We start from the raw sequence: 918,560 nt of genomic DNA, 5'->3' as shown, positions 1-918,560 counted from the left end.
CACGATCGTCACGAAGGTCAACATGCTTTAAGCTCTTCTTTCCGGTCCTGGATGAAAGGCCGCGCAGCCTAACCGAACGGGCCGGGCGGTGACAATCTTCCTGCGATCACACCCCGCCCTTCGCGATCGCCGCGAAGTCGCCCGCCTTCAGGCTCGCCCCGCCCACCAGCGCCCCGTCCACGTCCGGCTGGCCCAGCAGTTCCGCCGCGTTGTCCGGCTTCACGCTCCCACCGTACTGGATGAGCACCCGCTCCGCCGTCCCCCGGTCGTACAGCCGCCCGAGCTGCTCGCGGATGGCCCGGTGGACCTCCTGGGCCTGGGCGCTGGTGGCCGTCCGGCCGGTCCCAATCGCCCACACCGGCTCATAGGCCAGGACGAAGCCCGCCACCTCGGCCGCCTGGAAGCCCTTCAGCGCCCCCGCAACCTGCCGCTCCACCACCTCCAGGGTGCGGTTGGCCTCGCGCTCGGCGAGCGTCTCACCCACGCAGATGATGGGCGTCATCCCCGCCCCCACCACCGCCCGGGTGCGCTTGTTCACCGTCTCATCCGTCTCGCCGAAGTACTGCCGGCGCTCGGAGTGACCCACGATGACGTAGGCGCACCCCAGGTCCTTCAGCATCGGCGCGGACACCTCGCCGGTGTATGCCCCGCTGGCCTCCCAGTGGCAGTTCTGGGCGGCCAGCTTCACGAAGGAGCCCTCGAGCTCCTTCGCCACGGCCTGCAGCGACAGGAACGGCGGTGCCACGGCGAGCTCCACCCGCTCTCCCGGAAGGGAGGCCACCAGCCCCTTCAGCTCCCGCACCAGGGCGAGCCCCTCGGGGATGGTCTTGTTCATCTTCCAGTTGCCGGCGATGAGCTTGCGTCGCACCTGTGCCGCCATGAGGACTGCCTCCGTGGTGTTGGGTACGGCCGACTACTTCGTCTCCAGCGCCTTCACGCCCGGCAGCTCACGGCCCTCGAGGAACTCCAGCGAGGCGCCGCCACCGGTGGACACGTGGCTGAGCTTGTTGGCCAGCCCCATCTGGGTCACGGCAGCCGCGCTGTCGCCACCGCCCACCACCGTGATGGCGTCCTTGTTGAGGGCCATGGACTCGGCCACTGTGCGCGTGCCCGCGGCGTACTTCCCAATCTCGAACATGCCCATGGGGCCGTTCCACACCACCGTCTTCGCGCTCTTGATGTGCTCGGAGTACATGGCCCGCGTCTTCGGGCCGATGTCCAGGCCCATCAGGTCAGCGGGGATGGCGCGGTCCACGACCTCGCGCACAGGGCCCTTGTCCGTGGGCTCGGTGCTGCAGACATGGTCGACGGGCAGCACCAGCGAGGTCTTCAGCCGCTGCGCCGCCTCGAGCATGCGCGTGGCCAGTGACAGCTTGTCCTCCTCCACGCGGCTCTTGCCCACCTCAATGCCCTGCGCCTTGAGGAAGGTGTACGCCATGGCGCCGCCGATGAGCAGCGCGTCCACCTTGGGCAGCAGGCTCTCGATGACCTTGATCTTGTCGCTCACCTTGGAGCCGCCCAGGATGGCCACGAAGGGCTTGGCCGGGTTCTTCATCACCCCGCCCAGGTACTCCAGCTCCTTGCGCATGAGGAGGCCGGCGCCCTTCTCCTTCACGTGGGGCACCATGCCCGCGGTGGAGGCATGGGCGCGGTGCGCGGTACCGAAGGCGTCGTTGATGTAGACGTCGGCGAAGGAGGCCAGCTCACGCGAGAAGGCGTCGTCGTTGGCCTCCTCCTCCTTGTGGAAGCGCAGGTTCTCGAGCATGAGCACCTGCCCCTCCTTCAGGTCCTTCACCAGCTTGCGCACGCCGTCACCCACGCAGTCGTCGGCGAGGATGACTTCGTGCTTGGGCCCGAGCAGCTCGATGAGCCGGTTGGCCACCGGCTCCAGCGAGAGCTTCGGGTCCGGGCCCTTGGGGCGCCCGAGGTGAGAGGCCAGAATCACCTTCCCGCCCATCTCCAGGGCGCGCCGGATGGTCGGCAGCGCCTCGCGGATGCGGGTGTCGTCGGTGATGCGTCTGCCCTCCAGGGGAACGTTGAAGTCCACCCGGATGAAGACGCGCTTGCCGGTGAGCTGCATGTCGTCGATGTAGCGGATCATCTCGGTCCTCCCACTCGGAACGCCCGTTGAAATGGCTGACTACAGCCCCTTGGAGGCGAGGAACTTCGCCGTGTCCACCATGCGGTTGGAGAAGCCCCACTCGTTGTCGTACCAGGCCATCACCTTGAGCAGGTTGTCGCCCATGACCATGGTGTTGGTGGAGTCGAAGATGGAGGAGTGCGGGTTGCCGTTGTAGTCGACGGAGACGGTCAGCTCCTCGCTGTACTGGAGGATGCCCTTGAGCGGGCCCTCGGCGGCGGCCTTGAAGGCAGCGTTGACGGCGTCGACGGTGACGGACTTGCTCGTCACCACGCTCAGGTCCACCAGGGACACGTTCGGGGTGGGCACGCGCACCGCCTGGCCGTTCATCTTGCCCTTGAGCGCTGGGAGCACCTCACCGATGGCCTTCGCGGCGCCAGTGGAGGCGGGAATCATCGACAGCGCGGCGGCGCGAGCGCGGCGCAGATCCTTGTGCGTGAGATCCAGGATGCGCTGGTCGTTGGTGTAGCTGTGGATGGTGGTCATCACGCCCTTCTCGATGCCGAAGTTCTCCAGCAGCACCTTGCCCAGCGGCGCCAGGCAGTTGGTGGTGCACGAGGCGTTGGAGAGGATGTGGTGCTTCTTCGGATCGTACTGGTCGTGGTTGATGCCGTAGGCGAGGGTGAGGTCCGGGCCCTTGGCCGGGGCGGAGATGATGACCTTCTTGGCGCCCGCGCCCAGGTGCTTCTCGGCGCCCTCGCGCTCGGTGAAGCGGCCGGTGCACTCGAGCACGATGTCCGCGCCCAAGGACTTCCAGGGCAGCGCGGTCGGGTCCTTCTGGGCGGTGACGGCGATCTCCTTGCCGTCGATGATGATGGACTTGTCCGTGGCCTTCACGGTGCCCTGCCAGGTGCCGTGCACGGAGTCGTACTTGAAGAGGTGGGCCAGCGTGGCCGGCTCGTCGAGGTCGTTGATGGCGACGAAGTCGAGGTTCTCCTTGCGGCTCAGCGCGGCGCGAAGCACGCAGCGACCAATGCGACCGAACCCGTTGATGGCAATCTTGGTGGCCATGTCTCAGTCTCCTAGAGAGGTTGGAAAGCTCACAGGCACACGACGGGCCGCACACCCTCCCGCCGTGGGAAAAGGCGGCCGACCGTAGGCATGTGGCGCACGCGAGTCAACGCTCTGTGACGGGAGAACGACGACGCGTACGCCTTAGCTGAACAGTCGACAGGAGCAATAGCCACGCAATAGACACGGTTCCCCCGCCCGCTCGACAGCCACAGCCCGTCTCCGCGTTTTCGTAGGACTCGGGAATGCGGTCCACCACGTAGGGGGGCGGAGGAGGAGGCGGCGGCGGTGGGGGATCGGCCTTCGTCTCGGACTCCCACTGGTTCAGCGGGCCCGGCGCGGGAGGTGGAGGATCCCCGGCGGGTGGCTCGGGAGCCGTGGCCAGCACGCCTGTCCGCGAGAGGAAGGACCCCATCAGCCAGGCTCGCCGCGAGGGACTGACGAGGCCCTCGAAGGGCATGCCCAGGAAGAGCACCTGGCCCCCCGGCGCCGAGGCCACACCCGCAGCCTGGCTCGTCCCCGTGTAGCCCAATACCGGCGTGCCGCCCGTCAGCGGGGTCAGCACATCCGTCGTTCCCACCGGGAAAGCGCCAAGCGTCCCATCGTCGAGCACCGCGCCGGAGAGTTCCTTCAGCCAACCATCCGGAAGGCCCTCCACCGAGAGAGCGGAGGCCGCGCCGCCCAGCGAGACCTGGAGAATCTCCGAGAGGAAGGCTTGCTCCACGGTACCTCCCACCGAAAGCGCGGAGGCCACGTGGCTACCCGACAGCAGCAGGTGGCCGCCACCCGTAACGAAGGTGCGCATCAGGTCCAGCTCGGCGGCGCCCGGTCCCACTCCCCCTGCCCCACCGCGTCCGGTGAACCAGTCCAGCACCCGGTAGCCCACCGGCGTGAAGAGTCCCTCGGAGAGCGCCTGGCTGGTGGCTCCATCGAAGGCCACTCCATGCTGCGCCACCGCGTCTCCGTGACGGCGCAGGCCCGAGCCGTCGTTCATGGACTCCAGCAGATGGCGCCAGGGCGAGGCCAGCGCGTACGCCGAGAGGTCGTCCCTGCGTGCGAGCTCCTCGTCCATGCGGAGGAAGGCGTTGAGCACCAGCACCTCCGGCACGCGACCCGCCTCCGGCACGCGCACGCCCACCACTTCCGAGGGGAAGGACTCACCTCCGGCATTGAGGGAAGCCACGCGGAAGTAGCGCGTGGTGCCCGGCGCCAGGGTGACGGAGAAGGAGGTCGAGTCCCGCTCGGTCCCGTCGTCCCAGGCCAGCCCATCCGCGCTCTGGTAGACGCGGTAGCCGGTGGCCTCATGCCCGCCCAGATCGAGCGTGTCCGTAGACGGCTTCGCCCACTTCACCTCCACCTGGCCGCTGCCGGCGTTGCGTGCCACCAACGCAGAGGGAGGCTCGGGCGGCAGGTCCACCGTCTTGCTGTCCCGCGTGGCGAAGAACTTGATGAGGCCCTGGAGCATGGCGCGCGCGGCCACCCGGCGGAACTCTGGACGCTTCAGGTGTACGGCGTCCGCAGGATGGTCGTGGTAGGCCACCTCCAGGAGGACTGACGGCATCTCCGGGTTGTGGGCCGGGTTCACTTCACCCAGGTTGGCCGAGCGCAGCGAGCGCACCCGCCAGGTCGGCTCAATCGCATTGCGGATGTCCTGCGTCATCTCCTCCAGCAGCTTGCGCGCGAGCACGTCGCTACCGGGCACCCCAGTGAAATTCAGTGTGCCATCCACGGGATTGGGCCCGTAGACGTAGGCCTCGGTGCCGCGGAACCGGTCGTCGGGGGTCGAGAGTCCGGAGGCATTCGTGTGCCAGGCGACGTAGACGGCGTCCTCTCCGTCCTCGTGCAGCCAGGCGGCGAAGCGCGGGCGCGAGGACACGTCATCGTTGCGCTCGTTGGAGAGCGCGTTGACGCCCGAGGGCGCGAACACCGAGGGCGGTGCTCCGCTGAACTGGGTGTGGTAGCGCGCGCACTCCTCGAAGCGCGGGCGGGACAGGGGCGCGAACGATCCGTCACCGATGATGCCGCTGCCACCGCCAAAGCGCACCGCATCCAGCGACACGTTGCCCGACGTCGTCGAGTCGTTGAGCGCCACCACCGAGGCTGACTCGGGGTGCAGGCCCGCCCGGAAGTAGAAGCGGCCCAGCAGGACCCACGTCCCACCGTGGCGGCGCTGGTTCACCCGGAAGTGGCTCTCGCCGCCCGCGTGCCGCACCACGTAGTGCGCATCCGGCACCCGGGCCGAGTGCGCGGTATAGGAGACGTAAACGTGATAGGCGCCATCAGCCGGAATCGTGGGCGCCCAGGTGGCGTGCGCGGTGGCCGAGGGCGCGGCCGTCATCAGCCGGTTGCCTCCGAGCTCGAAGGGCCGCACCGCGTTCCCCATCGGCACCGGGGGCGGACCCCAGCCCGCCAGCGTGGAGGTAGAGAAGAGCTCCGCGGCCCCCTCCTCCGAGTAACCCGCCCCTCCATTGTTGAGGATGACCATGCGCGGGTTGAGGTCCGACTCGCGCACGGGAATCACCGTGGCGCCCGCCCCCGTCAGCATCGGCAGCAGGTACTGGTTGAGCGTCTCGATGGAGATCAGGTCCTCGACGACGTCGTTCGTGTTGCCACGCTGCGTGGCCCACCGGCCCAGGGGAGAGCTGCGGAAGAAGCCGTGTCCCGGGCTCAGGTAGATCGTCTTTCCTGACAGCGCCCCGGTGCGGATGCGCGTCTGCGGCACTCCCGAGAGCGCCGAGACGGAGCCTCCACGAGCCTCTCGGCGCACCAGGGGCGGCTCGGAGGGCAGCCAACGCGTTTCATGGGGCCTCGGGCCAGGGAGCGGCACATAGACGGCATCCGGCGGCTCCAGGCCACAATCTTGGGGGAAGGCGCCATCCTCCTGGGCCTGGCTCGTGCCCGGCAGGCAGAGCAGCGAGACCAGCATCCAGGCGATGGTACGAATGTGAGCAGGAAGGACCATGGGGGGGCGGACGTTAGGCCCCGGCGCGAGGGCACGCCAATCAAACCGTGAGTGCCTGCCTGCTCTCCCGCTAACCTGCTGACGCGATGAGCTCTCCTGCCCTATCACCCCCGCTTCCACCCTCACCCGAGAAGAAGCCGCCGACTCCGCATCCGCCTCGAGGCGGCTCCGGCATGCTCGCCTCCTTCTTCCATGCGTGGAACGGGCTCATCCACACCGTCGTCCACCAGCGCAACATGCGCGTCCACCTCGTCTCCGCCCTCCTGGTGGGCCTGGTGGGCAGCGGCATCGAGCTGGGGCTCGCGGAGAAGGTGACGCTCATCTTCTGCGTCCTCCTCATCTTCTTCGCGGAGATCCTCAACAGCGCGCTCGAGCACCTGGTGGACCTCGCCACCCGCCACTTCGACGAGAAGGCGCGCCTCACCAAGGACGCCGCCGCCGCGGGCGTGCTGGTGCTCGCCACCGGCACCGTTGTCATCTTCGCCGCCATCCTCGTGCACAATTGGCAGACGGTAGCCAGCAGCGGGCCGCAGATCGCCCGTCAGGTCGCCCTCGGCCTGCCCCTCGCCTTGTGCGTGATGGTGCTGGTCCTTCCGCAGCCGCGCTCCGTCTGGGTGGACCGACTCGCCTTCCTGGGCGGCGCCCTCCTGCTCGGAGCGCTCGCTCCCCGTACCGCCAGCTCCGTCTTCACCGCCATGAACGCCGGGCTGCTCTTCGTCGCCGGGGCCGCCGCTCGTCAGCGGCGCCGCGAGCGCGCGGGCCACCGGTAGAGGCTCGCCACTCAGCGCTCACCGGCGAGGTGCGGGCATAAAAAAACCGGCGCGGGGCCGGTCTTTCACTCGCCGCCTGGGGGAGGCTCGAGCCCCGGGACCTGCCCGGAGCCCGGCTACCCGCCAGGGACAGCGCCAGTCTAGGGCATCAGGCTTCCTTCCGAAACTCAGGCCGGGCCTCGGACGTCGGCTGGGCAACGTTCTCGCCCTTGATGTCCTCCGTCACCAGGTCCAGCAGCTCCGTGGCGATGCCGATGATCTGCATGGGGGTATAGCCGCTCGCGCGCAGCTGATTGAAGAAAGTACGGGCAAGAATCCGAGTGCCCTGCTTGTCAGTACTCAAGGACGTGTCCTCCGAGATGCGGTGGGACCGCGTAATCACTGGCGGTATCGTCTTCAACCCGCGTGCCAGCAGCCACCTTCCTTACGAATTCTCCATGCACATCGGGCGGTTGAGAGAATCCAGGGGCTGGCGGGGTTGTCCGGAGATGCGAAGGAACCTTCGCACCCTGTTCGCGGTCCAGGGGGAGGGCATGCGAGGGGTGCATCGTCAAGTTCGCACCCGCTCGCTCCTCAGGTGTTCAACAGCTTGCATTCGGGGGCTTGGGTGACGCACAACCGCCCCCTTTCCCCGGCTTCACTTCAGGAGAAGAGCAGCGCATGGCGTATCGAGTGAACAACATCGGGCTGTGGTTGGACGAGCCGGAAGAGCTGCTCGGCCAGCGAGCAGCCGAGAAGCTCGGAGTGACTCGCGCGGACCTGGCGTCCGTGCGCGTCGTGCGCGCGGTGCTGGATGCTCGTAAAAAAGGCAGCCCCCGCTACATCTATACGCTGGAGGTGGAACTGGCTCCGGGCCGTGCACCCAAGCAGCTACCGCCGGACGTTGGAGAGACACCGCCTCCTCCCGAGCCTCCGCAGCGCGTGAAGGAGCCGGAGCGCATGCCGCTCATCATCGGCACCGGACCCGCGGGCCTCTTCGCCGCCCTGGGCCTACTGGAACGCGGCGTTCGCACCATCCTCATCGAGCGCGGCCGCGAGGTGGTGGCACGGCGGAAAGATGTGGCGAAGCTGATGCGGGACGGCTCGTTGGACCCGGAGAGCAACATGAACTTCGGGGAGGGTGGGGCTGGCGCTTATACCGACGGCAAGCTGTCCACGCGCATCAACCACCCCATGGTGCGCAAGGTGATTGAGACGTTCGCCCGCTGCGGCGCGCCGGACCACATCCTCATCGAGGGCAAGCCGCACATCGGCTCGGACCTGTTGCCGGGCGCGGTGGCGAAGCTGCGCGACGACCTGATCGCCGGGGGCTGTCAGGTGCTCTTCGAGACCAAGGTGGAGGAGGTGCTCTACCGCGATGGCCGGGTGTCGGGCGTGAAGCTGGCCGACGGGCGCACGCTGGAGAGCGATCGGGTGGTGCTCGCTCCGGGCAACTCGGCGCGCGAGCTGTATGAGCGCTTCGCCGCGGATGGACGCGTGGTCATCGAGCCCAAGCCCTTCGCGCTCGGCTTCCGGGCCGAGCACCCGCAGGGGCTCATCAACTCCATCCAGTACGGGAGCGCGGCGAAGAACCCGCGGCTGCCCCCCGCTGACTACAAGCTAGCGGAGAACCTGGAGGTGGATGGGGAAGTGCGCGGCATCTACTCATTCTGCATGTGCCCCGGCGGCATCGTGGTGCCCACGCCCACCCAGGACGGGCTGCAGTGCACCAACGGTATGAGCAACTCGCGCCGCAATGCGAAGTACGCCAACGCGGGCATTGTCGTCACCGTGTCCGTGCAGGACTTCGAGCGCGAGGGCTTCAGCGGCCCGCTCGCGGGCCTGGAGTTCCAGCGCCACTGGGAGGCCAAGGCGTATGAGCTGGGCGGTGGGAAGTTCTTCGCTCCCGCGCAGACCATCCCCGACTACCTGGCCGGGCGCGTGAAGAAGGACCCGGGCGGCACCAGCTACCGGCCGGGACTGGCTCATACGGATTTGAACAAGCTCTTCCCGGCGCGCCTCACGCAGTCGCTGAAGCAGGCGCTCAAGGCGTTCGACCGGAAGATGCGCGGCTTCATCAGCGACGAGGGCAAGCTCATCGGCATTGAGAGCCGCACCAGCTCGCCAGTGCGGATTACGCGCGGCGAGGACATGCAGTCCGTGTCCATGCGCGGGCTCTACCCCGCCGGAGAGGGCTGCGGTTACGCTGGCGGTATCGTTTCCTCGGCCATTGATGGGCTGCGCGTGGCTGAGCAGATTGCGAGCGAGCTCGCCTGAGCCACGGGAGAGTGTCATGGGCTACCGCGTACGCACACCGGATGGAGAGCTGGCCTACCCCACGCTGAGGGATGTGGAGGTGGCGTACACCCAGGGGCTGGTCGATCCCGAGGATGAAGTGCTCGAGGATGGACACTCCACCTGGCGCAAAGCCGCGAGCATCCCGGCGCTCGCCCGAGCTCGTCCCGAGTCGAAGGGACTCGCGGGGCGTACCCATATGCTGAGTGTCATCGCCGCGGTGGCGCTGGGCGCGGGGGCCCTGGTCCTCATCATGAGCGACTCCTGGCCTCGGCGGGGACTGGGCATTGTCCTGGCGCTGGCGATGAGCGTGCTGCTCACCCGAGTGACCTCCGGAGCCTTCAAGCGCCCGGCCCCACCGAGGGACTGAGCAGCACAGCCCAGGGCACAGGTTGAAGACCCTCACCCCGACCCTCTCCCAGAGGGAGAGGGACTCACCTGAGGTGTCACCGTGCATGTCCCCTCTCCCTTTGGGAGAGGGCTAGGAGCCTGTCGGAATACCTCGGCTACCCACTACATGAGGGGTAGTGCGACTCAAACACACCGCTATGGTTGGTATGTAGGAGTCGTTTTTCGGCGATTCTCCGACAAGCTCCTAGGGTGAGGGTTGTCCCTCGCTCGCTCCCCTGCCCCCCAAGTGGGCACTCCCGCCCTCCCCGCACCCGGTCCCCACCTGCCGCATGTTTCCTCCCACTGAGGGCACATAGCGCGCGGCCAGCACGGGGCCCGCACAGAGGGGAGGACGGCCTTGTTCAACACCTACCTGTCCCGAGAGGCGGCGCGAAGGCTCAAGCATGGAGCCCCCTGGGTGCGCCGCGAGGACATCGTCTCCATGGAAGGCACCCCCTCCGCCGGCGAGGCCGTGCAGCTCCGGGATGAGGACGGGCACGTGCTGGGGCTCGCCGACGTGGACCTCGAGTCCGCCTATGCCGTGCGCCGGCTGGGGCTCCCCGACGAATCCGCCGAGGGCCTCATCCCCCGCCACGTCCGCCACGCCTTCGAGCGCCGCGCTCGCATGGTGGATGACCCGCGCTTCTGCCGCGCCATCAACGACGACGGCGACGCCCTCCCCGGCCTCATCGTGGACCGCTATGACACGCACCTCGTCGTCCAGACGCTCACGCGCGCCATGGACGCCCGGCTGCAGGAGATCACCCGCGCCCTCATCGAAGTATCCGGCGCCGAGTCCGTGCTGCTGCGCAACGACACCGCCCGGCGCCGGCAGCTCGGCCTGCCCGTGCAGCGGCCCCACGCCCTCTACGGCAACCCTCCCCGCTGGAGCCGCGTGCTGGAGCTGGGGGCCCGCTTCACGGTGGACCTCACCTACGGCCCGGGCGTGGGCTACCCGTACGACCAGCGCGAGCTGCGCCGCTTCCTCGCCCGCCTCGCCCAGGGCGCGCGGGTGCTCGACCCGAGCTGCCACGTGGGAGGCCTCTTCGTCCACGCCGGACGCCACGGCGCCCGCGCCATCCTCGCCTTCGACAGCGACGCGGACACCGCGGACCTCGCCCGCGAGAATGGCGAGGCCAACGGGCTGCTGGGGCGCCTCCAGGTGGAGCCTGGAGACTCCCTCGCCGTGCTGCGAGGCCTCCACGACACCTTCGACCTGGTGCTCCTGGACACCCCGGAGGCCTCCTCCCCGGAGACCTTCGTCGAGCAGGTGCGCCTGGGTCTGCGCGTCACCCGCCACGGCGGTACCCTGCTCATCATCGGCTACCACCCGCCCCTGCCCATCGGGGGCTTCGACGAGCTGGTGGCCGAGGCCTGCGAGCAGGAGGGCCGCACGGGCTTCCGCTTCGCCCGGCTCGGCCTGCCCCCGGACCACCCCACCCTCGTGGGCTTCCCCGGCACCGACTACCTGTCGGGCATCGTCATCGAGGCGAGCTGACGCCTACTTCTTCGCGGCGGTGGAGTGCTTGCGCACCGCTCGGAGCACGTCCGGCACCGACGTCTTGTTCGCCCGGTCGGCAATCCACTTCGGCACCGAGCCGCCCGGGTCCGTGTAGAGGTAGTAGGTGACGAACGTCTTCTTCCCCTCCTCGCGCGGCTCCAGCAGCCAGTAGCCCGTGTTGAGTTTCACACGCACCACCCCCGCCTTCTCGGGGGGAGCTCCCTCCGTGGCCGCCGTCCAGGCCGTCTTCAGGAAGCCCTTCCCCTCCTTCCAGTCCGACTCGTCCCGGATGCGGATGATGAAGTCGCGCTTGTCCACCAGCGGGGCATTCACCAGGCAATAGAACAGGGTGATCTTCCCCTCCTGCTCCGAGGCCAGCACGCGGCTCTCCTCGGTATAGGGCATGGTCTTCGTGTAGTTCGTGTAGTCACGGATGACCCGCCACACGTCGTGGGGAGGGGCGTCCACGAGGGCGGTGGCCTTCACCTCGGAGACGGAGCCCCCCTCGGGGGTCCGGGCCAGCACGGAGATACCATCGTCACGGGCCACCTGCTGCCAGGCCGGTTCAGCGGCCCCAGTCAACAGGACGAGCAAAGAGAGTGTGGGAAGTAGGGACATGAACCCATCCTAACCGCCTGGGTGGTGGTAGTGTCGGCGCCCGCGTATGACCACCGATAACCCCTCCGACAATTCCCCCACTTCATCCCCCACCGACGCCTCCGTGGAGACGGTGCGCAAGGTGTACGCGAAGGACCTGCGCGAGAAGGATTCCGTCAACACTGTCTTCCGCGTCACCAAGAAGGAGCGCGTCACCGCCCGCAGCGGCAAGGTGTTCCTCTCCGTGGTGCTCGTCGACAAGAGCGGAGAGATCGACGCTCGCGTCTTCGACAAGGTCGAGCCCCTCGAGTCCACCTTCTCCACCGGCGATTTCGTGCTCGTGCGCGGCAACGTCATCGCCTTCCACGGCAAGTCCCAGGTGGTCATCGAGGCCCTCGAGAAGCTGGACCCCGAGCCGTTGGATCCCAAGGAGTTCGAGCCCCCAGCGGCCCCGCCTGCCCGCGAGGAGCAGCCCGCCCCCAAGGCCGCCGCCCCCGCCCCCACCCCCGCCCGCGAGGCTCGGGAAGAGCGCCGGGAGGAGCAGGCCGCGCCCAAGCCTGGCGGCGAGGGCCACGGTGGAGCCCGCGCCGTGGGGCAGATTCGCGAGCTCATTACCGAGCGCGTGAACGACCCGAACGTGAAGGCGCTGCTGCTGGCCTTCCTGGATGACGCGCAGATCGCCGCGGGCCTGCCGCACGCGCCGGCCGCCAAGGGCGTCCACCACGCCTACCGCGGCGGACTGGCCGACCATCTGCTGTCGGTGATGCGGCTCACCCTCCGGGTGGCGGACCACTACCCCATGGCGGACCGCGACCTGCTGCTCGCTGGCGCCTTCCTCCACGACGTGATGAAGGTCGCGGAGATCTCCGCGGACAAGGGCTTCGAGTACACCGACGAGGGCAAGCTGGTGGGCCACCTCGTCATGACGGCGCAGAAGATCCGCGAGAAGACGCTCGCCATCCCGAACTTCCCGCCGCTGCTGGAGCAGCACCTCACCCACCTCGTCCTCGCGCACCACGGGCGGCTGGAGTACGGCTCGCCCAAGCTGCCGATGACGATCGAGGCACACATCGTCCACGCGCTGGACTCGCTGGACTCGCGCATCGCCTCCTGGGTGGAGGCCATGCAGCGCGACCCCAATGAGCGCTGGACGGAGAACCTCAAGCTCTACGACCGCCAGCTCTGGAAGGGCCCTGTGCCCACGTCCCGGGGCCGGGCGCCGGTGGAGGGCGGCCGCAGGAAGGGCAAGGACAAGAAGCCCAAGGAGCAGCGGCCGGAGCGGGCGGCGGGTGCCCCCGCAGGCGAGGGGCAGCAGGCCCCGCGTTCCGAGAAGCCCGAGCGGCAGGAGAAGCAGCGCGAGCCCCGGCCGCCGCGGGAGCCGCGGGAGCCGCGGGAGAGACGGGAGCCGCGGGAGGGGCAGGAGCCTCGTGAGGCCCGCGAGCCTCGTGAGCCCAAGCCGCCGCGCGAGCGGGTGGATGTGCCCAAGGAGCTGACGTTCAAGCCCTTCAGCGTGCTGACGTCGGCGAAGACGGAGCCCGCCGGCAAGCCCGGTGGGGAGGGCTCGGACACGGAAGGCTGAGACATGGCGAAGAAACTGGGTGAGCGCCTCGTCGAGGCGGGGCTCGTCACCAGCGATTCCATCCAGAAGGCGCTGGAGCACCAGAAGATCACCGGCCACCGGCTGGGGGACTGTCTGGTGGAGATCGGCCTGCTCCAGGAGGCGGCGTTGCTGCGCTTCCTGGCGGCCGAGTTCCAGACGCGCTTCGTCTCCGCGGAGAAGCTGGCCAAGGCCCGCATTCCCACGGAGGTGCTGGACAAGGTACCGGTGCGGCTGGCGGAGGCGCAGAACGTGCTTCCGCTGGCGATCGACCCGGAGCGCCAGCTGCTGTCGGTGGTGGCGGCCGAGCCGCAGAACAAGAAGCTGCTGGACGAGATCGCCCTGGTGACGGGCATGACGGAGGTCTACGCGTACGTAGGCCTGCGCAGCACCATCGCCGCCGCCATCCGCAAGCACTACTACGGCGACACCACGGCCTTCGCCTCGCTGGAGGTGGTGACGGCGCAGATCCGCGCGGACGTGTCCAGCATGGCCAGCGCCTACGAGAGCACCGCGGGGGCGGCCCCCAAGCCCAGCCTCCATCTGCGCCTTGAGACGGACACCCGGCTGCGGCTGCAGCGCCCGGGCACGCAAGGGCGGAACAAGACGTCCAGCGGCGACACCTTCCCCGGCTCGCGCGGGACGGTGAGCGACAAGGACTACATCGAGACGCTGAACATCCTGGTGACGATGCAGGAGCGGGACCGCAAGCACCACCGGGGGCACTCGGCGCAGCTCGCGCGCCAGGCCACGGTCGTGGCGCGGCGCCTGGGAATGCTGCCCAGGGACGTGGCGGCGGTGGCCATCGCGGGCTACCTGCACGACCTGGGCAAACCGGCCGAGCGCCACTTCTGCCTGGCGAGCAACGCGGCGAACCCGGAGTGGATGGCCGAAGCCAAACGCTACTGCCGTGTGCCGACGAAGCTCTTCGAGTCGGTGAACCTGCCAGTGCAGGTGAACACCATGCTCGCGCAGCTCTACGAAGCCTATGACGGCTCGGGGACGCCGCAGGGAGCCAAGGGGGATGACATCACCCTGGGCGCGCGCATCCTTGCGACGGTGGACAGCTACCTGGAGCTGACGAAGAACCCAGCCAACGCGTACGGGAAGCTGCTGACCAAGGACCAGGCGCTGGAGCACCTGAGGGAGAACTCGGGCAAGCTGTACGATCCGCTGGTGGCAGACATCGTCATGCAGGTGCAGACCGGCGAGTTGCTGCGCCAGCGCATCGTCAACGACGGGCGGCAGATCCTCATCGTGGAGCCGGAAGAGGGCACGCGGACGGACCTGCTGGAGACCTCCCAGAAGCAGGGGCTGGTGGTGCACGCCCTTTCCTCGCTGGATGGGGCGTATGACGCGCTGGGGTATCAGGACTGCGACGTGCTCGTGGTGGGGCTGAAGTTCGGGCTGGAGGAACTGCTGGGGCTGCTGCAGGCGGTGCGCTCGTCGCCGGAGCACGCGGGCCTGCCGGTGGTGGTGCTCGGAGACCCCGACGCGGGCACGCGCGAGCGGCTGATGATGGGTGGAGCCACAGCGGTACTGCCCCCCGCACAGCCGGACGAGGCGGCGAAGACGATCCGCTCCCTGTACGACGACCGCATCCAGCACAACGGCCCGGCCCGGCCGGTACGCGGAAGCCTGGACGAGCTACCGGCGGCCCAGCTGCTCAAGCTGCTGGGAGCGGGCAAGAAGTCGGGGCGGCTCTACCTGAAGCAGAACGCGCACGAGGGCTACCTGCACCTGGAGCAGGGGAAGCTCGTCTACGCCACCGTGGCAACCCAGAACGGCGAGCAGGCCCTGCAGACGCTGATGGGCTTCCAGCAGGCGGACTTCCGCTACGACCCGGACTCGCTGCTGCTGGATATGCCGCAGATGGACAAGGACCTGGAGGTGCTCGCCCAGCAGGTCGCGACGCGCAGACCGACCACGTCCATGCCCACCGTGTAGAGCCCCCTCTCCCGCCTGGGAGCTAAGAGCGCCTAACAGAAGTAAGGGCTGGGCCCTTTTCCTGAGGAGAGGACTCCCTCAGACCGGACTTCTGCTAGGCGTTCCAAGCTGATGATTGGTTTTATATCGAAGATATTCATCGTGCCAGAAGAGAAAGGACTTCACCGTATGACCAAGAAAACAGACCTTGAGCAACTTACAGCTCACTTTGGGATGCGTATTATCTCCCGAAGAGGGAAACATCGTTCGCCAGGTGGTGACTATGTCTATGGCGCAAGTGGTGCTTTGCACCGCCTTGACGATGAATCTCTCATCCAAAGCGCACATTGTTATGGCGATGATGCACAGGAGGCCGACGATAACGTACGAGCTCAATTACTGGCTTTTGCGGAAGCCGAAGAACTCAAACTTAGAGCACCTGACAAAAATAAGGACTGAGCACTCCTCCCGGAGGCAGCTTGGATGAGCACCCACTGCTTGCTTGTCGGGCAGGTCCGCTTGCGAAATAGGCCCATACCTACGGCAGGATATTGAGTCCATTCGGGAAACCGTTGTAAGACCGCCTAACAAAAGTAAGGACTGGAGTGATCTCCCGAGGGGACGGCTCCCTCAAACCTTACTTTTGTTAGGCGCTCTAAGTTCGAGTTTCGTAGTTTCTGGCGATGCAGCGAGTCCAACAAGCTCCAGCGCGCCGCGGCGAATAGCTGGTATTAGGCTGAATGGTGCTTGGGGCCACCAGCCCCTACCGCCACCAGCACCCCGGTGAGGGTGGCCGTCTGGCGAACAGCCACCCCTTCGCCACCGTCGCCAACAAGTTGAGCGTCGGCGCCGTCATGCCGACGCCCAGTTGCAGGACGAGTTGCAAGAACAAGTCTTGAAGCATCATGGCGAGCCTCCCGTCAGGCGGAAGTAGTGTCTGAACCCGTCAGCCCACCACCTCTCCCATCAGCTTCTCCTGCAGGACATCTAATGTCCTGCCGGTGCTTGCTCCAGCTTCGCTCCCCTGCGCCGTCTTCAGGCGAGTTGGAAGGCACCAAAGGGAGCGCGGGCTACTCAGTCCACCAAGTCATCTGCCGTTCGCTCTTCCAGAGGTCACCCGAAAGTGCGAAACTCGAACTGAGGTATGGATGTCATTTTCGCCTATTATCTGGAGAGACAAGAACCGCAGATATAACAGGCGTTGCTTTTCCCTTGCCTGGCTTATCGGGGCGAATTTCGAGCTTTGCGCCTGGAGAAAGTGCTTTCCAACTGTTGTCATCTCCAGAGTAGTCGTCCCTTCTAATAAAGTAATCAACCCCATTCGGCCCTTTAGCAAACAGATAGCTCGATGCCAATCTAGGTGACTGCGGATCAATTTTTGGCTTCGAGGAAATGACCACGGTCACCTTCGGCGAGGACACACCCTTCGGCGAGGACACACTCTTCGGCGAGGACGCACCCTTCGGCGAGGACGCCCCCTTCGGCGAGGACACACCCTTCGACGCGGGCGCTGCCGTCGGCGAGGACACACCCTTCGACGCGGGCGCTACCGTCGGCGAGGACGCACCCTTCGACGCGGGCGCTGCCGTCGGCGAGGACACCCCCGTCGGCGCGGGCGCTACCGTCGGCGCGGGCGCTACCGTCGGCGCGGGCGCTACCGTCGGCGCGGGCGCTACCGTCGGCGCGGGCGCTACCGTCGGCGCGGGCAAGGGCGAGGATGTAGCCAGGATGGATGGTGAAGCCTTGGCGGGCTGGAGATTCTGGTCATTAGTCCAGACCTGGATTGCATTGAACCAGTCCTGCACTTCTTTGCTCTCGATTGAGAACTGGTCATGAATCTGGCATATTTCAGGAAGCCTTTGATTAACAAACCCTGAAAAGAGCTTTCGACTTTGCTCTGACGGACGGAAGTTCTTTGCACGAGCTGCGTATGCCAATTGCTCTATAAGCTTTACAGCCTCTCGCGCCGTTGGACCAGTCAGACCAAATTTCTGGAAAATCAGCTCAAATGTCTTTACGGACTCCGTCAGGCCTGCTTCAATTTCGTGACTGACCCCATACTTATGCTCAACAGATCTGCGCTTTGCTTGGGCATAGGCAAGGCCAGCCACAAGCGACAGAGCACCCATAGATTGCCAGCCGACGGTCTCTTGGGCGACCTTTTCTGTGTCTCCACTCCAGATTCTGTGTATCCAGTTGTTTTTTCGGACAAGCGCTGCGGAATCAGCGCCTACTTTATTCTCGTCGGCCCAGCCATTCCCTATCAACTCTTGGCTGAGCTTGATAGCCTCCCCAAGCTCATTGTCGAAAGCGAGCTCATAAGCAAGAGCAATGCGAGAGGCTGGATCATACGGGGCCGCATTTACAGCCTTTCGAAGCCAATCGATTCCACGGGGGCGATCTCCCAGCTTCAACAAAAAAAGACCAAGAAATCGGTAGAAACAGCTATGTTCGACTCCCGAGTCGATTTTCTGGCGCAACTCATCAACCAGATTCACTGTCTCAGTACGATCCGGAGTTTTCATCCGGAGGTGCCTTGAGGATCTGAATGCAAGAAGGCTATGTATAGAAGGGATGTCCGTTGGCACGTAGAACGGGCTAAGTGGGCTGATTCCTCGTTCGGTTTGAATACGCTGGTATTCCATCCCGAGAGTTGTTGCGCGACGACGGCGCTCCCCCACCCCCATTCTGAAATCCAAATCAAGTGGATCGAGCAGCATCAACTCACGTATTCCTGCGCTCAACTCATACTTTTCTTCCTCCTCCACGGGTACGCGAACAACCAAACTGGTGCGAAGCAGCTTCGCCAAGGCATTAGCAATATCGTCGACGGGCCTGTCTAGAGTCGCGGCCAAGTCATTGCGACTAAGTGCTCCCTCGCTAGCAAAAAGCGCTTCTAAAAGATAGCGATGGCTTTGCTCAAGCGAACTGGTTAGCACCTTATACGAAAACTGAACCAGATCTCTGCGTGTTCTACTTAGAACCTCATCCAGGGAGCCGCCAGCACAATATCCATCAATAGACAATTTTATAGCCAGTGGATTATACTCACAGCGTTCCACTAGCCGATTAATATCAGGCGGAACATCGACACTCTTCCACTTCAGGTATGCAAAGGCGAGCTGCTGAGCCCCCTCGCGACTGAGATGATTGAGCGTTAGCGTTGTAGCAGAGTCTACTGTTACTCTTGATGTCACAACGACTCGCCAAGCCGCAGGAAGGCTCTGGTAGAACTCTGCAAAACTTTCTGGGGAATCACGAAGTAGCGTTTCCAGATTGTCCAGCGCTATCAATATGCGCCGCGACTCAAATTGCTTAATTGCATCCTTCAATTCTGCACTGTCGTCTCCAAGAAGCTCCTGGGCTACTATTTTTGTGGCATCATGGATCGCGAAGTCATCAGCGATCTGCTTTTCTCCTTCAGAAGTAAGCACGTGTGTTTTTGCCGAAACCCACACAACCTGCTCGACCCAGTTAATGTCTGCTGGAGTTTCACAGATTTCACGCAGACAGTCGAGCAGAAGCGCAGTTTTTCCGACACCACCCGGCGCAACTATGGCGAGGAGATTGAGCTTTTGATTGCGGAGTATTTTGAGAAGATTCTCCCTGTCCTTCTTCCTTCCCACAAGTCCAGTAACCTCGTGTTCAAAAAGAGCAGGGATGTTGTTTGGCAGACGCCAAAGAATTGCTTTGAGCCATTCCTCTGGAGGCTCCTGAAACTGTCCTTTCATTGCAGAGACAAGGGCTGAATATGCAGAGGATAGCCGAAGACGTTGTATTACAGGATCAGCAACAATCGCCTTCAGCCGATACCAATAGTGAGGAGCAAAAGGCCTGTTGGGGTGAGCAATGGCATTGCGAATATCGTAGACTTCCAGTAGGTCGAACATTCTTTGAAGCCGAGCTACGGCATCATACTCACTTTCCCCCTTTGTGCATTCAAGTGCGATGTCGATTAGCTCTCCAAGGTAACTAGCTGGTATTGCTTGATCGATGCTTATTCCACCAGGGCTGCCTGCGCGTGCTCCCAGGTTCTTCAAGGTTTTTGTTGGTGCCGTTCCGCGAGTCTGAACCCATTCGCGGATAAACAATCCAAGCGACTGCTCAAGTGCGAATAGAACCATTGCGGCTTGCATTCGCATAATTCTTTGATCTGGAAATTCGCCAGGCTCAATCCAGCTTTTTTTGTCAGGGCTCATGTCTCTTTAGGCAGGAAATGTTTAAAACATTGACGACATGCTTGGTTCCGCAGAATTCACTATACTGAATTACTTCTGTTTGAGGCAGGGGTACAAGAGGGCCCTGCAGTGACAGAATTACCCATGTCACCACTCAGTACTTCCTTCGCTAGCAATGGTCCCGAGCGGGACTCCACTACACGAACGCCCCAGCCCAAATAGAAGCACCAAGTCTCGTCTGCGGGGCGTCGCCCTCGGAGTTCCGTCCCCGCCCAGCGGACCCAGATGTAGACGCACATAGCGCATCGCCTTTTCCTCACTTTTGGTTCGCATGCGTCCTTCCTCGATCGTCATGCTCGCTCCAAGGCATCATGTGCAAAGTGAGCGAGTGGGCGGCAGAGCTTCACTCTCGAAAGGATGAGCCAAGTCACATACTCTGGCACCACGGAGACGATGAATCACACCGTGAAGCCGAACAGCGCCGCCGCGTTGGCCGTGGTCACCTCAGCCACGCGCTCGAGCGACACACCCTTCAGCTCGGCGACCTTCTTCGCCGTCTCGACGACGTACGAGGGCTCGTTCTTCTTGCCGCGGTAGGGGATGGGCGCCAGGTACGGGCTGTCCGTCTCCACCATCAGCCGATCCAACGGCGCGAAGCGCACCGCGTCCTGGAGCGCCTCGGTCTTCTTGTAGGTGACGACCCCCGAGAGCGACAGCATGAACCCCAGGTCCAGGTAGCGCCGGGCCGCCTCGGTGTCACCGGTAAAGCAGTGGATGACGCCCCGGCTCATACCCTCCTCCTTCAGGATGGCCTCGCACTCGGGATGCGCATCCCCACCCTTCGTCGACTCGCGCACGTGCACCACGAGCGGCTTGCCCAGGCGCTTCGCCAGCGCGCACTGCCTCCGGAACACCTGCCGCTGCACGTCCCGGGCGGAGTGCTCGTAGTAGTAGTCGAGCCCGGCCTCACCCACGGCGTGGATCTCCGGACGGGCACACGTCCGCTCCAGGTGCTCGAGGTCCGCCTCGGTGGCTCGGGCCGCCTCGTGCGGATGGATGCCGAGCGTCGCCGTGAGGAACTGCGGGTGAGCGGCGGCGACCTCCAGCGCAATGCCCCAATCACCGGGGCCCTGGAACTGGCCGACGATGACGGCATGCACCAGCCCGGCGGCACGGGCGCGCTCCAGCGCGGCATTCACGTACGCGGAGTCGGCACGGTCGAAGTGACAGTGGGAATCTACGAGCCTCATGGCATCTCCTGGATGAGCTCGGAGAGCTCGGCACGGGCCTCCGCCGAGAACGCGGGCAACACCGCACGCACCCGGTCACGGCCCTCGGGAACGCCGAGCAGCCACAAGCCCTCGGCGGCATCGAGCCGGTAGTCCTCGTGGACTCCGGGCTCATCAAGCAGGGCGAGCAGCCACGGCAGGGCCTTCGGGTCCGCCAGGCGGCCCAGTCCCCGCGCCGCCGCTCCCCGGCAGTCGTCCTTCGGATCGGTGATGACCGCGTGCAGCCGCTCGAGCGCGCCCGGGGCCTTCACCTCGCCACACAGCTCCACGGCAAGGGCCCGATCCTGAGCCCAGCTCCACCGCCGCCGCTGCGTCCGCTTGAGGAGCCAGGCGGCCCCCTCGGCATCTCCCAGCTTCGCGAGCACTCCGGCTGCCTGGGTCCGATCGAAAGCCGGCAATATCCAGCGGTGGAACAGGCGCTGCACGGCGGGCAGTGCACGCGCATCCCCCAGCTCGGCAAGCGCCCCGAGCGCACGAAAGCGGAGCAGATCCTCCTCGAGCGCATCCACGAGGACCTCCAGTCCAGCGGGGTGCTTGAGGGCGGCCATGCCCCGGGCGGCCTCGAAGCGGACCTCGAAGACAGGGTCCTCGAGCGCCTGGGCCAGCAGCCCACGGCAGTCGGGCCGAGCGAGGTCAGCCAGGCGTCCGGCGGCCTCCAGGCGCACGAGGCTCTCCTCATCGGCGAGCTGCGTGGCGAGGAAGCCAGGAAGCTCCTCGGAGGAGAGCACCGCGGTGGCCATGCCCACGCCAGTGCGGCGCACGGCCACCTGCTTGTCGGCGAGCAGCCGCTGGAGCGCCGCGGAGAGCTCGGACGCACGCGAAGCATCCTCGGCGGCGAGGTGGAAGAGCAGCTCTGCCGCCTCCATTCGCAACCCGGGATGCTTCTCGCTCTCGAGGGCGAGAAGCGCCCGGTCCCGTTCGGCCCGCCAGTCCGTCACGCTCACTTCACCTCGGAGCCGGGAGGCATGTCACCCGGATCCAACAGGGACAGGTTCTTGCCGCCAGGACCAGCGGTGAGAATCATCCCGCGCGACTCAATGCCCCGCAGCATGCGCGGCTTGAGGTTGGCCACCACCACCACGTTGCGGCCCTGCACCTGCTCGGGCTGGAAGGCCTCGGCGATGCCGGAGCAGATGGTGCGCGGCTGCCCCTCTCCCAGGTCCACGGTGAGCTTCAGCAGCTTGTCCGCCTTGGGCACGCGCTCGGCGGCGAGCACCTTGCCCACCTTGAGCACCACCTTGCCGAAGTCGCCAATCTCGATCTCCCCCGGCGCGGCCTCGACCGCGGGCGCGGCGGGCTTGGCCTCGGCGGGCTTGGACTCGGCAGCCTTCTTCTCGGCCTTCTCACCCTTACCCTTCTTCTCCTCCTTGGCCGGCTCGACAGCAGCGGGCTGGCCGAGGATGGCGTTGACGCGCTCCTCCTCCAGACGCGGCAGGAGCGGCTCGGGGGTGCCCACGGGCCGGCTGCGGTCGAGCAGCGGGTAGCGCGCGGTGGCGAGCGCCTCGAAGGTGAGCGGCGGCGCGTTGAGCTGCACGAAGAGCTTCTCCGTCACGAGCGGAATCACCGGCGTGAGCAGCGCGCCCAGCAGGTAGGCCACCTCGGCGGCGTCGCTCAAGTCAGCGCGAGCGGCCTCGGGGTCGGTCTTCACCTTGGCCCAGGGCGCCGCGTTCTGGAGGAAGCCGTTAGCCGACTGGGAGATCTCCGTGATGATGCGGATGGCGTTGCGGTACTCGAGCTTCTCGAACGCCTCGCGCACCTCGGGGACCCGGGCGAGCGCGGCCTCCACCAGCGCCTTGCCGGGACCTTCCTTCGTGGCGGGAGCCAGCCGCTTCTCCAGCGCACCACCCGCCAGCATGGACAGGCTGCGGTTGGCCAGGTTGCCGATGTTGTTCACCAGCTCCCCGTTCACCCGGAGGCGGAAGTCCTTGAGGCTCAGGTCGAGGTCCTCGACCCCGGCGCCGAGCGTGGCCGCGTAGAAGTAGCGCAGGTAGCTCGGGTCCAGGTGGTCCAGGTAGGAGCGCACGGGGATGAGCGTGCCGCGGCTCTTGCTCATCTTCTCGCCGTTGACGGTGAGGTGGCCGTGCACCTTCACGCTCTCGGGCCGCTTGAGGCCGGCCTCCTTGAGGACGGCGGGCCAGAAGAGCGCGTGGAAGTAGACGATGTCCTTGCCGATGAAGTGGATGATGCGGGCGTCGCTGCCCTCGGCCCAGTAGTCCAGGGCGCTCTTCGCCTTGCCCGTCGTCTTCGCCCACTTCTCCGTGGTGGCGATGTACCCGATGGGGGCGTCCAGCCAGACGTAGAAGTACTTGTCCGTCTCGCCCGGAATAGAGAAGCCAAAGTAGGGACCGTCGCGGCTGATGTCCCAGTCCGCCAGGCCCTGCTCGAAGAAGCCCTGGAGCTGGGTGGCGAGGCCAGGGTGGATGAACCCGGGCTTGCGCAGCGTCTCCTGCAGGAAGTCCGCGTGAAGCGACAGCTTGAAGAACAGGTGCGAGGACTTGCGGCGCACTGGCGGCGTGCCGCACAGGGCGCACCGGGGCTCGATCAGGTCCGTAGGACTGTAGGCCTTGCCGCACTTCTCGCAGGCGTCGCCGTACTGGTCCGCGGCCTTGCAGTTGGGACAGGTGCCCTTGATGAAGCGGTCCGGCAGGAAGCGCTTGTCCACCTCGCAGTAGGCCTGCTCGATGTCGCGCTTCTCGATGTCGCCGCGATCCTTCAGCTGGCCGTAGATGTACTCGGCGTAGTGTTTGTTCTCGGGCGAGTTGGTCGAGTGGAAGTAGTCGACGCTGACGCCGAGGTCGCGGAAGTCCGCCTGGTGCGAGTCGTACCAGCGGGCGACGAACTCCTCGGGCTTGAGCCCCTGCTTCGAGGCGTTGATCTCGATGGGAGTGCCGTGAGTGTCGTCGGCGCAGAAGTAGACGACGTCCTTGCCGCAGGAGCGCAGAAAGCGAACGTAGATGTCGGTCTGGACGTACTCGACGGCATGGCCGATGTGGATGGGGCCGTTGGCATACGGCAGCGCGCTGGTGACGAGGATTCTCTCCGCCATGGGTTCTCCTGAGGGGGGGCGGACATTAGCCGCTCGAAGGGCTCCGGTCATGGGGAAGTAACGAAAGAACGCACCTGATGCACCGGGGCCCCGGAGCTGTTATCGACCCCACACGATGTGCACCATCGTCATCCTCCGCCACATCCACCCCGAGTGGCCGCTCGTACTGGCCGCGAACCGCGACGAGCTGTACGCCCGCCCGGCCGCTGGTCCTCAGGTCCTGTCCTCCTCTCCCCGGGTCGTCGGAGGGCGCGACCTGGAGCGGCAAGGGACGTGGATGGGAGTGACGGACGGCGGCTTTTTCGTAGGACTGACGAACCAACGGGGCGCCGCGAACCTGACGAGGGCCCCTCGCTCGCGGGGCGAGGTGGTCCTGCGTGCCCTGCAAACCGGGAGCGTGGAGGGAGTCGACCGCTACCTCACGGGGCTGGACGCCCGGGAGTACAACCCCTTCAACCTCCTCTATGGGGACGCCGGGGTGCTCCGGGTGGCGTACGCCCGCCCGGACTCCGAGCGGATACACGTGGAGGACGTCCCACCGGGCGTCCACGTACTTCCCAACGACGTGCTCAACACCCCGGCCATGCCCAAGGTGGCGAGGGCCCGGAAGCTGGCCGAGAAGGCCGCCCGGATGCCGTGGCCGGAGACCGTGCAGGCCCTCCAGCTGGCACTGGCGGACCACCTGCTGCCAGAGCACGCGCCGGAGCTGCTCCTCGAGGAGTTCAAGGAGGCCCTGCCGGAGTTGCGCGAGCGCCTCCGCCAGTACCAGGCACTGTGCATCCACACGCCGGGGTATGGGACGCGCTCGTCAGCCATCGTCGCGCTGGCCCCCGGCCGGGTGGCCCACTATCTCTCCTCAGACGCAGCCCCGTGCCAGGGGCCGTACCAGGACGTCACCCCGCTGATCTACCCGGAGTGACTGCCAGGGTCAGGCGCGGAACCTGACCAACGAGGTCTAGACAGCCCACGGGAAAAGTACCATCCTCGCCTCGACCTGAGAGGTAAGCCGATGGACTTGACGGTGATACAGGATCTGAAGCACGCAGGCCTTGAGCTGGACTGGCCGGAGCGGCTTCAGGTGCCCATCCAGTTCGGCGCGCATGGAAAGGCGCTCCCGCTGGGTGAGGAGGTGCCGGTGGCGGACGACTCGTGGACGACGGTGCAGGTGAAGCTCAAGCCCATCTCGCAGCTCTGGTCGGTCGCGGACAAGACGCCGTTCCTGCTGAGGGCCCCTCCGCACCACGAGGCCTTCCTGCACCTGCTGCAGTCGACGGCGGTCATCTACTGCACGGCCATGGACAAGCCCGAGACGGATGCCGAGTTCGAACGGCTCTACCGCATGCTGCGCCAGCGTCCGGATGGCCTGGACTGCCACCCGCTCTTCTCGTACCTGCAAGGGGCGGCGCGTCTGTACATGTCGCTGCGCAGCGTGAGCCGGGCCGAGTACGAGGCCCTGCTGCAACGGCTCGGCAAGCTGGCCCAGAGCTTCCGCTCACATGAGGACAGCATCAACTACCACGACAAGGTGCTCTACCCCGGCTTCGGCTCTTGAGTTCCGGCCATGCGAACCCCATCCCTCATCCGATGCGTACCCTTCCTGGTCCTCCTGGCGCCCGTGGCGCAGGCTCTGGAGCCCGATGCCAGAACCGAGATCAGGACCCTGTTCGTCTCGGACCACCCCGCCCAGGAGGCGAACAACATCTATGTCTCCGGTCAGGTGTCCACCGTCCTGCGCTTCGAGCAGGAGTGCGATCCAGCCAGGACGAAGCTCCTGGGATGGGAGGGCCGGTTCGAGCGCCCGCTCGTAGGAAGCAAGAAGGTGGTGCTGGAGCCCCTGCGTGACCTCGACGAGGACGAGCGGATTCCCCTGCTGGTGACGCTCGCGGACGGGACCGAGCTCGCCTTCCTCTTGAGGCCGCCGCGCCGTGAGACCTGGAGCTGGACGGACCATCAGGTGAACGTGTTCAAGGACCACGAGAGCTACAAAGCGGTGCTCTCGGCCCTCAACGATTCACGCAAGCGCGAGCTCAAGCTGAGCCAGGAGAACGAGCGCCTCAAGCAGGAAGAGAACTCGGTGGACCATGCTTTCGCCACGCTGCTCGTCAATGGGCAGGTGGAGAAGACGCCCTTTCGGAGAGAGCGGGTCGCGGTCCTGAAAGACGGAGAGACGGACATCACGATCGAGCTCTTCTCGGGGCCAGGGAAGGCAGCGACCGTGGTTCACCTGACCAACACGTACGACGCGCCATGGAGATTCAGGAATGCTCGGCTGACCGCCGACTTGACTTCTCACACCGCTCGCCCCTTCGCGCTCCGCATGGAGCGGCCCGAGCTCGTCCCGGGTCAGTCAGGAAGAATCGCGGTGGTGGCAGACGAGAGCGCGTTCATGACGAAGGAGGGCCTCGTCAATCTGGCCCTGGAGATCTTCCGCGAGGACGGGCTGATGGAGGTGCTTGTGAACCTGGATCACGCGCTGATTCGGAAGTAGAGGAGCCATTCATGTCCATGGCCCAAGCAATCTTGCCCGGCTTCGTCGTCTTGCTCTGTACGCTCTCCGGCTGCACGACGACCAGTGGCGGGGTGGCACTGCGCCCGGACGGAACTCCTGGCCCTCAGGAATGCTCGGAGGAGGCCAAGAAGGCGATGCGATATATGAGGCTGCGCGTCGGGGACGGCGCGTTGGTGGAGCTCGACGCGAACCAGATCAAGTCAAAGCCCATCACTCTTTACGATGGGCCGCTCGAGAGCATGCTGAAGAACGATCTTGGCATCCTCGAAACCACCACCCGTTTGTACGGGCAGGTCTGGACGGGCGGCCCACAGGTCGTCATCCGGTACTACGAGGCCCACCCACCGGACAGCGAGAAGGTGCCCATCTGCGCGGTGGCCCGTCTGAGCGAGAATCAGCTCCGGAAACGGCCCGACTCGCTGCCTGGGACCGCCATCCTCGACTTCTCCGTCGCGGGGGTCGACATCGTCGATGCGTTCCGCTAGGGCGCTCATCCGGCCCCGCGCCACCAGTGCCTCTAAGAAGGTGTGAGTTGGAGCGAACGCCCGGTCGAGCGGCCGGAACAGCACGCAGCTTCCGGTAGAGCACTACCCCTTTTCACTCGTAGTCGACTACGAGCAATGTATGCAAAGACATACACCGCTCGTAGTCGACTACGACCGATGTGCGGCCCCTTCCCTTGTTCGTAGTTGCCTGGGCATGCCGCGTCCGTTGTCAGGATTTTCCGCGGCATTTCGTCCTTGTTGGTAGCTGCCCGGCCGGAGATGCCGAACACGCACTGGTAAGTCGCCTGTAAAGCGATCGCGGTTCAAATCCGCCCATGACCTGGATTGGTCAGCCAACCAAAACGGCATCTCCACTCGGGCAGCGATTCTTCCCTCTTCCCACCGGCCGTCCGCATGACGCCGTGGGACGCGGGGCACTGCCCAGCTCACAGCCTACCCGCTGCATCCTCCCAGCCTCGGCCTACCCGATGGCTTGACGGGCACACCTGGGGTTCCGTGTGATTCCGGAACGACGGCTTCCCGTCTCGTCACTTCCGGAGGTGTGAATTCTCCGCGCAGGCCATGACGGCACTGCTCGCCGGTCTCTCCCTCTATCTCGTGGCGCTCATGGCACCGGAGCCCATTTCCAAGAGTCTCGCCCTGGCGATGACCCTCTTCCTCTGGGGCTACCTGGGCCATGAGCTCTGGGGATTGATCTCCGCCACGAAGCAGCTCTGGGACGAGGTGGAGGCAGTCAGCACGTTCCACGAGCTACTCGGCTCGAGCGAGCGGTACGCCCAGGTGCTCGGGCCCAACACGCTGCGCGTTCTCATCCTCCTGGCGACCTGGAAGGCGGGCGCCAAGGGCAAGGAGGCCATGACGGGGAGCGGACTGCCGGGTTTCCCCCAGGCGGTGCAGAACGCCGCCACCGCCGGAGGCTTCCGCCTGCCAGCAGCCGCGTCGGAAGCGACGTCGGTGTCCGTGGTCGAGGGCAGACTCGTTCTCACACTTCCTTCCGGCTCGGGTGCCCTCCTCGCCATGCAGAATCAGGGGGAGGTCGAGAAGGCCCCCATCCACCACATCGCTACCGTGGAGAATGAGAAGTCCACCCTTCGTGGCGGGCCTTGGACCCAAAGACTCAAGGAATTCTTCGACAAGGCCGGCATGTCGATGGAAGACCCGGCCAACAAGGTCCGCATTCCGGGCCACAAGGGGCCCCACCCGAGGGCGTACCATGAGCGAATCTATCAGCGGCTCGCGGAGGCGACGGAGGAATGCCAAACCACGGCCCAGTGCCGGGAGGCACTCACGCGGGAATTGGGGAAGCTGGCGGGGGAAAGGCTCCGGACTCAACAAGCTGGTAACCGGGGCTCCGTGAAGCGAGGAAAACGGCATGGCGCAGAGATACTTCGAGCTGATTGATGACATGAGCAGCCCGGAGCGCTGGTTGCTGAGAGACCCTCTTGATGAGCAGGGGAAGGAAGTGCGCACGCGGCAGTTCATGAGCGGTGAGCCCACTCGCTATGACAGCCGCCTTCGAGTCCCTGTCTACCACCCCGGCACTTCGCTCGATTTCACGCGCGTCGACACGGGGGCCATTCCCGTGGTCACCGAAAAGGTGGTGCGCGTCCTGACCGAACTGGCACCGGGCGACGTCCAGCTCTTCCCCGTGGAGGTGGAGTCGCGGCCAGAGCCCTACTTCCTGGTCAATGTCACCCGCCTCATAAAGTGCATTGACGACGCGGCGTGTGAGGAAGTGCTGTACTGGCAACCGGAGGATGGGCGACCCGACAAGGTCGGGCAGTATCGGGATGTGTACGGCATGCGCATCGACCCCTCCAAAGTCGCTGATGCCAGGGTTTTCCGTCCCTGGGGATGGAGAGTGGCCCTCATTGTCGCCAACGACGTGAAGGAGGCTCTTGAGCGCACCGGCGCCACGGGACTCGACTTCAGAGAAGTCACAGGCCCCAGACGCCAGACGGCTGACCAGCAACCGCAAGTTGCATCACACGAAGACTGGCTGAGACAGGTGGACACCGCGCGCGAAGCGGTCTGGCGGAGCCTTGGCCAGTTGGAGGAAGACGCCATCGTGCCGATTGTCCCCGGGGGTCCGGAATGGCCGGGCCAGCGGCAGGCATGGCGCGTCATTCACCGGACGGAGCGACGACTCCTGCTGGTAACGGACGGCCTCTCCGATCCCCCCCCTGGACATGAGGTGCCTTCCGTCGGCATCGGCCTGGAGCTCGCCATCGAGACGGACGAGCCCGTCAAGGACGTCCAGGGAAGCTGGGCCCTTCTGGTTCTCCACCGTGTAGCGAACGAGGTCGTGGAACATGAGCGAGTGAGGAAGGCCGCTCTGACGGGCCTCTTGAGCATGGAGGTGTCGGGAAAGGGAATGCCCAGGTCCCTCGTCACCAAGGAGGGCCGGGTGGGCGTGCTCCTGGGGCTGGAATCAAACACCCTGCCGCAGCATCTCGACCTCCCGGCAGGACGGGTACGGCTCGTCACGGTCAAGACGCTGCTGCCCACCGAACTGGCCTACCTCGTACAGCATGGCAAGCAGGGCCGGGACGAGCTGGTGCGGCGCTTCGTGGAGGGTGGCGAGGAGCACCTATCTCGCGCCAAACGGCGCGCGGTGGTGTAGCCCCACGCCGATGGTTGGGACCCCACGGAACGTAGGCATGGCATCCGGGCTCGCGACGCGGTAGAGCGCGCGCCGCGACCATGCTGCGCGAACGAATCCAGACCGTCCTGAAGCAGATTGCCGCCGACCCCACGCTCGAGGCTCGCTGGCTGAACACGCTGTCCCTGCTGGAGTTTGTCGGGGCGCGGAAGATCAGCCGCACGGTGGCCGATCGTCATCCGACGCTGGAGGTGCTCGGACACCTCGCGGACGAGACACGCCACGCCCTGGCCTTCAAGCGGCTGGCGTGTGAGGTGGCCGGAGGCGAAGTCTCCGTGTACCTCTGTCCCCAGGAAGCCGCGACGTACTTCCAGACGCTCGACCGCGAGCTGGCCTCCTGGGCCACGCAGGCCCTGGGCCACGAGGACGTCAAGCTCAACTACCTGCTGACCACCACGCTCATCGAGCAGCGGGCCATGATCATGTACCCGCTCTACAAGGCCGCGACCCGCGTGGCGTCGGTGCGCCTGGAGCTCGGCAAGGTCGTCACCGAGGAGCAGTCGCACCGGATCGACATCGAGGAGACGTGCAAGCTGCGGCTGGCGCAGGCCGGCGTGTCGGACCTGTCCGCGCCGAAGGCCCTCGAGGAGCGGCTCTTCGGCGCGTTCCTGTCAGCCCTGGAGCGCGAGGTCTCGACGAACCACGCTGCAGCCCTCCCCCACCCCATGCCCGAGCGGCTGCACCGCGTCTAGGGCGCGCTGCAGGTCCGCCCAGAGGTCCTCGGGGTTCTCCAGGCCCACGCTGACCCGGAGCATCCCCGCGGAGATGCCGCTGGCCTCGCGGTGCTTCTCGTCCACCACGCGGTGCGTGAGACTCGCCGGGTGCTGGATGAGCGAGTCCACCGAGCCGAGGCTCACCGCCGGGGTGAGCAGTTCCACTCGCTCCATCACCTGGGCCGCCGCCTTCGCGCCGCCCGCCACCTCGAAGGACAAGAGGCACCCGGGCCCGCGCATCTGCCGCCCGATAAGACCCTCGGGGTCACACCCGGCAAGCCCCGGGTACCACGTGCGGGACACGGCGGGATGCGAGGCCAGCCGCTGGGCGAGGAACATGGCGCCGCGCTGCGACTCGCGGACGCGGACGGGCAACGTCGCAAGGCCCCGGTGCAGCATGTAGCCCGCCTCGGGGTGGAGCACGCCGCCGGTGGCGATGCGCACCTGGCGCAGCCGCGCCGCCCAGGCCGCGCTCGTGGCCACCACGCCGCCCATCACATCACCGTGCCCACCGAGGAACTTGGTCGCGCTGTGCAGCACCAGCGAGGCCCCGTGCGCGAGCGGGTTCTGCAGCACGGGCGTGGCGAAGGTGGAGTCCACCAGCACCGGCACCTCGCCGGCCTGGGCCACCACCTGGGCAATGTCGATGAGCGCCAGCGTGGGGTTGGCCGGGGTCTCGACGACAACGAGCACCGTGTCCGGACGCAGGGCCTTGCGCACATGATGCGGATGCGTCCAGGTGACCTCCAGCCCCAGCAGGCCGCTGTCCAGCAGGTGATCCGTGCCGCCGTAGACGGGACGGCAGGCCACCACGTGCTTGCCACCCTGGCGCGCCGCGAGCAGCACCGCCGTCAGCGCGGCCATGCCCGAGGCGAAGGCCACCGACTCCTCGGCCCCCTCCAGCGCGGCCAGCGCCTTCTCGAAGCGCACCACGGTGGGGTTGTGCAGCCGGGCGTAGATGGGGTTGTCGCGCAGAGGACCGCCCTGGGCGAGCGCGTCGAAGCACTCGCCAATGCCCCCCATACTGCCCACGGGATAGGTGGTGGAGAGATCAATCGGCGGCGCATGGACGCCGAGGTTGGCCAGATCCTCCCGGCCCGAGTGGACCGCACGCGTTTCGAAACCGAGCTTGCTCATCCGAATTTCCTCCCGTGAGAAAGGCAGATGAGAGAATAGGGTTCCGCAGGGCGGAGAGACATCGAATTGGCTGCGGAGCTCGCCGGCAAAACTGGGGTGGGACCGAATTGGCTTCGGCCAGTTCCCCTCACTGCCGCAATGGCAGCGGCATGCCGAACGAAATACGTTCGCATCCATGGATGAGACCTCGAACCTGGACTCCATCGACTTCGCCATCCTGGAGGCCCTGCAGAAGAATGCGCGGCTCTCGAACAAGGAGCTGGCCGCCGAGGTGGGGCTCGCGCAGTCGAGCTGCCTGGCACGGGTGACGCGGCTGCGCGAGACCGGCGTGCTCAAGTCCTTCCACGCCGAGGTGGATGCGCGAGCGGTGGGCATCGGGCTGCAGGCGATGATTGCCGTGCGACTGAGGCAGCACTCGCGGGAGATGGTGGAGGAGTTTCGCCGCCACGCGCTCTCGCTGCCGCAGGTGCTGGCCGTCTACCACGTGGCCGGAGCCAACGACTTCCTGGTGCACGTGGCGGTGCGGGACGCGGACCACCTGCGAGACCTCGGCATGGACGCCTTCACCACCCGGCCCGAGGTGGCCCACCTGGAGACGTCGCTCATCTTCGAGTACGTCCGCAGCCCCGGGCTCCCGCTCTACGGGCCCATGGGGGCCATCCAGCGCCCGGCCCCCAGCGCCGAGCCCGTCAAGCGCTCCCGCAAACGGTCCAGAGCAGCCGCTCGATGACGAGCTTGCTGCTCGCGGAGGACTTGAGCGCCAGATCCGCGTCGGCACAGGCCACCAGAGCATCGAGCAGCTCACGCCGCTTGTAGCGCGCCGCCCCCTGCATCGCGAGGAACGCCGCGTACGGGTGCGGGGCCTTGCCCTTCGCCGCCTTGGCCTCCTCCTCGACCCTTGGAAACACCCGCGACTTGAAGTCCGGATACGAGCGCGGCAGCGAACCTCCCGCGTACTTCTCCAGCCGCTCGTGGTTCTCCAGCATGCCGCGCGTGATGGAGGCCACCGCGCCCAGGAGCTGCAGCCCATGCACGCCCTGCCCCATCGCGTCCATCGTGTAGTCCAGCGCCGCCTTGAAGTTGCGGTTCTGCAGCGCCTCGGACAGCTCGAAGAACTCCTCCTCGCGCGTGTGCGCCACCAGCAGCGCCACGTCCGAGGCCTCGATCGTCGGTCCCTGCGCGTACACCGCCAGCTTCTCCAGCTCCGACTGCAAGAGCCGCACGTTGCCGCCGATGCGCTCCTTGAGCTGCTCCGCCGCTCCCTTCCCCAGCTTCTTCTTGAAGGGCCGCAGGAACTCCTCGGCGAGCGGCTCCAGCTCGAAGTCCTTGTGGCGCGCCGCCACCTTGCGCTCGACCACCCGCCCCTTGTCCGCCGCCAGCTTCACCAGCGGATTCTTCGCATCCACCTCCGAGGCCGCCATCACCAGCGCGTGTCCCGGGGGTACGCCCTTCTGGAACAGCTCCACCAGCGCGCTCGCGTCACCCTCGGGCGCGGTGATGCGCTCCTCGCGGCAGAACGTGGCCACCTCCTTGAGGAAGGTCAGGTCCGCCTCGGCGAGGTCGACGTTCAGCTCGTCCTTCCACTGCTCCACCGACGGCGCACCCGAGGCCCCTGGGTCGAGCTGCTCCACGCCCCACCCCGCCCGAGCCGCCAGCGCCAGCAGCCGCCGCGCGCCCTCCTTGCGCTTGCCCGCCTTCCACGCCTCGCGAGCCTTGCCCAGCGCGTCCCCACGGCCCTTCTTCGGCGCGAGGAACTCCGGGTCGCGCACCAGCACCACCTTGCGCCCCGGGAAGAGCGGCATCGTGGCCAGTTCCTGCGCCACCTCGCGCGGCGAGCCCGCGTCCAGCACCGCGAAGTTCAGCCCCGCCGACGCGTCCGGCAGCAGCACCTTCACCAGGTCATCCGCGCCCCGGCGTACCAGGTACTCCTCGCCCCATAGCAGGTAGAGCGGAGCCACCTTGCCGGCCTTCGCCTCGTCCAGCACGTCTTCGATGTCCGCCGCGCTCATCGCCCCTCCAGCAGCTCGATGAGCATCCGCTCGAGCTGCAACCTCGGCGCCGCATTGCGCTCCACGATGGTCGTCTTCGTCTTCTCCAGCAGCGCGTGCCGGCGGTGCAGCACCGCCTCATGCGTGCGCGCCGCCACCTCCTGCGCGAGCTGAATCAGGTCCTGGTTGGCCAGGCGCTCCATGCCTGCCTTCGCCAGCGACACGTCCCGCGTCCACATGGAGAGGATGGAGAGCGCCTGCTCGGCCAGCTCGCGCGAGGCGCCGAACGTCTCGGCCCAGCGCAGCATGGCGCCCACCTCGCCAGGCTTCAGGGCCTCGAAGCCGCTGATGATGTCCTTGCGCGCCGCGAGCGCGTCCAGGTCCAGCGCCAGGGCCCGCCCCAGACTGCCACCCGCCATCACCGCCGCGAGCTCCGCCGTCTGCGGATCCAACTTGCGCTCCTTCTGGAGGCGCTCGGCGACGAAACCCACGGGCAGCGGGCCGAAATACACCTTGCTGCAGCGGCTACGGATGGTGGGCAACATCTTGTCCGGGGCCGAGGCCAACAGGATGAGCGTGGTGTCCGCGGGCGGCTCCTCGAGCGTCTTGAGGAAGGCGTTCTGCGCCTGCGGGTTCATCATGTGCGCATCCACCACGATGGCCACCTTGCGCTTGGACTCGAGCCCGCGCAGGGTGATGCGCTCCAGCAGCCCGCGGATCTGCTCCACGCGGATTTCGCGGCTGGGCGTACCCTGGATGTCCGAGCGTCCCGCGAGCCCACGCTCCACGCGCTGGGCATCGGGCATGAGCCAGGAGACATCCGGGTGGGAGCCCTTCGCGAGGCGGGTGCAGCTCGAACAGGAGCCACACCCTTCATTGGGCTTCTCCGGACACGTGAGGGCCTGAGCGAGCCCCACGGCGGCGAGTTCCTTGCCGACCCCCTCGGGGCCGGCGAAGAGATAGGCGTGATGAACGGAGCCGCCGCGCAGAGCCGCGAGGAGCGCGTCGATGGCGCGAGGCTGTCCGACGACCGAGGCCAACGTCATGGCGCGTGTATCCCCGCTCGGAGCGCCCTCGTCAACCACTCATGGGGTAGCCTTCCCCTCTCCCGCCGGGAGAAGGTCGGGGTGAGGGTATCGAACCCCATGGGTTGACCCCGTGTATGCCCCCTCCCCCCTGGGAGAGGGCTGGGGTGAGGGTCATCATCTGGCTCGGCTCTGTGCCTTCACCGTCTTCTGACCCACGGAGCACGCGGGGAGCAGCTTGCACTGGGCGCAGTTCTCCGGAATGGGCTTCGTGGGGCACACGCCGCTCATGCCGTAATGACACAGCGCGAAGTCGAAGCGCACGGGGTCCGCGGCATCGAGTGCACGCAGGGAGGCCGTCACCTCCTCGGCGGTGCGCCAGCTCAGATCGTTGCGGCGAGTGAGCCCCAGATGCTTCGAGATACGCCCGATGTGCGTATCCAGGGGAATGAGCAACGCCGAGGGACTGACGCGCTTCCAGATACCGAGATCCACCCCATCCGGCCCGCGCACCATCCACCGGAGGAACAGGTTGAGCCGCTTGGCCGCGCCGGCCCCGAGGGGCGAGGGCAACAGGTGTTGCAGCCCGCGCTCGGGCCCGAGCGCCTTCCGAAGCGGCGCCATGGGCACATCCCGCAGAGCCGAGGTGAAGGCATCCAGCGCGCCGTGCCAGGAACCCCGGGCCTCCAACCCCTGGACAAAGAGCGCCTCCAGACTCCCGTGCTCACGCAGGGCTCGGCCCATGCCCAGCAGCAGCACCGCCACGTCCGTGCCCACGTTGAAGCGGTAGACAAACCCCGTGAGCAGCTCACGAGCCCCGGCCACGTCCAGCGCACGCACGAAGGCGGCCGGAGACGGGCCCATGCGCTTGAGCAACGCATCCACCTTGGGGCGGAACAGGTCCGCGCGCCCGTACGCCAGCGCCGCGGCCAGCAGTGCGCTCACCTCCATGTCTCTGGGGTCGCGGTAGCGGTGGGGGAACTCCAGCGGATCGAACGCGATGCGCGCCCGGCTGTCCGTCGACGCCAGGAAGGCATCCAGACAGGGGCGCAGGCGCTCGGCGTCTCGCGGGCTCAGTCCTGTAGGTCCTCGAGCTCTCGGGGGCATGGTTCAGACACTCCGTAGCCTGGAGCAACGCACTCCGCCACGGAGTTCATCCAACCCCCATCACGCTGACGCGCCAGTGAGCTCCGTCCGCTCAGCCCGGGAAGCGGACGTCGCGGTCACTGCACTCGTCCTCCTCCGGCGGTTCCCACATGTCGCTGGCGAGCTCGAAGAAATGAGGGGGTACCTCCATCGAGAACGTCGCCCCCTTCTCTTCGTTGCGCCGTTGCACCCGCGCCCTGCGCACCTCGCGGGGCGCATCGAGCACGTACACGGTGAGCCCCATACGGGCCTCGTCCACACGAGCGTAGAACGCCTCGCGCTCCTGCCGTTGGATGAGGCCGATCTCGAGCACGACATTGGTGCCAATGCCGATCAGCTCCTTCGTCAGCTTCCAGATCTGTTCGAGGCATCGGTCCCTGCGCTCGATGTACCACTCGAGGCGGCCAATCGCGGGGCGCTCATCCGGGCCGAAGAGCCCTGCCATCCAGTCGTCGAGCGTCATGCGGATTGCTTGATGTTCCCGACACAGCTGAAGGGCGAAGGTCGATTTTCCCGCACCGACCGGACCAATGATGAGATGCAGATGGGCCATGGCGATCCTCCCATCGTAGACGAGGTCGAGCACCAAGGTGTCGCCCCCTGTGTCCTTCCGGTCCTGATGTCCAAACGGCTTCCCCCTGATTGATGTGATCTCCCCGCCTACTCTGGACCAGGGCACCGGCGGAGCTTGCCCGCGAATCTAGATGCGGTGCGGGCGGCGCTGCCTATAGTGCCCCGCGTCAACACGTCGTCTCAGGAGAACGCATGAAGAAGTGGGTTGCCTGTATGGCCATTGCTGTTTGTGGATGTGGCGGTAACAACCTCGTCGGTACGTGGAAGGGCAGCGTGACCGGCTGGGATGTCACCGTGAACGTGAAGGAGCAGGTCTCGAGCTCCGTTGTCGTCATGACCGGGGTGCTCAGCACCAACAAGGCCACCTGCTTCAACAATGCGACCCTCAGTGGATCGCTGGCTGAGACGAGCGTGAAGTTCGGAGCGGTCGGGTCGGGCTCGCAGAGCTCGGACACGGTCATCCAGATCGACGGTGAGTACGACGGCGACGAGATCAAGGGTTACTTCGAGGCGGTCAGCATCACCAATGCGTGCAATCAGGCACGGACCCCCATCACGCTGACGCGCCAGTAAGCGTCGTCCCCTGCCCCTCTCCTTCCGGGAGAGGGACGGGGTGAGGGTGCCGAGTGCCCCAGGTTGTTTCTGGGGCCTCAGTTCTCTGTCGGAGCGCCCTCAGCGTGCGGCGGAGAATCCGCCGTGGAACGTGACGGGAATGGGGTGGTCGAAGTGAACGGTCGCCACGGGACCGTCCTCCAGGTGCTGCCCGTCCAGGACCGCGACGTAGGAGTGGTCGCTCGTCCCATCGTAGACGAGGTCGAGCACGAAGGCGTCGTCCTCCGCCTCCCCACGCGGCACGAGCACGGGCTCGCTCGGCACATGTCCTGCGGGCACGGCCCACTCCGCGCTGCTCCCGCGATCGAGCTCGATGCGCGTAATCCCCGAGTACTTCCGGTCCGCGCCGCGGCGTTCGGTCTGCGCGAAGAGGGTGCCGTGACGCGCCCCCTGTAGCCGTGGGTGCAACTGCGGGAACTCACACGGGATGTCGAAGAGCTTCGTCTCGCGCGTCCTTCCGGTCTTCAGGTCGAGGTGCAGGCGCGTCAGCAGCGGGGGCGGTCCGCTATCCTCGAGCTCGCCAATGTCGCTGAGCGAGAACTCGGGGTAGCGGCACAGGTCAATGCACGGACCGCCGTCCTCCTCGAAGGCATTCGCGAAGTGCCAGGTCCAGAAGGCATCGAGCTCGAAGGTACGTGGCGAGTCGATGGCATCCAGCGGGACGACGATGAGCCGGGCCCCGAGCTCGGGCTTCCACTGAAAGAGCTTGGTGAAGTCCGCGAGGCCGAGCATGGCGCGCAGGAGATTGAGCTTCACCGGCCCCACGAAGAGGATGAGGTGCCGCTCGGTCGCGATGAAGTCGTGCATCATGCCCTGCCAGGGTGATTCGACCGTGCCGAGCTTCGAGGCGGAGCCCTCATCGGACAGCGCGTAGAGATCGATGAGCATCTTCGGGCCATAGCGCACGCCGAAGTTGAAGGTCGTCCGAAGCGAGGCAACGCGGTGCGGGTGTGCGGAGAAGGCAGTGGAGACCACGCCCAGGTCGGTGGCCTCGAGCGTGTCCAACGTTCCCGGATCCATCTCCTGCAACAGTCCGCCCTCCATCAGCGCGAAGAGCCGGTCCTGCCACAAGAAGGTCGAGGTATTCCCCGTGGTCTTCGCAATGCCCTTGCGCGCGGCACGCATGCGATCCAACCAGGGGGCCGCCGAGTTGAAGAGAAACCGCCCCGCTGCCTCCTCCTGGCGGTAGCCAGCGCTCTCGACGATGCGGCAGGCCCCCTGTGCACCGCTTCCATCGAAGCGCACCGCCGAGATTGCTCCGTCCGCCTCGAACGCGTGCGAGAGACTCGCGCCAAAGCGCTCGAAGAGGCCCGGCCCAGCCCGGAAGAGCGTACCCCGCAGCGACTCGGGGAGCCGTCCCTCGACGCGCAGAGGCTCGAAGCCGTGGGGTCTCGAGAGGGACCGCAACAGGGGACTCACGGCATTCCGCTGGCTCATCAACTGCTCCTCGAAAGGGTGGACCTATGCCCGGAATAAAAGTAAGTGAGTCTTACTTACTTTGCAACGGACTTCGTTTCCGCTTCAATCCGGAGACAGCGATGACCCGAAAGACGCGAACGCGCCCCTACCACCACGGGGACCTCAAGCAGGCCCTGCTGGAGGCGAGCATCGAGCTCATCCGCGAGGAAGGCGTGGACGCGCTCACCGTGGCCGAGGTCGGCCGCCGAGTCGGTGTGTCCTCCGCCGCCCCCTACAAACATTTCGCGGACCGCCAGGCCCTGTTACGTGCGCTCGCCATGGAGGGGAACCGGCAGCTCGGTGAGGTGCTCGTCGCAGCGACGGAGGGGATCTCCGACCCGCGCGAGGCGTTCCGTCGCTCGGGCGTGGCCTATATCTGCTGGGCGGCGGAGAACCCGGCCCTCCACCGCATCGCGACCGATCCCGCGAACATCGACTACGCAGCGACATCGACGGAGATTCACGCACCGGAGGCACTCAAGGGCTCGCTGGAGACGTTCTGGCCAGAGCTGGCGGCACTGATCCGCTCCGGAGCCGCCATCCCCGCTTCACATCCTTTGATGGAGCAGCTGCGAGGTCGGGCCCTGGCGCAGGGCGTGGCCACCCTCTTCGTCAGCGGTACCTTCGCCTCGCTGGGCATCACCACCGCGGACGCGGAGCGGATCGCACGGGCGGTGACGGGGGAGGACGTCCCGGCCACGTCGCGCCGGAGCAAATCCCCACCCGCGCGCTGAACCGGCCCGGATTCGGCTCCGCCCCCCCGGCTCAGACGCTCTGCACGCCCGGCGCCGTCAGGACCTTGAACACCAGGTGCAGGCGCGTATGCCCGTTGGCGGGCAGCTCGACCTTCCACGTGCAGAAGCCGTTCACGTCGAGCACCGGAGCGCCGCTGGTCTTCTCGCTGTCCAGCTCGACCTTCACGTGCTCGATCTCAGATACGGGCAGGCGCTCGGTGACCGCCACGGTGCGCGGAGTGCCCGAGAGGTTGGAGAGATAGAGGGTGAGCCGTGTGGTGGCCTCGTTCCACTTGCTCACCGGGTTGAGCTCGCTCTCCTTCTTCTCCTCGCGCTGGATGCGGACGGACTCCTCCGGGCCGAAGCTCAGCTCGAACTTCTCCTGGGGCGCCACGAACAGCGTCTGGGTCCAGCCCACGAAGCCGTTCTCCTGCAGCAGCTCCACCGGTCCCGCCAGCACCGGATTGGGCGAGACGTTGCGAGCCACTGCCCGCAGGAACACCTGGGTCTCCAGCTCCGGGAAGGTCACCAGCGACGACTCCGCCTCGGCCTCGAAGGTGAAGAGCGGAATGATGTTGGGCCGCCCATCCGAGGGGATGGTGTTCTTGCCCTGTGCCCGCAGGTTGCGCGTCTCCCCGCCATCATCCACGCCGGGAAGATCCACACCCGACGGAGCCGTGGGAGCTGCAGCACCAGAGGCCGGTGCACTGCCCATCCCTGCCTTCTGTACTTGGACCTGCCGGGCCTGAACCACCACCGTCTCGCTCTTCTTCTTCACGGTGAGCAGGTCCGCCCGCAGCAAGGGTGGCTCTATGCCCAGCGAGGAGCGCGCGGTGGAGAAGCGCAGCTCCGCATCCTTCCAGTCCTCGCCAGTGTCCTGCCAGACCGCGGCAGAAGAGGCGACGTGGACCCGATTTCCGCCCAGCAGGCGCGCCGAGTGCAGCGGCCGCCACAGCGCGTTGGGCACCACATAGTGGATGCGAACGTCCACCTCTCCCTCGGAGTCCGCGAGCACGTCCACCTCCAGCCAGCCCACCACCTGCTGGTCCACGCGATCCATCGCCTGACGCTGGCGCATCACGGCGGCGATCTCCTCCGCCAGCCGCTCCGCGGTGAAGGTGGCCCGCAGCGCCGACTCGCGGAACTGGCGAGCCTTGCGGAACAGGGCGTCGAACGTGTCCTGCCACTGGGCCGCGGCGCCCATCCCCCAACCGGCGTCCTCGGGGATCTCCGAGGCGCCAAGCACCAACATCCGATGGACGCGCTCAAAGCGAGCACGGGAGCGGGCCTGGTCCTCCAGCACCTGCTCGCGCTCGCGCTGCAACGCCTCGATGCGCTCCTCGAGCACCCGCGCAGCCTCGGGCTTGTCCGCGGTCCGGATGCGCAGGCTGCGACGGACGCGGACGTCCGCCACACGCGCCTGGCCGGAGAGGACCTCGGCGCGCAGGGACACGTCCTGCAGCACCGGCGCCGCGCCCGGGACAACGACGCGGTTCTGCCCGGCGCGCACGCGCACGGTGCCCTGGCGGGTGACCTGGGCCCGATCCTCCAGCAGCGTCACGCTGCGCACTGGCGCGTCCAGGACCGGAGCCGCCTCGGGAAGGGCGGGCTCGTAGCGCTCTACACCCGTAAGTTGGATGGCCGTGCTCATGTCACGCCTCCCGGCGGTTGCCACCGCTGAGCTCGTTGTTGGCATACAGCTTCACCACGTACTGAGCAGACAGCTTGCTCGTCCCATTGGCGGGCACGGTGAGGCGCCAGCGGCGTCCTCCCTCGAGCACACTGCCGCGCTCCTCCTGCACATAGGGCTCCCACGCGGGAGTGACGTCGCCCTCTTCGACCACCACCTCCGCGTTCGGCGCGGGCTGGGGGATGCGCTCGCGAACCTCGCAGACGATCTCACGGTCCAGGTTGTTGACGAGATCGATGAGGAGGTCGTGCCAGAGCTCCGTCGTCGCGACGATCTTCTCGCCGCTGCGGGCCTCGCGGAAGCGGGTGTTTCGCGCACAGCGAATGGCCTGCTCCACCCCAAGGCCCAGCTTGAACTCACCGCGAGGGGGCACCGAGGGCAGCGTGGTGGAGAGAACGTATTCGCCCCCGACGTAGACCTCGGCCGGGCCCGGCAGCATGGGAGCGGACAACGGATTCTTCACCTGCGCCTGCCGGTAGACGTTGCTGTCCTCGCGCGGAACGGTGACGTAGAGGACGCTGGCCTCGCCGGTGCGCGTGCCCAGGGCCACGGAGTGGAAGGTGTTGTCGGACGGGACATCCACCGTGGCATCGGCCGTGTAGCTGAAGTCGAAATGACCGCTGGCCGCCCGGACATCGGCCGTGCCTCCCGGCAGGTCCTGGTTGGCCACGGAGCGAGCGCGCAGCTCCGCCTCCGCCACCACGGCCATGACATCGAACCGCACCTCCACCTGGAAGCGCGCGAGCGACTCCAGGTAGAAGCGCCGCGCGTCAACGGGCTGGAGCCGGTTGCGCATGCCGTCGGTCGCTGGAGAGAGCCGCAGGTGGGTGAACACCACCGCTTCCAGGCTGGCCTGCGAGGGAGCCACGCCACCGCCTCCAGGGCCTCCACGAGACACGGACCTGGAACGCGCGGCGGGAGCACCGGGAGCGGCCATCGCCGGGCGGGCCAGCATGGGCGCGGGGGGCGGAGGGGGAGCCATGCTCGGCGACGGGGCGGCGACGGCGATGGGGTAGGACGTCTCCATCTCCGCGTCCATCGCCTCATCCGCGGCGACCTCGCTGTACACAGCCGACTCCTCGGCCCTGAAGTCGTCGCTGCCCAGGCTGTCGAGCATCGAGCGCTCGCTCTTCTGGAGCCGCTTCTTCTCCTTGCGGCGCTCGAGGGCGTCACTCACCCCGCCGAAGGTGACTCCCTCCTCCAGGTCCACGGGAGCAGCCAGCGCGGGGAGCGCGTATGCCGACGGTGCAGACAACCCGCGCAGCAACGATCTGCGGTCACGGTCGAAGTCGGAGAAGAGTGCGATAGCGCCTTTCGGGGGCGGACGGAAACCGGCGCGAGCAGGCGATGGTGGCTGCGCGCGGCCGATGCGGATGGAGGACAGCTCCGGCAGCTCCGTCCAGCTCATGGGCGCGGCGGTGGAGAGCACCAGCTTCACGCCGCGCCAGTCCTCTCCGGAGTACTGGCAGACAAGGGCACGCGTCACCAGCTCCACCTGCCGGCAGTCCCGCGACAGGCGGCACTGGTAGCTGGGAGCCCAACGCGCGCCCGGGATGAAGTACTCGACGGAGAGCTCCGCACGCCGAAGCTCGCCTCCCCCGTGGCGCAGCTGCACGTGGACGGACTTGTAGAGGTCCGCCGCGGTCACTTCGCGCGCGGTAGAGGCCCTCGCCATCTTGTCCTCGAGAACGGCCACCTCTTCCTTCAGCTTGCGGAGCTGCTCCCGCTGGGAGCGAGCCTCCACCAGTCGGGACTGCACCCCCTCCTGGGAGAACTGCTCCAGGGCGAGGCGCGCGCCCATGGGAGCGGGCGGCGGTGGCTTCCCCTCCTCCGGCTCCGGACGCTCCGGCACGGGGATGTCGGCGAGGATGGACATCTCCCAGTCGAGCTGCTGGAGCTGGCTCTCCACGGTCCGCACCTGCTGGCGCAGCGCGCGCAGCGCCGCCTCGTCCACCGTGTCCAGGGGCGCGTTCCTCGGAGGAATCCACAAGCCCACGCGCACGTGGGTGGCGGAGAGATCCGCCTGGGGATTGTCCGTGGACAGCACGCGCACGCGCACGGTGGCGTCGAACAGCGAAAGCGGCAGCCGGGGGATCTCCAGCTCCGAGGGCGGCTTGCCCTCGGGGCAGTCCAGCGAGAGCAACCGGGTTACCCGAGCCCCCTGATGGTAGAGGGTCACGGTGTCGAGGCGGGACTCCACAATGGGCATGCACCCTCCCGAAAATGCGTTGCGCGGCACGCTAGAACGCGGCTTTGCAACCGGGCAAGGCTTCATGGCGTTCCCCTGCCCGTCCACCCCCCCTCACGCCGCCTGGGCCCGAGGTAGACTCGCCGGCACATGCGACGTTTCCTTGCTTTCCTCCGCGACCATGAGCCCGGAATGGTCATGGCATGGGTGCTCTCCACCCTCGGGCTCGGGGTCGTGGGGCTCCGCGACTATCTCGAAGACCCCCGCTTCGGTCTCTCGGACCTGCTCTACCAGTCGGTGCAACTCTTCGTGCTGCAGCTCCAGGTGCTGCCGGACAAGACGTCCTGGACGCTCGACGTCGCCCGCTGGTCCGCCGCGACCGTGTCCTTCTACGCGGTGCTGCGCGCCGGCTCCGTGATCTTCGCGGGCGAGCTCGAGCGGCTGAGGCTGCGCCGGCTCTCCGGGCATGTGGTGGTGTGCGGCCTCGGACGCAAGGGGCACCAGCTCGCCCAGGACTTCCTCGCCCGGGGCGAGTGTGTCGTCATCATCGAGAAGGACGAGGAGAACGACTCCCTGCTCGCGGCCCGTGAGGCGGGTGCGCTCGTGATGCTGAACGCCGCGGCCGATGAGGCCATCCTCCGGCAGGCCCGGGTGGACCAGGCCGCGCTCCTCCTCGCCGTCACGGGTGATGATGGAGCCAACATCGAGACGGCCCTGGCCGCGCGCCGGCTCGTGCGCGAGCGGGCTCCGGGACGCACCACGCCCCTGCGCGTCCTCTCTCATGTGGGAGACCTCCAGCTGTGCGGGCTCATCCGCGCCTCGAAGGTGCTGACGGGGACGGAGCCAGTGGAGGCCACGCCCTTCAACATCCACGAGGCGGCAGCCCGTGTGCTGCTGCGGGACAACCCGCTGGACCGGGAGCGGCTCAGCCCCGGGGACCCGCGCTTCGTGCACCTGTGCGTGGTGGGGTTCGGGCAGATGGGAGAGAGCGTGGCCCTGCAAGCCGCCCGGCTGGCGCACCTGGCCAACGGCTCCCGCCTGCGGGTGACGATCGTCGACCGGAAGGCGGAGGAGCGGCGGCAGCGATTCCTCGGCAGGTGCCCGGGCTTCACCGAGGTAGCGGACCTGGACGTGCTCGAGGGGGATGTGGAGTATGCCGAGGTGCTCACGCGCCTCGAGGAGTGGGGACAGGATCCCCACCGGCTCCTCGACATCGTGGTGTGCTTTGACGATGACCGCCGAGGGCTCGCCTGTGGACTGACGCTGGTCGAGCGGCTGCGCGGACGCCGAGTCCCAGTGCGGGTCCGAATGTCGCACGAGGAAGGGATGTCGGCGCTGGTGCACGGCTCGGGAGAGGGCCGATGGAACGGGCGGATCAGCGTCTTCGGGATGATCGACCGGCTGTGCACCCGCGAGAGCATCCTGGGCGAGACGTTGGATCTGCTCGCGCGCACGGCGCACACGGCCTATCTGCAGCGCAAGCTCGCGGAGGGAGAGGTTCCGGGAGCACGTCCCTCACTGAAGGAGTGGCGGGAGCTCGACGAGTTCTTCCGCGAGTCGAACCGCCAGCAAGCGGACCACATCCCCGTCAAGCTGCGCGCCATCGGGTGCCAGACCGAGCCGGCCTCACCGGGAACAGGCACAGGAGGGTTCGCCTTCACCTCCGAGGAGGTGGAGTTGCTGGCGCGCATGGAGCACGACCGCTGGTGCGCGCGGCACCTGCTCGATGGGTGGCGAAAGGGCGCTCGCGATGACGTGGCGAGGACCCACCCCTGCCTCGTCCCTTGGACCGAGCTGGAGGAGAAGTACCGGGAAAACGACCGTGCCGCGGTCCGGCAGATTCCCGAGCTGCTCGCACTCGTTGGCCAGCAACTCGTCCGGGAGAGCCAGAAGGACGAGGAGGCGGCGAGGCAGCGGCGCGCGGGATGACGAAGAGAGCCGGCCAGACCTCGCGTGGCGATGGAAGCCCGCGAGGCCCGGCCGGAGATTCACAGCTCAGCGGGTCAGCTCACGCACCGCATGACCCAGCTCGGGCAGGATGAGCTTCTGCAGCGCGAGTCGCACCGCCTTCGGCGAGCCTGGGAGCGAGAAGAGGATCATCCCCTGGTACGTCCCCGCGGTGGCTCGCGACATCATCGCCGCGCTGCCGATCTCCTTGAACGACAGCATTCGGAACAACTCACCGAAGCCGGGCAGCGTCTTCTCGAACAGCCCCTGCAGCGTCTCCACGGTGCTGTCGCGCCGGCCGATCCCCGTCCCGCCGTTGAAGATCACCGCCCGCGCGCCCACCGACTGCGCCTCCTTCAGCATCTCGCGGATGGCCTCGGGCTCGTCCTTGATGACCCGGTAGCCGCTCACCGAGTGCCCCTCGGCCTCCAGCAGCTCGCGCAGCACCCGCCCGCTCTCGTCCTTGGACTCATCCCGGCTGTCCGAGCAGGTCACCACGAACGCACTCACGTGCACCGGCGCGTGCGCCTTGTGCTCCGCCACCGTCGCAGAGCCTTGCTCGTGCCCGTGGTGGTGGTCATGGTCATGACCATGCCCGTGGTCATGATCGTGCCCGTGGTGGTCATGGCCATGGTCGTGCCCGTGGTGGTGATGGTGGTGCCCGTGACCATGCCCGTGGTCATGGTCGTGATCGTGTCCGTCGTGTCCCATCGTGAGCCTCCTACACGTCCTGGTCGGGCAGCTCGACGACGAGCTCCCCTTCGGCGACCTCGACCTTCACCGTCGGCTGGTCATCGCACACGCCCGGTGAGGTCTCGTTCTTCCCCGTGTCCATGTCGAAGCCGACCTCATGGCAGGGGCAGACGATCATGTTCCCCTCCAGACGGCCACCGGACAGCAGGCACCCAGCGTGGTTGCACCAGTCATCGAGCCCCTTGTAACGCCCGTTGATCCTGGCAACGCACAGGCTGCGCTTGCCCACCTCGTAGCCCCGCATCTCCTTTTCGGCGAAGTCCGCCGGTCCGAGCTTGATCTTCATCGGCTCCGTCTCTCGTGACTCTCTGAAATGAACAACCCGAGCCCTTGTATCCCGGCGAGGCCCGGCGCGGGGAGGTCTTGTAGGTGAACCTCGCGTTTCCGCTCGCCTGCACCCCCCTTCTGGGGGCATTACCTTCCTCCCGTGACGCCTCCCGATAAAGCCGCCGTGGTCCAGGTCCTCCGGGACATCTCGCTCCTCCTCCAGATGAAGGGGGAGAACCCGTTCCGCAGTCGGGCATACGACACCGCCGCCGACCGCATCGCCGGGCTCTCCGAGGACCTGGGTACCCTGGTCCGCGAAGGCCGCCTGAAAGAGCTGCCGGGGATCGGCCAGGCGATCGCCGACAAGGTCTCCGAGCTGCTCACCACCGGCAAGCTCGCCTACTACGACACGCTGCGCGCCGAGTTCCCCCCGGGGGTCCTGGAGCTCGTCCAGGTGCCCGACCTGGGCCCGAAGAAGGCCCTGGCCATCGCAAGCAAACTGGGAGTGGACGGCGTGGACGCGCTGGAGAAGGCCTGCCGCGAGGGCCGTGTGCGCAAGCTCCCGGGATTCGGGGAGAAGAGCGAGGCGAAGATCCTCGCGGGCGTGGAGCTGTACCTGCGCACCCGGACGCCCCGGCGCCTGCTCGGGGACGTGATGCCCGTGGCCGAGCGGCTGCTCGAGTCCATCAAGGCCGTGCCCGGAGTCATCCGCGCGAGCGTTGGAGGCAGCCTGCGCCGGCGCGCGGAGACGGTCGGGGACGTGGACCTGATCGCCTCGGCGCCCGATGCCAATGCGGTGTTCGAGGCCTTCTCCCGCGCACCCGAGGTGGCCCATGTCATCGGCCGGGGCGAGAGCAAGTGCTCGGTGCGCCTGCACGAGAATGACCTCCAGGTGGACCTGCGCGTCCTGCCGGACGAGGACTTCGCCACCGCCCTGCACCACTTCACCGGCTCCAAGGCCCACCACGTGCGGCTGCGGGGGATTGCCCATGACAAGGGGCTGAAGATCTCCGAGTGGGGCGTCCACCGCGCCGATGGCACCAAGCTGCACGTGTCCGACGAGGCCGGGCTCTACCAGTTGCTCGGCATGCAGTACGTCCCGCCCGAGCTACGCGAGGACTCGGGGGAGATCGAGGCCGCGCTCGAGGGCCGGCTGCCCGAGAACCTGGTCACGCTCGAGGACGTCCAGGGCGCCGTGCACGCGCACAGCACCTGGTCCGACGGGAGGAACTCGCTGGAGGAGATGGCGCGAGCGGCCCAGGAGCTGGGGCTGAAGTTCCTCACCGTCACCGAGCACAGCCAGGCGGCCATCTACGCTGGCGGCCTCAAGGAGGAGGACCTCCGCCGCCAGTGGGACGAGATCGACCGCGTCAACGACACCGTCAAAGGCGTCCGGCTCCTCAAGGGCATCGAGGTGGACATCCTGGAGAGTGGCGCCCTCGACTACTCGGACAGCGTGCTCGAGCAGCTGGAGGTGGTCATCGGCTCCATCCATGTGCGGCACAGCATGGACGAGGAGCAGATGACGCGCCGGCTGCTGGCGGCCTTCGACAACCCGCACCTGCACATCCTCGGGCATCCCACCGGGCGGCTCATCCATAGCCGGGAGCCCTATCCCGTGCGCATGGAGGCGGTGCTCGACAAGGCCGCCGAGCGCGGGGTGGTGGTGGAGATCAACGGCAAGCCGGAGCGGTTGGACTTGAAGACGGAGCACGTGAGAATGGCGCTCCAGCGCGGGGTGAAGCTGGTGGTGAGCTGCGACGCGCACAGGGCCTCGGACCTGGGCAACCTGGCCTTCGCGGTGGCCACCGCACGCCGGGGCTGGGCGCGGAAGGAGGACATCCTCAACACCCTCCCCGCCGAGCAGTTCGTCTCCACCCTCCGCAAATTGCGAGCAACCTGACGCGGGCCGTCACTGGTGCTAGGCTCGCGGCGCTTTGACGCGCCGACTGCTCCCGCTCGTCCTCCTCCTGCTCGCCACCCGCGTCTCCGCCTCGGAGCCGGAGCGACCCTCGCGTGCCGATCTCCAGCGGGCGCTCGCCCAGTACGAACAATCCGTGGTGCGGGTGCGAGGGCCCCGCGAGGCTGGCCTGGGCATCATCGTGGGCACCGAAGGCCAGGTGCTCACCTCCGTGCGTCACGTCAGCCTGGACGCCGCGCAAGTCGAGTACGGCGGGCAGGCGCTGCCGGCCACGGTCGTGCTCGCCAACGCGTACCTGAAGGTGGCCGTCGTCGCCGCCCCCGCGGGCACCTACCCCGCCGCGGCCGTGAAGCCGAACACCGGGAACCTCGCCGGGCAGTGGCTCATCGGCATCGTCCCCGGGAAGGGTAAGCGCAAGGACACGCCGGCGTCAGCCCTGGCGCGCAAGGGACCCGCTCCCTTCTTCGACATCAACCTGGCACTGCCTCCGGGCAGCCCCCTCTACGATGAGACGGGCCGACTGGTGGCGGTATCGGTCCAGCGCAAGGGTCGCGGCTGCCGGGCCCTGTCGCTGGATGTCGTCCGGCAGCAGCTCGCTACGAAGGTGGCCACGCCGTGAGCGCCTCCACAGCCACGCCCTGGCGCCCCAACGCCGTGCAGGAGGTGGTGGGCCTGTGGGGCATCGGCTTCCTGGGCATCATCATCGCCTTCCTCCTCTTCGGAGGCTCCGGCGTTCCCAAGCTGGTGGCCACGGTGGGCTTCCTCTACCTGCCGCTCATCGCCATGCGCTGGCGCGGCGAGGACTATCGCGACTACGGGCTCTCCCTGCGCAACTGGCGCCAGGACGTGCGCCTCTTCCTCATCATGAGCGCGGTGGTGTTCCCCCTCTTCTTCGGGGCCTTCGCTCTCTGGGCTGAGGTGTTGCAGCACCTGCCCCCGGAGCTGGCACGCCTGGTGGCACCCTTCCGGGGCTCGGCGCACTTCACCCCGCGGCTGCCGCCCCGCTTCGGCGAGTGGGTGGTGGATCAGCTCTTCGTGGTGGCCCTGCCGGAGGAGTTCTTCTACCGGGGCTACATGCAGGCCCGCCTGCGCGATGCCTGGCCCCACGGGCGGCGCTTCCTCGGCGTCCGGCTGGGCCCCGCCTTCTGGCTGACGGCGCTGCTCTTCGCGCTGGGCCACCTCGCCATCTTCCAGGTGTGGCGCCTGGCCGTCTTCTTCCCCGCCCTGCTCTTCGGCTGGATGCGGGAGCGCACCGGCAGCGTGGTGGGCGCGGCCCTCTTCCATGCCGCCGCCAACCTCTTCGTCCGCTTCCTCGAGATGTCCTTCTTCGGCGGGTGACTAGGGCCCCAGGTGGCGCACCTGCAGGTCCGCCTCCACCGTCAGCGTGGTGCCCTCGGCCAGCTCCACCCAGCCCGCCGGGCGCTTGAGGTGCGTGGCCACCACCACCGAGCGCCGCCGCCGGTGCGCCACCACGCCTGGCTGCGTGTCAGGCATGTCGGGGGTGAGCCCGCACACCTCGCAGCGGTCCGTGCCCTCCAGGCGCGTGTAGTACAGCGACTGGCCGCCCAGGCGCGTGGCCACCAGGATGTAGCCATTGGTGGCGAGCAGGTTCACCGTGGAGGTGCGCACGGCACCTGCCTCGGCCGAGGCCTTCGAGAGGGCCCTCGCGGTGTCCGCCAACAGCCGGCCCGCCACCTCCGCTGGGAGCCGCGGATCGTCCGCATGTCCCGTCTCCCAGAGCCGCTTCAGGAAGAGCGCGAAGGCCACCTCGCTGTCCGTCTCCCCGCGAATCTGCCGCTTGAGGAAGTCCGGCACCTCGTCCAGCAGCCGGCCTCGGAGGCTGGTGAAGTCCTCGAGGCCGCCCTGGTGCGCGAACAGCCAGCGTCGCGAGCGGAACGGCTGGGTGTTCTCCTCCAGTGACAGCCCCACCGGCAGCCGCCGTCCGTGGAACAGGAGCGCCTCCGTCTCGTGCGGCGGAGCGAGCGATTCCAGCGTCAAGTCCGCATCCCGAGGGAAACGACGGAGCAGCACGTCATCCTGGGCATAGGCCCCGATGCCCACTGCGTTGGAGCGCCCCTCCTCCCCCTGGAGAGCCACCTGCCCTTCCAGACGATGCAGCTCGCACCGCATCGAGTTCGGGTCGGACGTCAGGACGGCCAGCGCGACGGACATGCGAGAAACCTCCTTGTTCCATCAATAGATAATGACGCCTCCCTGCCCCCTCAACCCGGCCTCCGCCTTGCTGGAAGCTCAGCCAACCCCTTGAAACGACTGGGGTTTACCCATACGGAACGTTTGACAGCCCGAGTGCGAGATGCCTAACATCCCCGCGCCTTCTCGAGGGTGAGAGATCCAACGACCCTCCATGGCTACACCGGAGACGTAATGTCGGACGACATCGCGATCGGCATCGACCTGGGCACCTCCACCTCGTGCGTGTCCGTGGTGCAGGACGGTCAGCCGTTCGTCATCCCCAACGAGTGGGGTGAGACGACCCATGCCTCGTGCGTGTCCTTCCTCGAGGATGGCTCGGTGCTGGTGGGCAACGCGGCCAAGCGAAACATCATCACCAACCCCGAGTGCACGGTGTACTCGGCCAAGCGCCTCATCGGGCGCTACTTCTTCTCCGACGAGGTGAAGAAGGCCCAGGCGGTGATGCCGTACGAGATCGTCGAGGGCGAGAACAACTCGGTGCGCATCGCCGTGCGGGGTCACGACTACTCGCTGCCGGAGATTTCGGCGCTGGTGCTCAAGGAGATGAAGGCCATCGCGGAGGGGTACCTGGGCCGCGAGATAACGAAGGCGGCCATCACCGTGCCCGCCTACTTCAACGACAACCAGCGCCAGGCCACCAAGGACGCGGGCCGCATCGCCGGGCTGGAGGTGCTGCGCATCCTCAACGAGCCCACCGCGGCGGCGCTCGCCTACGGCTTCGGCCGAGACGTCAGCCAGCGCGTGGTGGTGTACGACCTGGGCGGCGGCACCTTCGACGTCTCCATCCTGGAGATCGGCAAGGACGTCTTCGAGGTGCTGTCCACCGCCGGTGACACGTACCTGGGCGGTGACGACTTCGACGACCGCATCATGACGTGGCTGGCGGACGACTTCCTCAAGCGCACGCGGCTGGACTTGCGGCAGAACAAGTACTGCCTGCAGATGCTCAAGGACGCGGCCGAGCGGGCAAAGATCGACGTGGGCAGCACGGGCCTGGCGGAAGTGAACTGCCAGGGCATCTGCCAGGACGCCGGCGGCAACGTGTTGGACCTGACGGGCCGGCTCACCCAGGACCAGTTCAACCGGATGGTGATGGACCTGGTGCAGCGCACCTTCAAGGTGTGCGACGAGGCCCTGCAGTCCGCGCGCATGACGGCGGCGGACATCGACGCGGTCATCCTGGTGGGAGGCCCCACGCGCCTGCCCATCATCCGCAACTCGGTGCGCCACTACTTCCAGAAGGAGCCCAAGGAAGGCATCAATCCGGACCAGGTGGTGGCCATGGGCGCGGCGCTCCAGGCCAACGCGCTGCTGGACTCGGCCACCGAGACCTTCCTGGTGGACGTGACGCCCCTGTCGCTGCGGATCGGCACGGTGGGCGGCTATACCGAGAAGGTGATCGACAAGAACACCCCGGTTCCCATCGACCGCTCGAAGACGTTCACCACCAGCCGTGACGGCCAGGAGAAGGTGAAGATCCGCGTCTACCAGGGTGAGTCCAACCGCGCCGACGAGTGCGAGATGCTGGGCGAGTTCGAGTTCTCGGGCTTCCGCATCGGCTACCGTGGCGAGGTGAAGATCGACGTGACGTTCGAGATCAACACGGACGGCCTGGTGAACGTGTCGGCGACGGACCAGGAGACGGGGCAGAAGACGTCCACCACGCTGACCATGTCCTCGGGCATGTCGGAAGCGGACATCCAGGCGTCCATCCAGGCCAACAAGCAGATTCAACTCGCGGGGCATGGGGCGGATCTGCCCGCCGTGGCCACTCGAGGGAGATAGACGAGCGCGATGTCCCAGCCTCCCCAGAACGGCGCCGGCAAACCCCCCGGCCCTCCGCCCCCGCCCCAGCCCGCGACGCCGGGCTCGAGGACGGGTCCGGCGGCGGCCACCGCGCCGGCCATGTCCCCCGCCCGTCCGCCCCCGCCCCCGGGCACTCCGCCCGCCACGGCCGCTGTGCGGCCTCCCGTGAGCGGTGTGTCGCCAGCCCAGCCTCCCGCGCGTCCGACCGCGACGGTTCCCGCCGTGCCCTCCGCTGCCCGCCCGGCCGCACCCGGTGCGCCCGCGACACCTGCGGCCCCCGCGAGTGCCCGACCGCCCTCGTCCCCAGGTGCCCCGGCCGTTCCTCCGGCGGCGCGGCCTCCCTCCTCACCGGGAGCACCCGCTGTCCCCTCGGGAGCCCGTCCGGCGGTGCCTCCCAGCGCGCCCGCCGTCCCGGGTGTGCCTCCAGCGACGCCGCCGCGCCCGCCCGGCCCGGCCTCGGGGACACGCCCCAGCGTCTCCGGAGTTCCGAGCGTGGCATCCGCACGGCCGCCGCCCCCGCCCGGTACGCCCCCGGCAGCGCCCAACGTTCCGCCTCCTCCACCGGCAGCGGCCTCGCAGTCCCGCGCGCAGCCGCCCACGCTGGCGCCAGGCTCCGTGCCGACGCCCCCAAGTCCCGCGCCCGGCTCGGGGCCACGTCCCGCCATCCGGCCCACCACCTCACTCCCGGCCGTGGCGCCCGCTGGCACCTCGCCCGCGCGGCCTCCCTCCGGAGTCGGTCCGGTGCGTCCCCCGCCTCCGCCTCCGGCCGCGCTCCAGCCGCCGCCTCCTCCGCCCATCGCTCCGTCCATCGCGCCGCTGGTGCCCCCAGTGGCTCCGGCCGTGCCGCCCCCGCCGCCTGCCGCCGCGATCCAGCCGCCTCCCCCGCCGCCCGCTGCAGCCGGGAAGAGCATGGACCTGGACCCGAGCCAGATGACCGAGCTCTGGGAGCGCTGTGCCCGGCTCGACCAGATGGACTACTTCGAGGTCCTCATGGTGGAGCGGTCCGTGGTGCCCGCGGACATCAAGAAGGCCTTCTATCGGGAGAGCCGCACCTACCACCCGGACCGCTTCTTCCATCTGGACAACAAGGAGCTGAAGGACCGGGTGCACGAGCTCTACAAGCGCGTCACCGAGGCCTACTACGTGCTCCGGGATGACGCGAAGCGCCGGCAGTACACGGCGAACATCTCGGGGCCAGAGCGGGCCCAGAAGCTGCGCTTCACCGAGTCCTCCGAGGCCGAGACGCGCGCCGCGTCCAAGCGCCAGGTGGAGGAGCAGATCGGCGTGCACCCCAAGGGGCGACAGTTCTACCAGACAGGCGCAGCGGACGCCGATGCGGGCCGCTGGGCCTCGGCCGAGCGCAACCTGAAGATGGCGCTCACCTATGAGCCAGCCAACACCCGCTACAAGGAGAAGCTCGCCGAGGTGCAGAAGGTGTTACTGGAAGAGTCACGCAAGCAGGGCGACGCCTTCAAGATTCGCTGACGCCTGACTGGCGAAACGGGGGACCGCGTGACGATCGATCTGATCATCCTGGGGCTGGTGCTGCTCTTCGCGGTGGTGGGTGCCATCTCCGGAGGGGCGAAGCAGATCGCCAACATGGTGGCGCTCGCGGTGGCCTGGTACGTCTCGCGCAAGCTGGGCACGTACGTAGGACCCAAGATGGCGGCGGCCCTGGGTGGCGCGCCGCTGCTGATCGGCACGGTCGCCGGCTCGATGCTGGTGTTCATCACCGTCCTGGTGGCGGTCCGCTACGCCCTCACCTACTTCCTGCAGCGGCTCTTCGGTGGCCCGGACCCGGAGAAGCGGGGCGTGGACAACGCCATCGGCTTCGTACTCGGCGGGGCAAGGGTGGTGATCATCGCCTACGTGGTGCTCAGCGCGCTCGTCTTCGCCGAGCAGTACATCATCGTCGCGGGCAAGCGCATGGGCGTGTCCCCCAAGGACTCGGTGTCCTTCGGGCTGGCGCGCCGCTACAACCTCTTCGAGATGACGCAGTTCGCCGCGGTGAAGGACATGGTCGCGGTGACAAAGGTGGCGGGCAACCCGGAGCAGGCCCGGCGCATGGCGGACAACCCGGCCTTCAAGTCGCTGAAGCAGGACCCGCGCTTCCAGCGGGCCCTGTCGGACAAGCAGCTCCGCGAAGCGCTGGAGCGAGGCGATACACAGGCGGCGCTGCGCAGCAACCTCGTCCTCCAGCTCCTGCAGGATCCGCAGTTCGTGGCCCGGCTGGGCGCCGCGGCCCGGGCCTCCGAGCGCAGCGAGTAACCAGCCGGAGGCTCAGGCGCCGAGCCCCGCGCTCGCCTCCAGTCCAGCCAGGCGGGAGCGAACGAAGTCCTGGTCCACGGTGACCTGGTGGCGGCGGTGCTCGGGGGCCTCGAACATCACGTCCGACATCACGTGCTCGAGGATGGAGCGCAGGCCGCGCGCGCCCAGGCCCTTGTCGATGGAGAAGCGCACCACCTCGCGCAGGGCGTCCTCGGTGAGCTCCAGCTCGATGCCGTCCAGCCCCAGCAGCTCGCGGTACTCGCGAATGATGGAGTCCGGGGGCTCGGTGAGCACACGGAGCAGCTCCGGCTCTCCGAGCAGCTCCAACTGCACCACCACCGGCAGGCGCCCGAGGAACTCGGCGAGCATGCCGAAGTCCACGAGCTGCTTGGTGGTGACGCGCCGGTGCACCTTCTGGACGTCCTGGGCCCCGAAGCCCAGGGGCCGGGAGTCGACGTTGCCGCCGTACTCGTGCAGGTCCGAGAAGGTGCCCGCGCAGATGAACAGGATGTCCCGGGTGTCGATGGGCACGAAGTCCCCCCGGTTGAACGTCTGCGTGACATTCATGGGGACGAAGACCTCACGGCCCTCCAGCAGCTTGAGCAGGGCCTGCTGCACGCCCTCGCCGCCGATGTCCCGGCTGCCCGCCCCGTTGCGCGCTCCCTGCGAGCGCCGGGCAATCTTGTCCACCTCGTCGATGAAGATGATGCCCCGCTGGGTGTCCTCCACCGAGTGGTTGGCCTTGAAGAGCAGGTCCGCCACCATCACCTCCACGTCCTTCCCGTAGTAGCCGGCTTCCGTGTACTCGGTGGCGTCCACGGTGGTGAACGGGACGGAGAGGATCTCCGCGAGATTCCGGGCAATGTGCGTCTTTCCGCTTCCGGTGGGCCCGATAAGCAGGATGTTGCTCTTCTTGAGCAGCGAGGTGCGCCGCAGCCGGCGCGCCTGGATGCGCTTCAGGTGGTTGTGCGCTGCGATGGCCACGGCCCGCTTGGCCGCCTCCTGGCCGATGACGAACCTGTCCAACCGCTCGTAGATTTCCCTCGGGGTCATCAACGGCGAGTCCCTGCGTGCGGACGACTCCATGTACCCTCCCCTTGGCTCCATGCGGGCTCCCGGACCTCCTCACGGGGAAGGGTAGGAATCCGCTGGAGGACAGCCCACCCATTGAGCTGGGAAGGGGGGGCTCCACCCCTGTCTGGCTGGCCGCCCCTCAAGCAGGAGTTGAACGGCGAGGGGTTTCTCGATACTTCCCGCGCTGTCCATTGTTGGACACGTCCACCCCTAGACCGGGAGAGCAGGAACGCCGATGCCACCCATCACTCCTCAGCACCGTTGGACCCTCGCCGATGCCTTGGACACCTATGGCATCCGTAACTGGGGCGCGCCCTACTTCGGGGTCAACGACAAGGGCCATGTGTGCGTCCATCCGGATGGCCCCACGGCCGCGAGTATGGACCTGAAGGAGCTGGTGGACGAGGTCCGCCGCCGAGGCATCGGTCTACCGTTGCTGATTCGCTTCACGGACGTGCTGCGCCACCGGGTGGTGCACCTGAACCAGGCGTTCCGCAAGGCCATCTCCGAGCACAACTACAAGGGCGTTTACCAGGGGGTGTACCCCATCAAGGTGAACCAGCACCGGTACGTGGCGGAGACCATCGTCGAGACGGGCAAGCAGTTCGACTACGGCCTGGAGGCCGGTAGCAAGCCGGAGCTGCTCGCGGTGATGGCGCTGCTGGACCAGGAGGACGCGCTCGTCATCTGCAACGGCTACAAGGACGAGGAGTACGTCGAGACGGCGCTGCGCTTCAGCCGCCTGGGCCGCAAGGTGATTCTGGTGGTGGAGAAGCCCTCGGAGCTGCCGCTCATCGCCGAGGTGGCGCGCAAGACGGGCATTGCTCCGCGCATCGGCATGAGGGTGAAGCTGTCCTCGCGAGGCGCGGGCAAGTGGGAGGCCTCGGGCGGAGACCGCTCCAAGTTCGGCCTGTCCTCCTCGGAGCTGATGAGCGCCATCGGCTTCCTCAAGGAGACGGGGCTGCTGCCCTCCTTCGAGCTGCTGCACTTCCACCTGGGCAGCCAGATCTCCAACATCCGCAACGTGAAGAACGCGCTGCGCGAGGTGGGCCGCTTCTTCGTGGAGGTGGCGCGCCAGGGAGCTCCGCTGAAGTACCTGGACGTGGGCGGCGGCCTGGGCGTGGACTACGACGGCTCGCAGACGAACTTCACGTCGTCCATGAACTACACGACGGAGGAGTACGCCAACGACGTGGTGTTCGCGGTAATGGAGGCGTGCGACTCGGCGGGCGTGCAGCACCCCATCCTGGTGTCCGAGTCCGGCCGCGCCGTGGTGGCGCACCACGCGGTGCTGGTGGTGGACGTGCTGGGCACCAGCGAGTTCGATCCGGTGAGCGTGCCGGAGAAGGCGGACGACAAGGCGCCCTCGGTGGTGCGCAACCTGCTGTCCACCTTCAAGGAAGTGACGAACAAGAACCTGCTGGAGGCCTACCACGACGCCCAGGACTACAAGGAGGAGACGCTGACGCTCTTCTCCCTGGGACACCTGTCGCTGGAGCAGCGGGTGATGGCCGAGAACATCTTCTGGGCCATCTGCCACAAGATCATGCGGATTGCCGGCGAGTCGGGAGAGATTCCCGAGGAGCTCGAGGCACTTGAGAAGCAGCTCTCGGACACCTACTTCTGTAACTTCTCGGTGTTCCAGTCGCTGCCGGACTCGTGGGCCATTGATCAGCTCTTCCCGATCATGCCCATCCACCGGCTGAACGAGCGGCCGTCGCGGCGCGCGGTGCTGGCGGACATCACGTGCGACTCGGACGGGAAGATCGATCACTTCATCGACAAGCGCGAGGTGAAGGACGCGCTCGAGCTGCACCCGCTCAACAACGACGACTACTACCTGGGCATCTTCCTGGTGGGCGCGTACCAGGAGATTCTGGGAGACCTGCACAACCTCTTCGGTGACACGCACGCGGTGCAGGTGTCGCTGGCGCCGAACGGCGGTTACCTGATCGACCACGTGGTGGAGGGCGACACGGTGACCGAGGTGCTCAACTACGTGAGCTACAACAAGGACGACCTCGTGGCGAAGCTGCGCAAGTCCACCGAGGTGGCGCTGCGCAACGGCCGCCTGACGCTGGACGAGTCGCGCCAGCTGCTGCGCATGTACGAGGAAGGCCTGTCCGGCTACACGTACCTGGAGCGCGAGGTGGATGCCTCCTTCGTCGCCGGACACGGGCAGCTGCGCCTGGTAGCCCAGGACGGCGGCTCGGCCTCCGGTAAGGCCCCGGTGCCGCCCACTGGCACGGGCAGCTGAGCCACAGTAGAGCCTGGGATGTGACGAAGCCCCGCGAGCACTTTCTGGTGCCGCGGGGTCTTCTTTTTCCGCGACCTGCTCGTCGTGTCTGCCTGCAAGGCCTTCATGCGCCTCTGCGACGGCTCCCGCGCTCCGCCGCCTCACCCCTGCGCTCTGGCTCTCTACCTGAGGTGATGGCTCAGCAGGATCCACGGAGTCCCACCCAAGGAGGAGATGACATGAAGAAGGAAACGATTGTCAGAGCCTGGAAGGACCCGGCGTACCGCGCATCCCTGACCGCCGAGCAGCGAACCGCGCTCCCCGAGAGCCCCTCCGGCAAGCCCATGACCGAGTTGAATGAGTCCGACTTGGGCCATGCCATCGGCGGCGTCGAGGGCATTCTCCCCACGGGGTGCGTCGTGGGCCCCAAGGGATGCATCCCCATCCCAAGGTAGGCGCCGCTACGCGCCGGATTCCTTGACTCGCCGCCCGCCCGCAGCACAGTGCGCCGCGTGTCACGGCGAGGGTTGAGGGTTGGAGTCAGTGTCGCAGCCGCCTTGTTTCTGGCGGCCTGCGTCACCGTGCGGGGACGGCCTGCGGAAGGCCCGCTCGATGCGGTCCAGGCCTACCTGCAGGCGTGGGCTGGAGGCGACCTGGCCACCATGGAGCGCATGGTGGCCGAGCCGCCCCCCCACTTCGCAGCACAACACCAGCGCTTCCGCGACGACCTGCGCATCGTCACTTCCCGCTTCGAGCTCGGCCGCGTCGAGCACGAGGCGGAGAGCGCCGTGGTCACCTTCCGAGCCCTCCACGTGCTGCGCGGACTGGGCGAGTGGGAGATGAACGGTGCGTTGCACCTCGTGCGCCGCGAGGGACGCTGGTGGGTGCGCTGGACTCCGGCAGTGCTGCACCCCGAGGCGCGAGAGGGAGACCGCTTCTCCCGCACGAGGACGCGCCTGGAGCGAGCCGCCATCCTCGATGGAGACGGCGTGCCCCTCACCCGTCAGGGCGAGGTCATCACCATCGGCGTCGAGCCCCGGCGCATCCAGAACCGCGCCGCCGTGGCCTCGGCGCTCCAGGCGCAGCTCGGCGTCGACCCGGCGCGGCTGGAGAAGGTGCTGAACGCGCCAAGCGTATCGCCCGAGCACTTCGTCCCCATCATCGACGTGCGGCTCGAGCGCTACCAGCAGGTGCGGCCGGCACTGGCGCCCGTTCCAGGCATCTTCTTCCGCCGCAAGAGCGCCCGACTCACCCCGGCGGGGGGCTTCGCCGCGCACACCCTGGGCCGGGTGGGCGACGTGACGGCCGAGCTGCTCACGCAGTTGGGTCCGCTCTATCAGCCAGGGGACATCGTGGGCCTGTCCGGGCTGGAGCTGGCGTATGAGCCGCAGCTCGCGGGAAGCCCTTCTGGCGAGGTGCGCCTCACCCGCCCATCCGGCGAGGTGCGCGTCCTTGGCCGCTTCGAGGGAACACCCGGCACGCCGCTACACACCACGCTGCGCCCGGAAGTGCAGTCGGCAGCAGAAGCCGCAATCGAAGGCGTGACCCAGCCGGCGGCGCTGGTCGCGGTGGACACCGGCACGGGCGCCATCCTGGCCGTCGCCAGCCGGCCGCTCGAGCAACCCTTGAATCGAGCCCTCACCGGCAGATACCCGCCCGGCTCGACATTCAAGGTCATCACGGCGGAAGCCCTGCTCACCGGAGGAATGCGCCCGGACTCTCCGGCGTCGTGCCCTGCCGTGGCGACCGTGGGCGGCAAATCGTTTCGCAACTTCGAGGGCGAAGAGTTCGGGAACACGCGCCTGCGCGTGGCCTTTGCCCACTCGTGCAACACCGCCTTCGTGCTGCTGGCCGCAGGGCTCGCTCCGGATGCACTCGGGGCCGCAGCCCGCCGCTTCGGCTTCGACGTGGAGTACTACCCGGGACTGCCTTCTCCTGGAGCCTCGTTTCCGGCGCCTCGGGACGAGACCGAGAAGGCGGCGGCGGCCATCGGGCAGGGACGCGTGCTGGCGACGCCGTTGCACATGGCCTCGGTGGCCGCGGCGGCCGAGTCGGGCAGGTGGCGCGCCCCCTACCTCCTGGCGGAGCTCGAGGACGGTCCACGTGCCTCGCTCGCGGCCGGTACCCGTACGCCCCTGCTTGCGCTGATGCGCGCCGTCGTGACGGAGGGCTCGGGCAAGGCGGCAGCGGGCGTAGCAGGCCTTGCTGGCAAGACGGGCACCGCCGAATTCGGAAGCGGTACTCCCCTGCCCACGCACGCGTGGTTCATCGGCTTCCGCAACGGCATCGGCTTCGCAGTCCTGGTCGAGGGCGGTGGCGTGGGTGGTCGCGTAGCCGTGCCCATCGCCGCGAAGTTCGCCGCGGCCTTGTGATGGTTGCCGAGGGGGTGGTCCTCCGCCCTATCACTCCGGAGAGACCGAGGCCTCACCTCATGACCATTGGCCAGGGAAAGGGGAAACAGGGCCCGGTGCTTGATGTTGGGGAAATAGGCCGCCAGGTAAATCTCCTCACCCACCCTCACCCACGCCCGTCTGGCTGGCTCGGACTGAGCCCTCCACCATGCCTCCGCCTCCTCACAGGTCCCAAAAGAGGCAATGGGAACGGGCTGCTCTTTCTCCACGAGCTCTTCGAGATACCACTTGAGTGCACGATTGTATGGCAAACGGCGGATGTTCGTCTCGCGATCATAAAAAACATCATGGTACGCATTCGCGATGAGCACGTTGGCAGGGTCCGGTGGACGGGGATGGCTCGCAAGCCAGGCTTCCGCATCCACCCGGGTGTCAAACGATGCCACGACGAAGGGAGGATCGTTGGCCTCGACGTGCTCCTGAAAGACCGCGAACTCATCCTGCTGGCCTGTTGATTCAATATATTGAATCGCATCGAGGATGGCCTGACTCTGAGCTATTTCCTCATCAGATTCCGGCTCGTCGCGAACCTTCTCGAAGAAGCGCTTCGTCCTGTCCATGAGCGCGCTCAGCCCGACATTGACACCTCGAGGAGGTGGGCGGCGAGAGCCAGGCTCCTTGAAAAAGTCTTCAAAGCCATACCGTTGGCCGGTGGCGAAGATGAAGTCCAGAGCATCTCTTGCCATGCCGAGAAGACGGGCCTGCTCTTCAGATTGGTCCTGACTCCAACGTCTCCCAATCACAGGGTGCGCATTCGCAAGATCAGAAAGACGCGTCATGGTTCCACCCGCGCGATAGAGTTCGAGGAAACACTGGATGAGGCCAGCAAGACGGCTGGCGCAAGCAGCAGGATTCCTCCCGCACTGCTGACAACGACGAAGACGACCCCCGCGATGACGACAACGGACCCCACCAGAAGCTCGCGGTTGTGCTGCTTCAGCCAGTCGATTGCGCTACCAACGACAGCGAAGCCAACTCGAAGTTTGCCGGCCTCAGCCATCTCCCTGAGCCTGCAACAATCCTGATATGCTGGCATGCACCTCTCTCGGCACATGGCATCTTTGGAGCCAGCGCTTGCGTGCGTCCAATGACGGCCCTTCAGGCTGGCTTTGCACATTTCTTCGCATCTATCGCGCTCGGCCTCGCAGTCGCGATTGAAGGAGGCACGAATGATAGGTGCTTCGAGACGGCCATGGCTCGTGAGGTACGGATATTTGGACAAGTCAAAGCCGCTGATGGGCTGCCATGAGTGGGACACCTGACCATCCGGAACCTCCTGGATGATGAGCACATAGCGGGACAAATCCGCGGAGCCTGATGGACCAGGCGGCACGTACCCCGTGGCACTACAAGATAGAAGGAGCAGGCTGAGGCTCGATGCCGCGAGCCATTGGGCGGCCGGGGTGTTCATCGTGGCTCTTTTGCATGAGCGTTCCACCGGGTCAACGCCCATCCGAAGAGCTACCCAGGCCCCCCCTCCTCCTCAGCCGTGCTTCAACGCGCCCTCGGTGCGGGGCGCACCCGGTACCGTGAGCCGTTCCTCCAGCCGGCCGCGGATGTAGCCCACGTGCAAGCGCAGATCATAGAACTCGTCCATGTAGCTCAGCGGCACCTTCAAGCCGCCAATCTCATGCTCGAGCTGATCGAGGAGCAGCAGATCCTTCCGCACCTGCTCGACGTCCAGCTCGCCGCGCAGCCGCTCGTCAATGACTCGCAGCCGCGCATACCAGCGATAGATGCGCGAACGAACGCTCCAGCGGTACACCGGCGGCGTGAGCCGCAGCAGCGGCACCAGCACCACGAACAGTGGAATGAGCAAGACAACGAACCGGTGAATGAGCGCCGCGAGCCAGAAAGGCAGCATGCGCCGCAGAAAGTCCGGTCCATGCGTCAGGTAATACCTCGCCTGCTCGTTGACGGGCAGTTCGGTGAGCGTGTCATTCGGAAACCTCCCAGGATCGCTGAGCAGATCGCCACCCCGGTGCGTCCGAACCGCCGCCTCGGTCAGCAACGCGACCACGGCAGGGTGCACGTCCTTGCGCGCCACCAGCACTGCCGCGGGCGCCACCAGTTGCACCTCCCGCTCTGGCAGATCGCGCACCAGATCCAGTGAGCCCCGGTGCAGCGTGACCGGTGACAGGTACCTGAAACGGCGGGCATAGGCATGGGCCTGCTCGAAGCTCATCAGCCGCACTCCGGGCGTGTGCATCAGCTCGGAGATCAACGGCGCGGTGGGCCCCATGACGAAGAGGGCCGCGTCAACCGAGCCCTCCCGCAGCGCCGCCACGGCCTTATCCCCGCCGAGGTCGACGAGCATGGTGCCGGATTGCCCGCCCACCACTCCGCCCGCGGCCAGCATCTCCAGGGACAGAGCCCGCACGCCGCTGCCCTCTGCCCCCACCGCGATGCGTCTGCCCGCCAACTGGCCAATCCGTTCGAGCTGGGCCTCACCCCGGTAGAACACCCATACCGGCTCCAGGTACAGGCTCGCCAGCGCGACCAGTTCCTTGCGCTTCTCCTTGTCGGAGGGAGCCGTGCCGCCCTGGACAATGGCGACGTCGACGCCGGAGCCCGGAGTGTTCAGCAGCGCGTAGTTCTCAATCGAACCGGCTGTCTCTCGGACGACGAGCTCGAGCCCCGACACTTCGAAGTGCTCGGCGTAATGCCGGGCTGCTGCGTGGTACGCCCCGCTCGCGGAGCCAGTGGCGATGACAACCGTGCGCGGCGGAGCTGGCTCGACGAACTGCCACGCCACCGCCACCAACGCCGCCAACACCACAGCCACCACCGCGGCCGCACGCATCATCTCCAGACGCGACAGTGTCCGAGGATTCACGTTCTGCGATCCCTGCACGCCAAGCCTCCTTCGGCTCCGGCCATCCTAACGCGCGGAAATTCCTCCGCTCGCCCCGGATAACCGGACTGCTTCGAAGGCAACGTCCCGATGACGAGCGTCCCGGATTCGCTACGGTAGGCGACGCTCCGCGGGCAGCAACCCAAGCCTGTGTTCGATGACACGCCCCGGCTCTCCTCGGAGCACGAAGCGCAGCTTCAACGCGGGCACCTCGAATTTGGAGCCGCCGAGCCAGTCGAGGAGCCCGTCCCCCTGGGCACGAATGCAGCGGAGCTCGCTCCAGGGGATGCAGGGAACGCCTCGGACAAATGGAGAACGGAAGAGCCAGTTCGGAGCCAGGTGAAGCCCTCCGGTTCCAACTCCCACATAAAGGGCGTTGCGGAAGTCCACCCAACGCACGGACCCCGAGGCGAACCGGAACACCCTCTCTAGTGGCTCATCCATCTGCGGGTAGCGCTCCAGGAGCGCCTTGAACCCTGCCATCCACGCCAACAGGGTGCAGGTGAGCAACCACATCCCCACGAAGAAGAAGGGAAAGGCGACCAGAAGCCAGGTGGGGGGCGGCGAGCCGGAGCGCGCGGCCGCCAGGAGCATCTCTAGACCGAGCAGGTTCATCTCGAGAGCAGCCTACGCGCTACTCGAGCTTCCAGTCGTCCAGGTACACGTCCATGAAGTCGGTGCGCATGCCGGCCGTGCCCCAGGTCAGACTGGTGTCACGAGCCGTGAGCTGGAGCACTCCGTTGACGAAGAACTGCAACGTATCGCCGCTCACCGAGAACTTGACGGTGTGCCAGGTCCCGGTGGCTGGAGTGCTGAGATCCTTCTGCGCGAGCGTGGTGTAGACACCGCCCAGCTTCTTCTTGATCGTGATCAACCCGTCCTTCCGGTAGGACGCCACGTACAAATCGTCCTCGGTCTGGTAGCGGGCGAAGACATGCAGCCCTGCCCACTCGGGCGCGCCCGCGTGCCAGTTGTCGATGAGAGCGCGGTAGCTCGGAGCCGCGGTCTTCCAGCCGACCTTCTTGCCGTCGACGTACTTCCGCGAGAGCGCCCGGAAGTGGTGCGTGGTCGTCCACCCGCGATGGGAGGTGCCCGCCTGGTTCGCGGAGAGGCACCCGGACGTCACCTCGAAATGGGCCCGCTGGGACGAGTCGCTCGCGCACCCGACGAGCGAACCCTCTGCATAGGCCTCGAAGTTCTCACCGGCCCAGGGGCAGCTGCTCGCGGAGGTGCAGATGATGTAGTGAGAGTCGGGATAGAAGTCATAGCCACTCTCCGCCGTGGCCGCGGACTCCAGCGCATCGCGCTCTTCCAGCGTGTCCGGCCCGCAGGCTCCGGCCAGCACCATCAGCCAGGCGACCGAACCCAGAACGAGTGCACGACCCTTCATGGTTGAGTCTCCGTCTCATTCTGGAGGAGGGCTCGAACCCCCCGCCATCCCAGAAGAATGATTTATGAGGCAGAAACCCCATTCCCGCAACTTCTTGAACGAAGTAGCCCTTGGGATACGAGACGGCCGTCCTAGCCCGGCGAGGGCTGGGCCTGTGGAGTGCGCGGCATGACGGCCTGGAGCACGAGCCCCAGGACCATCACCAGCACACAGCCAATCACGTTGAACCAGAGGTAGCCGATCGCACTGAACAGGAAGAGGGCAATCACCGTCGTCTGCGAGATGACCGCGGCGAAGAAGACGGCATGGCCTCGGACGTGCTTGAAGAAGAAGGCCACCAGGAAGATGCCCAGCACGGTCCCGTAGAAGACGGACCCGAGGATGTTGACCGCCTGGATGAGGTTGTCGAGCAGCGATGCGAAGCTCGCGAAGGCCACCGCGACCAGCCCCCAGAAGACGGTGAACAGCTTCGAGGCCACGAGGACGTGGCTATCGGACGCGTCGCGGCGAACGAGCCGCCGGTAGAAGTCGACCGTGGTCGTCGCGCCCAGGGCGTTGAGCTCGCTGGCGATGGAGCTCATGGCCGCTGCCAGGATGACGGTGATGAGCAGCCCCACGAGGCCGCTGGGCATCCAGTCCTTCACGAACGAGATGAAGATGTAGTCCGAGTCCTTGGTCTCGATGCCCGGAAGCGCGCGAGCGACCACGGCCTTGGCCTCCTTCCGGACCGAGTCGGCCGTCCGTGCGGCGGCCTGGAGGCGCTCGCGAGCGCTCGCTTCCGCGGAGCTGTCACCCGTCTCGCGTGCGGCCAGGTAGCGCTCGGTCTCGGCGCGCTTGTCGGCCTGCACCTGAAGCCACTTCTCCTCGATGGAGGCAAACTCCCCAGCCTGAGCGGTCGCCTGGACCTTGGCGCGCAGGGGCTGGTTGAAGAGCAGCGGCGGCGCGTTGAACTGGTAGAACACGAAGACCAGGAGCCCGACGAAGAGGATGAGGAACTGCATCGGGATCTTCAGGACGCCGTTGAACAGCAGCCCGAGGCGGCTCTCGGAGATGGAGCGGCCCGTCAGGTAGCGGCCCACCTGGGACTGGTCCGTGCCGAAGTACGACAGCGCCAGGAAGAACCCGCCGGTGAGACCGGACCAGATGTTGTAACGGTCCTGGAAACTGAGATCGAAGCTGACCGGGTTCATGCGGCCGAGCGCTCCGGCGACATCCACGGCCCGCCCGAACGTCACGTTCTCGGGCAGCTTCCAGACGATGACGATGGCGGCCACGACCATGCCTCCGAGCATCACCACCATCTGCTGCTTCTGGGTCTGGCTGACGGCCTTGGAGCCGCCCGTCACCGTATAGAGGATGGTGAGTCCCCCCATCACGATGATGGTCGGCTCGAGCGGCCAGCCGAAGATGGCCGAGAGGATGATGGAAGGGGCGTAGATGGTGATGCCGGAAGCCAGCCCGCGTTGGATGAGGAAGAGGGACGCGCCGAGGAGGCGGGTCTTCAGATCGAAGCGAGACTCCAGATACTCGTAGGCGGTGAGGACATTCAGCCGATAGTAGATGGGGATGAAGACGGCACTGATGACCACCATCGCGATCGGCATGCCGAAGTAGAACTGCACGAAGCGCATCCCGTCCTCGTAGGCCTGGCCCGGGACGGAGAGGAAGGTGATGGCGCTGGCCTGCGTGGCCATGACCGACAGGCCGATGGTGGGCCAGCGCAGATCCTGGCTACCGCGCAGGAAGCCTTCGGCGGTGCTGCTCTCGCCGCGCGTGCGCCAGAGCCCCCACCCCACGATGAATGCCGTCGTCCCGATGAGGACCAGCCAGTCGAGCAGTGTCACGAATAGGCCCGGGTGAGCGCCCAGAACAGGGCGATGGTCAAGGCAAGGTTGCCCAGCACGAGGAGGTAGATGTTGCGCCAGGACCCGAGCAGGGGTGGCGCGTCGTCGAGCTCAGGCCGCGACGCGGGGGCCGAGGCCGGTTCAGGAGATTTGGAGGCGGTCATTGGGCGAGGAGGTTCGCGAGCAGGCGGTAGGCACCGGGCACGCCCGCGGGAAGCTGACGGAAGAACGCGATGCCGGTGTAGACGAAGGTTCCCTTGCCGTGACGGGCGACGAGGAGTCCACCCCGGAGCGGCTCCTCACCGGGGTCGTTCATGGCGAACACGGGCTTGTAGCGCTCGTCCCACTTCGAGGCGAAGTAGAGGCCCCGCTCCTGGACCCAGCCCTCGAAGTCGGCGGCCACCAGACGGTTGGGGCCCTTCAAGAGCGGGAGATTGGGGTCCACGGGCGTCATCGCCGCGGTCTCGTCCGTCACGCGATCGCGTCCGATCTCCAGGGGATAGGGCCCCATGAAGGCATTGAGCGGACCGACGCGGCTGTTGGTGTTGTACTGCACGATGAGCCGCCCGCCCTGCTCGACGTAGCGCATGAGCCGCTCGTGATGGATGGCGAGCCGCGCGTTGGCGTTGAAGGCGCGCACTCCGACCAGGATGGCCTCGAAGCGCTCGAGATTCTCGGAGGCCAGGCGCTCCTCGGGCAGCAACGTCACCTCGTACCCGACGGCCGCGAGGCTCTCCGCCACCCGATCGCCCGGGCCAGGGATGTAACCGATCCGCCGCACCTTCGTGGCGAGGGTAAAGGGCACCAGGGCCGCCTCAGAGGGCTGGCGCACGGTCTGCGGTGGGATGTGCTCATGGTTCACCGTGCGGACCCGCCACGACTCCGAGCGGCCGCCGCTGTCGACGACAACGCGCAGCCGGCCCCGCTCGCTCGCCCCCTTGGGCGGAGTCACCTGGAAGCGGACCGTGCGCTCATCGCCGCGCGTGGCGATCTTGAATGGCACCTCGGCGGGTTCAACACGCCAGCCCGTTGGGACCTCGAGCCGGACCTTGCCTTCCGCATCCGCCCGGCCCGCGGCCAGCTCCACCGACACGGACTGGGCCGCACCGTTGGGGAACATCAGCACGTCTCGGTCAAGCGTCGCCGTGACAGCCGGAGCGATCTCGAACGCGCGGTAGAGCTCGCCTCGCACCGGATCCGTCCACGCGTAGACCACTGGCCGGACCATGGAGAAGCGCTTGCCGCCCACCTCGTAAAGGAAGATGACCGACATGGAGGGCTCACCCTCGGGTCTGCCCACGAGCGCGCGGTCCTGCTCGTCCAGACTGTAGAGGCCACCCGCCACGGGCTTGCGCAGCCAGTAGGGCGTGGAGATCCGAGCCCGCTCTGGGATCGTCACCGTCCGGGAGAGCTTGAAGGGCTTGTTGTCGGCCAGCTCGGCACCAGCCGTTACGGACTCGCCACCCGGAAGGGTCACTCCCACCAGCCGAAACGCAGCGGGCGAGCGGTTCAGCGCCACCAGGCTCAACGCCACCTGGCCGCCTGGGACAGCCATCGCCTCCGTCGCACGCGCTTCGAGGAACAGGCCCGCGCACGCGGCCACGAGCGCCTCGGTCTCACGTAGCTTGATGGCCTTCCACGGGTTGCTGTCTGGCAGGGCAGAGATCGCCTCGTGGACGCGCAGGAGCGCCGGAACACTCTTATGAGGTGCGCGCGCATCGAACCCACTCACCGCCTCGTCGATGGCTCGGACGACCTGCTCCGTGCCACTCCACCGCCGCCACGTGAACTCGAGCCCCTCGAAGACGTCGGACTTCGGCTGCGTCCCGGTGAGGGGCTTGAAGTACTCCAGTTGCGTCCCTCGCTCGGCCGGCACTCCGAAGCCCTGGCTCTTGTGCTGGCTGCGGCTCTCCGCAGAGATCTCCCCCCAAGAGCGTCCCAGGAGCGGGTCATAGCCGCCCACGTCGAGCTTGAGGTAGGCGGACATGTCCGCATCCGGCTTCAGGTTCCAGGTCGAGACGTTGTTCAGCAGCCGGTCTGCCTTCCACGGCTTCAGCTCCCCGAGCTGCTCGGTGTAACGCGACGCGTCGGCCGCCGCGGTGAAGGCCTCCTCCGCCAGGAGGGCCGAGGCGGTGTGCTGGCCGTGATTCGGTGGCAGGGTGGTGAAGCGCGTGATGATCACATCCGGCTGGAAGCGGCGGATGGCGAGCACGACATCGGCCAGCACCTCGTCGCGCCCCCAGATGCGCAGCGTCTCGTCGGCACTCTTCGAGTAGCCGAAGTCCCTCGCCCGCGTGAAGAGCTGCTCGGCGCCATCGACGCGCCGCGCCGCGAGCAGCTCTTGCGTGCGAATGAGCCCGAGCAGCTCATCCTGCTCGGTCCCGATGAGGTTCTGACCACCATCCCCGCGGGTCAGCGAGAGATAACCCGCGCGGAGACCACGCTCTCCGGCCAAGTACGCCAGCAGCCGCGTGTTCTCGTCGTCAGGGTGAGCGGCCACATACAGCACACTCCCTACGACACCGAGGCGGCGAAGCTCCGCCGCAAGCTCGCCCGCATGGGGCTGTCGAGGAGTTTGTGCAACTGCCGTCGACCAGACTCCGAGGCTCATGGCCAGTGCCGTTCCGAGAATGAGCAGGTTCCGCATTCGGGCGGACCCTAACAAGGAACGAGATCCCTCGGTGCGAGGAATCCTTATGGTGACCAGGACGTCACCGCTCCCCTTCCCCGTCGCCCTGATGCCTCGGAGTTGTTATCACGCGGCCCGTGGCTTCCTCCTTCTCTGCCTCCTGGCTGCGCGGCGATCCGCGAGCCCTCGAATTTCTCTCCGACCGCTACTGTCGTCGGGCCGCGCGCGCCGAGGCAGTGGCGACCGCGGCCTCTCGTCCAATTGCTCCGGCGCTCCATGAGGTGCTGGTGGCTCGCAACGCGCGCCTCGCGCCGAGCCCCGCACGCGAACGGAACCTGGAGCTGCTCGCCCGCCCCGGCACGACCGCCGTGGTGACAGGTCAGCAGGTCGGGCTCTTCCTGGGGCCACTCTTCACGGTCTACAAGGCTGCCTCCGCCATCGCTGCGGCCCGCGCCCTCGCCGAGGAGACCGGTCGGCCCTGTGTCCCCGTCTTCTGGTTGCAGACCGAGGACCACGACCTCCCCGAGATCGATCATTGCTTCGTTCCGCGCTCCGCTGGCGGACCCCTGCGCGTGGCCCTGGCGCTGCCCGACGCAGCCACTTCGCGCGTTCCGGTGGCCCACCACCACCTGGGCCCGAGCGTCACGGGTGCACTCGCCGCGCTGCGCGCCGAGCTGAGCAGCAATCCCCACGTGGATGAGCACCTGGCGCTGCTGGAGCGTGCTTACCGCCCCGAGGCGACGCTGGCGGACGCCTTCGCCGAAGTGCTCTCCACGCTCTTCGCGGACGAGGGGCTCGTGTTCCTCGACCCGCGCGACCCGCGCCTCGCTCCTCTCGCTGCGCCCATCCACCGCCGCGCCATCGAGGAGGCCGCGGCCATCTCCAGCAAGCTCGCCGAGCGGGGCCATGCTCTCGCCAAGGCGGGATTCTCCGAGCAGGTCCACATCCGCCCGGGCTCACCGCTGAACTTCTTCTCACCCGACGGCGCCGCGGGTGCGCGCTATCGCCTCGACCCCTCCTCCTCTCCCGGCACCTGGAACCTCGTGGGCCACCCCGAGGGTGCCTCGGTGACGACGGCCGAGCTCGTCTCCTGGCTCGACCGGGAGCCGCTCCGCTTCACGACCTCGGCCCTGTTGCGCCCCATCCTCCAGGACACCTGGCTCCCCACGGCGGCCTATGTCGGCGGACCGGGAGAGATCGCCTACTTCGCACAGCTCGCGCCCCTGTACGCGCACGTCGGGCTGCCGATGCCTCTCATCGTGCCGCGCGCCCGGTTCCGTATCATCGACGACCGCGTACGCCGCCTGCTCGACGTTCTCGGTCTCTCTCCGGATGACGCGAACGCCCCACGTGACGAGCTGGTGGCCCGCCTCGCCGCCCGCGAAGCCGGTGAAAGCTTCGAGTCGCCCGAGGCTATCGAGGCCCGCTTGTTGAGTACCTTCGCCTCCGAGCTCGCCCGCCTCGGCGAGCGCATGGCCGCCGTCGATACGACCTTCGCCCAGGCCATCTCCCGCACCGACAAGACCGTCCGCCGAGGCGTCTCCCGCCTCGTGGCTCGGTACAGCCGCTCCATCACCCTGCGAGATCAGGTGACCCTCGAGCGCGTGGAGCGTCTGCGGGCCTACCTCGCCCCGGAGGGCGCGCCACAAGAGCGCATCTACGGGCTGCCGCATTACGCGAGCCGCCTCGGCTCCCACGCCTTCATGCGCCGCGTCATCGAGGCGTGTGAGCCCTTCTCGGGCAACCTGAAGGACCTGAAGCCGTGACGCAGGCAGCCGGGAATACCTTCACCCGGCTGCTGTTCCACGTCTCATCCCGATGAGCGCTCGTCTCAACCTGGCCATCACCTGCTTTCCCACCTTTGGAGGCAGCGGCATGGTCGCGACCGAGATCGGTCTGGCCATGGCGGAGCGTGGCCACCGCGTCCACTTCATCGCGCGCGACCTTCCGGTGCGGCTCCATGGCATGACGCGGAAGGTGATCTTCCACGAGGTGACGGAGAGCGACTACCCGGCGCTCTCCCACTCGGGGACGTATCCGCTGGCACTCGCCTCGAAGATGATCGAGGTCTCGAGCTACGAGAAGCTGGACATCCTGCACGTCCACTACGCGGTGCCCCATGCCACGGCGGCTTGGATGGCTCGGGAGGTGCTGGGTGACAAGTCGCCGCGCATCGTGACGACACTCCACGGCACTGACACCACGCTCGTCGGCACGGACCCCACCTACCTGCCCATCACGCGCTTCTCCATCCTGCGCAGCGACGCGGTGACGACGCCCTCGGAATTCCTGCGGCGCGCCACCTGGGATGGCTTCGGGATTCCGGACACGTTCCCCATCGACGTCATCCCCAACTTCGTCGACACGGAGCGCTACCGGCCGGTCCGCAACCGGGCCCACCTGCGCCAGCTCTTTCCCGGCCTGGCGGAGAACGAGCCCGTGCTCATCCACGTCTCGAACTTCCGACCGGTCAAGCGCATCGGCGACGTGGTGTCCGTCTTCGAGGCGGTCCAGCGCAAGCGCCCGTGCCGGCTGGTGATGATTGGGGACGGCCCCGAGCGCTCTCCCGCCGAGCGGAGAATCCGGGAGTGCGGGCTCGAGCACCGCGCGGCCTTCCTGGGCAAGCAGGAGAGCTTCGCGGAGATCCTCGCCGCGGCCGATGTCTTCCTCCTCCCGAGCGAGCAGGAGAGCTTCGGCCTCGCGGCGCTCGAGGCGCTGAGCTGCGGCATCCCGGTGGTTGCGAGCAACATCGGCGGCATCCCGGAGCAGGTCCAGCACGGGACGACGGGCTACCTCGCACCGGTGGGCGACGTGGAGGCCATGGCCAACCACGTGCTCGAGCTCGTCCGCGACCTGGACCGCTGGCGGATCTTCTCACGCCGAGCCCGGGAGCACGTCCTGGAGCACTTTCAGCTCGCGCCGGCCATCGACCGCTACGAGGCACTCTACCGCCGGCTCCTGGAAGGAGCCTCCCGCCGCTGAAGGCCGGGAGGCCCGTACGTCAGGTGTGACTACTTCTTGCCCTTCCAGTCCTGGAGGGCCTTGGCAACCTGCTCCTTGTAGAAGAAGCCCTGATCCTTCTGGCCCAGGTCCCAGGCCGTCTGCGCGAACTTGCGAGCCTCGGCGTACTTGCCCGAGCGCGCGAGGATGTCGGCCTTGATCCAGTTGTTGAACCAGTGCGACTGGATGGCCAGCGAGTCGTCCGCGTAGCCCAGCGCGGTGTTGTAGTCCTTCGACGTGTCGGCCACGTAGCGGGCCGCGTTGGCCAGCGAGCGCCACGCACCGTTCACCGCGGACTGGATGTTGGCCTGCGCGTAGGCGGCCGTATCGGTCTTGACCGGCACCGAGACGCGCAGCGTCCCCCACTCGAAGTCGAGCGAGGTCTGGTCATCGGTGGTGTTGGAGAAGAGGAACGTCAGGCGCTCACGGCTGGGAATCTCGGCGGGCGTGGCAGAGACGCGAACGACGTCGTCCTTCTGATCGTAGGCCTTGCCACCGCCGAACAGACCCAGCTCCTTGTTCAGCACCACCGTCCACTCCTTCTGCATCGGAATGGTGACGAGGGAGTAGGTGCCCGCGGGGACGGGCTTGCCGCCGAAGGTCACATCCCGGCTGAAGGTGATCTTCGTGGCCATGTTGGCGCCGGTGCGCCACACTTGGTCCATGGGGACCAGCTCGCCCCAGATCTTACGCCCCTTGACCGCAGGGCTGGAATAGTCGACCGAGATCTCGGTCAGCCCCACGTCCTGCGACACCTTCGCCGACGGGCTCGCGGCGGGCAGCTCGAGCTGCGCCGAAGCGGGCAGCGTGGTGAGGGCCACGACAACAGCGACAACACACCCAAGAAGCTTCTTCATCGTCCTCACTTGGTCCTTTCGCTCTGGGAAGGCGGAATGAGCGGCCGGAATCTATAGATCGGCCATCCACCGCACCAAGCCTTTCGGCCCGCCCTCGTCCTGACGCGAAGCGCAAACGCCTCACGCTGTCAGCACGAGCTTGACGAGCTCCGGCGGGCTGCCCACGCGCATGGGCGGGCCCCAGAAGCCACAACCGCGGCTCACGTAGAGATGCGAGCCACCATGCTGATAGAGCCCCGCGGAATGGTCCCAGGCCAGGCCGATGAAGAAGGTCATGGGGACGAGCTGCCCGCCATGGGTGTGGCCGGAGATCTGGACGTCCACGCCCTTCTCCGCCGCGACCTTGAAGTTGGCGGGCTGGTGCGCGAGCAGCACGGAGGCCCGATCCGGCTCCCTCCCCGCGAGCGCCAGATCGAGGTCGTAGCCCTTCTTGCCGCGCCGCCGCCCGCCGCTCCAGTCATCCACGCCCACCAGGTCTAGCGAGCCGCCCGCGTCACCGATGCGCACGTGGCGATTGCGCAACACCTGGATGCCGAGCGTCCCGAGGAACTGCGACCAGGCCTCGTCACCCGAGGAGTAGTCGTGATTGCCGGTGACGAAGAAGGAGCCGAAGCGCGACTTCAGGTTCGCGAGCGCCGCCACGTGCCCACCGAGCGTGGGCACATCCCCGTCCACGAGGTCCCCTGTAATAGCAAAGAGATCCGGCTTGAGTGCGTTGGCCTGACGGACCAGCTCGTCCATGAACCTGCGCTGAATGAAGGGCCCCACGTGGATGTCCGTGAGCTGGACGATGCTGAGACCCTCCAGGGCCTTGGGCAGCTTCGGGACCTTCAGCACCACCTCGGTCACCATCGGTGGAGCGAAGGCCCTCCAGCTCCCGTACGCAGCCATGCCACCGCCCGTGACAGCGGCACCGCCAGCCACCACCTGAGAGAGGAAACGCCGACGCTCCTCATCTACTGGAGGCGAGGGGGGCGCGCGAAGCCGTTGCCCCAACGCCAGGACCCCTCGGCCGAGGTCCAGGACGAGCAGCGAGACCACCAGCAGGAGCGCCACGCCCATCCAGGTGTAGGACGCCACCGAGAGTGCATCCGAGAACTCCACAGGGAGTGCATCCCGCAGCGAGCGCCGGAGCATCAGCACGAGCGTCATCAGGAGGAACACGGCGAGTGCCAGGAACCGGAGCGCGCGGCTGCGGACCGTGTCCCGCACCAGCCGCCGGTACAGATAGAAGTGCCCCAACAGGGCGCCGGTCGCGATGAGTATCGAGAAGGAGAAGAACCGGGGCAGCATGGGGGTGGAGCATAGGACGATTGTCCGGACCGGGTGGGGATGAACCGGGCTCGGCTGGGACGTAGGATTCATTCCCATGCCCCGCCTCCTGGCGTTTGCCCTGAGCCTCCTGCTCGCCCTGCCGCTCTCCGTCCAAGCCGAGGAGACCCCGAAGACCGGTAACTTCAAACCAGTCATCGCGGTCCTCTACTTCGACAACAACACCGGGAAGCCCGCGCTCGACGTCCTGCGGAAGGGCTTCGCGGACATGATGGTGACGGACCTGTCCACTGTGCAGCAGCTCCAGGTCGTCGAGCGCGAGAAGCTGCAGAAGCTGCTCGATGAATTGAAGATGCAGCAGAGCAGCTACTTCGATCCGAAGACGATCCAGCGGCTCGGCCAGGGGATGGGCGCGCAGTTCGCGGTGACGGGCTCCCTCCTGGCCGTTGATCCGACTCTGCGCATCGACGTCCGGCTCGTGGAGATCGCCACCAGCAAGGTCCTCCTCGCCGAGAAGGTAACGGGCAGGAAGAACCAGCTCTTCGACTTGCAGCAGCAGCTCGTCAGCAGGTTCGTGAAGGCGCTCCTGCCCAAAATCGAGCAGCTCCCGAAGCCCCGGAGCCGCGCGCCCGACGTGGACACGCTGCTGAACTACTCTCAGGGCATCGACCTGGCGGACCAGGGGAAGCTCCAGGAAGCCAGCGTGCAGCTCGCCTCGGTGGTGAGCAAGGCCCCCATGTTCGTCCTCGCGCGTGAGCGCCACGAGCAGATCCTCGCTCGGTTGAAGAAATCCCAGGAGCGGCGGACCGAGACCCTCTCCGACGTCAGCGAGCTGCTCAACCAGCAAGCGGAGCGCTTCCTCCAGGAGAAAAACCTGGCCTCACTCAACGCGGAGGAAGGCTCCACGTACCTCGCCTGGCGGCTCATCCGGATGCAGTACCTGGCACGTCAGCTGCGAAAGCACCTCGCTCCGAACCATCCCCGCGTCATGCTCCCAGGCCACGAGCCCCAGGCCGTGGAGCTGATGACGCGATGGAACGAGCAGGCCCGCGCCTTCGTCCAGGAGAGCACCACGTACTTCCAGCGCTTCTCCCAGCAGACGGGGGAGTTCCGTACCCTGCCGAGCACCACCCTGCAGTTCCCGCGTGAGGACGAAGAGCGCGTGCGCCAGGCAAAGTACGGCCCGCTGAACTTCGACGACGACGTTCACCTCACCGTCGCCAAGGCCCTGCTGCAGGGCAGGTACGAGGAGGGCCAGGATGAGGACTTCCAGGCGGGGCCCTCGCTCTCGGACCTGGATCCCTCCGTCGAGCAGGAGGGCTTCCGGCTGCTCGAGAAAGCCGTCGAGGAAGCCGCGACCCTCCCGCCCCGGCTGCGAGAGCTCCGCACGTACCGCGCCATCGACCTCCACGGCGAAGTGCTCATGCGCAAGGGCCGTACGGAGGAAGCCATCGCCCGCTGGCAGCGGTTCCTCGACCTGTTCCCGGCTGCGAGCCAGTTCAACTCCGTCAGCGAAAAGATCAAGACCGCGCTGGGAGTGGGCTCCAACAGCCACGCGAACGCGGGCGCCACCTTCTCGCAGTCTCTGGAGGAGTGCGACAAGAGCGGCATCCTCGCGGGCTACAGCCAGGAGCTCTATCGGCGGCTGATGACGCGGGGCTACAAGGCGGCGCGCGAGCTGTTCGTCGAGTTGGACACCCGGTGCGGGGAGAGCAAGGAGCTGAGGCCGTACCTGCGCTCCCTGCTCACCTCCTCGGCCCTCTCCGCCGCGCAGGCGCGCGACTGCGCCACCTTCCATGAGCTGATGACGACCCGCTTCCTCGCCCTCAACGGCAGCACGAGCGACACGGCCGGGTACCTCAAGAACTACGTGCCGCACTGCCAGAAGGCGGAGCCCGCGACACCCTGAGCCGCGAGCCCCTCCTTCAGCGCCTGCGCCAGCTCATCACCCGGGCGAGGAACACGGTGCCGAAGACGAGCACCGTGAAGGCCGCCGTGTAGCCGAGGAAGATGAGCCAGCCGGTGGTGGTGCCGGGAATGCCCACCGAGGGGCTCATGTCCTGGAACTGCGCTCCGGAGAAGAAGCCACACGCGAGGCTCACCGGCAGGAAGACGAACACCAGGATGCCCACCATCCGGTCGAACTGGTCCCGCTTGTACTGGTCCAGCTCCGCGGCCTGGTCCTTCATGGCCTCCACCGTCTCCTGCAGTCCGTGCAGCGAGTGCCACGCGAGGTAGCGCGCGTTGACGTCGGGGTCTTCGCTCACGCGCGTGTGCCACAGGGAGTTGGTGAAGAGCATCACGTCGGAGCGGACACTGCGCGCGGGCCGCAGGCTCTGCCAGCGCGAAGTACGGTAGCGCTGCTCCACTTCCGCCATGCGCCGGCTGGTCTCGAAGGCCGAGTAGCGCTGGCCAATGGTGAGCAGAAAGAGGAGGAAGTCCCGGTCACACGCGAGCGGTCCGCGCTCCTCTTCTTCGATGAGGAACTCGAGCCGGGCGCCGCCCGTCGAGGTCAGCCAGTGCTCCGTCTCACCGGCGGCATCCCGGAGCACCCGCCGGCTCTCCGATGCGGCCTCCGACGGCAGCTTCTCCAGGATGGGCTCCGTCCCCGTGGCGAGCGCGTAGAAGAGCCCCTGCATGGAGCGCGAGTCGTCGAGCATCGACGAGCGGCCTCGGGAGATGCGGTAGCCGCCGTAGACGAGCCAGCGCTCCGGGCCCAGCGGCGCCAACCAGGGAGGCAGGCCCCTCAGGGGCTCGAGCTCCCACAGCTCTTTCCCCTCCACGAGCGCCGCCTGCTCGAGGGCTAGCTCATACAGCGAGGTCGCCGTCTTCCGGGGCCGTTCGATCCACACGACCACGAGCCGGTTCGGGTAGACGGAGACACGAACGGTGTGGCCCTCGGTGAGCTTCTCGTAGTGCAGCACGTCCGCTTCCGGCGTGGCGCCCAGGAAGGAGTGAACCACCGCGGGGTGGAAGGCCGTGCCCTGGTTGGAGAGGTCGCACCGGCGAAATCCCCGGGACACAAGCTCCACGTCCGGCGCCGGTCCCCGCCAGAGGAAGGGCCGGGCGAAGACGGTATGCGCCTTGAGGACATGGACGTTGCGGCCGACGTTGAAGCGGCTCCAGATGGCCTCCCACAACTCGCGGCGCGACAGCCGGGTGCCCGAGTAGGGGCCCGCCACCATCGTCGAGCGGCCAATGGGGCTGGCATAGCCGTCCGAGTACCACGGGTCCGAGTAGTCATTGGGCTGGCGCTCGAAGCGCCGGGCTCCCCGGGCGCGCGGACTCCCATCCGGCAGCCGCTCTCCCTCGAGCTCGTCCAGGTAGCCCGCGAGGTTCGAGAGCGTCCCCGCGCGCTCGGGGGTGAGCGAGAACGCGTGCCAGGGCTTGGACTGGTCCGGCCTCGCGATGTGGATGGCCATGAAGTCGAAGCCCTGGCCGTAGTGGGTGTTCTCGGTGTCGGTGCGCGCGAGGAGCCGGAGGACGGTGACGTCCTGAAAGGACGACAGGAACAGCGCATCCACGCGTCGCACGGATCCCTCCTGCTCGTCATCGAGCGGGATGTCGAGCTGCACACGCTGGGCCCGCGACAGCTCGGCGCGGTAGAGACGCTCGTCCGCCTTGAGCCGACGGGAGATGGTCGGGGGAACGAGCCCTTCGGGCAGCTTCATCAGCTCCAGGGAGAGGCGGCAGCGCTCCAGCACGGACGCCAGGAGCTCCAGCAGCTCACGGGAGGGGCGATCCGTCTCCGAGGGCCAGAGGTTCAGGGCGGCGTAGAACGCCGTGCCCAAGGCGCGCTCGTAGTCGCCTACCGTCTCGGTGTGGCCCTGCTCCCACTCGCCCACGTACTCGACGAGGGCCTCGACGCCCTCGGGCCAGGAGGCATGGAGCAGCCGGTACATGAGCAGCAGCGTGGCGCAGAGCACATCGAGCGTAGGCTCGTGAACGCGCAGGGTCAGCGGGCCGAGCGATCCCTCGGGCTGCCCCTGCCTCAACTCCTGGGAGAGGGCGTCGAGCTCTGCGGCGGACAGGAAGACAGCGCCCGTGGTGGAGCGCACGGAGCGCCGCATCCACTGGGGCAGCTTCCACGCCAGCATGCGGGGATGGGGCGGCAGGGACTGGCTGCGTGAGCCCACGCTGATGAAGAGCTCGCGCGGCCCCGGTTCCAATCCGGGAGCAGGCTTCTCGGAAATCCACTCCACCTGTCCCTCGCCCAGCAGGGCCTCCACCACCTGTCGCAACTTCGCATCCATGGGGGGCACCTTATAGGCAGGCGCCTCCCGTGCCAGAATCCCGCTTCGTGAAGGCACTCCGATTCCTGTTCCCACGTCTCCTCGGCCTGCTGCTCGGGCTGCTCGCCCTCCCCGTCCTGGCCTCCGACAAGCCCACGGTGGCGGTGCTCTACTTCGACTACGAGGGCCCTACTGCCGAGATGCAGCTCCTCAAGAAGGGCCTGGCCCAGATGCTCATCTCGGACCTGTCGTCGGCCCACGAGCCCGTGCAGCTCGTGGAGCGGGACCGGCTCCAGCAGGTCATGGACGAGCTGGAGTTGAACCAATCCAACAAGTTCGATCAGGCCACCGCCAACAAGGTCGGCAAGCTGCTCGGAGCCCGTTACCTGGTGATGGGCGGGTACTTCGACGTGATGAACACCTTGCGCGTGGATGCCCGAGTCGTCGAGACCGAGACGGGCCGCATCATCCGCGCCGTCGGAGCGCAGAGCACCCCGGAGAAGTTCCTCGCGATCGAGCAGGAGCTCGTGCTGGAGCTCCGCGCCGTCTTCGAGGAGCTCACCGCCTCGGAGGCCGGGTCCGGGAAGGCGCCCGTGAAGCCCAAGCCCGTGAGCAAGCCGCGCAAGCTCACCCGAGACACGGCCCTGCGCTACGCCCGGGCGCTGGATGCGAAGGACCGCAAGGACCTGGCGGAGGCGAAGAAGGAGCTGACCGCCGTGGTGAAGGCCCAGCCGGACTTCCAGCTCGCGTCCAAGGAGCTGGCCCTGCTGATGAAGTGAGGCTCAGGGGGTGGTGCAGAGGGCGGCGGCGTCTGGATGGCCCAGGTCCTTCGCGCGGCAGAAGGCAGCCCGGGCGAGCTCTTGGTCCGCGGCAGCATCCTGACCCTGGCCGGAGGTCTCGGCGGCTCGCGCTTTGTAAGCCTCCCCCAACCTGAAGTGGATCTCCGCGATCTGCGGAGCACTCTCCGCCGCGCGTTGCAGCCACAGCACGGCCTTGTCCACGCGAGGGAGCTGCAAGTAGATCAACCCCAGGTTGTAGCGAGGCTTCCAGAACCGTGCGTCCAGCTCCGCGGCACGTGTGAGGCGCACCACGGCCTCCTGCAGGTTCTGGGTGGCCACCCCCACCCGTCCCGCGAGGTTCTCCGCCGCCGCGAAGTTCGTGCACAGGAGCGCCTTGTTCATGGCCTCCGCATCGGGGTTGCCGGCCAGCAGGCTCGCCCTGGCCACGTAGAACCAACCTTCCGGGCCCCAGTGCGGACCCCGAGCCCGCAGCGCCGGGAGCGCCGCGTTGGCCTCGCGGGCCCGATCCTTTTCCGGGACGCGGTCCGAGAGCTTCGAGCCCAGCTCGAGGAGCATGACGAGCCCCTGAGGGTCCGTCTCCTGGCAATCGGCCGGAGGTGGTGGCTCCGCGTTCGTCGCATAGAGCGCATCCACCCTGTCCCGGAGGCTGGGGGCCGAGGAGGTCGGGCCAGTATCGGAACGGTATGCGAGCACGCCCAGGCCCGAGGCCAATGCCACGAGGGCGGCGCCTCCCACCAGCGCCATCCGCCTGCCCCCTGGAGGCCGGACCACGGGAACTGTTGTCACGGGAGCTTCCGTCACCGGGGCGAGCGCGGACTCCTGGACGTACCGCTCCTTGTACCAGGTGAGGATGGCCACCAGGGAGTTGAGGCTCGTCACCGCCTCCTGCAGGTCCACCTTCACACCCGCGTCGTGGAGGTCCCCCGCGTGGTCGTGCGAGCTCAGGTTTCCCCAGGCCTGCACCGTCCCCATGTGCGCGAGGATATGGGTGGGGACGAGTCCTGCGTGGGCCTGCTGTCGGAAGCGGGCGATCAGCTCGTCGAGCATCGCCTTGCCCGGCGTCTGCTTCAGCTCGGTGGTGACCAGCGAGCGCAGGAGCATCTCGAGCACGAGCCGCGCGTTCTGCAGCACGCCCTTGTAGTCCCGGTTACGTCCCCGGGTGGCCAGGGCCAGCAGGTCGTCCTGGGCCCTGCCAAAGTACGGCGTGAGCTGCTCGATGCGATTGAGCAGCGGCTCCAGCTCCGTCATGTCGCTTCCTCTCGGGGAAACCCTACCACCTTCGGGATTACCCGAGAGCGATCAGACCCTCACCCCTGCCCTCTCCCAGAGGGAGAGGGAGCATGCTCACCCCGCCCCTCTCCTGGAGGGCGAGTGAGTGAGACGCAGGACCGAGCCCTCTCCTGGCTCGAAGAACGCCTCATCCGAGGATTGCTGCCGCAGCCGCTCCAGAATGCGCCGCTGCTGCTCGGTCCGGGTGATGAGCGCCGCGAAATCGAAGCGGCCCAGGCGATCGTCCTTGCGCACCAGCCGCTGCAGCGTCCGCCACATCGACAACCGCCCCTCGGACCCCAGGCACAAACTCTCCAGCTCCACCACGCGGCTCAGCGGCGAGTAGCCCGTCAACTGTCCGTTGAGCTTCAGGCGTCCCAGTTTCTCACCCACCCAGGCCACGCCCTGCTTCACCACATCGCGCTTCAGCCCGAGCATCCACATCACGCTTAGGAGCATCATGCGCTCCTCTCGCAGCTCGCTCACGAAGGTGTCCAGGTACTCGCCCACCGCATTGCCCGCGTTCTCGGTCTTCGCGCGACGCGCCAGTTCCAAGCCCACCGTCGAGCCCGCGAGATGGTCATTCAGGTAGATCTTCAGCAGTGCCACGTTCACGCCACCCTCCTCGTGCTCGCGCCCACCCCAACGGAGGGTCGGCATGCCCGGGCGATGGCGCAGCGTGCCATCGCCCGAGCGGTTGGAGAGCAGGCGGCGGAACGGGCCGTCTTCCGCCTACCGGGCGTCGTCTGGGTAACGGAAGGACAGGGGGATCTTCACGTCCGGGTGCAGGCTGCGAGTGACAGGGCAGCCGTGCGCCACCTCCTCCAGCCGGGCGCGGTGCGCGGCGGAGAGGCCCGCGGGCATGTCGATCTCCAACACCAGCTCGCCGATGCGGCGCGGCGGAGGCGTCATCCGCTTCTCCACCCGGGCGCGCGCATCACCGAAGGCAATCCCCTCGCGCGAGGCGGCCAGGGCCATGGTGGTGAGGGCGCAGGAGGCGAGCGCCGCGCCCACGAGGTCCGTAGGCGAGAAGGACATGCCCGTGCCCCCATTGTCCTTGGGGGCCTCGGTGGTGATCTTCGTGCCGGACGGGCCGTGCTCCAGCTTGCAGTGGAAGCCCGACGCGCTCGCGGCGGTCATCACGACGCCGGTGGCGGGGGTAGGTTGGCTCATGGTGGTGGCTCCTCTTCTGACGCCGCGTTAGCGGACGTACGTGTTGTGCTCCGTCGGGTCCGGCTTCGCCTCGTCGGGGCTCCAGTCGATCGTCTTCAGCAGCGACTTGCGGCGCTTCTGCACGTCCTTGTCGAGGAACGTCACCGCCTCCTGCATCACGTCCATCAGCCGGCGCGGCTTGCGCTTCATCTTCGAGTCGCTCAGCAGCGCGTGAGTGAGCCACGGGAAGACGGCCGTGACATCGGTGTGCACGTACATGGAGCCGGCTTCCACGGCCTCCATGGACACCTTGCCCCAGGTATGGCCCTCACCGGCCGGGCAGCTGGAGAGCGCGCCGTTGTCCACCGGGTCCACGCAGAACTGCACGTCGATGTCGAAGCCATCGGTGGGCACGCCGAGGATCTGATCCAGCAGCGGCTCGCCCTGCAGCGTGTAGTTCTTGGGCACGCCGCCGCCGAGGATCCAGATGGCCATCTTGTTGGAGAAGTGGTGGCGACAGTAGTGCTGGATCGCCGCCATCCAGTAGACGTCGTCGTTGATGTCGATCTCGAACTTGAACTCGTCGCCCATCAGCCGCTTGAGCTTCACGGCGTTGAGGAAGATGGAGCCGTCCTGCACCGCGCCCACGAAGATGGGCACGCCGTGCTTGTAGCAGGTGGACAGCAGCGAGGGCTGCTTGACGCCGAGCTTCTTCTCGATGGCGTGGATGTTCTTGCCGAGCAGGTAGTGGAACTCGGGCGTGGTCATCTTGCGCTGGAACTCGGGGCGGCGCAGGAGGGCGGAGAAGAGCCGGTCGGTGTCCAGCAGGGCCTCCTCCCAGAAGCCCAGGTCGTAGATGCGGATGATGCGGGCCAGGCGGTACTGGAGATCACCCGCGTTGGGGTTCACCTCGCGGATGGCGTGGCCGATGATGCGGTGAGCATCGTGGTAGAGGTTGGCACCGGTGGTGGTGAGCGTCGAGATGATGCCCTTCTCGATGAGCGGGATGATGCAGCTCTGGTGCAGGCCCGCCGGCGTCATGGCGCCCGAGAGCGTCAGAAAGATGGAGGCATCCACCTCCATGGAGCGGCGCATGAGCTCGAACGCGGTGCGCTCCTGGCGGCCCACGTAGGCCGAGAAGGCATGCTCGAGCAGCTCGGTGGGCGACTCCTTGCCGGTGATGGGACGCGGATCCGCCTTGCGTGCTCCCGAGTAGTGGGCGCGCAGGTTCTTTCGGTTGTTCGACGCTGATTTGGCCATGGCGCGCGATCTACCATCGCCCGCGCGCCGAGGGGAGCACGGGATTACTTGCGCTTCTTGCCCTTGCTGCCCTTGTCATCCAAGTCAACATCCGGCGGGAGCGCCGGCTCGGGATTGCCCAGCACGCGCTCACGCACCTCCTCGGCCGACAGGTTGCCGGTGTCCGACACGACACACGAGACGTACGCCAGCTCCGCCAGGGCCCGTCTCGCCCGGGCGCGCACCGCCGCGTCCTCCGAGGACAGCAGCTCCGAGGCAGCGGAGATGTAGCTGCTCGCCAGCGATTCGAAGAGGTACACGCGGTTCTCGATGGTGTCGTCCTTGGCCATGACGCTCCTCCTACCTGCTGGGGGACACACGGGCTGGCGAATCCGAGAGGTATCCCACATCCTATGGATGGTAGGCGGAGCCTTCAACCCGAGTCCCCTGGAGTAAGCCGTGATCGATCTGCATTCCCACACCACGGCGAGTGATGGCCAACACTCGCCCACCGAGCTGCTGTCCCTGGCGGCAAGCGCGGGAGTGACGGCGCTGGCGGTGACGGATCACGACACGGTGGCGGGGCTGGCGGAGGCAGCGGAGGCGGCGAAGGCACACGGGGTGGAGCTGGTACCGGGCATCGAGGTGTCGGCGTTCGTGCTGAAGAAGGAGGTGCACATCCTGGGGCACTTCGTGCGGCCGGACTTCCCGGAGCTGGCCAGCTTCGCGGAGCGGCTGCGGGTGGACCGCGAGCAGCGGATGGAGCGGATGGTGGAGCAGATGAGGAAGCTGGGCTTCCCGGTGAGGATGGAGGAGGTGCGAGCCCTCGCAGGGAGTGCGCAGCTCGGGAGGCCGCACCTGGCGCGGCTGCTGGTGGAGCGGGGCTGGTGCCTGAACGTGAAGGAGGCCTTCGACCGGTTCCTGGGCGCGGGCAAGCCGGCATGGACGGACCGATTCAAGCTGGAGGGAAGGGCCGCCATCCGGCTCATCCACCGCGCGGGAGGCACGGCCACGCTGGCGCACCCGGGCAGCTCGAAGCTGGAGCGCTACGACATCCTGCAACTGGCACGCGAGGGCCTGGATGGACTGGAGGCGCTGCACTCGGACCACAACCCGAGCGTGCAGGAGAAGTACCTGAAGTTCGCGAAGGAGTTCGATCTGGTGCCCACCGGGGGCAGCGACTTCCACGGCGAGCAGGTGACGCCGGGCAAGCGCCCCGGTGACTCGACAACGCCGCCGGAGAACTTCGCGAAGCTGCGCGCCCGGGCCACGTCAGCGCGGGCATAGTTGGCGGACGGCATCCTCCGGGGCGTGGTGTGGACTAGTGGTAAGGACAATCCCAGACACCGGGTCAGCGGGTTGTGCCGGGCTCATGCGGCTTGTATTCACGGCTCCATGCAAGCCCTGAAGAACCTGATCTTCCGCTCGTCTCAGCCGCCGGCCCTCCGGGAAGGAATTCCAGTCCTCCCGGGCGCCATTCCCGTGCTGGGCCACACCCCCTACACCATGGCCAACGCCCTCACCTTCCTGAGGGACGCGGAGGACAGGGTCGGCCCGCTGTTCTGGACGAAGAACATCAGCCAATACACGCTGGTGTGCATGGGCGAGCCCGGTTTCGAGCTGCTCAAGAACAAGGTGACCAGCAGCGAGTTCATCCGCGAGAAGTCGCCGGACTTCATCGGTGACTCCCTGATGTCGCGGGATGGAGCGTCCCACCGGAACCTGCGCTCGGCCATGAGCGCGGCCTTCACGCCCCGAGGCCTGACCGCCAGCGGAGCCTCCGCCATCGCGGCCGAGGTCGTCGAGTCCTACGTGGCCCGCATTCCCGAGAGCCCCTTCTCCCCGCTCGATGTGACCCAGCGGCTCACGCTCGACGTCATCTTCCGCATCATCGGCATCGACGACCGCGAGCTGGCGGGCTGGAACCAGAACTACCGCGAGTTCGTGCTGGGCGCGCTCCCCATCAAGGCGGACTTCCCCTACTCGCCCGCACGGCGCGCCAGGCAGGGGAAGCAGTGGCTCGACTCGCGCCTCTCCAGCCTGATTGGCATGGCGCGGGGCAAGCCGGAGATGCCGGGCATGCTCTCGGCACTGCTGAAGGCGCGCGATGAGGACGGGAAGGAGCTCACCGAGGACGAGCTCGTCCAGAACCTGCGCCTGCTGGCGCTCGCGGGACACGAGACGTCCGCGTCGGTGATGGCGTGGTTGACCCTCGTGCTCGCCCAGCAGCCCGACCTCTGGGAGAAGCTGCGCGACGAGGCCGTGGCGGCGCCGGCCATGCCCCGCTCGCCCGAGGAGCTCAAGCGCCATCCCTTCGCCGAGGCGCTCTTCCGCGAGGTGCTGCGGCTGTACCCGCCCGTGTCGTGGACCGGGCGCGAGGCCATCGAGGAGCTGGACGTGCACGGCAAGCGGATCCCCAAGGGCACGGCGATCCTCGTTCCCGTCGGGACCTACGGCTACGACCCGAGGCTCTACCCCAACCCGGAGCGGTGCGATCCCTCGCGCTGGATGGGCAAGCGGTCGCCGCCGTCGGCCATCGAGACGGCTCCATTCGGCGGCGGCCCTCACTTCTGCCTGGGCTACCACCTGGCCTGGGTGGAGATCGTGCAGTTCGCCACGGCCTTCGCGCGCGAGGTGGCTCGCCGGGGATTGAGGCCGCAGCTCGCTCCGGGAACTCCACCTCCCAAGCTGCGCTACATCCCCTTCGGTGCGCCTCCGAAGAAGGCGCGCATCGAGCTCGTGCGGGCCTGAGCGACTGGCGTTACTCGTGGTCGGCTGCGAGTAACGAGGCCTGGGGTGCGGATACCCTCACCCCGACCCTCTCCCAGAGGGAGAGGGAGTGTTGGCAGAGGGAGCTCAGCGGTCTCGCGCTACCTTGAACTTGCTGGTGAGCACCGTGAGGCTGTCCGCCACGTTCTGCAGATCCTGGGCAATCCGCGTGGTGCGGCCCGTGGCGTCCACTCCCTGCTTCACCAGCTCGGCCACGTTGCGCGCGCCCTGCACGGCCTGCTCGCTGGACTGACGCTGCTGCCGCGTCGCGATGGTGATCTGCCGCGCCGCCTCGCTCGTGCCGCGCGCCAGCTCCACAATCCGCTGGAACACCGCCGAGGCCTGCTCCGCCACCTCCACGCCGCGGTCGCTCGTCGCCATGCCCACGCGCGCCTTCGTGGCCGCCTCGTTGCCCGAGTCCTGCACCTTCTCCACGATACGGGCGATGTCGCGCGCCGACGCGGACACGTTCTCCGCCAGCTTGCGCATCTCCGCCGCCACCAGCGAGAAGCCCCGGCCCACCTCGCCCGCCTTCGTTCCCTCCAGCGCCGCGTTCAGCGCCAGCAGGTCCGAGCGCTCCGCCACCTGGTTGATGACCTGGGCGATCTTCGACACCTGCTGCAGATCCTGGTTCAGGCCCACAATGGCGTCCGCAACTCCCTTGGACTCCATGCGGATGTCGTTGATGCCCGCCACCACCTGCGCCACCACCGCCATCGCCTCGGCCACCGCCTCGTGCGTGCGCCGCGCGCTGGACTCCACCACCTCGGTGGAGCTCGAAATCTGTTCCGCCGTGCGGCTCAGCTCCTCGAAGGTCGCGGCGATCTGCTGGGCGTACGCCGCCTGCTGGCTGATGACGTGCTCCTGGTCCGCCGATGCGCCCGTCAGTCCGCGCGAGGCGCTGGAGAGCTGCTCCAGCCGTGCCAGCAGCTCCGACACCGTGCCGCGCAGCGTGCCGAGCATCTCATTGAAGGAGTGCGCCATCATGCGCACCTCGCCCGCGGAGGCCACGTCCATCTCGCTGAGCGACAGGTCTCCCTGAGATACCTCGCGCGCCGCCTGCGTCATGCGCGTCACCGGCTCGGCGATGGCCCGCCCGATGAAGAAGGTGATGAACAGGCCCACCACCATGGCGCCGAAGTACACGAAGAGGGTGGGCCAGCGCTGGGCCTCCGTCTCCGCCTTCACCGCGGCGGTGTCCATGCCCACCACGTACGTGTGGCCCTCGGGCAGTCCGCAAAACGCCACCGGGTTGCCATGCAGACTCACCACCGAGCAGGCCTCGCCCTCGTTCGGCCCGCCCTTCAACCCCTTGGGCACGATGCCGCGCTCGGACAGCACCTTGCCCTCCTCGGGCGCGAGCACCACCTGGAAGGACACGGAGCCCACCTGCTCCACCCGCTCGAAGATGTGAGAGAGCTGCTTCACCACCCGCAGCCCGCCCTCCTGCGAGACCACTGGCTGGGGGCCTGAGTGATCCGGCGACACCACCCCCGCCTGATTCAACAGGGTCGTGATCTCATCCGACGCGAGCAGCCCCACAATGCGCGTGCGATCCTCGAGCCGCCGCAGCCCTTGCCGCTGCTGCTCCCTGGGAAAGTAAACACCGCTGAACAGGGCGACGGCGAGGCTGGGGACCAGCACCGCGAACGCCACCTGCCAGCGCAAACTGAGCCGACCCCACATGCCTGGGCTCTCTCCTATCTGATCGGAAGACGCGCTAGCCCGAGACCCTAGGCGCCCGGTGCGCAGAGCGTCAAACTCCCTACCCCGGCCTCGTGGACTGGCGGGCGGGCGGCCAGGCTCCGCTGCTGGCTTTCCGCTGTCATGTCCGGGGGTTGGCTGCCGGGGTTTCCCCATTGACACCGCTGCCCGGTGTCCCTAGGGTCCGCGGCCGAATGAACCCCACGCTCGACCCCAACCCCCTGGCGCCCTACCTGCCGCTGGCGATCGCGCTGCTGCTGGCGGGCGTGCTCTCGCTCATCATCGTCCAGCTCGCCGCCATGCTGGGCCCCAAGCGTCCGAGCTCCATCAAGTCCGCCCCCTTCGAGGCCGGATCCGAGAGCAGCGGCCCGGCGCGCCAGCGCTTCGCGGTGAAGTTCTACGTGGTGGCCCTCCTCTTCATCGTGTTCGACGTCGAAGCGGTCTTCCTGTACCCCTGGGCGGTGAACTTCCAGGCGCTCGGCTGGTTCGGCTACATGGAGATGGTGGTTTTCGCGGCGACCCTCGTGGTGGGCCTTATCTACATCTGGAAGAAGGGCGCCCTGGAGTGGGAGCACTGAGGGCACTGAGGAACCATGGCTGAATCTGATATCGCACCCGTACTGACCACCCGCCGCGACGAGGCCATGGGCTTCTTCGAGCGGATGGTGTCCAAGGGTCTGGGTTGGGCGCGCAAGTACTCGCTCTTCACCTACCCGTTCGCCACTGCGTGCTGCGGCATGGAGTTCATGTCCGTGGCGGCGGCCCGTCACGACATCGCCCGCTTCGGCGCCGAGTTCCCCCGGTTCTCGCCCCGTCAGGCGGACATGCTGATGGTGATCGGCACCATCAACCTGAAGCAGGCCCCCATCCTCAAGCGCGTGTACGAGCAGATGGCCGAGCCCAAGTGGGTCGTCGCCTTCGGCGTGTGCGCCTCGTCCGGTGGCTTCTACGACAACTACGCGGTGCTGCAGGGCATCGACCGCATCATCCCGGTGGACGTCTACATCCCCGGCTGCCCGCCGCGCCCCGAGCAGGTGCTCGACGGTCTCAAGCTGCTGCAGGACAAGATTGGCAACCAAGTGCACCGCGTCGGTCACCGGGGCTCGGCTCCGCACGATCTGCTGGCCAGCCAGTACAACCTCAGCAAGTAGACACTCGCGCACCACCCGGTGCCGCGGCCACAGGGCCCCGCGAGCCTCTTCGGAGGCGGCGGGGCCCTCGCCTTTTCACACCACCGGTGCCGCCGCCGCTACTCCTTGGGCCGCATGGCGGGCAGGCGGGCTCGTGGAATGTGCGGACCTCCAAGGTACGTGCGAGAATGCAACATCCCCCCTCCGAATCACCGCCGAGGTCGCGTGGACGAATCCGGGCAGACAGCACCCCCTCTCGTCGACTTCCTCCGGGAGCCGGTGGGCAGGGCCCTCGAGGAGGAGCGCCGGCACAACACCGTGCGTCTGGCGCTGCTGCGCTTCCTCGGCGTGTCCGCCATCCTGGCCGTCACGGTGTACCTGGCCCTGGTGCAGGAGCTGGCGGACTGGGCCGTCTACCTCCCGCCATTCACCGCCTACTGGGTGTGCACGGGGATGACCCTGGGCGTTGTATTGCGCTGGCCCCGAGGGGCGAGTTGGGCCGGGTTGTCGCTCGCGGTGGTGGACGTGCCCGCCATCTACTGGCTGCAGCACCTCGCCATCCCCGTCTCTCCTTCACCCGGAGGCGTGGCGGGCTTCACCCTGGGACTCTACGCCTGCCTCATCGTCCTCTCGGCGCTGTCGCTGCGCCGCCCGGTGATCCTCGCCGTGACGGCGGCCTCCGCCGTGGCCGAGGTGTCCCTACAGGCCGAAGCCTCCATTGGCGTGGGCGCGCGCGTGGTGGCGGTGGTGGTGCTGGTGCTGACGGGCGCTGCCGCGCGCTACCTCTTCCACCGCATCCGCGTGCTCATCTCCGCCGTCACGAGCGAAGAGCTCAAGCGCGCCCAGCTCGGCCGCTACTTCTCCCCCGCGGTGGCGGATCGCCTTCAGGACCTGGCCTCGCCCGTGTCCAGCCCCGAGGTGCGCGAGGTGACCATCCTCTTCGCGGACCTGCGGGACTTCACCGCGCTCAGCGAGCGGCTGCCCCCCGAGGCCGTGGTGGCCGTCCTCAACGAGTACTACGGGCGCATGGTGGAGGTGGTGTTCCGCCACGGCGGCACGCTCGACAAGTTCATTGGGGACGCACTCATGGTGTACTTCGGCGCTCCCCTGCCCGAGCCGGAGCACCCCCGGCGAGCCGTGGAGTGCGCCCTGGAGATGGTGCGCGAGCTGGAGGCGTTGAACGCCGATCGGACCGCCCGGGGTGAGCCCGGCCTGCGCATGGGGGTGGGCCTGCACACCGGCCGCGTGGTGCTCGGCAACATCGGCTCCACCGCCCGCCGCCTGGAGTACACCGCCATTGGCGACACGGTGAACCTGGCCAGCCGCATCGAGCACCTCACCAAGCAGCACCGCACTCCGGTGCTCGTCTCCCGCGCTACCCGGGAGCGGGCCGGTGAGGGCTTCCTCTGGCAGGAGCTCCCCCCCACGCCCGTGGCCGGCAAACGAGAGCCGGTGTCCACCTTCATTCCCGGGCTGCTTCCCGCCCGGGAGGGCACCGAGGGGTCGGCCCGGAAGTCCCGTTCCGGCGAACGCCGGCTTCTGCCTCGCGTAAGTAGTGAGGATGCCTGAGGGATTACGTTGACGCCTGCCGGGCCGCATCCTTATAACGCGCCGGATTCTATAGCCAGCATTGGGGCCCCCTTTGAGCACTTTCGCACTGGACAGGGTCACCGCCCAGTTTCCGGAGGCGGTGGCAGAGCGCTACCTCGACCGCACTGGCGGCGCCTGGGCCGTCATCCACGCCGAGCACCTGCCCAAGGTTGCCGCGTTCCTGAAGAACGAGCTGGACTTCAAGCTCTTCACCTCCATCGACGCGGTGGATCGTCTGCACCTCGCGGAGAATGATCCGCGCTTCGAGGTCGTCTACTTCATCTACTCGCTGTCGCGTCACGAGCATGTACGGCTCAAGGTGCGCGTGAGCGAGGCCCGTGCGGAGCTCCCCTCCATCGTGTCCGTGTTCCGCGGCGCTGACTGGTGGGAGCGCTTCGTCTGGGACTTCTACGGCATCCGCTTCTCGGGCCACCCGGATCTGCGCCGCGTGCTGCTGTACGAGGAGTTCCAGGGCCACCCGCTCCGCAAGGACTACGCCCTGCGCGACCGTCAGCCGCTCATCCCCGAGCGCCCCATCAAGGACATCTTCCGCGGCCCCGGCACCAGCGGCGTCTCCTGATCGCCCGCCCCCACCGGCAGCCCCCAGAGGACAGACATCATGGCGGACACCCACAAGCCCGTGTCACCCCCCAGCCCCGAAGCGCCCAACCCGGACACCGACGCCTACGCCCACGAGGCGGAGCTGGAGGCCCACCTCCAGACCAAGCGGATGTACGTGAACATGGGCCCCTCGCACCCCGCCACGCACGGCACGGTGCGCCTCAAGGTCGAGCTCGAGGGCGAGAACATCGCCTCCATCGACTGTGAGATCGGCTTCCTGCACCGCGGCTTCCAGAAGAGCTGCGAGAACGTCACCTGGACCCAGTGCCTGCCGTACACGGACCGGTTGAACTACGTGTCCGCGATGATGAACAACTTCGGCTTCCTCAACGCCGTGGAGAAGCTCATCGGCCTGGAGATCCCGGAGCGCGCCCAGTACATCCGCGTCATCGGCTCGGAGCTGCACCGCATCCATGATCACCTGACGTGCGTGGCCGCGACGGGCATGGAGCTGGGAGGCTTCGCGCCCTTCCTCTTCGGCGTCGAGGCGCGCGAGCTCATCATGGATCGCGTCGCCGAGCTGACGGGCGCCCGGCTGACCACCAACTTCGGGCGCATTGGTGGCATGAACCGCGACCTGCCCGAGGGCTGGAGCGAGAAGGTCCTCAAGTCGCTCGACAAGGTCATGGAGCTGGTCGGCGAGATGGACGGGCTGCTCACGCGCAACCGCATCTTCGTGGACCGCACCAAGGACACGGGCGTCATCACCGCCGAGGACGCCATCGACTACGGCTGGACCGGCCCGTGCCTGCGCGCCTGCGGCGTCAACTACGACGTGCGCAAGGCCAAGCCCTACTGGGTCTACGACCGGCTCGACTTCGACGTGCCGGTGGGCGAGAAGGGCGACAACTACGACCGCTACCTGATGCGCATCGAGGAGATGAAGCAGTCCGATCGCATCATCCGCCAGGCGCTCAAGCAGATCCCCGCCGGCCCCATCATCGTGGACGACTGGCGCATCGCGCTGCCGCCCAAGCCCGAGGTGTACGGCACCATCGAAGGCGTCATCTCCCACTTCAAGCTGGTGATGGAGGGCGTGCAGGTGCCGGCCGGTGAGGTCTACGACGCCACCGAGGCAGCCAACGGCGAGCTGGGTTGGTACATGGTGAGCGACGGCAGCGGCCGTCCGTACAAGGTCCACGTGCGCGCGCCGGGCTATCCCATCCTGTCCGCCGTGCCCCAGATCATCAAGGGCAAGCTGCTGGCGGACCTCATTCCCACCTTTGACACGATCAACATGATCGGCGGCGAGGTCGAGCAGTGAGCGACAACGACACCAAGAAGCCCACCGGAGACGCCCAGCCGCCCCCGAAGGGCAGCTCCCAGCCCTCCAACCCGCCTGCGGGCGCGAAGCTGGACACGCCTCCGGCCGCGCACAGCGCCCCCACGGCGCCGCCTCCCGCGCCCAAGCCGGCTGGCCCGCCCCCGCCGAAGAACCCGGGGTTCATCACCTGCACCATCGACGGCAAGGAAGTCGTGGTGAAGCCGGGGACGAACATGATCGAGGCGGCCAGGATGGTCGGCTCGGACATCCCCTACTTCTGCTACCACCCGCGCCTGTCCATCGCGGCCAACTGCCGCATGTGCATGGTGGAGGCCTCCAACGCCCCCAAGCTGGTGCCCGGCTGCCAGACTCCGCTCGTCGAGGGCCAGGTCATCAAGACCACCACGCCCAAGGTGAAGGAGCAGCAGCGCGCGGTGATGGAGTTCCTGCTCCTCAACCACCCGGTCGACTGCTCCATCTGCGACCAGGCCGGTGAGTGCAAGCTGCAGGACTACTACATGCGCTACGACTACCGCCCCTCGCGTCTGGAGGGCGGCAAGGTCATGAAGAACAAGCGCAAGGTCCTGGGGCCCCGCGTGGTGCTGGACCAGGAGCGCTGCATCATCTGCAGCCGCTGCGTGCGCTTCATGAGCGAGATTCCGAAGGAGCCGCAGCTCGGCATCTTCGGCCGTGGCAGCCACGAGGTCATCGACACGTTCCCGGGCAGCGAGCTCAACAGCAACTACTCGCTCAACACCGTGGACATCTGCCCCGTGGGCGCGCTGCTCAGCCGCGACTTCCGCTTCCGCGCTCGCGCCTGGTTCCTGTCCGCCGCTCCGTCCGTGTGCACCGGCTGCTCGCGCGGCTGCAACACGTACACGGACTTCATGGCCCAGGACACCTACCGCTACCGCCCGCGTGAGAACGAGGCCATCAACAAGAGCTGGATGTGCGACCACGGTCGCTCGACCTACAAGGACCTCAACCTCGGTCGCGTGCTGAGCGCCGTGGTGGGCCGCCAGCAGGGCGGCACGGCCCGTCCGGAAGTGGCGCGCAAGGAGGCCATCCAGGCCGCCGGCAAGGCGCTCGCCGGAGTGAAGGGCCAGGTGGCGGTGCTCGCCTCCCCCGTGGCCTCCAACGAGGACCTGCTCGCCACGCTCACCTTCGCCAAGGCCACGCTGGGCGCGAAGGAGATCTACGTGGGCGGCCGTCCTCAGGGACAGGCGGACCACTTCCTCCTGACGGCGGACCGGAACCCCAACCGCAAGGGCCTGGAGCTGATCGCCCAGGGCCTGGGGCTGACGCTCAAGCCGTTCGAGGACCTGGTGAAGGCCATCGACGGTGGCAAGGTGAAGGCGCTCTACGCCGTGGGCACCGAGGTGCCGGGCAACGTGGAGACCTTTGCCCAGGCGGCCGCGAAGCTGGACGTGTTCGTGGCGCAGGCGACGAACGAGTCGGCGCTGACGGCGCAGGCCACCGTGCTGCTGCCGGCCTCCGCGCACGTGGAGTTCGACGGCTCCTTCGTGCAGGTGGACGGAATCGTCCAGCGCTTCCGCAAGGCGTACCCCTCCAAGGGCGATGCCCTGGCGCACTGGGCGCTGGCGGCGGAGCTCACCCGGGAGATGGGTGGCACCGCGGCCTGGACGAGCTCGCGCGAGGTGTTCCGCGAGCTGGGCAAGGCCGTGGCCGAGTTCGCCCAGTTCGACTGGGACAAGGCCGCTCCGCCCGACCGGGAGAAGCCGGGCATCAACCCGCTGCCGACCGCCGCCGACGGCCGGCCTCCGGGGTATCGTGAGTTCGGCGCTCCCAGGGTCCGGGGTATCTGACAATGAAGCGCACACTCACCATGCTGTTCTGGTTCGGCGTCATGTTTGCCCACTTCGTGGGCATCATGGCCGCCGCCTACGCCCTGGGCGGTCTCGTGGAGGGCGTCCTCCCGGGCGGCAGCCGCCTGACGAACCTGGCCATCCTGATGGTGGCCGTCGTGATGGGCATCGCGTCCCTGCTCACGGTGGCCGAGCGCAAGTGGAGCTCGCTGATGCAGAACCGCATCGGCCCCAACCGCGCTCGCATCAACCTGCCGATCATCAAGGACAGCCCCCTGGTGGGCATCCCCCACTTCCTGGCCGACGGCATGAAGATGCTGTTCAAGGAGGACTTCCTCCCGGCCACGGCCAACAAGCTGCTCTACAACCTGGGGCCCATGCTGGCCTTCGCCCCGGTGTTCGCCCTGTTCGCGGTGGTGCCCGCCGGCCCCTCGGTGTCGGTGTTCGGCAAGCACGTGGACATGGTGGTGGCCACCCCGGACTTCGGCATCCTCTACGTGTTCGCCATCGCCTCGCTGGCGGTGTACGGCACGTCGCTCGCCGGCTGGGCCTCCAACAACAAGTTCGCCCTGCTCGGTGGCGTTCGCGCCGCCTCGCAGATGATCTCCTACGAGGTCGCCCTGGGCTTGTCGCTGGTGGGCCTGATGATGGCCTTCTCCACGGTGCAGCTCCCCGCCTTCGTGGGCAACGTGGCCAACGAGCTGGGCCTGGGCAATGCCGCCAGCGGCCAGGCGCGCTACCTGTGGGAAGCGCGCGTGGGCAGCTTCGACATCGGCATCCCCGCCTGGGGCTTCCTGCTGCAGCCGCTGGGCTTCTTCCTGTTCTTCGCCGCGGCCTTCGCGGAGACCAAGCGCGCCCCCTTCGACACCCCCGAGGGTGAGTCGGAGATCATCGGCTACTTCGTCGAGTACTCGGGCATGAAGTTCGGCCTCTTCATGATCTCCGAGTTCGTGGAGATCGTGGTCCTGTCGGGCCTCATCGTGGTGCTCTTCTTCGGTGGCTACCACCTGCCCTTCGGCGGCGAGTGGCTGTCCAACCTGGCGGTGATGAAGGAGCACGGCTGGCTCTACGGCACCATCCTCGGCACCGTGTTCTGGGCGAAGGTGATGTTCTTCGTCTGGCTGCAGCTCGCCATCCGCTGGACGTTCCCGCGCTTCCGCTACGATCAGATCCAGACGCTGGGCTGGAAGATCCTCCTGCCCATTGGCCTCTTCAACGTGTTCGCCACGGGCGCGCTGGTGCTGTGGGATCCGTCCCTGCAGGCGCTGGCCATCTTCGGCCTGCTGCAGATCGGCGTCCTGCTGGCCCTGACGATGTCCTCCGCGCTCAAGTCGGAGGAGGGCCATGGACACGGGCACGGCCACGATGCCCACGGGCACGGTCACGACGCGCATGGTCATGCGGCCCACGCGGACACTCATTCCGGTGCGCACTCCGGTGCCGCCGCGGCCTCGCACTAGGCTGAGAGAAAGACACCATGGCTTACAAGGCGACTCAGGATCCCCGCACCGACATCCGCGAGCGGTCCTACCTGCCGGAGCTGATCAAGGGACTGGCCATCACCACGCGGCACTTCCTGCGCAACCTCTTCGGGACCCGCGAGGTCGGCGTCCCGTTCGAGGACCGCAAGGGCACCAGCCTGGTGACAACCGTGCAGTACCCCGAGGAGAAGGTTGCCTATCCTCCCGGGTACCGCGGTCTGCACCGGTTGGTTCCGCGCGAGGACGGCAAGCCGCGCTGCGTGGCTTGCTACATGTGCGCCACCATCTGCCCGGCCCAGTGCATCTACATCGAGGCTGGGGAGTACGAGACGAGCGCGGCCGAGGGTGAGTCGCGCGTCATCGAGAAGTTCCCCACCCAGTTCGTCATCGACGAGCTACGCTGCATCGTGTGCGGCCTGTGCGTGGACGCGTGCCCCAAGGACGCCATCCGCATGGACACGTACACGCACACTCCGCCGGAGTACAACCGGCAGGGCTTCGTCTACGACATCCCCAAGCTGCTGAAGGGGCCCGCCGTGGCCCACCCGTCCGATCCGTGGAACAAGCGCCCGGGCTCGGAGCAGCCGGCCCACGTGCACAAGGAGGCCCACACCCGCATCGGAGAGGGCCACGAGGGCGCGCACCACGGCCATGCGCTCACCGCGGGCCACGGCCATGGGGAGCACGTCACCCCGCCCTCGCGCACCGTCGTCTCCAACGAGGGCCCAGTGCCCGTGACGAAGTTCCTCAAGTAGGACGTCCGGCGGCTCGCCCGCTGGCGCCCGGCCCGCCCTCCCCGCTTCGTGCGGTGGACGGCGGGCCGGTGTCATTTCAAGGGGTGTGCAGGTGCAGCCGCATTGCAGCCCTACAACCCCGTTCCCTGCGTCCGAGGGGGCTGGCCCTCAGTGGCCGCGCAACCCTTTCCAGCCACTCGCAAACTCCGTAGGGTGGATGGCGCATGAAGCGCTACCGCCTCTCCGTGTGCAAGGGCTCGAGCTGCAAGGCCGGCGGCTCTGACGCAGTGGCCGCGGCCGCTCGCGACGAGCTGTCCGCACGCAAGCTCCAGGCGCGCTGCGAGCTGTACCGCGGGGGCTGCTACGGCTTCTGCCACATGGGTCCCAACGTCGTCATCCGCGAGGAGACGGGGCGAAAGAGGGATCCGCTCTCCCCCGAGGATTTCCAGCTCATGGGCTGGGAGGGCGAGGCGTACTACTCGCACATGACGCCAGAGAAGATGAAGCGCGTGGTGGCCGAGCACATCGAGCAGGACAAGCCCGTCGTCGAGCTCTTCGGCCACCCGGACGAGGCGGACGACTAAGCGGTCCGCCATAGATGTTGTACACATCTGCGATGCTGCGTGCAGATGTGAGCCCAGAGGATAGGGAGCGGCTCCGAGAGCGGGGCCGCTCGTCCTGGGCCACTCCGTGGGAGCGCGACCGCGTGGAGATGATTCTTCTGTCCGCCTCGGGCTGGTCGCCCCCACGGATTGCGGAGTACCTGGGAGTGCATGCGGCTACTGTGCGCCGTGTGCTCAAGGCCTGGAGCCACGAGGGCCTGGATGCGTTGGAGCACAAGCTACCGGGGCCAGTGCCGGATGTTGAGCGACACGCCATGGTAGTGGGCATGCTCGAGAAGTTCCTCTCGGAGCCACGTACCTGGACATCATCCCAGTTGGCTGAGGCATTGGCTGGGGTGGGCATTCAAATGAGTGCCCGGCAGACGGAGCGCTACCTGGCGGAACTGGGCGCTGGCTGGCGCCGCACCAAGTCGAGCCTGGAGCATCTACAGCAGCCCGAGGCGGTGGAGCGGGCGCGCCGCAAGCTCACCACGCTCAAAAAAAGCCCGCGCCCGGAGGCTAGACCTCTTCTTCCTCGATGAGTGCGGCTTCGCACCCACGCAGCCGACGGGCTACAGCTGGACGCTCCGAGGCAGTCGCAAGCTCATTGCCTATGAGGCCACCAAGGGCAGGCGCGCCAACGCCCTGGCCGCCTACGGCATTCGCGACGGCCAGCGAGCCCTACGTTTCACCGTGAAGGGCCGCTCCCTCACCAGTGCGGATGTCTTCGACTTCCTGCTGTTGCTACCCACGGGGAAGCGGCCATGCACCGTTGTCCTGGACAACGTCAACATCCACACCAGCCGCTTCATCCGCCAACGCCGTAGGCAACTGCGCAAGCGCGGCGTGCGCCTCTTCTTTCTCCCGGTGTACTCGCCGGAACTCAACGAGGTGGAGCCCGTCTTCGGCGTGGTGAAGTCCTACGAAATGCCCCGTCGGAGCTACCCCACGCTCGCTGAACTGCTCGCCGCTGTCCGCAGCGGCTTCATGAGCTACCGAAACCGCCTGCGGAAAAAGTGAACAACATCTATGGCGGACCGCTTAGCCGTGTTGCGCATACTCCCTCTCCCTCTGGGAGAGGGCGGGGGGTGAGGGTCTTCACCCGTACTCCGCGCCCCAACTCGCATCGCGGAGCATTCGTGCCCCATTGCTGCCCTCTGCCTTGAGCTCCCTCGTGATGACGCGGTCCAAGGGAAGACCCTCACCCTAGCCCTCTCCCAGAGGGAGAGGGGACCTCCACGGGCTCTCGGACCGTGTCCAAGAACTTCGTGGACACTCCACGAGCCCGCCCCGCGCTCTTCTCTCTTACTGGCCCTCGAGCGAGAACACGCCGTCCCAGTCCTCCGGAGGCGCCGCCGAGGCGAACTTGCGGCAGCGCTCGGCGTACACCCCAGCCACCGGATCCTCGAAGGTCTCCACGCCCTGCGTGAACAGCGCCAGCGCCTCGTCGAAGCGCCGCTCGTGGTACGCGGTGAGCGCCTGCGCGTAGAGAGCGAGCTGCTCCTGCACCTTCGAGGAGATCTCCCCCTTCCGCCCCATCAACTCATGCAGGCGCGTGGGCTCGGCCCGGCCCTTGAGCCGTATCCGATCCACCTCGCGGAAGACGTAGGCGTCCTGCGCCAGTCGGGCAGCGCTGTCCCCTACCAGCACGGAGGTGCCATAGCCGCGGTTGAGGCTCTCCAGGAACATGGAGAGCTTCACGGACTCGCCCATGACGGAGTACTTGGACTCGAAGTCGCTGCCCATGCCGCCCACCAACACCTCGCCGCTGTCGATGCCGATGCGGCACTGCAGGTGGTGGCCATACGTCTTGTCCCAGTACGCCTGGCGCTCCAGCAGCACCGAGCGCACCTTCAGCGCGGCCTCACATGCGTAATGCGCGTGGCGCTCCGTGCGCACCGGCGCGCCCCAGAAGGCCATCACCGCGTCGCCGATGTACTTGTCCACCTGGCCGCGCGTGGAGCGCACCACGTCCGTCATCTCCGTCAGGTAGTCGTTGAGCAGCTGGATGAGCCGCTCGGGAGACAGCTCTCCGGACAGCTTCGAGAAGCCGTCCAGGTCACAGAAGAAGACCGTCACCTCGCGGCGCTCGGGCCGCGTCAGCAGGCGCAGGTCTCGCGTGACGAGCCGCGCCACCTCGGGGCTGACATAGCGGCCGAGCACGTCGGTGATGAAGTGGCGCAGCTGCCGCTCGGAGCGCGAGGCCTGGACGATGGTGAAGATGAAGGTGAGGCCCATGGCCAGCAGCGGGCCCATCATCGCCACCCAGAGCCGCTCGTTGACGAAGACGTACCAGGCCGCCCAGGCGTAGAGGACACCCACCGCCACCATGGCGCTCAGGTACATCCACACGTCACCGAAGGAGCGCAGGCCACGGTTGAAGGTGAGCGCCACGAAGGCGCCGATGAAGGCCAGCCCCAGCGTCAGGAAGAGATCCATCCGCGGCGAGGCGCGGGTGATGCCCTCGGACTGCAGCAGGTTCACCAGCGACTGCGCGAGCACAGCGCCCGCGGGCGTGTACTCGCCGATGGGCGTGTGCTGGGAGTGCATCGCCTGGCGCGAGGTGTTGGTGAAGACGATGAGGCGACCCTCGATGTCATGCACCGACCGAGGTGGCACGCCCTCGCGCACTGCGAAGAGATTGAGCAGCACGTTCCACGCGGGAATGGCCCGGGACACCGAGCCGCGTGAGCCTCGCCCCACTTCTGCCGCGTCCCAGCGCACCAGGCTGTAGCCGGACTCGTCCATGGGGATGGAGAACCGATCCCCCACGTACAGCCGGCCGTCCGCGTAACGGAGCTGGCGCGTGTTCGCCAGGCGCATCGCCGCCATCAACGGCATGGAGGGCAGCACGTGCCGGGCTCCCTCTCGCGAGCGGTAGCTCACCAGGTGCGGAACGGCCCGCACCACCCCGTCCGGATCCGGCACCACGGTGATGGACCCGTACAGGCTCGCCGAGCCCAGCAGCGGCGCCACCGGGTGCTCCAACTGCCGCACCTCCTCCAGCTGCGCTACGTCCAGCCCCTCCACCTGCACCTCGGCCAGCGACACGAAGAGCTCCAGCGGGCCCACGCGGTACGTGTCGTCCGTGACGCGGCGCTCCTGCACCTTCGGCGGCTCGCGCACGCCTTGCTCCAGCACTACCCGCTGGCCCTCCTGCTCGCTGGCTACGCCCGCCCACACCTCCAATGCGTTGCCCGCGGGGATGAGGAACGCGGGACGCTGATCCGCCAACACCGACTGCACCCGGCTCCGAGCATCGGCCTCGCTCGGGTAGGTGCCCAGCCGCACCCGGTACGGCCACAGCCGACTGCCCGCGGGGATGCCTCGGTCCAGGGTCCACGAGAAGGCCAGCAGCGAGCGCTCCGGGTGGCGATCCAACAGCTTGCGGAAGGCCCGATCGTCGTCCAGCCCCTCCAGGCTGGGCGTGCCCTGCGCGAGGCAGGCGCGAGGGCTCAGCTCGGTGAAGGGGAAGTCGAGCAGCACCAGCTCCGCGCCCTCGTCGATGAGCCGGTTGGACAGACCGCCGAGAATCTCCCGCGGCCATGGATTGGAGGCGATGCCAGGGTGCTCGTCCTGACGGGCCTCGGCGAGCGTCTCGTCATCGAGCGCCACCACCACCACGCGATCCGAGCGCGAGGAGCGACCGCCCAGCGAGCGAGCACGCCAGTCATAGGTGCCGCGCTCCCAGGACTGCAGCCACGCCGAGGGGCGGGCCAGCAACGCGATGGGCGTGGCGTCCTCGGAGAGCTGCGCGCGCGGGACGCGGTAGTAGACGAGCAGCCCCAGGATGGCGCCAAAGAGCGTGGCCTGCAGGAGCGAGTAGCCGAGCCGCTGCAGGAAGCGGAGACCGGCCGAGTAGATGGGAAGGCTTCGCACGGGAGCAGCCACCATACCGCGTTCGGCCCTCGTCCCCAGCCCTCCCGTCACCCTGATATGCTCGGTCGCCGGGCTGTCCTTCCGGAAAGACCGCACATGAAACGCATCCTGCTGTCCGCTGCCGTTACCGCTCTCCTGCTCACCCCCCTGGCTTGCAACTTCGACCAGCTCCTGGCCGAGAAGGTCATGGTTGGCACCCTCCTCTCTACGCCGGACGTGGACGTGTCGCTCAACGCCATGGCCGGGCTCGACGCCGGCACGCTGCCCGACGGCGGCGTTCCCGAGGACGAGCGGCTCACCATTCCGGGCCAGACGGCCGCCTTCGTCTTCTTCGCCACGCGCAACGGGGAGGAGGGCGCCCCGGCGCCGATCGCCAACGCCACCGTCCGCATCGAGGCCGTGAACGGGACCCCGATCGTCCTCGATAACAAGGGCGCGGGGACCTACAGCCTGACGACCGACTTCAGCGATGACAGCGCCGTGAAGTACCAGAACGGCGCCACCTACAAGTTCGTCGCCGAGCACGGCGGCAACTCGCACGTGGGCCAGGTGAAGGACGCGCCGGCCCTGGAGCGAATCGAGACGCTCCACCCGGCCGGAGGCTACGTCAAGCACAGGGCCAACCAGGGCCTCACGCTGAAGCGGCCCGCGCTGGCCAGCGCCGACCAGGTGCGCACGCTGGGCTTCGTCACCGTCGTCCCGCTCGGCACGGATGGCGAGAAGGGTGAGCCCACCTACACCAACATGCCGAAGGAGCCGCTGGAGTTCCTCGAGATCGTGGCCCTGCCCACCAAGTGGCAGGCGGCGAGCCTCGACATCCCGGGCACCGCCTTCCCCGCTCCGGACAGCAACTACCTCGTCGTCTTCCAGACGGTGCAGATGGGCGGGCCCGAGACCAACAACCTGTTCACCGGCAGCGCGATGCTGGTGGGCACCGCCGACGTCGGCATGGTGCACACCGAGTAGCCCTACCCCGCCTCCACCTCGAGCTCGAGCTTGCCCTCGAGCTTGAGGCGCAGCAGGTGCCCCGCGAAGCGCTCGGACTCCTCCCGCGTGAGCACACCGCGGAAGCCCGGGCCCTCAGCCACCTCCACCTCCATCACCGGCCCGCGCTGCAACAGCCGGAAGAAGTCCTCCCCACCCTCGGGGCGAGGCACGAAGACGGGCAGAAAACCCTTCACGGGCAGCACCTCACCCGGCGCGAGCACCCGAGCCACCAGGGCCGGGGCCTCCGGACGCACCTCGCCCGGCACCACGCCTTCCTCGGGATAGAACGGTGCTGGCGACAACGACACGTCCTCGGTGGAGTCATCGAAGAGGAAGCCGTGGCGCGAGGGAATCCGTCCAGCAAAGAGGTACAGCAGCAGCACGGGAGCATCCCCGCTCACCCGCTCCAGGTGGAGGATGGCACGCGTAGCGCCCACCTTGCGCAGCAGCAACCGCAGGCGCGGAGGTGAGCCGGCCAGGTAGCGCCGCACCCGGTCCCGCAGCGTGGAGCGGATCTCCTCGAAGGCCGCCTGGTAGCGGGCCTCGCTCTCGGCCTCGTCCTTCGCGAGCGTCTCGCGCGCCCGCGTCAGCTTCTCCTCGGCCTGGCGCAGGAAGTCCCGCATGGGCGCGTCCACAGGGGCAAGTGCCGGCTCTGCCGCCGGTGCCGGTTCCGCCGAGGCCGCCCGCTCCTGGCTCGCCGCCCGCACCGCCCCCACCAGAAAGGAGCCCTGCTGCTCCAGCCGCTCACGCTCCTCCTGGAAGCGCGCGTGCGAGGCGGCGTACGCCCTCCGCAACTCGAGCCACGCGTCATAGGCGGGCTCCAGCGTCTCCAGGCCACGCACCCGGGCCAGAGCTCCGCGCGTCGCTGCCTCCGCGGACGCCCCGGGCCCTTCTGGTGCGGGTCCTGTGCGAGCCTCTGCCGTCTCTCCCACGCCGCCCACCGCAGGCAGGTCCCGCGGCGTATCCCGGCGCGGCGCGGGCACTCGCCAGGCTGGAGTGCCGGTGGGCGCCTCGCGCGTCACCTCCTGGCCCTGCCGCCGGGTCCGCACGGGCGCCGGGAGCGGACTGCCGTCCTCCCATGACCCATCAACGGCGGGCATCTCCCTCGGAGTGACCCGCCGCAACGGCGAGTCCTCTCGCCTGGGCACGTCAGCTCCCCGAGCGGGGGCATCCGCCTTCGGTTCCACCTCCGAGGCACGCTTCCCTGCCCGGCCCTTACCGCCGGCCGGCTTGCGCTCTTTCCTCGACGTCACGCCGTGAGCTCCCGCATGGCCCTGGAGTCTACCGCCTGGAAAGACGAAGGGGCGACCCGACATGAGCGGATCGCCCCTCGACGGCCGCCCGGGTCGCGGGCGGGGAATGGACCACGGGAATCAGGCTCCGCGGGACACGGACTCGGGGCGCTGCTGGCCGGTGCCATTGGCCAGAGGCTCCCCGCCCTGCAGCCGGTTGCGCAGGTCGTCGCGCAGCTCGGCACCAGGCTTCTGCGCCATCAGCAGGCCGAGCCCCGCGCCCACCAGCAGGCCCACGGAGAAGGCGCCCAGCGCGGGCAACAGCCACTCCGAGGGGCCCTTCCTGGTCTCGAGGCCGATCAGCTCGAGCACATCGTCCTTGTCCAACTTCTTCAGATCCTTGGCGCTGAACATCGCTGGCGCTCCATATGCGACGGGTGGGAGAGGAAGTGAATCACACCTACGAGCCCTGGGGGCGATCCGGTCCACCGGCGTTGCCAGTCCCGGACATGCCACCCATACGGCCGGCACCCACCTCGACGCCCTTCAGCGCCATCTCGGCCATGCCGATGAGCTCATCCTTGACCATGGGCAGCGCCGCCAGTCGCATGCCCAGCCGCAGCAACCGGCCCGTGGTGCGGGTGAAGAGGCCACCGCCAAGCACGTAACCCACGCCGACGGCCGCGGCCATCATCAGGTACGGGTTGCGCTGCACGCGGCCCTTGAGGTCCAACGTGTCCTGCAGATCCGTCACCGCGCCGCGTGCGTCGTCCCACAGCTGCTGCGCGTCCGAGCCGATCTGGTCCACCCGCTGGCCGAAGCCGTCCTGACCCTGATTGCCCTGCGACTGGCCGCCGCTGGAAGACGGGCCGCCACCGCCCGGGTTGCTCTGGAAGGTCGTCATGTAGGAACTCCGATGCTTGGAGAAAACGGTGACGCGCTCAGCGGCGCGAGGCGATCCGCCCGATGATGAAGCCCACGGCCACGGCGCCCAACAGGCAGGTGCCCGGGTTGGCGCGGATGAAGCTCACCACGCGGGTGTTCATGTCCTCCAGGTTGCGCCGCGCCTCCTCGATCTGCGGCAGCATGTTCTCCTGGAGCTGGCGGGCCTTGTCCTGCAGATGCTGGGGATTGACGTCCATGGGAACCGTCTCCTCTCGGGGTTGAAGGGTGAAAGCGAAGATGGGGCGTCTCAGCGCCTTTGGCTATTGCCGATGAGGAAGCCGATGAAAAAAGCCGCCCCCACGCATGTGTAGGGCCGCTCGCGCACCCACTGCCGCCAGTCCGTGCGCCGCGCCACCTCATGGCGCAGCTCACCAACGGAGACGGCCAGCTCGGCGCGGGTGCGCTCAATCTCCGCGCGAAGCTGCGCGGACGTCTGGGGGGTGACACGCGCCTTGCCGTCAGCGGCCATGGCCGGCCTCCCGGGGAAGCGTCGCGGGCTGGACAGCCGGAACCGGGGCCTGGGCGAGCACCGACACACTGCGGTTGAGCTCCCGAGTGGTCTCGTCCATGACCTGGAAGGACTTGAGCCGGTTGGCGGCCCGCGCGATGCCCAGGCCTCCGACCACGAGGTTGACGGCGCCCACCAATGCGAGTGAACCGTCCCAGCCGATCCACCGCGCCAGGAAGGCGGACAACGCCGCACAGAGGAAGGCGTAGCCCACCAGCACGAAGGGCACGAAGGCGGCGATGCGCGCCACGTCCGAGCCCATGACACGCGCGTCCTCCATCAACTCCACGCGCGCCAGCGTGAGGTGCTGCGTCACCAGTTTGCTGAAACCATCCGTCAAGCGGCCGACGAGCACGGTCAGTCCGCGCTCCGTCTGTTCGGTGCCCAAGCCCATCTGCTCCCCAGCCGTCGCTCTCATTCGGAGGTCCCAACGTAGGATCCTCCCGTTCTCCGCGACAACCCTGTCACGAAGCGATCTGTCCGGCGTTCGTCAGCGTCGGCCATCCGACGTGCCGGTGCCCCCAGGCTACCCGATGAGCTCCACCGGTGCCGAGAGGGGGGGACGGACCTCCTCCAGGGGCGCCTCGAAGCGCATCACCAGCGGGAGGTGGTCCGAGGCCACCGCCGAGAGCGGCGTACGGTGGGCCTGCAAGGTCAGCGGCTTGACGCCCGAGTCCACGTAGATGCGATCCAACCGCAGCATCGGGAGGCGGGAGTGGTAGGTACGCACCCGGCTGCCCAGCTCCAGGGCCACGTCGTGGATGGCCTGGCGCACCAGCCCGGGCACCGCACCGGGGCCCCAATAGTTGAAGTCTCCACACACGACCACCGGATCATTACGAACGGCGTCGCGGAGGATGTCGGCGGACAGCAGCAGCGCCTCCTGGCGCCGGCGCTCGCTCATGCTCAGGCCCAGGTGCAGGCAGAAGACGTGGAGCTGCCGGCCCTGGCCCAGGTCCAGGTCACAGCGCAGAGCGCCCCGGGGCTCGCGGCGAGCCACGCTCAGATCGTAGTTCTTCGACTTGAGGATGGGCAGCCGCGACAGGATGGCGTTGCCATAGCGGCGGCCGTTGCGCACCACGTTGGGCCCGAAGGCCATGTGCAGCCCGAGCAGGTCCGCCAGGTGCTCGGGCTGGTCCTCGCGAGACGTCACGCCCCGGTAGTCCCCCACCTCCTGGAGGGCGATGACATCCGCGTTGATCTCCCGAAGCACGTCCCCCACGCGGTGCAGGTCGAAGAGACCATCTGTCCCGATACCGCTGTGGATGTTGTAGGAGACGAGCGTCAGCTCCACGTGTGAACCACCTCGGGCTAGCTCTGCACGAGACGCATGCGCTGCGCGGCCAGCCGGGCCGCCTCCATGGGCAGCGACAGCAGCCGGCCCGTGGCCTTGGTGACATCCTGAATGCCCGACTGGAGCGCGCGGAACTGGCGCAGCGCCTCCTCGTACACGTCCCGCAGCGCCCCGCGCGTCAGCAGCGACGGCTCCTCGGGGACCGGTAGCGCGCCGATGGGCTGGCCCCGGTTGGTCGCGGTGGGCTTCATCGGCGCGTTGGCCGACAGCCCCGCCAGCGCCTCGAGCTGCGCGTTCATGGCACGGACGTGGAACAGCTCCTCCGTCTCCGCGTGGCTCCGACCGTAGTGGAGCTCCTTGTCGGAGCGACGCTCCATCGCACGTCGCTCGGACAGGATCTGCTTGTCCCGGCGGCGCAGGCCCCGACTCGGAGTCGAGGTCTTGGGTGCGGTGAAGTGGTCGAAGCGATAGGTGCGCGGCATCCGATTATCTCCCCCTCAGAAACAGAAACAGATGACGCGGAAGCTAGGGAGCTCTGCAAGCAGAAGGAACGCTGAGGCTCAACGGGGGCCCGCCCGTCCGCCTGCTCCTCGAAGGACGGAGCATGCGCCCTTCCTCCTTCCAGCAGGTGGCGCTGACAGCCACGCGGCTGACACTCGGGGGGTTGCCGATGTCGGCATTCGTTGACGCCTCCCCTTCCCGCACGCATATCTCGCGGCCGTGCATATCTCCTCCCTCCGACGGCTTCCGTTCCTCCTGCTGGCCCTTGGCCTGTCCGCTCTCGCCGCCGAGGAGCGACCCCTTCTCTCCCTCCAGCCCACCATGGCGCGGCCGGGCGATCCGGTGCTCGTCACCGTGCGCGGCCTCACCGAGGTCCCCACTGGCACCCTCGGAGAGCGTCCCCTGCGCTTCTACCCGACGCGCGAGGGCTTCCAGGCCCTGACCGGCCTCCCGGTGGAGCTGACGCCAGGGCAGGTGCCGGTGAAGGTGGTGGTGCCGGCCCCGGGCAGCGCCACGCCCATGGAGCTCACGGGCACACTGGACGTGGTGGCCGCGGGCTGGCCTTCGCGCACGCTGAAGGTGGCCAACAAGTTCACCGTGAAGAAGCCCGCCCCAGAGGTGCAGGCGCGCATGGAGGCGGACAAGGCCGCCTTCGCCGCCGCGTTCGCCCAGTCCTTCATCGCGCCCGCCTTCAAGGAGAACTTCACCTGGCCGCGCGAGGACAGCATCACCGCGCCCTACGGGGACCTGCGCACCTACAACGGCAAGAAGCAGAGCCAGCACTACGGCACCGACATCCGCGGCGCCACGGGCACCCCGGTGTTCGCGGCCAACGCGGGGACGGTGGTGATGTCGCGCGATGCCTACGCCTCGGGCAACACGGTGCTGGTGCACCACGGGGCGGGCCTCTACACGGCGTACTTCCACCTGTCGGCCATGGACGTGAAGGATGGCGAGCGCATCGAGCGCGGCCAGATCCTCGGGAAGATAGGCGCCACCGGCCGCGTCACCGGCCCCCACCTCCACTGGGGCGTGAAGGTGGATGACATGTGGGTGGACGGCGAGACGCTGCTGAAGCTCGACTTCTCTGGCGCCCCCGCCATCACCCAGCGCGATAAAGAATAAAGCCCAACGAGTAAGGCTCAGCGCGAGGGCTCAGCCCCACGCCTTGCCAATGCCGAGCGCGACCCGGGCCTCGTCCGGGGTCATCGGCTCGCGGCCGATGTCCCGCGCGAGCCGCACCGCCTTCTCCACCAGCGGCCCGTTGCCCTTGGCCATCTCCTTGCCGGCCGGGTCCAGGTAGAAGTTGTCCTCGAGCCCCACGCGGATGTTGCCGCCCAGCACGAGCGCCGCGGCCACCAGCTTCCACTGCACCTTGGAGATGCCAATCACCTCCCAGGTGTCCTCGGAACGCACCTGCCGCGACATGGCCAGCAGGTTCTCCGCGGTGGGCGCCACGCCCCCCAGCACGCCGAGGATGAAGCTGTACTGCTGCGGGCCCTTGAGCGCCCCCATGGTCAGCAGCGGCTCCGCGTTGTGGATGTGGCCCAGGTCGAAGCACTCCAGCTCGGGCTTCACCCCACCCTCGCGCATGGCGTCGGTGGCCAGCAGGATGTCCGAGAAGGGGTTGGGGAACACGAAGTCGAAGACGAAGCCCTTCCGCTTCTCCGAATACTTCGCGTAGTTCATCGAGCCCATGTTGAGCGCGGCCATCTCCGGCTTCGTCTTCCACACGTAGGCCAGGCGCTCCTTCTTCGCCTCCTCCGAGTCGACGCCCATGTTGAAGCCGCCGGTGGAGAAGTTGACGATGATGGGGCTGCGCTTGCTCACCTCTTCCTTGATCTGCCCGTAGATGTCCGCGCTCCACGACTGATCGCCCGTGTCGGGCTCGCGGCCGTGGATGTGCACCACCGCGGCACCGGCCTCGTAGGCCCGGCGAGCCTCCTCGCCAATCTCCACCGGCGAGTACGGCAGGTACGGGCACTGGTCTCGCTTGGCCAGCACGCCCGTCAATGCACAGGTGACGATGACCTTGTCCTTGGACAGCGGCATGGGGCTCCTCTCAAGGGTTGTGGAAAGGGGATTGGGGAAAGGGTTCAGGAAATCAGCGGTCGTTCCACTTCGGGGGACGCTTCTCGATGAAGGCGGTGACGCCCTCGGCGGCGTCCTCGGCGAGCACGTTGAGGGACAGCTGCGAGGAGAGGTATTCCATCGCGGCTGGCAGGGGCATGTCCTCGGCGGTGAAGAAGGCCCGGCGCCCGAGCGCCAGCACCGCCTGGCTCTTGCCCGCCAGCTTCCCGGCGAGCCCCGCCACCGCCGTGTCCAGCTCCGCCGCGGACACCACCCGGTTGAGCAGCCCCAGCGCGAGCGCCTCGCGCGCCGGCATCCGCTCCCCCGTCAGCACCATCTCCAGCGCCCGCTTGCGGCCCACGTGCCGCTGCAGCAGCGCCATCATCATCATGGGGAAGAGCCCCACGTCGATCTCCGGCGTGCCCAGCTCGGCGTGCTCGACGGCCACTGCCAGGTCACACGCGAGCACCAGCCCCAACCCACCCGCGAGCGCATGTCCGTTGACGCGCACCACGGTGGGCTTGCGCAGGTCCTGCAGCCGCAGCAGCAACCGGCCATAGGCGCGGCGCCCCTCGTGCGTGGCGAGGAAACCACCGTCCCCGCCCATCTGCCCGAGGTCTCCCCCGGCGCAGAACACCTTCTCACCCGCGCCGGTGAGCACCACCACGCGCACGGAGGCGTCCGCCTCGGCGCGTTCCAACGCGGCCTGCAACCCCTGCAACACCTCGGGCGAGAGCGCATTGCGCGCCTTCGGCCGATCGATGGTCAGGAGCGCTTGCCCACCTTCTGCTTGGTACCGGACGACACCTTCTCCTGCTTCCATGACGCCTCCGGGGGAGCCGCGGCGCCAGGGAGGACGCCGCGAAGGAAGGATTCGGCGATTTGCAGCTTGGCTCGGTCCAGCGCCTCGGGGCTGCGGTCCTCCATCAGCCCGGACACGAAGGCGGTGAGCCCCAGCTCGATGGCGCCAAAGAGGAGCGAGGCGCAGAGCATCGGATCCAGATCCGCGCGCAGCTCGCCCGTGGTCTGGGAGCGCGCGAACATGGTCGCGGCCATGCGGATGGTGTCGAGGAAGGCCTGCTGGCGGCTCACCACCTGGGTACCCGCGGGGCTGCGAGCCACCTCGAGGATGAGCACCTTCACCGCGCGAGGGTCCACCCGGTAGGCCTCGAAGGCCACGTCCGCGATGCCACGCACCTTCTCCTCGAGCGAGGTGCTCTCGTCCTCGGCCACCGCGCGCATACGCGAGACGAAGCCACTCCACCCCGTCTCGACGACGGTCTCCAGCAGCTCGTCCTTGTTCTTGAAGTAGTGGTAGACGAGCCCGTAGGCCACGCCCGCCTCGCGCGCCACGTCCGCGACACGGCACCCGTGGTAGCCCTTGCGGGCGAACACGTCGATCGCCGCGCGAAGGATGGTACGGCGGCGCTCGCTCTCCCGGTTCCCTGCCGCCTCCGACTTGCTCTGCCGCTGGCTCACCCGGTGTCTCTCCCCGGCTGCTTGATTCTTCAATCAGCCGGGGAGGACGCTACGGATGCAGGAGCCCGGGGTCAATGCCCTTGCCGGGCGTTCCTCACGGGAAGATGTCGCCGTAAACCCGGGGCGCATCCACGACGGACTTGTGCCCATCCGCCGTCGAGGCGGTGAAGACGCAGCCGGCCGACACCTCCCAGTCGATGGCCACGGGATAATTGGGAACGTCGGGGCTGGTCGGGTCGCGTACGTCCTGGATGGCGTAGCGCATGAGGAGGGCGGCCGGATAGGTGAAGGCCCTGCCCTTGGTCAGCTTGGCCACCTCCACGGGACCGACCGAGGCCGACTCACACCCGTCGTTGTCGTCGTTGCGGGCCGGGCTGTTGAACCAGGGGTCGGCGACCAGGAACTCCGCCAGCAGCGCGTCGAACTTGGTCAGGTGCTGCATGCCCGGGGGCGGGTTGAGCGAGCGGATGATGGACTTGTGGCCCTGCACCTCGGAGGGGACACGCACGTCCTCCGGATGCGGGACGCCCGTCCAGAGGATGCGCTCCTGGACCCAGATGAGCGTGGTGGCGTCGAACTTGCCGTTCTTCCCATCCCACTTGCCGTTGCCGTTGGCGTCGACGTAGCGCTCCTTGGAGTCCCACGTGCCGTTGTCGTTGCTGTCGACGAAGGGCTCGGTGAGATCCTCGAACGGCTCGGCAGGGCTCTCGTCGTGCACGCCGTTGTTGTTGAGGTCGTCGAACGCCTCCTCGCCCGTGGTGATGGCAATGATGCTCACCAGGTTGTCGCGAGGATTGTTCTCCTTCCCAGGGCGGATGGGATCCGGCCGGCGAGGCTCCAACTGGTTGGGCCGGTCGCCGTACTTGGCGATGGGGTCATCCGTCCACATGAAGGGGTGCATCCACAGCGGGGCGATGTACTCGCCCGTGTAGTTGGCGTCCTTGCGCGGGTTCCAGGTGAACTCGCCCGGAGGCACGTCCTCGGGGAACGGCAGCGAGGTCTTGTAGAGGACCTTGGCGTTGCCCACCACGTCCGTGACGCTGGTGGAGCTGGGACCGATGGTGCCGGCCTCCGTGAGGAAGGACACCTGCGCCCCGGCGATACCATCACCGTTGCGATCCGCCACGTGGGCGATGCAGTCCATCTTCACGCCGGCGATGAGGTGACGCGTGGAATCGTAGGCGCCGATGGCGTGCACACCGCCGGAGCCGTCGCCCGAGAGCTCACCGCACTGGAAGGTGAACTGGCGCGAGGTGGAGGCAGAGCCCGCGAAGGTCACCGCGGGACCCACCGCAATCTTGTCCCCCACCCGGGCCGTCACCACCACCGAGGACACACGGCCACCGTTGGCCACCACCTGGGTGGAGGCGATGCCGGTGCCCACGTCCGTGGTGGCCTCGGGGGGATTGAGCACGATACCGGGGACGGGAGCCTGCAGCTCGAAGGTGATACGCACCCCTGGCTGTGGCTCACCCCGCGTATCGATGGCACGAAAACGCAAAGTGGTGATCTCCCCCAGCCGGGGCTGGAGAGGAGACTGGTCCACAAACTCCAGTGTGGCCGGGACGGGGGGCTGGCATGCGGCGAGCACCCCGCTCACGATCGCCACACACACGGCGAGACCCAGACGCATCTGAGATGACTCCTTAGAAGAGGATTTCCATCTTCCCGGTCTCAGATGCGTCCCGTCAAGGACGGCAGCCCTTTCGGGGCTGCCGGGGTCAGGCCGCGGAGCCGCTGAACATGGCCCGAGCCACGCCCAGCAGGCGATCGACGTCCCGGGCGGTCAGGCCCCGCGCACGAGCGAAGTCCGACAACGGCCGCAGCAGGTCCTCTGTCTGCGCCGGTGTCTCCTCCGTTCCTGCGAAGAGTTCGCCCAGGCTTACGCCCAGGGCGTTAGCCAGGGCGGCAAGGGTTTCCACATGCGCAACCCGCTCCCCCCGCTCAATCATCGAGAGGAAGGAGACGCTGATTTGCGCTCGCTCCGCGAGCTCCTCCTGCGTCCAGCGCTCCGGGCGCTGGGTGCGAAGTTCACGAATACGCTGTCCGATACGTTTGCCGAGTTCCGACACGAAAGACCTCGTCCTCCTCAGGGGGATTCAAGTCAGGGAGTGAAGAACCACGTACACGCGACCAGGATTCCTAACCCCTAGTCCCGAACGTTCCCGACCCCGTAACCGCAAGGTTCACTCCAAAGGCCGGGCACGCTCGCCCCCTTACGAGTCTTGCTACGCCCTCGACTCTCCTGACTGAGGGTGACTCGTTGCGAGCTTGTGGCTGTACAGCCGCCTCGTATCGTATCCCGAGTCCAAAGCCGAGTGTCACGTGCGCCCCCCCGCCGTGAGGCGCCATGGCCGCTGAGGACTCGTGCGAGCAAGCCCTACAAGGGCGCTCTGAGCCCACGCCCAGCAGGTACAGGCACGTGGCCGAACCCCTGACCCAGGGTCAGCCGGATGAGCTCGCGGCGGGCCTCCCGCTGTCGGGAGTGGGGCGTCTCGTGGACTTCCACTACGGGATTCCCTCACTCTCAGCGGCGAGGACGCTGGAACTCGATGGAGACTTCGTTGCCATCCTGGCGCGTCTGGTAGGTCACCTTCTCCTTCAGCTTGATGGCGACCCGAACCGTGCGCGAGGGACCCGCGTTGGCGTCCACCGAGACGACCGCGGTGTCGAAGAAGGAGGTGTTCATCGACCGGGTGTTGTTCTCCTCGCCGATGCGGGTGTTCTCCAGCTCCAGCACCACTTCCTTGTTGCCCTCGGTGACGGTGTAGCGGACGGGCTCGTTGGTGCGCACGAAGACGCGCGAGGTGTTGGGCTCCTGCTTGAAGCCCACCTGCGTCATGGTCTTGCGGCGCGAGGACACATCGCCGCTGTCCCCCTGCTCCGGCTCACGGCGGGGTGTCTCGGCCTGGGCGATGCGCGTCTGGCGCGCCTCGGCCTGCTGGCGCCTGCGCTCCTCGGCGGCGGCCTTGCGCTCCTCGGCGGCGGCCTGGGCCTCCTCGAGCCTCGCCTGGCGATCCTCGGCGGCCTGGCGCTTCTTCTCCTCGGTGGCAGCGCGGGCCTCGTCCTGCTGGCGCTTCTTCGCCTCGGCCGAGGCCTGGGCGTCCGCCTCGCGGCGAGCCTTCTCATCGGCCTGCTGGCGCTGCTTCTGCTCCGCTGCGGCGCGGGCCTCGTCCTGCTGACGCTGCTTCTCGGCAGCCGCGGCCGACTCCTTCGCCGCACGCTCCTCCTGGAGGCGCCGCTGCTCGGCCTGCTGAGCCGACACCCGTGCGGACTCCTCCTGGGCCTTGCGCTCGGCCTCCGCCCGAGCCTGGGCCTGCCGCTGCGCCTCGGCATCCGCCTGGGCCGCCGTAGCCGCCTGAGCCGCCGCCTTCTCCTGCTGCTGACGGTCTGCCTGGGCCACCGCAGCCGCCTGAGCCGCCGCCTTCTCCTGCTGCTGACGGTCTGCCTGCGCCGCAGCCGCCGCCTGGTCCGCGGAGACCCCGGGCTGGGTGGCAGTCGCTGCCGGAGCCGTACCCGCCGCCGCCGGAGCCGTGCCCGGTGCGGTGGTGGGACGCGCCGCCACGGCCGCGCCCCCGCTGCCTGCCACGCTCACCACCAATGAGTTCCCGGTGGCCTGGATGTCCGTCTCCACCTCCCGCTCATAGCCGATGAGCACACGGGCGATCGCCGACTCGTCTGAGCCGTAGCTAGCCGTCCGAATGCCGGTGATGGTGCCGTTGCCGACGGTCACCTCCTCCTTCACGCCGGAGAAGACGGCCTCGGAGATGTCGATGACCAGACGGGGAGGGTCCGTCATCGTGAAGGTGGTGAAGTTGGGCTTCTTCGTCCCAACGATCTCCACCCTGCCGCCCGTCACGTTCACACCCGTGATGGTGTTGAGATTGCCTTGGGCCTGCCCCTCCTGCGCCAGGGCCACGGTGGGCACCAGGACGCAGGCAAGCAACGCAACCATGATGGCCTTCATCGGCGACTTCCCTCTAAACGGACGCATTGCGTCTCGAAGCTAGCACGCGCTGCTCAGGCTCCAACTTTCCAGCAATCCCGTCGCGAGCGCGTTGTTCCTGCTCTGAAAATGGCCATCGGGCCTTGCACTTCCAGCCTTCAACGACCGCGTCGCGGGAATCGGTTCACCGGCGCCTGGCAGTGGCACTGGTAGACGTCTACCAGCAATGTAGGTGGATGTACGCCATCACTGGTAGACGTCTACCAGTGGAGCCCTCGGGCGATAGCCCCCTCCCGCAGGCGGCACTGCGCTCACCGCAACCGAGGCAGGGCCGGCTTGCGGGTGCGGTGAGTGCGCGCGTACTCGATGAGGTTCTTGATGTCGTAGCAGATCTGCCGGATGTCGTGCCCCATCGTCAGCTCGATGTGGCTGTTGCCCTTCACCGGACGCCACAGCAGGTACTCGCTCTGGGCCGCGTGGTACACGCTCCGGGTGGACTCCACCGACGCCAGCGGATCCATGTCCCCAAAGATGATGGCCATGGGGATGTGGATCTTCGAGAAGCCCCGCTTGAAGTCGAACCCCGTGCGGTAGCAGACCATCTCCCCGCGGCGGATCCACCGGGCGAACTGCTCCCCCACCTTGCGCGGCTCGCGCTCGCCGCCCTCGCGCAGCAGCCAGCGCACGTCCTTGGAGCTGACGCGAGCGGGGTTGCTCAACCGGTTGATGCGGGTGGTGAGGCTGTTGACGACGGGGTGGTCCTCGGCGCGAGCGAGCTGCTTCTCGGCGAACTTCAGCCAGTCATCCACCGGAATGTAGTGGAAGCGGCGCTGCTGAGGCCCGTCCTTGGGCGCCAACCACCGGGCCAGCTTCTCATTGACGGCGGAGGCTCCCCGCGCGAGCAGCACCCGTCCGGTGTGCCCTACCCGATCCTCCAGGTTGAGGCCGGCGATCCCCAGATCGATGGCCGCGCCCAGCACCGGGGTGCCCAGGGCCAGCAGCCGCAGCGCCGCGATGCCCCGGCCCAGGTCCGCTGGAGAGCCGATGGTGATGAGGCCATCGAAGTCGTCGTGGATGCCGGCGTAACCGTAGCCGAGCATCCCGCCCATGGAGTGGCCACAATAGAAGATGCGCTCACGACGGGTGATGCGCTTGACCCCCGACACCGCCGCCGGCAGGTCATAGAGGAAGTAGCTGTCGATGTCCCAGCCGTAGTCCAGGTCCTGCGGCAGCGGGCGGCGGAAGCGCGCGGCGCGCTCCTTCTGGAACTCGAGGGAGCTCTTGCCGTGCCCGCGCAGCTCCAGGATGTGGATGTCCACCCCGAAGAACAGCAGGTTCTTGACGAACTGGCCGCTCGTCCAGGCGTGCCGGTTCTGGGAGAAGCCGTGCACCAGCAGCAGCGGCTCGCCAAACAGGGGTTGGGCAAAGGGCTGCTTGACGGGGCGGTACCGGGTGATGACCAGCGACCAGCCATCGGCCGTCTCCACCACGTACTTCGTCTTCTGGTACAGCGAGCGGAAGTCGAGCTCATCGACCGAGGGTGTATGGGGACCCGTTGGAGTCGCCGCTCTCCAATCCGGCAAACGCATGCCATGAATCTACGGACTGTGATGCAATGCGCCAAGGTTTCCACCGAGCCTGGCGCGTGCGGAACCCACCAGAAACAGTGAACCCGTGCACAGGATGACGTCTCCCGGCGCGGCACGAGCCCGGGCCGCCGCCAGGGCCGCATCCAGTGAAGGCCAGGCGCACACGTCCGCACACAGCGCACGGACCTCATCAAGGTAGTGCTCAGGGGCCAGCGAGCGAGGGGTATCGAGCGGGGTGAGGTGTACCGAGGTACAGCTTGGCAGGAGTGCACGCAGCATCGGTCCACGGTCCTTGTCGGCCACCACCCCGAAGACACAGTGCACCTTGCGACCCGGGTACAGCGCCCGCAGGCCAGCAAGCAGCACTTGCACTCCAGCGGGGTTGTGCGCGCCATCCAGCAGCACGGGGGGCGGGCCGCCCAGCTCTTCCAGGCGTCCGGGCCAACGAGCCCCGGCGAGTCCCGCCCGCAGGGCCTCCGGGGAGACGGAGACTCCTCGCGCCGAAAGCTGCTCCAGGCAGGCGAGCGCCACCGCCGCATTCTGCTGCTGGTGCTCACCACGCAGGCCCAGGGTGAGGCCCTCCAGCGAGAGGCCCGGTCCGTCGTAGGCGAGGCTGCCGTCCGGGCGCGCCACCAGGGAGAAATCCCGTCCCTCCAGGAGCAGAGGCACACCCAACTCCCCTGCCCTGCGCTCAATGGCGGCGAGGGCCTCGGGCTCCTGGCGGCTCACCAAGACCGGCACACCCGGCTTGAGGATGCCGGCCTTCTCCCCGGCGATGGCTCCCAGGGTGTGGCCCAGGTACTCCATATGATCGAAGGACACCGGAGTGATGGCGGTGACGAGCGGCTGGCAGGCGCTCGTGGCATCCAACCGCCCGCCCAGGCCTACCTCCACCACGGCCACGTCCACGGCCTCGCGCGCGAAGTGCCAGAAGGCCACCACGGTGCCGAACTCGAAGTACGTCAGCGAGGTGGCCGCGGCCGGGTGCCGCTCGAGCACCTCGAGGATCCGCTGGCCAAAGAGCTCGTCCTCAATCTCCACCCCGCCCACGCGGATGCGCTCGTTGACGCGCACCAGGTGCGGCGAGGTGTAGAGCCCCACCCGGTGGCCCGCGGCGTGGAGGGCAGCGGAGGAGAAGGCACAGGTGCTGCCCTTGCCATTGGTGCCCGCCACGTGGAGCACGGGGTAGCGGCGCTCGGGGTGGCCGAGCGCTTCCAACGTCTCCTGCACCCGCTCGAGGCCGAGCTTGATGCTGGAGGGACTGAGCCGGGAGAAGAACTCCAGGGCCTCCGCCGGCGTCCGGGGCAGCATCATCGCTCGCGGGGACTAGCCGAGCAGGTTGATGAGCTGGCCCAGCGCCCCGCGCATCTCCTTGCGCGGCACGATGGCGTCGATCATTCCGTGCTCGACGAGGAACTCGGAGCGCTGGAAGCCCTCGGGGAGCTTCTGGCGGATGGTCTGCTCGATGACGCGCGGGCCAGCGAAGCCGATGAGGGCCTTGGGCTCGGCGAGGATGATGTCACCCAGCCACGAGAAGGAGGCCGCCACGCCACCGGTGGTGGGATGCAGCAGCACCGAGATGTAGGGCTTGCCCACGTTGCGGAAGCGGGCGATGGCCGCGCTCGTCTTGGCCATCTGCATGAGGGAGAAGATGCCCTCCTGCATGCGCGCGCCGCCCGAGGCCGAGAACACGATGGCCGGGCACTTCAGCTCATGGGCGCGCTCGAAGACGCGGGTGACCTTCTCGCCCACCACCGAGCCCATGGAGCCGCCCATGAACTCGAAGACGAAGCAGCCGACTGACACCGGCTTGCCCTCGATGCGGCCCACGCCGGAGATGAACGCGTCGTTCTCGCCGAGCGCCTTGCGGGTGGACTTGAGCCGGTCCTTGTACTTCTTCGAGTCCGAGAAGCTCAGCGGATCCTGCGGCTCCAGCTCCTTGTCGAACTCCTCGAAGCTGTCGGGGTCCAACAGGGTCGCCAGGCGAGTGCGCGCCGCCCACGGCAGGTGGTGCTCACAGTGCGGGCAGACGTTGAGGTTCTTCTCCAACTCCTGCCGGTAGATGATCTCATCGCAGCTCTCGCACTTGGCCCAGAGCCCCTGCATGCGGCTGGGGGCTTCGATGGGCTCGGGAGCGGTGGCGATACGGGGCTTCTTGGAGAACCAGGCCATGGAGGGGCGGATAATCCCACTGTGCGCGGCCCGTCAACTCCCATGCGCATCCCCGCCTCCAGAGAGGACCCGGGAGGTCGCCCGCCCGGAGGGGTGCCCGCCTCGGAACTCGGGTCAGAACTCGAAGGTGTCGCCCAGCTCGAGGATCTCCACCGGCATGGCCCCCAGCTCCTTCTTCAACTGAGGAAGGAAGGCGGGCTTGAGGTGGTAGACGAACACGTTGCAGCCGTTGCGCTGGAACTTGGTCAGCTCGCTCTCGAGCGTCTGCGGCGTGAGGTGACCGGAAACGTCGGCCAGTTGATGCAGTGCGTTGGGGAAGCTCGTCTCCACCAGGAGCGCCTTGAGGGTGGGCGTCTGGTTGAGCACCTTCCACAGCTTGTCGGTGGGCCCGGTGTCCCCGCTCATGGCCATGGAGGTGCGGCCGCGCGTAATCACGAAGCCGCAGGACTCCACCGGGTGGTGCACGGGGATGGACTGCACCGTGTAAGGGCCCACCTGGAACGTGCTGCCAGCCCGGAAGGGCTTGATGCGCAGCACCGGCTCCTTGCGCGTGGGAATGCGCGTGAAGTCCGGCCAGAGGGCGTTGTTGAACATGTTCTCGCGCAGCGCACGGGCGCACTCACGCGAGGCATGGATGGTCACCGGCTTGTCCCGCCGGCCGATGATCAGATCCGCCATCAGCGGCAGATCCTTCACATGATCGAAGTGGCTGTGACCAACGAGGATGTCGTCGACCTTGCACAGCTGCTCCAGCGACAACGTGCTGGTGAGCGCGCCCGCGTCCAGCGCGAGCACGTCATCCACCAGGAAGCACGTGGTGCGGCAGGAGGGAAGCTCACCGCCATGGCAGCCGAGAACCTGGAGCTTCACGCTAGAGCTCTCCGAACTTCCACTTCATCTCCAGGTATTGGAGGAAGTCGTGGACGCGAGCCGTGTCATAGACGGTGAGTCTGTCACCGGCACGCTCCACCAGACCGGCCCGCTCCAGGCGGTCCAGCATGTTGCGGATGGCCGGCTCGCCCACGCCAATCTGCCGGGGCAGCTCCCGCACCGGCAGCTCGATCTCCACTCCCTCCTCCATGGCCCGCCCGCGCGTCTGGCACACCTGGAGGATGTGGTGCACCACCCGGCTGGCCGGGTCCGCGTGCAGCAGGTTTTCAATCTGCGCGTCCGCCTCGGACAGCCGCTCGGCCAGCTTCTTGATCATCCGCACGGCGATCTCCGCGTTGCCGCGGATCATCCCTTCGAACGTCTTGGGATCGATGACCAGGAGCTTGGCGTCCTCGCTGACCGAGGCCGTGGCGTTGCGAGGCTTGTTGGAGATGATGGCCATCTCCCCGAAGAACTCGCCCGGGCCGAGCACGGCCAAGACCTTCTCCACGTCCCGCACGCGCTTGGAGATGGCGATTCGTCCCGATTGGATGACGAACATCTCCTTGCCAGGCTCGCCCTCACGGAAGAGGACAGTGCCCTTCGGGAATTCCTTGCCGAATCGCTGAAATAGGGTTTCCTCGGCGCCCATTGCAGGGCGAGTTAAGCCGCCCCCATCGATAGGGTCAAATTCCGGCCGGAAATTGATGTCCGCCAGGCTGCTGGTGTCGTCCAGACGCCCACCCCCGGGGGCTGAGCTGTCCAGGACGACGCGAATGTGACACCCGGGGTGCTTCCAGCCGAGACAAGCGGAGGGGGAAGCCGATAGAAGGCCCGCCCGTGGGAACGACCTACAAGCAGGCAGGAGTGGACATCGAGGCGGGCGATGCGTTCGTCGAGCGCATCAAGCCCTATGCGGCGCGGACGGTGAGACCGGAGGTGGTCGCCGGGGTGGGCGGCTTCGGGGGACTGTTCGCCCTGCCGCCCGGGAAGTACCGGGAGCCGGTGCTGGTGGCAGGCACGGACGGGGTGGGCACCAAGCTGAAGGTGGCCTTCCAGGCGGGCCGGCATGGGACGGTGGGGATCGATCTGGTGGCCATGTCGGTGAACGACATCCTCACCTGCGGGGCGGAGCCGCTCTTCTTCCTGGACTACTTCGCCACGGGGCGGCTGGAGGTGGACGCCGCGGCCGAGGTGGTGAAGGGCATTGCTCAGGGGTGTGAGCAGGCGGGGTGCACGCTGCTGGGCGGGGAGACGGCGGAGATGCCGGGCTTCTACGCGCGGGGCGAGTACGACCTGGCCGGCTTCTGCGTGGGCGTGGTGGAGCGCTCGGAGATCATCGACGGCAAGAGCGTGGCGCCGGGCGATGCGCTCATCGGACTGCCCTCCTCCGGCCTGCACTCCAACGGCTACTCGCTGGCGCGCAAGGTGCTGCTGGAGGATGCGAAGCTGAAGCTGGACGCGGTGCCCGAGGGCCTGGACCGGCCGCTGGCCGACGCGCTGCTGGAGCCGACGCGCATCTACGTGAAGGACGCGCTGGCGCTGATGAAGGCGGTGAAGGTGAAGGGCTTCGCGCACATCACCGGCAGCGGGATTCCGGGCAACCTGCCGCGGTGCCTGCCGGACGGGACGCGGGCGGTGCTGGACGAGAAGACGTGGAAGCGTCCGGCCATCCTCGAGCTCATCCAGAAGCTGGGCGGAGTCGAGCGCAAGGAGATGTACGACACCTTCAACATGGGCCTGGGGCTCATCGCGGTGGTGGCGAAGACGGACGTGCCGGCGGCGCTGGCGCTGCTGAAGTCGCGAGGGGTGGAGGCGTCGGAGGTGGGCCGCGTGGAGGCGGGCCAGGGCGAGGCGACGGCGGTCATCGAGGCATGAGCGGCCGGACGAAGCTGGGCGTGCTGGTGTCGGGCAGCGGCAGCAACCTGCAGGCGCTGCTCGACGCGTGCGCGCAGCCGGGCTTCCCGGCCGAGGTGGCGGTGGTGGTGTCCAACATCCCCACCGCCTTCGCGCTGGAGCGGGCGAAGAAGGCCGGAGTCCGGGCGGAGGTGCTGGAGCACAAGGCCTTCGGCTCGCGGGCGGACTTCGAGAAGGCACTGGTGGAGAAGCTGGTGTCCGCGGGCGTGGAGTGGGTGTGCCTGGCGGGCTTCATGCGGCTGCTGGGTACGGACTTCCTGGGACGCTTCGCGGGGAAGGTGCTGAACATCCACCCCTCGCTGCTGCCGGCCTTCCCGGGACTGCATGCGCAGCGGCAGGCGCTGGAGCGCGGGGTGAAGGTGGCCGGGTGCACGGTGCACTTCGTGGACCCGGGCATGGACACGGGCCCCATCATCGCGCAGGCGGCGGTGCCGGTGCTGCCCGGGGACGACGAGGCGGCGCTGACGGCGCGCATCCTGAAGGAGGAGCACCGGCTGTACCCGCTGGTGGTGAAGCTGGTGACCACGGGGGCGGTGCGGCAGGAGGGCGGGCGCGTGGTGTCAGAGGCGGGGCCGGCCGTGGGAGAGCTGAGCCTGCGCAACCCCGGGGAGCCGGGATGACGCGCGAGGAGCGGGTCGCGGCGCTGCGCGAGGCGCCCGTGGTGCTGGTGAGTGCGTGCCTGCTGGGCGAGGCGTGCCGGTACGACGGCATGTCGAAGGGCTCGAGCAAGGTGCTTCAGGCACTGGAGGGCAAGGAGGTCGTGCCCATGTGCCCGGAGACGGGTGCAGGCCTGGGCATCCCCCGGCCTGCCGTGGAGCTGAAGGGCGGCGCGGGCGCGGAGGTGCTGGCGGGCAAGGCCCGGGCGGCGGAGGTGGAGTCGGGGAAGGACCGGACGGAGGCCTTCCGCCACGGCGCGGAGCTGGCGCTGGCGGCGGCGCGGCGCTTCGGAGTGAGGGTGGCGCTACTCAAGGAGCGCAGCCCCTCGTGCGGCACCCAGGGCACACACGTAGATGGTGCGGTGGTACGAGGCCAGGGCGTCACGGCCGCCCTGCTCTCTCAGGCCGGCCTCATCGTGGTGAGCGACGAGGAGTTGTGAGCCTGGAGCGCCGCTGACGCAGTGCGCCGGTGACGTGGACGCAACACCCGTACGGTTCCTCTCGATAATCAGGAAACGTATTCGTGGTGGAGGCTCCCATGTCCCTGAAGTCGATTGGCAACTCGCGTCCCTCCCAGGTCCGCACGGAGCCTTCGCAGACGCAGACCACTCGTTCGCGCGCCAGCGAGCCCGCGGCCCCCACCAACCGGGTGCTGGAGAGCCGCTTCGACAAGCCGGCCGCTGCCCAGGGAAAGCGCCTGACCCCGGGAACGGACGGGACGAGCCCCGTGCGCTCCTTCACGCAGCGCGCCGTGGAGGCCCGCGCCGCCACCAGCCCGCTGGGGGAAGCCGGGAAGGCGGTGAAGGACTTCCTCTCCCGCCTCAACCCGGGTGACGACACCATCGCCATCTTCGACTCCTTCGGCTCGGGCGTCACTCACGGCGACGACGTGGGGCACGTCGTGGACGAGAACAGCGAGTACTCGGCCGATGAGATCCGCACGGTAGGAGTGGGCTCCACCTCGGCGCCTCCGGGAGCCTCGCTGGACGAGCGCATCGAGCACCGCACCGCCAGCTTCCTCGACAGCACCTCGGACGCCATGCAGGGGCTCCTGGACAACCCGGGCGACATCACCGTCATCAACCAGTCCCAGAGCATCAGCCCGGTGCGCATCGCCGATGAGATGTGGCGGGACGTGCGCAACGACCCGGAGGCCAAGGCGGCGCTCGCCAAGGAACTGGGGCTGGAGGAAGGCGCCTCCGACACGGAGGTGCTCCAGGCGCTCGTGGACCGCGTGGACGGCGTCTTCGAGAACAGCAAGGACATCGCCAAGGCCAAGGCGCGGTACGACGACATGTCCGGGAAGTTGGAGGACGCGGGCATCCTTCACGTGGTGACGGCCGGCAACACCGGTGACTTCCTCGACACCCTGGACGACATGGGCGTCAAGTACGACGGGGACTTCGCCGACTCGGTGCTCTTCAACGAGCACACCCTCGTGGTGGCCGCCTCCACCGGTGGCCTCAAGGACCGCATCGCGGACTTCTCCACGCCGAGCGACTTCGTCACCGTGGCCATCGACGGCACGGACATCGAGGTCGAGGGTGGCAGGACGGCCGATGGGACGTCCTTTGCTGCCCCCCAGGTGACGGCGCTCATCGCCGAGATGCGCCGCATCAACCCCGACCTCACCAACGACCAGGTCCGCGACATCCTCGCCCAGGCCGCCACGGACACCCGGGCCACCGAGCAGGAGGAGGGCCACGGCATCCTGGATGCGGACAAGGCGCTCGCGCTGGCGAGGGCCTCGCTCCTGAAGGACCTGCCGGTGATGCGCGCGGTGTAATCCCGCCTGCCTGCTCTCCAGCCTTCGGCTCGGCCCGGACCTTCTCGCTTGACGGAAGGGCCGCCATCGCCCAGGAACGCATGGGAAGCCATGGCCAACATCCTGGGACATAGCGTCGAACCACCCAGCCCCTGCAGCTACCTGCCGGACCAGCTCGCCTCACTGGAGCAGCTGGTGATGCAGGACGTGACGGCTGAAGAGTACGAACGGATGCTCGTGCGCGGGTGGCGCCGGTTCGGCCCGCTGTACTTCCGACCCGCATGCCAGGCGTGCAACCGGTGCATCTCGCTGCGCATCCCTACGGACACCTTCCAGCCCAACCGCAGCCAGCGCCGCGCTCGGGCCGCGTGCGCCCACTTCCGCGTGGAGGTGGGCCGGCCCCGCGTGGACGAGGATCGGCTGGCGCTCTATCGCGCCTGGCACGCCGAGCGGGAGCAATCTCGCGAGTGGGACGCCGCGCCGATCGGCATGCGCGAGTACTTCCTCCAGTTCGCCTTCCCCCACCCGTCCGCGCGCGAGGTGGCGTACTACGACGACACCGCCGAGGGTGGGACGAAGCTGGTGGGCCTGGGCATCTGTGACGAGACGCCCCACGCCTGGAGCGCGGTGTACTTCTTCTTCGATCCCACGTACGCGCGCTGCTCGCCGGGCTCCGCCAATGTGGTGTTCCAGGTGGAGCTGGCCCGAGCACGGGGAATCCCCCACGTGTACCTCGGCTACCGCGTCCAGGAGTGCGCGTCCCTTCGCTACAAGGGCACGTTCCGCCCCCACGAGCTGCTCGAAGGCCGCCCCGCGCCAGAGGAGCCCCCGCGCTGGCTTCCGGCGGAGCCCTCTGAAGAGCCACAGCCGTAGGTCCACCGGCCTCCCCGGCCCTTTTTGGGCTCCTAGAGAGGGAAAGCGCTGCCGGGCCCACGGCAACGTGTGTAGTGTGCGCCCCGCAATGCCGACGCCAGTCGCCAAATCCAAGCCGCTCCCCTCCGCCACGGCGCCCTCCCGGCACGTCTATGACGTGATCGTCCTGGGCAGCCAGCTCGGCGGAGCGCTCGCCGCGGCACTGCTCGCCAAGCGGGGATACAGCGTGCTCCTGGTGGAGCACGACGGGACCGGGCCGGGCTACGAGCACGATGGCTTCGTGCTGCCCTACGCGCCCTTCATCGCCCCGGCCCTCAAGACGATGCCCGCGGTGGAGGAGGCCTTCACCGAGCTGTCGCTCAACACGGCGCTCCAGCGCAACCAGCAGCCCCACGTGCCCGAGCTGCAGCTCGTGATGCCGCGCCACCGCGTGGACCTGCACGCCGACGCGGTCCGCCGCCGCGCCGAGCTCCTGCGCGAGTTCGACGCCAACGGCGAGCGCATCCTCGCGGACGTCACCGCCACCGCCCTCCAGCACGAGCCCTCCGACACCTTCTTCAAGGAAGGTCCGCCGCTGCCGCCGGACGGCATCCTGGAGTCCTGGAACCTCAAGAAGCGCGTGGGCCAGCACCCGGGGCTCCAGACGGAGCCGCGCCTGGCGGGAGAGGACGAGCCCTCGAAGCTGCTGCGCGGCCTGCTGCCCTTCCTCGTCCACCTGGATCAGCCCAACACGCCCCTGGCGCGCACGCGCGCCCTGTCCCAGGCGCTGCAGACGCCCTGGCGCTACCCGGGTGGGCGTGATGGCCTGCGCCAGCTCCTCTTCGAGCGGCTCGTGGAGCTGGGAGGAGACCTGCTCAGCCCCGAGAACACCGACACCTACGTGGTGGAGGAGCTGCACTTCGAGGGGAGCCGCTTCTCCGCGGTGAAGCTGCTGCGCTCGGACACGCTCTACCGGGCCTCGTGCCTGGTGTCTGCCACTGACGCGGGGGCGCTGCGCCGGCTCATCACGGACCGCAAGAAGCACCGCGGCCTGAGCGAGCACCTGGACCTGTCCACCCTCAAGTCCTTCCTCTTCGCGGTGAACTGGGTGCTGCCCGAGGCGGTGGTGCCGCGCGGAATGGGAGAGCTGCTGCTGGTGGACACCCAGGACGCCGAGCTGGGCCCCCTGCTCCTCCAGCAGCACCCCGCCCGGACGCCCGACGGCAAGGAAGACCCCTCGCTGCGCGTCGTCTGCGCCGGAGGCTTCGTCCCCGCCAGCGTGCGAGACCTGGGCGAGGGCTACCTCCAGTCGCTGGCCATGCGCATCGACGCCCACCTCGACGCGCTGATGCCCTTCTCGAAGGACAAGCGCCTGCTGCGCTCGGCCCCTTACCTGGATGCCGGCGCGGTGCGGGGCAGCCGCCTCATGCCCCACCCGCACTACGTCTTCGACACGGAAGCGGTGCTGGGCGTCTCGGGGTTGAAGCAGCACACTCCCACGAAGAACCTGCTGCTGGCCGGACGCGAGGTCCTCCCGGGCCTGGGGCTCGAGGGGGAGTTCCTGGCGGGTGCCCGGGCGGTCCGCCTCGTCCAGGAGATGCTCAAGAAGAAGGCGGTCCTCAAGCGCTGAGGCCCGATCAGACTGGATTTTCGGGTGGTTTGTAGATAGGTTCCGCCGCTCTCTTAGGGCGGGCTTTCAATTCGTCCCTGATTTCAAGGAGTTGGCAGTCATGGCCTGGAAGTGTGACATCTGCGGGAAGCGGCCGCTCGTGGGCAACAACGTCAGCCACGCGAACAACAAGACGAAGAAGCGGACCCTCCCGAATCTGCAGAAGATCCGGGCGTCCGTTGAGGGCCGCACGGAGCGCGTGCTGGCCTGCACCCGCTGCATCAAGGCGGGCAAGGTGACCAAGGCAGCCTGAGGTCGCCCGTGAGCTCGCGGGTGGGAAGATCGCGCTCGAAGAAGACCGCGCTCCCGCCCAGCGAGCGGCAGCACCCCCGGTCGGAGGACCTGGACCTCGTCTCTACGGAGGAGGTCGTCCGCCGGTTGCATCAAGAAGATGAAGTCGCCGTCCGTGCGGTCCGTCCCGCGCTCGCCGAAGTGGCGCGAGTGGCTCGGACCGTGGCGGATGCGTTGCGGGCGGGTGGCCGTCTGCTCTACGTGGGAGCGGGAACCAGCGGGCGCCTTGGGGTGCTCGACGCGAGTGAGTGTCCCCCCACCTTCGGAGCCTCCCCCAGCCAGGTTCAAGCGGTGATCGCCGGTGGACGCCGGGCGATGACTCGCGCGGTCGAAGGCGCGGAGGATGACGCCGAGGCCGGCGCCACATCCATGAACCGGCTGCGCGTGAGCCCCCGGGACGTGGTGTGCGGCATCTCCGCGAGTGCCCGGACGCCCTTCGTATTAGGCGCGCTGGACGAGGCCCGGCGGAGGGGAGCGCGCACGGTGCTGGTGTGCTGCAACCGGCCAGGCCCGAAGGCGAAGGCGGACCACGTGCTGCTGGCCGAAACGGGGCCGGAGCTGGTGGCGGGCAGCACGCGGCTGAAGGCGGGCACGGCGACGAAGCTGATCCTCAACGCGCTCACCACGGCGGCCTTCGTGTCGCTGGGCAAGGTGTACCGGGGACGAATGGTGGACGTGCGGCCCACGAACGAGAAGCTGCGCGAGCGGGCGGCACGAATGGTGGCGGAGCTGACGGACCTGACACCGGCGGCGGCCAAACGGCTGCTGGAGCAGGCGGGCAATGAGGTGAAGGTCGCACTAGCGATGCACTTCACGGGGCTGCCCGCGAAGGAAGCAAAGCGCCGCCTGAAACAAACCCCGTTGAGAGACCTGGCCTGACAACCCCTCTCCCTCCGGGAGAGGGACGGGGTGAGGGTGCCGGAAACAGTCAGGTTCAACCCCGTGGCGCTACCCGCGCAACCACTCCACCGCGCGCTCGAACACGGCCGTGAAGCCGCGCTCGACCTCTGCCTCGTCGACCCCCTGGAGGGGAAACGGGTTCGCGTGATCATAGTCGTACGCCATATCGAGGATCTCCACCCGAGCGCCGGAGCCCGAGAGCGTCCCGGCCACGGCCTCGGCCGGCATCACGGTGTCCTTGCGAAGCGGGATCGCCCGAACCCGCGAGCCGATCCGATGGAGAGCGGCCTCGCGCTCGGCATGGTGCCGATCATCACGCACCATGAGCTCGAAGGCACGGCCCACGGCGTCCTCTGAGAGGAGCCTGCCCAGCGCGGGCCGGTGCTGCTTGTGCGAATCGAGCTGCTCCAGGAACACGTGCAGCGCACGAGCGGCCGCGCTGTCGAGAATCTCCCGGGCCAGCGGCGACGTCTGCGACAGAAGACAGCCGCCGCAGAAGGTCACGAGCCGCGAGTCGGCGAACCGTCCGCCGTCATCGGCCATGAAGAGAAGCTCCGCCAGGAAGGCGCCGATGGAGTACGCGAAGACGTCGAGCCGGGCACCGGGCGCGAGGAGCGGCTCGTCTCCCCGGTAGACGCTCTCGGAGAGGCGAGAGAGATCCCTCAGGGTGCGCACGCCCGACCAGATGAAGCGGTCCGGACGGGCGTGGATGCGGGTGCTCAGGGCGGCGTTCGCGAAGCTGGAGGCCTCGAGCTCCGGCATGCGGCGCATGCGCTCGCGGCTGAGCTGCCGCATGGACCGCGGATCGGCCCAGATGGCCGGGGACCTGTCCATGTGGAAGGCGGTGGGAAAGAGGATGACGGGCACGCCCAGCCCCTCGACGAGGGTCTTCGCCCAGGGCAGGTACTTCTCCCAGCGGCGCTCGTTGAGGCCATGGAGGAGAACCACCCCTCGGGAGCTCCGCTCGCACCCGGGCGGCGCGACGACCCGGTACGGAAACTCGAGGTTCTCCTCGACGCCGTCATCCCGGTCGAGCAGCCCCTTGAGGGACTCGGGTTCGAGAGCGCCTTCCGGCACCGGGAGCGGCTGCGGTCCCCCATCAGCAGGCTCTTCCGCGGAGCGGAATCGGCGCTGGTGCAGCACGAGCCCGGTGTCCATGGATCCGGCGCCTCGCCCGTCTTCAAAGGCCTCGGCGAGTCTGCGGAACGTGCCGACGTAGCTCATGCAACCCCTCCCAGGGACAGACCGCCATCCCGTCCCCCATGGTGTCACGGAATCGGCCAGGCGCGTGTCGCGGAGGAGATGACAAAGGCCAGGACAGGGCCCCACAGCGCCCTCCCCTGGCCTGAGCTCATCCCACGAGCGTGGGCACTACGGCGCGGAGCAGCTGTTCACGCGGCTCTGCGAGACGGCGAACAAGAGGGCATCTCGCATCGTGCCCGGCTGATCCGCCCGGAAGAAGCTCCCCTTGCCCGCCAGGGAGATGCTCTGGAGCATGGGGCTGCTATCGCCGTAGCCGACGACGAACGTGCGCACCGTCTGGCTCCCCGGCATGTCGCCGCGCAGGTCCATGTGCGACAGGAAGAAGGCCACGTCATCCATGAAGTTCTTGTTGCCCACGCCCAGGCCGGTGGGCCAGTTGTAGGCCTCCATGCCGTAGTCACACGTTGCCTTGGTGGCGCCGAACAGGTGGCAGTAGTTCACGCCCCCCACGTTGGGGTTTGTCTCGGGGTTGGACGGGTCGAACGTGAGCAGCGAGCCATCGGGGTGCCTGGCTCCATGGGATTCGAGGATGTCCATCATCTTGGTGATGGGCACACTGTTGTCGTAACGAGGCGTTCCGCTGGTCACCACGATGACGGCGTTGTTCTGCGAGTCATTGCAGACGGCTCGGTCATACCCGGTCCCCTCCCAGGGCTGACCCGGCAGATAGATGCCCAAAGCCGTCTTGGGAGGCTTGAGCCATTCGTCAGACGCCATGCCCCAGAAGACGCCTTCCTGGCCCGTGTGCGTGTTGTTGTAGGTGCCGCCGTTGCAGCAACCCGGCCAGCCGAAGTACCCGGGGCTCACGGGCTGCTGGAACCAGTTCGACCACTTGCCATCCACCACCTGCGAGGAGAAGTAGCCACCCAGACCAAACAGGGCCTCGCCGAGGGAGCGCTCGATGTTGCGAAACACCACCTGGTTGACGGCCTGCCTCAGCCTGGGCCGGTTCAGCGCCGCCTCGTTGATGGTCGGAGAGGACTGGTCGCACGTCGGACGAATCTTCTCGAGCATCTCCGGCGGGTCGTACCAGCCGTGATCCCTTCCGAAGGTGGCCACGCCCATGCGCGTGTTGGACACCGTGCTGATGACGTCCTTGAGCGCCTTGCGCGCAATCACGAACCTGGGCGGACGCACGTTGAGCACGCGGCCGCTCAGCACCCACTTGCGGTACGCCTCGGGCGGGGGCGGCGCCTCTCCTGTTATCGACTCCTTCCGAGCGGGCGGGAAATCGTCGTCGTTGAAGGAATCACCCGTGTTCGCGGTGATGAGCGGACCACGCCACCACCCCTTGGTGGCCAGACACTGCTCGCACTCCTGCATCACTTCCGAGTTGTACCAGCCATCACTCGTCTTCCAGTTGGTGATCTCGTAGCACGCATACAGGGCAGTCGTCTGCCCGCTCAGGGACGAGGTGGAGGAGCTGAGCGACCACGGGTAGTCCTCCGTCTCCCAGGCCACGCGCCGGCCGCGCGCATGGTAGAACTTGCCTGGCTCGAAGAAGGGCGTCGTACCGAAGTCCGCGTCGTTGTCGTAGATGACAGAGCCGTTCTTGGCCGCATCCGGACTGTACTTGTCGAACCAGCTCATCGCGGCGACCAGTGCCGGGTCCGTGCAGCCCGTGTTGATGAAGTGCCCGAACTCACTGTCCTGGCCACGCTGGCCGTTCCCCGGGTTGGGAACGGGGGGGTTCCAGCCGGGAGTGAAGACCTCGGGCAGGTACTGCGGGAAGTCCTGCATGGACTCGCTGTTGTCCACCAGGAAGACGACCCCCGACGGGACCTCCTGCGCCCGGACCGGGAGGGGCAGCAGCCCTGACACCCCGACCGCCACCAGCCCCACGGTCAATCCCAGCCGTTGGCCGGACGACCGCCTCGAAAAACCTACACGTCTACCCAAATCACTGCGCATGTCACGGGCTCCTGGGGTGGATGCTCAACGGCTCACATGGCCACGACCGGCCTCGAGGCGGCGTCCTTGATACCTCAATGAGCAAGCACCTGCATATAGCGAAAGCAAACCCTGACATCGAATGAGCGCCTCATGCGCCCTGACAACAAAGCTGCCGTAAGAGCGTAAGACTCATCACGAAAGCCCTGCAAGGTTTGCGGTATGAAAGGTTTGCGGTATGAAAGGTTTGCGCAGTCCTTCTGGAGCACCCGCGAGCCTCGTACGTGTTTCTCTGTATGCCCGTCACCAGAAATGACGAAGGCCAGGACAGGGCCTCATGGCATCCTCCCCTGGCCTCGACTCACCCCGTCAAAAGGTCCACCTTCACGAACTGGTCGCAGTAGTTCACACCGCCCACGGCGGTGTCCGTCTCGGGATTGGCCGGGTCGAAGGTGAGCAGCAAGCCATCCGGGCGCCTGGCCCCGTTGGCCTTGAGGATGTCCATCATCCGGGTGATGGGCAGGCATTCAACGTATCGTTATAGGAATTCAGATTGTTGAAGGAGGAATCGAACGAGAACGGGTATTCCTTCACCTGCCAGGCCAGGCGCCGGCCGCGAGACATGTAGAACCTGTTCGGATCGAAGAACGGAGAGGCGAACTGGGGGTCGCTGTCGTAGGCGATGGAGCCGAAAAAACTCCACGTGTACTTGATTCACTTTGCATTTCGCGGTCTCCAGAGTCCAAACCACACACAGCCCCGACCGGCCTCGAGGTCCTCTCCCCTGTCTGGGGATGAGCGCTCGTCTGACGTGGATACAGTTTGGCCCTGACACCGACGGCTTGGAGTATGGGAAGTACGTAGGGCTCCAACCATGACCGTGAAACGGCCTCGCACGGACGGTCCGCGGCCGGCACAGCGCGTCTTCCCACTGAGACTCCCAGTGCGAGTGGATTTGGTGGCGCTGGCGCAGGAAGACGTGCAAATTGCCCGGCCGCCTACACCAAGGCGAACTTCCAGGAGTCCTCACAGATGAAGCTCTATTACGCCCCGGGTGCCTGTTCGCTGTCGCCGCACATCGTCCTGCGCGAGGCGGGCCTGTCCTTCGAGGTTGAGAAGGTCGACCTGCGCAGCAAGAAGACGGAGTCCGACAAGGACTTCAACACCATCAACCCCAAGGGCCAGGTCCCCACCCTTCAGCTCGAGGACGGCAGCACCCTCACCGAGGGCCCCGCCATCGTTCAGTACCTCGCCGACAAGGCACCCCAGTCCAAGCTCGCTCCGGCCAACGGCACCCTGGAGCGCTACCGCCTCCAGGAGCTGCTCAACTTCATCACCACCGAGCTGCACAAGGGCTTCAGCCCCCTCTTCAACCCCACGTACCCCGAGGACGCGAAGAAGATCGTCCGCGACAACCTCGCCAAGCGCTTCGACTACCTGAACGCCTATCTGGAGAAGGGTCCCTACGTCACGGGCGAGCAGTTCACCGTCGCTGACGCCTACCTCTTCACCGTCCTCAGCTGGACGGCGTTCGTGAAGATCGACCTGGGCCAGTGGCCGGTGCTGAAGGCCTACCACGAGCGCGTGGCCAGCCGTCCCCACGTGCAGGCGGCTCTCAAGGCCGAGGGCCTGCTGAAGTAATCCCCTGAAATCCCGGTGCCCGGGCCTCATCACGGCCCGAGCACCCCGTGCGCGGAGGAATGGGCAGCGCTGGCGCGGCCGTGCTGTAGTCGGCGCCCCTGTTCCGGACCGGAGACCGCACGGTGAAAGCCCTTTCCCTCCTCGCCCTCGTCCTCGCCGCGATTGTCTGGCCCGCCGGCCCCGCACTCGCCGCGAAGGCTCCCTCCCCCGCCCTCGAGGGACTCGACGCGCTCTACCCCGAGCTCGACGCCCTCTACAGGGAGCTGCACCAGAACCCGGAGCTCTCCCTCCAGGAGGAGAAGACCGCGGCGAAGCTCGCCGAGCGCCTGCGCAAGCTGGGGTTCGAGGTGACGCAGAAGGTCGGCGGCCATGGCGTGGTGGCGGTCCTGCGCAACGGAAAGGGCCCCACGGTGCTGCTGCGCACCGACCTGGATGCGCTCCCGGTGGAGGAGAAGACGGGACTCCCCTATGCCAGCAAGGTGATGGCTCAGGATGACTCCGGCCAGAGCGTGCCCGTGATGCACGCCTGCGGGCATGACGTCCACATGACGGTCTGGACGGGCACCGCCACCCTGCTGGCGCGCGCGAAGGACCGGTGGCGCGGCACCCTCGTCATGGTGGGCCAGCCTGCCGAGGAGCGGGGCAGCGGAGCGCGGCGGATGCTCGAGGATGGCCTCTACAAGCGCTTCCCCAAGCCGGACTTCGCCGTCGCCGTCCACAACAGCGCCTCCGCCGTGGCGGGCTCCGTCGAGTACGTGTCCGGCTATGCCCTGGCCAACGTGGACTCGGTGGACATCACCCTCTACGGCAAGGGCGGGCACGGCGCCTACCCGCACACCACCGTGGACCCCATCGTGCTCGCGGCCCGCACCATCCTCTCGCTGCAGACGCTCGTGAGCCGGGAGAAGTCCCCCCTCGAGCCCGCCGTGGTGACGGTGGGCTCTGTCCACGGCGGCACCAAGCACAACATCATCCCGGACGAGGTGAAGCTCCAGCTCACCGTGCGCTCCTACAAGCCCGAGGTCCGCAAGCAGCTCCTCGCCGGCATCGAGCGCGTGGTGAATGCCGAGGCCACCGCGGCCGGCGCGCCCCGCAAGCCCGAGGTGGCCGTCACGGAGGGGACGCCCGCCACCTACAACGATCCGGAGCTGACGAAGCGGCTGATCGGCGCCGTCACCCGGGTGCTCGGCAAGGAGAACATCCGTGAGGCCCAGCCCGTCATGGGCGGCGAGGACTTCTCCGAGTACAGCCTCGCGGGAGTCCCCGCGGTGATGCTCTGGCTGGGCACCGTCGAGCCGAAGCGGCACGCGGAGGCCAAGGCAGCGGGCGAGACGCTGCCCTCCTTGCACTCGCCCCTCTTCGCCCCGGACCGGGAGCGCACCCTCCGCACCGGCGTCACCACCCTGACCACTTCCGCCCTGGAGCTGCTGGGCAAGCCCTAGCGAAGTGTCCACGAAGCTTTCGGACACAGTCGTGTTGCGCATGCCCCCTCTCCCTCTGGGAGAGGGCGGGGGGTGAGGGTCTACACCCGTGCTCCGCGCCCCTGCTCACATCACGGAGCATCCGTCCCCCATTGCGACCCTCTGCCTTGAGTTCCCTCGCGATGACGCAGTCCGAGGGAAGACCCTCACCCTAGCCCTCTCCCAGAGGGAGAGGGGACCTCTACGGGCTCTCGGACTATGTCCAAGAACTTCGTGGACACTCCTCTCGTGGAGATGACGAGGGGCCACAGGGAGTCGTCGAGATGGATGCCAGAGACGGGGGGCATAGATTCATCTCCAAAAACCGACCGGCGCGGCCGCCAGGAGTGGCAACCGCGCCGGCCGAAGACTTCCGTGAGGCTCGGAACTACTGGCCGGAGCTCACCTTGTAGGTGACGCCCGAGAAAGCCGTGTAGGCCTTGATCAGGACGTAGTAGGTGCCCTGCTTCGCCCCGTTGATGGTGCAGCTCTCCGTGGCGGTCGCACCCGCCGAGCGGCAGTCGTAGCTGGTGGTGGTGGGCGCGCTGCCGAACTTCACGTACAGGTCGGCGTCACCCGTGCCGCCAATCGTCTCGAACTTCATCGCCGTCGCGCCGGCCGGCGTGACGTAGGTGTAGTTCGTGTTGCTGCTCTTGGCACCCGACAGGTTGCTCACCGTGGTGAGCACCGTCCAGGTCGGGGGAGCGGCCACGCCCACCGCGGCCCAGGCCTCGTTCACCGAGGTGGCAGCAGCCGAGCCGTAGAGATCGGTGGCGGCCTGCGCCGTGGCACCACGCGCCTCGGAGAAGGTGCTGCCCGGCGTGAGGTACACCGTGTTGGCGCGGTAGAAGATGGCCGCACCCTTCATGATGCTGGCGTACGCGTCCGCATCGAGCGCGGGCACCACGTTGCTCGTCTTGCCGCGCGGGTGCGTGCCACCGGTGACCATCAGCTTGAAGGCCAGGTTGGCGATACCCGAGTTCCAGTGCACGCCGCCGTTGTCGGAGGTGCCCGTGTAGCGCGTCGGGTAGTAGTCGTAGTCACCCGCGATGGCCGGGTCGTTCATGTAGCGAAGCGCGTCACCCGCGGTGGCCGGGGTCCAGCACTCCTCGCCGATCTTCCAGGTGTTGGCGCTGACCGCACCATCCCGGAAGGCCTCGATGGAGGAGCCGAAGATGTCGGACATGGCCTCGTTGAGGGCGCCCGACTCGTTCGCGTACACGAGGTCCGACGAGGTGTCGGTGACGGCGTGGGTGAGCTCGTGGGCCACCACGTCGAGCACGGTGAGCGGGCCGGACTGCGTGCCGTCGCCATCGCCGTACACCATCTGCGTGCCGTCCCAGTACGCGTTCACGTAGTTGCGGCTGTAGTGAACGGACGAGGTGAGGGTGGTGCCGGCGCCGTCGTAGCTGTCACGGCCGAACTTGCTGAAGTAGAAGTCGTAGGTGAAGCCCGCGTTGTCGTGGGCCGCGTTCGCCACGGCGTCGGAGACCGGAGCCTGGCCCTCGGAGCGCAGCAGCGAGCCGGGCAGCGTGGTGCGGTTGCTGGCCGTGTAGGTCTTGCGGTTGCGGGTGGTCTTCAGGTTGTCGAACTGCTTCACGACCTCGCCCGTGTGCGCGTCGATGAAGAGGTTCGGCTGCGAGGGCGAGCCATCGGCCTTGACGCTCTCGAGCTGCACGCGCCAGGTCAGGTGGGCCCCGCCATTCTCGGGGAGGATCTGCAGGTCCGCCTTCGGAGTGCCCGTCAGGGTGCTCGCGCCGCCCACCTGGGCGATGGCGAGCTGGGTGGCCTCCTCGGCCCGGAGCTTGGGAGTCGTGTCGACCTTGAGGTCACGCGTGAGACGGTCGGTGATGGAGGCGACGGAGCCGTCCGCGTTGAGGTGGAGGATGGCCTGGGCGCCGAACACGGGCACGCCCCGGAGGCTCTGCGACACGCGCTCGTGAGACAGGCCGCGCTCGTCGCGCAGCGCGCGCTTCAGCGACACGTCACCCGCGCCACGGAAGAAGTCCGGACGCTGGGCCTTGAGCTGCTGCAGACCACGGCTCTCGGACATCACCGAGATGTCACCGGCGGGCTGAGCGTCAGCGTCCACGGTCTCAACACCGCAGGCGCTGCCCAGAACCATCAGGGGGACGAGGGAAACAAATCGACGAAGACGCATCGGGACTTCCTCCGGTTCCTCGGGTTCAGCGGAAAGCCGAACTCTCCTCTCAAATTCCAAGAAAAGGAGACTTTCGTCAAGTCGTAATTTTCCAGGATTAATTAGATGACCTGGCTCACTCCTGAACGGTCACAAGAACCGGAGAGCCCGTGATGACGCGGTGCTATCACTCCGGCGCCATGTCCCAGCCTTCCGCCCCCCTGTTCGCCACGGTCCCCAACGAGATCGACTTCCCGGCTGACGAGCGCCGCACCCTCGCCTTTTGGAAGGAGCACCGAATTTTCGAGCAGACGCTCGAGGGCCGGGGGGACGCGCCCACCTTCGTCTTCTACGAGGGCCCGCCCACCGCCAACGGCCTGCCCCACAACGGCCACGTCCTCACCCGCGTCATCAAGGACCTCTTCCCCCGCTACAAGACGATGCGCGGCTACCGCGTCCCCCGGAAGGCCGGCTGGGACACCCACGGCCTGCCCGTCGAGGTCGAGGTGGAGAAGGAGCTGCGCATCCACGGCAAGGCGGAGATCGAGCGCTACGGTGTAGAGCCCTTCACGGAGCGTTGCATCGAGTCCGTCTTCCGCTACACCAACGAGTGGGAGCGGCTCACCGAGCGCATCGGCTTCTGGGTGGACCTGCCCGAGGCCTACGTCACCTACCACCGCAGCTACGTGGAGAGCGTCTGGTGGGCGCTCGCCGAGCTGTACCGCAAGGGCCTGCTCTACCGCGGCCACAAGATCGTCTGGTGGTGGCCCCAGGGCGGCACCGCGCTCAGCTCGGGCGAGGTGGGCATGGGCTACCGCACCGTGGATGACCCCAGCGCCTACGTCGCCTTCCCGCTGCGAGACTCGCCCGGCACCGCGCTCCTCATCTGGACCACCACGCCCTGGACGCTCCCGTCCAACATGTACGCCGCCGTCAACCCCTCGGTGGACTACGTCACCGTGGACGCCGGCGAGCGCAAGCTCATCATCGCCGCCGCCCTCCGCGAGGAGCTGAGCAAGAAGCTCAAGAAGGAGCTGCCCATCCTCGAGACGTTCAAGGGCAGCACGCTCGTGGGCCGGCGCTATTCGCCCCCCTATGACGTGTACGCCCAGCGCGTGGGCAACACGGAGCTGCCGCTCGTTGACGGGGGCACGGACTCGCCCGCCTGGCGCGTCATCGGCGCGGACTTCGTCACCCTCACCAGCGGCACGGGCATCGTCCACATCGCCCCGGCCTTTGGCGAGGACGACTACGAGGCCTTCCGCCGCGAGCGCACCCGCTTCTCCAAGCCCGAGGCCCTGGAGATGTTCTGCGCCATCCGCCCCGACGGCACCTTCTCCGAGGACTTCCCCCACCTCACCGGCCGCTTCGTGAAGGACGCGGACAAGGACATCCAGCGCGAACTCAAGGAGCGCGGACTGCTCCAGCTCGTCGAGCAGTACCGCCACGAGTACCCCTTCTGCTGGCGCGCCGATGATGATCCGCTCATCCAGTTCGCCCGGCCCGCCTGGTACATCCGCACCACCTCCGTGAAGGACCGGGCCATCGCCAACAACCGCGCGGTGAACTGGGTCCCCGAGCACATCAAGGAGGGCCGCTTCGGCGACTTCCTCGCCAACAACGTGGACTGGGCCCTCTCGCGCGAGCGCTACTGGGGCACTCCCCTGCCCCTCTGGGTCCACTCGGAGACGGGTGAGGTGGAGGCCGTGCCCTCTCTGCTGGCCCTGCGCGAGAAGCCCGGCAGCAACCTCGCCGCCGTGGAGGCCGAGCTCAAGGCCTTCCTCGCCACCCGCCCCACCGCCGCCACCAGCGCCGAGCACCTCATCGTCCACAAGCCGTGGATCGACAAGGTCACCTACGAGAAGCCCGGCACCCCCGGCCGCTTCGTGCGCGTGCCCGAGGTGGTGGACGTGTGGTTCGACTCGGGGTGCATGCCGTTTGCCCAGTGGGGCTACCCGCACGCGGCTGGCTCGCGCGACAAGTTCGCCCAGGCCTTCCCCGCCGACTTCATCTCCGAGGCCATCGACCAGACGCGCGGCTGGTTCTACTCACTCCTGATGATCAGCACGCTCGTGTTCGACGAGGACACGCAGAAGCGCGAGGGCCTGGCTCCCGCGCGCGGCTGGCCCATGCCCTACAAGAGCTGCATCGTGCTCGGCCACGTCTCCGACAAGGAGGGCAAGAAGGAGTCCAAGTCCAAGGGCAACTACACCCCGCCGGAGATCATCCTCGATGAAGTGCGGATGGACTTCGCCGTGCTCGATGACAAGGCGGCCGGTGCCCCCGGCGTGGCTGGCGAGGCGCTCATCGCCCGCGAGGACCTCGAGGGGCTGGACATCCAGGAGGGCGCCAAGGTGCGCGTCTTCCGGCCGGACGCGCCGGAGAAGGCCGTCACCCTCACGGTGAAGGCGCACAAGAAGCTCAAGCGGCGCGTGGTGCTGCTCTCGAAGAAGGAGCTGGAGGCGCTGGGCGTGGCGCCCTCGGCGCGCGGCGCGGACGTGATGCCGGTGGAGGTGCCCCGGTTGGCGCCCACCGCACGCGTGGTGCTCCAGGATCCGGCCAGCCGCTCGCCGGGCGCGGATGCGTTCCGCTGGTTCTTCTACGCGGCCAGCCCCACCTGGTCCAACACGCGCCACTCGCTGAGCAACGTGCGGCTCCTGCAGAAGGACTTCCAGGTCAAGCTGCGCAACGTCTACTCGTTCTTCACCATCTACGCGAACATCGACGGCTTCTCGCCGGCGCGGGGCAACGCGGACGCCACCGAGGTGCCGTGGCTCGCCATCCGCCGGAGCATCGGCTGGCGTGAGCCGAAGCAGCGCACGGTGCTGGACCGGTGGATCCTGTCCGAGGTGCAGCTCGTGGTGCGCGACGTGGCCCGGGCGCTCGATGCCTACCAGGTGTACGAGGCGGCCCAGCGGCAGGTGGCGCTGGTGGACGCGCTCTCCAACTGGTACCTGCGCCGCAGCCGCGAGCGCTTCTGGGGACCGGGCCTGGAGCAGGACAAGCTGGACGCGTACTTCACCCTGTACGAGGCGCTCACCACCATCGCCGCGCTGTCGGCCCCCTTCGTCCCCTTCTTCGCCGAGGAGATGTGGGGCAACCTGGTGGGCCGGCCGTGGCCCAAGTCCCAGCCCAGGAGCGTCCACCTGGGCCGCTTCCCGGAGCCGGACATGAGCCTCGTGGACGAGGCGCTCTCCACGGAGATGGGCGCGGTGCGCGAGCTGGTGTCCCTGGGCCTCAAGGTGCGCACGGACAACAAGCTCAAGGTGCGCCAGCCGCTGTCGCACGCGGACATCATCCTCGCGCGCCGCGAGCTGCGCGAGCGCGTGGCCGTCTACCAGGACCTCATCGCGGACGAGCTGAACGTGCACGAGGTGCGCTTCCTGGAAGAGGGCCGGGAGGCGGACGTGGTGCGCTACAAGGTGCGACCCAACCTGCGTGCGATGGGCAGCCGGCTCGGACCCAAGCTGGCCCCGGTGCGCAAGGCCTTCGACGCCGCCGACAGTCGGCTGCTGCAGCGAGAGCTGTCGCGTGAGGGCAAGGTGGCTCTCACCGTCGAGGGCGAGCCCATGGTGTTCCCCGCCGAGGAGCTGGAGGTGCTGGTAGAGGCCAACCCCGGCTACGCCGCCGCGGGCGCGGGCGTGGGTGTGGTGGTGCTGCACACGGAGCTGACGGAGGCGCTCGTAGATGAGGGCCTGGTGCGCGAGCTGCTCGCGCGGGTGCAGGCGGCGCGTAAGGACATGGCGCTCGGCTACACGGACCGCATCCGCCTCTGGGTGGATGGGGATGAGCGGGTGCGCAAGGTGGCTCAGGAGGCGCGGGAGTCCATCTCGCGCGAGACACTCGCCGCGGAGCTGAAGGTGGGCCCCGAGGGTCTCACCGGCCAGGAGGAGGAGCTCAGCCTCAACGGCCTGCCCGCCCGCATCCGCGTGGAGCGCGCCTGACCAAAACCCCGGCGGCGGGACCCCCAAGTCCCGCCGCTGGAGTGACTGCTCACGACCGGGAGGGCTGAGATGCCAGCCCTCGACCCGGCAGCGTGGAACTACAGGGACCCGGGGTTCCGGGGATCGAGCGGGCTGGGATCAAGCGGGCCGGGGCCAGGATCGATCAGGCTATTGCACGCCCACTTCCTGTTGCCGAGGCAATGGCAGACTCCCGCGTTGGCCGAACCGACGCAGCAGCTGCGCGTGGAGCCAATGGTCGAGCACGTCGTTCCATTGAGATTCGTGCACGAGTTTCTCGAAGAACAGAGCGGAGTGGGATCAATGACGAGCCCACAGGACTGGGTGACGCCATCACAGGTGACACTCTGGCCATTCGTGGAGGAACAGGTGTTCCCCTGACAGGAGAGGGGGGTTCCGTTCGGGCAGGTCGTCGAACAGGTGGAGAGCGCACTCTCACTCTGTCCCAGGGCGCCCTCGTCGTACTCCATCTCGGTGCCACCACAACCAGACACGACAGTAACGACAAACGTTGCAAGGACGAGCAGGGTTTTCTTCATGTCTGACTCCTGTCAGCGGGTCTGGTGTTCACCGTACAAATCTCACGGAAACACGTCAATCCCTTGCACTCACAACGACATCACTTCCTCATTCCCCTCTCAATTCGTTGCTCCCGAAGCAACAAGCCCGGACCAAAGGCTGTCATAACTCCTCATCACTCGCCGCTCCTGTTGCTCGTGTGGCAACAAGCTGTGATGAGGTCCACCGCTCCCCTGGCGGGAGCGCCAAATTGTCAGATTTCAAGAAGGACAACCACCGTGCTCTGCCGGGAGCAGCCTGCTCGAGGCCGCTCACCGGACTGACGGCTGGAGGTGATGACGAAAGGCTCACCCGCCCCGGGCGGGACTACATCCCCTTGAAGCGGGCGCAATCGACCCGGTAGATGTTCTCCCGATCGTCGACCACAGCCTGTCCGAACACACCGGCGGACATGTGCTGCTGCGAGGCCTCCATGGGCTCCGCGTAGCAGGCCTTCTTGTCCTTGCTCCGGGCGAGCAGCCACACGTCCATGACACGGCCCACCACCTCACCGGTGGTGCCCGAGGTCGAGCGCGCCCAGTCCTCTGAATTGAGGATGGCCTTGAAATAGGTCTTCTTCTCCGTGGGGCCCCACTTCAGGTTGGCGGCCTGGAGGATCTCCTTCTCCAGTGCAGCATCCACCTTCTGGGGGTTGGGAATGACCACCTTGGAGCCCACCGCCAGCTGCATCGCGTCGTAGCTGCCCTTGCCGGTGTTGAGCAAGAAGTGGTCATACGCGTCGTACCGCTTCTCGTTTCCCGCTGGCCAGGAGTAGCGGACCAGCACGGTGAACTTGGAGCGGTTCGCGGAGCCAGAGGCCAGCTTGTTCAAGAGCCACAGCCGGTGATCGTCCTCCGCGCCGATCTCCGGGACCAGGAACGGCTGAACGAAGCTCTTCTGGGCGGCCTGGGCCTCGGAAAGCTTGAAATTGTGGCGCCAGATGCCGCCACCGCCGGATTCGAGCTCTTTCCAGTCCGGCTTGTAGGCGGCGTCCTGGACCTGGACGTACTCCTGGAGCTTCTGGGGATCGGCCAGCGAGGGATTGGCCGTCCAGAACATGGAAACGTAGACATTCTTGCTGGAAATGTCGCGAAGGGTCTCATTGACCGTGAACCATCCGTGGATGGGCTGTCCCGCCTCGAACTCGACCTGCTTCGGGGGCGCGGTCTCACCGGCCGGCGCGGTGCTGCTCCAACCGCTTTGCGTCACTGTGACGGCCTTGGTCCTCGGAGTTCCTCCCAGTTCCGAGGAGACCTGCTTGATGAGACTCGCACAACCCGTCTGGAGCAGACACGAGGCGGCGAGGAGCGGAAGAGAGCGCAACGAGCGTGACATGATTCAACCCCCAAGAATCGTATTCAGGCCGATGATGGCCCGGTACGAACTCTAGTCCGACCCTCGGGGTGAAGGAGAAGCGCGCGAGGCCGCGCGGGCTCGTCACACGTCCGTGAAACGCCCAGGGGCCGAGCGCTCCCTAGGCCGCTGCCATCATCGCGTCCCAGAACATCTTCTCGTAGGCCTGGAAGAAGCGGGCCGAACGAAGGAGCAACCGGGGCTCTACGCCCTGATCCAGCCCTTCCTGGATGATGGGGAGTACGGCGTCTTCGAATGGTGGCAGGTTCGCGAAGCCATCCAGGAACACGGTCTCTTGTTCCGTGTGTTGATGGTCACCAGGAAGCGCAGGTTCCTGGTCATGGGTCGCCGGGAGTTGCCTGACTTCAAGACCACTCCCTGAGATGGGTGTGGCCGAGAAGTTGAGGGGGGGAGAGTGCGCCGGTGGAGTCCACGGTCGCGCGCGTCCTGAAAAGACGGAAGGCCCACCAGTAGCGGCTGGAGGGCCCTCCTTGGAGGCGCGCCCTGGTGTGCGAGAGGGGCGAGCCGGTGAGGAAGAGGTAGCGCACTCCGGGGCGCGGCGCCAGAAGCCGGCGCGCGCAGGAGTGTCGTGGAGGCGCTGCGCTTCGTGGTGTGCGGCCGGCCCGAGTGTCGGCAGGTGTTCTTCCTCTGCTCTGCGTGCGACCGTGGCCAGCGCTACTGCGGGCCGCCGTGCAGTCGAAGGGCGCGGGCGGAGTCAATGCGCGCGGCTGGTGCGCGCTACCAGCGCACCCGGGACGGACGGCACGCACATGCCGCGCGGCAGGCGGCCTGGCGGGAGCGGCGGCGAGAGAAAGTGACGCATCAGTCTCCCGCTGCCGTGGCGCGGACAGCCAGTGTGCCCGTCGCGCCGGCCCCGGCCGCCACGCAGGTGGCCGCGGAGCCGAGCGCAGCGAGGCCACTGCCGCATGCACCGCCGCCCTCCATCCCCGCCTGCACCTCGTGCGGGCGTCAGAGTCCCTTCCTGCGCCACACCACGCTTGCGCGCACCCACGTGGGCCGGCGCTTCAGGGCTGCCCGTCCGCCGTGAGGTGGGCCCATGATTTCCCCCGAACTCGCCGCCCGCATCCGCCGACTGCACTTCGCCGAGCACTGGAAGGTGGGCACCATCTGCTCCGAGCTGAGCGTGCACCACGACACCGTCCGGCGCGCCCTGACGCTCGAGCGCGTCAGCGGCACGGGGGTGAAGTCCGTCAGGCCCACGCTGCTGGATGCCTACAAGGGCTTCATCCAAGCCACCCTGGAGGCCCACCCACGCCTCACCGCCATGCGCCTCTTCCACATGGTGAAGGCGCGCGGCTACGTGGGTGGCCCGCTCCAGGTGCGCCGCTACGTGCGCACGGTGCGTCCCACCTCTCGCGCCGAGGCCTTCCTGCGCCGCAGCACGCTTGCGGGCGAGGAGGCCCAGGTGGATTGGGGACACTTCGGCACGCTGTCCGTGGGCAACACGCGCCGCCCTCTGTGCTGCTTCGTCATGGTGCTGGGCCACAGCCGCGCCCTCTACGCGCGCTTCTTCCTCGACATGACGCTGGAGAGCTTCCTCAGGGGCCACGTGCTGGCCTTCCAGGCGCTGGGGGGCGTGCCGCGCGCGCTGCTGTACGACAACTTGAAGTCCGTGGTGCTCGAGCGCGCCGGCGACGCCATCCGCTTCCACCCGCGCCTGCTGGAATTGGCCGGCCACTACCACTTCGCACCCAAGCCCTGCGCCCCCTACCGCGGCAACGAGAAGGGCAAGGTGGAGCGCACCATCCGCTACCTGCGCGACTCCTTCTTCGCCGCGCGCACCTTTAGCGGCGTGGATGACCTCAACTCTCAAGCGGCGCGGTGGGCGGCCGAGGTGGCCCACGCGCGCCAATTGCCCGGCGACGTCACCGGGCGCACCGTCGCCACGGCCCTCGAGGAGGAACGCCCGCGGCTGCTGCCCCTGCCCGCACACCCGTTTCCCACGGACGTGGTGCGCCCCGTCGCCTCCGGCAAGACGCCCTACGTGCGCTTCGACTCCAACGACTACTCCATTCCACACACCCTGGTGAAGAAGCCCCTCACCCTGGTGGCCTCCGAGACACGCGTACGCGTACTGGACGGCTCCGAGGAGGTGGCCTCCCACCCGCGCTGCTTCGAGAAGGGCCGCACCCTGGAGCAGCCCGGCCACCTCGCCGCCCTCGCCGACGCCAAGGCCCGCGCGCACGAGCTGCGCGGCCGAGACTTGCTGCGCGCCTCCTGCCAGCAGGCGGAGGGCTTCCTCGCGGCCCTCGCCCAGCGCGACCTCTCGCTGTCACACCACACTGCTCAATTGCTGAAGTTACTTACGCTCCACGGCGCACGCGCCCTGGATGAGGCCCTCGCCGAGGCCCTGCGCAAGGGGGCGGTGAGCGCCCCCGCCGTGGCCCACCTCCTGGACCAGCGCGCTCGCCGCCAGCGTCAGCCTCCACCACTCACCGTGGTGCTGCCGGATGACCCGCGCATCGCCGCCTCCCGCACCCGCCCCCACTCCCTCGCCGACTACGACCGCCTCCTCGACAAGGACTCCGCCGATGACGACTCCACTCGCTGACCGCCTGGCCTCCCTCGGACTGCACGCCACCTCCCAGGGCCTCGCGGACCTCATCGCCCGCGCCACGAAGGCCAGATGGGGCGCTACCGAGTTGCTGGAGCACCTGGCCGACGAGGAGCAGAAGGAACGCGGCCGCAGAAGTCTCGAGCGGCGCCTGTCTCGCAGCCGCCTTGGCCGCTTCAAGCCCATGGCGGACTACGACTGGGGATGGCCCAAGAAGATTGACCGCGAGGCCGTCGAGTCCGCCTTGCGCCTGGATTTCCTGGAGCGCGCGCGCAACGTCGTCATTGTCGCCCCTCAGGGACTGGGCAAGACGATGATCGCGCAGAACATCGCCCACCAGGCCGTCCTCAAGGGGCACTCCGCTCTCTTCGTCACCGCCTCCCAGTTGCTGCTCGACCTGGGCGCCCAGGACACCAGCCGCGCACTGGACCGCCGCCTGCGCCACTACACCAGCCGCACCAGCCTGCTCGTCATCGACGAGATGGGCTACCTCGCCTACGACGCGCGCAACGCGGACCTCCTCTTTCAAGTCGTGGCGCGCAGGTATGAACAACGCTCATTGGTGATGACCACGAATCTGGCGTTTTCGGACTGGCCGACCATTTTTCCCAACGCCGCGTGCGCCACCGCGCTGATTGACCGCGTCATCCACCACGCGGACGTCCTCGCTATCGAAGGCGAGAGCTACCGCCGCCGCGAGGCCGAGGAGGCCGCGACGACCAGGAGGGCGAAGTCCAAGCGCTGAGCCTCACCTCGGACCGGGATGCCGGACCCCCGGCACACCTCCAGCGTCCCAGTCCAAATTTCCGCGTTTCCTCGTGAACGCCAACATTCCGTGAAGCCGTAGCGCGCTCGCAGCGCCCGGCTCATCCGGCCACAGGTGAACCCCCACATGGGGAAGTTGACCAGGATGCCCACCACGAACTCCGCCGCTGACACGTTGGCCGCCATCCAGGCCATGTTCGTGGCGTAGGCGAAGCCCTCGGGTGTGACTTCGTATCGCTCCAGCTCTTCCTGCGTCATCCCCAACCGGCGAGCCAGCACCCGCAGGCCATCCAGCGCGGCGAACTCGCCCTGCAAGAGCCCGTTGAGAAAGCCGCGCGCGGACGTGTGGCCGAACCGCTGCACCATCATCGCCATCGAGCGGAGATCACTCGTGGCGACGTGGTACTGGGTTCCGGGAAAGGCCCGGAGCGCCTTCACGGATACCTCGCCCCGCTCCAGCGCAGCGGGATAGGGATGGTGGCGGAGTTGCTCGTCCACATCCCGGAGTGCCTCGCCAATCTCCTTCACCACCTGGGCTGCGTTCTTCATGAGGAACCCTCACTGGAAGTGCAATCGTGATACTCTTGCACCCCCTCGAACGCCGCGCAGCTCCCATGTGGCAACCGAGAGGCCAGCAGGGCGCCTGCGTGAACCGGGCCTGCACCTACTGACTCGAGCGCATGAGACAGAAGGTGTAGCGAAGGCCCAGGCGCAACTGCTGGGACGCCTGGGCCTCCAGGAGCCGTTTGAGAAGCGACTCAGCGGTGGATCTGCCCCATCCTCCCGCTCTGGTAGTCCTCGAAGGCCTGGATGATCTCCGCCTGGGTGTTCATCACGAACGGCCCGTAGCGCACCATCGGCTCCTTCAAGGGCACTCCCGAGAGCAGCAGGAGCTGGAGGGGCTCATCCCCCGTGTTCTCCATCACCACCGAGTCCGCGTCGTTGGCGAACAGCACCGCCTGCCCGTCCACCGCTCGAGTTCCCTCCGGGCCGAACTGACCCTCGCCCCCAAACACGTAGGCGAAGGCGTTGTGATCCCGGGGCACCGGCTGCTCGAACCGGCCCCCCGGCGCGAGCGTGAAGTGCAGGTATTGGATGGGCGTACGCGTATCAATGACCGCGCGTGCGCCGAGCGACTCGCCGGCAATCACCTTCACCTGCACCCGGCCATCCAGCGTCGAGGCCACCGGGATGCGCGCGGAGGGGACCTCCTGGTAGCGCGGCGGCATCATCTTGTCGCGCCGGGGCAGGTTGACCCACACCTGGAACCCGTGCATCCGCCCGCCCGTGCGAACGAAGTCGCGCGCCGGCATCTCCGAGTGCACCACCCCCGCCCCCGCCGTCATCCACTGCACGTCCCCGGGACCCAGCTCGCCTGCATTCCCCGCCGAGTCCTGGTGCTCGTGCCGGCCCTCCAGGATGTAGCTGACCGTCTCGAAGCCCCGGTGGGGGTGATCCGGCGCACCCTTCGCCTCGCCCGGCGGCAGCGCCACCGGCCCCAGCTCGTCCAGCAGGAGGAACGGATCGAACTGCATGAACCCCTGGATGGGGAAAGGCCGGCGCACCAGGAAGCCCTCGCCCTCGAGAGTACGGATGGCCTGCACCACCCTCAGAACGGACCGCGTGCTCGTGCTCGCCTTGCTCATGACTTCCTCCCTTTACTTCGAACCTTAATGGTTCGTACTGGAACTAAATGCGCGAGCGAAAACTTCGTTGCGGGACAGGGCGCCAGCTCGCCTACTCCCCGGACAGGGAGAGGCCCAGCTTCTTGCAGAGCGCGCCGAGCGTCTCCTGCTCGTCGACGGTCAGGGCCGCCATTAGCGCCGTGACATGGGCGGCATGGGCGGGAAACACCCGCTCGATGACGCGCCGGCCCTCGGGGGTGAGGCTCACCACCACCACCCGGCGGTCCTCCGGGCTGCGCTCGCGCTGGATCCACTTGTTGCGCTCGAGGTTGTCCAGCAGCGCCGTCATGTTGGGGTTGCTGCGCAGCAGCTTGCGGCCCAGCTCGCTCTGGCTCATCGGCCCCACATGCAGCAGGGCCTCGAGCACCGCGAGCTGAGGCGGGGTGATCTCCAAGCTGGCCAGGTGACGCTGGAGCTGTGCGTTGAGCGTCTCCGTCGCCCGGGTCAGCTTGACGAACGTGTCGAGCGCCCGCACTTCCCGTGCGCTGCCTTTATAGCGAGTCGGCATCGTTCAAGCCCGAAAGGTTCGCACCGTGAAGGCTGCGGACGAAAAGGTTCGTATTGGAACTAATCCAGCTCCGGGCCGTTCGCAAGTGCGTGCCCCCATCCCATCCGATTTCGCGGTCTGGCGCCAGCCCGCCCGGCCGCACTCCGGACGGTCCTCCACGACTCGACCGAGAGCGCACTAGCATCGGCTCCGTGATGCGCGCCGTACTGCTTGCCTTGCTTCTGATGCCTGCCCTGGCGTTCGCCACGGACGTGCAGGGAACGATCTCCTCCTCCACCGTCTGGACGAGGAGTGGAAGCCCCTATGTGCTCAAGGGCGATGTCACCGTGGCCTGGGGCACGAAACTCACCCTCGAGCCCGGCGTTCAAGTCATCGCCGCGCCTGGTGACGCGCTGAAGTCCGGAGTGGATTCGCAGCGGGTGGAGCTGATTGTCGACGGGACGCTGGTGGTGCGCGGCACCTCGGCGAGCCCGGTCGAGCTCACCTCCCACGGCGGCAGTGGCGCCTGGTACGGCATCCGGGTCCGCGGGGGCCGAGGCACGGAGATCAACGGCGCCGTCATCACCCAGGCGCACCAGGGCATCTCGCTGGGCATGAGCGCGACGGTGAAGAACACCTCCGTGAGCGCCGCCACGAAGGACTGCATCCACGTGAGCTGGGGCACCGCCACGCTGGCGGACAACGAGCTGAGCGGGTGCGGACAAGGTCAGCCGGAGACCCCGCGGATGGCGGCCCCCCAGTCCCCTCCTCCAAGCGAGCCCAGCATCCGCGACCGCCGCGTCCTCACGGAGGCCAGTCCCCGGCTCCGCGACGAGAACCTCTCCATCCCCACCCCGCTGGCGGAGCGCATGCCGGTCACGGCGCCTGCCGTCCCCGTCAGCTCGACAGGTGAGGCCAGCGCGCGCGTCACCACCGTCCAGCCGGCGGCGGAGACCATCGACTCCTTCAGGCAAAGACCCTCTAGGCTGCCCGTCCCACCGAACAGGGCCCCTGAAACACCACCTCCGGATGAAACACTCCGTGCGATGCGCGCTCCGGACCGTGCGGCCCCCCCTCGCCCGCCTCCAAAGACCGGGGGCTCGGCGGCGGATCCTCCCGCACGGGAGGAGTGCGCCCGCGTGCCACAGGTGGACGAATCCCCAGAGTGCCCTGGCGTCCGGCGCTGGAGACAGGAGCAGGAACGCCTCGAGAAAGCCCTCTCGGGTGTCTCCAGTCTGCCACCAGGGCCACGGCCACGGCACCTGGAGCGGTGGATCCTCACGGCACCTGGCTGACGAGGCGCCCTGTCCGTCAACAACAGCTCCTCCCCTGGGTATGACACGGCTCGCGCTCGCCACCCGCGATGTGCATCCGTGAACGGCACACGTCCGTCCTGAGCGCGGAGTCAGCACTGCGCTGGCCGGGCGGGGAAGCAGGCCCTCCCTCCGTCCTGGCGGAGTCACAACCCTGCACGGGCACCTCTTCCTCCTGGAGGAGGTCACCCCATGGGAGCCACCCAGCAGCATCTCCGCGGAGGCAGACGCTGGGCAAAGGTGCGAAGTCTGGAGTCCACCCTGAGCTTCCTGGACGAGCAACGGGCACAGGGTCCGAACGACCTTCAGGCCCGGGCCGTCAGCAACAACCTGCGCGAACGCCTGGACCAGGCCAGGAGATGGCTCGAGGCACGGCGCTGGAGGCCGCGCCTCCCGCTGGACAACTGCCAGTTCTGGGAGCTCGTCCATGGGGTCGACGCGGATCTGCTGCTCATCCTGCCTCTCGACATGCTCGCCACCGAAGCCCTGATGGTGGAGGAGAACTTCCGGCGCAACATCCACGAGCCCATCGCGCGCTCCACCTGGCTGGGCGCCGATGAGAAGTCGGGGCCGCTGTGCGTCGCCGTCCGGTGCATCACGGGGCTCGCCTATCGGGTGGAGAGCCTGAAGCCCGAGGAGGAAGCGAAGCTGCGCCACGCCCGGCAGGTCCTGCGCAGCGCGCTGCGTCAGGTGCTCCGACACTCGGACAAGTACTTCCTGCAGCTCGACCTCACCATGATGATTCGCAGCTTCAGCGGCTCGCTGCTGGTGCTGTTGCTCGTCCTGACCCTGGTGGGCCACCTGCCCGCGCAGTTCGCCGGGCTCATCCTCAAGAACCCCATCGAACTGCCCTGGAAGGGACCTGCGATGAGCACCCTGTCGCTCATCCTGCTCGGGGCGGGCGGTGCCATCACAGCCAACATGCTCTCGGACAGGCCGGTCCTCGTCGTGCGAGGCCCCTTCTGGCGGCAGTTCGTCTACTACCTGTTCGTCAAGCCCTCCATCGGCGCCGTCGCGGCGTTCCTCTTCTACCTGCTGGCCATCTCCCAGCTCTTCTTCAGCATCGAGACCGCCACCCCCATGCTGGGCCCGCTCAATCCGTTGCAGGGCGCGGGACAGCTCCAGCCCGCCCTGCGCATCGTCCTGGGCAACAACGACGCCCTGGTGTGCACCTACGCCATCCTCATCATCGCCGTGGGCTTCTCCGCCGAGCGCTTCCTCAGTCCCATCATGGACCGGGTGGTGAACAAGCTGTTCGTCATGGCGGAGAAGAGCGAACCGTCACCAGGGACACCGACCCAGGGTCCATCGGCCACGGGTACACCCACCGAGGGCAAGCCGGGTGCGTCTCCACGGCCCCCGATCATCTCCGGAGAGTCGGCCCAGAGCACGTAGGAAGGTTCCCAAGCCTCCAGGCTGACACTCCAGCCAGGCCCGGGGCGGCATCCGTCGGCCCCGGGCTTTACACTTGCGGGCATGAGCTCGCGACCGACTCCTCCCAACTCGCGTCTGTGCGTCGGCCTGCTGTCTGGCACCAGCGTGGACGCCGTGGAGGCCGTGCTGTGCCGCGTCGAAGGTACCGGCCCCGAGGTCCGCATCACCCTGCTGGCCCATATCTCCCGGCCCTTCACCCCCGACTTCACCCGGCGCGTCCTCGCCGCCAATGACGCCCGCTCCCTCTGCGAGCTCAACTTCGCCCTGGGAGAGCACTTCGCCGAGGCCGCGCTGGAGGTCATCTCCCATGCGGGCCTGCGCCCCCAGGACGTGGATGTCATCGGCTCTCACGGCCAGACGGTGGCCCACCTCCCGGCGAGCCTGTCCGAGACGCCCTCCACGCTCCAGCTGGGCGAGCCCTCCGTCATCGCCGAGCGCACCGGCCTGCCCGTGGTGAGTGATTTCCGTACCCGGGACGTGGCCGCCGGGGGCCAGGGGGCGCCGCTGGTGCCCTACCTGGACTGGGCCCTGTTCCGGAAGCCGGGGGTGGCGCGGGCGCTGCAGAACCTCGGCGGCATCGGCAACGTGAGCGTGGTGAGCGACCGGATTGAGGACACCATCGCCTTCGACACCGGGCCGGGCAACATGGTGATGGACGGGCTGGCCCGACGGGTCTCCGGCGGCCGGCTCCAGTGTGACCTGGACGGGAGCCTCTCCAGCCAGGGCCGGGTCATCCCAGAGCTGCTGGAGGAGCTGCTCGCGCACCCCTTCCTGTCCCTCCCCCCACCCCGTAGCGCCGGCCGCGAGGGCTTCGGCGACGCGCTGGTGGAGAGGCTGTGGGAGCGCCACGGCGCCTCGCGCCCCTACGACCTGGTGGCTACGGCGGTGGCTTTCACGGTGGAGGCCACGGCCCGGGCCTACGAGCGGTGGCTGCTGCCGCGCTTCGCCCTGGAGGCGGTGTACGTCTCTGGCGGCGGCACCCGCAACCCGGTGCTGATGGAGCGCCTGACGGCGAGGCTCGCCCCCCTGCCCGTCCGCCCCCTGGACGTGCTGGGCCTGCCCGAGGGCGCCAAGGAGGCCGTGTGCTTTGCCCTCCTAGCGAACGAGCACCTCTCGAGGACCCCCGCGAATGTGCCGTCGGCAACTGGCGCAAAGAGGCGAGTCGTTCTAGGTAAGCTGACACCGTGAGCAGCGTGAACCTGGTGGCCCGCGAAGTGGCCGTAAAAATCGTCTTCTACGGACCGGGCCTGTCCGGAAAGACGACGAGCCTGCGGAAGATCTACGAGACGGTGCGGCCCGCGCACCGCGGCGAGATGATGTCCATCGCCACCGAGGGAGACCGGACGCTCTTCTTCGACTTCCTGCCGGTGAAGGTCGAGCGGGTGAATGACTGCACGGTGCGGCTCGCGCTGTACACGGTGCCAGGCCAGGTCTTCTACAACGCCACCCGCAAGCTGGTGCTCCAGGGCGCCGATGGCGTGGTGTTCGTGGCGGACTCGCAGCCGGAGATGATGGACGCCAACCGCGAGTCGCTGGCCAACCTGGAGGAGAACCTGCTCGAGCAGGGCGTCCGGCTGGAGCGCTTCCCGCTGGTGTTCCAGTGGAACAAGCGCGACATCCCCAAGGCCCTGCCCGTGGCGGACCTGCGTGCCGCGCTCAACCCGCGCAACGTCCCCGACTTCGAGACCGAGGCCCTCAGCGGCCGCGGCGTGCTCGACGCGCTCAAGGCCATCACCCGGCTCGTCATCCAGGACCTGCGCATCAAGCGCATCGTCCCCCCGCCCCGCCCCTCCACCCCGGCGATTTCCTCCATCGGAGCGCCCAAGGCCAGCGGAGGAGGGCTCGAGGCCCAGCTCAGCCAGCACCTGGCGAGCCGCTCTCCCGCGGTCACCGCCCCGGCCGCCGCGACGGCCCCCGCGCCCGCCGCCGTGGCGCGGCCCTCGCGCAGCATGCCGGCCATCGTTCCCCAGGTGCAGGTGGTGGCCCCAGCCGTGGCGCCCCCTGCCCTCACCGGACAGCGGCCCCTCGGGCCAGCGAGTGCACTCGCCCCCTCGGACCTGTTCGACCACGCGCGCGCCGCCGAGGGCTCGTTCTCCTCCGGGGACTATGCGGCGTGCATCCAGGCCTGCCTCGATGCGGCCCGGCGCGGGCTCGCGTTCGCCGGCGAGGGTCCCCTGGGTGCCCAGGCCCATCTGCTCCAGGTGAACGGGGGGGATCTGCTCAAGCTGCAGACCCTGGCGGCCCGCTCCAGCAACCGCGTGGATGACGCGGCGTTCGCGCTCTATGTGCTGATGCAGATCTTCTCCCGCCTCCACGCGGCGGGACTGCCTGCTCCAGCGACGGAGTAGCGGCGCCCGGACCTACAGCCCGAGCTTCTTGCGCAGCTCCGTGTGGAGCTTGCCAAAGGGAGAGAAGCTCAGCTTCTCGTCGAGCGTCATCTCGCCGAACGTTCGCTTCTCCCCCTTGGGGATGAAGATCGGGTCCCAGTGGAAGCCACCCGACCCGCGCGCCTGGAGGGCAATCTCTCCCTCGGTCTCCGCGAGGAGGACGTGTCGCTCGCGGCCGTCGCAGTAGCAGAGCGCGCTGCGGGCTTTGGCCGCCCGATGACCGGCAGGGACCACCTCACAGAGCCGGGTGTCCAGGGAGTTCCAGAACGGCTTGACGAGCGCGCCAGGCAGCCCGTTGAGGGCCTCGATGCAGAGCGCACCATGCTCGACGATGACGGGCACGCGGACAGCTCTGTAGGCCGCGATTGCCTTGGCCCTGATGACCATCTCGAGATCCATGTCGAGGATCTCCGTGACCTTCTCTCGCAGGTAGCCAAGCTGCGGCGAGCTTCCGAGGAGATGCTGAAACTCGCGCCGCTTCTCGTCGTTGGTGGTGTTGTAGAACCAGGTAGGCGCCATGGTGGGCAGTCTCCGCGCTCAGGCGATGCTCTTCAGCAGCTCCGCGACGCTGGCCGACTTGTCGGTCGGGTCGAGCTGGATGACGTCGATGTTCCACCGCTCGAGGATTTCCGGCTGCACGAGGCCGGCTCCATGGGTGGCGAAGAAGCACCTCCGGGCCTGGGCGTGCTTCGTGTCCAGCTGGCTCTGCACGCGGAGCTGATTCATCCGGTGCCAGATGTAGCGGATGTTGGTGTCGCTGAAGCTGTAGCCGATGAACAGGAAGCTGTTGCCGAGCAGATCCGCGCGGAGCCGCTGGTCTGGAGGGGCCTCCAGCGCCATCCGCTTGAAGTAGGAGCTCTCGGTGAGGACGATGGTGTCCGGCTGGGCCAGCGTGCCGTGGAACTTGATGACCTCACAGGCCTCCCGTTCGCGCCGACGCTGGAAGTCCGCGAAGGAGGCCAGCACCGCCGCACGCTTGCCCGCGTCCCGGAGCGCGCCCTCGACGTGCGTGTCGTAGTTGGTGGTGTAGATGGACCGCCAATCGAGCGCCGCCAGGGCCTGGTGCATGGGGGACTTCTTGCGGAGCTGCTCGGCCTCGGGGGAGTCGAAGCTCCGCGTCATGTCGTAGACGAGCTGCTGGAAGCGGTTCGGCTCGGAGATCGCGAAGAACTCGGCGAGCTGTTCGAAGCGGCCGTGCATGTCGAACAGCTCGGGCTCGAAGCCGAGGGCCTTCGCCAGGGAGGCGATGAGCTGGCTTCCATCCGGCAGCTTCAGCGGCTTGGAGAAACCGGCACCGAGGAAGGGAATGAGCCGCCCGTCCTGGTACTCCTTTTTCAACAGGGGGGCCGCCTGGGAGAGGGTCAGGATGGTCATCGTCGCGCTCGCTCCGCGCAGCCTACCCGCTGGCGGAGCCAGGCCAACAGCCTCTTCAGCGAAACTGCAGCAGCCCCATCCGCATCAGCTTGGCCAGCGTCTTGAGCGTCTCCAGCTCACGCGCGGGACTGGCCAGCACCAGGGTGGACACGTCCCAGGAGCCGTTGACGAGCCCCGCCACCTGCCGCTCCTCCTGCTTGAGCAGCGTCTGCTGCTCCGGATCCGGCCGCAGCACCGGCACCGACAAGGGCGGCATCTTCCCGTAGAGCGACGCCACGTGCTCGCTCTGCACCATCCGGGCGAACTCGCGCACCCGGCGGTCCGTCGGGTCGCTCGTCAGCAGCGACGCGCACACCAGCTCCGCCGCGTCGTACTGGCCCTCGCGGATGAGCACCGCGCCCTTCTCCAGCATGTCCGTCACCGGATCCACCACCACCTCCGGTGCTCCCTCCACCTCCACCTGCTTGGCCCGCAGCAGCTCGAACACCCGGCGCGTGGTGGACGAGCGAGACAGGCCCAGCGACAGCCTCAGCCGCCCCAGGTTCTGCCCGCCCGCGCACATCGTCAGCAGGATGCGGTGCATCAACGGCTGGCGCGGGCTCGGCTGCACGCGCGAGCGCACCGTCAGCGCGTCGCCCGGCAGCACCCGGTCCACATCCGTCTGCTCATCCACCCAGCGCAGGGACTCGAAGAGCAGCTCCCGGAGGCTCATCTCGCAGGGCGCCCACTCCTCGCCCGTGCGGTCCAGGTCCTCCGTCCAGTGGAAGGCGCCATGGCCTCCCCGCGTCTGGTCCGCCATGGAGCCGAGCATCTCCTCACGCACCAGGTCGCGGACCACCTTCAGCTCCACATTGTGCTTGCGGAAGAACGGCTCCACGTCCTCCGTGCCCGGCGGTATCGAGCTGAAGGCCGCCAGTACCGCCGCACCATCCGCCAGCTTTGCCAGCGAGAGCACCCGGGCTACACGCCCCCAGAGCCCCTCATTGGAGATGGCGAGCACCTGCCCAGAGAGCAGGAAGAGCTTGCGCTCGCCGCCCTCCCAGGTGAGGAGTTGGAGCGTGCCCGTCTTGCGGGAGCTATCCAACCACTGGAGCAGTTCAGGAAGGGGGAAGCTGGAGAAGTCGCCGTGGAGGGCCATGGGTGTCTTGCAGGCAGGATACAGTTGAGCGCAATGCGCGTCGCGGTCCTGTTCATCGATGGTGTTGGCATCGGACGAAACGAGCCGGAGGTGAATCCGCTCGCCAGCGGCGACTATCTCCTCTCCCACTTCCAGGATGAAGCCCCCCGCGCGCTTCCAGAGGGGGGGCTGTGTTTCCCGGTGGACCCCACCTTCGGCGTCGCCGGGCGGCCACAGTCCGCCTCCAATCAGACGGCCATCCTCACCGGCCAGCCCGCCCCCGTCCTCATCGGCCGGCACGTGCTGGGCTACCCGGACGCCCCCCTGCGCGAGCTGCTGGCGCGGCACTCCATCGTCAAGCGCCTGGTGGCCGCGGGCCGCAGCGCCACCTTCGCCAACAGCTACCCCGTGGCCTACCTGGACGCGCTCAAGCTCACCCGGCGCCCCTCCCCCAGCGCCCCCGAGTTCACCCTCCCCCCGGCCGCCCTGCGGCGCCTGAAGGCCTCCGCCAGCACGCTGGCCTTCGCCGCCGCGGACGTCCCCCTGCGCACCCTGGACGATGCCCGGGCCGGCCGGGGCCTCACCCATGACATCTCCGGCGAGCGGGCACGCACCCGGAGCCTGTCCGCCCCCCAGCGCACCCCAGCCGAGGCCGCTGAGGTCTTCTGGCAGGTGGCCGGGGAGGCGGACTTCACCTTCTTCGAGCACTACCTGGCGGACGAGGCCGGTCACGCCCAGGACTTCGCCGCCGCCCGCGAGGCCCTGGACACCTTCGATGCCTTTGCCCGGGCCGTCATCGCTACCCGCCCGCCCGACGCCCGGGTGCTGGTGTGCAGCGACCACGGCAACGTGGAAGATCTGACTACACGTTCACACACCCGCAATCCCGTCCCCGTGCTCTACTTCGGCCCGCCAGCTCCTGGACTGGAGACCCTGGCCACCGTGGCGGACGTGGGCCGCACGGTGCTGCGACTGCTGGACGTGGAGTGAGGATGGCGATGCGCAACGGGAGTGGGCGAGGCGGCGCGGGATTGGTGGCGATGGGGGTGCTGGTGCTGCTGTCTGGCTGCGCTTCCGCCCGGTTCTCCGCCCCCGAGGCAGCGCTCGAGGCGTCGCTGTCGATGGAGAGCCCCGCCGGCCAGTTCCGCATCGAATTCGCCCCCGGCAACGAGCAGGACGCCACCCGCATCCAGCAGGCCGTGACCGAGGCCCTGCCCAAACTGGAGCGCTGGGGCGCGCTGCACGAGCCCGTCACCATCAAGGTGATGCCCGACCATGCGGCGCTGGAGGCCGCCGTCCGCCAGCACGGCTATGTCTGGCTGCGCGCCTGGAGCCGCTACGACGAGGTGTTCGTCCAGGCACCCTCCACCTGGAGCCTGACCGGGGCCACCCAGCCCCAAGTCAACGAGCTGCTCCTGCACGAACTCACCCACAGCGTGATGTACCAGCAGTCAGCGGACCGGCTCGGCTGGTCGCGCAAGCAGATTCCCCTGTGGTTCCGCGAGGGCATGGCCTCGTACACGGCGGAGCAGGCGTACCGGTGGGTGTCGCTGGAGGAGATTGCCCGCTACTTCGAGCGCTCCCCCGAGAGCGATCCGGTGGGCAGGCCGGGAGATTTGTACCGGGACGATTCAAACCTCATCTACGGGGTGGCGCACCACGCCTTTGCCTTCCTCGTGCGGCGTTATGGCGAGGACTCGGTGCGCGGCCTGCTGCGCGAGATGAAGGGCGGGAAGGAGTTCCCCCGGGCCTTCGAGAGCGCCATCGGATTGTCTCCAGACGCCTTCGTGCGCGACTTCACCCGCTATGTGCGCTGGCGCGGCTTCCGCGGCGGACGGATACAGCCCCGGGCCAGCACGCCCCCGACGTGAGGCCCGTTTCGTCATTCAGAAACATCCGAATGTCATCTGGTTCCCACCGAATGACATTCACCCTGGAGCGAATCCCATTCGAATCCAATCGAATGCTATGGGATTCGCACTGAATACAATCCAGGAGGAGCTGGACGATGAGCACGAGCCGTCCCTCGGCCGGGCGCCCCTCCGCGGGCGGGCGCACCCTGCCCCAGGTGATGGAGTCCCTGGGCACATTCTTTCACCAGCTCGGCATGCCTCCCATCGCCGGCCGAATGTTGGCGTGGCTGGCGCTGTCGGAGTCTGGCTGTGACTCGCTGGACGCGATGGCCGGGGCCTTGAAGGCCAGCAAGGCCTCGGTGAGCAGCATGGCCCGGTTGCTCGCGGAGCGCGGCTTCGTGGAGCGGGTGCCCGTCCTGGAGCGACGGGATTGTTATCGGCTCCGGGCGGACGCCTGGGAGAATGTCCTGCGCGCCCGCCTGGCCGCCATCGCCAGCGCGAAGGGGCTGGCCGAGGAGGGGCTCTGGCTCATCGGTGAGGGCGAGCACCCCGCCCGCCCGCGCCTCGAGTCCCTGCGGGAGTTCAGCGAGGTGTGCGCCGCCCTCGAGCGGGACCTGCCTTCGCTCCTCGCGCGGCTGCGCAAAGCCACCGCCCGTCCCCGCCGCGCACCGGCTTCTCGGAGCGTATTCCCCACGTAGGCCCAGCCGTCCCCTCTACGCGAGACCAGGGGAGCCCGGGACTCCACGCTCGGGCCCTGCGCTCCCCGGCTCCCCCTCCTGAACGGTGAGGCATAGCCTTCCCGAGGGGTCCTTGGAATGTCATCGAGAGGCGCATCCAGGCTTCGCGAGTTGTCGCGGACAACGGGATTGCGGGCCACCGTGCTTGCGCTCTGCGTCAGCCTCCTGGGGGCCGCGGGCTCCCTCTTTGTATTCCCTCCCGAGTCCAATTCCGTCCTCTGGCTGCCCGGGGGGGTGAGCCTCGCGGTGCTGGTGCGCGCCCACCACCGCCGCTGGCCGGCCTACCTGGTGGCCACCTTCCTGGCCCACGTCGCCCTCGAAATCATCCGCGGCACGCCGCCCGGGGTGAACTTCGTCTGGGCCCTGGGCAACACCACGAGCGCCCTGCTCGGAGCGCACCTGATGCGCCGCTGGCAGGGGGACTCCACCTTGTCATTCACCCGGACCCGCGACGTCGCGGTGCTCGTGCTCGCCGGGGGACTGATCAGCCCCCTGCCCAGTGCCACGCTCGGCGCCGCAGGAATTGCCTCCTGGCGCGCCGGGGCCGTCTCCTTCGGGCAGGAATGGCTGTACTGGTACCTGGCTGACGTGCTCGGGGCGCTGCTCGTCACCCCGCTGTTGCTGACCTGGTCCGCGAAGGAGGGTCACTTCTCCGCCCTGCACCGCCCCCTGGAGCTGGCGGTGACCTGTGGACTGCTGGCCATCTCCGCTCACTTCATCTTCGGCCCTGGAGTGCCCGGCCTCCTGCGGCTCTCCCAGCCCTACGCCTGCTTCCCCTTCCTCCTGTGGGCCGCGCTCCGGCTGGGGCCCCGCGGCGCGACGACGGCCTCGCTGGTCGTGGCCGCCCTGGCCATGTGGCACACCACCGCGGGGAGTGGACCGTTCGCCTCCGACCCCGCCCCCATCCACGTGAGGATGTTCTCGGTCCAGTCCTTCCTGGTGGTGGTGGAGCTGTCCGCGCTCACCCTGGCCTCGCTGGTGTGTGAGCGCCGGCACGCCGAGCACACCCAGCGCCTGTTGGCCCAAGTGGGAACGGTACTCGCCGAGTCCCTGGACTATCGCGTCACCCTGCCGCGCATCGCCCACCTGATCGTCCCCGATGTCGCCAGCGTTTTCGCCCTCTGGTTGGAGGGCGAGGACGGGCACTGGGAGCTGGCAGCCCAGGCGGGCCTCGCTCCAGAGCAGGAAGCACAGCTGGCCACGCAGCTACGTCAGCAGTCCGCCCCCCTCCTCTGCCAGAGAGACATGCGGACGCGCGTCGCTGTGCTCGTACGGCTGCTGCACCGGGAGCGCGTCCAGGGAGGGCTCGTGCTGATGCGCCCCGGGCGCCGCCTGCCGGATGCTCGCGAGCTGGCCTTCGTCGAGGACCTCGCCCACCGCTGTGCCCTCGCGCTGGAGAACGCGCGCCTCTTCCAGGAAGCAAACGAGGCCGTCCACGTTCGCGACGAGTTCCTCGCCGTCGCGGCCCACGAGCTGCGCACCCCGCTCACCTCCCTCAAGCTGCACCTGCAGAGCCTGCTCCGATTGCTGGCCCGGCTCGCCAATGCCACGGACGCCCTCGCCCGGCTGCACCTGGTGGCCCGGCAGGTCAACCGCCTGTCGGAGCTGGTGGAGCGGCTGCTCGACGTAGGCCGCATCAACACCGGGCGGCTCCGGCTGGAGCGGGAGGCGGTGGATCTCTCCGAGTTGATCCTCCGGAAGACGGAGGGACTCTCGGAGGAGTTCTCGCGCTCCCGCTGCGAGCTGTCGGTGCGGCTCCACTCGCGCATCACTGGCTGGTGGGATCGGAACAGGCTGGAGCAGGCCCTCTCCATCCTGCTGGCCAACGCCATGAAGTTCGGCACCGGCCACCCTATCGAGCTCGAGGTCACCGATGCGGGCGAACGGGCCCTCATCACCGTGACGGACCACGGCATCGGCATGACGCCGGAGGCGTTGGAGCGCATCTTCGGCCGCTTCGAGCGGGCGGTGTCCTCACGGGAGTACGGCGGCCTGGGGCTGGGGCTGTTCATCGCCCGGGAGATTGCCGAGGCCCATGGTGGGAGCCTCCGGGTCGCGAGCACGCCCGGAAACGGGGCCTCCTTCACCCTGGAGATTCCGTCCTCCCACATCCCGGAGATGCTCCACGAGACGCCCCTCCCCGCCCCACATTGAACCCGCTGAAAGCCCCCTTCGAGCCCCAGCCCGCCTCCTCGCAAGGCTACCTGCCACCTCCTGAGGGTGTTCCCCCTCCCCATTGGCCCACCAGCCTGCTTTTCTGTTACGACAGGCGCGAACCTTCCCCACCCTGGTTCGCGTCCCCCCGCGTACCGGGAGTGTGAGGAGACTGCACGATGACGCTGCGTACGCTGGGCCTGACGGTTCTCGGTGCCGTGGGACTCTCCGGTCTGACGGCCTGCAAGAAGGACGAGCCCGCCCCCGCCCCCGCCGCTGCCCAGGCACCCGCCGCGCCCACCATCAAGGCCGCGCCCCTGCCCGCCGACACGCCCCTGCCCCAGGAGCCCCAGGAAGAGGCCGCCGAAGCGCCCAAGGGTGGTGGCACCGTCCGCGGACTCGTCACCTTCAAGGGCACGCCCCCCGCCCCCAACCCCATCATCCCGGGCACGGATCCCAACTGCGACGGCATGGAGCTGGTGGATCAGCCCGTGCTCGTAACGAACGGCAAGCTGGCCAACGTGCTGGTGCGCGTGCAGGGCAATGTGCCCGGCCAGCCCACGACCCCGCCGAGCTCCATGGTGGTGGTGGACCAGAACCGCTGCATGTACAAGCCGCGCGTGCAGGGCGCCGTCATCAACCAGCCGCTGGTGCTGATGAACAGCGACAGCACGCTGCACAACGTGCGGGGCGTGTCCGGGGGCAAGCAGCTCTTCAACGTCACTCAGCCGCCCTTGAAGACGAAGGAGGCCCAGCCTCCGAAGGAGGCGGACGTCATCCGCCTCAAGTGCGACATCCACCCGTGGATGACCGCGTTCGTGGTGATGAGCCCGCACCCGTACTTCGCCACCTCCGGCGAGGACGGCGCCTTCTCCATCCAGGGCCTGCCGCCGGGGACGTACACCCTCGAGGCCTGGCACGAGACGCTCGGCACGAAGACGGCCCAGGTGACGGTGCAGGAGGGCCAGGAGACCACGGCCTCCTTCGAGTTCATCGCCGCGAAGTAGTGCTCGCGGCTCGCACGAGCCCCGGGCGCGGACAGCACCCGGAGCCCGCGGCGGGGACTACTTCTTCTTGATGGTCAGCTTCGCCTCGGTGGCCTTGCTGCCACCCTCGGCCTTGATGGTGACCGCGCCAGCCTTCACGGCCGTCACGTTACCGGCCGCGTCCACCGTGGCGATCTTCTCGTTGCTGGTGGTGAAGGTGAAGGACACGCCCTTGATGGCGGCGCCGTCGGCACCCTTGGCCACCACCGCGAGCGGCGCGCTCTCGCCCACCTTCAGCGTGGCCGGCACCGTCTCGAAGGCCACCGCGTCCACCTCGGGCAGCTTCACGGTGACCTCGAACTCCTGCGTCAGCTTGCCGGACGTCGCCGTCACCTTCGCGGTGCCCACGGCCTTGGCCACCAGCCGGTTGCCCTCCACCTGCACCACGTTGGCGTCGGCGGCGGAGAACTCCAGCTTCGCATCCTTCACCGGACGGCCGGCGTCATCCTGAACCTCGGCCTCGACCGTCGCGTCCGAGTCCAGGCCCGTCAGCGTGAAGGGCGCGCCCTTGATGAGGATCGCCGAGGGGATGATCACCTCCACCGGGGCCGAGGCGCTCACCTCACCCGAGGTGACGGAGATGTTGGCCGAGCCGCTCTTCACCGCCGTCACCTTGCCGGTGGCGTCTACGGTGGCGACCTTGTCGTTGGTGGAGGCAAATGCGATCTCCGCCTTCTCCACCGGCTTGCCGTCCGCGGTGAGCGCCTGCGCCGAGAGCGACACAGCCTGGCCCGCCTCGGACAGCTCCACCTTCGCCGGCTTCACCTCGATCCGCTCCACCTTCGCGCACGCGGACGCCAGCAGGACAACGGACGCGGCCATCAGCGGATTGAACAGACTCTTCATGATGAATGTGCCTCCCACTCGCCCTGGGCGAGCGATTGATGTTGGATTCAGCTGAGGAACTTGGTGTTCCAAGGACCCGGGTGGTAAAACCCGTTTCGCCACAGCAATCCGTGTTCCATTTCAGACACCCTCTGGAAGGCACGAGGAGCTGTGGAGAAAAGGGACAACTCACTCCGCGCGTTGCCCTTTTTCTCCACAGGTGCCCGGAACGGCCGGAATCCGGATACGGTGGGCCGCGCCAGCATCGAGCACCATGGACCGCGACATCCGAGCCGCCGAGACACACACCAGGTACGAGCCCCCGAGGGACACACGGTGAAGGGGATGTGGCTTCCGTTCCTCCTGGTAGGCCTCACAGCGTGGGCGATTCCTCCGGGTGTGCCCCTGTGCGAGCGGCCCCATTCCGTGGCACCGGTGCAGGAGCAGCCCTTCCCCGAGGAGGTGCAGCAGGCCCTGGACGCGCTGGTGCGCGCGGAGCTCGCTCGGGAGCCGCACGCAGGCCTCGCGGTGGGCGTGCTGCAAGGAGGACAACGCTGGGTGGGTGCCTACGGGCTGAGGGACGTGGAGCGAGGCCTGCCGACAACGCCACGCACCACCTGGCGCATGGCCTCCATCACCAAGTCCTTCACCGCGGTGGCCGTGCTGCAGCTCGTGGAGCAGGGCCGCATCGATCTCGACGCCGACATCCACACCCTGGTGCCCGCCTGGCCGGAGAAGCGCTGGCCGGTGACGGTGCGGCAACTGCTCGGACACCTGGGAGGCGTGACGAACTACGGCCGCTTCGGACCGAGCCACGACAGCGGACTGGTCGACACCGCGGGCGCGCTCGCCCTCGTCTCGGGCTACGAGCTGGAAGCCGAGCCCGGCACTCGCTTCATCTACAGCACCTGGGCCTACAACCTGCTTGGTGCCGCCATCGAGGCCGTGTCGGGACAGAGCTACGGCAAGTACCTCCATGAGCACGTCTTCGGCCCCGCTGGCATGGTGCACGCGGCGTTGGACGATCGCCGCACGCGCGACGAGCACCACGCAGCGGGCTACCGGATTCGAGACGGACAGCGAGTGGCCTCCAAGGTCATCGACGTGTCCGGCCGCTTCGCCGGAGGTGGCACCCGCGCGTCCATCGAGGATCTGCTGGGCTTCGGCGAGGCGCTGCTCGACTACCGGCTGGTGTCGCGAACCAGCACGGGGTGGATGCAGACGCCGATGAGCACCCGAGACGGACGGCTCACGGACTACGGCATGGGCTTCGCGACCTGGCCGCTCCGAGGCCATTACCTGGTGGCCCACTCGGGAGCGCAGCCAGAGACGTCGACGCTGCTTCTGCTGCTGCCCGGAGAGGACGTGGCCATCGCCCTGGCGAGCAACGTGGAGGGGCAGGCCGCCTCTCTGAAGCGCATCGCCTACGGCATCATCGAACTGCTGCTCGAGGGAGAGGAGCCCCGGCTGCTCGCGCGCCGCCAGGGGCCGGTGGACGCGTTGGTGTACGAGGGAATCAACCGGGTCTTCGGCTACGGGCTCGCCTACCACCAGTGGGCCACGCACGGGCCGGGGAAACTGCCCGGGACGAGCGAGCTTCCGGAATCCTTCGAACAGGTGGCGCGGCTGCTCGACCGGAGCACCATCGAGCGAGCCCCGGATGCGGCACGCGAGCGCATCCTCGCCGCCCACGAGCCGCGGGCGGATTGGCTGCTCGTCCGGGTGGGGGCGCACATGGCGCGGACACTGGAGGAAGCGCTGGGAAGCGAGCGGCTGCGGAGCTATCCCGCGCGAGGCCCGCTCGCCTTCTTCAACGACTACCTGGCCGTCTGCGCGTCGAAGAGCTGCCCCGACCCGTTCCGCTTCAACGAGGCGCTGCGCACGGACCTGCGCCGGCTCACGGGGGAGAACATCGAGCCCTCGCGGCACTGAGAGGGTTTGAACTGGAGCGGGCGCCCGGTCAACAAGAACTCTTCGTTAGCGAGGGTCCAAGGAGACCGGCAAAATGACGACCAGGCAGTACCAAGGAGGCGTATCATCTGGACCGAGGCGCCCTGGTCAATCCCCTCGCATCAAGTTCGCCCCACCACGACGTGCATTGGTTCTCGAGGCCGAAAATGAAAGCCCACGAACTACTCGCTGCACTTGGAACAAAATTTGGAACCGACTCCCATCTTGAGCTGGCAAATAAACTCGGCATCACTGCCAATACGCTGAACAACTGGAAGAAAACGCGCAAGCGCCTGACGCCTGTCCAATTGGCTCGCCTCCTCATCAAGGCACAGGGGGCAGCGGTCCAGCACGCCCAGCACCACACCATCAAGCCCATCGTCGAGCACTTCAAACTCCAGTGCGCCGCCTCAGCGAGGAACTCCCGATACGAAATCTTTCGTGCTGGAGATTCGACCTACTTGAAAGGGCTCCGGAAGGAGTTGGACTCAACCTATGGGATATACATCTTCTACGACTCGGGCGGGCGCGCGCTCTATGCAGGGAAAGCCAGAAGGCAGACCCTATGGAAGGAGATAAACAACGCCTTCAATCGCGAGCGCGGAACACAGATGTTCTTCCGGGTCAAACATCCCAGTCGAAATCAGACCTTCAAGCCCCAACATAAGCAACATCGACAACCATGCCAGCAGCACCTCTACCTGCACGAACTGGCCGTATACTTCAGCGCATATGGCATTGATGACGGTATGATCGGAGACTTGGAAGCCCTCCTCGTGCGTGGCTTCGCCAATGACTTGCTGAACAGCCGAATGGAAACATTCGCCCATACGCGCTACTAGGAGCTTGTCGGAGAATCGCCGAAAAACGACTCCTACATACCAACCATAGCGGTGTGTTTGAGTCGCACTACCCCTCATGTAGTGGGTAGCCGAGGTATTCCGACAGGCTCCTAGGAGCGTGTCGGCGAATCGGCCAGAGGTACGGTAGCGCGTAGCGGGAGCGATATGGCGCCCCAGGTGCGGATGCCGTGGAGCCGCGACCGCCGTGCGGCGACCTGCTCCGCTACGCCGCCTGCGCGGCCAGGCTGGGCAGTTCCCACCCCAGCTTCCACAACTTCTTCAGGTTGTGGACGGCACACGCCAGCGAGAATTCCCCTTGCACCTTGGTGAGGCCCCTCAGCGAGAAGCGTGGCAGGACTGTGTTCTTCACCTGCCCGATGACAGGCTCGGCTGTCACCTTGCGCCGCGCGTACGCCTTGCGTCCCCGCTTCGTCAAAATCTTGCGCTTCATTCGCTCCTTGAAGCTCAGTCCCGCCGGCGGGCGTCCTCGAGGAGCTGGCGGCGCTTCCTCTCCGTGCTTGCCGCGCCCGGTGGCCACAAAGCACTCCACCCCCTTGTCCTCCACCTTCTCAATGTCCTCCTGGCTCAGGTAGCCCGTGTCCGCACTCAGCTCCTTGGGCACCAGTCCCGTGTTGGCTTCCACCTGCTCCACCATGGGGGCCAGCTGGCGTGCATCACTGGTGCTCTGCCCCACTTCCTGGGCCACTATCAGTTGCGTGTCCGCGTCCGCTGCCACCTGTGCGTTGTAGGACTGCTGGAAGGCGCCTGCCCGCGGCATTATTCTCGATTCCGGGTCGGTGAAATTGCGCTGCGCCTTCTCGGAGGGCTTCGCCTCCTCCGGGTTTTCACCCCTGGCCCCAGCCTTCTCCCTGGCCTCCTTCTCCAAGTCCTCCTTGGCCTCGCGAATCTTCTCCCGGCGCTTCTCCTTCTCCACCGCCAGCTCGAGCTTCTTCTCCGCCTCCAGCTCACGCGCGGCCTGCCGCAGCCGCTCGGCGCGCTTCTCTGGATTCTTCAGCTCCTCGGGCAGCTCATCCCCGCGTCGCCCCTTGCCGTAGCGCCTGTCCTCCTCCGCATCCAGCGCCGCGGCCTCCGCAAGCAGCCTGTCTATCTGCTCGTCCAGCTTCTTCATGGACTCCTCCATTCGTCCGTAGCTCATCGCCTTGTGCTTGCTGGCGTTGGCCTTCCATTTCGAGCCATCCACCGCCAGGTGCCCCAGCTTCTTGAGCCCCGAGCCGCGCGCCAGCCTCAGCGTGTCCACGAAGAGCGCTCGGAAGGCTTCCAGGTGCCTCACCCTGAAGGTGCACACCGTGTCGTGGTCCGGCCTCTCTCCTCCCGTCAGGTAGCGGAAGGCGATGTCCGTCTCGCACCTCCTCTCAATCTCCCGGCTGCTCGTAATGCCTCGCGCGTACGCGTACATGAGCAGCAACGTCATCATCACCGGGTGGTAGGGCGGCTGACCGCACTCCTGGGTGTACGCCTTCAGAATGGCGCTGAAGTCGAGCGTCTTGCGCAGCTCGACGAAGAAGCACGCCAGGTGCCCCTCTCCCAGCACTTCCCTCGCGTACTGCGGTAGCAACTGGCCCTGCTCCGGCTGCCACTCCCGGAACGGTCTCGGCGAGGCGTAGCGGGCGGAGCTCTTCGTCTCCTCCCGCTCCGGCTTCTCGCTGGTTGCTACTTCCAACAGGGCGGCCTGCTCCGGCTTCTTCCTCGAGGTGGTGCTCACCCTCCACCTTCAACCAGAACTCGCCTCCCCTCTGAAGGACCACCTGGGGCGTCACTCCTCTTCCCCACCCTCCAAGGTGGGGTTTTCCGACACGCTCCTAGCATCACCCGGTCACTTCCCCAGGGCATTGCGCAACTCCGAGGGACAATCCTTCTCGGAGGACGCCTGAAGCTTGCTCGCTCCCTCGCCCCCCAAGTCCCCTACCCCAGCCACCAGAAGATCCGCCGATTCCGCACGAGAATCTGCTCTGACGCCGGGATGAGCCCGCTCGTATTCGTTCTTCATGCGAGGACGGACATGAGAACGGATTCGGAGCGGAAGGACGTGGTGATCATCGGGGGCGGCCCGGCGGGCTTGAGCGCGGCGCTGATGCTCGGGCGCGCCCGCAAGAAGGTGCTCCTCTGCGACGGGGGCTCTCCCCGGAATAGCGCGGCGGAGGGCATCCACGGCTTCGTCACCCGCGACGGGATCCCACCGAAGGAGTTCCGGCGGATCGCCCATGAAGAGCTTCAACCCTACGGTGTTGAGATCCTCACCGACACGCGTGTCACCGCTGTGGAGCGCCTCGACACAGGCTTCCAGGTCGTGCTCGCGGGCGGGCGCACGGTAGAGAGCCGCCGCGTACTGCTCGCCACGGGCATGGTCGATGAACCGCCAGACCTGCCCGGCTACCGAGACCTGTGGGGCACGAGTATCTTCCAGTGCCCGTATTGCCATGGCTGGGAGGTACGAGACCGGCCCTTCGGGCTGCTCGTGACGAACGAGCATCTCCTCGACTTCGCCGCGTTCCTCACCGGCTGGAGCCGGGACGTGGTGGCCTTCACCCATGGCGCCGTCAATGTGTCCGCCGAGCAGCGCCAGCGTCTCGAGCGCGCCGGGGTACGCCTCGAGACCCAGAAGATCCGCCGGCTCATTCCCGGCGCCAAGAACGGGGACCATCGAGCCCACCTCGAGGCCGTGGAGTTGGAGGACGGAACGCGGGTGGCGCGCGACGTGCTCTTCGCCCATCCACCGCAGCGCCAGACGGAGCTGGTGCAGCGGCTCGGCGTCGCGCTCGACGAGCAGGGCTTCGTTCGCATCAATGAGCACCTGGAGACTTCCATTCCAGGAGTCCACGCGGCGGGCGATCTCACCACCCGCATCCAGGGCGCGAGCATGGCCGCCGCGGCGGGGACGATGGCCGCGGCCATGATGAACCATGCCCTCAACATGGAGAACGCGGGCGCTGGAGTGCATCCAAGAGGTTGAGCCCGGACCATGTCTGCCGCTACGAAGGGGATGATGACGAGGACGAAGACCCCGCACGAAACGACGCGGCATTCATGGCCTCACGAGGAGTTCGTACGGCACCGCATCCCGGTCTGGGCGGGGCGCTACGGCCGCCACGGTCCCGGCCATGAGAAAACCATCGTCCATTCATATGCCGTCATCATCCTCGTGACGCGTGGCCAGTCGAGGGTGCGGCACACCGGCGAGCTGGTGCTGCGCGCGGGAGACGTCCACCTCATTCCTCCGGGGGACCCGCACGGAGGGGTGCACTTCGATGACATGGAGGGATGGGCGCTCGCGATCCACCCGGAGGCCTTTCCCCCCGAAGACCCGAGCTGGGGCAGTCACGAGGGACTCCGGCTGGGTCCCTTGCTGCGAATCCGCAGCGGGTGCCACCCGGTCCTCCACGCGAATGCCGTCCAACAGCAGCGCCTGGAACAGTGGATGCAGCTGCTCGAGTCCGAGCTCACCAGCAACGAGCGGTCCCGCGACGAGGCCGTGGCCGCCCTGCTCCGGCTGGTGCTGATCGAGCTGGAGCGGATGGTCAGTCCCGAGACCACGCCGGACTCTCCAGGCCTGGGCCTGGCGCGGCGGGCGCTCACCTACATCGAGACGAAAGCCCTCGAGCCAGTGTCCCTGACGGAGGTGGCGCAAGCCGTCGGGCGGTCCGCAACCCACGTGGCCAGCGTGGTCCGCAAGGAGACAGGCCGCACGGTGGGTCAGTGGATTCTCGAGTACCGCATGGCCGAGGCCCGGCGGAGGCTCCGAGGGACGGACGAGCGGGTGGACATCATCGCCGAGCGCGTGGGCTACGCGGACGTGACGCACTTCATCCGGCTCTTCCGGCGTGCCCACGGCCTCACGCCCGCCGCATGGAGACGCAAGCTCAGTACGGAACACCCGCCTGCCGTGCGGTCTTCAAAGCCTGCGCGTACCACTCCAGCTCCGAAGCGAACCGATTGAACCGCTTGAGGTACGCCGCATCCGCTGGCACGCCTGCGTCGTCAAACGCGGCCTGCACCTTGGGGATGGGGAAGCTGCTGGGGATGCTCGCCATCCCGAGCTCGGCCAGCGTGTCGCGAAGATGCGAGGCCGCGCGAACGCCGCCAAAGCTGCCGCCGGAGTAGGAGACGATCGCCGAGGGGCGGAAGAAATACTCCTCCAGAAAATGGTCGAGCAGGTTCACCAGGGCGGGCGGAGGGGTGTGGTTGTACTCGGCGGTGACGATGACGAAGCCATCGGCCGCCCGGTACAGGGTCGCCAGGCGCTCGAGTTGCTCCGGTGCCGTCCCCTTGGCGTACTCCTTGTACATGCGATCGAGCAGCGGGAGCTTGTACTCCAGCGGATCCACCAGCGTGACGTTGTGGCCCCGCTCCGTGAGTTGCCGCTGCACGAACCTCGCGGCCTTGATGCCCTGTCGGTCGGAACGAACCGAACCGAAGAGGATGACGAGGTTCAAAGCCATAAGAGCGCTCCTGATCCACTTCAGGCCCTGATCGGCCCTGCCTACAACCTGCGCACCCTCATGCGAAGTGAGAGCAGGTATCACGGCCAGGGGCAGCCGGGCCTGGGAGCGCTCGCACCAGACCCTGCTGTGCACCCCGCCTCGGACGGCTTACGGCTTGTGAGCGGCCTTCGCGAAGGAGTCGAAGGCGGAGATGACCTCGGGCGGAGCCTGCACCAGCTCGATGAGCACGCCTTCGCCCCCGAGCGGGAACTGCTCGTTGCCCTTGGGGTGGATGAACGTCACATCGAAGCCGGCCGCGCCCTTGCGGATGCCACCCGGAGCGAAGCGCACGCCCTGGCCCTCGAGCCAGGTCACCGCCGCGCGCAGGTCATCCACCCAGAGGCCCAGGTGGTTGAGCGCGGGGTCATGCACGCGCGGCTTCCCGTTCGGGTCCACCGGCTGCATCAGGTCCACCTCCACGCGGAACGGCCCGGCTCCGGCCACGACGATGTCCTCGTCGACGTTCTCGCGCTCGCTGCGGTAGGTGCCATGAGGCTCGAGGCCCAGCACGTCCACCCAGAGCTTGCGCAGGGGCGCCTTGTCCGGTCCGCCGATGGCCACCTGCTGCAGGCCCAGGATGCGAAAGGGTCGTGTCGTCATGGCCACGCACCGTTGCAGAGGGCGAGGCCGCGGACAAGGGCCCGCCGCCGCAGCCTCAGAAGCCCGGCGGCACCCGGCCATGTAGACACGTGATGGTGTTGGGTACGCGAGGCCCCGACCACAGCGCGTGCCGCATCCCCGAGCGTTCCTTCGGCGGCACGCCCTCCTCCACCGGCCACTGCGGCTCCTCGCCAGGACCCAGCGAGTGCAGCCCGCTCTGCCAGGGACCGATGACGTAGGTGTGCCCCGCGGCGCGGCAACCGAAGAAGCGCGTCCAGGCCTTCGCGAAGGCATGACCCCGAGCCGTCCCGAACGTCTCGCAGGTACGGAACCACCAGAGCGCACTACCCCCGGACACGAGGCGCTCGCGCAGCTCCACCAGACGTGCGTGCCAGGGATGGCCCGGCGCAAGCGCCCGTACATCCATCGGCACCCGGTCGATGAGCACACACCCCCAGTTGCCGTGGCCCCAGAACTGGATCTCCGCGACGGGCTGCTCTCTCGAGCGGGCAAGCAACCAATCGAGCGCCTCGGGCCAGCTCGCCACGCCCTTCCAGTCATCAAGCCGGCCGAGCGCTCGGTACAGCACGCCGCCCACCCGCCACGAGGCGGTGAGGCCCGGAAGGCCCCAGCGCCCGCCGCAGGTGCGGTCATACACCATCAATCTCAGACCCGCGGTTCGCTCGGCCATGACGCATCCTCTCCGTACTAGGAGCCTGTCGGAATACCTCGGCTACCCACTACATGAGGGGTAGTGCGACTCAAACACACCGCTATGGTTGGTATGTAGGAGTCGTTTTTCGGCGATTCTCCGACAAGCTCCTAGAATGCCACGCTGCGGCATCCACGGCCCAGCAGCCCCTCGGAGGAGTGAGCGCATGCACCAGAACCAGAGTCTCTACGAGCAGCTCGGCGGCGAAGAGATGGTCTCGAAGACGGTCACCATCTTCTACCAGAAGGTGCTGGCGGACTCCCTCCTGAGGCCTTTCTTCGAGAACATGAACATGTCCCGCCTGGAGTCCATGCAGAGGGCCTTCCTGGTCACCGCCTTTGGTGGCCCCAACGCGTACAGCGGCCGGGACATGCGCCGCGCCCATACGCGACTGGTGGCGCGGGGAATGAGCGATGCCCACTTCGACGCCGTGCTCACCCACCTGGACGACACCCTGACAGAGCTCAATGTGGCCAAGCCGCTCAGGGACTGGGCCCGGGCCCTCACGGACAGTCTGCGCAAAGACATCCTCGGCCGCTGAGCCGGTGGGGCCTGCGCCAAGGGCTGTCAGTGGGCCTTGTTAGGGTCCCGGCCACCATGACCACCCCCACGCTTCCACGCCCCGCGGCCTTGGCCGCCCTGCTCTGCTGTGCCCTCTTCGCCGGTGCCGCCGGCGCCCAGGGTGCCCCCACCGGTGCCGCCCCAAAGGACAAGCCCCCCAAGGCGAAGGCCGCGCCCCAGATGGATTTCGAGAAGCACTACCTCGTCATCCTGCGCCGCGGCCCCTCGTGGACGCCCGAGGTGACGCCCGAGGCGGAGCGCATCCAGTCGGAGCACATCGCGCACCTCACTCGCATGGCGGAGACCGGCAAGCTGGTCATCGCCGGGCCCTTCGGAGAGCAGCAGGATCCAACGTTCCGGGGCATGTGCCTCTACAAGACCGGGACGCTGGAGGAGGCCCGGAAGCTCGCCGAGGAGGATCCCGCCGTGAAGACCGGGCGCCTCAAGGTGGAGGTCATGGCCTGGTACACGGAGAAGGGCTACATGGCCTTCCCCAAGGCAAAGCCCGTGAAGTAGGGCCCCTCTGATGAATATCTCCGGGGATGGAACGTCCTGCTCATCCCCGGACCAGCTCCCGAAGGAGGCCTCCCGCATGCGCGCCCTGCTGATGACCCTGACCCTCTCGTGCTGCCTGCTCCCGTCTCCCGGTGAAGCGGCCACGCTGCGCTGCGGCAGCGCACTCGCCTCGGACGGCGCCTCCAAGTCCGATGTCCTCACGAAGTGCGGCGAGCCCATGAGCAAGGACACTCGCACCGAGACCGTGTCGGAGAAGACGAAACAGAAGGGCCAGGAGACCGACACCACTCAGGAGCGGATCGTCTCCAAGACGATCGAGGAGTGGACGTACAACTTCGGTCCCCGCCACTTCATGCAGGTGGTGGTGTTCGAGAATGGCCGGCTCGTGGACGTGAGGAGCGCCGGCTACGGGCGGTAGTCTCAGCCCGACAGGGCCACCGTCCGGAAGAGGAACTGGTTCCCCCCCACCGCCGAGGCCAGGAAGCGCCCCACGTCGCTTCGGGGGATGGTGTTGTGGTGGATCTCCCCCGTGGTCGAGGCCAGGACGTCTCCACCATGGGGCCGCCCATAGGTGAGCCCCACGGGCTGGACGATGATCCAATCGAGGCCGCTGTTGCGCACCAGCTGCTCCTGACGCTCCTTGTCGGCGATCTGCTCCTTGAGCAGCAGCCGATAGGCCAGCTTGAAGGGCCAGGGCAGGACGGCACGCGTCTCCCCCACCCCGTAGGCAGACACCACCACGAGCCTGCGCACTCCCAATCGGTGCATGGCCTGGATGATGTTGCGGGTGCCCTCGGAGCAGATGTTGGTGGGAGTGCGCGAGCGGTGGAGCAACCGCACCTTCAGCGGGTTGTCATTCACCCCGAGCGCCACCACCACTGCGTCCTGTCCGGACATCGCGCGCTCGACCTCCTCGGGGTTCAGCGCATCCCCCGCAACCCGGTGCAGCCGCTCCGAGCGGATGCCGAGCTGATCTGCATGCCGTGAGAACGCTGTCACCTCGTGCGCACCGTCCAGCAGCTCCCGCACCGTGGCCTGACCCGTTCCACCTGTCGCACCGAAGACGATGACCTTCATGGCCCACCTCGTGCCGTACCCGTAGGGATGGCGGGCGCCCCGAGCAACCCGGGACGCCCGCTGGGACCGACTTCGAGGAGGCGAGCGACCGTCAGCCGGAGCTAGCCGCCCAGCGCGCCGTTGATGAGCGGCGCGAGGATGTCCATGCCCGGATCCTCATCGTTGAAGCCGTTGGGCGGCTCGTAGATGCGGATGCGCTGGTTGTCGTTGATGAAGCGGCTGAGGAAGACGTCCATCGGCACGAACTCGCTGTTGCACTTCCAGCTCTGCCACGGCTCGGAGACGTACTCGTACCACTTCTTCTTCTCCATCCGCTCGCACGCGTGCGAGCCGACGAAGGTGATGATGGTGCTGCAGTGGCTGACGTTGAGCGGCCGGCTGTGCGGGATGAAGTAGCTGAAGTTGTTGTAGAGCTTCAGCTCGTTGACGAGCCGGTCCTGGTCCTGCTTCCAGTAGCTGAGGATCGACTCCTGATCGTTGGGCGTGTGGAAGCGCTCGTAGGAGAAGCGCGAGTAGTTGTAGTCCCGCGTATAGGCCGTGTAGGCGAGCTGATCATTGGGGAACTCCGTGGCCACCATGCGGTTGATGGTGCCCATGTTGTTCCGGTCGAAGGAGGCCGGGAGCAGGCCGAGCACCGAGTCGAGGTTCCACGACTGGCGGATCTTGGTGTGCAGGGCGCGCGAGCGGTCATTGACGTTGGCCGCCAGGTAGATGGGGCCGGAGTCATTCAGGTAATAGCCACGCGCCGGGTTGATGGCGCGGCGGATGAAGTAGTAGCCGGCCGCGGTGGCGGTGCCGCCCGCGCTGAAGCCGGTGACGAGTAGCTTGTTGACGCTCGGGAACTGCGTCTTCGCGTAGTTGGCCGCGGCGAGCGTGTTGGTATATCCCGAGTGGTGCCAGGAGAGCGGCGGCTGCTGCCCCGTCGCATCCGTGTAGGTGACGACGTTGTTGCCCACGTGCACGTCACCCGTGCAGTACGGCAGGTAGACGATGTTCCAGTCCTTGGTGACCAGGTCCTTGCGGCTGCGGAACGGCAGGCCCGGATCCGCCCCGTTCACGATCGGCGAGACGTACTTCGCCGTGAACTGCTGCATGTAGTCGTCCGTGAGGCCGTTCGGGTTGGCCGCACCCAGCACGCCCGCACGTCCGCTACAGGTGTCGTAGTCCCAGCACGCACCGCCACCTTCGAGCATGAACAGCACGTTCTTCGAGCCCGTGTCGCTGCGGTGGACGAAGAACTTGTACTGAGAGCCGTTGCCACACTTCGTCCCCGGCAGCTCCACCTTCTGCCAGCTGTAGGTGTTCCCTCCGTCCACGAGGACATCGACAATTCCGGAGACAAGGACCTCAGCCTGAGCGGTGGCTGGCGGAACGGCGGCGACGGCGAGAAGACCCAACAAGAGATGGTTTCTCATCTCAACTCCTCCCATGATTGGTTTGTGATGGGACGCACAGTACTAGCACAATCCGTGAAATCGTTGTATCTCCGGACGAAGCCGTAAACTCCTACTTTACAAGATTGTGACAAACACGCAGGCCGGGGTATCTCGACAGATATGGGTGTGAATCCTCGAGCGAAGATTCTGCCGTGGCTGGCCGCGGTCGTACTGGTGGCCGCGGTGCTTGTTGTCGTCGTCCTCCTCCGCGGCAGTCCGTCCACGGATGACGCATCAGGACAAAAACCGCAGGCCGCGACGCCCCAACGGAGCACACCCGCTCCAGCGCCCGAGCCTCGAACGGCCTCCGCTCCGCCGGCCCTCGCCGCCGAACCGCTGCCCGAGCCCATCGCCGAGGCCGCACCCAGCGAGGCACCCACCAAGCATCCGGTGGATTTGGAGAAGCTGCGCGAGCTCCTGCCCAACAACCTCTACTGGGAGATGGGCGTGCCGACGAAGGATCCAGAGGTCCTGCGCAAGCGCGAGGAGGAAGGGCGGCGCTGGAACGAGCTCTACGGCAAGGTGCAGTCGAACACGGCCACCGAGCAGGAGATTCACCAGTACTACGAGCACCGGCGCAAGGTGTCGGAGGACTCCATCGCGTTCGCGACGATGGTGCTCGAGCAGTACGGCACTCAGCTTCCGGAGCAGGAGCAGGGCCTGTACGCGCTGAGCATCCGGATGCACCGCACCCGCCTTGAGGAGATGCCCCGGCAGCTCGAAGACGCCCTCGCGCGCAAGAACACGCAGGATCAGCGCCGCGAGCAGTGGCGCGGGAGCGGGGGCGGCAACTGAGCAGCGGGCCCGCCCGTTCTGTCGCTCTGCGTGCAACCAGCCCCCGAGGACCCCTTCCCGCCAGCCACACGCGCCCTCACCCTGTAGGGCAACCATGGATCTCTCCGCTCTGTCTGATTCCGACAAGCGGCGCTGGCTCGTGCTCGCGGGCCTGGTCGCCGTCCCCGTCTATGTCCTCCCCGTTGGCCTCTTTGGCCTGCGAGCGCTCTGGCCGAGGACGCTGCGCGACGCCGCCTCGGGGGCCATCGCGCTGGGCATGGTGTCCCTGCTCGGCCTGAGCCTGCGAGGGCTCGTCCGGGTGAAGGCCAGCCCGCCAGGCGAGCGCTGGAAGCTGCCCTTCCGCGTGCCCATCATGCCCGAGGAGTTCGCCGCCTCGGCGGCCTCGGGCCACTGAGTCGTTGGATCTCCAGTCATCACGCCCTGCGTCATCGAGGAACAAATGTCCTCGGTGATGCACTCCGTCAGACGCACGCCGTCACGGCCGAGTGAATGCTCCTCGCACAAGAGGCCTGCGCGGCAAGTGGCACCCGCTTGGGGTATAGGTTCGCGTGCCCTTGGGCGGGAGGCGGTTCGTGTCACTCAGTGTCTTCGATATGTTCACCATCGGCATCGGGCCCTCGAGCTCGCATACGGTGGGGCCGATGCGTGCGGCGCGGCAGTTCGTGGAGAGTCTCGCGAAGGCAGCGGGAGGGTTCGACACCGTCGAGTCCGTCAAGGCCGAGCTGTTCGGCTCACTCGGCCACACCGGCAAGGGCCACGGCAGCGACATCGCGGTCCTGCTTGGGCTGGAGGGCGAGCGCCCCGAGGAGGTCGACTGTGATGCCGTGCCAGGGCGCATCTCGGGCATCACCGAGACGGGGAAGCTGAAGCTGCTCGGCCAGCACAGCGTGAAGTTCCGTCCCTCCGAGGACATCGTCTTCCACAAGCGGCAGTCGCTGCCGCGCCATCCCAACGGCATGCGCTTCACGGCGGTGCTCGCCGGGCAGAGCGAGCCCTTCAGCCGCACCTACTACTCGGTGGGCGGCGGCTTCGTCGTCAACGACGACGGCAGCCCGGCGCACGGCGTGAGCGCGAAGGACACGCGCATCCCCTACCCCTTCAAGACGGGCGCGGAGCTGCTCGCGCTCTGCCATCAGCACGGGCTGAGCATCAGCACGCTGATGCTGGAGAACGAGAAGGCGCTGCGGACGGAGACGCAGGTGCGCACGGGGCTGCTGCGCATCTGGGATGTGATGCAGGCGTGCGTGAAGCGCGGCTGCGAGCGCGAGGGCATCCTCCCGGGCGGGCTGAAGGTGAAGCGGCGCGCGGCGGCCATCTACCGCAAGCTCAAGGGAGACATGCGCGGCAACGCGGACCCGCTGCTGGCGATGGACTGGGTGAACCTCTACGCGCTCGCGGTGAACGAGGAGAACGCGGCCCAGGGGCGCGTGGTGACGGCGCCCACCAACGGCGCGGCCGGCATCATCCCCGCGGTGCTGCACTACTACCGGCGCTTCGTGCCGGGCGCGGATGACGAGGGCGCCATCCGCTTCCTGCTCACCGCCGGGGCCATTGGCATGCTCTACAAGCTCAACGCCTCCATCTCCGGCGCGGAAGTGGGCTGCCAGGGTGAGGTGGGCGTGGCCTGCTCCATGGCGGCCGCGGCCCTCACCGAGGTGATGGGCGGCACGCCGGAGCAGGTGGAGAACGCGGCGGAGATCGGCATGGAGCACAACCTGGGCCTCACGTGTGATCCGATCGGCGGGCTCGTGCAGGTGCCGTGCATCGAGCGCAACGCCATGGGCTCCATCAAGGCCATCAACGCCGCGCGGCTCGCGCTGCAGGGCGACGGCAAGCACAAGGTGTCACTCGACAAGGTCATCGCGACGATGCGCCAGACGGGCGCGGACATGATGACCAAGTACAAGGAGACCGCGCGCGGCGGCCTCGCGGTGAACATCATCGAGTGCTGAAGCGACTCTGAGGCGCCTTGTGCGGATGAGCCGGCTGGAAACGTGGATGCGGGTCAACCCCGTGCGCGAGGCAGTGCAGCGCTGGTACGCGGGCCCGCTGTTGCGGCGACTCGGCGGCACGGTGGAGGGCAGCCGGGTGCTGGAGATCGGCTGCGGCCATGGCGTGGGCGTGGACATCATCCTCGGGCAGTTCGGCGCGGCGAGCGTGGATGCGTTCGACCTGGACCCGGACATGGTGGCCCGGGCGCAGCAGCGGCTGGCGCGGCACGGAGAGCGGGTGCGCGTCTGGGAGGGCCGCGTCACGGAGATTCCCGAGCCGGACGGTGCCTACGAGGCCGTGTTCGTCTTTGGCGTGCTGCACCACCTGCCGGGCTGGAGGGCGGGGCTGACCGAGGTGCGGCGCGTGCTGAAGCCCGGCGGGCGCCTCTTCGCCGAGGAGTCCTACGCCCCCTTCATCACCCACCCCGTCTGGCGGCGGCTGCTGCACCACTCGCAGGAGGACCGCTTCGACCATGAGGCGCTGCTCAACGAGCTGCGGACCCAGCACTTCCGCCTGAGGGACCAGCGCCGCATGGGTGGCGGCCTGGGCTGGCTCGTGGCGGACAAGGCCTAATCCAGGGCCGCCCGAGCCATGGGTGGCCTGCCGTAGAGCTGGAAGAGCACCGGCACCACCAGCATGTTGAGGAAGGTGGAGGAGAGCAGACCGCCCAGGATGACCACTCCCATGGGAGCCTGAATCTCATTGCCCGCCTCGCCCCCGGCGATGACGAGCGGCACCAGCGCGAGCCCCGCGCACAACGCCGTCATGAGGATGGGCGCCAGACGCTCCATCGAGCCCTGCACCACCGCTTCAGGGAGGCTCTTCCCCTCCTCCGTCATCAGGTGCTCGAAGTGGCTCACCATGAGGATGCCGTTGCGCGTGGCGATGCCGAACAGCGTGATGAACCCCACCAGCGAGGCCACGCTCACCACCCCGGAAGTGAGCGCCACCGCCACCACTCCGCCGATGAGCGCCAGCGGCAGGTTGATGAGCGTGAGGAGCGCGTTGCGCACCGAGGCAAAGGCCACCACCAGCAGCAGGAAGATGCCCACCACCACCCCCACGCTGAGCAGGGCGATGCTGCGGGCCGCTTCCTCGGCGCTCTCGAACTGGCCGCCATAGACAACGTAGTACCCCTCGGGAAACGGCACCTCGCGGGAGACGCGGGCCTTCAGGTCGTCTACGACGGCGGACAGGTCCCGCCCCGCCACGTTGGCCTGCACCACCATCTTGCGCTGCACTCCCTCGCGGCTGATGGTGTTGGGGCCAGACTCGCGCGTGAGGGTCGCCAGCATCTTCAGCGGGATGCGAGGCCCCGCGGGGGTGTCGATGAGCGTGGAGGCAATGGCATCCAGGTCTGCCCGAGAGGCGTCGTCCAGGCGCACCACCAGGTCCACCGCGCGCTGGCCTTCCAACACCGAGCTCACCGTCTGCCCGGCAAAGGCCCGCTCCACCGCCTCGGCCACTTCGCCCGTGGTGAGTCCATAGCGCGCCACGGCGTCCCGGTCGGTGCGAATCTCCAGCTCGGGGATGTCCACCTGCTGCTCGATGGAGACGTCCACCGCCCCCGGGGTGCCCTCGGCCACCTTCTTCACCCGTTCGGCCAGCTCGCGCAGCTTGTCCAGGTCATCCCCGAAGAGCTTCAGCGCGATGGCGGACCGGGAGCCCGAGAGCATGTGGTCGATGCGGTGGGAGAGCGGCTGGCCGATGGTGATGACGGCCCCCGGCACCTGGGCGAGCGACTTGCGCATCGCTTCCAGCAGCTCCTCCTTGCCGCGGTGGCTCTTGGAGAAGTCCAGGCTCACGTCGAGCTCCGCCGCGTTGACGTCCTGGGCGTGCTCGTCCAGCTCCGCGCGGCCCGTGCGTCGGGAGGTAGAGACCACCTCGGGGATGGCCAGCAGCGCCTGCTCCACCCGCCGGCCGAGCTTGTCCGACTCCTCCAGCGAAGTGCCCGGCAAGGTGACGACGTTGAGGGTGAGCGTGCCCTCGTTGAACTCGGGCAGGAAGGAGCGCCCGAGGAACGGGACGATGGCGAGCGTGGCCAGGAAGGCCAGGCCGGCTCCCGCCAGGATGGCCTTCGGCCGAGCCAACGCCCACGCGAGGAGCGGCTGGTAGCGCGCCTTCAGCCAGCGCAGCACCAGCCCTTCCTCGTGGCCCAACGAGCGAGCCCTGGGCAGCAGGTACGCGCACAGCGCGGGGGTGACTGTCACCGCTACAACCAGTGACGCGGTGATGGCCACGATGTACGCCAACCCCAGCGGCGCCAGCATCCGCCCCTCCAGCCCCGAGAGGAAGAAGAGCGGCACGAAGACGAGGACGATGATGAGGGTGGCGAAGACGATGGAGCTGCGCACCTCCACCGAGGCCCGGTAGATGACCTCGAAGGCGGACCGGCGCTGCCCCTCGGGCAGGTGCGCATTCTCCCGCAGGCGCCGGAAGACGTTCTCCACATCGATGATGGCGTCGTCCACCAGTGCCCCAATGGCAATGGTCAGCCCGCCGATGGTCATGGTGTTGAGCGTGACGCCAAAGGCCTTCAGCGCCAGCACCGCCACCACCAGCGACAACGGAATGGCCATGAGCGAGATGAACGTCGCCCGCAGGTTCATCAAAAACACGAGCAGGATGACGGCCACGAGGATGGCGCCGTCGCGGAGCGCCACGGACACGTTGTGCACCGCCACCGAGATGAAGTCCGACTGCCGGAAGATGTCGCGGTTGATGACCAGGCCCTGGGGAAGGGTACGCTGGATGTCGTCCAGCACCGCGTCCAGGCGCCGGGTGAGCTCCAGCGTGTTGGCGTCCGGCTGCTTCATCACCGCGAGGATGACGGCGGGCTCCGCGTTGGCACTCCCCTCGCCACGCTTGGGCTTGGGCCCCACCCTCACGTCCGCCACCTGCCCCACGGTGATGGGCTGGCCCGCGCGCACGGTAACGACTGTGTTGGCGACGTCCTGCACGCCCTGCGCCCGCCCCACGGCCCGCAACAAGTACTCCTGCCCGCCCTCCACGTAGAAGCCGCCAGAGGAGTTCTGGTTCGTCGTCCGCAGCGCATGCGCCACCTGCTCGAAGCTGACCTGGAGCGCCTGGAGCGACTCGGGCCGCAGCAGCACCTGGTACTGCTTCACCGACCCGCCAATGGGCACCACCTGGGAGACGCCCGCCACCGACAGCAGGCGCTTGCGCAGCACCCAGTCCGCCGCGCTCCTCGCCTCCATCATCTGCGCCTCACGCCCGGCCGCATCCCGCGCCAGCGCGTCCTTGTTCCAGGAAACAGACAGGAAGAGGATTTCCCCCATCACCGAGGAGATGGGTGCCAGGGTGGGGGGCGGCACGTCCGCTGGCAGCTGCGAGGCGACGAGTTGCAGCTTCTCGTTCACCACCTGCCGGGCGGTGTAGATGTCGGTGCCCCAGTCGAACTCCACCCAGACGATGGAGATGCCTACTGCGGACGCCGAGCGCACCCGACGCACGCCCGTGGAACCATTCACCGACGTCTCGATGGGGAAGGTGACGAGCGTCTCCACTTCCTCGGGCGCCAGGCCATGCGCCTCGGTGATGACCGTGACGGTGGGCGCGGTGAGGTCCGGGAAGACGTCCACTGGCATCTTCCGGGTGGTCTCCACCCCAAGGACGAGCAGCAGCACGGAGGCCGCTACCACCAGCAAGCGGTTGTCGATGGACCAGCGGATGAGACGATTCATCGTCGTAGGACTCCGGCTCAGTGCTGGTGGCCGTGCTCGGGGATGGCCCCTGTGGCGGTGGACAGCTTGATTTCGTAGGCGCCGCGGGAGACGACCCGCTCACCCTCCTTCACGCCCTCGAGCACCTGGACGTAGCCGCCGGAGCGGACGCCAGGCCGGATGGCGCGCTTGAAGAAGGACTCGCCCCCTTCCATGACGTAGACGGTGGGCCTGCCGTTGTCGTCCACCAGGGCCGACTCGGGGATGGCCACCCCGCGCACCGTCTGCCCGGTGTAGAGCGTGACCTTGGCGAACATGCCCGGCTTGAGGACACCGTCGGGGTTGGGCAGCTCGAAGATGACCGGCACCGTGCGCGTCGCCTTGTCCACCACCGCACCCACCGCGACCCGGCGCCCCGTCTTCTCGTCCACGGTGAACTCGTGCTCGAAGCCCGCCACGGAGAAGGAAGCCCCGGACGAGCGCTCCACCTTGGGCGCGTCCGCCTCGAACACGCGGGCCTCCAGCCACAGCCGCTCGGGGTTGATCACCGACACGAGGAGCCTTCCCGCCTCCACCACCGCCCCGGGGATGACCTCCGCGAAGGACACCACCCCGTCCACCGGAGAGCGCAGCTCGAAGGCCGCACCGCCAGGGCCCGCTGCCAACCCGCTCTGGGTACTGCGATAGAGCGCGAGCTGGCGCTCGGTGGCCGCTACCCGCGCCGCCGCCACCTCCTGCGCCACCCGGGCCGCATCGAGCTGCTTCTCGGGAATGGCCTTGCCCGCGAACATCTCCTCGGCGCGCTTCACCTCCCGCTCCGCCAGGCCCAGCTCCGCCCGGGCCCGCGCCGCCTCCATCTCCAAGGAGGCCAGGTCCGTACCGCTCGCCGAGCTGGTGGGCAGCAGCCGCACGAGCACCTCGCCCTTGCGGACGCGCTGCCCCAGGTGCACCACCTTGTCCCCCACGGAGATGCGCCCGGCCACCGGAGCGGACAGCTCCGCGAACTGGCCCGCCACGGGCTTCAGCTCACCATTGGCGCGCACTCCACCCTGGAGGACACGCGGCTCGGCAGGCGCCGTCGCGTATTGCGTCTTCCACTGCTGCTCCTTGAGGAAGCCCACGGTGGCCTCACCCACCGCCTCGGGAGGCGCGGCGGCCACGGCCCCGGCGACGGTGGGGTGCACCACCACCTTGCCCACGTCCACGGTGCCCGACACCTGCTCGCCCTCGAGCCGCAGGGTAAGCATGCCCTCCCCCGCCTTCGTGGGCCGCACCTCCGGCTTGAAGATGCCGTCGCGCAGGAGCTTCTCGGCGACGAAGCGCTCCTCCGAGCCATCCGCGTAGCGCAAGGTGGCCGTCACGCGCCCCTTGGTCACCACGTGGAAACCGTTGGGGTCACGCGCATCCGTGAAGTGAGCCACCAGGGGCGAGGGCTGGCCCACCACGAACGCTGGGTACTCCATGAAGAGCTCCAGGCCGTCCTGGTAGACGGTGACGGATTCATCCGGGCGCTCCGGCTCGGCGGCGGCGCCGTGCTCGTGGCCATGCTCATGTCCTTGTCCGGCGCCGTGCTCATGACCTTGTCCAGCGCCGTGCTCATGGTCGCGCTTGCAGGCGAGCATGCACGCCAGGGAGAGGACGAGAAGGAGGGAGCGGCTCATCGGGTGGCACTCCGAGATGTGGCGCCGTCATAGGCACCCGCGAGAAGAAGAAGGGCTGTCTCTGCCTCGACCAGGGACACCGCCAGCTCGACAGCGGTCAGCCGTGCCTCACGGGCGGCGCGCTCGGCATCGACCAGGACGAGGAGCTCGGCACTTCCACCCCGGTAGGCAGTCGCGGCGATCTGGCGCAGCTCCTGAGCACGCCCGAGCACCTCGGTCCGGTGCCGCGCCTGTCTCTCCCGCCAGCCGGACACAGCCTCGAGAACAACCGCGAGCCGGGTCCGTGCTTCGTGGACGAGTGCCGCACGGCGTGCCTCGGCGAGCCCCCGGCGCGCTTCCGCCCTGGCCGCCTCGCCCTGCCGCCGGTCGAAGAGAGGCAGCGGCAGTCCCACGCCAACCACGTACCCCACTCCGGCCCCCGGCAGTCCCACGTCGAGGAATTGCGCGCCCGCGCGGACGGTAGGCTCCGGAATCCAACCCCGGCCCGCCGCACGCCGGGAGGCCTCCGCGCCACTGGCTTCGAGCGCGAGGGCGCGCAGGTCGCCACGCCGTTCCCCGAGCTCCGCCAGCAGAGAGGCCCCGTCCGGCAGGGGCCGTTCCACCAGAAGCGAGCCCTCGAACGGGGGAAGCACCGCCACCCCAGGCCCGAGGAGCCGCAGCGCCTGGGCTTCAGCCTGGTGCTCGTCCAATACGGCGCCGCGCAGGGCATCCTGCACTGTCGCCGCCTCCAGCTCGATGCGCAGCCGGTCATAGCCCGCTGCCTCTCCGGCCCTCTCGCGGGTGGCGACGGCCTCGGTCAGGCGCCGCAACTCGGCGAGGGACTGCTCCAGAATGCTCCGGCGCTCCCGAGCCGCCAGCACCGCGGAGAAGGCCCGCGTCGCCTCATGTCGCAAACCGGCCCGGGCCCACTCGTGCCGCGCCTCGGCAGCCCTCGTGTTCCGGTCCGCTGCCTCGACCTCCAACCCCAGCCGTCCGGAGAGCACCAAGGGGATGGAGGCCACCAGCACATCCTGGCTCTCCCCATCCCGTGTTCCGGAGGTCGTCTTCTGGCGCTCCCACCCCAGCTCAGGGTTGGGCCACAAGCCGACGCCCACGGCTTCGGCACGGCCGAGCGCGGCTTCGAGCTCGGCGACGCGGGCCTCCAGGCTCCCGGTGAGAACCCGCTCCACGTATTGCGATTCGTCGAGCGCGGGCTGGGCCACGGCCGTGGCGGCCAGCAGCAGGAGGGCCATACTACCTGGGATAGTAGCTGAAGCCGGACTCCGAGGATGCGAGCGCATGCACATGGCCTGGGGCTCTCAAAAGAGGAGATGGAGGGCCGTCTCCACCGCATGGTGGAGGAAGGCGGTGTGAGCGAATGCGAACAACCCGGCCGCGAGGGCCACGGCTCCGGCGACTCGAAGGGCGTGCGCCGTGGAGGCTCGCGCCTCTTCATCGAGCAGGAGCCGGACACGGCGCTCCAGAGCGAGCGCCCCAAAGGCAGGTGCCTCCCCTGCTACGTGGGACACCCGCCGCTGGAGAGCCGCCACCTTGACGAGCGCGCCCGCCACCAGCCCGCCATCGCCCATCGCCGCTGCCGCTTCGGCATCGCACGCCTCCTCCGCGGCCGTCTGGTAGACGGCGGCGCAGGCCCGGGCGAAGAGCGGCGCGGCGAAGAGCCCCGCCACACCGAGGAGCAGCCCAAGCAACGGATCTCGACGGCGCAGGTGAGCCTCCTCGTGCGCCAGTGCCGAACGCAGCTCCGTCGGGGTGAGCGACTCCTCCAGACTGGCTGAAAGCAGGATGCGCCCGCGCACGAATCCGGCCGCATGGCAGAGCTGCGGAGCCCCGGGGACGGCGACGATGGGGAAGCGCCCCGGGCGCGGGGTGCCGAGCGACTCGAGGGCAGACAGCCGCTCCCGCATCCGCAGCACCCGAAGGACAACCCCACCGGCACGGAAGAGGAACACGGCGAGCGCGAAGGCCCCCACCGCCGCGAGCAGGGGCCTCACATGCGTCGAGTGGAGGAAGCAGAGGTGTACATGATGCCCATGCCCCAGGCAGTGGTCAGCCGCGAGACCCACTGCCGCGGCGAGCGGAGGCGCAACCGCGGCGGCCACCATCGCCATCGAGACCAGGGCGGGGAGCGTGCCGAGCACGAAGGCCAGATCCGCCCGGAGCGCCGGAACACGCCGCAACCCCCGGCCTCGGAGGGCCAGGAGCGCCGGCCATACCAGCAGCGAAACAGCCATCCCGATGAGGGCCGCCGTCGCCGCACACTCCAGGAGGAAGGCCAAGGCAGCCATTACCTACGCCCCTTGCGCCGCTGTGCGATGATTTGCGCCAACCGGTCGAGTAGCCCCTCATCGACCTCGGCCGTTGCATCGACAAAGGCCGAGAGCGCGACCTCGCCGTGGGCATGGAGGATCTCCGCCGCCAGGCCGTCCGCGAGCGCCTTCTCGAATTCGGCCTTGCCGAGCGCGGGCGCGTACCGCCAGGCCAGACCGTCCTTCTCACGGACGAGCAGCCCCTTACGGTGGAGCCGGTCCATGGTCGTCATGATGGTCGTATAGGCCCGTTCCTCGGCCCCCGTCATCCGGTCGCACACCTCGCGAGCGGTGACCGGGGCACGGGCCCAGACGACCTCCATCACGGCTGCTTCCAGGTGGCCCAGCGGTTCCCAGGTGCGCTTCTTCACGATGCCTTCATCTAAGCCCTGGCCTGCTACTACCATCAATAGTACCGGGGCCACATCGCTCTCACGCCCAAGGAGGGTCCGCACGATGTCCATATCCCCGGAGGTGAAGGGGGCCTTGATGGGTCTCGGGGCGGCGGCCCTTTTCGGCCTGAGCGCGCCGCTGTTCAAGCTGCTCCTGCCCACGAGCGGCCCCCTCCCGGTCATGCCATCTGGAGCAAGAGGCCCGCCACCGCCGCCCCGACGATGACCAGAGGCACGAGGAACTTCGAGTGCCACCGGAAGAGCACCCCAAGGGCCACGGCGAAGAGGGCCACGGTGGCGAGGCTGGTGAGGCCGGCACGCAGCAGCCCCAGCGTGGTCGCGGCGATGAGCCCCACCACCCCCGCTGTCACCCCGTCGAGGAAGGACCGGAAGCGGGGGTGATGCAGCACCCGCTCGAAGAAGTCATGACCGAGGAGCGTGAAGGCGAAGGCTGGTGAGAAGATGCCCACCGTCATCACCACCGCCCCGAGCAGTCCGCCGCCAAGGTAGCCCACGAAGGTGGAGAAGATGATGAGCGGCGCGGGGATGAGCCCGGAGAGCGCGAGCCCATCGAGGAATTGCGCGTTGGTCATCCACGCCCCCGCCACCACCGCGTCGCGCTGGAGGAAGGGGATGACGGTATACGCGCCTCCGAAGGTCAGCATCCCGCTGCGCAGGCCCGACCACAGCAGCTCCAGTTGCGAGGGCTGCCCCCGGACAACGCCTTGTCCCACGTCCGCTCCGCCAGCGCCCATGGGCGCGAAACCGTGGAGCACGAGGAACACGGCCACCGCCACTCCGCAGGCCCCAGCGAGCACCAGGGCCGGCAGCCGGAGCCCCCTCCTCGCTAGCATGACGATGAGGCCCGCGGCCACGAGCGAGAAAGCGAAGTGCACCCCCGCCCCCTGCGCGAGCGCGGCGAGCACGGCCACGCCCCACAGCCAGCGGTCCGTGAGGGCATGCTGCCCGATGCGTGCCACCGCCCGGACGATGAGCGCCGCCACGGCGGCCTGCACGGCACCGAACACGGTCCCCACCCATGCTGATTCCAGCCCGTAGCGAAGGTAGAGCCACGTGAGGCCGAGCATCAGCACGAAGCCCGGCAGCATGAAACCCAGCCCCGCGAGCAGTCCGCCCACCCGGCCGCGCGAGCGCATCCCAAAGTAGACGCACAGCTCATGCGCCTCGGGGCCCGGCAACACCTGGTACACCGCCAGCACCCGGTTGAAGTGCTCGCGGGTGACCCACTTCTCCTTCTCCACCAGGTCGTGGCGGATCATCGCGATCTGCGCCACCGGCCCGCCCCAGGCGAGCAGCCCGAAGTGCAGGAAGCGCAGGAAGAGCCGACCCAACGGTTCCCCAGGGACGGCCACCGCAGCACCGCCCACCACACGCTCCGCTGCTCCTGGCACGCTACCGTCCCCGGTCTCCATGATGCCCCCCTCAGGCCTTCAACGCTGCATGGACCTTCTGCGCGCGCTCGAAGCGGCGGTTGACCTCATCCCACTGGAGGTTCTGGAAGAAGGCGTCGATGTATTTCGCCGCCGCGGCCCCGTAGTCGATGGCATAGGCGTGCTCGTACATGTCCATCACGAGGAGTGGCATCCCGAACGCGACGGCCTGGGTGTGGTTGCCGGACCAGTAGGTCCTCAGCTCGCCGGTGTGGAGGTTGAAGTCGAGGATGGCCCAGCCGCTGCCTCCGGCGAGGCTCGTGCCCGTCGCCCGGAAGAGCTCCTCCCAACGGCCGAAGCTCCCATGCTCCCGCGCGAGGGCCTTCTCGATGGCCCCGCTGGCCTTCCCGTCGCCGCCCAGGTTCCCGAAGTAATACTCGTGGAGAATCATCGAGTTGGTGAAGGTGAGCTCCCGCTCCTTCAATCCGCCCACGAGAAAGCCCGGCGTGTCCTTGCCCACCCGGGCGAGCTCCTCCTCCACCTTGTTGAGGTTCTTCACCGCGCCACCGTAGTTGTTCTCGTGGTGCGAGCGCAGCAGCCGCTCCGACAGGCCCTTGAGCTTCGCGGGATTGAAGGGGAGCGGTGCAATGGAGTGGCCTCCTGGCTTCGGTGGCTCGACCGGGGTAGCAGGACCCGGCCCTCCGGCTGCGCTCGTGACCGCGGGCACCAGGACGGCGAGGGTGGTGAGTGCTTCGCGTCGATTCATGACGGTCCTCGGAAACGCACGTGGAGAGGTCGTCGAAAATAGCCAAGACCCGCGCGAGCCGTGCCTCGTCGTCCGGGTGACCCAAGACGATGTCAACCATGAGGCAATGTGCTTCTTCTGTTCGTCCTTCAGGACGCACCATAGACGGGAACCTCGCACGCCTGCTCGGCCGGACCTACGGAGCGGGTAGCCCAGACACTCCGTGCCGAGGCTCTGGATATTTGCCGTCCGGTCTCTGGGAGACATACGGTGCACCCCCTTCGAAGGAGACGAAATTGCTCAAGAAGATTTCCCTCGCGCTCGCCGTCGCCCTCATTGGCTTGGGCGCCGTGGTGGCGTCCCGGCCCTCCACCTTCCGCGTCGAGCGGTCCATCACCATCGCCGCCCCCGTCGATCTCCCCTTCGGGGCCGTGAACGACTTTCACAAGTGGCAGTACTGGTCGCCCTGGGCGGGAAAGGACCCGAAGATGCAGACGACCTTCGACGGGGCCTACGCGGGGCCCGGCGCCATCTACACCTGGTCCGGCAATGATCAGGTCGGCAAGGGCAAGATGACCATCCTGGACTCCAAGCCCTACGAGTCCATTCAGATCCAGCTCGAGTTCCTCGTGCCCTGGCCGGCCACCAACACCACCCTCTTCACGTTCCAGCCCACGCCCGATGGCAGCGTCACGATGCGCTGGGCCATGGAGGGGCAGAACACCTTCCTGGGCAAGGCCATGTCCCTGGTCATGGATATGGACGCGATGATCGGCAAGGACTTCGAGCAGGGCCTGACCACCCTCAAGTCGCTGACCGAGACCGAGGCGAAGAACCGTCGTGAGCGGGAGGCACTGCTCAAGGCCAACGCTGAAGCCGAGGCCGCCAAGGCCGCGCAGGAGGCCCAGCCCGCGCCCACCGCGCCGGCCCAGGCGGGCACCACCACGCCGTAACGCCGCACCGGGGGCGAGCGGTCACGCCCGCCCTCGCGCCGTACACCTGAATGCCACCGGGCGTGCCTTCAGCGGCCGCCCAGGTTGGCGCAGGCCCGTTTGTCACCGCCATCGCACGCGCGCTGGATGAGCCTGGTGGCCTCGGCGTCGTTCTTCTCAGCACACGTGCCCGTCCGGTGGCAGATGCCCGCGCTGAAACAGCCCGAGGCGTCGCCGCCGTCACACGCGCGCATGTAGAGCGAATAGGCGCGCGCCGGGTCCGCAGTCACGCCCCGTCCCTGCCAGACGAAGGTGCCCAGCACGTTGCACACCCGGGCCACGCCCGCGTCACACACGCGCGTGTACATCTCGACCGCGCGCGGAGACTCGCCCTTGCGCTCGGCCTCGGTGGCCGCATCCAGACACCCCTTCACCGTGCCACCGGGGCACTTCTCGTCCTTGTTTGCCAGGGCCGCCGCCTCCTTCTCCTGCGCGGTCTGCCCGGCCCCACTCCCCTGCTTCTCAGAACACGCCGCCAGAGACAGCAGCGCGCACACCCAGAACCCCTTCATGTGAGCTCCTAGTAAAAATGAAAATCCCCGAAAAAAGTGACAAGAACCGTTAGCACCACTAATCGTCCGGCGCTTCCCCCAACCCCCGAGGAGCCCCCGTGAACCGATTAAAACCGTTGCTGCTGCCCGCCGTGGCGGCGCTGCTGCTGGCCGGACCGGCGCAAGCGCAGATCGCCGCCTCGCACGTGTACCACAACCACATGCCCAACTTTTGGGCGTACTACGACGTCAGCAAGTACGCGTCGACGCCGGTGGGCGGAGCCATCCGCTACACGTATGACGGCCAGGTCATCAACCTGAAGCAGAACCCGCCGTCGAACTACACCTATTACCTGCCGTCGGGCGCGCCGATGCCGCACGACGATCTGGTCACCTACTACTCGCACCACGCGAAGACGGGCGCCTACATGTACTGGCCCCCGAACGTCGCGGCGGACATGAACACCAACGCCTCCACCGGGCAGATCCACGTGACCATGTCTGGGTCGGTGGTGAACAACGTCCAGGACCTCAACACGCTGCAGAACGTCAGCGGGTACAACAACACGAACTGGGGCTCGCCCTGGCGCGACCGGTACAACACCCTGCGCACCCCGGCGGGCAACCGGACGCTGGATCTCATCCACTTCACCGGCCACCACAGCATGGGGCCGCTGGTGGGACAGGAGTACTTCCTCAAGGATCTCATCTACCAGAGCGCCACCCTCGCGCAGCCCTACTTCCTGGGGAGCAACTTCCAGGCCTCCAAGGGCTTCTTCCCCACGGAGCTGGGCTTCTCCGAGCGCCTCATCCCCACGCTCGCGAAGCTGGGAATCCAGTGGTCCGTCATCGGTGACAACCACTTCTCGCGCACGCTCAAGGACTATCCCTTCCTGAATGATCCGGGCTCGGACACGCTCGTGTCGCCGCCCAACCGCGCGGACCTGCAGAACACCAGCAACGTGGGCAGCTGGGTGAGCCTGCAGATGGCGCACGAGCAGCAGACCATCCGCAACAAGTACCCGTTCGCCTCCACGCCGCACTGGGTGCGCTACGTGGACCCGGCCACGGGCGCCGAGTCGCGCGTGGTGGGCATCCCTGTCAACCAGAACGGCTCCTGGCTCGAGGGCTGGGAGGGCGAGGCCACCGTCGACGTCGTCAACCTCCGGAGCTTCGAGGGGCTCGTCTCGCAGAAGCAGTTCTTCGTCATCGCGCATGACGGAGACAACTCGGGTGGACGCGCGGGCTCGGAGAGCACCTGGTACAACGGCCGCAGCGTCACCTGCACGGCGGGCGTGCAGTGCATGGGCATCAGCGAGTACCTCGTCAACAACACCCCCGCCTCCACCGACGTGGTGCACGTGCAGGACGGCTCGTGGGTGGACACGCGCGACTCCTCGTCCGACCCGCAGTGGCACCACTGGAAGCTGCCCTTTGGCATCTGGAAGGGCCAGTTCCCCGCGTTCAACTCTGCCACCGGCCTCAACCTCGCGCCCAAGACGAACCTCAGCGGCGTGCAGGAGGGCATGACGGTCTCCCTGGAGCACGGCTGGCACTACCTGGAGCGCAACTTCGCCCTGCTCCAGGCCGCGCTCAACTACGCGAAGACGGCCGAGCAGATCTGGCTCGACACCCACCCCAACCACTGGAAGCCCACCACGACCCAGGACAACCAGGTGACGCACGCGGGCAACCAGCTCAACCCGTGGATGATGTCCTTCCCGGTGAAGGGTGACGCGAGCAACGACTGGGCGGGCGGCGCCAACCCCGCGGAGCTGGCCTGGTACTTCCTGCTGCCGGCCATGGACTCGGGCTTCGGCTACTACGACGAGAACCAGGACGACAACGTCAAGCCCACGCTCTCCTTCAACCAGTCGCTCTACTTCTCCAAGCCCTACGTGCAGGATCGCCTCACCGAGGACCGCACGGGCCCGTCCGTCTGGTGGCCGCAGCGCTGGCCCTACAACCCGGGCAGCGCCAACACGGACAAGTCCGAGGGCTGGACACTCCACCACTTCAACAACACCTTCGCCCTCTACACCTACGCGTACGACCTGAGTGGCATCACCAGCATCAAGGCCCGCGTCCGCGTGCACACCAACAAGAGCATCGACCCGCTCGACAACACTCACAAGGTGTACGACCCCGCCGCGCGCAAGGCCGCGGGTGTGCCCAACATCGACACCACGCGCGTGGGAGCCTGGGTGGACTACCCGTTGACCCGGAGGGACCTGAAGCCTGTCATCAATGGCGTTGCATGGCAGCCCGCCTACCTGCCCGTCATGGCGAAGGTGCCCGCGCAGGAGATTGGCGACCTCTACTACGTCTATCTGGGCAACTACCGCGACCAGTTGCTCGACTACTACATCGAGGCCACTGACAGCCGGGGCAACATCACCCGGAGCGAGCTCCAGTCCGTCTACGTTGGCGCGGGCCGGTACAACCTGGTCGGCGGCAAGTACATCGAGGACATCAACGGCACGGTGCAGGGCACGCACCCGTTCCTGGTGGTGGACACCACGGCGCCCTCCACTCCCACGGGCCTGGCGGCCTCCACGAAGTCGGATCGCTCGGTGACGCTCGCCTGGAGCGCGGCCTCGGACAACGTGGCGGTGACAGGCTACGACGTGTTCCGCAATGGCACGCAGGTGGGCTCGAGCCCCAGCACCAGCTACACCGACAGCGGGCTCACCGCGAGCACCGCGTACAGCTACACCGTGAAGGCGAAGGACGCGGCGGGCAACCTCTCGGCGGCGAGCACGGCGCTCTCCGTCACCACGCTGGCACCGGACACCACCGCGCCCTCGGCGCCCACGGGGCTGACGGCCTCGGGCACGACGAGCTCCTCGGTGGCCCTGCTCTGGACGGCCTCCACCGACAACTACGGCGTGGCCGGGTATGACGTCTTCCGCAATGGCACCCAGGTGGCCTCCGTCACGGGCACCAGCTACACGGACACGGGCCTGTCGCCGAGCACCGCGTACAGCTACACCGTGAGGGCGAAGGACGCGGCGGGCAACGTCTCCGCGCAGAGCACGGCCATCTCCGCCACCACCGGCGCGGGCAACACCACCACCGTCTATTACAAGAAGGGCTTCACCACCCCGTACATCCACTTCCGTCCCGCGGGCGGCACGTGGACGGTGGCGCCGGGCTACGCCATGCCCGACTCCGAGGTGAGCGGCTACGCGAAGTACACCGTCAACCTGGGCTCGGCCACGCAGCTCGAGGCCGTCTTCAACAACGGCAGCGGCACCTGGGACAACAACAACGGCACCAACTACTTCTTCCCCACCGGCGTCTCCACCTTTAACGCGGGCACCATCACCGCGGGAGCCCCGGTGGTCGACACCACCGCGCCGAGCGTGCCCGGTGGACTCACCTCGCCCTCGAAGACTTCCTCGGCCGTGACCCTCTCGTGGACGGCGTCGACGGACAACGTCGGCGTGACGGGCTATCTCGTCTTCCGCAATGGCACGCAGGTGGGCGCTCCCACGGGCACCACCTATACGGACAGCGGGCTCGCGGCGAGCACCGCGTACAGCTACACCGTGAAAGCTCGGGACGCGGCGGGCAACACCTCGGCGGCCAGCACGGCGCTCTCCGTCACCACCAGCGCGGGCAACTCCGTCACCGTCTATTACAAGAAGGGCTTCACCACGCCCTACATCCACTACCGCCCCGCGGGTGGCACGTGGACGATCGCACCGGGCGCAGCCATGCCCAACGCGGAGGTAGCGGGTTACGCCAAGTACACTGTCGACCTGGGCTCGGCCACGCAGCTCGAGGCCGTCTTCAACAACGGCAGCGGCACCTGGGACAACAACGGCGGGCTCAACTACTTCATCCCCGCGGGCGTTCAGACGTTCAACGCCGGCACCATCACCGCGGGCGCCCCGTCCTCCGACACCACCGCGCCAAGCGTGCCCTCGGGACTCACGGCACCGTCCAAGACGTCCACCTCCGTTACGCTCTCGTGGACGGCCTCCACGGACACTGGTGGCATCGCCGGGTATGACGTGTACCGCAACGGCTCGCTGGTCGGCTCACCTACCTCGGCCAGCTACACCGACACCGGCCTGACGGTAGGCACCACGTACAGCTACACGGTGCGCGCCCGGGACACCGCGGGCAACGTCTCCGCCCAGAGCACGGCCCTGAGTGTCACCACGAGCACCACCGGCGCCACCGTCACCTTCAATGAGACGGCCAGCACCGTGGTCGGACAGAACATCTACGTCGTGGGCAGCATCGCCGCGCTCGGGAGTTGGAACACTGGCGCCGCCATTCAGCTCTCGCCGGCCAACTACCCGACGTGGAGCGTGACGCTGAGCCTGCCCGGCTCGACGGCCTTCGAATACAAGTACATCAAGAAGGACAGCAGCGGGAATGTCACCTGGGAGAGCGGCACCAACCGCACCTCCACGACGCCCGCGACCGGCTCCGTGACGCTCAACGACACCTGGAAGTAATCCGAAGCGGGAAGTGCCCCGGCGCGAGGTCCACGCGCCTCGCGCCGGGAGTCCCTGCGTTGCTCTACGTGCCGCTGGCCAGGGTGTGGCTGCCGCTCCAGGGCCGGTTGAGGGTGAGCCACAGCAGCCCGGTGCTGGCATCGAAGGAAGCGAAGTAATCCACGTCCGCACTCAGCAGCACGCCATCCAGGTAGAGGCGAGCCGGCACGCCCGCCGAGGTGTGGACGAGGAAGAGCGGATTCTGGATCTCCCCACCGGCGGCATTCAGGGTCGCGTTGAAGTGGCCGGTCATGTCCGCCAGGAGCTCGTAGGCCGCGTAGTTGCTGTTGTAGCCGGGCACCGGGTAGGTGAGGGAATCAGAGCGGGCGACGCCGAGGGGACCCTGCGTCACCACCTGGCCCTGGACCACCCCGAGCTGCGCCTTGAGCATGCGCTCCACCTGGGTCGCCTGGGCCAGGACGTCTCCGGCGCTCTGCTGACCCATGACCATGAAGAGGGAGTAGCTCTGGTAGGGATGGCCCGAGAGCGTCGATCCATAGCCATACGCATAGTAAGAAGGCTTGCCCACGGCGCCGTACATCAATCCCCAGGCGAGACGCTTGCTCCGGGTCGGACTGGTGTCGTTCATCTCGTACTGGCACATCTGGTAGGGCCAGTTCCAGTTGGGCGGCATCATCCAGGAGCCGAAATTGCCAGGGTTCGCGCGATTCTCGGAGGTCAGACCCCAGTTGTCGTTGAACCAGGTGCCTCCCGTGTTGTGCTGGACCCAATCGAGAGTCTGCACCATACCCATCTCGGCGTCTGCGCTGCGGGAATACGTCATGGTGTAGGGGACGGTGTTGGTCTGGCTGTAATCCCAGCGGCTCTGGGCCGTGAGCGGCTCGTCACGGGAGAAGAACCTGTGCTTGTCGCCCCACTTCACGCCGTCCACATACGAGTTGGTGCCATCACCATCCCAGGCGATGTCGCCATACGGTGTGCGGGAGTCGGCCTCTGTGGAGAGTCCGCTGGAACCCGCGACGCTGGTGTCGAAGGTGACGGCGTAGACGGGATGATCACGTCCCGTGGAGAAGAACCAGTGCACCGTGACTTTGACGGGGGTGCCGCCAATGGGCATGTTCCAGGAGAACTCGTGGATGGCATGGTGCCGGCCAACGAAGACCCGGCGGTAGGTGCCCGCGAGATTCCCGGAGTGGCTCACCCCATTGCCGCTGAAGTGACTCACCACATAGCCCCAGCCGTTCCAGAGGTAGCCGGTGCCGCTGCTGGCGCCGGTGCCCGTGGCGACGCGCTCCGACATGCCAGTGTAGAAGCGGAACTGGCGAAGCATGCCGCCGTAGCTCCCGCCTGGATCACGGGCGGTGTTGCGCGTAAGAGCCGCCGTCCGCTGCTGCTTGCCTGAATCCAGCCAACGATAGACATCCGAGTTGTAGTTACCTGGCAGCTCGTTGGCCCAACTGAGAGATGTCCAAGCCTCCGGGGATGACACTGTCACCGTGGTGGTCGCGGTGACGCTTCCCACCGCATTCGTGGCCGTCAACGTGTAGGTCGTCGTCGTGGTCGGGCTCACCGACACGTTCACCCCCGTCACCGTGCCCACGCCCGGCGAGATGCTCAGGCTCGTGGCTCCCGTGGTCGCCCAGCTCAGTGTCGCGTTCTGGCCTGCATTGATTGTCGAAGGCGTCGCCGTGAACGAGGAGATGGTCGGCGGCTGATTCACTGTCACCGTGGTGGTCGCGGTGACGCTTCCCACCGCATTCGTGGCCGTCAGCGTGTAGGTCGTCGTCGTGGCTGGACTTACCGTCACGCTCGTGCCCGTCACTGTCCCCACGCCCGGCGAGATGCTCAGGCTCGTGGCTCCCGTGGTCGCCCAGCTCAGCGTCGTGCTCTGGCCCGCGTTGATCATCGAAGGCGTCGCCGTGAACGAGGAGATGGTGGGCGGCTGATTCACCGTCACTGTCACCGTCGCCGTGACGCTCCCCGCCGCGTTCGTCGCCGTCAGCGTGTAGGTTGTCGTTACAGCCGGGCTCACAGACACACTCGTCCCCGTCACCGCCCCCACTCCCGGCGAAATACTCAGGCTCGTGGCCCCCGTAGTCGCCCAGCGCAGCGTTGTGCTCTGGCCTGCGTTGATTGTTGCGGGCGTCGCCGTAAACGAGGAGATGGTGGGCGGCTGATTCACCGTCACTGTCACCGTCGCCGTGAAGCTGCCCACCTCATTCGTGGCCGTCAGTGTGTAGGTCGTCGTTGCAGCCGGGCGCACAGACACACTCGTCCCCGTCACCGCCCCCACTCCCGGCGAAATACTCAGGCTCGTAGCCCTCGTGGCCGCCCAGCTCAGTGTCGTGCTCTGACCTGCATTGATTGTCGAAGACGCCGCCGTGAACGAGGAGATGGTGGGCGGCTGATTCACCGTCACCGTCACCATCGCTGTGACGCTTCCCACCTCGTTCGTCGCCGTCAGCGTGTAGGTCGTCGTTGCGGCCGGGCTCACAGACACACTCGTCCCCGTCACCGTCCCCACGCCTGGCGAAATGCGCAGGCTCGTAGCCCCCGTCGCGTCCCAGCTCAGCATCGTGCTCTGGCCCGCGTTGATTGTCGAAGACGACGCCGTGAACGAAGAGATAGTCGGCGGCTGATTCACCGTCACCGTCACCGTCGCTGTGACGCTTCCCACCTCATTCATGGCTGTCAGTGTGTAGATCGTCGTTACAGCCGGGCTCACCGTCGCGTTCGTCCCCGTCACTGTCCCCACGCCCGGCGAAATACTCAGGCTCGTAGCCCCCGTAGTCGCCCAGCTCAGCGTCGTGCTCTGACCCGCGTTGATTGTCGAAGACGATGCCGTGAACGAGGAGATGGTCGGCGGCTGATTCACTGTCACCGTCACCGTCGCCGTAACGCTTCCCACCTCATTCGTCGCCGTCAGCGTGTAGGTCGTCGTTACGGCCGGGCTCACAGACACGCTCGTCCCCGTCACCGTCCCCACTCCCGGCTCGATGCTCAGGCTCGTAGCACCCGTCGCTTCCCAGCTCAGCGTCGTGCTCTGGCCCGCGTTGATCGTCGCAGGCGTCGCCGTAAACGAGGAGATTGCTGGCGGCTGATTCACCGTCACCGTCGCGGTCGCCGTGACACTCCCCGCCTCATTCGTGGCCGTCAGCGTATACGTCGTCGTCGCGGACGGGCTCACCGGCATCCCCGCGCCTCCTGACACTGCACCCACGCCCTGATCGATGCTCAGACTCGCGCCCCCCGCCACCTCCCAGTTCAGCGTCGTGCTCTGGCCCGCGTTGATCGTCGAGGGCGTCGCCGCGAAATACGTGATCGCCGGAGGCTGCCGCACCGTCACCATCGCGGTCGCCGTGACACTCCCCGCCTCATTCGTGGCCGTCAGTGTATAGGTCGTCGTCGCGGACGGGCTCACGCTCACACTCGTTCCCGTCACCGCGCCCACGCCCGGCTCGATGCTCAGGCTCGTAGCGCCCGTCGCTTCCCAGCTCAGCGTCGTGCCCTCTCCTGGGTTGATCGTCGATGGCACCGCGGAGAAGAGAGTGATCATCGGCGGCGGAAGCACCGGCGACTCGGTCACCGTCACCGAGGACTCCGCGTACTTGTTTGTATTCGCCACACTCGTGGCCCGAACCGAATACGTCCCCGCCGTCCCCGGCGCCGTGTACACGCCATCGGGGGTGATCTCTCCGCCCGTCGCGGTCCAGCTCACCGATGCGTTGCTCGCGCCCGTCACCGTGGCCGTGAAGCGTTGCGTGCCTCCCGTGGTCAGCGCCACCGTTGCCGGTTCGAGGCTCACCGTCACTCCGGGGGGGTTCACGATCACCGGGGGATCACCCCCTCCGTCACAACCCAGTAAGAGCAGGGGAAGTGTCAGCACCAGGGAGCTCAGGATCCGGCACATCGTGGGCCTCCAACCAGAAGGGGATGCACGCGAGGGGGGGCGTGCGGGTGACACTTTCGTATGTCATCCCGCTCCCACGAAGCTCATCCGTTGGGGGTCGAAATAGACAACACCCCGGCACGAGCCCCGTAAGCCTCGCGCGGGGACACACCCCTATTCCCATACATAGTGAAGAACCCGTACGACTCGGATGCCCTTACGGCGTGGGCTCCAGCGCGATCGCCACGCCCTGGGGCTGCTCGATGACCTCGAAGCCGTTGGCCCGAGCGCGCCGCAGCGTGAGCTCGTAGAGAGCAACGGACGCCGGATCTTTCTCGGCCTTGTACCGGAGCAGCTCGAGCCGCTCCTTCCACCACTCCAGCGTATGGCCGGATCGCAGCGTGGGCCCCTCCGTCGCGCCCGGTGCCGGCAGCGACGCCGCCGCCGTCAGGACGGCCGCCACACCCGCCGTGTCACCACTCGTCGAGAGCCCGGCACTCCACTGCTTGACCACCTTCCCCTCCTTGTTCCGCTTCACCCACCACCCCGAGGGCCGACCCTGCTCGAACGCGCCCTCCTCCTCCACCAGCCCCGAGTCGAACCAGGTCGAGTGACGGCCGTGCGCCAACCCCTTCTGGTAGTGCTTGAGGAGCCGCTTGTTGCCCACGGAGTGATAGAGCGTGCTCGGGCCCTCGAGCACACCGTCCGCATACGCCTCGTCCAGCAAGCGCTGCCCACCGGCCTGATACAGCGTCCACGTTCCATGCGGCTTGCCCTCCGCATAAGACCGCTCCTCCAACAGCACGCCCTTCTCGCTCCACGAGCGGAAGGTCCCGTGCCGCTGCCCCGCGACGTACTCGCCATGCGCGAGCAGCCGCCCGTCCAGGCCTCGCACCCACTCCGGCCCCTGCCTGCTCCCGTCTGGCAGCACACATGCAAACACCCGCTGCCCTCCGGCGTCTCCAAGGTGGCGCAAGACGGTCCCCGACTCGCAGGCCCGCCCTTCGCTCCGGAAGAACCACACGCCCGCGATGGCTACACCGGTGGCCGCGAGCATCGCCGCCCAGCCGAGAGCCGGACGGCTGGAGCCTCCCACGTGCGCGGCCATTCCCTTCTTTCCCACCGGCTTCGCGACGAAGCGCACCAGCACGCCGAGGGCCCTCCCTACCCCGGACAACACCGCCGCGAAGGCCGCCACCGAGACAATCCGAGCCGCCAGCGCCACCATGAGCTGGGACTCTCCGGGCTCTCGGACCGCGGAGAGCTCGAGCGCCACCGCTCCGGCGTGGAGCAGCACTGCCACCAGGGCCCGCGTACCCAACCACAACCGGAGCCCCGCCTTCCGGGACTCGGCGGCCGCCCCCAGCATCTTCAGCACATACGGCCCGCCCACCAGGTGGAGCCCCGGCACGAGCACGAACGCCACCAGCTCCAGCCCCTCCAGGTCGCTCAGCGCACCGGCGCGCCGGGCCAGCCGGTACCCCACGCCCAGTCCCAGCGCGAGCAGCAACCAGGGTAAAAGCGCCAGTCCCCACGTGGTGGCAGGGAAGAAGTCCGACGGTGCCCCAATGGGCGCCAGCATCCGCACCGCCATCTGCAGCAGCGAGGGGAACCGCTCGGGCAGGGCCGCCTGGACGAGCAACACTCCGCCCGAGCCCGCCAGGGCCAGCAATCCAAGCGCGAGCATCCCCCGGGCTCGTGCGTCCGGTGAGCACTCCTCCACCGCGACCACGTCAGCGGGTGGAAGCGCCCGAGCCGCCGCAGCGGGCACGCCGGAGAGCGTCGTGGCCTTCTTCGCCGGAGGAGCCTCCGGAGTCACCGCGGCCGCCGAAGCCGCGACGGGGGGCGGCTCCGTCCAGTCCAGTGCCACCTCGCCCTCGGAGAGCGGCACAACCGCATCCCCCATGGGCGAGGACATCGTCTCCTTCCGCCGGGCCGCGAGGGCGGGAGATGCGTCCCAGTCCAGCTCCAGGCCAGGGTCCCCTGCCACGGGGGCCATCGGCTCCGGGGCGGCATTCTCCACGAAGGCAAACGGATCCGGCGCAGGGGCCTCCGGGAGGGCGAATGGATCCGGCGCGGCGTCCTCCAGGAACGCGAACGGATCCGCGGCGGCCTCGGGGACGCAATGCGTACAGACCGCATCACTCTCGGTGAGAGGACGATGACAGAGAGAACAGGAAGACGGAGACGCGGCGCTCATGGCATTGTGCGCCCGGGCGGAGTCCGCGCGCCCCGTGAGCCTGCCGCTCCCGTGTATCCATTTCCAGTCACCCCGGTTTCATGCGCCTCATACGCTCCGCGTTCTTCTTCTGCGCCGCATGGCTGCTCCTGCTGGCGCCCGAGGCGCGCTCTACGCCTTTCGAGGTGGAGACGTTCCGCCCCTCCCCACAGCACCCGCTGCTGCTGCTCGCCCCCCGCGAGTCGAGCCGCTCCACGCTCACCGTCGTCTTCGACGTGGGAGCCCTGGACGACAACTTCGAGAACGGGCTGACCCGGGTATCCCAGCACGCCCTGCTGCACGCCAACGCGCGCATCACCTACGAGAAGCTGTCCCTCGCTCTCTACAAGTCCGCCGCCACGCTGGAGATGAGCACCGGGCTGCATGAGAGCCGCTTCACCCTCACGGCCGCCCCGGACGAGTTCGATGCGCTCGCCCGCACGCTGCTCACCTCCCTGCTCTCGCCCAAGCTCGACCCGCGGCGATTCAAGGCCACGGTGGAGCGGACCCTGAGAGATCTGCAGCCCCTCGAGAACAACAACTGGGTGGAGTCGCTGTTGACGAGCGCACTGCTCGAGGACGCACGCTACCGGGATCCCAACCTGGGCTCGGTGGAGAAGATCGGCGATCTGGAGCCGCAGCGGGTGCACCAATACCTCTCCAACTGGCTGGCGCCGCGCAACGCCACCATCATCGTCACCGGGCGCTTCGACGCGCAGGCGCTGCGCAAGCAGGTGGAGGGCTTCCAAGGTGGAATCCCCCGGAAGGTGGAGAAGCCCAGACTCAAGCTGCCCTTCACACGCGACGTGCCCGCCGCGCGCGAGGTGCAGGTGTTCGCCTGGCCGCTGAACATCGAGACGGCACGCCACGCGGCGGCGGCACGCGTCATGGCCTCGCTGCTGGAGGAGCGGCTCTACAACCGCTTCCGCAGCGCAGGCGTGGGTTATGGCTTCGCCTCCGAGCCCGTGTTGACACCCGCGCTCGACGTGTTCGCGCTGATCCTCCCCGCCTCGGAGAGCTCGAAGCTCGACCTGGGCCGCTACCTGCGCGAGGAGGTGCGGGCCGTGAGTGAGGGCAAGCTCGAGCCCGGCTCTTTCGAGCGCAATCAGCAGGCCACGCTCCACCGGCTGCGGCTGGCGGACACGGACCCTCGCCTGGTGGCCGAGGAGCTCCGACTCACGCGACACCGCCCTGCCTGGTACGGGACGGAGATGTCGGCCGCGCTCGAGTCGCTCACCCCCGAGGCCCTGAGCGAAGTGGCGTCGAGCTGGTTCCGCGACGAGTCCGTCATCCGCATTCATTTCGTCGTTCCTCCCCCGCCCCCCAGGCTCAAGAAGATCATCAATGGCAGGCGTGTGTACGAGGGCGACGAGGAGGATACCGAAGAATGAGTGCCCTTCTCCTGCATTCCGCGCGCAAGGCATTCCTGGCCCTGGTGCTCGTCTCCAGCGTCGCCCTGGCCGAGGGCGCGGCGGAGCTCCTCTCCCCCACCGTCGAGGGGATGCTCGATGGCAGCGAGCTGGTGCTTGCCCTGCGTCCCGGGGCCCCCTCGGCCTCGCTGCACTACGTCGTGCGCACTGGCGCGGCGAAGGACCCGCTCGGCAAGGAGGGCATGGCACACCTGCTCGAGCACCTCATCTTCTCCGGTAGCTATGACGTGCGAGGCGCGGACTTTCGCCGGGCGGTGAAGGCCGCGGGCGGCGACTTCAACGGCTTCACCACCACCCAGTCCACCACCTACGTCCTGCGGGCCCCGTCGGCCGCCTTCCTGCCCCTGGCGGAGCAGCTGCTGCGCATCGTCACCAGCCCCACGCTCGACTCGCGGATGATGCAGCGCGAGGTGGAGATCATCCGCACCGAGAGCACCTACTTCAGCAAGAACCCGGGCTTCCGCGAGCACCTGGAGGACTCGCTCTTCGATGGGCCGAGCACGCGCTCCATCCTCGGCAACCTGAAGACGCTCAACTCCATCTCTCGCAAGGACGTGGTGAGCTTCTACACACAGCACTACGTGCCGGCCAACACCAGCCTCGTCTTCACCGGAGGCGTGGGGCGCGAGGAAGTGCTCGGGTTGCTGGAGCGCGCGGTGAGGCTGCCGCCCTCCTTACCCGGCGAGTACAAGCCCGCCGAGGTGGTGCCGCCGCTGCTGCCCATCGAGCAGAACACGCGCGCCCCGATGAGCCTCATCGCCTACGGCTATGCCGTGGATCCGAAGGACCGAGGGCCATGCCTCCGCGTCGCCGCATTGCTGGAGATGCGGCTGCGGCGCGAGCTGCACGTCAAGGAGCCCATCACCACGGGCCTCGAGGTGCAGTGTATGTCGCTGCGCGGCAACACCTTTCTGATGGTGCTGGCCTTCAGCGCGTCGCTGGACGCGAGCAACCTGCCAGACCTGCTGCAGGAGTCCTTCGAGCTGCTGGCGCGCAAGCCCATGACGGCCGCGGAGGAGAAGCTGCTGGAGCAACACCTCCAGCGGTTGCGCCAGCAGCAGGTGGATGACGACGCCTGGCGCGGAACGGAGCTGGCGCGCCAGGTCGCCCAGCCGCGCTCGGAAGTCCTGACGCCGGTGGAGCTGCTGGCCCCGCCCGCGCCGCTGCCCCGCAAGGCCGTGCAGGACTTCGCGCGCCGCACCTTCGTGCCCGACCGGCAGGTGGTGGTGAACTTCTCCCCCTTCGCCGGCTAGTAGTGTTGCGCATGCACCCTCTCCCCCTGGGAGAGGGCGGGGGGTGAGGGTCTCTACCCGTTCTCCGCGCCCCGGCTCGCATCGCGGAGCATCCGTGCCCCATTGCCGCTCTCTGCCTCGAGTTCCCTCGCGATGACGCAGCCCAAGGGAAGACCCTCACCCTAGCCCTCTCCCAGAGGGAGAGGGGACATCCACAGGCTCTCGGGCCAGGTCCAAGAACTTCGTGGCCACTCCACTAGCCTCGGCCTACTTGGCTACGCCGCTCGCGTCGTAGGACTTGGGCATGAAGTCGGCAGTCCCTGGCTCCGAGGCGGCGCTCAGAGGCCGCAGCCCCAGGCCCGTGGGCAACCACTCCTCCTGGAAAGACGACGTACCGAGCGCCGAGGCACGCACAACCAGCGCAGTGGACACATCCACCACCAGGTGATCCCCCACCTTCAGGGACTCGGCCCGAGCCCGGGCGGCCTGCTGCCCGCCGAGCACCTCGTCCGCCTTCGCATCATCCAGCACGTAGACGAAGGTGCGGAAAGGGCTCGGGTGCGCGCTCGTCCCAGAGCCCACCCTCGCCCCCTTGGCCTCCAGCCGACCCGAGGGCATGGCGCCCCCTGGACACCCCAGCCGTACCTTCACCGGCGCCTGGCCATAGCGAGCCTTCTCCCAGTCCGGGTGCCCATCCTCCAGTGCCGCCAGGTCGCCCCTCAAGGCACCCAGCAACGCCTCGCCCTGCCCCTGGAGTGTCGGCGCCACCTCCACGCACACCTCAAGGGCCCCGCGCTCGGCCACCAGCAACCCTCCCTCGAGCGTGAGGTGGGCGTGCTCGGACTCCTCCCCTTCCGGCTCTCCCGCGCACCGGACTCCCACGACCAGCACGCTCAGCATCGCAGCCACATGGGCCAGTTCCCGCACAGTCAGCATTCTCATGGCCTCAATCCCTCTCAATTGGTGCGGTCCTGGATCTTCTTCACCGAGGTGAAGTCGCTGGTGGTCGGATACCAGACGGGGTCCGTGCAACCCATGCTCGAGTACAGGTCGTTGTGCATGACGCTGTTCATGCAGTCGCCATAATAGCCAGGATCCTTCAAGCCCAGGATGTGGCCAGTCTCGTGGTTGATGAACTTGCGCGCGCGGGTGTCGTAACCCGAGACGTGCTGGGCCTTGAGATAGGAATACATCCACTTGAAATGGGTATGCCCATTCACCGGATCCACCACCGGGTTGTCCTGCACCACGCAGCTGTAGATGTCGCCGCCGCACTGGGACGCCCACGAGTCGGCGATGTGGTACTCGATGCCGATGGTGGCGCGTGTGGCCGAGTCGTACTGGTTGCACAGCTTCGCCGCGCGCCACAGATCGACTCGCCAATTGCCAGTCCCATCCCAGACCAAGCTGAAGTCCAGCTTCGCGAGCGTCTCCTCGATGAAGCCTGCCATCCGGGTGCCGTCGACGGACGAGGTCAATGACAGGATGCAATACTGCTCATCCAAGGAGCCCGGCATGGTGCTCGTCCCGTTGTTGTCATGAATCGTGGACAGGTGGACCTGGTACGAGCCGTTGTGCGAGTGCGACGCGTGCGCCAACGGGATGTGCCGCCACGCCACCACCGACAGCACCGCCACCCAGGCCACTGCGCTCCAGCGGGGAGTCCTGCGGTGCTCCGGGGGCGCTTCGTCTCTTGAGGGGGAGTTCATGGCGCAGCTCCTTCTCGGGGGCTTTCCATCATCCTCCAAGAAAGCAGGAACATCAAGCTAAGCCTGTTTTCCGGATATCTAGACACACATGTATGCCCTGAACCCAGACAGGGCAGGCCCAGGACCCTCGCCTGGCCAGCAGAGGGTCATCACAAACGGAATCCCCCACCGGCAACGGAATCCGCTTCGGCACGTAAAATCCCAGCCCCAGCGAAACACGATAAGCCGCGCCCGCCGACGTATATGATTCGAAATTGCCGTACGGGGGGGCGGTATCTCAGACACCTCAGTACCACTGTGAGGAAGGCCCCATGAATCCACGACAACTGATCAGCGCCGCGTTGCTCGCCATGAGCTTGCTGGCGGCACCCGCGTGCACGGATCCGAACCCCGGACCCGGTCCGGATCCCACCGACCCCGGCCCCACGCCGCTACCCACCGATCCCAACGATCCGAACAACGCCGCCAAGGACACCGACTGCGATGGCCTGAGCGACAAGATCGAGTTCGAGGCGGTCTACGACGGCTCGAAGACGAATCCCGGCCTGGCGGACACCGACCAGGACGGGCTCCCGGACGGGCTCGAGGTAGGCGTCCTCAAGCCGGTAACCGGCACCTCCTGTACCATCACGCCGGACGCGGACGTCTCGATGCAGACCAGCCCCGTCAGGGCGGACACGGACGGGGACGGCCTGCCGGATGGCGTGGAGGACAAGAACCACAACGGCAAGGTGGACGACGACGAGCCCCACCCCCTGCTCCTGGACACGGACTGCGACGGCCTGCGCGACGGCCCGAGCACCTCGAGCGTGAAGGGCGAGGACCAGAACGCCAACGGCACCCGCGAGGCCAACGAGACCGACCCGCGCCTCTTCGACACCGACGGTGATGGCATCTCCGATGGCGTGGAGTCGGGCGCCACCACCAACCTGGACGAGGCCAACTGCAAGGACATCTTCCGCGCGGACGTCAACCCCAGCACCACCACGGACCCGACCAACCCGGACTCCGACGGCGATGGCGTGAGCGATGGCGCCGAGGACACCAACCAGAACGGCGGCTTGGACCAGGGAGAGCTGGATCCCCGCACCAGTGACGCGTCGGGCCCCGCCGGCCAGGTGTGCACCGCCAACAACCTGCGCCTGGTGAGCTTCCAGTCCGAGGAGGGTCCGGACATCAAGCTGGCGCTGCCGCCCACCTTCACCGAGGTCACGCAGATCAAGTCGGGCACCGACGTGAAGGGCCTGGTGGGCTACGACAGCACCTCGAAGATCGCCTTCCTGGCCTTCCGCGCCACCCCGCCCGCGAACTCCACGACCGCGCTCGGTGACGAGGAGGAGCTGCAGCCCGCCATCGCCTCCAAGGGCACGCTGACCAACCGCACCCACCAGGTGTTCAAAACGTGGGAGGGTTTCGAGGCCGTACAGGTCTTCTATGACCATGCGGGCTCGACCACGGACCTCAAGCGCCGTACGGACGAACTGGTGGACGCGCTGGTGCCGGGCAGCACGGGCCGCCTCAGCAGCGCCGCGGCGGGTGTCACAGGCAACTTCCGCCTCCAGACGCTCTTCGTGCACCGCTCGAACCAGAGCCTCGTGGTGGTCATCGCCATAGCGCCCCTGGCGGGCGTGACGGGCGGCAACCGCAACACCCCCGCTGCCTTCTCCGTGAAGGATCTCTCGGATGGCTCCGCGCTCGCCCAGTTCGGCGAGCCCACGGCAGTGCAGTGCGAGCGCTTCCAGCTCCCCATCTCCAAGGTGGACTTCCTCTTCGTCGTGGACGACAGCGGCTCGATGAAGACCTCGCAGCTCTCCCTGGCCACCGCCGCCCAGTCCGCGGCGGACTCGCTCAACGCCTCGTCACTGGACTGGCGCATGGCGATGGTCACCTCGGCCTACCACCTGGGCACCGCGGGGAACGGGGGCAAGCTGCGGCGCTTCACCCGCAACGTGAGCAAGGTGAAGTCCTGGCTCATGGAGAACAGCACGTGCTCGGGCACTTCGAATGGGACGTGCAGCCTCCCCACGGCGCCCGAGTCCGCCCCCTGCCCCGGCGACACCTCCGAGGGTGTCAACGGCGGCTGCTGGGTGGGCCTGGGTGGCAACGGCAGCGAGGGCGTGCTCGGCGCGGCCCGCAAGGCCATCGACGACATGACTCCCGGCACCGAGCCCACCGCCTCCGAGTCCGCCACCCTCACGCGCAAGGACGCCACCATCGTGGTCGTGCTGCTCGGAGACGCGGATGACCAGAGCACCGGCTACACCACGGTCTCCGCCAACTGCGGGGCCGGGGGCTCCAAGGACAAGGCGGGCAGCGACTGCGTGAGCATCCAGACGTTCGCGGAGTTCTTCGGCACCCGCTCGGAAGTGGTGGCGCCCAAGAACAAGACGGGCAGGCAGATCCCCGTGCACGGCATCGTGTGCCCGGCCGGCCAAGCCTGCGGCTGCGACGCGGGGAAGACCTGCAACCTAAGCGAGACCTCCCGTGAGTTCAACCCGCTGCCCGCCAACGGTGGGCAGCGCCACGCGGCGGTGGTCAACGCCACGGGCGGCGTGCTCGGCTCCATCCTCGACACCGCCTCCATCGGCGCCTCGGTGGATGCGATCATCGCCGATGCCATCGGCAACGCGGGTTACAAGACCCTCAAGCCGCCCATCGGCGCGTCCATCAAGGTGGCCATGGAGAACGTGCGCGACGCGGCGGTCTGCACGGCGAGCGGCAACATCCCGCGCAGCACCGTCAACGGCTTCGACTTCGACGGCAGCGCGCGCACCCTCTCCTTCTTCGGCGCCTGCCGCCCGGCGAGCGAGTCCACCCAGGTGGCGGTCTCGTACCAGTACTGGGTGGACGCGGTGAAGGATCCCAACGGCGGCATCGCCTGTGAGGATGACCCGAACTACAACCCGACCGAGCCGGACCACTGCACCGGCCCGCTGCTCGGCTGCAATGAGTCGGGCACTCAGTGCGTCTGCAAGCCCAACTGCGGCGATAGCTGCGGCTCGGGCGCGCGGTGCGACATGACCAGCTGCAGCTGCAAGCCGATCCTCAACTAGCACCCGTGGTGCTCCGGGCCTGGAGGTGAACGGGCCCGGAGCCTGCCCGCCGTGGGAGGGGACAAGCCCCTCCCCGGCTACCGGCCGGAGCCCAGGGTGAACAGCAGCAGGGCCGCCTGCTCCGCGGAACCGCGCGCGAGGAGCTCGGGCGGCACGAAGACGCGCACCGGAGGCAGCAGCTTGCTGGTGCAGCTCCGCGGGCCTTCGTACCAGCCCTCGTTCTCGGTGGCCTTCAGGTCATAGGTGCACTGGTTGACGTAGACGTGGAGGTTCTTCGGGCTGAACCGCAGCGTCACGGGCCCATCGAAGAAGCCCCCCTCGGCGAACAAGGTGTCGCCCTGCTTGCGGAGCTTGAGGTTCACGGGCCTGCCGCCGATGACCCCGGTGGCCTTGTCCGGCTTCAGCTCGAGCTTCACCGTCCCACCGAGCGCACTCCCACGCAGCTCCGTGTCGGACCGATGCAGCTGCATCTCGCGCGACACGATGTCATCTCCACGAAGTTCCACGTTGAAGTTGTCATATGGCAGGTCCACGGAGATGACCGGGGTGGAATTGCCAAGGGCCACTCCCCCTACAAGGAGTCCGAAACCCAGAACACTTCTTGACCAGGAGCGAAGACGGGGCATGCGGTCAGTGTAGCCACACGCGTGCACTCTCGCACTACTCGAGCCACTTCTGCATCGGGTCCTCATCCCTCACGAGTGTGTACCCTCCATCATCCGGCGCTCGCCCGCCTGGCAGCCTGGAGTATGTGGCCATGAAGGGGATGGTGTAGCCATCCGGCTTCATCCGGAGAGTGCGGCGTGGTGCGCGTAAGGGCATCCCCGTTCCCATCCAGGTCAGCGCGCCCCCTGCTTCCTCCCTTTCGGCCCGGTATGCGGCTTGCTCCGGCACTCCGCGGCAAGGCGAGGGGGCGAGGGTGATCCGGAAACTGCTGGGGGCGTGTGGGGCGGTGGTCGTGGCCGTGGCATGGGCGTGCAATGACTCGCCCGAACCGGCACGCCCGGAGCAGGAGGTGGACCTGGAGCATCCCGACGCGGGTCCTCTGCCCCCGGACGATGCTGGCACGCCACCTCCCGACGCGGGCCAGACTCCCGAGGATGGAGGCACCCAGGACCCGCCAGACGCCGGCATTGAGCCGGATGGTGGCACTGGGACAGATGGTGGCACTGGGACAGATGGTGGCACTGAACCGGATGGCGGCACCGATGGTGGTCCCGGCCCGCAGACGGATCCCTGGCCGAAGGAGGCGTCGGTCAACTACACGCAGCGCTTCGGCGTAGGCAGTCCTCAATCAGTGGCCGTGGATGACGCCTTCAACATCTGGCTGCTCGCCGGCAACCGCATCGGCGTACTGCGCCCCGGGGACGCCCAACCGCTCTGGGCGAGCAGCCTTGGCCAGGCCAGCAGAGGCTTCTCCTCCACCGTCATCTGCGGCGGTAGCGCCGGCCGCGCCTACGTGGGCTACTACGCGCAGGAGCTCGACAACCCCCTGCGCAGCTCCTACCAGGACTCGGCCTTCCTGGAGGGCGACCTGGACGCGGTGAAGCTCACCCCGGAAGGCACGCTCGTCCTGGAAGAGCACATCACCCGCTCGTTCCGGCGCAACAGGGACCAGGGCGACGGCAGCCTCACCTGGAACCCGCCGAACAACACCGGCATCCGCAACTCCAATGACTGGAGGTTCGACGAGGATCGCGCGGTGCTCAGCTGCGTGAAGGTGATGCGCGGCCGAGACAAGGGCGAGGTGTATATCGGCACCAACCACGGCGTCACCCGCATCCGCGGGCTGGACTACAACAGCCACCGCCACCCGGTGTGGTTCGAGGACGGCACCCAGCGCGCCGGCTTCACCTATGCGGTGGGCATCGCCCAGGACGGTGACGTGCTCATGGCCAACGACTGGACCTTCGGCATCGTCACCCCCAACGAGGATCTCGGACTGTGGGATGCAATGAATCCGAAGGTGCTCAATCCCATGAAGGTGGAGTCCTCGTACCTCCCTGAGGTCAACCCGCTCCCCGAGTTCGACTTCTGGCGTGGCTTCCAACAGACGAAGGACGGCCGCTACTACCTGGCCAGCAAGGACTACGGCCTCTGGGAGATGAGCATCCTCTCGCGCAGCAATCCCTGGCAGAAGGGCACGCGGGTTCAGGGCCTTCCCACCCAAGGGCTCACGGCGCTGGCGGCCACGGATGATGGCTCGCTCTTCATCGGCACCGCTGGCTCGGGCCTGTGGCGGATGGACGCGAACAAGAACCTCTCGCGGGTGGCGAATGTCCCGGGCCGGACGGTGAAGCAGCTCATCTACGACCCCAACGGCACCCCGGCGATGCTCTACGTCCTCACGGACTCAGGGCTGACGGTGCTCCGCGGCTACTGAGTCACGCCACCATCCACCAGCCGCCGAGCAACACCGAGCCGAACGACGCCACCGCCGGCACGTGGCGGAGGAGCGCCTCGGGCTTGGGCACGGCGCTCGAGCTGGCGGACAAGGCCGCGGTGAGCGCCGACATGGCCAGCGTGCTCCCCAGGACGAAACCGCCCAGGTACAGCGCCTGCCACACAGGCGAGGCAGCCACCGCCGCGGGGAGCAGCAGCAACACCGCGGCAGCGCCCGTCAGGCCATGGATGAAGCCAATGGAGAGCACGCTCCAGGAGCTCGCCGCCCCACTCGAGGAGGCGGCTGCTCCCTTGCCTGGCGTGCGATGGGCCAACCAACGGCGCAGTCCCACCACTCCCGTCATCAGCAGCGCGCCACCCGCGATGCGCTCCCCCCACGTCTGCAACACGTTGAGGTTCAGCGCCGCAGCCACCCACGCCACGGCCGCCACGCACAGCAGGGTGCCCAGCCCATGACCCAGCCCCCACAGCAGCCCCACGCGCCAGGCTCGCCGGCCGATGCCGAGGGAGAGAGGCGCCAGGCTCAGCAGATGGTCCGGGCCGGAGACCGCGTGAAGCGCGCCTGACCCCAATCCCGCGATGGCTGCAACCATGGACGTCCTCCCAGTGCGCCGACGCAGCAACACGTCGGCTTTGTCGTAACCAGGAGGATGCGTCCCGAAGCCTCATAAGGCCAAGACAACGTTCTCATCTGCCTGATAGCCCTGGGCTATCACTGGTTCTCGGCCCCGCACAGCGCCGCCCACTCAGGCCGCTGCGCGGTCGTCCCCAGCACCCATGCCCCAGGCCTTGCTCTGCGTGGGAGCAGTCGCGCCCGGCAGCTCGGCCTTGCCGGTCTTCACCAGCGCGTATCCGGCACCGACGACCAGCGAGCCGGCGGCGATCGACAGCAGGTAGAGCAGCACGTGGTTGACCGCGTTGGGGATCAGCAGCACGAACAGTCCTCCATGAGGGGCCATCAGCTGCACGCCGAAGAACATCGACAGCGCACCCGTCAGGGCTCCACCGAGTATGGAGACCGGAATCACGCGCAGGGGATCCTTGGCCATGAAGGGAATCGCGCCTTCGGAGATGAAGCACAGGCCCAGCACCAGCGACGCCTTGCCGGCTTCACGCTCCGGCTTGGAGAACTTGTTCCTGGCCAAGAGACTCGCCAGGCCCATGCCGATCGGCGGCACCATGCCGGCCGCCATGATCGCAGCCATCGGCCCGTACGAGCCGGCACCCGCCGACAACAGCCCGACGCCGAAGGTGTACGCCGCCTTGTTGATCGGACCTCCGAGATCGAAGCACATCATCGCGCCGAGCAGCATGCCGAGCAGGATCGCGTTGCCGGAGTTCATGTTCGCCAGGAAGCCCGTCACCGCCGACATGATCGCGGCCATGGGCGCTCCGATGACGTAGATCATCACCAGTCCGGTGACCAGGCTCGCCACGAGCGGGATGATGAGGATCGGCTTCAACGACTCCACGCTTGCCGGCAGCTTGACGTAGCGGCTCAGCGCTCGCGCCGTGTAACCAGCGATGAAGCCCGCGGCGATGCCACCGAGGAACCCCGCCCCAAGCTCGCTCGCCAGATAGCCGCCAATCATCCCAGGAGCGATTCCGGGCCGATCCGCGATGGAGTTCGCGATGTAGCCAGCGAGAAGCGGCACCATCAGCTTGAAGGCCGCACCACCGCCGATGCGCATCAGCGCCGCCGCCAGCGAGCCCTCTTCCTTGAAGGCCTCGATACCAAATACAAACGACAGGGCGATCAGCAGGCCACCCGCGACAACCATCGGCAGCATGAACGACACGCCGGTCAGCAGATGCTTGTAGGGTCCGCCTTCCCGCTCGCCCGCGGCCTTGGCGCCGCCACCCGCGGCCACCGGATGGCCCGTCGCTCCGCTCATGACCTGCGCCTTCTCCAGCGCATCGCGAATCGTCTGCTCGGATTTCTTCAGCGCGGACCCCGTCGACGTCCGCCAGACGCGCTTACCCGCGAACCGAGAGGAATCGACCTCGATATCACAGGCCAGGATCACCACCTCGGCGTCCCGGATCTCCTCGGCGGTCAGCGGGTCCTGCGCGCCCACCGACCCTCGCGTCTCGACACGGATGGGATGGCCGAGCCCGCGCCCGGCCCGGGCCAGCGCCTCGGCCGCCATGAAGGTATGGGCAACCCCGGTGGGACAAGCGGTGACCGCCACGATCTTCTTCCCACCTCCAGCGGGAGACGAAGCCGCGGGCATCAGCGGCACCACGGGCGCCGCCTCGAGGGGAGCAACGGCAGCCGCGGTCAGTGCCGTGGCGCCAGACTCGGCGCGCGTCAGGAACGCATCCGGGTCAGGCAACGCTTCCGCGATGGGCGCCTGATAGACGCGCTTGCCAATAAACCGCGCGAGCTCGACTGGCGCACTCGCCGCGACAACCACCAGGTCGGCGGCCTCGAGCGCCGCGCGGCCAATCGGGACGACCGGCTCGAGCTGGCTATGCATCTCCACGGTCGCGTTCCAGCCGCGCCTCTTCGCGGCACGCTCGAGACCCCGAGAGGCCAGGAAGGTCGTGGCTACGCCGCTCGGGCAGGCAGTGATGATGAGCACGTTCATCGACGCGTCTCCCCGGTGAGTGGTTGTGCGGTCAGGCTCCGGATGAGGGTCTGTTGCTGCAGCGCTTCGAAGTCTTCGGCCTTCGGATCGCCGACGCCGATATGGCGCACGGACTCAGCGGCAAGCGCCGTGGCAAAGCGCAAGCTGCGCTCGCGCGGCCAACCGGACAGGACTCCGTGTAACACGCCGGCCAGCAGCGTATCGCCCGCGCCGACGGTGCTGACGACCGAAACCCGCGGCGACTCGGCCATCAGTGCGTCGCCGCGCTGGGCCCAGATCACCCCCTCGGCGCCGGCCGAGACCAACACGTCCTCGATGCCCTCGGCGTTGAGCCGCAGCGCCGCCACGAGACGCGCTTCAGGGGTGTTGAGCGAATAGCCCACCCAATCGGCCAGCTCGGTCTCGTTGGGTTTGACGCCGGTGGGCCGTGCGGCCAGACCGGACACCAACGCCGGACCACTGGTGTCGAGCCACACCGGCACATGGTGTTCGCGGATCCGGGTGAGCAGGCTGGCGAGCTGCGCTGGCATCACATTGGGCGGCAGGCTGCCGGAGATCACAACCGCATCGACCGCGGGCAGCACCGGCGCCAGGCGCACGGACAACGTGTCCAGCGCATGTGCCGGAACGAGCGGGCCAGGGCCGTTCAGGTCGGTGACGCGCCCGTCCGGCTCGGAGAGCTTCGCGTTGATGCGCGACTCGCCCGGAACTCGGACGAACGCGTCGTGCATCCCGTGCCGGGCGAAGGCCCGCACGAAGGCCGCCTCGTTGTCGGCACCGAGCAGACCCGACACGGTGACGTCATGGCCCAGTCTCCGGAGGACGAGCGCCACGTTGATGCCCTTGCCGGCGGCGTCGAGCCGGGTGCTCTCGGTCCGGTTGACCTCGCCAAGCCGGATGGGTCCGAGCCGGATCGCGAGATCCAACGCGGGATTCAGTGTCAGCGTCAGGATCCTCGCCATCAGACGACCTCCAAGGCTTCGCGCACCGCGGCGGCAGTCGGCTGCCTCAAGGCGAGCTCGGCCAGTTCACGAGCCCGCGGCAGCGTCAGCTCGCGGACGGCGGCCTTTACCAGCGGCACGCGGCGGCTGCTGACAGACAGCTCATCGACGCCCAGGCCGACCAGCACCGGGATGGCGTGCGGATCAGAGCCGAGCTCGCCGCAGACCCCCACCCAGCGGCCTTCGGCATGGGCGGCGTCAACGGTCAGTTGAATCAACCGCAGCACGGACGGGTGCAGCGCATCGGACTGCGCGGACAGCTGCGGATGGCCGCGGTCGATCGCGAGCGTGTACTGCGTGAGGTCGTTGGTGCCAATCGAGAAGAAGTCGGCTTCCTTCGCGAGCGTGGGAGCGAGCAGCGCGCAGGACGGCACTTCGATCATCACCCCGAGCTGGACGTCGGCCGCCTTCACCTCGGCCTGCACGCGGTCGAAGATGGCCTTGCCCGCGCGGAACTCTTCGATGTCCTTGACCATCGGGAACATGATGCGCACCGGGCGGGTACCGGCCGCGGTCAGCAGGGCGCGGAGCTGCGTCTCGAGCACCTCCGGCCGCATCAGCGTCAGACGGATGCCGCGCACGCCGAGGAAGGGGTTGTCCTCCTGCGGCATCGGCCAGTACGCCAGTGGCTTGTCGCCGCCGACATCGAGTGTGCGCGCAACCAACGGGCGGCCGGCCAGCGCGTCGAAGGCCTCACCGTACTCGGAGATCTGCGTCGCCAGATCCGGCGCCTCTGGATGCGCCATGAACACGAACTCGGTGCGCAGCAAGCCAACGCCCTCGGCCCCGCGCTCGACGGCATCCGCGGCATGCGCGGTGTTGCCGAGGTTCGCGCAGATCTCCACCCGGTGGCCATCACGCGTGCGCGCCTCCTCGTGCCTTCGGGCATGGGCCGCCCGCCGCAGCACCTCTTGCTCGTCGATGCGCTTCTCCGTGCGCTGGCGACGCGCCGGGCTTGGAGCCGCGACGACACGTCCGCTCTCGCCATCGACGATCAGCTCAACACCGGTGGTCAAGGCCAACACCCGCTCACCCGCCCCGACGACGGCCGCGATGCCAAGGGCCCGCGCGAGAATCGCGCTGTGCGAGGTGGCCCCACCACGCGCAGTGACGAGCCCACGCACCTTCGCCGTATCCAGCCGCGCGACATCGGATGGCCCGAGGTCATCGGCCACCAGGATGTAAGGCTGCTCCGGCGGCATCGGCATCTCGACGCCGCACAGCAGACCGAGCACACGGCGGCCGACATCGCGCAGGTCCGCGGCGCGCTCGGCCAGCAGCCGGTCGGCGAGCGCTTCCTGCGTGCGCGCCGCGGCGTCAATCGCACGCCACCAGCCAGCCTCGGCCGACGCACCTTCGCCGATGGCCTCGAAGGCCGCATCACGCAGCTCCGGATCTCCGAGCATCTCCGTGTGGATGGAGAGAATCTGCGCAACCTCGCCGCCCACCGTCCGCTGCACCAGCGTTTCGAGCTGCTGACGAGCGCCGTCGAGCGCACGCTGGAGTCGCTCGCGCTCCTTCGCGGAGTCGTCCGCCCGCTCGGCGTAATGGAGCTCCGGCAGTCGCAGCACGTAGGCAGGCGCGATGGAGAGGCCCGGAGCGGCCGGCACGGCCGTCAACGGCTCGTCGGCCACTGGGGCGGCGACAGGCTCCGCCGGGACAACCCGGGCGACCCGGGCGGCGCTCTCCTCGCGCGTCTCCTGAAGCGGCGTCACAGGCTCACCAAGGCCGCCTCGCACCGCCTCGGCCAGCGCTGAGACAGCCTGCGCGGCCCCCTCCCCTTCCGCGGAGAACACCAGCGTCTGGCCGCGCCGCGCACCCAGCCCGAGCACCTTGGTCAGACTGGCCGCGGAGACAGCCTCTCCATTGCCCTCGAGCAAGCGGACGCGGACCTGCACGGCCTGCGCTCGTGCCACCTGCACCAGCTCCTTGGCCGGCCGAGCATGAAGACCGTGAGCGTTGAGCAGGCGGACGCGGGCGGTCTCGGCCTGCGCGGACTCGCCGGACAGCCGCGCCAGAATCTGCTCGGCAGGCAGCTCGGCGAGCCGATCCCCATCGCCGCGCGCGAGCAGCCCATCGAGCCGCATGAGCAGCGCACGGTGCGCATCGCCCTGGGCGGCCAGACAGAAGACGCCGGAGACCTCGCCCACGTCATCGCGGAAACGCTGTTCCGGGGTTGCCAGCGCCAGGGCAGGTGCCTGAACACCTGAGGTGCCGTACACAAGCCAGAGCCCCAAGCCCAGGGGCAGCGGCAGCTGCCCGACGACCGACGCGACAAAGCTTGAGTCCACGCAGCCGGCCTGGCGCAGACGCGCCGCGGCGGCCAGGGCCAGCTCCAGACGGTCTCGGGCTGGCACGCCCAGGCAGAGCGTTCCGGCATCGCATCTCGCGGACACCGGCGCGCGGGACAGCGCCGCGATCACCTCGTCGGCGCTCGTCGCACCAGCCAGCGTCTCGCCCACTCCGTCACGCTCCAGCACGTGAGTGAGCTGACGCAGGATGTCGAGATGCTCGTCGGACTGCGCGGCAATCGTCACCAGCAGGTTCACCCGCGAGCCGTCATGCCACGCGATACCTTCCGGGAATTGAAGCACGCGCACACCCGTGGAGCGCACGTGGCGCCGGCTCTCCGGCGTACCGTGGGGAATCGCGATGCCGTGGCCCAGATAGGTGGAGGACTGCGCCTCACGGGCGAGCAGCCCCTCCCGGTATTCGGCCGACACGCGGCCTGCTTCGACCAGCGCCGCGGCGGCCTGCTCCAGCGCCGCACGCCAGTCAGCGGCACGGCACCCGAGCCGGACATCCTCCCGAGTCAGCGTCAGCATCCGTTGCATCCTCCCCGTCCTGAAGCTTATAGGTGATTTTGCTGAATCGTGTCACCTACACGGATGGAATGCAGGGTGCCCAACGGAAATTCCGGGCAACAGGAGGCAGCGATGACACTGGCGGACATCGCCCGGCTGGCAGGCGTCTCGCGGACCACGGCCAGCTACGTGCTGAACGGCCAGGCCGAGGCGCGCCGCATCAGCCCCAAGACGGTGGCACGGGTGATGGCCGTGGTGGAACGCCATAACTTCCGCATCGACGCCCAGGCCGCGGCGCTGCGACGCGGGGCGAGCCACACGCTGGGCTTCATCGTGCCGGACCTCGAGAACGCCAGCTATGCCCGGCTCGCGAAGCTGCTCGAGCACGGTGCCCGCCGCGAGGGGTACCAGCTGCTGATCGTCGGCTCCGATGACGACCCGCGGACCGAGCAGGAGCTCGCCTTGACGCTGCGCGCGCGCCGCTGCGATGCGCTCATCGTGGCGAGTGCGCTGCCAGCGGGAAATCCGTTCTACACCGGGCTGATGGAGGCCGGCACACCGGTGATCGCGGTGGACCGGGCGTTGGATCCGCGGCGCTTCGTCTGCGTGATCAGCGACAACGTGTCGGCCGCTGAGGCGTTGACTCGCTCGGTCATGGATGAGCGTACCCGCAGCATCGCCTGGCTCGACGCGGTCCCCTCGCTCTCCATCAGCACCGAGCGGCGCAAGGGCTTCCGGCGCGCCGTCAAGGGACGCCTCGAGCACGTCCACGAGATGACTGGGGCCCGTTACGACCGCGAGAACGGCGCCCGGCTGATGCGCGAGCTGCTCGCCGAGCACGGCCTGCCGGACGCCCTGGTCACCAGCTCCTATACGTTGCTGCAGGGTGTGCTCGACGTCCTGCTCGAGTCACCCGCTGGCTTGCCACGAACGCTCCGGCTGGCGACCTTCGGAGACGATCGTCTGCTCGACTTCCTTCCGTTGCGCGTCAACTCCCTGCCCCAACGGCATGAGCGAATCGCCGAGCTGACGCTGGCTCGAGCGATAGAGGCAGTCCGGGGCCGCTATGTGCCCGGCTGTGAGGTCGTCGCCCGCGAGCTCAAGCGCCGTGGCTGAGCGGCCCATATGCCCTCCATCTACAGCCCAGGAATCCAGGACTCGCGGGAGATACAGGGCACGATTCCCTCTAGGGCGAGGGGGGCGTTGGGTAGCCCACGACGTCTCGCGAAGTCCCAGCCCCAAAGGGCGAGTACACCCTGCGTGAGGTGCCTCATACAAGGTGTCCGACATGCACCCTGGCGCATGCTCCCTCCACCTTTCGGCCTCCAGGGCACCACAGGGGGTATGTTTGGCTCACGCATTCTGGTTAGGCTTGAGGTTGAAGTTCCGGGGGCCGTTCGCAGAATGAAGTACGAGGCACCGCAGGGACCGTGACGCAGAGGACACCTTCAACTCGAGGTGGAAGCGCGCATGTCAGAAGAGCCGGTCACCGATAAGTCCCCGCCGCTGGGCTCCGAGGAGGAGTTGCAGTGGCGCCTGTCCTACACGAAGCCGGAGGACAAGACGGTAGGCGTCTTCTTCCTCAACGTCATGGAGTCCGTACGGCACCTGGGGAACGAGGAGGCGGTGAAGCGCTGCATGGAGGTGAGCGGGGAATCGAAGTTCCTGGAGTACTTCAGCTACCCCCTCAGCACGCTCCTCAAGATGACGTACACCGCTGCCCGGCTGCTGAGTGACAAGTACGGGGGCTTCGACAAGGCGCTGTGGATGATGGGCTACCAGGCGGCCTCGGGCTTCTATAAGTCCACGTCTGGGCGGCTCATGATGATGCTCAACCAGGGGATGCCGAGGCAGGTGCTGGAGAACATGCCGGTCACCGCCAAGACGACCTGGAAGGACATCGATGTCTCGGCGAAGATGACGGGTCCGCACAGCGGCATCGTCATCTTCAAGCACGACATCATCCCCCGGGCCTACAACGAGGGAGCGTTCCAGGCCACGTTCGAAGCCGCGCAGGCCAAGGGAGTCAAGGTGCGCGCACGAGCGCTGGGACCGCTCGACACCGAGTACGAAATTACCTGGGACTGACGCGGAAGGAGCGGGCCCGCAGAACGCGGGAGCCTGGCGTCAGTCGCAGCTGTAGGTTGAGGCGCTCATGAGCCCATTCAACCTCCGTCCGTTCCGCGCGCTCGCCCTGCTCGCGTTGAGCGCCGCCTGTGCATCTACCCCCTCCACGGCAGCCCGACCACAAGCCGTCACCGAGCGCTTCGCCTCCGAGTCCACCGAGGCCGTGCTGGCCGACGACGTGCGCGTGCGGCGCATTGCCCCCGGCAATTGCTGACCCACACCCAGGCGCTGCTTCGTGAAGCGGCCACCACGAGCCCCGAATCAACCGGGCCGGGCGGCCGCTGAACCAATGCTTTGCTGGTTGAGTCCCGCCCCGCCGGACGGGCCGTGCACCTCCATCGGCCAGGCCCACGGGACGAGCACCACGAGCGCCGCGAGCATCAGCGCCGTGAGGGGGCCCCCGAGCCTGAAGAAGTCGCTGAACCGGTAGCGCCCGGGGCCAAACACCAGCATGCAGCTCGGCTCGAGTGGAGTGACGAACGAGCAAGAGGCGGCGAGTGCAATCCCCATGGCGAACGTGCGGGGGTTCACGTCGAGGCCCGCGGCGGCGCTCAGTCCGACAGGCAGCATCACGAGCGCCGCGGCCTGATTGCTCATCGGAATGGAGAGGAGGATGGTCAGCAGCATGAGGCAGAGCAGCACCAGGCGAGGGCCACCAACGCCCGCGACCTCGACAGCGAGGCCCCCGAGGAATTGACCTGCCCCGCTCTTCTCCATGGCGAGGCCGAGCGCCATCATCGAGCCGATCAACAGCACCACCCGCCAGTCGATCCGGAATGCGAGCTTCGGATCCAGACAGCCGGTGAGGACCATGAGGAGGACTCCCGCCACGCCGGCGACGGACAGGGGCACGAGCCCCACCGAGCCGATGACGAGCACGGTGACGAAAATGGCGATGGCGAGGAACGCCTTCGAGCGGCGCGGAGCCGCCTGGTCCTCGACGTCCGGCGACACCAGGAGCGAGCGGTCGCTCGCAAGCTCCCGCGGATGCTCGCGCGGCCCGACCCGCGGCCCTTCTCCCGGATGCAGCTTCACCCCACGCAGCGCCCGCCCGTCCTCCTCGCCGGTGCCCGTCCGGGTGGGTAGAACCACCGGCGTCAGCACGAGGATGATGGCGATGCCCAGAAGCGCCAGAGGCAGACCGGCCGGAGTGAGCTCGACGAGGCCGATAGGGCGCTGCCCGAGGTCATCGAGCCGCGCCGAGACCACCAGGTTCGTCGAGGTCCCATACAAGAAGCTCATCCCCCCCAGGATGGAGGCGAAGGCGAGTGGCATGAGCACCTTGCTCCTCCTCATGCCGGAGGCCTTCGCTCCCCGGAGCGCCGCGGGAAGGAAGGCCGCCGTGGTGACCGTGTTGGGGACAAAGGCCGAGAACACCACCACGAGCAGCATCAGCCCCAAGAGGAACCCCCGAGGCCCGAGCCGGCCGAAGTGGGCCAGCCAGCCGCCAGCCCTGTGCATCACCCCAGTGGCCGACAGCCCTCCCGTCATCGCCAGGAGCGCGAAGATGAAGATGACTGTCTCGTTGGAGAACCCGGCGAACGCCTCCGCGGGAGTCAGCACCCCCGTCAGCGCCAGCAGGCAGACGATGGCGAGCGCCGTCACCTCGAGGGGAATCCTGTCGAGGGAGAAGAGGACGATGCCGATGAGTACGATGGCCAGAACGAGGACAATCCCAGTCATTTCGAAACGCTCCTGAAACCTCGAGAGGTGGGTCCAGCTGGCCGCGGACCCACCTCGGCTCAGGCGGGAAGCGCGTACCGATGGGTGATGGCGCCGAGAACCCGCCGGCGGCTGTCGTCCGCGGGAAGCTCGTAGCGGCACTCGATGGCGGAGACCTCGCGAGCGAGCTCGTCGTCACGGAGGACGTGCCGTATCCAGCGTGAGAAGTCCCCATTCCAGAGGTGGAAGAGCCACGCCTGCTCGTCCACGCCCTCCGCGAGCTGGCAGAACGCGCTCAGATTGCCGGCCCGCAGGTTGAGCCTCCTCTCCGGCCCATGAAAGATGAAGCTCCCGGAGCCCAGGTCCCCCTCCACATGCCCGGGGAGGCGGCGCAGGCGCTCGGAGCGACCCGGTGAAATCCTCAGCCGCATGGGCCAGTGCCCCTCCGTGACGAACCAGGCGAGCACTTCATCCTCCTGGCCAGCGCTGAGCGGGAGGTGAGGAGGTGCCTCATCGAGTGCCTTGGCCAACTGCACGAGGGTCCGCGCAGGCGCTGGCCCGACAGCCACGGCGACATCGGCCTGACGGAGGATGGGAGGCGCCACATCCCCCGGGTTCTCCGCCAGCAGCAGGGTCTCACCCAGTGCCGAAGGGATCCCCGCGGCGGTGTGCCCTCCGGCTGGCCACAGGTGCTGGGCTCCCGCGACGACAATCCAATGGGGCCTCCCCGTCCGTTTCCTCATCCCCTTCAGCGCAGTGAACAGCTCGGAGCAGAAGCCCGGCTGCTCGTAGGGAGGCAGTCCCGCGAGGTTGACCACGAGCTTCACCGACGGATCCGCCAGGGCGGCGATGACCTCGGACGCACGGGGCGCGCGCAGCCGGCTCCCCAGCCGCACCATGTCCTCGCGTGGCTCGAACTCCCCCGTGGGATCGATGACGCAGGGCTGGTACTTCTTCTGGATGAGCCGCTCGAGGAAACCGAAGACGTAGCTCGACCGCCCGCCACCACGCGGCCCCGCGATGAGGATGTTGTCGCCATAGGAGGGAACACACACCGCCTCTCCAGCTCCGTCGAAACCGAGCACCAGCGAGTCGTGGGGGATCCACGCCTTTGCCGCCTGGAGATCATCTCGGACCAGCTCTTCGATGAGCTCGACCACCCCGGTGCCTGCCCCTCCTCTCGTCACGAAGAAGGCCCGCTCATTGATCGCGGGCAGGGCATCCGCCATGGCCACCGCGCACTCGCTCACGCCCAGCAGCGAATGGTCATTGGCTTCGCTCCCGATGCTGACGGCCTCGTGCGGAGACAACCCGAGCGATAGGAGCGCCTCCTGGAGGCCCGCCCCCTTGTTGATGCCCGGAGGCACGGCCAGAGCCGACTCGCCGCAGAAGCTGATCTGAAGCTCGAGGCCGAGCTCGCGAACCGCTTCGACGAGCGCGCACGCATTCGACGCATGGGTATAGACGGCGACCTGACCCCGCTCGATGGGGGAGAGGACTCGCCGGCTCAGGGTCTTCACGAAGGACTCCGGAACAGCCCGCAGAGGGACAGACTCTCGCGGCGCGCCGGCCAGTGCAGGACGGCGCCGTTCTCCGCGATGACGCAGTCGAAGCGCTCCAGGCGGGGGCAGACCGCGGTCAGCTCTCCGAGCCGCCGCGCGGTCACCAGGAGCGCGCGCCGCCCCGAGCGCCGCAGTGATTCGAGTGCCGCATCGATACGGCCAGCGTCCGCCAGGTTCCCATCCAAGCTCATGGCGAGGGCCAGGTAGCGCATTGAGACCTCCATTTCGGGTGAGGGATGAGAGAAAACGGCCACTTCGAGCAGACCCGTTCCAGGCGGGTCCGCTCGAGCGCCAATCGATGAGGAACGCGTCACCCGGCCGAGGTGCCCGTCCAGGAAGGGGCATCACTGGCGGGGAAGGACTCCTCGGAGGCCCGTCCGACAGCATCGGGCCTCGCCAACTCCCTGGGAGAGACCACTCCCACCGCGCGCAACGCCCCGTCGATGACGATCGCACGCCGCGCCCCTGTGTGAACCATTCGCCGCGCCAGTTCCTCCACCGCCTCGTCCTCGTGGGTGAAGACGAAGTCGAGGCTCGCGAGGTCCCCCACTCCACCGACGGAGTATCCCTGCACCTGTGCCTCGGCGCCGAAGACCAACTCTCGCGTCGTCACGACACCGTAGATGCCTCGCTCGTCACCCACGACGAGGAGCTGGCCTTGAGACTTCCACATGTGCTCCGCCGCTGCACGGAGGGCGGTCTCCGGCCCGACAACGGCCACATCTCGCAGCATCACGTCTCGAACCCACATTACAGCCTCCTTTCCGCTGTCGAACTCCGGCCCGGCGCATCCGGTGGCGCCCGGCCTCATGACCTCCTCGTGCGCGCCACGCGGATGCCAGCCAGGACAGGCCTGGACTCCAGCCTGCTGGGGGCGTTCGGGAACGTGCGTGAGGGAGTGCACAGGTCCCAAGAGGGGACCAGCATCGAGGGCGAGCCAGACGAAGGCTCTTCCTCCTTCAGCGACCGCTAGCGCCTCTGGGAGCGAGGAGCCGCGGTGCGGGCGAGGAGCCAGGCAGAGGCCCTGTGCAGCACGCACGAGCGCCGGCACAGCCCTGCCCAGGAGGTCTCACTCCTGTCGGGGGCTGGCAGCGGCAACATGCGCATCTCGGCTCTCCTGGGTCCGCGACGATGCTCAGACCACATCGTCTCTTGGGCCAACCCCTGTTCCTCCGGGTTTGTTCCTCCCTCCCGGGGCTGCAACAGGGCGGGCAGACCTCCGCGACCCCTGGAGACGGGGATTGCTGGAAAACCACCCGCCGTTGCATGAAGAAAACGAGCAGTTATACTGGTCCTCTGTATGCGCACGAGGCTGTGCGCACACCTCTGGTGACTGAATTCATGACGCCCCTCCTCTCAGCTCCGATGAAGTCCGGTACGCGCTGGGGAGTGGTGCGTCGGGTTCCGCTCGCCCACGGTCGGGCAACTGCCTGGCTCAAATCCCACGCCGCCCGCCCTCAGCTCTAGACCCCGGCGCGCGGCGTCCTGTTTCCGCCGAGGGCTGAGCAGACACGCTCCTGCGTGAAGCCTGTGCTGCTCGCCCATGCGAGCAGCCATGAAAACGGCTCCACCCGAGCGTCAGCCCCCGCGCCGGAACGCATCACCGATCTCAACCCACCCGGCCGCGGCGCGGCCACTTCCCAGGAGAAGCACTGTCATGACCCAGGAGCGACGCATCATCGTCACGAAGACCGACCTCGAGCGCATTCAGCGCGTCATCGATCTGCACAGCGGCGGACGCAACGCCGTGCTGTCCGACATGCTGGATCAGGAGCTGGCCCGCGCGGAGGTGACGACTTCTGAGGACGTCCCTCCCGATGTGGTGACGATGAACAGCACCGTCGTCTTCGAGGACGAGATGGGCACGCGCCGGGCCGTCACGCTCTGCTACCCGCAGGATGCACGCAGCGACGAGGGCCGCATCTCCGTGCTCGCCCCCATCGGGAGCGCCCTCCTCGGACTTTCGGTGGGCCAGTCCATCGATTGGCCATTCCCGGGCGGACGCATCAGGACGCTCCGCATCGTCTCCGTGCCGTATCAGCCGGAGGCGTCGGGGCACTTCAACCTCTGACAGAGGACGGAAATACGAACGGGCCGGAGCCCCACAAGGACTCCGGCCCGTCGCCTGGTGATTCCAGAACCTTCCCGCGGCCCTACTTCACTTCATCGCTGGCGGTGGTGCCCTCCGTCGGGCTCAGCAGGATGGGGGGACGGTCCTTACCCTCCACCGTGCGCTGCAGCTCGATCTCCTGCAGCAGCACCGGCGGCGCCACCGTGGACACCGGCACGTTCCCGCTCTCCGCTCCGCAGTAGCCGTTGAAGATGCCCTGCTTGCGGCCCGTGGCCACGATCCGGTTCATCGACGACAGCGGAGTACCGACAATCTCCACTCCGCGCACCAGCGTCTCCTGCCCCGTCTTCACGTCCACCCGGTACACCATCCGCGGCATACCCTTGAACGCCTGGTAGCCGTAGCTCGACGTGTTCGTGTTGCCGCCCGTGATGTCCCGGATGATCAGGCCGTACGGCTTGCCCTGCCGCTTCGCCTCGGCGATGAGCTGCTTCTTCAGCTCCGCGTCATCCACCTGCTTCGTCGACTCGACAATGAGGTTGGCCATGCGCGCCACCGGCTTGCGCGTGCCCTGGCTGCGCCCGTGCCCGTTGGACAGCGGGAAGCCATCCAGCGGCCGCCTCGACAGCAGGTAGCCCTTCAACACGCCCTTGTCCACCAGCACCGTCCGCTGCCCCTTCACGCCCTCCTCGTCGTACTCGTAGTAGCCGTTGAGCGGCTCATCCCGCAGCGAGCGCACCGTCGGGTCATCCACGAGGCTGATGAACGTGGGCAGCAGCTGCTTGCCCACCTGGCCCCGGAACGTCTTCCCCTCCCCTTCCCCATCCTGCCGATCTCCCTCCAGCCGGTGGCCCATCGTCTCGTGGAAGAGCACTCCCGCCGCCTCCGCCGCGAGGATGGCCGGTCCCGTGTACGGGTCGATGGCCGGCGCCTTGCGCAGCGCCAGCAGCTCGTCGATGACCTTGGTGGTGGCCTCGGCCAGCTTCTTGTCGTCCGGCAACCCCGCCTCGGTCGGCGCGTAGTAGTTGCGCGAGTTGTCCAACAGCTGCCCGTCCTCCGCCCGCGTCACCGCCGTCACGTGCAGCCCGTACATCGTCTCTTCCGTCACGATGCGGCCGCCCTCGCTGGACACGAACAGGCGCCTCACCTTGTCCGCCGTCACCCGCACCTCCGAGTCGAAGATCTCCGGGTGCGCCTTGAAGCGCGCGGACACCTCGCGGGCCACCCGGGCCCAGCGGTCGTGATCGAACGGGAAGGCCACCGGCTGCTGCACGTACGTCGCCGGCTTCTCCTTGGAGAAGGACGGCGCCTGCTTCGGATCCTCCACCGCGTAGACGTTCTCCGCCTTCTTCTTGAGGAACTGCGAGAGCGCGGCCTTGTACTTCTCGTCCGTCACCAGCCACAGCGAGGTGCGCAGCGCCAGGGGCGAGTCGTCGATGGGGGCGTCCTTGTTGGCCGAGTAGCTGGAGCCCCGGCCGCCGCCAAAGAAGTCGTATTCCTCGGGGCCCGAGTTGTCGAACTCGTACGAGCCCACCCGCACGTCCACGTACAGCTTTCGCTCGCGGTACGAGTCATCCAAGAAGATGGCCCCGTACCGGGCGACGATGCCGTGCTGCTCCCCCTCCTTGAGCTGGTAGCTCATGAAGTACGGAGGCTCGTGGTTCTGCAGCTTGAGCTGTTTCTGGTTGCGCTGGAGCTCGTCCGCCATGGCGTTCAGCAGCGTCACGCGCGCGTCCGGGGCGGGCGCGGCGGCGGTGAGCAGAACGGAGGCGGCGAGCAGTGGAAGGACGGGCCAGTTTCGGGTTCGCACGCCCCGACTCTAGCCGAGCCAGCTCCCGCCAGCATGCTCCACCTCACGTGAACGGTGGGAGAAGGACCCTCCAGGAACCGCTCGCCTGGACGGTGTGCGTCCGATAGACAGCGCCGCGAACAGCGGAACCCGAGGAGACGTTCATGGACAACAAAGTGGTGGTGATCACCGGGGCGAGCGCGGGCATCGGGGCCGCCCTGGCGGAGCTGGCGGGCAAGATGGGCTGGAAGGTGGTGCTCGCCGCACGGCGCGAGCCCGAGCTGCGCCAGGTGGCGGCTCGTGTAGGGTCCGAGGCGCTCCCGGTCGTCACCGACGTCTCTCAGCGCGCGGACATGCAGCGGCTCCTGGAGACTGCGCTCGCCCGCTTCGGGCACGTGGATGTCTGGGTGAACAACGCGGGGCGCGGCATCAGCAAGCTCGTCTCCGAGCTCACCGACGAGGACTTCGACGAGATGATGCGCGTCAACGTCAAGTCGGCCCTCTATGGCATGCAGACGGTGCTGCCGCACTTCCAGTCGCGCGGGCGCGGGCACCTCATCAACGTCTCGTCCATGTTGGGGCGGGTGCCGTACGTTCCGGAGCGCTCGGCCTACAACGCGGCCAAGCACGCGCTCAACGCACTGACGGCCAACCTGCGCCAGGAGCTGCGCGAGCGCTACCCGGGCATCCACGTCACCACGTTCCTACCGGGAGTGGTGGCCACCGAGTTCGGCGTGAACGCGCTCGGCGGCGGCGTGGACTCGCGCAAGATTCCCGGCGCCCAGTCCGTCGAGGAGGTCGCCGCCGTCCTCGTGGAGACCATCGAGCAGCCTCGCCCCGAGGTGTACTCGCGGCCGGCATACCGGCAGCAGGTCATCGAGTACTACTCGTCCGAGGACCTGGCCATTCCCGAGCCCGGCGCGCCCGGTAACAAGCGTCCGTAGAAAAGGGAGACCCCGCCCGGCGCCTCCCCTCATGGCGCCGCAGCGGGGCCTCCAGCGTTCTGGCGGGACGGCAACCGGGCCGGCCCACCTCACGCCTGTCAGGCCTTGGTCACCTTCTCACGCCCGGGGCCCACGTTCTTGCAGGCGTTGCGGGTATCGACGACGCACTGCGACTGCTTCACCACCATGTTGTAGTCGATGCACGAGTGGTCCGTGAGGATGACGACCGCGTCGTACTGGCCGATCGTCTCCGGGTGCAGCGGCACCGACTGCATCGAGTAGTGGAAGCCGTGGCCCTCCTCGAGGCGGGGCACGTAGGGGTCGTGGAAGGCGACCTCGGCGCCCTTCTCCTTGAGCAGCGAGATGACCCGGAGGCTCGGGCTCTCGCGCATGTCGTCGATGTCCTTCTTGTACGCCGCACCGAGGCAGAGCACCTTCGCGCCGTTGAGCGTCTTCTTGTTCTTGTTGAGCGCCTCCATGGTCCGCGTGACCACGTAGTACGGCATCTGCGTGTTCACCTCGCCGGCCAGCTCGATGAACTTGGTGTGGAACTCGTACTCGCGCGCCTTCCACGTCAGGTAGAAGGGATCGATCGGGATGCAGTGACCGCCGAGGCCCGGGCCCGGGTAGAAGGCCTGGAAGCCGAAGGGCTTCGTCGCCGCCGCGTTGATGACCTCCCACACGTCGATGTTCATCCGGTCGCAGAGCATCTTCATCTCGTTGACCATGGCGATGTTGACGCAGCGGTAGATGTTCTCCAACAGCTTGGCCAGCTCGGCCACGCGGGTGGAGGACACGGGCACCGTCTCCTTCAGCGCGCTGGCATAGAGGGCCTGCGCCACCTCGAGGCACGCCGGCGTGTGGCCACCGACGATCTTCGGAATCGTCTTGGTGTTGAAGCTCTTGTTGCCCGGATCCTCGCGCTCGGGGCTGAAGGCCAGGTGGAAGTCCACGCCCGCCTTCAGGCCGCTCCGCTCCAGCAGCGGCTTGAGGACCTCGTCCGTGGTGCCCGGGTACGTGGTGGACTCCAGGATGAAGAGCTGCCCGGGACGGACGTGCGGCGACAGCGCCTCGCCCGTCTTGACGATGTAGCTCATGTCGGGCTCACGCGAGGCCGTCAGGGGCGTGGGCACGCAGATGATGATGCAGTCCATCTCGCGGGCCTTCGCGAAGTCCGTCGTTGCCCTCAGCTTGCCCTTGCTCGTCAGCTCCGCCAGCGGAGCGCTGGGAATGTGCTTGATGTAGCTCACCCCTTTGCCGATGTTGTCCACCTTCCGCTTGTCCACTTCGAGTCCAGTCACGGGGAAGCCGGCCTCCGCGAACGCCATCCCCAGCGGCAGACCGACGTAGCCCATCCCCACCACGCCCACCCTCGCCTCGCGCCGACGAATCTTCTCCAGCAGCGGGCTCACCATGACGCGCATCTGACTCACCTCTCCTGAAGGCATGCGGGTCCCCCCCGTCACGCCCCGTCCCGTGTCTTCAGTTGAAGACGACCACCCACCTCAGCCACACCGGGGGCGACACCCGCCCCCCGAACACCACCACCTGCGACGGCACCACGAGGCCGTATCCCGGCGAGTACCGAGACGGCTCCAACCGCGGCTCCAGGCCCTCCGCGAAGAGCACCAGTGCCTCCGGTGCCTCCGCCGGCCCCAACTCCACACCCAGGGATTCGAAGCTCCGCGGCGCCTCCGGTACACGCAGCGCCCGCGCCAGCTGCTCGGGCGTTGGCGCCCTCATTCGCGCCTCGCGGTCCGGAAGGTGGAGCCTCCCCTTCACATCGTGAAGCCCCACCCCCACCAGCGCGTCCGTCACTCCGAGCGCGCGCTCGCGCTTGTCGAGCACGAAGGTGCGCTCCACTCCCACGGGAGAGGGCAGCACGCGGTAGCCATCGTGGCGCACGGCGAGGCGATCCAGCTCCGCCCCCGGTTGGAACACCTGCACGCGAGCGCGCGCCGCCTCGGGCAGCGCGAACAGTCGGCCCGGCTCCAGCGGCGTCTGCTCCGTGCCGTCCACCTCGAGCGTGTTGTGCGCGGCCGTGGAGCGGAACGCGTTGCGCACCACCGGCTCCCGCGTGTACGTGCCCGTGCCCGGGTCCACGATGACGGGCCGTCCGCGCAGGTGCAGCTCGAAGGAGAGCTTGTCGTTGTGGCTGTGCCCGCCCACCCCGTGCTGTCCCTGGGTGCCGGCACTCACCGTCACCACCGCCCCCGCCCCGCGCAGCACGTGGAAGCCCCCTTCGGGGAAGCTCACCGAGCCCGCGGGCCGTGCAGCGGGCAGCCCTCGGAAGCATTCGAGACCGGACAGTCCCAGCAGCCAGGCGGCCTCATCCGGGAAGGGCCCCTCCGCCAGCTTCGCATCACCGAAGAGGGCCGCCCCCAGCGGTGCGAGGTAACCCTGCTCGCGCGAGTCCCGCTCCTGGAAGGGGAAGACACGGCCCGAGTCGTTGTCGCCCACCTGCGGCGCCAGCCCCTGCTCGGAGCACCAGGCGCGAGAGGCCTCGTACATGCGATGCAGCCGCGTGGCGTACTTCGTCCCCAGGTCTACGCCCTGGCCACGCGCCACCACCAGGGCCAGGGTGAAGAGCTCCACCGACAGGCGGTGGTACGGCACGGAGCCCTCGAAGGAGGTGCCCTCCGGGTGCACCTGCGCGGCCATCTGCGTCCGCAGCCCTGCTACCGCACGAGCCACCTGCCTCGGGGCGTCCGGCAGCTCCAGGAAGAGCAGGCCCGCTACCAACAGGCCCACGTAGTTGGAGATGAGGTGGTTGTTGGGCACCGCACCCTGATCCTCCAGGTGCGCCTCCACCCAGGCGGTGTGCTCGGCCAGCGACTCCAGCACCGGCACGAGGAACTCCGGCCTGCGCGCCTCGGGTGCGTCCGCGAACATCACCAGCGCCTGCGCCAGGTTGGCTGCACGCAGCGCCACTTCCATGGCGCATGTCCAGTGAACCCCCTGCCCCACCGGATTGGCATGAAGAAAATCCAGGGTCCGCGCCACGAAGGCCCGCGCGAAGTCTCCGCGCGCCTTCTCGCCGCGCTCCACCCAGTACCCCTGGCCGAGCGCTACCAGACAATCCAACCGGCCGAGCACCCAGGGGTACTTTGGATCCACTCCCGGCTGCGCCATCCGCAGCTGCTCCACCGGAAGGACCGGGTAGCGGTAGCCGCTCACTGGATCCCTGCTCCAGTCCACTGGCTGTCCCTCGCCGAAGCACACCCGGGTCCCGAAGACATCGAACTCGCCGCGAAGTGCGGCCCGGGCCCGCTTCAGGGCTCGCTCTCGAGCACGGGGCAGCTCCGCGAGCGCCTCCAGGACGGAGGCCCGCCGCGCCACCTCGCACCACGCCTGGCCAGGACGCCCCGACAGCGCCCGCCCGGCCAGCTCATCCACGGTGGAGGCACCGAAGGCCTCCAGCAGCCTCAGCTCGTCGAGGCGTTCACGCCTCCGATAGAGGGCCTGCCGCGCCACTCCCTGGACTCGCCGGGCCATCCCCTTGGCGAGTCCTCCCGGCGCGAGCCGTGCGATCGTCGAGTAGTATCCCAGCGTCCCCATCGCGCTCCGTCCCATCCCGGACGTCAGCGATAGCAAGTGGTCGGCCAGCGCTCGCCCAGGGAAATGCGGGGTTTGGGAACGAGGAATCCCTGTAGGCCAGTAAAAAGGTTGGCTGGTCGGGTGAATGAGTAGGAAAGGGTTTTCCGTCCGTCACCCTCCGGGTTCCCACGTAGGGCCGCGTTGCGCCGTCAGCGCACCGTGGCCATTCCTCCTGTGTGCAGGCGGGTGCTTGGAGCGGGTGGCGCGTGGGACGGAGTGTCAGCGCCTCCGAGGTGGAGCGAACCCTCTCGGCGGTAGCCGAGCGGGCGCTGCACCACGGGGCGAGGGCAGGACTCGATGCGCTCGTGGAGTCGGTAGTGCGTCTCACGGAGGCGCCGGGTGCCGCGCTGTATGCGGGCGCCCAGCGCGTGGCGCTCGCGGGCGTGGCGCCACCGGTTCCGGCGCGGGCCCATCCCCTTCAGATGATGAAGGACGGGCGCACGGCGCTGGTGCTGGGCCTGCCGTGTGTGGATGCCGCGGATCGGCAGCACCTTGCCCGTCTGACGGCACTGGGCAGCGCGCTGCTGGCGTGCCGGGAGCGCGAGGACGCGGCCCAGGCCGAGCACAAACGGCTTCGCCTGGAGCGGCTACGACTAAGGGAATTGCTCTCGTACCGGGAGCGGGCCTGGTCTCGCGCGGCGCATGATCTGCGCACGCCGCTGCTCGTCATGCATGGCTATATCGACATGATGACCAAGGGCATGGCGGGCGCGCTCACTCCCTCCATGCAGCGCTACCTGGAGCGCATGGGCCGGGCGGCGGGAGAGATGAACGTGCGCCTCCAGCAGCGACCCTCGGGCGGAGACGCCCCCGCGGAGGATCTGCGCGCGTCGTTGAGCGCCACCTTCGGCCCCGGGCGACATGGGTGCGCACGGTTGGAGCTGCCCTCGGGGCCAGTGCTGCTCCGGATGCCGCGAACGGGCTCGGCCCTGCTGGTGCGGACGCTGGAGCGGCTGTTGTCCGGGGCCAGGCCCTCGGAAGTGGTGCTGCGGGTGGATGCGCCGGACGGGGTGGATGCGTGGCGGCTGCTCGTGCAGGCCCGTACGGAGCGCCCATTGCCGGAGCGCGCACTCGAGGGCCTGGAGCGGCTCGCGCGGAGATGGCAGGCCCGGATCTCCGTGCAGGAGGCTCCCGGGTTCGAGCTGTCCGTGCTGCTGCCGCGGCTCCCGGGTTGAGTGCACCCTCCGCGAGAGCCAGACGGGCCGGGAGCGGATGCGCTATAGCTCCGCTCCGATGACCCTCGCTCCGACGTTGTACGACTTCCAGATCGCCCTGAGTCACGTGGATCGCGCGATCGACCAGCCGCAGCTGAGCCTCAAGGTTGCGCGCCACCCGTCCGAGACCATGCAGCGCGTCTGGCTGCGGGTGATTGCATTCTGCTGGCTGTGGGAGGAGCGGCTGACTTTCGGCAAGGGCCTGGGCGAGCCCGAGGAGCCGGACCTCGAGTGCCGCGACTACACCGGCCTGGTCACGAGCTGGGTGCGCGTTGGCAAGGCGGACCCGCTGAAGCTCCAGCGCGCGGTCGACCAGAACCCGCACGCGAAGGTGTCGGTGCTATTCGAGTCTCCCCAGCGACTCGAGGCGTTCCTCACCGAGGCACGCGAGGTGAAGGCCACGCGCGTGGCGAAGGCCGAGCTCGCCGCAATCGACGCCGACCTGCTGCGTGCACTCTCTGGCTTCGACTCCCGGCGGATCAAGCTGTCGCTGACCCTGGTCGGAGACCACGCCTATATCGAGTGCGAGGGGCAGAGCTTCGACGGTCCACTGACCCGCGCGTCCCTGTGAAGCTCGAGCGCCACGTCGGAGGGCTCTCGCTCGCCCGCAAGGCCAACTACCTGCGCGCGCGGGGCTGGAGCGAAGAAGAAGGCGGCTGGTCGAGCGAGATCTTCGGCCTGCTGCCCATGGCCAAGGCCGTTCACCACCAGCTCACCGACGACCTCAGCCAGGCACTCGTCAAGCGGGGATGGCAGGTGGTCGGGTTCTCCGAGCGAGGCTATGTGAAGATGCGCGATGGCGAGCACGGCAAGCCCTGCTCGCTGCCCAAGGCCCTGCGCACCCAGGCCCGCCGTGAGAAACGGCCGGTCGCCGAGCTGACCTACGAGCTGTTCCTCGCGGCGCTGCTCGAGGTGGAAGGCGCGTAGACGTTCGCTCACGATGTTCGAAGGTGAGCGCTCGCGCCCCGGCCGCTACTCGTTCTCGAGGCAGTAGGACAGACTCCGGGGAAGGCCCTGGCCCATACCGGGGCCGGGAGCTGACACGATGAAGCACAAGGAAGCGACGACGGTGACCGTGCCCGGACCCGCGGGGCGGCTGATGGTGACAACAGAAGGCGACGGCGGCGTCCCCGTCCTCTTCGTGCACGACTTCGCCGCCGACCGGACGCACTGGGCCGAGACGCAGCACGGTCTCGCGACCCGTAGCGTCTCGTTCGACCAGCGAGGGATGGGCGAGAGCGGCGGTCCCCACGGCCCCTTCGGCGTGGAGGCCTGCGTGGAGGATGTCGCCGCCGTGGCCGACGCGCTGCTGCCCGAGAAGTTCGTCCTGGTGGGCCATGGCTTTGGGGCCGCGGTCGCCGGTGCCTTCGCCTCGTACTATCCCGAGCGGCTCGCCGGGATCCTCTACGTCGAGCCGGTGGGAGACCTGCGCCGCATGCCGAAGGCAGACAGGGACGGCTGGCTCGAGAACTTCAGCGCGGCGAAGTATGGCGGCTTCCACGAGCACTGGTTCACGCCCCTGCTCCTCGAGGCGAAGGAGAAGACACGCGCGCTGGTCATGAAGACGATGCGGACCTCGCGACGGGAGGCCATCTCCGGAAACATGGAGTCGCTCTTCGGCTACAACCCGGACGAGGCCTTCGAGCGCTTCACCGGGCCCACCCACGCGCTGGTAACGGCCACCGGCCCGGAGACACTGGTGGCCCAGCGTCCCGAGCTGTCCCGCTCCGTGCTGCCGCACGCGAGTCACTGGCCGATGCTGGACGCGCCGCAGTGGTTCCACTCGGAGCTCGTCCGCTTCCTCGGCCGCTGCAAGTCCGGGCACTGAGCCGCTCAGCGGACGAGTGGCTCACCCTTCCGGGAACCGCTTCTCGTACTCGTCTTTGTTCCGCTCGTAGGACGTCCAGAAGTTGGGCGCCACGCGGCCGTTGAGGTGGTCGATCAGGATGGAGTGGCGACCGAGGAGGAGGCGCGCGGCACCTTCACCCTGAAGCTGTGGAGCCCGGAGGCGGATGACGGGGGCAAGCTCTTCGACGGCGTGACGTTCCCGTAGCTCGGCCGGGCGCCCGCACCAGGTCGGCCCCCTCTCGGTGGCACTGGGGGGCCGTATGCACGGCCCAGGAATGGACCGCGTCCGGGTCAGCTCGCGAGGGTGATGGCGCACCACACCAGCAGCACCAGGTTGATCTGGATGGTCAGTGCCATGCCGGGTGCGCGCAGCAAGGCCTGACGCAGATAGCCGATCCAGAACGCCATGCGCGCCACCACGAACAGCACGGCCAGGGCCGGGATGGCGCCGAGCTTCTCGAGCGGCAGGAGCGCGATCAGCGTCATGCCCGCGAGCACGAAGATGAACGTCTGCTCGGTCGTGTTGGAGAGCACGCGATTGGTCACCACCACGAAGTGCGGATCCTTGCCCTGCAGCGGATCGATGCCTTCACTGAGGAATCGCGCCTGGCCCACCGCCATCACGAGCACGAAGATCACTACGGCCGGCGCGAGCGCGAGCCACGCCACGGCTTCGCGCACGGTCCCCGGCTCGGGCAGGATCGCACGCAAGCCAAAGAACAGGCTCCAGCCGAAGACGACTGCGCTCCAGATGCCGAGACGGACTTTCTTCTGCGATGAATTGAGCCTGAACATCACGGATGCCGAGATTTGCATGTGGCCGGGCCGTCAGGAATCCAAGAAGACCCAGGCTGGCAGGGCCTGAATCAAAGGGGACCTCCACGGATGAAGCTCAGGGCTCGCCCTCGGGAGCCTGCACGACCCGCGTGGTGCGCACCGCCACCCGCCGCCGCACCCAACGCACACTGAGCACGCCCAGGGCCACCACCACCGCAGCGAGGAGCAGCCACCGCAGGCCGCCCTGCACGTCCGTGAGCACCTGGGGGCCGAACCGGAAGCCCAGCCACGTCATCCCCAGGGCAGGAACCCAGGCCGCGGTGGCATCGGCCAAGACGAACCGGCGGTAGGGCAGCCCGGTGGCACCCGCCAGCAGGAACGCCGGGGCCCGCAGTCCCGGCAGGAAGCGCGCGAGGAACACCGCCACCGCCCCCCGCCGCGCAAACATCTTCTGGAGCAGCTCGATGCGCGCCGGAGTCAGCATCCTTGCCATCTTGGGATGTGAGAACACCCTGGGCCCCAGCGAGCGTCCGATCCGATACAGCGCGCTGTCGCCAACAACAATCCCCAGATAGGCGGCGAGCACCATGGTCATGAGGCTCGCGCCACTATGCGCGACCACCAACCCACCGGTGATCATGACCAGCTCCTCGCTCAGCGGCACGCCCACCCCGCACAAGACGAGCAGCAGGAACACCGCCGGATACGAGAACGCCGCGATCCATAGTGCGACCTGCGCTTCCACGCCGCCTCCTGGTGCGGGCAACATGGACACGCCTCGGGGCGGGGAGAAGGGGACGCTCCCGGGAAGGCCCCGTCTCCTCGCCTGCTCAGGCGCTCGAGGGCAGTAGCTGACGCACCAGATCCAACAGTTTGCCGCGCTCCACCTCGCGCTTGACGAGGTAACCGTCCGCACCCGCCTCCAGGCCGGCGGCCCGCTCCTGCGGACTGTCCAGCGACGTACAGAGGATGACCGGAATGTGCGACAGCTTGGGGTGAGCGCGAATGCGGCGGGTGAGCCCGATGCCGTCCAACCGCGGCATCTGCCAGTCACTCACCACGAGCTGACACGGCGTGCGCTCGAGGATGCCCAGCGCCTCCTCGCCATCCCCGGCCGTCACCACCGAGTAGCCGGCGATCTCCAGCAGCGACTTGATGGCGAAGCGGGTGGTGAGCGCGTCGTCGCACACGAGGATATGCGAGCGGCGTACCTCGGTGGCGGCACGCAGCACCACCGGAGCGGCGGCGACGCGCAGCAGCTCGGGCGCATTGAGCACCGGCACCACGCTGCCGTCATCCAGCACGGCGGCCCCAGCCAGGTGCGACACGGTCTGCAGGTGCCGCCCCAGTGAGCGAACAACGATCTCCTGCTGTCCCACCACCGCGTCCATGGCAAACACCGCGCGCACGCCGCCGAGCGCCAGCACCATGGCCGTCTGGTGCTTGCCCGACTCGATGGCCAGCGGCAGCCGGGGCTGCCCGATGGACGTGGAGAGGGGGTGGAAGGGCAGCTGCTCGTCCTCCACGCGCGCCACCACGTGCCCGGCCACCGTGCCCACGTCCCCGGGCGACAGCCGCAGCACGCGCTCCACCGCGTCCGAGGGAATGGCCACCACCGCCGTGCCGGTCCGCACCAGCAGACCCAGCGCGCCCGCGAGGATCAGCGGCAGATCGATGGTGAAGCGCGTGCCCTGGCCCTTCTCGTAGGAGAGGTCCACCGCGCCCTGCAGCCGCGTGGCGGTGCTCTGCACCACGTCCAGGCCCACGCCGCGCCCGGACGTCTCCGTCACCTGATCCCTCGTGGAGAAGCCCGGCTCGAAGACGAGCCGCGCGGCCTGCAGCTCCGTGAGCTTGGCGGCCTCCGCCTCGGTGAGCAGCCCGCGGCGCACGGCCGTGGCCCGCACGTTCTCCGGTGACAGGCCCGCGCCGTCATCCTCCACCACCACCGCCAGACGCGTGCCCCGGGGCTCCACCCGCACCGTGAGCTGCCCACGCTGCGGCTTGCCCGCGGTCACGCGCTGGGCCGTCGTCTCGATGCCATGGTCCAGCGCGTTGCGCACCAGGTGCAGCAGCGGATCCTTCAGCACGTCGACGATGCGCCGGTCGATGCGCACGTCTCCACCCGCGAGCACCAGCTCCACGTCCTTGCCCAGCCGCGCCGCCAGCTCGCGCACCGTGCGCTTGAGCGGCTCGAGCATCTGCGAGGCCGGCACCATCCGGAGATCGCGCAGGTCGTCGCGCACCACCTGGGCCACCAGCGCGAGCTGCTCGCCCTCGCGGTGCACGTCCTTGGACAGCTGCACCAGCCGCTTCTGCACGCCACGCACCTGCCCCACTCCGGCACGCAGCGCCTCCAGCGCCCCGCCGCCACCGGAGAGCGCCAGCTGCTGGGCCGCGCGCTCCAGCTGCAACAGGGCCTGGTTCGTCTGCTCCAGCAGCTCCCGATGGGCCTCGGCGCGGCGCAACTGCTGGGCCCGGCCGGCCGCGAGCTGCTCCACCTGCAGCGCCAGCGAGTCGAGCGTGCGCACCGACACGCGCACCGCCCGGTCCATGTCCTGCTGGCGCCGGCCGCCCGCCGAGCGCGCCATCACCTCTGGCTCCGCGGGGGCCGCCGCGGGCTCGGCCGGAGTCTCCTCGGCGAGCGACTCCAGGGCACCGCGCAGTTGCACCAATGCACCCGCGATGTCCGAGGCCGCCACACTGGCCCCAACGCCCGCCTCCTCCATGCGCGCGAAGCCGGCGCGGACGGAGCTCGCCAGCGACTCCACGGCGGAGATGCCCGCGGTGTTGGCCGCGGCCTTCAGCAGCTCGGCCAGGCCCACCGCCTCCCAGACGGCGCCCGGCCGATCTTCCAGGCCCGGAGAGCACAGCCGGCCCAGCGACGCCTCCAGCTTCTCCAGCGTCTGCAGGCCGTCGCGCCGAAACTGCGCCGGCACCTTGGCCTTCACCTCGGTGGCCTGCTCGAAACCGCCGCGCCCGAGCGCGGACAGCAACGAGGCCAGACCGTCGATGGCCGGCATCTCACCGGAGTCACCCTGGTTGAGCGCGGCCTCCATGGCCGACAGGCTCCGTAGGGTCGCCTCCACCAGTCCTGGCGGCGGCACATGGCCAGGAGCGCAACGCGCCAGCGCGTCCTCCATGGCGTGCACCAACTGCTCAATATCCGCCAGGCCCAGACTGGCCGCGGACCCCTTGAGGCTGTGCACCTCCCGCTTGAGCGCGGTGAGCTGCTCGGCCGCCTGCTCGGCGGTGCCCTGCTCCAGCCCGAGCACCGCAGTGCCAATGGTCTGCAGCTGCTCGCGCGTCTCCGCGGCGAAGATGGGCCAAAGGCTCCGCAGAACCCGAGGATCCATGCGTCCCTATCCCCGCCCCACCACCGCGGGATCGCTGAGCTGGACCAAGTCCAGCACCATCAGCCGCTCCCGGGTGAGAAACGTGAAAGGTCCAGGCGGAGGCTGCGACAGGTCCGCACGAGGCAGCTCCTGCCGTCCATCCACCTCCTCGGCCGCCAGTCCGTAGAACTCCTCGGACACCTCGACCACCACCACGCGCGTCAGGTCGGACATGCCGCCCCCCTCCAGGCCCAGCACCTGGCGCAGGTCCAGCACCGGCACCACGCGCGAGCGCGACACCAGCGCGCCCAACACGTACCGCGGTGCTCCCGGAAGCGGGCACAGGCCCCTGGACTCCAGCACGTGGTCCACCGCGTCGATGGGGACGGCGTAGCGCTCGCCACCCACGCGGAAGGCGAGCACCGACATCGTCTCGCGCCGCTCCTCGTGGCGCGACTCGGCCAATGCGCGTGCACGCTCGGCGAGCACCTCGCGGCGGCGCTCGGGGCTGAGCACTTGCGCGCCCTCGAGCACCGCCTGAGCCTCGTCCAGCTTGCGGCGCAGTGCCGTGTAGTCGATCTTCCCGCGCGACTGGTCGCCGGCCATGACCCCTCGTTAGTACTTGCTGGCGGGGAGCTTCAGGATGCTGCGCACCTTCTCGCGCAGGTCATCCACCGCCACTGGCTTGTTGAGGAAGGCACTCGCACCCACCAGCCGTCCGCGCTGCCGGCTCGCGTCATCCTTGAGCGACGTCAACATCACGAAGGGCGTGGAGAAAAGGATGGGGTCGGCGCGCACCGCCGCGCATAGGGCGAACCCATCCATCTCCGGCATCTGCACGTCCGAGATGATCAGATCCGGCTTGACCTCCCGGGCCCGCGCGAGGCCCTGCACTCCGTTGCTCGCCTCGAAGAACTCCAGTCCCCACCCCATCAGGTACACCTGGATGAGGTTGGTGATGGTCTTCGTATCCTCGACGATCAAAACCTTCATACGTCCCTTGCCTCCACGAACACGCCCCCGGTCACAGCTGGTACTTCCCGACGAGGTCGGAGAAGCGTTTGGAAAGATTGGAGAGATTACCCGCCACCTGCTCGATGCGTTTGGTTCCCTCCACGTTGTCCTGCATCGCAATGGTCAGCTCGTTCATCGCCGCGGCGATCTGCTCCACGCCGATGGTCTGCTGACGGGTGTTGCCGGCGATCTGCCGGGCCGCGCCCGAGGAGTCACGGATGACGTCGGACAGGCCCTTGATGGCAGCACCCGCGCTCTGGGCCAGCTCCATGGCGGCCAGGGCTCGACGGCTGCCCTCCTCGGTGGCCGTCACGGCGGCGCGAGTCCCCTTCTGCACCTCGCCCAGCAGGGCGCGCACCTGGTTGGCGGCCATCTTCGACTGCTCGGCCAGGGTGCGCATCTCCATGGCCACCACCGCGAAGCCGCGGCCTTGGTCTCCGGCCTTGGCCGCTTCGATGGAGGCGTTGAGCGCCAGCAGGTTGGACTGCTCGGCCACGTCCTTCACCGTGGTGATGATGTCGCCAATCTGGAGCGTCTGCTCGTTGAGGTCGGTGATGGCCAGGGCGATGGCCTTCACCTGCTCGCTGAGCTTCTCCATGGCGGCCACGCTCTCGTCGACGACCTTCTGGCCATCGGCACCCAGGGAGTCCGAGCGGCTGGTGCCGCTGATCACCGAGTCCGCGAAGGAGGTGGCCTGCTTGGACGTCTGCGCAATTTCCGCCACCGTGGCGCCCGTCTCGTGGATGGCGGAGGCCTGCTCGTTGGCCATGGCGGACTGCTGCGAGGAGGTGGCCAGCACGTTGGTGGCCTCGCGCTCCATGTCCGCCGCGGCGCCGCGCAGATCCTTGAGCAGGTTGGTGAGCATCTCCGCCATGGTGGCGATGCTGCGCGCCAGGTCCCCCACCTCGTCGCTGCCGCCGGTGTCGATCTGCTGCCGCAGGTCTCCCGAGGCCATGCCGCCCGCGGCACGCGCCAGGCGCTCCAGGGGGACGATGAGCACGCGGCACAGCGCGGCCACCACCACCAGACAGCCGGCGAGCGCCAGCAGGCCCATGCCCAGGCCGCGCAGGGCCATGCGCTGCACGGCCTGCTCCAGCACCTGCAGCTCCAGGCCCACCTGCACCGTGCCCACGAGCGACTCCGGCTGCGGAGTCTTGTCAGGCGGGTGACCGCGCGGCGCAAAGTAGATGGGCGCGGACGTCTCCAGCACCGGCCGCTTGCCCACGGACAGCTCGCGCTGGGCCGGAGCCTGCTGCGTGGGCTGGGCTGGCAACATCGCCGGGTTCACCAGGCGCTGCACCTCGGCGTGGCCGAGAATCTCTCCCTGCCGGTCGCGCACCACCACGTACGCCATGTCCGGGTTGCTGCGCAGGGTGATGGCCGTGGCCAGCTTCAGGCCCTCCTCGTCGCGAGACCAGGTGGAGGTGCGCAGATGGTGCGCCAGTTCCTGGCTCGCCGCCGTGGCGCGCTTGGCGAACTCCACCTTCAGCGACTCGCGCGTCTGCAACGAAAAGGCGGCAACGAGGATGCCTGTCACCAGCGCGCCCGACACGCCGGTGATGGCCAGAATCTTGGTCCTCAGGCTGAGCCGACGCATGTCCAGCCTTTGGATCACGGGCGGCTTCATGCCATTGACTTCCACAGCTCCTCCCAGCTCCAAAGGGCGCCGATCATCGCGCACCCGACTTTCCCATCCTCACACCTGGAACGAGCGCGCGGCGCAGCCCACCCGCCGTCATTGCCTCCACTCCGCGCAGCACGTGCTCGTCATCCAGTCCTTCCAGCGCTCGAAGCGCGTTGCGGCGGGCCCGCTCCGATTCCTCGGGTTGGCCCAGCCGTCCATACAACGCCACGAGCATGGCATGACCGATGGCCAGTTGAGGCTCCAGATAGAGCGCCTTACGGACCGCGGCCACGGCCCCCTGCACGTCCTCCCGCCCTTCAGCCACCATGGCCAGCAGCAGGTAGGCCTCGGGGGACAGCTCGCGCGCGGCCACGCGGGCAAGCTCCTCGGCCAGGTCGAACTGCCCAGCGCGCGCCGCGGCCACGGCCCTCTCCAAGGTGTCTGGCAGGGAGGGCCCGGCGGAAGGCGGTGGAGTAGGCGGGGGAGTGAGGGCCTTGCCTGCCCGGACAGCCGGTGCCGGGGGAGGAGCCTCGGGAGCCGGGGCCGAGGAGGCTGGGGCCGCCCGGGAAGGCGTCTGCACCCGCCGCAGCGGACTGGTGGGGGTGCGAGCGAGGACCCGGAGGGGCGTGGAGCGGCTGGCTCGCGTGGAGGCCTTCTCTCCGGGGACGGGCTTGCGCAACACGGGCATCCCATCCACCTCCCGCTCCTCCAGACCGAGGCCCTTGGCGAAGGGCAGCTCGGCGGGGGCGACGAAAAGCCAACCCCCCGGGGCGAGCGCCCGAACGAGCCGCTCCATCACCGAGGGGATGACCTCCGGGGGGAAGTAGATGAGGACGTTGCGACAGAAGACGGCCTGCGCGCCGGACACGGGCGGTGGATCCGTCACCAGGTTGTGGCGGCGGAACTCCACCCGGGCGCGCAGCTCGGGAGGCACGCTGACGGACTCCGGGGTGATGGAGAGGAAGCGCTTCTCCAGCTCGGGCTCCATGCGGCGCACGGACCAGGGGGAGTAGGTGGCCTGACGGGCACGCAGCAGGGCCCGGCCGGACACGTCCGTGCCCACCACGCGGATGGACTCGGGGGGCAGACCGGCCGCCAGCAGCGTCATCGCGATGCTGTAGGGCTCCTCCCCACTGGCACACCCGGCGCTCCACACGAGGAAGGAACCGGGGTGGGAGGGGGCCACGCGGGCCAGCTCGCGCAGCTGCTCCGGGTGGCGGAAGAAGTACGTCTCGCCGATGACGGCGTAGCCAATGAAGGCCTCCACAGCCGTCGTGTCTCGCGCCAGCACCCGCTGGAGGAAGTCGGCGGTGGGCATGCCCTGGGACTCGGCGGCGCGCGTGAGGGCGGTCCCCAACGAGGGGCGCACACTGGGGGCCAGCACCATGCCGCACGCAACGCGCAGCACGGACTCCAGCCCGCCCAGGGTCGCCTCGTCGAGGCGCTCCACGCGCACCGGATCCTTCACGCCCCCTCCGGAACGGCCAGGATGGCCGAGGCCCGCAGCAAGGGACGGATGCCCTCGGGCGTGCGGCACAGGCCCGCCATCAACCCCGTCCCGTCCCAGGGGTTGGTGGCCTCGCCGGAGACAGCCCCCTCCACCAGTACCGGGGACTCGACCAGGTCTCTCACCCGGTCCACGAGGAGCGCCACGGTGCGCGAGCCCCCGCAGATGACGAGGTGGGCATCCAGATCCGGCTCCCGGCGCACCCCGAGCAGCGCCGCCAGGTCCACCACCACCGCGGGGGTGCCCCGGTAGAGCATGGTGCCGCGCACATGGGGGAGCGCCGCCGGCAGCGGCTCGATGGCCACCAGCCGGACCACCTCCATCACCGCCTCCACGGGCAGTAAGGCGGTGCTGCCGGCCACCTCCACCGTGAGGTAGAGACCCGGCAGACGCTGATCCACGCCGAGCGTGGCCAGCTCGCGCCGGAGCCGGACGATCTCCTCTTCCACCAGCGCCAGGCGCTTCTGCACCGACGCACGCCTCGCCTGAGCTTCAGCCGCTGTCATCGGAGGGGAATCGACCATCGCGAGCCCGCTTGGGTACACATGCGGGAAGAGGATTGGACGGTAGTCCGACATTGCGGGACCCGTCAATGCGGGCGACACATCCGGCTGCTCGCCCAGCACACAGTGGAGTTGGGGGGCTGGGAGCCAGGCAGGCACCCCCCTCAACAGGTCGCGTGTTTCCGGGAGATGTGGTTTCATGGGAAGCCGTGCGGAACGTTCCGACCCAGGCCCAGACCGGGGGAGCATAAAGAAAATGGTGACCGGCGACTCGCAGGGCGACTCGCAGGGACCGAGCGATAAAGGCTCGGATCCTCTCATCGGGCGGACGCTCAACGGCCGCTTCAGCATCCTCGAGCCGATCGGCGTGGGAGGAATGGGCCGGGTCTACCGGGCCCAGCAGACGCCTCTGGATCGCGTGGTGGCGCTCAAGGTGCTCAACCCCAACTTCCCCACCAGCAAGGATCCGGGCTTCCAGAAGCGCTTCCTGCGCGAGGCCTCGCTGTCGTCCAAGCTCCGCCACCCCAACACGGTGACGGTGATCGACTACGGGCAGACGGACGACGGCATCTACTACATCGCCATGGAGTACCTGGAGGGGCGGACCCTCGGACAGCTCCTGGCGGAGACGGGCCCACTGTCCTGGGCGCGTGCGTTGAGCATCGCCCAGCAGATCTGCCGCTCGCTGCGTGAGGCCCACAACCTGGGCGTGGTGCACCGGGATTTGAAGCCGGCCAACATCATGGTGCTCAACGAGTCCGATCAGGATCTCGTGAAGGTGCTGGACTTCGGGCTGGTGAAGTCGATCTCCGCCACGGACAACACGCCCAACCCGGAGATCACCCAGAGCGGCACCTTCCTGGGCTCTCCGGCGTACATGGCCCCGGAGCAGGCGCGCAACGAGGCGGACATCCGCAGCGACGTGTACTCGCTGGGCGTGATGCTCTACCAGATGCTGGTGGGGCGGCCGCCGTTCATCTCGAAGGATCACATCGAGCTCATCTTCGCCCACCACAAGGAGCTGCCGCCCGCGTTCAGCTCGGTGAGGCCGGACGTGCAGGTGCCGCCGGAGCTCGAGTCGCTGGTGCGCAAGTGCCTGGAGAAGGAGCCGGGGCGGCGCTTCCAGACGATGGACGAGCTGCTGGAGGCGATGCGCGGGGCCAGCATGGCCGCGGGAGGCCACAGCGGCATCTTCAAGCGTCCGGGCGGGCAGAACACCACGGGACCGCACAAGACGCCGCTCTTCGCGGGCATCACCGGGGACGCGTCGGGGGAGAACAACACGCTCGCGGTGGACATCAGCGTGGTGGTGCCGCCGGACATGCAGAAGACGCGGCGGCGCACGCTGCTGACGGGAGGGCTGGTAGGCGGAGGCATCGCCGTGGTCCTCGCTGGCGGCCTGCTGCTCTCGGGGATCTTCTCGCGCTCGGAGCCCAAGCAGGAGCCGGCTGCTGCGGCCGCGCAGGTGCCAGCGCCCGCCGAGAAGGCCACGGCGGATCAGGTGGTGCGCTTCCGGCTGATGAGCCAGCCCACGGGCGCGCGCGTCGTCTACAAGGGCGAGGAGCGCGGCACGACGCCGCTGATGCTGGAGGTTCCCAAGGAGAAGGGCCAGGACACGGTCACGGCCGAGTTCACCTTCTCGCTCGAGGGCTACCAGACGGAGACGGTCATCACGGGCGGCTCGGGTGAGGTGGTGTTCGCGCAGAAGATGCAGCGTGCACGCGGAGGCTCCAGCCGGAACGCGGGGACGTCGTCCTCGAGGAACCAGGTGGAGCACGCCTCGGGCAGCGCGGGAGATCACTCCACGGCCGCGGCCATGGGCTCCATGTCGGCGCCGGTGATGCTGGAGTCGGAGCCGCCTCCAGCGCCCCTGCCCTCGTCTGCGCCGAAGCAGGCGGAGAAGGGGTCGGCGGGGTCCGGAACGAGTGGCCTGGCGGTGCCGGTGCTGGCGCTGTCCAAGGGCGCGGCCCCCACGGGCGATGGACCGGTGCCCTTCCAGGAGGGCATGCCGCGTCCGGTGGAGGTGAAGGGCAAGGACATCGTCTACACGCGCGAGGCGCTGGCGGCCCGGGTGTCGGGGACGATGGTGGTGAAGTGCACCATCACCAAGAAGGGCCTGGTGGAGAACTGCCGCGTCATCAAGGGCCTGCCGCACATGAACGAGGCGGTGGTGCAATCGCTGCTGGCGCGCGTGTTCAAGCCCATGCTGCTGAACGGCAAGGCGGTGGCGGTGGACTACGTCTTCAACATCCGGCTGGTGGCGCCGCGCCGCGGCTAGGTCCCAGCCGTCCCCTCCCCTTCCACTCCTCCCTCTCCCTCTGGGAGAGGGTCGGGGTGAGGGTATGAGCCCCTGAGTTCCACCACTCGTTGACGTCAACGAGTGAGGCCTCACTGCGAGGGAAAGCCGAGGGCCATGCCCGCCCCACCCGGCGAGCCCCAATCCACCACGGGCCAGCCGCGCCGCAGGGCCTCGCGGCGCAGGCGGCGATCCGGGTGAACGGCCACGGGGCGGCCCACCACCTCCATCACCGGCAGGTCCGAGTACGAGTCCGTATAGAAGGCGCACGCGGACAGGGGGACATCGGCCTCTGAGGCATAAGCCTGGGCATAGGAGCGCTTGCCCTCGCCGAAGCACACCTCGCCCAGGGGCCGGCCGGTGTAGATGCCGGCGGCATCCACCTCGAAGCGGTTGCAGAGGGTGGCATCCAGGCCCAGGTCCCGAGCCACCAGCTCGGACATGTAGCCCGAGGACGAGGTGAGCAGGACGAGTCTATGGCCGGCCGAGCGGTGCTCCTCGAGGGCGCGCAGGGCGCCAGGCCGGTACTGCGAGCGGACCAGCTCCTCGTAGAAGCGAACCGTGCGCTCGCGGACGGGCTGCTCGCCGGTGCCCTGGAGGTGGGCGATGGCCTGCACCAGCGCGTCCTGCATGGAGACGAAGCCCAGGTGGTAACGGACGAGCCAGTAGCTGGCCCGCAGCGCTTGCCACCGGGTGATGTGACCCAGGGCGAGCTCGCGGCGGATCCACAGGGAACCCGAGTTCACCGCGAGCAACGTCTTGTCCAGGTCGAAGAAGGCAATGGCCATGGGCCCTCCTTCTTTAAGCACTCCGGGAGCGAGAAGCCGCTGCGCCACGTCCGCCTGGCCGCTCCCGCCGCCGCCCGAGTGCCAGGAGTCCCAGCAGCGCCGCCGCGGGGAAGAGGGCCTGGGGAGCCGCGGCGCACCCGATACCCGGGCCTTGCGAAACCGCCTGGAAGTGGCGACCGAGGTCGGGGCGCTCACCGCACTGGGTGGGCGGCAACCCCCGGGGGTAGGCATCGCAGAAGCCCGCGGCGCTGCCCGCGTCAATGATGCGCTTGTGCGTCTCTCCCGGGGGCGCGGTGGGCTCCATGGTGGAGCCGAGCACGTCCACGTGGTCCAACCCCACCACGTGACCGAACTCGTGGGTCGCCGTGTTCTGGACGTCCGTGACGACACAGTCGGAGGACTGCGCCCCGTCGCACATGGGCGAGTCAACGGTGGTGAAGAGGAAGCCCCTGCCGTTGTCGCTCGCGTTGAACTCGACGTCGGCGTCGAGGATGTAGGCGGTGCGGAAGCTGAACGTGGTGGTGGTCAGCCCGATGACGGCGGAGCCATGGTCCCAGCAGGAGTAGGCGTTGGCGCAGGTGTCGGACTCGATGCACGGATCTTCCGGAGGGACGACGTCGTTGCAGTCCGCCTCGCGGAAGGTGATGACGTTCTCGTTCTTCTCCGGGGTGTCCTTCAGGTACCCCACCTGGGGATTCTGGATGTCCGGGCCGCGGGTGAAGGTGAAGTCGCTGCAGGTCTCGGACACCGCTCGCCACGAGGAGAACGCGGCCTCGAGGGCGGCGAACTCGGAGTCGCCCGGCGTGCGGCGGCTGCCGGCCGCATCCAGCCGGTACACGTAGTCACGGCCGGGCCAGAGGACACAGAAGGGCCGGCCGGGCACCAGGGTACGCCGGTACGTTTGGGCCTCCGCCGCGGGAGCGGACAGAGCGAGCGCCGCAAGGGCGAGCCAAGAAAGAGAGCGCCTCATGGGCGAGCGTTCCCCCTGCGACGGCGCCACGCGAGCAGGACCCAGCCCGCCATCGCGGCAAACCCTGCCCCAGCACCCGAGCTCGAACAGCCGAAGGCCTGCTGGCCGAGCACGGCGACATTGCCACTGCGCTCCAGCGCGGGGGTGACACAGCTCTGGCTGGCCTGGCCCTTCGGGTACGACACGCAGACGAAGTCAGCAGAGCCCTGGTCGATGGTGCGCTTGGACACCTCGCCCTGAGGGGCACTCGGGTTCATGACGGAGCCGGCCGCACGGGTGTGGTCCAGGCCGATCAAGTGGCCTATCTCATGCGTCATGGTGTTCTGCACGTCGGTGGCCACGCAGTTGACGGGGTTGGTGGGGGTGGGCCGGGGGCAGACGGGATAGGTCGGGCTGTCCACCGTGGTGAAGACGAAGCCACTCGCGTTCAGCTGGATGTCCGAGTCGTAGATGATGCCGGACTTCTCGTCGTAGGTGGTGAGCGTGAGGGCAATGGTCTGCGGGTCACCATCCCAGCAGTCGAAGTCGTTGCCGCAGGTGTCCTCGTCCCAGCACGCATGGTCGGCGGAGATCCCCCGCTCGATGCAGCTCTGGGAGCGGAAGAGGACGAGGTTGCGGTTCTCGCCATCCACCTCGTAGCCCACCTTGCGATCATCCACGAGGGGGCCCTCCATGAAGCGGAGGTTGCCGCACGAGGTGAAGATCTGCTGCCAGCTCTGGAAGGAGCGGCGGATGGCCTCGAACTCGCGCTGCTTCTGGTCCTCCGTGCTGGTGTTCGGGTTGCCCACGCTGCGGAGCTGCCAGTTGATGGTGGGCACGGTCCAGAAGAGGCACTGGGCGTCCGGATCGCCCGCCTCCACGCGGCTGCGGACAAAGGGGTCACTCTGCCCGAGGGCGAGCGCGACCAGGAGCGAAGCGACAATCACGGGCGCTTCTCCTGGGCGCGAACGGGAGGCTGCTTCTGCTCGAGCGCGGTGCGGATGGCCGCCTTGAGCTCCGGCAGCGACAGGGAGCGCTGCGAGGAGGCGGTGGGCTGCCGCGTGTCGGGGTCCAGCAGGAGCACATCACCGGTGGGCTCGGGAACAGCCATGACGCTCTTGCCGCCCTCGGAGCGCTGCACCTGGTACTTGCCCTGGACCATGCCGGAGACGCGGAAGGCCCGCGTCCCCTTGCGCTCCAGGAAGACCACGACCTCCTCCCCGGGGGTGAAGGCGGCCAGCCCACTCACCTTCTGTCCAATATCCCCCACCCGCCCACCAGGCTGGGTGACGAGCACCGTGCTGCCCGTCTGCCCCTTGAGGGCCTCGGTGACTTGAATTTCCACATCCGTGACGATTCGGCGTCCATCCCCGCTCCACCGGCTTTCCACTCGGCGAACCGTACCGTGGACAATGGTATCGGACGTCTGGGCGAGCTCCGGCAGGTCCGCTCGCAACATCGTGGTAGCGCTCGCCTCCAGGGAGAGCAAAAGGACGAACGACAGGAGCGCGCGGAGCGCGGTCGGAAGTTTCATGCAAGAGCCCTCGATGGGCGGCAGTCTAATGCATTGACCGGGCCGCGGGCAGGGAAGTCGGGCAGTCCCGGCCGCTCGTTGACCACCCAAGCCCGCTCCTGCTATCCGCGCCCCTTCGATATGGCTCCTGTTCCTCGCGTCCGCTTCGCACCGTCTCCGACTGGCTATCTCCACATCGGCGGTGCCCGTACTGCCCTCTTCAACTACCTCTACGCCAAGCGCCATGGCGGAGTGTTCATCCTGCGCATCGAGGACACGGACCAGGAGCGCTCCACCCCTGAGTCCGTGAAGGCCATCCTCGACGGCCTGACCTGGCTGGGCATCGACTGGGACGAGGGGCCGGGCAAGGAGGGCCCCGTGGCGCCCTACTTCCAGACGCAGCGGTTGGATCTCTACAAGAAGTACGCGGACCAGCTCATCGCCGAGGGCAAGGCGTACCGCTGCTACTGCACGCGCGAGGAGATCGACGCGCGCCGCTCCGCGGTGGAGAAGGCCACGGGCAAGCCGGGCACCTACAAGTACGAAGGCACCTGCCGCGACCGCAAGGACATCCCCGAGGGCCGCACCTCCGTCATCCGCTTCCGCATGCCGGATGGCGAGGGGCAGGCGACGTTCAACGACAGGGTGCTCGGGCCCATCACCAAGCAGTACTCGGACCTGGATGACTGGGTGATGCTGCGCGCGGACGGCATCCCCCTCTACAACTACGGCTGCGTCATCGACGACCACACCATGGACATCAACCTGGTGGGACGCGGGCAGGAGCACGTCAACTCCACCTTCCCGCAGCTGATGCTGTACCAGGCCTTCGGGTGGAAGCCGCCCGAGTTCGCCCACTTCCCGCTCATCCTCGGGCCGGACCGCGAGAAGCTCTCCAAGCGCAAGCACCCCGAGGCGGACGTGATGCTGCACAAGCGCAACGGCGTGCTGGCCGAGGCGCTGCTCAACTACGTCATCCGCCTGGGCTGGAGCCACGGCAACGACGAGGTCATCAGCCGCGAGCAGATGGTGGAGTGGTTCGACTTCGACAACGTGGGCACTACCTCCGGCGTGTGGAGCCCGGACAAGCTGATGTGGCTCAGCCAGCAGTGGCTCAAGATGCTGCCCCCAGCGGTGGTGGCCGAGCAGCTGGTGGGCTTCCTCGCCGCTCGGGACGTGCAGGTGAAGGCGGGAGACCCGCGGCTGGAGCGCGTGGTGATGGCCTTCCGCGAGCGCGCCAAGACGCTGCAGGAGATGGCCGACATGGCCCTCAAGTACTTCCAGCACGGCGTGACGCTGGACGAGAAGGCCGCGGCCAAGCACCTCACCGCCGAGTCCAAGCCGCTGCTCACCCAGGTGCGCGAGCAGGTGGCCGCGCTGCCCCAGTGGAGCGCCGCCGCGCTGGACGAGGTGGTGAAGAAGGTGAGCGAGCAGGCCGCGGTGGGCATGGGCAAGGTGGCCCAGCCGGTGCGCGTGGCGGTGACGGGCGGCACGGTGAGCCCGGGCATCGGCGAGACGCTCGAGTTGCTGGGACGCGAGGAGACGCTCCACCGCCTGGACGCCGCGCTGGCGCGGCCGTAGTCCCGCGCCGGACTCGTTTCACGAGGCCCACAGGTTGGGGTGGACACCTCCGCCCGTGGGCCCTATCCTTCCGCCCCGATGACACGAGCGCTTGACAGCCTGAAGGGCCTTTTCTATAAGGCGCGCCCGCTCGGGGCGGCGGTAGCGGCGCTCTGGGTTTCGGTGGCGGCGGCGGAGGTGGTGAGCGGGGCTCAGCTTCCCGATGGCTCGCAGAAGGTGGGCGAGAACAGGTATCGGGCACCGCACGACTTCGAGAAGACGCTGGAGTATTACAAGTCGGTCTATCCAGCGGGCACGTTCCCTCGAAGGTCGGTGGTCAACCAGCCGGGCGTGAAGGCCGTCCACATCGTCAATCCTTCGGGGAAGAATTTCGAAGGCTTGAACATTTACGAGGCGAACGACGAGGTCCGTATCTACGTCGTTCCGCTGCAGGCAGCGCCGGCTTCGGCGAAGCCCGCGAAGAAGTCGGAACCGAAGTCCGGGAAGAAGTCGCGGTAGCCGGTCGGTTCGAAAAAGGAAGTTGCAGCGGTAGAGCGGTTGCGGTAGTCAGAGGGCAATTCGGCAGCAAGCAGTCCTTGGGGAATCGTCTAACGGCAGGACAGCAGACTCTGACTCTGCTTATCTAGGTTCGAATCCTAGTTCCCCAGCTGGTAGTACCCGGTAGTAGCAGACCGGCCCTGTCGTCTAGCGGTTAGGACGGTGCCCTCTCACGGCACAAACTCGGGTTCGAATCCCGGCAGGGTCACACGCAGTACAGTAAGGGTTGGGTTGTACGGCCCTGTCGTCTAGCGGTTAGGACGGTGCCCTCTCACGGCACAAACTCGGGTTCGAATCCCGGCAGGGTCACTGAGGCGCCCGCTTCTCTCTGAGAGGCGGGCGCTTCGCTTTTGCGGGCTCGCGCGGGCCGGAGCGCACCGGCCCGCCCCGCTCGAGGCTACCCGCGCAGGCTCGCGCGGAAGGTGGCCAGGGCCGAGGCCAGGCCCGCCTGGGCCCGCTGAAGGCTGCGGCGCATCAGCAGCATGCGCACCCGCTCGGGCAGCGACAGCGGCGACGCCGTGCCGAAGCCCACCAACTCCAGGCGCAGGGTGATGGCGTCCAGCAGGTCCGCCAGGTCCGCGTGGGGGCCGGCCAGCAGCACCACGTCCGGCGAGGCCGACTGGAGGCGCTCGGCAATCTCCCACCAGTTCGACGAGCCCGTCTCCAACACCACCACGGCCGCGCCCATCAGCGCCGGCGAGTCCGGAGGCAGCGCCACCGCTTCCAGCCCCTCGTCCAGCAGGGTCCGGAGCGCATCTGGACTGCCCACCACGGCGATCTGTCCGCCGGGAGCCACCCGGCTCGCCTGTTCGTAGGCGCGCAGCTGCGTCTCCAGCTGCTCCCGGGCCTCGGGCGAGGCCTGGCCACCCGCCAGCAGCAGCTCGGCCGCCTCCCGCGCCACGCGCCGCGCCAGCTCGCGTCCCTTCACCCGCTCCGAGCGGCGCTCCAGCGCGGCGCGCACCTTGGCCCGCACCAGCCGCAGGTCCTCGAAGGGCTTGAGAATGTAGTCGCTCGCGCCCGCCGCGAAGGCGGCAATCACCGACTCGGAGCTGGAGTAGCCGGTGATCATCACCGCCTCCAGCGCCGGCTGCAGGGCGCGAGCCTCGGAGATGAGCTCCACGCCGCCCATGCCCGGCAGGTTCTTGTCGGTGATGAGCACGTCGAAGCGCTGGGCGCGCAGCAACTCCAGCGCCTCCTCAGCGTCCTCGGCCAGGCTCACCACCAGGTCCGGCTCACGCGACAGCAAACGGGCGCACACGTCGCGCACCACGGGCTCGTCGTCTACCACCAGCACGGTCGAGGCGAGGGTCCCTCCACCCTCCTCACCCCCGCCGCCCTCGTCCGTCTCAAAGGGGAGGTCCATACGCTTCAGAATCTCACAGCTCGCGCCAGACTTCGAGCAACGCCATGTGAGGCTATGCTGAGAGCCGTGGCGAGCTTCTCGGAAGCGCTGGAGGAGAACCCCGCCCCGCGGCGGTTGGGAGACGTACGCCTGAGGTATGAGCCCGGCCGATTGATGGGGGAGTCCCTGCCGCCCTCCTTCTGGCGACGGCAGCTCCCGGGCGCATGCCTGGTGCTGGCGGCCCTATGCACGGCGGGCGCGGTGGTGGGGGTGCTCCTCGGGGGCGGCGAGGGGCTGGGCTCCGTGCCGCTGTCGCTGGCCATGGTGGCGGTGGCCCTGGTGGGCTTCGCGCTCCAACTCGAAGGACAGCTCGGCCGGCGCCGCTTCGTGCTGCACTTCCCCACCGAGCGGCTGCGGCTGGAGCGGCTGCGGTGGGCACCCGGGGCCACCCGCGTCGAGTGGGTGCCCTTCGACGAGGTGAGCTCGGTGGATGTGGTGGAGCGTGCGCCCGGACGCTACGCCCTGGTGGTGGCGTGGCGCCCCGGGGGCAAGGACGGGAAGGAGACGCGGCGCGAGGTGCTGGTGGAGCACATCGGCGCCCACGAGCAGGAAGCGCTCCTGCGCGTGTGGCGCCTGCTACACAACGCCTTCGGGCTCAGGGGAGCTGGACTCGCTGGAGAGTGAGCTCCACCTCGGTGCCCTCGCCCTGCTTCGACGACAGCCGCACCCCGCCGCCGGCCTGCGTCACCAGCTCCTTGCAGATGGACAGGCCCAGGCCCGTGCCAATACCCACCGGCTTGGTGGTGAAGAGCGGCTGGAAGACCTTCTCCTGCAGCTCCGAGGAGATGCCGCAGCCGTTGTCCGCCACGGTGAGCACCACGTTCTGCTCACGCTGCGTCCACCGCACCTCGATGCGGCCCGGCCGGCCCGTGCCCTCCATGGCCTGCGCCGCGTTGACGATGAGGTTGAGCAGCACCTGGCACAGCTTCACCGGGCCGAACGTCACCTTCACCGGCTCGCCCATGGTGGTGATGCGGGCCCTATCGCGCACCTCGGCGCGCGCCAGCTTCACCGCGAAGGACACCACCTCGGCCACATCCGCCGAGGCCTCCATGTCCTCGCCGCGCGCCTGCGCCCTCAGGCCCAGCGCCACCCCACGCAGGTGGTCCGCGCCCGTGGCCAGGTCTTGCAGCAGCGACGGCAAATCCTCCAGCACGCTCGCCACCTCGGGCGAGGCATCTGCCGCCAGGTGCTTCGAGGCGTACTGCACCACGCACTCCAGATCTCGCCGCAGCGAGGCCACGTTCTGCGACAGGTAGCCCACCGGGCCCATCAGCTCGTGCGCGATGCCGGCCGTCACCTGGCCCAACGTGGCCAGACGCTCGGCCTTCATCATCCGCCCTTCCACCTCGCGGATGCGCAGCTCCAGCCGGGCAATCTTCAGGCCGTCCTCGAGCGCGGCCAGCACCTCGGCGCGGTCCCACGGCTTGACGAAGTAGCGGCTCACCTGGCCGCGGTTCACCGCGTCGATGACGGCCTGCATGTCCGAGTACGCGGTGACGAGCATGCGCTTGGCGTCCGGCGCCAGCGTGCGCGCGCGCTCCAGCAGTTCCACGCCCGTCATCTGCGGCATGCGCTGGTCCGAAAGGATGACGCCAATCTCGTTGCGCTTCTGCTCCAACAGCGTCAGCGCCTCGGCCGGTGTCGAGCAGCGGAAGATGCGGAACTTCGAGCCGAAGTTCGCCTCGAACACCCTCAGGTTGAGCGCGTCGTCGTCAACATAGAGGACGGCGGGGAGGTCAGACGGATTCATGGAATTCCTCTCCGGGCCAGGCCCACCACCCCACTCCCACCCTGCCAACCCACTGCGCCCACGCCCCAAGAGATACCACGTCACGCGCAAAACCCGATGGGCCGTGTTTGAGCAGATGAGAGACCCGTACGCACCGGCAACCTCGGCACGCTCGGCGTCAAGCGCTCCCCTACCCGCTCCCAGAGGAACTCACCTGGAATACTCGGCAAAAGCTCAGCGCGAAGACATGGGTGCGAGCGGGGCTTCGGTGGCCTCTTCACCCGCGCCGGCAAGCGACTCCACCGCCTGCTGGACTGCTTCCAGGGAGTCGTAGCGCCGCCTCGGCAGGTTGCTCAGCAGGGAGAGGACGACGGAGGGCGCCTCGTTCTCCCGGGCCAGCAGCAGGAGCTGCTCCGCGGAGAGCGGGAACACGGCCCCGAACAAAGCCTGGTGGAGGGGCTGGGCCAGCGGCGCGGGTCCCCCCATGCGCGTCTCCAACTCCTTCATCCCCTCTTCCAGACGGGTGCGTCTCGTGTCGTCGTCATTCATCGGTGATGAGAAGTTAAGCAGCTCACGAAAAAGTTGCGTGCCCTTTTCGACGCACACCCAGCAACCAGGGGAGCAGGCCCCGCGGTATCGGGCCCCTTGTGGCCGTCTCCCACCTCAACCCCCACCGTATGCCAAGACTCCCACAACCTGAGGAGGCACGAGATGGCGGAGAAAAAGGACCCCCACTACGCCGAGCACATTGAGCACGTTCAGGCGACCCACCCGGACCCGTGGCCCGGCATCAAGGGCCGCTCCGAGGAGCACGACGACGACCTGCCCACGGGCACCCGGCGCGGCGAGCAGGCCAGCGTCACCGAGGCTCAGCGCAAGCTGGAGCACGAGATGCATGAAAAGAAAGAGCCGGTCCGCGAGTGACGGACCGGCGGTAATGAAGCAGCGCAGACTCCCTCTCCCGCTGGGGAGAGGGAGAGGGGATATCCCTAGAACAGCAGCCGCATGGGGTGCTCGAGCAGCGCCTTGAGCTCCCGCAGGTACTCGGCGCCGATGGCCCCGTCGATGACGCGGTGGTCGCCCGAGAGCGTCACCGTCATCAGCTTGCGCACCACCATCTGCCCGTCGCGGACCACCACCTTGTCCGAGACCGAGCCCACCGCGAGGATGGCCGCCTGGGGCGGGTTGATGACGGCGATGAACGAGTCGATGCCGTACATGCCCAGGTTGGACACCGTCAGCGAGCCGCCCGTGTACTCGTGCGGCTTGAGGCCCCGCTTGCGGGCCCGCTCGGCCAGGTCACGCGCCTCGGCGGAGATGGCCGACAGCCCCTTCTTGTCCGCGTCGCGGATGATGGGGGTGATGAGGCCGTCCTCGATGGCCACCGCGATGCCGACGTCCACCGTCTCGAAGTGCAGGATGGTGTCACCGTGCAGCGACACGTTCATCTTCGGGTAGCGGCGCAGCGCCATCGCCGATGCCTTCACGATGATGTCGTTGACGGAGACCTTGGACTCGAGTGCCTTGGCCTCCTCGCGGATCTTCAGCGCGGCGTCCATCTCCACGTCCACCGAGAGGTAGAAGTGCGGAACGCCGGGCTTCACCTCGGCCATGCGCTGGCCGATGACCTTGCGCATGGTGGTGACGGGCACCGCCTTCGGCTCGGGACGCTCGCCCGGAGCAGCAGCCGCGGCGGCCGGAGCCTTGCGAGCAGCGGCCGGAGCCTGGAGCGCCTTCTCGATGTCGCTCTTCACGATGCGGCCGAGCGGACCGGAGCCCTGGACCTGGGACAGATCCAGCCCCCGCTCGCGGGCCATCCGCTTCGCCAGCGGGCTGGCGCGCAGACGACCTCCCGGGGTGGCCACCGGCGCAGCGGCCTTCGGTGCGGGAGCCGGAGCAGCGGCCTTGGGAGCCTCGGCCTTCGGAGCGGCGGGCGCCGGAGCCTGAGCGGGAGCGGCGGCCTTGGCGCCACCCTTCCCGGCCAGGAACGCGATGGGCGCGCCCACCTTGGCCATCTGGCCCTCCTGCACCACGATGCGGGCCAGCACGCCGTCGTCGTAGGCCTCCACCTCGAGGTTGGACTTGTCCGTCTCCACCTCGGCGATGGCCTGGCCGGAGGAGACCTTGTCCCCCTCCTTCTTCAACCACTTGATGAGCTTGCCCTCCGTCATCGTCGGAGAGAGCGCAGGCATCACCACGGGGATGCCCTCGCCCCCACCCGAGGCGGCAGCGGGCTGCGCGGCAGGCGCCGGAGCAGCGGGAGCAGGCGCGGCGGCCTTCGGAGCGGCGGGCGCGGCGGCCTTGGCCCCTCCTCCGGCGTCGACCTTCTCACCCTTCGCACCGAGGAAGGCGATGGGCGCACCGACGGTGGCCATCTCCCCCTCTGGGACAACGATCTTCAAGAGATACCCGTCGTCATAGGCCTCAATCTCGAGGTTCGACTTGTCGGTCTCGCACTCGGCAATCGCCTCGCCGGAGGAGACCTTGTCGCCCTCCTTCTTGAGCCACTTGACGATCTTGCCCTCCTTCATCGTCGGAGACAGGGAGGGCATCTGGATGGGCGTGGCCATACGGTTCTCAGGCTCCCTCGCGGTAGAGGACCTTCTTCACGGCGGCAATGATCTTGGGCGCGTCCGGCTGGATCGCGTTCTCCAGGTTCGCCGCGTAGGACATGTTCACGTCGAGGCCGGTCACGCGCACGACGGGCGCGTCCAGCTCGTCGAAGGCCTTGGACTGAATGATGTCCACCACCTGCGCACCGATGCCGGCCAGGGGCCAGCCCTCTTCCACGACGACGGCGCGGTTCGTCTTGCGCACGGTGGCGAGGATGGCCTCCTCGTCCAGGGGCCGCAGCGTGCGCAGGTCGAGGATCTCCACGGAGATGCCCTCGGCCTCCAGCTGCTTCGCGGCCTCCTCGCAGAAGTAGTACATGCGCGACCAGGTGATGATGCTGACGTCCTTGCCCTCGCGCTTCACGTCCGCCTTGCCGATGGGGACGATGTGCTCGCCCTCGGGCACCTCACCCTTGAGGGCGTAGAGGCGCTCGCCCTCGATCATGATGACGGGGTTCTCATCCCGGATGGCGGACTTGAGCAGACCCTTGGCATCCGCCGGCGTGGCCGGGGCAATCACCTTCAGGCCCGGGAAGTGGGCGTAGTTGGCCTCGAGCGCCTGGCTGTGCTGACTGGAGAGCCGGCCGCCCGCGCCACCGGGGCCGCGGAACACGATGGGGCAGCGCAGCTGGCCACCGGACATGTGCCGCAGCTTCGCCGCGTTGTTGACGATCTGGTCCATCGCCAGGATGGCGAAGTTCCAGGTCATCATCTCCACCACCGGACGCAGGCCCACCATCGCCGCACCAACACCCAGGCCGGTGAAGCCCAGCTCGGAGATGGGCGCGTCGATGATGCGCGCGCTCCCGAACTTGTCCAGCAGCCCCTGCGACACCTTGAAGGCGCCCTGATAGCGACCCACTTCCTCACCAATGAGGAACACGTTGGCGTCGCGCTCCATCTCCTCGGCGAGTGCCTGGTTCAGCGCCTCGCGGTACATCAACTCGGCCATCGTTGGCTCCGAATGCGAAATCCGTAATCAGTGGTCAGTGGAAGAAGCACTAGCGCTTGAGGCCCGCGGCCTTGTCCGCCTTCTCGGCCTGCTCGCGCGGCTCGAGATCCCAGGTCACCTTCAGCTCCTGGCCCGACGGGTACTTCGGCCACTTCGTCACCTTCTGGCCCAGCACGCGCTCGCGGGGGCGCACGTCCTCCTCGCCCTCCTCCACGATGGTGTCCTTCCACAGCTCGGACAGATCCGGCTCGGGCGACTCGTCGGCGAACTTCACCGCCGCATCCACCTGCTGCTTCACCTCTTCCTCGATGGCGTCGAACTCCTCCTCCTTCGCCAGCTTCTGCTTGATGGCGTAGTCCTTGAGGCGAGGAATGGGGTCGTTCTTGCGCTCGTCCTCCACCTCCTGCTTGGTGCGGTAGGTGGAAGGGTCGGCCATGGAGTGGCCGCGGAAGCGGTAGGTATTGGCCTCCATCAGCACCGGGCCGTTGCCCGCGCGGATGTACGCGGCCGCGTCCTTCACCGCCTCGTACATCTTGAGCACGTCCATGCCGTCCACGGCCTCGCCGCGGATGCCGTAGGCACACGCACGCTTGTGGATCTCCGGCACCGCCGCGACGCGCGCGATGGCCGTGCCCATGCCGTAGCGGTTGTTCTCGCAGATGTAGAGCACGGGCAGCTTCCACTTGGCCGCCATGTTGAGCGTCTCGTGGAAGACGCCCTGGTTGGCCGCGGCGTCACCGAAGTAGCACACGGTGATGCGGTCCTCGTTGCGGTAGCGGCTGGCGAAGGCCATGCCCGCCGCCAGGCCAATCTGCGCGCCGACGATGCCGTAGCCGCCGTAGTAGTGGTTCTCGATGTCGAAGATGTGCATCGAGCCGCCCTTGCCCTTGCTGTAGCCGCCGGTGCGGCCGAAGAGCTCCGCCATGACCATGCCCGCATCCGAGCCACGCGCCAGCGGCTGGGCGTGGTCGCGATAGCCCGACAGCATGTAGTCATCCGGACGGATGGCTTCCTCGACACCGGCCGCCACCGCCTCCTGGCCGATGTAGAGGTGGCAGAAACCGGCGATCTTCCCGAGGCCATACTGCTGGCCCGCCCGCTCCTCGAAGCGGCGCATCAGGTACATCTTCCGGTACATCGTCAACAGCAGGTCCTTCGAGTACTTGCTGGCCACCGCCAAGCCTCCGAACATTGAGGCCGTCCCGAAAGAGAGGACGGCAGACGCCGTGCGCCTCATAGCGCGCGGACATGGGACTGCCAAAGCGCTTTCGTGCTCCCACCAGGTGGGCCGTCCTACGCCCCACCCTTTAGGCGCATTGCGTCACGGCTCGTGAGAGAAGTGCGGCACCGAGACGATTTCGTCGAGGAGCACCACCGGACGGCCTGAATGGTCGGTCGCCAGGTGGACGACCTTGGCCTCCGGGAAGCGGCGCAGGTAGTCGTTGGCGTGGGTGGGCTCGTTGTCGAAGGCGGCGATCAGCGTCCCCAGGTCCCCCAGGCGGGCATGGGCGGTGCGCTTGAAAGCGTCGTCGTTGTCGTGCTCGGAGGGTTTCATCAGCAGGTGCACCCGCCCCTCGCTGGGCAGGGCCAGGCCGTTGCGGCGCATGCAGTCCACCGTGCCCGCCCGCATGCCCTCGTGACGGCCGGTGACGTAGGCCAGGTGCGCCCCGGTGGCCACCACCGCGTGGGTAAAGGCCGCGGCACCCTGGATGGCCACGTCGTCCACGCAGTACTCATTGGTGAAGAAGCGCTGCTGCCAGAAGCTCCGCGCCGCCTCGAAGTGGGCCTCTATCTCCGCGGCGGACAGGCCGCAGTTGCGCATGGCGCCCCGCATGTCGAAGCCGCTCTCCCAGTGGTGCGGCTCACAGGCCCTCAGCTTCTCCAACGCCCGGGACTGGCCGAATTCCCGGAGGATGCGCACCTGTCGCGGGCGATTGTCGAAGAGGGTGGAGTCCAGGTCGAAGGCGAGCACCGCCCGGGAGCCGAGCGAGCGCGCCTGCTCCAGGATGCTGCGCAGCGTGTCCTGCCAGCCATCCCGGACGCGGGTCTTGAGATCAGAAGCCATGGCCCTTTCTATAGGGCACCCGGCGCCCGGACGGCGCGGAATTCAGCCACTCAGGCGGCCGAGCGCATGGGCTGCTCGGGCCGGGGGGGCTGCTCCGGGAACAGCCGCAGCATCCTCTTGATGCCGTTGCGGTCCATCACCAGCCGCACCAGCTGCAGCGACACCCGCTCCTGCCCCGCCTCCTGGACGAAGAAACGGAAGGCCAGGTCCACCTGGTAGCTCTTGGCCCCGCGCACCCGCCCCACCGAGTAGTCCTCCAGGTCCACGTACTCCAGCGCGTACTCGGGCTCGTCCATGTCGCGCAGGTAGCGCTCCACGTTGAGCCGGATGATGTCCGTGATTCCACTCACGCCCCGCTCGGCGCGCGGCAGCAGGTCCACGTCCAGCACCACCTGCTTCTGGTAGCGCAGGACCGTCTCGGACAGCTCGCCCTGGGACGCGGTGATGAAGTCGTCACGGAAGCGCAGCGCCATCACCTCCTCGGGCACCCGCACCGCGCGGCCGTAGTCCACCTTCTCCTCGCAGGTGCCCAGGTTCCGCTCCGTCACCGGGTCCACGATGTGGGCCGTTCGATCGAAGAGGTGCCTCGCCGCCACCTGGCTGAAGATGCGGCGCATCCCCTCCTTGATGCGGTCCTTCATCATGTAGCCCACCACCATGATGAGGAAGAAGTTGAGGCTCGCCTGCGTGTAGCGGACCTGCGCCCAGAAGGCCACCGCCGTGGCAAAGCTCATCGCCACGCCCGCCGCGAGCGCGAACAGCACCTCCTCCCAACCCTGGCGCCGCTGCGCCCGCCGCGCCGATAGGAAGAGGATGTTCATGCAGAACTTCTTCAGGAAGCCGAACCGGTGCATGTACTCCTCGTTGTCACCGGTGGGGCTGATCACCGAGCGCAGCTGGTGATCCTTGCGGTACTGCTCCTCGCGCAGCACCTCGTCCATCAAGTCCTTGCGCAGCTCGATGTACACGCCCGAGCGTGGCAGCGCGTCCATGTCCGCCACGGCCTTGCGGAAGAACTGCTCCACCGTGAGGCTCATGTACTCGTCCACCAGGCGGATGGAAGCGCGCGTCTTCTCCTGCAGCCGGTAGCGGTTGGCCGAGCGCGCCCACGTGCGGAAGCGCTCCAGCACTCGCCGCGCCCCATCTGTCACCGCCCCCGCATCGCTCTCCAGCCGCGCGCACGCTCCCTCCGACGGGACACGCGCCATCCCCTCGCACTGCTCGTCCACGCCGTTGGCGAAGCGCCGCAGCGCCCCGCGGAAGATGCAGGACAACAGCTTCGACTGGTAGACGAGCACCGACTCGCTGACGAGCCCCGTGAGCAGTCCCGCCTCCAACTTCGCCAGCGGCGCCGCATCCGAGGACAGCAGCTCCTCGAGCGCCATCACCGGCGTCTTGAAGCGGATGTAGTTGTGAATGTCCGCGTAGAAGCTCGCTCGCGGGTACGTCTCCGCGTCGATGTTCAAGCTCGCCGGCAGGAAGACGTACGTCTCCACGAGATAGCGCGTCTCGTCGTCCGCCCCGGAGGGCTGGTACTCGAGCTTGATCTCGAACTGCTTCCGGTCGTGGACATCAAGCCGGATCTGCAACAGCGGTGCGGGGTCCTGGGACACACCCGCACTCTAGGTTACGAGGCCGTCACACGACAGTAGCCCCCAGGTCACATCAGGTTCGATGGCGAACGCTCGCGGGCCTCGGGGAAACTGGTTGGAGGTCCACGGACGCGCGCCCGCCATGTGCTGGCGCTGCTGCCCGAGGCGCCCTCCTGCGCTGAAGGCTCCGCCCCGGCCTGGTGCTCTCGCCGCGTCGCGCGAGCCCTCCCGCTCCTGGATGTCGGATGACGGCGTACCTCCCCACATTGACGCTTCGCATTCCGCGCTGCTAAGTGCTCACTTATCACGCAAATCCAGGAGGACGGATGCACGCACTTTCCCACAACGCCCTCACCCTATTGATCGTGCAATTCCTCGTTATTATTGGGGTTTCCCGGCTCATAGGGCGTGGGGCGCAGTGGCTGGGCCAACCGCTGGTCATCGCCGAGGTGCTCGCGGGCATCCTGCTGGGCCCCTCGCTTCTGGGCTGGCTGGCCCCGGGGGCGATGGACTGGCTGTTCCCGGCCAGCTCCATGCCGGTGCTGAAGATGCTGAGCCAGGTGGGACTCATCCTCTTCATGTTCCTCATCGGGCTCGAGCTGGACCCCAAGCTGCTCAAAGGCCGGGGACATGCCTCGGTGGTCATCAGCCACACCAGCATCATCGTCCCCTTCGCACTGGGGGCGGGGGCGGCGCTGTGGCTCTACCCGCGGCTGTCCGATCCGTCGGTGCCGTTCTCCTCCTTCGTGCTCTTCATGGGCGTGGCGATGAGCATCACCGCCTTCCCGGTGCTGGCGCGCATCCTCACCGAGCGGCGGCTGCTGAGCTCCCGGGTGGGGGCCATGACCATCACCTGCGCGGCGGTGGATGACGTGACGGCGTGGTGCCTGCTGGCCTTCGTCGTCGCGCTCGTGCGCGCCTCGGATCTGATGCACGCGGGGCTCACCACGGTGCTCGCGATGCTCTACATCGCCTTCATGCTGTTGGTGGTGCGTCCCTTCCTGGCGCGGCTGGGCGCGCGCGTGGCGAGCAAGGAGGGGCTCAACCAGAACGGCGTCGCCCTGACGTTGATGATGTTGCTGGCCTCGGCGTGGGCCACGGAGCTGATCGGCATCCACGCCCTCTTCGGCGCCTTCCTGATGGGGTCGGTCATCCCCAAGGAAGGTGGGCTGGCGCAGGCGCTGGCCGAGAAGCTGGAGGACGTGGCGGTGGTGTTGCTGCTGCCCCTCTTCTTCGCCTTCAGCGGTCTGCGCACGCAGGTTGGCCTGCTCTCCACCAGCGACCACTGGGTGATGTGCGGCATCATCATCTTCCTGGCCTGCGCGGGTAAGTTCGGCGGCAGCGCGGTGGCGGCGCGACTCACCGGCATGCGCTGGCGTGAGGCCGGGGCCCTCGGCATCCTGATGAACACCCGCGGGTTGGTGGAGCTCATCGTGCTCAACATCGGCCTGGACCTGGGCGTCATCTCTCCCACCCTCTTCACCATGCTGGTGGTGATGGCGTTGGTGACGACGTTCATGACGACACCGCTGCTGCGGTGGATCTACCCCCCCGAGGAGATGGCCCGCGACCAGGTGTCCGTCACCCCGGTGGTGGAGAAAGTGGAAGAGCAACCCTTCACGATGCTCATGTGCGTGTCCCACGGCCACAGCGGAGCCGGCATGGTGACGCTGGGGCGAGCCCTCACCGGTGCTCCCCAGGAGCCCTCCCAGCTCTACGCCCTGCACCTCATCCGCCCCACCGAGCGGGCCTCCTTCCACCTGCGGCACGACCCCGAGAAGGCCAGCGGCGACAGCCTGACCCCGCTGCTCGGGCGCGCCAACGGACTGGGCATGCAGGTGCGCCCAATCTCCTTCGTCTCCGCCGAGCCCGCCCTGGACATCTGCCGCACCGCCGAGGCCAAGCAGGCGAACCTCGTGCTGCTCGGCTGGCACAAGCCCCTCTTCAGCCGCACCATGCTGGGTGGCACCGTGCACGAGGTGATGCAGGAGGCGAACACGAGCGTGGCCGTGCTGGTGGACCGAGGCCTGGAGCACGTGCGCCGGGTGTTGGTGCCCTTCATCGGCAGCGCGCATGACCGGGCGGCCCTCGGGCTCGCCCGGCGGCTGCTGCAACACGCCTCCGCGGAGATCACGATCCTCCACGTCACCCAGTCCGAGGGACAGCACGGGCACTCGGGGGCACGCCCCCTGGTCGAGAAGCTCTTCCCGCAGGGCTCCGGGACGGTGCACTTCAAGGTGGTGGCACACGACTCGCCCGAGGAGGCGGCGCTGGAGGAGTCTCGGCGCGGGTATGACCTGGTGGTGGTGGGCGTGGGGGCCGAGTGGGGACTGGAGGATGGCCTCTTCGGCCTGCACCGCGAGCGTCTCATCGGGGATGCACCCACCTCGCTGCTGGTCGTGAGGCACCCTGCCCCGGCGCCCGCCGCCGAAGCCACCCCGGAGACAGAGTCCTCCGGGGAGCTCACCGCGAGCAACGTCGCGTCCTGAACCCGTTGCGGTAACCCCCTGGCCGGGTGCATCCCGGCCGGGGCCCGTCTCTCAGGAGTAGAACGGGCGCTCGTTCATCGCAGCGCTTCCAGCTCCGTGAGCCGGGCAAGCAGTTGCTGAGGCTGGTCCTCGTCGGCGAGTCGCTCCGCCAGACCGTGACTGGCCAACCGGGCCACGTGGGCCAGCCGCGTCAGGTGCGCACGCCCACGCTCCCCCCCCACGAGCACCACCACCAGCCTCAGGGGCAGACGATCCGGCGTCTCGGCCGGGAGGGGTTTGCCCAGGGTCACCAGGGCGGCCAGCGGCGCGGCGTGCTCGATGAAGGCATGGGGCACCACCACCCCATTGCCCACCATGCTGGAGGCCTCCGCCTCGCGCCGCTTCAGCTCCGCCACCAGCCGCAGCGCAGTCACGCCGGGACAGGCCGCCGCAAGCCGCCCCGCCGCCACATCCAGCGCGTCCTCCAGCGCGGTGCAGGTGAGTCGCAGCACCATCCGCTCCGGGGCCAGGAGCGAAGCCAGCGCCGGGACAGGAGGCTCCTGCCCGGCGGCACGCACGGGAAACTCCGCGTCGAGGAACTCGCGCACGCGAGCGAGCTGCTGACCCGAGAGATTGCGGCGCGCCAGCTCCAGGAAGAGCATGCTGGCCCCCGGCACCTGCTCCAGGTAGTGGGCCACGAAGGGGCTCACCCGGTGCGTCACGTCCATCAACAAGGCGGGGGGCACATCCAGCTCGCGAGCGATGGCGGCCAGCCGCTCCGGGGTGGGCACCGCGTCCAGGCCATTCTCCACGCGACTGAGATAGGCGCTGGACACGCCAATACGACGAGCGAGGTCGCGCAGGCTCAGCCCCGCGTCCACTCGCAACAGTCGGATGGTCGCTCCCAGGTGCATGGCGTCGTCGTCTCGTTTCCGGCTCGTACGGGTTGCTGGCGTGAATCAGGAAGTGGAGGGAAGCACCGTGGCCGCACCGTGCATGTCACCGGCCGGCTGGGTGGTGGTCCGAAGCGAGTGGCGTACCACCAGCAGTGAGGTAGGCGCATCCCCGATGAGGCGCTCGCGATGCAGGCCGAAGAAGCTGTCCTCCAGCCCCCACTCGCCCCCCACGCCCACCACCACCAGGTCATACCCGCGCCGTGCCTCCTCCAGCGCCGCCTCCTCGGGCGAGTCGTGCGCCACCACCTTGAAGTGCACCCGCCCGGACTCCTCCGAGAAGAGCTCGTGCACCACCGCCCGGGACCGCCCCAGAGCCTGCTCAGGCCCTGGCGCGCGCACCTCCAGCACCGTCACCTCCGCTCCCGAGGAGCGCATCAGGCGCCGGGCCAGGACGAGCGCCGCCCGATCATCCGGGCTGCCAATGAAGGGCACCAGCACCCGGTGCACATTCTCCAAGCCCCGGTCCACCAGCACGGCCACGCCCGGGTCCGCGGCCTGCATCACCTCGTGCACGGTGCCGCCCAGCATGGTGCGGCTGAAGAGGGGCTTGTGCCAGCCAAGCAGGATGAGGTCCGCCTGCTTGGCCTCGGCGGTGCGGCAGATGTCCAGGGCGGGCTCAGCGGACACGAAGGAGAGCGGGCGCACCTGCAGGCCCAGCCCACTGGCACGCTCCACCAGCGGAGCCAGGGCATCACCCCCTCCGCCCTCCTGCTCGCGCCGGAGGTGGTCCGAGGCGCGCTCGGCGGGTGGAACAAGGTGCAGGGCATGGAATTGGAAGGACTCGCCAGGGGCGCCGGTGAGCGCACGCCCCAACGTCGCCATGCCGGCCCCGGTCTGGCCGTGGGACACGCACATCAACACGGTGAAGGTGGCCTGGGCCGCTGGGGGGCTGAAGGGAACGAGCGGCACCCGATCCCGAGCCACTTCCTCGGGCGGGTACATCCAGCGCAGCAGCGGCGAGGTCATGAAGGCGGTCACCAGCGCCATGATCACCAACATGGTGAAGAGCTTGGAGGAGATGACCCCCAGGTCCAGGCCGATGTTGAGCACGATGAGCTCTATCAGCCCGCGGGTGTTCATCAGGACCCCCAGGGCTCCGGCCTCACGCCAGCGCATGCCGGTGAGCCGCGCCGCCAGCGTGGTGCCACCGAACTTGCCCACGCAGGCCACCAGGAGGATGAGCCAGCACATGGCCCAGTCCGAGGCCCCTTCCAACAGTCCCACCTGGGTACGCAGGCCGCTGGAGGCGAAGAAGACGGGCAGCAGCAGCACCACCACCACATCTTCCAGCTTCTCCGCCAACGCCTCGGCCAGCCCACCCTCCTTCGGGATGATGAGCCCGAAGAGGAAGGCGCCGAAGATGGCATGAATACCAATGCGCTCCGTGGCCCATGCGGAGGCCAGCAACATCATCAGGGTGAGGGCCACCACGTTCTGCGTGAGGCCCTCCTTGTTCGCCACGCGAGCTCCCAGCCGCTCGAGGAAGGGCCGCACCAACCCCAGCATGAAGCCGACATAGAGCAGGGCGAAGAGCGTGGTGTACCCCGCGTGCAGCAGATCCGAGGCGCGCACCAGTGAGACGACGAAGGCCAGCAGGCACCACGCCGTCACGTCATCCACCGCGGCACAGGTAAGGGCGAGCATCCCCACCTTCGAGCGCAACAGCCCGTGCTCGGAAAGGATGCGCGCCAGCACTGCGAAGGCGGTGACGCTCATCGCCGCGCCCATGAAGAGCACGAAGGAGAAGAAGGGCACCGACGGCTCGGACAGGCGCGGATGGAGCACCAGGGCCGCCAGCGCCCCGAGCGCGAAGGGCACGAGGATGCTGGTGTGACTGATGAACAGCGAGATCCGCCCCTGTCCCCGGAGCACTCGCGGATCCAACTCCAGCCCGATGAGGAACATGAAGAGGATGGGCCCCACCTGGCTCAGCATCCTCAGCACCGGCATGGAGTCGGCTGGGAACAGCGCGCCCATCACCCCCGGGGCGAGCCACCCCAGCATGGAGGGGCCCAGCAGGATGCCCGCGAGCACCTCGGCGATGACCTGCGGCTGGCCCAGCCACCGTGCCCCCCGGCCGATCAACCGGGACAGCCCGATGATCACCACGAGCTGCACGATGAGCAGACTGAGCGGGTTGTGCGCGATGGCTTGCATCGGTCTGCCTCCGTGAAGCACTGCGCTTCACACCCTCTGGAACCCCGACCGTTCGTCGGGGAGGGGGACTGATGTCACCCCTCGGTGCCAGTCCGGGAGGACGGCGAGCCAGCGGGGGCCGCCGCGAGGGCCGGGGCCACCGGGGCCGCCTTGGGCTGAGGCTTGGCGTTCCACACCCGGGTGGCCAGCAGCAGGCCGAGGAAGGACAGCGGCAGCAGGGCGATGGGCCAGTTGCTCCAGTTGGCTACGTCCTTCGCCGCGTCGCCCGAGGGGAGGATCTTCCCGAGCAGCAGCGACTGGAGGGCGGTGCCCGCGTACACGGCACCATCGATGATGCCCACCGCCAGGCCCGCGTTCTTCTTGCCACCGAAGTCCATGCTGGCGGTGCCCGACAGCATGCCGTGCACACCAATCACGCACAGGGACATGAAGATGACGGTCCAGCCCAGCATCCAGCTCTCGAGCACGAAGAGCGAGACGACGGCGCCCAGGGACATGCCGGCGTAGAGCACCGCGGAGACGGGCCCGCGCCGCGAGTCGAACACCCGGTCCGAGATGAGGCCGGCGAACATGCCTCCGGTGATGCCCGCCACGCACAGCAGCATGCCCCAGTTGGACGCCACGAACGTCTCGGCAATGCCCGTCGCCTTCGCGAACTTGGGGTACCACTGCATGATGGCGTTGCGCATGAAGCCGCTGCAGAACTCGACGGCCAGGATGGTGAGGATGATCGGATTGCTGATCATCTGCTTGAACACCTCCTTGGGCGCGAGCTGAGGCCCGGCGTCCCCGGAGGAGGCATCGGCGGTGTCGAAGTCCGGGTGGCCCGTGTGGCCAGGCGTGTCGCGGATGATGAAGAAGTCCAGCACCACGAAGACCGCGAGGATGGCCGCCGGGACGAAGAAGACCCACCAGGTGGGCGCCGCCTTGGCGATGAAGCGGCTCCAGTCATAGGCGAAGTACACGCCCAGCGAGATGAGGATGCCGAACACTCCGCCGAGTTGCCCGCGCTCCTTCACGTGGAACCAGGACGCGTTCACCTTGACGATGGAGACCGCGCCGAAGCTCTGGAAGTACATGTTCAGCGCGTAGAGGAAGGACAGCGTGGCCACCAGGCCGCCCGGAGGCTGCCACCCGTTCTGGAGCACGCCGTACACCACCGTCCCCATCAGCACGTTGCACACCGACGAGCCGGCCGCGGAGATGAGGATCGTCTTGCGGCCGCCCAGCTTGTCCGTCAGCGGGCCGTTGAGCAGGAAGGCGAAGCCGTACGTCAGCGTGCCCCAGAAGAAGATGGTGCCGAAGTCCGCGTTGCTGGTGTGCCCCTTCAGCGCGCTGGTGGCCTCGTTGAGGTTGTAGCGCCCCATGTAGAGGAACGCGTACGTCATGCCCAACGGGAACCAGTTGAAGAAGCGCCGGCGCTTGAAGGCCTCGGTGTGCCCAAGCTCCACCTTGGGCAGGCGGGCGATCACCAGGGAGATTGCTGCCAGCAGGATGAGAATCGGCAGGAGCTGCTGCAGCCAGGGGGGCAACGACGACATCAGATGACCTCGTTGGGGAGAGACGAGACGGGGGCACCCTACCCCGTCCCACGCTCCCCGGCCACCTTCACCCTCTGTACCTCACGCCTGCTCGGCGAGCAGCCTCAGGATGGCGAGCTCCGTCTTCGCGTCCGGCACCTCCCCGCGCCGGCACATCGCCAGCAGCTCGCGGATGGGCCGCCACTGCAGGTGCGTGCCCTCCTCCAACGGCGAGCCGTCTCCCTTCGGCGTCCCCTGCTCCTTGCCCGTCACGTCCACCGCCGCCGGGAAGATCTTCTCCGAGAGAATCCCCGGCGCCACGAAGAAGCCCGCCCCCAGGAGCTGAATCTCCTCCGGCTTCACCTCGAAGCCGGCCTCCTCCAGCACCTCCTCCGCGGCCCGGTGCCGCAGGCCCTGCTCGCCCTTGTCCTCCGGCTCCAGCAGCCCCGCGACGATCTCCTCCACCCGCAGGTACGTGGCCCCATCCGGCACCGTCATCTCCTTGCCCCGCCGGAAGTACGCCGCCGGCCGCAGGTTCATCCGCGTCAGCACCTCCAGCCCCGACGCACCGCGTCGGTACACCAGCACCGCCACCGCATCCAGCCTCGGCCGATCCACCACGTCCACCCGGTACACCTTGGACGCCGTGCCATCCGCTCGCCGGTTCTGGCACCTCAGCCGCCGCACTCGCAGGAAGCCCTCGTCACACTTCGCGGTCGACGAGAAATCCTCGATTACCTCGATATCCGTCACAACAGAATGACTGCTTGAACGCATGTACGCTCCCTTACCTGAAGAGCCTGACGCAGGGGCATTGCTTGCCCACTCACCGTTTGTCTCGTACCTTGCGCCGTCGTCTAGCGGTCAAATTCTTCAAGCCCCCCGGATTCGTCCCCGAATGCGAAGCCTTCTGTCCGGACTCCTTTGTGTCCTGCTGTGCGCCTCGTGCATGCCCGTGATGTCGGGCGAGCAGGACCTCGATCTCAGTGGACAGGAGGTGCGGCTCACCCTCCTTCACACCTCGGACATCCACTCACGGCTCGTCCCGTATGACTTCGCGCCGCTGAAGACGGATACGGACCTGGGCATCGTCCCCGAGGCGGGTCCCTTCGGTGGGGCCACGCGCATGGGCGCCATCCTCAAGCGCGAGCGCAAGAAGGCCGAGCGCGTGCTGCACCTGGACTCGGGCGACTGCTTCCAGGGCGCGCCCATCTTCAACCTCAACAACGGTCAGGCGGAGATGAGCTTCCTGTCCAGGATGCGCCTGGACGCCGCGGTGATCGGCAACCACGAGTTCGACGCCGGCCTGCTCAACTTCGTGGAGAAGACGCGCGACTACGCCACCTTCCCGCTGATGGCGGCCAACTACCACTGGGACAGCCCTAACGATCCCGGCAACGCGCAGGCCCTGCTCAACACCGTCCCCTACGTCATCCGCAACGTGCAGGGCCTGAAGGTGGGCATCATCGGCATGGCCAACATCTCCTCGCTCAACTCGCTGGTGGAGGGCGGCAACTCGCTGCAGGCCACCCCGCTGGAGCAGAACGAGGCGGCGCGCGCCTATGTGGAGATGCTGCGCCCGGTGGTGGACCTGGTCGTGGCGGTCAGCCACCTGGGCCTCACCGAGGACCAGGATCTCATCCGCGGCTACGAGGCCTATTACGAGTACGAGCGCGCCAAGCCGTTCCTGGAGCGCGACCATGATCGGTGGCAGCTCATGGAGTGGTCGGACCCCAGCCTGGAGGGCAACCCCAAGGCGGTGGTGAGGGTGTTCATCCCGGGCGTGTCCGGCCTGGACGCGGTGCTGGGCGGCCACCTGCACGTGGTGCTCAACCCGCCGCAGCAGCTCAGCGACCCGAGCGGCCGCAAGGTGGTGCTGGTGCACTCGGGCGCCTTCGCCAAGTACGTGGGCCGGGCGGACCTGGTGGTGAAGGTGCCCAAGGCCGAGGATCGCACGCTGGATGGCGCGGAGATCGTCAGCCATACCTACAAGGCCTTCCCGGTGGACGGGCTGTGGTGCAACGACGCCATGCGCGCTCACTACCAGGACAACTTCTGGAACGCCGGCCAGTTCATCAACGCCCCGGGCGTGCGCGAGGCCATCGCCCAGTGCCAGCAGCAGGAGGACCGAGAGACAACGGACCTGCTCCAGCCCTTCCTGCTGGGCATGGACTTCAACATGCAGCTGACGTCCATCTTCTCCTACGCGCCGCGCGACGTGGCCCGCCGCAACACCTCCACGGGTGGTGACTCGCCGCTGGGCAACGTCGCCGCGGACTCCATGCGCAAGCGCCGCGCCGTCGAGGCGGAGATGGCCCTCACCAACTCGCTGGGCATCCGCGACAACCTCTACGCGGGCGTGGTCTCCCAGGAGTCCATGTTCAACGTGTTCCCCTTCGAGAACACCATCAACCTCATGTACCTCTCGGGCATCGAGATTCAGGAGATGCTCGACTTCGTCGCCGAGCGCTCCGCCGAACGCGGCTGCGTGAGCCAGGCGCAGATCTCCGGTGCGCGCTTCACCATGGACTGCGCCCAGGTGCAGCTCAATGATCTGCGCATCCCCTGCGAGCCGGCGAACGAAGGCAAGGACTGCCCGCAGCAGGACCGTGAGGACCACGCGCCCTGGCAGTGCCTCCAGGACCAGGACGGCTCCCGCTGCTACGCGCGCCCCGCCACGGACGTGGTCATCAACGGCAGCCCCATCAACCCCAACGGCATGTACCGCGTGGCCGTCAACGACTACATCGCCAAGGGCGGCTCGGGCTTCAGCGTCCTCAAGCGAAACACCACCCGCCAGGAGACGGGTATCTCCCTGCGTGACTCGCTCATCGGCTACATGCAGGGCTTCTGCACCTGCGACGACATCAACGCGGGCCGGGAGGTCTCCAAGGCCGGCGAGCGCTGCGGCACGCTGGTGGAGGGCAAGTGGGTGGTGGACGATCAGATCATCAACTTCTGCAAGCAGGCGCAGGCGTTCGAGGACGCGCTGGCCCAGAAGCTGGGCGACTGCACCTGCGGCGATCTGCTGTCGCTGCCCGAGGATGCCTCCAGCCGCTGCGGCGTGGAGGGCCTCACGCCGGACATCATCCGCACCACGTGCAACGTGCCCCAGGGCCCATACACCGGCCGCTGCTACTGCCGCGACGCGCTGACGGGCGCCCAGGAGTGCGGCTCGGTCACCCGGCAGCTCGAAACCTTCTGCGAGAACCCCACTGAGATGCCCATCGCCAACGCCACCGAGGACAACCGCATCGGCCGGAGGGTGAAGTAATGAAGAAGCAATGGCTCCTCCTGGCCGCGACCGCGGCCTCCCTCTCCGGCTGCTTTAGCGTGGACTCGGGCACCACCCAGGGCGTGGGCTCGTTCCGCGTGCTGGTGCAGAGCATCTCCGCCGTGAGCGCCAGCGGCAGCCTCCAGCCGCTCGAAGTCGTCCCCTCCTGCATCAAGCTCTACGGCACCCGGACGGATCAGGTGCCGGCCAACCTGCGCGGCACCGCGGACTGCCGCTACGTCGTGCCCAATGGCCAGGTGGAGCTGCTGTTGGACGTCACCGCCCTGGACAAGACCGGCAAGGCGTTCGACTTCAACGGACCGGTGACCTTCAAGGTGGTGCCGGGCGACCTGTCCGACGACTACGCCTACACCTGGATGACGCTCGCCCGCGGCCGCGGCAACGGCAAGGTGCGGGCCGAGCACGTCTACGGCGAAGTGCGCGTCTGGGCCGTGGATGAGCCCGTCGAGCTCCACTACACCGATGCAGGCGTGGCGGGCACTCCCCCGCCCGAGCCCGACGGTGGCCGCTCCTACGCCGCCGGCTCCTCCGAGCCATTGTTCTTCCAGGATCCGACGCTCTCCGCCGTCCAGTCGCCGCAGGGCTACGACAACCGCTCCTCGCCCTTCGTGGGACAGTTCGTCACCATCGGCCGCGCCCCCGAGTCCGGCTCGGTGCTGTACCAGAACTGCCCGGACCTGGATCTGAACGGCGACGGCCAGCCGGATCCCCAGCCGGCCAAGCCCGTCACGCTGCTGGTGACGGGGACGGATCCCTCGGGCTTCTTCGTCACCGACATCACCGCCTGCCCCGTGCGCGAGGACACCAGCTCCGCCGCGCAGGTGCGCGCCCCCGAGCCCAGCGGCTTCCTGCCCGGCTCGTTCGGCTCCATGTTCGTCTACAACTACAGCTTCCCCGAGGGCCTGGACCCGGGAGATCTGCTGTGGACGCTCTCCGGCTCCATCCAGGAGTTCACCTCCACCACGCAGCTCACCTTCCCCTCGTGGACGGTGCGTGAGCGCGTGCGCGAGCTGCCGCCGGAGCAGTGGAACAAGTACCTGGATCTCAACCCGCCGGTGGAGATCAGCCTGCGCCACTGCGGCCTGGACAACACGATGGCGCCCTTCGTCACCGACACCACGTGCGGTCATAACCGGCGCAACATGAAGATGGAGAGCCTGGAGTCGGGCCTGGTGAAGCTGCGCCGCGTGCGCTTCCCGCAGACCTTCAAGAACTGCGACTTCAACGGCGACGGCTCGGTGCCCTTCTTCTGCGAGACGACGGTCAACGGCGAGTGGGTGTGGGCTGGCTGCGCCTTCCCTGCCCCCGCGGTGGATCCAGACCTCGAGGAGCGCACCTGCAACATCCAGTGCACCAACGGCGCCGGCCCGTACCTGAACACCGTCTGCACGGAGAAGGCCCAGTTCACCAACTTCGGCCAGTTCGTGGTGGAGCTGCCTGGACCCGGTCCGCGCGAGGCCGGCCTGGATGACACGCTGATCAACCGCCGGCAGGAAGTGCTCCTGTCCGACACCAGCTCGAAGAAGCTCTCCTCGGGCTACGAGGCGGGTGTCGCGGCGAGCATCTGGTGCGACGTGGACACCTACCTGCGCGTGGGCGATGCCAACGTCACCGCCGACAACACGGCCGAGCTGCTGCCGGCCAAGACGCGCAAGGACGTCATCTTCAACGCGGGCGAGGGCATGGTGGCCTTCCTGGCCGCGCAGTCGGTGGCGGTGACCCCGGCGCCGCGCTGCACCGTGGCGCGCAACACCCATACGCGCGTGCTCCTCATGACGAAGGACGCCGTGCCGGAGCTGAAGGTGGACTGCGACGAGAGCAGCACCGACGCGGAAGCGGCCAGGCAGTGCCGCTACCTGCGCGGAGCCACCTATGACGTGGTGGGCCACCTGCGCCACGTGCAGGCCGCTCGGCCTCGCTGGATGGTGCTGCCGCGCGACCAGGACGATCTCTGCTGCTACCCGGGCCCTGGCCTGGAGTGCCCGAAGCCGATCCAGCCTTGTAAGTGAAGTCGTTGTCTTGAACGAAGTGAGCGCCCCATTCCCAGGGGCGCTGGGAGGAGCGGCGATCCCCCGCCGCGCCTGGAGGGAATTTGAGAACGCTGCGCACGCTGGCCCTTACCGGGCTGATGACCCTTTCCGCGCCCGCTTGGGCCGGAGACTTCGTCGATACCCGCCTGTCGTTTGCCTTCGCGGATGACAACGTCTTTGCCGATGCGGGAGAGACGACGCCCAACAGCCCCTCGGCCCGGTTCGGCGGCGGAATCCAGAACACCCAGTTCTACGACAACTTCAACACCCGCTTCTCCGGCTTCGAGACGCTGTCCAACATCGTCCTCTACAAGCGGATGCCGGCCTTCTTCGAGGGCCTCACCACCGAGGCGGCCCTCACGGTGCTGATGCTGGAGCGGCCCTCGGGTGGTATCGACCTGCGGGACAACTCCAGCTACATCCGCCTGCACTACCGCCCCCAGGGCTGGGGTGAGAACGAGGGGCTGTCGCTCACTGGCTTCCCGGTGTCTGCGGACCGCTTCCGGTTGGGCTACGCCTACCGCATCTCCTGGGGCGGCAGCAGCGTCTTCACCACCCGCGCCGCCGCGGCGGGCGTGCCGGGCGCCCGGCTGCAGCTCACGCGCGACCGTTGGTACGCGTACGCGGGCGCCAAGACGGCGCTGGTGCTCAATGATCTGATCAAGGAGCAGGAGTCGCTCTACGGCTTCATGGCGGGCGCCGGCTGGGACATCCTCGAGACGCTGCGCGTCGAGGCCGGCGGCGGCTACTTCCAGAAGGGCATCGTCCCGGGTCTGGCCGCGCTGGGCGTGGAGGCGCCGGTGAACTCGGCGGGTGTGTCCGCGCAGGCCGTCTACCACGTGGGCGCGCCGGTGGGCACGAGCATCGACTTCCGGCTGTACCGGAACGATCCGGAGGTCTACCAGCGCTTCTTCGCCCCGGAGCAGTACCCGGGCGGCCTGTCCTATACGGTGTCGCTTGAGGGCAGCTACCTGGTGCAGACGCTGTCGGATCCGGACGTGTTCGGCCGCACGGTGCCGCAGGAGGCCCGGGCGGTGGCGCTGCAGGCGCGCGCCAAGTGGAACTACTGGCGCTTCCACGTGCTGGGCCTGTTCCGCGACCTGTCCTTCATCCAGTTCGACGTGCCCGGCCTGCCGCCCTTCAACGACTTCCCGGACGGCACCGTGGTGAAGCCGGAGATGTTCGTCGCCGCGGGCGCCGACTACCACATCCCCGCGCTGCACTTCACCCCGGGCTTCATCATCGGCGTGCAGCAGCCGGCGTCGTTCCGCAGCCCGGATCCGCTCTTCGGTGGCAACAACCCTCCGCCGGGGCTCACGGGCACGCGCACCGTGGTGGTGCGTGACGTCAACGTGCTGAGCATCCTCCCCACCACGTGCGGCAGCAACAACGCCGTCTGCCTCGCGGAGCCCATCATCTCCGCCAAGGGCACCTTCCGGTGGGATCTCTCCGAGATCGTCTCCGCCGTGGGCGAGATCTATTACACCTACGATCGCAACCGGACGACGTTCCGGGATGACGTCTTCGGTGTCGCGCAGCCCAGCTTCGAGGACCCGCACGCCCTGGGGTTCAACATGCTGCTGCAGGCGCGCTTCTAGTCCTCGCTCAAAGCCGCTCGCAGTCGCGGCGTCATGAAGTCGAGGAAGGCCCGAACGCGCCGTGGTGCGCGTTCGCGGCCGAGGTAGAGCGCGTGGACCTCTTCACTGTCCACGATGGCATCATCCAACACGGTGACGAGTCGGCCGGCCTTCAGGTCCTCGCGCACGTGGAACTCTCCGAGTCGCGCGAGCCCCAGGCCCAGCACCGCCAGGTGGCGCACCGTCTCACCGTTATTGGCGACGATCGAGCCGTGCACTTCCCGATCGATCAACCGGCCGCCGCTGCGCAGAGGCCAGACGGCCGCCGCGCGCCGGAAGTTGAAGCCCAGGCAGTTGTGGTGCTCCAGGTCCGCCACACGCCGGGGAGTGCCCCGCTCGGCGAGGTACGCCGGTGAGGCGACGATTCGGCGCCGCACTTCGCCCAGACGGATCGCCAGGAGACCGGAGTCCGCCAGCTTGCCGATTCGAAAGGCGACGTCGGCCTGGGCCGCATAGAGGTCCACGACCTCGTCGGTCACGGTCAGATCCAGGCGAATGCCCGGATAGGCACGAGTGAAGGCCGGGAGCTGCTGCACCAGGCAGTGCCGCCCGAAGGGCACCGAGACATTCACCCGGATCAGCCCGGTCAGCGCGTGGGCGCCACCCACGACCTCGGCCTCGAGCGCATCGAGGTCACCGAGAATGGACTCGGCACGCTCGCGGTAGAGCTCGCCTTCGGCGGTGAGCCGCAGCCGCCGGGTCGAGCGCTCGATCAGCCGCACGCCGAGCCGGCTTTCGATGCGGCTGATCAGCTTGGCGGTCGAAGACGGCGTCATGCCCACCGCACGGCCGGCACCGCTGAAGCTGCCCGCCTTCGCCACCTTCAGGAAGACCTGCATCTCCCAGGCTCGCTGATCGCTCATGAGGCCCACCCTGTCATTCCAGGACAAGGTGATATGGCCTCGAAGCCTGTTCCGCCAGGAGAGAGGAGCGTTTACCCAAGGGAGGTCTCGCAGCCCTGAATTCACAAGGAGAAGCTCGATGGATCTGCAGCTGAATGGAAAGAAGGCCCTCGTCACCGGCTCGACCGCCGGCATTGGCCTGGAGATTGCCCGGCGCCTGGCCACCGAAGGCGCGGACGTCATCATCTGCGGCCGCAGCCAGGCCAAACTGGACGAGGCGGTCGCTCAGCTGCGCGCCTCGGGCGGCGGAAAGGTCCGTGGCGTACTGGCCGATCCGGCCACCGCCGAGGGTGCGAAAACCCTCCTGGAGGTGGCGCCCGACCTCGACATCCTGGTCAACAACCTCGGCATCTACGAGGCCAAGGACTTCGTCGATATCTCCGACGAGGCCTGGCGGAAGCTCTTCGAGGTGAACGTCCTCAGCGGCGCACGCCTGGCGCGCCAGTACTTTCCGGGCATGCTCGAGCGCAACTGGGGGCGAATCATCTTCATCGCCAGTGAGGCTGGCATCAGGGTGCCCTCGGACATGATCCACTACGCCGTGACCAAGACCGCCCAGTTGACGATCTCGCGAGGTCTGGCCGAGTTGACCAAGGGCACGCGGGTCACGGTCAACTCCGTCCTGCCCGGCCCGACCCGCTCGGAGGGCATCGTCGACTTCCTCAAGAGCGTTGCCAGCGCTCCCCATGCGCCAGCGGCGGAGATCGAAGCGGAGTTCTTCCGCAAAGACCGCGCCACCTCGCTGCTCCAGCGGATGATCGAGCCGGAGGAGATCGCCAACCTCGTGGCCTATGTGGCGAGCCCCCTCTCGGCAGCCACGAACGGCGCGGCCCTGCGCGTCGAGGGTGGACTCATCTCGACCATCACCTGAGCCCTGGCCCCAGGTGGGTCCGCCCTCCGCCCGGAAGGGTTTCCTCTCCGCCTCCATCTTTTCTCAACGTTTCGTCCATACGGTGGCCGCGCTGGGAGACGTCATCTCCCGAGGAGCCCTCCATGCGCCCCACCGTATGCCCCCCTACGGCCCCCCCTCCCCGCCGCGCCACCTCCTGGCTCTCCGGGATGCTGTGTGCCCTCGCGCTCTCCGCCTGCACAGAGGAAAAGCCACGTGAGCCCTCACCTGCCCTTCCGAACGTGTGCGCGGAGACCAGCGCCCAACGGGAGGTGACCTGGTTCCGAGACGTGAAGCCGGTGATCGACACGAAGTGCGCTGGGTGCCACCAGGACGGAGGCATCGCTCCGTTCCCGCTGACGACCACCGAGCAGGTCCAGGGCATGAAGAACGCCATCCTCCACTCGGTCTGCGAGCGCAGCATGCCCCCCTGGCCGGCCCACCGGGATTGCAACCAGTACAACCATGACCGCTCGCTCTCGGATGAGCAGATCGCGCTCATCCGCGACTGGGTGCGTGCGGGCGCTCCCCTGGGCAACGAGAGCGACGCCCCCGCGGAGACGCCCCCAGCCAGCGCCCAGCTCTCGCGAGTGGACCTCGAGCTGGCCATGAGCGAGCCCTACACGCCCCAGGTCCATCCGGACGAGTACCGCTGCTTCATGCTCGACTGGCCCGAGACCGAGGAGAAGTTCATCACCGGAATCGGCGTGCGCCCGGGCAAGACGGACATCGTGCACCATGTGCTCCTCGCCGCCGTGCCCCCGGAGAACCTGAGCGCCTACCTCCAGGCGGACGAGGCCGATCCGGGTCCTGGCTTCTCATGCCCCGGAGGCCCCAACCCCCCGAATGGCCCGCTGGACAGCCGTGGCGTGATGATCGGCGGCTGGGTCCCCGGTGGCGAGGGACGGGACCTGCCCGCCGGCACGGGCATCCGCATTCAGCCGGGCTCCAAGCTGGTGATGCAGCTTCACTACAACACCTCGTCCGCCCCACCCGCGCCGGACCTGTCGAGGCTGCTGCTGAAGCTGGATGGCTCCGTCGAGCACGAGGCCTTCTTCTTCCCCTTCACCAATCCGGAGTGGGTCCGGGACAGAAAGATGCCCATTCCCAAGGGTGAGAGCGACGCCTTCCATATCTGGAGATACAACGCGCTCGATTTCGCCTCGCGCGTGAGCAAGAAGCAGATCCGCGACACCGCGCCCATCAGCGTCTACGGGGCGCAGCTGCACATGCACCAGCGAGGGACGCGGACGGCGCTCACCGTCGAGAAGGGGGACAAGGAGAAGGCGTGCCTGCTGGAGATTCCCGAGTGGAACTTCCACTGGCAGGGGGTGAACTTCCTCCAGCAGCCGGTGCGCATCTCGCCCGGAGATGACCTGCGCATCGAGTGCCACTGGAACAACGCGGGCTTCACGCCCCACCATGGTGCACCGCTGCCGGCCGTGTCCGACCTGAACTGGGGCGAGGGCACCAACGACGAGATGTGCGTCGCGTTCCTGTACGTCACCCAAGAGTGACCGGGTCTGGCGGGCCACCCCACCTTCCGTTCGGAGGGAGGGGGGGCAGGCGGACGGGCCTCTAGATCGTGCGCCGTAACAAGCCGGTGCCTGCCCCTCCACCATGATGTGATGGGGGAATAGATGGCACGTACGGGATTGGACGATACGCCGCTGATGAACCTTCCTCCTCCGGTGATCGAAGTCCAGCGACGCCCACCGGAGGCGATTCCCGTGACGGGTGTCCTCCAAGCAGGTTCAGCCCGAGTGGACCTGACGCCCGGCTTCCTGTCCTCCCTGGCAGGCTGGGGCCCTACCCTGGCGACGTCGAGACGCACACGCGCCGCCTGGGGCCGGCTCTTCGCACGGGTGCTCGTGCTGGATGATGGCCAGGGCGAGCGGGTGGCACTCATCGCGGCGGACCTCCACGCCGCCACGCGCTACGTCACCGAGCGGCTGGCGGAGCACACCGCGGCGCTGGGCCTGCACGTCGGCCGCCTCTTCCTCGCGGGTACGCACACCCATAGCGGACCGGGGAACTTCTACGCCAACACGTACTACGACACGTTCGCGCAGACCGAACCGCTCCTGAAGGAGCAGGGCCTGGACCCGGTCATGGTGGACTACCTGGTGGAGCGGCTCGGGCTGGGCGTACGCGAGGCCTGCGCGCGCTTGCGCCCGGCACGTGTCGGTCACGGAGTGGCCCGCCTCTGGAGGTACTCGCGCAACCGGAGCCTCGGCGCCCTGCGCGAGAACTTCCCGGGCCTGGACGACTCAGCCCTCCGCCAACGAGTGTCCGCGCTGGGCTTCCCCTCGGGCACGCTCGCCGTCTCCCCCCCGGACCTGCCGCTCGATCAGGTCTGCGTGGATCCGCGCATCCAGGTCCTCTGGGCCGAGGAGGCTGACGCGCCCCACCGGCCCATCGGGGCCTTCGGCACCTTCGGAGCCCATGCGTCACTGCTCGCCAAGGAGCACCCCATGTGCTCACCGGATTTCTTCGGGGTGGCCACGCGTCACGCGGAGCACCTGCTGCGCGGCGCGGCGGGAGAACCCGGACCGGTGGTGGCGCTCGCCGCTGGTGCCATCGGAGACTCCGACGCAGCGCGGCCCGGCATGACGCTCGAGGCGCTGAAGAAGGCGCGCGAGGACCGGACGCAGAACCTGTCGTTGATGGAGGAGGTGGGCCGAGCCGTGGGCGCCCAGCTCGCCAAGGCCTGCGAGGACGCGCGCACCCAGGTGAAAGCCTCGCTGCGCATCACCGCCCTCTTCGACGAGCCCACGATTCGCGATGCGACGTTGAAGGATGGCAGGCGCCTGCCCACCGCGGCCCTGGTTGGCGCGCCGACGCTCCGGGGCTCGGAGATGGGCGGGGGCGTGACCTTCTTCAAGGAGGGAGAGCGGCTGGAGGGCCTGCCGGACACGGATCCGCAGTGGCCGAAAGCGCCTCCGCGCGCACTGGAGCGGCTGATCCGCGAGTCCCTCAAGTACCAACCGCACACCCTGCCCCTGCGGCTGTTGAAGGTGGGGGACCTGTGGCTGATGGGGTGCCCCGGAGAACCCACCTCCTGGCTGGCACATGAGCTGACCCAGACGATGCTCGCGCGGGGCGCTCGGGAGGTCATGGTCGCGGGCGTATGCGGAGACTATGCCGGCTACCTCACCACCGAGCGCGAGTACAAGGCGCAGCACTACGAGGGCTCGAGCACCCTCTGGGGGCGGAACACGGAGCCCTGGCTCCTCGAGCGCTTCGACGCACTCGCGCTGAGCGCCACCACCGCCATCCCATCGGGCGCGGCCCGCTTCACGATAAAACCCGGTAAGCACCAGGCCCTCACGCAGCCGCAGCCCCCCACTTCCGAGTTCACTCCGTCCTGGCCTCGGCCGCCGGAGCTCGCAGCCCCCCGGATCAGCAATGGGCGGCTGGTGCTCGCGGGCCGGTGGTTCGCCTGGGCTCCGCAGGAACGGGGCGAGCTGGGATGGGGCGCGTGGCTCCGGCTCGAAGACGCGGACAGCGGCGAGCAGTTGCACAGCGCGAACCGTCCCCTCGATGACCAGCACCACACCTTCCTGCTGGAGTTCATCGAGTCGGCCGGCGTCTTGGAGTGGCGGTGGATGGTCGTCCTCGACGACTGGGAGCATCTGCGGGGCCGGAAGATCCGCTTCCGGACCCAGGGGCCCAGGGGAGTGAGCGTACGGCCACCTCCCGGCGCGCGGTGGCCCGAAGCGAACCTCCTCTTGAACATGGCCGCCTGAGTCCGCGGGGTGGCGTTCACGTCCGTGAGCAGTCGATGCGGCCACGTGTTACAGACGACGCGTATGGATAGCGATCAGCTGTTGTCGTCCTTCGTGAAGGTGCTCGTGTCGGATCCCGAGCGCTCGGCCAGGTTCTACGAGGCGCTCGGATTCAAGCGGACGCAGGCGGCTCCGCCCTTCATCCACCTGCGGTGGGACAGCCAGGCAGAGGTGTACCTGGTCTCTCAGCCCCCCGTGGTGAAGCTGGAGGGCCAACGAGGGCTGGGCGTGCTGCTGGGCTTCCGCGTGGGCGCCATCGGACTGGAGGAGCTGGCCTCGAAGGCACGGGAGCAAGGGGCGCACGTCGAGGGGCCCACCCGTCAGCCGTGGTTCACGCGGGAGATCATCATCACGGATCCCGACGGCTACCGGCTCAACTTCATCGAGCCCGCGTAGCACCTGGACGCACTCCGCTCCCCAGCCAGGACCGGGGAGCGGAAGCCATCCTCACCACGAACTACACGCCCGCGAACTGCACGCCCTCGAAGACGAGGGTGGGCGTGCGCATCGAGCTGTTCACGTAGGGATCGTTCCCCACGGCGACGAGCTGCTTCCACAGGTCCATCTGGTTGCCGGAGATGTTCATCTCGCCAATGGGCTCGGCGAGCTTCCCACCGCGCACGCGGAAGCCCTGGACACCGAGGGAGAAGTCCCCTGTGACTCCGTTCGAGTTGCCGCCGAGGAAACTCGTGACGAGGATGCCTTCCTTGAGGTCCGCCAGGAGGCCCTCCTGCCCCTTGCTCCCGAGCTTCCAGGAGAGGTTCGAGGTACTGCCCGTCGTCGGGCGCGCCTTGAGCTTGCGGCCGTAGTAGGTGTCGATGAAGTAGGAGCGAAGCACGCCCGCCTCGAACAGCGGCAGCGGCCGGGCGGTGATGCCCTCGCCGTCGAAGAGGCGCGAGCCAAGGCCCCGCTTCACGTGCGGCTCATCGGTGAGCACGAGCAGGCCGCTCCCCACCTTCTGGCCGAGCTTCCCGTCGAGGAAGGAGCGCTTCTGCTGGATGGCTCCGCCCGACATGGGCCCGAGGAGCATCGACACGAGCCGGCCCGCGGCCCGGTTGTCCACGGCCATGGTGATCACCGCGGACGCCCCCTTCGTCGAGCCGATGCGTCCCAGGGATCGCTCCGCGGCACGGCGACCCAGAGCGGCCGCTTCGGGCAGGTTTTCGAAGAAGCGCGCCAGGGCGTAGTCGCCCTCCTCCGGCCTACGCCCATCCGGATCCTGCGCGCTCACCTCCGCGGAGGCGACGAACTGCGTCCCTCGCAGCCCGCCCTCGAAGCCGTTCGAGCTGACCCGGAACGTCTCCCGGAGCGTATCCCCGAAGGCGGTGGTGACGGACAGGATGGCGCTCTTGGTATCCGCCGCCCGCGCTCCTGCCTCGAGCTCCCGGACGAAGCGCTGACGCTCATCGGCGGTGAGCGTCGCCTGGCGCGGGTCCTCGATGGACAGGTCCACCAGGGTCCGGCCCTGGTACAGCTCGGGCTCTGGCAGCCGGCGGTGCTCGTCACGCGCCAGGACTCGGGTCATCGCCACCGAGTCAGTGATGAAGCGCTCCAGGGCCTCCGGACGCAGGTCGCTGGTGGAGACCGCGGAGTAGCGCCCGTCGACGTAGAGCTGCAGCGAGAGGCCGCGCGTCGTGGCCTCGGAGACCTTGTCCAGCCGACCATCGCGCCACTGCGTCTCCACATCGCGCGTACGGATCGCCGTGGCCGCTGCCTCGGAGGCCCCCTTCTGACGCGCCAGGTCGACCGCCTGCCGCGCGACCTCTGCCAGATTCGTGGTGTTCGTCGTGCTCATGCTGGCCTCCCCTACGCGTTGCGTCCGCCCACCGTGATGGATGCGACCCGGACCGTGGGAATGCCCTGGGACACCGGCACCCCCTGACCATCCTTGCCGCACGTCCAGCCGCCCTCGTCGATGACGAGATCGTCTGCCACCATGTCCACCTTCTCGAGCACCTTGGGCCCGTTGCCGATGATGTTCACGTCCTTGATGGGCCGAGTGAGCTTGCCGTCCTCGATGAGGTAGCCGTTCTTCACGTAGAAGGTGAAGTCGCCCGCGCCGATGTTCACCTGCCCATTGCTGAAGTTGGAGCAGTAGATGCCCTTCTTCACCGAGGCGATGATCTCATCGTGCTTGTGCGGGCCCGGGAGCATGTACGTCGAGCGCATGCGCGGCAGCGGCGCGAACCGGTAGCTCTCGCGCCGGCCATTGCCCGTGGGCTTCACCTTGTAGTGCTTCGCGGAGATGGAGTCGTGCAGGTACGTGGTGAGGACGCCGTTCTCCACGAGCATCGTCTTGCCGGGCTCATTGCCCTCGTCATCCACGTTGATGGCGCCGCGCGCGTACTCGTTCGTGCCGTCGTCGACGATGTTCACGAAGGGGTGGGCAATCGGCTTGTTGAGCTTGTCCGCGTAGATGGACGTGCCCTTGCGGTTGAAGTCGGCCTCCATGCCGTGGCCAATCGCCTCGTGCAGGAGGATGCCGGACGAGCCCGCCGCGAGCACCACTGGCATCTCGCCCGCGGGCGGCTGCACGGCCTCGAAGAGGATGGTGGTGCGGCTCACCGCCTCGCGCACCACGCGCTCCAGCCGGTCGGGCGAGTAGAAGTCCAGCCCCGCGCGGCCGGCGACACCGTAGGTGTTCTGCTCGCGCTTGCCGTTCTGCTCGGCCACGCACGACATGTAAAGGGTCGTCATCGGCTGAATGTCCTCGACGAGCCGCCCGTTGCTGTCGGCCACGAGGACAGCGCCGTGCTCATCAGAGAACGAGAGCGACACCTTGGAGATGCGCGGGTCCGCCTTGAAGGCGTTCGCGTTCAGCCCCTCGAGGATGGGGAGCTTCTGCTCGGGGCGGACGGCATCCCAGCCCAGCTTGAGCACGTAGCGCTGCGGAATCTCCTTGTAGATGTGGAGGCGCTGGGGGCCGGGCCGAGAAGGACCATCGGCAATGGCGGCGGCGGTGCGAGCGGCGCTGCGCATCGCGTCCAGCGTGAGCTCCTCGGTATAGGCATAGCCCGTCTGGTCGCCCTTGACGACGCGCACGCCGACGCCGAGCTCCACGGTGGTGAACGCCTTGTTCACCGCGCCGTCCTCGAGCGCCATGGAGGTGGACACCCGGTGCTGGAAGAAGAGGTCGCTGTAGTCCCCGCCCCGCGACAGGGCGGCGGCCAGCGTCTCGCGGATGAGGGTCTCGTCTACGCCGAAGCGGGCGAAGTACCCGATGGACTGGGACGGTCCATCCGAGCCACCTCCGGGCCCACCCTGGCCCGCCCTCTGCGTCGTCGCACAGCCAGACAACAGCTCGCCCGCTCCCGCCATCGCCAGTGCTGTCGTGCCGTAGCCAACGAAGTCACGTCGCGTCATTCCGGTCTTGCCTCCCGCCATGGCTCTCCCTCCTTCAGTGAAGGTCACCGCGCATCCAGAGCGTAACCCCACGGCCATGCCAGTATTCCGGAAATCCCCCGTCCCCCGCCTTCCGTGGGCTACAAAACAAAGAACGGGCCGGGCAACGGGTTGTCGCGCCGGCCCTTCCGGGGCCGCTCAGGCCACGGACGTCATGCGCACCACCTCGTCGAAAGAGGTGAGGCCCATGGCCAGTTTGCGCACCGCCGCCTCGCGCAGGGTGCGCGTTCCACCCCGGCGCGCCGCCTCCACCAGCTGCTGATGGTTGCCGCCGCGGGAGATCTGCTCGCGCAGTTCGTTGTTCATGTTGACAATCTCGAACGCGCCCGTACGGCCCCAGTAGCCGGTGCCGCGGCAGCGCGGGCACCCGACGCCCTTGACGATGTTCACCCCGCCCGGCAGCAACGGAATGGGCGCGCCCAGCAGGGTCAGCTCGTCCGGAGTGAGAGTCGTGGGCTGCGGGCAATGCGGGCATACGCGCCGCAACAGACGCTGGGCCATCATGCCGATGAGGCTCTGCGCCAGCAGGAAGGGCGGCACACCCAGGTCCTTCAAGCGCGCGACTGCGCCGATGGCGTCGTTGGTGTGCAGCGTGGAGAGCACCAGGTGGCCCGTGAGCGCGGCCTGGACGGCGTTCTCCGCCGTCTCCGCGTCACGGATTTCGCCCACCATGATGACGTCCGGGTCCTGGCGCAAGATGCTGCGCAGCGCATTGGCGAAGTCCAGCCCCACCTTGGGCTGCACCTGCACCTGGTTGAAGCCGTCCCACACCATTTCGATGGGGTCTTCAATGGTGGTGACGTTCACGTCCTGGCCGGCCACCGCCTTGAGCGCCGAGTAGAGCGTGGTCGTCTTGCCGCTGCCCGTCGGGCCCGTCACGAGGATGATGCCGTGGGGCTGGTCGATCCACGACTCGAAGACGCGCTTCTCCTCCGGATCGAAACCGAGCTGGGCGATGTCCTGCACCAGCGTCTCCGGATCGAACACACGGATGACCACCTTCTCGCCGAAGGCGGTGGGCAGCGTGGAGACGCGGAGCTCCACCTCGCGGCCATCGCGCTCGGTCTTGATGCGGCCGTCCTGGGGCTTGCGCTTCTCGGAGATGTCGATGCGCGCGAGCGTCTTCACGCGCGAGACGATGGGCGGGTGCACGCCCGCGGGCAGCGTGTAGACGGGGTGCAGCACGCCGTCGATGCGCAGGCGCACCAGCGAGGTGGTGCGCTTGGGCTCGATGTGGATATCCGAGGCGCGGTTGTCGAAGGCGTAGCGCAGCATGTAGTCCACGGCCTGGACCACGGGCTGATCCGCCGCGTCCAGCTCCTGACGACCGCTGAGCTTGACGAGCTGCTCGAAGTTGCTGATCTGCGGCGAGTTCTGCGGGCTGGAGCTGAAGTCATCCGCGGCGCGCACCAGCGTGTTCTTGAAGCCGTAGATGTCCGCGATGGCCTTGAGGATGTCCGCCTTCGAGGCGAACACCGGCTCGACGGGCATGCCGGTGATCACATGGATGCTCTCGAAGAGTTCCTTGTCGAAGGGATTGGCCACCGCGACCAGCAGCCGGCCATCCGCGGCCTTCTCCAGCGGCAGCAGCACGTGCTTATGCGCGAAGGGACGGGAGATGGCGCGGGTGGCCATCGCCATGTCCAGCTTGAGCGGATCGATCTTCTTGTAGGCCAGGCCCGCGGCCCGGGCGACGATCTCCGTGACCCGGTCCTCGTCGAGCGAGCCGCGGCCATCCGCCAGGGGCACCTGGAAGGCGGCGACGATCTCCACCGGGGAGACGTCATAGCGAGCGGCGTCCGTGCCGACGATGCCCTTGTTCTTGAGGACCCGGGCGCGAGCGGCGGCCTCGCGGGTGGCGATGTTCTGCGCCTGGTCGGCGGTGAGCACCCGCTGCGAGACGAGCGCCTGGAGAACGAAGGAGAGGCTGAAGTCGGTCTTGCTGCGGGAGGGAGGAGCAGCAGGCGGGGTCACGGGCGCTGACAACGGCGTCTCCTTGCGGCCACGGGGTACGAAATGGGGACGCCGGGACATCCCAGCGCGTTCAGGGCAGAAGCCGGCCCCCCGGCGACAGTCTACCCGCGAATGGCCCGGATGGTGGCCTCGACGAGCGCCTCGGGGGTAGGCCGCTCGGCTACCGAGGCCACCGGCAGACCCAGGTGCGTCAGTGCCGACGCAGTGGTGGGACCAATGGCCACCAGTCGGGCCGTGCCCAGCCGCTCACGCCCCACCGCCTCCAGGAACGCCTCCGCGGTGCGCGGCGAGGCGAACAGGGCCACGTCCGGCGGGGAGGACTCGAGCAGCGCCTGGGCCTCGGGCGGCAGCGACGCGGGCCGAGAGCGGTACGCCGTCACCCGCGTCACCCGGGCGCCATGCTCGCTCAGGGAATCCTCCAGCTCGCGCCTCCCCTCCTCCGCGGCGGGCAGCAACACCTCGTCCTCCGGCTCCAGCCCGGGGCGCATCACCTCGTAGAGCGCGGCGCCCGTTCCCTCGGGGGACTCGACGGCCACGGTCAGTCCGTAGCCGTCCACGGTGCGCGCGGTGCGCGGCCCCACCACGGCGAGGCGCACCCGAGACAGCAGCTCCACCGTGCCCGCCTCGCGCAGCGCCTCCATCAGCGCATCCACCGCCGAGGGGCTCGCGAACACCACCCACTTGTAGCGCTGGATGGACTCCGCGGCCGCCACCAGCGGGCGTGGATCCTCCGGAGGTAGTAGCTCCAGCAGCGGCACATGCAGCACTTCGGCGCCCTCGTCCTCCAGGAGGAAGCACAGCTCCTCCGAGCGTTCACGGGGGCGCGTCACCAGGACACGGATGCCTTCGAGTCGCTTTTGCACGGGCGCGCACTCTAGGGCAATTGGGCCCGCATCACAGGTCCTCTTCGCGTCCCGTTTTGGAGACGGGTCCGCGCCTGCTCACAAGTAGCTCAGCCAGGGGCTACGGGTCCGGGCTTTGAGACGCATGAACCAGCGGCAGGCGAACCACAGCGGAAGCGAAACGAGCGCGGCCAAGGCCCAGAGCCAGGGAACGCTCGGCACACTGAAGAGCGCTCCCTGATTGGGTCCGAACAAGGCGAGCGCCACGCTGTTGAGTCCGTGCAGTAGATAGAGATGGAGCAGATAGAAGAACAAGGGGGCCGCACCAAAGGTGGAGAGGAGCGCCAGGAGCCTCGACGGCACATGGTCCAGCGCCGCGAGCAGCAGCGCCCCTCCCCCCATCGTCAGCAGGAGGAAATCCAGCGACGGGGGGTACTTGGTCAGGTTCAGGAAGGAGAGCAGGGAGAGGAGTGGCGTCGCACCGCTCGTCCATGGGACAGGCTCGCCATACCCATTGGCCAGCCGCAGCAGGATGAACAGCGCCAGCGCCGCGAGCCCCAGTGCGTACAGCCTGAGCCGGCGAACCGTCGGGTTCACCTGTCCGGCGAACCAGGGGCCAATGCCATAGCCGAGCGCGATCACGCCGATCCACGGCAGCAGAGGATAGGACGTGCGTGCGCGGGCTCCCCAGGGCAGCGCGATGAAGTCGCGCTTGTGGAGGATCGCCCAGAGGGTGGCTCCGGGCGTCCCGGGCTCGAAACGGACGGAATCGAGCAGGTTGTGTCCGAAGACGATGGCCAGGCCCAGCACCACCAGCGCCGGCCTCGGCAGCCATAAGAGCCCGGCCAGCGCGATCATCGACAGTCCGATGGCCCAGATGACCTGGAGGAAATAGGTGGACGGGACGAGCGCGAACGTCCAGGCGAAGTTGACCAGCGTCAGCTCCAGCAGGACGAGGAACAACCCGCGCTTGAGCAGAAACTCGGCGGTGGCGCGCCTTCCACCCCGGCGCTGACCATGCAGCCAGGCCGAGAGCCCGGTCAGCGCGACGAACACGGGCGCGCACAGGTGCGCGAGGAGCCGGGTGAAGAAGAGGCCAGGCGGCGTGGTCGCCACGTCGACCGGATCGCTGACCTGCGCGTGCATGTAGAAGAACTCGCGCGCGTGATCGACGAGCATGAGCAGCATGACGAAGCCCCGCAGGGCGTCGATGGTGGCGATCCGTCCCACGGCCACGCGCATTCCCGGCAACTCGCCGCTGCCTGGCACCGTCTCCACCTGCCGCTTCGCTGTCGCTCCCGTTGGCACTCCTCGTCCCTTCGGCATGAGTTACAGCAGCCCTACACTTGCAACGTAGTTGCGTCAATCGACGACGCTCTCACACCTGCCCTCCAGGCGAGCCAGCCGTTCCGTGGGAATTCCAGCCCCCCAAAGCGCCTTGACAAATAAAGTTGTCAAGGATGGGATAGGGCCATGCTCGACGTGGAAGTCATCGAGGATCCAGTGACGGCGGCGGTGGCGCTCGAGCCCGTCAAGAGCCTGCTGCTCGCGGAACTGGCAACGCCCGCCTCCGCCGCGACGCTCGCCGCACGGATCGGAATGGCCCGGCAGAAGGTGAACTACCACCTGCGTGCGCTCGAGGAGCACAAGCTGGTCCGCCAGGCCGAAGCGCGGCAGTGGGGTGGTCTGACGGAGCGGCTGCTCGTGGCGACCGCCACGTCCTACGTCGTCTCCCCGAGCGCGCTAGGCCCTGTCTCCACGGATCCGGGCCGCACCGCGGACCGGCTGTCCGCGAGCTACCTCATCGCACTGGGTGCACGCATCGTGCGCGAGGTCGGCGAGCTCTGGCGCCGTGCAAGGGAGGCCGACAAGGCCCTGGCCACCTTGGCGGTCGATACCGAGATCCGGTTCCGCTCTCCCACGGAGCGCGCGGCCTTCACTCGCGAGCTGTCTCACGCCATCACGGCGCTGGCCGCGAAGTACCACGATGGCTCGGCGCCTGGTGGGCGCGCCCATCGCCTGGTGCTCGTCTCCCACCCCCTCCCCCAGCAGTCCCCAGGAAAGGATCCCTCATGCCCGTGAAGAAGGACACAGCGTCTCCTCGGAGCCCAAGGCCAAGGCGTGGGATGCCCTCACCCGCCCACTCGGCCTCGCGGGCAGCGCCGTTGGCGACCGGGTGAGCACCCCCGCCGACGCGCCGCCCCTGACCGGCCGCGTGGAGTGGGCCGGTCAGGCCAAATGGCCCGAGGAGCTGCTCGTCCTGCTCGACGGGCCGGCCCCTGGTTTCGTCCACCTGGGCGCCCATCCCATGGGCGGCCAGGTCTTCCTGAGCCTCCGCTTCTTCTTGTTCGGCGACCAGGCCCCCGCAGCTGTCGCGCGCGCGGAGGCTTCATGGCGAGCGTGGCTGACGCGGCATTTCCCCACCGCGTCCGCATAGTTCACGCCAGTGCCCGCGGCGCGCCGCTCCGACACGCTCGCGCTCAGACGAGCCGCTTCCCGTTGACCAGTTCCAGGCCCAACGGGTTGCCGCGATAGTGGATGGGATCCAGGAGCACCTTGCGAATCTTCCATCCGTCCGGGGTCTTCTCCACCTCGTGCGTATAGCGGGCGATGATGGTCCACTCCTGCTGGATGCCGCCCAGGGTGAAGTAGTGGGCGACTTCCGCGTAGGCCATCACCTCGGCCAACGTGCTGCTCTTGAAGCGGATTCTCACGCTCGTGGCGGTGGCGTGCTGAACCTTGCTGAAGGGCACCAGGGACGCCCTGCCAAACTCCGCCAGCTCTTCCCGCGTGAGGTAGGAGGGATCTCCGCCGCCCCTGAAGCGGGTGTAATCCGCGGTGACGTGGGGCGTGAAGACGTTGGCCCAGCGGCTCCAGTCTCCCGTATCCCGGCCGAAGTCGATGGCCTGGCCGTACTCCGCCACCAACTCCTGGATCGCGATCCAATCCAGAACGTACTGAAGGTCTTTGTCTTTCAGGTTCATGTGCCTTGGCCTCAGTTGCAGTAGTACTGGGGGGCGAGCTCGAGGACGCGCTGCTCGGCCAGGGGAGAGAGGGCGCGCAGGCGGGAGAGGAAGAGTGGAGCCTTCATCCCCATCCCGATGAAGGACCAGATGTAAGAGCGCTCCTGGGCCGTGAAGAGCTCATTCCGCTCGGCTTCCGTGAACGTGCGTCCCGCGGCCTTCTCCAGGGTCTGGAGATCCAACTGGAGCTGTGCGTTCAAGGTGCCCCGGAGAGCCTGGAGCAGCTCGGCGTACTCGGCCATGGCCGCAGCCACCGTCTCGGGCTCCTTGGCGATGATCTTCTGGGCCTCCAGGAAGTCGAGACGGGTGTGCTGCGCCTCTTCGAGCCAGTGGTGCTTGAGCAGGTTGCAGAACAGCGGGTCGAGCTTCTCGCGCTCATTGTCGCGGATGGTCTCCACGTAGTGCTGCTGCGTCATCAGCTCCATGTGGAGGTTGAAGATCAGCACGCCGAGGTTCGACTTCGTCATGATGGCCCTGGCCACCTGGACCTGGTTGTCGAGGAGGGCCGGGGCAACCTTGAACCCGCGAGCGAACGTGCTGGTGAACCGGGAGAAGAGCTGCTGGTGCTTGATCTCCTCCTCGGTGAAGCGCAGGAGGGCGCGCATGTGGGTCGGGTTCTCGTGGAGCTCGAGGCCAGCACGGTGCGCAGCCAGGGCCACGGCATACTCCTCCAAGAACAAGAACATATGGGCGTAGCTGTTGGAGCGAATCTGATTGAGCATCAGCTTCTCCTCCGCGCTCAAGCAGCCGATCGCCTCGGTTCCCGTGATGGCGTCCGAGAGGATGCGCCGGCTGAAGTCGATGACAGTGTCCTTGGGCAACACGTCGTCGAGCCGCCACGACACACGCTCGGAATTCTGAATGCAGGATTGATACTCAGAGTCGTGATTGGTCATGACCCAAGGTGACAATCACTCAACCGTTCGTGTCAATGTAGGCACCTGGAGAGCACGGGCCCGCCCCGGGCTCGTTCAATCCCGGTCCAAGAATCCATCCTGCCGCGCAGTCTCAACCCAATGACCGACCAGGCCAGGCGCGTCCAGCGCACCTATCTGCTGCTGACCTTGCTGTCGACGCTGGCGGCCTCCTTCATCTGGGGCATCAACACCCTGTTCCTTCTCGATGCCGGCCTCAGCAACACCGAGGCCTTCGCCGCCAATGCGTTCTTCACCGCGGGACAGGTGCTCTTCGAGGTCCCCACCGGAGTGGTGGCGGATAGCTGGGGCAGGCGCACCTCGTATCTGCTCGGCACGGCCACCTTGTTGGTCTCGACGCTGCTCTACCTCGCCATGTGGCAGGCCCGTGCGCCGATGTGGGGCTGGGCCATCGCGTCGATCCTCCTCGGTCTCGGCTTCACGTTCTTCTCCGGTGCCACCGAGGCCTGGCTGGTCGATGCGCTCACCTTCAGCGGAGCCAAGGACACCCTCGAAGCGGTGCTCGCCAGGGGGCAGATCGTGGCGGGTGCGGCCATGTTGGCAGGTTCGGTTGCGGGCGGCGTCGTCGCCCAGCTGACCGACCTGGGCATGCCCTATGTCCTCCGATCGGTGCTGCTCGGTGTCACGCTGGTCGTGGCCTTCCTCTCGATGAAGGATCTCGGCTTCACGCCCGAGCGTGGCAACGGTCCGTTGGAAAGAATGCGGGTGGTGGTGCGAGGCTCACTCGAGCACGGCTTGCAGAACCCGCCGGCGCGCTGGCTGATGCTGGCGGCCCCCTTCACCATGGGGGTGGCTATGTTCGCCTTCTACGCTTTCCAGCCCTATCTGCTTCAGCTCTATGGCGACGAGCGCGCGTTCTGGATCGCCGGTCTGGCGGCGGCCATCATCGCCGGGTGCGAGATGGTCGCGGGGTTGATTGCACCCTATGTGCGAAGGCTGTTCAGCCGGCGCACGCACGCGCAGCTCGTCGCCACGGCCATCGGCATCGGCAGCCTGGCCCTCTCGGGATGGACAACGAGCTTCTGGGTGGCGATCGCGGCGCTGGTCGTCTGGGCACTGTCCCAAGCAGCGAGCAGGCCCATGAGGCAGGCGTATCTGAACGGCGTCATCCCCTCGGGACAACGCGCGACCGTGCTCTCTTTCGACAACCTGATGGGCTCCGCTGGGGGAGTTGTGGTGCAACCCGCCCTGGGACGTGTGGCCGACGTCGGTGGCTACGCCTCGGCCTACGTCGTCGGCGCGGCCATCCAGGCCGCGTCGTTGCCCTTCCTGGTGTTTGCCCGGCGGGAGAACGCACCCGCGGATCACATCAAGAACTGATGGCCCGTCAGGACTCCGGCACGGGCGAGGCGCGGCCAAAGTCCCGGAGGATCTCCGCCGCACCGCGCGAGAGCAGCTCCTCGGCGAGCGCCTCGCCCACCGCGAGCGCCGTCTCCACCGGGCCGCTGCGCTCTCCCTCCACCACCTTCGTCCCGTCCGGCCGCCCCACCAGCCCCCGCAGGAGGACGGTGCCGCCCTCCACGGTGGCGTGTCCCGCCAATGGCACGGTGCACCCACCCTCCAACCGGGCCATGAAGGCGCGCTCGGCCGTCACCGCCACACGCGTGATGTCGTCCTCCAGCGGCGCCAGCAGACCGCGCACCTCGGCGTCCTCGGTGCGGCACTGGATGGCGAGCACCCCCTGCCCCACCGCGGGCAGGCTCACGCTGGTGGGCAGCACCTCCGTGATCTCCGTCTCCAGCCCCAGGCGCTTGAGGCCCGCGTAGGCGAGCACCGCACCGTGCAGGCCCAGCTCGCGCACTCGCGCCAGCCGCGTCTGCACGTTGCCCCGCAGGCTGATGATCTCCAGGTCCGGCCGCCGGGAGCGTAGGATGCAGCTGCGCCGCAGCGAGGAGGTACCCACGCGAGCTCCCTTGGGCAGCATGTCCAGCGAGAGCCCCGCCGGGCTGCAGAAGGCGTCGCGCGGATCCTCGCGCTTGGGAACGGCCGCCAGCAGCAGGCCCGCGGGCAGCACGGACGTCATGTCCTTGAGGCTGTGCACGGCCAGGTCCGCGCGGCCATCGAGCATCGACTGCTCGATCTCCTTCACGAACAGTCCCTTGCCCCCGACGGTGGACAGGGGCGCGGAGAGGAAGCGATCCCCCGCGGTGGTCATCTCCACCAGGGTGCACACCAGTCCGGGGTGCTGCTGGGTGAGCAGCGAGGCCACGTGCCGGGCCTGCCAGAGCGCCAGCGGGCTCTGCCGCGTGGCAATGCGTACGGCCTTCATCCCTTGCCTCCGTTGGCCACCACATTGGGGCCAGCCGTCTCTGTGGACGGGGGCGCTTCCTCGAGACCAAAGAGCTCAGCGGCGGCACCGGCCAGCCGGTTGCCCTCGTGCTCGGGCCCTACCGCGCGCAGCCGGGCCGTGGGCTCGTGAAGCAGCTTGTTGACGATGGCACGCGCCATCGCCTCGACACTCTTGCGTTGCTTGTCGGTGAGGCCATCACCAATGGCGGCGAGCGTGCGATCCACCTCCGCTCGGGCAATGGCCTCACCGCGCTGGCGCAACTGGGCGAGCACGGGCACGCCATTGCGCACGGCCCGGTCGCGCACGAAGCGCGCCACTTCCTGGGCCACCAGCACTCCCGCCTTCTGCGCCTCCTCGGCGCGGGCAGCGGCGTTGTCCGCCACGAACTTCTGGATGTCGTCCACGTCGTAGGCGTGCACCCAGTCCAGCTCCCCCACCTCGGGGGCGATGTCGCGCGGCACGGCCAGGTCCACCATGAAGAGCGTGCGGTGCTTGCGCGCCTTCGCCACCGCGCCCACGTTCTCCTTGGTGAAGATGGGCACCGGCGAGGCCGTGCTGCACACCACCACGTCCGCCGCGGTGAGCAGTGTGAACAGCTCGTCGAAGGAACGCGCGGTAGCCCCCACCTCGGCCGCGAGCGCCTCGGCGCGCGCCAGCGTGCGATTGGCCACCAGCAGCTTCGTGGCGCCGGCCTGCTTCAGGTGACGCGCGGCCAGCTCCGCCATCTCGCCCGCGCCCACCAGCAGCACCGTCTTGTCCTTGAGCCCGTCGAACACCTTGCTCGCCAGCGCCACGGCCGCGCTGGCCATGGAGGTAGCGGCCCGGCCAATGGCCGTCTCCGTGCGCACCCGCTTGGCGCAGCCGAACGCCGCGGCGCACACGCGCGTCAGCTCGCCGCGCACCGCACCCGAGCCCTGGCCCCGCTCGAAAGCGTCCTTCACCTGGCCGAGAATCTGCGCCTCGCCCAGCACCATGGAGTCCAGGCTGGAGGCCACTCGGAAGAGGTGCACCAGCGCGTCCTCGCCGCGGTGCTCGTAGAGGTGCTCCAGCGTCTCCGGGCCTCCCAGCGTGTGCAGCTCGTTGCGGGCGCTCTCTCGCACCCGATTCATGTCCGGCGCGGCCAGGTACAGCTCCACCCGATTGCAGGTGGACACAAGGAAGGCCTCGTTGGGTGACTGGGCCAACCGCTGGAGCAGATCCACCTGTCGGGCGTCCGGCAGCGCGAGCCGCTCACGCACCCCGAGGGGCGCCGTCCGGTGCGACAGGCCGATGCACAGGAACTCCATGGCTAGCGCAACCCCCCACCCACGCGGATGAAGTCATACGACGAGAGGAAGCACACCAGCAGCAAGCCAAACCCCGTCATGGTCAACAGCGCGACACGCCGGCCCCGCCACCCGCCGAAGGAGCGAGCGCCCACGAGCGCGGCGAAAACAGACCAGGCCACCAGCGTGGCGATCTGCTTGGACGTCCAGGTCCAGAAGAAGCCCGGCGCCGCGCTGGAGAAGAAGGCCCCGGTGACGAGCGTCACCGACAGGGCAATGAAGCCCACCACCACCAGCTGGCGGTTGAGGGTGTCGAGGAACTCCAGCGAGGGCAGGCGCGAGAAGAGCAGACCGAAGCGCTTGCCCTTCACCTGCCGCTCCATCAGCAGGTACATGAGCGCCACCCCCGCGGCCAGCGCCGAGGCCGCCACGCCCAGCAGGGCGATGGTGATGTGCACCGGCAACAGGGGCCGCTGCGCCTCCGGGCTCAGCACCTGCCCCTTGTCCAGCAACAGGCCCGGCAGCAGCACCGCCACCACCAGCGGGGTGATGAAGGCGCCAATCACCGGCCGGCGGTAGCGCACGTCCACCACCAGGAAGATGGCCACCAGGAGGAAGGCGAAGGTGGAGAAGCCCTGGGCCACCCCCACCGGACGGCCACCCTGGGCTCCGAAGAGTCCGAAGAGGGCCACTCCATGCAGGGCCAGTCCCGTGCCCACCAGGACCCGGCCGGCTGTGGCGAGCGCGTCCAACTGCCGGACGAGGTAGACGAGGTAGACCAACGCCGCGACGACATAGGCGTGGCAGGCGAGGGAGACCAGCGCGTGGTTCATGGCGGATACAACCCACTAGACTGAGTGCGTCAGCCCATTTTGTTCAGAAGGAAGGCAGCGAGGAGATCCGCCTCGGAGCCCGGCTTGCCGTCCGCCGAGGCGCCCTCCGAGGAAGGGACGGGTACCTCGGCTACATAACCGGGAACAACCTCGTATGCCGTCTCTCCGAGCAGGACCGAGTCGGCCATCTGCTCGGCCCCCAGGGACTGGAGCTGGGCCTCGGTCTTCACCCTGGCGACCAGATCGTTGGCATCCTCACCAGTGACGAGCTGCACGATGTGCACTGCGGGTGTCACCGGGTACACACCTTCCTCACCGGTCACCACCAGCACCCCGTCCTTCACATCCGCTTTGTCCTCCAGTGCCCACTCCTCGAGCTGGGTCTGGGGAAGGAAGAGCCTCATCACCACGCTAGCTTACACCTCCGCGCTCCGAGCCGAAGCGTCATCTTCCAGAACCGAGAACCGGTTGCGACACTCCCGCCCCTGCCGCATCTAAGCAGGCAAAGGACCCGGAAACCGGTCCTTGCAGGCCCGGCGGGCGCGTACTAGAGCACGCGCCCCTCTGCTTACCTGCACGCCCAAGGAGACACCATGGCAGGCGCTGACGTGATGAACATCGGGGACGCGGATTTCAACAAGGAAGTGCTCAAGTCCGACCAGCCCGTGCTGGTGGATTTCTGGGCCACGTGGTGCGCCCCGTGCCGGGCCATCGCGCCCATCGTGGATGACGTGGCCACCCAGTACAAGGGCAAGGTCAAGGTGGCCAAGGTCAACATCGACGACAACCAGGACACGCCGCAGCAGTACGGCATCCGCTCCATCCCCACCCTTCTGCTCTTCAAGGACGGCAAGGTGGTGGAGCAGATCGTCGGCGGCAGCGGGCTCAAGCCCAAGCTCGAGGCGGCGATCAAGAAGGTCATCTGACCTCGCCGGCCCGCGCGGAGTGCCCCCCTCTCGGGACTCCGCGCGAACGGCTCACTCGCCGCGCCAGGTATCCGTGGGGTTGTTGGCCTTGAGGAGCTCCCACGCGGCGAGCGCGTCCACCACCCGCTCCAGCTCGTTGGGCAGGCCGCGGGCGCGGTTGGAGCGCAGGTAGTCCTCGGCGAAGGTGCGCAGCCGCATGTCCAAGAAGAGGCGTGCCAGCGACACCTCCGTCTGTCCGTAAAACTCCTCGAAGCGGATGCCGAAGCCGGTGGGCTCGTCCTCGCGGCGCGGACGCTGCTCGCGCACGATGAGGGCACGCGCCTCCACGGGCGCCGCACCCGGCTCCAGCGAGAAGCGCACCCTCAGCTCGGTGTCCATGGGCAGGAAGAAGGTGCTCTCCAGGAAGGCCCCGCCCACGCTCACGTTCGCCGAGCGCAGGGTGGCCGTGAAGCGCCGATCTCCCTCCTCGTCAATCCACAGCTCGAAGTTGGTGGCGAGCCGCGCGCGCGGGAAGTGCCGGTGCTCCACCTCCTCCTCGGCCCCCACCTCGATGATGGGAGAGAAGAAGCTCCGGGGGGCGGCTGGCGCCGCGGGTGACGCCGGGGAACGGGCGGGCAGTCCGGGCCGGGCGGGCGGCGCTGGGGGAGAAGCGGGACGGCGGAGCGGATCCACGCGCGGAGCGGGGGGAGGCGCCGCACGGGCCGGCTCGGGACGCGGGTCCGGCGCACGGGGGGCCGCTGGAGCGACAGTCTCCACGCGCTCGGTCTCTTCCGCCTGGCCAGCTGTCTTCTTCCGGGAGCCCTTCCTGTCCATCTTCTCCTCCGGGGGAACGGACACAGATTTCCATACCCCAACCGGCGCGTTTCATACACCATGCGCGCGCCTGTCCGCGCGCGGAGATTGTTGATGCTGGGAAACCTCCTGAAGCCCGAGTTCGACGCGCTCATCGCCGCCAAGGACTGGGACGCACTGCGTGAGGCCTTCTCGGAGATGGATCCGGCGGACGTGGCCGAGGTCATCGAGGACCTGCCCGCGGACGAGAGCGGCATCATCTTCCGGCTGCTGCCGCGTGACACGGCGGCGCTCGTCTTCGAGTACCTGCCGCCGCATCAGCAGACGGAGATCGTCGGGACGCTGGGGCGGGAGCAGCTGAAGAACCTGCTGGACGAGATGGCGCCGGATGATCGCACGCGCCTGCTGGAGGAGCTGCCGGCCGAGGTGACGAAGCGGCTGCTCACCTCGCTGTCGCCGGAGGAGCTGAAGGTCGCCCGCAACCTGCTGGGCTATCCGGAGAAGAGTGCCGGCCGCTACATGACGCCGGAGTACCTCACCATCCCGGGAAACCTGACGGCGGGCGAGGCGCTCGCGTACGTGCGCTCCCACGGCCAAGGCCGTGAGACGATCCACGTGCTCTACATCGTGGACGAGAAGGGGCGGCTGCTGGACGACGTGCGGCTGGCGTCGCTGGTGCTGGCGGACCCGAACACGAAGGCGACGGACATCCACGACAGGCAGTTGGTGAGCATCCCGGCCACGGCGGACCGCGAGGAGTTCATCAGCATGTTCGAGAAGTACGACCGGGTGGCGCTGCCGGTGACGGACTCGCAGGGCGTGCTGGTGGGCATCATCACCGTGGACGACGTGCTCGACGCGGCCGAGGAAGAGGCCACCGAGGACATCCAGCGCATCGGCGGTATGGAGGCCCTCGAGGCACCCTACCTGGACATCGGCATCGCCGGCATGCTGCGCAAGCGCGTGGGCTGGCTCACGGTGCTCTTCGTGGGGCAGATGTTCACCGCCACGGCCATGGCCTACTACCAGGACGCCATTGCCCAAGCGGTGTTCCTCAGCGCGTTCGTGCCGCTGATCATCTCCTCGGGAGGCAACTCGGGCTCCCAGGCCACCTCGCTCATCATCCGCGCGCTGGCGGTGCGCGACGTGGAGCTCAAGGACTGGTGGAAGGTGGCGGCGCGGGAGATCGCCAGCGGCATCGCCCTGGGCCTCTTCCTGGGGCTGCTGGGCTTCCTGCGCATCCTGATGTGGCCCCAGCGCGAGATCATCTATGGCCCCCACTACATGTGGGTGGGCCTGGCGGTGGGCCTGAGCGTGGTGGGCGTGGTGATGTTCGGCACGCTGTGCGGCTCGATGCTGCCCTTCCTGCTGCGGCGGCTGGGCCTGGATCCGGCCACGGCCTCGGCTCCCTTCGTGGCCACGCTGGTGGACGTAACCGGAGTGGTCATCTACTTCACCGTCGTCACCCTCATCCTCACCGGCCGCGCGCTCTGACTTCGGGGCCCGCTCAGAACATGTGGCGGCGCATGCTGATGTTCACCAGCAGCCCGATGCTGAGCATCACGCTCACCAATGAGGAGCCGCCGTAGCTCAGCAGCGGCAGCGTGATGCCCGTCACCGGCAGCAGGCCGATGACCATGCCGATGTTCTCGAACACCTGCCAGAAGAGCATGGCCACCACCCCCACTGCGGTGAAGGCACCGAATCTGTCTCGGGCGTTGAAGCCCACCCCCAGCCCGAAGGTGAAGATCAACCCGTAGAGCACCAGCAGGAGCACGCACAGGATGAAGCCCTGCTCCTCGGCCCACACGGAGAAGATGAAGTCCGTGTGCTGCTCGGGGAGGAAGGACAGACCCGTCTGCGTCCCCTCCTTCCAGCCCTTGCCGGACATGCCTCCGGAGCCCACGGCGATCTTCGACTGGGCGGCGTGGTAGCCGCTGCCGCGCAGGTCCGACTCCGGATCCAACCACCCGGAGATGCGCTTGCTCTGGTGCGGCTTGAGCAGGTGCCGGACGATGGTGGTACGCGGCTCGGGCGCGTCCCGCACGTAGTCGTTCCAGATGACGATGGCCCCGGCGAGGATGCCCGCCACCATCACCGCCACCAGGTACCAGCGCACCTTGCCGAACAGGATGACCGTCAGCGAGGACAGGAAGATCATCAGCGCGGTGCCCAGGTCCGGCTGCACCAGCACGAGCGTGAACGGCACCATGACGATCAGCACCGGCTTCACCAGGCGCTTGAGGCCGTAGGAGCCGTCACCGGGCTTGAAGTCGTCGTGGTACACCTTGGCCAGCATCAGCAGCACGCCGATCTTCATGAACTCGGCGGGCTGGATGCGGATGGGGCCCAGCACGAACCAGCTCTCGGCGCCCTTGGCCTTGTGGCCGATGAAGCGCAGCGCGATGAGCGCCAGGATGTTGGCGATGTAGATGGGCAGCGCCATCCGATGGAGGACGCGGTAGTCCACCAGGCACACCACCGCGCCAATGGCGAGGCTGACGCCCAGGTAGAGGGCCTGGCTCGTCCACACCGGCGAGGCCTGCGCGCGCGACGCCGAGGCCAGGTTGTAGATGCCCAGCCCCGCCACCGCGAGCACGCTCAGCAGCAGCCCCCACGGAATGTGGGGCACCATCCGCCGCTCAATCCGCAGCTGCATCATCGCCTCCAGCCACAGCGGTGCTGCGGGTGAGCACGTCCGCCACGCTCGGCGCATCCGGCAGCGTCGAGACGTAGGGCGTGTTCTGACGCGGCGGAGGGTTGGCGGCGTCCTCCTTCTTCAGGTCGAAGTACTTCTTCATGACCGCCATCGCGGTAGGCGCGGCGTCCGCGCCACCGTGGCCACCATGCTCGTTGATGACGACCACGGCGATCTCGGGATCCTCCGCGGGCGCGAACCCGGCGAACCACGCGTGGTCGCGCTGGAAGAAGTCCATCTGGTGCGTCTTGAGGCGCACCGCGCCCAGCGAGGCCACCTGCGCAGTGCCCGTCTTCCCCGCCACCGTGACGCCCTTCAGCCCCGACTGCACCATCGCCCTGTAGGCGGTACCGCCCGGCACCATCGCCGTGGCGACCAGCCCCTCCACCACCGCCTTGCGGTGCGCCTCCGGAATCTCCACCTTGTTCACCACCTGCGGGTCGAACTGCTGGAGGACCTCGCCATCCAGGCCCTCGACGCGCTCGACGAGCTGCGGCTTGTACAGCGTGCCCCCGTTGCCAATGGCCGCATACACCATGGCCATCTGCAGCGGCGTCACGTTGTCGTCGCCCTGGCCGATGGCGCTGTTGAGCGCCATGCCCTTGGTGTACCCGCCCGGCGAGGCCTTGTTGTGGTACTCGCTGCTGGGCATGATGCCCGGCACCTCGGCGAGCACGCCGATGCCCGTGGGAGCCCCCAGGCCGAGCGCCTTGCCCATCTCGGCGATCGGATCCAACCCGATGGTATCCGCCACCTTGTAGTACCAGGTGTCACACGAGTACTGCAGCGCCGTCCTGCCGTTCACCGGACCATGGCCGCTGTCCTTGTGGCAGCGCCAGGTCCGCGAACCGAGCCGGTAACCGCCCGGGCAGGTCACCACGGTCTCCGGCCGGAAGAGGCCCGACTTGTAGGCCGCCAGCGCGGTGATCACCTTGAAGGTGGAGCCCGGACTGAAGTGGTCCGCGGAGATGCGGTTGATCATCGGCTGGAGCGGATCCTTGGCCAGCGAGGCCATCTGCGCCGGGGTGATACGGCCGGTCAGCAGGTTGGGATCGAACCCCGGGCGCGACACCACCGCACGGATGAGCCCCGTCTTCACGTCCACCGCCACCACCGAACCGGCCGCGCCTGGGAAGGCCCGCTCGGCCTCCTCCTGCAAGCGCATGTCGATGGACAGCACCAGGTTGTTGCCCGGCCGCGAGGACACCACCGCGTCCTTGCCCAGCTTGTCGCTGAACTCCTCGATGACCTTTCCGCGCGCGTTGACGACTTCCTTGCGCACACCGTCCGTGCCCCGCACCGTGGACTCGAAGTAGCGCTCCAGGCCTCGCCGCCCAATGTAGTCGCCCAGCGCGTAGTGGCCGCCCTCGGAGTTGAGCTTCTCCAGCTCCTCCGTGGTGATCTCATTCATGTACCCGAGCACGTGCGACAGCACGCTCGAGGTGCGGTAGTTGCGGTGCGGCACGGGCACCACGTCCACGCCGTCCAGCATGTCGCGCCGGGCGTTGATGCGGTCGTACTCGTCACGCGTGAGATCGATGCGCACCGGCAACGGCTGGAAGGGCGCCGTGCGGCGCGCCGACTTCACCTGATCCTCCACCTTCTTGCGCATGGGCTCGTCCCAGCCGAGCAGCTCGCCCAGGCGCGGCAGCACATCCTGCGCGCAGTTGGTGCAGAACGCCGGGGTGACGAAGGCGTCGAAAGACGGACGGCTGTCCACCAGGATGGTGCCGCGCCGGTCCTTGATGAGGCCCCGGTCCGCGCGCAGGCGCACCTCCTTCACGAAGTTCGCCACGCTCTTGGCGGCGTACTCCTCGCCCTGGGTGATCTGCAGGCGGTAGAGCTGGACGGCGAGCGCCACCACCCCAGCGACCATCGCCAGGCCCACCCAAACGAAGCGGCGCTTGAGATCGCGCCCAGGAGTCGTCTCGGACAGCGTCGGAGGCGTCAACGCAGCAACCCCGCGGAAGAGGTACGATCCTGCGACGCCTCGAAGCGCCGCAACAAAGGATAGAGGAACGCTGCCGCCACGCCCGTGAGCGTCACCTGCAGCGGCAGGCCTGGCAGCAGCGCCGAGGCCGAGCCCACTTCCTTCGTGGTGAGCCAGGTGAAGAAGCTGGCGAGCACCCCATGGCCCACGTCCGCGCCCATGGCGAAGAGGACGAAGGCCACGCGACCGCGCACTTCCACCAGGCTCACCACCAGCTTGCCCACCAGGAAGGTCAAGACGGCCAGGAAGGTGAAGAGGCCCGTGGGCTGACCGCTCATCAAATCCAGCAGGTAGCCCACCGAGAAGGAGGAGATGGCCCCCTCCAGCGTCGTGGCGCGCATGGCCAGGAAGGCCACGAGCACCACCGTCACATCAATGCGGCTGATGGCCAGGCCGAGCTGCTGCACCACCACCGACTCCAGGGTGAGCAGCAGCAACGCCAGTCCGATGGTGACCAGGAACTTCATCTAACGCTCACCTCCGGAACCACCCGCCGAACCCTGCACCAGCGCTCCGAAGGGGTTGCCCATCACGAGCACCTCCTCCAGCCGCGTGGTGTCCACCGCGGGCACCACATCGCCACCCAGGAACATGCCGTGCTCCGTCTTCTCCAGGCGCGTCACCTTCCCCACCACCAGCCCCGGCGGGTATACGCCGTCCGTGCCGGAGGTGATGATGAGATCTCCCTCCTGGACATCCTCGGTGCGCAGCATGTTCTCCAGCCGCAGCGGACCCTTGCCCGCCCCGGCCGCCGTGCCCCGCGCTCGCGAGCGCTGCACCCGCACACCTACCCGGCTCTGGAGATCCGTCACCAGCGCCACGTCCGCCCACCCGCCCGTGGTACGCACCACCTGGCCGATGATGCCGTCCGGCGTCACCACGGACATGCCGCGGAACACCCCGTCCGACTCGCCCCGGTTGATACGCACCGACAGCAGCTTGGCCACCGGGTTCACCCCGATGACCCGCGCGGGAATCTCCGGCCCAGGCGCCGCCTCCGCGTAGCCGAGCAGGCCTCTCAGCCGCTCGTTCTCCGCCCGCGTCTCGCCCAGCGCTTGCACGGTCGCCCGCAGCTGGAGGTTCTCCGCGCGCAGCTCCTCGTTGGCCTGCCGCACCTCGCGCAGATCGATGTAGCCGTACACCACGGCCTTGGCCCCATCGATGAGGCCAATCAGTCCGCGCTGCAGGGGGGCGGACAAGCCAATGACCGCCCGGTCCACGAAATTGGGATCGCGCCCGCGCCGACCCGTCGTCAGGAAAGCCCCGAACGGGTAGAGCAGCAGCACGCCCACGATGAGAAGCGTTCGGTAGCGCTTGAGAAGCGACAGCACTTCGTGAAGGTCCGTGTAGGAGAGAGGGAGCGGCAGCTACGACAGGGGGGCTCGCTAACTACTCTGAATCGCTTGCATTTTCCGGGGTGTTGCTCTAGGCAGTCAAGGTCTTCACGGAGGGTGGCGTTCCATCGTCCACCATCCGACCGGGCACCCAACACATGCGCGCCGAGAATCCTTCCACAGGGGGAGTCACCCGGCGCGTCTCAAGGCAAAAGGCATCATGAAGGACGCTCTCGAGCCGCGGAAGGTCGTCATCTACCTCTTCATCATCGCGATCGCGGTGGTGTTCACCCTCCAGTTCGGACCAGGCAGCTCGGGGTTCGGCGCCGCCCCGAGCGGGGCTGCTGCTGCCCCGTCGGCCCCCGCGGTGGTCAACGGCAAGGAAATCCCGTTGATGGAGTTCCGTCGGGAGTACGTGAACCAGCTGCAGTACCTGCGCTCGCAGGGCCAGCCGGTGTCCGAGGCGATCGCCCGCCAGTTCGGTCTCCCCCAGTCGGTGCTGGAGCGGATGGTCAACACGGAGCTCCTGGCCCAGGCGGCCGAGCGTCACGGGGTGAAGGCCTCGGATGAGGAGGTGCTGAAGATCCTCCAGCGCGACCCCTCCTTCCACAAGGACGGCCAGTTCGACTACGGCACGTACCAGCAGGTGCTGCGCGACTACTACCGCCAGACGCCCGCGGACTACGAGGAGGACATCCGGCGGCGGCTGGCGGCCCAGAAGATGCTGGGCATCGTCCAGGGCGGCACGGTGGTGTCCGAGGACGAGGTCCGCACCCGCTTCGAGAAGGAGGGCAACCAGGCGCGCATCGTGTTCGCCCGCTTCCTGCCCAGCATGTACGCCGCCAAGGTGCCGGCCCCCAGCGCCGCGGACCTGACCGCCTACAAGCAGGCCCATGAGAAGGAGCTCAAGGAGTACTACGAGGCCAACCGCTTCGTGTACCAGCAGCCCGAGCGCATCCGCGCGCGGCAGATCCTCGTGAAGCTGGCCCCGGACGCCACGCCGGAGGCGAAGGCCAAGGCGATGGAGCGCGCCCAGGCGCTGCTCAAGGAGATCGAGGGCGGCAAGGACTTCGGCGAGGTGGCCAAGGCCAGCAGCGAGGATCCGGGCACCAAGCCGAGCGGCGGGGACCTGGGCTGGGTGGAGCGCAACAACTGGGATCCGGCGCTGGCCAACGCGGCCTTCGCGCTCGAGCCGGGCAAGGTGACGCAGCCCATCGAGACGAAGTTCGGCGTGCACCTGGTGAAGGTGGAGGAGAAGAAGCCGGCCCAGGACAAGAAGCTGGAGGAGGTGCAGGACGAGATCGCCACCAACCTCTACAAGAAGGACAAGGCCAAGGAGCTGGCGCGCGTCGAGGCCGACAAGGCGCTGGCCCAGGTGAAGGCCGGCAAGACGATCACCGAGCTGTTCCCGCCGGAGAAGGAGCAGCCCGCGCTGCTGCGCTTCGAGACGGAGACGCGTCCGGAGGCGGTGCAGACGGACACCTTCAACGCCGCCAGCCTCAACGTGCCCCACCTGGGCCCGGCGCCGGAGCTGCTCGGCGCGGTGTTCACCAGCAAGGGCCCGCAGGCGCTCGACCAGGCGTTCCCCGTGGGCGAGGGCTTCATCATCGCCCAGGTGACGGAGCGCCAGCTCGCGGATGACGCCAACTTCGCCCAGAAGAAGGAGGAGCTGCGCAAGCAGGCCGAGCAGGCCAAGCAGTACGAGGTGGCCGACTCCTTCCTCAAGTCCCTGCGCAAGAGCGGCACGGTGGTGACCAACAGCACCGTCCTCGACCAGGTGACCGGCGGGTAGTCGTCACGAGGGGCTTCGGCCTCTCGTCCAGGGGGCGTCTCCCTTCGGGGGGGCGCCCCTCTGTATTTTCCGCCTACTTCTTGCGGGGCATCATGGGCATGTCCGCGTGGGGCACCGCGAGGCACACGTCGTCCCGGCCCCGCGCCTTGGCCGCGTACATGGCGAAGTCCGCCGCCCGCACCAGGTCCACCGACGACAGCGCGTGCTCCGGGTAGGTGGCCACCCCGAGGCTCGCCGTCACCTGGAGATCCAACCCCGCCGCCTCCTGGAAGCGCCGGTTGCGGAAGGTGTCGCGAATGCGCGTGGCGCTCGTCATCGCCCCGTCCGTCCCCGTCTCCACCAGCAGCAGGGCGAACTCGTCCCCGCCGTAGCGGAAGACGTAGTCCAGCTGCCGGCAGCAGGAGACGAGCAGCTCGCCCACCTCCTTGAGCACCGCGCTGCCCACCAGGTGGCCGTGCTGGTCGTTGATGGACTTGAAGCGGTCCAGGTCCAGGAAGATGAGCGACACCGGGTGGTGGAAGCGCTGCGAGCGCCGCACCTCATGCTCCAGCTGCGCGCGCAGGTGCCGGGCGTTGTAGACGCCCGTGTGCTCATCCGTGATGGTCAGCTCCTGCACCCGCCGGAAGTTGCGCGCGTTCTCGATGGCGATGGCCGCGAAGTCCGAGATGGCCGTCAGCGCCATCAGGTCATCCTGCGTGAAGGGCCGATCCGTGGCCCCGTTCACCAGCTCGATGACGCCCAGCACCCTCCCCCGGGCAATCAGCGGCACCGCCACGATGGAGCGGGTGCGGAAGGCCGAGGCATTGTCGAAGCGGGAGGCGAACGTCGGGTCGCGCGTCACGTCCTCCACCAACCGGGCCGTCCCCGTGGAGAAGACCGTGCCGGCGATGCCCTCGCCCGGGGCAAGCTGGAGGCCCTTGAGCACCTCGGCCCCCTCCCCCACGGCGATCTCGAAGTAGAGCTTGCCCGTGCGCTCGTCCTGGAGCAGCAGCGACCAGTTGCGGGGTCGGAGCAGGCTGCGCACCTTCTCCATCATCAGGTTCAGCACCTCCCGCAGCTCGAGCGTCGAGGTCAGAGCCTTCGCGATGTCGTTGTAGGCGGCCAACTGCTCCACCGTGCGCGTCATGGCCGCGAGCAGGTCCGCGGGATTCATCCAGGGTCCACTCCAGGGCGCAGTTCTGCTAGAGGCGAGCCGTAACATGCACACCTCAGTGGGTCAAACCCGGCTCGTTCTCGCGTCCGCTTCGCCGCGGCGGCGCGAGCTCCTCGGCCAGCTCGGACTGGCTTTCGACGTGTCCGCGGCGGACATCGATGAAACCCCCCACCAGGGCGAGGCCGCCCCAGCCTACGTGCTGAGGCTGGCCCGGGAAAAGGCCCGAACGGTGGCAGCCCGCAATCCCGGGGCCTGGGTGCTGGCCGCCGACACCACCGTCGTCCTCGGGGAGGAGCTGCTCGGCAAGCCCCACGACGAGGCCGAGGTCCGGGCAATGATGGGCCGGCTGTCGGGTAGGACACATGAAGTCCAGACTGGCGTCGCGCTCGCCGGCCCCACGGGCGAGCAGTCCATGGTGGTCCGTACCCGGGTCACCTTCCGCCCCCTGAGCGCGGGGGAGATTGCCTGGTACGCCAGCACCGGCGAGTCCCTGGACAAGGCGGGCGGCTACGCCATCCAGGGAAAGGGCGGCTTCCTCGTGGCGACCATCGAGGGCAGCCCCACCAACGTCATCGGCCTGCCCCTGGGAGAGACCTTGGAGCTGCTCGCCCGGGCCGGCGTCCCCCTTCCCTGGAGCAAGCCATGAGCAGCGTCGCCCAGCGACTGGCGGAGATACGGGCCCGGGTGGCCGCGGCCTGCGCGCGTGCGGGCCGGGAGCCCGGTTCCGTCACCCTGGTGGCCGTCTCCAAGCTGAAGCCGGCGGCCCTCATCCGCGAGGCGTACGCGGCGGGGCAGCGGGACTTCGGGGAGAACTACGCCCAGGAGTTGCGGGACAAGGCCGCGGAGCTGGCGGACCTGGAGGGCCTGCGCTGGCACGCCATCGGGCCGCTGCAGACGAACAAGGTGAAGTACGTGGCCAAGGCCGCGCAGTCCTTCCATGCGCTGGACAGGCTGGAGGTGGCCCAGGAGCTGTCGCGTCGTCGGCAGGACTCGCCCATTCCCTGCTTCGTGGAGGTGAACGTGGGCGGCGAGGCCAGCAAGAGCGGGCTGGCCCCCGAGGCGCTCGGACCCTTCCTGGAGTCCGTGCGCGCGCTGCCAGGGCTGCGCGTGGAGGGCCTCATGTCGCTGCCCCCGCCCACCGAGGACGAGCAGGTGGCGCGGGGCTACTTCCGCACCCTGCGAGAGCTGGCCCGCCAGCACGGACTGCCGGGCCTGTCCATGGGCACCACCCACGACTTCGAGCTGGCCATCGAGGAAGGGGCCACCCTGGTGCGGGTGGGCACCGCCATCTTCGGCGAGCGGACCTGAGCACAGGGCCCCTGCCCGGGGCTCACAGCTCCTTGAACTTGAAGCGGCCGTTGTCCGAGCCCTTCACCGCGAACTCGAGGCCGCAGTAATTGCAGAGCACCTCCTGGCCGTCCGCGAGCGCCTCCTCGAGCGGGTTGTTGGCGTTGCACTCGGGGCAGTCGAAGTCCTTACGGCCGTTTTTCGAGCCCGAGTCCTTCTCGTCCTCGTCCTCGTAGAAATCCAGCGGCATCGCGTCCCTCCTGGGCCAGGCACCGGCTCCACGCCGGCCGGGCTGGGCCCAGGCTAGCAGCCTCGCGGGGCGAAGGGCTCCCCCACTCCATGTGGCCGCTACCGGACAGAGTCTCGGCCCTGGCCGCATACTGGCCAACCGGGCACCGCCCGCCTCCCACTCGGGCGCGCACGAATGGGGGAATTCTGGGGTTGAATGGGCCCCACGGCCATCCGTCCACCAGGACGCAGCCGGGGAATCGCGGGCTGGCGGTGGAGTTGGCACCCCAGGATGCGGCTGCCTACCTTGCCAGGAGCCATCGATGCGCATGCAGTTCCAGGGAATGTTCACGGGGTTGCTGTTGAGCCTCCTGTTGTCTGGGGCGGCCCTGGCCCAGGGTGGGCGTCCATCCGCATTTGGGCCCGGTGAGCAGGCGCGCTATCGCATCCAGTACCTCGGGATAACGGCGGGCTCGGCGCAGGTGACGGTGGGCGCCCCCATGAAGCAGTGGGGCAAGGAAGTGTGGCCCATCGTGTCGCTGGCGAAGTCGGAGTCGATGGCGGGCGTGTGGCCCGTGAAGGACAAGTACGTCTCCTATTGGGACTTTGGCGCGCAGCGGGTGCTGGGCTCGGACATGCACGAGGACCAGAACAACAAGCGCCGCCGCGTGCGCGTGAAGCTGGCCGAGGACGGCAAGTCCGCCCTGGTGGTGAAGCAGAAGGAGGGCGAGGCGCCCCGCGAGTACTCCCATGAGCTGGCCGAGGGCACCCTCGACGTGGCCGGGGCGACCTTCGCGCTGCGCAACCGCATGCTGGAGGTGGGCCAGGAATACTCCTACCCCGTCTTCACTGGCTCGAAGACCTTCCTGATGAAGGCGAAGGTGGAGGCCCGGGAGACGATGGACACGAAGCTGGGCAAGCAGGAGGTGTTCCGGCTGCGCGTGTACACCGAGTTCTCCGGCAAGCTGGCCTCCAAGCGCGACATGGTGGCCTGGTTCACGGCGGACGCACGCCGCCTGCCGGTGCGCATCGAAGCGGAGCTCGCCCTGGGTTCCATCGTCGCGGAGTTGACGGAGTACCAGCAGGGCAAGGTCATCGCGCAGGCCACGGCGACGGCCCAGAACGAAACCTAGAGCGGCCCGGGGCCGCACACGGGGGGCAACATGGGGGCGGGTTGGGCGATGGGGTGGTTGCTCGCGGAGTTGCTGGCCGCGGCACCTGGGCCTCGGGTGGTATCCGCGCTGGAGAAGGTGCGGCCGGGAGTCGAGCTGAAGGGTGAGAAGGAGGCCCGGTTGAGCCTCGCGCGGGGTGAGTGCGAGGCCGCCCAGGTGGTGCTTCCCCAGGGCAGCACGCGCGTGCAGGTGAAGCCGCTGGCGCTGCGCGGGCCGAAGGGCGGAACGCTGAAGGCCTCCGTGTGGCGAGAGGCCTTCCTGGACGTGAAGACACCCTCCAACTCCCAGGGTGGCACGGGGCTGTGGCCGGACCCGCTGGTGCCGGTGGAGTCCGCGCCGGAGCCCGAGGGAGCGCCCCACGTCCTCTACGTGGAGCTGTGTGCGCCGGAGTCCCAGGAGCCGGGCACGTACCAGGGCGCGCTGCATGTGGAGGCGGGAGGCAAGCCACTGGCGCCCGTCCCCTTCACCGCGGAGGTGCAGCCCTTCGTCCTGCCTGCCACCTCCTCGCTGCCCAACAGCTTCGGCATCTCGCTCTACAGCATCTCCCGCGCGCACGGGTTGAAGCCCGAGTCCCCGGAGGCCCGCGAGTTGCTGCACGACTACGTGGGCGCGCTGCTGGCCCACCGCATCAGCGCCCATGGCATGAGCATGAACCCACCGCCAGTGCGCTTCGAAGGCGGCAAGGCGGTGGTGGACTTCAGCGCCTACGACGCGGAGATGGGCCCCTTCCTGGAGGGCTCGGCCCTGTCCTCGGGGGCCCGCTTCACCACCGCGGATGTGCGCGACAGCAAGGTGGCCCGCACCGACGCGGAGAAGTCCGCGTACTACCGCGCCTTCGCCGAGCACTTCCGCCAGAAGGGCTGGAAGGCACGGCTCTTCTTCTACGCCAAGGACGAGCCCAAGCCCGAGGACGTGGCGCTCGTGCGCACCCAGGCGCTGCGGGTCCGTGCGGCCAAACAGGACGTGCCCGTCCTCGTCACCGCCCCGCTGGATGACGCACTGCGTGGCTCGGCGGACATCCTCGCCCCCACGCTCAACTGCTTCTTCCCCCGCCCCGGGCCCCAGACGTGCCGCAACGTCGTCCCGCTGCAGACGCTGCGCCGCAAGCTGGACCCCCATGTGAAGGTCTGGTGGTACCAGAGCTGCAACTCGCACGGCTGCAACGGCGGCCCCACCGAGGATGCCGCCGAGGAGAAGGTCTACAGCGGCTGGGCCTCTTACATGGTGGACCACCCCACCCCGCTCAACCGGGCCATGGGCCCGCTGGCCTTCCTCTCCGGGGTGGACGGCGAGCTCTATTTCGACACCGTCTTCGCCTACAACACGAAGGACCCCTGGAAGGACGTCTTCGAGTTCGGCGGCAATGGGGACGGCACCCTCTTCTACCCGGGCACTCCGGCGCGGCCGGGCTTCTCGCGCCACCAGCCCGTGGTGTCCTTGCGCCTCAAGCACATCCGCGATGGACTCGAGGACTACGAGTACCTGCGGCTGTTGGAATCGCTTGGAGAGCAGACATTCGCTCGAGAGGCCGCGCGCCGGCTCACCCGCTCGGGCTATGAAGTGGAGACGGACACCCGGCAGTGGGAGCAGGTGCGCCGGGAGATGACCGCCCGCCTGAGGAAGCGCTGGGAAGCGTCCGAATATGCAAAGCGTTCGGGCGTCCGTCCCAAGTGAATCGGAGACCCCTCACCTGGAATCAAGGATGACCGCCATGCGCACCGCCCTCGCAGCCCTCCTGTTCAGCATCTCCTCCGCTGCCTGGGCGCAGCTGCCCGACGCGGATGGGCCCGAGGAGAACAAGCCCGCCCCTCCTGCCCAGGGTCAGGCCAAGGCCACCGTGCCCGCCTGCTCCCAACGCCTGCCCGCCCTGCGCAACCCCCTCGCCTTCGCTCCGGGTGAGGAGCTCGAGTTCGACCTCGATGCCATGGGCGCCACCGCCGGCAAGATGACCATGTCGGTGCAGAAGAAGCAGGACGGCTCGCTCCCGATTCAGATCAAGGTGCAGACCAACTCCTTCTTCTCCAAGGTGCGCCGGGTGAACGCCACCGCGATGAGCTACATGCACCCGAAGACGCTGCGCCCCTCGCGCTACACCGAGGAAGCCACGGAGAACGAGCAGCACCGCACGGTGGACGTGGCCTTCAACTCCAAGGACCGCAGCGTCCGCGTGGACTATGTGCAGCGCGGCAAGCCGGGCCGCAGCAACTACAACTACGAGCACGAGGGCATGGACGTGGCCGGTGCCGTCTACATGATGCGCCAGCTCCCTCTAAAGGAGGGCCTGCCCATCTGCTTCGACGTCTACGGCGTGCGCCGCATGTGGCGCATGACGGCCAGCGTGGTGAAGCGCGAGCATGTGTCGCTGCCGCTCGGTGAGTTCGACGCCTGGCACCTGGCCGGCACCGCGGTGCGCCTGGACAAGCCCTCGATGTCGCGCGAGGTGCACGTGTGGATCACGGACGATGAGCGCCGGCTGCCGCTCGCCGCGGTGGGCACCATCGACCTGGGTGCGGTGCGCGCCACCCTCACCTCGTTCTCCCGCCCGGGCGAGAAGGCCCGCCAGGCCCAGGGCAAGGAACAGCTCAAGTGGTAGTCGTCTGACGCATCAACCCCGCCGCCTGCGACAGCCGGCGGCGCACCCGCGTCACCACGTCCATCAGCAGCTCCAGCCGCTCGAGCACCCGCTGCTCGTCCCCCGCCTGGAGCATCCCCAGCGGAGAGAGGGCGTCCGGCTGGAGCGCCTCGAGCACATCGGCGAAGTGCGCCTCGACATCTCCGAGCGCGTCCAGCCCCTCGCGCAGGTCGTCCTCCAGGAAGTCCAGGAGCACAGCGGAATCGGCACGCACCGGCAGCACGTGGCCGAGGTGCTCCATCGTCTGGCGGAGCGGATCGGCCCCCGAGCGGCGCAGCGTCGCGGGAGCAGCAACGAGGGCGGCGGCGGGTGTTGTCATGTGCGACAAGCTACAGGCCAGTAGCAGAGGGTCAATTTTCCTCACCGCACACCGATTGCGGCATTTCGCCACGCTGGGACGCGCGCTTTGCCAGTCCGGGAGGAATTGACGCACCATCCCATACAGGGAAGGGGGGAGCGGCACAGGCCTTGCTCACGGGGGCGGAGCGACTGGCGCCGTGCAACACCCCTGAGGAATACCCAGATGACCTCCCTACTCCCCCAATCGGCCACGAGCGTCCCATGGCTCCCCTGAAGGAGACGAACGCGGCCGGCACCCCCTCCGCCGCGAATGAGGCCGAGGAGCCGCTGGACGAGGTGATGGAGTTCCTGCGCCTGTTATGGGCCGTGGACCAGGGGCTGAGGTCCATCTCGAAGGAGATGGAGACCACGCTGGGACTGACGGGCCCCCAGCGGCTGGTGGTGCGGCTCGTGGGGCAATACCCCGGCATCACCGCGGGCGGGCTGGCGGAGATCCTCCATGTCCACCCCAGCACGCTCACCGGCGTCATGAAGCGCCTGCAGAAGCGTGGCCTCGTCGAGCGCAAGTCGGATCCGCTCGATGCTCGCAAGGCGCTCCTCTACCTCACCGCGGCGGGCCGTGAGCTGAACGTCCCCTCCGAGGGCACGGTGGAAGCCGCCGTGCAGCGGGCGCTCTCCCGCGTGCCGAAAGCGGGGCTGGAGGGCGCCCAGAGCGTGCTCACCGTGCTCGCCGAGGAGCTGGGCGTCGGCAACGCCCCGCTCCAGTTCGACGGTTACGGCGAGGGCGCGGCGCCCCCGGGTGTCGACACCGCCGGAGTCGTCGCGGCGGGACTCCCGCCCGCGTTGGGGTTGGCAGGGACCAGGCCCGGCACCGAGCCCGCGCCCTGAGTCGTCGCCGGGGCCGAGGCTCCAGGCGGCGTGGCGGAGACGGGCTGCGAGTTGAGCGGCGGCGGCGTGGCGATGAGTGGCACCGGGGGCTGCCCGTTGAGCGGCGGCGGTGTGGCGACGAGCGGCACCGGCTGCTGCGCGGTGAGGGGCTGAGGTGTGGCGACGAACGGCACCGCGGGCGTCTGTACCTGCGCCGGGCTCGGCGTGCGCACCACCCCGGACGCCACCCGGGTCCCACCGAAGGTGAATTCCGGCCCGGCCACCCCGGGCACCAGGGGCACCACGGAGAAGGAGCCCTGGGTGGACAGGAAGGTGGAGGACTGCGGCGCTGGGGTCAGCGGCACGAAACCGCCCACCGTGGTCGGGGGCAGCTCATCGCCAATGGTCACGCGCGCGGGGTTGTTCTGGAAGGCCTGCGGGACGATGGGTGTCGTCTGGCCGGGAAACTGCGCGTCGAGCTGGCCAGGCGCCCCGGGTTCATTCGCGTTGATCGCGACCCGCCCCGGGAGCTCCGGGGTCAGGAAGGCGTCCGGGACGATGGGGGTGGTCGTGGAACCGACGGTACCGGGCGTCTCCACACCCGGCTGGGTGGGATCCTGATTGAGGGGTGTCACCCGCCCCGGGTTCAGGAAGGGATCGATCACCCCGCCCTGCAGGCTCGCGGGCCCCGGCAGGGTGGTGTCGGCCACCGGCGCCAACTGCTGCGTCCTCACCGGATCCGACAGGCCATCCACCGCATCGGTCCCGGTCTGCCCCGTCACCACGACACCGGAGCCCCCCACCCCCTGCTGCTGTGACAGCGCGCTATTGGGAACGGCTCCCAGCGAGGTACCACCCGGCACCGGCGAGGTCGGCGGCGCCACCCCCGCGACAGTCCCCGCCGTGGGCACCACCGCGACCGCCGGCACATCGGTGCCATTCACGGTGATGGCCACGTCGTCGAAGTCGAACTGGATGAAGCCGCGAGGCTCGGCCTCACGCGGCAGGTTCCACACCAGCACGGTCAGCTCGGTGTCTCCCGGGCGTGCCACCGGCAGGGTGCGGAACGTCCCATCGTCCGCGTGGGCTCCCTGCGCCAGCGCGGAGGCATGGATGACGGCCGCGTCCGTGAGCAGCTCCCCGTTGCGCCAGACACGTCCCACGCCCCATACGGCCGCCGCCGCGTGCACCCGCGACGTGTTGTAGGAGCCGAGCATCGCGCCGCCGTGCATGTCCTGGTCGAGCACCACTCCGCCCGCGATGGGCTGGGCCGGAGCTCCAGGCAATGGCCCCATCTCGGGCAGCCCATTCCGAGCCTGAGCCGGCGGGAAGCCCGCCTGGTCCAGCTCCACCCGGTACGAGTCCCCCCCGAGGTCGAAGGTGGCCACCAGACTCCCGGCATCCCCATAGGTGGCCCGGGGGTCCGCGATACGGTCCCTCACGGACAGCTCGACCGAGCCGGTTCCCCGCTCGAAGAGGTCCGTGAAGGGCACCGCACCCTGTGTGAAGAAGCCGACGTTCCCGGTCGTCCTCGCGGAGACTTCGGGACCATCGAAGGAGAAAGCCCCCGGGCCGGCTGCGAGCAGCCCGGTGAGCACAAAGCTGGAGAGGAATCCCGCCATCGACGCTGCCTCCTCCTGGAGAGGGTAGGCAGCGGAGGCGAAGGTTGGCGTCCCCGAGCGGACGGGCGGACGAGCGCCCGCCCTGCCCGCTAGATGAGACCCCGAGCGCGGCGGATCTGCTCCACCGTCTTGTTGTACTCGATGTCGAAAGCGCTGGTGCCCTCCTGCAGGTGCTTCAGGCGGGAACGCGCCTCCTTGTCGATCTCGTCGTCCACGTCCAGGTGCTTCTTCATCACCACGTGGATCTTCTGCCGCAGCACGTTATCGGCGGCATAGACCTCCTCGACGTTGCGGCTGATGAGGAGGAACTCGATCATCTGGTTGATGACGTATTCGATGCCTTCGTCGCCCATCTTGAAGCCGCGAACGTCGGCCATCTCACGCTTCACCTGGTTGAACTTGGAGTAGTCGTAACCCCGGCGCTCCAGCGCCTCGCGCGTGGCCTGATTCACGCGCTCCTCGTTCGCCAGGTACTCCCGCATGATGGCGGACAGGTCCATCTCGGCATCAGCCACGCGCATCGGCTCTACTTCGATATCCCCGTCCTGCATCAGCCTCTGGACGACCTCCCGGGAGATGATCGGAATCACCTTCGGATAGAGCCTCATATCGGTCCCTCGCCCCTTGAAGACGTCTCGACTGGACGTGTCCGCTATAAATCAGCGCCAAGCCCAGCCGCAATGAAAAACCCCAGGAACATCGCGGATTCAGCGGCTTTTGCCGAACCCGCTTTCGACCGGAAATTAATCACGGCGAGCCGGGTGGCGACCCTTCTTCTGACTTTTCGTCCACCAGGGCACCCGCATCGGCCAGGGAGGCTTCCCGGATGGGATCCTCGGAGTCCTCCTCGGGGTGGCCATGGAGCGCTGCGTGCACCCGCTCGGCCACCGTGGGCCCGAGCACCTCGGCCAGCTCCTCGATGGTGGCCTCGCGCACCCGCTTGAGCGAGCCGAAGTGGCGCAGCATGAGCTTCTTGCGCGTCTCCCCCACCCCCGGGATGTCCTCCAGGACGGAGTGGAAGTTCCCCTTGCGCATGGACTTCTGTTGGAAGGTGATCGCGAAGCGGTGGGCCTCGTCCCGCAGGCGGGCGAGCAGGTAGAGCTCCGCCGAGTTCTGCCGCAGGACAATGGGGTCCTTGCGGTGGGGGATGAAGACGCGCTCGGGGCTGCGGTTGCTCTCCTCGTCGCGGTCGTGGACCTCGAGGTCCCGGCTCTTGGCCAGGGAGATGATGTCCACCCCCTCCACGCCCAGGTCCTTGGCGGCGGCGAGCGCGCTGGCGAGCTGTCCCTTGCCACCATCGATGACGAGCAGATCCGGTAGGTCCCCCTCCTCCTGGCCGCGCTTGAGCCGGCGGGAGATGACCTCGTGCATGCTGGCGAAGTCGTCCTGCTTCTCCAGCGTCTTGATGCGGTAGCGGCGGTAGCGCGACTTGTCGATCTCCCCGTCGGTGGCGGCCACCTGGGAGGCGACGATGCTGGAGCCCTGGAAGTGCGAGATGTCGAAGCACTCCATGCGGCGCGGCAGGTTGCGCAGGTGGAGCCGCTCCTGGAGGCGGCGCAGCACCACCTCGGTCTCGTCCTTGGTGCGGCGGCGCTCGATGACGGCCTGTTCGGCGTTCTTCTGCGCCATGTCCACCAGATCACGCTTCTCGCCGCGCTTGGGCACCATCACGCGGACCCGCTCGCCCTTGCGCTCGGAGAGCAGCGCCTCCAGACCCTCGCGCTCCTCGACGTCCAGCGGAAGGAGCACCTCCTCGGGGACGAAGTTGCCCTGGTCGTAATAGAGGTTGACGAAGGAGGGCAGCAGCTCCTCGTCGGGGAACTCCTGGCTTCCGAGCGGGAAGGCCTGACCGCCGTTGAGCCGGCCCTGGCGCACATAAAGGACGTAGACGAGCAGCCGATCCCCCTCGCGATGGGAGGCGAAGACGTCCTGGTCCTTGAAGTCGGTGGTGGCCACCTTCTGGCGCTCGAGGCTGCGCTCGATGGCGAGCAGCTGATCTCGAATGCGCGCGGCCTCCTCGAACTTGAGCTCGCTGGAGGCCTGCTTCATGCGCGCGCGCAGCCCGTCCACCAGCTCTCCCGCCTTGCCCTCGAGGAAGAGGACCACCTCGTCCACGCTCTTGCGGTACTCCTGCTCGGGGACGGGGTAGACGCAGGGAGCGGGGCAGCGGCCAATCTGATGCAGCAGACAGGGCCGCTTGCGGTTGGCGAGCACATGGTCCGTGCAGGTGCGCAGGTGGAAGTAGCGGTTGATGATGCGCAGCGTCTCGCGGATGGCGCTCGCACTGGAGTACGGGCCGAAGTAGCGCGCGCCGTCCTTCTCGTACCGGCGCACCACCTCCAGCCGGGGATAGGACTGGGTCCGGTCGAGCCGCAGGGAGATGTACTGCTTGTCGTCCTTGAGGAGGACGTTGAAGCGCGGCTTGTGCTTCTTGATGAGCTCGTTCTCGAGGAGGAGCGCTTCCTTCTCGTTGTGGACGAGCACCGTCTCGATGTCACCGAGGAACTGGTCGAGCAGCGAGACGAAGGCGCGCGTGTCCCCGGTGCGGGTGAAGTAGGAGCGCACCCGGTTGCGCAGGTTGACCGCCTTGCCCACGTAGATGATCTCGCCGCGGCGGTCCTTCATCAGGTACACGCCGGGCTCGGTGGGCAGCGACTCCAGCTTGGCTTCGAGCTTCGCGTCCATACGGTGTGCTAGCGGCTCTTCCTGGGACCGATGCCCGTCTTGCCGTGAGGCGGGCCGCCACCGCCCTTGCCTCCACGCTTGCCACGAGGGCCGGGCGTGCCGGGCTTCTTCTCGTCCGCGGGCTTGAGCGGGGCTTTGAGCAGCGAGCGGCTGGGCGGCTTGAGTCCCAGCTCCATGTCCTTGAGCAGCAGGATGCGATCGCGGAACTCCGCGGCCTTCTCGAACTGCATCTCGTCGGCGTAGTGCTGCATGTCCTTGGTGAACTCGCCGATGAGGCGCTTGAGCTCCTTGGGCTCCAGCACGTCGTTGGCCGAGTCGGCGGCCATGGGCAGCGCGGACGGATCCGCGTCGTAGAGGTGCTCGGACAGGTCGAGGATGTGGCTCTTGACCGCCTTGGGGGTAATGCCGTGCTGCTCGTTGTAGGCGCGCTGCACCTCGCGGCGGCGGTTGGTCTCCTCGAGGGCGAGCTTCATCGAGTCCGTCACTGACTCGGCGTACATGATGACCCGGCCGTTGAGGTTACGAGCGGCGCGGCCAATGGTCTGGATGAGGGACACGTGGCTGCGGAGGAAGCCCTCCTTGTCCGCATCGAAGATGGCCACCAGGGACACCTCGGGGATGTCGAGGCCCTCGCGCAGCAGGTTGATGCCCACCAGCACGTCGAACTCACCCTTGCGCAGGTCGCGGATGATGGCGGTGCGCTCGATGGCGCCGATGTCCGAGTGCAGGTAGCGCACCTTGACACCCACCTCGGTGAGGTACTCGGTGAGGTCCTCCGCCATGCGCTTGGTGAGGGTGGTGACGAGGACGCGCTCGTGCTTCACCACGCGCTTGCGCACCTCCTCCAGCACATCGTCCACCTGGTTGCGCGCCGGGCGGACCTCGACCTCCGGGTCCGTCAGACCCGTGGGGCGGATGATCTGCTCCACCACCACGCCCTTGGACTTCTGCAGCTCGTACTCGGCGGGCGTGGCGGAGACGAAGACGGCCTGCTGCACCATGTCCTCGAACTCGTTGAACTTGAGCGGGCGGTTGTCCAGAGCGCTGGGCAGGCGGAAACCGTGCCCCACCAGCGTCTCCTTGCGCGAGCGGTCTCCCCGGTACATGGCGCCGATCTGCGGCACCGTCTGGTGGCTCTCGTCGATGAGCACCAGCATGTTGCGCGGGAAGTAGTCCAGCAGGCACGGCGGCGGCTCGTTGGGGGGCCGGCCCGAGAAGTGCCGCGAGTAGTTCTCGATGCCGTTGCAGTACCCCACCTGCTCGATCATCTCGAGGTCGTACATCGTGCGCTGCTCCAGCCGCTGGGCCTCGAGCAGCTTGCCCTCGCGCTTGAACTCCTGGAGGCGCTCGGACAGCTCGTCGCGGATGGTCTGGATAGCGTGCCTGCGGGTGTCCACCTCGGTGACGTAGTGGCTCGCGGGGAAGATGACGACCTTGTCCAGCTCGCCCAACGTCTCGCCGCGCAGCGGGTCGAACTCGGTGATCTTCTCCACCTCGTCGCCGAAGAAGCTGACGCGTACGGCGCGCTCCTCTTCGTAGGCGGGGAACACTTCCACGGTATCGCCGCGGGCGCGGAAGGTCCCGCGGTGGAAGTCGAGGTCATTCCGGTCGTACTGGCTCTCCACCAGCTTGCGGATGAAGCTGTCACGGCCCAGCTCGGCGCCCACGTTCACCGTGACGGCCATGTCCACGTACGAGCGCGCCGTACCGAGGCCGTAGATGCAGGACACGCTGGCCACGATGAGCACGTCATCCCGCGTGCGCAGCGAGTGCGTGGCCGAGTGGCGCATGCGCTCGATCTCATCGTTCACCGAGGAGTCCTTCTCGATGAAGGTGTCGGTGGTGGGGATGTACGCCTCGGGCTGGTAGTAGTCGAAGTACGAGACGAAGTACTCGATGGCGTTGTTCGGGAAGAGGGTCTTGAACTCACCGTAGAGCTGGGCGGCGAGCGTCTTGTTGTGCGCGATGAGCAGGGTCGGCCGCTTCACGTTGGCGATGACGTTCGCCATGGTGAACGTCTTGCCCGAACCCGTGACGCCCAGCAGCGTCTGGTAGCGATCTCCGCGCAGCACGGCCTCGGTGAGCTCACCGATGGCGCGCGGTTGGTCGCCCTGGGGCTTGTAGTCGCTGACGAGTTGGAACTCAGGCATGGCTCAGTGGTTTAACACCCGGAGTCCGGGGATGCCGGGCCCAAATCGCCCATCCGCCAACAGAAAGACGGAGCGGGTGCTACCTCGGCCCCTCGGAACGCAGGGCCTCGAGCGCCTGGAGGCGGGGCGCCTCGAACTCGTCCCCCTTGTTCCAGCGAGGCAGCTCGCGCGTCCGGGCCACATGGGCACCCAGGAGAAAGAAGAGCCGCACGTCCTCCACCGCGCCGGAGAAGTCCCAGTCTGGGCCCAGCTCGTCCGAAGGCTGGTGGTAGTTGCGAGCCTCCCATTTCTCCCGGCGCTCCTTGCCCCAACCCGGCGGCCGGCCAATGAAGTCCATGCCGCTGCTGAAATAGGAGGCAGGGATGCCCAGCCTGGCGAAGCTGAACTGGTCCGAGCGGTAGAAGAAACCCCGGTCCGGCAACTGGTCCGCTTTGACAATGCGGCCCTGCGCCCGAGCCAGCGCCGTCAGGGGCGCGTCCAGCGAGGACTTGCCCAATCCGATGACCGTGATGTCCCGCGTACGCCCGTGGATGTTGAGCCCGTCGATGTTGATGTTGGCCGCCACGCGCCCCGGGTGCACCGGCAGGTGCTCGGCGAGATACTGCGAGCCCAACAGCCCCTGCTCCTCGGCCGCCACCGCGGCAAAGAGGATGGAGCGCGGCGGCGCCTTGGGCAGCGCGGTGAAGGCCTCGGCTACTTCGAGCATCGCCGCCACGCCGGACGCATTGTCCACCGCCCCGTTGTAGATGGCGTCCTCGCCCGGCTTCGCGTTGTCCTTGATGCCCAGGTGATCGTGGTGCGCCGTGTAGAGCACCACCTCCTTGGACAACTTCGGATCGCTCCCGGGCAGCAGGCCCAGCACGTTCGCCGTGGGACGGCGGCGCACCCGGTTGGCAAAGCGCGTGGACACCTTCACCCCCAGCGGTACGGGATGGAAGTCCCGCTTCTGGGCCGCCGTGCGCAGCGTGTCGAGGTCCTTGTCCGATAGCCGCAGCACCCGGCGCGTGGCCTCGTCCGTGCTCCAGGCTTTTACCTGGAGGCGCGGCTTCTCCTCCGAGGCTGGCAGCTCGAACTGTTCGCCCGACCAGGACGTCTGCACCACCTGCCACGCATATCCCGCGCTCGGAGTGGTGTGGAGGATGATGGCCCCCGCCGCCCCCATCTTCGCGGCCTGCTCGTACTTGTAGTCCCACCGGCCGTACCACAGCCGCGCCTTGCCCCCGAAGAGCTTCGGGTCGTCCTCGGGGTCGCTGTTCAGGATGAGGAGCGTCTTGCCCCTCAGGTCCATCCCCTTGAAGTCGTCCCACTCGTACTCGGGCGCCTGGATGCCGTAGCCCACGAACACCAGCTCCGAGTCCTCGAGCACCGCCTCCGCCGTCTGCACCCCCGAGCTGGCGATGAAGTCGTCGTGGAACCGCAGCTCCGTGCGGCCCGAGGCGCTGGTGAAGGTCATCGTCTCCGGATGGCCCGTCATCCCCACCAGCTCGAAGGGCTGCAGGTAGTTGCCCTCCGGGCCCGCGGGTTTGAGGCCCAGGAGCTGGAATTGAGTCGCGATGTAGTGTTGGGCCAGCGCGTCGCCCCGGGTCCCCGGGCCCCGGCCCTCGAGCAGATCCGAGGCCAGAAAGCCGACATGGGCCTGGAGGTCCCCAGCCTCGATTGTCTGGGAGGCGGACTTCTCTGCCGCTGTCGTGAGCTGCGCCCGTGCGGCGAGCGGCAGGAGGAGCAGGGCGGCGAGGAGCACCAGCGTTCGCTTCATGGCCCGTGTGCCCCTACCATGACCTGACCCGCTTCACGGGAGGGTTCTTCGCCTGGATGGTTGAACGGTAGACCCTCACCCCAGCCCTCTCCCAGAGGGAGAGGGGGCATCCACGGGTTCAACCTGGGGAACGGGCACCCTCACCCCGTCCCTCTCCCGGAGGGCGAGGGGTTGTTGACGCGGTGGGGGTTTTGACGCGGTGAGGGTCGTTGGCTTCCTCTCGCGTTACGCTGGCGGGGCCACCTTCCACACGGTCCCCGCCGCCGTATCCAGGATCTCCACCCCCAGGGCCTTGAGCTCCTCGCGCAGCCGATCTCCCTCGGCGAAGTTCTTCGCCTTGCGGGCCTCGCCGCGCGCCTGGATGAGCGACTCCACCTTCGCCACGTCGATGCCCCGCTCCTTCACCGCCCGCTCGCGCCGGCGCAGCAGCCACTGAGCCGGATCGTCCTCGAACAGGCCCAGCACCCCAGACACCTTGCGCACGTCCTCGCGCAGCGCCTGCAGCGTCCGCCCCACCTGCGCCTTGTCCTTCACCGGCGGCTTGTCCGTCAGCTCGTTCATCTGCGCGAACAGGCCCGACAGCGCGCCCAGGGCCCCCGCCGTGTTGAAGTCGTCGTCCATCTGCGACTCGAACTCGGTGAGGAACCTGGCGGGCTCGCCGTACAGCGGGCCCTTGCCGAAGTCCTTCCCGCCCACGCGCTCGTCCACCTTGCGCAGCGTCTCGTAGAAGTACTCCATGCGGTGCTCCGCGTCTGCCAGCCCCTTGTCCGCGAAGTTCAGCGGGTGCCGGTAGTGCGTCGACACGAAGAAGAAGCGCAGCGCCTCCGGGTCCACCTTCGTGAGCGCGTCCCTCAGCCGCACCACGTTGCCCAGCGACTTGGACATCTTCGCTCCCTCGAGATCGAGGAAGCCGCAGTGCATCCAGTAGCGCGAGAACGTCTTCCCGCTCGCCCCCTCGCTCTGGGCAATCTCGTTCTCGTGGTGCGGGAAGATCAGATCCAACCCGCCCCCGTGGATGTCGAAGGTCTCCCCGAGGTACTTCGCGCTCATCGCCGAGCACTCGATGTGCCAGCCCGGCCGGCCCTTGCCCCAGGGGCTGTCCCACGCGGGCTCGCCCGGCTTCGCCGCCTTCCACAGCGCGAAGTCCAGCGGCTCGTGCTTCTGCTCGCCCGGCTGCACCCGCTCGCCCGCGCACAAGTCATCCAGGTTGCGCTTGGACAGCTTCGCGTACTCCGGGTAGCGCCTCACCGAGAAGTACACGTCCCCCTGCGACTCGTACGCCAGCCCCCGGGCCACCAGCTTCTCGATGATGCCGATGATCTCCGCCAGGTGCTCGGACACCTTCGGCGAGACGTCCGGCTCCAGCAGGTGCAGCGCCCGAGCGTCCTCCCGGAAGGCCTCCACGAAGCGCGCCGACAGGGCCACCGGCGCCTCACCCGTCTCATGGGCGGCCTTGATGATCTTGTCGTCCACGTCCGTGTAGTTGCGCACGTACTTCACCTCGAAGCCGCAGTAGCGCAGGTAGCGCACCACCACGTCGAACGAGGTGAACGTCCGCGCGTTGCCGATGTGGACGTAGCTGTAGACCGTCGGGCCGCAGACGTAGACCCCCAGCTTGCCCGGCACCGCCGGCTCCAGGGTCTCCTTCTGCATCGTCATCGTGTTGAAAAGGCGAATCGATGCTGCGGCCACGTGCTCGAACCTCCCGTGAGCGGGTCCAGGTAGGAAAGCCGGACTCTAGGACTTCCCCACGTCCCGGACCACAAATGCCTGACAATGTGTGACAACTCTGCTGCCCTGTGGGCACTCCAGGCCGCCGAAAAAGGACTATCCTTCCCCTCCCCTGCCCGACCCCATCTCCGCCAGCCGTCGAATCTGGGAGAATGAACCCCCATGAGTCCTCCCAATCCCAAGCGCCCGCCCCGCCCGTCTCGCCCCCCGGGTGACACGGCGTCGCGCCCGGAGCCGGAGGTAGAGCTCCCCTTCGACGATGACGAGGTGGCCCCGCTCCAGGCGGACGACCCCCGCCCCCAGCGCGTCCCCCAGTTCCCCGCCGGCCCCCGCCGCCGCCCCCGCCGCACCTCCGGTGGTGCCTCGAGCGAGGGCCGCGACCGCGAGCTGCCCGCCCGCTTCAACTCCGGCGAGTACGAGGACCCCGGCCATACTCCCGCCTTCCTCTACGTCGAGCGCGGCCCCGGCGTCGGCCAGCTGCTCCCCGTCAAGCAGGGCGTGCTCGTGCTCGGCCGCGCCTCCACCTCCGACCTGCGCCTGCAGCACCCCTCCATCAGCCGCCGCCACGCCCAGCTCACCCGCCGCGGCGATCGCCTCACCCTGAAGGACCTCGGCAGCCAGAACGGCACCTACGTCAACCGAGCCCGCCTCACCTCCGAGGTGGAGCTGCGCTCCGGGGATGAGCTCGCCCTCGGCAATGCCATCCTCCAGCTCCGTGGGCCCGGACCCGCCCCCGAGCGTCCCCGGACCTCCTCCGGTCGGCCCGCCTCGTCGCTCCGGGTCGGCCTGAGCTCCCGCCGCATCATCCTGCTCGCCGTCGCCACGGGCTCCCTCGTGGCCGTGTTCCTCACGCTCGCCGCAGTGCGTTTGATGCGCCTGCGCAATGAGCCCGCCGGCTCCAGCGAAGTGGAGGCCGAGCAGCTCGCCGGGCAGCCGGCGGCCGTTGCCCCCCAGGAGGGTCTCGAAGCTGCGCCGGCCGCGGCGAGCGAGGCCGAGCCCGCCGTCGAGGAAGTCGCCGCCGAGCCCGTTGCCCCTGCCCCAGCCCCCGCGGCTCCGGCCGGGAAGGTTCGGGGAGCCACCCGAAAGCAGCCCCCCAGCGCCCAGGCCATCGCCGCGTCTGGAGAGAAGGGCGACACAGGCAAGGCGTCCGTTTCGAAGCAGCGGGACACCAGTGCGAGGGTGAAGGGCGGCAGTGGGAAGGCGGCTGTGAAGCCTGCTTCCGCCGCGGCACCTCTCGCTGGCTCCGCCTCCAACGAGGAGGCCGAAGCCGAGGCCCTCGCTCGCTACGAGGCCGGCAATGTCGAGTCCGCCCTGGCTCTTGCCCGGCGTGCGCACCTGGAGACCATGGCCGCAACGCTCGCCCGCTTCCAGGATGAGTGGCGCGCCGGCAATGCCGCCCTCGCCAGCCGCGACTCCTCCACCGCCATCCAGCACCTCTCCGCAGCCCTCGAGCTCGATCAGCAGCTCTCGAAGGGCTGGGGCTCGTTTGCGCCGAGGATCCGCAAGGCCCTCTCGCAGGCGCACCTGCAGGCAGGGAGCAAGCAGGGAAGCGAGCAGTAGACCCTCACCCCGTCCCTCTCCCAGAGGGAGAGGGGAAATCGGGACTACGTGGGTTTTCTCTTGAGGCCCCGGTACAGCAGCGCGGCGTTGCCCAGCATGAACGTCACCAACAGCAACGCCACCAACACCACCCCTTTGTCCCCGCCTGGCCGCTCTCCCTCCACCACCAGCCACAGCCTGCCGTCCTTCGGCTGCACCTCCCTCATCTCCCTCAGCAGCTTGAAGCCCTCCCGGTAGCGCTCCGCGTCCTCCTCCGCCAAGAGCCGGCCCCTCACCCCAAAAGGCCGGGGATCTGGCCTCGGCGGCACCCCTCCCGGAGTCCACTCCTCTCCGGGCAGCGCTCTCCGACGCACCAGGAACGGGGACTCCCGCAGCCCCACCACCACGTAGACGTCCTCGCCCTCTCGCCCGTAGGCGCCCCGCAGCGTGGGCACCCCATGCAGCTGCACGTAACGGTTGGACTCCAGGACGTCGTACCGGTACTCGCCCTCCGTCCCCAGCGTCAGCGGCGTGCGCGGAGAGAAGAAGTACGCCAGGTCCTTCCACAACAGCCCCAGCAGCACCCCGCCCACCACCAGGGCCAGCACCGCCACCGGCGCCTTCACCCCCACCCCTCGCCGCTGGATGCGCTTCTCCAGCTCCGCGATGCGCTCGTCCCGCTCCTGCTGAAGCTCCGACTCCATGGACATGAAAAAACCCCGGTCCCCACCTTCGGGGAACCGGGGCTTTCTACCTCCGCTCGAAGCGGATCAGGCCAGGTTGAAGATCTTCTTCAGGTCCGACTCGATCTCTTCCTCGGTGCAGTCCTTCGCTAGCGACAGCTCCTTGATGAGCAGCGAGCGCGCCGTATCCAGCATCTTGCGCTCACCGAAAGACAGATCCTTGTCTCCCTTCAGCAGATAGAGGTCGCGCAGAACTTCGGCGATCTCGAACACGGAGCCAGTCTTGATCTTCTCCATGTACTCCCGGTAGCGACGGTTCCACGTCGTGGAGTCGACCGAGATGTCCTTCTCCTTCAGGATGGAGTAGACCTGCTTGACGTCCTCTTCGCTGATGATCTCCCGGAGGCCGACCGAGCCGACCTTGTTGATTGGGATCATGATCCGCATCCCATTCTCCAGGATGCGCAGCACATAGAAGGATTGCCGCTGCCCGGCGACCTCGGTGTGCTCAATCCCCATCACCTCGCCCACGCCCTGCCCAGGGTACACAGCCTTGTCGCCGGTCTTGAAGCTCGTCTGCACTCGTTACCGCCTCCTCTAGGATGGCTTGGCTCGACTCGACACCCGGCCCGGAAAGCCACTCACGAATACCACGATTCACCCCTTACAGCAACATTGCAGTCTTGACCCGCCCTGGAATTCCTGACTAGCCTGCGCGCCTTTACGCGTGTCCAGTCGCCCAGTAGGGCGCTGCAGCATGACGGGATGGATGGGGTAGGGGGTGGGGCGTGGGCCGTTATTCGTGGCGCGATCTAACCGGGCGTCCTCTGTTCTTCCCTGCTGTGAGCTTGATGCTCGGCGCGGGGTTGGGACTTGGAACGGACGTCTCAAGCGGATTATTTCAGCTTATGGCCGCGGCGCTTCTGGGAGCAGCCTCCCTGGCGCTCGCTCGCCTGCCTGGTGCCCATCTGGGCGTGCTCCTCTGTCTGGGACTCACCGGAGCGGGCCTGGCCAGTCTGGAGGCCGGGGCCGATGTGCCGCGCGCTCTGGCGGAGGGCGGCTCCGCGGTGCTGGAGGGCGAGGTGGAGCGAGTGGACCGCTTCGAGGACTCCACCCGCGTGCTGCTCGCCGTGGCCCGCGTGGGACAGGGCGCCGGAACCCCCGCGCGCTTCCACGCGAGCCTCTACGCCCATGGGCAGCCCCCTTCGCTACTGCCCGGGCAGCGCGTGCGCGTGGAGGCCCGGCTCAAGACGCTCGAGCCCGCCTCGAATCCCGGAGAAAAGGACTTCTCCGCAACCCGGCGGCGGCAGGGGCTCGCCTTCACCGGCAGCTTCCAGAGCGCGGGGATGCTGGTGCTCTCCCCTCCCCCGCGCTGGCGCCAGCAGTTGGTACGCACGCAGGAGGGCCTCACCGCGGCAGTCCACGCTGTAGCGCCCTCGACCGAGGCCGCGGCCCTCTTCCTCACCCTGGCCGCCGGACAGCGCGCCGCGCTCGATGATGGACTGGAGGAGGACTTCTCTCGGAGTGGATTGGCGCACGTACTCAGCGTGAGTGGCCTGCATGTAGCGGCGCTCGCGCTCATGACGCTGGCCCTGCTGCGCCAGCTGCTCGTCCGGGCCGGAGCACGCATGCAGAGCCTGCGGCGCGTGGATGCCCGCCGCCTGGCCGCCCCCGCCTCCGTGCCCTTCGTCTGGGCCTACGTCGTCTTCACCGGCAACCAGCCGCCCGCGGTGCGCTCGGCCGTCATGGCCACCGTGGTGCTGCTGGGGCTCGCGCTCTGGCGGCGGGCCGATGGGCTCAACAGCCTCGCCACCGCCGCCGCGCTGCTCGTCGCCTGGACGCCCTCCAGCGTCGCGGACCTGTCGCTGCAGCTCTCCTTCCTCGCTGTCTTCAGCTTGTTGCTGCTCACCCCTGCCCTACGCGAGGCCTTTCCTGTTCCTCCGCCGGATCCCCAGGAGACCCACCGGCTCAAGCGTCTGCTCGCGAACACCCGGGAGACAGTGCTGGAAACGTTCTGCGCGAGCGCCGCGGTGACAGTGGCCAGCCTGCCGTTGGTGGCGGGGACCTTCGGGCGCGCGAGCCTCGCGGGGCTCGTCTCCAACATCGTCTGCATGCCCCTGTGCGGCCTGCTCACTGGCTTCGCCGCGGGCGGCGCGGCCCTCTACGTGGTGGCGCCTGTTCTGGCCACCCCGCTGCTGTGGGGCGGAGCGTGGGCCTCGCAGGTCCTCCTGTGGCTCACCCGCTTCTTCGCGCACGTGCCGCTGGCCACGATGGACCTGCCGACGTTCGGCCTCGCGGCCTCCCTGCTCTACGCCGCGGGGCTCGCGTGCTGGGCCCTGGGTGAGCGGCGCTCGCGTCTGGGCGGGCTCCTCGTCCCCGTGGCGCTGGCCCTCGTCTTCCTCGTGCCGCGCCTCCTCCCCGAGCCCGGCCTGCGCATCACCTTCCTCGCCGTGGGCCAGGGAGATGGAATCGTGCTCAGCTCCCGGGGACACCATGCGCTCATCGACGCAGGCGGCGTGCCCGGTGGCGCGGATCCGGGGCTCCGGGTCGTCGTCCCCTACCTGCGCGCCTCCCGCATCGAGCGGCTCGACCTGACCGTCCTCTCCCATCCCCACCCGGACCATGCACTCGGGCTCATCTCCACGCTGGGGCAGGTGCCCACCGAGCGCCTCTGGCTCTCGGCGGACAGCACCGGCGGGCACCTGTCGAAACAGCTCATCGCCGCGGCCACCGGCGCACAGGTGGAGGAGGTGCAGCTCGGCCACCCGTCCTTTCAGTTGGGGGAGGCGACCCTGGAGGTGCTCGGCCCGCCCGAGGACCGCGAGTTGATGGAGGGCGTGAACGACAAGAGCGTGGTGCTGCTCGTGCGCCACGGCGATGTCACCGTGCTGCTGCCCGGCGACGTGGAGGAAGAGGGCGAGGCCGCGCTGCTCGCCAGTGGAAAGCTCGGGCCGGTGACGGTGCTGAAGGCGGCGCACCACGGCTCGCGCACCTCGTCCACGGAGGACTTCCTCGCCCGGCTCCGTCCCCGCTTCGCCATCTTCTGCGTGGGCCGCCGCAACCGCTTCGGCTTCCCCCATCCAGAGGTGGAAGCGCGCTATCGCTCCTTGGGCACCGAGTGCCTGCGCACCGACGTACACGGCGCCATCACATTGGAGAGTGATGGACATGACGTCCGCCTGAGCACCTTCCTGCCCGCCGAGCCCCTGCCTCCAGCCCCGGTGGCCTCCTCTTCCGAGCCCTGAGAGCCTGTCCGCTCGTGGACCCTCTTTCCTCTCCAGGCCCTGGCTTCCACAGCCCCGGTTGCTCCCACGGGCTCTCGTTACCAGCCTTGGGGTGATGATTTCCGACGACCTGGATCTGCGTCAGCTCACCGCCGACCTGAAGCACATGCTCGCCCCGGGTGAGCCCGTGGGCTATCTGCGAGGCAAGTCGCTCATGCGCAACCTGCTCGTGGAGACGAAGGGCTTCTCGGAGTTGGAGGCCGAGGAGCTCATCGACACCCTCGAGCTCCGCGGCTTCCTTCGCTTCCTGGGAGATCCCACCGAGCGTTCCATCGCGGACGCGCACTGGGAGATCTCCCCCCACTCGTAGCGTCTACTCGAAGACGAGCCAGCCGAAGCGCGGCAGCGCGTGGAAGTCCCCCACGAAGAGTGGCGAGAAGGACTGGCCTTCCACCTGCCGCCGCTCTACGTGCTCCAGGCGGTAGAGGTTGAAGCGCCAGCGCTCCCCCTTCTTCGGCGGGAGGTTCGGCACCTCGGCGAGCCGGGCGAAGGGAATCCGCATCTCCACCCGCCAGCCCTCGTCGCGATCCTCGGGATTGTCCAGCGTGCCGCGCACCTTCACCGCCGTCTTCATCCCCGAGTCCCAGCTCAGGTCCATCCCTTGCCGGCGCGCGGGGAAGTACGCGTCGAAGTTGACGTTGTGCGGGGACACCTGCATCTCGTTGTAGGTGCGTCCGTCCGCGTTCGCGTCGAGGAAGATCTCCACCACCTCCTGCTCGTAGATGGGCGCGTCGCGCTCGCGCAGGGTGCCCCAGACGTCCGGGTCCTCCACATCGAAGGCCACGTAGAGGTGCTGGTCGTCATAGGCCAGGCGAGCCTCGGTGCGCAGCGAGGGCTGGCGACCATCGAAGCTGCCACGCAGAAACACCGGGGCCGCGTCCTTCCACACCGCGTCGTCGAGCTCCCCGTCGATGACAGGAGCCTTGGCCGCGCGACGGACGGTGTACTCGGGCAGCGGCGGAGGACCACCGCCAAGCTGCGGGCCCAGCATCCGGTTGTCACCCGCGTGCGCGTTCGGGTCGTCCACGGCGAGGCGCTCGTCCCCCTGCCAGAAGCCGAGCACCACCCGGCTGGGCGCCGGGGGCATCGACACCGTGTGGACGTCCTCCACCACCTTGCCCACGGGCCACGTGCCCAACGGGGCCGCGCCCCCCGCGAAGTCGTGGTCCGCGTTGACCATCATCTGCCCGCTGGCCGGGTCCACCACGTGCACGAAGAACTTCCAGCCCCGGGGCACGGCGCGCACGGCCTCGAAGTAGTGCTCGAGCTTCACCGCCTGCCCGGGCGCCGCCACCTGCGGGGAGACACGCGTCCCCAGGTAGCGCACCGCGCCACCAGCAAACGTGGCCCCGCTGCGATACGTGAGATCCCCCGGCGCGGCATCCAGCACACGAGCCTGGGCGGGCGGAGGCAGAGCCTTGGTGCGGGGCTTCGGGCCGGCCTGCTCGTCGCGGCAGGCGGTGGCGAGCAACGTGAGCGTCAGCAGCGTCAGGAGGCGGAAGGCGAGGCGCATCGGGGCCGCGAATCCTAGGACCCCCTTCCTCCGATGTCTCGAAGAAGGGACCCGAGCCCGTCCAGAGGGATGGACGGCGGACCGGAGACGGGACGGCCCCGCGGCGGCAACCCCCCGCGATTCCGCCTGCCTGTCCCGGCACCGGGTTTGCCACGGCAGGGGCCATGCACTTCGAATTCGAGCACATGGGCACCTCCACCCCCTTCGAGCTGCCCGAGGGCGTCCACCTGCTGGGTGGCGCCGCCGAGGACCAGGTACGGCTCGAGGGGCTCCCTCCAGGCCTGCTGACGCTGCGCATCGAGAACCACCGGCTGATGGTGGAGGCCACCCGCACCTTCACGGTGGAGGGGGTGATGGTCCCTCCGGGAGTCCCTCGCCTCGTGCTGCCGGGAGAGGTGGTGGGGCTGTCCGAGGAGATGCGGCTGAAGGTCAGGGAGCCAGACGGAGAGGCGGAGCGACAAGTGGGCACCGTGGCCGTGCTCAAGCACCTCCTCACGGACCTGGAGGAACCCCCTCCCTCACGAGCTGCCACCCTGCAGTGCCTCATCGGAGCGGACGTGGGCCGCACCTTCGCCCTCGCCGAGGCAACCACCGACCTCGGCCGCGGCAAGGACGTGTCCGTACGCCTGCGGGACATCGCCGTGTCGCGCCGCCACGCGCGCATCCGGCACCAGGAAGGCACCTTCCTGCTGGAGGACCTGAACAGCCCCAACGGGCTCTATCTCAACGGAAAGCGGCTGGACGCCCCCGCCCCCCTCCACGAGGGCGATGTCATCGAGCTGGGCCGAACGCTGCTGCGCTTCCAGGCCCCCATGGGCACGCCCGAAACGGAGCCGCAGCCGGAGCCAACCCCGACTCCAGCCGAAACACCCACCTCGACCGAGCCACCCGTCTCGAACGACCCACCCACAAGCCCCTCGCGCGAAGACACGCCGGAGCGTCCCCGGATGCGCTGGGAGGGGTGGCTCATCGGCCTCGGGGCGGCGCTGGCGTTGGTGGGACTGTTGGCCACCTACGCTCTGACGCCCTGAGACTCAGGCGCGCAGCGGCGTGAGACCGGAGCGCTCGATGAGGATCTTCGCCAGGTTCCGGTGGTGCGCGAAGAGGCTGGTGAAGTGCACCAGGCCTCGGCTGCCGCGCACGGCGTACACCGTCACCGGCCCAGGCAGCACGTCCACCTTGCGGATGTCCGCGAAGGAGAAGCGCCGCGTGCGCACCAGTCCCCGGTACGTGATGCCTCCCGCGTCCACGATGATCCGGGTGCGGCCGTAGTACGTCACCGACACGCCGAAGAAGAGGACGAAGAAGACCGCGGAGAGGAACGTCTGGACCGGAACTCCGTCGAAGCGCAGGAGGTACACCAGAACGCCCAGCCAGAGCAGGGTCGCGGCACCCATGATGGCCGCGAGCACTGCGTGTGGGCGGAACACCTGCTTGCCAGCCGTCGGATCGCCCGCGTTCATACCGAAAAGCTAAGTCGCGGGCCTGACATCCGCCAGCCGCTCCCTCGCTTTCCTGGCGGGGGGAGTCTGGGGGCCGACTTCCTGGGAACTCCGAGTGTCCGGAGTTCCGCAGCTCTGGAGGCTCAGCTCCGGAAGGGGTTCTGCAGCAGCACCGTCTCGCCGCGGTCGGCGCCCACGGAGATGCACACCACGGGCACGCCGGAGATCTCCTCCACGCGGCGCACGTAGCGCTTGGCGGCCTCCGGCAGCTCATCAAAGGTGCGCACCCCGGAGAGCTTGTCGTCCCAGCCCGGCAGCGTCTCGTAGAGGGGCTTGACGCGCGCCAGGTCCTCATAGTCTCCGGGCAGCTCGGTGATGCGCTTGCCGTCCAGCTCGTAGGCGTTGCAGATCTGCAGCGTCTTGAGGCCGGAGAGCACATCCAGCTTGGTGAGCGCCATGCCCCACAGGCCATTGACGCGCACCGCGTAGCGCAGCACCACGCCGTCCAGCCAGCCGCAGCGGCGCGGACGGCCCGTGGTGGCGCCGAACTCGTCACCCACCTTGCGCAGCCGGTCGCCCGTCTCGTCCGTCAGCTCCGTGGGGAAAGGACCGCCGCCCACGCGCGTGGTGTAGGCCTTGCTGATGCCCATCACCTTGTCGATGGTGGTGGGACCCAGGCCCGAACCCACCGCCGCGTTGCCCGCCACGCAGTTGGAGCTGGTGACGAACGGATAGGTGCCATGGTCCACGTCCAGCAGCGTGCCCTGGGCGCCCTCGAAGAGGATGCGCGCCCCGCGCTGCACCTGGCCCGCCAGGTAGAGCGACACGTCCGTCACGTGGGGCCGCAGCCGGTCACCCAGCGCGGCGAACTCCTGCTGGTACTTCTCCGCGTCCAGCTCGGGGGACGCCTCGTTGGCGGCGCGGCACAGCTCGCGCAGCTCGTCACGCACGCCCGGAAGCCGCTCGTCGATGCGCTTGCGCAGCCGCTCGGGGTTGAGCAGATCACGCACGCGGATGCCGCGGCGAGCCACCTTGTCCTCGTAGGCCGGGCCGATGCCACGTCCCGTGGTGCCGATGGCGCTCACGCCACGGGCCTTCTCCCGGTACGTGTCCAGCAGCTTGTGCCACGGGAAGATGACGTGCGCGTTGTCCGAGATGAGGAAGTGCGAGTCGTCCTTGAGGAAGCCGCGCTCCTTGAGGGCGTCGAGCTCCTTCACCAGCACCGCGGGATCCAACACCACCCCGTTGCCGATGACACAGGTCTTCCCTTGATGGAGGATGCCCGAGGGGATCAGATGCAACACCGTCTTCTGGCCGCCCACCACCAGGGTATGGCCCGCGTTGTTGCCCCCCTGGAAGCGCACGACCACCTGGGCGTGCTCGGTGAGCAGGTCCACGACCTTGCCCTTACCCTCATCTCCCCACTGCGCTCCGATGACGACGACGTTCGGCATAGTTGCGGCCCGCTTAGCATGCTTCGCTACGGGTCGTCACCGGGCTGAAGCGGGAAGTGCAGCCATTCCCGCACCGCCAATAGACGACGTTCCTCGGCATCGAATTCCTTGTGGTAGTTGTGCGTATGGGGCGCCGGAATCGAGAACTCCTCCCGCGTCATCCCACGAGCCCGAACCACCCGCTCGAAGCCCTCGCGGTCACCGTACGCATAGACGAGGGCATGGTTGTCGTGGACGAGCAGCGAGTCGTCCTCGCCTACGGATTTGATCCACAGGTGGTGCCGGCCATCCTGCTAGAGGGACATGTCACTGCCTCCCGTGTCTCGAGGGCGCCCGCCTTTCAGGCCCGAGCGCCGGAACGACAGTGGCCGACGTAACCACAGGCCAGCGTCTGACAGACCGACGGCTCCCGGCCTGGCCAACGGCCTTGGACATCTGCTTCCACCAGGCCCCGAGCCGCTGCCCTGAGCCGCTCGGTGATGGTCTGCATGTCCACAGCGGGCGCGGGGAACTCCGGCTCCGGCACGTCCTCGCCCAGGAAGGCCACCCCCACCTCCACGGCAACGCCCTCACGCACCATCCTCCGCGCAGCCAGCAGCACAGCCGCCAACGACTCGGCATGCGCCTCCACTCCCCGAGGCGAACGTTTGCCCGGCTTGAAGACAACCACCCGCGCCTCGTCCGGTGCCGTCTGCCAGAGGAGATCCACCTCCCCTTCGAGTGCCGCGGGTGCATCCCCTGGCAGCGTCAGCACGAAGGGCAACGCGCGATGCATGCTCGAAGCGGGAGCGGCGGCCAGAGTGCGGGCGAACGCAGTCCCCAGGAAGCGCTCCACCATGGCCAGCGCCTCCTCGACTCCGTCCTCTCCCTGGTCCCAGCCCACCTCGCGCACCAGCGCCTCCAGACGGGCCCGCCGCTCGGGGGCCGGAGTTCCGGCGAGTCGGAAGTCCACCACGCGCAGCAGCGCCAACACCCGGTCCACGGCACTCAGCGCCGGTGCGCCCCAGGCCTCCCGCTCGATGTACAGCGGAGACACACGCGGCGGCGTCTCCCAGGGCGCCCCCTCCGCACGCAGTCCGAGCTGGTGCACGTAGCGGTAGCGGCGCGGACACGTCACGAAGTCCTGCACGGCCTCGGTCCCCACCGCCGCCACCTCGGGCGTGGCCAGCACCGGAGCCTCGCGCACCCGCTGCAAGGCCGCCTCGACGCGGGCCTCCTGCTCCAATGGGTCCACGTCCTCCGACTCGGACATCTCCGGGGGTACGGGCAGCGTCTCCACGTCCAGGTCCTCGACGAGCCCTTGCAGTCGCGTGTCCTCCTGCAACCGCTCATCGAGCAGGCACCACCACGAGTCAGCCGCGCCGCGCTCCTCGCCTCCAGAGAGGATGAGTCGGTCCCGGGCCCGGGTGAGTGCGACGTACAGCACGCGCCGGTACTCGGCCGTCTCGCGCCGCTTCAGCTCGTCCTTCACCTGGTCGTAGCGGGGAGAGCGGTACTTATCGAGGCCGTCCGAGTCCGGCAACCACGGCCGCAGGCAGAGGCCATGGGTGCGCTCGAAGAGGGCCCGTCCGCTGGTGAAACGCCGCAGGCCGCCGAGCGCCGGCACTACCACCACCGGCCACTCCAGGCCCTTGGCCCGGTGGATGGTGAGCAGTTGCACCGCGCGAGGGTCTCCCGCTTCCAGCAGATCCGCCTGGGCTTCCGTGGGCTCCTCGTTGGCCAGCCGCTGCAGCTCGCGAGAGAAGGTGACGCAGCCCCCCGTGCCGCGCTCGTCACGCCGTCCCGCCAGTGCGAGCAGCTTCTCCACGTTGGCACTCGCCTGCTCTGCGTAGGGCGTACCCGCCAGGGACTCGCGGTAGCCCGTCACCTCCATCGCGGCCAGCAGCAGCGCACGCACGCCGAGCCGATCCCTCTCGCGCCGCAGCGCCGGCAGCGCCGTGAGGAACCGCTCCAGCCGCGCCTGCTCTCCCTCGGGCAGCCCCTCCAGCGAGGAGGAGCCTCCGCGCTCCACGGCGGGCAACGACAGGCCCTCGGGCCCGGCAAGCCGGAAGAGCGAGGCGTCCGATAGCCCCACCAGCGGCGAGCGCAGCACCGCCGCGAAAGCGAGCGCGTCGTCGGGATCCGCCAGCAGCGACAACAGCGAGGCCAGGTCCAGCACCTCCTGCGCGCCGTAGAACCCCCGGCCGCGCAGCACCCGGTGCGGAATGCCGTGGCGGATGAGCGCCTGCCGGTACACCTCCAGGTGCGTGAAGGTCCGGAAGAGCATGGCCACGTCCCCGCCACGCACCGGGCGCAGTTCCTCGTTTTCCTTATTCGTGGCCACGAGGACCTGCTGTGGCCCGGGAGCCAGCATCACCTTCAGCCGCTTCGCCACCGACTCCGCGTCCGCCGCGCGCAGCTCGCCCGTGGAGAGCTCCTCGTCGTCCAACACGAGCCGCTCCACCGCCGGGGCCTGAAGCGGGGACTCGCGTACCGGAGTGAAGTCATCCTGCTCGGGTGCGTACACCACCTCATAGGGGCGCGCACCTCCCTCGCCTTCCTTCAGCACGCCCGGGAAGGCCTGGTTGAAGAAGTCGAGCAGCGGCGACACCGAGCGCCGGTTGCCCTGGATGAAGTCGAGCACTCCACCCTCGGCGACGATCTTGTCCGACAGCACCTTGAAGACGGACACATCCGCGCCGCGGAACTCGTAGATGGATTGCTTGCGGTCACCCACCGCGCACAGGAAGGCGGGTTCCAACGGGAGCGCGTCCACCAGGCTCTCATCCGGACGCAGCGGGCGCGGGCCTCCGTCGCGCTTCTCGGCCAGCAGCAGCACCAGCTCGAGCTGCAGGCGGTTGGTGTCCTGGAACTCGTCCACCATCAGCGCGCCCAGGCGCTCCTGTACCTGGCGGCGGTAGTCCGGGAAGTCACGCAACAGGTCGCGCGTCTTCACCAGCAGCGCGGTGAAGTCCAGCGCGTTACGCCGGACAAACTCCTCCTCGTGACGCGCCGCCACCTGCGAGAGCAACGAGCGGAACGCGGCCTCGAAGGGCGCCGTGCGCCACCCGGCGTACGCGTCCTCTAGCCGCATCACCGAGCCGTCGCTCTTCCCGAAGAAGCTCCAGTACAGCTCCTTCATCGAGTTGCCCGGCTCCTTCTTCAGCCGGCGCACATCTCGACCGTCCTCGAGGAAGGCCGCCTTGAGCGAGGGCAACCGCTCGACCTCGAAGCAGTTCTCCGGCGTGAGGCCATCCAGCGCCGTCTCCAGCTTCTCGCGCAGGACACGCCACTCCCCCTTGGCGTCCAGCTCGCTCACGGTGGCGCACAGGCCGCGGCATCGCTCGACGAGCACCTCGAAGCCGGCACGCATCTCGTCCGCGCTGGAGATACGGACCTCGGCCGCGCGCAGGCCCTCCTCGCGCAGCTTGCCGTAGGTGGCGGACAGCGAGGACACCAGGCCCTCGGTAAAATCCGAGCCAGAGAACGTCAGCTCCTGGCACAGCTCGCGCACTCCCGAGTCACCGGCCTCCAGTGCGTCCAGCACCACGCGCTCGCACACGTCCAGCACGAGCGTGCGGGCCTCCAGCTCGTCGAGCACCTCGAAGGACGCATCCACCCCCGAGCCCGGGGGCGCACGGCGCAGCAACTGTCCGCACAACGAGTGGAACGTGCCCACCGAGGCCGCTCCCAGCTCCTCGCGCAGGGCGCGCCAGGTGTCCCTCGTGGGGAAGGGCTGGCCCAGCCGCTCGAGCGAGGCCCGCAGCTCCGGCTCCAGCACGGCCTTTGCCTCGGCCTGCACCAATGCATCCAGGCGAGCCCGGACACGCGCGCGCATCTCCGCGGCGGCCTTGTCGGTGAACGTCACCATGCACAGCCGCGCGGGACGCAAGGGCTTCGCCCCCTCGCGCGCACCGGCCAGCAGGTGCAGCGTCATCGTCACCAGGCTGTACGTCTTGCCCGCGCCGGCACCCGCCATCAGGGCGAGGTTCTTCTCCAGCGCCAGGTGAAAGGGCCTACTCATGAGTGCCCTCCTCGTCCACGAGCCGCCGCTCGGTAATGCGGCACACAGGGCGGTAGCCGCAGCTCCCGCAGTCCTTCGGTCTCACGGCGAACTGCCCCGCCCTCACGGTGCGCACCAGGGACTCCACCGCATTGGCCAGGTTGGGCTTCTCCTCTGCCGCCAGTCGCGCCCGCACCTGCGGCTCGGTGGACAGCAGCTCCTCCAGCTCGATCGCGTCCTTCTCCAGCACCTGGGACAGGTAGATGACCTCTCCCGTGCGCAGCGAGAACCACGCAGCTTGACTCGTGTTCTGGTGGCCGCTCGCCCGCGCCGCGTACAGGTACAGCGGCAGCTGGAAGTCCGAGTCGAGCAGCTTCTTCTTCAGCTCCGACTTCGACAGCTTGCCGGACTTGTAGTCGATGACGCCCACCTCGCCGCCCGCCATGTCCAGCCGGTCGATGGTGCCCTCGAAGTGGATGACCTCCTCGCCCACCTGCAGCGTCACCTCGTTCCACCCCTCCGCCGGGTTGCGAGGCCCGAAGCGCAGCTCGAAGCCCGCGGGCTCGAAGCGCTCGAAGGGCAGTCCCCGACGCTCGTCCATCAGGATGCGACGCACCATGTTCTTCGCCCGCTCGCGCGCCAGCCGCCACAGCGCTGGATGGCCCACGTAGTGGCGCTGCTCGAAGTCCGCCCGCACCTCGTCCAGCACTGAGTCCAGCAGCGCCTCCGGTATCGCATCGAGGCCCAGGCCCAGCAGCTTGCGCTCCTTGAGCCGCTTGAAGAACTCCTCCAGCACCCGGTGCCAGAAGACGCCCTGCCCTCGGCGATCAAACTCCTCGCCCGGCTGCTCTGGCTCGGGCACCTTGAGCCCGTAGGACAGGAACCCCTGGAAGCCGCAGTTGCCAAAGCGGGCCAGCGCCGAGGCAGACAGCGGCCGGTCCGCGCCGAAACGGAACGCCTCCCGAATCGCCTCGCCCAGGGCCGGGTCCTCCACCGCGCCGGTGTAGCGGCCTGCGCTCTTGCGCGTGTCACCGAAGAAATGCAGGCGCTCGATCTCCACCTGCACCATCTCCTTCGCCGAGACGAACCACGGTGCACTCTCGAAGCGCTGCTGGAGCACATTCCGGGCGGGGTCCGGCACGGAGACGCGCAGCCGCGCGAGCGCGAGCGACTCCAGCACCACACGCTGGCGCAGCTCCGCCTCGGTGAGCACCTCGTCGAGCGGCACGATGGCCGGCAACGAGCGCGCCTCCCACGTGGCCCCCGTCAACCGCCGCACCTCCTCCAGGAAGGAGGAGGGCGCCTGCTCCTGGCCCCCCTGCCCCTCCACCGCGAAGGACAGGCTCACCGTGTCCTCGGCTGCGGCCAGCACGCTGGCGAACAGGAGCCGGTCCTCGGTGAGGCGCCACGGCGCTCGGTCCTCGAACTCGCCGCCCGTGAGGCGGAAGATGTCCCGGCCCAGGTGCTTGTTGAGCGCAATGCGCTCGGTGTCGCCCAGCAGCGGGTTGGGCTCCTCACGGCCCGGGAAGCGGCCCTCGGCCAGTCCTCCGATGAAGACATGGGCGAAGGTGCGCCCCTCCAGCTCCCGAACGTCCAGCACCTCCACGGCGCCCGTCGCGGGCCCTCGTGCGGGCAGGTGCACGTCTCGCATCACATCCTGCAACCAGCGGCCGAAGGTGCGCCGCTTCAGCCGGGGCCCACCTCCTACCGCCGCGAGCGTCCGCTCCAGCTCCCGCACCCGCTGCGCAAGCGCTGCCCGCGCGGCATCGTCCCGAGCGCGGGCATCCAGCGCGAGCGCGTCCATGCCCTCGTCCGAGGCCGCCTCCAGCACCCCCTCCGAGTCCATCAGCCCCAGCCGCCGCACCGCCTGCCACCACGCGGCGAGCAGCTCCGAGGCCCGCCCCTGCTCCGGAATGCGGCGGCAAGACTCCAGCAAGAAGAGGCACCGCTCGCGCAGCACTCGGGCCCCATGGGCACGCCGGTGCTCCTTCGGGCGAACCTGGTTCGGCAACGGCTCCAGCCGCTTCGCCAGGGCCTCCAGGCGCAGGTCATACGCGCCCTTCCCTCGCATCGCGCCCAGCCGGTCGTCCCGGACGGCCGCGAGCGTGAGGAGCGTCGCCGGAGCCTCGGGCGCACCCCGGGAGAGCATGGGCGCATAGCGGCTGGAGACCAGCTCGGCCACGCGCTCGGCCGGGAAGCCGTCCTCCACCAGCAGCGGCAGATCCAACGCCAGCCGCACCGGGCCCGCCAGCGCGAGCGGCTCGCCCCAGGGCAGGCGCACGGGGACGCCCAGCTCGCCGAGCGCATCCGCCACCCAGCGGGCCTCGGGCCCCAGGTCTCGCCACGCCACGGCGATGTTCCCCGGAGGCACTCCGTCCGATACCTTGCGGCGCACGTCCCGAGCGATGAGCCGGGCCTCGTCTCGCACCGAGCCCGCGCTCCACATCCGCAGGCCGTCCACCGCGTCCTGGAGCACGTCCTTCGCCGCCTGAGGCGAGAAGAGGTGGCGACCGAGCTCCAGCATGGGGCGGCCCTCGAAGGTGACGTCCGCCTTGAAGAGGTCCACGTGGGGCAGCACCTCGCCGCGGTTCTCGAAGGCCCGGAAGAGAGAGGCCAGCGCCGCGTCCGCCACCGGCGAGCCACCCACCGGCGTCTCCACCCGCATGCCCACGCGGCGAGCGTCACAGGCGGCTGCCAAGGCCATCAGCAGCTCCAGCACCGAGGGCCGCACATCGTAGATGCCGTGCAGCACGAGGCCGCCCACGTCCTCCCAGGCCGCGGGCCACGCCTGGCGCTCCAGTGCCTCTCGCGCCCCGCGCACCACGTCCTCACGGTCCGCCAGGGCCAACTCGGCCATCTTCTGCTCGTAGCCGTGGTGCAGCAGGGCGAGCGCCCGGGCCCGGTTCCGCCGTTCGGGAGGCAACACTTCCAGCGCATCCTGCAGCTCGCGCGGGGAGAGGCGGCCCGCCTTGAGGTCCAACAGCACCTCCAGCGCGGCGCGGGCGAAGGCGGGCTCGTGCACGAAGTCGCCGAAGGGCGTGTCCCCCAGTCCCTGGGCGAGCGAGGCCACCACGGTCCGAGCCACGAGCGGCGAGCACGGACGGCGGCCCAGCTCGCGCGCACCTCCGAGCGCCTCGAGGAAGCCCTCCCAGGTGAGGTAGGAATCTCCGCGCACGACTCCCGCATGACCGCGGGCCGCGCGCAGGGCGGCCTGACGGCGACCATTGTCGGGGAAGACCTGGAGGGTACGGCGAGAATCGGTCATACGGGGCGGCGGAGTGTAGAACGAGGCGCGGGGCGTATTTATGCTCGCCGATATGCCAACCGCCCTTTGTTTTCTAGCGCTTGCTTCCCTGGCCGCCTCTTCCCCCGTCCCCACCGAGGCCCTTCCCTCGGCGGCCCGGCAGGCCTCCGACGCTCCCACGGTCCACGCGCTCGACTTCAACTGGACGCGTGACGGCATCATCACCGGCACCGCCGGGCTGCTGTGGATCGCCAGCGAGACCGTCCTCAAGGACGAGCTCGCCCCGAAAACTTGCCGCTGGTGCGACCGCTCGGCGGACGGCACGGACACCCTCAACTCGCTGGACCGGTGGGGCCGGGGTGTGGCGGCGGATACGGCCGAGGGCCGCGACCAGTGGAACATGTGGAGCAACATCGTGGGCTTCGGCGTGCTGCCGGCGGGCGTGCTCGGAGGGCAGTACCTGCTGTCCTCGGGGAGCGGCGCCCCGCCGAAGTACTACGCACAGGACGCCACCATCATCATCGAGTCGGTGGTGGTGTCCTCGCTGGTGAACCAGGTGGTGAAGTTCTCGGTGGGCCGGGAGCGCCCCTTCGTCCACGTGCTGCCCGAGGACCAGAAGCCCCTCACCGAGCACCCCAACGACAACAACCTGTCCTTCTACAGCGGGCACACCAACATGGCCTTCGCGCTCGTCACGGCGGCGGGCACGGTGTCCGAGCTGCGCGGCTACAAGAACAGCTGGCTCATCTGGGCGGTGGGACTGCCGGCGGCGGCCTCGGTGGGCCTGATGCGCATGGGCGCGGACAAGCACTACCTCACGGACGTGCTGGTGGGCGCGGCGGCGGGCACCCTCTTCGGCGTGGGAATGCCCCTGCTGCTCCACGGGCGCCAGAACGAGTCCCAGTCCCAGTCCCGAACCGCCCGCATGTCCATGAACGTGTCCGGCGGCCTCGGCGGCGTGATGTTCTCCGGGCGGTTTTGAGAGGGTGTTTCACTGGAGCGGGCGCCCGGTCGAGCTACGAAAACGTCACGCCGTCGAAGAACTCGCCGGTGCCACTCTTCCTGGCCCCATAGCTTCAGGGAGAAGGTGCCGCGCGCCACCTCTTCCGTCATCTCCACCTCCACCCCGACGAGTTGCGACTTCCCGGGGGGCAATGGGCTCCCGTGTCCACATGCCAAGCGCCTTCCACTCCACGCCCTTGGGCCCCACCAGCACCGCCCCCCGCTGGCGTCCAGGGCGTGCTCCCATGGTTCCTCAACTCCATCTGTACGGCCAGACGCACCACCTTCTGTCCGCCCTCCATGTGCCCGGTGTCCGAGCGATAGCTGCGCGCCATGGTGGATTGGAGCGTGTTGCCCGAGCGCGAGGTGACGCTCAGGGTGATGTTCTTATCGGCGATGCCGCCCTCTCTTAGCAGCCCTTGGTCGAGCAGGCCCAGGAGACCCATCCGCCCGGCACATTCCGCCTCCAGGCGCGCCTTCTCCTCCCGGCATTGCAGCGCTTCCGCCCGCGCCTGCTGCTCGCCCTCCCGGTAGGAGACCAGCGTGCGCGGCTTCCGCGTCACCTCCACCTGCCGCTCGGCTTCGGAGGGGTGCACCACCAGGGTCAAGTGCGAGCCGTGATGACCCAGATACCAGAAAAAAACCGGCCCGCAAACCCCTCCCTGACTGCTCTTCGCGGATGCCCTCCAGGGCCTCTGGCTGGCCCGCTGGGCTTCGATCCGCTCTCCCTGCTGACCCCTCGCCTACTAAGCCCCCGGACATCAATTCTGTACACCTGCGGCGTAGCGCGGCTGCAATTCGCCCTGCGCCGCATCCGCCAAGGGCTGCGGCGTAGGTGGTCAACATCTATGTCCGGGGGCTTAGAGCCCCTGGAGCCGCCTAGCAACGGGCTGGGGGAGGGGAGGAGGGCCTAGGAGCTTGTCGGAGAATCGCCGAAAAACGACTCCTACATACCAACCATAGCGGTGTGTTTGAGTCGCACTACCCCTCATGTAGTGGGTAGCCGAGGTATTCCGACAGGCTCCTAGGTGCCAGGAAAACTCGAAGGGCACGAGGGAACCTTCGATCCCGAGGGAGTACGTTAGGCCCCGAGAAAATCCCATCGAAATTCCGAGCGCTCTCGGATGCGCTACCTAACTGCCCAGGCGGAACACGCAGAAGCCGAGCGAGATGCCATGGGGGTGCTACTCTCGGACACAGGAAGTAGAGCCGACTGACCGACCAACTCCGAGCCCCATGATGGACTTCATCGACAAGTTGGTTCCGTTCGTCTGCGTGACCCTCGCACTCCTCTTCACCGCTGTTCTTTACCTCTCGTTCATCTTGGAGGTTGTGAAGATTGTCCGGGAGCCTGTTCGGGAGTTCTTCCAGAAACTCACCATTAAGCGCGTGATTAGCGGCGTGCTGGGGCTGCTACCAGTTGCACTGGTGATGGGGGGATTGGCGTGGGCGCTGTTGCGTCCCTGGATTGCCCCGGATGGAACCCCGCTGGAGCGGTGCCTAAAGGGCCAGACTCCCCGTGAGTTCCTGGAGGAGGACCGCAAGAAACTGGAGCTTCTATGGTCCTTCTATCACCACCACAACGACGAGGACTTCCGTTCCATTCAGAAACAGTCCTTAGCATCCATCGTCTTGCCGGTCGAAGGGCAGATTACGCAGGAACAGGCTTTCGCTCTCAATAAGGCCCGTCTTGATGCCCTCTTTGAGGAGCGAGACCGGGTTGTGAAGTACCGGCGCCAAATACTTGAGACGGCCTGCAAAGAAGCCGCTTCCCGAATAGAGAGCACGGCTCCCGTTGCTGCTCCTGCCGAGCCCTAGCGAAGCCCTCTAGGGCCTCCAGGCGCCCCGCTGGGCCTCTTTCGGGGCCCCGTGGGGTAAGTGGGTCGGCCCATCCAGGGCTCCTGTGGGCCTTGCTCGGAATGGGACGGTGGGGGCGATACCCGCGTGAGTAAGCCCCCGTACCATCCACATAGCTGCCCGCGCTCTAATTGCTCTTGCCGACCTGAAGTTCGAAACGCGTTCCGGCCTGCTCGAAACGGACGGCGATTCCACCCGCGAGCACCGCGAGAATCACCAGGACTACGGGCCGCAGGTTCCTGCTGGGGGTCTTCTTCTTGGGGGTCTTCTTCACGTGTCGCCTCCTTGGAAAAAGGCGACTCTCTAAAGTTCACGCCAAAGACTTTACGTCAACAAGTCGGCGGACAGGGCCGGTGGTCCCTGGTGAATGCGACGGTAGCGAGTCGGCCCTTCCGGGGCTTTTAGGGGCATTCCCGTGCGTCCCTTCCGGTGCCCCGTGCGCGATCTCTAGGGGGTGCCCTTCAAGGCTCCCCCTGGGGAACAAAAACCGGCCTCACCATGCCCACCCCACAAAGGGGGGAAGGGAGGGGGTAGGCCGGTCAGGGACTCGGGATGATGCCCTATGAACTCACTAGGGGCTCTGGAGGGGAACTAGAAGGAATGCTCCAGCATCCCTCTGCTACTATAAATAGCGTTTCTTTCCCCTTCTCCTACGGGAGGCACTAACTCCTTCCCCTGCTTTGTGGGTCATCAACCGTGCCCATCTGCTGGGATGCCCTCCATCGACCAAGGAGCAGCAGAACGGGTCAGAGCGTGCTCGGCTGGTCGCCTTCGACCCGTTCTGATAAGTTGTGCCGCGCTATGTGGAATATCCTACTTCGCCGGTCTACCCTGCTTCTCGTCCTCGTGGCATCTGTGGCTGGGGCCAAGGAACGCGAGCCTAATGAACGGAACATCTACCTCTCGGACCATACGAGCCGAGAGGCGCCTGACGTGTACGTCGTCGGCGGTATCGTGACCGTCCTCCGCTTGGAGCAGCCCTGCGATTCAGCGCGGACCAAGATGCTGGCCTGGGAAGGTCGCTTCGAGCCAGTGGAGTGTGTCGGGAAACGGGTGCTTATTGAACCCCTCCGTGATCTTGAGCCCGAAGACCGGCTCATGCTGCTGGTAACGCTCGCGGATGGAACGGAACTGCCCTTCACCGTGACATCACGGCAGAAGACCACCGACGACCGGACGGGAGATCAACAGGTCAATGTGTTCCGTGACCACGAGGCCCCGAAAGCGGTGCTTGCATCCCTGTACGATTCGCTGCGGATGGAGGATCAGCTCAGAGAGGAAGTCGAGCGTTACCGCAAAGAGGACTCAGTCAATCACGCTCTTGCCAGGCTCCTGGCGAAGGGGGCCGCGAAACAGACGCCGTTTCGGGAGCGGTACGCGGCGCTATTCAAGAGCCCCACGGGGGTGGAATTCCGCGTCTCCGTGTTGGCCAGCAGGAACCGGGACAAAGCGGCGGTGGTCTTCAAGGTGAAGAACAACAGCCCGACCGAGCCTTGGAGTCTGATGGAGGCCCGCTTGATCACGGATGACGGGCGAGAGGAACGACCGTTTGCGCTGCGTGCTTCCCAGGAGTATTGGGGGCCAGGTGGGCAGAGTGGGCAGATCGCCGTCGTCCTGGACGCGAGCGCCTTTGACTCGAAGACTGGCCCCGACCGGCTGGTTCTAGAACTCTTCCGACAAGGAGACGGTCTGCGGCAGGCATGGGTTCATCTGGATCAACAGCTACTGCGTTAGTAGATCCCGCCCCTCATGGCTCCCGTGCGCTTACTGCTTCCTGCCTCTGTACTGCTATTTTTCGTGTCCTCCAGTTGCACGACGATTGGGGGCCTCTCCCTTCGCCCGGACGGCAGCCCCGGACCGGAAACGTGCCCGGAAAAGGCGCTCGAAGCCATGCGGCGTCTTGGCTTGAGCGTCGGGGACTCTTCGGATGTCGAACTGGATGTGAACCAGACCGACACCAGCCCCATCACGCTGTACGACGGTCCCGTGGAGAGCATGTTGAACAGCCCCCTCGGGACTCTTCCGGCAGTAACCCGTCTCTATGGACGGGTCTGGACAGGTGGCCCCCAGGTCGTCATCCGGTATAACGAGGCGCATCCACCGGACGAAGAGCCGATTCCGATTTGCGCTGTGGCTCGGCTCGCACGCGGTCAGCTCAAGAAGAAGCCCGAGTCTAAGCCGGGAACGGCCATTCTCGAATTCTCCAGCGCGGGGCTCTACATCGTGAACTCGTTCCGGTGAACCACCGCACGCGCTGAGCCGACCCAGAAACGAAGGTGGACCGATAGAGCGCGGGGATGCTCTATCGGTCTCTCCTCCAGAGAGGCCCTGGAAGGCCCTGGGAGCGGGGAGCCTTCCTCCAAGCGCACGAGGCGAAGCTCGCCGGGCTCATTGAGTCCACCTTCGGTTTCACCCGCCTGTCCAACGACACCCTCTTCACCTCCGTGCCGGACCTCGTTCCGCGCTCGGCCAATTATGGACTCGGCAAGGCACAGTTCATGGAGCCGCCCCATACCGCCCGAGGGAAACCCAACCTTGCCGATGGGATTTCAGCACTCCACCAGACCCGACGGCTTGACCTCGCTGTCAGCCACTCTCTGTAATCTTCGGGTTTGGGCTTCCAGTTTGGGCGACTCGCCCGGAAAGGTGCGGCAATGTCTAAGCATTCCGCCAATTCGCGCCCCATGGACACACGGCGGCCCTTGCGCGTGGGGGCGCTGGCCCTTGCGGGGTTGATGCTGGTTACTGCGTGCGCCACGGGGACCCCTATGGGCGGGGGCCCAGCGTACCGCTACCGCCCACCCGAGCCGGACGACTCACCCGAAACGTGGGCACTGGAAGCGGAAGCTGACGACAAAGACACGAGCGGGGGCGAGGCCGTCTTTGCGAACCTGCCCACGGACTTTCAGCCGGTGCAGGTCAGTGACTTCGAACTTACGGCCGCCCTAACAACGTTTTGGCTCCAAGTCCCGCTGCGGGTGTCCACCTCATGCCCCCCGTTGTATATTGGCCGGAAGCTGGCGCTAGCGTCAGCGCCTTTGAGTGGCGAAGCGTGGCAATCAGATCTGGCGCAATCCTACGGTCGGTTTTGCGAGCGGCGCGGCACCCTGGGCGATTGCCTGACACTTTTTGATGACGGACCCGACCTGCAAGCCAATGACAAACGCAGCATTGCCCTTGCCCTGGCGGTTGGGCCTGCCCTGGAAGGCGTGGATGCGGAAGTGCGGGCCATGCTCAACCCTACGCGGGTGTTGACTACTCTCAGCTTCACCATTACGGCCTACATGGCGCTCTTGCTTGCGCCCGAGCCCGTCACGAAAGGCGCCGCGCTCGCGTTTTCCGTGCTCATGTGGGGCTATCTCGGATGGGAGTTTTTCACCTTGCTGCGGGCCTATGCGCAGCTTTACGAAGACGCGCAGCGAGCCTCTACCTTTGCGGAGCTGCGGGAGGTGGGCGAGAGGTTCGGAAGAGTCATCGGCCCCAATAGCGTGCGAATTCTCGTCATGGTGGCGACGGCGGCGATAGGTGAAACGGCGGCGCTCATGTCGAAAGGGCCGAAGCTACCGGGCTTCGGACAAGCCTCGCGCACGGTCGAGGCAAACACCGGGCTTCGCCTGATGGATGCGGCAACCGGGGCCGAGCGGGTCATTGTTTCCGTTAATGAAGGCACAATCCGCATTGTCCTGCCAGTCAACGCTGTGTCCATGACTGCGCGGAACGGAGGCGGCGAGCGCTCCGCGCTCAAGGCTAGTGAGGCTCCAAAGGGCGGCAGACTTCTCCCCAATGGTCATCGTGCCTTTAAGTCGTTCAGGGCCTTCAAGCGTTACATGGGGAAGGCAGGCGAAGGAAAAGATTGGCACCACATAGTCGAGAAGCGAAATGCAAAGAGGTTCGGGCCCGAGGCGATCAACAACACCGAGAATGTCGTTGCGCTCGACAAGGACTTGCACGACCGCATCAGCGCTTTCTATTCATCAATCCGTGATGGCATTACCAGGTCGTCGAGCCTAACCGTGAGACAGTGGCTCAGCACCCAGTCATACGAGGCCCAACGTGAGTTTGGGCTACGGGCCATAGAGAACATCAGGGATGGAGTGTGGGGATGAATCTAGAGGAGTTGGCAGAAGAGTTTGCCCAAAACGTGTCGGCGCAGACTGATGCGATCTGGAATGGGGATGCAAGGACGGGGAATAAGCACGCCAAGCGTTACGTTGCTGCCTACAAGAATTTGCGCAATCACGGCGACGCCGGGCGGGATGCGCTGATGATCCTTCTCAAGCATCCGCGTATGGATGTACGCGTAAAGGCAGCGATCTATTTGCTTTCAGAACGGCCGACACAGGCATTGCCTGTTTTGGAGGAAGCAGCGAAGAGCAAGGGCATGATTCCCTTCGAGGCATCCCAGGTGTTGAAGTATTGGAGCGAGGGTACTTGGAGTTTAGACGTTGATTAGGACTCATGAAGCCGGAACCGTTCACCGAGGCGCTCGTCAAGCTCGTCCACCGCTACTACCCGGCCGGCCTCCGCAACGACGATCCTCGATACGATGCGTCAGAAGAAGGCCAACACCTCACCACGCTCATCCACGCCAACGTGCAGCCTTCACTAGCCTGGAAGGGCTTCACCCAACGGCTCCTCAAGGAGTTCCCCGACTGCCATATCTGGGACACGACCATCCCCTACCATGACCCCTGTTACAGCGTCCGCGTCTCTCTCCCGGGATTCGTAACAGGAGCCCCCCGCTACGACGGCATCGTGTGCCTGCTGAGCCAGCTCGCCCCAGTGTATGCCCTCTACGCCTCTCACACGGACAAGAGCCTGCCCGGAGCGGACTACTGGCTGCGGTTTCCCCCGTTCCCCCCCGAGTTCCAAGCGCACGAGGCGAAGCTCGCCGGGCTCATCGAGTCCACCTTCGGCTTCACCCGCCTGCCCAACGACACCCTCTTCACCCCCGTGCCGGACCTCGTTCCGCGCTCAGCCAATCACGGGCTCGGCCAGGCCCAGCTCATCGACTGCCTCTTCACCTGGCACCGCTGGTAACCAGGCGCCTCGGTAGATTCGAGGCGGCGTGCATCCCCGCAGCTACCGCGGGCCGTCGTCCGCCACTGGCGCGGCGTCCTCTAATAGGGGCTCCGTGAGGAGCACCAGCAGCAGCACCCGCCGGCCGGTACGTCGGCCGGAGAGCACCTCGGAGATGCGCACCAGCCGCTCGGCGGTCAGCGCCTCTCCCATGGGCAGGTAGATCGGCACCGACCGATCCCCTACGTCCTCGGGGTCGAAGTCTGGCTGGGGCTGGGAGAGGTCCACCGTCAGCGGCTCCTCGCTGGAGCCGGGGCGCGGCGTCAGCGTCAGCACGTTGGCGTCCAGGCGCGCGTCCCAACCTCCCTCCATGGGTTCGCCCTGGGGCAGCGCGGACAGGAGCGCAATGGGCTCCGTGGCCAGCATCTCGCGGGTGAAGAGCCCCATCAGCGGCTCACTCTCCAGAAGGGCGCTATTCGGAGAGGACGGCGTCTGCCCCACGAGGATGATCGAGCGCACCCCGGCCGGCAGCGCCGCCTCCACCAGCCCGCGCAGCTTCGCGCCGTCGAGCCGGCCGTCCACCGCGAGCGACAGTGTGGGATGGAGGATCAGCCTCTTCCGCTCAATCGCGTCCTCCACCTCCGCGACTTCGAGCTGCCACTCGTTCAGCGACGCCCTCAGGGCCGGTGCCAGCGCCCCCTCCAGAGGGACGTCCTGGCGCGGCGCCCCCTCAGGGGGCTTCAGGTGCGTGAGCGTGACGAGGGCATCCGGCGCCTGGCGGGAGGAGAGGAGGTTCGACACGGACACGGGCTGGAAGTCCCCAGCCGACGCCCACGGCGTCGCCGCCGCCACCCGGGCCATGTGCTCCATGTTCTGGAATGTGAGCGCATGGAGCGCGAAGGCGGGCACGACGCACAACCCCGCCGCCACGGCCCGCCCCAACCCCATGCCCGGGCGCCGCCGGGCCCACAGCGCAGTCCCCACCGCCAGCACGAGCGAGACCCCGAGCGCCACCCGAGAGAACTGCCGCGCCGCGCCCAGCGAGGTCACGGTCTGGATGAGCAGCGGCTCCCGATCCAGCAGCCTGGCGTTGGCGAGGACGTTGAAGCCGTTGCGAAGGAAGAACACGGACGGGAGGAGGGCGCCCACGGCCAGCGCGGCCGCGAGGCTGAGCAGGGCCGCCGAGGCCGGTCCCCCTGGCTCGATGGAAGGCTCCTCCGAGGCTCGCCGACCGGAAGCGACGACGAGCGCCGCGGTGCCCAGCCCCGCCGCGAGGCCCAGCAGCAGCGCCACCGAGAGGCCGCCCCCGAAGAGGTACGAGGCGAGGGCCTCGCTGAAGCCGTTGCCGAGGATGGTGATCCTATCCGTGAAGTTGACGTTCGCGATGGCCTCGAAGCACGAGCGCACGCCCCAGCGCGCGCCGAGCGTGCCCACCAGCCACGGCGCGAGGCCGAGTGCGAGGAACACCGCCGCCGGCAGCCGGGACTTCCACCCGCGCAGCACCAGGGCGCCCAGGCTGGCCATCAGCGATACGCCCGTGACCAGCACTACCACGGGCGCCCACCACCCCATCTCCTGCCAGGTGCGCAGTGCCTCCCCACCGAACAGCCAGAGGATCCACAGAACGCTCCCCAGCCCGAAGAGAGCGAGTGTCACCAGCATGGAGGAGAGAGCCGCCGTCATGGGGAGTCTGTCGCCGCGCTTCTGCATGCCGGCAGCCTACCCGCCTTGATCCCGCGACACAGGAGATTTCCCTTTTCCGAGACGACCCACCCGGGAGCTCACCCGCCGGAGGAGGCTCAGGCTGACCGTGGTCCTGCTGGACGCAATTGTCTTCGTCGGACTGTTACACGGGGGAACTCACGAGTTCGGACACCAGGTCTGGTCAAAAGGTCACACCGCCCTTCCCTGGAGCTGATGGAGAGGGGCGCGAGGCATCATGCTGTTCCTCCTGGAGGACAGCCATGAGGGCAGCGGATCAGGCGAGCCCACGCGGAAACGTGATGCTTCCGGTGCGCATCCTGGGCACGGCCAGCGTGCTCCCGGAGCGAGCGGTCACCACGGCGGAGTTGGCGCGGGAAGTGGGGCGAGATCCCCAAACGCTGGAGCAGAAGACGGGGATCCGCACTCGCCACTGGGCCCCACCCGGCATGTGCATGGCCGACCTCGGAGCCCAGGCCCTCCGCCTCGCCCTGGAGCAGGCCGGGCTGGCCGCGACCGAGCTCCGCCGCATCCTCTTCGTCTCCTCTACTGGCGGAGACACCCTCGTGCCCGCCACCGCGAACCGGGTGGCCGCCGCGCTTGGATTGTCCGGCTCGTGTGACGCGTTCGACCTCAACAACGCCTGCATGGGCTTCCTGTCCGCCTTCGATGTCGCCGCGCGCTCGGTGGCGACCGGGCTGGGGCCCGTCGGCATCGTCACGGTGGAGTACAACTCGAGGGCCATCTCCCCCACCGAGCCGCGCCCCTATCTCATCTTCGGAGACGTAGCTTCGGCCACGGTGTTGGGGCCTGGACCACGGCCTGGTGAGGGAGTCCTCGCGGCGGCGTTCGGGAACGATGGCAGCCAGCCTCCCGACACGGTGCTCGAACATCCCCTGCGCACCGGGCGCGTGGAGGGCGTCCGGTTCCACACCATCCCCAGCGACATGCTCCGCGTGGTCTTCGAAGCCCTGGACCGCGCCACCTCCCAGGTGTTGGAGCGCTCTGGCGTCCAGCTCGGCGACATCGAGTGGGTGCTGCCGCACCAGCCCAACGGAGCCATGCTCCTCGGCATCATCGAGCGGTACGACATCGAGCCGGCCAGGATCGTGCCAGTGGTGGAACAGATTGGCAGCGTGGCGGCGGCCTCCATCCCCTTCAGCCTCGATCGCCTCCTGCGCACCCGCCCCGTTCGCTCGGGTGACCGGCTCCTCATGCTCGGAGTGGGGGCAGGCGTCTCCTACGGGGCCATCCTCTACCAGGTAGGTCAGGTGACCGGAGCCTCCGGCGGCATCCGGAAAGAGAGACAGAAGTAGAAGCGGCTGAGCTGCTCCTCGACGATGTCCACCGCCGCCGGAGGTAGCAGCTCCCGCGGGCAGTGGGGCTCCCGCGTGTAGAAGGTGAGCATCCGGAAGGCCACCCTGTCCCGGAGGGAGCGCGCCTCCGCGTCGAGCTGCTCGTCCACCACCACCAGCGGAGTGCCAGGACGGGCCACCCGAGCCATCTCCGCGAGCGCACGCTCCGGATTCCGGTAGCCGTTGATTCCACCGATCTCGAACACCCGGTCGAAGCTGTGGTCCGCGAACGGCAGGGAATGAGCATCCGCCAGGAGCAGGCGCACCCCCTGGTGGCCCTCCCGAGCCAGGCGCTCGCGGCAACACCCGAGCATGCCTGTACTGAGATCCACCCCCCACACCTCCACCTCGAGCCCGGGAGGCAAGGCCCGGGCGAGGAGCGGAAGATTGGCGCCAGCCCCTATCCCCACCTCCAGGATGCGCAAGGGTCGCCCCTGGGAGCACGGCACCAAGGCGTCCAGCTCGAACCGGGACACATAACGCTCGCGGAGCTCCGCCTCCGAGCGGCCTTGCAGCAGGGGCGTCAGGAGGGTGGTGAGCGGATCATGCAGCGAGGGAAGCCCGTCATAGATGGCGCGCAGGAGGCGATCCTTTCCACGAACCTCCTGCTCCCGAAGTAGCCGGGGCATGCCCTCCACCACCTGCCAGCAGGAGCCGCACTCCGAGCAGAACAGCCAGCCCTCCTCCAGCAGCCCTCCACTCGCCCTCCCCTCCCACGCGAGCCTCCCCAAGCAGGCGGGACAGGCCAGCACCTCGACGTCACCCACTGGCACCGTGCAGGTCATCGGGCCAGCTCGGCCTCGACCCGTGCCAGGTCATCGGCGGCCTCGAGCTCAGCGAAGAGCTCTCGTGCACGCAGCAGTTGGCCGCGCCGGGTCGGAGCCTCGCGGGGAAGGTGGCGCCCCAGCTCGAAGCGACCACGACCTTCCTCGTAGGGCATTCTCAGTGCCACGGCGCGCTGGACGCAGCGCCCCCAAGCCCGGATCGCAGCCTCGGGACGGCCAGAGAGCCAGGCCTCGAGCCCGTTGCACAACAGTGCGAACGGCTGTCCGATGGCAAAGGTGCGGGCGAACTTCCTCATGGCCTTGCAGGCCTCACGCGCCGCACGCCCCTGTTCCTTCTGGCCCTGCGGAGTCCCGCCACCTCGTTGCTCCCACACCGTCAGGTAGACTTCGGCCACTTGACTCACGCCGGAGTACATCCAGTACGCCACCGGCCGCATGCCCCGCAGCAGCTCCAGGCCCCGCTTCGCCTCTTCGAGTGCTTGTGCTTCCTGGCCTCGCCGCAACCGCGCCAGGGCCAGCACCCCCTGCATCACCACCTTCTCCGAGACACCGGCGTGGGCTTCCATCCAGGGCAGCTCCACATCCAGCTCCTGGAGCGGCGCCGCAGAGCGGCCCAAGCGGACCAGGGCAACCGCCCCGACCAGCACGCCCCAGAGCCGCGTCTGCATGGCGCCCCTCCGCCGCGCGGAGGTCTCAATCTCATCCGCAAGCTGGACGCAGCGCCGGAAACGCCCCTGGTACTGCGCCGCCATCGACATCACCGCGCGGCTCTCCTCCGACTGCCGGAAGTCCCGAGCCTCATCCGAGAGCCGCCGGGCCCGTTCCCCGCACACCTCTACTTCTCTCCACCGGGCCAGTCCCATCCCGCAGACGGCGCTACGCACCAGCGTGAAGGCGAGGTCGGCGGGAGTCCCCACACGCTCGGCCATCTGCACGGCGCGCGTGCACCAGGAATCGACCACCGGACGCAGCACCGGCAGGATGCACAACACCACCGCCATGGTGCTGTAACCCCGAGCCAGGCACGGCGACGGGCCATTGGGCTCCAGGATGTTGAGCACCCGAAAGCCCGACCAGAGGAGAGGGTCAGACTCCTGGCGGTAGAAGAACATCTCGCATATCCGCACCATCAGGTGCCCCGCCTCGCGGCGCTTCAGACGCTCCTCGCGCGACTTCACCGTGAAGGCCCAAGGGGCGGCGGACTGGAGAACCCGTTCAACCACCTGGAGGGGGAAGCCCAGCCGCCAGCCCCTCTGGCTCCGAGGGAGCGACCAGCCCAGATGCCGCAAGGCACGCTCTGCATGGACGCGGCATTGCTGCAGGTCTCCAACGAGGTACCAGGTCTCCGCCAACCTCCCCTCGAGCTGACCGAGCCGCAGGGCCCCCTCCCCCCTGGACTCGGCGAAGGCGAGGGCTCGCTGGAAGTACGGGATGGCCACCGCGCAGGCATACACAGACATGGCCTGCTCGCCCGCCAGCTCGGAGTAGTGTGCCTCGCGGGCCTCGTCACCCGCCTGCCCCCAATGGTGGGCAAGTGCGGCCACCCACTCCGCCGAGTCTCGGTGCACCGCGCTGATCACCTCCGCGGCCTTACGGTGCAACGCGCGCGTGAGCTCCGGGGAGAGGCTGTCCACCAGACCTTCCCGCAGCTTGTCGTGCGCGAAGCGCCAGCGGTTTCCGGTCACCTCGAGCACCGCGGCGTCGGCACACTCACCCAGCCATGCGGGCAGCTCCACCGAGGGGTCGGCCGCACGCAGCAGGTCCTCGTGAATGTCCCGCCCGATGATGGCTGCCAATTGGAGCAGCTCACGCGCTCCGGGCGGGACCTTTCCGAGCCGCCGCTGGACGATGGAGCGCATCCCGCCAACGAAGGCCCTGTCAGGCAGGGGCTCGCGGCCGATGCGGTTCAACATCCCGCTTTGCTCCGCCAGGGCGCGGATCACCTCAACGAGGAAGAAGGGATTGCCCTCCGTCTCCCGCTCGAGCAGGGAGAGCACCCGAGGTGACTGCCCGCCCGGCCCCACCATGGACTTACTCAGCGCCGCAATCTCCGCGGACGTGAGCCGCGGCAGCTTCAGCACCTGGAGGGCGGGCAACTCCCGGGGCAGCGTGGGCCGCTCGTCATCCCGGTAGCTGGCCAGCAGGAGCAGCTTCGTTTTCGAGACCGAGCTGGCGAGCTGGGACAGCAAGGACAGGGTGGCGCTGTCCGCCCACTGCAGGTCCTCCAAGATGACCACCGTGGGATAGGGCAGCCGGCTGAAGACCTCCTCCACCGTGGCGAACAGGCGAAGGTGGGCCATTTCCGCACCGAGGGGCTCGGGATCCGGAATCTCGCGCTGGAGCAGCGCGCCGATGTCCGGCACGAGCTGCTTGAAGATGCTGGCCTCCCGTCCCTCCAGGACAGAGAGGAGGGCGAGTTGCCGCAACACCTCCCGCCAGGGCTGATAGGGATTGCCTCCTCGGTTGATGGCCTGCCCGCGCAGGACGGGTACACCGCGGACCAGCGCCAGGATGCGGAACTCGGCCAACAAGCGGGACTTGCCCACGCCGCTCTCTCCAGCCACCAACCACGCACTCCCCCGGTGCTCCCCCTCCGCTGCGTCGAGCGCCTGCCCCAACTGCGACAGCTCGTGCTGCCGTCCGATGAAGCGAGCCGCTTGCAGGAAACTCTCCCGGGTGGCGACCGTCTCCACGGGGAGGGCCTGCCCCACGGATTCACAGAGCGCGGCAATCGCCGCCTCGGCGCTCTGGAATCGCTCCTGCGGTGCGAACGCCAGCAGCTTGCGGAGGAACCTCGCCAACTCCGGCTCGAGCGCATTCACGACGTCCGAATCCTGGTGAAGAGTCATCTCGATCGCCTCCTCGAATTCCTGCGTGGGGGAGTGAGCGACGAACCAGGCGAGGTCCGCCTCTAGACTCTCATCGTCTACTCCGCGGGAGAGCCCTCGCTGCTCGTCCGGATGCCTTCCCAAGAAGAGCTCATGGGCAATCACCCCGACGGCATAGAGATCCGATAGCACGGAGGGAGGCTCCCCTCGGAGGAGCTCTGGAGCGAGGTAGCCACGTGTTCCCGAGCGCAACGAGCGAGCCCGCTGCTCCGGGCCAATCGCCAACCCGAAGTCGAGCAGCTTGACCAGCCCATCGACCACCAGGACATTCCCGGGCTTGAGGTCGCGGTGGATGATGCCGCGCCGGTGCAGGTAGAGGAGCGCCTGGAGCATCTGGTTCAGCAGCTCCGCCTGTACCGTCCTCGGCTGCTCCCAGGCTGCTTCGGTGATGGTCTGGGCGCCCTCGAGGAACTCCAAAACCAGATAGGGCCGCCGCTGCCCGTCGAAGCCATAGTCCAGCACGCTGATGATGTTTGGATGCCTCAACGAGGCGAGGAGCTCGAACTCGCGCGCCAGTTGAAGGGCTCGTCTGTACGGACCTGGATGGAGCTGCTTGAGGGCTACCAAACCGTCGAGCCGATCCCTCGCCAGATAGACGGACCCAAATCCACCGTGTCCCAGCTCCATGAGCAGCCGGTACCGGTTGCACACCTCACGGAGCTGAGGAATGGACGAAGGGCCCCCTCTCTCATTCCCCGCGGAAGGCGAATTCAACGGCACGGCAGGTCCAGCCATCTCAGTCTTCCCTCCAACCCAACCCCCTCTCAGTGAATTGACGGAGAACGGACTCGATTCCTGCCGAGTCCTCCGGGCTGAAGGGTGCCATCCCCTGCGTCCAGTGCTCTGACTGCATACGAGGAGGCGGCGTCACTCACAAAAAACGATCTCGTGTCCCTCCGTATGTAGAGAGGAGACCTGATGAACCTGACGCGATTCACCCGAGCACGCCGTCCGTCCCGAGAGAGGCTCCACACGACGAATGTGAGCGAGTTGCTGCTGGCCCATTCGAAGTCACTGGCCGCGCTGAATCACTCGGATCTATCAGGTCTTGGCCCCTCGTTGTTGTTGCAACTGCTGCGCTCGAGCCAGACCCGGCCATGCCAGCCAGGAGAACGGCTCTGTGAGGAAGGAGAGAAGCTCTCCGGTTTCTGGGTGGTGCTGGATGGGCTGCTGGAGCTGCGGTCTCGCTCCGGAACCGTGATTGCCACCCTGGGAAGAAGCTCCGTCTTCGGCGTGGAGGAGAGCCTGGAAGAGGCCACCGCGCCCCTGTCCCTGTATGGCGGCTCGCCAGATGGGGCGCAGGTGCTCTTCGTCCGGTGTGAGGACGTCCATCACCTGGTCGCGCAAGCCATCCCCCGATGCGCCGTCCTGGGCGAGCGTCTCCAGGTCGCCCTCGCCGAGCATCCCGAGCAGTTCGACGTGCTCCATCTGACCGGCCCAAGGGGGTTGAACCTGCCGGCGCTGACAGAGCTCCTGGCAAGAACCATCGCCGCCGATTTCGGGGACAGGGTTCTGCTGGTGAGAAAGGGCGACCACCGGGGTGTCGTACCCCGGGGGAACTCGCGCCCAGGTCTGCTCCAGGTCTGGATGGTGGATGAGCGACTGCCCTTCGATCCCAGCCACTTCGACTACATCTTCGCCGACGAGGACTCCGCCCGGCTCCTCGCGCGCCACCCATCGGCCCACTCGCTCACCATCCAACTCACTCGCGAGCTGCCGTCACAGCCCGAGCAGGACAATGGGCAGGACACTCTCGTCACCGTGCTCATGCCCATGTCCCAGAAACCCTTACGGGCGGGACTGGAGGGCGCGTACAGCCCGGAGGAGCTGCTGCTGCATCAGCGCGGCTGCTGGCTACATCTTCCGCACGAGGTCCTCCAGGGGAGCGACACCGAGCCGGACGAGCTCGAGGGTCAGGCACGGGAAGAGCTCTCCCGGTGGGCCCGGGCGGTCACCCACCGCCGGGTGGGCCTCGGCCTGAGTGGAGGAGGAGCCTGGGGTTTCTACCACTACGTCCTCCTCGAGGAGCTGACGCGCAGGAAGGTACCCATCGACGTCATCACCGGCAGCAGCATCGGCTCGGTGATGGGGGCGTACTACAGCGTGCGCGGAGCAGCCGGACTGCAGCTCTTCCGGGAGCGGTGCACGGAAGGGCAGGTCAGCCTGATCGTGCTCCTCAACATCCTCACCACCCTGCCCATCGAGCACCTCCTCGAGAAGGACCTGGGCTCGGTCCAGTTGGATCAACTGCCGGTACGCCTGCACCCGGTGGCCACGGACATCACCTCCGGCAAGGCCATGGCCTTCACACGGGGGCCGGTGTCCTTGGCGGTCCGCGCCAGCAGCTCCGCACCCGGCCTGTGGGGACCCACCCTCCTGCCGCCGCGACACTTCGTGGACGGAGGCACCGCGGACAATCTCCCTGCCCTGTGGCTCCCCTACTTCGGAGCGGACCTGACCTTCTCCTGCAATTGCTACCCGGCCCAGATCCGCCGCTACCGTCAGCTCATTCCCGGCCCCATCGGGCGCTTCATCAAAGGAATCAATCCCATGGGCCGATGGCAGGATCTGCTCTCCAGCGGGAGCCAGATGCTCCATGCGAACGGAGGGCTCGGGGCCAGGATGAGCACCTGTGCCTATCAAATCTCGCCGCACGAATCCTCCCCGCTCCGGGCCACCGAGTTCCTCAGACCGGATGAGTTCATCCAGCAGGCCCAGAGGGATGAAGCACTCCTCGCGAAGGTCGAGGAGTTCGCGGCGCACTGGGAGGCACTTCGCAGCAGCCACAGTCAGGTCCGCAGGGCTGAGGCCCGGCCCGCGGTTTCTTGAGAAGAACGAGATGAAACCAGACAGCTCCTGCTCGCTGGTATGTATGGAGTCTAGAAGGGGGCGGGTGTCTGGGAGGAGAACAGCTCCGCCTCCCGAGCCAGCTCGCGGAGGTGCTCCTTGATGCGCTGGAACTGCTGGCGTAGGACGGCGGCCCTGCGGTTGAGCTCCCCAGGTGACAGCGCCTCGTCCGGAGAGGCCAGGTTCCGCGCCACGTCGTGCCAGGACATCCGGCGATCCAACCGAAGCATCAGAATGGTCTGCTCATGCGGGGTGAGCTGCTCACGGAGGGCTCGGAAACGAGCCTTGACCGTGGTCTGCAGCCAGGGGCTCGTCTGACTCCGCTCGGGCTGCACCTCCCCTTGGAGGGCGCCATGGCTCACCGGCTCCTCTCGGGCCGCCGACGAGGCGGCCATGCGATAGCCAATATGCCTCGCCACCTGGTAGGCCCAGGTCCTGAAGGAGCACTCCCAGCGGAAGTCTGGGAGGTCGAGCAGCAGGCGCTCACTGAAGGCACCGTAAGCATCCCTTGCCAGCTCCCGGTCGTGCAGGATGGAGCCGAGCAGCCGCAGGAACTCTGGCCCATAGCCTTCCAGAGCCATCTTGACGGCCTGCTCGATGTCTCCGCGCTGGCAGCACTCACGGATTCGCTGCTCCAAGACCTGACGTGCGCTCGAGTCCATGCCTCCCCTCCAGGCAAGGTAGGGATGTCCTACCAGGGAGATTTAGACATCTCCGTGCGAATTGACGAGTGCCGCACGGCTTCTCGTTCACATCGGCGATCTCGCGGACCGATCCATTTGTAAGACGGGCAGCCTCCTGGCTGCTCATTCGAAGCGAGGGCGCATGAAGAGCATCCTTTTGGTCGACGATGACCCGGACCTGATTGAGATCTACACCGAGCTCCTGGAGCAGCTGGGCTTCTCCATCACCAGCGCACCGGATGGACAGGAAGCACTGGCACTCGCTCCGCGGCTTCAGCCGGATCTCATCATCACGGACGTGTCGATGCCTCGAATGAACGGGCTCGAGCTCTGCCAGAGACTGCGCGCTCACGAGCAGCTCCGAAACATTCCCCTCATCATCCACAGCAGTGAGGTGAATCTCCTGGTTCCGCACGGTGAGGTGTTCCTGCCCAAGCCCTGTGAGCTTTCGGCCCTGCTCACCCGGATCGATCAGATGCTCGCGAGCCCCCAAGATGACCCGGTACTGGCCTCGGTGGCGTAAGCCGCGGACTCGCTCCGGGCTTGGCCGCCGTCAGTACCCCGTCCCCAGGGGCGCAGACTCCGAGGGCGTTGGCAGCACACCCAGGCCCCACTGCTGCCCGGCCCGCCACGACACCTGGCCAGAGATGCCCCACCCGGCGCACACCACCTCGCGGCCCTGGAACTCCATCCAGAACACCGACTCCTCGGGCCTCGCCGCCTGATCCAGGCACGCCACGCGCGTCAGGGGCCTCGCACTGCCACCCCCCAACGACACCGCGAAGACCCGGTGCGAGTGCCCGCACAACACCCACTTCGGGTGCAACGTCTCCACCAGCCGCCGGGTGATGGGGTTGCCAATCCAGTATGACGGCAGCGTCCGGCCTGGCGGCGGCACCTCACGCTCCTGTACCCGCTGCGGCAGGCCCCTCGGCCACTCGTGTACCAGCAGCAGATCCACGTCCCGAAGCGTGGAGACCTTCTCCACCTCGGGCGCGCGGAAGTACCCGGCCTGTTTCGCCGTGTCGAGCGAGCGGGGCCGCTTCAACGGCTGCTCGTAGAAGCGCGGCGCGTGGATACCCGACAGGTAGCCCACCCGCAGCCCGTGCAGCTCCTTCAGGCCCGCCCGCCCCAGGTAGTGCACGTTCGGCGCAAGCTGGAACCCCTCCGGCGCGTCGTGCAGGGCCTCGAAGTCCTCGTTGTTGCCGGCGATGAAGTACAGCGGCCGCTTCATCTCCCGGACGCCATCCGCGTATTCGGCGAACTCCGCGGGCATGGCCCGCTTGGCCGCCTTGCGCCGGTGGTCGTCCGCGTGCCGGAAGGCCTCTACATCCCCCACGGCCAACACCAGGTCCACCGACCTGCCCCGCGCCTCCGCCAGCGCGTCGAGCCAGGTCTCTACACGGCGGAAGCGGCCATGGATGTCTCCCACACCGACAACCAGGAGGGATTCTGGAGGCATCGTGCCTACCACCCTGCCCCGCCCCTCGCGTCCTGTCGAGTGGGATTACCTCGCACTGTGTCAAAAAGGAAAAGGGGCGCCCCTGTTGGGAGCGCCCCCACGAGCCCCTCACACTCCCCGTCCTAGCAGCCCACGGGGTAGGTAATCTCCACGGTGGCCCCGGGCGGCGGGGCCTTGTCCGCATCGAAGATGACGGCATTGGTCTGCGGGTCGTACACCCACCCGCCCGTCACCACGCCATCCACGCGCACCACGATGCGCGAGGTGTCCGAGGGCGTCTCGCTGAGCGGGAAGGAGCGGTTGGGGCCGAAGGCGCTCTCCGAGATGCGCTCCAGCGAGGCGGCCCAGTTGGGCGTGCAGATGCTCTCCACCACGCCGCTGGTGGCCTGGGCGAGCTGGATGTAGCGGCTGCCGGAGCTGCTGGCGCTGCGGCAGGTGGTGAGGTCTACCGGCCCGGCGATGGCGGAGAAGATGACCTTGGAGCGGTCCCCTCCCTTCAGACCCAGCAGGAACGTCTCGTAGAAGGACACCGGCTGCGACGAGAAGTCCTCCTCGTCGGTGACGGCGATGATGGCCAGCTTGGCCTCCTCGCGCAGGAAACCGGAGTTGCCGTCCATCGGCTGGGGCGTGCGAGTGTCATCCACGTTGTACACGAGGGGATCCGACAGGGCGCGGTACATGGCCTCCAGGCCCTGCTCGTTCCAGTGGCACACGCCCACCTGGGTGTTGCGCGCGAAGACCGATTCCGCCGCCGGCGTGCTGGGCGAGATGACGCGGGGGGACGAGTTGTCCACGGGGAACAGGCGCCCGTTCTCACCGCCCTCGGCACCACCCGGGCAGACCGCCCAGCCGCCCGAGGAGCGCTCGAGACCGGTGGTGGTGACCGCGACGTGGTAGTCCACGCCCGCGGCGGCCGCGTGGGAGAGGAAGGAGGAGAAGTTCGAGCCCAGGTTCTGCTGCTCGTCCATCATCGAGCCCGAGTTGTCCACCACGAACAGCACGTCCACCTTCGCATCCGACTGCTGGACGATCACGTCCGTCTGCTCGTTCTTCAGCACCGCATTGCCCACCAGGCCCACCGTGTAGGGCGTGCCCGTGCCCAGATCGAACCGGAGCGCGGCGGCGTCATCCCCGTCGCCCTGCGGCTCGTACGTCACCTTCATGCGGTGCTCACTGTTTCCGGCGAGCACCACCGGGAACTGGAAGCCGTGCGTCACCGTGAAGTCGGTGGCGTCGCCCTCGGTGCGCAGGCCCACGAGCGTGGTGGGTCCGGGGCACTTGTTGTAGACGACGAGCTCGCGCTCACGCGGGCCACAGGAGAGCCGCGTGGTGCCAAAGTCCACGGTGGTGGGTTGCACCGAGAAGCAGCCCACCACTCCCCGGCCGTGCAGCGGCACCAGCAGGTGGCCGGCGCTCGGGTTGTTCACCCACCCCTCGGCCATGCCGGAGAACTCGTCTTCGGCGCCCGGCTTGAAGCGCACCAGCAGCCGGGCGCGCTGCCCGGGCTGCAGCACCTGGTTGCCCAGCACGTCCGCCGAGAAGGCTGGATCCGAGCCCTGCGCCACCTGCATTCCCGTCAGGAAGCACTCGGTGGTGCCGATGTTGCGCACCGCCGCGCCGAGCGTCACCTCGGAGCCCACCGGCACATTGCCGAACTCCACCACCGGAGGCTCCAGCTGGTACTTGCAGGGCGTGAACACCTTGCCCGAGCCCACCACCTGCACCACCTCGGTGGAGGCGCTGGTGCCGTTGAGAATCTTCACGGAGAGCTCCGCCTCACCCGCGCCCACGCCGGAGCGAGGCATGAAGGTGATGGGCACCAAGGCGGACTGGCCCGCGGCGAGAGGCTGGCTGGAGGGCGCCGTGGCCAGCAGGAAGTAGCCGCCCTTCTTCGTGGTGAGCTTCAGCTCGCTCAACAGCACGTCGTTGCGGCAGCGGTTGATGACCTGCACGTTCCGATTGACGCTCATGCCCTCGGACACCACCCCGAAGTCGAGCGGATTCGGCTGCAGCACCACGCACGAGCTGCCGCCCTCACCCCGGAGCGACACCTTGGGACCCGGCTTCGTGGTGCCCATGGGCCGCACGTCCACCTCCAGCCGCGCCTCGCGCACCGCGCCCAGGGTGGTGGGCGTGAAGGCCACGCGGATCTCCCCCACCGCGCCCGCGGCGAGCACCCCGCCGGATACCTGAGGCGTGCTCACCAGGCGGAAGGCATTGCTCCCATTGTCCAGCAGCTTCACCCCGCCGTAGGCCATGGGCTCGGAGCCCAGGTTGCGCACGATGACGCGCTCCTCGGCGGTGGCCCCCAGCGCCACGCGGCCAAAGTCCACTCGCAGCGGCGTCACCTCCAGCAGCGTGGCAATGCCGGTGCCCGACAGCGTCACGACGCTGGGCTCGCACGTGGGGCACTCCACCCGCACGCGCAGCTGCGCCTGGGCCGAGCCCAACCGTTGCGGATTGAAGGACAGCGGCAGCCGGCGCTCCTCGCCGGGCTGCAACACGAAGGTCCCCCCCACCTCACTGGAGCCGAACTGATCCGCGTCCACGCCGTCGAAGTCCAGGCGCACCGGGCTCGCCACCTGCGTGGGGTTGCGCACGATGACCTCGCGCAGCTCCACGTGGCCCAGCTCCACGTTGCCGAAATCGACGGCGCGCAACGGCACCTCCAACCACGCCTTCACGCCCTGGCCGTCCAGGCCCACCTGCGCCACGCCCTCCTTGCCTACGTTGTCGGCGTCGGTGAGCACCTCCAGCACGCCGGACACCGCGCCCTCCACGTCCGCCGTGAAGCGAACCTCCACCTCGCGCTCACCGCCCGCCTTCAGCTCGAAGGCCTCGAAGGGCACCACCTCCATATTGGGCAGAGTGGCCCGCGCCCCATGCACCTGGAACGGAGCACGGCCCCGATTGGACAGCCGCACCTTCATCGTCTTGGACACGCCCACCGCCGAGAGGCCGAAGTCCAGCTTCTCAGGGGACGCCCCCAGTCCCGACGGAGCCCGATGCGACGACGGCCGATCGCAGCCCGCCCACACCAGGGCCATCAGGCACGCAGCCGCGCACACCCAGCGCAATCCCATCATGGCAGCCTCCCAATCCACACCTTGCGTACGGGCTCTTGCAACCCTGAGGCCCGTCCAACGCGTTACTCACGGATGTGGCAAGCCCAGGGACTACGGGGAAAAGGATTGGCCTCCAGTGGGCACCCACCTGCCCACCGGTGCTCCCGCACTGAAAAGATTTCCGGAGTGCTCGACAGGCAACGGGTAAAAACCGGAAGACGCGGGCCCAAGCAAGGGAAACCCGAGTTCCCCCAGACTTCCCGTTAGGGCGAGGGTTTGGGAGTGGGGACGAACAAGCGAGGAACCAGGCCCGTGCCCCACAGCACGCCCCCCATGCACACCAGGGAGCCCACCATCGCAAGCGGTTGAAGGGGCTCACCCAACAGCAGCGCGCCGAGCAGCCAGGAGAAGGCAGGGGTGAGCTGCGTGGTGATGCCGCCGGCCGCGGCCGTCACGTAGCCCATGGCGTAGGTGAAGATCATCTGCGCGACGACAGAGGACAGGCCCACGCCGAGCAGCGGCAGCACCATGTCCGCTGACAGGGGCCGCCAGTCCTGCACGGCGAAGGGCACGCCGACGAGCAGCCCGAAGAAGCAGAAGGAGAGGAAGATGGAGGCGGCGTCGGTGTCCCCGCGAAGCGCGCGCAGGGCGATCACCGCCGCGCCACTGAGGAGCGCGGAGAGCGCCCCGGCCCACGCTCCCACGCCCGAGGTGAGGGCCAGGCCGCCCTGCACCGTGCTCCAGATGACGAGCCCCGCTCCAAAGGTGGTGGCCACGAGCCCGGTGGCGAGGTAGCCGTTCACTCGCTCGCCCAGGATGAAGATGCCGAGGATGGCAGCGCAGATGGGCCAGCAGGAGTTGAGCAGCGTGGCGGGCCCTACCGCGAGCCGGTCGATGGCCACGAAATAGAAGTAGACGGAGCCACCTCCGAAAAGGCCTCGTAGTGTCCACAACACGGGCTTGCCCATGCGCGGCCGGGTGCCGGTGAGTGGGAAGTAGAAGACGAGGAAGACGAGGCCGATGGCGAAGCGGGCGCACACCACCTGCCCCACCGACAGCCGACCCGCCACCGTGCGCGCGCACAGGGCCATGACGGCGAACATGAGACTGGCGACGACGAGCAGCGGAGTACCGCGCAGACGCTCGGGGACGGAGGGCATGGGCGCGGCCCCCTATAGCGCGGAACCGCCCGCCTCCCCAGTCCCCCTTGCCCGCCTGCTCCCCGTCCGGGCGACGAGGGGATTCGCCTTGAAAATCCAGCGGTTCAGCAACACTCAACCCCCGCGCGCCCAAAATCCCCTACCTGCGCGCCCTTTCAGTGGTAGATCGCGCCCCCATGTCCGAGCCCGACGTCATCTCCATCCGCGGAGCCAAGGAACACAACCTCAAGAACATCTCCCTGGAGATTCCGAAGAAGAAGCTGGTGGTGTTCACCGGCGTCTCCGGCTCGGGGAAGAGCTCGCTGGCGTTCGACACCCTCTACGCCGAGGGTCAGCGCCGCTACGTGGAGAGCCTCTCTGCCTATGCCCGGCAGTTCCTCGGGCAGATGGAGAAGCCCAAGTACGACACCATCCGGGGCCTGTCCCCCACCATCTCCATCGAGCAGAAGGCGGCCAGCAACAACCCGCGCTCGACGGTGGGCACGGTGACGGAGGTGCACGACTACCTGCGCGTGCTCTTCGCCTCCGTGGGTGTGCAGCACTGCCCCAACTGCGGCAAGCGCGTGGGCAAGCAGAGCGCCCAGCAGATCGTGGACACGATGATGGAGTCGCCCACGGGCACCAAGGTGATGGTGCTGGCGCCCGTGGTCACCAACCGCAAGGGCGAGCACAAGGACATCCTCACCGATGCGCAGAAGCGCGGCTTCTCCCGCGCGCGTGTGGACGGCAAGGTGAAGAGCCTGGAGGAGCGCATCGAGCTGGACAAGAAGTCCAAGCACGACATCGCGCTCGTCATCGACCGGTTGGTGCTCAAGCCGGAGATCCGCACGCGGCTCACCGACGCGGTGGAGACGGCGCTGCGCGAGGGCAAGGGCATGCTCATCATCACCGATGAGACGGGCAGCACGGCGAGCGACCGCATCATGAGCGAGCTCAACGCCTGCCACGCGTGCGGCCTGTCCTTCGGCGAGCTGAGCCCCTCCTCGTTCTCCTTCAACAACCCGCTGGGCATGTGCACGGACTGCAACGGCCTGGGTACCAAGCCGGAGATGGACCCCGAGCGCATCGTCCCGGACGCCTCGCGCAGCCTGCGCGAGGGCGCGGTGGAGCCTTGGGCCAGCGGGATGAACAAGGGCGAGGGCTGGACGGCGGACTTCGTGGAGAGCCTGGCCGGGGCCTTCGACATCGACCTGGACACGCCCTTCGGCAAGCTGCCGGCGAAGGCGAAGAAGGTGCTGATGTACGGCGCCGAGGGCAAGCGCTTCACCGTGAAGTGGGGCGATGGCGGCCGCTACGAGATGGAGTGGGAGGGCCTGGTCAACAAGCTGATGCGCAGCTTCAAGACGACCACGTCCGAGGCGATGCGCACCTACTACCAGAAGTTCTTCAGCGACAAGCCGTGCCCCACATGCGACGGGGCGCGCCTGAAGCCGGAGAGCCGGGCGGTGAAGGTGCACGGGCGCTCCATCGTGGAGCTGAGCGGGCAGACCATTGGCGACGCGCTGCGCTGGCTCAAAGGCATGCAGCTCACCGAGACGGAGCGGAAGATCGCCACCGAGCTGCTCAAGGAGATCCGCAGCCGCCTGGGCTTCCTGGAGGACGTGGGCCTGGCGTACCTGACGCTGGATCGCACCGCGTCCACGCTGTCCGGCGGCGAGAGCCAGCGCATCCGGCTGGCGTCGCAGATGGGCAGCGAGCTCACGGGCGTCATCTACATCCTCGACGAGCCGTCCATCGGCCTGCACCAGCGCGACAACGGCAAGCTGCTGGCCACGCTCAAGCGGTTGCGTGACCTGGGCAACTCCGTCGTCGTGGTGGAGCACGACGAGGAGACGATGGAGGAGGCGGACTGGCTGGTGGACTTCGGGCCGGGTGCGGGCGAGCTGGGCGGACAGGTGGTGGCCGAGGGCACTCCGGCGCAGGTGATGGCGAACGAGAAGAGCGCCACCGGTGCCTACCTCTCCGGCCGCAAGGAGATTGAAATCCCCGAGCAGCGGCGCGCTCCCGGCAAGACGAAGGTGGTCATCCAGGGGGCGAAGGAGAACAACCTCAAGGACGTCACGGCGGAGATTCCCCTGGGGGTGTTCGTGGCCGTCACGGGGGTGTCCGGGGCGGGCAAGTCCACGCTCATCAATGAGATCCTCTACCCCGCCGCGGCGCGCGCGCTGTACGAGAGCCGCGAGATGCCGGGCAAGCACAAGGCGATCACGGGGCTGGAGCACCTGGACAAGGTCATCGACATCGACCAGCGGCCCATCGGGCGGACGCCGCGCAGCAACCCGGCCACGTACACCAAGCTCTTCGACTCCATCCGCGACGTGTTCGCGATGACGCCGGAGGCGCGGGCGTTCGGGTACACGCCGGGGCGCTTCTCCTTCAACATCAAGGGCGGGCGCTGCGAGGCGTGCGAGGGCGATGGCATGAAGCTGGTGGAGATGCACTTCCTGGCGGACGTGTACGTGCCGTGCGAGGTGTGCACCGGCAAGCGCTTCAACGAGGCCACGCTGCGGGTGCGCTACAAGGGGAAGAACATCGCCGAGGTGCTCGAGATGAGCGTGCGCGAGGCGATGCTGCACTTCAGCGCGCACAAGGACATCATGCGCGTGCTCCAGACGCTGGATGACGTGGGCCTGGGCTACATCCGGCTGGGCCAGAGCTCGCCCACGCTGTCCGGTGGCGAGGCCCAGCGCATCAAGCTGGCGCGCGAGCTGGCGCGCGTGGCCACGGGCCGCACCCTCTACATCCTCGACGAGCCCACCACGGGCCTGCACTTCGAGGACATCCGCAAGCTGCTGCACGTGCTCAACCGGCTGGTGGAGGCGGGTAACACGGTGCTCGTCATCGAGCACTGCCTGGACGTCATCAAGAGCGCGGACTGGGTGCTGGACATGGGGCCCGAGGGCGGCGCGGGCGGCGGCCAGTTGCTGGCCACCGGCACGCCCGAGCAGGTGGCGGAGGTGAAGGAGAGCCACACCGGGCGCTACCTCAAGCACGTGCTGACGAAGGCGCGGAAGCTCCGCGTGGGCCGCAAGCCTCCCGAGACGGCGGCTCCCGCGGCCTGAGTCGAGGAGTGTTCATTACCGCACTCTCCGACTTGCGCCCCCTCCCCTCCTGCGTTGGCATCAGGCCTCACCACACTCGCAGGGGGGAGCACCCGTGTCCGATTCACCTCTCGCCGCACCGCAGCTCGTCATCAACAGCCGCATGCTGTACTCGAGCTGGATTCCCGCGGACCCGAAGGCCGCCGCCGTGCTGCTGCCCCAGGGTCTCCAGCCCGCCACCAACCGCGCCATCTACATGAATCAGTACGTCGTCGACTCGGAGGAGCAGGCCTCCAGCTTCGGCGCCTACTCGCTCACGTACCTGGGACTGGATCTGGCGGGCCGTACCGCGCCGGATGGCGTGACGCCCTCGCGCTTCTTCACCCACTACTTCAACTCCTCGGAGCGCGTGCGCGGCTACGTCCACGAGCGCGGAGTGCCCGCCTCCCAGGGAACCACGACGCTGGAGCTCCACGGCGTCGAGCTGGTGGCCACCACGCGCGTCGAGGGCATCCCCATCATCCGCACGGTGGCCCGCGTGGGGCAGAAGATCTCCTCGGTGGCGCGCGGGCACCTCACCTACGTGACGCAGGTGAAGGGCAAGCTCGTGGCCGGCAACTACCCGTACGTCGGCGAGCTGGCCGAGTCCTTCGAGCTGGTGTCGCTCGAGTTCCTCGCGAAGGACCACCCCGTCTACGCGCTGCGGCCCTCGAGCCCGCTGCAGAAGGTGGAGGGCTGGTGCTGGTACGCGCCGCGCGACTCCTTCGTCTACCCGGGCGGAGAGTACGAGTACAAGCAGTAGGCCCCGCACCGGCGGTCGCCCGAGGATGCCATGATGAAACCATGAGCCAGCTGGCCCTCGGACTCGTGGCATCCTCGCCCCTATGAGGGGGAACTCCAGCATGTACCTGTGGTGGATGCGCCAGATGGCGGGCGTGGTCGTGGTCGCGTGTCTGTCGTTCTCTGCGGCGGCCCAGGCGGACACCGCCATCATCGGGACGGTGAGCAACGCCGAAACGAAGGAGCCAGTCCCGGACGTGGTCGTGAGCGCGACCTCCCCCAGTCTGCAGGGAGAGCGGGTCGTGGTGGCGGACGCCCAGGGCCAGTTCCGCATCCCCGACGTCCCACCAAGCGTCTACACCCTGCGCTTCGACAAGGAGTCGTTCAAGCCGTTCTCGCGGACGGACATCCCGGTGCGCCCGGATCGAACGGTCCGCGTGACCGTGGCGCTGGAGCCCATGCCCATGGAGGACGAATACCCGGGCTGCGGGTCGCCTGTCGTCGATGTGGGCTCCACGACCACGGGGATGAACATCTACCAGGACTTCACCCAGCACTTCGCGCTGAACCGGCCGATGGACAAGCGGGGCGCGGCCCGATCCTTCGAGAGTCTCGCCGAGCTGGCCCCGGGCGCGCGGAGCGACGCGTACGGTGCGTCCATCCACGGGGCTTCCCCCTTCGAGAACGCGTACTGGGTGGACGGCCTCTCCACCAATGAGCCGGTGCTCGGCGTCAATGCCCTGCCGCTGAGCACCGAGTTCCTCCAGGACCTGTCCATCGTCACCGGTGGCTACATGCCGGAGCACGGCCGCGCCACGGGAGGCGTCTTCCGCGCCGTGACGCGCACGGGCAGCAACGAATTCCACGGCTCGGTGTTCGGCAACTGGGTTCCCGGTTTCCTGGGGGGAACTCCCGAGCCCGCCTCCGGGCCCACCTGGACCATCACCGGGCAGAACAGGCTCAGCCTCCAGGGGGATGTCGGGGCCACCCTGGGAGGTCCGATCCTGAAGGACCGGCTGTGGTTCTTCGCCGGCGTGGCACCGGCATTCACCCGCGTGGAGCACACGCGCACCCTCACCGCCCGCCGGCTCGGCCCGGACGGAGCCAACGTCAGCACGCCGATTCCTGGCACCTCGCACTCCTTCCACGCCGAGGAGCGCAGCCTCCAGGCGATGGGCAAACTGACCTGGTTTCTCACCGACCATCGGCAGAACCTGTCGCTGTCGGTCATCACCACGCCCGCCCGCTCGGGTGGGGACGGCATGCTCACCGTGGACCCGCTGACCGGCGGCGTCCGGGAGTTCATCAACGGGAGCCCCACCGCCGTGCCCTATCGGGAGCTCGACGGCAACTTCACGACGGCCGCCCTCACCTACAGCGGCACGTTCCTGGACCACCGGCTGTACGTCGACACCAACCTCGCCTGGTCCCGCCAGACGGCCTCCAGCACGCCTTACGTCACGGGTCTCTCCCCCGCGAGGTTCACGGCCAGGAGGCCCGTGACGTACTACGAGCGCTCCGTGCCGGACATGGCGCTCTACTGCGGCGCCGATGAGGCAGAGCAGCTCTCGAGATGCCCCGTCCTGTACTACGACGTGGGCGGCGAGGACGTCCTGTCGCTCGACTCGGTGGACCGCTACCAGGCCAACGCCCGGGCCACCGGGTTGCTGGACTTCCTCGGGAACCACGTGGTGAAGGCCGGCGTGGACGCGGAGCGCCTCTCCTACGAGCACGGACAGGTGCTCAACACGAACCGGTACGACAGCACCACCCTCGGGGGCTTCGCGCAGGACAGTTGGAATCCCATCCGCTGGCTCATCATCAACGCCGGGGTCCGCTACGATGCGCAGTGGCTGCACACGTCCACGGACCCCCGGACCTTCACGGTGGGCCAGCAGCTCTCGCCGCGCGTGGGGCTGGTCGTGGATCCCATGGCCAATGGCCGGATGAAGCTCTTCGCCCACTACGCGAAGTACCGGGGCCAGATGCCGCTCGGCCTGCTGGATGGGGTCTCCCCTTCCTTCAGTGGCCAGGAGCCCGTGGACCCCGACCTCGTTCCCCCGTCTTCGAGCGAGCTCGTCGCGGGCGCCGAATGGGAAGTGCTCGTGAACATCCGGCTGCTCGCCACCTATACCCATCGCGGCCTGGATTCGGTCATCGAGAACCTGAACCGCGGCGACGGCGTCAGCCCCACCTTCCTGGGCAACCCGGGCATGGGACTCGCCAGGGACTTCCCGAAGGCGGAGCGCACCTATGACGCGGTGACGGTGGCGGTGGACCGGGTCATCACCTGGGATTGGCTGCTCCAGGCGAGCTACACTTGGTCGCGCCTGCACGGAAACTACGCGGGCCCCTTCCGGCCCGGCCTCGACTGGGGCGAGCCGGTGCTCCGCTCCGACTTCACCTTCCCCAGCCAACTGGCGAACCGCTCGGGCCCGCTGCCGAATGATCGCACGCACACCGTCAGGGTCTTCGGCGCCAAGGAGTTCGACCTCACCCGGGCGCTGACCGCCAGCCTCGGCCTGTCCTACCGGGGCCAGTCGGGCACTCCCATCAACTACCTGGGCGGCCACCCGGAAGCGGGAATGGGCGAGACCTTCGTGCTGCCGCGCGGCTCCGCCGGGGAGCGCACGCCGTGGATCCACACCATCGACGCCCGGCTCGGGGTGAACTACCAGCTCGCCCGGGGCAAGGTGGTGTCCATCTCCCTGGAGGCGTTCAACCTGTTCAACTTCCAGGAGGTGACGCGCGTGAATGAGATCTACACCTACGAGCCCGTGCTGCCGGTCGAGACGGGGGTGGACGCTGGAGAGCTCACCCCGAACATGGTCCGCACCGTCAACGGCCAGCCCCTCACCGCGGCCAATCCGGAGTTCCTCAAGCCCACCCAGTACCAGGTGCCACGGCAGGTGCGCATCGGCCTGCGCTACACGTTCTGAGCCACGCGGGAGGCACGTGGGCACGCCCATCATCCGCACCGTGGCCCGAGTGGGGCAGTAGGCCCCGCGTGAAGGCCGCATGAGGATGCCATGATGAAACCGTGAGCCAACGGGGCTTCGGCCTCATGGCATCTTCTCCCCCATGGTGGGGAACTCCAGCAGGCACCCGAGGTGGATGCGCCGGATGGTGGGAGTGATCGTGGCCGCAGGCATGTCGTTCGCGGCGGCGGCCCGGGCGGAGAGCGTCCTCTTCGGTACGGTCTTCAGCGCCGTGACGAAGAAGCCCCTCGCGGAGGTGATCGTAACCGCGACCTCTCCCAGCCTGCAGGGCGAACAGGTCGTGGTCACGGACGCCCAGGGCCAGTACCGGATTCCCGCGCTTCCGCCGGGCGTCTACACCCTGCGCTTCGACAGCGAGTCGTTCCGCCCGTACTCCCGCGCGGAGCTCACGCTGAATCCGGAGCGGCTCATCTGCGTCAACGTGGAGCTGTTGCCCGACGAGCTCATCGTCTGTTCCTCCTATCCACCAGACATCGACGTGGCCTCCACGACCACGGGGGTGAAAATCGAGGAGGCGCTCGTCCAACGCCTCGCGGTGAACAGGCCGATGGACAGGGGCGGCGCGTCCCGCACCTTCGAGAGCCTCGCCGAGTTGGCCCCGGGTGTGCTGAGCGACACGTACGGCGTGTCCATCAACGGGGCCTCCTCATTCGAGAACGTGTACCTGGTGGACGGACTCTCCACCAATGACCCGATGCGCGGCGTCAATGCCCTGCCGCTGAACGCCGGGTTCATCGAGGAGACCGAAGTCCTCACCGGGGGCTACATGCCCGAGTACGGCCGCGCCAGCGGAGGCATCCTCCGGGCCCGGACCCGCTCGGGCTCCAACTATTTCCAGGGCTCCGTGTCCGGCTACTGGGTACCGGGAGTCCTGGGAGGAACGCCCACGCCCGTCTCCGGCCCCACCTGGACCATCACCGGGCAGAACACGCTCCACCAGCAGGGGGCCCTCGGGGCCACGCTGGAGGGCCCGATCCTGAAGGACAGGCTGTGGTTCTTCGCCGGTGTGGCGCCCGCGCTCACCCGCCTGGAGCACACGCGCACCCTCAACGCCCGCGAGCCCGGCGCCGACGTCAGCACGCCCATCCCCGGCACCTCGCGCTACTTCTACGCCGAGCAGCGCTCCCTCCAGGCCATGGGCAAGCTGACGTACCTCTTCGGCCGGGAGCGGGAGCACCAGGTGTCCCTGTCGGTCATCACCACTCCGACGCGCTCGGGTGGCGATGGCAGGCTCACCGTGGACCCGCGGACCGGAGGCGTCCGGGAGCTCATCAATGGAGCCCCGGGGTCCCTCGTCTACCGAGAGCTCGACGGCGACTTCACGGCCACCGCCCTCCATTACTCCGGCGCGTTCCTGGACAAGAAGCTGCTGCTCGAGGCCCATGCCGGCTGGTCCCACCAGAGGATTTCCAGCCAGCCCATCGGGCTCAATGGCCGCGCCCCCTGGGTGTTCGGGACGACGCGGCCCATCACGTATTACGAGCCGTCGGCGGATGCGGAGCTCTACTGCGGCACCACCTACTCCGAGCAGCTCTCCCGATGCCCCGTCACGGACTACGAGACCGGCGGCGATCCCGTCACCGCCCTCGACACGGCGGACCGCTACCAGGCCCACGCCCAGGCCTCGTGGTTTCTGAACCTCCTCGGCCCCCACGTTGTGAAGGCCGGCCTGAACGTGGAGCACCTCGCCTTCTCGCAACTCCGGACCCTGGAAGGCGGCGTCATCCTGGAGGAGGGCGCCGGCCAGCAACCCGTCCCCACCTACGAGTCCAGGACCACCAGCAGCATCCTCGGCGGCTTCGTGCAGGATGGCTGGTCCTTGTCCAACCGGCTCACGGTGAACGCGGGCGTCCGCTACGACACGCAGTTGCTGTACACACCCGAGGGCGTCCAGTCCTTCATGCTCGGCAACCAGTTCTCCCCACGCGTGGGACTGGTCGTGGGCCCGCTGGCCCATGGCAGGATGAAGATCTTCGCGCACTACGCGAAGTACGGCGGCCAGTTGCCACTCGGCCTGATGAGCCGGGCCCTCCCCACCACCAGGACCACCAGCGGCCAGGGCAGGCAGGTCTCCGGCGTCGAGGAGCCGGTCGACCCCGGCATCATCCCCATGTCCTCCAGCGAGCTCGTCGCGGGCGCCGAGTACGAGGTGCTGGCGAGAACCCGGCTGATCGCCACCTATACCCACCGGAACCTCGACACCGTCATCGAGGACATGAGTCTCGACGATGGCAACACCTACTTCCTGGGCAACCCGGGCGCGGGGCCCGCCAGCGTCTTCCCGAAGGCGGAGCGCACCTACGATGCGGTGACGGTGGCGCTCAGCCGCGTCTTCTCCGCGGGCTGGCTGGCCCAGGTGAGCTACACGTGGTCGCGCCTGAACGGGAACTACGACGGCCCCTTCCGGCTCGGCACCGGCTGGGGCGCACCAGGGCTCCAGTCCGACTTCGACCTCGTCTCCCAGATGAAGAACCGGTCGGGGCTATTGCCGAACGACCGCACGCACTCCATCAAGGTCTTCGCGGCCAGGGAGTTCTTCTTCACCCACGACCTGTCCGCCAGCATCGGCCTGTCCTACCAGGGCCGATCGGGCACTCCCATCAACTACCTGGGTGGCCATCCAGCCATTGGCACGGGCGAGACCTTCGTGCTGCCGCGCGGCTCCTCCGGAGAGCGCACCCCGTGGGTCCATGCCATCGACCCCAGTCTCAGGGTGAACTACCGGCTCGGCAGCGACCATCTGGTGTCCCTCACCCTGGAGGCGTTCAACGTGTTCGACTTCCAGGCGGTGACCCGCGTGAACGAGAACTACACCTACCTCGCCGTGCTGCCGCTCGAGACAAAGGTGGAGGCCGGACAGCTCACCCCGGACATGGTCCAACGCACCAATGGCGAGCCACTCACCGCCAGCGGCATCAACCAGGACTTCAAGAAGCCGCTCCAGTACCAGGCGCCGCGGCAGGTGCGCCTCGGCCTGCGCTACACGTTCTGAGCCGCGCACTCAGGCGGCGCTGGCCTCGGGCGTCCTCGTGGCCATCTCCGCCACGTTCTGGGGCTCGTCCGACCAGAAGCGCAGCCACTCCGCGTGCAGCGCGCGGGCGTCCTGCCGGCCCAGATCGATGAGGATGTCCGCAAAGCCTCCATCGAAGAGCAGATAGGAGGCCAGGTCCGCCTCGTGCGCGGCATCCCGGTCCACCAGCCGGAGGATCGCCTTGTGCGCCAGGCCATTGCTGCGGCGGCGGAACTCGGGCGTGCGGACGTATTCGGCGGCCAACGCGCCAATGTCCTTCGAGGGCCGCACCAGCAGCTCCCGCACGTAGCGCAGGGGCTGGCTGCGGTGGTGTCCCAGCACCCCGCCGAGCGTCCGCGCGAAGTCCGGCCCGTAGGCCACCGTTCCCGCCTCGAGGATGGCGTTGAGCCGCCGCAGCCGGCCGAGGTCCTGGTCGGTGCGGTCCATCATCAACGTGTTGAGCATCTTGCCCGCGAGGAAGGGCGCGGTCGCCAAGGCCTGCTCTCGCTCCTGCTCAGTGCTTTCCTCCGTGCCCGGGGCCTTCTGGGCGCGCAGGGCCTCGTGCCGCAGCGAGATGACAATCACCCGCTGCGCCCCCAGCCGCAGCGCCGGACTCATGGGGACGTTGAGCCGCAGCCCTCCATCCACGTGCAGCCCGCCGCGCAGGCGCACCGCCGGGAAGACGACCGGGATGGCCGCCGAGGCCAGGGCGTGGTGCGGGGTGATGCGCGTGGCCTCGGCCTGGTACGAGGGATCATTGCCCCACGCGGGGATTCCGCCCTCGCGCCGCTGGACGAACACCGAGGCCCGTCCGCTGCCCACGTGCGTGGCGCTCACCGCGAGCGCGTCGATATGGCCCCTGCGCATGTTCCGGGCGATCCCCAGCCAGGGAATGCCGCGGCTCACGATGGCCCGCAGGCCACGGGGATCCACCAGCCCGCCATACTGGAGATCTCGCGGATGGGGCGCCGGCTTACCGAGGGCCTCGCGCAGCACCCGCCAGACGTCTCCCACGCCGACCCGGAGCACCTCCTCCACCTTCATCCCCGTCCAGTGCGCCCGCATTCCCCGGCCCTGCAGGGCCGGCTGGTCGCTCGTCGCGGCGAGATAACAAGCGTGGATGGCGCCCACCGAGGTGCCCGCCAGGATGTCCAGCTTCAGCACCCGGCCGAGCTCCGGCTCCAGCTCTTCGCGCAGATAGGAGAGCACTCCCGCCTCATAGGCCCCTCGCGCGGCACCACCACCCAGCACCAAACCCGTCTTTAGCCCGGACATCATGGCCATCATCCCTCTCATGGAGAGTCTACGGCGGATGGCGATGTGACAGCGAGGGGACCCCTGCCTACAACAGCCCACAATCCTGGCTTCGCGGCCGGGGACGCCCCGTGCGTCCGGGCGGGGCATTGAGCGTCAGACACACACCGACCTATCGTGGCGCCCTCTTTCGAGTTCGGCATCCCGGGGGAAGACACGGTGAGCAACGCACCCATCCAGCGCGAGCAGTTCCAATCCGAGACAACGCCCCTCTCGGAGGGCGCCGGGCCGCGCGGCTCGGTCACCCGGGTGGCCTCGCTCGCCAAGGCCGGTGCCGCCGCCGCGGCCACCGTGGCCGCACGGGCGTTTGGGCTCGGAGCTGTCGGCTTCGTCCTCGGAATCGTGGCCTTCTTCGTCGAGAAGGGCACCGGGCTGCTCGCGCACCCATCGGAGCGTTGGGGCGCGCTCGTCTACCTCCTGCTCCTGGCCTACATGGCCGCGGGTGCCATCGGGCTCGGGGCCGCGGGGATGTGGCGCGGAATCGGCCGCGTGGCAATGAACCTCGTGCAGGAGCACAAGCTCTGCCAGCGCATCGTCGAGCGCGTCTTCGAGCGGGCGGCGATCCTCGCCGAGGGCGCGTACACCCCGGAGATCCTCCGCAAGCCCCTGCCCATCCAGAAGCTGAGGGATGTGCTGAGCCGGGCCATCACCGCGTACGCCACGAGCGATGACGACGAGAGTGGCCTCGGGGGCTTCTCCCGCTCCATCCTCCGGCGCCTCAAGCTCCGGGTGTGCCTCCACGTCGAGACGAAGCTCATCGAGCTCATCGGCGAGGAGACTCGCAACCAGAGCACCGTGGAGCTGACGCTCGATAGGCTCCATGCGCTCGCCGAGGAGGAGCTCGATGGCCGGGTAATGGACGCACTGGATGGCGCCCGCAACCAGCAGGCGCTCCTGTGGGGAGGCCTGTTCGTCGCCGTGCTGGCGCTCCCCCCCATCGTGCTCGCACTACTGCGCTAGCCGCCGGAGCGCCTCCCGGCCGCGCTTTCCGCCAACTGGTCCGACCATCGGACCAGTTGCTCGACGCCGGGTCCAACGGGTCCCGCCTGCATTCGCGAAGCTCCGGGAGTATCTTGTCCGGACGCGTGTTGTGCCCCGCGCGAGGGCAACCGGAGTCCCTCTTCTCATCGCCGGTTGCACGGGAGATAGGACCATGACGAAACAAGGGTTCATCGTGCTGGCCGTGCTCGTGATGGGACTCGGCTCTGGAAGTGCCGAGGCGCGCTTCGGCAAGCGCCCGCCCTCCTCGCCGTCGTCTCCCTCGTCCCCCTCGTCCCCGCGCCCCTCAACACCAGGGGGTGGCAACGGCGGCTGGAACTGGTCTCACTACAACCCGTACTACGGGTATGGGTACTACGGCTTCGCAAACCCCTGGGTCCGCTACTACTACGATCCCTCCTGGGCCTGGCCGTACATGGGACCAGGCCGCCCTCTCTACGGCAGGTACTACGACCTGGCCTGGCGACGCCCGCAGGCGCCACGCCCGAGCGCGCAGGTGCCCACCGAACCCACGAAGCCCACCCGAGTGGACCTCACCGCGGACGCGGGCTTCGTCTCGCAGGGCTTCGCGATGGGGGTGGGGCTGCAGGTGGATGGCGATCAGCTCACCCTCGGCACGCGCCTGAACGTGTTCAACCTGGCCACGGATGATGGCACCCCGGGCCGGGACACCATCTCCCTGCTGTCGCTCAAGCCAGGCGTCATGCTGGTCTCGCGTGACGATCTGCGCGTGCGCCTGCTGGCCGGCGTAGACGTGGCCTTCGCACCAGACGCCACCTTCGTGGGACCGGGACTGGGCGCGAGCACGCTGATGCGCGTGGCGGGTCCGCTCAAGCTGGAGGCGAGTGCCCACTGGACGCCCCTGCCCTTCACGCAGCTCAGCGGGGAGGCCGGACTGGCGCTGGAGCTCGGCCAGGTGCGCCTGCGGGGCGGTTACCGCGCCACCTATCTGGACGATCAGGGCCGCCTGGACCCCTATGACCAACCCACCCGGGACTTCTTCACGGGCCCCTACGTCGGCGTGGCGGTGGTGCCCTGAGCAGCAGGCGGGCCGGAGCGCCCGCCCATGGGTTGTGCTCGGGGCCACCAGTGAGGTAGGCAAGCCGGTTGGAACCCCAACCGACGAGGATGTCCCCGTCCATGGCCAGCACGCTCACCGCCTCCACGCGCGAACGGTACCCGCCGCAAATCAAATACATCATCGGCAACGAGGCCTGTGAGCGCTTCAGCTTCTACGGGATGAGGAACATCCTCACGGTGTTCCTCATCCAGTACCTGCTGGTGAATCAGGTCCCGGACGAGGCGGCGCGGCAGACGGCGGCCAAGGCCGCGTTCCATGACTTCGTCTCGCTCGTCTACCTCTTCCCGCTGCTGGGCGGAATCATCGCGGACCGCTTCTTCGGCAAGTACCGCACCATCCTCTGGCTCTCGCTGCTGTACTGCGTGGGCCACCTGCTGCTGGCCCTCTACGACGACAACCGTCAGGGCTTCTACACGGGCCTCTTCCTCATTGCCCTGGGCTCCGGCGGCATCAAGCCGTGCGTCTCCGCCTTCGTCGGCGACCAGTTCACCGAGGAGAACAAGGGCCTGGTCAAGGGCGTGTTCGCGCTCTTCTACTGGATCATCAACTTCGGCTCGTTCTTCGCCTCGCTGTTCATCCCGCTCACCCTGCGCAGCTTCGGGCCGGCGGTGGCCTTTGGCATCCCGGGCATCCTGATGTTCATCGCCACCGTCATCTTCTGGGCGGGCCGGCACCACTACACGAACGTGCCGCCCACCCGGTGTGACCGCGAGGGCCTCTTCGGCAAGCTGCTCTGGGCGGTGTTCGGCCCCCGCAACGGCTTCATCTGGGTGGTGAGCGCCGCGCTCTTCCCCAAGAAGAAGGTGCCCGGCGCGAAGTCCTGGCTGGACCAAGCCGCCTCCGCCGGCCACCCGCCCGAGGCCATCGAGAGCGCCCGGGCCGTGTTCCGCGTCATGGGCATCTTCGCGATGATCCCCGTCTTCTGGGCCCTCTTCGATCAGAAGGCCTCCACCTGGGTCATCCAGGCCACGAAGATGGACCTGATGGTGGGCAGCTTCGAGCTGGCGCCCTCGCAGCTCCAGGCGCTCAATCCGATCATGGTGATGCTGCTCATCCCGCTCAACAACTTCGTCCTGTTCCCCTGGCTCGAGCGCAAGGGCATCCAGATCACCCCGCTGCGCCGCATGGCCACGGGCATGTTCATCACCGGCTTCTCCTACGTGCTGGTGGCGCTCATCCAGCTGAGCCTGGACGGTGGCAACAAGCCGTCCGTCCTCTGGCAGGCGGGCCCCTATCTGGTCCTCACCCTGGGCGAGGTGCTCGTGTCCGCCACCGGCCTCGAGTTCGCCTACAGCCAGGCCCCCCGCCAGGCCAAGGGCACCATCATGAGCCTGTGGAACTTCACCGTGACGGTGGGCAATCAGCTCGTCTCGCTGGTGGCCCGGCTCAACGTCTTCGAGGGCATGGCCGCCACGCTCTTCTTCTACGCGAGCCTCGTCTTCGCCGCGGCCATCGTCTTCGCGCTCATCGCCTCTCGCTACCAGGTGCGCGACTACTACATGCCCGCCACCCCCGCCCCCGCCGGCGCCGGAGAGCACGCCATTCCTCCCGTCGCCGCGCTGGGCGAGAAGAAGGCGCTGTAGGGTCCACGGAGGAAACCAGGGGCCTCGATACCCTCACCCCGTCCCTCTCCCGAAGGGAGAGGGGTGGAACGGCGAGGGGTGGAACGGCGAGGGGTGACACAGCGGGTGGTGGCACGGATGGTGGGAAAAGCAAAGGGCCCCGGGCGGACATGCTCGGGGCCCTTTTCTTTGTCTCTCCCAGTGGGAGAGGGAGGCGCTCAGGCCACCTGGGTCTTCGGCTCGGACTGCACGGCCGTCTGCGCGTCCGACGCCGGCTTCGTCTCGTCCGCCCCGTGCATCATCCGCTTGAGCATCGGCGCCAGGCCCAGCAGCACCGCGCCCGCCGCCGCGGTCGCAACGGTGATGGCCATGAAGAGGTTGAACTCGCCCAGCTTCTCCGCATAGCCGCCAATCAGGCCCGCCAGGTAGTTGGCCACCGCGTTGGCGATGAACCACACGCCCATCAGCAGCGAGGCGTACCGCGTCGGCGCCAGCTTCGTCACCATGGAGAGACCCACCGGCGACAGGCACAGCTCGCCCGCGGTGTGGAAGAAGTAGGCCGCCACCACCCACATCAGCGCCGCCTTCCCCGCCGTCTCGCTCTGCTTGGAAGCACCCAGCATGAAGATGAAACCGAACGACACCAGCAGCAGGCCCATGGCCATCTTCGCCGGGATGGATGGGTCCTTGCTCCGCCGCCCCAGCCCCGTCCACAGCTCCGCGAAGATGGGGCCCAGCAGCATGATGAAGATCGGGTTGACGGCCTGGAACCAGGTGGTGGGCACCTCCCAACCGAACACGCCTCGGTCCACCTTGGCGTCCGTGTAGAGGTTCATCAGGCCGCCGGCCTGCTCGAAGGCCGCCCAGAAGAAGACGACGAAAAGCGCCAGCACGAGGATGACGATGACGCGATCCCTCTCCTCGCGGGTGAGGGCCACGGCCGGAGCCGCGGACGCGTTCGCCTTCCGCTCCACCGGCTTCGGCGCCAGGCCCACGTCGCCCAGCAGGCGCTTGCTGAAGGCCAGGAAGACGAGCACGCCCAACCCCATGCCCACGCCCGCGGAGCCGAAGCCATACATCCAGCCGAACTTCTCGCCGAGCGTGCCGCACACCGCCGAGGCCAGGAACGCGCCCACGTTGATGCCGATGTAGAAGATGGTGAAGGCGCCATCCCGGCGTGCATCACCGGGCGCGTACAGCCCACCCACCATGGTGGAGATGTTCGGCTTGAAGAAGCCGTTGCCCACCACCAGCAGCCCCAGGCCCGCGTAGAAGAGCGGCTCCGCGTTCCCAGGCATCGCCAGGACGAACTGGCCCAGCATCATCAGGATGCCGCCGAGCGTGACGGAGAGCCGCTGCCCCAGGTACCGGTCCGCGAGGAACCCGCCGATCACCGGCGTGGCGTACACCAGGCCCGTGTAGATGCCGAAGATCTGCAGCGCCTTGGCCTGGCTCCAGCCAAACCCTCCCTTGTCGGTGGCCCCCACCATGTAGAGCACCAGCAGGGCGCGCATGCCGTAATAGCTCATGCGCTCCCACATCTCGGTGGTGAACAGCAGGTAGAGACCCTTGGGATGACCCCGGGTCGGGGCCGCGGCGGCCGTACTCTGTGCCATGCGAAGGTTTCCTCGCGAGTGGGGAGAAAAGGGGAAAAGGCTCCTGGTTGTATCAGAAGCCCGGCCCTACCCGTAAGGACGGTGACGCCCGGCAGGCGAGGCTACGTGCGCCAGTGCGGCTGGACGGGGCGTCCGTCGGAGAGCGGCGGGAGGATGCGATCCGGATTCGCATCCAGCGGCAGCCGCACCTCCACGCGCGTGCCCTTGCCGTACTCGCTGAAGATGCGGATGCGCCCGCCCTGCCTCAGGACGATGCGCTGGCAGAGCGCCAGGCCCAGGCCCGTCCCCTCGCCCGCGTCGCGCGTGGAGAAGAAGGGCTGGAAGAGCCGATCCATGTGATCGGGCTTGATGCCCACGCCGTTGTCGATGATGGACACCACCGCGTCCTCGCCATCGCGCGACGTGGATACCTTGACGATTCCGTCCGGCCCGATGGCGCGCACCGCGTTGTCCAACAGGTTCACCCACACCTGGTTGAGCGAGCCCGGATCGCCCCACACCGGCTCGGAGAGCTGGTATTCGCGCTCCACCTTGAGGCCGCTCGGCAGCCGCCACGCGAGCGCCTGCACGCTGGCATCCAGCGAGGCACCCAGGTCCACCGCCACCGCCTTGCTGCCAATGCGCACGAAGGACAGCAGGCCCTCGGCCAGGCCGCGGATGCGCTGCCCGCACTCCTCGATGAGATCCAACATGGCCACGGCCATGGCGGTGTCCGGCGTGCCGCTGGTGAGGCTCTCGCGCAGGGGCAGCAGCGCGTTCATCAGGCCGTTGAGGGGGTTGCGCACCTCGTGGGCAAAACCCGAGGTGAGCAGGCCCGTGGCCGCCAGCCGCTCGTTCTCCGCCGCGCGCACGGCCGCGTCCCGCAGGCGGAGCTGCGCCTCGATGCGCGCCAGCATCTCTCGCGGCGAGAAGGGCTTGCCCAGGTAGTCGTTGGCCCCCATGGACAGGCCCTCCACCTTCGCCTCCACCTCCTGGCGAGCGGTGAGCATGATGATGGGGACATCCACCGTCTCTGGCGAGCTGCGCAGGGCCGCCAGCATCTGGATGCCCGACATCACCGGCATCATCACGTCCGAGACGATGAGATCCGGCCGCTCCTTCTGCGCCGTCTTCAGGCCCTCCTCACCGTTGGTGGCCTCCAGCAGCCGGTAGTAGGGCTTGAGCACGTTGCGCAGGAAGGCGCGGATCTCCGGCTCGTCCTCCACCACCAGCACGCGAGGCGCATCCGGGCCCGCCTCGGCATCCGCCGGCGGGCTGGGCAGGGCCTCCACCGCGGTGATGGCCAGGGGGCCGTCCTGCAGCTCCGCCACTTCCGTCAGGCGGCGCGCGGTCCGTACCACCTGCTCTGCGGGGCGCTCCTGGGGGAGCTCGTCACGGACATAGGGGGCGCCCTTGCGCAGCCGCACGTGGAAGTTGGAGCCCTTGCTCAGCTCGCTCGACACCTCGATGCCGCCCGCGTGCAGCTCCAGCGTCTCCTTCACCAGCGCCAGGCCAATGCCCGTGCCGCCAAAGCGCCGCGTGCCGCTCGAGTCCGCCTGAGCGAAGCGGTCGAAGATGACCGACAGATCCTGCGAGGCGATGCCCACGCCGGTGTCGATCACCTCCACATGCACCCAGGTGTCGTCCTCATGCAGACGCACCGTCACCTTGCCCTGGGTGGTGAACTTGAGGGCGTTGGAGATGAGGTTCTGGAAGACGCTCTCGATGCGCGCCACGTCCACCTGGACCGGCGTCGTCACAGAGCCCTCCAGCTCGAGATCCACGCCCTTCTTGTCCGCCAGCACCTCGAAGGGCACCAGCAGCGAGGAGAGGAAGCCCTGGATCTCCAACGGCTCGTGGCGCAGCTTCGTCTTGCCCGCCTCCAGCTTCGTCAGATCCAGCAGGTTGTTGATGAGCCGCAGCAGGCGCGAGGCGCTGCGGTTCATCGTCTCCAGGTGCTGGCGCACGGGAGGCGCGAACTCCTCCGGGCCGCGCTGGATGAGCGAGTCCAGCGTGAGGAGGATGAGCGTGAGCGGGGTGCGCAGCTCGTGGCTCACGTTGTCGAAGAACTCGCTCTTGAGCCGGTCCAGCTCCTTCTGCTTGGCGAGCGCCACCTCCAGCCGCACGTTGGCCTCGGTCAGCTCGCGCGTGCGCGCGGCCACCCGGTCCTCCAGTGCGACGTTGATGCGGAACATCTCGTCGTAGCGCTGCTGGAGCTCCTCGAGCGAGCCCATCATGCCCTCGGCCTGCTCGTTGAGCGCCTCGTCCTTGCGGCGCATCTCGCGGCGCAGGTCGATCCAGCTCCCCAACGACACACCGGCCAACGACATGGACGTCACGGTAAAGGCGGGATGGCCCATGCCCAGCATGCTGGCCCCCACCCCGCTCAGCGCCCCCGTCACCAGACCGATGTAGCGGCCCCACACCGGCAGCGGGTCCATCCACGTCAGGTGGTAGCGGCAGCAATCGGCGCCCTGCACCTGGCACTGGCTCTCGCTCACGTCGGCGGGCGGCAGTCCCCAGATGGTGGGGAACGACGCGAACTGGCCCATGCGCAGCTCGCAGATGTGCCGGCTCCGCTCGGGCACGGTGCTGCGGTAGGCCAGCACCAGGCGCTCGCGCTCGAGCTTCTCGATGTCGAAGCTGCCCACGCGGTTGTAGCTGGAGCTGAGCTCCACCGTCTTGCGGAAGCAGATCTCCAGCGAGCCGAAGGCGCGGATCATGTAGTACGCGAATCCGAGTGCCTCCGGGCCGGCCATGGACAGCCCGGCCTTGCGCATGAACTGGCTGTCGCCCGACTCGGCCACCAGCACGTCGGCCAGCTTCTCGAGGAAGGGCAGCGAGATGAAGTTGGTGGCCGTGCGCAGGTAGTCCAACGAGAGACTGAAGGAGTGGCGGCGGAAGATGTCCGCGAGCCGGGAGGCCCCGTAACGCCGCTCGAAGTAGAGCAGCAGCGTGGACGTCGTCCGAACGCTCACCTCCGGAGCGTTGTCCGGATAGGGCTTCTCCTCGCTCTGCACCGCCAGTTCGCTCAAGGACGCGTTCCCTCGGTTACCAGGAGGATCGAGTACTTCAATGCCGTGGGATCCGCCAGTAACTCCAGGTACTTCTGACACATGGCCCGGTAGTCTTCCAGACCGCCGAGCAAGGGAGCCACGGCCGGTTCCAGCGCGGAAAACCGTGTTTCCCAGTCCAGATGGACAGCCGCGTCCGCGGTGCCCGCGATGACGTACTGCGGCAACAGGTGCACGCGCACTTGTTTCAACCCCAACTGGTGCATGGCGTTGAACACCTTGCGGCCCACATGGACGTCCAGGCCCACGGTGCGCAGCAGCGCGTCGGTGAAGCGCAGACACCAGTCGCGCACGGGCTCGGGACAGGGCCAGTTGCCCAACCCGAAGCCGTCGAACTCGGAGATGACCACCTTGCCGCCCGGCCGAGTCACGCGAGCAAGCTCAGCAAGCGCCTCCCAGCGCTCCGGCAGGTACTGGAGGACGAACTGACACCAGGTGTAGTCGAACGCGGCGTCCGGCAGCCCCGTGCGGCGCAGATCTCCCGGGAGGAAACGCACGTGGGGGTGGTGCTGGTTGACCTGCCGCGCCCGCGCCAACCGCTCCTCACTGACGTCCATGCCGGTGACCTGGCCGGAGGGCCCTACCAGCTCGGCGATCTGCTCCGTGATGCCACCCGGACCACACCCGGCGTCGAGCACCCGATCTCCCCGTTGGAGCCCGGCAAGCAGCAGCGCCTCGCGCGCATTGCCCGAGCGCTCCTGGACGAGGAGCCGGCGCGCCTCGTCGTGGGACTCCATGGCGTATCTCACTCCAGACCCTCCTCAGTGGACCAATCGGGAGCCGGGGAGCCCCCCAACCGCTCGAAGACGGAGCGCCACAGCTCACACACCCGGCGGAGCATGGAGCGGTGGAAGATCCACTCGGAGAAGCGGCCCAGGTCTTGAAAGCCGGCCTCCTCCAGCACCGCGACATCCTCATCCTCCACCAGGGCGATGGCCGAGGGCCGACCGCGCTCGCGGGCATGCTCCACACAGCGCTGGACGAGCGCCTGCGTGGCCGCGCGCGCCTGGGGATGGGAGCGGTTGGGCACCAGGAGCCAGAAGGCGTTCGTCTTCTCCAGGAGGTTGAGGCCCGGGGTGCCCTCCTCACACAGGGCCACGGCCAGGGGCGTGTACTCCCCATCCACCACGAAGACGCGGCGGCGGCGGTGAAGCCCGTGCGCCCGAAAGCGCTCGCTCAACGCGCTCAGGTCCACCTCGTCCGTGAGCAGATCCTCACTCAGCACCCGGACGAGCTCCCCGCGGTCGCGCAGGTACAGCTCAATCCAGACGTAATCGGTACGCACTCCGTCGCGCACGCGCGGCAAGTCCCGGACGGGCGGAGGGGGCGACTCGGCCGAGAGCGGCAGGCGCAGGTAGGAGAAGTGACGCAGGAAGCTCAGCCCTGGCGTCTCCAGGGCCCGCGCGAGCCAGCCGATGCGGCGGCTGGGCCAGCGGTTGTCCTTGCGCCAGGAATAGCGGATGAACTCGATGTCCTGCTGCACCTCGCCCAGCTCGACGGCGAGGTTGCTCAATTCGTACGACACCTGCTCGCCGCGGCGTACGCCGGGCCGCACCGCGAGGTGTTGCACCAGCCAGGTGCGCGAGTGGATGCGCAGGCCGGCGATCTGCCCCTGCAGGCCCTTGTCGCTGTTGTAGACGAGGCAGCGCCCCAGGTCGCCCGTGGAGTACACCTTGCGGTGGGTGTCCTGGAGGAGGGCCACCGCCGAGTCGTCCCCGAAGGGGTAGTCCGGATGAAAGCGGTAGCGAGCCTCCTCCATCAGGTGCCAGATGCTCTCGAAGGACACCTCGTCCCCCTCGGAGATGGCCCGGCAACGCGAGGTCATGAAGGCCCGCAGGATGACGCCCCGGGCGTGCTGGGAGAGCCCCGAGAAGCGGGCCCCGGCGCGGTAGGGCCTCAAGCCCCCATCGGGCCGACCATCCGAGGGCAGCCCGTGGATGGAGCGCACCTCGAGCTGGCAGTGGGCGGAGGTCCCATCCGGCAGCAGCAGCGTGGCGTCCAGCCGCGAGCCCGCGGGGATGATCTCGCTCGAGGCATCGAAGGGGAAGGAGAGCCCCCCGACGCTCAGGTCGAGCGCGGCCCGGGTGATGTGGTGACCGGTGATGGGGGCCAGAAAGGAGACGAGGAAACGGCCGTCCGGCTCTGGCTTGAAGCGCGGCAGGCTGCGCCAGTTGCGCATGACGAGCGTGCGCGGCATCTGGACGACGATCTTCCCGTCCGGGCCGTTGACGAGCAGGCCGCAGACGCCCGAGTAGCTCTGCCCGCCCATCTCGAAGAACAGGTCCACCTCGTCGCCCGCCGAGCCCTCCAGGGTGCCGGTGGCCAGGCAGCGCAGGACGGTCTTCTCCTCCACCGTCTCCACGACGGGGTCCTCCAGGCGGATCTGCACGGAGGAGTCATTCACCGCCTGGAGCCAGAGGGTGGCCCCGCGCCGCAGTGCCTTGCGCAGGGTGGCCACCACCTCGGACGGCTCCTCCATCGTCACGCCGGGCACCGGGGGCGGCGGGTACATGGCCGTTGCCCAGGAGATGCCCAGGCACAGGTGCGCCCCCTGCTCGTCGTGCACCACCAGCGAGCGCTGCACCTGCGCCCACGGCGTCTTGAACAGGACCTGCCCTTCGCGCTCGATGCGCAGCGTCTCGAGCACGGCGCCCGGCGAGAAAGCGTCGAGGGGGAGGTGGCCCGGCAGCAGCAGCGTGGCCCCGAAGTTGCCAATCTCCGAGCACTGGGCCTCATGGGCGTGCTCATTCAGCGTGAAGTGCACCGCATACGCCGCGGGAGACACCGCGATGCTGGCCGAGCCCCGGTGCTGCAACAGGTGAGAGAGAGTGCGCCCCAGCTCCGGCCCCGAGAGCGCCTCGTCCAAGACGCTGAAGACGTGGCCCTCCGCGGCGCTCTGTAACAGCTCCGCCAGGCCCACGGAGTCGGACTTGGAGCAGATGAAGACGCGCAGGGCATCCGGAGCCGCATGGGCCACCTGACGCAGGAAGAGCCGGGCATCATCCGGAGGGGCAATGATGAGGGCCGGGGCAGCGTCCGCCATCTTGAAAGCCGCTTCCGTCTTCGACTCCACCGCCACCACGCGGTACGAGGGAAGGGCCGAGGCCAGCGCAGCCCGCCTGCCTGCGTTGGGATGTACTACCAGGACGTCTCGAATCGGGACACTCATGGACCCCTCCTCAGCAGGCAGGCCGCTCAACCGTACCCGGCGCATGTCGATCGCTCTTCCGGGTGCGGCCCACGTGCCCGTGCCGCCCCTCCCCCTACCGCTCGTGCCACGAGAAAGCCTCTTCCGACGTCCAGCATCCAGGGCACCAGGTGATCGGGCTTCATCCGCAGCCAATGCGGTCCCGGGAATATCTTAGCGGGTCCTGGGATGGTTGGCGTCAAGTGTCCGGGGGCAGATCTTCCCAGGTGCTGCTGGCCTGTGGACCAGGAGGGCGCCCCCCTGGTTGGACGTCACAGGAGCCACCCCCCGGCAATCATCCTTGGCCCACATCCGGACGGCCGGTTAAATGAACCGGAAGGAGACGCGATGGGCGCCGAAGTCGACTACGAGCGGGAAATCCAGGAACTGAAGCGGAAACTCAACGCCGTCATCCTCGCGCACTACTACCAGGAGAGCGAGATCCAGGATGTTGCGGATTTCGTCGGGGACAGCCTGGCGCTCGCCCAAGCGGCGGCGAAGACGAAGGCGGACGTCATCGTCTTCTGCGGCGTCCACTTCATGGCGGAGACGGCGAAGATCCTCAATCCGGGCAAGCTGGTGCTGCTGCCGGACCTGAAGGCCGGCTGCTCGCTGTCCGACCGCTGCCCCCCGGCGGCCTTCCGGGCCTTCAAGGAGAAGCACCCGGACCACTTCGTGGTGAGCTACGTCAACAGCTCCGCCGCCGTGAAGGCCATGAGCGACGTCATCTGTACGTCCTCCAACGCGGTGAAGATCGTCAACCAGGTGCCCAAGGACCGGCGCATCCTCTTCGCCCCGGATCAACACCTGGGCCGCTATGTGATGAAGCAGACCGGCCGGGACATGGTGCTGTGGCCGGGCAGCTGCATCGTCCATGAGATCTTCAGCGAAAAGCGCCTGGTGCAGCTCAAGGTCCAACACCCAGAGGCCGAGGTGGTCGCGCACCCCGAGTGCGAGGAGCCCGTGCTGCGGCACGCTGACTACATCGGCTCGACCAAGGGGCTGCTGGACTACGTGCTCAAGAGCCCCAAGCGGGAGTTCATCGTGGTGACGGAGGCCGGCATCCTCCACCAGATGAAGCGCGGGGCGCCGGAGAAGACCTTCATCCCCGCGCCTCCGGACAATGGCTGTTCCTGCAATGAATGTCCCTACATGCGGCTGAACACGATGGAGAAGCTCTACCGGTGCATGAAGGACCGGACGCCGGAGCTGACCCTGCCGGCGGAGCTGCAGTCCGCGGCCCTGGCACCGCTGCAGCGGATGCTCGAATGGTCACAGTGAGGCAGTAACGCACCGCGCCGTCTGTCGCGAGCGTGGCAATTCCATCAACGCACCGTATTCGCGCCTTGCACCCGAGGCGGCACGGTGCGATCTGGAGCACCGTGGGTTTCCGATTCGTCGCCATCCCTGGCCACCGCATGGTGGCGCATCCCCAGTCGCTGCCCTCGGACGAGCGGCTCGAGCCTGAGCTGCCCCCGCTGCATGAGGCGGTGGAGCGCGCCTTCGCGGGCGCCGAGTTCCGTGACGTGAAGGCCAAGGACCGCCTGCGCGCCCTGCTCAAGGGCGACAAGCCTCCCAACCTGGGCAGCCCCGGGTCGGGGTTCGGTCCGTCCGCCCTCTTCGCCCAGCCCCCGCAGGATCTGCCCGCGCTGCTGCGGCTGGCGGATGAGCTGGAGTCGCTGGCCCGGCGAGATGCCGGCGAGCGCGCCCTCGTCTGGAAGTGCAGCGAGTGCAGCGCCCGCTACGCCGTGCCCGTGGCGCTGGCGCGCTCCGTCTCCATCCGCTGCGAGCGCTGCGGCCACCCGGTGGAGCTCAACCCGGGGCGCAGCCTGGGTGAAGAGTCCCTCATCGACCCGTTCCTCGGCGCGGTGAACAGCGCCCGGCACGAGCTGGCCGGCTTCTTCCGCGAGGCCATGGCCCGCGGCTGGCCCGTGCTCGTGTCCACCGAGGAAATCGGCAGCTAACCTGGGCCCGCTCCGCGCGCTTCGCGGGGCAGCGGAACGGGGACGGGTACCCGCCCCCCGACCCTCTCCCGGTGGGCGAGGGAGTTTCCGTGCTCCTCGTGGGGCGCTAGCCTGAGACGTTCATGCATCGCGCCATCTTCCAGCTGCTGCGCTGCCCCAGGTGTCGGCGCGGTCGGCTGACGCCGGACCAGGACACCCCTCAGCTCGTCTTCGGGCCCCTCCACTGTGCCGAGTGCCATGCGAGCTTTCCGGTAACGGAGGGCGTGGCCGACCTGGCGCTGGAGCCGGCCTCCTCCGCCCTGGCCCAGCGCGGAATGGAGCAGCGGCTCATCGCCCGCTCCTACGAGCGCTACGTGCGCCCCGCCCTGCAGCGTGCCGTCGCGGCCCCTCCCCTGGACCGAGACAGCGAGTACCTGCTGTACCGCTCCCTGCTCGGTCACCCCGAGGCGCCCGTGCTCGACCTGGGCACCGGCACCGGACTCTTCGCCCGCCGTCTGGCGCGTGAGCCAGAGCTGCCCGCCGTGGTGGGGATGGACCTGTCCCGGGCGATGCTCGAGGAGTCCGTGGCCCAGGCCCGCGAGGCCGGCATCCGCGTGGACTTCCTCCGGGCCGAGGCGCCCTACCTCCCCTTCCAGGATGACTCGCTGGGAGGAGTGCTGCTGGCCCACTCGCTGCACTTCATCGCCGACGTGGGCCGGTTGCTGCTGGAGGTGGCGCGTGTGCTGCGCCCGGGCGGCCGCTTCGTGGCCAGCACCTGGTTGCCACCGGGTAGGGCTTCCGCCTTCGTCCAGCGCCGCGCCGGACTCCACCCTCGCGAGGAGGAGGAGCTCCGCGACGCCCTGTCCGCCGTGGGACTGGTGGGCTTCGCCCGGCTGCGCCTGCCTCCCCTGCTGGTGGTGAAGGCCGAGAAGCCGACTAAATGAGGACGCCCGCCGACCGCACGGGGAGCGCGGCCTCCTTCAGCGGCGCCGCCACGTCCTGACGGGGCTTCTTGCACTTGGCGCACTCGCACGAGCCCTTCTTGCACGTGCAGTCCGCCGCGCTCGAGCACCGGCACTTCGCGGAATGCAGCTCGTCCGCCTTGTCCTGCTTCGGGGCGGTCTCCGCCTGCGCGGCCTTCTCCTGCTTGCCGGGCTCCACAGGAGCGGGCACAGCCTCGGCCTTGGCGCGGTGACCCTCGCACGCCCCTGCCTGCCCCGCCGTGAGCAGCACGCTGCCCACCACCACCGCCGCCAGCGTCATCCCGATGTGCTTCATCTTCACGGTCCTCCCGGGTGACAGACCCGAATCCTTCCAGGCTATACCCCAGCGGTTTCTCACTGTCCAAGCCAGCGGCCCCCGCTGCACGCCCCTCCAGGTGGGCCGCCCTACGGGCAGGCCGCTCGGACCCATCGATGCGCTCGGGCTGCTCGGAGCGCTCGCGACACACGGAGGCGCCACGTACAGTCCGCGCCACCCGTGTCCGCGCGAACCGATCGCCTCGTCTACGCCGCCGCCCTCGTGTTGGGCGCCCTGCCCTTGTGGGTGTCCTCGCACCTGCCCATGGTGGACCTGCCGCAGCACCTCCACCTCATCTCCGTCCTCCACCGGCTGGAGGACCCGACCACCCTCTACCCCCAGCTCTTCGCCGCGCGGCACGAGCTGACGCCCTACCTCGGCTACTACTACGCCGTCAGCCTCCTCAACTGGCTGCTCCCGCTGGACCTGGCCAACCGCCTCTTCCTCTCCGCCTACGTGGTGGGCCTGCCCCTGTCGCTCGCCTTCCTGCTGCGCGCCTTCGGACGCCCCACGTGGCCCTCGCTGCTCGCCCTGCCGCTGGCCTACGGCGACAACTTCGCGTGGGGCTTCATCAACTACCTCGCCGCGCTACCCCTCGCCCTCCTCTGCTGCGGCTTCTTCGTCCGCGCACTCACCGACACGGGCCGACGCCGCGTCTGGGCCACCGGGCTCGCCGCGTGCCTCGTCGCCGTCCTCCTCTTCCACGTACAGGCCTTCGCCTTCCTTGGGCTCGCCCTGCCCTGGCTGCTCCTCACCACCCCCGTCCCCGAGGACGCCAATGCCCGCGGCCTCCAGGCCCGGTTGAAACCTCGGCTGCCCGCGCTCCTGGGCGTGACGCCCGGCGTCATCCTCTTCCTCTCGTGGGTGGTGCTGCGCCTGGGCCAGCCCTCCGAGGTGGAGACCGGCGCCCCCTGGAAGGCCTGGGGTCCCATGCTGTCGCCGCAGAACCTCGCCTGGAAGAGCTTCGCGCAGAACCGCGCGGAGCTCCTCGAGGTGCTCGCCAACCTCCTCCGCGACGGCTCGGACCGCTGGCCCCTGTATGCCGTGGGCGCCGTGGCCGTGGGCGCCTTCGTCCTGGGCGTGGTGCGCCGTCACTCCAGCGCAGAGGGCCCCGTGGCGCGATGGCGCCTCCCGGGACTCCTCCTCCTCGCGCTCGGCTTCTACTTCCTGCTCCCCTTCGACATCCGCGGCTACATCTACTACCTGAACACCCGTTACGCGCAGCTCGCCGCCGTGCTCGCCGTGGCGAGTCTCCCCCTGACGCAGCCCGCACTCCGCCGCCCGCTGCTGTGGGCCAGCGCCGCCTGCGCCCTGCTGCTCGCGCTCGTGCTGGGCCGCGGCTTCCGCGCCTTCTCCCACGAGGCCTCTGAGTGGGACGCCCTCGCGGAGGCCACCGCGTCCAAGCCCCGGGTGATGGGGCTCATCTTCGACGCCGGCTCGCGCGTGGTGCGCCACCCCGTTTTCCTCCACGGCGCCGCCGAGCTGGCCCGCGCTCGCGGCGGCAGCACCAACTTCAGCTTCGCCCTCACCCCCCACTCCCCGCTGCGCTACCGCGGCACGCCCCCTCCCACCTTCCCCTCCGAGTGGCGGCCCCAGGACTTCGACTACGCCTCCCAGGGCCCCGCGTATGACCACTTCCTCGTGCGCGGCGTCCACCCCTCGCGCATCTTCGGCGAGCGGCTCCAGCGAGAGCTCGCAGTGGCCGCCGAGTCGGGAAATAGCTGGCTGGTGCGCCGCCGCTGAACGCTCGGGCCGGGCAAAGTGTGGGCCAGTGGTCGCCGTCCGGCGCTCCGGGCCCCCACCCGCCTCACCCCGACACGGCAGGTGCATTACCTGTCAGCCCATGTCCACCAAGAGCCCCCTGGCTGATCCACGTTCGCTGCTGGACGCTCTGCGCACCGGCACGCCCCTGCCCGGCCTCCCCTCTGACGCGGTGAAGCGCGCCCGCTCGCTCGCGGCCGAGCCCACCTCCGCCCCGCCTGCCGACGTCGAGGCCCTCCCCGAACCGCTCGCACTCGCCCTGCTCGAGGGCTCGGTGCTCGCCGGTAAACCCGCCCTCGCCGAGGCGCTCGCAGGCGCTGGGAACAAGGGGCTCGCCAAGGCCGCCAAGAAGGCCCTCTACCGGCTGCGCTCCCGAGGCATCGAGATCGCCGAGCCGGCCCGTCCCGCTGCCTCCGAGCCCCCGCGCCCCATGGTGTCGGGCCCTGAGCCGCTGCCCGCCCTGCTCACCAGCGTCGACGGCACCGGCGAGCGCGTGCTGGAGATCGCCCGCCCCCTGCGCGGCGGCGGCGTCGAGGCCATCCAGTTCCTCTACTCGGACGAGCAGGGCGTGCTGCGCCTCCAGGCGGTGGAGCTCAGCCGCGGCGAGTACCGGCGCGTGGTGAAGCAGGCCACCCGCCCTAGCGCCGATGCCGCCGTGGAGATTCCCCACACCGAGGCCCTGGAGCGACTGGCCGCCGCCGCGGGGCTGAACCTGCGCACACACATCGCCTTCCCCCCGGGCCTCGACACGGCGCTGCGGCACCTGGGCGTGCAGGCTCGGGACGTGCCCCTGGAGATTCCCCCGCCGGAGCCGGAGGACGAGCGGCTCGCCCACGACGCCCACAAGCTCCACGAGGAGCTGGAGATGCGCGGCTGGCTGCCCCCGATGGACGAGCTGGAGCGGCTGGCCCACAAGGTGGACGAGCTGGAGGCCAGCCCGCTCGCGCTCACCATGGCCCAGCGCAATGAGGAGCTCATCCAGGCGGCCCATGCCCAGGCCCATGCCTTCTTCGAGTCCCCGGCCATGCGCCAGCTCTACGCCGGCCGCCTGTGGGAGATGGCGCACCACTTCGAGCGCCTGGGCAAGGAGCAACCGGCCCGGGTGGCTCGCGCCGAGGCCCGCCGGCTCGCGCATGGCGTCACCGAGCCGCCCTCCCGCTACGCCGAGCGCCTCTACGAGAAGGCCCTGCTCGTCACCCTGGCGGAGCGCCAGGCCCCTTCCTCCCGAGGGAGGTCCGAGGCCCGAGAGGACACCCGCGCCGCCGAGCAGCGGCGGGCCCAGACAGCCGAGGCGGAGCGGCGCAGCCCCGGCGGCATCATCCTCCCCTGAGGCCAGGGGAGGCCCTGCTCAGGCCGACACCCGCGCCCGCAGCAACAGGTCCAGGTTCTCCATCTCCCAGGCCTGGGCGCGCGAGTAGTCGTGGAAGCGCTTCTCGTGCTCGAGGAACTCGGGCGGGTGGATGCAGCGCCGCCCGTCCTCGCCCCGGCGCGTCCGGTACACGTTGTGCAGCATCTCGTGGAAGACGATCCACTCCACGAAGTAGCGCGGCACCACCGGCTGATCCAACGCCGGGTGGATGCGGATGACGCGCGAGTCCGCCGAGTAGGAGCCCATCTTGATGCTCTTGCGCGGCCGGGTGACGCGCGGCGCCGGCCCGAAGGTGATGGCCGCGTCGATGCGGCCCCGGAAGTAGCGCTCGTTGAGCCGCTCGAAGATGCGGCCCAGGTCATGGTGCTGCCCCACCGGCTCCATGCGCAGGCGCTTGCGCATCTGCGCTGGCGACACGCGGCGGATGTAGATCTTGTTGCGCTCGATGAACTTGTCGAGCTGCGCGCTGGCCTCCGCATCCCCGTTGCGCACGTAGTCCGCCAGCGCGTGGATGACCTCGTCCGGCGCCGCCAGGAACATGTGGTGCAGCCGCAGCCGCCACAACGCCCGGTGACGTTGGAACGTGAGCATGGTGTGTGTGTTGTCGTGGACCTCCACTGCCACCGGGGCCCGCAGCCGTGTGCGCAGCCGTCGCTCGAGCACTCGGCGCCATACCTTCAGCAGCCGATTGGGCTCGGGTGCGATGGGCTGCTCACGGGCGATCCGCCCCGCCGGCGAGCTCCGCTTCTTCGCCAGGTTCTTCTTCTTCGCGCGCGCCATAGACGGGCCGGATTCTAAAGACCCGTCTGACACGTGTAAACGAGATGAGGGGAGCAAATCCCCTGGAATTCCAACGGCTTATATCCACTCCCGCGTACCCTCGCCCACTTGTCCGCTGGAGGGGGAGCCCACCGCATATGTCCCCCCCGGGAACCCTTACCGACGGGTCTTCTGGGGGGCACAATCCCGCTTGCTCAGGGTGAAGACGACCTGCTCATCCAAATCCAGGGGAACCTCGAATTCCTTGGCGCGCCAACGTCCCCGGCCACCGCACTGGAAGCTGACTTCGACAGTACCGGGAGTTAGCGGAAGGAAGCCGTTGGGCCGCACAGTGCGGTCCGCCACCTTCATCACTGTCCGTGCGGGTGCCTTGAACTGCACGCGAACCTCGGCGGGGGGCGCTGGGGGCGGAGTCTCCACCGGTTTCTCGGTAGCGGTTTCTCCCGCCGCCAGCGAGGAGCCCGCCGACGCCTCGCCACCCTGTTCAGCGGTGGGTGTAGTTGAACCTACCCCTGTGGAGGCCCCAGTCGTACCTGGGTCGCCTGCGGGAGTCCCCGTTCCCGACTCGGAGGTGGCGGAGGCAGTGCCGGTGGTTCCCGTGCCCGACTCGGGGGCAGCCGAGCCAGCGGTGGCCGAAGTGGTGCCAGTCCCGGTTCCCGTTCCGGTGGCGGGGCGGGTCTCCGAGGGGTCGCCATCGCCACCGCTAGGAGGCTCATCCCGAGTGGAGGTGACGGGCACGCGCGGAGCAGGCGCGGGCTCGGGCTTGGGCCCCATCAGGAACAGCCACGCGATTCCCGCGGCGCTCACGACCAGCAACGTCACGAGGGCAACCACCACCAGGCGCAGGCCACGCGACTTGCCGGTGGGCGCGGTGTTGGAGGACTGGGACTCGGTGACGAAGCTGTGGTCGTAACCCGCCGTGGACTCGTCGTCCTCCTGCTCCTCCTCCACGACGCGACGTGCAGAGTGGCGCGGCAGATCATGCGTCTGCGAGAGCTCGCCGGTGGCGTCGACCTGGGAGTCCTCATCCTCATACGCGGGTGCACCGCGCCCAGCCGCCCGCTCGTTTACCGTGGAGGACGTGACGGACACGGACCGCGCGCCCTCGTCCTCGTCAGCCACTGGCGGAGCCCGGCGGCGATCCAACGCGGCCACGGAGCCCGAGACGACAGGCTTGCGCACGGGCGTGGGGCGCCGAGCCGCGGAGGCAGGAGTGCGCGCCGGCCGGTCCTGCAAGGTGGACTCGCCGGTGGCGGCGCGTGGGGTCGGCGCCGCGGGGGCAGCGCGCCCAGGGATGGTGCCCAGGGCGGTGGGCTCGTCGTCCTCATCGCCCAGGGCCGCGGCGGCGATCATGTCCTCGGGGCGAGCCATCTCCGTAGCCGGATCGGCTTCGTCAGGGTCCACCGCCGAGGGCAGGTTCTGCGCGCTGGGCCGGCGCTGGGGACGCGCGGTGAGGCCCGCGGGATGCTGCGTAGAGGACTCCTTGCGCCCAGCGGGCTTGGGAATGGGGACGTGGAGCATGGTGCGCTCCTCCTCCTCACCCAGCAGCCGCGCGACGTAGGCCGCTACGTCATCGCTCTGCCGCATCATGCCCGAGGACAGCAGCCCCTCCAGGTCCGCCTGCACCTGCGCCGCCCGCTGGTAGCGAAGGTTGCGGTCCTTCACTAGGCACTTCATCACGATGCGCGACAGCCCCTGCGGGTAGTCGTCACGGATGAGGTGGGGCGGAGACGGCTCCTCGAAGCGGATGGCGTAGAGGATGCCCTCCGTCGTCTGCCGCGCGAAGGGCGAGCGCCCGGTGGTGATCTCATAGAGCATCACCCCCAGCGCGAAGATGTCCGAGCGGTGATCCAACCGCTCCTGCATCACCTGCTCGGGCGACAGATAGAGGAACTTGCCCTTGATGACGCCCGGCTTGCTGCGCTCGGCGATGGCCTCGGCCTTGGCGATGCCGAAGTCCACCAGCTTCACCGAGCCGTTGTACGTCACCATCACGTTCTGCGGGCTCACATCCCGGTGGATGAGCCCCAACGGACGGCCGTCCACGCCCTTGGAGTTGTGGGCGTACTCGAGGCCCGCGGCCACCTGGGCGCAGATGCGCGAGGCCACCGCGTAGGGCACCGACGAGGTGAACTTCGACTCCTCCGCCAGGATGCGCCGGAGGTCCACGCCCTCCAGGTACTCCATGGCGATGAAGATGCTCTCGTTGATCTTCCCCAGCTCGAAGACCTGGACGATGTTGGGGTGATGGAGCTGCGCGGCAATGCGCGCCTCGTCCAAGAACATCTGGACGAACTCCGGCTCCTCCGAGAGGTACGGGAGGATGCGTTTGATCACCAACAATTCCGGACTGGGGGGCTTTTGCGAAAGGAAGAGCTCCGCCATTCCCCCCATCGCGAGCCGCTTGATGAGGAGGTACTTGCCGAAGGGGGTGGCGTTCTGAGGCGCGTTTTCGGAAATGGGGGCCCCCGGGGAGTCGGTCGACGTGAGACGTGAGCTGGTTTCCGAGCTTACCCGCAAATCCCCACTTGGGTGGTGGGGCGGAAACCGGATGTGGGATACCAGACCTGACGCCCGTTCGGCTACTTGCCCGAACCCATACTCCCAGCGTCCCACCCACTCCCGAAGTCCCGGTCGCAATTCCGGGGATGGAGAACATGGGTGTAGCGATTGCCGAGCCCGCCATCCGGCGACTCCGTCCCAGGCACCCTGCCGCCGTTTGGATTCGCGGGGCACCCCTCGCCGGTCCCCCCATCCTGGCAGGGCACGAAGGTGTAGGTATCCCACACACCCCGGATCCCCAAGGGGAAGACGCCCAGGCCCCCATCGCCGACCATGAGGGCCAGTCCGTCGCAGCCCGCCACCCCGCCGTCCGAGGAGCCCGGTTCCGAGAGATACCGGGTACTTACCAGGATGCCGCCGGAGAGCTCGAAGCCGGAAGAGGCGGGCCCCGACGCATCGGCCGGCACGCGGCGGAACGCCAGGGGCGAGGGGTCGGTGATGAAGAGCGGCCCGGGCACATACACCCGCGTGCCGAGCAGCTCCGGGTTGGGACGGGCCTGGCCTCCATCGGCGTCGCCGAAGCCCGGGAGCACGAAGTTGTCGGCGGGCACCGCGAGGGTTCCGAGGAGCCGGAGCTCCACCTGGGCGAGGCGCGTCCGGTAGCCGTTGAACTGTTCGAAAGCGGACTCGGGCTGCATCTGCCCCGTGAGATCCAGGCGATGCCCCACCTGGGGCACGAAGCCCACGGGCAAGTCGGTCCAGTCCTTATGGACCCAGAGGCCCTGGGTGGGACGCGCGGGATCCACCACCCAGAACCAGGCTCGGACCTGCTCCTGGCCGTCCTGGGTGCGGCGCTCCACGCGCTCCAGCGTGTGGATGACGACGCGCTCGAGCAGGACCCGCATCCCGCTGTCGACGGGGAGCTCGCGGGCCTCGGAGAGGGTCATCACCACGGGAGTGGGCCACGTACCCGCGTCGGCCTGGGAGCCTCCATCCACCGAGGTGCCCGCATCCGACGATAGGCCGCCATCCTCGCTGCACACCCCGGTGCAGCCCGCCGAACCGCCCGCATCTCGCCTGTCCAGGCCGTCCCGCTCACTGCAACCGGGGGCCAACAGAGCCGCGGCCACAACCAGGGCCACCGCGCTGGGTGTCTTGCGCAGAAGAATCACGGTGGCGTCTCCTGTGGATTTTCCGGCGCGGGACTCCTAGAAAATCCGCGCCTCCGACTTCGTCTGTCGGGCCTTATACCGGCGGGCCGCGAACCCCGGCAAGGAAGGGGCCCGCCCGGAGAATACGCCCATGCCGCACCCCAGGCATCCCTACTTCCGCGACCTCACCCCCACCCTGCATATCTCTCACCGGGGAGGCTCGCTGCTCGCGCCCGAGAACACCCTGCCCGCCTTCCGCATGGCGGTGGAGCGCTACCACACGCAGGTGCTGGAGACGGACATCCACCTCACCCGCGACGGCGAGCTGGTGGTGTTCCACGACAGCACCCTCGAGCGGTGCACCAACGGAGAGGGCGCCCTCGCGGACCACACCCTGGCCGAGCTGCAACGCCTGGATGCCGGCTACCGCTTCACCCCGGACGGCGGCAAGACCTTCCCCTTCCGCGGCCAGGGTGTGCGCCTGTCCACCCTGCGCGAGCTGCTGCGGGCCTTCCCGGGCGTGCGCTTCAACATCGAAGTGAAGCCGGACGTGCCGGGCATCGAGGACGCCTTCTTCCAGGTGCTGAGCGAGGAGGGCGCGCTGGAGCACGCCTGCATCGGCAGCGAGCTGGACACGGTGGGTGAACGCCTGGCGCGAGCCATGCCGGACGCCTGCCACTTCTATCCGCGCGATGCCCTGGCCGCCTTCGTCCTCTCGGTGCGGGCGGGCGAGCAACCACCGGAGGACCCGCGCTACACCGTGCTGGACATGCCCCTGTACTTCGGGGACGTACGCTTGGTGGACGAGGCCCTGCTGCGCACGGTGGACGCCCAAGGCCGGTGGATCAATGTGTGGACGGTGGACGACCCCGAGGAGATGCGCCGGCTCGTGGCCGAGGGCGTAGGAGGTATCATGACGGACAGGCCGGACCTGCTGCGCCAGGTCTTGGACGAGTAGCAAAAGCCGAGCTAAGCCCATGGCCCGTATGCCCCGCTCCCCCACGCGCAAGCGCGCTCCGAAGGCCGCGACAGCACCCAACACCGCCCTGCCCCTCGCCGAGCCCGAGGCCCCGGCGCCCACTCCCCCGCCCGAGCCCGAGGCCCCGGCGCGCAACACGGTGCGCCGTCACCGCGCGCCTCGCGCCAAGCGCTTCGTCGCCCTGGCCGGCAACATCGGCGCGGGCAAGACGACGGCCGCGAAGATCCTCAGCCAGACCTTCGGCTTCGAGCTCTTCGACGAGCCCGTCATCGATAACCGCTTCCTCAAAGACTACTACGCCAACATGGGGCGATGGTCCTTCACCCTCCAGCTCGAGTTCCTCATCCGGCGCGTCGAGCACCACGAGCTCATCCACTCGGTGAAGAAGAGCTGCGTGCAGGACCGCACGCTCTATGAGGACCCGGAGATCTTCGCCAAGTACCTGCACGGCCTGGGGCACATGACGAACGCGGAGCTGGACCTGTACTTCGAGTACTTCCAGCGGCTCACGCGCACCATCGTGCACCCGGACAAGGTCATCTACTTCGACGTGCCCACGGTGGACGTGCTGCTGGGACGCATCCGCCAGCGCGGCCGCGAGGAGGAGAAGGGCATCGAAAAGGGCTTCCTGCGCGGGCTCAACGGCTACTACGCCACCTTCCCCATGGTGCTGCAGAACAAGTACGGCGTGGACTGCCTGGTGATGGACGTGACGAACCAGGACATCCGCACTGGCCGGGGACGCGAGGAGTTCCTCGACCGGGTCTCCACCTTCCTCGCCTGAGGTTTCCGCCGTGTCCGAGCAGTCCGAGCTCCCCGCCAAGAGCGCCCGCGAGTCCGAAGTGGTGATGACGCAGATGATCCTCCCCTCGGACGCCAACGCGGTGAACACCGCGTTCGGTGGCAAGGTGATGGAGTGGATCGACATCTGCTGCGCCGTGGCCGCCCAGCGTCACTGCCGCCAGGTGGTGGTCACCGCCTCCATGGACGACCTCCACTTCCACGCCCCCATCAAGGTGGGCTGGACGGTGACGCTGCACTCGCGCGTCATCGCCACGTTCCGCACCTCGATGGAGGTGGGCGTGACGGTGACGGCGGAGAACCCGCTCACCGGCGAGAAGCACATGGCCACGAGCGCCCTGCTCACCTTCGTGGCCGTCTCGGCCAACGGCCAGCGGATTCCGGTGCCCCCGCTCAAGCTGGAGACGGACGCGGAGCGCGAGGCCTTCCGCGAGGCCGAGCAGCGCCGCAAGGAGCGGCTCGCGCGCAAGCAGACGAGCCTCGCCTGGCAGAAGGTCATCCGGCCCGGCGCAGCGGGCTGAGACGAGATAGGGCGAAAACAGCGCCCGCGAGCCCCGTGCCTCTCCCAAAGCACGGGGCCCGCGAGCCCGTCGACGACCGTTACGCTCCGCAGCCGCGGAGGGGCAAACAATCCACGAGCGCCGGTGGTCCGCCGAACACCGCGACCCGAGGTGCGCCTGTCAACCGACGGTCCCTCCGGTATACCCGCTGGGGCTGACATGCCTGCTGGCCCCAGGGTGTACGCCCCAAAGCACCGAGGTACCCGGGAGCTGTTCACTACCACTCCAAAGCCTACGACTCCGGTGCGATTGCCTTGCCGGTCTGGTACGCACTGTGACGTGATGGCGGGGCGCGTGTCACAGTCGGTGAAGCACGGCAGGCGGTGGGGCAGCTCCCTCCTGGCGGTCCATGGTTTCGCCGTCCTGGTGACAACCGTGGCCCTGCTGGTTCAGCTCGTGCTGTATCCCTACGTCCGGGCCACGCCGTTCCTCCTCTTCTTCGGCGCGGTGATGCTCTCGGCGTGGAACGGGGGCTGGGGGCCCGGCCTCTTGAGCACCGGCCTCTCCGCCCTGATGGCCGACTACTTCTTCCTGACCCCGCGGCACTCGTTCGCCCTGGGTCCCCAGGATGTCCTGTCGGTCGTCCTCTTCATCGCCATCGCCACCCTCATCACCTGGCTCAACGTGCGCGAGCGGGCCGCCCGCGTCGAGGCCGAGACCCAGCGCGAACGGCTCTACACCCTCTTCATGAAGGTCCCGGCCATCATCGCCATCCACCGGGGGCCCGAGCACGTCTTCGAGTTCAGCAACCCCATCTACGCGCAGCTCCTCGGTGGCCGGGAGTTGCTGGGCAGGCCCATCCGGCAGGCACAGCCCGAGCTGGAGGGCCAGGGCTTCTTCGAGCAGCTGGACCGGGTGTACCAGACGGGCGAGCCCTATTCCGGCAAGGAAGCCTTCGCCCACGTCGGGGACCCCCACAATCCACGTACGGGCTACTTCAACTTCGTCTACCAGCCCATGCCCGGACCGGACGCGAAGCCGGACGGGGTGATGGTCTTCGGCTTCGAGGTGACCGAGCAGGTGCTGGCACGACGGAACCTCGAGAAGGCCGAGCGGCACCTCGCCACCGTCACCCACAACGCCACCCTGGGACTCTTCATGATGGACGCCCGTCAGCACTGCGTCTTCATGAACCCCGCGGCGGAGAAGCTCACCGGCTTCACCCTGGCCGAGCTGCAGGGCAAGCCGCTGCATGAAATCATCCACCACACCCGGCCCGATGGAACGCCCTACCCCATGGCGGAGTGCCCCCTCTACCGGGCGCTGCCCACCCGTGCCCAGGCGCAGGGAGAAGACGTGTTCGTCCACAAGGACGGCGGCTTCTACCCGGTCGCCTTCACCGCCAGCCCCATCCTCGAGAATGGAGACGTCACGGGCACCATCCTCGAGCTGAGGAACACCACGGAGGACCAGCGCAAGCAGGCCGAGCGCGAGCGCCTCATGGTGGAGTTGCAAGAGGCGGTGCGCCTCCGGGACGAGTTCCTCTCCATCGCCAGCCACGAGCTGAAGACGCCGCTGACCCCGCTGAGCATCCGACTCCAGGGGCTCGAGCGCAGCCTCCAGGCCGAGCCGGACGCCCCCATGTCCAGGCGCCTCGGCAAGGAGGTGGAGGTGATGCGCCGGCAGGTGAAGCGCCTGTCGGACCTGGTGAACGAGCTGCTGGATGTGTCGCGGATCAGCACCGGGCGCATGAAGCTGATGCTCGAGGACGTGAACCTCTCGGAGGTGGCGCGCGAGGTGGTGTCGCGCTTCAGCCCCGAGGCACAACGCGCCGGGTGCGCGCTCGTGCTCCACGCGGAGGGGCCCGTGGTCGGCCTCTGGGATCAGCTCCGGCTGGAGCAGGTCCTGACGAACCTGCTGTCCAACGCCATCAAGTATGGGGCGGGCAAGCCCATCCACATCCACGTCGAGCAGCGGGACGGCCTGGCCCGGCTCGTGGTCCGGGATGAAGGCATCGGCATCCAGCCCGAGGCCCTGGGGCGCATCTTCAACCGCTTCGAGCGCGCCGTGTCGGAGCGGCACTACGGCGGGCTCGGCCTGGGGCTGTACGTCACGCAGCAGATCATCGCCGCGATGAACGGGACGGTGTCCGCCGAGAGCACGCCAGGTCAGGGCGCCACCTTCACCGTGGAGCTGCCACCCCAGCCTCCCTCGCAACAGGGGGCCGCCGAGAAACCCGGCTCTCCGCCCCCGTGAGACTCGCCGGGGCTACTTCGCCCCTTCCTGAAGCTCCAGCCAATAACCCTGCTTGTGGACGGCGCTCTCCATACCCCGGACTCCATGTAGACCCCCTCTCCCTCTGGGAGAGGGCTGGGGTGAGGGTCTACGCCACGTCTCAGGTCGAGAACGACGTCCCGCAGCCGCAGGACGACTTCGCGTTCGGGTTGTTGAACTTGAACCCAGCGCCCGTCACGCTCGACACGAAGTCGATCTCCGTGCCCGACAGGTACTTGTTGCTCAGCGCATCCGTCGCGATCTTCACCCCGTCCTGATCCCAGGTGAGATCTCCCGCCTTGAGCTCGCGCACCAGGTTCAGGTCGTAGCCCAGCCCGCTGCAGCCGGCCGGCACCACGCGGATGGAGAAGAAGTAGTCCTGGAAGCCCTGATCCTGGATGACCTTCTTCACCTGGGCCACGGCGGCCTCGGTGAGCCGCACCGGGCTCGACGGCGTGCCCTGGGGAACGGCGGTGGTGTTGGGAGCGGGGGTCGTGGTGGTGTCCATGTAGGTCGGTCTCCTTACAGGCGCCTTATAACGCCGGGCGCCAGAAATGCCATGTGGGTGAACAGACTCTCAGGCTGCCGGACCCGTCTCCAGGGTGCGGCCTCCATCCACCGGCAGAATCTGTCCCGTAATGAAGGTGGGGCCAGTGAGGAAGAAGAGCACCGTCTCCACGATGTCCATGGGCGAACCGAAGCGCTTCTGGGGAATCCGCTCGCGCAGCACCTCCAGGTAGTCCGATCCGAGGTCCTCCGGGGGGAGAACCGTCCCAGGAGCCACCCCATTGACCCGGATGGCGGGCGCCAGCTCGAGCGCCAGGCTCTTCGTCAGGGCGGCGAGCGCTGCCTTGGTCATCCCGTACGCGGAGTAGTTCCTCCATGGAGCGAAGGCGCCCCCTACGTCGACAATGTTGATGATGTCCCCTCCCCCCCGGGCCACCATCCCCCGCGCCACCTCCCGGCTGAGCAGGTAGGGAGCCCGCGCGTTGAGGGCCCAGTTGGCGTCGAGAATCTCGTCCGGCGTCTCCAGGAAGGGCACCCGGTCGAAGCGGGCCGCGCTGTTGACCAGGATGGACACGGGGCCGAGCGCCCGCTCCACGTCCTCCACCAGCGGCCGGACGCTGTCCGCGCGGGAGAGGTCCGCCTGAAACACCTCCGCCCGGGCCCCCGAGGCACGAATGGCCGCCACCGCCGCATCCGCCCCCTCGCGCGAGGCATGGTAGTGCACCGCCACCGAGGCCCCCTCCCGCCCCAGTCCCTCGGCGAGCGCACGCCCCAGGCGCACCCCGCCCCCCGTCACCAGCGCTACCCTGCCATCGAGCCTCCGCTGCATGCGTGCGTCTCCTTCTGGAAGGAAAACTCCTCCGGGCCCGGGTTATACGTGAGCCCCATGTCCGCCACCTTCCGCGAGTTGCTGTCCGCCACGAAGAAGGAGATCCGCGAGGTCTCCGCCGAGGACGTCAAGCGCCTGCTGGACGCGCGCACCCCCGTGAAGCTCATCGACGTGCGCGAGGGTGACGAGTACGCGGGCGGGCGGCTGCCGGGCGCGGTGCACATCCCTCGCGGCTACCTCGAGCTGCGCATCGAGGAGAAGGCGGCCCGGGACGAGGAGCTCGTCCTCTACTGTGCCGGAGGCACCCGCTCGGCGCTGGCGGCCCGCACACTCCAGCACATGGGCTACACGCGCGTGGCCTCGCTGGCCGGTGGCTACAACCGCTGGAGCGATGCGCACTACCCGGTGGAGAAGCCGGTAGTGCTCACCCCCGCCCAGAAGGAGCGCTACCGCCGCCACCTCATCCTCCCCGAGGTCGGCGAGGAGGGTCAGGCGAAGCTCCTCAAGTCCAAGGTGCTGCTGCTGGGGGCGGGGGGACTGGGCTCGCCGGCCGCGCTCTACCTCGCCGCGGCGGGCGTGGGCACGCTGGGCATCGTCGACGCGGACGTGGTGGACCTGAGCAACCTCCAGCGACAGGTGCTCCACACCCACGAGCGCGCCGGCCAGCCCAAGGTGGAGAGCGCACGTGCCACCATCGAGGCCCTCAACCCCGACGTGAAGGTGGTGCCCTTCCGCGAGCGCCTCACCTCGGACAACGTGCTGCGCATCCTCGAGGGCTTCGACCTGGTCATCGACGGCGGGGACAACTTCCCCACCCGCTACCTGCTCAACGACGCGTGCCTCATGCAGGGCAAGCCCAACCTCCACGGCTCCATCTTCCGCTTCGAGGGCCAGGTGACGACCTTCGTCCCCGGCCAGGGCCCCTGCTACCGCTGCCTCTACCCCGCCCCACCTCCTCCCGAGCTCGCGCCCTCGTGCGCCGAGGCCGGCGTGCTCGGTGTGCTCCCCGGCATCATCGGCCTCTTCCAGGCCAACGAGGCCCTCAAGCTCCTGCTCGGCGTGGGCGAGCCGCTCGTGGGCCGCCTCGTCACCTTCGATGCGCTCGGCACCCGCTTCCAGGAGCTCAAGCTGCGGAGAGACCCGAAGTGCCCCGTGTGCGCGCCCGGCGCCCGCGTGGAGCTCATCGATTACGAGCAGTTCTGCGCCTCGTCCGCCTGAACGGAGTCCCGCGTGCCCATCCCGGAGATCGATCCCTCCACCTTCGCCCAGCAGCTCTCCGGCCCGCCTGAGTCGCGGCCCGTGCTGCTCGACGTGCGCTTCCCAGAAGAGAACGCCTACGTGGCCCTCCCGGGCTCGGTGCTCATCCCCCTGCCTGAGTTGGATGAGCGCGCAGAGGAGCTGGAGGCCTTCCGCGGCAAGCGCGTCGTCGTCTACTGCCACCACGGCGTGCGCAGCTTGGACGGCGCGGCGTACCTGCGCTCGCGCGGCCTGGAGGCGGTGTCCCTGCGCGGGGGCATTGATCTCTACTCCCGCGCGGTGGACCCGAGCCTGCCGCGCTACTGACGCGCGCTACCGGATGGAGGACGACAGGTCCACCGTCTTGTCGGTGATGTCGCGGGCCTTCACCTCGACATCCACCTGCACCGGCTCCTTGAGCGTCGGCCCTTGCAGCACCAGGTGGTGCAGCCCCTCCACCAGCTCCAGCTTCAGCCCAGGCTGGTAGAGGCCGAGCTTCTGGCCATCCCGGTAGATCTCAATGCCCGAGACGCCGCGCGGCAGCAGCTTGGGCCGGAAGTAGCCCATCTGGAAGGTGCGCTCGATGGACTTCGTCTCCTGGGGCTCGCCGAAGGGCACCTCGATCTCCTCGTAGATGCCCTGCTCCTTGTTCTCCAGGATGAGCGTGTCCTGCACGTGCGCACCACCCATGCGGGAGAGCGGCGTGAAGCCGAGCACCGTGATGGGCTCGGAGCTGCGGCACCGGATGCCATGCCGCACCGACACCTGCACACGCTGGTTGGACTCGATGTTGAGGAAGATGCCCTGCCCGTCCATGGCGGAGCTGCCGAGCATGTCCAGAATGGGCCCGCGGAAGATGACGACCAGGCCCACCACGGACAGCGCCACGAGCACCCCGAGCAGGTTCTTCAGAGGAGGCAGAGACCGGGCCCGCGCGGCGGCGGGCTTGGCCCTGGGCTTGGCGCCAGGGGTGCTGACCTCGTCTTCCTGCTCCTCCGTTATCTCCTCGACGGAGGTCCGCCTGCGGGGCGCCACGGGTGCCTCGGGCAGCTCCGTGCGGCTGCTGGTGCGGCGCGGCTTCTGAGCCGACTCGGACTGGGCGGACTGACCCACCCCCGTGCGCCGCCGCACAGGCTCCGGCTGCCGTACGGGCTCCGGCTCCGGAGGCGGCGGCAACATCGTGCGCTCGGGATCCTCGTCGTCCTCGTAGGGCCGGGCACGCGGGTTGACGGCCACGGAGCCCCGCGACATTCGAGGCGACATGTCCGCATCCGCCGGCGGCTCGCCCGTCCGGGGAGTCCCGGTGCGCCGCACAACGGACTCGGTGCCCCGCCTCGGAGCGGGAGTCTCGATGCTGGCCCGAGTCACATCCTGCCGGCTGGGCATGCGCGCCACGGACGTGGAGCCCACGTTGGTGCGGCGCGGAGCCTCGTTGCTCGTGCGGCGGCGGGGAACCTCCGTGGCCGGAGGCGCCTCCCACTCCTGCACTTCCGGCACGTCACCCATCGGCAACGTGGCCGACTCGGTGCGCTTGTTCACCACGCCCGCGCGCGTCCCCGTTCGCCGCTGCTGGGGCATCTCCCCCGGCGGCGCCTCCCAGTTCATGTCGCCGGAGACGTTCGTCTGCGTGCCGGAGCGCGGCTCCATCCGCGAGTTGCTCCGGGGCGGCGCCTCCTCCTCGGGCGGAGGATCCGGCAGCACCGGCATCGCCGACATCGACTCTTCGCTGCGGGGCTCTGGATTGCCGCTGTGCTTCTCCTCGTCCAGCCGGTCCGCGAAGAGCGTCTCCATCAGCTCGGAGACCTGCACCGAGGTGGCCACCCACCGCTGACCGACGAGGAACTCCTCCAGCGCCAACTGCATCTGGCGCGCGTCCCGGTAGCGGTCATCCGCGGCCTTGGCCAGCGCGCGCATCACCACCTCGTCCAGCTCCGGCGGCACATCGGCCACCTGAGAGGGCGGGAGGATGTTGCACTCCATCGCGGCCTGCAGCGTGCCCAGCTCCGACTCCCGCTTGAGCGGGCGCGTGCCGGTGAGCAGCTCGTAGAGCACCAGGCCGATGGCGAAGATGTCCGCGCGGTGATCCAACGGCTTGCCCGCGGCCTGCTCCGGCGCCATGTAGGCGAACTTGCCCTTGATGGCGCCCGACTTCGTCGCCGAGGCCTGGTCCGCCGCCTTGGCGATACCGAAGTCCACCAGCTTCACCGAGCCGTCGAAGCTGATGAGGATGTTCTGCGGCGAGATGTCGCGGTGCACCACCTTGAGCGGCCGGCCCGAGTCATCCGAGCGCGTGTGGGCGTAGTAGAGGCCCTCGCACGCCGAGGCCACGATGCGGATGGCCAACGGCCGGGCGATCCACCCTCCGGCGTTGTACGCCTTGCGCATCACCCGGCCGAGGTCCTCGCCATGGATGAACTCCATGGCGATGAAGTACGTGCCGTTGGCCTCGCCGAACTCGTACACCTGGGCGATGTTCGGGTGGTTGAAGCGCGCGGCGATGCGCGCCTCGTTGCCGAACATGTCCACGAACTCCCGATCCTCCGCCAGGTGGGGGAGGATGCGTTTCACCACGACGTTCTTGGCGAAACCCTCGATGCCCTTCTGGCGCGCAAGCCACACCTCGGCCATGCCGCCGGTGGCGAGCTTCTTGAGGAGCTGATATTTCCCAAAAAGTTGAGGATTCATCCCGGGTTGCTCGCCGGGGGGAGCAAGCGCGAAGTGGAATACATCAGGGCGGCTCATCCTAGGCCAGGGGCTGGCGCGAGGCAAAGACGGCCGGTGAGAAACCGCTGGTTTCCTCTGATGGCCGGCCTGTGGCTGGCCTCCGCGGCCATGGCCGCCCCCCCTCCCCTGCCCCGGGAACCCACCGATCAGATCGAGGTCGAGCTGCATGACGACATGCTCGCCCTGACCTGGTCGGACACGGAGGAGCGACTCCAGGGGAGCATCCATCCGGCCGTCCCCCGGGCGGGCACCCCCCTCCAGCTCAACCTCCAGGTGGGCAGCTTCGAGGGAGAACCCTTCGAGGGCCCCCTCATTCTCACCCTGCGAGAAGTGGGAGCCTCCCACGGGCAGAGCCTCACCGTGAAGAAGGGCGCGCAGCACTGGCAGGCCACCTTCACCCCCGAGAGCGATGGCCTCCACCTGCTCGACGTGAGCTTCCGGACCACCCGGCACAAGGCACTCCATGCCACCCTCCAGGTGCAGCCCTCTCGAGTGCCCTTGATGATCGGCTGGGCCGTTTTCGGCCTCGGGGGCCTGGCGCTGCTCGGGTACACGGTGCGTGGCCTCCTGAAGGGAGAGCGCGCAGAGGAGCGTCCGCTCCCTTCATCCGACGCGGAGCCAGTACCTCCCGTGGACACGCCCTCGGCCCCGGCCACCAGCACTCCGGAGACGACACAGTCCGCTACCCCTGGGGCCGATGCGCCGCCTACCAGCGAACCTCCGGCCATGCCCGCTCCTCCATCCCCCGCGATGGAGACCGCCGCTTCCCACGAGGCCACCGCCACGCCGGCTGATTCATCGCCCTCCGCTCCAGAGGCTGAAAACAAGCCGGCCTCGGATCTGTAACTTCGACAGGCCGTCCACCACCCTCGGGTGGAATTTTCCTTCCCTGTGACGGCCACGTGACGCCCTTGTGCCGGTGGCTTTCGGACGCCAAGGCGAAGGAGTTGTCGGCACTCGGACATCCGCTGCTCAGGCACCCTGGTTGCAATCCTCCCCCGAGGTCCGGACGAGGAGGAGTGCATGGGCGGGCGGCGGGCGGGCGAGAAGGGAAGGCGGGGGATTCTCGCCACGGTCCTCCTTTTGGGCATGCCGGTGTTGGCCGCGGAGCCAGCACCAGAGACGGAGACGTCACAGCCGGAAGTGGATGCGTCACAGCCAGAAGTGGATGCGTCACAGCCGGAGGTAGACGCAGCTCAACCAGAGATAGCCGCGCTGACGCCGGAGGTGACACCCGAGGAGGCTCCGCCCAAGCCGACAGCGGTGGAGGCGCCCAACTCAGCGAAGCCGAAGGAGCCGAAGCCGAAGCTGGAGGAGCCACTCTCGGAGGGGGGAGAGGGCACGTCGGCCTCCGCGGAAGGGAAACGGGGTCTGCGGGTCGTTCCCTTCGGACGCGTCTTCGCCCGGGTGAGCGCGGATGAGCGCGAGCAGTATGCACGCTCGCTGTCCATTCCCTCCGCGCGCGTGGGCCTGGCCGCGTCGCTGCCCCATGTGGAAGCGGAGGTGGCCGCGGACCTGTCGTCCAAGTCGCTGCTCAAGGACGCCTTCGTGCGCGTTGCCGATGGGAAGAAGCGGCTGCGCCTCTACGGTGGCCAGTTCAAAGCGCCCTTCCTGGCGCGCGAGCTCGCGTCCTCCTGGCAGCTGCCGGTGATCCGGCGCGGGCTGGTGGCGGACTACCTGGAGGACACGCACAACCTGGGCGGCCGGCGACTGGGAGTGATGGGCGAAGTGAGCCTCAAGGAGGCCTGGAAGCTGAAGGTGTCCGGCGGCGTCTTCCAGGGCACCAAGGACGAGGACACGGGCATCCGCGCGAGCGAGGACGCCGCGTTGCGGGCGAGCGTGCGTCCCTTCAAGGTCCTCACCCTTGGGGCGAGCTCCTACTTCGCGCAGGCCTTCGAGGGGGCGCGCACCTACGCACTGGCCGCGGACGCGGTGCTGCGGCTGGGTGGACTGGAGGTGATGGGCGAGTACGTCAACGGGCACCTCCCCACGGGGCCCTTCTCCGCACAGTTGGGGCTGGCCAGCTACACGCTGCCGCTGGGTCTGGTCGAGGGTCTGGCGGTGCAGCCCGTGGCTGGCGCCGAGATGATGCAGTTGCTCGGTCCGCTGAAGGCCCGCGGCTATGCCTTCGTGGGGGGCTTCAACGTCCTCTATTCGGAGCACTTCAAGGCCCAGCTCCAGGCGGAGCACGCGTTGCGTCCCGGCGACGAAACCTCGGGCTTCGAGTACTCGCTGCAGCTCGCCACCCGCTTCTAGGAACGGAGATCGACCTTGCTCCAGTTCGCGGAAGGAGAAGTCACCAAGCTGCGCCGGGAGTTCAAGCTGGTGCTGGAGAGGGACGAGGCGGCGGCGCTGTGCGCGAGGCTGTCCACGTCGCTGGGCGGCTATCTGTCCCCGCCCACGAGCATCACCTCCGTCTACTTCGACAAGCCGGGCTACCCGCTGGCGCTGCGCTCGCTGGGTACTCCGAATGACTGCCTCAAGGTGCGCACCAAGGAGTACTCGCCGGACGTGGGCGCCGGGGGCGTGCAGCGCGTGGTGCTCGAGGTGAAGCGCGAGCGCAATGGCCTCACCCAGAAGCGCCGGGTGTGGGTGCCACGCGCGCAGCTGAGGAATGTGCTGCGGGGCGGCGTGCGGCTGCTGCCCCTCATCGCCGGAGGAAGCCTCATTCCGGTGCTGGCGGTGACATACCGGCGGCACGTGTACCAGTGCTCGCAGGCCTGGCGAGTGACGGTGGACCGGGACATTGGCTTCCATCGGATTACGCCGGAGCTGGCGCTCTGCGAGACGACGCTGAGCGCGGAGAGGCTGGGCAAACCGCTGGCGGTGGATGAGCGGGTGGTGGTGGAAGTGAAGCACCTGGGGGAGGAGCTGCCCGAGTGGCTGACGGCGCTCAACCCCGAGAGGAAGCCGGCGTACAGCAAGTTCGCCGAGGGGATGGCGAGGGTCCACGACTTTGTCGCGGACGGGATTGTGGGGGGCTGAGCAACCGTGTTCATCGACTTCGAAGGCATCGACGGCAGCGGAAAGACAACCCTGTCCAACCTCCTGGCGGAGCGGCTGAGGAGGCTGGGCTACAGGGTGGCGCACGCGCGCGAGGGCGGAGAGCTGCGCTCCCCCATCGCCCGGAGGATCCGCGAGCTCACCCGGGACTCGAAGCTGTTGGAGATGTCGCCGCGCACCGAGTTCTTCCTCAACCTCGCTCGCGATGCGCAACAGCTCGAGGAGGTCATCGCCCCTGCGCTGGCTCGAGGCGAGGTGTGCATCAGCGACCGCTACCTGTACTCACAACTGGCCCTGAGCGGCGGCGGGCGCGGAATGCCCGAGACGGCACTCGAGCCGGCGTGCGAGCTGGCCTCGCAGGGGCTCTGGCCGGACCTGGTCATCCTGGTGGACGTGGAGCCAGAGCTGGCCCGGCTGCGCAAGCGGCTGGGGAAGAGCAAGGGCGAGCGAGCACCAGACTCGGACAGTCGCAAGGGACTGGCCGGAGCGGGCCTTGCCGTGCGGATGAGGGAGTCCTTCCTCGCACTGGCGCAGCAGGATCCCTCGCGCTGGCTGATCATCGAGAACAATGATCTGCCGCTGCACGTACTGGAGCAGCGGCTGGTAGAGGCGGTGGTGGCGCGACTGGAGGGCCGGGAGCTGCCAGCGCAGCGGATGACGCCCCCGAGCGCCACGCCAGTGCAGGTGCCCACCACGGTGGACGAGGTGGAGGAGCACTTCTTCCGCATACTGGACGGGCTGGAGGTGCGCGAGCCCCAGCTCGCGGTGTGGCTGCTGGGCGGCATCCCCGGCTTCGCCGCGCACCAGCGACGGCTGGGCTTCTTGGAGCGCTTCCCGGGACTGACGGTGCGCAGCCTCATCGGCCTGGATGACGAGCCGGCCCGAGCCCTGCGCGAGCTGCTGGCGGAGGTGGTGCCCCAGGACGTAGCCATGAGCCTCGGCACCAACCCGTCACCGCAAGCCATGTCCCTGCGCGAGCGCCTCTACGCACACGCGCCGGCGGACGTGCTCTCCAGCCTCAAGCGCAACGACTCGCCCGAGGCGTGGGCCCTGCGCGAGCACGCGCTGCGCGAGGGGCGCCTGGGCGAGGTGCTCTGCGGACTGGCCGGGGTGGACGATGGGCCAGCCTGGGCGGCGCGAGAGCTGGGCGTGCGGAGCGGGCTGTACGCGGACGCGGCGCGCAGCCTCACCGGCCTGGGCTCAGCCCGAGCAGACGCTCTGCGCGAAACCCTGCTCGCGCATGATCGGCTGGCGGTGCTGCGCAGCGTCCAGGGCCTGGACACGCCCTTTGCCTGGCAACTGCGCGCAGCGCTGGAGGACAAGGCCCTGAAGCTGGTGCTGCGCTCGCTGACCGGGCTCTCCACCGACGAGGCCTTCGCCCTGCGCGAGCGCGGCGCTCCGCTGACGAAGGAAGCCCTCGACTCGCTGGACGGGCTAGACGACCCACGTGCCTGGCGGCTGCGCGAGGCCTTCGTGTCGCGCTGGCCGGCCACGGGGGTGTCCTCGCTGGAGGGGCTGCCAATGACGGAGCAGGCCGAGGCCCTCGTGCTGCGCGCGCTGGAGCTGACCGCCGCCCGGCTGCCGGTGCTGCGCAACGCCTACCGCCTTGTCGCCGCCTCGCACATGGCCGCGCTTCCCTCGGAGCGCACTCCGCAACGGATGGCCGGGGATGGCGCCCAGCGGCCGGTGCTCTGAATCGAAAGGACGAGTCATGGACGGGTTGTTCTCGGGGCTCTTCAAGGACGTGGCGTCCGGCACCCCGCCCGGAGCAGGAGTCATGTTGCCCCGCTTGATGGCGGCGGTGCTCATCGGCGCGGTGCTCGCGCTGCGACCGTGGCGCCTGCTCACGCGCAAGCCAATGCCCAAGTCAGAGATGATGCAAGCCCAGGTGCTGCTGTGCACCGCGGCGGCGGTCATCACCGCCGTCATTGGCGACAGCACCGCCAAGGCCTTCGGACTGGTGGGCCTGGGGAGCTTCGTGCGCTTCCGCTCGGGGCTGAAGGACCCGCGCGACGCGGCCATCCTCTTCCTGATGATCGGCCTGGGCATGGCGTGCGGGCACGGCAGCCTGGGGCTGGCCGGGGTGGGCACGGCCTTCGTCGCCGTGCTGTTGCTGGTGCTGGACTTCTTCGAGAAGCAGGAGCCCGCGGCCTCGAAGCAGCGGATATTGGTGTCGGCCCAGTCGGATGACCTGGCGGGCGCGGAGGCGTGGCTGAGGAAGCAGCTCGGCGAGCGCAACGTGCTGGTGCGCAGCTGCGCGATGGACTTCGACGGACGGAGGCTGGAGCTCGAGGTGGAGGAGAAGGAACCGGGGACGCTCGCGTCGGCGCTGAGCCGCTCGGCGAGTGGGCCGATCCGGGGACTGAGGTGGTCGGAGATGCCGTCGAACAAGGGGAGTTGGGAGGACCGAGGATGAGGCGTTGGGGCTGGGCCGCAATGGTGGCAGCGATGTGTTGGGCGGGGTGCGGCGAGGGTGGAAGCCTCCCCACGGGGGACCAGGGACAAACACCCACGACGAACCAGGACGGAACGGTGGACCTGCCGGACATTCCTCCGGACACAGGGGAAGAGACGAACCCGCCGGACCCGGAGCAACCGGCTCCCTTCACGAGCCTCTGGCCGCTCACGCCAGGCTCCACGTGGACGTACCGCATCACGGATCCAGTGCGAGGCACCTTCGAGAAGCGAGTGGAGGTACTGGGGGAGCAGGCGGTACCGGAGACGTCGATGCGGGCCATCGCGGTGCGCAGCACGCAGCCGCACCTGGAGGAGCTGTCCTGGCAGCTCGACGTGAATGGGGTGGTGGTGCGCCTGCGCGAGGAGGACCGGAAGGGAGACGTCCTGGCGCGAGTGACGACCTGGAATCCCGCGACGGTGAAGTCCATCGCGACGGAGCGGCCCGTGGGGTGGCGCTACGACTCGGACATCCGTGAGCTGACGCGCCTGGGTGACGGAACGACGGAGGACAAGGACAAGACCTATATCTGGCGCGTGGAGGCGGTGAACGAGACCGTCGTCACGCCGGCGGGCACCTTCACCAACGTCATCCGCATCAAGCGCGAGCGCGGGGACAAGGAAAACCAGGAGCGCACGTACTGGCTGGCGCCCGGTATCGGCAAGGTGAAGGAGGATGGCGAGCGGCTGGAGGAGCTCGTCTCCTACGATGTGAAGAAGCCCTGAACGATGGGGGCGATTCGTGGGCGGGGGCGAGGCGGGTGTGTCCCCTTCGACAGCCTCCGCCCACCGCAGCACCCGATGGATTGACGCAACCGACAGCACCGCCGTGAACTCCAGGGGCAACAGTCTTCGGCCCATGCGGCTCATTGGGGGTGTGGCATGTCCATCCAGCGTATTGGCCCGCCTCTGGCGGGCATTTGGCGGTCGCTCTGTCCGCGCGTGGCGTGGATGGTGCTCGTGCTCCAGGCCGCTTGCATCACTCCCGTGGGAGTGCAAAGGGGCGACGGCTACAGCTACGACAACTCCGTCTCGGCCGCCTGCCGGCAGAACCCCGCCAATTGCCCAGCCCTGGCAGGGAAGGAAGCCGCCTTCGAACCTGTCCGGCAGGCGGGTACGGCTGGGCTCTCCGTGGCTGTCGTCCTGGCGGCGCTCAATGACGAGGCAAGATCCTCCATTGAGCAGGCGCTCACACATTGCGTTGAGCTCGCCCGCTCGGAGATTCTCCTGCGATATCAGACGGCATTCAAAGGTCCCTCTCCCGATGCCAACGAGTGCAACCAATGGACGGTGGATGCGCAGGGCAGGAGGGTGACGTGGGCCATGCGGCTCGGAACGGAGATGCACGAGGTCGCTCGGCAATGTGCTGAAGAGGCATTGAACAAGCTGCGGCCCGGTGGCTTCAGCCTGGAACAGCGATACCGATATGACAGGCAGACAGGGCAAAAGAAACCAATCAGCACCGAAGAGGAGCGGGCCTTGGTGGAGTCTGGAAATCAAGGCGAGTTGAAGGGGACGCTGAAACCCGATGTGGTCATCCACTCGGGCTCCCTCCTCGACGTCCAGGCGATCTACGACTTCAAGTTTCCCTGCGTAAATACAGATGTGGCTCCGCACTGGACTAAATACCCCGAGGGACATCCCTATTCTGGTTACGACCAAGGAGCAATGTACGAGATGGCTTTCGGCTCGAATGTCGCACGTATCATACCCAGATTGGGGGTAGTTCGATGAGCGAGCATTACCCAAGAATCCGAATCCATGCGGAGAACGGTGCCCTACTGATACGCGACAGCCTGAGCATCACCTTCTACATGTGCCGCCCTCACGAGGAGGTGGCATCGGCAGTCATGCGTTCCTTGGACACGTACCTGCGGGCAGTCGGAGCGAACGCCCTGGGACTGTACGCGGACCAAGAGGGCTTCTGGCAAGAACTCGATGATGCGAGCTGGGTGCTCATTCGAAATGAGCTGCTGAATCCTGTCTGGGCCAGTGTCTATCTGACGGATGCTTGCGGTAGAGAGAACCGCTACCAATTCGCATACCGAGGCAAGCCGCCCCCAAGCCCGTCCTTCGCTGGCGAGCCAGGAGCGGTGTCAGTGGTGAGCTTCTGGCTGCCGACCGAGTTCCTGGAGAAGCACGGCCCGGGGAGGGTGCGCGAGTTGGCGCTGGAATTGGCAACGCCCCTGCCCTTCTGTTCGGGCCATGCAGGCCTCTCCTTCAACTGCGACACCAGCCTGTTGGGCGTGAAGCAGGAGGTTCGTAAGCATTGCTTCCGCTACCCTGGCATGGACATTCCCGACCCAAACCTGTCCGTATGGAAAGTCGGCACAAAAGTCCGGGAGATCTCCTGGCTGAACTTCCTGGGCCAACCGGTATTGGGTGAACTGGGTGGTGCGACGGGGCTGCGCTCGCGGCTGACCTCACCCGGCACCACCGTGCAGGAAATGGAGGGAGAGCGAGCCGTCGTCACCCTGGGCCGTTGGCCCGAAGCGGGTGACACCGAACGAGGTGACACGCTGCCCGCCTACCGGGAGCTCGCACGCGTACTGGAGCCCTGGCTCTACCAGGAGCAGCCCTGGCAGGGTCGCCCTGTGGATGAGGTCGTCCGTCGCTGGGAGCGCCGCTTCCTCGACTGATCCTCATCCATCAGGCGAGCCCTCGCCCACTCGCCGCCGAGTAGACGAGCGAGCGCGGGAAGAGGGATGGATGTCACACGGTGGACGGTTGCACTCCCGGTCCGAATGGCTCGGACAGGAGACACCATGCACCGACTGTATTCCCTGGCGTTCGGCGCGGTGGCCGCAGCGCTCACCTTCACCGCGAGCAGCGCCAGCGCCGCGAGCCTCACCCGCCAGCCCTATCTCCAACGGGTGGGCCCGGACACCGCCACCATCGCCCTCCGGCTCGATGGAAGCTGTGTCCCCTCAGTGCGTTACGGCACTCAGGGCTCCACCGACCAGTCCGCCCAGTCCGCGGACTCCGGCCGCAACCACGCCATCGTCCTCACCGGCCTGCAGCCCGGCACCGAGTACACCTACCTCGTGGAGGCCTGCGGCGCGCGCACCAACCCCGTGCGCTTCTCCACCGCCCCCGTGCCCGGCACTCGCAACGTCCACTTCACCGCCGTGGGCGACTTCGGCATGAACAACGCCGACCAGCGGGCCGTGGCCAACGCCATGCTCGGCCGCAAGCCGGAGCTCTTCCTGATGCTCGGCGACAACGCCTACTCCTCGGGCACCGAGGCCGAGTTCCAGAGCAACCTCTTCGTCCCCATGGCGCCCCTGCTCGCGCAGGTGCCCTCCTTCGCCGCCCCCGGCAACCACGAGTACGTCACCCAACAGGCCCAGCCGTACTTCGACAACCTCTACCTGCCCACCAGCCCGAGCGGCGGAGAGCACTACTACTCCTTCGACTGGGGCCACGTGCACTTCGTCTCGCTGGACTCCAGCTGCGCCCTGGGCCTGGCCCCGGCGGCTCGCTGCTCGCTGGCCGCGCAGAAGAAGTGGCTGGAGCAGGACCTCGCCTCCAGCGACGCGCCCTGGAAGGTTGTCTTCCACCACTACCCGCCCTGGAGCAGCGGCGAGCACGGCTCACAGCCCCTGATGCGCCGCGAGTTCACCCCCCTCTTCGAGAAGTACGGGGTGGATCTCGTGCTCACCGGCCACGACCACCACTACGAGCGCAGCCAACCGATGAAGGGCAACGCCGTGGGACCCTCCGGCGAGCGCAACCCCACCTACCTCGTGGTGGGCGGCGGCGGCGCGTCCCTGCGCCCCTTCGAGACCAGCAAGCCCTCGTGGACGGTGGTGCGCAACGACCGGGACCACGGCTACCTCGATGTAAAGGTGCAGGAGGGCACCCTCACCGCTCAGGCCCTGACGCCCTCGGGTCAGGTCATCGACAGCTTCACCCTCACCAAGGAGCTCCCTCCAGCCCCGGAGGAGGAGCCAGCCCCGGAGGAGGAGCCGGTGGTGACCGACCCCTCGTCGCCCCCCACCATCGAGCAGCCAGGTCCCACGCAGCCCCCGACCCCTGCTCCGGGCCCCATCACCGGGAGCCCTGGGCTGCCTGGCAGTCCGGAGGACCCGGAGGACCTGGGTCCAAACGCCCCGGGCTGCTCGACCGGCCCGGCGATAGCGCTGCTCCCCGCGGGCCTGCTGGTGCTCGCCGGGGCCCTGCGCCGCCGCCGTCGCTAGCCGGCTGGCCGGGGGAGGGGGCGGAGGCGCCCTGGAAACGAAATGAGGCGCCTCCACCCTTGTCATTGAGCGCCCGGGATGCGATTCGCCTGACTGCCGATAGAGCAGGCCCGCCTCCCGGGCCCCCGGAGCTTTTCATGAAGAAGAACCCCCGCCCGCCCGCCCGGGCGTCCCAGTCCCGACGTGAGCCGCCCTCTCCCGAGGCCGAGGCATCGCGTGCGGCCCGCCCGCTGCGCGAGGATCTCGTCCTCCAGGCCAGCCTCGAGGCCTATGGCTTCATCCGCCACGAGGGCCGTCTGGCCGACCGGGCCCTGGACTTCACCCTGCGCCACAAGCGCAACCTCTACTCCAACGAGCGCCGTGCCGTGGCCGAGCGCGTGTACGCCCTGCTGCGCCGCCAGCTCACGGTGGACTTCCTCCTCGAGCGCGCCCACCGCGGCTTCTCCCGCCTGGACAAGACGCGCCAGGACGTGCTGCGCCTGGCCACCTCGCGCATCCTCCATGGCGAGCCCATGGACGTGGTGGCCCGCACCTCGGCGCTGACGGGCCCGAATGCCGACGCGCTCGCCGCCCTCCCCGAGGCCGCCCGGGCGCTGGAGGCCCTCCCCCGGGACAAGCGCTTCCCCATCGCCGCCTCGCTGCCGGACTTCCTCGCCAGGTACTTCCGCGAGGTGTTCGGCGAGGACGCCGAGCGCGCCGCCGAGGCGATGAATGAGCGCGCTCCCCTCACCGCCCGCACCAACGGCTTCAAGGGCGACCGGGAGAAGCTGCGCGCGCTGCTGGAGCAGGAGGGCGTGCAGTCCTCCCCTACCTCGCTGTCGCCGCTCGGGCTCATCCTGGACACGCGCACCAACGCCTTCTCGCTGGAGGCCTTCCGCGAGGGCTGGTTCGAGCTGCAGGACGAGGGCAGCCAGCTCCTCGGCATGCTGGTGGACGCACCGCCCACGAGGGTGGTGGACGCATGCGCGGGCGCGGGCGGCAAGACGCTGCAGCTCGCCGTGCAGATGAAGAACCGGGGCGACCTGCACGCGCTGGACATCGAAGAGTGGCGCATCGAGGAGTTGCGCAAGCGCGCACGCCGGGCCGGGGTGCACAACGTGCGCACCCAGGTCATCCCCCCCGAGGGCCCCGAGGCCGACGAGGCCATTGCCCCCCTCAAGGGCAAGGCGGACCGGGTGCTGGTGGATGCCCCATGCAGCGGCACGGGCACCTTCCGCCGCAAGCCGGACGCGCGCTACCGCCTCACGCCCGAGATGCTCGCGGACCACGTGGCCCGGCAGAAGCGGCTGCTGGAGCGCTTCTCGCAGCTGGTGAAGCCGGGAGGCCGGCTCATCTACGGCACGTGCAGCATCCTGCGCCAGGAGAACGAGGAAGTGGTGCAGGACTTCCTCTCGAAGCACCCGGACTACTCGGTGCGTCCGGTGGCCGAGGAGCTCGGGCCCGAGCTGGGCGCGAAGGTGGGCCCGGGCCCCTTCCTGCGACTCGCCCCGCACCTGCATGGCACGGATGGATTCTTCGGAGCCATCCTCGTGCGAGCGAAGTAGCCTGTTCCCCGGGGGGACGGCCTGAACCGTCCCCTGGCCATGCTGTCCCCCCCTCTCGCCCCCTGGAGGGCCCGGAATGCCGGAAGCGGTCCACTATCGCGTCTCGATGCTCCGCCCGCACTCGCACCTCTTCGAGGTAGAGGCCACCTTCCCCGCGGGCCCGGACGTGCTCGATGCCATGCTGCCGGTGTGGACTCCCGGCAGCTACCTCGTGCGCGAGTTCGCCCGGCAGGTGCAGGACATGAGCGCCATGGGCCCGGGAGGCGAGCCCCTCGCGGTGCAGCGCGTGGACAAGCGCACCTGGCGCGTCCAGGCCCGGGGGCACACGGTGACGCTGCGCTACCGCGTCTACGCCAACGAGCTCACCGTACGCACCAGCCACCTGGATGGCAGTCACGGCTACTTCAACGGCGCCACCCTCTTCCTCTACACCGAGGCCACGCGCGGCCTGGAGCACCTCGTCACCGTGGATGCCCCCGCGGGTTGGAGGGCATTCGCCGCACTGGAGCGCCGGGGCGAGGCCTTCGCCGCGAAGGATTACGACGAGTTGGTGGACAGCCCCTTCGAGGTGGGGCCCCACACGCCGCACACCTTCACCGCCGCGGGCGTGCTGCATGAGGTGGTGGTCTGGGGAGACACGGTGCCGGATACGACCCGGCTGTGCTCGGACCTGCAGCGCATCGTCGAGGCACAGGCGCGGATGTACGGCGGCCTGCCGATGCGGCGCTACCTCTTCCTCGTCTACCTCACGGACAAGAGCCGCGGAGGGCTGGAGCACAAGGCCTCCACGTCGCTCCTCTTCCCGCGCGCGGGGCTGCAGAACGCTCGGGGCTGGGAGGACTTCCTCACCCTGGCCTCCCACGAGTACTTCCACCTGTGGAACATCAAGCGGGTAAAGCCGCGGGCGCTCGTCCCCTTCGACTATTCGCAGGAGAACTACACCTCGCTGCTCTGGGCCTTCGAGGGGGGCACGTCCTACTACGACAACCTCTTCGTGCTGCGCGCGGGGCTGATGAGCGACAACCGCTACCTCACGCGCCTGGGCGAGACGCTCTCCACGCTGCACGCCACGCCGGGCCGCAAGACGCAGACGCTGGCCGAGGCCTCACTGGTGAGCTGGGTGAAGCACTACCGCCCCGACGAGCACTCGCCCAACAGCGCCATCTCCTACTACCTCAAGGGCGAGGTGGTGGCCGCGCTGCTCGACCTGGAGCTCCGCCGCGCCACGGACAACGCGCGCGGCCTGGATGATTTGATGCGCCTGCTCTGGCACCGCTACGGCGACGAGTCCGGAGTGCCCGAGGACGGCGTGGAGGCGGCGGCCTCGGAGGTGGCGGGGAAGGAGCTGAGCGCCTTCTTCGACCGGGCGGTGCGCAGCACGGAGGAGCTGGACTACTCCGTCTTCTCGCACGTGGGCCTGGAGGTGCGCTTCCGGCCGCGCGAGTCCTCGAGCGACAAGGGCGGCACGCCCCCTCCGCGAGTCAAGGGAGAGGTCAGGCCCAGGGGCTGGCTGGGCGTCACCACCAAGGGAAGCGCCACCATCGCCACGGTGCTGGAGGGCTCGCCCGCGCAGGAGGCGGGGCTGTACGTGGATGACGAGCTCGTGGCGCTCGATGGCTGGAAGGTGGATGCCGCGGGGCTGCTGTCACGCAGCGAGGACAAGTCCCCGGGCGACACGGTGCGCCTCACGGTGTTCCGCCGGGACAGGCTGGTGGAGGTAACGGTGACGCTCGGCCAGAAGCCCTCGGACGCGGTGTGGCTGGCGCGGGTGGAAAAGCCCACCGACGCGCAGAAGGCGGCCTATCAGGCGTGGCTGGGTGCACCCTGGGAAGAGCCAGGGTAGCCCTACCCCATCAGCGCGCCCAACAGCACCATCAGGACGATCCCCACGGGGACCGAGAGCACCAGCGCCGCTCCGTGCACGCCGAGGATGTCGATCAGGCTCCTCCTACGCCTGATCCCCAGGCTGGAGCTCACCGCGTACACCGCGTAGCTGACCCAGATCAGCACGAAGAGCAGGCCATTCAGGCTGATGGTGGCCCCCGGCGAGGAGCGGGACATGGGCACCGAGGCGGCCCCCGCCAAGATGGCGACCAGGCCCAACAGCCCCACGTGAATCACGATATGGCGCCTCGGGTCCTGCTCCTCGGAGTCGGAGTCGAAGACGGAGTCTTTGACCTGTTCTGGCTTCAGGCCTTTTGAAATGTTCTTGAACATCGCGAGGTGGAGTCTACGCGAGCGGGGGCGAGTCCCCAACCGGTACACCCCTGCCAGCCGACCGGATAGGCTCCCGTCCTGAGGAGCACCATGCCGCCGAAACGCCTCGCCCGTTGCAAACGCCACCCCTCCGCTCCCGCCGGCTGGCGCTGTGATGGCTGCGAGGCCTTGCTCTGCCCCGAGTGCGTGGAGGCCCGGCGCATGCAGACGGTGGACTTGCTCTTCTGCCGCGAGTGCGGTGGCCAGGCCGAGACACTGATCGTCCACCGCTCGGAGCTGGCCACCTTCGCCGACCGGCTGACCCAGGTGTGGCGCTACCCCTTCAGCAAGCAAGGGCTGATGGTGGCGGCGGGGCTCGGAGCCGTCATGGCCTTCGTCGGCTTCATGACTCAGGTCACGCTCATCGTGGCGCGTCTGGCCCCCGCGGCGATTGGCGCTGGCCTCTTCTGGGGTGCCTTCTTCTCCATCATGCGCGCCAGCGCCCGCGGCGAGAACGAGGTCCCCATCCCGGAGTACAGCGACGTCTTCAGCGACTGGCTCCTCCCGGCCCTCAGGGGCGTGTTCGCCACCAGCGTGGTGTGGCTCACCCTCCTGCTCTACCTCGTGTTCGCCGGCGGCTGGGACGTCTTCCAATACCTGGATCGCCTCCTCAGCGACCCGATGTTCTACATGACCGGCCGGTTCCACTCGATTCCAGGCGAGCGACTCCTGGGAGATCCCTTCGCATGGGTACTGGGACTCGCCAGCCTCGCCTACCTGCCGATGGCCCTGGTGATGGCGGTGACAGGCAATGGCCTGCTGGACACGCTCAACCCGGTGAGGGCCGTGCACGGCATCCTCCGCCTCAGGCGGGACTACCTGGTGGCCCTGGGCTCCCTGTTCACCCTGGGCCTCGTCTACCTCGTCGTCCGCATCGTCAGCTCCGCCCTGCGCGAGGTCCCCTTCGAGCTCGTCATCACCCGCTGGCTCGCCCAGGTGCTCGAGTGCCTCGTGGTCTTCATGATGGCGCGCGTGCTCGGACTGCTCATCTACACACGGGGAGATGCCCTCGGATATGGCGCTCCGAGCGACTACATCACCCCCGTGCTCGCGGGCGCCGCGCCGAGCACCTCGCTGCGCGTGGACCCCGCCCCACTGCCGGCCGAGACCCCCACCCCGGCGGAGGCGGCCGCTCCCTCCCCGGAGGCCCGGTTGCAGGAGCTCGCCGCGGCGGTACAGGCCCGCGACGTTCCCCAGGCGCTCACGCTCTACACCGCGCTGAGCTTCCTGCCGAAGGCACGCATTCCTCCCGCGGTGCACCTCTTCGTCGGACAGGCCTCGGCCTCCAAGGGAGACAACGACCTGGCGGTGCGCGCCCTGGAGTCCGCGGCGGACTCGGCCCCGGACGATCCTCTGGCCCCGCGCGCCCTCGTCCTGCTGGCCCGGGTCCTCGCCGAGCGCATGAAGGAACAGACCCGCGCCGAGGACGTCTACCGTTACATCGTTGACCGGTACCCGGATACGGAGGCCGCGCGCTTCGCCCAGGGCCGCCTTCCGCCCACCAGCTGACATCCGGCGTTGCCCCCCGAGGGAGCCGTGCGCAATCCCTCCGCATGCTCCGGGCACGCCAGCTGCTGCTCCTTCTGGGTCTCGCGCCCCTCGTCTCCTGTGACGGGGGCATACGGGTGAACCGGCAGGGAGACCCCTGCATCGAGAAACTCATCACCCTCCGGGTGGAGGTGACGGACTCACAGGGAACCCCGGTCCGGGACGCCATCGTCACCGCCACCCACGTGGTCACGGGACGCACCATCACCGGCACCACCGGGGACCGAGGCATCACCACGGCGGTGAACGAGGACATCGGCGAGGGCCTGGTGCGACTGACGGCTACGGCCGGCTCCAAGGTGAGCGCTCCGGCCGAGGTGGCCTGGACGTGTGACGAGTGCCACTGCCACCCCGAGCCCAGCAGCGTGCAGCTTCAGCTCCACCCGTAAGGCCCCTCCGGGCGGCCGTCTCCTCACTCGGCGTTTGTCGTGCGCGTCCCGACTCGCTAGGTTGAGGACGCCATGTCGAGTGTGGAAGACCTCCTGCAGTGCTCCTTGACGGAGCTGACCGAGCGCTTCGTCACCCAGTCCCGCGCCGTCCCCTCGGGGCTGCTGGAGGCACTGGAAGCGGATCCGCGCCAGGGAGCGAAGGTGCTCGCCCGTCGCATCCGAGGCCGGCAGGGGAAGAACCGCGCCGAGGGTCAGCGCTTGCGCCACCTGCTGCGCTTCGAGAGCGAGCTGTGGGAGCAGGGCCACACGCACATCGCTGGAGTCGACGAGGCAGGCAGGGGCCCGCTCGCCGGCCCGGTGGTCGCGGCGGCCGCCATCCTCGCCAAGGGGTGGAAGCTGGAGGGGTTGGACGACTCGAAGAAGATCGCCGACGAGTCGCGCCGCGACGAGCTCGCCGAGGCCATCAAGCTCGGCGCGGTGGCCTGGGCGGTGGGACAGGCAGACGCGGAGGAGATCGATCGGCTCAACATCCGCCGGGCGAGTCTGCTGGCCATGCATCGCGCGGTGCAGGGGCTCGGCATCCAACCGGACTACGTGCTGCTGGACGCCTTCACGATTCCCGAGTGCACCCTGCCCCAGCGCGGCATCATCAAGGGGGATTCGCTCTCGCTGAGCATCGCCGCGGCATCGGTGCTAGCGAAGACGACGAGGGACAGGCTGATGCGGGAGTTGGACGCACAATACCCGGGCTACGGACTCGCCGAGCACAAGGGCTACCCGACGGCGGAGCACGTACAGAGCATCCGGGAGAAGGGGGTGCTGCCCATCCACCGCCGCAGCTTCGCACCGGTGCGGGAGGCACTCGGGCTCAGCGAGCCCGCCCAGGCCCCCGGGCCTATCCAGGGTGAGCTCTTCACAGGGAACGGGCAGCGGTGAGCGCAGACAGGGACATCGACGGGTGGCTGGGCGAGCGGGGCATCACGGCAGCGGACTCGCGAGCCCGGGCTCGGGCCGCGCTGGAGGAGGTGGGGCTCACCAGCGCTCGCAAGGTGCGCATCAGCGAGCCCAAGCTGCCAAAGGCCGAGCAGGTGTTGGCCGAGCGCTTCTACCGGGTCTGTGCCGCGGCGGCGTGCCAGCAGATGGCGAGGGCGAGTGGGAGGGAGCCGCTGCAGGTGGAGCCGCGCAGCCATTGTGAGCATTGCGGTGGCTCGAACAACCGGCGCGCGGAGACGTCCTTCCTGGAGGTGTGTGAGCGCCACGGGGTGCGCCGGGTGGTGGTGGTGGGCGGCTCGCCGGCGGTGCGCGAGGAGTTGGAGGACAAGCTCGGCGGACGCATCGAGCTGCGCATGGTGGACGGCACCGAGCGGCGCACGGCGGGCAAGGCACAGAGCGACCTGGAGTGGGGAGACCTGGTGCTCGTCTGGGGCGCCACGGAGCTGCACCACAAGGTGAGCACTCATTACACGCAGCCGGGCACGCCCCATCGCCACAAGGTGGTGCACGTGGCCCGGCGAGGCGTGGCCGCGCTGCTCGAGGCCGGCATCACGCACCTGGAGCGGTGAGTCGCAAAGATACTCCTCGTCCGACCGACCTGTCCGGTAACGTGCCACTGCCTCGTCTATAAGAAAGCCATGCCCTCTCCCTCGCCACTCACGCGGCGCCCCCGAGCGACCGCCTTCAGCATCGAGGATCTGCTGGACCACGTTCGGCAGGGGAGCATCCGCATTCCTAAGTTCCAGCGGCCGCTCAAATGGACTGCCAGGGACATCAATGAGTTGCTGGACAGTGTCTATCGAGGCTATCCGATCGGAACCCTTCTGTTCTGGCAGCGCGAGGCGCCCGCCTCCCACATCGAGATCGGTCCGGTGAGGTTGGACGCTCCCCAAACCGCTCAAGCCCTGTGGGTCGTGGATGGCCAACAGCGCATCACCGCACTCACTGGGGTGCTCCTCCACCCAGACTTCAATGGTGAAGGCGGCAACGACAACTACAGACTCTACTTCGACCTGGAGAAGGAGGACTTCGTTCGGCCTACCCGCCGAGAGCAACTGCCCGCGCACTGGCTCCCCATGAACGTGGTTGTGGACAGTGAGCTATTGCTCAACTGGTTGGACCGCTATTCCGGCCGAGCCGAGCACCCCGAACACACCAGGACGGCCATCAAACTCGGCAAGATGCTCAGGGAGTACCAAATACCGGCATATATCGTCGAAGCCGATGCGGAAGAAACCCTCCGCATCATTTTCGAGCGACTGAACTCCACGGGCAAGGCACTCTCCAAAGCCGACGTTTTCCACTCGCTCCATGGAGGCCTGAGCCGAGAGCAGCCTTCAGATCTTCGCTCTCTGTCGCGAAGCCTGGAGGAGATGGAATTTGGCACCATCGAAGAGGAATGGCTACTCAAGGCCGTTCTCTCCATCGAAGGTCTCGACATTACCCGGGACTTCCGGTCGCAGTTCAAGGGGGACCATGATTTGAAAAGCGCACTCCGTCAAACGGAACGCGCATTGCGCGACACCATCGTCTTCCTCAAGCGGGACGCCGGAATTCCTCGCATCGAACTCCTGCCGTACAAACTCCCCCTCGTCATCCTGGCACGATTCTTCCACCTGCATCCCGAGCCTTCCGCACGCTCACGCGAGCTGCTCTCGCGATGGCTTTGGCGTGGTGCCATCACCACCTTTCACAGGGGTGAGAGCATTCCCACCGTTCGTAAGAGCCTGGCTGCCATTGGCCGGACTGAAGACGAGTCCATACAAGCGTTGCTCTCCGAGCTTCCCAAGGCTCCCGCCAGGGAACTGAACCTGCTCGATTACAATTTTCGTACTGCGGAAACCAAGCTGCAGGTAAATGCCCTGCTCGCACTGCACCCGCGAGATCTCCGCTCCGGCGAGTTCCTAGATGTTCCCTCTATCGTCGGCACGCAAGGAGCTACTGCCCTGCGTCCCATCATCACATCCCCCCCGCGACTTCGCCCCGATGATGTGGGTGCACCCCTGCTCAAGAGGCTGATGCAGGGGCTCGCCAACCGGCTCTTTCATCCTGCAATGGAGAAGCATTCATTGCTCACCGCCCTTGAGCAACCCGTTCATCCAGAGGTGCTCAGCAGTCATGGTATTCCCTCAGAAGCGTTCACCGTACTCCAGCAAGGAAACAAACTAGGGCTCCTGGCTCTCCGGCAGAGATTCCTCGAACATCACATCAAGGCGTTCCTCGACTTGAAAGCACGTTGGCTGGAATCGGATCGCAAGTCACTCCAGTCCTTGCTCATCACCGACGAGGAGGCTTGAAGTGCAGCTCCTAAGCAGAGAGATTGGCGTCCTTGATGTCCGGCTAGGCGATGTCCACGTCGGGACGCTGAACCTGCTGGAAGACGAATATACGGAGTTCATCATCTCCGAGGAGTACCGTCAGCGGTACCCACGGCCCGTTCTCGGACAGTCATTTGAAGATGACCTCACGCGGAGGCGGTCGAGCCGAATGCGCTTGTTACCATTCTTCTCGAACCTTCTCCCAGAGGGACCCCTTCGAGAGCTCATCGCGGGGAAGATGGGCGTGCACCCACAAAGGGAGTTCTTCCTCATCGCGCGGCTTGGTGAGGATCTGCCCGGTGCGGTCCTCATCACCCCAGCGGGTGTGTTGAGAGGAGACGCCTCCGAACCTATGGTAGGACTCGAGGAAAACCCCGCGCCCCCTGAGGAACAACTCCGCTTCTCTCTGGCTGGCGTGCAACTCAAGTTCTCCATGTTGCGCCAGGATCGCGGCATGACGCTCCCCACGAGTGGCCGCGGTGGCGACTGGATTGTCAAGCTGCCCGACAATCGCTACGCCCTCGTACCAGAAAACGAATTCTCGATGATGAGTTGGGCACGCGCCACTGGCATCGATGTGCCCGAGTTCCATCTGGAAAGGGTCGCCGACCTTGAGGGCCTTCCCGAGGGCGTCGTGTTACGCGAGGGAATGGCGTTCGCCATCCGCCGCTTTGACCGCCCAGAGCCCGGCCGGCGTGTCCACATGGAAGACATGGCGCAGGTCCTTGGGCTCTACTCGGACGAGAAGTACAAGAAATACAACTACGAGACCACTGCGAACATATTGCTCAACGTGGCCGGACTGGACGCGCTCCACGAGTTCCTACGCCGGCTTGTCTTCATCATCGCCATTGGCAATGGGGATGCCCACCACAAGAACTGGTCCCTGCTGTACCCAGATGGCATCCACGCAAGACTCTCGCCAGCGTACGACCTCGTCTCAACCATCCAATACATGCCCAATGAGACCCTGGCGCTGAATCTCGCCCGCTCCAAGCGATTCGAGGAGATATCACTTGAATCATTCGAACGGCTTGCGCGCAAACTCGGGCTTGGCGGCGATGACGTACTCCCGATCGTGAAAACAGCTGTGGAAGCCACGCTTGATTCCTGGAGGAGTCTACGTGGCGAGCTCCCCGTACCAGAGAGCTACAAGCAACGCATCGAGGAACACTGGAAGAAGGTACCACTGCTCGGGGGACGGTAGATTCCGTTATCCCCAAGCGCATCTTCGGCAGGCCCTCGGCGAAGCGACTCTCACCTGCTCCGCCTCAAGGAGCGATGGTGCAGGAGCGCCCCCCCTGGACGGCCTGATAGCGCATCCACACCTCGCAGGCGCACTGGGGCTGCTGGACGCGCGGCTCGTAGCGCATGCGCATCACGCCATCGAACTGCGTGGCGCACTGGGTCGTGGCCTCCAGGTGCACCGTCGCCTGCTCCACGGTGCATTGAGTCCCGTCGCCCGTGGTGAACGAGGCATTGGCCACGCTGCCGTCGAGCATGAAGCCGTCGTCATCCATCGAGCCCCCCTCGAGAAAGGCCCCGATGAGCTGCATGTCCATCAGCTCGTAGTTCATGCGGACGACCTCACCGGTGATGATGAGCTCTCCCGTGTCCCAGCTCTCCTTGACCGAGGAGGACCGGGTCGCGTCGAGCAGGAAGCAGTCGTCGCGGATCACCTCCACGGCCGTGATCTCGTAGGGGCCCTCGTTCTGGAGGTAGGCGTTGGTGCAGCCCACGCCGAGCGAGAGAGCCAGAGCGGACAGCAGGAGCGAGCGGAACAGTCGGTTGGCGGCCACGGGGTGCAGGCTAGCGCAGCCAGCGCGCACATGCAGGATGCAATGGCGGGACCAGCGGCTAGACTGGTCGCTCCATGGCTCCGTACAAGAATCCCATCCCCACGGTGGACTGCATCATCGAGCTGCCAGGGGAGCGTCTCGTGCTGATCCGCCGCAAGAACCCGCCCCTGGGCTGGGCACTGCCCGGCGGCTTCGTGGACGAGGGCGAGCGGCTGGACCTCGCCGCGGCGCGAGAGGCCAAGGAGGAGACCGGCCTGGACGTCGAAGTGGTGGAGCAGTTCTTCACCTACTCGGACCCGGCGAGGGACCCGCGTAAGCACACCGTCTCCACCGTCTACATCTGCCGGGCGAAGGGCGAGCCGGCAGGCGCGGACGATGCGGCCGAGGCCCTGGCCTTCCCGGTGGATGGCATGCCAACGGAGCTGTGTTTCGACCACGGCACCATCCTCGCCGACTACCTGGCCTACAAGCGGACAGGCCAGCGGCGGAAGCTCTGAGACACGGCACACCCGGATGCACTACCTCCCCCTCCTCTTCGCCCTCGGCCTGCTCGTGGCATTGCATGAGCTGGGGCACCTCGTGGCCGCCCGGCTGCTCGGCGTCCGGGTGGACCGGTACACGCTCGGCTTCGGCCCGGCCGTCTTCACCCTGCGGCTCCGGGGGACGGACTACGTCTTCGGCGCCGTCCCGCTGGGTGGCTCCACGCGCATCCGCGGGATGAACCCCCACGAGCCGGGAGTGGATGCAGCAGACCCCACGAACTTCTCGTCGCAGAAACCGTGGAGGCGGATGCTGGTGCTGGTGGCGGGGCCGCTGGCCAACTGGCTGTTCGCGCTGGGCATCCTCTTCGCGCTCTACACCTCGGGCACGCACGTGGTGGTGCCACTCACGGTGGGCACCATCAACCCCGGCTCGGAGGCCGCGCGCGCCCAGCTGCTGCCAGGAGACCGCCTCGTCAGCGTGGACGGCCAGCCGCTGGAGAGCTGGACCGGCTTCGTGGAGCTCATCGCCCAGAACCCCGGCCGCGAGCTGAAGCTGGGCGTGCAGCGCGAGGGTGAGCCTCGCGAGGTGACGGTGCGCCCGCGTCCGGACGAGCGGGGCGAGGGCCGTATCGGCGTGAGCCAGCAGTACGTGTACCGCACCCATGGCCCGGGCCAGGCGCTGCTGCAGTCCGTGGCGCACACGGGCACTGTGGTAGCCGAGGGCACGCGGATGCTCGTCGGTCTGCTCCAGGGGCGGCGGAGCATGGCAGACGCCAACCCGGTGGGGCTGGTGAAGCAGTCCTCGGGCGCGGCGGGCAGTGGCCTGGGCTCCTTCATGCGCGTGGTGGTGACCCTCTCGCTGGCACTCGCCCTCTTCCACCTGCTGCCCCTGCCCTCGCTGGATGGGGGGCGGATGCTCTTCGTCCTCGTCGAGGCGGTGAGCCGCCGCAAGGTGCCGCCCCGAGTGGAGACGGTGGTGCATGCGGTGGGCTTCCTCGTGCTGCTGGGCGTGGTGTTGACGGTGGCGCTCGCGGACCTGCGCCAGCACCTGCGGCGCACCCGCACCACCGCCGTGGTGGCCCCGCCCGACGCGGGCGCAGTGAGCCCCGCGGCAGCCACCCTCCCTGCACCAGCGGCTTCCGACGGCGGCCTTCCCCAGCGGGCGGACGGGCTCGGAAACTGAGGGCCCGCGCCCGGCCAGCCGCTGTGCACCCGGCCGGAAGTGCCCCCCGGACAACGCTCCCTCACCTGAAGGAGGCGCCAAGGCCCCGGGAAGGCCCTATGCTCCCCTCCCATGAGCACCACGGTGAAGCACGACGGCCTGTTCTGCGAGCTCTTCTGGGGCACCACCCGCAACGAGGTGTGGAGCTTCGGTCCCGAGCAGGAGCGCGTACTCGCCGCACAAGACGAGAAGACGGCCCTGCCGCTCTACGGCTTCACCCTGCCGGAGGAGCCCTTCCTGCTCGCCGAGCGTACCGAGCAGGGCTACCGCGTCTTCGTCCCTCCCGCCGCGCGCGTCGAGCGCAGCCGGCGTGGCGATGCCTTCCGCCCGGTGCCGGACGCGGAGCTACAGCGGACCGGGGAGCGCACCTGGGTGGAGCTCACCCGGGACGATCTGCTGCGCCTGCGCGAGGGCGAGCTCGCCCTGCACATCACCTACTCCGTGGCGGGCAAGCGCGAGGCGGCGGTGCGGTTGCGCGACCTGGGCTGGGTGGCGATGGGGGCGGCCCTCTTCCTCAGCCTGCCGGTGGGCTTCCTCTTCGCGGGGCCCTCGCCCGAGAAGATGGCCGAGTCCAACGCCCGTGCCCTCCAGGCGGCGCGCGAGCGCGAGCAGGCCGAGCGCAAGCGGCTCGGAGTGGACACGCCGGCGCGGCCCATCTCCCCGGATGCGCAGCAGCCCGACGCAGGGGTGAAGACGCTGCCCGCAAACCTCGGCGTCCACTAATTCAGGTAGATGCACACCCGCGAAGGAGTGCCCCTGGGAACCAGTGCGGACCACCGCGGCCATATCCCCTCTCCCCTCGGGAGAGGGGATATAAATCTCAGGGCCCCAGGCCCACCCACACCTCGCCGTCCTCGAAGAACTCCTTCTTCCAGATGGGGACGTCCTGCTTGAGCCGCTCGATGGCGTGCTCGCACCCGAGGAACGCCTCCTTGCGGTGGGGCGCGGCGGCGGCGATGACCACGGCCAGCTCGCCCGGCTTCAGCGTCCCCACCCGGTGCACGATCGCCAGCCGAGTCCCGTTGAAGCGCTCGGCCACCTCGGCACCGATCTCCGCCAACTTCTTCTCGGCCATGGGCGGATAGGCCTCGTACTCCAGCCTCAGCACGCGCCGGCCGCGCGTCTGGTTGCGCACCGAGCCGGAGAAGGTCACGAGCCCTCCATACGCCTCGCCAGACACCGCCTCCACCACCTCCTCCAGCCGCAGCGGCCGGTCCACCACGCGGAACAGGCCACCACTGCCCCCGGCCACGGGAGGGATGAGGGCCAGCTCGGCGCCGGCGGGCACCACGACCTCCGCGTCGGAGAACTCCTGGTTCACCGCCACCCGCAGGTGGGGCAGCAGGGGCGCCAGCGTGGGGTGACGCGTGGCCAGCAGGCGCAGCACGTCCGTCACCCGCGTGCCCGGAGGCACCTCCAGCGACTCACGGGACAGCCCCACGCGCTCGCGCGCCGCAGCGAAATACAGGACGGTGATGGTCTCGGGCACGGCTCCCTACCTGGTACGCGGCCGGAGCACGGTGCGAGCCCGGAAACGGCCGCCGCCCTCCTCGGGCGCGAAGTCGATGAAGATACTCTCTACAGGCGGCAGCTGATCCATCATCGTGCCCACCAGCGAGCGGGCCACGGGCAACTGCTGCGGAGACACCCCAGGCACCTCCTGGGGCGCATCCAGCTCGGCGCGCAGCCGGCCCACGTCCACCATGGCCGACAGGTGGCCGGGCTCGAAGGACTGGGCGCCGAAGCGCTCGCGCAGGGCTCCCCCCAGGTCCCCCGGAGTACGGGCTCCCAGCGACTCGCCGCCCGTCACCATCAGCCGGTCCGCCGTGATGGTGATCTCCACCGGCTGCTCCATCACCCGCGTGCGCAGGCGCGTGGCGTCCTGGCCCTTCACCACCTCGAAGGGCTGCCCGCGCGACTTGAGTCGTCCGGTGAGCCACTCCACCACCGGCTCGGAGCGAACGAGCCCCGCCTGGAAGAGCAGCGTGCCGCGCGGCTCCGGCCGCCGGTTACCCAGGAAGAAGTTGCGGTAGAAGGCCACCGCGTCGAAGTAGGCCAGCATCGTCAGGTCTCCGCGCAGCGCGCTCACCAGACTGTCCGCGCCGGCTGCGTCGAAGCCCTGATCCTTCAGCCGCAGCATCGTCCGCTCGCGGCGCTCCGAGCCGGGCGCACCAAAGACGAGCTTGGACAGCTCCTCCGGCGGCATGGACACCATCAACGCGCCGATGGGCCCCGCGGGCGCCTTGCCCAACAGCTCCGAGCCGGGCCCGCTCTTGCCCGCGAACAGCGACTTGTCCAACGCCACCCAGCCCTCCAGGTCCGCGCTGTCCTCCTCCACCTTCAGCGCCGCCCAGAGGCCCCGGATGCCCTCAGAGGTGTCCCCCTCCGCGGCCCGCGCGAAGAGGTGCACGTTGCCCGCCCCCACCTTCGGCCTCAGCTCCGTGAGCAGCGGCAGCTCGGACAGCCCCGGTCCGCTCATCCCCACGATCCGCGCGCGAATCGCCTCCTCGTCCGCGGCCTCCGTCCCGCCCTCCTGGGCCAACACCTTCTCGATGCGCCCACTCGCCTGCTCCTCCTCTGGCCCCTCCGGCTCCTCCTCCTCCGGCGAGTCCGGCACCACCAGGTAGAGGTAGCCCCGGTCCGGGAAGAGCAGCATCGACGTGCCACTCTCCCGCTGGAAGCGCACGGTGCCCTCGGGCCCGCGCCCCACGACGCGCGCGCCCCCGGACTCCAGCTCCTGCACCACCGCCTCCAGCGCGCCCTGGGTGTCCGTCACGCCCAGCAACGCCACGGTGCCCTCGAAGCCGGGCAGCGAGAAGAAGCCCACGCCCTCCTCCGGATCCACCAGCCGGGGCTCGCCGCGCAGCTCACGCAGCACCAGCGACAGCAGCGGAGCTTCCTCCAGCGCCTGACGCGCCTGGGCCTGCCCCAGCATCCGCGAGAAGAACCCCACCAGCGGCTCCACATTGCCGCGCAGCTGGGGGAAGAAGATGGCCACCTCCGCATCGGCGGGAATGGCGCGCAGCACCGGCCGGAACACCACCGTCACCGTGGCGCTGGCCAGCACCTCGCCCTTCTCCGTCGCGCGCACCGGGTAGCTGCCCGCGCGCTCGAAGGCGTGGAACACCCGCGCGCCCTGCTGCGGCGGCGAGCCGTCCCCGAAGTCCCACGTCACCTCCGGCGCGTCCTTGGCCTCGGAGCCGAAGCCCACCGGAACGCCGGCCTCCACCGTGCGATCTCCCCCCGCCTCGGGTTTCACCGCCCTCCGGCAGCCGGGACCCACCAGGGCCACGGCCACCATCAAGAGGATTGTCAGGGCTCGAGGGGAGACGCGCACATGGGCTCTCATGTACGGGCTAGTAATCCAGCGCCAGACCGAACATCCAGTACGAGTCGGAGAGATCGAAGCCCTTGCTGCCGAAGTTGTTCACTTTCGAGTAGGTGTACTCGGCGAAGAGATAACTGTGGTTCACGCCCAGGTCCGAGTCGAAGTCGCGCGCCAGCCGCGGCTCCAGCACGTCCAGCATGAAGGCGATACCACCGACCACTTCCCAGCCGAACCGCATACCGCGGCCCTGGCCTCCCACGGCTGGCGCCTCAATCTTGCCGCCCTTGGTGACCCACCACGGGGAGAAGACGAGACCGGGCTTCACGTAGGGCACCAGCGGAATGCCCCAGTAGAACGCCGGGTAGTCGAACCGGTAGACGCCGCGCACGCGCAGGGGCACCACGTGGATGCCGGTGCGCTCCGCGGAGGGATCATTCGCCTGCGTCAGGGCGTCGCCATACTTCTCCGCGTACCCCGCCGACACGCTCACGCCCGCCGTGCCGATCCCCTGATAGAAGAAGCGCTGCATCTCCAGTTCGAAGAGCAGCATGTTGGAGGTGCCAAAGATGTCCTTGAACGGCGTTGCGCCGTTGAGCGCCGCCTCCGAGTCGAGCGCCGGCCGGTACCCCCCGAGCCGGAACTCCACGGACCCGCTGCGGGGCGACTGGTTGGGCACATCGGACGTCTCCTGCGCCATGCCTGGGAGCGCGGTGAGCACTACCGCGACGCCGAGGGCCACTGCTCGAGTCATGAACGATTTCTCCTTGAGAACAGCCAGAACCCCAGGGCAGCCAGTATCGCACCGCCCGCGAAACCTCCGCCCGTGGCACCGCACCCCATCTCCTCGCCGCCCGCCTCCCGGTACTTCTCATAGAAGCCCAACGTCCTGTTGGGCGTGCCCTCCGCCGTGGCGAACGCCAGGCTCACGTTGCCCGCCCCGTCAATGGAGTAGGCCTCGAGCTGGTAGGTCTTGTCGTTCACCAGGTTCTCCACCGTGACGGCGTCGCGGTCCACGCCCTCCGTCTTGGAGGTGACCTGGGCGCCCTCCAGCATCGCCACCACCTTCACCTGGACGGCGTCATCCGGAGCATCCACCGTGACCTTCAGCGCCTTGTCCAGCGCCGCCACACTCTCGATAGTGGGCGCACCGGGCCGCTTCGTGTCGTAGGAGATCTCCAGCGGCGCCGTCGCCTTCACCACGGTGGAGCTGCACTGCCCGTAGAAATCATACGACTTCGTCGAGGCACACAGCCGCATCGTGGACTCGATCTCCACGTCGGCACTGCACGTCACCGCTGTCCCACCGTCCGAGCCAGAGGAGGTGAAGATGGGCAGCCTGGACACCTCGAAGGTCTTCGTCCCGCTGCTGCCCGACGTTCTGATGTCGTTCAGCGAGATGGAGGGCAGGGAGTAGAACGACCCCGCCGTCTGCGCGGAGGCTGAGTCCCGGCAGTCCGAGTCGGTGGTGATCCACATGGCGATCTCGGCACAGGGAGAGCCGACCACCTGCCAGTTGAAGGCGCTCGTCTGTCCACAGGAGTTCGGGCCAACGCTCATGGCGTCCGTGTTGGCCACGGATTGAACCGTGATTTGGAGCGACCCGGTCTGTCCGAACGCCGCGGACGACAGGAGGACCGTTGCGGTAAGGAGGAGGTTACGCATAGGCGGGAAGGAGGTTAGCAAGCCGGGGGCCAGCAGAAACCCGGCCCTCCTCCCTGGGTCCCCAGAGGGAGAGGAGCCCCGCCCCCGGCCAAATGGGCAGGGACGGCCCGGCGGGCTTGCCAAATTGTCAGGCGGTGCGCTCTGCGAGCCGCAAACCGGCCTCCACCAGGTTGAGGGCGGCGCCCCGGCCGGCGTTGTCCACGGTGGCGAAGAGGGTGAGCCACTCGGGGGACTGGGGGAAGGAGCGCAGGCGGCCCACATGGATGGTGGGGTCCGCGGTGACCAGGCTGGGCATGGGGTAGACCTTCTCCGCGGGTGAATCCAGCACCTTGAGTGCGGGCGAGCCCTTGAGGGCCTCGCGTGCCTGGTCCACCGGGGCGGGCTTCTTCAGCCGCACGCTCAGGCTCAGTCCATGGCCAAAGAAGGTGGGCACCTGCACGGCGGTGCCAGCCACCACGGGCACCTCGCCCTTGCCGGCGAAGAGGCGCGCGCACTCCAGCGTCCAACCGGCCTCCTCTTCCGTCCAGGGGGAGTTGGCCATCAGGGCGCCCACCTGGGGCACCAGGTTGAAGCCCACGCGGTGGGGGAAGACGTGCGCCTCGGGCTCGCGGCCGGACAGAAGCGCCGCCGTCTGCTGCTCCAGCTCCTTGAGGCCCCGCTGGCCCGAGGAGGACACGCCCATCAGGGCCGTCACCTGCACCTGGGTCACGCCAAAGGCCTGACGCAGCGGCTCCACGATGTTGGCCACCGCCGTCGTCACCGCCGAGGGCAACGAGACGATGCGGCCCTTGAAGGAGGCGCCCAGCAGCTCGGAGTTGAAGCCAGGGAGCACCAGCGGGACGTTGCCCTCGGCGCGGAAGGCGGAGCTCACGTCCACGACCCAGGCACCCGCGGCCTGGGCCATGGGGGCGAGGGTGCGCGAGGCGTCCGCCGGCGTCGCCAGCAGCACCAGCCCCACGCCCCGGAACGTCTCGGCGGAAACCGGCTCCACCTCCAGCGTCTCCTCCCCGTACTCCAGCTCCTCGCCCTCGGAGCGCTCCGAGGCCAGCACGGTGAGTTGCTCGGCGGGGAAGTCCCGCTGCAACAGGGTGGAGAGCACCTCGGTGCCCACCACGCCCGTGGCACCCACCACGGCGATTCGCAGGTTCTCGTTCATGGCGGTCCCTTTACCCCAGCCCCTCGCCTCGCGCACGGACCGCGCTCGCCACCTGTGGACGAGGGTGGCGCCCGTCCAGGGCCCTCACTCTGAGTCGACTCCGAGTGATGTAAGCATTCATGCGACACCAGTCATGGGCGACTACGGAGTGAAGCGCGCCCAACACTGCCTCGGGACGAGAGGCGTACGCCCGCCAGGTGGCCGGCCTTCCGTGTCCGCATGGAGGGGGAGCAGGAGCCAGGGCCCCGGACGGAGCCGTGCCCCCACCGGGTAGACTGGGTGCCACATGTCGATGTGGACACTCGTCTCGTGGTTGCTGCTGGCGCACGTGCCGCCGGATGGCGCGGCGCAGTTGAAGAAGGTGGACGGGCTGATGCCCGAGCTGCGGCGCATGGCCGCGGACCCGGCGGTGGTGCGGGAGGTGAAGCGGCAGAACGCGCGGCGCGTGCCCCTGGACACCGTGCAGAAACGAGATGAGGAGTGGCGCGCGAGCCTGGCCCTCACCCCCTTCAAGCGCCAACTGCTGGGCAGCCCGTGCGCGCGCTTGCTGGCGCGCCATCAGGATCGGCTGGGCCGGGCGGTCGCCGAGGCCTTCGTCATGGACAACCAGGGCGCGCTGGTGGGCGCCACGCGCCGCACGTCCGACTACTGGCAGGGTGATGAGCCGAAGTGGCTCGAGTCCTTCAACGGTGGCCGGGGCGGGGAGCTGCGCGAGAAGCCCTTCTTCGACGAGTCCACCCAGTCCTATGTCCTCCAGGTGTCCCTGCCGGTGAAGGACGGCGCCCGCGTCATCGGCGCCCTCACCGTGTCCCTCTCTCTGCTCGAGCTCTGAAACCATGAACCTCCCCCTCCTGGGTGGCCTCAAGCTGCGCGGCCGCATCACCCTGTCCGTGGCGCTGCTGTCGGCCCTCTCCATCCTGTCCATCACGGGCCTGGGCCTGTCCTTCACGCGGAGCACGCTGTCCAAGCAGATCCACGCCACGCTGAAGGCGGAGGTCGAGGGCCTCAAGGATCTGGTGGAGCGGACGCTGGCCGAGCGCGAAGCGAGCGTGCGGAGCTGGTCCGAGGACGCCATCCTGCGCGGCGCGCTGCTCTTCGACACCTTTGACAAGAGCGATGCGGTGCTCGCGGGGCTGGCGAAGAACCATGCCTCCATCAGCGGCTTCGTCCTCTTCAACGAGAAGGGCCGGGCCGTGTCGGCCAGCTCGGAGGCGCTGCTCAAGGCCTTCCAGGGGCGGGAGCGCGAGGTGCTCGAGACGGCGTGGTACCGGGCGGCGCTCGAGGGGCGCTTCACTGCCAATGGACTCACCCGGGAGAAGGATCCGGTCTTCGGCAAGCGGGTGCTGCCGCTGGCCGCACCGGTGATGAGCCCGCTCAGTGGCGCCCGCCTGGGCGTGCTGCTCGCCGCGTACGACTGGAGCCAGGTGAGGGACGTGGTGAAGGCCTCGGTGCAGCGGGCGCAGGATCGCGCCCAGGGCAGCTTCTCCCTGGAGGTGCGGCGAGCGGATGGCACGGTCCTCTTCGACTCGCGTCCCGCCGACGCCGCGCCCCTGGTGCGGCCTGTGTCCGAGGAGACCACGAACGGCTCGGACGTGCGGGACGTGGGGGACGGCTGGCTCTTCGTGGCTCGATTGGACGCCTCGGAGGCCTATGCCCCCCTGGCGCAGGCAGCCTCGGCGGCGCTCGGCATGCTGGGGTTCTTCCTGGCGCTGGCCGTCGCGGGCGCGTGGTGGCTGGCGCGCGGCATCGCCCGCCCCATCTCCGCGCTGAACCAGGCGGTGACACACGTCCTGGAGGATGGAGACCTCTCGCACCGCGTGGAGGTGCACACCCGGGACGAGGTGGGTGAGCTGGCCACCGCCTTCTCGCGGATGATGGAGCAGTTGCTGCAGACGACAGTGGGCCTCCAGCAGGGCACGCGCACGCTCACCGGCGCCGTGACTGAGCTGAGCAAGGCGACCGAGAATCAGGAGCGCAACCTCGCGCGCCAGGCGGCTGCCATCCAGGAGACGCAAGTCACCGCGCAGGAGATTCGAGAGACCTCGAAGATGGCGGAGGAGCGCTCGCGGGCCGTGCTGGAGGTGACGACACGGGCCGAGGAAGTGGGCAGCGTGGGCGAGACGACCCTGGGCGCCAGCCTCGCGGGGCTGCAGGATCTGCACGAGAAGGTGGGGAAGCTGGCCGGCACCATCCTCTTGCTGGGCAACCGCACCCAGCAGATTGGAGAGATTGCCCAGACGGTGAAGGACCTGGCGGATCAGTCCAACATGCTGGCGCTCAACGCGGCCATCGAGGCAGTGCGCTCGGGCGAGCACGGCAAGGGCTTCGGCGTGGTGGCGCGGGAGATTCGTGCCCTGGCCGACCAGTCCATCGAGTCCACGGACCGGGTGCGCGAGCTGCTGGAGGACATCGGCAGGTCCATCGAAGCGACGGTGAAGATGACGGAGAAGGGGCAGCACCAGATGCAGGACGGGCTGGCGCAGATCAAGGCCAGCGGCGAGAGCCTGCGAGAGCTGACCTCCATCGTGCGGGACAACGCGGGGGCGGCCCGGCAGATCGCCGTCGCGGTGAGCCAGCAGAACGCGGGCATCGCACAGATCTTCACCGCGGTGACGGACTTGTCCTCGCTGATGGACGAGACCATGCAGGGCGTGCAGGCCACCACGCGGGCCACGAACTCGCTGCGCGAGGCCGCCGAGCGCATGGAGACGGTGGCACGCACCTACCGGGCGTAGCGCATCCCGAGGAGTTTGGGATGAAACCAAGCTTGAAAGGTTACGGCCTCGGCAGCGCCAGCCCCCAACGCTGCCGCTCGCCGTCAGGAAAGTAGTGCTCCAACACGTCGTACGTGAGCGCCGCATAGTAGGCGGTCCGCTGGAGCACTCGTGGAACCCAGCGATTCCAGGCGTCACGCACGGCCTGCTCATTGCCAATCCGCATCAATTCACGAAGATGCTCGACTTCGGGCATCACGTACTGACTCACGTGGCGCTGGAAGAGTTCTAGCAGCGCCTGCCGGTCTAGCGACAACACACGGATCGTCTCCGCGCCTCTAACACTCGCGCCGCGAGGTCGAGGCAGCCAGCGACCCGATGCCGCGTCCAGCACAAACTGGATCGCGTCGAGCGGGTCCTCCGCGGCTGGGTCGACAAGTTGTGGCTGCTCGCTCCGAGGCGCATCTTCCTCTGGCCGGAGCCGGGCTGTCTCGTCGACCAGCGGGAACTCGTCGTTCTTCGCCCACCGATTGCAGTTCGGACAGGCTAACAGAAGGTTCTCCCACGTCCAAGCAAGCCACCAGTAGAGTGACGCTGGCCGGTAATGCTCAAGATCGTTGCCGGCCACTTCGCAAAGCTTCTCGCAATAGCAACACTTGAACCGCTGACTACGCCAGAGGATCTCCTTCACTTCTGTGTAGCGCGTCCCGAGCGCATCCCGGTCAAATCCCCTCGACGCGAAGACAACCCGAAAGCGGTCACGCTCATTTCGCCGGATTTCTGGCAACTCGTGGGGCTCCGCACCTCTATCTACGCGGATCACGCTTGCCTCCTGGGGACTGGCTCGTACGCAACGGGCACGCCCTCATCCTGGAGCCACGCCCTGAGCTTGACCATCTCTCCATCGTCGTCGTCACTTCGGTATTCGTCAGATGCGAGCCGGAGGTACCGGTGCAGCTTCTGTGCGTGCTCGTCTGGATAGACGGAGCGGATGTCGAAGAAGCGCTCGTAAATCTCTCCGCCGGTCAACAGGCGGGGCTGCTGCGTCGACTGATTCCACCGCACGCTGCCGTCGTCCTCCTGCTCTAGGATGAAGATCTCGTGTGATTCCAGTCCGGGTAGCACCATCGGCGAGTGGGTCGTCGCAACGAACTGGACGCGTGGAAGCGCGTGTCGAAGCGAGCGAATGAGGCCGCGCTGCCAAGTCGGATGGAGATGGAGATCGATCTCATCGATGAGGACAAGGCCCTCGATCTCATCCAATGGAATTGGACCTCCGGCTTCACTCCAAACCTGTCCGACGAGGTCCGCGATCCACGCGATGGTGGACTGATAGCCATGAGACATCCAAAGCGCGGGAATTCGCAACTCCTCCCCTGAGGGCAGCTTCATCGTGAAGCGGTTCGCGGCGACCAGAGTCTTTGGGTCACTGATTCCACCCCTGCCCATCAACAGGAGGTCTTTGACGTCGGGGAGCAGTTCGTGCTCGACGAAGGCCCGCCGGAGCTCGGCACCGAACGTGCGGGCGGTTTCGGGCTCGAATCGGCTCACGAAGTCCGTGGCAATGAGCGGCGGCCCATCGAACAGCGACTGCAACCGGTCAAGCTCCGCGACGTAGACACGTCCCGAGGTGCTTAGCGGCTGTGGAATATTGCGGCTCACTCCGTAGCCGGCAACAAACCACATGTGCAACCCGGTGGCCCGTGCTTCCTGGAGCGGGTCGATTAAAGCCAATGCTGGGCTCGACAACTGAGCCCCCGAATCATCCAGGTAGTGGGAGCTGCCGCGCAGAACGCCAACTCGTGCGGAGGTGGTGAGTCGGCTTGAGAGGCGTGGGGGACGCGCCGGCTTCAGTCCTTCCAGGCCCGGATACGTACGCTGTCCATGGAGTGACTCGCTGAAGCCAAAGGTCGCCTCGATGGTGACGAGCGCATCGTCTTGCCGTTTATCGGGCATGGTGGCGATGAATGCCGCTCCAAGCTGATTGCCTCGCTCGGGCCCGGTCGCGGCGAGCGCGATCGCCCTCAGCAGCGAGGTCTTGCAGAGGCCGTTTTCTCCGACGAAGACCGTCCAGGGACGGGGTTTCCCCTCATGGAGGAACGGGATGGTCATGTCGCGGATCAACTTGAGGTTCGCGACCTTTAGCTCGTGCAGGTACATACGGCGGCGCACGCTAGCAGAACCCACTCGATGGATTGGTCCCCGTTCGGTGCGCTCCGGGCCGCCTCGCCCACCAGGTGGTGACAGCAGTCACCAGGGGAAACTGGAGTCACCAGGGGCCGGACATCACTCCGCCCCTGAAAACACCCTGCTCGCGAGCGTCTCCCGAGGGAAACCGGCCTCTTACACGCTCCTGTCGGGCCGCGTAGGCGTTGGCACACCGCCTGCTCTGGATTGCGCACATCAAACGCAGCCCCCCGCGCAATCCTTCAGGAGCCTCCCGTGACCACGCCCGTCGCCGCCAACCGTCCTTCGCTGCAACGCTCGAACTCCGCTCCCGTTTCATCCCCCATTGAGAGGCCGGCGCTGACGCGCATGAACTCGGCGCCCCAGCTCACCTCCACCCCGCAGCTCAACAATCAGGACATCCTGGAGCCCGCCGGCAAGGCGTCGAGCGCCGCGTCCAAGGCGAGCCTGCTCGGCAACTACGTGCAGAACGCGACCGACGTCGCTCACGCCAATGGCGCCGCTGGCGCGTTCGGCAAGCTGAAGACGGGCGGAGGGCTGGCCGCTGGTGTCGTCGGCATCGGCGCCAATGCCGCGGGCCTCGCCAACGCCATCAAGAACGGTGAGGGCGGCCAGGCCATCTCCGACAGCGCCCTCCTGCTGGGCAAGAGCGTGCTGAACACCGTCAAGGGCGGGCTCGACGTGGCCGCCATGATTCAGTCGGGCAAGGAGTTCAAGAACCTGAAGGGCGCGGCCGAGGCGGCCCTCGGCGCCAGCGGTCAGGTGGGCAAGAACATCGCCAGCAAGGTCGCCGAGTCCGTGCTCTCCGGCAAGCCGCTGCGCGACGTCGACGTCCTGGGCTCGCTCGCCGGTTCGAAGGGCGCTGGGGCTAGCATCGGCACTACCCTGAAGCAGGGCGCGGCCGACGCGCTCCGCCCCCTCGGTGGCGAGAAGCTGGCCGGGAAGCTCGAGGGCGGCATCGCCAAGGCGGGCCAGCAGGTCGCGGCGGGCGGAGCCGCGGGCTTCAAGACGGCGGATGCCGCCATCGACGCCGCCAAGGGTGCCGAGGCCGTGGCCAAGCTGGGCGCCAAGGGCGCGAGCACCGCGGCGAAGGCGGCCGGCCGGTTCGCCCCGGGCGTCAACATCGGCATCGCCGCCCTCGACACCGCCATGGCCGCCAAGACGATCGCCGATCCCAAGGCGAGCGTGGCCTCCAAGGTGACGTCCGGCATCACCGCCGCCGGCTCCATCGTCGCCGCCACCAACATCCCCATCGTCTCGCAGGTGGGCGCCGCCGTCTCCACCGCCTCCTCCGTGGCCGGCGCCGTCGTCGAGAACTTCGGGGCCATCAAGGAGGGCGCTAAGAAGGTCGGCGAGGGCATCAAGAACTTCTTCAGCGGCTGGTAGTCCCGGCGGTCCCACCTCCACTTCCGAGAGCAACCACCATGAGCTCCCACAACGCCAGTTCCCTGTCCTTCGGGCTTCCGCAGTACTTCTCCCAGTCCTCGCTGGACGAGCAGAGTCTCCTGGTGGTGCTACCGGAAGTGGAGGCTCCCTCCCTGGAGGGGCTGTCCGTCACCCTCCCCACCCCCCAGGGCTTCACCGCCGAGCAGGTCCAGGAGCGCTTCCTGGAGCTGGCGCGCCCCCTCGCCGCGGAGCTCTACCGCTACCCCACCGAGCAGATCGCCTGGGGAGACGAGGTCCTGCTCAACATCGCGGGCTACTCCCAGGGGCGCCTCATCCCCTTCAGCCTGCGCACGGAGGTCTGGCTCCCGGTGCAGCCCGATCCGCTGCTGCCCGGCCTGTATGAAGCGCTCGTGGGCCGCCTGCCCAACGAGGGGCTGACGGTGGACCTCCTGCTGCCCGCGACGTACCCCGTCGAGTCGCTGCGCGGCACGACCGCCCGCTTCGTGGTCCAGCTCCAGGCCGCGCGCCAGGTGACGTACCCCGACCTGGAGAGCCCGAAGTTCCTCGAGGCCTTCGGCCGCGGCAAGACGCTGGCGGAGGCCATGCGCAACGTGGTGCGGCAGATGGAGGATGAGGCCGCGCAGTTGCTGCTGCTCCAGGCCCAGCAGCAGGTGCTCAACCAGGTGGCCGCGCGCACTCGGGTGGTGCTGCCTTCGGAGCTGGTGGACGAGGAGATCCGCCGCCGCTGGAGCGCCACCGAGGGCCGCTCCGTCAGCGAGCTGCAGTTCAACGGCCGGGAGCAGGAGGAGTCGCTCGCCACGTGGCTGAATGACGCGGACACCCGCGCCGAGGTGGAGCAGCGGCTGAGGATCAGCCTCGCCCTGGGCGCCATCTGCAAGCGCGACGGCCTCACACTCACGCCGCAGGCGGTGGAGAAGGTGCTCCGGGACGAGGCCCACGCCGCCGGGCTGACGATCGGCGAGGTGGCGGACGCCCTGCGCGCCGAGCCCCAGCACCTGGCCCGGATCGATCAGGTGGCTTGGCACCTCATGGCGGTGGACCACGTCATGAGCCGGGCACGGATCCACATCGCGGGCGCCTGAGCCCGAAGCACCTCGCAGCACCGTTCAATCGCGTGGCGTCGTCTAAGACCGGGGCAGTCTACCCCAGCCCCTCAGTCCTCCTTGAGGCGGGCGGTGGGCGGAGGCCCGGGCAGCGGAGGGAACTTGGGATTGCGCTCGGGCTCGGAGGCCCGAACGTAATGCGGCTCCAGGGCGAAGAGCGCCTCCAGCGACTGCGCCTCGGGGAAGCGCACCAGCCGGGACAGCTCCACCGCCGAGGGGAAGGCAGGCGCGCTCAGCAGCCGCGAGGGAGCCACCCCCTGGGCCTTCAGCGCCGCGCGGTACTCGGGCAGTGCGGGTCCCAGGGCGAGCGCCTCCGGCTCTGCGGCCATGCGTGCGGCCACCTGCTCCGGGCTCATCGCCTCCTCAGGCCCCAGAGCCTCCACCCGCTGGCCCACGCGCCGGTAGGGCCCCAGGTAGAGGTCATCCTTGCGAGCCACCGCGAGCGCAAAGAGAGGCGGCCCCTCGGGGCCCTCCAGGGCCACGGCCGCGAGCGAGGAAGCCCCGGCCACCTTGAGGCCCGCCGCATACGCCAGCCCCTTCACGCAGGACAGGCCGATGCGCAGGCCGGTGAAGGAACCCGGGCCCAGACCAATGGCCATGCCCTCCAGGGACTTCAGCGCCACCCCGTGCCGCGCGAGCAGCTCGCCGACGATGCCGGGCAGCACCTCGCTCTGCTTCTTCGGAGGGCCCACCACCACGTGCTCGAGGACGCGCACGCCCTCCCCTTCCCGCTCCACGAGGGCCAGGGACAACGTGAGGGTGGAGGTGTCGAGCGCAAGGAACATGCGGAGGCTTCTACCCGGTCTTGTCCGCGCAGCGGTAGAGGCGAACCCGGGCCAGCCCCTTGTCCAGCATGTCGAGCTGCTTCGCCGCGGCGAGCGACACGTCCACCACGCGCCCCTTGACGAAGGGCCCCCGGTCGTTGACGCGCACCTCCACCGAGCGCCCGTTCTCCATGTTCACCACGCGGAGGCACGAGCCGAAGGGCATCTTCTTATGGGCGGCGGTGAGCTTCTGGGGGTTGAACTTCTCGCCGCTGGCGGTGGGCCGGCCCGCCAGGCCCGGGCCGTAGTACGAGGCGAGCCCTTCCTCCAACCAGGCCCGCGCCGGGGGCGGCTTCTGCGGCCGAACCACCTCTGGCTCCGGCTTCTCCGCCTCGGGCGTGGGCCGGGTGGCACGCGGCGCACAGCCCGCCAGCACTCCCAGTCCCACGGTCAACCCCACGAGCAGTCGCCGCATCTCACCTCTCTAGCGGGTGATGTCGTTGAAGAGCGCCATTCCCATCAGCGCCATCAGCATGACGAAACCGACGACGGTGGCCACCTCGCGCACCCGCACCGGAATGGGGCGGCGGCGGATGGCCTCCCAGAAGGCGGACAACAGGTGGAAGCCATCGAGGATGGGGATGGGCAGCAGGTTCATCACCCCCAGGTTGATGGAGATGATGGCCATCAACCGCAGGAAGTAGTCCATCCCCAGCTCCGCGCTCTTGGCGGCGAGCTGGTACATCATCACCGGCCCGCCCAGCGTCTTGTGCGACACCTGGAAGGTGAGCAGGCCGCCGATGACCTTCACCATCTGCCCGACGATCTCCGGCACGATGAGGACGGCCTTCAGCAGCGCCTCGCCCGCCCCGAGCGTCACCGTCACCTTGTCCGTGGACGTCAGCTCCGCCGCGGAGGGGACCCAGCCTCTCACCCCCAAATCGAGCGGGGAGCTCTCATTGCCCATCTCGTCCTTGTAGGTCCAGGGAGCCTGGGCGAGCGTCTTCGTGTACTCCTGCCCGTCCGCCCCCGAGCGCCAGGAGAGCTGGAAGGGCGTCTTGTCCAGGTTGCTGAGCTTGATGGACAGGACATGGAAGGAGCGCAGCGGCTCGCCGTTGAGGGCAACGAGCCGGTCCCCCGACCGGAGCCCGGCCTGCTCCGCCGAGCTTCCAGGGAGGACGATCGCCACGTACGAGTCCGCCGCCTCCGCGCCCAGGGCCGCCAAGCCCACGGCGTCCGGTTGCTTCTGCATCTTCACCGTCACCACGGAGGGCACGTGCCCCTTCGCCGCGCCGATCTCCACCGGCGTCAGGCGCTGGAGGGTGAGCTCCAGCGGCCCCTCCATCTTCTGCAGCTGCTCGTTGAGGGCGGCCTCGTCCGGGATGGACACCCCGTTGATGGACAAGATGCGATCGAAGCTCTTCAGCCCGGCCTGCGCGGCCAGCGAACCCGGCGACACGCCCACCACCGCGGGCCTGTTGTTGGGCGACACGCCAATCTGCCCCCGCTCCACGGAGTCCACGGGAGACGAGTCGACAAACCGGCTGGGGGTCACATTGATGATCTGCTGCTGGCCATCCCGCTCGACGGTGATGGGGATGGGGCGGCCAAAGCGGCCGACGAAGGTGCCGACCATCTCCTCGAAGGTCCGCACTTTGTCGCCATCCACCGCGACGATGCGGTCTCCGGGCCGGATGCCGGCGGCCGCCGCGGGCATGGCGGGATCCACGTACCCCACCCGGGTGGAGGTGGCCTCGTGCGGCCCGAAGAAGACGACGAAGTAGATGAGGACGGGGAAGACCAGGTTGAAGACCGGCCCGGCCACGACGATGAGGGCGCGCTTCCAGGGAGCGGCGTTGAGGAAGCCCCGCTTCGCGTCCTCGGGACTCAGCTCCTCGTGGGGCGAGTCCCCCGCCATCTTCACGTAGCCACCCAGGGGCAGCAGGGCCACCTGATACTCCGTCTCCCCCTTGGTGAAGCCGAACAGCTTCGGCCCGAACCCGATGGAGAAGCGGATGACCTTCACCCCGCAGGCCTTGGCCACGAGGAAGTGGCCGAGCTCATGCACCGTGATGAGCACGCCGAGCAGGATGATGAACAGACCGGGACCTTGAAGCATGGTGCCAACACTAACCGTGGGGACCATGCCCGACAATGCGCATCACGGCTCGCAGTCCTGCCAACCGGACAATCGGCGGTTGCTACGGAAGCAACCCGCGCACAAAGGTCACGTAGACGAACACCAGGGGCGCGTTGAAGAGCAGCGCGTCGATGCGGTCCAGGATGCCGCCGTGCCCAGGAATGGCGACACCGGAATCCTTCACCCCGTAGGCCCGCTTGAGCATGGACTCGCACAGGTCCCCGATAGGACCGAGGATTCCGCCGCATATTCCCAGCACCAGACAGTCCGTCACCGTGAGCATGGGGAAGAAGAAGCCCCGGGTGATGAACATGCCCACCACCGAGCCCACCATTCCGCCGAAGAAGCCCTCCCAGGTCTTGTTGGGGCTCACGGCGGGGTAGAGCTTGTGGCGGCCCAGGAAGCGACCGGCGAAGTAGGCGGACGTGTCGTTGGCCCAGGTAATGACGAGCGCGGAGATGACCCACGCCAGCCCGTCCGGCATCAGCCGCAGGGCGGCCACGGCGGTGAGCCCCACCGAGCCGTACAGCATCCCCGTCACCAGGTGGGCCACCCGCGTAGGCGCGTCCTGCAGCGGGCCCCGGATGAGGTGATAGGTGAAGGCGAAGAAGAGGTAGAAGGCCAATATCCAGAAGGCCCCTGCCCCCGTGCGCGCCGGATCCCTCAACGTCAGGACGGGCAACAAGCCCGCGAGCACAATCCCCACCCAGGCCGCCGGTGAGAGCGTCTTCTGGGTGATGAGGTAGTACTCGCTGGCACAAATGGCGGCGGCCACGCTGAGCAGAGCCGCGCTGTACAGGCCTCCCTTGAACAACAGGAAGATGACCAGCGGCAGCAGGGTCAGCGCGGAAACCGTCCGGATGACGAGGTTCTTGTTCTTCTCGTTCACGCCTTGGCCCGGTGGGAGTCCTCCCGCTTGACTTGCGCGGAGGTGAGTCCGAAGCGCCGCTCGCGTTGCTGGTATTGAGCCAGGCAGCGCAGGAAGGCCTCGGTCCGGAAGTCCGGCCAGAGGACGTCGCTGAAGCAGAGCTCCGCGTACGCCAGCTGCCAGAGGAGAAAATTGGAGATGCGATGCTCGCCGCTGGTGCGCACCACCAGGTCCAGCGGCGGCAGGCCGTTCGTCCAGAGGTAGGACTCGAAGGCCTGGGTGTCCAGGTGCGACGGCGTCAGCTCGCCCTTGCTGGCGGCCTCGGCCACCCGGCGCGCCGCCTGGACCAGCTCCTCGCGCCCGCCATAGGACAGCGCCAGCGTCAGCACCATCCCCGTGTTGTGCGCCGAGTCCGCCCGCAGCCGGTCCAGCGGCTCCTTCACGAAGCGCGGCAGCTTCTCCACCTCGCCAATGGCGTTGAGCCGGATGCCGTTCTCCAGGATTTCCGTGCGCTCGCTCTCGAGGTACTCGCGCAGCAAGTCCATCAGGGCGGCCACCTCCTCGGCGGGGCGGGCCCAGTTCTGCGAGGAGAAGGCATAGAGGGTGATGGCCTCCACCCCCACGCGCCGAGCGCAGCGCGTCACCTCGCGCACACTGGCGGAGCCCTCGCGGTGGCCCTCCACCCGGGGCAGGCCACGCATCTCCGCCCAGCGTCCGTTGCCATCCATGATGATACCCACGTGGCGCGGCAGGGGCCGTTCCTGGACGAGTCGCTCGAGGGCAGCAAGAGAGGGAGGTGACACAGGGCGTTCCATGAGGCTGCGCAATGTAGAGGCCCCACCCCTCCGCGTCCACGGGCGTGTGCAGGAGTGGTCGCGCCGCCACCCCGAGCGGTCGCGCCCGGGGGTGGAACGGCCCTCCCCCCATTCGCCTGCCCTCCCCCTGCAACCCCCCGGAGTCAGTGAATTCTGGACCTACCCCATCCTGGCTACCCGGCCCCATGAGGAGATGGAATGCTCCGGTGACCGACATCCAACACCCTTCTCCTCCAGGCGTGCGTTTGACCCCGACGCAACAGGGTATCTAGGATCTCCGACTTGATGCGTCCCAAGCACATCGGTCCCTATCGCGTCCTCGACACGCTCGGAAGTGGTGGAATCGGGACCGTCTACCGGGCCCTGGATGACAGAACGAACGAGGCGGTGGCCCTGAAGCTGCTGTCGGGCGGCCCGGCGATGGACTCGCGGGCGGCGAAGCGGCTGGTGCGCGAATTCGAGGCCCTGGAGGACCTCGCCCACCCCAACGTGGTGAAGGTGTACGACACCGGGGTGTACCAGAGCTCGCCCTTCCTGGTGATGGAGCTCATCGAGGGGCTGACGCTGCGCGACTACCTGTCGCTGCGAGGCGAACAGTTGCTGTCCAACGCAAGCTCGAGCTCGGGCTCGTTCCGGCGCTCCCCCGCCGCGGACTCGGCGAGCCGGGAGCTGGACTCGGAGGACGACGGCCTCGCCCCGTTCGATCTCTCGGCCTTCGCCGAGGAGGCGCCGAGCGAGGAGATGGGCTCGGGAGGGATGCGCTTTGGAACCACCGGCTCGGCGGCGCGGCTGCCCGTGCCGATGGACCCCTGGCTGGGCTCGGACTCGGACGAGGTGGATCCGCTAGAGTTCGAGCTGCCCTACGACGTGACGGCCTCGGAGACGGAGCCGGTGAAGCGGGAGACGGCGGCGCGGCTGGAGGAGCTGAACCGGCCGGAGCGGGTGGGCCGCCTCAAGGACGCGATGCTGCAGGTGTGCGAGGCGCTGGCGTACATCCATGCGCACGGGCTGGTGCACCGGGACCTGAAGCCCTCCAACATCATGGTGGACGAGGACCGGCAGGTGCGGCTGATGGACTTCGGCCTGGCGAAGTTCCTGGCGGACGACGCGGGGATGACGCTGGACGGAAGGATGGTGGGGACGTTCCGCTACATGCCGCCGGAGCAGATATTGGGCGAGCCCCTGGATGCGCGGGCGGACCTCTACAGCCTGGGAGTGGTCCTCTACGAGCTGATGACGGGTCGGCCACCTTTTGATGCGAAGTCGCCGGTCGACTTGTGGCACAAGGTGCTGGAAACCGAGCCCCCGCCAGTGCTGGCCATCAACCAGAGGGGAGATCCCCAGCTGGCCCGGGTGGCCCATCGCCTCATCCGAAAGGAACCGGACGACCGGTTCCAGACGGCGGAGGAAGTGTACGAGGCACTCTCCGAGTGAACGAGACCGGGACGACGCACACGCTGGTGGTGGACGAAGGCAAGGCGGGGCAGCGGGTGGACCTCTTCATTGGAGAGGCGCTGGGGCTGTCGCGAGCGAAGCTGAAGCGGCTCTTCGATGCAGGCGCGGTGAAGGTGGGCGGCCGGGCGGCGAAGAAGGGGCTGCTGGTCGCCGTGGGGCAGCGAATCACGGTGGTGGTGCCGGAGGAGCGGCGCGAGGTGCTGCCGGAGCCCGAGGCGCCGCTGGCGGTGCTGCACGAGGACGAGGCGCTCGTTTTCGTGGACAAGCCCGCGGGCAAGCCCTCGCACCCGCTGCAGCCTGGAGAGAAGGGCACGGTGGCCAACGCGCTGGTGGCGCGCCATCCCGAGTGCGCGGAGGCGTCCGAGGACGAGCGCGAGGGAGGGCTGTGCCACCGGCTGGACATCGAGACGTCCGGGGTGATGGTGGCGGCGCGCTCGCGCGAGGCGTGGAGCGCGGTGCGGGAGGCGTTCGGTGGGCGCGAGGTGGACAAGCGCTACTGGGCGCTGGTGACGGGGCCGTTGGCGGACGAGGGGGAGATTGACCTGCCGCTGCGGCACCACCCGAGACACCCGGACCGGGTGGAACCAGCGCTGGACGGGGGCGAGGGCGCGCGGGAAGCGAGCTCGGAGTTCCGGGTGCTGGAGCGCGCGGGGGAGTACAGCCTCGTAGAGGTGCGAATCCACACAGGGGTGCTGCACCAGGTGCGAGCACACCTGGCGGCGGTGGGAGCGCCCATCGTGGGGGACACGCTGTACGGAGGGCGGGAGGAGCCGGGGCTGAGCCGTTTCTTCCTGCACGCCAAGACCCTGGGCCTCACGCACCCGGTGACGAAGCAACAGGTGCGCGTAGAAAGCCCCCTCCCCGAAGAACTGCGCACAGTCCTCGAGCACCACCACCTCCCGCTCCCCACGAGCCCTACTCGCCCATCACCTTGATGACGAGCCGTTTCCTGCGCTGACCGTCGAACTCGGCGTAGAACACCTGTTGCCAGGGCCCGAGGTCCAGCTTCCCGGCGGTGACGGGGAGAATGACCTGGTGGTGGATGAGCAGGGACTTCAGGTGGGCATCACCGTTGTCCTCGCCGGTGCGGTGGTGGCGGTAATCGGGTCCCTGGGGAGCGAGCGTCTGCAACCACTCCCAGATGTCCTCGTGGAGACCGGACTCGTCATCGTTGACGAAGACACCGGCGGTGATGTGCATGGCGGAGACGAGCACCATGCCTTCCTGGATGCCGCTCTTGCGAACGAGCTCGGAGACGGAGTCGGTGATGCGGACGAGCTCCCGGCGTTCGCGGGTGTGGAAGGTGAGGTAGTCGGTGAGAGTCTTCATGGGGAATGAGCGTCAGAGGGGTCCGCTAAAGTGAATCCGATGAGGGCCATCATCCACGTGGACATGGACGCCTTCTATGCGTCGGTGGAGCAGCGGGACAACCCGGAGCTGCGGGGCAAGCCGCTGATTGTCGGCGGAGACGCGAAGCGTGGGGTGGTGGTGGCGGCCTCGTACGAGGTGCGCAAGTTCGGCGTGCGCAGCGCAATGCCCATGGCGAGGGCAATCAAGATGGCGCCGCACGCGGTGGTGGTGAAGCCGCGCTTCACCGCGTACAGCGATGCGAGCGAGCAGGTGTTCTCCATCTTCGAGCGCTACACGCCGCTCATCGAGCCGCTGTCGCTGGACGAGGCCTTTCTGGACGTGACGGCGTCGGTGGGGCTGTTCGGGGCGCCGGCGGACATGGCGAGGCGGATCCGCAAGGAGATTGCCGCGGAAACAGGCCTGCCGTCCTCTGCGGGGATCGCCGCGGTGAAGTTCGTGGCGAAGATCGCCTCGGACGTGGCGAAACCGAACGGCCAGCGCGAGGTGCGGGCGGAGGAGACGGTGGCGTTCCTCGCGGGGCTGCCGGTGGGACGGCTGTGGGGAGTGGGGCCCAAGACGGAGGAGGCGCTGAAGCGCTCGGGGCTGGAGACGATCGGCGACGTGGCGAGGCGGGACGTGGCGTGGATGGAGGCGAAGTGGGGCGCGAGCGGACGTCACCTCTGGGAGCTGGCGCACGGCATCGATCCCCGAGAGGTGGTGCCGGACCGCGAGGCGAAGAGCGTCGGGGCGGAGGACACGTTCGACGAGGACCTGACGGGGATGGAGGCACTGAGCCCGCATGTGCACTCGCAAGCGCTGCGGGTGGCTCGCCGGCTGCGGCGCGCGGGCGTGAAGGGCCGGGTGGTACAGCTCAAGCTGAAGTTCGGGGACTTCACGCTCATCACCCGGAGGACCACCCTGCCCTCTCCAACGGATGACGGGCAGACGCTCTACCGGGTGGCGAAGGAGCTGCTGGAGAAGGCGCACGAGGACAAGCCGGTGCGGCTGACCGGCGTCTCGATGCAGGAGCTGGGGACGGGCGGAGGCGAAGTGAGACAGCTCGGGCTTTTCACGGAGCCAGAGAAGCCGCGGAAGAGCGACAAGCTGAATGCGGCGCTGGACCGGATCGCCGAGCGCTTCGGAGCGAAGGCGGTGACGACAGCGGACATCGCGGACAACGACGAAGTCGAGCCGGATCCAACGCGCCCTCAGAAGCCGAAGCGCCCCCACTGAACGACGGCCTTCGGGAGGAAGCCTCGGCTCAGAACGAGCCCGTGCCGACCAGACCGAAGGAGCGCGCCGTGTTGTCTTGGATGCCGACAAAGAGCCCAGACAGCACCGGACCCGTGCGCAGCGTGGCCGTGGCCAGGGAGCGGAAGCGCGCGGTCTCCCACTGGCGGCTGAACACGGCGCGCACGCTGAAGTGCTCGCGCTGCAAGACCGTCTCGAGGTTCGTCCAGAGGGCGGGCTCGGCATGGGTGGAGTAGACGCCCACGCACAGCTCGAGCCAGGACAACCGGCCCCGCAGATTCGCCCACCGCGTGTCGAGCAGCAGCCCCTCGGGGGTATGCGCAGCCGCCCCGCCCACCTCGAGCTGCTCGAGGCGCAAGGCACGCAGCACCGGCAGCTCTGGCAACCGGAAGCGCGCCGACATGTCCGCGCGTGCGTTGCGGAACCGAGGCTCGGAGTGGAGCTGGACGGAGGCGTTCAGGCGCCCCCAGAGCGTGGTGCCGCTCACCGAGGTCGGCAGTCCGAGGCTGGTCGCCTGTGCGGTGCCAAATTGGTGGACGAGCCCGAGCACCGCCACGCCCGCCGAGAGTGTTGCCACCGGCTTGGAAACGTGGAGGAAGTCGAGCGCCGAATTCAGACCCCGCTGAAGCGGGCTGTCGGGCCCGCGCAACCACGGGCCGAGGTCACGTACCCGGATCTGCCCACCATCGGGGCCGAGGTTCAGCAGGGACACGAGGTGACGTCCTGCGGGGAGCTCGGACAAGGTCACGTCCTGGGCTGGCTGCGAGAGCGTGTCCAGGGCATCGCGCTGCTCGTACCTCACGGAAGGCATGAAGGCCCAGGCCCGCGAGCGCACGGCAAGTGAGAGGGAGGGAACAGTGAAACCACCCTCCAGGGCACGGTCTGGATCCGCGAAGGAGAACAGGAGCTCCTCGAACGCGGGGCGGTCCGGCATGCTTGGAGGGGGAGCGAGCGGGCGATAGAGCTCGAGGATCTCCGCGCTGGACGGGAGTGCCCAGAGTGCCACGGCGACCATTGCCGCCCATGCTGAGGCGCATCGGCCCATTAGGGGCAAAGGTGGTCAGACCTCCGCACACCCGCAAGCAAGGCCCGAAGGGCTCGGCTGGCCGACCGTTAGGAGGTACACGCCCCTGTGCACCTCCCGGGGGAGGGTCAACCCTCGTCAGACTCAGAGTCGATGTCGGAGTCCGCGCCGGACTCGGAGTCGTCGCCCGAATCGGCATCCCCCCCGGAGTCGTCGTCGGAGTCACCCGAGTCCGAGGCTTCACCGCCCGAGGACTCGGCCCCAGCGGCCGCGGAGGCGGAAGCACCCTCCCCTGCCCCGGTCTTGTTGCGCCCACCCCGACGCCGACGCCGACGCCGCTTGCGCGGGGCCTCGCCGCCCTCGGTGGAGGTGCCCTCGGCGGGCTTGACGGGCGGCAGCTCGCCCCGCTTCCACGCCTCGAGGGCCTCGCGGTACTGACCGGTGGCCTCAACCGCAATCTCGAAGACGATGAGCGCGTCGTTGAAGAGCGGGTGGCGGCGGAAGGCGCCCGTGCGGCGGCGGCGCTCGCCGGTGAGGGTGCGCTGGGCGATGAGGAGCAGCCGGCACCGCTCGGCGATGCGGCGCGGCAGGCGCGCGCTCTGGACGAACTCGGCCAGCAGGTCCTCGATAGCCTGGGCCACGGAGGGACGGACCGAGGGATCCTGGCTCTCGACGACCGGGGCCGTCTGCGCGATGGGCACGAGCAGCGCGGCGAGCAGGATGGCGTCATCCAACGGCTCGCCGGAGGAGACGCGCCGGTCGAGCGCCTCGGCGTAGGCGTAGAAGGTATCCTGGCTGCGGCGCCCCTGCTCCTTGAAGTACGCGGCCACGGGCGGCAGCAGCACCTTGAGCGCATCCAGCGCGGCGAGCAGCCGCAGCGTCGGAGCAGCCACACCGCCGCGGATGAGGCGGAAGGTCTCCTCCAGCAGACGCGCGGGGGCGCAGCGGGGGAGGTCCTCGACGGCGCCTTCCATGGCGGCGTAGGTGCGCGACTCGATGTCCAGGCCCAGCTTGGCGGCGAAGCGCACGGCGCGCAGGATGCGCACCGGGTCCTCGCGCATGCGGATTTCCGGGTCGCCGATGGTGCGGATGTAGCGCTCGTCGATGTCGCGCCGGCCCCGCACGTAGTCAATCACCTGGCCCTCGGCGACCTCGTAGAACAGGCCGTTCATGGTGAAGTCGCGACGGCGGGCGTCCTGCTCGGCGGTCCCGAAGACGTTGTCGTGGGTGATGAGGAGATCCTGGGACTCCTCGGCCTCGGAGCCCTCCTCCTCGCCGTTCTCGGCCGGGGCCTCGCCGTTGGAGGCGTCGAGCTCGGTGGGGTTGGCGCGGAAGGTGGAGACCTCGATAATCTTCCCACCTTTGAAGTAGATGTGGGCGAGCCGGAAGCGCCGGCCGATGAGGCGGCAGTTGCGGAAGATGGCGCGCACCTCGCCCGGGTGGGCGCTGGTGGCGATATCGAAGTCCTTGGGGGTGCGGCCCAGCATCAGGTCTCGAACGCAGCCACCCACGAGGTAGGCCTGGTGGCCATGGGAGTGGAGGCGGTGGATGACCTTGAGGGCATCCGGGTCGAGCTTGTCGGGGTCAATCTCCGCGCGCCTACCGGAGGGGGTGGGCTCGGGGAGGAACTCGGTCTCGGGGAGGGTGTCCTCGGAAAGTATCTCCGTGAAAGCGGACATGGCTATGGGGTTCTCCTCCGCGGCATAGGGGACCGGCAGCACCTCGAGGGGGTCCAGGGACCCGTCCTCGGAGGCAGCAACCTCGCGCGCGTCATCGGGCGCAGGCTGGAGCGTCGGTCCGCCAGCTGGCGGTGTTTCAGTGGAGTCTCGCGTCATCTCGCGGTTGACGCCCCTTGGGGGGCGCATCTAAGGGGCGACCTATACCGCATCCTCCCCGGAAGGGAGTAGCGCATGAAGACATTGTTGACGGGAGCGACGGGGCTGGTGGGGGCAAATCTCGCCCACCTGCTGTGCGAGCAGGGGGAGCGCCCTCGCCTGCTCGTCCGGGAGAGGAGCGACCGCCGGGGGTTGCGCGGGCTGCGCTACGAGGAGGTACTCGGCGACGTGCTGGACGCAGATTCGCTCCGGGAGGCGATGAAAGGGGTCGGTCGGGTCTATCACGTCGCGGGCATCGTCCGGTTTGATCCCTTCACACGGGAGGACGTCTCCCGCATCAACGCCCAGGGGACGAGGAACGTTCTGGAGGCCGCACGGGCGGCCGCTGTGCGGCGGGTGGTGGTGGTGTCAAGCGTGGCAGCGGTCGGCCATGGAACGCTGGCCGAGCCAGCGACCGAGGACAGCGGGTACAACTACGCGGGGGACAACCCCTATCACGAGTCCAAGCGGGAGGCGGAGCGGCTGGCGCTGGCGGCCTCGGGACCGGGGCTGGAGGTGCTGGCGGGCAACCCGAGCTTCGTGCTGGGCCCCTACGACGTGAAGCCCTCCACGGGGGAGCTGCTGCTCCTCGTGGCGAAGGGGATTGTAGCGGCGTACCCGAGCGGCGGCATCAACGTAGTGAACGCGCAGGACGTGGCACGAGGGCTGAAGCTCATCATGGAGAAGGGCCGCCCGGGAGAGCGCTACATCCTGGGGGGAGAGAACCTCACCTTCCGCGAGCTCCTGACCCTCTGCGCGGAGGAGGTGGGGGTGACGCCGCCGAGGCTTCCGTTGCCGGACGAGGTGGTGAAGGTGGTGGGGAAGGTGGGAGACGTGGTGGGCAGGCTGTCGCCGGACCTCTTCAAGCACGTGAACACGACGTTCACGCAGGCGCTGCCGTTGCCGGCGTACCAGTCCTCGGCGAAGGCGATGAGGGAGCTGGGCTATCAGCCGAGGCCGGTGCGGCTCGGTATCCGCGAGGCGCTGCGCTGGTTCCAGGAGGAAGGAATGCTCCCGAGGGACCGTCCGCTCACACCCCGAGGCGTCGTGGGTTGAACCCCCGTTCCCAGGTCCATCCCCTCCCCCCTGCCATCCCCCATTCCCATCCCTGCCCACTCCTCCCTCGCCCTCCGGGAGAGGGTCGGGGTGAGGGTACCCGTCCCCGTCTTCCCCCCATGGAGAACCGAATCCCATGTCCTTCACCATTGCCATAGGCTCGACGAACCCGGCCAAGACGTCGGCTGTGCGAGCCGTCTGTGAGCGAGCCTTTCCTGGCTGCACGGTGGCCGCGGTCAACGTCCCCAGCGGAGTGCCCGAGCAGCCCATTGGCCCAGCCCAGACCTCAACAGGGGCGCAAAACCGTGCTCGAGCGGCGCTCGCGGCGGTACCTGGGGCGCGGATGGGGATGGGGCTCGAAGGGGGAGTGGACCCGGACGGGAGCCTCATCAACTGCGTGGCCGTGGTGGAGGCCGGGGGCCGGGAGAACCTCACCTGGGGGGTACGCTTCCCCCTGCCCCCGTCGGTGGTGGCCCGGGTGCTGCGAGGCGAGGAGCTGGGCCCGGTGATGGACGAGGTCACCGGCCGCAACGAGAGCAAGAAGCAGCTCGGGGCGGTGGGAATCCTGACCAACGGCATCTTCACCCGGGCCGAGATGTGGCAGGGCCCGCTGGCGTGCGCGCTGATGCCCTTCCTGCACCCGGAGCTCTACCCCGCTCCGGTGACGCCCCCGCCTGAAGCGTGATCAGAAACCCAGCGATATACAGGCACCTTCACTTCCCCTCGGGCTGACCGTAGGTGCGGTGCGCGTGGAGCACTCCCGCAACGAGTTCTGGCTCGGTCACGCGCTCGTAGGTCATCCGTGGCTCGGGAGTCACCTGATAGCGATAGACCGTGTACGGCCCTTCTTCGTCCCGCGCATGCTCCGGCACGAAAAGAGCGAAGTTCTCGTCTCCCACCCGCAGCATGTCGATGTTCCGTAGCCGCCCGGGCGCTCCCTCCGCATCCGGCAGCGTGTAGACACCACCCGGCTCGAAGAACGGCTCTCCCTCGACTTCGTCCTCGACCGCCAGCTCCCGCCGGAGGATTTCCACGAGCTTCGTCAGGAACGCCCTGGCGGCTTCGGGCGTGGGCGGCACCTTGAGCTGGTTGGCATCCTGGCGGACGAGCGACACGAGCGTCGCGGGCTCCAGCGAGTCATCGCTCAGCACGGCCTCGAGCCCTTCCAGTCCCGTCCAGACCGGGATGGAATTGAAGCCCAGACTGAACCGGATCTGCTCCTCGATCTCAGGAAGACCCGAGGTGGCGGCACAGAAGTCCCTCAGGAAGGTGCGGGCCTTCTCCAGAGGGGGCGCGTTCTTGAGGGCTTCGATGCGCGCCCGCAGCCGCTCGGAAGACTCGCGAAACTTCTCGTCGTCACTCATGCCGCTCGCACCTCAGGGGCCGGGGAACGAAGTCAGTATCATGATGCGCGGCGGATTGCCGTCAATGAGCCGGATTCGGATGTTGTACGTCGTCCCCTCTGTCGGGATGGCCGTGAAGTCGCCGCTCGGGAGTTGCGTGCCCTCCACGAAGCCTTCGCCCACGGCCTCTCCCGCCGGCACGCCCGTGTCGTCGCTGAAGCCGCGCAGCGCGAGGTCGTCTCGGATACGCACCCAGTTCGCCCGGATGTGCTCGTTGATCTTCCGATTCATCAACTCGAGGCTCTTCCACCGGAACGATTTGGGTTGTCGCGCTGTGGCTCCTCCCCAACCATCGCCATTGACGACACGGCTCTCGATTGTCTTTGCCCCGGCTGGGGCCTCGGAAATCTCGAGCGGAACCGCCGGCCCGTGACGATCGAGCGTGTGCGCTCCTTGAGCGTGGAATGCCGCATCATTGGCGGCCATGTCGATGGTGGGCCCGTTGGGGAATACCTCTTGGATCTGCTGCTCGCGGATGACGCCACGCCGCAGCATTTCGTTCTCGGCGATTGCCGCCCGCTGGCGGGCATACTCGGGGGTTTCGCCTGGGAGCGGCCTGGGATTGACGTCGCGGTTGAGCTCGGTCTGGGTGCGCGCTCGCGGATCGTAGGTGCGCTCGGCGTAGGCTCTCCAACCTGCAAGGCGTCGAGCCTGGAATTGAGCAGCACTCTCCGTTGGGAGACGAGGCCCCGTCGCTGCGACTTCAACCGGTGTCATGGGAGCCGGTGGGGCCTTGGTCACCGCGGTCTGCGTGTGGACGGGCTGGCCGACGCCCGCCCAGTCCGGAACGGGTAGAGGAGGCCGTGGCGCGGGCGGCGTCTCGGGCACCTCGGGGGCAGGCGGCACCTCGGGCGCGGGCGGCACCTCGGGGGCAGGCGGCACCTCGGGCGCTGGTGGTGTCTCGGGCACATGGGGCGCGGGCGGCGTCACAGGTGGCGTCTCGGGGGTAGGCGGCACCTCGGGCGCGGGCGGCACCTCGGGGGCAGGCGGCACATCGGGGGCAGGCGGCACCTCGGGCGCGGGCGGCGTCACAGGTGGCGTCTCGGGCACCTCTGGCGCGGGCGGCGTCGCGGGCGTCCTGGGCACGGATGGAGTCGCGGGTGTCTCTCCCGCGGGGACGGGTGGAGGGGCCTGCTGCTCAGGGGGCGGTGCTCCCCGCGCCGGAGAGGGGGGGCGACCTATGAACCGCGTGAAGAGCTTGCCCACGAATGCCAGGAGGCCCCCCAGGAAGACGTTGGCCAACAGGCCCTTGTCCCAGCGAGCTCCCGTCAGCCAGTTGCTGATCACCGTGATCACGCCGCCCAGCACCATCCCGCCGACGACCAACGCGGCGAGCGACTCGACGGCCACCAGGGCCACCGCGCCGATGGCCCCGAACCCCACCCCCATCAACACGTTCTGGATCAGATTCGTGCCCAGCGGACGGTGGTGCTGGGCATTGCTCAACACCGTGCCCACCAGCGCCGCCACGCCACCAATGATCGCGCCGATGCCCAGGACCGCCAGCAGCCCCAGCTCGGCCGGTGCGAGGGCGATCACCAACGCTCCCAGCACCAACCCTGTCAGCAGCCCGCCCCAGAAGCCCCAGTCCCCCGCCATCTCCTTGAAGTCGTCCCACTGCCGCTCCAGCCAGGAGCGCTCGACGTGCGCGGCCGCGGTCGTCTGCGCCTCGCCAATGCGCGACGGCAGGGTGCCCACCGCGTCCGTGGCCTGCGTCACCGCGGGCGCCACCTGCTCGCGCAGGCCAGCCTCCACCTCGCCCAGGCGCTGTCCGTACTCGGCATCGAGCGACTGCGACTGCGTCTGGATGCCCCCGTCGAGCGAGTCGATGGAGGCATCCATCGCGCCCGTCATGTTCGTGATACCCGTGTCCATCTGCGAGGTGAGGCGCTCGGTCTGTCCCACGAGCGTCGTGTCCACCTGGTCCGTGCTCTCGTCGACGCGCGAGGCCAGCTGGGCCCCGGCCTGCTCGAACGAGGCCAGCGCCTCCCCCGAATCACTGCGGACGGGCGCCTGGCGATCCGAGAGGGCCGTGTACACCTGCTCGCCCGCCTCGCCGTAGGCGCGCTCCACTTCGCCCCCGAGCGCCTCGCCCACCGCGTCGGCCTCCTCCTCCGGAATGGGCAGGAGCGCCACCTGCTCGGCCACCCGTGCCAGCGCCTCATCCCCGGAGGCCAGGGTGTCCGCCGCGGACTGCTCGGCGGACGAGGCCATCTGCTCGCTGGCGTCCGCCCACCCGCGGCTCAGCCCCTCCGTCCGCTCCCACAGCGACGAGACGGCCCCCGACTCCTGCTGCTCGAGCGAGGCGCACAGCTCCGCCCCGGTCTGCTCGAGGGAGGCCGCGCCCTGCTCCCGGGCCGCGGAGAGTCCCTCTCCGGTCTGCGCCCCCAGGCCATCGAGGTGCGAGGTGAGCACCTCCTGCTGTTGTCCCAGCTGCTCGGCGAAATCCTCGGCCTGCTCGCGGAAGGAGGTGGCGACGTCCTCGCCCATGTCCTCCCCCGTCTCGAGCCCTCCCTCCAGATCGCCGCGCAGGTGCTCCGCCGTGTCCCGCGCCACCATATGGGACGCCTGGGCTCGGGCCTGGGCCTGCTCGGGGGTACCGCCCTGACCGGTGGCCAACCTCTCGCCGGTTTCCTCCGCCTGCTGCGCGCGCTGCTCCACCTGCTGGCGGGCCTCGCCGACGATGCGCGGCCCGGCCGTCTCCGCCTGTTCCGCGTGGCTGTTGCCCTCCTCCCTCGCGGACCGCTGTGCGTCGGAGATGAGCGTCGAGCCCCGCTCGACCGCGCCCTCCGTCCAGGACGCGACCTCTTCCCGCCGGGCCTGCGAGGCCACGTCCAACGCCTCATGCTGAGCCGCCACCGAGGACCGCACGTCCCCTCGCGCCTCCGAGAAGTGGGCCTGGGCGTCCTCCACCGTGCGCTGGCCCGTGTCCTCCACGTCCGCCCGGGCCTGGGCGAGCTCGGCGAGCAGCGCGTCCGCTCCATCGGCGGTACGCCGCGTGAAGGACTCCCGCCCGGCGACCGCCGCGTCGCGCATCCGCGCCAGCACCCGCCCTCCGCCCGCAGTGCTGACCGTCTCCGGTATCGGAGGCTCGCCCGGCGTTACCGCGGAGGGCTCGAAGGTGGCATCGGAGGGAGCCTGGCTCGGCGGGGGTGCCGGAACGGACACCTCGGGCGCCGTGGTAGCGGGGGCTACACGCACCTCGGGCCGGACAGGAGCCTCGGCCTGGGGCGGAGCGGTGACGGACTGCGCCTGGGCCGCACGAGCCCGCGCGACCTCGCCCGACAAATAGAGGGGCAGCGCTCCGGCGCCAGGAGCGCTCGGGGCCGGACCACTGCCTCCGAGGTAGCGCGGTACTCCGTTCCCCGCGGGTTCCGTCTTCGTCGCGTTGCTGCTCCGCGCCGACGACCCACCCGTTGCGGGTGTCGAGCGACTCTCCCCCTGGGAGACAGGCTTGAACATACCAGTCATCCAAGCACAGGCTTCACTCTGCGTAAGAGGACCGGAGACGTAGTGGTTGCCAGCTTTGGACCTCCTGCCCGCGCGCCCTATTGGTGGAGCGCCATATGTCCCCAACTCCTAGAGGAAATACGACCAATCCTTGATGAGTTTTTCACTCGGAGTGGATTTGTGTATGTGAATAGGCAGGCATTGGGCCGATATCTGACCTCGTGGGCAAGCGCCATCCAGGAAGCCGAGGCCAGCACCTTCGGGCACTACCTCGGGCGCCACAAGACCATGGAAGAGCACCGCAAGAACTCGCAGCAGGCGGCGTGAGCCCTCCGGGGCGACTCAGTCGCCCCGCTCTCCCACCAACAGCCAGGTCCTCACAGGCCCGATGCTCTTGATGTCCACCTCGCCCCGAGCCTCGAAGATGAAGCGCTCGCGCAGGGCCAGCCAGGTGGACTCGCTCACCTGGATGCGGCCAGGGAGCCCGTGCGACTCCAGGCGGCTGGCCATGTTCACCGTGTCCCCCCACAGATCATAGGCGAACTTGCGCGTGCCGATGATGCCCGCCACCACCGGCCCGCTGTGCATGCCCACCCGCACGTCCAGCGTCATCCCCGCCGCCTTCATCCGCTCCACGGCATCCAGGATCTCCAGCGCCATCCGCGCCATCACCTCGCGATGGTCCTTGCGCGGCGTGGGCACTCCCGCCACCACCATGTAGGCATCACCAATCGTCTTGATCTTCTCCAGGCCGCGGCGCTCGGTGAGGGCATCGAAGGCAGTGAAGACATGGCCGAGGACCTCCACCACCTCCTCGGGCGCAATGGGGGCCGCCCACCGGGAGAAGCCCACCAAGTCCGCGAACAACACCGTCACGTCTTCGAAGCGCTCGGCGATGGTCTGCTCGCCCCGCTTGAGCCGCTCGGCGATGGGCGGGGGCAGTACGTTGAGCAGCAGCCGCTCCGACTGCTCATTGGCCAGGCTCAGCTCCCGGGTGCGCTCGCCAATACGGGCCTCCAGACCCTGGTTGAGCTCCTCGATCTGCCGCTGGGCGCGCAGCCGCTCGGAGATGTCGCGGAGGATGAGGGTGGTGAGCACCTCGCGGCGGCCGGGAACGTGGGAGACGGACGCCTCCACGGGAAAGCATGTGCCCCCAGCGCGGATGCCCGTCAGATCGAGCAGCCCCGAGGGCGACTGGGAGACGTCGTATCCGGGCAGGAAAACGGAGAGAGGCTGGAGCAGCGCGGCCGGGGCCTCGCACTGGAAGATGGCCTGGGCCGCCCGGTTGAAACCGATGATGCGGCCCCGCCCATCCACGGTGACAATCGCATCCAGGGTCGACTCGATGATGGACTCCGTCATCCGCCGCACGTCCTGGAGTTGCTCGTCCAGGAGCGCACGGCTGATGCGTGAAGCCGTCATGGACGCAATGCTGGTCAGCAGGTGGAGGTGCTCCTCGGTGAAGAAGCCCTCGCGGGAGTGCTCCGAGTCGAGCACCCCGATGACCTCGTCGCGGAAGAAGAGCGGAACGGCCAGCTCGGACAGCCGCATCTGGTCGTCGCGGATGTAGCGGGGGTCCTTCCGCGTGTCGGTGATGAGCTCGGGCCTGCCGGTGGCCGCCACTGTCCCCACAATGCCCTGCCCTACCGGGATGCGGATGGGGTCGAGAATCTTCCGCGCCTCGGGGTTCTTGGGGCCGTAGGCCGCACGCTGGATCAACTGCTGGCGCTCCTCGTCCAGCAGGTAGATGACGCAGTCTTCCAGGCCGAGGTGGGCCACGGTGCCGTTGGCCACGTCCCAAAGGATGTCGTCAATATCCGTTTGGAGGTGCAATAGTGAGGAGGCGAGGCGGCTGAGAGCGTCGAGGCTCCGAGCCTTGGCCTCCAGCTCCTGGCAGCGCTGCGTCAGCTCACGGCAGCGCTGCTCCAAGGCAGACGGCTCCGAGGGGGCTGGCTCGGTGGAGGATGGAGGGCGCACACGACCATCTTGCGCTCGCCTGCTAGCGGTTTCGCAAGCTGTCTTCCGCACCGAGCAGGCAAGCCGTGGCCCTCTGCTCCGCCTGCCCTTCCGCCTTCGATCCCGACGGAAGCCCTATTCCTCCTGGAAGCCACAAGCTAAAATGGTGAATGCCCGGCACGGCCCGCCTTCGCGGACCCGGGCTGCTTGGATGCCAGCCCATCGCGAGCACATGGATCGAGTGGGCGGAGCCAGCACGGTCGCGCCTTGGTTTTGCCCTCGGCTGCGCACCAGGAACCGCCCGCGGCGCTCACCATGAAACTGCTCCTCGTCAGTCCACAAGTCGAGTGCTCCGTGGGCCAGCTCCTGTCGGGCTGGGGACACGAGGTGCGCCATGCACCGGGAGTCGAACAGGTGGGCGCACTGCTCCAGGGCGTGGAGGGGGTGCTGGTGGTGGGCACCAGCAATTCGGTGGCCGAGGACATGGCCCGACTCAGCACCGCGGAGGTGCGGCCCCGGCCCTTCTTGCTCGCGGTCGTCCCCGCCTCGGCGGAGCAGGTGCCCCTGGATGCGCTGCTGGCCGCGGCGGTGGATGACTTCCTGCTCATGCCCTTCGAGCCGGCCCAGCTCCAGAACCGGATCGAGTGGCTCGCCCGGCGCAGGAAGGTCGGGATGCAGGCGCCCGTGGAGGACCCCCGCTCGCGGGACGTGCACGATCGGCTGTCGGCGATCATCCAGACGCAGAGCGAGATCGCGAACGCCGGGCTCGAGCTGGGGAAGGTGATGTCGCTCATCGCCGAGCGCGCCATGCGGTTGTGCGGTGCGTCCGGAACGGCGGTGGCGCTGGCCGAAGGCGACGAGCTCGTCTACGAGGTGACGCACGGCAACTCGATGCCCCACCGGGGCTTCCGGCTGAAGCTCTCCCACAGCCTCACGGGCATGAGCATCCTGCGCGGCGAGGTGCTCCACACCCGTGACACCGAGGATGACCCGCGGGTGAACGTGGCCGCCACGCGCGCCACCGGCATCCGCTCGATGATCATCGTCCCGTTGCGCCGCATCGGGAGCACCGTGGGGGCAATCAACGTCAGCTACCCGGAGCCCAACGCCTACGATGATCTCGACGTCCGGACGCTCGAGATGATGGGCCGGTTGCTGGGCGCGGCGATGAGCAACGCCGCCGAGTTCGAGGCCAAGCAGACGCTGGTGGACGAGCTGGCCACCACGCTCGCGGCGCTCCAACAGAGCCAGGAGCTCTTCCAGTCGTTCATGAACCACAGCCCGGTGCTGGCCTTCATGAAGGACTCAGAGGGCCGGCGGGTGTGGGTGAACGAATCCTGTGCCCGGTTCTTCCAATGCGACATGGAGTCGCTGCGAGGGCGCACGGACGCCGAGCTGCTGCCAGCGATGACGGCCGCGCGGTTGCGGCGGGAGGACAAGGCCGTGCTCTCCACCGGGCAGCCCCTCCAGTCCGAGCAGGTCGTGCCCGCGCCGGACGGAACGCCACATTACTGGCTCAACCACAAGTTCCTCCTGCGCGATACGAACGGCCGCCAACTGCTCGGAGGCGTGTCGATCGACATCACCGCGCGCAAGCAGGCCGAGAAGGCGCTGCGCCGCTCCGAGGAGAGCTTCCGCGCGCTCATCGAGGGACTGCCCGAGGCCATCTTCGCGCACCGGGGGGGCCGCCTGCTCTACATCAACCCGGCGGGGCTCGCCTTCTTGGATCAGCGCTCGGTGGAGGACGTCGCCGGAATGTCGCTGCTGGAGCTGATCCACCTGGATGACCGGGCCGAGGCCGCCACGGTGCTCGAGGGCTCACTGGAGAAAGGCCCCGCCACCACGCGCGAGGTGCGCTTCCTCCGAACGCGCGGACCGATGATGTCAGCGGAGCTCAGCGCGATGCGGCTGCTCTTCGACGGCGAGCCGGCAACAGTGGTGAGCGCGCGCAACATCACCGAGCGCAAGCAGATGCAGGCCCGCCTGCTGCTCGCTGATCGGCTGGCGAGCGTGGGGACGCTGGCGTCCGGCGTGGCGCATGAAATCAACAACCCGCTCGCCTTCGTCCTCTCCAACCTCGGCTTCCTCGAGGAGGAGTGCCAGCTGCTCCGGAGTGAGCTGCCGAGGGATCGGCTGAGCGAGATGGAGGATGTGCTGCGCGAGACGAAGCAGGGGGCGGAGCGGGTGCGGCACATCGTGCGCGACCTGCGGACGCTCTCGCGCGACGAAGGCGAGCAGCTCTCCGACGTGGACGTGCGCGGGGTCATCGAGTCGAGCTTGGGCCTGGTGCGCCACGAGCTGCGCCACCGCGCGCGCCTGGTGAAGGAGCTGGAGCCGGTGCCTGTGGTGCGGGCGAGCGAGGGACGGCTGGGACAGGTCCTGCTCAACCTGCTCATCAACGCCGCCCATGCCATTCCCGACGGACGGCCCGGAGACAACGAGGTGCGCGTACGGCTGCGCGCCATCGCCGGGCACGTTGTCATCGAGGTGCTGGACACGGGAAGCGGCATCCCCCCCGAGGTCCGTGACCGGATCTTCGATCCCTTCTTCACCACCAAGCCGGTGGGGATGGGAACGGGCCTGGGGCTCTCCATCTGCCACGGCATCGTGACGGGCATGGGGGGCGACATCACGGTGGAGAGCGAAGTGGGACGGGGCAGCACCTTCCGCATCACCCTGCCCATCCCCCAGGCGGCACCAGAGGACCTCGACTCAGAGGACGCGGTGTCGGCCTGAAGGGCCACGGACCTCAGCGCAGGCCCGGCAGCCGGGCCTTGAGCGAGGGCAGCACCACCCGGTCGTCCATCATCCGCTGGTCGAACACGAAGTGCTCGGTGGGCTCCACCTGCCACCGGCCGCCATACCGCTCGTTCAGCGCGAGGACGATCTCGTAGTGCGTCCACTGCTCGTTCGCGTCGAGCAGGTAGAGCCCTGGCTCCGCCCACGCGAGCGCCTGCAGGGCCCTCACGGTGTCATCCAGGAAGGAGCAGGCGGGAAACCACCGCGTGCTCGCCTCCACCCTGCCCCGCTCGCGCATCTGCGCCTCCAGCGAGGCCACCATGTTGTTGCCCGAGGGCTGATCGTCGATCTGCCACCCCAGCCGCACCACGCGAGCCTCGGGGTTCTGCTCGAAGGCCCGCGCCTCCGCGCGCCGCTTCTCGTACCCGTAGCCCTCGGGGGCCTCCGGCTCCGAGTCCACCGTGAAGGGCCCCCGCGCGTGGTTCGAGAACACCATCGCCGTGCTGGAGAACACGAAGCGCACGCCCTGCTGACGGGTGATCCACGCCAGCTCGCTCGTCCACTCGTAGTTGATGAGCCAGGACTCGTTGGACCGCCCCGTGGGCTGTGACGCCGTAGCCAGGTGGAACAACACGTCCGGCGCCACCGAGCGCACGAAACGATCCATGGCCCAGTAATCATCCACGGGGACGCTGCCGCGGTCCCAGCAGACCACCTCGACGCCATGACGCCGCAGGTCCTCGCACAGCCGTGAGCCGACGGTGCCGTTGGCACCCGTGACAATGGCCCTCATTCCCGTGTCTCCCGCTCGCGAGGCCCCACCCTACTGCGTCTTGCGCGCCTTATGCGTGCGCGGGAGCGCGTGGTGGATGAGCTCCAGGTAGTCCACCGCCTGCACCGGCGGCGGCGGCGGCGGCGTACCCAGTGCGGCCAGCCGCTTGGTGAACGCCGAGATGATGTCCGGCATCGGCCGCAGCGCCTGCATGAGCGCGTTAGGCCCCTCCAGGGCCTGCACCAGCGCCGCCGCCGCCTGTTGCAGCGGCAGACCCCGGCGCAGCAGATCCTGGAACGAGTTGGACAGCGTGACGATGTTGTGCCCCGCCGACTGCACCATCTCCACCGCGATCTTGATGACCTGCGGGGCCGTCAGGTGTCCATCGGCCAGCAGCACCAACGCGGCCTGGAAGTAGTTGAAGACGGGCACCACGCGCGGGCCGTAGTTGGCGAAGTGCGCTGGAGGCGTCAGCCGGTCCAGGTGGATGAAGATGCGCCGCACGGGGTCGGCCACTGGCGTCTTCTTCCACGCGGCGCGCACCCGCTCGGCCTCGTCCGGGTACACCGCGGCCGCATCCAGAATCTGCTTCAGCACCCGCTCGTCCACGCGCCCGGCGATCATGTCCGCATAGAGCGAGTAGATGAAGGCATCCGCCTCGGCGTCATCGCCGAAGAGCACCTCCTCGGCCTCCACGGGTGCGTTGGCGCGGCTCTCCAGGATGGCGGGCAGCTTGTAGCCCACCTGCCCGCGCAGGGCCCGGAAGCGCCCACGCATCAGGTTGCCCACGTTGTCCTTGAGGACGAACTCGTCCCACACCACCCCGTCCAGCTTGAGCTTCTCCTCCAGCACCGAGCGAAGCTGCTTGGGGCTTCCAGAGACGATGCACAGCCGCGAGTCCCCGTTGGAGGCCAGCTCGCGGATGAGCGCGGAGGCGCCCGGCACGGCCTGCTTCTCGTGGGCCTTCTGGAAAGCCGTGCGCAACAGATCCCGGAGCGAATCGAACTCCGTCTGCAGGTACGTCTTGTCCAGGTCCCAGCGGTAGATGCGCCGCGGGGGCCTGGGATCGATACGGTCCGGAAGACTCACCGTGCCAGACCCTGCTGGATGGCCTTGCCCAAGTCATTGGCCGCTGCCTTGGCGGCCACCTTGCCGGCGTTGGCGATGGCCCGTGCCTTCGAGCGTCCATGGGCCTTGATGAAGATGCGATCGAACCCGAGCACCGGTGCTCCCCCGTACTGCTCCCAGTCGGTGATGTCCTTGATGCGCTGGATGCCGCCGGACAGCATCGCCAGGCCGGCCCGCCAGCGCAGGCTCTCCTTATAGGCGTACTGGGCCAGGTCCATCACCGTGTCGTGCACGCCCTCGAGCATCTTCAGGCACACATTGCCCACGAAGCCGTCGGTGACAACCACGTCCGCGGTGCCCTTGGGGATGTCCACGCCCTCCACGTTCCCGATGAACTGGAGCCCGCTCATGGCCGAGAGCGCCGCATGCGCCTCCACCACCTGGCGCGGCCCCTTGTTGGGCTCGGTGCCGTTGGACAGCAGCGCCACCTTGGGGTTCTCGTTGCGCGAGATGATGCGCGCGTACGCGGCCCCCATCACCGCGAACGTCACCAGGTCCTCCGCGGTGGCCTCCACCGTGGCGCCCACGTCGAGGATGAGCGAGAACGGATCCGCCTTCTGTCCGTGCCTGTCCCGGGTGGGGTACACCGCCGCCAGCGCCGCGCGCCGCACTCCCGGGAGCAGCTTGAAGTGGCGGGCGCACGAGAGCACGCAGGCCCCCGTGTTGCCGGCGGACACGAGCGCATCCGCCTCGCCCTCCGCCACCAGCCGCGCCGCCACCGACACGGACGCGTCCGGCTTGCGCGCCAGCGCCTCCCCGGGCTTCTCGTCCATGCCCACGTACTCGGAGGCATGTTGCACCGAGATGCGCTCGCCACTGTGCTTGGTCTCGGCGAGCGCGTCATCAATGAGGGCTCTATCCCCCACCAACAACGTGTGGATGTGTGGTGACTCCAACGAGAGCTGCGCGGCGCCCCTGACAATCTCCGCGGGGCCGTGGTCGCTCCCCATCACGTCGAACGCAATGGTGATGAGCTTGGTGGCCATGACGTCGCTATCTTACACGTTCGTGGCAAACGAAAAGGGGCTGGATCCACTCGGATCCAGCCCCTGGTGAAGAACGGTGCCAGCAGGCTCCCACCCGAGGGGGGGAGCCCTGGCGGTCCAGGCTCAGTTGCTCTCGCTGGCCTGGATGGTCCGGTTGGCGGTGTCGCGCTGGATGCAGCCCTTCGTCATCGTGTACTGGTAGGTGCCCAGCTCGTCGCGCCAGTACTCGCCCTCGTACGGCCAGTAGAGCTGGTCGTCCGCTACGGCCACCGAGAACCTGTACTTCTTGACGACGGAGACCTGGCCGCCGGCCTTGAGCTGCTCCTCCAGGAACTCCTTCTCCTTGGTGACGGTCTCGAACTTGATGCGCAGACCGTTGGCGAGCAGCTGCTTGAGCGACACCAGCTCCGCCTCCAGCTTGCCCTTGGCCATGATGCCGGCCTTCTCGATGAGGGCGGTGCGCTGCACCTTCAGGCCCTCGAGCAGCTGCTTGGACAGCTCGGAGTAGCGGAACGTGTCCCCCTTCTCCGAGAAGGTGTCCATCTCCGTCTCCAGCTCGAGGATGGACTCGTTCGTCTTCTTCAGGTCCTGGTCCGTGAGGGCCAGCCGGAGGATGCGCTCGAGGATGACGTCCGTCTCGCCCTTCTCCAGCCCCTCCTTGTTCTTCTTCTGCACGTCGGAGAGCACGCCGTAGTACTCGCTCGCCTCCAGCTGCTTCTTGGTGATGAGCTCGAGCTGGTCATGCACCGGCAGGTAGGTGCGCTCGAAGTCCTGGAGGATGAGGCTGGATTCCCGGTAGCGGCAGTTCTCGTAATAGATGACCGCCTTGAGGATCATCGCCTCGGGGAAGTACTCCTCGCGGAAGAAGGGCGAGGACAGCGTGATCAGGTTGCCGAGCGCCTGCTCGTACTGGCCCACGCGGTAGTTGGCCCAGCTGGCCTCGAACATGGACTCCAGCCACTGCGACGTGCCGCGCTCCACCTTGTTGAAATAGAAGAGGGCGTAGCGGTTCTGCTGCATGCCGTAGTGGGTACGGGCCAGCTGCATGAAGGCCAGCTCGCGCAGCTTCTGGTTGGCCACGGCCTGCTCCGCGTCCAGACCCGCGCCAGAGCGGGTGACGCGGATGATCTCCTTCATGGCCTCGATGGCACCCAGGGTGTTGAGGTCCGTGCGCCTGGCGGCGGCGTTGGTGGCGCGGTTGCCGAAGCGGAAGAAGGACAGGCCCTCGAGGTACTTGGCCCGCGGGTAGAAGACGTCCGTCTTGGGGATGAGCAGCGTGAGCCGCTTCACCTCGTTGAAGCTCTTGTCCGCGTCCTCCGCACGGCCCACCTGGTCCAGCGCCTTGCCACGCACGAAGTGGTAACGGGCCAGCAGGTAGTGGAACTCGCTGCGGAAGCGCTCGGGGAACTCCTGGTTCGCGTAGCGCGCAATCTCATCCAGGATGACGTTCTCGTTCTTCGTCTTGCGGCTGATGAAGAAGAGCCACTCCAGGCTGGTGCGGAAGAACTTCGTCTCGGGACCCACGGCGAGGATCTTCGAGAACTCGCCCAGCGACGAGTGGTAGAGGCCCATGCGGTAGAGGGCCTTGGCCATCACGTAGCGCGCCTCCAGGTGGAGGCCGGCGAGCTTGGCGTCCTGGAGCATCTCGAAGGAGCTCATCGCCGCCTTCTCGTACTCCTCGTTCTTGAAGAGCGCGATGGCCACGTCCAGACGCTGGCGATCACCGCTCTTGCCGGACACGTCCACCGCGTCGAAGGACATGGTGGGCGCGGCCTTGGGCTGGGTGGGAGTGTCCGCCGTCAGATCCAACCCCATGCCCGGGTTGGCCGACGGATCCTGCGCCGCGGGAGCCGCGGGAGTGGACACCGCCGTGCCCGTGTCGGCCGGGGTGGTGGTCGTGGTGGCTGAGGTGTCACCCGAGTCCGACTCGTCGGACTCGTCCTCGGCGGGCTGGGCAGCCGTGGGCTTCTTGCCACGCGGCGGCTTGCGGGTGGGCTTCTTCTTCTTCTTCTTGGACGGCTGGGAGAGGTCCAAGCCCTCGAAGCTCTGAGCGGGCGAGGGCGTCGCCCACGCCAGCGAAAGCCCGAGGGTTGCGAGACAGAGGGGCCGGAGCAGACGTTTCATGACTCGGGATGGGCGGAGGGGAAGAAGAAGGACACACCCAGCTCGAAGAGCAGCTGGTTGCGCAGCGTGGTGGACGGGTTGAGGGCCTTCTCGACGTAGATGAGGTCGCGGAACTCGGTGCGCACCGTCACCCAGCGGTTGAGGAAGAAGCGCATGCCGACGCCGACGTTGCCGCCCGCGGTGAGCTCCGCCGCCTTGGAGGGCCCGCGGTACTGCACCGCCGTGGCACCCACGACACCGTACAGGTCGAAGTGCAGGAACTGCTCGGCCATCAGGGAGATCTTCCCGTAGATGGGGGCCCACTGGGCGTCGATTCCGCCCATCAGGGTCAGCTGCCCGGGAGCCTCGCCATCCAGCTCCGCATAGGTGGGCCTGCGGCAGCCGCGGGTGGTGCCGCCATCCGCGCCGCTGGAGAAGGTGCAGATCTGCGCCGCGCTGGCCACCGTGTTGAGGGAGTAGCCGGCGCGCAGGCTCACCCCCAGCGTCTCCGTGGGGTGGTAGGTGAGCGTGCCGCCCAGGATGTACTTCGAGAAGAAGGCATCCTTGATGGAGAGCGTGGCCGACGGGCTGAACTCGAAGCGCCCCTGCTTGAGGAAGAGGTGGCCGGAGACAGGACGGACGCGCTCGCGCAGAGGGCCGAGGCGATCCTTGTCCACCTCCGACACGTCGCCGGCCTCCTGCTCGGAGGAACCGGACGTGGTGGCGGAGGCTGGCTTCGCGGGCGCGGGCTTCGCGGGCGCAGGAGCAGCAGGCGCGGGCGCCGCGTCCTGGGCCAGGGCGGGCACGGGCGCCAGACAGAGCGCGATCAGCAGACGGGTGGCGGTCTTCATTCGGACTCCCGACCGGTCGACTTCATCGGGAAGAAGAAGGAGATGCCGGCATTGAGGGTCATGAGGTTCTGGGTGGCGCCCTTGCTGGTGTTGAGGGGCTGGTCCACGTAGGACGTGTTGATGAGCGCCACGTTCACCGCGAGGTAGTCACGGGCGACGAAGCGCAGGCCCAGGCCGAGGTCCGCGGCGAAGCTGGGGCCGCGGCTCACTCCGGGGGACACCTCCACGCTGGACGTCCGGGTGTTCACCACGCCGAGGCCGCCCAGGAGGTAGGCATCGAAGTGGAGGATGTCGTTGAGGAAGGCCACCTTGCCGTAGAGCGGGCTCCACTCCACGTTGCCCATGGCCGACCACTGGGGCACCGAGAAGAAGATGCGGCTGTCGAAGGTGCGCTTGGCGATGCGCACGTCGTCCTCGGGCAGCACCTGCATCACGGAGAAGCGCCCGCCGATGGCCAGCGTGTCCGCCAGGTAGAAGGCGCCGCGCACCGCGCCGCCCAGCTTCGTGTAGTACGGGTCGTTCACCGACAGGGTGACCAGAGGTGTCACCTCGAAGCGACCCTTCTTGAGGTACACCTTGCGCTGCACGCTCTTGACGCGGTCGTCGAGCGTGACGTCGCGCTCGGCCGGCGAGAGCGGCTCGGCCGGGGGTGGCTCCGCCTCCGTGGAGGGCAGCGGGGGCAGCTCCTCCGTGGGCGGCTCCGCGGCGTTCTCGGTCTCTTCTTGGGGCTTTTGATCACTGCTCAGATCGAGTCCGAGCCCCGTATCTTGGTTCTGGGCAAATGCCGATGCTGGCGCGATGCACAGCGCGAGCACGATGGCCTGGAGGCGATTCACTTCCGGGAGCTCCGTGTCATGGGGGCGTCCGCCCACCGATACCTTCGAAGAAATCGGAGGCTGATGCGCGGCCCATCCTACCCGTCACTCTCACAACCCATCAACCGAACTCCGCTCGCCTGCTCCCTCTGTATGCACGCGGCGGATGTGCGCAAGGGCTCCTTGTGTATCCACTCGGTATAGTTGCAGGGGGAGTGTCCGGCACTCTCGCAGAGTGAGCATCCATGCGACCACGGTACCGGTTGGCCTGGGGAGGCACTGTGTTACGGTGGCCGCCCACATGTGTCTCATGAGGTGCACGTCGATGTCTTCGCGTCTGGCCCTGCTGGTGAGCGCCGTGCTGCTGTTCGGCGGGTGCAAGGTCAATTCCGATATCGGGAAGCGGTGCCTGCTGGTGAAGAAGGCCCCCGAGGGCTCCGGTAGAGAGTCGGACCCCGTCTTGGCCACTGATGTGTCGGAGGGCCAGGACTTCATCTCCTTCGGCTCGCTGGACTGTGAGGACCTGGTCTGCGTGAAGGACGCGGACATGCCCCTCGAGATGGCCGATAACGGGCAGGTCGTTGGCTACTGCAGCACTGCGTGCGTGCAGGGCGAGCTGGTGGATCCCTGCACCATCACCGACCCGGATGCGCACCCGGCGGTGAAGGACCGCATGAGCTGCCGCGCCCTGCTGCTGGATCAGAAGGCGCTGGATGACCTGCGCCAGAACGACCCAGCGACGTACCAGGCAACGTTCGGCGACAACAATTCGCCCTACTTCTGCGCGGGTAACCCCCTCGAAGAGGGAACCTGACACTTCCGGCGCGGCGGAAAAGAACTTTTTCGCGCGCCGTACGTCGACAGTAGGGCCCTCGCCGCAAGGAGCCCTCTGTCATGAACAAGACGGTCGCTTTCGTCTCCCTGGCCGCCGGCCTCGCCCTCACCGCCCTGGTGCTGGGCCTGCCGCACCTGGCGCCGCCCCACCCCGCCACGCCGGTCACCCCGCCCAAGCCCGCCACCGCGTCCAACGGCTCGTTGACCATGACGAGCCGGCTGTCGCACCCCTACATCACCCCGGGGACCTCGGATCTCTTCGTGACGGTGGACATCACCGGCGTGGAGGTCCCGGGCTCCAAGCGCACCCCGGTGAACCTGGCGGTGGTCATCGACCGCTCGGGCTCCATGAGCGGCTACAAGCTGCAACAGGCCAAGCAGGCCGCGCGGCACCTCGTGGGGCTGCTGGGCCCGGAGGACCGGCTGGCCATCGTGCACTACGGCTCGGACGTGAAGAGCCTGCCGAGCCTGCCGGCCTCGCCCGCCAACCGTGAGCGGATGCTGCAGTATATCGAGGGCATCTGGGACGACGGCGGCACCAACATCGGCGCGGGGCTGCACGCGGGCCGCTCGCACGTGACGGCCGGCCGGGGCGACTACTCGGTCAACCGCATCATCCTGCTGAGCGATGGTCAGGCCACCGAGGGCATCACCGACGACGCGAGCCTGACGGAGCTGGTGAAGAACATCCGCGCCGAGGGAGTGACGGTGAGCTCCATCGGAGTGGGGACGGACTTCAACGAGGACCTGATGCAGGGCTTCGCCGAGTACGGGGCGGGCGCGTACGGCTTCCTGGAGGACGCCGGGCAGCTGGCCTCGCTGTTCCAGAAGGACCTGCAGCAGGCGTCCACGAGCGTGGCGCGCAACGTGGAGCTGACCTTCCAGCTGCCCGAGGGAGTGACGCTGGGTGAGGTGCTGGGCTACCGCGCGTCGCAGGCGGGACGCACGGTGCGGGTGCCGCTGCCGGACTTCTCCTCGGGCCAGGTGGAGCGCGTGGTGGCGAGGCTGACGGTGGTGGGCACGAGCGCGGGGAGCGCGGTGGACGTCACGGGGCTGAAGCTGGCGTACGCGGACCTGCTGAAGGAGGCGGGGGTGGAGAGCACGGCGAGCCTGTCGGCGATGGTGACGGAGCGGCGCGAGGAGGTGCTCGCGCGGCAGGACAAGGACGCCACGGTGTACGCGACGCGGGCGATGAGCGCGAAGAACCTGAAGATGGCGGCCCAGGCGCTGCGGGACGGACGCAAGGAGGAGGCGAAGGGCTACGTGATGCAGAACCAGGCCCTCTTCGAGCAGGCGGGCGCGGTGGCGAGCCCGGCGGCGGTGGCGGCGGACCTGGAGGAGCAGAAGGCCGTGCTGCAGGAGTACGAGCAGGCGTCCGACGACGAGTCCGTGGGGGCGGCGGTGAAGCGCACGAAGAGCAAGGCCATGAAGAGCTTCGGCAAGCTCGGCTCCACCTACTGAGGAGTCCCTACTCCCCAAACACCGGCCCCCGAGTGTCCTCCCCTCGAGCCCCCTCCCCTCTCCCCTCGGGAGAGGATCCCCCCGTCGTTCAAAGGGGGGCAAGCCCCCCGGGGTGAGGGTATCGACGCTCCCGGGTTGCCAGTCCGGGGGCCAGGAGAGGACCCCAGCCCCTGGATTTCACCTGGCCGCCGTACGCTTCCGGTTGACCTGTGGAATCGCCCCACCCTATCTCCGCGTTCGTCGCACCTCCTGGAGCCACCAGGAGGGCGCACCGGAGGCGAGAGCTTGAGCGCGGACACACCGTGGGTGGGCGTCATCATGGGGGGCAAGAGCGATCTGGAGCACCTGCGCCCCGGCATCGACGTGTTGAAGGAGCTGGGCATCCCGCATGAGGTGCGGGTGGTGTCGGCCCATCGCACGCCGGACTGGATGATCCAATACGCGGAGACGGCGGAGCCACGAGGGCTGTCCGTCATCATCGCGGCGGCGGGGGGCGCGGCCCACCTGCCGGGCATGGTGGCGAGCAAGACGCTGCTGCCGGTGCTCGGCGTGCCCATCCCCGCGACGGTGCTCAACGGCTTCGACGCGTTGATGTCCATCGTGCAGATGCCCAAGGGCGTGCCGGTGGGGACCATGGCCATTGGCAAGCCGGGGGCCATCAACGCCGCGCTGTACGCCGCCTCCATCCTGTCGCTCAAGTACCCGGAGCTCCGCGCGCGACTCGCCGCCTGGCGGCAGGCCCGCACCGACGAGGTGCTCCGGGACCGGGAGATCGCATGAACAAGCGGACCATCCTGCCGGGCGGCACGCTCGGCATCCTCGGAGGGGGGCAGCTGGGCCGGATGATGGCGCTGTCCGCGCGCACGCTCGGCTATCAGGTGCAGGCGTTGGATCCAGACCCGGCGTGCTCGGCGCGCTTCGTGGTGGACCAGTGCTACACGGCCGACTTCAGCAACGCGGAGGACGCCACCCGGCTGGCACGCGCGTGCGACGTGGTGACACTGGAGATCGAGAAGATTCCCATGGCCACCCTGCGCGCCGTGGCCCAGCACGCGCCCCTGAGGCCGGGCCCCGGGGTGCTCGAGGTGGTGCAGAACCGCGGGCGGCAGCGAGCCTGGCTGGCCAAGCACGGCTTCCCCCAGGGGCCGTGGAAACAGGCGGACCTGGAGGAGTCCCTGGCCACGGCGGCCACGGAGCTGGGCGGTCGCTGTTTCGTGAAGTCCTGCGAGGGCGGCTACGACGGCCGGGGCCAGTACCAGGTGAAGTCCGCTAGCGAGGCCCCGGAGGCCTGGCGCGAGCTGGGTCAGCGTCCCGTGGTGGTAGAGGCCGCGTTGGAGCTGGAGGCCGAGCTGTCCGTGCTGGTGGCGCGCTCGCCCAATGGCGAGGTGGCGGTGTACCCGCCGGCCTACAACCACCACGAGGAGCGGATTCTCGACTGGTCCCTGCTGCCGGGCCAGGTGCCGCCCCAGGTGAGCACCCAGGCGACGGAGCTCGCCCGGGCCATGGCCACGGCGCTCGAGGTCGAGGGCCTGCTGGTGGTGGAGCTGTTCCTCCTGAAGGACGGCCGGCTGCTGGTGAACGAGCTGGCACCGCGCCCGCACAACAGCTTCCACGCCACGGAGGTGGCGTGCCTCACCAGCCAGTTCGAGCAGGCGGTGCGCGCGGTGTGCAACCTGCCGCTGGGCTCGGTGGAGGTGGTGCGGCACGCGGCCATCGTCAACCTGCTGGGCGACCTGTGGCTGCGCGAAGGCGGGCCGAAGTTCGAGGCCGTGCTGGCCATGCCCGGCGTGCGGCTACACCTGTATGGCAAGCGCGAGGCGCGCAAGGGCCGGAAGATGGGGCACCTGTCCGCCGTGGGCACCACACCCGAGGAAGCCCTGGCCCGCATCAAGGCCGCCCGCCAGGCACTGGGAGCGTAAGCACGTGAAGACGAACGCGGCACGGCTGCTGGACTCGCTCGGCATCCGCTACGAGCTGCGCGAGTACGACGTGGACCCCGAGGACCTCTCCGCCGAGACCGTGGCCGCCAAGGTGGGCATGCCCGCGGAGCAGGTCTTCAAGACGCTCGTGGCACGCGGGGACCGGACCGGCGTGCTCATGGCCGTGGTGCCAGGCAACGGCGAGCTGGATCTCAAGGCGCTCGCGCGCCTGAGTGGCGACCGGAAGGTGGACACCGTGCCGCTCAAGGAGCTGCAGCCGCTCACGGGCTATATCCGCGGCGGCGTCACGGCCATCGGTGGCAAGAAGGAGTACCCCGTGTACGTGGACGAGACGCTCGAGCTCTTCGATGTCGTCGCCGTGTCCGCGGGTGTGCGGGGCACGCAGCTCGTGCTCTCGCCTGCGGACTACCTGAGCGTCACCAAGGGCAAGGTGGGGCCCATCTCCCGCGAGAAGCCTCAGGGGTAGACCCTCACCCCGCCCCTCTCCCAGAGGGAGAGGGCGAGGAGTGGCTCAGCGGCAGCAGTGCGCCCCAAGGGGATGCTCGGCCCCGACACCGGCGCCGCGCACGGCCTTACGGGCCCCAGCCACCACCTCCTCCCCTCCCCGCCTCCCCGCCGTGGGCCCCATTCCGCCAATACTTCCCGGCCCCGACGCCGCAATCAGTTTCATCACGTGTGGATTTCTCCGCCGTGACACAAGTTGCTTGATTGGATGGGAATGCCCATGAGGTGGATTCTTGTCGCGTCGGAATATATCACCAATGCCTGACACATATACGAGATGAGGGCTCTGGATTAAGGGCAGAAGGCTGGTGAAGAAAGAGCCTTCTGACGGCACACGTCTGCCCAGCTCATTCTCTCAATTCTTGAGATGCTCTCGCTCGCGAGCATGCACATGGGAATGTTCTTGAGGTAGCCAAATGGACGAGGCGGTCCTCCGTGGCCACCTTGAAACCATTGCTGTCTCCGAATCACATCCAGGCAGGACGTCGGACACCTCGTATCAGGGACACCTCGTATCAGGGACACCTCGTATCAGGGACACCTCGTATCAGGGACACCTCGTATCAGCAGTCAGCAGCAGTAGGACGCCTGATGAATGGCAACACATGTTTCGTATGTCATTGATATTGTGATTGCGAAACGCGCAATGTAAAAGCACCGGCTGTCATCAAGCCTCAACCAAGGAGAAGCAGTGAAAGCATCGATTGCCGCACGAACGCCCATGTTCTTGGCTGCCATGCTGGTGGGATCAGCCGCAGTCGCGCAGGATGACAAGCCCACGGCTCAAACCACGCCGCCGAGCAACGTCGTCGTGGTCCCGCACGAGCCCAGCCCCACAGGCCAGGGCATGCCTTCTGGGTATGCATCCGCGGAGCAGCTCATGAAGGCCCAGCTGCCCCTGACGGATGCCGCCAAGCAGTTGGATGCGGTCATCAGGCAGACCCCCGACACTGGCTTTGGCGAAATCGTCCTGGACGTCCCCAAGGGCCTGGTCAAGCTCTGGTGGAAGGAAGGACAGGAGATTCCCGCCGGGGTGGTGGCGCTCGTCGACAGGCTCAGCGCCCAAAACGATGTGGATGTCGTGGTGGAGACGGTCCCCTATTCGAAGGATGAGCTACGAGCGGAGGCCAAGCGCCTCTTCCTCCAGGCCTCTGAGACTCCTGGGCTCACCATTGCACGGATCGAGCCGCTGGCGGACTATCAAGGGCTGAAGGTCGAAGTAGAAAACTCGGCTGAAGAAGTCGCGCAGATGTCGCTTTTCAAGAGCGCACCGGTCCACATCAAGGTGAACTCAGGCAAGCGACCCGCGCAACTGTCCCGCTGGGACGATAGCTCCCCGTGGTATGGCGGCGCCGCCGCCAGGAGTGCGTTCGGCAATGGCTGCTCTACAGGCTTTGGGGTCTGGTACGACGGCTGGTTCTCGGATGACTACTACATGCTGACGGCCGCGCACTGCTCCTACTACCAGAATGGGATCTCCTTCACGGATGGCAATAACGATGCCATGGGTACAATTCCAGGCAGCGGCACCAACGGCCCCGAGACGCGGATCAGCGAATACGACACGATTGCCATCAAGGTGACGAACGCAGGGTCGCGTATCTTTGATGGTGGAGTGTACGTTGGCGAGTTCACCAAGCCCGTTCACGGCGCCACCGATCCCTGGGTCGGAGAGTATCTGTGCACCTCCGGCGCTTACAGTGGTGTGTCGTGCGGAATCGTCACGAGGACGAAGGACTTCTTCTATTACTCGTATGACACGCGCCTGCATGGGCCGCTTGTCATGGCGGAGCAGGTGGATTACCTGGCTGCGGCCGGAGAAGGGGACAGTGGCGGCCCCGTGTTCTCCCTGAGCCCCAACGAGGGAGTGATTGCCAAGGGAACCATCTCCGCGGGTGACACCGCCAACAAGCTAGCTTCGTGCACTGGAATCATCTCGACCAACGGCCAGAATCGGCTGTGCTCCTGGGAGGTCGTCTTCACGCCCATCTGGACGTCGTTGATCGTCCACGATCTGGAGATCCGGTCGCAGTAGCATCTCAAGGGTAGACCCTCACCCCTTCCCTCTCCCAATGGGAGAGGGAGCTGTCTCAGCCTGGGACGAGCAGCACCTTCCCGGACGTCATCTCCTCCGCCGCCAGCTTCACCGCCTCCCGCGCCTTCGTCAGCTCCAGGCGCGCCCGCACCGGCGTCTCCATCTCTCGCCCGACGAGCGCCGGCACATTCATCAGCGCCCGAAGTTGCTTGGGGCCAAAGCCGCTCAGGAAGAAGTCCGACAGCCAGAAGCCCTCCACCCGCTTGCGCTCGAAGATGAACGCCCCTGGGGGAATACGGCTCTCCTCCTCCGACAACGCGCCGTACACCGTCACGCACCCGCCCGGCGGCATCGCCGCCAACAAGTGCCCCGTCATCGGCCCCGCCACCGCGTCGAACGCCAGCGTCACTCCGAGCCGGTGGAACAGCTCGCGCAGCCGCTCTTCGAAGCCGGGCTCGCTGCTGTCCACCACGTGCTCGGCCCCAAGCCCACGCAGCAGCTCCGCGTTCTCCTTGCGGCGCACCACGTTCACCAGGGGGATGCGCTCGCGCGCGGCCAGCTTGAGCAACATCCGCCCTAGCGCGCTCGCTGCCGCCGTCTGCGCCACCGCCCGGTGCTTCCCCTGCCGCGCCAGGTCCATCAGCGCCCACGCCGTGAACGGGTTGACGAAGAGCGTGGCCCCCTGCTCGTCACTGAGGTGTGCGCGCAACGGCAGGCATTGTCCCAATGGCACCCGGATGTACTCGGCCCATGTCCCATCCCCCTGCATCGAGGCGCCACACGCCACCCGCCGGCCCACCAGCAGCTTCCCGGCTACGCCTCCCGCGGCCACCACCGTGCCACTTCCCTCGAAGCCCGGCACCGCGGGCAGTGGCTTCTTCACGCCGTACGTGCCTCGAAGGAACATCAGGTCCGAGGGGTTGATGGGCGCCGCCGCCAGCCGCACCAGCACCTCGCCCGGCCCGGGCCTCGGCACCGGGCGCTCCTCCACCTTCAAGGACTCCGGCCGCCCGTCGTAGGCCGAGAGGACGACCGCTCGCATCGTGTCGGGGATGCTCATGCGCCGACCTTAACGCCTCGCTCGCGCGGTCCTCGAAAATCTCTCGGTGCCAGTGCCGGCGGCTCCAACCTCGCCCCAACTCCAGGCGTCAAGGGCTCGGACTGAGTACCCGGGCCCGCCCTCCAGGGCATCCACGCGCTGCGGGTTCACTCTCTGTCGAGAAAGCCAGCCTCAGCGCCTACTCCACTCGCTGGATGCGGCGAGAATCGACGCCGCCACTGGAAACTTCCCATGAGAACGACCCCGACCTGCCGGGCAGTTACCCCTCCCCCCTGGTTCTGCTTCGTGAACCGCTCTGGCAGCATGCCATCCTCGCGCGTTGCTCTTCATCCCACCTCATCGATGGAGCGACTCATGGGTACTCTCGCCAGGAACAACGTCAAGGTGTGGGGCACGGACGGGCAGCCCATGCTCTTCTCGCACGGCTTCGGCTGTGATCAGAACATGTGGCGCTTCGTCGCGCCCGCCTTCGAGGGTGGCTACCGCACCGTCCTGTTCGATCACGTGGGGGCCGGCGGCTCGGAGCTTTCCGCGTATGACCGCACCAGGTATGGGACGCTGCAGGGTTACGCCGATGACGTCCTGGAGATCTGCCACGAGCTTCGCCTCGAGCAGGTGGTCTTCGTCGGTCACTCCGTGAGCGCGATGATCGGAGTGCTGGCGGCGCTCAAGGAGCCGGAGCGTTTCGACAAGCTCGTGCTCATCGGACCCTCGCCCTGCTACCTCAATGAGGGTGAGTATGCGGGTGGCTTCTCACTCACGGACATCGAGCAGATGCTGGAGTCGCTCGACGAGAACTACCTTGGCTGGTCCAGCACGATGGCGCCCGTGATCATGGGCAATCCAGATCGTCCCGAGCTCGGGGAAGAGCTCACCAACAGCTTCTGCCGCACGCACCCCGAGATCGCGAAGCACTTCGCACGCGTCACCTTCCTCTCCGACAACCGGGCCGACCTGCCGAAGGTCAGGACACGCTCCCTGGTGCTCCAGTGTTCGAACGACCCCATCGCGGCGCAGGTGGTGGGAGAATACGTGCACCGCCACCTCGCGGGCAGCGAGCTGGTGCTCATGAAGGCGACCGGGCACTGCCCGAACCTCAGCGCTCCGGCGGAGACCATCGCCGCAATGGAGACATTCCTGGGCATCCGAGCGAACCGTGTCGCGAGTTGACGAAGAGCACACCGCTCCCGATGACGGACACCTCGAGGAGTCAGCGGAGGAGCTCTACGAGCATGCTCCGTGTGGCTACATCTCGACCCGTCCCGACGGGCTGATCGTCAAGGTCAACCAGACCTTCCTCTCCTGGACCGGCTATCAGCGCGAGGAGCTGGTCGGCCGCAAGCGGTTCTACGAGCTGCTCACGATGGCCGGCCGCATCTTCCATGAGACGCACTACGCGCCGCTCCTGCAGATGCAGGGCTTCGTCCGGGAGATCGCGCTCGACCTGGTGTGTGCCAACGGCCGTACGATCCCCACCCTGCTCAATTCCGTGCAGAAGAAGGATGCCGCGGGCAGGCCCCTCCATCACCGGACGACCCTCTTCAACGCAACGGAGCGCAAGCTCTATGAACGCGAGCTGTTGATGGCGCGCCGGAAGGCCGAGCAGCTGGCCCAGAGCAAGGCCACCCTCCTGTCGACGCTCAGCCATGAGATCCGCAACCCACTCAACGCAATCACCGCCGCCACCCGGCTGCTGGGGATGACAGGGCTCTCCGAGAAGCAGGAGGAGTACCTTCGAATCCTCGCGATGTCCTCGGGCAACCTGCTCGAGCTGGTCAACAACATCCTCGATTGGAGCAAGCTCGAAGCAGGCAAGCTCTCGCTGGAGCAGCGGCCGTTCGATCTGCGCGAGCTGCTCAGCGGCACCGTGAACGGCCTGGCTGCCCGAGCCGAGGAGAAGAAGCTCCTGCTCCACGCGGATGTCGATGAACGGCTGCCGGCCCGTCTTCTGGGCGACCCGGTCAAGCTCGGTCAGATCCTCACGAACCTCACGAGCAACGCGATCAAATTCACGGAGAAGGGCTCGGTCACCCTCACCGTGACCGTCCGCTCACTGGACGGTGACGAGTGCGGCGTGGGCTTCCGGGTGACCGACACCGGGATCGGAATCTCTCCGGATCGGATGGCCGCCATCTTCGAGGAGTACACCCAGGCAAACTACGACGTTGGGATGAAGTACGGAGGGACAGGCCTTGGCCTCTCCATCAGCCGCACGCTGCTCGAGCTGCATGGCAGCAGGATGTCCGTCGAGAGCGTGGTGGGAAAGGGCTCCAGCTTCTCTTTCGACCTGAGCTTGAAGGTTGGCGAGGACGTCCCCACCCAGGCGCCCTGGAGCGCCCCCCCCGAGCAGGCGCTGCAAGGGCTGCGTGTGCTCATCGCCGAGGATAGAGAGGTCAACACCTATGTCCTCACCCGATGGCTCGAGCGTTGGGGTATTGCGTTCGAAGCGGTCCAGAACGGGCGGCTGGCCGTCGAGCAGGTTCTCGAGGGCGGCTACGACCTCGTGCTCATGGATGTGCATATGCCGGAGCTCGACGGATACGATGCGGTACGGACCATCCGGCAACTGCCAGACGAGCGGCTCCGGCAGATCCCGATCATCGCCGTCTCGGCATCCACCCGGCTCTGGCAGCAGAGCAGAGTCAAGGCCTCCGGCTTCACCGACTTCATCGGCAAACCCTTCGACCCGGACGTCCTGTTTCGCATGATGGCGCGGCTGACGTCGCGCGAGCTGCCGAATCCGCCAGCGCCCCCGGAGCAGGAGCCAGCCCGCCAGCCCCCTGAGCCGCTCAGGAGCTCCACCGCCCCGACGCCCGACTTCAGCCTCGCCAGGATGGAGCAACGAGCGGCTGGCGACCCGCACGCACGCGCGGCGCTGGCCCGACTCACGCTCCATGAGCTCGAGCAGGCCAGACCAGCGCTGCGGTCCGCGCTCAAGGCGGGCGCTCCCGGCAAGTTCGAACACCTCTGCCAGGAACTCGCGGGGACGATCCGACTGCTCGACGCCGAGGCGCTCGCGGCAGCCCTACGCCGCGCGAAAGGATTGCTCGCCAGCGACAAGCAGGCCCACGCGCGTGTGCAGGCGGTCATGTTATCCGTCGATTGGGAGATGGAGACGCTCATCGAAGCCCTGGCCGGCATCGCGAACCAGGACTGCTGACGTTCATCGCCTCGAAGCACGCGTGGGGGCCTGGCGCTCTCGAAGCGCCTCGATGAGCCGCTCCACGCCGGGGTGGGGAGCAGCGCCCGCCCGCAACATCCCGTAGATGGCATTGGTCACCCGGCGTGACGTGGGTCTCAGCACCTTCACGCGGCCCTGCTGCACCGCGTGTGCCGCCACGTGGTCCGGTACCACGGACACACCACGACCGAGCGCGACGGTACCCAGCACCTCCTCCAACTCCTCGAAGTGGAACACGCTGCGCATCGTGGCGGGTTGCTTCCCGAACAGCACGTCGAACCACTGCCCGAAGACGTACTCGCACTCGTCATAGGTAATGAAGGGCAAGGACTCGTAGGCCTTCACCGACTGCAGCGCGCGCGCCGAGACGTCAAACCCAGGTGGAGCAATGAGCACCAGTTCCTCCCGCCGCAGGGGCTCCACGCGCAGCAGCCGCGAGACGCGGGGAACGTAGACCACGCCCAGGTCGCACGTGCCCTCCTCCAGGGCCTCGAATACCTCCTCGGCCGTCGGGAAACGCAGGGAGTAGCGCAACTCCGAGAACCGCGGCTCGCTCAGGAGCGGGAACAGGACATAGCGGCCGAAACCACTCACGGCCGCGATCTGCAGGGGCTCCTCGTATGTGGGGATGCCCTCCGAGAATGACGCGGCCAGCCGGCCGAACTCCCCGAAGAAGCGCTCGCAGAACTCGCGCAGCCTCTTCCCATCGGGCGTCAGCAGGAGCTCGCGCCGACCGCGCTCGACGAGCTGCGTCCCCAATTGCTGCTCCAGCATCCGAATCTGGTAGCTGATGGCAGGCTGCGTCCGGTGCATCGCCGCCGCGGCACGGCCGAAGCCGCCCTCCCGGCAGACGGTGAAGAAGACCTCTAGGTAGCGTGGATCCAGGTCCATCAATGGATTTTTGCCACCCCCGGAAAACGTTCAATTGGTTTTTGTGAGGCACATCGGCGAAAAGAACGCGCCATGTCCCGCTCGCTCTGGCTCCTGGCCCTCCTCACCCTCTCCTGTCGTTCGCTCCCGGCCGCCGCGCCCGAGGCCCGCTCAGCCACCCCGAAGAACATCGTCCTCGTGGTGGGCGACGGCATGGGCCCCTCTCACTTCGCGGCGGCCAGACTCCTCCGGGGCGAGGACTTCCAGGCAGGCCGCTTTCCTGTGACGGGGCTGGTGGCGACCCGCTCCGCCAGCTCGCGGGTCACCGATTCGGCGGCTGCGGCGACGGCGATGGCCACCGGCGTGAAGACGAACAACCGGATGCTGGGCGTGGACTCCGAGGGACAGCCGCGCACAACGCTCCTCGAGCTCGCGGAGGGCGAGGGAAGATCGACTGGACTGGTGACGACGGCCGTCTTCTGGGACGCGACGCCCGCGGCCTTCGCGGTCCACACGGCCAGCCGGGAGAACGTGGCGGCCATCATCGGCCAGCTCCTCGGAAGCAGCGTGGACGTCCTCGCGGGTAGCGGCGCGGAGTTGTTCGGGAAGAATGGGCTGCCCGCCCTGCCCACTGCCGCAGCCCAGCACGGCTGGTCTCTCATCACCGAGCCCGCCGCGCTCGCTTCGGCCCCCTCGACAAAGGTGCTCGCCGCCTTCCCGTCACAGCGGAACGACGTGGACGTCCCAGAGGCCCGGCTCCCCGAGCTGGCTCGCTGGGCATTGGAGCGCCTGTCGAAGGACCCGGATGGCTTCTTCCTCGTCGTGGAGCACGAGGGCACGGACCGGGCGAGTCATACGAACACGGCGGCCGACCTGATGACCAGCCTGCGCTCCTTCGACGAGACGGTGGGCGTCGTCGCGGAGTTCGCGCGCGAGCGCGGTGACACGCTCGTGCTCGTCGCCGGAGACCATGAGACGGGGGGATTGCGTGTCGTGGAGGACGCCAGCGGAGCGCTGGCGCTGGAGTTCGGGACGAGCCTGCACACGGGCTCGCTCGTTCCGATCTTCGCCCTGGGGCCGGGGGCGGAGCACTTCGGTGGGCTCTACGAGAACGCGGAGATCGCCCGGAAGGTACGGGCCCTCTCTTCTGGAAGAGCGAAGTAGAACACACGAGGCTCTCGCGCCATCGTCCGCCAGGGCCGAGCAACCCGGTTCGCCCCCGCCGCGCCCCCACCGGGCAAGCGAGCCCGAGACGCCCGGTGGAACACTGGTGCCGTCCGCCACCCCGCGCTCGTGCCCCACCTGAGGGACGTTGTTCCCTCGCCCCGCGCGACGAAGCTTGTCTCCGATGTCCACAAGGGGGGGAACCTGATGAATCCCGAGGCGAGGGCCCGACGGTGGGTCTCGAGGTGGTTGTGGTTGGGAGCGCTCACGATCGCCGCGTGCGGTGTCGCGCCGGAGACTCCAGAGGAAGAGGCGAGGGAGAGCACCGTCTCCGCGATGCATGGCGGCAGTAGCAAACCGAGCCCCGTGCCCACGTGGTCCATGCCTTCCTTCGCCAGCGGGGCCGCGCTGGCCACGGATGGGAATCAGTTCCTCGTCGTCTGGCGCGACGTGGGCCGGCCCGGCGAGCTCTATGCCGCGCGCGTGTCGAAGAATGGCAGGTTGCTCGACCCCGAGGCGATCCGGCTCAATCCCGAGCCTCCCGTCCAGGCAGGAGGTCCCGCTGTCGCCTTCGATGGCAAGCAGTTCCTCGTCGTCTGGCCGGGAGAGTTCACGCTGAACCTGGTCCGCGTGAATCGCGATGGCACGGTGGACGGCCCGCCCCTGGCGCTCGCGGAGATCCGGGGAGACCCGTCCTCGTCGCCAGGCATCGCCTGCGCCTGGCGCAAGTGCCTGGTGGCCTGGGCCGACTTTGGCTTCTTGGACCCCCCGAGCATCCGCGCCGCCATCGTGACGACCGACGACGGGGGCCTCAGCACCCGGGAGATCGTCATCTCGTCTCCCGCCTCGCACATCTCGTCGTTCGGTGTCCCGGTGGCCTGGTCCGACAACCGCTTCCTCGTCGCCTGGAGCGATGCGCGCTTCGGCGCCACGAAGATCCTCGCCTCCCGCGTGAAGTCCGATGGGACCGTGCTCGACCCGGGCGGTTTCCTCCTCTCGGACACGCCTGGCAGCCAGACCTTCGTGGACATGGTCGCGACGAAGCAGGGCTTCTTCGTCGCCTGGACCGACTCGCGCAACGGCACCCAGGACATCTTCGGGACGCTCGTGAAGTCCAACGGCTGCGTGCCAGACCCCGATGGCTTTCCCATCTCCACCGGTCCGGACGAAGACACCCTTCCCGCCCTCGCCTACGACGGACAACGGGTGCTCGCCACCTGGAGCCGGCTAGGGCCGGACCGCTTCTCCGTCCGGGGCAACCTCGTGAAGCCCGATGGGAGACGAGTCTATCCGCGCAGCTTCCTGCTCTCGGATGACCTGTTCGTCCGCGAGGTCGACCAGGACGTGGTCTTCGGGGACGGGAAGTACTTCATGGCCTACGGCGCCGCGCCCGCCATCGACGAGCCCCCCTTCCAGGTCATCCTCGGCACCCGCGTGAAGAGGGACGGCACGCGCGTCGACGACCCGGCCATCCGTATCTCGCACTCGCCTTCCGTCGAGGGAATGCCCGTGGTTCCTGTCTCAAGGTGAGGACCGCCATGTAGACGCCCGGTCGAAGCTACGGGAATGTCACGCCGTCGAAGAACTCGCTGGAGCCAGCGTCCTGGCTCCACAGCTTCAGGGTGCGCCTTCCACTCTGTGTGCCGCGGTCCCATCAGCACCGCACCCGCGGGCGTCCAGGGCCTCGTTCCCAGGTTCAGCACCTGCTGCTCCACGGCCAGCCGCGCAGCAGGGGTGCAATGAGGGCCACTACGCTGAATACCTCGCGCCGTTTGCTCACCCGGCGCACAACTCTGGGATGACCAACGGGTGCCCATGTCCACCGAGCTGTCCTTCCAGGAGGCGCTGGGCTGCCTGCGGGGCCAGGTGCTTCACACGGAGGTGACGGGCGTCTACCCGCCCCCGTCCTTCCTGCGCATCTACGTGCAGGTGGACGCCCAGGCCGGGATGTACCTCCCCTGCAAGAAGTGGCCACTCATGACAGAATCCTGCGCATGCGCACCCGACAACGCGCCATCCAGGACATCATGGAGGTGCTCGACTCCGACTTCCTTCGAGCGCTCACCGAGCGTGCCCGCCTCGAAATCCTGCGGGTGCTCCTGCTCCACGGCGCCAGCGACGTGACGTCCATCGCCTCGCACCTGCCCCAGGAGCGCTCGGTCATCTCCCGGCACCTCAAGGTGCTCGAGGACGCGGGCATCGTCCGCGTCACCCCCCAGGGGCGCCAGCGCATCTACTCGCTCGACCCCATGAAGTTCCTCGCCACCCTCGAGGCCATCACGGCGCGCGTCCGCGCCGCCGTCCCCGACTGCTGTCCGCTCCCGCCCGAGCCTCCCCCCACCCCTCGCGTGGAGAGCCGCAACAAGCCCCGTCCCCGCTGAGGCCTCCCGAGCAACCAGCGCTCGCCTGATTGACGGGAGGACTTTCCTTCATTATGTGTACGCGTGCACACAGATACACAAATCGAGGATGCGATGCTCCACCGACCCGACGCTCCCATCCACTCTGCTGCCGCCTGGGAGGGGGCGTCACTCCGAAACAGCACGCAGTGGATCCACGTGTTGACGCCGGGCGAGCGTGAGGAGCTGCGCCGGACCCTTCACCGCCTGCGCGGGCTCGAGCGCGAAGAAATCACGCGCGGCACGCACGCCCTGCCCGAGCTGAGGCCCACGCTGAGCCGGCTCCGGGAAGAGATTCACCGGGGCCGTGGCTTCGTCCTCGTCCGCGGGGTTCCGATCGAGGGCCACACCGTCGACGAGGTCGCGAAGCTCTATTGGCTGCTCGGACTGCATTTTGGCGCTCCGGTCCCCCAGAATGGCCAGGGCGAGACGCTGTGTCACATCCGGGATACGGGCGCGGATCCGAAGAAGCCCACCACCCGCCTCTACACGACCCGGGCGGAACAGGACTTCCATACCGACGGCGCAGACATCATCGGGTTGCTCTGCCTGAAACCCGCGCGGCAGGGGGGAGTGAGCCAGCTGGTCAGCTCGGTCCGGGTGTTCAACGAGCTGCTCCGCAAGCGACCCGACCTGATGCACCTGCTCTTCGAGGACTGGTACTGGCACCTGCATGGCTCGGAGCCCGAGGGCACGCCGCCCTTCTTCCAGTACCCCATCTGCCGCTACGACGGCGTGCACCTCTCCACCTTCTTCATCAGCTGGTGGATCCGCCGAGCCCAGGAGCTGCCGGGAGTGCCCCCGCCCACGCCTGAGCAGGTCGAGGTCCTCAAGCTCTACGAGGAGACGGCCAACGACCCGGCGCTGGTCCTGGGCATGGACTTCCAACCCGGAGACATCCAGTTCCTGAAGAACTCGGTCATCCTGCACAAGCGTACCGAGTACCAGGACTGGGAGGAGCCCGAGCGAAAGCGGCACCTGCTCCGGCTGTGGCTCTCGGCTCAAGACTTCGAGGACGGCGACGACTTCCTTCGCAAGGGGTTCGAGGACGACCCGAGGTCCGTGCGGGCAGCCCGCGAGCGGAGTGAGCAATGAGCCCCCGGACGCTGGACGCGCTCGTGATCGGTGCGGGCCAGGCCGGAGGAGCCACACAAACCGCGGGAGAGCCACGAAATCGGGGCAGGCTCATGGGGTGAAGCGAACTCGTCAGCAGCGAGCCAGACAACGCGGAGGTGTGGCCAACGCGGGTGGCCCCCTCCAGGTCCTACCCGAGCCAGCCCTCGCGGGCCAGGAAAGCCGACACGCGCGAGCGCACCTCGTCACGAATCTGCCGCACCCGCTCCACCGGCTTGCCCTTGGGATCCTCCAGCGGCCAGTCGTCGCGCTTCAGCCCGGGTACGTGCGGGCAAGCCTCGCCGCAGCCCATGGTGATGAGCCAGTGCGCGCCCTGGGCCAGCTCGTCCGTGAGGCGCTGGGGCTTCGCGCCCGACAGGTCGATGCCAATCTCCGACATGGCGGCCTGGACCTCCGGGTGCACGCGCTCCCCGGGCTGCGTCCCCGCGGAGACCCCCCGGGCCTTCCGGGGATCGGCCAGCGCGTTGAAGAAGGCCGCCGCCATCTGCGAGCGGCCAGCGTTGTGAACACAGGCGAAGATGACCGTCTTCATGCTCTCTCCTGGGTGGGGGCCTGCTTCGAGTCACTGAAGCGGCGGGGCAGCAAGGTGGATTCCGCCTCCGGGAAGAGACGGCGCCGCAGCCACAGCGACAGATAGACGAGCGCGATGAGCGCGGGTACCTCGATGAGCGGCCCCACCACGCCCGCCAGCGCCTCGCCCGAGGCCATGCCGAACACGCCCACCGCCACTGCGATGGCCAGCTCGAAGTTGTTGCCTGCCGCCGTGAAGGACAACGAGGCCGTCTCCTCGTAGCTGAAGCCCAGCTTCCGCGAGAGGAAGAAGGCGGAGGCGAACATGAGGATGAAGTAGAGCAGCAGCGGCAGGGAGATGCGCACCACGTCCAGCGGCAGGCGGGTGATCTTCTCCCCCTGCATCGCGAACATCAGCACGATGGTGTAGAGCAGCCCGAGCAGCGCGGTGGGTGCCAGGCGCGGGAGGAACTTCGTCTCGTACCACGCCTCGCCCTTGAGCCGGGTGAGCCCGATGCGGGTCAGCGCCCCCGCCACCAGCGGCACTCCGAGGAAGATGAGCACGCTCTTCGCGATGCTCCACATGGAGACATCGAAGGCAGTCCCCTCGGCTCCGAGCCAGCCGGGGACAACGGTGATGAAGAACCAGCCGAGCACCGAATAGAAGAGGATCTGGAAGACGGAGTTGAGCGCCACCAGGACGGCGGCCAGCTCGTTGCTGCCGCAGGCGAGCATGTTCCACACCAGCACCATGGCGATGCACCGCGCCAGGCCGATGAGGATGAGGCCCGTGCGGTAGTGCGGCAGATCCGGCAGCAGCATCCACGCCAGCGCGAACATCAGCAGCGGCCCCACCACCCAATTGAGCAGGAGCGAGACGCCAAAAAGCCGGCCTCGCGAGCGCAGCCGCCCCAGCTCGCCGTAGCGCACCTTCGCCAGCACCGGGTACATCATCCACAGCAGCCCGAGCGCGATGGGCAGCGACACCGTGTCCAGCTTCACCGTGTCCAGCCTCGCGCCGAGGTCCGGGAAGGCCCGCCCCAGCCCGATGCCGAGCGCCATGGCGGCGAAGATCCACACCGGCAGGAGCCGGTCGATGAACGAGAGTTTCCCGACGACACTGTCGGAGGTTGCGGCCGCGGTGGTCATGGGTGAGGGTGCTCCAGGAGAGTGGGGGCGGCGAGGCGGCCTCACCGGCATGAATCGGGGCCTCGCGCCGCCAGGAGGCGCTCCACGTCCTGCTTCAGCACCTCGCGCCGGCCGAACGCGGAGACCAGCGTTTTGAGCTGCTGCTTGCAGAACTCGTCCAGTTGCGGAGCCAGCCGGTAGTAGACCCAGCTTCCCTCCCGGCGCGACTCGACGATGCCGGCCGAGCGCAGCACGCCAAGCTGCCGCGACGCGTTGGGCTGGGACAGGCCCAGCGCCGACTCGAAGTGACAGACACACAGCTCCCCATGCGAGAGCAGCGCGACGATGCGCAGGCGCGTCTCGTCCCCGAGCGCCTTGAAGAACCGAGAGGCCTGACGAACATCCAGCGAGGAGACGGCGGCGGACATAACGATATAACAATATTCGAATATCCTGCTGCCGCAAGGGCGGACTCCGTCACATCCCGGTGACGAGAGGTCGCCTGCTTGAGGTGCTCCGGACTGTCAGGGAATGACCTGAATGGCCTCCAGGCCCTGGAATCGCACGGTGCTGCCGCGCGCAACGCCGTGAGCCCGAGACCAACCACCGGGCACCTCCAGCACGTAGCGCCCGGGCACTCCCACCGAGCGCGACGTGAGCGTGCGCGGCTGGGCGTTCTCGATGATGCCCACGAGCTTCCCCGCCGAGTTGATGAAGAGCATGTCCAGCGGGATGAGCGTGTTGCGCATCCAGAAGCTCTGCACCTCGTCCGCGGGGAAGATGAACAGCATCCCCTGCCCGGCGGGCAGCTCCGGGCGCCACATCAGCCCACGCGTGCGCGCCTCCGGCGTGGCGGCCACCTCCACGTCCACCCGGAGCACTCCGCCCGAGGTGTCCTCGAGCAGCACCCGCGCCCTCGGCAGCGTGGGTCCTACGTAGTCCTTCGCATCCACGTCCATCACCTTCCGACCCCTACCCACGGGCGGGGATGGCCTGTCCCTGGCCTCGGGCGCCTGCCAGGCCGTCAGCAGCAGCACGGCCCACAGCCCGCGCGGCCAGCGCCGGCTCACCCCGGGTGGAGCTGCTTGTTGAGCAGCTTCTCCGTGAGCTGCGTCCCGAGACTGTCCGCCATCAGCCGCTCCACCACACCCTCGAAATCGCCGCGCTGGCGGTCGTCGTTGTAGATGAAGCGGATGCCCATGCCGGGCTCCTCGACGTCCCCCTTGGACCAGACCACCTCGCCGAGCAGCTCGAAGGGGGCCTCGCGCTGGGGCACGGTGAGCTTGAAGAGGAAGCGCGTCCCGATGGGCAGCGGCTTCTTCGTCTTGATGAAGGTGCCACCCTTCGAGATGTTCTTCGTGTAGTCCGCGAAGAACGAGTTGAGCTTCTTGTAGTCCACCTTCAGCTCGATGGGCGCTCGAGCATGTTGGCGGATTTCAGCGCTTGTCTTCTGTTCGGCCATGCTGGGGGGAGTATAGGAGAAGGCCATGCGGCAAGTCCTCTTCCGTGCCACGAACCTCCTCCGGCGCCCCCCGGTCCTGGTTCTCGCCGGGGCCCTGGCGGTGGGCGGCTCGGCCCTCGTCTTCCTCCCCCTCTTCGGGGTGCCCGGCTTCGAGCTGAGCCTCACCCTCTCCATCGCCGTAGGCCTGCTCGGTGGCGGGGTAGGCATCGCCGCGGTGCACCAAGAGCGCCGCCTGCTCGCCGGACAGCCCCCCGAGCAGGCGCCGGAACCCCGCCCAAGCCACCCGGCCCCCATGGTCTGGAGGGCCCTCGCCCCCGCCCTGCTCATCAACCTGGCCGTCCTGGTGCCGCCCTTCTTCGCCGCCACCCTGTACGCCCTGCTCGGCACCCGGTGCGACCCCTTCGCCCTGGTGGGCTTCTACCCCCTGCTCACCCTCCCCTCCGCGGTGCTGTCCGCCGTCGCGGGCGTCTTCTGCGGCTTCGCCACCCGCCGCTGGGGCCGCGCCGTCCTCCTCTACGTGGGGCTCATCCTCCTCTCGGCGGTACCCACCGCCTGGCCCATCGTCTTCGGGCCCCAGGTCTACGCCTTCAACCACTTCCTCGGGCACATGCCGGGCCCCCTCTATGACGAGGCGCTCGCCATCTCCTCCGCCCTCCTCTGGTTCCGGCTGGAGACGCTGCTGCTCGCCCTCGCCGTCCTCGCCCTCACCGTCCTCTCACTGGACGTCGCCGAGGCCCGCCTGCGCCGCCCCCGCCTGCGCGCCGGAGCGCTCGTGCTGCTCGGCCTGGTGCTCGCCCCCGTCATCCTCATCGAGGCGCATGGCACGGAGCTGGGCCTGCGGATGACGGACGAGGCCCTGCTGGCACGGCTCGGCGGGGTGCGCGACACGAAGCACTTCCAGTTCATCTACCCCCGCGGCCTGCCTCGCGAGAAGGTGGAGCGGATGGCGAGAGACATCGAGTTCCGCCACGCCCAGCTCGCGCGCTTCCTGGGCGCCGCCCCCGAGGGCCGCATCCGCGTCTGGCTGTACCGCTCGGACGAGGAGAAGCAGGCCCTGGTGGGCGCCGGCCGCACCCAGTTCGCCAAGCCCTGGCGCCTGGAGCTTCACATCAACGGGCGCGACTTCCCCCACTCCGTCCTCAAGCACGAGCTGGCGCACGTGATGGCGGCCCCCGCGGGCAGCGCGCCCTTCCGCGTCACCACCCGGCTGGGCGTCTGGCCGCTGATGGGCGTCATCGAGGGCCTGGCGGTGGGCGCGGACAACCCCGTCCAGGGAGACCTCACCCTGCACCAGTGGGCCGCGGGCATGCGCCGGCAGAAGCTGGCCCCGGACATTCGCAAGCTGGTGGGCCCCGAGGGCTTCTACCAATCCGCCCCCGCACGCGCGTACACCCTGGTGGGCTCATTCCTGCGCCACCTGGCCGATACCTACGGCCCGGACAAGCTGCGCGCCCTCTACGCTCACGCCGACTTCCAGGCCGCCTACGGCCGCCCCCTGGACGCGCTCGCCACCGAGTGGGAGACGTACCTGGACTCGCTGCCCCTGGACGAGGCCACGGTGAGCCGCGCCTTCCAGCGCTTCCGCACCGGCAGCCTCTTCTCCCGCGCCTGCGCCCGCGAGGTGGCCCTCCTCCAGGAGGAGGCCCGGGACTACCTCGCGAGCGATCCCCAGCAGGCCCTCGAGCTCTACCAACGCGCCGCCCGCCTCCAGCCCCAGGAGCCTTCCTTCCAGCTCGGCCAGGCCGCCGCGCTCGACAGGATGGACCGACCGGACGAGGCCACCCAGGCGCTGGGCGCGCTCGCCGAGCAGGTGAAGGGCCAGCCCTCCCTGGAGGCGGAGGTGGCCCTGGCCCAGGCGGACACGGCGTCCAAGCGGGGCAGCAAGGAGCAGGCCCGGACCTTCCTGGAGCGGGTGCTCGCGCTCGCTCCCAGCCCGGAGGTGACACGCACCGCCCAGGTGAAGCTCGCCGCGCTCGAGTCCGAGACCCGCGCCGGCCCCATCCAGGCCTACTTCCGGGAGACCCAGGAGGAGCTGCGCCTGTTGAAGCTCGCCAGCGCCCTGGAGAGCACCCCCAAGGACCCCTACCTCCACTACCTGCTCGGCCGACGCCTGCTCCAGGTGGACGCCCCCACCGAGGCGCTGCCCCACCTCACCCGGGCCCTGGAGGGCGAGCTGCCCGAGGCCCTCCGCCGCGAGGCCCTCCGCCTGAAGGTGCAGGCCGCCTACCTGGCCGGGGACTGCGGCACGGTGCGGCACGAGGTGGGTGCCCTGCCCGACTACGGCCCCGCCTTCCGCGCTGTCACCTCCGAGTGGGCCGAGCGGTGTGACTTCGAGGACCGACACTTCGGGGGCCCCCTGGTGCCCCGCGACGCTTTCCGATAGACGCGCCAGCCACCCGCTGAATCCCTCGCTCCCGGCACGGGGAATGCATTTCCCCGTGCGCGGTTGCCCCTCACGGAGACTCCACGACCATGAACGTCCGTCCGTTGCTTGTCTGTGCCCTCCTGGTGCTCGCGGCCTGCGGCCCCCGCAACATTCCGGGCACGCAGATTCCCGACACCAATGACTCCCGCGCCATCCTCAACGTGATGGAGCGCTACCGCGCGGCGCTCGAGGCGCGCGACGCGAAGGCCCTCCAGGGGCTCGTCTCCAAGTCCTTCCGGGACAACGCCGGCACCGAGGACCCTTCGGACGATTTCACCTATGACAACCTGTCTGAGACGCTCCCCGCCCTCTTCTCTCGGATTGAATCCGCCAAGGTGGAGATGGACATCCGCAAGGTGGAGGTGAGGACCAACGGCGTGGCCACCGTCATCTACTACTGGAACGCCACCTGGCGGGCGCCGTCGCTGCTGGACAAGCCCCAGCGCGACTCCGAGCTGGAGCAGATGGTCCTCCAGAAGGAAGAGGGGCAGTGGCGCATCGTCTCCGGCTTCTGAGCCGGTAGGCCCGAGCGCTCACACCCCGGTGAGCGCTCGCAGGCCCTCGGGCCCCATGTGCGCGAGGGCCCGAGAGCGGGCCAGGTAGGTGCGGAAGTCCTTGGGTGCCAATTTGTCAGGCGGCAGCCCGGACAGGTGGAAGTCGCGGATGCGGCTGGCGGTGTAACGCACCGCACCGAAGAGCGCGTGGCCGAAGAGGCTCTCGCGCTCCACCGGCACCAGCGAGCGCTCCACCTGGTAGCCGCGCAGCAGCGCCCGGCACAGCTCCGGCCGGTAGGCGCCGTTGTCGAAGCACCACGCGTTGAGGGTGATGGCCACGTCCAGCGCGTAGAAGTCCCGGCACGCCATCTCGAAGTCGAAGAAGGCGCTCACCCGGTCCCCCAGCCACTTCACGTTGTCCATGAAGAGGTCCGCGTGGATGATGCCGCGCGGCTCCAGGCCTCCGCGCGCTGACTCGGCCCGCGCCAGGTAGCCCTGCAGCTCTCCGGCGATGGAGGACAGCTCCGCGTCCGGGTGCCGCCCCAGCTCCTCCAGCCAGCCGCCCACCACCTCCGGGCCGTAGGGGTTGGGGCGCGAGCCGCTGAAGGACAGCGTGACACGGTGCAGCTTGCCCAGCTCCAGGCCCAGTGACTCCAGGTGCTCGGGGGTGAGCTGCGCGCGGGTGAGCTCCTCGCCTGCCAGCCACGCGAAGACACTCACCCGTCCCCCCTCCAGCTCCAGGAAGGGCGCGCCCTCGCGCGTGGAGACGAGCCGAGGCGCGGGGCAGTGGGACTCGTTGAGCAGCGAGAGCAGCTCCGCCTCGAAGCGCAGCACCTCCGCCGAGCGCACGGTGGTGTGCCGGACGAAGAAGCGGCCCGAGGCCGTCACCAGCCGGTAGTTGGAGTTGATGGAGCCCTGGGGGATGCCGATGAACTCGCGGACCGGCCCCAGGCCGTAGGCCTCCGCCAACAGGTTGAACGCCGCCGCGTCCAGCAGGGTGTAGAGCGCCATGGATGATGTCCTCTCCGCGGCACACGCGCCGCCCCGGGTGGCCCCCCGCGTTGACGCTCCGGGGTGCCGTGCCTATCTACGGCCGACCCCATCGTCTCATTCATAAACGTCTGAAACCATTCAAATTTCAGTTCCGGAGGCAGCCTCCATGGCCGCGACGAATGGAAGCAACGGCGGACCGAGGGACGGGCGGAGGAGGGAGAGCCTGCCCAGCGCGCTGGTGCAGATAGGCGCGGTGGCGGTGCTGCTGGCGGGCGCGGTGACGTACGTGGTGCACCGGGGACAGGTGCGCCAGCAGGTGGACGCGCGGATGAAGGCGGCGCGGCTCCAGGCCCAGCGCGACAACCCGGCGGACCTGCGCAAGGCACTGACAGAGCTGGACGCCCTCTTCCAGTTGGATGCGGACGCGAGGGATGCCCGGGCGCTGGCGGCGGACGTCAACATGCGGCTGTGGCTGGAACACCGCCAACCGGAGGCCGAGGCGAAGGCCCGCGAGCACCTGGCACGCGCCGAGGCGTTGGACTCGCGCTCGGGCGAGCGCTACGGCACCCGGGCGATGGTGCTGCTGGCCGAGGGCAAGGCCGCGGAGGCGGAGAAGTACCTGGAGGACTTGAAGACACAGGGCGCCAAGAGCCCCAAGCTGGCGCTGGCCGAAGCCCAGGCGCTGCTGGCGCGCGGAAGGCTGTCGGATGCGCGGCAAGCCTTCGCCCGGGCCAGCGAGGCGGCCTGGCGCGAGCCGCGCTACACGGTGGCCCATGGAGAGGCCCTGCTCGACGAGGGCATGTACGGCCAGGCCGCCGAGGCGCTGAAGAAGGCCACGGCCGCCAACGCGGACCACCTGCGCGCGCGCCTCTCGCTGGCGCTCGCCCGGCTGTACCAGGGGACGGGGCGGGAGGAGGCCACCAAGACGGTGTCAGACGTGCTGGCGCGCGAGGCCGAGCTCACCCCAGCGCTCAAGGCCCGTGCCCACGCGGTGCGAGCCGCGCTGGCGCTGACGGAAGGCACTGCGGACGAGGCCCTGAAGGAGGCCGGAGAGGCGCTCGCCGCGTCCCCGGAGGAGCACCATGCCCTCTTCATCCGCGCACGGGCGCTGGCGCAGAAGAAGGACGCGAGCGCACGCACGGCCTTCCAAGAGGCGGTGACGAAGCGGCGCACGGCCACCCTGCTCTACCTGGATGGCGCGCGGGCGCTGCAGCAGGCGGGGGATGGCGAGGGTGCCCTGGCGCTGCTGGATGCCTACGAGGCCGTCTTCCGCGACGTGCAGGTGCCGGCCCCCGAGGGAAAGACGGTGGGCGCCCTGGAGCGGGACGACCGGTACTGGCTGGCACGGGGCCAGGTGATGGAGGCGCTGGCGCGCTCGGAGGACGCGATGGCGGCGTACGACCGAGCCCTCGCGGTAAAGGGCGTAGGCATGGCGCGCGCGCAGTACGCCAAGGCGGCGCTGTTGCTGGTCCGCAAGGACTATGACGCCGCCCAGCCGCTGCTCACGGAGGTGGCCCCAGAGAACGGCATGGGCGCCATGCCCGAGGCCTATAAGGCCATGGGGGAGCTGCTCTTCGCCAAGGGCGAGTTCGCCAAGGGCTGCCAGTACTACTTCTTCGGGCTGAGCCGCGCCCAGCTGAATGGGACGCCCGTCGACATGCTCAAGGTCAAGGCCACCGACGTGGAGAAGCGCCTGGTGACCGAGGGCCAGCCCGCCATGGCCAAGGCCTGGAAGACCGAGGCGGAGGCGCTGCTGCAACAGTAGGAGGACCTGGCTCATCCGCGCAATCCCTCACCCCAGCCCTCTCCCAGAGGGAGAGGGAGCTGACACGGGCTCAACCTGGGGTTCGTGGCACCCTCACCCCGACCCTCTCCCGGAGGGCGAGGGAGAGGGGGACGGTCAGAAGAGCTCGGTGGGGCTCAGGGAGCGGTGTTTCGCCTGCACGATGCGCCACTCACCGTCGTCCTGCTTCTCGAACGTGCCTTCAATTAGGTACGCGCTCAGCACGCTGTCCTGCGCCAGCGTCTCGAGCTCATCCGTCTGCGAGCGGCCGAAGATGAGCTTCATCTGCACGTCACCCCGGCTGGGGTTCACCTCGGTGACGTTCAGGTCCTTCACGAAGATGCGGACCCAGTTGCCCCGGAGCACCTGGCCCAGCAGCACGCCCTTCACCTGACGCTTGTCCCACCCCTCGCCCGTCTGGAAGTTCTCGGCCACGCCCTCCATCAGCTCGGCCATGTCCTTGCGCTCGGCGGCGTCCGTCATCTGCACCACCTTGCGCGTGATGGCCTCCTTCACCCCGGGCTCCTCCCGAGGCCAGAAGACCAGCACCGCGCCCGCGGCCAGCAGCGCCAGTGCCGCCCCCACCACCTGGCCTCTCGACAAGGTCATCATTCGCCGCGCTCCCGAGCCCTCAGGCCGCTCCCGTTCCGTCGCTCTCCGTCAGCAGCTCGTCCGCGTCGATGATCTCCGCGGGCCGCAGCGCCTCGCCAATCTGCTTCAGCCGGCGATCCGAGAGCTGCTCCAGGTACTTCTTGATGTGCGGATACGTCTTCACCAGCTCGTGGAAGGCCGCGCGCTCCAGGAAGGACGTCGCCGTCTTGCGCCCCGCCACCACCGTGGCCGTCGCGCGCAGGCCCGTGAGCAGGGAGATCTCCCCCGCCACCTCGCCCTCGCGCAGCATGCCCAGGCGCACGGTGCCACCGGCCGGGTCCTCCTTCTGCACCACCAGCTCGCCCGCCAGCACCAGGAAGAGGCCCGGCGAGTGCTCGCCCTCCACCAGCACCTTCTCCCCCGGCTGCAGGGCGCGGAAGGTGAAGCGCTGCAGGAGCGCGGCGCGCTCGGACTCGGACATGGGCTGGAACAGCGGCGAGGTCGCCATCAGGTTCCGCTCCATGCGCTTCTGCGCGAAGGTGGCCAGCACCTGCGGCATGGAAGGGAAGCTCTTGGCCACCGCGTTCAGGTGCTCGCGGCGAATCTCGAACACCTCGATGTCCGACACCGCGGTCACGGTGGCCGTGGTCGGCGCGCCCGTGAGCAACGACAGCTCTCCGAAGATGGAGCCACCTCCAAGGAAGCCCAGCGTCCGCTCCTCGCCCTCCGACTTCCGCGTCACCTCGGCCTTGCCGGCGACGATGACGTGCAGCCGGTCCGTGGCCGCGCCCTCGGTGCTCACCACCTCCTCGGGACGGATGGAGCGGTAGCCCATGCGGCTCACCAGGTCGATGAACGCGTCACGCTCCAGGTCCGCGAAGAGCGGCAGGGGCGGCCGGTCGTTCGGGTTGGCCGTGCCGCCAGGATCCGGCGCGGCGAGCACCTCGATGGCCCGGTCGCTCAGCTCCTCGCCGGACAACCCCATCAGGTCCGTGTCCACCTTGCCGTCATAGAGCGTCTCCGGCGGCAGCGGCGGGGGCACCGAGGCACGTCCGGCCACGTTGCGCGCCGCGCGCGCGTGCAGCCGCACCAGCGTGTCCCTCAGCCGCCGCTCCTGGGGTGCCAGCTCCAAGCCCAGCTTGCACGCGGCCATCGCGGACAGCAGGTAGTCGCGCCGCAGCAGCCCCTCGGCACAAGCGTGGTAGGCGGTGACTGCCCGCTCACGCTCTCCCAGCTCCGACAGACACCGCGCCGCCAGCATCCGCGAGCGATGATCCGCCGGTAGCCGGCGCACCGCCTCCGCAAAAACCGCGAGCGCCCGCTCGAACTGGCGGTCCTCCAGCAGGTCCATCCCCAGTTCACGCAATGACGACTCGTTCATCCCTGTCCTCCACAAACCATGAGTGCCGACCCTACCCCACTCATGGCTGTTCAAGTGCCAGGAGTTGTGCCTCTGCCTTCGTCTTCAGCTCGGAGCCCTCTGCCGCGAGCTGGAAGACCAGCCGGAACCTCTCCGCGGCCTCCTCGGGCTCCCGGTCCCGCATGATGTAGGCCTGCTTGTACAGGTCATTCAGCCGGCCCTGGATGGCCTCCAGACCCTCCTGGGCTCTGGTGTCATCCGGGCGCAGGCGCAGGGCGTCGTTGAAGAAGCCGTTGGCAGCGGCCAGGTCCTTGCGAGCCAGGGCCGCCTTGCCTGCGACAACAGCGGAGGCCGCGAGCTGGCCGTTGAGCGTCTCCCCAACGGGCCCATTGAAGCCAATCTGCCGGTACAGCTCCGCCGCCGAGCGCAGCGGGCGCGCCGCGGACTCCAGCGCGTTGGCCTGCACCTTGCGCTGCGCATCCTGGTAGACGCGCGCGAACTGGGGCAGGAGCTTCTTGAGCTGCTTCGCCCGATCGCGGATCTCCTTGTCATCCGAGTTCGCGTCAATGACCCGGTCGCACTCAAGCGCCGCGCGCGAGTAGTCCCCCGCGTTGAAGCGCGTCTCCACCGCGGAGAAGGCCGTAGCGATGAACGCCGCGCGCTGCTCCTTGGCACGGCGGGCCGCGGCAGCCCTCGCGGCTCGATCCTGGGAGGCCGCGTCCGCATCCTCCTGTTCGAGCTGCGCCTTCAGCTCATCCACCTGACTCTGGTAGAGCGGCTGGCGCTCGAGGGGGAGCTGGCGGATGAGCGTGCGGGCCCCTTCCACGTCGCGGGCTTCCAGCGCCATCTCCACCTGCTTCACCAGCCAGGCGACCTCCGCCGAGGCCAGCTCGGTGTCGAGCTTCTCCCGCATCTCCTCCGTCTTCACGACGCCGTGCGGCGTCTTGGCGAGCAGCTCGCGCGCCTCCTCGAGCTTGCTCTCGGCGGCCAGCAGGCGCACCTGCTCGAAAGCCTGCACGATGGATAGCTCCTTGCGCGCCGTCTCCAGGAAGCCGTCGGTGGGCAGCTCCGGGAAGAGGGACTCGGCCTCCTCGGCCAGCTTCACCGCCTCCGCATAGTCGCCGTTCTTGAAGGAGGTGCGCGCCCCGTCCATCGTTTTCCGGGCCAGCGCCTCCTTCGGGTTGGAAGGTGGAGGGGGCGGCGGGCCCCGCTTGATGAAGAGCACGCCGCCGCCGATGAGGGCGATCAGCAACACCAGCGCGGCCGCCGCCAGGAGCCCCACGTTGGTGCGAGGAGGTGGGGCGCGGCGCGGCGGGATGTCCTTGATGGCGCGCACCTGCGTCTTCCTGTCCGCCTCGGGGTCGGGCCCACCCTCGCTACCGCCAGCCTTGTCCTCGGTGTCCGCGGCAGCGGCCTCGGCGGCCTTTTTCTTGGCGGCCTCCCCCTTCTCCTTGGCCTTGCGCTCGGCCTCCTCCTTCTCCTTGCGCTCCGCCTCCTCGGTCGCGAGGCGCATCTGCTTGATGCGCTCCTGCTCGTCGACGAAGCGCAGCCTCGTGCGGCCGATGGCGATGACGTCGTCGTGCTTGAGCTTGCACTCGTCCACGCGCTCGTCGTTCACCCGGGTGCCGTTGCCGCTGACCAGGTCGCGCAGCATCACCCCGCTCTCGCCGCCGTACACCAGCTCCACGTGGCGGCGCGACACGGACTGGTCCAGGAGCATCAGGTCGCAGTCCTGGCCCCGTCCGATGACCATGCGGACACTCTTGAAGCGCTTCTTCCGGCCCTGGTCCGGGCCCTCGATGATCTCCAGCGTCAGAGGAGGACCGGCGCGCGTGGCGTCCGGGTTCTCGTCATCATCCTCCATGCCGCCGGGCGTCGGCGTGCCCTCGTCGTCGTACCCCTGGTCGCCGGTGTCATCGTTGGGCGGGTAGGCCTCATCCTCGGCGGCCCCAAACTCCTCCTCTCGAGGAGCATTGCGGCGCACCGCGCTGGCGGACTTGATGCGGGTACTGTCCTCCGGAGCCGGCATTGGCTCTGAGGACGAGGGCTGGCGGGAGGAACGGCGATTGGGGGGGGCCATGCGGTCCGGCATCTTAGAGCGCCCGTCCAGCGCGCCCAACCCCGCTTGAACACAAGACCTTTTCCGGGCGCGAAGCAGACCGCTTCCAGCCGGGGCGGCTCACTTGTCATCATGACAAGTGTAGACATTTGAATATGTAGGATAAAATCAACTACACTTGTCATGATGACAAGTGAGGGGGGTGAAGACCCTCCCATCACCGGGCCCCGCGGCAGGCCCCTGCGACCCGTTCCCTCAACCTTCGAGGGGCTCGGTCACGACCTCGATGGTGCTCGAGGTCATGAGCTTGTGAATGGGGCATTGAGCGACAGCGTTGTAGAGCCGCTGCTTGTCCTCCTGAGACAGCTCGCCGTGGAACGCGAGCTTCACCCGGAGCGCGTAGGTGCCCTGCCGCTCCCGCGAGTCGTCGCGCTCGACATGGGTCTCCACGCGCTCCAGGGCAATCCCGTGCCGCTTCGCATACCAGGTAGCCGTCAGCGCCTTGCAGGCGGCCAACGAGGCGTCGAAGTAGTCGTGGGGCCCCGGAGCGGAGTCCTGGCCACCCTGGGCGGTGGAGACGTCGGCGTGGAAGGTATGGGCGCCAGCGCGAACGACCTGACGGAACGCACCGCGCTGCTCGGTCTGAGAATCGATGCTCATGAGGCCTCCTGGGATGGGGTCCGTACGGCCCCGTGAAGACAGGGGGGCGCCCTCGTCAGCGCCCCCGGTCTCTACTTGATGCTCAGGCCGCCTTCTCGGTGCTCTGGGCCTTGACCGCCTGGACCTCGAGGGCGATCTCCACCTTCTCGCCGACGAGGACGCCACCCGCCTCGAGCGCCTGGTTCCACTGCAGACCAAAGTCCCGGCGGTCGATGGTGGTCTTCGCCTCGAAGGCCGCCTTGATGTTGCCCCAGGGGTCCTTGCCGATACCGAGCTGCTCGGCCTCGAGCACGACCTCGCGGGTGACGTCACGGATGGTCAGGTTCCCGGTGACCCGGAGGCCGCCGCCCGAGGACTTCTCCACCTTCGTGCTCTGGAAGGAGAGGGCGGGGAACTTCGCCACATCGAAGAAGTCCGGCGAGCGGAGATGGTCGTCGCGCTGCTGAACGCCAGTGTCGATGCTCGCCGTGTCGATCTGCACGGAGACAGACGAGCCGGTGGGGTCCTGCTCGTCCAGCGACACGGCGCCGCTGAACTTCCGGAAGCTGCCACGCACCTTGGAGATCACCATGTGGCGGACGGTGAAGTGGATGCCAGAGTGGGTCAGGTCGATGTTCCAGGTTCCGCGAGCCATGTTCGTCTTCCTTGTCGGTGAGGTGTTGTTGACGAGGAGGAAGGTAGCGGTGGACAGCGACCCTGATTAGATGGGGCGGATTGGAAGAACTGTTCCACCCCTGGAACAAACGCAGGACTGAGAATCGACATGGACCTCAACGAGCTCCTCGTCTTCGCCAAGGTAGTGCAGGCCGGCAGCTTCACGGCGGCGGCGCGCGGGCTACAGATGCCCAAGTCCACCGTCAGCCGGAAGGTGTCCGAACTCGAGGAGCGAGTAGGCGCGCAGCTCCTGCAGCGCACGACACGCAAGCTGCGCCTCACGGAAGTGGGGCAGGCCTACTACGAGCACTGCGCTCGCATCGTGGCGGAGGCAGAGGAGGCCGAGCTGGCCGTCACGCGCATGCAGGCCGCGCCTCACGGCTTGCTCCGCGTGACGGCACCGCTCACCTTCAGCTTCCTCGGGCCCATCGTCGCGGAGTTCCTCAAGCGCTACCCCGAGGTGCAGCTCGAGCTGGTGTGTACGGACCGCTCGGTGGACCTGATGGAGGAGGGCTTCGACCTAGCCGTGCGCGCCGGACGGCTGGTCGACTCCTCGCTCATCGCCCGGCGGCTCGGGAACATCGAGCGCATCGTCGTGGCGGCCCCGAGCTGCCTCCAGGAGCGGGGGGTACCCAAGACCCCGAAGGACCTCGAGAAGCACGACTGCCTGGTCTTTGGTGCGGGGCTGAAGGCGAACGTCTGGACCCTGCACTCCGGGAACAAGTCGGTCGACGTCTCAGTCCGCGCACGCGTCGTGGTGAACGAGCCCGACATGTTGCACGCGCTGACGCTGGCGGGGTCCGGGGTCGCGCTCCTGCCCACCCTCCACTATTCCGAGGACCTCACGACCGGACGCCTGCGCCGCATCCTGCCGGACTGGAACTCGTCTGGCGCCCCGGTTCACGCGGTCTACCCGAGCACCCGGCACCACTCACCCAAGGTGATGGCCTTCGTGGACTTCCTGCGTGAGCACTGGCCCGACAACCCCTCGGGGAAGCCTTCCCCGTAGGTCCATTCTCCCACCCATGGAACGGTCTTTCCCATCATTGGCGGCTAACGTGGGACAGAGCACGGCCCCATGATTCCCACTACGCTGGCATCGAGCCCGACAACATGAGGCGGAGCGGCCCCGCCGGAAGGAGCACCACATGAGCTGGGATGAAACGAGGGAGACGCTGCAGCACCCCGCGCTGGAGACGCTCATCGTCACCCGCACGAGGGATCTCGGCGACGGGTTCGAGGTGCGGCGGGCGCTGCCCTCGGCCCGGCGGCGGATGGTGGGGCCCTTCATCTTCCTCGATCAGATGGGGCCCGCGGTGTTCCGCTCGGGTCATGGGCTGGACGTGCGGCCGCATCCGCACATCGGCCTGTCCACCGTCACGTACCTCTTCGACGGGGAAGTCCTCCACCGCGACAGCCTCGGGACGGTGCAGACCATCCGGCCCGGCCAGGTGAACTGGATGACGGCAGGACGCGGCATCGTGCACTCCGAGCGCACGGGCCCCGAGGTTCGGGCGGCAGGCAGCCGGCTCTTCGGCATGCAGGCCTGGGTGGCGCTCCCGAAGCAGCACGAGGAGACCGGGCCCGCCTTCATCCACCATGCCTCCGACACCATGCCCTTCATCGAGGGCGAGGGCGTGCGGCTGCACCTCATCGCGGGAGCACTGTACGGGAAGCGCTCGCCCGTCCAGACGCACTCGGACATGTTCTACGCGGACGCGGCGCTGGAGGATGGCGCGGGTCTCGTGCTCCCGGCCGAGCACGAGGAGCGCGGGCTCTACCTCGCTGAAGGCTCGGTGGAGATCGACGGCGTTGAGTTTGGCGCGGGCGAGCTCCTCGTCTTCCGTCCGGGAAGCGAGATCGACCTCCGGGCCACCACGCCGGCGCGAATGATGCTCCTCGGTGGCGAGCCGATGGACGGTCCGCGTTACATCTTCTGGAACTTCGTCTCGAGCTCGAAGGAGCGGCTGGAGCAGGCGAAGGCGGACTGGAAGGCCGGCCGCTTCGCCCCGGTACCGCAGGAGACGGAGTTCATCCCGCTGCCCGAGGAGCCTGCGCCCGTGCGCAACCCGTAGGCGGGTGCGCGCACTCGGGACGCAATCGTCACCACATCCTCAAGTGGACGCCACATGGCCCCCCCACCATGTGCGCCGCCCCGTATCGCGGGCACTTCCACCTCCAAGAGGATGTTCCAAATGGCACGTCGAATTCTGGGCCTCGCCACCAGTGCCCTGCTCGTGAGCGGCGCACTGGCCGGTTGTGAGAGCCCGCAGCAGGGCCCCAAGGGTGACACCGGACAGCCAGGTGCACAGGGCCCGCAGGGTCCCAAGGGAGACACCGGCGCTCCGGGTGCGGATGGCGCTCCCGGCGCGGAGGGTGCTCCGGGGGCCCCGGGTGAGGAGGGTGCTCCGGGCGAGAGCTTCCGCTGGCTGTCCTTCGCGGACGTTGGCTTCCCCGTCACCAACGCCGACAAGCACGCGGTGCGCGCGGCCGGCAAGGTGAACCTCAATGGCCAGGAGCGGAACCTCGGCTTCACCACGCTCCTGCGCAGCGGGCAGGAGCGCACGGGTCACAGCTGCGATTTGAGCAGCGACACGAACGCCGCCACCTGCTTTGGCACCATCCCGACAGCCAACGGGACGCCGATGAAGGACGACAGTGGCGTCATCGAGGTCGCCAGCTCGCAGGACTTCGCGTCCCTGCTCCCGGTGGGCGGCAACGTCTTCATGGTGAGCCAGTTCGAGTCGCCCGTCTCGTCGCTGTTCGTCACCCGCATCACCCAGGAGGCGGGCAATGGCGTGGTGTCCGCCGCGTCGACGCGCGCCGTTGACCTGTCCCCCGTGGATGGCCTGTGGACCACGTGCGCTGGCTCGACCACGCCGTGGAACACCTACCTGTCCTCCGAGGAGTATCCGGCCGATGCCCGCGCCTTCTTCTCGCTGACGGACTGGCCGGCCTCGAGCAGCGGCGACTACCGCAACTTCAAGGCCTTCGCGAAGTACTGGGGCATCAACGCCGCGGACGGCCTGGACAGCGCCGAGTGGACGACCTTCACCCAGAAGTTCACGCCGTACTTCCACGGCTTCGCCACCGAGGTCACCCTCGACGCGAGCGGCAACCCCACCCTGGCCAAGCACTACGCCATGGGCCGGCACTCCATGGAGCTGGCGTACGTGCTGCCCGACCGCAAGACCGTGCTGCTCACCAGCGACGGCAGCGGCGAGCCGCTCTCCATGTTCGTCTCGGACACCGCGGGTGACCTGAGCGCGGGCACCCTGTACGCGATGCGCGTCTACCAGACGAGCCCCCGTGGTACCCAGCTCATCTCGGGCGACCTCGAGTGGATCAACCTCGGCCACGCCACCAACGCGGAGGTCCGCGCCCTGCTGCACCCAGCGGCTGGCACGGCCCGCATCGCCTTTGCCGATCTCTTCGATGTCGCCGACAAGGACGCCACCACCGGCAACTGCCCGACCGGCTTCACCCTCACGCTGGGTGAGTGCCTCCAAGTGAAGACGGGCATGGAGAAGGCCGCCTCCCGTCTGGAGACCCGCCGCTACGCCGCGTACCTGGGCGCCTCGGTGGAGATGAACAAGGAGGAAGGCATCACGTTCGATCCGGACACGAACCGCATCTACCTGGCCATCAGCGACGTGACGGGCCCGATGACCAACACGGGCGCCGATGATGGCACCCACCTGCAGGGCTCGGTGAACCGCTGCGGCGCGGTGTTCGCGATGGACGTGGGCCCGTGGACCACCGCGAGTGGTGCCACCGTTACCCAGTACGCGCCGCTGAACATCTACCCGCTGGTGCACGGCGTGACGACCAGCTACCCGGCCGGCAGCCCGTTCGCGGGCAACACGTGCAGCGTCAACGGACTGGCCAGCCCGGACAACGTCACCTACCTGCCGAAGTACAACACGCTGATCATCGGCGAGGACACCTCCTCGCATCAGAACGACGCCATCTGGGCGTTCAACACCCTTACCGGCAAGCTCACCCGTATCCTGACCACTCCATATGGCGCGGAGACCACCTCTCCGTACTGGGTGCCGGACGTGAACGGATTCGGCTACCTGATGGCCGCCGTGCAACACCCCTATGGTGAGTCCGACACGGGCAAGGTCAACGAGACCGGCGCGACCGGCACCGCGAGCTACATCGGCGTCTTCGGGCCCTTCCCGTCTCTGAAGAAGTAGGCCAGCCCGAGTCTCGAAGAAGTCACCTGGGAGTAACACCCCTGGCGCCGTGAGCGGGTATGGGAGGCCACCCCTTCACGGCGTCGTTCTTTCTTGGAGTCCCCGGACATGGTGTCGCGCATCTGTGCCCTGCTGCTCTCGGGTGTCCTGTTGACCGCGTGCTCGTGCCAGAAGTCCGAGCCTGGAACTCGGCGTGAGGAGCAGCCCCGAGTCACGGCCACCGCGCAGCGAGACGCGCTGTCCCATCCAACGCCCTACATTCCGCCTCAGTGCTACACGAAGACGACGGCGGAGGGCGGCCGGGTGCATAACCCCTGCTTCGCCTGCCACCAGCGCTCCGTCACGCCCAACTACCTCGAGGACGCGGACGTGCAGCAGACGTACGCGTTCCCCGGCCCCGCGATGCGCAACCCCTGGACGAACCTCTTCGTGGATCGCCGGCAGGCGGTGGCGGCGATGCCAGACGAAGAGCTCCTCGCCTACGTGCGCCAGAGCAACTACTTCGCCGAGGACGGCTCACTGAAGCTGGCCAAGGCGCTCGAGAAGGTGCCGGCGCAGTGGGATGCCAATGGCAACGGGACGTGGGACGGGTGGACACCGGACATCCAGTTCCGGTTCGACGAGCACGGCTTCGATCGTCTCGCGGACGGGGGCTACACGGGCTGGCGAGCCTTCGGGTACTACCCCTTCCCTGGCACCTTCTGGCCCACCAACGGCTCCTTCGGGGACGTGCTCATCCGTCTGCCCGAGGCCTTCCGCCAGGACGCCGCGGGCCGGTTCGACCTGGCCACCTATGAGCTCAACCTCGCCATCACGGAGGCGATGATCGCGCGGCGCGACGTGGAGATTGCTCCTACGGACGAAAAGAAGCTGGGCGTGGACCTGGATGGAGACGGAAGGCTGGGGAAGGCCCGCCAGGTGAAATACGTGTGGATTCCCGGCAAGGGGACGATGCTGAGCTGGGTAGGCGCGGCCCAGACGCTCCAGCGGGCTGGACAGGTGCACCTCGCGGCTGGGCTCTTCCCGGAGGGGACGGAGTTCGCCCACGGCGTGTACTACCTGGACGTGGTGGACGGAAAACCCACGCTGGCCCGGCGCATGAAGGAGCTGCGTTACATGCTCAAGCGTGGCTGGATGACCTATGGCGACCACGAGCGCGCCGCGGCGGAGGAAGCGCTGGAAGCAATCAAGAAGCCCGACGACACGCGGGCCGCCAAGGGCAACATCGAGCTGGGGGTGGGCAACCGCGCCGGGTGGACGCTGCAGGGCTTCATCGAGGATGCGCGTGGCGAGCTGCGTCCGCAGACACACGAGGAGAACACCTTCTGCATGGGGTGCCACTCGGGAGTGGGGGCCACCGATGACAGCGTCTTCTCCTTTGGCCGCAAGCTGCCCGGCTCCGAATTCCAGGCGGGCTGGTTCCACTGGTCCCAGCGAGACCTGAAGGGCCTGCGCGAGCCGCGCCGCGCGGACGGACGCTACGAGTACACGTACTACCTGGAGCAGAACGGCGCGGGCGACGAGTTGCGCGCGAACACGGAGGTGCTCTCGCGCTTCTTCACCGCGGACGGCAAGCCGCGGCCCGAGGCACTCGAGGCGCTGCACTCGGACATTTCCATGCTGCTACTGCCGAGCCCCGAGCGCGCGCTACGAATGAACAAGGCCTACCGGCTCATCGTCCGCGAGCAGAGCTTCATCCGCGGGCGGGATGCCACGGTGGAGCCGGCGATGAACGTGCACCGAGACCTATCCGCGTCAGACGTAGAGCTCGCCACGGGCATCACCGAGCCCGCGACCGGACCGCGCACGGGCAACGTCACCGTCTACCCTGGGCTTCCCGAGAAGAACGCCGGGCTCGAGCGCAAAGCGGCCGAGGCAAAACTCACGGACAGCCAGGTCACCGCCAGGCAGCACTGACGACCAGAGGGCGCAGCCTTGCTCCTCTCTCGGACCTTGAGAAGGTGAACATCTCCGAGAACCCACCTCGGAGCGATATGCGCGTGAGCGCGGGACGTTCGCCTGGAAGCCAACGGGCCATCCCCGATGCGACACAATGCCGCACGAGTGAGCGGATCCACCCCTGCTATGGCTGGCCTCACCTGCTCCGCTGGCCGCGCCCAGCACATTCCGAGGTGGAAGATGAAGGTCCTGAAGAGGCCGCTCCCGGCTCTGCTCCTGCTGTCCGTGCTCCCCCTGCTCCAGGCCTGTGGCGGAGACGGTTCCTCCGAGAAGAAGTTCTCCGTGCGGTTCAGCCCGCAGGTGGGCGACCAGTCCGTACGCTGCAACGCCAGCTACCCCAACATCGGCAAGTCGGGCACCACCATCGAGTTGCTCGAGTTCAAGATGTACGTGCGGGACGTCACGCTCGTGCGCGCCAATGGCGAGAAGCACGCGCTCAAGCTGGACCAGGATGGTACGTGGCAGCGGGATTCCATCGCGCTGCTCGACTTCGAGGACGGCACCGGCACCTGCGACACCGGCAGCCCCGAGACGCGCCCGGAGGTGGTGGGCCGGGCACCGGACTTCAATGACTACACGGGCCTCGAGTTCAAGGTGGGGCTCCCCGAGGAGATGAACCACCTGGACGGCGCCACCGCTCCGGCGCCGCTCAACGCCCCGGGCATGTGGTGGAGCTGGAAGGGCGGCTACAAGTTCGTGCGCCTGGAGGTGCGCAGCACGAAGAACCCCACCTGGTTCTTCCACCTGGGCGCGTCCGGCTGCACCGGCAGCACGGCGGAGGGCTACACCTGCGCCTCCACCAACCAGTCGGCAGTGGCTCTGAGCGACTTCAACCCCGAGGACAACCAGGTGGTGCTCGACCTGGCGGCCCTCTACTCCGGCTCGGACCTCGACCACGTCGTGGACTACAAGACGGACAACATCGCTGGCTGCATGTCGAGCCTCTCCGACCCCGAGTGCGCCGCGCTCTTCTCCCAGGTGGGACTGGCGGCGGACGGCTCGCCGCAGGCCGTGCCCGCCTCGTTCATCCGCGTCCGCTGAGTCACGACGAGACACGCCCATGCACTCCCGACTCCGCACCCTCGCCAGGGCTCTGCCCCTCGTCTCGCTCGTGGCCCTGGCTCCCGCCTGTGACCCTGGAGATGAGCCGCCTCCCACGCCGCCCGCGCCCGTGGATCGCCCGGCGTCTCTCGATGTCCCGATGAAGAGCCAGCGGGGCGGCACCAGCCACCGGGCCGGCGAGAACTGCATGGCGTGCCACGGGCCCAACGGCCTGGGGCCGGGTCGCTTCACCGTGGCGGGCACCGCCGTCACGGCCGACCGCCGGCCCAACCCCAACACCACCCTCCTGATGTCCACGGAGCGCAATGGTGGGGGCACCGTCATCCTCACGCTCGAGGCCGACGCGAACGGCAACTTCTACACCACGGAGCCGGTGCCGCTGCCGGACACGCCCCTCTTCCCCAAGGTGATGAACGCCACCTCCGGCGCCTATAACTTCATGCCGTTCCCCACGGCCTCGGGCGCCTGCAACGTGTGTCACGTGGGCCGTCTCCCCGTGTTCCTCGAGTAAAAGGAGTCCTCCAGGATGTCGTCACGAACCCTGTCGTCGTGGAGCACCGCGGTGCTGTCACTGCTGCTCCTCACCGCGTGTGGTGAGGAGAAGAAGCCCTACGCGTGGCAGCTACCGCCCGGCTTCCCGGAGCCCTTCGTGCCCGCGGACAACCCCATGTCCGAGGAGAAGGTGGTGCTGGGCCGCCACCTCTTCTACGACGAGCGGCTGTCCGGCAACGGCACCATGGCCTGCGCCAGCTGTCACGAGCAGCAGCGGGCCTTCAGTGACGCCAAGGTGACGCCCAGCGGCTCCACGGGGCACGTCGTCCCGCGCAACTCGCCCGGGCTGGCCAACGTGGCCTACCTCGCCACGTACACCTGGGCCAACCCCGTGCTCGACACCTTGGAGAAGCAGGCGCTGGTGCCGCTCTTCGCAGAGACGCCGCTGGAGCTCGGCATGGGCACCCGCCTGGAGGAGGTGCTGCAACGGCTGAGGGAGGACGCGAGCTACCCTGCCCTCTTCCGCGCGGCCTTCCCGGACGAGAAGGAGCCCATCCACGAGGAGAACGTCGTGAAGGCGCTCGCGTCCTTCCAGCGCACGCTGCTGTCGGGCAACTCGCCCTACGACCGTTACCTCCAGGGAGACGCCAGCGCGCTGTCACCGGCCGCCAAGCGAGGCCTGGAGCTGTTCTTCGGCGAGCGCGCCGAGTGCTACCACTGCCACAGCGGGCCGCACCTGACGAACTCGTTCCGCTCGAAGGACACGAAGCTGTCCGAGCGGGACTTCCAGAACACAGGCCTCTACAACGTGGATGGCCAGGGCGCCTACCCGCTGGACAACACCGGCCTCTACGAGTTCACCAACGACCCCAAGGACATGGGGCGCTTCCGCGTGCCGCCCTTGCGCAACGTGGCCCTGACGGCGCCCTACATGCACGACGGCAGCATCGCCACCCTGGAGGAGGTGCTGGACTTCTACATCGCCGGTGGGCGCAACGTCACGAGCGGGCCCCACGTGGGGGATGGCCGGGCGAGCCCGCTGAAGAACCCGCTGGTGCGGCCCTTCGAACTGAGCGCCCAGGAGCGCGCCGACCTCATCGCCTTCCTGGAGAGCTTCACCGACCTGGACTTCGTGAACGATCCCAGGTTCAGCAACCCCTTCCAGGAGTAGGGAGCGACGGAGCAGGCCGATAGATCGTCCTGAGCGGCTTCGGCCCGCCGCCGGATCCGAAGAGCCAGATGCCCGCCGGAGGGAAACCTGATCATGCTCGGCACGCCGTAGCGCCGTCCGAGGCTCAACGGGTCAGCGGCGCACGGTGACCGCCCAGGGTATGCTGGCCGCCACATCAAGAGGACGGTTCATGCTGCAAGCAGTCCGGCGACTCGCCCTGGGTCTCATCGCCACACTCCCCCTCACCGCAGGGGCAACCAAGAAGAACACCGCCACGACCACGCTCCATGCGCTGATGGAGCGCGAGTGGCAATACCAGCTCGAGCACAGCCCCACCTTTGCGTCGGTGATGGGCGACCGCCGCTGGAACAGCCGCTGGGATGACCTGAGTCTCGCCGCCATCGAGGCGGACCACCAACACAACCTCCAGGTCCTCGCGCAGCTCCAGAAGTTGGATCGCAAGCAGCTCCCGGCCGAGGACCAGCTCAATTACGACCTGTTCCGCCGTGACTACGCCCTCTGGGTCGAGGAGAACCGGTTCAAGTGGCACCTGCTGCCCACGAACCAGGTGGGCGGAATCCCGGAGGGCGTCAAACAGCCTCCGGGCATCCAGACGGCCTACCAGCTCGCCGACACGCTGCGCTTCTCCACGACGAAGGACTACGAGGAGTGGATTGCCCGGCTCGACAGTTTCGGCACCTACGTAGACCAGGTCATGGCGCTCATGCGCGAGGGCATGAGTGAGCGCCTCATCCACCCCAACGTCATCCTGCAGCGCATTCCGTCACAGCTCGAGAAGCAGCTCGTGGATGACGCCACGAAGAGCGGGTTCTACAGCCCCTTCACGCGCTTTCCCTCCAGCATCGCTCCGGCCGAACAGCAGCGGCTGTCAGCCGCGGGCCGCGCTGCGATCTCGCGCGGGGTGTTGCCAGCGCTCAAGCGCTTCCACCAATTCATGACGGACGAGTACCTCCCCGCCGCGCCCGAGCAGGTGGGCATCTGGCAGTTGCCGGAGGGGCAGGAGATGTACGGCTTCTTCACCCGCAGGTACACGACGACGAACCTGTCCCCGGAGCAGATCCACGAGCTCGGGTTGGTTGAGGTCAAACGCATCCGCGCCGAAATGGAAGCGGTGAAGGCGAAGACGGGCTTTCAGGGCTCGCTCCACGAGTTCTTCCATTACCTGCGCACGGATTCCCGCTTCTATTACAAGAAGGGCGAGGACCTGCTGCTGCACTATCGGGCGCTCTCCAAGCAGATCGACCCGCGCCTGGTGAGGCTGTTCAAGACCCTGCCGCGGCAGCCCTATGGCGTCGAGCCGACCCCAGAAGCCATGGCCCCGGATGTCACCACCGGCTTCTACTACCCGGCCGCGTCCGACGGCTCCCGCCCCGGCACGTACCTGGTGAATCTCTATCGTCCCGAGACACGGCCCATCTGGGAGATGGTTCCCCTCACCCTGCACGAGGCCGTGCCCGGACATCACCTCCAGACGTCGCTCGCCGCCGAGCAGAGCCACCTCCCCGACTTCCGGCGCTACGGCTACTACGTGGCCTACGGTGAGGGCTGGGCCCTGTATTGCGAGACCCTGGGCGATGAGCTCGGCCTGTACGACGACCCGTACGACAAGTTCGGCCAGCTCGCCTTCGACATATGGCGCGCCGTCCGGCTGGTGGTGGACACCGGCATGCATGCCAGGCGCTGGAGCCGGCAGCAAGCCATCGACTACTTCCTGGAGAACTCGCCGCGCCAGCAACTGGATATCGTCAACGAGGTCGACCGCTACATCGCCTGGCCGGGTCAGGCCCTGGCCTACAAGGTGGGGCAGCTGAAGATCCGGGAGCTGCGCACGCGGGCCGAGCGCGAGCTGGGAGAGCGCTTCGACGTCCGCGAGTTCCACGACCTGGTGTTGCTCGACGGCTCCCTCCCGCTGGACATCCTCGAGCAGCGTGTCGAGGCCTGGCTCACCAGGACACGCCGTGGCGGAGGCGCGCGGTGAGCGTCGTCACCCTCGAAGAGGGTCCGTTGCTGGGTCCGAGCTTCTTCCTCTCCCGTACGGCGCTCCGCGCGCTCGCGCTGGCCCATCGTGACACCTACGGCGCCGCGCGGCCCTACCCTCACGTCGTCATCGACGGCTTCCTGGGAGAGCGGCTCGCGTCCGAGCTGGCAGGGGTGTTCCCCGGTGCATCCGAGGCGAGCTGGAAGCGGCGAGATCATCAGGAACAGGCGGCGCGCCTGGGACAGCTTCAGCGCAAGGCGTTCGAAGGTGTGCACGGAGCGCTCCGTCACCTGCTCTCGGAGTTCTCGAGCATGTCGTTCCTCGATTTCCTGGAGACCCTCACCGGAGTGCAGGGGCTCATCGCGGATCCGCATTTCCGGGGCGCCGGGCTACACCTCACACTTCGCGGGGGCCATCTGGCGCTTCACGCGGACTTCAACCGAGATCGCTTCCGTGCGCTCTCGCGGCGGCTCACCGTTCTCTACTACCTGAACCCAGGCTGGGAGCCCGCCTGGGGCGGTGACCTCGATCTGTGGAATGCCGACCTCTCCAAGTGCGAGACCCGAATCGCTCCGCTCCTCGATCGGCTGGTCGTGATGGCGCATGGCGATAACTACTGGCATGGCCACCCCTCCCCTCTGGAGTGTCCCGAGAACCGCGGTCGAGCCGCGGTCGCGGCCTACTTCTACACGGCGGAAACGTCCTCGGACGCGCCGGAGGCCCACGGCGCCATCTGGGCGACACCGCGGTCCTAGCAGGTGGAGGTTGTCGAGCCTCAGCGCCCGACGACTTCGATGCCGGGCAGGTTCTGCAAGCCAATGTCGAAGAGCGAGGGGACGGGCACCACGCCTCCCCCGAAATTCGTCGACATCGTGCCCTCGCTGCCCATCAACTCCTCCGGGTTGGTGCTGCCGGCCAGGCCCTGGGTGAAGACGGGCAGGTACGGCTCGCCGGGCTGCCAGTTGAGGATCGTCGCAGTCATCGGCGGCATGGTGGGCATGCCGCCATTTCTCACGTCCTGCTCGTTGAACGCGTTGAGGAAGCCCTCGTAGGAGAAGTTCGGATCCGAGGGAGGCACCGCCAACGTCGAGAGCGGCTCCCCCCGGCTCTGCATCCAGGCGATCGTCTCCTCGCGCGTCATCCCCTGCCCCTGCGCGAGCGTCTCGATGACGGCGTGCTGCAGTTGCTCGGCGGCGGCCTGCCGCAGCGATTGGAAGCCCTCCTCGCCGTTCACCGTGAGGGTAAGGGGATTGGGGCTGTTCGGATTGAGGGTGAACGAGATGGAGTCGAGCTGGTGGTTGCCATCCGGCGAGGGGACGAACGAGCCGCTGATGGAGGTGCCATTGGCCAGCGAGTCCTGGGTGGTGAGGCTCTCCACCCCATCCTCCATGCGGCGGGTGATGACGGCGCTCTCGCTCCACAGCTCGCCGCCGATGGAGAGGGGGCCCAGCTCCAGGCCGGCCTCCAGCGCTCCCTCGTAGGTGTACGTCTGCTCGTGGAACAGCCCACTGACGCCCGGGCCCTCGGCGGTGGGCAGCGCGCCGGTGCGCAGGAAGGTCTCGTAGGCCGCCTGTCCCTGGGCGGTTCCGAGGTCGAACTCCACCGACACCAGGTTCTCGTTGGTGGTGGTGCGGTTGCGCGTCATCGTCAGGCTGGCGTCGTCACCGAACGACAGCCCGAAGCCGAAGTTGTTCTCCAGGGTGTCCTTGGGGCCCACGGTGATGCGCACAGTGGAGTCGCCGGTGCGCTCGGCGGCCACCGAATAGCCGTTCGTCCGCGTCGACTCGGAGCTGAGGGTGAGCCCGCCGTAGGAGATGCTGCCGGACTGGGTATGGAAGGCGCCCGCCTCGAGTGTCATCGCGCCGCCCTCGGGCAGCGACAGCGGGTCGGCGATGGACGGCAGCGGATAGGTGCCCTGCGCTGCCTGCTCCATCTGGGCCTGCGTGAGGAACAGCGTGTACTCCGCCGAGCTGCTGGCTCCGGCCGCCACTCCGCCACTCAGGCCGTAGGGACCATAGGTCGCCCCCCCGTTGAGCTGCGCACCCGCCTCGGCGCCGTACGTCACGGTGACGGCGTAGGTGCCATTCGCGGTGGGGCTGTTCGGATTCCACTCCAGCGACACCTCGGTGTTGGCGTAGGGGCCCGCCTGGAGGGTGGCGCCCAACTGGCCGCGCTCGAACTCGAACTCCGTGGGATTCAGCGACGTCTGCTCGGTGTAGGTGATCTTTCCGTCGGCACCGAAGGAGATGCCCTGCTGCTGCTCCAGCCCGCCGCCCGAGGCCGTCACCTCCGTCTCAGGGTCAGCCACCCGCACCGAGGCCTCGTCCAGCAAGCCCAGTCGCGACAGCACCGCGTCCCGCTGGGCTCCCGGGGGTACCGCCAGCGCCTGGCGCACGTCCCCGGCTCCGGCGGTGACGGGGTTACCGTACCGGGGGTTGAGCGCCTGCCACTGGCCCAGCGTCTCGTAGCGCACCTGCGGATAGTTGGGATCCAGCACCGAGCCATCCTGCCGCTGCACCAGGGCGTGACCCACGCCATCCGTGCCATCGTGCATGAGGACAATGGAGTCACCGGGCCCGGCCAGGCGTACGGCCTTCTCGAGGCAGTTGGCGCGGCCATCGCCCAGGACCTCGGTGCGCAGCGTGCTGGCCTCGTTGGCGCCGGTGGTGCTCAGCGCCTTCTGCCGCTGGGCCGTCGCCTGAGTGGAGTCGAACCGCGAGGAGGAAGCCGGCTCGCGCGCAGGGCGAGGAGGCGGCGGTGGAGGAGCCGCCGGGCGCGTGGGTTGAGAGAAAACCTCCGGCATCTTCGGACCGATCTTGAAGGACATGTGCTGCTCCCCATTCGGTGCGGCCTCTCACGAGAGGCCAGCCTGTTGCGGAGGGGCGCAACGGCTCCCCAGACCCTCAGTGTATCACTCTCCGTGAAGCGCACGGAGCCACCACGGAATCGTGACGGAATCGAGGGCCGCAGCCCACGCATCCGCCAAGCGGCGGCGAGTGTTAGGGTGCCGCCCGCAATGCGCCACGCACTCCCCTTGTGGATGTCCCTGAGCCTGCTCCCCTTCCTCGCTTGCAGCGGAAAGGCCTGTAAGGGTTCGGCGGCCGAGAGCCAGGAGGCTCGACCTGCATCGCCTCCCGCGGACCGCTGGCGTTACGCGCAGCTGGACGTACGGGACAGCGAAGCCCCCGCCCGTTTCCGGGCGCCCCTGCCGGACCTCACCCGACGCGAAGAGGACACCTGGAGACCGGAGCACCCACCCCGTGCGCACGTGGTGGACGCGCTGTGCGCGGGAGACCCCGACATGGTCGAGCGGCTGGTCGAGTCGGTGAACCGCGCGGTGGCCTCGGGCGCTGAAACCTCGAAGGTCGTGCAGTCCTACGCGAACCTCGTCTCTCACTGCGGCATGGGAAGCTGCGACTGGGCACGCAGCGTGGTGCTCGATGCGAAGCGCTCCGCCACCGCGCGTGAGCTGGCTTGGTTCGGGCTCACCCGGTGCAACGACCCGGAGACGGCGGCCCTCTTCGAAAAGCAGGAGGCCCCCGCCTTCGCCTACATCTCCTACCTGGACAACCAACGCTGGCAGAGCCCCACTGTCCCCACCCTCGTGCCGTTCTCGCCGAAGCTGGAGCGTGCGGCGTCCGAAGCAATACGCCGGGAAGCGGACAGCCCGTCATCCCTTCTGCCCCGAACGGCCGCCATGCTGCTCGGTGAGACGGATTCTCCACGCGCGGCGGAAGCGCTCCTGAGGCTCCATGCAGCGGCAACCACGGCCTCGCTCCGTGACACCCTCGCGGCGGCGATGTACCGGCAGAGCCACCCCAAGGCGCGCACTCTCTTCCAGGCTCTGTGCGCCCGCGACTCCGAGCCCCTGTGCAAACCAGACGAGTCCTCGCGTTCAGAGGCTGCCGCCGACCCGCGCGAGCAGTTGCACAAGGAAACGATCTCCCCAGCCAACTTCGCGCAACGGGAAGATGTTCCGCGCGCCGAGCGCATTGAGTACCTCACTCGCTGTGCCAGCCAGCGCTCCGAGAACGAATGGCACACGGCCAGCTGCCTCGGAGCCCTCGCGGCGCTGTCGCGCGAGAAGGCAGCAGCGGTAGCGAAGGCGTGGAGCCGAGGGCCGGTGCCAGCCGAAATGCAGGATGCGGTACACGTGCTCACGCGCTTCCCTGCCTCCGGGGCACTCGAGGCGCACTTGGATGGGCTCGGCCTGACGGCCCTCCCGCGCAAGGCCGCGCCTCAGGAGTTCGCTCTCACCGTGGAGGAGGTGCTCCTCGCGAGAGGACGGGCTCATGTCTTCGACGTGGAGACGGGCATGTTCCCCAACGCGCACGACTCCCTGCTGCGGGAGCTGGCCGCGCTCGCCCCCGAAGCGCTGCCAGGCTTCCTCTTCGAGGAGGTACCTCCCACGCTCGAGGAGGACGAGGCGGGAACGGGCTCCTACCGGCTCATCGCCTGGGGCGGAGGCAAGCGCTACGAGACGAAGGCCCAGGCGCTCGGCGACTGGTACGACCTGGACGCGGTGCTCACCTTCCTCAATGCCGTGGCACGGGCGCGGGGCAGCGACGTGCGCTGGCTCTCCTTGAGCACGGGAGACCAGATCGCGCATGTCGTGGCCGGGCCCTCCCAGACACTCACCCGCCTGCTGGACTCGGGACTGATGCAGTCTGGCGACTCCGACGAGGCCCGGAGTGTGGGGCGCGAGTTCGAGGAAGAGGTACGCCGCCTACTCCAGCAGGAGGGCGCCACGCTCGCGGAGTAGCCGAAGCTCGACCCGGGGCCCGAGACCCCTTCGATGGGTCGTTTCCCCCTGCCCCGCGCCGCGGCGATCGCCTAGCGTCCCCCTTCCGCGACAAGGGGGATGTCCATGGCAGCGAAGTCACCGCGCAAGAAGGCGGCCACCACTACCACCGCGACCCGCCGGCCCCGCCGCAAGAAGGCCGAGCCCGCCTCCAAGGGTCTCAGCGCCGCCGAGGTGGCGAGCGAGGCCGCCACGCCCCCCGTCGAGCTGGTGCAGGGCATCCAGGAGGACGGCGGCCAGGTGCTGAGCGTCTACCGCGACCCGCTCGGCGCTCACACCGTGGTGTTCGCCGCCCTGCCCATCGACAAGGTCGAGCCCACCCCCTACCAGCGCGACGTGTCCGAGCCCCATGTGAAGCGGCTCGCCAGCGCCATGGAGCGGCTGGACCGCTTCCTGGACCCCATCATCGCCATCCGCAAGGAGGGCAGATACTGGACGCCCAACGGCAACCACCGGCTCCAGGCCTCCAAGCTCCTGGGCGGCAAGTCCATCATGGCCCTGGTGCTGCCCGAGGAGGACGTGGCCTATCAGATCCTCGCCCTCAACACGGAGAAGGCGCACAACCTGAAGGAGCGCTCGCTCGAGGTCATCCGCATGCACCGGGGCCTCACCGGAGCACGCGCCGGGCGCGAGTCCGAGTTCGCCCACCTCTTCGAGGAGCCCGCCTTCCTCACCCTGGGCGCGGCCTACGAGAAGCGGCCCCGCTTCTCCGGGGGCGCCTACCACCCCTTCATCAAGCGCGCGGAGTCCTTCCTGGACCAGCCCCTGGCCGAGGCCCTCCGGGTGCGCGAGGCCCGCGCCGACAAGCTGCTGGAGCTGGACGACGCCGTGGCCACCGTGGTGGACGCCCTCAAGACCCGTGGCCTGCAGAGCCCCTACCTCAAGAACTTCGTCGTGGCCCGCATCAACTTCCTCCGCTTCAAGAAGGACGGCCCCGTCGAGTTCGACCCCACCGTGGCCCGGATGATCTCCAGCGCCCGGAAGTTCAATCTGGATAAGGTGAACCGCGAGGACCTCGGCCGCATGAGCGGACCCCTCCTGGCCGAGGACTCGGAATAAGGATTGCAAGGCAGCCAGCACCATGACGACACCGCCCACCACCGTTCTGGTCGTCGATGACGATCGGGCCAACCTCGACTCGGTCTCGCGCATCTTCCAGCGCGAAGGCCTGGAGACCCTCACCGCCAGCAATGGCACCGAGGCGCTGGAGCTGCTGCGCCGGCCCGAGGTGAGCGTGATGGTGACGGATCTGATGATGCCCGGCATGGACGGGCAGGAGCTGCTCAAGGCCTCGCGCACCATCCGCCCGGACGTGGAGGTGGTGCTGATGACGGCCTACGGCACGGTGGAGACGGCCGTGGCCGCCATGAAGGACGGCGCCTACGACTTCATCACCAAGCCCCTCAAGCGCCACTCGCTGGTGAAGTCCGTCCAGAAGGCGCTGGAGCGGCACGAGCTGGCCGCGGAGAACCGCGTCCTCAAGGCGAAGCTGGCGGAGATGGGGAGCACCGGTGGGCGCTCCATGGTCGGCCAGTCCCCCGCCTTCCGGGCCATGATGGACACGATCCGCCAGGCCGCTCCCTCCACGGCCACGGTGCTGCTGCTCGGTGAGTCGGGCACCGGCAAGGAGCTGGCCGCCCGCGCCCTGCACGAACAGTCCAACCGGGCCAAGGGGCCCTTCGTCGCCATCAACTGCGGCGCCCTCCCGGAGAGCATCCTCGAGGCAGAGCTCTTCGGCGTGGAGCGCGGCGCCTTCACTGGCGCGGTGGCCCGCCGCGAGGGCCGCTTCGAGCGCGCCAGTGGTGGCACCCTCTTCCTGGACGAGGTGGGCGAGATGCCCCTGTCCGCCCAGGTGAAGCTCCTGCGCGTCCTCCAGGAGGGCGAGCTCGAGCGCCTGGGTGGCACCCAGACGGTCAAGGTGGACGTCCGCATCGTCGCCGCCACCAACAAGGATCTGCAGCGCGAGGTGGCCGAGGGCCGCTTCCGCGAGGACCTCTATTACCGCCTCAACGTGGTGGAGGTGCGCATCCCCGCGCTCGCCTCGCGCCGCGAGGACATCCCCCTGCTGGCCGACGCCTTCCTGCGCCGCTTCGCCTCCAAGAATGGCAAGGTCCTGCGCGGCTTCTCCCCCGAGGCCCTCAGCACCCTGGAGAACTACGCTTGGCCGGGCAACGTGCGCGAGCTGGAGCACGCCGTGGAGCGCGCGGTGGTGCTCGCCAAGACGGACGTGCTGGAGGTGGGTGACCTGCCCGAGACGGTGCGCAAGGGCCCCCTGGGCTCGGCCGGACAACTCGTCATCCCCATTGGCACCCCCATGGAGGAGGTCGAGCGCCGGGTGATCCACGAGACCCTGCGCCACACCAAGGGAGACAAGACGCTGGCCGCCCGCCTGCTGGGCATCGCGGCGCGCACCATCTACCGCAAGCTGGAGCGCGAGGCCTCCGAGATTCCCGGCGCTGGCGAGGGACCCGGCTCGCCCCCTGCCGAGTGACAGCCCGTCAGGCTCTCTGCCCGGCTGCTGACATTTTGTCCCACGCGGCCACGACGCCCGCTTCTGCTACCAGCGGACTGGCTTATTCCGGAATGAATTCAAGTACTTGGCTGTAAGGCTCGGGTTGCCCGCCCCCCCCTGCGGGTGGCACCCCGCTTGCTCAATCCCGAGTAGGCCCTCTCTGGACGCGTGATGGAACTCTTCTTCCGCAAGTACTTCTGGACCGTGAATCTGGTCTTCATCCTGTTGGTCGCCCTGCTGGCGGCACGCACGGTGAACCTGTTCGTCGAGTCCGCCCTCACCCCCTTGCCGTCGGGCGAGGTGTCGGGACGGCAGAAGGCGAAGCCCACGGTGACGTTGGCCTCGCTGGATCTCAAGCGCCTGTCGGAGCTGACCGGCGTGGCCGTGCCCGAGCCCGAGCCCGTGGTGGCCGAGCCTTCCGGCCAGCCCGACGTGGACCCCAACGCCGCCCCCGTGAAGAGCAGCCTGCGGGTGAAGCTGCTGGGCACCCTGGTGGCCAGCGACAAGCTGTGGTCCGTGTCCTCGGTGCAGGACATGAACACCCAGCGCTCCACCACGTACATGGTGGGCGACCGCATCCAGGGCGCCGAGGTCATCGACATCGAGCGCGAGCGCGTCATCATCATCAACGCCGGCCGCAAGGAGTTCATCGACGGCCAGCCGGGTGACGGCGCCGCCGTGGCCGCCTACACCCCGCCGCCGGTGCCCAGCGGCCCGCCCGTGCAGGCCCCCAACGCCAGCGGCATCCGCGCCATGAGCGAGAACGACTACGAGGTGCCGCGCGCGGAGATCGATCGCACGCTGTCCAACCTCAACGACGTGGCCATGCAGGCGCGCATCGTGCCGGCCTTCAAGGACGGCCAGGCCCAGGGCTTCAAGCTCTTCTCCATCCGCCCGGACTCCATCTACTCGAAGATTGGCGTCCAGAACGGCGATGTCATCAAGCGCATCAACGGCTTCGAGCTCAACAGCCCCGAGAAGGCCCTCGAGGTCTACGCGAAGCTGAAGGAAGCCTCGCGGATCGAGATCGAGCTGGAGCGCAACGGTTCGAGCGTCCGCAAGAACTACACCATCCGCTAACCCCGCATTACCCCGCCCTTCCATGAAGACGCTTCCGTCCTGGTTGCTCCTGCTGTGCCTGGCGATCGCCGCGCCCGCCCTGGCGCAGCGCCGCCCCGGTCCACCTCAGCCCGCGGGCACTCCCGCCGAGCGCGAGATCTCCCCTCAGACGTCCCCCGAAGGCGGGAGCGCCAGCGTGCGGCAGATGCCCACGTGCGAGGAGGTCCGCCGCCGCGCCCGCTACGGCATCTACTTCGACAAGGTGGACATCGAGAAGCTGGTGCAGACCGTGTCGGACGCGACCTGCCGCACGTTCATCCTCCCGGAGAACGTGCGCGGGAAGATCTCCATCATCGGCCCGGAGAACGGGCGCGTGGAGGTGGACGCGGACCAGTTCTACGCCGCCTTCCTGGCGGCGCTCGATGCCAACGGCCTGTCCGTCTACCAGCACGGGCGCTTCCTGAAGATCGTGGACAAGCGCGCCGCCAAGCAGAACCCCATCCCCACGCTGGTGGACCCGGACGCGACCTACACCACCAACGAGCAGATGATCACCAAGCTGTTCCGCATCAAGAACGTCGAGGTGGAGCCTCTGCGTGGGGTGCTGCAGCAGCTCGTGTCCAAGGACGGTGACACCATCCCGTACCCGCCGGACACCATCATCGTCAACGACGTGGGCTCCAACGTGCACCGCCTCGAGCGCATCGTCAATCAGCTCGACACGCGCGCGGCCAGTGACGAGGTGCGCATCATCCAGGTGCAGTACGCCACCGCCCAGGACGTGGCCGCCACGGTGCAGAAGCTCTTCGAGCAAAAGGGTGGCGCCGGCCGTCCCGGCGCCAGCCGTCCCGGTGCCCCCTCGGTGATGCCCCCCGGCGGCCCTGACGCGGTGCCCATGCCCGGCCCCGAGGGCAGCAGCGGTGCCGGTGGCCCGGTGACCTTCTCGCAGATCATCCCCGACGAGCGCACCAACAAGCTCATCGTCGTGGCCAGCCCCGCCGCCTTCGAGCGCATCCAGAGCATGGTGCGCGAGCTGGACATCCCCACCGCCGGCACCGAGCGCATCAACGTCTACCCGCTGGAGAACGCCAACGCGGAGGAGATCGCCAGCACGCTGCAGACGCTGTCGCAGGGCACCACCGGCCGGCCGCGCGCGCCCATCCCCACCCAAGCTCCGGGCATGCCCCGCCCTGGCAGCACGGGGGGCGGTTCCGCCGAGCTGTTCGCCGGTGAGGTGAAGATCTCCGCCGACAAGGGCACCAACTCGCTCGTCATCATCGCCAGCCAGAGCGACTACCGCAGCCTGGTGCGCGTCATCCGCGAGCTGGACAAGGCGCGGCGCCAGGTGTTCGTCGAGGCCGTCATCATGGAGGTCAACCTGGACCGCAACAACGAGTTCGGGCTGAGCCTGCACAGCGGCTACCAGGTGGGCACCCCGCTGGGGACCGGCTCGGGCATCATTGGCACCAAGTACACCACCCAGGGCCTGCCTCCCTCCTTCTCGCTGGCCAACCTGGCCAGCTTCGGCGGCTTCCTCGCCGGCCTCCAGGGCCCCGTCATCCCCGAGCTGAAGAACCTGGGCATCGACATCCCCGCCTTCGGCGTGGTGCTGCACGCCTTCCAGCAGAGCTCGGACGTCAACGTGCTCTCCACCCCGCACATCCTCACCAGCGACAACGAGGAGGCGGAGATCACCGTCGGCCAGAACGTGCCCTTCCAGTCCGGCTTCTCGCCCTCCTCGCTGGGCACCGGCCTGGGCTCCACCGGCGGCGCCACCGGCGGCCTCACCCCGTCACTGCTCGGCAGCCTGGGCGGCCTGGGCAGCCTCTACGCCCCCATCACCCGCCAGAACGTGGAGCTCAAGCTCACCGTCAAGCCGCAGATCAACGAGAGCGACTTCATCCGGATGACCATCACCGAGCAGACCGAGGAGATCGCCTCGACGGATCCGGTGCTCGGCCCCACCACCTCCAAGCGCAGCGCCAAGACGACGGTGGTGGCCAAGGATCAGGAGACGGTGGTCATCGGCGGCATCATGCAGGAGCGCACCATCGAGTCCGTCGCCAAGGTGCCCATCCTGGGTGACGTGCCCCTGCTGGGCCACCTCTTCCGGCAGACGAACCGGCGCAAGACGAAGACGAACCTGCTGCTCTTCCTGACGCCCCACATCATCCGGGACCAGTCGGACTTCCGGCGCATCTTCGAGCGCAAGATGGCCGAGCGGCAGCAGTTCGTGGAGCAGTTCTACGGCCAGGTGGCCGGCTATGACGTGCCGGTGGACTTCAGCCGCAAGAACGGGCCGCTGGGCCGCATGCGCCGGGTGGTGCACACCGAGTCGCAGAAGTTGGAGAACGGCGGTCCCGGCCAGCCCGGGGAGCGCGTCCTGCGGCCAGCCGACCCGGCGGCCGGCTCCTCGCAGCCTTCGCCGCGCGCCGGGGAAGTCTCGCCGGGAGCGGGGGGTTCCTTGACTCCGTCGGAGGAGCCGGTCCCCGTGCAGCCTCCGCCCGCGCCCGAAGATCAGGAGCGCCTGCGCATCCAGCCGAACACTGGGGACGAGAGATAGAACATGAGCCTGCTCGCTGACGCCCCACCCGCCAAGCCCGCCGACGCCGCCACCCAGGTCGTCTCCAATGGTCCCGCCTTCCTATGCGGCCGGCCGTTGGGGGAGATCCTCCGCCACACCCGTGGTCTCACGGAGGAGAAGCTCCAGGAAGCGCTCCAGCTCCAGGCCGAGAAGGGTGGCCGGCTGGGCGAGGTCCTGGTGGGCATGAAGGTCATCAGCGAGGAGGACGTGGCCAAGGCGCTCGGCCTCCAGCTCGATCTTCCCTACCTGGCGCGCATCTTCCTCGAGGAGGTGGACGCCGAGCTGATCAGGCGGATGCCCATCAACTTCGCCAAGCAGGCGCGCATCCTCCCCCTGTCCGTGGAGGGGGATGCCGCGGTCCTGGCGGTGGCGGATCCGCTGGACACCACCGTGCTGGACCACGCGCGCATGCTGCTGGGCCGGGACATCCAGCCGCGCATCGCGCTCACCTCCACCATCGTGGACGCCATCAACAGCGTCTATGACCGCGCCACCAACGAGGCCGAGCAGCTCGTGGACGAGCTGGAGGCGACGGACCTGGACGCGCTCAGCCAGGAGATCGAGGAGGTCAAGGACCTGCTCGCGGACGAGGGTGACGAGGCGCCCATCATCCGCCTCATCAACTCCGTGCTCTTCCGCGCCGCCAAGGAGCGCGCCAGCGATATCCACATCGAGCCCATGGAGCGCGAGCTGCTGGTGCGCTTCCGCATCGACGGCGTGCTGCAGGAGATCATCAAGCCGCCCAAGCGCTACCAGAACGCGATCATCGGCCGCGTGAAGGTCATGGGCCAGCTCAACATCGCGGAGAAGCGCCTGCCCCAGGACGGCCGCATCCGCATCAAGCTGGCCGGCCGCGACATCGACATCCGTCTGTCCACCATCCCCACCACCTACGGGGAGCGCATCGTCATGCGCTTGCTGGACAAGAACACCACGCTGCTGGATCTGACCGAGCTGGGCATGGCCTCGCAGATGCTCGAGCAGATGGAGCACGTCATCCGCCGCCCGCACGGCATCGTCCTGGTGACGGGCCCCACCGGTAGCGGCAAGACGACCACGCTCTACGGCGCGCTCTCGCGCATCAACACCCCGGACCTCAACATCCTCACCGTCGAGGACCCGGTCGAGTACCAGCTCAAGGGCATTGGCCAGATGGCCATCAGCCCGAAGATTGGCCTCACCTTCGCCCAAGGCCTGCGCTCCTTCCTCCGCCAGGATCCGGACGTCATCATGGTGGGCGAAATCCGCGACAAGGAGACGGCGGAGATCGCCATCCAGGCCTCGCTGACGGGCCACCTGGTGTTCTCCACGGTGCACACCAACGACGCGGCCAGCGCCATCACCCGTCTGGTGGACATGGGCGTGGAGCCCTTCCTCGTGGCCTCCTCGCTCACGGGCGTGCTCGCCCAGCGTCTGGTGCGCCGCGTGTGCCCGGACTGCCGGGTGCAGTACACGCCCACGGACGAGGAGCTCAAGGAGCTCACCCTCACCCGGGCGTTGCTCAAGGAGCGCTACGGGGTGGAGAAGATCTACAAGGCCACCGGCTGCCCCTCCTGCAACCAGAACGGCTACCGGGGCCGCACCGGTATCTACGAGCTGCTGCTGGTGGATGACACCGTGCGCCAGCTGGCCCTCAAGAACGTGGACGCCTCCACCATCAAGAAGGCGGCCGTGGGCCACGGCATGCGCACCCTGCTGGATGACGGCGCCCGGAAGATCGCCCTGGGCGAGACCACCATCGCCGAAGTGCTCAGCATCACCCAGGAAGACCTCTAACGGACTCGCGCCCCACCTCTCCCGGAAGGGAGAGGCTCGGGGCGCGGTTTTACTCCGCGACCTACCATGCCAGTCTTCGAGTACAAGGCCCTTGATCAGGCCGGAAAACCCATCCGTGGAATGCTGGAGGCGGACTCGCCCAAAACCCTGCGCTCGCAGCTGCGCAAGGACGGCAAGTTCCTCACGGAGGTCCTCGGTCAGGCCGAGGGCGGCCGTGCCGCCGTGCGCAAGGGAGCCAACGCCGCCCAGTCGGACCGCGAGGTCAACTTCGGCAAGATGGCCCGCGGCCGCATCACCACCGACGACATCGCCATCACCACGCGCCAGCTCGCCACCCTGCTGGGCGCCGGCGTGACGCTGGTGGAGTCGCTCTCCGCCCTGGTGGACCAGGTCGAGAAGGAGCGGCTCAAGATCATCCTCTCGGACGTGAAGGGCCGGGTGAACGAGGGTGCCGCCCTGGCGGACGCGCTCGCGGTGCACCAGAAGGTCTTCGGCTCGCTCTACGTGAACATGATTCGCGCCGGCGAGCACTCGGGCGCGCTGGATGCCGTGCTGCTGCGCCTGGCCGATTTCACCGAGAGCCAGTCCAAGCTGCAGCAGAAGATCATCGGCACGATGACCTACCCCGCCATCATGATGGTGGTGGGCGTGGGCATCCTCACCATGCTGATGGTGGTGGTCATCCCGAAGGTCACGAAGATCTTCACCACGATGAAGGCCACCCTGCCCATCACCACCCGCATCCTCATCTGGGGCAGCAACTTCCTGCGGGACTGGTGGTTCATCATCTTCCCGCTCATCGCGATCATCGCCTTCTCGGCGACCACCTACTTCCGCAGCCCGAAGGGCAAGCCCGTGTGGGACCGCTTCGCCCTCAAGGCGCCCATCTTCGGCAGCCTCCTGCGCCTGCTGGCCATCTCGCGCTTCGCCCGGACGCTCGCCACCCTCCTCAAGAGCGGCGTGCCGTTGCTCACCGCCATGGACATCACCCGGGCGGTCATCACCAACTCCATCCTGGCCGACGTAGTGGAGAAGGCCCGGGACGCCATCCGCGAGGGCGAGAGCATCGCCACGCCCATCAAGCGCTCAGGCGAGTTCCCCCCGCTCGTCTACCACATGATCGCAATTGGAGAGCGCTCCGGACAGTTGGAGGACATGCTGCTCTCGGTGGCGGACAGCTACGAGAACCAGGTGAACGTGCGTATCGGCGCCCTCACCTCCATGCTCGAGCCCATCCTCACCGTGTTCATGGGCGTAATCATTGCATTCGTCGCCTTCTCGGTCCTGATGCCGATTCTGCAGGTGAACTCGGCCATCCGGTAACGGAGGCTTCGCGATGAACAACACGCTCGACCGGTGGATCCAGCGAGTCACCCTCGCGGCGCTGCTCGCCCTGACGGCGGCGCTGCTCACCGTGGGGCTGGCGCTTTACGCCTCCGACTCCAAGGCGGGCACGGCAGGCACCCCGCCTGCGGCCCAGGACATTTTGACAGAGACGACCCGATAACGGCCCGGTGGCTTGCCGAAAAGTCACGAGAGGAATGACCATGAGCGACAAGAAGACGAAGCAGCAGCGCCGCCGCCGCGGCATGACCCTCATCGAGATCATGGTGGTGATCACCATCCTGGGTCTCATCATGGCCGCGGTGGGCGTGGCGGTGATTCCCAAGCTGGACGAGGCCAAGCAGGACACGGCCCGGCTGGACATCGCCAACATCCACAACGCCCTGAAGCTCTACTACACGAAGAAGGGCAAGTACCCCGACACCGGCACCGGCCTGAAGTCGCTGGTGGACACGCAGAACCTGGAGAAGGTCCCCACGGATCCCTGGGGCAACGAGTACGTGTACATGAACGAGGGTGGCAAGCCCGTCCTCATGTCCTACGGTGCCGACGGCACGCAGGGCGGCGAGGGTCCCGACGCGGACATCTCCTCGCGCGACACGGCAAAGAAATAGCAAGGAAACGGAACCATGACTCTCGAGCACGCTCCCACGCAACAGCAGTCCGAAGAGGCGGCGCGTCCGTCCCGCGTGGGGCGGCTCCTCGTCGGCGCCGTCATCCTCCTGGCCACGGCGGGTGCCTTCGCCATCGCCAGCCTCACCTTCGACAGGTCGCTCAGCCCCCTGCAGCGGCAGGCGCGCGCGGAGATCCGCGGGCTGGAGGGCTACTTCAAGTCCTACCACCGCATCACCGGGCGCTTCCCCTCCCAGGCGGAGAACTTCTATCCGCTCCTCCAGGTGGGGCTCATCAAAGAGGTCCCCAATGATCCCTGGGGACGCACCTACCAGTACCGGATGTCGGACCAGGGCAAGGGCTACATCATGTCCTATGGCTCGGACGGGCTGCCTGGCGGCACCGGCGACGCCTCGGACCTCATCAGCGGCGGAGTGCTGAACAACGCCATTCTCGGGACGCCCCAGCAGCAGGAGGCGGCGCAGGGGGGAGCTCAATGACCGGGCACAGCCGAGGGAGCATCGCGCGGCGCAGGACCCAGGAGCGCGGGCTGACGCTCATCGAGGTGTCCATCGCGCTGGGCATCGCCGCGGTGCTGTTCGCCGCCGTCACCATCTCCCTCGGCGCCATCACCGGTGCCAAGGCCAGGGCGTCCGCCGCCGAGCTGGCCGGCGTCATCCGCTCCCTCTACGACACCGCCGCGCTCAGCGGGAAGACGTGCCGCATCGTCTTCGATCTGCCCGACCCGAAGAACGAGGAAGGCACCACGCGCTACCGCGCCGAGTGCGCCGCGGGCAACGTCACCACCTCGCGCGACCGCGAGGACATGCTGAAAGAGGAGAGCCGGGCCCGCGAGGACGCGAAGCGCGGCCAGACGCGGAGCGATACACGCCGCAACTTCACCCGGGGCAGCGATGATCTGCCCGGCCTGGATGAGATCCTCGCCCAGGAGGAGGGCCGCGTGGAGAACGCCGCGCGCTTCTCCGAGTACACCGCCGAGGAGGTCCGTCCCCGCGAGCTGCCCGCGGGTGTCACCGTCTCGGTATGGACGCGCCATCAGCGAGAGCCAGCCGAGAAGGGCGTGGCCTACCTCTACTTCTTCCCCCAGGGCTTCACCGAGAAGGCCCAGGTCTACGTGCGCCAGGGTGACAATGTCTGGACGCTCGTCGTGTCGCCGCTGACGGGTAAGGTGGAGATCGCTGGCGAGGCGCTGGAGGTGCCCAAGTCATGAGACGCACCCGTGGCTTCACCCTGTTGGAGACGGTGGTGGCGCTCGCCATTCTGGCGCTCGCGCTCATGGCCATCTTCGACATCAACTCCGGCGCGGTGTCCAACCACGCGTACGCCAAGAAGCTCACCGTGGCCACGCTCCTGGCCCGCTCGAAGATGACGGACCTTGAGCAGAAGCTCTACGACGAGGGCTTCTCCAACGACGACGACGAGGAGACCGGCGACTTCTCCCAGGAGGGCTGGGACAACTTCAAGTGGCGGGCGAAGATCATCGCTCCGAAGACGGACGGCGTGTCTCCCGAGCAGCTCATCGGCGCCATCTTCAACCTGCCCATCGGCGAGGGTGGAGACATGAGCGGCCTGGCCTCCATGTTCGGCGCCGGAGCAGGTGGCGACGGCAAGGACGGCAAGGGCGGTCCCTCGCAGACCACCAGCAATCCCATGGCGGGTGCGGCGATGGGCATGGCCCAGCCCATGTTCACGCAGATGGTGCAGCAGATCACCCAGACGGTCCGCGAGGTGCACCTCACCGTCTACTGGAAGGATGGCTCGCAGGTGGAGAGCCTGGACCTGGTCACCCATGTGGTGTCCCTGGGCCCTGGCTCGGACCGCAACGGCGGCAGCTCCTTCACGCCCAACCAGGGCAACAACGATCAGATGAACAGCCAGTGGGTGGACCCCGCCACCGGCTTCGTCGTGCAGGGCGTGCCCGGTCCCAACGGGCAGATGATGCACCCGCAGACCGGACAGCCGCTGATGCGGCGCTCGGACTGGATACAGCAGCGCGGAGGTGGCTCCGGCGGCGTGGTGCCAGGTCGCAATCCGCTCGGCAACCTCCTCGGGGGGAAGCGATGAAGCGCTCCGTGCGTCGTGGCTTCACGTTGATGGAGATCATGATCGCCGTGGCCATCACCGCGCTCATGGGCGCAATGGTGGGCATGGCCTTTCAGACGGGCTTCCACGCCAAGGAAGTGGTGGAGGAGGAAGCCGACCACTACCGCATGCTGCGCGCGGCCATGAACCGCATGGCGCGGGAGATCGGCTCCGCCTACGTGAGCGACCGCTACGACGCGCAGCGCTACCGCGACCAGAACGACCGGCCCACCAACTTCATCGGCGAAGAGGATCAGCTGACGATCACCACCTTCGCGCACCAGCGTCTGTACACGGACGCCAAGGAGTCCGACCAGGCAATCGTGGAGTACTCCGTCCAGACGTCCTCGGAACGAGGGGCCAACGGTCGGATGGACCTGATGCGCCGGGTGAATCCGAATGTTGAAGGCCGGATGGACCGAGGCGGAACCACGGATGTGCTCTTCGAGGGAGTGAAGAAGCTGGAGTTCGCCTACTGGGACTCCGAGCGAAAGGAGTGGGAGGAGCAGTGGGACACGCGCCGCACGGAGCTGAAATCCAAGCTGCCCACGCGTGTTCGTATCACCCTGGTGGCGCTCGACGAGAACGGCAAGGAAGTGCGCTACACCACCCAGACGCGCGTGATGCTCAACACGGAGCTTCCGAGGTACTGAGATGAAGAGCCCCAAGCACACAGAGGCCCGGCCGGCAGGCGCCCGCCGCGATGCCAGGGGTAACCGCCGCCAGCGCGGCGTGGCGCTCATCATCGCGGTGGTGGCCATCACGCTCCTCACCGTCGTGGCCACGGAGTTCGCCTACAACACCCGCGTGGACCTCCAGCTGGCGGCCAACCAGCGCGACGAGGTGCAGGCCATGTACATGGCCCGCTCCGGTGTGGCGCTCTCGCGCCTGCTGCTGCGCTTCCAGAAGCAGGTGGACCAGACGCCCATCCCCAACATCGGAGGGCTGCTCTCGCAGCTCACCGGCGGCGGTGGCGCGGCCGCGGGCGGGCAGCAGCCGGCCTCCTCGCTCAACATCCAGCTGTGGAAGCTGGCGCGTGTGGACTGCCACATGCTCAAGGGCCTGGTCGCCGGTGGCGGCGCTGAGGGCGAGGAGGACAACGATGCTCCGCCCCCTCCCCCGCTCAGCGAGGACGACGGCGAGGCGTCTCCCGAGCTGTCCCTGGGGCCGGCGAAGCGCTCCTTTGGTGGATTCTCCGGCTGCTTCCTGGCCACCATCCAGGACGAGGAGGAGAAGCTCAACCTGCACCGCCTCAACGCGGGTACGGGCGATGCGCTCCCCACCGCGATGCGGCTGATGGACCTGCTCGGGGACAAGCGCTTCGAGTTCCTGTTCTCGCGCGAGGACGCCAACGGCGTGCGCGTCAATCCGCAGGACGTCGTCATTGCCATCAAGGACTGGGTGGACGAGGACAAGACGCAGTCCGGGTTCGACCCCAACAACGCCGTCAGCCCGTTCGCCGCCGGCTTCTCCGATGAGAACGGTCCCTACAGCCGGTTCGACCCGCGCTATGAGTCGAAGAACGCGCGCTTCGACAGCATGGACGAGCTGTACCGGGTGCACGGGGTGAACGACCGCTTCATGGCCGCCTTCCGGGACCGGCTCACGGTGTACCCGGACATGAATTCCAAGCCCAACGTCAACACGGATGACCCGATGATGATGTACATGGCCATCCTGTCGGCGGCGGACCCCGCGCGGCCGGACCCCCGGTTGAGGGATCCGGTCTTCGTCCAGGAGCTCATTTCCCGCATCCGCGCGGCGCGGGCCTTCAGCTTCTTCGGCATGGGCGTGGCGGACTTCGTGACCGCCATCGAGGCCGCGGGCATCGCGGTCAACCCCCAGCTCAAGAACAACGTGGCCGGCAACCGCCTGCTGGGCGACAAGAGCAATACTTTCAGCATCAAATCCGTGGGAGAGGCGGGATCGGTTCAGAAGACGATCACCGCCGTGGTCCGGCTCGACGACGGGCTCGGCAAGCTCCTGTATTGGAGAGAGGAATAACGAATGGCCCGGATTCTAGGTCTGGACCTGGGCAGCCACTCGGTGAAGGGGCTGCTGCTCGACGCGAATACCCGCAACCCGGTCGTGAAGGCCTGGGTCGAGGTGCGCCGTGGCGAGGGAGACCGTCAGGAGACGCTGCGCGCGGCACTGCGCGAGCTGCTGGCGCGCCCGGAGCTGCGCAACCCGGATCAGGTGGTGGTGGCGCTGCCCGGCCCCTCCCTGGTGACGCACCAGCTCGCCCTGCCCTTCAGCGATCCCAAGCGCATTGAAGCCACCATCCCCTTCGAGGTGGAGAGCCAGCTTCCGTTTGACCTGAGCGACGCTGTCTTCGACTACCAGGTGGCCTCGCAGGTGAAGGACAAGGGCAGCGAGCTGCTGGTGGGCGTGGTGCGCCGCGAGGAGCTGGCCACGCTGCTGCAGGTGCTGAACGAGGCGGGAGTGGACCCGCGCATCGTGACGCACCCGGGCATCACCTACCAGAACCTGCTGCTGCAGCAGCCGGGCCTCTTCGAGGGCACGGACGCGGAGGCGGTGGCCATCGTGGACCTCGGCCACGAACGCACGACGCTGGCCATTGGCCGGCCCGGAGGGGGCGTGGAGTTCGCGCGTACCTTCGCGGGTGGCGGGCAGAACCTCAGCCGCGCGCTGGCCACCGAGTTCCAGACGCCGCAGCCGGAGGCGCATCACTGGAAGGAGCAGCACGGAGCACTGGCGAGCGCGGCCACGGCCCAGGGGCCGGATGGCGAGCGGGCGGCGGCGGCCTTCGTGCGCGGCCTGCAGCCGGTGCTGCGCGAGCTGCGCCCGTCCTTCAAGGCCTTCACCGCGCGCACCCGCCGGCAGGTGGGAGCCGTGATGCTGTGCGGCGGCACCGCGCGGATGCCGGGCCTCGCCGAGCAGCTGAGCAAGGACCTGGGAGTGCCCGTGCGCGTACTGGCGCTGCCCCAGGAGGCGTCAGCCGTGGTGCCCGCTGGGGAGCAGCCAGCGGTGATGCAGGCGTACTCGCTCGCGCTGCGCGGCCAGGCCTCGGGCGCCAAGGCGCCGCGCTTCAACCTGCGCCGCGGCGAGTTCGCCTTCAAGGGCGACTACGATTACGTGAAGGACAAGATGGGGCTGCTGGCCTCGTTCGCCGTCACCCTGTTGCTGCTGCTGATTGCCAGCGGAGTGGTGCGCAACTCGGTGCTGGCGCGCCGTGAGGCCCAGGTGGACGCCGTGCTGTGCGACGTCACCCAGCGCATCCTCGGCTCGTGCGAGAAGAACTACGACATCGCGCTCAACAAGCTCAAGGGCGTGGAGAGCCCGGCCGCGGCGCTGCCGAAGCTGTCGGCCGTCAACCTGCTGGCGGAGATGACGCAGCGGGTTCCAGCGGACATGCCGGTGACGTTCGACCGCATCGACATTGACCTCGAGCGCATCAGCGTGCGCGGCCTGACGGACAGCACCAAGCAGGTCGACACCATCGCCAGCGCGCTCAAGGGCCACCACTGCTTCAAGGAAGTGAAGCAGGGCAAGGTGGAGAAGACGAAGGATGGCAACAAGGTGAGCTTCCGCCTGGACATCCAGGTGCAGTGCCCCGATCAACCCAAGGGCGGGGAGGGCTAGGACATGGAAAAGATTCGAGGACTCCTCAACGACGCCCGGACCTGGTTCGAGCGGCTGAGCAGCCGGGAGCGCCGCATGGTGCTGGCCACCGGCGGCGCGCTGATGGCATTCATCCTGTTCGTCATCATCTTCTCGTTCTCCAGCTCCGCGGACGGCTACCGCAAGCGCACGGACCAGAAGCTGGCCAAGCTGCGCGAGGTGCAGTCGCTGGCGGCCAGCTACCGCGAGGCCACCGTGGAGCGGCAGGGCGTGGAGCAGCAGCTCACTGGCAGCGACGTGCGGCTGATGACCTACATCGAAGAGAAGGCCACCCAGGCGGGGCTGACCGTGCCCAACATGACGCCCAAGAATGACATGGGCATCGGGGATGACGGGAAGATCGTCGAGAGCTCGGTGGAGCTGACCTTCACCGACGTGGATCTGCGCAAGCTGCATGACTTCCTGTCGTCGGTGGAGCGCGGACCGGGCGTGGTGAAGGTGAAGAGCCTGCGCCTCGAGCCGCGTGACTCCACGGACACCCTGACGGCGTGGACGACCGTCGCCACCTACAAGATGAAGCAATGACCATGGCTGCTGAGACCAAGATCGCCCGCTGGAAGCTCGCCCTTGGCTACGGTGCGTTCTCGCTCGTGGCCCTCATCCTGTGCCTGTTCCTCACGTTCCCGTACGACACGCTGCGGCGGCGCGCCGTGGACGCGGCGGCGGACGGGGGTTACGCGCTGCGCATCGGCTCGCTGCGGCCGGGGCTGCGCGGGCTGACGGCCACCAACGTGCGCATCAGCAAGGTGCCCAACGGGATGACGCCTGAGTTGCACAGCATGCTGGCCAGCAACACGGCCATGCTGCCGGGCCCCGATGAGCTCGGCGAGCCACTCAACGTGGACTCGGTGGCGGTGCGTCCCTCGCTGCTGCCGCTGGGAGTCTCCTTCCACGCGGAGCTGCTGGGCGGAAGCCTGAGCGGCAACGTGGGTGGACTGAGCGACGTGCAGGTGGCGGTGAAGCTGTCGGACCTGGATCCCTCGGGGGGCAACCTCAAGGGCTTCAGCGGGATGGACCTGACGGGCAAGCTGAACGGATCGCTCAACCTCACGCTGCCCAAGACGCGGGGACAGCCGGACCTGAGCCAGGCCAACGGCCAGCTCGCGCTGGACACCAAGGGGCTGCTCATCCAGGGCGGCAACGTCACCGTGCCCATGTACGGCCAGCCCACCCCCATGGACCTGCCGAAGATCGCGCTGGGTGACATCGACGCGCGCATCAAGATCGAGAAGGGTCTGGGCACCGTGGAGGCCCTGCAGGCCAAGAGCGAGGACCTGGAGGTCTTGGGCTCGGGCACAGTGAAGCTGGGCCAGCGGCTGGACGTGAGCCAGCCGGACATGGACTTCAAGCTGAAGGCCGAGCCGGAGTTCGTGAAGCGCCTGGGCCTGATTGGCGCGGGTCTGACCATTCTCCCCACGGACAAGACCGACCCGAAGTACCGCGTGGCGCACCTGGGCGGCTTCTTCAACCGTCCCAACTTCGGCCCCGCGCGCCAGCAGCCGCAGATGCGTTAGTCCCCTGCTCTGGTTGACCCGGACCGCACCCCGGTCCGGGTCCGGAGCTCCGAGAGACGTGCCAGCAACTCCTCGCGACGCGTACTTCCGCGGGGCAGGCTGCGGATGCGTCGCTCGGCCTCATCCAACAAGCTCCGAGCCTTGCGAGCATCGTGTTTCGGGTGCTCCTGGCACCACTGCACGTAGAGAGACGCGACGTGGTAACGGCGCTCGACGTCCGTGTAGCCCAGCCGCTGGATGCGCCGCAGGGTGCGACCAAAGATGGGCCATGGGCAATTGCGCCCGAAGGACTCGGTGAAGAGCGCCTCGGCAATGCGCCGCCGGACTTCCCTTCGCTCGGATTCCGTCTTCACCACCGAGCGCAGCAGGTGCCGTTCCAGAGCCTTGAACCTGGGTTCGAGCGTCTCGAAGGACTCCTCGAAGGTCGTCACGAGCAGTTGCTCCATGGCCCGTGCAACCTCCCGGGAGCGACGCACCGAATCTTCAGTCCACTTCATCGGCAAGGCTTACCGTCGAATGTATCCGGCCATTTTCCATTGCTCTGCATACAGACATCCTTGCAGGGCCAGCACTGGCTGTGACCAAACCTATCGCTCCAGATGCGAGAATGCCCTCTCGCATGACGAACTGGAATGGTTACGTACGTGGTTGGCAAAATCAACCCTACCCTGAAAATCATCTCTGGTGGTTGCGTGACAGACACGCCACGGGTTAGGAGAGCCTCTGACTTCATAGGGAGGGCTCGATGCCGGAGCTGGTGTTCTTTCGTCGGGGCGAGGAGGTGTTGCGGGTGGGGCTGGGACGCGAGCGCATGGTGCTCGGTCGCGGCGAGAAGAGTGACGTCGTCATTCCCGACCCCGAGGTGAGCCGCCAACAGGTGGCCCTCGTCTTCGACGGCCAACGCTGCACCCTGGAGGACCTCTCCGGTAAGGGTACCCAGGTGGCTGGCGCCTCCACGAGCAAGGGTGAGCTCGCGGACGGCGCGGACATCGTGCTCGGCCAGTGGCGCGCCGTGTTCCGCCTCCACGGCAGCAGTCAGACTGACGTCGCCACCGAGGTCGGCAACCGCACGGAGCTGCAACCCCGTGAGTCGGCCTCGCGCTGGCAGCCCGCCCAGGTGCGCATCAAGCAGGGCAACGACGAGACCGTCCAGAAGTTCAGCGGCGACAGCTTCACCGTGGGCAAGGACCCGTCCTGCGACCTCGTCATCCAGGACTCGTTCATCTCCGGCCGCCACCTCAAGGTGACCCGGCGCGATGGCCACTTCCACGTGCTGGACACCAACTCCACCAACGGCACCTTCATCGGCCCGGTGCGCGTGTTCGAGGTGCAGGTGGGCCTGCCCACCACGCTGCGCCTGGGCCAGACGGACCTCATCCTCGAGCCCGTCACCCCGGCCCGCAAGGAGCTGTCCTTCCACGGCATCATCGGCAGCGATCCGTCCGTGAAGCAGCTCGTCGAGCTCATCGAGCGCGTGGCCCCCTCCTCCGCCGCGGTGGCCATCCTCGGCGAGTCCGGCACCGGCAAGGAGTTGGTGGCCCGAGCCCTCCACGAGTGCTCCCAGCGCGCCGACAAGCCCTTCATCCCCGTCAACTGCGCCGCCATCTCCAAGGAGCTCATCGAGAGCGAGCTGTTCGGCCACGAGAAGGGCTCGTTCACCGGTGCCGCCAACGCTCGCAAGGGCGCCTTCGAGGAGGCCGACGGCGGCACCCTCTTCCTCGATGAGATCGGCGAGCTGCCCGTGGACCTCCAGGCCAAGCTGCTGCGCGCGCTGGAGAGCGGGGAAATCAAACGCGTGGGCGCCAGCCGCCCCACCCATGTGGACGTGCGCGTGGTGGCCGCCACCAACCGGGACCTGCTGGCGGCGGCTCGTGACGGCCGCTTCCGCGAGGACCTGTACTACCGCCTGTGCGTGGTACCCCTGCACCTGCCGCCCCTGCGCAGCCGCCGCAGCGACATCCTCGGCCTGGCCGAGCACTTCCTGCGCATGTACTCGCCCCGGGGCCAGACGGTGCGCCTCACCCCCACCGCCATGGAGCGGCTCCAGCAGCACAGTTGGCCGGGCAACATTCGCGAGCTGCGCAACGTGGTGCACCGCGCCTTGCTGCTGCGCAAGGGCACCAACATCGAGACCACCGACCTCACCTTCGACCAGGAGGTGAACCGCGAGACGGGCGTGTCGGTGCCCGAGCTGCCCCCGGGCATGACGCTGGAGCAGATGCTCCTCAAGCTGGAGCGGCAGATCGTCGAGGCCGCCTTGCGCCGCTGCAACAACAACCGCGAGCGCGTGGCCCGCGAGCTGGGCGTGGCCCGCTCCACCTTGTTCAAACGGCTCAAGGAGTGGGGCCTCACCCGCCAGGAAGAGGAGACGGAGTAGGTCCACTCCGGCTTTCCCAACCCTTTAGATCCTTTTCGCGGCCCATTCGTTCCAACCTCCAGACACCCGATGAGGGTGTTCAGGAGGCATACATCATGGATGCCGCGGTCATCGCCGTTCCACCCTTCGCCGAGCTGTACCGCCAGTACCGAACACGAGCACTGGCCATCGCACGCCGTATCGTGGGCGATGCGGACGAAGCGGAGGATGTTGTGCAGGACGTCTTCACCCGGCTGGCCCAACGCCCCAGCGGCTTCGACGGCCGCTCGTCGTGCTCCACGTGGCTGCATCGTGTGATGGTGAACAGCAGCATCAACTGGTTGCGGGCCCGTAAGCGCCGCGAGCGGTTGCAGCACGAGCCAGAAGCACCGGCCTCACCCGAAGCCCATGCTGTGGGCACCGAGATGCAGCGTCACTTCGAGGAGGCCCTGGAAAAGGTGAGTGAGCAGCAGCGCCAGGTGCTGTGGCTGCGGGAGATGCGCGGCTACAGCTACCCGGAGATCGCCGCCATGCTTCACATCCCCGAGGGCACCGTGAAGAGCGCCCTGCACCGGGGTCGGCAGCGCGCCCTCGCTGAGTTGGAGGAGCGCGACCAACAGCCGTGAGGCTGTCGCTGTGAAGTGAGGGGGCCGCGTGGTCCGAAACCGGGGCCCGTGGCACCCTCACCCCGTCCCTCTCCCAGAGGGAGAGGGGAAGTGGCTCAGTCCTCCGTCTTGGAGCCCACGAAGTGGTCGTCCTTGTCGCGGAACAGCAGGTTGAAGCTCGTCAGAGAGCCGTAGATGCGGGTGATGTAGCTCTGCATCTCCACCTTCTCCGCATCCGACAGCTTCGGGTGTGCGTTGAGCTTCTGCTCCATCACCCGCAACTTGTCTCGCACCATCACGACCTTGTGGAAGAAGGCGTCGATGGGCAGGTCCTTGCCCTGCACATCCGTCTTGCCGGGCACCAGCTTGATGGTGCCGCCCTCCCACTTGTTGGCCAGGGGCGGCGCCTCACCGCCCTCGCCCACCGCCTCCCGGATCAGCTCCATCAACTCCGCGCGCGTCATGTTCAGCTCCAGGCCTTCCAGGTCCACCACTTCGTTTGGATCCCGCTCCCGCCGCCGGACCACTGGCGCCACGCTGCGTGCCGACCGCTCACGCCGCGCCGTGTCCTCGGCCGCCTTCGCGGCCACGCCCCGGGGCAGGAACTTGTTGCACAGAGGCGCCGAGGGCGGGAACAGCCCCCGCTCCGCCTGCAACCGGCAGACGCCCACCCAGCCCCGGTGATCCACCGAGTGCGCCGCCCACAGCTTGCAGTTGCCGCACACCTTCTCCTCCGGTCCGAAGACCGGCATTGGCGGCAGTCCACTCCCGGCGCCGTCCGTCATCAGCGGCTCTCCTGGGCCGAGGCAGCCTTGCGAACGCCCAGCTCGCGCAGCAGCCCGTCGGCGTCCTCGACCTGATCCAGCAACCACAGCACGTAGCGCACGTCCACGTTCACGTTGCGCGCCACGTCCGGGTTGTAGCCGAAGTCATTCGCCACGTTCTCCCACACGCGGTCGAAGTTGACGCCCACCAGCTGGCCCTTGCCGTTCACCGTGGGGCTGCCCGAGTTGCCGCCCGTGGTGTCCGCATCCGCCAGGAAGTTCACCGGCACGTCCTTCAACCGCTCGTCCACCCACGGCCCGTACTTCTTGGCCTCAGCGGCCGCGGCCACCTTGCCCGGCACGTCGAAGGGCTCCTGGCCCGTGTGCTTCTCCATCACGCCCGACAGCGTCGTCTGCGGCGTGTAGAAGGCCCCGTCCCGCGGCGCATAGCCCTTCACCTTCGCGAACGTCACCCGCAGGGTGCTGTTGGCATCCGGCGCCACCGGCTTGCCCGCATGCGCCATCACCGCCCGACGCCACTCGGGCATCAGCCGCACGTTCGCGCCGGCACGCCGGTCCCGCAGCTCGTCCAGCGCCACCACCTCCGCCGCCAGGTCGAGGCCCAAGTCCAGCAGCGGATCCTTCCGCGCCCGAAGCTGCGCCTCCGTCTCGCCGGCCATCTTCAGCCGCTCCGCCAGGTCCATCACCTTCGAGCGGGCGTACAGGGCGTTGAGCTTCGCGGACACCTGCTTCTCCACGTACTTCCGGCCAAAGTGCTTGTCGATCGCCGCGATGCGCTCGCCCTCGCCGAGCGACTGCGCCCGCCGCACCAGCGCGAGGAACATCCGCTTGTCCGCCGGCGCGAAGAAGTTCTTCTGCTCGCGCTCCAGCCTGTCCTTCAGCCGCGGCAGCTCGCGCTCCATGTACTCGGGCCTGCGCTCGAGGTCCGGCTTCGCCCGCTCCTGCGCCAGCCGCGCCAGCGTCACCGCCAGCGACGGGCCCTTCGCCCCCATCTTCAGCATGTCGAGCAGGAACTCGCGCTCGAACGTCTTCGCCTTCTCCGCCTGCAGCGACAGCAGCTCCGTGCGGGCCTTCAGCGCCCCCGCATACTCCTTGCGCGTCTCCGCCCAGGCCGCCACCGCCGCCTCGGCCTCGCGCTGCTTCTCCACGATGCGGCCGCGCTTGAGCCCCGCGAGCTGCCCGCCCGCGTTCTTGTAGCGGTTGTGCAGGCCCTTCAGGCCCGAGGCCACGGCGATCTTCCCCGCCGCGTCCTTCTCGCCCTCCTCCTCGAGGATGCGGATGAGCTCTCCGTACACGTCCACGACGCGCGGGTAGTAGCGCGCCTGGCGCTCGGCCATGTCGTCGGCCAGCAGCGCACGGAAGGTGGTGCCGGGGTAGCCCAACACCATCACGAAGTCGTCTGGCTTCACGCCCTCGGTGGCCAGCGGGAAGAAGAACTCCGCCTTGTACGGCACGTTCTGCGGGCTGTACTTCGCCGACGAGCCGTCCGGCGCCGAGTAGGCACGGATGATGGAGAAGTCACCGGTGTGGCGCGGCCACATCCAGTTGTCCTCCTCGCCGCCGTACTCGCCCACCGCGCGCGGCGGCGCGTACACCAGCCGCACGTCCGTCAGCTCCACCGAGTCGATCAGCACGAACTGCACCCCGCCGTCGAAGCCGGCCACCCGGCAGCGCGTGGCCGGACGCTTCTCGCACTCGGCCACCAGCTCCTTCTCCTTGCGCTCCAGCGCCTTCTGGCGCGTGAGATCGTCCGCCCCCGCGGGCACCACCGCGAACATCTCCTTCGTCACGTCCGTGAAGCTGCGCGGCACCTGGATGCGCGAGCCCTTGCCCGGCAGCTCCTCCTCGCGGTTCTTCGCCAGGAAGCCCTGGGTGATGAGATCGCGCTGCGGCGTGCTGTGCTCCTGGATGACGGAGAAGACACAGTGGTGGTTGGTGATGACCAGGCCCGTCTCGGAGATGAAAGCGCCCGTACAGCCCCCCACGTTCACCGCGCCCGCCAGCAGGCCCGTACCCCGCTTCGGATCCCACAGCCGCTCGGGCGGCACCTGGAGACCCTGAGCCTTCAGCCACGCCGGATCGAGTTCGAGGACCTGTTGGGGGGTCCACTTCCCCTCCCCAGCCAAAGCCGGGGCAGCCACGAGAGAAAGGAGCAGGAGCGTCTTCTTCATCGTGCCCCTTCCCTACCGCGTCTTCTGCCCGCAGGCGATCCTCTTGGACAACCGTGAGTGACGCAGGGGGTCATACCCTCACCCCAACCCGCTCCCAGAGGGAGAGGGAGTATGGCCTGCTCGCCCTCCAGTCGGCCTTGGAAGCAGGGGATGCGGCTTGGAAGAATCCGAGGGAATGCGTGTTCCAAGCCCCGCATGCAGACCTCGAGCGGCTCCAAATTGGACTTTGGCCGGGTGGCCCTTCTCCTCGTGCTCCTAGGCGTGGGCTGGTACTTCTGGGATTCACCCGCTGTGTGGCCCCTCAAGCTGTTGGTGGTGATGGTGCACGAGAGTGGACACGCGCTCGCCACCCTGCTCGCCGGAGGTGCGGTGGACCGCATCACCCTGGCTGCTAATGAGTCCGGTGCGTGTCTGGCCCATCTGCCCACCGGAATGATGGCGCAGGTGGCTGTCTACTCGGCCGGCTACGTGGGCAGCGCGCTCGCCGGGGCCTTCCTGCTGCTGGCCACCTTCCGCTTCCGGCTGCGCCGCCTCGTGCTCGTCGCCGCGTGCCTGGGCCTCGCGGTGATGGGCGTCCTCTATGCGGGCGACGGCTTCACCCTGGCCTTCTGCATGGGCACCGCGCTCGTGCTGGGGCTCGCGGCGAAGTACCTCCCGGATGGGGGCGTGGACATGCTCAACCTCTTCCTCGCTGCCTTCACCGCCCTCTACGCCGCGTTCGAGCTGCGCTCGGACCTGTGGAATGGCGCCACCCGTTCCGTCAGCGACGCCTCCCTGCTGGCCGACCTCACCCCCGTGCCCTCCTGGGCCTGGGCCTCACTCTGGTCGCTCGTCTCGCTCGTGCTGCTCGGGCTCTTCGCCCGCTGGTCCTTGCGCGCCGCTCGCCCCGAGGGCCTCGGCTACTCGCTGACCTCCGGCCGCCGCTAGAGGCTCAGCGCCTCGGGCGCATCCGGTAGGCCACGAAGGAGGCCACGTCCGGGAAGGCGAAGTACGGGTTGTGCTGGCGCACGTCACTCATGGCCGCCACCGGTACGTCCGCGTAGTCGTGCCCGGGGAAGAGCCGGGTGCTGTCCGGCACCTTGAGCAGCACCTGCGACAGCGAGCGGTACATGGCATCCGGGTCTCCCCCGCGCAGGTCGCACCGCCCGCAGCCGTTGATGAAGACGGTGTCACCCGACACCAACGCGTCCTGAGCCAGCAGGCAGTGAGAGCCCGGTGTATGCCCCGGGGTGTGCAGCGCTTGGAAGCCCCGCCCTCCCACCGTGAGGGCATCCCCTGGCCCGAGCGGACGCAGCGCCCCACCCGCCAGCTCACGCAGGTCCGCCGAGAAGTCCACCTCGGCGCGCTGGGCGTACACCGGCACATCGTGGCGCGAGAGCAGGTCCGGCAGCCCATTGGTGTGGTCGCCGTGGCAGTGCGAGACGAAGGCACCCACCAGGCGCTTGCCGTCCTCCACGAGGGCCTTCTCGATGGCGGGCACGTCCCATGCCGGGTCCACCACCAGCACCTCCGCCGAGTCCTTCGGACCCACCAGGTACACGAAGTTGTCCATCGGCCCGAGCTTCAACTGGCGCACGTACAGAGAGTCCATCGGCATCCTCCAGCCCCCCACTCTATGCGCTGCACACGAGACAGGGAGCCCGCTCTTGAGGAGGAACAGCGCTTCGCATTTGAATATGGCCCCTTCCCCCAGCCGAGGAGGCCTCCTCTTGAAGCGACCGCTGCTCCCCCTGGCCCTCACCCTGCTCGCCACAAGCGCCATGGCCAAGGATCGGGCCACATTCCGCCATACCCCTTCACTGGACGAGGAGCGCCCCGTGGTGGTGGACGCGACGGTGGGCCCCCAGGGCGGCGACTTCGCGCTGCGGCTGCGCTTCCAGAAGCCCCCCTTCGGCCAGGAGTGCGGCATGCGCTGCGCCAACACGACCGTGCTGCTCGACACGGACGCCAACCCCAAGTCAGGTCTGAAGATCTCCGACAAGGCTCCCGAGAACGGCGCGGACCTGGCCATCATCATCCAGGGGACGCGCGACATGTCCGGCGCGAGCTCGGACAATTACCTGCGCGTGAAGGTGCGGCGGCTCTCGGACGGGGTCGCCACCATCGAGGCGGGCGAGCTGATGGCCGAGCTCGACCACCGGCGCGACTCCGACCGCATCCACATCGAGGACAACACCGTCTTCCTGCTCATCGACGCGAGCGACAACCTGCCCTCGGGTCGCAAGGTGCGCGTCATCTACCACCCGCCCGGCGGCAAGGCGCTCCAAGCCACCATCCCTGGCATGCTCAGCGGCAGTGCGAGCAGGGGTAAAGTGATGATCTTCCGCCGCGGCGGCTGGGGAACGGCCCGTCAGGGCGGCCAGCGCGTCGGGACCGAGAACAAGTAGGGCGCTCCAATGGGGTACCGGGGTCGAACACGTGCAGCCTCGCCCCAGGGGCGGGGGCCTCTCGTGTTCCTGGACCCTTGAAAAGCCGGAAGGGAGAAGGACTCGAGTGGAGCCCTCCTCCCTTCACTGGTGATGGACCCCCTCCCTCGGGGAAGGGGTCGGGGCGGGGGCATCTTGCCTGGCCACCCCTCTCGGGATTCCTGGGTTGCTGGCCTGCGCACCGGGCTGCTGCGTCCGGCGACAAGTGTCCTCAAGGTACTCGAAACACCTGTTGGCCGCTGTGAAGCAGGTCACAGGTTTCATGTGAATCGCTTCACGACGGAAGTCAGAGAAGACAGACCACCTCTCCAAAGGGAAAGGTCCTGGGCTCTCGCCCTCCAGGTGGCACCCCCCAAAGCACGGGCACCGAGGGCACGACATCCGGAAGCTGGACGCCGCCCTGCGCGCCGCCACGGCCGCCGTCGCGCATGGTGCGAGCCGCCGCCGTCATGCGCGCCCAGACGACGCGACACGCGACCGGGAGCGCGAGTTCGCCTGGCTGTTGAGCCAGCTCCATGCGATCGCGCTGGCGGAGCTGATGGACAGCCACACGTCCTAGACCGCTCCTGGTCCAGCCATTGGGACTGGAGCGCGATACCATCGCCCGTGAATCCCCGCCCACAAGGTCCCTGTCATGGATGACGTCTCCGCCCACTTCAACCCGATGGCTCCCGACCAGCTCGCCAATCCCTATCCGCTCTATGAGCGGCTGCGGCGGGAACGGCCCGTCTTCTACAGTCCCACGTTCGATCTGTGGGTCGTCACCCGTTACGCGGACATCTCCGAAGTGGAGAGAGACACCGCGCACTTCTCCTCGGTGGGATCGCTCGATGCCAGGGCCGAACCACACCCCGAGGTGCGCGCCGTTCTCGCGCAGGGGTACTCTCAATTTCTCTCACTCGTCCAGAGCGACCTCCCGGACCACACCCGCGTCCGGGCTGTGTTTGGAAAAGCCTTGAGCGCCCAGCGCATCGCGGCGATGGAGCCCACCATCCGAGCGACGGCGGACGCACTCATCGACGGATTCATCCGCGACGGCAAGGCGGACCTCATCCAACAGTTCGCCTACGCGCTGCCGGGCTTCATCATCTGCGACCTGCTCGGCGTGCCGCGCTCCGATATGGAGCAACTCAAGCGCTGGTCCGATGACAAGACGGCGCTCATGTCGGCGACCGCGCCCATCGAGCAGCTGGTCCAGTGCGCGCACGGCTTCATCGCGATGGAGCGCTACTTCCGGGAGAAGCTCCACGAGCGGCGGAGCCACCCGCGCGAGGATCTGCTGACACTGCTCGTGCCGCAGTCGTTGGGCGGAACCGCGCCCTTGAGCGAGCAGGAAGCGGTGTGCAACGCCATGGACCTGTTCGCCGCCGGCCACGAGACGACGACGGGCCTCATCGGCAACGGCATGTGGCTGCTGTTGAATGCCCCGGAGCAATTGGAGGCCGTGCGGGAGGACCCCAGCCTTCTGCCCAACGCCCTCGAGGAGATGCTGCGCGTGGAGTCCCCCATCCGCGGCTTCTTCCGGACGGTGACGGCCGACACCCCGCTGAGTGGGGTCACCCTCCCGAAGGGCGGGCGGGCGTTCATCCTGTACGCATCCGGCAACCGCGACGAGACGCAGTTCGCCGAGCCGGATCGCTTCGACATCCGCCGCACGGATGCGAAGAAGCACCTGGCGTTCGGCAAGGGCATCCACTTCTGCGTCGGAGCCCCGCTGGCGAAGCTGGAAGGGCGGATCGCCTTTGAGCAGTTGCTGCGGCGATTGCCCGGCCTGCGGCTGCGGATAGACGAGGCCCCGGTGCACCGGCCCTACTTCATGCTGCGCGGCTTCGAGCACCTGCCCATCGCCTGGAACGTGCCCGCGTAGGCCTGGTGCTTTCAACTTCTGCTCTGCCCTGGCTCCTGTCTGCTGAGCAGCAAGACAGGGAGCCCAAGCGTTTTGACAATCACTGGTCCGGGCTCTTAGGAGCGGAAGACCCAGCCGCCGTCCACGGTGAGGGTGGTGCCGGTGGTGAAGGTGGCATCGGAGCAGAGATAGAGGATGGCACGGGCCACCTCATCGGGCTGCCCGATGCGGGCCATGGGGTGGTAGGTCTCGGCCATCATCCGCTGGGTGGCCGCGTCGCCCTGGGTGAAACCGAGAAAGGCCTCCGTCTCGATGGAACCCGGGGCCACCGCGTTGACGGTGATGCCTTCGGAGGCGACCTCGAGCGCGGCGGTCTCGGTGAGGCTCTCCAGCGCGCGCTTGGTGGCCCCATATGGACCCAGCCCGCGGAACGCACGCTTGCCGATGGCGGAGGAGACGTTGACGATGCTGCCGCCTCCGCCCTGGGCCCTCATCTGCCGGAGCTCGGCGCGCAGGCACCAGAAGAAGGCCGTGAGGTTGAGGTGGAGCACCTGGGTCCAGTTGTCGTCGGTGCAGTCGGCGATCGTGCTGGGCTGGCCAGTGGTTCCTGGCACGTTGACGGCGCAGTCGAGCCGGCCAAATGCGGCCACCGTGCTCTCCACGGCCCGGGTCACCTGCGGCGCTTGGGTGACATCGGTCTCGACGAAGCGTGCCGTGCCGCCCTGGCGGAGGATCTCCTCGACCACGGCCGAGCCCTCGGTCACGCGCCGTGCGGCCACGACGACCCGGGCTCCTGCCTGCGCGAGCGTCAAGGCCGCCGCCTTGCCGATGCCGCTACTTCCACCCACCACGAGTGCCACCTTGCCATCAAGTCGAGCCATGATTCCTCCGCGCAGAGGCCGACACCTTAACTACCGGAGCACTGGCGGCGCCATTGCCTCGCACCACCCACGGGGAGGCCTTGCCCTGCGTTGAGCTTCTTCCGGACGGTGACGGCCGACCCCCCTGAGTGGGGTCATCTTGCCGGAGGCTCCGAGTCCGGACAGGGTTCAGTCCGACAGCTCGACCTTCAGCTCCGGGCGCGCCTGCTTCAGGGCCTCGATCTGCTCGGTGCGAACACGGGTCTGGCGCAGGACCAGCTGCTTGAGGGCGGGCATGCGGCCGATCCAGTCGGGCAGCGAGGTGAGCGGGGTGGCCTTGAGGTCGAGGTACCGCAGCTTCGGAAGCTGGAGGAGCGTCTCGGGAAGCTCGCTCAACCCGGTGCCGTCCAGGGCGAGTGACTCCAGGGACTGGAGGTGGGCCAGCTCGGCGGGGAGCGACGTCAGCTCGGGGTTCCTGGAGAGGTTGAGGTTCTTGAGCTTCGTGAGCCGTCCCAGCTCGCCGGACAGGCGTGTCAGCTTCACGCCGGTCGCGGACAGGCTCTCCAGCTCCGTGAATTCACCCACCAGGTCCGGCAGCACCCGCAGCGTCGCGGAGTGGAGGAAGAGGTGCTTCGTGTTCCGGGGATGGCCCGCCAGCAGGGCCGCCGCGCCCTGCTCGCGGGCCTGGGCCGCCGCCTCGCCGTACGAATCCATGAGCAGGCCGAGCGGCTCCCCCAGCGCGTCATCGCGGACCTTGCGCACGGTGGCGGCCTGCTTGCCCAGGGCCGCCAGCTTCTTGGCGAGCCATGCCGTGAAAGGGCCCAGCTCGAGCGTGGGCAGGCTGTCCTCCACGGACCAGACGACCAGGGCATCCCCCTGGGCGCTCTTGCCGAAGCAATAGCCGTTGACGTCGTTGAGGTCCTCCGACGCGAACATCACGAAACGGTAGTCGTGGCGGCCCGCCTCGCGCTCCTCGCGCACCGTCGTCCACTGGCGGCCCGGCTCGCCCATGCCTTGCGACGCCCCCATGCGCCAGCGCGGCGGGAGGAAGGCCAGGCCCTTCTTCCCCGTGTTCACCCAGCGGTAGCCCAGCTCGTCGACGAAGCGCTGGTAGTCATCGGGGAGCAGCGCGCCCAGGTCGGGCGTGTGCTCGAACGTCATCGACAGGGGCTCCAGCTCCGTCGGGTACTGTCCCGAGGTCCGCGGGCCCAGCGCTTCCCGGAGCTGGGCCTCCAGTTCCGTCCACTGTGTCGCGAGCCCGGCGGGCGTCGGCGGAGGCGCTTTCTTCGTCGGGGAGGCGCGTCGTGAGGTCGTCTTCTTGGTCGCCATGGAAGTGTGAGCCCACCAGGAGTGTCGGCACGACCACTACCGGTCCCGCGTGGGACTCACAAGGGCATCTGTCAGCGCAAGAACCGGGTGAGCGCCGCGAAGTCGTCCGGTCCATCACCACCGGCGGTGGGTGGATGCGTGGCTTCTGACTGGACTAGCGTCACAGAGATGGAAGCGGAACAGAGTGAGAGCGCGCGTGTCTCGAAGCAGGAGCTGCAACGGTGGATGACGCGCCGCGACGCGCCAGCGTGGGCACGTGTAGCGGTCCAGGTGCCACTGTTCCTGGGCTCGGCGGTGGCCACGGCGTGGCTGGCGGCCAGGGGTCATCCCGCGTGGATGGGCACCGTCCTCCTGTGTGGTGTGTTCCTGGTCACCTTCTTCCCCTCGCTGCACGAGACGGGGCATCGCACCGCGTTTCGCTCGAGCCTCTTGAACGAGGGGCTCGTGTGGCTGAGCGCGTTCCTGATGTTGCAGGCCCCCAGCTTCTTCCGGGAGTTCCACTGGCAACACCACCGGTCCACGCAGTCCCTGGAGCACGATCCGGAGATCGCTGGCGCGCCAGGGTTTCTCGTGGGGTGGCCTCGAAACCTCGGGCACTACCTGGCGCGAGCGTCGGGCCAGGCACTGTTGGTGGGCAAGGCGCTGTTCACCCTGGCGTCGGCGGTGCTGTTCACGCCGGCTCAATGGCAGAAGGTGTTTCCATTCATCCGGGCCAACCAGCGGCGGCGCATTCAGTGGGAGAGCCGGCTGGTCATCGTGCTCTGGTGCGCGCTGCTCCTCGGGGGCTCCAGGTTCGTCCCCGGGTTCGGCCACGTGCTGCTCGCATGGCCCATCGCGCATGTGCTGCTGGGGTTGTTCGTGATGACGGAACACACGGCCCTCCCCATGGAGGGCAGCCAGCTCCAGCGCACGCGCACCACCCGCTCGAACGCGCTCGTTCGCTTCCTGATGTGGAACATGCCCTACCACGCCGAGCACCACGCCTATCCCGCGGTGGCGTTCCATGGGCTGCCGGAGTTGCACCGGGCACTGGGGCCGGACGTGGAGCACGTCTCGTCGGGGTATCTGGCGTTCCACCTGCTCGCGCTGCGCCATGCGCTGTTCGGGCCGCCCGCCGAGGCCGGCACTCCCCAACCCATGGGGTTCGGAGGAGAAAATGCACCCCAGCGTGGCCCTCAGGACCGATGACACGGCCGAGGTGCTCGCCTGTCGTCAGTGGAATGCCTTCCCGGCGGATGCACAGGCCTGGGACTGGTTCGCGTCCCTCACGGAGTGAGGACACACCGTGAGGCCTGGCACCCGCCGGGTGGAGGTGGCGAGAATCGAAGCCGCCAGGAACCTGTTTCGGTAACGGGCGGCGAGGACGCTCAGTAGATGGAGCGCCAGTACATCATCTGATCACCCAGCCACTTGTCGATGCGGAACGCGATGTTCGGCGTGGTCCCGCTGCAGGCCGAGCCCTTGCACGACTCGGCGATGTTGACGGCCAGGAGGTAGGGCCCGTTCGCGCCCGGGCTCCACGAGTAGAGCGGGCCGCCGCTGTGCCCACCGGACATGTCGCAGCCGTGGTAGAAGTTCCGGTTCCAGCCGCCCACCGGGTTGAAGAACGAGCCGATGTCGCAGGTGAAGCTCTGGCCCCACATGGAGTTGTCCACGCAGCCCGCCGGAGCCCCGACCGAGCCACAGCCCGGGTAGCCGTAGTGGTACGTCGAGTACGAGGCGAGCCCGCTGTCCGAGGAGTTGTAGTAGACCCCCATGTAACCCGGGGTGACGCCCGTCGAGCTGGTGGGCGTGTCCGCGAGCACCAGCACCGCCCAGTCATACTGCTCGCAGACCTGGCGGTAGCCCGTCGTCATCCACTTGTGGCAATTGTTGTCCACGAAGCCCTGGTCCCAGTACTTCCACGTGTGGTTGACGGCGGCATAGGGCTGCGTGGTGCCGTCCTGTCCCGCGCGGAACTGCGGATTCACCCAGTTGCCGTAGCCATCCCACAGGCAGTGGAACGCGGTCAGCACGAGCCGGCCCTCGAACAAGGTACCCGTGCACCAGCTCGAGCCGTTGGGCGACACGACGCCAATGGTGTCTCGCGGCCAGTCGGAGCCCGAGTTGGTCCACCGCGCCCGGCTGTCGAGGCCATTGGACCATCCGCTCGCGCTGCGCGGCTGCTCCGAGGGAAGGCTGCTGCCGCTGAGGCCTCGCTCCCGCAGCGCGGCCCCCACCTTCTCGGCATCGGCTTCCGGCACGCTCACTTCGTAGATCGTTCCATCCGGGCCCATCGCGCGCATCTGGCCACCCGGCTTCTCCAGCCCGATCTGGGGCTCGATCTTCCGGATGGAGGGCAGCTCCCCAGGCTCGGGCCGGGCGAAGCGAGTGACCTTCTCCAACGGGCGGAGGCGTGGCGGGCTCAGGCCCAGCTGGTGGCCGACCCAGTCGGCGGGCACCTCCAGCGTCTGCACCTGGGTGGAGGTAACGGGCTCGCTCGCGCCAGGCTCGATATCCTGGGCGCCGCACGCGCTCAGGGCGAGCGATGCGAGAAAGGTCAGGCCATACCGCTTGCGCATCATGGGCTTCATCAGGGTCTCTCCTGCTCGCGGCATAGGAGCGCCTCGGTGCTCCGGGCGGAGTCCTCTGCTGCCGTCGTCCCCGGGTTCATTCCCGAGACACGAGCGACTTGAGCAAGCGTCAGGCCAGGAGCTCACGGCAGCGATTTCGCGGGGATGCACTGCGACACGGAGCAAGTGGCACAGCTCCGGAGCGCGCATGGCACAGGCCGGCCTGTGCCACTGTGCCACCGTGCCGTGTCCCCTGAAGAGGAGGCCCTGCGAGCCGTTGCCGCCACCCACGCAAGACGAGGTGGAGCGCCTGCTTCAGATGGGCGAGCCGGGCTCCTCGAGCCGGAGCTGCTGGTTGTTGAGGGCCGCCACCAGCTTGCGGACCAGCTCCATGTACTGCGCGTCGGTCATCTGCCCCCGAAGCGTCCGCAGCTCTTGAATCTGTGCGCGGCCCCAACTTCCGGAGGCGAGGCTGTCCTCCACCATCCGATGGACCTTCTCGTAGGCGGCCATGTTCTCCGCGGTGGGCGGCGGTGGAGCCTGCTCCTTCTCCGGGAACCGGGCGTCATCGGCGGAGACCACCGCCGTGCTCAGTTCCTCCCGCAGCATCTGGCGCAGTTCCTCGCGCAACCCCGACAGGTCCATGCCCACCCTGGCCTGGGGACCGGGAGCCACGGGTACGGGGAGGCTCGCCGCTGACGCTTCCAGTCGGCGCGCCAGCGCCTCCATCCGCGCTTCCTGCCGGTCGATCCGCCTCATCAGCGCCTCGGCGGATGGGCGCGGAGTGAACGCATGGGCGAGACCGAAGCCCGCCAGCGCCGTCAGGAGCGGAATGCCGATGCGAGACACTGTCGATGGGATGCTCATGAGACCTCTCGTCCGGGGAAACGGCGTGCCACCAGCGAGCGCCGGCCGCGCCTCTTCGGGACAGATGGGAGGCGCGGCCGGGCCGGTGAAGACTACGGAGTCCTCATGTCCACGTAGGAGCTCGCACGAACCTCAGCGGAGGTGCAGTTGTTGCTCGCATCCCAGTACACGCGAATATACCCGTCATCCGTGATGGTCCTCAGCGCCGACAGAACGGTGGCGGAGGTCGCGATGCAGACGCCCATCTGGCCCGACGAATTCCGGGCGGCGACAATCGCGCGCTCGCCGAAGACGCCGTTGCCCTCGAACACGATTTCGACGAACGACATGGTGTCGGTGGTGTTCCGCGCCCCGCCCATGCTGGCGTAGAAGGTGCGGTTCACGCTGTCGATGACTACGGGGATGCTGTCCCGGTACCCGGCCCAGGCCGTGCCGCCAGCACCGAGGATCGCCAGAGCCACTCCCAGGCCCATCATTCGCTTCATCATCGATATAACCTTTCGTGTGTGGCCCGCACGGGCCGTCAATCCATGGATGGCTTTGCGGCCCTCCTGGTGACGCGCACCCTATGCACGCCGTCTGACGTGTATCTCCAGAGGCAACAACCCCATCCACCCTGTAACCCGAAAGGCTACGAAGGCCGTCATGCCGCAAGCCCCCGGCAAGGTGTCAGAGGACTGGCGGACGGTTCATCCCCTTCCTCGCTCACCATCACCCAGGGGGGGAAGGGATCCTCGAGCTGGCTCCAGCCCGCCGGGCCCGGGGCCATCTCCTCGCCGGTGAGCAGGCACTCCTCGAGTGCCTCGCGCAGCAGTGCCTGGTCCACCTGGCGGGTGATGAAGACGATCTCCTGGCGCCTGTCGCCCCAAGGGGCCTGCATCTCCCGTTCGAGCTCGGCGCGAAGCGCGGGCTCCTCGGGCCACTCCTCCCGGGGCACGGCGGCCCACCACAGCCCCGCGGGCTCGAAGGCACAGGCCCCACCCGCCTGGGCCCATACGCCCGTCACGTCCATGCGCGTGGCCAGCCAGAAGAAGCCCTTGGAGCGCAGCAGGCCCTTCCAGCTCCCGTGGATGAACTCCCAGAGGCGCCCGGGGTGGAAGGGACGGCGCGCGCGGAAGACGAAGCTCTCGATTCCGTACTCCTCGGTCTCGGGAAGGGCCTCGCCGCGCAGCGTCTGGAGCCAGCCGGGGGCGCGCTGGGCCTTCTCCATGTCGAAGAGCCCCGTCTCCAGCACCTCGGACAGCGGCACCTGGCCGTGCCGCGAGCGCACGAGCCGCGCACCCGGGTTGAGCTGACGGAGGATGGACTCCAGTTCCCCCAACTGCTCCGGCGACACCAGGTCCGTCTTGTTGAGCACCAGCACGTCCGCGAACTCCACCTGCTCCACCAGCAGGTCCACCACCGTGCGCTCGTCCTCCTCGCCGGCGGCGAGCCCGCGCTCGCGCAACTCCTCGGTGTCCTCCCAGTCCTTCAGGAAGTTGAAGGCGTCCACTACCGTCACCAGGGTGTCCAACCGGGCCACGTCCGCCAGGCTCCGGCCCTGCTCGTCCGCGAAGGTGAACGTCTCCGCCACCGGCATGGGCTCGGAGATGCCGGTGGACTCGATGAGCAGGTGATCGAAGCGCCCCTCGCGCGCCAGCCGTCCCACCTCCACCAGCAGATCCTCGCGCAGCGTGCAGCAGATGCAGCCGTTGCTCATCTCCACCAGCTTCTCGCCCACGCGCGACAGCGAGGCCCCGCCCTTCACCAGCCGGGCGTCGATATTCACCTCGCTCATGTCGTTGACGATGACGGCGACGCGCCGGCCCTCCCGGTTGTTGAGCACATGGTTGAGCAGCGTCGTCTTCCCCGCGCCCAGGAAGCCCGAGAGCACGGTGACGGGCAGGCGACCGTCCCTCACGGCTTGCCCTCCCGGTACACCACGTGCTTGCGCACGCGAGGGTCGTACTTCTTCTTCTCCAGCTTCTCCTGTGTGGAGCGCTTGTTCTTCGTCGTCGTGTAGGAGTGGCCAGTGCCCGCGGTGGACACCAGGTAGATGATGGTTCGGTTGCCTTTGGGCATGGTGGAAGCCTCTTATCGCCACCTTCATGCAAATGCAACACAGTTGCACATTCTCTCGGCACGGGGACGTTCGGAGGCAGCAACGAGTTCTTCAAGGGCTTTGGCAGCAGCGACGTGAAGGAGGCCACCCGGCTCGTCGACATCTCGCTCGACTCCGGGCTGAACATGTTCGACACGGCCGACGTGTACTCGGGCGGGAATGAGTCGGAGCCATGCCCCGTGCAACAGGCGTTGATCTTGATTGGCATCCCTGGCGTCCATCCGGCTTCACGCAACTTCTCCATTGAGCGTGATATCCATCCACCATCGTGGCAGGACGCGAACAAGCGTTGGCCATAGGGGGCCGAGATGCGGCTGAAGAGACTGAAGGCGGGCGACCGGGAGCTGGCGAAGGTGCTGTTCTCCGTCATGGCGGAGGTATTCGAGGAGGACAGCGAGGAGCTGAGTGATGGCTATATCGACCGGCTCCTCGGGCGGGAGGATTTCTGGGCGATTGCCGCGTTCGTTGACAACGACATCGTGGGGGGACTCACCGCGCATACCTTGCCCATGACCCGGGCGGAGTATTCCGAGATCTTCATCTATGACATCGCCGTGCGAAGCGATCATCAGCGACAAGGCATTGGCCGCCGACTGATCGAGGAGCTTCGGACCCAGGCGGCTGGCATGGGAATCCGGGAGCTGTTCGTCCCCGCCGATAACGAGGATGTCCACGCGCTCGATTTCTACCGCGCCCTCGGCGGGGAGGCCGCTCCGGTGACGATCTTCACCTTCACGGACGATTTTGAGTAGTCACGACCGGCCGCGCCGAGAGGGAAGACCGATGGCGGAGCATGAAGTCCCGGTGCGGTTGCGGTGGACGGTGGAGCAGCTCGTCCTCGCGCCCGGTGCCCGCGTGTTGGAGATAGGCTGTGGAACGGGCGTGGCCGTGGGGCTCGTCTGCGAGCGTCTGAGCACCGGCCACATCATGGGCATCGATCGCTCGGCGAGCGCCATCGGCCGGGCGAGGGCGCGCAACGCCGCGCACATCGCTGCGGGGAAGGCCGGGCTGTGGCTGGGTGAGCTGAAGGACTTCGCGTCGGACGCTGGCGCCTTCGACAGGGTTTTCGCCGTCAACGTGAACGTCTTCTGGACGGGCGCGGCACTGGCTGAGCTCCGGCGGCTGTTCGAGCTGACGAAGCCGGGAGGTGTCGTGCTCCTGGTCTACGAGGCACCTGACGCACGGAAAGCGGAGCGGATCGCGAATGCCCTCCACGAGAAGCTCACCGGGCAAGGCTTCCTGACCACGATTTCGAAAGGCCCCTCACCGAAGCTGGTTGGGATTACCGCCATCCACCCGCCCGTCGGGCCTGCGCGGCCCACTGGCTCTCGAGGGCGCCTCAATCGGCGATAGCCCCGAGCCGGGGAAGCGAGAGCTTCCTCAACGTCACAGAAGCGGGAGCGAGCCGTACTCCCACGACCACGGCGCGCCGGTTTCGCCCAGAATGGCCCTGACGAGACGGGGAAAGGCGGGTTCGGCGCGGACATCGTTGGACAGGAGCACCACGCACCGGCGCCGCCGCTCGACGCAGACCCAGATGTTGCCGGTCGAGTCGTTGTGGCCGCCTTTGAGGAATCCGCGCCCTTGCGGTCCGTCGAACACGACGACGCCGAGCCCGGCCGCGAGATCGCGACGGCGGGACTCGGGAGGAAGTTCCGGCTGCGGCGTTGGAAACTGCGAGGCCGTGCCGATGGGAAGTTGCGGCCGGGTCAGCTCCGCGCGGGTGGCGTCCGTCAGGCCCTCGCCTCGCACGTAGGCCGCCGCGAAGCGGGCGAAGTCGGCGAGGGTGGTGTCCATGGAGCCGGCCGCGCGGACCTTGCTGCGCTCATCATGCGCCTCGACCTTGCCCTCCAGGGTCCAGCCGTCGGCGAGGTTGTCCGCGAAGTCGGGCCGCCAGACCATGCTGGTGTCGGTCATGCCGAAACGATCGAACACGCGGCGCTGCATCTCGCGTCCGACGTCGAGCCCCAGGCCTTGTTCCAGCACGAACTGCAACAGGATGAGTCCCTCCCCCGAGTAGGCGTAGCGGCTTCCAGGGTCGAAGTGGAACCGGAGCTTCCCGTCCGGCTCGAGGAAGCCGAAGTTGGCGAAGCCCGCGCTGTGGGTCAGCAGGATGCGAGGGGTCAGCGCGCGCCAGCGCTCATCGCCAGCGAGGCCGCTCCAGCGGGCGTACCGGTCCTCGAGCTGGGGGTCCGTGTAGTCGGGCAGGGGCTTGGGCAGCAATCGGTCGATCGGCGTGTCCAGCCCAATCACACCTTCTTCCGCGAGCTGCGCGACCATATAGGCGAACACCGCCTTGGTGAGCGAGGCGCCGTACATGATGGTGTCCGGCCGGAGCGGCTCGCCCGCGGCGTTCCGCACGCCGTGGCTTTGGACGTACACCGGCTGGCCATCTTCGATGACGGCGAGCGCGAGCCCCTTCGCACCGGTGTCCTGCATGGCGCGGGCGACTTCGGCGTCGAGGCCCGAGGGGGTCCACGCACGACCGCCCGTCGTGGGAACGGTCGCGCAGCCAAGGGTGCTCGCGAGAGCGAAGGTCATCGTGATTGCCGTGCCGCGTTTCATGGAGATCGTCCGCATCATGCCGTCCGCAGTCTACGCGGACGTGCTACCCCACTGGTTGCCCTTCTTGATGTTCTCGGTGCCGATGGGCGCGCTCAATGACCGGTTCGACTCCAGGCGCCGCATCCAGGCCGGCATGGTGCTCTTCAGCTGGAGCCCGAGGCCGGTACCTCCGAGCAGGAAGTGCACGAGCTGTTGCGCTCGCGCATCGAGCGGCGCTTCCGTCCCGACGCCTCCCGGTGAAGTCCTGCTGAAGGCTTCGCATCTGGCTTCAACTCGCCCGGGTTGACACTTGCCCGGTGGAACCTTCCGCTTGTGCAGGAGTCGAGCATTCCGGAGCATACGAGCCCCTCTTCGCATGGGAGCTGTCGCATGACCTGGATTCGCCTCACCTGGACCCCGCTGCTCGTCTGCGCCGCCGCGCTGCTCGGCTGTCCACCGTCCACGCCGGACTCGCCGGACGCTTCCACTCCGGACGCTTCCACGGGCTACGAGTGGGATGGCGGCTACGTGCCGCTCGAGGAGACGGGCAACACTTGGACGGACACGGGCCCGTTCGCTCCCTGCACCTTCACCACCCCCCTCCTCGGTAGCGCCTGCACCGACTTCAGCATCTTCGACCTCTCGGCATGCAACACGGGCTCGCTCGCGAACGCGGGAACCGAGGGCCAGTACATGCTGACCACCCGCTCCTCGGACGAGCCCCCCTCCTTCTTCACCGGCGGCCTCGTCCTCAAGAGTGACGGCGGCACCCAGTACCTCAACGCCGAGCCCATCACCACGGAGGCAAGGGACGGCAACGCCCGATTCTACTCCTCCACCCGCACCTTCGCGGATGGCGGCATGATCGGCACGCTGCTCGCCACCTGCGAGGCGCCCCAGGCCCCTGGCTTCACCGGCTGCAGCGCCTTCTGCCGCAACGGGAGGATCCTCCTGACGGAGACCTTCCAGGCCAGACGGCTGAAGTGGCGCGATGGAGAGTCCGAGGCCTCGGGGCTGGAGCTCGTCTCCGAGAACCCCGTGGACATCGGCGCCCCGGTGGACGTCTACGTCACCAAGGGCCACGCCTACGTGGTGTCCATCGTCGAGCTGGGCAGGGCCGGCGGCCTCACCGTCTTCGACGTCGGCAATCCATCCGCGCCCGTGAAGGTGAAGACGATCCAACTGGAGACCGACAACTTCTGGAATGGCGTGTGGGCCAAGGGGGACGCGCTCTACGTGGCCAGCGCCAGCAGGGGCGTGCTCGTCTTCGACATCAGCACCCCAGCGGACCCGCAGCTGCTGCGCAAACTGCCCGGCGGAAACATCAACGTCCACACCGTCTTCGCCGAGGGCAACCGCCTCTACGCCGCGTCCTCCTCGGGAGTCCTGCTCTTCGACATCACCACGCCCCTGGAGCCCGTCGAGCTCAACCGCTACGCACCATACCCCGGGCTGCCGCACGACATGTTCGCCAGGGGGGACCGGCTCTACGTCAACTTCGCCTTCCGCGGCTACATGGTGGCGGACGTGACCAACCCTCACGACATCCGGACGCTCGGCGAGTTCACATACCCCGAGCACTACAGCCACGCCAACGCGGTGGGCACCTTCGCGGGCCGCACCCTCGCCTTCGAGGGCGGTGAGGGCCCGGGCGAGCACCTGCGCGTGCTCGACGTCACGGACCCCGCGAACATCGTGAAGATCGGCTCGTTCCGGCTCCGCCCCGAAATCTCCATCCACAACATGGTGTTGGTGGGCAAGAAGCTCTACGTGGCCTGGTACCAGGAAGGAGTGCGCGTGCTGGACGTCTCCAACCCCACCCAACCCACCCAGGTGGCGTACTACAACACCTGGCGCGAGCTGGATTCGGACCCGGGGCTCTACTTCGCCGGGGCCTTCAGCCTCCGCGTCCCCGGCGATGGGTACATCTACGTGGCGGACTCCTGGCGCGGGCTGCTCATCCTGCGCGAGCAGTAGGCCACCTGGTGGGCCGCGAGGGCCTCAGCCATGCTGACGGCCCTCGATTGGCGCTCATCTAGAACTGAGAAAGAGCGACATCATCCACAGTCCGGTCTGCCGGATGGCGGTGTGCCTGGACTCGGAAGGCAACTCCCTCGGAGCTCCAGGCGCGCGTCCGGCTCAAACCTCCCGCCTGGGGTGGCTGTCTGCACAACCACCCCAGACGGTGCACGGCTCAGCTCACTGAATGATGGTGATGATCTGCGTCTCGCACGTGGTTGGGTTGATGAAGGAATTGGCCGCGTCGACCGTACAAACGGCGCCGCCGTAGGTGCCGAAGAAGACCTGCGCCGAGCAGGAACCGCCGACGTCACTTACCTCCACCCGCCAGACACACGTCTTCGAGCCGGCCGGGTTCGCCGGATTGACCGTCCAGTAGTACTGCTGGGCCACCAGCGGCGTGGGGGCGGGGGCGCTGACCTGGAACCCACCATAGCTGCCGGTGGGCACAGGGTGAGGGTTGAACACGCCGTTGAGCGTTCCCGTCAGCACCTGGAGGCCCAGAGAGATATTGGCGCCGGCCTGGTTGAGGACAAAGAGGTTCTCCAGGGCGGGGGCAACGGACGCCACCGGCGCGTCGCGCAGCACGGGAACCTGGACCACTCCCTCCCGGACGGTGACGTACTCGTCACGCTGGGAGAGGAGGTCCAGGAAGAGGCCAGACTCAACCTCCCCCGCGAACGCGATCGACGGCGAGAGGGAAAGCAGAGAGGCTGCCAGGAAACGCTTCACGTTCCTCGTCATGAACTTCTCCTGATTGGGTTGTACTGGGGTTGGCCGAAGCCAATGCCTTACTAGCACCGCCGACTATTCACTTTCAAATCAAAACTCTACTTCACGGCATTTCCTGCAAACCTGAATCATTGCATTCCGAGCGTCGTTCATGGCTTGGATTTCGGCCTAAGGGTTTCCCCTGAGTCTTCCAAAACCATCCGCCTCACTTCTTGAGAGAGCATGCGCACTTCTTGAGAAGGCGTGGGCAGCGCCGGCGATGAGCCCGCGCTCGCACGCGGCCTATGAGAAAACGAAAACGTTCCTGCGTTTGAACAAAATAGATCAGTCCGTGTCTCCACGCGCGCTGTGCGCCTCATCACCAATTTGATCAGGAGTCATGAAAGGGAGATGGACGTCCAGACTGCTGGGAGTCTGGCTCGGAGTGCTGATGGGGGCTGGCTGTGGTCAGCCCACAGTCGAGTCGGGGGAGCATGCGCAGCTCGACGCCCCTCTGGGGGCCTCGCAGCCGCGCTCCCGTCTCGCGGCTAGCGAAAATCACTCTCTGGCATTGCGCCCAGATGGCATCGTCTGGGCCGCGGGCCCCAACTACGCCGGGGGCGGTGGATCCACGAGCAACCCGATGTCGGTGCTGAGCGGAGCGGTCGCCGTGGCCGCGGGCGAAATGCATTCGCTGGCGGTGCGTTATGACGGCGCCGTGTGGGCCTGGGGCGCCAACTCCTCCGGCCAGCTGGGGGATGGCACCACGAGCGGGCGCCTGGTGCCGGTGCAGGTGCAGGGGTTGAGCGGGGTGGTGGCCGTGACCGCGGGCCTCTCGTATTCGCTGGCGGTGCTCTCGGACGGCACCGCGTGGGCCTGGGGCTCCAACTACTTCGGCCAGCTGGGAGTTGGAGGAGTCCCCACCTACTCGACCACCGCCATTCGCTCGTTGCTGTATTGAGTGCAGTGCCAGGGGTCAAGGCGGCGGGCAACCTCTCTTGGAAGCGGCGGGAATCGAAGCCGCGAAGGGCGGAGCCGTCCTCACTCGGGACCAGAGGCACACACCTTATTTTCCCTCTGAAAATGGGGCGCCCATCCGTCCGGGCAAGTCCATGCGCGTCCGTTCGATTTGGTCCCCTTGGACCCCTCGCCGGGCGAAAAGTGGCGAGTCCTTCGCCCCTCGTTCTGGCTTCTGGCGCCGAGGCCATAGCCTACTAACGCCGTACCCTGGTGGCCTCTACCGGCCCAAGGCGTCCGCCGTGCTGCCCTGGCGGGCCTCCACCGGCCCGAGGTGCCCGCCGTGGCTGCCGTGCCCTGGTGGCCTCCACCGGGCCCGAGCTTCGGCTGCCGTGCCCCACCGGCCCAAGGCGTCCGCCGTGCTGCCCTGGTGGCCTCCACCGGCCCGAGCTTCGCCTGCCCGGCACTGGCGCGATCTTCTCAAGATCAACCGCCGCGTTTGTCCCGCTTGCTCCCCCTCCGTTTGTCAGGCGCGGCGCGCTCCGTGCGTGGTCGGCTGCGCTTAGTCGGCGGTGCCGGGCGGGGTTCTTCTGAGGACCCTGCATCATCCTCGGCAGGGTCCAGGGCCCAAGTGCCCTCTTTCCATCGCTTCAAGGCTTCGGAAGCTCCGAACGGAACCAACCCTTGCCCTTTTGCTGCCTCTTCCAAAACTGCTTTAGCCTCTGCCGTCCGATGGCGGAGCAGGAACACGGCAGCCATCACCCGCACGTCCATGCGAGGATGTGAGAACAACACCGCGAGCGCATCGCGCCCGACATCTCCGTGAGAGCGGAGTTGCATGAAAGCGGCAAGCGCCTTTTTAGCATGTTTGTTTCCGGTCCTCGCGTCCCCCTTGAAAATCTCCTCATTCTGGGCCTGTACGTGATAAGCAAACTCTTCGACGAGCTTTTCGAGACTCTTCACCATATCCCACTCTGAATGTTCTTGACTGCAAGAAAGCCAAACGCCCGCTGCGCCTCGTAAGACTGACTGCCTAGCCACTTCCGAACGGTCAATGTGGACGAGCCGGTAATATCATAGCGAATCGAGGAATAGAGGCGGCTCACATCGGTGTGAAGAGTCTTGTCTAGCGCAATGATGTTCTCGGTGTTTTGTAGGGCGTTGCCCCCGAACCGCTTCACGTTGCCTTTAGTCTGCTCCACGATGTGATGCCATTCCTTTCCGGAGCCCGCCTTTCCCATAGCCGACTTGAAGCCACCAAACGACCCCCACGCCCTGTGTCCGTTCGGCAGGAGCTTACCCCGACTCGGGGCAGGGCTCCCAGCGGCAACGCCCCGGGCAGCCATGGCCACGGCATGAGGCGCCAACACCACGCGGATCGTCCCCTCTGGTACAGAGACAATAAGGCGCTCGGCTCCGGTTGCAGTCTCCAGCAGGCCCAACCCGGTACGAGTCGCGACTCTCTCCGACGCTTGCGAAAACCCGGGGAGCTTTGGGGCCTTGGAAGCGAGAGCCGCCGTTTCCCCTATCGCCGCTGTTGTCACCACCACGAGAATACGCACACTGTTAGGACCGATGACACGCCCGAAACGCTCGCCAATCTCGCGCAACTCCGCGAAGGTAGAGGCCCGGGGCGCATCCTCGTAAAGCTCCGCATAGGCTTTTATCAGGTTGAAGAATTCCCAACCGAGATATGCCCACATGGCCGCGCTAAACACCAGAGCCGCGCCCTTTGTTATTGGCTCGGGCACTGGCGCCAACAGCAGCGCCATATAAACCGTGATGCTAATGCTGATCATCGCGAGCATCCGCGTTGGGTCGAGCATGGCCCGCACTTCCGCGTTTACGCCCTCCAAGGCAGGGCCCACCGCCAGGGCAAGCGCAAGGCTGCGCTTGTCGTCATCCTGGAAGCCGGGCCCATCTTCAAACAGCGTCAGACAGTCTCCCGGGGTGCCGCACCGCTCGCAGTGGCGCCCATACGAGCGGGCCAGGTCTGATAGCCACGCTTCGCCCCTCAAGGGCGCGGAAGCCAACGCCAGCCTACGGCCCACATACAACGGTGGCCGAGACACGGCCACCCGAAGCGGCATGTTGAGCCAAAGCGTTGTCATGGCCGCCGAAAACTCTGCGTCGCTCACCTGCACTGGCGCGAAGTCCGTGGGCAGCTTGGCAAAGAAAGCCTCCCCCTCGCTCCCGTCCTCGGCTTCCGCTTCCAGCGCCCACGATTCGGGCGAGTCGTGCGGCACGGGTGGACGGTAACGGGAAGCCATCAACCCTCCACCCATAGGGGCCCCCGTGGCGCACGCTGTAACCAGCATCAGCGCCGCCAGCGCCAGCGCACCCGCGCGAAGGGGCCGCCGTGTGTCCACGGGGCGAGTATCGACAGAACGCCTAGACATTGCCGCACCTCTCCGGGCGAGCCGCCCGAGCTGGAAGCCCAAACCCGTCGATTACAGAAAGCGGCTGACAGCCAGGTCAAGCTGCCGGGTCTGGTGAGGTGCTGAAAACCCATCGGGTAGGTTGGCTTTCCCTCGGGGCCGAGTGGGGCGGCGCTACTACTCGCGCGCCGCGCCTTGCTTCCCAGCTTGCTCCCCAACCGGGAACGTGACGTTCCCGAGGGTGACGGTGCGAGGTCCTTGCGCTTCCCACAGCGTTGTTGACGAGCAGGCTTGTTGATGGGGCTGCGAGCACGCTTGCCGAGAAGGTTCTACGGGAGCTGCTCAACGAGCTGAACTCCATTGGATAGCCCGTGGCGGATGCCGGGCTGCCCGCGAATCCAGCGGAACGTTTTATCGTCCAGCACGCACACCCGCCCTTTAGGGAACCATTCTGGCGAAATAGGAAAGGTCGCCAGAGGGTTGGCGAGCACGGTGCAGGTATACTTGGCTTCCACCTCGCCGCGCAGCAGGTCGATGAGCAACAGGCCAGAGACGTGCTTCCACTTGTCCGTGAAGAATTCGCCTGTCCGAGCTTTTTCCAAGAAAACGCCCCGTCTGGTCTCGATTGTGGACCCCACCAGATGCGTGATGAGGCAGTCGGGCTCCCAGGCCAGAGAGCGCGACCTGTTGGCGCAGATCCCAACAAGAGCAGGCCCTGTAGCCGGATTCCGGAGCTGCTTCCTCGCCTTATCGACAGCTTTAATGACATCTTTATCGTTGTCGCCATCGACGTGGTGGTAACCATCACGTCGCCCTGGTCGGTCTGGAGCCTTTACCTGGAACTCTACGAGCTGGTTCCCCGGGGCTATAAGTGAGCAATCGATGTCGATCGGCCCGCCAGTCTCGGATTCAATGGATTTGAAACTCCAGCCCGTGGCCGTCAGGTAGTGGACGATACGAGCCACCGCGAGGTGATGGTGGAGCTTCAGATGTCGGCGGTCGTTCGGGTCGATCCCGGACGTCTGGTGCTTCACCGGCCTTTTCGCCTGGTCACGGACGTCCTTCATCACCTTCTCTAGGAAACCGTGCTGGTCGGCAGCTTTGAGCCACTGGCCTAGCTCAATCTTCCAGTCAGTCTGAAATGAGGAACCCAGGCGATACGCGATTAGTTCTGAAGGCCAGCCCTCAGGCGGCCCGAAATGTTGATCGACGAGTGCAAGGGCGTCGGCTTCTGGTATCCGATGAAGCTCTTGTACGAGAGCAGAAGGGGATGAGTCGTTCGTTGTCATCGCGCATCTCGACGCCTACCACATAAGCACGCTGACCGACTGCCCCGGAAGTGAGCGTGGTGGTGCGCAGCACGCTGGAACTGGTGGCCACGCCGGATGAGATGCGCGGCAGCGTGGGAACGGTGACATCGTGAGCGAGCGTGCCGTGGTTTGTCCTGGAAGGTAGGGCAGGCAACCCTCGGTGGTAGCAACGACTTCCCGATTACAGCTGGTAGGCGCTGTTGTCGGGGGCAGAGCGGAAGCCACAAGAGGCGAGCCCATCGCCTGAGGCAACGGCGAAGGCGGAGCAGAAGAAGGAACGGGCGCCACGAGTGGATTGGGCCGGGCTGCTGCGCCGGACGGAAAGCTTTGGACGTCTTGGCCTGTGCTGGGTGTGGAGGCAGGCGCCGGGTGTTGGCGTACGTGACAGCACCCAGCGGGGTGCGCGCCCTTGTGGAGCACCTGGGACTGCCCACGCGGCCTGCTCAGCGGACCCCGGCGCAGGGACCACCCCAGCAGGCGTGGTGTTGAGCCTTGAGCAGAGAAGGTGTCAAAGGAATCGGTTCGACACCTCGCCTCCTACGAATCGTCTGACACCCTTCCAGTACCCAACAAAGGACGAGCGAAACCGCGGGCCAGACGCGAGCGGGCCCGCGTCCCTCACTGCCCGAGCGACGAGGGCGGCGGCTTCGCGCTGAAGGAGGGCGCGTAGCACTTGCCCTGGTACTCGAAGAGGTCTTCCGGGCACGGGGCTCTGAGCTCGTGAGTCATCCAGCAACCGCCAACGAGCTCGACCTCGGTGTAGCGGGTGCAGGGCGGGCGCTTCTGTCCCTTCAATGCCTCTTTCGGCAGAGGTCGGGCGAGCACGGGCTGCCCCGAGGGGGTGGTGTCCGCAAGCCAGGCGCGGAAGTCCGACGTCTCGACGGCCGTGGGCACCTCGTGGCGCAGGGGCGCTGGTTGAGCGCTCGGAGGTTGGGACAAGGGGGCCAGACGCACCAGCGCCAGGAGCAGGGCGCATACCGTGACGGCGCTCGCCACGCCCCATCCCAAACACCACCGCAGGCGGGGCTCTTGGGGGTCGGACAGGCCACGGACCATGCGCCGCACTTCCTCGCGCACACCTTCCAACGTGAACTGCAACGACTCCGCCGTCTGCCTGTCCTGGGCCCTGGCCCAGCCGGTGTGCTCCACTTCCATGACCGAGTAGCCTTGCGAAGCCCAGAAGCCGAGGAACACCCGCCAATCCTTCCGCGGTGCCCTCCCCTCCTCTGCGGTGTGCTTACGCACCAGGGCCGTGGCCCCGCTCGTCTCGTGCGTGGCCAGATAGAGCTCCTCCTGGCTGTCGTCGGACTGCTCCACCTGCTCCTCAATCAGGTACGGCCCCACCCGCTCCGCTCCCTCCCCGCTCGCTTCGGGCTTCTTCTCCTCGTCCATGCGTCCTCCTCCCTGGCCTCCCGCCTGCGGGTGGCCAGATGCTCTTGTTTGCATGGACCGAACCCTACTTCCAGGAGGTACTCGGTGCGTCAGGTGGGACCCTACTCACGGACACCTCGTCTTGGGCTCCCAAGGGGGGAGGGAAGACGGTGGCTCGGATTGCTGGCATCATCCTTGCCCTACATGCGAATCGACCGACTTCTCGCCGGCCTGTTCCTCGCGACCTCGGTTGCGTGTGCCTCCTCCTCGTCGTCCCTACGCGCTGACTCGGCGCCAGTGACGCTCTCGGACTTAGGGGCCCTGACGGACCCCGTGTCCGCGCGGACCGGGGGCGACCTGCGGGTGATGACCTTCAACATCCAGTCGGCCATTCGCGGCCTGGACAAGGTGGCCGAGGTCATCCGCTCCGCCTCGCCCGACATCGTCGCGCTCCAGGAAGTGGATGTCGGCTCGTGGCGCGCCCGCGGGATGCATCAACCCGCCGAGCTGGCCCGGCGCACGGGCCTGAAGTATTACGCCCACTTCCGCACCACCCGGCTCTTCGGCGGTGACTACGGCGTGGCACTCCTGTCGCGCTACCCGCTGGAGTCCGTGGAGCAGCACCCGCTGCCGGTGTTGCCAGGCACCGAGCCGCGCACCGTGGCCCGCGTCCTCGTGAAGGTGAACGGGCAGGACGTGAGCGTCTACGTCACCCACCTCACCCAGCGCCCCTTCACCGGTGACATCCGCGTGCGTCAGAGCGCGGCCATCATGAGGCTGATGGCGAAGGATCCCCGGCCCAAGCTGCTGATGGGCGACATGAACGACACACCCGACTCGGGCTCGCTGCGGCTCTTCAAGCACGCGCTGGCGGACGTGTTCGACCTGCGGGGGAAGGGGCCCGCGGACACCTATCCGCTGCCGCTCTTCCCCGGCCTGCGCATCGACTACGTGCTGGCGAGTGACCGCTTCATGCCGAGGAGCAGCGAGGTGCTGCGTGTGAAGGCATCCGACCACTACCCGCTGGTGGCGGACCTCACGCTGTTCGAGCCCGCGAAGGCGCCCACCCCCGAGGGGATGGAGCGCCTGCCGGAGACGGTTCCCGCTGGCGGCCCGTAGTCACTCGAGCCGCGGCCGGGAAACCTGACGAAGTCCGCCGCCGGGCCTGCTCGCCGCGCCTGAAAATGCGTCGCTCACGAAGCCGTAATACAGACGGAACAGCGAACCGGCATGGCTGAGGTTGCCCAGGGTAGGGTCCGATGCGGCGCGAGTCGACCATTGGACTTCCACGCCCAGGACGTGGCCGCCGACGATTCGCAATTCGCTCCCCAGCCAGCCATACGAGATGAGCTCCGATCCGGGCTCACCTCTAAACCCTCGAATGAAGTAGTTGCGGGCACCGGCGTTGATGGAACCCGAGTCCCGGAGCAGCAGTCGCAACTCGAGAAGGCCCTGGCCACCGCCTCCGGCGCGGAAGTCCCGCTCTCCGCTCGTCGCCGTGATGGCGCCTGCTCCCCCGAAGAAGATGGGGGCCACCAACACCGTGCCCTGAAGCGTCACTCCCGCGCCCAGGGACACGTCCATCGCCAGCCCCGGCCCCAATGCACTCGTCGAGACCCTCAAGAGAGGGAGCGTGCTGTAGTCGTAGCTTCCAAACACGCCGATGAGGCCATGCGCCCAGGGCTTGGGTTGAAAGCCAGTTCCGAACAGGAGCCCCCGCAGGAAAAAACCCACGTAGGGGGTCCTCGGCAAGGAGAGCTCGAATCGCAGGTCGTAATAATCGAACGGGCCGTAGTCGAGGTCGCCGGAAGTTCCCGGAAAGCCCTGGGTCAGACTGACGCCCAGGCTGAGCTGCTGACCAAAGCCGAGGAGCTCCGTGCGCGCACCGGTCTGGTCGCGGATGCTGCCGCCGTAGCTCGAGCCGATCCATGTTCGATAGAAGAGATTGGACTCGGCCAATTGGGCTCGCCGCTTGAACACGTAGTAGTTGAAGCTCGCGAATGGGGACAACGGCGCCGCGGCGATGTGGCGCAGGACGCTGTTCTTCTCACCTCCATGCCCGATCAGGTCGTTCCATACCCGATACAAGGCTTCGCCAAGAAGAGCTCCGGCGAAGGTCGTGGTGATCTGGTCGTTGAGGGAGGGCGGCTCCGCCTCTCCTCCGACTTCCCAGAGCAGACTGCCCGCGCCCACGTACAGGAATGACTCCCAGAACGACAGTCCGCTCGAGCGCGCGGCCGAGAAGTACAGAGACCCCTGGTAGGGATGTCCGAGCTGGTTGATCTCGAAGTTGTCGTCGTCGATGACCCAGGGGCCGTTGAGATTGTCGCGAATGCTGCCAGGCGTGACGTGCGTCCACTCCTCGTCATGAAAGGCCAGCCTGTTGAACGCGACGAATCCGCCATAGATCGCGAGGACTTCAGCGGCAGGAATCAGATAGCTGGCAACGGTCTTCCGGGGGGCCGAGGTGTCGAAGGGCGTGTCCGCGTTCGCGGAAGAGGCCGCTCCCGGCGGCACCTGCGACGAGCTCGATTCAGGAGGCGTGCCGCCATCGGGCGCCGGCGCGGGCGAAGTCTCCGCGGACTGGCCCACATTCGCTTCGCCAGCATCCTGGGGTACCCCCGCATCGAAGGAAACCGCGATGTCCGCTGCTGTCGGCGCGTTGAACGAGGCTGACGATGTAGCGACAGCGATGAGAATCAGAACGAACATGTCCCTCCTGCTTTTGGACGCGGTGCTGTGGGCTGCTCAGAAGCGGAAGCCGGCCGACACTCCCCCACCCTGAGGCGTCACCATCGGCATCACCATGAACAGGGGTCCACCCTTCGCCGACACCCCACCCTTCGAGAAGGGAAGCTGGGCTCCACCGGGCCCGCCGTCCCTTGTGTTGTCCGGCGCTTGCAATACCTCTGAAGCTCGGTCCGCGGCACCCGCCCGGACGCTCCGAGCAGTGCACCGCTCGAGGATCCGTCACGTGAACCGGCCCCCTGGCTCAACATTCGTTGATCTCCAGGCACGCCGTTTCATACGAGCGGCATGGCGGGCTGTCAACACGCCCTGGCGCGTGCCCTCATCGGAGCACTCGCTGCATGGAGTTGCCGACGACCTTCCAACGTGTGCAGCAACGACTCCGCCATCTGCCTGTCCTGGGCCATGGCCCAGTCGGTGTGCTCCACCGGTTGTAGTCCGCCCCGGAGCGCCCGGACGCCCGCCGGTGGTGGCGATGATGCGGCGGGCATAGGGCTCGAAGAACGTCGCGTAGCGCGCCCTCACACCGGGTCCATCACCCGCGAGGGGATGACATGGTCGACACGCCTACGCCGGACAAATACGTCGAAGCCAGACGCCCTCAGTACATGGCATTCAACGCAGTGCGATCAGAGCTGGTGAACTCACCGTCCGTCGTGAGCGGGATGCAGGTGTTCATGAGCGACCCCCCTGCCGTGGCCGTGGGCGACGTCCCGGGAATGAGGATGCCGCCCACACCACCGCTAGAGTAGTCCGTGTATCCGCTACCGCCGATGCCGCAGCTGATGGCCGGATTGGAGGCATCCGTGTGGAGGAGACCGAGCGTGTGGCCGAGCGTGTGGGTGATGACATGCTCGAGCACGTCAACGCTGTAGCTCGCCAGGCCGGTGCCGATCTTGATGGTGTTGTAGGGGAGGCCGCCCGCCGGGAGTCCAGAGGAGTGGGCGGAGCCAGTCATGGTCTGCAGGGAGATGTTCGCGGTGCAGCCAGTGGTTGGTCCCCGCGCGAAGAAGATGCGGAGCCCCAGGACATTGTAATTGATGATCGCCTGATCGAGTCCCTGGCTGAGCTGGGTGTAGCTGTTGAACGCGGTGGTGGGGTTGATGCAGATCTTCGTCACGGCGGTGCCGACGATATTGCTACTCCTGTAGTGCTCCGCGCTCCCCGGGCCGGGCTGGAGCAGCTCCCGGGACGCCTCGAGGCTCACCTGGGTGTCGCGCCCCACGTACACGACATCATCGACGACCGTGACGCCGTCGGCCGGAATCCCCGCCTCGAGCAGATTGGAGATGATCTCCTGATTCTCGTTCTGCACGTCGGCGCCGCAGCCCGCCAGCAACGCGCCACAGCCCACCACGAGCACTGCCGCTCTCTTGAACATGGTCGTACTCCCTCTCGTTCGGACGACAGGCTTTCTAAAACGTTCCTCCCGTAAATCCCAGGAGTTTGAGATTAGAAATCAATACGGACTACGGAGTGAACGCTACCCGGGAGAACCCGGGCCAATCCCAGTTGTGGAAGCGAAGCCGGATGGTCTGACCGGTGTAGCCGCTCAGGTTCACGCTCCCCTGCTTCCACCCATGCCGGGACAGGCGATCGCTTGTCTCAGCGGGCTCATTCTTCTCTCCGAATGAGCCCATCGTCGGGCACTTCGTAATAGTCCCCCTGACTGCCCACAATGGCAGAACGTCACCGGCGTGAGCACGAGGGTGAGCGAGGGGGGGGAATGGAGACGGCCCACGGGGCCTCTCCTCACCGCTCAATCGTCATCATCATCGTCGTAACCCCCACCACCACCACAGCCAACGTCGCTGTCCTGACCATCGTCATCGAGGCGATCCGGCACATCGAAGGTGCACGTCAGTATGCCGCCGTCCGCGTAGTGGTAGACGAACTGACCTTCCGCGTGGTCCGGCGTCACCCGGCGGAGCGTCAGGGAGCCTTCCACCGGAACTCCGGGCGGAGAGAGGTAGGCGCTTCCCGAGCTCGTGAAGCCCTCCCACATGAGCACCAGCGATGGCTCCTCGGGGACCAGTCGGTCCTGCTGTGGCAGGAGCTTCGCGGTCCGCGGGGGGCTCGCCTCGAACCGGGGCTCGCCCGTCAGGGTGATACTGACCCCCCAGTTCACGAGCTCCGAGACGCCGTTGGGCGTGTAGTTCAATTGAACCCGCGTATGCGCGCTCCCGTCGGAATCGCTCACGGTCGACTGGAGAGAGTTCGAGGTGAGGGGCCATGTCACGCTCCGGCCCAGGTGGGTGCCCGTGCATTCGCCCGTGGGATTGGGTGTCGAATGACAGGAGGGGATGAGCAGCGTGCAGGTCAGCAGCGCAAACACGACGCGAGAGGATGAACGGGGCATGGATCGGGTTCTCTACCACAGCCCTTGCCGAGTCCACCCAGCACGTAGTCCCGCGTCGTCTCCAGGCCGAGATTCATGTACTCGGTCTGGTTGTGGCGCTGGAAGGCTGGATCCTCCAACGCCGGGAGCACGGCCCGGAAGAAGCCCGCCCGCTCCTCAGGGCGTCTCCGAGGCCTCCCGGTGAGCGTCGCAAGCGGGGCCGAACCCGAAATCGCACCCCTTCTTGAAGAGGGCAGTGGCGCGCTCCTGGTTCGCCTCCACTCCATCGCCATGCTGGTAGGCGAGGCCCAGGTTGAGGCAGCCTCCCGCCAGCCCCGCATCACAGGCCTTCTCGAAGAGGCCGGCGCCTCGCTTCATGTCCTCCTTCACACCGATCCCGGACATGTAGGAGTGGCCGAGAATGTTGCATCCGTTCATGTCCCCCGCGTCACACGCCTGCGTGAGAAGCGTCGCGGCACGCTCCCGATTCTTCGTCACCCCGTTACCGTCCGCGTAGGCGAGGCCGAGGCTGAAGCAGCCGGTGGCCACGCCCCCGGTGCAGGCCTTCTCGTAGAAGGTGGCGGCGCGCGCCGGATCCTTCGTCACCCCGTTGCCCCGCGCGTAGGTGAGGCCGACGTTGAAGCAGCCCTTCGCGCTCTTCTCGTTGCAGGTCTTCTCGAAGATGGCGAGGGCCTGCTTCGAATCCTGCTTCACCCCCATACCTGCCGCGTAGGCGATGCCGAGGCCGTTGCACGCGTCCAGATGGCCCTTGTCACACGCCTTCTTGTGGAAGGAAGCCGAGCGTGCCGCGTCCTTGGCCACACCCAGGCCCTGCGCGTAGGCCATACCCAGTTTGTAGCAACCTTCCCAGTCGCCCTTCGTGCAGTTCTTCTCGTTGAGCTTCGCGAGGCGGACCAGCTCCTCCTTGCTGATGGGTGCCTCCTGCTTCGACACCTCCTTCTTCGAAGCTTCCGCTTTCGCTCCATCCGCCTTCGGTGCCCCGGCCTTCGGTGCCCCCGCCTTCGGTGCCTCCGCCTTCGGTGCCTCCGCCTTCGGTGCCTCGTGCGCGGAGCTGCGCGTCCCCAGCAGCATCACAGCCACGGTGAGCCCGAGCACCCAGGGGCGCCGGCTTGTCTCGGTTCCAGAGCGAAGCATGTTGAATCCCTTTCCGGGCATGATGGCCCGTCGCGAAAAGTTCAGTCTCCTCATGATACGGAATTCAGCCCCATGGAGGAGAGGGGGCCTCCAACCCACGGCGGCTCCCGCGGCCCAAGGGGGCCTCACCGAATGGACGCGCTTGGACCCGCCGGACAGAGAGGCGCCCCATTTTCAGAGGGAAAAGGGGGGCCCATGGTCCCGAGGGAGGGCGGGGCCGCCCTTGACGGCTTCGATTCCGAGCCAGGCTTTCCGGGCATGCGATAGTCGCCGCATGAAAACACTTCGGCTCCTCGCGGGATGTCTCGTCTTGGGGATGATGGGATGTGGGGAAGATGCGGACTCCGCGGCACCGATAAATGTCCGGGTGGTGGAGGGCGTGACCGAGGGAGAGAGCATCTCGGGCTCGCGGCTCCTCCGGGCCACTGCCGAGGACAACTCGGGCACGGTGGCCCGAGTGGAGTTCTCCGTCTCCGGTTCGCCAGTGTGTGCGGACAACATGGCACGGCCCTCCGGTTCGAGCTTCTCGTGCACCTGGGACTCGTCCACCACATCCCCAGGGCCCCACCAGCTCACCGTGAAGGCCCAGGACGCCGCGGGCAACAGCACCGTCTCCGCCCCCATCTCCTTCACCCTCCTGCCGCCCAACCGCGCCCCCACACTCGGACAGGTGACCACGACGCACACGACCCTCGACGAAGGCTCCAGCACGGGCCTCTCGGTGACGGCCACGGATCCCGATGGCGACACGCTCACCTATTCCTGGACCCAGAGCCCCTTCGCTCCCCTGGGGACATTCGCCGAGGGGACAAACTCCACCCCCTCGTGGACCGCGCCGCTGCTCTCCCGCGACACGACGTTCCTCCTGAAGGTGACGGTCTCGGACGGAAAGGGAGGCTCAGCCCAGGGCACGGTCTCGGTCACCGTGGTGAACGTCCCCGCCCTCAATCAAGCGCCCATCGTGGACGCGGACATCAGCCTGGAACCCCAGGGCCTCGTCGCGGGCAAGTCCCTCCCCCTCTACATCGCGGCGAGAGATCTGGATGGGGATCCCCTCACCTACTCCTGGACGACGGAGCCGCCTGGAGCGGGGAGCTTCACCCGCGCGGACCAGGCCTCCGCCGAGTGGCGCTCGGGGGAACTCGACCGGCGCACCACCTATACCCTGAAGGTCACCGTGTCCGATGGCACCCGCTCAGAGACCCGCTCTGTGAATGTGCAGGTGGGCGTTCCCACGTATGCCCGGGACATCGAGCCCCTCTGGGGTGATAAGTGCGCGGACTGCCACAACGAGCATGGCGCCGAAGGACTGAACCTGCAGGTGGGCAAGTCCCACGCCTCGCTGATGGCGCCGGGGGTGGGGTCGTGTGCCGCAGGCCCCCGAGTCACGCCCGGCCGCCCCGACGAGTCCCTGCTGGTGTGGCGCATCAGCGCCGAGGATTGCGGTCGCCGGATGCCCATGGGCGATCCCGACTACTTCGACCTCAACCCGGGAGAGCTCACGCAAATCCGCTCGTGGATCCTCGCGGGCGCTCTCGACAACTAGCCAAGACTGTCAGCCGCCGCGTCGGTGGGCTCGAGCGCCCGTGTCGCGGCCTCCAGCTGAATGCCGGCGCCGGGCTCATCAAGGCCACGGCGCCGGCGAACACCACCGCTACGGGTGGAAGTAGATGTTGTCGAGGAACACCGTGCCGCCGTTGGGCGCGACCAGGACCATCTGGGCCAGGTGGTGCATGTTCGCCAGGCCCTGGAAGTCAGTGGCCAGCGTCAGCTCATAGGACAGCCAGGCCCCGGTGGCGAGCGGGGGCGTCGAGGTCGCCGTGATGGTGGCAGTCCCCTCGGTGTCGTCGTTGCCGCCAAAGGCGCCGTTGGCCCCGAAGTCGACCAGCTTCACCTGGAAGTTGGTCGCGTTGTCCGGAGTCCACAGGTCCAGGTGCAGCTTGGTGAGCCCCCGTCCCGCCGCGTCGACCTGGTAGGCACCGGCGGTGCCGTAGAACTCGACGCCAACGAAGTTCGCCAAGTTGGTGAAGACGTACTTGCGGGGGGCGGCGCTGCCCGCGTCGGTGGTGATGGTGAACGGCGCCCCACCGGACCCGGCGCTCCAGCCCGTCAGCCACGTGTCGATCTTGGCGCTCTGGTCGGAGGCCGTCCCCGTGTAGCCGCCCGTCACGGAGCTGTAGAGCGAGTACACGGTGTCCCCGGCCGCATGGGTGGGCGCGGGAGGCAGCGTGGTCGGCTGGCTCAGCACGCCGGTGACGGTGATGGCGTAGGACCCGCTGGCAGCTACGCCACCCAGCGTGGCGGAGATGGTCACGGGGCCGCCCGCGCTCACGCCGGTGACGACGCCGCTGCTGTTGACCGAGGCAATCGCCGCATCGGTCGAGGTGAAGTCGAAGAAGGTGTTGGCCACCGGCTTCACGGTGACCGGGCTCCCCGGGTCGCCAGCGACGGTGAAGACGACCTGGTTCTGGTTCGCTTCGATGCTGTAGGTGCCGGCCGTCGCAACCGACGCCGTGATGGCGTTGCCGTTGCCAATGGAGGCCGTGCCCGCGCCGAGGATGCCGGTGCCGAGGTGCTCGTAGATGACATCCGCGAGGTAGAGGGTGTAGCCGTCGGGTCCGTCGGCGACGTGGAAGAGGCCCCCCACGTTCTTGTACCTGGCCGGGTTGGGGATGGGGATGGTGAACTTCTGCCACTGCGTGGTGAGCTCGAGCGCCGTCCGCTCGCTGCCGAAGCCGGTACCGGAGCCGATGCCCGCGTTGTTGCCGATACCCGTCACGTTGATCTTCTCGACCTTGCTCGCCTTCGCCCAGAAGGTCAGCGCGTTGTAGGCGGAGAGGTCACGGGGCGTCGAGGTGACCCAGGCGCCGCCGGAGTAATTACCCGTGCCGGTGACCTGGAAGTTGATGACCTTGCGGCCGCTGAAGGTCTCGGTGGAGTCGACGGTGACGTTGTTGGCGGCGCCGCCGAAGTCCGCGAAGGTCACGTCCGTGCCATTGCCGTCGAAGAAGACGACCTGGTTCGCATCGGGCTGGGCCATCACGGACACGTTCAGCGTCGCGGTCTTCCCCCCCACCGAAGCGGTGATGGTCGCGCTACCCACCGAGACGCCGGTGACGACGCCGGAGGCGCTCACGGTGGCGATGCCCTCGGCGCTGGAGCTGAAGGTCGCGTCCGCGGTCAGCGACTGGGTGGAGTCGTCGCTGTAGGTGCCCGTCACGGTGAGCTGGAGCGTGCTCCCCTGGACCACGGAGGCCGGGCTCGGGCTGAGCGCGATGGACGAGAGCGTCGGCCCCGAGGAAGCGCTGACCGTCACGCTGGTGGAAGCAGTCTTGCCGGAGACCGTGGCGGTAATCCGGGCCGTCCCGGCGGCGACGGCGGTCACCAGGCCACCCGGGCTGCTCACCGTGGCGGTGGCAGGTGTGTCGGAGGCAAAGGTCGCGTTCGCCGTGAGGCTCTTCGTCGAGCCATCGCTGTAAGTACCGGTGACGGTGAGCTGCTGGGTACCTCCGGCGGAGAGGGTGATGGTGGCCGGGGTCACACTCACCCCCGTCAGCGAGGCAGTCTGCTCAGCCGGGTCGCAAGCCGTTTGTACGAGGACCGTCAGCAACAACAAGGAGGACACGACCAGGCGATTCCGTGGGGTCATCACGCGATTCACGCTCCGGCGAAGGTGGGGTGCAGCGGAAGCTGCTGCGACGGGGCGGGCTCCTTGAACGGTGCTCTTGACGCCCCTCGAGCAACTTTGTTCGTTACCCGAACAAAGTAACAACCAAAAAATCAAGCTGTCAAACATGTGCTTCGCCCTCGCCACATGCGCACCATCACCGCGCCGAGCGTGGTCCGTCATGACGCAGCGCAGAAAGGCGGGCCCGATGAGCGCGGCGGGCAGCAGCCAGCATCCCAGTCAGCCGCTGCGCTCTCCCCAGGAGCGATGGAACGAGAAGACTCCACCCATCCGGTAGAGCCGCCGCAGCTCGTGGAAAACCAGGGCGAGGACGGAAGGTGAGCGCGGCGTGAACCAAACTTGGGACAAGGCGGAAGCTGAAGCATAACGCGGGCGATTTCACCCTCACCTGGAGACTCCCGATGAAGATGCGTACTTCCCCCTGGCATGCCGCGATCGCCGCGGTCCTCACCGCCGCAAGCGGCGCCGCGCTCGTGCCCGCCACCGCGCAGGCCGCCGCGCCCATGGTCAAGACCCAGGCGCCGGGCTACTACCGCATGATGCTGGGCGACTTCGAGCTCACTGTCCTGTCCGATGGCACCGTTGACCTGCCGGTGGACAAGCTGCTGACCAACATCAAGCCCCCCCAGCTGGAGAAGGCGCTCTCGCGCGCGCACCTCAAGGCGCCCGTGGAGACCTCCGTCAATACCTTCCTCATCAACACCGGCGCCCAGCTGGTGCTGGTGGATACGGGCGCTGGCAACCTCTTTGGCCCGACGCTCGGCAAGCTGCTGGCGAACCTGAAGGCGGCCGGCTACCAGCCGGAGCAGATCGACGCCGTGCTCATCACCCACCTGCACCCGGACCACCTGGGCGGGCTGCTGGCCGGGGACAAGCGGGCCTTCCCGAACGCCACCGTGCATCTGGCCAAGGCCGAGGCGGACTTCTGGATGAGCGCCGAGAACATGAAGAAGGCGCCCGCGGACGCGCAGTCGGGGTTCCAGAATGCCATGGCGATGCTGACCCCGTACGCCACGGCGGACAAGCTCAAGCCCTTCGAGGGTGACACCGAGCTGGTGCCCGGCATCAAGGCCATCTCGAATGCCGGCCACACCCCCGGCCACAGCAACTACGCCGTGGAGAGCAAGGGCCAGAAGCTGGTGCTCTGGGGAGACCTGTTGCACGTGGCGTCGGTGCAGTTCGCCGATCCGTCGGTGACCATCCAGTTCGACAGTGACTCGAAGGCGGCGGCGGCCCAGCGCAAGAAGGCCTTCGCCGACGCGGCGAAGCAGGGCTACTGGGTGGGCGCGGCCCACGTCTCGTTCCCGGGCATCGGCCACGTGACGCCCGAGGGCAAGGGCTACGTCTACGTCCCGGCCAACTACACCACGAAGCAGTAACTCCGCAGCGGACCGCGGAGTGAAGAGGGGGCCTCCTGTGAGGCCCCCTCTCACGGTCCAGCAGGGGTCCTGCTCCCTGGCCGCGAGCGGCCCTCAGCTTCGCACGCTCGGCTGAAGCATGGCCTTCGTCGCCTCGATCACCGCGGGCGGGGCGCTGCGCAGCGAGCCGGTGGCGAACGGCGGCGCGGGGTCGTACTCGATCCCAAGCTGGACGGACTGGGCCACCATGTCGCCGAACTCCTTGGCGACCAGGGTCAGCGCCATATCAATCCCCGCGGACACACCCGCGGCGGCCACCAGCTTCCCATCGAAGACAACGCGCTCGGCCACGGGGGTGGCGCCGAACTGCCGGAGCGCGTCGGTGACCATCCAGTGCGTGGTGGCGCGCTTGCCCTTGAGCAGACCCGCCGCACCGAGGATGAGCGAGCCCGTGCATACGGACGTCGTCCACTTGGAGGACTCGTCCACGGTCCGTAGCCACGAGAGCACCCGCTCATCCCCCATCGGCTTCGACGGATCCGAGCTGCCGGGAACGACGAGGATGTCGGCGCGAGGTACCTCCTCGAGCCGCTGCTCCGCGTAGATCCGGACGCCCGCGTCGGTGCGCACCGGGCCCGCCTCGGTGGCGACCAGGTGGATGCGCGCCCCCGGAACCATGGCGAAGACCTGGTACGGGCCGATGAAGTCCAGCGAGGTCATGTTCTCGTAGAGCAGGAAGGCAATGTCCATGGCGTGTCCCCCAGAGAGGTGGCTGGCAGCACCTGGAGCGGCGCTGCTGACAACACCCTACGCCCGGGCGCCTCTGGCAGGACTGCCAATGAATTGACGATTCCAGCCAACCCGCGTTAACCCTGTGCCGCATGGAAGAGCGCTCGAAGAAGCCGACGCGAGGCCGCCAGGAGCGGCTGGTGCTGGTGGTGGCCTTCCCGGAGGTGCAGCTCCTGGACCTCACCGGGCCCGCCACGGTGTTCAGCACCGCCTCGGCGCTGCTGGGCTCCGGACAGACGGGCTACCGCGTCGAGATCGCGGCCCTGCGCACGGGCCCGGTGAAGACCATGGGAGGCATGCTCCTCCACGCCACGACCCGGCTCGATCGCGTGCGCGAGCCCGTGGACACGCTGCTGGTTCCCGGCGGCCCCGTCACCGTGACGCCGGACGCGGAGCCCGCGCTCACGCCCCACCTGCGCCGGCTGGCCGGGCGCTCGCGACGGGTGGCCTCCGTCTGCACGGGCAGCTTCCTGCTGGCCCGCGCGGGGCTCCTGGACGGCAAGCGCGCCACGACGCACTGGGCCTCCAGCGCGGACCTTCAACGGCAACACCCGCGATGCGAGGTGCTCGCGGACCGGATCTTCATCCGCGATGGGCGCACCTGGACCTCGGCGGGCGTGACGAGCGGGATGGACCTCGCCCTCGCGCTGGTGGAAGAGGACTTCGGCCGTGAGCTGGCCCGCAACGTGGCGCGCTGGCTGGTGATGTACCTCCAGCGCCCAGGCGGGCAGAGCCAGTTCAGCGTGCAGCTCGCCTCCCAGTGGGCCGAGCGAGCCCCCATCCGCGAGGTCCAGCAGTGGTTGCCGGAGCACCTCCGCGAGGACCTCTCGGTCGAGGCGCTCTCCAAGCGAGCAGCGATGAGCCCCCGCAACTTCGCGCGCGCCTTCCGCGAGCAGGTGGGCCAGACGCCCGCGAAGTACGTCGAGCAGTTGCGCGTGGAGGCGGCGCGCGCAGCCCTGGAGACGACGCGCCAATCCATCAAGGAGATCGCCACCAAGACGGGCTTCGGCACGCTGGAGACGCTGCACCGCGTGTTCCGACGCTCACTCGGTGTAACGCCCGCGGAGTACCGGCAGCGGTTCTCCACAGGCGGGTGATGAAGAAGGCCCGCTCAGAGGTTCATGCCGATGTTCCCCAGGGAGATGCTGGGCCCGAAGATGAGGGCCCAGCGGCCCACTTCCCTCCCCGGCGAGCCATCCGTGGGCTTGGTGAAGTAGGCCTCGCGGAACTCGTGGGCTCCCCAGATGTGGACGCTCAAGGCGGCCTGCCCACCCGGGCCCGATCCCAGGGGAACGCGGATGCCCAGTCCCGCGACGGCGGCCAGCGTGGGGGGATAGTCATTCAGCAGGCCCCCCGTCTGCACGAGCCCCACGCCCATCAGCCCCATCTCCAGCCCGAGCAGCCCCTCCTTGCCGTGCTCATCCAACAACGTGAGCCGTGACAGCAGGCCGAAGTTCAGCGTGAGCTGCCCCGTTGGCTGAACCAACCGATACAGGCCGCTGGGAATGGTCGCGGTGGCGTACAGGCGCAGCCGCGAGCCCTCGAGGGTCGCCGCCCACTGCACCGAGGGCAGGCTGGCTCGGGACGAGGGAGCCGCCAACAGATAGCGTGACTCGTCCACGATGTGGCTGACGCGCACGACGATGCGGTCGAACTGCTCGAGCACGTTCTTGAGCCACAGCGTCCGCGGCTCGCCGCCAGGCTGGAGCACCATGCGCTCGTTCACCCGCGCGGCCTCTCGCGGCGCCCCACTGGCGGAGGTGACGTCCACCTCGAGGATGATTTCCTGCAGGCCATCCTCGGGCCGCAGCCGCTCCCGGTGGATGATGATCCGGCAGCTATCGCGCGAATCGAAGGGGATGCGCGCCGGCGTGCCGGGCTGGAGACGCAGGGGGCGCCCTTCCCTATCAGCGCACAGGAACTCGATGAGCGGCTCCTCAGACAGGGCCGACGCGCCGAGCGGCGCGGGCACCGAGGCCTCCCTCAGCGCTCGCTGAGTCCGCTCGTTCACGATGGCGAGGTCCACTGAGCGCAGGGCCTGCGGCACTCCCTCAACGCGGTAGCCGTAGCGCAGCGGGACGAAGCCGCTGTTGTTCTCATCACCTCGCACCCGGAAGCGCCCCTGCTCGGTCCGCACCGAGTAGGCCCCCTCGACGGGCAGCGGCACGAGTCGCGCTCGCTCACCCGGAGACGCCACCGAAAGCACCGCCTCCCGATTGGTGGGGATGAAGTCGATTTTTCCAAAACCAGGAAGCTCGAGGCTCGCGCGCGGTTGGGGCGCCGCGAGGGTGTCCACGGAGGTGGTGGCGATCGCGGTCGGGTCCACCTCGGAGCGTGTGGCCGTGAGGGTCAGCCGGTCCGCGCCCAGCCGCCCCACCCGCAGCAGCACGAAGGCCGCCGCTTCCTCCTGGACCACCTGGGCCACCTCGGCGGGCTCGCCGTTGGCACGCCAGTGGAAGGAGCGCGCATCCTTCGCGCAGCGCGGATCCATCCGAACCACCACCTGGACATCCGCCGCGCCTCTCAGCGGTGGCCCCGACACGAGCTCCACCGGGCAGTGCAGGAGCTGCAGCACCCCGGAGGCACTGCTCTCGAGCGCCTCGCCTCGCGAGACGAACACCCGGGGCACCAGGCGCACCCGGAGGCCCAGGCTCGTGCGGAGGCCCGGCACGGCGCGCACGAAGACGCCGTCCTCGCTCGGTTCGCAGTAGGCGGGCTCACAGTCGACGGTCGCGATGGCCTCGGGGTGCGGCAGTACCAGACGCCCCTCTCCCGTGGACAGGTCCAGGGCGGGCACCGCCGGCAGGACCGAGGACAGGACGACGCGGCTCGGGCGCAACTGCAGCTCCGAGGGCGCGAGCTGCCTCCCCGAGGCATCGAATGTGAGGACGCCCTCACCGAAGCGCGCCCCTGCCGGCAGCAGAGAGAGAGACACGTCCGCTCGCACACCGCGGCGAACCGGCAACACGCACGGTTGTGGAGACTCCGAGGGCCCGGCGTCGAGGCAGACCTCGTGCTCCAGACGCGCGTCGCGAGTGGGTCCCGGCCAGAACACCTGGGCTCCCGCCAGCCCCCGCCCGCGCAGCTCGAGCCGCCCCTCGTCCGCGGCCAGCACCACGCTCGCCGGCTCGACCTCGGGAAACGCCCCTGTCGCCACGAGCGTCAGCGTTTCCTGGGTTCCCGTGCAGCCGCTCGCGGCGGGCGCCACCTGGAGCGCCACCGGCTGACCCACGCGCCCACTGCCAGTCCGAGGCGGGCGAACGGAGCGTGAATCCTCGCCCACGGTCCAGCCCTCCGCCACCGGGCCGCAGACAACCCGGCCGGGAAGGCGCAGGGGCTGGCCCCCGATGGGCGCCTGCACGACGGTGGCCTGCGCCCAGGCCGCACTGCCGAGGAGCGACCACGCGACGAGCAGAGCCACCCACCTTGGAGAAACAAGAACAGAGAAGACGTGCTGACGCTGCGACAAGAGACCTCCCTCGGCCCGAGCGGTAGTGGGAGGCATGCCGTCTTGTCAATCACCCAGGCGAGGGTTGGCAGGTCCCCTTGGATGAGCTCAGTCCGAGCGGATTCAACCTGACGAGTCACCGCCCTTCAGCGTGAGCTGGGGCAGCGGGAGCGTGACCAATGGCTCTCACAGCGTGACGGCGAAGGCGTACGACGCGGCCGGCAACACTGCCACCGCAGTAACCCGGCCGCCCGGGTGTACGGCTGACGGCGCAAGCGCGCTCTCTCCAGCCGGTGAGCCATGGTGCTCGGGGTGGTGACTGATGTCTCGAGACTGGTGACAGCACTCACCACCCCTCCCCTCTCCTCCCTCGCCCCCCTCCGCATAACTCACTGAAACCACAGACGCCCCCTGACCACAGAGGGCGATATGGGCATGGCATGTCGGGTGCACAAGGACGGGACATCGCTGTTCCGAACCCACCCCGCCGCAAGCTTCCGAGGAGCCTCCCATGCCCCGCATCAACCCCAAGCTGTCCCGCTCCGCGACTCTCCCCACGCCCAAGGCCTCCCAGCTCACGCCTCCGGCCCGCGCCTCCACGCTGCCGCCCTCGGCGCTCTCCTCGCCGACCAGCAAGCCCGTCGCGACCAGGCCCACCACGAGCGCTCCGGCCGCCCTGGAGTCCAAGCCCCTGAAGCACCCGGCTCTGCCCGAGGGCGCCCCCACGTACAGCCCCTGGGAGAAGAGCACGGGAGAGGCCTCGAACCTGATGGTGAGCGGCGGTGACAACAAGCTCACGCCTCCCCCGGGCGCCAAGCAGAACCTGCTCATCGACAAGCCGGGCAGCCCCTTCCAGAAGGATGTCTTCGGGGGCACGGTGAGCGGCAACGTGGGCTCGATGCAGGCCTCCACCACGAGCCACCACGGCGGTGGCCTGCACCACTACTCGGCCCAGGCCGAGCTCAACGGGCCCCACGCCTCCTACGAGTTGCAGAAGGTTCACGCGGGCCGGCTGGGCGTGACCACCGGACAGCTCACCGCCGAGGCCAACGCCTTCAAGGCGAGCGCCCAGGCAGGTGTCTCGGCGGATACGAAGGGCCACGCGTACACGGCCGCGCTGACGGGCAAGGCGGAGACGGGCGTGGGCGTCGCGGCGAGCGCGAGCCACGACTTCAACCGGCACCTGGGCGCGTACGTCAAGGGCGAGGGCAAGGCCTCGGCCACCGCCTTCGCCGAGGGAGTGGCTTCCGTGGATCCGAAGACCGCCACGGCGCTGCTCTCGGGCCAGGTGGGCGCGGCCGCCACGGCGGGAGCGTACGGTACGGTGGGCGGGCACGTGGGCCGGCTGCACGGCTCGGCCACCGCGGGCGTAGTGGCGGGCGCGGCGGCCCAGGCGGGCGGGAAGATCGGTCTGGAGAACGGCTTCTTCAAGCAGTCCGCGGACCTCAACGCCGCGGCGGGTGTGGGCACCCACTTCAAGACCGACGTCGCGGTCGACCTGCGCCACCACATCAAGCCCGGTATCGCGGCCGGCCTGCGCCCCAGCCTCGCCACCGCGTCCGCCGTGGCCTCGCCCGCGGGCGTGGTGGAGCCCGAGAAGTCGCGGCTCGAGAAGTTCTTCGCGAATACCTTCGGCGGGTGACAGCGAGCCCCTGCGTTCCAGCACTCCGGCAAGGAGAGTCTTGCCGGAGGCATAGAGCGGCGGGTTCGATTCCCGCCGCCTCCACTAGAAGTTACCCGCCGCTCCGAGCCGCGCCCTCACCTGTCGAGGGGGCGCGGTTTGCATTTGGGGACCAAATCGGGCTCCCTGGGGTCCAAATTCGGACCAAAACGGAGCGCACGACGTGGGCAACAACAGGGTATGGGCTGGGAAGTGGAAGGGGGGGCGGACGTTCAACGGGAAGGATGGCCGTCCGGTGTTCGTGCTGCGGAAGATGGTTCAGGGGCGGGCCTATACGGTCCACCTGGACGCCCGCAGCGAGACGGAAGCGGAAGCCGAGCTTGCCCTCTTCATGCGCGATCCCGAGGGCTACAGCACCAAGCGGGAGGCGCGGCAGCAGCAGCAGGAATCCGCCGTCTACGTCAACGCTGAGACCGTGGGCCGCTTCCTCGACGCCATGAGGCAGGCGAAGACCACGGAACGCTACCTGGGCAATGTCGGCTTCTACTTGGCGACCTGGGCGGAAGCTCTCTCGGGGAGGGACCTGCGCACCGTCACCCTCCAGGAACTGCTGCGGGAGTTGGCCCGGCACAAGACGGCCAGGAAGAACCGCATCACGGCGCTCAAGTCGTTTGCTTCTTGGTTGAGGGAGCAAGGCACCCTCTCCCTGGCCGAAGACCCTACCGTGTCCCTCAAGGTGCCCGTGACCCGTCCCGAGAAGGCCGTGCGGGAGAAGGGTTACAGCATCGAGACCACCGAGCGGCTCTATCGGGCCATCAGCGGATGGGAGTTCACCAACTTCGGGCAGGAGGAAACGCGGCGCATGACCGACGTGCAGTGCGTGCGCGACGTGCTGTGCATCCACGCCAAAACCGGGATGCACGGCACGGAGATAGAGCGGCTGGTGAAGGGTGAAGGCAAGGTGGCCGTGTTCGAGGACCAAGGCGAGATCGCCGCAACGGTGACGTTCATCCACAAGAGCGGGAACGTTCACCGGCAGAGCATCGACCGGCAAACGCTGGCGGCTGTGCAGCGGCTACAGGCGCGAGGGGCCGCGCCGGTTGATAGCCATATCCGCCGTGTTGTGGCTCGCGCCTGTGAAACCCTTGGAATCGAGCCGGTTCATTTCGGGGAGTACCGGCACAGCTTCGTTACCTGGGCTTCGGAGTGCGGCCAGGAGGTGAGGCCCAAGGCGGGAGGGCTCCCACTGGCCGCGATTGCCGCCGTGGTCGGCCATCATTCGGCAAACACAACCAAACGCTTTTACGACAACGTGAAGGTGCCCCCGATGATCAAGATTCCGCTCAAGCTGGAGCACCCCGACGATCCGGCACTGTTCTCCGTGCGGCGAGCGCAAATCAGACTCGTCGAATCAGCCTAAGGATTTCATCCTTTTCCCCCCGCCCTGCGTTGCGCTGGGCGGGGCGCCGCTTGAGCTTGGGCGCTGGCTCACGCTTGAGCTTGGGCGCTGGCTCACGTTTGAGCTTGGGCGCTGGCTCGCGGCCGATGCCGTCAATGAGAGCTTGGAGGCTGGGCAGGTCGATCATGGCCACCTTCCCAAGCTTCGGGGCACGACGGAGGGCGCCACTCCTCAAAAGCTCGAAGATGCGCGAGCGCCCGCATCCGAGCAGGTCCTGCGCGGCTTCGATGGAGATGGCCCGCACCGCTTGAGCGGGAGTCGTGTTGCTGAGCCGGTTCGTAATCTCGCGCACGGACTCGCGCAGGCCCCGCACTTCCTCGTAGAGCGCCCGCAGTAGGTCGGCCTCACCACTTGAATCAAGGCGGGCCGATGGCTGCGCCCTGGTCTCTGGAACACCCTGCGCACCCGCAGAGGCGCATCCGCAGCAATCAGAGGCGCCCGACCGCCCGCCAGCCGTGGAGGGAGCCCCCTCCGTACAAACGTCGATCTCCGCCATACCCGCCACCCGTCCAAACAACCAACCCCAACCAAACAACCCACCAGATACACCGACAGGAGCCAAGGTGACACAACCCAGCGGGGTGTGTCCAGGATGCTAGCAGAGGGCCGCCGATGACTGGCCTGCGCATAGACAGGCGACCAAGGAACGGGGGGCAACAGGCGAGGCAAGCCACCACCGGGGCCACCACGCGCCACCACCGGTGCCACCGGGGCCACCACCGGGGCCAACGCGCCACCACCAGGGCCACCACGCGCCACCACCAGGGCCACCACGCGCCACCACCAGGGCCACCACGCGCCGCTGTTGTGAAGCGTCCAGGCAGGCCGCCCGAGGTTCGCGCCGGGCCCCGTGCTCCATCACGCCCGAGGCTCGGCTGCCGCGCTTCTGGCGCCTTCCACCGTGCCCAAGGTTCGCGCCGGGCCCGAGCTTCGGCTGCCGGTGCGCTGTGGGCTCTACGGGCCCGAGGCTCGGCTGCTGTCCTGGTGGCCGTCTGCCCCGCTCTGGCGCCCTCCACCGCGCCCGAGCTTCGCCTGCCGCACCTTGGCGCCGCTGTCGCGCGCTGATGCGCTCCACCGGCCCGAGTGCCGCGCTCTGGTGGCCAACGTGGCCAGCAACGCGCCCGAGTTTCGCGCCGTGTCTGCTGCCGCGCCGCTGGCGCCCTCCACGGGCCCGAGGTTCGGCTGCTGGTGTCCTCCCTGGCCCGAGGTTCGCGCCGTGCCGTGTCTGCCGCTGATTGTGGCCACCGTCGCGCTCTTGCGCTGTACTCGAGCACTCAGGAGCCGCGCCGAATCCCGGCACACTCCAGAGGCCCGGATTGCCACGCAACCGGGGCGCCAGGTCGAAGCGGCCCCGGGCCATCGGCAGCCGAACCTCAGGCCCGGTGGAGGCACCAGAAGCACGGCGGGCCCCTCGCTCGGGGGGAGGGGGGCAACACGACGGCAGCCGAAGCTCCGGCGCGGTGGAGGGCGCCACCATGGGCGCACCTCGCCCCTCCCGCTCACGTCGGGTTGCCGTGCCAACCCCCGCAGTCGGGTGGGGCTTCCCCCCCGCTGGCCCCGCATGTTACCTAGGGTTCATCCATCCCGGTAAACAGAAGGTTTATCCGCTCTCCCGCTGTCCTCACCCCGAGGTGTCCATGCCGAACGCCCCCCATGCGTGCCGGATAGGGGCCCGTGTTGCCCGCGCCCGGCCCCGTCCGCTCCCGTCCGCATTGCTGGCCGTGCTGCTGCTGTGTCCCGGTGCCTGCGCCAGTGGCCAACGCCCCGAGGTGTTCCGCGCCATGCGGGACGCGCTCGCGCAGTTGGACGACTTCGGCGCGCTGCTGCTGGAGGCCGGACTACCGGCGGACACGCTGCCCACCGGCCCGGAGTTGACGCCCGAGGAGGCCACCCGGCTGCGGGTCTCCTTCGGCCTGTACCCGTCCACCTCGCGCACCTTCGGCCCGAGGCTCGTTGCCGAGGTGCTGCTGCGGGCAGTCATCGCGGGCGGCGCTCCCGTCATGCGCTCTGCCCTGGACGCTCGCCTGCTGCACTACCAACACCTGCGGGTCATGGGCCCTGATGGTTTCCTCTCCGCCGCCCTCACCGGCACCCCCGCGCAGTGCGTCGGCCCGGTGGAGGTGAGAAACGGCGTCCTGCGCGCGGGCGAATTCGAGGTGGGTGGCTTCTACTCGCCCGATGGAAACGGCGGCTGGGTACACGTCGTCTTTCGTCCCGCTGGCGAGCGCACCCCGTAACCCGCCCCCGAAGACTTCCCAAAGACAGGAGTTTCCCATGCCCTCGACGCCAAGAGAAACGCCCCGGCGCGACAGTCCCCGCCGCTACGCCGTCAAATCGGAAGACTACCGTTTCACCTTCGAGGCGGGCGAATACCGTTACGAGGTGACGGAGCCGCTTGTACTCCATCCCTACTACGACACGCTTTTCATCGCATGGCGTCGGCTCCTCTCGGGCGGGCCGCGTCACATGGTCGAACTCAAGAAGGTGAATATGGTCCCCGGGCGCGACGCACGCGCCAGCGCGCGGGAAGAGGTTCGCCTCGCGTCGCTGCTGCGTCACCCCAAGATTGCCCGCGTCCATGACTTCATCGTCAACAAGGGGATTCCCTATGTCGTCATGGAGCACATGAAAGGCTGTTTCCTCCTTACCGTCACCCATGCGGCGGCGCTCGTGGAGAAGAGGCTTTCCCCTGCCTTCGCCGTCTACGTTGCCGCCGAGGTGGCGGACGCGCTCGAATACGCGCACAACGCCGAGAATGAAACCGGGGCGCCGCTCCGGCTCGTACACCGGGCCGTGGGGCCCCTGCGCATCCGGCTTGGGGCGGATGGCCGCGTCAAGCTGTGCAACCTCGGAGCGGCTTATTCCGAGCTGGCCGGACGCATGGTCACCCCGCGCGATCTGCTGAGAGGAGATCCGGCCTACATCGCTCCGGAACTGCTGCGCTCCATGTGGGCAGCCCTCGAAAGCAAGACGGACCCACTCACCCCGAGAGAGCTTGACGGCAGGGCGGACATTTTCTCCCTCGGGTTGGTACTGCTGGAGATGCTGACGGCGAAATATCCGCTTGACCCGCTCGGACTGGTGCCGAGCCGTCCGGCGACGCGCTTTCCCCAGGGCCTGCGCGCCGAGCGTCCGACATGGGTGGAGCTTGAAGTTTTGTTTAATCGCGTCCTCAGCTTCGGGCCCGAGGAGATAGAGCGCCAAGCGGATTTGGTCCCCGAGCCTTTGCGGAAAATCCTGGGCAAGGCACTACAGCCCAACCCGGAGAACCGCTACAGCACTGCCGCCGAGATGCGCGATGACTTGCGTTTCTATCTTCGCGCGTCCGGGGCCTCCGGCTTCGGACGGCTTGAAGTGGCGGCGGAGCGGAAAGCGATTCTGAACGAGGCGGCCGAGCGCAAGCTACTGGCGGCGCAGACAGTCGAAAGAGGCGTCCTCCCCAACCCGGAAGAGTTCCTGGACAATGGGTAGACATACCAAGCCCCCCGCCGCTGTCGCTGACACCCGACAACCGACCGAGGGCCCCAAAGCTCCGCCGAAGCTGGCGAAACACATGGGAGAGGTCGCGCGGAATGCCCGCAAGCAGGCAAGGCTGACACAGGCGGACGTAGCCGAGCGGGTTGGACTCGCTACGGAGGTTTATGGCCGCCTGGAGCGCGGCGGAATGCTTCCGAGCGTGCCCACCCTGCTAAAGCTGTGCTTTGTCCTCCGGGCGGACGCCAACGCGCTGCTAGGGATTACCTCCGGCTCGCTGCCGGTACTGGTGGACGAGCCGAAGCAGGGGAAAGAGGAAGAGGCCCCCCGGGTTCGGCAAGTGCTCCGCCACTTGCGGCGGCTGACGCCTACCCAGCTCAATGCCATTGGACACGTTGCGAGCACCTTCGCCAAGTCAAACGCGGCCCCGCCAGAGGCAAAGAACGAATGCCTACAGGAACAGAGCACATGACCCCCGAGGAGTTGATGACCACCATCGGACCTCTCGCCCGAGAGGCCCGGGAACGGCTGAAGATGAATCAAGCCGAGGTTGCGCGTGCGGCTGGGATTTCGGCCGTTGTCTATGGGAAGATTGAACGCGGGTTGATGTTGCCCGCCGTCCCCACACTGCGAAAGATAACCCTGGCGCTCGGCATTTCGTCGGATGTGCTGCTGGGCATCAGTCCGAAGGAAGTAGCGCGGACGATGAACGAGCCCGCGCCCGAGGTGCCACTGAGCCCCGAACTTCGCAAGCTGACGCGCACCCTGCGGGCATGGCCTGAAGAAAAGGTCCGCTTCCTGGCCCGTATGGCGAAGCTGCTGGACTCGCCTTCCGTGCGGGTGGAGTTCTTGAAGGACTCCGAGAAGGAGTCCGAGCCCGAGGACTAGGCGCCGCTTGAGCGATGGGGTTGGAGCGTGGGGAGGGGGCGGCCGTGCCCTGCGTGGCCGCATTCGGGAAGGGTGTAACCCACCGCCCCGGCTCCAGCCTCCAGCCGGGCGGGCATCCGCGCGACTGCACCAACCACACCCGCGGGGTTCTGCTAGAGTGGTGAACCTTCGGAGGCTCCTGGCTTGGTCATCCACCTTCCCCAGAAAGGCGCCAAGATTGGCGCTTATGAAGTCATCGAGCAACTTGGCCAGGGCGGCGGCGGCCACGTCTACAAGGCCGAGCGCGGCGGGCGCAATTACGCCGTCAAGGTCCTGGCTACCCTGGACGTGGACGGCTGGACACGGCGCGAGGTCACAGCCCTTGTCAATCTTCCGCTTGATAACGTGGTGCGCTTTGTTGGCTATGACAAATGGCCGGATGCCGAGACGGGTTGTCCCTGCATCATCATGGAGTTTGTCTCGGGGTTGACCCTCGATTTCTACGTGCTGCGCCACAATCCGTCCACCCGGCGGGCGCTCACAATCTTCTTGAAGATCGCCCGGGCGCTTCGGGAAGTCTTCCGGCTCGGGGTGCTGCATCGGGACATCAAGGAATCCAACATCATCATTCGCTCACATGATGGCGAGCCGATATTGATAGATTTTGGCTTCAGCTCCGTGGCTGGCATGCCCACCGTGACAGACGCGGGAAGGTTGCCACCAGGAACGCCAGAGTACCGGAGCCCCGAGGCCATGCGCTTTCTCGCGGGCATGACGGAAGAGGATTCTTATACATATAGCCTCTCGGATGAACTGTGGGCGCTTGGGGTGACTCTATACTGGCTGCTTACGGACGTGCTGCCGTTTGGCGATAGAAGGGAACCGGGGCTTAATGCCCGCATCCGTTTGGACTCCCCGCCGCATCCTTGCGTCGTCAATTCGCGACTGCCCGAATCGGTCAGCCGCTTGTGTCTGCGCATGCTGGAGAAGGACCCGCAGTCACGCTTTCAAAGCCACGACGAGATATGTGGCGCCGTTGAGGCGCTGTTGTCTGCACATGAGGGGGATGCTGGCTGGGATGTGCCGTTGATTGATCCGGAGTCCCCCCACCGTGTGACAACAGTGGGGGGGCCGAACGCGGACAAGCCGAAGAATGAGCAAGAGAAGGAGGTAGCCCAGTGGATAGGCGAGAAGCCCCGGCGGGGGCTTTGGAGGGAGGGTGATGCACTCCAGCCGCCCGCGCCGGGCAAGCTGCCGCCGCCCGTGGGTTTCCTGGAAGGGCAAGCGCGGGCCTCGCCCGACGTGCCCGCCGTGGACGTAGCCCCGGGGGAGGTGCAGGAGGACGCAGCACCGCCCCGGGGGGAGCCCGCGGGGCTGGTGGCTGGCGCAGCCGCGCCCCCGGTGCAGGGGCGGGCCGAAGCTCGGGCACCGCCCGCCCGCCGGGGGGCCTCGGGCGTGTGCCGTTGGGTGTTGGGCTCGGGGCCCTTTCCCACGGGGCGCCTGCTGCTGGACTTGCTCAAGCGGCCCCCCCTCGTCCTGGTGGCGGGGCTTGCCTTGGTGGCGCTCGTGGTGGCCTCCGTGGGCGCGTGGCGCTGGCCAGCACCCGCCCGGGAAGCTCCGCCCGCCCCGCTGCCAGGGAAGACGGCGCCCCCACCGAGCGCGTCTGCCAGCGATGGGGAGACGGAACGGGCCGCACCCGTCCGCGAAGTGGCGCAGCCGCACAACCCAGCCCAAGCTAACGCGGGCGCGGCGCCCGTGAGGGCCCAACCCCCCGCGCCAACCCCTACCGCCATGCTTCGCAAAGAATCCCGCTTGAAGCCCGAAGAGAAGCCCGCCCCCCAACCGCAGAACAAAGCGCGGCGCTGCGTCCCCATTTCTAAATGGGTATGCACGGCGGCCGGTGTCTGCTCCCCCGTTCTCATTGGCTGCCCTGGCGCCCAGGTACGCCCCGAGCCCGCGCCCATGGAGTGCCCCGCCGGTTCGCGGGAGACACACACCAAGTTTCACCTTGGCGGGACCCAAGACGTCGTTCTGCGAGGGCACAAGGGGTATGGTGGAGATGAACTCGCCACCATGAAAGAGGGCCCCGTTACCGTGGTGCTCGATGATTGGTGGGACAATCTGCCCCCCGGTACGCTGCTAACCGGGACTTTGACGGTTGGTGAAAAGCGTTTCTTTGGTCGCTTCACCCAGGCACATACACCAGACCAGCAGACCTACCCGGTTTGCGTTCAGGTTTACACCTCCGGTTTGACTGGCATGCGCGAAGGTCCAGACTGCCACCGAGGCGTGGGCCTTTGCCTCATGCCCGGCAGCAAGCCGGATGCTTTCAAGGTTTTCCCTCGCTTCGAAGTACAGGCAACAAGCCGTTTTGAATAGAGCCGCCCGGGTTGGCCCGGTGCGGTGTCGAGCCGGGCGCCACCGTGCCCGGCAGTTTCACAGGGGCCCCGCTAGTCGGACATGGCCCCATTTGCATTCTGGAGGTTGATTTCCGTGCTCCCCCCGTCTCCCGGCGCACTCCTGGCGCTGGCCCTCCTCACAGGCACCGCAAAGGCCGCCGAGCCGCCCGGCGTCTCCGAATGCTCCGCCACCTCTCGCCTTGACTTAACGGCCGAGTCCACCGAACAGACGCCCGGCGTATGTGTCACCCCGGACGAGCCAACAACCTTTGTGTTTGGTGGTCTGCTGCCCCCCGGGGCGGTGGTGCTGTCCGACAACCACTCAATAAGCTTCGCGCAAGTCGATAATTTCGTGACTGTCTACCCAAAGCGGAGCCTCTTGGCTGGGGAGCGAGTCAAGCTGACGGTGCGTTTCGCGGATGGCGCGGCCCCGGAGAGTGCAAGCTTTTGGCTGGTGGGACACTCGGTGAGGGGGGCACGGCGCGTGGAGGTGTTCCGTCACTCGCGCCCTGCGGATGAACTCAAGAGGGAGGCAGCAGAAGCACGGGCCGAATCTCGTCAGTGCCAAGAGGACAAGGCGCGGCTGCTGGCCGAGCGCACCGAGCCGGGCGGACTCATGGGCGCCGCATGGCTAGAGCGCACCGGCGACGTTCAATGGAAAGACATTCTCGGAGACTTGAGACAGGACCCCAGCAACGCGCTAGAGCTGGCCAAGGCCAGGAGCTACAGCAACCCGGGAAGCGTGGCGGTGCGGCTGAAGCTCCTAAACCCTGGGGCCGAGCCATGGACAGCGGTGGGGGCGGTGTTGAAGGACTCGACGGGCGCGGAGGTGGAGTTTTCACCATGGCAGGAGACCGCAATTCCCCCCGGAGCCCCTGGCTTTGTCGTGGTGGGCGCCGAGAGGGAGGCGGGGCAACTCACCTGCCCCTGCACCCTCAAGCTGTGGGAGGCAGAGGGGCCTCGCACCGTCACCCTCGGGAACGTCACGTTCCCGCCTGTAGAGCAAGGAGGCGAGCGCGAGTGAGTAGCGCCGTCGCCCCATGCGGCCCGAGGGAGGCACAACCTACCCGATGGGTTTTGGGCACCTCACCAGACCCGACGGCTTGACCTAACTATCAGCCGTTTTCTGTAATCGGCGGGTTTGGCTTCCAACTCGGGCGGCTCGCCCGGAGAGGTGCGTAAATGTCTAGGCATGCCGTCGATACTCGCCCCGTGGACACACGGCGGCCCTTGCGCATGGGGGCGCTGGCCCTGGCGGCGCTGATGCTGGTTACAGCGTGCGCCACGGGAGCCCCCTCCGGCGGAGGGCTGACGGCGTACCGTTCTAGCCTGCCCACACCCGAGGACTCCTCCGAGGCGTGGACGTTGGAGGCGGAAGCCGACGAAGAAGACACAGGCGACGGCGAAGCAATCTTTTCCAACCTGCCCACGGACTTTCAGCCGGTGAGGGTCAGTGACTCCGAGCTTAGGGCCGCTCTGGCAACGTTTTGGCTCGAAGTTCCGCTGCGGGTGTCCACCTCATGCCCCCCGTTGTACGTCGGCCGGAAGCTGGCGCTAGCGTCCGCGCCTTTGAGCGGCGAAGCGTGGCAATCAAACCTTGCGCAGTCATATGGGCGATTTTGCGAGCGGCGCGGTACTCCTGGCGACTGCCTGACGTTGTTTGACGATGGGCCCCGCCTGCAAGCCAACGATAAGCGCAGCATCGCCCTTGCCCTGGCGGTGGGGCCTGCCCTGGAAGGCGTGGATTCGGAAGTGCGTGCCATGCTTAACCCGACGCGGGTACTTGCTACTCTCAGCTTCACGATTACAGCCTATATGGCTTTATTACTTGCACCCGAGCCCGTCACGAAGGGCGTTGCGCTCGCATTCTCCGTGCTCATGTGGGGCTATCTCGGATGGGAATTTTTTGATCTGCTGCGAGCTTATGCGCAGCTTTACGAAGATGCGCCGCAAGCTTCTAGTTTTGCGGAGCTGCGGGAGATAGGCGAGCGGTTCGGTCGTGTCATCGGCCCCAATTGCGTGCGAATTCTCGTCATGGTGGCGACGGCGGCGATAGGTGAAACGGCGGCGCTCATGTCGAAAGGGCCAAAGCTGCCGGGCTTCGGGCAAGCATCAAGCACGGTCGAGGCAAACACCGGGCTCCGCCTGATGGATGCAGCAACCGGTGCCGAGCGAGTCATTCTTTCCGTAAACGAGGGCACGATCCGTATTGTCCTGCCAGTTAATGCCGTGTCTATGACTGCGCGGAACGGAGGAGGCGCGCGCCCTGCACTCAAGCCCAATAAGTCCACGAAAGGTAGCGAACTTCCCGCGGGTGGGTATCGTGCCTTTAAGTCGTTCAGGGCCTTCAAGCGTTACATGGGCAAGGCAGGCGAGGGGCTGGAATGGCATCATCTTGTCGAAAAACACAAATTCAACCTCAGGCGTTTTGGCGCCGAGGCTCTTCATAATACTGAAAATGTTATCCCACTAAACAAGGATTTGCATTCAGAAGTCAGTGCGTTCTATTCCTCAAAGAGGCCCAATATTACAAACTCATACAGCTTGACCGTGCGAGAGTGGATAAGAACTCAAAGCTATGAGAAACAGCGCTCGTTTGCGCTGCTTGTCATAGAAAAGATCAGGACTGGGGAGTGGTGATGGCGAAGGATCTGAATAGGATTGTGGAGGAATTTGCGGAGAATGTGGCCGCGCAGACGGAAGCGATAAGGAGAGGAGACGCAAAGACGGGCAACAAGCACGCTAATCGTTATATATCTGCGCTCAAGAAGTTGCGGTTGGAGGGTGATGCCGGACGTGACGCGCTCGTCGTTCTGCTCAAGCATCCTCGCGTGGATGTACGGGTTAGTGCTGCTGCGTTCTTGCTGCGTTATCGAACGGCAGAAGCAAAAGCAGTGCTGGAGGCAGCCGCTACCGGGGGCGGGGTTTCGGCTATTGATGCGATCATGGCCCTGAAACATTGGGAGGAAGGCACCTGGAACTTGGATCCTGAGTGATGCCCGAAGCTCGGGCCGGTGGAGGGTCCCAGGGCTGGCCGCCGCAGCTCGGGCCGGTGGAGGCCACCAGGGGCAGCCCGGCAGCCCCGGCGGGCACCTCAGGCCGGTGGAGGCCACCAGGGGGCCCGGCAGCCGAAGTTCGGGCCGTTAGAAACCACCAGGGCGGCCCGGCAGGCAGCCCGGCGGGCACCTCGGGTTCGGTGTTGGCCCCCAGGGTGCGCTAGCAGGCGAAGCTCGGGCCGGTAGAGACCACCAGGGCGGCCCGGCAGGCAGCCCGGCGGGCACTTCAAGCTTGGTGGCCGGCACCACGGTGCCTATGCGTGCTGGAATTTTCCATGATGCGCCCCCCCTCTTGACATTGCACGAGGTTGCGATAGGGGGGGGGATTGAGGGGGTTGGGTGGTCACCCTTTCATTCCTGTACAGAGCTACCATTTGGTGGTTCACGGCACCAGATTAGGGGGAGTTCACGGATGAAGATCCTTTCGATCATCAACTACAAGGGGGGCGTGGGGAAAACGACCATAACGGCCAATCTCGCCGCAGAACTGGCGTTCCGAGGTTACTCGGTGCTGGCTGTCGATCTCGACCCCCAGGCGAGCCTGACGTTCTCATTTGTGCGCGTCGATGAGTGGCAGAAGCACTACGAGCAGACGAAAACCATCAAAAATTGGTACGATGCGTTTATCGATGAGGACACAGAACTCGACCTGTCGAGCCTCATCATCCAGCCGAAGACCATAGGACAGATCATGGCTGGCAAAGGCAAGATGGACCTGATCTGCTCGCACCTCGGGCTTAGGGGCTGTCGCAAAATAAGTGTAATTATTTCACCAGCTGAGCGCTCGCTTGCCGTCTCGGAGAGAGCGAGTAGTTCCATTCCCCGTGAAACCGCTTCTTTCGGATGTTCAGTTGCCCAAAGTCCGCTGCGCTGACGCGAACGCCAAGGGGGTACTCCCTCGTATCCAGGGCAGCCCGAACACACAGTCCCGTGCGTGTCGTGGTGCTGCCGATGAGATTGATGACAACTTGATAGCTCGTTAGCGGTCGGCCTCGCCAGTTGAGCGTGATCTGGGCAAAGAGTCGATGCTCGATCTTGTTCCATTTGCTCGTGCCCGGAGGGTAATGGCTGACGGAGACCTTCAACCCCGTGGCATCTGCAAATTCTTGCAGGCACTTCTTCCATACCCGCGACCGTGCCGAGTTCGAACCCCCAGCATCCGCTACCACCAGAAGCTCTCTTGCATGAGGATATGCATGCCTGCCCATCGTGAGCCACCAACGCCGAAGCGACTGGACTGCGAACTCAGGAGTGTCATGGTCCGTCCCAACGTTGACCCAGCCCTCGTCACGGGCCAAGTCATACACTCCATAGGGAATCGCTTTGCCCTCAGCCATATCCGGAAAATCGTAGGCGTTGACTCTGGGCGCTTGGCCTTGGAGCTGCCACTCCCGACCCGGGGTCTTGAAGTTTCCAATCAACTCCTTCTTCTTCGAGTCGACGGACACCACTGGTTGTCGGCGCCGCTGAAAGGCCTTCGCTTGTCGAGCGATGTAACGAAACTGTGCATTCCTATCTGGATGGCTGCCTCCCTCTTCCTCCTTACGCGGAGCCTGCAAGCTATACCCCGCTTCGTGCAGCATCCGCGCGACGGTGTCGCTACTCACCTCATGCCCTCGCTCTCTCAACTCCGACGCAAGGTGCCTCACGCTCTTCGTCGTCCATTGAAGCGGCGATTGCGGTTCGCCGCGCGTCACCGGCTCGAGCAGCGCCTGGAGGTCACCCAGCAACCTCGCGTCCTTTGCGCTCAGGCGCCTTCTTCCTCCTCCTGGCCGACGCACTCGCGACGTTGAAGCCCTTGAAGGCGGTTGCCGCCGAAGCTCCGCCAGCTCTTTCTTGCCCTTCCAGATGCGACGACCACTGATCCCCGTTGCCCGCTGGAGCGCTGCGGTTCCTCCGCGTCCAAGGCTTTCCACTTCAGCCGCAGCCCACAGGCGGCTGACCCTCTCGTCCATGATGGGGGCCAGGGCCTTGAACTTGGCGCGCAAGGCTTCGAGATCTACTTTCACGCATACAACATGCCCACGAAATGCCTCTTACGCAGCGACCAGCCCCATGGCTGCCTGCCTGGTGGGCTCATTATCACTTTCATTACACTTATTTTGCGACAGCCCCTTATCAACGTCGACCTTGAGCTTGCTGCCAAGCTTGCGGGTGGCTCGCCCCGGCAGACTCGGAACAATTACTTGCGCGTCCACTCTCGCTTCAAGCAGGGGCTTTCGACCTTGGGAAGTGGGGCGTACGACTTCGTGATCGTGGACTGCCCACCCAATTTCAACATCGTCACCAAGAACGCGCTGGTCGCGAGCGATCACTACATCGTTCCGACAAAGCCCGACTATTTGTCCACGCTAGGTATCGACACGCTGAAGAAACACGTGACGGACCTCGCGGACGATTTCAATCAGTATGTCGGAGACGCGGAAGACGCTAAGTGGAAGCCTATTTCGCCCAGTCTGCTCGGCGTGATCTTCACAATGGTTTCGTATCGGAATAATTCGCCTATTCCGACGATCCAGGCCCAACAGCAGTACATCCAGCTAATTCAGGGTCAACACTCTACGTTCAGCCAGATGGTTCGCGAGAACAAGACACTGTACGCGGATGCCCCGGAGAATGGAGTTCCAGTAGTGATTCGGCACGTGAGCGGCAAGACATACAATGATGTCCAAGATGAATTGGAGATTCTCACCACCGAGCTTCTGGGACGGGTGTGATGGATGAACGAAAGCGCATCCAGGCGGTCTTGAAAGCGCTCTCGCGAGCGATCGCGGGCATGTCCGAGGAAGACTGCGAACGCCTCCTCAGCGGGCGGTTTGATATTCAGATCTCCTTGGTCGAGACAGGAAATGTCTCGCGGAACAAGGGCGCGCGTCAGCCAACGCAAGACAATGATGCTCCCGCGCCTAGCCCATCTTCTAGGTCAGGAGCGATTCCAGAAATGCAGCTTGGTAACCTAACTGGAGAAAGGCGCGATACAGAGCCAGTTGAGCGCGTGCCCGTGCACAAGGGGCACGACCCAAAGCATTTCAAGCGAACGCATGGCTCTAAGCAGGAATATAAGACCGACGCAAGAAGGCCGAGCATGGAGGAGTTGCATGCTCTCGCGATGAAGCTTGGCGAGCTTAACACGCGCGACGAAGCACAGGATTTGTTGCGTCGAAATCCAAGCATGGCGGTTCGCGAGAACATTGCGCAGCTTGCCAAGACCCTTAAGGTCTACGTGGCCAAGCACGATGATCGTGATACCATCGAACGAAAGATCATCGAGTTTACGGTAGGCGCCAAACTCCGCACAGATGCCATCCATGGACTTAACCTTAAGCGGTCTGGGAATCCAGGCGGCTCGTAACTGATTCGGTGGAGGCGAGCGCCCAAATCGAAATTGTAGTGGCGGCACGGATTTAGGCAGTTCGAGCGCAGTCCAATGGGGGACTTACCCGTCCCCCAGCGTTGTCCTCTGTAGTCCATTCGGTCCGCAGTGGCGGGCATGGCGGGCTCCTTGCGCAGTGGAAGGCCACCAGTGCACCAGAAGCTAAGGTTCGGGCCGGAGGCTTCAAGGCACGACGGGGGGGCATGGCGGGCGCACTACATCGGGCCTGTAGAGGCCAACCAGAGCCCGGCCGTAGTAGGCTAGATTGTTGACGACAGAAGACGGACCGACGGCCGGAGAGTTCTCCGCTCTCATCCGGCGAGGGGTCCAAGGGGACCAAAAAAGGACCAAAACGAACGGACGCGCATGGACTCGCCCGGACAGATGGGCGCCCCATTTTCAGAGGGAAAACGGGGGATGTGCCTCTGGTCCCGAGTGGAGGCGGATCCGCCGTTAGCGGCTTCGATTCCCGCCGCCTCCACACTCAGAAGCTCAGCAATCCCGAGGGATTGCTGGGCTTTTTCTTTGCCCTCGTTTCCGCATGTGCCCTCAGTGTGCCCCTTCGGCGCTTCTGGCCGGAGCGGCTTGGAGGTGGGGCACAGGGAGGTCGAGCTGCTGCACTGCGCTCGCCCGTACCTCGGGGGACAGGTGGGCATACCGCTCTGTCATCTCGATGGTCGCGTGCCCCATCAACTCCTGGATCGCCTTGAGCGGTACGCCACGCATCAACACGTAGGGGCCGCGCAGGTGCCTGTGAGCCCTGAGCGCTTCCACTGCCGAGGCGCATAAGAGGGATGGGGGCCCTGTTGAGGGGGAGAGAAGGTGCAGAGGGGCCGAGGAGAGCCGCTGACGGGGCCGCCCGAGCGATGCGCCCGGCCGGTGGACAGGCCGCGCAGCGCCCTTGGGGTACACGCCTGCCCAGGCCGCGCTCCTATCAGGTGCGTGGCAGGGGCCTGTTGGCTGTCTTGAGCCTCAACACCACGCGGCCTGGGGTGGCCCTCGTGCCGGGGCCAACTTCGCACATGCCGTGGTCAAGCCCAGGTGCTCCAGAATCGCCCGCCCCCCGGAAGCCCCCTTCACGTACGCAAATACACTCCGCCTGCCTCCACACCTCACGCAGCCGAACACGTCGAAGTCGAACGTCCTCCTGCGCAACTCGGCCCAGTCTCCTCGCGGTGTCCTCTCCTTCATCCGCTCCTTCCTGGCCGCTGCCTCAAGCCCCGCGCTCTCCTCCTCCTCACCTGCTTGAGGGAGCGCGCTTCAGCTCGTTGGGCAGAGCCATGACGCCCCCGACGCCCCGGTCGCCGGCCTTCAGCAGCTCGTAGTCGCCGCCCGGAAACTTCTCGGTCTTCCAGCCGATGATGTCCGAATAGAAAGCCTTCGCACCGGCGAGGTCGGAGCACATCAGGTCGTACCAGATGAATCGGCTCATTTCGTTCCTCCGAAGGGGTGGACGCGCCGCTCTACTACACGAGAGCGGGTTGCAGATGCGGCGAAGGGAGCCGGTCGTCCGCGACAGAACGCTCGCGCAATCTCACGGAGCAAATCAGGAGCCGAGCTGGACCTTCTTGCCTTGCTGTTGGCGTTCACGAGGAAACGCGGAAATTTGGACTGGGACGCTGGAGGTGTGCCGGGGGTCCGGCATCCCGGTCCGAGGTGAGGCTCAGCGCTTGGACTTCGCCCTCCTGGTCGTCGCGGCCTCCTCGGCCTCGCGGCGGCGGTAGCTCTCGCCTTCGATAGCGAGGACGTCCGCGTGGTGGATGACGCGGTCAATCAGCGCGGTGGCGCACGCGGCGTTGGGAAAAATGGTCGGCCAGTCCGAAAACGCCAGATTCGTGGTCATCACCAATGAGCGTTGTTCATACCTGCGCGCCACGACTTGAAAGAGGAGGTCCGCGTTGCGCGCGTCGTAGGCGAGGTAGCCCATCTCGTCGATGACGAGCAGGCTGGTGCGGCTGGTGTAGTGGCGCAGGCGGCGGTCCAATGCGCGGCTGGTGTCCTGGGCACCCAGGTCGAGCAGCAACTGGGAGGCGGTGACGAAGAGAGCGGAGTGCCCCTTGAGGACGGCCTGGTGGGCGATGTTCTGCGCGATCATCGTCTTGCCCAGTCCCTGAGGGGCGACAATGACGACGTTGCGCGCGCGCTCCAGGAAATCCAGGCGCAAGGCGGACTCGACGGCCTCGCGGTCAATCTTCTTGGGCCATCCCCAGTCGTAGTCCGCCATGGGCTTGAAGCGGCCAAGGCGGCTGCGAGACAGGCGCCGCTCGAGACTTCTGCGGCCGCGTTCCTTCTGCTCCTCGTCGGCCAGGTGCTCCAGCATCTCGGTAGCGCCCCACCTGGCCTTGGTGGCGCGGGCGATGAGGTCCGCGAGGCCCTGGGAGGTGGCGTGCAGCCCGAGGGAGGCCAGGCGGTCAGCGAGTGGAGTCGTCATCGGCGGAGTCCTTGTTAAGGAGGCGGTCATAGTCGGCGAGGGAGTGGGGGCGGGTGCGGGAGGCGGCGATGCGCGGGTCATCCGGCAGCACCACGGTGAGTGGTGGAGGCTGACGCTGGCGGCGAGCGCGCTGCTCCAGGAGGTGGGCCACGGCGGGGGCGCTCACCGCCCCCTTGCGCAGGGCCTCGGCGAGGGCCTCATCCAGGGCACGTGCGCCGTGGAGCTCCAGTAACTTCAGCAACTGCGCCGTGTGGTGTGACAGCGAGACATCGCGCTGAGCGAGGGCAGCGAGGAAGCCCTCCGCCTGCTGGCAGGAGGCGCGCAGCAAGTCCCGGCCGCGCAGCTCGTGCGCGCGGGCCTTGGCGTCGGCGAGGGCGGCGAGGTGGCCGGGCTGCTCCAGGGTGCGGCCCTTCTCGAAGCAGCGCGGGTGGGAGGCCACCTCCTCGGAGCCGTCCAGTACGCGTACGCGTGTCTCGGAGGCCACCAGGGTGAGGGGCTTCTTCACCAGGGTGTGTGGAATGGAGTAGTCGTTGGAGTCGAAGCGCACGTAGGGCGTCTTGCCGGAGGCGACGGGGCGCACCACGTCCGTGGGAAACGGGTGTGCGGGCAGGGGCAGCAGCCGCGGGCGTTCCTCCTCGAGGGCCGTGGCGACGGTGCGCCCGGTGACGTCGCCGGGCAATTGGCGCGCGTGGGCCACCTCGGCCGCCCACCGCGCCGCTTGAGAGTTGAGGTCATCCACGCCGCTGAAGGTGCGCGCGGCGAAGAAGGAGTCGCGCAGGTAGCGGATGGTGCGCTCCACCTTGCCCTTCTCGTTGCCGCGGTAGGGGGCGCAGGGCTTGGGTGCGAAGTGGTAGTGGCCGGCCAATTCCAGCAGGCGCGGGTGGAAGCGGATGGCGTCGCCGGCGCGCTCGAGCACCACGGACTTCAAGTTGTCGTACAGCAGCGCGCGCGGCACGCCCCCCAGCGCCTGGAAGGCCAGCACGTGGCCCCTGAGGAAGCTCTCCAGCGTCATGTCGAGGAAGAAGCGCGCGTAGAGGGCGCGGCTGTGGCCCAGCACCATGACGAAGCAGCACAGAGGGCGGCGCGTGTTGCCCACGGACAGCGTGCCGAAGTGTCCCCAATCCACCTGGGCCTCCTCGCCCGGAAGCGTGCTGCGGCGCAGGAAGGCCTCGGCGCGAGAGGTGGGACGCACCGTGCGCACGTAGCGGCGCACCTGGAGCGGGCCACCCACGTAGCCGCGCGCCTTCACCATGTGGAAGAGGCGCATGGCGGTGAGGCGTGGGTGGGCCTCCAGGGTGGCTTGGATGAAGCCCTTGTAGGCATCCAGCAGCGTGGGCCTGACGGACTTCACCCCCGTGCCGCTGACGCGCTCGAGCGTCAGGGCGCGCCGGACGGTGTCGTGGTGCACGCTCAGCTCGGAGCAGATGGTGCCCACCTTCCAGTGCTCGGCGAAGTGCAGTCGGCGGATGCGGGCGGCGAGTTCGGGGGAAATCATGGGCCCACCTCACGGCGGACGGGCAGCCCTGAAGCGCCGGCCCACGTGGGTGCGCGCAAGCGTGGTGTGGCGCAGGAAGGGACTCTGACGCCCGCACGAGGTGCAGGCGGGGATGGAGGGCGGCGGTGCATGCGGCAGTGGCCTCGCTGCGCTCGGCTCCGCGGCCACCTGCGTGGCGGCCGGGGCCGGCGCGACGGGCACACTGGCTGTCCGCGCCACGGCAGCGGGAGACTGATGCGTCACTTTCTCTCGCCGCCGCTCCCGCCAGGCCGCCTGCCGCGCGGCATGCGCGTGCCGTCCGTCCCGGGTGCGCTGGTAGCGCGCACCAGCCGCGCGCATTGACTCCGCCCGCGCCCTTCGACTGCACGGCGGCCCGCAGTAGCGCTGGCCACGGTCGCACGCAGAGCAGAGGAAGAACACCTGCCGACACTCGGGCCGGCCGCACACCACGAAGCGCAGCGCCTCCACGTCACTCCTGCGCGCGCCGGCTTCTGGCGCCGCGCCCCGGAGTGCGCTACCTCTTCCTCACCGGCTCGCCCCTCTCGCACACCAGGGCGCGCCTCCAAGGAGGGCCCTCCAGCCGCTACTGGTGGGCCTTCCGTCTTTTCAGGACGCGCGCGACCGTGGACTCCACCGGCGCACTCTCCCCCCCTCAACTTCTCGGCCACACCCATCTCAGGGAGTGGTCTTGAAGTCAGGCAACTCCCGGCGACCCATGACCAGGAACCTGCGCTTCCTGGTGACCATCAACACCTTGCTTCACAAGGTATTGCTCGTCCCATTCTTCCAACGTGCGCAGGTGCCTTTGAAGCTCAGCGGACAAGCAGGCACCCACCTGGTCAAAGGGGCTTGAGCCTGGCGGATGAAGCGCCCGCTGCCGGACGGCACCACGCACCTCTTCTTTACCGGGCTGGAACTGTTACGGCGTGTGGCGTCCCTGGTGCCTCCGCCTCGGACAAACCTCACGAGGTTCCACGGCGTCTTTGAGCCTGGCGCAAGCCGCGAGCACGCGGTCGAGTGCCCGCGCGAGACGCGACAGGCCGCGAGGCTGGGCCGTACCTCTCCAGCAGGGCAACGAGCTGTTTCGCGCCCCGGATGAAGTCGAGGCGGAGCTGGCGCCCATCCACCAGACGCACCTCCACACTTCCGGTGAAGCGGAGCTGGACGCCGCCAGGGCAGATGGCGTGGAGGGGAATGTGGATGGCGTCTCTCCCCGTGGGCTGCCAGACCAGTCGCTTCTGGGTGAGCCAGAACCTCCCGGAAAGATGGCGCTGGAGCATCTGGCAGACAAAAGGAAGGAACGGAATCATCAGGGAACACACCAGTTGGCTCAGGGTGAGCCACAGACCCCCTGACGCGACGAAGCCCGTGCAGAAGACGAGGAGCATGGGCAGGAAGCAGAGCAACGGCAGGAGCAGCAGTGTCGCCGTCGTGTCCAACTTGAAAGCGCCTTGATGCAGCAGCAGCTCCTCGGAGGAGACAGGGGGAGCAAGCGTCCGGGCCAGCAACTGATGGAGCCGGGCGAGCACCTCCCCGAGGCGGGCCGTCGACCTCGCTGGCATGCAAAGACGCCTGCGCGTGAGTGCTTCCAGCCGGGTCCGGAGCAACTCCAGTTCCCGGACTCGCGCGTGTGTGGGCTCCGCCTCGGGCCACCGCTCCACCTTGGCCCGATGGAGGAGGCGGGCCAGGGCCTCCTCACACTCTGGCTCCTGGAGGATCAGCTCCCCAGGCTGTCCCACCGCTCCTGCACCGCCTCTTGCCAGTGCTTCTCGCACAGGGCCTTCTCCAGGAGGACGTAGCGCGCGTGAGCAAGCTCCAGCGTCTCGATTCCACCTTCGAGCTGACGACGGAGGTCCGTGGACACCAGAAAGAGGGTGTTCGGGGACCGTGCTTTCTCGCTCCGGGGCTGCCGAAGCGGCGGGAGAACTCCCTTGACCTCTGAGCGGGTGTGGATGGCTCGACCTCCAGGGACCTCAGGGCGGTGCCCCTTCCTTCTCATCATAAGAAGCGGAAGGTCGCCGGTGTGCCGGAGCGCCGCTATGCGTCCGATGCTCGACGCAGTTGGAGTCGGCGACCCGTCATGCCGTCCCTGACGAGCGTTCATTCTCGACCCGCCAGGAGCTCGAGGTCTGGGCGGAGGCCCACTCCGTAAGCCGTCGCAGTGCCCCAGAAAACCCACGCCCCTGCTGCGCCGCATGGGCCGGCGTGTGCCCAAAGGGGGCTGCACGGCTGGAAGTGGCGGGAATCGAACCCGCCGTCGCGTCCCTCCTCTGTTGATTCCCGGGCTTCCGGGAGAGTGTTCACACGGCCCATCGGTTTGTCTTAATTGAGCCAGTCAATCCCTCTCTGGAAATCTGACTTACTTGAGGGGAATTAGGATGGGAGCATGACCCGTTCCTCACCGCGCCCCCTGCTTCCGTGGCTGGCCTGCGCTCTGCTCACCGCCGCTTGTAATCTGTATCAACCGGTGCCCGAGCCCGAGGGCGAATGCACGGGTACCTACAAGGGCCAAGACGTGAGCTGGCCCATCATCACCACGACCTCCGTTCAGAGCAACTTCTCCCATTCGGACGGGAGCACGAACAATCAACTCTCCCTGCACTACACGACCGAGGGATTCCATGGCCTCCAGGGATTCGGGGCGAGCATCCTCCTGAGGGGCAAGCCCCTGTTCGAGGGGGTCGGCCCGCTGACCGTGAAGCTCGTCCCCAGAGAGGGCCAACTGGTACCCGAGGAGACGTCGTTGGTGCGCAAATGGGAAGGGAACGTCGGAACGGGGCAGATTGGCTATCTCTCCCCGCCCGGGGTTCCGATGGAGGGCTCTGTGACGCTAGCGCGGGTAATCCCAGACTACGCGGAAGGCCACTTCATCTACCACTACGCGGACGGCAGTGAGCTGACGTGCACCTTCAATGTGCCGGACCGCCTCTATGACGACCCCGCTGATGACTACGTCGACTATGGCGAAGGTGGTCCCTAGACGTATAGGCGGGATAGAGGCCCTGTTGAGGCCCGGCCCGTGGAGGGCCGCATCCGAGCAGGCTGCCGGGCTCTGGCTGGAGGGCACGGGAAGCGCCCGGTGGTGACCTCCAGTGCGATGCCGCATCGAGAGGCGCGCCCCAGCTTTGCCGTCACTTGCAGGGGGAGGGGGCCATGGGAATGTGGGGAGGGGGGAGGCTCGCGCGCTGGGTGTGCGGGCTGGGAGGAATCTGCGGCGCGCTGCTGCTCGCGTGTGGGCCGGTGACGCAGGACGTGGGAAATGGGCCGGAGGGCGAGTCCCGGTCGGCGCTGGCGTCGTGGAGCGGGGGCGTGTCCTCCGAGTTCCCGGTGAACCAGGCCGTGGTGCGCACGCTGGAGACGCTCGCTCAGGATCGGCCTCCCTCTGGGCCCTCGGTGGCGTTCGACGGAGAGCAGTACCTCGTGGTCTGGGCGGACGCGCGCCGGGCGGTGCCCAACCTCTTCGGTGCGCGGGTGCGCAAGGACGGCACGCTGCTGGACCCGGCCGGCTTCATCGTCGCGGAGCCCCTCCCCGGGAGCAGCGAGCTCGTGCAGGGCAGCACCCCCGCGGTGGCCTTCGACGGCACGCGCTTCATCGTGCTCTGGCAGGGCCGCGAGGACAGCCGGGGCTTGTTCGCCACGCGCGTGACTCGGGATGGCCGCTCGCTCGACCCGGAGGGCATCCCGCTGCCGCCCATCCTCTCGGGGGTGGGCGTCACCCCGGACATCGCGTGCGATGGCCGCGGGACGTGCCTGGTGGTGCGCAAGGAGTTCTCCGAGGAGGACGAGCCACCTCCCGGCGAGGACCAGGTGCTCGGCGGCGTGTTGCTGCGCGATGGCGCGGTGGTGGGGGACGCCTTCCGCATCGGCAGCCGGGACAGCCTCCCGCGCAGCCAGGCGGTGGCCTGGTCCGGCCGCGAGTTCCTCGTCGTCTGGCAGGACCTGCTCCCCGGCGACGGCGAGGACGACATCTTCGGTGCGCGTGTGACGCGGGAGGGCACCGTGCTCGACCCGGAGGGGTTTCCCATCTCCACCGCACCCGGGGCGCAACAGAATCCGGACGTGGCGTGGACGGGCAGCCGGTTCCTCGTGGTGTGGGAGGACACGCGCGCGGACGAGGGCGACATCTTCGGCGCACGCGTGACGCGGGAGGGCACCGTGGTGGACCCGGACGGCTTCCCCGTCTCCGCCGCACCCGCCGGACAATCCCAGCCCCGTGTCGCCTCTGGAGGAGGAACGACGCTCGTTGTCTGGACGGACCTGCGCACCGGCCGCCCGCGCGTCCGTGGGGCGCGCGTGGAGGGGGATGACGTGCGCGACCCGTCCGGCTTTGCCGTCTCGAAGGCCTTCTTCACCCAGGACACGCCGGCGGTGGCTTTCGGGGGCGGGCGTTTCCTCGTCGCCTTCGCGGCGGCGCAGGACGCCTCGCGCCCGGACGCCAAGACGGTGCTCGCCGTGCGCGTGGACGATGATGGGGACGTGCTCGACTCCCCCGCGCTTCGCGTGCTGCGCGGGGCTCCGGCGCAGCGGATGCCCGCGGCGGCCTTCGGTGGTGGCAACTACCTGGTGGCGTGGCAGGACTTCCGCGAGGACGAAGGGCCGCACATCCGCGTGGCGCGTGTCCGTCCGGACGGCACCGTGCTCGACAAGAGTGGCCTGCGCCTTCCGAGTGCCCCCGGTGCCTCCGGCCCGGCGGTGGCCTCGGACGGACGTGACTTCCTCGTCGTCTGGCAGGAGCCGGGCGCGGTCGAGGGGGAGCTCGTCATCCGCGCGGCGCGAGTGAGTGGCTCGGGGACGTTGCGCGACGACACCGCGCTCGAGCTTGGCACCACGACCGGACTGGAGACGCGCGTGGCGGTGGCGTTCGGAGGTGGCCGCTACCTCGCGGTCTGGTCGGGGGGCGCGCCGGGTGCCCCTCCCTTCAGCGACCTGCACGTCTTCGGAGCACGTGTGGCTCGGGATGGCACCGTGCTCGACCCAGGCGGCTTCCTCATCTCGCCCTCCGAGCGGGGGGACCAGGTGCATCCTGCGGTGGCCTTCGTCGGTGGCCGCTTCCTCGTCGTGTACCGGGACCGCCTCCTCACCTTCCCCTTCGTCATCAACCGCATCCTCGGCACGCGGGTGACGCCCGAGGGCACCGTGGTGGACCCGGAGGGCTTCGTCGTCGTGGACCGGCCCGGCTTCGAGTTCGACCCGGCCATTGCCTCGTCCGGGACGCAGGCGCTGGTGGTGTGGGCCGATCTCCGAGACACCAGTTCCTTTGACCTGGACATCCGGGGCACGCGCGTGACAGCGGACGCCACGGTGCTCGACCCGGAGGGATTCCCCATCTCGGCCGGGCCGCAGAACGAGACCACACCCACGGCCACCTTCGACGGCACGCGCTACCGGGTGGCCTGGGAGGATGACCGCGACATGCCTCGCATCCATGGCTTCTCCCGCCCGGACATCTTCGGTGCCCGGGTGGGCACGGACGGGACGGTGTTGGACCCGGGGGGCATGGCCATCGCCGCCGACCCGCTCAACGAGGAGCTCACGCCGGCGCTCGCCTCGGACGGGCGGGGAGGCGCCGCGGTGTTCTACTCGCGCTTCACGCGGGGCCGGCAGCTCAACAACTTCCGCGTGCAGGGGCGGCTCCTCGGAGATGTGGCCACCCGCGGTGTGAGCACCGGCCTGCCCTCCGCCGGCTCCCGGCCCTGACGCCTCACCCCTGGAGCAGGTGGCGCTCCAGGTCCTTGGCGAGTGCGTCATCGAGGACCTGCAGCCGCTCGCGTCCCCGCTCCAGGGACTCCCGGTAACGTATAGGCGGGATAGAGGCCCTGTTGAGGGTGAGGGCTGGAGCGGAGGGGCCGAGGAGGGCCGCTGACGGGGCCTCCCGAGCGATGCTCCCGGCCGGTGGACAGACCGCTTGAACCCCCTTGGGGTACACCCCTGCCCAGGCCGCGCTCCCATCAGGTGCGTGGCAGGGGCCGCCGGCCTGGTGGCTCTCTTGCGCCTCAACACCACGCCGCCTGGGGTGGCCCTCGTGCCGGGGCCATCCTCGCACATGCCGTGGGCAAGCCCAGGTGCTCCACAATCGCCCGCACCCCGGGGGCCCTCTTCACGTACGCAAATACACTCCGCCTGCCTCCACACCTCACGCAGCCGAACACGTCGCAGTCGAACCTCCTCCTGCGCAACTCGGCCCAGTCTCCTCGCGGTGTCCTCTCCTTCATCCGCTCCTTCCTGGCCGCTGCCTCAAGCCCCGCGCTCTCCTCCTCCTCACCTGCTTGAGGGACCAGAAATGGCCGCAGTTTGGCGCCTGGAGCGAAGACGCCGTGGAACCTCACGGTTCGGAGAGCCGCTCGAAGCAACCGGCCTGCCATCGTCATCCACCGAGTGCGGACACGCGCCTCCTGCATCCCTCGCGAGAGACCGTCATCCCGCCAGAGCGACGCCTCGCGGAGGTCACCGGCTCGCCGGAGCCCGCTCCATCCAGAGGAGGCCCAACTCGAGCGGTACCGCGTCGAAGGGCTCGGCGCGCACCGACTCCTCACCCGAATGTGTCTCGACGAGCACCCAGCCCGATGGCGCCCGCCGGTGGACCTCCAAGGTGCGCGCGAGCGGGTCGATGAGCCACGCATGAGCCACACCCTCCCGGTGGTAGACGGGCAACTTGCGCATACGATCGACCATGACCGTGGAGGGCGAGAGCACCTCGCAAACCCAGTTTGGAGCGAGCGTCACGAAAGGCTCCTCGGGAGCGGGCAGCTTCGGCATGCGCTCGCGGCGCCACCCAGCGAGGTCCGGCACGAGAATGTCCCGGCCGAGGTGCAGCTCCGGCTCATAGAGGAGCCACCACCCGCCAGGCCCACCTCGTCCCAGCCGGAACGGCCCTCCCAGCTCGACACTCAACAGGTAGCCGACATTGGCGTGCCCCACGGCTGGCCTGGGCGAGGCCACCAGCTCGTCCTCCAGAATCTCTCCCACCCACCCGACCGGCAGGGCCTCGATGTCCTCGTAGGTCGCCGGTTTCTTCCCATGTCCCATCGCCACGCCTCCTGGTCGTCTGGCAGGGCCCATGCCCGCCGTGACCTCTCCAGTCTATCCACCCGTCTGACATCTCAGGTAGGGTGGGGTCTCCTGGCGTGACAGGCAACGTTCCAGGGCATCCGAGCGCCGGGGTACCCTGCCCCGCGCCGCCTGCATGGGAGACATGGGAATGAGCGACACACCGGAATGGGACGGAGGCAAGCTGGGACCGTACTTCGTCGGCAAGCGTCACCGGGGCACCGGCATGGGGCTCGGGCGTCTCTATCAGGCCCACAACACCGAGACGGGTGCCCCCGCCGTGGTGCTGATGCCCGGGTATCCCGGCGACTGGCGTCCGCTCGGCGGCTGGACCGTGCGCGCCACGAGCGAGAGCGCTCCTCCGTTCCTCGCGTTGGAGGTGGAGCATGCGCCTCGGGAGAATCCCCGGGCTCTCCAGGAGCTGACCATGCTGCTCCAGCGGCTCGGCACCGCGATGGCGCGCCTCGAGGAGCGGCCGGATGCCTACGCCCATCTCACCGGCCAGCCCCAGTTGCCGGAACCGAAGCACCCGGCACCCCGCCGCCGCGGGCTGCTCACGGGGGCCGCGTCCTTCGCGATGGCCACGGTCGCGGCGGCCGGAGTGCTCCTCTGGCCCCGTCCACCCGAGCCCACCGAAGCGAAGCAGTCTCCCGCCCTCGCCGAAGCGGCCCTCAAGGAGCCCGTCACATTGATCGACATGGAGGACGAAGCCCCGTCCGTTATCGGCTACGACCTGCCGGATGGACCCTTCAAGGGGCAGCGGAAGCCCCCGTGCAAGATGCCCTCGGTGGAGATTCGTGGCGGATGCTGGGTGCCGCTCGAGTACAAGCCGCCCTGCCCCATCAGCTCGGCCGAGCATGAGGGCAAGTGCTACATGCCCGTGAGCGAGAAGAAGCCAGTGCCCCGCGCGATCCTGCCCTGAGGGGACTCCAGGACGGGAAGAACCAGGCCATCCGAACGAAGTCCTTTCAGGGTGATGAACCACGCCAGTGTGTCCGTACCGCACACTTGAGTCGCGCCCTCGAGTTCGGCCCACCTCCCGGCCGCGCTCTTCACGAACTTGTCCAACTGTTGGACAAGTTTGGCGACACCGCGACCGGAGCGTTCCCCTCTGGTTTCGAGATGAGGCCAGACCCCTGCGCAGGGCGGCCTCCGGGCGCGAACTCGCGCAACTGGTCCGATGGTCGGACCAGTTGGAACTGCTCGCGGCCGGTCCGGCGAGGGGTGGACAGTATCTATGTCCGGGGGCCTGGAGCAGCACCTGGATGAGGGGAAGCCTCAGCGTGTCGCCCTCGAAGAACGTGGCCGAGCCATGGCCGGAGGGAGGTCCGTTCGGATTGACGCCTCGCCACAATCCGCATGAAGGTCCGCGGCCATGAAATGGTTGGTACTTGTGGTGCTCAGCCTGGCGCTCGCCGCGTGCGTGATTCAGCAAGGCACCCGGAAGAAGGACGAGCTCGGCATGAATACCGCCTCACTTTCCCCCGAAGCGCGGGCTGTCGCGTCCGCCCTCGCGGCGTACTGCCGGGAGCACCAACTCGAGTTCAAGCAGGTGCTCGCCGGGCTGAGGAGCGCCCTGCATCTGGCGGCGAATGAGCGCATCGGGCTCCATCCCGCGAACCGGCATGGCTCTGGAGAAGACGAGCATGCGGGGAAGGTCTTCGCCACGGACGAGCTGGCGGTGGAGAGCATCCAACTGAGTCCGGGCAAGCCCGGCTATTTCAGCAGCGACAGCATCGCGATCGACCGGCTCCTCGTGGCCAGGGCACAGCCAACCGATCCTCAACTGCACATCCCCCTGGACCAGGCGTTGGCGCTCGCGGGAGGTAGCGGCATCGAGGAGGGACAGCGGATCCGGTTGCCGTTCGTCGAGTCAGCCCCCAGCGTCTTCGCCAGGGCCCTCTCCGAAACGGACATCTATCAGCGTGCCAGCCGGTTGTCTGGAATGGCACCCGGGCAACTGGAGGAAGCTCTCAACGTGGCGATCGTCACCGAAGCCCGGCGATTCGTGCACAGAAAACTTCTCTTCGCCTCCACGCTCCAGCTCGAAACAGGTTGGACCGTCGTCGAGCACGTCTCCGACCCGGTCAACGAGCTCTCGGTCGCCGACGCCCGAGAACAGTTTTCCAACGATGAGCTCGTGGCCGGTGACGTGTTGATCGTGCCAGTCGAGAGCGCGAAGGAGTGGCCGTCTTTCGCGGCGCCCCTCCTGGAGCTCATCGATGCAGCCGGATTCACGGCCCCCTCACGGAGGCTCGGCAGCTTCGACTTCGGCGCCCTGGTGGCCCGGCGCAAACTCGATGCGATGCCCGCCGCGCCGGAGGCATTGGTGTCCCGGCTCCGGCGTTTCGGTATCACCCACGCGTGGCGTCTGTTCAACGAGGACGGCCCCGAGGTTTACCGCATCGTCGTTGCCAACAAGGACGCCGTCCAGGTCTGGCGGAACCTGAGCGAGGCCGCCCCCGAGCTCGGGTATCTCCCCGTCGTGCTCGGAAGTGACCACGAGGTGGAAGATGTCTCCGAGCATTGGACCACCCGGTTCGAACAGAACAAGAGACGTCCGCGGGAAGAGCACTACTTGAACAAGAAGCCGGGCGAGGAGGTGACGTGGTACGGCCTCCGTCAGGACCGCTTCGTCTCCAATACTCCGCAGGAGGTCTTCGGCCACCTGGGCAGGCTGGATCCGGTCAATCTCCTCAACGGACAAGACAGCCCCTACAAGGACCTGGAGCTACCTCACGGCGAGTGGCCCGCCTCCCCAAGAGAGGGCATCGGCAAGCCGAAGCTCGTGACTGGCGACTGGACCCACATCGCGTTGGTTCCCACGCGGCAGCCCTGGGAAGTCCCGGCGTTCCTCCCCTTCTTCTCCGGAGAGGCGTACCCGGACCAGGCCGAGCTGGTTGCCGTGGCCCGGTACTACCACGAGCGATACGGCGCCCGGGTGTTCGGGATGAACAGCGGCGCGGAAGTGGAGCTCTGGGTTCCCCAGCCGCTGACCTCGAAAGAAGAGGCCCTCGCCGTGGCAACGCAGCATTTCTTCCTCTGTCCCGATGGCGTCGTGGAGACTGTCGAGACGCATGCCGCCAGACTCATGCAGACCCACTTCTGGTGGTTCTGGTGGGACTGAGCCCCCAGGAGCCCTCATGAACGACGCACACCCCTTCGCTACACGCGTGAACGCACAGCTCCCCGACTGGTTGCTGAAGGAGCTGCACACGTACAACACGCTCCTGCCGGCCGCCGCGGACCGCGTCCGCCTCGTCAACAAGCTCGCCGCACGCAATTACAAGGAAGGCAACGGTGGGCCGTTCGCGGCGCTCGTCGTCGACCCCACGACGGGCGAATTGATCTCCCTCGGCGTCAACGTCGTGTTGAGCTCGGGCTTGTCCTCCGTGCATGCGGAAGTCATGGCGCTCTCGCTCGCCCAGGCCCGTCTCGGCACCTGGGATCTGGGCTCGGCGGGTGGCCGCGAGCTCGAGCTCGTCGTCAACTGGCGCCCGTGCACGATGTGCTACGGCGCGCTCATCTGGTCGGGCGTCAAGCACCTGCTCATCGCCGGCCACGGCCCCGAGTGCGAAGCGCTCACCGGCTTCGACGAGGGACCCATGCCCGCCAACTGGAGGGAAGAACTCGAGGGCCGCGGCATCCGCGTCACCTCGGGAGTGCTGAGGGATGAGGCGATCGCCGTCTTCGCCGAATATGGCCGCTCTGGCGCGCTCGTCTACAACGCGCGGGGAACCGGTTCGCGCCGTCAGGACTGAACCGTCCGCAACCCGCACATAGTGTTTGCCTTCACCCCGGGTGAATCCCATCCTCTCGCGCGGGGTGACATCCCGTCACTCCGAGGGAGGCTGCATGAGGAAGAACAACGCGAGGCTCGTCGGAGTGGCCGTCACGGCGCTCCTCGGAATGACCGCATGGGCGGGATACAAGAGCAGCCCCACGGTGAGCATCAGCAAGAACAGCGATGGAAGTGGATTTGCGTCGGGCTCACTGGCGAGCGCGAGAAACAGCCCGGACACCGTGCAATACATCGGCTGCGAGACCTACGGCTATAGTAACGGCGGCACCGAGCTCATCCGGGAAGGTGTCAGACGACTCGTATGGACGATCCGGAGAGCCGAGGTGTCGGAACGAGTTCTTTGACACCTCAGGCCCGCGCAGGATGCTCGCACGTCCATGACCATCACCTTCAACGTCGGTCGCGCCATGAAGAACGTGGCCGCTCACGCCCGCCGCGCACAGACGCAGACCGGCGTACCCGGCATTGCCATTGCGATTGTGTCGGGCGAGACCATCGCCTTCGAGCAGGTCGGCAGCACCACCGCCGGCGGACCGACCCTGGTCGATCGCGACACGGTGTTCCAGCTCGCGTCGCTGTCCAAGCCGATCGCCACCAGCATCGCGGCCTGGCAGCTCAGCCACGGCGCCACGTGGGGCTGGGACGCGGCCATCAAACGCGAACTGCCCGGATTCGCTCTGGCCGATCCGGCAGTGACCGTCGGAGCGCTGTTCGCCCACCGCAGCGGCCTGCCCGATCACGCCGGTGATCTGCTCGAGGACATGGGCTACGGCCGCGAGGAGATCTTGCGCCGGCTGGGCCTCCTTCCGCTGTCGCCCGGGCACGTCGCCCCGGGTGGACGCTTCGCCAGCAGCTACGCGTATACCAATTTCGGCTTCACCGCCGCCGCGCTCGCGGTGGCGCGTGCCGGAGGATGCGACTGGCCGGTCCTGGCCGAGCGCGTGCTCTACCAGCCGCTGGGGATGACCGCGACCAGCTCGCGGTTCTCCGCGTTCGACGCCGCGCTGCGCGCCGGAAATGCAGCGGTCCCGCACCAGCGCACGCCCGCGCCGCTGGCCGGCACGCCGGCCTTGCCCGCCAATCCGAGCTGGCATCGCACCCCCCAGGTGCGCGACGCCGATGCCCAGTCGCCGGCCGGTGGCGTGTGCTCGACCGCGCGCGACCTGGCGCAGTGGCTGCGGCTCCAGCTCGGGCTCGTCAACGACGGACACTTCGACGCGGCGTTCCGCGCCCAACTCGCGCTGACCCACCAGCCCTACACCCCGTCCGCGAACTACGGCTTCGGGTGGAACGTCGATCTCGGCTCCGACGCAGCGACGGCCAGCCTCCCCGGCCGGTGCGCTGGAGTCACTCGGGCGCGTTCGTGCTGGGCGCTTCGACCGCCGTGATGATCCTGCCGCAGTGCCGGACCGGCATCGTCGTGCTCACCAACGGCCAGCCCGTCGGTGTGCCCGAGGCGATCTGCCGCGCCTTCATGGAGGACATGCTCTCGGACGGCGTCGACTTCGACGCCATCCTCCACGGGGCCGCGGCCATGATGCAGGACGGGCTCTACAAGGTGCCCGAGCCGCTGCCGTCGCGCCCGCCACACGGCGCCCGCATCGCCGACGACTACAAGGGCACCTACACCCACCCGTTCTACGGGCCGTTCACCGTCGGCGGCAGCGGGGAGGGGGGCGACATCCACTCGGCGTTCCACATCGCGATGGGGCCGCCCGCCACGCCGCAGCTCAGCCGGCTCGCGCTCTACGGCGGCGACACGTTCCTGTACGAGCCGCCCGGCGAGAACGGCGGCGGCCAGAGCGCGGTCGCGTTCGCGTCGGCGCCGAACGGACCGATCACAGGCGTGCAGATCGAGCACCTCTTCGAGCCCTACACCGTCGGCAACGAGTTCCCGCCGTTCGGCGAGCTATCCAGCTACGCCGCCGACACCTGGCAGGACGTCTACTATCTCGATACCGGCCTGGTTATCGGGTTCGACGCCATGCTGCGGTCGTGGACCTTCGTCGCGCTCACCGACCAGCCGGTGGCGCTGGTGGTGTACCGGCCCGACGGCAATCGCTACGCGGTCCAAGCCAAGACCGCCTACGAGACCCCGCGCCCGCGCGCGGTCAACACGTTCTTCACCGGGCCAATCGCCGTGCAGGCCGGCGACCGGATCGGCTTTCACCAGAAGGAGCGCGGGACCATCGCGTTCAAGCTCGACCCCGGCGCGCCGTGGGACCGCGGCAGGGGCAACCTGGGCGGTCGGGTGTGGTTCAACCCGGGCGAGACAGCCCCCTCGTTCGAGTTCTCGTCGTCGACGGACCGGACCTACCTGCTCCAGGTCGAGGTGGCGTGGGGCCTGCGCGGCCCCGGCATGGCGCGGCGGTGACCGTCCGGCGCGGCCCGGCATCGCCAGTCATGCTCCCCGCCGCTTCCATGCCCGCTAGTGGAGTGACCACTAGAACTCGTAGCGCAGGTGACGGACCAGGTGCCGATAGAACGGCAGCCGGCCCATCATCCCGTGCATCGCCCTGGAGACCCCGCCCCTGGCCAGCCGGTCCACCAGGGCGGGCATCGTGAGGAACGGGACGTCCTCGACGAGCCGGAGCCTGGGCACCTGCTTCTCGAGGTCGTGCGGATCATCGACTCCCCAGATGAGCTCGACCTTCGCGCCGCGCACCGTCGCGAGGCGTGAGACCAGGCGCGTCATCGCCCCGCTGTATCCGTCGAACGCGAGCTGCCCGCTCGGGAACTGCTCGGTGATGCGCCGGAGCAACGCCGTCCCGTCCTTCTCGTGCAGGTACATCATCAGGCCCTCGGCGATGACGAACACCGGCGTGTCTCCGGGGATGGCGTCGAGCCAGGAGAGCTTCGTCACCGAGGAGCCAATGCGGCGATAGCCTTCGCGCTCCGGATAGAGCTGCTCGCGCAGGGCGATGACGTCGGGGAAGTCGACGTCGTACCAGCGGACCTTCGGCCCCGGGCGTATAGGCGGGATAGAGGCCCTGTTGAGGGTGAGGGCTGGAGCGGAGGGGCCGAGGAGGGCCGCTGACGGGGCCTCCCGAGCGATGCTCCCGGCCGGTGGACAGACCGCTTGAACCCCCTTGGGGTATACCCCTGCCCAGGCCGCGCTCCCATCAGGTGCGTGGCAGGGGCCGCCGGCCTGGTGGCTCTCTTGCGCCTCAACACCACGCCGCCTGGGGTGGCCCTCGTGCCGGGGCCTACCTCGCACAGGCCGTGGGCAAGCCCAGGTGCTCCACAATCGCCCGCACCCCGGGGGCCCCCTTCACGTACGCAAATACACTCCGCCTGCCTCCACACCTCACGCAGCCGAACACGTCGCAGTCGAACCTCCTCCTGCGCAACTCGGCTAAAGTCCACTGGCGGTGTCCTCTCCTTCATCCGCTCCTTCCTGGCCGCTGCCTCAAGCCCAGCGCTCGCCTCCTCCGCACCTGCTTGAGGGAGTGGTGAAATACTGGGAGGGCCGCGGAACAGGGGCCTTCAACGAGGACCAGCGATGCCGTCCGCCAGTTCCCTCTGGTAGATAGCATCGACCTGGGCGAGCACATCGCCGGCCTGGTCGGTGAACCGCAACGGGGTGTCCTTGCCCTTGTTGATGAACCCCCCCGGCGTGCCCGGGTAGGCGCCGAAGGCGGCATCGTACAGACGCGCCGCGCCACGACTGGGGGGCGAGAAGAACAGGTGCGTCAGGGGCCGCAGCCAGCCCGGCATGCCATCGCCCGCGCTCATCGGGGTCTTGTTGGGACCAGGGCAGACGCTGCGGATCTGGACGCCCTCCTCCGCCAACCGGGGGGCGAGCTCCCGGGTCCACAGCGACAGCGCGAGCTTCGAGGTGGCATAGGGGCCGAACAACTTCCGGAGATCCGTGGGGTTCTCCAGCGTCCTGCTGTCGAAGCGCTTCACCGTCAGCAGTGCGTTCGAGGACGTGTTGATCACCGTCTTCGCCGATCCCAGCCGCAGCAGCGGCTTGAGTGCCAGGGTGATCAGGTAGGGCGCGACGGTGTTGACCTCGAAGTGCAGCTCCCTGCCCTGCTTGGAGCGGGCGCCCCCACCGACCGACACCCCGGCGTTGTTGAAGAGGACATCGACGCGCGTCTCCTGCTGGAGGAGGAGCGCCAGCGCCGCGGACAGGCTGGCGACATCACTGAAATCCGCGCGGTACACGCGCAGCCGTCCGTCACCGAGCGCCGCGTCGATCAGCGCGTTCCCCGGGGCGAACCCGGACCGCACCAGCGCGACCACCCGTGCGCCACCCTCCAGCAGCTTCCGGGTCAGCTCGAACCCAACGCCCGAGTTGGCACCCGTTACCACGACATTCATCCCTTGCATTGCGGGCCTCCCAGTCCTTGGTATCCAATGGAGACCAACACCCTAAAGGTGACCAGAAGGCACCCACAAGGAGGCACTTTTTTGAAACCACAAGATCGCTATCTGCCCCCCGAGGTCTGCCGCGAGGTGGGCAGCGTGCTCGAGTGCATCGGGGACAAGTGGACCATCCTGGTGATGCGCACCCTGGACGGCGGCAGCCTGCGTTTCAGCGAGCTGCGCCGCAGCATCAGCGGCGTGTCCCAGAAGATGCTGACGGCGACGCTGCGGGCCCTGGAGCGGGACGGCTTCGTGACCCGCACGGTGACGCCCACCGTGCCCGCGCGCGTCGACTACACCATGACCGACCTGGGCCGGGAGGTGATGGTGCCGATCAACGCCCTGGCGACCTGGGCCCTGCGCAACCAGCACCGTGTGTCGGCGGCCCGCAGGTCCTACGACGCGAAGTCAGCCCGAGGAAAGTAGGACTCCACGCCATGTCCATGGGAGTTCGGAGCATAGGAAGGACAGGAGCCCTCTTGGGCGTAGCGGGCGGGAGCAGAGCGGGAGGTGAGGGACGCTGACGGGGAGCCCATGAGCCGCACGCCGAGCCGGCGCAGAAGCCTTTCATCTCCAGCAGACACACGCCTGCCCAGCCCAGCCGCTTTCCCAGGAGGGGCGCGGCAGGTGCCTGGCTCTCTTGGCTGGCTGTGGCGGCTTGAGCTTCAACACCACGCGCTCTGGGGCGGCCCTCGCGCAGGGGCCAGGTGCGCACTCGCCGTGGGCAACCCCAGGTGCTCCACAATCGCTCTCACCCCTCCTGCTCCCTTCACGTACGCCAAGACCCGCCGCCTGCCTCCACACCTCACGCAGCCGAACACGTCGCAGTCGAACCTCCTCCTGCGCAACTCGGCCCAGTCTCCTCGCGGTGTCCTCTCCTTCATCCGCTCCTTCCTGGCCGCTGCCTCAAGCCCCGCGCTCTCCTCCTCCTCACCTCCTCCTCACCTCCTCCTCACCTCCTCCGCACCTGCTTGAGGGACCAGAAATGGCCGCAGTTTGGCGCCTGGAGCGAAGACGCCGTGGAACCTCGTGAGGTTTGCCCGAGGCGCAGGCACCAGGGACGCCAGGCGACGCAGCAACTCCAACCCGGCGCGGAGCCCTGGACCCTGGAGGGTGCGGCGCTGGTGGACACGATGGGGGAAGAAGTGACGCTTGCCGTGTGGCAAGAGGCGCCCATTCCCGCGGATGGTGCTGGCGTCGTTGTGGTGGGCGTCGAGGGGGAGCCCGCGCAGCTCGCTTGCCCCTGTACGCTCAAGCTCTGGGAGTCACCCGGATCCCGCGTTGTCACCCTTGGGAAGGTCACTTTCCCGGACGGGCCGAAGCCGAGGAGTTGAGAACGTCTACAGGCCCAGCACCGGGTGGCTTGTCGATCGAAGACGCCCCAGCCAACCCGCACCGCGGCACCGCGGCACCGCGTCGCCCACGGCCAGCAGGGGTAGGTCCAGCGCATCCAGACGGGTGCGCGTGAATGGATGAATGGGGTGTTGGGATGAGCACGCAGTGGACAGTGGACTCCACTGCGAGCTGTGCTTCTCACGATCTTCGCCTCAGACGGCGAAGATGAGCCGGAAGAGTTCGTTGTTGATGAAGAAGCCTCCGGGCTGACCGGGGATCGGTTGGAGGTTGAAGGTTTCAACGAACAGCATCGGCTTGTCGAAGGCGGTATCGATGACGAGGGCGCCGGTCACGATGACCAGGACGCCTCCGCCGGAGGCTGGCTGGGCGTCGCTGCTGGCCACCTTGTGTTTGATGTTGCTCAGTTCCGGTTTCAGCAAGGCCCCCAGAAGGGCTGCGGAGCCCTGCTGCTGGGCACCCTCCCAGGTGAGCATGGATTCGGGTCGGTACAGACTGGCGAGGTTGTTGCGCGTGGCGATGCCGCCGTCGGCGGTGGGTGGATCGTCCCGGGTCGGCACCACCATGTGGCCGATGACAGGCGGTCCCGCCTGGCGACACAGGGGGGCCTCGCGCTCCACCACACTCCGTAAGCCCGCGCTCCCCTGGCACCTCCTGGTTGCCCACCAGAAAGGTAGGTCCTGGAGAATGACCGCACAAGTTGTGTTCCCGGCCGGCACTGCCTACTCCTGGGGAACGTCACATTCCCGGCGAGCCAGAAGGCGGCGCCCTGAGCACGGCCACCGTGAGCCGTGCCGAGCCTCAAGGGGCCGAGCGCCCGCCGATCTCCGGGAAGCGCTCATAAGCCCGCTCAAGCGCGTCCAGGTGCGCGGGGTTGTCCAGGTCGAGCGGCGCATCGGTGAGCCTGACAATCCACCCGCCCGTCGCGGTGCGCCGTGAGCGCGAGAGCAGCTCCGCGTCGAGGGCGGGGTCCGGAAAGCCGACGGCCCGTGCGGCGGCGGCTGACCAGTAGTTCAGCCACCCTAGACGATGCGGAATCTCAGGCGAGCGCATGGCACTAGGGGACTTGATCACCGGTAGCCCTCGGGGGGGCGGCTCCAGGTCGTCTGGCCGATTCTTCGTCTGGCGCGCGATATCCAGCGACGCATTGGACGGCGTGGCATGCCCCCAGTACGCGCGCGCGGTTTCTGCCACGGCCTCCAGCACATCCGCTGCCGCTGCGATGCCTTCTGGGCTCAGTGGGAGCTTTGCGTGTATTTCGAGCTGGGCCTGACCGCCCGGCGAACTGGTCGTCGGCGCTTCCGTTCCATACACCGAGACGAAAGCACGCTCATCGCCGTTGTGGAGGAGCGGAAATTCTCGGTCCCCCCCCTGTTGGGCCAGCCACGCATCGCGATTCGCCAAGAGGGTGCGCTGCCCGTCCAGTGAAGTCGTCCACCCCAGGCGCGGGCCAGGGAACGCACGCTCCATCCCACGAACCACGGCCACAGGTCGACTGTCGTCGCCCACGAGCGCGGGCGCGTAGACGATGAGGGTAATTTTTCGCTTGGCTGTCATCTCAGCACCAGCCCATGACAACGATGAGGCCAATAAGATCCGGGGCCTCTTCTTCCAGCGCTTCTTTGTGCGCTTCGCTGCGCACGCCGACGTGGAAGTCAAATCCGCAAGCCAGAGCGAGGGCGCGCTCGTGCCGCAACTTCGGTACCTGACTTTTGACCACGATGACCTGTAGGTCGTCCGTGTACGTGTCGAAGTTGTCGGTCTTGACCTCCCACAGCATGCGCGTGGCCAGTTGCAGCGCGTCGAAGTTTTTCCCATTCACGAACACATCCCCGCCGGGGAAACTGTTGTTCGGAATTCTGTCGGCGCACTTGTCGTGCAGTGTATTACCGCCAAGGTGGTACGGCACTGGGACGGGCTCGCACCTGGGGCGATTTCGCTCCGTGACGTCGACTGGCCCAATGGGAGGGAAATCCGGCCCTCTTGGCTCCGGCTTAGGCCTTTTTTTCGGCGAGGGCTCCTGCGGGGCGGGCTTCATTTCCGGCGCGGGTTTCACTTCAGGCACGGGCCGCGCTTCCGGCACCGGCAGCGTAGGCGGCGGCCCAACCTGGGGACGGCCCCTCTTCTCGTAAGCCTCCAGCGCCTCTGAGATCGCGAAGCCCACCACCACCACGCCCGCCACAACTACCGCGCCCACGACGATCTCCGGGGCCGCCAGCACGCAGACCCCGAGGCCCATTGCAGCGGCACCCGCAGAGGCAACAGCGCATCTTCCCGTGATGTCGTGAAACTCGATCCGGTCATGGTCGAGGGCCTGATAGCACCGCTCCGCCAGCATGGGCCAGGGCTCGGAAGCCGCCTGGACGACATCCACACAATGCACCTCATGCATTATACCCCATTTCCGCCGAGGTGCAGGTGACCCTGCCAGGCCACCCGCTCCGGGGAATGCGGCTGCCGATTACTCGAGCCCTCCGCACTCAGGATGGCCAGCGCTACGTCGTTGTTGAGCATCCACGAGGCTGGCGCGTGCGGCTGCCCATCGAGTGGACGGATCAGGCGGCGCCCCTTGTGCCGCCACGTGTCGGTGGTCGCCAGCTCCGCATTTCCGTCTCGTCCCTGCTGAAGCTTGCCCGTGCCGTGCAGGTGGGCCTTGACCAGGAGGTTGAGTCACCGGCTGCTTTACCTCCTGCATCGGGCATTAACGTCAATCATGTCCACACTTCTGCCTCCAAAACCCGGCCCGCCCTGGTCGGCACTGCCCGTGGCGGCAAGAGGCGCGCTACTCGGCGCGTGGGCCACGCTCCTGCTCCAAGCGCTTCGCGCCGAGGCGGCAGGCGAGGAGGAAAGCGATGAACGACAAGATTCACGTGGGCCACCTGGAGCGCCAAGCCGTCGTCTACCTTCGGCAATCCACACTCAGGCAAGTCCACGAGCATCATGAGTCCACTGCCCGCCAGTACGCTCTCCAGCAGCGTGCCCTTGAGCTCGGCTGGCCGGCGGAGCGTATTGAAATCATCGACGAAGATCTCGGCCAGAGTGGTTCGAGCAGCATCGGACGCACGGGCTTTCAACGACTGGCTGAGCAGGTGGCGTACGGGCGTGTCGGCGCCATCTTCGCGTTGGAAATCTCCCGTTTGGCCCGTTCCTCCGCGGACTGGCATAGGCTCTTGGAGTTATGCGGCCTGGCCGATGTCCTCATCATCGACGAGCAGGCCGTCTACACACCTCGGGACTATAACGACCGGTTGCTGCTGGGCCTCAAGGGGACCATGAGCGAAGCCGAGCAGTACTGGATGCACCTGCGCCTGCAGGGCGGAAAGCTCTCCAAAGCCCGGCGCGGAGAGCTATTCTTCCGACCACCGGTTGGCTACGAGTGGGATGAGACGACGGGCCGGTTTCGTCTTGAGCCCGACGAGCAGGTACAGCGGGCTGTGCGCCTGGTCTTCGAGCGCTTCCGTTTGGAGGGCAGCGCCTCCGCTGTGCAGGGCTACTTTGCCGCGAACGGTCTGCGGCTGCCCGTGCATGACCCACGCACAGGCGAACTGCATTGGGCTCCCCCCAGATACAGCGCCATCCGCCTGATGCTCCGAAACCCCACGTACGCGGGCGCCTACGTCTTCGGGCGGCATGAGAGGCGGATGGGCCTGGTGGAGGGACAGTTGAGGCGGCAGCACAGCACCACGCTGCCCCAGGAGGCCTGGAAGATATGCCTGTACGACCACCACCCGGCATACATCACCTGGGAGGAATACATGGCCAACCAGAGGAAGCTCTCGGCCAACCGGGCCAACCATCATCTACCGGAACAGCGGGGGGCCGCCCGCGAGGGGGAGGCTCTGTTGCAGGGACTGCTGCTGTGCGGCCGGTGTGGCAATCGAATGAAGACGAAGTACATGGGCTCCAAGCGCTATGCACTCTACGTGTGCCGTCGCAGAGGCGACGACATAAAGGACAAGTGCTGGAGCGTCCCCGCCGCGGCCATCGACGAGGCCGTCGCCAGGCTCTTCCTCGAGACGGTACAGCCGCCGGAGACGGAGCTGAGCCTCGCTGTCACTCGAGAAGCCGAGAAACAGGCGGGTGAGCTCGAGCGCCAATGGCAGCTGCGACTGGAACGTGCCCGGTATGAAGCGCGGCTCGCCGAGCGCCGCTACAAGGCTGTCGACCCCGACATGCGAGTGGTGGCCCGGACGCTCGAGCGAGAGTGGAATGAGAAACTGAGCGAGCTTGGACACCTCGAATCCGAGTACCAGGAAGTCCTCCGGGAGCAGAAGGTAGTGCTCACAGACGAGGACCGGGCACGCCTGCTCGCGCTCGCCAGAGACCTGCCTCGTGTCTGGTATGCGAAGAGCACGACCCAGGCCGAGCGGAAGAACCTGCTGCGGATTCTGGTGCGCGAGGTGGTGCTGAGCCCCATCGAAGTTCCAGAACCGATGACGCGCGTCCAGGTGCTGTGGGAAACAGGTATGGTCAGCGATTGGAATATCCCTCGCCTGCCGTACAACGCGCGGACGACCTCGCCCGAGGCAATCAACCTCATTGGCAAGTTGCAGGGGAAGAAGAGCGACGAAGAAATAGCGGCAGAGCTCAACCGCCGCGGACTGCTCACCGGGCACAAGCGTCCTTGGGATGCTCGGGCGGTACGCTGGGTGCGCAATCGCTACGAAATGTCCTGCCGTTCAGACAGATGTTTGCCAGAACGCAGAGCCGGTGGACTCTACTCGATACGTGGAGTCGCTAAGCGTCTGGGTGTTTCCAAGGACGTGGTGCTCATGTGGGTGAAGCAAGGGCAGCTCCGCGTTGCCGAGGGTGGCAGTCGAGGTCATCCCTTGTGGTTCAAGCTCGATCAGGCAACGAGTAAGCGTCTCAAGGCCGCAATCCATTCGGGCAGCGAAGCCGTGGAACTCCGCCATCCCGAAGAACCCCATGTAATGGAGGAGGGGCATTATGAGTAGGTCACCTGAACGGCGCACCGCCCCCCGTCCGTCCAGGGCAGCGTCGCCGCTCGCTGGAGGTTGGCGAGCCTCGGGTCTCGGGCCGTTTGCTCTCTTGGGCTGGGCGCTGACGTAGCGCAGGCGGAGACATAGAGCAGAAGTGCGATGCACGCTCGGAAGCGCATGGCTACGTCCTCCAATTGAGTCAGGAGTTAGCGGGTCCTGGCGGGGCTGTTCGGAGTATGCCAGCCCGCCCCCGACAGCGAGGGACGAGCACGCGGGGGGAGCGGCACACGGCAGCCGCAGTTCGGGCCTGTGGAGGGCTCCCAGGGCGTTGGCAGTGCCAGCGGGCGCGCGCTCGCGGGCAGTGAGGAGGCCCCCGCCAGCCGCACACCGCCCGGCGTGGGGAGGGCCGCAGGCGGGGGGTGGGGCGCATGTGCCCTCAGTGTGCCCCTCCAGCGGGGTCAGGGGCGGAACACGAGGGCACAGGGTGGGATGGGACGGGATGACGAACCCGAGGGGAATCAAGGCGTTAGCGGGTAACAGCGCGTCCTGCCTGGGGTTTTCTATCGCCTCGTCTACGGGTTCGATTCCCGCCGCCTCCTTCGCCGCCAGTGCAATTACTGCTTCGCGGCAGACTGCGCGCGCAGGCGCTCCTCCGCCTCCCGGAGCTCGGGCGTGAGCGCGGGACCGAAGTCATCCGGCTCGAACACACGGCGGAGCTCGATCTCACTCTCCGAGTACATGGGATTGGGGCAGCGCTTGACCCACTCGATCGCCTCTTCCATCGACTTCACCTGCCACATCCAGAAGCCGGCGATCAGCTCCTTGGTCTCGGTGAAGGGCCCGTCAATCACCGTGCGCTTGTCCCCGGAGAAGCGCACGCGCGCGCCCTTCGAGCTCGGATGAAGCCCCTCGCCCGCGAGGATGATCCCGGCCTTCACCAGCTCCTCGTTGTACTTCCCCATCTCGGTCAGGAGCTCCGTGCTCGGCATGACGCCCGCTTCGCTGTCCTTCGTGGCCTTGACCAGAACCATGACCTTCATCGTCGTCTCTCCTTCGTGGGTGGATGCCAAGGTGTTCTCCCTGGCTCTTACCCTGACGTCGAACGAGGGCGGGCGAGATCGACACGGCATTTTCGATTCTTTTCGAGTGCTCCCAAGTGCCTGAATTTCCTGGATGAACCTCAGCGCTTGCTCATGCCCCCGTGTTGCAAAGGCCGCTCAGCCCTGGAGCGCGCTCACGAGACGCGGGAGCAGCACCTCCGCCCGCTCGGCCACGACCTCAATGCCTCGCGCCGGACGGAGGCCAGAGGGGTCGATGCTGAAGACCCGCGCGCCGCGCTTCAGCGCAAGGGTGCTGACCCGCGCCGTCACCCCCACCGAGAAGGAGGTCCCGACGAAGACCACCAGCTGGCTCCTGCTCGCCCGCTGGAGCACCCGCTCGATGTCATATGACTCGTGCTCCGTGTAGAGCTCATCGAACCAGAGGATGTGGGGGCGAAGCCTGCAGCGGCAGCGGGGGCAGCGGGGCACGGTCTCCGGGCTCGGGCTGGCGTGGAATGGCCCGAAGTCCACCTCCGCCAGGGGCAGCGTTCCGCGAGGAGGGCCGTACACGCAACCCCGCTGGATGCAGCGCGCCTGGTCCAGGCTCCCGTGCACCTTCACCAGAGCGCGGCTGCCGGCCTGCTCGTGGAGGCTGTCGACGTTCTGGGTGACGAGGAGGAACGTGCGGCCCTGGCGCTCCAGCAAGCGCTCCCACTCCTCGAGCGCGAAATGCGCCGCGTTGGGCTTCGCTCCGCGTGCCACCTCGAAACGCTGGAGGTACATCCGCCAGGACTCGTGGGGGGCTTGCTTGAAGAAGGAGTAGGTCCCCTTCGACATGACCTCGTTCGCCCACACCGCGCCGGGGTCCGTCCCCCGGAAGGTGGGGATGCCGCTGGCCAGGCTGACGCCGGCCCCTGTCACGACCAGGGTGGCCTCGGTCGCCGTATCGCTCGCCACGGCGAGCAGTGCCTCGAATCCCTCGGGTTCCGTCATCGCCGCTCTTCCTCCCGGCTTCCGATCCTGACGCACAACAGGATACGGACATGACAGCCCATGAAGGACCTCAGTCGCCCACGCGGGACACGTGGCTTGCCAAGGGGCGCCACTTGCCCTGCACTTTGATGAGGGTGTCGGTGAACTGGAAGTTGGCGCTGAACGCCTTGCCTCCCGAGAGGCCCTTCACCACGGTGCGACCGGTGACGACCGCGGTGTTGCCGTGGATGCGGACCTTCATGTCGCGGTTCTCGAGGAGCTCGTACTGGGGGTCGACCTTCTTGGCTTCGGCGATGTCGTCCGCTTTGGTGGAGATCTGCCCCTTGGAGTTGGTGAGCGTGTAGTCATCGAGCAGGATCCGCTCGAGCGCCGCCGCATCGCTCTTCTGCGCCGCGGCGCACCACTCGACCATGGCCTGGAGCACGGCCTTCTCCTCGGCGCCCTGGGCCAGCGCGGGCACTGCAAACAGAGCACTCACCACGATGAGGGTTCGAAGCATGCCGGAAGCGTACCTCAGCGCTTGCCCATGTCTCCCGTGTTGACGAGCCGGCCACGTTGAAGGGCGCGCTGATAGGCAGGGCGGGCGTGCAACCGTTCGAGATAGGCGCCGAGATTGGGAAAGGCTTGAAAGGATTCCAGGGCGCCCGTGGGCCGCGCCGATTCCAACACGAAGCTCATCTGGATGTCGGCGGCGCTGAAGCTGTTGTCTACCAGGTAGTCCCGCTCCCCGAGCGCTCCCGAGATGTAGCCGAAATGGTTCTTCACCTCGCTGGAGATGCGAGGCTTGAGCGGCGCGCCCGCCTCACCCAGACGTCCCACGTACGCGCTGAGGAGGAGGGGCACCATGGCCGAGCCCTCGGCGTAGTGCAGCCAATGCACGTAGGCGTCGTACTCGGCCGAGTCCGGCGCGGGCGCGAGCCGCCCCTGGCCATAGCGGCGCACGACGATGTCGATGATGGCTCCGGACTCGGCGAGAAGCCGTCCGTTGTCCTCGAGAACCGGGGACTTGCCGAGCGGATGGATGGCCTTGAGCTCGGGAGGCGCGAAGTTCGTCTTCGGGTCGCGCGGGTAGACGACGAGCTCGTAGTCGAGTCCCAACTCCTCCAGGAGCCAGAGGATGCGCTGCGAACGGGAGTTCACGAGGTGGTGCAGTTTGAGCACGGGGCTACTCCTTGGGCTCGCTCTTGTCCTCGGCGGCGAGCGTGCTGGCGCAGGACGGAGACTTCATCGTCACCGTGACGCCCCAGCCGGAGCTGCTGTTCTACTGAGTGGGCTCCGGGGCAGCGGGCTTCACGAGCATGGCATGCCACCCAGGCCGGAGGGCTGACGGCCCATGCTCACGCCCTCCCGCTCGCCTGACCTCCTACCAGGTAGGAGAACCACGTACGTCGTGTCAGACCCCCGAGGCAGTATCCGCCCATGGTTCTCGGATCCGGGTCCACGCCGTACCGCCCTGCCCTACCTCGTAGGGCAAGCAGGCCCCTGTCCGCCCCTCGCCCGTCTACCCTCCAGGTAGGCTTTTCCTCCCACCCCCAGTACGCCCCTGCTTCCACCGCTCGTCCCGGTTCCAACCCAGGCAGGCAAGCGCACTGACTCCACCTTCGAGGCCTTCCGATGCTCGATTTCCTGGCCTGAAATGCTGAACATCTGTATAGCCACCCTCCCCCCGAGGCTTTGCAAACCCTCGAATTTGTTCCCTTTGACTGTGGGCCGTGCTACTTCCGCCGGCTCATCACTTTCCGTCCCGGGCCCGGAGTGCGCGAGCCGCGCCCCGCGTTCCAGAGGATACGGACGGTCCTGACCTGAACACATGAGCATGCTCGCACAAGCGGATAACAAGACGCGGAAGAAGCAGGGAGCCTCGGGCGGTGGTGGCGATGGCGCCGCCGCGGCCTCGGGAGGCGGTGGCGGTGGTGCCACGCCCGCCGCGCTCGCCGATGAGGCCCGCCGCCGCTACCTCAACTACGCCCTCTCCGTCATCACCTCGCGCGCCCTACCCGACGTGCGTGACGGCCTCAAGCCCGTGCAGCGCCGCATCCTGTACGGCATGTGGAACGACCTCAACCTCACGCACGACGCCAAGTACAAGAAGTGCGCCCAGGTCGTCGGCGCCATCATGGGCCCCTACCACCCGCACGGCGACACCGCCATCTACGATGCCCTCGTGCGCATGGCGCAGGACTTCTCCCTGCGCTACCCCCTCGTGGACGGCCACGGCAACTTCGGCTCGCTCGATGGCGACGCCGCCGCCGCCTACCGTTACACCGAGTGCCGCCTCGAGAAGCTCGCCGACGAGCTCCTCAACGAGCTCGGGCAGAAGACGGTCGACTTCCGGCCCAACTACGACGGCACGCGCACCGAGCCCATCGTCCTGCCCTCGCGCGTTCCCCACCTGCTGATGAACGGCACCACGGGTATCGCCGTGGGCATGGCCACCAACATCCCGCCTCACCACCTGGCCGAGCTGTGCGACGCGCTCATCGCGCTCGTGGATGACTCCAGCCTCACCGTCAAGCAGCTCCTCAAGTGGGTCAAGGGTCCGGACTTCCCCACCGGCGGAGAGATCCTCAACTCCCAGAAGGAGCTGCAGGAGATCTACGAGACCGGCCAGGGCAGCGTGCGGCTGCGTGGCGAGTACGAGCTGGAGGACCTCAAGCGGGGCGGCCAGCAGATCGTCATCACGTCCATCCCCTACACGGTCAACAAGTCCACGCTGGTGGCCAAGTTCGGAGAGATCGTCCGCGAGCGCAAGCTGCCGCTCCTCGTGGACGTGCGCGACGAGTCCACCAAGGACGTGCGAATCGTCCTGGAGCTCAAGAAGGACGCCAGCCACGAGCTGGCCATGGCGTACCTCTACAAGAACACGCCGCTCCAGACGAACTTCAACGTCAACCTCACCTGCCTCGTGCCCAACCCGGAGAACCCCGAGGTGGGCACCCCCAAGCGCCTGGGGCTCAAGGAGATCCTCCAGTACTTCCTGGACTTCCGTCTCCAGGTCATCAAGCGGCGCATCCAGTACCAGCTCGACGAGCTGAAGAAGCGCGTCCACATCCTCGAGGGCTTCGAGAAGGTCTACGACGCCCTGGACGAGATGATTCGCATCATCCGCGCCTCCGAGGGCAAGCAGGACGCCGCCAAGAAGCTCATTGCCCGCTTCAAGCTGGATGAGATCCAGGTCGACGCCATCCTGGAGATGAAGCTCTACAAGCTGGCCCGCCTGGAGATCCTGGTGGTCCAGAACGAGCTCAAGGAGAAGCGCAAGCAGATCAAGGAGCTGGAGGCGCTGCTCAAGAGCAACCCCCGTCTGTGGGCCACGGTGAAGGAAGAGCTGGCCGAGGTGAAGGCCGCCTACGGCATGCAGAAGCGCCGCACCAAGGTGAGCCGCAGCGGTGCCGAGGAGATGACCTTCGATGCCGAGGCCCTCATCGCCGACGAGGACGCTCACGTCATCATCACCCGCGACGGGTGGATCAAGCGCGTGCGCGAGGTGAAGGATCCGTCCTCCACCCGTCTGCGCGAGGGCGACGCCGTGATGACGGTGCTCGCCGGCAGCCTCAAGGCGAACCTGGTCCTCTTCAGCAACTTCGGCACCGCCTACGTCACGCGCTTCAACGACGTACCGGCCTCCACGGGGTACGGCGACCCGGTGCAGAAGCTGTTCAAGTTCGACGACGGCGAGCGGATTGTCGCCGCCCTGTCGCTCGACACCCGCCTGTGGCGCCCGGAGAAGCTGCTGGGTGTCACCCGGCACGGCATGGGCATGCGCTTCCCGCTCGCCCCGCACCTGGAGCTCTCCACCCGCGCCGGGCGCCGCTACGCCAAGACGGGCGAGGGCGATGAGATCGTCGGCGTGCAGCCGGTGGAGGACAAGGACCTGGTGGGCGTGCTCACCGAGCGCACCGCCGCCCTGGTGTGCAAGGTGGCGGAGATCAACGAACTGGCCGGCCCGGGCAAGGGCGTCACCGTCATCAAGGTGGAAGAGGGAGACCGGGTGGTGGACTTCGTGGTCGCTCCTCACGGCAACAAAGAGGCGGGGATCGCCTTCGAGACGCAAAAGGGCCGCAAGCTCGTCCTGCACACGGGCCGTCACGAGGTGACGGGCCGCGGCGGCAAGGGCCACGAGATGTCGCGCAAGGACGCGGTGAAGGAGGTGGCGCGCGCGCCCCTCTACATCCCGCTGCCGGAGCAGAAGAAGGAATAGCCGGAGACTGTCATGGCGACGACCAAGAAGACGACCTATACGGGCGCGGACATCCAGGTCCTCGAGGGCCTCGAGCCGGTCCGCAAGCGCCCGGCGATGTACATCGGTGGCACCGACGGCACGGGCTATCACCACCTGCTGTGGGAGATCCTCGACAACTCGGTGGACGAGGTCATCAACGGCTATGCGTCCACCGTGGAAGTCACGCTCCACAAGGACGGCCGCACGGTGACGGTGACGGACGATGGGCGAGGCATCCCCATCGACATCATGCCCAAGTACAAGAAGCCGGCGGTGGAGATCATCCTCACCACGCTTCACGCGGGCGGTAAGTTCGAGCAGGGCAACTACATCCACTCGGGCGGTCTGCACGGCGTGGGCAGCTCGGTGGTGAACGCCCTCGCGCGCAAGTTGGTGGTGGAGATCAAGCTGCACGGGAAGCGCCACGTCCAGACGTACGGGCGCGGCAAGCCGCAGACCCCGCTCAAGGCCGAGGGCCCGGCGCGGGGCACCGGCACCTCCGTCACCTTCGAGCCCGACCCGGAGATCTTCGGAGAGAAGCTGAAGTTCGACCCGAAGATCATCCGAGAGCGGCTCGAGGCGAAGAGCTACCTGCACAAGGGCATGACCGTCATCTGGAAGGACGAGACGGCCACGCCTCACGTGAAGGAGGAGTTCAAGCACGACGGCGGCATCGCCGAGTACCTCACCAAGGTGGTGGACGAGCGCGGCAAGCCGGTGGTGCCGTCGGGCAGCACGGCCATCTTCTACCACTCGCGCGACAACGGCGTGCGTCTGGAGGCCGCGCTGGTGTGGACGGAGGCCACGGACGAGCACATCCGCTCGTACGTCAACGGCATCCCCACGCCGCTGGGCGGTACGCACGAGGCGGGTCTGCGCAGCGCGGTGGTGAAGGCGGTGCGCAACTACATCGAGACGCACAACATCGCGCCCAAGGGTGTCACGCTCACCGCGGAGGACATCCGCGAGGGCATGACGTCCATCCTCTCCACGTACGTGGTGGAGCCGCAGTTCCAGGGCCAGACGAAGGGGCGCCTCAACAACCCCGAGACGTCGGCCCAGGTGGACGGCGTCATCCGCCCCGCCCTGGAGAAGTGGCTCAACGACAACAAGTCCATCGCCGAGTCGGTGGTGGCCCGCATCACGCTGGCCGCCCGCGCCCGCGAGGCCAGCCGCGCCGCCTCCCAGGCCATCAGCCGCAAGACGGCCGTCAGCCACCGGCTCAACCTGCCGGGCAAGCTGGCGGACTGCTCCTCGACCGACCCCGCGCAGAGCGAGCTGTTCCTCGTCGAAGGTGACTCCGCAGGTGGCAGCGCCAAGCAGGGCCGCGACCGGCGCACCCAGGCCGTCCTCCCGCTGCGCGGCAAGGTGCTCAACGCCGAGCAGGCCTCTACCGACAAGGTAGTGGGCAACAAGGAGCTCACGGACATCGTCAGCGCCCTGGGCTGCGGCATCGGCAACGACTTCGACATCACCAAGCTGCGCTACGGCCGCGTCTTCCTGATGATGGACGCCGACAGCGACGGCAACCACATCGCCACGCTGCTGCTCACCTTCTTCTACCGGCACCTGCGCCCGCTCATCGAGAAGGGGCACATCTACCTCGCCCAGCCGCCCCTCTTCCGGGTGGACATCGGCAAGGAGACGTACTGGGCGCTCGACGAGGTCCACCGCGATCGGATCATCCGCGAGAAGACCAAGGGCAATGCCAAGCCCAACGTCATGCGCTTCAAGGGTCTGGGTGAGATGACGCCGGACGAGCTGAAGGAGACCACGCTGGATCCAAAGCTCCGCCAGAGCCTGCAGGTGACCATCGACAACCCGCTGCTCACCGACCAGGTGATCAATGATCTGATGGGCCGAGATGTCAGCGCGCGCTTCAAGTTCATCATGGAGAGCGCCAACGAAGTCGACGAGCTGGACGTGTAGGAGCCAGCCTGCCGGGGGCGGGGCATGGTGCCCGGGCCCCTGGCTCGGCTAGCATCCTGCCCCGTGCGACTGAAGACCCCCCTCGCCCTCTCTCTCGCGCTCCTGCTGGGAACGGCCTCCGGTGTCACCGAGGCCGCTCCCCGCCGCGGCTCGTCCACTTCTGCCCGCAAGGCGAAGAAGAAGAAGAAGACGCCCGCCGCTGAGCAAAGCGCCCCCGCCCCCGTGGCCACGGACACTCCGGACACTCCGGACACTCCGGCCGCTCCGGACGACGAGGAGCCCGCGCAGGCCGCGGATGCTCCCCTAGCACCCCAGGCTCTCGAGCCCACCTCGGTCGCGCCTGTGGAGCCAGCCCCCGTGGAGCCAGCCCCCGTGGCCCCCCTCGCGCCCCCCGCCTGGGCGGGCAGCGTCGCGGTACTGGCCATCCCTGCGAACCCGAACGCCTCCGCGTCCGCCACCCGCATCGAGACCGACCTGCGCAACGCGCTCGGCGCCCAGACGGATGTGCGGCTGGTGGACCTCGCCGCCCTCTTCCCTCCCCCGCCCCCCGCCTCCCTGCAGCAGGGAGATGCGCTCTTCGACGAGGGTAAGGAGCTCTACGACAACCTGGACCCGGAGGCCGCGGCGAAGAAGTTCGCCGAGGCAGCGGCCTTCTACGGGCGCTACCCGACGGAGACGAAGCCGGAGCGGCTGGCCCGCGTCTACATCTTCCTGGGCGCGTCGCGGTTGCTGAATGGAGATGCCGCCGGAGCCCAGGAGTCCTTCACCCGGGCGCAGCTCCTGGCCCCCACCCTCCAGCCCGAGTCCGAGCTCTTCGGGCAGGACGTGCAGGAGGCCTTCAATACCGCGAAGGTGGCCCTGTCCAGCCAACCGCGCGGCACGCTCGCCATCAACTCCGTTCCCTCCGGCGCGCAGGTGCGGGTACGAGGAGAGGGCCTTGGCACCACGCCGCTGAAGGACGTGGAGCTCGCTCCCGGTGCCCACCCGGTGGTGCTCACCCTCCCCGGCTACGCTCCCTACGGCGTCTTCCAGCAGGTGGCGCCCTCCCAGCGCGCCGAGCTGAGCCCCATGCTGGAGCCCACGCCCGGCCTGGCCTCGGCGCACAACCTGGCCGCCAACGTGTCCTCCTCCCGCGCCCTCACCTCCGACACGCTCCCTCCCGGAGTGGCGGAACTCAGCGAGAAGCTCGGCGCGCGCTACGTGGTGCTCGCCCGGGTGGAGGAGAATCGCGAGGGCCGGACCGAGGCCGTGCTGTACGCCTGGGACGTGCAGCTCAAGAACCGCCTGCGCGGGGTGAAGCTGAATCCCGACGAGCCCCGCGAGCGGGAGGCCGCCATTCGCCAGGTGCACGACTTCCTCACCGGCAAGCTGGTGCCCGACTCCTCCCTGCCCACCGCGCTACCGGCGTTGATGAAGAAGCCCTGGTTCTGGGCGACGGTCAGCGGAGTCGTCGTGGCCACCACCGCGAGCATCCTGCTGGCGTCCCAGCCTCAGCGTCCCCTGGGCGTTCGGCTGGGCAACTTCGGCTCTGGTTGGTAGCGATCACCGCGGCCCGTCCCGACCGGGTCCCGCGCTTCTGAGGTCCATGTCATGAAAGCCCTTGCGCTGCTCCTGCTCCCCACCCTCGCGCTGGCGGCCCCGCCCCCCGCGCCGCGTCCCCAGCGTATCGCCTCCATCCTCGTCCCCATGGACCCCGTGGCCGAGTCGAGCGGGCCCAAGATGGAGAGCTACATGAACGAGGCCCTGTCCGAGTTCCAGGGCTACACCCTGCGCAAGCCCGAGGATCTCTTCGGGCTGCCCCAGGATGATGAGGCCCTGGTCGCGCTCAAGCGGGGCAAGCAGGGGTACGAGGAGAGCGTCGCCGCCTTCGAGAAGAAGGCGTACGAGGACGCGGAGCTCAAGGTGCGCGCCACGCTCAAGGAGCTGCAGAAGGCCGCCTCCGCGATGACGGCGTCCTGCAACCCGCTGTGCGACGCCACCGCCCTCTACGCCGCGGTGATGCACCAGCGGGGCGACGTGGAGGAGGCGAAGCTGGCGCTGTTGGATTTGATGGCGCTCAATCCCACCTACGAGCTGGACACCAAGCGCTACAGCCGCGACTTCATCTCGCTCCGGGTGCAGGTGGCCACGGGCGTCCACGCGGCGCTGCGCGGTGGGGCAACGGTGAAGTCCCGCCCGGCCGGGGCGCGCGTCTACATCGACAACGAGTTCAAGGGCTACACCCCGCTGACGGTGTCGACGCTGCCGGTGGGCAAGCACATCCTTCGTCTGGAGCGACCCGGCTTCCGAATCCACGGGCAGCTCATCGAGGTGAGCCCGGACGACGTGGAGGCGAGCGCCGCGCTGCAGCCTACCGACGACTACAAGGCCTTTGACGCCCGGTTGGATCCGGTGGCCTCCGAGGTGATGCGCTCCAACAGCACCTCCAGCCAGTCGGTGGCCGCGTTGGGCAAGGCGCTCGGGCTGGAGCGGGGCTTCGTGGGCACGGTGAGGGATCTGCCGGACACTGGCACCACGGAGCTGGTGCTGGGGCTGTTCGACATGAAGGATGGCAAGCGGCTCGGCGTGCGGCGCGTGGTGCTGCAGGGCGACGAGTTCGGCCAGCTCAAGTCGGAGATGGGCAGGCTGATCAATCACCTGCTGAACAATGCCGAGGGGGGTGCCGAGAAGCGGGTGAAGTCCTCGGATCCACTGGAGAACAGTCACGGCACGGACGAATGGAACCGTGAGGACCGCGGCGGCAAGCGGCGCGACCAGGAAAAGAAGAACAAGAAGGGGGATCCACTGGAGGGAGTGAACGGTACCGAAGATTGGTGAACCGTGGCGCTTGTACGCCGCAAAGCGGCGCCTAGAGTCCGAGGGCCATGCGTGCCCTCCCTCTGCTGCTGCTGCTCCCTGGCCTCGCGCTCGCACAGACGGGGCTCATCGTCCAACCCGCCTCGCCACCGCGCGGGGTGACGCTGCCGCCCACCTCCGCCGCCCTGGTGGATGAGGCCACCGCGCTCTCCGTCAACCCCGCCGGCCTGCGCTTCGTCGGGCCCGCGCAGCTCTTCTACCTGCACGAGCGCAACCTGGCGCAAGACCAGGTGGGAGACGGCCTCTACCTGGGCGCGACGCTGCTGGGGGGGCTGGGCGCCGGCTTCAGCCTGGATTGGATGCGCGGGCACGGGCTGCCCGACTACCGCAAGACGTCCTTCGGGCTGGCAGTCGGCTCACGGAAGCTGTCACTGGGCGTGGGCTACCACAACCTCTCCTCGCGCGACCCCGACCTGAACAGGCTGTACGGCTTCGACCTGGGCCTCACCCTGCGCCCCACGCGCTTCCTCTCCGTGGCGGCGGTGGTGAAGGACATCAACGATCCCGTGGAGGGGGCCTTTACCATGCCCCGCAGCTACAGCCTGGCCGTGGGCGTGCGCCCCTTCGGCGAGCGCGTGACGCTGGGCGCGGACTACCTCGCCTCGGACGGCGCCTGGGACGAAGGGCGCCTCACCTACACCCTGCAGGCCGCCGTCATCCCCGGAGTGGGACTGGGCGCGGGCCTCTCGCATGGCCTCGGGAGCGACCGCACGCTGGCGCTGCAGTTCGCCGCCACGCTGGACAGCTCATTCTTCGGCCTTACCTACGCGGGCGGTGGCGCGGAGGGCGGACTGGACCACGTGGTGGCGGTGCGCCTCTCTGCCCAGAAGTACCCGGCCCTGCGCCTCGGCGGGGGCTCGGTGGCGCTGGTGGACCTGGATGACGAGCTGAGAGAGCGCGGGGGAACACTGTCGCTGCTCGGCTTCAACGAGCCGGACCCGTACCTGCGGCTGACGCGGTGGATGGACGAGGCCACGAAGGATCCCCGGCTCAAGGGGGTAGTGCTGAAGGTGTCGGGCCTGCCGGGCGTGGACTGGGGCAAGGCGGAAGAGCTGCACCAGGCGGTGCTGCGAATGCGCGCGGCCGGCAAGCGGGTGCTGGCGGTGCTCTACAGCGTGGACGACCGGGCCTACTTCGTGGGCTCGGCCGCGAACGAGGTCTATGCCCTGAGCTCCTCCTCGCTGCTCATCAACGGCCTGGCCGCCAGCGTCATCTCCCTGGGCGGAACGATGGAGAAGCTCGGCGTCACCTGGGACGTGGCGCGCGTGGGCGAGTACAAGACGGCCACCGAGCAGCTCACCCGCCGCGACATGAGCCCCGCCGAGCGCGAAACGGTCGAGGCCTACCTGGACAGCCAGACGGCCCATGACGTCGCGGCGGTGACGAAGGCACGCCGCATCACCCCCGAGCGCCTCCGAGAGGCCTGGGGCGCTGGAATCCTCACCGCCCAGCGGGCCACGGAGCTGGGGCTGGTGGATGGCGTGCTGCTGCCCGAGGAGCTGGAGGACAAGCTGAAGAAGCTGGTGCCCGGGGCCTCCTACGACCCGACCTACTCGCCACGAGACGAGCGGGAGCTCCGCTGGACGGGGCTCCGCCGCATCGCCGTGGTGCCGGTACTGGGCACCATCTCCGGGGGCAAGAGCCGCAAGTCTCCGCTGGGAGGCGAGGCCATCGCTGGCGCCGAGACGGTGGCGCTCGCCCTGGAGCGGGCCCAGAGGGACCCCTCCGTGGCCGCCATCGTGCTGCGAGTGGACTCGGGCGGCGGTGAAGTCCTGGCCTCGGAGCTGATGTACCGCGCCGTGCTGGAGGCGAAGAAGCACAAGACCGTCATCGCCTCCATGGGGGACGTGGCGGCCTCGGGTGGCTACTACACCGCCATGGGCGCGGATGAGATCTGGGCCTCGCCCACCACCCTGACGGGGAGCATCGGCGTCTTCTACATCAAGCCCGCGCTGCGCGGCCTGCTGGGCGACAAGCTGGGGGTGAACGAGCAGACCATCACCCGCGCCCCGATGGCCGAGGTGCTCAACAGCTGGAGGCCGTGGACGGAGGCGGAGCAGAAGGCGGTGCAGGCCTGGGTGGACGCGGCCTACGACGACTTCATCACCCAGGTGTCCGTCGCGCGGAAGCTGGACAAGGCGAAGGTGGATGCCGTGGCGCGCGGGCGGGTCTGGGCGGGCACGGCGGCCAAGGAGCACGGGTTGGTGGACGGAATGGGGGGGCTGATGGATGCGGTGCAGGCGGCGCGCAAGCGGGCGGGAGTGCCCCCTGGGGAGGAGCTGGACCTGGTGGTGATGGGCGACGCACGCGGGCTGTTCTCCTCGATGGGCGGAGAGCCAGGGATCGACGCGAGCCTGCTCCCGGAGCCCGTCCTGGAGAGCCTCCCCCTGGAACCGCCGGCCCTGCCGCCGGGCATCCAGGCACTCGTGCGCGAGGTGGGACTGGAGGCCCCCTGGATGCAGGAGCCGGGTCTGAAGGCCGTTCAGCCCTACACCCTGAAGGTCCACTGACGTCACCAAGAGGACACGAACAACGAATTTCTCCGGGCACCCGGCGGGTCCTCTGTTAATGTTGAAGAGCGCTTTCCGGTGGGCCTTCAGGTCGCCGGGACGCTCCAGGGGCCGGCGGTTCGGTCGGCGGGTGGCTCGTGCCAGGCGCGAGCTGTCCCCAAGACCCCGCGCCGGGCTTCTGTCCCACAGACCGCTGAACCCGCGCGCCCCTCGCCGGGACCTTCTCCCAGGGGACGCGCCGCAACTCCCGTAGACCATGAGCGAAACCGATAACCGCGATCCCCGAGACCTCCCGTCCCCCATGGCTGCCCGTGCCGAGGAGCCCCCGGACGTGGACGAAGGCGATGACGAGGGCGACGAGGGCCCCGATGACGGCGAGGGCTCGGCCCCCGGACCGGGACAGCCCGGTGGAGGCCAGGCTGGCCCGGGTGGAGGCCGCCGCCGCCGCCGCCGCCGTCGCCGCAGGGGTGCCCAGGTGCAGTTCACCCCGGAGGGGCAGGCCTACCGCATGGTGGCCAGTCCGGACGGCCAGCAGCAGCAGGTCTTTCTCACGCCGCAAGAGCTGCAGCAGTACCAGCAGCGGCAGGCCCAGCAGCAGCAACAGCAACAGCAGCAGCCCCCGCCGCAGCAGCACGGGCACCACCAGGGCGGGCAGCCGAGGCAGCATCAGCCGGCGCCGCAGCCCTCGCTGGCCCCCGTGGAGGGTGTGCTCGACACCGAGGTGAAGGGCCCCAACGCCTACCTGCGGCAGCTCAAGCGCAACCTGCTGCCCTCGCCGGACGACGCGGAGATTCCGAAGAACCTGGTGCAGAAGCTCCGGCTCCGCCCGGGCCAGTACCTCAACGCGCTCGCGCAGACGAAGGGCAACAAGGGCCTCATCCAGCGCGTGGAGCAGGTGGACGGCCGCCCGCTGGAGCAGGTGGGCCGCCTGCCCCACTTCGCCGACCTCACCTCCGTGGACCCGGTGGACCGCATCAAGTTGGAGAATGGCCACCGCGAGATGGTGACGCGGGTGATGGACCTGATTGCCCCCATCGGCAAGGGTCAGCGCGCCCTCATCGTGGCGCCGCCGAAGACGGGCAAAACCATCATGCTGCAGCGGATTGCCCAGGCGGTGGTGTCCAACCACCCCGAGGTCCACCTCATGGTGCTGCTCATCGACGAGCGCCCTGAGGAAGTGACGGACATGCGCCGCAGCATCAAGGCCGAGGTGCTGGCTTCGAGCTCGGACCGGCCGACGGGCGACCACCTGAAGATCGCCGAGCTGGCGCTGGAGCGAGCGCGGCGACTGGTGGAGAGCGGCAAGGACGTGATGATCCTCCTGGACTCCATCACCCGCTTGGCGCGCGCCTACAACAAGGAAGTGGACAACTCGGGCCGGACGCTCTCGGGCGGCGTGGACAGCCGCGCGCTGGAGCGGCCCAAGCGCATCTTCGGCGCGGCGCGAGCCACCGAGGAGGCCGGCAGCCTGACCATCGTGGGCACCGCGCTCATCGACACCGGCAGCCGCATGGACGAGGTCATCTTCGAGGAGTTCAAGGGCACCGGTAACTCCGAGGTGACGCTGGACCGCTTCCTGTCGGAGAAGCGCATCTTCCCCGCCATCAACATCGGCCAGTCCGGCACGCGCAAGGAGGAGAAGCTCTTCACCCACAAGGAGTACGAGAAGGTGAAGAAGATGCGCCAGATGCTCTTCGCGGTGAAGCCCGTGGAGGCCATGGAGGCGCTCATCAAGCGGCTCAGCCGCTACACCTACAACGACGAGTTCCTCGAAGAGCTGTGAGGGAATACCCCCTCTCCCTCTGGGCTGAAGAATGCACACGCAGAGGGAGAGAGGGAGCAAGGGGTGAGCAAGCTGGATGGAGCATGACGTGAGCGGTAGGGCCGGATAGAGAGGCAGCCCATGGAAGCTGCCCCTTTGTATCTGACGTACGAGGTTCTCTATCCAGCAGGGAGTTTCGGTCCGCTTGAGGAGGTGTGGCTGAGGGAGAGGTTGCTGCACACCCTTCACCTGATGGAGGGGCAGCCCGGCGTCACCATCAACCGATTGGGCACCAGCCGGGCGGAGCGAATGGGGGCCTACCGCATGCTGGAGAACGAAGACGTCAGCTTCCGGCAGCTGCTGGAGCCAGCGGCCCGGACAGTGGGCAAGGCGGTGGCGAAAGGGCAGGCGGGAGAGGTGGCCTTGTGTGTACACGACCGGACCGAGGTGGAGCTCAGCCATCTGTCCATGAGCGGGGTGGGCCAGGTGGGCAATCCCGTGTGTCAGGGCTTCTTTCTGCAGACGGCGTTGGTGGTGCAGGCCGACGGCGCCGCTTTTGGAGTGCTGGGAGCGCGCACCTGGGCGCGCCCGGCCGCGCAAAGGGGAAAGGCCAAGAGCAGGAAGCAGCGGCCCTTCGAGCAGAAGGAAAGCAGCTTGTGGTGGCAGGCCATGGTGGAGGCCGAAGAGGGAGTGGGCGAGCCAGGGCGACTGCTGCACGTCATCGACGCCGAAGGAGACATTTTCGAGTTGTTCTCCCGCTCGGCTAGCGCGTCGTATCAACTGCTGGTGCGCGCCGGCCAGGACAGGCGCGTGGAGGGAGAAGGGGGGAGGCTGTGGGCCACCATGGAGGGGCTGCCCGTGGTGGACAGCCGGCTGCTGCACGTGTCGGCGCAACCAGCCCGGGCGGACAAGCCGGCGCGCACGGCACGCGACGCCACGCTGGTGCTGCGCTACGTCCCTCTCACGCTGCTGCCTCCCGGGCGCCAGGGTGGGCAGCCGGTGCCGGTGTGGGGCGTGCTGGTGCGCGAAGAAGAGCCGCCACAGGGACAGAAAGCAGTGGAGTGGCTGCTGCTGAGCAACGTGCCCATTGAAAGCGTGGAGGCGGCCTGGGGCGCGGTGTCCACCTACCAGAAGAGGTGGGGGATTGAGGAGTTGCACAAGGCCCTGAAGACGGGCTGCCGCCTGGAGGGGCGTCAGCACCAGAGGCGCGAGCACCTTGAAAACCTGCTCGTCCTCACTCTGCTGGTTTCCGTCAAGATGCTGCGCCTGCGCACCCTGAGCCGCACTCTCCCGGACGAGCCCGCAGATGAAGTGTTGGAGCCCGCCGAGGTGCAGGTGCTCCAAGCCATGGCACCCCAACTCTCTCCACGCATGCGACTGCAAGGGGCGCTGACGCTTCGTCAGGCCCTGCTGCTCATCGCCGCCCTAGGCGGTTACATGGCCAACCCGGACAAGAAACCTCCGGGCTGGCTCGTCCTCTGGCGCGGCTACGAACGGCTGGGCGACTACGTCGCCGGCTTCACCCTCGCCCAGCACCTTTCCTCCGCTCCCCCGCCTACTTAGCGTGTGCAATCCTCAGCCCCCCGGGAGAGGGGAAATGGCCGCGTTGTAAGCGCGCGTTCCAACGCCTTCGCGGACCTGGCTGAAGGGGATTAGGCTCGCCTCCACCATGCCCATGCAGCGTGTTGGAGACCTCGAGGTGCACTACCGTGAGCGCGGTCAGGGCTCGCCGCTGGTGCTCATCCCTGGCAACTGGACCACGAGCCTGTGGTGGCAGCCGCTGATGGAGCTGCTCCCGCCCGGGCTGCGAGCCCTCTCGTATGACCTGCGCGGACGAGGCGCCACCCTGGGCCCGGCGGTCCCGCAGAGCCTTCCCTCCCTGGCGGCGGATCTCCACGGGCTGCTGGATGCCCTGGGGCTGATGCGGGTGCACCTGCTTGGCCACTCCCTGGGCAGCGCGGTGGCCATGCAGCTCGCGCTGGAGCACCCGGAGCGCGTGCACACCCTCACCGTGCTGGCACCCGCCTGGGTGGATGGAATGCCCGCGGCGTACAACCTGCCCGCGCACCAGCTCTCCCTCCACGACAACCGGGACTACTTCGCGGCGGCCATGCGAGGCATGGCTCCGGGCGCTCCGGACGACGCATTCTGGCAGCAGCTCCTCGACGAGGGGCACCAGCAACACCGGGACGCCTCGCTCGCCACGATCCAGGCCCTGGTGGACTGGGCCCCCGGCGAGCGCCTCAAGTCCCTGCACACCCTGCCCTCCCTGGTGGTGAGCGGTGAGACGGATCCGCTCTCCACCGTGGAGGGTGGGAAACGGTGCGCCAGCCTGCTCGGTGCCCGGCACCACGTGATGAGGGGCGTGGGGCACTCGCCCAACCTGGAGACGCCGCGCGACTTCCTCGGGGTGTGGCGGGAGTTCGCCGCCGAGCAGTAAGCAGCGGACCTACGCCACGCGGTTCACCATCTCCGTCACCAGCGTCTGCGTCCCGGTGAGGCCCGAGGGGTCTCTCCGAGGCCGGGCCGTCTCCATGTTGGAACCGTTCATCGCCCACCAGCGCTCGGCGTCATCCTCCGTCCACCGCCCCGCGTCCGCGCACGCATCCAGCGCCAGGCGCAGCTCCCGGGCACTGGCGAACCGGTCATCCGGGTGCTTCGACAGGCAGCGCATGAGGATGTCGCACAAATCCCTCGGCAGCTCCCGGCCCAGCCGCGAGGTCGGCGGGGTGGGCGCCGTGTGCAGGTGGTGCGAGCAGATCTCCACCGAGGTGCGGCCCTCGAAGACGTGGAAGCCGGTGAGCAACGCGTAGCCCACCGCGCCCAGCGAGTACAGGTCCGCGCGAGCATCCACCCGCCCCGGGGTGACGATGGCCTCGGGCGCGAGGTAGAGCGGCGTGCCGACGACCATATGCACCCGCGAGGCGGACAGGTCATCGGTGCCCACCTCCTTCACCAGCCCGAAGTCGAGCACCTTCACCAGGTCCGGCATACCGCGCCGCCGGCACAGGAACAGGTTGGCGGGCTTGATGTCGCGGTGGAGCAACCCCAGCCCGTGCGCCTCCTCCAGCGCACCACACACCTGGCGCAGCATGTGGATGACCCGGGCGGGAGGCTGGGGCCCGTCGACCATGAGCAGCCCATCCAGGTCCACGCCCTCCAGGTACTCCATCACGTAATAGAAGAGCCCGTCCGCGGTGCGGCCGTAGTCGTAGATGGCGATGGTGTTGGGGTGGGTGAGCTGGCTGGTGAGTTGCACCTCGCGCTCGAAGCGCTCCAGACCATGGCCGTCCGCGTCGTTGCGCAGCAGCTTGATGGCGGTGTGGCGACGCAGCAGGGCATGACTGGCCAGGTACACCTCACCCATGGCGCCGGCGCCCAACCGCATGATGAGCGTGTACTGGCCCAGCTTGCGCGCCGCCTGCACCTGCTTGCGCAGGCCGTAGACGACCTGGGAGACGAGGGTGGCCATGAAGACGGCCACGCCACTCCAGAGCACGGCATCGAGCGTGGGCACGGCCGAGCCGGAGTGTTCGCGCACCTGGACCATCACGGCGACGACGGCCCCATCCGGCAGGGCGCCGAGCAGGGAGACCCAGAACGCCCGGCGCACGGTGCTGGGGACGAGGACAGCGTGGGAGATGAGGGCGCCGTTGGTGCCGAGCAGCAGCGAGAGGGGATCCGCGTCGTAGTAGGCGTCCAGCTTGAGCAGGAAGAGCACGCCCAGCAGGCCGGCGCTGTCCAACCAGGACAGGGTGCGCAGGGAGTACGGCCGATGGCGGCACACCAACCACAGGACGAGCGACATGGCGGCGCCAATCAGGTGGAAGGCATAGCTGGGATCCACCAGGGCATGGGCCCAGGGCACGCCGACGAAGAAGATCGCCGCCCCGGTGGTGACGGCGTAGAAGGCGAAGGTGAGGAAGAACAACGCCCGGTAGAGCAGCTCGAGCCGATCCTGGAGGAAAGCGCGGGCCTCATCCGACACGAGTGAGGTCGCGTCGACAGGCGCGGAGAGGTGGGTCCTGACCGGGGAGAGCTCCATCGACCCCGTGTTCTACACCACCCGGGCGGTAGGTGTGGATACCCCGTGAACCCCGAAGGACAGAGGAAGAAGGCGGTGGCCAGGCCCGGACCGGCGAGCGCGCAAAGAGGAACCGGCATCAACCGCATGCATAGGGTTCGTCGCGCCCGGCTTCGCCGTCACCGGCCTGGCCACCGCACCTCTCCCAGGAGAGACGCAAAAGCCCTCGGCGCCTGACGTGACGCGGCATGTTAGCGTGCGCGCCCCATGACCAACCCCCGTCCCCTTCATCCTGAAGACAAGCGCACCCCCGCCGTGGCCGAGGCGATGACTGGCTTCCACCGCGACGTCGTGGACCAGATCCGCGCCGCCGTGGAGAAAGACGCCGTGGTGGTGGTGGGCATGGCGCAGAACCCCTTCGTCAAGCGGGCTCGCCAGGCGCTCGAGCAGGCCAACATCCCGTTCACCTACCTCGAGTACGGCAGCTACTTCGGCATGTGGAAGCAGCGGCTCGCCATCAAGATGTGGAGTGGCTGGCCCACCTTCCCTCAGGTCTACGTCCGCGGTGTGCTTATCGGTGGCTTCACCGACACGCACAAGGCGCTGAAGGATGGCTCCCTGCAGAAGCTGCTCGGCGGCTGAGCCAGCACCGCTTCCGAAGTTCCGGGAGCAGGGGTCGAACCTGCATCTGCGGGGTCAAAGCCCGCCGTCCTGCCTTTAGACGATCCCGGAGGGAGTGCTCACCCTCCAGGGACGCCGGGGCCCGTGGCACCTGACGGGCCCGTTCCCCTGCCCTGCTCCATTACCCTCGAGGGCATGTAAGCCCGGCTGCCAGGCACGCACCGCAGCGTGGGAGGCCCGCAGAGGTTGCGCGAGCAGCCAGCCGCGAACGCAGGGCGTGCGCACACGCCTCTCAACGAGCCCTCACAGTGGGATGGCTTCCCCTTTGCACTGGAAGCTCCTCATCCTAGGCCTTCAGCAGCGTGGGCATAGTGGCCAGCGCGGCTCGGGCCTCTGCCAGGAGCATGACCATGCGAGCCTTCCCCATGACCGACCGCCAGATGCCCTTCTCGACCGAGACGGAGCCGCTCCCCGCGCCGGCCCTGTGCACGGTGGGTGAGGTGATGGTCCGGGAGGTGCTTGTCGTCCATCCGGACACCAGCCTGCAGACAGCGGCCGAACTGATGCTGGAGCACACCATCAGCGGAATGCCCGTGGTGGATGCGGAGGGGCAGTTGCTGGGGATGGTGTCCAAGACGGACCTGGTGCGCCACCGGCTTGCCGCGGAGGACGAGACCGGAGTGACCCTACCGTCCGGCCAGCACGTCCTGGACGGCACCACCGTCGAGGACGTGATGACACGGCAGGTGCTCGCCGTGCCGGAAGGAGCCTCGCTCACGGAAGCAGCGAAGCTCATGATCGACGCGGGCATCCACCGCGTGCTCGTGGTGAGCCCGAGGGGAACCCTGGCGGGGCTGGTCTCCACCTCGGACATCGTGCGCTGGGTGGCGGGGCTGCCGTAGTCGGCGAGCCCCTCCGGGCCGGCGCTACTGCACGTCCTGCAGGCTCCGGCCCTGGATCCACCCGTCGTGGTACACCACGCCCACCGGAGCGATGGTGCTGTTCCGGTAGAGGCCCACCTTCAGGTAGTTGCTCTGACCGGCGTACAGGGTGGCCGCGTTGCGCTTGGGCAGGACGAGCTGGCCATTGCGGTACAGCTCGACGAACCCCACGCTCGCGTTGGACGACCACTTCACGTGGAAGATGAAGTCCTGCCACTGACCGCGCACCAGCGGCGTGCTCCACACCACGGTGCTGCCGTTGACGCGCAGGTAGATGGTCTCGCCATTGACGTAGAACTCCACCGGCGGCGAGCCGTTGTTACCGCTGTGGTGCCACTGGGTGAAGAGCTGCCACGTCTTCGCGCTGGGGTAGTCCGAGGCGAACATCGTGCTCCAGCGGTAGTAGTACTCGTCGCCCTCCTTCTCGTTCGTCATCTTCACCAGCTCGTTGCGGTTGCCGCTGGCGCTGATGGGGTTGTCCCCCTGGCGCACCGTGACCTTGATGGCATAGCTGCCCTGACGAACCGGCGAAGGCACCACCTGCAGCCGGTCCGCGCTGACCATCTGCGTGCTGCTCCACTGCGAGCGGTCGCCGGTCTCGAAGTCACCGCGCCACACCACGCCGGAGCCGGTGCCACCGGACGAGGACGTCCCACAGACACGGGCCTCGGCGATGCTGGCCCAGTCGTTCAGGGTGTTGCCGTTGACGTAGATGCGCACACGGCGCGTGGTGAGCTGAGCGAAGGAGTAGGTCTCCGCCGCCGTCGTCGTGCCGCTGCTCGTGCCGCTGTAGACCGACGTGTAGTTGATCCCATCCGAGGACACGGACACGGAGAAGTTGCTGGTGCGCAGGTTGCCCTGGTGCCACGCGATGGACACGCCCGAGACGCTCTTCGAGGCACCCAGGTCGTAGTCGATCCACTGGCCCTTGCCCAAGCTGCTCCAGCGCGTGTCGAGCCGGTCGTCGAGCGTATTGCCTGCCACGCTGCCGGTGCCGTCATCGCCGGAGGCCTTCACCGACGCCGCAGTGAGTTGCGCGCAGTTCGGCGTGGTCAGCGCGTCCGAAGCGACTCCCATTGTCTCGGAGGGCTCGCTGGAGTTCAGGTCATCGGCGTTACCGCAGCCAATACCAGCGAGGGCGATCAGGGCTTCAACCAGCAGGAGGGTCTTTTTCATGTAGGGCTCTCCAGTGAGCTCGAGACAAAGGGAGTGGAACTGGACCGCTCGGGGCGGCCCAGGGACTGCGGACCGAGGTGTTTTCGAGACGCGGCTCTCCCGTTGCGTCAATCGGGGCCCTGCCCCAATCAACGAGAGGAATTGCACGCGGGTGTGAGGCTTTGACTCCTTGCCAAAGTCACACACAGCATCCACCAACTTTGTTTTCCAATCAACACGACGCGTCGAAGCCAGCGCGGAGAGCGAGGGGACAAGCGTCGGGCGGAAGGCGGAGGCCGGGACGAAATTCGTTGCTCATCACAGACCGATTTGCCTGGCGCGACGTCCACATGGCAGCACGTTCTGCCCAGCGTCACGCAGCCCACGGAGCAACTCGAGCGCGGAGGAGTCCGAGGGAAGCGCATCCTCCTCCGCGAAGCTCCCGAGGCGGCCTGAGCACGGCCCCACCCGGGAACCCACCGGAGTGCACCTGGCACCCCGGCGGGACACCACTGCTCAGGGCGCGAACTGCGCCGAGAACACCGACGCGAAGTTGTAGTCCGGCCTGGTCATGAACGGCGTGTCCAGGCTGGAGCCCGGGGTGTAGTAGGCATACAGCAGGACGAAGTACGTCTTGCCCGCCACCAGGTTCGGCAGACGGAGCTGCGTGTCCGTCGTGGTGTAGTAACCCAGGAGCGTCCTGCTCGTGTTGCCCGCGGACGTCGCGAAGATCTCATACAGACGCGCCTGGTAACGCGTCGGCGAGCCGAGGGCCGGCGGCGCCCAGCTCAGCAGCGGGCTCGTCCCCACACCCGACACGGTGGGGCTTCCGCCCGTGGCCGGAGCACCATTGACGCGCAGGTCGCGGGGCGGGCCCACCATGGGGATGAGCGGCTGCGCCGTCCCCTCCCACACCGGCGTCTGGGAGTAGACCGCCGCCGTGTACCAGGTCGTCCGCGACGTTCCACCATCGGGCAGGCTGACCGAGAAGGGCGCGGCGGAGGTCGCCTGGGCGGTGACGATCTTCGGCCAGAAGCCCGGGTACGGATTGCCGTACTGGAACCTCACGGGGAAGTTGCCCTGGCCGGGATTATCGTTGATGACGTTGGCGAGATCCGGGTAGCCGTCGTACTGACCGTACTCGTAGTAGCCCGGCAGGGTCCCCATGTTCACGGTCTCGTCCGCCATGATGGCACTGGAGTGGGCCTCGAGCGCCAGGGCCTCGAACTCGGCCGCGCGGAAATCAAACTGCTGCATCGTGGTGGGCAGGGGCTGCATCGTCCCCCTCACCAGCAGCGTCCCGGGGCCCGCGTTCCCCGCGTCCATCGGCCCACCATCCACCGTCCCGCCATCCGTCGAGCCCGACAGGTTGTAGACTTGGAGGCCCTTGCGCACCTCGATCATCGTGAGGCCCGTGGGAAGAGCGGTCGAGTCATAGCGGCTCACGTTCTGGGTGAGCTGGAGGAAGTCCCCCTGGGACGGATCGAGCCGGGGCGCGGGATTGATCCCACAGTTCCTCATGGAGGTGACGTAGTCGATGGAGCCCGAGAGGGCCGTCGCGCCATCGGCCGGCGAGGGGAAGAAGGGAGCAGCGCAGCTAGTCGTGAAGTAGCCGATGCCCGCGCCCGACGAGAACATCTGCAGGTCATCCGTGGGCTGCCAGGGAGAGAGCCCGTCGAGCTGGAAGGCAAGCTGGGTCCCCGTCGGCTCCTGATCCACGTAGGGGCGGCCCAGGCTGGCGCCGCTGAGATCCACAAAGCGGCTGGAGGTCCAGATGTAGGTCGAGCCGAAGCGGAGGTAGTAGGGCGTCCGCTCCACGCCGGGAATGACGAAGGTGCCATCAGGCCGGCCAGAGCCCGCCACGTACACGAAGCCCGAGTTATCCGCCGTCGGCACATAGGCGCCGATGGCGCTGAAGCTCAGGTCGGCCGGAGTGACGATGGGCGAGCCATCGGCCTGGATGTTGTGGATGTTGCGGATGCCCGTCACCGTCTGCGCCCCGCAGTTCGCACCCGGAGCCGGGTTCACGGTGAACGAGTAATACTGCGAGGCGCCATCCCAATCCGTGACGACGGCGGTGATGTACAGCACGTCGGTGAAGCACACGGGCGCCACCCACTCGGCCTGGCTCGAGTTGCTGCCCCAGCTGGTGCTCTGGATGTACCCGGCGGACGCGTACCAATAGAAGCTCACGTACATGCCATCGGGGTCATGCGCGGTGAGGCCCAGGGTCACGAGCTCGCCGCCGTTGGCCTGGGAGGCGGTCTGCCAGGTGCTGTCGATCTTGGGCTGCACGTTGGCGCGCGGCATGGTGCCCGCCTGGAGGACGAGCGTGCCCGAGTGCGCCCCGCCCTTGCCATCCGTCACCGACACCTGGAAGGTGCATCGGCCCGAGGACGGAACCCAGTCCAGGGTGAACGAGGGCGTGGCGCTCGTCATGTCGTTGAACCAGCCCATGCAGTCAGAAAACCAGGCATGGGCCAGAGCATCCCCATCCGCGTCCACGACGGTGGCGGACAGCTGCGTCGTCGTGCCGGCCGCCAGGACGGACGGCGCGCCCTGCATGACGCGGACTTCCGGCCAGGAGTTGAAGCCCACCGACACATCCACGCTCCCCGAGGCCCCGTCCTGCTGCACGTACACGTCGAAGTTGACCGAGGCGCTCGTCCCCTTGGAGTCCGTCACCTCCAGGCGGAGGCGATGCGTCCCCTCCGTGGAGGGCGCCGTCCAATAGGTCATCTCATGGTTGGGAGCGCTGAAGGAGCCAGCGGCCGCCGTCCAGGAGTAGCTCAGCGCATCCCCGTTGGCGTCATACGCCAAGGCCATCAGGTAGATGCTCCCCCCGGGGCTCACCGTGTTGGCGGACAGCACGATGGAGGAGATCTGCGGCGCCTCGTTGTGGAAGGGCGGCGGGGTGTTCACCTGCTGCAGCATCAGGAACGCGCTCGCCGTGCTGCCCGCGCTGATGGTCATGGGCGCCGAGGAGCCCTGAAAGATCACCATTCCCGACATGTCGTATGCGTAGGCATCGACAATGCGATCATTACCCGCGGGGATGTTGCTCACGGTGCCCTGCCACGCGGTGCCCACCTGCACGAGGTCGGCCGCCATCGGCAGCGGAAGTCCCGGGCCTCGTACCTCGACGCGCACGCGCCTCACGTCCGCCGCCGAGAGCGCCTGGGGCAGTGTGACGCGAAGCTCCGCGCTCCCATTCTGGGGCGCCGGCTCCTGCTTCCCGCAGCCCGCGGAAACGGAGACCAACAACAGCGCGGCCATCCACGCGGCTGCGATCCTGAACCAATTCAAGGATGTCATGGGGTTCTCTCCCTCGAGTCTCAAACCACGCAAACAGGGTTTGCCTGTATCAGCGGTTTTACAGGGAGAGACAAGAGACAGGCTTGAGAATATGCGCCAACCGTGGTCATCGGTGCGCCAGAGGGCCTGTCCTACCCCCTCCCCGAGCCAGGAGACCCGGGGAGAGCGGGGGGGTTCAACGGCTCATGCCACAGCGCGCAATGGGGCCAGCAGATCCTCGGCGATGTGCAAGCAGTCACCCAGGAAGCGGATGTACGTGTTCATCGCCCGGGCGCCGGCCTCCGCGTAGATGCGCCCCTGCTCGGGCGAACGGGTGATGGCGTCCTGCAGCATCTTCTCGTTGAGCATCGTATGGCCCACGTCCACGACCACATGCTCATTGAGGAAGGAGAGCTTGTCGGCGACCTCCTTGCCCAACACGGTCTCCACCTGCTGCATCAGGCGGGGCCCGAACTGCACCGCCAGGAAGCCGATCTCCCGCTCGATGGCGATCTGCCCCACCGGGTACGGCCCCTCGATGGTCTCGTCATGGAGCTGGCGGTACTCCTTCATGGACTCGGTGGGCGTCTGCGCGAGCAGCTCCTCCAACTCCAGCCGAGGCGAGCGCCGCACATTCCAGTGCTCCACCAGCGCGCGGGCATCGTCGATGGTCATCAAGTGATGGCCCGTCTCACTCTTCGCGTGGGAAATGAGCTGCTCGCCGAGCCTCTCCATTCCCTGCTCGATGCAGCGCCGACCCGTGCGGCGGATCCACCCGTCCACCGGCTCCGTCATGTACGCCGCGCGTGACATCCACTCGATGAGGAAGCGCTCCAGCACCACCGGCTTGATGGAGGAGTCCAATAGCCGACGCAGGGAGGAGTCTGACTCCAGACGGCTGCGAGCCAGCAGGGTGTAAGGCTCGTACAGCTTCTTCAGCAGTTCCATGATGAGACTCCTTCGTGGCTACGACTCGTGATGCGGGTTGGAACGAGAGGCTCCAACGGACTGCTCGCTGACGTGCTCCAGGAACTCGGGGACGTGCGAGGCGGGGATGATCCACAGGCAGGGCTGCGTCGAGGGGTCGTCATGCAGACGGGCCGCCCGCGCGTAGGCCCCTTCGTCCTCGCACAGGAAGATGAAGGAGCTGCGCCCCCGGAGCGCGAACCAGCGACGTGCCTCATCCAACAGCGCCACGTAGGCGCTCCGCTTCCCCTCGGGGGCCAGCGGGAACAGACGCGCGGAGTCGAGCAGCCGGAAGAGATTCGTCCCGGGGTGCCCCAGCTCGAGCACCACCGCGGCCAGGGGAACGCCCTGACGGCGCGCCACGAGGATGCGCCGCTCCCGCTCCAACCCCGCCCCCTGCCAGGCGCGGGAGATCCCCCACAGCTCCAGGCGATCCCGGGTGAAGTCCAGCGCCTCGACGTAGCAGGCCGGGCGCGTGCGAGCGATCTCCCCCGCCAGCAGGTACTTCTCCCCGATGGACGCCGGCCCAATGTCCAGGTCCCCCGCGGGATGCCCGCTCAGCTCGCTGCACTCCACGTCCATCATCCGCAGGGGCATCAGCAGACTCTGCCCACTGCCCTGCATCCGCTGGGCGAACCGCACATGCGTCCGGTAGATCCACGGCACGGTCGACTCGCCGTAGCAGAAGGCCCACCGGAACTCCGGGTCTCCCTGGGCGTGCTCCAGCGTGCGCAGGTAGGTGTCGCGGAGGATCTGCCCCGGCACCGTGGGCGCATTGGCTGGCTTGCCGGGCCGCCGTCCCAACTGGTGCACCAGCCAGGAGTGACGGTAGGCCTTGAGCGTGGAGAACGACGCCTCCACCCCCCTCTCCGATGGCCACACCGTCTGGCAGAGGAGGTGCGGAAGCTGCGCCGAGCGCTTGCCCAGGTCGATGAAGCTCCGGCGAAGCTCGCCGAAGTGCTCGGACGACTTGCTCGCCAGGTTGAAGTAACCCGAGGCCTCGTACAGCTCCCACAACGGCTCGAGCAGCTCCTCACTGGTGCGCGTGGCGGGGCAGAGCGACTGGGAGACGAAGCGCGTCCACAGCACCATGTCCCGCTCCGTCCGCGGACGGACCTCCAGGCCGGCCAGCCTACGCCCATCACTCCGGGCGGCCGACACGTGCCGCACCTCGCCACTCAGGAAGAGGCTGTCGCCACCGGCCAGCTCTACCTCCATCATCAGGAAGAGCCCGGGGAAGACCAGGTCCTCGGGGCTCACGAACAGGCCCAGCCCCGAGAACGAGAGGTCGGCCACCTCGCGCTCGCGCCGTCCAAGCTCCCTCCACAGCGGATGCTCGAAGCGCGCCTGCAGGCCCTCGGGAGCCAGCACACGGCGGTGCCAGCGGTGGCGCACCCGCCACAACCGCTCGGGCAGCTGCGTCACCAGCCGGCCTCCCTCCGCGGCGGGACCCTGCAGGCGCATCCGGTAGGCCGAGTTGTAGCCCACCAGCTCTATCTCATACGGCGGCTCGCCCCACTCCGCCCCCAGCTCGGCGCAACGCCAGTGCAGCAGGCCCCGCTCCGCGTCCAGCCGCTCCAGCATCACCCGCACCGTCCGTCCCGGCCGGCGCAGCACACCCTTGTTGTTCATCGCGGAGATGGCCGTGAGGACGGACTCGATGCGCTCCAGCCCGGAGAGCTCCTCCTGCACGGGCAGCGGAGAGGCCTCGGGCTGGGCGCTGCCGCGAAGAACCGCGTCCTCCAGTACGCCGAGGATCTGCCGCCCCTGCTCCGGGGAGATGCCCACCAGCTGGATTCCCAGTGCGGAGCCCCGCGCCCCCGTGCCGCTCCACCGAGGCTCACCCACCAGCGGGCCAATGGCCGTCCCCCCCGTGTCCAGACACACGCTCAGCGTCCGCTCGTGCGCCAGCGCCCCCACCGCGTTCCCGGCCTCCGCCCACACCGCCGTGGGACTGAGTTGCGTCGCCCGGCCCAGCACCAAACCCTGCTCGGGAAGGACGACCTGGATGCCACCCGGACCATGGAGCGAATACCCCGAGTACGGACCCGTGACCGATCCCGACACCGCCCGCGAATGACCCATCAGCCGTTCCGTGAGTGATTGCATGGACTCTCCCCTGACTCCCAATCCCTTGCATTCAACAGGAAACACGCACGGCAGAGTCTCGTCAAGCACCCATGACGAAAGTCATTGACTCACGTGCCGGACTACACCTGTCGCGGAAAAGCATCACCACCACCGCACTGAATCCCCCGCCCTCCCCTCTCTCGCGGCAAGCACCGTGGGAGCTCGACTCGGGAGCAACCCCGGAATCCCCTCGCCCTCGCGCCACCTTTCGCCAGTGATTTCCACTCGTTGCGCGCGAACCCTGGCCGTCGGCATGAAGGGTTGATGCTCTCGCCGGGCTTCCCAAACTGGCAGAGGCTGGCGTGGAATGCACGTTCAGGAATCGGGTCAACATGGACCCTATGGTCAACATTGACCCAATCCCTTGCACCTTTGAAAGGCTTAGGAAGCTACCAGCTGATCCGAAGCAGGAAACTGCTGGCGTCCTCGTCGATCGGACTGGCCTCGAACTTCAACGCATTCGGATCCATCGCCAGGGCCGCGGAAGTGCTGGCCACCACCATGCCCACGTTCCAACCCAGGCCAATCAGATCCTGCTTGAAGGTGAGCTCGCCGGAGCTGGGACTCAGCCGGCGGTAGGAGCGCTCGCCGAAGGTGACCGCCACGGCGGCCGCATTCGGAACACCCTCCAGGGTACGGTGCAGCCCGGACGCCATCGCCACCATGGCCCGCATCCGGCCCACGGAGCTTCGGACGTAGGCCAGCCCCGCCTCCCGCCCAGTGAGATAGAGGGCCTCGCCGTAGGAGCCGCCCCGAGCCACCGCGTCCTGACCAATGAGGTCGAGCAGTCCCAACATCCAGGCCACCGGGTAGCGGTAGTTCTCCACCAGCCGCGCGCCATCGGCGATCTGCCGCCGGGCCTGCTCGACCGCCAGGTTCGCGCCCCGAGCCACCGCCGTCGCGATCGCCGCCTCCAGGAACATCCCGGGAACCAGGTGCTCCCCCCGGCATCTGGACAGCCGTGCGAGCAGCTGTGGGCGACGCTCCATCATTACCCGCAGTTTGTCACAATTGTTGAAATTCGTTCAAAACGAATCTTCAGCGAGCAGGGGCGAGCGGACCCCAGACGAGACAACCCAGAGTTGATGGGAAGTCCGGGTGATGGCGATGTGCAACCGGCGACGCGCCTCGTCATGGGAGGGATAGAGGCGGGCCGTCGCGTCCGGAATGACAACGTAGTCGAACTCGAGCCCCTTCACATTATCCACGTCCGTCACGTCCACGCCAGGCTCGAAGGAGAAGTCCCCTTCCAACACGAGGCGAGCCCAGGACTGGTCCGCGACGACCCGATGGAAGGCTCGCGCCTGATCTGGGCCGCTGGCGATGACCGCAACGGAGGCGTGGGGCTCGCGCTCCAGCAGGTCGCGCAACGCCTCGCCGATGAACAGATGAGCCTGGGCCTCGTCCGGGAAGTGGTGGAAGCCCACGGGCGCGCCCTCGCGGCCGGCCTGCGGAGCCCCCGTGGTGCTCTGCGTGCCCAACACCTTGCGCGCCAGCTCGGTCACCGGACGGGGACAGCGGTAGGCCACCTGGAGCCGGCAGGTCGCCGCGTCGCGGATGCCGAGCTCCGAGAGCACCGCCTGCCAGCCCGCGAAGCTCGTCGAGGTCTGCTGCATCTCATCACCCGCCAGCGTGCAGCTCCGCGCCTCGCCCAGCAGCTTGCCCACCACGAACAGCTCGAAGAGGGAGAAGTCCTCGGTCTCGTCCAGCACGACATGCACCAGCCGTCCCACGGCGCCCAGGTTGCCTCCCTGCGCGCGGAGGAAGAGCAGCAACGGCAGATCCTCCAGGTCCAGCGTGCCGGCCAGCTCGTCGGGTGTGTCGCTCTCCAGGGACTTGCCGTCGAGCGTCTGGAGCCGATCAGGGTCCACCCCCTCCAGCTCGAGCGCGAGCGGCGTCGCAATCTGCAGCATCGTGTGCCGCACCGTCTCGTCGACGGCCGTGAGCGGCAGGTCGCCCTTCGAGTAGGAGACAACGCCCTCCAGGAAGCGCCGGTCCGTGAAAATCTCCGCGAGCCGCTTGCGCAGGCGCGGCAGCGTGGTGGCGGATGACTTGAGCACCCCCACTCGAGCCGCGAGCGCGCGGCGCAAGGCCGGGTGGCGCTTGAGCTTGGAGACGAGCGGCGGCGGGTCCTCCCACAGCTTGATGGCCTTGGCGCCAAACGCGATGCGCGCGGCCATGGCCGCCCAGGAGTCGAGCGTCTCGACGGACACCTTTCCCAAGCCGAGCGGCGCGAGCAGGCGCCGGGACAGACGGGCCAGCCCCTCCTCGGGGACGATGACCTTCATCCGGGACTCGGGGTAGCGCGCATGGTCGTCGAAGGCGATCTTCGCGAGCCGGTGCAGGGCCACCGTCGTCTTCCCGCTGCCCGCGCTCCCCAGGACGAGCAGCGGCTGGTCCGCGGCCACACTCACGGCCTCGAACTGCTCGGCGTCGAGCAGCGCCGTGACATCCAGCACCCCCTCGCGCCGTGAGGTCCCCTCCCCCACTCCGAGCTGGCCCGGACGCACCGCCGTCCCCGTTCCTCCCGCGAGCTGCGAAGAAGGCCCGGAGCCCGGCATCCGCCAGGAGCCCTCCGGAGTCCGCACGAGCACGAGCGTGCCGGACTGGATGCGGATCAACCGACCGCGCTCGATGACCACCAGCCGTCGCACCTCGACGGTCCCTTCGGACAGCCGCTCACCAAACCACTCCTCGTAGGAGTCCCCTTCCCCGTAGCGGTAGAAGACCCGGGCCACTGGAGCGAAGCGCCAGTCGATGATGCGCACGTCGGCGGAGGCGTCGGCGAAGCTGGTACGGCCCAGCAGGTAGTCCCGGATGCCGGCGGGCCCGTCCACTTGCAGGTGCGCGAAGTACGGAGCGCTGACCTCCGGCAATTGGGCCGTCTCCTGACGCTCGAGCAGGGCTCGCGCCTGATTCATCTGGTGCAGCAGGTGCGGGAGGTCGGCCACGGGTGCCGTCGCTGCCTCATCGCGCAACACCTGGAGCTGGGCCACCAGGCCCTGCGTCGCCTGCGCGCGGTCGCCGCTCCGCTGCCTCGCGGCCTCCACCGAGGCGAGCACGCGGCCAAGAAGCTCTTCCTCTTCCGCGATGATGGCCCGCGCGTGCTCGGGAAGCTCTGCAAGTGTCTGGCTCATGGCTGGTCCGGTTCCATCATCCCATTCGTTTCTGGAACCCCAGGAGGTTTTTCGGAGCACCGCCTGAATACGGACGGAACGTCATCGTCCCCACGGCCCCCCGGATATAGGAGAACGCATGAATCCCCGATGGCTCCGCATGGCGGTGAACGTCGACGAGCAGCTCGGCATCGTCCAGACGCGGTGGCAGGACACCGGATTCCTCTACGGCTCCTTCGGAGGCTTCAGCGGGAGGGCGTCCCCCCGGTCAGCTCCTCCCAGCGTGTGAGGGTCAGCTCGGTGTAGAGCGACCGGTCCAGGCCGTAAGAGCCCAACGCAAAGCCATCGTTCCACTCGATCAGGGCCGTCTGGCCCGTCTCCAGCACACCGAAGTCGACGCCATAGGCCGCGGTCCCCTCACCGGCCTCCTCCAGCGAGCGGACCGCCCGCTCCACCTGCGCCTCGTCCACGGGGATGGCCGGGTCTCCCGCGTAGTGACGGACACCCACGATGCGGCCCCGGATGACGAAGACCCGGTACTCGCTCCTCCACCGCACCACCTCCGAGCACAGGATGGGCGTGCTCAGCGAGGTCCTCTGGAGGTAGAGCAGATCTTCCTGCGTACCGAACACGTGGCCGGTGAAGCGCTTCTTGCGCCCCTGCGGTTTGGCGAACACCGGTGGGCTCGAGCCGTCCTCGATGCAGGCGACCAATCGCCTGACGGTGCTCGTCCAGAGGCGCCGGTGCAGGAACGGCTCGAGGCTCCTGGGATAGTCATTCGTCGGCGGCGGCTCGAGGCCAAGCTGCCCCAGCGCCCCCAGCACGGAGGGCACGTCCCCCGCCACCAGGGTCTCCCGGTCCAACGGGAGCTGGCGCCGTTCGAGCCGCTTGGCGGTGAACAGCTCGGCGGGAATGCCCCGCTCCTGGAGCCCGCCGAGCACGTCCCTCATCTCGGGCTCCATCCGCCCACCGCCCAGCTCCTGGATGAACGCGCGACGAATCATCGGGCTCAGCGGATGAGGCCCCCGAGCAGCCCGCCCAGGCCGCCACCGCCCTGGGCTCCTCCACCCCCCGGCGTGTCGCCACCACCGCCCAGGTTGGTGAGCATCGGCATCACCGCGAGGATGCCACTCACCAGCTTCGGATCGAGCCGGGACTTGAGAAAGTTGAGCAGCAGCGGCGCCACCAGCGAGGCCTTGCCCGCGTCGAGGTTGAAGCGCTGCAGCAGCGCCACGAGCCCCGCCACCTCGCCCGCCTGACCCATGGCGCCACCGAGCGCCCCCATCAGCCCACCGCCACCCGAGGACTGGCCCTGGCCACCGAGAAGCCCGCCCAGACCGCCCAGTGCCCCCATCAGCCCGCCACCGGACTCCGGCTGCGCGGCCTGCTGGGTCTGCGCCTCCGCCTGCTGCTGCCACCCCTGCATCTCGGGAATGGCCTGGCCCAGCTGGTCCGCCGCCTCCGGCCCCATCTTCTCCTTCACGGTTCCCCGCACCAGCCCGAGCAACGAGCCCGCGAGGCCCTGCGCCTGCTGGGAGTCCACGCCAAGCTGCTGCGAGAGCTGTCCGATGAAGTCCATGCCGTGCTCCTCCGTCTCGTCGAGAACGGCGGTTCTATCGGAGCACCCGCCCTACCCCCCAAAGGAAAATCAGGGCCAGCCATAGGGCCGCCGCGGCCACTCCCCGGGCTGACAGTCCATTTGCAGCGCATAGGCCACGCTCGGACTGCAGAGTTGGAGGATCTCCATGGTGTCGAGGAAGGTGTCGTGGTCCGCCTGCCGGAAGCAGTTCACCGGCTCGATGGACGTGGCACAGCGGCAGAGCTCGATGGCGTTCTCGGTGCTCAAGAACGTCGCCGGAGCCTGGCTGGCGCTGTAGCACTCGGCGGGACCCACCGACCACGAGCCCCGGCACAGCCGCAGCGCCTGCTCCTCGGTGAGCGACACCTCGCGCTCCGCCCGCTGGAAGCAGGCCAACGCTCCCTCACCCACCCCCTGGGCCCTCGCGCTCCCTACCCCCAGGAGCGGACCCGCCACCGCCAGCCCCACCCCGAAGAGCCTCATGAACCCGGAGCCACCGCCGTGCGTCCCTCGCATCGTCGTGCACCTCACACCTGTACCCGGGAACATGGAAGCCCCCCGGAAAGGTGACAAGCGAATGGAGCCGGGCGGACCCCCGCTCTCGTGCCCACCAGGGAAGCGAGCCACCGTGTATCCTCGCCTGCCATGAAAGTGCGGTACTGCTCACTCCTCGCCCTCGCGCTCCTCGCCCTGGTCTCCGGTTGCAGGCGGCCCTCTGGGTCCGAGGGCGCCGACGGGGGCACCCAGGACACCTCAGCGCCGGGCCTCCAGGGCACCGTGACGGTGAAGGGCTCGGACACCATGGTCCTCCTCGGCCAGCGCTGGGCCGAGCGGTTCATGAAGACGCACCCGGAGGTGAAGATTCAGGTGACGGGCGGCGGCTCGGGCACGGGCCTCGCGGCGCTCATCAACGGCACCACCGACATCGCCATGTCCAGCCGCCCCATCAAGGATGCCGAGCGGCAGAAGGTCCAGCAGCACCACCCCTCCGGCCCGGTGGAGCTCGCCGTGGCCCTGGATGGCATCACCTTCTATGTCCATGAGAGCAACCCGGTGGAGACGCTCACCATCGAACAGCTCAAGGCCATCTACCTGGGCGACCTCACCCGCTGGAAGGACGTGGGCGGCAACGACGCGCCCATCGTCGTCTATTCGCGGGAGAACTCCTCGGGCACTTATGTCTTCGTGAAGGACGAGGTGCTCGGAGGGGAGGACTTCACCCCGCGGGCCCTGACGCTGCCCGGCACCGCGGCGGTAGTGAACGCGGTGGCCCAGGAGCGCAACGGCATCGGCTACGGCGGCTTCGCCTACGCCCGGGGAGTCAAGGAATTGAAGGTGAAGAAGGACGCCCAGAGCGAGGCCGTCGCACCCTCCGCGCAGAACATCCAGAACGGCACCTATCCGCTCTCACGCCGACTCTTCTTCTATCTGCCCAGGGAGGCCTCCGGTACCACCCAGGCCTTCCTCGACTACATCCTGACCCCCGAGGGCCAGGAGGTCGCCACCACCGTCGGCTACTTCCCGGTGAAGTAGCCCTCCGCGCCGCTGGTACGGGCGGCCCGGGATTGCGTAGGCTGGGCCCATGATTCAGGGCTCGGGCCGCTGCCACTACCACCCGGAACGCACCGGGCTCGGCATCTGCGTGGAGTGCCGCCGCGTCATCTGCCGCGAATGCACCACGCAGTTCGAGGGCATCAACCGGTGCGCCAGCTGCCTCGAGAAGCGCCTGAAGGCGCTGGACGGGCCCGCCGAGCGCCGGGATTGGACCGTGGGCCACGTGCTGCTGGCCCTCCTTGGGGCCGCCGTCGTCTATGGCGGCGTCCTGCTCCTCGCGAACATGGCATCGGGGCTCTGACATGGCCGTCTCCGCGCTCGAACTGCGCCCCCGTGGGGCGGTGGCCATCCTGGATGCGAGCCTGCGCGTGTGCGTGCGCAGCTCCGGCGTGTGGGCCCTCACCCTGCCCGGCGGGGCGCTCGTCACCGCGGCCTTGATACACCTGACGGACGCGATCACCCACCGCCGCTCCCTGGCCCTGCCCGCCCTGTGGTTCACCCTGGCCTGGCTCGCTCGAGGCCTCTTTCAGGGTGCCGCCTGCCACCACGTGCAGGAGCTGGTGCTCGGGCAGGGCGCTGGAGAGCCCACGGCCTGGGCCTCGATGCGCGCCGCGCTGGCCCGCGCCCCCAGCCTCCTGAGCACGGTGGCGTACCTCTTCACCTTCAACCTGCTGACGCTCAGCCTCTCGCTGGGCTTCGCCTTCTTCTTCCTGTCCGCGCACCTGGTGGGCTACGCCGTCACCTTGCAGGGCCGTGGCAGCCCCCTGGGCCTGTACGGGCTGTGCACGCGGATGCTCGGCCCCGCGCGAGGCAGCGCCACCGGCGTGCGCATCCTGCTGCTGGTGCAGTTCCTGGCCTTCTTCAACCTCCACATCGCGGCCAATGCCCTGCTGTACATCGGCCGTAAGCTGATCGGCATCGACCTCACCTTCGCCGAGCGCTTCGCCTCCCTGGACAACGCCGCCTGGGTCGTCTTCCTCGCGGCCGTCACCTTCACCCTCTTCGAGCCCCTGCGCGCCGCCATTGCCACGCTGCTGCTGGTGGACGGGCGGGTGCGCCAGGAGGGCCTGGATTTGATGGCCGCGGTGCAGCAGCTCCCCTCTCGGACTCCGGGCTCACGCCTCTCGGCACCGGGCGCGGCGCTCGTCCTTCTCGCCCTGGTGGGAACCTGCTTCCTGGCCACGCCCGCCCAGGCCCAGCCGTCAGCGAATCCCCCGTCCCGCGCGGACACGGAGCAGAGCTTCCAGGAGCTGGCCGGGTACTGCGACCTGGATACACACGCCACGCAGGGCTGGCAGCAGGCGCTCGAGGCGCTGAGCCCGGCCGAGACCGTCAAGTTCCAGCGGCTCGTGCGCGATGTGGAGAAGGACGTCCTGGAGAACGAGGACTGCGGTGCCCTGGACCGGCTCGAGCAGGGCATCACCCTGGCCACCCAGACGGCGGAGTTGGAGAAGCAGCAGGCGGACGCGCGGGCGGCCCAGGCACGAGCCCAGGACATCCTCGCGCGGCCCGAGTTCCAGGTGCCCGAGCCCGAGGCGCCCAAGGAGGAGAATGCGCCCGAGGATCAGTCCCCCGGCCTCTGGCAGCAGTTCCTCGATTGGTTGGGGAAGTGGCTCGAGGAGCTCTTCCGCCGCTCGGAGCAAGAGCCCTCCTCCCGGCCCTCCAACTTCACGGGCGCCAGCGGCCAGGGGGTGGCCAACGTGCTCGTGGTGGTCCTCATCGCCGGGGTGTTGGTGGTGCTCGTGCTGGTGCTGCTGCGCGCGCTCGGCAAGGTGAAGGACGGCGAGGACTCGCGGCTGGAGGTGAGCACGCAGGACGCGTCCACCCTGGCGGCGGATCCAATGAACGCCCTCTCCCGCCCTCCCGAGGGCTGGGCCCACCTCGCCGACGAGCTGGCCGCCCGGGGCGAGTACCGCGAAGCGGTGCGCAACCTGTACCTCGCGCTGCTCTCTCGCCTGCACCGCGAGGGCGTCATCCACTACGACACCACGTTGAGCAACTGGGACTACCTGCGCCAATTCCGCAGCCGCCGCGAGTGGTTGCCCTCCTTCCGCGAGCTGACGCTGCGCTTCGACTTCGCCTGGTACGGCAACCTGCCGGTGGGTGCCGACGGCTACCGGGCCTTCCGCAGGCTGTGCGCCCCCATGCTGACCGCCACCCCCGCTCACTCGGAGGCCGCCAGTGCGTGATCGTTTCCCGCTGCTCGTGGTGGGCGGACTGCTCGTCACCGCCGTGCTCGGCACGTGGCTGGTGCGTGGCGCGGCCCGGGGTGGCTTCGCCGACACGCTCTCCACCTGGCGCGCCCAACCGGATGGGGCCCGCGGTCTCTTCCTGCTCCTCGAGGAGAGTGGCTTGCCCGTCGTCCGGCGGACCGCGGACTTCCAAATCCTCCAGAAAGGCACCGGCGCTCCGGTGCTGCTCGCGGTGGAGGTGGAGGACGCCCGCGAGGATGACCCCGACCAGACAGCACTCGCCACCGGGCGCGAGGAGGGGCTGGAGGACGAGGATGTGCCCCGCCACGGCTTCAACCGGCTGCACGTCCCCGAGCTGCGCGAAAAGGAGACGGAGAAGCTGCTGGAGCATGTGAAGGCCGGCAACACGCTCGTCTATGTGCCGTGGGGCTCCAGGGAGAACCCGCTGCTGGACGCGCTCGGCGTGAAGCTCTTCAAGGCGGACACGTCGCTGCCCATGCGCACGCTCGTCCCGCCGCTCTCCTCCCCGTACACCCTGGGCGTGGCGCGCGTGGAGGCGAAGGTGCAGGCCTACCTGAAGCTGCCCGCGGAAGGTGCGGTTCCGGTGCTGGAGGACGAGGCGCTGCACATGACGGCAGCGGCGGTGGTGCCCTATGGCGCGGGCAAGGTGCTGGTGGTGGGCGCGCCGGAGCTGGCGATGAACGAGGCGCTCGCGCGCGCGGACAACGCGCAGTTCTGGCTGAGCGCCCTGAGCGCCCTGGGCCCGGGCCCCTACGAGTTCGACGAACATCACCACGGCTTCACCAATGAGCGCTCGGTGGTGGACTTCGCCCGCCGCTACGGCCTGCACTTCGCGGTGGCGCAGCTGCTGCTGGGGTTGTGCCTGTGGGCCGTGGCCCTGAAGCGCTTCGGCCGGCCGCGCGCGCCGCCCGAGTCCATGCGCGTAGGCGCCACGGACGCCCTCTTCGCCATGAGCCGCCTGTACCGCGAGGGCCGCCACCACGGCTTCGCCGCCAGCCTCATCACCCGAGGCCTCACCCAGGAGCTGGCCCTGCACGCCGGCCTGCCCGCCCACGCCCCCGCGAAGTCCGTCGCCGAGGGCCTGGCCGCACGCGGGCGGCAGGACCTGGCCAATGGCCTGAAAGCCGTGGTCCGCAACGCCGAGACGGTGTCCGGTGAGAACGAGCTGAAACAACTGGCCACCCGCGCCGCGGTGTTGCGCCAGCGCATCCATCCTTCCGGGCGGGCTCCACGCGCGCTCGCTGCTTCCACACCCGAGGAGTCATGACTTCCACCTTCGCCCCCAACCCCGCCGCCGGAAACGCCGTGGCCGCCGCCCATGCCATCCGCGAGGGTGTGCTCTCCGAGGTGCGCAAGGCCGTCGTCGGCCAGGACGAGCCGCTCGAGCTGATGCTCGTGGGCCTCATCGCCGGTGGCCACGTGCTGCTGGAGGGCGTGCCCGGCGTGGCCAAGACGCTGATGGCCAAGGCGCTCGCCCGCGGCGTCAGCGCGGACTTCAAGCGGATTCAGTTCACCCCGGACCTGATGCCCGCCGACATCCTGGGCACCAGCATCTTCGACCTGAAGAGCCAGTCCTTCGTGCTGGTGCGCGGCCCCATCTTCACGGACCTGCTGCTGGCGGATGAGATCAACCGCGCTCCCGCCAAGACGCAGTCCGCGCTGCTGGAGGCCATGCAGGAGCGCGGCGTGTCGCTGGAGGGCCGGAACATGCCCCTCTCGCCCCTCTTCACGGTGTTCGCCACGCAGAACCCGGTGGAGTCCGAGGGCACCTACCCGCTGCCCGAGGCGCAGCTCGACCGCTTCCTCCTGAAGATCGACGTGGGCTACCCCGCCCCCGAGGAGGAGGATGCCATCCTCGAGTCGGTGCACCGGGGCTTCGATTCGGGAGACCTGGCGCGCGCGGGCGTGGGGCCTGCGGTGACGAAGGAGGGGCTGCTGGCAGCGCGGACGGCGCTCAACGAGGTGACGGTGGAGCCACCGGTGCTCTCGTACGTGCGCAAGCTGGTGGCGGCCACGCGGACCTCTAGCCGCATCCGCCTGGGCGCGGGGCCTCGTGCGGGCGTGCACCTGTTGCTGGCCTCGAAGACGCTGGCGGCGCTGCGCGGCCGGGGCTTCGTCACGCCGGATGACGTGCGCTTCCTGGCCGGGCCCGTGCTGAAGCACCGCCTGCTGCTGTCGCCGGACGCGGAGCTGGACGGGGCCACGCCCTCGGACGTGCTGCGCGAGGTGGTGCAGTCCGTCGAGGTCCCCCGGTGATTCCCACCGGGCGCCTGTGGGTGCTGCTGTGCCTGCTGGCCGTGCCGATGATGGCGGCGGGATTCTTCCCGGGCCTCGGCGGCGCGGTGCTGGTGCTGGATGTGGCCGCCCTGGCCCTGGCGGGGTTGGACTACCTGATGGCCCGCCGGGTGCGCCTGGAGGTGAGCCGGAAGCTGCCGGCCCGCCTGTCCGTGGGCGCGCCCAACAAGGTGGAGCTGCTGCTGGTGCACCGGGGTGGCCAGGCGGTGGACGTGCGCGTGCGAGACGACGTGCCCGAGTCCTTCACCGCCACGCCCGAGGAGGCCCCGCTGCACCTGTCCCCAGACAGCCAGACGCGCTGGGTGTACCGGGTGTCGCCCTCCAAGCGCGGCAAGTTCGCCTTCGGGGACGTGCACGTGCGGGTGCGTGGACCGCTGGGGCTCGTCTTCCACGAGCGGCACTTCCCCGCGGCGCAGAACGTGTCGGTGTTCCCGGACCTGCGAGGCGCCAGCCGCCTGCTGTTGTCCGGCGCGGCGTTGGACCTGGTGAACCTGGGTCTGCGGCAGCTTCGCCGGGACGGCCGGGGCAGCGAGTTCGCACGGCTTCGGGACTATGCGCAGGGTGACTCGGTGCGCGAGGTGGACTGGAAGGCCACCGCTCGGCGGACCAGGCCGGTGACCCGAGTCATGGAGTCCGAGCGCTCGCAGTCCATCCTCATCTGCGTGGACGCCGGCCGCTCCATGGCGGCGCAGGTGGATGGGCTCACCAAGCTGGACCATGCCGTCAACGCGGCGCTCTTCCTGGCCTTCGTGGCGGTGCGCAACGGGGACCGCGTGGGGCTGGCCGTGTTCGCGGACGGGGTGAAGGCGTACCTGCCTCCGGCAGCGGGACGGCTGCAGTACCGGAAGATCCTGGACACGCTCTACTCCACCACGCCGAGCCTCACGTACGTGGACTACCTGGCGCTCTTCAAGGAGCTGAACGTGCGCCTCACCCGGCGCAGCCTGCTGTGCGTGTTCACGGACTTCCTCGACGAGGAGCAGGCCTCCACCATGGTAGCGCCCCTGCACCGGCTGGCGCGGCGGCACGTGCCCCTGTGCCTGTCCGTGCGAGACACCGCGCTGGCGGCCCTGCTGCGCACCGAGCCCGCCGGGCCCGAGCAGGCCTTCCAGCAGGCCGTGGCCAGCGAGCTGCTCACGGACCGCGAGTCCCTCAAGGCCAAGGTGAGCGCTGGCGGCGTGCAGATGCTCGACGTGCAGCCGGATGAGCTCAGCCTCGCCGCCGTCAACCGCTACCTCGACATCAAGGCGCGCGGCGTGCTGTAGGCCCGGGTTGTCAGGTTGACTCGACGGGAGCTCATTGCCCGGGTCCTGAAGCGCCGCTCTGGCCGGCCGGCGGACGCTGCGAGCCCTGGGCCCCCTCCGGCCCTGCCCGCTCCCCCTCGAAGCGGTCGAAGAGCTTCGCCAGGACGAACTCGTAGAGCCGCAGCCGCCCGGTGACAATCTCGCCTCGCACCTTGTAGCCCGGGCGGACCTCGAAGGGGTGTGGAGGGGGCAGGTCCACGACGGCGAAGAACTCATTCGCATCGTTCGGTGGGGACACGTAGCGGACGCGCCCCTTGAGCACCCCGTACCGATGGAAATGAAACGCGTCCACCTTGAGGTGCGCCGGCTGGCCTGACAGCACCCGCTTCACCTCGTCCTGCGTCAGCTTGAACTTCGCATACAGCGCGCTCCCCTCCTCCAGCACGGGAGCCACCTCGACCAGGATTTCTCCCGCGAGGATCCGATCGCTGCTCGCCTTCGTATTGTAGACGTAGCGGATGGTGCCGCGGATGTCCGCCCGCACCTCCCGCCTGGCCGCGAGCAGGCCGCGCAGCTCCTTCTCCTCGCGCTGCTTCTCCAGCTCCCTCCGCAGCTTGTTGGCGCGCTCGAGCAGCGAGAGCCGCGCCGCCTCCGCTCCGAGGAGCTCCAGCTCGATGCGTGTGAGCTCACCGCGGTAGGTGTCCCCCAGCTTCAGCCCCGCTGCCTCTTGCTCCCGTCGAAGCCTCTGCAGCTCGGCGGCGGCGCTCCTCGCCTCCAGGACGCCGCGGTAGTCCGCCTCGTGCTCCTCCTTCGAGAGCAGCCCTCGCTCCTGCAGCCCGCGGCTGCGCTCCGCCTTCACCTCCGCCAGCTCCAGCTTCTCCCGGGCGAGCTCCAGCTGGCGGGAGAACGAGCCGAGGCTCTCGCGGGCCTGGGCGTCCTCCACCCCGTGTTTCTGCCGCAGGATGGCGAGCAGGCGGCGGTGGCGCACGGCCCGCTCGCCCGCATTGTCCATCTGCTCCACCACCGTCCGCAGCTCCTCCTCCAGGGCCCGGTAGTCCGCCTCCGCCTTTCGCGCGGCGGCGTCGACCTCTTCGTTGTCCAGGAGCAGCAGGGGCTGGCCCTCCTGCACCGCGTCCCCCTCGCGGACGTACTGGGTCACCACCCGCACCTCGTACGGCGCCTTGTGGACGGAGCGGGGCCGGTAGGAGAGCACCTCCCCCTCGCGGACGCGCACGACGGCATTCACCTGCACCGTCGCGAAGAGCACCACCCCGATGGCGAAGCCCCCCACGAGCAGGGCGAATATTCTCCTTATATGGCCGAGGCCGCCCATGCCACCTCCCGGGCCGGCGTGCCGTCCGCCGCCCCCTCCCCACCCGCCTCCTGGATGCGCCCGCCGCTCAGCAGGACCTTGCGGCTCAAGTGCAGCCCCTCCACGGACTCGTGCGAGATGAAGAGCATTGCCCGATCGCCAATCTCCCCCAGCAGCCTGGCGATGGCGGCCTTCGACTCCTGGTCGATTCCCCGGAAGATCTCGTCGAAGATGAGCACGTCCGCCTCCGAGAGCAGGGCGCGCAACACCAGCACCTTGCGCCGCTGGCCGGTGGACAGGTTTCGCCCCCCTTCATCGATGAGCCGCTCCAGGTGGTCCGGGTGCTGGACGATGCAGTCATAGAAGCCGATTCGCTTCGCCAGCTCCACGATGCGCCGCGTGCTGTGGTTCCGGCCGAAGGTGATGTTGAAGCGCAGCGTCTCGTTGAAGAGGGTGTCCTCCGCCGAGACCAGCAACACCCGCCGCCGCAGCGCCCGCTCGCCGAGGAGCTCTCGCGCGACGTCGTTGACCAACACCGTCCCACCGGAGGGCTGCTGGAGCCCGGCCAGCACTCGCACCAGGGTGGACTTCCCGCTCCCGTTGGCCCCCATCAGGAGCACCTTCTCCCCCTTGCGCAGCGTCAGGTCCACTCCCTCCAGGACAGCCAGGCCCGAGGGGTAGCGGTAGGTGAGCCCCCGCGCCTCCAGCACCTCCACCCGCACGTCCTCCTCCGGCGCGCGCGGGGCGCGGCTGGCTACGCACTCGCCGAAGTCGAAGTAGCGCCTGAGAATCACGAGGTTCTCCTGCAGCGAGAGGTTCTCCTCGAGCAGCGTGGTGAAGGAGGAGAAGATCTTCGACGACAGGGCGATGAAGGTGAGGAGCTGTCCGAGCGTGACCGTCTGCTGGGCAATCAGCCCCCGGGCGCACAGCAGGATGAGCAGCATCGAGGCGGTCGTGGTGACGAAGGAGACGGCCGCGGTGCTGGAGAGGTCGAGCAGCTTCCCCTTGCGCTGCGTCTCCAGGTAGCGCCCCGCCTGAGTCCCCAGCTGCGCGCTGAAGTGCGCCTCCAGGTTGAAGGCCCGGATGGGCTGCACCCCCTCCAGCCCTTCCACCATGCAGGAGAGCAGGTCGGCCTTGTTCCGGAAGCGCTCGCTCTCCAGCCGCCGCAGCACCGGCGTCACCCCCACGAGGAGAGCACCCAACAGCAGCAGGGTCAGCAGCACGAGCGCGGCGGCCTGCCAGTTGAGCACGAACAGCACGACGAGCGCGTTGAGCGAGACACAGGCGTTGACGACGATTCGTGAGAAGTAGCTGGTGAAGAAGCTCTTGAGCTTGAGGCTGTCGCTGATGCGCTCGAGCAGGTCCCCCCGCGTGAAGGAGCGCAGGTACTGGATGCTCCCCGTCAGCATCCGATCCCCGAAGCGCAGCAGGAAGTAGCGGTCCAGCGCCAATCCCAGGTGCACCGACACGTACCGGGTGTACACCCACATGAGAAGGTCGAAGAGCTTGAAGAGTCCCAGGCCCAGGATGAAGGTGGCCAGCACTCCGAAGTCGAACTGAGGGATGACCTCGTCAACGAGCAACTGGTTGACGAAGACGGCGGTGTGCGTCGTCGCGGACGAGAGCACGGCGGCCACGAGGAAGAGGTACCAGATACCGCGCATCGCACCGGCTTCCTTCAACAGCCGCCGGAGCGGATGGGCCGGCGGCTCGTCAGGCACCTGCCGCTCCGCCCTCGAGGCCGGCGGCCGCACCACGAGCACCACGGGCGCCGCCAGCATCCGCTTCTCCTCACTGCCCGCCACCGCGCGGAAGCGCTGGGGAACGGACGAGAGCTGCTGGTGGTGAACCAGGTCGGCGAGGAAGGCCCGCTCGGCCGCCTCGTCCTTCAACCCGAAGTTCTGCTTCACGTAGCTGAAGTAGAGCAGCTTGTTGTACAGCGCCGCCACTTCGGCCTCGCTGGGAGGAGTGTCCAGCTGGAGCCCGTACTTCTCCAGCTCCTCCATCACCTGGCCCCGGATGCGGCCGTGCCACAGCTCCTCCGTCAAGGGCACCTGGACGGTGTGCGCGCGCCGGACGAAGTCAGCCACCGTCCAGCGCTCCACCTGCCCGTGTGTGGGGTTGAGGATGCGCAGCCGCCCCCGCTCCACCCCGTCGACCACCACGTAGTGCAGCCGTCCGGTGGCCTGCACGCGTACCGTGGCCAGACACGGGGCGAGCTCGCCCAGCTTCTTCTCCAGCCCTGCGGCATCGCTGACATCCAGCGGCTGCGTGCGCACCCCGAAGCCGTGCTCCCGGAGAAACGCCTTGAGGCTGTCGAGGCGCAGCCCCTCGACGTCCAGAGGGAGGGCGGCGGCAATGGTCTCGCGGCTCATGGGTACCCCGAGCCGCTCGCAGAGCGTCTTCACCGCGCTGATTCCGCAGTCATTGCTCCTCAGCTGCGGGTCCACCTTCAGGCGGGCCCGGCGCAACCATCCCCCGAGGCTCATGGGCTGACACGCTCCCCGGCCCGGGCGGGCCGCGCGCCGCGCCGCTGGGCCGCACGCCAGGCCTCCAGCATCTCCACGGCGCCAGGGAAGCGCTCCTCCGGGGCCTTGGCGAGGGCGCGCCCGATGACGTCGGCGAGGGACTCCGGGATGCGCTCGCCCTCGGGAGTCCGCACCACGCGGGGGGCGGGCTGGCCGCAGATGGCCTGCGCCAGAGTCCTCCACAGCACCCCCTTGGAGAAGGGCTCGTGGCCCGTGAGGATTTCGTGGAGCAACACTCCCAGCTGGAACACCTCCGAGCGCATGTCACCCGGGCGGCTGCTGATGCGGAGCGAGCCGGGCTCGATGCGCTCGGGGGGCATGAAGGTGGGAAGGCCGCCGTGGGGGACGGAGGCCTCCTCCGAGGCGTCGCCGCTGCGCCGCGAGAGGCCGAAGTCGATGAGCTTCACCCGGTGCTCGTCCGTCAGCATGAAGTTGCGGGAGTGGACATCGCCGTGCAGCAGGCCGTGGCGGTGCAAGTGGGCGAGCGCGGCGAGCGCCTCGGCGCCGATGCGCACTCGCTCCGGCAGGGGCAGGAAGGCCTCCGCCATGGAGTGACGTATCGGAGTGCTGCCAGCGTACTCCAGCGCGGCGTAACAGGGCTCCCCGGGGTGGAAGGCCAGCAGGCGGCAGACGTTCTCATGCGGGGCCAGCCCGGCCATGAGGGAGAACTCCCGCTCGAAGAGCTTGCGCTCATCGCTCGCCCTGGGCCCCCGCAGGATGAAGACCTTGAGCACCACGAGCATCCCGGTGCCCACCTGCCGCGCGAGATGGAGCGCCACGTCTGGCTTCTCCACGATCAGCTCTCCGACGCGGTACTCACCGAGCACCTGCCCGGGGGTGAGCGCCCAGGTGGACTCCTCCCGGTGGTCCGCCCCCGCGGAGCGCAGCAGGCCGGCGCGCCGCATGCGCTGGAAGAAGGTCCGCACCGTGGCGGCGATGGCCTCCGGCGGACACCCTGCCTGGCGCGCCAGCTCCTCCAGCGCCTCCGCCTCCGCCCGCGGCTTCCTGAACAGCTCCAGGTAGCTCTTGATGACCGGGTTGACCAGATAGCAGTGCTGGTGATCGCGCGTGTCCACCACCATGAAGCGCTCGCCGCTCCTTGCACGGGTGCTCGCTTCCGAGCCACCGAGGAGACTCGAGCCCTCGCCCTCACTCCAGGGGTGGAGCTCGAAGTACTCCGGAAACACATAGAGACGTTGCTGAGTCATGATCGAGACAGGGGCGTGGTGCGCCAGGGCTAAATCCTGTTCTTCAACCCGCTCTACCTGTGAGACCTACAGGTGTGGCTCTTGCTCTTACTCTTGCTCTTACTCTTGCTTTTGCTCTTGCACTTACTCTTGCTCTTGCTGTGCGACTTCCCCCAGCCGGCCTTGAACTCGAGGACGCGATCCATCTGCTCTTCAGTCAACTCATCGAGAACGCTCGAAAGGTTCAGCATCGAAGTCTCTCCAATGAAAAGATTGCTGGTGAATGTTGCTGCTGATGATGCCGTAGCGCACCCCGCCCCCGATGCGACCCACTCGGAATCGCATCGCACCATAACGCTAGCCAGTGGCCCTCTCGCGGCAGAGCTGTCCCCGGGGCGGGCCTTGACGGCGTATAGCCTACAGACGCTGCGCCTCCAGAGCAGCATGCCCAGACCATTCACATCCGTGCGCACGCCGGCCCCTCAGACAATCCCTCACAATCGTTGGCGCGTTACCACTGTTCTGAAAACCAGCGCTGGCTGGCCAGTGCTCAGTTGGGGGCCTCGCCGCCGAAACCGCAGGCCAGGGCCCCATTCGCGCACTTCAACAGACCGGTCAGATCATGCCGCTTCAGGAACCGCTCGGCTGCCTGGAGATAGAAAGGGAGGGCCCGCTGCGGCTGCTGGCCAATCTGGAAGTGCGTGGCGAGTTCCAGCGGATCCGGATCTCCCATGCGCTCCAGCCACTCGCCCGCCAGCCGATGACCCGTGGGCCGGAGCGTGTCCGGCACGAGGCCGTAGGCGGCATCTCTCACCAGTGCGTGTCGGAAGCGATACTCGCCCGCCCCGGCGAAGCGTCCACCCTCCTGCGGCTCGATGAGCTCCTGCTCCACGAGCTGCCGCAGGTGGCGCTCCAGCACCTCGCCCACCAGGGGCTCCAGCAGGGACGCCACGCCTCCCCGCCAGAAGGTGCGGCCGAAGACGCTGGCCGCGAGCAGCACCTGCCGGGCGCCCGGCTCCATCCGCATCAGGCGCACCTGGAGCACCGCCAGCACCGTATCTGGCGCCTTCTCCCCTCGCGCCTCGGTCGCCATGCGGATGAGCTCTTCCAGGAAGAGCGCGTTGCCATCCGACAGCTCCACCACCTTGCGCACCACTTCCTCGGGTACCTCGGGTCCCAGTACCTCCCGCACCAGCTTCGCACCCGCCCTACGGCTCAGCCCGTTGAGCGGCAGTTCCTGCAGACGGCGAGACCACAGCCCGGGGAAGAGCTCCTTCACCTCCGGCCGCGCCAACGCCAGCACCATGAAGGGCTGCTCGGCCAACGCCCGCAGCGCCTCGTCCACCAGCTTCACGGTGAGCGCGTCACTCCAGTGCAGGTCCTCCAGCACCAGCAGCACCGGCTGGCGGGAGCACTCGGCTTCCAGGAAGGCCAGCAGGGCCCGGCCTACCTGCGTGCTCATCAACAGCGGATCGCTCCGCGCCGCCTGCAGTTGGAGTCGGCCCTCATCGGGGAAGGGCACGGCGCACAGCTCACCCAGGAGCTCCGCGACCTCCCTCGCCACCACCTTTGGCAGATGCAGGGCCACACGCTGGTACAGCCGCACCCGGCGCGTCTCCAGGCTCTCGCCCTCGACGATTCCGCAGAGCTGTCTCAGCGCCTGGCCCAGCAAGCCGTACGAGGCTCCCGCGCTCATCGGGTCTCCGCGCCCATGCAGCACCAGCGGCTTCTGCTCGCGCTGCTCCAGCCGTCGGAGGAACTCGTGGCGCAGCCGCGACTTGCCGGCTCCGGCCGGAGCCGTCACCAGCAGGGCCCTCGCCGCGGGCTCCTCGATGGTGGCGTTGAGCGAGAAATCCAGCAGGGCCAGCTCCTGCTCCCGGCCCACGCACGGCGTGGGCTTGCCCAGCAGCGGACGCGAGGCATCGGCCCCCTGCTGCTCGCCTTGCAGCAGGAAGGCGCCCGAGTCGAGACGTGACAACTGGAAGCCTGGCCCGAGCAGGCCCGCGGTCACCTCGTCGAGCACCACGGAGGAGGACGCGGGCATGCGCTCCAACTGGCGCAGCAGCCGCCCCGCCCTGTCCATGGCCTCGCCCACCGGCAGCCGCTCGTTGAACACGCCCAGGCCCGTGGTCAGCACCACCGAGGCCTCCGGCCAGCGCTCCTTGAAGGTGAGGGCACAGCGCGCCGCCAGCGCCGCCTGGTCCGTCGCGGTGCCGCGCTCGGGCACCAGCGTGGCCACCAGCGAGCCGTCCGCCAGCAGCTCCACCCGGGCCCCGTATGCCGAGAGCGTCGTGCGCAACGAGTCGCGCAGGGCGACGCCAGAGTCCCAATCCGGCGTCTCCTCATTCAGGGCCACGGAGCCAAAGGACGCCAGCAGGACGCTGACGAGCTTCTGCTCGGCGCCCGCCATGGAGTGGAGGCGCAGCTCCGTCTCGATTCTCGGCACCAGCAGCTCGGGCACCGACTCCAGCGCCCCGATGGCCTTCAACAGGTTGTCGGCATCGGGCAGCCGCCACTTCGGGTCCTTGGCCAGCATCCGGTCCACCAGCACCTGCAGTCCCGAGGGCAGGCCGGGGCGTAGCGTGTGTAGCGGAGCCGGCTCGGCGAAGAGAATCTTGGCCAGTGCGGCGGCGAAGTGCGGAGCCTCGAAGGGCGGCTTGCCCGTGAGGCACTCGTACAGCACACAACCCAGCGAGAAGATGTCCGCGGCAGGGGGAATCTCCGGCTGGCTCGAGGCCTGCTCCGGTGCCATGTAGCCCGGGGTGCCCACCACCGTGCCAATGCCCGTCACGCCCAGCAACGAGGGGACGGCTTGCCGCGCCAGTCCGAAGTCCAACACCACCGCGTCCTCGGGACGGCTCGCCCGCAGGAAGAGGTTGGAGGGTTTGATGTCACGGTGGACGATGCCCTGCCGGTGGGCCGCCGTCAGAGCCTCGGTGGCGCGGCGCAGCAACAACAAGGTCTCGGACACGCTCAGCGGCTGGCGGATCAGACGCCGTGCCAGGTCCTCCCCCTCGAGCCACTCCATGGCCAGGAAGGGCTGCTCCCCATCCGCGGTGCCATGCGCCACGTAGGAGACAATGCCAGGGTGGTTCAGTCCAGCGAGCAGCACGGCCTCGCGATTGAAGCGCATGGCCGCCTGCTGGGACGTGAGGGCATGCAACAGTTTGAGGGCCACGGTCTGGCCCGTGGAGCGGTCCCTGGCTCGGTAGACAGTGCCCATGCCTCCGCGCCCAGCCAGGTCCTCGATGGCGAAACGGCCGGCGATGAGCATCCCCCGCGAGTGAGGCCCAGGTGTGGAGCCCGGCGGAGTTGGAGCCGTCTTGTCACTATCCATGGTGTACGTCGGGCCCCCGATGACCGGCTGCGAATCACCCCCGAGGGTGCGTGAGGCCCCTCGGACAGGTCATGAAAATACCACAGCCCGCCCGGGAACCGCGGCTACGCAGCGGCTTCGCCCCAGCGTCGGCGGGCCAGTTCGAGGGCCCGGGCATTCTCGGGCACCTGGCTCAGGAAGCGCTCGCGGGCAGCGGGATGGGGGATGTCCTGGGCGCGAATCCGCACGCACCGCGAAGCCTCGCGAAGGGCCGCCTCCCCCACGCTGTCATCACCCATCAGGAAGCAGGCCTCCGCCAGCGCCAGGTGCATCCCCACGGCATGCACACCCGCGCCGCCCATCCGCGCCAACTCCTCGAGTCCCCGCTCCGCCACTTGCCGGGCCTCGCCCGCACGCCCCTGGGCGAGCAACAGGGAGCCCAGGAACCTTCGGGCAAAGAGCAGGTAGGTTGGGAACGGCACCAGCAGCTCGCAGGCCTCGAGCACCAGCGTCTCCGCCTCCCGCTGCTGGCCACGGCCGGCCGCGACCTTCGCCAGCACCAGCAGGGTCTGTCCCTGGTGCAGATAGTTGGGCGTCGCCTCCTTCCGGCCCTCGAGAGCCAGCGCCTCTGCCTCGTCCCGCCAGGCCGCCTCGGCTCCATCGGCCAGCACCAGGGCCAGGTGGAGCCGGGCATAGCCGATGGGGTACTTCTGCCGATCCTGCCGCCGGGCGATGGACAGGCCCTCGCGCAGCAGCGTCACGCCCCTGGCCGTCTCTCCCAGTGCCACGAGCGCCAGTCCCCCGACGCCGTGCGTCGCGACCGAGCTGAACTCCGCCCCCACCTCCCGGAACGCGTGAGTGCCCCGCTCCGCCCGGTCGAAGGCCTGCCACGGCATGGGCTCGAAGAAGTACTCGAAGAAGCCATGCGTGCAGCACATCCAGCCCAGCGCCAGCCCATCGCGGGTTCCGTCTCCCACGTCGACCATGCGAGCCCGGAAGTTGGAGGCCAGCTCGCGCGCGCCACACCAGATGGTGATGTTGGAGAGGAAGGAGAGCGCCTCGGTGTACGCCGCCATGGCCTCCGCGTCCGGCGTGGTGCGCATGAGGAGCAGGGCCAGCTCGGCCACGTACTCCTGCCTCCCGCTCTGGGCGCCTCCGCCGATCAGCCCACACATCAGCTTGCACCACGAGGCACTCCCCGCCCGCATCTCGGGCAGGACCGCACGGCCCAGCTCGTAGCAGCCCGTGAAGTCCTCCTCCCAGAAAGCCACCGTGGCCTGGAGCGCACGCAGCGGGATGAGGGCCTTGCCGTCACCACCACAAGCCAGGGCCGACTCCACGCACCGGCCCATTCCCTGGAGGTCGTACCGCTCCAGGAGCCGCTCGGCGGCCCGGGTGTAGAAGTGGACGGCGCGCTGAGGCTGTTGGCCGAGCTGGTAGTGCGTGGCGAGCTCCAGCGGATCCGGCTCCCCCACGTGCTCCAGCCACTCGCCCGCCAGCCGGTGGCATACCGGCCGATGGCTATCGGGCACCAGGCCGTAGGCTGCATCGCCCAGCAAGGCGTGATGGAAGCGGTACTCGGGCACACCGCGGAAGCGCCCATCGGACAGCGGCTCGATGAGCTCCTGCTCCACGAGCAGTTGCAGGTAGCGCTCCAGCGTCTCCCCCACGCTCTGCCCCACCAGGGCCGCCACGCCCCCCGGCCAGAAGTTGCGGCCGAAGACGCTGCCCGCCAGCAGCACCTGCCGAAGCCCAGGCTCCATCCGCGTCAGGCGCGCCTGGAGCACCGCGAGCACCGTCTCCGGAGCCCCCTCCCCTCTCCCCTCGGACTCCATGCGGATGAGCTCTTCCAGGAAGAGCGCGTTGCCGTCCGACTGCTCCACCACCCTGCGCACCACGTCCTCGGGCACCTCGGATCCCAGCACTTCCCGCACCAGCTTCGCGCCCGCTTTGCGGCTCAGACCATTGAGCGGCACCTCCTGCAAGCGGCGAGACCACAGCCCGGGGAAGAGCTCCTTCACCTCCGGCCGTGCCAACGCCAGCACCATGAAGGGCTGCTCGACCAGTGCTCGCAGGGCCTCGTCCACCAGCATCACGGTGAGCGCGTCACTCCAGTGCAGATCCTCCAGCATCAGCAACACCGGCTGATGGGCGCACTCCGCCGTCAGGAAGGCCACCAGGGCCCGGCCCACCTGCGTGCTCATCAGAAATGGATCGCTGCGCGCCGCCTGCAGCCGGGGGCTGTCCCCCTCGGGGAAGGGTACGGCGCACAACTCCCCGAGGAACTCCACCACCTCCCGGGACTCCTCCGAGGGCAGGTGCAGGGCCACTCGCTGGCGCAGCCGCATGCGGCGCGTCTCCAGGCTCTCGCCCTCGACGATTCCGCAGAGCTGCCGCAACGCCTGGCCCAACAAGCCGTACGAGGCCCCCGCGCTCATCGGGTCTCCGCGCCCCAGCAGCACCAGCGGCTGTTGCTCCCGCCGCTCCAGCCGTCGCAGGAACTCGTGGCGCAGCCGCGACTTGCCCACTCCGGCCGGTGCCGTCACCAGCATCGCCCGGGCCGCGGGCTCCTCGATGCAGGCGTTGAGCGAGAACTCCAGCAGGGCAAGCTCCTGCTCTCGGCCCACGCATGGAGTGGGCTTGCCCAGCAGCGGACGCGAGGCATCAGCACCCAGGTGCTCGCCTTGCAGCAGGAAAGCGCCCGAGTCCAGGCGCGAGAGCTGGAAGCCCGGCCCGAGCAGGCCCGCCGTGACATCGTCCATCACCACGGAGGAGGACGAAGGCATCTGCTCGAGCTGGCGCAGCAGCCGCCCCGCCCTGTCCATGGCCTCGCCCACCGGCAGCCGCTCGTTGAAAACGCCCAGGCCCGTGGTCAGCACCACCGCGGCCTCGGGCCAGCGCTCCTTGAAGGTGAGGGCACAGCGCGCCGCCAGCGCTGCCTGGTCCGTCGCGGAGCCGCGCTCGGGCACCAGCGTGGCCACCAGCGAACCACCCGCCAGCAGCTCCACCCGGGCGCCGTAGGCCGAGAGCTCCGCGCGCAACGTGTCCCGCTGCTCGCCCCCCCAATGCAAATCCACCGTCTCCGCTTCGCGGGCCACGGGGTGGTGGGACACCATCAAGACGCTGGCGAGCTGCTGCTCGGCCCCTTCCAGACTGACGGGGCGCTGGTCCGTCTCGGCGTGAGGAAGCAGCACCTCCGGCACCGGCTCCAGCTCCGCGAGCGCCTTCAGCAGGCTGTCGGCATCGGACAGCCGCCGCTTCGGATCCTTGACCAACATCCGGTCCACCAGCACCTGGAGTGCCGAGGGAAGACCGGGGCGCAGCGCGTACAGGCGAGCGGGCTCGGCGAAGAGAATCTTGGCCAGCACGGCGGCGAAGTGCGGAGCCGCGAAGGGAGGCCGGCCCGTGAGGCACTCGTACAGCACGCAGCCCAGCGAGAAGATGTCGGAGGCGGGCGGAATCTCCAGCTCGCTGGAGGCCTGCTCCGGCGCCATGTAGCCCGGAGTGCCCACCACCGCGCCAGTGCCTGTCACGCCCATCAACGAGGGCTCAGCCTGCCGGGCCAGTCCAAAGTCCAGCACCACCACGTCCTCGGGCTTGCCCCCGCGAAGGAAGAGGTTGGAGGGCTTGAGGTCGCGGTGAACGATGCCGTGCTGGTGGGCCACGCTCAGCGCCTCGGCGGCGCAGCGCAGCAGTGACACCACCTCGGGCAGACGCAGGGGCTCGCGCAGCAGGCGTTGCGCCAGATCCTCCCCCTCGAGCCACTCCATGGCCAGGTAGTGCTGGCCGCTCTCGAGGGAACCATGCGCGACGTAGGAAACGATGCCGGGGTGGCTCAGCCCCGCGAGCAGCACGGCCTCGCGATGGAAGCGATGGGTCGTCTCGGGCGACGTGGCGGCATGCAGCAGCTTGAGGGCCACGGGCCGGCCCGTGGTGGAATCGCTGGCGCGGTAGACCGAGCCCATACCTCCGCGTCCAGCCAGATGCTCGAGGGTGAATCGGCCCGCGATGAGCGTGCCCTGCTGCGCGGTCCCAGCGGGAGGCCTCGGCGGAGAAGGATCCGTCTTGTCGCTGCTGTCCATGGGGGGCGGAAATAACCTATCACATCCCCAACGCTTCATCCGCCCCTGGCTACCGGGCGCCACCCTCCGTACTGGCGGCAGCACTGCGCGCCCCGCGCATCCAGTCCGAGCACAGATAGGCGTAGACGCCCGCACCCACGGTCAAAGCGAAGGACACCTTGAAGAGCACCGACAGCTTCGGTGGGTGGATCTGCGAGATGGTGCCCTCGATGAAGCCCGCGAGCACGAAGAGGGCAAGCGTGCCAAAGAGGAGCTTCACCGCACGCACGGCCTCCTGACGCAAGGCGATACCCCGAGGGAGCCCCCGAGGCGCCACCTGTCCCCGGGCGATGACGAAGCCCGCCGCGCCCGCGATGCAGATGGCCGTTATCTCCGGAATGCCGTGGGGGAGGATCCACGCCCAGAACCAGCCAGCCATGCCCTTGGCCGTGTACACCTGCGCGAGCGCGCCCAGCATCAGGCCGTTGAAGAAGAGCATCAGCGCAGTGCCCACGCCCGCGGTGATGCCCAGCGCGAAGGCGAGGAACGCCACCTCGATGTTGTGCGTGAAGAGGAAGGTGGAGAACGAGGCCTGCTCCTGCGCGGACATCCCCTCGCCCGCGGCCTCCTTGGCGGCACGCTCGAGGGGGTCCAGGCTCAGGTGGTCCGCGGGGACGAGGTAGGGGGCCGCGTCTGGGTCCACCATCATGCCCAGGTACCCGAAGCCCAGGCCCGCGAGGAAGAGGAGCAGCGAGGCCGCGTACATGCGCCACTCCTGGCGCATCAGCGCGGGGAAGCCGCGAGCGACGAAGCCCCACACGTCCGACCACCTCGGGCGCTGACCCGGGTAGGTGATGGCGTAGGCGCGGCCCACCAGGTCATTGAGGTACTCGCTCACGTCGGCCGAGCCGCTGCGGGCGCGAACCCAGAGCAGATCGCTGGAGACGGCGCGGTACAGCTTGCCCAGAGAGCGGGCCTCCTCCAGCTCGAGCGCGCGCAGACCCCGCCCCTCGGCTTTGTCGAGCAAGGACTCCAGCTGCTGCCAGCGCGGCCGCCGCGCCTCGATGAACTCGGGCATCTCCATGAGAGGAGACTCTAAGCCATTGGCGGGCTGTTCGTGACTACTGAGGCAGCAGCGCCCCAAAGCCGGACCAGCCGAGAGTCAGCTGCCCGCTCCAACCACCCCAGATGCGCGCCCCGTCCGGGCCGAAACCTCGGCGCACCGAGGTGCCCAGCTCAATGCCCCCGAGCTTCAGACGCGCCCCTACTCCGGCCGCCAGGCCCACCGGACCGGGCTCCCGGGGCGTGGCGTCCAGCAACGCATCGAGCTCGGCCCCGAGCGACAGCATCGGCAGGGGCAGGAACCAGACCTGATAGGCACTGTCCCAGGTGGCCTGCGCCGCGCCCGGCCGGAGGGCATAGGCCTGGCTGGTGGAGAACGCCCAGCGGTCGCGACGCATCCCCGCGAGCAGGGCCGGACGCAGCCGCAGCCCCCGCGCCTCCTCGTCGAAGCTGGAGCCCGCGAAGGTGCCATCGAAGGCCAGCAGCACACGGAAGTCTGGATGATCCGTCAGCCGCACCCGCCCCGACAGCGAGGCGGACAGCGCCGTCGCGGGCAGACCGTCCGCCGCGCCGTTGCCCAGCAGCACACCGGGACGCATCGCCACCACCGTGCCAAAAGCCACGCGCTCGGACACTCGCCCTTCCACGGCGAGGGTGGTGCGCCCGCGGGCCACGTCCACGCGCTCCGAGTCCAGCCCGGGCTGCACGCGCAGCTCGAAGAGCCAGGCCTGCGGCAGGAAGGCCGTGGGCAATGGAGCCGCTTCCACCAGGCCGCCCGAGGGAGAGCCCAACATCGGCATCAGTGCCACTTCCGCCTCAGAAGAGGACTTCTCGACGGGCTCGGGCTCCACGGCCACCACCACCGGCGGAGCCTGCTCCATGGGCGCGAGCGCGTTGACCTGCTGGACGGGCGTATCACCCCAGAGAGCCTCCACCGAGGCCACGCGCTCGCCGCCACGCATCCCCGGCAGCGCACGCGTCAGCAGCGAGCCATCCGACTGACGCTGGAGCGGCTCCTCCACCTGGGTGCCATGCAGCCCGCGCAGCTTCAGCGCGGCGAAGGGGCCCTCCAGCGGCTTGCCCTGCTCGTCGAACACCAGGACCTTCACTCGGAACGCGCCGGCCACGGGCTCGACGTCCACGTCCACGCGGGGCGGCACCACCGTGAGCGTCAGCTTCTCCGAACGGGCGTCGGGAACGCCGCGCGGCAGCAGCTCCAACGTGTGCGTGCCCACGCTCTCCACCCGCACCGGGTGCGTCGTAGGGGCACCATCGAGACGAAAGTCCAGCGATTCGGCACCTTCCACCGCGAAGTCCAGCCGCAGCGCGCCCCGGATGCCCTGAGGCCCCACCGTGCCCCGCTCCGTCTTCACGCGCATCACCTCCACCTGACGCACGGCGGACGCCTTACCCACCAGGCCCGTTGCGTCCACGGCGCGCACCCTCGCGAAGTACTTGCCGGGTGCCAGCGCGCGGGCCATGGACTTCAGGGTCTCCTGCCCCGCCTGCACCGTCTCCCCATGCACCCGGTCGTTGAAACGCTCGTCACGCGCGAGCTCCACCCGGTACGACGCAGCGTCCTTCACGGGCGCCCACGCCAGCTCCTCGTCCACGCCCTTGTCGTCCAGCAGCAGCCGCACCGAGCGCACCCCGCCCGCCCACTTCGGTGACTCGGGCAGTGGGCGCGGCTTCTCGGGCATCTTCCCCTTCTCCACACGCGTGCCATGGTCCTTGGGCACCTGGACGTTCTGCCCCTGAGCGCTCACTTCGGCCTGGCCGTCGTAGACGGAGACGCGGCTCATCTGCTGCGCGTCCACCCCAACGAGGAGATCCTTCGAGCGCGCGGCCACCGTCGCCGCCGGCATCTGCACGCCTACGGGCTCGCCTCGCAACTCCGCCAGCGAGACACTCAGCTCGCCCTGCAACAGCTCCACCGCGCCGGACTTCTTCACCTTGTCGGCCGCCTTGGCCGCCTGGCCGTAGATGACGACGAGCGCGTTCTCGTTCATCTGCAGCCGCGTCAGGTCACGGAAGGTGACCTCGGCGCCGGCCTCGCGCAGCGTGTTGACGGAGTCCAGCCGCCACAGGCCCTGGCCGGTGTTCGCCTGGAGCCACTCCACCTTGCCGGCCCGCTTCGAGTTGACCTCGGGCCTGATGAAAGTGAGGCGCGCATCTGGGTCGCCCTTGATGCGCAGCACCGTGCCCGGCGTGAGCACATGAGGCGGTGCCCCCATCTTGTTGAGCGCGTGCAGCTTCGCGGAGCCGACGGTCGCGTCGCCAAAGACCTTGCGGGCCACGCTGCCGCACGTGTCCCCAGGCTGCACCACGTACACGTCGTCATCCGACTGCTTCGGAGCCTCGGCCCGCGACACGGCGGGGAGGCACAACACCAGGACGAGCGCCGTGACGAGTCCTCTAGCGCTTGAGCTTCTGAGCACGCGACACCTTCCGGGTCAGATCCATCGGATCGAGCGGCAGGGGGACGAAGTCGAACAGTCCACCCTCGAGTGCGCCCGTCACCAGGTCCCAGTCATCCGCGGGACCACACAGCAGAACAGGAGGAGAGCCCGGGCGCGCGGCCAGGGTCCTCGCCCAGGCGAGCGACTCGCGCCCATCCGCGACGACAAGCAGCGCGCCGAAGGCGTGCCAGGGCTCTGTCTCCGAGGCCACCCACGCCTGGAATCCACACGCGGCGAGCGACATCACCAACGTGTTCGCGGCGGCGTCCTGGTGCCTGGGAGCCAACACGGCCACGGGCGCGCCACCGGCCACGGGCTTGGGCACAGGAACCTCGTGCTGCATCCGCCCGAGCCCCCGCTCCGACTTCTTTCCCTCGCCCCGCTTCTTCGGCAGCGGGGGCGGCCCCACCGGCTCGGAGAGCACGGCCAGCAGTTCCTGGCGCATGGAGGCAGCATCGGGCGGACGCGACTCGGGCAGCTTCTCCATCGCCTTGCGCACCAGGGACTCCAGGCGCTCGGGCAGCGAGAGGTCCGGCCGTACCTCGTGGAACGAGGGCACCGGCTTGTAGAGGTGTGCGGCGACCACCTCTGCCGAGGACATCACCGGGAAGGGAGGAAACCCGGTGAGCAGCTCGTAGAGCACGCACCCCAGGGAGTACAGGTCGCTGCGCCCGTCCGTCTGCCGCCCGCGCATCTGCTCCGGGGACATGAAGCCCGGTGTGCCCACGGACATGCCCTCCTGGGTGAGGCGCGCGTGCAGCTCGCCGCTGAGCGCCGCCAGGCCGAAGTCGAGCACCTTCACACGCTCGCCGCCCGGATGGGGCTCCAGGAAGAGGTTCGCGGGCTTGAGATCCCGGTGAATGATGCCGAGCGCGTGCGCGGCCTCCAGCACCTCCAGCACCTGCACGGCCAGCCCCACCGCGCGAGACACCGGCAGCGAGCCCTCGCGCATCACCAGGGAGTCCACCGTCTCGCCGGACACCAACTCCATGGCGAGGAAGAGGAAGCCGGAGTCGAGCCCGTAGTCGTACACCTCCACGGTGCCCGGGTGGCGAAGTCGGGCCAGCACCTGGGCCTCGCGCTGGAAACGCTCGGTGAAGCCGGGAGCGCTGGCGATGTGCGGATGCATCACCTTGAGGGCCACGTGGCGGCCCAGGCCGAGTTGCTCCGCCTCGAAGACCGCGCCCATGCCCCCCTTGCCGAGCGCTCGCAGGACGCGGAAGCGCTCACCGACGACCGTGCCCACTTCGAGCATCAGAGTGGCACCTCGAAGATGCGGGTGGCCGCGGTGCGGCCGTGGAGCTGGCGCTCACCGGCGGGAACCAGCTCCACGCCGCTGTCACCGATGCGCTCGCGCGTGGCCTCGCTGACGAGAATCTGCCCCGGCTGGGCCATGGACTCGATGCGCGCGGCCACGTTCACGGTGTCACCGATGACGGTGTACTCCATGCGTTTCTCGCTGCCGACGTTGCCCGCCACCGCGGGGCCGGTGTGGATACCGATGGCGAGCTGGATCTCGATGCCCCAGCGCGCGCGCCAGCGGCGGTTGCCCACGTCGAGCCAGCGCCGCAGGTCCTCGGCCGCCTGCACCGCGCGCAGCGCGTCGTCCGGGTGCGACTGGGGCGAGCCCCACACCGCCATGACGCAGTCGCCGATGAACTTGTCGATGATGCCCCCGCGCCGCTGGATGATTTCGGTGGCGAAGGTGAACAGCTCGTTGAGCAGCGCGACGATGGTTTCCGGCGGCTGGGACTCGGACAGCTTGGTGAAGCCCACCACGTCGGCGAAGAGGATGGTGACCTCGCGGCGCTCGCCACCGAGCCGGAGCTGCTCCGGGTTCGACACCACCAGGTCCACCACATCGGGAGACAGGTAGCGGCTGAGGGCCGCGCGCACCTGCGTCTGGGTGACGACCTCGCGCTCCTTGGCCTCCAGTGTGACGGCCATGCTGTCGAAGGCGCGGCCCAGAGTGCCCAGCTCGTCCCCGCGCCGGGTAACGCGCTCGCTCACACCGCGGAAGGTGCGCTCGGCGAGGGCCCGCGTCGCAGCCACGAGCTCGCGGATGGGCTGGGTGAGCTGCCGGGCCCCGAACAGGCCCACCGCCAAGGCAACCAGCACGGCCAGGGCGAGCGCGAAGAGGATAGACCTGCGCATCGCCGACAGCGACGCGTACACCACGGACTGGGGCTGCTGCACAGCCACCGCCCAGCCCCGCTCGGAGAGGGTCTCCAGCGAGCCGACCATCTCCTCTCCGTCAAGCTGGAAGTCCGAGATAGCGACCATGTCGGTGTCGAAGGAGGAGTCGCCGCTGAGCGCCTTGAAGAGGCCATGCCGGGACAGATCCTCGCGAGCAGCCACCCGGGCGAGGTCCCCGTGGAGCACGAGCCGACGCTCGCGATCCACGACGAAGACATTCTCGCGTGAGCCAAGGAACTTCTCGCTGAGCTCGCCCAACAGCTCGCACAGGTCACGGAGCTTCACCAGGGTACCAAGCACGGCACGTACGGAGCCGTCGTCACGGACGATGGGGAAGAAAGCCTCGAGCACTGGCTCCCCCTGCGCGTTCGTGTGCACTCGCTGGATGACGAGTTTGCCGTTGGAGGCACGAAGGGCCTCGAGGAGTGCGGGCTCCAACCGGGAGGGCATCCGCGGATCCGGCACCTCCTCGGCCTTCACGGTGGTGACGCTCTGGCCACTCGGGGCGTAGAGCGTGACGAAGTCGATGCCGCGCAGCGCCGCCACCCGGGAGCCGGCGAGGGCGTAGCGCGTGGCATCATCGCCCAGCCCGGGCCCGAAGAGGATTGTAGAGATGTCCTCGAGGTCTTGCTCGACACGAGCCAGCCCGCTCCGGACGGTCCGCTGCACGTCCCAGACGATGGCGCGGTGCTGGTGGCGAACGGTCTCCGTGAGGGCGACCACGTTGGCATCCATCATCACCCAGCCCAGACCCCCCAGGGTTGGCAACGCACAGAGCAGGATGAGGAGGAACAGGCGAATGAAAAGCGGGAGACCTCGCGGGGCCGCTGGGGTGCCCTTCTCCCCGGTGGGAGGAGGAGGCGCCTCCGTGCCACGCTCCGCGCTGCGAGTCTCCACTACGGGGACAGGGTTCGCCGCCATCGGGAGCCCGGCTTATCACTCTGGGTAGGTGCGGAGCGAGCCCCGAGCCGCTAACCCCCGCCCGGTCCCTCTCCGGGGGGACGCTCCTGGAGCAAGCAGCCGGGCGCCGCCGCTCGGACGCGTTACACTCCCGTCCCCCTTCCCCGCTGAGAGGAGATCCAGCCATGCGCATCGAGAAGCCCGCTCCCGTCCGTCTGCTCGCGGCGATCCTGCTCCCGCTGCTGACGGCCTGTGGCCCCACCGACCCCACCGGGGCCCTGAAAGCCCTCGGCGAGTACCAGGACGGCCTCATCACCTTCTATGACGCGGATGGCTCGGGCAATTGCAGCTTCCAGCCCAGCCCCGGGAACATGGACGTAGCCGCGATGAACATCGGCCAGTACGAGAACAGCGCGGTGTGCGGCTCGTGCGTGGAGATCGAGGGCCCCAAGGGCAACCTGCGCGTGCGCATCGTGGACTCCTGCCCCGACTGCCCCACCCGGGGCCACCTGGACCTCAGCCGCTCGGCCTTCGAGAAGATCGCCGACCCCGTCGCCGGCCGCGTGAATGTGCGCTGGCGCATGGTGACGTGCGACGTGCAGGGCCCCGTCCGCTACCACCTCAAGGACGGCAGCTCGCAGTGGTGGACCGCCATCCAGGTGCTCAACCACCGCATGCCCGTGACGAAGCTCGAATACTGGAAGAACGGCGCCTGGGTGAACGTCAAGCGCGAGAGCTACAACTACTTCGTCGAGCCCGCGGGCATGGGCACCGGCGCCCTCAAGGTGCGGGTGACGGCCTCGGACGGGCAGACGCTGGAGGACACGCTGCCTGGAGCGAACTCCAACGCGACCTACGACGGGGCGGCCCAGTTCAAGGCAGGCTGAAAAAGTGAAATAATGGGGCCATGAGCCTGTCGGCACAGGGGGCCGTGGTCTCACCCATCGCGCAACGCCGTTTCGAGCTGGTCACTCAGCTGTACGGACGCGTGTCCGAGCTGTTGCGGCTGGAGCCGGGGCGGCTGCGCTTCTCGCTGGGGGTGTCGCTGGCGGAGCTGCGGCTGCCCTTCCACATCACTCCGGAGACCGCCGCGCTCTTTACCCAGGGCGCGAGGCAGCTCGCGGTGATGTTGCTGTCGAGGCATCGGGAGCTGCTCTCCACCGGGGAGTTCGATCGCTTCCTGCTGGTGGAGGAGTACTCCACCCTGCCCCCGCTGCCACCGACGCTGTCGCCCGGTACGGGAGGCCCGGACACGCGAGCCACCGCGGACCTGGCCACGCTCACGCACCCGCTGCTCACTGGCGGGGTGATGGCGGCCTGGCTGGGGCCGGGGGGTGGAGGACGCTCGCTCGTGGCATTGGTCATCGAGCTGATGCGGCGGGCCTTCGCGGAGATGAAGGAATCGCGCGGGCGAGAGGAGACGCCGGCCCTGGTGGCGCTGATGCTGTCCTCGCTGCTGCCGAGCGTGGAGGGAGCGCTGCGCACGCTGGACCTGCCGGCCACGGTGCAGCGGCAGTTGATAACGGGCGCGACCACCGGCCTGTACCTTGCGCTGCGACTGGGGGTGGAGCGAGCGGTGCGAGAGGCCCAGCCCTCCGAGGAGCTGGCCACGCGTATCGAGTCGGCGCTGGGGCCCATGGCGGTGCTGGGAGGTACGAAGCTGCTGCTGACAGGAGGCTCCACGCTCTACGGCTGCGAGCTGCTGGCCGGAGTCCCGGACGAGGAGAAGCTGGTGGCGCAGTACCCCGGCGGCCTGCCGGTGGACACGGTGCGGGCCACGCTGGAGCAGGTGCTCTCGAAAGACGAAGTGCTGGCGCGCAAGGCCGAGCTGGCGGTGGGCGTGAGCGCCCTGCGCGAGTCGCTGGTGCGCGCGGTGCGCCTGGGTGAAGGCGGCGGCTTCCAGGCGGCCCTGACGCAGTACCTGCGGGAGCTCGCCACACGCCCCGCTCAACTGACGGCCCTGCTCGCCGATGACAAGGAACGCAAGCATCTGGTGAAGGAGCTGCGGACCTACACAGAGACGCTGAAGGGCTCCTCGGCCGAGGCGCTGAACGATCTGGCCGCCCGCCTCAAGGAGTATTCGGTCAAGGAGCCCGCGGCGGCCGCTGGGCTCTCTCGCGCCAAGGCCCAGACCAGCTACGCGAGGGCCGCCACGGCGTTCGTCTGCGACCTGTGGCTGGAGCGCACCTTGTTCCCGCTGCGGCGCATGATGGAGCCGCGCACCGGAGAGGAGGTGGAGGGAGGGCTGGAGGCAGAGTACCAGGCCGGGCGGCTCTACCTGCTCTCCACGAAGCCGGGGCCGCTGCTGCGCTCGGCGGTGAGCGCCCCGGTGGCGCACCTGTTCGTGGACGTGAAGGACTTCACCCGACGCACGCAGCTGCTCGGCGGCGCGGCGATGGCGGACTTCCTGCGGCGGGAGTTCTACCTCCCCATCCTCGCCGACGCGAAGGCGCTGTACGGGGGCATGTCACAGCTCTCCGACAAGGGAGGCGTCTCGGTCAACAACCTGCTGGGAGACGCGCTCTCGCTGAGCGGGACGGTGGATCGACTGGTGACGCTCGCGGTGGGAATCCGCCGCCAGCTCGTGTCCTACGAGAAGCGCCTTGCCCAGGCCATCTCCCGCGAGCAGGTGGAAGCAGGGCTGAAGGCCATCGAGGAGGAGTACGAGCGCAAGCTGCAAGCGGCCCGACCGGGGGTGCGAGCCATCATCCAGAGGGAGAAGGAAGCAGCGTTGGCGCGAGGCCGAGGTGAGGGCCTGGAGGCAGGGGTGTTCGTCTCATACGGCCCGGCGCCGCTGGTCGTCACCCTGGAGGACGACGTGTTCGGCCTCTCCAAGGTGGCGATCGCGGACCGCATCAACGAGAGCGCCCGAGGCACGGCGCGCTCGGGGGCGGCGCGGGCGAAGGCGGACGCGCTGCTCACGCAGGAGCGGCAGCGGCGAGGCAATCCCCATCTGGCCCATCCCTGGCTGGTGTTCGTAGGCGCGCCGCTGTCGGTGCAGGTGCCCTACTCCGCCGAAGCCGAGGCCCGAGCGGCGCTGAAGGCGGGCGATATGGAGAGGGCGAGGCGGGCGCTGGAGCAGTCGCTGCGGGACGCGCTGGAGGACGCCGCGAAGCAAGGGGAGAACGCGCCGGGAGACATCTACAACGCGGGCGTGGCGGTCTCTGAGGAGACGCTGCTGGCCTACCAGGAGACGGTGGGGGATCAGCGGTTCTTCTGCCAGTTCGAGGCGGCGCCGGAGACGCTGCATCCGGACCTCCACCAGCGCTACTTCTTCCCGCCCGAGCCCCTGAGACTGACGGTGGGCTTCCACCCAACCGGAGAGCTGGCTGAGGTGTTCCGGTACGTCGGCCGGGTGATGTTCAAGGGACTCGAGCGGAAGGGGGGAATGGGCGTCTGGGAGCTGGTGGACGAGCACGGCGTGGGCCGGCTCTTCGCACGGCACCACGCCTCGGAGTGGCTCCGGGCCCACTGGCGGGCGGCCTGACTACAGCCGCTGCAGGGAGAAGCGCGAGCGGACCTTCGTGCCGCCCATGCCGCCCATGGCCTGCTCGATGACCTGGGTACCCTCGATGCGGACGAGCCGGCCGGCCGCCACGTCGAAGCCGCTGGTCGCATCCACGTCCACCTTCATGCCCATGGCCGAGCCCGCGCCGCCGCCCTTGCCGGGCATGCCGCCGCCCATGTTCATGCCGCCGCCCATGTTCATGCCGCCCATGCCGCCCATGTTCATGCCGCCCATGGCCTGAGCGGAACCACCCTCGTCCTCGGCACCGGACTCCTGCTCAGCCGCGCCAGCCGCCCCCTCTTCGGCAGGAGCCGCGGCCTTCTGGGCCACGGTGGTGCGCAGCTGGGCCAGGTTGTTCTCGATCTCGGAGAGGGTCATCGCCATGGCGCCCATGGGCGTGGCCACCTCGTAGCGGCCGCCCGGCGCCATGTCGCCATCGGGAAGCACCATCATCTCGAAGAGCTGCTTCGGGAGGACGTCCACGGAGGGATCCTCCTCCTTGATCTTCACGGCCTTGAGCGCCGGCGGCGGAGCCTTCTTCTCCTCCATGGCCAGGGAGACGGTGCCGCTCTTCGGGTCCACGGCGGCCACCACGTCGACGCGCGTGTCGCCCGCGGTCATCGAGGCGCTGGCGCCCCGGGGCCCCGCCTGCACGTTGTGCACGCCCACCACGGTGCGGCCTTCCTGGATGTAGACCGTCACCATCTTGAAGAACTTCGCGTTGCCCTTGCGGTCCACCTCGGCCTTCACCCTCTTCGCCGCGGCGGGAATCTTGTCGAGGGTGGTGACGCGCTTGTCCCCGCCGATCAGCTCCATCTTCTCCAGGGTGAGCTCCACCTCGGCCGTACCGTCCGGGCGCACCGCGAGCACCTTCTGGCTGAAGATCGACTGGACCCTCATGCGGACGTTCATGCCGCCCTTGCCCATGTCCATCCCGGGCATCTGCATGCCGCCCATACCGCCGGGCATCTTCATCTCGACGGTCGAGTCATCCTCATATTGGAAGCGATGCACATCGCCCTTCTTCCACTGATAGTTCAGCTCCACGGCGGAAGCGGAGCCAGAGGCGAACAGGGCCAGAGCAGCAGCAAGACTGCGCGAACAGAAACGCATGAAAAATCCCCCTCCCAGGGGATGGCGGACCAGGGGTCCACTCCGTTCAGCATTGTTGAAGGTGGCACTCAGGACGTCGTGCCAACGGAATTATTCTGTGCGCCACGCATGCTGGTGGGGCCACCTCCTGGCGAACTGGGCCAACTCCCGAGGGTGGCTGCAACCCTCGCCGACAGGGCCTCTCATGCATTGGGAGTACACGGACTTCTACATGCAGGAGTACCTGGAGCAGAGCGTCGAGGGCTATGAGCCCTGGAGGGAGACCGTGCAGCGAATCCTCAACGAGAAGACATCCCGCTGGGCGGGATAGGCCCACTCTGGCCTAGACTGGGACCGTGACGGACACGCCCGACACCCTCCTCGACGGCACCCACACCGTGCTCACGCCCGAGTACGTGGAGTTTCGCTTCACGCTCGCGGGCCTCTACGCGCGCTTCCTCGCGTGGCTGATCGACGCGCTCATCGTCTCGGGCATCACGGTCGGGCTCGTCATCGCGCTGAGCATGGCGGGGTTCGCCTTGGCCGGCTTCGCCAGCGCGCTGGGGTTCGTCCTCTACTTCCTGGTGGACTGGGGGTATGGCATCGCCCTGGAGACGGCCTGGAGCGGGCAGACGGTGGGCAAGCGGGTGATGGGCCTGCGCGTCATCCAGCAGAGCGGCGTGCGCATCGGCTTCTATCACGCGGCGCTGCGCAACCTGGCGCGGCCGGTGGACAGGCTGCCCTTCTTCTATCTGGTGGGCGGAGTGACGGCGCTGCTGTCCGGCGCACACCAACGGCTGGGGGACATGCTGGCCGGCACCATCGTGGTGCGCGAGCGCCGCCTCAAGGCGCCCTCGGCCCTGGGAGGGCTGGGAGGCGAGGGACTGCTGGCGGATCCCCTCTTCGTCTCCCGGGTGAAGCGCTTGAGCGCCGAGGCGCGGGAGCTGGTGCTCTCCGCGGCCCTGCGGCGCGAAGAGCTGCGGATGGAGGCCCGGCTGCGCCTCTTCTCCGCGCTCGGCACGAAGCTGCAGGAGTTGCTGGCCCTGGAGAAGCCGGCCCACCTCTCGGACGAGAAGTGGACGCTGCTGGTGGCCGCCGCCCTGCTGCCCTCCCCCGGTGAGAAGCCCGGGGGCACGGCGCGCGCGGTGGCCTAGGACTAGAAGTAGACGGCCGTGCCCGCGGACAGGATGAGCGACGTCTGCAACCGCTCCGTCAGCGACAGGTAGGTGTTGAACTGCGCCCGGGCCCCCAGGCTGATGGAGTCGGACACGAAGATTTCGATGCCCGCGTTGGGCCCGATACCGAAGAAGTTCGAGTCCCCCTGAGGCTTGAAGACGTGCAGGTAGCTCAGGTCCGCGCCCAGGTAGGGCCGGATGCCCTCCTCCAGGAAGAGGTAGCGGACGCCGAGCGACGGGGCCAGGCCCACCACCCGCTGTCCGCTGATCGGATCCATGGGGAAGCCGATCTTCGTCAGCGAGACGACCTCGAAGCCGCTCTCGATGTACATGCTGGCATCGAAGCCGATGAACACGGTGCTGTTGAGGCTGGCCGTGTTGTTGAAGTTCATGTAGCCCAGCGACAGACCGAGGCTGCGGTTGGCGAACTGGGCGTGCGAGGGAGCGGCCGCGAAGAGGGAGACCAGGAAGCCGAGAGCGAGCAGAAACGAGCGCATGGGGCCAGACTCTAGCGCCCTCGGGGCGATGGCTAAACCTCTGAAACCGCATGGGATCCCCTGGCCGGGGGCGTTGATCCTGGTGGGGTGCCTCTCCTACACTCCCGACCCGTCATGCCTTCCCTCCGATCCGCGCTCGCCATCCCCCTGCTCCTGGCCACCAGTTGCATCACCACCCCGCCTCCGGGCGACCGGGCCCTCGTCAACAACGAGCTGTGCACGCAGGAGCTCGCCAAGGGGGACCTCAAGCAGGCCGAGGTGTATTGCGACCTGGGGTTGCAGTTCGCGCCCCAGTACGCGGACCTGTGGTCCAACAAGGGCCTCATCGCCATGTACTCGGGGGACAAGAAGAAGGCGAAGGAGCACTTCATCAAGGCCATCCGCTTCAACCAGGAGCACGCGGCCTCGTACATGAACCTCGGCAAGCTGTACCTGGACGCGGGCGACAACGGGCAGGCGCACGACAGCTTCCAGCGCGCGCTGAAGGTCAACCCGGACTACACCGAGGCCCGCTACAACCTGGCGCTCACCTTCATCAACCTGAATCAGCTCGACAAGGCGGAGAAGGAGTTCCTCACCCTGCTCGCGGTGGACCCCAACGTCGCCCAGGCCCACCATGACCTGGGAGTCGTCAAGTACCAGCAGGGCGCCAAGGACGAGGCCGCGGCGAAGATGGCCAAGGCCGTGCAGCTCGCCCCCAACCTGAGCCCGGAGTGGTGGAACGACCTGGGCGCGGTGGAGATGGAGCTGGCCCGCTATGACGATGCCGTGAATTCTTTCGGCAGCTGTGTGGCCCTCAAGCCGGACCACCCGGTGTGTATGAACAACCTGAGCATCGCCAAGCGCAAGGCGTCGCTCTCGAGCTCGGCCCTCAAGCAGTTCCGCGACACGCAGAAGGCGGAGAACAGCCCGGAGTCCCTCTTCATCCTGGCGCGCAAGTACAAGGACGAGGGCCTGCTGTCCGACGAGGAGCGCACCTACAAGGACTGCCTCAAGCGGGACGGCAAGTACGCGCCCTGCCACTACGGCCTGTTCGAGATCTACTCCACCAGCCAGAAGCGCCAGCACGCCGAGGTTGCGTGCAAGAACTTCCTCAAGTACGGCTCGGTGGAGGAGTTCCCCACGGAGTCGGAGACGTGCGAGAAGTTCCTCAGCGCGCAGTCGTACTAGCGCCCCGGACCCTCGCATTCCCCCGCCATCGCGATGAGCGTCAGGCTAACGGTCAAGCAGAGCAGTGAAGCCGGTGGCAAGCCCACCGAGTTCGTCCTGGACGATGCCGTCATCACCCTGGGCCGTGACAAGGCCTGCCAGGTGGTGTTGGCACAGCAGGCCGTGTCGCGCAGTCACGCCCGCATCACCCAGGAGGGCAACCTCTTCTTCCTGGAGGACCTGGGCAGTGCGTACGGCACGCAGGTCAACGGCAAGCAGCTGCCGAAGGGAGAGAAGCGGCTGCTGCGCAACGGTGACGTGATCGTCATCGCCCAGTTCGACGTGCGCTTCGACAAGGTGGCGGAGCTGCCGCACGACGTGGAGTCGCAGAAGACGTCCTTCGTTGCTCGCAACATGGTGAAGGACGTGATGCGGGGCCTGTCCGGTGGCGAGGAGCGCTACCTGCGGGTGATGAACGGTCCGCGCGAGGGCGAGCGCCTGGAGGTCAACGACGCGCAGGAGTTCATCATCGGCCGGGACGACTCGGCGGACGTGGTCTTCCGGGACGACCTCATCTCGCGCCAGCACGTGAAGGTGCGGCGCGACTGGTCCGGCACGCACGTGGAGGACCTGGGCAGCCGCAACGGCATCAAGGTCAACCGCAAGCGGACGAACCGCAAGACGCTGAAGGACGGTGACGAGCTGGAGGTAGGTGGCGTCCGCTTCGTCTACGTGTGCCCGTCCGAGGCGCCCGAGGAGCAGTCCGAGGCCCTGTCCGTGCCTATAGTCGCCTCCACCTCGGAGAACTCATCCAGCTCGACGCATCCGCTGCCGGCCGCGCGCGAGCGCACCTCCTCGGTGAAGCGTTCCGCGACGTCCACCGAGAAGCCCGCGGAAGCGGAAGCAGAGCCCGAGCAGGAGGCTGAGGCCAGCAGCAGCGAGCCCGCCGCCGAAGAGCCCGCTGCGGCGCCGGCGGAGCAGGAAGCAGCCGCCGAGCCGGAGCCGCCGGTGGAGGAGCCCGTGCGGCCGGCGCCCCCGCCGCCTGTGAGACGGACCGAGCCGGAGGACGACGTCTCCGACGAGAAGGACATCAAGCGCTACATCCCGCTGGTGGCGCTGGGAGTCATCTTCCTGATGGCGGTGGGAGTGCTGATCGCCCTGTTCGTCGGCGCCTGAGCGACGCCCTCTGCCGTAGGGCCTGCGGAGGTGCGCCCCTGGGAACCCGCGCTGACACGCAGCCACTTCCCCGTCACCATTTCCCCGCGGCAATTTCCCCTCTCCCGAGGGGAGAGGGGACATACACGGGACCCCTCTAGCGGATGGAGATACGAGCCACCGGCTGGATGTTCAGCTCCGGCGACAGCTCCTGGAAGCTGACGACGGAGAAGGGCGGGTTGAACTCGTACTCGAGCAGCTTGCGCACGTAGCGACGGATGTCCATCGCGGTGAGGATGACGGGGCGCTGGGCGCTGGGCGGCAGGTGGCCACACTCGGACTTCACGGCCTGGACGATCTCCTGGGCGATGTCCGGCTCCAGGGCGAGGTGGGTGCCCGCGGAAGTGCGCTTGATGGAGCCGCGGATGGCCTCCTCGATCTGCGGATCCAACAGGTAGACCACCAGGGTGCCGGTGCCGCGCGCGAACTTGTGGGACACGTAGCGCCGCAGGCTGGAGCGCACGTGCTCGGTGAGCATCACGTTGTCGGCCTCGACCTGGCCGTACTCGGCGAGGGCCTGGAGGATGCCGCGCAGGTCGCGGATGGAGATCTCCTCCTCCACGAGGCGCCCGAGGATGTCCGTGAGCTTGAGCACGGTGACAACCTTGGGGACCACTTCCTTCACGATGGCGGGGAAGGCCTTCTCCAGCTGGTCGAGCATCGACTGCGTCTCCTGGACGCCGATGAACTCGCGCGCCTGGCGGCGCAGCACCGCGGCCAGGTGGAGGATGATGTAGCCGGGCACATCCCAGGTGGTGAGGCCGGCCGCCTCGAGCGTGGCCTTGTGGTGCTCGGGCACCCACGCCGCGGCCTGGCGGGTAGCGGGGTTGACCGCCTCGAAGCCCTGGATGTTCATCAGCTTCAGGCGCTCCACCGTGTCGTTGACGAGCACATGGCCGATGGTGGCCTGGCCCGTCACCACGGGGACTTCGTTGATTTGAATCTGGTACGCGCCGGGAGGCAGGTTCGAGTTGCCGCGAGCGCGCACGCCCGGGAAGCGCACACCCATCTCCACGAAGAGGCCGTCGCGCATGAAGGGGATGAGCTCGAAGAGGAACTTGCCGTTGTCCTGGCGCGAGTCCACGAAGGGCACCAGGGCGTCGGAGACCTCCAGCACGATGGGCGTGACGACGGGGATGAAGAGCTCGGAGTCCGGGTTGATGGCCTCCTTGGGCTGCGGCTCGGTAGCCGCGGGCGTCTCCCCCTCGGGCGTCTCCCCAGCGGTGAGGCCCGCTGCATCGCCCGCCGCCACCTCCTTCTCCTTCTTCATCATCGACCAGGCGCCGTAGCCGGCTCCGGCCGCCAGCAGGAAGAACGGAATCTTGGGCAGGCCGGGGATGAGGCCGAGCGCCAGGAGCATGCCCGCGGCGATGGCGATGGCCTTCGGGTAGGCGGTGAGCTGAGCGCCCACGTCATGGCCGAGGTGGTTGCCCTCCTCGTCGCCGCCGACGCGCGTCACGATGATACCGGCGCAGGTGGAGATGAGGATGGCGGGAATCATTCCCACCAGACCGTCACCGATGGTGAGCAGCGTGTACTTCGCCGCCGCGGCCCCCACCTCCATGCCCTTCTGCATCACGCCGATGACGAGGCCACCGACGATGTTGATGACGGTGATGATGATGCTGGCGATGGCGTCGCCCTTGACGAACTTCATCGCGCCGTCCATGGCGCCGAAGAGCTGGCTCTCGCGCTCCAGGTCGCGGCGCTTGCGCTTGCCCTCGTCCTGGTCGATGGAGCCGGCGCGCAGGTCCGCGTCGATGGACATCTGCTTGCCGGGCATGGCGTCCAGGGTGAAGCGCGCGGCCACTTCGGCGACGCGCTCGCTGCCCTTGGAGATGACGATGAAGTTGACGATGACGAGGATGACGAAGATGACCAGACCGACGACCAGGTTGCCCGCCACCACGAAGTGACCGAAGGCCTCGACCACCTCGCCCGGATCACCCGTGAGCAGGATGAGGCGCGTCGTGGAGATGGTGAGCGCCAGCCGGTACATCGTGGTGATGAGCAGCAGTGTCGGGAACACCGACAACCGCAGCGCCTGGGGGACGTACAGGGAGATGAGCAGCAGCACCACCGAGATGCTGATGTTCAGGGTGAGCAGCACGTCCAGCAGCATCGGCGGCAGCGGGACGATCATCATCCCGATGATGGCCACCACCACGCAGGCCAGGACGATGTCGGAGTACTTGGACAGGAAGCTGTTGCTCTGGGCGGACATTCAGTCCGCAATCCTAGCGAGACCCGGTTGGTTTCCCAAGCCTCCGTCCCACTCCCCCTGCCCCGCCGGACGCGACCAGCATCCAGCCAGGCGTCGGTTACTCCTTGCGGCCCCCTGCGACGGCGGCATCCCGCTGGGCATCCTCGGCGCTCTGGAGCGCGGCGGCGGCCAGGACCCGGGCCCGCTCGGTGAGGGGGTCCCTGTTCTCCGGGTCCAGCTCCACCACCCGGGCGAAGTCGTGCACCGCGTCCATGATGTTGCCCAGGCGCAGGTGGACCTCACCCCGGTTGATCAGCGCCGCCGTGTCCGCGTCATTGAGGCGGATGGCCTCGTTGAAGTGCACCAGCGACTCGTCGAGCTCATCCACCGCCAGGAGGGTGGCCCCCAACGCCGTGCGGTAGTAGCCCTCTGCCGGGTCCAACGCCGACAGCTCCTGGAAGATGACTCGAGCCTCGTCGTAACGCCCCTGCTCGTACATCTGGAATCCCTGCATCGCCTGCTGGAGCAGGTCAGGCGGGGAGACATCAGGGTCAGAGTTCGCCATGGTGGGTTGGGTGGGGACCGGACGGAAGAAGTCAACCTCGATGCTACTACGAGCCTCCGAACCGACGGAAGCTCCCTACCGGAAAATCAGGACAGGCCGCACAGGAGGGTCCTCCCCGGACGTGCCTTCCGTAAGATGGGCGAATGGAACTCGCGCACGCCCAGGAAATCTTCGAGCAGCTCTACTCAGGCTTCTCCGGCTACGACATCGCCCGGAGTGAAAAGGAGCGGATGGGACGGCAGGAAGCGGCCACCACCTACGGAGAGGTGATTCCCGCGGCCTTCCACGACGTGATGCTCGCGGCCTCCCCCAAGGAGGGCGAGGTGTTCTTCGATCTCGGCTCCGGGACGGGCAAGGCGACGATCCTCGCCGCCCTCACCTTCCCATTCAGCCGGGTGGTGGGTATCGAGCTGCTCCCGGGACTGGGAGATGCGGCGCGCCAGGTGCTGGGCCGCTACGACGCGGAGATCCGTCCCCGCCTGCCGCCGGAGCACCAGCGCCAGCGCATCGACTTCATCGATGGAGACTTCCTGATTCAGGATCTCTCCGAGGCCGACGTGTTGTTCGCGCATGGCACCTGCTACGGACCCGAGCTGATGGGCAAGCTCACCCACAAGCTGGAGGAGCTCAAGCCCGGGGCGAGGGTCGTCATGGCCGGGCAGACGCTGGCCTCGCCGGAGCTCGTCTTCCAGAAGATGAAGGTGATGAAGACGGACTGGGGCTCGGCGCTCGCAGCGGTGTACCAGCGCCGGTAGCCCCTCCCGCGTGACGGCGGCTACTTCTTGGGAGCCGCCTCCTTCAGGATGGTCAGGGTGGCGCGAGCGCGCTTGGTGTTCTCGCGCTTGGCCTCGGGGTCGTACTTCAGCGCGGCCTGGATGTCCTCGAGCGCCTTGGGCACGTTGCCCTCGCGCAGGAACAGCTCGCTGCGACCGACCAGGGCGTCCACATTGCCGATGTTGAGCTCGAGCGCCCGGGTGTACTCGTCCTTGGCCTCGTCGAACTTCTCCAGGTGGGCGTAGGTCGATGCCAGGTTGCAGTGGAAGACGCTGTCGTAGGGAGAGGCGGCCACCAGCCCCTTGAAGATGTCCAGGGCGTCTTGGAGCTTCCCGGTCTTCAGCATCTCGTGACCGCGCTTGGCGATCTCATAGAGCATCTCTTGGGACAGACCCAGGAACTCCGCCGGGGTGATCTCTCCGACGACGAGCCGTTCACCGAGCTCTTCCGAGATGACGCGCGTGTTGGAAGCGGGCTTCTGCGGGGTATTGCTCACGGGAACACCTGTTGGGAAAAAAAGACGGGAGGGCCCAGCAGGACCCTCCCGCCCGGTGAGTCTAGACCAGAGATCAGAACGTCAGGAAGCGGTTCTGGGTGACGCTGCGGCTCAGGTCACGCAGGGACGAGTGCAGGTCGAGCATGCGGCCGATGTCCTGGAAGCTGCTCTTCAGGTTGGCCTGGCGGCGATCCACCCAGCAGCCACCGCGCGGGCCGTTGTTGACGGGGCGCTCGAAGGGGTTGTTCTTCTCGAGCTTCTCGGTGAACTGGCGCAGGGTGTCGAACAGCTTGGACATCTGCTTGAAGAGGTCGCCGAGCTTGCCGAGGAAGTCGCCCGGCTTGGTGGTGTTCGCGGGCTTGTTGGGCGTCGGGGCGCCCGGAGCCAGGTCGTTGCCGAGCTTGAAGGACTCGCCGCCGTTGTTGCTGCCGACGATCTCCTTGCCCGTGAAGGACCAGTCGTCGGTCTCCTTGCCCATGACGAACACGTCCTTGCCGCCGAAGCTGTTGACGTTGGCGTAGCCGTCCTGGGTGACGGGGCCGGTCTTGCCCTTGCCCTTGTCGATGTCGGTGACCTGCACGCGGTCGTTACCGGAGATGATCTCCAGCTTGGCGGAGACCGTCATGCCGTTGCCGTAGGGGGCGGTGGTGCAGTTGATGCGGGTGCCATCGCCGAGCACGAAGGTGCTGTCGCGCTTGAAGTCCCACTTGCCACCGTCACCCTCGTCCACGTGCGGGTCGCCCCAGACGCGGGTGTTCTTGCCGTCCGGACCGGTGATCTTCCACTCGAACTGGCTGGTGGCCTCGATCTTGTAGCCGCCCGGCGTGGTGATGACGCCGTTCTTGTCCGTCTTCAGGCTGCCGCTCGGGTGAGAGGAGTCACCGGGAGAGGGCGTGGACGGCGTGGCAGCACCGCGGCCGACGACCGAGTAGAAGATGTCCATGATGGACCGGTCCTTGCGGAACACGTCGTTCTCCACCGTCGTGTTCGTCGGAGCGGTCGTCTGCGCGGTGGCCGCGGTCGTCTGAACCTGGCCGGCGTCCTTGGTGGCGCCCAGGGTCTGCAGTTCAGCCGTCGTGGTCCGGGCCGTGGTCGTGGTGCTCGGAGAACCACCGATCTTCGTCGACATGATGTTCGTCCTTTCTTTCTCAGGCGCGCGGAAGAGGCTTCGCACCGGGTAAGGGCAACTTGAGGGAGTGGCGCCGAAGCGCCGCCTGCTGTGCTTCAGTTATTTCCATTATCGGGCCACGACTCCGAAGGTTTCGTGTGATCCTTTCGAAGTTCACTTTCCGTCCTGATGCCCGATGACGTTCCTGGGCCGGGAGTGGAAACCAGGGCTCGGAGACCGTCAAGTCCACCGCTCCCGCGTGGCCTCCTCTCAGGGAGATCCTGCGAGAGCGGTTCGGACTGCCTGACAGCCTGGCGCTCCTCCAACCGCCGATGCCGCGGACGATGCGCATCGGCAACTCGAGCAGCTGCTTCATCCTCCGAAGGGGCGGAACAGCGTGCTCCTCCCCTGCTCCTTCTTGGATTTTCCCGCGTATTTTCCGGGAACTTTTCCGCGCTCGGCCGCCGCGGCGAGCGCCGCACAGCGTCCACCGCGGGGAAGTGCGGAGGGAGGGCCCAAAAAGCGAAACCGGCCCCGCGTGGCCCTCCTATCGAGGACCTCACGAGACCGGTTCGGACTACCCAACTGCTGGACGCTCTATCAGCCGCCGATGTTGCGGATGACCGACATCGCCATCTCGTGCATCTGCTTCATCATCTGCGTGATGAGCTGGGTGAGCTCCTGCTCCTTCTGCATCTTCATCTGCGCCTCCATGAACGGCTTCATCTCGGCGGGGGCGTTGGCCAGCATGTCCTGCTGCGCCTTCGACAGACCACCCATGGCGCTCATTCCGGCATTGGCGATAGAGCTGAGGGACATTTGAATTCTCCTGGGAAATCGTAGGGTTGGAAGCTGGTGCGGCGCGAAGCAGCGACCTGACATCCTGATTATCGGACCGGGCCCTCCGGAGTTTCCTGCCCCTTTTCCGATTTATTTTCCGGAGCCTCTGGGCCGGCCCCAGCTCAGTCCCAGGGCTCCACCACCGGCGCAGTGGGAGGGACGGGGCCCAAAAGCGAAACCGGCCCCGCGTGGCCTCTTATCGAGGACCTCACGAGACCGGTTCGGACTACCCAACTGCTGGACGCTCTATCAGCCGCCGATGTTGCGGATGACCGACATCGCCATCTCGTGCATCTGCTTCATCATCTGCGTGATGAGCTGGGTCAGCTCCTGCTCCTTCTGCATCTTCATCTGCGCCTCCATGAACGGCTTCATCTCGGCGGGGGCGTTGGCCAGCATGTCCTGCTGCGCCTTCGACAGACCACCCATGGCGCTCATTCCGGCATTGGCGATAGAGCTGAGGGACATTTGAATTCTCCTGAGAAATCGTAGGGTTGGAAGCTGGTGCTGCGCGAAGCAGCGACCTGACATCCTGATTATCGGGCAGGGTCCTCCGGAGTTTCCTGCTTCTTTTCCGGATCATTTCCCAGGGTCTCCATGCGGCCCCAGCTCCACGGCCCCGCCACCGGCGAAGTGCGGACGGGGGCCCAAAAGCGAAACCGGCCCCGAGTGGCCCTCCTATCGAGGACCTCACGAGACCGGCTCGGACTACCCAACTGCCGGGCGCTCTATCAGCCGCCGATGTTGCGGATGACCGACATCGCCATCTCGTGCATCTGCTTCATCATCTGCGTGATGAGCTGGGTGAGCTCCTGCTCCTTCTGCATCTTCATCTGCGCCTCCATGAACGGCTTCATCTCGGCGGGGGCGTTGGCCAGCATGTCCTGCTGCGCCTTCGACAGACCACCCATGGCGCTCATTCCGGCATTGGCGATAGAGCTGAGGGACATTTGAATTCTCCTGAGAAATCGTAGGGTTGGAAGCTGGTGCGGCGCGAAGCAGCGACCTGACATCCTGATTATCGGACCGGGCCCTCCGGAGTTTCCTGCCCCTTTTCCGATTTATTTTCCGGAGCCTCTGGGCCGGCCCCAGCTCAGTCCCAGGGCTCCACCACCGGCGCAGTGGGAGGGACGGGGCCCAAAAGCGAAACCGGCCCCGCGTGGCCTCTTATCGAGGACCTCACGAGACCGGTTCGGACTACCCAACTGCCGGGCGCTCTATCAGCCGCCGATGTTGCGGATGACCGACATCGCCATCTCGTGCATCTGCTTCATCATCTGCGTGATGAGCTGGGTGAGCTCCTGCTCCTTCTGCATCTTCATCTGCGCCTCCATGAACGGCTTCATCTCGGCGGGGGCGTTGGCCAGCATGTCCTGCTGCGCCTTCGACAGACCACCCATGGCGCTCATTCCGGCATTGGCGATAGAGCTGAGGGACATTTGAATTCTCCAGGAAATTGTAGGGTTGGAAGCTGGTGCTGCGCGAAGCAGCGACCTGACATCCTGATTATCGGACCGGGCCCTCCGGAGTTTCCTGCTTCTTTTCCGGATCATTTCCCGGGGTCTCTGGGCCGGCCCCAGCTCCACAGTCCCAGGGCTCCACCACCGGCGAAGTACGGACGGGGGCCCAAAAGCGAAACCGGCCCCGCGTGGCCTCTTATCGAGGACCTCACGAGACCGGCTCGGACTACCCGACTGCTGGACGCTCTATCAGCCGCCGATGTTGCGGATGACCGACATCGCCATCTCGTGCATCTGCTTCATCATCTGCGTGATGAGCTGGGTGAGCTCCTGCTCCTTCTGCATCTTCATCTGCGCCTCCATGAACGGCTTCATCTCGGCGGGGGCGTTGGCCAGCATGTCCTGCTGCGCCTTCGACAGACCACCCATGGCGCTCATTCCGGCATTGGCGATAGAGCTGAGGGACATTTGAATTCTCCTGGGAAATCGTAGGGTTGGAAGCTGGTGCGGCGCGAAGCAGCGACCTGACATCCTGATTATCGGACCGGGCCCTCTGGAGTTTCCTGCCCCTTTTCCGATTTATTTTCCGGGGCCTCTGGGCCAGCCCCAGCTCCACAGTCCCAGGGCTCCACCACCGGCGAAGTGCGGACAGACGGGGGCCCAAAAGCGAAACCGGCCCCGCGTGGCCTCTTATCGAGGACCTCACGAGACCGGCTCGGACTACCCAACTACCAGGCGCTCTATCAGCCGCCGATGTTGCGGATGACGGACATCGCCATCTCGTGCATCTGCTTCATCATCTGCGTGATGAGCTGGGTAAGTTCCTGCTCCTTCTGCATCTTCATCTGCGCCTCCATGAACGGCTTCATCTCGGCGGGGGCGTTGGCCAGCATGTCCTGCTGAGCCTTCGACAGACCGCCCATGGCGCTCATACCGGCGTTGGCAATAGAACCGAGGCTGGACATTGTGAATTCTCCTAAGAAATTCGTGGGGTTGGAAAGCTGGGTGAGGTGCGAAGCAGCAACCTGACAACCTGATTATCGGACCGGGCCCTCCGGAGTTTCCTGCTTCTTTTCCGGATCATTTCCCGGGGCCGATGGGAACCGGCCTGGGCCTAGCCCTTCACCTTGCCGAGGGCAGGGTTCTTCATCCACGTCTTGAAGGACTCGAGCTGCTGCTGCTCGGACTTCGCGTCAGCGGGCGCAGCCGGCGCCGGAGCGGTCTCGGGGTTGAGGGTCATGCCCTTGCGCTGGCTCGAGCCCTCGAAGCCATCCTTCACACCCGCGGCGGCGCGCGGAGCCGGAGCCGCCGGCGCCGCAGGGGCACCCGCCGCCGGAGTGCCCTCGAGCAGGGCGCCCACGAAACCCGCGGGAATCGGCGGCGCACCCTCCGGCCACTCCATCTGACCGGTGAAGCCGACCGCGACCAGGCGCTCCTGCAGGAACTCCACCACCTCCATGATGATGGTCGGAGGAGGAAGGACAGGATCCTTCGTGAAGCGAACGAACGCGTCCTTCACCTCGTTGTAGAGGTTCACGTTCAGCGGCGAGCCCACCTTCGTGTTCGCCAGCAGCTCGTGCATCTTGCGCAGCACCGGCTGCGCGGTCCCGGTGGCAGTCTTGGCCTGCTTCTCCAGCGCGGCCAGCAGCTTCTCCCGCTTCGCCACCAGCTCGGGCGGCTCGGTGGGAAGGGGATACTCTTCGTTGGCGTTCGGCTTCTTGGACATGAGCGCGTCTCTTTCTGCGGGGGAGCGAGATAAGGTCAACACACGGCGGTGCCCATGTTAGGGATGGTTGGAATCTCCGATCAAGCCAGCAACCACGGAAACCCCTATCTGAGAGGGTGAGAAGCCCCCTCAGCGCTGGGTCAGCGCGGTCACCATCGCGGCGGCCTTGGTGGCCAGCGGATCCTCGGCATCCACCAGGGACGAGATGCGGCGCAGATCCTCCAGGGCCTGCGCTTTCTGCCCCAGGGAGAGCCGGACCTCGGCGCGGCCCACGTAGGCCTGGGCATCCCGAGCATCCAGCTTCAGGGCCACGTCGTAGGCAGCCAGCGCCCCCTGCGGGTTGCCCGCGGCCATCTCCACCACCCCGAGCGCCTTGGCGAAGTAGGCATCCGCGGGGTTGATGGCGTAGAGCCCCTGAAAGAGCGTGCGGGCCTCGGCGATGCGGCCCTGGTAGAAGAAGAAGTAGGCCGTCTTGGCGATGGCGTAGAGCTCATCGTCCGTGTAGCCGCGCACGTCGCGCAGCGTCGCCTTGCCCTCCGCCCAGCGCTGCATCATCTGGGTGAGCCGCGCCTCGTCCTGCGGAGGGTTGTTGCTGTCGGAAGCGGCCATGGTCCTAGAACCCCTGCTCCTGCTGCTCCTCGCGCATGCGGCGCTGGATCTCCTGGACCTCGGAGTGGACCTGGCCCACCAGCGCCAGCATCTGCGCCTCGCGCTGCAAGAGACCCTTGAGGCGCTCCAGCCGCTCCGGCGGTGCGTTGATGCGTCCCAGGCTCCGCTCCAGCAGCTGCCGCTGATCGCTCTCGCCCCGCCCGGCCACGCTGCCCAGGTAGGGCCGGTCCGAGAAGCCCTCGAGGTCCGCGTCGTGCCCCTTCGGATTGGGCGGCGTGGGTAGCCGCAGCTCCTCCGAGGAGTGCGCCGGGCCGATGAAGTCCAGCAGCGCCGCCGAGGCGAGCGCCGGGCTCTTCGGGTTGCCCGCCTTGCGCTTCTTGCGGTCGAACTGCGAGGGATCGACCAGCTTCTCGCGAACCGCGCGGGGCCCTCCCCAGGGCCAGAGGGGTGCTCTCGGGGGCTGATTATTGATTTTGGCCATGGTCTGGATTGAACCTCACTACCGGGGGGACACGCCAGAGTCTACCCTACTCGCCTCAACGCTTGCCGCCCGCCTGCTGCTCCCGCTGGAGCTCGAAGATGAAGTTGAGGACCTCCGCGACCGCGTCGTACAGCTCCTCGGGGATCTCCTGGCCCACGTCGATGCGGTAGAGCGCATTGGCCAGCGACACGTTCTTCATGACGGGGATGTTGTACTGCTTGGCGATCTCGCGGATCTTGTCCGCCTTGAGGCGCATCCCCTTGGCCACCACGCGCGGAGCGGTGTCCTTCTCCTTGTCGTACTTGATCGCGATCGCCATCTCGGCATCGTCGCTCATGGGAACCTCGCGTCAGTGACGGGGGCGGGACCGCGTCAGGCCCGAGCCGCCGGAGTGGGATTCTTCAGGCCGTAGACGAAGTTGAGCACCTCGGCGACGGCGTCGTACAGCTCCTCGGGGATCTGCTCGCCGACCTCCACGCGCAGCAGGGCGTGCGCCAGGGGCACGTTGCGCAGCGTGGGGACGTCCGAGTCACGCGCCAGGGCCTTGATGCGCTCGGCCTTGAAGTCCAGGCCCTTGGCCAGCACCCTGGGCGCCACGTCGCCGTCCTTGTCGTACTTGAGCGCGACGGCCACGTGGTCCGGGTTGGTGACGATGACGTCGGCGTCCTTCACCGCCTCCATCTGCGCGCCTTCCAGGAGCTCGTGCGCCATCTCCTTGCGCTTGGCCTTGTTGTGCGGATCTCCCTCGCTCTCCTTGTACTCCTTCTTGACGTCCTCCTTCGACATCATCTGTTCCTTCATGTACGACTTGCGCTGCCACCAGACGTCGAAGATGCCGAAGAGGAAGAAGACCATCCCCACGCGCACGGCGACGCGGTACATCAGCTCGCCCATGACGGCCAGGATGATGGGCGTGTCGCGGCGCACCGTCTCCACCACCAGGGGCATGGAGTCGCGCACCACGCCGTAGGTGACGTAGGCCGCGATCGAGATCTTGGTCAGGTTCTTGATGATCTCGATGATCTGCTTCTTGGTGAAGAGGTTCTTCAACCCCTCGATGGGGTTGAGCTTCTCCAGCTTGGGCATCACCGGATCCATCGTGAACAGCGAGCCCACCTGGAGGAACTCCACCAGGCCGCCCACGATTGCCACGGCCGCCACCACCGGCACGGTGAGCAGGAGCACCACCTGGAGCCCCATGGTCATGAGCTGGCCGGTGGCCGCCTGAATGCCCTCTGGATGCGCGATGTGATCGAAGCTGAAGTGGAAGAGCTCGGTGACGCGCTGCTCCACGTTGGACCAGGTCGCCTTGACCACGCCCAGGCCCACCACGAAGCCGAACACGGCCGTCAGGTCCTTGCTCTTCCAGACCTGGCCCTTCTTGCGTGCGTCGTCGAGCTTCTTTTGTGAGGGTTCTTCTGTCTTTTCGTCGGACATGGCGAAGACCCTGGATCAGCCGAGCAGGCGTATCGCGTGGCGGAGCGTGGCCAGCATGGCGGCGAACTCCGTCTGCATCCGCCCCATCATGAGGCCCAGCGAGATGAAGACGATGACCACGCCCACCAGTGGCTTGATGGCCATGGAGATGAAGAAGACCTGGACCTGGGGAGCCACGCGGTTGACGGCGCCCAGCGCCATGTCCGTCAGGAAGGCGGCCAGCATGGGCGGCGCGGCGAGCGCGAGGGAGATCTTCAGCAGGTCCGCGAAGGAACGGATGAACAGCTCGAAGAAGGCCCACTCCCCCTGGCTGAAGCGGGGGAACCTGTCCAGGGGGACGATGGCGAAGCTCTCGGCGAGCGCCTCGATGACCAGGTGGTGGCCGTTGAGGGTGAGGAAGAGCACCACCGCCAGCTGCACCTTGAGGCTGGCGAAGATGGACACCTGCGTGCCGAGCTGCGGCACGTAGAGCTGGGCGTTGTTGCTGCCGGACATGGTGTCCACGAGGTTGCCGGCCACGCGCGCCGCCTCGAAGACGACGTTGACGATGGAGGCCAGCGCCACGCCGATGAAGATCTCCTTGAGCATCAGCCCGATGTAGGGGAACGCGCTGGTGGGGAGGGCTCCCATGCGCGCGCTCACGGCCGGGAAGAGCACGCCGGAGAGCATGACGCCCACGCCCATCTTGATTTCCGGGGGGATGACCTCGCCGCCCAGGAATGGGGAGAGCACCAGCACCGGCATGATCCGGCACATCAGCAGGCCCATGGTGAAGATGACGAGCGAGAGGTTCGCCTGCTCCGTCATCCGGGCGATGACTTCGGAGACGTTCATTTGATCAGTGCCGGGAACTGATCGAACACGTGGAAGGTGAAGCGCACCAGTTGGTTGCCGATCCACGGGCCGGTGAGCGCCAGGACGCCGAACACGATGATGACCTTGGGAGCGAACGAGAGCGTCTGCTCCTGAATCTGCGTGGTGGCCTGGAAGACGGCGATGATGAAACCCACGAGCAAGCTCATGAGCACGGGAGGCGCCGAGACGACGAGCACGAGGTAGAGCGCCTGCTGGAGAATGGAGTTCAGCTGGTGCATGTGCGTCTCACAGGTAGCCGACGACCAGGCCCTTGGCGATGAGGTACCAGCCGTCCACGAGGACGAAGAGGAGCAGCTTGAAGGGCATGGAGATGGTGGTGGGCGAGAGCATGTGCATGCCCAGCGCCAGCAGGATGTTGGCCACCACCATGTCGATGACGATGAAGGGCACGAAGAGCAGGAAGCCGATCTGGAAGGCTTCCTTCAGCTCGGAGACCACGAAGGCCGGGACGATGGTCATGAAGTCCTTGTCCGTGAGATCCTTCCTGTCCTCCTCGGTGCGCATCTTCCTGGCGAGATTGAAGAAGAGCGCCCGGTCCTTGGCGGTGACCTTCTTGATGAGGAAGGCGCGCAGCGGCTCCTTGGACTTGTTGGCCGCCTCCAACAGGGTGCCCACCGACTCCGAGGACAGCAGCGAGGGCCCTCTGGCGAGGATGTCCACCTCGGCGGCCCGGTACATGGACTGGCCCACCGGGGCCATGATGTAGACGGTGAGGATGATGGCCAGGCCCGTGATGACCTGGGTGGGCGGAATCTGCTGGGTGCCCAGTGCGGAGCGCACGATGGAGAGCACCACGGAGATCTTCACGAAGCTCGTCACCATCATCAAAACGAAGGGGACGAGCGACAGCGCGGCCAGCGCCAGCATCAGCACCAGCGGCCGCGAGGCGAAGGAGTCGGGGCTCACCGCGTCGACGTTCACGGCGGCGGAGACATCGGCGGTGCCACCCCCGCGCTTGTTGCGCTGGGCGAAGGCGAGGAAGGGCTCCAGCGCGAACACCACGGCGAACAGCCAGGGCGAGAGGCGGAGGGCGGGGAGGCGGACGTTGGGCGTGAATCTCACGAGTCGTCTCTTCAGGCGCCCGGCGGCTCGGTGCCGCTCGGTTGGGTAGCACCCGGCTGCGTGGCATCGCGGCGGGCGAGGAGTTTCTGGAGGAAGGGAGAGAGGGAGATCACGTTGGACGGCGGCCGCTCGGAGCGGATGCGCTCCACCGCCGCGGTGTCGAGCTTGGACAGCAGTTGGAGGCCGCTCTCGCCTCCACCCACCAGCAGGTACTCGTCCGCGGCCTTCAGCACGAAGAGGGTGCGACGCTGGTCCAACGGCACCCGCTCCAGCACCGACACCACCGAGGGCCGCCCCGCGGGCACGCCCTGCAAGCCCATCAGCTTGCGCAGGCCCACGTTGAGCGTGAGGTAGATGGAGGCCACCACCGCGCCGAACAGCAGCAGCGTGCGCGTCAGCATCCACCCGAGGCTCTCGGGCTCCTCATCCATGCCCGGCGGCAGCGCGGGCGCCCCGAGCTCATCGGAGGCAGAGGGCTGCTGCACAGCGGCCTGGGCCGGAGTGGCGGCCTGAGCCGCGGGGGCCGGAGACTTCGGGGGCTCGGTGGAGGAAGCGCGTGCATCGGCGGGCGCCGGCGGTGCGCTCGAGGCGGGAGCCTCGGCACGGGCCAGCGGCGCCACCAGGAGGCAAGCGCAGACCAGCCACGTCGGACGCGGGGGGAAGACGGAAAACACGGCCATGATGGGTCGCGAGGCTAGTGCATCGGGCAGGAGACCGCCACGGGCGCCCCTTGCCCTGCCCTGCTCCTTCGCTCGCCTGCCTGGGTCACCCCACCGTGACACGCGCTCTGCTCTCCTCGTTGCAAACGCCACGGCGGCTCCCCACGGCCTGGAGGCGGGCCCTAGCCCGCGAGCGAGAGGATCCGGACGCCCAGCTGCCCTTCAATCTCCACCAGCTCGCCCCGGGCAACCACCTTGCCGTTCACCGACAGGTCCACCGGCTCACCCGGCGCCCGGCGCAGCTCCACCACCTGACCCACCCGCATGGCCACCACCTGATCCGCCGTCACCGGCACCCGGGCCAGCTCCACGGAGATCTGCAGCGGGATATCACCCAGCAGGTCGCCTGAATCCATTCTGTCGTCCAAGGCACCACTCTCCGCCAAAGGGTTGCGCATCTCGGGGTTGGTGAACTCCTCGTCCCCCGACTCTCCCAGAGCCTCCGCCGCGGCCTCGTCCGACTCGGAGGGCCCGCGCCGCGAGAAGGACTGATCTCCAGCCACCCACCCGGTGATACGCGCCTGGTACTGGCCATTCACCAGGGAGACGTCCGCGGCCAGGCAGCCCTTGCGGGCCAGCCCCACGAGCAACCGAGCGGTGCCATCCTCGCCCCGGTCCGGCCGGGCCGAGAACGCGTCCACCAGCACCACGTCCTTCACCCGGAGGCTCGACAGGTCGCGGCTGGAGATCTCCGCCTGGGCAATCTCCGCGCGCAGCCAGGTGCGGACCGAGGACAGCCGGCCCAGGTGAGCCTGGATGTCCGCCTGATGCATGGCCCGGCGCTGCTCGGTCACCTGCGCCGGCTCCACCGCGTCCAACACGCCCGAGGGCACGAAGAAGCGAACCATGCCCTCCTGCGAGCCGAGCCGAGTCCGGAGCTGAACCACCAACACCGGCCCGTCCTCGCTCAGCCGGGTGATCGCCTCGTCCAGCCCGCGCGCCACGCCCTCCAGGCGCAGCTTGGGCATGCTCGGATCCATCCCCGGAACCAGCGCCTTGAGCGCCTCGAGGATGACGAAGCTCGCCACGCCCTCCTCAATGTCCGTCAGGGGCCGCACGCCGACGGCCTCGCCCGCGCCGCCCAGCAGCAGGTCCACCACCGCGTGCGCCAGGGGCAGCTCGATCTCCAGCACCGCGCGTCCGCGATGCGGACCGGGCACCAGGAAGGACAGGAAGGTGGGATCCGCCAGGTGCCGGCGCAGCTCGCTCGGACCAATGGCCCGCGCCGCCTCCAGCGAGAAGCTCACCTGCGTGTCGAAGAGGCCCTTGAGCCGGGTACACAGCGCCTCGACGGTCTCGGGCTTCGGCGTCAGCCACTTGATGCGCGAGGTGAGCCGAAACTCGTTGAGCGACACCTTCTCCAGCTTGGGGAAGGAATAGGGCTTCCACGACTTGCCTGGGCTCGCCGGGGCGACCGGGGCGACCGGGGTGGCCTGACTGGTCGGACGCTTGAGCAGCCGGGCGTCGACCAGCATGGTGCGCTCCTGCGGACCAGGCTCGTCATCCGCGTCGAGACTCATGACTTCGCCTCGACACGCAGCTCCTCTAGGGTGAGACCGCGTCCGGCCAGCGCGTTCTTGAGGGTCTCACGCTGCCCCTCGAGCATCTTCAGCACTTCCTTGTCGCTGCCGCTGAAGGTGGCGTGGATCTTCCCGTTCTTCGCGCTGAGCTTGATGGACAGGCCCTTGAGCACGTCGTTGCGCAGGTCGATCTGGAACTCCGCGTTGCCCGCGGCGTTGGTGCCCACGCGCACGCGCTCGACGATCTTCTGGGCAATCTCATTGGCGATGGCGCGCAGCCGCTCCGAGCCCGACGTGGGCTTGGGCTTGGCCACCGGCACAGGAGCCATCAACGCGGGATTGAACCGGAAGCTCGCGGCCGCCTCGGCGCCGTCCTTCTTGTCCTTGCCTTCCCCACCCCCCTTGCCCCCGCCGTCCGCGTCGGCCTTGAGAGAGCCCTTGCCCTCGCGTCGGGCCTGCACGCCCATCGCGGCGCTCTCGCTGTCCTTGTCGAGCGCATCGCCGCGCTCGTCCAGGGCCTCGCTCGTGTTCTTCGCGTCCGCCGCGCGCGACTCGACCCGCGTCTGCGTCACGCCCTGGTCCTGCTTGCTCTGGGCCGTCTGGGCGCCCTCCGGCTGGCGGCCACCGGCCACCTGGCCCTCGGAATTGCCCGTCTGACGCAGCTGGCCACGCAGGTCCCCTGCCTTGCCCTCCTGCTGCATGCGCGCCAGCACGGACTTGCCCAGGCTCTGCTGCTGAGGCTGCTGCGTCTGGGCGGCCTTCTGCTGCTGGACCAGCTTGGAGAAGGACGACTCCCCCTCCTGGCGCTGCTTCGCCTTGGACTCCTGGAGACGCTTCTCCTGGACCAGCCGCTCCGCGGCCCTCTGCGCCTGACGATCGTCTTCGACTCGGCTCATCTCGACACCACCTGGGGGAGCTGGAGGTTACTTGCGCTGACGCATCAGGAACAAGGTGTTCCCGATTTCCTCCTGGTTCAGCTCCTCCTTGGCCTGGCGCTCGGCCCGGATCTGCTTCTGCCAGTTCTCCTTGTGCTTCTCGATGGCCTTGAGCTCCTTGGCCGCCTCCGCCATCTCGCGCCGGCGCTGCTCCACCAGCTTCTCGGCCGTCTTGACGACCTCCTTCTGGCGTTCGATCTCCAGGGCGAGCTGAGCCTCCTCGTCCTTGAGGCGCTCCTCGTAGCGGTTCATCATCGTGAAGCTGTTCGGACCGGTCGTCCCCTTGGCCATGAGCTGCTGCATGTAGGCCATGACCTTCTGCTTACGCTCGGCCTTGCGCGTCTCGAGCTCCTTCTCCATGCGCTGGAGCTCGGCCTTCTGCTTTTCCAGCGCCTTGACGGCGTCGGAGAAGGCCTGCTCGGCCTCCTCTTTGGCGCGCTCGCGCATCTCGAGAAGGGTCTGCAACCGATAGGGGGGCATGGCCCCATCCTACCCCGGAATGCCCCCGGCCGGTCAGCCCTCCTCGTCAGCCCGCCTCGTCAGTCCTCCTGGTCACTCCTCGAAGAGGGCGATGAGCTTCTCGACCGTCTCGTCGAACCCGCTGTTGGAGTGGGTGTCCTGCTTGAGGAAGTCGATGATGGAGTCGTACTTGTCGATGGCGTAGTCCGTCCGGGGGTCCGTGCCGTACTGGTAGGCGCCCAGGAGGATGAGGTCGCGCTGCTTCTCGTAGGTGGCGAGCGTCTCGCGCAGCTTGCCCGCCGCCTTCTTGTGCTCCTTGGAGACGATGCCGCTCATCACACGGGAGAGGCTGGCGAGCACGTCCATGGCGGGCCACTGATTGCGCTCGCCCAGGGCACGGTTGAGGATGAAGTGACCGTCGAGAATACCGCGGACTTCGTCGGCGATGGGCTCCTCCATGTCACCGCCGGCCACGAGGCAGGTGTAGATGGCGGTGCACTTGCCCTTCTCCGAGTTGCCCGTGCGCTCGAGGATGCGCGGGAGCATGGAGAACACGCTCGGCGGGTAGCCCTGGCGTGCCGGAGGCTCACCGATGGCGAGGCCGATTTCACGCTGGGCTCGGGCCAGACGCGTCACCGTGTCGAGCATGAAGAGGACGTTGCCGCCGCGCTCGCGGAAGTACTCGGCGATGGCGGTGGCCACGTAGGCGGCGCGCAGACGCACCAGGCTGGGCTGGTCCGAGGTGGCGCACACCAGCACGGAGCGCTTCATGCCCTCCTCGCCCATGGCGTCCTCGATGAACTCGCGAACTTCGCGGCCACGCTCACCGATCAGCGCCACCACGCACAGGTCCGCCTGGGTGTTGCGCGCTATCTGGCCCATCAACGTGGACTTACCGACGCCCGAGCCTGCGAAGAGGCCCACGCGCTGGCCCTCGCCCACGGTGAGCAAACCGTCGATGCAGCGCACGCCCAGGGGCAGCGGCCGTTCAATGCGCTGGCGCTTGAAGGGGTCCGGGCAGTCGCGGTCCACAGACCAGTCGAACAGCCCCTCGGTGGGCAGCGGCTTGCCGTCCATGGGCTCGCCGATGCCGTTGAGCACACGGCCCAGCAGCCCCTCCCCGCACTTGATGGACAGGGGCCTGCCGGTGGGGACGACCTCGCTGTCCGGACCGATGCCCAGCAGCTCGCCCAGGGGCATGAGCATGACCTCATCACCCTGGAAGCCCACCACCTCGGCCTTCACCGAGTTGCGGCCGCCGTGGCCCTTGATGAGGACCAGCTCGCCCACGCGCACGCCGGGCACGCTCGCCTTGATGACCAGACCCGTCAGCTCGGTGACGCGGCCCTGCACCCGGTACAGCGGCGCTTCCTTGATGATGGAGATGTAGCGCTGGAGATCGAGAGCCATGGCCTACGCGGGACCTTCCTTCTTGCCCTGGTCCGGGAAGAGCACGTTCTGCAGCATCTCGAACTGAGTGGGCAGCTGCGCATCCACCTTGCCGAACTCCGTCTGCACGATGCAGCCCACCGGGGCCACGTCCGCGTCCTCCTTGATGGACACGTCCACCGCCCGGCCGATGAGCTCCATCAGCTCCGCCTTGCGGGCGCGCAGCACCGCCGCCGACTTGGGATTGACCCTCAGCACCACCGCCCGAGCATTGCGCAGCTCCTCGATGGCCTTGGCACAGATGTCCGCCAGCAGCGAGGGGTCGCGCTCCACATCACGGCCGATGATCTTCTCGGCGATCTTGCACGCCAGCGTCACCACGTCGCGCTCGTGCTGGGCGAGGATCTCCCCGGCCTGCATCTTCGCGCGCAGGAGGGTCTCCGTGGTCTGGGCCAGGCCCTCCTGGCGGCCCTGCTCGCGCGTCTTCGCCAGCAGCTCCTCGCGCTCGCGCTGGGCCTCCGCGAGGATGCGCTCCTTCTCGCGATTGGCCTCCTCGATGATGCCCTGGGCGCTCTGCCGGGCATCGAAGACCTCGGCGTTCATCACGCCCGGACGCGGCGGACGCAGCACCGGCCTGTCCCCGCCGGGCAGAGGCTCGGCAGCCCCCGAATCGCCCTTGATCACCTTGCCGATCGCCATGGAAAGCTCCTTGTGCGCCGGATGCTAGCGCGTTCCGCCCCGCGGTCCACGCCCACTCGTGCCCTGCCCGTCCGGCCGCGGAGCGCGCCGCTGAACCTGGGAGCCCTCCGTCCGGACTGCCGGGATGGAGGTGCTGGTCCTCAGCACCCTGGGCGGCCGTTCGGGCTCGGCCTCGGGCTCGCCCCGGGGAGGCACGGCGCTCCGGCTATAGGTGCGCGCCACCGGGGAACGGATGATGCGCGAGCCCTCCCCCTCCGGCACGGGCGGCTCGTTGGCGCGAGGCCGGTTCCCCACGCCCGTGCCAGGCCGCGACGACGGCGGCGGCCCAATGCGCGCCCCGGTAGGGTCTGGCTTCACATCCGCCCCTTCTCGGGCACCCTCTCGGGCACTCCGAGGGGTCACTCGGCTCACCCGAGACGGAGACGCCTCGGGCGGAGCCTCCTGCTGGCGTCCCCCGTAGTTGGAGCTGGCACCGGCCCGGCGAGCCTCGCGCTCGGCGATGGGATCCCTCCGCACGCCCACCACCGACTGCGATGACGCGGAGCGGCGGACCGACTGCTCCGTGCTGGCGCCCGCGCGCATCTCGCGGGACATCGGCGGGTTCCGGCTCGCGGGGGGCGGAGCCACCGCCGGCTTGCCGCTCAGGGACGGAGGAGGCCCGAGGGCGGGTGGCCGCGGCGAGTTGAGCCGCACTGGACGCTCGATGAGACCCCGGGCCGCGAGCCGCTCCAGGTCCGTGACGATGTCCGTGCGGCCACCGTCGCCGCGGGTCGTCGGCTTGGAGCGTTCCTCGCGCACCCACTTCGCGAGGACCTGCCCGAACTCGCTGCGGTGCTTCTCCACCAGGCGCGAGGCGAACTCAGCGGACTGGGCCACGCTGGCGCGAGCCAGCCGGTGCACACCGGCGCTCCGGATGGCAGCGGCCAGACTGTCCAAGCCCCCGTACTGATCGAGCTGTTCCCGGGCGTCCTCCTCGGCGAGCTTGCGCGGGGCATTGGCCGTCACGGCCCGCGTGGCGAGCTGGCGCAGATGGGGCGGCAGCACGGCGAAGGCCGGCTCGCGAGCGGTGTCCGGAATGCCCGCCAGTGACGGCCCCAGCACGCGCGCACCCAGCCGGTCGCACATGGTGAGCAGCTCGCGCGTCTGTAGCAGCAGCACGTCGGTGAACTTGAAGGGCACGTGCGCGGACGCCTCGCGCGACAGCCGCTCCTCCAGTTTCCAGCGCACGATGTCCAGCACCTGAGGACGGACTTCGCGCGTGAGCTTCACCTTCCCCGTGTTGGGCAGGTGGGCACGCACCGCTTCCGCCAGTTGCGCCGGCAGCGCGCGCAGCATCACCTCCACGAGGGCGCCGCGCTCACGCTTGAGCAACCCAGCCAGACGCTCCGGGTCCGCGCTCCACAGCTGCCCACGCCGATCCTTCACCAGCCGCTTGATCTCCTGGACCATCAGCGGGATCCGCTTGTCGCGCGGAATCTGGAGGATCTCCTGGGCGCGGTGCTGAAGCAGCTCCGCCTCTTCCTCGGGCAGATGCTCCAGCGCGGCGACGCCCTCCTGACCACCGAAGGTGATGGCGGTCAGGAGCATCATCGTCTGTCGCTTGCTCAGCGAGGTGAAGAACTGATCCAACGGTCACCCCGCGGGTGGGAAGCGTGCCAGGAAGACGACGGAGGGTACCTACATCACTGTTTACGAGACCGGGCCGCGGCGGGAGCGGCACCACCGCCCCGGAGCATCGGCCACACCGCCAGGCCGATGGCGGCCAGGATGACCATCACGGCCACGCCCGCCATCATCCGGAACTGGCTCACGCTGGAGGCCGTCATCCGCATGCCGAACACGTCCTGCAGGCGGCTCTCCGGGCCCACCTCCGCGTCGGGCGCCAGCGCCGGCGTCAGCAGCACCGTCACCGCCGCCGGCTTCAGCTCTGGCACCGCGGTGGCGACGAACTGCTGCACGTCCTCGCGCTTGATGGGCGACTCGTTCTTCAGGCCCGGCCGGTACTTGATGAACACCGACGACGACGGCTCCGGCTTGTTCTCCGGCTGCGTCAGGTCGTTGTTCTCCGGAATCATCACGATGACCCGGGCCTCCAGCACGCCGTCAATCTGGTTGAGGGCGTTGGAGACCTCGCCACCGAGCGCCTTGAGCAACATGGCGCGCTCCTCGGTGGCGGTGGGCACCATGCCGCCCTTGGCGAAGTGGTTCAGGCCCTTCTCCATCGGCCGCGGCAGCGAGTACGCGCGCAGCAGATCAGCGGCCTGGGCCGCATCAGCCTTGGGCACCTGAATCCGGAAGCGCAGCTCGTTGCCACCCTCTTCCTTCATCTTCGTGGCGGCGATGCCGTTCTTGCTGAGCAGGACGTAGATCTCATTCGCGTCCTGTTCAGTGAGGTCGTGCTGCAGGTCGATGGTACAGCCGGTCCCCACCGCGAGAGCGAGGAGGGCGGCGAGCGCGTACGGTCGGAGCGTCATGGGCGCGCCTAGCTTAGATGCCCGACGTCGGTCCCAACAAGAGCCAACCCCGAAACAGCCTGGAAAACGCGGAAGGGCGCCCCCTCGCTTCGAGGAGACGCCCTTCGGGTGAGAACCAGCCAAGGCTGGCTGCTCGCTACACCTGGGTCTTCAGGGTGTCCTTCAGACCGCTGGTGGCCTTCTCGACGACCTTGCTCGTCAGGTCCAGCTCCTGCGTGTACTTGTACATGCCGGCCTGGAGCGACAGCAGCTCCGCGTTGGAGAAGGTCTTTCCGGAGGCGCCAGCCTGGATGAGCTTCTCCATGTTGACCTGGCCCTTCTCCAGCTCGCCCACCACGTGCGACAGCATGTTGCCGACCTTGCCGGCCTCCTGCTTGCCGTTGACGGCCTCGGCGCCGCGCGCGGTGGCGGGCTGCTGAGCGGCGGTGTTCACCTTGTTGAGCGCCGCCTTCTCCGTCTTGCTGACGGACTCGGTGTGGCGGATCTGCTCGGCGCGCTGGGTCGCCTGAGTGGCCTGGGTGGCCTGTACCTGCTCCGGCCCACCCGCGGCCTGAGCCTTGTTAGCGAGGGCCGCGTCGAACTTCGAGGCTCCCTGCTTGTTGACCTGCTGCGCGCCCTGATCCTGCAACTTCTGCTGGGCGATCTGCGCCGCTGAAACGCCGGCCATCGGACCCGCCATGTGACTGCCTCCTTGAATCCTCAGGGGAGGATGAGTCCTCCTCGTTCAACAGTTCCTTGAGCCGCTCAATGGCCCGCGCGTGCAGCCGCGACGCCCAGCTCTTCGACTGCCCGATCTCCGCCCCCGCCTCTTCCAGCGTCTTGCCCTGGAAGTAGTAACCCTGCAGAAGCCGGCGTTCCTTCTCCGGCAACTTCTCGATGGCCGTCCTCAACCTCGACCGCTGCTGCTCGAGCTCCAGCCGCTGATCTGCCGGCAGGGACTCGTCCGAGAACCCCAGGCCATCCGCACCTTCGAGGCTGGTCGCGAACACCATCGCCAGCCCCGCCACCGCGTTGGAAATCTCCATGACATCATCGTCAATGGACCCCCCGCGGTTGCCTCCTCCCTGCTCGCGATCCGAAAGATTTCCCAAATAGGCCGTCGCGCGCTCTCCCATGTAGGAGGTCCGCGCGTCGCCGCCCTTGAGAACCCCCATCTTGCGCAGGCCGTCGTAGATGGCGCCCTTGATGCGGTAGTGGGCAAATGTGAGGAAGTTGGCCCCAACCTTTGGATCAAAACGATCCGCCGCCTCCAGCAGGCCAATCTGGCCGTAGGCGATGAGCTCATCGAGCTCCAGCTGGGCGGAGAACTGCCTGCGCACGGTCGACGCGAGCGACCGCACGTAGGGGCCGTACTTCTCCAGGAGGACCTTCTTGTCTTCGCCGAGAGCCAAGCGCGCCGCTCACTCGGCCTTCGACCACAACCGCTCGAGGGCCTGATTCAGTCGGGGGTCATCCTGCAGAGCGTCGGCGATCTTGCTGGTGAGGGCCGACGACTTCATCCGCAGCTTCTCTTTGAGCACTTCCGCGACGAGCTTGCGCGTCGCCTCTTCCTTGTTCTTGAAGTCCCCGTTCTTGAGCTGCTTGGCGATGGCGAGCGCCTGGGAGGTGATGGGATCCGAGGCCTGGGGCCCCTGCACGTTGCCGGAGCCCACGGCGCCGGACGGGCCCACCAGGCCCGCGGTGCGATCCACGCCACCACCAAACGACACGGGCCCTGCCTTGCCGGCCGGAGCCTTGCCGGAGGGGCCCTTGGCGCCTCCAGCACGTCCCTTTCCGCCCCCTCGTCCAACTCCACCGACCGACATCGGCATCTCCTCCTGTCAATACAGTCTACTTCTTTGCCGCGGGCGGAGGCAGGGCCCCCGCCTCTTTCGCGTCGATGAGGGCCCGGGCCAGCCGTCCCCCATCTCCATCGGCATCCAGGTCGATGGCGGCCTTCAGCTCCTTGAGAGCCTCGGGCACCTTCCCCATGAACAACAGGGCCTCGCCCACGTGAGCCCGGGGCAAGCCGGAGCTGGGCGCAAGGCGCTGGGCAGCCCGATAGGCCTGCAGCGCCTTGTCATGGCGGCCTTGGGCAAACTCGAGCGAACCGAGCGCCAGCTGGGGCACCTCGCTCTTGGGCAGCAGCACGGCGGCGCCCGCGAAGACCTCGCGCGCCTTGTCGAACTGGCCCATGTCCAGCCACAGATAGCCCGCCTCGAGGAGGATCATCGCCTCCCGCCTGGCGAGCGGCACGAGGCTGCCCGAGATCTCCGAAGTCTCCGCCATGTGACGTCTGCTTCCTTTTCCGGCCCGGACGTGGGGAGGACGAGGCCTCGTCCTCCCCGGGGCGCCAGGCCCGTGAGACCGCCAGCGACGTGCGCTAGCGGATGTTGCCGATCGAGTTCTTCGCCGAGTCGTGCCGGGTCTTCAGCACGTTGGAGATGGTGCTGAACACCTGGTTCTCCTTCTGCATGGCGACCTGCAGGCCCAGCAGCTTCTTCTGCTCGGCGAACATGCTCTGCATCTCGGGGTTGAACTCGGAGCCAACGCCGCTGCCGCCACCGGGCATGCTGACCTGGCCGCTGTTGCCGCCGCCAGCCGAGATGGAGGTGGAGCCCGACACGAGCGAGCCACCGCCGCTGTTGAGCGTGGTGTTCATGGGGGCAGCGCCGGAGCCCATGGCCGCACCGTAGTAGGGGGCCGAGCCAGAGCCGCTGGTGTTGCTGAAGGTGGTGAGCGAGGACACGGCCGCGGACACCACGGAGCCACCGGGCACCATGTTGGCCACCACGCCTACGCCACCGGCCACCATGTTGGCGGCGGTGCCCACGCCGTTCTGCACGCGAGCGGCGAAGCTCGTGTCGGGGGTCTGGCGCGCCGTCGTCAGGTTGGTGGACATCCGGGGCATGTTCAGGTTGCTGTCGATCTTCATGGTTCCTCTCCAGGCGATGGAACGGCCAAGTCTTCGCGGAGCACTGGGGGGTCCTGCGCTCCCTTTTCCTGAATTATCGGTGATCGTCCGGCACAGTTGCGTGTGATCCGTCGGAAAGTGGCGCTCCCCCCAAAAAACCTAATTATCTCCGCCCCTTAGACTTGGCCTCGGTCACGAGCCGCTCGCGCGTCTCCAGGAGAACGCCGAGCAATTCCTCGGCGCGGGTGATGGCGGCCTGGGCCTTCTTGGCGTGCTCGGCCTTGGGGCCCTTGAGGTTGGCCAGCTCGGTCTTCACCGGCGAGAAGAGGGACCGGACCTCCTCGGCGGAGGCGGTCTCGATGAAGGACTCGATGGCGGGGAAGGAAGGGGTGGGCAGGGGCTCGGCAACGGGCGCGGGCTGCTGTTTGGACGGGGGGGGCATGGTGAAAAAGGGACTCCTGTCAGTGCCGGCCTCGAGGCCAGCGCGGTCGGATGCCTCGACGGTAGGGGAAAAGCCCCTCCGTGTTCAAGCCGCCTGCCCTACGAACGAGGCGGCGTGCCACGAAGAGACGCCCGGGGAGGGCTCAAGCACGCCCGTTTCCCGGACCCACCCTGGCCGCTACCCAGAGTGCACCTAGCTTTTGCCCAGCGGGGGGCACGTCCATGGGGGGCACGGCCACCGCCTGACGAGGAGACACATCTCATGACGAAGAAGATTGTGGGGCTGCTGGCGACCGTGGCGATGCTGAGTTCTGGCGTGGCGCTGGCCAACAACGACGACAAGCACAAGGACCAGCAGACCCAGGGCAGCGGCCAGATGGGCAGCGACATCGGCGGCTCGGGAACCCAGGGCCAGATGCAGGGCCAGATGATGACGGGTGAGAAGCAGGTCACCGGCACCGTGGTGAAGAGCAGCAGCAACCTGCTCCACCTGCGGACCGACAACGGCATCATCCCCGTGAAGATCGACAAGGACACCCAGTTCGCGGATCCGAACGTCAAGAAGGTCAAGGACCTCAAGGAAGGCCAGCAGGTCCGCGCCAGCTTCGACATCAAGGGCACGGACAACGTGGCCAAGAGCATCTCGCTGGACGTCTCCAACACGGGCGGCAGCGGCCTGGAAGACGACACGGGCATCAACCAGGACATGGGCGGCTCGGGCCTGGACCAGGACATCAACAAGGACAAGGACATGGGCGGTGACGTGGGCGGCTCCGGCGACGTGGGCGGCGCCGGCGATGTGAAGGAGTAGTCCCGTCCAGGTCCCCCATGGGGATGCACTCAGAGGGTTCGCGACATCACTCGATGCCGCGAGCCCTCTCGTGCCGTGTGGGGCCAGGTATCAGTCCATTCAGTATTGACTGAACGTCCTGACGCCAGTACATGGTGGCGCGACTTCCCTTCCGGGAGAAGCCGCGCATGCGTCGGGATGGGCTGAGCGCCGAGGAAGAGCAGTTCATCGAATCGATGGGCCTGTTCTTCGAGCGCCAGGGTGTGCCGCGCATCGGCGGCCGGATCCTCGGGTTGCTGCTGCTGGCCGAGAAGCCGCTCGCGCTGGGCGAGGTCGCCAGGCTGCTGCGGGTGAGCCCGGCCTCGGTGTCCACCAATGTGCGCCAGTTGCAGGCCGGCGGCCTGGTGGATCCCGCCAGCATTCCGGGAGATCGCCGCCACTACTACGTCTTCAACAGCGCGGGCTGGGACCATCGGCTCGAGATGGCCGTCACCGCCATGGACGCCCTGAGCCAGTTGTGCCAGGACGCACTCGCCATGCCCGGACTGAAGGAGCGCCACAAGCTGCGCGAGGCCGTGGAGTTCTGCGACTTCTACCGCCAGGAGTTGGCAGGAGCGGCCGAGCGTTGGCGCGCACGCTTCGCCCGCAAGCCCGGCAACCAGGCCACCCCTTCCTCGCCCTCCCCGCGTCAGCGCCGGAGCGCCTCCCGCTAGCATCCACCCCCTTCCCCGGTCTCGGAAAGGACCGAACCCGCCATGACCCAGCTCACCGCCGTATCCGGTACCGGCTCCAGGCCGATCGTCTCCCTCACCGACGTCACCAAGACGTACACCCTGGGCAAGGTGCAGGTGCCCGCGCTCCGAGGCCTGTCGCTGGAGGTGTACCCCGGCGAGTTCATCTCCATCGCGGGCCCGTCCGGCAGCGGCAAGACGACGGCGCTCAACCTGATTGGCTGCGTGGACACGGCCAGCGCGGGCGTGGTGATGGTGGACGGCCAGGACACCAAGAAGCTCACCGAGCGGCAGCTCACGGACCTGCGGCTGCACACCATCGGCTTCATCTTCCAGAGCTTCAACCTGGTCTCGGTGCTCAGCGTCTACCAGAACGTGGAGTTCCCCCTGCTGCTGCAGCGCAAGCTGAGCGCGTCCGAGCGCCAGCAGCGGGTGATGACGCTGCTGGAGCAGGTGGGCCTGGACAAGCACGCGAAGCACCGTCCCAACGAGCTGTCCGGTGGCCAGCGCCAGCGCGTGGCGGTGGCGCGCGCGCTCGTCACCCGGCCCAAGCTGGTGCTCGCCGACGAGCCCACCGCCAACCTCGACTCCGTCACCGGCCAGAACATCATCGACCTGATGAAGGAGCTCAACCGCAAGGAAGGCACCACCTTCATCTTCTCCACCCACGACACCAAGGTGATGAACCACGCGAACGCGGTGGTGCGCCTGGCGGACGGGAAGATCCTCGACCGCATCACCCCGGCGGAGGCCCAGAGGGCCATGGGTGCGGAGGCTCACTAGATGGGACAGCTCAAGCTGCTGGTGCAGGTGGCCTTCCGCAACCTGTTCGCCAGTTGGATCAACGTCATCGTCGGCGCCATCATCCTCTTCGGCACCCTGCTGGTGGTGGTGGGCGGCGCGGTGGTGGACAGCCTGGACGCGTCGATGAGCCGCAGCATCATCGGCAGCGTCGCGGGCCACATCCAGGTGTACTCGGAGAAGTCCAAGGACTCGCTGGCGCTCTACGGGAACATGGGCGGCGAGGCGGACCTGCGCGTCATCGAGAAGTTCTCGGACATCAAGAAGGTGCTGGAACAGCACCCCAACGTGAAGACGGTGGTCCCCATGGGGACCAACAGCACCATGCTGATGTCCGGCAACACGGTGGACCTGACGCTGGCGCGCCTGCGCGACCTCTACAAGCAGGCCGCTCCGGGTGAGACGCCGGAGCTGCGCGCGCAGATCGACAGCCTCAAGTCGCACGTGCGCCAGATGATCGCTCTGCTCGAGAAGGACCTGGAGCGGCGCAATGCCCTCGCCGCTGAGAACGCCATGGATCCGGCGGACCTCCAGGCCCTGGAACGCGCCCGCTCCCCCGAGTTCTGGGAGGACTTCGAGAAGGACGCGCTCACCTCGCTCGAGTTCCTGGAGAACCGCATCGCCCCGCTGGTGACGGACGGAGACATGGTCCCCCTGCGCTACCTGGGCACCGACCTGGTCAACTTCCAGAAGACCTTCGACCGGATGCGCATCGTGGACGGCACCGCCGTGCCCGAGGGCCAGCGCGGCCTGCTGCTGTCCAAGTACACCTACGAGGAGTTCTTCAAGATGAAGGCGGCGCGCCGGCTGGACATCATCCAGGAGGCGCGTGCCATCAACCACAAGAAGATCGCCGAAGACCCCGACCTCCAGCGCCGGCTGAAGGAGAACCAGACCCAGACGCGGGAGATCCTCTTCCAGCTGGATCCGCTCAAGACGGAGCAGGCCATCGCACGGCTGCAGAAGGTGCTCGGGAGCGACGAGAAGGACCTGGAGAAGCTGCTGGTGTCGTTCTTCACCATGGACGACGCCAACTTCGACACGCGCTACCAGCAGTTCTACTCGGAGCTGGCGCCCCTGCTGAACCTCTACCGCATCCGGCTCGGGAACGAGCTGCCCATCACCGCCTTCACGCGCACGGGTTACTCGAGGAGCGCGAACGTGAAGGTGTACGGCACCTACGAGTTCTCCGGCATGGAGAAGTCTCAGCTGGCCGGCTCGATCAACCTGGTGGACCTCATCACCTTCCGTGAGCTGTACGGCTACATGACGGCGGACCAGAAGGACGAGCTGGCGAAGCTCCAGGCGGCCAGCGGCGTGACCGAGGTGAAGCGCGACAACCTCGATGACGCCCTCTTCGGCGATGACAGCTCCCTGGTGGCGGAGACCACCTCGGGCACCATCGACGAGGACGCGCAGCTCGAGGGCGCCTCCCAGGCCCGGCACCAGCTGGAGCTGGCCCTGCGCAAGTACACCCAGCAGGACATTGACGACGGCGTGGTGCTCCATGCCGCGGTGATGCTCAAGGACCCGGATACGCTGGAGCAGACCATCGTCGAGCTCCAGGAGTCGGCGAAGAAGGCCGGGCTGCCGCTCAAGGTCATCTCCTGGCACCAGGCGTCGGACCTCGTGGGGCAGATCATCCTGGTGGCCAAGCTGGTGCTCTACGCGGCCGTGTTCATCATCTTCGTGGTGGCGGTGGTCATCATCAACAACTCGGTGATGATGGCCACGCTGCAGCGGGTGCGGGAGATCGGCACCATGCGGGCCATCGGGGCACAGCGCGGCTTCGTGCTGGGCATGGTGCTGCTGGAGACCATGGTGCTGGGCCTGGTGTTCGGCGCGGTGGGCGCGCTGCTGGGGACCCTCGCCGTGCAGGGGCTCGGCTCCGCGGGCATCCCCGCGTTCCACGAGTCGATGTACTTCTTCTTCTCCGGCCCGCGCCTCTTCCCCACCCTGCAGGCCTCCAACATCGTCACCGCCCTGGTCATCGTGATTGGGGTGTCCGCCTTCTCCACCCTCTACCCGGCGTTCCTCGCGACCCGGGTCTCGCCCATTCAGGCGATGCAGACGGACGAGTGAAGCCATGACCCAGCTCCTGCTCATCGCCCTGCGAAACCTGGGCTCGCACAAGCGCCGCACGCTGCTGCTCGGCGGCGCCATCGCCGGCGTCACCGCGCTGCTCGTCGTCCTCATGGGCCTGTCCAACGGCATCCAGACGACGACCGTGGAGACCGCCACCACGCTCATGACCGGGCACGTCAACGTGGCCGGCTTCTACAAGGTGACGGCGGGCCAGGCCGCGCCCGTCGTCACCGGCGTCCCCGCCCTCCAGGAGAAGCTCCTCAAGGAGGTCCCCGAGTTGGACTACATGGTCCAGCGCGGCCGCGGCTACTCCAAGGTGGTCAGCGACACCAGCTCCATGGATCTCGTCCTGGGTGGCATCGACATCCAGACCGAGACGGGCTTCCGCAAGGCCCTCATCATGCGCGAGGGCCGGCTGGAGGACCTGGCACAGCCCAACACCCTGCTGCTCTTCGAGGAGCAGGCCAAGAAGCTCGAGGTGAAGGTGGGCGACACCGTCACCCTCTCCTCCCCCACCATGCGAGGCACCAGCAACACCGTGGACGTGCGCGTGGCCGCCATCGCCGTCAACGTGGGCATGCTCAGCTCCATCTACTGCTACCTGCCCAACGCCACCCTGCGCGGCCTCTACCAGATGCGCGACGACGCCACCGGCGCCATCCACCTCTATCTCAAGGACACCGCGAACGTCTCCGCCGTCCAGGCCCGCCTCATGAAGCGGTTGCCCGAGCTCGAGTACAAGGTGCTCGACCACAACCCCAACCCGTTCTTCATGAAGTTCGAGACCGTCAACCGCGAGGCCTGGACGGGTCAGCGGCTGGACATCACCAACTGGGAGGATGAGATCTCCTTCATCACCTGGTCGGTAACGGCGCTCAACTGGCTCACCGTGGGACTGCTCGTCCTGCTGCTCATCATCATCAGCGTGGGCGTCATGAACACGCTGTGGATCGCCATCCGCGAGCGCACCCGGGAGATTGGCACGCTGCGCGCCATCGGCATGCAGCGCGGGTATGTGATGCTGATGTTCCTCCTCGAGGCCTTCATGCTGGCGCTGCTCGGGACGCTCGGCGGCGCGGCCCTGGGGCTGGCAGTGTGCCTGGGTCTGAACGCCGCCCACATCACCGTGCCGATGGCCGTCCAGCTCATCATCATGTCCGAGCAGCTCCGCTTCGTGGTGAACCCGTCCGCCGTGGCCGGCTCTGTCGCCGTCATCACGCTGTGCACCACTTTCGTCTCGCTCATTCCCTCCTACCTCGCCGCGAGGCTCAAGCCCGTCACGGCGATGCACCACATCGGGTGATGACCATGACCCTGCGCAACCTCTTTGGCGCCGTGCTCGCCGCGGTGCTCCTCGCCGCCCCCTCCGTCCGGGCCGACATGAAGGACCCGGCCGAGCTCAAGAAGCTCCTGGAGACGCTCGATGACCGCCAGCGCAACGGCGGTGACTACAAGTCGCTGATGTACATCGAGCAGAAGGAGAAGGACAAAACGGACGTCGTGCGCGAGGCCGTGGTGTACCGCCGCGACGCGAAGGATCAGCTGATGATCCTCATGACCAAGCCCAAGGGCGAGGCCGGCAAGGGCTACCTGCGGCTGGAGAAGAACCTCTGGAGCTACGATCCCACCACCGGTAAGTGGGAGCGTCGCACCGAGCGCGAGCGCATCGCGGGCACCGACAGCCGCCGCGCTGACTTCGACGAGTCGCGCCTCGCCGAGGAGTACGACGGCAAGCTCGAGGGCGAGGAGAAGCTCGGCAAGTTCACCGCCTGGAAGCTCGTCCTCAACGCGAAGCAGGGCGTGGACGTGGCCTATCCGGTGGTGCACCTGTGGGTGGACAAGGACACGTCCAACATCCTCAAGCGCCAGGAGTACGCCCTCTCCGGCCGCCTGATGCGCACCGCCTACTTCCCCAAGTGGATGAAGGTCTTCAGCGAGTCCAAGAAGGCCGACGTCTGGTTCCCCCAGGAGATGCGCTTCTATGACGAGGTGGAGAAGGCCAACTCCACCACCATCGTCGTGAAGAACGTGGACCTGCACGCGCTCGAGGAGAACATCTTCACCAAGGCCTGGCTCGAGAGCAAAAGCCGATGAGCACCCGCGCCACCCTCGCGCTCGCCGCGGTCCTCGCCGCGCTGCCTGCGCTCGCCCAGGAGCGCCCCAGCGAGGGCGACCTCTTCGGCGGTGACACTCCGGAGGCCCAGGAGACCACGCCCACTCCGGCGGATGCGACCCGCCCCGATGAGAGTGCCCTCTTCGGGGACTCTACCGGGGACTCTACCGAGGCCTCTCCCGCCGCCCCCCAGGACGCGGCGGCCACTGGCGCCGGAGATGCTCAGCCGCAGGACCGGGACGCGCAGGCGCTCGGCGGCCCCGCGGCCACCAACGCCTTCGATACCGAAGAGGCCGTCGAGGACCCGCTGAAGATTGGCGGCCGCTTCTACCTGCGCGCCTTCACCCAGGGGAACGAGGGGGTGTCCTTCGGCAACACCTCCGTCTCCACCCCCATGCTGGTGGACGGCTACTTCGATGCTCGGCCCACCGACCGGCTGCGCGGCTTCGTGCTTGGACGACTCACCTTCGACCCAACTCGCAGGGAAGGCTCGGGCAGCCTCATCCCCTCGGCGGGGACGTCCTCACCCACCACCGTCACTGCCGCCCCCAGCGTATTGCTGGATCAGGCCTGGCTGCGCTTCGACCTGGGCCGCACGCTCTTCATCACCGCCGGCAAGCAGCACGTGAAGTGGGGCACCGCGCGCTTCTGGAACCCCACCGACTTCCTCACCCCCCAGCGAAGGGATCCGCTCGCCCTCTTCGACGCGCGCACCGGCGCCACCATGCTCAAGGTGCACGTCCCCTGGGAGGCCAAGGGCTGGAACTTCTACGCCATCGGTCTGCTCGACAACGCCGGCCCCGCCAACACGCTCGGACAGGTGGGTGGCGCGGCTCGCGCCGAGGTGGTGCTCGGCCCCGCGGAGCTGGGCATCGATGCCGTCTTCCAGCGCGGCCGCAAGCCCCGCTTCGGTCTCGACTTCTCCTCTGGCCTCGGCCCCATCGACATCTATGGAGAGATCGCCCTCCGCAGGGGCTCCGACACGCCCCTGTACCGCCTGCCCACGGGCGTCTCCTTCAGCGACCTGCTCGGCCAGGTCCAGGGCAATGGCGGCCTGCCTCCCGACCTCGGCGCGCTCCCCATCGAGGCGTACTACCCGGACGGCTACACCCCGCAGCTCAGCGGCGGCGCCACCTGGACGTTCGCCTACTCGGAGAACGACACCGCCACCGTGGGCGTCGAGTACTTCTACAACTCGACGGGCTACCCCACCTCCCTGGTCTACCCCTATCTGATCTTCCAGGGTCAGTTTCAGCCCTTCTATCTGGGCCAGCACTACGCCGCCGTCTACGGCCTGCTCGCCGGACCGGGCTCCTGGGACGACACGAACTTCATCCTGTCCAACCTGGGCAACCTCTCCGACCGCTCCTTCATCACCCGCCTGGACGTGACGCACCGGGCCCTGCGCTACCTCAGCGTCGAGGCCTTCGTCGCCGTCAACTACGGCCAGAAGGGCGGCGAGTTCCGCTTCGCGCTCGATCTGCCGGCCATGAGCATGGGCGGGCAGGTGATACCGCCCCTCGTCGTCGCCCCGCCCACCGTCCAGGCAGGCGTGGGCCTGCGCATCGACCTCTGAGGGGTCGGCCCATGAGGTACTGACCGCCACTTGGGGTAGGAGCTAACCCACTGGAATCAGGGGACTTTCGAGCTGCCGCCGGGGGCACGAGGACAATTCACCCCCCCTCCCGCGCAACTTTCCCGGGGACCGGACGATAATGGGCTCAAAGCAGTCGTGTCTTTTCCCAAAGGTGCCCCATGACCAGCCCCGTGAACAACCGGCCTTATGTCGCTCCCGCCTCGACGGCCCGTACGGCCAGCACGACCCAGGCGCCCAGCACGAGCGAGCTCAAGGATCAGGGTGCGCTGACGGCCAAGGAGTTGCTGTCGGGCGGTAGCTACAACATTGGCGCGAACAAGAACTCCACCAAGGAGCAGGTGGCCGAGTCTCTCGTGAAGCTCCTGGGCGACAAGGGTGCCCAGTACGCGCACACGCTCGAGAGCCTGGGCAAGGACTTCAAGGGCCGCGCCCTGGAAGGTGTGCAGAAGGACATGGCCGCGTGGCTGAAGGATCACCCCAACGCGAACCAGTCGCAGATCTACGAGCAGGCCAACAAGACGGCCTACAAGCACACGATGGTGAACCAGATGTTCAAGCAGACCATCGAGCAGATGGCCAGCGCCGCCATCTCCCGCATGAAGGACACCTTCGAGGGCTGATGCGGAACGTCTGACCGGGGCGAGCGGTTCGCCTGCTCGCCCCTCGGACGGTCGTACGGAGGCTCGTCCTCCCGGATGTACCGGTTCGTCCGTCTGTGGACACGTTTGGGGAGATGACTGGCTGGCTCTCTCTCTCCCTGACCTTGTTGCTCGGACAAACCCCCTCTCCCTCGGCCACGCCGGATGAGGCTCCGCTCGTCGAGCCCGCGGCACAGCCGGCCCAGGAGGCACCCACCGTCGAGGAGTTGGAGCGCACCGCCCGCGAGCTGGAGGTGAAAAAGCTCCGCGCCCAGGTGGAGCTGCTTCAAGCCGAGCTGGAGGCCCAGCAAACCGCGCAGCAGGAGGACCAGAACCGCCTCCAATCCCTGGAGCAGCAGGACGCCACCGAGAGCGCCCGCGCCCAGTCACTGGAAGCGCTCCGGCAACAACGCCTGGCGAGCCTGCAGAGCGGCTATCGGTGGATGGTCACCGCGGACCAGATCCTCGAGGAGGGCGATTTCTCCGTCGGCCCAGCCCTCACCTACGCCCGGCAGGACCTCTCCGAGGCCCTGGCCACCGCCGCCGAGAGCGGCTGGGGCGACACCGTGCGCTTCATCGACAGCGCCCTCTACCGGCTCGCCGCCGCCGAGCAGGCGGTGGCGCAGCGCGACATCTACCGGGCCCGCCTGAACCTGCAGGACGCCGGCTTCGAGCTCCGCACCGCCTGGCGATTCAGCCTCCAGCGCTCGAGCGCCACGCTCGTCAATCAGTAGATGTGCGGCGTGGACATGACCGGCGGGCTCGCGGGCCTCGCGATGAGGTAGCCCTGCACGAAGTCCACTCCGTGCTCGCGCACCCACCTCAGCTCCTCGGGCGTCTCGATGCCCTCGGCCACCGTGAGGATGCCCAGCTTCTGCGCCAGCTCCAGCAGCTTCTCCGTGATGGACGCCTTGTAGGTGTCCTGGTGGATGCCCCGGATGAGCTCCATGTCCAGCTTCATGATGTCCGGACGCAGCTGGTGGATGAGGTTCAGCGACGAGTACCCCGCCCCCAAGTCATCCAGCGCCACCCGGAAGCCCGCCTGCCGGTAGTAGGCAATCAGCGACTTGAGGTGATTGGCGTCCGGCGTGTGGTCCGACTCGATGATCTCGAAGACCACGTTGCTCGGCGGCATGCCCACCTCGGCGATGGCCGCCACCGTGGAGCGCAGGCAGAACGCCGGATCATAGATGGCCGTGGGCGTGAAGTTGATGAAGAGCGGCACCTTCAGCCCCAGCCTCGAGGCCTCGCGCACCGCGGACAGCCGCGCCGCCAGGTCCAGCTGGAAGAGCAGATCCGCGTCGCGCGCCAGCGTCAGCATCTTCCCGGGGAACACCAGCGACCCGTCCCGCTCCAGGCCGCGCAGCAGCGCCTCGTAGGCGTACACCTGGCGCGTGTCCTTCGCATGGACGATGGGCTGGTAGTGGCTGGTGACACGCTTCTCGGCCAGCATGTCCACCAGCCACCCGGACCGCGTGATGGTGAAGAGCTGCGGCAGCGAGCCCACCCGTGGGAAGTCGCCCAACCCCGGCTCGGCCTCGCCCTCGACGAAGAGTGCGCGCGTGGCACGCGACTCCTCGCCCGTCAGCGCGCCCATGACGTCGGCCACGAAGGCACTGAGCTGCGCGCCCTCCAGCCGCACCGCCACGCACCGGTTCTCCGGCATGGCGTGATGCTGCCGCCCGGAGTCTCCCAGTTGTCGCACCAACTTCCCGTAGCTGTGGCCCAGCGGCAGCCAGAGGAAGAGCCGGCCCGGCCCCTCCAGCTCCAGCTTCTCTGGAAGGGTCTGGCACCGCTCACACGACTTCGACACGGTCTGGCTCATGCGCCTCACTCACTGCTCACGGAAGACGAGCAACCCCCGCGACGTCTCAGTGGCGTAGAGGTACCCGTCGCCAGGCACCTTCACCGCACTGAGGCCGTCCAGGAACGCACGTCCCCGGCCTGAATCCGTCTCCCGCCACGTATTGTAGTAGGCAATTTGCCGAGGTGTGCTCGGGTTGGACATGTCCAGGACACGCAGGCCGTTCTGGTTATGAGCCACGTACAACTTTGACCCCACCAGCGTCAAACCGACCACCGTGGACCCCTGCCCCATCTCGAACCGGCCTATCTCGGTGATGTGGGCAGCATCCGACACGTCCAGGGCACGCACCCGGGAGCCCCAGCCCTCGCTCGCCTCGAAGGCGACCGTTCGGTCTCCAATGACCCCCACCGCGACCGGGCGGCTGGTGGCCTTGTCGTACCCGAAGTGCCCCAGGGCCTCCGGCTTGCTCACATCCGCCACGTTCACCACCGCCAGCCCGTACCGCCAGTGACCGATGTAGAGCCGGTTGTTCAGGACCGCCGCCTCGACGGGGATCTCCCCCGCGCTGGAGTTACTGTCGGGCACGTAGTAGCGCGTCAGCAGCGAGGGCTCCGCGGGCTTGGAGATATCGAAGATGAGCATCTCCGCCTTGGGCGTGGGTGACATCATGTAGAGCCGGTTCTGGTCCGCGACCAGGCCCCAGCCCTGCAGGTCCGTAGCCGACTCCGGCAGGGCCTTGAGCCGCCTGGGCGCCGCGGGAGTGCTCACATCATAGACGAGGAGCCCCTCGGTCTTGCTGGAGATGTAGAGTGTCTGGCCCCTCACCCAGGAGCGGTACCAGGTGTCATTCGTCGGGGTGATCTCCGCCACCTTCGTGGGCTTGCCTGGCTCCCTCACGTCGTAGACGAAGAGGCCGCCCGTCAGCGCCGTCACGTAGGCGTACCCATCCGCCACGAAGACATCCATCGGCGAGCCGCGCGGCAGGGCCGTCTCCGACACGAGCTCCACCCCGGACGACTCCTGCTCGCCTGCGGGCCGCTGGATGCGCGTCGCCTCGAAGGTCCCCTGGAGGTCCATCTCCCCGTCCACGCACCGCCGAAACTCCCCCTTCACCAGGTTCGGCGTGGGAGCCTGGCAGCCCGCGAGCGCGATGCGGACGGGCGCGTAAGCGCCATTGTAGTCACTGGCCAGGAAGAAGGTCTCCCCCTCCACCGTGCGCACCGTGAGCGGGCCCCCGAAGATCAGGGACTTCGACAAGTCGGACGACAGAAGCATGACGGACGGCGTGTCGGAGCCCTCCAGCGTCACATTGGTCGCCCAGACCCCGTCCGCCTGCAGGGCAGCAAAACCCGACCGGTCACATGCGGACAGCTCGAAGGCCTCCGGCTCACAATCGCGCTTCACTTCTTCTTCCGTGCGCGGGCATCCAGGGAGAGCGGCGAGGAGCAGGGCCCCCACCGTGACAACCAGAGAACGGTTCATGCGCCATCCATACCGGGCACCAGGGCCAGGAGAAAGCATTGGTTCACCCAACACCCGGGGGGGCCGGGACGTGCAACGCTGAGCAATCGTATCGAAGCGCTCGGCCGTCCACTCGCCTATATATGGGAGCCTACCTAGGTTCGCTCAGTCCCTCGTCTCCCCACCCGGGAGGTCGCTCCTGTGAATCGACGTCTTCTCACCGCCGCCCTGCTGGCCCTCGTCCTCTCAGAGGCGGCCCTGGCCCAGGTCTATGTCATCCCACGCCGTGCCTATCGGTCACGGGTACAGACCTATGACTTCGAGTGGAAGCACCTGGACATCCTCGTCGGGCCCGAGGCCGAGGGCATAGCCTCCCCAGCGGCCCACCGGGCCCACATGCAGCCGCCCGGCGCCCCGGGTGGCCCGGGTCCCGCCTCCCCCACCACGCAGATGCGTTCGCCGGGTGTCCCCACCGCCGACGCGACGCAGCCTCCCAAGAGCGGAAAGCAGGGCGAGGAGGGCACGGGTGGCAGCTCCATGGAGTCGATTGAGCCGGGCAGCCCTACTCCCGTGGTGGACAACAACCGTCCGGATGGTGGCACGCCGGTAGCCACCGGAAGCGACCTCTACGTCCCCATTGCCCTGTCGGCGGACGGAGGCACGCCAGACGCTGGCCCCACCTACGCCAAGTCCCTGGGCACCAAGAGCGGCGGCGTGCGCTTCTACTTCTACGAGAGCGAACGCAACGTGGCGCAGTACGCCGCGCCTCAGCTCGAGGAGGCCTACCGCTACCTCGTTGACCGCTTCCAGTTCGTCCCCACCCAGACCTTCCCCTACATCCTCTACAGCAGCTACCAGGAGTTCCTGCAGACCAACGTCTTCGCGGTGTCCGAGGGAACGCTGGGCGTCACCAGCACCCAGGGCAACCTGGAGCTGGCCCTGCCCTACCTGGGTGACCATCGGCTCTTCGGGGAGATCAGCTCCCACGAAATGGCCCACCAGTTCACCATCCAGAAGGTCCGCTTCCTGGCGGAGCAGGCCAAGGTGGCGGGGGATCCGCTCAACGCCATTCCGCTCTGGTTCATCGAAGGTCTGGCCGAGTTCTACGCCAAGGGCGGGTTGGATCCCGAAGGCGAGATGATGGTGAGAGATCTGCTCATCAACCCGGACCTGATGCGCGGGTACGCCTTCCTCGACTTCTGGTCGCCCGGGCCCTACGGCTTCCTGTGGATCTACAAGGTGGGCCAGGCGCGTTGCCAGTTCCTCGAGGAGACGTATGGAAAGGGCTTCATCCAGAAGGTGATCGACAACTCGCCCAAGCTCATCTCCGGCACGGCCGGGACGCCGAACCTGCCCTTCGAGGGGCTGGTGGAGATGCTCACCGGGGATGACCCGCAGAAGGTGGCCGCGAAGTTCGAGGCCTGGCTCAAGCAGCGCGCCTACCGCACCTATCTCAAGGCCGAGCAGTCCACGCCCCAGATGGACATGCTGCGCGAGCGCAAGGGCATCGTCACCTCGATGAACAGCTCGCCCAATGGCCGGCTGCTCATGTACCGGAGCATCATCCCCGAGACGGGCCAGAGCCAGCTCATCATCGTGGATCCGCGCTCCCCCATGGAGAGCGTGAAGGTGCAGGGCGACGGAGTGCCGGGCTACGAGTCGCTGCACCCCATCTTCGGGCGCAACTTCGCCCTCACGGACGACAGGCTGGTCTTCGTGGCCGAGTCCTTGTCGCGCGACATCCTCTACGTCCAGGCCTTCAAGCACTCCGCCGAGCCCATCTCCCTGGGCGGGACGCTGCCGGCGGTGGGCCGCAGCCCCTACATGAACAACCCCTCCGGGCTGCGCAAGGAGGCGCCGTACAGGGTGCGCTTCGAGCTGGGCGAGCGTGTGGCCTACAAGCTCGCCGACCACGGGCTGATCGCCGCGTACTCACCGGCCTTCTCGCCGGATGGCAAGCAGCTGGCCTTCATCGGACTGAACGAGTCGGGCACGCGCGACGTGTACGTGCTGCCGATGGACCAGGGCCTGGATGTGGAGCCCCGGCAGCTCACCCATGACGTGTACGCCGAGCGCAGCCTCACCTGGGGCCAGGCGGGCATCGTCTTCACCTCGGACGCCACCTCGCACGGCTACTACAACCTCTTCCGGGTGAAGCCGGAGAAGGCCGACCAGGTGGAGCGCCTCACCAGCGAGGCGAGAGATCACTCGGACCCGACGGTGACGCCTGATGGCCGCCTCTTCTTCGTGGCCTTCGAGAAGAGCCGCTCGGACCTGCACGAGTACACCGGCGGAGGCAGCATCGTGCGGCGCACGGACGTGGCCACCGGCCTCTTCGAGCCGAGCCCCGCACCGGATGGGAACCTGTGGCTGCTCTACCACGTGTCGGGTGAGCGCAAGCCGGCCCTGATGCGCTCGCAGCAGCTCATGAACCTCAGTGTGGAGCAGGTAGCCAACAAGGCCGACACGGCTCCCCCGAGCCCCCTGCCCCAACGCTCACTGGTGGGAGCCGAGCCGTACAAGCCCTTCACCCGAGAGAACATCGACCTGGGCCCCATCATGGGCTTCGCCGGCGCGGGCGGCGGCGGCTTCTACGGCCAGGTGTTCGCCTCGGCCACGGACCGGATGAAGAACCACGCCATGATGCTGCAGGTGGCTGTGTACGGCTCGTTCGACCTGACCGACGGCTACCTGATGTACATCAACCAGTCCAAGCGAACCATGTACGGCCTGGGCCTCTTCCAGTCCCTGCGTTTCCGCGTGGACCAGACCCTGAGCCAGTACCGCAACCAGCTGCCCTACTACGCGCTCGTCGCCGGTGAGCGCTTCTTTGGCACCACCGGCCTCGCACGCTACCCGCTGAGCACTTTCACCTTCCTGGAGGGCAACCTCAGCATCGGCGGAGCTTCGTACTTCCTGGATCCGTCCACCTCCTTCTTCCTCAACCTGCAGGAGATCAACGGCATCGGCGACATCTACTCGGAGTGGATCCGGAACAGGCCGGGCATGCGCTTCCAGACGGAGGGCTCGCTGGCCTTCGGTTACAACACCCTGCGCTACCACTACACGGGCGTGCCCATCTCCGGCACCTCGTTCCTGAGCGAGGTCACCACCGGCGTGCAGCCCTTCCACGGGGAGATCTACGGAAGCCTGCGCCTGGACGCCGAGCGCTACTTCCCCATTCCCCTGGGCAGCACCCACGTCATGCTGCGCGGCGGAGCGGGTACCACCTTCGGCGGACGCTTCGCCCAGTCCTTCTACCTCTCCAGCTTCGACACCATCCGCGGCATCCCCTTCGGCAACGAGCAGTGGCTGCTCGGCCAGCACTACCTGTACTCCACCCTGGAGCTGCGTGTGCCGCTGGATGCGCTCATTCGCATCGCCTTCCTCAACACCCTCATGGGTGTCGCAGGCTTCGACGCGGGTGGCGTGGGTAGCTCGGCCCGGGATATGTGGAACCGGCGCGTGCTCAATACGGCAGTGGGCGTCAACGTGGGCCTCGGCCCCATCCTCCTGCGCCTGCACTTCGCCTACCCGTTCGACATCAACGCCCCCGCCGGCCGGCCAGCCGACAGGTGGGTGACACAGTTCTCCATCGGCCTCGCCGGACTCGAGGGGTACCTCTTCAAGGGACATCCCAAGACGTCCACGAAGAAGGCGCCCGCGCCTCCCGTGACACTCGGCGGGCCACGCATCGGCTCGCTGTAACGGGCTCGCCGTCATGGGCTCGGGGTGGGGGCACTTCAACCCTCACCCCGGCCCGCTCAGGACTGGGCCGCCACCAGCGCGGCGTTGGCTCGCGCCAGCGGGCCCCCCTCATGGGGAATCCGCTCGAAGTCGCCTCGCAACGCCTTGAGGGCGAACTTCTCCAGGTCCATCTCCCGCCGCGTCCGCACGCCCAGCGCCCTCACCAGCTCCGCCAGCGGACCGAAGCCGAGCACGCCGTGCTGCAACAGCAGCCCCGCGGCCACCCCGCTCACGATCCTCCATTTCTGGCCATCCTTCGCCGCCAGCACCAGCCCGAGCACCGTCGCCGCGGACGCCGCCACCGTCACCACCCGGTTCAGGTCCCACTCCTTCTCCAGCTTCTCCAGGTAGCGGCTGATGACGGCGCGATCCATGTGCTCGGCCATGTGTTGGACGCACTTCTCCACGCGCGCATCAATCCGCCGGTTCACCCCATCCGGCGTGTGGGTACGCACCGAATCGGTCGACATCCGGTTCCAGGACTCCATCTCGCCTCCCTTCAGACTGGCAGGCCATCTGTGCGAAGGTAGGGATGCGCGCGCAGACGAGTCATGACAGCCCCCTGAGCCCTGCCGTCTGCCTGCCAGCCCCCACCCCTCCCCTGCTCAGCGCGCCGGCGGATGCCTAGCTTGCCCGCCGTGAATCGCTTCCCTCGAATCCTGCTCGCCTGCCTGCTCGGCACTGCCTGCATCCACCGCGACTACCCTCAAGCACTGCGCGTCCATGAGGACCTCCCAGGCTCGGGGCCAGAGTTCTCGCTCGCCCTGTACCAGTCCGTGGGCGTGGGACTGCGGTCAGGCCACTTGGTGGTGCTGGTACAGGACGCCCGTATCCTCGAGACCTTCGAGGAGGAGATCCGCCAGGCCCGCGAGTCCATCCACCTGCTCATCTCTCGCTGGCAGCCGGGCGAGCCCTCGGAGCGACTCCTGCGTGCCCTCGCCGAGCGGCAGCCAGGCGTGGTGTGCCGTCTCCTGGTGGACCCCATTCAAAGCCCGGGCTTCGAGGACACCGTGGGGCCTCGGCTCGTCCAGGCCGGCTGCGACGTCCGCTCCTTCCGTCCCTTCGTGGGCGCAGTGGTGGTGTTCGACGACGAGCGGCTGGAGGCGCGCAACCATCGCCAGCTCGTCATCCGCGATGGGCGCAGCGGCCTCACCGGAGGCACGGGGGTAGGACCGGCGTGGCGGGACACCCATGTCCATGTCGAGGGCCCGGCCGTGCGCCAGTTGCAACAGGCCTTCGCTCGGGACTGGCTGGAGGCGGGCGGAGGGCTGCTCCCGGAGTCGGCATTCCCCACGCTCGAGCCCCGGGGCGAGGCTCGTGCGGGCTTCATCGCGAGCACCGGTTCGCCTTCGCTCAGCCATTCCGAGCGCATGGTGCAGGTGCTCATGGCGGCCGCCCGGCGCCGCCTATGGCTCACCAACGCCTGCTTCGTTCCCACCGCCGCTACCATGGACACGCTCATCCGCAAGGCTCGCGCGGGCGTGGACGTGCGCATCCTGGTGCCCGGGGACGAGGCCACCGCGGGCGTGCTCGCCGCCCAGCGCTCGACCTACGAGCGCCTGCTGGAGAGTGGTGTGCGCCTCTGGGAGTACCGTTCCGCGCCGCTGCACGCCCGCACACTCGTCGTGGATGAGCAACTGGCTGCCGTGGGCTCCAACAACCTGGAGCCGAACGCGAGCGCGCTGCTCGAGGAAGGGGCACTCGTCGTCGAGGATGCGCCACTTGCCACCGCACTCGCCGACAGCTTCGAGCGTGATCTATCGCACGCGGTAGAGGTCCGCCGGGACGAGTGGCGAGAGCGTGGATGGCTGGATCGCTTCGGCTCCCCGCTGCCTGCCTCGGCCGCCGGCTGCCGCTGAGCGGGTACTCGGAGGCCCAGAGCAGGGAAGAATTGCCCCACCCAGGGGAACGCACTTTCCATCCGGCGCGCCCGGCTCATCGGCCATTGGACGAAACGGCCCCTCAGGGCTGGGCATCCGCCTTGCTCGGACCCGCTGCGATGAGATTCGCCCATCTGCTCTGCTGCGTGTCAGCTGTCGTGCTGTTCGCCTGTGACCCCGAGGTCAGCGCTCCGCCCTCGGTGGGCGTGGATGGGGAACAGAGGTCCACTCCGATCACTCCCCAGCCCCCACAGCCTGATTCGCAGCCAGGTGACCCGCCGCCGCCTCCTCCCCCACCACCCCCACCGCCACCACCTCCGCCGCCGCCTCCTCCGGAGCCCGAGAAGCAGCGAGTCTTCGTCCTGCCGCCGGTACAAGAGTCCTTGCAGGACTACGAGCTCCTCATGCCCCCGGGTGTGCTGGAGATGTTCCTCACGAACAAGTACACGCCAGAGCAAGACGCCATCTTCCGCCACGCGGGAGTGAGCTATCCGGTGAAGGTGCGCCTGCGAGGAGCCTCCGCTCGCGACTTCCCCAAGAAGAGCTGGAACGTGAAGTTCGAGGACGGAACGCGCTTCGAGGGACGCAACTCGCTCAACCTCGTCGCCGAATACCAGGACGCCTCTCTGCTGGCGGAGAAGCTCGCCTATGACCTGCTGGCCGCCATGCGAATCCCAGCCCCGCGCACGAAGTACGTGCGGCTGAGCATCAACGGACGCTACGAGGGGCCCTTCCTGGACATCGAGCAGGTCAACAAGTCCTTCCTGCGCGCCCACGAGTTCCCAGACGACGACGCCACCATCTACCGCGCCGGCTGGAAGGACACGGAGCTCAAGCTGCGCTCGTGGAAGGTGCCCTACCAGGGAGACTGGACGAAGAAGACGAACGAGAAGGAGCCCGACGACACGCTCGACGAGGTGCTCTACGTCATCAACCGCACGCCCGAGCCGGAGCTCCCGGAGGCGCTGGAACAGCACCTGGAGCTGGAGTGGTACCTGCGCGCCATGGTCATGGACGCGCTCATGGCCAACAACTACGTCGAGGACTCGGAGAGCTACTTCATCCACGACCGGGTGACGGGCCGCTGGGTGTACGTGCCGTGGGACCTCAACAACGTGGACGCGCGCTGGTGGCACGAGATTCCAGTCGTCCAGAACCAGGTGCCCCTCTACAAACACACCCTCTTCGGCTTCACCCTGACCGACCAGACCGTGGCCACGCGGTACTTCCACCGGAAGAGCGTCCACCCGGGCTACCTCCCCGTGTTCAACAACCTGGGTACTCGCGTGGTGGTGAACCCGGAGCTCCGCGAGCGCCTGGTGGCCCGGCTCGACAAGGCCCTGAACGAGCTCTTCACCCTGGAGGTGATGGGGGCTCACATCGACAAGCTGCACGCGCTCCTTGCGCCGCACATGGCCAATGATCCCTACATGGACAACGCGAAGTTCCAGAAGGGCCGCCTCTGGATGAGGGACTTCGTCCGCCTGCGCCGCGCGTTCATCCTGAAGGAACTGCAGCGCTACCGCACGCGCAAGCCCGGGCTGGTGCTGGAGGCGCTGGATGCCCGCGAGGGCTGGGTGGAGCTGCGCAACCGGGGCACCGAGCCGGTGTCACTCGGCGGAATGGTGCTGACCACGAACCTGCGGCGGAGCATCCCCGAGTTGTTGCGGCCCGAGCTTCCGGCCCAGACGCCCGAGGCGCCGCCGTCATATGGCCCGCCCGAGGGCACCGTGCTCCCAGAGCGCACGCTGGCGCCGAACGAGCGCGTGAGATTCTCCGCTACCGAGCTGGGACTCACCTTCACGCCGGATGGGGAGCTCGGCATCTTCGATGGACAGTCCGTCGCAGGAATGAAGGACGTGCTCTTCTACGGGGCGCTGCCGGGCGGGAAACGCTACGAGCGCGCCGGGGATGGGACCTGGCAGGTGCGCTGAGCGGCCCGCGCCAGCGGACCTGGGCCCGAGAAGGCCCCGCCGCTGGCGCGAATCACCGCAGGACAGGGAGGAGCGCGGTGGCTTACTTCGGGCCACCGGTCTCCTCGCCTATCGCCAGAGTGGTGAGGATCGGACCCCCGCACTCCTCTCCCGTCGCCATGGTGGTGACTGGACCACCCTCCTCGCCCACCGCCATTGTCGTGACATCCGGGCGTCCGCCACGCACACCTTCCAGGTCCTTCGCGGGTAGCTCGTAGTCGATGAAGGTCTTCTTACCGGGCTTCCTCATCACGTCCTCCTTTGAGTGTGAGTGCACCCGTCCCCGAGCCGGGGAGGTCCTTCTCGATGTGTCGGGGAAGCGGGGTGCCTTCGGCAGTGATGGAGCAGGCGGGGATGACTTGTGACGGCGTGAAGAGTCACTCCGAGGAAGCCGGGCGCCACGGCTGCCTACCGTGCAGGATCGCCCGAACGCTCGCTCGCCCAGGCAGGGGGCTCTCCGCTATGCACGACGCCTCAACCCCTCAGCGTGGCGGATTGTCGCCATCCCCCTTCGTGTTCTGCTCGGGCGTCTCCTCCTCCCGGGTGGTCGGGTTCAGTGCAACCCCCTGCCGTTGGGGATTCGTGAACGGCTCGGGGCGAGGGACGGGGCGGGTATAGAGCTTGTCGCTGCCCGCCAAAGGGTTCTTCCCCTCCTGCAACTGCAGGGCGAAGCGCTCGCGGTCGCGCCGGCGGGTGTCCTCCGCCACCTCCGCCGCGTGTTCCTGCGACAGTCCCAGTTCCTCCAGCGCGGCGCGCCCGAAGGCGATGGCGCTCTCGAAGGTCTCACGCATCTGGAAGTGCGCGCCGTGCTCCACCAACTCCAGCGCATGCACGCGGTCAAACGCGCGCACGTACAGCCGTGCGAGGGGGAATGACGTCCTGCACAGCTCCAGGATGCGGTTGGCGGCCTCCTGTCGCTCCACACACACGCAGATGAGCCGCACCCGCTCCGCGCCCGCGGCCCGAAGCACGTCCAGCCGCGTGCCATCGCCGTAGTAGACCTTGAAGCCAAAGCGCTCGGCGGCCTCGATCATCTTCACGTTGTTGTCGATGATGGTGACATCGATGCCCTCGGGCAGCAGGAGCTGGCAGACAATCTGCCCGAACCGCCCAAAGCCGATGACGAGCACGGAGCCGCATGCGTCCTCGAAGTGCTCCTCGCGCTCGGGTGCCTTGCGCGTACGAGAGAGCCTCGGGGCGAGCGCGGCCAGCAACGGCGTGAGCGCCATGGAGAGGGTCACGAGCGCGACGAGCAACGTGGCCTGCTCCTGTACCATCACCTTGGCGGCCACCGCGGTGGAGAACAAGACGAAGCCGAACTCGCCGCCCTGCGATAGATGCAGCGCGGTACGGATGGCCACGTCGTGCCTGTTGCTCAGCAGCCGCATCAGCCCATACACCACCGACGTCTTGATGACCGTGAGCGTCACCAACGCACCGAGCAGCAGGGGCCAGTTGCGCGCGATGAGCCGGAGGTCCACCGTCATCCCGACGGAGATGAAGAAGAGCCCGAGCAGGAGCCCCCGGAAGGGCTCGAGGTCTGCTTCGAGCTCATGCCGGTAGCTCGACTCGGCGAGCAGGACACCCGCCAGGAACGCACCGAGCGCGGCGGACAGCCCAACGTACGTCATCAGCGTGGCCGCCGCGATGACGACGAGCAGGGCGGCGGCCGTCATCACCTCCTGGGCGCCCGAGCTCGCGAGCAGCCGGAAGAAGGGGTTGAGCAGATAGCGGCCCGTGAGCACCACCGCGGCCACGCCGCCCAGCATTTTCGCCGCGGACAACCATATCGGGTCCCCCCCGTCCACATGCACCGGGGAGAGCAACGCCACAAGCGCGAGCAGCGGCACGATGGCCAGGTCCTGCATGAGGAGGATGGCGAAGGCCTTCTGGCCGTGGGGCTGTTGCACCTCGCCGCGCTCTCCGAACAATTGCATGACGAGCGCCGTGGACGAGAGGGCGAGCCCGAGCCCCGCGATGAGTGAGGACTGCCAGGAGCGCCCCACCACCAGGAGCGGGTAGAGCATGGTGAGCAGGCCGGAGAGGACGACCTGCGCCGTGCCGAGCACGAGGATGTCGCGACGCATGTCCCACAGCCGCGAGGGGTTGAGCTCCAGCCCGATGACGAAGAGGAAGAGCACGACGCCGAGCTCGGAGACGTGCATCACCGAGGTGGAATCGGAGAAGAGTCCGAGCCCGAAGGGGCCGATGACGAGCCCCGCCGCGAGGTAGCCAAGAATGGAGCCGAGGCGCAGCCTGCGGAAGAGAGGCACGGCAACAACTGCCGCGCCAAGGAAGATCAGCGCCAGGACGTAAACGTGGGCTTGAGGGCTGGCGGCCATGGGAGCACGGGGTAGCGATGCAGCGGTTTGCCTGCTGGATGGCTCAGGCCCGCCCCGTGGCCAGCCGCTTGCGAGCGATGGTCACGGGCGCGCCACGTGGCCGGGTGTCCTTCCGGCCTGTCCGCACCAACCCCCACCCCGCCCCCACCAGCAGGGCTCCGAAGAGGAGGAAGCCCACGTCCCACGCGAGCTGCCCCGCTCCGGGGTGGACGTGGTGGATGCCCAGCAGGTGATGGTCGATGAGTCCCTCCACCACGTTGAAGGCGCCCCATCCGATGGAGAGGGAGCCAACGAAGGTGCGAGTCGACCAGGGCACCTCGGGGCGCTGTCCCGCGCGCCACAGGAGGCCAATCCCGAGCGCCGTCATCAGCCAGGTGAAGACGTGGAAGAGACCATCCCAGACCATGTTGACCTTCATCGTCACGAGGTCCGTCGGTGGAAGCTGGGTGGAGAGCATGTTGTGCCACTGGAGGAGTTGATGCAGCAGGATGCCGTCGATGAAGCCGCCCAGGCCCGTGCCGAGCAACACACCCGCCGAGATGATCGCCCCTTGATGCCGTGGAATGTCAGCCATGGACTCTCCTCTTTCCGCGGTCACGTCTGGTGCTCGGCCCCGCTCCTGGCGCGTGCGGAGGTCATGCCGGGTGATGGCAGCCCGATGCGGTACAGGATCGCGCTGAGGGCCCCGATGAGCAGGAACGGCACGACGAGCATCACCAGGTAGCTCCAGAAGCCCTCGCCCAGGACGGACGCCTTCACCACCTGGGAGGTCGCACAGTTGGGACAGGCGGCCGATACCGTCGTCACCAGCAAGCTCGCGAGCAGCACGAAGGGCTCGAGCAGGCTGTGTCTCATCAGGCAGACCCCCGAGTGGATGCCTCGCTTCGAGGGTACGCACGGAAGGCCTGGATGAGAGCGCCAGGCAGCCGGGTGAGGGATGGGACGCCAGGGGATTCCCCGTTGGAGTCCAGCTCGCGAGACCCTGGATGCGCAACGCGGGATGGGGTGGGCGCGCAAGTAGGCCAAAGCTGTGGGCCTGGGGATGGCAGGGCCAGTGCGACACGGTGATTCGCTCCGACCCCAGTGGCGCCACGGTCAGGACCCGCTCCGGCGAGGTCCTCGGCAGAACGCCGTACGAGCACAGCGACTCGGCCATGGTCAATCACAGCGAGAGCTTCGTCGTGGATCTGGAGGGCTACGAGCCCGAGTACGTCACCATCAAGCGCGACCAGTGGAACGGCATGCGCACCGCGGGTGGCGTCATCGGCGGGCTGTTCATCTTCCCCGTCTTCGCCACCCTGCTCTGGGCCGCTGACTACAAGGAGGCCTACAACGTGGAGCTGAGGGAGGCGACGGAGCAGCAGGACGAAGCAGTCCAGCCGGTACGAGCCTCCCGCCGCGCTGCGCCCGAGCGTCAGCGCAGCTCTCGCCGCTGAGCCCCGCCCCGTCTTCGCAACGGAATGGGAGGCGGGGACTCCGCTCCGCCTCTCTCAGGGAACGGCGTAGCCGAGGAGGGACTCGAAGATCTGTCCCTCGCAGTTGGACGCGGGCGAGATGAAGTGATCCCCGTTCGAGCCGATCCGGCAGCGGTAGAGCGGCACCGTGCCCGCCACCTGGGACGTGTAGATGTACCCCACCGGCCCGAGCGGCTGCAGACCCTCACAGTTCGCATCCGGCGTCAGCAGGTTGTGATTGCCCACACGGCACTCGTAGAGCATCCGCGTTCCCGACTGGGGAGCGCGCAGCAGCCGCCACGAAGACTCGACCGTGAAGCCCGGCGGCGGCAGGCGCGAGGACGCCCAGTGCCCACGAGTCGAGTGATAGCTCCGGCGCAGGCGCGTGTAGGGCAGCTCCTCGAAACCACAGGAGAGCTGCGGAGGGTTGAGGTCGTTGCGGTTGGCCAGCGCCCACGTGCTCCAGGCCGGCTTGGCGCTCCCGTCCGCACGGCGCAGCCCGACGCCCAGTCCGCTGGAGACCTCGTCCGGATGGTCCTTCATGCGGTGGTAGATGTAGCTCTCGATGCCGGGCGTCCCCAGCACGTTGCGGAACGAGTTGCACACCCCGGTCTGCTGCGCCGCCTCCGAGGCGTTGGGCGACAGCGAGTTGACACCGCTCTCCGTGAGCTGGAGCTCCCAGGAGGACGGCACGTTCGGGAACGTCTTGCGGAGCCACCCGGCCAGGACGCCGATGTTGCCGTACGTCACCCGGGGGTAGTCGTCCGCGGAGAACTGAGGATTGAGGAGGTTGGGCGGATAGGGGTGGTAGGCCACCCGCCACGCGCGCGAGCCCACCCGTGCGGCGAAGCCACTCAGGAACGTCATGCCGGAGAGCAGCGGCTCGTTGGCACCCGGCTGGTCGAACTCGGTGCCAAAGTGGTGCTCGAGCGAGATGAGCACCTTGGCGGCGGGCTGCCAGGCGACGACCTGGTCATAGGCCGCGTTGTAGTTGGCGGCGTAGGTGTCCAGCCACGCCTGGGTGTTGCAGGCCCCCGCGCCCTGTCCGCAGCCCACGTCGAACCAGACGTTCGAGTTCACCTCGTTGTGGATGACGAAGTCGGCGATGCGGCCGTTGCCATTCAGCCCGTTGTAGCGCCAGGCCAGCATGCCGGCGAAGCGCCCGTAGTCCGCTGCGTTGTTGGGGGCGCAGAAGATCTCGAAGCCGGGCCCCGCAGGAGTGCACACCCGGCCCGCTCGCGCCCAAGCGGGGACTCCGTACACCACCGCCGTCACCACCACGCCGCGCGCCGTCCAGGTCCGGATGGCCGAGTCCACCGCCGCATCCACCACGAAGCAGCGCCCGCTGTACTCCACCTCGCTCGAAGCGCAGGGAGGCGCCTTCGCGGTGGGCTCCCAGGTGAACCACGTCAGGTTCATGGCCACGCCGCCCGTGTTGTTGCCGGCGACCTCGTCGTAGCTCGGCCAGAAGTCGGGCTGCAGGCCCTTGATGCGGTACGCGCTCCGCGTCGGGTACGGCAGATTTGCCGTCACCTCGGCCTGGAGCGCCGCCAGGGGTGCCATGGCCGCAGCGGCCGGGCTCGCCATCGTCACGAGCCCCAGCACCGCCAGCGCCATCATGAATCGTGTTCCCCGCGCAGCTGCCCACGGCCTCGTCTGACCACCGTTCATGCGAACCTCCGTTGGGGGTCCGCATATTGAGCCAAAACATGAAAATCAAGCCCAACCTGGATTGAAGGCTGGGCTCGATTCGCGCGAGGGAGAGGGCGCATCAGGTCCCGGGGTTCTGGAGGAAGCTCTCCAGCACCGCCTTGCGCAGGGGCAGGAACTGGTCGCGGAGCGCCGGGGAGATGGCGAAGCGGCCCGGGTCCGCCGGATCATCGTTCTCCGTGCTGTGAACGAAGGTGGCCGAGGCGGGCCACGTCAGGCCCCCGCCCACCGGCCTGCCGCTGTTGCGCTGGTGGCAGCCGCCGCAGGACAGGGCCTGGGCACGGGCGACGATGTCATGGGGGGTCAGCGTGCTGCCCACTCGGGCGAGCTCCTGACCGATGGCCTGGTGGAAGGCGCTGGGGCCCGGGCCGAACTGGGCGAGGTAGTCATCCGCTCCGCCCCGTGTCTGCGAGTCGTTCTGGGCGGCATTGAACTGGTCCGGCACCCCGTAGCTGACGCGGTTGAGGTCATTGATGGCCAGGCGCGCCACCTGGGTGACGAAGTGGCTCTGGAACGCGGCGGCTCGCGGGTCCGTGGACGCCGGGTTGAACAGTTCGCCAAAGGGGTTGGACTTGACCGTCGCCGGGACGAACTTCAGCGTGCAGGTCGGCTGGGAAGAGCAGTCGCTCACCAGCTTGAACTCGCGCATCATCCACGGCACCGGAGGCGCATTGGGCCCGCCCCGGAGGAACTGATTGGTGCGCACCTGGCCCAGGCCCTCCGGGTTGTTGCCGTAGTGATTCATGCTCACCACCGGCTCGAAGCCCGGCAGTCCCGTGAAATAGAAGGACTCCAGCTTGTCAGCGCGCGACATGGGGTCCGCATCCGCGGACAGCCCAGCCCAGAAGTTGGCCACCGGCCGGCACCCCTCGAGCCCCAGCTCGGGCTGGGGGTTGGGAAGCACCGACTCGAAGATGATGAAGTTGCGGCTGGCGGGCGCGGAGGGCAGCTTCGCCAGGACGATGCGGTACTCGCCGCAGTTCGAGCCGTCCACGGGCGCCAGGTCGAAGCGGTTGTAGAGACCCACCGCCGCATAGCTGTTCAGGTTGATGACCGAGTCCGACCGCGCCTGGCCGCCCTCGCTCGGGCGGCACACGTAGGGGGAGCCGTTGAGGGTGTTACCCAGGTCGGTGCAGTGCGGCATGCCCTGAAGGTCCGGCTGCCCGGGCGCCGGGTTCTGCGTGTCCCAGAGCTGGCGGAAGAGCTGATCCGGCGTGAAGCCCGCCCCGGCGTTGTCCGCGACCAGCTTGCTGAACACCCGCCGCCCGCCGAACCGGGCCAGGATGCTCTTCTCCGTCACGGCCAACGAGCGGCGGGGGTCGATGGAAACCGTTGCAGGAGCCTCCTCGACGCCAGGAGCCGGGGGGTTCATTCCGATACCGCCGCGGTCGGAGTGCGGCGGCGCATCCCCAGCCTCCGAGGGCATGCCCCCACATGCACCCAGCATGGAGGCGGCGGCCGCCACCAGACACATCCGATTGAAACGCTCGTGGCCCATGGGAATCCCTTTCGTGCTCGTTCTGATGGGTTGGACCCGTGAGCCAGCTCCTTTGGGCAACGCCTCCGGAATTTCCCGGGCGATTGGCCGTGCTCGCCGCGGGTGGTAGATCCGCCGCACGTACGCGCGGCCCTTCCTGGCCGCCGCCTCCAGGGGAACTGACGCCATGGCGCTCCGCGAAATCATGATCTCCGGCTTCGACGAGGGCGTGACGATGGCCACGATCGTCAGGTGGCACGTGAAGTCCTCCGACACGGTCCTGGAGGGTCAGGTGCTCGCCGAGGTCATGGCGGGTCAGACCACCGTCACGGTGTCCAGCCCGAAGACCGGGCGCATCCTCGTGACCCACGGCGGGGAGACGGAGCAGGTCAAGGTCAACCAGCCCCTCGTGACGATGGAGGTCGAGGAGACCGTGTATCAGTCCCGCGGCTACGGCCCCTCCTTCGCGACCCAGTTCGACCGCCTGCCCGGCGATCCGGACTGACCAGGGCCCCCTGGCTCGCCCTCGGGATGTGACGCAGGCCACAGCTCTCGTGTGAGGCCGCGCACCGCACTCAGGCCCAATCATTCGCATTGTTCGCGTCGCCCCAAGGCAACGAAACCAGCCGGGGTGAACGGACACGGGCAATGAGCAAGCATCAGGCACGGGCGCTGGAACCCCATGTGTTGGTCCTCGATACGCAACAGAGCTACAAGCGCCTGGAGGAAGATGCCCTCATCCGGGTGGTCCGGGAGGAATGCCGGCACTTCGCCGCTCACCGCCTCCCCTACAGGCTCTCCCCGGTCATCCTCGGCATTCCCGGGCTGCTGACTCGCTGGCCTGGTGCGGCGCCAAGGCGGGACACCCGTGGCTCCGCTCGTATACGATGAGCGGAGGGAGTTCATCCCTGCCTCCCAGAAACCCAGGAGAGTCGACTGTGAGCAGCCTGAGCGGTCCCGAGCGCCGTCGCTACCCCCGTTACCGGGTCCGGCTGCGCATCCAGTTCCTCCGGGGTGAAGCCGAGGTGGCGGCGGAGATCTTCAATATCTCGCGCTCCGGGTGCCTCCTCGTCACGCCCGTGGCGATGCAGGTGGGCGAGCGCGTCGAGGTCTTCGTGCCCGCGCTCGGCCGGCCCCCGCAGGCCTTCAAGGTGATACGCACCCGCTCAGTGGCGGGCTCGTGGCACGCCGTGGCCGCCGACTTCGAGCCCTACCTGCCGGACGATGCCCCCCTCCTGAAGCTCAGGAGCCAGGACGAGGGTCCTCACGAGGATCCCGAGCAGATCTTCTGAGCGCGGCTACCCCGCCTTGCGCGCCACCAGGAGGTGCAGGCAGCCAGTGTCCTCGGTCCGCACCTCCGCCTGCTCCACGCCCGGCAGCCCATCCACCAGCCGCAGTAGATCCGCCGGATCGCGATAGATGAGGTACCAATCCAGCGCGCTCTCGGTGAAGTGGTGCATCGGGTTGTGCCCGTTGAAGTTGCCCAGCACCAACAGGCCGCCCGGCGCCAACCCGTCCCAGAGCTTCGTGGTGAGCCGGCGGGCAAAGCGCTCCGTCAGGTAGTCGTAGAGCCCAATGGAGTAGATGAAGTCCTGCGAGCCGCGGGGCAGATCGCTGCGGTTGCGCAGCAGCTCCAGCACCGAGCCGCACCACAACCGCAGTGCCTCGTGCCGCGTGGCAGGCAACGCCCCCACCCGGGTGAAGTGGGCCAGTGCCGCATCCAGCGCGCCCTGGTCCTGGTCCAGCAGCGTCACGTTCTCGAAGGAGATCTCCCGCGCCACCGCGACGAGCTCGGGCGCCGAGCCAGAGGCCACGTTCATCACCCGGCGTGCGCCTCGGGCATGCTCCGCGCGTAGCAACTCGGCCAACTGGTCGCGGCGGTTGCGCACCGCCTGGAAGCCCGGAAGCTCCAGCGCCCAGGCGTCCATCCAACGCTCGAAGGGCGTGTCCCCCGCTGGCGTGTGCCGGTAGAGGGCCTCCATCATCAGATAGTCCCCCGCGTAGCCGCGGGGCTTCTCCCAGCAGCGCCGCAGCACCGCGCTGCGCCAGAAACGCGGCCCAGCCTCGGTCCGGAAGCGGCCCTGCTCCGGTGACGCACGTGTAAGGCCAGGGGCCCCAGGTGTTCCCCCCAAACGCCAGAGGTCGAGCAGCAGCGCGTCAAGCCAGGCCGCATCCGCTTCGGTAGGGGCGGCTGTGACCCGCTCGGAATTTTCCAGTTCGTCCAGCCATGCCATGAGGCTGGAGAGCGCGGCCGCGAACGAGGTGGTGGGCTCAGGAGCGGGAAGGCGGCGAGTGAGCGAGTTCAAAGCACCGTCAGCCTAGCGTGATGCGGGAGCGGGCCCAAGGGGAGAGACCCGAAGTACCCTGTTGTGACAGATTCTCCCGCCATGCCATCGACTGCTGCGCAGGAGCGTAGTGAGCGGATGAGGCTCGCCGTGGAAGGGGCCAACGTCCGGGGTCTCATCTTCAACTCGGTCTTCAAACTGCTGGCCCAGCACGAGGGTGAGCAAGCAGCGACGGCGCTTCGGGCCACCATCGCCAAGAAGCCGCTGGTGGACTTCTTCTCCTATCCGGTCCGTGACTTCCTTCAGGTGCTCTACGGGGCGGCCGAGACGCTCGCGCCTCGGTACGGCTCTGTTGAGGATGCCATCCGCGCCTGTGGAGCGGCGGCCATCGGCGGGTTCTTCCAGTCCGGAGTGGGCAAGACGCTGGCTCACATCATCGGCCAAGGGGACCCCAAGCGGCTCTTCTCCAGCGCCCCCACCGCCTACTCCACCGCCGTGAGCTACGGCCAGCGGGAGTACTCCAACCTGGGCGAGCGCCGCGTGCGCCTGCACTTCCGCGGCGACATGCAGCCGGTGGAGTTCCACCAGGGCCTGCTGGAGGAGGCGCTCCGAGCCGTTGGCTGCCAGGGCCGCGTGGAAGCCCGGAAGTTGGGGCTCGAAGAAGCCGAGTACATCATCGAGTGGTGAGCGCCTCCCCGTGTCCCCGGCGGGAATCTGATTGCTAGCAGACAGTCATCCGTTATATTGGATGACACATGCTTCCTCCGCGTCACCTTTGCTGCTGCCGCTGTCCGGCTTTGACGGTGGGTTCCATCCCCGTCGAGCGGCGGTAAGACTGCCGCAAGACAGAGGAAGAGAAAGCCCACTCCCTCGAGGGTCCGGTGGGCTTTCGAGCTTCTATGCTCGAACGCAGCCGAGCCTCGGTCCGGGTCACCCCAGAAGAGGACAGGAATGCGAGCTGCAACCATCCAACGAGACACGAGCGGAAACAGGAAGAGCGTGCACGCGCACGCGGCCCTCGTGCTGGCGATAACGGCTGTACTGGTCCACGGGCCCGCGGCGGCCCAGGAGCCGGAGGCGGCTCAGCCCTCGGAGAAGCCGGGAGACACCACCCCCACCGTGTCCTCCGAGGAGCGGCTGGCCCAGGTGGAGCAACAGCTTCGTCAGCTCCAGAGCCAGCGAGAGGCGGAGCAGAAACAGGCGGCCGAGGAGAAGAAGAAGGGCGTCTCCGTATCCGCCTCGCCCGGCAAGGGTCTGACCGTCACAACCGATGACGGCCGCTTTGGAATGACGATCCGGGCGCGGGCACAGCTGCGGGAGACGCTCGCCCGAGAGGACAAGACGACCAACGAGATCAATGTGAAGACCTTGCGCCTGATCACCCAGGGGCATGTCCTCAACCCGGACCTCAAGTACAACATCCAGCTCGCCTTCGGCACCAACGACTTCGAGACCGGCAATCCCTCTCCGATCTTCGACGCGTTCGTCGAGTACACGCGAGTCCGCGATCTCAACGTGCGGGCCGGGCAGTACTTCGTTCCGTTCGACCGAGCCCGCACCATCCGGGAGTTCGCGCTCCAGCTCGTGGACCGGCAGCAGGTGGTCCAGGAGCTGACGTTGGATCGAGATGTCGGCCTGATGCTGTACTCGAACGACCTCGGAGGGCTGAACGGCATCCTGGGCTATCACCTCTTCATCGGCGGTGGCGAAGGGCGCAACCGGTTCGGCGGCCAGGCGACGGGAGGCATCTATGTCGCGCGGCTGGTGCTCCGGCCCTGGGGCCCCTTCGACGACGATCAGGAAGGGGACCTCCAGCGACTCCCGAAGCCGCGCCTCGCCATCGGGCTCGCGGGGGCCTACAACCAGAACACGAACCGCCAGCGGTCGACCACGGGCAACACGCTGACGCTCGGGACGGTCGACTACCGGCACGCCGCCGCCGACGTGGTCTTCAAGTACAGCGGCTTCTCGTTCCTCGGCGAGGCCGTCCTCCGCAAGGCGGGGAGCGACATCCTCGAAGGGACCAACGCGAGCGGGGCGACGATCCGCGAGTACACGCGCTCCGGTTGGGGCTACTTCCTCCAGGCCGGGTACCTGGTCCACCCGCTGGTCGAGGTCGCCGCCCGGTGGGACCAGCTGTTTGCGTTCGATGGGACGGATCCCGCGCTCATCAAGCAGGTGGACACCCAGGGGAAACAGGTGGGTGGCGGCGTCAACGTCTACCTGAACGGCCACGCGTTCAAGCTCCAGACCGACTACTTCTACATCTTCGGTAACGACCCGTCGGTGCACCGACATGTCGTGCGACTCCAGCTCGACGCTTCCTTCTGAGTCCCGAGCCCTCCAACCGCGAACCTGGGTCCTGTCCGAGCCCAGATGGCCGAGCTCACCCGCCATCCCGGGCCGGCCCAGTGTCCATGTCCCATTGCTCTGGAGAGGACAGACACACGCCGTTGCCCTCGTCGTCGATGCTCACGCAGAACCGGCTCCCACACGGCTGGGGCCGGGTCAGGGCGCAGCGCGGCCGACACCGCCCCTGGTGGCAGGCGAAGTCCTCCGGACAGCTCGCGGCCCCTTCGTGACCACAGGTCCGGACGCACGAGCGCCGGGCCTGCCCCACCAGGGTGAGCAACGGCTCCGTCTCACACACCGTGCCCTCCGGACAGGGACTGCCGTCAGGGCAGGAACGCCCATACACCGCGAGGCAGACCGACACGCCGCCCTCTCGCCGGACGCACTCCTGGCCCTCGGGGCACGCGTGGCCCTCGCAGGTGGGCTGACACACGGGCCCGTCGGGGTCGCCGAGAGCACAGAAGAAGCCCTCCGGGCAGGTCCCCTCCTGCCCGGGCACGCACCGCCGGCCGCACCAACCGGAAAGCGAGCAGAGGAGTCCCTCCCCGCAGGCCCATTCCCTCTGGGGCCACCGGACAAACCGCAGACACCGCTCGCCTTCCTCTCGCATGCCCTCGTGGGCACAGGTGCGCAGCGCCAGCCTGCCCCTGCCGCGCAGGGGAATGGCCCGGCAGGCGGTCTGGGGTGGGCACCGGGAGTCCGACTCGCATCCCGTGCCCGTGCACTGCCGCTGCTGGATGCGCGGGTCATGGAAACACACGAGCGGCGGATCACACTGCTCGTCCCCCTGGCAGGGCTGTAGGAGCGTAGGCCGCTCCCGGGCCTCCGCTGGGGACAACCAGGGAGCGAAGCGCCACCCCTCGACCACGCGCTCCGGGGGCGCCCGGAACCACAGGACGGAGAGTCCCACCAGCGGGAGGACCAGTAGCGACACGGCGGCGAGCACCAGCACGGTCCGCCCCTTCATGGCGCGCGAGGCTCTCCAGGGTTCTCCCTCCGTTCGCCCATGTCTCTCGGGAGCACCCGTCCGTCCTGAAACATCATGCGAACCATGCTACCCGTGCGGTGGAGCCGGCGCACGATTCCACCCGACAACGCCGGAGGCCTCGTGCGGTGTAACGTGCCACCATGCCCGCCTGGGAAAGATGCCAAACCTCAAGCTGGAGCCGTCCTACGCGCTCTCATGCTCGCCAGCTCGAGAGGGCCAGGTCATGGGCGGTAGTGCCGCTAGGACTCCTGCTCGTCATCGCAGGCACCAACGGTTGTGCAGAAGGCTCCAACTGCACACCCGCGGATACCACCCATAGCTGCTGCGTGAAGAACCACCCTCTCGAACCGGGAGCCTGCGATGGAGTCGAGGGAATGGAAGGACAGACCTTCCGGGCCGCGCAATCCACGAAGAACACACCCGCAACTCCCAACAACAAACCCACGATTGGCGGAAAGGTCGCGCCAGCAGCCGTGGCGGCGCTGGTATTGAACGATGTCGATGCCTTCCAATCGGCTCGAACGGAGATCGAGGAGATTCTGGAAGAGTGCGCACGCCGGGCAGAACAAGAGATCAACCGGAAGCAGTTGGGCGGAAAGAAGCCGGGAAAGGTCGAGTGTGACCAGGAAATCGGAAAGAGGCCCAACGGGACTCCGGTAACACAGGCGATGCGCTTGGGATTGGAGAAGCACAAGGAGGCGCGCGAGTGTGCCGATAAAGCATTGAACCAACTGATTCCCGGGCAATTCAGCCTGGAACAGCGCTACCGCTTCGATCCCGCGACGGGACGGAAGAGCCTCGTGAGCAGGGACACAAGAGAAAAACTCGTGCGACAAGGCCGGGAGAAAGAGCTTGAGGGCACTCTGGAACCTGACGTCGTCATCCATCCAGGAGATCCACTCAAAGCCTGGGCTGTCTACGACTTCAAGTTCCCCTGCCCGGAGACGAACCCGCCCACCTGGAGCAAGTATCCCAAAGGACATCCCTATCAGGGCCGCACGCAAGGAGAAATGTACCGGCGAGCCCTCGGGCCATCGCCTTCCCGCGTCACCCCCTTGGACGGAGTCATTCCAGATCCCATATGGTGAGCAAACACTATCCGAGGTTCAGGCTAACCCTGCCCGATGGCCGATCGGCCCTGCGAGAGGGACTCATCTTCTGCTTCTTCATGCGCCGCCCGCACGACGACCTCTCGCAGGCCGTCACGCGCACCCTGGACCTCTATCTAGATGCAGTGGGACGCGAGAAGCTGGGCTGGTACGTGGACATGGGAGACGACCTGGCCCCCGAAGAATCCAAGGGCTGGGCGGGAGCCGTACGACCTCTCGATGGCGAACTGTGGGAGAAGGTTCGCGACGAACTGAGGGCCCGCTCCAGTTGCATCCTGCAATTGGAGGAGCATGAGAATCAGGTGGATGGGTTTCGTTTCGAGTACCACGGCAGGCCACGAGAAGACCTCGACCTGCCAGGTTTTGTGAGCGCGGTGTCCTTCTGGTTGCCCACGGAATATCTGGAGGAACGCGGCCCCGAGCACGTCAAGGAACTAGCCGTGGCTATTGCGCGAGAGCTCCCCCTCGACTCTGGTTACGCCAGCCTTGCTTTCAACTACCTCCTGGAGAGCAAGCCGGTGATGCAACTCATCCAAGAGCAATGCTTCCGCTATCCGGGGATGGACGTCCATCACCTCGGCACCACATCGATGTACCTGGGCGAGAAGGTGCGCGGAGCCTACTGGCTGAACTTCTATGGGCAGCCATTGCTCGATCAACTCGGAGGCGTGGAAGGGCTTCGAGCGCGGCTGACTCTTCCAGAGGTATCCATCGAGGAACTGAGCGCTCAGAAGGTGCTGGTGTCGCTAGGGAAGTGGCCTGAAGCAGGAGATGTGGAGCAGGAGAGAGAGATGCAGCCATACCGCTCCCTGGCCCGGGCTCTGGAACCCTATCTGTATGAAGAGCCCGGCTCCCGGGACATCACTCGACGCTGGCAGCGCCGCTTCCTCGACTGACCGCCACCCGCGCTCCACGGCCTGACCCACCTCCATATCACCTGAAAAGTCACCCCACCCACATGCCCAATCAGGTAGAGTGTCCAGGTTCGGAGGCTACCGGCCATGACCCTCGCCACTGCGGGATTCTCCCCGTTCCCCCCTGAGTTGCTCCTCGTCCTCGCGGCCTCGCTGTTGCTCTGGAGCCGGGTGCATCGGGTGCTCCTGCGGCTCACCGTCCGGTGCGGCGAATGGGGCGCATTCCAGGCCGCGCTCGCCCTCACCCGGCTCCTGGAGTGGCTTCCCCTCACGGCCCGCATGAGAACCCTGCTGTGGCGGGAGAAGCTCTACGCGCACTCGGCGCTCGGCAACACCGGGACGGCCGTCGCGGGTGCCCGCCGCCTCGCCGTCCATGCCAAGGCCGACGGCTGCACGCGTTGCGCCACCTGCGCGGTCAACGTCTTCATCAACGCGGGCCTCTACCGGGAGGCGCTCGACCTCGAACGAGGCTGGAAGGGTCCATCGGAGGAGGCGCCGTCCGCCGAGCGAAATGAGTGGGCCCTGGTCCGGTTCAACCTCGTCGAGGCCGTCTACAACCTCGGGAGTTGGGAAGCCGCCAGCGCGCGTCTGTCCACCCTGGAGGAGACGGCTCGTGGGTTTCCCTTCCTGTGGAACTTCTTCCCCGTCCAGCGGGCGTGGATCCTCGCGCATACCGGGCGCGGCGAGGAGGCACTCGCTGCCCTGGAGAACGTGGACTGCCGGCTCGTGCCCCGCGTGTACCGGAGCGAGGTCCGCTTCACCCGCGCCGCGGCACTCCTGGCGCTATGCCGTTACGAAGAAGCGGAGCGGGAAGCGCGGATGGGGTTGAAACTCGCGCGCCGGGCGTCGAGCACGCGCAACGGGCTGTTCCTGCTCGGACGCATCGCCATGGCGGCAGGACGCCTGGAAGAAGCCCTGCGCTTCTTCGAGGCTGGCGCCACGCACGCCTACAAGGGCCAGGGCGGGGACGGCTTGCTGGCCTGGGGCGACTGCCTCGGAAAGCTCGGCCGCCACGAGGAAGCCCGGGAGGCCTGGCAGCGCGTGCTCGCGAGGGATACGCAGAGCGGTGCGGCCTCGAAGGCAGCCTCGCGGCTCGGTCTCCATGAGCCCCGCCCGGCCGCATCCGGATGAGGGTCCCGGAGGAGCGACCCAGCCCGCTCAAGCCGCGCTAAGGTGCGCGGCCGATGCCTCTGCCCATCCGGCTGGTGTTGCTACGTCCGCGCAACGCGGAGAACCTGGGTGCCGCCGCCCGGGCCATGAAGAACTGCGGGCTGTCCGAGTGGACCTGGGTCCGTCCCGAGGCCGAGGACCTCACCCCCGCGCGCCGGCTCGCCGTCCACGCCGAGAACATCCTGGAGGCCTCGGGCCGCGCGGACACGCTCGATGCGGCCGTGGCGGACTGCGTCTGGGTGGTGGGTACCAGCTCGCGCAAGGTAGAGGGCAAGCGCCGGCTGTCCCCTCGCGCCGTGGCCGAGGAGATGGTGCAACGCGCCGCCCAGGGTCCCGTGGCCCTCGTCTTTGGCGACGAGCGCAGCGGGCTCACCAACGCCGAGGTCGAGCGCTGTCACGCTCTGTCCGCCGTCCCCACCGCGCCCGAGCAGCCCTCCATCAACCTCGCCCAGGCCGTGCTGCTGTACGCCTATGAGCTCCGCATGGCCACGCTGGCCGCCTCGCCGCCCCCCGCGGCTCCGCTTCCCGTCGCGGCCACGGACACCGAGCTGGCCCAGGTGGAAGCCGCGCTGGAGGAGGCACTCGTGACCGGGGGGTTCCTCGTGGATGAGCAGTCCCGTGGCCGCACCGGGCTTCGGGATTTGTTCGCTCCGCTGCGCCGCTCTCGGCTCACCCGCAAGGAGGCGAAGCTGTGGCTCGCCGCCCTGCACACGCTGGCCAAACGGCTGCGCTCGGGAAACCGGGGCGGATGACCTTCACCTCAGACCGGGAGCCGTCCCGCGGCGGACCCCGAACCAAGGACACGTGCGACATGCGCCACCTCCCCCTGCTGCTTGCCCTCCTCCTCCTCGTCACCACTCGCACCGCGATCGCGCAGCCCATCGTGTACCTGGTGCGGCACGCGGAGAAGGTGGACGAGTCTCCCAACGCCCTGCTCTCGGACGCCGGACATGCTCGGGCCCGGAAGCTGGCGCGCCTCCTGCGAGACGTAAAGGTCACCCACGTCCTCGTCACCGACCGCGAGCGCACGCAGCAGACCGCCGCTCCGCTGCTGGCCCAGAGCAAGGCCACGCGTGTGGTGGTGCCCGCCAAGGAGTCCGCGACCCAGGTCCCCCAGAAGCTCCAGGCCCTCGGCACCTCCGATGTGGCGCTGGTGGTGAGTCACTCCAACGTGATGCCCGCGCTGTGGAAGACGCTGGGCTGCACGCCGGACCTCACCCTCGGGGAGCAGGACTATGACCGCCTGCTCGTCATTGTCCCCTCGAGAGAGGGCCCCCCTGTCTGCCTCCAGCTCCGGATGGAATGAGCGGTCAGCGCACGGCGCCCAACAGCTTCGTCATCAGCTTCGGGTCCTCCGGAAACAGCCCCGACTTCGGCAGCCGCTTGAGCAGCTCCTTCCAGCGCGGGTCCGCCTTGTAGGCCTTCTGGAGGAGCGGCACCGCCTCGTCCACCTTCCCCACGTTGACCAGGGACACCGCGTGCCAGAACACCATCTCGGCGTTGCCCGGCGCCAACTCCTCCGCCGCTGAGTAGGCCTTCAGCGCCGCCTGCGTGTCATTGCGCTCGATGGCCAGGTCTCCCTCGTTCATCAGGTTGTACGCCCGCTGCAACGTCACCAGCCGGCGCAGCTCCTTCAACGGGGCCGTGTGGTCATCCACTCGCAGGTCGAACTTCCGGTCCGCCCAGGGGCGCCCCGAGGCCTTGCCCGACACCACGATGAGCGCTGCCGACTGCTTGCCCCGGATGTCACCCCCCTGGGCCTCCGCGGCCTCGAGCGCCGCCAGCATCCGCTCGGCCAGGTCTCCCTTCGACTCCCGGTAGGCCTTCGCCATCGCCGGCCACACGGTGTCCTTCTCCATCATGTTGGCCTGCACCGAGAAGTTCTCCCCCACGATGTGGCCCGCCGCGGCGATGCACTTCTCCCCCGTGTGCGCCGCCACCCGGCCCTGCGCGTCGATCATCCCCACCTGACGCACCTGGCTCGCCGTGTCCGCCGCCAGCAGCCCGGCGAGGGATTGGGGGGCGCTGCGGCCCGCGCGCATCAGCTCCAGGCCGAGCTTCCCGTAGGACGGATCCACGAAGGACTGGGTGGCCACCGCCCCAACGCCCGCCTCGGCCCAGGGCACCGTCGAGCCCACCGAGAACCAATGGGACTGCACCGCCACGCCGAGGTCCCCCGTCTCGGGATCGCGCGCGACGATGGAGTAGGTGTGCACGGGCCGCTTGGGAACGGGAGCCGGCCCGGCGGCGAACGCGGGCATGGCGAGCAGGACGAGCAACGGGATGGAACGCAGCATGAAGTCCTCCGGTGAGCGGGGCGGCGAGACTGAGTGAGCAGGCGTCCAGCCGCAAGCGCTCCCCTCCCCCCTCCGGCGAGCGGGAGCGCCGCATGCCCCAGGCAGAGCCCGACCCCACGCCCAGCTCGGCCGAGGGGGGGCGACTTCGACGAACCCTCGCGGCATTGACTCGCGGCCGTTACAGTGGCCCCGAGCCATGAATCGCAAGCCCCCCTCCCGCCGCTCCCCTCCCCCCTCCTCCAACAAGCACGCCCACCCCGGGCGCTGGGAGGGAAAAGCCAAGCCGGACTGGCTCGCTCGCGCGCTCTCACGGGCCGGGGTGCTGCCCCAGGATGAGGCCGAGGACGCCATCAAGGCCGGCCGTGTCTCCGTGAACGGGCGCGTGGTGAAGCAACCTCTCGCCCCCGTTCCCCCGGGTGCCGCCGTACGCGTGGACGGGTTGCCCGTGTCGCTCGAGGCCCCCACTCGCGTCCTGGCCTTCCACAAGCCGGCCGAGCTGCTCACCTCCACGGTGGGCCAGCATGGCGTGGGCACCGTCTATGAGGTGCTCCTGCCCCAACTTCCGCCGGAGCTGGCCGGCTTCACCTGGCACGCGGTGGGACGGCTGGACCGGGGCACCACCGGGCTGCTCCTCTTCACCAATGACGACAAGCTGGTGACGCACGCGACGTCCCCCGACACGCACCTGACCAAGCGCTACGTGGCCACGGTCTTCAGCGAGGCGGACGAGGAGAAGGTGGAGCCGTTGCGCCACGGCGTACAGTTGGAGGACGGCCCCGCCCGGCCCGCGAAGGTCCGGCTGCGCGACGCGCACACCGTGGAGGTGACCGTCACCGAGGGCCGCAACCACCAGGTGAAGCGAATGTTGGGCGCGGTGGGGCTGCCGGTGCGCGCCCTGCACCGCGAGGCCGTGGGTGGGGTGGAGCTGGATGTGCCCGAGGGCTCCTTCCGGCTCCTCACCGACACCGAGGTCTCCGAGGGCCTCCGCTACACCCCCGGCAAGGCGTGAGGGTCTTCCCCCCGGCCTGCGGGCTCAGGACTGCCGCTTCAGGCTACCCACGGTGAGCCCCGCCTGGCGCGGCTGCACCCGGTTGATCTCATCGGCATGGGCCCGGGCCAACCCCGGCGTGCTGGAGGGGGCGCGAGAATCTGCCGCAGGGGTGGCCGCGGACGTCCCCTGCCCCGCGGCCCCACCCAGAAGCTGCTGGATCCGGGCCCAGCGCTCCTTCTCCTCGGCCATGAGGCGCTTGAGCTCCTCGCGGGCCGCGGCGTCCGGCAGCGTGTCGGCCGTGGCGGCGACCCGATCCAGGAAGGGCATCAGGTAGCCGATGTCCCTGTCGAAACCAGCGGGCTTCGCCATGTGCATCCTCCTCGGGTAGGGGCCCAGGCCCCTTCCACCCTTCCTACCTCACCGGACAGCCGTCCGGGCGGTTCATCCCACCTCTCCCCCCGGAAATCGTCCTGGACAACAGAAGCTTTCGGGGTGCTACAGGGTTATGAACCCCGAGTGTAGGCAGGGCTCCTCCAGCGGCCCAGCACCCGGGGGGGCTTCCCCTTGAGCCTGAGAGAGAGTAGACGGCTCCCCGGTTCCATGCCGATTTGGCTGGAAACTTCAAGCGTCGGGAAGTAAGGGCGCCCCCTGCCCTGTTCCCGCAGGACTTCAATCAGCAGAAGGACCGACCCTCGTGGCCTCCCAAGTTCCCATCGAAAAGGTTCGTAACATCGGTATCTCCGCCCACATCGACTCGGGCAAGACGACGCTCTCCGAGCGCATCCTCTTCTATACCGGCCGCATCCACGAGATCCATGAGGTGCGTGGCAAGGACGGCGTGGGCGCGAAGATGGACTCGATGGACCTGGAGCGTGAGAAGGGCATCACGATCCAGTCTGCCGCCACCTACGCGATCTGGGGCGAGTACAACATCAACCTGATCGACACCCCGGGACACGTCGACTTCACCATCGAGGTGGAGCGCTCCCTGCGTGTGCTCGACGGCGCCATCCTCGTGCTGTGCTCCGTTTCCGGCGTGCAGTCCCAGTCCATCACGGTGGACCGGCAGATGAAGCGCTACAAGGTTCCCCGCATCGCGTTCGTCAACAAGATGGACCGCGCGGGCGCCAACTATGAGCGCGTGGCCGCCCAGCTCAAGGAGAAGCTGAACCACCACCCGGTTCGCCTCCAGGTCCCGATCGGTGCCGAGGATCGCTTCCAGGGCCTCATCGATCTCATCCAGATGAAGGCGTTCTACTTCGACGGTGAGAGCGGCGAGACCATCCGCGAGGAGGAGATCCCCGCCGAGCTGCTCGACAAGGCCAAGGCCGACCGCCTGGAGATGATCGAGAAGGTCGCCGAGGTGGACGACACGCTGGGCGAGCTCTTCCTCGCCGATGCCGCCATCACCAACGAGCAGATCATGGCCGCCGTGCGCCGCGCCACGATCGCGCTCAAGATGACGCCCGTCATGTGCGGCTCCGCCTACAAGAACAAGGGCGTGCAGCTGCTGCTCAACGCCATCTGCGCGTTCCTGCCCAGCCCGTCGGAGATCACCAACGAGGCGCTGGACCAGAAGAACGGCGAGGCGAAGGTCATCCTGGAGTCCACCCCGGACAAGCCCTTCGTCGGCCTGGCGTTCAAGCTGGAGGACGGCCGCTACGGTCAGCTGACCTACATGCGCGTCTACCAGGGCAAGGTGGCCAAGGGTGACTTCATCGTCAACCAGACCAACCAGAAGAAGGTCAAGATCCCGCGCATCGTTCGCATGCACTCGAACGAGATGAACGACATCAACGACGCCCGGGCCGGTGACATCATCGCCCTCTTCGGCGTCGAGTGCGCCTCCGGCGACACGTTCACCGACGGCACCGTGCAGTACACGATGACGTCCATGTTCGTGCCGGACGCCGTCATCTCGCTCGCGGTGAGCCCGAAGAACCGCGACGCCCAGGCCAACTTCTCCAAGGCCCTCAACCGCTTCACCAAGGAGGATCCCACCTTCCGCGTGAACCGGGACGAGGAGTCCGGCCAGACGATCATCCGCGGCATGGGTGAGCTGCACCTGGAGATCTACATCGAGCGCATGAAGCGCGAGTACAACTGCGAGGTGGTCGCCGGTAAGCCGCAGGTGGCCTACCGCGAGACGATCTCCCAGAAGGGCGAGTTCTACTACACGCACAAGAAGCAGACCGGTGGTTCCGGTCAGTTCGCGCGCGTGTGCGGCTACCTCGAGCCCCTGCCGGCCGACGCCGTGCAGCAGTACGAGTTCGTGGACGACATCGTGGGCGGCTCCATCCCCCGCGAGTTCATCCCCGCGTGCGACAAGGGCTTCCAGGAGGCCGTGAAGAAGGGCTCGCTCATCGGCTTCCCCGTGGTGGGTGTGCGCGTGGTCATCAACGACGGCGCCTTCCACGCGGTGGACTCGTCCGAGCAGGCGTTCAAGACCGCCGCCATCATGGGCTTCCGCGAGGGCTACGCGGCCGCCAAGCCGATCATCCTCGAGCCGATGATGAAGGTGGAGGTCCAGGCTCCCGAGGACTTCCAGGGCTCGGTGGTCGGTCAGATCAACCAGCGCCGTGGCACCATCCTCGAGTCCGGAACGGCCGAGGGTTACGTGACGGTGGTGGCCGAGGTGCCGCTGAACACCATGTTCGGCTACTCCACGGACCTCCGCTCGGCCACCCAGGGCAAGGGCGAGTTCACGATGGAGTTCGCCAAGTACTCGCCGGTGCCGCGCAACGAGGCCGAGGCCCTGATGGCGCAGTACAAGGAGAAGCAGGCCGCCGAGCAGGCCGCGCGTAAGTAGTCGTCCCGCGCTGCACGGCCTGACACTTCCAGGCTGTTGAAGGAAGGCGCCTCCCCCGGGGGCGCCTTCTTTGTTTTCGGGCCCGTCGGCGATTCGCGTCGCGGGCCCCCCGGGGACCCTCCCCACTCAAGAGAACACATGACTTTCGAAGATCTGAAGCTTGCCGAGCCCCTGCTGCGCGCCGTGAAGGCCGAGGGCTACACCACGCCCACGCCCATCCAGGTGCAGGCCATCCCCCACGTGCTGGAGGGCAAGGACGTGCTCGGCTGCGCGCAGACGGGCACCGGCAAGACGGCGGCGTTCACGCTGCCCATCCTCCAGCGGCTGTCCGTGGGCCGCCCGCCGCCGCCCGCCCGCGGCCGCCCCATCCGCGCGCTCGTGCTCAGCCCCACCCGGGAGCTGGCCGCGCAGATTGGGGACAGCATCCGCGCCTACGGGCGTTTCACCGGCATCACCTCTGCCGTCATCTTCGGCGGCGTGGGCCAGAACGCCCAGGAGCAGGTGCTCAAGCAGGGCGTGGACATCCTCGTGGCCACCCCGGGCCGCCTGTTGGATCTGATGAACCAGGGCTTCGTGTCCTACAAGTCGCTCGAGGTGTTCGTCCTCGACGAGGCGGACCGGATGCTGGACATGGGCTTCATCCATGACGTGAAGCGCGTCATCGCGAAGCTGCCCACGCAGCGGCAGACGCTGTTCTTCTCGGCCACCATGCCGCCGGAGATCCAGGGGCTGGCCAACAGCATCCTGAAGAACCCGGTGCGGGTGGAGGTGGCGCCGGTGGCCACCACCGCGGAGACCATCGACCAGCGCCTGTACTTCGTGGAGAAGGAGCAGAAGCGCGGCCTGCTGGTGCATCTGCTGCAGACGGACAGGGCCATCGAGCGGGTGCTCGTCTTCACGCGCACCAAGCACGGCGCGAACCGCGTGGCCAAGCAGCTGGAGGCCGCCGGCATCGGGGCCGAGCCCATCCACGGCAACAAGAGCCAGAACGCGCGCGAGCGGGCCCTGGCGGCCTTCAAGTCCGGCACCTGCCGGGTGCTGGTGGCCACGGACATCGCGGCGCGGGGCATCGACATCGACGGCATCACCCACGTCATCAACTTCGACCTGCCCAACGTGCCGGAGACGTACGTGCACCGCATCGGCCGCACGGGCCGCGCGGGCGCGGCGGGCATCGCCCTCTCCTTCTGCGACACCGAGGAGCGCGCGTACCTGAAGGACATCGAGCGAACCATCCGCCGGCGCGTGCCGGTGATGGAGGCCCACTCGCACCGCTCGAACCTGCCGCCTCCCGCCGAGGGCGCGCTCGAGCAGGCTCCGGCCCGGGCCCAGCAGAGCACTCGTCCGCCGCAGGGGCAGCGCCGTGACGGCGAGCGCCGTGACGGCGGGCGCCGCGACGGCAACGGGGGAGGACGCCGCCGGGGTGGTGGTGGTGGCCGTGGTGCGAACGCAGGAGGCCCCCGGGGCTCGGAGTCGGCGCGTCCGGCTCGGAGCGACCGTCCGGCCACCCAGCAGCAGGCCCAGCGCCCCTCGGCGTCGGCCCCGGCGGCACCGCCCGCCGTTTCCCAGAGGCCTCGCGCGCCCAAGTGGCTGTAAAGAAGCACCCGCGACGAGAACCTCCGTACTGACCCAGAGGAACCCTTGACCCTGCTCCGCGCCGCCGACGTCCAACTGTCCTTCGGCAGCCGTACCGTCTTCCAGGGCCTGACGCTCACCATCGAAGAAGGTGAGCGCGTGGGCCTGGTGGGAGTGAACGGCTCCGGCAAGTCCTCGCTGATGAAGATATTGGCGGGGGCGGCGCGCGCGGACGCGGGGGAGCTGCAGCTGCGCCGTGGCGCTCGCGTCACCTACCTGCCGCAGGAGCCCGAGTTCGCTCCGGGCGCCACGGTGGCCTCGGAGCTGAGCGTGGCCCAGGGGCCCCTCAAGGATGCGCTGGCCACGCATGCCGAGCTCATCCGCCGCATGGAGTCCACTCCCGCCGACGCGCAGGGCAAGCTGATGGAGCAGCTCGCGGCGCTGTCGGACAAGATCGAGCAGCTCGGCGGCTGGGACACGGAGCACCACGCCAAGACGCTGTTGGATCGGCTGGGCGTGAAGGACTGGGACCGGCCCGTGGCCGAGCTGTCCGGCGGCCTGCGCAAGCGGGTGGCCATCGCCCGCGCGCTGCTGACGCGGCCGGACCTGCTGATGCTGGACGAGCCAACCAACCACCTGGACGCGGACACGGTGGACTGGCTCGAGGAGGAGCTGGACAAGCTGCCCGGCTCGCTGCTGCTGGTGACGCACGACCGCTACTTCCTGGACGGGCTGGTGGATCGGATGGTGGAGATCCAGCCCGGAGAGGGCGTCGTCTCGTACCCGGGCAACTACGAAGCCTACGTGGAGCAGAAGCTGGTGGCGCAGGAGAATGCGTCCCTCGCCCAGCACAAGCGCGAGCGGTGGATCGCCCAGGAAGTGGCGTGGCTGCGCAAGGGCCCGGAGGCGCGGCGCACCAAGAGCAAGGCGCGCATCGAGCGGGCTCGCAAGCTGATGGAGGAGAAGGGCTTCCAGCGGCCGAAGGTGGCGGGGCTGCAGGTGATGCAGGCGCCCCGGCTGGGCCACACCGTCATCGAGGCCGAGGGCGTTCACAAGTCCTATGGTGAGCGCAGCGTGCTCAAGGGCGTGAACCTGATGCTCCAGCGCGGTGAGCGCGTGGGCCTGGTGGGGCCCAATGGTGTGGGGAAGACGACCTTCCTGCGCGTGCTGCTCGGCGAGCTGCCTCCGGACTCCGGGAAGGTGGTCATCGGCAAGAACACGAAGGTCGCCTACTACGACCAGACCCGCGCCTCGCTGGACCCGGAGCAGACGGTGTACGAGGCGGCCTCGCCGCGCGGGGACGACTGGGTGGAGCTGGGAGACCAGCGGGTGGCGCTGCGCGACTACCTGGATGACCTGCTCTTCCCCGTGCCCATGCAGCGCATGAAGGTGAAGGCGCTGTCGGGTGGCGAGCGCAACCGGTTGCTGCTCGCGCGGCTCTTCCTGGAGGGTGCCAACGTCCTCGTGCTGGACGAGCCGACGAACGACCTGGACATCGTCACGCTGAACATCCTCGAGGGGCTGCTGCTGAGCTTCACCGGCAGCGTGCTCCTGGTGACGCACGACCGGTACTTCCTCGACAAGGTGGCCACGTCCATCCTGTCCTTCGAGGGCGACGGCAAGGTGGTGCGCTACGAGGGCAACTTCGCCATGTACCGGCGGCTGAAGGAGCAGTCCCTCGCCCGTGCCGCAGCGGCCGCGCCCACGGCGAAGAAGACCGAGCCCGCGCCCGTGGCCGAGCCGAAGCAGACGCGCAAGCCGGGCAAGCTCTCGTACAAGGAGCAGCGCGAGCTGGACGGGATGGAGTCGGTCATCGAGGCCGCGGAGATGCGCAAGGCCGAGCTGGAAGCGCAGCTCGTGGATCCCAGCGTCTACTCCAGCGGCACGAAGGCGGCCGAAGTACAGAAGGAGCTGGACGCGAAGACGGCGGAAGTCGAACGCCTCTACACGCGCTGGCAGGAGCTGCAGAACCTGGTCGCTGGAGCCTGAGCGCCAAGAAACCCACTGTGTGCAATACCCCCTCTCCCTCTGGGAGAGGGCCGGGGTGAGGGTCAGTCACTCGCCCGCATCTGAGGTCCCATGATTCGTCTCGACAACATCGGCAAGCAGCACGGACAGCAGATCCTCTTCGTGGAGGCGTCTGCGCAGCTCAACAAGGGCGAGAAGGTGGGCCTCGTGGGCCCGAACGGAGCGGGCAAATCCACCCTGTTCCGGATGGTGGTCCAGCGCGAGCACCCGGACGAGGGGCAGGTGTCCGTGGATCGCGGCGTCACGGTCGGCTACTTCGACCAGGACGTGGGCGAGATGGCCGGGCAGAGCGCGGTGGCGGCGGTGATGGACGGCGCGGGGCCGGTCTCTGAGGTGGCGGCCGAGCTCAAGCAGCTCGAGGCGGCCATGGCGGACCCGGAGCGCATGGACGAGATGGACAAGCTCGTGGAGCGCTTCGGCGTGGTGCAGGGGCGCTACGAGGAGCTGGGCGGCTACGCGCTGGAGGGACGGGCGCGGGAGATCCTCGCCGGCCTCGGCTTCTCCGAGGAAATGATGGACGGGGACGTGGGCGCGCTGTCGGGCGGATGGAAGATGCGCGTGGCCCTGGCCCGCATCCTCCTGATGAGCCCGGACGTGATGCTGCTGGACGAGCCCAGCAACCACCTGGACATCGAGTCGCTCATCTGGCTGGAGAACTTCCTCAAGGGCTTCGAGGGAGCGGTGCTGATGACGAGCCACGATCGCGAGTTCCTGAACCGCATCGTGACGAAGATCATCGAGATCGACGGCGGCGAGCTGACGACGTACTCGGGCAACTACGAGTTCTACGAGCAGCAGCGGGCGCTGAACGAGAAGCACCAGCAGGCGCAGTACGAGCGCCAGCAGGCCATGCTCGCCAAGGAGCTGAAGTTCATCGAGCGCTTCAAGGCGCGCGCCTCGCACGCGGCCCAGGTGCAGAGCCGGGTGAAGAAGCTGGAGAAGATCGAGAAGGTGGAGCCGCCCAAGCGCCGGCAGACGCTGGTGTTCGAGTTCCAGCAGGCGCCGCGCTCGGGCGACGACGTGGCGAAGCTGGAGCGGGTGGTGAAGGGGTACGGCAAGCGCCGCATCTACAACGGGCTGGACTTCCTCGTGCGGCGCGGCGAGCGCTGGTGCGTGATGGGCGTGAACGGGGCCGGCAAGTCCACCCTGCTCAAGCTGATCTCCGGTGAGTCGCGTCCGGACGATGGAGCGGTGAGCGTCGGCGGCAGCGTGAAGATGGGTTACTTCGCGCAGCACGCCATGGAGCTGCTCAAGCCGGACCAGACGGTGTTCGACTCGCTGGTGGACAGGTTCCCGCGGGCCTCGCAGGGCTCGCTGCGGGCGCTGGCCGGGTGCTTCGGCTTCTCCGGCGATGAGATCGAGAAGAAGTGCAAGGTGCTCTCCGGAGGCGAGAAGGCGCGGCTGGTGCTGGCGCAGATGCTCTACGACCCGCCCAACTTCCTGATCCTCGACGAGCCCACCAACCACCTGGACATGGCGACGAAGCAGATGCTCATCGCGGCGCTGGCCAACTACGAGGGCACCATGCTCTTCGTGAGCCACGACCGGCACTTCCTGGGCGCACTGTCCAACCGGGTGCTGGAGCTGACGCCCGAGGGCATCCACCAGTACGGCGGCGGCTACACGGAGTACGTGGCCCGCACCGGCCACGAGGCTCCCGGCCTGCGCAGCTGACGTTCCACGGACATGAGGGGTGGCAGCCCTCGCAGGCGCCGCTGCCCCTCATGTCTCCCAACAGGTTCTGGACGGGCTGCTCGCGGGCATGCTGGATTCCCCGCATGATCACCCTCCACAAAGGCCCCGCCGCCTTCGGTGTCAGCGACATCAGCCCCTTCTGTCTGAAGCTGGAGACCTATCTCCGGATGACGGGCATCCCGTACACACCGAAGCCGGCCGCCTTCGGAAAGGCCCCCAAGGGGAAGATCCCCTTCATCGAGGAGGATGGCTCTTACCTGGGAGACTCCCAGTTCATCATCGAGCACCTCAAGCGCAAGCACGGCAACACGCTCGACGCAAAGCTCAGCACGGAGGACCTCGCCAAGGGCCATCTGGTGCGGCGCACGCTGGAGGACAGCCTCAACTGGGTCATCCTCCAAGAGCGCTGGATCTCGGACGATGGGTGGCGCGTCTACAAGCCCATCTTCGAGGCCCTCTTCCCCCCCGTCGTCGGCAAGGCCATCGTGCCCCTGATTCGCCGGGGAGTCGGCAAGGCAATGCAGGCCCACGGCATGGGCCGCCATCGGCCCGAGGAGATCCTCGAGATGGGCAAGGCCGACGTCTCCGCGGTGGCGGCGGTGCTCGGCGACAAGCCGTTCCTCCTGGGAGACCACCCCACCTCGTTCGACGCGACGCTCTTTGCGTTCATCTTGAGCATCCTCGCGTTTCCGGTGGACTCGCCCCTCCGGAAGCACACGCAGGGACAGCAGAACCTGGTCCGCTACTGCGAGCGCTTCCAGCAGCGCTACTTCGCGAACTGACAGAAGTCGCCCTCCCCGGCAGGCCCTGTCTGTATGCCGAGCAACAGCGCGTCCCCGGCATCCCCGCCGGGCGATGCGCGCTCGGCCCCGCGTGGCCAGGGTGAGTCCGTCCAACGAGCAGTTGGACCGGCACACGCGGAGGTGGTGGGAATGAGACGGATGCTCGTTTCGGGGATGGCGGCGCTGGCGCTGTGGCTGTCGGGGTGTGCCAACTGCGAGCAGCTTCAAGAGGGCGCCACGGAGCTGGTCTCCCACTACGCCCAATGCAGCCCGGGTGACACCTGCCAGAAGATCGATCTGCTCGCCCTGGCTGGCGGGCAGAACTGCCTGGGCGCGTTCCAATGCTTCGGCGCGGTCAACTCGAGGGCGAACCTCACCGAGTTCCAGCGGCGAGCGCGCGCATTGGCCCAGCAGGCATCCATTGTCTGCCAGCCGGGAGAGTGCGTCACCGTCGCCTGCCTGGACCCGAGAGAACTCGTTCCCGCGTGTGACACGGAGATCGGCCAGTGTGTCCTGGTGCCACGCCGGCAATGAATCAGAGCAGCTTGCCGGGGTTGAGGATGCCGAGCGGATCCATCGCGCTCTTGATGGCGAGGTGCAGCCGGTGAGTTTCAGGACCGAGCTGCCGTGCGATGAACGGGCGCTTGAGCGAGCCGACCCCGTGCTCTCCGGTGATGGTCCCTCCCAGCTCGAGCACCGCGTGCAGGATGTCATCGAACGCCGCTTTCGCCCGTGCCACCGCGTCCGGGTCGTTCGGGTCGAAGACGAGCGTGGGGTGCATGTTCCCGTCGCCCGCGTGCCCGAACGTCCCGATGAGCACCCCCCGCTGCTCGGCGATGCGCTCGACCGCCGCGAGCAGGTCCGGAATGCGCGAGAGCGGCACTCCCACGTCATCGAGCAACGTTGAGCCCTGCCGCTCCAGCGCTGGGAAGGCGAACCGGCGCGCGCCCATCAGCAGCTCGCCTTCGGCCTCGTCGGAGGAGTTCACAATAAAGGTCGCTCCAGCGGCCTCGCAGAGCGTCGCCATCCGCGCGCACTCCGCCACGCCCTGCTCTCCCCCTGCATCGGAGCGTGCCAGCAGAAGTGCCGCGGCGTTGACGTCCAGCCCCATGGGTCTGGCGGCCTCGACGGCCCGGACGGTCGTGCGATCCATCAGCTCCAGGAGCGAGGGCCGCATGCCGGCCATGATCTCCGTGACTGCCGATCCGGCCCCCACGAGCGTCGGGAACGAGGCCACCAGCGTCGTGGCCGGAGGCGGGCGCGGTCGGAGCTTCAGCGTGGCCTCGGTGATGATACCGAGCGTGCCCTCGGAGCCGACGAACAGCCGGGTGAGATCATAGCCAGCGACGTTCTTGACCATGCGGCCGCCGGTCCGGACGACGGAGCCATCGGCGAGGACGGCCTCGAGCCCGAGCACGGCATCCCCGGTCACGCCGTACTTCACGCAGCACAGGCCACCCGCATTGGTCGCGAGGTTGCCGCCGAGGGTCGAGAACTCCCAGCTCGCCGGGTCCGGCGCGTACCAGAGCCCCAGCTCCGCCGCGGCGGCCTTGAGCGCGCCGTTGATGACTCCTGGTTGGACGACGGCGTACAGGCCTCGCCGGTCGAGCTCCAGGATGCGGTTCATCCGCGTGAGCGAGAGCACGATGCAGCCGTCCACCGCGTTGGCGCCGCCCGACAGCCCCGAACCCGCTCCGCGGGGAACCACGGGAATGCGATGAGCCGAGGCCACACGGAGCACGGCCTGCACCTCGGCTGTCGACGCCGGGCGGACGAGGACGCGAGGGGAACCCGCGGAGGCCCACCCCGCCTGGTCCCGGCGGTGCGACTCGAGCACATCGGGGTCGGTGACGAGTCCCTCGGGCGGCAGGACAGCAGCAAGCTCTCGCAACAGGTCCACGCGTCCCACCATCCCTACTTGGGCATGAATCCGAAGGCCTTGAGCATCGCCACGGCGATGCCCATGAGGCTCTCACCGGCGATGAAGCCCGAGCTCACCGGGAGCACGGTGGCCTCGGCCAGCTTCGCCTGCTTGCGACGCAGCACCTCCGCGATGGCCGCGCCAATGAAGAAGCTGATGGAGCTCGCCCCGGGAATCACGATGGCCAGTCCCAGACCCGCCGACGAGGGAATGAACGGCTTGGCCTTCTTCGGGGCCCAGCGCTCCAGCAGCACCAGCGCCACGCCCAGCGCCAGGCCACACACCGCACCAATGCGCGCGGACGTGTGCAGCGAGTCCACCCCGTTGACGAGCATCTTCGACACGCCAGCCCACACCAGCGAGGACGGCGCGGGGAACTCCTCGGTGCCCAGCACCTCCGCGCTCGGCACCAGCAGGTTGAAGGCAGGCACCACCACCGCCGCTCCGGCCAGCACGCCGAAGAGCTGCCCGATGAACTGCTTGCGCGGGCTGGCGCCCAGCAGCCAGCCCGTCTTGAGGTTCGTGAGCAGGTCCGCCGAGTGCAGGCCCACGCCGCCCGTGGCGTTGGCGCTCATCACGTTGGCCGCGAGGTTGCCGGGCAGGATGGCTCCGTAGAGCAGCTGCGTCACCGGCCCGAGCGCCTTGGTGGGCGTGGTGTCCGTCTCTCCCGTGACGCGCGAGGCAATCACTCCCATCACCACCGACAGCGGCAGGGCGATGACACCCGCCCACCACGGAATCTGGAAGAGGTACGCCATCAGCCCCACCACGATGGGGCCCAGCACCAGGAAGCCGAGGGGGAACCAGGTCGGCGGGCACTCCACGTCCGCGAGCGGATCCTTCTCCTCCTCGGCGTTCTTCCCGAAGAGGCCCGAGAGCGCCCTGAACGACTTCGCCACGCTGCGCCACTGGAAGGCGAAGGACAGCAGACCCGAGGACACGAGCACCGAGGCCCCCGTCCACAGCGCCCAGCCATTGATGGCCTTGTACGTCACCTCGGGGATGACGCCGCGGCTGACCATCTCCGGCGCGAGGAAGCCGTAGGTGAAGATGGCGCCCAGCACCATGGACCAGCCCGTCTTGAAGCTCACCAGCGCCCCGGCGCCAATCAGCAGCAGGCTCAGGTCGAGCGAGAGCGTCCACGCCCCCGCCGGCTTGCCGGCGATGGTGAAGGGCAGGCTCAGCTTCGAGGGCAGGTTCCACGCCAGCCACGAGGCCCTGCCCTCCCGCCAGAACGCGACGACGGCTCCCACCAGGCCCGCGATACCCAGGTAGCGCGCCTTGCCGCGCGAACTCTCGTCATGCCCGTGGAGCGCCTGGAGCGTCTCGGCGGTAGCGGTGCCCGTGGGGAACGGGAGCTGCTCCACGTTGATGAGCTGGCGCTTGATGGGGATGGCCGCGAAGACGCCCATCGCCGACACCACCGCGAACCAAGCCACCAGCCATCCCGCGGACGGCAGCGTCCCGGTGAGCATCAGCAGCGCGGGCACGGCCGCCATGTTGCCGCCGCCCGTCATGTACCCCGCTCCCGAGGCCACCGAGCCCACCGCGTTGTTCTCCAGCGCCGTCACCTCCGTCTTCACCAGCCCCACGGCCCGCAGGGCGCCGAAGGCGGCGAAGGAGAGGACACACGCCGTGATGGTGACGCCCAGGCTCCAGCCCGTCTTGAGGATGACGTACAGGTTGGACAGGCACATCACCGCGCCAATCAGCATGCCCGCGATGACGGCGCGTACGGTGAGCTGGTTCTCGGCGCCCTTGTAGACGTTCTGCAGCCAGTACCGCTCGGGATCCTGGGCGGCGGCGGCGGAGTCCTTCTTCGGCAGCTCGGGCTCGGGATGAATCTGGAGCTGCTGGGGGGAGGGCGAGGCGGGCTGGCTCATGGGGGGTGGAAGATACCGGAACACCCCCCTACCCCACGAGTGGGTATTGCTTTTGGGCCGGCCCAGCCGCCCGGTCAGTGCGCGCCGCCCGGCCCGTGGGCGTGGCCGTGCTCCTTCTCCTCGTCGGTGGCCGCGCGGACTTCACGCACGGTGATGTCGAAGTGGAGCGTCTTGCCAGCCATGGGGTGGTTGAGGTCCACCACTACCTTCTCCCCCTTCAGCTCGCGAATGGTGATGGGGATGACGTCCCCGTCCGCCGTCTGCGCGCTGATGGTCATGCCCGCCTGGAGGTTGGCATTCGGGGGGAACATCTCGCGGGGCACCTCCTGGAGGCCTCGCGGATCATGCTCGCCATATCCCTGGGAAGGAGGCACCACCACCTTCTTGGACTCGCCGGCGGACATGCCCTCCAACTGCCCTTCCAGGCCCGGGACGATCTGCCCATGGCCATGCATGTAGGCGAGGGGCTTCCCAGGCTCACTCTCGTCAACCACCTGTCCGTCTCCGAGGTGCAACCGGTACTCCAACGAGACCACGCTGTCCTTGGACACCTTCATAGTGGGTTACTCCTTCTGTCCTACGGGTATGGGACGGCGATGCTGCGGGAGCAAGCAAGCCGTGCTCCCCTGTCTGCTCAGGAGGCAGACGAATCAGGCTCTAATCGGGCAGCCCGGGCCTCGTCCTCCAGGTTGGGCTCGCCCCGAGACACATAGACGGCCGCGGCCAGGTCGCCCGTCACGTTGAGCGTGGTGCGGCACATGTCGAGGAAGCGGTCCACGCCCAGCACCAGCGCGAGTCCCTCGGGGGGAATCTTGAACATGCCCAGAATCATCGCGATGACGGGGATGGAGCCGGCCGGCACGCCCGCGGTGCCAATGCCCGCCAGCACGCAAATGAACATCACGACGGCCTGGTCCGGCAGGCTCAGTTGCACGCCGAACACCTGCGCCAGGAAGAGCACGGTGACGCCCTCGAAGAGCGCGGTGCCGTTCTGGTTCATCGCCGAGCCGGCGGTGAGCACGAAGCGCGACACGTTGCGCGGCAGCTTGAGGTTCTCCTCGGCCACCTTGAGCGCGGTGGGCAGCGTGGCGCTGGAGGATGCCGTGGAGAAGGCGGTGACGATGGCCAGCCGGCAATCGCGGAAGAAGGCCACCGGGTTGCGCCCCCCGAGGAAGCGCACCGACAGCGAGTACACGACGAACATGTGCAGCCCGAGCGCCAGCAGCACCACGCCCACGTAGGAGGCCACCTGCATCAGGATGCTCATGCCCAGGCGTGCCATCATGCTGAAGAGCAGCGCCCCCACGCCGATGGGCGCCAGCTTCAGCACCCCGTCGATGAGCCTCATCATCACGTCGTGCAGGCCCTGGACGGTTTCACGCAGCCGCTTCGCCGCCGGGGTGTCCGTCAGCGCCAGCCCCAGGCCGAAGATGAGCGAGAAGACGATGAGGGCGATCATGTCCCCATCCGCCGCTGCCTTCAGCGGGTTGCTGGGCACCATGGCCGCGATCAGCGAGGACACCGCGGTACTGCTCGGTGCGGGGGCCGCCTGCACCGAGGTGCCCTTCATTGCCAGCGCACGCGCCTCGTCGCTCAGCCCCACGCCCGGCTTGAGCGTGTTGACCAGCAGCAAGCCGATGAGCACCGCGATGCTGGAGACGACCACGGTGTAGCCCATGGTCCGCAGGCCCAGCCGGCCCAGCTGCTTCAGGTCCAGCTCGCACACGCCCATCACCAGCGCGGAGAAGAGCAGCGGCACCACCAGCATCAGCAGCAACCGAAGGAAGATCTGCCCCACCAGCCCGGTGATGTTCGTCACCACCCACTCGAGCCAGGGCGTCCCGCCCGCCAGGAGGTTGGCGGCGATGCCCGCCAAGGTGCCGATGACGATGCCCAGGAGCATCTTCTGGTGCTGCTTCATCCGGGAGCCTCTTGCGTGGTGCGGGGAGAAGATTCCCTGGGGACAGGGAAGGGGTGCAGCCTACCGGCGATTCACTGGGGCGGATACACCATCGTCGGCGGAAGCCCGCTCCGGTGGGCCGTCCCCCCCTCGGACCTGTTCACTCGCTGTCTCACGCAGCCGCCGGCTCACCCGCTCGGCCCACTCGGGCTCTACCTCCAGACATGCCGCCTTGCGCCCAAGTCGAAGCGCCGCCGCCGGCATGGAGCCACTGCCCGCGAAGGGGTCCAACACCCAATCTCCCGGCCGGCTCCACGTGCGAACCAGCGGCTCCAGCACGGAGAAGGGCTTGTGGTGGGGATGGTTGCCCCAGCGCGCCGCCTCGGCATCGTCGTCGTAACCGCCCACCACCGCCCAGACGGTGGGCAGGCCGCCGGGCTCCAGCGCGGGCGCGGGCGTACGCGAGAGCACCAGCGCCACCTCGTAGACGCGAAGGTTCTGCTCGTTGGCGTTCTTGTCCGTGGTGCGCTTGCCCCAGACGTACTCGCCCCTCAGGTGGCTGAAACCCAGCGAGCGGGCCACCGCGAGAATGGGCTCCTTGCCCAGCAGGTTCGTCCAGATGGCCAGCGTGGCGTCCGGCGTCAGGTGCGCCACCGCCCGCGTCATCCACTCCTCGGTGAAGACGCGGTAGTCGCGCACCGTCTCGAAGCGCACGATGGGGTTGCGATCGATCTTCTTGTTCGCCCGGGGGTCTCGCAGGTCTCCCCCCTTGCGCCGTCGCGTGAGCAGGCAATACGGCGGATCCGTGTGCAGGAAGGTGGCCTTCGCCTCTCCCAGCGCCGCCCGGTATCCCCCGGGCTCCCGCGCATCGGCCCGCACACAGCGGAAGGACTCGAGCTCGTTGTGAGAATTCATCCGGCGCGCACCCTACCCCAGCCGCCCCGCTTCACCACCGCGCCGCGGGGGGGATCGCCCGCGTCACGGCCAGAATGTCCCCCACCGGCACTCGCTCGTGCGACTTGAAGACGGCGAAGTCGTCTCCCTGCTCGGTGACCACGTCCAGCACCTCGTCGATGAAGGCCTCACCCTCGCGGAGCTGGATCGCTACCGGACGGTGCCGCAGGACAGCCTCCTCGAGCACGTCGATGAAGTCACAGCGGCCCACCTCGTCCTGGCATATCCGCGTCATCGTCTCGCTGCCTCCGGCGCGCACTCACCCCTCGCGCCGCATCCGCCAAACGTAACGATTCCTCGGGGCACTCGCTCATCGGAATGACCAGAAGGTCCACAAGCAACCGTGCATGCCCGCTCCGGGCTCAGCGCTTGCGCCGGCGCGGCTTCGGGGCTCCGAGCTGCCGGGCCTCCTCCACCCAGCGGCCCCGCAGACGCGCCTCGGTCGCGAGCGCCTCGTCCCACGAGGGCCCATCCGGCAGCAACCGCGACGCGTGCTCGAGCATGAGCCGCTCCAGTGCTCGCTCTTCACACAGCCGCCTCACCTCGTGAGCATCCAGGCCGCAGGTGGCCAGGTACACCTCGCGCTCTCCCGAAGGCAGCTTCAGCTGCGCCCACCACTCCGCCTCGGCCCGCGCCACCTCCTCGGCGGTGGGAAGGAGACCGAGCGCCCGTGCCTGGCCCGCGAGCAGTGCCCGCCGCAGGCCCGCCTCCGCCAGCTCCCCCGCGTCGGGCGCGGCGCGCAGCTCCGTGAGCACATCCTCCGAGGACACGAGGCCCTCATCCGTCACACACAGGCCCTCCACGAGGCGGCGGCGACGCACGTACGACGAGGGCGGGGCCCGGCCCGTCCGCGTTCGCACCGGGGCACGTGTGCCCGAGGCCACGAAGGCCGATGCGGCCTGGAGGCAGGCACGGGCATCCTCGCGCTTCAGGTCCTCGAAGCCCCCGGCGGCCCACGCGTCCCACTTCGCCCGGGTGGCAGGACGCCACGCCTCGCCCACTGCCGCCAGCACTCGGGGCCAGGTGCGGTCCTGGTAGAAGAGCGCCGCCGCCGCATCCACCAGGGCCCGAGCCTCGCGAGGAGCGAGCACTCGCGCGTCCTGAGCCTGGCGAGCCGCGTGACGCACGTTGACGAGCGGTACCGAGAGGGGACGGAAGCCGTGCTCCTCATCGGCGTGGAGCAGCGCCACCTCGGAGTCATCCACCAGCTCGCCCCGGCGGTAGGCCTCGAAGATGTGGCCCACGCCCACCACGCCGTGCTCCACGAGCTCCGCCGCGCGCAGCGCCCCCATGCTGCCTCCGCCGAACACCGCCACCCCCGCATCCAACGCGGCCAGCAGCTCGTGGTGCCAGACGGAGGGCTGCGCCTCGAAGACGCCATCCACCAGGGCGATGGCCCTCGGATGCAGCGACAAGGCCCGCCACACGTCCCCTTGGCGCGCGGGGGGCAGCACCCGGCAGGGCGCCAGGGCCAGGGCCTCTTCCTGCGGCAGCGAGGGGCCGAGGAAGACGATGAGGTCATCAGGACGAGAGGGGGCCGAACGTCGTTTCACAGCAGCTCCGAGACGCGCAGACCCGGCACCACCACGCGCACCACGTGGAGTCCGGGGAGAGGGGCCTCCAGCTCGACAGCGGCGGCCCGGGGGAAGCCCGCCTTTCCGAGCCGCACCAGCACTTCGCGCACCGCCTCCTCCGGTGAGGACACCTCCTCGGAGACGTCGGGCATGGACTCCACATCCCGTCGGGGACGTACCCCGGCACAGGCGGCCGTCAGGGCCAGGGCAGCCTCCCGGTCCGTCGCGGCCACGTCCTCGCGTGCACCGTGGATGTCAGTCAGGCGGGATTGGGCGGCCTCCAGCAGGGCGCCGAGCAGGGCCTGGTCCCTCCCCAGTCCGCAGGCATACCCCGCCGCCAGGGGCACCGGCCCTTCCTCGCGGTCCACGAGCAGCGCCGCCCCCACCGGCAAGCCCGCGGCACCGGGAGTCCGCGCGCCGGGCGTCAGGTCGAAGAGGTGGACGGCGAAGCCCCGCTCCCCGAGGGTCCGCGCGAGTGCCGCCGTCCGGGGAGCGCCCTGCTCCAGTCCCAATGGCCGCAGCATGCGAGAGCGAAGTACCTCCTCGGACCACCCCTCCGGAAGAAGGCGCGCGAGCTGGTCTCGCTCGGTCGCCTCCAGCAGCGCATGCAGGAGCGCCCGCGCCCGCTCGGGGTGCGCACCCGAGCCGTTGCTCGTCCACTGCACGCTCACCGGGCCAAGCGCTGGAGCCCCCGTGGGCGGGCAGTAAACCCCCTGGGCGGGGACGAGCACGGGTTGGCCCGAGTGCAGCTCGGTGGCCTCGCGCCAGGCGCAGCGCACCTCGCGGCTCCACAACCGGGGGACGACCACTCCGCCCCGAGTGCCCAGAGCCCCGGCCCCCCAGACGGCGCGCCCTCCGGCCTCCAACCCGTCCAGAGAGCCCCAGACGAGCCGCTCCAGGGGGACCGTCTCGGCGGCCCACAGCTCTGCCGTCTCCAGGAGGGCCCCGGCCGACGCGGCCTGGAAATCCAGGCCCTTGCCGTTGCACACCTGGAGCACGTAGCCGCCTGGACGCACTGCGGCAGCCACCTCCACCCCGGAGCGGTCCAACCCGGTCACCCGCGCCACTCGAGTGACGCCAAGTCCACGGGCGAGACGGTCAAGAAAGGAGGACTTCAATGGGGCAGCGGTGGGGAGGGCCACGAGGGAGCTCTGTGTTGGGTGAGCGAGGGCGTGTTGGCGGGAAGCATGCTAGGGGAGTCCGGGCCCAGGAGGCCGAAAGAAGATGCTCAACGTGGGACAAGCCGCCCCGGACTTCACCGGCACCGACTGCTGGGGACGTACGTTCTCGCTCTCCGCGCTGAGGGGGCGGCGGGTGGTGCTCTTCTTCTTCCCCAAGGCCTTCACCATCGCCTGCACCGAGGAGACGCGGCACTTCCGGGACAACCACGAGCGGATTCAAGCCCTCGGGGCGGAGCTGGTGGGGGTGTCGGTGGACTCGGTGAAGACGCAGTGCGCCTTCGCTGAGCAGGAGGACATCCACTTCTCGCTGCTGGGCGACGAGGGGCGCACCATCAGCAATGCCTATGACGTGCTCTGGCCCGTGCTGAACGTGGACCGGCGCGTCACCTACATCATCGGCCCGGACGGCCGCGTCGAGTCCGTCATCCGCCACGAGGTGCGCATCTACAAGCACCTGGATGACGTGCTGCGCTACCTGCGGGAGCACCCGCTACCGGCTGCGGGCGCCTAGAGCTCCCAGCCGCAGAGGTACTCGCAGTGGCCGTTGCCGCGGGCGCGGCACTTCGTATGGAGGATGCGCACTTCACGGCCACCGCTCATCTCGATGGCGCGCTCGTACCAGCCGACGATGGTGAGACAGTCAGCCTCGGTGACACTCTCGGCGCCTACGGTGCGCAGCATCGCGCTGCGAGGCCCGGTCTTCTCGTAAGCGCGAGAACCCACCGCGTAATAGAGCCGGTAGATCTCCGGCGAGTGGCTGAGGAGGAAGTGCGGGTCCCCCTTGCGGATGAACACGTGGTGGGGACCGTTCAGATTCTCCTCGGCGGAAGCGCGACCCATCCCGACGAAGGCCTTGCTGCGATCCCTGGGCGAGAGCGCCTCGGCGATGGCCGCGTCGAGGCGAAGGTTGAGCTCCAGGGGGTACCAGCCGATGGGCATGATGACGCCCTCGAGGACCTTGCGATCCGCGGGAGGCAACCGCTGGAGCACCTGTTGGAGACGCCCTGTCCCGCCCTGCTTCATCAGGAGATTGAGGCGGGTGATGAGCACACTTCCCTTGATGCGTGCGGCCGCGCTGTCCGTTGCCATGATGAAGCTCCCCCGTTGGGCCCCTCCATTGTGTCAGCCGGATGAGGTGGGCGGCAACCTGCCTGGGGGGCTGGCGGGGTGGAGCAGGCAGGCGAGCCCGGCGCACGAACGTGCTCAGTGCGTTTCGAGTGCCCGCAGGCGTTTCTCGAGATCCTCGCCGAGATCCCTCGGCCGACGCAGCGCCGCGGCCAGGAGAACCACCGTGCCATCCGTGAGATCGAGCCGGGCATTCAACCGGCGAAACCCCTCATGCAGGTCCGCGCGAATCTGCCGGTTGTCCTCACGCAGACAATGGACCTCCCCACCCAATCGATAAACATCCCCGCGCAGAGCCTCGCGCCAGTTGATGAACTCGGCCCCCAGCTTCTCCAGCAGATTCTCCTGTCTCGTCACCCGAGAGGCCAAGCCCGTCACCTGCGTCTTCAGGTCCGTCATCTGGGCTTCCAGCCCATCCATGCGCGCTTCCAACCCATCCATGCGCGCTTCCAGCCTGTCCATTCGGACGCCCAGCCCCTGAACAGCCGCCAGGATCTGGGTGCCGATATCGACTCCGATCGTCTCCGCCATGTTCTCGCTCCTCGCCCTCGTGAGCAGTCCATGGACCCCTCATGCCCACGCCGCGAAGAATAGCGGAACACTGCGGCGAAGCGAACCTTTTTCTAACCTTTCAAGTAGGGTCACCTACCCTACCGCATGGGACCTCATCCCACCCTCAGTCCTCCGCCGAAAAAACCCCCTTTAACTTTTTGCCGGCTCCGGGGTTTGTAGGAGGCGTGAAGGCCCTGGAAACACCCGTGGCACTGGTGCAAGCCGCCACCGAGCCGAGTGACGAGGCGCTCTGCCGCGCCTTCCTGGCCGGTGACGAAGCGGCTTTCGGCACGCTGGTGGAGCGGCACCGGGCCCTGGTCTTCGCCCTCATGCGGCGCTACACCGCCCGGCCCGAGGACGCGGCGGACCTTGCCCAGCAGGCCTTTCTGAGAGCCCTGGAGGCCTCGCGCCGCGTCTTCTCCCGGTGGAGCCTCTCGGGCCCCGCCCCCTTCCGGGCCTGGCTCATCCGCATCGCGCTCAACCTGGCGAAGAACCATGCCCGCCAGGGGAGGCGGTGGCTCCAAGCCGTGCAACTGCCGGAGGCCGAAGCCCCGGGAGAGTCCGCACAGGAGGCGCTGGAGCGGACCGAGCGGGAGCGGCGGGTACGCGCGGCGGTGCTCACCCTGCCCCGCCGCCAGCGCGAGGTGCTGACGCTCCGGGTGGACGGTGGGCTGGGCTTTCGGGAGATCGCCGAGACGCTCGGAATCACCGAAACGAACGCGAAGGTGAATTTCCATCACGCCGTGAAGCGCCTCCGGGCGCAGGTGGCGGAGCTGCCCGAGGAGGAACGCTGATGGCGGCGTGCCAGGACCAAGACGAGCTGCTGACCCTCTTCGCCGCGGGAGCATTGGAGCCCGAGGAAGCCGCGCGGGTGCGTGCACACCTGGACACCTGTGCCGCCTGCCGCTCCGAGGCGGAGGCGAACCACGACGTGCTCGGCCTGGCCGCGCTGCCGCAGCCGTCCGTACGGGAGCAGGCCGTGGTGGCGGCGCTGCCTCAGACGACAGTGAGTGCCTGGCGCCGTGAGCAGGTCCAGAAAGCAGCACGGATGCGGACCGCGGGAGCGCTGATGGCAGCGGCGGCCGTGGTGCTGCTGGTGATGGGACCCGTGGTGCAACACCGTACGGTCACGCCTCCCCTGCCCACCGCCCAAGTAGAGTCCACCAGCTCCGAGGAGGACACCCTCGCGCTGGAGCAGTGGGCGCTGGCGGATCCACTGACCGAGGCGCTCGACCTGTCCGAGGTGGACCTGGAGGAGGCCGAGTCCGATGAGTCGCTGGACTCCGAGCTGGATGATTTCTTCACGTACCCGAACCCTGGAGATTCGCTGTGATGAAGCCCTTTCGACTGGCAGTGCTGACCCTGACCCTGCTTCCCCTGGTGTCGCTGGCCGCACCGCCCGAGCAGAAGGACGCCGCGGAGCGAGCGGAGAGGCAGATCCGGCTGATGCGGGTGGTGGGGTTGGCCGAGGAGCTGGAGCTGGATGAGTCCCAGGCGCTGAAGATGGCGGACACGATGCGCCAGTTCGACGAGCGCCGGCGACCCCTGCTGGAGCAGGTCCAGGAGTCCGCGCAGGTGCTGAGGAAGGCAGCGCGGGGAGACGCGCAGGCCCAGTCCCAGGTGGACCAGGCGGTGCAGCGAGTGTTCGACGCCCGGACCCAGCTCACGGCGTTGGATCGCGACATGTACCAGGCGATCGCCAGGGAGCTGCCTCCGCAGAAGCGGGCGCAGCTCGCCATCTTCATGGCCCGTCATGACGGGAAGATGGTGAAGCTGCTGAGGAAGGCCGACCGGGAAGGCCGGCGTGAAGAGCGCGAGAAGCGGAAGCTGGAGCGCATACAGGAGCGCGAGAAGCTGAAGCAGCAGCGCCAGCAGGAGAAGCGCACCCCGTAGCACCCGACCTACACTCGCACCAGGAGCGCCACCTGGTGCGCGCCGATGCCGATACCGAAGAGCACGAGGTACTTCGTTCGCAGCTCCCGGTGGTAGCGGGCCAGGGTGACGGGGATGGAGGCAATCACCATGTTGCCGCAGTCCTCGAGCGTGTGCAGGTACTCGCGCGGACGGATCTTCTCGTTCCAGTGGTCCAGCAGCTTGCGCGTGGCCTGATGTGACACGAGGGTGATGTCGTCCCCGGTGAGCCCGTGCTTGCGCAGCAGTCGCTCAACGAGCCGCGGCGGACCCTCCATGCCGGTGTGCAGGAAGGCCTGCAGGCCCCGGGAGGGCTCGAGCCCGTACACCGGGGTGTTGAAGCCCGCCTCGGAGCGGGGGCGCATCGTCATGGCCCCGTATTCGTCGCTGAAGGTGTCGGCGGCGTAGTCCACCAGGACGAGCCGCTCACCAGCGCCCAGTACGGCCGCGCCCGCCCCGTCACCGATGCCGAAAGCGTGGCCCTGCGCGTAGTCCACGTTGCGCGTCCACCCGGCCCCCACGGCCACGAGCGCCCGCTCCGAATGCCCGGCGAGCATCGCCTCCCAGGCCAGCACCGTCCCCATGACGAAGTTGCCGAAGTCGGCCTGCACCGGCACCACCAGCGCGTGCGAGCCCAGGCCCACCTCCCGGTGCACCTGGTACAGCTCATTGGGAGAGAGGTACTCGGACACGGAGACGTAGCCATAGAGCCGATCCACCTGCTCCGGCCGCACCCCTGCGTCCTCCAGCGCCGCGCGCCCCGCCTTCGCCGTGAGAGAGGCCAGCGACTCACCCGGGGCCAAACATCGGTGCTCGCGGTTACCGTAGAAGAGCGAGGCCTCGGACAGCCCCTGCGCCCGAGCGGCCTCTCGGATGCGATCGAAGATGGGGTCAGCACTGGTGCGGACCCGCTCCGGCAGCGCGGAGCCAAGGCCCAGGAAGGCAATCGAAGGACGCGTCATCGCGCTGGAATAGAGCACACCCGAGCCGCCCGGCGGGGCCTCCACCGCCCGCTCGTGGAGCAAGCAGGCGGATGGCGCTGCGAAGCCGCCTCCTGGCCGCTATGGAGACCACCTCATGAGCGCACTCTCCCTGAGATACGTGGCCCTGGGCGACTCCTCCGCCGTCGGAGTGGGCTCGCGCAGCGGTGGCTACGTCGAGCACCTCTTCCAGCGGCTGCGCCATACCCGCACGGGGGTGGGCCTGCTCAACCTGGGCGTGAGCGGAGCCACCAGCGCCACGGTCCTCTCCGGACAGCTCCCCAAGGCCGCCCGCTCCCGCCCCCATGTGCTAACGCTCGCGGTAGGCATCAACGACCTGTGGCGCGGCGTGGATCCCCACCAGTTCGAGTCCAACCTCGACCAACTGGCGCGCGGCCTCACGGCCACAGGCGCCCCGGTGGTGCTGGCCAACCTGCCGGACATGTCGCTCGCCCCCGTGGCGCGGCTGGCGACGCACTTCCTTCCGCTCCAGCTCATCTCCCAGCGTATCGCCGCCTTCAACGAGGCGGTGGCCCGCGTGGTGGCCCGCCATGGACTCCTCGGCGTGGACCTCCACAGCCCCAGCCTCCAGGAGCTGCCAGGCAGCCCCGACTACTTCTCGGCCGATGGCTTCCACCCCTCGGACACCGGCTACCAGCGGATGGCGACGCACTTCTGGCCCGTCCTGCTCCAGGCCGTCGAGCTCAGCACCAGCACCGAACAGGCCACTGGCTGATAGCGCTCACTCGCTCTTCGGTGTGGCCGCCTGCGGCTTGCTCAGCGCCTTCTGGCCGAGCCGCGAGTAGTTGATGGAGTCACCGAGGATGCGGGCCGCCTCCTGCGGCGCGTGGAAGCCGCTGGAGTTCTCCGCCTCCACGAAGTCCAGGTAGAACTGGGCCTTGCGCTGGAAGCCCCGGGCCTCGGCCAGCTCCACATCGGTGGCCCCCGCCAGCTTGCGCGCCTTCAGGTCCTGGATGAGGTCCACCAGTGCATCCATGGCCGTCCCTCGCAGCTTCTGGTTGCGCGACTGGATGGTCTCCACGCGGCCCAGGAGCTCCTGCTCGGACCACTTGTGGCACGTCTGGCAGGCGCGGTTGATGTTGAGCAGCGGGCTGCGCACGTGGTGGTCGGTGATCTTCATCGCCCCCTCGCGCTTGTAGGCCATGTGGCAGTCGGCGCACGCCACTCCCGAGCGGGCGTGGATGCCCTGGTTGTACATCTCGAACTCGGGGTGCTGGGCCTTGAGCACCGGCGCGCCCGTCTCGGCGTGCACCCAGTCCTTGTGCCCGTTCTCCTCGTAGTAGGCCATGATGTTGTCGATGTTCAGGCCCTTGGCCCACGGGTACGTCAGCCGCTTCTCCGGGCCCTTGAAGTAGTACTCGACGTGGCACTGGCCGCAGACGTACGAGCGCATCTCCTGGCGCGTGGCCTGGGCGTTCACGTCGTAGTTGGGAATGCCCTGACCCTCCTTGAACGCGCGCATGCCCTCGATGAAGCCGGGACGCGTCACCCGCAGCGCCATCGTCCCCGGGTCATGGCAGTCGATGCACGCCACCGGATGCTCCACCAGCTTGCGCGCCTCCACGTAGGGCATCTGGTTCATCTTCTCGAAGCCCTTGATGAGGTCCCCGTCCCCCAGCTTCTTGTAGGGCACGTACACCGAGGCGTGGCAGTGCATGCACGTGCCCGGCTGCTTCGTCACGTGCTGCCGCTCCGTGAACGTCTGGTCCTCCAGCATGTACGCGTGGCCGCGCTCCTCGCGGAAGTCCACGGCGAAGGCGTAGCCGGCCCACATCGTCTTCAGCCGCGGGTCTTCCTCGATGCGCGACTGGGCCACCACCGAGCGAGGATCCGCCGCGGTGGGCGTGTGCGGCACCGCCTCGCTCCCGCCGTACTTCGTGCGCACCTGGTCCACCGTGCGCTTGTAGTCGTCGTACTGCAGCGGGAAGTTCTTGCCCCAGACGGCCGGGTCCACCGTCTCGTCCGTGAGCTCGACGACGCGGTAGAAGGGATTGCGCGCCTCCTGCTTGCGCTCGGAGATGTTCACCAGCAGGGCCGTGGCCGCCACCGCTCCCGCGGCGGAGACAATGGCCGTGAGGAGGACGAGCCGTGTCTTGAGGCTCCTCTGCTCGGGCTGTGTCGTTGGGTTGCTCATGGTCTTGGCTCTCCTCACCGCTGCGCGCTCTGGCCCTTACCTTCCGGGTGGCCTACCGAGTTGTGGCAACGCAGGCACGAGGTCTCTTCAGCGCCGTGGGGGGCCTCGAGGGCCTCCACCATCTCGCTGTGGCACTTCCGGCACGCCTGCTCCGTCACCACCCGGTTGCCGGGGCGAATCTGGATGGGCTCGTGGAAGTTGCCGGTGGTGAAATAGAACGAGTGCCAGAAGCCATTGGACGCCTTGGTCGCGTACTTGCCGACCAGGCCCGGCGGCGTGTGGCAGTCATTGCAGGTGGCTACCGAGTGGTGGCTCGACTTCATCCAGCCGTCGTACTGCTCGTGCATGACGTGGCAGTTGGCGCAAGCGGCGGGGTCGTTGGTGAGGTACGCGTAGCCCTTCGCGTACGTGAAGGTGAAGCCGCCGATACCCAGGGCGATCCCCACGCACGAGGCCAGCGCGATGAGCAGCCAGGACCGGGCGCCCATGCCACCTTCCACCGTTCTTTCCGCCGCGCGTTCCATGGTCCGTCCTGATTTCAATTCCTGGGCCATGAGCCTCTTACCCGGAAATACAGCCTCCATGGTGCAAGATTTGCGCACGCGCGGAGAGGGTGCGGTGAAACTTGCGCGAAAGGTCACTCCCGAGGCTGTTCGACGAGGTGCGCGGGAAGGTGTCGCCAAAGAGGAGCTCGCCGGGCTCCGGCTCAGGCATGGGCTCTTCCTCATGCGGTGGCGGATTCTCCCCGCCCCCAGGCACCGCGAGGGCCACTCGGGCCACGTTCCCGCGCGAGTTGGCATCGGGGGCCTCTCCGAAGAAGCAGGGCACCTCGGAAGCGCCCTCCGGCAACGTCTCCAGGGCATTGGGGTAGCCCTTGTAGGTCCGCCGCGAGGGAAGTGCCGCTCGATGCCCAGGTAGCAACTGGAGCCCAGCACCTGAAAGTGGGGCAGCACGTTGTTCATCATGATGTCGAACCCGCCCCCGTCCGTGCCGAGCATCGCCGAGCGGGGCACGCGCACATCCCGAGCCGCAATGGGGCTGGAGGAGTTGCCCCGCCGCCCCATTCCATCGAACGCCACCGGGAACGACAACCCAGGAGCGTTACCTGGAACCAACCAGAGAGTGCTCATGCCCTTGGAGGCCATGGGCAACCCAGGGGACGAAAAGGGGATAAGGGCAATCTGGTATGAGTGCCGCCCGATGAATCCGCTCGAGCTGACTCCCGACGACTTCCGGCGCCTGGCCTCCCGTGTCTCCACCCTCGCTGAGCAATGGCTCGCAGAGTTGGACACGCGCGCGATCGCCCCCGCCACCACGGGCAATGCCACCGAGGCCCTCTTCGCCGAGGGCTTGCCCGAAGAGGGCCTGAAGGACGCGGCGCTCGATGCATTGGGCGCGGTGATGGCAGGAGCCCGCGCGGGCAATGCGCGCTTCCTCGCGTACGTGCTTGGCTCGGGCGAGCCCGTGGGAGCGCTGGGCGACTACCTCGCGAGCGTGCTGAACCAGAACGTCACCGCGTGGCGCTCGGCCCCTTCGCTGGTGAGCATGGAGCGTGCGGTGGTGCGAGGACTGGCGGCCGCGGTGGGCTGCCCCGGCTTCACCGGGAGTCTCACGGGCGGGGGCTCCTCGGCCAACCTCATGGGCCTGACCCTGGCGCGCGAGGCGAAGGCCCCGGCCAACGAGCAGGGCTCGCCCTCGGGGGTGGTGTACGCCTCCACCGAAGTACACATGTCCATCCCCAAGGCCCTGGCACTGCTCGGACTGGGACGAAGAAATCTGCGCCTCATCCCCACGGACTCCGAGTGGCGGATGCGCCCCGAGGCTCTCGAGCGCGCCATCACCGAGGACGTGTCCGCCGGCAGGCGCCCGCTGGCCATCGTCGCCACCGCGGGCACCGTCAACACCGGCGCGGTGGATCCCCTGAAGGACGTGGCGACCATCGCCCGACGGCATGGGCTCTGGATGCACGTGGACGGGGCCTTCGGAGCCCTCGCCGCACTGGCCGTCCCCGAGCGCTTCGAGGGCCTCGCACTGGCGGACTCGCTCTCGATGGACGCGCACAAGTGGCTCTACCAGCCGGTGGACTGTGGAGTGCTGCTCTACCGGGACGCCACCGACGCGCGCCGCGCCTTCTCCTTCTCCGGGGACTACGTGCGCACCCTGAGCACGGATGCCGTGGAGGGCTTCGCCTTCTTCGACGAGTCCCTGGAGCTCTCTCGCCGCGCCCGCGCGCTCAAGCCCTGGCTCTCGGTGCGCTACCACGGGCTGCGCGCCTTCCGGGAGGCCATCCGCAAGGACCTGGAGAATGCTCAACGGCTGGCGGAGCTCGTGCGGGCGGAGCCGAAGCTGGAGCTGCTCGCGCCCGTGCCCCTGAGCGCGGTGTGCTTCCGCTACATCGCGGGCCTGGCCGAGCACGAGCGAGATGCCTTCAACACGCGGCTGATGGCGCGCCTCAACGCGCGCGGCCGTGTCTACCTCTCCAACGCCACGCTGTCGGGACGCTTCGCCCTGCGCGCCTGCTTCGTGAACCACCGCACCACGGCGCAGGACGTCCAGACGGTGGTGGAGGAGGTGCTCGCCACCGCGAAGGAGCTCCAGGGCGCGTGAGGCCTCGCCAGCGCTACTTCCTGACCCCTCGGTGCACCGGAGCACCGCCCTGCGTTCCCTTCGGCGCGGGCGAGCTCGTCGAGCCCCCCAGGAGCATCCCGATGAGCCCCGGGCCAAACAGGGCCAACAACCCCGCGAGCGCGAAGATCAGCACCCAGAGCCAGGGCTTGCGGCGAGGTGCACCCTCCTCTTCCTCCTTCTCCTCCGTCTTCTCCGGGGAGGGAGGCGCGGGCTTCTTCGCGAGCTTCGGAGCCTTCTTCTCGATGGGAGCGGCGGGCTTCGGCTCTGCGAGGCGGGCAGGCGCGGGCGGCTCCGGACGATCCTCCACGACACGGGCGGCAGGAGCCTGAACGGGCTGAGGCCTGGGCTCGGGACTGGGTCTCTCGACGGCAGGAGCCGGCACCGGGGTGCTCGGCACTGCTCGCGCAGGCCAGGCCTCTGCGGCGAGCGCGTCCACCACCCGAGGATTCGTCCTGGCAGGAGCCTCGGGCTCTGGCCCCCGCGGACCAGACACGGGGATGCGCGTCACGGGAACACGCAGAGGCGTCGCCGCCCGAGGCACGGCCGGGGCCTCCTCCACCAGCGCGGCGGAGAACTCCCGGCACGAGGCAAAGCGCCGCTCTGGCTCCAGGGCCATGGCCCGGAGGATGGCCGAGCGGAGCCCCGACTCGAGGCCCGGGTGCACCACGTCCGGTGGCACGAACTCCGCCCGGACAATCCTCTCCATGATGTTGAAGTCGCTCTCGCCCTGGAAGCACGGCTGAGCGGTGGCCAGCTCGTAGAGGGTGACGCCGAGCGAGAAGATGTCCGAGCGGACGGTGACATCCTCCGCTGAGCGGATCTGCTCCGGGCTCATGTACTGCGGCGTGCCCATGCGCGAGCCCGTGCGCGTCACCGGCCGGCCCTCGGCGTCGGACACCTTGGCGATGCCGAAGTCGAGCACGCGCACCACTCGCCGGCCGTGCACCTGCTCCAGGAAGATGTTGGAGGGCTTGAGATCCCGGTGGATGACGCCGTGCTCATGGGCGAACCCCATGGCCGCGAGCACCTGTAGAAAGATGTCTCGCACCTCGTCCGCATCCGGAGGCCGCCGCGCACGGGCCAGGTACTTGTCGAGTGACTCCCCCTCCAGGTAGTCCATGACGAGGCCCGCGACGCCGGGCGCCACGACCACGTCCGTGATGACCAGGATGTTCGGATGCCTCAGGCGCGCCTGAATGCGGCCCTCGTCCAGGAAGCGGGCGCGCAGCTCCGCGTTGCCCACCAGCTCGGGGTCCAGCACCTTGAGCGCATGGACGCTGCCCAGGGCCACGTGGCGCACCTTATAGACGCGCGCCATGCCGCCGCCGCCCAGCTCGCGCTCCACCTCATAGCGCTCGACCACATTCCCCGGGCTCAACATGACGCGACCCTGCTCCTCCTAGAAGAACTCCCAGGGACCCACCTGCTTCCCGCGCTGACGCTTGGCGGCAATCATGCAGGCGTCCACGATGAACGCGGTGTACCAGATGAGCCAGAAGCACGCGCCTCCAGGACCGGTGGAGTCGAGGCTCGAGAACAGGACGATGGACCCGACGAGGCCGAGCACGCCCTTGCCCATCTGGCCGTTGTAGAGCTGCCCGAACCCGGACAGGCACAACAAGCTCAGGAACCCGGCCAGGATGGGCGAACCACTGGGGCGGGACACCGCCCCCGGCGTGGCCTGAGCCACCTGCTGCGGGCTCACCCGGACCGTGTTGACCGGAGCGCGCTGAACCGGTGCGGGAGACACCGGCACAGGGGCCGGAGGAGCAGGGGCTGGGGGAGCCGGAGCCGGCGGAGGGGTGGCCATCGCCGGGAACCGCCCGGTATTCGGGACGTGGGTCGGCGCGAAGGCGGCCGGGTTGGACGCGGGCGTCCCCCCCGTGGCCGGCGCGGAGGGAGCCCTCACCGGAGGGTTCTCCACCTGGGTCACCGCGTAGGAGCGGGACGGCTTCTGAGGCACCTGCGCGTTGGCGTCGAGCGCATTCTCCAGGGCCTCGCGGAAGGCGACGCAGTCCTGGAAGCGCTCGGCGGGGTCCACGGCCAACGCCTTGCGGATACAACCGGCGATGACGGGAGGCAGGCCACCGACCACGCGCTCGGGGGGCTCGTAGGTCCCCTCCACGATTCGCTTCATCGTGTCGTAGTCGCTCGACGCGTGGAAGGCAACCCGACCCGTGGCGGCCTCGTAGAGGATGGCACCCAGCGCGAAGATGTCCGTGCGCGAGTCCACCTCACCGGCCCCACGAATCTGCTCCGGGCTCATGTACAGCAGCGTGCCCATGCGAGCGCCTGCCTGGGTGCGCGCCTTGCCGTCCGGGCCTTCCTCCACCAGCTTGGCGATGCCGAAGTCCGTCACCATGGGCTGGAGCCGGCCCCGGCTGTCCTTGCCGATGATGATGTTGTCCGGCTTGAGGTCTCGGTGGACGACACCGCGCTTGTGGGCCTCCTCCATGGCGTCCAGCACCGGCAGGAAGACCTCCAGGAGCAACCGCGGCTCCAGCCCCTGGCCGCGGCAGAACTCACCGAGCGTAGGGCCCTCGATGTAATCCATCACCAGGCCGGCCACCGGGGTGGTGACGATCTCCGTCACCTGGACGATGTGGGGGTGGCGGAAGCGCGCCTGGATGCGGCCCTCGGCGAGGAAACGTCCGCGGATGTCGTCGTTGCGCGCCAGGTCCTCGTTGAGCACCTTCAGGGCGTGCGTGCTGTGCAGCCCGAGGTGGCGCACCTCGTACACGGCGGCCATGCCGCCCTGCCCGAGCAGCCGGACCACCTCATAGCGGCCATCCAGCTGCGTTCCCGGCTGGAGGAGGTTCATGTCATCACGCATACGCTTACCCGTCCTGGCGATTGCATCCGCCTATCCCAGCAGCCCGAGCACGCCCGACTTGTCGGGGCCTGACGCGAGCACGTCCTGGGGCGTGCACTCGGGGCACCCGTTGGCGCACTTGCAGTTGGCCAGGATGGCCCGGACCCACTTGAACGTGTCGTCGATGAGCGCCAGGTCCAACGCCTCGGCCACGCCCATGCCCTGGAGGTGCCGATCCACCACGACGATGCCAGCCGGGGCGTCCGGGAACATGCCCGGCCCCACCGGCACCACGTCCATGTCCTCATCGCTGGAGAGCAGATGCGCCACCAGCACCCCGTCCGCCGAGCGCGCCAGGTGGACGAGCACCTGAGGCGAGGTGGCCGCGGGGAAGAAGACACCTCGCACCCGAGTGCGGTAGCGGCAGCTCACCGCGCCCACGTCCACCCGGCCCTGGCGCCCCACCTGCGAGTAACCGGTGACGCTCTCCACCACCGTCGCGTCCAAGGTGCACACCTGGTACACGCACCGCCCGGTGCGCACCGTCTGAGGAGACTCCACCACGGTGGCGGACTCGAACTGGATGCGCAGTTGCGGCTTCGTGAGAGGCCGGTCGTTGGGCACCGGCTTGACGCGCAGCTCGTTGCGCTTGGTGTCCAGCGAGTGCAGCGGCACCTCGTAGCGCGCATCTCCCACGGCGAACACCCGGCCAGGGTAGTAGCGCGTCTCCACCACCAGCCGATCCACCTCGGTGAGGAGCTGGCCGCTGTGCACATCGAGCACGCGCACCACCTGCTCGCTCACGGTGCGCCGCAGCGGGTTGACGACCTCCGCCACTCCCGCCGGGACGACAGGGCTGCGCACGGGCTGGCGGCCCGCGGCCAGACGCACCACGTGGCGCTCGGGCCGGAACTTCGGCCCCAGCACCTGCTCCACGCGCGAGCGGCCAAAGACAGCCGCCAGGGACTCCACGTCCTGCGAGCCCTCCTGCATGGCGGCCTTGAGGTGGGCCGTGGCCAGCGCGCCGTTGTGGTAGCCCACGAGCGCTCGCGGCGGCATCAACATGCCGTGGCGCGACAGCCCGTCCAGGTTGCCATCGCGCGTGAGGAAGCGCGTCACCGGGTTGTCGGCCAGGCCCCAGAGCGCGTCATGGGTCTGCCCATCCGCCAGCGGCACCCGATGGGCGAGCGCCCGATATGCAGCCACCAGCCACGCCTCGTCCAGCGTGCCTACGGAGGCCACGCCGAAGAGGGACACGTCGCGGACGAAGCGCAGCTCGCCGCCCCAGAAGTCCACCGCCTTGAGGTCGAACGCTCCGCCCGGATCTCCCACCGCGGCGGGCAGCTTCGCCCCTACCACCGGCTCCAGGGCCCGGCGCACCCACGGCGTCCCGGGCTGAGAGCGGAAGCCCTCGACCACGCGCCAGACGCGCACGGGCGCAGCATTGCGTGGAGTGAAGGGCACCTCGCGCACGGAGATACCGGGGAACATCTGCTCCACCAGCCCCCGCGTGCCCGCGCCACCTACGCCCGTGGCCAGCACGCTCCAACGAGCCCCGGCCGCCGACAGCGCCAGCTCCAGCCGCCTCAAGGTGAACATGCGGTGCGTGGAGGCAAGCGGCGTCCCACGGTCCACGCGCGACAGCAGCACCAGCCCCACCGAGCGAGCCCACAACCGGCCACAGCCCCCCCGCATCTCGGAGAGCGCGCGGATGCCTCCGGCGGACAGTTGCTCCACGTCCAGGAAGACGGCAGCCGGCATCCGGTTGCCCGAGAAGGCCTCGCGCATCGCCGCCTCGCCAGCCAGCAGCGGTCCCGAGGGCCACGAGCCACTGCGCGAGATGGCCTCCAGCACCGCGTCGCGCAGCGCCTCCGGCTCGTCGCTGATGACGAGGCACGGCAGGCCCTCGCGCTGGAGCGCCAGCAGCACGCACGAGGTGAGGAAGTGGCGCTCCGTTGGATCCGGCAGGTCTCCCACCAGCCAGCCCTGGTTGGGGGCGCTCCACGCGTTGGCGATCTCCTCCAGTGCCCGAGGCGGAGCCCCGAGAGCCCCCGCATCTCGCCACGCGGCGGCGCTCCAGGCCGGAGCCGGCTCCTCGCTGGCCGCGCCCTGGGTCGCGAGCAGCGGACGCGCTTGGGCCTCGAGGGCGCCCAACTTCCGCCACAGTCCCGGGACGTCCACGCGCAGCGGAGCGGGCGTCTGAGGCTGAGGAGCTTCTTCTTTGGCGGGCGGGGGAGCGAGGCGCTCGGAGCGCGTCCACACCGCGAGCGCCACACACAACATGGGCAACACCGCGGCCAGGTCGAGCAGTACGCGGGGCTTCTCCAACTGCCAGGGCGCATTCACCGCGACGAGGGCCAGCACCGGCACCACCACCAGGACAATCGCCAGTGGGTCCGCGAGCGGCACGCGGAAGGACGAGAGGCTCTTGTGGTTGGACTCCTGGAACGCGAACACCAGCGTCGCGAGCAGGAAGGCGACGGCGTGGGGCAGGACCACCATCAGGACCGCGTGCACGGAGTACCACGGCACCCGGACCCCACCTGGAACCGAGCTCTGGGACAGCGGAACGAGGTGATTGAGCCAGCCGAGCGGTCCGCCCTGCATGGAGGCACTGGCGGCCTCCACCAGCCGGGTGACGAGCACCAGCGCCAAGGTGAAGAGGACAGCCTTGCCCACGGGGAGGGCGGCTCGGCGCCAGCGAGAGTTGGGGCCAGGGCCCACCACGAGCGCCGCCAGGGCCCAGGCCAACACGGGCGTGACGAACACCAGCACCCAGATCATCTGGTAGGCGACGTTCGCCAGCCTGTTCCACAAATCAAGGAATGGGGAGGTCATCGCGCACCTCGCGGGGCCATCACGGCCTGCGGAGTGGCACGAGCCCCCCGCGACATCTCTTCCACGGAGAAGCCCTCCCAGGTGCGCAGGAAGATGACGCGCGCGGCCTTCGAGGGAGACCAGAGGATGGGGAGCCGCGTGGGCATGTCCCGGAGACCGGCATCGAGCGTGTCGCGCCCCGCCGACGGAGCGATGACGAAGCCCTCGCCGGGACGAACGCCGAGCACCGGGTCCCCATGCGCGTTCAGCGGCTGGCACGGAGGCGCGAGCACCGCCCCCATCCGCGCTCCGAAGTCGCGCAGCACGTCCGCCGCCTGCTGGCCACCCTCTTGATCATCCAGCACGCTGCGCTCGGCCATCGGCTGAACCTGACGCCGGCTCAGTTCGTCGATGCGCGCGGAGTCGCCACACGGCACGTCCTCGAGCAGTCCACCCTCGGGCCAGGCACCTTCGAGGAGACGGTCCGCCCAGACCCGGTCCTCCGAAATCTCCCGCCGGGAGGCGATCCACCGGCTGATGACCTCCGGAGGCACGAGCGAGCCATGGAGCAGCCCACCCGCGCCGAGCAACGGCCCCAGGTCATCCAACTGGGCCTCGGCGGCCGGAGTCACCCCGAGCGCCAGCAGTTCCTGCCGCTTGCGATCCCTCGCCTCCAGCAGCGCATGGCGGACGGCATGCAGCCGGGCCACGGTGTTCTCCAGGGCGAGGATGGCACCGCGGCGGGCCCGCTTGCGGCGCACCACGAGTTGCAGTTCCGCCTGCTTCGCGCGCCGCCCTCCCCCGCCCCGGCTGACCAGCGACTCCAGCGCGTCACGCCGGAGCTTCATCACGCGGCGCACTTCCTTCCGAGTGTGGTTGCCGACGAAGTAGAGCCACCCACCTCCGGCGCCCGCAGCCACGAGCACCCCGAGAATCCACGGTAGGACCTCAAGCCCGCCGGAGCCCGTGGCGACCGGGGTAGCCGTTGACGAGAGCTGCGGGCTCGAAAGCGCATTGCCCGCCTGGGGAGAAACCGAAGCGGCGCGGTTCATGAACGCCAGCGTGCCGAAGGAGACGCCCAGCAGCACGGCCAGTGCGAGCGCCGCCGCGGCCCCCAGCGCCATCCTCTTCGAGGGCAGCTCCAGCAGGGCCTTCTCCAGCTCCTCGCGGTGCGGGTCCACCGGAGGACCCGGCGGCTGCGAGGGGTCCAGCTTCCGCAGGGTCGCGTCCTCCTGGGCCTGCTCGTCGTGGAGCTGCGCGATGACGCGCTTGAGCCCCTGTTCGACGGCGGGGAGCTGGGACAGACCCGACGACGGCCCGAGCGAGGCATCGAACACCGCCTGAATGCCCTGCTCCACCGAGGTGGCCACCTCGGCCTCGGCACGATCGAGCGCGCGGAAGGTCTCGTCGGTGCGAGCCTGGTCCACGGTGGTGGGCGAGGTCTCTACCGAGGCCGGCTTGAAGAGCCCAGAGTGATTGGCGCGGATCTCCTCGGGCGTATCGAGCGGGCCGACGCGGATCTCCGCGGGCAAATCCAGCGGGGAACGAGACAGCTCAGCAGCGAGACGCCGGGAGAGCTGAGCGGCCTGTCCCTCGACGAAGGGGGCCAGCCAGCGGTCGTGATGGAGTGCGGACACGGCGCCCATGGCCAGAGTGGCATCGGTCCCGGGCTCCTGGACACGCGCCACCAGCACGCCAAGCCCGTCGTAGGCAGCGCGAGCGGCCGCATAGGTGCGCAGGCGCGACTCGGGCAGTTCCACCGAGGCCAGCGAGACGAAGCTCACGAGGCCCTCGTCACGCGCCGGGTGAGCCATGCGGCGGGACACCTCGTCCTCGGTGCGCAGCCCCGAGGCCACCAGGCCGAGCGCGAAGGACGCACAGGTGGACACCATCTCCTCGGAGGTGAGGGTGCCCGCGGCGGTCTGCTGGGACACGACCCAGATGCGGGCCAGTATGGGGAACACGGGACGGGCCCGCGCCCAACTCTCGAGGGCAGCCAGCCGCGCGAAGACCACGGAGGCTCGGGGACTGGACAGCGCCGGCACCTGCACCACGAGGTGGAGCGTGGCGGTGCGCTGCTCCGGCGGCCGGTCCGGCGGGAACATCGTTCCGTAGCCCTCGGCCAGCAGACGCGCGGCCTGCTCGCACGCGGTGAGCAGGTCCTCGTCACCGCCCTGCAGCGCGGCACCGAAGGCAATCACATCCAACCGCTGATCACGCCGCTCGCCCGAGCTACGGCCCGCGCGCAGCAACTCCTCCAGCAAAGGCTGGAGCCCAGCGGCAACACCCGAGGGCTCGCAGCGCAGCACGCCCAGCAGGGGCGAAGAGGCCTCCAGGGACTGGAGCGTGCGGCCAATGACCTCCTGGCCGAAGCGCCCCAGTCCGAGCAGGACGGTGGGGTACGAGACGGCGGCGTCCAAGCTAGCTCCTCAGCTCGGCGGCGAGCGCCTCCACCACGGTGCGCTCATCCTGGAGGAAGCGGCGCTCGGCATCCTTCTGCTCCGAGACGGCGCGCGCATAGGCCTCGGTGAGGCGGCGCTGGTGGGCCTGCACCTCCTCCAGCAGCTTGCTGCGCGAGGGCCGCTCCACCGTCGCGGTCACCCACGAGTCGCGGGCGTTCTTCTCCAGGTCCCCACGGAGCACGGGATCCAAGGCCTCGAAGGCGTCAAAGGCGCGCACCCGGTCCGGCGCCAGCTTGTTCTTCGTGCCAGCAAAGCTCCAGTGGTAGCCCTCTTCGTCGCGAGAGATGCCACCAAACAGCGCGCACAGGGTGAAGGCGCGGAGGCGGGACTCACGAGCCTCGCGCGTGGCCTGGGCGGAGCGCTCGACGGTGCGGCGCTCCTCGGCGCGCTTGAGCTCCACGGGGTCCAGGTCCGGCAGGCCCGGCGAGGACTCCCACACCGCCTCGATGTGCAGCGGGTAGGTGCGGTTCTTGTCGTCGCGCACGCGCTTGTAGCCAGAGTACAGGTCGGACTGGACGTTCTTGAACCAGTACACGGGGACGCCGAGCAGCGCGCGGTAGAGCACCAGCGAGTCGCGCTCCTCCCAGCCCGCCACGCGGTTGGTACCGGACACCACGCCCTTGAGGACGCTCCAGAGCGAGCCCTCCTCGTCACTGGCGTACTTGTCGTGCAGGCCGGCGTAGAAGACGTCCGCGGGCGTCACCGTGGGGTCATCGCGGCGCGTGGCGTCGATATGGGCCAGCAGCACGCACTCGTCGGACAGGCGCTTGAGCCGATCCTCGATGCCACGGCGCACCTCGGTGGCGGACACGGCGCGCAGCTCGTCCTCCAGCTTGCCCTTGCGGCGCAGCTCCTCCAGGTCCTTGCCGGCCTTGTGCAGGGCGATATAGCGCTGCTCGAGATCCAACCCCGTGGACAGATCGAGCCCCATCTCCTCCATCACGCGGCCGTAGACCTGCAGGGCCTGGGTCTCCAGCTTGCCGCGCACGTGCTGGACGATCTCGTTGGCGTCGCGGGCGCGGAGCTGACCGCTCGGGTCTCTCACCGGAGTGAAGGCCTCGGTGACGGAGTCGAAGATGTCGGCCACGCGGAAGTTGGCGTCGCTGTCGAGCTTGTGGCTGTAGAACTCCTTCCACAGCCGCTCGCGGCGCCGGTCGTCGCGGAGCACCTCGGCGTCCAGGTAGTACTGGGCCACGTCCGAGCCCGCGTCCACGGCGGCGGGGTCCTTGCGGAAGCGCTCGGCCTGGGACTCGGCGTCACGTGCGCGCTCGTCGGCCACCTGAGCCACCTTGCGGAAGGACTCCAGCCGGGCCTCGGCGTCCTTGCGCAGCTCGCTCTCGAAGGACTTCCAGAAGAAGCGCTTGATCTCGTCGCGGAACTCGTTGGCCCAGCTCTCCACCTTGGCCACCGCACGCAGCTTGGCGGCGGCGAAGGCCTTGTTGTCCCGGTCCGTGATGCTCTGGAAGAAGCCGGGCTGCGCCTGCTTCGTCATCTCCGAGTCGAGCCGGGCAATCTCCTGGCGCAGCTCGGGGCTGTCCAGGTCGGGCGGCACACCCTCGGCCTTGAGGTAGGCACCCTCCTCCGGGTCCTTGAAGGGGACGATGAAGGACTGCTCCAGCAGGCGGACGAGGAAGAGCCGCTGGGCGATGGGGTTGACCTCGTACTCCTTGAAGAAGGACTCGAAGAAGCGGCCGGTGCGCACGTCGCCGCGCTGGGCCTCGAGGTACTCGCCGCACACGCGGGCGCGCGACTCGTCCTTGGCCCGCCGCAGCACCGCGATGGCCCGGCTCAGCGACGGGTTGCCCGGATTGATGGACTGCTTCTCCACATCCGGGATGTCGATCTGCTCGTCCAGCCTGCCGAAGATGGCCTCCAGCTTCTCGCGGAAGGCCTCGCCCAGGTTCTTCCCGCCCTTACCGATCTGCTGCTGGATTCCGTAGAACTGGCCCTTCTCGTCGCGGCGCTCCTCGTCGGAGGCGCGGAAGGCCACGTAGCCCTTGAACTTCTCGTCGATGCGGCGGTTCTTCTCGTTGGGCTCCAGCCGCTGGAAGGCCGGATCGCCATAGGGCACCTGGAAGTCCGGGTGGTCCGCGCCGAAGCAGAGGAACTGCCGGAAGGCGCTCGCCACGTAGCGCAGGCCCGCGTACTTGAGGATGTCGCGGCGGGGCAGTTGCAGCAGCGCGGTGCCGAACGAGCCGTAGTGCACGGAGAAGTGGCCCAGCGCGAGCTTCTTCTGGTGCTTCTCGTAGTTGTCGTACTCACCGGCCTGCGCACCGAGCAGCGGCGAGAAGATCTGCAGGTAGCAGGCATCGGCCACCGCGTTCTCGTACTTCTCGATGGAGAGCTGGTCGGGCCGATCGATGAGGTAGGTGAGCGTGAAGGGGCGCTCGGCGACGACCTGACGGTCGCGGTCCTGGCTGCCCGGGTCGTAGTGGAGCTCGATCTCCCCCGAGCCGCCCGAGTAGTCGAGCTGACGGTTGAGGTACTCCAGCTCCTTGAGGGCGGAGTAGCCGTTGGCGAGGATGTCCGGGTGGAGCTGGGGCTTCACCTTGTCGAGGAAGGCGGTGGGCAGGGTGAGCACGCCCGTGACATTGGGGCGGCCCCAGCCCGCGTCGAGCACCATGCGCCGCAGCAGGTAGGCCATGGGCAGGAAGCCACCCGAGCCAGTGCCACCAGCCACCGAGCCGTAGAGCATCACGCGCACAACGCGGTTCTCGTTGTCGCGCCAGGGGTTCTCGCGGCGAGTGGACTCGTCGAGCAGCTTCTGGAGGGCCTTGCGGATGCCGCGCCGGTCCTCCTCGAGGTTGTAGTAGAGGCGCAGGCGGCTCTCCATGCGGATCTGCCCGGCGCCAGCGCCCTGAGTAGAGCGGAACTGGTAGGTGGAGGGGACCCACTGGGTGACGAGCTTGTCCTCCTGGAGCTCGCGCTGGCCGCGCTTGCGCTCGATGTAGGCGCGCGCGTCGAAGGCGGAGATGAGGAAGCGGTTCTCCACCGGGATGTCCTTGAGCTTGTCCAGGTCATCCTTGTTGGTGTCGATGCCCACGAAATGGGTCATCGACTTGATGCGCTCCCAGTTGGGATGGCGGCGCAACCGGCCGGCGAGCAACTGGACGATCTTCCCGCCGTTACCACCGAGACCCACGAACAAGGTCGGGTTGAACTTCTCCGTCGCGAGCAGCCCCAAGGCTCCCCCTCCGCGTCATGCATGTAGAGAGTACGTGTCCGATATAGCACGACACGTCGGGGGCATGGGTCGAGGGATAACGCACGGCAGCCGAGGCGATTGCACCGAGAGTCGCTCTCGCGAACGGAGTCGGCGGACTAGGCCAGGAGCATCTCCGGTACCCCATGAGCAAAGGAGGGACTCACTGCATGTGGTCCTTCGCGACATGTCCTGTTAGGTTATGTCGCCCCATGCACCATCCACTACTTTTCCGGTTTCCCCTGCTCCTCGTCCTCGTAGCATCCGAGGCCGTTCCCGAGGTCTGCGAGCCCACAGCGCGGACCCTCATCCTCTCGGAGCATCCGAGGAGCGAGGCCCCCAAGGTGTACGTCGGCGGCCAGACCGCGACTCTCCTCCGATTGGAGAAGGACTGCGATCCCGAGCGGACGAACATGCTGGGATGGAAGGGGCACTTCGAGCCCTTGATCTGCCACGACAGGTTCGTGCTCCTGTACCCACTGCGCGATCTCACGCCGAGCGATCGATTCCTGCTCCAGGTGACGCTCAAGGATGGGACGGAACTCCCATTCATCGTGACCGCGCGCCAGCAGTCCTATGGCAACCGACAGGTAGACCAGCAGGTGAACGTGTTCGAGAGCCGCGAAGGGTACGATGCGGTGCTCTCATCTCTGTATCGAGCCCTCGAGGATGCACGTGAGCTCCGCGAGAAGAACGAACGTCACCGCAAAGAGGAGAACTCGGTTGACCACGCCTACGCCACGCTTCTGGCCAATGGCGCGGTAAAAGCGGCGCCCTTTCGCCTGGAGAAGACCATCACCCTCAAGGATGGAGACACGCACATGGTGATCAAGCTCTTCTCGGGGAAAGGAAAAGCCGCGGTCCTGGTCAACCTCACCAACACCTACTCCAATGAGCCCTGGACTCTTGGGGAGACCCGGCTGAGCGCTGACTTGAGCTCGCGCACAGCCAGAGCGTTCGCACTCCGGATGAATCCATCCGAGATCATCCCTGGCGCGTCAGGCTCTCTCGCGGTCGTAGCGGACAAGAGCGCCTTTGTCTCGCAAGAGGGCCTTGTTGACTTGACTCTAGAGATATTTCGAGGCGATGGGCTCCAGCAGGTGGCCATTTTGTTGGACCGCCGCCTCATTCGTTAATCAGGAGCGGCGCTCATGCCCACGACGAAGGTGATTCTCTTCTGCTCTGCAATCGTACTCCTTGCTCCCTTCGGGTGCACCACGACGCCAGGTGGCGTAGCCCTGCGCCCAGATGGCACCCCAGGCCCGGAGGCATGCCCAGCGAAGGCGCTCGAAATCATGCGGTATCTGAAGTTGCATGTCGGGGACGCGGCCCTCGTGGAACTTGATGCGAACCAGATGGGGGCTTGGCCTATCACGCTCTATGACGGGCCAATCGAGAGCGTCTTGCAGGACGACCTCGGAACAATCGAGGCGCCAGCCCGCTTGTACGGGTGGGTCTGGACGGGGGGGCCACAGGTGGTCATCCGGTACTACGAGGCCCATCCACTGGACGGGGACAAACTGCCCATCTGCGCCGTGGCCCGGCTTGGCGATGGCCAACTCAGGAAGCGCCCCGAGTCGAAGCCCGGAACCGCCATCCTCAATGCTTCCGTCGCATCTGCCTTTGTCGTCGAGTCATTCCGGTGAGGCCGAAGCAGAGTCCCCTAGCGAGATCACAGCTTTACAACTCGGGGGACCTCACGGACCCGGCTCCACCCCGACCCCCGAGCGGCGCTGCCCGGCGCCGACGTAACGCGCCGGTACTGGTACCCATTGGCGGGCGATCATCAACACGAAGCTCAGCAGACCGCTGCTGAGCAGGCACCCGCCCAAACGGGCCAGGGACACCCCCTCAGTCCCCGCGAAGGAGAGGAACACCAGTGGCAGCAAGAGGCAGGTACCCAGCAAGGGAGCCGCGTCGCTCCAGGGTCCCGCGCCGAAGTTCTCCGCCAGCGCGTGCATCAGGCTGAAGGTGCCGCACAGGCCGATTCCGGTCAGCACGCCCGCAGCAGCGCCGAACATGAGGCTCTCCGGCTGACGGTTGACCAGGATGGGATGCAGGATGACGCCCAGCGAGGCGAAGACCGCTGCCATACCGAACAGGACGGTGCCGAACCACTGCCCCGGCGCCTCCCGCCGCCGCAGGAAGAACGCCAGCAGACCCGGCGCCACGAGCAGCAGACCGAGAACGGCTCCCATGGCCTTCTCCCGCTCTCCGCCCCAGGACAGCCTGGCGCCGGTGAACTCCAGGCCGATGAGGCCCAGCGCGACGAAGAGAACCAACCCCTCGAGCACACCCCACCCCACCGCCAGCAACTGCCCCCGGGTGGGCTTGCGCCGGACCTCCGCCCGCTGCATCCACAACACGCCACAGGCCGTCCCGCACATACTCCCCGCGGTGATGCCCGCCACGCTCCAGGTGCTCTCCAGGATGGGGAGCGTGAGGAGCACGGCGACGCCTCCCGCCAGCCCGCCCACCGTCGCCGCGCCGACCGCGGCTCCCACGCCCGTGAGCACACTCAGCCCCAGTGCTCCCACGATCGCGAGGCAGAAGCTCATCACGAGTTGCTGCGACAGGATGTTCAGCAGGCCAGTGGAGAACAGCCCGGGGTTGTACAGGAGCGCTCCCGCGAGAGACAGATCGAACAGGAGCACCGTGACGAGCGGACCCAACAAGCACCGCAGCAAGAAGAGGAGCAGCGGCGTCTGCTGGGACTGGGCCAGCGAGAGCTGATACGCGCCGAATCCCGGCTTTAGGCGCGGGTCCACGGAAGCGAGTTCCCGCGTCCAGGCCCCCGGATCGCCAACGGCGGCCATGAACAGCTTGATGGTTCCGTAGACAAAGCTCCGCTGCCGCCAGTCCTGCGGCCCGGCCTCGCACCGCCGCCGCCAGAGCGAGAGGATGGTCGAAGCAGTGACGGCGAGCACCATGCCCTCGGTCCGCGTCCGCTGGGTCACGAGCCCTACGACCTTGCCGCCGTGAAGCACGGGACAGCCCAACAGCTCGCGCGTCTCCACGGGGGAGTCCGGGCTCGTGATCACCTCGAGGGAGTCTCCCTTGAGGGTGAGCCGGCCCAGCACCCGCTGCCGTTCGTGCGCAGAGGAGAGGAGCACGGCGCAGTTCGAGATGTCCGCTGGCTCATCCGCCAACAGCGGCCACGCATCCTCCGTATCCCCTGAGGCATCCAGCACTTCGACCTTGAGGGCCGCGCTTCCTGCGCCCGCGCCGTCCCGGGCCCCGTCCACCTCGGGTGCCAGCAGCGTCAGGTTGGACTCGTCATCCGACTCCACGACGAGCACCTGCTTCGGCTGACCCGCTCCCTGGACCACGACCCGGCGCGTGTCGCCGGGTTGGGGCCCCAGCAGGGGAGAGGTGGCGGTCAGGTAGATGCCTGGACCGATACGCCAGGCGGAAACCTCGCGCAAATCCTCCCCCTTGGAGAGGACGCGAAGACGAACGATCTCGGGTTGGTTCCCCATCGAGCGGCCCCCCGCTCCAGGACCCCTCCGGGGGCCACCGAGCGCGGCGATGGCTCAGGGTAGCACACGGCCCTCACACCCAGAGAGCAGGCAGGCTCCTACTTGGGGTCCGGCTTGTCTGGAGGGGGGTCCAGTTCCTCCGGCAGATACGCCCGGAGGAACTTCCATCCCTTTGGCAGATGGTGCGCCGTGAAACCCTGGCCCGCGATGCTGACCAGCTCACCCTCCGTGGCCTTCCCACTGGTGAGCCATTCATCCGCTTCTTCTCTCGTTGCGAATGAATGAGAAACGATGATGGGCTTACCCGTGACGAACTCTCGGAAGTAGGAGCGGTACTCCTCCAGCTTCTGGATGTCGCGGACATAGAGCAAAGCTACCGCAGCGATCCGGAGTGCCTCGTCTTCCGGTGAGTCCTTCTGAAACTTGTCGCTGATGGTGCCAAGCGTCTTCATCACCGCTTCAACATCGAAATCCGAATTATAGGCCATTGGCGCACCGAATTAGAGAGCAAGAGGAGCCAGAATCAGCGCACCAGAACCGCCTGTCGTGATGACAAAGGCAACGCCAGCGATGACAACGACCGTCCCAAGAGCCACTTGGGCTTTATGATTCCTGATCCACTCAATCGCTTCGTCAACACGCGAGAACTTCAGCTCCCGAGCCTTCTGTTCGTTTGCCTTCTCGCATTCCATATACAGCTTGAGACATGTGCTGGTGCAATGCTTGCCCCAACCCTTATCCCTCTCCGTGAATGGATATGGCAGAGGCTCGGTGTTCCAACAATCATTGTAACACTCAATCTGCTCCGCATCACAGTTACGGAAGCCAGAGCCGCCAGTTCCAAGAGCAGTGCCAACCCCGTGAGCGTCCTCGGAGATGACGTAGATTCGGGGTTCCGGTCGTTGCGAGTGAGCACATCCAATACCGGCCGCCACGATGGCAACAAACAGAGCGCTCCACATCGGCTCCTTCTGCCTCATGCGCTACCGCCTCCGAGTGTGCCAAACGGTCTTCCGAACCCACTCTGTCACGTAGGCCCGTTCGCTGCTATGACGCCCGGACCCTGAGTCAGGAACCCAACAGCGGGATTGGGCATGCCAACACCACAGGTAGCCTCGACTGAGACCGCAGCACTCAGCTCCACTTCAGATAGAGATTGCCCACCCGGTACACCACATTCGGCGTGTATCCGATTGCCAGTTCCTCTGCCGGCACGGGCTCCCACTTCCCGGTGCGCTGCACCTTGCGCTCAAGTCCCGCGGCGGTAACGAAGCGCGTGGAGCCACCCGGCCCCGCCTCCAGGACGAGCACTGCCGCACGCGGAGAGCGCACGAAGTCTCCTCCCGCGTTCAGGCACATCCGGGCGTTGCGGTAGAACCCCCGAGTCCCCCCGGGAGTCTCGCGCAACGTGAGAGCCGAGGCCCGCTTGAGCCCCATCTCCGAGCCCGCTACGTAGACGCTGGCCGCCGGGTCGAAGTCATGCGGCCGGACGAAGCCCGCGACAATCCAGCCAAAGCCAAGCATTCCCCCGGCCAATGCAAGCCATGGCCACCAGCAGCGCAGCCAACCCGTCTCGTCCACCTTCACCACGGTCGGGACTGTCACGGCAGAGGCGGCGTAATGCGGATGCGTCGCGGAAAAAAGCACCCCGAGCCCCGAGGGAGCCAACTGGCCGCAGCAGCCCTCGGCGACAAAGCAGACTTCATACTTGAGCGGTTGTCCCTTGCGGCCATTGCCCAGGTCCGCCTCTGAGCCCGCCACGGGAGCACAGCTCAGCACTCCCTGCTCCACAGAGCCCTGTGCAGTACAGGTGATGGGAACCCGGTCCGCGTTGGTGGAACGGGACAGGTCCACCGTGGCGCACCGGCGCGTCTCGGAGCGCTCTCCCCGCCAGTGGCCGAGGTCGAGCGAAGCGGGATTCGGTACCAGGGCGAGGTCGAGGAACCCCTCCACCTGCACGTTCCGGCGCGCGCGCTGCTCCATCCACGCGTTGCGGAACGTCACCTGCACCGGCGTGGGCGCGCCATCCTGAGACAACTGCGAGGGCGTCCAGTCCGCCACGAAGCGCCCTCCCCCCTCGTGACGCAGCGGAACCTCCTGGCCATCGAGCGTGGCCACGGCCGCGAAGCCGTCCGCCTGGAAGAAGGACTCGTCGTCGAACGTCTTCCCTCGGAAGAGCAACCGCGCATCGAGCCGCACCGGCTCCCCCACCCGGGCCGTCGTCGGCACCGCCAGCGAGGCCTCGAGGTCGTAACGAAGGATGAGTCCGTAATCGATGTCACCCGAGCCCTTCGGCAGCGACAGCGTCCACTGGCTGCGCTGGTCCGGCGAGTTGGGCGCGCGAAAGACCTGATAGTGGCGATGCGGCGGCTGGCACAGCTTCGGCGCGCCCCCGTAGCGGACACCCGGCGGGCAGCCATTGTCTCCAGAGGCCTGGGCCGGAACGCTGCCTTGGGGGCCCTCCAGCTTCGCGGTGTACGCAGGCCCGGGTGAAGCCGACGCCGTGGCCACCAGCACCTCCACCACGTACTTGCCCACCTCGAAGGTCTTCGACTCGCCGGGCGACAACGAGCCCGTCTCCGGCCTCGAGCCGAGCACGCGGGCATAGCCACGGGTGAAGGCGTCGATCACCTCGCGCGGCTTCTGGACGAAGACCAGGTCCTGCGGATTGCGCACTAGCGGCCGGAGAAACTGCTCGCCCGTCTGGCGTATCTCGTCACTCCCGAAGAGGCCGATGACCAGCGTCTCGAAGTCGGCGCCCTCGGAGACACCAAGTGCCCGAGGACCCTCGGATGGGTCCCTCAAGTCCTGCGGGGCGCCATCCGTGAAGAAGAGGAACAGCCGGTTCGGCAGTGCCGAGCTCCGTAACCGGTTTCCCGCCTCCTCCAGCGGGCGCTTGTAGAAGGTGCCCTGCGAATAGGGCAGCGCCCGGATGGCGTCCGCATTCTGGGCCGGACGGGGCGCGTCTCGCTCGCTGTCACCGAAGGCCAGCACTCCGACACGGTCGGCCGAGCCTCGCGCCAGGCCTTCGACGATGAGCGTCCCGAGTACCGCGGCGCGCTCGGGGTCGTTGGGCGGATACCGGCGGCCCGTGTCGTCCCGGGACTCCACGCCCATGGAGCAGGAGTTGTCGAGGATGAGAACGATCTCGTTGCCACCGCCCGCCGCTCCAGAGAGGAGCAGCGGCAGCACGAGTTGCGCGAGCGTCATCTAGAGCTCCACCTTGAAGTACGTGCCCCCGGCCCGGTACAGCACCGAAGGGGAAGGAACATGGCCCTGCGCCAGGTCCGCCACCGGCTCCCATTGGAGGGTGCGGCGATCCTGCTGCTCCAGGGGGCCCAGACCCGTCAGCAGCACACCCGAGCCCCGAGTGGCCTTCAGGAGGATGACCGCGTTCCGGGTGCGGCCATTCACCTCGCCGTCCCCGTGCAAACCCAGCCGGGCATCACGATAGAAGCCGGGGCTGCTGCCAGGACACGCCTGCAGGAGGATGGCGGCGGACTGGCGCATGCCGCGCTCGCTCCCGGCCACGCGGATGGAGGCACCGGGCGGGAAGCGCGCGGGTTGGGTGAAGCCGGCGATCACCAATCCGAAGCCGAGCAGTCCCAGGACGGGCCACACCCATGCCCCATGGCAGCCGAGGAAGCCCTGACCCTCGACCTTCCAGCGCAGGCGCACCGTCTTCTCCTGGGCCTTGAACTCGGAGGTGAGCGGCACCACGCGCAGCACGGCCGAGTCCGGAGACACCTCCCCGGCACAGCGAGGCACCTCCAGGCAGATGTCGAGCCGGCGATCCTTTGGATCCAACGCCTCGATGCCCAGCGAGGGCTCCAGGCCACGCGTGTCCGCCTGCCCCAAGGCATTGAGGAAGCGGAGCACCGGGCGCGACTGGCAACCGCCGAGCCCCTCGGCACGCAGCTCCCAGCGGTGCTCCTCGGCGCCTTGGGAGCCGCTGAAGTCGAGCTTCTGGCAGGCCGTCGTCACGGAGGAGCCCGCGGCCACGGTGCCGAAATCCAGCTCCGCCGGCAGCTCCAGCTTCAGCGGAGGACGGACTCGCACCTCGTGCGCGGGCATGGACACGGGCCCTCGCGGCGTCTGGAACACGATGGACCAGCTCACGTTCCCGGGCTCGCTGTAGGTGGCGGAGAACGTGTAGCGATCATCCGGCCGAGGCGGTCCGCGGTAGCGCTCGTCGCCGGTGTCCACCATGCGAGCCTCCACCTTGGGGTCCGCGAGCAGCGCGTCCACCTGCTGGCGTGCCGGTCCCGGCTCCGGGCGGAGGAGCCGCACCGTGCCCTGGCAGGGAAGCCCGACGTAGCAGGCGCCCGGCAGCTCCGAGGTATCGAAGCCGAGCCCAAGGTCACTCACCGTGGCGGAGACCTCCCCCACGGGGCACACCACGCGCTCGCCCGCACGCCCACCTGCGCTGAGACGTACCTGACGCGACTTGGGGGACGCGGGCGGAGTCCAGGTGGCCGAGAGCGTGCTGTCCGCGCGGAGCACCTGGGGCGTCTCTCCATCCACCTGCACGGTGAACTCCAGCGAGAGGCCCGCGGGCGGCGAGGCCACTGGCACCTGTCCCGCCGCATCGAAGAGCCGCGCGCTCAAGGGGACTGACTGTCCCGCGACGAGCGCCTCGTGCTCGGTGGGCTGCACCACGCGCGCCCGGAAGCCGCAGACCTCCACCTTCAGGCGCTGGGCCTCGGAGGCCGCCGAGCGGAGCGTCTCGTTCTGGCCAAGGGGCGGCGCCTCGGGGATGAACTCGATGCGGGCGGCGTCCGACGGAGGGAGCGAGAACCCCGCCGACACGGTGCCGTCCGGCTGCACGGTGCCCTTGTGCTCGGTGCTCTGGCCGCTCGCATCGGTGACGCGGAAGGTACCGCCAAGGATGCGGCGCAGCGCCCCACTCTCATCGCGGACCGCGCCCACCACGGTCACCTTGTCCCCAGCCGTATAGGGGCCAGGGGAGATGCGCTCTACCCGGGCCTCGAGCTGCATCTGCGGGGGCGGCGCGGGGGGAGTGACGTGCTCGCCGTTGATGACGTGCTCCACCACGAGGCCGGCGGTGTGTCTCTCCCCGTAGAGCCGCGCACAGTCGTACCCATTCCCGCGCTGCCAGACGCCCTGACTGTTGTTGACGAACTTCGTGATGCAGGTGTTGTCCTGCTCGTCGTAGCAGGCGAAGCAGTCCCGTCCGTTGGTGACCCAGTCGTGAAAGTGCCACTTCGCGTGCATCGCGCGCACCGCGGGCTGGTCACATGCAGCCACCACGTTCGGCGGAGTCCCTTCATACCCGCCAACGCAGTAGGTCACCCCGCTCTGCGCTCCAGCGGGCAGGGCCCAGAGGAGCGGCACGAGGGCGAACAGCGCCGCGAGCGCGCGGAGCATCACTTCCCTCCGGATTCCGTGACACGTGAGCCACCGGGCGGGGCCGGTGCTGGAGTGGTGTGAGGCGTCCCCATCCCCTCGGGAGGCCCGGACTGAGCGACGCCCGCGTCCTGCTCGGAGCTGGCGGGAGGCCCGGGAACCTGCACCGCCGCGGGAGTCAGTGCCCCGGTTCCAGCATCGGTCTCCACCTGGGAAGAGGTGCCCCGCGCGGGCTCGGGTGCCGGCGTGTTGGCAGCCCCCAGCCCCAGGGCGATGCCCACGCCCATCATCAGAATGCCCGTCGCGAGCAGCCACCACAGGGGAACCCTGCGCCCGGGGCTCGCCTCTGGCATGGCCACGGCCGGAGTTGCAGGTACCCCCGGAGCAACAAACTCCCGCCTCCGAGGCTCAGATACTGGCGGAGCCTGCACCACGGGCTCAGACACGGGCACGGGCACGGGCGCGGGCGCGAGCAGCGGCATGCCATCCGGGATTGTCTCCCGCCGGGCCTCCTGGGGCTCCTTCGCCGTACGCGGCACCTCGGGCTGTCCCGCCACGAGCAGGATGACCGTGATGTTGTCGGCTCCACCGCGCTCGTTGGCCGTCTGGATGAGCCGCGTCACCGCGTCCTGGTAGTCGCGCCCCTCGATGAGCGGGTACAGCTCGTGGTCCTCGATGAAGTCGTAGAGCCCGTCGCTGCACAGCAGAATCACGTCGCCGGAGCGCAGTTCCAGCGGCTCCGTCCACACCTCGGGCTTGAAGCTCTTCTGCACGCCCGGACTTCCACCCAGCGCCTGCACGAGCACGTGCGCATCGGGATGGTTCCGGGCCTCCTCGGCCGTCAGGATGCCGTGGGCGATCATCTGCGCGACGCGCGTGTGATCCCTCGTACGGTCAATCAGCCCGCCAGCGCGGAACTGGTAGAGGCGGCTGTCACCCACCCAGCCCACGTAGCAGCGAGAGCTCGTCACCCAGGCGATGACACCCGTGGTCCCCATCCCCGGCGCGCCCCGGGTAAGCGCGGCATCGAGCACCGCCTGGTTCGCCTCGACGAACGCCTGGTAGAGGGCTCGCGGCGGGTTGTCGGGCGAGCTGGCGGCAATCACCTCGACGATACGATCGCTGGCCACCTGGCTGGCCACCTCACCGGCCTCGTGGCCTCCCATGCCGTCACAGACGACGAGCAGCCGGGAGCCGTCCGGCTGGGCGGCGACACGGAAGGAATCCTCGTTCTGCGCGCGCTGGCGCCCGACGTCGGAACTCCCATGGATGTAGAGCGGGAGGCTCATTCGTCATCTCCCCTTGCGGGTGCGTAGATGGTCCTGGCCTTCGCCCGAGGGGCTTCGGCGGAAGGCTCGGCGGCTGCGGGAGCCGAGGGCGGTGCCGCGGCAATGGGCACTCCCGCGGAGGGCTCGGCGGCCTGGAGCCCGGGCTGCACCAGGGTGAGTTCCAGGTGCTGCGACAGGCGGATGGTCTGACCGGGCCGCACCTGGACGCGCTCGCCCGGATTCAGGCGGCGCCCATCCACGAAGGTGCCATTGGTGGAGTGCTCGTCCTTGATGAAGACATTGCCCGCTTTGAAGAGCTGCACGGTCGCGTGGTGACCACTGAGCTGGGGCAGGTTGACGACGAGATCCATCTCGCCCTGCCGAGCCCCAATGGTGAACGTGGACTTGTGCACCCGGTAGTACGGCTCGAGTCCGGGAGGTCCCTTGCTCACCACCAACCGCGTCTCCGGCAGTGTGGCGAAGGGATCCTTCCACACGGCAGGCGCGGCCGGAGGAAGCTCGGCCTGCGCAGGAGGAGGCTCGGCCGCGGGAGGTGGCGCGGGCTGCGCGGCCACAGGCGGCGAGGGATTCGCGGCCGGAGCGGCGGCCGGCTCCGAGCGGCGCCGGGTCAGCAGAACGATGAGGGCGATCAGCAGGAGCAGACCCAAGCCGATGAGAAGGGCCAGCAACCACCAGGGCAGCCCACTCGGGGCCGCATTGGCGCCAGGAGCCCCCGCCGGGCCACTCGCTGTCCCGGGAGAGCCCGTCGCGCCACCGGGCTGTGTCGAGCCACCGGGAGTCCCCACCGCGCCACCGGGCTGCGTCGCCGTCCCAGGACTGCCGGTCGCCGCTCCCGGTTGTGTCGGGGAACCCGTACCCGGCGTGGATCCAGGCTGGGTCGTGGACCCGGAAGTGCCGGGCCTGGTCGCGGTGCCAGACTGGGCCGCGGAGGAGCCCATGACGACCGAGCTCGGGCAGGCGGCGGTCGCGGAGCCCTCGGCCCGCTGCCGGAAGGCCACGAAATCACTCCAGGCAGTGGTCTGACCGCGGACCTCGACGGAGAGCCGATCCGAGGTCTGCCCCGGCTTCACGCCGCAGAAGGCCACGTCCAGCCAGTAGATGTTCTCCAGCGCGCCCACCAACCCCGTGACGGCCTGCCGGGCATCGACGTCCCCCACCTGGATGTAACGGCCGCCGGAGCCCTCAGCGAGCTGGGACATCTCGTCGAGCCGCTGCGCGATGCCCTTGCTGGCGCCCTGGCCGCTGAAGACGACCACGTGGATGCGCACACCCCGCTCGCGCGCCTCGCGGGCCAGGTCCTTCACCTTGAGCGCGGCCGACTCCTCGCCGGCATCGGTGAAGACGATGACCTCGCGCGAGCCCCCCCGCGAGAGGGGCTGCTTGCGAGCCGCCTCGCGCACAGCCTCCTGGATGTAGAACTTGAGCCGGGTGACGAGCTGGTCCGTACCTCGCGCCTCGACTTGCGCCAGACAGTTCTGGAGCCCAGCGGCGGTGGTCTCCTCGCAGTGGGTGGACTTGTTCTTCCCGAAGGTCATCACCGCCACGGTGTGATTGCGGGACCGGGCGCCGAGCTCGTCCGACCAGGCCCTCGCGAGCTCGAAGGCTTGCGGCCAGTACGTGGAGAACGACTTGGATTGATCAAAGGCCAGGACCGTGTAGCGGCGCTCCTTCGGGGAGTCGGCCATGCGGTCCACCGACTTCACCTGCGCGCCGGCCTGCTCCACGGCGACGCGGAAGCGCTCCTGGCGATCCCTTTTGGACCGGAGCTCCTGCTGGAGGGTGGGGTCGGTGACCTCGACCTGGAACCGCATTTGCCCGTTGGACGCAGGGGGCGCCGCGAGCACGGTCACTCCGTTGTCGGCGGCAGCCGCGGGTGCGCTCGCGAGGAGCGCGGCAAGCAGGCCCGCGGTCATGAAGACTGTGCGATGCATGGACATCCCCCCTCGCCCGCTCACTGGGAGCGGCGGGACAGCAGCGGCTCGGGAACGATGACGAGCACGAGGGTCGTCCCGCCCAGGGTGATCACCGTTTGATTCTGCAGGACGACCTGCTCGCCGTGGATGACGGTGCCATTGATGGTGGAGCCATTGCTGGAGACGTCGATGAACGAGGCATCCTCGGCTCGGATGAAGAGGAAGGCGTGCTGGCCGCTCACGCGCCCGTCGTCAATCACCACGTCGCAGTCAGCGTTGCGGCCGAGCACGTTGCGTCCGGCGCGCAGCGGGTGAACACGTCCGGGGTCAGTGGGGCCGCGGTACTCGAAGAGGGCGCCACGGATGAGCCCCGCGGCGGCCGGACTCTCGCTACCGGTCTCCACGATGGTCCGGGCCTTGGGGCGCGGAGCGGCGGCGGCCGGAGCGGCGGGAGCAGGCGCGGGAGCCGGCGGCATGGCGGCACGTGCCGGGGCCGGGGCCGGACTGGACAGATGGGTAGGCGGAAGGGACGCGGCGGCGAAGGGATCGCGCGGGTCGAAGGTGGGCCGGGGCGGGGGCGGATTGGCGAAGAAGTCCGCGCCTCGGTGAGCAGGCGGAGGCGGAGGCGCCGCCGGATCCGGCTCGAAGACGGTGTGACGTTTCTGATGCGGGTTGGCCGGCTGCGGGGGTGGCTGCGGCGCGGGAGCGCTCCCGGCGCCCGGAGCGGGCTTGGGAGGCGTCAGGTCCATGCCGCACATATCGCAGTAGGCGGCACCGGCATCATTCTCGTTCTGGCAGGAAGGACAACGCATGAGGGGCGTCCACGACTCTAGGGCACGCCCTGGAGGAAACTCCAGCCGGACGAGTCCCCAAGCCCCTACGAACGAGGTGGGCGACGATTGCAGGCCTGACGAGGGCAGCGATGCTCAAATGCCCTGGTTGCGCATGCTCCCTCTCCCTCTGGGAGAGGGCGGGGGGTGAGGGTAGTCCCGCAGTACAGGGCGAAGACCCTCACCCTAGCCCTCTCCCAGAGGGAGAGGGGACTCTCACCGTCCCCGTGCCGCCTTCCGGGCTGGCTCCTCGGCGGCGAACACCGACTTGAGCACCCGGCCCGTGGCCGTCTTCAGCCGGGCCACTTCCTGCGGCGTCCCCTCCGCCACGATGCTCCCGCCCTCCTCACCGCCCTCGGGGCCCAGCTCCACCACGTGGTCCGCCGAGGCGATGACGCTCGGGTGGTGCTCGATGACCACCAGCGTGTCTCCACGGTCCACCAGCCGGCGCAGGAAGGCGATCAGCTTCGACACATCTCCCAGGTGCAGGCCCGTGGTGGGCTCGTCGAGCACGTACAGCGTGGGCTCGTGGCGCGTGGACGCGGTGAGCTCGGCGGCCAGCTTCAACCGCTGCGCCTCACCTCCGGACAGCGTGTTCGAGCCCTGGCCAAGCTGCAAATACCCCACGCCCAGATCCGACAGGCAGGACAGCGGCGCGGCCACCTTGGGTATCGCGTGGAAGACGTCCTTGGCCTCGTCGGCGGACAGGCGCAGCACGTCGCCGATGGTCAGCCCGTGGTAGCGCACCTCCAGCGTGGCCGCGTCGAAGCGCGCCCCACCGCAGGCTTCGCATGGAGTCACCACATCCGGGAGGAAGGACATCTCGTGAGAGATGGCGCCCTGCCCTTCGCACACCGTACAGCGGCCACCGGACGCGGTGTTGAACGAGAACCGCGCCGGAGTGAAGCCTCGCAGCTTGGCCTCGGGGGTGGCGGCGAACGCCCGACGCAGCTCATCCCAGAGGCCCAGGAAGGTGGCCGGCACCGAGCGCGGCGTGCGCCCGATGGGGGACTGGTCCACGGCCAGCACGCGGCGGATGGCCTCCACGCCCGTGAGCGACTTGAAGGCCCCTGGGCGCGTCGTCACCAACCCGAGCTTCTCGCGCAGAGCCGGATACAGCACCTGCCGCACCAGGGTGCTCTTTCCCGAGCCCGAAACCCCCGACACCACAGAGAGCCGGCCCACGGGGATGCGCAGGTCCACGCCCTTCAGATTGTTGGCGCGAGCCCCCTTCAGCTCCACCCACTTCTCCGGCGCGCCTCGGGGCGAGCCAGCCAGCACCGCGGGCTCCCGGAGCGCACGGGCCGTGGGAGCGTCCTCGGTCTGCAGCACCTTCTCGGGCGGGCCTTCGGCGAGGATGCGCCCGCCGCCACGTCCACCGGTGGGCCCCAACTCCACGAGGTGGTCCGCCGCGCGGATGGTGTCCGTGTCGTGCTCCACCACCAGCACGGTGGAGCCGGTGTCCACGAGCGCGCGCAGGTTGGACAGCAGGCGGTGCGTGTCACGCGGGTGCAGACCGATGGTGGGCTCGTCCAGCACGTACATGGCACCGGTGAGGCCCGCACCGAGCTGCGCGGACAACCGCAGCCGCTGCATCTCTCCACCCGAGAGCGTGGACGCGTTCCGGTCCAGCGACAGATAGCCCAACCCCACCTTGTCGAGGAACTCCATGCGCCGCAACAGCTCCTGTCGGGACGGCTCGCCGAGCAGCGCCCGGTCCCCGCGGAACTTCCACCCTCGCACCTGCTCCAGCGCGGCGGTGACGGACTGCTGCACCACCTCGTGGTAGCGCAGCCCCTCCAGCTTCACGGCGCGCGGCACCGGCTCCAGGCGCGAGCCCTCGCAGGTAGGGCACGGCTCCGAGCGGCCCTCGGCCAGCGCCTCGGCACCTCCCTCCACGCCCGTGCCCTCGCAGTCCACGCACCGGCCCTGCTTCGTATTGAAGGAGAACCACCGAGGGTCCAGCTCCGGCACGGAGAAGCCGCAGACGGGGCAGGTGCGCTCGCTGGACAGCAGCGTCTCCTTGTTCCCGCTGGAGCGGACCTTCAGGGCGCCCTTGCCCCACGTGAGGGCCTTGTCGAACACCTCGCGCGGCAGCTTCGCCAGCTTGCCCTGGTACATGACCAGGTCGATGTCGTGCTCGCGCGACTTCACGAGCTGGGGCGGCTGATCCGTGGACACCACCTTCCCGTCGGCGATGGCGGTCTCGATGCCAGCGCGAGCGGCGGCGGTGAAGACGTCCAGGTAGGTACCCTTGCGCGCGCGCACGGCGGGGGCGAGCACGGTGCAATCCCCCTTCATGGCGGTGAGCTGCGCGTAGAGGGCCTCAGCCGTGGTGGCGGCAATGGGCTCGCCGTCACGCGGACAGTGGGGCTGGCCCAACTTGGCGAAGAGGAGGCGCAGGTAGTGGGCCACCTCGGTGACGGTGGCCACGGTGCTGGTGGCGCCCGCGCGCGAGGTGCGCTGCTCCAAAGCCACCGAGGGCGGGATGCTGCTGATGCGCTCCACGTCCGGGCGCGGCATGGTGGGGAGGAACTGGCGAGCGTACGGCGTCAGCGTCTCCAGGAAGCGCCGCTGTCCTTCCGCGAACACCACGTCGAAGACGAGCGAGCTCTTCCCCGAGCCACTCGGCCCCGTCACCACCGTCATCTTCCCCAGGGGAATCCGGCAGGACACCTCCTGCAGGTTGTGCTCGCGCGCGTGCTCCACCTCGATGGCCGGAGCCACCTCCGCCGCGCCCTTGCCGCGCTTGCCTGGCACCACCGGCTCAGCCAGTTCCCCGCGCAGCGCCGCCGCGGTGAGACCCTTGCCTCGCGCGAGCTGCTCCGGAGCGCCCTCGGCCACCAGGCGCCCACCGTTGCGACCACCACCCGGGCCCAGGTCAATGATCCAATCCGCGCCCCGCATCACCACGAGATCATGGTCCACCACGACGACGCTCGCGCCGCGGTCCACCAACTCGTGCAACGCGGCGAGCACCTGACGCACGTCCGCATCGTGCAGACCGGCGCTCGGCTCATCGATGAGGAAGAGCGAACCCTTCGCCTCACTGGCCAAGGCGCGTGCCAACTTGAGCCGCTGAGCCTCACCGCCGGACAGGGTAGACAGGGGCTGACCGAGGGGCAGGTATCCCAGCCCCAGCCTGGACACGGGCCCGAGCGCGCGCACCATTGGCTTGTCGTCGGCGAAGCGCTCCAACACCTCGTCCACGGTCAGCTCCAGCACGTCCGCCACGGAGAGACCGTGGTGCCGGATGGCCAGCACCTCCTCCTTGAAGCGGCGGCCCCGGCACACCGGGCACAGCAGGGACACGTCGGCGAGGAACTGCATCTCCACCGTCTCGTAGCCCTCACCCGAGCAGGCCTCACAGCGCCCCTTGTCCACGTTGAAGGAGAAGTGCGCCGAGGTCAGCCCCCGCACCTCGGCCTCGGGCTCGGAGGCGAAGCGCTCGCGCAGCCGATCCCACGCCTTGGTGTACGTGGCCGCGTTGCCTCGCGAGGTGCGCCCCAGCGGCGACTGGTCCACGAAGGTGACGCGCTCCACCGCCTCCAGCCCGTCCACGCCGTCCGCCTCGCCCGGCACCTCCACGTCCTTCTCACCCAGGGCGCGCCCCAGGTGGCGATACAGCACCTCGTCCATCAGGGTGCTCTTGCCCGAGCCGCTCGGCCCGGTGATGGCGCACAGCACGCCCAGCGGCACGCTCACGGAGACACCCTGGAGGTTGTGGGCCCGAGCGTTGCGCACCACCAATTCGCCCGTGCGCTTGCGCGGCTCACGCTTCACATCCCCGGTGCCCGCCAGCAACCGGCCGGTGGGCAGGTCCGCGCGCTTCGCCAGCGCCTGCGGCGTCCCGTCGAAGCACAGCTTCCCACCGTGCTTGCCCGCCCCAGGCCCCAGCTCCAGCACGCGGTGAGCGGAGCGGACGACGAGCGGATCATGCTCGATGACCAGGGCGATGTTGCCCCGCGTGGCCAGCTCGGCCATGGCGCCGGTGAGCGGACCCACGTCGGCGGGGTGCAGGCCCACGGTGGGCTCGTCCAGGACAAAGAGCGCCCCCGTCAGCGAGGTGCCCAGCGCCGCGGTAAGGGACACGCGCTGCGCCTCGCCGCCGGACAGCGTGCGCGCGGGCCGGTCCAACGTGAGGTAGCCCAAGCCCACCCGCTCCAGATAACCAAGGCGCCCGGCCAGCTCGCGGCGGACCAGCTCGCCCTGGCCGGTATGGGTGCGCAGGGCCTCCAGCCGCGCTCGAGCATCGGACAGCTCCAGCCCATGCCACGCAGCCAGGTCCAACCCCCCCACGCGCCAGGCCCGCGCGGACTCATTGAGGCGCGCCCCCTGGCAGCTCTCGCACAGCGAGTAAGCGCGGTAGCGCGAGAGCAGCACCCGCACGTGCATCTTGTACGTGCGGCTCTCCATCCAACGGAACCACGCACGCACGCCCGGATACACCCGGCCGCCGTCATAGTCGCCCTCCCCTTCCAGCACCCGCTCCTGCTGCGCCGGGGTGAGCTGTGCCCAGGGCACGTCCAGCGGAATGCCGTGCTCGCGCGCGTAGCGGAACAGCATCTTCCGCTCCCACTCGGACGTCTTACCCGACCACGGACGGATGGCCCCCTTCTCCAGGCTCAGCGCCGGGTTGGGCACCACCTTGGCCCAGTCGATGCCGATGGTGCGGCCGAAGCCCCTGCACGTGGGGCAGGCGCCAATGGGCGACTGGTAGCTGAAAAGACCGGGCCGGGCCTGCTCGAACTCACGCGAGCACTTGGGGCACACCAGCCCGCGGCGGATGCGCCGGGCGCCCGAGGGGGTGAAGGCCACCGCCTCGCCATGGCCCATCGACCACGCGGACTCCAGCGCCGCCGTCACGCGGCTGAGGTGCCCCTGGGACAGCTTCAACCGGTCCACCACCACGTGCGCCACGCCGGCCGAGTCCGTCGCCTCGGCGGGCCGCAGCGACTCCAGCTCACGCACCTCGCCCTGCACCACCAGCCGGTGATAGCCCTCCTTCAGCAGCCGAGCACGCACGTCGAGGAACTCAGCGGTGTCCGCGATCCGCAGAGGGAAGGCCAGCACGGCCAGCGCCTCGGGCTCGGCGGCGATCGTCGCCGTGGCGGCCACGCGCGCGTCGGTACGCACCGCTTCCACTCCACAGGTGGAGCACACAGGCATCGCTTCACGAGTGAAGAGCGCGGACAGGTACGCCTCTACATCGGCCAGGGTGGCCACGGTGGAGCGCGAGCTCTTCACCGGCGCGCGGCGATCCACGGCCACGCCCGCTGCCACAGGCTCCAGGGTGTCCATCGGGGGCCGCTCCAGTCGCTCGAGGAACTGGCGGGCATACGGGCTGAAGCTCTCGACGAAGCGGCGCTGTCCCTCGGCGTAGAGCGTATCCAGCGCGAGACTTGACTTGCCGGAGCCGGACACGCCGGTGAGGCACACCAGCTCGCCCTCGGCGAGATCCACCGAGAGAGACTGAAGGTTGTGAGTGCGGGCTCCAACGAGGTGCGTCTTGTGCATGGGAGGCGGTGATTTAACGGCTGAAGTCGGGCTCGCCAACGGAATCTGTGACGTGGGACCGGGCAGGCGGCCAGGCTTCACTGTCCTGCTATGTTGGCTCTTCCTCTCAACCCCGAGGCCTGCCCATGAGCAGTAGAGTGAACCTGCTCGCACCCGAAGTGCGGATGAATCCCTATCCACTCTATGCGGAGCTGCGGCGGAATGCTCCGGTGAGCCAGGTGGATCCAGGCGGGCTCTGGGCTGTCGCACGCTACGCGGACGTGCTCACGGTGATGAAAAACCCGCAGCTCTTCTCCTCGGAGGGCATCCGGCGGACCTATCGCCCAGAGTGGATTTCCGACTACCCCATGGCCGACTCCATGCTCGTGATGGATCCGCCGCACCACACCCGGCTGCGCGCGCTTGTCAGCCGCGCCTTCGGGACCTCGGTGCTGACCCGGCTGGAACCGCGCGTCCGCGAGCTCGCGCAGCAGGTCACCGCCGCGCTGCCCCAGGACCGCTCCGTGGACTTCGTGGATGAATTCTCCATCCGCGTGCCCATCGCCGTGCTTGGCGATCTGGTGGGCATTCCCCCCTCGCTCCACGCGCGGCTCAAGCGGTGGGCGGAGGTGATGACGCAGTTCACCAGCGTGCGCCCGGAGGACACCGAGTTGCAGGAGCGGCTGCGCGCCGCGGTGGCCGACGCCCGCGCGCACTTCGAGGAGGTGGTGGAGGAGCGCCGCCGCGCGCCCCGCGAGGATCTGGTGAGTGATCTGCTCCGGGCGCGCGTGGACGGCGAGGCACTGACGCCGACGGATCTGATGGGCTTCATGTTCCTGCTCCTCATCGGCGGCCTGGAGACGACCGTGCACCTGCTGAGCTCCTGCGCCCTGAAGTTCCAGGAGGATCCGGCGCTGATGGCGCGGCTGCGCGCGGAGCCGGCCCTCATCCCCCGCTTCATCGACGAGATGCTGCGCCACAGCGGCCCGGTGCATGGGGTGGTGCGGCTGGTCACCGACGAGGTGGAGCTCGGCGGCGTGCACGTCCCCCAAGGCGCGCGGCTGCTGCTGCTCATGGCCTCGGCCAACCGCGATGAGGCCCACTTCCCAGACCCGGACCGCTTCGACCTGGACCGCCCCGGTCCGCAGAACCTCCCCTTCGGCCATGGCGCCCACTTCTGCCTGGGTGCCCAGCTCGCGCGGATGGAGTCCCGGCTGGCCCTGGAGGCGCTGCTCGCCCGATTCTCCCGGCTCACGCTCGGAGAGGAACCGGCACGGTGGAACATCTCGCTGGTGATGAGGGGTCCCACGCTGCTACCGCTCGCGGCGCACACGGACTGACGGCTAGCATGAGCGCCTCTCCTTCTCCGAGAAGAGGCAGCCCGATGAGCAGCCGAGTGAACCTGCTGGCCCCCGAAGTGCGGGCCAATCCCTACCCCGTCTACGCCGAGCTGCGCCGCAATGCGCCCGTGAGTCAGGTGGACCCGGGAGGGCTGTGGGCCGTGACGCGCTACGCGGACGCGGCGGCCGTCCTGAAGAACCCGCAGCTCTACGCCTCCGAGGGCTTCCGTCAGGCCTATCGCCCGGCGTGGTTCTCCGACTACCCGCTGGCGGACTCCATGCTCGTGATGGATCCACCGCACCACACCCGGCTGCGGGCGCTCGTCAACCGCGCCTTCGGGGCCTCCGTGATGACCCGGCTGGAGCCGCGCATCCGCCAGCTCGCGGAACAGACCGTCGCCGAGCTTCCCACGGGCCGCTCCGTGGACTTCGCCGAGGCCTGGTCCGTGCGCATCCCCCTGGCCGTCATCGCCGAGCTGATCGGCCTGAGCCCGTCCGTCTACCCCCAGCTCAAGCGATGGGCGGACCTGTTCGGCACGTTCACCGGCATCGGGCCCAACGACACCGAGCGGCAGGAGCTCATGCGCAACACGGTGGCCGAGGCGCGGCAGCACTTCGAGCAGGTGCTGGAGGAGCGCCGCCGCGAGCCGCGGGAGGACCTGGTGAGCGACCTGCTGAAGGCCCGCGTGGAGGGTGAGGCGCTGTCGAGCGCGGAGCTGATGGGCTTCATGTTCCTGCTCGTCGTGGCGGGAATGGAGACGACGGTGCACCTGATGAACCACTCCGCCATCCGGCTGAGGGACGAGCCGGAGCTGATGGCGAAGCTGCGCGCGGACCGCTCGCTCATCCCTCGCTTCGTCGACGAGATGCTGCGCTACGAGCCGCCGGTGCATGGCGTCTTCCGGATGACCACCCAGGAGGTGGAGCTCGGCGGCGTGCGCCTGCCCAAGGGCGCGCGGCTGCTGGTGATGCTGTGCTCGGCCAACCGCGACGAGGCTCAGTTCCCCAACCCCGACCGCTTCGACCTGGAGCGCCCCGGTCCGCAGAACCTGCCCTTCGGGCAGGGCATCCACTACTGCCTGGGCGCACAGCTCGCGCGGCTCGAGGGACGGCTGGGCACGGAGGCGCTGGTCACCCGGTTCTCACGGCTGTCGCCTGGAGACGGGCCAGTGCGGTGGAACTCCTCACTCGTGGTGCGGGGTCCGCTCTCACTGCCGCTCGTAGCGCACCCGGCCTGAGCCCTCGGATACCCCACGGCCGCCCCACGCCCGCCGGGGCGGCCACGCCTCGGGCTGCGCTACGATGAAGCCCCCCCTTCATCACCCCCGAGGTCAGCCGATGAGCAGTACCGGTCGCGTGAACCTGTTGGCCCCCGAGGTCCGGGCGAATCCCTACCCCTTCTACGCCGAGCTGCGCCGCAACGCGCCCGTGAGCCAGGTGGATCCGTTCGGCATGTGGGCCGTCTCGCGCCACGACGACGTGGTGTTCGTGCTGAAGAATCCGCAGCTCTTCGCCTCCGAGGGCTTCCGCCAGGCCTACCGTCCGCCGTGGATCTCCAACTACCCGCTGGCGGACTCGGCGCTCGTGATGGATCCGCCGCGCCACACCCGGCTGCGGGCCCTCATCAACCGCGCCTTCGGGGCCTCCGTCATCACCCGCATCGAGCCCTTCGTCCGCCAGCTCGCGACTCGACTCGTCGCGGACATCCCCGCGGGCCGCTCGGTGGACTTCGTGGAGTCCTTCGCCACCCCCATGCCCATGGGCGTCATCGGCGAGCTGCTGGGGCTCTCCCCCGAGGTGCATCCGCGCCTCATGCACTGGGCGGAGCACCTGGCCCGCTTCACCAGCATCGGCCCCAACGACACGGAGAAGCAGGAGGCGATGCGCGCCACGGTGAACGAGGCCCGCGGGCATTTCGAGCAGGTGCTGGAGGAGCGTCGGCGCAACCCAGGTGACAACCTGGTGAGCGACCTGCTGCGCGCGCGCGCGGACGGCGAGGCGCTGACGGACACGGAGCTGCTGGGCTTCATGTTCCTGCTGCTCATCGGCGGCCTGGAGACGACGCTGCACCTGCTCAGCCACGCCGCTCACCGGCTCCACCTTCAACCAGAGCTGATGACGCTGCTGCGCGAGCAGCCCGCCCTCGTCCCCCGCTTCATCGAGGAGGTGCTGCGCCACGAGCCGCCCGTGCACGGAATGATTCGCTTGTCCGCCGAGGAGGTGGAGCTCGGCGGCGTGCGCGTCCCCAAGGGCGTGCGGGTGCTGATCCTCATGGGCTCGGCCAACCGCGACGAGGCCCACTTCCCGGAACCGGACCAGTTCAACCTGGACCGCCCCGGTCCGCAGAACCTGCCCTTCGGGCACGGCATCCACTTCTGCCTGGGCTCCCAGCTCGCGCGGATGGAGGCACGACTGGCCGTGGAAGCGCTGCTCGCCCGGTTCTCCCGACTCACCACGGGAGCTGGGCCGGTGCAGTGGAACTCCTCGCTGATCGTCCGGGGCCCCGCGAAGCTTCCGCTCGTGGCTCACCCAGCCTGAAGCCTCGGAGATCGCCCGGCTGCCCTGCCTTCATCGGGCCACCCCGGGCGTGTTGCCTGCCCGGTCCCGTCAGCGTGTCCATGCTGTAGGGAGGCAGGAGGCCCCATGTTGACCGTCGACACCGATATCTCAACCGCTCGGGCGGTCGCTGCCCGGGCAGCCCCAGCACTCGCCATTCTCGAGATGCCCGGCCGGCAGGGGGTCGGCTTCGTGGCTGCTCCCCAGGGCCGGCTCGTCACCAACTTGCACGTGGTGGCCGGTGCCGAGGAGATCCACGTCCTGCTCGCCGACGAGCAGTGCATCCAGGTGGAGCAGGTGATCGCCCTCGATGAGAAGAGGGACCTGGCCGTGCTGCAGCTGCCCATACACGGGGTGGAAGCGCTCCGGCTCGACGGCGGAACCCACCCGGGAGAGGGAGACGCACTCTTCATCCTCCTCCCGGCTGGCGGGGGCATGATGGGCCTGCTGGAGACGCGCGTCCATGCGGTGCAGGTGCTCGACGAGTCCCTCACCTTCCTGGAGTTGGAGGCGGCCCTGCCGGAGGACGCCTCGGGCAGCCCGGTGATGGATGCCTCGGGCGCTCTGGTGGGCGTGGCCACCTGCGCCTTCGCGGACGGGCGGCCAGTCACCATCGTCATCCCCTCGCGCTATGTGGAGCCGCTGCTGGAGCAGTCTGGAACGCAGCCCCTCTCCACGCTCGCCCTGGCCAGGCCGGTGGCCTCGCGCCAGCGGCAGATCCCCACCCACCCGCTCTCGCTGCTGGAGAGCAGCACCACAGATGGGGTCGAGGAGATCGCCCTCGCCATCATGCAGGCCATCCAACTCGGAGCCCCCGCCTACAACCGGGGAGACCCCGAGTCCTGCTACCGCCTCTACGAGCGCACGGCCGAGCGCCTCATCCAGGAGCGTCCGGATTGTCCCGGTGCCCAGGCCGCCCTGCGAGACGGACTCCAGCGCTGCGCCCGGCTCGACGGCGCGGATGCGTGCGCGTGGGCCCTGCGCGACACCTTCGATGGACTGCTCCACGTCATCGACCGCTGGCTCCAGGCCCAGGCCGCTTTCGCACGCATGTCCGCACCCAGGTCGTACCTTCAGTGAAGTCACTCGGGCGCTCCCCGCCGATGGCCTTTGGCACTCTGGAGAATCCGTTCAATCCATGACGTCCTATTCATCCCAGCACTGCCGATACTTCTTTGGGGGAGCACCCCCCATCGGGGCGACACCCGCTCCGTAGTAAGACGTCGGTTGAACGCCATCCACCTCGCTGAGGAGCACATGCGGGCCCTGCTCGTTCCATCCGGGAGCATTGATCTCTCCCCCGTGGAGCTCCTGCTCCGTCAGATCGGCCTGACGCCGACCCGGGCAGGGGACGACGAAGCGGCTATTGCGGCCTTCCGGATGGCGCCCTACCCGTTGGTGCTGCTGGGAATGGATGAAGCGGGAGACCGGATCGTCCTCTTGCGTGCGCTCCGGGCCAGCCCGCGCGGGATGCAGGCCTCGCTCGTGCTGGTGGCGCGCCCCGAGCAGATGGAGAAGCTGCAACCGCTGCTGGACGCCGGAGCGGATGACTTCCTGCTGCTGCCGCTGGACGAGGCCTCGGCCGCGGTGCGGTTGCGGCTCGCCGAGCGCCGATCCTCCGAGCGGCCGGCACCGGTGCCAGACGACTTCGAGCTGGACGGGCTGTGTGCGGTGCTGCTGCGGGAGAGCCCGGTGCCCACCTGCATCACCACGCGCGAGGGCCAGGCCTTCGTCGAGGTGAACGATGCGTGCACGCGGCTGTTCGGCTACGCGCGCGAGGAGATGCTCTGGCGTACGGCGAAGGATCTGAACCTATGGGAGACGCCCATCGAGCCGGATCGCCTGAGTGCCATCTTCCGGGAGCAGGGCGTGCTGCGCGGGGTGGAGTCGCGCGTGCGGACCAAGAGTGGGGAGCTGCGCCATGTGCTCGTCTACTCGGGGATCGCCGAGTACGCGGGCACGCCGCACGTGGTGACCATGTTCCCGGACCTCACCGAGCGCAAGCACATGCAGGCGCGGCTGCTGCTAGCGGACCGGATGGCCTCGGTGGGCACACTGGCCGCTGGCGTGGCGCATGAAATCAACAACCCGCTGGCCTACGTCACGGCCAACCTCGGCTACGCGCACGAGGAGATGGTCCGCCTGATGGAGCGCTCGTCCGCGACGCTGCCGGACGGCCTCGCCACCTCGAGCCCGCTGAAGTTGGTGTACGTAGCGCTCGGCGAGGCCCTGCACGGCGCGGACCGGGTGCGGACCATTGTCGGGGACCTCAAGACGTTCTCCCGCGAGACGCAGGAGCCGCTGCGGGCGGTGGACGTGAAGAAGGTGTTGGACAGCACGCTCAACCTGGCGTCCGGGGAGATCCGCCACCGGGCGAGGCTGGTGAAGGAGTACGGGGAGAACGTGCCTCCGGTGCGCGGCAACGACTCGCGCCTGGGCCAGGTGTTCCTCAACCTGCTGGTCAACGCCGCTCAGGCCATTCCCTCCGACGGGGACGCGGACCTCCATGAGATTCGTGTCGCCACGCGCGTGGTGGCACCGGGACGGGTGGCGGTGGAGGTCTCGGACACCGGAGCAGGCATCGCACCGGAGCTGCTGGGCCGCATCTTCGATCCCTTCTTCACCACCAAGCCGCCGGGCGTAGGCACGGGGCTGGGCCTGTCCATCTGCCACAACCTCATCCACACCATGGGTGGCGAGCTGCACGTGCACAGCGACCTGGGACGGGGAACCACCTTCCAGGTGTTGCTGCCAGCGGCCACCACGCCGCTGGAGGAGCCCGCCCCGGAGCAGCGGCCCGTGGCCAGCACCGGAGGGCCGAGAGGGCGTGTGCTGGTCATCGACGACGAGCCCATGCTGTGCTCGGCGGTGGAGCGGATTCTGAGACCGCACCATGACGTGGTGTACACCACGCTGGCGGCCGAGGTGTTGCCACGGCTGGAGGCGGGCGAGCACTTCGATCTCATCCTGTGCGACCTGATGATGCCGCGGATGAATGGGATGGACTTCCACGCGGCGCTGCAGCGGCTGAGGCCGGAGCTGACGGGGCGGGTCATCTTCCTCACGGGCGGCGCCTTCACAGCGCAGGCGAAGACGTTCCTCGAGAAGGTGCCCAACCGCCGGGTGGAGAAGCCCTTCAACGCGCGAGCCCTGCTGGCGGTGGCGCGCGAAGTGATCGGCGCCACCGGGTGAGACTGTGAGTCAGGGCAGTTCCGCGTGGCCGCTGAAGGCACGCAGCCAGGTCAGCTCATTCCGCGCACGGGAGGACTCCAGGTCTTCCAGGAGTGAAGGCAGGGGCCAACGCTCGATGCTGGCTGCGAGCGAGGCCCGGAGTCCCTCGCGCACCATGTCGTCCTGCCTCCTGGCCTGCTCCAGGTCACACATCTGGCCCATGTGTTCCGCGCCGAGTTCCATGAGCAGGGTGCCCACCGAGTGCTCCAGCAGACTGGTGGCCTCCGCCATCCGCTGACCGATGTACCAAAGCATGCGCCCGAGCCAGCGTTGCTCTTCCACCGGCAAATGGGACCAGGAGGCCTCGGCACGCCTGCGAAGCAGGAGTGCCATACCGGAGCCAACGGTCTGCTCGGCCACACCAAAAGCTCTCGTATCGGTATCGGAGAGACCTGATTCCCGGAGGTGAGCACGGGACTGGAAGAATGTCTGGGAGAAGGAGGTCTCCCGCCAGATGGGGAGCGTGGAGATGGCCTCGAGTGCTTTCAACTCCTGCGCATTGAAGGGTGCCTCGCTTCGAGAGCCCGACAGGAGCAGCGTCAAGTGGGGCAACATGGCGCGGGAGGAGCCTTTGGTGAGCCACCGCAGGCGTTGATTCAGTGCGGCCTGAGCCTCGGGGCGGAGCTGGTCTGGAAACAAAGAGGACCTGCGCGGGTCGAGCAGGGCCACGAGCCCAGCCGTGTCATCGAAGGTGGAGACGTGTTGCAGCAACCAGCGAGCCTGATCCTCCGAGAGGGAGGGGATGGCCATGGCGAGGGTGAGCCGGGCCTCGGAGGAAGCGCGCAGCCATGCCTGGAACATGAGTGGAGAGGCGTCCACTTTGGAATGGAGTGCGGGCGGAAGGAGAGGACTGTCCCGCAGGTCTGGCCGGCCCGCCCCGCTCCAAGCCATGAGGAACGCCTGAGCCCAACCAGGAGCGAGGAGCTTGCGGCGTTGCACCAGGAGATTTTCCAACAGCAGCGGCTCGGGGCGCTCTGGAACCGCGGCGCGGAGCTGGGAGATGGCCTCCTGGGCGTCGTCCACCCGATTCTCATCCAAGGCCTGGCAGGCGCGGAGCAGGAGCATTGAGGCGGTATCCGCCGGTTCCAGCCTCCGCTGCCCAACCGATTCGGAGAACAGGTTCTCCAGACCGTGTACGGCCACCGGTTCCCGCTCGCGAAGGAGCAGGAGCGCCACCAGGATGCTGGCCGCTCCGAGCGGCAGCAGGGCAAGAAACCTGGATCCGAATCGCCTCCGGTACGCTCGACGGGAGGAGGTCAGCGAGCCAGCTTGCTCCTGAGGGGCGGTCATGGCCCCATGCTACAACCTCCTCATGAGCGACCTCCAAGCTCCCCGGCGCTACACACTCCCCAGCCTGTTGTCAGCCAGTGCCTGCTTGGTGCTGGTGGCCTGCTCCACCAGGGATGACTGGCAGGACATCGAAGACTGCCCGGTGCCTTTGTCCAACCAGGAGATCAAACAGAGGTGCAATGCGGCCTTCAGCCGATGTCTCGAGACTCGTATCCAGGGCATCGAGAGCGAGACATGGGGACACAGCCTCTGCCCCATCTGCCGGGATATGTGCATGCAGCAGAAGGGGGTCTGGCCCCATAAGCTCCAGGACGGGCGGCCCTGCCAGTGAAAAGACCGTCAAAGGCATCCAACCGCCGCTCCCTGGAAGTAGCACGGGCTTTCGACCAGCTCATCGTGGCGACCCAGAATGACTCCTTCGAAGTCCTGGAAGCCAGATACAGGGCATTGGAGAGGCACCTGCTGCACTCGGTGGTCAAGACGGACTTTGAACGCAAGGAGTTACGGCGGCGCATTGCCGAGAGGATCTTCACCGAGGCATTCGGGCACGACTGTCCCTGGTCCGTCTTCGGGCGTACCCTGCGGCGCATCCAGCGACTGGGCTACTCGAACGTGGAGCGCCGCTATCATGTAGCCTGCCTCTACGCCACGTGGTGCGAGCAACACCCGGAGCATGACCCACGAAAGGCCCGCCGCCTGCTCGATGACACCGAGCGGCACCTGCTCCGGCTCCCCCGTTCCAGCCGATTGCGACAGGGTCTGATGGAGGCGCTGGCGCAGAAGCGAAGGGAGACTGGCCTGTAACGCCCGCTCAGACGCGCGAGTCGCCCTCGAGCGGCTCCTGCCCGGAGACCAGCAGAGCGGTGCGCTGGAGGCGCTCGGTGCTCAGCCGAGAGAGCGCCTCACGCACCCCAGGCTGGACGAGGATGTGCTTCTCGAAGGCCTCCCGGTCCAGCCTCAGCAGCGTGCAGGGCGAGTCCGTGCGCACAGTGGCAGTGGCGGGCAGGCCGAGCATCACCGAGAGCTCGCCGAACACGTCGCCCTCGCGCAACAGCGGGTACTGGCTCTCCTTCCCATCCGGGTGCCGATGGGTCACCCGGCACCGGCCCCGAAGGAGCAGGTACAGCGCCTCGCCCTGCTGACCCTGGGCGAGCAGCGTCTGACCGGCCGGCTGCGTCTGGAGCTGGAAGGCCTGGGCCACGGCCTCGCGCTGCTTCGGCGTGAGGGAGGAGAAGAGCTTGTTACCGCGCAGCACATTGGCCAGCAGCCGCTCCTGGTGGAAGGAGCGCAGCACTCGCCCCACGGAGGCGTCCCGCTGGATGAGCCGCGCCACCAGCGCCCGCGTCAGCTCCAGCACCACCGTGCGCTCGGCCGCCACCACGCTGGCCAGCTGCGGACTCTTGGACAGCAGGGCCATCTCCCCGAAGAAGTCGCCCTCGCCCAAGGAGTGAGCTCCGTCACAGGGTGTCGGGGGGCTCGCGCCACGCCACCCGGTAGAGCGTCAACGGCGCATCCTTGCCCTTCACCGGGGTGGGGGGCATCTGCGTCACGGGCCACTCCCGCTCGCGCCAGCGCTGGAAGGTAGTCTCGTTCATGCGGATCTCCCCGTCCCCAGCGGCGGAGCACACCCGGCTGGCCACGTTGGTGGCATCCCCGATGGTGGCGTACTGCACGTACTGCTCGGAGCCGATGTTCCCGGCCGCCACGCGCCCCGTGTTCAAGCCCACGTGGATACGCAGCTCGGGCCGGCCCTCGGCCCGCCAGCGCTTGTTGAGCTCGACCAGCGCCTTCTGCATCTCCACCGCGGCGCGCACGGCCCGGTCCGCATCGTCGGGGTGGGAGAAGGGCGCGCCCCACACCGCCATCAGCGCGTCCCCGATGTACTTCTCCAACGTCCCCTCGTGCCGGAAGACGATCTCCGCCATCACCGGGAAGTAGTCGTTGAGCAGATCCACCACCTGCCGGGGCTCGAGCTTGGAGGAGAGCGCGGTGAAGCCGCTGATGTCCGAGAAGAGGATCGTCACCTCTGTCTCGATGGTCTCCAGGGGGCCGCCCTTGGCCATCTGCAGCTTCTTGAGGGTGGCCGGGGGGAAGAAGCGCAGGTAGACGTTGCGCAGCACCGCCTCTTCCTTGAGCCGCTGCGACAGGAGTGAGTTGTCCAGCGCGATGGCCGCCTGGTTGGCGAAGGCGGTGAGGAACTCCAGGTCCTCCTCGCTGAAGCCATTGGGCCGCGACAGGTTGTCCACATACAGCACGCCCATCACCTCGTCCCGGGGCTTGAGCGGCGCACACATCGAGGCCTGGATGGACTGCAGCACCACCGAGGCGGCGTCATCCAGCCGGGGATCCAACCGGGCATCGGAGAAGAGCGCCGCCACGCTGTGGGAGCGCACGTAGTCGGCGATGCGCTGGCTGTAGAACGGGCCGGAAGGGGCCTCGCCAGACGCGGTCCGGGCCACTCGGGGGAGCAACTTCCCACTGGCGGCATCCACCAGCAGGATGGCTGCCCGGTCCACCTCCATGATCTGGAAGACGAGGTCCAGGATGCGCTCCAGCAGCGCATCGATGGAGCCCGGCGAGGACAGGAGCTGGCTCACCTTGAGCAGCACCTGCAGCTTGTCGTTGGCCCGGTTCTCCAGGCTCGCGTGCCGCACCTTCAGGGCCGAGCCTTCTCCAGGCTCCGAGTGCCGCTCCAACAGCTCATCCATGGAGCCGGGGGAGAATCGGGTCTGGAGCGACTGCACCTGCGTGGGGGACAAGTCCACCGGCAGCGGGCTGGAAGTGGACACCAGCTTGAAGCGCACCTCGCCACAGCGGAAGGCCTCGCCTCCGCGCAGCTCCTGGCGATCGATGCGGGCCTCGTTGACGAACGTCCCGTTCTTGCTGTTCAGGTCAACCAGGACGATCCGCTCGCCATCACGCTCGAGCCGCGCATGCCGACGCGACAGGCTCTTGTGGAGCACACAAATGGTGCTCTCCTCCGTGCGGCCGATGGTCACGGCCCCCTCAGGAAGCTCGAACACCTGCTCGTCCAGCAGGCCCGGATTCATGATGAGCTGCATAGACTTTGGACGTTAGCACCCGGGCGCGTGGCGGGGACTACTCCGCCTTCGAGGCCGCGAGCACGGCGGGTTGTGACGAGCCATGGGGCGCGGCCAGATCGAGCGAGACAGTCTGGTCCGCGCTGGACACCCGCTGCTCCCTGCGGGCCATGACCTCATGGACCGCCAGCTCCGAGGCCGCGCCGGGCAGGCTCCTCGTTCCGAGCGCCAGGCACTCGAAGCCCGACTCCAGCCGCGGGAGCAGGTGCGCCCCGATGAGGATCTGATCCCTCCCAGCCAGCACGGTCAGCCGGGCCGCGGTATTCACTGTCGCCCCAAGCACCGTGTAATCCAGCCGGCCCAATCCCTTGGCGCCGATGCTGCCGCAGATCAGCTCTCCCGAGTCCACCCCGATGCAGATGCCATGGGCATACGGGGAGGCGTCGCCAGAGCGGAAGGCCATGGTGCGCAGTTGCTTCCGAGCTGCCAGGCAGGCCTCCAGGGCCCGATTCAGGTGCCCATGGCCTCGGAACACGGCCATCACCGCATCCCCGACGAACTTGTCCACCACGCCGCCCCGCGAGAGCAGCTCCGGGACGATGACCTCGAAGTTGGCGTTCAACCGGCGGATGACCGCCTCGGGCTGCTCCTCGCGCAGAACGGGGGTGAAGCCCTCGAGGTCCAGGAAGACCACCGTGGCCTCCACCCGCTCCCCGCCCATCACGTCCGGGCCCTGCGTCAGGGGGAGGGTCCGCTCCAGGACGCCGCCGTGCACGAACATCCGCAGCAGCTGGTTCTCCTCGGCCGAGCGCACCATCTTGCGGAACTCCGCCACGTGCCGGAGCGCCTTGGCGAGGGTGGCGTCGAGGTCCTGGAAGTCGAGCGGCTTGACGAGGAAGTCAAAGGCCCCGCGGTTCATCGCCACGCGGATGTTGCTCATGTCGCTGTAGGCGGAGACCATGATGACCTTGACGAGCGGGTTCACCTCGCCCACTCGGGCCAGGAAGGTGAGCCCATCCATCCTCGGCATGTTGATGTCGGAGAGCACGACATCGGTGTCCGGGTGCTGGCGCAGCTTCTCCAGGGCGTCCTCGCCGTCGGTGGCGAAGATGAACTCGTAAACAGAATCGCGGATGTGCTTGCGGAAGCGCTGCTTCATCAGCAGCGCCACGTCCGGCTCGTCATCGATGACGAGAATCTTCGCGGCCCGGGAGGGGCGACTGGTCTCCACCAGCGAGGCGAAGGCCGCGGCCAGCTCCCGCGCGGACTGGAAGCGGCGCGACGGGTCCGGGTCCAGGGCACGCGAGAAGAAGGCATCCACCCCTTGGCCCAGCTCGGGCACCAGGGTGGACGGCGGCTCGGCGAATGAGATGGTGCCACTGCGGCCCAGCTCGCTGAGCGCATCCGCGGAGAAGGGGAACCGGCCAGTGAGGGCTCGGTAAACCACCACCCCCAGTGCCCAGAGGTCCGTGCGGTGATCCACCCAGGCCTCACCCCGCCTCTGCTCGGGGCTCATGTAGCGCGGGGTGCCCATCACCCTGCCGAGCTCCTCGGCGGAGGTCGCGCCGCCGGCCCCCAGCCGCGCCAGCCCAAAGTCGAGCACCTTCACCACCTCTTCACTGTCCACCCGGGCCAGGAAGAGGTTCGCCGGCTTGAGATCCCTGTGAATGACGCCGCAGGCATGGGCGGAGGTCAGGGCCCGCGCCACCTGATTGAGCAACGAGGCCAACACCACCGGCGCCAGCCGGCCCTGCCGCTCCAGGCGCGTCTCGAGATCCTCCCCCTCGAGCAGCTCCATCACGATGAACGGCGTGCCACCGTCGACACCGTAGTCATGGATTTGCACCACATGCGGGTTACGCAGCTGGGCAACCGCCTTGGCCTCCTGCTCGAACTGGTGGCGTGCGGAGGAAGAGGCGATGCGCTCGGGCGCCATCAGCTTGAGCGCGACCCGCCTCTGCAGTTGTGAGTCGAGCGCTACCCAGATGGCACCCATACCGCCACCCGCGACCTTGCGCTCCAACACATACCTGCTGCCGATCCGGCGTCCGGACATTCGTGACCCACCCCAAAGACTGACCGAGATTGCCAACCCCGATGGAGCAGCATCATCGCACAATTGTTGGAGGGGTGTAGAGCAACCCTGAGTGCTCCGCTGCGGCGCTGGGGCTGGAACGTTTGCGATGATGACTAAGCAAGTCTTGCGCCCCGGCACCTGGACCTGGCGAGCGACCAGGCGGGGGACCGCTCCACCCTGGTCCGGCTCCATGGCAGCGGGCAAGATGACTCCCGGGTAGGCAGGATCCACCAGGAAAACCGCACGCTATGTCCTATTCGGAACTCCTCTCCCAGGTTCCCCTCTTCTCGTCGCTTGGCTCCGACGACCTGGAGCGGCTCTCCGCAAGCCTGCAACTTCGGCGCTGCAACCGGGGGGAGATCATCTTCCACCAGGGCGACGTGGGGACGGACCTCTACATCATCAGCAAGGGCGAGGTGACCATCCGCCTCAGCTCGCCTGATGGGCGAGAGGTCTCCCTTGCGCTCCTGGTGCGGGGAGCTGCCTTTGGAGAGCTGGCGCTGTTGGACGAGGCGCCTCGCTCGACGGACGCGGTGGCGCGCGAGGAGACGGCGCTGCTGAGCTTGAGCCGCAGGGACTTCCAGAAATTCCTGGAAGAGAGACCCCAGGTGATACCGGCGCTGCTGGCCGAGCTGAGCCGACTGGTGCGGCGCGTCACCCAAGCGGTCCACGACGCCAACTTCCTGGATGCGCGCGCTCGGCTGGCGCGCGTCCTGCTGGACCTGGCCCAGGCGCAGGGCAAGCCCAGCACGGGGGGGGAGGCGGTGGCCATCACCTCCCGACTCACCCAGACCGAGCTGGCCAACCTGGCCGGACTTACCCGCGAGAGCACCAACCGGTGGCTGCGCTTCTACGCCCGCGAGGGACTGCTGTCCTACGAGGAGGGGCGCATCACCCTGCTGGAGCCCGACAACCTGCGGCTGAACCTGGAGTGACTCAGCGCACGAAGAAGTTGCGCAGCACGGAGATCATCGCGGCCACGTCCGCCGCGGCGGCCAGCTCGCGGATGGAGTGCATGGACATCATGGGGTTGCCCACGTCCACGGTGCGGATGCCCAGCTCGCCGGCGGAGATGGGGCCAATGGTGCTGCCGCACCCCAGGTCCGTGCGGGTGATGAAGTTCTGGGGCGTCACGCCCACCTCCCGGCAGCACAGGGCAAACCAGGCCCAGGTCTCGCCGTCGGTGGCGTAGGACTGGTTGACGTTGGACTTGATGACCGGGCCCCCCCCCAGCACCGGAGCATGCTTCGGCTCGTGCATGGACGCGTAGTTGGGGTGCAGCGCGTGCGCCATGTCCGCCGACACCATGAAGGAGTGGCGGATGGCCCGGTGCAGCGCATCCCGCCGCCCGTCCGAGTGCGCCAGGGTGATGCGCTCCAACAAGTCCTTCAGGAAGGGAGACGCGGCGCCCTGGGCACTGACGCTGCCGCACTCCTCGTGGTCGTACAGGACGACGCCGCAGGTGGCCTCGCGCGGCCCGCTCATGGCGAGCAGCGAGGACAAGCCGGCGTGGCTGCTGGCCAGGTTGTCCAGGCGCGGCGCATGGAGGAACTCGCCGAAGGCACCCGAGCGGGTGGAGGGCTGCAGGTCATAGAGGCACAGATCAAAGCCGAGGATGTCCCCTGGCTCCACCTGGGTGCCGCCACGGGCCAGCTCCGCGGTGAGCATCGCCTTGAGGTCCACCGCGCCCGAGCGCTCCAGGGCGAGCACCGGCACCAGGTGGTCCTGCGCGTTGAGCTTGAGACCGTCGGTGTTGACGGTGCGGTTGAGGTGGATGGCGAGGTTGGGGATGCGCAGCAGCGGGCGGCGGAAGTCCACCAGGTGGTGCGTGAGACGCCCGTCCTTCGCGGTCACCACCCGGCCGGCGAGCGACAGGTCGCGGTCCATCCAGGTGCTGAAGAGGACGCCGCCGTACACCTCCACGCCGAGCTGGTGGAAGCCGGAGCGCTGCACATGGGCGTTGGGCTTGAGGCGGAGGTTGGGCGAGTCCGTATGGGCGCCCACCAGACGGAAGCCGGCGCGGTCCACCGGCACGGTGCCGAGGTGAAAGGCGGCGATGCTGGTGTCTCCGCGGGTGACGTACACCTTGTCCCCGGGCTTCAGGTCCCAGGGCTCGCGCTCATCGAGGGCGCGGTACCCCTGGGCGGTCAGGCGGCGGATGCTCTCGCGCACCGCGTGGTAGGGCGTGGGCGAGGCATCGATGAAGGCCAGCAGATCATTGGCGGCGGCGTCGGTATCAGAGGGAGTCATCGCCCCCAGGCTAGCGCCGCCACCGGGCCTCGCCACAGGAAAGGCGAGGCCCTGCTGGGTAGCGGCTAGTTGGAGGTCGTCGCGTCGGGCACGGTGGCCTGCGAACCACCCGCGGGCTCTACCCCGCGATACACGGCCGGCAGAGAGGCCGAGACAGCCCCCACGTAGAAGAAGCCGTGGTAGCCATGGCGGTTCTTGCCCCCGAAGAGCTGCACGAAGTAGCGCTCGCCGTTGTCCTCGCCCTTGGTGCGCGTCACGCCGCAGGCCAGCTTCTCCTCCTGGTTCAGGGCGCAGATCCACGCCGTGCCGCTGTCATAGGCAATGTCCAGCGAGTACACGTTCGAGAGCTGGCTCGTCAGACGCAGGCCCATGGGGCGGTAGTCCGGATCTCCGGGCAAGCCCCTCACCTGGCGCGGGTGGAGGTTGGCGCTGAGCACCAGCAGCGCCCGCTTCGAGGACTGGCTGGCCACCTGCTGCACCGTCGCCGCCATGGCATCCTCGCGCACGTCACCCTGCAGAGCCGGATGGTCAAAGGCGAAGACCTTCACGTCCAGCCCCTGGCTGCGCAGCTTGCGCAGGGCCTCGATGAGGTAGACAACCCCCTCGCTGTTGCGGCCATCCGGGTACGGGCTGCGCCAGAAGGGGCTCTCCATCAGCTTCGCCCAGTCGTGCTCGGTGCCCTGGCTGGCCACGAAGGTCTCCAACCGCTCCTGGTTCACCGCCGGAATCTCCAGGCCCACCGTCACGGGAATGCCCTGGGTAGCCACCTGGCAGGTGCTCTGGGCCATGAAGTGCGGCACCTGCTGCGTGCCGTGCAGCTCACCCAACAGCATCACATTGCCAGCACGCGCCAGCTTGCCCAGCCCCAGGATGGGCACGCCGCACTCGATGTTGGAGGCCTCCGTCACGACCACGTCGGGGCTCGCGCTGGACTTCACCGCGTTCTCCATGAGCAGCGGAGAGAGGTTCCGGAACACCTTCCACTCCAGCACCATGTCGCGAGCGGACTGCTGGGACTCACCGAGGACGGCGTTGTCGCCAATGACATTCTGCTGCGCGAGCTGGGCGGACACCTGGCTGCCCAGGCCCGAGGGGTTGTCCGCGGTGCGCCCGTCCACGCCCCACATCAGCTCAGCGCCCGGGGCCTTCAGCGCCTTGTTCATGCTACGCGTCTCGCGGGTGATGACCAGCTTGCAGCGGTGGGCGCCATCGGGCTTCGCGACGACCAGGTAGCGGTGCCAGTAGGCGGAGATCCGCGAGCCCATGAACTCCTCGCGCCACTCCGTCTCCAGCTGGGCTCCGCCCGAGGCCTCACGGAAGACGAAGCCCCTGGACGAGAAGTACGTGCGGACCTGCGGCCACACCTCGTCGATCGGATACTCGTAGATGGCCTCCTCGTCGGGGGCAAAATCCACGAAGCGCCCAGCACACCCCGACAGCGCGGCGACGAGCAGTAGCAGACAACCGAAGGCCATCCGTCTCATTCAGTACTTCCTCCTGATTTCTCTCAGACAGGCACCCGCGGATTCAGCCCGTGGACACCGGATTTCACTTGGAATCGCTGGCGTGCGAGCTGCCCAGACGCACTGCCGGAGGCGAGGCCGACACCGCGCCCACGTAGAAGACGCCGTGGAAGCCGGCCTCGCTCGGCTGCTCGAAGAAGGAGACGAAGTACCGGTCCCCGTTGTCCTGGCCCTTCGTGGGCCGCTCGCCACACTCGAGCGTCTCTCCTACCGAACAGATCCACGCGGTGCCACTGTTGAAGGCCACGTCCAGTGACAGCAGGGAGGGCAGCTTGCGAGCGAGCATGTAGCCCATGGGACGGTAGCTCAGGTCCCACGGCAACCCAGGCTGGGTGCGCGGGTGGATGTTGCCAGTGGAGATCAGGAAGAAGCGCTCCGGGCCCGCCTCCACCTGGGCCTGGACGCTCCGGGCCATGGCCGCCTCACGTGCCTCGCCCTGCAGCTCCGGGTGATCAAAGACGAAAACCTCCACGTCCAGGCCCTGGGCGCGCAACCAGCGCAGCTGTTCCAGGAGCTGGGCCATCGCCTCGCTGCTGCGGCCGTCCGGGTAGGGGCTGCGCCAGAAGGGACTCTCCATCAGCAGCGCGTGGTCGTGCTCGGTGCCCGCGCTGGCGATGAAGCGCCGCACGCGCTCCTGGTTCTCCACCGGCATCTCCAGCCCCACTGTCACCGGGGTACCCCGCGAGGCCACCTGGCAGGTGCTCAGCGCCACGAAGCGGGGCACCTCGCGCGTGCCGTGCAGCTCGCCCAGCAGCATCACCTGCCCCTCCTTCGCCCTCGTGGACAGGCCAATCACGGGCATGCCGCACTCGATGACGACGTTGCCCGGCTCCTGCTTCGTCGCCGCCAGCGTGCGCCCCTCCAGACCCTGCTTGCGCGCATCCAACTCCGGGACGACGTGATCTCTCAGCACCCACTCCATCGCGAAGTCCCGCGCGCCCTGCAGCGACTCGCTCACCGCGCCCAGAGAGCCCATGGCCAGGACGACGCCCGTCACGGACTCCTGGGGCACAAAGCGCAGCTTCGGCTCGCCGGCCGGCATCTGCACGTCGTACTCCTCCACGCGGAGCTCCCCACCCGGCAGACCGTCATTGACAGAACCGGGGAAGCGACTCACTTCCCAGTTCGGCTGCTTCGCCGCGTAGACGGGAGCCCCATTGGGGCTGCGGCTGCTGCGGATGATCCACACCCGGCTGCGCGCCGGACCCTCCCACCTGCCAATAACGGTGTAGCGGTGCCAGTACCCCGCCACCGTCGAGCCGGCGAACTCCTCGCGCCACTCCGTCTGCAGCACGAAGTTGGCCGCGTCCTCCCGGTAGGGGAACCCGCGCTCCCGCATCCAGGCCAGCACGGAAGGCCAGACCTCTTCCAAAGGGTGCTCGTAGACAGCCTCCTCCTGAGGCTCCAACCGGAGGACGCCCTGCCGCGAGGCACACCCCATCAGCCCCCCTACCAGGAGAACCGAGATGAAGATGGCCGCTCGCATCCATACCTCCCACCGGGCATGACACGCCCGCAGACCTCTAACGAACTCGTCGCGCGGACATACTGCCTGGATTCGAGCGAATTTTCGTGGGTCGTATCCTACCCGCCCCCACCCTGCCCCAGTTCCTCGAGGAGCCTGCGGGCGTTGTAGACCTTGCGCAGCCCCTCCAGGATGCCCTGGCTGTGGACGGACACGGTGCGATTGACGGACTCGTCGAAGCCGTACTCGCCCCCCAGGGACTGGATGTTGCCGTCGAAGACGATGCCGACGATCTCCGCGTCCTTGTTGAAGATGGGCGAGCCCGAGTTGCCCCCGATGATGTCGTTGGAGCTGACGAAGTTGAACGGCGTCTGGAGGTCCAGACGAGGCTTCGCCTGTAGCCAGCTCGGGGGGAGGCGGAACGGGTCCTCGCCGGTGGCGCGCTCGTAGAGACCCGCGAGCCGGGTGAAGGGCTCTACCGTCTTGCCCTCGTCCGGGTAGCCCTTCACCTGTCCGAAGGACAGACGGAGCGTGAAGGTGGCATCCGGGTAGATGCTGGTGCCGTAGGCCTCGAAGCGGGCCCGGGCAATGAGCTCCCCGTTCTTGTCGATGACGGACTCCACCTCCTCCTCGTAGCGCTTGCGGATGGCACGCGCCTCACCGTCCAGGGTGCGGATGAGCTCCAGCATCGGGTCCTTCGAGGCGCGGAGGGCCTCCGGCCCGCCCTGGTAGAGCTGGCGGCGCACCTGCGGGCTGGCCAGCCGGGTCCCGGAGAGCAGCTTGCGCGCGAGAGCCTGGGGTGACTGCTTGCCGAGCACCTGCTTCACCACCGGCTCATCCGGCCCAAGTTGTTCGCGCAGCTTCGTCAGGTAGAAGGTGAGCAGCGCCTCCTCCAGCTTGGGGTAGACGGGGGCGGGGCTGAAGAGCTGCTGCTCCAGCTCGGGCTTGCGCGCCTCGGCGAACTCCTCCAACCGCAGCTCATTGGGCTTGGAGCGCTCGTCGGCCGAGCGGGCGAGCATGCGCGCGTAACCGAAGAGGTCCGAGCCCGTCCCGGCACCCTGCTCCAGCAGCCGCAGCCGGATGCGCATGGTGCGCAGCGTGTCGGTGGCCCTGGCGATGTTGTCCCAGGCCTGGCCATAGCGCTTCTGCCGCTCGGGGTCCGCCTTCACCCAGTCCCGCAGTTTCTGCTCCTCGTCGAGCTTCTTGGCGAAGAAGTCCCGATCCACGAGCGCCTCGCGCCGCCCCACCATCGCCTTGTAGGCGTTCTCGACGCCGAACTTGAGACTGTTGGAGATGCGGGTGAACTCGGGGCCGCGCTGCTGGAACTCGTCGAGCAGCCCGCGCAGCTGCGCCAGTTGGAAGAGGCGCTCGGGCAGAGCGTAGTCACGCTGGTAGCGGAGCTGCTCGCCCGTCAGCAGGCGCGAGGTGCCGCCTGGATGCCCGGCCACGAAGGTCAGCTCTCCCGGCTGCGCCCCCTTGGAGGACCAGCGGAGCCAGTTGTCCATCTTCGCCGGCTTGCCATCCTGGTACACCCGTACGAAGGACACGTCATAGTCGTAGCGGGGGAACTCGAAGTTGTCCGGATCCCCGCCGAAGAAGGCAATGGCCTCCTCGGGGGCAAACACCAGCCGCACGTCCTGGAAGCGCTGGTACTTGTAGAGGTTGTACATACCGCCCTGGTACAGCGTCACCACGTCACAGCGGACGTCCGGGGCGGTGGCACACTCCTTCTCCAGCCGGGCAATCTCCGCCCGCTGCGCGTCGCGGAAGGCCGCGCCCTCCTTGCCCTGGGTCGCCTTCGTCATCGCATCGGTGACGTCGGTGATCTCCGTGAGCTTGTTGACCTCCATGCCCGGACAGGCGCGCTCCTGCGGCGCGGTGGTCGCGTAGAAGCCCTTCACGATGAAGTCACGCTGTGGCGTGGAGAGCTGCTGCACGCAATCGCGGACACAGTGGTGATTGGTCATCACCAGCCCGGTGGGTGACACGAAGCTGGCCGAGCAGCCGCCGGCAATCCGGGCCGAGGAGAGTCGGACCTTCGTCAGCCACTCTTGGCTCGGGGCGAAGCCGTAGCGGGCCTTCACCAGGTCAGAGGGGAAGTTGTTGAAGGTCCACATTCCCTCGTCGGCGCGGGCGAGCCCGGCGGTGAGCAGGAAAAGGATGGGGAGCAGCCGTGTCATGTGCGGAGTCTCCTTTGAGCGCAGCTCGCGCCGGATTGGTTGCCCACCCGGGGAGTCGGGTCAAAGCCTCGTGCGCACGAACCGTCCACATCCGTCTGCCCGGACACGCTCTCGTCGAGAAGGTGACCTCCAGCGGACGAAGCCGGAGGTCATGACGCGCGTCACTCAGCCCGGCATGGGCCCCACGTAGCGGGAGGCGGGCCGGATGAGCCGTCCGGTAGCCCGCTGCTCGGCGACATGGCCCAACCAGCCCGCCACGCGGCCACACGCGAAGGCAGCCGAGAACAACGTCCGGTCCAGCCCCACCGCATCGAGCAACACCGCCGTGTAGAACTCCACGTTCGCGCGCAGCGGCCGGTCCGGATAACGCTGGCGGAGCAGGTCCTCGGCCGCGCGCTCCACCGCACGCGCCAGGGCGAGCCGAGCAGTCCTCAGCCCCCCCTGCTCGAGCCGCTCGATGGCGCGCTCCAGCACCGCCGCCCGAGGGTCACGCACACGGTAGATGCGGTGGCCCATGCCCATGATGCGGCGCCCAGCCCGAAGCTCCGCCTCGAGCCACGAGACGGCCTGCTCCGGGCGGCCGATGGAGTCGAGCATGTCCAGCACCGGCCCGGGCGCCCCGCCGTGCAGCGGCCCCTTCAACGCGCCGATGGCGCCCACCACCGCCGACACCGCATCGGAGCCCGTCGAGGCAATCACCCGCGCGGTGAAGGTGGAGGCATTCAGTCCGTGGTCGGAAACGGTGACCAGATAGGCCTCGAGCCCGGCGGCCCGCTCGGGTTGAGGCTCGCCGCTCACCATGCGCAGCAGATCCGCCGCGTGAGACAGTGCCGGATCCGGACGCACCGGCTTCAACCCACGCTGGAGCCTCGCCCAAGCGCCCGTGAACACAGCCAGGGCTCCGGTCAGCATGAGAAACGTGTCCCGCTCTCCATCCGGGTGGGCTGGGACGTGGGCTGCCGCCGCCCGGAGCGCGTCCATCGCATCCCCGGCCTCGAGCGCATCCCCCAGGCCCTCGAGCAATCCGAAGGCACGCACCCGCGCCTCACCCAGGGCCGCCTGGAGCGACACAGGCAGCGCCTCCTTCGCGTACGGCGCCCAGAGCCTCGCGCAGACCTCTTCAAAGGAGCTCGTCCCGGCAAGCGACTCCACGTCGTCGCCGGCAATCACCAACCGGCCCCGCTCACCGTCCACCTCGCTCAATCGGGTCTCCGCTACCACTACACCCTCGAGACCCGCCTGCACCGCCTGCATCGCGTCCATGTTCGTGTCCCTCCGGCGCATGCAGTAATGACCCGCTCCGGTACGCAAAACTCGATTCGACAATCGAGATGAAGCGCAGAACCCGATACCCGGACGCACAGTGGGCAGGCGTCTCCCGTGCCTCCACCAGGGCCCGGTGGCCCCGAGATGGGGAATCTCGGGAACACTCCGCCCGCTCGCGCGTTCCCGCCACGCCCGAGGAGGGGGAAATATGAGAATCGTCGCGCGGTGGAGCGTGCTCGTCCTGCTGCTCATGGCCGCCTCGCAGGCGGAAGCGGCAGACAAGGTCCTGCCCCAGGAGCTCGAGGAGAGCGTCACCCGAACCATCGAGGAGGAGCTCCGGGAGACCCGTGCCCCGGGTGCGGCGGTCGCCATCGTCCGCGACGGCGAGGTGGTCTACCTGCGTGCGTTCGGCGTGCGCAGCATCGAGGAGCGCACTCCCGTCACCCCGGACACGCTCTTCCGGCTGGGCTCCACCACGAAGAGCGTGCGCCGCGGCTATGGCTCTCACATCCGTTTCCTTCCGGAGCGCCGGGGCGCGGTCATCGCCCTGTCCAACGAGAATGGCGTCACCCTCCACCGCTCCGTGGATCGCATCACGAAGGCGGTGTTCGGCCTGCCGGACGAGCCGCCTCGAAACGAGCAGGCGGAGCCCCTCACCGCCGCCCAGGCAGAGCGCTACACCGGCACCTACGTGCACGCGGACCTCGCGAAGTTCACGGTGACGTGGGACGGAAAGCGGCTCGTCCTGAAGACAGACAAGGAGTACCCGCTCGAGCGCACGGGCCCGGACACCTTCCAGACTGAGGACCACCAGGGGCTCGCGTTCGTCGACAAGCCGGGCCAGACGCGAGCGAAGTACCTCCACATGGACCTGCTGAGCGCCATCCGAGCCGGCAAGTAGTCGCACGGGGGGCACATGGATTCGTCGGGCGGTCTCGACGATGATGGGCACCCCGTTCCCCACCGGAGCTCTCGTTGTCCGCCCTGCCCTCCTTGCCCGATGCGCCCTCCGCGCACGGGCCCACCTCCGCCCCGGCCGAGTCCCCACTCGCCCTCTCCTCCGAACCCGCCGGGACGCCTGAGCGGCTGAGCGGACCCCGGCGCGCCCTGGTGCTCTTCGTCGTCCAGGGACTCCCCCTGCTCGGCTTCTGCGCAGGCGTATGGCTCTTCCTGCGCGAGGGCCTCAGCGGGTTGGACCTCGGCCTGTTGGTGGGGATGTACCTGCTCACCATGATTGGCATTGAGGTGGGCTTCCACCGCTACTTCGCACACCGCACCTTCGAGACGACACGTCCCCTCCGCGCCCTCTTCCTCATCCTCGGCTCGATGGCGGGACAAGGCTCGGCGCTGCTGTGGAGCGCAGTGCACCGCGTACACCATGCGAACACCGACCAGCCGGGGGACCCGCACTCGCCCTTGCTCGGACGGCGGGGTGCGTGGGACGGGCTGTGCGGCTTCTTCTGGGCCCAGTTCCTCTGGTACCTCGACGTGCCCGCCATCGGGCGCTTCGGCCGTCTCGTGGAGCGCCACCGCGCCTCGCCGGCCGACCTCCTCGCCTCGACCGAGGATGACCAGGCCCACCGCTTCGCACGTACCCTCCCCGACTTGCTGCGGGACGAGCCGCTCGTTCGCCTCAACCAGCGCTATGGCACCTGGGTGCTGCTCGGCTTCGCGCTGCCCACCCTCGTGGGAGGCCTCGTCACCGGCTCGTGGGCCGGTGCCCTGCGCGGGCTCGTCTGGGGCGGCCTCGTCCGCTACTACGTCGTCCAACAGGTGACCTTCGCCATCAACTCGGTGGGCCACACGGTGGGGAGCCGCTCACTGAACAGCCGCGACGACAGCCGCAACAACGTGGTGATGGCCTTGCTGACGCTCGGCGCGGGCTGGCACAACAACCACCACGCCTTCCCCGGCTCGGCCCGCGTCGACTTCCGCTGGTGGCAGGTGGACCTGGGCGGCCTCCTCCTCCGCCTGCTGGCACGGCTTGGGCTCGCCTGGGATTTGCGTGTTCCCTCACCGGAAGCCCTTGCGGCCCGTTCGGACCGCTGAATAACAGAAGCCCCTCACCTGGGGCCGACTGGCCGTCTAAAACCCGTCTCCCTACCTTGCTCCTCGACTGGCAGAGGAGCAACGGATGGACTGGCACGCCTTGACCCTCTCCTGTGCCCTCCCGGTCCTTCTGGCATGCGGTGGACACGGGCCGGAGCCGCTCCCAACAGTGGAGATTCCGAGCGAGTCCCCCCCGCCGGAGCAGCCGCCGTCCGCGCTCACCTGGGTGACGGTGCCTCCCTCGGAGCCGCGCCTCCAATACACGGGGCGGGTGGACGTCTCCGCGGCCTCCGCCGTGTTCTCGTACTCGGGCGTGTCCCTCAAGGTCCGGTTCCGGGGCGATGCCCTCGAGCTGTTGCTGAACGAGCAGGGCCCGGACGACAGGACAACGACCAACTACTACCAGGTCACCCTCGACGAGCAGGCGCCGGTGAAGCTCGCGGTCCGCGCGAGCCAGACTGTGTATGAGATTGCCCGGAACCTCCCCCTGGGCGAGCACACCGTCGAGCTCATCAAGCTGACGGAGAGCGACGTCGGCCGGAGCGAGCTGCGAGGCTTGCGAATCCATGGAGAGTTGCTGGACCCACCTGCCCGGCCCAGTTCGCGAATCGAGTTCATCGGAGACTCCATCACCTGTGGCTATGGCAACGAGGTCTCCATTCCAGCGTCTGGCAATCCCGGGACAGGCTTCCACTCCGTCAACCAGAACATCACGAGGGCCTATGGCGCGCTCACCGCGCGCACCCTCGGCGCCGAGGCGGTGATGGTCTGCAATTCGGGCCGAGGCATCTACCGGAACAACACAGGCGAGACGGGAAACACGGTTCCACATATCTACAACCGCGTCTTGCCCAACCAAGACACGCCGCGCTGGGACTTCACGCGCGCCCCTCCGGACCACGTGGTGCTCAACCTGGGGACGAACGACTTCTATCCAGGAACGCCGAGCGCGCCCCTCTTCCAGGCCGCCTACGAGGACTTCGTCACCCGCCTCCGCAGTCAGTATCCCCAAGCGAGGATCATCTGTGCCGTGGGCCCCATGCTGAGCGATGAGTATCCCGCTGGGCAGTTCCACTGGAGCACCCTCCAGAGCTGGGTGTCTTCGCTGGTGAAGGGCTTCAACGACCGGGGAGATGCCCGCGTGCATTACCTCGCCTTCACTCCGCAGAGCGCTCCCTACGGGGAGGACTGGCACCCCTCGGCTGCGACTCACGAGGCCATGGCCACCCGGCTGACGGAGTTCATCCGCTCGCTGAAGTGAGCCGGTATCGAGGCAGGCGTTGCGGGGCCGGGCCGTCCCCCGTCAGTACGGGCCGGGACACGAGCGCCAGGAAAGCTTCCTCGTCTCACATCCCGCGGCACCTGACTCACCACCCTTGAGAAGAGCCGCTTCATACTGGAACTCCTCAGGGGTGGAGCATGAGTGCAAGCAATCGAAAACCCGCTCCAAAAAATAGCAAGACTCCGAAGAAGCACCCACCACCGAAGGAGCAGACCTGGCTCGACCGGCAGTTCGCCAAATTCGATGCCCGATTCGACAAGTCCACGAATTTCGTGCTCAAGCATCCGGGATTGTCCCGCGCTCTTAGCTTCATCCTGCTGTTTTTATACATCGCCGTCTGCATCCTCTACATCCTCAAGCTGGAACCAGGCCCTGGAGAAGGTCTGGCCGTCAGGCTGGTCAGTTACTGCCCCACGGTGATGGCCCTCGCACCGAGTCTGTTGGCGCTCGGCCATTTCATCACGAGACGCAGGCGCTCAACCCGGATCCACATCCAGACCGTCAAGGCCTACGTGAAGTTCCGGGCGGACATTGCCAGCCGGTTCTGCGCCTCGAAGAGACGGCCCGTGTCGCTCAGCTTCCTGGAGAAGCCGGACAGAAAAGAGCTCGATTACCTCCTCCGCCGCCGACCGGGCCAATACCTGCTGGGCGCGTGCGCCCTGGCCCTGCCCTTCCTCGTCCTGTCGATCTTCTCCGATGCCTTGCATGGAATCAGGGGGTCGGTAGCTGTCTTTCAGAATGAAAACGGCTTGCCCTTCCAGGAAGGAATCCGAGGGCTGGTGTTCACGGGTTATGGCATCTACATCTACACACTCATCGTGCTCCTGCACCGCATGCACGCGGAAGCGCTCTCCGCTGAATTCTTGCTGGGTGCGGCGCTGCGCGCCCTCACCATGATGCTCATCGGCTTCATGGTGGGCGAGACCGGCATCTTCATCACGCAGGCCAGTCCCACGGTACAGGTGCCGCCCCAGGTTGTCCTCGTGCCCAGCGCCCCCTCCATGCCGGATATCTACTTCACCCAGGCGAATCCGGAGGCACTGGCGCCTCTCGTCACGCAGACGTCCCCGGCCCCCATCGGGTCATCCGTGCTGGGGCTCTTCGTGTACTTCGCCATCGGCGCGTTCCCTTTCTGGGGGTATGAGGCACTTCGCAGCAAGGCTCGAAAGGTCCTCCAGCCCCACGCCACCTCGGAGAAGATTCCTCTCGAATATGTAGATGGCCTGGACGAGATGATCATCGAACGGCTCGAGGAGCTTGGCATCGGCAACGCCCAACACCTCGCCACGTCCGATCCCGTCATCCTGACGCTGCGAACCAACTATCCGTTCAGCCGGATCATCGACTGGATCAACCAGGCCATCCTGATCACACATCTGCAGGACAGGATCCGCATCGCCAGGGAGCTCGGAATCCGAGGCGCGACAGATCTGCGCTGTCTGTACGAAGCGGTCCAGAAAGGCCAGCCCGCCAAAAGCCTTCGCTTCTTTCACCGGCGGAACTGCCCTCATTGCAGGCAGTTCGTGCTGGGCAGCGAGGCGGAGAGGGCCCGCATCCTGCTGCAGCAATTGGCCGACAGCACCCGCTCCAGCATCGAGAGCATCTACCTCATTGGCTCGAGGTTGGCGGATGACTTCCATGTCACCCTGCTCTTCGAACTCTGGCAGGATCGATGCACCAGCGAGGAAACGGGCTCGAGCACGAAGTGGCCTCGCTTCCTCAACCTCTTCGGGCAGGAGCGAGGTGCCGGCCGCGAAACTCCCAAGAACCGGTGAGCCAGCGCCGGCCCGGCGCCGAGGCCCGCGTGTGCGCGGCGCCCGTGGCTGGCTCCGGCATCGTGTGGCGCGGCGACTTCGAGACGGGCGACCGCACCCAGTGGGACAGCACGCAGATGGTCAGCTCGGACCGGCTGCAGGTGGTGCCCCAGCGTGAAGACGTGGCAGCTCTGTTCCCGGGGATGCTCAACTACCTGAAGGTGGGCCTGTACCGCAGCGACACCGTCACCCAGACGGGCGTCGTCTACCACGATGGCTGGACCATGGCCCGCAGCCTCGCGGATGTGCTCTGAGCTGTCTCTCCTCTCTCCCACTGTCCCCTCTCCCTCTGGGAGAGGGTCAGGGTGAGGGTCTACACGCGGCGACTACCCTCACCCCCCGCCCTCTCCCAGAGGGAGAGGGAGTCTGTGCACGGTGGCGTTCCGCCTCCGTCGGTTGGACAATGCGCCCATGCGGAAGATGTTGGGACAGGTGAAGCAGGTCTGGCACCGGGCGCGCGAGCGCTGGTGGGTACGCCAGGTGATGGATCTCGCACTGGTGGGGCTCGTCTTCCTGGCGGTGATGGCCTGGCAGACACGCCACCTCCCGACGGGAGCCCCTGCACCGGACTTCACCCTGCGAACCCTCTCCGGCGAGCAGGTGCGCCTCTCCGAGCTCCAGGGCAAGCCGGTGGTGCTCTCCTTCTGGGCCCCCTGGTGCGGGGTGTGTAAAGCCGAGACCTCCACCCTCTCCGCGCTCCAGGGCACCGTAGGCGGCTCAGCGCACGTGCTGTCCGTGGCAGTGGCCTATGAGGACGAGGAAGACGTGCGCCGCTTCGCGCGCGAGCACTCCGTGGACTACCCCGTCCTGCTGGGAAGCGATGAGCTCATGCAGGCCTACCGCGTCAATCAGTTCCCCACCACCTTCTTCGTCTCCTCCGAGGGCCAGCTCGAGCGAGCGGCCGTCGGCTACACCACCCGCCTCGGGCTGCTCTGGCGGATGTGGCTGTAGCGGCGCCGGCTCCGCTCACGTCAGGCGGTCCACGACGTACCAGACCAGCGCGGTTCCCAGGCAGCAGGGGACGACGAGGCTGCCCGCGTCCGTGGAGGAGAGCACGATGGTCCCTTCCCCCGTGGGAAGCAGCAGGGTGATGGCGGCCACCAGCCACGTGAGGCCGAGGCCGAACGCGCGCCGCACGGGCCGCTCGCGCGGGGGCAGGCGCTGGAGAATCTGCTCCCGGAAGCCATCGTCGGAGGGCCCGGAGGGCAGTTGCCGCTGGAGCAGCGTGTCGAGCCAGACCTCGTCATCGCGGCTGTTCATGGGACCTCCTCGAGTTGCCGGCGCAGCTTCTCCTTCGCGCGCGCGACATGAGTCTTGAGCGTTCCCACGGGGCAGTCGAGGACGACCGCCGCCTCCTCATGGGTCAGCTCGTTGGCATAGGTGAGCACGAGCGCGGCCCGCTCGCGGGGCTTGAGCGAGGCGAGTGCCTTCTCCAGGTCGTGGCGCTCCAGGATCAGGTCCGGCAGCAGAGCCACCTCGGTGCTCCCAGCCTCCAGGGCGGGAGGCTCCAGGGGCGCATCGCGGCTGCCTCGGTCTCGGCTGAAGAAGACATTGCAGGCGATGCGGTAGAGCCAGGAGGAGAACTTCGCCCCACCCCGGTACCCGCGCAGCCCCCGGTAGGCGCGCAGGAAGGTCTCCTGCGCCAGATCATCCGCCTGCGCCACATCTCCCCCCGTCAGCCGGCGCAACAGCCCGCGCACCGCGGACTGATGCCGCGCCACCAGCTCGCCAAAGGCGCGCCGGTCGTCACGCACGAGCACCCGTGTGATGAGCTCGGCGTCCGTGGGGGCTTCAGGAGGAGAGGCCATGGGCGTGATGAGGCGTGACTACTGGAGCTCCGGCGAGAGCGCGGCCGACAGCGCACCCCGTCCCTGCTGCAGGCGCCAGACAATCATGTGTCCCACGCCGATACACAGGAGCGTCAACCCCGCCCCCCAGGCCCCCGCCGCGTCGGGCAGGGCAGCCAGGAAGATGGTCAGCCCCAGCCCCGAGGTGGCCAGGATGATGCCCCGCCGCAAATCGGACGGCTTCCTGCGCGGAGCCGGCGCGAGCAGCCCCTGGGGAATCTCCGCCCCCTTCTCCACCATCATGCGCACCGTCTCGTGGAGGTGGCGCGACTTGCGGTTGCTGGCCACCAGCCAGGCAATGAAGGCCGTCAGCGAGCAGCCGAAGAGGGACATGCTGATGAGGGCGGGAGAGGGGTCGAACTCGGCGCGGGTGAGCCGCGCCTCCTCGCGAGCCTGGACCAGCTGGAAGAGCTGGTCGCGGGTGAGCCGTCCCTCCGGGTCGATTCGCTGTGCCTCCGCTTCGAGCTGCTGGATGTCGGCCGCCAGCTTCCGCGCCTGGGCATCGAGCTCGCTCTTGCGGGCCTCCATTTGCTGGCGCTGGGCCTCCAGCCGCGGAGGAAGCTGGGGCTTCACGGTGGAGCCCTCGTGAGGGGCAGAAGGGGTAGCGGGCGCCTCGGGCATGGGGGCGGCCACGGCCCGCCCTCCCGCGAGGGTGGCCAGGAGGCACGCCGAGAGCAACAAAGTCTTCATGAAGGAGTCCTTCCGTCGGTTTTACGGCCGTTAGGACTCCCGGACCCCATTTCTTGGATTCACCCCCTGTTTTTATTTTCACGCCGCCCCCGTGTTGCCGAGAGGGCGCCCGTGCATCGCCCCCAGAGTGCTGGCATGGTGGGCCCCTACATGAGAACGCGCGACCGCCTGCTCCTGCTGATGCTGGGGACCGTCTGGCTCGGGCTTCCGGGCTGCACCCCTACCCCCACCCCCTCCGATGAGGGCCCTCGCTACGACGGAGGCCCCGTCTCGTGGCACCGGGACGTACAGCCCATCCTCCAGGAGCGCTGCCAGGGCTGCCACACCCAGAACGGCGTCGCCCCCTTCGCGCTGGAGACGTATGGCGAGGCGTCCGGGATGCACGCGGCGCTGGCCAACTCGATCCAGGCGCGCCGGATGCCCCCGTGGATGCCCGCGGAGGGCCCCCACCGCTTCCGGGACTCGCGGCGGCTGACGCAGGGCGAGTTGGACATCCTCTCGGCCTGGTCCGAGCAGGGTGCGCCCGAAGGGGACCCGAACGACGCGCCCGCCCCCCACGAGCCCGCGCCGCCCCTGGAATGGACGGATCTGACGATCGGCCCCGACGAGCCCTACCTCCCCAAGGACGAGGCCGCGGACGACTACCACTGCTTCCTGTTGGATCCCCACCTCGAGCAGAAGCAAGAGCTGATCGGCTTCGAGGTGATGCCAGGGGTGAAGCAGCAGGTGCACCACGTGCTCCTCTTCGCCGCGCCCCGCCAGAAGGCGCTCGACCGCGATGCGCGCGAGGCAGGCCCCGGCTGGACGTGCTTCGGAGACTCGGGCATCGCGGGAGCCTCGCTGCTCGGCGCCTGGGCTCCGGGCTCTCCGCCCACCCGCTACCCGGAAGGCACGGGCGTGCGCGTGGCCGCGGATGCGGTCTTCGTCATGCAGGTCCACTACAACATCTCCCAGCGGCAGCTCGGGGCGCATCAGGACGTGGCTCCCGGGCGCGTCGGCGCGATGCATGGCGAGGCCCAGCCGGACCTCACGCGCATGGCGTTGCAGTTCGCACGCAAGCCCGTCTCCAAGCTCGCCTCTCTCTACGCCCTGGTGGACGGTGAATTCGCCATTCCCCCGGGAGCCACCGGGTATTCGCACCACAGCGAGCAGTACGTACCCGCCGGCACCCTCTGGGGAGTGTTGCCGCACATGCACACCAAGGGCAGGCGCATCCAGGTGGAGCTGGGCGGGCAGCGCCTCATCGAGATTCCCGCGTGGGACTTCCACTGGCAGCAGATGTACTTCTACAAGCAGCCGGTGAGCGTGCCGCTCTTCAGCCAGATGAAGCTCACCTGCGCCTGGGACAACCCCACGCCCCGCACCGTGACGTGGGGCGAGGGCACCGACGACGAGATGTGTCTGGCCTACCTGTACATGACGGAGTGACGCGCTCCCGCGAGCACAGCGAGGAACACCGATGCCGCAGCAAGGAACATGGATGGGCAGGATGCGCTGGGGAGCGCTCGCGGGCGTACTGCTCTGCACCCACCTGACGGAAGCTCGGGCCGAGGCGCCGGACTCCGGCACCCCGGTGGCGAGCACCTCCCAGCGGCGAGGCATCCTCACGGTGCGGGGCGCCTGGCGGACGGGCGTACCGGACTACCTCGGTGGCTCGCTGACGGTGAACGCCATTCCGTGGGTGGACGTCGAGCTGGGTGTCACGCTCGTCAACCCCGTCCTCGGCTCCCTGTACCTCCGGGCGGGCCCGCGCTGGAGCCTGTACGAGGGCCGGAATGATGCGGGACGGGGCTTGTCGCTGCGGCTGTCAGCGCTCGCGGGCGCCCGCAACACCTCCACCTACTCGGTGAGCCAGGGAGACTGGGGCGCGCAGTGGGGGCTCAATGCCGTGGGGGCCCTTGAGGGCACGTACTGGCTGGCGCGCTATTTCGGCGTCAGCGCGCAGCTCGTCGCTGGAGGCACCGCTTACTTCCCGCTGCGGCGCCCCGTCCAGGTGCTGTCGGGGCCGGTGACGCCCGACGCGCGCTTCTCGCTGGGCCTGTCCTTCTGAGACGTCAGGGCGCGGCCTTCGACTGCTCGACGGCGGGGTAGTACCAGACCCGCTTCACGAGCCCCTCTCGGACCTCGTACACCCCGAGGGCAGCCTGCGAGCGGCGGCCCGACTTTCCCGTCCACGAGACCCGCTCACGGATGGCCACGTACGGGCCGGTGACAGTGGCGTGCTCGATGACAGACTCCACGTCCCGCACCGACGCGAAGTAGCCCGTCATGGACTGCTTCAGCGCCTCGCGCCCCACCGCGTCCACGCTCACCGTCTTTCCATCGACGCTGAGGTACTCGAAGTCCTCGTGGACGAGTGCGGCCATCTGCGCCGGCTCATGGCGGTTGAAGGCCTCCACGAGGGTCCGGACAACTCCGAGCCCGGCCTCCGCGGACTCGTCCCGAACCGCCACGCGAGGCGCACACGCCCCGAGCAGCAGCGCCACCCCACCGGCAACAAGCCCCCACTCCTTCCGCTTCCGACTCACCATGGCGATTCTCCCCTTCCCACCGGACCCGGGTTGGATTCAGCGTGGGATGATGAGCCGGAACGTAACTGAGCGTCAGCGGTTGGCCTCCCCGGCCACCGGGGACGGAGTTCCGAGGAAGCGGATGTGACGCAAAAAGCAGGTGACGGGCAGCGCTTGCTCAGCTCGCCCGGCGCCCCTGGAGGATCTCCAGGAACGAGCGAGTGCGCAGCTCGTCCAGGGTAAGCCCGGCGGCGCGGGCCTCGTCCTCGGTGAGGGCACCACAGGCGATGCCGCGCAGGAAGAAGTTGATCAACCCCTGTCCGGTGGCCGCGTCGTCGAAGACATCCCCCAACCGCGTGGCCTGGGCGGCCTTGTCCATGAAGGCCTTCAGCCGGCGCGAGGCCGCGTCCAGGCCCTCCAGGAAGAAGGCGTACACGGCGGCGTAGCGCACAGGCACCTGCGCCGGGTGAAGATCCCACCCCTGGTAGAAGCCATTCGTGAGCGCTTGGCGCACGTTGTCCGCATGGAGCCGCCATGCGCGGTGCACGGCGGCGCGATTCTCCTCCTGTTGCGCCGGAGTAAGTGAGCTCCCCTTGGGCGCCTTGTGCGGCCCCACGGGCATGGCGGTGGTCGCGCCGTCGGAGAGGTGGACTCCCGTGCCCGCCAGGGACACCTGCATCACGTGCCGGGCGAAGTCGCAGGAGGGGTGGAACAGGTGTTGGTGCGCCGCGGTGATGCCGCAGGCAGCGGTGTAGTCGTACGCGCCGAAGTGCGCCCCGGTGCAGCGGCCCTGGGCAGCGGCCACCAACCGAGGCAGGGCCAGCCGTCCCTCCGGGTCGAAGAGGGCTTGCGGCGTCTCCACCATCAACTCCACCTTCACCGCGCCCCGAGCCAGGCCCAGGCCCGCCTCCAGGCCGCCCAGCACGGAATCGAGCGCGACCACCTGCTCGCGCAGGGTGACCTTGGGCAGGGTGACCACGAAGTGGGGAGGCAGGCGCCCTCCCGTCTTCTCAATCAGCGAGGAGAGGAACAGGTCCAGGGTGCGCACCGCGCGGGCGAAGAGCTCATCGCTGAAGGACTTGATGCGGATGCCAATGAAGGGCGGCAGCGAGCCCTGCTCCAGGCCCCGGGCCAGCTCTTCCGCCGCCGCTACCGCGTGCCCGTCCTCCTCCGCGTCCGACCGGTGGCCATAGCCGTCCTCGAAGTCGATGCGGTAGTCCTCCACCGCCTCGCGCCGCAGCTTGGACACCACCCGCGCGTGGACCGTCTCCGCCAACGCCCCCTCCTCCGCCAGCCCCAGCACCCGGGCCAGGGTGCGCGCATCCGGCGCGTGCTCCTCCCATGAGCGCAACGCCACCTCCGCCAGCTTCGAGGCCGTCTCCGCCTTGAAGAGGTGGGCCCCCCCATACACGGAGTGGATGGGCTGCCTCCGGGCGGACTCCCCCGGGTAGAGGTGGTTGAAGGCCGTGTTGGCCTCCTTCAGGGCGGCACGGGTGGCCGAAAGGCTCTGGGCGGTCAGGGTCGTCTTCATGGAGCGCCCGGAGACTCGCACGACGCAACACTTTCCGTGAATCGCCGATAATGCCCCCATGGATCCGATCGGCCGCCGCCCCATTACCCTCCAGACGCCCCCCCAGCCCGCCCGGGCAGAAGCCCGTCCAGCCGCGAACACCGCCGCCCAGACGGTGAACACCGCCCAGGCCCTGGGCCATACGCAGAAGAGCGGCTTCGAGGCACCGGGCGTCAAGGCCGTCCAGGCCCCCGTGGGCACCTGGCGCGCCCCGGCGGACTCGGAGCTGGGCAAGGTCATCAACGGGATGCTCGACCGGCTCAAGCAGTGCGATATCAAGATCAAGGGGGATACCCCCGAGAGCCTCTTCCGCCGGGCCATCCTCGACAACAAGCACGTGACGAACGAGCAGCTCCTGGCCATGTCCAAGGTGACGCTGGAGCAGCTCGACTCGGGCCCGGAGACGCGCCAGAAGGTGCTGGAGAAGATTCCCAACGCCCGGGAGCTGCCTGTCCACAAGTTCACCGTGGCCATGCTGTCGGCGGCCACCGGCATCGACGCCCAGAAGCTGTCCGAGGCCTGCCCGGACCTGGGAATGACCGGGGCGCCCAACACCCCGCTGCTCTACGCGGCCAAGACCGAGCGCATGCAGCGCTCCACCGCCCTCCACGACTTCACGGACTACCTCCGGGGCGCCGGCATCAAGGGCCTCAACAAGGCCGTCTGGGGAGTGGAGAACCGTGTGCTGTCGGCCATCGTCAGCGCAGTGGGCGGAGGCCGGTACTAACGGGTAACGTGCCCGGCCCATGGACGAACCCAACGGCCGGCTCATCCAGACCCTGATCGAGGCGCGCAGGCACCACTGCTTCCCGCCTGACGTGCGCGCCGCGGCGCCCGAGCTCATCGAGAAGGTCCTGGCTCTGCTCTTCCCCCACTTCGCCGAGCGGATGGACTGTAGCTCGGTCGGCATCCGCTCCGAGGTGGCGGTGGTCGAGGCGGTGCTGACGCGTGCCCTGGACACGCTCGCCCCGCGCTACCCGGGCACGTCGCCGGACATGCCCCGGCGCTTCATGGAGCAGCTCCCGGAGATCTACGCCTGGCTGCGGCAGGACGCCGAGGCCATCAACGAGGCCGACCCCGCCGCCCGCAACGTGGACGAGGTCATCCTCACCTACCCGGGCTTCTACGCCATCGCCATCTACCGGATTGCCCACGCGCTGCACTCGCTGGGCTTCCCGCTCCTGCCCCGTCTGCTCACGGAGCTGGCCCACCAGCGCACCGGCGTGGACATCCACCCGGGGGCCAACATTGGGCGGCGCTTCGTCATCGACCACGGCACCGGCGTGGTGATTGGCGAGACGACCCTCATTGGCACCGGGGTGAAGATCTACCAGGGCGTGACGTTGGGCGCGCTCCAGGTCCAGAAGGGCCTGGCGGACAAGAAGCGCCACCCGACCATCGAGGACGACGTGGTGGTGTACGCCAACGCCACCATCCTCGGGGGCAATACGGTGGTGGGCCGCGGCAGCATCATCGCGGGCAACGCCTTCATCACTCACAGCATCCCCCCCGAGTCCATGGTCACCCGCCGCAGCGAGGTGCGACACCGGGAGGCCACTGTCGAGTTCGACGAGCTTGAATATCACATCTGATGTAGCGGATATTCATCTTCTGTAACGGACACTTCTCTACGAGGCCCATCCCATGAAGGTGAACAACATCCTGGAGACGATCGGCAACACGCCGCACGTCCGCGTCAACCGGCTCTTCCCCTCGCGCGTCGAGGTGTACATCAAGCTCGAGAGGGCCAACCCGGGCGGGAGCATCAAGGACCGCATCGGTCTGTCGATGATCGAGGATGCGGAGAAGAAGGGCCTGCTCAAGAAGGACAGCGTCATCATCGAGCCGACGTCGGGCAACACGGGAATTGGCCTGGCGATGGTGGCGGCGGTGAAGGGCTACAAGATCATCCTGGTGATGCCGGATTCGATGAGCATCGAGCGGCGGCGGCTGATGGCGGCGTACGGGGCCACCTTCGAGCTGACGCCGAGGGCGCAGGGCATGAAGGGTGCGATTGCCCGGGCGCAGGAGTTGGTGGGGCAGAACCCGAACGCGTGGATGCCGCAGCAGTTCGAGAACGAGGCGAACATCGAGGTGCACAAGCGCACCACGGCGCAGGAGATCCTCAAGGACTTCCCCGAGGGCCTGGACTACATCATCACGGGCGTGGGGACGGGCGGGCACATCACGGCATGCGCCGAGGTGCTGAAGGAGAAGTGGCCGAAGCTGCAGGTGTTCGCGGTGGAGCCGACGAAGTCGCCGGTGATCAGCGGAGGGCAGCCGGGGCCGCACCCCATCCAGGGAATCGGGGCGGGCTTCATCCCGAAGAACCTGCACAAGGACTCGCTGGACGGGGTCATCCAGGTAACGGAGGAGGAGGCGTTCGAGTTCGCGAGGCGGTCGGCGCGGGAGGAGGGCATCTTCGTGGGCATCTCCTCGGGAGCGGCGCTGGCGGCGGTGAACAAGAAGCTGCCGGAGGTCTCGGACAAGAGCCGAGTGCTGTGCTTCTGCTACGACACGGGCGAGCGCTACCTGTCGATCGACAACCTCTTCCCGGCGCAGTAACCCGCAATTCTCCAGTTCTCTCCACCCTCCCCCATTTCCCCTCTCCCCCCGGGAGAGGGTCGGGGTGAGGGTATCGAGGACCCCGGGTTGAGCCTCTGAGCAGTGCGCTCCGGGTGGCTGGCCTTTGATTCGGACATCCAATAGAGAGCGCCCCATGAGCAAATGGGGGATTGCAGCAGTCAGCGGATGGATCGTGGTGTTGGCACTCGGCTGTTCCCGTGAGCAGCAGCCCGGACCCGAGACGCCCACGCAGCAGCCGGAGCGGCTCGTTCGTGTGGAGGAGGAGCCTCGCGGGGCCCACTGCCCACTGGGCGGAACGGTCATCCTCACCGGCCTGGACGTGAATGAGGACGGCGTTCTGGCGGATGAAGAGGTCGTCGAGACGCGCTACGCCTGTCAGAAACCCGGGCAGCAGGCACGGGTCGTCCCCGAGCCGGAAGGAGAACACTGCGCCCATGGAGGCATGGCGTTGCTGTCGGGCCCGGACGCGGACGGCAATGGCGTGCTGGATCCGGCGGAGGTCACCCAAACCGAGTACCTGTGCCACGAGGCGGCTCCCAGCGCGCTGATGCGCATCGAGGCGGAGGCGCCGGGCAGCCACTGTCCGGCGGGAGGGCAGCGCGTCCTCAACGGACTGGACCTCAATCGAGACGGCGTCCTCGGCGACGAGGAGATCCTGACCACCCAGTACGTGTGTGAGACGCGAGAGCTCGTGCGGGTGGATGCAGTGAAGACCGGAACGCACTGCCCTGGGGACGGTGCGGCGGTGAACAGCGGGCCGGATACCAACGGCGACGGCATCCTTCAGGATTCGGAGGTGACGAAGACGGAGTATGTCTGCGACCGGGTCATCCTCGGCAATGTGACGGTCTACTCCCAACTGGAGTTGCTGGCGCTCGCGGACGTGGTGGCCATCACCGGCGACCTGGACATCTCGCACACGGACAATGTCGTCAACGTGGACCTTCCGGCGTTGAAGCATGTCGGCGGAGATCTCGAGCTGGACTACCTGCGCGAGTTGCGCAACGTCTCGCTTCCAGCCCTGGAGCGCGTCGGCGGTTCCATCAAGTTCTCCAGCCTCCCGAAGGTGGACCGGCTGGACCTGAGAGCCCTGCGCAATATCGGGATGGGCCTGCGAGTCGCCGAGAACCCCGAGCTGGTGGCAATGGATTTCACATCGCTCCAGTACTTGAATGGCTCCATGTGGGTGCTGAAGAACCCCAAGCTCACGGAACTCGGGCTCTCCAGCCTGCGTTGGGCGGATGAGCTCATTCTGTGGAATGTGGCCACGAAACGGCTCGAGCTGCCCCAGCTCTACGACGTCCGCGCGCTCTCCATCGCCGATGGCACCAGCACGGAGCTGCACCTGCCGGCGCTCGCCTATGTGCGAGCCACCATCGTCATCGCCGGGATGAAACAGTTGCAGCGGCTGGAGCTGCCCGTGCTGAACAGAGTGGTCGAGAAGTTCATCGTCCGCGACACCCAGGTGCTGACCTCCTTCTCGTTGCCCAACCTCCAGGAGCTTCCGGGAGAGTTCGACCTCTGGAGCAACGCGGGCCTGACCACGTTCGACGTGCCGAAGCTGCAGAGCATTGGCGGTTGGCTGTACATCTCCGACAATGACGCGCTCACGACCCTCTCCGGCCTAAAGAATGTGACGAGCGTGGGCGGCATGCTGATGCTCTACGGCAATGCCCGCCTCACCACACCGGAGGGACTGGCCGCGCTCCGGAGCGTGGGCTCCTACATCCAGGTCGAGCGCAGCGGCTTCACCGACTTCCACCTGCCTTCGCTAAACCGTGCGTGGATCCTCATCATCGGGAGGCTGGGCGGTGAGAACCAGCAGCTCAAGTCCATCCGACTGCCCGGCCTGGAGGTGGCCAGATCACTGACCCTCGTGGGCAACCCGGAGCTGGACACGCTGGACCTGCCGGCCGCCCGGTTCATCACCGACTCGCTCTTCATCAGCTTCACCCCGAAGCTCGCGAGCTGTCGGGTAGAGGCGCTGCTCGGGAGCCTTCTCGCCCCACCGCCCAAGGTGGAGCTGCATGACCTGGACACCCGCCCCATCTGCCAGTAGCCGCGGGGGCTGAGCGGCGGGGGAACGATGGCCCACTTTGTTGCGTGGGACCCGCCGCGGGGATAGGGAATCGGTCTTCATGTCTGTGACCGAGGAGCTACTCGAAGCCGTCCGGGAGGAAGCGCGCCCGGACACCTGGTCCGCTGGCATGGGCCTGGCCCGCGCTGGCGCCGTCTCGGTGCAATCCGTCGGTGAGGAAGAGGCCGTACTGCGGGTGCGAGCCACCGGCCGGCCTGCCCCCCTGACCACCGTGCTCTACCCGGATGAGGCCATCTGGGAGTGCGACTGCCGCGGCCGGGTGGACCCCTGCGAGCACGTGGTCGCGGCGGCCCTCATCCTCCACCAGGCGGTGACCCAGCGCGCCTCGACCCAGCGAGCACCCGCCCCGCGCGCACCTGCCCCGCGCGCACCCGTGCAGCCCACGCTGGCCCGGCCCGCTCCCGCCCAGGCTCCCACGCCTCAAGCCGGCCCGCGCCCGGGTGCTGCGCCGAAGCCGGAGCGCATGGTGTACCGCTTCAAGCGCGTGGACGGAGGGCTGCAGCTCGAACGCCTGCTGGTGCGCCCGGACAACACCGCGCGGCTGCTGGCGCGCAGCCTGGCCTCGGTGCTGACGAACCCCGTGGAGGCGGCTCGCATCCAGGTGGAGCCGTGCGACCGGCTCGCGGACAAGCTGCTGCAGAAGCCCACGCGAGGAGCCCTTCCACCCGAGCGGCTCGACGCGCTCCTGAAGGTGCTGGAGCCCGCGCGCACCGTCATCTTCGACGGCGCGCTGGTGTCCGTCTCGAGCGAGCCCCTCTTCCCACGCGTCACCGTGGAGGACCGCGGCGAGCAGACGGTGCTCAAGGTGGAGAAGGATCCACGCATCAATGAAGTGGTGAGCCCCGGGGTGGCAGTGTGTGGAGGCATGCTCTGCCGGCTCGGCGAGCAGTCCCTCACCGGCGCGTGGCTGCAGAACCTGCCGCAGGAGCGCACCTTCTCGCCCGAGCAGATGGGAGACCTCACCGGGAAGGTGCTGCCGGACTTCGCGCGGCGCATGCCGGTGGACGTGAAGAGCCAGCGGCTGCCGCGCATCGACCGCACGCTCCAGCCGCGCATCTCCCTGGATCTCAACCAGTTGGACTCCGGCCTCTCGGTGCTGCCCACGCTGGTGTATGGCTCGCCGCCCTCGGTGCGCATCGACAACGGGAAGATGGTGTACCTGCAAGGCGCGGTGCCCGTGCGAGACGAGGCCGCCGAGCAGAAGCTCATCCACCAGCTCCGCGACGAGCTGAACATGGTGCCCGGCCGGCGCGTGACGGTGCAGGGCAAGGATGCGGTGCAGCTCGCCGACAAGCTGCGGCGCTGGCGCGGCGGCCTCACCGGGGACGCGGCGCGCGTGGTGAGCCCCAACGTGCAGCTGCGCCCCACCCTCTCGGTGGAAGCAGGCGCCACTCCGGACGGCGTGCCGAGGGTGGACTTCTCGCTCGACTTCCAGGTGGAGGGGGAGGGACCGGGCGCGACGCGCTCGGTGGACGCGGCCGCGGTGATGCGCGCGTGGGAGGAAGGACTGGGACTGGTGCCGCTGGAGGGCGGCGGGTGGGCGCCTCTGCCCACTGCGTGGCTGAAGACGCACGGGCAGCGCGTGGCGGACCTGCTGGCCGCGCGCGGGAAGGACGGGCGGCTCGCCAACCACGCGCTCCCGCAGCTCACCGGACTGTGCGACGCACTGGAGCACCCTTCCCCGCCTGGGCTCGAGCGGCTGGCGCCCCTGGTGCAGGGCTTCGAGAAGCTGCCGGACGCACGGCTTCCGAAGGACCTCACCGCGACGCCACGCCCCTACCAGCTCCAGGGAATCAGCTGGCTCACCTTCCTGCGGCAGGCGGGCCTCGGAGGCGTACTCGCGGACGACATGGGCCTGGGCAAGACGCTGCAGACCATCTGCACGCTGGGCCCGGGGACGCTGGTGGTGGCCCCCACGAGTGTGCTCCCCAACTGGGAGGCGGAGGTGAAGCGCTTCCGTCCCTCGCTGAAGGTCTCCGTCTACCACGGCCCCGGCCGCACCCTGGACGAGACGGCCGACGTGACCCTCACCACCTACGCGCTGATGCGCCTGGACGCCGAGGTGCTCGGGGCCAGGACGTGGGACACGGTGGTGCTGGACGAGGCCCAGGCCATCAAGAACCCGGACAGCCAGGTGGCGCGCGCGGCGTACGGGCTGCAGGCCTCCTTCCGAGTGGCCCTGAGTGGCACCCCCATCGAGAACCGGCTCGAGGAGCTCTGGAGCCTGATGCACTTCACCAACCGGGGGCTGCTCGGCGGACGCAAGGAGTTCGAGGAGCGGTGGGCCCGGCCCGTGTCGGACAACCAGAAGGGAGCGGCCGAGCTGCTGCGCGCGCGCATCCGCCCCTTCGTGCTGCGCAGGCTCAAGCGGGACGTGGCGCCCGAGCTCCCGCCGCGCACCGAGTCCGTGCGGCACGTCACCCTCAACGAGCGCGAGCGCGCCGTCTACGACGCGGTATACGCCGCCACGCGCGAGGAAGTGGTGTCTCAGCTCGAGGAGGGCGGCAGCGTGCTCAAGGCGCTGGAGGCCCTGCTGCGGCTGCGTCAGGCGGCGTGCCACCCCGCGCTCGTACCGGGACAGCAGGCGAAGACCTCCTCCAAGGTGCAGGCGCTGCTCGAGGCGCTCGGCACCGCGGCGGAGGACGGGCACAAGGCGCTCGTCTTCTCTCAGTGGACGTCCATGTTGGATCTCATCGAGCCGGAGCTGCGCGAGGCGGGCATCGGCTTCATCCGGCTGGACGGCAGCACGTCCAACCGCGGCGCCGTGGCCGAGTCCTTCCAGGACCCGAAGGGCCCGCCCGTGATGTTGATTTCACTCAAGGCGGGCGCCACGGGGCTCAACCTCACGGCGGCGGACCACGTCTTCCTCGTGGACCCCTGGTGGAACCCCTCCGTGGAGGCCCAGGCCGCCGACCGCGCGCACCGCATCGGCCAGCAGCGGCCGGTCATGGTGTACCGGCTGGTGTCTCAGGGCACGGTGGAGGAGAAGATCCTCACCCTGCAGGAGAAGAAGCGCGCGCTCTTCGAGTCCGCGCTCGGTGGCGCCTCCGGGGCCGCTGCCATCACCCGGGCCGACCTCATGCAGCTGCTCGACTGACGCTGCTCCATCAGCTCGGCCAGGGCGGTGAGCTCAGTAGGGCCAGAAGCGCGTCACGAAGGGAGCCTCCACGGGCTGCTCGGACGTGGTGCGCACACCGGCCACCCGGAGAAAGCCCTCGGCATCGAGCAGGGCGACGCCTGGCTTCTCCTCACCCGGCAGGTCGGTGCGGTGCGTGCGGAGGGTGACGCCGCTCTCCGACACGTGCACGACGTCACCGCCAATTTCCCATCGGCCTGGATGGCGAGGCCCATGCCCTCCTCGTTCGTGCCCAGGTCCCTCGATACGACTCCATCTCCACCGAAGGTGTTATCGACGAGGCCCGTCGGACCGATGCGCACGAGCAGGATGTCCTTATCGTCGTGCTGCGCGGTGCCCACCCCCACGATAGGAGGCGAACTCCCCCAGGGTGAAGTCAGCCACGCGCTGAGGCAGCAGCGAAGGTGGAAGCGAAGAAGGAGCGGACGCCAGGGCCCTGCAGGGGGGCGCTGACCCGAACACCGGTATCGCGCCACCGTCCTCGCCAAAGCGTCAGGAACTCCTGCCTGAAGGGTTGGGATAACCTACTCCTCATGGCCACCGAGGACAGAGAGCTGCGAAACACCCTGGAGCGGCTCCAGACGGAACTGCGCGACGTGAAGGAAGAGCTGGCCCGCAACCGTGCAGAGGTCACCCGGTTGGAGCAGCTCTCCTCACAAGAGAAGCAGGAGCGCATGCGGGTGGAGACCGCTCTGGCCGATGCCAGCTCCCGCGCACGCGATGCGGATGCCGCCTTTCAGCGCGCGCTCCACCACCTCAATCGGACCCGTCAGGAGCGCAAGCTCGCACCGCTGGACTCCGCCTCGCTCGCGAGCGAACCCCTCGAGTCCCCGGACAAGGGCGGCTTCTGGTTGTACCGCCTGGATGCGAAGATCCGTTTCGGAAAGGGCGCCTTCCTCGGCACCCTGATCGGCCTCGGTCTCGCGCGCGCTCAGAGTCTTTCGTTCCTCTCGTCGACGGGACTCGTCGTGGGCCTGGCCCTGTTCATGGGCGTGGTCGTGTGGTGGCTCGACGACTTCTTCTGAGCATCGCGCCCGGTTCTCCGTGGCTCCGCCCCCCATGCTGCGTGCGGAGCTGGCGGGCCACCCGCAGGGCCACTACTCCTTCGTCAGGGTCTGGAACACCGCCGGCAGCTCCTTGTCACCCAGGCCCGCGTCGAGCGCTCGCTTGTAGTTGTCGAGCAACTCCTTCGGGAAGCGCGCGCTGATACGGGCGTCCTTGCTCAACCGCACGATGTGCTCGATTGCCGCGACATGGGTATTGAGACTGCACTGGTTGCCAGAGAAGTCGTTGTTTTCAACCATGCCCTGCGCGGCGTCGGCGGTGACGGAGATCAACCCGAGGAACGAGTTCTTCTGGGAGAAGAAGGTCTTCGGGTCCAGGCCTTCCGCCTTGCACATGGCCGCGGCGTGGAGGAAGGCCAGGGAGCTTCCGTAGTAGGCCTCGAGAATCGCGCAGTCGAGCGTCGCGGCGGAGCCGATCTTCTCGTCGACGTAGACGGAATTCCTGGCAATGGCCTGGAGGGTTTCGAGGTGCCGGTCGAAGACCGAACGCGACCCGGCGTAGAAGACCGTCGCGTAATCGGTGGCGACGAAACCCGGGTAGGCGAGGATGGCGGCGTCCAGGTAGTCCACGCCGTATGCCCTCGCCCACTCCAGTCCCGAGCGTGCGTCCGCGGGTGAGCCGCTGGTGAGTTGCACGAGCGTCGTTCCGGCCAGAGCCTGGGCGACGCCCTTCGCGGAGAACACCTCGAAGGAGGTGGCGTAGTTGGACAGGGAGACAACGACCAGCTCTCGCCCCGACACGGCTTCGACCAGGTTCTCCATCGCGACCGTGCCACCACCCACGGCCTTTGCCTTGTCTGGAGTCCTGTTCCAGACCGCGACGTCGTGACCCGCCGCCGAGAAGGCTCGCGCCAGGGCACTTCCCATGAGGCCACAACCCACCACCGCGATCTTCACAGACTTGCTAGGGACCATCTTCCTTATCCTCTCGTTTCAAGCCAGCCGGGGTGCGGCCCGGCGGATGAGGCACACTGGAGCCTGACACTCGGCGCCTCCTGGCATTCTGCCCCATGCGCGCCTCGGGCGTCCGAACAAGCCTTCCTGTCCTCTTGCTCGACAGGGGCTCAATATGACGGAGCCACCTGCCCAAGCGCCGTCCGCTGCAAGGCATTCTTCAAGAGAGAGGGCACATCCAGGACGAGCCCCACGCGCCCGTCGTCGAGGAGGGTGGAGCCAGAAACGCCCGGCAGGTGGCCGAAGATGCGGTCCAGAGGTTTGAGGACGCGCTCGCCCTCGCCATACAGCTCGTCCACCACCAGTCCGGCGAGGCCTCCGCCGTGGCCCAGCACGACCACACTCTCGCGCTCCGGGCGAGGGCCCTGCACCCCCAGCACCTCGCTCAGCCGCAAGTAGGGCAGCGGCTCGCCACGCAGATTCAGCACACCGCCGCCGGGCTGCCCGCGCCGCTCCGCCGGCAGCTCCAGGCACTCCTGCACCGCCTCCAACGGCAACACGTAGATCTCCTCGCCCACCCCCACCGTGAAGCCCTGGATGCTGGCCAGCGTCAGCGGGACCCGCAGCGTCACCGTGGTGCCTCGCCCTTCCTCACTCCGCAGCGTCACCTTGCCCCGCAGCGCCCCCAAACAGCGATGCACCACGTCCATGCCCATTCCGCGTCCGGAGACCTCTGTCACCGTCTCCGCGGTGGAGAGCCCCGGCAGGAAGACGAGCTCCGCCAGCTCCTCCGCCGTCATCCGCTCGGCATCCCGCCCCAGCGCTCGAGCCTTCTCCCGCAGCCGCTCGTACCGCAGGCCCCGGCCGTCGTCGGAGAGCTGCACCACCAGCATCCCCGGCTCGTGAAAGGCACGCAGCACCAGCGTCCCGGATGACTCCTTGCCCGCCTCGCGCCGCGCCTCTGGCGTCTCCAGCCCGTGGTCCACCGCGTTGCGCACCAGGTGCAGCAGCGGCTCGCGCAACCCCTCCACCAGCGAGGTGTCCACCTCCACGTCCTCTCCCTCCAACACCAGCCGCGCCCGCTTGTGCTGGGCTTCTGTCAGCTCCCGCACCGCACGCAGGTTCTGCCGGAAGAGGGGACCCACCGGCACCATCCGCACCCGCCGCACCTCCTCCTGCAGCTCCAGGTGCAGCCGCTCCGCCTCGAGGTGTACCGCCAGCGCTTCTCCTGCCGAGCCCTTCGCCAGCACCTGCGTCAGCCGCCCTCGGGCCGTGGTCAGCTCGCCGGTGAGGTTGGCAATGCGGTCCAGCTTCTCCACGTCCACCCGGAGCGTGCGCACACGCCGGACTTCCTCCGGCGCGCCTCCGGCTCCCACCGACACCGGCCCCATCAGTCCGGGCGATCTCAACTGCTCCAGCAACCGCTGGGCGCCAGGCGGCATCCCCTCCTCTCCGGAGACCGCGGCCACCGCCAGTCCGCGCAAGTGGTCCACCGCGCACAACAGCAGCGTCACCAGCTCCCCGGTCGCCAGCCTCCGCCGCTCCAGCAGCGACTCCAGCACGTCCTCCACGCAATGAACGAAGTCGGTGAGGGCCGGGAACCCCAGCGACATCGCCATTCCCTTCACCGTGTGCGCCCCGCGGAAGACGGTCTGCAGCACCTCTTCCCGCGGGTGGGCCTCGAAGGCCATCAGCCCCGCCTCCATCTCGGCGAGCAGCTCCTCGGTCTCGGTCCTGAAGGATTCGATGATGAGTTCTCGATCGATCTTCATCTGGCCCTCAGGAGCTCCTCGTCAGCGGCAACCCGACGGTCCGGCAACGGGCGCAGTGAAGGGCCATGCCCCCTTGCGTCTCCAGCAGCTCGAAGAGGACATGGTCCGTCGCCTCGAAGGACGGCTTGTGCGGCAATAGCTGGAAGATGGCAATGACCCCGAGCACCCGGCTGCCCAGTCTCAAGGGGATGCAGGCGCTCAGTGCCAGAGCATCGGCTGGCGAAGCCTCGGACACCCAGCTCCGCCCCTGCTGGACCACGAATGACAGAGGACCTTCCTCGAGGGGGATGCGCCGCAGGGGCTCGGAGTCCACGCCCATGCCCCCGAGCCATGACAACGCCGACGCATCCGGCTCGAGCTCGAAGACAGCGAACGCTTCCGAGCCGAGGAGATCCTTGATGATCTCCTGGAAGGTGGCCATCAGCTCCGAGTCCGTCCCCGGCTCACGCAGGCGGATGCTGGCGGTGTACAGCCGAGCAAGGTCGGACATCTGCATTTCCAGCCGTTGTCGCTCGGTGCTCAGGTGGCGCACCCGCGTGTGCAGCACCTCGTTCTCCTGCTGCAGCTCCTGCACGCGTCGGGTGAGGTGCTCCGGGTGCTCGGGCTTGACGGAAGCGCCTTTCTGCTCGTCTCGTTGCATCCGCGCTCTCCTTCACTCTACTCGCCGAGAAACCGCTCGAGCTTGTCCAGCAGATCATTGCTGTTGAACGGTTTGGTGATGTAGTCGGTGCAGCCACTCTCGAAGCCCCGCTGCACGTTGTGGGGCTCGCCGCGGGTGGTGACCATGATGATGGGGATGTGGCGCGTACTCTCGTGCTCGCGCAGCGTCTGGCAGGCGGAGAAGCCATCCACGCGCGGCATGAGGACATCCATGAAGATGATGTCCGGGTGCTCGGCCAGGGCGGTATCCACGGCAGCCTGTCCGTCTCGCGCGGTGATCAACTCGTAGCCACGGTCCGCCAGCAGCAGCTGGTGCATCAGCAGGACTGTCTGAGAATCGTCGACGAGGAGAATCTTCTTCTTGTGAGACATGAGTACTCCGACAGTTACCCGCGAGGCGCGGGCGGATCGACCTTGGGCCGCAACGCATCAACAGTGGACAGGACCGTGCTCTCCGCCGCCGCGGCCTGGAGCGCGTGCGCCGTGGACGGAGCCGGCCTCCGGGGGGCGCCCCCCGCTCCAGGACGGGGCTGCATGCGAGCGCCGCGCTCGTAGCCGCCCTCCACGCGGAAGTAGGACACGAGCTGGGTGAGCGCCTCCGCTTGGGCGGAGAGCTCCTCGGCGGTGGTGGCCAGCTCCTCGGCGGACGAGGCATTACGCTGCGTCACCTGGTCCACGTGCATCATGGCCTTGTTCATCTGAACCACCCCGTCGGCCTGCTCGGTGGAGACAGCCACTACCTCTTGCACCAGGTCCGCTGTCTTGCGGATGGCAGGTACCAGCTCCACCAGCAACTGCCCCGAGCGCATGGCCACCTTGACACTGTTCGTCGCCAGCCCGGAGATCTCTTTTGCCGCCGTCCGACTTCTCTCCGCCAACTTGCGCACCTCGGTGGCCACCACCGCAAAGCCCTTGCCGTGCTCCCCCGCCCTGGCCGCTTCAATCGCCGCATTGAGCGCCAGCAGGTTCGTCTGGTAGGCAATCTCCTCGATGATGGAGACCTTCTCCGCAATGGAGGTCATCGCCTCCACCGTCTCCTTCACCGCCCGGCCACTCTCCTCGGCGTCTTTGGCGCCCTTCACGGCCATCTGCGCCATCTGCCGGCTGTGGTCCCGATTCTGGGTAATGGTGGCCGTCATCTGCTCCAGGCCGGAAGTGGTCTCCTCCACACTGCTGGCCTGCTCACCGGTGCCCTGAGAGAGGCTCTGCGAGGACGCGGACACCTGCACGGAGGCCGCACTGAGCGTGACGGCGCCCATGCGGACTTCCGTCATCATTTGGGAGAGCTGCCTCACCATCTCCTTCAGGGCGAAGAGCAGGCTCGTTTTGTCGTTCCCCTTCGTCTCCACGTTCACGGTGAGGTCTCCCTCAGCCACCCTTTGCACCATCTCCGCCGCGTAGCCTGGCTCCCCGCCGAGCTGCTCCGCAATCACCACGGTCGTGAGCAGTCCAATCACGAAGGCGATGGCGACGGAGGCGAGGATGAAGCCCAAGACGAACCGCCTGACCCCCTCATACGCCACAGTCGACTGCTCCGAGAACCGCTCCATCGCCTCGAACGTGTGTGCCTCGAGCTCCTTGATGATCGCCTCGATCTGGTTCTCGATTGCCCGGACATCCATCACGCCCGCGTCGACGTTGAGATCCTTGCTCGTCGCGACCAGCCCCGGCAGGCGCCCGCTCACCGAGAGCTGCAGGACCTCCTGTTGCTCGTTCCGGAGTTGGCTCATGAGCTGCTCCACCTCCGCGGCCTTGAGCTGCTCGACCGAGTCCGAGCTGGAGAGCGTCTGCCGGTATGCCGCGAACGCCTTCTCGAACTGCTCCCGGCTCGTCTCGAGCTCCTGAGTCCGACTCGCGAGCCGCTCCGTGCCCACGTCCAGCACCACGTTGCGAAGGGTGCGGGACATGTGGAGCATGTGCACATCCGACTCGAGCAGCTTCACGAGGCCAAGCGCGTGGTGCTCGTGTATCTGCTTGAGGCGCTCATCCGTCTGCGCCATGCCATGCAGGCCCTGCACACCGACGACCACGGCAAGCACTGTGAGAAGCCCGAATCCAAGCGTGAGCTTTGTGACGACCTTCAAGTTTCGAAACCAATTCACTGCGATCTCCACCTCATATGGGCGCACAGGGGCTACGCGGCCGCGAGACCAACACTGTCGGTACCTATCCGAGGAGCCTTCCTTGAACCCTTATACATGCGGCACCAAGCATCACACGGGCCCCTCTCGACGAAAATGAACCAGGCGAGCGGGTTACTTGCACCCCCGCACACCGACCTCGCCTGGAGCCATGTGAGCACATTTCGGATGAAAGGTTGCTCGGGCGCCAGACAACAAGGGGAGCAGCGACCTGAGAGCCAGCCAGGCGAATAATGAGGCGACGCATGCTCCCGGCGTGTGGCCCTCTAGGAGTGGAGATGAGCCATGACCCACGGTGCGCTCTCCGCGGCGCGGTCACGGGCGAACGCGTGGTCGCCTCCCGCGAGCACCTGCAACCGAGCCCTGGGCAGCAGCCGCGCGAGCTGACGACCGACTCCCACGGGACTGATGGGATCGGCATCACCCCAGAGGAGCAACGTCGGGATGGCGATTCGATGAAGCTCCGCCGAGAGGTCCGTTCGCTCCGTGAGAATCCACTCCGCGGCGTTGGGATACTCCGCGCGATAGGAAGCGCGCCAATCCGCTGCGCCAAAGCTCGCCACATCGATGCCGCCGGAGGTGGCCGTCAGGACCAGATGGCTGATGCGGTCCGGATAAGCGAGCGCCAGCCGCACGGCGACCAAGCCCCCCATCGATTGCGCCACGACCACACTCGGCCGCTCCAGGCGGCTGGCGGCATGCGCGACCGCATCGTCGAGGCCATGGAGCGCCGGCTCATGCGGCTCGAGACCCAGACCCGGCCAGCTCAGATAGGTCTTACGCCAGCCCGCCGGCAGCAACGTCCCGAGCGGATGCCAGAAGGACGCGGCGCCGCCGGCACCGGGCAGGAACAGGAGGTGGTGTGCCATGGTTGCAACGACCATCGCACCGACGATGGGTGTTCGCACAGGGGCGTCTGGCGACGGCAACCCACTATCTTCGCGAAGGGCCGCCAGGTCGACTACGCTCCTGCCCCGTGACGCCCTACACCATGCTGCACCTCGCGCTCGCGGGAGCATTCTTCGTGCTCGCGCTGATGCATTTCGCAACCTGGGCCGCGGTGCGCTCTCAGAGGGTTCAGCTCTGGCTCGCGTCGAGCTTCCTCGGCTTCGCGGTGCTCAGCTTCTCGATAGGCCTCACCAGCCGCGAAGCCAGCGCGATGATCGCCGATACGCGCCCGTGGCTCATCCTCGGCGTCCTCCCGTCGATTCCCCTCCCCTACACCCTCCTCCGCGTCGCGTGGTCATTGTTGGATCAACCCCTCACGCTCTGGCGGCGCGTGATGTTGGGAGTGGCCCTCGCGCTCGGGGTGGTGCGAGTGGTCGACGTCTCCTGGTCCGTCCTCACGCTGCCCCCCACCGGGTTGACCGCGGAGGAGATTTCGCGTGCGACCACGGGGCTGAGCCTCCCGATCTTCTGGCTCCTCGCGACGAGTGTGGCCGGGACCTGGGCCGTCGAAGCGGCGCGACTCCTGAAGCGCCGTGGCGCGATGGCGGCCGCCGTGTTCGCCGCCGCGCTGTGTGCGCTCGCCCTCCTCGGCCGTGAGCTCGCCATCGACGTCGGCTGGAGCCCGGGGCCTCCGCTCTTCGCGCTCGTGGGACTCCCCTTCCTGCTGCTCGCCTCCACCGCGCTCGCGATCCTCACCGCCCGCTCGCTGCGCGGCGCGGACCTGGGAACCGGCATTCATCGTTACCGGCGGCTCCGCCGGCTCGGACGCGGCGGCATGGGTGAGGTGTGGCTCGCCGTGCGGACCGGCCGCGCGGGGTTCCACCGGCTCGTCGTCCTCAAGCGGATGCTGGAGACAGACGCCGAGGACCCAGCGGTCCAGCTCCAACGCTTCATCGGCGAGGCCCGCACCGCCGCGCGCCTCCATCACCCGAACATCGTGTCCGTCTACGATCTCGGGCAGGTCGACGGCGGGTGGTTCATCGTCATGGAGTACCTGAGTGGTGTGAGCGTGCTCGAGCTCGTCCGCCGCGTCGAGAAGGGAGGCACGCTGCCACTCGAGGTCATCGTGGAGCTCTGCCATCAAGCCCTGCGCGGACTCGCCTATGCACACGAGCGGGGCGTGATTCATCGCGACATCAGCCCGGACAACCTCATCGTGTCGTTCGATGGGGTGGTGAAGGTTGTCGATTTCGGGATCGCACATGGAGCCGGCGACCCCCAGGAGCGCCCCTCCGCGAGAGTCTCGAAGGTCTCAGCGCATTCCGAGCAGCGGCTCACGCAGGTTGGCAACGTCATTGGGAAGGCCGCTTACATGCCGCCCGAGCGCCTCGAGGGAGCTGAAGCCACCGCGTCCGGCGATCTCTTCGCGCTCGGCTGCGTCCTCTACGAGCTGCTGTTCGGCAAGCGTCCTGTGCCGCCCCCGAGTGGAATCCAGCTTCCGCTCAAGGAGCGGCCCGAGGCCCCCACCGCATATCAGCTCCTCAGGGACGTGCTCGCCGTCGCGCTTCACCCCCAGCTGAAGCACCGCTTCGTCGATGCGAGGGCCTTCCAGCGCGGGCTCGAGCCGGTTCGACATGCGCTTCCGGCCGTTGAGCTTTCGAGCTGGCTGCGTGAGAACTTCGCGGAGCGATGGACGCGTGAATGGGAGCTGTCCGAGCTGAGCGATCCCACGCCCGACGAAGTAGAAGCCCTGCTCACGCGCAAGTCGCCCGCGGCACCCGTTGGGGATTCGGAGGCAACGCAACTCATCGGTCCGAAAGTTGCGCAACCCATCGAAGAGCAGGAGACGCGGCTCATTCAGCGCCGCCGATGAAACCCGTGCCATCGAGATGTCAGCTGAGCCCGATTGACCACAAGGAGTGAGCCGTGGCCTCGAAAGCAGCCAGCACCAAACCCGCGAAGCGCAAGGCCTCCGAGCCGGAGAGCGTCGAGACCTTTCTCGAGTCGCTCGAGCACCCGTTCAAGCAGGAGATTGTCGCCCTCAGGCAGATCATTCTCGGTGCCGATTCGAGTATCGCTGAAGGCATCAAGTGGAATGCGCCGAGCTTCCGGACCTCGGAGTACTTCGCGACCTTTCAGCTTCGAGCGAAGGACGGTGTGCAGGTCATCCTGCACTTCGGTGCGAAGAAGCGGGACACTCCGGCTTCTGGTGTCGCAATCGCTGACCCGGACTCGTTGCTCGAGTGGCTTGCCAAGGACCGGGCGTCAGCCAGGTTCCGTGACTTGAAAGACGTGGAGGCCAGGCGCGCCGCCTTCGCGAAGGTCATCCGCAGCTGGATTCAGCACGTCTAAAGCGCCCAAAACGAAACCGCCGCCCGCGAAACCACGCGGACGGCGGAGGAAAGACGGCTCGTGCCGTTCTTACATCGGGCCAGCGCAGTTCGACGTGTGCACGCCAGCGGGGCACCAGTAGTTGCGGATGTTCAGCCCGTCCTTCGTGCCCGTGCGCGAGCTGCAGGTGTTGCCCACCCAGTTGGCCTCCTGCAGGGTGATCCGGTTCGGGTTCGGCGCGGTGTCCACGCCCGAGACGTAGGCGACGTGGCCGTACACATGCGACGTCGGGATCATCGCCACGCAACCCCTGTGAGCGTGGTTGCTGTTGATGATCGCCACCTTGTCGCTCCAGTAGGTCAGGCCATACGGAAGCTTGGGCTGCCTGCACCGCGCGTGCAGCACGCAGTTGTCGCAATTGCCACACACCGCCGATTCCACGGCGCCGATGTCCTGATCATGAGCGTGGTCCGCGTGGCCCACCTGCTCCTCGTGGCTCATCTGCTGCTCGGGAGCCGCGTCCTCATACTGCGCCTCGACACCGCCACAGCCGGTCGCGGCGAGGGAGAGGGAGAGAAAGGACAGCGCCACGAGCTTCATCTGGGAACGAAACATGGGGGGATTGCCTCCGTCAGGTGCCGTCTACCAATCCAGGAATACCGGACCACCCCGTCAGAACCAATATCCCCACAAAACCGGTTGCGACATCTGACGCCCGGAAAATCCCGCCGAAAATCGATTTCTGGGATGCGGGCAAACTCGAGCCCTCCTCCAGGTATGGACGTGCGTCGCCCTCTGACAACCTGGGGCTCGCTGAGCACCTGCACCCGGACGACACGGGACCGGCTCGAGGCCGCGGCCCTTCCGTTCGAGCATCCTGCCGGTGTAACCATCGCCACTGCCAGTGCGTCCGCCGAGGGCGTCATGCTCCTGTCGCAGGGCGTGGTGCGGATCTTCCACGCCCTCTCGCCGGACTGTCAGTTCACCGTGAAGCTGGTTCCGACGCCGAACGTGCTCGGTGTGGTCGAGGTGACTCAGTCATCCCCGTGGGTGGCTTCCGCGGAGGCCCTCACGCCCCTGGAGGGGTGCCTCATCCCGGCGCCCGTGTTTCGCGAAGCCCTCGCGATGGACCACAGCTTCACCACCGCGGTGCTGGCGGACCTGGCGGCCTGCTTCGAGCGCACCATCCGGGTCACCCGCACCATGGGGTTCGATGGGTGCGAGCAGCGGCTGATCCGCGTGTTGCTGGAGTACGCGGAGCACTTTGGCCGCCCGACAGAGGATGGGCTCGTCATCCGCTACCCGCTCTCCCGGCAGCGACTGGCCCTGGAGATAGGAGCAGCACGGCGAAGCGTGGACCGGGCCCTGGCGGCGCTGGCCGCCAGGAAGCTGCTCTCCCTCTCACCCAAGGGCTGGCAGGTGATTCACGCGCCCGACGAGCTCCGCGCCCTGTTGCTCTCCCCTGATTGAGCGGGTGCCCGAACGGAAGCTTCGGGCCTTACTTCCCCGAGAACGCGCGGACCATCTCCACGAGCCGGTCGAGCTCCCCAGGCTGGTTGTAGAAGTGGGGCGAGATGCGGATGCGCCCGCGCCGGAGCGAGAAGCTGACATTGCGCTCGGAGAGGTATGAGGCGAGCGCCTTCACATCGCCGCGAGGGGGCAGGAAGGTGAGGATCCCCGCGCGGTGGGCAGGCGCAGGCCCGGTCTCGCACCCGATGGCGCGCAGCTCCTTGTCCACGTGGATGAGCAGCTCCCGGATGCGGGCCTCGACGTTCTCCAGGCCCACCTCCAGCAGCAACTCCAGCGCGGCGCCCAGGGCATAGGTGCCGGCGTAGTTGTGGCTCCCCTCCTCGAACTTCTTGGCATCCGGGCGCAGCTCGAAGTGGGCCTGGTTGAAGTTCCAGGCATCCGTGGTGGAGCGCCAGCCGACCAGCACGGGCCGCACGCGCGGCAGCACGTCCTTGTCCACGTAGAAGAAGCCCATGCCAGAGACGCCAATCATCCACTTGTGGCTGTCGGCGCTGAGGAAGTGGATGCGGCACTTCTTCACGTCCACCGGGTGGCAGCCGATGCTCTGAATACCGTCCACGCAGAAGAGGACGCCCGAGCGCTCGCAGAGCGCACCAATGGCCTCCAGGTCCGTGCGGTAACCGGTGGCGAACTGGACGGAGCTAAGGGCGACGAGCCGGGTGCGCGGGGTTATAGCGGCTGCCACGGCCTCGGGGGTGACACCGCCGTCGCGAGGCTCAATCTCCCGGACAGAGACACCCCGGTCGCGCAGGTGGAGCCACGGGTAGACGTTGGAGGGGTACTCGATGGACGAGGCCACGGCGACCTCGTCCCCAGGCCGCCAGTCGAGCCCCTCTGCAACGAGGCCGAGGCCATGGCCCGTGTTGCGCACGAAGGCGATCTCCTCGGGCGCCGCGCCCACCATCCGGGCCGCGAGCCGGCGGGCGTTCTCCGTACGCGCCTCCCAGCCGCGCTCGTAGCGGACGCCATGCTGGAGGAGGTCCTCCACCCACTCGTGCATGGCAGTGGCCACACGCCGGCTCGTAGGGGCGACGCCTGCATGGTTGAAGTACAGCTGCTCCTGCACGACGGGGAACTCGGAGCGGTACGCGTCGAGGTCGGGGGACGAGGTCATGGGCGGAGCATCATGCCAGGGCGGCGCGCCCGGTGAAGCGTGAGGCGTGCCGCCGGACTCACCGGCTCAGCGGCCCGAGCAGGCCAGCGCGAGCCCCTGCTGCTCGTTGAGACCGTAGATGTTCCGCGTCAGAGCAAACGAGCCAAAGCACCCGGACACGTGGAGAGACAGGACGGCGGCGAACAGCGCCGCGACCGGGCGAAACGAACGCAACTTCATGCATCCTCCTTGAACGCGAGACCGGAGGCTCCGGCCCGCTGGCGGGCCAACCTAAGCCCCTCGGAGGACGTGTCCGCAGTCGCGTACGGTGAACGCAAAGGTGCGTGATGGGTAGAGGCCCAGGCTCGCGCCTGTGACAGCCCCGCGGCCCGCCCGCCAGGTCGTCGGGGCTCCTCTCGTCCCAGAAGCCACCTCGCTGGATAAATCCAGCGCCTCCGCCGACCCGTATCGCGGGTGACACGACTCGACTCGAGCACTCATCCCGTGAGGACCGATCATGCTGAAACTGAAACCACTGGCCGCCATCGCGGGCCTGACGACGGCGACCCTGACCTTCCCGCTCGGGGCCCTCGCCGCCAGCCACCGCGAGGCCCCCATCACCGCCCTGGACCATAAGGCGGACATCACCGATTTCTTCGCGTTCGTCAGCTACGACAACCCGGACAAGGTCACGTTCATCCTGGACGTGGATCCCCTGTTGGAGCCAGCGAACGGGCCCAACTACTTCCCGTTCGATCCGGAGATCCTCTACAGCATCAAGATCGACAACAACCACGACGCCATCGAGGACGTCTGGTTCGATCTGCGCTTCACCACGGAGATCCGCTCGCCCAACCTCTTCACGGGCTACGTGGGAGCGGGCACGGGAATCGCGGCCCCGGGCAACTCGCCCCCGCCCGTCGCACCCGGCACCCCCGTCGTCCCGCCTGCCATCACCGCCCTGGACGGGCCCGGCTCGGAGGGGCTCAGCCTGCGCCAGAGCTACACGGTGACGCTGGCACGCCGCGGTCCAGGCAACTCCGTGAAGCACGTCCGCCTGGGCGAGAGAAAGCGCCTGTTCGCGCTGCCCACCAACGTCGGGCCGCGCACCATGCCCGACTACTCCTCCCTGGCCCAGCAGGCCCTCTTCCAGGTGGGCCATGACGTCCGCGTCTTCGCCGGCACCGTCGAGGACCCGTTCTGGATTGACCTCGGCGCGGCGTTCGACTCCCTGAACTTCCGCGCCACCGATTTCAAGGTGCCGGGTGTACTGTCGGATGCCCAGGACGCCGACGACACCCGCAACTTCGCCAGCGATGCCGTCTCCGGCTTCAATGTGAATGCCATTGCCATCGAGGTGCCCATCTCCCTGCTGACCCACGATGGCAAGAAGCACGCGGCCTCCGATCCCAAGGCCACGATTGGCGCGTGGGCTACCACCTCCCGCCCGCGCATCACCATCCGCCGGCAGCCCTCCGAGAAGAACGACGACGCCCCGAATCACCCTGTCTGGCGACAGGTGCAGCGCATGGGCAATCCCCTCATCAACGAGCTCCTCGTAGGCACAGGCTTCAAGGATCGCTTCAGCATCGACCAGCCCCGGAACGACTCGCAGTTCGCGTCCTTCTTCCTCGACCCGGTGCTCGCGCGGGTGTTCAACGCGGTGTATGGGTTTGACATCCCCGCCCCACCCCGGACCGATCTGCTACCGCTGGTGACCTACGCGCCGCCCATCGCCGCCGCAGGCACCCCCGCTGGCCCGGTGGCTGATCTGCTCCGCTTGAATACGGGCGTTCCTCCCACACCAGTAAGCCAGCAGAAGCGCCTGGGCCTGCTCGCTGGTGATGCTGCCGGCTTCCCCAATGGACGCCGCGTGAGCGACGACGTCACCGATATCGCCGCACGTGCGGTGGTGGGCGTGCTCAATCCCCAGTTCAACAAGGCGCCCAACAACCGCATCGGCGATGGCGTGAACACCAATGACGCCTTGTACCGGAAGACCTTCCCGTACGTCGGGCTCGCCTGGGACGGCCGCAATCGCCGCCACGTGGACCCCGGCGAAGTGGGAGGCGGTCCCGTCCAGTAAGCCCTCGCGCCGTGGGCGCCCCACCGAGCGCCCACGGCCTCTACCCAGGAGATTCCCATGAAAGCGATTTGGAGTATGGCCGGGGTCCTGCTGGTGGCCTCACTCGCCCTGGGCCAGGAGGAGGGACGGTCCACGCCCGCTCAGGTGCGGATTGCCCAGGCCCGTAGCGCCATCGAGCAGCACCCCAACTACCCTCAAGCCTACAATGACCTCGCGCTCGCCCTCGCGCGCCGCGCACGGGAGACGGGAGATCCCGCGCTCTATGCGCAGGCCGAGAAGGCCCTGGAGAAATCCTTCCGCCTCCAACCCGGCAACGTCGAGGGCCTGAAGGTCCAATGCTGGCTGCTGTTGGGCAAGCATGAGTTCGCCAAGGCCCGCGAGCTGGCACGCGAGCTCAACCAACGCGCGCCCGACGATGTGCTCGTGTATGGGTTCCTCGCGGACGCCAATGCCGAGCTCGGCAACTACGAGGAGGCGGAAGACGCCGCACAGTGGATGCTCGACCTCCGCCCGGGCAACATCCCCGGGCTGACGCGGGCGGCGTACCTCCGCGAAATCTTCGGCGACCCCGAGGGAGCGCTGGAGCTGATGCGCAACGCCTACGACCGGACCGACCCGGGCGAGCGCGAGGACCGTGCCTGGCTCCTGACCCAGATCGGGCACCTGCACCTCGTCCGCGGAGAGCACTCGGAGGCAGAGTCCGCACTGACCGAAGCCTTGCGCCTGTTTCCCCGCTACCACTACGCACTCGGGGTGCTCGGCACGCTGCGAATGGAGCAACAGCGCTGGGCAGATGCCGTCGAGCTGCTCGAGCAGCGCTACGCCATCGCCCCTCACCCGGAGAACCTCTATCCCCTGGCGAAAGCGCTGGAGCTCGCCGGCCGCTCCCGCGAAGCGCGAGACGCCTTCCGCACCTTCGAACGGCAGGCCTCGCGCGAGAGCAAGGGGGTCGACAATGCCAACCGCGAGTTGATCTTCTATTACATCGAGCACGCCGACAGGCCGGCCCAGGCGCTGCGTCTAGCGGAGCGTGAATCCGCTCGCCGTCAGGACATCCATACCCTGGACGCGTATGCCTGGGCACTCCATGCCAATGGCCGTGACCCCGAGGCGCAACAACAGCTCGAGCGCGTGCTGAAGGTCGGTACCCGCGACCCCCTCGTTCAGTCGCATGCCCAGGCAATCGCCGCCCGGATGGAGGCGTCCAGATGATGCGCGCTGCTGCACGGTGGGCCGCAGGCGTCCTCCTTCTGTCCCTCCACGCCGCCCATGCTGCCCCCCAAATCCAGACCGAGGAGCGCTACCTGACCCTGCTCGGCCATGTGGCTGAGATGCACCTGGATACGGCCTCGCGGGATACGGGGGTGTGCCCCCCCGAGCTCGTCGTCTCCCTGTCGAGAGTGGGAGATCCCCTGGTTCCCCGCCCCGAGTCCTATGCGCTGTCTCCCATTGGGCCGGCCGGCGCTCTCGGGATGACCCTCTCGCCCCTGCGCTTCCGCGTGGGCGAACACCAGCTCTCCGTGCTCGACCTGGACCTGGCCTACGAGACCACCGCGGGCGCCTCGGGCATGGCTCTGCAAATGGGCGTACTCAAGGCGGACTTCTCGTTCTGAACACAGGGGGCCACTCCGGAGTTCAACCCGGGTGGCCCCTATACCCTCACCCCGTCCCTCTCCCAGGGGGAGAGGGGTTGGGTGCCTACCGCGCGGGTGCCACCGCCGGCTTCTTCGCACTCTTCGTCCACTGGTCCAGCCAGTCCAGCACCGTCTCGTGCCAGTGGATGCTGTTGGCCGGCTTCACCACCCAGTGGTTCTCGTCCGGGAAGTAGAGCAGCTTGGACGGAATCCCCCGACGCTGCAGCACCGTGAAGGTGGACAGGCCCTGCGTGTCCACCACCCGGAAGTCCTGCCCGCCGTGAATCACCAGCATCGGCGTCTTCCACTTCGCCACGTGGTCAATCGGGTTGTGCTTCGTGTACCCCTCCGGGTTCTCCCACGGCGTCCCGCCGTGCTCCCACTCGGGGAACCACAGCTCCTCCGTGTTGAAGTACGCCAACCGCTCGTCCAGGTTGCCGTCGTGGTTCACCAGGCACCGGAAGCGCTCCGGCAGCTGCCCGGCAATCCAGTTGATCATGAACCCGCCGTAGCTCGCCCCCAGCGCGCACACCTTGTCGCCATCCAGGAAGCTGTACCGCTTCACCGCGGCCTCCAGGCCCTTCTGCAGGTCCTCCAGCGGCTTGCCACCCCAGTCCCCACGAATGGCGTCCGTGAAGCCCTGGCCGTAGCCCGTCGAGCCGTGGAAGTCGACCATCACCGCCGCGTAGCCCCGGCCCGCATACGTCTGCGGGTTCCATCGGTAGTGGAAGTGGTTGCCGAAGCTGCCCTGCGGCCCACCGTGGATGAGGAACGCCACCGGGTACTTCTTCTTCGGGTCGAAATCGACCGGCTTCACCACGTAGCCGCGCACCGTCTCGCCGTTCCAGCCCGGGAACTCGAACTGCTCGTAGTCACCGAAGCGCAGGCGCGACATCGCCTCCTCGTTCACCCGCGTGAGCTGGCGCAGCTCGCTCCCGTCCGCGCGCACCGTGTAGAGGTCCGCCGGCGCCTTCAGGTCATCCCGCAGGAAGGCGATGCGGCCGTCCGGCAGGGGCTGCGGCTCGGCGGCGTAGCCCGGGCCACTGAAGGCCGTCACCTGGCCGCTCGCCACGTCAATGGAGAAAGCCCGGTGGTGGCCGATGTCATCGGCGGTGACGAGCACGGACTTCCCATCCGGGCTCCAGGTGAGCGAGCCGGCCGAGCGGTCCCACTGCTCGGCAAGCACGCGCTCCTTGCCCTCCGGCCACGAGCGCAGCACCACGCGCAGCCGGTCCGCCTCGTAACCCGGGCGCGACATGGCCAGGTACGCCAGCGTCTTGCCATCCGGGCTGAACACGGGCTGCGTGTCCGTGGCGCGGTTCTTCTCGGTGAGCTTCTTCGGCGTGCCCGCCTTGTCCACCGGGGCGAGGAACAGATCCAGATCCGTGGACCAGGACTCGCTCTTCCCCACGTCGCGCGCGGTGAAGACGAGCCCCTTGTTATCCGGCGTGAAGGTGAACTCCTCCGGACCGCCAAAGGGCTTGCTGGGGCCATCCGCGTCCATGCCCACCATCACGTCCCGCGGGGCGGCGCTGCCATCCACCGGCAGGACGAAGAGGTGCGAGCGCTTCCCATTGCCCCACGTGTCCCAGTGGCGCACGAAGAGCTTGTCGTAGACCTGGCCGGTGCTCTTGCCTTGGGCCTTCTCCTTCTGGCGCTGGGTGCTGCACTCCAGCGTGGCGCAGTCGGGGTAGACCTCCAGGGCGACCGCGAGCGTCTTACCGTCCCCCGACAGGGCAAAGGCACCCACGTCCAGGGGCAGCTTCGTCACGGCCTGAGCCTCGCCACCATCGAGGGGCAGGCGGAACACCTGCCGCGAGCCGCCACGCGAGGAGAGGAAGTACAGGCCCTGGCCATCCGGGCTCCAGACGGGCTGGGCCTCGCTCTCAGGAGAGGAGGTGAGCTGGCGCAGGCCGCTGCCGTCGGCATTGACGAGCCACAGGTCGGTGCGGCCCTTGTTGGCCTCCAGGTCGGTGGAGCGCAGCACGAAGGCGATGCGCTTGCCATCCGGCGACACGCTCGGAGTGCTGATCCGGCGCATCGAGACCTGGTCCTGAATGGTGAAGGGCTGGGGTTTGGCGGGAGCGGCGGTAAGGGCGAGCGCCGCGACGAGGGAGAGGGTCAAAGGGTCCTCCGTGGGGTCAACCGCTCACGCCCTCGGACACGGCCGGGGCGCGAGGCGGTGGGACGGTGCCCGTTTCAACCGCGAGTGTCCACCGTTCATCCCAGCCAGCACCGGTGCCACCGCCTCCCCGGCCCCCGACCCATACCCTGCGTCAAAATCCCCTCCATTTTCCCTCTCCCGCTGGGAGAGGGTCAGGGTGAGGGTCTTCAGCCACGCAGGGGACTACCCTCACCCCCCGCCCTCTCCCAGAGGGAGAGGGGGCATGCGCAACTCAGCCGCGGGCCGAGCGGGTCCGGGCACGGTTCTTCGTCCCGGAAGCGGAGCGCCCGGACTTCGCCGTGGACTTCTGCTTGCGGCTCACCGGCGGCTTGCGGGCCGAGCCGGACGACTTCTTCTTCGACGCCTTCACCGGGGCCTTCTTCCGGGGCGCCTCCTCCTTCTTCTCCTCCAGCGGGGCGAGGATGGTGCCCCGGCAGGTGGCCGCGCCGCACCGGCACGTGTAGAGCGCCTCCTCCTCCGGGCCCATGTCCTCGGTGCGGTCGTAGGAGTAGTCGTAGGAGAGCTCCTCGCCCACGCCGATGTCGCGCAGGGCGTAGATGTAGATGCGGTCCCCCTCGAGGAAGGCCTGGCAGTTGGGGGCGCACGAGTGGTTGATGAAGCGCGCGTCGTTGCCCTCGTGCGCCGCGTCGATGACCGTGTCCTCGTCCACGTTGAAGAGGAAGGTGTGGTGGCGCGACATGGCCGTGTCGTCGTAGCGCTCGTCAGCCACGGCCTGGGAGATGCGCTCACCCACGTACTCGATGATTCGCGAGCCCTTGCGGATGAGCCGCGTGGCGAAGGCGCCCTGGCCCTGGATGGCCGAAGGTCTCAGCTCGAAGGGCTGGGTCGTGAGGGTGAGCTTCTTGCGGGAGGAAGGCTTCTTGGTGGTGGGAGCAGGCATCGGAAGAGGAAGTAGAGACGCGCCAGGAAAGGCGCGGTAGGGTGCCTCAGTCGGACCTCTGAGGAAAGAAAGGCGCTCGGCAATGCGGCTGTGGCTCATTCTCGGCGCGGCAAGCGCGTTCCTGTCCGTGACGGCGGGAGCGTTCGGCGCGCACGCGCTCCGGGCGAGGCTCGCCCCGGACCTCCTGACCATCTTCGAAACTGGCGCGCGCTACCACATGTATCACTCGCTGGGGTTGATCGCGATCGGCTTGCTGATGCACCTGCGTCCCAGCCCCCTGTTGAATGGTGCCGGGTGGGCCATGCTGGTGGGCATCCTCCTCTTCTCCGGCAGCCTGTACGCGCTGGCGCTCTCCGGCGTGCGCGTCCTGGGCGCCATCACCCCGCTGGGCGGGCTGGGGTTCCTCGCGGGTTGGCTGCTGTTCGCCCTCGCCGCCTGGCGCCAGACGGCCTGAGTCACCCCGGGGGACACCCCACCCCGGAAAGGGACTATCGTCCGGAGCGTGCACCCCAAGGACGAGAAGCTACAACCCAGATTGGGCGCGGCGCTGCGCATGGCCCGGATGCGCCTGGAGCTCACCCAGGAGCAGGTGGCCAAGGCAGTGGGGTTCGTCCCCACCGTCTACGGCCGCATCGAGCGCGGAGACATGGTGCCCAGCACGCCCAAGCTCAAGGCGCTCTGCCTCCTGCTGGGAGTCTCCGCCGATGTGCTCCTCGCGGTGCAGCCTCCGGAAGAGCCGCTCCCGCCGGAACCTCCGGCCCCCCCACCCGGTGACTCCCCGGAGCTGCGGCGCCTCGCCATGATTCTCCGCGAGCTGCCGCCCGACAGGTTCCGGCTGTTCCGCGTGGCGCTCCAGACGATCGCCCATCCCGACAAGGAGTGAGGTACCGCCCCGTCCGACATGGGGCGAGGGCGAAATGTCAGCCACCAGTCACTTCGCCTGTCTTCCCGTCCCAGGTGTCCTGAGGCCAACACATGTTGGCCCGGCTGTCTGTCTGGTCGTCAGTCAGCCGACAGGGCGTACATCGTTCGCCCTGGGTCGAAGGGGTGAGTGGGGTTAAAGGATCACGGTGTCTGATTCCCGGACGGCTCGCGCGCCCCCCGCTTCGCCCACCATGTCCCCGCCCCCTGCGCTCCCACGTGTAGACGTGCTGACCGTTGATGACACCCCGGCCAACCTCCGCGCCCTGGAGGTGCTCATGGCCGACATGGGTGCCAATATCGTCACCGCCTCTTCCGGTGATGAAGCGCTCCGCCTGCTGCTGGACAGAGACTTCGCGCTCATCCTCCTGGACGTACAGATGCCAGGGATGGATGGCTATGAGACCGCGAGCCTCATCCGCATGCGCGAGCGCACGCGCCACATCCCCATCATCTTCATCACCGCCTACAACCGCAGCGAGGTGAATGTCTCGCGCGGCTACGAGCTGGGCGCGGTGGACTACCTCTTCAAGCCCATTGTCCCGGAGATCTTCCGCACGAAGGTGACGGTCTTCCTGGACCTGCACCGCAAGACGGAAGAGGTGCGCCGGCAGGCGGAGCTGCTGCGGCAGGCAGAGAGCCGCGAGCACGAGCGCGAGCTGGCCGAGGCCCGCGCCCACTATGAGCGCTCCCTGCTGGAGCAGGAGATGGAGCGCGAGCGCAAGGTGTCCGAGGCCCGCGAGCAGCGCGCCCAGGAGCTGGTGCGGCTGGTCAATGAGAAGGAGCAGGCCCAGGCGGCGCTGCACGAGAGCAATGCACGGCTGCGGCTGCTGGCGGACGTCGCCAGCCGGCTGCTGAAGGGCCCCGACGGGCGTACCCTCCTCAACAGCGTCCACCATCAAATCGTCGAGCACCTGGGGCTCGAGGTCTGCCTGGGCTACCTCTTCCGGGAGGGCCATGGCGGGCTGGAGCTGGCGGCCCACGCGGGCATCTCCGATGGGATGCTCCAGCGACTGGAGCACCTGCAGAACGGCCAGGGGGTCGCGGGCCGGGTGGCCACCGAGAACAAGCGCTGGGTGCTCGACGCCGGTGCCGCCGCCAACGGGCCCGCCCCGGATGCCGCGCCAGAGCTGGGACTGGCCGCACTCGCCTGCTACCCGCTGCTCAGCCAGGGCCGCGTCCTGGGCACGCTGGCCTTCGGCACCCGCACCATGCGGGCCTTCTCCGCCGACGAGCTGTCCCTGATGCAGGGCGTGTGTGATCAGGTCGCCGTAGCCCTGGAGCGCGAGCGGCTCATCGGTGCGCTGCGCGAGGCAGATCGCCGCAAGGACGAGTTCCTGGCCATGCTGGCGCACGAGCTGCGCAACCCCCTGGCCCCCGTGCGCCATGCGCTCGAGGTCTTCCGGATGCGCATGTTGCAGGACGATATCCTCCAGCGCACCATCGCCAGCGCGGACCGCCAGGTGGCGCACATGACGCGCCTGGTGGATGACCTGCTGGACGTCAGCCGCATCACCCGCGGCAAGGTGGAGCTCAAGCCCATCCTCGTGGCCCTCTCGGACGTGGTGGAGGGGGCGGTGCAGGCCTGCGAGCCCATCATCACCCAGCGCCGCCACGAGCTGAGCGTCTCGATGCCCTCCGAGTCGGTGATGCTCAACGTGGACCCCACCCGCATGACGCAGGTGGTGGCCAACCTGCTGCACAACGCGGCCAAGTACACGCCCTCCGGAGGCCGCATCCAGCTCAAGGCCGAGCGTCAGGGCGACGAGCTGGCGCTGAGCGTGCGCGACAACGGCATTGGCCTGCCGCCGGAGATGCTCCACCGCGTCTTCGAGCTCTTCGTGCAGGTGGACCCCGGCAGCGACCGTGCCCAGGGCGGGCTCGGCCTGGGCCTCACCCTGGTGCGCAGCCTGGTGGAGATGCACGGCGGCAGCGTGTCTGCCCGCAGCGACGGCATCTCCCAGGGCAGCGAGTTCACCGTCCGCCTGCCTGTGTCCCCTGAAATTCCCGCGGCGCTCTCCCTGCCCGGCATCGCGAAGGCCGCCACCACCGCCAACAAGCTGCAGCCCCTCCACATCCTCCTCGTGGAGGACAACCCGGACATCCGCGAGACGCTGCGCGACCTGCTGGAGCTCCATGGCCACCGCGTGCAGGAGGCCAGCGATGGACGCTCGGCCGTGGACCTCGTGCTCTCCCAGAAACCCCAGGTGGCACTGGTGGATATCGGCATTCCGGAGCTGGACGGCTACAAGGTGGCGGAGCTGGTCCGCGCCTCCGCCAGCGGCTCCGAGACCCGGCTCGTGGCCCTCACCGGCTACGGCCACCCCGAGGACCGAAAACGCGCCCTCGAGGCGGGCTTCGACGCCCACCTCGTGAAGCCGGTGTCCTCGGATGACCTCTCTCAAGTCCTGAAGAAGCTCTGTACGGCGGCCTGAGGCCGCACTCCCCCCAGGTGACGGTGGGCGGCCCCCATGGGGGTCCGTTCTGCCGAGCAAGCAGCACAGGAGAAGCCCCACACCATGGCAACGCAGTCCGACAAGGCGCCCGCCGAAAGCAACGCGCTCGATCCCAAGCTCCTCCTCAAGACGCTCCAGTCGCTCCGCAAGGGAGACTTCAGCGTCCGCATGCCCGAGGACCGGACAGGGACCACGGGGAAGATCTACGACACGTTCAACGAGGTCATCACCCTCAACCAGGCGCTGGCGCACGAGCTGGAGCGCGTCAGCCAGGTGGTGGGCCGCGAGGGCCGCATCAATCAGCGCGCCACGCTCAACGGCGCCGTGGGCGGCTACCAGTCATGCGTGGAGGCGGTGAACTCGCTCATCGCCGACCTGGCGCAGCCCACCACCGAGGTGGCCCGCGTGATCGGCGCGGTGGCCAAGGGTGACCTCACCCAGACCATGGCGCTGGACTTCGAGGACCGTCCCCTCAAGGGCGAGTTCCTCCGCACCGCCCAGGTGGTCAACAGCACCGTGGCCCAGCTCGCCTCGTTCGCCAGCGAAGTGACGCGCGTGGCCCGCGAGGTGGGTACCGAAGGAAAGCTGGGCGGCCAGGCCGTGCTGCGCGGCGTGTCCGGCACCTGGAAGGAGCTCACCGACAGCGTGAACCTGATGGCGAGCAACCTCACCGCCCAGGTGCGTAACATCGCCGACGTGACCACCGCCGTGGCCAACGGCGACCTGTCCAAGAAGATCACCGTGGACGTGCGCGGGGAGATCGCCGAGCTGAAGCAGACCATCAACACGATGGTGGACAACCTCAACACCTTCTCCGGCGAAGTGACCCGTGTGGCCCGCGAAGTGGGTACCGAGGGTAAGCTCGGCGGTCAGGCCCAGGTGAAGGGCGTGTCCGGTACGTGGAAGGACCTCACGGACAACGTGAACTCCATGGCCAGCGGCCTCACCGCCCAGGTGCGTGACATCGCCAAGGTCGCTACCGCGGTGGCCAACGGTGACCTCGGCCAGAAGGTCACCGTGGACGTGAAGGGCGAAATCCTCGAGCTGAAGAACACCATCAACAAGATGGTGGACAACCTCAACACCTTCTCTGGCGAGGTGACCCGCGTTGCCCGCGAGGTGGGTACCGAAGGAAAGCTGGGCGGCCAGGCCAAGGTGGAGGGCGTCAGCGGCACCTGGAAGGACCTCACCGACAGCGTGAACCAGATGGCCAGCAACCTCACCGCCCAGGTGCGTGACATCGCGGATGTCACCACGGCGGTGGCCCGCGGCGACCTCAGCAAGAAGGTCACCGTGGACGTGAAGGGCGAGATTCTGGCCCTCAAGAACACCATCAACACGATGGTGGATCAGCTCTCGTCCTTCGCCTCGGAAGTGACCCGCGTCGCCAAGGAAGTGGGCACCGAGGGCAAGCTGGGCGGCCAGGCCAAGGTGGAAGGCGTCGCCGGTACGTGGAAGGACCTCACGGACAACGTGAACTCCATGGCCAGCGGCCTCACCGCCCAGGTGCGTGACATCGCCAAGGTGGCCACCGCGGTGGCCAATGGCGACCTGGGCCAGAAGATCACCGTGGACGTGCGCGGCGAGATTCTCGAGCTGAAGAACACCATCAACAAGATGGTGGACAACCTCAACACCTTCTCCGTCGAGGTAACGCGCGTCGCTCGCGAGGTAGGTACGGAGGGCAAGCTCGGTGGTCAGGCCCAGGTGAAGGACGTTGCCGGCACCTGGAAGGACCTCACGGACAACGTGAACCAGATGGCCTCCAACCTGACCGGCCAGGTGCGCAACATCGCCGAGGTGACCACCGCCGTGGCCCGGGGCGATCTGTCCAAGAAGATCACCGTGGACGTGAAGGGCGAGATTCTCGCCCTGAAGAACACCATCAACACGATGGTGGATCAGCTCTCCTCGTTCGCCTCCGAAGTGACCCGCGTCGCCAAGGAAGTGGGTACCGAAGGAAAGCTGGGCGGCCAGGCCCAGGTGGAAGGCGTCTCCGGCACCTGGAAGGACCTCACGGACAACGTGAACTCCATGGCCGGTAACCTCACCGCTCAGGTGCGCGACATCGCCAAGGTGACGGCGGCCGTGGCCAACGGCGACCTCTCCAAGAAGGTCACCGTGGACGTGAAGGGCGAGATTCTGGAGCTGAAGAACACCATCAACACGATGGTGGACCAGCTCTCCTCGTTCGCCTCCGAAGTGACCCGCGTCGCCCGCGAGGTGGGTACGGAAGGAAAGCTCGGCGGTCAGGCCATCGTGCGCGGCGTCGCCGGTACGTGGAAGGACCTCACCGACAGCGTGAACTCCATGGCCAGCGGCCTCACCGCCCAGGTGCGTGACATCGCCAAGGTGGCCACCGCCGTTGCCAACGGTGACCTCGGCCAGAAGATCACCGTGGATGTGCGCGGCGAGATTCTGGAGCTGAAGAACACCATCAACACGATGGTGGACAACCTCAACACCTTCTCCGGTGAGGTGACCCGCGTTGCCCGCGAGGTGGGTACGGAAGGAAAGCTCGGCGGCCAGGCCCAGGTGAAGGGCGTGTCCGGCACGTGGAAGGACCTCACGGACAACGTGAACTCCATGGCGAGCAACCTGACCGACCAGGTGCGCAACATCGCCGAGGTGACCACCGCCGTTGCCCGGGGCGATCTGTCCAAGAAGATCACCGTGGACGTGAAGGGCGAGATTCTGGAGCTGAAGAACACCATCAACACGATGGTGGATCAGCTCTCCTCCTTCGCTTCCGAAGTGACCCGCGTCGCCAAGGAAGTGGGTACGGAAGGAAAGCTGGGCGGCCAGGCGCAGGTGAAGGGCGTCAGCGGCACCTGGAAGGACCTGACCGACAACGTGAACAGCATGGCGAGCAACCTGACCGCTCAGGTGCGCGACATCGCCAAGGTGACCACCGCCGTCGCCATGGGTGATCTCTCCAAGAAGATCACCGTGGATGTGAAGGGCGAGATTCTGGAGCTGAAGCAGACCATCAACACGATGGTGGATCAGCTCTCGTCCTTCGCTTCCGAAGTGACCCGCGTGGCCCGCGAGGTGGGTACCGAAGGAAAGCTGGGCGGCCAGGCGCAGGTGCAGGGCGTCGCCGGCATCTGGAAGGACCTCACGGACAACGTGAACAGCATGGCCAGCAACCTCACCGCCCAGGTGCGCGGCATCGCCACGGTCGTGACGGCCGTCGCCGCCGGTGACCTGAAGCGCAAGCTGGCCCTCGTCGCCAAGGGAGAGATCGCCGCCCTCGCCGACACCATCAACGGGATGATCGACACGCTGGCCACCTTCGCCGACCAGGTGACCACGGTGGCCCGTGAGGTGGGTATCGAGGGTAAGCTGGGTGGCCAGGCCAAGGTGCCCGGCGCCGCCGGTACGTGGAAGGACCTCACGGACAACGTGAACTCGATGGCCGGCTCGCTCACCACCCAGGTGCGCTCGCTCGCCGAGGTCGCCACCGCGGTGGCCAAGGGCGATCTGACCCGCAGCATCTCGGTTGAGGCCCAGGGCGAGATGGCCGCCCTGAAGGACAACATCAACCAGATGATCGCCAACCTGCGTGACACCACGCAGAAGAACACCGAGCAGGACTGGCTGAAGACCAACCTCGCGCGCTTCACCCGCCTGCTGCAGGGCCAGCGCGAGCTGGAGACGGTCTCCAAGCTCATCCTCAAGGAGCTGGCGCCGCTGGTGCAGGCGCAGCACGGCGTCTTCTACCTCATGGATGGCGCCGAAAAGACGCAGGCGCTGCGGCTGCTGTCCGCCTACGCCTACAAGGAGCGCAAGAGCCTCGCCAACTCCTTCAAGCTGGGCGAGGGCCTGGTCGGTCAGTGCGCCCTGGAGAAGGATCGCATCCTCCTCACCGACGTGCCGGACGACTACATCCGCATCAACAGCGGACTGGGTGAGGCCAAGCCCCTCAACATCGTCGTGCTGCCCGTCATCTTCGAGGGCCAGGTCAAGGCCGTCATCGAGCTGGCCAGCTTCTACCGGTTCAGCGAGACGCACCTGTCCTTCCTGGATCAGCTCACCGAGTCCATCGGCATCGTGCTCAACACGATCGCCGCCGGCATGCGGACGGAGGAGCTGCTCAAGCAGTCCCAGAGCCTCGCCGACGAGCTGCGCAGCCAGCAGCAGGAGCTCACCGAGACCAACCGCCGCCTGGAGCAGCAGGCCAAGAGCCTCCAGGCCTCCGAGGAGCGCCTCAAGCAGCAGCAGGAAGAGCTGCAGCAGACCAACGAGGAGCTCGAGGAGCGCAGCCGCCTCCTCCAGGTGCAGAACATGGAGGTCGAGCGCAAGAACCGAGAGATCGAGCAGGCCAAGGTGGCCCTCGAGGAGCGCGCCCAGCAGCTCGCCCTCTCCTCGAAGTACAAGAGCGAGTTCCTGGCCAACATGAGCCACGAGCTGCGCACCCCGCTCAACAGCCTCCTCATCCTCTCCAAGCTGCTGGCGGAGAACTCCGAGGGCAACCTCAGCGGCCGTCAGGTGGAGTTCGCCCAGACGATTCACGGCGCGGGAAGCGACCTGCTCAGCCTCATCAACGACATCCTGGACCTGTCGAAGATCGAGTCCGGGACAATGAGCGTGGACGTGGACGAGGTGGCCCTGGTCAGCCTGAAGGACTTCGTGGAGCGCACCTTCCGGCAGGTGGCAGTGGACCGGAAGCTGGGCTTCAAGCTGGACTTCGCCCAGGCCCTGCCCTCGCACATCCTCACCGACGGGCGCCGGTTGCAGCAGGTGCTCAAGAACCTGCTGGCCAACGCCTTCAAGTTCACCGAGGAGGGCCAGGTCACCATGGACGTGCGTCCGGCCCGCAGCGGCTGGAGCCTGGATCACCCCGTGCTCAACCAGGGCGGCGCGGTGCTCGCCTTCTCCGTCATCGACACGGGCATTGGCATCCCGGAGAACAAGCAGCGCATCATCTTCGAGGCCTTCCAGCAGGCGGATGGCACCACCAGCCGCAAGTACGGCGGCACCGGCCTGGGCCTGTCCATCAGCCGGGAGATCGCCAAGCTGCTGGGCGGAGAGATCAAGGTGACCAGCGCCCCGGGCAAGGGCAGCACCTTCACCCTCTTCGTGCCGCAGACGTATGTGCCCGTCACCAGCCAGATCCGCTCGCAGCAGGTGGGCACTGGCAACGGCACTGGCAATGGCAACATCGAACGGGCGACCACCGAGGCGCGGCTCAACGCGCTGCGCGCGGAGGTGGAGACCGCGGCGCAGGACGCCGAGCTGGCCCGTGAGGAGGAGGTCGAGGACGACCGCCGCAACATCCAGCCGGGTGACCGGACGCTGCTCATCATCGAGGACGACATCGTCTTCGCCCGCATCGTGCTGAGCCTGGCGCGTGAGAAGGGCTTCAAGGGCATGGTGGCGCTGCGCGGAGACACGGGCCTGGCCATGGCGCGCCAGTACCGGCCGGAGGCCATCACCCTGGACATTGGCCTTCCCGTCATCGACGGGTGGAACCTGCTGGATCGGCTCAAGCACGACAGCCGCACCCGCCACATCCCGGTGCACATCATCTCCGCCAGCGAAGAGCAGCGCAGCCGCGGCCTCAGGCAGGGCGCGCTGGCGGTGCTGCAGAAGCCGGCCACCCGCGAGGTGCTGGGCGACGCCCTGTCTCGGGTGAAGGGCTTCATCGAGCGGCCGGTGAAGAACCTGCTCGTGGTGGAGGACGATCAGCGCCAGCGCGACAGCATCGTCACCCTCATTGGCAACGGCGACGTGAAGACGACGGCGGTGGGCAGCGGCCAGGACGCCCTCAACGCCATGCAGGAGCGCTACTTCGACTGCGTGGTGCTGGACCTGGGCCTGCCGGACATGACGGGCCTGCAGCTCATCGAGACGATGAAGGCCCGGGGCCACACCCCGCCCATCATCGTCTACACGGGCAAGGAGCTGTCCGAGGAGGAGGAGACGGTCCTCAAGCGCGTCACCGACGCCATCATCATCAAGAGCGTCAAGTCGCCCGAGCAGCTCCTGGACGAGACGGCCCTCTTCCTCCACCGCGTGGAGGCCAACCTGCCCGAGAGCAAGCGGGCGATGATCAAGCAGGTGCACCAGAGCGATCCGGTGCTGGCCGGCAAGAAGGTGCTCGTGGTGGACGACGATGTGCGCAACATCTTCGCCCTCACCAGCGTGCTGGAGAAGCACAAGATGCAGGTGCTCTACGCGGAGAACGGCCGCAAGGGCATCGACATCATCCGCGCCACGCCGGACCTCAACGTGGTCCTCATGGACGTGATGATGCCGGAGATGGATGGCTACGAGACCATGCGCGCCATCCGCCAGGTCAACGAGCTGAAGACGCTGCCCATCATCGCGCTCACCGCCAAGGCCATGAAGGGTGACCGGGAGAAGTGCATCGACGCGGGCGCCAGCGACTACATCACCAAGCCGGTGGAGACGGATCAGCTGCTCAGCTTGTTGCGTGTGTGGCTGTTCAAGAACGCCGAGCGTGCACACTCTGGTGGCAACAGCAACAACGGGTAACCGCCTCGAGCGGACCAGGCAGAGCGGGTAACGGGTGATGAAGGAAGCGCTGGTACGTGAGGCAGTCGAGGGTGAGGATGCCCTCGAGGACATTGAGCTGGACTTGCTCCTCGAGGGCGTCGTGCGGCGTTACGGCCTGGACTTCAGGGGCTACGCCCGCATGTCCCTGCGACGGCGGGTGTGGAACATGGTGCACGCCCAGAAGCTCGGGACGCTCTCCGCGCTTCAGGCGAAGGTGCTGCACGAGCCTCTGGCGATGGAGGAGTTGCTGCAGCACCTGTCGGTGAACACCACCACCATGTTCCGGGACCCGAGCTTCTTCTCGGCGTTCCGGGAGAAGGTGGTGCCGCACCTCTTCTCGGCCCCCTTCGTGCGCATCTGGCACGCGGGGTGCTCCACGGGCGAGGAGGTGTACTCGCTGGCCATCCTCCTCACGGAGGCGGGCCTGTACGAGCGCAGCCGCATCTACGCCACGGACATGAACGCGGCCGTGGTGGAGCGGGCCAAGTCCGGCATCTTCCCCATGGAGCACATGCGCGAGTACACGGCCAACTACCTGCGCGCCGGGGGGACGGCGGCCTTCAGCGACTACTACACGGCCAACTACGACCACGCCATCTTCAAGGCCTCGCTGCGCAAAAACATCGTCTTCGCGCAGCACAACCTGGTGAGCGACGGCACCTTCAACGAGTTCAACGTCATCCTCTGCCGCAACGTGCTCATCTACTTCGGCACGGATCTCCAGTCGCGGGTGTACCGGCTGCTGGATCAGTCCCTGCGGCGCTTCGGCATCCTCGCCCTGGGACGCGGCGAGACGCTGCGCCACACCGTCATCGAGAACGACTACGACGAGGTGGACATGCAGGAGCGCCTCTACCGCCGCCGCGCCTGAGCCCGGGCGTCAGTGAGAAGCGGGAGAAGGCGGCTCCTGGCGCTCGCTGGGAGGGAGCTCCTGTTCCACCTTCTTGCGCACCACCCGCTGGGTGGCTGTCTCCTCCTCCTCCGTCCGCTGGCGGCGGCGCACCAGCCCCTGCGCCTCGTCCACGAACCAGAAGAGGACGCGGAAGAAGGCGGAGATGACGGTGAGGAGGATGGAGGAGAGGAACCAACTCAGCACGCTGCCCACCCAGCCGCCCACCACCACCTGAATGGGGTAGGTGCCCGTGAGCGGCACCAGCGCGAAGGCCACGTAGTGCGAGACGCAGTAGGGGCAGGACACCAGGTAGCCGAACCACGTGTCCTTGCCCCCCAGCTTCTCGCGAATGGGGGCACAGATGCGCTCCCTGGAGATGGTCTGGGAGATTCCCATCACCACCGCGGAGACAGCGAAGAGCTGGAACAGGTCCGTCATGCCTCCCAAGGTGGTGATGGACCCCATCGGGTGCGTGGGTCCACCGGCCAACGGACTGGAAGACAGAGAAGCGAGTGGGCAGGCGCCCCTCAGCGCGCCCGCCGCTCCTGACGCTCACGGGCCTCGGCCTGCTTGCGGCGAGAGGCCTCGGCGGCGGTCTCCGGAGGCACCAGCGCGTGCGGCCCGCGGCCAATGAGGTCCTCGCGGCCGGCTTGCTGCAGGGCCTCGCGAGCCAGCGGCCAGTGCTCGGGATTCCAGAAGAGCAGCAGCGCCTTCTGTAGCCGCTTCTCCCGCAACCCCTTGGCCGTGTAGACGGGCTCCATCTTCAGCGGATCCATCCCCGTGTGGTACATGGCCGTGGCCACGGACATGGGCGTGGGAATGAAGTCCTGCACCTGGCGCGGGCGCTTGCCGTTCTGCTTCAGCCACAGCGCCAGCTCCACCATGTCCTCCAGCGCCGAGCCCGGGTGGCCGCTGATGAAGTAGGGGATGTCGTACTGCTCCTTGCCCGCCTCCTCGCTGGCACAGGCGAACATGTGCTGGAAGCGCTCGAAGCTCTCGATGCCGGGCTTCTTCATCTTCTCCAGCACTCGGGGCGACACGTGCTCGGGCGCCACCGACAGCTGGCCTCCCACGTGGTGCGCGGCGAGCTCCTTCACGTACTCGGGCGAGCGCTCGGCCAGGTCGTACCGCACACCGCTGGCGATGAAGACGTGCTTGACGCCCTCCTCCGCGCGCACCTGCTTCATCACGTCGATGAGGGGCCCGTGGTCCGTCTGCAGGTTCTCGCAGACGCCGGGGTGCACGCAGGACAGCTTGCGGCAGCGCCGCTCGATGTCCTCGCTCTTGCACTTGAGCTTGTACATGTTGGCCGTGGGGCCACCCAGGTCCGTGATGGTGCCGCGGAAGTCCCCCATGCGCCGCAGGGCACGCACCTCGCGCAGCACACTCTCCGCGCTGCGGCTCTGAATGACTCGGCCCTCGTGCTCGGTGATGGAGCAGAAGGTGCACCCGCCGAAGCAGCCACGCATCAGCACGATGGAGTGCTTCACCGTCTCGTAGGCGGGGATGCGCTCCTTGTACATGGGGTGCGGGACGCGGTTGAAGTTCAGGTCGTACAGCTCGTCCATGGCCACGGACGCGCTGTCTCCCTTGCCCTCCCCGTCCTCCAGGGGCCGCGCCGGAGAGTTGAAGTAGACGGCGCGGTTGCCGTGCCGCTGCGCCAGGGGCCGCCCGTTACCGGGGTTGGTCTCCATCTGGAAGTCGCGCGACATGCGGGCGAACGCCACCTTGTCCGCCACCGCCTCCTCATACGAGGGCAGCAACACCACCTTCTGGTCCGCGGCCCGCTTCGCCGGATCCGCCTCGATGGCCTTCATCTCCGCGTCGTTGATGATGTACGCGGTGCCGCGCACGTCGCGGATGTCCTCAATCTTCTCGCCCCGACGCAGGCGGTCCGCCACCTCCCACACGGGGCGCTCGCCCATGCCGAACACGAGCAGGTCCGCCTTGGCGTCCATGAGGATGGAGCGGCGCACCTTGTCACTCCAGTAGTCGTAGTGAGCAATGCGGCGCAGCGAGGCCTCGATGCCCCCGAGGACGATGGGCACGTCCGGGTACGCCTCGCGGCAGCGCTGGGCATAGACGATGGAGGCTCGGTCCGGCCGGCAGTTGGTGCGCCCGCCCGGGCTGTACTGGTCCTCGGAGCGGTTCTTCTTCTGCGCGGTGAGCCGGTTGAGCATCGAGTCGAGGTTGCCGGCGGCCACCCCGAAAAAGAGCCGGGGCTTGCCCAGCGCCTTGAAGGGCTCGGCCGAGTGCCAGTCCGGCTGGGAGATGATGCCCACCTTGAAGCCACGGCCCTCGAGGAAGCGGGCGATGAGCACCGGGCCAAACGCGGGGTGGTCCACGTACGCATCACCGGAGACGATGATGATGTCGAGCTGCTCCCACCCCCGGGCCTGCATGTCGGCACGGGTGATGGGGAGGAAGGGATGCGCGTAGCGAGTCTGTGTGGCCATGGGGGTACCCATCCCTCCCCTAACCGCTCAGGACACCTGGAAGCAAATGCCCACTCACCGAAAAGGCATCCAGCCCCACACCCGCCACGCCCCTGGGGACCGGTGGGGCGAGCCACTCCCAGGCTGGCAGGGGGAGGAAATCAGCCCTGGCTCGGCTGCTGATGGCCGCCCGTACGCCGCCGCAGCGAGGAGACCGCCAGCCCGTAGGGGTACCGCGACGGGGAGGTAGATGGCCTCGTCGAAGTCCGGCGGCAGCTTCTCCACAGCCCGGGCACGCTGCCAGGTGGCTGCCAGGAGGGCGAGGAGCAGGGTGACGAGGGCCAGGATGCGATTGCGCGCCATCTCCGCCGCGAATAGCACAGAATGCCACCCCTCCCCATGACGCACCCGCACAAGACGATCGTCTTCGACCTCGACGGCACGCTGGTGGACTCGCTGCCGGACATCATCTCCAGCTTCCAATACGGCTTCACGAGCCTGGGGCTGCCAGCGCCCACCGACGCGGAGGTGCGCCCGCTCATCGGCCATCCGCTGGAGGACATGTACGCGCACTTCGCGCCCGCGCACGCGGCCTCGCTGTGCACCGTCTACCGCGAGCACTACGCGCGCAACTTCGTCAACCGCTCACGCCCCTACCCCGGCGTCGTCGAGCTGCTGCGGACGCTGCGCGAGCGGGGCTACTCGCTGGCCATCGCCACCACCAAGCGCACCGACATGGCCCGGCGATTCGTCGAGGCGCTCGGGCTGATGCCCGCCGTGGACTACGTGCAGGGCACCGACGGCTTCCCCCACAAGCCCGCCCCGGACGTCATCCACCGCGCCCTGGCCGCGCTGGGCACGGCCGACGGCCTGTGGATGGTGGGCGACACCACGCATGACATCCACGCCGGAAAGGCGGCAGGACTGCGCACCTATGGCGTCACCTGGGGTAACCACGACGCCGGGACGCTCGCCACCGCGGCCCCGGACGAGATCCAGCCAAACCTGGGGCGTCTGCTGGAGCACCTGCCCCCGCTGCCGCGGCGCGGTCCCCCGGCCTGAGACTCAGCCCGCCGCCGGGGCGTCCTCCTCGTGCGTGTGCGCCTTCTGCTCCCGGTAGTCGGTGATGTGCTCGTAGACGCTCTCCGGGAACTGGAGGTCCTTGTAGACGTTGCAGGCGTCCGGGTCGTTCGGGTTGGGGCAGAGGGGGAACTCCTGCTGCGCCTGGAACTGGAGCACCTTCTCGCGCCGAGGAGGGCTGTAGTCCCGGGCCTTCACCTGCTCGATGAGCGCGAGCGCCTGCCGCTCGTCGCAGGAAGGATCCTGCAACAACGTGTCGCGCAGCTCCTGCTCGTCGAGGAAGTACCGCGCCACCATCGCGAAGACGAGCCGGCCGTAGTGGCCAATGTCCTGGCCCGCGTCGAGCGAGTCCAGCAGGTGCGCCATCATCCCGTTCTTCCGGAGCGCCTCCCGTCCGCTGCTGCTCGGGGGCTGCTTGCGTGTCCGTGCCATGTCCGAGGTCCTCTCGTGAAAGCCGTCCGAAGCGCGTCACCTGAAAACGCGTTCAGACCTTTTCTCGAAGGTAGGCACCCCGGGGAGCGCGGCCAGGAGACCTCAACGGCCGTCCGGCGAGCAGGCACCCGGAGAGCCCCGGCTCCCACGACGACAAGGAGCTTGGTCGTGCACCCCCGCCCCCCTAGTCTCCGCGCTCCCCTACCCTCCGAGGAGGCACTCCCTCATGGACCTCGAGCTTCGCAACCGCCGTGCCCTCGTCACCGGCTCCACCTTCGGCATCGGCTTCGCCATCGCACGGAGCCTGGCCGCTGAAGGCGCCAGCGTGGTCATCAATGGCCGCAAGACCGAGTCGGTCGACAACGCCGTCGCCCGCATCCGCAAGGAAATTCCCGGCGCCCAGGTGGAGGGCGTCGTCGCCGATTCCGGCACCGCCGAGGGCGCCCAGGCGGTGTTCTCCCGCGTCCCCTCGGTGGACATCCTGGTGAACAACCTCGGCATCTTCGAGCCCAAGCCCTTCTTCGAGATTCCGGACGCCGACTGGATGCGCTTCTTCGAGACCAACGTGCTGAGCGGCGTGCGCTTCTCCCGCCACTACGCGCCCGGCATGCGCGAGCGCGCCTGGGGCCGCATCCTCTTCGTCTCCAGCGAGTCCGGCCTCAACATCCCCCGGGAGATGATCCACTACGGGACGACGAAGACGGCCCAGCTCAGCGTCTCGCGCGGCCTGGCCATCGAGCTGGCCGGCACTGGGGTAACGGTGAACGCCCTGCTGCCCGGACCCACCAAGACCGAGGGCGTGCAGGACTTCGTCCAGAGCCTCGCCGACGGCAGCGGCCGGTCGCTCCAGCAGACGGAGGCCGACTTCTTCAAGAACGAGCGCCCCACCTCGCTGCTGCGCCGCTTCGCCACGCCCGAGGAGGTAGCCAACCTGGCCGTCTACCTCTGCAGCCCGCGCGCCTCGGCCACCACCGGCGCCGCGATGCGCGTGGACGGCGGTACCGCCAACTACATCCTCTGAAACAGGCACTCGCCGAAGCGGGTTCCCCAAGGGCGGGGGAATGCTATGTCCTTGGACCCATGTCCCCGCTCTCCAACCTGACCCAGTCCTTCAACCGCCTCGCCTCGGCCGAGACCCTCCGCCGCGCGTGGAGCCTGCTGCGCCACGCCCCCGGCGGAGGCGTCCTCATGGGGCAGATCCTCGGCAACCTCGCCCCCTATACCGGCACCATCCGTCCGGAGGTCCTCACCCTGGAGGAGGGCTATGCCCGGGTGCGGATGCGCGACCGACGCACCGTGCGCAACCACCTGCGCTCGGTGCATGCCATCGCGCTGATGAACCTGGGCGAGGTGGCCACCGGTGTGGCGATGATGTCCGCCCTGCCCGAGGGCATGAGGGGCATCATCACCCACCTGGAGATGGACTACCTGAAGAAGGCTCGCGGCTCCATCACCGCCGAGTGCCGCGCTCCCCAGGCCGTGGCGGGCGAGCGGCACGAGTACGACGTCCAGGCCGACCTCACCGATGAGGCCGGCGAGGTGGTGGCCCGGGCGCGCGCTCGCTGGCTGATCGGCCCCGCCACGCACTGACCAGGGCCTCCGGGGGTCCGCGCCTACTGGCCCGCGTCCATCCCGCCATCCACCTGCGTGCCCGCGTCGGACTCCTGGCAGTCATACGGGTTACCACCGCCATCCCGCGCGAGCGTGTCGCAGGGCTCCGGATCCATGTCGTAGCAGTGGTACCGGTCGCTGCCACCATCCGGCGCGGGCGTGTCACAGGGAGGCATGCCGTAGCACGCCATCAGGGTGATGGCCGCCACCCCCGCGCTCGCCAGGCCGAACAGGCCCTTGAGCATCACCCCTCCGCGCGGCTCCAGCTCCACCATCGGCGCGCCGCAATGCACGCATCCAGCGCTCGCGGGCGGGACGAAACCACGACATTTCTGACAGACAGCGAAAGCGCTCATCGAGACACCTCGTTCCTGGGGCCACCGTCATGATGGCCGGGTGGGCGGGTCATCAGCGAAGAGCATGCCGCACCCAAGTCACCGGAACGACTGGGCTTCTCCGTTCAGCCCCCTGACAGGCGTGCCAGGGGAAGGGGGTTGCGCCCGGTTCTTGCTCCAGCCGAACGTATGTCCATGCTGCGCCGACTCGACGTCACCCGCCCCGACTACCACCCGGCCTACGTGGTCTGGGAGCTGACCCTCCGCTGCGATCAGCCCTGCACCCACTGCGGCTCGCGCGCAGGCACCCACCGCCCCGACGAGCTGTCCACCGAGGAAGCACTGGGCGTGGTCCGGCAGCTCCAGGAGATGCGCGCCCGCGAGGTGGTGCTCATCGGAGGAGAGGCCTACCTGCACCCGGGCTTCCTGGACGTCGTCCGCGCATTAAAGGAGGCGGGCATCCGCCCAGGTATGACCACCGGCGGCCGCGGCCTCACCGAGGCACTGGCCCGGCAGGTGGCCGAGGCTGGGCTGTACGCGGCCTCCGTGAGCATTGACGGCCTGGAGCCGACCCATGACCTGATGCGTGCCGCGCCAGGCAGCTTCGCCTCGGCCACGGCGGCGCTGCGCTTCCTGGGCGAGGCCGGCGTCCGCGTGGCCGCCAACACCAATCTCAACCGGCTCAACCAGGCCGACCTGGAGCCGCTCTACACCCACCTGAAGGGCCTCGGCATTCGCGCCTGGCAGCTTCAAATCACCGCCCCCCTCGGGCGCGCGGCCGACCGCCCGGCCATGCTCCTCCAGCCGTGGGATTTGCTCGAGCTGCTCCCGCGCATCGCGGCCCTGAAGACACGCGCCTTCGAGGATGGCATCACCCTCATGCCCGGCAACAACCTGGGGTACTTCGGGCCCGAGGAGGGTGTCCTGCGCTCGCCCCGCCCCGACGCCGGAGACCACTGGCGGGGCTGCATGGCCGGGCGCTACGTGATGGGCATCGAGTCCAATGGAGCCGTGAAGGGCTGCCCCTCACTGCAGACGGCGCACTACGTGGGAGGCAACCTGCGCCAGCGGCCCCTGCGCGACATCTGGGAGAACACGCAGGAGCTTGCCTTCACGCGCACGCGCACCGTGGAGGACCTCTGGGGTTTCTGCCGCACTTGTCCCTTCGCGGCCACGTGCCTGGCCGGCTGCAGCTTCACCGCGCACTCCCTGTTCGGCAGGCCGGGCAACAACCCCTACTGCCACTATCGCGCGCGGACGCTGGCAAAGCAGGGCCTCCGCGAGCGCCTCACCCCGAAGACGCCCGCTCCCGGCCAACCTTTTGACAACGGACTGTTCGAGCTCGTCCTCGAGCCGCTCGGCGCACCAGACCCGCGCCCGCCCACGCCGCGAGAGTTGGTGAAGAGACGAAAATGGCCAGAGGCCGGGACACCATGAATCATCCGGGGCATGCTGGCCGCATCCGCAGCGGCCCCGGAGATTCTCATGACGTCCCCCGTGTTCGGATTCGCCGATCTGCACTGCCACGTGATGGCTCACCTGGGCTTTGGCGGGCACATGCTCGCCGGGTTCCCGGATGGGAATATCGAACAGGCGCTCGCCCGCTGTGACATCCACCTCCACGGCAAGTGGGGCATCGGCAACTTCGGCAAGGACTGGCCGCTGGTGCAGGCCTTCATCGAGGGCGGCCTGGGGCACGGCCCCTGTGGCCATGGCACCTATGCCGACTGGCCCACCTTCAACACGCTCATCCACCAGCAGATGTTCGTGGAGTGGTTGCAGCGGGCCCATGCCGGGGGGCTGAGGCTGCTGTGCAGCGTGGCCGTCAACAACGAGTTGATGGCCGAGGAGTTCCACCACCCCGACAAGGACGAGACCTCCATCGAGAAGCAGATGCGCGAGCTGCGCCGCTTCACCGAGCGGCACGCGGACTGGATGGGGCTGGCCCTGAGCGCCTCACAAGCCCGCCAGCTCATCACCTCCGGCAAGCTCGCCGTGGTGGCTGGCGTGGAGGTGGACTCCCTGGACAGCCTCCTGGGCGACCGTAAGGCGCTCAACCAGCAGCCCCTCTCGCTGGAGCAGCTCCCCCGCATCCTGCGCTGGCTCCGGGACCTGGGCTTCCGGGTGATGACACCGCTGCACCTGGCCAACAACAGCTTCGGCGGTGCCGCCGTCTACGACGACAAGTTCAACCTGCTCAACCACTTCCTGCGCGGGCGCTTCTTCGACGTGCAGGGCGCCCCCGACGTGGGCTTCCGGCTCGGGCAGGACCTGGAGACGCAGACGAAGGCGGCCGTCATGCTCTACGAGCTGACGCGCCGGACGCACTACCCGAAGGGCTATGCCCTCAACGCCCCGGGCCAGGGCCACGTCAACCAGCTCGGGCTCACTCCCACGGGACAGGCCTTCCTGCGCGAGGCCATGCGCCAGGGCTTCATCCTCGACGTGGAGCACATGTCCGAGCGCTGCACCAACGACGTGCTCTCCCTGGCCGAGCAGTCACGCTACCCCGTCGTTGCCTCGCACTGCGCCTTCCGCGAGCAGGGCCTCGAGGCCCAGGAGACGAGCCGCAAGGCCAAGCGCGCGAGCGAATACATGAAGACGCGCAGCCAGGCACGGCGCATCCTCGAGCTGGGCGGGCTGCTGGCCCCCATCACCAACCAGCTCGAGCTGAAGGACTTTCCCGGCAGCACGGTGGACAACGACTGCGCGCGCTCGTCCAAGACGTGGGCCCAGTCCTACCAGTACGCCCTCTCCCTGCTGCGCGAGGTGGGTTCCGGCGGCGTGGCGATGGGGACGGACTTCAACGGCCTCAACCAACAGCCGGGGCCCCGTTACGGGCCCAACGCCGCCTACGGACTGAAGGAGGACAGGCTGCGCGAGAAGCGGCGCCCCGTTCAGCAGATGCTGCAGCGCAACAAGCAGCCCCTGCCCTACGCGGGCACCATGTACCGCACGGACGCGCCCTTCGTGAAGTCACGCGCCGGCTCGCGCGAGTTCGACTTCAACACCGACGGGCTCGCTCACGTGGGCCTGCTGCCGGACTTCATCCGCGACCTTGTCCACGTGGGCATGACCGACGCGCAGATGGATCCGCTGTTCTCCTCGGCCGAGGCCTTCCTGCGCATGTGGGAGGCCTGCGAGAGCCGGAGCGCGGCCCTCGTCGCGGGTGAGTTGGTGGACGCGGCGATCCCCCGGCTCACCCCCCCTACAGGCTGAACCTCGCCGCTGTTTCCATCCATGCCCTCCCGAGGGTCTCCCAAGCGGGTGCTGTCTCCTCTGCGTCTCTTGCCTCGTGCCCCAGGGTGATTTCACCCCCCGACAGCCGCCGTTATGAGTTGTCGCAGCAAAAGGAGACTGGCCATGGCAGAGAGAGTCGCCACGCTCGTGCTTTCTGGCGGTGGTGCCAAGGGGGCCTTTCAGGTCGGGGCCGAGCGCGTCCTGCGCGAGGAGTTCGGCTTCCGCTGGGAGCGTATCTTCGGAGTGTCCGTCGGAGCCCTCAATGCCGCGCTCCTCGCCCAGCGCGAGTATGCGCGGTTGATGGACCTCTGGCTGAACATCCGGGAGGAGGACATCTACCGGAAGTTTCCCTGGCCGCTCGTGGCCCTCCGGCTCGCCTTCCAGCACAAGCTCGGGTTCTACGACGACACGCCGATGCGCAAGCTCATCCAGAAGCATGCCTCGGGACGGCCCTTCCGCATCCCCGCCCATGTCGGCCGCGTCTCGCTCGTGTCGGGAGAGTACGATCTGGTCTCCAGCGACTCTCCGGACTTCCTGGACGCGGTGTGGCACAGCGCGACAATGCCCGTCATCTGGGAGGCGATTGGCCCTCAGGCCCACGTGGACGGAGGACTGCGCAACGTCACCCCACTCGGAGACGCGCTGGGCTTCAAGCCTACCGAGATCGTCGTCATCGTCTGCAACTCCGCAGCCATCGACACGGCGAAGCCCCCCACCAATATCCTGGACGTGGCCAAGCGAAGCCTCACCGACATCACCATCAATGAAATCCTTCGCAACGACGTGGACGAGTTCGTGCGCATCAATCAGCTCGTAGAGCAGGCGCACCAGGCCGAGCTGACGCTCAAGAAGCCGGACGGGACGCCCTACGTCTTCTGCCCCATCACCCTGATCGAACCGAGCAAGCCGATGGGGGATACCCTCGACTTCGGGAAGGAGACGATCCGGCTTCGCATGCGTCATGGCGAGGAGCTCGCGCGCGCGACCATTCAGCGGACCGGAGCACGCCCGCCACAGCCCGTAGCGACGCTGCCCACGCCCCAGCATCCCTTCCTCGCTTGAGCCATGGGTCGGGAATAGAAGAGACTGCCGGGTGTCGTAGAGAGCAACCAGGGAGCCGAGCCATGAGTGGCCCGGTCGCCTTCCTGGTCCAAGCCCCCTCGATTCCCGACCATGACCACTTCCCGAAGGCAGTTCCTCCAGTACTCCCTGGCCGCGGCCGCGCTGACGGCATGTGCCCCAGGCATGCGGGCCGCGTCCGGAGATGACCGCCCCGCCTCCAAGAAGAAGATCCTCGTCCTCGGTGGCACGGGCTTCCTCGGCCCGGCCTTCGTCACCGCGGCTCAGGCGCGCGGGCACACGCTGACGCTCTTCAACCGCGGCAAGACGCGGCCGGAGCTCTTCCCAGACGTGGAGAAGCTGCAAGGCGACAGAGATCCCCTCAAGGGCGAGGGACTCAAGGCCCTCGAGGGTCGTACGTTCGACGCGGTCCTTGATACCTCGGGCTACTACCCGCGCATGGTCCGGGCCTCGGCGGAGCTGCTGGCGCCCAACGTCGGGCAGTACATCTTCATCTCCAGCGTCTCGGCCTACGCGAAGAACGACACGCCCTACGCGGACGAGAACGCCGCGACCGCCACGCTCGCCGACCCGAACGTCGAGACGATGGGCAAGAACTACGAGAACTACGGCGGGCTGAAGCGCGCATGCGAAGAGGCCGCGGAGAAGGCCCTGCCGGGCCGCGCCACCATCGTCCGCCCCGGCTACATCGTCGGCCCGGAGGATCGCACGGACCGCTACGTGTACTTCCCCCTGCGCTATGAGCAGGGCGGCGAGATGCTTGCGCCGGGCAGCCCGTCGGATCCGCTTCAAATCATCGACGCGCGCGACCTGGCGGAGTGGCTCGTGCTGCTGGTGGAGCGCAACACCACCGGCATCTTCAACGCCGTGGGGCCGGAGAAGCCCTGGTCCATGGGGGAGATGTTCGCGGCCTGCAAGGAAGTGACGGGCAAAGACACGAAGCTCATCTGGGTGCCTGGAGAGTTCCTCCTGAAGAACGGCGAGGACGGCGAGGGCGCGCTCCCCATCTGGGCGCCGGCCTTCGGGGCCTACGCGGGCATGCACCTGCGCAGCAACACCCGGGCAGTGCAGGCCGGGCTGAAGTTCCGCTCGCCCGTCGTCACCACCCGAGACGCGCTCGCGTGGTTCAAGAGCCTGCCCCAGGAGCGCCAGGACAAGAAGCGCGCCGGGCTTCCCCCCGAGCGCGAGGCGGAGCTGCTGTCGCTCTGGGCAAAGGCCCAGCAGGGCACGGCGGCTCAGGGCGGCTGAGGCGCCGTGGCATCCGGGGAGGGAGGCTCCCCTCCCCGTTCCGTGCGGGAGTGGACGACACCGCTGTCCCCTCGTCGCGCACGACCAGGCAGACAACCCCCACGCCGCCCTCCCGGAGTGGGACAAGGCCGGGAAGCGCTCGTTGCCGCTCCACGAGGGAGCATCACCTTTGCGCGAGTCATCTCCTGCTGGAGGCAAGCGCATGGCGAACACGGACGTGGAGACGCTCAACTCCTTCCTTCGCGGTGAAATCTCGGCGGTGGAGACCTACCGCCAGGCCATCGGCCGCGTGTCGGATGAACGAATTCGAAGCCAGCTGGAGGACTGCCTGCACGACCACGCGCACCGCGTAGAGTCCATCCGGGAGCGCGTCGAGAAACTCGGAGGCAAGCCCGTGGAGGGCTCCGGTGTCTGGGGGACCTTCGCGAAGCTGGTGCAGACAGGCGCGGTCGCGCTGGGGGACAAAACCGCCATCCAGGCACTGGAGGAAGGTGAGGACCACGGCCTCGCGGACTACCAGCGCGACGTGGACAAGACGCACGGCGAGGCCCGCCGCTTCGTCCGGATGGAGCTGCTGCCCGCGCAGAAGCGCACCCACGAGCAGATGAGCCGCCTCAAGAAGACCGTGCACTGACAGAAGGTCGGCGTGGACGGGACAGCGCCGTCCACGCCATGACCAGCACGGTGAGCACCGAGAGGAGCGCAGCCGGAAGCGCTCCTCGCGAGGGCCCGAAGCGCAGCACCACCTCGCCCGGGCCCGCGCGCAGCTTCATCAACCGCGCGCTATCGACGTGCACCGACTCGAGCGGCACCTCCTGGCCCTCGCGCGTGGCGCGCCATTCGGGGCCCCAGCCCATCCACAGCAATACCTCGGTGGACTCGGGCCCGGTGAGGCGCAGGCGCGCCACCTCGTCCTCCCAGCGCAGCACCTCCGCGGACGCCCCCTGCGTCAAGGCGCTCACCCGCGGGAGCGGTCGCACCTGGCGCACCTCGAACCGGCCCTGCCGAGCGAGCACCGGCAACTCGGCCAGCGGCCCTCTGGCGGGCGCATCCATCAGCACCGCCGTCACGCCCAGGTGGCCCAGCATGACCGGATTCGAGGTGCTGAACTTGCCGCCGAAGACGGTGGCAGGCGTGTAGCCCATCTTGAAGAAGGGGTGCTCTACCTGGGGGACCGCGAGCAGCAGGCAATGATGGTGGGGGTTGGGGTTGTAGAGCGCCAGCCGCCCCTGCCCCAGCCTCGGTGCAACCTCCCGCAGCAGCTGCGCCAGCCCTGCCTCCTCCTCGACCGTGTAGCACTGGAACTGCACCGGCGCCTCCGATGTGCCTCCTGGGGGATCTCCTCCCCGATAGCGCCACACTCCGACGCCCGCGCACGTCAGCAGCCCCAACGTCCCCGCCACCCACCCGCGACGCGTGCGCAGCGCGGCGACCAGCTCCCTCACGGACAGGACCGCGAGCCCCATCAGGAACAGGCGCCCCACCGCCCGGAAACGCAGCACCTGCACGCCCTCGATGGCCCGGTGCTTCTCCAAACCCAGGAGCCGGTACGGCCCGTCCGTCGTCAGCAGCATCGCGCCCCAGGTGGCGAGCACCAACCAGCGCCCGCGTGAACCGCCCTTCAGCCACGCCACCGCCGAGCCCACCACGGCCAGCGGTGCCACCCAGCCCGGCAGCCCCGGCACGAGCTCGCCGCCCCACACGGCGCTCCACACCTGCGCCAGGATCCTCGGCGTCGCCCCCACGTGCTCGGCCTGCTGACCTCGCAGCAGGAAGGGAACGAGCCACCACGCCGCGAGCCCCAGACCCAGGGCGGACACGGCCAACCACCGCAACGGCGCACGGAGCCCACCGCCCGACTCCCGCCAGAAGACGGCCACCTGCAGCGCGGACAGCGGAAAGAAGAGGATGAGCGCGAAGGGATGGGCCAACAACGCCAGCCCCAGCAACCCCCCAAGGACGAGGGTCTCGCGGCGTCCGCCTCGCACCAGGAAGTCCGGCAGCCGCGCGAACGCCACCAGCACCAGGGCCACGGATAGCCCGAAGGGCCAGACCCCCATCTCGACGTACCAGTGCCGGCCTCCGGCGTACGTCCCGCCCCGGTCCACGAAGAGGCTGAGGCTCAGGGCCACCAGCGCCCAGAATGGGCCCAGCACCGGACGCAGGAGCACGAAGAGCGCCAGCGCGAAGCCCCCGAGGAAAACCCCCAGGAGGAGGCTGTAGCTCCCGTCCCACCCCAGCAGGCCCCCGGTGAGCAGGTGCAGGGCCGCGACGCAGAGGTTGGCGAGCGGTGGGTAGAAAGCGTTGGCCGGGTGGCCCGCGAACTGAAAATCGCTCCAGCCCACCAACCGCCCGGAGCGCAGCAGCAGCTCGGCCTCCACGGCATTGGCCAGGTGCACATTGTGGTCGGCCGAATGTGGCGGACTCCCCCACCACACCCCGGGCCATAGCAGCGTCCCAAGCAGCACGGCCAGAAGCGGCGCCCACCGGCTCATGTCCTTCACGCCCATGCGCCGGAAGATTCCGGCCGCCTCATTCCATTCCATGGGCCATGTACACTACACCCAATGGAGAACCCGCTGGCCAAGGCCTGCCCCCGCTGTGGTGAGCCTCGCATCCTCGCGCCGGAGTGCCCGAGGTGCGGCGTCCTCTACGCCAAGGCGGACGCCCGTGCCGCACAGCTCGCCACGCAGGCCTCGGCCGCGCCCTCCACCCCTGTCCTGGAGGAGCCCCCTTCCTCCGCCAGCCCCGAGCGCCCTCCTCACCTCCCTCCGGAGAGTGCCGCCTGGACGGGGGACCTCGAGGACGCACGAAGCGAGCTGCGGCTGCGCCTGTTCGCCCTTCCCGTTGCATTGGCCGTGGCCTGGCTGCTCGTGCACTCCCCGATGTGGGGGTTCCTGCTGAGCGTCTTCCTCTCCATGTGGATTCACGAGCTGGGCCACGCTGTCACCGCCTGGTTCTGCGGCTTTCCCTCCCTGCCCGGCCCCTGGGTCACGCGCACCGGAGAGGAGCGCTCCACCGTCGTCTTCCTGGTGCTGGCCGCCCTGCTCGCGGGGTTGCTCCTCCGCGGCTACCTCACCCGGAGCCGGCTGATGATGATCGCCGGCGCCACGGGGCTCGTCCTCCAGTTCGTGGGAACCCAGGTGCTGTCCCCCTGGAAGGGACACATGCTCGTCACGTTTGGAGGCGACGGCGGGAGCCTCGTGCTCGGTACCCTCCTCATGACGACCCTCTACGCACCCAGGGAGTCCAAGCTCCGCCAGGGCTGGCTGCACTGGGGCTACCTGGCCATTGGCGCCGCGGCCTTCATGGATCCCTTCTCGGAGTGGTGGGCCGCCCGGACAGACTTCGCGCGGATTCCCTTCGGAGAGATGGAGGGCGTGGGGCTGAGTGACGCCTCCAAGCTCGTGGACATCTACCGCTGGGACGAGCTCGAGCTCATCCGGCGCTACACCTGGCTGGGACTGGCCTGTCTGGCCGCGCTCGCCGTCCTCTACGGGGTGGGGCTGCTCCGCGCCCGCTCGAGGCTGCGGGCGTTGGAGGCCGCCCACAGCCCCAGGTAAACGGGGCGTTGGACCTCAGGAGCCGCGAGACCGGGCCTGGGCGCCAGCGTCTCCCTGGGCCAGCGCCTGAATGGACTGGATGCGCCGCTCGGCCTCCTGGGCATCCAGGAAGATGTGCAGCATGTCGCGGATGCTCGGCAGCGCCCGTGCCAGCGACGAGGGGGTCAACAGCTGAGGATCCACCCCGGCCTTGCGACACGCGCGCATCATGGTGGAGGGGGCAATGACGGGAGACAGGCCGCAGCGCGCCACCAGCGCCTCGAAGAGGGCACCCGGCAGCGCACCGGCGGCCGGGGCAGGGGCGGGCGACACCACCGGGGCTGCGTGCGGCACCGACGCGGGAATCACTGGATGGTGCGCGCCAGAGGGAGTCCGCGGAATGGGAATGGACGAAGACGAGATAGTCCGCTGCATGGGAGGAGCCTGCTGCTGCTCGGACTCAGCCCGGCGCCGCAGCTCGGTGCGTACCTGCGCGCGCAGCACCTCGATGTCCTCCGTCTTGGAGCAGAAGGCATCCACCTTCACCGCCAGCGCCTCGGAGATGAGCTTCGCGTCGAAACCGGCCGTCAGTCCCACCACGGCCACCTGGGCCGTTGCCGGCAACATCCTCACGGCGCGCACCCACTCCGGCCCCTCCAGCCCCGGCATCTCCAGGTCCAACAGGATGCAGTCCACCGGCTGCGCCTCCAGCAGCCGCATGGCGTCCTCTCCGGACTCGGCGATGATGACGTCGTGGCCGTCCTTGCGCAGCGCGTCCGAGGCGCGGTGGCGGAAGTCGATGCGGCCATCCACCACCATCACCCGCCGACGCCTGCCGGCCGACACCAGCCGGGGCGTACCGTCCTGCTCGGGCACCTGCGTCAGCTCGTGGGCTCGCCGCACCACGTACGCCGGATCATACGGCTTGCCCACGTAGTCGTTGGCGCCGTGCGACAGGCCCTTGAGCCGCTGCACCACCGCCGCCTCGGTGGACAACATCAACACGGGCAGGTGAGCCGTCCGGGGCGCATGGCGCAGCTCTTCCAGCAACTCCACGCCCTCGCCATCCGGCAGCACCATGTCCAGGATGAGCAGGTCGAATTCACCCTCGCTCAGCGCCTTGCGGGCGGCCGCGAGGCTCTCGCACAACGTGGTGCCAAAGCCAGCGGCGCTCAACACCCCGCGCATGTCCGCGCGGACCGTCGCGCTGTCGTCCACGATGAGCACACGTGCCTTCATGCCGTTCCTTCCCTGGCTCCTGCTCGGGCGAGCGCCGACAGCAAGGGGGGAATCTCCGTCAGCTCCATCACGTGCTGAGCGGCCCCCAATCGAATGGCCTCGCGCGGCATGCCGAATACCACGCAGGAGGATTCATCCTCCACCACCGTGGCGGCCCCCGCGCGTCGCAGCGCCGCCAACCCCTCCGCCCCGTCCCGTCCCATGCCCGTCAGCAGGCAGCCGATGGCAGCCGCCCCCACCTCCCGGGCCACGGACTCGAAGAGCTCGTCCACCGAGGGCCGGCACGAGTGCCGCTCCGGCCCGTCCACCAGCCGCAACCGCCCGTTGCGGACCACCAGGTGCCGGTTGCCCGGCGCCATCCGCACAGTCACCCGGCCTGGCATCGGCAGCGCCTCCCCATCCACCGCATTGCGCACCACCAAACCGCTCTGCGCCTCCAGCCATTCGGCCATGGCGGTATCAAAGTGTTCAGTAATATGCAGCACCAGCAGCACTGGCAGGGGAAAACCTGCAGGCAGCGAGCGGAGGATATGGCGCACGGCCGCCGGTCCCCCAGTGGAGGCCCCCATCACCAGCAGGCGGGGCGGCACGAGGGGCGCCGCCACTCGCGGCGGTGCAGGGGTCGTCTCCTGCCGCAGCCGGGCCCGGACATGGGTGATGACGCGCACGCGCGAGGCCACCCGCACCCGCGACACCAGCATCTCCATCCACCGGGCATCCAGCAGCCCCGAGGGCTTGTCCACCGCGTCCACCGCTCCTGCCGCCAACGCGTCCATCGTCCGAAGACCCTCGGTGCGATTCTCAGCCGCTGAGAGCACGACGATGGGGGTGGGACAGTGGGCCATGATGAGCTCGGTGGCCCGCAGACCGTCCACCTTGGGCATCACCAGGTCCATCGTCACCACGTCCGGGCGCAGGCGCTGGCACTGCTCGAAGGCCTGCTGGCCATCGATCGCCTCCCCCACCACCTCGCACGAGGGCTCGAGCGCGAAGCCATCCGCCAACCGGCGGCGCACCGTGAGCGAGTCATCCACCACGAGGACCCGCAAACGGCTCATACCTGCCTCCGTCCGGCGGCAATCAGACGAGCCACCGTGTCCAGGTAACCGTGCTGCTGGAATTCGCCCTTGACGATGTAGGCGGACACCCCTGCCTCGCGGCCGCGCCGCTTGTCCTCCTCGGTGGCGAGCGAGGACACCATGAGGATGGGCAGCCCCTGCAGGGCGGGTATGGAGCGGATGCGCCGAGTGACGTCCAACCCCGTCATTCCCGGCATCTCCACGTCGACGATGAGCAGGGAGTGGCCGCCGCGCTGAATCTTCTCCAGGCCCTCCTCGCCGGAGGCGGCCAGCTCCACATGGTAGCCGGCGGCCTCGAGGATGCTCTTCTCCAGCATGCGGGTGGTGACGGAGTCATCCACCACGAGGATGAGGTGCTTCTGCAAGACACGCGCTTTGGGGGCGCCCCCCGAGGAGCCCGCGTGCACCAGGCGCACGAGGCCAGCCGCGTCCAGCAGCAGCAGGGGCATGCCCTGCTCGTCGAAGCTCGCCCCGGCAACCAGCGGCAGAGGAGGGACGCTGGAGGGCAGCGGCCGGCTCACCCGGCGGGAGATGCCCAGCAACCGCTCCACGCCCACCGCGGCCCGGCCCGCGGAGCCGACGTCGAGTACCAACACGGACCAGGCGCGGGGGCGCTGCCCGCTGCCCGCGGTCCCCATCGCATCCACCAGCGGGAGGAAGGGCAGCACCTCTCCCCCGAAGGAGATGGAGGCACGCGTCCCCGTCCAGGTGACGGCCTCTGCGGGCAGGTGGAGAGCGCCGCTGAGCGACTCCAGGGGGACCAGCATGCGCTGCCCACCCGCTTCCACGCCCAGCACCTCCAGCGAGGCCAGGGTGAGGGGCACCTCGATCGTGATGCTGGTGCCCAACCCCAACCGGGAGGTGATGTGCACGTCGCCCTTGAAGCGGCGCACCATGTCGCGCACCACGTCCAGCCCCACGCCGCGGCCGGATACCTCGGTGACGGCGCGAGCCGTGCTGAAACCGGGCTGGAAGAGCAACTCCAGCAGCCCCTGCTCGTCCAGGGCGTCCACCTCGGAGGCAGAGACGACACCGCGCTCCACCGCCACCTGGCGCACTCGCCCCAGGTCCACGCCGCGCCCGTCGTCCTCGCACAGGAAGGAGACGCGCCCACCGCGCCGCTGCACCTTCAGCGAGAAGCGGCCCGTGGGGGACTTGCCTACCGCCCGCCGCTCATCAGGCGTCTCCAGCCCATGGTCCACCGCGTTGCGCACCACGTGCACCAGCGCCTGGCGCACCGCCGCCAGCACGTGCCCGTCAATCTGGATGTCCCCGCCCTCGGTGAGTACCTCCACCTGGCGGCCCAGCGAGGCGGCCGCATCGCGCGCGGCCAGCTCCAGCGGTCCAAAAAGCGTCTGCGTCGGGACGAGCCGCAGGGTGTTGGCCCCGTCCCGCAGCCGCCCCAGCTCCGACTCCACCTGCCCCAGTCCACCACCGAGCTGCCGTCCCGCCTTCACCAGCGAGGAGCGCAAGCCCTCGGTCACGGCCAGCACGCGCGACATCCAGCGGGCGCGCTCCGCGGGCGAGCCACTGGAGGCCACCGGCGCGGTGAGCTGCTCGATGAGGCTGTTGGCACCGTGTTGCGCCTGCGCCAGCGCCTCCACCACCCCGCGCAGACCTCCGAGCTGCACCACCGCCTCGGACAGACCCTCCAGCAGCGTGTCCAGCCGGGCAAGCTCCACCCGCACCACCTCGGATGACGGGCCCTCGGGAGCCGCCACCGCCGCGGCCACGGCCGCCACTGCCTCCTGAGCCTGGGCCGTCTCGGCGGACACCGGTGGCGGTGCATCCAGCGCGTCCAGCGCCTCCGCCATCTGTCCTACGAGGCGCAGGAACTCGTGCACGCTGTCCACGGGCAGGGCCTGGCCACTGTTGCGGTAGGGAGACAGCGCGTCTTCCACCGCGTGCGCCATCTCCGCCAGGGGCACCTGCCCTACCACCCGCGCAGCTCCCTTCAGGGTATGCGCATAGCGGAAGAGCTCCGGCATGACCTGAGCACTCCCCTCACCGTCGGCCAGGGTGAACAGGCCCTGCGTGAGCTGCTCGATGAGCTCCCGGGCCTCGATACGGAAATAGCGATAGGGGTCGTTGTCCAGGCTCATGCGGCACGTGAATCGATGATGGCATGGAGCTGCTTGGAAAGCTGGATGAGCCGGGTGGCCGTCTGCAGCGTCTGCGAGGAGCTGGACTCCGCCTGACGCGCCGTCTGCGCCATTTCCAGGATGGCGGTATTTACCTGCTCCACCGCTGTCGTCTGCTGCTGGGTGCTCAGCTCTATCTCACGCGCCACGTCCAGGTTGGCGCGCACCAGCTCGGTGATGCGCCGGAAGCTGCCGGCCACGTCACTGAACTGCCTGGTGCTGCTCTGCACCGCCTTGGAGCCGTCCTCGGTGGCCATGATGGTGGTGTTGGAGGCAGCGCGGATTTCATCAATGAGCACGCGGATGTCCTTGGTGGCACTGCCCACGCGGTCCGCCAGCTTGCGAATCTCATCGGCCACCACGGCGAAACGCTTGCCGTGCTCACCCGCCCCGGCGCTCTCGATGGTGGCGTTGATGGCGAGAATGTTCGTCTGCTCGGCCAGGTCGTTGATGATGTCCACGATACCGCCAATCTCCTGCGAGCGCTTGCCCAGCTCCAGCATGTGATTGACGATGGCGTCCACCTGGCGACGCACCGTATCGATGGCCTCCTGGGCATGCAGCACCGTGTCGTTGCCGGTACGAGCGGCGCCGGCCGTCTCGTCCGCCACGCGGGCCACCTGCTGCGCGCTGCCGGCGATCTGCCGCGAGGTGGCCAGCAGCTCCTTGACGGTGGTCGATATCTCCGTGCTGGACGAGGCCTGCTCCCGCGCGCCCGCGGCCTGCTGCGAGGCCGCCGACTGGAGCTCGGACGAGGAGCCCTGCACCTGCGCAATGGCCGAGCCGATCTTCGTCTGCAGCCCGATACCGACCAGGGAGGCCGCCAGCACCACCAGGAGGATCGCCACACCACCCCCCCAGAGGAACAAGCCCTCGAACGACTCCGAGTCCCGCTTCAACAGCTCATCGCGCGACTCGAGCAGCCGCCGCTCCTCCTGGCGCAGCTCCGCCACCGTGCGACGGATGTCGTCCATCAGCACCTTGCCCTCTCCCGTGGTGATGGCGGCCTGAGCGGCCTCGAAGCCTCGGGTGCGGCGCAGATCGACGGCAGACTTCATGCTGGCCAGCTTCTGCGTGAGGAGGGACTGCAATGCGTCCAGGCGCCGCGTCTGCTCGGGGTTGTCGGCAAGGAGGCCGCGCACGCGCGCGAGCTCCGTGTCGAGGCTGCCCTGCGCCTCGCTGTAGGGCGCAAGATAGGACTCGTCACCGGTGATGACGTAGCCGCGCTGCCCCGTCTCCGCGTCCTTGACGCTGGAGAGGACTCGCTCCAGGCCGGTGATGACCTCGTGGGAGTGCTCCACGGCGATGGCGGTGCCCGTGAACTGCCGGGTGCTCCGGATCGCCAGGGTGACGAAGAGGACGATCAGAATCGTCACCATGACGACCGCGGCGGCGAACTGCTGGAGCAGCGTCCATTTCGAGACCATCTTCATCATCGTCCCTGTTGAGGACCGGCGGAGGCGTCCTCCAGCAACTTTCTCACGAGGGAGTCCACGTCGAGCACGGGCAACGGAGGGGCATCCGGCAGCAGGACGCTGGCATTCAGCAGGGGATGGGTGGCAGAGGAGCCCCCACCGGACCGCAGCTGCTCCGGGGTGGCACGAAGCTGCCCCTCGAAACCGGCCGCGGCCAGCCCCACGCGCCGAGCCCCACCGGCCAGCAGTAGCCAGCGAGGAGGTTCACCCGACTGCAGGCCCAACAGCGCCGACAGGTCGTGCACGGCAATGAGCTGCCCCCGGAGCCCCGCCACTCCCAGCAACGAGGCCGGGGCACCCGGCAAGCGCACCAGCCGAGGCATGAGGTGGAGACCGGAGAGCTGGCCCAGTCGCACGGCCAGGGGGGCGCCTCCCACACGCAGCCGCAGCAGCGCCGCACCAGGCTCCTGCCTCGGAGGCGGCGGACGGGTGAAGGAGGAATCGAAGCTGTCACGCAGCTCGTCGAGCCGCAGTGCCGCCCGGGTGCGAGGCAGACTCATAAGACCTCCGTACAGGCCTGCAGCTCCTGCAGGCCCACTTGCATCAGTCCGTGGCGGCCAAAGCCTCCGCCGAAGAGCGACAGGTGCAGGGGCTTCTCCTGGGGCAGCAACGACACAGCCATGCGCAGGGCCACGCGGGCTTCGACCATCTCACCGGCCCGGCGCGCCAGCGTCCCTGCGCGAAGGTGAGCCAGCGCGAAGGTGGGCTCCGCACGCACGGACGCGGCGTAACGGCCGCGGGCACCGGCCTCATCCCCGCTCTGCTCCAGACACAGCCCCAACAGGTAATAGGCCGAGGCCTCGGTGCTACTCGCCGTGACGAGCTGCCGACTCAGCTGCTCGGCCTGGGACAGGCGTCCGGCGTGCAGGTGCAGCACCGCGCGCAGCAGCTGGGCCTTGGGGCTCGAGCTCTGGGGCAGCGACTCCAGGAGCGCCCAGGCATCGGTGTAGCGCTCCGCCTCCAGCAACTGGAGCACCCCTTCCAGTCCGTCCGGCGTCGGCGGCGGAGTGGGCGCCGGTGGGGTGCCCCTCTGCACGGGCTCGGGCGCGGGAATGGACTGGGCCACGGAGACGACGGGCGGCGCCGGGGGCTTCAGCCGGTAGTAGAAGGCATCGCCACCGCGCAGCAGCTCGAAGTCCTCGGAGATGCCGCGCAGCGTCTCGCTGGGCCCCATGAAGAGGTAGCCACCAGGGACCAGGGCCTGGGACATGCGGGCGATGATTTTGCGAATGACGTCCGGGGGGAAGTAGAGGATGACATTGCGGCAGAGGATGGCGTGGAAGGAGCCCGGGGCCCAGAAGGCGGAGGCTTCCTCCAGCAGGTTGCGCTCCTCGAAGATGACCTGGTCACGCACCTGAGGAAGCAGGGCAAACCCCTCGGGGGTGCGCTGGAACCACTGCTGGCGCATGGCGCTCGGCACGGCGCGCAGCGACCAGGGGGAGTAGCAGGCGCGGCGGGCATGGGCGATGGCCCGAGGGTTGACGTCAATGCCGAGGATACGCAGGCGGGAGGAGTCCACGCGGCCTCGCTCGCGAGCGAGCAGCGCCACGGAGTAGGGCTCCTCCCCAGTGGAGCAACCGGCGCACAGCACGCGGATGGTGGACGTCTGGCGCTGGAAGGAAGGAAGGACCTGGTCCACCAACGTCTCGAGCTGGGTGGGATGGCGCAGGAAGTACGTCTCCCCCACCGTCAGCCGCTCGGCGAGGGCCTTCCACTCCGCATGTGAGGAAGGGGCAGCCAACTGCTCCAGGTAGCGCTCCACGCCACACCCGGCAGAGCGCTCCGCGAGCAGGGGCTCCAGCTCACCCCACTGGCCCTGCTCATAATGCAGGCCCAGGCGCTGCTCCACGAGCGCGACAAAACGGACGAGCGGCGAGCGAGCAGGCGCGACGCTCACGCGCCCCCCTGTCCGGAGGAATTCTCCAGGAGGCGCCAGAGCTCCTCGGGCAGCAGGCGCGACGTCCCCAGCAAGGCCAGCAGGCGCCCGTCGAACGAGCCCAGGTGTTGGAGGTGGCCGCTGGCGGTGGCGCGCAGCAGCGGAGGCACCGAGTCCAGGCTGCCCTCCTCCATCCACCTCAGGCCGTGCACCTCATCCACCTCGAGCGCCATGCGGCCCTCGGGCACCCGCAGCGAGACGAAGCGGCGGCCAGCGCCAGCCTCGGCCAGGGCTCCGCCCAGCAGCAGCGCCAGACTCACCACGGGAGCGGGCGTACCTCGCACCAGGGACACACCCCGCACGAAGCCGGGCGCCGCGGACACCGGGGCAACCGGCAGCGGCCTCATCGTCTCCTCGACTTCCTCGAGCGGCAGCGCGCACATCCACTCCTGCGCCCTCACGACGAGGAAGCAGCGAGACCCCTGCCTGGGCATGACTCCCCCTTCGGGTTCGGACTCCACGCAAATCATGCACCTTCAGCGTATGTCAAGGCGAGGGCCGAGCGCGTCCGGCGGCTCCCTGGACGACGCCGGCTCCCCAGGCGAGCAGGGAGCAGGCCGGCGACGGGCGACATACCCGAACACACCCCCCGGCACACCTGCGCGGAAAGACAGCCAAAGCCTCACACTGTCTGCGCAACGGCCAGCGCGTCCGCGGAAAGCCTCACGTTGAATCCAGACAAGAATTTGGCGTCCACGCAAAAAACCAATCGCCGCTCAATGGAATCTTGCAAGTCCTTCCGCAAAAACCACGGCCCCCCCTCTAACAAAGCCTCGACTTTCGCCTCTTCCTCCCGATAATTGCGGATTGCTGCGTAGGCGTGGTCGCACAAGGGATTACACCCGCCACCCCTCGGTTCAGGACAGGATTTGAAATGTGTTCGCTGCCGTGGAGCACGGGTCTTTATCCTGGCTGCGGGCTGGAATAAGACGCAGAGTCTCACCCCGAAGTAACAGATAGTGATTGCCACCGGGCCGCCGCGCGCGAGCCACCGAGTCGGACCACGGGAACGGAGTCGACGAGTATGATTCGGATCGGGCGAAGACATTTCACAGCCGGTTTGGGAGCCTCGCTGCTGGCGTCCCCCCTGCTGCGCTTCCTCAGCGGGGAAGCCCACGCGGCAACGCCGGTGGCCAAACGGCTCATCGTCGTCTTCACCCCCAATGGCACGGTGCACCGCCACTGGCGGCCGAATGGAACGGAGACGTCCTTCTCCTTCCCTGCCGGCAGCATGCTGGAGCCGCTCAACGCGCACCTGGCCAACCTGCTCGTCTGCGAGGGCCTCAACTTCGTGGACGTGGACAACCACGAGGCGGGCATGGCCAACATGCTCACCGGTGGAGGCACGGCGCAGAGCACCACCGGGGGCCTGTCCGTGGACCAGTACGTTGCGAGCAAGATTGGACAGGACTCGCGCTTCCGGTCCCTGGAGTTCGGGGTGCAGACGAGCCTGTGGGGCGCAGCGCGCTCCACGCGCATGTCGTACTCGGCCCCCGGCGTCTTCGTCTCCCCCGAGGACAACCCGCGCAATGCCTTCCAGCGCCTCTTTGGTGCGCTCGGAGGTGACACGACCACCGCGGACAAGCAGCTGCGTCGGCGCAAGAGCATGCTCGACCTGGTGCGTGGCGAGCTGAACGACTTGTCGCAGCGGGTGGGCGCGGAGGAGAAGCGCAAGCTGGAGCAGCACCTCGAGGCGCTGCGCCAGACGGAGAAGGGGCTGACGGAGCCTGTAGCCCTGCCCGGGTGCCCCTCCGCCACGGCCCCCATCGCCATGGACGCCATGGCCAACGCCAACTTCCCCGCCGTGGGCCGTGCCCAGACGGACCTGCTGGTGAGCGCGCTCGCCTGCGGCATGACGCGCGTGGCCTCGCTCCAGTGGTCCCACACCGTTGCGCCCCAGGTCTTCACCTGGCTGGGCGTCGGCGAGGCCCATCACGAGCTGTCTCACAAAGACGACTCCAACACCACGGGGCTGGCGGAGCTCGTCAAGTGCGAGCGCTGGTTCGCCGAGCAGTTCGCCTACCTGCTCCAGGCCCTCAAGTCCCGCCCCGACCTGGAGGGCGGTGGCACGATGCTCGACTCCACCCTGGTGGTCTGGGCCAAGGAGCTCGGCGACAGCCGCATGCACGACTGCCGCTCCGTCCCCTTCGTCGTCGCCGGGGGCTCACAGAGCTATTTCCGCTTCGGGCGCTACCTGCGCTACAGCGGAGTCCCGCACCAGAAACTGCTCACCTCTGTCTGTCACGCCCTGGGCGTCCCGCTCGACACCTTCGGTCTGGCCAGCCGCTCCAACGGCTCGCTCGACGGGCTCGTCTGACAGCCTCCCCCCTCCCTGGCAATCCTCCCTCGCGATTAGGAGGCAGACCCGTGCTTACCTCTCGGCACCTCGCTGCCCTTGGCGCCCTCTTTTTCTCCGCGACTTTTCTCTCTGCCTGCACGTCCGAATCCGGCTGCCCGGATGACCTGGAGTTCTTCCGGACCCGAATGTGGGAGCCGGTGATCTCCGTGCAGTGCGTGGCCTGCCACAAGTCCGATGGCGTGGCGGCCGGAACGCGCCTGGTTCTGCGCTCCTCGGGAGAGCCGGGGGCGGTGGAATCCAACTTCATGACGGTGCGAGCCCTGGCGCGCGAGAAGGTCAACGGCCAGCCCCTGCTCCTGCTCAAGCCCTCGGGCCTGCACCCGGATGGACACGCGGGCGGCGTTGTCATGGAGCAGGGCAGCACGCGCTACGAGAACTTCCAGCGCTTCGCGGACCGCATCAATGGCGTTGCTGGGGCCTGCGAGGCCTCCGCGGTGGCCACCTGTGAGCCGGGCAAGGCCGACCCCAGCGCCAAACGCCGGCTGCGCATGCTCACCCGCTTCGAGTTCGACAACACCCTGCGCGACCTGCTCTACCTGGAGTCCAGCTGGGGGCAGTCCCTGCCCGCGGAAGAGGTGGTGCACGGCTTCGACAACAACGCGGACGAGCGCGCGGTGGGTCAGCTACTGACGGACAAGCTCCTGACCGCCGCCGAGCAGGCGGCCGAGGCGGCCATGGCGAATCTGTCCCGGCACGTCTCGTGCGCGCCGGGGGATGAGTGCGCGCGGCAGTTCATCCAGGACTTTGGCCTGCGCGCCTTCCGCCGCCCGCTGACGGACGCGGAGAAGACCCGCTACCAGACGCTCTACACGACCGTGGCCGCGGAGAACGGGTACGCCGAGGGCATCGAGGCCATCATCGCCGCCATGCTCCAGTCCCCGAACTTCCTCTACCGCTCGGAGCTGGGAAGGGACCTGGGAGACGGGCGGTACGTGCTGACCGACTATGAGGTGGCCTCGGAGCTGTCCTACCTCTTCTGGGGCTCCATGCCGGATGAGGAGCTCTTCGCCAAGGCGAAGGCAGGCGCCCTGAACAAGTCGCAGCAGATCTCCACCGAGGCGCGCCGCATGCTGGCGTCTCCCCGGAGCCGGCCCATGCTCGACCACTTCGTGAGCCTATGGCTGGACCTGGGCCACATCAACAACGCGCAGAAGGACGCCACCGCCTTCGCGGACTTCAGCCCGGCCATCCGCGCAGCGATGAAGGCCGAGACGACGGAGCTGTTCGACTATGTCGTCCGCGACAGCAGCGGCAGGCTGCCGGAGCTCTTCACCTCCGACTACACGTTCGCCACGGACGCACTCGCCACCTTCTACCGCCTGCCGTCGGGGCCCGTTTCGTCCTCGACGTCGCCCGCCAGCGGCCTGCGCATGTGGGAGCTGAAGAGCTCGGGGCGCGGCGGCATCCTCACGCACGGCAGCATCCTGGCCACCCAGGCCACGCCACAGACCTCCTCGCCCATCCGCCGCGGCAAGCTCGTCCGCGAGCGCCTGCTGTGCCAACCGCTCCCGCCCCCGCCTCCGGGCCTCATCGTGCAGCTCTCTCCGGTCAGTGAGGGACTGCCCAACCGGCAGCGCTTCCAGGAGCACTCGACCAGCCCGGCCTGCTCGTCCTGCCATCAGCTGATGGACCCCATCGGTTTCGGCTTTGAGCAATTCGACAGCGTCGGCCGTTTCGAGCCCAAGTTGCCAAGCGGGCAGCCGGTGGACGCGAGCGGTGAGGTGATCTCCTCGTCGGCCACCAACGGGACCTTCACCGGCGTGGATGGCCTCCAGGAGAAGCTGGCGGAGAGCCCGGACGTGCACGCCTGCTTCTCGCTGCAGTGGCTGCGCTTCGGCTATGGCGTCTCCGGGGATGACGACGTCTGCGCGGCCAACCAGCTCACCGAAACCTTCCGCAAGCAGCAGCTCAGTATCCCGGAGCTGCTCATCTCGCTGACGCAGCTGCCGCGCTTCACCCTGCGCGTGGGAGAGACGACAGGCTCGGGCGACCCGGAGCCGGGCACGGGTGGCAACCCGGGCGGTGGCGGCGGTGGCGGCAATCCGACGCCCACGCCCCAGCCTACCGGCAACGCCCAGGTCTCCGTGTCCGTCCAGGATGATTGGGGAAAGGGCTACTGCCACAACGTGAAGGTGACCAACGCCGGGGCGGCTCCGCTCGTCTGGCAGGTGACCCTGGAGATCCAGGGCACCTTCAACCACGCCTGGAGCGCCGTCTACACGCACTCGGGTAACAAGACCACCTTCAGCGGTCTGTCCTGGAACGACGAGCTGGCACCGGGAGAGAGCGCCAGCTTCGGTTATTGCGCGACCCGGTAAGCCAGGCTCGCGCGGCGGCAGGAGGGTGCGACAGGCTTTTCCTCCGCCGCGCTTGAACCTCGCGCCTCCTGCCGCTAGGGAGGCGCGAGCCGCATGTCTCTCCCGCCCCAATCCTTCAAGCGAGGCCGTGTTGTCCTCCTGCTGTTCGCCCTTCTGCTCGCCGCGAGCGCAGGCGCTGGCCATACGTGGCTGAATGGAGAGGCGGCACGCACACGGGTGCTGGCCCGGGTGAAGCCCACGCTGGAATCCCGACTGGGCCCGGTGCACATCGGCGACGACTTCCACGTCGGGTGGACCGGCACGGTGACGCTGGGGCCAGTGGACCTTCCAGGGACACGGCCAGAAGGCCCTCCGGTGGTGCGCATCTCGAGTGTCACTGTCCACCTCAGGCGGAGGGCCCTGCTATCGGGTCACGTTGAAGCAAGCCGCGTGGTGCTCGCAGGCGTCCAGGTGGAGGCTGGGCCGCGAGGGCAGGAGGTGCGGGCCCTCGCCGAACGGGTGCGCGAAGTGCGCGAGAAGCGGCGCCCTGCCCTTCCCTCGGCGGAGGACGCGCCCCGCGAACTGCCCGAGCTGGCGCTGAAGGACGTGCGCCTGGCCTTCGAAAACCATGGCCGGGTGGAATGGGGTCCGTTGTCGGCCCGAGTGAGGAGGAAGGGCCCGGCGGAGGCGTCGCGGTGGGAGGCAACAGCCGAGTTACCCGGTGGCGGCAGCGCAGAGGTGTCCCTCCAGCACGAGCAGCAGGGCTTCTCGGGGACGCTCCGAGGGAAAGGCATCCAGGTGGGCCCGCTGTTGTCGCTGGCGGAGCTTCCGTGGCGCATGGATGGGGGCACGCTGGAGGGAGAGGTGCGGGCGGACGCCACGGGCGCAACCCTCTCCGGGGCAATGACGGGACTCACCGTGAGCAGCCCTCAGCTCGCTCCCGAGCCGGTGGGGCCACTGTCCTTTTCGGCCGAGGGCCGCGTGCAGTGGGATCTGGAGAAGCGGCGCGTAGAACTCAAGACCTTGCGTTTGACGGTGGGCGAGAGGCGCGAGGCACGTGTCGAGGTGCGGGGCGAGGCCACCTGGAGCAGAGAGCCCCGTTTCTCGGTGCAAGCGGAGCTGCAACCGCTCTCCTTCGAGCAGGCCATGGCAGCCCTGCCCACGGCCCTGGTGCCCAGCACCGAGCTGGCTCGGCTGGAGGGTGACTTCCAGGCCTCATTGACGCTCTCGGGACCGATTCGCCAGCGCCGGGACTGGGAGGTGAAGACGAAGCTGGACCTGTCGGAGCTGAAGCAATCAGGCCGAGCAGGGCCCCTGGGCTGGCTGCGCGAGCCTTTTGACTACCGGCCCCTGACGGCCGAGGGCCGCGGGCGGGAGCTGCACGTTGGCCCGAGCAACCCCACCTACATACCGCTGGCGGAGCTTCCTCGTCCGCTGGTGCGCGCGGTGCTGCGCAGCGAGGACGCGGCCTTCTGGACGCATCGGGGTTTCGACTTCGACTCGCTTCGGAACATCCTGCTGGCACCCGCGGACGACAAGGTGCGCGGCGGCTCCACCCTCACCCAGCAGCTCGCCAAGAATCTCTTCCTGTCCCGTGAGAAGACCTACGCGCGCAAGGTGAAGGAAGCGTTTCTCACGCTGGGGCTGGAAGCCTCGGTGCCGAAGGAGCGGCTGCTCGAGGTGTATTTCAACATCATTGAGTGGGGACCCGCTCTCCATGGCATTGGCGAAGCAGCGCGGCACTACTTTGGCAAAGACGCCAGAGAGCTGAGCATTCGCGAGTCTGCCTTCCTGGCCACCATCATTCCCAATCCGGTGCGCTACCACGTGTATTGCAGCCGGGGGGCGCTCTCCGAAATCTGGACGAAGCACGTGAACGAGTTGCTGGCCGTGCTGTACGAGGGCGGCGACCTTACCGAGGCGGAGTACCAGGAAGCCCTATCCGCACCACTCGTCTTCGTCGGTCACCCCGGAGCGCAGCCGCCCGCTGACGAGGAGATGCCGATCCGCGCCATCAGTCCCCGGAGGGACTGACGCGGGCTCAGCCCCACCTCGTTTCACTTGTCGTCGGCGACAAGTGGAATGCACCAGTCCCGTTTCACTTGTCGTCGGCGACAAGCGGAATGCACCAGTCCCGTTTCACTTGTCGTCGGCGACAAGCGGAATGCACCAGTCCCGTTTCACTTGTCGTCGGCGACAAGCGGAATGCACCAGTCCCGTTTCACTTGTCGTCGGCGACAAGTGGAATGCACCAGTCCCGTTTCACTTGTCGTCGGCGACAAGTGGATGGAAGAAAGGGGCGGCGGGTGTCTCTTTTCTCGGACGCACGCTCCGAGAAGCGGGACCGCAGTGTCATACCCCGGCGCGTAAGCGGGCGAATACACAGGCATACCCCCTGGCCCTTGGGTTGCTTGATACCGCGCAGCCGCAATCTCGCGGTTCCACCTCATTGGGGGGAGCAGTCATGGAACAGATCAACACGAGCAACACCCTGCCCGAGCTGACGCTCGAGCAGGTGCGGGACTCCATCCTCAGCTACCTGGAGCAGGGCAACGCTGGCCATTACAGAATCGGCCGTCTCTACAACTACGCCGTGGACAACAAGCTGGCGGAGAAGACCCAGTACGACAGTGTCCAGCAGTATTTCAGCCAGCACATCAAGGCGCTCTCGCAGTCGACCCTGAGCCGGTACGGCGCCGTGGCCCGGGAGTTCACCGAGGAGGCGTGCACGAAGTACGGCGTGATGAACCTGACCACCCTGCGCACCTACGTGGCAGCGGCCAACATCCAGGTTACAAGTGGTGACCCGGGTGCCACGCCCATCGATGTCCCGCAGGAAGACGGGAGCGTGGAACAGAAGCCCTTTGCTGAATGCACCATGGAGGAGCTGAAGCTGGCGGTGAAGAGCAAGCGCACGCCGTCCCGGGCCACCATGCCAGCCACGGATGCGGCCCGCGTCGAGTTCATGCGCGAGAGCCTCTCGCGCCACTTCGCCAAGGGCGCTCGCGTGCAGTTCAAGACGAACCTCAAGGGAGGCAAGACCTTCCTCACCATCCAGGGCGTGCCGCTTGACGAGGTGGAGCGGCTCATGGAGGCGCTCCTGGATGGCCTCATGCCGCCCGTGCGCGCGGTGAGCTGAGCGTTCGGCAGCCGGGGCAGCCGGCCAGGTGTCCGCGCTGAGCGTGAGGATGGACACCTCGGCCGGCACTGGGGTGTCCACTGGCCTCCAGGCGTCTGCGTCGGAGTGCCCCCATGTACGATGGTGGGCGGGACGAACGCCTCCGGCTCGACACCCGGCCCAGTGAATCCCGCTCGGGAGGGACGCTCCCGGGTATTCTGGGGCCATGCCCAACAGCCTGCTGGTCGTCCATGTGCACGTCCACGTCAAGCCCGAGTCGGTCGAGGCCTTCCGAGAGGCCACCCTGGCCAATGCGCGGGAGAGCGTGAAGGAGCCGGGCATCTCCCGCTTCGACGTCATCCAGGACACCGAGGACCCGACACGATTCGTGCTCGTCGAGGTCTACAAGACGCCCCAGGCGCCAGCCGCCCACAAGGAGACTGCCCACTATCTAAAGTGGCGGGATACCGTGGCGCCCCTGATGGCCGAGCCGCGCACCTCGCGGAAGTACGTCAACTGCTTCCCCGACGACGCGGGGTGGTGAGATGGGCGTGAATGGCTTCGAGTTCGCCACCGCCACACGCATCGTCTTCGGAGCGGGCCGACTGGCCGAGGTTCCCGAGGCGGTGAAGTCCCTGGGCGGCCACAAGGTGCTGCTGGTCACGGGCCGCAATCCCAATCGCGCCGAGCCGCTGAGGGAGAGGCTCAGCCGACTCGGCCTCTCCAGCGTGACGTTCGCGGTGGAGGGCGAGCCCACCGTGGAGCTGGCACGAGAGGGAACCGCCACCGCGCTCGCCGGGCAATGTGACGCGGTGGTGGCCTTGGGTGGAGGCAGCGCGTTGGACGCGGGCAAGGCCATCGCCGCGCTGGCCGCCAATGGAGGGGATCCGCTCGACTACCTGGAAGTGGTGGGACGAGGACAGCCCTTGTCGAAGCCCTCGCTTCCCCTGGTGGCCATTCCCACCACCGCGGGCACCGGCTCCGAGGTGACACGCAACGCGGTGCTGGGGGTGAAGGACGCCCAGGTGAAAGCAAGCCTCCGCAGTCCCCACATGCTGCCCCGACTGGCCCTCGTGGATCCGGACTTGCTGGAAGGTGCGCCTCCCTCGGTCCTCGCTTCCAGCGGGCTGGATGCGCTCTCCCAGCTCATCGAGCCCTTCCTCTCGGCCAGGGCCAACCCGCTCACCGACGCGTTGGCGCGCGAGGGCATGATGCGTTCGGCACGCTCGCTGCGCCGCGCGGTGTTGGAAGGACCCGACGCGGCGGCGAGGGAGGACCTGGCGCTCGCGAGCCTCTTCGGCGGCCTGTGCCTGGCCAATGCGGGCCTGGGGGCGGTGCACGGCTTCGCGGCCCCGGTGGGTGGCATGTTCGAGGCACCCCATGGCGCGGTGTGTGCTGCACTCCTCCCCGCTACGCTGGAGGTGAACCTGCGCGCACTGCGAGCCCGCGCGCCATCGCACCCCGCGCTTCCTCGCTTCCAGGAGGTGGCGGTGCTCCTCACCGGGCGTGTGGACGCCCGGGCCGAGGAGTGCATCACTTGGGTGAGAGAGCTGTGCCAGGCCCTCGGTGTGCCGGGCCTCGGGTACCATGGCCTCACGGAGGCAGACGTGCCACGACTCGTGACCCGGGCCAAGGCGGCCAGCAGCATGAAGGCCAACCCCCTGCCCCTCACGGACGAGGAGCTCACGGAGATTGTCCTCCGCTCCCGGTGAGCGCCCACGAAACCCATGGCCAATAGGATCAGCCGGATCACCACCTACGTTGAAAAGCGCAAGCTCGGCTTCGGTGTCGCGCGCCTCATCATGTTGAGCGGGGTCAACGTCCGCAGCTTCGGTCCGAATGATCCGGACCCACCGGATGCCCTGCGGCGGCTAGAGCAGGCCTTGCCCCAACTGTTGTCGGTCCAGGAGCTACAGGAGCTCCAGCAGCTTCTCTCGGAGGCATGAAGATGACTGTCTCAATCGGAGTCGGAATCGGAGATGCCGCGGATGCGGAGAAGGCTGTCCAGGCAGCCGTGGAGCAGGCACGGGCACAGCTCGGGGGAGTACCCGCTCAGGCGGCCTACATCACCGCGACGGTGGACTACGAGGCCGCGCGCGTCCACGCCGCCTTCCGGGAGGCGCTGGCCGAAGTGCCGTTGCACGGAGTGACCACGTCGCTAGGCGTGCTCACCGCGGCCGGTGTGCGAAACGAGGGCCACGGCGCGCTGGCGGTGATGCTGGTGGGCGGCGCACCGGGGACGGCCTTCGTGGCTTCGTCCACGGATGCGGACGGGAAACGGGCCGGTGAGAGCGCGGCGCGAGAGCTGGTGCGCAAGGCGGGAGGGAGGATGCCGCGGATGATCCTCTTCAACGCCTCGCCTGGCATGGAGGAGGCGATGCTGGAGGGCATCGCCAGTGTATGCCCGGACGTGCCGTGCCAGGGAGGTAGTGCCGCGGACCATGCCATCGCCGGACAGTGGAGCGTCTTCACCCATCAGGGGCCGGTACCGGCGGGCGTGTCGCTGCTGGGCATCTTCGGCGAGGTGCGAGTGGGAACGGCGCTGACCACGCCCTACCTCCCCACGGGTGTAACGGCCCGAGCCACGGGGGCGGAGGGCCGGACCCTGCTCACGCTGGATGGCCAACCGGCCGCGCAGGTGCTGGGACGCTGGATGGAAGGCACGATCGATGACCAGGTGCGCTCGGGCGGCAACATCCTGGCGCAGACGGCGCTGCGGCCCATCGCTGTCCGCCGCGGCGTGCGCCACCAGGACCACTACGTGACGGTGCACCCGGCCCACATCCACGCGGACCGGGGAGCGGTGGACGTCTTTGCCCGCATCGAGCCTCGGGACGAGGTGTGTCTGATGTCCGGTACCGCCGAGGGATTGGTGAACGACGTCGCCCACCTCATCGACATGGCGTTGGCACAGGGCGGCCTGACCGTGCGGGACGTGAAGGGTGCAGCGCTCATCTTCTGCGCCGGCTGCGCGGGCGCACTGGGGCCCCGCGTGGACGAAGGCCTGCGGACATTCTCACGGCTGCTACCAGGTGTCCCCCTGCTGGGCCTGTGCACCTTTGGTGAGCAGGGCCACATCCCGGGCCTGGGCAACGTGCACCAGGATTTGTCGCTCAGCCTGACGCTGTTCGCCGACGAGCGCTCCTGAATCCGACTCCGGCTCGCGCGTCAAGAGCCTCCACCGGTACGGTGGAGGCACCCGAATTCGAGGACTTCGTAAACCTCCGCCACGGGTGCCATACGGCCCGTCACATGGGTGCACTGCTCGTTGCATGTGCAACAAGCCGAGAGCCATCCGCGCTATACCTGCACCGTTCCCTCCGCCTGCGGGCGGGTGGCAGGAGCGCGTCGGACATCATGGCCCGTTGGTCTCCCGTGCAGTGCTTGCTGACGTTGGGGGTGCTCACCACGAGCGCCTGTGCGTGGATTCCCCCCCCGGAGCCCGAGGTCCAGGAGCAGAAGGCGCCCGCGCCTCCGGAGCCCACGGCGTGCATGACAGCGCCCATCGTGACGAACGGGAGCCGCAACCGGATGCGGGTGGCGCTCACCTTCGACGCCTGCTCCACGCGCCACAACGAGTATGACGAGCGCGTCATCCGCACCCTGGTGGAGACGGGGACGCCAGCCACGCTCTTCATCGGTGGCGGTTGGGCCCTGGCCAACCCGGAGCGCCTCGAGGAGCTCGCTCAGTACCCGGACTTCGAGTTCGGCAACCACACCTTCTCCCATCCGCACATGCCCGCGGTGAAGGATGACCAGAAGGTGGTGGAGGAGCTGCAGCGCACGCAGCAGGTCGTCTATGACCTGACGGGCCGCATCCCCAAATACTTCCGCCCGCCCTTCGGGGAGGTGGACACGCGCGTCGCCTGGCTCGCCTCCAAGGCGGAGCTCGTCACCCTCAACTACGACCTGCCCTCGGGCGACCCGGACACCAACATCACCGCGAAGCAACTGGTGAACTGGGTGGTGCGCAAAGCCAGCCCCGGAGGCATTGTGGTGATGCACATGAACCACAAGCGCTTCGCCACTGCCGCGGCGCTGCCGGACATCATCAAGGGGCTGCGCAAGCGCGGCTTCGAGCTTGTCACCGTGGGCACGCTGCTCGAGGACCATACCTGGCCCACGTGCAGGCCCTCGGAGGAAGAGCCTGAGCGTCCAGTGGTGGCGGGCTTCATCCCCTGACGAGGGGTTTCCAGAAGACGAGCTCGGTGACGCCCGGGACGGCGAAGCCCGGGAGCTGGCCCACCTGGCGGTACCCGTGCCGCTGGTAGAAGCGTTGAGCCCCCTCGTTGAAGTCGGAAGTGAGCAGGAAGTAGCCACCAGGTGGCTCTCCACACCCCGCCTCATACGCCGCGAGCAGCTGCGCGCCGAGGCCCGAGCCGTGGCGGTCCTCCCGGATGGCGAGCGTCCGCAGATAGGCCCCCGTACCGAAGGTGCCCCGGGTGAGGAACCAGCACACGCCCACCGGGCCACTCTCGTCGCTGGCCATCAGCAACCCCTCACCTCGCTCCAGCGCGCCACGGAAGCGGGCCGCCAGGGCCGCGGCTTCCAGGCCATAGGCCTTGAAGAGGGGGAGCGGAGCCAGCGCGGCGGCCAGTGCTGGAAGGTCCTCTGGAGTCGCGGGGCGGATGACTGCGGGCATCGGGTCCTCTCGGTTGCGGGAGCCTCGGGAGATTGGACTGGAGCGCCGTGCCGCACAACAACTCGGGCTCAGCCGATGGCAAGGGCCTCGACAAGCCGGGGGAGCACCTCGCCAGCACGGGCCTCCACCCGCACATCCACCAGCTCACCCCCGCGGCACTCGCCGATGTTGACGAGGCCGATAGGCATGTGGCGATCGGCGGCTCGTTGGAGGAAGCGGAAGCCCGAGTAGACGGCCAGGGACGAGCCCACCACCAGCAGCGCATCCCCCTCCTCGAGCAGCGCGAAGGCGGCCTCCACGGTGGGCGGTGGAACGTTGTCGCCAAAGAACACCACATCTGGCTTCAGCGTCCCGCCGCAGCGCAGGCAACCCGCCACCTGGAACGCCTGAACCGCCTCGAGGGGCAGCTCGGCATCCCCATCGGGCCGCAACTCGGCGCTCCGCTCCGCGAAGCCGGGGTTGAGAGCCAACAGCCGCTCCTGCACCTCCACCCGGGACTCAACGGTCCCACAGTCCAGACACCGCACCTGGGCGAGCGCCCCGTGAAGCTCGATGACGCGCTGGCTTCCGGCGGACTGGTGCAGGCGGTCCACGTTCTGGGTGATGAGGCCAAGCACGTGGCCCTCCCGCTCCAGGGCGGCGAGCGCCTGGTGTGCCGCGTTCGGCCGGGCCGAGGAGAAACGCGGCCAGCCAAGCAGGCTCCGGGCCCAGTAGCGCGTGCGCACCTCGGGCCGGGCGAGGAACTCACGGTGCTGAATGGGGTTGCGGGCACGGGCGCGCGTACCAGGCCCCCGGTAGTCCGGGATGCCCGACTCGGTGCTGCACCCGGCCCCCGTGAGCACCACGAGCCGGCGGCCCCGCAGCAGCGCGGCCAGGGCGTCCACGCCCTCGGCGAAAAGGGTCGGTTGTTCCAGGGGGGCGGTCATTCGGGGGGAATCTATAACGCCTCACTCCCGCGCTCGCCGGGCTCCCGCCTGGAGAGCGGGCATCCGGACCACCTACGGCTGCTCCGGCTCCTCTTCCAACCCACCCGCTTCGGCCTCCGGAGGACATACTTCGAGCCACCTCCGGGTCCAGCTGTCAGGAAGCTGCCAGCAGCCCACTCGTGGCCACGCGGTCACCCCCAACATGCTGGCATCATGAACCCCATGAGGAAGGTGCTCTGGTTCGCCGGCTACGTCTGGGCACTCCCAGTAACGATACTGGGCCTGATGCTCGCCATGCTCTTCGCGCGCCTCGAGTCGGTGGACGAGGAAGGCGTCCTCCACTTCGTCGTCCAGCCGGGCGGGCCGCTCGACTGGTACATGCGCCGCTTCAACATCGCCGCCTTCACCATCGGAGCCGTGGTCACCTACTCCGGAGCGGACGGCCCCAGGCAAATCCGCCTGGTGCGCCACGAGCGCGCGCACGTCATGCAGACCCTTGTCCTGGGCCCTCTGTTCCTGCCCCTCTACGCACTCGCCTCGCTCTGGCAGCTCGCGCGCGGAGGCCACCCGTACCGCGACAACTGGTTCGAGGTCCGGGCGCGTGCGGCGGAAATTCCTGGCTACCGCACTCTGCGTCTCGTCCGCTAGCTGCGACCATGTGACAAAATGGGTGGGCCATGCCTGCTCAGCCTGCCATTCGCGGCTTCATGTCCAGGATGATCCTCGACGCGGCAAGGAACCTGCCGGCTGAGAAACAACGACAGGTCTTCTCGCTCGTCCCGGAGTCGGTGATTGCGCTTATCCAGTCCACCCCCCGGCTGGGCTGGGTTCCGCTCGAGCAGAACCTCAAGCTGTCCGACGCCATCCATCATGTGCTGGGAAACCCGGGCTTCCGCCACTTCTTCACAGGCCTCTCGGGCCGGATGATGACCTACCCGCTGCTGCAGTCCTTCTTCGACGGGGCAGTGCGCCTCTTCGGGCTGACGCCCCAGGCCATGCTGAAGTGGACCGCCTATGCCTGGGAGCAGACCTTCCGAGACTGCGGGAAAATCATCTACCAGCCGCGCCGCGAGGCGGTGAACGACGGCAAGGCCGAGATGGTGCTGGAGGGCTTTCCTCCCGCGCTGCTGCACACAGGCACCTTCTCGGAGTCGCTCGCGGGGACCTTCGACATGTACCTGCAGCGCGTCTCCAAGAACGGCCGGGTGGACATCCTCAGCATCGACCTGGAGAAGGGCCGCGTGGTGTACGACATCTCCTGGCAGTAACGACCGCAGCCTCACCCTGCCGGCGCGGAGAGTGCGACGGGGACGGTGAAGAAGAAGGTGCTGCCTCGGCCAGGCTCGCTCTCCACCCGCATCTTCCCGCCATGCGCCTCAATGAGGCCGCGGGCAATGGACAGCCCCAGACCCGCCCCACGACGGTCCTTCCGGTCCCCCTGCCAGAAACGATCGAAGATGCGCGTGAGCGCCTCCGGGCCAATCCCCGGCCCGGTGTCCCGCACGAAGAAGCAAAGCTGCCCGCCCTCTACCTGGGCCCCCACCCTCACCTGTCCTCCTGGCGGGGTGAACTTCAGCGCGTTGCCCAGCAGATTGGAGAAGACCTGCAGGAGCCTGTCCCTGTCCGCCATCACGGGAGGAAGCGCTTCAGGCGCCTCGAGCTCCAACTGGACCGAACCTGCCTGGGCCTGAGGGCGGGCCGCCTCGAGGACGGTACGCAGGAGAGCCTCGGTGGGCTGCGGGCCCGGGTTGATGAACAACCGGCCCGCCTCCATCCGGGCCACGTCCAACAGGTCGTCGATCAGCCGGTTCATCCGCCTCGCGGAGGAGACGATGATCTCCAGCAGCTCCACATCCCTTCCCTCGTCGCTCCGTGCCCGCAACCGCCGCTGCAACGCCTGGGTGGTGAGGACAATCGAGTTCAAGGGGCTCCGCAGGTCATGCGCCACGATGCCCAGCACATCGTCGCGCGCCTGGGTGGCGCGACGGGCGGCCTGGTACAGCTGGGCGTTCTCAACCGCCAGGCTGGCGAGCCGTCCCAACCCCAGTGCGAACTCCAAATCTCCCGGCGTGTAGACGCGTCCAGACTCGGAGGAGACAAACACCAGCGCCCCCAGAAGCCGCCCCTTCGTCCCGAGGGGCACGCCCATGATGGAACGCAGGTCCAACTGCTGGAGCAGCGCGAGGTGCTCGGCCCCTTGCACCATGGCCGCGAGCCGCTCCCCCGTGACGTGGGGGATGAACAGGGGCTCCTGCCGCACCATCACTTCGCGCGCGAGGAAGGGCTGGTGCAATTCGAGCCGAATGGCCTGAAGTGCCGCCGCCAGCTCCTGCTTGCCAGGGTTCCGGTGGGCCACTTCCGAGCGGCGCACTTGCTCTCCCTCCACAAGGTTGACGATGCACCAGTCCGCCAGTGACTGAACCGCCAGCTGGGCGACGCTGGACAACGTCTGCTCGGGGTCGAGCGAGGAAGAGAGAAGCTCCCCGGCCTTCACCAGGAAGCGCTGCTCCTCCTCCACCCGCTTCTGCGCGGAGATGTCCCGGAGGATGACCGTCAGGATGAGCCTTCCCTCCAGGCGAAGCTTGGAGACGGCCGCCTCGGCGGGGAACTCCTCGCCATTCTTGCGCAGGCCGAAGATTGGCCGGCGCTCCCCCATCCGCCGGGCGTCCACGGTGCCTGCGATGAACGTCTGGATGAAGTGACGGTGGCTGGCCCGGAATCGCTCCGGCAGGAGCATGTCGAGCGGCTGTCCGAGCACCTCCGGCGCGCCGTAGCCGAAGATGGCCTCCGCCCCGGAGTTGAAGATGGTGATGCGCTGCGCCTCGTCGATGGCGAGGATGGCGTCCGCGGCGATGGCGACGATGCCCGCGAACCGGGCCTCCGAGGCCGCGCGCTCCGCCGCGTACCGCTCCGCCTCCGCCTGCGCCGCGTGCCTCCGGCGGAACTCGCGCATCATCAGCACCGCCTGCACGACCAGGATGGCCACGGCAATGGGAATGGCCAGCAAGAACACACGCACCACGCCGCCCATCACCTCGCTCGCCTGGTGCCGCGCGGCTTCCATCTCGCGCTGCTCGTACCGCAACAAGGCTTGGATGTTGCTGTCCAGCACCTCGCGCGCGGCCTTCATTTCCACCGCGATACGCGGCAGCAACGACTCGAGCGGCACTCCTCTCCTGCGCTGCTCCATCAACTCCTGGGAGAGAGCACGGATGTACGCCTCGGCCCGGCCGCTCTCCTCCAGCAATTCTCGCTCCCCGGGCTCCCGGCTCATCTCGCGCATCCGCCGCAGCGTCTGGTCGAACTGCGCGCGCGAGGCCGCGAGTGCCTCCAGCATCTGGGGATTCGGGGAGATCAGCTCACCGCGGACCAGTCGCCCCATGTGCTGGCACTCCGCGTTGAGCCGCTCGGCATCCAGGGCCTGCCCCGTGGCGAAGGCATGGCGCCGCAAAGCCTCTTGCTGGAGATTCACCACCCGGAGCACCACCAGGAGCGAGCCCACCGCGATCAGCACGGGGACGAGCACCATCGCGGCGGCGGTGGAGAGAACACGGTGCATTTCCAGTCTGGACGGCCCCCCCCCTCTGCCCGTAGCGCGAAAGTGTCAGCTCTCACCATGCGACAGCGGGACAAGCCGAATGCCGAATAGCTGACAGTCCAAACACGGCGCACCGCGGCATTTGACGCATGACGCGGCCCGTCACGCGCGCACGCTCCGGAAAAGCATGTCGCGTCGCAATTTCAATACAGACACTTCGTCATGCTCCAACTTTCTGTTATATCGGTGATGCCGGCCAATAAGCCGTGCTCCTGTTTCCCCCCTTTTTCACAATTCCAGGAGTTCCTCATGTTCTCTCGTCTCAACGGGCAGGGTGTGTCCCTTGCCGTGACGCTGACGGCCAGCCTCGTGCTGGGTGGCGACGCGCTCGCGAGCACCATCAACCAGAACACCTCGTGGACCATCAACCGCGGTGCCGCTTCGACGTACCGCGTCGTGGCCTACGGCGACTCCATCTTCGCTGGCTACAACGGCTCGCTCTTCAGCGTGGCCAAGCGCGCGGCGCCCGCCGTCGAGGGCGAGTACCTGGCCAAGGACTTTGGCGCCAACATCGAGGTGGTCCGCCGCACCAAGTCCGGAGCGAAGGCCGACGACATCTACAACAACAAGATCGTCTCCGAGCGCTCGTACATGCAGGCGACCAACACCCGCGTGGTGATGTTCGAGATGTGCGGCAACGACTATCTGCAGGCGCGCTCTGCCTTCACGGACCAGACGGGCACCTGTAACTACTCCGGGCTGGATACCGCCCTGGCCAACTGCACCAACTACACGCAGAAGGCCATGCAGGCCATCAACCAGTACGCGACGACGGCCAAGGCCAAGATCGTCATGAACATCTACTACCCGGGCTTTGACGCGGACAACGTGCTCACCAGCTGCACGGACTCCACCACCGGGGCGAAGATCAACAAGCGCGCCAAGTTCCTGCCCTACCTGGCCAAGAGCAACTGGCGCACCTGCAACCTGGCGGCGCAGAACGGCTTCCAGTGCGCGGACGCGTTCGCCGAGTACATGGGCGCGGACTACGACTCCAACGGCGACGGGCAGATCGACCGCGACGCCCTCCGCTATGTCGCGGGTGAGTCCGAGGCCGCCTACGTCGCCCGCATCACCGGCGCCCTGGTCGGCACGCTGCGCGACGCCAACACGCACTTCGTCAGCTCGAGCACCAGCTACGACTACATCCAGTCCGACAACACGCACCCGACCTACTACAGCGGGACGATGAGCACGGGCTCGACCTCGAGCGCCCCGACGTTCACCGACACGCAGATCGTGGGCGGCAAGAACCCCGAGTGGAAC

At 68.0% G+C, this 918,560-nt stretch carries 776 protein-coding genes, 4 tRNA genes and 6 pseudogenes (2 of these 786 only partly in view); 383 read left to right on the top strand and 403 right to left on the bottom strand.

Annotated elements, in window-relative coordinates; all coding sequences use genetic code 11:
* From secG to OV287_RS20280, 5 genes are all read right to left on the bottom strand, one after another.
* A protein-coding gene (gene secG, locus OV287_RS20300; RefSeq protein WP_267535689.1) for a preprotein translocase subunit SecG crosses the window boundary here: on the bottom strand, positions 1–24 show its beginning. It extends 429 nt beyond the left edge of the window; 24 of the gene's 453 nt are visible here — the first part of the coding sequence; its start codon is at positions 22–24; the stop codon falls past the left edge of the window.
* A gap of 82 nt (positions 25–106) precedes the next feature.
* Positions 107–880, bottom strand: coding sequence for a triose-phosphate isomerase (gene tpiA, locus OV287_RS20295; RefSeq protein WP_267535688.1), 774 nt, complete (start codon positions 878–880; stop codon positions 107–109).
* 33 nt (positions 881–913) lie between these two features.
* Complete coding sequence (locus tag OV287_RS20290) at positions 914–2,101, bottom strand: phosphoglycerate kinase (RefSeq protein WP_267535687.1); 1,188 nt, start codon at positions 2,099–2,101, stop codon at positions 914–916.
* A 39-nt stretch (positions 2,102–2,140) separates the two neighbouring features.
* The gene (gene gap, locus OV287_RS20285; RefSeq protein ID WP_267535686.1) at positions 2,141–3,151 is read right to left on the bottom strand and encodes a type I glyceraldehyde-3-phosphate dehydrogenase; all 1,011 of its coding nucleotides are present in this window, start codon (positions 3,149–3,151) and stop codon (positions 2,141–2,143) included.
* Between the two features lie 106 nt (positions 3,152–3,257).
* A complete protein-coding gene (locus OV287_RS20280; protein WP_267535685.1) occupies positions 3,258–6,113 on the bottom strand; it encodes a golvesin C-terminal-like domain-containing protein in 2,856 nt (951 codons plus the stop codon).
* 173 nt (positions 6,114–6,286) lie between these two features.
* Here OV287_RS20280 and OV287_RS20275 point away from each other — a divergent pair, with 173 nt between their 5' ends.
* Positions 6,287–6,883 (top strand): diacylglycerol kinase family protein, encoded by a 597-nt coding sequence (locus OV287_RS20275; RefSeq protein WP_267535684.1) that lies wholly within the window; start codon positions 6,287–6,289, stop codon positions 6,881–6,883.
* Between the two features lie 148 nt (positions 6,884–7,031).
* Here OV287_RS20275 and OV287_RS20270 read toward each other — a convergent pair whose 3' ends face one another.
* Complete coding sequence (locus OV287_RS20270; RefSeq protein WP_267535683.1) at positions 7,032–7,226, bottom strand: hypothetical protein; 195 nt, start codon at positions 7,224–7,226, stop codon at positions 7,032–7,034.
* Between the two features lie 317 nt (positions 7,227–7,543).
* Here OV287_RS20270 and OV287_RS20265 point away from each other — a divergent pair, with 317 nt between their 5' ends.
* From OV287_RS20265 to OV287_RS20255, 3 genes are all read left to right on the top strand, one after another.
* Positions 7,544–9,139 (top strand): NAD(P)/FAD-dependent oxidoreductase, encoded by a 1,596-nt coding sequence (locus OV287_RS20265; protein ID WP_267535682.1) that lies wholly within the window; start codon positions 7,544–7,546, stop codon positions 9,137–9,139.
* A 16-nt stretch (positions 9,140–9,155) separates the two neighbouring features.
* Positions 9,156–9,527: a hypothetical protein gene (locus OV287_RS20260; RefSeq protein WP_267535681.1), complete on the top strand. Its 372-nt coding sequence runs from the start codon at positions 9,156–9,158 to the stop codon at positions 9,525–9,527.
* Positions 9,528–9,905: 378 nt separating this feature from the next.
* Positions 9,906–11,045, top strand: a complete 1,140-nt coding sequence (locus tag OV287_RS20255) for a class I SAM-dependent rRNA methyltransferase (RefSeq protein WP_267535680.1) — start codon at positions 9,906–9,908, stop codon at positions 11,043–11,045.
* Positions 11,046–11,048: 3 nt separating this feature from the next.
* Here OV287_RS20255 and OV287_RS20250 read toward each other — a convergent pair whose 3' ends face one another.
* A complete protein-coding gene (locus OV287_RS20250; protein ID WP_267535679.1) occupies positions 11,049–11,666 on the bottom strand; it encodes an START domain-containing protein in 618 nt (205 codons plus the stop codon).
* 46 nt (positions 11,667–11,712) lie between these two features.
* Between OV287_RS20250 and OV287_RS20245 the strand changes: the two genes are divergently transcribed.
* From OV287_RS20245 to OV287_RS20235, 3 genes are all read left to right on the top strand, one after another.
* Complete coding sequence (locus OV287_RS20245) at positions 11,713–13,224, top strand: 3'-5' exoribonuclease YhaM family protein (protein WP_267535678.1); 1,512 nt, start codon at positions 11,713–11,715, stop codon at positions 13,222–13,224.
* 3 nt (positions 13,225–13,227) lie between these two features.
* Positions 13,228–15,189, top strand: coding sequence for an HD domain-containing phosphohydrolase (locus tag OV287_RS20240; RefSeq protein ID WP_267535677.1), 1,962 nt, complete (start codon positions 13,228–13,230; stop codon positions 15,187–15,189).
* A 168-nt stretch (positions 15,190–15,357) separates the two neighbouring features.
* Positions 15,358–15,627 (top strand): hypothetical protein, encoded by a 270-nt coding sequence (locus OV287_RS20235; RefSeq protein WP_267535676.1) that lies wholly within the window; start codon positions 15,358–15,360, stop codon positions 15,625–15,627.
* Positions 15,628–15,931: 304 nt separating this feature from the next.
* Here the strand turns inward: OV287_RS20235 and OV287_RS20230 are convergent, their stop codons facing one another.
* The 5 genes from OV287_RS20230 to metG all read right to left on the bottom strand — a co-directional run bounded on the left by OV287_RS20230 (position 15,932) and on the right by metG (position 23,681).
* Positions 15,932–16,075, bottom strand: a complete 144-nt coding sequence (locus OV287_RS20230; RefSeq protein WP_267535675.1) for a hypothetical protein — start codon at positions 16,073–16,075, stop codon at positions 15,932–15,934.
* A gap of 244 nt (positions 16,076–16,319) precedes the next feature.
* Positions 16,320–19,367 carry an ATP-binding protein gene (locus OV287_RS20225; RefSeq protein ID WP_267535674.1) on the bottom strand — a complete coding sequence of 1,016 codons (3,048 nt, stop codon included), beginning with the start codon at positions 19,365–19,367 and terminating at the stop codon, positions 16,320–16,322.
* Between the two features lie 437 nt (positions 19,368–19,804).
* On the bottom strand, positions 19,805–20,596 hold the full coding sequence (locus OV287_RS20220) for a TatD family hydrolase (protein WP_267535673.1): 792 nt from the start codon (positions 20,594–20,596) through the stop codon (positions 19,805–19,807).
* Complete coding sequence (locus tag OV287_RS20215) at positions 20,593–21,573, bottom strand: HEAT repeat domain-containing protein (protein ID WP_267535672.1); 981 nt, start codon at positions 21,571–21,573, stop codon at positions 20,593–20,595. Before OV287_RS20215 ends, OV287_RS20220 begins: the two co-directional genes overlap by 4 nt.
* 2 nt (positions 21,574–21,575) lie before the next feature.
* Positions 21,576–23,681 (bottom strand): methionine--tRNA ligase, encoded by a 2,106-nt coding sequence (gene metG, locus OV287_RS20210; RefSeq protein ID WP_267535671.1) that lies wholly within the window; start codon positions 23,679–23,681, stop codon positions 21,576–21,578.
* 115 nt (positions 23,682–23,796) lie between these two features.
* On the opposite strand from metG, the gene OV287_RS20205 reads away from it, so the two are divergent.
* From OV287_RS20205 to OV287_RS20175, 7 genes and pseudogenes are all read left to right on the top strand, one after another.
* Entirely contained in the window at positions 23,797–24,600 is an 804-nt protein-coding gene (locus OV287_RS20205; protein WP_267535670.1) for an NRDE family protein, read from the top strand.
* A gap of 90 nt (positions 24,601–24,690) precedes the next feature.
* Positions 24,691–25,233, top strand: a complete 543-nt coding sequence (locus tag OV287_RS20200; RefSeq protein WP_267535669.1) for a hypothetical protein — start codon at positions 24,691–24,693, stop codon at positions 25,231–25,233.
* A 9-nt stretch (positions 25,234–25,242) separates the two neighbouring features.
* The gene (locus OV287_RS20195; protein ID WP_267535668.1) at positions 25,243–26,169 is read left to right on the top strand and encodes a DUF2381 family protein; all 927 of its coding nucleotides are present in this window, start codon (positions 25,243–25,245) and stop codon (positions 26,167–26,169) included.
* A gap of 11 nt (positions 26,170–26,180) precedes the next feature.
* Complete coding sequence (locus OV287_RS20190; RefSeq protein WP_267535667.1) at positions 26,181–26,675, top strand: serine/threonine protein kinase; 495 nt, start codon at positions 26,181–26,183, stop codon at positions 26,673–26,675.
* A gap of 564 nt (positions 26,676–27,239) precedes the next feature.
* A pseudogene (locus OV287_RS20185) lies at positions 27,240–28,097 on the top strand (AHH domain-containing protein); the annotation flags it as partial.
* On the top strand, positions 28,069–29,319 hold the full coding sequence (locus OV287_RS20180; protein WP_267535665.1) for an imm11 family protein: 1,251 nt from the start codon (positions 28,069–28,071) through the stop codon (positions 29,317–29,319). The pseudogene OV287_RS20185 and the gene OV287_RS20180, both read left to right, overlap by 29 nt.
* Positions 29,320–29,399: 80 nt before the next feature.
* A complete protein-coding gene (locus tag OV287_RS20175; protein ID WP_267535664.1) occupies positions 29,400–30,050 on the top strand; it encodes a hypothetical protein in 651 nt (216 codons plus the stop codon).
* On the opposite strand, the gene OV287_RS20170 is transcribed toward OV287_RS20175, so the two are convergent.
* Positions 29,970–31,208: a trans-sulfuration enzyme family protein gene (locus tag OV287_RS20170; protein ID WP_267535663.1), complete on the bottom strand. Its 1,239-nt coding sequence runs from the start codon at positions 31,206–31,208 to the stop codon at positions 29,970–29,972. The genes OV287_RS20175 and OV287_RS20170 overlap by 81 nt on opposite strands.
* Positions 31,209–31,383: 175 nt before the next feature.
* On the opposite strand from OV287_RS20170, the gene OV287_RS20165 reads away from it, so the two are divergent.
* Positions 31,384–31,938 (top strand): Lrp/AsnC family transcriptional regulator, encoded by a 555-nt coding sequence (locus tag OV287_RS20165; protein ID WP_267535662.1) that lies wholly within the window; start codon positions 31,384–31,386, stop codon positions 31,936–31,938.
* Here the strand turns inward: OV287_RS20165 and holA are convergent.
* The 4 genes from holA to OV287_RS20145 form a co-directional block, all read right to left on the bottom strand.
* Positions 31,898–33,217, bottom strand: a complete 1,320-nt coding sequence (holA, locus tag OV287_RS20160) for a DNA polymerase III subunit delta (protein WP_267535661.1) — start codon at positions 33,215–33,217, stop codon at positions 31,898–31,900. The two genes, OV287_RS20165 and holA, sit on opposite strands and share 41 nt — an antisense overlap.
* Positions 33,214–34,242 carry a DNA polymerase III subunit delta' gene (gene holB / locus OV287_RS20155; protein WP_267535660.1) on the bottom strand — a complete coding sequence of 343 codons (1,029 nt, stop codon included), beginning with the start codon at positions 34,240–34,242 and terminating at the stop codon, positions 33,214–33,216. The genes holA and holB overlap by 4 nt, the downstream gene beginning before the upstream one ends.
* A gap of 156 nt (positions 34,243–34,398) precedes the next feature.
* Complete coding sequence (locus OV287_RS20150; RefSeq protein ID WP_267535659.1) at positions 34,399–35,328, bottom strand: TIGR02757 family protein; 930 nt, start codon at positions 35,326–35,328, stop codon at positions 34,399–34,401.
* A gap of 91 nt (positions 35,329–35,419) precedes the next feature.
* Positions 35,420–35,953 carry a P-loop nucleotide/nucleoside kinase family protein gene (locus tag OV287_RS20145; RefSeq protein WP_267542381.1) on the bottom strand — a complete coding sequence of 178 codons (534 nt, stop codon included), beginning with the start codon at positions 35,951–35,953 and terminating at the stop codon, positions 35,420–35,422.
* A 179-nt stretch (positions 35,954–36,132) separates the two neighbouring features.
* On the opposite strand from OV287_RS20145, the gene OV287_RS20140 reads away from it, so the two are divergent.
* Positions 36,133–36,513, top strand: a complete 381-nt coding sequence (locus OV287_RS20140) for a hypothetical protein (RefSeq protein WP_267535658.1) — start codon at positions 36,133–36,135, stop codon at positions 36,511–36,513.
* A 99-nt stretch (positions 36,514–36,612) separates the two neighbouring features.
* Here OV287_RS20140 and OV287_RS20135 read toward each other — a convergent pair whose 3' ends face one another.
* On the bottom strand, positions 36,613–37,989 hold the full coding sequence (locus tag OV287_RS20135) for a carotenoid oxygenase family protein (protein ID WP_267535657.1): 1,377 nt from the start codon (positions 37,987–37,989) through the stop codon (positions 36,613–36,615).
* A 101-nt stretch (positions 37,990–38,090) separates the two neighbouring features.
* Here OV287_RS20135 and OV287_RS20130 point away from each other — a divergent pair, with 101 nt between their 5' ends.
* A complete protein-coding gene (locus OV287_RS20130) occupies positions 38,091–38,744 on the top strand; it encodes a TetR/AcrR family transcriptional regulator (RefSeq protein WP_267535656.1) in 654 nt (217 codons plus the stop codon).
* A gap of 31 nt (positions 38,745–38,775) precedes the next feature.
* On the opposite strand, the gene OV287_RS20125 is transcribed toward OV287_RS20130, so the two are convergent.
* Together OV287_RS20125 and OV287_RS20120 are read right to left on the bottom strand one after the other, a co-directional pair.
* A complete protein-coding gene (locus OV287_RS20125; RefSeq protein ID WP_267535655.1) occupies positions 38,776–40,395 on the bottom strand; it encodes a mucoidy inhibitor MuiA family protein in 1,620 nt (539 codons plus the stop codon).
* Position 40,396: 1 nt separating this feature from the next.
* Entirely contained in the window at positions 40,397–42,643 is a 2,247-nt protein-coding gene (locus OV287_RS20120; RefSeq protein ID WP_267535654.1) for a mucoidy inhibitor MuiA family protein, read from the bottom strand.
* A 171-nt stretch (positions 42,644–42,814) separates the two neighbouring features.
* Between OV287_RS20120 and OV287_RS20115 the strand changes: the two genes are divergently transcribed.
* Entirely contained in the window at positions 42,815–44,551 is a 1,737-nt protein-coding gene (locus OV287_RS20115) for an NAD-binding protein (RefSeq protein ID WP_267535653.1), read from the top strand.
* A gap of 66 nt (positions 44,552–44,617) precedes the next feature.
* On the opposite strand, the gene OV287_RS20110 is transcribed toward OV287_RS20115, so the two are convergent.
* The 3 genes from OV287_RS20110 to OV287_RS20100 are packed head-to-tail and all read right to left on the bottom strand — an operon-like array spanning position 44,618 to position 45,608.
* A complete protein-coding gene (locus OV287_RS20110; protein ID WP_267542380.1) occupies positions 44,618–45,085 on the bottom strand; it encodes a MogA/MoaB family molybdenum cofactor biosynthesis protein in 468 nt (155 codons plus the stop codon).
* Positions 45,076–45,252 (bottom strand): hypothetical protein, encoded by a 177-nt coding sequence (locus tag OV287_RS20105; RefSeq protein ID WP_267535652.1) that lies wholly within the window; start codon positions 45,250–45,252, stop codon positions 45,076–45,078. Before OV287_RS20105 ends, OV287_RS20110 begins: the two co-directional genes overlap by 10 nt.
* Positions 45,253–45,290: 38 nt before the next feature.
* Entirely contained in the window at positions 45,291–45,608 is a 318-nt protein-coding gene (locus OV287_RS20100; protein WP_267535651.1) for a Rieske (2Fe-2S) protein, read from the bottom strand.
* Between the two features lie 141 nt (positions 45,609–45,749).
* Between OV287_RS20100 and polX the strand changes: the two genes are divergently transcribed.
* From polX to mrtX, 3 genes are read left to right on the top strand one after another with little or no spacing between them, the layout of a single operon-like run.
* Positions 45,750–47,492 carry a DNA polymerase/3'-5' exonuclease PolX gene (gene polX, locus OV287_RS20095; RefSeq protein ID WP_267535650.1) on the top strand — a complete coding sequence of 581 codons (1,743 nt, stop codon included), beginning with the start codon at positions 45,750–45,752 and terminating at the stop codon, positions 47,490–47,492.
* A 34-nt stretch (positions 47,493–47,526) separates the two neighbouring features.
* Complete coding sequence (locus OV287_RS20090) at positions 47,527–48,129, top strand: MXAN_2756 family trypsin-like serine endoprotease (RefSeq protein WP_267535649.1); 603 nt, start codon at positions 47,527–47,529, stop codon at positions 48,127–48,129.
* Positions 48,126–48,848, top strand: coding sequence for a myxosortase MrtX (gene mrtX / locus OV287_RS20085; RefSeq protein WP_267535648.1), 723 nt, complete (start codon positions 48,126–48,128; stop codon positions 48,846–48,848). Before OV287_RS20090 ends, mrtX begins: the two co-directional genes overlap by 4 nt.
* Here mrtX and OV287_RS20080 read toward each other — a convergent pair whose 3' ends face one another.
* Positions 48,849–49,682 (bottom strand): class II glutamine amidotransferase, encoded by an 834-nt coding sequence (locus OV287_RS20080; protein WP_267535647.1) that lies wholly within the window; start codon positions 49,680–49,682, stop codon positions 48,849–48,851. It abuts the gene before it with no gap.
* A gap of 213 nt (positions 49,683–49,895) precedes the next feature.
* On the opposite strand from OV287_RS20080, the gene dnaK reads away from it, so the two are divergent.
* Positions 49,896–51,509, top strand: coding sequence for a molecular chaperone DnaK (gene dnaK, locus OV287_RS20075; protein ID WP_267535646.1), 1,614 nt, complete (start codon positions 49,896–49,898; stop codon positions 51,507–51,509).
* On the opposite strand, the gene OV287_RS20070 is transcribed toward dnaK, so the two are convergent.
* Positions 51,455–52,195 (bottom strand): hypothetical protein, encoded by a 741-nt coding sequence (locus OV287_RS20070; protein ID WP_267535645.1) that lies wholly within the window; start codon positions 52,193–52,195, stop codon positions 51,455–51,457. The two genes, dnaK and OV287_RS20070, sit on opposite strands and share 55 nt — an antisense overlap.
* 76 nt (positions 52,196–52,271) lie before the next feature.
* On the opposite strand from OV287_RS20070, the gene OV287_RS20065 reads away from it, so the two are divergent.
* Both OV287_RS20065 and OV287_RS20060 read left to right on the top strand, forming a co-directional pair.
* Positions 52,272–53,015 carry a J domain-containing protein gene (locus OV287_RS20065; protein ID WP_267535644.1) on the top strand — a complete coding sequence of 248 codons (744 nt, stop codon included), beginning with the start codon at positions 52,272–52,274 and terminating at the stop codon, positions 53,013–53,015.
* 27 nt (positions 53,016–53,042) lie between these two features.
* Positions 53,043–53,798, top strand: a complete 756-nt coding sequence (locus OV287_RS20060; RefSeq protein ID WP_267535643.1) for a CvpA family protein — start codon at positions 53,043–53,045, stop codon at positions 53,796–53,798.
* A 12-nt stretch (positions 53,799–53,810) separates the two neighbouring features.
* On the opposite strand, the gene clpX is transcribed toward OV287_RS20060, so the two are convergent.
* A complete protein-coding gene (gene clpX, locus OV287_RS20055; RefSeq protein WP_267535642.1) occupies positions 53,811–54,884 on the bottom strand; it encodes an ATP-dependent Clp protease ATP-binding subunit ClpX in 1,074 nt (357 codons plus the stop codon).
* Between the two features lie 223 nt (positions 54,885–55,107).
* Between clpX and speA the strand changes: the two genes are divergently transcribed.
* From speA to OV287_RS20040, 3 genes are all read left to right on the top strand, one after another.
* Positions 55,108–57,129 (top strand): biosynthetic arginine decarboxylase, encoded by a 2,022-nt coding sequence (gene speA, locus OV287_RS20050; RefSeq protein ID WP_267535641.1) that lies wholly within the window; start codon positions 55,108–55,110, stop codon positions 57,127–57,129.
* A 218-nt stretch (positions 57,130–57,347) separates the two neighbouring features.
* Complete coding sequence (locus OV287_RS20045; protein WP_267535640.1) at positions 57,348–57,563, top strand: mersacidin/lichenicidin family type 2 lantibiotic; 216 nt, start codon at positions 57,348–57,350, stop codon at positions 57,561–57,563.
* A 48-nt stretch (positions 57,564–57,611) separates the two neighbouring features.
* Positions 57,612–59,480, top strand: coding sequence for a penicillin-binding transpeptidase domain-containing protein (locus OV287_RS20040; protein WP_267535639.1), 1,869 nt, complete (start codon positions 57,612–57,614; stop codon positions 59,478–59,480).
* Between the two features lie 814 nt (positions 59,481–60,294).
* Here the strand turns inward: OV287_RS20040 and OV287_RS20035 are convergent.
* The 7 genes from OV287_RS20035 to OV287_RS20005 all read right to left on the bottom strand — a co-directional run bounded on the left by OV287_RS20035 (position 60,295) and on the right by OV287_RS20005 (position 68,254).
* Entirely contained in the window at positions 60,295–60,930 is a 636-nt protein-coding gene (locus tag OV287_RS20035) for a hypothetical protein (RefSeq protein ID WP_267535638.1), read from the bottom strand.
* Between the two features lie 72 nt (positions 60,931–61,002).
* Complete coding sequence (locus OV287_RS20030) at positions 61,003–62,355, bottom strand: TAXI family TRAP transporter solute-binding subunit (protein WP_267535637.1); 1,353 nt, start codon at positions 62,353–62,355, stop codon at positions 61,003–61,005.
* A 129-nt stretch (positions 62,356–62,484) separates the two neighbouring features.
* Positions 62,485–62,988 (bottom strand): hypothetical protein, encoded by a 504-nt coding sequence (locus OV287_RS20025; RefSeq protein WP_267535636.1) that lies wholly within the window; start codon positions 62,986–62,988, stop codon positions 62,485–62,487.
* 19 nt (positions 62,989–63,007) lie between these two features.
* Positions 63,008–63,763 carry a LamG domain-containing protein gene (locus OV287_RS20020; protein WP_267535635.1) on the bottom strand — a complete coding sequence of 252 codons (756 nt, stop codon included), beginning with the start codon at positions 63,761–63,763 and terminating at the stop codon, positions 63,008–63,010.
* Positions 63,764–63,894: 131 nt separating this feature from the next.
* Positions 63,895–65,607, bottom strand: a complete 1,713-nt coding sequence (locus tag OV287_RS20015; RefSeq protein ID WP_267535634.1) for a sodium:solute symporter family protein — start codon at positions 65,605–65,607, stop codon at positions 63,895–63,897.
* Complete coding sequence (locus OV287_RS20010; RefSeq protein ID WP_267535633.1) at positions 65,604–65,771, bottom strand: hypothetical protein; 168 nt, start codon at positions 65,769–65,771, stop codon at positions 65,604–65,606. The genes OV287_RS20015 and OV287_RS20010 overlap by 4 nt, the downstream gene beginning before the upstream one ends.
* Positions 65,768–68,254 (bottom strand): PIG-L family deacetylase, encoded by a 2,487-nt coding sequence (locus tag OV287_RS20005; RefSeq protein WP_308809642.1) that lies wholly within the window; start codon positions 68,252–68,254, stop codon positions 65,768–65,770. The genes OV287_RS20010 and OV287_RS20005 overlap by 4 nt, the downstream gene beginning before the upstream one ends.
* 119 nt (positions 68,255–68,373) lie before the next feature.
* Here OV287_RS20005 and bshC point away from each other — a divergent pair, with 119 nt between their 5' ends.
* Positions 68,374–70,002, top strand: coding sequence for a bacillithiol biosynthesis cysteine-adding enzyme BshC (bshC, locus tag OV287_RS20000; protein WP_267535631.1), 1,629 nt, complete (start codon positions 68,374–68,376; stop codon positions 70,000–70,002).
* 52 nt (positions 70,003–70,054) lie between these two features.
* Positions 70,055–71,218 carry an N-acetyl-alpha-D-glucosaminyl L-malate synthase BshA gene (gene bshA, locus OV287_RS19995; RefSeq protein ID WP_267535630.1) on the top strand — a complete coding sequence of 388 codons (1,164 nt, stop codon included), beginning with the start codon at positions 70,055–70,057 and terminating at the stop codon, positions 71,216–71,218.
* Between the two features lie 29 nt (positions 71,219–71,247).
* Here the strand turns inward: bshA and OV287_RS19990 are convergent, their stop codons facing one another.
* Both OV287_RS19990 and OV287_RS19985 read right to left on the bottom strand, forming a co-directional pair.
* Complete coding sequence (locus tag OV287_RS19990; RefSeq protein WP_267535629.1) at positions 71,248–72,093, bottom strand: DUF2911 domain-containing protein; 846 nt, start codon at positions 72,091–72,093, stop codon at positions 71,248–71,250.
* 120 nt (positions 72,094–72,213) lie between these two features.
* On the bottom strand, positions 72,214–73,386 hold the full coding sequence (locus tag OV287_RS19985) for a metallophosphoesterase (RefSeq protein WP_267542379.1): 1,173 nt from the start codon (positions 73,384–73,386) through the stop codon (positions 72,214–72,216).
* A gap of 76 nt (positions 73,387–73,462) precedes the next feature.
* Here OV287_RS19985 and OV287_RS19980 point away from each other — a divergent pair, with 76 nt between their 5' ends.
* A complete protein-coding gene (locus tag OV287_RS19980) occupies positions 73,463–75,274 on the top strand; it encodes a CsgG/HfaB family protein (RefSeq protein WP_267535628.1) in 1,812 nt (603 codons plus the stop codon).
* A gap of 16 nt (positions 75,275–75,290) precedes the next feature.
* Here OV287_RS19980 and OV287_RS19975 read toward each other — a convergent pair whose 3' ends face one another.
* Positions 75,291–77,618 (bottom strand): hypothetical protein, encoded by a 2,328-nt coding sequence (locus OV287_RS19975; RefSeq protein ID WP_267535627.1) that lies wholly within the window; start codon positions 77,616–77,618, stop codon positions 75,291–75,293.
* A gap of 47 nt (positions 77,619–77,665) precedes the next feature.
* On the opposite strand from OV287_RS19975, the gene OV287_RS19970 reads away from it, so the two are divergent.
* Positions 77,666–78,376: a CsgG/HfaB family protein gene (locus tag OV287_RS19970; RefSeq protein WP_267535626.1), complete on the top strand. Its 711-nt coding sequence runs from the start codon at positions 77,666–77,668 to the stop codon at positions 78,374–78,376.
* Positions 78,377–78,379: 3 nt separating this feature from the next.
* Here OV287_RS19970 and OV287_RS19965 read toward each other — a convergent pair whose 3' ends face one another.
* From OV287_RS19965 to OV287_RS19945, 5 genes are all read right to left on the bottom strand, one after another.
* Positions 78,380–79,645 carry a tetratricopeptide repeat protein gene (locus tag OV287_RS19965; protein WP_267535625.1) on the bottom strand — a complete coding sequence of 422 codons (1,266 nt, stop codon included), beginning with the start codon at positions 79,643–79,645 and terminating at the stop codon, positions 78,380–78,382.
* Between the two features lie 96 nt (positions 79,646–79,741).
* Positions 79,742–80,281, bottom strand: a complete 540-nt coding sequence (locus OV287_RS19960) for a nucleotidyl cyclase domain-containing protein (protein WP_267535624.1) — start codon at positions 80,279–80,281, stop codon at positions 79,742–79,744.
* 117 nt (positions 80,282–80,398) lie between these two features.
* A complete protein-coding gene (locus tag OV287_RS19955; RefSeq protein WP_267535623.1) occupies positions 80,399–80,839 on the bottom strand; it encodes an OsmC family protein in 441 nt (146 codons plus the stop codon).
* A 27-nt stretch (positions 80,840–80,866) separates the two neighbouring features.
* Positions 80,867–82,078, bottom strand: coding sequence for a deoxyhypusine synthase family protein (locus OV287_RS19950; protein ID WP_267535622.1), 1,212 nt, complete (start codon positions 82,076–82,078; stop codon positions 80,867–80,869).
* Between the two features lie 44 nt (positions 82,079–82,122).
* Positions 82,123–82,407 carry a hypothetical protein gene (locus tag OV287_RS19945; protein WP_267535621.1) on the bottom strand — a complete coding sequence of 95 codons (285 nt, stop codon included), beginning with the start codon at positions 82,405–82,407 and terminating at the stop codon, positions 82,123–82,125.
* 109 nt (positions 82,408–82,516) lie between these two features.
* On the opposite strand from OV287_RS19945, the gene OV287_RS19940 reads away from it, so the two are divergent.
* Together OV287_RS19940 and OV287_RS19935 are read left to right on the top strand one after the other, a co-directional pair.
* Positions 82,517–83,344, top strand: coding sequence for a PHP domain-containing protein (locus OV287_RS19940; protein WP_267535620.1), 828 nt, complete (start codon positions 82,517–82,519; stop codon positions 83,342–83,344).
* A gap of 108 nt (positions 83,345–83,452) precedes the next feature.
* Positions 83,453–84,808, top strand: coding sequence for a cytochrome P450 (locus OV287_RS19935; protein ID WP_267535619.1), 1,356 nt, complete (start codon positions 83,453–83,455; stop codon positions 84,806–84,808).
* A gap of 105 nt (positions 84,809–84,913) precedes the next feature.
* Here OV287_RS19935 and OV287_RS19930 read toward each other — a convergent pair whose 3' ends face one another.
* The gene (locus tag OV287_RS19930) at positions 84,914–86,512 is read right to left on the bottom strand and encodes a methyl-accepting chemotaxis protein (protein WP_267535618.1); all 1,599 of its coding nucleotides are present in this window, start codon (positions 86,510–86,512) and stop codon (positions 84,914–84,916) included.
* 212 nt (positions 86,513–86,724) lie between these two features.
* Between OV287_RS19930 and OV287_RS19925 the strand changes: the two genes are divergently transcribed.
* The 11 genes from OV287_RS19925 to OV287_RS19875 all read left to right on the top strand — a co-directional run bounded on the left by OV287_RS19925 (position 86,725) and on the right by OV287_RS19875 (position 96,798).
* Positions 86,725–87,108: an NADH-quinone oxidoreductase subunit A gene (locus OV287_RS19925; protein WP_267535617.1), complete on the top strand. Its 384-nt coding sequence runs from the start codon at positions 86,725–86,727 to the stop codon at positions 87,106–87,108.
* A gap of 15 nt (positions 87,109–87,123) precedes the next feature.
* Positions 87,124–87,681 carry an NADH-quinone oxidoreductase subunit B gene (locus tag OV287_RS19920; protein ID WP_267535616.1) on the top strand — a complete coding sequence of 186 codons (558 nt, stop codon included), beginning with the start codon at positions 87,124–87,126 and terminating at the stop codon, positions 87,679–87,681.
* A gap of 204 nt (positions 87,682–87,885) precedes the next feature.
* Entirely contained in the window at positions 87,886–89,229 is a 1,344-nt protein-coding gene (locus OV287_RS19915; protein ID WP_267535615.1) for an adenylate/guanylate cyclase domain-containing protein, read from the top strand.
* An 88-nt stretch (positions 89,230–89,317) separates the two neighbouring features.
* Positions 89,318–89,830, top strand: coding sequence for an NADH-quinone oxidoreductase subunit C (locus OV287_RS19910; protein WP_267542378.1), 513 nt, complete (start codon positions 89,318–89,320; stop codon positions 89,828–89,830).
* 39 nt (positions 89,831–89,869) lie between these two features.
* Entirely contained in the window at positions 89,870–91,135 is a 1,266-nt protein-coding gene (nuoD, locus tag OV287_RS19905; RefSeq protein WP_267535614.1) for an NADH dehydrogenase (quinone) subunit D, read from the top strand.
* On the top strand, positions 91,132–92,961 hold the full coding sequence (locus OV287_RS19900) for an NADH-quinone oxidoreductase subunit G (protein ID WP_267535613.1): 1,830 nt from the start codon (positions 91,132–91,134) through the stop codon (positions 92,959–92,961). Before nuoD ends, OV287_RS19900 begins: the two co-directional genes overlap by 4 nt.
* Before the next feature lie 2 nt (positions 92,962–92,963).
* On the top strand, positions 92,964–94,421 hold the full coding sequence (locus OV287_RS19895; protein ID WP_267535612.1) for a complex I subunit 1/NuoH family protein: 1,458 nt from the start codon (positions 92,964–92,966) through the stop codon (positions 94,419–94,421).
* Positions 94,422–94,438: 17 nt separating this feature from the next.
* Positions 94,439–95,197, top strand: a complete 759-nt coding sequence (locus tag OV287_RS19890) for a NuoI/complex I 23 kDa subunit family protein (protein ID WP_267535611.1) — start codon at positions 94,439–94,441, stop codon at positions 95,195–95,197.
* 203 nt (positions 95,198–95,400) lie between these two features.
* Positions 95,401–95,760 carry a (2Fe-2S) ferredoxin domain-containing protein gene (locus OV287_RS19885; RefSeq protein ID WP_267535610.1) on the top strand — a complete coding sequence of 120 codons (360 nt, stop codon included), beginning with the start codon at positions 95,401–95,403 and terminating at the stop codon, positions 95,758–95,760.
* Between the two features lie 122 nt (positions 95,761–95,882).
* On the top strand, positions 95,883–96,320 hold the full coding sequence (locus tag OV287_RS19880) for a helix-turn-helix domain-containing protein (RefSeq protein WP_267533035.1): 438 nt from the start codon (positions 95,883–95,885) through the stop codon (positions 96,318–96,320).
* Positions 96,223–96,798 (top strand): transposase, encoded by a 576-nt coding sequence (locus OV287_RS19875; protein ID WP_267542271.1) that lies wholly within the window; start codon positions 96,223–96,225, stop codon positions 96,796–96,798. Before OV287_RS19880 ends, OV287_RS19875 begins: the two co-directional genes overlap by 98 nt.
* 285 nt (positions 96,799–97,083) lie before the next feature.
* Here OV287_RS19875 and OV287_RS19870 read toward each other — a convergent pair whose 3' ends face one another.
* Positions 97,084–99,657, bottom strand: coding sequence for an adenylate/guanylate cyclase domain-containing protein (locus OV287_RS19870; RefSeq protein ID WP_267535609.1), 2,574 nt, complete (start codon positions 99,655–99,657; stop codon positions 97,084–97,086).
* Between the two features lie 96 nt (positions 99,658–99,753).
* Between OV287_RS19870 and OV287_RS19865 the strand changes: the two genes are divergently transcribed.
* A complete protein-coding gene (locus OV287_RS19865) occupies positions 99,754–100,623 on the top strand; it encodes a hypothetical protein (RefSeq protein ID WP_267535608.1) in 870 nt (289 codons plus the stop codon).
* 2 nt (positions 100,624–100,625) lie between these two features.
* Here OV287_RS19865 and OV287_RS19860 read toward each other — a convergent pair whose 3' ends face one another.
* The 8 genes from OV287_RS19860 to OV287_RS19825 all read right to left on the bottom strand — a co-directional run bounded on the left by OV287_RS19860 (position 100,626) and on the right by OV287_RS19825 (position 105,105).
* On the bottom strand, positions 100,626–101,897 hold the full coding sequence (locus OV287_RS19860; protein WP_308809639.1) for a hypothetical protein: 1,272 nt from the start codon (positions 101,895–101,897) through the stop codon (positions 100,626–100,628).
* Between the two features lie 120 nt (positions 101,898–102,017).
* A complete protein-coding gene (locus OV287_RS19855) occupies positions 102,018–102,290 on the bottom strand; it encodes a hypothetical protein (protein ID WP_267535607.1) in 273 nt (90 codons plus the stop codon).
* 46 nt (positions 102,291–102,336) lie between these two features.
* Positions 102,337–102,780 carry a hypothetical protein gene (locus OV287_RS19850; protein WP_267535606.1) on the bottom strand — a complete coding sequence of 148 codons (444 nt, stop codon included), beginning with the start codon at positions 102,778–102,780 and terminating at the stop codon, positions 102,337–102,339.
* Positions 102,781–102,817: 37 nt separating this feature from the next.
* Positions 102,818–103,018 (bottom strand): hypothetical protein, encoded by a 201-nt coding sequence (locus tag OV287_RS19845; RefSeq protein WP_267535605.1) that lies wholly within the window; start codon positions 103,016–103,018, stop codon positions 102,818–102,820.
* 50 nt (positions 103,019–103,068) lie between these two features.
* Positions 103,069–103,290: a DUF3618 domain-containing protein gene (locus OV287_RS19840; protein ID WP_267535604.1), complete on the bottom strand. Its 222-nt coding sequence runs from the start codon at positions 103,288–103,290 to the stop codon at positions 103,069–103,071.
* Positions 103,280–103,723 carry a phage holin family protein gene (locus OV287_RS19835; RefSeq protein ID WP_267542376.1) on the bottom strand — a complete coding sequence of 148 codons (444 nt, stop codon included), beginning with the start codon at positions 103,721–103,723 and terminating at the stop codon, positions 103,280–103,282. Before OV287_RS19835 ends, OV287_RS19840 begins: the two co-directional genes overlap by 11 nt.
* 132 nt (positions 103,724–103,855) lie before the next feature.
* Positions 103,856–104,623 carry an endonuclease/exonuclease/phosphatase family protein gene (locus OV287_RS19830; RefSeq protein WP_267535603.1) on the bottom strand — a complete coding sequence of 256 codons (768 nt, stop codon included), beginning with the start codon at positions 104,621–104,623 and terminating at the stop codon, positions 103,856–103,858.
* Positions 104,624–104,640: 17 nt separating this feature from the next.
* Positions 104,641–105,105 carry a hypothetical protein gene (locus OV287_RS19825; protein WP_267535602.1) on the bottom strand — a complete coding sequence of 155 codons (465 nt, stop codon included), beginning with the start codon at positions 105,103–105,105 and terminating at the stop codon, positions 104,641–104,643.
* 238 nt (positions 105,106–105,343) lie between these two features.
* Between OV287_RS19825 and OV287_RS19820 the strand changes: the two genes are divergently transcribed.
* On the top strand, positions 105,344–106,249 hold the full coding sequence (locus OV287_RS19820) for a M23 family metallopeptidase (RefSeq protein WP_267535601.1): 906 nt from the start codon (positions 105,344–105,346) through the stop codon (positions 106,247–106,249).
* A 30-nt stretch (positions 106,250–106,279) separates the two neighbouring features.
* Here OV287_RS19820 and OV287_RS19815 read toward each other — a convergent pair whose 3' ends face one another.
* The 11 genes from OV287_RS19815 to OV287_RS19765 all read right to left on the bottom strand — a co-directional run bounded on the left by OV287_RS19815 (position 106,280) and on the right by OV287_RS19765 (position 117,902).
* Positions 106,280–107,176 carry a beta-keto acid cleavage family enzyme gene (locus tag OV287_RS19815; protein WP_267535600.1) on the bottom strand — a complete coding sequence of 299 codons (897 nt, stop codon included), beginning with the start codon at positions 107,174–107,176 and terminating at the stop codon, positions 106,280–106,282.
* 52 nt (positions 107,177–107,228) lie between these two features.
* Positions 107,229–108,017, bottom strand: coding sequence for an enoyl-CoA hydratase/isomerase family protein (locus tag OV287_RS19810; RefSeq protein ID WP_267535599.1), 789 nt, complete (start codon positions 108,015–108,017; stop codon positions 107,229–107,231).
* Positions 107,960–108,673 (bottom strand): TetR/AcrR family transcriptional regulator, encoded by a 714-nt coding sequence (locus OV287_RS19805; RefSeq protein ID WP_267535598.1) that lies wholly within the window; start codon positions 108,671–108,673, stop codon positions 107,960–107,962. Before OV287_RS19805 ends, OV287_RS19810 begins: the two co-directional genes overlap by 58 nt.
* 94 nt (positions 108,674–108,767) lie before the next feature.
* Positions 108,768–110,306 (bottom strand): Ig-like domain-containing protein, encoded by a 1,539-nt coding sequence (locus OV287_RS19800; protein WP_267535597.1) that lies wholly within the window; start codon positions 110,304–110,306, stop codon positions 108,768–108,770.
* Positions 110,307–110,394: 88 nt separating this feature from the next.
* Positions 110,395–110,745 carry a helix-turn-helix domain-containing protein gene (locus tag OV287_RS19795; protein ID WP_108074726.1) on the bottom strand — a complete coding sequence of 117 codons (351 nt, stop codon included), beginning with the start codon at positions 110,743–110,745 and terminating at the stop codon, positions 110,395–110,397.
* A 455-nt stretch (positions 110,746–111,200) separates the two neighbouring features.
* The gene (locus tag OV287_RS19790; protein WP_267535596.1) at positions 111,201–112,640 is read right to left on the bottom strand and encodes an AMIN domain-containing protein; all 1,440 of its coding nucleotides are present in this window, start codon (positions 112,638–112,640) and stop codon (positions 111,201–111,203) included.
* 290 nt (positions 112,641–112,930) lie between these two features.
* Positions 112,931–114,208: an alpha/beta hydrolase gene (locus OV287_RS19785; protein ID WP_267535595.1), complete on the bottom strand. Its 1,278-nt coding sequence runs from the start codon at positions 114,206–114,208 to the stop codon at positions 112,931–112,933.
* A gap of 9 nt (positions 114,209–114,217) precedes the next feature.
* Complete coding sequence (locus OV287_RS19780; protein ID WP_267535594.1) at positions 114,218–115,522, bottom strand: bifunctional folylpolyglutamate synthase/dihydrofolate synthase; 1,305 nt, start codon at positions 115,520–115,522, stop codon at positions 114,218–114,220.
* 12 nt (positions 115,523–115,534) lie between these two features.
* On the bottom strand, positions 115,535–116,380 hold the full coding sequence (gene accD, locus OV287_RS19775; RefSeq protein ID WP_267535593.1) for an acetyl-CoA carboxylase, carboxyltransferase subunit beta: 846 nt from the start codon (positions 116,378–116,380) through the stop codon (positions 115,535–115,537).
* 114 nt (positions 116,381–116,494) lie between these two features.
* Entirely contained in the window at positions 116,495–117,250 is a 756-nt protein-coding gene (locus OV287_RS19770) for an MBL fold metallo-hydrolase (protein WP_267535592.1), read from the bottom strand.
* A 1-nt stretch (position 117,251) separates the two neighbouring features.
* Positions 117,252–117,902 carry a Crp/Fnr family transcriptional regulator gene (locus OV287_RS19765; RefSeq protein WP_267535591.1) on the bottom strand — a complete coding sequence of 217 codons (651 nt, stop codon included), beginning with the start codon at positions 117,900–117,902 and terminating at the stop codon, positions 117,252–117,254.
* A gap of 188 nt (positions 117,903–118,090) precedes the next feature.
* On the opposite strand from OV287_RS19765, the gene purM reads away from it, so the two are divergent.
* The 8 genes from purM (at position 118,091) to murQ (ending at position 125,279) form a co-directional block, all read left to right on the top strand.
* Positions 118,091–119,128, top strand: a complete 1,038-nt coding sequence (gene purM, locus OV287_RS19760) for a phosphoribosylformylglycinamidine cyclo-ligase (RefSeq protein WP_267535590.1) — start codon at positions 118,091–118,093, stop codon at positions 119,126–119,128.
* Entirely contained in the window at positions 119,125–119,787 is a 663-nt protein-coding gene (purN, locus tag OV287_RS19755) for a phosphoribosylglycinamide formyltransferase (protein ID WP_267535589.1), read from the top strand. Before purM ends, purN begins: the two co-directional genes overlap by 4 nt.
* Positions 119,784–120,263, top strand: a complete 480-nt coding sequence (locus OV287_RS19750) for a 2-thiouracil desulfurase family protein (protein ID WP_267535588.1) — start codon at positions 119,784–119,786, stop codon at positions 120,261–120,263. Before purN ends, OV287_RS19750 begins: the two co-directional genes overlap by 4 nt.
* 98 nt (positions 120,264–120,361) lie before the next feature.
* Positions 120,362–121,609, top strand: coding sequence for a S8 family serine peptidase (locus OV287_RS19745; RefSeq protein WP_267535587.1), 1,248 nt, complete (start codon positions 120,362–120,364; stop codon positions 121,607–121,609).
* Between the two features lie 90 nt (positions 121,610–121,699).
* Complete coding sequence (locus tag OV287_RS19740) at positions 121,700–122,461, top strand: arginyltransferase (protein ID WP_267535586.1); 762 nt, start codon at positions 121,700–121,702, stop codon at positions 122,459–122,461.
* Between the two features lie 88 nt (positions 122,462–122,549).
* Positions 122,550–124,070 (top strand): NAD(P)-binding protein, encoded by a 1,521-nt coding sequence (locus OV287_RS19735; protein ID WP_267535585.1) that lies wholly within the window; start codon positions 122,550–122,552, stop codon positions 124,068–124,070.
* A 100-nt stretch (positions 124,071–124,170) separates the two neighbouring features.
* Positions 124,171–124,362, top strand: coding sequence for a 50S ribosomal protein L28 (gene rpmB / locus OV287_RS19730; RefSeq protein WP_043403428.1), 192 nt, complete (start codon positions 124,171–124,173; stop codon positions 124,360–124,362).
* Positions 124,363–124,382: 20 nt separating this feature from the next.
* On the top strand, positions 124,383–125,279 hold the full coding sequence (murQ, locus tag OV287_RS19725) for an N-acetylmuramic acid 6-phosphate etherase (RefSeq protein WP_267535584.1): 897 nt from the start codon (positions 124,383–124,385) through the stop codon (positions 125,277–125,279).
* 69 nt (positions 125,280–125,348) lie between these two features.
* On the opposite strand, the gene OV287_RS19720 is transcribed toward murQ, so the two are convergent.
* The 3 genes from OV287_RS19720 to OV287_RS19710 all read right to left on the bottom strand — a co-directional run bounded on the left by OV287_RS19720 (position 125,349) and on the right by OV287_RS19710 (position 128,961).
* Positions 125,349–126,524, bottom strand: coding sequence for a DUF6051 family protein (locus tag OV287_RS19720; RefSeq protein ID WP_267535583.1), 1,176 nt, complete (start codon positions 126,522–126,524; stop codon positions 125,349–125,351).
* Between the two features lie 147 nt (positions 126,525–126,671).
* A complete protein-coding gene (locus OV287_RS19715) occupies positions 126,672–128,474 on the bottom strand; it encodes a hypothetical protein (RefSeq protein WP_267535582.1) in 1,803 nt (600 codons plus the stop codon).
* Positions 128,475–128,814: 340 nt separating this feature from the next.
* Positions 128,815–128,961 (bottom strand): hypothetical protein, encoded by a 147-nt coding sequence (locus OV287_RS19710; protein ID WP_267535581.1) that lies wholly within the window; start codon positions 128,959–128,961, stop codon positions 128,815–128,817.
* Between the two features lie 524 nt (positions 128,962–129,485).
* Between OV287_RS19710 and gstA the strand changes: the two genes are divergently transcribed.
* On the top strand, positions 129,486–130,094 hold the full coding sequence (gene gstA / locus OV287_RS19705) for a glutathione transferase GstA (RefSeq protein ID WP_267535580.1): 609 nt from the start codon (positions 129,486–129,488) through the stop codon (positions 130,092–130,094).
* A 122-nt stretch (positions 130,095–130,216) separates the two neighbouring features.
* Positions 130,217–131,536 carry an amidohydrolase gene (locus OV287_RS19700; RefSeq protein WP_267535579.1) on the top strand — a complete coding sequence of 440 codons (1,320 nt, stop codon included), beginning with the start codon at positions 130,217–130,219 and terminating at the stop codon, positions 131,534–131,536.
* Positions 131,537–131,942: 406 nt separating this feature from the next.
* Here OV287_RS19700 and OV287_RS19695 read toward each other — a convergent pair whose 3' ends face one another.
* A complete protein-coding gene (locus OV287_RS19695; protein ID WP_267535578.1) occupies positions 131,943–133,715 on the bottom strand; it encodes a M4 family metallopeptidase in 1,773 nt (590 codons plus the stop codon).
* Between the two features lie 179 nt (positions 133,716–133,894).
* Here OV287_RS19695 and ileS point away from each other — a divergent pair, with 179 nt between their 5' ends.
* Positions 133,895–137,638 carry an isoleucine--tRNA ligase gene (ileS, locus tag OV287_RS19690; RefSeq protein WP_267542375.1) on the top strand — a complete coding sequence of 1,248 codons (3,744 nt, stop codon included), beginning with the start codon at positions 133,895–133,897 and terminating at the stop codon, positions 137,636–137,638.
* Between the two features lie 903 nt (positions 137,639–138,541).
* On the opposite strand, the gene OV287_RS19685 is transcribed toward ileS, so the two are convergent.
* Both OV287_RS19685 and OV287_RS19680 read right to left on the bottom strand, forming a co-directional pair.
* Positions 138,542–139,549, bottom strand: coding sequence for a hypothetical protein (locus OV287_RS19685; RefSeq protein ID WP_267535577.1), 1,008 nt, complete (start codon positions 139,547–139,549; stop codon positions 138,542–138,544).
* A gap of 139 nt (positions 139,550–139,688) precedes the next feature.
* Entirely contained in the window at positions 139,689–139,856 is a 168-nt protein-coding gene (locus OV287_RS19680) for a hypothetical protein (RefSeq protein WP_267535576.1), read from the bottom strand.
* A gap of 429 nt (positions 139,857–140,285) precedes the next feature.
* Here OV287_RS19680 and OV287_RS19675 point away from each other — a divergent pair, with 429 nt between their 5' ends.
* The 3 genes from OV287_RS19675 to istB (OV287_RS19665) are packed head-to-tail and all read left to right on the top strand — an operon-like array spanning position 140,286 to position 142,887.
* On the top strand, positions 140,286–140,615 hold the full coding sequence (locus OV287_RS19675) for a hypothetical protein (RefSeq protein ID WP_267535216.1): 330 nt from the start codon (positions 140,286–140,288) through the stop codon (positions 140,613–140,615).
* 9 nt (positions 140,616–140,624) lie between these two features.
* Positions 140,625–142,139: an IS21 family transposase gene (gene istA, locus OV287_RS19670; protein WP_267535575.1), complete on the top strand. Its 1,515-nt coding sequence runs from the start codon at positions 140,625–140,627 to the stop codon at positions 142,137–142,139.
* Positions 142,120–142,887, top strand: a complete 768-nt coding sequence (gene istB / locus OV287_RS19665) for an IS21-like element helper ATPase IstB (protein WP_267533277.1) — start codon at positions 142,120–142,122, stop codon at positions 142,885–142,887. The genes istA (OV287_RS19670) and istB (OV287_RS19665) overlap by 20 nt, the downstream gene beginning before the upstream one ends.
* On the opposite strand, the gene OV287_RS19660 is transcribed toward istB (OV287_RS19665), so the two are convergent.
* From OV287_RS19660 to OV287_RS19650, 3 genes are all read right to left on the bottom strand, one after another.
* Positions 142,827–143,456 carry a thiaminase II/PqqC family protein gene (locus tag OV287_RS19660; RefSeq protein WP_267535574.1) on the bottom strand — a complete coding sequence of 210 codons (630 nt, stop codon included), beginning with the start codon at positions 143,454–143,456 and terminating at the stop codon, positions 142,827–142,829. The genes istB (OV287_RS19665) and OV287_RS19660 overlap by 61 nt on opposite strands.
* 209 nt (positions 143,457–143,665) lie before the next feature.
* Positions 143,666–144,553, bottom strand: a complete 888-nt coding sequence (locus tag OV287_RS19655; RefSeq protein WP_267535573.1) for a pirin family protein — start codon at positions 144,551–144,553, stop codon at positions 143,666–143,668.
* Between the two features lie 91 nt (positions 144,554–144,644).
* Positions 144,645–145,100, bottom strand: coding sequence for a MarR family winged helix-turn-helix transcriptional regulator (locus tag OV287_RS19650; protein WP_267535572.1), 456 nt, complete (start codon positions 145,098–145,100; stop codon positions 144,645–144,647).
* Between the two features lie 194 nt (positions 145,101–145,294).
* Between OV287_RS19650 and OV287_RS19645 the strand changes: the two genes are divergently transcribed.
* From OV287_RS19645 to OV287_RS19630, 4 genes are all read left to right on the top strand, one after another.
* Entirely contained in the window at positions 145,295–146,374 is a 1,080-nt protein-coding gene (locus OV287_RS19645) for a beta-helix domain-containing protein (protein WP_506344832.1), read from the top strand.
* A 210-nt stretch (positions 146,375–146,584) separates the two neighbouring features.
* Positions 146,585–147,787: a hypothetical protein gene (locus OV287_RS19640; protein WP_267535570.1), complete on the top strand. Its 1,203-nt coding sequence runs from the start codon at positions 146,585–146,587 to the stop codon at positions 147,785–147,787.
* 81 nt (positions 147,788–147,868) lie between these two features.
* On the top strand, positions 147,869–149,014 hold the full coding sequence (locus OV287_RS19635) for an anhydro-N-acetylmuramic acid kinase (RefSeq protein ID WP_267535569.1): 1,146 nt from the start codon (positions 147,869–147,871) through the stop codon (positions 149,012–149,014).
* Entirely contained in the window at positions 149,011–150,174 is a 1,164-nt protein-coding gene (locus tag OV287_RS19630) for a GTP-binding protein (RefSeq protein WP_267535568.1), read from the top strand. The genes OV287_RS19635 and OV287_RS19630 overlap by 4 nt, the downstream gene beginning before the upstream one ends.
* Positions 150,175–150,186: 12 nt before the next feature.
* Here OV287_RS19630 and OV287_RS19625 read toward each other — a convergent pair whose 3' ends face one another.
* Genes OV287_RS19625 through OV287_RS19615 form a run of 3 tightly spaced genes read right to left on the bottom strand, consistent with a single transcriptional unit; the run spans position 150,187 to position 152,725 of the window.
* Positions 150,187–150,732 carry a non-canonical purine NTP pyrophosphatase gene (locus tag OV287_RS19625; RefSeq protein WP_267535567.1) on the bottom strand — a complete coding sequence of 182 codons (546 nt, stop codon included), beginning with the start codon at positions 150,730–150,732 and terminating at the stop codon, positions 150,187–150,189.
* An 18-nt stretch (positions 150,733–150,750) separates the two neighbouring features.
* On the bottom strand, positions 150,751–151,587 hold the full coding sequence (locus OV287_RS19620; protein WP_267535566.1) for an SIR2 family protein: 837 nt from the start codon (positions 151,585–151,587) through the stop codon (positions 150,751–150,753).
* 55 nt (positions 151,588–151,642) lie between these two features.
* On the bottom strand, positions 151,643–152,725 hold the full coding sequence (locus tag OV287_RS19615; RefSeq protein WP_267535565.1) for a DUF4388 domain-containing protein: 1,083 nt from the start codon (positions 152,723–152,725) through the stop codon (positions 151,643–151,645).
* 33 nt (positions 152,726–152,758) lie between these two features.
* On the opposite strand from OV287_RS19615, the gene OV287_RS19610 reads away from it, so the two are divergent.
* The 5 genes from OV287_RS19610 (at position 152,759) to OV287_RS19590 (ending at position 158,455) form a co-directional block, all read left to right on the top strand.
* On the top strand, positions 152,759–153,694 hold the full coding sequence (locus OV287_RS19610) for an alkaline phosphatase family protein (RefSeq protein ID WP_267535564.1): 936 nt from the start codon (positions 152,759–152,761) through the stop codon (positions 153,692–153,694).
* Positions 153,695–153,696: 2 nt separating this feature from the next.
* A complete protein-coding gene (locus OV287_RS19605; RefSeq protein ID WP_267535563.1) occupies positions 153,697–154,575 on the top strand; it encodes a gluzincin family metallopeptidase in 879 nt (292 codons plus the stop codon).
* A 137-nt stretch (positions 154,576–154,712) separates the two neighbouring features.
* Entirely contained in the window at positions 154,713–155,255 is a 543-nt protein-coding gene (locus tag OV287_RS19600; RefSeq protein ID WP_267535562.1) for a GbsR/MarR family transcriptional regulator, read from the top strand.
* A 180-nt stretch (positions 155,256–155,435) separates the two neighbouring features.
* A complete protein-coding gene (locus OV287_RS19595) occupies positions 155,436–157,448 on the top strand; it encodes a sensor histidine kinase (RefSeq protein WP_267535561.1) in 2,013 nt (670 codons plus the stop codon).
* 179 nt (positions 157,449–157,627) lie between these two features.
* Positions 157,628–158,455, top strand: a complete 828-nt coding sequence (locus tag OV287_RS19590) for a carboxypeptidase regulatory-like domain-containing protein (RefSeq protein WP_267535560.1) — start codon at positions 157,628–157,630, stop codon at positions 158,453–158,455.
* Between the two features lie 57 nt (positions 158,456–158,512).
* Here the strand turns inward: OV287_RS19590 and OV287_RS19585 are convergent, their stop codons facing one another.
* Positions 158,513–159,340 (bottom strand): Ig-like domain-containing protein, encoded by an 828-nt coding sequence (locus tag OV287_RS19585; protein WP_267535559.1) that lies wholly within the window; start codon positions 159,338–159,340, stop codon positions 158,513–158,515.
* Positions 159,341–159,664: 324 nt separating this feature from the next.
* On the opposite strand from OV287_RS19585, the gene OV287_RS19580 reads away from it, so the two are divergent.
* Positions 159,665–161,251 (top strand): serine hydrolase domain-containing protein, encoded by a 1,587-nt coding sequence (locus tag OV287_RS19580; RefSeq protein WP_267535558.1) that lies wholly within the window; start codon positions 159,665–159,667, stop codon positions 161,249–161,251.
* A gap of 185 nt (positions 161,252–161,436) precedes the next feature.
* Positions 161,437–162,111 carry a GIY-YIG nuclease family protein gene (locus OV287_RS19575; protein ID WP_267535557.1) on the top strand — a complete coding sequence of 225 codons (675 nt, stop codon included), beginning with the start codon at positions 161,437–161,439 and terminating at the stop codon, positions 162,109–162,111.
* A gap of 223 nt (positions 162,112–162,334) precedes the next feature.
* Here the strand turns inward: OV287_RS19575 and OV287_RS19570 are convergent, their stop codons facing one another.
* Positions 162,335–163,834 carry an IS1182 family transposase gene (locus OV287_RS19570; RefSeq protein ID WP_267535556.1) on the bottom strand — a complete coding sequence of 500 codons (1,500 nt, stop codon included), beginning with the start codon at positions 163,832–163,834 and terminating at the stop codon, positions 162,335–162,337.
* 297 nt (positions 163,835–164,131) lie between these two features.
* Here OV287_RS19570 and OV287_RS19565 point away from each other — a divergent pair, with 297 nt between their 5' ends.
* Complete coding sequence (locus OV287_RS19565; protein ID WP_267535555.1) at positions 164,132–165,082, top strand: NAD(P)/FAD-dependent oxidoreductase; 951 nt, start codon at positions 164,132–164,134, stop codon at positions 165,080–165,082.
* A gap of 189 nt (positions 165,083–165,271) precedes the next feature.
* Positions 165,272–166,066 carry a helix-turn-helix transcriptional regulator gene (locus OV287_RS19560; RefSeq protein ID WP_373371835.1) on the top strand — a complete coding sequence of 265 codons (795 nt, stop codon included), beginning with the start codon at positions 165,272–165,274 and terminating at the stop codon, positions 166,064–166,066.
* Here OV287_RS19560 and OV287_RS19555 read toward each other — a convergent pair.
* The 3 genes from OV287_RS19555 to OV287_RS19545 all read right to left on the bottom strand — a co-directional run bounded on the left by OV287_RS19555 (position 165,990) and on the right by OV287_RS19545 (position 167,901).
* Entirely contained in the window at positions 165,990–166,568 is a 579-nt protein-coding gene (locus OV287_RS19555; protein ID WP_267535554.1) for an NADPH-dependent FMN reductase, read from the bottom strand. The genes OV287_RS19560 and OV287_RS19555 overlap by 77 nt on opposite strands.
* 150 nt (positions 166,569–166,718) lie before the next feature.
* Positions 166,719–167,210: a VOC family protein gene (locus OV287_RS19550; RefSeq protein WP_043403386.1), complete on the bottom strand. Its 492-nt coding sequence runs from the start codon at positions 167,208–167,210 to the stop codon at positions 166,719–166,721.
* 55 nt (positions 167,211–167,265) lie between these two features.
* Complete coding sequence (locus tag OV287_RS19545; protein ID WP_267535553.1) at positions 167,266–167,901, bottom strand: hypothetical protein; 636 nt, start codon at positions 167,899–167,901, stop codon at positions 167,266–167,268.
* Between the two features lie 187 nt (positions 167,902–168,088).
* Between OV287_RS19545 and OV287_RS19540 the strand changes: the two genes are divergently transcribed.
* The 3 genes from OV287_RS19540 to OV287_RS19530 all read left to right on the top strand — a co-directional run bounded on the left by OV287_RS19540 (position 168,089) and on the right by OV287_RS19530 (position 169,417).
* A complete protein-coding gene (locus OV287_RS19540) occupies positions 168,089–168,463 on the top strand; it encodes a group I truncated hemoglobin (protein ID WP_267535552.1) in 375 nt (124 codons plus the stop codon).
* A 56-nt stretch (positions 168,464–168,519) separates the two neighbouring features.
* Complete coding sequence (locus OV287_RS19535) at positions 168,520–168,999, top strand: YciI family protein (protein ID WP_267535551.1); 480 nt, start codon at positions 168,520–168,522, stop codon at positions 168,997–168,999.
* A 76-nt stretch (positions 169,000–169,075) separates the two neighbouring features.
* Positions 169,076–169,417, top strand: a complete 342-nt coding sequence (locus OV287_RS19530; RefSeq protein WP_267535550.1) for a DUF2845 domain-containing protein — start codon at positions 169,076–169,078, stop codon at positions 169,415–169,417.
* 2 nt (positions 169,418–169,419) lie between these two features.
* Here the strand turns inward: OV287_RS19530 and OV287_RS19525 are convergent, their stop codons facing one another.
* Positions 169,420–170,076 (bottom strand): NAD(P)-dependent oxidoreductase, encoded by a 657-nt coding sequence (locus OV287_RS19525; protein WP_267535549.1) that lies wholly within the window; start codon positions 170,074–170,076, stop codon positions 169,420–169,422.
* 101 nt (positions 170,077–170,177) lie between these two features.
* Positions 170,178–171,491 carry a pectin acetylesterase-family hydrolase gene (locus tag OV287_RS19520; protein WP_267535548.1) on the bottom strand — a complete coding sequence of 438 codons (1,314 nt, stop codon included), beginning with the start codon at positions 171,489–171,491 and terminating at the stop codon, positions 170,178–170,180.
* A 141-nt stretch (positions 171,492–171,632) separates the two neighbouring features.
* On the opposite strand from OV287_RS19520, the gene OV287_RS19515 reads away from it, so the two are divergent.
* From OV287_RS19515 to OV287_RS19500, 4 genes are all read left to right on the top strand, one after another.
* Entirely contained in the window at positions 171,633–172,307 is a 675-nt protein-coding gene (locus OV287_RS19515) for a hypothetical protein (protein ID WP_373371834.1), read from the top strand.
* Between the two features lie 94 nt (positions 172,308–172,401).
* A complete protein-coding gene (locus OV287_RS19510) occupies positions 172,402–172,701 on the top strand; it encodes a hypothetical protein (protein WP_267535546.1) in 300 nt (99 codons plus the stop codon).
* A 178-nt stretch (positions 172,702–172,879) separates the two neighbouring features.
* A complete protein-coding gene (locus tag OV287_RS19505; RefSeq protein WP_308809635.1) occupies positions 172,880–174,259 on the top strand; it encodes an L-serine ammonia-lyase in 1,380 nt (459 codons plus the stop codon).
* Positions 174,260–174,284: 25 nt separating this feature from the next.
* Positions 174,285–174,872, top strand: a complete 588-nt coding sequence (locus tag OV287_RS19500; RefSeq protein ID WP_267535545.1) for a class I SAM-dependent methyltransferase — start codon at positions 174,285–174,287, stop codon at positions 174,870–174,872.
* Here OV287_RS19500 and OV287_RS19495 read toward each other — a convergent pair.
* The 7 genes from OV287_RS19495 to OV287_RS19465 form a co-directional block, all read right to left on the bottom strand.
* Positions 174,869–178,003 (bottom strand): efflux RND transporter permease subunit, encoded by a 3,135-nt coding sequence (locus OV287_RS19495; RefSeq protein ID WP_267535544.1) that lies wholly within the window; start codon positions 178,001–178,003, stop codon positions 174,869–174,871. The genes OV287_RS19500 and OV287_RS19495 overlap by 4 nt on opposite strands.
* 17 nt (positions 178,004–178,020) lie before the next feature.
* On the bottom strand, positions 178,021–179,643 hold the full coding sequence (locus tag OV287_RS19490; RefSeq protein ID WP_267535543.1) for an efflux RND transporter periplasmic adaptor subunit: 1,623 nt from the start codon (positions 179,641–179,643) through the stop codon (positions 178,021–178,023).
* Positions 179,640–180,875: a TolC family protein gene (locus tag OV287_RS19485; protein WP_267535542.1), complete on the bottom strand. Its 1,236-nt coding sequence runs from the start codon at positions 180,873–180,875 to the stop codon at positions 179,640–179,642. Before OV287_RS19485 ends, OV287_RS19490 begins: the two co-directional genes overlap by 4 nt.
* Positions 180,876–180,941: 66 nt before the next feature.
* Positions 180,942–181,928: a M56 family metallopeptidase gene (locus OV287_RS19480; RefSeq protein WP_267535541.1), complete on the bottom strand. Its 987-nt coding sequence runs from the start codon at positions 181,926–181,928 to the stop codon at positions 180,942–180,944.
* The gene (locus OV287_RS19475) at positions 181,928–182,320 is read right to left on the bottom strand and encodes a BlaI/MecI/CopY family transcriptional regulator (protein ID WP_267535540.1); all 393 of its coding nucleotides are present in this window, start codon (positions 182,318–182,320) and stop codon (positions 181,928–181,930) included. Before OV287_RS19475 ends, OV287_RS19480 begins: the two co-directional genes overlap by 1 nt.
* Before the next feature lie 200 nt (positions 182,321–182,520).
* Positions 182,521–183,774 carry a chromate efflux transporter gene (gene chrA, locus OV287_RS19470; protein WP_267535539.1) on the bottom strand — a complete coding sequence of 418 codons (1,254 nt, stop codon included), beginning with the start codon at positions 183,772–183,774 and terminating at the stop codon, positions 182,521–182,523.
* Between the two features lie 10 nt (positions 183,775–183,784).
* Positions 183,785–184,498, bottom strand: coding sequence for a superoxide dismutase (locus tag OV287_RS19465; RefSeq protein WP_267535538.1), 714 nt, complete (start codon positions 184,496–184,498; stop codon positions 183,785–183,787).
* Positions 184,499–184,773: 275 nt separating this feature from the next.
* Here OV287_RS19465 and OV287_RS19460 point away from each other — a divergent pair, with 275 nt between their 5' ends.
* On the top strand, positions 184,774–185,430 hold the full coding sequence (locus OV287_RS19460; RefSeq protein ID WP_267535537.1) for an SRPBCC family protein: 657 nt from the start codon (positions 184,774–184,776) through the stop codon (positions 185,428–185,430).
* Between the two features lie 68 nt (positions 185,431–185,498).
* On the opposite strand, the gene OV287_RS19455 is transcribed toward OV287_RS19460, so the two are convergent.
* Positions 185,499–185,981 (bottom strand): tetratricopeptide repeat protein, encoded by a 483-nt coding sequence (locus OV287_RS19455; protein ID WP_267535536.1) that lies wholly within the window; start codon positions 185,979–185,981, stop codon positions 185,499–185,501.
* 98 nt (positions 185,982–186,079) lie between these two features.
* On the opposite strand from OV287_RS19455, the gene OV287_RS19450 reads away from it, so the two are divergent.
* Positions 186,080–190,432 (top strand): carbohydrate binding domain-containing protein, encoded by a 4,353-nt coding sequence (locus tag OV287_RS19450; protein ID WP_267535535.1) that lies wholly within the window; start codon positions 186,080–186,082, stop codon positions 190,430–190,432.
* A 64-nt stretch (positions 190,433–190,496) separates the two neighbouring features.
* Here OV287_RS19450 and OV287_RS19445 read toward each other — a convergent pair whose 3' ends face one another.
* Complete coding sequence (locus OV287_RS19445; RefSeq protein ID WP_267535534.1) at positions 190,497–194,237, bottom strand: beta strand repeat-containing protein; 3,741 nt, start codon at positions 194,235–194,237, stop codon at positions 190,497–190,499.
* Positions 194,238–194,538: 301 nt separating this feature from the next.
* Positions 194,539–196,521 (bottom strand): toxin-antitoxin system YwqK family antitoxin, encoded by a 1,983-nt coding sequence (locus OV287_RS19440; protein ID WP_267535533.1) that lies wholly within the window; start codon positions 196,519–196,521, stop codon positions 194,539–194,541.
* A gap of 80 nt (positions 196,522–196,601) precedes the next feature.
* Between OV287_RS19440 and OV287_RS19435 the strand changes: the two genes are divergently transcribed.
* Both OV287_RS19435 and OV287_RS19430 read left to right on the top strand, forming a co-directional pair.
* On the top strand, positions 196,602–197,930 hold the full coding sequence (locus OV287_RS19435) for a M16 family metallopeptidase (RefSeq protein ID WP_267535532.1): 1,329 nt from the start codon (positions 196,602–196,604) through the stop codon (positions 197,928–197,930).
* Entirely contained in the window at positions 197,927–199,222 is a 1,296-nt protein-coding gene (locus OV287_RS19430; RefSeq protein ID WP_267535531.1) for a M16 family metallopeptidase, read from the top strand. Before OV287_RS19435 ends, OV287_RS19430 begins: the two co-directional genes overlap by 4 nt.
* A gap of 246 nt (positions 199,223–199,468) precedes the next feature.
* Here OV287_RS19430 and OV287_RS19425 read toward each other — a convergent pair whose 3' ends face one another.
* Entirely contained in the window at positions 199,469–200,143 is a 675-nt protein-coding gene (locus tag OV287_RS19425; protein WP_267535530.1) for a hypothetical protein, read from the bottom strand.
* A 14-nt stretch (positions 200,144–200,157) separates the two neighbouring features.
* Complete coding sequence (locus tag OV287_RS19420) at positions 200,158–200,910, bottom strand: hypothetical protein (protein WP_267535529.1); 753 nt, start codon at positions 200,908–200,910, stop codon at positions 200,158–200,160.
* A 311-nt stretch (positions 200,911–201,221) separates the two neighbouring features.
* Here OV287_RS19420 and cglD point away from each other — a divergent pair, with 311 nt between their 5' ends.
* Positions 201,222–203,963 carry an adventurous gliding motility lipoprotein CglD gene (gene cglD / locus OV287_RS19415; protein WP_267535528.1) on the top strand — a complete coding sequence of 914 codons (2,742 nt, stop codon included), beginning with the start codon at positions 201,222–201,224 and terminating at the stop codon, positions 203,961–203,963.
* Between the two features lie 77 nt (positions 203,964–204,040).
* Here cglD and OV287_RS19410 read toward each other — a convergent pair whose 3' ends face one another.
* A complete protein-coding gene (locus tag OV287_RS19410) occupies positions 204,041–204,529 on the bottom strand; it encodes a hypothetical protein (RefSeq protein ID WP_267535527.1) in 489 nt (162 codons plus the stop codon).
* Between the two features lie 353 nt (positions 204,530–204,882).
* On the opposite strand from OV287_RS19410, the gene OV287_RS19405 reads away from it, so the two are divergent.
* Positions 204,883–206,346, top strand: coding sequence for a hypothetical protein (locus tag OV287_RS19405; protein ID WP_267535526.1), 1,464 nt, complete (start codon positions 204,883–204,885; stop codon positions 206,344–206,346).
* A 1-nt stretch (position 206,347) separates the two neighbouring features.
* Here the strand turns inward: OV287_RS19405 and OV287_RS19400 are convergent, their stop codons facing one another.
* The 4 genes from OV287_RS19400 to ptsP all read right to left on the bottom strand — a co-directional run bounded on the left by OV287_RS19400 (position 206,348) and on the right by ptsP (position 212,783).
* Positions 206,348–206,959 (bottom strand): hypothetical protein, encoded by a 612-nt coding sequence (locus OV287_RS19400; protein WP_267535525.1) that lies wholly within the window; start codon positions 206,957–206,959, stop codon positions 206,348–206,350.
* A 153-nt stretch (positions 206,960–207,112) separates the two neighbouring features.
* A complete protein-coding gene (locus OV287_RS19395) occupies positions 207,113–208,957 on the bottom strand; it encodes a PTS fructose-like transporter subunit IIB (protein WP_267535524.1) in 1,845 nt (614 codons plus the stop codon).
* On the bottom strand, positions 208,954–209,919 hold the full coding sequence (gene pfkB / locus OV287_RS19390; RefSeq protein WP_267535523.1) for a 1-phosphofructokinase: 966 nt from the start codon (positions 209,917–209,919) through the stop codon (positions 208,954–208,956). Before pfkB ends, OV287_RS19395 begins: the two co-directional genes overlap by 4 nt.
* Positions 209,919–212,783 carry a phosphoenolpyruvate--protein phosphotransferase gene (gene ptsP, locus OV287_RS19385; protein WP_267535522.1) on the bottom strand — a complete coding sequence of 955 codons (2,865 nt, stop codon included), beginning with the start codon at positions 212,781–212,783 and terminating at the stop codon, positions 209,919–209,921. The genes pfkB and ptsP overlap by 1 nt, the downstream gene beginning before the upstream one ends.
* A 111-nt stretch (positions 212,784–212,894) precedes the next feature.
* Here ptsP and cra point away from each other — a divergent pair, with 111 nt between their 5' ends.
* The 3 genes and pseudogenes from cra to OV287_RS19370 all read left to right on the top strand — a co-directional run.
* The gene (gene cra / locus OV287_RS19380) at positions 212,895–213,878 is read left to right on the top strand and encodes a catabolite repressor/activator (RefSeq protein ID WP_267535521.1); all 984 of its coding nucleotides are present in this window, start codon (positions 212,895–212,897) and stop codon (positions 213,876–213,878) included.
* Between the two features lie 354 nt (positions 213,879–214,232).
* Positions 214,233–214,850, top strand: coding sequence for a TIGR02265 family protein (locus OV287_RS19375; RefSeq protein WP_267535520.1), 618 nt, complete (start codon positions 214,233–214,235; stop codon positions 214,848–214,850).
* A 67-nt stretch (positions 214,851–214,917) separates the two neighbouring features.
* Positions 214,918–215,094, top strand: a pseudogene (locus OV287_RS19370) (subclass B1 metallo-beta-lactamase); the annotation flags it as partial.
* Between the two features lie 56 nt (positions 215,095–215,150).
* Here OV287_RS19370 and OV287_RS19365 read toward each other — a convergent pair.
* The 4 genes from OV287_RS19365 to OV287_RS19350 form a co-directional block, all read right to left on the bottom strand.
* On the bottom strand, positions 215,151–216,572 hold the full coding sequence (locus OV287_RS19365; protein WP_267535518.1) for an SLC13 family permease: 1,422 nt from the start codon (positions 216,570–216,572) through the stop codon (positions 215,151–215,153).
* Positions 216,573–216,631: 59 nt separating this feature from the next.
* The gene (locus OV287_RS19360; protein WP_267535517.1) at positions 216,632–218,071 is read right to left on the bottom strand and encodes an HAD hydrolase family protein; all 1,440 of its coding nucleotides are present in this window, start codon (positions 218,069–218,071) and stop codon (positions 216,632–216,634) included.
* A complete protein-coding gene (locus OV287_RS19355) occupies positions 218,068–218,325 on the bottom strand; it encodes an HAD family hydrolase (RefSeq protein WP_267535516.1) in 258 nt (85 codons plus the stop codon). The genes OV287_RS19360 and OV287_RS19355 overlap by 4 nt, the downstream gene beginning before the upstream one ends.
* Positions 218,326–218,423: 98 nt before the next feature.
* Entirely contained in the window at positions 218,424–218,864 is a 441-nt protein-coding gene (locus OV287_RS19350; RefSeq protein WP_267535515.1) for a CBS domain-containing protein, read from the bottom strand.
* Between the two features lie 906 nt (positions 218,865–219,770).
* Between OV287_RS19350 and rnk the strand changes: the two genes are divergently transcribed.
* Positions 219,771–220,184: a nucleoside diphosphate kinase regulator gene (gene rnk / locus OV287_RS19345; protein WP_267535514.1), complete on the top strand. Its 414-nt coding sequence runs from the start codon at positions 219,771–219,773 to the stop codon at positions 220,182–220,184.
* Positions 220,185–220,266: 82 nt separating this feature from the next.
* Here rnk and OV287_RS19340 read toward each other — a convergent pair whose 3' ends face one another.
* Positions 220,267–221,994, bottom strand: a complete 1,728-nt coding sequence (locus OV287_RS19340) for a TldD/PmbA family protein (protein ID WP_267535513.1) — start codon at positions 221,992–221,994, stop codon at positions 220,267–220,269.
* A 143-nt stretch (positions 221,995–222,137) separates the two neighbouring features.
* Between OV287_RS19340 and OV287_RS19335 the strand changes: the two genes are divergently transcribed.
* Positions 222,138–222,917: an SDR family oxidoreductase gene (locus tag OV287_RS19335; protein WP_267535512.1), complete on the top strand. Its 780-nt coding sequence runs from the start codon at positions 222,138–222,140 to the stop codon at positions 222,915–222,917.
* A 98-nt stretch (positions 222,918–223,015) separates the two neighbouring features.
* On the opposite strand, the gene OV287_RS19330 is transcribed toward OV287_RS19335, so the two are convergent.
* A complete protein-coding gene (locus OV287_RS19330; RefSeq protein ID WP_267535511.1) occupies positions 223,016–224,341 on the bottom strand; it encodes a nucleotide sugar dehydrogenase in 1,326 nt (441 codons plus the stop codon).
* 58 nt (positions 224,342–224,399) lie between these two features.
* Positions 224,400–226,475: an alginate lyase family protein gene (locus OV287_RS19325; protein WP_267535510.1), complete on the bottom strand. Its 2,076-nt coding sequence runs from the start codon at positions 226,473–226,475 to the stop codon at positions 224,400–224,402.
* 245 nt (positions 226,476–226,720) lie between these two features.
* Here OV287_RS19325 and OV287_RS19320 point away from each other — a divergent pair, with 245 nt between their 5' ends.
* The 4 genes from OV287_RS19320 (at position 226,721) to OV287_RS19305 (ending at position 229,556) form a co-directional block, all read left to right on the top strand.
* Positions 226,721–227,689, top strand: a complete 969-nt coding sequence (locus OV287_RS19320) for a histidine kinase dimerization/phospho-acceptor domain-containing protein (protein WP_267535509.1) — start codon at positions 226,721–226,723, stop codon at positions 227,687–227,689.
* 37 nt (positions 227,690–227,726) lie between these two features.
* Positions 227,727–228,299 (top strand): YaeQ family protein, encoded by a 573-nt coding sequence (locus OV287_RS19315; protein ID WP_267535508.1) that lies wholly within the window; start codon positions 227,727–227,729, stop codon positions 228,297–228,299.
* A complete protein-coding gene (locus tag OV287_RS19310; RefSeq protein WP_267535507.1) occupies positions 228,296–228,655 on the top strand; it encodes a hypothetical protein in 360 nt (119 codons plus the stop codon). Before OV287_RS19315 ends, OV287_RS19310 begins: the two co-directional genes overlap by 4 nt.
* 118 nt (positions 228,656–228,773) lie before the next feature.
* Complete coding sequence (locus OV287_RS19305; protein WP_267535506.1) at positions 228,774–229,556, top strand: alpha/beta fold hydrolase; 783 nt, start codon at positions 228,774–228,776, stop codon at positions 229,554–229,556.
* Positions 229,557–229,867: 311 nt separating this feature from the next.
* On the opposite strand, the gene OV287_RS19300 is transcribed toward OV287_RS19305, so the two are convergent.
* The 8 genes from OV287_RS19300 to OV287_RS19265 form a co-directional block, all read right to left on the bottom strand.
* Positions 229,868–230,392: an MAPEG family protein gene (locus OV287_RS19300; RefSeq protein WP_267535505.1), complete on the bottom strand. Its 525-nt coding sequence runs from the start codon at positions 230,390–230,392 to the stop codon at positions 229,868–229,870.
* Between the two features lie 76 nt (positions 230,393–230,468).
* Positions 230,469–231,098, bottom strand: coding sequence for a DedA family protein (locus OV287_RS19295; RefSeq protein WP_267535504.1), 630 nt, complete (start codon positions 231,096–231,098; stop codon positions 230,469–230,471).
* An 85-nt stretch (positions 231,099–231,183) separates the two neighbouring features.
* Positions 231,184–233,706: a hybrid sensor histidine kinase/response regulator gene (locus OV287_RS19290; RefSeq protein ID WP_267535503.1), complete on the bottom strand. Its 2,523-nt coding sequence runs from the start codon at positions 233,704–233,706 to the stop codon at positions 231,184–231,186.
* 6 nt (positions 233,707–233,712) lie between these two features.
* Positions 233,713–234,291: a chemotaxis protein CheW gene (locus tag OV287_RS19285; protein ID WP_267535502.1), complete on the bottom strand. Its 579-nt coding sequence runs from the start codon at positions 234,289–234,291 to the stop codon at positions 233,713–233,715.
* Between the two features lie 9 nt (positions 234,292–234,300).
* Positions 234,301–234,678: a response regulator gene (locus tag OV287_RS19280; RefSeq protein ID WP_267535501.1), complete on the bottom strand. Its 378-nt coding sequence runs from the start codon at positions 234,676–234,678 to the stop codon at positions 234,301–234,303.
* Between the two features lie 31 nt (positions 234,679–234,709).
* Positions 234,710–236,326, bottom strand: a complete 1,617-nt coding sequence (locus OV287_RS19275; RefSeq protein ID WP_267535500.1) for a methyl-accepting chemotaxis protein — start codon at positions 236,324–236,326, stop codon at positions 234,710–234,712.
* A gap of 43 nt (positions 236,327–236,369) precedes the next feature.
* On the bottom strand, positions 236,370–237,791 hold the full coding sequence (locus tag OV287_RS19270; RefSeq protein ID WP_267535499.1) for a CheR family methyltransferase: 1,422 nt from the start codon (positions 237,789–237,791) through the stop codon (positions 236,370–236,372).
* Entirely contained in the window at positions 237,788–238,354 is a 567-nt protein-coding gene (locus OV287_RS19265) for a chemotaxis protein CheW (protein ID WP_267535498.1), read from the bottom strand. The genes OV287_RS19270 and OV287_RS19265 overlap by 4 nt, the downstream gene beginning before the upstream one ends.
* A 235-nt stretch (positions 238,355–238,589) precedes the next feature.
* On the opposite strand from OV287_RS19265, the gene OV287_RS19260 reads away from it, so the two are divergent.
* Positions 238,590–240,611, top strand: a complete 2,022-nt coding sequence (locus OV287_RS19260; protein ID WP_267535497.1) for a protein kinase domain-containing protein — start codon at positions 238,590–238,592, stop codon at positions 240,609–240,611.
* 110 nt (positions 240,612–240,721) lie between these two features.
* On the opposite strand, the gene OV287_RS19255 is transcribed toward OV287_RS19260, so the two are convergent.
* From OV287_RS19255 to OV287_RS19240, 4 genes are read right to left on the bottom strand one after another with little or no spacing between them, the layout of a single operon-like run.
* The gene (locus OV287_RS19255; protein WP_267535496.1) at positions 240,722–241,417 is read right to left on the bottom strand and encodes an HAD family hydrolase; all 696 of its coding nucleotides are present in this window, start codon (positions 241,415–241,417) and stop codon (positions 240,722–240,724) included.
* Positions 241,418–241,430: 13 nt separating this feature from the next.
* A complete protein-coding gene (locus OV287_RS19250) occupies positions 241,431–242,387 on the bottom strand; it encodes a myxosortase-dependent metalloprotease, MXAN_2677/MXAN_2678 family (RefSeq protein ID WP_267535495.1) in 957 nt (318 codons plus the stop codon).
* On the bottom strand, positions 242,384–243,313 hold the full coding sequence (locus OV287_RS19245; RefSeq protein ID WP_267535494.1) for a myxosortase-dependent metalloprotease, MXAN_2677/MXAN_2678 family: 930 nt from the start codon (positions 243,311–243,313) through the stop codon (positions 242,384–242,386). The genes OV287_RS19250 and OV287_RS19245 overlap by 4 nt, the downstream gene beginning before the upstream one ends.
* Positions 243,310–243,900 carry a hypothetical protein gene (locus tag OV287_RS19240; RefSeq protein ID WP_267535493.1) on the bottom strand — a complete coding sequence of 197 codons (591 nt, stop codon included), beginning with the start codon at positions 243,898–243,900 and terminating at the stop codon, positions 243,310–243,312. Before OV287_RS19240 ends, OV287_RS19245 begins: the two co-directional genes overlap by 4 nt.
* Before the next feature lie 120 nt (positions 243,901–244,020).
* On the opposite strand from OV287_RS19240, the gene gltX reads away from it, so the two are divergent.
* From gltX to OV287_RS19215, 5 genes are all read left to right on the top strand, one after another.
* On the top strand, positions 244,021–245,460 hold the full coding sequence (gene gltX, locus OV287_RS19235; RefSeq protein WP_267535492.1) for a glutamate--tRNA ligase: 1,440 nt from the start codon (positions 244,021–244,023) through the stop codon (positions 245,458–245,460).
* A 78-nt stretch (positions 245,461–245,538) separates the two neighbouring features.
* Positions 245,539–245,958: a hypothetical protein gene (locus OV287_RS19230; RefSeq protein ID WP_267535491.1), complete on the top strand. Its 420-nt coding sequence runs from the start codon at positions 245,539–245,541 to the stop codon at positions 245,956–245,958.
* A gap of 78 nt (positions 245,959–246,036) precedes the next feature.
* Positions 246,037–246,107: transfer RNA gene (locus OV287_RS19225), tRNA-Gln, on the top strand.
* A 26-nt stretch (positions 246,108–246,133) separates the two neighbouring features.
* Positions 246,134–246,205, top strand: a tRNA-Glu gene (locus OV287_RS19220).
* A 29-nt stretch (positions 246,206–246,234) separates the two neighbouring features.
* Positions 246,235–246,306: transfer RNA gene (locus OV287_RS19215), tRNA-Glu, on the top strand.
* 88 nt (positions 246,307–246,394) lie between these two features.
* Here the strand turns inward: OV287_RS19215 and OV287_RS19210 are convergent.
* On the bottom strand, positions 246,395–247,360 hold the full coding sequence (locus OV287_RS19210; RefSeq protein ID WP_267535490.1) for a response regulator: 966 nt from the start codon (positions 247,358–247,360) through the stop codon (positions 246,395–246,397).
* Positions 247,361–247,426: 66 nt separating this feature from the next.
* Here OV287_RS19210 and OV287_RS19205 point away from each other — a divergent pair, with 66 nt between their 5' ends.
* Complete coding sequence (locus OV287_RS19205) at positions 247,427–248,023, top strand: hypothetical protein (RefSeq protein WP_267535489.1); 597 nt, start codon at positions 247,427–247,429, stop codon at positions 248,021–248,023.
* On the opposite strand, the gene OV287_RS19200 is transcribed toward OV287_RS19205, so the two are convergent.
* Complete coding sequence (locus tag OV287_RS19200) at positions 247,995–249,152, bottom strand: sensor histidine kinase (RefSeq protein ID WP_267535488.1); 1,158 nt, start codon at positions 249,150–249,152, stop codon at positions 247,995–247,997. The two genes, OV287_RS19205 and OV287_RS19200, sit on opposite strands and share 29 nt — an antisense overlap.
* A gap of 213 nt (positions 249,153–249,365) precedes the next feature.
* Positions 249,366–249,638: a DUF2795 domain-containing protein gene (locus tag OV287_RS19195; RefSeq protein ID WP_267535487.1), complete on the bottom strand. Its 273-nt coding sequence runs from the start codon at positions 249,636–249,638 to the stop codon at positions 249,366–249,368.
* Positions 249,639–249,842: 204 nt separating this feature from the next.
* Between OV287_RS19195 and OV287_RS19190 the strand changes: the two genes are divergently transcribed.
* Complete coding sequence (locus OV287_RS19190) at positions 249,843–250,055, top strand: hypothetical protein (protein WP_267535486.1); 213 nt, start codon at positions 249,843–249,845, stop codon at positions 250,053–250,055.
* Between the two features lie 65 nt (positions 250,056–250,120).
* Here the strand turns inward: OV287_RS19190 and OV287_RS19185 are convergent, their stop codons facing one another.
* The 5 genes from OV287_RS19185 to OV287_RS19165 form a co-directional block, all read right to left on the bottom strand.
* Positions 250,121–251,701 carry a pyruvate dehydrogenase complex dihydrolipoamide acetyltransferase gene (locus tag OV287_RS19185; RefSeq protein WP_267535485.1) on the bottom strand — a complete coding sequence of 527 codons (1,581 nt, stop codon included), beginning with the start codon at positions 251,699–251,701 and terminating at the stop codon, positions 250,121–250,123.
* Positions 251,702–251,708: 7 nt separating this feature from the next.
* On the bottom strand, positions 251,709–252,695 hold the full coding sequence (locus tag OV287_RS19180) for a pyruvate dehydrogenase complex E1 component subunit beta (RefSeq protein ID WP_267535484.1): 987 nt from the start codon (positions 252,693–252,695) through the stop codon (positions 251,709–251,711).
* Between the two features lie 49 nt (positions 252,696–252,744).
* Positions 252,745–253,869 (bottom strand): pyruvate dehydrogenase (acetyl-transferring) E1 component subunit alpha, encoded by a 1,125-nt coding sequence (pdhA, locus tag OV287_RS19175; RefSeq protein ID WP_308809832.1) that lies wholly within the window; start codon positions 253,867–253,869, stop codon positions 252,745–252,747.
* 147 nt (positions 253,870–254,016) lie between these two features.
* Positions 254,017–254,760, bottom strand: coding sequence for an HAD family hydrolase (locus OV287_RS19170; protein WP_267535482.1), 744 nt, complete (start codon positions 254,758–254,760; stop codon positions 254,017–254,019).
* Between the two features lie 50 nt (positions 254,761–254,810).
* Positions 254,811–256,373, bottom strand: a complete 1,563-nt coding sequence (locus OV287_RS19165; RefSeq protein WP_267535481.1) for a hypothetical protein — start codon at positions 256,371–256,373, stop codon at positions 254,811–254,813.
* A 305-nt stretch (positions 256,374–256,678) separates the two neighbouring features.
* Here OV287_RS19165 and OV287_RS19160 point away from each other — a divergent pair, with 305 nt between their 5' ends.
* Positions 256,679–258,841 carry a cation:proton antiporter domain-containing protein gene (locus OV287_RS19160; protein WP_267535480.1) on the top strand — a complete coding sequence of 721 codons (2,163 nt, stop codon included), beginning with the start codon at positions 256,679–256,681 and terminating at the stop codon, positions 258,839–258,841.
* 74 nt (positions 258,842–258,915) lie between these two features.
* Here OV287_RS19160 and OV287_RS19155 read toward each other — a convergent pair whose 3' ends face one another.
* The 4 genes from OV287_RS19155 to OV287_RS19140 form a co-directional block, all read right to left on the bottom strand.
* Complete coding sequence (locus OV287_RS19155) at positions 258,916–259,734, bottom strand: helix-turn-helix domain-containing protein (RefSeq protein ID WP_267535479.1); 819 nt, start codon at positions 259,732–259,734, stop codon at positions 258,916–258,918.
* Between the two features lie 45 nt (positions 259,735–259,779).
* The gene (locus OV287_RS19150) at positions 259,780–261,933 is read right to left on the bottom strand and encodes a cation:proton antiporter domain-containing protein (protein ID WP_267535478.1); all 2,154 of its coding nucleotides are present in this window, start codon (positions 261,931–261,933) and stop codon (positions 259,780–259,782) included.
* 74 nt (positions 261,934–262,007) lie between these two features.
* On the bottom strand, positions 262,008–263,474 hold the full coding sequence (locus OV287_RS19145) for an MFS transporter (RefSeq protein WP_267535477.1): 1,467 nt from the start codon (positions 263,472–263,474) through the stop codon (positions 262,008–262,010).
* 81 nt (positions 263,475–263,555) lie between these two features.
* Positions 263,556–264,230 (bottom strand): NUDIX hydrolase, encoded by a 675-nt coding sequence (locus tag OV287_RS19140; protein WP_267535476.1) that lies wholly within the window; start codon positions 264,228–264,230, stop codon positions 263,556–263,558.
* 121 nt (positions 264,231–264,351) lie between these two features.
* Here OV287_RS19140 and OV287_RS19135 point away from each other — a divergent pair, with 121 nt between their 5' ends.
* The 3 genes from OV287_RS19135 to OV287_RS19125 all read left to right on the top strand — a co-directional run bounded on the left by OV287_RS19135 (position 264,352) and on the right by OV287_RS19125 (position 270,376).
* Positions 264,352–266,727 (top strand): bifunctional metallophosphatase/5'-nucleotidase, encoded by a 2,376-nt coding sequence (locus OV287_RS19135; RefSeq protein ID WP_267535475.1) that lies wholly within the window; start codon positions 264,352–264,354, stop codon positions 266,725–266,727.
* Positions 266,727–268,757 (top strand): hypothetical protein, encoded by a 2,031-nt coding sequence (locus tag OV287_RS19130; RefSeq protein ID WP_267535474.1) that lies wholly within the window; start codon positions 266,727–266,729, stop codon positions 268,755–268,757. The genes OV287_RS19135 and OV287_RS19130 overlap by 1 nt, the downstream gene beginning before the upstream one ends.
* 83 nt (positions 268,758–268,840) lie before the next feature.
* The gene (locus tag OV287_RS19125) at positions 268,841–270,376 is read left to right on the top strand and encodes a hypothetical protein (protein ID WP_267535473.1); all 1,536 of its coding nucleotides are present in this window, start codon (positions 268,841–268,843) and stop codon (positions 270,374–270,376) included.
* On the opposite strand, the gene OV287_RS19120 is transcribed toward OV287_RS19125, so the two are convergent.
* Positions 270,373–271,278 carry a LysR family transcriptional regulator gene (locus OV287_RS19120; protein WP_267535472.1) on the bottom strand — a complete coding sequence of 302 codons (906 nt, stop codon included), beginning with the start codon at positions 271,276–271,278 and terminating at the stop codon, positions 270,373–270,375. The two genes, OV287_RS19125 and OV287_RS19120, sit on opposite strands and share 4 nt — an antisense overlap.
* A gap of 118 nt (positions 271,279–271,396) precedes the next feature.
* Here OV287_RS19120 and OV287_RS19115 point away from each other — a divergent pair, with 118 nt between their 5' ends.
* From OV287_RS19115 to OV287_RS19100, 4 genes are all read left to right on the top strand, one after another.
* Complete coding sequence (locus OV287_RS19115; RefSeq protein ID WP_267535471.1) at positions 271,397–272,188, top strand: SDR family NAD(P)-dependent oxidoreductase; 792 nt, start codon at positions 271,397–271,399, stop codon at positions 272,186–272,188.
* Positions 272,189–272,496: 308 nt separating this feature from the next.
* Positions 272,497–273,723, top strand: a complete 1,227-nt coding sequence (locus tag OV287_RS19110; RefSeq protein WP_267535470.1) for a monooxygenase — start codon at positions 272,497–272,499, stop codon at positions 273,721–273,723.
* Between the two features lie 123 nt (positions 273,724–273,846).
* Positions 273,847–275,955 (top strand): neutral/alkaline non-lysosomal ceramidase N-terminal domain-containing protein, encoded by a 2,109-nt coding sequence (locus OV287_RS19105; protein WP_267535469.1) that lies wholly within the window; start codon positions 273,847–273,849, stop codon positions 275,953–275,955.
* A gap of 63 nt (positions 275,956–276,018) precedes the next feature.
* A complete protein-coding gene (locus OV287_RS19100; protein ID WP_267535468.1) occupies positions 276,019–276,390 on the top strand; it encodes a VOC family protein in 372 nt (123 codons plus the stop codon).
* Positions 276,391–276,451: 61 nt separating this feature from the next.
* Here OV287_RS19100 and OV287_RS19095 read toward each other — a convergent pair whose 3' ends face one another.
* From OV287_RS19095 to OV287_RS19075, 5 genes are all read right to left on the bottom strand, one after another.
* On the bottom strand, positions 276,452–277,789 hold the full coding sequence (locus OV287_RS19095; protein WP_267535467.1) for a TldD/PmbA family protein: 1,338 nt from the start codon (positions 277,787–277,789) through the stop codon (positions 276,452–276,454).
* An 11-nt stretch (positions 277,790–277,800) separates the two neighbouring features.
* Entirely contained in the window at positions 277,801–279,357 is a 1,557-nt protein-coding gene (locus OV287_RS19090; protein WP_267535466.1) for a TldD/PmbA family protein, read from the bottom strand.
* 177 nt (positions 279,358–279,534) lie between these two features.
* The gene (locus OV287_RS19085) at positions 279,535–281,382 is read right to left on the bottom strand and encodes a GspE/PulE family protein (RefSeq protein ID WP_267535465.1); all 1,848 of its coding nucleotides are present in this window, start codon (positions 281,380–281,382) and stop codon (positions 279,535–279,537) included.
* An 89-nt stretch (positions 281,383–281,471) separates the two neighbouring features.
* Positions 281,472–282,233 (bottom strand): uroporphyrinogen-III synthase, encoded by a 762-nt coding sequence (locus OV287_RS19080; RefSeq protein ID WP_267535464.1) that lies wholly within the window; start codon positions 282,231–282,233, stop codon positions 281,472–281,474.
* A 78-nt stretch (positions 282,234–282,311) separates the two neighbouring features.
* A complete protein-coding gene (locus OV287_RS19075) occupies positions 282,312–283,538 on the bottom strand; it encodes an acetyltransferase domain-containing protein (RefSeq protein ID WP_267535463.1) in 1,227 nt (408 codons plus the stop codon).
* A 147-nt stretch (positions 283,539–283,685) separates the two neighbouring features.
* Here OV287_RS19075 and OV287_RS19070 point away from each other — a divergent pair, with 147 nt between their 5' ends.
* Both OV287_RS19070 and OV287_RS19065 read left to right on the top strand, forming a co-directional pair.
* Positions 283,686–284,294 (top strand): winged helix-turn-helix domain-containing protein, encoded by a 609-nt coding sequence (locus OV287_RS19070; RefSeq protein ID WP_267535462.1) that lies wholly within the window; start codon positions 283,686–283,688, stop codon positions 284,292–284,294.
* Positions 284,295–284,388: 94 nt separating this feature from the next.
* Positions 284,389–284,649 carry a hypothetical protein gene (locus tag OV287_RS19065; protein ID WP_267535461.1) on the top strand — a complete coding sequence of 87 codons (261 nt, stop codon included), beginning with the start codon at positions 284,389–284,391 and terminating at the stop codon, positions 284,647–284,649.
* A 43-nt stretch (positions 284,650–284,692) separates the two neighbouring features.
* Here OV287_RS19065 and OV287_RS19060 read toward each other — a convergent pair whose 3' ends face one another.
* The gene (locus OV287_RS19060) at positions 284,693–285,196 is read right to left on the bottom strand and encodes a nuclear transport factor 2 family protein (RefSeq protein WP_267535460.1); all 504 of its coding nucleotides are present in this window, start codon (positions 285,194–285,196) and stop codon (positions 284,693–284,695) included.
* An 11-nt stretch (positions 285,197–285,207) separates the two neighbouring features.
* A complete protein-coding gene (locus tag OV287_RS19055; RefSeq protein WP_308809630.1) occupies positions 285,208–286,131 on the bottom strand; it encodes a hypothetical protein in 924 nt (307 codons plus the stop codon).
* 120 nt (positions 286,132–286,251) lie between these two features.
* On the opposite strand from OV287_RS19055, the gene OV287_RS19050 reads away from it, so the two are divergent.
* Positions 286,252–287,490, top strand: a complete 1,239-nt coding sequence (locus tag OV287_RS19050) for an MFS transporter (RefSeq protein ID WP_267535458.1) — start codon at positions 286,252–286,254, stop codon at positions 287,488–287,490.
* Between the two features lie 7 nt (positions 287,491–287,497).
* Here the strand turns inward: OV287_RS19050 and hemC are convergent, their stop codons facing one another.
* The 4 genes from hemC to OV287_RS19030 are packed head-to-tail and all read right to left on the bottom strand — an operon-like array spanning position 287,498 to position 290,962.
* Positions 287,498–288,439, bottom strand: coding sequence for a hydroxymethylbilane synthase (gene hemC, locus OV287_RS19045; protein ID WP_267535457.1), 942 nt, complete (start codon positions 288,437–288,439; stop codon positions 287,498–287,500).
* Positions 288,436–289,746: a glutamyl-tRNA reductase gene (hemA, locus tag OV287_RS19040; protein WP_267535456.1), complete on the bottom strand. Its 1,311-nt coding sequence runs from the start codon at positions 289,744–289,746 to the stop codon at positions 288,436–288,438. The genes hemC and hemA overlap by 4 nt, the downstream gene beginning before the upstream one ends.
* Positions 289,747–289,748: 2 nt before the next feature.
* Positions 289,749–290,558, bottom strand: a complete 810-nt coding sequence (locus tag OV287_RS19035) for a cytochrome C assembly family protein (protein ID WP_267535455.1) — start codon at positions 290,556–290,558, stop codon at positions 289,749–289,751.
* Positions 290,559–290,587: 29 nt separating this feature from the next.
* Positions 290,588–290,962, bottom strand: a complete 375-nt coding sequence (locus OV287_RS19030) for a hypothetical protein (protein WP_267535454.1) — start codon at positions 290,960–290,962, stop codon at positions 290,588–290,590.
* Between the two features lie 189 nt (positions 290,963–291,151).
* On the opposite strand from OV287_RS19030, the gene trxA reads away from it, so the two are divergent.
* Positions 291,152–291,484 carry a thioredoxin gene (trxA, locus tag OV287_RS19025; RefSeq protein ID WP_267535453.1) on the top strand — a complete coding sequence of 111 codons (333 nt, stop codon included), beginning with the start codon at positions 291,152–291,154 and terminating at the stop codon, positions 291,482–291,484.
* Positions 291,485–291,535: 51 nt separating this feature from the next.
* Here the strand turns inward: trxA and OV287_RS19020 are convergent, their stop codons facing one another.
* Positions 291,536–292,297, bottom strand: a complete 762-nt coding sequence (locus OV287_RS19020) for a PilZ domain-containing protein (protein WP_267535452.1) — start codon at positions 292,295–292,297, stop codon at positions 291,536–291,538.
* Positions 292,298–292,390: 93 nt separating this feature from the next.
* Here OV287_RS19020 and mgtE point away from each other — a divergent pair, with 93 nt between their 5' ends.
* The gene (gene mgtE, locus OV287_RS19015; RefSeq protein WP_267535451.1) at positions 292,391–293,770 is read left to right on the top strand and encodes a magnesium transporter; all 1,380 of its coding nucleotides are present in this window, start codon (positions 292,391–292,393) and stop codon (positions 293,768–293,770) included.
* A 13-nt stretch (positions 293,771–293,783) separates the two neighbouring features.
* Here the strand turns inward: mgtE and rodA are convergent, their stop codons facing one another.
* From rodA to mreC, 4 genes are read right to left on the bottom strand one after another with little or no spacing between them, the layout of a single operon-like run.
* Positions 293,784–294,935, bottom strand: a complete 1,152-nt coding sequence (gene rodA / locus OV287_RS19010; protein WP_267542372.1) for a rod shape-determining protein RodA — start codon at positions 294,933–294,935, stop codon at positions 293,784–293,786.
* Complete coding sequence (gene mrdA / locus OV287_RS19005; protein WP_267535450.1) at positions 294,919–296,925, bottom strand: penicillin-binding protein 2; 2,007 nt, start codon at positions 296,923–296,925, stop codon at positions 294,919–294,921. Before mrdA ends, rodA begins: the two co-directional genes overlap by 17 nt.
* On the bottom strand, positions 296,922–297,431 hold the full coding sequence (locus OV287_RS19000) for a hypothetical protein (RefSeq protein ID WP_267535449.1): 510 nt from the start codon (positions 297,429–297,431) through the stop codon (positions 296,922–296,924). Before OV287_RS19000 ends, mrdA begins: the two co-directional genes overlap by 4 nt.
* Positions 297,432–298,295: a rod shape-determining protein MreC gene (mreC, locus tag OV287_RS18995; RefSeq protein WP_267535448.1), complete on the bottom strand. Its 864-nt coding sequence runs from the start codon at positions 298,293–298,295 to the stop codon at positions 297,432–297,434.
* 223 nt (positions 298,296–298,518) lie between these two features.
* On the opposite strand from mreC, the gene OV287_RS18990 reads away from it, so the two are divergent.
* Positions 298,519–300,090 carry a peptidylprolyl isomerase gene (locus tag OV287_RS18990; RefSeq protein ID WP_267535447.1) on the top strand — a complete coding sequence of 524 codons (1,572 nt, stop codon included), beginning with the start codon at positions 298,519–298,521 and terminating at the stop codon, positions 300,088–300,090.
* 73 nt (positions 300,091–300,163) lie between these two features.
* Here OV287_RS18990 and OV287_RS18985 read toward each other — a convergent pair whose 3' ends face one another.
* Positions 300,164–301,243 carry a GGDEF domain-containing protein gene (locus OV287_RS18985; protein WP_267535446.1) on the bottom strand — a complete coding sequence of 360 codons (1,080 nt, stop codon included), beginning with the start codon at positions 301,241–301,243 and terminating at the stop codon, positions 300,164–300,166.
* 46 nt (positions 301,244–301,289) lie between these two features.
* Between OV287_RS18985 and OV287_RS18980 the strand changes: the two genes are divergently transcribed.
* Both OV287_RS18980 and OV287_RS18975 read left to right on the top strand, forming a co-directional pair.
* Positions 301,290–301,889 carry a Maf family protein gene (locus tag OV287_RS18980; protein WP_267535445.1) on the top strand — a complete coding sequence of 200 codons (600 nt, stop codon included), beginning with the start codon at positions 301,290–301,292 and terminating at the stop codon, positions 301,887–301,889.
* On the top strand, positions 301,886–302,551 hold the full coding sequence (locus OV287_RS18975; protein ID WP_267535444.1) for a YggS family pyridoxal phosphate-dependent enzyme: 666 nt from the start codon (positions 301,886–301,888) through the stop codon (positions 302,549–302,551). The genes OV287_RS18980 and OV287_RS18975 overlap by 4 nt, the downstream gene beginning before the upstream one ends.
* A 22-nt stretch (positions 302,552–302,573) precedes the next feature.
* On the opposite strand, the gene OV287_RS18970 is transcribed toward OV287_RS18975, so the two are convergent.
* Positions 302,574–302,780, bottom strand: a complete 207-nt coding sequence (locus OV287_RS18970; RefSeq protein ID WP_267535443.1) for a hypothetical protein — start codon at positions 302,778–302,780, stop codon at positions 302,574–302,576.
* A 301-nt stretch (positions 302,781–303,081) separates the two neighbouring features.
* On the opposite strand from OV287_RS18970, the gene OV287_RS18965 reads away from it, so the two are divergent.
* From OV287_RS18965 to OV287_RS18955, 3 genes are read left to right on the top strand one after another with little or no spacing between them, the layout of a single operon-like run.
* A complete protein-coding gene (locus OV287_RS18965; protein WP_267535442.1) occupies positions 303,082–303,891 on the top strand; it encodes a DUF3108 domain-containing protein in 810 nt (269 codons plus the stop codon).
* A 30-nt stretch (positions 303,892–303,921) separates the two neighbouring features.
* Positions 303,922–305,604 (top strand): DUF4091 domain-containing protein, encoded by a 1,683-nt coding sequence (locus tag OV287_RS18960; RefSeq protein WP_267535441.1) that lies wholly within the window; start codon positions 303,922–303,924, stop codon positions 305,602–305,604.
* A 28-nt stretch (positions 305,605–305,632) separates the two neighbouring features.
* Positions 305,633–306,523, top strand: coding sequence for a DUF3108 domain-containing protein (locus tag OV287_RS18955; protein WP_267535440.1), 891 nt, complete (start codon positions 305,633–305,635; stop codon positions 306,521–306,523).
* Here OV287_RS18955 and OV287_RS18950 read toward each other — a convergent pair.
* Positions 306,513–306,881: a hypothetical protein gene (locus tag OV287_RS18950; protein ID WP_267535439.1), complete on the bottom strand. Its 369-nt coding sequence runs from the start codon at positions 306,879–306,881 to the stop codon at positions 306,513–306,515. The two genes, OV287_RS18955 and OV287_RS18950, sit on opposite strands and share 11 nt — an antisense overlap.
* A 242-nt stretch (positions 306,882–307,123) precedes the next feature.
* On the opposite strand from OV287_RS18950, the gene OV287_RS18945 reads away from it, so the two are divergent.
* Positions 307,124–307,750, top strand: a complete 627-nt coding sequence (locus tag OV287_RS18945) for a MarR family winged helix-turn-helix transcriptional regulator (protein ID WP_267535438.1) — start codon at positions 307,124–307,126, stop codon at positions 307,748–307,750.
* Here the strand turns inward: OV287_RS18945 and OV287_RS18940 are convergent.
* The 6 genes from OV287_RS18940 to cysS form a co-directional block, all read right to left on the bottom strand.
* Positions 307,636–309,351 carry an elastin gene (locus OV287_RS18940; RefSeq protein ID WP_267535437.1) on the bottom strand — a complete coding sequence of 572 codons (1,716 nt, stop codon included), beginning with the start codon at positions 309,349–309,351 and terminating at the stop codon, positions 307,636–307,638. The two genes, OV287_RS18945 and OV287_RS18940, sit on opposite strands and share 115 nt — an antisense overlap.
* 89 nt (positions 309,352–309,440) lie before the next feature.
* Positions 309,441–309,959, bottom strand: a complete 519-nt coding sequence (locus OV287_RS18935) for a DUF507 family protein (protein ID WP_043403067.1) — start codon at positions 309,957–309,959, stop codon at positions 309,441–309,443.
* A 139-nt stretch (positions 309,960–310,098) separates the two neighbouring features.
* Entirely contained in the window at positions 310,099–312,036 is a 1,938-nt protein-coding gene (gene uvrC, locus OV287_RS18930) for an excinuclease ABC subunit UvrC (protein ID WP_267535436.1), read from the bottom strand.
* Between the two features lie 8 nt (positions 312,037–312,044).
* Positions 312,045–314,186, bottom strand: coding sequence for an excinuclease ABC subunit UvrB (uvrB, locus tag OV287_RS18925; RefSeq protein WP_267535435.1), 2,142 nt, complete (start codon positions 314,184–314,186; stop codon positions 312,045–312,047).
* Between the two features lie 79 nt (positions 314,187–314,265).
* On the bottom strand, positions 314,266–315,942 hold the full coding sequence (locus OV287_RS18920) for a M20/M25/M40 family metallo-hydrolase (protein ID WP_267535434.1): 1,677 nt from the start codon (positions 315,940–315,942) through the stop codon (positions 314,266–314,268).
* Between the two features lie 225 nt (positions 315,943–316,167).
* Positions 316,168–317,634: a cysteine--tRNA ligase gene (gene cysS, locus OV287_RS18915; RefSeq protein ID WP_267535433.1), complete on the bottom strand. Its 1,467-nt coding sequence runs from the start codon at positions 317,632–317,634 to the stop codon at positions 316,168–316,170.
* A gap of 201 nt (positions 317,635–317,835) precedes the next feature.
* Here cysS and OV287_RS18910 point away from each other — a divergent pair, with 201 nt between their 5' ends.
* Positions 317,836–319,233 (top strand): FHA domain-containing protein, encoded by a 1,398-nt coding sequence (locus tag OV287_RS18910; RefSeq protein WP_267535432.1) that lies wholly within the window; start codon positions 317,836–317,838, stop codon positions 319,231–319,233.
* Between the two features lie 44 nt (positions 319,234–319,277).
* On the opposite strand, the gene OV287_RS18905 is transcribed toward OV287_RS18910, so the two are convergent.
* Positions 319,278–319,922, bottom strand: a complete 645-nt coding sequence (locus OV287_RS18905; protein ID WP_267535431.1) for a hypothetical protein — start codon at positions 319,920–319,922, stop codon at positions 319,278–319,280.
* Between the two features lie 60 nt (positions 319,923–319,982).
* The gene (locus OV287_RS18900) at positions 319,983–320,477 is read right to left on the bottom strand and encodes a CarD family transcriptional regulator (protein ID WP_047859039.1); all 495 of its coding nucleotides are present in this window, start codon (positions 320,475–320,477) and stop codon (positions 319,983–319,985) included.
* Between the two features lie 326 nt (positions 320,478–320,803).
* Between OV287_RS18900 and OV287_RS18895 the strand changes: the two genes are divergently transcribed.
* Positions 320,804–323,140: a DNA internalization-related competence protein ComEC/Rec2 gene (locus OV287_RS18895; protein ID WP_267535430.1), complete on the top strand. Its 2,337-nt coding sequence runs from the start codon at positions 320,804–320,806 to the stop codon at positions 323,138–323,140.
* A 94-nt stretch (positions 323,141–323,234) separates the two neighbouring features.
* A complete protein-coding gene (locus OV287_RS18890; RefSeq protein WP_043403048.1) occupies positions 323,235–323,489 on the top strand; it encodes a hypothetical protein in 255 nt (84 codons plus the stop codon).
* A 3-nt stretch (positions 323,490–323,492) separates the two neighbouring features.
* Here OV287_RS18890 and OV287_RS18885 read toward each other — a convergent pair whose 3' ends face one another.
* Complete coding sequence (locus OV287_RS18885) at positions 323,493–324,692, bottom strand: carbohydrate-binding family 9-like protein (RefSeq protein ID WP_267535429.1); 1,200 nt, start codon at positions 324,690–324,692, stop codon at positions 323,493–323,495.
* Positions 324,693–324,856: 164 nt separating this feature from the next.
* On the opposite strand from OV287_RS18885, the gene OV287_RS18880 reads away from it, so the two are divergent.
* Positions 324,857–325,723 (top strand): FHA domain-containing protein, encoded by an 867-nt coding sequence (locus OV287_RS18880; RefSeq protein WP_267535428.1) that lies wholly within the window; start codon positions 324,857–324,859, stop codon positions 325,721–325,723.
* 3 nt (positions 325,724–325,726) lie between these two features.
* On the opposite strand, the gene OV287_RS18875 is transcribed toward OV287_RS18880, so the two are convergent.
* The 4 genes from OV287_RS18875 to OV287_RS18860 all read right to left on the bottom strand — a co-directional run bounded on the left by OV287_RS18875 (position 325,727) and on the right by OV287_RS18860 (position 334,835).
* Entirely contained in the window at positions 325,727–326,089 is a 363-nt protein-coding gene (locus OV287_RS18875; RefSeq protein ID WP_373371916.1) for a PH domain-containing protein, read from the bottom strand.
* Between the two features lie 188 nt (positions 326,090–326,277).
* Positions 326,278–327,588: an adenylosuccinate synthase gene (locus OV287_RS18870; RefSeq protein ID WP_267535426.1), complete on the bottom strand. Its 1,311-nt coding sequence runs from the start codon at positions 327,586–327,588 to the stop codon at positions 326,278–326,280.
* 340 nt (positions 327,589–327,928) lie between these two features.
* Positions 327,929–331,591 (bottom strand): UvrD-helicase domain-containing protein, encoded by a 3,663-nt coding sequence (locus OV287_RS18865; RefSeq protein ID WP_267535425.1) that lies wholly within the window; start codon positions 331,589–331,591, stop codon positions 327,929–327,931.
* Entirely contained in the window at positions 331,584–334,835 is a 3,252-nt protein-coding gene (locus OV287_RS18860) for a PD-(D/E)XK nuclease family protein (protein ID WP_267535424.1), read from the bottom strand. The genes OV287_RS18865 and OV287_RS18860 overlap by 8 nt, the downstream gene beginning before the upstream one ends.
* A 52-nt stretch (positions 334,836–334,887) precedes the next feature.
* Here OV287_RS18860 and OV287_RS18855 point away from each other — a divergent pair, with 52 nt between their 5' ends.
* Complete coding sequence (locus OV287_RS18855; protein ID WP_267535423.1) at positions 334,888–335,796, top strand: phosphatase PAP2 family protein; 909 nt, start codon at positions 334,888–334,890, stop codon at positions 335,794–335,796.
* Between the two features lie 127 nt (positions 335,797–335,923).
* Here the strand turns inward: OV287_RS18855 and OV287_RS18850 are convergent, their stop codons facing one another.
* Complete coding sequence (locus OV287_RS18850; protein ID WP_267535422.1) at positions 335,924–336,412, bottom strand: DUF2381 family protein; 489 nt, start codon at positions 336,410–336,412, stop codon at positions 335,924–335,926.
* Positions 336,413–337,052: 640 nt separating this feature from the next.
* Here OV287_RS18850 and OV287_RS18845 point away from each other — a divergent pair.
* Positions 337,053–337,634, top strand: a complete 582-nt coding sequence (locus OV287_RS18845; protein WP_267535421.1) for a hypothetical protein — start codon at positions 337,053–337,055, stop codon at positions 337,632–337,634.
* 166 nt (positions 337,635–337,800) lie between these two features.
* Here the strand turns inward: OV287_RS18845 and OV287_RS18840 are convergent, their stop codons facing one another.
* Positions 337,801–337,947 carry a hypothetical protein gene (locus tag OV287_RS18840; protein ID WP_267535420.1) on the bottom strand — a complete coding sequence of 49 codons (147 nt, stop codon included), beginning with the start codon at positions 337,945–337,947 and terminating at the stop codon, positions 337,801–337,803.
* Between the two features lie 527 nt (positions 337,948–338,474).
* Between OV287_RS18840 and OV287_RS18835 the strand changes: the two genes are divergently transcribed.
* Genes OV287_RS18835 through OV287_RS18810 form a run of 6 tightly spaced genes read left to right on the top strand, consistent with a single transcriptional unit; the run spans position 338,475 to position 342,713 of the window.
* Positions 338,475–339,407 (top strand): DUF2381 family protein, encoded by a 933-nt coding sequence (locus OV287_RS18835; RefSeq protein WP_267535419.1) that lies wholly within the window; start codon positions 338,475–338,477, stop codon positions 339,405–339,407.
* Between the two features lie 15 nt (positions 339,408–339,422).
* Positions 339,423–339,914, top strand: coding sequence for a serine/threonine protein kinase (locus OV287_RS18830; RefSeq protein ID WP_267535418.1), 492 nt, complete (start codon positions 339,423–339,425; stop codon positions 339,912–339,914).
* A 56-nt stretch (positions 339,915–339,970) separates the two neighbouring features.
* Complete coding sequence (locus OV287_RS18825) at positions 339,971–340,276, top strand: hypothetical protein (RefSeq protein ID WP_267535417.1); 306 nt, start codon at positions 339,971–339,973, stop codon at positions 340,274–340,276.
* 51 nt (positions 340,277–340,327) lie between these two features.
* A complete protein-coding gene (gene sitA5, locus OV287_RS18820) occupies positions 340,328–341,779 on the top strand; it encodes a SitA5 family polymorphic toxin (protein ID WP_444546332.1) in 1,452 nt (483 codons plus the stop codon).
* Positions 341,776–342,126: a DUF2019 domain-containing protein gene (locus tag OV287_RS18815; protein WP_267535415.1), complete on the top strand. Its 351-nt coding sequence runs from the start codon at positions 341,776–341,778 to the stop codon at positions 342,124–342,126. The genes sitA5 (OV287_RS18820) and OV287_RS18815 overlap by 4 nt, the downstream gene beginning before the upstream one ends.
* Positions 342,127–342,131: 5 nt before the next feature.
* Positions 342,132–342,713, top strand: a complete 582-nt coding sequence (locus OV287_RS18810) for a hypothetical protein (protein ID WP_267535414.1) — start codon at positions 342,132–342,134, stop codon at positions 342,711–342,713.
* Positions 342,714–342,755: 42 nt separating this feature from the next.
* On the opposite strand, the gene OV287_RS18805 is transcribed toward OV287_RS18810, so the two are convergent.
* Positions 342,756–344,402, bottom strand: a complete 1,647-nt coding sequence (locus OV287_RS18805; protein WP_267535413.1) for a hypothetical protein — start codon at positions 344,400–344,402, stop codon at positions 342,756–342,758.
* Positions 344,403–344,695: 293 nt separating this feature from the next.
* Here OV287_RS18805 and OV287_RS18800 point away from each other — a divergent pair, with 293 nt between their 5' ends.
* A complete protein-coding gene (locus tag OV287_RS18800; RefSeq protein WP_267542371.1) occupies positions 344,696–345,709 on the top strand; it encodes a 3-oxoacyl-ACP synthase III family protein in 1,014 nt (337 codons plus the stop codon).
* Here the strand turns inward: OV287_RS18800 and OV287_RS18795 are convergent.
* Positions 345,661–346,533, bottom strand: coding sequence for a methyltransferase domain-containing protein (locus tag OV287_RS18795; RefSeq protein ID WP_267535412.1), 873 nt, complete (start codon positions 346,531–346,533; stop codon positions 345,661–345,663). The two genes, OV287_RS18800 and OV287_RS18795, sit on opposite strands and share 49 nt — an antisense overlap.
* A complete protein-coding gene (locus OV287_RS18790; RefSeq protein ID WP_267535411.1) occupies positions 346,530–350,048 on the bottom strand; it encodes a serine/threonine-protein kinase in 3,519 nt (1,172 codons plus the stop codon). The genes OV287_RS18795 and OV287_RS18790 overlap by 4 nt, the downstream gene beginning before the upstream one ends.
* A 291-nt stretch (positions 350,049–350,339) precedes the next feature.
* Between OV287_RS18790 and OV287_RS18785 the strand changes: the two genes are divergently transcribed.
* The gene (locus OV287_RS18785; RefSeq protein ID WP_267535410.1) at positions 350,340–352,250 is read left to right on the top strand and encodes a patatin-like phospholipase family protein; all 1,911 of its coding nucleotides are present in this window, start codon (positions 350,340–350,342) and stop codon (positions 352,248–352,250) included.
* A 50-nt stretch (positions 352,251–352,300) separates the two neighbouring features.
* Here OV287_RS18785 and OV287_RS18780 read toward each other — a convergent pair whose 3' ends face one another.
* On the bottom strand, positions 352,301–352,930 hold the full coding sequence (locus tag OV287_RS18780) for an RNA polymerase sigma factor (protein WP_267535409.1): 630 nt from the start codon (positions 352,928–352,930) through the stop codon (positions 352,301–352,303).
* Positions 352,931–353,093: 163 nt separating this feature from the next.
* Between OV287_RS18780 and OV287_RS18775 the strand changes: the two genes are divergently transcribed.
* Positions 353,094–353,474: a response regulator gene (locus OV287_RS18775; RefSeq protein WP_267535408.1), complete on the top strand. Its 381-nt coding sequence runs from the start codon at positions 353,094–353,096 to the stop codon at positions 353,472–353,474.
* Between the two features lie 30 nt (positions 353,475–353,504).
* On the opposite strand, the gene OV287_RS18770 is transcribed toward OV287_RS18775, so the two are convergent.
* The 3 genes from OV287_RS18770 to OV287_RS18760 form a co-directional block, all read right to left on the bottom strand.
* A complete protein-coding gene (locus OV287_RS18770; RefSeq protein ID WP_267535407.1) occupies positions 353,505–354,413 on the bottom strand; it encodes a metallophosphoesterase family protein in 909 nt (302 codons plus the stop codon).
* Between the two features lie 122 nt (positions 354,414–354,535).
* Positions 354,536–357,499: a choice-of-anchor D domain-containing protein gene (locus OV287_RS18765; RefSeq protein WP_267535406.1), complete on the bottom strand. Its 2,964-nt coding sequence runs from the start codon at positions 357,497–357,499 to the stop codon at positions 354,536–354,538.
* Positions 357,500–357,741: 242 nt separating this feature from the next.
* Positions 357,742–358,638, bottom strand: coding sequence for a DMT family transporter (locus OV287_RS18760; RefSeq protein ID WP_267535405.1), 897 nt, complete (start codon positions 358,636–358,638; stop codon positions 357,742–357,744).
* Between the two features lie 176 nt (positions 358,639–358,814).
* Between OV287_RS18760 and uvrA (OV287_RS18755) the strand changes: the two genes are divergently transcribed.
* The 4 genes from uvrA (OV287_RS18755) (at position 358,815) to OV287_RS18740 (ending at position 368,450) form a co-directional block, all read left to right on the top strand.
* Positions 358,815–361,700 carry an excinuclease ABC subunit UvrA gene (gene uvrA / locus OV287_RS18755; RefSeq protein ID WP_267535404.1) on the top strand — a complete coding sequence of 962 codons (2,886 nt, stop codon included), beginning with the start codon at positions 358,815–358,817 and terminating at the stop codon, positions 361,698–361,700.
* Positions 361,701–361,794: 94 nt separating this feature from the next.
* Positions 361,795–362,481, top strand: a complete 687-nt coding sequence (locus tag OV287_RS18750) for a hypothetical protein (protein ID WP_267535403.1) — start codon at positions 361,795–361,797, stop codon at positions 362,479–362,481.
* A 100-nt stretch (positions 362,482–362,581) separates the two neighbouring features.
* Entirely contained in the window at positions 362,582–365,398 is a 2,817-nt protein-coding gene (locus OV287_RS18745) for a TonB-dependent receptor (protein ID WP_267535402.1), read from the top strand.
* A gap of 184 nt (positions 365,399–365,582) precedes the next feature.
* Positions 365,583–368,450, top strand: a complete 2,868-nt coding sequence (locus tag OV287_RS18740; protein ID WP_267535401.1) for a TonB-dependent receptor — start codon at positions 365,583–365,585, stop codon at positions 368,448–368,450.
* Positions 368,451–368,459: 9 nt separating this feature from the next.
* Here OV287_RS18740 and OV287_RS18735 read toward each other — a convergent pair whose 3' ends face one another.
* A complete protein-coding gene (locus tag OV287_RS18735; protein WP_267535400.1) occupies positions 368,460–369,746 on the bottom strand; it encodes a patatin-like phospholipase family protein in 1,287 nt (428 codons plus the stop codon).
* A 195-nt stretch (positions 369,747–369,941) separates the two neighbouring features.
* Between OV287_RS18735 and OV287_RS18730 the strand changes: the two genes are divergently transcribed.
* The 3 genes from OV287_RS18730 (at position 369,942) to OV287_RS18720 (ending at position 373,445) form a co-directional block, all read left to right on the top strand.
* Entirely contained in the window at positions 369,942–370,742 is an 801-nt protein-coding gene (locus OV287_RS18730) for a hypothetical protein (protein ID WP_267535399.1), read from the top strand.
* 193 nt (positions 370,743–370,935) lie between these two features.
* Complete coding sequence (locus OV287_RS18725; protein WP_267535398.1) at positions 370,936–371,820, top strand: hypothetical protein; 885 nt, start codon at positions 370,936–370,938, stop codon at positions 371,818–371,820.
* Between the two features lie 101 nt (positions 371,821–371,921).
* Entirely contained in the window at positions 371,922–373,445 is a 1,524-nt protein-coding gene (locus OV287_RS18720; RefSeq protein ID WP_267535397.1) for a POT family MFS transporter, read from the top strand.
* A gap of 197 nt (positions 373,446–373,642) precedes the next feature.
* On the opposite strand, the gene OV287_RS18715 is transcribed toward OV287_RS18720, so the two are convergent.
* The 4 genes from OV287_RS18715 to OV287_RS18700 form a co-directional block, all read right to left on the bottom strand.
* On the bottom strand, positions 373,643–375,040 hold the full coding sequence (locus OV287_RS18715; protein ID WP_267535396.1) for a peptide MFS transporter: 1,398 nt from the start codon (positions 375,038–375,040) through the stop codon (positions 373,643–373,645).
* Between the two features lie 101 nt (positions 375,041–375,141).
* Positions 375,142–378,045, bottom strand: a complete 2,904-nt coding sequence (locus OV287_RS18710; RefSeq protein WP_373371915.1) for an ATP-binding response regulator — start codon at positions 378,043–378,045, stop codon at positions 375,142–375,144.
* Between the two features lie 5 nt (positions 378,046–378,050).
* Positions 378,051–378,842, bottom strand: coding sequence for a class I SAM-dependent methyltransferase (locus OV287_RS18705; protein WP_267535394.1), 792 nt, complete (start codon positions 378,840–378,842; stop codon positions 378,051–378,053).
* A complete protein-coding gene (locus OV287_RS18700) occupies positions 378,839–381,262 on the bottom strand; it encodes a PilZ domain-containing protein (protein ID WP_267535393.1) in 2,424 nt (807 codons plus the stop codon). Before OV287_RS18700 ends, OV287_RS18705 begins: the two co-directional genes overlap by 4 nt.
* A gap of 366 nt (positions 381,263–381,628) precedes the next feature.
* Between OV287_RS18700 and nadA the strand changes: the two genes are divergently transcribed.
* The 3 genes from nadA to OV287_RS18685 all read left to right on the top strand — a co-directional run bounded on the left by nadA (position 381,629) and on the right by OV287_RS18685 (position 384,167).
* Positions 381,629–382,561, top strand: coding sequence for a quinolinate synthase NadA (nadA, locus tag OV287_RS18695; protein WP_267535392.1), 933 nt, complete (start codon positions 381,629–381,631; stop codon positions 382,559–382,561).
* 101 nt (positions 382,562–382,662) lie between these two features.
* Positions 382,663–383,244, top strand: coding sequence for a zinc ribbon domain-containing protein (locus OV287_RS18690; protein ID WP_267535391.1), 582 nt, complete (start codon positions 382,663–382,665; stop codon positions 383,242–383,244).
* A gap of 122 nt (positions 383,245–383,366) precedes the next feature.
* Positions 383,367–384,167, top strand: a complete 801-nt coding sequence (locus OV287_RS18685) for a class I SAM-dependent methyltransferase (RefSeq protein WP_267535390.1) — start codon at positions 383,367–383,369, stop codon at positions 384,165–384,167.
* Here OV287_RS18685 and OV287_RS18680 read toward each other — a convergent pair.
* Positions 384,160–384,501, bottom strand: coding sequence for a metallothionein (locus tag OV287_RS18680; RefSeq protein WP_267535389.1), 342 nt, complete (start codon positions 384,499–384,501; stop codon positions 384,160–384,162). The two genes, OV287_RS18685 and OV287_RS18680, sit on opposite strands and share 8 nt — an antisense overlap.
* Before the next feature lie 201 nt (positions 384,502–384,702).
* Here OV287_RS18680 and OV287_RS18675 point away from each other — a divergent pair, with 201 nt between their 5' ends.
* Positions 384,703–386,265, top strand: a complete 1,563-nt coding sequence (locus OV287_RS18675; protein ID WP_267535388.1) for a hypothetical protein — start codon at positions 384,703–384,705, stop codon at positions 386,263–386,265.
* 100 nt (positions 386,266–386,365) lie between these two features.
* Positions 386,366–387,613: a hypothetical protein gene (locus OV287_RS18670; RefSeq protein ID WP_267535387.1), complete on the top strand. Its 1,248-nt coding sequence runs from the start codon at positions 386,366–386,368 to the stop codon at positions 387,611–387,613.
* An 18-nt stretch (positions 387,614–387,631) separates the two neighbouring features.
* Here the strand turns inward: OV287_RS18670 and OV287_RS18665 are convergent, their stop codons facing one another.
* The 3 genes from OV287_RS18665 to OV287_RS18655 form a co-directional block, all read right to left on the bottom strand.
* Positions 387,632–388,432 carry a hypothetical protein gene (locus OV287_RS18665; RefSeq protein ID WP_267535386.1) on the bottom strand — a complete coding sequence of 267 codons (801 nt, stop codon included), beginning with the start codon at positions 388,430–388,432 and terminating at the stop codon, positions 387,632–387,634.
* A 156-nt stretch (positions 388,433–388,588) separates the two neighbouring features.
* A complete protein-coding gene (locus tag OV287_RS18660; RefSeq protein ID WP_267542370.1) occupies positions 388,589–390,826 on the bottom strand; it encodes a serine/threonine-protein kinase in 2,238 nt (745 codons plus the stop codon).
* Between the two features lie 188 nt (positions 390,827–391,014).
* The gene (locus OV287_RS18655) at positions 391,015–392,106 is read right to left on the bottom strand and encodes a hypothetical protein (RefSeq protein WP_267535385.1); all 1,092 of its coding nucleotides are present in this window, start codon (positions 392,104–392,106) and stop codon (positions 391,015–391,017) included.
* A gap of 130 nt (positions 392,107–392,236) precedes the next feature.
* Between OV287_RS18655 and OV287_RS18650 the strand changes: the two genes are divergently transcribed.
* The 4 genes from OV287_RS18650 to OV287_RS18635 all read left to right on the top strand — a co-directional run bounded on the left by OV287_RS18650 (position 392,237) and on the right by OV287_RS18635 (position 396,621).
* Positions 392,237–393,043 carry a glycerophosphodiester phosphodiesterase family protein gene (locus OV287_RS18650; protein ID WP_267535384.1) on the top strand — a complete coding sequence of 269 codons (807 nt, stop codon included), beginning with the start codon at positions 392,237–392,239 and terminating at the stop codon, positions 393,041–393,043.
* Positions 393,044–393,071: 28 nt separating this feature from the next.
* Positions 393,072–393,848 (top strand): deoxynucleoside kinase, encoded by a 777-nt coding sequence (locus tag OV287_RS18645; RefSeq protein ID WP_267542369.1) that lies wholly within the window; start codon positions 393,072–393,074, stop codon positions 393,846–393,848.
* Positions 393,849–393,912: 64 nt separating this feature from the next.
* Positions 393,913–394,386, top strand: a complete 474-nt coding sequence (locus OV287_RS18640) for an acyl-CoA thioesterase (RefSeq protein ID WP_267542368.1) — start codon at positions 393,913–393,915, stop codon at positions 394,384–394,386.
* A 198-nt stretch (positions 394,387–394,584) separates the two neighbouring features.
* Complete coding sequence (locus OV287_RS18635; protein ID WP_308809624.1) at positions 394,585–396,621, top strand: sensor histidine kinase; 2,037 nt, start codon at positions 394,585–394,587, stop codon at positions 396,619–396,621.
* A gap of 139 nt (positions 396,622–396,760) precedes the next feature.
* On the opposite strand, the gene OV287_RS18630 is transcribed toward OV287_RS18635, so the two are convergent.
* Positions 396,761–397,147, bottom strand: a complete 387-nt coding sequence (locus OV287_RS18630) for a HesB/IscA family protein (RefSeq protein ID WP_267535383.1) — start codon at positions 397,145–397,147, stop codon at positions 396,761–396,763.
* A 69-nt stretch (positions 397,148–397,216) separates the two neighbouring features.
* The gene (locus OV287_RS18625) at positions 397,217–397,975 is read right to left on the bottom strand and encodes an SDR family NAD(P)-dependent oxidoreductase (RefSeq protein WP_267535382.1); all 759 of its coding nucleotides are present in this window, start codon (positions 397,973–397,975) and stop codon (positions 397,217–397,219) included.
* Positions 397,976–398,032: 57 nt separating this feature from the next.
* Here OV287_RS18625 and moeB point away from each other — a divergent pair, with 57 nt between their 5' ends.
* A complete protein-coding gene (gene moeB / locus OV287_RS18620; protein ID WP_267535381.1) occupies positions 398,033–399,193 on the top strand; it encodes a molybdopterin-synthase adenylyltransferase MoeB in 1,161 nt (386 codons plus the stop codon).
* Between the two features lie 12 nt (positions 399,194–399,205).
* Positions 399,206–399,538 (top strand): rhodanese-like domain-containing protein, encoded by a 333-nt coding sequence (locus OV287_RS18615; protein ID WP_267535380.1) that lies wholly within the window; start codon positions 399,206–399,208, stop codon positions 399,536–399,538.
* Between the two features lie 6 nt (positions 399,539–399,544).
* Here the strand turns inward: OV287_RS18615 and OV287_RS18610 are convergent, their stop codons facing one another.
* Positions 399,545–401,896, bottom strand: coding sequence for a serine/threonine protein kinase (locus OV287_RS18610; protein WP_267535379.1), 2,352 nt, complete (start codon positions 401,894–401,896; stop codon positions 399,545–399,547).
* A gap of 117 nt (positions 401,897–402,013) precedes the next feature.
* Here OV287_RS18610 and OV287_RS18605 point away from each other — a divergent pair, with 117 nt between their 5' ends.
* The 11 genes from OV287_RS18605 (at position 402,014) to OV287_RS18555 (ending at position 414,978) form a co-directional block, all read left to right on the top strand.
* On the top strand, positions 402,014–402,781 hold the full coding sequence (locus OV287_RS18605; RefSeq protein ID WP_267535378.1) for a hypothetical protein: 768 nt from the start codon (positions 402,014–402,016) through the stop codon (positions 402,779–402,781).
* 177 nt (positions 402,782–402,958) lie between these two features.
* Positions 402,959–404,191 carry a putative porin gene (locus OV287_RS18600; protein ID WP_267535377.1) on the top strand — a complete coding sequence of 411 codons (1,233 nt, stop codon included), beginning with the start codon at positions 402,959–402,961 and terminating at the stop codon, positions 404,189–404,191.
* 15 nt (positions 404,192–404,206) lie between these two features.
* A complete protein-coding gene (locus OV287_RS18595) occupies positions 404,207–404,920 on the top strand; it encodes a VTC domain-containing protein (protein ID WP_267535376.1) in 714 nt (237 codons plus the stop codon).
* A 6-nt stretch (positions 404,921–404,926) separates the two neighbouring features.
* The gene (gene tmk, locus OV287_RS18590) at positions 404,927–406,633 is read left to right on the top strand and encodes a dTMP kinase (protein ID WP_267535375.1); all 1,707 of its coding nucleotides are present in this window, start codon (positions 404,927–404,929) and stop codon (positions 406,631–406,633) included.
* Positions 406,634–406,649: 16 nt separating this feature from the next.
* Positions 406,650–407,354: a DUF4956 domain-containing protein gene (locus OV287_RS18585; RefSeq protein WP_267535374.1), complete on the top strand. Its 705-nt coding sequence runs from the start codon at positions 406,650–406,652 to the stop codon at positions 407,352–407,354.
* Positions 407,355–407,470: 116 nt separating this feature from the next.
* Positions 407,471–408,118, top strand: coding sequence for a hypothetical protein (locus tag OV287_RS18580; protein WP_308809623.1), 648 nt, complete (start codon positions 407,471–407,473; stop codon positions 408,116–408,118).
* A gap of 156 nt (positions 408,119–408,274) precedes the next feature.
* The gene (locus OV287_RS18575; protein ID WP_267535372.1) at positions 408,275–409,126 is read left to right on the top strand and encodes a hypothetical protein; all 852 of its coding nucleotides are present in this window, start codon (positions 408,275–408,277) and stop codon (positions 409,124–409,126) included.
* 116 nt (positions 409,127–409,242) lie between these two features.
* Positions 409,243–410,031, top strand: a complete 789-nt coding sequence (locus OV287_RS18570; RefSeq protein ID WP_267535371.1) for a DUF3396 domain-containing protein — start codon at positions 409,243–409,245, stop codon at positions 410,029–410,031.
* A 126-nt stretch (positions 410,032–410,157) separates the two neighbouring features.
* Complete coding sequence (locus tag OV287_RS18565) at positions 410,158–411,591, top strand: purple acid phosphatase family protein (protein WP_267535370.1); 1,434 nt, start codon at positions 410,158–410,160, stop codon at positions 411,589–411,591.
* Between the two features lie 137 nt (positions 411,592–411,728).
* Positions 411,729–413,135: an RsmB/NOP family class I SAM-dependent RNA methyltransferase gene (locus OV287_RS18560; RefSeq protein WP_267535369.1), complete on the top strand. Its 1,407-nt coding sequence runs from the start codon at positions 411,729–411,731 to the stop codon at positions 413,133–413,135.
* A gap of 76 nt (positions 413,136–413,211) precedes the next feature.
* Positions 413,212–414,978 carry a M61 family metallopeptidase gene (locus OV287_RS18555; protein WP_267535368.1) on the top strand — a complete coding sequence of 589 codons (1,767 nt, stop codon included), beginning with the start codon at positions 413,212–413,214 and terminating at the stop codon, positions 414,976–414,978.
* A gap of 2 nt (positions 414,979–414,980) precedes the next feature.
* Here OV287_RS18555 and OV287_RS18550 read toward each other — a convergent pair whose 3' ends face one another.
* A complete protein-coding gene (locus tag OV287_RS18550) occupies positions 414,981–415,352 on the bottom strand; it encodes a hypothetical protein (protein WP_267535367.1) in 372 nt (123 codons plus the stop codon).
* Between the two features lie 90 nt (positions 415,353–415,442).
* Between OV287_RS18550 and OV287_RS18545 the strand changes: the two genes are divergently transcribed.
* The 6 genes from OV287_RS18545 to OV287_RS18520 all read left to right on the top strand — a co-directional run bounded on the left by OV287_RS18545 (position 415,443) and on the right by OV287_RS18520 (position 421,846).
* On the top strand, positions 415,443–416,900 hold the full coding sequence (locus OV287_RS18545; RefSeq protein ID WP_267535366.1) for a B-box zinc finger protein: 1,458 nt from the start codon (positions 415,443–415,445) through the stop codon (positions 416,898–416,900).
* Positions 416,901–416,944: 44 nt separating this feature from the next.
* Positions 416,945–417,328, top strand: coding sequence for a carboxypeptidase regulatory-like domain-containing protein (locus OV287_RS18540; RefSeq protein WP_267535365.1), 384 nt, complete (start codon positions 416,945–416,947; stop codon positions 417,326–417,328).
* A gap of 72 nt (positions 417,329–417,400) precedes the next feature.
* Positions 417,401–418,264 carry a ribonuclease HII gene (gene rnhB / locus OV287_RS18535; RefSeq protein ID WP_267535364.1) on the top strand — a complete coding sequence of 288 codons (864 nt, stop codon included), beginning with the start codon at positions 417,401–417,403 and terminating at the stop codon, positions 418,262–418,264.
* Positions 418,261–418,890 (top strand): hypothetical protein, encoded by a 630-nt coding sequence (locus OV287_RS18530; RefSeq protein ID WP_267535363.1) that lies wholly within the window; start codon positions 418,261–418,263, stop codon positions 418,888–418,890. The genes rnhB and OV287_RS18530 overlap by 4 nt, the downstream gene beginning before the upstream one ends.
* A 69-nt stretch (positions 418,891–418,959) precedes the next feature.
* Positions 418,960–420,618, top strand: coding sequence for a DUF262 domain-containing protein (locus tag OV287_RS18525; protein WP_267535362.1), 1,659 nt, complete (start codon positions 418,960–418,962; stop codon positions 420,616–420,618).
* A 1-nt stretch (position 420,619) separates the two neighbouring features.
* Positions 420,620–421,846 (top strand): type II toxin-antitoxin system HipA family toxin, encoded by a 1,227-nt coding sequence (locus tag OV287_RS18520; RefSeq protein WP_267535361.1) that lies wholly within the window; start codon positions 420,620–420,622, stop codon positions 421,844–421,846.
* Positions 421,847–421,910: 64 nt separating this feature from the next.
* Here OV287_RS18520 and OV287_RS18515 read toward each other — a convergent pair whose 3' ends face one another.
* Positions 421,911–422,438: a hypothetical protein gene (locus OV287_RS18515; protein ID WP_267535360.1), complete on the bottom strand. Its 528-nt coding sequence runs from the start codon at positions 422,436–422,438 to the stop codon at positions 421,911–421,913.
* Positions 422,439–422,512: 74 nt separating this feature from the next.
* Between OV287_RS18515 and OV287_RS18510 the strand changes: the two genes are divergently transcribed.
* From OV287_RS18510 to OV287_RS18500, 3 genes are all read left to right on the top strand, one after another.
* Positions 422,513–422,935: an NUDIX domain-containing protein gene (locus OV287_RS18510; RefSeq protein ID WP_267535359.1), complete on the top strand. Its 423-nt coding sequence runs from the start codon at positions 422,513–422,515 to the stop codon at positions 422,933–422,935.
* A gap of 16 nt (positions 422,936–422,951) precedes the next feature.
* Positions 422,952–424,103, top strand: a complete 1,152-nt coding sequence (locus tag OV287_RS18505) for a M50 family metallopeptidase (protein WP_267535358.1) — start codon at positions 422,952–422,954, stop codon at positions 424,101–424,103.
* A gap of 111 nt (positions 424,104–424,214) precedes the next feature.
* On the top strand, positions 424,215–424,865 hold the full coding sequence (locus tag OV287_RS18500) for a hypothetical protein (RefSeq protein ID WP_267535357.1): 651 nt from the start codon (positions 424,215–424,217) through the stop codon (positions 424,863–424,865).
* A 97-nt stretch (positions 424,866–424,962) separates the two neighbouring features.
* Here the strand turns inward: OV287_RS18500 and OV287_RS56210 are convergent, their stop codons facing one another.
* The 5 genes from OV287_RS56210 to OV287_RS18470 form a co-directional block, all read right to left on the bottom strand.
* Positions 424,963–425,631 carry a molybdenum cofactor biosynthesis protein gene (locus OV287_RS56210; protein WP_308809620.1) on the bottom strand — a complete coding sequence of 223 codons (669 nt, stop codon included), beginning with the start codon at positions 425,629–425,631 and terminating at the stop codon, positions 424,963–424,965.
* Between the two features lie 6 nt (positions 425,632–425,637).
* Positions 425,638–427,479, bottom strand: a complete 1,842-nt coding sequence (locus tag OV287_RS18485) for a PKD domain-containing protein (protein ID WP_267535356.1) — start codon at positions 427,477–427,479, stop codon at positions 425,638–425,640.
* A gap of 19 nt (positions 427,480–427,498) precedes the next feature.
* Complete coding sequence (locus OV287_RS18480) at positions 427,499–428,221, bottom strand: MXAN_2562 family outer membrane beta-barrel protein (RefSeq protein WP_267535355.1); 723 nt, start codon at positions 428,219–428,221, stop codon at positions 427,499–427,501.
* The gene (locus tag OV287_RS18475) at positions 428,218–429,132 is read right to left on the bottom strand and encodes an MXAN_2561 family MXYO-CTERM-anchored protein (RefSeq protein ID WP_373371833.1); all 915 of its coding nucleotides are present in this window, start codon (positions 429,130–429,132) and stop codon (positions 428,218–428,220) included. Before OV287_RS18475 ends, OV287_RS18480 begins: the two co-directional genes overlap by 4 nt.
* A 127-nt stretch (positions 429,133–429,259) precedes the next feature.
* Positions 429,260–430,288, bottom strand: a complete 1,029-nt coding sequence (locus OV287_RS18470; protein ID WP_267535353.1) for an aspartate-semialdehyde dehydrogenase — start codon at positions 430,286–430,288, stop codon at positions 429,260–429,262.
* A 286-nt stretch (positions 430,289–430,574) separates the two neighbouring features.
* On the opposite strand from OV287_RS18470, the gene OV287_RS18465 reads away from it, so the two are divergent.
* Positions 430,575–431,120, top strand: coding sequence for a PDC sensor domain-containing protein (locus tag OV287_RS18465; protein WP_267535352.1), 546 nt, complete (start codon positions 430,575–430,577; stop codon positions 431,118–431,120).
* Between the two features lie 4 nt (positions 431,121–431,124).
* A complete protein-coding gene (locus OV287_RS18460) occupies positions 431,125–433,023 on the top strand; it encodes a methyl-accepting chemotaxis protein (protein WP_267535351.1) in 1,899 nt (632 codons plus the stop codon).
* Positions 433,024–433,063: 40 nt separating this feature from the next.
* Here the strand turns inward: OV287_RS18460 and OV287_RS18455 are convergent, their stop codons facing one another.
* Together OV287_RS18455 and OV287_RS18450 are read right to left on the bottom strand one after the other, a co-directional pair.
* Entirely contained in the window at positions 433,064–433,825 is a 762-nt protein-coding gene (locus tag OV287_RS18455) for an HNH endonuclease family protein (RefSeq protein WP_267535350.1), read from the bottom strand.
* Positions 433,822–435,162: an AAA family ATPase gene (locus tag OV287_RS18450; RefSeq protein ID WP_267535349.1), complete on the bottom strand. Its 1,341-nt coding sequence runs from the start codon at positions 435,160–435,162 to the stop codon at positions 433,822–433,824. The genes OV287_RS18455 and OV287_RS18450 overlap by 4 nt, the downstream gene beginning before the upstream one ends.
* A 282-nt stretch (positions 435,163–435,444) precedes the next feature.
* Here OV287_RS18450 and OV287_RS18445 point away from each other — a divergent pair, with 282 nt between their 5' ends.
* Entirely contained in the window at positions 435,445–436,575 is a 1,131-nt protein-coding gene (locus OV287_RS18445; RefSeq protein WP_267535348.1) for a hypothetical protein, read from the top strand.
* A 38-nt stretch (positions 436,576–436,613) separates the two neighbouring features.
* Positions 436,614–437,678: a trigger factor gene (locus OV287_RS18440; RefSeq protein WP_267535347.1), complete on the top strand. Its 1,065-nt coding sequence runs from the start codon at positions 436,614–436,616 to the stop codon at positions 437,676–437,678.
* Positions 437,679–437,749: 71 nt separating this feature from the next.
* On the opposite strand, the gene tsaB is transcribed toward OV287_RS18440, so the two are convergent.
* The 5 genes from tsaB to uppS all read right to left on the bottom strand — a co-directional run bounded on the left by tsaB (position 437,750) and on the right by uppS (position 442,286).
* Positions 437,750–438,484, bottom strand: a complete 735-nt coding sequence (tsaB, locus tag OV287_RS18435; protein WP_267535346.1) for a tRNA (adenosine(37)-N6)-threonylcarbamoyltransferase complex dimerization subunit type 1 TsaB — start codon at positions 438,482–438,484, stop codon at positions 437,750–437,752.
* A 10-nt stretch (positions 438,485–438,494) separates the two neighbouring features.
* Positions 438,495–438,938 (bottom strand): septal ring lytic transglycosylase RlpA family protein, encoded by a 444-nt coding sequence (locus OV287_RS18430; protein ID WP_267535345.1) that lies wholly within the window; start codon positions 438,936–438,938, stop codon positions 438,495–438,497.
* A 9-nt stretch (positions 438,939–438,947) separates the two neighbouring features.
* Positions 438,948–440,582: an RIP metalloprotease RseP gene (rseP, locus tag OV287_RS18425; RefSeq protein ID WP_267535344.1), complete on the bottom strand. Its 1,635-nt coding sequence runs from the start codon at positions 440,580–440,582 to the stop codon at positions 438,948–438,950.
* Between the two features lie 82 nt (positions 440,583–440,664).
* A complete protein-coding gene (locus OV287_RS18420) occupies positions 440,665–441,492 on the bottom strand; it encodes a phosphatidate cytidylyltransferase (RefSeq protein WP_267535343.1) in 828 nt (275 codons plus the stop codon).
* Entirely contained in the window at positions 441,489–442,286 is a 798-nt protein-coding gene (gene uppS, locus OV287_RS18415; RefSeq protein WP_267535342.1) for an undecaprenyl pyrophosphate synthase, read from the bottom strand. The genes OV287_RS18420 and uppS overlap by 4 nt, the downstream gene beginning before the upstream one ends.
* A 285-nt stretch (positions 442,287–442,571) precedes the next feature.
* Between uppS and OV287_RS18410 the strand changes: the two genes are divergently transcribed.
* Together OV287_RS18410 and OV287_RS18405 are read left to right on the top strand one after the other, a co-directional pair.
* Positions 442,572–443,720 (top strand): serine/threonine-protein kinase, encoded by a 1,149-nt coding sequence (locus OV287_RS18410; RefSeq protein WP_267542365.1) that lies wholly within the window; start codon positions 442,572–442,574, stop codon positions 443,718–443,720.
* Positions 443,717–444,676, top strand: a complete 960-nt coding sequence (locus OV287_RS18405; protein ID WP_267535341.1) for an RluA family pseudouridine synthase — start codon at positions 443,717–443,719, stop codon at positions 444,674–444,676. Before OV287_RS18410 ends, OV287_RS18405 begins: the two co-directional genes overlap by 4 nt.
* Here OV287_RS18405 and OV287_RS18400 read toward each other — a convergent pair.
* Positions 444,657–445,070: a secondary thiamine-phosphate synthase enzyme YjbQ gene (locus OV287_RS18400; protein ID WP_267535340.1), complete on the bottom strand. Its 414-nt coding sequence runs from the start codon at positions 445,068–445,070 to the stop codon at positions 444,657–444,659. The genes OV287_RS18405 and OV287_RS18400 overlap by 20 nt on opposite strands.
* Before the next feature lie 39 nt (positions 445,071–445,109).
* On the opposite strand from OV287_RS18400, the gene OV287_RS18395 reads away from it, so the two are divergent.
* Positions 445,110–446,324, top strand: a complete 1,215-nt coding sequence (locus OV287_RS18395) for a DNA polymerase IV (protein ID WP_267535339.1) — start codon at positions 445,110–445,112, stop codon at positions 446,322–446,324.
* A gap of 28 nt (positions 446,325–446,352) precedes the next feature.
* Here OV287_RS18395 and OV287_RS18390 read toward each other — a convergent pair whose 3' ends face one another.
* Both OV287_RS18390 and pcnB read right to left on the bottom strand, forming a co-directional pair.
* The gene (locus OV287_RS18390; protein WP_267535338.1) at positions 446,353–447,357 is read right to left on the bottom strand and encodes a hypothetical protein; all 1,005 of its coding nucleotides are present in this window, start codon (positions 447,355–447,357) and stop codon (positions 446,353–446,355) included.
* A gap of 137 nt (positions 447,358–447,494) precedes the next feature.
* Positions 447,495–449,201: a polynucleotide adenylyltransferase PcnB gene (gene pcnB, locus OV287_RS18385; protein WP_267542364.1), complete on the bottom strand. Its 1,707-nt coding sequence runs from the start codon at positions 449,199–449,201 to the stop codon at positions 447,495–447,497.
* A gap of 75 nt (positions 449,202–449,276) precedes the next feature.
* Here pcnB and OV287_RS18380 point away from each other — a divergent pair, with 75 nt between their 5' ends.
* Together OV287_RS18380 and yjjX are read left to right on the top strand one after the other, a co-directional pair.
* On the top strand, positions 449,277–450,296 hold the full coding sequence (locus OV287_RS18380; protein ID WP_267535337.1) for an NAD-dependent epimerase/dehydratase family protein: 1,020 nt from the start codon (positions 449,277–449,279) through the stop codon (positions 450,294–450,296).
* A gap of 136 nt (positions 450,297–450,432) precedes the next feature.
* Complete coding sequence (gene yjjX / locus OV287_RS18375) at positions 450,433–450,981, top strand: inosine/xanthosine triphosphatase (protein ID WP_267535336.1); 549 nt, start codon at positions 450,433–450,435, stop codon at positions 450,979–450,981.
* A gap of 28 nt (positions 450,982–451,009) precedes the next feature.
* Here yjjX and OV287_RS18370 read toward each other — a convergent pair whose 3' ends face one another.
* Both OV287_RS18370 and OV287_RS18365 read right to left on the bottom strand, forming a co-directional pair.
* The gene (locus tag OV287_RS18370) at positions 451,010–451,660 is read right to left on the bottom strand and encodes a hypothetical protein (protein ID WP_267535335.1); all 651 of its coding nucleotides are present in this window, start codon (positions 451,658–451,660) and stop codon (positions 451,010–451,012) included.
* 12 nt (positions 451,661–451,672) lie between these two features.
* Positions 451,673–455,161, bottom strand: coding sequence for a hypothetical protein (locus tag OV287_RS18365; RefSeq protein WP_267535334.1), 3,489 nt, complete (start codon positions 455,159–455,161; stop codon positions 451,673–451,675).
* Between the two features lie 189 nt (positions 455,162–455,350).
* Between OV287_RS18365 and OV287_RS18360 the strand changes: the two genes are divergently transcribed.
* Positions 455,351–455,476: a hypothetical protein gene (locus OV287_RS18360; RefSeq protein WP_267535333.1), complete on the top strand. Its 126-nt coding sequence runs from the start codon at positions 455,351–455,353 to the stop codon at positions 455,474–455,476.
* Positions 455,477–455,491: 15 nt separating this feature from the next.
* Here OV287_RS18360 and OV287_RS18355 read toward each other — a convergent pair whose 3' ends face one another.
* A complete protein-coding gene (locus tag OV287_RS18355; RefSeq protein WP_267535332.1) occupies positions 455,492–457,126 on the bottom strand; it encodes an adenylate/guanylate cyclase domain-containing protein in 1,635 nt (544 codons plus the stop codon).
* Positions 457,127–457,420: 294 nt separating this feature from the next.
* Between OV287_RS18355 and OV287_RS18350 the strand changes: the two genes are divergently transcribed.
* Positions 457,421–459,841: a PAS domain-containing protein gene (locus OV287_RS18350; protein ID WP_267535331.1), complete on the top strand. Its 2,421-nt coding sequence runs from the start codon at positions 457,421–457,423 to the stop codon at positions 459,839–459,841.
* 13 nt (positions 459,842–459,854) lie between these two features.
* On the opposite strand, the gene OV287_RS18345 is transcribed toward OV287_RS18350, so the two are convergent.
* The 6 genes from OV287_RS18345 to OV287_RS18320 all read right to left on the bottom strand — a co-directional run bounded on the left by OV287_RS18345 (position 459,855) and on the right by OV287_RS18320 (position 466,520).
* On the bottom strand, positions 459,855–460,637 hold the full coding sequence (locus OV287_RS18345; RefSeq protein WP_267535330.1) for a sugar nucleotide-binding protein: 783 nt from the start codon (positions 460,635–460,637) through the stop codon (positions 459,855–459,857).
* A gap of 30 nt (positions 460,638–460,667) precedes the next feature.
* Complete coding sequence (locus tag OV287_RS18340) at positions 460,668–461,705, bottom strand: phosphatase domain-containing protein (RefSeq protein WP_267535329.1); 1,038 nt, start codon at positions 461,703–461,705, stop codon at positions 460,668–460,670.
* Positions 461,702–462,730: a phosphate acyltransferase PlsX gene (gene plsX, locus OV287_RS18335; protein WP_267535328.1), complete on the bottom strand. Its 1,029-nt coding sequence runs from the start codon at positions 462,728–462,730 to the stop codon at positions 461,702–461,704. The genes OV287_RS18340 and plsX overlap by 4 nt, the downstream gene beginning before the upstream one ends.
* 123 nt (positions 462,731–462,853) lie before the next feature.
* On the bottom strand, positions 462,854–464,854 hold the full coding sequence (gltC, locus tag OV287_RS18330; protein WP_267535327.1) for an adventurous gliding motility protein GltC: 2,001 nt from the start codon (positions 464,852–464,854) through the stop codon (positions 462,854–462,856).
* Positions 464,851–465,684, bottom strand: coding sequence for an outer membrane beta-barrel domain-containing protein (locus OV287_RS18325; protein WP_267535326.1), 834 nt, complete (start codon positions 465,682–465,684; stop codon positions 464,851–464,853). The genes gltC and OV287_RS18325 overlap by 4 nt, the downstream gene beginning before the upstream one ends.
* Positions 465,681–466,520 carry an outer membrane beta-barrel domain-containing protein gene (locus OV287_RS18320; RefSeq protein WP_267535325.1) on the bottom strand — a complete coding sequence of 280 codons (840 nt, stop codon included), beginning with the start codon at positions 466,518–466,520 and terminating at the stop codon, positions 465,681–465,683. The genes OV287_RS18325 and OV287_RS18320 overlap by 4 nt, the downstream gene beginning before the upstream one ends.
* Positions 466,521–466,824: 304 nt before the next feature.
* Between OV287_RS18320 and cglC the strand changes: the two genes are divergently transcribed.
* From cglC to OV287_RS18290, 6 genes are all read left to right on the top strand, one after another.
* Complete coding sequence (gene cglC, locus OV287_RS18315; RefSeq protein ID WP_267535324.1) at positions 466,825–467,313, top strand: adventurous gliding motility lipoprotein CglC; 489 nt, start codon at positions 466,825–466,827, stop codon at positions 467,311–467,313.
* Positions 467,314–467,393: 80 nt separating this feature from the next.
* Positions 467,394–468,794 carry a vWA domain-containing protein gene (locus OV287_RS18310; RefSeq protein ID WP_267535323.1) on the top strand — a complete coding sequence of 467 codons (1,401 nt, stop codon included), beginning with the start codon at positions 467,394–467,396 and terminating at the stop codon, positions 468,792–468,794.
* 318 nt (positions 468,795–469,112) lie between these two features.
* Entirely contained in the window at positions 469,113–469,574 is a 462-nt protein-coding gene (purE, locus tag OV287_RS18305; RefSeq protein WP_267542363.1) for a 5-(carboxyamino)imidazole ribonucleotide mutase, read from the top strand.
* Complete coding sequence (purK, locus tag OV287_RS18300; protein ID WP_267535322.1) at positions 469,571–470,713, top strand: 5-(carboxyamino)imidazole ribonucleotide synthase; 1,143 nt, start codon at positions 469,571–469,573, stop codon at positions 470,711–470,713. Before purE ends, purK begins: the two co-directional genes overlap by 4 nt.
* Positions 470,714–470,717: 4 nt before the next feature.
* The gene (ybaK, locus tag OV287_RS18295) at positions 470,718–471,200 is read left to right on the top strand and encodes a Cys-tRNA(Pro) deacylase (protein ID WP_267535321.1); all 483 of its coding nucleotides are present in this window, start codon (positions 470,718–470,720) and stop codon (positions 471,198–471,200) included.
* Between the two features lie 729 nt (positions 471,201–471,929).
* Positions 471,930–473,273: a S1 family peptidase gene (locus OV287_RS18290; protein ID WP_267535320.1), complete on the top strand. Its 1,344-nt coding sequence runs from the start codon at positions 471,930–471,932 to the stop codon at positions 473,271–473,273.
* A 55-nt stretch (positions 473,274–473,328) separates the two neighbouring features.
* On the opposite strand, the gene OV287_RS18285 is transcribed toward OV287_RS18290, so the two are convergent.
* Positions 473,329–474,333 carry a zinc-binding dehydrogenase gene (locus tag OV287_RS18285; RefSeq protein WP_267535319.1) on the bottom strand — a complete coding sequence of 335 codons (1,005 nt, stop codon included), beginning with the start codon at positions 474,331–474,333 and terminating at the stop codon, positions 473,329–473,331.
* Positions 474,334–474,687: 354 nt separating this feature from the next.
* Between OV287_RS18285 and OV287_RS18280 the strand changes: the two genes are divergently transcribed.
* A complete protein-coding gene (locus OV287_RS18280; protein ID WP_267535318.1) occupies positions 474,688–475,503 on the top strand; it encodes an alpha/beta fold hydrolase in 816 nt (271 codons plus the stop codon).
* On the top strand, positions 475,490–477,493 hold the full coding sequence (locus OV287_RS18275) for a PAS domain-containing hybrid sensor histidine kinase/response regulator (RefSeq protein WP_267535317.1): 2,004 nt from the start codon (positions 475,490–475,492) through the stop codon (positions 477,491–477,493). The genes OV287_RS18280 and OV287_RS18275 overlap by 14 nt, the downstream gene beginning before the upstream one ends.
* A 3-nt stretch (positions 477,494–477,496) precedes the next feature.
* On the opposite strand, the gene OV287_RS18270 is transcribed toward OV287_RS18275, so the two are convergent.
* On the bottom strand, positions 477,497–478,405 hold the full coding sequence (locus OV287_RS18270; RefSeq protein WP_267535316.1) for a LysR family transcriptional regulator: 909 nt from the start codon (positions 478,403–478,405) through the stop codon (positions 477,497–477,499).
* 72 nt (positions 478,406–478,477) lie between these two features.
* Here OV287_RS18270 and OV287_RS18265 point away from each other — a divergent pair, with 72 nt between their 5' ends.
* The 4 genes from OV287_RS18265 to OV287_RS18250 all read left to right on the top strand — a co-directional run bounded on the left by OV287_RS18265 (position 478,478) and on the right by OV287_RS18250 (position 483,042).
* The gene (locus OV287_RS18265; protein ID WP_267535315.1) at positions 478,478–479,548 is read left to right on the top strand and encodes an alkaline phosphatase; all 1,071 of its coding nucleotides are present in this window, start codon (positions 478,478–478,480) and stop codon (positions 479,546–479,548) included.
* A gap of 255 nt (positions 479,549–479,803) precedes the next feature.
* Positions 479,804–481,078, top strand: a complete 1,275-nt coding sequence (locus OV287_RS18260) for a hypothetical protein (protein WP_267535314.1) — start codon at positions 479,804–479,806, stop codon at positions 481,076–481,078.
* A gap of 464 nt (positions 481,079–481,542) precedes the next feature.
* Positions 481,543–481,929 (top strand): ArsR/SmtB family transcription factor, encoded by a 387-nt coding sequence (locus OV287_RS18255; RefSeq protein WP_267535313.1) that lies wholly within the window; start codon positions 481,543–481,545, stop codon positions 481,927–481,929.
* A gap of 93 nt (positions 481,930–482,022) precedes the next feature.
* Positions 482,023–483,042: a TauD/TfdA family dioxygenase gene (locus OV287_RS18250; RefSeq protein WP_267535312.1), complete on the top strand. Its 1,020-nt coding sequence runs from the start codon at positions 482,023–482,025 to the stop codon at positions 483,040–483,042.
* Between the two features lie 169 nt (positions 483,043–483,211).
* Here OV287_RS18250 and OV287_RS18245 read toward each other — a convergent pair whose 3' ends face one another.
* The 5 genes from OV287_RS18245 to OV287_RS18225 form a co-directional block, all read right to left on the bottom strand.
* Positions 483,212–483,613, bottom strand: coding sequence for an arsenate reductase ArsC (locus OV287_RS18245; protein ID WP_267535311.1), 402 nt, complete (start codon positions 483,611–483,613; stop codon positions 483,212–483,214).
* Positions 483,610–484,740, bottom strand: a complete 1,131-nt coding sequence (gene arsB / locus OV287_RS18240) for an ACR3 family arsenite efflux transporter (RefSeq protein WP_267535310.1) — start codon at positions 484,738–484,740, stop codon at positions 483,610–483,612. The genes OV287_RS18245 and arsB overlap by 4 nt, the downstream gene beginning before the upstream one ends.
* Before the next feature lie 41 nt (positions 484,741–484,781).
* Positions 484,782–485,147 (bottom strand): ArsR/SmtB family transcription factor, encoded by a 366-nt coding sequence (locus tag OV287_RS18235; protein WP_267535309.1) that lies wholly within the window; start codon positions 485,145–485,147, stop codon positions 484,782–484,784.
* Positions 485,148–485,243: 96 nt separating this feature from the next.
* Entirely contained in the window at positions 485,244–485,789 is a 546-nt protein-coding gene (locus tag OV287_RS18230; protein WP_267535308.1) for a DUF192 domain-containing protein, read from the bottom strand.
* Positions 485,786–486,208: a TIGR02266 family protein gene (locus OV287_RS18225; protein WP_308809612.1), complete on the bottom strand. Its 423-nt coding sequence runs from the start codon at positions 486,206–486,208 to the stop codon at positions 485,786–485,788. The genes OV287_RS18230 and OV287_RS18225 overlap by 4 nt, the downstream gene beginning before the upstream one ends.
* Here OV287_RS18225 and OV287_RS18220 point away from each other — a divergent pair.
* Positions 486,207–488,564 (top strand): hypothetical protein, encoded by a 2,358-nt coding sequence (locus OV287_RS18220; RefSeq protein WP_267535307.1) that lies wholly within the window; start codon positions 486,207–486,209, stop codon positions 488,562–488,564. The genes OV287_RS18225 and OV287_RS18220 overlap by 2 nt on opposite strands.
* Before the next feature lie 89 nt (positions 488,565–488,653).
* Positions 488,654–489,121: a nuclear transport factor 2 family protein gene (locus tag OV287_RS18215; RefSeq protein WP_267535306.1), complete on the top strand. Its 468-nt coding sequence runs from the start codon at positions 488,654–488,656 to the stop codon at positions 489,119–489,121.
* 18 nt (positions 489,122–489,139) lie between these two features.
* Here the strand turns inward: OV287_RS18215 and OV287_RS18210 are convergent, their stop codons facing one another.
* Positions 489,140–490,111 (bottom strand): homoserine kinase, encoded by a 972-nt coding sequence (locus OV287_RS18210; RefSeq protein WP_267535305.1) that lies wholly within the window; start codon positions 490,109–490,111, stop codon positions 489,140–489,142.
* Between the two features lie 148 nt (positions 490,112–490,259).
* Here OV287_RS18210 and OV287_RS18205 point away from each other — a divergent pair, with 148 nt between their 5' ends.
* Positions 490,260–491,858, top strand: a complete 1,599-nt coding sequence (locus tag OV287_RS18205; protein ID WP_267535304.1) for a tetratricopeptide repeat protein — start codon at positions 490,260–490,262, stop codon at positions 491,856–491,858.
* Between the two features lie 135 nt (positions 491,859–491,993).
* Here OV287_RS18205 and OV287_RS18200 read toward each other — a convergent pair whose 3' ends face one another.
* From OV287_RS18200 to OV287_RS18180, 5 genes are all read right to left on the bottom strand, one after another.
* The gene (locus OV287_RS18200; protein ID WP_267535303.1) at positions 491,994–492,488 is read right to left on the bottom strand and encodes a hypothetical protein; all 495 of its coding nucleotides are present in this window, start codon (positions 492,486–492,488) and stop codon (positions 491,994–491,996) included.
* A 19-nt stretch (positions 492,489–492,507) separates the two neighbouring features.
* The gene (locus tag OV287_RS18195) at positions 492,508–493,848 is read right to left on the bottom strand and encodes a cyclic nucleotide-binding domain-containing protein (protein ID WP_267535302.1); all 1,341 of its coding nucleotides are present in this window, start codon (positions 493,846–493,848) and stop codon (positions 492,508–492,510) included.
* 40 nt (positions 493,849–493,888) lie between these two features.
* Positions 493,889–495,907 (bottom strand): FHA domain-containing protein, encoded by a 2,019-nt coding sequence (locus tag OV287_RS18190; protein ID WP_267535301.1) that lies wholly within the window; start codon positions 495,905–495,907, stop codon positions 493,889–493,891.
* 234 nt (positions 495,908–496,141) lie between these two features.
* Entirely contained in the window at positions 496,142–496,546 is a 405-nt protein-coding gene (locus tag OV287_RS18185; RefSeq protein WP_267535300.1) for an OsmC family protein, read from the bottom strand.
* Positions 496,547–496,628: 82 nt separating this feature from the next.
* Complete coding sequence (locus OV287_RS18180) at positions 496,629–497,180, bottom strand: YceI family protein (RefSeq protein ID WP_267535299.1); 552 nt, start codon at positions 497,178–497,180, stop codon at positions 496,629–496,631.
* Between the two features lie 129 nt (positions 497,181–497,309).
* Here OV287_RS18180 and OV287_RS18175 point away from each other — a divergent pair, with 129 nt between their 5' ends.
* From OV287_RS18175 to OV287_RS18135, 9 genes are all read left to right on the top strand, one after another.
* A complete protein-coding gene (locus OV287_RS18175) occupies positions 497,310–498,209 on the top strand; it encodes a LysR family transcriptional regulator (RefSeq protein ID WP_267535298.1) in 900 nt (299 codons plus the stop codon).
* A 139-nt stretch (positions 498,210–498,348) separates the two neighbouring features.
* Positions 498,349–499,275 carry a pirin family protein gene (locus tag OV287_RS18170; protein ID WP_267535297.1) on the top strand — a complete coding sequence of 309 codons (927 nt, stop codon included), beginning with the start codon at positions 498,349–498,351 and terminating at the stop codon, positions 499,273–499,275.
* Between the two features lie 120 nt (positions 499,276–499,395).
* Complete coding sequence (locus OV287_RS18165; protein ID WP_267535296.1) at positions 499,396–501,402, top strand: alkaline phosphatase PhoX; 2,007 nt, start codon at positions 499,396–499,398, stop codon at positions 501,400–501,402.
* Between the two features lie 108 nt (positions 501,403–501,510).
* Complete coding sequence (locus OV287_RS18160; protein WP_267535295.1) at positions 501,511–503,319, top strand: Aq_1262 family (lipo)protein; 1,809 nt, start codon at positions 501,511–501,513, stop codon at positions 503,317–503,319.
* A 222-nt stretch (positions 503,320–503,541) separates the two neighbouring features.
* Positions 503,542–504,402, top strand: a complete 861-nt coding sequence (locus OV287_RS18155; RefSeq protein WP_267535294.1) for an MbnP family copper-binding protein — start codon at positions 503,542–503,544, stop codon at positions 504,400–504,402.
* A gap of 19 nt (positions 504,403–504,421) precedes the next feature.
* Positions 504,422–504,934, top strand: a complete 513-nt coding sequence (locus tag OV287_RS18150; protein WP_267535293.1) for a hypothetical protein — start codon at positions 504,422–504,424, stop codon at positions 504,932–504,934.
* A 15-nt stretch (positions 504,935–504,949) separates the two neighbouring features.
* Positions 504,950–506,086, top strand: a complete 1,137-nt coding sequence (locus OV287_RS18145; RefSeq protein ID WP_267535292.1) for a methanobactin export MATE transporter MbnM — start codon at positions 504,950–504,952, stop codon at positions 506,084–506,086.
* Between the two features lie 190 nt (positions 506,087–506,276).
* Positions 506,277–508,085: a DUF885 domain-containing protein gene (locus OV287_RS18140; protein ID WP_267535291.1), complete on the top strand. Its 1,809-nt coding sequence runs from the start codon at positions 506,277–506,279 to the stop codon at positions 508,083–508,085.
* Complete coding sequence (locus OV287_RS18135; protein ID WP_267535290.1) at positions 508,082–508,840, top strand: 2OG-Fe(II) oxygenase; 759 nt, start codon at positions 508,082–508,084, stop codon at positions 508,838–508,840. The genes OV287_RS18140 and OV287_RS18135 overlap by 4 nt, the downstream gene beginning before the upstream one ends.
* 20 nt (positions 508,841–508,860) lie before the next feature.
* On the opposite strand, the gene OV287_RS18130 is transcribed toward OV287_RS18135, so the two are convergent.
* Positions 508,861–510,912, bottom strand: a complete 2,052-nt coding sequence (locus tag OV287_RS18130) for a hypothetical protein (protein ID WP_267535289.1) — start codon at positions 510,910–510,912, stop codon at positions 508,861–508,863.
* A 189-nt stretch (positions 510,913–511,101) separates the two neighbouring features.
* On the opposite strand from OV287_RS18130, the gene OV287_RS18125 reads away from it, so the two are divergent.
* From OV287_RS18125 to gspN, 17 genes are all read left to right on the top strand, one after another.
* Complete coding sequence (locus tag OV287_RS18125) at positions 511,102–512,847, top strand: hypothetical protein (protein WP_267535288.1); 1,746 nt, start codon at positions 511,102–511,104, stop codon at positions 512,845–512,847.
* Between the two features lie 105 nt (positions 512,848–512,952).
* A complete protein-coding gene (locus OV287_RS18120) occupies positions 512,953–513,945 on the top strand; it encodes a ParB/RepB/Spo0J family partition protein (protein WP_267535287.1) in 993 nt (330 codons plus the stop codon).
* A gap of 22 nt (positions 513,946–513,967) precedes the next feature.
* A complete protein-coding gene (locus tag OV287_RS18115) occupies positions 513,968–515,377 on the top strand; it encodes a sigma-54-dependent transcriptional regulator (RefSeq protein ID WP_267535286.1) in 1,410 nt (469 codons plus the stop codon).
* 192 nt (positions 515,378–515,569) lie between these two features.
* A complete protein-coding gene (gene gspC / locus OV287_RS18110) occupies positions 515,570–516,478 on the top strand; it encodes a type II secretion system protein GspC (protein WP_267535285.1) in 909 nt (302 codons plus the stop codon).
* Between the two features lie 22 nt (positions 516,479–516,500).
* A complete protein-coding gene (gene gspD / locus OV287_RS18105; protein WP_267535284.1) occupies positions 516,501–519,020 on the top strand; it encodes a type II secretion system secretin GspD in 2,520 nt (839 codons plus the stop codon).
* A 3-nt stretch (positions 519,021–519,023) separates the two neighbouring features.
* Positions 519,024–520,817 carry a type II secretion system ATPase GspE gene (gene gspE, locus OV287_RS18100; protein ID WP_267535283.1) on the top strand — a complete coding sequence of 598 codons (1,794 nt, stop codon included), beginning with the start codon at positions 519,024–519,026 and terminating at the stop codon, positions 520,815–520,817.
* Between the two features lie 66 nt (positions 520,818–520,883).
* Positions 520,884–522,140, top strand: coding sequence for a type II secretion system inner membrane protein GspF (gspF, locus tag OV287_RS18095; protein ID WP_267535282.1), 1,257 nt, complete (start codon positions 520,884–520,886; stop codon positions 522,138–522,140).
* 13 nt (positions 522,141–522,153) lie between these two features.
* Positions 522,154–522,324, top strand: coding sequence for a hypothetical protein (locus tag OV287_RS18090; protein WP_267535281.1), 171 nt, complete (start codon positions 522,154–522,156; stop codon positions 522,322–522,324).
* A 34-nt stretch (positions 522,325–522,358) separates the two neighbouring features.
* Complete coding sequence (gene gspG, locus OV287_RS18085) at positions 522,359–522,775, top strand: type II secretion system major pseudopilin GspG (protein WP_267535280.1); 417 nt, start codon at positions 522,359–522,361, stop codon at positions 522,773–522,775.
* 15 nt (positions 522,776–522,790) lie between these two features.
* A complete protein-coding gene (locus OV287_RS18080; protein WP_267535279.1) occupies positions 522,791–523,273 on the top strand; it encodes a type II secretion system protein GspG in 483 nt (160 codons plus the stop codon).
* Positions 523,270–524,004, top strand: a complete 735-nt coding sequence (locus OV287_RS18075; RefSeq protein ID WP_267535278.1) for a pilus assembly FimT family protein — start codon at positions 523,270–523,272, stop codon at positions 524,002–524,004. Before OV287_RS18080 ends, OV287_RS18075 begins: the two co-directional genes overlap by 4 nt.
* The gene (locus OV287_RS18070; RefSeq protein ID WP_267535277.1) at positions 524,001–524,858 is read left to right on the top strand and encodes a prepilin-type N-terminal cleavage/methylation domain-containing protein; all 858 of its coding nucleotides are present in this window, start codon (positions 524,001–524,003) and stop codon (positions 524,856–524,858) included. Before OV287_RS18075 ends, OV287_RS18070 begins: the two co-directional genes overlap by 4 nt.
* Positions 524,855–525,529, top strand: coding sequence for a type II secretion system protein GspJ (locus OV287_RS18065; RefSeq protein ID WP_267535276.1), 675 nt, complete (start codon positions 524,855–524,857; stop codon positions 525,527–525,529). Before OV287_RS18070 ends, OV287_RS18065 begins: the two co-directional genes overlap by 4 nt.
* A gap of 1 nt (position 525,530) precedes the next feature.
* Entirely contained in the window at positions 525,531–526,880 is a 1,350-nt protein-coding gene (locus tag OV287_RS18060; protein WP_267535275.1) for a type II secretion system minor pseudopilin, read from the top strand.
* 3 nt (positions 526,881–526,883) lie between these two features.
* On the top strand, positions 526,884–528,479 hold the full coding sequence (locus OV287_RS18055) for a type II secretion system protein GspL (protein WP_267535274.1): 1,596 nt from the start codon (positions 526,884–526,886) through the stop codon (positions 528,477–528,479).
* 3 nt (positions 528,480–528,482) lie between these two features.
* The gene (locus OV287_RS18050) at positions 528,483–529,043 is read left to right on the top strand and encodes a type II secretion system protein M (RefSeq protein ID WP_267535273.1); all 561 of its coding nucleotides are present in this window, start codon (positions 528,483–528,485) and stop codon (positions 529,041–529,043) included.
* A gap of 2 nt (positions 529,044–529,045) precedes the next feature.
* The gene (gene gspN, locus OV287_RS18045; protein ID WP_267535272.1) at positions 529,046–530,032 is read left to right on the top strand and encodes a type II secretion system protein GspN; all 987 of its coding nucleotides are present in this window, start codon (positions 529,046–529,048) and stop codon (positions 530,030–530,032) included.
* On the opposite strand, the gene OV287_RS18040 is transcribed toward gspN, so the two are convergent.
* Positions 530,029–530,478 (bottom strand): hypothetical protein, encoded by a 450-nt coding sequence (locus OV287_RS18040; protein ID WP_267535271.1) that lies wholly within the window; start codon positions 530,476–530,478, stop codon positions 530,029–530,031. The genes gspN and OV287_RS18040 overlap by 4 nt on opposite strands.
* Before the next feature lie 299 nt (positions 530,479–530,777).
* Here OV287_RS18040 and OV287_RS18035 point away from each other — a divergent pair, with 299 nt between their 5' ends.
* Both OV287_RS18035 and OV287_RS18030 read left to right on the top strand, forming a co-directional pair.
* Complete coding sequence (locus tag OV287_RS18035; protein WP_267535270.1) at positions 530,778–532,409, top strand: sigma 54-interacting transcriptional regulator; 1,632 nt, start codon at positions 530,778–530,780, stop codon at positions 532,407–532,409.
* 95 nt (positions 532,410–532,504) lie between these two features.
* Entirely contained in the window at positions 532,505–533,014 is a 510-nt protein-coding gene (locus OV287_RS18030; protein ID WP_267535269.1) for an RNA polymerase sigma factor, read from the top strand.
* Positions 533,015–533,109: 95 nt separating this feature from the next.
* On the opposite strand, the gene OV287_RS18025 is transcribed toward OV287_RS18030, so the two are convergent.
* Positions 533,110–533,778 carry a DUF8685 domain-containing protein gene (locus OV287_RS18025; RefSeq protein WP_267535268.1) on the bottom strand — a complete coding sequence of 223 codons (669 nt, stop codon included), beginning with the start codon at positions 533,776–533,778 and terminating at the stop codon, positions 533,110–533,112.
* Positions 533,778–535,949 (bottom strand): S46 family peptidase, encoded by a 2,172-nt coding sequence (locus OV287_RS18020; protein ID WP_267535267.1) that lies wholly within the window; start codon positions 535,947–535,949, stop codon positions 533,778–533,780. The genes OV287_RS18025 and OV287_RS18020 overlap by 1 nt, the downstream gene beginning before the upstream one ends.
* Before the next feature lie 195 nt (positions 535,950–536,144).
* On the opposite strand from OV287_RS18020, the gene OV287_RS18015 reads away from it, so the two are divergent.
* A complete protein-coding gene (locus OV287_RS18015; protein ID WP_267535266.1) occupies positions 536,145–536,876 on the top strand; it encodes a M50 family metallopeptidase in 732 nt (243 codons plus the stop codon).
* 4 nt (positions 536,877–536,880) lie between these two features.
* Here the strand turns inward: OV287_RS18015 and OV287_RS18010 are convergent, their stop codons facing one another.
* Positions 536,881–537,540, bottom strand: coding sequence for an MBL fold metallo-hydrolase (locus OV287_RS18010; RefSeq protein ID WP_267535265.1), 660 nt, complete (start codon positions 537,538–537,540; stop codon positions 536,881–536,883).
* A 118-nt stretch (positions 537,541–537,658) separates the two neighbouring features.
* Here OV287_RS18010 and OV287_RS18005 point away from each other — a divergent pair, with 118 nt between their 5' ends.
* Together OV287_RS18005 and OV287_RS18000 are read left to right on the top strand one after the other, a co-directional pair.
* On the top strand, positions 537,659–538,336 hold the full coding sequence (locus OV287_RS18005) for a hypothetical protein (RefSeq protein ID WP_267535264.1): 678 nt from the start codon (positions 537,659–537,661) through the stop codon (positions 538,334–538,336).
* A gap of 673 nt (positions 538,337–539,009) precedes the next feature.
* Entirely contained in the window at positions 539,010–540,242 is a 1,233-nt protein-coding gene (locus OV287_RS18000; RefSeq protein ID WP_267535263.1) for a cytochrome P450, read from the top strand.
* A 95-nt stretch (positions 540,243–540,337) separates the two neighbouring features.
* Here the strand turns inward: OV287_RS18000 and OV287_RS17995 are convergent, their stop codons facing one another.
* A complete protein-coding gene (locus tag OV287_RS17995) occupies positions 540,338–541,102 on the bottom strand; it encodes an SDR family NAD(P)-dependent oxidoreductase (protein ID WP_267535262.1) in 765 nt (254 codons plus the stop codon).
* 168 nt (positions 541,103–541,270) lie between these two features.
* Positions 541,271–542,410 carry a leucine-rich repeat domain-containing protein gene (locus OV287_RS17990; RefSeq protein ID WP_267535261.1) on the bottom strand — a complete coding sequence of 380 codons (1,140 nt, stop codon included), beginning with the start codon at positions 542,408–542,410 and terminating at the stop codon, positions 541,271–541,273.
* 168 nt (positions 542,411–542,578) lie between these two features.
* Here OV287_RS17990 and OV287_RS17985 point away from each other — a divergent pair, with 168 nt between their 5' ends.
* Entirely contained in the window at positions 542,579–543,598 is a 1,020-nt protein-coding gene (locus OV287_RS17985; protein WP_267535260.1) for a fatty acid desaturase, read from the top strand.
* Positions 543,599–543,777: 179 nt separating this feature from the next.
* Here OV287_RS17985 and OV287_RS17980 read toward each other — a convergent pair whose 3' ends face one another.
* The 5 genes from OV287_RS17980 to rpmG form a co-directional block, all read right to left on the bottom strand.
* The gene (locus OV287_RS17980) at positions 543,778–544,983 is read right to left on the bottom strand and encodes a trypsin-like serine peptidase (protein WP_267535259.1); all 1,206 of its coding nucleotides are present in this window, start codon (positions 544,981–544,983) and stop codon (positions 543,778–543,780) included.
* Positions 544,984–545,277: 294 nt separating this feature from the next.
* Positions 545,278–545,829, bottom strand: a complete 552-nt coding sequence (locus tag OV287_RS17975; protein WP_267535258.1) for a hypothetical protein — start codon at positions 545,827–545,829, stop codon at positions 545,278–545,280.
* Positions 545,830–545,921: 92 nt separating this feature from the next.
* Entirely contained in the window at positions 545,922–546,317 is a 396-nt protein-coding gene (locus OV287_RS17970) for a hypothetical protein (protein ID WP_267535257.1), read from the bottom strand.
* Between the two features lie 155 nt (positions 546,318–546,472).
* Positions 546,473–547,729 carry a zinc metallochaperone GTPase ZigA gene (gene zigA, locus OV287_RS17965; RefSeq protein ID WP_267535256.1) on the bottom strand — a complete coding sequence of 419 codons (1,257 nt, stop codon included), beginning with the start codon at positions 547,727–547,729 and terminating at the stop codon, positions 546,473–546,475.
* Positions 547,726–547,890, bottom strand: coding sequence for a 50S ribosomal protein L33 (gene rpmG, locus OV287_RS17960; RefSeq protein ID WP_267535255.1), 165 nt, complete (start codon positions 547,888–547,890; stop codon positions 547,726–547,728). Before rpmG ends, zigA begins: the two co-directional genes overlap by 4 nt.
* 114 nt (positions 547,891–548,004) lie before the next feature.
* Here rpmG and OV287_RS56460 point away from each other — a divergent pair, with 114 nt between their 5' ends.
* From OV287_RS56460 to OV287_RS17945, 3 genes are read left to right on the top strand one after another with little or no spacing between them, the layout of a single operon-like run.
* Positions 548,005–548,229 carry a hypothetical protein gene (locus OV287_RS56460; RefSeq protein WP_373371832.1) on the top strand — a complete coding sequence of 75 codons (225 nt, stop codon included), beginning with the start codon at positions 548,005–548,007 and terminating at the stop codon, positions 548,227–548,229.
* Positions 548,230–548,238: 9 nt separating this feature from the next.
* Complete coding sequence (locus OV287_RS17950; protein WP_267535254.1) at positions 548,239–548,682, top strand: GNAT family N-acetyltransferase; 444 nt, start codon at positions 548,239–548,241, stop codon at positions 548,680–548,682.
* Positions 548,683–548,713: 31 nt separating this feature from the next.
* The gene (locus tag OV287_RS17945; protein WP_267535253.1) at positions 548,714–549,283 is read left to right on the top strand and encodes an SAM-dependent methyltransferase; all 570 of its coding nucleotides are present in this window, start codon (positions 548,714–548,716) and stop codon (positions 549,281–549,283) included.
* A 33-nt stretch (positions 549,284–549,316) separates the two neighbouring features.
* On the opposite strand, the gene OV287_RS17940 is transcribed toward OV287_RS17945, so the two are convergent.
* Both OV287_RS17940 and OV287_RS17935 read right to left on the bottom strand, forming a co-directional pair.
* Positions 549,317–550,513: a serine hydrolase domain-containing protein gene (locus OV287_RS17940; protein WP_267535252.1), complete on the bottom strand. Its 1,197-nt coding sequence runs from the start codon at positions 550,511–550,513 to the stop codon at positions 549,317–549,319.
* Between the two features lie 12 nt (positions 550,514–550,525).
* Positions 550,526–550,681 (bottom strand): hypothetical protein, encoded by a 156-nt coding sequence (locus OV287_RS17935; protein ID WP_267535251.1) that lies wholly within the window; start codon positions 550,679–550,681, stop codon positions 550,526–550,528.
* Between the two features lie 183 nt (positions 550,682–550,864).
* Here OV287_RS17935 and OV287_RS17930 point away from each other — a divergent pair, with 183 nt between their 5' ends.
* On the top strand, positions 550,865–552,451 hold the full coding sequence (locus OV287_RS17930; protein WP_267535250.1) for an LVIVD repeat-containing protein: 1,587 nt from the start codon (positions 550,865–550,867) through the stop codon (positions 552,449–552,451).
* A gap of 222 nt (positions 552,452–552,673) precedes the next feature.
* Here the strand turns inward: OV287_RS17930 and OV287_RS17925 are convergent, their stop codons facing one another.
* Positions 552,674–553,237: a hypothetical protein gene (locus OV287_RS17925; protein ID WP_267535249.1), complete on the bottom strand. Its 564-nt coding sequence runs from the start codon at positions 553,235–553,237 to the stop codon at positions 552,674–552,676.
* A gap of 367 nt (positions 553,238–553,604) precedes the next feature.
* On the opposite strand from OV287_RS17925, the pseudogene OV287_RS17920 reads away from it, so the two are divergent.
* A pseudogene (locus tag OV287_RS17920) lies at positions 553,605–554,117 on the top strand (RCC1 domain-containing protein); the annotation flags it as partial.
* Between the two features lie 530 nt (positions 554,118–554,647).
* Here OV287_RS17920 and OV287_RS17915 read toward each other — a convergent pair.
* From OV287_RS17915 to OV287_RS17900, 4 genes are all read right to left on the bottom strand, one after another.
* Positions 554,648–555,127: a DUF2019 domain-containing protein gene (locus OV287_RS17915; RefSeq protein ID WP_308809608.1), complete on the bottom strand. Its 480-nt coding sequence runs from the start codon at positions 555,125–555,127 to the stop codon at positions 554,648–554,650.
* On the bottom strand, positions 555,121–556,560 hold the full coding sequence (gene sitA5, locus OV287_RS17910) for a SitA5 family polymorphic toxin (protein ID WP_444546331.1): 1,440 nt from the start codon (positions 556,558–556,560) through the stop codon (positions 555,121–555,123). Before sitA5 (OV287_RS17910) ends, OV287_RS17915 begins: the two co-directional genes overlap by 7 nt.
* A 308-nt stretch (positions 556,561–556,868) precedes the next feature.
* Positions 556,869–557,828 (bottom strand): hypothetical protein, encoded by a 960-nt coding sequence (locus tag OV287_RS17905; protein ID WP_267535246.1) that lies wholly within the window; start codon positions 557,826–557,828, stop codon positions 556,869–556,871.
* A 639-nt stretch (positions 557,829–558,467) separates the two neighbouring features.
* A complete protein-coding gene (locus tag OV287_RS17900; protein WP_267535245.1) occupies positions 558,468–559,241 on the bottom strand; it encodes a hypothetical protein in 774 nt (257 codons plus the stop codon).
* A gap of 183 nt (positions 559,242–559,424) precedes the next feature.
* Between OV287_RS17900 and OV287_RS17895 the strand changes: the two genes are divergently transcribed.
* Complete coding sequence (locus OV287_RS17895) at positions 559,425–560,339, top strand: endonuclease/exonuclease/phosphatase family protein (protein WP_267535244.1); 915 nt, start codon at positions 559,425–559,427, stop codon at positions 560,337–560,339.
* On the opposite strand, the gene OV287_RS17890 is transcribed toward OV287_RS17895, so the two are convergent.
* The 4 genes from OV287_RS17890 to OV287_RS17875 form a co-directional block, all read right to left on the bottom strand.
* Positions 560,340–561,932 carry a DUF3943 domain-containing protein gene (locus OV287_RS17890; protein ID WP_267535243.1) on the bottom strand — a complete coding sequence of 531 codons (1,593 nt, stop codon included), beginning with the start codon at positions 561,930–561,932 and terminating at the stop codon, positions 560,340–560,342.
* Positions 561,933–562,569: 637 nt separating this feature from the next.
* Positions 562,570–563,349 (bottom strand): M57 family metalloprotease, encoded by a 780-nt coding sequence (locus tag OV287_RS17885; protein ID WP_267535242.1) that lies wholly within the window; start codon positions 563,347–563,349, stop codon positions 562,570–562,572.
* 378 nt (positions 563,350–563,727) lie between these two features.
* Positions 563,728–564,327, bottom strand: a complete 600-nt coding sequence (locus OV287_RS17880) for a hypothetical protein (protein WP_267535241.1) — start codon at positions 564,325–564,327, stop codon at positions 563,728–563,730.
* Positions 564,328–564,483: 156 nt separating this feature from the next.
* Positions 564,484–565,461 carry a tetratricopeptide repeat protein gene (locus tag OV287_RS17875; RefSeq protein ID WP_267535240.1) on the bottom strand — a complete coding sequence of 326 codons (978 nt, stop codon included), beginning with the start codon at positions 565,459–565,461 and terminating at the stop codon, positions 564,484–564,486.
* 379 nt (positions 565,462–565,840) lie between these two features.
* Between OV287_RS17875 and OV287_RS17870 the strand changes: the two genes are divergently transcribed.
* A complete protein-coding gene (locus tag OV287_RS17870; protein ID WP_267535239.1) occupies positions 565,841–567,007 on the top strand; it encodes an Ig-like domain-containing protein in 1,167 nt (388 codons plus the stop codon).
* A gap of 108 nt (positions 567,008–567,115) precedes the next feature.
* On the opposite strand, the gene OV287_RS17865 is transcribed toward OV287_RS17870, so the two are convergent.
* Entirely contained in the window at positions 567,116–569,110 is a 1,995-nt protein-coding gene (locus OV287_RS17865) for a beta strand repeat-containing protein (RefSeq protein WP_267542361.1), read from the bottom strand.
* Positions 569,111–569,550: 440 nt separating this feature from the next.
* Between OV287_RS17865 and OV287_RS17860 the strand changes: the two genes are divergently transcribed.
* Positions 569,551–570,528, top strand: a complete 978-nt coding sequence (locus OV287_RS17860) for an MBL fold metallo-hydrolase (protein ID WP_267535238.1) — start codon at positions 569,551–569,553, stop codon at positions 570,526–570,528.
* Positions 570,529–570,621: 93 nt separating this feature from the next.
* Here the strand turns inward: OV287_RS17860 and OV287_RS17855 are convergent, their stop codons facing one another.
* A complete protein-coding gene (locus OV287_RS17855; RefSeq protein WP_267535237.1) occupies positions 570,622–571,257 on the bottom strand; it encodes a DJ-1/PfpI family protein in 636 nt (211 codons plus the stop codon).
* A 131-nt stretch (positions 571,258–571,388) separates the two neighbouring features.
* Here OV287_RS17855 and OV287_RS17850 point away from each other — a divergent pair, with 131 nt between their 5' ends.
* On the top strand, positions 571,389–572,393 hold the full coding sequence (locus OV287_RS17850) for a GlxA family transcriptional regulator (RefSeq protein ID WP_267535236.1): 1,005 nt from the start codon (positions 571,389–571,391) through the stop codon (positions 572,391–572,393).
* A 14-nt stretch (positions 572,394–572,407) separates the two neighbouring features.
* On the opposite strand, the gene OV287_RS17845 is transcribed toward OV287_RS17850, so the two are convergent.
* Positions 572,408–574,717 (bottom strand): hypothetical protein, encoded by a 2,310-nt coding sequence (locus tag OV287_RS17845; protein ID WP_267535235.1) that lies wholly within the window; start codon positions 574,715–574,717, stop codon positions 572,408–572,410.
* Positions 574,718–575,255: 538 nt separating this feature from the next.
* On the opposite strand from OV287_RS17845, the gene OV287_RS17840 reads away from it, so the two are divergent.
* Together OV287_RS17840 and OV287_RS17835 are read left to right on the top strand one after the other, a co-directional pair.
* Positions 575,256–576,386: a hypothetical protein gene (locus OV287_RS17840; RefSeq protein WP_267535234.1), complete on the top strand. Its 1,131-nt coding sequence runs from the start codon at positions 575,256–575,258 to the stop codon at positions 576,384–576,386.
* A 274-nt stretch (positions 576,387–576,660) separates the two neighbouring features.
* The gene (locus tag OV287_RS17835) at positions 576,661–577,785 is read left to right on the top strand and encodes a site-specific integrase (RefSeq protein WP_267535233.1); all 1,125 of its coding nucleotides are present in this window, start codon (positions 576,661–576,663) and stop codon (positions 577,783–577,785) included.
* On the opposite strand, the gene OV287_RS17830 is transcribed toward OV287_RS17835, so the two are convergent.
* Entirely contained in the window at positions 577,763–578,137 is a 375-nt protein-coding gene (locus tag OV287_RS17830) for a hypothetical protein (protein ID WP_267535232.1), read from the bottom strand. The two genes, OV287_RS17835 and OV287_RS17830, sit on opposite strands and share 23 nt — an antisense overlap.
* Positions 578,138–578,778: 641 nt before the next feature.
* Complete coding sequence (locus OV287_RS17825) at positions 578,779–579,069, bottom strand: hypothetical protein (RefSeq protein WP_267535231.1); 291 nt, start codon at positions 579,067–579,069, stop codon at positions 578,779–578,781.
* Positions 579,070–579,461: 392 nt separating this feature from the next.
* Between OV287_RS17825 and OV287_RS17820 the strand changes: the two genes are divergently transcribed.
* The 9 genes from OV287_RS17820 to OV287_RS17780 all read left to right on the top strand — a co-directional run bounded on the left by OV287_RS17820 (position 579,462) and on the right by OV287_RS17780 (position 588,494).
* Complete coding sequence (locus OV287_RS17820; protein WP_267535230.1) at positions 579,462–580,061, top strand: hypothetical protein; 600 nt, start codon at positions 579,462–579,464, stop codon at positions 580,059–580,061.
* Between the two features lie 37 nt (positions 580,062–580,098).
* On the top strand, positions 580,099–581,295 hold the full coding sequence (locus tag OV287_RS17815; protein WP_267535229.1) for a serine/threonine-protein kinase: 1,197 nt from the start codon (positions 580,099–580,101) through the stop codon (positions 581,293–581,295).
* The gene (locus tag OV287_RS17810; RefSeq protein WP_308809604.1) at positions 581,288–581,770 is read left to right on the top strand and encodes a helix-turn-helix domain-containing protein; all 483 of its coding nucleotides are present in this window, start codon (positions 581,288–581,290) and stop codon (positions 581,768–581,770) included. Before OV287_RS17815 ends, OV287_RS17810 begins: the two co-directional genes overlap by 8 nt.
* Positions 581,767–582,186 carry a helix-turn-helix domain-containing protein gene (locus OV287_RS17805; protein ID WP_267535227.1) on the top strand — a complete coding sequence of 140 codons (420 nt, stop codon included), beginning with the start codon at positions 581,767–581,769 and terminating at the stop codon, positions 582,184–582,186. Before OV287_RS17810 ends, OV287_RS17805 begins: the two co-directional genes overlap by 4 nt.
* Positions 582,187–582,369: 183 nt before the next feature.
* Positions 582,370–584,544 carry a serine/threonine protein kinase gene (locus tag OV287_RS17800; RefSeq protein WP_267535226.1) on the top strand — a complete coding sequence of 725 codons (2,175 nt, stop codon included), beginning with the start codon at positions 582,370–582,372 and terminating at the stop codon, positions 584,542–584,544.
* A gap of 114 nt (positions 584,545–584,658) precedes the next feature.
* A complete protein-coding gene (locus tag OV287_RS17795) occupies positions 584,659–585,588 on the top strand; it encodes a DUF2381 family protein (RefSeq protein WP_267535225.1) in 930 nt (309 codons plus the stop codon).
* A gap of 158 nt (positions 585,589–585,746) precedes the next feature.
* A complete protein-coding gene (gene sitA5 / locus OV287_RS17790; protein ID WP_444546330.1) occupies positions 585,747–587,204 on the top strand; it encodes a SitA5 family polymorphic toxin in 1,458 nt (485 codons plus the stop codon).
* The gene (locus OV287_RS17785; protein ID WP_267535223.1) at positions 587,204–587,560 is read left to right on the top strand and encodes a DUF2019 domain-containing protein; all 357 of its coding nucleotides are present in this window, start codon (positions 587,204–587,206) and stop codon (positions 587,558–587,560) included. The genes sitA5 (OV287_RS17790) and OV287_RS17785 overlap by 1 nt, the downstream gene beginning before the upstream one ends.
* A 472-nt stretch (positions 587,561–588,032) precedes the next feature.
* Positions 588,033–588,494: a ParA family protein gene (locus tag OV287_RS17780; protein ID WP_267535222.1), complete on the top strand. Its 462-nt coding sequence runs from the start codon at positions 588,033–588,035 to the stop codon at positions 588,492–588,494.
* Here OV287_RS17780 and OV287_RS17775 read toward each other — a convergent pair.
* Complete coding sequence (locus tag OV287_RS17775) at positions 588,385–589,575, bottom strand: ISAzo13 family transposase (RefSeq protein ID WP_267542308.1); 1,191 nt, start codon at positions 589,573–589,575, stop codon at positions 588,385–588,387. The two genes, OV287_RS17780 and OV287_RS17775, sit on opposite strands and share 110 nt — an antisense overlap.
* A gap of 63 nt (positions 589,576–589,638) precedes the next feature.
* Between OV287_RS17775 and OV287_RS17770 the strand changes: the two genes are divergently transcribed.
* Complete coding sequence (locus OV287_RS17770; protein WP_267535221.1) at positions 589,639–590,337, top strand: ParA family protein; 699 nt, start codon at positions 589,639–589,641, stop codon at positions 590,335–590,337.
* Entirely contained in the window at positions 590,337–590,972 is a 636-nt protein-coding gene (locus OV287_RS17765; protein ID WP_267535220.1) for a hypothetical protein, read from the top strand. Before OV287_RS17770 ends, OV287_RS17765 begins: the two co-directional genes overlap by 1 nt.
* 570 nt (positions 590,973–591,542) lie before the next feature.
* On the opposite strand, the pseudogene OV287_RS17760 reads toward OV287_RS17765, so the two are convergent.
* The 5 genes and pseudogenes from OV287_RS17760 to OV287_RS17740 form a co-directional block, all read right to left on the bottom strand.
* Positions 591,543–591,782: pseudogene (locus OV287_RS17760) on the bottom strand (tyrosine-type recombinase/integrase); the annotation flags it as partial.
* Between the two features lie 448 nt (positions 591,783–592,230).
* Entirely contained in the window at positions 592,231–592,425 is a 195-nt protein-coding gene (locus OV287_RS17755) for a VOC family protein (protein WP_267535219.1), read from the bottom strand.
* A 231-nt stretch (positions 592,426–592,656) separates the two neighbouring features.
* Complete coding sequence (istB, locus tag OV287_RS17750) at positions 592,657–593,424, bottom strand: IS21-like element helper ATPase IstB (protein WP_267535218.1); 768 nt, start codon at positions 593,422–593,424, stop codon at positions 592,657–592,659.
* Positions 593,405–594,919, bottom strand: a complete 1,515-nt coding sequence (istA, locus tag OV287_RS17745) for an IS21 family transposase (RefSeq protein ID WP_267535217.1) — start codon at positions 594,917–594,919, stop codon at positions 593,405–593,407. The genes istB (OV287_RS17750) and istA (OV287_RS17745) overlap by 20 nt, the downstream gene beginning before the upstream one ends.
* A 9-nt stretch (positions 594,920–594,928) precedes the next feature.
* On the bottom strand, positions 594,929–595,258 hold the full coding sequence (locus tag OV287_RS17740; protein ID WP_267535216.1) for a hypothetical protein: 330 nt from the start codon (positions 595,256–595,258) through the stop codon (positions 594,929–594,931).
* A 523-nt stretch (positions 595,259–595,781) separates the two neighbouring features.
* Here OV287_RS17740 and OV287_RS17735 point away from each other — a divergent pair.
* Positions 595,782–595,853, top strand: a pseudogene (locus tag OV287_RS17735) (hypothetical protein); the annotation flags it as partial.
* 28 nt (positions 595,854–595,881) lie between these two features.
* Here the strand turns inward: OV287_RS17735 and OV287_RS17730 are convergent.
* Both OV287_RS17730 and OV287_RS17725 read right to left on the bottom strand, forming a co-directional pair.
* Complete coding sequence (locus OV287_RS17730) at positions 595,882–596,658, bottom strand: hypothetical protein (RefSeq protein ID WP_267542615.1); 777 nt, start codon at positions 596,656–596,658, stop codon at positions 595,882–595,884.
* A complete protein-coding gene (locus OV287_RS17725) occupies positions 596,637–596,783 on the bottom strand; it encodes a hypothetical protein (RefSeq protein ID WP_267535215.1) in 147 nt (48 codons plus the stop codon). The genes OV287_RS17730 and OV287_RS17725 overlap by 22 nt, the downstream gene beginning before the upstream one ends.
* A gap of 522 nt (positions 596,784–597,305) precedes the next feature.
* Between OV287_RS17725 and OV287_RS17720 the strand changes: the two genes are divergently transcribed.
* The gene (locus tag OV287_RS17720) at positions 597,306–597,899 is read left to right on the top strand and encodes a hypothetical protein (protein ID WP_267535214.1); all 594 of its coding nucleotides are present in this window, start codon (positions 597,306–597,308) and stop codon (positions 597,897–597,899) included.
* A gap of 173 nt (positions 597,900–598,072) precedes the next feature.
* The gene (locus OV287_RS17715) at positions 598,073–600,616 is read left to right on the top strand and encodes a hypothetical protein (RefSeq protein WP_267535213.1); all 2,544 of its coding nucleotides are present in this window, start codon (positions 598,073–598,075) and stop codon (positions 600,614–600,616) included.
* Positions 600,617–601,363: 747 nt separating this feature from the next.
* Here the strand turns inward: OV287_RS17715 and OV287_RS17710 are convergent.
* The gene (locus OV287_RS17710; protein ID WP_267535212.1) at positions 601,364–601,945 is read right to left on the bottom strand and encodes a Uma2 family endonuclease; all 582 of its coding nucleotides are present in this window, start codon (positions 601,943–601,945) and stop codon (positions 601,364–601,366) included.
* 172 nt (positions 601,946–602,117) lie between these two features.
* Between OV287_RS17710 and OV287_RS17705 the strand changes: the two genes are divergently transcribed.
* The 6 genes from OV287_RS17705 (at position 602,118) to OV287_RS17680 (ending at position 608,142) form a co-directional block, all read left to right on the top strand.
* A complete protein-coding gene (locus OV287_RS17705; protein ID WP_267535211.1) occupies positions 602,118–602,888 on the top strand; it encodes a protein kinase in 771 nt (256 codons plus the stop codon).
* Positions 602,889–603,341: 453 nt separating this feature from the next.
* Complete coding sequence (locus OV287_RS17700) at positions 603,342–605,093, top strand: DUF4253 domain-containing protein (RefSeq protein WP_267535210.1); 1,752 nt, start codon at positions 603,342–603,344, stop codon at positions 605,091–605,093.
* A gap of 16 nt (positions 605,094–605,109) precedes the next feature.
* Complete coding sequence (locus OV287_RS17695; protein WP_267535209.1) at positions 605,110–605,727, top strand: nucleoside deaminase; 618 nt, start codon at positions 605,110–605,112, stop codon at positions 605,725–605,727.
* A gap of 94 nt (positions 605,728–605,821) precedes the next feature.
* A complete protein-coding gene (locus tag OV287_RS17690) occupies positions 605,822–606,112 on the top strand; it encodes a hypothetical protein (protein ID WP_267535208.1) in 291 nt (96 codons plus the stop codon).
* A 33-nt stretch (positions 606,113–606,145) separates the two neighbouring features.
* A complete protein-coding gene (locus OV287_RS17685) occupies positions 606,146–607,156 on the top strand; it encodes a serine hydrolase domain-containing protein (RefSeq protein ID WP_267535207.1) in 1,011 nt (336 codons plus the stop codon).
* The gene (locus tag OV287_RS17680) at positions 607,153–608,142 is read left to right on the top strand and encodes a hypothetical protein (RefSeq protein ID WP_267535206.1); all 990 of its coding nucleotides are present in this window, start codon (positions 607,153–607,155) and stop codon (positions 608,140–608,142) included. The genes OV287_RS17685 and OV287_RS17680 overlap by 4 nt, the downstream gene beginning before the upstream one ends.
* Before the next feature lie 69 nt (positions 608,143–608,211).
* On the opposite strand, the gene OV287_RS17675 is transcribed toward OV287_RS17680, so the two are convergent.
* A complete protein-coding gene (locus OV287_RS17675) occupies positions 608,212–608,631 on the bottom strand; it encodes a hypothetical protein (protein WP_267535205.1) in 420 nt (139 codons plus the stop codon).
* 623 nt (positions 608,632–609,254) lie between these two features.
* On the bottom strand, positions 609,255–610,103 hold the full coding sequence (locus OV287_RS17670) for an SDR family NAD(P)-dependent oxidoreductase (protein WP_267535204.1): 849 nt from the start codon (positions 610,101–610,103) through the stop codon (positions 609,255–609,257).
* 81 nt (positions 610,104–610,184) lie between these two features.
* Between OV287_RS17670 and OV287_RS17665 the strand changes: the two genes are divergently transcribed.
* Entirely contained in the window at positions 610,185–610,565 is a 381-nt protein-coding gene (locus OV287_RS17665) for a winged helix-turn-helix transcriptional regulator (RefSeq protein ID WP_267535203.1), read from the top strand.
* Positions 610,566–611,686: 1,121 nt separating this feature from the next.
* Here the strand turns inward: OV287_RS17665 and OV287_RS17660 are convergent.
* The 3 genes from OV287_RS17660 to OV287_RS17650 all read right to left on the bottom strand — a co-directional run bounded on the left by OV287_RS17660 (position 611,687) and on the right by OV287_RS17650 (position 613,866).
* Positions 611,687–612,112: a nuclear transport factor 2 family protein gene (locus OV287_RS17660; protein ID WP_267535202.1), complete on the bottom strand. Its 426-nt coding sequence runs from the start codon at positions 612,110–612,112 to the stop codon at positions 611,687–611,689.
* Between the two features lie 181 nt (positions 612,113–612,293).
* Positions 612,294–613,049, bottom strand: coding sequence for a DUF5953 family protein (locus OV287_RS17655; protein ID WP_267535201.1), 756 nt, complete (start codon positions 613,047–613,049; stop codon positions 612,294–612,296).
* Between the two features lies 1 nt (position 613,050).
* The gene (locus OV287_RS17650) at positions 613,051–613,866 is read right to left on the bottom strand and encodes a DUF6310 domain-containing protein (protein WP_267535200.1); all 816 of its coding nucleotides are present in this window, start codon (positions 613,864–613,866) and stop codon (positions 613,051–613,053) included.
* A 38-nt stretch (positions 613,867–613,904) separates the two neighbouring features.
* Here OV287_RS17650 and OV287_RS56810 point away from each other — a divergent pair, with 38 nt between their 5' ends.
* Positions 613,905–614,348 (top strand): DUF5372 family protein, encoded by a 444-nt coding sequence (locus OV287_RS56810; RefSeq protein WP_506344824.1) that lies wholly within the window; start codon positions 613,905–613,907, stop codon positions 614,346–614,348.
* Between the two features lie 14 nt (positions 614,349–614,362).
* Entirely contained in the window at positions 614,363–616,447 is a 2,085-nt protein-coding gene (locus OV287_RS17645; RefSeq protein ID WP_267535199.1) for a recombinase family protein, read from the top strand.
* Between the two features lie 599 nt (positions 616,448–617,046).
* Here the strand turns inward: OV287_RS17645 and OV287_RS17640 are convergent.
* The 4 genes from OV287_RS17640 to OV287_RS17625 all read right to left on the bottom strand — a co-directional run bounded on the left by OV287_RS17640 (position 617,047) and on the right by OV287_RS17625 (position 619,626).
* On the bottom strand, positions 617,047–617,472 hold the full coding sequence (locus OV287_RS17640) for a YciI family protein (RefSeq protein ID WP_267535198.1): 426 nt from the start codon (positions 617,470–617,472) through the stop codon (positions 617,047–617,049).
* A 177-nt stretch (positions 617,473–617,649) separates the two neighbouring features.
* Positions 617,650–618,465, bottom strand: coding sequence for an SIR2 family NAD-dependent protein deacylase (locus OV287_RS17635; protein ID WP_267535197.1), 816 nt, complete (start codon positions 618,463–618,465; stop codon positions 617,650–617,652).
* A gap of 70 nt (positions 618,466–618,535) precedes the next feature.
* Complete coding sequence (locus OV287_RS17630) at positions 618,536–618,964, bottom strand: nuclear transport factor 2 family protein (RefSeq protein WP_267535196.1); 429 nt, start codon at positions 618,962–618,964, stop codon at positions 618,536–618,538.
* 14 nt (positions 618,965–618,978) lie between these two features.
* Positions 618,979–619,626: a glutathione S-transferase family protein gene (locus tag OV287_RS17625; protein ID WP_267535195.1), complete on the bottom strand. Its 648-nt coding sequence runs from the start codon at positions 619,624–619,626 to the stop codon at positions 618,979–618,981.
* 655 nt (positions 619,627–620,281) lie between these two features.
* Between OV287_RS17625 and OV287_RS17620 the strand changes: the two genes are divergently transcribed.
* From OV287_RS17620 to OV287_RS17585, 8 genes are all read left to right on the top strand, one after another.
* Positions 620,282–622,666, top strand: a complete 2,385-nt coding sequence (locus OV287_RS17620; protein ID WP_267542360.1) for a DNA gyrase/topoisomerase IV subunit A — start codon at positions 620,282–620,284, stop codon at positions 622,664–622,666.
* Between the two features lie 12 nt (positions 622,667–622,678).
* Complete coding sequence (locus OV287_RS17615) at positions 622,679–624,616, top strand: DNA gyrase/topoisomerase IV subunit B (RefSeq protein ID WP_267535194.1); 1,938 nt, start codon at positions 622,679–622,681, stop codon at positions 624,614–624,616.
* 63 nt (positions 624,617–624,679) lie between these two features.
* On the top strand, positions 624,680–626,155 hold the full coding sequence (locus OV287_RS17610; RefSeq protein WP_267535193.1) for a PEGA domain-containing protein: 1,476 nt from the start codon (positions 624,680–624,682) through the stop codon (positions 626,153–626,155).
* A gap of 51 nt (positions 626,156–626,206) precedes the next feature.
* The gene (locus OV287_RS17605; protein ID WP_267535192.1) at positions 626,207–627,433 is read left to right on the top strand and encodes a PEGA domain-containing protein; all 1,227 of its coding nucleotides are present in this window, start codon (positions 626,207–626,209) and stop codon (positions 627,431–627,433) included.
* 47 nt (positions 627,434–627,480) lie between these two features.
* Complete coding sequence (sppA, locus tag OV287_RS17600; protein WP_267535191.1) at positions 627,481–629,982, top strand: signal peptide peptidase SppA; 2,502 nt, start codon at positions 627,481–627,483, stop codon at positions 629,980–629,982.
* 256 nt (positions 629,983–630,238) lie between these two features.
* Positions 630,239–631,765, top strand: a complete 1,527-nt coding sequence (gene rho / locus OV287_RS17595; protein WP_267535190.1) for a transcription termination factor Rho — start codon at positions 630,239–630,241, stop codon at positions 631,763–631,765.
* Between the two features lie 120 nt (positions 631,766–631,885).
* Positions 631,886–633,307 (top strand): IS4 family transposase, encoded by a 1,422-nt coding sequence (locus tag OV287_RS17590; RefSeq protein WP_267532091.1) that lies wholly within the window; start codon positions 631,886–631,888, stop codon positions 633,305–633,307.
* 106 nt (positions 633,308–633,413) lie between these two features.
* On the top strand, positions 633,414–634,184 hold the full coding sequence (locus OV287_RS17585; RefSeq protein ID WP_267535189.1) for an alpha/beta fold hydrolase: 771 nt from the start codon (positions 633,414–633,416) through the stop codon (positions 634,182–634,184).
* Between the two features lie 9 nt (positions 634,185–634,193).
* Here OV287_RS17585 and OV287_RS17580 read toward each other — a convergent pair whose 3' ends face one another.
* Positions 634,194–635,789: a serine/threonine-protein kinase gene (locus OV287_RS17580; RefSeq protein WP_267535188.1), complete on the bottom strand. Its 1,596-nt coding sequence runs from the start codon at positions 635,787–635,789 to the stop codon at positions 634,194–634,196.
* Between the two features lie 246 nt (positions 635,790–636,035).
* Here OV287_RS17580 and OV287_RS17575 point away from each other — a divergent pair, with 246 nt between their 5' ends.
* The gene (locus tag OV287_RS17575) at positions 636,036–636,410 is read left to right on the top strand and encodes a glutaredoxin domain-containing protein (protein ID WP_267535187.1); all 375 of its coding nucleotides are present in this window, start codon (positions 636,036–636,038) and stop codon (positions 636,408–636,410) included.
* A 19-nt stretch (positions 636,411–636,429) separates the two neighbouring features.
* On the opposite strand, the gene OV287_RS17570 is transcribed toward OV287_RS17575, so the two are convergent.
* Positions 636,430–636,500 (bottom strand) — tRNA-Gln (locus OV287_RS17570).
* Between the two features lie 299 nt (positions 636,501–636,799).
* Between OV287_RS17570 and OV287_RS17565 the strand changes: the two genes are divergently transcribed.
* On the top strand, positions 636,800–637,291 hold the full coding sequence (locus tag OV287_RS17565) for a CBS domain-containing protein (RefSeq protein ID WP_267535186.1): 492 nt from the start codon (positions 636,800–636,802) through the stop codon (positions 637,289–637,291).
* 24 nt (positions 637,292–637,315) lie between these two features.
* Here the strand turns inward: OV287_RS17565 and OV287_RS17560 are convergent, their stop codons facing one another.
* From OV287_RS17560 to OV287_RS17535, 6 genes are all read right to left on the bottom strand, one after another.
* A complete protein-coding gene (locus OV287_RS17560; RefSeq protein WP_267535185.1) occupies positions 637,316–638,506 on the bottom strand; it encodes a heparin lyase I family protein in 1,191 nt (396 codons plus the stop codon).
* 495 nt (positions 638,507–639,001) lie between these two features.
* Positions 639,002–641,800: a fibronectin type III domain-containing protein gene (locus tag OV287_RS17555; protein WP_267535184.1), complete on the bottom strand. Its 2,799-nt coding sequence runs from the start codon at positions 641,798–641,800 to the stop codon at positions 639,002–639,004.
* Between the two features lie 183 nt (positions 641,801–641,983).
* Positions 641,984–642,727 (bottom strand): hypothetical protein, encoded by a 744-nt coding sequence (locus tag OV287_RS17550; protein WP_267535183.1) that lies wholly within the window; start codon positions 642,725–642,727, stop codon positions 641,984–641,986.
* Between the two features lie 18 nt (positions 642,728–642,745).
* Positions 642,746–644,854 carry a PilZ domain-containing protein gene (locus OV287_RS17545; RefSeq protein WP_267535182.1) on the bottom strand — a complete coding sequence of 703 codons (2,109 nt, stop codon included), beginning with the start codon at positions 644,852–644,854 and terminating at the stop codon, positions 642,746–642,748.
* Positions 644,855–645,264: 410 nt separating this feature from the next.
* A complete protein-coding gene (locus tag OV287_RS17540; RefSeq protein WP_267542359.1) occupies positions 645,265–645,864 on the bottom strand; it encodes a TIGR02265 family protein in 600 nt (199 codons plus the stop codon).
* 36 nt (positions 645,865–645,900) lie between these two features.
* Positions 645,901–648,012 (bottom strand): ATP-binding domain-containing protein, encoded by a 2,112-nt coding sequence (locus OV287_RS17535; RefSeq protein ID WP_267535181.1) that lies wholly within the window; start codon positions 648,010–648,012, stop codon positions 645,901–645,903.
* Positions 648,013–648,130: 118 nt separating this feature from the next.
* On the opposite strand from OV287_RS17535, the gene OV287_RS17530 reads away from it, so the two are divergent.
* On the top strand, positions 648,131–648,280 hold the full coding sequence (locus tag OV287_RS17530; protein ID WP_267535180.1) for a hypothetical protein: 150 nt from the start codon (positions 648,131–648,133) through the stop codon (positions 648,278–648,280).
* On the opposite strand, the gene OV287_RS17525 is transcribed toward OV287_RS17530, so the two are convergent.
* From OV287_RS17525 to OV287_RS17515, 3 genes and pseudogenes are all read right to left on the bottom strand, one after another.
* Positions 648,237–648,995, bottom strand: a complete 759-nt coding sequence (locus OV287_RS17525) for an ATP-grasp domain-containing protein (protein ID WP_267535179.1) — start codon at positions 648,993–648,995, stop codon at positions 648,237–648,239. The two genes, OV287_RS17530 and OV287_RS17525, sit on opposite strands and share 44 nt — an antisense overlap.
* Before the next feature lie 5 nt (positions 648,996–649,000).
* Positions 649,001–649,573, bottom strand: a pseudogene (locus tag OV287_RS17520) (DUF2780 domain-containing protein); the annotation flags it as partial.
* Between the two features lie 66 nt (positions 649,574–649,639).
* On the bottom strand, positions 649,640–650,086 hold the full coding sequence (locus OV287_RS17515; protein WP_267535177.1) for a hypothetical protein: 447 nt from the start codon (positions 650,084–650,086) through the stop codon (positions 649,640–649,642).
* A 129-nt stretch (positions 650,087–650,215) separates the two neighbouring features.
* On the opposite strand from OV287_RS17515, the gene OV287_RS17510 reads away from it, so the two are divergent.
* The 6 genes from OV287_RS17510 to OV287_RS17485 are packed head-to-tail and all read left to right on the top strand — an operon-like array spanning position 650,216 to position 656,897.
* Entirely contained in the window at positions 650,216–651,103 is an 888-nt protein-coding gene (locus OV287_RS17510) for a phosphate ABC transporter substrate-binding protein (protein WP_267535176.1), read from the top strand.
* A 49-nt stretch (positions 651,104–651,152) separates the two neighbouring features.
* Positions 651,153–651,425: a hypothetical protein gene (locus tag OV287_RS17505; protein ID WP_267535175.1), complete on the top strand. Its 273-nt coding sequence runs from the start codon at positions 651,153–651,155 to the stop codon at positions 651,423–651,425.
* A 1-nt stretch (position 651,426) separates the two neighbouring features.
* Positions 651,427–653,313 (top strand): DUF4129 domain-containing protein, encoded by a 1,887-nt coding sequence (locus tag OV287_RS17500; RefSeq protein WP_267535174.1) that lies wholly within the window; start codon positions 651,427–651,429, stop codon positions 653,311–653,313.
* On the top strand, positions 653,306–654,604 hold the full coding sequence (locus OV287_RS17495) for a DUF4350 domain-containing protein (protein ID WP_267535173.1): 1,299 nt from the start codon (positions 653,306–653,308) through the stop codon (positions 654,602–654,604). The genes OV287_RS17500 and OV287_RS17495 overlap by 8 nt, the downstream gene beginning before the upstream one ends.
* Positions 654,601–655,593 carry an AAA family ATPase gene (locus OV287_RS17490; RefSeq protein WP_267535172.1) on the top strand — a complete coding sequence of 331 codons (993 nt, stop codon included), beginning with the start codon at positions 654,601–654,603 and terminating at the stop codon, positions 655,591–655,593. Before OV287_RS17495 ends, OV287_RS17490 begins: the two co-directional genes overlap by 4 nt.
* Complete coding sequence (locus tag OV287_RS17485) at positions 655,590–656,897, top strand: DUF58 domain-containing protein (RefSeq protein ID WP_267535171.1); 1,308 nt, start codon at positions 655,590–655,592, stop codon at positions 656,895–656,897. The genes OV287_RS17490 and OV287_RS17485 overlap by 4 nt, the downstream gene beginning before the upstream one ends.
* 31 nt (positions 656,898–656,928) lie before the next feature.
* On the opposite strand, the gene OV287_RS17480 is transcribed toward OV287_RS17485, so the two are convergent.
* From OV287_RS17480 to OV287_RS17440, 9 genes are all read right to left on the bottom strand, one after another.
* Positions 656,929–658,167: an HlyD family secretion protein gene (locus OV287_RS17480; RefSeq protein WP_267535170.1), complete on the bottom strand. Its 1,239-nt coding sequence runs from the start codon at positions 658,165–658,167 to the stop codon at positions 656,929–656,931.
* Positions 658,168–658,187: 20 nt separating this feature from the next.
* Positions 658,188–660,677, bottom strand: a complete 2,490-nt coding sequence (locus OV287_RS17475) for an ATP-binding cassette domain-containing protein (protein WP_267535169.1) — start codon at positions 660,675–660,677, stop codon at positions 658,188–658,190.
* A complete protein-coding gene (locus OV287_RS17470) occupies positions 660,674–661,924 on the bottom strand; it encodes a serine/threonine protein kinase (RefSeq protein ID WP_267535168.1) in 1,251 nt (416 codons plus the stop codon). The genes OV287_RS17475 and OV287_RS17470 overlap by 4 nt, the downstream gene beginning before the upstream one ends.
* A gap of 529 nt (positions 661,925–662,453) precedes the next feature.
* Entirely contained in the window at positions 662,454–665,240 is a 2,787-nt protein-coding gene (locus OV287_RS17465; RefSeq protein ID WP_267535167.1) for a serine/threonine-protein kinase, read from the bottom strand.
* Positions 665,241–665,344: 104 nt separating this feature from the next.
* Positions 665,345–669,301: a serine/threonine-protein kinase gene (locus OV287_RS17460; protein ID WP_267535166.1), complete on the bottom strand. Its 3,957-nt coding sequence runs from the start codon at positions 669,299–669,301 to the stop codon at positions 665,345–665,347.
* 49 nt (positions 669,302–669,350) lie between these two features.
* Positions 669,351–670,364, bottom strand: a complete 1,014-nt coding sequence (locus OV287_RS17455; protein WP_267535165.1) for a stage II sporulation protein M — start codon at positions 670,362–670,364, stop codon at positions 669,351–669,353.
* Between the two features lie 37 nt (positions 670,365–670,401).
* The gene (locus tag OV287_RS17450) at positions 670,402–672,780 is read right to left on the bottom strand and encodes a FecR domain-containing protein (RefSeq protein ID WP_267535164.1); all 2,379 of its coding nucleotides are present in this window, start codon (positions 672,778–672,780) and stop codon (positions 670,402–670,404) included.
* Positions 672,758–674,056, bottom strand: coding sequence for a serine/threonine-protein kinase (locus tag OV287_RS17445; protein ID WP_267535163.1), 1,299 nt, complete (start codon positions 674,054–674,056; stop codon positions 672,758–672,760). The genes OV287_RS17450 and OV287_RS17445 overlap by 23 nt, the downstream gene beginning before the upstream one ends.
* On the bottom strand, positions 674,056–675,918 hold the full coding sequence (locus OV287_RS17440) for an adenylate/guanylate cyclase domain-containing protein (RefSeq protein WP_267535162.1): 1,863 nt from the start codon (positions 675,916–675,918) through the stop codon (positions 674,056–674,058). The genes OV287_RS17445 and OV287_RS17440 overlap by 1 nt, the downstream gene beginning before the upstream one ends.
* Positions 675,919–676,082: 164 nt before the next feature.
* Here OV287_RS17440 and OV287_RS17435 point away from each other — a divergent pair, with 164 nt between their 5' ends.
* Together OV287_RS17435 and OV287_RS17430 are read left to right on the top strand one after the other, a co-directional pair.
* Entirely contained in the window at positions 676,083–676,784 is a 702-nt protein-coding gene (locus OV287_RS17435) for an expansin EXLX1 family cellulose-binding protein (RefSeq protein WP_267535161.1), read from the top strand.
* Between the two features lie 20 nt (positions 676,785–676,804).
* Positions 676,805–679,384 (top strand): hypothetical protein, encoded by a 2,580-nt coding sequence (locus OV287_RS17430; protein ID WP_267535160.1) that lies wholly within the window; start codon positions 676,805–676,807, stop codon positions 679,382–679,384.
* On the opposite strand, the gene OV287_RS17425 is transcribed toward OV287_RS17430, so the two are convergent.
* A complete protein-coding gene (locus OV287_RS17425) occupies positions 679,385–680,518 on the bottom strand; it encodes a hypothetical protein (RefSeq protein WP_267535159.1) in 1,134 nt (377 codons plus the stop codon).
* Between the two features lie 184 nt (positions 680,519–680,702).
* On the opposite strand from OV287_RS17425, the gene OV287_RS17420 reads away from it, so the two are divergent.
* Positions 680,703–680,828 carry a hypothetical protein gene (locus OV287_RS17420; RefSeq protein ID WP_267535158.1) on the top strand — a complete coding sequence of 42 codons (126 nt, stop codon included), beginning with the start codon at positions 680,703–680,705 and terminating at the stop codon, positions 680,826–680,828.
* Between the two features lie 25 nt (positions 680,829–680,853).
* On the top strand, positions 680,854–681,651 hold the full coding sequence (locus tag OV287_RS17415) for an RDD family protein (RefSeq protein WP_267535157.1): 798 nt from the start codon (positions 680,854–680,856) through the stop codon (positions 681,649–681,651).
* Positions 681,652–681,653: 2 nt separating this feature from the next.
* On the opposite strand, the gene OV287_RS17410 is transcribed toward OV287_RS17415, so the two are convergent.
* Positions 681,654–682,169 (bottom strand): outer membrane beta-barrel protein, encoded by a 516-nt coding sequence (locus OV287_RS17410; protein ID WP_267535156.1) that lies wholly within the window; start codon positions 682,167–682,169, stop codon positions 681,654–681,656.
* Between the two features lie 114 nt (positions 682,170–682,283).
* Here OV287_RS17410 and OV287_RS17405 point away from each other — a divergent pair, with 114 nt between their 5' ends.
* Both OV287_RS17405 and OV287_RS17400 read left to right on the top strand, forming a co-directional pair.
* Positions 682,284–683,339, top strand: coding sequence for a tetratricopeptide repeat protein (locus OV287_RS17405; protein ID WP_267535155.1), 1,056 nt, complete (start codon positions 682,284–682,286; stop codon positions 683,337–683,339).
* Between the two features lie 33 nt (positions 683,340–683,372).
* Entirely contained in the window at positions 683,373–684,494 is a 1,122-nt protein-coding gene (locus tag OV287_RS17400; protein WP_267535154.1) for an FHA domain-containing protein, read from the top strand.
* A 136-nt stretch (positions 684,495–684,630) separates the two neighbouring features.
* On the opposite strand, the gene sctV is transcribed toward OV287_RS17400, so the two are convergent.
* The gene (gene sctV / locus OV287_RS17395) at positions 684,631–686,757 is read right to left on the bottom strand and encodes a type III secretion system export apparatus subunit SctV (RefSeq protein ID WP_267535153.1); all 2,127 of its coding nucleotides are present in this window, start codon (positions 686,755–686,757) and stop codon (positions 684,631–684,633) included.
* Between the two features lie 97 nt (positions 686,758–686,854).
* The gene (locus tag OV287_RS17390; protein WP_267535152.1) at positions 686,855–687,301 is read right to left on the bottom strand and encodes a tetratricopeptide repeat protein; all 447 of its coding nucleotides are present in this window, start codon (positions 687,299–687,301) and stop codon (positions 686,855–686,857) included.
* A gap of 143 nt (positions 687,302–687,444) precedes the next feature.
* Here OV287_RS17390 and OV287_RS17385 point away from each other — a divergent pair, with 143 nt between their 5' ends.
* Entirely contained in the window at positions 687,445–688,056 is a 612-nt protein-coding gene (locus tag OV287_RS17385) for a class I SAM-dependent methyltransferase (protein ID WP_267535151.1), read from the top strand.
* A gap of 20 nt (positions 688,057–688,076) precedes the next feature.
* Here OV287_RS17385 and OV287_RS17380 read toward each other — a convergent pair whose 3' ends face one another.
* From OV287_RS17380 to OV287_RS17235, 30 genes are all read right to left on the bottom strand, one after another.
* Positions 688,077–688,571: a tetratricopeptide repeat protein gene (locus tag OV287_RS17380; protein ID WP_267535150.1), complete on the bottom strand. Its 495-nt coding sequence runs from the start codon at positions 688,569–688,571 to the stop codon at positions 688,077–688,079.
* Between the two features lie 73 nt (positions 688,572–688,644).
* Positions 688,645–689,700: a DUF1521 domain-containing protein gene (locus tag OV287_RS17375; protein WP_267535149.1), complete on the bottom strand. Its 1,056-nt coding sequence runs from the start codon at positions 689,698–689,700 to the stop codon at positions 688,645–688,647.
* A gap of 579 nt (positions 689,701–690,279) precedes the next feature.
* Entirely contained in the window at positions 690,280–690,498 is a 219-nt protein-coding gene (locus tag OV287_RS17370; protein ID WP_267535148.1) for a hypothetical protein, read from the bottom strand.
* A 270-nt stretch (positions 690,499–690,768) separates the two neighbouring features.
* A complete protein-coding gene (locus OV287_RS17365; RefSeq protein WP_267535148.1) occupies positions 690,769–690,987 on the bottom strand; it encodes a hypothetical protein in 219 nt (72 codons plus the stop codon).
* A gap of 263 nt (positions 690,988–691,250) precedes the next feature.
* Entirely contained in the window at positions 691,251–691,469 is a 219-nt protein-coding gene (locus OV287_RS17360; RefSeq protein WP_267535148.1) for a hypothetical protein, read from the bottom strand.
* 270 nt (positions 691,470–691,739) lie between these two features.
* Entirely contained in the window at positions 691,740–691,958 is a 219-nt protein-coding gene (locus OV287_RS17355; protein ID WP_267535148.1) for a hypothetical protein, read from the bottom strand.
* Between the two features lie 270 nt (positions 691,959–692,228).
* A complete protein-coding gene (locus tag OV287_RS17350; RefSeq protein ID WP_267535148.1) occupies positions 692,229–692,447 on the bottom strand; it encodes a hypothetical protein in 219 nt (72 codons plus the stop codon).
* A 275-nt stretch (positions 692,448–692,722) separates the two neighbouring features.
* Positions 692,723–692,944 (bottom strand): hypothetical protein, encoded by a 222-nt coding sequence (locus tag OV287_RS17345; protein WP_267535147.1) that lies wholly within the window; start codon positions 692,942–692,944, stop codon positions 692,723–692,725.
* 149 nt (positions 692,945–693,093) lie between these two features.
* Positions 693,094–693,705: a hypothetical protein gene (locus OV287_RS17340; protein WP_267535146.1), complete on the bottom strand. Its 612-nt coding sequence runs from the start codon at positions 693,703–693,705 to the stop codon at positions 693,094–693,096.
* 129 nt (positions 693,706–693,834) lie between these two features.
* Positions 693,835–694,314 (bottom strand): SycD/LcrH family type III secretion system chaperone, encoded by a 480-nt coding sequence (locus tag OV287_RS17335; protein WP_267535145.1) that lies wholly within the window; start codon positions 694,312–694,314, stop codon positions 693,835–693,837.
* A gap of 4 nt (positions 694,315–694,318) precedes the next feature.
* A complete protein-coding gene (locus OV287_RS17330; RefSeq protein WP_267535144.1) occupies positions 694,319–694,795 on the bottom strand; it encodes a hypothetical protein in 477 nt (158 codons plus the stop codon).
* Positions 694,796–694,850: 55 nt separating this feature from the next.
* A complete protein-coding gene (locus OV287_RS17325; protein ID WP_267535143.1) occupies positions 694,851–695,132 on the bottom strand; it encodes an EscU/YscU/HrcU family type III secretion system export apparatus switch protein in 282 nt (93 codons plus the stop codon).
* A gap of 35 nt (positions 695,133–695,167) precedes the next feature.
* Positions 695,168–696,232, bottom strand: a complete 1,065-nt coding sequence (gene sctU, locus OV287_RS17320; protein WP_267535142.1) for a type III secretion system export apparatus subunit SctU — start codon at positions 696,230–696,232, stop codon at positions 695,168–695,170.
* Between the two features lie 15 nt (positions 696,233–696,247).
* On the bottom strand, positions 696,248–697,066 hold the full coding sequence (locus tag OV287_RS17315; protein ID WP_267535141.1) for a flagellar biosynthetic protein FliR: 819 nt from the start codon (positions 697,064–697,066) through the stop codon (positions 696,248–696,250).
* Entirely contained in the window at positions 697,063–697,326 is a 264-nt protein-coding gene (fliQ, locus tag OV287_RS17310) for a flagellar biosynthesis protein FliQ (RefSeq protein WP_047859259.1), read from the bottom strand. The genes OV287_RS17315 and fliQ overlap by 4 nt, the downstream gene beginning before the upstream one ends.
* A gap of 7 nt (positions 697,327–697,333) precedes the next feature.
* Entirely contained in the window at positions 697,334–698,170 is an 837-nt protein-coding gene (sctR, locus tag OV287_RS17305) for a type III secretion system export apparatus subunit SctR (RefSeq protein ID WP_308809599.1), read from the bottom strand.
* A gap of 11 nt (positions 698,171–698,181) precedes the next feature.
* A complete protein-coding gene (locus tag OV287_RS17300) occupies positions 698,182–698,850 on the bottom strand; it encodes a FliO/MopB family protein (protein WP_267535140.1) in 669 nt (222 codons plus the stop codon).
* A 161-nt stretch (positions 698,851–699,011) separates the two neighbouring features.
* Positions 699,012–700,409 (bottom strand): type III secretion system cytoplasmic ring protein SctQ, encoded by a 1,398-nt coding sequence (sctQ, locus tag OV287_RS17295; protein WP_267535139.1) that lies wholly within the window; start codon positions 700,407–700,409, stop codon positions 699,012–699,014.
* Positions 700,406–701,305: a flagellar hook-length control protein FliK gene (locus OV287_RS17290; protein ID WP_267535138.1), complete on the bottom strand. Its 900-nt coding sequence runs from the start codon at positions 701,303–701,305 to the stop codon at positions 700,406–700,408. Before OV287_RS17290 ends, sctQ begins: the two co-directional genes overlap by 4 nt.
* 27 nt (positions 701,306–701,332) lie before the next feature.
* Positions 701,333–701,824, bottom strand: coding sequence for a flagellar assembly protein FliH (locus OV287_RS17285; RefSeq protein ID WP_267535137.1), 492 nt, complete (start codon positions 701,822–701,824; stop codon positions 701,333–701,335).
* Positions 701,825–701,896: 72 nt separating this feature from the next.
* On the bottom strand, positions 701,897–703,213 hold the full coding sequence (gene sctN, locus OV287_RS17280; protein ID WP_267535136.1) for a type III secretion system ATPase SctN: 1,317 nt from the start codon (positions 703,211–703,213) through the stop codon (positions 701,897–701,899).
* 3 nt (positions 703,214–703,216) lie between these two features.
* Complete coding sequence (locus OV287_RS17275; protein ID WP_267535135.1) at positions 703,217–703,891, bottom strand: FliH/SctL family protein; 675 nt, start codon at positions 703,889–703,891, stop codon at positions 703,217–703,219.
* Positions 703,892–703,915: 24 nt separating this feature from the next.
* Entirely contained in the window at positions 703,916–705,520 is a 1,605-nt protein-coding gene (locus OV287_RS17270; protein WP_267535134.1) for a hypothetical protein, read from the bottom strand.
* A gap of 53 nt (positions 705,521–705,573) precedes the next feature.
* Positions 705,574–706,365, bottom strand: coding sequence for a type III secretion protein (locus OV287_RS17265; RefSeq protein ID WP_267535133.1), 792 nt, complete (start codon positions 706,363–706,365; stop codon positions 705,574–705,576).
* 136 nt (positions 706,366–706,501) lie between these two features.
* Positions 706,502–707,044 (bottom strand): EscF/YscF/HrpA family type III secretion system needle major subunit, encoded by a 543-nt coding sequence (locus OV287_RS17260; RefSeq protein ID WP_267535132.1) that lies wholly within the window; start codon positions 707,042–707,044, stop codon positions 706,502–706,504.
* Positions 706,926–707,756: a sigma-70 family RNA polymerase sigma factor gene (locus OV287_RS17255; RefSeq protein ID WP_267535131.1), complete on the bottom strand. Its 831-nt coding sequence runs from the start codon at positions 707,754–707,756 to the stop codon at positions 706,926–706,928. Before OV287_RS17255 ends, OV287_RS17260 begins: the two co-directional genes overlap by 119 nt.
* A 9-nt stretch (positions 707,757–707,765) precedes the next feature.
* The gene (locus tag OV287_RS17250; protein ID WP_267535130.1) at positions 707,766–708,170 is read right to left on the bottom strand and encodes a hypothetical protein; all 405 of its coding nucleotides are present in this window, start codon (positions 708,168–708,170) and stop codon (positions 707,766–707,768) included.
* 25 nt (positions 708,171–708,195) lie between these two features.
* Positions 708,196–708,633, bottom strand: coding sequence for a tetratricopeptide repeat protein (locus OV287_RS17245; protein ID WP_267535129.1), 438 nt, complete (start codon positions 708,631–708,633; stop codon positions 708,196–708,198).
* Positions 708,634–708,727: 94 nt separating this feature from the next.
* Positions 708,728–709,279, bottom strand: a complete 552-nt coding sequence (locus tag OV287_RS17240; RefSeq protein ID WP_267535128.1) for a hypothetical protein — start codon at positions 709,277–709,279, stop codon at positions 708,728–708,730.
* Positions 709,280–709,421: 142 nt separating this feature from the next.
* Positions 709,422–709,700, bottom strand: a complete 279-nt coding sequence (locus tag OV287_RS17235) for a hypothetical protein (RefSeq protein WP_267535127.1) — start codon at positions 709,698–709,700, stop codon at positions 709,422–709,424.
* Positions 709,701–709,961: 261 nt separating this feature from the next.
* On the opposite strand from OV287_RS17235, the gene OV287_RS17230 reads away from it, so the two are divergent.
* The 9 genes from OV287_RS17230 (at position 709,962) to OV287_RS17190 (ending at position 719,188) form a co-directional block, all read left to right on the top strand.
* Complete coding sequence (locus OV287_RS17230) at positions 709,962–710,510, top strand: hypothetical protein (protein WP_267535126.1); 549 nt, start codon at positions 709,962–709,964, stop codon at positions 710,508–710,510.
* A gap of 167 nt (positions 710,511–710,677) precedes the next feature.
* Complete coding sequence (locus OV287_RS17225; RefSeq protein WP_267535125.1) at positions 710,678–711,202, top strand: GbsR/MarR family transcriptional regulator; 525 nt, start codon at positions 710,678–710,680, stop codon at positions 711,200–711,202.
* A gap of 42 nt (positions 711,203–711,244) precedes the next feature.
* Complete coding sequence (locus tag OV287_RS17220; protein ID WP_267535124.1) at positions 711,245–712,003, top strand: ABC transporter ATP-binding protein; 759 nt, start codon at positions 711,245–711,247, stop codon at positions 712,001–712,003.
* Positions 712,004–714,103 (top strand): ABC transporter permease, encoded by a 2,100-nt coding sequence (locus OV287_RS17215; RefSeq protein ID WP_267535123.1) that lies wholly within the window; start codon positions 712,004–712,006, stop codon positions 714,101–714,103. It begins immediately after the preceding gene.
* Between the two features lie 4 nt (positions 714,104–714,107).
* Positions 714,108–715,409 carry an ABC transporter permease gene (locus tag OV287_RS17210; RefSeq protein ID WP_267535122.1) on the top strand — a complete coding sequence of 434 codons (1,302 nt, stop codon included), beginning with the start codon at positions 714,108–714,110 and terminating at the stop codon, positions 715,407–715,409.
* 5 nt (positions 715,410–715,414) lie between these two features.
* Positions 715,415–716,200, top strand: coding sequence for an outer membrane lipoprotein-sorting protein (locus OV287_RS17205; protein ID WP_267535121.1), 786 nt, complete (start codon positions 715,415–715,417; stop codon positions 716,198–716,200).
* Positions 716,197–717,795, top strand: a complete 1,599-nt coding sequence (locus OV287_RS17200) for a hypothetical protein (RefSeq protein WP_267535120.1) — start codon at positions 716,197–716,199, stop codon at positions 717,793–717,795. The genes OV287_RS17205 and OV287_RS17200 overlap by 4 nt, the downstream gene beginning before the upstream one ends.
* Before the next feature lie 179 nt (positions 717,796–717,974).
* The gene (locus OV287_RS17195; protein ID WP_267535119.1) at positions 717,975–718,436 is read left to right on the top strand and encodes a hypothetical protein; all 462 of its coding nucleotides are present in this window, start codon (positions 717,975–717,977) and stop codon (positions 718,434–718,436) included.
* A gap of 113 nt (positions 718,437–718,549) precedes the next feature.
* Positions 718,550–719,188: a hypothetical protein gene (locus OV287_RS17190; RefSeq protein WP_267535118.1), complete on the top strand. Its 639-nt coding sequence runs from the start codon at positions 718,550–718,552 to the stop codon at positions 719,186–719,188.
* On the opposite strand, the gene OV287_RS17185 is transcribed toward OV287_RS17190, so the two are convergent.
* Both OV287_RS17185 and OV287_RS17180 read right to left on the bottom strand, forming a co-directional pair.
* Entirely contained in the window at positions 719,182–720,279 is a 1,098-nt protein-coding gene (locus OV287_RS17185) for an EAL domain-containing protein (RefSeq protein ID WP_267535117.1), read from the bottom strand. The two genes, OV287_RS17190 and OV287_RS17185, sit on opposite strands and share 7 nt — an antisense overlap.
* Before the next feature lie 9 nt (positions 720,280–720,288).
* Entirely contained in the window at positions 720,289–721,743 is a 1,455-nt protein-coding gene (locus tag OV287_RS17180) for an LVIVD repeat-containing protein (RefSeq protein WP_267535116.1), read from the bottom strand.
* 180 nt (positions 721,744–721,923) lie between these two features.
* Here OV287_RS17180 and OV287_RS17175 point away from each other — a divergent pair, with 180 nt between their 5' ends.
* Positions 721,924–725,430, top strand: coding sequence for a tolB protein precursor protein (locus OV287_RS17175; protein ID WP_267535115.1), 3,507 nt, complete (start codon positions 721,924–721,926; stop codon positions 725,428–725,430).
* A 56-nt stretch (positions 725,431–725,486) separates the two neighbouring features.
* On the opposite strand, the gene OV287_RS17170 is transcribed toward OV287_RS17175, so the two are convergent.
* A complete protein-coding gene (locus OV287_RS17170; RefSeq protein ID WP_267535114.1) occupies positions 725,487–725,939 on the bottom strand; it encodes a hypothetical protein in 453 nt (150 codons plus the stop codon).
* A gap of 168 nt (positions 725,940–726,107) precedes the next feature.
* Between OV287_RS17170 and OV287_RS17165 the strand changes: the two genes are divergently transcribed.
* On the top strand, positions 726,108–727,328 hold the full coding sequence (locus OV287_RS17165; RefSeq protein WP_267542357.1) for a phospholipase D-like domain-containing protein: 1,221 nt from the start codon (positions 726,108–726,110) through the stop codon (positions 727,326–727,328).
* A 140-nt stretch (positions 727,329–727,468) separates the two neighbouring features.
* Positions 727,469–729,283: a CotH kinase family protein gene (locus tag OV287_RS17160; RefSeq protein WP_267535113.1), complete on the top strand. Its 1,815-nt coding sequence runs from the start codon at positions 727,469–727,471 to the stop codon at positions 729,281–729,283.
* 82 nt (positions 729,284–729,365) lie between these two features.
* On the opposite strand, the gene OV287_RS17155 is transcribed toward OV287_RS17160, so the two are convergent.
* The 4 genes from OV287_RS17155 to OV287_RS17140 form a co-directional block, all read right to left on the bottom strand.
* Positions 729,366–729,572 (bottom strand): hypothetical protein, encoded by a 207-nt coding sequence (locus OV287_RS17155; RefSeq protein ID WP_267535112.1) that lies wholly within the window; start codon positions 729,570–729,572, stop codon positions 729,366–729,368.
* A 232-nt stretch (positions 729,573–729,804) separates the two neighbouring features.
* A complete protein-coding gene (locus OV287_RS17150) occupies positions 729,805–731,664 on the bottom strand; it encodes a monovalent cation:proton antiporter-2 (CPA2) family protein (protein ID WP_267535111.1) in 1,860 nt (619 codons plus the stop codon).
* Positions 731,665–731,707: 43 nt separating this feature from the next.
* Positions 731,708–732,238, bottom strand: coding sequence for a DUF2243 domain-containing protein (locus OV287_RS17145; RefSeq protein WP_267535110.1), 531 nt, complete (start codon positions 732,236–732,238; stop codon positions 731,708–731,710).
* Positions 732,239–732,258: 20 nt separating this feature from the next.
* Positions 732,259–732,519, bottom strand: a complete 261-nt coding sequence (locus OV287_RS17140) for a hypothetical protein (protein ID WP_267535109.1) — start codon at positions 732,517–732,519, stop codon at positions 732,259–732,261.
* A 209-nt stretch (positions 732,520–732,728) separates the two neighbouring features.
* On the opposite strand from OV287_RS17140, the gene OV287_RS17135 reads away from it, so the two are divergent.
* Positions 732,729–733,100, top strand: a complete 372-nt coding sequence (locus OV287_RS17135; RefSeq protein WP_267535108.1) for a peptidase associated/transthyretin-like domain-containing protein — start codon at positions 732,729–732,731, stop codon at positions 733,098–733,100.
* Positions 733,101–733,154: 54 nt separating this feature from the next.
* Here the strand turns inward: OV287_RS17135 and OV287_RS17130 are convergent, their stop codons facing one another.
* Positions 733,155–734,738, bottom strand: coding sequence for a DUF5722 domain-containing protein (locus OV287_RS17130; RefSeq protein WP_267535107.1), 1,584 nt, complete (start codon positions 734,736–734,738; stop codon positions 733,155–733,157).
* Positions 734,739–734,889: 151 nt separating this feature from the next.
* Positions 734,890–736,326 (bottom strand): hypothetical protein, encoded by a 1,437-nt coding sequence (locus OV287_RS17125; protein WP_267535106.1) that lies wholly within the window; start codon positions 736,324–736,326, stop codon positions 734,890–734,892.
* A gap of 166 nt (positions 736,327–736,492) precedes the next feature.
* On the opposite strand from OV287_RS17125, the gene OV287_RS17120 reads away from it, so the two are divergent.
* Together OV287_RS17120 and OV287_RS17115 are read left to right on the top strand one after the other, a co-directional pair.
* On the top strand, positions 736,493–736,810 hold the full coding sequence (locus OV287_RS17120; RefSeq protein WP_267535105.1) for a biotin/lipoyl-containing protein: 318 nt from the start codon (positions 736,493–736,495) through the stop codon (positions 736,808–736,810).
* 433 nt (positions 736,811–737,243) lie between these two features.
* Positions 737,244–737,597, top strand: a complete 354-nt coding sequence (locus tag OV287_RS17115; RefSeq protein ID WP_267535104.1) for a PilZ domain-containing protein — start codon at positions 737,244–737,246, stop codon at positions 737,595–737,597.
* 6 nt (positions 737,598–737,603) lie between these two features.
* On the opposite strand, the gene OV287_RS17110 is transcribed toward OV287_RS17115, so the two are convergent.
* The gene (locus OV287_RS17110; RefSeq protein ID WP_267535103.1) at positions 737,604–738,611 is read right to left on the bottom strand and encodes a class I SAM-dependent methyltransferase; all 1,008 of its coding nucleotides are present in this window, start codon (positions 738,609–738,611) and stop codon (positions 737,604–737,606) included.
* A 117-nt stretch (positions 738,612–738,728) separates the two neighbouring features.
* Here OV287_RS17110 and OV287_RS17105 point away from each other — a divergent pair, with 117 nt between their 5' ends.
* The gene (locus OV287_RS17105) at positions 738,729–739,277 is read left to right on the top strand and encodes a DUF2378 family protein (RefSeq protein ID WP_267535102.1); all 549 of its coding nucleotides are present in this window, start codon (positions 738,729–738,731) and stop codon (positions 739,275–739,277) included.
* A gap of 264 nt (positions 739,278–739,541) precedes the next feature.
* Complete coding sequence (locus tag OV287_RS17100) at positions 739,542–740,921, top strand: porin (RefSeq protein WP_267535101.1); 1,380 nt, start codon at positions 739,542–739,544, stop codon at positions 740,919–740,921.
* 55 nt (positions 740,922–740,976) lie between these two features.
* Here the strand turns inward: OV287_RS17100 and OV287_RS17095 are convergent, their stop codons facing one another.
* Positions 740,977–741,909, bottom strand: coding sequence for a hypothetical protein (locus tag OV287_RS17095; RefSeq protein ID WP_267535100.1), 933 nt, complete (start codon positions 741,907–741,909; stop codon positions 740,977–740,979).
* A gap of 395 nt (positions 741,910–742,304) precedes the next feature.
* Between OV287_RS17095 and OV287_RS17090 the strand changes: the two genes are divergently transcribed.
* The 5 genes from OV287_RS17090 (at position 742,305) to OV287_RS17070 (ending at position 746,429) form a co-directional block, all read left to right on the top strand.
* Positions 742,305–743,018, top strand: coding sequence for a hypothetical protein (locus OV287_RS17090; RefSeq protein WP_267535099.1), 714 nt, complete (start codon positions 742,305–742,307; stop codon positions 743,016–743,018).
* Positions 743,012–743,935 carry a type VI immunity family protein gene (locus tag OV287_RS17085; protein WP_373371831.1) on the top strand — a complete coding sequence of 308 codons (924 nt, stop codon included), beginning with the start codon at positions 743,012–743,014 and terminating at the stop codon, positions 743,933–743,935. The genes OV287_RS17090 and OV287_RS17085 overlap by 7 nt, the downstream gene beginning before the upstream one ends.
* Before the next feature lie 105 nt (positions 743,936–744,040).
* Positions 744,041–745,084: a tetratricopeptide repeat protein gene (locus OV287_RS17080; RefSeq protein ID WP_267535097.1), complete on the top strand. Its 1,044-nt coding sequence runs from the start codon at positions 744,041–744,043 to the stop codon at positions 745,082–745,084.
* 53 nt (positions 745,085–745,137) lie between these two features.
* Positions 745,138–745,875 carry an RNA methyltransferase gene (locus OV287_RS17075; protein ID WP_267535096.1) on the top strand — a complete coding sequence of 246 codons (738 nt, stop codon included), beginning with the start codon at positions 745,138–745,140 and terminating at the stop codon, positions 745,873–745,875.
* Positions 745,876–745,934: 59 nt separating this feature from the next.
* Positions 745,935–746,429, top strand: a complete 495-nt coding sequence (locus OV287_RS17070) for a SixA phosphatase family protein (RefSeq protein ID WP_267535095.1) — start codon at positions 745,935–745,937, stop codon at positions 746,427–746,429.
* A gap of 4 nt (positions 746,430–746,433) precedes the next feature.
* Here the strand turns inward: OV287_RS17070 and OV287_RS17065 are convergent, their stop codons facing one another.
* Positions 746,434–747,420 carry a DUF1028 domain-containing protein gene (locus OV287_RS17065; protein WP_267535094.1) on the bottom strand — a complete coding sequence of 329 codons (987 nt, stop codon included), beginning with the start codon at positions 747,418–747,420 and terminating at the stop codon, positions 746,434–746,436.
* Positions 747,421–747,616: 196 nt separating this feature from the next.
* Here OV287_RS17065 and OV287_RS17060 point away from each other — a divergent pair, with 196 nt between their 5' ends.
* Positions 747,617–748,429 carry a pseudouridine synthase gene (locus OV287_RS17060; RefSeq protein ID WP_267535093.1) on the top strand — a complete coding sequence of 271 codons (813 nt, stop codon included), beginning with the start codon at positions 747,617–747,619 and terminating at the stop codon, positions 748,427–748,429.
* Between the two features lie 24 nt (positions 748,430–748,453).
* Here OV287_RS17060 and encD read toward each other — a convergent pair whose 3' ends face one another.
* A complete protein-coding gene (gene encD / locus OV287_RS17055) occupies positions 748,454–748,780 on the bottom strand; it encodes an encapsulin nanocompartment cargo ferric reductase EncD (RefSeq protein WP_267535092.1) in 327 nt (108 codons plus the stop codon).
* Positions 748,781–749,105: 325 nt separating this feature from the next.
* Between encD and fusA the strand changes: the two genes are divergently transcribed.
* The 6 genes from fusA to OV287_RS17025 all read left to right on the top strand — a co-directional run bounded on the left by fusA (position 749,106) and on the right by OV287_RS17025 (position 757,834).
* Complete coding sequence (gene fusA, locus OV287_RS17050) at positions 749,106–751,220, top strand: elongation factor G (RefSeq protein ID WP_267535091.1); 2,115 nt, start codon at positions 749,106–749,108, stop codon at positions 751,218–751,220.
* A 138-nt stretch (positions 751,221–751,358) separates the two neighbouring features.
* Positions 751,359–752,816: a DEAD/DEAH box helicase gene (locus OV287_RS17045; RefSeq protein ID WP_267535090.1), complete on the top strand. Its 1,458-nt coding sequence runs from the start codon at positions 751,359–751,361 to the stop codon at positions 752,814–752,816.
* 45 nt (positions 752,817–752,861) lie between these two features.
* Positions 752,862–754,784: an ABC-F family ATP-binding cassette domain-containing protein gene (locus OV287_RS17040; RefSeq protein ID WP_267535089.1), complete on the top strand. Its 1,923-nt coding sequence runs from the start codon at positions 752,862–752,864 to the stop codon at positions 754,782–754,784.
* 90 nt (positions 754,785–754,874) lie between these two features.
* Entirely contained in the window at positions 754,875–756,497 is a 1,623-nt protein-coding gene (locus tag OV287_RS17035) for an ABC-F family ATP-binding cassette domain-containing protein (RefSeq protein ID WP_267535088.1), read from the top strand.
* 104 nt (positions 756,498–756,601) lie between these two features.
* Entirely contained in the window at positions 756,602–757,300 is a 699-nt protein-coding gene (locus OV287_RS17030; protein ID WP_267535087.1) for a glutathione S-transferase family protein, read from the top strand.
* Between the two features lie 150 nt (positions 757,301–757,450).
* Complete coding sequence (locus OV287_RS17025; RefSeq protein WP_267535086.1) at positions 757,451–757,834, top strand: hypothetical protein; 384 nt, start codon at positions 757,451–757,453, stop codon at positions 757,832–757,834.
* A 1-nt stretch (position 757,835) separates the two neighbouring features.
* Here the strand turns inward: OV287_RS17025 and OV287_RS17020 are convergent, their stop codons facing one another.
* The 8 genes from OV287_RS17020 to OV287_RS16985 all read right to left on the bottom strand — a co-directional run bounded on the left by OV287_RS17020 (position 757,836) and on the right by OV287_RS16985 (position 766,599).
* Positions 757,836–759,200 (bottom strand): FAD-binding oxidoreductase, encoded by a 1,365-nt coding sequence (locus OV287_RS17020; protein ID WP_308809595.1) that lies wholly within the window; start codon positions 759,198–759,200, stop codon positions 757,836–757,838.
* Positions 759,201–759,214: 14 nt separating this feature from the next.
* Entirely contained in the window at positions 759,215–761,104 is a 1,890-nt protein-coding gene (locus OV287_RS17015; protein WP_267535084.1) for an OPT family oligopeptide transporter, read from the bottom strand.
* Between the two features lie 74 nt (positions 761,105–761,178).
* Positions 761,179–761,661, bottom strand: coding sequence for an FKBP-type peptidyl-prolyl cis-trans isomerase (locus OV287_RS17010; RefSeq protein ID WP_267535083.1), 483 nt, complete (start codon positions 761,659–761,661; stop codon positions 761,179–761,181).
* 77 nt (positions 761,662–761,738) lie between these two features.
* Complete coding sequence (locus OV287_RS17005; protein WP_267535082.1) at positions 761,739–763,025, bottom strand: dicarboxylate/amino acid:cation symporter; 1,287 nt, start codon at positions 763,023–763,025, stop codon at positions 761,739–761,741.
* Positions 763,026–763,085: 60 nt separating this feature from the next.
* Entirely contained in the window at positions 763,086–763,919 is an 834-nt protein-coding gene (locus OV287_RS17000; protein ID WP_267535081.1) for a DNA-methyltransferase, read from the bottom strand.
* A 31-nt stretch (positions 763,920–763,950) separates the two neighbouring features.
* A complete protein-coding gene (locus tag OV287_RS16995) occupies positions 763,951–764,217 on the bottom strand; it encodes a hypothetical protein (RefSeq protein ID WP_267535080.1) in 267 nt (88 codons plus the stop codon).
* Positions 764,218–764,320: 103 nt separating this feature from the next.
* A complete protein-coding gene (locus tag OV287_RS16990; protein WP_267535079.1) occupies positions 764,321–765,511 on the bottom strand; it encodes a TfuA-like protein in 1,191 nt (396 codons plus the stop codon).
* A complete protein-coding gene (locus tag OV287_RS16985; RefSeq protein WP_267535078.1) occupies positions 765,508–766,599 on the bottom strand; it encodes a YcaO-like family protein in 1,092 nt (363 codons plus the stop codon). Before OV287_RS16985 ends, OV287_RS16990 begins: the two co-directional genes overlap by 4 nt.
* 157 nt (positions 766,600–766,756) lie before the next feature.
* On the opposite strand from OV287_RS16985, the gene OV287_RS16980 reads away from it, so the two are divergent.
* Positions 766,757–767,224, top strand: coding sequence for a peroxiredoxin (locus OV287_RS16980; protein ID WP_267535077.1), 468 nt, complete (start codon positions 766,757–766,759; stop codon positions 767,222–767,224).
* On the opposite strand, the gene OV287_RS16975 is transcribed toward OV287_RS16980, so the two are convergent.
* Both OV287_RS16975 and OV287_RS16970 read right to left on the bottom strand, forming a co-directional pair.
* Positions 767,221–767,802, bottom strand: coding sequence for a TIGR02265 family protein (locus tag OV287_RS16975; protein WP_267535076.1), 582 nt, complete (start codon positions 767,800–767,802; stop codon positions 767,221–767,223). The genes OV287_RS16980 and OV287_RS16975 overlap by 4 nt on opposite strands.
* A gap of 114 nt (positions 767,803–767,916) precedes the next feature.
* Positions 767,917–768,369 carry a hypothetical protein gene (locus OV287_RS16970; RefSeq protein ID WP_267535075.1) on the bottom strand — a complete coding sequence of 151 codons (453 nt, stop codon included), beginning with the start codon at positions 768,367–768,369 and terminating at the stop codon, positions 767,917–767,919.
* Between the two features lie 206 nt (positions 768,370–768,575).
* Between OV287_RS16970 and OV287_RS16965 the strand changes: the two genes are divergently transcribed.
* The 3 genes from OV287_RS16965 to OV287_RS16955 are packed head-to-tail and all read left to right on the top strand — an operon-like array spanning position 768,576 to position 770,283.
* Complete coding sequence (locus OV287_RS16965) at positions 768,576–769,184, top strand: RNA polymerase sigma factor (RefSeq protein ID WP_373371830.1); 609 nt, start codon at positions 768,576–768,578, stop codon at positions 769,182–769,184.
* Positions 769,184–769,723, top strand: coding sequence for an anti-sigma factor family protein (locus OV287_RS16960; RefSeq protein ID WP_267535074.1), 540 nt, complete (start codon positions 769,184–769,186; stop codon positions 769,721–769,723). The genes OV287_RS16965 and OV287_RS16960 overlap by 1 nt, the downstream gene beginning before the upstream one ends.
* The gene (locus OV287_RS16955; protein ID WP_267535073.1) at positions 769,723–770,283 is read left to right on the top strand and encodes a hypothetical protein; all 561 of its coding nucleotides are present in this window, start codon (positions 769,723–769,725) and stop codon (positions 770,281–770,283) included. The genes OV287_RS16960 and OV287_RS16955 overlap by 1 nt, the downstream gene beginning before the upstream one ends.
* Positions 770,284–770,291: 8 nt before the next feature.
* Here the strand turns inward: OV287_RS16955 and OV287_RS16950 are convergent, their stop codons facing one another.
* The gene (locus tag OV287_RS16950; protein WP_267535072.1) at positions 770,292–771,308 is read right to left on the bottom strand and encodes a 3-oxoacyl-[acyl-carrier-protein] synthase III C-terminal domain-containing protein; all 1,017 of its coding nucleotides are present in this window, start codon (positions 771,306–771,308) and stop codon (positions 770,292–770,294) included.
* 70 nt (positions 771,309–771,378) lie between these two features.
* Here OV287_RS16950 and OV287_RS16945 point away from each other — a divergent pair, with 70 nt between their 5' ends.
* Positions 771,379–772,017, top strand: coding sequence for an SGNH/GDSL hydrolase family protein (locus OV287_RS16945; protein WP_267535071.1), 639 nt, complete (start codon positions 771,379–771,381; stop codon positions 772,015–772,017).
* A 6-nt stretch (positions 772,018–772,023) separates the two neighbouring features.
* On the opposite strand, the gene OV287_RS16940 is transcribed toward OV287_RS16945, so the two are convergent.
* Both OV287_RS16940 and nrfH read right to left on the bottom strand, forming a co-directional pair.
* Complete coding sequence (locus OV287_RS16940) at positions 772,024–773,436, bottom strand: ammonia-forming cytochrome c nitrite reductase subunit c552 (protein ID WP_267535070.1); 1,413 nt, start codon at positions 773,434–773,436, stop codon at positions 772,024–772,026.
* Positions 773,437–773,450: 14 nt separating this feature from the next.
* Entirely contained in the window at positions 773,451–773,924 is a 474-nt protein-coding gene (gene nrfH, locus OV287_RS16935; protein ID WP_267535069.1) for a cytochrome c nitrite reductase small subunit, read from the bottom strand.
* 712 nt (positions 773,925–774,636) lie between these two features.
* Here nrfH and OV287_RS16930 point away from each other — a divergent pair.
* Positions 774,637–776,043 carry a pyridoxal phosphate-dependent decarboxylase family protein gene (locus OV287_RS16930; RefSeq protein ID WP_267535068.1) on the top strand — a complete coding sequence of 469 codons (1,407 nt, stop codon included), beginning with the start codon at positions 774,637–774,639 and terminating at the stop codon, positions 776,041–776,043.
* A gap of 13 nt (positions 776,044–776,056) precedes the next feature.
* Here OV287_RS16930 and OV287_RS16925 read toward each other — a convergent pair whose 3' ends face one another.
* From OV287_RS16925 to OV287_RS16905, 5 genes are read right to left on the bottom strand one after another with little or no spacing between them, the layout of a single operon-like run.
* Positions 776,057–777,445 carry a serine/threonine-protein kinase gene (locus tag OV287_RS16925; RefSeq protein WP_267535067.1) on the bottom strand — a complete coding sequence of 463 codons (1,389 nt, stop codon included), beginning with the start codon at positions 777,443–777,445 and terminating at the stop codon, positions 776,057–776,059.
* 18 nt (positions 777,446–777,463) lie between these two features.
* Entirely contained in the window at positions 777,464–778,897 is a 1,434-nt protein-coding gene (locus OV287_RS16920; protein WP_267535066.1) for a serine/threonine protein kinase, read from the bottom strand.
* Between the two features lie 30 nt (positions 778,898–778,927).
* A complete protein-coding gene (locus OV287_RS16915) occupies positions 778,928–781,714 on the bottom strand; it encodes an MrfA Zn-binding domain-containing protein (protein ID WP_267535065.1) in 2,787 nt (928 codons plus the stop codon).
* A complete protein-coding gene (locus OV287_RS16910; RefSeq protein WP_267535064.1) occupies positions 781,711–784,113 on the bottom strand; it encodes a hypothetical protein in 2,403 nt (800 codons plus the stop codon). Before OV287_RS16910 ends, OV287_RS16915 begins: the two co-directional genes overlap by 4 nt.
* Before the next feature lies 1 nt (position 784,114).
* Positions 784,115–787,339: a tubulin-like doman-containing protein gene (locus OV287_RS16905; protein WP_267535063.1), complete on the bottom strand. Its 3,225-nt coding sequence runs from the start codon at positions 787,337–787,339 to the stop codon at positions 784,115–784,117.
* A 230-nt stretch (positions 787,340–787,569) separates the two neighbouring features.
* Here OV287_RS16905 and OV287_RS16900 point away from each other — a divergent pair, with 230 nt between their 5' ends.
* Together OV287_RS16900 and OV287_RS16895 are read left to right on the top strand one after the other, a co-directional pair.
* Entirely contained in the window at positions 787,570–788,493 is a 924-nt protein-coding gene (locus OV287_RS16900) for a DUF2381 family protein (RefSeq protein WP_267535062.1), read from the top strand.
* A gap of 15 nt (positions 788,494–788,508) precedes the next feature.
* Complete coding sequence (locus OV287_RS16895; protein ID WP_267535061.1) at positions 788,509–789,003, top strand: serine/threonine protein kinase; 495 nt, start codon at positions 788,509–788,511, stop codon at positions 789,001–789,003.
* Between the two features lie 51 nt (positions 789,004–789,054).
* Here the strand turns inward: OV287_RS16895 and OV287_RS16890 are convergent, their stop codons facing one another.
* From OV287_RS16890 to uvrA (OV287_RS16850), 9 genes are all read right to left on the bottom strand, one after another.
* Complete coding sequence (locus tag OV287_RS16890; protein ID WP_267535060.1) at positions 789,055–790,836, bottom strand: hypothetical protein; 1,782 nt, start codon at positions 790,834–790,836, stop codon at positions 789,055–789,057.
* Positions 790,837–790,934: 98 nt separating this feature from the next.
* A complete protein-coding gene (locus OV287_RS16885) occupies positions 790,935–791,324 on the bottom strand; it encodes a hypothetical protein (RefSeq protein ID WP_267535059.1) in 390 nt (129 codons plus the stop codon).
* A 12-nt stretch (positions 791,325–791,336) separates the two neighbouring features.
* Positions 791,337–791,816 carry a hypothetical protein gene (locus OV287_RS16880; protein WP_267535058.1) on the bottom strand — a complete coding sequence of 160 codons (480 nt, stop codon included), beginning with the start codon at positions 791,814–791,816 and terminating at the stop codon, positions 791,337–791,339.
* Between the two features lie 154 nt (positions 791,817–791,970).
* Positions 791,971–794,046 (bottom strand): vWA domain-containing protein, encoded by a 2,076-nt coding sequence (locus OV287_RS16875; RefSeq protein WP_267535057.1) that lies wholly within the window; start codon positions 794,044–794,046, stop codon positions 791,971–791,973.
* Positions 794,047–796,224, bottom strand: a complete 2,178-nt coding sequence (locus OV287_RS16870) for a hypothetical protein (protein WP_267535056.1) — start codon at positions 796,222–796,224, stop codon at positions 794,047–794,049.
* Complete coding sequence (locus OV287_RS16865) at positions 796,224–797,492, bottom strand: PP2C family protein-serine/threonine phosphatase (protein WP_267535055.1); 1,269 nt, start codon at positions 797,490–797,492, stop codon at positions 796,224–796,226. The genes OV287_RS16870 and OV287_RS16865 overlap by 1 nt, the downstream gene beginning before the upstream one ends.
* A complete protein-coding gene (locus tag OV287_RS16860; RefSeq protein ID WP_267535054.1) occupies positions 797,489–799,423 on the bottom strand; it encodes an FHA domain-containing protein in 1,935 nt (644 codons plus the stop codon). Before OV287_RS16860 ends, OV287_RS16865 begins: the two co-directional genes overlap by 4 nt.
* Before the next feature lie 20 nt (positions 799,424–799,443).
* Positions 799,444–800,217: a double zinc ribbon and FHA domain-containing protein gene (locus OV287_RS16855; protein ID WP_267535053.1), complete on the bottom strand. Its 774-nt coding sequence runs from the start codon at positions 800,215–800,217 to the stop codon at positions 799,444–799,446.
* Positions 800,218–800,451: 234 nt separating this feature from the next.
* Complete coding sequence (gene uvrA, locus OV287_RS16850; protein ID WP_267535052.1) at positions 800,452–805,752, bottom strand: excinuclease ABC subunit UvrA; 5,301 nt, start codon at positions 805,750–805,752, stop codon at positions 800,452–800,454.
* Between the two features lie 125 nt (positions 805,753–805,877).
* Between uvrA (OV287_RS16850) and OV287_RS16845 the strand changes: the two genes are divergently transcribed.
* The 5 genes from OV287_RS16845 to OV287_RS16825 all read left to right on the top strand — a co-directional run bounded on the left by OV287_RS16845 (position 805,878) and on the right by OV287_RS16825 (position 812,819).
* Positions 805,878–807,071, top strand: a complete 1,194-nt coding sequence (locus OV287_RS16845) for a cytochrome P450 (protein WP_267535051.1) — start codon at positions 805,878–805,880, stop codon at positions 807,069–807,071.
* 44 nt (positions 807,072–807,115) lie between these two features.
* Positions 807,116–808,309, top strand: a complete 1,194-nt coding sequence (locus OV287_RS16840; RefSeq protein ID WP_267535050.1) for a cytochrome P450 — start codon at positions 807,116–807,118, stop codon at positions 808,307–808,309.
* Positions 808,310–808,409: 100 nt separating this feature from the next.
* Positions 808,410–809,609 (top strand): cytochrome P450, encoded by a 1,200-nt coding sequence (locus OV287_RS16835; RefSeq protein WP_267535049.1) that lies wholly within the window; start codon positions 808,410–808,412, stop codon positions 809,607–809,609.
* Between the two features lie 105 nt (positions 809,610–809,714).
* Positions 809,715–810,707 carry a S1 family peptidase gene (locus tag OV287_RS16830; RefSeq protein ID WP_267535048.1) on the top strand — a complete coding sequence of 331 codons (993 nt, stop codon included), beginning with the start codon at positions 809,715–809,717 and terminating at the stop codon, positions 810,705–810,707.
* A gap of 147 nt (positions 810,708–810,854) precedes the next feature.
* Complete coding sequence (locus tag OV287_RS16825; protein WP_267535047.1) at positions 810,855–812,819, top strand: ATP-binding protein; 1,965 nt, start codon at positions 810,855–810,857, stop codon at positions 812,817–812,819.
* A gap of 9 nt (positions 812,820–812,828) precedes the next feature.
* On the opposite strand, the gene OV287_RS16820 is transcribed toward OV287_RS16825, so the two are convergent.
* Positions 812,829–813,659, bottom strand: a complete 831-nt coding sequence (locus OV287_RS16820) for a hypothetical protein (RefSeq protein WP_267535046.1) — start codon at positions 813,657–813,659, stop codon at positions 812,829–812,831.
* Positions 813,660–813,791: 132 nt separating this feature from the next.
* On the opposite strand from OV287_RS16820, the gene OV287_RS16815 reads away from it, so the two are divergent.
* Together OV287_RS16815 and OV287_RS16810 are read left to right on the top strand one after the other, a co-directional pair.
* Complete coding sequence (locus OV287_RS16815) at positions 813,792–813,926, top strand: hypothetical protein (RefSeq protein WP_267535045.1); 135 nt, start codon at positions 813,792–813,794, stop codon at positions 813,924–813,926.
* Positions 813,927–814,544: 618 nt separating this feature from the next.
* Entirely contained in the window at positions 814,545–814,952 is a 408-nt protein-coding gene (locus tag OV287_RS16810) for a hypothetical protein (protein WP_267535044.1), read from the top strand.
* A gap of 7 nt (positions 814,953–814,959) precedes the next feature.
* On the opposite strand, the gene OV287_RS16805 is transcribed toward OV287_RS16810, so the two are convergent.
* Genes OV287_RS16805 through OV287_RS16795 form a run of 3 tightly spaced genes read right to left on the bottom strand, consistent with a single transcriptional unit; the run spans position 814,960 to position 819,245 of the window.
* Positions 814,960–815,592, bottom strand: coding sequence for a cyclic nucleotide-binding domain-containing protein (locus tag OV287_RS16805; protein ID WP_267535043.1), 633 nt, complete (start codon positions 815,590–815,592; stop codon positions 814,960–814,962).
* A 13-nt stretch (positions 815,593–815,605) separates the two neighbouring features.
* Positions 815,606–817,198, bottom strand: a complete 1,593-nt coding sequence (locus tag OV287_RS16800) for an adenylate/guanylate cyclase domain-containing protein (protein ID WP_308809592.1) — start codon at positions 817,196–817,198, stop codon at positions 815,606–815,608.
* Between the two features lie 49 nt (positions 817,199–817,247).
* A complete protein-coding gene (locus tag OV287_RS16795; RefSeq protein ID WP_267535041.1) occupies positions 817,248–819,245 on the bottom strand; it encodes a protein kinase domain-containing protein in 1,998 nt (665 codons plus the stop codon).
* A gap of 269 nt (positions 819,246–819,514) precedes the next feature.
* Here OV287_RS16795 and OV287_RS16790 point away from each other — a divergent pair, with 269 nt between their 5' ends.
* A complete protein-coding gene (locus OV287_RS16790) occupies positions 819,515–820,201 on the top strand; it encodes a Crp/Fnr family transcriptional regulator (RefSeq protein ID WP_267535040.1) in 687 nt (228 codons plus the stop codon).
* Position 820,202: 1 nt separating this feature from the next.
* On the opposite strand, the gene OV287_RS16785 is transcribed toward OV287_RS16790, so the two are convergent.
* The 5 genes from OV287_RS16785 to OV287_RS16765 all read right to left on the bottom strand — a co-directional run bounded on the left by OV287_RS16785 (position 820,203) and on the right by OV287_RS16765 (position 827,947).
* Positions 820,203–821,516, bottom strand: a complete 1,314-nt coding sequence (locus OV287_RS16785; protein WP_267535039.1) for a M18 family aminopeptidase — start codon at positions 821,514–821,516, stop codon at positions 820,203–820,205.
* A gap of 65 nt (positions 821,517–821,581) precedes the next feature.
* Positions 821,582–823,000 (bottom strand): hypothetical protein, encoded by a 1,419-nt coding sequence (locus OV287_RS16780; protein WP_267535038.1) that lies wholly within the window; start codon positions 822,998–823,000, stop codon positions 821,582–821,584.
* A 64-nt stretch (positions 823,001–823,064) separates the two neighbouring features.
* Positions 823,065–824,525 carry a hypothetical protein gene (locus OV287_RS16775; RefSeq protein ID WP_267535037.1) on the bottom strand — a complete coding sequence of 487 codons (1,461 nt, stop codon included), beginning with the start codon at positions 824,523–824,525 and terminating at the stop codon, positions 823,065–823,067.
* A 98-nt stretch (positions 824,526–824,623) separates the two neighbouring features.
* On the bottom strand, positions 824,624–826,684 hold the full coding sequence (locus OV287_RS16770) for a S46 family peptidase (RefSeq protein WP_267535036.1): 2,061 nt from the start codon (positions 826,682–826,684) through the stop codon (positions 824,624–824,626).
* Positions 826,685–826,849: 165 nt separating this feature from the next.
* On the bottom strand, positions 826,850–827,947 hold the full coding sequence (locus OV287_RS16765; RefSeq protein ID WP_267535035.1) for a citrate synthase: 1,098 nt from the start codon (positions 827,945–827,947) through the stop codon (positions 826,850–826,852).
* A 211-nt stretch (positions 827,948–828,158) separates the two neighbouring features.
* Here OV287_RS16765 and OV287_RS16760 point away from each other — a divergent pair, with 211 nt between their 5' ends.
* From OV287_RS16760 to OV287_RS16735, 6 genes are all read left to right on the top strand, one after another.
* Positions 828,159–828,851 (top strand): serine hydrolase domain-containing protein, encoded by a 693-nt coding sequence (locus tag OV287_RS16760; protein ID WP_267535034.1) that lies wholly within the window; start codon positions 828,159–828,161, stop codon positions 828,849–828,851.
* Between the two features lie 74 nt (positions 828,852–828,925).
* A complete protein-coding gene (locus OV287_RS16755) occupies positions 828,926–829,999 on the top strand; it encodes an acyl-CoA desaturase (protein WP_267535033.1) in 1,074 nt (357 codons plus the stop codon).
* 169 nt (positions 830,000–830,168) lie between these two features.
* Entirely contained in the window at positions 830,169–831,260 is a 1,092-nt protein-coding gene (locus OV287_RS16750; protein ID WP_267535032.1) for an SGNH/GDSL hydrolase family protein, read from the top strand.
* Positions 831,261–831,418: 158 nt separating this feature from the next.
* The gene (locus OV287_RS16745; RefSeq protein ID WP_267535031.1) at positions 831,419–833,056 is read left to right on the top strand and encodes a hypothetical protein; all 1,638 of its coding nucleotides are present in this window, start codon (positions 831,419–831,421) and stop codon (positions 833,054–833,056) included.
* Positions 833,053–833,349, top strand: coding sequence for a hypothetical protein (locus tag OV287_RS16740; RefSeq protein WP_267535030.1), 297 nt, complete (start codon positions 833,053–833,055; stop codon positions 833,347–833,349). The genes OV287_RS16745 and OV287_RS16740 overlap by 4 nt, the downstream gene beginning before the upstream one ends.
* A gap of 166 nt (positions 833,350–833,515) precedes the next feature.
* The gene (locus OV287_RS16735) at positions 833,516–834,046 is read left to right on the top strand and encodes a TlpA family protein disulfide reductase (RefSeq protein ID WP_267542355.1); all 531 of its coding nucleotides are present in this window, start codon (positions 833,516–833,518) and stop codon (positions 834,044–834,046) included.
* 15 nt (positions 834,047–834,061) lie between these two features.
* Here the strand turns inward: OV287_RS16735 and OV287_RS16730 are convergent, their stop codons facing one another.
* From OV287_RS16730 to OV287_RS16720, 3 genes are read right to left on the bottom strand one after another with little or no spacing between them, the layout of a single operon-like run.
* The gene (locus OV287_RS16730; RefSeq protein ID WP_267535029.1) at positions 834,062–834,355 is read right to left on the bottom strand and encodes a hypothetical protein; all 294 of its coding nucleotides are present in this window, start codon (positions 834,353–834,355) and stop codon (positions 834,062–834,064) included.
* Positions 834,352–834,903, bottom strand: a complete 552-nt coding sequence (locus OV287_RS16725) for an RNA polymerase sigma factor (RefSeq protein ID WP_267535028.1) — start codon at positions 834,901–834,903, stop codon at positions 834,352–834,354. The genes OV287_RS16730 and OV287_RS16725 overlap by 4 nt, the downstream gene beginning before the upstream one ends.
* Before the next feature lie 18 nt (positions 834,904–834,921).
* The gene (locus OV287_RS16720; RefSeq protein WP_267535027.1) at positions 834,922–835,632 is read right to left on the bottom strand and encodes a DUF6249 domain-containing protein; all 711 of its coding nucleotides are present in this window, start codon (positions 835,630–835,632) and stop codon (positions 834,922–834,924) included.
* A 150-nt stretch (positions 835,633–835,782) separates the two neighbouring features.
* Between OV287_RS16720 and OV287_RS16715 the strand changes: the two genes are divergently transcribed.
* Both OV287_RS16715 and OV287_RS16710 read left to right on the top strand, forming a co-directional pair.
* On the top strand, positions 835,783–837,060 hold the full coding sequence (locus OV287_RS16715; protein ID WP_267535026.1) for a monooxygenase: 1,278 nt from the start codon (positions 835,783–835,785) through the stop codon (positions 837,058–837,060).
* A 61-nt stretch (positions 837,061–837,121) separates the two neighbouring features.
* A complete protein-coding gene (locus tag OV287_RS16710; RefSeq protein WP_267535025.1) occupies positions 837,122–837,682 on the top strand; it encodes a hypothetical protein in 561 nt (186 codons plus the stop codon).
* 4 nt (positions 837,683–837,686) lie between these two features.
* On the opposite strand, the gene OV287_RS16705 is transcribed toward OV287_RS16710, so the two are convergent.
* Complete coding sequence (locus tag OV287_RS16705; RefSeq protein WP_267535024.1) at positions 837,687–838,163, bottom strand: nuclear transport factor 2 family protein; 477 nt, start codon at positions 838,161–838,163, stop codon at positions 837,687–837,689.
* Between the two features lie 157 nt (positions 838,164–838,320).
* Positions 838,321–839,673, bottom strand: a complete 1,353-nt coding sequence (locus OV287_RS16700; RefSeq protein WP_267535023.1) for a DUF6986 family protein — start codon at positions 839,671–839,673, stop codon at positions 838,321–838,323.
* A 58-nt stretch (positions 839,674–839,731) separates the two neighbouring features.
* On the opposite strand from OV287_RS16700, the gene OV287_RS16695 reads away from it, so the two are divergent.
* The 5 genes from OV287_RS16695 (at position 839,732) to OV287_RS16675 (ending at position 847,493) form a co-directional block, all read left to right on the top strand.
* Positions 839,732–840,439 (top strand): hypothetical protein, encoded by a 708-nt coding sequence (locus OV287_RS16695; protein WP_267535022.1) that lies wholly within the window; start codon positions 839,732–839,734, stop codon positions 840,437–840,439.
* Positions 840,440–840,458: 19 nt separating this feature from the next.
* Positions 840,459–841,304 (top strand): serine O-acetyltransferase EpsC, encoded by an 846-nt coding sequence (gene epsC, locus OV287_RS16690; RefSeq protein WP_267535021.1) that lies wholly within the window; start codon positions 840,459–840,461, stop codon positions 841,302–841,304.
* A gap of 52 nt (positions 841,305–841,356) precedes the next feature.
* Complete coding sequence (cysK, locus tag OV287_RS16685; protein WP_267535020.1) at positions 841,357–842,277, top strand: cysteine synthase A; 921 nt, start codon at positions 841,357–841,359, stop codon at positions 842,275–842,277.
* Positions 842,278–842,431: 154 nt separating this feature from the next.
* Positions 842,432–844,357 carry a DUF7151 family protein gene (locus OV287_RS16680; RefSeq protein ID WP_267535019.1) on the top strand — a complete coding sequence of 642 codons (1,926 nt, stop codon included), beginning with the start codon at positions 842,432–842,434 and terminating at the stop codon, positions 844,355–844,357.
* Positions 844,358–844,436: 79 nt separating this feature from the next.
* On the top strand, positions 844,437–847,493 hold the full coding sequence (locus tag OV287_RS16675) for a DEAD/DEAH box helicase (protein WP_267535018.1): 3,057 nt from the start codon (positions 844,437–844,439) through the stop codon (positions 847,491–847,493).
* Positions 847,494–847,526: 33 nt separating this feature from the next.
* Here OV287_RS16675 and OV287_RS16670 read toward each other — a convergent pair whose 3' ends face one another.
* The gene (locus OV287_RS16670) at positions 847,527–847,703 is read right to left on the bottom strand and encodes a hypothetical protein (protein WP_267535017.1); all 177 of its coding nucleotides are present in this window, start codon (positions 847,701–847,703) and stop codon (positions 847,527–847,529) included.
* Between the two features lie 362 nt (positions 847,704–848,065).
* Between OV287_RS16670 and OV287_RS16665 the strand changes: the two genes are divergently transcribed.
* Positions 848,066–848,557: a hypothetical protein gene (locus OV287_RS16665; RefSeq protein WP_267535016.1), complete on the top strand. Its 492-nt coding sequence runs from the start codon at positions 848,066–848,068 to the stop codon at positions 848,555–848,557.
* Positions 848,558–848,629: 72 nt separating this feature from the next.
* Here OV287_RS16665 and OV287_RS16660 read toward each other — a convergent pair whose 3' ends face one another.
* The 6 genes from OV287_RS16660 to OV287_RS16635 form a co-directional block, all read right to left on the bottom strand.
* On the bottom strand, positions 848,630–849,511 hold the full coding sequence (locus OV287_RS16660) for an NAD(P)-dependent oxidoreductase (RefSeq protein WP_267535015.1): 882 nt from the start codon (positions 849,509–849,511) through the stop codon (positions 848,630–848,632).
* Positions 849,512–849,660: 149 nt separating this feature from the next.
* Entirely contained in the window at positions 849,661–851,262 is a 1,602-nt protein-coding gene (locus OV287_RS16655; protein ID WP_267535014.1) for a chemotaxis protein CheA, read from the bottom strand.
* Positions 851,263–851,269: 7 nt separating this feature from the next.
* A complete protein-coding gene (locus tag OV287_RS16650; protein ID WP_267535013.1) occupies positions 851,270–851,902 on the bottom strand; it encodes a GAF domain-containing protein in 633 nt (210 codons plus the stop codon).
* Between the two features lie 17 nt (positions 851,903–851,919).
* Complete coding sequence (locus tag OV287_RS16645; RefSeq protein ID WP_267535012.1) at positions 851,920–852,294, bottom strand: response regulator; 375 nt, start codon at positions 852,292–852,294, stop codon at positions 851,920–851,922.
* A gap of 14 nt (positions 852,295–852,308) precedes the next feature.
* Positions 852,309–854,006, bottom strand: coding sequence for a methyl-accepting chemotaxis protein (locus tag OV287_RS16640; RefSeq protein ID WP_267535011.1), 1,698 nt, complete (start codon positions 854,004–854,006; stop codon positions 852,309–852,311).
* Between the two features lie 323 nt (positions 854,007–854,329).
* Positions 854,330–854,932 (bottom strand): alpha/beta fold hydrolase, encoded by a 603-nt coding sequence (locus tag OV287_RS16635; protein WP_267535010.1) that lies wholly within the window; start codon positions 854,930–854,932, stop codon positions 854,330–854,332.
* Positions 854,933–855,039: 107 nt separating this feature from the next.
* Here OV287_RS16635 and OV287_RS16630 point away from each other — a divergent pair, with 107 nt between their 5' ends.
* A complete protein-coding gene (locus tag OV287_RS16630; RefSeq protein ID WP_267535009.1) occupies positions 855,040–856,824 on the top strand; it encodes a serine/threonine-protein kinase in 1,785 nt (594 codons plus the stop codon).
* 53 nt (positions 856,825–856,877) lie between these two features.
* Entirely contained in the window at positions 856,878–857,303 is a 426-nt protein-coding gene (locus tag OV287_RS16625; protein ID WP_267535008.1) for a DUF1801 domain-containing protein, read from the top strand.
* 69 nt (positions 857,304–857,372) lie between these two features.
* On the opposite strand, the gene OV287_RS16620 is transcribed toward OV287_RS16625, so the two are convergent.
* Positions 857,373–857,897 (bottom strand): hypothetical protein, encoded by a 525-nt coding sequence (locus OV287_RS16620; RefSeq protein WP_267535007.1) that lies wholly within the window; start codon positions 857,895–857,897, stop codon positions 857,373–857,375.
* Positions 857,898–858,065: 168 nt separating this feature from the next.
* On the opposite strand from OV287_RS16620, the gene OV287_RS16615 reads away from it, so the two are divergent.
* On the top strand, positions 858,066–858,752 hold the full coding sequence (locus OV287_RS16615) for a Crp/Fnr family transcriptional regulator (RefSeq protein WP_267535006.1): 687 nt from the start codon (positions 858,066–858,068) through the stop codon (positions 858,750–858,752).
* A 28-nt stretch (positions 858,753–858,780) separates the two neighbouring features.
* Here the strand turns inward: OV287_RS16615 and OV287_RS16610 are convergent, their stop codons facing one another.
* Positions 858,781–859,926, bottom strand: coding sequence for an aminotransferase class V-fold PLP-dependent enzyme (locus OV287_RS16610; protein ID WP_267535005.1), 1,146 nt, complete (start codon positions 859,924–859,926; stop codon positions 858,781–858,783).
* Positions 859,927–859,992: 66 nt separating this feature from the next.
* Positions 859,993–860,145: a DUF3332 family protein gene (locus OV287_RS16605; RefSeq protein WP_267535004.1), complete on the bottom strand. Its 153-nt coding sequence runs from the start codon at positions 860,143–860,145 to the stop codon at positions 859,993–859,995.
* 277 nt (positions 860,146–860,422) lie between these two features.
* On the opposite strand from OV287_RS16605, the gene OV287_RS16600 reads away from it, so the two are divergent.
* From OV287_RS16600 to OV287_RS16590, 3 genes are read left to right on the top strand one after another with little or no spacing between them, the layout of a single operon-like run.
* Positions 860,423–861,991, top strand: a complete 1,569-nt coding sequence (locus tag OV287_RS16600) for a DUF4331 domain-containing protein (protein ID WP_267535003.1) — start codon at positions 860,423–860,425, stop codon at positions 861,989–861,991.
* Between the two features lie 57 nt (positions 861,992–862,048).
* A complete protein-coding gene (locus tag OV287_RS16595; protein ID WP_267535002.1) occupies positions 862,049–863,203 on the top strand; it encodes a tetratricopeptide repeat protein in 1,155 nt (384 codons plus the stop codon).
* On the top strand, positions 863,200–863,604 hold the full coding sequence (locus OV287_RS16590) for a hypothetical protein (protein WP_267535001.1): 405 nt from the start codon (positions 863,200–863,202) through the stop codon (positions 863,602–863,604). The genes OV287_RS16595 and OV287_RS16590 overlap by 4 nt, the downstream gene beginning before the upstream one ends.
* A gap of 85 nt (positions 863,605–863,689) precedes the next feature.
* On the opposite strand, the gene OV287_RS16585 is transcribed toward OV287_RS16590, so the two are convergent.
* Both OV287_RS16585 and OV287_RS16580 read right to left on the bottom strand, forming a co-directional pair.
* The gene (locus tag OV287_RS16585; protein WP_267535000.1) at positions 863,690–865,750 is read right to left on the bottom strand and encodes an alpha/beta hydrolase family protein; all 2,061 of its coding nucleotides are present in this window, start codon (positions 865,748–865,750) and stop codon (positions 863,690–863,692) included.
* A 271-nt stretch (positions 865,751–866,021) separates the two neighbouring features.
* The gene (locus OV287_RS16580) at positions 866,022–866,690 is read right to left on the bottom strand and encodes an SET domain-containing protein (protein ID WP_267534999.1); all 669 of its coding nucleotides are present in this window, start codon (positions 866,688–866,690) and stop codon (positions 866,022–866,024) included.
* 82 nt (positions 866,691–866,772) lie between these two features.
* On the opposite strand from OV287_RS16580, the gene OV287_RS16575 reads away from it, so the two are divergent.
* From OV287_RS16575 to OV287_RS16555, 5 genes are all read left to right on the top strand, one after another.
* Entirely contained in the window at positions 866,773–867,144 is a 372-nt protein-coding gene (locus tag OV287_RS16575) for a DUF423 domain-containing protein (RefSeq protein WP_267534998.1), read from the top strand.
* A 48-nt stretch (positions 867,145–867,192) separates the two neighbouring features.
* Positions 867,193–867,573 carry a helix-turn-helix domain-containing protein gene (locus OV287_RS16570; protein WP_267534997.1) on the top strand — a complete coding sequence of 127 codons (381 nt, stop codon included), beginning with the start codon at positions 867,193–867,195 and terminating at the stop codon, positions 867,571–867,573.
* A 265-nt stretch (positions 867,574–867,838) separates the two neighbouring features.
* The gene (locus OV287_RS16565; protein ID WP_267534996.1) at positions 867,839–870,046 is read left to right on the top strand and encodes a response regulator; all 2,208 of its coding nucleotides are present in this window, start codon (positions 867,839–867,841) and stop codon (positions 870,044–870,046) included.
* An 84-nt stretch (positions 870,047–870,130) separates the two neighbouring features.
* Positions 870,131–876,568, top strand: coding sequence for a hybrid sensor histidine kinase/response regulator (locus tag OV287_RS16560; protein ID WP_267534995.1), 6,438 nt, complete (start codon positions 870,131–870,133; stop codon positions 876,566–876,568).
* Between the two features lie 37 nt (positions 876,569–876,605).
* Positions 876,606–877,460, top strand: coding sequence for a CheR family methyltransferase (locus OV287_RS16555; RefSeq protein ID WP_267534994.1), 855 nt, complete (start codon positions 876,606–876,608; stop codon positions 877,458–877,460).
* A 9-nt stretch (positions 877,461–877,469) separates the two neighbouring features.
* Here the strand turns inward: OV287_RS16555 and OV287_RS16550 are convergent, their stop codons facing one another.
* Complete coding sequence (locus OV287_RS16550) at positions 877,470–877,919, bottom strand: DUF1360 domain-containing protein (protein WP_267534993.1); 450 nt, start codon at positions 877,917–877,919, stop codon at positions 877,470–877,472.
* 89 nt (positions 877,920–878,008) lie between these two features.
* The gene (locus OV287_RS16545) at positions 878,009–879,937 is read right to left on the bottom strand and encodes a YgiQ family radical SAM protein (RefSeq protein ID WP_267534992.1); all 1,929 of its coding nucleotides are present in this window, start codon (positions 879,935–879,937) and stop codon (positions 878,009–878,011) included.
* 363 nt (positions 879,938–880,300) lie between these two features.
* Here OV287_RS16545 and OV287_RS16540 point away from each other — a divergent pair, with 363 nt between their 5' ends.
* A complete protein-coding gene (locus OV287_RS16540; protein WP_267534991.1) occupies positions 880,301–880,978 on the top strand; it encodes an HAD family hydrolase in 678 nt (225 codons plus the stop codon).
* A gap of 3 nt (positions 880,979–880,981) precedes the next feature.
* Here OV287_RS16540 and OV287_RS16535 read toward each other — a convergent pair whose 3' ends face one another.
* A complete protein-coding gene (locus tag OV287_RS16535; protein WP_267534990.1) occupies positions 880,982–881,428 on the bottom strand; it encodes a hypothetical protein in 447 nt (148 codons plus the stop codon).
* Between the two features lie 226 nt (positions 881,429–881,654).
* Here OV287_RS16535 and OV287_RS16530 point away from each other — a divergent pair, with 226 nt between their 5' ends.
* Both OV287_RS16530 and OV287_RS16525 read left to right on the top strand, forming a co-directional pair.
* Positions 881,655–882,449: an SDR family NAD(P)-dependent oxidoreductase gene (locus OV287_RS16530; RefSeq protein ID WP_267534989.1), complete on the top strand. Its 795-nt coding sequence runs from the start codon at positions 881,655–881,657 to the stop codon at positions 882,447–882,449.
* Between the two features lie 59 nt (positions 882,450–882,508).
* Positions 882,509–883,018, top strand: coding sequence for a hotdog fold domain-containing protein (locus OV287_RS16525; protein ID WP_267534988.1), 510 nt, complete (start codon positions 882,509–882,511; stop codon positions 883,016–883,018).
* 23 nt (positions 883,019–883,041) lie between these two features.
* Here OV287_RS16525 and OV287_RS16520 read toward each other — a convergent pair whose 3' ends face one another.
* A complete protein-coding gene (locus tag OV287_RS16520) occupies positions 883,042–883,395 on the bottom strand; it encodes a hypothetical protein (RefSeq protein ID WP_267534987.1) in 354 nt (117 codons plus the stop codon).
* Between the two features lie 168 nt (positions 883,396–883,563).
* Here OV287_RS16520 and OV287_RS16515 point away from each other — a divergent pair, with 168 nt between their 5' ends.
* From OV287_RS16515 to OV287_RS16495, 5 genes are all read left to right on the top strand, one after another.
* Complete coding sequence (locus OV287_RS16515; RefSeq protein ID WP_308809589.1) at positions 883,564–884,811, top strand: radical SAM/SPASM domain-containing protein; 1,248 nt, start codon at positions 883,564–883,566, stop codon at positions 884,809–884,811.
* A 48-nt stretch (positions 884,812–884,859) separates the two neighbouring features.
* Positions 884,860–886,593 carry a membrane dipeptidase gene (locus tag OV287_RS16510; protein WP_267534985.1) on the top strand — a complete coding sequence of 578 codons (1,734 nt, stop codon included), beginning with the start codon at positions 884,860–884,862 and terminating at the stop codon, positions 886,591–886,593.
* Between the two features lie 144 nt (positions 886,594–886,737).
* On the top strand, positions 886,738–887,676 hold the full coding sequence (locus OV287_RS16505; protein WP_267534984.1) for a patatin-like phospholipase family protein: 939 nt from the start codon (positions 886,738–886,740) through the stop codon (positions 887,674–887,676).
* A gap of 111 nt (positions 887,677–887,787) precedes the next feature.
* A complete protein-coding gene (locus OV287_RS16500; protein ID WP_267534983.1) occupies positions 887,788–888,942 on the top strand; it encodes an SDR family oxidoreductase in 1,155 nt (384 codons plus the stop codon).
* A gap of 202 nt (positions 888,943–889,144) precedes the next feature.
* The gene (locus OV287_RS16495; protein ID WP_267534982.1) at positions 889,145–889,576 is read left to right on the top strand and encodes a DUF2383 domain-containing protein; all 432 of its coding nucleotides are present in this window, start codon (positions 889,145–889,147) and stop codon (positions 889,574–889,576) included.
* Here OV287_RS16495 and OV287_RS16490 read toward each other — a convergent pair.
* A complete protein-coding gene (locus tag OV287_RS16490) occupies positions 889,557–891,488 on the bottom strand; it encodes a 6-pyruvoyl-tetrahydropterin synthase-related protein (protein ID WP_267534981.1) in 1,932 nt (643 codons plus the stop codon). The two genes, OV287_RS16495 and OV287_RS16490, sit on opposite strands and share 20 nt — an antisense overlap.
* Positions 891,489–891,509: 21 nt before the next feature.
* On the opposite strand from OV287_RS16490, the gene OV287_RS16485 reads away from it, so the two are divergent.
* Positions 891,510–892,505 carry a hypothetical protein gene (locus OV287_RS16485; RefSeq protein WP_267534980.1) on the top strand — a complete coding sequence of 332 codons (996 nt, stop codon included), beginning with the start codon at positions 891,510–891,512 and terminating at the stop codon, positions 892,503–892,505.
* A gap of 15 nt (positions 892,506–892,520) precedes the next feature.
* On the opposite strand, the gene OV287_RS16480 is transcribed toward OV287_RS16485, so the two are convergent.
* Genes OV287_RS16480 through OV287_RS16450 form a run of 7 tightly spaced genes read right to left on the bottom strand, consistent with a single transcriptional unit; the run spans position 892,521 to position 900,788 of the window.
* Positions 892,521–893,723 carry a response regulator gene (locus tag OV287_RS16480; protein ID WP_267534979.1) on the bottom strand — a complete coding sequence of 401 codons (1,203 nt, stop codon included), beginning with the start codon at positions 893,721–893,723 and terminating at the stop codon, positions 892,521–892,523.
* Positions 893,720–894,781, bottom strand: a complete 1,062-nt coding sequence (gene cheB / locus OV287_RS16475) for a chemotaxis-specific protein-glutamate methyltransferase CheB (RefSeq protein ID WP_267534978.1) — start codon at positions 894,779–894,781, stop codon at positions 893,720–893,722. The genes OV287_RS16480 and cheB overlap by 4 nt, the downstream gene beginning before the upstream one ends.
* Positions 894,778–896,904 carry a hybrid sensor histidine kinase/response regulator gene (locus OV287_RS16470; protein WP_267534977.1) on the bottom strand — a complete coding sequence of 709 codons (2,127 nt, stop codon included), beginning with the start codon at positions 896,902–896,904 and terminating at the stop codon, positions 894,778–894,780. The genes cheB and OV287_RS16470 overlap by 4 nt, the downstream gene beginning before the upstream one ends.
* A complete protein-coding gene (locus OV287_RS16465; RefSeq protein WP_267534976.1) occupies positions 896,901–898,379 on the bottom strand; it encodes a CHASE3 domain-containing protein in 1,479 nt (492 codons plus the stop codon). The genes OV287_RS16470 and OV287_RS16465 overlap by 4 nt, the downstream gene beginning before the upstream one ends.
* Positions 898,376–898,918, bottom strand: coding sequence for a chemotaxis protein CheW (locus tag OV287_RS16460; RefSeq protein ID WP_267534975.1), 543 nt, complete (start codon positions 898,916–898,918; stop codon positions 898,376–898,378). The genes OV287_RS16465 and OV287_RS16460 overlap by 4 nt, the downstream gene beginning before the upstream one ends.
* Positions 898,915–900,315 (bottom strand): CheR family methyltransferase, encoded by a 1,401-nt coding sequence (locus OV287_RS16455; protein WP_267534974.1) that lies wholly within the window; start codon positions 900,313–900,315, stop codon positions 898,915–898,917. The genes OV287_RS16460 and OV287_RS16455 overlap by 4 nt, the downstream gene beginning before the upstream one ends.
* Positions 900,312–900,788, bottom strand: a complete 477-nt coding sequence (locus tag OV287_RS16450; RefSeq protein WP_267534973.1) for a chemotaxis protein CheW — start codon at positions 900,786–900,788, stop codon at positions 900,312–900,314. The genes OV287_RS16455 and OV287_RS16450 overlap by 4 nt, the downstream gene beginning before the upstream one ends.
* A 626-nt stretch (positions 900,789–901,414) precedes the next feature.
* Between OV287_RS16450 and OV287_RS16445 the strand changes: the two genes are divergently transcribed.
* The 9 genes from OV287_RS16445 to OV287_RS16405 all read left to right on the top strand — a co-directional run bounded on the left by OV287_RS16445 (position 901,415) and on the right by OV287_RS16405 (position 912,310).
* A complete protein-coding gene (locus OV287_RS16445; RefSeq protein ID WP_267534972.1) occupies positions 901,415–902,671 on the top strand; it encodes a DUF1552 domain-containing protein in 1,257 nt (418 codons plus the stop codon).
* Between the two features lie 167 nt (positions 902,672–902,838).
* Complete coding sequence (locus OV287_RS16440) at positions 902,839–905,031, top strand: DUF1592 domain-containing protein (RefSeq protein ID WP_267534971.1); 2,193 nt, start codon at positions 902,839–902,841, stop codon at positions 905,029–905,031.
* Positions 905,032–905,124: 93 nt separating this feature from the next.
* Positions 905,125–907,044 carry a biosynthetic peptidoglycan transglycosylase gene (locus tag OV287_RS16435; RefSeq protein WP_267534970.1) on the top strand — a complete coding sequence of 640 codons (1,920 nt, stop codon included), beginning with the start codon at positions 905,125–905,127 and terminating at the stop codon, positions 907,042–907,044.
* 430 nt (positions 907,045–907,474) lie between these two features.
* Positions 907,475–908,149, top strand: coding sequence for a hypothetical protein (locus OV287_RS16430; RefSeq protein WP_267534969.1), 675 nt, complete (start codon positions 907,475–907,477; stop codon positions 908,147–908,149).
* 205 nt (positions 908,150–908,354) lie between these two features.
* Positions 908,355–908,672 carry an antibiotic biosynthesis monooxygenase gene (locus tag OV287_RS16425; RefSeq protein ID WP_267534968.1) on the top strand — a complete coding sequence of 106 codons (318 nt, stop codon included), beginning with the start codon at positions 908,355–908,357 and terminating at the stop codon, positions 908,670–908,672.
* Between the two features lies 1 nt (position 908,673).
* Positions 908,674–909,840 (top strand): iron-containing alcohol dehydrogenase, encoded by a 1,167-nt coding sequence (locus tag OV287_RS16420; RefSeq protein WP_267534967.1) that lies wholly within the window; start codon positions 908,674–908,676, stop codon positions 909,838–909,840.
* Between the two features lie 15 nt (positions 909,841–909,855).
* Positions 909,856–910,074, top strand: a complete 219-nt coding sequence (locus OV287_RS16415; protein WP_267534966.1) for a hypothetical protein — start codon at positions 909,856–909,858, stop codon at positions 910,072–910,074.
* A gap of 2 nt (positions 910,075–910,076) precedes the next feature.
* Entirely contained in the window at positions 910,077–911,276 is a 1,200-nt protein-coding gene (locus OV287_RS16410; protein ID WP_267534965.1) for an FIST signal transduction protein, read from the top strand.
* 209 nt (positions 911,277–911,485) lie between these two features.
* Positions 911,486–912,310, top strand: coding sequence for a polysaccharide deacetylase family protein (locus tag OV287_RS16405; protein ID WP_267534964.1), 825 nt, complete (start codon positions 911,486–911,488; stop codon positions 912,308–912,310).
* On the opposite strand, the gene OV287_RS16400 is transcribed toward OV287_RS16405, so the two are convergent.
* Positions 912,300–912,770: a GNAT family N-acetyltransferase gene (locus tag OV287_RS16400; RefSeq protein WP_267534963.1), complete on the bottom strand. Its 471-nt coding sequence runs from the start codon at positions 912,768–912,770 to the stop codon at positions 912,300–912,302. The genes OV287_RS16405 and OV287_RS16400 overlap by 11 nt on opposite strands.
* Before the next feature lie 68 nt (positions 912,771–912,838).
* Positions 912,839–913,696: an NAD-dependent protein deacetylase gene (locus tag OV287_RS16395; protein ID WP_267534962.1), complete on the bottom strand. Its 858-nt coding sequence runs from the start codon at positions 913,694–913,696 to the stop codon at positions 912,839–912,841.
* A gap of 213 nt (positions 913,697–913,909) precedes the next feature.
* Here OV287_RS16395 and OV287_RS16390 point away from each other — a divergent pair, with 213 nt between their 5' ends.
* Both OV287_RS16390 and OV287_RS16385 read left to right on the top strand, forming a co-directional pair.
* On the top strand, positions 913,910–914,344 hold the full coding sequence (locus tag OV287_RS16390) for a hypothetical protein (protein WP_267534961.1): 435 nt from the start codon (positions 913,910–913,912) through the stop codon (positions 914,342–914,344).
* A gap of 29 nt (positions 914,345–914,373) precedes the next feature.
* Entirely contained in the window at positions 914,374–914,964 is a 591-nt protein-coding gene (locus tag OV287_RS16385; protein WP_267534960.1) for a hypothetical protein, read from the top strand.
* 11 nt (positions 914,965–914,975) lie between these two features.
* On the opposite strand, the gene OV287_RS16380 is transcribed toward OV287_RS16385, so the two are convergent.
* The gene (locus OV287_RS16380; protein ID WP_267534959.1) at positions 914,976–917,255 is read right to left on the bottom strand and encodes a sensor histidine kinase; all 2,280 of its coding nucleotides are present in this window, start codon (positions 917,253–917,255) and stop codon (positions 914,976–914,978) included.
* Positions 917,256–917,543: 288 nt separating this feature from the next.
* Here OV287_RS16380 and OV287_RS16375 point away from each other — a divergent pair, with 288 nt between their 5' ends.
* Positions 917,544–918,560, top strand: partial view of an SGNH/GDSL hydrolase family protein gene (locus tag OV287_RS16375; RefSeq protein ID WP_267534958.1) — the 5' portion only. Its footprint extends 60 nt past the window's final position; only the first 1,017 of its 1,077 coding nucleotides appear in the window; its start codon is at positions 917,544–917,546; the stop codon falls past the right edge of the window.

The sequence above is a fragment of the Archangium lansingense genome (assembly GCF_026626635.1).
Lineage (GTDB): Bacteria > Myxococcota > Myxococcia > Myxococcales > Myxococcaceae > Archangium > Archangium lansingense.
The sequence above is the reverse complement of the archived record's forward strand: the minus strand, read 5'-3'. Positions and strand labels throughout refer to the sequence as shown.

What these genes read in the sequence shown, in the direction of transcription:
- tpiA (WP_267535688.1), bottom strand. Translation starts at nt 880, where the DNA reads ATGGCGGCACAGGTGCGACGCAAGCTCATCGCCGGCAACTGGAAGATG.
- OV287_RS20290 (WP_267535687.1), bottom strand. Translation starts at nt 2,101, where the DNA reads ATGATCCGCTACATCGACGACATGCAGCTCACCGGCAAGCGCGTCTTC.
- gap (WP_267535686.1), bottom strand. Translation starts at nt 3,151, where the DNA reads ATGGCCACCAAGATTGCCATCAACGGGTTCGGTCGCATTGGTCGCTGC.
- OV287_RS20280 (WP_267535685.1), bottom strand. Translation starts at nt 6,113, where the DNA reads ATGGTCCTTCCTGCTCACATTCGTACCATCGCCTGGATGCTGGTCTCG.
- OV287_RS20275 (WP_267535684.1), top strand. Translation starts at nt 6,287, where the DNA reads ATGCTCGCCTCCTTCTTCCATGCGTGGAACGGGCTCATCCACACCGTC.
- OV287_RS20265 (WP_267535682.1), top strand. Translation starts at nt 7,544, where the DNA reads ATGGCGTATCGAGTGAACAACATCGGGCTGTGGTTGGACGAGCCGGAA.
- OV287_RS20260 (WP_267535681.1), top strand. Translation starts at nt 9,156, where the DNA reads ATGGGCTACCGCGTACGCACACCGGATGGAGAGCTGGCCTACCCCACG.
- OV287_RS20250 (WP_267535679.1), bottom strand. Translation starts at nt 11,666, where the DNA reads ATGTCCCTACTTCCCACACTCTCTTTGCTCGTCCTGTTGACTGGGGCC.
- OV287_RS20245 (WP_267535678.1), top strand. Translation starts at nt 11,713, where the DNA reads ATGACCACCGATAACCCCTCCGACAATTCCCCCACTTCATCCCCCACC.
- OV287_RS20240 (WP_267535677.1), top strand. Translation starts at nt 13,228, where the DNA reads ATGGCGAAGAAACTGGGTGAGCGCCTCGTCGAGGCGGGGCTCGTCACC.
- OV287_RS20235 (WP_267535676.1), top strand. Translation starts at nt 15,358, where the DNA reads ATGACCAAGAAAACAGACCTTGAGCAACTTACAGCTCACTTTGGGATG.
- OV287_RS20230 (WP_267535675.1), bottom strand. Translation starts at nt 16,075, where the DNA reads ATGATGCTTCAAGACTTGTTCTTGCAACTCGTCCTGCAACTGGGCGTC.
- OV287_RS20225 (WP_267535674.1), bottom strand. Translation starts at nt 19,367, where the DNA reads ATGAGCCCTGACAAAAAAAGCTGGATTGAGCCTGGCGAATTTCCAGAT.
- OV287_RS20220 (WP_267535673.1), bottom strand. Translation starts at nt 20,596, where the DNA reads ATGAGGCTCGTAGATTCCCACTGTCACTTCGACCGTGCCGACTCCGCG.
- metG (WP_267535671.1), bottom strand. Translation starts at nt 23,681, where the DNA reads ATGGCGGAGAGAATCCTCGTCACCAGCGCGCTGCCGTATGCCAACGGC.
- OV287_RS20205 (WP_267535670.1), top strand. Translation starts at nt 23,797, where the DNA reads ATGTGCACCATCGTCATCCTCCGCCACATCCACCCCGAGTGGCCGCTC.
- OV287_RS20200 (WP_267535669.1), top strand. Translation starts at nt 24,691, where the DNA reads ATGGACTTGACGGTGATACAGGATCTGAAGCACGCAGGCCTTGAGCTG.
- OV287_RS20195 (WP_267535668.1), top strand. Translation starts at nt 25,243, where the DNA reads ATGCGAACCCCATCCCTCATCCGATGCGTACCCTTCCTGGTCCTCCTG.
- OV287_RS20190 (WP_267535667.1), top strand. Translation starts at nt 26,181, where the DNA reads ATGTCCATGGCCCAAGCAATCTTGCCCGGCTTCGTCGTCTTGCTCTGT.
- OV287_RS20180 (WP_267535665.1), top strand. Translation starts at nt 28,069, where the DNA reads ATGGCGCAGAGATACTTCGAGCTGATTGATGACATGAGCAGCCCGGAG.
- OV287_RS20175 (WP_267535664.1), top strand. Translation starts at nt 29,400, where the DNA reads ATGCTGCGCGAACGAATCCAGACCGTCCTGAAGCAGATTGCCGCCGAC.
- OV287_RS20170 (WP_267535663.1), bottom strand. Translation starts at nt 31,208, where the DNA reads ATGAGCAAGCTCGGTTTCGAAACGCGTGCGGTCCACTCGGGCCGGGAG.
- OV287_RS20165 (WP_267535662.1), top strand. Translation starts at nt 31,384, where the DNA reads ATGGATGAGACCTCGAACCTGGACTCCATCGACTTCGCCATCCTGGAG.
- holA (WP_267535661.1), bottom strand. Translation starts at nt 33,217, where the DNA reads ATGAGCGCGGCGGACATCGAAGACGTGCTGGACGAGGCGAAGGCCGGC.
- holB (WP_267535660.1), bottom strand. Translation starts at nt 34,242, where the DNA reads ATGACGTTGGCCTCGGTCGTCGGACAGCCTCGCGCCATCGACGCGCTC.
- OV287_RS20150 (WP_267535659.1), bottom strand. Translation starts at nt 35,328, where the DNA reads ATGCCCCCGAGAGCTCGAGGACCTACAGGACTGAGCCCGCGAGACGCC.
- OV287_RS20140 (WP_267535658.1), top strand. Translation starts at nt 36,133, where the DNA reads ATGAAGAAGTGGGTTGCCTGTATGGCCATTGCTGTTTGTGGATGTGGC.
- OV287_RS20135 (WP_267535657.1), bottom strand. Translation starts at nt 37,989, where the DNA reads ATGAGCCAGCGGAATGCCGTGAGTCCCCTGTTGCGGTCCCTCTCGAGA.
- OV287_RS20130 (WP_267535656.1), top strand. Translation starts at nt 38,091, where the DNA reads ATGACCCGAAAGACGCGAACGCGCCCCTACCACCACGGGGACCTCAAG.
- OV287_RS20125 (WP_267535655.1), bottom strand. Translation starts at nt 40,395, where the DNA reads ATGAGCACGGCCATCCAACTTACGGGTGTAGAGCGCTACGAGCCCGCC.
- OV287_RS20120 (WP_267535654.1), bottom strand. Translation starts at nt 42,643, where the DNA reads ATGCCCATTGTGGAGTCCCGCCTCGACACCGTGACCCTCTACCATCAG.
- OV287_RS20115 (WP_267535653.1), top strand. Translation starts at nt 42,815, where the DNA reads ATGGTCATGGCATGGGTGCTCTCCACCCTCGGGCTCGGGGTCGTGGGG.
- OV287_RS20105 (WP_267535652.1), bottom strand. Translation starts at nt 45,252, where the DNA reads ATGACCACGGGCATGGTCACGGGCACCACCATCACCACCACGGGCACG.
- OV287_RS20100 (WP_267535651.1), bottom strand. Translation starts at nt 45,608, where the DNA reads ATGAAGATCAAGCTCGGACCGGCGGACTTCGCCGAAAAGGAGATGCGG.
- OV287_RS20080 (WP_267535647.1), bottom strand. Translation starts at nt 49,682, where the DNA reads ATGTCCGTCGCGCTGGCCGTCCTGACGTCCGACCCGAACTCGATGCGG.
- dnaK (WP_267535646.1), top strand. Translation starts at nt 49,896, where the DNA reads ATGTCGGACGACATCGCGATCGGCATCGACCTGGGCACCTCCACCTCG.
- OV287_RS20070 (WP_267535645.1), bottom strand. Translation starts at nt 52,195, where the DNA reads ATGGCGGGACGTGGCCCCGAGCCGGGCGCGGGACTTGGGGGCGTCGGC.
- clpX (WP_267535642.1), bottom strand. Translation starts at nt 54,884, where the DNA reads ATGGAGTCGTCCGCACGCAGGGACTCGCCGTTGATGACCCCGAGGGAA.
- speA (WP_267535641.1), top strand. Translation starts at nt 55,108, where the DNA reads ATGCCACCCATCACTCCTCAGCACCGTTGGACCCTCGCCGATGCCTTG.
- OV287_RS20045 (WP_267535640.1), top strand. Translation starts at nt 57,348, where the DNA reads ATGAAGAAGGAAACGATTGTCAGAGCCTGGAAGGACCCGGCGTACCGC.
- OV287_RS20035 (WP_267535638.1), bottom strand. Translation starts at nt 60,930, where the DNA reads ATGAACACCCCGGCCGCCCAATGGCTCGCGGCATCGAGCCTCAGCCTG.
- OV287_RS20025 (WP_267535636.1), bottom strand. Translation starts at nt 62,988, where the DNA reads ATGAACCTGCTCGGTCTAGAGATGCTCCTGGCGGCCGCGCGCTCCGGC.
- OV287_RS20020 (WP_267535635.1), bottom strand. Translation starts at nt 63,763, where the DNA reads ATGAAGGGTCGTGCACTCGTTCTGGGTTCGGTCGCCTGGCTGATGGTG.
- OV287_RS20010 (WP_267535633.1), bottom strand. Translation starts at nt 65,771, where the DNA reads ATGACCGCCTCCAAATCTCCTGAACCGGCCTCGGCCCCCGCGTCGCGG.
- OV287_RS20005 (WP_308809642.1), bottom strand. Translation starts at nt 68,254, where the DNA reads ATGCGGAACCTGCTCATTCTCGGAACGGCACTGGCCATGAGCCTCGGA.
- bshA (WP_267535630.1), top strand. Translation starts at nt 70,055, where the DNA reads ATGAGCGCTCGTCTCAACCTGGCCATCACCTGCTTTCCCACCTTTGGA.
- OV287_RS19990 (WP_267535629.1), bottom strand. Translation starts at nt 72,093, where the DNA reads ATGAAGAAGCTTCTTGGGTGTGTTGTCGCTGTTGTCGTGGCCCTCACC.
- OV287_RS19985 (WP_267542379.1), bottom strand. Translation starts at nt 73,386, where the DNA reads ATGCTGCCCCGGTTCTTCTCCTTCTCGATACTCATCGCGACCGGCGCC.
- OV287_RS19980 (WP_267535628.1), top strand. Translation starts at nt 73,463, where the DNA reads ATGCCCCGCCTCCTGGCGTTTGCCCTGAGCCTCCTGCTCGCCCTGCCG.
- OV287_RS19975 (WP_267535627.1), bottom strand. Translation starts at nt 77,618, where the DNA reads ATGGATGCGAAGTTGCGACAGGTGGTGGAGGCCCTGCTGGGCGAGGGA.
- OV287_RS19965 (WP_267535625.1), bottom strand. Translation starts at nt 79,645, where the DNA reads ATGACGGAGCTGGAGCCGCTGCTCAATCGCATCGAGCAGCTCACGCCG.
- OV287_RS19955 (WP_267535623.1), bottom strand. Translation starts at nt 80,839, where the DNA reads ATGAGCCAACCTACCCCCGCCACCGGCGTCGTGATGACCGCCGCGAGC.
- OV287_RS19950 (WP_267535622.1), bottom strand. Translation starts at nt 82,078, where the DNA reads ATGGCCAAATCAGCGTCGAACAACCGAAAGAACCTGCGCGCCCACTAC.
- OV287_RS19945 (WP_267535621.1), bottom strand. Translation starts at nt 82,407, where the DNA reads ATGGCCAAGGACGACACCATCGAGAACCGCGTGTACCTCTTCGAATCG.
- OV287_RS19935 (WP_267535619.1), top strand. Translation starts at nt 83,453, where the DNA reads ATGCAAGCCCTGAAGAACCTGATCTTCCGCTCGTCTCAGCCGCCGGCC.
- OV287_RS19930 (WP_267535618.1), bottom strand. Translation starts at nt 86,512, where the DNA reads ATGTGGGGTCGGCTCAGTTTGCGCTGGCAGGTGGCGTTCGCGGTGCTG.
- OV287_RS19925 (WP_267535617.1), top strand. Translation starts at nt 86,725, where the DNA reads ATGAACCCCACGCTCGACCCCAACCCCCTGGCGCCCTACCTGCCGCTG.
- OV287_RS19920 (WP_267535616.1), top strand. Translation starts at nt 87,124, where the DNA reads ATGGCTGAATCTGATATCGCACCCGTACTGACCACCCGCCGCGACGAG.
- nuoD (WP_267535614.1), top strand. Translation starts at nt 89,870, where the DNA reads ATGGCGGACACCCACAAGCCCGTGTCACCCCCCAGCCCCGAAGCGCCC.
- OV287_RS19895 (WP_267535612.1), top strand. Translation starts at nt 92,964, where the DNA reads ATGAAGCGCACACTCACCATGCTGTTCTGGTTCGGCGTCATGTTTGCC.
- OV287_RS19890 (WP_267535611.1), top strand. Translation starts at nt 94,439, where the DNA reads ATGGCTTACAAGGCGACTCAGGATCCCCGCACCGACATCCGCGAGCGG.
- OV287_RS19885 (WP_267535610.1), top strand. Translation starts at nt 95,401, where the DNA reads ATGAAGCGCTACCGCCTCTCCGTGTGCAAGGGCTCGAGCTGCAAGGCC.
- OV287_RS19865 (WP_267535608.1), top strand. Translation starts at nt 99,754, where the DNA reads ATGAAACGCATCCTGCTGTCCGCTGCCGTTACCGCTCTCCTGCTCACC.
- OV287_RS19855 (WP_267535607.1), bottom strand. Translation starts at nt 102,290, where the DNA reads ATGTTCAGCGCCAAGGATCTGAAGAAGTTGGACAAGGACGATGTGCTC.
- OV287_RS19850 (WP_267535606.1), bottom strand. Translation starts at nt 102,780, where the DNA reads ATGACGACCTTCCAGAGCAACCCGGGCGGTGGCGGCCCGTCTTCCAGC.
- OV287_RS19845 (WP_267535605.1), bottom strand. Translation starts at nt 103,018, where the DNA reads ATGGACGTCAATCCCCAGCATCTGCAGGACAAGGCCCGCCAGCTCCAG.
- OV287_RS19840 (WP_267535604.1), bottom strand. Translation starts at nt 103,290, where the DNA reads ATGGCCGCTGACGGCAAGGCGCGTGTCACCCCCCAGACGTCCGCGCAG.
- OV287_RS19835 (WP_267542376.1), bottom strand. Translation starts at nt 103,723, where the DNA reads ATGGGCTTGGGCACCGAACAGACGGAGCGCGGACTGACCGTGCTCGTC.
- OV287_RS19825 (WP_267535602.1), bottom strand. Translation starts at nt 105,105, where the DNA reads ATGCCGCGCACCTATCGCTTCGACCACTTCACCGCACCCAAGACCTCG.
- OV287_RS19815 (WP_267535600.1), bottom strand. Translation starts at nt 107,176, where the DNA reads ATGCCGCTGTCCAAGGACAAGGTCATCGTCACCTGTGCATTGACGGGC.
- OV287_RS19810 (WP_267535599.1), bottom strand. Translation starts at nt 108,017, where the DNA reads ATGGAAGCAGGAGAAGGTGTCGTCCGGTACCAAGCAGAAGGTGGGCAA.
- OV287_RS19800 (WP_267535597.1), bottom strand. Translation starts at nt 110,306, where the DNA reads ATGCGTCTGGGTCTCGCCGTGTGTGTGGCGATCGTGAGCGGGGTGCTC.
- OV287_RS19790 (WP_267535596.1), bottom strand. Translation starts at nt 112,640, where the DNA reads ATGAAGGCCATCATGGTTGCGTTGCTTGCCTGCGTCCTGGTGCCCACC.
- OV287_RS19785 (WP_267535595.1), bottom strand. Translation starts at nt 114,208, where the DNA reads ATGCGTTTGCCGGATTGGAGAGCGGCGACTCCAACGGGTCCCCATACA.
- OV287_RS19780 (WP_267535594.1), bottom strand. Translation starts at nt 115,522, where the DNA reads ATGATGCTGCCCCGGACGCCGGCGGAGGCCCTGGAGTTCTTCTCCCGG.
- accD (WP_267535593.1), bottom strand. Translation starts at nt 116,380, where the DNA reads ATGGCCTGGTTCTCCAAGAAGCCCCGTATCGCCACCGCTCCCGAGCCC.
- OV287_RS19765 (WP_267535591.1), bottom strand. Translation starts at nt 117,902, where the DNA reads ATGGGCGCCGAGGAAACCCTATTTCAGCGATTCGGCAAGGAATTCCCG.
- purN (WP_267535589.1), top strand. Translation starts at nt 119,125, where the DNA reads ATGAGCGGCCGGACGAAGCTGGGCGTGCTGGTGTCGGGCAGCGGCAGC.
- OV287_RS19750 (WP_267535588.1), top strand. Translation starts at nt 119,784, where the DNA reads ATGACGCGCGAGGAGCGGGTCGCGGCGCTGCGCGAGGCGCCCGTGGTG.
- OV287_RS19745 (WP_267535587.1), top strand. Translation starts at nt 120,362, where the DNA reads ATGTCCCTGAAGTCGATTGGCAACTCGCGTCCCTCCCAGGTCCGCACG.
- OV287_RS19740 (WP_267535586.1), top strand. Translation starts at nt 121,700, where the DNA reads ATGGCCAACATCCTGGGACATAGCGTCGAACCACCCAGCCCCTGCAGC.
- OV287_RS19735 (WP_267535585.1), top strand. Translation starts at nt 122,550, where the DNA reads ATGCCGACGCCAGTCGCCAAATCCAAGCCGCTCCCCTCCGCCACGGCG.
- rpmB (WP_043403428.1), top strand. Translation starts at nt 124,171, where the DNA reads ATGGCCTGGAAGTGTGACATCTGCGGGAAGCGGCCGCTCGTGGGCAAC.
- OV287_RS19720 (WP_267535583.1), bottom strand. Translation starts at nt 126,524, where the DNA reads ATGAGCTACGTCGGCACGTTCCGCAGACTCGCCGAGGCCTTTGAAGAC.
- OV287_RS19715 (WP_267535582.1), bottom strand. Translation starts at nt 128,474, where the DNA reads ATGCGCAGTGATTTGGGTAGACGTGTAGGTTTTTCGAGGCGGTCGTCC.
- OV287_RS19710 (WP_267535581.1), bottom strand. Translation starts at nt 128,961, where the DNA reads ATGATGGACATCCTCAAGGCCAACGGGGCCAGGCGCCCGGATGGCTTG.
- gstA (WP_267535580.1), top strand. Translation starts at nt 129,486, where the DNA reads ATGAAGCTCTATTACGCCCCGGGTGCCTGTTCGCTGTCGCCGCACATC.
- OV287_RS19695 (WP_267535578.1), bottom strand. Translation starts at nt 133,715, where the DNA reads ATGCGTCTTCGTCGATTTGTTTCCCTCGTCCCCCTGATGGTTCTGGGC.
- ileS (WP_267542375.1), top strand. Translation starts at nt 133,895, where the DNA reads ATGTCCCAGCCTTCCGCCCCCCTGTTCGCCACGGTCCCCAACGAGATC.
- OV287_RS19685 (WP_267535577.1), bottom strand. Translation starts at nt 139,549, where the DNA reads ATGTCACGCTCGTTGCGCTCTCTTCCGCTCCTCGCCGCCTCGTGTCTG.
- OV287_RS19675 (WP_267535216.1), top strand. Translation starts at nt 140,286, where the DNA reads ATGCGCGCGGCTGGTGCGCGCTACCAGCGCACCCGGGACGGACGGCAC.
- istA (WP_267535575.1), top strand. Translation starts at nt 140,625, where the DNA reads ATGATTTCCCCCGAACTCGCCGCCCGCATCCGCCGACTGCACTTCGCC.
- istB (WP_267533277.1), top strand. Translation starts at nt 142,120, where the DNA reads ATGACGACTCCACTCGCTGACCGCCTGGCCTCCCTCGGACTGCACGCC.
- OV287_RS19660 (WP_267535574.1), bottom strand. Translation starts at nt 143,456, where the DNA reads ATGAAGAACGCAGCCCAGGTGGTGAAGGAGATTGGCGAGGCACTCCGG.
- OV287_RS19655 (WP_267535573.1), bottom strand. Translation starts at nt 144,553, where the DNA reads ATGAGCAAGGCGAGCACGAGCACGCGGTCCGTTCTGAGGGTGGTGCAG.
- OV287_RS19650 (WP_267535572.1), bottom strand. Translation starts at nt 145,100, where the DNA reads ATGCCGACTCGCTATAAAGGCAGCGCACGGGAAGTGCGGGCGCTCGAC.
- OV287_RS19645 (WP_506344832.1), top strand. Translation starts at nt 145,295, where the DNA reads ATGCGCGCCGTACTGCTTGCCTTGCTTCTGATGCCTGCCCTGGCGTTC.
- OV287_RS19640 (WP_267535570.1), top strand. Translation starts at nt 146,585, where the DNA reads ATGGGAGCCACCCAGCAGCATCTCCGCGGAGGCAGACGCTGGGCAAAG.
- OV287_RS19635 (WP_267535569.1), top strand. Translation starts at nt 147,869, where the DNA reads ATGAGCTCGCGACCGACTCCTCCCAACTCGCGTCTGTGCGTCGGCCTG.
- OV287_RS19625 (WP_267535567.1), bottom strand. Translation starts at nt 150,732, where the DNA reads ATGGCGCCTACCTGGTTCTACAACACCACCAACGACGAGAAGCGGCGC.
- OV287_RS19620 (WP_267535566.1), bottom strand. Translation starts at nt 151,587, where the DNA reads ATGACCATCCTGACCCTCTCCCAGGCGGCCCCCCTGTTGAAAAAGGAG.
- OV287_RS19615 (WP_267535565.1), bottom strand. Translation starts at nt 152,725, where the DNA reads ATGGCCCTCCACGGCGACTTCTCCAGCTTCCCCCTTCCTGAACTGCTC.
- OV287_RS19610 (WP_267535564.1), top strand. Translation starts at nt 152,759, where the DNA reads ATGCGCGTCGCGGTCCTGTTCATCGATGGTGTTGGCATCGGACGAAAC.
- OV287_RS19605 (WP_267535563.1), top strand. Translation starts at nt 153,697, where the DNA reads ATGGCGATGCGCAACGGGAGTGGGCGAGGCGGCGCGGGATTGGTGGCG.
- OV287_RS19600 (WP_267535562.1), top strand. Translation starts at nt 154,713, where the DNA reads ATGAGCACGAGCCGTCCCTCGGCCGGGCGCCCCTCCGCGGGCGGGCGC.
- OV287_RS19590 (WP_267535560.1), top strand. Translation starts at nt 157,628, where the DNA reads ATGACGCTGCGTACGCTGGGCCTGACGGTTCTCGGTGCCGTGGGACTC.
- OV287_RS19585 (WP_267535559.1), bottom strand. Translation starts at nt 159,340, where the DNA reads ATGAAGAGTCTGTTCAATCCGCTGATGGCCGCGTCCGTTGTCCTGCTG.
- OV287_RS19580 (WP_267535558.1), top strand. Translation starts at nt 159,665, where the DNA reads ATGTGGCTTCCGTTCCTCCTGGTAGGCCTCACAGCGTGGGCGATTCCT.
- OV287_RS19575 (WP_267535557.1), top strand. Translation starts at nt 161,437, where the DNA reads ATGAAAGCCCACGAACTACTCGCTGCACTTGGAACAAAATTTGGAACC.
- OV287_RS19565 (WP_267535555.1), top strand. Translation starts at nt 164,132, where the DNA reads ATGAGAACGGATTCGGAGCGGAAGGACGTGGTGATCATCGGGGGCGGC.
- OV287_RS19555 (WP_267535554.1), bottom strand. Translation starts at nt 166,568, where the DNA reads ATGGCTTTGAACCTCGTCATCCTCTTCGGTTCGGTTCGTTCCGACCGA.
- OV287_RS19550 (WP_043403386.1), bottom strand. Translation starts at nt 167,210, where the DNA reads ATGACGACACGACCCTTTCGCATCCTGGGCCTGCAGCAGGTGGCCATC.
- OV287_RS19545 (WP_267535553.1), bottom strand. Translation starts at nt 167,901, where the DNA reads ATGGCCGAGCGAACCGCGGGTCTGAGATTGATGGTGTATGACCGCACC.
- OV287_RS19540 (WP_267535552.1), top strand. Translation starts at nt 168,089, where the DNA reads ATGCACCAGAACCAGAGTCTCTACGAGCAGCTCGGCGGCGAAGAGATG.
- OV287_RS19535 (WP_267535551.1), top strand. Translation starts at nt 168,520, where the DNA reads ATGACCACCCCCACGCTTCCACGCCCCGCGGCCTTGGCCGCCCTGCTC.
- OV287_RS19530 (WP_267535550.1), top strand. Translation starts at nt 169,076, where the DNA reads ATGCGCGCCCTGCTGATGACCCTGACCCTCTCGTGCTGCCTGCTCCCG.
- OV287_RS19525 (WP_267535549.1), bottom strand. Translation starts at nt 170,076, where the DNA reads ATGAAGGTCATCGTCTTCGGTGCGACAGGTGGAACGGGTCAGGCCACG.
- OV287_RS19520 (WP_267535548.1), bottom strand. Translation starts at nt 171,491, where the DNA reads ATGAGAAACCATCTCTTGTTGGGTCTTCTCGCCGTCGCCGCCGTTCCG.
- OV287_RS19515 (WP_373371834.1), top strand. Translation starts at nt 171,633, where the DNA reads ATGGGTGTGAATCCTCGAGCGAAGATTCTGCCGTGGCTGGCCGCGGTC.
- OV287_RS19510 (WP_267535546.1), top strand. Translation starts at nt 172,402, where the DNA reads ATGGATCTCTCCGCTCTGTCTGATTCCGACAAGCGGCGCTGGCTCGTG.
- OV287_RS19500 (WP_267535545.1), top strand. Translation starts at nt 174,285, where the DNA reads ATGAGCCGGCTGGAAACGTGGATGCGGGTCAACCCCGTGCGCGAGGCA.
- OV287_RS19495 (WP_267535544.1), bottom strand. Translation starts at nt 178,003, where the DNA reads ATGAATCGTCTCATCCGCTGGTCCATCGACAACCGCTTGCTGGTGGTA.
- OV287_RS19490 (WP_267535543.1), bottom strand. Translation starts at nt 179,643, where the DNA reads ATGAGCCGCTCCCTCCTTCTCGTCCTCTCCCTGGCGTGCATGCTCGCC.
- OV287_RS19485 (WP_267535542.1), bottom strand. Translation starts at nt 180,875, where the DNA reads ATGGCCCTCCTGCTGCTGGCCGCCACGGCCGTGGCCCAGCCCGCGCTC.
- OV287_RS19480 (WP_267535541.1), bottom strand. Translation starts at nt 181,928, where the DNA reads ATGGCTGCCTTGGCCTTCCTCCTGGAGTGTGCGGCGACGGCGGCCCTC.
- chrA (WP_267535539.1), bottom strand. Translation starts at nt 183,774, where the DNA reads ATGGAGACCGGGGACGGTAGCGTGCCAGGAGCAGCGGAGCGTGTGGTG.
- OV287_RS19465 (WP_267535538.1), bottom strand. Translation starts at nt 184,498, where the DNA reads ATGAATCGACGCGAAGCACTCACCACCCTCGCCGTCCTGGTGCCCGCG.
- OV287_RS19455 (WP_267535536.1), bottom strand. Translation starts at nt 185,981, where the DNA reads ATGAAGGGGTTCTGGGTGTGCGCGCTGCTGTCTCTGGCGGCGTGTTCT.
- OV287_RS19440 (WP_267535533.1), bottom strand. Translation starts at nt 196,521, where the DNA reads ATGAGCGCCGCGTCTCCGTCTTCCTGTTCTCTCTGTCATCGTCCTCTC.
- OV287_RS19435 (WP_267535532.1), top strand. Translation starts at nt 196,602, where the DNA reads ATGCGCCTCATACGCTCCGCGTTCTTCTTCTGCGCCGCATGGCTGCTC.
- OV287_RS19430 (WP_267535531.1), top strand. Translation starts at nt 197,927, where the DNA reads ATGAGTGCCCTTCTCCTGCATTCCGCGCGCAAGGCATTCCTGGCCCTG.
- OV287_RS19425 (WP_267535530.1), bottom strand. Translation starts at nt 200,143, where the DNA reads ATGAGAATGCTGACTGTGCGGGAACTGGCCCATGTGGCTGCGATGCTG.
- OV287_RS19420 (WP_267535529.1), bottom strand. Translation starts at nt 200,910, where the DNA reads ATGAACTCCCCCTCAAGAGACGAAGCGCCCCCGGAGCACCGCAGGACT.
- cglD (WP_267535528.1), top strand. Translation starts at nt 201,222, where the DNA reads ATGAATCCACGACAACTGATCAGCGCCGCGTTGCTCGCCATGAGCTTG.
- OV287_RS19400 (WP_267535525.1), bottom strand. Translation starts at nt 206,959, where the DNA reads ATGGTTGCAGCCATCGCGGGATTGGGGTCAGGCGCGCTTCACGCGGTC.
- OV287_RS19395 (WP_267535524.1), bottom strand. Translation starts at nt 208,957, where the DNA reads ATGAACGTGCTCATCATCACTGCCTGCCCGAGCGGCGTAGCCACGACC.
- pfkB (WP_267535523.1), bottom strand. Translation starts at nt 209,919, where the DNA reads ATGGCGAGGATCCTGACGCTGACACTGAATCCCGCGTTGGATCTCGCG.
- ptsP (WP_267535522.1), bottom strand. Translation starts at nt 212,783, where the DNA reads ATGCTGACGCTGACTCGGGAGGATGTCCGGCTCGGGTGCCGTGCCGCT.
- cra (WP_267535521.1), top strand. Translation starts at nt 212,895, where the DNA reads ATGACACTGGCGGACATCGCCCGGCTGGCAGGCGTCTCGCGGACCACG.
- OV287_RS19375 (WP_267535520.1), top strand. Translation starts at nt 214,233, where the DNA reads ATGTCAGAAGAGCCGGTCACCGATAAGTCCCCGCCGCTGGGCTCCGAG.
- OV287_RS19365 (WP_267535518.1), bottom strand. Translation starts at nt 216,572, where the DNA reads ATGACTGGGATTGTCCTCGTTCTGGCCATCGTACTCATCGGCATCGTC.
- OV287_RS19355 (WP_267535516.1), bottom strand. Translation starts at nt 218,325, where the DNA reads ATGCGCTACCTGGCCCTCGCCATGAGCTTGGATGGGAACCTGGCGGAC.
- OV287_RS19350 (WP_267535515.1), bottom strand. Translation starts at nt 218,864, where the DNA reads ATGTGGGTTCGAGACGTGATGCTGCGAGATGTGGCCGTTGTCGGGCCG.
- rnk (WP_267535514.1), top strand. Translation starts at nt 219,771, where the DNA reads ATGACCCAGGAGCGACGCATCATCGTCACGAAGACCGACCTCGAGCGC.
- OV287_RS19335 (WP_267535512.1), top strand. Translation starts at nt 222,138, where the DNA reads ATGGACAACAAAGTGGTGGTGATCACCGGGGCGAGCGCGGGCATCGGG.
- OV287_RS19330 (WP_267535511.1), bottom strand. Translation starts at nt 224,341, where the DNA reads ATGCGCGTCATGGTGAGCCCGCTGCTGGAGAAGATTCGTCGGCGCGAG.
- OV287_RS19325 (WP_267535510.1), bottom strand. Translation starts at nt 226,475, where the DNA reads ATGGGGACGCTGGGATACTACTCGACGATCGCACGGCTCGCGCCGGGA.
- OV287_RS19315 (WP_267535508.1), top strand. Translation starts at nt 227,727, where the DNA reads ATGCGCTATAGCTCCGCTCCGATGACCCTCGCTCCGACGTTGTACGAC.
- OV287_RS19305 (WP_267535506.1), top strand. Translation starts at nt 228,774, where the DNA reads ATGAAGCACAAGGAAGCGACGACGGTGACCGTGCCCGGACCCGCGGGG.
- OV287_RS19300 (WP_267535505.1), bottom strand. Translation starts at nt 230,392, where the DNA reads ATGCAAATCTCGGCATCCGTGATGTTCAGGCTCAATTCATCGCAGAAG.
- OV287_RS19290 (WP_267535503.1), bottom strand. Translation starts at nt 233,706, where the DNA reads ATGGATCCTCGGGTTCTGCGGAGCCTTTGGCCCATCTTCGCCGCGGAG.
- OV287_RS19285 (WP_267535502.1), bottom strand. Translation starts at nt 234,291, where the DNA reads ATGGCCGGCGACCAGTCGCGCGGGAAGATCGACTACACGGCACTGCGC.
- OV287_RS19280 (WP_267535501.1), bottom strand. Translation starts at nt 234,678, where the DNA reads ATGAAGGTTTTGATCGTCGAGGATACGAAGACCATCACCAACCTCATC.
- OV287_RS19275 (WP_267535500.1), bottom strand. Translation starts at nt 236,326, where the DNA reads ATGAAGCCGCCCGTGATCCAAAGGCTGGACATGCGTCGGCTCAGCCTG.
- OV287_RS19265 (WP_267535498.1), bottom strand. Translation starts at nt 238,354, where the DNA reads ATGGTCGATTCCCCTCCGATGACAGCGGCTGAAGCTCAGGCGAGGCGT.
- OV287_RS19260 (WP_267535497.1), top strand. Translation starts at nt 238,590, where the DNA reads ATGGTGACCGGCGACTCGCAGGGCGACTCGCAGGGACCGAGCGATAAA.
- OV287_RS19255 (WP_267535496.1), bottom strand. Translation starts at nt 241,417, where the DNA reads ATGGCCATTGCCTTCTTCGACCTGGACAAGACGTTGCTCGCGGTGAAC.
- OV287_RS19250 (WP_267535495.1), bottom strand. Translation starts at nt 242,387, where the DNA reads ATGAGGCGCTCTCTTTCTTGGCTCGCCCTTGCGGCGCTCGCTCTGTCC.
- OV287_RS19240 (WP_267535493.1), bottom strand. Translation starts at nt 243,900, where the DNA reads ATGAAACTTCCGACCGCGCTCCGCGCGCTCCTGTCGTTCGTCCTTTTG.
- gltX (WP_267535492.1), top strand. Translation starts at nt 244,021, where the DNA reads ATGGCTCCTGTTCCTCGCGTCCGCTTCGCACCGTCTCCGACTGGCTAT.
- OV287_RS19230 (WP_267535491.1), top strand. Translation starts at nt 245,539, where the DNA reads ATGACACGAGCGCTTGACAGCCTGAAGGGCCTTTTCTATAAGGCGCGC.
- OV287_RS19210 (WP_267535490.1), bottom strand. Translation starts at nt 247,360, where the DNA reads ATGGACCTCCCCTTTGAGACGGACGAGGGCGGCGGGGGTGAGGAGGGT.
- OV287_RS19200 (WP_267535488.1), bottom strand. Translation starts at nt 249,152, where the DNA reads ATGAATCCGTCTGACCTCCCCGCCGTCCTCTATGTTGACGACGACGCG.
- OV287_RS19195 (WP_267535487.1), bottom strand. Translation starts at nt 249,638, where the DNA reads ATGAAGGAGTTGGAGACGCGCATGGGGGGACCCGCGCCGCTGGCCCAG.
- OV287_RS19190 (WP_267535486.1), top strand. Translation starts at nt 249,843, where the DNA reads ATGGCGGAGAAAAAGGACCCCCACTACGCCGAGCACATTGAGCACGTT.
- OV287_RS19185 (WP_267535485.1), bottom strand. Translation starts at nt 251,701, where the DNA reads ATGGCCACGCCCATCCAGATGCCCTCCCTGTCTCCGACGATGAAGGAG.
- OV287_RS19180 (WP_267535484.1), bottom strand. Translation starts at nt 252,695, where the DNA reads ATGGCCGAGTTGATGTACCGCGAGGCGCTGAACCAGGCACTCGCCGAG.
- OV287_RS19170 (WP_267535482.1), bottom strand. Translation starts at nt 254,760, where the DNA reads ATGGCTTCTGATCTCAAGACCCGCGTCCGGGATGGCTGGCAGGACACG.
- OV287_RS19160 (WP_267535480.1), top strand. Translation starts at nt 256,679, where the DNA reads ATGCACGCACTTTCCCACAACGCCCTCACCCTATTGATCGTGCAATTC.
- OV287_RS19155 (WP_267535479.1), bottom strand. Translation starts at nt 259,734, where the DNA reads ATGCACCTGGGAGCGACCATCCGACTGTTGCGAGTGGACGCGGGGCTG.
- OV287_RS19150 (WP_267535478.1), bottom strand. Translation starts at nt 261,933, where the DNA reads ATGCAAGCCATCGCGCACAACCCGCTCAGTCTGCTCATCGTGCAGCTC.
- OV287_RS19145 (WP_267535477.1), bottom strand. Translation starts at nt 263,474, where the DNA reads ATGTCGTCGTTGCCCCCCTGGCTGCAGCAGCTCCTGCCGATTCTCATC.
- OV287_RS19140 (WP_267535476.1), bottom strand. Translation starts at nt 264,230, where the DNA reads ATGCGTTCAAGCAGTCATTCTGTTGTGACGGATATCGAGGTAATCGAG.
- OV287_RS19135 (WP_267535475.1), top strand. Translation starts at nt 264,352, where the DNA reads ATGCGAAGCCTTCTGTCCGGACTCCTTTGTGTCCTGCTGTGCGCCTCG.
- OV287_RS19130 (WP_267535474.1), top strand. Translation starts at nt 266,727, where the DNA reads ATGAAGAAGCAATGGCTCCTCCTGGCCGCGACCGCGGCCTCCCTCTCC.
- OV287_RS19120 (WP_267535472.1), bottom strand. Translation starts at nt 271,278, where the DNA reads ATGAGCGATCAGCGAGCCTGGGAGATGCAGGTCTTCCTGAAGGTGGCG.
- OV287_RS19115 (WP_267535471.1), top strand. Translation starts at nt 271,397, where the DNA reads ATGGATCTGCAGCTGAATGGAAAGAAGGCCCTCGTCACCGGCTCGACC.
- OV287_RS19105 (WP_267535469.1), top strand. Translation starts at nt 273,847, where the DNA reads ATGGCACGTACGGGATTGGACGATACGCCGCTGATGAACCTTCCTCCT.
- OV287_RS19100 (WP_267535468.1), top strand. Translation starts at nt 276,019, where the DNA reads ATGGATAGCGATCAGCTGTTGTCGTCCTTCGTGAAGGTGCTCGTGTCG.
- OV287_RS19095 (WP_267535467.1), bottom strand. Translation starts at nt 277,789, where the DNA reads ATGAGCACGACGAACACCACGAATCTGGCAGAGGTCGCGCGGCAGGCG.
- OV287_RS19090 (WP_267535466.1), bottom strand. Translation starts at nt 279,357, where the DNA reads ATGACGCGACGTGACTTCGTTGGCTACGGCACGACAGCACTGGCGATG.
- OV287_RS19075 (WP_267535463.1), bottom strand. Translation starts at nt 283,538, where the DNA reads ATGCCGAAGGGACGAGGAGTGCCAACGGGAGCGACAGCGAAGCGGCAG.
- OV287_RS19070 (WP_267535462.1), top strand. Translation starts at nt 283,686, where the DNA reads ATGCTCGACGTGGAAGTCATCGAGGATCCAGTGACGGCGGCGGTGGCG.
- OV287_RS19060 (WP_267535460.1), bottom strand. Translation starts at nt 285,196, where the DNA reads ATGAACCTGAAAGACAAAGACCTTCAGTACGTTCTGGATTGGATCGCG.
- OV287_RS19055 (WP_308809630.1), bottom strand. Translation starts at nt 286,131, where the DNA reads ATGACCAATCACGACTCTGAGTATCAATCCTGCATTCAGAATTCCGAG.
- OV287_RS19050 (WP_267535458.1), top strand. Translation starts at nt 286,252, where the DNA reads ATGACCGACCAGGCCAGGCGCGTCCAGCGCACCTATCTGCTGCTGACC.
- hemC (WP_267535457.1), bottom strand. Translation starts at nt 288,439, where the DNA reads ATGAAGGCCGTACGCATTGCCACGCGGCAGAGCCCGCTGGCGCTCTGG.
- hemA (WP_267535456.1), bottom strand. Translation starts at nt 289,746, where the DNA reads ATGGAGTTCCTGTGCATCGGCCTGTCGCACCGGACGGCGCCCCTCGGG.
- OV287_RS19035 (WP_267535455.1), bottom strand. Translation starts at nt 290,558, where the DNA reads ATGAACCACGCGCTGGTCTCCCTCGCCTGCCACGCCTATGTCGTCGCG.
- OV287_RS19030 (WP_267535454.1), bottom strand. Translation starts at nt 290,962, where the DNA reads ATGAGGCTCTTCCTTCCCCAGACCCAGCTCGAGGAGTGGGCACTGGAG.
- trxA (WP_267535453.1), top strand. Translation starts at nt 291,152, where the DNA reads ATGGCAGGCGCTGACGTGATGAACATCGGGGACGCGGATTTCAACAAG.
- OV287_RS19020 (WP_267535452.1), bottom strand. Translation starts at nt 292,297, where the DNA reads ATGGACAGGAAGGGCTCCCGGAAGAAGACAGCTGGCCAGGCGGAAGAG.
- mgtE (WP_267535451.1), top strand. Translation starts at nt 292,391, where the DNA reads ATGCTGGGAAACCTCCTGAAGCCCGAGTTCGACGCGCTCATCGCCGCC.
- rodA (WP_267542372.1), bottom strand. Translation starts at nt 294,935, where the DNA reads ATGCAGCTGCGGATTGAGCGGCGGATGGTGCCCCACATTCCGTGGGGG.
- OV287_RS19000 (WP_267535449.1), bottom strand. Translation starts at nt 297,431, where the DNA reads ATGAAGTTCCTGGTCACCATCGGACTGGCGTTGCTGCTGCTCACCCTG.
- OV287_RS18990 (WP_267535447.1), top strand. Translation starts at nt 298,519, where the DNA reads ATGAAGGACGCTCTCGAGCCGCGGAAGGTCGTCATCTACCTCTTCATC.
- OV287_RS18985 (WP_267535446.1), bottom strand. Translation starts at nt 301,243, where the DNA reads ATGAATCCCGCGGACCTGCTCGCGGCCATGACGCGCACGGTGGAGCAG.
- OV287_RS18980 (WP_267535445.1), top strand. Translation starts at nt 301,290, where the DNA reads ATGCACACCTCAGTGGGTCAAACCCGGCTCGTTCTCGCGTCCGCTTCG.
- OV287_RS18975 (WP_267535444.1), top strand. Translation starts at nt 301,886, where the DNA reads ATGAGCAGCGTCGCCCAGCGACTGGCGGAGATACGGGCCCGGGTGGCC.
- OV287_RS18970 (WP_267535443.1), bottom strand. Translation starts at nt 302,780, where the DNA reads ATGCCGCTGGATTTCTACGAGGACGAGGACGAGAAGGACTCGGGCTCG.
- OV287_RS18965 (WP_267535442.1), top strand. Translation starts at nt 303,082, where the DNA reads ATGCGCATGCAGTTCCAGGGAATGTTCACGGGGTTGCTGTTGAGCCTC.
- OV287_RS18960 (WP_267535441.1), top strand. Translation starts at nt 303,922, where the DNA reads ATGGGGGCGGGTTGGGCGATGGGGTGGTTGCTCGCGGAGTTGCTGGCC.
- OV287_RS18955 (WP_267535440.1), top strand. Translation starts at nt 305,633, where the DNA reads ATGACCGCCATGCGCACCGCCCTCGCAGCCCTCCTGTTCAGCATCTCC.
- OV287_RS18950 (WP_267535439.1), bottom strand. Translation starts at nt 306,881, where the DNA reads ATGACAACACCCGCCGCCGCCCTCGTTGCTGCTCCCGCGACGCTGCGC.
- OV287_RS18945 (WP_267535438.1), top strand. Translation starts at nt 307,124, where the DNA reads ATGGCTCCCCTGAAGGAGACGAACGCGGCCGGCACCCCCTCCGCCGCG.
- OV287_RS18940 (WP_267535437.1), bottom strand. Translation starts at nt 309,351, where the DNA reads ATGGCGGGATTCCTCTCCAGCTTTGTGCTCACCGGGCTGCTCGCAGCC.
- OV287_RS18935 (WP_043403067.1), bottom strand. Translation starts at nt 309,959, where the DNA reads ATGAGGCTCTATCCGAAGGTGATTCCGATCATCTCCCGGGAGGTCGTC.
- uvrC (WP_267535436.1), bottom strand. Translation starts at nt 312,036, where the DNA reads ATGGACGCGAAGCTCGAAGCCAAGCTGGAGTCGCTGCCCACCGAGCCC.
- uvrB (WP_267535435.1), bottom strand. Translation starts at nt 314,186, where the DNA reads ATGCCTGAGTTCCAACTCGTCAGCGACTACAAGCCCCAGGGCGACCAA.
- OV287_RS18920 (WP_267535434.1), bottom strand. Translation starts at nt 315,942, where the DNA reads ATGAAGCGAACGCTGGTGCTCCTCGCCGCCCTGCTCCTCCTGCCGCTC.
- OV287_RS18910 (WP_267535432.1), top strand. Translation starts at nt 317,836, where the DNA reads ATGAGTCCTCCCAATCCCAAGCGCCCGCCCCGCCCGTCTCGCCCCCCG.
- OV287_RS18905 (WP_267535431.1), bottom strand. Translation starts at nt 319,922, where the DNA reads ATGTCCATGGAGTCGGAGCTTCAGCAGGAGCGGGACGAGCGCATCGCG.
- OV287_RS18895 (WP_267535430.1), top strand. Translation starts at nt 320,804, where the DNA reads ATGGCCGCGGCGCTTCTGGGAGCAGCCTCCCTGGCGCTCGCTCGCCTG.
- OV287_RS18890 (WP_043403048.1), top strand. Translation starts at nt 323,235, where the DNA reads ATGATTTCCGACGACCTGGATCTGCGTCAGCTCACCGCCGACCTGAAG.
- OV287_RS18885 (WP_267535429.1), bottom strand. Translation starts at nt 324,692, where the DNA reads ATGCGCCTCGCCTTCCGCCTCCTGACGCTGCTGACGCTCACGTTGCTC.
- OV287_RS18880 (WP_267535428.1), top strand. Translation starts at nt 324,857, where the DNA reads ATGCACTTCGAATTCGAGCACATGGGCACCTCCACCCCCTTCGAGCTG.
- OV287_RS18875 (WP_373371916.1), bottom strand. Translation starts at nt 326,089, where the DNA reads ATGGGTGCCGCGACCCTGCTCTGGCTGGGCGTTCTGGTGTACCTCCTG.
- OV287_RS18870 (WP_267535426.1), bottom strand. Translation starts at nt 327,588, where the DNA reads ATGCCGAACGTCGTCGTCATCGGAGCGCAGTGGGGAGATGAGGGTAAG.
- OV287_RS18865 (WP_267535425.1), bottom strand. Translation starts at nt 331,591, where the DNA reads ATGAGTAGGCCCTTTCACCTGGCGCTGGAGAAGAACCTCGCCCTGATG.
- OV287_RS18860 (WP_267535424.1), bottom strand. Translation starts at nt 334,835, where the DNA reads ATGACCGATTCTCGCCGTACCCTCCAGGTCTTCCCCGACAATGGTCGC.
- OV287_RS18855 (WP_267535423.1), top strand. Translation starts at nt 334,888, where the DNA reads ATGCCAACCGCCCTTTGTTTTCTAGCGCTTGCTTCCCTGGCCGCCTCT.
- OV287_RS18845 (WP_267535421.1), top strand. Translation starts at nt 337,053, where the DNA reads ATGATGGACTTCATCGACAAGTTGGTTCCGTTCGTCTGCGTGACCCTC.
- OV287_RS18835 (WP_267535419.1), top strand. Translation starts at nt 338,475, where the DNA reads ATGTGGAATATCCTACTTCGCCGGTCTACCCTGCTTCTCGTCCTCGTG.
- OV287_RS18830 (WP_267535418.1), top strand. Translation starts at nt 339,423, where the DNA reads ATGGCTCCCGTGCGCTTACTGCTTCCTGCCTCTGTACTGCTATTTTTC.
- OV287_RS18825 (WP_267535417.1), top strand. Translation starts at nt 339,971, where the DNA reads ATGCTCTATCGGTCTCTCCTCCAGAGAGGCCCTGGAAGGCCCTGGGAG.
- sitA5 (WP_444546332.1), top strand. Translation starts at nt 340,328, where the DNA reads ATGTCTAAGCATTCCGCCAATTCGCGCCCCATGGACACACGGCGGCCC.
- OV287_RS18815 (WP_267535415.1), top strand. Translation starts at nt 341,776, where the DNA reads ATGAATCTAGAGGAGTTGGCAGAAGAGTTTGCCCAAAACGTGTCGGCG.
- OV287_RS18810 (WP_267535414.1), top strand. Translation starts at nt 342,132, where the DNA reads ATGAAGCCGGAACCGTTCACCGAGGCGCTCGTCAAGCTCGTCCACCGC.
- OV287_RS18805 (WP_267535413.1), bottom strand. Translation starts at nt 344,402, where the DNA reads ATGCAGAAGCGCGGCGACAGACTCCCCATGACGGCGGCTCTCTCCTCC.
- OV287_RS18800 (WP_267542371.1), top strand. Translation starts at nt 344,696, where the DNA reads ATGCTTCCGGTGCGCATCCTGGGCACGGCCAGCGTGCTCCCGGAGCGA.
- OV287_RS18795 (WP_267535412.1), bottom strand. Translation starts at nt 346,533, where the DNA reads ATGACCTGCACGGTGCCAGTGGGTGACGTCGAGGTGCTGGCCTGTCCC.
- OV287_RS18790 (WP_267535411.1), bottom strand. Translation starts at nt 350,048, where the DNA reads ATGGAGCTGGGACACGGTGGATTTGGGTCCGTCTATCTGGCGAGGGAT.
- OV287_RS18785 (WP_267535410.1), top strand. Translation starts at nt 350,340, where the DNA reads ATGAACCTGACGCGATTCACCCGAGCACGCCGTCCGTCCCGAGAGAGG.
- OV287_RS18780 (WP_267535409.1), bottom strand. Translation starts at nt 352,930, where the DNA reads ATGGACTCGAGCGCACGTCAGGTCTTGGAGCAGCGAATCCGTGAGTGC.
- OV287_RS18775 (WP_267535408.1), top strand. Translation starts at nt 353,094, where the DNA reads ATGAAGAGCATCCTTTTGGTCGACGATGACCCGGACCTGATTGAGATC.
- OV287_RS18770 (WP_267535407.1), bottom strand. Translation starts at nt 354,413, where the DNA reads ATGCCTCCAGAATCCCTCCTGGTTGTCGGTGTGGGAGACATCCATGGC.
- OV287_RS18765 (WP_267535406.1), bottom strand. Translation starts at nt 357,499, where the DNA reads ATGATGGGATTGCGCTGGGTGTGCGCGGCTGCGTGCCTGATGGCCCTG.
- OV287_RS18760 (WP_267535405.1), bottom strand. Translation starts at nt 358,638, where the DNA reads ATGCCCTCCGTCCCCGAGCGTCTGCGCGGTACTCCGCTGCTCGTCGTC.
- uvrA (WP_267535404.1), top strand. Translation starts at nt 358,815, where the DNA reads ATGTCCGAGCCCGACGTCATCTCCATCCGCGGAGCCAAGGAACACAAC.
- OV287_RS18745 (WP_267535402.1), top strand. Translation starts at nt 362,582, where the DNA reads ATGTACCTGTGGTGGATGCGCCAGATGGCGGGCGTGGTCGTGGTCGCG.
- OV287_RS18740 (WP_267535401.1), top strand. Translation starts at nt 365,583, where the DNA reads ATGGTGGGAGTGATCGTGGCCGCAGGCATGTCGTTCGCGGCGGCGGCC.
- OV287_RS18735 (WP_267535400.1), bottom strand. Translation starts at nt 369,746, where the DNA reads ATGATGTCCGGGCTAAAGACGGGTTTGGTGCTGGGTGGTGGTGCCGCG.
- OV287_RS18725 (WP_267535398.1), top strand. Translation starts at nt 370,936, where the DNA reads ATGACGAAACAAGGGTTCATCGTGCTGGCCGTGCTCGTGATGGGACTC.
- OV287_RS18720 (WP_267535397.1), top strand. Translation starts at nt 371,922, where the DNA reads ATGGCCAGCACGCTCACCGCCTCCACGCGCGAACGGTACCCGCCGCAA.
- OV287_RS18715 (WP_267535396.1), bottom strand. Translation starts at nt 375,040, where the DNA reads ATGGCACAGAGTACGGCCGCCGCGGCCCCGACCCGGGGTCATCCCAAG.
- OV287_RS18700 (WP_267535393.1), bottom strand. Translation starts at nt 381,262, where the DNA reads ATGAGTGTCCCGATTCGAGACGTCCTGGTAGTACATCCCAACGCAGGC.
- nadA (WP_267535392.1), top strand. Translation starts at nt 381,629, where the DNA reads ATGGGCGCCGAAGTCGACTACGAGCGGGAAATCCAGGAACTGAAGCGG.
- OV287_RS18685 (WP_267535390.1), top strand. Translation starts at nt 383,367, where the DNA reads ATGCATCGCGCCATCTTCCAGCTGCTGCGCTGCCCCAGGTGTCGGCGC.
- OV287_RS18680 (WP_267535389.1), bottom strand. Translation starts at nt 384,501, where the DNA reads ATGAAGCACATCGGGATGACGCTGGCGGCGGTGGTGGTGGGCAGCGTG.
- OV287_RS18670 (WP_267535387.1), top strand. Translation starts at nt 386,366, where the DNA reads ATGTCCACCAAGAGCCCCCTGGCTGATCCACGTTCGCTGCTGGACGCT.
- OV287_RS18665 (WP_267535386.1), bottom strand. Translation starts at nt 388,432, where the DNA reads ATGGCGCGCGCGAAGAAGAAGAACCTGGCGAAGAAGCGGAGCTCGCCG.
- OV287_RS18660 (WP_267542370.1), bottom strand. Translation starts at nt 390,826, where the DNA reads ATGGGGGGAATGGCGGAGCTCTTCCTTTCGCAAAAGCCCCCCAGTCCG.
- OV287_RS18650 (WP_267535384.1), top strand. Translation starts at nt 392,237, where the DNA reads ATGCCGCACCCCAGGCATCCCTACTTCCGCGACCTCACCCCCACCCTG.
- OV287_RS18645 (WP_267542369.1), top strand. Translation starts at nt 393,072, where the DNA reads ATGCCCCGCTCCCCCACGCGCAAGCGCGCTCCGAAGGCCGCGACAGCA.
- OV287_RS18640 (WP_267542368.1), top strand. Translation starts at nt 393,913, where the DNA reads ATGACGCAGATGATCCTCCCCTCGGACGCCAACGCGGTGAACACCGCG.
- OV287_RS18635 (WP_308809624.1), top strand. Translation starts at nt 394,585, where the DNA reads ATGCCTGCTGGCCCCAGGGTGTACGCCCCAAAGCACCGAGGTACCCGG.
- OV287_RS18630 (WP_267535383.1), bottom strand. Translation starts at nt 397,147, where the DNA reads ATGGACACCACCACGACCCCCGCTCCCAACACCACCGCCGTTCCCCAG.
- OV287_RS18625 (WP_267535382.1), bottom strand. Translation starts at nt 397,975, where the DNA reads ATGCAGCGGAGGCTCGATGGCAGGGTAGCGCTGGTGACGGGGGGCGGG.
- moeB (WP_267535381.1), top strand. Translation starts at nt 398,033, where the DNA reads ATGTCCGCCACCTTCCGCGAGTTGCTGTCCGCCACGAAGAAGGAGATC.
- OV287_RS18610 (WP_267535379.1), bottom strand. Translation starts at nt 401,896, where the DNA reads ATGAATCCTCAACTTTTTGGGAAATATCAGCTCCTCAAGAAGCTCGCC.
- OV287_RS18605 (WP_267535378.1), top strand. Translation starts at nt 402,014, where the DNA reads ATGGCCGGCCTGTGGCTGGCCTCCGCGGCCATGGCCGCCCCCCCTCCC.
- OV287_RS18600 (WP_267535377.1), top strand. Translation starts at nt 402,959, where the DNA reads ATGGGCGGGCGGCGGGCGGGCGAGAAGGGAAGGCGGGGGATTCTCGCC.
- OV287_RS18585 (WP_267535374.1), top strand. Translation starts at nt 406,650, where the DNA reads ATGGACGGGTTGTTCTCGGGGCTCTTCAAGGACGTGGCGTCCGGCACC.
- OV287_RS18575 (WP_267535372.1), top strand. Translation starts at nt 408,275, where the DNA reads ATGTCCATCCAGCGTATTGGCCCGCCTCTGGCGGGCATTTGGCGGTCG.
- OV287_RS18570 (WP_267535371.1), top strand. Translation starts at nt 409,243, where the DNA reads ATGCGTTCCTTGGACACGTACCTGCGGGCAGTCGGAGCGAACGCCCTG.
- OV287_RS18565 (WP_267535370.1), top strand. Translation starts at nt 410,158, where the DNA reads ATGCACCGACTGTATTCCCTGGCGTTCGGCGCGGTGGCCGCAGCGCTC.
- OV287_RS18560 (WP_267535369.1), top strand. Translation starts at nt 411,729, where the DNA reads ATGAAGAAGAACCCCCGCCCGCCCGCCCGGGCGTCCCAGTCCCGACGT.
- OV287_RS18555 (WP_267535368.1), top strand. Translation starts at nt 413,212, where the DNA reads ATGCCGGAAGCGGTCCACTATCGCGTCTCGATGCTCCGCCCGCACTCG.
- OV287_RS18550 (WP_267535367.1), bottom strand. Translation starts at nt 415,352, where the DNA reads ATGTTCAAGAACATTTCAAAAGGCCTGAAGCCAGAACAGGTCAAAGAC.
- OV287_RS18545 (WP_267535366.1), top strand. Translation starts at nt 415,443, where the DNA reads ATGCCGCCGAAACGCCTCGCCCGTTGCAAACGCCACCCCTCCGCTCCC.
- OV287_RS18540 (WP_267535365.1), top strand. Translation starts at nt 416,945, where the DNA reads ATGCTCCGGGCACGCCAGCTGCTGCTCCTTCTGGGTCTCGCGCCCCTC.
- rnhB (WP_267535364.1), top strand. Translation starts at nt 417,401, where the DNA reads ATGTCGAGTGTGGAAGACCTCCTGCAGTGCTCCTTGACGGAGCTGACC.
- OV287_RS18525 (WP_267535362.1), top strand. Translation starts at nt 418,960, where the DNA reads ATGCCCTCTCCCTCGCCACTCACGCGGCGCCCCCGAGCGACCGCCTTC.
- OV287_RS18510 (WP_267535359.1), top strand. Translation starts at nt 422,513, where the DNA reads ATGGCTCCGTACAAGAATCCCATCCCCACGGTGGACTGCATCATCGAG.
- OV287_RS18505 (WP_267535358.1), top strand. Translation starts at nt 422,952, where the DNA reads ATGCACTACCTCCCCCTCCTCTTCGCCCTCGGCCTGCTCGTGGCATTG.
- OV287_RS18500 (WP_267535357.1), top strand. Translation starts at nt 424,215, where the DNA reads ATGAGCACCACGGTGAAGCACGACGGCCTGTTCTGCGAGCTCTTCTGG.
- OV287_RS18480 (WP_267535355.1), bottom strand. Translation starts at nt 428,221, where the DNA reads ATGACTCGAGCAGTGGCCCTCGGCGTCGCGGTAGTGCTCACCGCGCTC.
- OV287_RS18475 (WP_373371833.1), bottom strand. Translation starts at nt 429,132, where the DNA reads ATGCGTAACCTCCTCCTTACCGCAACGGTCCTCCTGTCGTCCGCGGCG.
- OV287_RS18470 (WP_267535353.1), bottom strand. Translation starts at nt 430,288, where the DNA reads ATGAACGAGAACCTGCGAATCGCCGTGGTGGGTGCCACGGGCGTGGTG.
- OV287_RS18465 (WP_267535352.1), top strand. Translation starts at nt 430,575, where the DNA reads ATGTCGATGTGGACACTCGTCTCGTGGTTGCTGCTGGCGCACGTGCCG.
- OV287_RS18460 (WP_267535351.1), top strand. Translation starts at nt 431,125, where the DNA reads ATGAACCTCCCCCTCCTGGGTGGCCTCAAGCTGCGCGGCCGCATCACC.
- OV287_RS18450 (WP_267535349.1), bottom strand. Translation starts at nt 435,162, where the DNA reads ATGTACCTGCACGAGCTAAAGGTCGCGAACCTCAAGTTGATCCGCGAC.
- OV287_RS18440 (WP_267535347.1), top strand. Translation starts at nt 436,614, where the DNA reads ATGAGCTCCCACAACGCCAGTTCCCTGTCCTTCGGGCTTCCGCAGTAC.
- tsaB (WP_267535346.1), bottom strand. Translation starts at nt 438,484, where the DNA reads ATGTTCCTTGCGCTCGACACCTCCACCCTCACGTTGTCCCTGGCCCTC.
- OV287_RS18430 (WP_267535345.1), bottom strand. Translation starts at nt 438,938, where the DNA reads ATGCGGCGACTGCTCGTGGGGTTGACCGTGGGACTGGGAGTGCTGGCG.
- rseP (WP_267535344.1), bottom strand. Translation starts at nt 440,582, where the DNA reads ATGCTTCAAGGTCCCGGTCTGTTCATCATCCTGCTCGGCGTGCTCATC.
- uppS (WP_267535342.1), bottom strand. Translation starts at nt 442,286, where the DNA reads ATGGAACGCCCTGTGTCACCTCCCTCTCTTGCTGCCCTCGAGCGACTC.
- OV287_RS18410 (WP_267542365.1), top strand. Translation starts at nt 442,572, where the DNA reads ATGCGTCCCAAGCACATCGGTCCCTATCGCGTCCTCGACACGCTCGGA.
- OV287_RS18400 (WP_267535340.1), bottom strand. Translation starts at nt 445,070, where the DNA reads ATGAAGACTCTCACCGACTACCTCACCTTCCACACCCGCGAACGCCGG.
- OV287_RS18395 (WP_267535339.1), top strand. Translation starts at nt 445,110, where the DNA reads ATGAGGGCCATCATCCACGTGGACATGGACGCCTTCTATGCGTCGGTG.
- OV287_RS18390 (WP_267535338.1), bottom strand. Translation starts at nt 447,357, where the DNA reads ATGGTCGCCGTGGCACTCTGGGCACTCCCGTCCAGCGCGGAGATCCTC.
- pcnB (WP_267542364.1), bottom strand. Translation starts at nt 449,201, where the DNA reads ATGACGCGAGACTCCACTGAAACACCGCCAGCTGGCGGACCGACGCTC.
- OV287_RS18380 (WP_267535337.1), top strand. Translation starts at nt 449,277, where the DNA reads ATGAAGACATTGTTGACGGGAGCGACGGGGCTGGTGGGGGCAAATCTC.
- yjjX (WP_267535336.1), top strand. Translation starts at nt 450,433, where the DNA reads ATGTCCTTCACCATTGCCATAGGCTCGACGAACCCGGCCAAGACGTCG.
- OV287_RS18370 (WP_267535335.1), bottom strand. Translation starts at nt 451,660, where the DNA reads ATGAGTGACGACGAGAAGTTTCGCGAGTCTTCCGAGCGGCTGCGGGCG.
- OV287_RS18365 (WP_267535334.1), bottom strand. Translation starts at nt 455,161, where the DNA reads ATGTTCAAGCCTGTCTCCCAGGGGGAGAGTCGCTCGACACCCGCAACG.
- OV287_RS18350 (WP_267535331.1), top strand. Translation starts at nt 457,421, where the DNA reads ATGAAACTGCTCCTCGTCAGTCCACAAGTCGAGTGCTCCGTGGGCCAG.
- OV287_RS18345 (WP_267535330.1), bottom strand. Translation starts at nt 460,637, where the DNA reads ATGAGGGCCATTGTCACGGGTGCCAACGGCACCGTCGGCTCACGGCTG.
- plsX (WP_267535328.1), bottom strand. Translation starts at nt 462,730, where the DNA reads ATGGCCACCAAGCTCATCACCATTGCGTTCGACGTGATGGGGAGCGAC.
- gltC (WP_267535327.1), bottom strand. Translation starts at nt 464,854, where the DNA reads ATGAAACGTCTGCTCCGGCCCCTCTGTCTCGCAACCCTCGGGCTTTCG.
- OV287_RS18325 (WP_267535326.1), bottom strand. Translation starts at nt 465,684, where the DNA reads ATGAAGACCGCCACCCGTCTGCTGATCGCGCTCTGTCTGGCGCCCGTG.
- cglC (WP_267535324.1), top strand. Translation starts at nt 466,825, where the DNA reads ATGTCTTCGCGTCTGGCCCTGCTGGTGAGCGCCGTGCTGCTGTTCGGC.
- OV287_RS18310 (WP_267535323.1), top strand. Translation starts at nt 467,394, where the DNA reads ATGAACAAGACGGTCGCTTTCGTCTCCCTGGCCGCCGGCCTCGCCCTC.
- purE (WP_267542363.1), top strand. Translation starts at nt 469,113, where the DNA reads ATGGGGGGCAAGAGCGATCTGGAGCACCTGCGCCCCGGCATCGACGTG.
- purK (WP_267535322.1), top strand. Translation starts at nt 469,571, where the DNA reads ATGAACAAGCGGACCATCCTGCCGGGCGGCACGCTCGGCATCCTCGGA.
- OV287_RS18285 (WP_267535319.1), bottom strand. Translation starts at nt 474,333, where the DNA reads ATGAGCATCCCCGACACGATGCGAGCGGTCGTCCTCTCGGCCTACGAC.
- OV287_RS18280 (WP_267535318.1), top strand. Translation starts at nt 474,688, where the DNA reads ATGGGTACTCTCGCCAGGAACAACGTCAAGGTGTGGGGCACGGACGGG.
- OV287_RS18270 (WP_267535316.1), bottom strand. Translation starts at nt 478,405, where the DNA reads ATGGACCTGGATCCACGCTACCTAGAGGTCTTCTTCACCGTCTGCCGG.
- OV287_RS18265 (WP_267535315.1), top strand. Translation starts at nt 478,478, where the DNA reads ATGTCCCGCTCGCTCTGGCTCCTGGCCCTCCTCACCCTCTCCTGTCGT.
- OV287_RS18255 (WP_267535313.1), top strand. Translation starts at nt 481,543, where the DNA reads ATGCGCACCCGACAACGCGCCATCCAGGACATCATGGAGGTGCTCGAC.
- OV287_RS18250 (WP_267535312.1), top strand. Translation starts at nt 482,023, where the DNA reads ATGCTCCACCGACCCGACGCTCCCATCCACTCTGCTGCCGCCTGGGAG.
- OV287_RS18245 (WP_267535311.1), bottom strand. Translation starts at nt 483,613, where the DNA reads ATGAAGACGGTCATCTTCGCCTGTGTTCACAACGCTGGCCGCTCGCAG.
- arsB (WP_267535310.1), bottom strand. Translation starts at nt 484,740, where the DNA reads ATGACCACCGCGGCCGCAACCTCCGACAGTGTCGTCGGGAAACTCTCG.
- OV287_RS18235 (WP_267535309.1), bottom strand. Translation starts at nt 485,147, where the DNA reads ATGTCCGCCGCCGTCTCCTCGCTGGATGTTCGTCAGGCCTCTCGGTTC.
- OV287_RS18220 (WP_267535307.1), top strand. Translation starts at nt 486,207, where the DNA reads ATGCGGCAAGTCCTCTTCCGTGCCACGAACCTCCTCCGGCGCCCCCCG.
- OV287_RS18225 (WP_308809612.1), bottom strand. Translation starts at nt 486,208, where the DNA reads ATGGCCTTCTCCTATACTCCCCCCAGCATGGCCGAACAGAAGACAAGC.
- OV287_RS18215 (WP_267535306.1), top strand. Translation starts at nt 488,654, where the DNA reads ATGAACGTCCGTCCGTTGCTTGTCTGTGCCCTCCTGGTGCTCGCGGCC.
- OV287_RS18210 (WP_267535305.1), bottom strand. Translation starts at nt 490,111, where the DNA reads ATGGCGCTCTACACCCTGCTGGACGCGGCGGCGTTCAACCTGTTGGCG.
- OV287_RS18205 (WP_267535304.1), top strand. Translation starts at nt 490,260, where the DNA reads ATGGCCGCGACGAATGGAAGCAACGGCGGACCGAGGGACGGGCGGAGG.
- OV287_RS18200 (WP_267535303.1), bottom strand. Translation starts at nt 492,488, where the DNA reads ATGATGACCTTGTCGAGAGGCCAGGTGGTGGGGGCGGCACTGGCGCTG.
- OV287_RS18195 (WP_267535302.1), bottom strand. Translation starts at nt 493,848, where the DNA reads ATGAACGAGTCGTCATTGCGTGAACTGGGGATGGACCTGCTGGAGGAC.
- OV287_RS18190 (WP_267535301.1), bottom strand. Translation starts at nt 495,907, where the DNA reads ATGGCCCCCCCCAATCGCCGTTCCTCCCGCCAGCCCTCGTCCTCAGAG.
- OV287_RS18185 (WP_267535300.1), bottom strand. Translation starts at nt 496,546, where the DNA reads ATGAGCATCGATTCTCAGACCGAGCAGCGCGGTGCGTTCCGTCAGGTC.
- OV287_RS18180 (WP_267535299.1), bottom strand. Translation starts at nt 497,180, where the DNA reads ATGGCTCGCGGAACCTGGAACATCGACCTGACCCACTCTGGCATCCAC.
- OV287_RS18175 (WP_267535298.1), top strand. Translation starts at nt 497,310, where the DNA reads ATGGACCTCAACGAGCTCCTCGTCTTCGCCAAGGTAGTGCAGGCCGGC.
- OV287_RS18170 (WP_267535297.1), top strand. Translation starts at nt 498,349, where the DNA reads ATGAGCTGGGATGAAACGAGGGAGACGCTGCAGCACCCCGCGCTGGAG.
- OV287_RS18165 (WP_267535296.1), top strand. Translation starts at nt 499,396, where the DNA reads ATGGCACGTCGAATTCTGGGCCTCGCCACCAGTGCCCTGCTCGTGAGC.
- OV287_RS18160 (WP_267535295.1), top strand. Translation starts at nt 501,511, where the DNA reads ATGGTGTCGCGCATCTGTGCCCTGCTGCTCTCGGGTGTCCTGTTGACC.
- OV287_RS18155 (WP_267535294.1), top strand. Translation starts at nt 503,542, where the DNA reads ATGAAGGTCCTGAAGAGGCCGCTCCCGGCTCTGCTCCTGCTGTCCGTG.
- OV287_RS18150 (WP_267535293.1), top strand. Translation starts at nt 504,422, where the DNA reads ATGCACTCCCGACTCCGCACCCTCGCCAGGGCTCTGCCCCTCGTCTCG.
- OV287_RS18145 (WP_267535292.1), top strand. Translation starts at nt 504,950, where the DNA reads ATGTCGTCACGAACCCTGTCGTCGTGGAGCACCGCGGTGCTGTCACTG.
- OV287_RS18140 (WP_267535291.1), top strand. Translation starts at nt 506,277, where the DNA reads ATGCTGCAAGCAGTCCGGCGACTCGCCCTGGGTCTCATCGCCACACTC.
- OV287_RS18130 (WP_267535289.1), bottom strand. Translation starts at nt 510,912, where the DNA reads ATGTCCTTCAAGATCGGTCCGAAGATGCCGGAGGTTTTCTCTCAACCC.
- OV287_RS18125 (WP_267535288.1), top strand. Translation starts at nt 511,102, where the DNA reads ATGCGCCACGCACTCCCCTTGTGGATGTCCCTGAGCCTGCTCCCCTTC.
- OV287_RS18120 (WP_267535287.1), top strand. Translation starts at nt 512,953, where the DNA reads ATGGCAGCGAAGTCACCGCGCAAGAAGGCGGCCACCACTACCACCGCG.
- OV287_RS18115 (WP_267535286.1), top strand. Translation starts at nt 513,968, where the DNA reads ATGACGACACCGCCCACCACCGTTCTGGTCGTCGATGACGATCGGGCC.
- gspC (WP_267535285.1), top strand. Translation starts at nt 515,570, where the DNA reads ATGGAACTCTTCTTCCGCAAGTACTTCTGGACCGTGAATCTGGTCTTC.
- gspD (WP_267535284.1), top strand. Translation starts at nt 516,501, where the DNA reads ATGAAGACGCTTCCGTCCTGGTTGCTCCTGCTGTGCCTGGCGATCGCC.
- gspE (WP_267535283.1), top strand. Translation starts at nt 519,024, where the DNA reads ATGAGCCTGCTCGCTGACGCCCCACCCGCCAAGCCCGCCGACGCCGCC.
- gspF (WP_267535282.1), top strand. Translation starts at nt 520,884, where the DNA reads ATGCCAGTCTTCGAGTACAAGGCCCTTGATCAGGCCGGAAAACCCATC.
- OV287_RS18090 (WP_267535281.1), top strand. Translation starts at nt 522,154, where the DNA reads ATGAACAACACGCTCGACCGGTGGATCCAGCGAGTCACCCTCGCGGCG.
- gspG (WP_267535280.1), top strand. Translation starts at nt 522,359, where the DNA reads ATGACCATGAGCGACAAGAAGACGAAGCAGCAGCGCCGCCGCCGCGGC.
- OV287_RS18080 (WP_267535279.1), top strand. Translation starts at nt 522,791, where the DNA reads ATGACTCTCGAGCACGCTCCCACGCAACAGCAGTCCGAAGAGGCGGCG.
- OV287_RS18075 (WP_267535278.1), top strand. Translation starts at nt 523,270, where the DNA reads ATGACCGGGCACAGCCGAGGGAGCATCGCGCGGCGCAGGACCCAGGAG.
- OV287_RS18070 (WP_267535277.1), top strand. Translation starts at nt 524,001, where the DNA reads ATGAGACGCACCCGTGGCTTCACCCTGTTGGAGACGGTGGTGGCGCTC.
- OV287_RS18065 (WP_267535276.1), top strand. Translation starts at nt 524,855, where the DNA reads ATGAAGCGCTCCGTGCGTCGTGGCTTCACGTTGATGGAGATCATGATC.
- OV287_RS18060 (WP_267535275.1), top strand. Translation starts at nt 525,531, where the DNA reads ATGAAGAGCCCCAAGCACACAGAGGCCCGGCCGGCAGGCGCCCGCCGC.
- OV287_RS18055 (WP_267535274.1), top strand. Translation starts at nt 526,884, where the DNA reads ATGGCCCGGATTCTAGGTCTGGACCTGGGCAGCCACTCGGTGAAGGGG.
- OV287_RS18050 (WP_267535273.1), top strand. Translation starts at nt 528,483, where the DNA reads ATGGAAAAGATTCGAGGACTCCTCAACGACGCCCGGACCTGGTTCGAG.
- gspN (WP_267535272.1), top strand. Translation starts at nt 529,046, where the DNA reads ATGGCTGCTGAGACCAAGATCGCCCGCTGGAAGCTCGCCCTTGGCTAC.
- OV287_RS18040 (WP_267535271.1), bottom strand. Translation starts at nt 530,478, where the DNA reads ATGGAGCAACTGCTCGTGACGACCTTCGAGGAGTCCTTCGAGACGCTC.
- OV287_RS18035 (WP_267535270.1), top strand. Translation starts at nt 530,778, where the DNA reads ATGCCGGAGCTGGTGTTCTTTCGTCGGGGCGAGGAGGTGTTGCGGGTG.
- OV287_RS18030 (WP_267535269.1), top strand. Translation starts at nt 532,505, where the DNA reads ATGGATGCCGCGGTCATCGCCGTTCCACCCTTCGCCGAGCTGTACCGC.
- OV287_RS18025 (WP_267535268.1), bottom strand. Translation starts at nt 533,778, where the DNA reads ATGACGGACGGCGCCGGGAGTGGACTGCCGCCAATGCCGGTCTTCGGA.
- OV287_RS18020 (WP_267535267.1), bottom strand. Translation starts at nt 535,949, where the DNA reads ATGAAGAAGACGCTCCTGCTCCTTTCTCTCGTGGCTGCCCCGGCTTTG.
- OV287_RS18015 (WP_267535266.1), top strand. Translation starts at nt 536,145, where the DNA reads ATGCAGACCTCGAGCGGCTCCAAATTGGACTTTGGCCGGGTGGCCCTT.
- OV287_RS18010 (WP_267535265.1), bottom strand. Translation starts at nt 537,540, where the DNA reads ATGGACTCTCTGTACGTGCGCCAGTTGAAGCTCGGGCCGATGGACAAC.
- OV287_RS18000 (WP_267535263.1), top strand. Translation starts at nt 539,010, where the DNA reads ATGGATGACGTCTCCGCCCACTTCAACCCGATGGCTCCCGACCAGCTC.
- OV287_RS17995 (WP_267535262.1), bottom strand. Translation starts at nt 541,102, where the DNA reads ATGGCTCGACTTGATGGCAAGGTGGCACTCGTGGTGGGTGGAAGTAGC.
- OV287_RS17990 (WP_267535261.1), bottom strand. Translation starts at nt 542,410, where the DNA reads ATGGCGACCAAGAAGACGACCTCACGACGCGCCTCCCCGACGAAGAAA.
- OV287_RS17985 (WP_267535260.1), top strand. Translation starts at nt 542,579, where the DNA reads ATGGAAGCGGAACAGAGTGAGAGCGCGCGTGTCTCGAAGCAGGAGCTG.
- OV287_RS17980 (WP_267535259.1), bottom strand. Translation starts at nt 544,983, where the DNA reads ATGAAGCCCATGATGCGCAAGCGGTATGGCCTGACCTTTCTCGCATCG.
- OV287_RS17975 (WP_267535258.1), bottom strand. Translation starts at nt 545,829, where the DNA reads ATGAGCATCCCATCGACAGTGTCTCGCATCGGCATTCCGCTCCTGACG.
- OV287_RS17970 (WP_267535257.1), bottom strand. Translation starts at nt 546,317, where the DNA reads ATGATGAAGCGAATGATGGGCCTGGGAGTGGCTCTGGCGATCCTCGGT.
- rpmG (WP_267535255.1), bottom strand. Translation starts at nt 547,890, where the DNA reads ATGCCCAAAGGCAACCGAACCATCATCTACCTGGTGTCCACCGCGGGC.
- OV287_RS17950 (WP_267535254.1), top strand. Translation starts at nt 548,239, where the DNA reads ATGCGGCTGAAGAGACTGAAGGCGGGCGACCGGGAGCTGGCGAAGGTG.
- OV287_RS17945 (WP_267535253.1), top strand. Translation starts at nt 548,714, where the DNA reads ATGGCGGAGCATGAAGTCCCGGTGCGGTTGCGGTGGACGGTGGAGCAG.
- OV287_RS17940 (WP_267535252.1), bottom strand. Translation starts at nt 550,513, where the DNA reads ATGATGCGGACGATCTCCATGAAACGCGGCACGGCAATCACGATGACC.
- OV287_RS17930 (WP_267535250.1), top strand. Translation starts at nt 550,865, where the DNA reads ATGACCTGGATTCGCCTCACCTGGACCCCGCTGCTCGTCTGCGCCGCC.
- OV287_RS17925 (WP_267535249.1), bottom strand. Translation starts at nt 553,237, where the DNA reads ATGACGAGGAACGTGAAGCGTTTCCTGGCAGCCTCTCTGCTTTCCCTC.
- OV287_RS17915 (WP_308809608.1), bottom strand. Translation starts at nt 555,127, where the DNA reads ATGGTGAAGAGTCTCGAAAAGCTCGTCGAAGAGTTTGCTTATCACGTA.
- sitA5 (WP_444546331.1), bottom strand. Translation starts at nt 556,560, where the DNA reads ATGTCTAGGCGTTCTGTCGATACTCGCCCCGTGGACACACGGCGGCCC.
- OV287_RS17905 (WP_267535246.1), bottom strand. Translation starts at nt 557,828, where the DNA reads ATGACAACGAACGACTCATCCCCTTCTGCTCTCGTACAAGAGCTTCAT.
- OV287_RS17900 (WP_267535245.1), bottom strand. Translation starts at nt 559,241, where the DNA reads ATGGACGAGGAGAAGAAGCCCGAAGCGAGCGGGGAGGGAGCGGAGCGG.
- OV287_RS17895 (WP_267535244.1), top strand. Translation starts at nt 559,425, where the DNA reads ATGCGAATCGACCGACTTCTCGCCGGCCTGTTCCTCGCGACCTCGGTT.
- OV287_RS17890 (WP_267535243.1), bottom strand. Translation starts at nt 561,932, where the DNA reads ATGTTCGTTCTGATTCTCATCGCTGTCGCTACATCGTCAGCCTCGTTC.
- OV287_RS17885 (WP_267535242.1), bottom strand. Translation starts at nt 563,349, where the DNA reads ATGTTCAAGAGAGCGGCAGTGCTCGTGGTGGGCTGTGGCGCGTTGCTG.
- OV287_RS17880 (WP_267535241.1), bottom strand. Translation starts at nt 564,327, where the DNA reads ATGCCCCGTTCATCCTCTCGCGTCGTGTTTGCGCTGCTGACCTGCACG.
- OV287_RS17875 (WP_267535240.1), bottom strand. Translation starts at nt 565,461, where the DNA reads ATGCTTCGCTCTGGAACCGAGACAAGCCGGCGCCCCTGGGTGCTCGGG.
- OV287_RS17865 (WP_267542361.1), bottom strand. Translation starts at nt 569,110, where the DNA reads ATGACCCCACGGAATCGCCTGGTCGTGTCCTCCTTGTTGTTGCTGACG.
- OV287_RS17860 (WP_267535238.1), top strand. Translation starts at nt 569,551, where the DNA reads ATGAAGATGCGTACTTCCCCCTGGCATGCCGCGATCGCCGCGGTCCTC.
- OV287_RS17855 (WP_267535237.1), bottom strand. Translation starts at nt 571,257, where the DNA reads ATGGACATTGCCTTCCTGCTCTACGAGAACATGACCTCGCTGGACTTC.
- OV287_RS17850 (WP_267535236.1), top strand. Translation starts at nt 571,389, where the DNA reads ATGGAAGAGCGCTCGAAGAAGCCGACGCGAGGCCGCCAGGAGCGGCTG.
- OV287_RS17840 (WP_267535234.1), top strand. Translation starts at nt 575,256, where the DNA reads ATGCCCCGCATCAACCCCAAGCTGTCCCGCTCCGCGACTCTCCCCACG.
- OV287_RS17820 (WP_267535230.1), top strand. Translation starts at nt 579,462, where the DNA reads ATGCCGAACGCCCCCCATGCGTGCCGGATAGGGGCCCGTGTTGCCCGC.
- OV287_RS17815 (WP_267535229.1), top strand. Translation starts at nt 580,099, where the DNA reads ATGCCCTCGACGCCAAGAGAAACGCCCCGGCGCGACAGTCCCCGCCGC.
- OV287_RS17810 (WP_308809604.1), top strand. Translation starts at nt 581,288, where the DNA reads ATGGGTAGACATACCAAGCCCCCCGCCGCTGTCGCTGACACCCGACAA.
- OV287_RS17805 (WP_267535227.1), top strand. Translation starts at nt 581,767, where the DNA reads ATGACCCCCGAGGAGTTGATGACCACCATCGGACCTCTCGCCCGAGAG.
- sitA5 (WP_444546330.1), top strand. Translation starts at nt 585,747, where the DNA reads ATGTCTAGGCATGCCGTCGATACTCGCCCCGTGGACACACGGCGGCCC.
- OV287_RS17785 (WP_267535223.1), top strand. Translation starts at nt 587,204, where the DNA reads ATGGCGAAGGATCTGAATAGGATTGTGGAGGAATTTGCGGAGAATGTG.
- OV287_RS17780 (WP_267535222.1), top strand. Translation starts at nt 588,033, where the DNA reads ATGAAGATCCTTTCGATCATCAACTACAAGGGGGGCGTGGGGAAAACG.
- OV287_RS17775 (WP_267542308.1), bottom strand. Translation starts at nt 589,575, where the DNA reads ATGGACGAGAGGGTCAGCCGCCTGTGGGCTGCGGCTGAAGTGGAAAGC.
- OV287_RS17770 (WP_267535221.1), top strand. Translation starts at nt 589,639, where the DNA reads ATGCCCACGAAATGCCTCTTACGCAGCGACCAGCCCCATGGCTGCCTG.
- OV287_RS17765 (WP_267535220.1), top strand. Translation starts at nt 590,337, where the DNA reads ATGGATGAACGAAAGCGCATCCAGGCGGTCTTGAAAGCGCTCTCGCGA.
- OV287_RS17755 (WP_267535219.1), bottom strand. Translation starts at nt 592,425, where the DNA reads ATGAGCCGATTCATCTGGTACGACCTGATGTGCTCCGACCTCGCCGGT.
- istB (WP_267535218.1), bottom strand. Translation starts at nt 593,424, where the DNA reads ATGACGACTCCACTCGCTGACCGCCTGGCCTCCCTCGGGCTGCACGCC.
- istA (WP_267535217.1), bottom strand. Translation starts at nt 594,919, where the DNA reads ATGATTTCCCCCGAACTCGCCGCCCGCATCCGCCGACTGCACTTCGCC.
- OV287_RS17740 (WP_267535216.1), bottom strand. Translation starts at nt 595,258, where the DNA reads ATGCGCGCGGCTGGTGCGCGCTACCAGCGCACCCGGGACGGACGGCAC.
- OV287_RS17720 (WP_267535214.1), top strand. Translation starts at nt 597,306, where the DNA reads ATGACCCGTTCCTCACCGCGCCCCCTGCTTCCGTGGCTGGCCTGCGCT.
- OV287_RS17715 (WP_267535213.1), top strand. Translation starts at nt 598,073, where the DNA reads ATGGGAATGTGGGGAGGGGGGAGGCTCGCGCGCTGGGTGTGCGGGCTG.
- OV287_RS17710 (WP_267535212.1), bottom strand. Translation starts at nt 601,945, where the DNA reads ATGGGACATGGGAAGAAACCGGCGACCTACGAGGACATCGAGGCCCTG.
- OV287_RS17705 (WP_267535211.1), top strand. Translation starts at nt 602,118, where the DNA reads ATGAGCGACACACCGGAATGGGACGGAGGCAAGCTGGGACCGTACTTC.
- OV287_RS17700 (WP_267535210.1), top strand. Translation starts at nt 603,342, where the DNA reads ATGAAATGGTTGGTACTTGTGGTGCTCAGCCTGGCGCTCGCCGCGTGC.
- OV287_RS17695 (WP_267535209.1), top strand. Translation starts at nt 605,110, where the DNA reads ATGAACGACGCACACCCCTTCGCTACACGCGTGAACGCACAGCTCCCC.
- OV287_RS17690 (WP_267535208.1), top strand. Translation starts at nt 605,822, where the DNA reads ATGAGGAAGAACAACGCGAGGCTCGTCGGAGTGGCCGTCACGGCGCTC.
- OV287_RS17685 (WP_267535207.1), top strand. Translation starts at nt 606,146, where the DNA reads ATGACCATCACCTTCAACGTCGGTCGCGCCATGAAGAACGTGGCCGCT.
- OV287_RS17670 (WP_267535204.1), bottom strand. Translation starts at nt 610,103, where the DNA reads ATGCAAGGGATGAATGTCGTGGTAACGGGTGCCAACTCGGGCGTTGGG.
- OV287_RS17655 (WP_267535201.1), bottom strand. Translation starts at nt 613,049, where the DNA reads ATGACAGCCAAGCGAAAAATTACCCTCATCGTCTACGCGCCCGCGCTC.
- OV287_RS17640 (WP_267535198.1), bottom strand. Translation starts at nt 617,472, where the DNA reads ATGAAGGTCATGGTTCTGGTCAAGGCCACGAAGGACAGCGAAGCGGGC.
- OV287_RS17635 (WP_267535197.1), bottom strand. Translation starts at nt 618,465, where the DNA reads ATGACGGAACCCGAGGGATTCGAGGCACTGCTCGCCGTGGCGAGCGAT.
- OV287_RS17630 (WP_267535196.1), bottom strand. Translation starts at nt 618,964, where the DNA reads ATGCTTCGAACCCTCATCGTGGTGAGTGCTCTGTTTGCAGTGCCCGCG.
- OV287_RS17620 (WP_267542360.1), top strand. Translation starts at nt 620,282, where the DNA reads ATGCTCGCACAAGCGGATAACAAGACGCGGAAGAAGCAGGGAGCCTCG.
- OV287_RS17615 (WP_267535194.1), top strand. Translation starts at nt 622,679, where the DNA reads ATGGCGACGACCAAGAAGACGACCTATACGGGCGCGGACATCCAGGTC.
- OV287_RS17605 (WP_267535192.1), top strand. Translation starts at nt 626,207, where the DNA reads ATGAAAGCCCTTGCGCTGCTCCTGCTCCCCACCCTCGCGCTGGCGGCC.
- sppA (WP_267535191.1), top strand. Translation starts at nt 627,481, where the DNA reads ATGCGTGCCCTCCCTCTGCTGCTGCTGCTCCCTGGCCTCGCGCTCGCA.
- rho (WP_267535190.1), top strand. Translation starts at nt 630,239, where the DNA reads ATGAGCGAAACCGATAACCGCGATCCCCGAGACCTCCCGTCCCCCATG.
- OV287_RS17590 (WP_267532091.1), top strand. Translation starts at nt 631,886, where the DNA reads ATGGAAGCTGCCCCTTTGTATCTGACGTACGAGGTTCTCTATCCAGCA.
- OV287_RS17585 (WP_267535189.1), top strand. Translation starts at nt 633,414, where the DNA reads ATGCCCATGCAGCGTGTTGGAGACCTCGAGGTGCACTACCGTGAGCGC.
- OV287_RS17580 (WP_267535188.1), bottom strand. Translation starts at nt 635,789, where the DNA reads ATGGAGCTCTCCCCGGTCAGGACCCACCTCTCCGCGCCTGTCGACGCG.
- OV287_RS17575 (WP_267535187.1), top strand. Translation starts at nt 636,036, where the DNA reads ATGACCAACCCCCGTCCCCTTCATCCTGAAGACAAGCGCACCCCCGCC.
- OV287_RS17565 (WP_267535186.1), top strand. Translation starts at nt 636,800, where the DNA reads ATGCGAGCCTTCCCCATGACCGACCGCCAGATGCCCTTCTCGACCGAG.
- OV287_RS17560 (WP_267535185.1), bottom strand. Translation starts at nt 638,506, where the DNA reads ATGAAAAAGACCCTCCTGCTGGTTGAAGCCCTGATCGCCCTCGCTGGT.
- OV287_RS17555 (WP_267535184.1), bottom strand. Translation starts at nt 641,800, where the DNA reads ATGACATCCTTGAATTGGTTCAGGATCGCAGCCGCGTGGATGGCCGCG.
- OV287_RS17550 (WP_267535183.1), bottom strand. Translation starts at nt 642,727, where the DNA reads ATGGAACTGCTGAAGAAGCTGTACGAGCCTTACACCCTGCTGGCTCGC.
- OV287_RS17545 (WP_267535182.1), bottom strand. Translation starts at nt 644,854, where the DNA reads ATGCAATCACTCACGGAACGGCTGATGGGTCATTCGCGGGCGGTGTCG.
- OV287_RS17540 (WP_267542359.1), bottom strand. Translation starts at nt 645,864, where the DNA reads ATGGAGCGTCGCCCACAGCTGCTCGCACGGCTGTCCAGATGCCGGGGG.
- OV287_RS17535 (WP_267535181.1), bottom strand. Translation starts at nt 648,012, where the DNA reads ATGAGCCAGACACTTGCAGAGCTTCCCGAGCACGCGCGGGCCATCATC.
- OV287_RS17530 (WP_267535180.1), top strand. Translation starts at nt 648,131, where the DNA reads ATGAATCCCCGATGGCTCCGCATGGCGGTGAACGTCGACGAGCAGCTC.
- OV287_RS17525 (WP_267535179.1), bottom strand. Translation starts at nt 648,995, where the DNA reads ATGATTCGTCGCGCGTTCATCCAGGAGCTGGGCGGTGGGCGGATGGAG.
- OV287_RS17515 (WP_267535177.1), bottom strand. Translation starts at nt 650,086, where the DNA reads ATGCGAGGGACGCACGGCGGTGGCTCCGGGTTCATGAGGCTCTTCGGG.
- OV287_RS17510 (WP_267535176.1), top strand. Translation starts at nt 650,216, where the DNA reads ATGAAAGTGCGGTACTGCTCACTCCTCGCCCTCGCGCTCCTCGCCCTG.
- OV287_RS17505 (WP_267535175.1), top strand. Translation starts at nt 651,153, where the DNA reads ATGATTCAGGGCTCGGGCCGCTGCCACTACCACCCGGAACGCACCGGG.
- OV287_RS17500 (WP_267535174.1), top strand. Translation starts at nt 651,427, where the DNA reads ATGGCCGTCTCCGCGCTCGAACTGCGCCCCCGTGGGGCGGTGGCCATC.
- OV287_RS17490 (WP_267535172.1), top strand. Translation starts at nt 654,601, where the DNA reads ATGACTTCCACCTTCGCCCCCAACCCCGCCGCCGGAAACGCCGTGGCC.
- OV287_RS17475 (WP_267535169.1), bottom strand. Translation starts at nt 660,677, where the DNA reads ATGAGCCTCGGGGGATGGTTGCGCCGGGCCCGCCTGAAGGTGGACCCG.
- OV287_RS17470 (WP_267535168.1), bottom strand. Translation starts at nt 661,924, where the DNA reads ATGACTCAGCAACGTCTCTATGTGTTTCCGGAGTACTTCGAGCTCCAC.
- OV287_RS17465 (WP_267535167.1), bottom strand. Translation starts at nt 665,240, where the DNA reads ATGGATAGTGACAAGACGGCTCCAACTCCGCCGGGCTCCACACCTGGG.
- OV287_RS17460 (WP_267535166.1), bottom strand. Translation starts at nt 669,301, where the DNA reads ATGGACAGCAGCGACAAGACGGATCCTTCTCCGCCGAGGCCTCCCGCT.
- OV287_RS17455 (WP_267535165.1), bottom strand. Translation starts at nt 670,364, where the DNA reads ATGGAGATGCCCGAGTTCATCGAGGCGCGGCGGCCGCGCTGGCAGCAG.
- OV287_RS17445 (WP_267535163.1), bottom strand. Translation starts at nt 674,056, where the DNA reads ATGCTCGAAGTGGGCACGGTCGTCGGTGAGCGCTTCCGCGTCCTGCGA.
- OV287_RS17440 (WP_267535162.1), bottom strand. Translation starts at nt 675,918, where the DNA reads ATGGCGGCGAACCCTGTCCCCGTAGTGGAGACTCGCAGCGCGGAGCGT.
- OV287_RS17435 (WP_267535161.1), top strand. Translation starts at nt 676,083, where the DNA reads ATGCGCATCGAGAAGCCCGCTCCCGTCCGTCTGCTCGCGGCGATCCTG.
- OV287_RS17430 (WP_267535160.1), top strand. Translation starts at nt 676,805, where the DNA reads ATGAGCCTGTCGGCACAGGGGGCCGTGGTCTCACCCATCGCGCAACGC.
- OV287_RS17425 (WP_267535159.1), bottom strand. Translation starts at nt 680,518, where the DNA reads ATGCGTTTCTGTTCGCGCAGTCTTGCTGCTGCTCTGGCCCTGTTCGCC.
- OV287_RS17420 (WP_267535158.1), top strand. Translation starts at nt 680,703, where the DNA reads ATGCATTGGGAGTACACGGACTTCTACATGCAGGAGTACCTGGAGCAG.
- OV287_RS17410 (WP_267535156.1), bottom strand. Translation starts at nt 682,169, where the DNA reads ATGCGCTCGTTTCTGCTCGCTCTCGGCTTCCTGGTCTCCCTCTTCGCG.
- OV287_RS17405 (WP_267535155.1), top strand. Translation starts at nt 682,284, where the DNA reads ATGCCTTCCCTCCGATCCGCGCTCGCCATCCCCCTGCTCCTGGCCACC.
- OV287_RS17400 (WP_267535154.1), top strand. Translation starts at nt 683,373, where the DNA reads ATGAGCGTCAGGCTAACGGTCAAGCAGAGCAGTGAAGCCGGTGGCAAG.
- sctV (WP_267535153.1), bottom strand. Translation starts at nt 686,757, where the DNA reads ATGTCCGCCCAGAGCAACAGCTTCCTGTCCAAGTACTCCGACATCGTC.
- OV287_RS17390 (WP_267535152.1), bottom strand. Translation starts at nt 687,301, where the DNA reads ATGGCGAACTCTGACCCTGATGTCTCCCCGCCTGACCTGCTCCAGCAG.
- OV287_RS17385 (WP_267535151.1), top strand. Translation starts at nt 687,445, where the DNA reads ATGGAACTCGCGCACGCCCAGGAAATCTTCGAGCAGCTCTACTCAGGC.
- OV287_RS17375 (WP_267535149.1), bottom strand. Translation starts at nt 689,700, where the DNA reads ATGTCGACGAAGATCGGTGGTTCTCCGAGCACCACGACCACGGCCCGG.
- OV287_RS17370 (WP_267535148.1), bottom strand. Translation starts at nt 690,498, where the DNA reads ATGTCCCTCAGCTCTATCGCCAATGCCGGAATGAGCGCCATGGGTGGT.
- OV287_RS17365 (WP_267535148.1), bottom strand. Translation starts at nt 690,987, where the DNA reads ATGTCCCTCAGCTCTATCGCCAATGCCGGAATGAGCGCCATGGGTGGT.
- OV287_RS17360 (WP_267535148.1), bottom strand. Translation starts at nt 691,469, where the DNA reads ATGTCCCTCAGCTCTATCGCCAATGCCGGAATGAGCGCCATGGGTGGT.
- OV287_RS17355 (WP_267535148.1), bottom strand. Translation starts at nt 691,958, where the DNA reads ATGTCCCTCAGCTCTATCGCCAATGCCGGAATGAGCGCCATGGGTGGT.
- OV287_RS17350 (WP_267535148.1), bottom strand. Translation starts at nt 692,447, where the DNA reads ATGTCCCTCAGCTCTATCGCCAATGCCGGAATGAGCGCCATGGGTGGT.
- OV287_RS17345 (WP_267535147.1), bottom strand. Translation starts at nt 692,944, where the DNA reads ATGTCCAGCCTCGGTTCTATTGCCAACGCCGGTATGAGCGCCATGGGC.
- OV287_RS17340 (WP_267535146.1), bottom strand. Translation starts at nt 693,705, where the DNA reads ATGTCCAAGAAGCCGAACGCCAACGAAGAGTATCCCCTTCCCACCGAG.
- OV287_RS17335 (WP_267535145.1), bottom strand. Translation starts at nt 694,314, where the DNA reads ATGGCCGCTTCCGACAGCAACAACCCTCCGCAGGACGAGGCGCGGCTC.
- OV287_RS17330 (WP_267535144.1), bottom strand. Translation starts at nt 694,795, where the DNA reads ATGGCCAAAATCAATAATCAGCCCCCGAGAGCACCCCTCTGGCCCTGG.
- OV287_RS17325 (WP_267535143.1), bottom strand. Translation starts at nt 695,132, where the DNA reads ATGAGCGACGATGCCGAGATGGCGATCGCGATCAAGTACGACAAGGAG.
- sctU (WP_267535142.1), bottom strand. Translation starts at nt 696,232, where the DNA reads ATGTCCGACGAAAAGACAGAAGAACCCTCACAAAAGAAGCTCGACGAC.
- OV287_RS17315 (WP_267535141.1), bottom strand. Translation starts at nt 697,066, where the DNA reads ATGAACGTCTCCGAAGTCATCGCCCGGATGACGGAGCAGGCGAACCTC.
- fliQ (WP_047859259.1), bottom strand. Translation starts at nt 697,326, where the DNA reads ATGCACCAGCTGAACTCCATTCTCCAGCAGGCGCTCTACCTCGTGCTC.
- OV287_RS17300 (WP_267535140.1), bottom strand. Translation starts at nt 698,850, where the DNA reads ATGGCCGTGTTTTCCGTCTTCCCCCCGCGTCCGACGTGGCTGGTCTGC.
- sctQ (WP_267535139.1), bottom strand. Translation starts at nt 700,409, where the DNA reads ATGAGTCTCGACGCGGATGACGAGCCTGGTCCGCAGGAGCGCACCATG.
- OV287_RS17290 (WP_267535138.1), bottom strand. Translation starts at nt 701,305, where the DNA reads ATGAGCCGAGTCGAAGACGATCGTCAGGCGCAGAGGGCCGCGGAGCGG.
- OV287_RS17285 (WP_267535137.1), bottom strand. Translation starts at nt 701,824, where the DNA reads ATGCCCCCCTATCGGTTGCAGACCCTTCTCGAGATGCGCGAGCGCGCC.
- sctN (WP_267535136.1), bottom strand. Translation starts at nt 703,213, where the DNA reads ATGGCTCTCGATCTCCAGCGCTACATCTCCATCATCAAGGAAGCGCCG.
- OV287_RS17275 (WP_267535135.1), bottom strand. Translation starts at nt 703,891, where the DNA reads ATGGCGATCGGCAAGGTGATCAAGGGCGATTCGGGGGCTGCCGAGCCT.
- OV287_RS17265 (WP_267535133.1), bottom strand. Translation starts at nt 706,365, where the DNA reads ATGACGCTCCGACCGTACGCGCTCGCCGCCCTCCTCGCTCTCGCGGTG.
- OV287_RS17260 (WP_267535132.1), bottom strand. Translation starts at nt 707,044, where the DNA reads ATGGCGGGTCCGATGGCCGGCGTTTCAGCGGCGCAGATCGCCCAGCAG.
- OV287_RS17250 (WP_267535130.1), bottom strand. Translation starts at nt 708,170, where the DNA reads ATGTCGGTCGGTGGAGTTGGACGAGGGGGCGGAAAGGGACGTGCTGGA.
- OV287_RS17245 (WP_267535129.1), bottom strand. Translation starts at nt 708,633, where the DNA reads ATGGCGGAGACTTCGGAGATCTCGGGCAGCCTCGTGCCGCTCGCCAGG.
- OV287_RS17240 (WP_267535128.1), bottom strand. Translation starts at nt 709,279, where the DNA reads ATGAAGATCGACAGCAACCTGAACATGCCCCGGATGTCCACCAACCTG.
- OV287_RS17235 (WP_267535127.1), bottom strand. Translation starts at nt 709,700, where the DNA reads ATGCCCCCCCCGTCCAAACAGCAGCCCGCGCCCGTTGCCGAGCCCCTG.
- OV287_RS17230 (WP_267535126.1), top strand. Translation starts at nt 709,962, where the DNA reads ATGACGAAGAAGATTGTGGGGCTGCTGGCGACCGTGGCGATGCTGAGT.
- OV287_RS17225 (WP_267535125.1), top strand. Translation starts at nt 710,678, where the DNA reads ATGCGTCGGGATGGGCTGAGCGCCGAGGAAGAGCAGTTCATCGAATCG.
- OV287_RS17220 (WP_267535124.1), top strand. Translation starts at nt 711,245, where the DNA reads ATGACCCAGCTCACCGCCGTATCCGGTACCGGCTCCAGGCCGATCGTC.
- OV287_RS17215 (WP_267535123.1), top strand. Translation starts at nt 712,004, where the DNA reads ATGGGACAGCTCAAGCTGCTGGTGCAGGTGGCCTTCCGCAACCTGTTC.
- OV287_RS17210 (WP_267535122.1), top strand. Translation starts at nt 714,108, where the DNA reads ATGACCCAGCTCCTGCTCATCGCCCTGCGAAACCTGGGCTCGCACAAG.
- OV287_RS17205 (WP_267535121.1), top strand. Translation starts at nt 715,415, where the DNA reads ATGACCCTGCGCAACCTCTTTGGCGCCGTGCTCGCCGCGGTGCTCCTC.
- OV287_RS17200 (WP_267535120.1), top strand. Translation starts at nt 716,197, where the DNA reads ATGAGCACCCGCGCCACCCTCGCGCTCGCCGCGGTCCTCGCCGCGCTG.
- OV287_RS17195 (WP_267535119.1), top strand. Translation starts at nt 717,975, where the DNA reads ATGACCAGCCCCGTGAACAACCGGCCTTATGTCGCTCCCGCCTCGACG.
- OV287_RS17190 (WP_267535118.1), top strand. Translation starts at nt 718,550, where the DNA reads ATGACTGGCTGGCTCTCTCTCTCCCTGACCTTGTTGCTCGGACAAACC.
- OV287_RS17185 (WP_267535117.1), bottom strand. Translation starts at nt 720,279, where the DNA reads ATGAGCCAGACCGTGTCGAAGTCGTGTGAGCGGTGCCAGACCCTTCCA.
- OV287_RS17180 (WP_267535116.1), bottom strand. Translation starts at nt 721,743, where the DNA reads ATGAACCGTTCTCTGGTTGTCACGGTGGGGGCCCTGCTCCTCGCCGCT.
- OV287_RS17170 (WP_267535114.1), bottom strand. Translation starts at nt 725,939, where the DNA reads ATGTCGACCGATTCGGTGCGTACCCACACGCCGGATGGGGTGAACCGG.
- OV287_RS17160 (WP_267535113.1), top strand. Translation starts at nt 727,469, where the DNA reads ATGAGATTCGCCCATCTGCTCTGCTGCGTGTCAGCTGTCGTGCTGTTC.
- OV287_RS17155 (WP_267535112.1), bottom strand. Translation starts at nt 729,572, where the DNA reads ATGAGGAAGCCCGGTAAGAAGACCTTCATCGACTACGAGCTACCCGCG.
- OV287_RS17150 (WP_267535111.1), bottom strand. Translation starts at nt 731,664, where the DNA reads ATGGCCGCCAGCCCTCAAGCCCACGTTTACGTCCTGGCGCTGATCTTC.
- OV287_RS17145 (WP_267535110.1), bottom strand. Translation starts at nt 732,238, where the DNA reads ATGGCTGACATTCCACGGCATCAAGGGGCGATCATCTCGGCGGGTGTG.
- OV287_RS17140 (WP_267535109.1), bottom strand. Translation starts at nt 732,519, where the DNA reads ATGAGACACAGCCTGCTCGAGCCCTTCGTGCTGCTCGCGAGCTTGCTG.
- OV287_RS17130 (WP_267535107.1), bottom strand. Translation starts at nt 734,738, where the DNA reads ATGATGGCGCTGGCGGTGCTGGGGCTCGTGACGATGGCGAGCCCGGCC.
- OV287_RS17125 (WP_267535106.1), bottom strand. Translation starts at nt 736,326, where the DNA reads ATGGGCCACGAGCGTTTCAATCGGATGTGTCTGGTGGCGGCCGCCGCC.
- OV287_RS17120 (WP_267535105.1), top strand. Translation starts at nt 736,493, where the DNA reads ATGGCGCTCCGCGAAATCATGATCTCCGGCTTCGACGAGGGCGTGACG.
- OV287_RS17105 (WP_267535102.1), top strand. Translation starts at nt 738,729, where the DNA reads ATGAGGCTCGCCGTGGAAGGGGCCAACGTCCGGGGTCTCATCTTCAAC.
- OV287_RS17100 (WP_267535101.1), top strand. Translation starts at nt 739,542, where the DNA reads ATGCGAGCTGCAACCATCCAACGAGACACGAGCGGAAACAGGAAGAGC.
- OV287_RS17095 (WP_267535100.1), bottom strand. Translation starts at nt 741,909, where the DNA reads ATGAAGGGGCGGACCGTGCTGGTGCTCGCCGCCGTGTCGCTACTGGTC.
- OV287_RS17090 (WP_267535099.1), top strand. Translation starts at nt 742,305, where the DNA reads ATGGAAGGACAGACCTTCCGGGCCGCGCAATCCACGAAGAACACACCC.
- OV287_RS17085 (WP_373371831.1), top strand. Translation starts at nt 743,012, where the DNA reads ATGGTGAGCAAACACTATCCGAGGTTCAGGCTAACCCTGCCCGATGGC.
- OV287_RS17080 (WP_267535097.1), top strand. Translation starts at nt 744,041, where the DNA reads ATGACCCTCGCCACTGCGGGATTCTCCCCGTTCCCCCCTGAGTTGCTC.
- OV287_RS17075 (WP_267535096.1), top strand. Translation starts at nt 745,138, where the DNA reads ATGCCTCTGCCCATCCGGCTGGTGTTGCTACGTCCGCGCAACGCGGAG.
- OV287_RS17070 (WP_267535095.1), top strand. Translation starts at nt 745,935, where the DNA reads ATGCGCCACCTCCCCCTGCTGCTTGCCCTCCTCCTCCTCGTCACCACT.
- OV287_RS17065 (WP_267535094.1), bottom strand. Translation starts at nt 747,420, where the DNA reads ATGCTGCGTTCCATCCCGTTGCTCGTCCTGCTCGCCATGCCCGCGTTC.
- OV287_RS17060 (WP_267535093.1), top strand. Translation starts at nt 747,617, where the DNA reads ATGAATCGCAAGCCCCCCTCCCGCCGCTCCCCTCCCCCCTCCTCCAAC.
- encD (WP_267535092.1), bottom strand. Translation starts at nt 748,780, where the DNA reads ATGGCGAAGCCCGCTGGTTTCGACAGGGACATCGGCTACCTGATGCCC.
- OV287_RS17045 (WP_267535090.1), top strand. Translation starts at nt 751,359, where the DNA reads ATGACTTTCGAAGATCTGAAGCTTGCCGAGCCCCTGCTGCGCGCCGTG.
- OV287_RS17035 (WP_267535088.1), top strand. Translation starts at nt 754,875, where the DNA reads ATGATTCGTCTCGACAACATCGGCAAGCAGCACGGACAGCAGATCCTC.
- OV287_RS17030 (WP_267535087.1), top strand. Translation starts at nt 756,602, where the DNA reads ATGATCACCCTCCACAAAGGCCCCGCCGCCTTCGGTGTCAGCGACATC.
- OV287_RS17025 (WP_267535086.1), top strand. Translation starts at nt 757,451, where the DNA reads ATGAGACGGATGCTCGTTTCGGGGATGGCGGCGCTGGCGCTGTGGCTG.
- OV287_RS17015 (WP_267535084.1), bottom strand. Translation starts at nt 761,104, where the DNA reads ATGAGCCAGCCCGCCTCGCCCTCCCCCCAGCAGCTCCAGATTCATCCC.
- OV287_RS17010 (WP_267535083.1), bottom strand. Translation starts at nt 761,661, where the DNA reads ATGAAGGTGTCCAAGGACAGCGTGGTCTCGTTGGAGTACCGGTTGCAC.
- OV287_RS17005 (WP_267535082.1), bottom strand. Translation starts at nt 763,025, where the DNA reads ATGAAGCAGCACCAGAAGATGCTCCTGGGCATCGTCATCGGCACCTTG.
- OV287_RS17000 (WP_267535081.1), bottom strand. Translation starts at nt 763,919, where the DNA reads ATGAATTCTCACAACGAGCTCGAGTCCTTCCGCTGTGTGCGGGCCGAT.
- OV287_RS16980 (WP_267535077.1), top strand. Translation starts at nt 766,757, where the DNA reads ATGCTCAACGTGGGACAAGCCGCCCCGGACTTCACCGGCACCGACTGC.
- OV287_RS16975 (WP_267535076.1), bottom strand. Translation starts at nt 767,802, where the DNA reads ATGGCAACGGACAGCGCGGCCGCACGCATCAAGGGAAGTGTGCTCATC.
- OV287_RS16970 (WP_267535075.1), bottom strand. Translation starts at nt 768,369, where the DNA reads ATGGCGGAGACGATCGGAGTCGATATCGGCACCCAGATCCTGGCGGCT.
- OV287_RS16960 (WP_267535074.1), top strand. Translation starts at nt 769,184, where the DNA reads ATGGCGGCGTGCCAGGACCAAGACGAGCTGCTGACCCTCTTCGCCGCG.
- OV287_RS16955 (WP_267535073.1), top strand. Translation starts at nt 769,723, where the DNA reads ATGAAGCCCTTTCGACTGGCAGTGCTGACCCTGACCCTGCTTCCCCTG.
- OV287_RS16945 (WP_267535071.1), top strand. Translation starts at nt 771,379, where the DNA reads ATGAGCGCACTCTCCCTGAGATACGTGGCCCTGGGCGACTCCTCCGCC.
- OV287_RS16940 (WP_267535070.1), bottom strand. Translation starts at nt 773,436, where the DNA reads ATGAGCAACCCAACGACACAGCCCGAGCAGAGGAGCCTCAAGACACGG.
- nrfH (WP_267535069.1), bottom strand. Translation starts at nt 773,924, where the DNA reads ATGGGCGCCCGGTCCTGGCTGCTCATCGCGCTGGCCTCGTGCGTGGGG.
- OV287_RS16930 (WP_267535068.1), top strand. Translation starts at nt 774,637, where the DNA reads ATGAATCCGCTCGAGCTGACTCCCGACGACTTCCGGCGCCTGGCCTCC.
- OV287_RS16925 (WP_267535067.1), bottom strand. Translation starts at nt 777,445, where the DNA reads ATGTTGAGCCCGGGGAATGTGGTCGAGCGCTATGAGGTGGAGCGCGAG.
- OV287_RS16920 (WP_267535066.1), bottom strand. Translation starts at nt 778,897, where the DNA reads ATGCGTGATGACATGAACCTCCTCCAGCCGGGAACGCAGCTGGATGGC.
- OV287_RS16915 (WP_267535065.1), bottom strand. Translation starts at nt 781,714, where the DNA reads ATGACCTCCCCATTCCTTGATTTGTGGAACAGGCTGGCGAACGTCGCC.
- OV287_RS16900 (WP_267535062.1), top strand. Translation starts at nt 787,570, where the DNA reads ATGCACCATCCACTACTTTTCCGGTTTCCCCTGCTCCTCGTCCTCGTA.
- OV287_RS16895 (WP_267535061.1), top strand. Translation starts at nt 788,509, where the DNA reads ATGCCCACGACGAAGGTGATTCTCTTCTGCTCTGCAATCGTACTCCTT.
- OV287_RS16890 (WP_267535060.1), bottom strand. Translation starts at nt 790,836, where the DNA reads ATGGGGAACCAACCCGAGATCGTTCGTCTTCGCGTCCTCTCCAAGGGG.
- OV287_RS16885 (WP_267535059.1), bottom strand. Translation starts at nt 791,324, where the DNA reads ATGGCCTATAATTCGGATTTCGATGTTGAAGCGGTGATGAAGACGCTT.
- OV287_RS16880 (WP_267535058.1), bottom strand. Translation starts at nt 791,816, where the DNA reads ATGAGGCAGAAGGAGCCGATGTGGAGCGCTCTGTTTGTTGCCATCGTG.
- OV287_RS16875 (WP_267535057.1), bottom strand. Translation starts at nt 794,046, where the DNA reads ATGACGCTCGCGCAACTCGTGCTGCCGCTGCTCCTCTCTGGAGCGGCG.
- OV287_RS16870 (WP_267535056.1), bottom strand. Translation starts at nt 796,224, where the DNA reads ATGCTCCGCGCGCTCGCGGCGCTGTTCGCCCTCGTGCCGCTCCTCTGG.
- OV287_RS16865 (WP_267535055.1), bottom strand. Translation starts at nt 797,492, where the DNA reads ATGAGCCTCCCGCTCTACATCCATGGGAGTTCCGACGTCGGGCGCCAG.
- OV287_RS16860 (WP_267535054.1), bottom strand. Translation starts at nt 799,423, where the DNA reads ATGCATCGCACAGTCTTCATGACCGCGGGCCTGCTTGCCGCGCTCCTC.
- OV287_RS16855 (WP_267535053.1), bottom strand. Translation starts at nt 800,217, where the DNA reads ATGCGTTGTCCTTCCTGCCAGAACGAGAATGATGCCGGTGCCGCCTAC.
- uvrA (WP_267535052.1), bottom strand. Translation starts at nt 805,752, where the DNA reads ATGCACAAGACGCACCTCGTTGGAGCCCGCACTCACAACCTTCAGTCT.
- OV287_RS16845 (WP_267535051.1), top strand. Translation starts at nt 805,878, where the DNA reads ATGAGCAGTAGAGTGAACCTGCTCGCACCCGAAGTGCGGATGAATCCC.
- OV287_RS16840 (WP_267535050.1), top strand. Translation starts at nt 807,116, where the DNA reads ATGAGCAGCCGAGTGAACCTGCTGGCCCCCGAAGTGCGGGCCAATCCC.
- OV287_RS16835 (WP_267535049.1), top strand. Translation starts at nt 808,410, where the DNA reads ATGAGCAGTACCGGTCGCGTGAACCTGTTGGCCCCCGAGGTCCGGGCG.
- OV287_RS16830 (WP_267535048.1), top strand. Translation starts at nt 809,715, where the DNA reads ATGTTGACCGTCGACACCGATATCTCAACCGCTCGGGCGGTCGCTGCC.
- OV287_RS16820 (WP_267535046.1), bottom strand. Translation starts at nt 813,659, where the DNA reads ATGTTCCAGGCATGGCTGCGCGCTTCCTCCGAGGCCCGGCTCACCCTC.
- OV287_RS16800 (WP_308809592.1), bottom strand. Translation starts at nt 817,198, where the DNA reads ATGAATCCGGGCCTGCTGGACGAGCAGGTGTTCGAGCTTCCTGAGGGG.
- OV287_RS16795 (WP_267535041.1), bottom strand. Translation starts at nt 819,245, where the DNA reads ATGTCCGGACGCCGGATCGGCAGCAGGTATGTGTTGGAGCGCAAGGTC.
- OV287_RS16790 (WP_267535040.1), top strand. Translation starts at nt 819,515, where the DNA reads ATGTCCTATTCGGAACTCCTCTCCCAGGTTCCCCTCTTCTCGTCGCTT.
- OV287_RS16785 (WP_267535039.1), bottom strand. Translation starts at nt 821,516, where the DNA reads ATGACTCCCTCTGATACCGACGCCGCCGCCAATGATCTGCTGGCCTTC.
- OV287_RS16780 (WP_267535038.1), bottom strand. Translation starts at nt 823,000, where the DNA reads ATGAGACGGATGGCCTTCGGTTGTCTGCTACTGCTCGTCGCCGCGCTG.
- OV287_RS16775 (WP_267535037.1), bottom strand. Translation starts at nt 824,525, where the DNA reads ATGCGAGCGGCCATCTTCATCTCGGTTCTCCTGGTAGGGGGGCTGATG.
- OV287_RS16770 (WP_267535036.1), bottom strand. Translation starts at nt 826,684, where the DNA reads ATGACACGGCTGCTCCCCATCCTTTTCCTGCTCACCGCCGGGCTCGCC.
- OV287_RS16765 (WP_267535035.1), bottom strand. Translation starts at nt 827,947, where the DNA reads ATGGACGCGATGCAGGCGGTGCAGGCGGGTCTCGAGGGTGTAGTGGTA.
- OV287_RS16760 (WP_267535034.1), top strand. Translation starts at nt 828,159, where the DNA reads ATGAGAATCGTCGCGCGGTGGAGCGTGCTCGTCCTGCTGCTCATGGCC.
- OV287_RS16745 (WP_267535031.1), top strand. Translation starts at nt 831,419, where the DNA reads ATGAGTGCAAGCAATCGAAAACCCGCTCCAAAAAATAGCAAGACTCCG.
- OV287_RS16735 (WP_267542355.1), top strand. Translation starts at nt 833,516, where the DNA reads ATGTTGGGACAGGTGAAGCAGGTCTGGCACCGGGCGCGCGAGCGCTGG.
- OV287_RS16730 (WP_267535029.1), bottom strand. Translation starts at nt 834,355, where the DNA reads ATGAACAGCCGCGATGACGAGGTCTGGCTCGACACGCTGCTCCAGCGG.
- OV287_RS16725 (WP_267535028.1), bottom strand. Translation starts at nt 834,903, where the DNA reads ATGGCCTCTCCTCCTGAAGCCCCCACGGACGCCGAGCTCATCACACGG.
- OV287_RS16720 (WP_267535027.1), bottom strand. Translation starts at nt 835,632, where the DNA reads ATGAAGACTTTGTTGCTCTCGGCGTGCCTCCTGGCCACCCTCGCGGGA.
- OV287_RS16715 (WP_267535026.1), top strand. Translation starts at nt 835,783, where the DNA reads ATGAGAACGCGCGACCGCCTGCTCCTGCTGATGCTGGGGACCGTCTGG.
- OV287_RS16710 (WP_267535025.1), top strand. Translation starts at nt 837,122, where the DNA reads ATGCGCTGGGGAGCGCTCGCGGGCGTACTGCTCTGCACCCACCTGACG.
- OV287_RS16705 (WP_267535024.1), bottom strand. Translation starts at nt 838,163, where the DNA reads ATGGTGAGTCGGAAGCGGAAGGAGTGGGGGCTTGTTGCCGGTGGGGTG.
- OV287_RS16700 (WP_267535023.1), bottom strand. Translation starts at nt 839,673, where the DNA reads ATGAAGACGACCCTGACCGCCCAGAGCCTTTCGGCCACCCGTGCCGCC.
- OV287_RS16695 (WP_267535022.1), top strand. Translation starts at nt 839,732, where the DNA reads ATGGATCCGATCGGCCGCCGCCCCATTACCCTCCAGACGCCCCCCCAG.
- epsC (WP_267535021.1), top strand. Translation starts at nt 840,459, where the DNA reads ATGGACGAACCCAACGGCCGGCTCATCCAGACCCTGATCGAGGCGCGC.
- cysK (WP_267535020.1), top strand. Translation starts at nt 841,357, where the DNA reads ATGAAGGTGAACAACATCCTGGAGACGATCGGCAACACGCCGCACGTC.
- OV287_RS16680 (WP_267535019.1), top strand. Translation starts at nt 842,432, where the DNA reads ATGAGCAAATGGGGGATTGCAGCAGTCAGCGGATGGATCGTGGTGTTG.
- OV287_RS16675 (WP_267535018.1), top strand. Translation starts at nt 844,437, where the DNA reads ATGTCTGTGACCGAGGAGCTACTCGAAGCCGTCCGGGAGGAAGCGCGC.
- OV287_RS16665 (WP_267535016.1), top strand. Translation starts at nt 848,066, where the DNA reads ATGGCCACCGAGGACAGAGAGCTGCGAAACACCCTGGAGCGGCTCCAG.
- OV287_RS16660 (WP_267535015.1), bottom strand. Translation starts at nt 849,511, where the DNA reads ATGGTCCCTAGCAAGTCTGTGAAGATCGCGGTGGTGGGTTGTGGCCTC.
- OV287_RS16655 (WP_267535014.1), bottom strand. Translation starts at nt 851,262, where the DNA reads ATGAAGATCGATCGAGAACTCATCATCGAATCCTTCAGGACCGAGACC.
- OV287_RS16650 (WP_267535013.1), bottom strand. Translation starts at nt 851,902, where the DNA reads ATGCAACGAGACGAGCAGAAAGGCGCTTCCGTCAAGCCCGAGCACCCG.
- OV287_RS16645 (WP_267535012.1), bottom strand. Translation starts at nt 852,294, where the DNA reads ATGTCTCACAAGAAGAAGATTCTCCTCGTCGACGATTCTCAGACAGTC.
- OV287_RS16635 (WP_267535010.1), bottom strand. Translation starts at nt 854,932, where the DNA reads ATGGCACACCACCTCCTGTTCCTGCCCGGTGCCGGCGGCGCCGCGTCC.
- OV287_RS16620 (WP_267535007.1), bottom strand. Translation starts at nt 857,897, where the DNA reads ATGTTTCGTTCCCAGATGAAGCTCGTGGCGCTGTCCTTTCTCTCCCTC.
- OV287_RS16610 (WP_267535005.1), bottom strand. Translation starts at nt 859,926, where the DNA reads ATGACCTCGTCCCCCGACCTCGACGCGTACCGCTCCGAGTTCCCCGTC.
- OV287_RS16605 (WP_267535004.1), bottom strand. Translation starts at nt 860,145, where the DNA reads ATGAAGTTGCGTTCGTTTCGCCCGGTCGCGGCGCTGTTCGCCGCCGTC.
- OV287_RS16600 (WP_267535003.1), top strand. Translation starts at nt 860,423, where the DNA reads ATGCTGAAACTGAAACCACTGGCCGCCATCGCGGGCCTGACGACGGCG.
- OV287_RS16595 (WP_267535002.1), top strand. Translation starts at nt 862,049, where the DNA reads ATGAAAGCGATTTGGAGTATGGCCGGGGTCCTGCTGGTGGCCTCACTC.
- OV287_RS16590 (WP_267535001.1), top strand. Translation starts at nt 863,200, where the DNA reads ATGATGCGCGCTGCTGCACGGTGGGCCGCAGGCGTCCTCCTTCTGTCC.
- OV287_RS16580 (WP_267534999.1), bottom strand. Translation starts at nt 866,690, where the DNA reads ATGCCTGCTCCCACCACCAAGAAGCCTTCCTCCCGCAAGAAGCTCACC.
- OV287_RS16575 (WP_267534998.1), top strand. Translation starts at nt 866,773, where the DNA reads ATGCGGCTGTGGCTCATTCTCGGCGCGGCAAGCGCGTTCCTGTCCGTG.
- OV287_RS16560 (WP_267534995.1), top strand. Translation starts at nt 870,131, where the DNA reads ATGGCAACGCAGTCCGACAAGGCGCCCGCCGAAAGCAACGCGCTCGAT.
- OV287_RS16555 (WP_267534994.1), top strand. Translation starts at nt 876,606, where the DNA reads ATGAAGGAAGCGCTGGTACGTGAGGCAGTCGAGGGTGAGGATGCCCTC.
- OV287_RS16550 (WP_267534993.1), bottom strand. Translation starts at nt 877,919, where the DNA reads ATGACGGACCTGTTCCAGCTCTTCGCTGTCTCCGCGGTGGTGATGGGA.
- OV287_RS16545 (WP_267534992.1), bottom strand. Translation starts at nt 879,937, where the DNA reads ATGGCCACACAGACTCGCTACGCGCATCCCTTCCTCCCCATCACCCGT.
- OV287_RS16540 (WP_267534991.1), top strand. Translation starts at nt 880,301, where the DNA reads ATGCCACCCCTCCCCATGACGCACCCGCACAAGACGATCGTCTTCGAC.
- OV287_RS16535 (WP_267534990.1), bottom strand. Translation starts at nt 881,428, where the DNA reads ATGGCACGGACACGCAAGCAGCCCCCGAGCAGCAGCGGACGGGAGGCG.
- OV287_RS16530 (WP_267534989.1), top strand. Translation starts at nt 881,655, where the DNA reads ATGGACCTCGAGCTTCGCAACCGCCGTGCCCTCGTCACCGGCTCCACC.
- OV287_RS16525 (WP_267534988.1), top strand. Translation starts at nt 882,509, where the DNA reads ATGTCCCCGCTCTCCAACCTGACCCAGTCCTTCAACCGCCTCGCCTCG.
- OV287_RS16520 (WP_267534987.1), bottom strand. Translation starts at nt 883,395, where the DNA reads ATGAGCGCTTTCGCTGTCTGTCAGAAATGTCGTGGTTTCGTCCCGCCC.
- OV287_RS16515 (WP_308809589.1), top strand. Translation starts at nt 883,564, where the DNA reads ATGTCCATGCTGCGCCGACTCGACGTCACCCGCCCCGACTACCACCCG.
- OV287_RS16510 (WP_267534985.1), top strand. Translation starts at nt 884,860, where the DNA reads ATGACGTCCCCCGTGTTCGGATTCGCCGATCTGCACTGCCACGTGATG.
- OV287_RS16505 (WP_267534984.1), top strand. Translation starts at nt 886,738, where the DNA reads ATGGCAGAGAGAGTCGCCACGCTCGTGCTTTCTGGCGGTGGTGCCAAG.
- OV287_RS16500 (WP_267534983.1), top strand. Translation starts at nt 887,788, where the DNA reads ATGACCACTTCCCGAAGGCAGTTCCTCCAGTACTCCCTGGCCGCGGCC.
- OV287_RS16495 (WP_267534982.1), top strand. Translation starts at nt 889,145, where the DNA reads ATGGCGAACACGGACGTGGAGACGCTCAACTCCTTCCTTCGCGGTGAA.
- OV287_RS16490 (WP_267534981.1), bottom strand. Translation starts at nt 891,488, where the DNA reads ATGGAATGGAATGAGGCGGCCGGAATCTTCCGGCGCATGGGCGTGAAG.
- OV287_RS16485 (WP_267534980.1), top strand. Translation starts at nt 891,510, where the DNA reads ATGGAGAACCCGCTGGCCAAGGCCTGCCCCCGCTGTGGTGAGCCTCGC.
- OV287_RS16480 (WP_267534979.1), bottom strand. Translation starts at nt 893,723, where the DNA reads ATGAAGGCACGTGTGCTCATCGTGGACGACAGCGCGACGGTCCGCGCG.
- cheB (WP_267534978.1), bottom strand. Translation starts at nt 894,781, where the DNA reads ATGAGCCGTTTGCGGGTCCTCGTGGTGGATGACTCGCTCACGGTGCGC.
- OV287_RS16470 (WP_267534977.1), bottom strand. Translation starts at nt 896,904, where the DNA reads ATGAGCCTGGACAACGACCCCTATCGCTATTTCCGTATCGAGGCCCGG.
- OV287_RS16465 (WP_267534976.1), bottom strand. Translation starts at nt 898,379, where the DNA reads ATGATGAAGATGGTCTCGAAATGGACGCTGCTCCAGCAGTTCGCCGCC.
- OV287_RS16460 (WP_267534975.1), bottom strand. Translation starts at nt 898,918, where the DNA reads ATGAGTCTGCCTCGCACCCGGGCGGCACTGCGGCTCGACGAGCTGCGT.
- OV287_RS16450 (WP_267534973.1), bottom strand. Translation starts at nt 900,788, where the DNA reads ATGCCCAGGCAGGGGTCTCGCTGCTTCCTCGTCGTGAGGGCGCAGGAG.
- OV287_RS16440 (WP_267534971.1), top strand. Translation starts at nt 902,839, where the DNA reads ATGTGGGAGCCGGTGATCTCCGTGCAGTGCGTGGCCTGCCACAAGTCC.
- OV287_RS16435 (WP_267534970.1), top strand. Translation starts at nt 905,125, where the DNA reads ATGTCTCTCCCGCCCCAATCCTTCAAGCGAGGCCGTGTTGTCCTCCTG.
- OV287_RS16430 (WP_267534969.1), top strand. Translation starts at nt 907,475, where the DNA reads ATGGAACAGATCAACACGAGCAACACCCTGCCCGAGCTGACGCTCGAG.
- OV287_RS16425 (WP_267534968.1), top strand. Translation starts at nt 908,355, where the DNA reads ATGCCCAACAGCCTGCTGGTCGTCCATGTGCACGTCCACGTCAAGCCC.
- OV287_RS16420 (WP_267534967.1), top strand. Translation starts at nt 908,674, where the DNA reads ATGGGCGTGAATGGCTTCGAGTTCGCCACCGCCACACGCATCGTCTTC.
- OV287_RS16415 (WP_267534966.1), top strand. Translation starts at nt 909,856, where the DNA reads ATGGCCAATAGGATCAGCCGGATCACCACCTACGTTGAAAAGCGCAAG.
- OV287_RS16410 (WP_267534965.1), top strand. Translation starts at nt 910,077, where the DNA reads ATGACTGTCTCAATCGGAGTCGGAATCGGAGATGCCGCGGATGCGGAG.
- OV287_RS16405 (WP_267534964.1), top strand. Translation starts at nt 911,486, where the DNA reads ATGGCCCGTTGGTCTCCCGTGCAGTGCTTGCTGACGTTGGGGGTGCTC.
- OV287_RS16400 (WP_267534963.1), bottom strand. Translation starts at nt 912,770, where the DNA reads ATGCCCGCAGTCATCCGCCCCGCGACTCCAGAGGACCTTCCAGCACTG.
- OV287_RS16395 (WP_267534962.1), bottom strand. Translation starts at nt 913,696, where the DNA reads ATGACCGCCCCCCTGGAACAACCGACCCTTTTCGCCGAGGGCGTGGAC.
- OV287_RS16390 (WP_267534961.1), top strand. Translation starts at nt 913,910, where the DNA reads ATGAACCCCATGAGGAAGGTGCTCTGGTTCGCCGGCTACGTCTGGGCA.
- OV287_RS16385 (WP_267534960.1), top strand. Translation starts at nt 914,374, where the DNA reads ATGCCTGCTCAGCCTGCCATTCGCGGCTTCATGTCCAGGATGATCCTC.
- OV287_RS16380 (WP_267534959.1), bottom strand. Translation starts at nt 917,255, where the DNA reads ATGCACCGTGTTCTCTCCACCGCCGCCGCGATGGTGCTCGTCCCCGTG.